The sequence below is a fragment of the Bradyrhizobium sp. AZCC 2230 genome (assembly GCF_036924495.1).
GTDB lineage: Bacteria > Pseudomonadota > Alphaproteobacteria > Rhizobiales > Xanthobacteraceae > Bradyrhizobium > Bradyrhizobium rifense.
Genome location: NZ_JAZHRS010000001.1, coordinates 1 through 918,789, shown reverse-complemented (window position 1 = coordinate 918,789; position 918,789 = coordinate 1). Strand labels below are relative to the sequence as shown.

Here is a 918,789-nt window from a genome sequence, read left to right as displayed (position 1 = left end):
TGCATTGCGACATGCATTGCTGCAACGCAATATCGCGTGCCTTGCATAGCGATATGTTTAACGCGCAGGCGACAGCGCCCTATTTCAAAGCGGTCGCCAATGCTTGCAGCTTTGCAACGAGATTGGTGCCGAGCGCATAAATGACTTCAATAATCGCGAGCGCAATGCCCGCTGCGATCAGGCCGTATTCGATCGCTGTGGCACCGGATTCATCGGCCACGAACTCAACCAGCAAGCATTTCAACTTCACAAGCATGTCCTTCCCAGATCTACCGGACGTTGCCGGCACGCGAGCAATGCACCATCACAATCCAAGATTGAGTAAATCGGGATAGCTCAATTTAATGAACATCCAAGGGCGATTTTGCCTGCTTTTCCCTGCCCATAACCGCTGGAACCGCACGGGAACCAAAGTTGCATTCGGGCAACACTCGCGTGAAAAGCCCTTTCCAGGGGATTTGCGCCATTGCGCCGCCACATCGTCCTCCGAACAATTGAGGCGCCGCGTGCTTGGCTGTGCAATCTGGTTCGCTGACGAACCTTGGAGGCAGGGATCATGAATGATCGGCGGTCTCTTCTTGTGGCGGTCTCGTGCCCCTCGGCCGTGATGGTCGGCTGGCTGGCGCTCTCCCTCTCCGCCTATGCCCCTGCCTTGATCGAGAACAGCGGCGCCAATGCAGCCGCCGTCTCCCGCGCAAAAGATCTCACCCGTCTCGAGCTTGCCGACATCCCGCGCGCGGCGACGATCGATGATGGCATCGCCCTGACCGCCGATATCGCCGCCGCCGCGGCTGCGACACCGAGCGTGGCACTCGTCGAAGCACCACCGCCCGAGACACCCGCCCCCACCGTCCAGCTCGCCTCGGCCGATCCGACTGACATAGTTGCGGCCCCCTCACCCGCGCCGCAGATCGCGCCTGAACCGGCTCCGGTCGCAAGCGAGGCCGCCGCAGTCATCAGCGAGGCAGCTCCCGTCGAGAGCGAAGCAGCGCCCACGCCCGAGCCCACCATCAAGCTTGCATCCGCCGATCCCGGCGACGTCGTGCCGCAGGAAACGCTGTCACCCGGGGCGATCGCAAGCGGGCCCGTGGCCGAGAGCAAGGCATCGCCCTCCGCCGATACCGTGGCCGTGCTCGATGAATGCTTCGCCATGGATGCCTGCATCGACCGCTATCTCTGGGCACTCTATCAGCGCACGCCGAAGGAAGACTCGATCAAGGTCGAGGACCGCCGCGCCGTCACCATCAAGCGCAGGGGCAAGATGGTCACGGTGATGCGCAGCTTCACGAAACTCGTCGACGAGGATTTTGCCTGGAAGGATCCGAAGGCGGCCGACCACGCCAAGATGGCGCTGATGGATTACGTCATCGGCGGCATGGACAAGAGTTTCAAGCAGAAGCTGTTTCGCATGCTGCTCGCGGCCGAAGCCGCCGGTCTGTCGCCGGGAATCACCAGCGCGTTCCGTGACGACTACCGCCAGGAGATTGCGAGCGGGCTGAAGGCAGCCTCGAACCGTTCCTATCACGGCGGCAGCCTCCGTGGCGGCTACGGTCACGGCATGGCGGCCGACATCGTCTCGACCGCCGGCAACAGCCGCGCGCAGCGCTGGGTCTCGACCGAGGTGTTATGGAAGTGGGTGGACGCCAACGGCAAGGCGCTCGGCATCGGTCGGCCGTATCTCGACCGCGATCCGCCGCATGTCGGCCCGGTCGACGGTCAGGAGTATATCTCGAAGCGCGGCGTTGCGACCGACCGCAAGGAAGCTGCCAACACCAGATCAAAGAAGGCGCGCGCGTTGGCCCGCGCAAGGCTGCCGAAGGCCCAGGCGGCGCGGGAGCAGAAGAGCCCGGCAAAGCCGCAGAAATCGGCACAATCCGCCGCGAAGCGAACGACCTGAGCCGTCGCTCAATTTCCTGAGGCCGGCAACGGCACGAGACGCATCTCTTCCGATCCTGCGGCTTGCGTGCGAACGAGCACGGCAAAGATGGTCTCGACCGCAAGCCGCACCGCCGCCTCGATTGCCGTGCCCTTGGCGAGGTGGGCCGCGATCAGGCCGGTGAGGAGATCGCCGGTGCCATAGGGCCGGATCGGCAGCCGTGGCGTCGCAAAGCGCGATAATTGGCCGTCGGCGCACAGGATCGTCTCCACCTGTCCCACCGGCGTGTCGGCGAGCATGCAGCCGGTGGCAACGACGTCGATCCGGCGTTGTCCCGTAATTGCAGCCGCTGCAGCACGCAGGTCGTCGGTGTCTGCGATCTTGACGCCGGAGAGCAGCTCGAGCTCGAACTGGTTCGGCGTGATCAGATGTGCGGCCGGCAACAGGCGGTGTCGCACCACGTCCAAAATGCCATCGGCGACGTAGACGCGGCCGTCGTCGCCGATGACGGGATCACAGAGATAGACGAGCTTCGAATTGCGCGACAGCGCTCGCTCGACGAAATCGGCGATGACGACGGCGTTGTCGGGCGAGCCGAGATAGCCCGTGACGAGCACGGCCGCCTCATCGACAAGGTCCCGCTCCTCGACACCTCGCAGCAGATCGGCGACTAGCTCAGCGTCGAGCACCCGTCCGCGCGAGGTTGGATAGCGCGGATGGTTCGACAGCAGCGTCGTCGGCACCGCAGCGACATTGACGCCCTCCGCCTGCATCGCGTGGACCGCAGCGCTGTTGCCGACGTGGCCGTGGACCACCTGGCTTTGAATCGAGATGACGAGCATGCAGAGGTCCGTAGGGTCAAAAGCTGGATGTGGCAAGCGTAGCCCGGATCACGAAATGTCGTACCGGAGCCCCGGCCGCAGGGCTTGCATCTTCTGCGCCAGCCTCCGGTGCCCGGTCTCCTCAGACCGCCCTAATTGATCGGCGACCGCGACATGGTCCGCATCGCTCTTGTGCTGGTTGAGCTTGGCCTGCCCCTCGATCTGATCGACCACGAGATCGACGACGCGGATCGCAGCCAGCATGCTCTCGCGCTTGCCCGGCTCCATCTGCTGGAGGTCCCAGGGCTGTTTTGGGAGCCGCGCCTCGGCGACCGCGAGCAGCGCATCGCCATGGCCACGATTCTCATCGTGCCGGCGCAGATGCGCCACACCCGACAGATGCACGGCCTCGTAGAGCCAGGTCGAGACATTGTCGGGCGAGGCGTACCAGTCATTGGAGATGTAGGCATCATCGCCGGCAACGATCAGCAGGAAGCGCTTGACGCCGTCGGCAAGCTCAACCAGCGGGTTTTTTGCCGTGAAATGGATCTGCACGATCACGCGTCCATCACGCTCGACCAGCACGAACGGCACGTGCGAGGCGCGCGGGCCGTTCGCATCCGCCGCCACGATCACGCCGAAGCCGCGCCGGCCCGCAAATTCCAGTGCGCGCTGCTCCTCGATGCGGAATTGGGGCCGAAGGACATGCATGGCGCGGCACTCGAGCTTGGACCAAGGACGATGCAAGGCTAACCCATGATCCCACGGAAACCGAAACGATATTGGGCCGCAAACGCAGATGTCAGGAATGACGTCCGCGGCGTGCAAGCTCATCGAGATAGGCGCAGAACATGTCGGCCAGCCCGTCGGCATGAAGCGATATCTCGGCCTCGCTGCGCGGCGTTTCCGAGAACCGCTTGCCGACCTCGGCCAGCGTCGTCTTGATCAGCTCCCCGGCAAGCTCGCACGTCGCCTCCGAGGCCTTTGGCAGCGTCTCCCGCATGAAGGCTGCGACGATGCCCTCGCCGGCCGCTCGTGCGTCTTGCGCCTCGGGCGCATCGCGATAGAGCGGTGCCGCATCGCTCAGCGCGCCGCGGATCGCAGCCTCCTCGCATTCGGAGCGTATGAAGGCGTGAACCAGCGCGCGCAGGCGCACCAAGGGCGGCTTCGTCTCGTCCGCCAAAATGCCGCGCAGGAGCTCGCTCGTGCTTCGCCACTCGTCGCTCTGCAGGCGGAACAGGATCGCCGCCTTGTTCGGAAAATATTGGTAGAGCGATCCGACGCTGACCCCGGCCCGCTCCGCCACCCGCGCGGTGGTGAAGCGCTGTGCCCCCTCCTTCGCCAGGACCTGAACAGCGGCATCCAGAATGGCCGCGACCAGCTCGTTGGAGCGGGCCTGTTGCGGCTGTTTTCGTGAGGAAACTGAACGACTTCGACGATCGGCCATGATGCGCTCGGGGGAATGCGAATAGGAAATGCGACGAATTAGTCGTATTTCAATCCGCACGCAAGCCCACGCCTTGCCGCGAACTCTGGAGACACGAAATGACCACCCTAACCATCACCTCGCTTGCGCCGCTGCTGGATCGCCTGTTCGACCAGGACGAAGCAGCACGCGGCGTAACGCGAGCCGCCTTCGCCGACGTGATCGACGCCGACCGCACTCGGATGATGCAGAGCAAGACCGATTACCGCGACCTCTACGCACGCCTGAAGGACGCACCGCTCGCGGTCTCACGCGAGACCGGTCACCTGTTGTACATGCTAGCGCGCAGCTCGCGCGCGAAGGTGATCGTCGAGTTCGGCACCTCGTTCGGCATCTCGACCCTGCATTTGGCCGCAGGCTTGCGCGACAATGGCGGCGGCCGCCTCATCACCAGCGAGTTCGAGCCGTCCAAGGCGGCGCGGGCGCGGGAAAACCTCAGGGACGGCGGGCTGATCGATCTCGTCGAAATTCGCGAAGGCGATGCGCTGAGGACGCTGAGCAAGGATCTGCCCGATCAGATCGATCTCGTGCTGCTCGACGGCGCCAAGGCGCTCTACCCGGAAATCCTCGATCTGGTCGAAGGCCGTCTGAAGCCCGGCGCGATCATCGTCGCCGACAACGCCGACTTCAACCCCGACTATCTCGCGCGCGTCCGTACGCCCGGTAACGGCTACATGTCCACGCCCTTCGCCGAGGACGTCGAACTCACCGTGCGAATCAACTAGGGCCGCATCGGCTCACGACAGCTTGGAGCTGCCGCGCGATCCCTCGCGCGGCAGCTTTGTGTTGTCGCCCCTGCGGTCCCCTGTCGCAGGTCCGTCACTGACACGTGATATTTGCTGCCGGCCAAAGCCGCGTTGTGCGTTGCTAACATACCTACCGCGCGGTGTCTTTCTCGCGCCATGCCCGAGATCGCCATGACGTCCGCTTTCACCTCCTATGCTGCGCTTGCCCTCGCCATCGTGTTCGAGGTGACGGCGTCCGCCTTCCTGCAGCAGTCCGCGCAGTTCACCCGGCCCTGGCCGACGCTGGCGATGGTGCTGTTCTACGTCGCCTCGTTCTACGTGCTGTCGGTCGCGATCCGGGTCATTCCCCTGAGCATCGCCTATGCAATCTGGGGCGGCGTCGGCATCATCCTGACCGCCACGGTCTCTTTCGTGCTGTTCCGCCAGATCCTCGACGCCGCAGCCTTCGTCGGCATCGGACTGATTGTCTCAGGCGTCGTGGTCATCAACCTGTTCTCGCAGACGACGGCGCATTGATGCCGGCGAGTGCCTATACCCGCGCCAAGCAGCCCGAGCAGGTGCGGCGTGCCCTGCTCGACCACGCCGCTGATATCGCCATGGACCACGGCGTCTCCGGCATCACGGTGCAGGCGGTGGCAGCGGCGGCCGGCGTCACCAAGGGCGGGCTGTTTCATCATTTCGGAAGCAAGCAGGCGTTGATCGAGGGCCTGTTCGCCGATCTGCTCGCCCGCGTCGATGCCGAGATCGACGCGGCCGTCAAAGCAGATCCGAAGCCGCGCGGCAGTTTTACGCGCGCCTATGTCAACGCGGTGTTCACCGGCAAGGCGTTCGGCTTCGCCACGCCATGGGCGGCGCTAAGCATGGTGGTCGTCACCGACCCGTCACTGCGCAGGCTCTGGAACGACTGGATGAAGGCGCGCTTGAAACGCCACCGCGCCAGCGATGCGGCGCCCAGAGCTTCAGATCGTGCGTCTGGCCGCCGACGGCGCCTGGCTGTCCTTCGTCACGACGGGACAGACCCGCATGAACGCCGATTTGCGCGCCGTGCACGACCGCCTGATCGCGCAAACCTATCGGCGCGGGTAGCGACGACTACTGGCTCTGTGCCGGCTTAGGCGGACGCGGCTTGGATCGCGCTGACTTTGCGCCAGGCTTCGCCGGAGCGCTTGGAGCCGGCGTATCGACCGACACCAGATAGGCCGCGAGCGCCTTGGCGCTATCGGAGCTGGCCGAATAATGGTCCTGCAGGAACCAGGACAGCGTCAGAGTGTAGCGCCCTTTCGCAAGCCCCTGCGGATTGCGATGGCAGGCCGTGCAACCGTCGGCGAACAGCTTTTCGGGCGATTTACCGGCGTCGAGATTTTGCGCGGAGGCAAGCGGTGCCGTCAGCACAATTGCGGCAGCAGTCATGGTCCCAAGAATCACCAGAGGCGCGACGAGTTCGCGCCCCGGTCGAATGTGCGATCTCAATGTCGTCCCCTAGCCCGTCCCGCGATCACGCCGCCAGCAACTGATCGAACTCCGGCGGAGCATAGGCCTTGCCGTCCTGATCGGTGATCACGACCCGCCACCCTTCGCTCGCCCAAACCTTCGCCTTCGCCACGATGAGCAACCGGCTCTCGCGGGCAAAACTGTACTTCTCATTGTCGCGTTCTGCGACCATTTTGTAGGCCAATGCTTGTCCCCTTGCGTTGCCCTGCACCCGTTCTCCTCGTGGCAGCGGGCTTTGGCGGCAATTCGCCGGGAGCGTGGCAATTTGGTGCCGTCCGCGGCAGCATTGTGCGCCGGCACCGGTTCCAGCCGAGCGTCGGAGGTCGATACGCCGCAACATCAATGCGATTTTGCTTGCCGGGAGCTTGCTCGCCGCCATGCCCGTGCGGCGCAGAGCCGCCAGCCGGGCGCCGGCCCATCGCCGCCGCGACGGAACCGATAATGCCGAGCCGATCCGCTCAGTGGACGCGGATGACGTGTGGACGGCCGAGATCGATCAGACCCTGCACAGCCGACAGACGATCGTCCAGGGCAGCAATGGTGAGCAACAAATTGTTGCGGCGCTCGTCGAGCATCCCCATTTCGGCGCCGGAGAGCTTTGTGCTCGTCCGCTCCTTGTGGATGCCGTCGAGGGATTTGCGCAAGCCGGCAATCAGGCCGGCCAGTTGCCTCGCCTCTTTGGTCATCGACCGCTTCGCGACATTTTGGCGGCGCGACTCCGCCTGGCTCTGTCTCATCTACATCCTCCCGTGCCCCGCTGCCCCGAGTGGATGCTTACAGCTTTGAATACACATATTACGATCGATGAAATCTGCCCGCGAAGAACTTTCTTAAATTGTACGCGCACGGAACCGCTTCAACCCAGGCAAAAGCCCGGCGCGACGGCCGGGCTTTCATTGGTCAATGCTAGTGCTTCTGCGGGCCGCCGCCGTGCGGGGCCGCGTTGACATGTGGAGCGCCACCGCCTCCACCGGGATGCGGCATCGCAGGCGCAGCCGCTCGCGGCGCCGGCATCTGCGCATGCGCATTCATCGGCGCACCATGGCTGACATCCGGCTGAGCCATATGGGGCATCGCGGGCCGGGCCACAGGCGCGGCTGACACACGCGGCGCTTCATGTGCACGCGCCACTGGCTGCGCGTGGACTGCGGCGCGGCTGGCCGCCTGTTCGTGCATCATGCGCGCCTGCGCATCACGGGGATTGCGACCCTGCACCGCGGTCCGCTCGTTGACGAAACGCTGGCTCCGTTCGCTACGATTCCGATCGACGCCAACCGCAGCGTCGCGCTTTGCGATGGTCGCATCATGCCGCGCCGTCGCGGCATCACGCCCGGAGACCGTGACATTACCCTTGGCATGCGCGTCACCCCTGGCATGCGCGTCGCGGCCCAGCGCGACCGCAGCGTCACGCGTCGCTGCACGTCCGATGCGTGCGGCGTGCGGGTCGATGGTCATCCGCGTCGCAAAGCGCTCATGCGAGGTCCAGTAGTTGTTCCAGTAGGCGTGGCGGCGATACCAAGGGCGCCCCTCATAATAGCTCGACCAGTACGAGCTCAGCACGAACGGGACGATGGGCACGTCGACCTCGTCGGCATAATCGGGCAGATAAACGTAGTGATTGCGGTAGAGATATTCGAGATATTGCGACGACACCCAGCCGCGATCGTCTGCGAGGCTCACGTCGCACCAGGCATTGCCACGCAGGCAACCATGGATGTTGACGCGGGCGCCCTCGGGGACGCGATCGACAAGTGGAAAGCCCGCCCCTGGGCCGGCGCGCAGACCGGTCGAGACGGTGACGATGCCTGGCGCGGCCAATGCGGCCGTCGGCGCGAGCAGCAATGCTGCAACTAAAGCGGTTCTCAGTCTCATGGCGTAGTCCTCCTCTGAGAGGCGGAACGCGCGAGCGGAACGAAGCGTTCCGTGCGCAAAGGTCGCATCAGCCAAAAAGACTGAGAGGCGCGCCGCGCATGCAGTTCAATATTCATCCGCCATTCATCGGCGGACCACGCTTCAGGCCGCCTGCAACATGAAGCCATCGAAATACGCGGCGAGCGCCGAAAAATCATGGAGCGGCAGCACCTGCGCGACATATTGATCCGGCCGCACCACGACCATGCAGCCGGCCTTTCGATCGATGCCGCGCATCGCGAAAACGTCGTGTCCGCTTTTGAGGTCCGGACAAAACATCTTTTCGTAGTCGAGCAAGCCGTAGCGCCCTTTGCGCGGCAGCAGCAGCGCTGGCATCGCCGCGATCGCGAGCGCGCGATGGTCCTGCTGAAACACCGCACGCAGATCAATCACGGCATCGATGTCGGCACCGGCTGGCGTGTACCGCCTGAGCGGCGATTCCCTGGCCTCGGCGAGGAAATTGCACAGCGCGCGAACGGCGGAGCCGGCGGCGGCCGGATCTTCGGCGCCGGAGAACGCGTAGATGCGGAAACGGCCATCGGCCTGCGCCGCATGACCGAGATGAACAGGCTTCGCATCGCCGAGCCGTATCACTGGCGCCGAATGGAATCGTGTGCCGATGACGAGGCCTTGCGCGAGATGCTGATGCGAGGCTGCGCCGGTGAGGATCGATGGCGTGTAATGCGTCGCCGTGCCCGCCGTGTAACGGCCGTGCCTGACGAAATAATCCTGCGTCCTGGCGGCATCGGCGCCGCCGGCTTTCGCTGCAGAAGCGAGAATCCCCGCCCACTCGCGATCGAAATCGATCAGCTCCTTCGCTACCGCCTGCCGCTCGGCCGAATAGGAATGCAGCAGACTCGGCGCGCTCTGATTCCGCAGCACAGCCGCGAGCTTCCAGCCGAGATTGAAGGCGTCCTGCATCGAGACGTTCATGCCCTGCCCCGCCTTCGGGCTATGGGTATGACAGGCATCGCCGGCGATGAAGATGCGCGGCAGGCGCGTGTCGATCTCGGCCTCTGGCACGTCGTCGAACTTGTCGGTCAGGCGCTGGCCGATCTCATAGACCGACCACCAGGCGATCTCTTTCACGTCGAGCTTATGCGGCGCAAGGATACGCTGCGCTTTCGCAATCACCTCGTCGGCCGTGATGTTGCGGTTGGCAACGCGCTCGCCGACGTCGAGCTTTGCCAGTTCGACATAGAGACGAACCATGTAGCCGCCTTCGCGCGGAATGATCAGAAGGCTGCCGTCCTTCGCCGACTGGATCAGGGCCTTGAAGCGGATATCGGGGAAATCGGTGATCGCCAGCACGTCCATCACGCCCCAGGCGTGGTTGGCTGAATCGCCATGCAGCTCGCGCCCGATCGATTTACGCACCGTGCTGCGCGCGCCGTCGCAACCGACGACGTAGCGCGCCCTGATGGTCTCGACCTTGCCCTCGTTGGCAGCATCGACGCGTTCGAGGTGCACGGTCACGGCGTGATCGGCGGGCTCTGCGGCCGGATCGACCTGGAGGTCGAGCAGGCGCCTTCCGTAATAGGGCTCGAGCTTGGCCGGCGATTTTCGCATGACGTCGAGAAATCCGTCATGAATGCGGGCCTGGTTGAGGATCACATGCGGGAATTCCGACAGCCCGTCTTCGACGTCCTGCACGCGGCCGCCGCGAACGATTTTTTCGGGTGCCCACTCGTCCGGCTTCCAGAACGTCGTCTCGTTGACCCAATAGGCCTCCTTCAGCACGCGCTCGCTGAAACCGTAGGCGTGGAACATCTCCATGGTGCGGCAGGCGATGCCGTCGGCCTGGCCGACCGTGAGCGGGCCCTGCTTCTGCTCGACGATGCAGGTCCTGATGTCAGGAAATTGCGCGAGCTGGGCCGCGAGCGTCAGGCCCGCGGGGCCACAGCCGACGATGAGGACATCGACCTCGTCAGGCACGGCGCCGATGGCGCCCGAGGCCTGAACGCGCTCGGCGGGATCGGCAATCTCGGGGTCGCCAGGCCTGAATCCATTGAGATGGAATTGCATGAGCACCTCTCCCGTTGACGTCTTTTGGATATTGCTCAGTATGCTGATCATCAGTATACTTGTCAACAATCGTGCACCGTCCCTGCCTCACGGAGAATTCGGTGAAAGACAACAACGACATGCCCGGCCATCTGGCGCGGCGGTTCCAGCAGATCGCGGTCGCCGTATTTCTGGCCGAGGTTGGCGACGCCGGCTTCGACCTCACCCCGGTGCAGTACGCAGCCCTTGCGACCATCAAGGCCAATCCCGGGCTCGACCAGGTCACGCTCGCAGGATTGATCGCCTATGACCGGACCACCATCACCGGCGTGGTCGATCGCCTCGTGCAGAAGGGCCTCACTGAGCGGCGCGCCAGTCCTCGCGACCGCCGCGCCCGCGAGCTCGAGATCACCGACCAAGGCCGCCGCGTTCTGCGCAAGATCACGCCCGCGGTCGAATCCGCGCAAGCGATCATGCTGCGCGGTCTCAGCGCCAGGGAAGGCGAGGATCTGATGCGGCTCTTGCGCAAGGCCATCGCCGCCGGCAACGAGCTCAGCCGTGCCCCTCTGCGCGAGGTGTAGATATACCCGTAGCTTTGTACGTATTTGTCGCAGACCCGCGAAACCTGGAACTAACCTTCCGCTGTTACGGTCGGCGCCAATTCTGCGCTTAACGCGCAATTAACTTTGCCGGTTTGGAGTCTCGGATGTTCAGGTTCGTCATTGCCGCCGCAGTCATCGCGCTGTCCACCGGTCATGCGCTCGCGAACGGGCATGGCGGCGGCGGCGAAGCCACTGCTCCGGCGAAGACCGAGGCGGTGCCCGCACCCGCGCGCTACGTTCTGACCAATCAGGGCCCCAAGCTCGTCGATCTCAAGGGCATGACGCTCTACTTCTATGAGCGTGACACCAGTGGCAAGACGTCAAGCTGTAACGGCAAATGTGCTGAGGCCTGGATTCCGCTGGCTGCTCCCGCGAATGCCCAGGCGACCGGCGATTTCACGCCGATTACCCGCAGCGACGGCAGCAAGATGTGGGCCTTCCGCTACCGCCCGCTCTACACGTCGGTGGCCGACAAGGCGCCGGGCGAAGCCAATGGCACAGCCACGACGTTGCAATGGCGCGTCGCGCGGCCCGAGGATTAAGGCCGGAACGGCGCGCGTCCGTCGCTGACTGGCGTGCCCGTGAGCTTCGCGTGGGCCGCGGAATCGGCCGATGCGTAATTGACCTCCGGATTCCAGTGCAGCACGGTGTACACGACCAGTCCGGCCAGGATCGATCCGTAGAAGCCAAGCGTGGCCAAACGCCACTTGCGGACAACGCGTCGGTCGTCCTCATTCAATTGATCAAGAAATTTTTGCATGATGCCTCCAATGGCAACGAGCCATTGAGACATAGCGCAATCGGCGCCTAGCGCCTGTGAAGCAGTTCACCTTTGCAGCGGCCTGGTCGTCGATCGACGCGGTCCCGCCTTTCAAGCTTCAGTGACACGGCTGACGTAACAGGTCAGATCTGCTGCCTCACCCGCGCCAACTGGACCCCGCCGCGATCTGCGCGCTTTGTCCTGGCGGCAGCACCACGACGGTCGCGTTGAGCTTCACCCGATCGAACAGATCGATCACGTCCTCGTTGCGCATCCGGATGCAGCCCGAGGAGATCGCCTGCCCGATATATTCCGGCTGGTTGGTGCCGTGAATGCGGTAAAGCGTGTCCTTGTTGCCGGCATAGAGATAGATGCCGCGCGCACCCAGTGGATTGGCGGGACCACCGGCCACGCGCGCCGGATACGGCCCGAGTCGCGCCTGGATCTCTGCGGTCGGCACCCAGTCCGGCCATTCCGCCAGACGCCCGACACGCGCGACGCCCGAGAAGGCCATCGCCTCTTCGCCGACCGCGACGCCGTAGCGGATCGCCTTGCCGTCGGGCAGCACGTAGTAGAGGTAGCGCGCATCGGTATCGACCAGGATCGTGCCCGGCTGCTCCTTGCGCGGATAATCGACGATGTGGCGGAGAAATTGCTCAGGCACGCTCGCCTGGGCGTAAGGCGTGTGCGCCAGCAACTGCCGGTCGCGCGCCGTCATGCTCGCATCCGTCGATGGCGAGAGAGTCGTCTGCATGCAGCCGCCGAGTGGCAGCAAGGCAAAGACGAACAAAGCGAATAAAAATCTTGGCACCGCCGGCCCCCCCGATAGCGGATAGCAGCGCCCCCAGCACCGCAAGAATGCTGCCCAAATCGTGCTGAAAACAAGGCAATGCGGAACACGTGCCCGTGTTCCGCGCGGCTGGTTCCATCACCACAAAGGGCGGAAGACGGTCGCGATGTCTCCATCGCCTCGCCTTGCTTTGGTCAAACCCGGCTGGACTCGTGCGACATCGGCCCAAGCTGAACAGATTGGGATGGGCCCACGCAACAGATCGGCTCGCGCCAATGCGGACGACCAGCCTTCAGAGGAGCTGCGATGCTCGCGACGTTGAACAGCCGGCAGATCGTCGATGAGATCGTGAAAGACACGGTCAGCAACAACGATCCGCACGACGCCGTCCAGATTACGCCCGACGTGGTGCGGGCTTCGCGCGTGAGCAGCGAAGCGCCCACGCTGGCACCCGAGTTCACGGCCCGTCCGGAGCCGATATTCGCGCCGGAGCCCAAGATTCATCTGGAGCCGAAGGTCATCCCCGTCCTGGGGCCGCAGCCGGCTACGGCCTCGGTCGGCACCGCCGTGCGCGTGACCGCGAGCGATGGTCTCAGCCGGCCGAAGCGATCGGCCGCCGGCAAATGGCTGCGCGGCGCATTCGTCACGTTCCTTTTTGCAGGCGGTAGCGCCGCTGCCACCATCGCCTGGGAGAAACACGGCGACACCGCGACGCAGATGCTCGCCGAATGGACACCGGCCTTGGCGTCGCTGTTGCCATCGACATCGCAGACAGCGCCGGTCGCAGCCGCGCAAGCCGCGCCGCCGGTCGCACAGGATCAGGCCACCGACCAAACTGCGGCGACGCCCGCAGCACCGATTGTCACCGCCGCTGCCGCGCCCGCCGCGACACAAGCCGACGCCACGCAAACAGTGGAGTCCATGACGCGCGACATCGCCGCGATGGCGCAGCAGATCGAGCAGCTCAAGGCCAACATCGCCGAGTTGAAAACAAGTCAGGAGCAGATGGTCCGCGACATGGCGAAGCCATCAGCGCCAAAGCCGGTCGCCGAGACAAAACCGCCGGTCGATCCGCGTGCGCGCGTGTCTGCGCTGCAGCCGCGTCCTCCGGCGCCGATGCCGCCGCCGGTTCGCAAACCGAAGCCGGTCGTGTCGCACACCTACGCGCCGGCTTATTCGCCGCCACCGATCGCACCCCCGCCGCCGCCGTCACAGGCTGCCGCGGTTCCGCCGCCGGTGGCACCACCGGTCGCGACGACGCAAACTGTGGCCGATGATGACGGACCTGTCGTGCGTCCACCGATGCCGGTGCACTAGGTCTGCATCAGACGACGGTGCAGGCTGTCCGACTCGATGTGATGATGTGAGTCCGGGCAACTACGGTAACGCGCCAATTTGCGCAAAGAGAAAAGGCCGTCGGGATCTATGCCGCCGGCCTTCTCTTGCAGCTGCCGGTTCCCGGAGCCCGGTTCTGCTGCAATTCCATGCCTTATGATCAGGCGGATATATTTAATAAAATCTTAATGCGCTCGAATGCTGCACATCATTTCTGCGCCATAAGCACAGAGATTCCGCGATCCGTTCATCGGCTAAATATCGACTCAGTGGTACGATGCCTCATGTTTTGAAGACTTCCGTTGAAGGCTTCTTTTGGAAATTTGGGTCGTCACACCGGGGAACTCGGATGCCGTACTATTCCTTCGATCTCGTGGTTGGTGAAGAGTTCAAGAACCAGGGCGGAATCATTCTCGAAGACATCGAGGTCGCCTCCGATCGCGCCGTTCAGCTCGCCACCGAGCTGTCGCAGGTGAAGCCTGAGCTGCAGCGAAAAGGTTGCGCGGTGCGCGTCACTGATCGCGATCACAACGAAGTCTATCGCACGCCGCTCGATCCCGTGCCGGCCTGGCGTCGCTGACTAATCGTCAAGCACCGGCGCTTCGAACCAGTTCGTCAGCGACAATCCGCCGTCGACGACGAAGGCCGCGCCGGTGACGTAGCCTGACAGCTTGTTCGAGAGCACGGTCAGTGCCATCGGCGCGAGGTCGTTGGCCTCGCCGAGTCGTCCGAGCGGATCCGGCCCCGCCGACCATTGCGGAGCGGCCCGCCGGACGCTAGCCTCCCAAAAAAACGAGGAGGATACTAAGGATGCGCACCCCTTTCCTGATGGCAGGCCTGTTGCTGCTCGCCGCTCCAGCCCAGGCGGCTGACGACCATCCGCGCTCAACCTACGTGACGCTGGTCCTGCAAGCCTTCGCCGCCAAGGTCCAGTGTCCGGGTACGGACGTCGTCTACCAGGATCTGGTGCAGAAGGCACAGCAGATGCAGCTGCCCGACGGCACCACCGAGCAGGTGCGCAAGGCGATCGCCTTCATGCATACCGGCGGCAAGATGGGCGAGAAGCAGTCCGACGACGTCATGGCCGAGGTCGCGGTGGCGACGCAAGCGACCGATCTCGACCAGCGCCGGCTCGGCATGAGCAATTGGTGCGAGAAGCAGAAGACCAACCTGGCCGGCCTGATCCGCAGCAAGGGCGGCTAGGCACTTCCCACCGTTAAGCACACCGCGACGGAACCGCCGTCGCGGCCCATAATCGTCACATTCCTGGCCAGCATGCGGGGCGTCTTCATACCGGAGAACCCCATGCGGATCACTCATCTCGTCTTCACCGGCGTGCTCGCGGCCAGCGCCGTGCTGGCAGCACCCGCGCTGGCGAAGAATTCCGATGCCCAGAAGGGCGAGGACAAGGCGGCCTCATCATCCTGCAGCGCCTATCAGGAGGCGGCGGACGGATCCTGGGAGCAGCTCCCCTGCAAGGAAACCGGCGAGCGGGCACAGCCGCAGACGCAGCACAAGCCGATGACGCAAGGCGCCGAGCAGGGCGAGCGCTAGGCCCGACCGAGCAGGACCCCGCCGGCTCGCGGCCGCATGCAGGCGCTTACCTAGGCGTCGAGGCGCTGGCAGACTGGCCTATCAGCTCTGATGCGGACCGCGGATGATCTTCATGGCATCCTCAATGTGGCGCCATTCCTTCGCCTCATCCGCCTCGCCGCGGCCCTCGCAGGCCTGGGCCTGTTCGGCAGCCTTCGCAATTGCAGCGAAACCATGCTTTTCCAGCATCTGCCGGGCGACGGTATGAACCTGGACCTCGGACATCATTGGCGCTCTCCGGTTCTGAGGAAACCGCGGCGCCCGGCTCGGCGCTCCGCGGGTTTTCTACAACGATCGAGTAGCGCGTCTCGTTCCGCTTGCACACCCAAACGACGAAGGCGGCCCGCTATGCCCAGCGGACCGCCTTCTCACCCACCCCAAAACGGGCCGTTGTCAGTCGCGTCCCCTACGCGACCGCCACACGCTTGCGTTCGAAATCGTTGGGAACCTCGATATCGACCTCGAGGGTCGAGACCTCGTCGCCGCGCTCGAGCCGCACGATGACTTTGGTTGGGTCCAGCGTGACGTGCCTGGACACGACGGCGAGAATTTCCTCACGCAGCACGCCGAGCAGATCGGGCTGGCCGCGCAGTCCGCGTTCATGGGCAAGCAGGATCTGCAACCGTTCGCGAGCGACGGGTGCGGACGCCTTGTTGCCGCGGAGAAGCCGGAGCAGACCCATGCTCATGCAGCCCTCCGTCGCAGCAGACGATCCATGAATCCCTTGCGCTCGGTCGGCACCTGCATCGGCACGGTGTCGCCGCAGAGCCGCCGCGCCGCGTCGATATAGGCCCGCGCAGGCGCGCCTTCCGCATTCGACAGCGTCACCGGCGTACCGACATTGGAGGCTTTCAGCACGTCCTGGCTCTCCGGGATGATGCCGAGCAGAGGCGTCGCGAGGATTTCCAGGATGTCGTCGATGGTCAGCATCTCGCCGCGCGCGGCACGCGAGGGATCGTAACGAGTGATGAGAATGTGCTTCTCGACGCGCTCGCCCTTCTCGGCCCGCACGGTCTTGGAATCGAGCATGCCGATGATGCGGTCGGAATCGCGCACCGAGGAGACTTCCGGATTGGTGACGATCACGGCTTCGTCTGCAAAGCGCATCGCCATCGAGGCGCCGCGCTCGATGCCGGCCGGGCTGTCGCAGATCACCCAGTCGAAGCGGCTGCGCAGGTCGTCGATGACCTTGCCGACGCCCTCCTCGGTCAGCGCGTCCTTGTCGCGGGTTTGGGATGCCGGCAGCAGCCAGAGGTTCTCAAGCCGCTTGTCTTTGATCAGCGCCTGCGGGAGTTTCGCCACACCCTGCACCACGTTGATGAGGTCGAACACCACACGGCGCTCGGCGCCCATCACGAGGTCGAGGTTGCGCAAGCCGACGTCGAAATCGACGACGACGACCTTGTCGCCGCGTTGCGCCAGTGCGGCGCCCAGCGCGGCGGTCGTCGTGGTCTTGCCGACCCCGCCCTTGCCTGATGTCACGACCAGTACCTTACTCATCTGAAATGTCTCCTTTGCTGGTCAGTTCAGTGCTGTAATTCGCATGGTATTCCCCTGCAGCCAGGCCTGCGCCGGCTTGCCGCGCAAGGCGGCGTCGATATCGTCCGCAGTCTGATAAAACCCATCAATAGCAAGCAGTTCGGCCTCGATCTTCTGGCAATAGATGCGCGCGCTCGTGTGACCGTTCACGCCCGCCATGGCGCGGCCACGGAGCGCGCCGTAGACATGGATGGAACCGCCGGCGACGACCTCGGCGCCGGAGCCGACCGAGCCCAGAATGGTGACGTCGCCTTCGGGGAAGATCACGGTCTGGCCGGAGCGCACGGGGCTATCGAGCAGCAGCGAGGTCGGCTTGGTCTCGACCTTTGCCTCGGGCTTGGTCTCAGTTTTTTTGGGCGCGCTCGGCTCGATCACGCAGCTGCGCCCGCCCGAAAGCAGCGGCGGCATCGACGGCGTCAGCCGCGCCTCCTCCACGCCCTCGATGCCGAGCACGCGGATGTTGCGGTCCCGCAGGCTGGTAAGCAGATGCCCGATGCCGGCCTGGCTGAGATCGACCGAGGACAGGTCGATCACCACGGGCCGGCCGGCGAAGAAGCCCGGCGAGCGCGCGATGGTGGTGTCGATCTCCGCAAGCCAGTCCTGGATCGGAACCGTCGGCACGAACACGAAGGCCACATAGGAGCGCCCGCGCAGGCGCACCATTTGGCGTTGGACTTTTGCTACAGCCTCCATAGCGGCCGACTCGTTCCCTGTTATTGAATGGTTAACGATGCCGCCGATATGGTTAATGGCTGGTTAATTTCTCCGTGGGGTTACGTGGGCGGTGGCGGGCGTGCGGCGTTAGGCGACCGAGCGCTCTTGCCCAGCATATAGCTGTCATCGCCCGCGAAGGCGGGCGATCCAGTACTCCGAGACAGCAGTGGGTTAGTCGATGGGGCGCGGCGTACTGGATGCCCCGCCTTCGCGGGGCATGACACCGGTGTGTGAGGCGAGCGCTTCCGCCCCCCGGATGAGGTAACGCCCCCTACTTCCTCACCTTGCTCGCATCCATCTTGATCGCGGGATCGAGCATCTTCGTCGAAAACGCGCTCGTCACGTCGAACGGCTTCTCCATGCCCAGATAGGTTTGGACCAGCTCGTAGTCCTTCTTCATCCGTTCGCCGTCGATCCAGCCGAGACCCTTGGTGGTCGTGAACTCGTCCGTCATCAGGTATTTGATGCGCTCCCACTGGCGCTCCTGGTTCTCCTTGTCGAGACCGGAGACCTGGTCGAGCAGCGCCTTCAGGCACGGCGTGACGTCGGCGACGCAGGCCGCAAAGGCCTTCTGCGAGATGCGCACGAACTCCTCGACCAGCTTCGGATTCTTCTGGAGATAGGCGCCGTTGACGATCAGCGAATTGCCGTAGGGGTTGAGGCCGATGTCCTTCCAGTTGACGTAGCCGAGGTCCTGGCCGAACTCGATCACCTTCAGATCGTGCTCGTTGTAGAAGTCGCTGATGATGTCCACCGTGTGGCTCTTCAGCGCGGCGATCTTCGCGGTCGGCCCGATATTGACGAAGCTGACGGAGTCGGGCGCGAGGCCGGCGGCCTTGGCAAAGGCCGGCCACATCACGCGCGAGGCGTCACCGGGCGGATTGCCGATCTTGTGGCCGGCAAAATCCTTGACGCCGTTCACGCCGTAGCTCTTCAGCCAGTAGAACGTCTGCCCGGTGTTGGCGTAGATGCTCATCAGCGCGACATCGTCGGCGCCCTTGCTCTTGGCGACCAGCATGGTGGCGAGATCGGCGATGCCGAACGGCGAGCCGCCGGAGCCGACCTTGGCGGCGGAGACGCCGGAGCCCTTGCCGACCTCGATGGTCAGGTCGATGCCGGCTTTCTCGTACCAGCCCTGTGCCTTGGCGTAATAGAACGGCGAATGGTCGGCCGTCGGCGTCCAGTTCAGGATCAGATTGACCGCCTCGCCCGCGCTCGCCGGCACTGCGGGCAGACCAAGCGCCAGAGCCACAAAAGCCGCCTGCAAACGTTTCATCGTCTGTCTCCCCATTGCCGCGACCCGGCTTGTCGCTCTCCCCGCGTGAGGCTACCAATGCAACAAGTCCGTCCTCCACTTGTCAACTGTTTGGTTGGAAATGCCCGCAAAACGTTCAGGCGACACCGTGCCGCAGCGGCGCGACCCCGTCGCCACCCGCAAGAAACTGCTCACCGCGGCGCGCCTGGAGTTCGCCCGGCACGGTTTTGCGGGCGCCCGCGTCGACGAGATCGCGGAGCGCGCGGGCGTCAACAAGCAGCTGGTCTACCACTACTTCGGCGACAAGGACGCGCTCTACCTCGCCGTGCTCGAATGGGTCTATGAGGACATCCGTGAGCAGGAGCGCAAGCTCAATCTCGAGGGCCTGCCGCCGGACAAGGCGATCCGCCGCCTGATCGAGGCCTCGTTCGATCATCTGGCGGAAAACCCCGATTTCATCGTGCTTTTGAACGACGAGAACCGCGGCGGCGCCCGCCATGTCCGTGGCTCGACGCGGCTGGAGGCGATGCATTCGCCGCTGGTGAAGAGCGTCTCCCACATCCTGCACGAAGGCGTGCGCGCCGGGATGTTCCGCAAGGGGATCGACCCCGTCCAGCTCTACATCTCCATCGCGGGCTTGAGCTATTTCTTCTTCTCCAACACGCCGACGCTGTCGGCGATCTTCGGCAAGGATCTGTCGAGCCGCACCGCCCGGCGCGCCCGCCGCCGGCATGTCGCCGATCTGGTGCTGCAGTCGCTCCGGCCGTAATCAACCAACTGGTTGAAACTAGCGCCAAGGCCGGTTAGGCTCAGCGTTGCGGCAGTGAGGCCGGGCAACAGGGAGCAGACGATGGCAGGTGACGGAGCCAGTCCGGCGCGCAGCGTTGCGATCGTCCTGATCGTGCATCTGGCCGTGCTCGTGCTCTGGCAGGTCGCGGTCGATGCCTTTCATGTGCCGAAATTCATCCTCCCCTCGCCGCTTGCGACCGTGCAGACGCTGGGAACCGCGAGCTATGCCTGGGGCGCCAACACGCTGGTGACGGCCGTCGAGATCCTCGGCGGCTTCGCGCTCGGCGCCTTCGTCGGGGTTGCACTTGCAATGATCTTCAGCTGGGCGCCGCTGCTCAGTCTCGTGCTGCTGCCGCTGTTCGTGACGCTGAACATGATTCCGAAGGTCGCGCTCGGCCCGCTCTTCATCGTCTGGTTCTCCTACGGCATCCTGCCGAACATCCTGATCGCCTTCAGCATCTGCTTCTTCCCAATCCTCCTCACGACAGCGCGGGGCCTGCGCGAGGTCGAGCCCGATCTGCTCGATCTCGTCAAATCGCTGCGCGGCTCGCGCTGGACGCTGTTCCGCAAGATCCAGCTGCCGGGATCGCTGCCTTACGTGTTCTCCGGCATGAAGGTCGGCGCCATCCTCGCGGTCGCCGGCGCCATCGTCGGTGAGTTCATCGCCTCCGAGCGCGGGCTCGGCTACCTCATGATCCAGGTGCAGTCCTCGCTCGACACGCCCGCGATGGTGATGGCCGTCGTGCTGCTGACCTTGCTCGGCGTCGCCCTCTACGGACTGGTGCTCGTCCTCGAACGCATGTTCGTCGTGGGCGATGCAAGACAAACCTGAAACGGCAGACTTAGCTGAAGGACCACCCCATGCTTCTCACCCGCCAGACGCTGCCGAGGACGATCCCCGATATCGCAGCCCTCGACGATCTCCTCTGCCGTCCGACACAGGCGCTGATCGACGATCTCGCCAGGGTCGAGGGCGACATCATGATCCTCGGCGTCGCCGGCAAGATGGGACCGACGCTGGCGGGGCTTGCCAAAGCCGCTGCCCCCGATCGCCGCGTCATCGGCGTCGCCCGCTTCAGCGACGCCAGCGTCAAGGACTGGCTGCCGGCGCGCGGCGTCGAGACCATCAATTGCGACCTGCTGGATGAAACCGCGATCAAGGCGCTGCCGAAGGCGCCGAACATCGTCTTCATGGCCGGCCGCAAATTCGGCGCAGAGGGTGATCTGTCGCTGACCTGGGCGATGAACGCGCATGTGCCGGCGCTGGTCGCGCAGGCCTTCCCGTCGTCACGCATCGTGGCGTTCTCCACCGGCTGCGTCTATCCCTTCGTGCCCATCGACGGCAAGGGCTCGACCGAGGACATGGCGCCGAACCCGCCGGGCGAATACGCCCAGTCCTGCGTCGGCCGCGAGCGCATGTTCGAGTATTTTTCGCACAGATTTTCAACGCCGGGCCGCCTGTTCCGGCTCAATTACGCGATCGACATGCGCTACGGCGTGCTGCACGACATCGCGACGAAAGTGCTGACGGGTACGCCGATCGACGTCAGCCTTGGCCACGTCAATTTCATCTGGCAGGGCGATGCGTCCGCGCAGGCGCTGCGGTGCCTGGCGCATTGCACGGCGCCGACCTCGCCGATCAACGTCAGCGGCCACGAGGTTTTGGCGGTGCGCGATCTCGCGCAGAAATTCGGCGCCCGCTTCGGCCGCGCGCCGGTGCTGACAGGCCAGGAAGAGCCGACGGCGTGGCTGACCGACACGTCGAAGGCGGTCGCGCTGTTCGGCCTGCCCGTCGTCGATACCGATCAGCTGATCGCCTGGACCGCCGATTGGGTGTCCCGCGCCATGCCGAGCCTCGGCAAGCCCACGAAATACGAGGTGCGCGATGGCCGCTATTGACGGGCCTGCCGTCATCAAGCTTGGCCTGGATGATGCTATGGCCGGGCTCGTGCTCTCGACGGAGGCGCACTGGAACCAGACCGAGGAGGACTGGCGCGTCTTCCTGCGCGACGGCGTCGTGTTCGGCATCCGCACCGGCGTGCTGCTGGTCGCCACGGCCGCGCTGCTGCCCTACTCCGGCAACAACGCCTGGATCAGCATGGTGCTGGTGACGGCCAGCCACCGCCGGCGCGGCCTCGCCACGCGCCTCGTCGATGCCTGCCTGGAAACCGCGCGCAAAAACGGCCTGACCAGCTGGCTCGACGCGACGCCGGACGGAGTCGCGGTCTACGGGCCGCTCGGCTTCACGCCGACACTGCAATTGCGGCGGTTGAAGCTGGTGAAGCCTGCGCGGGCCGAAGCGCCACCAACGTCATCCGCGAGCATCGACGCGCTGCGCGCGCGCGACCGGCGGGCCACCGGGCTCGATCGCACCGCCCTGCTGTCCGCCTTCGCACAGCGCTCCGGCTCGCGGATCGTCTCCGCGAACGGAGCCATCGCACTGGTTCGCGACGGCCGGACCGCCCGCCACATCGGCCCGTTATTCGCCGACAATGCCGCGGCGGCGCTGGCCCTGGTCCATGCGATCGTACGCTCCGAGACCGGACCGCTGCTGATCGATGCCGTCGCCCCGCAGGCCGCGTTCCTCGAGGGATTGACCGCATCTGGCTGGACCATCGAGCGGCCGTTCCAGCGCATGCGGCTCGGCCCCGCCACCGCCGTGGCTGAGGAAATGCCATTCGCCGTCGCCGGCCCCGAATTCGGATAGGACATCATGCACCACAGCCAGATCAACCGCGACATCCGCAAGCTGATTGCCGAGGGCACCGTGCTGCCGGCACACCCGCTGGCGCTCACCGCCGAGCGCCAGCTCGACAAGAAACATCAGCGCGCGCTGACACGCTATTACATCGACGCAGGCTCCGGCGGCCTTGCCGTCGGCGTGCACACCACGCAATTCGCGATCCGCGATGTCGGCCTCTATCGCCCCGTGCTCGAGCTTGCCGCCGAGACCGCGGCGAACTGGACCAAGCGTCCGCTGGCGATGGTGGCGGGGCTTGCCGGCCCGACCCAGCAGGCCATCACTGAAGCCCGCACCGCGCGCGACATCGGCTATCACGCAGGCCTCCTCAGCCTCGCCGCGATGAAGAGCGCCTCCGAGGACGAGATCATCGCGCACTGCACCGCTGTCGCCGCCGAGATTCCGCTGGTCGGGTTCTACCTTCAGCCCGCGGTCGGCGGCGTCATCCTGTCGAGCCGGTTCTGGCAGCGCTTTGCCTCGATCGACAATGTCATCGCGATCAAGATCGCGCCGTTCAACCGCTATCGCACGCTCGACGTGCTGCGCGGCGTCGCGGCCGCCGGCGCGTTCGACCGCGTCGCGCTCTATACCGGCAATGACGATCACATCCTGCTTGATCTCATGCTGCCGTTCGATTTGCGCGACAAGGGCGTCACCACGCGCACCTATTTCAAGGGCGGCCTGCTCGGCCACTGGTCGGTGTGGACCGCGAGCGCCATCAGGCAGTTCGAGCGCTGCAAGGCGGCGCGGCACAAGGATAGCGTGCCGGCCGATCTGCTCGCGCTCGATGCCCGCGTCACCGATTGCAACAGCGCCTTCTTCGACGTCGCCAACAATTTTCACGGCTGCATCGCCGGCTGCCACGAGGTGCTGCGGCGCCAGGGCCTGATGCAGGGCTTATGGTGCCTCGATCCGAACGAGGGCCTCAGCCCGGGCCAGAAGGACGAGATCGACCGCGTGGTTCGCGAGCATGCCGACCTCAGCGACGACACCTTTGTCGCGGCCAATTTGAGCAAATGGCTGGCATGAGCTCAAACCCCTTCATCAGCCTGCAAGGCGTCCGGAAAGTCTATCGGAGCGGCGGCGCCGAATTCCTGGCGGTGTCCGACGTCACCATGGACGTGCAGGAAGGTGAGCTGGTGTCGCTGGTCGGCCCGTCCGGCTGCGGCAAGACCACGGTGATGAAGATTCTCGCCGGCCTGCACGGCGCCGACGGCGGCACGGTGACGATCGGCAATGCCGACAGCCCGTTCGATCCGACCCGTGACATCGGGATGGTGTTCCAGCAGGCGCTGCTGCTGAAATGGCGCACCATCCTGGACAACGTGCTGCTGCCGGCCGAGATCGTCGGCCTGCCGATCAAGGCCGCGCGCGAGCGGGCGCGCGACCTGCTCAACCTCGTTGGCCTTACCGGCTACGAGCAGAAATATCCGCGCGAGCTGTCCGGCGGCATGCAGCAGCGCACCGCGATCGCGCGCGCCTTCATCCACGATCCAAAACTGATCCTGATGGACGAGCCGTTCGGCGCGCTGGACGCGCTGACCCGCGAGCAGATGAATCTGGAGATGCTGCGGATCTGGCGCGAGAGCGGCAAGACCATCATCTTCGTCACGCACTCGATCCAGGAAGCCGTGTTCCTGTCCTCGCACTGCGCCGTGCTGACCGCGGGCCCTGCGAAGATGGCCGACTACTTCCCGATCGACCTGCCCTTCCCGCGCGACCTGCCGCTCAAGACCACGGACGCGTTCGGCGCCTATGCGCGGCGGATTTATGAGAAACTGGGGTTGGGCGCGGCGTAATTCACCGCACGATAGGTGCCGTAGGGTGGGCAAAGCGAAGCGTGCCCACCATTGCACGTGACGCAAAGAACGTGGGCACGGCGCAAGTGCGCCTTTGCCCATCCTACGAGAGCGCGACGTAATAACAGCGCCGCGCTCTCCTCGCGATCAAGTCTTGTTGCGCTTGCTGAGCAGATAGTTGTCGTAAAAATTCTCCGCGATCTGCGTGTAGAACAACAGCTCCTTCTGATACGCGTCGTGGCTGTCCTTGGTGCGCTTGAACAGGTCGCTCTTGGCGGCGAGCTCGTTCAGATGCTCCTGGGTCGCGTTGTAGCAGGCTTCCATCACCGGCTGCGGAAACGCCTTCAGCTCCGCGCCGTTCGCGATAAGCCGCTTCAGCGCCGCCGGATTCACGCTGTCGTATTTCTCCAGCATCCAGGCGCCGGCAGCGGACGCGGCCTGGTTGACGATCGCTTGGTACTGCTTCGGCAAGCTCGCCCATTTCTCGTCATTGACGATCATGTGCAGCATGGCGCCGCCTTCCCACCAGCCGGGGAAATAGTAGTATTTTGCGACCTTCTGGAAGCCGAGCTTCTCGTCGTCATAGGGACCGACGAATTCGACCGCGTCGAGCGAGCCCTTCTCCAGCGCCGCATAGATGTCGCCGCCCGCAAGCTGCTGCGGCACCACGCCGAGCCGCGCCAGCACGTGGCCGCCCATGCCGGCGATGCGGAATTTCAGGCCCTTGAGATCGTCGACGTTCCTGATCTCCTTGCGAAACCAGCCGCCCATCTGGGTGCCGGAATTGCCGCAGAGGATGGCGTGGGTCTTGAAGGGCTTGAGCGCCTCGTTGGTGAGGTCGGCGCCGCCGCCAAAGTACCACCAGGATTCCTGGTGGCGATGGTTCATGCCGAACGGCGCGCCGGTGGCATAGGCCAGCGCTGGCTCCTTGCCGATGTAGAAATAGAGCGGTGTCTGCGCCATCTCGACGGTGTTGACGCTGACCGCATCGAGCGCCTGCAGGCCGGGGACGAGCTCGCCGGCGGCAAAGGTCTGGATCTGGAATTTGTTGTCGGTGGCCTCAGCGACGTACTTCGCAAAGGTCTGCGCCGTGCCGTAGATGGTGTCGAGCGACTTCGGGAAGCTCGAGGTCAGGCGCCATTTGATCTCCGGTGCGCTCTGCGCGATCGCAGGTGCGGCAACCAGCGTGGTCGCGCCGGCGACCGCGCCGCCCTTGAGGAATGTACGGCGTTTCATGATGGGGTCTCTCCCTCTGAGTCAGGCTTGAAATGGGTGGCGCAAGCCACTGTCTTGGCGGACCGTTTGCCCGTTCCTGCCATGCAGTTCAAGCCACGATAAAGAAGGGGCGGCCTGCCAAATCAGGCCGCAGCGGATCGCTCAGGCGTCCCCGACAAAGATCGACAGCGCCCGCTGTAACTCCTTGTAGGCGCGCGGTCCGATCTTGGCCGCGAGCGCCTTGTCGCTTTCGGCCGCCGCCGGCCTCAGCCGGCCCAGCAGCGCCGTGCCGGCCTCGGTCAAATAGAGCACGTAATAACGGCGGTTGATCGCCGACGCGGTTCGCCGCACCCAGCCACGGCCCTCCAGATGATCCACCAGCCTGCCGAGCCCGGCCCGCTCGATCGACAGCAGCTGCGCGACCGCGAGCTGGTTGACGCCGGGATTGGCATCGATCACGCAGAGCACGGAAAATTGGGCGGGACTGATCTCGAAGGCCGCCAGCTGCCGGCTGAATTCCTTGAAGATCCAGAGCTGCGCCCGGCGAATGCTGTAGCCCAGCAGTTGCGAGAGGTCCCCGAGCGCCAGCGGTTTCACCTTGGCCGTCTTCGCGCCCGGCACGATGCGCGGCGCCGGTCGCGTCGGCTTTGTCACGCGCGCCGCCCGCTGCGGTCGCGCGATCCGCTTCCTGACCCGTGCCTTGGTTGGCTGCATCGGCGCGCATCTTTCGCAAAGCCGGTGCAAGCGCATCCGGCTGCATCTTGGGGATTCGGACAGCGAGTCTAACGCAACGCGCTCGGATCGAGAAGCCGAGTGGACCATCGCGCCCGCGAGTACAGCTTCTACGACAGGTTGCACAGCAATATCGCGCAATGCGTCATGTTGACACGGCAACATGGCTCCCTTAAGGATCGTGAAAGCCTGCCGTGCCACGAGCAGGTTCAAGGGGAGCGAACGTCCGTGCCGTCATCAGGGGTGGGCACCGATCCGCATGCCACGGCGCATCGCGGCGGAATGGTTTTGCGCGCAAACGAAACTGCGTCGTGGCTCATGGCCGGCGCACGCGCCTGTCTCCCGACAGCGATTCAGAAAACGTCTCTGACCACGCGACGCCTCGCCAGTTCGCGACACGTCGGGTGCTTTCGTTCAATCATCAACGTTGAAAACGGGAGGGCATGACATGAAACGACTTTTCCTCGCCTCGACGATCGTCGCCACATGGGCGTCCTTCGGCCCGCAAGCCGTCGCACACGGGCTGCCGCCGAGCGGCGTGGCCCCGCGCTCGTCCTGCACCGCCCTCACCGGGCTCACTCTGCCGAACACGCAGATCCTCGGCGCGACGCAGAAGTCGGGCTATTGCAACGTGGTCGGCATCATCAACAAGCGCGTCTCAACGCAGGATCCCGATCACTTCACCTACGGCATCGGCTTTGCGCTCAACCTGCCCAACACCTGGCATGGCCGCTTCGAGATGATGGGCGGCGGCGGCACCGACGGCAGCCTCAATGCCGACCCGCAAGGTGCGGCCGGCGTCGAGCTCGGCCAGGGCTGGGCGGTGGCGGCCGATGACGGCGGCCACGAGGACAGTGCGACCAATGCCGTCGGCGGCTATCAGGACGACGACGCCAATGCCGGCGGCTCCGCGCATTTCGCGATCGATGCGCAGGCGCGTCGTGACTACGGCAATAACGGCATCGAGAAGACCGCGACGACTGCCAAGCAGATCATCTCCTATTTCTACGGCCTCGAGACCGTCTATTCCTACATCATGGGCTGCTCGAACGGCGGCCGCGACGCGATGGTCGCGTCGCAACGATCGCCCTGGCTGTTCGACGGCGTGATCTCGCAAAATCCCGGCTTCAACCTTCCGCAGGCGGGCCTTGCGGAAGCCTGGAACGAGCAGGTGCTCGGCACGCTTTCAACCAGCAAGGACGTCAACGGTCAGCCGTATATTCCCGACACGTTCCCGCAGCAGGACCTTCAGGTGGCATCGGCGGCGATCCTGAGCGCCTGCGACGCGCTCGATGGCCTCGTCGACGGCATCATCGACAATTATCACGCCTGCACGGCGAAGAAGGTCTATCCGGCACTCGCGAGCTATACTTGCGGCACCGGCTCGCATGGCAGCACGCCGCATGGCGGCACCTGCCTCACCCACGCGCAGGTCGATGTGCTCAAGAAGATCTACGCCGGACCGGTGAATTCAAAGGGCGAGCGGCTCTATTCGAACTGGTTCTGGGATGCCGGCATCTGGACGCCGCCGACGGCGCCGGGCGCAGGCTGGCAATTCTGGAACGTCGTCACCGCGCCGGTACCTGGTGTCAACACCGCGATCAATTTGACGCTCGGCGCCGGCGCGATCCCGATGATCTTCCAGACGCCGCCCGTCGTTACGCCCGTCAACGGACCGACCGGCCAGGAAGCCTTCGTGTTCAAATTCAACTTCGATACCGACGCGCCGAAGATCTTCACGAAAACCGCGGCCTATCCGGAAAGCGCGATGGACTTCATGGCGGCGGTCGCAACCGATTTGCGTCCGTTCAGGTCGCGCGGCGGCAAGCTGATCATCTCGTCCTCCGTCAATGACGGCATCTTCTCGGGCGCCGCGATCGCCCGCTGGTACCGCAAGATGAACCAGCGCATGGACAATCACGCGACCGATTTCGCACGGCTGTTCATGGTGCCCAACATGGCCCATTGCGGCGGCGGCGCAGCGACCACGAGCTTCGCCACGAACGAGCTCAAGGCGATCACGGACTGGGTCGAGAACGGCATCGCGCCGGAACGCATCGTGGCGGCCAACACCAACAGCACCTCGCCCTACCCGACCGCCGGCGTGTTCGATCCGCGCATTGCCCAGAACTTCCCGACCGGAGGCACGCGGCCGCTCTGCGTCTATCCCAGGATTCCCGCCTACAAGGGCAGCGGCCTGACCAGCGATGCGGCGAACTTTGCGTGCGTCGATCCCGGCTTCAGCCGAGACGGCGACCACGACTTCCACGACGATGACGACGGCGACAGGCACTGAGCCGCCGGCTGATTTCGACAGATGCACTGCGCGCGGTCTCGCCGCGCGCAGTGTGCGCAAACCTGTGCATGCTCGGGCCCCAAACTCGTCATTGCGAGCGCAGCGAAGCAATCCAGAGTCTTTCCGCGGACAGTCTGGATTGCTTCGCTTCGCTCGCAATGACGGAGTGTCGGCGCTAGCCCGGCCGTCAGAGGAGCTTCGCGCTCACGAACAACGCGCGTACCGCGTTCGTCGCCTGCACCACGAGGATGGCATTGTCGGCGGCGCCCTCCAGCGCGTGGACGGCATCGTCATGCAGCGAGCGGAATTCCATCCACTCGACCGATTTGAAGTTGGTGAGGAATTGATAGGCCTGGCCGACGGTCGCGATCGCCAGCGTGTCACCGTTCAGCTTGATCTTGAACGTCGTGCGCAGCGGGGTCTCGGAGCTTGCTGGATCACTCATGGGCTGCTTCTGGACGACGACGGCTTAACGAAGGGAAAACGGCAGCCCCGCCGCAGCAGGCAAACTTCAGGCCGAACATCAGGAATCGGTGCTGGCGCGCTGCGCGACAGTTGCCGGGCTGCTCAGGCTCGGCACGACGACCAGGCGGTTGAACTCGCCATTGTCGTAGGCCTTGAGGAAGCGATCATAGTCCTTGATCGAGACGCAGCCGTTGGAATCGCCGCGCGGCCCGAGCATGTAGGTGTGGGTCAGCAGGCCGACCCGGCCGAGCGCGCTGGTGCCATCTGTCGGCGTCATGCGCAGCGCCCGAATGCCGTGGAACAGTTTTTCGCGCGGCTTGAGGTCGTAGGTCGCAGGCGGCGTGGCACCGACCATGCGCTGGTCGACATGGTCAGGGTCGTCCATCAGCGCGCCCATGCCCGAATGGGCCTCGATCGCGACGCCGCTCGGCAGATAGAGCGCCCTCGCCTTGATGTCATAGACCGCCGTCCGCGAATCGTAGCCGAGCGCGGCCAGATCCGGCGCCTTGCCGAACAGGCCGCTGTCGGGCGTCAGCGAGGCGAGCTTGATCTTGTCGGTGAATTTTTCGAAGAAGTTGCGGTTGTCGACCCTGGGCGTGGTGTCGGCATAGGCCTGGCTGGAGGCGATCTGAGCGCTCAAATCCGCCTGCACCGGGCGTGACCGCGGCACCGGCACGGCATCGGCCCGTTGCGAGGGCCGCCTCTCGTCAACCGCTGTCCGGTCGTCGTCGGTCAAGGTCGAACGCCAGTCGTCGCCCTGGAGCTTTTGAGCGAGCATCGCCCTGGCATCGCGAAGCTTGAGCTCCACCGCGTTCAACGCCGAGCGCTCCAACGTCCGCAGGCCGGACTGATTGCCCGACAGCGAGGTGAAACGGTCGTTGAACGAAGTTGTATTGGCCGGCGGCAGCGCGGCAGTGACCAGCGGAGTGGAATCGCCGATATCCGCGACCCACGCGGCGGCGCCCAGCGCCAGCGCGATGGCAGCCATAGACAGCAAAATTGTCTCGGCTCGCCCAATTCGGCGGCGCGGCAACAGCCTCTCGGCGCTTGCGCGGTCGGAAACCATCAGATCCCCAAATCGACCCCCGGGGGACCCACCCCCACCCGGAGACTCTGTACCAGCTACCACATTGGGAGCCAAAAGTTAGGCATAATCGCGGCCGGAGAGGCACCGAAAAGGGTATTATATGACCAATCCTTTTGACCTCAACCGGTTCGTCCAGGCCCAGGACCCGATTTTTGGCGCGGTCCACGCCGAGCTGGCCCGCGGCCGGAAGCAGTCTCACTGGATGTGGTTCGTCTTCCCGCAGATCGCCGGCCTCGGCTTCAGTGCCATGTCGCAGCGTTACGCCATCGGCTCGCGCACCGAGGCCGAGGCCTACCTCGCCCACCCCGTGCTCGGCCCGCGCCTGCTCGAATGCACCCGCCTCGTGCTTGCCGTCGAGGGACGAACCATCAACGCGATCCTCGGCGCGCCCGACGATGCCAAATTCCGCTCGTCGATGACGCTGTTCGGCGCGGTGTCCGCCGAGGCTGTTTTCGACGAGGCGCTCGCCAGATATTTCGCCGGCGGGCGCGACGGTGCGACGCTGCAGATCCTCGCTTCCCTCGATCGAAAAGCCATCTGACTGCGACAACAGCGGCTGCCAGCGTAAACCCGCGATTAATACGCTCGCTCTACTTTTCGGAGAATTTCTTTCTCTCCTCGAGCCAATTGCCGGACGAACCATGAAAATCGGTACGCTGCTGACCACCGCCATCGTCTCGCTCTCGACCGTCGGCGGCGGCCTCGCCGTCTACGTCGCGGTCACGAAATACCAGACGATGGACAGGATAGCCGAGGCACAGGGCCGGCTCGCGATCGTCCGCGCCGTCAGCGACATCCCGCGCTATCTCAACCCCGAGCGCGGCTTCGCCACCAACATCATGTACGGACCGGCGACCGTCGACCCGTCGCAGCTCACCGAACATGACAAGCTGCGCAAGCAGACCGACGGCGCGCGCGACAAGATGAACGCGCTGCGCAAGGAGCTGCCCGGCTCCTTCGACGACGGCAACGCCATCGGCAGCAACATCGACGGCATCAATTCGAAATTCACCGCACTGCGCGACGCCATCGACAAGGCGATCGCGGAACCGGCGGATGCGCGCAAGGACGCCGCCAGGAAGATCGTCGCCGACAATGCCGTGCTCAACGCCGGCGTGACCGCGCTGCTCAACGAGCAGGTCCGCCGCATGGCGATCCTCAATGGCGATGCCTACCGGCAGTCGAGCTACGCCAACATCGCGATGACGCTGCGCGACATCGGCGGCCTCAATTCCAGCGTGCACAAGAACCTTGTCGGCGCGAAGAAAGTGGCCAACGATTCCGAGAAGGCCGACATGGCCCGCATGCAGGGCCGCAACGACCAGATCGTGATGTCGCTGATGGAATTGCGCGGCAACCCGGCAACGCCAGCCAACGTCGCCGCGGCGATCGAGACGATGAATGCGAGCTATGTCGAGGAATTCGGACGCGAGATGAAGCTCGTCAAGGACGGCGCCATCAGCGGCAAATACGAGCACGATGTCGAGACCTTCTACGTGTCGTCGCAGAAGGGCCTCGGCTCCATCATCGGCGTTCGCGACGCCTTCTACGACAATGCCGAGCAGATCCTCTCCGGCGCGTCCGCCGCCGCGCGCACCAGCTTCACGGTCGCGCTCGCAGGCCTCCTTGCCGTGCTGATCGCCAGCGCCGGCCTCATCGTGATGGTCCGCCGCCGCGTCTGCGCTCCGATCGTCAGCCTGACGACCCGGATGTCGCGGCTCGCCGACGGCGAGGTTGCGGAAGAGATTCCCGGCGCCGCGCGCTCCGACGAGATCGGGGCGATGGCCGCCGCCGTCCAGGTGTTCAAGGACAACATGATCCGGGCCGACCGGCTCACCGCCGAGAAGCAGGCCGAGAACGACGGCAAGATGCGCCGCGCCCAGGCGCTCGACGAGCTGACCCGCGCCTTCGAGGCCAAGATCACCGAGCTCGTCGGCGGCCTGTCGCAGGCCTCCTCCACCATGGAGACCACGGCGCAGTCGATGACCTCGACCGCCGCCCAGACCAACAGCCAGGCCGCAGTCGTGGCCGCCGCCTCCGAGCAGACCTCGACCAACGTGCAGACGGTCGCGAGCGCGACGGAAGAGCTGACGTCATCGATCGCCGAGATCGGCCGTCAGGTCGCACAATCGACCGAGATTGCAGCCCGCGCCGTCGACAACGCCCGCCGCACCGGTGACACCGCCCGCGCGCTCGCCGACGGCGCGCAGAAGATCGGCGACGTCGTCACGCTGATCCAGAGCATCGCCGAGCAGACCAATTTGCTGGCGCTCAACGCCACCATCGAGGCCGCCCGTGCCGGCGACGCCGGCCGCGGCTTTGCCGTCGTCGCCTCCGAAGTGAAGTCGCTGGCCGGTCAGACCGCCAAGGCCACCACCGAGATCTCCGAGCAGATCACGGCGATCCAGTCCGCGAGCGACCAGACCGTCACCGCGATCCGCAACGTCGCCGACGTCATCGCCGAGATCGACCAGATCGGCACCGCGATTGCGGCCGCGATCGAGCAGCAGGGTTCGGCGACCAGGGAGATCTCCCGCAGCGTCCAGGAAGCTGCTCGGGGCACCCAGGAGGTCAACGCCAACATCACCGGCGTGCAGCGCGCCGCCGACGACACCGGTGCGGCCGCACGGGAGGTGCTCGGCGCGGCCGAACAGCTCTCGACGCAGTCACGCGATCTCGCCGGTCAGTTCGACCGCTTCCTCGGCGAAGTCAGGGCGGCGTAAGCCGCACGCGTTCAGTATGGCGGCGCCTTGCGCGCCCGTTGCGCCTTGGCGGCCTCGATCCACCAATTGAGATCATCGGCGAAGCGGGGGAACGACCGTTCCAGCGCCTTGCCGCCCTCGCCGATCGGCTCGCTTTCGGCCGACAGCGTCTGTGCGATCGGCCCGACGCCGATGGTGCTCGAGATCACCACCATGCCCATCTCCGACAGCGTGCCGTGCCACGCGGTCGAGGCGCGCGCGCCGGACAGGCGGCCGGCGGAATAGCTCACGATTGCGGCCGGCCGCCAGAACCATTCCTCCAGGAAGTGGTCGGTGAGGTTCTTCAGGCCGGGCTGAATGCCCCAATTATATTCGCCGGTGACGAAGACGAAGCCGTCGGCGCCGCGGATCTGGCCGGCGAGCTTCTCCAGCGCCTCGGGCGCCGCGCCTTTGGGATATTCCTTGTACATGCGGTCGAGCATCGGCAGGCCGATCGCCTTGGCGTCGATGAACTCGACCTCCTCGCCGCGGCCGCGCAGGCGATCGATGACGAAATTCGCAAGGCGGATGCCCATGCGGTCGGACCGGTAGGAACCGTAGAGGACGAGGATGCGATTGCTCATGGCCGGCAGGTTAGCACGAAACGGCGGGACGGCCCCAACCCGATTTGCCGCGCTATCGTTTTCGCCCGAATTCCAGCGTCTGCGACGGCGTCTCGCCGAACTGATCGCGATAGCTGCGGGAGAAATCGGACAGATGCCAGAAGCCGAACGCGAGCGCGACGGCCTTGACGCTGTCGGCACCGGCGAGCAGCCGCTGGCGCACCAGCCACAGGCGACGCAGGCGCAAATAGCGGTGCAGGCTCATGCCGCGATAGCGGCGCACGACGTCGTGCAAGGTTCGGACGGACAGGCCGAGCTTGCGCGCAATCTCCTCGCTGTAGATCGGCTGCGAGAGGTCGTCGGACAACAACGCGCGGATGTCCTGGAACAGCTTGAACTGGCGCTCGTCATTCGGCCGCCGGGTCCAGCGCGCGGGCACGACATTGGCGAACGCGGCATCGACCGCACCGAGCAGGGACTCCTTCATCGCCGCCGCCATCAGCGGCACCTCGGCTGCAGAGATCGGCTCGGACGCAGCCGCCAGCACCTCCCCGACCACCTTCCGCAGCCTATGCAGCGCCGCGGGACTGGTCTCGAAGATCTTGAAGCTGGAGTTCGTCGCGGGCCAGCCGCGATCCCTCACCTCGGGCCGGAACACGACCGAGGCGATTTGCCGCTGCACTTCCTCGATCGTGTTGTAGGCCGCGCCGCTGCTGCCGATGACGATGACGGCGCGGTCGCGCTGCGCGCCGTTGAAGCGGATCGGGATTTCGAGGTCGTCCATCGCGAAGCCCACCGCCGTGCAATCGGCAACGAGCTGCGCGTCCACGACACGCGGAAATGTCCGCGTCATATTCACGTCGCAGCCCGGCAATTGCAGAATGATCTGCTCGGCCGCAATCCTTCGCACCAACGGCGTGAACTCTAAATTCAAGCCGCGGATCGAACTGCGAAACTCGTCAACGTCGGAGAAGCGAAATATCTTTGGCGCCAGTGCTGGCGCAGCATCACTGTTGTTCATGGCAAATGAAAAAGCGCGCCAGAAAACGACGCATGTCCGGCAATACGCCGATCTGAATTCCTCCTGTGAGCTCCCCCTTGGAGCGAAAGACTCAATCTGAGCCCATCTCGCTCAGTTGGCGAGTGTCCAATGCAAAGGACAAGCGGAGCGTTCGCCCCTGCCAAATTTCGATAACGTTTCCAGTGAAGCAGCCGGTGCGCTGATACCCCGGCCGGGCGAGGTCTCAATTTCAAATTAACGTCTGTGGGGCGGAATGAAGGTTGTTGGTTAGTCGAAATTTATTTGAGTACAGGCCCCTGCCATGATGGCAAATTCGCCTGCTGATATTCTGGGTGAATTGGAGGAAGCGGTCGCAAGCTGTCCGCTGGACCGTTGCGCTCGCATTCTTTCAGGCATTGTGCAGTTGCTCACTGGCAGCCGCGACCGATCGCAGGAACTGCTCTCCGGCGTGGTCGATGGCGTTCTGCTGCGACTGACGGAACGGGTCGAAACCAGTGCGCTGATCCAACTCAGCACCACCATTGCCGAGCTCAAGGTGGCTCCCCCGGAGACGTTGCGCCGCCTTGCCTCCCACGACAACGCGGACGTGGCGTGTCCCGTGCTGCTCAAATCGCAGGCACTCTCCACGGCCGATCTCGCGGCGATCGCGGCTTCGTGCGGCGAGCGGCATCAACGCGCGATCGCGGCGCGCGACTGCATCGAGCCTGATGTGACCGAGGCACTGATCAAGCGCGGCGAGCAGATCTGTCTGGCGCTGATCAAGAACCCCGGAACAAAATTCTCCGAGGCAGCTTACGCCGCCCTCGCCGGAGCCGACCAGGACGGCGAGATTGCGAAGGCGCTGGTGCTGCGGCCCGGCACACCAGACCTGATCGTGCGGAAGCTGCTCTCCGCAAAGCCCATCAAGACAGCGCCCGCCAAGCCGAATGCCTCCGCCGTTCCTCCCGCGCAAGCAGCGGCGCCGGTTCCGCCAAAGCCGCCCTCCTCGGCCGACTACGCGAACGCACGGCCCGAGATCGTTGCGCTCAACCGCGTCGGCAAGCTCAACGATTCCACCGTGAACCGCTTCGCGATCCGTGGCGAGACCGCCAATCTGTTCACGGCAATATCAGTCCTGTCAGGCGCGCCGATCGAGATCGTCGAGCATGTCATGAGCGACGATGATTGCGAGGGCCTGGTGATGGCCTGCCGGGCGTCGCGCCTGAACTGGGCGACCACGCTTGCGATCCTGAGCAATCGCAGCGGCGCCCGGCTCTCTTTCGCGCAGCGCGAGCGCGCGCAGCTGATTTTCGAAACACTTCTGTTGTCGACCAGCCAATGGACGGTGCGCTGGGGGGAAATCGCAGCAAGCGCCAATACAAGCGATCCGGGAAATCGCGGCGCGAAAATGGGGGTTAGCCGATGAAATTCGACGGTCGCAAAGCATCTCGCGTGAAAATGGACCACAAGCAGGCCGTGAACCTGATGGGCTCGGACGGCACCTGGCGGCGCAGTTGCGTGCTGCTCGACGTGTCGCAGACCGGCGCCAAGATCGAGGTCGAAGGCACCCTCGACGTGCTGCAAGCCAAGGAATTCTTCATGCTGCTGTCCTCGACCGGTCTCGCCTACCGGCGCTGCGAGCTGGTCTGGATCGACGGCACCATGGCCGGCGTGCACTTCATTAACAGGGACAGCAGGAAACCGGCGAGCGCGAAAGCGGACGCTGCGCCGGCCAAATAGGCAAACCGACACAAGACAACATCAAGTTCATCTAACTCCAGTCAACTCCAGGTCACCCGTGCAGAACGCGCGAACCATCACCAGTTCCGTCAAAGGCGATGGCGGCATCCGGGCGGCGCAATCGGCGCGCCCCTTCGTGCATGTGCTGGCGGACACCTCCGACAAATTGTCGGGCATCTGCGCGGCGCTCGAACAGCAATTCGCCGTCGCCGGCGAACGGCTCGACGCGGAAGCCAAGCTGACGCAAGTGCCGTTTGCCATCGTCGTCCGCGCGGAGCTGCGTGACGTCGACAACATCGTGGCGATCAAGAGGCGGTCCGCCAGGCTGGCCAAGGCCACCAAACGCATCTTCCTCGTCGAGCATTCCTCGCACGTCTGCATCTCGCAAGCCTATGCGCTCGGCGCGACGCTTGTGCTCCCCGGCCCGCTCAACAAGATCAAGCTGCTGGCGGCGCTGGCTGATCCGGCCGACCCGGCATCGGACTCGCGGGGCAGTTCGCCCCAGCCCGACAACGCCGTCGAGACCGCGGCCACCGCCATCGCATCGATGTTCACGGCCGTCACACTTGGCCAGCCCCTTGATGTCGACGGCACCAAGGCAGCCGGACGCCAGATTGCCGACCGCATCACCGAGCACGGCCTGTCGGAATGGCTGACCACGGTACGGCGCCACCATGAGGGAACCTACCAGCATTGCCTGCTCGTGACCGGCGTTGCCATCGGCTTCGGACTGAGCCTCGGCGTCCGACGAACCGACCTGGAGCGCCTGTATTCGGCCGCCATGTTCCATGACATCGGCAAGGCCCAGATCCCGCTTGCGATCCTGGACAAGCCCGGCCGGCTCGATGCCAAGGAGCGCGCCATGATCGAGACGCACCCGGCGGCGGGTTACGACTTTCTCAAGGACCACGAGAAGATCTCGCCGGAAATTCTCGATGCCGTCCGACATCACCACGAATATCTCGACGGCAGCGGCTATCCGGATGCGCTGGCCAGCGAGAGCATCAACGACATCGTGCGCATTCTCACGATCTCGGACATCTTCGCCGCACTGATCGAACACCGGCCCTACAAGCCGACGATGCCGCGCAACGAGGCCTATAATATTCTCTGCGGGATGACCGGAAAGCTGGAGAAGGCGCTGGTCGCATCCTTCAAGGAGGTCGCACTCTCACGCTGAGCGCGCGCCAAACCAGCGGGCGGGCAACGACGTCACGGGTGCGCCGAGTGCATGATCCGGAAAAGTGCGCAGCGCTTTTCCGGCAAGATCATGCGCAGACAACAATAACCTAAAGCGCGATGACGATTAATCCCAATCTCATCGCGCTTTAGTGCGTCGCCCGGTATTTGATGCGGTGCGGGATCGAGCGACAAGCCAGTCCTTCGGCGAGCAGCTTCATGTCCTCGCGCCGGCCACTGCGGACCAGCCTGCTGAACTCTTCAGCCGTAAAAGGAAGGCTGGGATCATCATCGATCGGACGCCGCATCCGCGGACCGAAGAACCATCGAACCAGGCTAGCCAGCCGCCGCATGTCAATTCCCTCGCGCCAGCAACAAACCTTTGAGTCCGCATATTGTTCCTCCTGCACGGTGGAGATTGCAAGAGGCCGTAACGAGTCCGCACGAAAAATTTCGTGAGGGAATAATCTCCTCCAGCCTCTCTGTGTCAGTCGGCGAAACCGACGTAGCGAACGAACTCGTCATTGCCCTCGCGCTCCGAACGAACGGCATTCGCGGCAAAGTTGTCGTCGGGATAGCCCATCGCAACGCAGGTCATGATGACCTCGTCTTCCGGGATCTTTGCGACTTCGCGCACGATGTCGGAGCGCATGATGCCCTGCCCGTTGATGACAGAGCCGAGCCCGCGGTCCCAGGCTGCCAGCACGATGCCGTAGCAGAGTGCACCGAGATCGAAATGGCAGACGGCGCCGGGATCGAGCACGCGGTCATAGGTCAGCACCAGCGAAACCGGCGCGTCGAACTGGCGGAAGCCGCGCAGCACCCAGTCCTGCCGCATCGGCTTGTCGTCGCGCGCAATCCCCATCGCGCCGAACAGCTTCTTGGCGATGTCGACCTGGCGGCTGCGATGCACGCCCTGGTACTCGCCATGGCTGATGATGTCGCGCTTGACCGTGGCGCCACCGATCATCTCGTCCATGTTGCGGCGACGCACCTCTTCGAGCGGGCTGCCTGTGAGCACGTGAACATGCCAGGGCTGTGTGTTCATCGACGACGGTGCGCGCTTGGCGCTCTCGATGATCGCCTCGACGACGGCGCGCGGCACCGGCTGCTGCTTGAAACCGCGCACGCTGCGGCGCGACTGGACCAGCGTTTCGAATTCCACCTCAGGACCTCCCTGCCCGTTCGTTCATCTGCATGACGTCTGCAACACGTCTCCGGTTGCCGATGCGGCGCGTGAAATCTATGCTAACCCGCAAGCAAGACCAAGAACCCCTGTGGCCACGCCACACCCGTGAGGATCCGATCATGGCCGCACCGCTCGATCCCGTCATCGCCCAGATCATTCCGCTGCTGCCGCTGCGCGATCCCGCGACGATGACGCCACAGAGCGCCCGCGATTCCTTGCGCGCACTGGCTGCCGCGCGCGCCGCCGTGCCGCCGCCGCCCGTCGATGCCGTGCAGGATATCCAGGTGAAGGGCGGCGCCGGCCCGCTGAATGCACGCGTTTATCGCACCGGCAGCGCGCCCGCGCCCACTGTCGTGTTCTTCCATGGCGGCGGCTGGGTCGCGGGTGACCTCGAGACCCACGACCGGCAGGCGCGCAATCTTGCGATCGAGACCGGCGCGGTCGTCGTCTCCGTCGACTATCGCCGCCCGCCGGAAACGCGCTTTCCCGGCGCCTTCGAGGACGCCCTCACGGCTGCGAGCGACGTGTTCAACCGTGTCGCGGAATTTGGCGGCGATGCAAAGCGTGTTGGCGTTGCCGGTGACAGCGCCGGCGGCAATCTCGCAGCCGCCACCGCGATCGCCTGCCGCGATGCCGGCATCAAGCTCACCGCGCAGCTGCTGGTCTATCCCGTCACCGACGTCGTGGGCTTCTATGCCGACGCACGCGAGAACGCGCGCTTTCCATCGCGCGCCGAGAATGCCGAAGGCTACTTCCTCTCGCGTGCGGTCATGAAATGGTTCGCCGGCCATTATCTCGCTGATGCCAGTCACGCCGCCGACTGGCGGGTCTCGCCGCTGCGTGCCGCCTCACTCGCAGGCCTCGCGCCCGCGATCGTGACCACCGCCTGGTTCGATCCGCTGCGCGACGAAGGCACAGCCTATGCGTGGGCGCTGGAGACCGCCGGCGTGCGGGTGAAGCATCACGAGGGCGCCGGCCTGATCCATGGCTATTTCGGCCTCGGGGACGCCTCGGAGGTCGCCCGCGCCGAGGCGCAGCGTGCACGCGCCGATTTCAAGGCGCTGCTCGCGCGGGGGATTTGATCTCGATCGTTCGAGCCGGCTGCGGCTCGTTGCTGCGCCTACCGAAGGCGAACGATCAGGGTTGTCCAGGCGGGACCTCGAAGAAGCCGGTCGCCTGAACCAGGCGGCCGTCGTCGTCAAAGCGACCAAAGCTTTCGCCCTTCACGAACACCTGGCCGAGGCCGTTGTACATCGTCCAGCGAAACAGGCCCTGCTCGTGATGCACGAGAAAGCTGTCATTCTTGAAATGCGCGCCGGGAAACTTGAGCTGGGATTGGGCGATGCGGGCCATCAAGGCGTCCCGCCCGTGGACCTGTGAAACGGGATCGGCATACACGCAATCCAGGGCCACGCTCTGCTCGAGCAGGCGACGGCGTTCGATCTCATCAATCGGGCCCCACGCGGACTGATAAATATTCCAGGTTTTCAGGCGTGCTTCATCGTTCATAGTCCAGGTCCCGTGATGTTGCCCTCCTTGTCATATTGACATTTTTCGATTTTTTGTCAATCTTGACCGTCTGTTGATCGCGGGAGGCTCATGCCCCATCCGAAGGTTTCGAAAGCGGAGCTCGCCGTTGCGGCTGCAACGGACGTGTTCTCGCGTTATGGCTACGCGCGCACGACGATGGGCGACATCGCCGCGCAGGCGGGAATGTCGCGGCCGGCACTTTATCTGCTCTTCCCCGACAAGGATGCCATCTTCGCGGCCGTGATCCAGAGAATGGATGAGCAGAAGCACCGCGAGATCCACGCCGCAATCGCACGGCTCGATGGCCTTCACGCCAAGCTGCTCTACGCCTGCAAGTCCTGGGGAGCCCACGGTTTCGACCTGGCCGAGATGCATCCCGACGCGGCGGATCTGTTCGATCTGCACTTTCGCACAGTCCGCATCGTCTACGACAATTTTCAGATTCTGGTGACCGATCTGATCCGCGACCAGGTGCGATCCGCCGGCATAGCGGATGAGCCGGAAGCGCTGGCGCGATGCCTGGTCTTTGGCATGCGTGGGCTGCGCGAGACCGCCCGGAACGGCAAGGACATGCGGCGCCTGATCGCGGTTCAGGTTGCCATGCTGGTCAGAAGCATCGGCGGCAAGCGCTGAGGTCGTTCAGTGCAGCAACTCCGGTTGAATGTCAGCCTTGCAGGGTGTCTCCTGCGCGCTAAACATGACGGCCGACGGACCAGACCTGGCAGCCCCATCGACGTCACCCTCTATCCCGGCGCCACCCATGATTTCGACGAGCCGCCGTCGCGGCGGCAGTCGGCACCGGGGAATCAGGCGGCCATGGACGATGCCCTCGTCAAGGCCGCAAGCATTCTCGACGGCTGGAAAAAATGAGGCGAGGACCGATGCCGCGCCGCGATCCTGCTTGATTGCGCCACGATTCCGGGCTCCAATTCGGAGCGCCATCTTTTGGTTTAGGGAGACACCCATGATGAAGCGAATTTTCCTGGCTGCGATCGTTGCCACCTTTGCAGCTGGCTCGGCGCTTGCAGACGACACCTGCGAGAGCAAGGCAGTCGGCAAGGACGGCAAGGCGCTCGCCGGCGCGGCCAAAACCTCGTTCATGAAGAAGTGCAAGGAAGACGCCTGCGCGCCGAAGGCCGTCGGCTCCGATGGCAAGGCCCTCGCCGGCGCCGCCAAGAACAGCTTCATGAAGAAGTGCGAGATGGGCGCGTAAGGCGTTACGATACATCTACTCCCTCGCCCCGCTCTTGTCCGCCGAAGCCTTAGCGAAGGTGGATGCGGGGCCGCGACGAGCTTCGCTCGCGCTGAGAGGGTTGGGGTGAGGGGGAGTCTCCGCAGAGAAGGCGGTAGTTGGATTCGCGGAGAGTCCCCCTCACCCGAATTTGCGCTGCGCAAATTCGACCTCTCCCGCAAGCGGGGCGAGGTGAAGACAGACCTTCGCCGCCTCCACGCGCGCGCCGAGCGCCCGAACGAAATCACCCGAAAACATCACAACCCTAGACAGAAGCCGTCGGCTGACGGATCATGCAGTGCTGAGCGAAACGGGGCGCGTCGACAAGGCTTTCCAGCAAAAGGACGTTAAGATGTGGCAACTTCGAGTGCGTAATCAGATATTGGCAACATTGAGCTTGCTGTTCGTGCTGCTCATCAGTTTTGACGTCGCGAACGCGAGGGGCGTCGGTCTGCCCAACGTCATGGTTCTGGCAACCGGCGGCACAATCGCCGGCTCCGGAGCGAGCAGCACCACCGTGGTCGGTTACACCGCAGCCACGGTGGGCATCGAGACCCTCCTGAACGCCGTCCCCGAGCTGAAGACGGTGGCCAACGTCAAGGGCGAGCAGGTTTTCCAGATCGCCAGCGAGAACATGAACAATGACTACTGGCTGAAGCTTGCCAAGCGCGTCAACACGCTGCTCGCGCAGGACGACGTCGACGGCATCGTGATCACGCACGGCACCGATACGATCGAGGAGACCAGCTATTTCCTGAACCTGACCGTCAAGAGCAAAAAGCCTGTCGTCGTCGTGGGCGCGATGCGGCCGTCGACCGCGATCAGCGCGGACGGGCCGATCAACCTGTTCAATGCGGTGATCCTCGCAGGCAGTGAGGAAGCGGTCGGCAAGGGCGTGCTCGTCTCTCTCAACGATCAGATCAACGCGGCGCGCGACGTCACCAAGAACAACACTTCGACGGCAGACACCTTCCGCACGCCGGAGCTCGGCTTTCTCGGTTACATGCAGGGCAACAAGCCGTATTTCTATCGTCAATCGACCCGCCGGCACACGGCGGACTCCGAATTTGACGTCTCTAACCTCGATGTCCTGCCGCAGGTCGATATCGTCTACGGCTACGCCAACATGAACCGGGTCGCGATCGACGCTTTTGTCGCCGCCGGCGCCAAGGGGATCGTGCATGCCGGCACGGGTGACGGCAGCCTTGCCCGGCCCGCGGTCGAGCCGGCTCTTGACGAGGCCCGCAAGAAGGGTGTCGTGATCCTCCGCAGCAGCCGCGTCGGCAACGGCATCGTCGCGCGCAATGGCGAAGCCAAGGACGACGAACACGACTTCGTCGTCTCGGATACGCTCAACCCGCAAAAGGCGCGTATTTTGCTGATGCTGGCGCTGACCAAGACCACCGACACCAAGGAAATCCAGCGGATGTTCTACGCCTATTAGAGCGTTTTCGAGCGAAGTGGATTCCGGTTCGCGTGAGGAAAACGCGTCAAAACAAGAATCTAGAGCCCCGCAACGGGGCTCTAGAGCATCCGCTCTATTCGCGCTTGAAGCGGTAATCAAAGGCGGCGCCGAACGGCTTGATCAGTCCAACCGTCGGCGCCGGAAAATGGATCGGCAGGATCAGCGTGTCGGTGTCGGCGACGGAAGCGAAGAACTTTCGCCGCGACACCGCCGACTGCTTCGCATCCCAATCGGGCTTCGCCGACCAGTCCGGCTCGCGGCACTGGATCTGGTGGTGCATGAGGTCGCCGGCGACCACCGCGCGCTGTCCCCCAGAGAAAATATTCACGCAGCAATGGCAGGGCGAATGCCCGGGCGTCGGCGTCAGCGTGACAGTATCGTCCAGCGCATAATCGTCGTCGACCAGCAGCGCCTGCCCCGCCTCGACGATCGGCAGGCAATTGTCGCGGAAGACCGTTCCCGGCGGATTGTTGCCCTTGGCATTCTCGGCCTCCCAGGCCGCGTACTCGCCCTTGTGGAAGACGTATTTCGCGTTCGGGAATGTCGGCACCCAGCGGCCGTCGCGCAATGTCGTGTTCCAGCCGGTATGGTCGATGTGCAGATGCGTGCAGAAGACATAGTCGATCTGCTCGAAGCCGATTCCGAGCGCGAACAATTCGTTGCGCCAGCGTTCCTTGCCGGGAAAGTCGAACGGCGGCGGATGGCCCTTGTCCTCGCCGGTGCAGGTATCGACCAAAATGGTGTGGCGCGGCGTGCGCACGACAAACGTCTGATAGGTGATGACCATCATGCCGCGTGCGGCGTCGAACACTTCGGGCTCCATCGTCGGCAGATGGTGCTTGAACACACCGTCGTCATAAGCCGGGAAAAAATCTTGCGGCCGTCGCCACGGCCCGTCCCGCTCGATCACCGCATCGATGGTGATGTCGCCGATCCTCAACTGTTTCACGCGCCCCTCCCGATTTTTCTCAAGCGTAACGAACGAGTTCGCAGCCTTCAAGGCGCGTGAGCGCAGGCCTGCATTGCCGGGTTCCCTTCACGCGCGCGTCAGAGATCGAGTTGGACTCTTGCGACAACATCCGCGCAGCGACGCGCACGCGTCGCTCAAGCGTCACACGCGCGTCGTCGGCCGCACTCGATACTCCACGTGTCATTCCAGGTGAAACGCGCACAGATTGTGCGGCAAAAAACACGGGGCAGCACGTGGACAAGAAAAAGGCTTCTCTCCCTGATATCGTCGCTTTCGCTCGCGGCATCGCTGGCCGGCACGGCCATGCCGGTTCACGCCGATCAGGATGGCAACGAGCGCGATCGCGGTTCCGACAATTCGCGTGACAGGGATCACGGCAGGCATCACGGACATCGCTCGCCGCCGGTGGTGCTCATCTCGCTCGACGGCGCCAAGCCTGATTTCATCCAGCAGTTCATCGCAGAAGGCGTGCTGCCGCGCGACGGCGGCCTGGCGCGGCTGAGCCGTCATGGCGCGATTGCCGTGCAGAACATCACGGCCTCGCCCTCGCTCACCGCGGTCTCGCATATTGAAATCGCGACCGGCTCGACCGCCGTCCACAACGACATCCCCTCCAACACCTTCCAGGCGATCGTCGGGCCAGCCACCTCGAGCCTCAGCGGCTTTGCTGCGCCGATCGGTGGCTATCGCGAGAGCCCGCTCGGGCCGACGCCGCGGCCCACGGCCCTGCCGCTGTGGGTGCAACTGCGCCAGCAGGGCAAGAAGGTCGTCACCGCGACCTGGCCGGGCGGCGACGGCGCCGACATCTCGATCAACGGCACCGTGGTGCAGCCAGCGCAGCCGATCCGCGTCACCGACTATACCGTGCCGTTCGGCGCATTCGGCGGCCTCGGCGCCCAGGGCTTTTCGCTGACCCAGACCGACTTCGCTCCCGATGCGGCAGTGGCCTCGGCGCTGCAAGCGGCCGGCCGCTTCTCGTTCAGCCCGGTGCTGGCGACTGCGAATCCGATCGAGAGCTTTTCCTGCGCATCGGCCTCGACCGCAACCTGCACCAGCGCGGCAACGCTCGACCTCAAATACGCGATCCGCGTTGCCGCACTCGACACCACCAACGACAACGTCGCGAACTACGACACGCTGGTGTTCTTCGACGCCACGCGCGGCATCACGGCGGGACCCTTCGCGCCGCCGGCGACCGGGCCGGCCTACGTCAAGTTCGGCGGCGAGAATGCGCCGTTCTTCTTCGACGGCAGCGGCGCGAAAGTCGGTGCGGCCTATTTCGTCTCGCAGCTCGCGCCTGATCTCTCGGTGGTGCGCTTCGCCCGCTATGGCGCCAATTTCATCCCGCGCAACGCGCCGGTGCTGGCCGATGTCGACGACTCAACAACAGCATCGGGTTCTGGCGTCCACAGGCCGATTTCCGCATTCCGGAGCGGCTGAGCCCGGGCTTCACCAATTTTCCCGACGTCGAGATCGAGGCGATGTACGAGGACATGGTCAAGACCTTCGTGCGCTACCAGGCCGAGATCGGCGAGCGCGCGATCCAGAACCATCCCGACGCCGACCTCGTGATGGTCTATATCGAGCAGCCTGACGGCTCCGAGCACCAGTTCCTGCTCACCGACCCGCGCCAGGGCACCAACCCGAAGGACCCGAACTCGACCGGCGCCAACCAGGATCCCGCGAAAGTCGCGCGCTACGGCTCCTATATCCGCTTTGCCTATCAGACCGCGGACAAGGCGGTGAAGCGGATCATGGACGCGGCAGGCCCGGACAGCAACGTCATCGTTGTTTCAGACCACGGCTTTGCGCCGTTCCACACCTCGGTCAGCATGACCAACATCCTGAAGAATGCGGGCATCGACACCACCAAGGTGGCGATCCGCACCTCGGGTCCCGCGGCCAACATCTACATCAACCTGCAGCAGCGCGAGCAAGGCGGCACCGTCGATCCCGCCACCTACCAGGCGCTGCTGGCGCAGATCACCGCAGCCGTGCAGAACGCGGTCGACCCGAACCCGAAGTTCAACTTCTCGCTCGAGCAGGGGAAGATCTTCACCGTGGTCGAGACCCGTCCGGCGCAATGCGAGGCCGGGCTCGGGCAGTGCACCAGCAAGACCATCGGCCAGGATTTTGGCGATGTGTTCGCGCTGATGGCGCCGGGCTACAATTTCGACGGCATCCAAAACCCCGGCGTCGCCCGCCTCGGCGATGCGCCGTTCAACCCGGCCACGACCGCATTGTCGATGCCCAATTTCTACGGCGCCCACGGCCACGATCCGAAGCTGCCGGTGATGAGCGCGACCTTCATCGCCTCCGGCCCCGGCATCCGCGACAACACCACGATCCGTCGCATGCACAATCTCGACGTGGCCCCGACCATCATGCAGATCCTGGGCGTCAGGCCGCACGGGGTCGATGGCGAAGTGCTGAACGAGATCTTGCGGTAGCCGCCGCAAACCCAACGGATGGGCGCCGATCGGCGCCCATCCTGCATGGCCACTTGCGACCAGCGTCGCCAAAAGAAGCGGGCATGTGCCCTTGGCAATCTTCGTACGAAAGTTACCATAGCGTACCGCTCTTTGGAGAGATGCTGTGGCGATGACGGTCGAATTGCTGACGCGAATGATCGGCTCGCTGCCGGCAAATGAAGACAAGGCGGCGGCGCTCAACTTCCTGAAACGAACGGATCTGACGCAGCCTGGCTCTGTGGCGGGAGCATCGAACTACGCGTCTGCCGAATTCTGGCTCCGACTACTCAGAATACGGCAGGAGAGTACTATCAGAGCCGGCATCGCTACACGTGGCTTTCCATCACTGCTAACTGCGCTGGAGAAGCTGAGTCCATCGGCTCCCGTAACCATCACAGTATACACGACCAACGCAGAGGCCGGAAACTTTTGGTCAGATCAGGATGATCGACTCGTGGGCTTCGTGCTCGTGGAACGTCGATCTCCCGAAGAAGAGCAAGAGCGCCGGGAGTGGTTTCGGCGAAACCTGACATAGCTCACTACGACCGCAATCCCGGCGCTTCCTGCCCGGTGCGCGCGACGTATTCCGTGTAGCCGCCGCCGAACTGGTGGATGCCCTCGGGCGTCAGCTCCAGCACGCGGTTGGACAGCGTCGCAAGAAAATGCCGGTCATGCGAGACGAACAGCATGGTGCCTTCGAAATCCGACAGCGCATTGATCAGCATTTCCTTGGTGGCGAGGTCGAGATGGTTGGTCGGCTCGTCCAGCACCAGAAAGTTCGGCGGGTCGAACAGCATTTTGGCCATCACGAGCCGCGCCTTCTCGCCGCCTGACAGCACCCGGCAGCGCTTCTCGACGTCGTCGCCGGAGAAGCCGAAGCAGCCGGCGAGCGCGCGCAAGCTTCCCTGCCCCGCGGTCGGAAACTGGTCTTCCAGCGACTGGAACACGGTGCGTTCGCCGTCGAGCAGATCCATCGCGTGCTGGGCGAAATAGCCCATCTTGACGCTGCCGCCGACCGCCACCGTCCCCTCGTCCGGCTCGCTCGCCCCGGCAATGAGCTTGAGCAGCGTCGATTTTCCGGCGCCGTTGACGCCCATCACGCACCAGCGCTCCCTGCGGCGGATCATGAAATCCAGCCCGTCATAGATGCGCTTGCTGCCATAGCCCTTGTGGACATTCTTTAACGCCACGACGTCCTCGCCGGAGCGCGGCGCCGGCAGGAAGTCGAAGGCGATGGTCTGGCGGCGGCGCGGCGGCTCGACGCGCTCGATCTTGTCGAGCTTCTTCACCCGGCTCTGCACTTGCGCGGCGTGCGAGGCGCGCGCCTTGAAGCGCTCGATGAATTTGATCTCCTTCGCGAGCATCGCCTGCTGGCGCTCGAACTGCGCCTGCTGCTGCTTCTCGTTGAGCGCACGCTGCTGCTCGTAGAACTCGTAATTGCCGGTGTAGGTCGTCAGCGAGCCGGAATCGATCTCGACCACTTTTGAGATCACGCGGTTGATGAACTCGCGGTCATGCGAGGTCATCAGCAGCGTGCCTTCGTAATCGTGCAGAAACTTCTCCAGCCAGATCAGGCTTTCCAGATCGAGATGGTTGCTCGGCTCGTCGAGCAGCATCACGTCGGGACGCATCAAAAGAATACGCGCCAGCGCCACGCGCATCTTCCAGCCGCCGGAGAGTTTTCCGACGTCGCCGTCCATCATCTCCTGGCTGAAGCCGAGGCCGGACAACGCTTCGCGCGCGCGGCCGTCGAGCGCATAGCCGTCGAGCTCTTCGAAGGCGTGCTGCACCTCGCCATAGCGCGCGATGATCTCGTCCATCTGGTCGGCCTTGTCGGGGTCGGCCATCGCGACCTCAAGCTGGTGCAACTCGGCCGCGACCTCGCTGACGGGACCCGCGCCATTCATCACCTCGGCCACGGCGCTGCGGCCCGACATCTCGCCGACGTCCTGGTTGAAATAGCCGATGGTGATGCCGCGGTCGGTCGAGACCTGCCCTTCGTCGGGCAGCTCCTCGCCGGCGATCATCCGGAACAGGGTGGTCTTGCCGGCGCCGTTCGGACCGACGAGGCCGATCTTCTCGCCCTTGTTGAGGGCGGCGGAGGCTTCGATGAACAGGATCTGGTGGCCGGCTTGCTTGCTGACGTTGTCGAGGCGGATCATGAGGTCTTTTTGGGGGAATTGTTGCGTTGCGGCGTAATAGGCCATGCGGGGCGCCAGGGGAAGCCCGGCCGGACCCGGGTTTTGTCCCTTCCTGACAAATCCTTAGCAATTTTCAGCCAGAAGCGCGGATGGCGGCGTCCAGCGATTCCGGCGGACGTCCGTAGATGTGACCCGGGGGACTACCGATGAAAACTCGCTTTGGCCTGGCCATGGCCGCCGCACTGATGCTCGGCGGCAGCGCCGCAATCGCCCAGACCCTGCCCGACTACATGGCGCCGATCTCCGGCAAGACCAATGCCGCGCCGGGTGACGTCGCCACCAGGGACGTGCTCGCGCTGAACACGGCGATGTTCGAGCTCTATGGCGACGCTGCAAAGCTGTTCCAGAAGAACATCCTGGACAAGCACCCGGTGATCCTCGGCCTGTTCTCCGGCGCGGGCGGACGCCTGATCCTCTACCGGCCGGGCCAGCCGCCGCTCGACGCGCCGCAGGTGCCGGTCGTCTATCAACTGCTGAAATCGGTCGGCCACAGCACCATGGCGCTGGCCGAGGTGGTCGGCCCCTATGTCGACAATCCCGACAACAAATCCTGGCGCGGCGCGATGCTGGCCTTCCGCAGCCGGATGCAGTCGGCACTCGACAGCCTCGACGCCACCCCGATGCAGGCCGACTGGCGCGACAACAATCGCACCATCCTGAAGAACAACATCGCCTTCATGGACGAATGCTTGGCGAGCGGCGTCGTTCCGTTCGCGAAGCTGGAGGCTTTCGGCAAGCAGCAGGCCCCGTTCCTCGCCAGGAACGTCGCGTGGGCGGCGCAGACCCAGGTCGCGCACTGGATGGGCGTGCTGGCCGACTGGAAGACGCAGCTCGGTCCCGACTGGGAGAAGACCTATGCCGCCAGCAACACCATCTACGTCGCCCGGCAGAACAACGTGATCTTCAGCGTGCTCGCGCAGTTCTTCGGCCCCGAGGCCATCAACACGCGTCTGCTGCTGATCGAGACGGTCTCGTTCACCACGACGCCATCGGACATGCTGGAATCGCTGGCGCGGATCATCGCGGACCGTTCGGTCGGCGCGCTGTTCTTCGGCAATTATCATTTGATGGACTACGAGCTGATGGGAGGCGATGCGCGCGCCGCCATCATCGCCGAGACCGCAAAGCGCGGCATGACGCCGTTCCTGCCGCCGCTGGTCCCGTTCGGCTCCAGGCAATGGCCGACCCTGGTCACGCCCGGCCCCGGCCCCGCGACCATTGCGGATCTCAAATAGCGCAGCGAAACACCGGGACACGCGGCGGCAATGCCGCCGCGTCTTCACGAGGTGGTAAGGCGCTGCGCTGTTCTATCGTCGCATGGCGAATCATGACAGCTTCAGGCCAGCGTTGGCGCGTACCCATTTCAAAGCTCATGGCCGCGATGCCGTCAGCATCGTGAGCCCAAGAGACCTTGTGCAAGGATGAGATCATGCGGCCTTCGCGACGCGAGTTCGTGAAGTGGTTATCGGCGGGCGGCATCTCGGTCAGCCTGTCGCATCTTGCCGCGGCGGCCAACGCGCCCTTCGCGGCCCATGAGACGCTGCCGGGACGCGGCAATTTCAATCCGGCGACAAAGGGCGCCGGCCGCGTCGACGGCGTCGCCAAAGTCACCGGCGCAAAGCTCTACGCCTCCGACTTCCGCGCCAATGACCTGCCCGGCTGGCCGCAGACCACCTCGCACGCGATTTTGGTGCGCGCCAATGACGCCACGCATGTCTACACCGGCATGGACCTCGCCCGCCTGTCGGGAGCGCTCAAGCCTTCCGTCATAATCACGGCGAGCGATCTCGACCGCATCGGCACCGAGGTGCCGGAGTTCTATGCCGGTGATCTGTTCTGCCCGCTCGGCAAGACGCCGCTCTATCTGGGCCAGCCGGTCGCGCTGCTGATCTTCGAAAAATTTGACGCCTTCGACCAGGCGCGGCTCGTGCTGCGTGACGGCACCTTCGTGAAATCCGGCGAAGAAACCGGCCCCGTGATTGCGCCCGATTACGGCTCCTACCGCTTCACCCGCGTTGCAGGCCCCTCGCCCGACAAGCCCGACCTCTATTCGCCGATCCAGGCCGGCTGGGTCTCGCCGAAGAAGGTGCAAAACGCAGCACTGCCCGTGTGGTCCCCGCTCGCCAGGGAGATGCCGGCCGATTACGTCAAGGCGGCCAAGCTTGGCGATCAGATCCGCAGCGAGCTTGCTGCGGACAACGCCTCTCTGCTCGTGCTCGACCGCGAGTTCGAGACGCAATCGGTCGATCCGATGTTCCTGGAGCCGGAATGCGGGCTCGCCTGGTACAGCGGCAAAGGCGGCAATCTGGAGCTGGTGCTCGGCGTGCAGTCGCCTTACGAGGCTGCGGAGTCGCTCGCGCATCTGCTCGGCAAAGCGCATCCGCCCTACAAGCCCTCGCATATCAACGCCCAGTTCGCCCATGTCGGCGGCGGCTTCGGCGGCCGCGACCACACGCCGTTCATTCTCTATGTCGCGCTGGCGGCGATCTGCTTTCCGGGCAAGCCGGTGCGGCTCGCGCATGACCGCTACCAGCAATTCCAGGGCGGCATCAAACGCCACCCGATCAAGATGCGCTCGCGCATCGGCATCGACCGTTCGACCGGCCTGATCAAGGCGTTTGCCGCCGATCATGTGCTCGACGGCGGCGGGCTGAAAAACTTCTCCGCCAACGTCGCCGTGGTCGCCGCCACAGGCGCGATCGGCATCTACGACATCCCCAAGGTCGACGTCACCACCACCGCGCTGCATTCGCGCGGCGTCACCGCCGGCTCGATGCGCGGCTACGGCACGCTGCAGACCATGACCGCGCTCGAAGCGCTGATCGATGAAGCGGCCGGCGAGCTCAAGCTCGACCCGATCGAATTCCGCCGCCGCAATGCCTTGAGGCAGCCGGACCATGACCGGCAATCCCTACATCGTCTCGGTGCGCACGCCCGAAATCCTCGACAAGCTCGAAAAGCATCCGATCTGGCAGCAGCGCGCACAGCTCAGGCAAACCACAGGCGATCGGCTGGTCGGCACCGGTGTGGCCTGCGTCACCAAGGACTATGGTTCCGGCGCGGACTGCTCGCTCGGCCGCGTCGAGCTCGGCGTCGACGGCAACATTTCGATCTTCTGCGACCATGTCGAGATGGGCAACGGCATCGGCACGGCGCTGGCGAACCGCGTTGCCTTCCATCTCGGCGCCATCGCCGACGAGGTTACGGTCGCACGTGTCGACAGCTACGACGTGCTCGGTCTCATCAGTTCGGGCGATCCCTACACGATGGACCAGAAAACCCAGGACGCCGCCGAGCGCAATCCACGCTGGGTGCCCGCGATCTCCTCGGCGACATCGGCCTCGATCGGCGCCCATGTCGGCACGCATTCCTCCACGGAGGCTGCCCGAATCATCTTCCGCTTCGGCCTGTGGCCTGCCGCACTTGAGCTGTGGCGCATTCCCAAGACTGATCCGCGCGCACGGCAATGGGCCAACGCGAGCTGGCAGAACGGCCAGCTGACGATGCCCGGCCTCCCGCCACTGGCGCTGCCGGCGCTCGCCGCAACCGCGCACGCGCGCGGCTTCGTCACCGGCGCGGTCGCGCACAGTTTTTCGCGCTGGGCCTGGTCGCGCGCGCGCTTCCCCCTGTTCGGCGAGCAATATCGCGCCGAGATCGATGCACTCGCGATCCGCCGCGGCCACAACAAGTTCGAGCGCATCAATCGCGTCAGCGTCAAGTTTCCGCCGACCGACAACAACCGCATCGGCACCGCCTACACCTCGATGTGCGGCACGCTCGTCCGCGTCGAGATCGAGCGCGCCTCCGGTGCGCTTCGCATCGCCAAGGCCTACAGCGTGTTCGAATGCGGCACCGCGCTGGTGCCGGAGGTGGTGATGGGCCAGTCCCATGGCGGCTTTGCCATGGGCGTCGGCTATGCGCTGCTGGAAACGCTGCCGCCGTTCGAGGGCGGCCCCGGCAACGGCGAATGGAATCTCGGCCGTTACCTGGTCGCGCGCGGCTCGGATCTTCCGTTGCGCGATCTCGAGATCGAGATGCTGAAGCCGCTGACCCCGGACGAAGCCCCCAAGGGCATGGCGGAGGTCGTGATGATCCCGATCGTGCCGGCGCTGATCAACGCCATCCACGACGCCACCGGCCATCGTTTCCGCGCCCTGCCGGTCACGGCGAGCCTCTTGAAGGGAGTTTTGGCGTGACGACCCTCAGCCTCACCATCAACGGCCAAAAGCATGGTCCGATGGATGTCCGCGACGATCTCTCGATGAACGATCTTTTGCGCGAGATGCTCGGCATGACCGGCACCAAATTCGGCTGCGGCGCCGCGCAATGCCTGAGCTGCGCCATCATCGTCGACGCGCCGGATGGCACGAGCTACACCAGCCCGACCTGTGTCGCGCCTGCCGTGAATTTCGACGGCAAGTCGATCCGCACCGTCGAAGGCCATGCGAAGAACGGCCAGCTCTCGGCCCTGCAACAGGCCTTCATCGATCACTTCGCCTTCCAGTGCGGCTATTGCACCGCAGGCTTCCTCAACGAGGGCCAGGTGCTGCTCGAACGTCTCGCGCGCGCCCCGGTCGCCCGCGAGGCGCTGGAGCAGACCATTGCAGACGCGCTCGACGGGCATCTCTGCCGCTGCACCGGCTACATCAGATATCACGAGGCGGTGCGCGACGTGATCCTCGCCGATGCCAGCCGCTACCTCGTCGCCACCAAATGAGTGCGGCCGGGATGATCACCACGCGCATCAAGATCATGGCCGTGATGGCGGCGCTGACGAGCAGCCTGTGCGCCGGCTACGCCGCATCTGATACGACGGGCCACGCCCTCGCCTCGCCCGATAGTTTTGCCGGCATCACTGACACCGAAAAGCGCTCGGCCGCGATCTTCACCGAGCTCGGCAAGGTGCTGACGCATCCGCGCTGCACCAACTGCCATCCGGCCGGCGACAGCCCGCGGCAAGGCGACACGCCCCGCATCCATCAGCCACCGGTGACGCGCGGCGCCGACGGGCACGGCGTGGAAGCGATGCGCTGCCACACCTGCCACCAGAAGGCCAATTTCGAGCCCGGCCGCATTCCCGGCCATCCCGAATGGCACCTCGCCCCGCGCGAGATGGCCTGGGAAGGCAAGACGGTCGCCGAGATCTGCGAGCAGATCCGCGACCCGATGCGCAACGGCGGCCGCAAGGTGGAAGCGCTGATCGACCACATCGGCAAGGACACCCTCGTCGGCTGGGCCTGGAAGCCCGGCTTCGGCCGCTCGCCTGCGCCGGGCACGCAAGAGGAGGCCGGCGCGCTGGTGGAAGCCTGGGTGAAGACGGGAGCGGCGTGTCCGGCGCCGTGAGCTGGTGCTGTTGGAGCCGGTCAAGCTTCCAACGCGGCAAGACCGGCCGCGGCGACTTGCGCGTCCTGGGTTGATTGCATGCCCGATACGCCGATCGCACCGATCACCGTGCCGCCGCGCAGGATTGGAAGGCCGCCTTCCAGAGGCATCAGGTTGGTCATGCCCAGCAGCCGCAAGTGAAGGCCGCCATCAGCCAACGCGGATTCGAACGCTCCCGTCGGCCTCCGGAAATCAACTGCCGTCTTCGCCTTCTGTTGCGCGACGAGCACGCTGCCATGCTGCGCCTGATCGAGACGGTAGAGCAGCACGAGATGACCGGTGCTGTCGGCGATCGCGATCACCATGGGCCAGCCATGACGCTGCGCTTCCACGCATGCTGCATCGGCCACGACCCTCGCCTCATCGAGCGTGATCGGGGCGCCATAGAGAGGCGTCAGGGCCGCGAGAGGTGCCCTTGCCGCGCAAGCATCTGGTTTCGTCATGGGGAGGCTCCGGGTTGTTGAGAGCCCATTCAGAACACATCGCGCACAGCGTGATAATATCCGATAAAGTGGATATATTATCTCATGTTTCAGGAGAATGACGCTGACCTCGTTCGCTGATTACGCGACGTTTCTGACCATCATAGATGAAGGTAGCCTGACGTCGGCGGCAACGCGGCTCGGCAAATCATTACAGTCCGTGAGCCGTTCGCTCGCGCGGCTCGAGAGCGACCTCGGCGTGGAGCTGGTCTCGCGAACGACGCGGCGCCTGCGACCGACAGCGGTCGGCCTCGAATTTGCCGGCCGCATCCGCCTCGCACTCACGACCATCGACGCAGCGCGCGAAGATCTGCTCGCCAGCGATCGGCGGCTTGCCGGCACCATCCGCATCGGCACGTCGAGCCTGTTCGGCCCCGAATATGTGGCTCCCATCCTCAGCCAGTTCCTGACGCGCAATCTGGAGATCGACATCGAACTCGTGCTGTCTGACGAGCGTGTCGACCTCGTCGCCGAGAAGCTGGATTTAGCCATCCGCATCGGCCACCTGCCGGACTCGAACTTGCGGGTTCGCCGACTCGGCGGATTGAGTTGGGCCGTGTTCGCCTCGCCGGCCTATCTCGCCGCCTACGGCCGTCCCGAACGACCGCGAGACCTGACCCATCATGAATGCGTGTTGCGAGCCAGCGACGATGACAGATGGGTATTTGGCGGCAACAAACGGCGCATCGCGGTTCAGGGCCGCTTTCGCTCGGAAAGTGCCGCGGCACGCAACGCGGCCGTCGCGTCCGGGCTTGGCATCGGCCTCGCTCCGCTCTGGCAGGTGCGTCAACTCGTCGAGCAAGGCATCGTCGAGCAAATCCTCGTCGGCCACGAGCCGCCGCCAATCCCGCTCCAGATCGTCTGGGTCAGGCCGAGCGCCGGCAGCTTGCCGCGGCGCATCCGCGCCGCAATGGAATTCCTCGCGGCACGGCTTTCGGCCCTGCGGATATGAGGTGCGGCTTTCAGCCCGTTGGATGGGTTGAGCCCTTGCGAAACCCATCGCTCTTGTTTTGTGATGGCATTCCGTCATGACCGCGTACCACCTCGGTCAAGCATGCTCTGGTGAAACGCGGACGCGATCCGGCGTCATCATCGTTTTCATCGTCACGCCGAACTCGGTCACACCCCGATGGACTGGGCGGGCGATCAGTCCGAAGGCTGTCTTCGCTATGGCGAGAGGCGTCAGGTTGGTGATGGGTTTCGCAAGGGCTCAAGCCATCCTGCGAACTCCGGCCGCGAATGTTGCGATCATGAAAAGCCTCATGATCGCTCGAAAAGTGCGACTCTCTGGGCGCGCTTCCTTCGTCCGGTCATGGTTCAAAGCGCACGAGAGGGTTAGGTTGCGGAATCAGCTTGGCCTTCTTGCGATGGTCCTGAGCGCCTGCTCTACAGCCCGCATTGGGCTCGCAAGCGCTCCCTATAAATGGCGAAAGTCGAAAGCTTTGTTTTTTGGTTCTGTTCTTCCAGAACGTTAGGCGCGTACGGATTCAACCTTCTCCACTCCTCTATCTTTTGATTCAGGGCATCTATGAGGCCTTTGTTGATCTGAAAATCTGCACTCGCCGCCAGATTGCTACCGTTGGTGATTGCGAGCTCTGAAATGTTCATGAGTCGAATAAAACCTGTCGCCTCATTCAAAGCCTGTTCAGCAGCCGAGTCTTTCGCCCCCGCGGTTCCAACCTGCCTTACAAGGATGTCGTACTGCCGCTGAAGCGCGGGCAGTTGAGCCTCATATCCGGCGCGAATCTTTCTCAGGCAAGGTCGAATGATCTTGAATTCAGCGCTGTCCGAAGCGGATGGATTTGCCAGCGGAGGATCATCGATCAATCTTTGAGGGTCCCAGGCAGCAAGCGTAAGCAGCGTTGTCGCCGTGTCGAGCGGAGACGCGGCCGCATGCTGAGCAGGAATCGCCTGATTGAAGCAAACGATGACAATTGCAAGACGGAAGCTACCGGCCCAACGACCCATTTGTCTAACTCCATCACTGGACCGCAGTTGCGGCCTGCTCTCATTCTGCATGCTTGCGCGCAGTCCTTCGCGATCGACGCCGCCTATCGGCACGCAAGTTTGAACGTCGAAGGCGGGTACTCCCTAACGAGCTCATCGCGCGCGCGGACAAATTCCTCATGCCTTAGCGCAACGACGATTTTGTCAATTTCGTTCGCCAATCGAAACGTTCTCTCGCGCTCCTTGTCAGCGTCTTGCTGTGGCGAGAAGAACTGCTCAGGAACCCGCCGTAGCCGGCCAGCGAGGGCGTCAAGCCTCGAATGGCTCAACGGGTGCGTCCCAAACGGCGCATGCTCCATTGACGGATCGTTGAAGCGCGTCGCACTAAACAAGGGCACCACGCCGTAGGGACGCTCGTGAGCAGCCGCTAAAATATCCATCGCAAAGGCGTCAGCACGCTCTTCCCTCGCGATTTGATCTTCAAGGGTGTCAGCAATTCCATCACCGTAGTAGATGTGGCCCAACTCATGCGCGAGGATGAATTTCATGCCAGAATTCAAGTTGCCGAGGGAAACGCTGTCCACGTATTGAACTTGAATGGCGTTTGACTCGGAGACGCCGAATGCGTCGAGCGGACTGCCGACGGATCGCGATTCCGGGCGCCGTGTCATGACGATCGCGAGATACGACGCCACCGAAGTCTGATCGCACCCGCGCTTTTCAAACCAGGCGCGCAGCACGAGATAGTCGTTGAAGAACTTCTTGCTTTGCACAGGTATGATGATCTCTTGTGCTGCTGAATTGCTGAAAAAACCCAACGGAAAGTCCGGGTCTACCGGACTGCGCGCTGGCGAGACCACCGTTACGTTTCGCAATTTGTCGCGCACTTCGGGCGACGCAGAAGACAGCAACTCCGTAACGGTAAATTGCAGATTGGCCGAATCCTTCGCCTGTTTCGCCTGAAGAAGACCATCCGAATAAAGCTGTGCACCGACCGGCCCGACGGTGAGCAGAAGATAGCTGCCTAGCAATATCCAACGCATTGCTTACCTGTTGCAGTCTCGGTCGACGTTGTGAAAGAGTTGAGTGATGTTCCCGTTGGGCACCGCACCGCTTTGCCCATTCGCAGTCGCCCCGGGATCGCCGATCGCCCATTTGCGGAACGTTTCCTTCTCGGCGGTCCACGGGGCGGGCCAGTGCGCAAGAAGAGCTTCCGCCTTTACGAGCCGGATCGCGCGCTCTTGTTCAGGCGTCGGATTCTGAACATGTGCAAATGCGCAGTTGAAACTGGGCAGCAACTCCGCGACGTTCTCTCCCGTGGAATTGCTGCCGTTGTACTTTTCCACAACGACAACCGGTTTCGAAAGTGCACCGGATTCCGGCGGCTGTTTGGGCTGGCGATCTGGCTGCTCGGGCGTTGTGGGCGCTGGATTCTGGGTCGCTATCTCGAGCGATATGCCGTTGGTCAGAACCACCCAAGCAAACCCGACGAGAATCAGAAGAACGAGTACGGGGGTCGCGATGAGCGTCGTGCCCGCAACACCAACCTTTTCCTTCTCGACATTGAAGTCGATACGATGAACCGTCCGCCAAAACGCAATGAGGACGATGACGGCAACCGCGAGTACCAGCCCCGTGATGACGAAGCGCTCAATGAGCCGCAGATAAAAGATCGCGTGAGAAAATTCCGACGTCGAAGTCATCTCTTCGCCTGCAAATGACAATTGCCATCAAGAGTACGTCATCCCTAGGTAGAATATCATTCCATGATCTACTGCACATCACCCGGGCAGGTGATGTGCCCCCCGTGATGGTGTTTGCAGGCGGTCGCCATGGCTGCCTCCGCGGCGCAAGAGCGGCGATCGAGACGCGATAGCCTACGGGCCGCCCCAATAGCGACGCCGCCAGCCGCACCGGAGCCGTCTGCCCCGTGCCATGACGAGATCCGAGGCCAGCGCGTTTGGGAACGCGGGGCGGCCCTGCGGCATCAGAGCCTAGGAGGGGCTGAGCCCTTGCGAAAGCCATCGCTCCTGTTTTGTAATGGCATTCCGTCATGACCGTTTACCACCTCGGTCAAGCATGCTCTGGTGAAACGCGGCCGCGATCCGGCGTCGTCATCGTTTCACCGTCACGCCGAACTTGGTCACACCCCGATGGACTGGGCGGGCGATCGGTCCGAAGCGGTCTTTGCCTCGGCGAGAGGCGTCGGGTTGGTGATGGGTTTCGCAAGGGCTCAACCCATCCTACGAGCCTGCTACGAGCTTGCAAATGGAGCGATGGCTAGAGCCGGTTATTCAGGTACGCCAGCAATTCGCCAAGCATCGCCCAATTTCTCGACATCTTCGGGCCGGCGAAATGGCGCGCTCCTGATGCCGGAAATGCGCAAAGCGGGGTCGGCTTGCAGGACTGCGTCGCAAGCGCGACGGGCTTCGGCGATCCGCCCGGCCATCGCCAGGCTCGACATTTGTATTCGCTGACCGCCCGGAAAATTTGGCTGGCGCTGGATGGCGCTCGCAGCCCACGACAGACTTTCTTCATACCGCCCTGCAAAGAAATGAGCGAAGGCCAGCCCGGTTTGCGGCACGAACAAGTGGGGATCGATCGGGCTCAAGCGAACGGCCATCGAGAATTGCTCGATCGCCGCCTCGTGATCGCCAAGATAAACCTGCGCCCAGCCCGCCCAAAGCCGCGCCAGCGCCAGATTGGGATCGAGTGCAACGGCCTTTGTGGCAAACGCTGATCCCGTCTCCGGCTCTTCGAGCACGTAGGAATACACCTGCGATGCGTGCGCAAGCACCACAGGATCGTCCTTGTCGAGCTGAACCGCGCGTTCGGCCAGCCGTCGGCTTTCAGCCCGTTCCTTTGCCGCGTCCTCGATCCATCCGAACCCCTTCCTCTGACCGAAAATGTTGGCTGCAGACGCGTAGGCGACGGCAAATGCCGGATCGAGGGCGATGGCAAGCTCGCTCAACCTGAGAGCCTCATGGCTGCCCTCCCGGGTCCACTGGTAGATGCTGAACTTGGAGCGCATATAATGGTCATAGGCCTGGAGGCTTTCTGTCGGTTTGCGCCGGGCGCGCTCTATCTCGGCCCGCTCGAGCTGTGGAGACATTGCGCCTATCACGCTGCTCGTCAGGCGGTCCTGCAAATCGAAGATATCTTCGAGATCGCTGTCGAACTTGTCCGCCCAGATGTGCGCCCCGGTAGGGGCATCGATCAGCTGTCCGGTCACGCGTATCCGTTTTCCAACCTTGCGTACGCTGCCTTCCAGTACATAGCGAACGCCAAGCTCGCGGCCGACCCGCTTGATGTCGACGGCCTTTCCCTTGTAGGCGAAACTCGAATTTCGCGAGATCACGAACAGCATTTTCGACCGCGACAATCCCGTGATGATGTCCTCGACCATGCCGTCGGCAAAATATTCCTGCTTCGGATCGTCGCTGAGATTCTGGAACGGCAGGACCGCGACGGAAGGTTTGTCGGGAAGAGCAAGAACGGATCCCGGCTGCTCTGGCTGACTATCGTCGGCGACTGGCGCACCAGAGGGTCCTTGCGCTAGGAGGACGGGTCCGACGAAACGGAAGCCCTTTCGCGGCAGTGTTTTGATCAGGCGCTGTTCCTGGCCGGAATCGCCGATCGCGCTCCGCACCGCATTCAGACGAGTTGTCAGCGCGGCGTCGGAGACGCTGCGCCCGTTCCATATGGCATTGATGAGATCGTCCTTGCTGACGACGCGCCCCCGGTTGCGGATCAGAAAGTCGAGTAGATCGAACGCCTTTGGCGCGACCGCGACGAGATCCGATCCGCGATGCAGTTCGCGCCGATCCGTGTCGAATGAAAAATCCTCGAAAGAATAGCGCAAGCTGCCGCTCCCTGGGGTGACCTCCGATGGTCGGGGCACCAGCACCGATTGCGACCCAAACAATAAGCCGCCGGTAAGAAAAAAGTAAGCCGGAGGTCAAGCGTGCCGAGCCAGGCCCGGGCACCGTCGTCTGACTGAAAATGACGCCCGTGGAAGAGCCGTTCGAACTTGGAGCAAGTAACTGGAGCAAGTCATGGCGGATTCGATTCAAGCAGCTGCTGCGTCTCTTCCACCGCATGTCCAACTGATACAGATGGGGACAGCCGGCGCAGTCGCGAATGTGTTGCACATCGCGGCGAGGCTTGGGTTGGCTGATAAACTTGCCCATGGACCTGGAAGTGCCGTCGAGCTCGCTGGCCCATTGGCCCTGCACGCACCGTCCTTGCATAGATTGATGAGGGCGATGGCCAGTCTCGGACTCCTCACCGAAGGAGAGCGATTGCGATTTTCGCTCACAAGGCTCGGGGAGGCATTGAAGTCGGACGCGCCGGGCTCAGCAAGATCGACCTTGCTCATGACGGGAAGCAGTTGGGTCGGGAGTGGCTTCGCCAATCTTCTACACTCCCTTCAGACAGGTCGTCCAGGCTTCGAAAAGGCACAGGGGATGCCGTTCTTCGCGTATCTGGCTCAACATCCCGACGACGCTTCAGTGTTCAGTGAGGCAATGGTCGGGATTCATGGAGCCGAACCCCCGGCGGTCGCAGCCGCCTATGACTTCTCGATGCTCCGGACCGTCGTCGATGTCGGAGGGGCGTCGGGCAATATGCTCGCCGCCATACTTGCGCGACACCCGGCGCCTCGAGGCCTGTTGTTCGATCAGCCACACGCCCTGGTCGGTGCGGCAAAATTACTCGAAGACAATGGGGTCGTGGATCGTGTGACCGTCGAGCCCGGCGATTTTTTCCAATCGGTGCCCTCAGGCGGCGACGCCTACGTCTTGTCGCATGTCTTGCACGATTGGAACGATGACCAGTGCATCACAATTCTCGGTCATTGTCGCAAAGCCATGAAGCCTGATGGGCGGCTGTTGATCGTCGAGATGGTCCTGCCACCGGGCGACGTTCCTCATCCAGGGAAGATACTGGACATGGTGATGCTGGTCTTGATCGGCGGCCAGGAGCGCACGGAAGTCGAGTATGCGCGTTTGCTCGACAAGGCTGGCTTCGGCCTCAGTCGCGTCGTGGCAACGCAATCGCCGGTGAGCGTGATAGAGGCGGTTCCAGCGTAGTCGCAACGTAAACTCGAACCATGTCTACGCCGCCGCATCAGCTTGAGCGAGGCCGCGAGCCGCAACCTGCGCTTGCCCGCGAGCGCGATGCCTTCGAGCTCGCGGCTGTCGCGCGTGCAGGTCCCCGAAAAGCCGATCCCGACCTCGGTGGCGCCGAACACGGGATGGTCGCCCTTCGCCGGCGTGTGCTCCTGATTGAGCATCTCGCCCTTCCAGCCGCCGCCCGCCGACGAATAGGCGTCGATATTATAAGAACGCAACGCCGCCACTCAGCGCGCGCAGCTGTATCGCATAGAGCCGTTGGCGATGCTTCCAGCGTCGTCAACCGCCTTTGGGCGCAAACAGGATCAGGAGCGGATACGCCATAGCGAGAGTGAAGATCACGTCGAACAAATAGAGCAAGATCATGAAGTCTCGACTGAACGGTGCACTGGCCCCGAAAAGCGTAAACTCTTGCGCATAGGAGAACAGGATCGGCAGGTTGAGGACAAGTTCGAGGGTGCGGCCAACCCAGCCATCCGCGCAGATGAAGCCTTGCGGTCCCTCGGTCCAACTACAGCCGGTCGATTTCAAGAGAATGGGATGCGCCACGAGCTCCAGGAGCGCCATGATGACGGCCAATCCCAGGATGCATAAGCAAATCAGGCACGCACCTCGAAACGTCCTGAGCATGACCGCGCCCTCTACTGAGTAGCAATGTTGTTGTCGATCCATCCAACTCAGGACGGCAGGTTGCCGTATTGCTCAGTGCGCATCTTCGCTGCCCAATCGGTGAGACACTGGTCGGCGTAATGCAGTCCTGCGGTACTTCGCTCCAACAGGTCCAGTCCAACATCGCTGTCAGGCCCATGGGCAATGGCGTCGGTAATGAAGATCCCGGCTGTTGACACGCCCGTCAATATCTCATCCAGCGCGAGGAGGTATTCGCGTTGCCGGGCTTGAGCGTCTTCGCCCGCCGGCTTTGCTTCCCTAGCAAGAGTCGATTGGCAGGTTGTTCGTAGGAACAGTGCGCCGACGATGTCGCACAATCGTCTCACGCGCTCCGGCGCAGTGTGCGGGTCGCGGCCTTCGATCTTCCCGACCATCTGGCCTATCACAGTGGCAATCGCAGCGAGCTCCGTCGTCACGGCACGAGCGCCAGCCTCGGTGAGCACGTAAGCACTTGTCACGCCCGGTATAGACAGCAGCTCGTCCGTGATCCGTTGTGTCCAGCCTACACGCTCCATCTGCGACCACAATGCATCATTGGCACTCCTCACCCCCGTCGCCACAGTGCTTCCGGGGCGGGCCGCCGCGGCTTCATTGACGGAGAGGTCGCCGGGCGAAAGGGTCGCCAGCCAGAGGCGAAGCTGACGGGCGCCGAAGGCCGCCGGGTTGGAACTGTCGTTCACGTGTACCTGCCGTCTGCGCAAGAAGGAGCGTGAATGGAGCCGTCCTTGGCTGATATGCGATGAGCGACAAGGGGCGGCATAAGGACCGCAGTTCCAAAGACGCTGAACGTCCCGAGCACGAGCGACAGTTTCATCTACCAAGGGTAGCAGCATTGATCGTGCCTCGCGACCATTGCGGGCTCGCTTACGGAACGACATCGGGACGCTGGTAAACGAATCCTTTCGCGGGGCGAGCTGACGCTTGTGGCCTAAAGCTGAAACGCAGGCGTATCGGCTGCAACGTCGACTGCTGACAGAAAAGCGGGCGCGACGAATTTTGTGAGTTCGGCCCCTACGCCCGTCGTCGTCGGCATCGCGTCCGCCTTGCCCTCCAGCACGATCGTCGATCCCGCCGTCCGGCCGCGCACCTTGATCCCTGTGACGTCGGCGCCCATCAACGGCTTGAAATTGGGATCCTCATTGTGGCGCTCGGTGATGATCTCAGCTTCGATCACGCCGTCCTTGACGTCGTAGCTGCCAAGATGCGCGAAGGCGGAATTGCCACCCAGCATCTTGCCATCGTGCAGGCACATGACGCTGTGGCCGAAGGCGCCGTTGATGCCGTGTTCAACCTTGTAGAGCCCGTCGAGCAAAGTCATGAACCCGCAACATCAAAAAGAATCGCGGGGTACCTAGCACCGTCGCCGCAGCGATGCCATCCGGCTTATCCGCGCAGGGCCGCTCGCGAAGCCGATCGTTGCCATGATGCCAGCATGCACCTGTTTTGCCCGACGGGTCAAGTTAATTTCGTAAAATCCGTAGTCAACGGTTTCGATGGGGCGCACGTCGCAATTTCAAAGCCTTGGCTACTGTGCATGGGGTTGTTTTCGACGTTTTGGTTTGGCCGGCTTCCCGCGCGGCAATCCCAGGCGTCAGTGACGCTTGAAATATTGCACGTCGCGCTCGTGCTTCTCCGCCGCGGCGCGGCTCTTGAACGTGCCGAGGTTGCGTCGCTTGCCGGTCTTCGGATTCAACTTGCGCGAATAGAGCCGGTATTCGCCGGATGCGAGCTTGCGGATCATGGTTGCGCCTCCTGCTTGCTGCGATGTCAACGGCCCCTGCCCGGGCAAGTTCCTTTCGCCTGCTGCATGAAGTGAGCTGGATCGTTTGCTAAAAGCACAGCGTGGTGACGAGCTTGCCCTGCTTGTCCTTGATCGCATAGGGACAGCGCAGCCGCTCCAGCGCCTTCTTGGCGTCCTCGTCGCCGAGCGCGGCGGCGCGCTCGTAATAGGCCTTTGCGGAGTCCTTGTCCTTCGGACCGCCGCGGCCTTCCTGTGCGAAGGCGCCCATCCGCTCCAGCGCGCCGGGATGGTTTTGCGCCGCGGCCTTCTCGAACAGCGCGCGCGCCGCGACGTCGTCCTTCTCGCCGCCATCGCCGTTGGCAAGCATCAGGCCGAGCTGGTACTGCGCCTCCGCGTTGGTCTCGGCGGCCTTGCCGAGCAGCGTGCGCGCCTGCGCGGGATCGGCGGGCGCGCCACCGCCGGCGTTGCCGAGCGCCGCGAGGTTGGAGACGCCGCGGGGATTGCCGGCTTGAGCCGCCTTCTCGAACAGCTTTCGCGCCTGCGCCTCGTCCCTGGCCACACCGGAGCCGTTGCCGTAGGCGACGCCGAGCTCGACCATCGCAGCACTGGAGCCTTTGTCCGCCGCCTTGCGCCAGGCGGCGATCGCCTCGACCGTCTGCCGGTTGGCCGCATAGGCACGGCCGAGCGCGAACATCGCACGGCGCGACGAGCTTGCTGCCTGCTTGCAGAATTTGATCGCGGTCGCGACGTCGGAGGCGGCGATCTCGGGCACGCCCTTCACGTCGGCCGGCTTGTCGGGATCGCTGGGATCGGCGGCGACACGGTCGCACAGGACGAGGTCGGCCGATTGCGCATGCGCGGCGGCCGGCGCGGCAAGCGCAACGAGGATGGCAAGGAGACAGGTCCGCATGGCCATCACGTTGCGTCCGTTGGCCTGCGATTTCAAGGCTCGAGTCCGGATTGCCGCAGCACGGGCACGACCTCCGGCGATGCCAGATAGCGCAGCAACGCCTCGGCGCCTTCGGCCTGTTTCGCGTTGACCATGCGGCCGGCCGAGAACATGGCCGGCGTCTGCAAATCATGCGGGACCGGGCCGATCACCGCGATGCCCTCGACCTGCTTCAGCTCGCTGATCTGCTGCACGGCCAAGTCCGCCTCGCCACTGACGAGCCGCTCGGCCGTAAAGCCCTGCTCGACGATGGTCGCCTTGGCGTTGATCTCGGCGGCGATGCCCATCCGCACGATCAGCTGGGCGAAGTACACGCCGCTTGCGCCGAGCCGCGAATAGGCAACGGATCGCGCCGCGAGCAGTGTCTTGCGCAGCGCGGTCTCGTTGGCGATGTCGGGATGGGCTGCGCCTTTCCGCACGGCGAGGCCGACATAGGAGCGCGCGAGGTCGGCTGCGCTGCCCGCGATGACGCGGCCCTCGCCGATCACCTCGTCGAGCCCTTCGCGCGTGAGGATCACGAGATCGGCGGCCTCGCCGGCACGCAAGCGCTTGAGCAGCGCGAGCGTCGGCGCGAAGTCGGCATCGACGCGAATGCCGCTCGCCGCCTCGAATGCGGAGGACAGGCTGCGCATCGCGCCCATCAGGCCGAGCGTCGAGAGCATGCGAACTTTTTCCATGGGCGATTTCCTGTGACGATCAGGCGCGATGCATCAACTTGAGCGCCGCGGTCAGGCGCAGGCTGCGCTTGCCGGCCAGCGCGGTTGCTTCCAGCACCGCCGCATCGCCGTCATAGCTGCCGGAGAAGCCGATGCCGACCTCGTGGCCGCCGAAGATCGGATCGTCCTTGGCGGGCGTGTGCTCCTGGTTGAGGATCTGCCCCTTCCAGCGGCCGTTGGCGGCGGTGTAGCTGCCGAGGTAATAGAACGAGGCATCGCCGCCGAGGATACGGCCCCGGTTGAGCAGCATCACGCCGGTGAGCCCGCCATCGACGCCGTCGAGCATGCGCAGATGGATCGAATAGAGGCCATCGGTGATCCCGGCCTCGCCGACGCCGCCGGCGATCGGCACCTCGTCCTCCGTGATCGGCGTCATCAACGACTGGAAGGGAACGCCGGGCAATTCCTTGAGCTCGCCCTTGAAGCGATAGAGATCGCCGTCGGCAAAACCCTTCGCGATCAGCGTCGCATCATCGGTGCCGGCCATGGCGCGGTAGTTCGGATCGGGATTGTGGCGGACCGTCTTGATGACGATGTCGATACCGTCCGCGCTCTTCTCGTAGGTGCCGATATGGGCGAACGCCGAATTGCCGCCGAGCATCTTGCCGTTGCCGGCATGCATCACGCTCCGGCCGACGCTGTCGCCGAGCTGAAATCTCACTTTGTAGAAGCCTTCAAACACCAGCCGTGTCCCCGGCCCCGCGCGCATGCTGCGCCCACTCTATCCCGCTTTGGGCTGACATGGACAGGCTCCAGGCCGGCATGGCCGCCAGACCCACAACGAGCGCTGTCATCGGCAAGCACTGTCATCGGAATGCAAAAATCCGCCGGAGCCTTTTGAGCTCCGGCGGATTTGAAAGCCAACCCGGGCCAGCCCCCCAGCCCGGGCCGGGAGGATCTTTAAGCCGCGGCCTTCTTGTCAGCCGGGACGGACGCGATCGTCTTCAGGATCTGCGAAGCGATCTGGTATGGGTCGCCCTGCGAGTTCGGACGGCGGTCTTCCAGATAGCCCTTGTAACCGTTGTTGACGAAGGAGTGCGGAACGCGGATCGACGCGCCACGATCGGCAATGCCGTAGCTGAACTTGTTCCACGGCGCGGTCTCGTGCTTGCCGGTCAGGCGCTTATCGTTGTCCGGGCCGTAGACGGCGATGTGGTCCATCAGGTTCTTGTCGAAGGCTGCCATCAGCGCCTCGAAATACTCCTTGCCGCCGATCGACCGCATGTACTCGGTCGAGAAGTTGGCGTGCATGCCCGAGCCGTTCCAGTCGGTGTCGCCGAGCGGCTTGCAGTGGAACTCGATGTCGACGCCGTACTTCTCGGTCAGGCGCAGCATCAGGTAGCGGGCCATCCACATTTCGTCAGCGGCCTTCTTGGAGCCCTTGCCGAAGATCTGGAATTCCCACTGGCCCTTCGCGACTTCCGCGTTGATGCCTTCGTGGTTGATGCCGGCCGCGAGGCAGAGATCGAGATGCTCTTCGACCATCTTGCGGGCGATGTCGCCGACGTTCGAGTAGCCGACGCCGGTGTAGTACGGGCCCTGCGGCGCCGGATAACCGGAGGCCGGGAAGCCGAGCGGACGCCCGTCCTTGTAGAAAAAGTATTCCTGCTCGAAGCCGAACCAGGCGCCGGCATCGTCGAGGATCGTGGCGCGCTTGTTGGTCGAGTGCGGCGTCTTGCCATCGGGCATCATGACTTCGCACATCACCAGCACGCCGTTGGTGCGGGCGCCGTCCGGGAACACCGCGACCGGCTTCAGCACGCAATCCGAGCTGTGGCCTTCGGCCTGCTGGGTGGAGGAGCCATCGAAGCCCCAGAGCGGAAGCTGCTCGAGCGTCGGGAACGACGCGAATTCCTTGATCTGAGTTTTGCCGCGCAAGTTCGGAGTCGGCGTATATCCGTCGAGCCAGATGTACTCGAGCTTATACTTGGTCATTGAGCCTCTCTGTAGATGATGCGAAAGGTGGGGACGGCTGGTCCCCGCACGATTGTTTACCCGGCCAAGATCGGCCGACCCTTTACAAGCATTTAACGTGCCAAAAGGCCGCAGCGCGGGAGGTTTTCCACCGCGGCCAGAACCGGCTCGCCAGCCGAAAAACGTCCACAGCAACGTGCGTCATAGAAGCGCACCTTCGCGTGAAGCTGCACTGCAAAAATTCCGCGGAAAACGCCCGATTCTGGAGCAGGCAGACCCCTGCTGCAAGTTGCCGATGAAACGCGCATCAACGCCCGGCAACTTTCGCAAAGCCCCCGACCCCTGCCTAGCAACCTTTGGAATGGCCCATGCGTTAGTCACCAACACGGTGCCTTAGGGGGTGCAGAAGGTCGACTGCTCACAAATTGGGCGGAAACTGATTTCCTTTTCAGCACTTTGCATTTGGGAGTGCGAGGCCGATATGGGGACTCCAGTAACCACAATCGAACGAGTCGAGCGCACCATGGAGGCCAAGGCGCTTCGACCCAGGAGCAAATCGAAATGATGAACAATGGTCTGAGTCACGGATCTGCGACGATCTACCAATTCCCTGTCGGGGGCCGCGCGGCTCTCGCCGGGCGCCGCTATGGCGACACCGGCTTTCCCGCCGATCACGCTTCGCTTCCCGCGAACGTCTCGATCTGCAGCGACAGCTGGTACCACCAGGACGCGGTCGACGAAGCAAAGCCCAAATGGGAACGCTGATGCCTATGCCAGGTTTGATACCGCCGCGCACTCTCAAGCGCTCGTCGGAAGTTTGAAAAAGGGTCGAAACAACGAGGTTTCGACCCTTTTTGATTCCGGACCTGATCAGCGTCGTCAGATCACCGTGCAGGCCGTCACCGGCCGCTTCAGATGCTTGACCGTGGTGGCCCCGGTCTTGCCGATTCTCAGCGTGACCCCCGCCCCCGAATAGCGCGCGCCCGAAATGGCCAACCGCTTGGCAAGTGTCGCCGGCTCGCCATCGATCTGGAGAAACGCGCGCTTGTCGCCGTCATAAAACGCAACAATGAACTGCGTACCATCGGCGCAGCGGTAGTTCCGGAACGTCTGCGCGTCGGCCTGCCGCGCCCCGGAAATTCCAGCCGCCAGCATGGTGATCCCGAAAAGAATGGCCTTGTGCCAGCCCATGATCGCCCCCTGTAATGGTCCGTCGGCAACACAACAAAAGCAGCTCCGATGTCAGACTCCCCTGCCCGTCACCTCGCTCTGCAAGGCGCCAGCAATTTTCGCGACCTCGGCGGTTACGCCGCAAGCGACGGCCGCACCACGCGCTGGCGCCACATCTTTCGCTCCAACCATCTCGGCCAGCTCACCGTTGAGGACATCGCGATCGTCCGAGCACTCGGCGTCAGAAGCGCGTTCGACTTCCGCGGCGTCGAGGAGCGCGCGGCCGGCGTCTGCGTCGTCAACGAGATCACCGTGCATTCGCTGCCGATCGAGCCGACGGTGGTGGCCTCACTGCGCGCCGAGCTCGCCAGGGGTGTGCTGACTGCGCCGGTCGCGCTCGAGCTGATGCGCGAGTCCTATCGCAACTATGTCCGCCACAACACGCACAGCTTCCGCATGCTGTTCGGCCATCTCCTGGAGGACCGCGCCCCGCTCGTGATCCACTGCACCGCCGGCAAGGACCGCACCGGCTTTGCCAGCGCGCTGATCCTGCATGCGCTCGGCGTGCCCGAGGCTGTTATTGCAGAGGATTATCTGCTGACCAATCGCCACTACAAGCGCGACGTGTCGAGCGTCTCCGATCTGCCCGCTGACGTCCTCGACGCCATCGGCTCGGTCAACGCATCCTATCTCGACGCAGCCTTCGATGCCGTCGGCCGCGACTATGGCGATGTTGAAACCTATTTGCGCGACGGCCTCAAGCTCGGCGCAGCCGAGCGGACCGCGTTGAAGGAGCGCTATCTTCAGGCGTGAGCGACGCCGGGCGTCTCACGCTCCGGGAGTTGCAGCCTTGATGATGGCGTTCTTGAGGGCAAGCGAGACCTGCATGGTGCTCCAGTCGCTCTGGTGCAGCAGGTCCCCATCGGTCGGATCCACCAATTGCTCGAACGACACCTTATTCTGCACGTGCCAATGCCGCATCAGCGCCCAGCGCTGAAACAGACTAACCTGAGCCTCCTCCGCGGCATTGCGGATCAACCGAACCATCTTGTCCGAGAGTTCGGCGCGGTCATCCCAGAGCATCTTTGTCGTGTATTGCGGATCGATCAGCAGAACCTCGAAACCGCGGGCGCGCAGTTGCGCCAGCCCCTTCCTGATATTCTCGGCGACCACATCGACGTTGTATCGATCATTGTGAAAGACCGCGTTGGTCCCAACCTGCCATATCACCAGCGTGGGATCATCCTGAAAGATGTCCGTCTCGAAACGCTTGAGTTCGTCGTCGGCTTCCTCATTGCCCTTGCCCCGATTGAGGACATCGATCCGGATGTTCGGGTGCGGATCTTCGTCCTTGTAGTGCTGCCGCAGATACATTTCGAGCCTGTAGGGATAGGGAACGACGTCGGCTCGCCCGGCCGTCGAGGACGACCCCATCGCCACGATCCGCACCACGCCCCTTCCCTCCAGCGCCTGCCGAAGGCGCATCAGGGGGTATTTCAAGTCGACGATCGCAGCTGGAAATTCGATGGTCGGCAAATTGTCGGGCATGAAACAATCTCCTCAACGATCTAAAGTTGCATCTATAGCCCAGTCTTGATGCTGCCGCCATTGCAAGTCCAATTCGCCTCACGCAATAGTCGGTGCGAATTGAGACGACGGAGAGTAACATGCAGGGAAAAATCATTGTCGTGACCGGCGCGCTCGGCGCGCTTGGCAAGGTGGTCGCCGACATCGCGCAGTCTCGCGGCGCGCGGGTTGCCGGCATCGATCACGCGCCCTCCCAACTGCCGGCGACGGCCGAGCGCATCGAGATCGGCGGCGTCGATCTGTCCGACGCGGCACAGGCTACGACGGCGATCGAGGGTGCCGCAAAGCATTTCGGCAGGCTGGACGCCCTGGTCAACATCGCCGGCGGCTTTGCCTTCGAGACCGTCGGCGACGGCAACATCAAGACGTGGCACCGCATGCATGCGCTGAACGTGCTGACGGCCCTCAACGCCTCGCACGCGGCACTGCCGCATCTTGCCGCTTCGAAGGCTGGCCGCATCGTCAATATCGGCGCCATGGGCGCGTTGCAGGCGGGCTCCGGCATGGGTCCTTACGCGGCATCGAAGGCGGGCGTGCACCGCCTCACCGAGGCGCTCGCCAACGAATGGAAGGGCAAGGTCACGGTGAACGCGGTGCTGCCGTCGACCATCGACACCAAGGCCAACCGCGCCGACATGCCGAAAGCCGACTTCGCCAAATGGGTGACACCGCAGGAGCTTGCCGAGGTGATCCTGTTCCTCGTCAGCGATGCCGCAAGCGGCGTCACCGGCGCGCTGATTCCGGTGAGCGGACGGGTGTGATCAATCCGGCACCAGCAGCCGCAGATTGCCCTTGAAACGGATGCTCTGCTTGCCGGCGAGCGCCATGCCTTCGCCATAGGCGGTCTCGCCGGTGTAAGTGCCGCTGAAGCCGATGGTGACGACCTTGCGACCCCACACCGGGCGCTCGTCGAACGAAGGCGAATGCTCCTCGTTGGTCAGCTCGCCTTTCCACTTGCCTTCTGCGGACGTGTAGCTGCCATGGGCAAAGAAAAAGGAATCGCCGCCGCGCATGGTGCCGTCACGCAGCACCATCACGCCCTGATTGCCGCCCTGAACGCCATCCAGCATCTCGATCCGGATGTGATAGAGCCCGTTCCTGATCGTCATATTCGCGCGCGCCCGCCTGTTCCCCGCGCAAGCGGTATAGCTGGCTTGACTGCCTCCGGGCAAATGGCCGGCAGCCCGATCCGGGCTAAACTGGCTGCAACTGATTCTACGATCGGAAACTCACTTTGGAAACCGCGCTCTATCTCCCCGTCAAACGCTTCCTCGAAGAGCTCGGCTTCTCCGTGAAGGGCGAGATCGGCGGCTGCGATCTCGTGGGCCTGAGCGCCGGCGATCCGCCGGTAGTGGTGATCGGCGAGCTCAAGCTCGCATTCAACCTCGAGCTGATCCTGCAGGCGGTCGATCGCGCGCCGGCGGGCGACGAGGTCTGGATCGCGGCAAAGATGTCGATCCGCGGCAAGGGCCGCGAGAGCGACGCACGCTATCGCAATCTGTGCCGTCGCCTCGGCTTCGGTATGCTCGGCGTGACCGACAAAGGCCAGGTCGAGGTGCTGGTGAAGCCACCGACGGCAGCACCCCGCCGTGAACCGAAGACGCGCTCGCGGCTGGTGGCCGAACATCAGCGCCGCCAGGGCGATCCCGTGCTCGGCGGCAGCATGCGCGCGCCGATCATGACGGCCTACCGCCAGCAGGCGCTGGCCTGTGCATCCGAGCTTGCAGGCGGTCCGCGGGCCGTGCGTGAGCTGCGCGAACGCTGTCCTGATGCGGGCAAGATTCTCCTGCACAATGTCTATGGCTGGTTCGAACGCGCCGAGCGCGGGATCTATCGGCTGACCGAGGCCGGCCACGCCGCGCTGAAGCGCTGGCCGCAGACACCGGTCAAGACCATCGCGCGCGAAGCATCCCTGCCCTAGCGGCAGTCACTTTGGGGAATGGCATGATCGTGGTGACTGGGAGTGTGACGGTCCGGCCGGAGACGTTCGAGGAGGCACGGCGCCTCAGCCTCGAACACGTCCATCGTTCGCGCCAGGAACCCGGCTGCATCTCACATGCGGTGCATGTCGACTGCGAGAACCCGCTCAGGCTGGTGTTCTTCGAGCAATGGGCCGACCGCGCCGCGCTTGCGGCCCATTTTGCGGTACCTGCATCCGGCGAGTTCGTGCGGGCCCTGCGCTCGCTCGCCACCGGGGCGACCACGCTCGAACTTTACGACGCCAGCAAGCTTGAGAAGCTTTGAGTGCATAGCTGTGATGCCACACCAAATTCATATTGCAATGCAACATGGACCGCACTAGGTATCCCGGCATCAAACCGAGGCCGTTATGAGCGCAGACTGGAATACCAAATATGGCACGCGGCGCGTGCGCCACGATCCGCCCACCCTGGACGAGGCGATCTTCGCCGCCGTCGGCATTACCGACGATCAGGAGCAGCAGGCCGAGATCGCCGCCTCGCTGATGGGGATGCCGCTGGACGTCGTTCAGGCCGAGGTGAAGAAGCAGGCCCGCACAAACAGCCGTATCACCGCAACCCGCGTGATCGCCGGCGAACAGGGTGCGCAGCGCTCGGTCGTGGTCGAACGCCGTGTCGTCCGCCGCTTCGGTAACGACAAGCGCACCGGCACCTGAGCTTTTACCTTCTCAGCCTCAATAAAAAGCGGACCGGCCTTGCCGGTCCGCTTTTTGATTCAGGCCTTTGACTTCCAGGTCTTTGGATCTCAGGCGGCGCGATTGCCGTACATGCTGGAGATCAGCTTCCAGCAGGTCGAGTTGAAGTTGAGAATCGCGCGACCGGCCTTGAACGGCGCCGCGGCGAGATCGGCGAGCTCAGCCTCGGGCGTCTTGCCAAGATCGATCGTGCCGGTGGATTCACCATGGCGGAACTGCAGATGCGCGCCGAACTTCTTGGCGAGCGCCCGCATGGCGTGATTCTCCGCGCCCGTGGTGATGCGCAGGCGCTTGTAGCCCTTCCAGCGCGCTTCCGCGATCAGGCGGCTGAACAGCACGGTGCCGACGTTCTGGCGGCGGGCGGAGGCTTCCACGCTGAAGGCGACTTCGGGCAACGAATCGCCCTCCGGCGGATGCAGCTCGGCCGCGCCGCGGACCATGCCATCGACGATATAGGCGACGATCACGGTGCCATCTTCGGCGCAGCGGGCGGCGTAACGCTCGATGAAGCTGTCGTCGAGAAAACCGTTGAAACGGTCATGCCGGCTTGCGGCATCGAGCCTCAGCAGATGATCGCGCAACAGCGGCAATTCTTCCTGCTGGATCAGGGTCCGCACATAGCCCGGGGCGGGGCGGATGGTGTCTTCAAGTACCACGTCAAAACTCCTCTTGGTATCCCTCGAGGAGGCGTTCGAATCCCTAGGCCTCCAATATTGTGCGTCGCAACAAATTTTTCAAGACGGGAACCTGCTCAAGTTTGAGGCAACGGAGGCGACTAATTCGTTAACAAAATCAAGGCCCGTAGTCTTACAGGACCAACTGCGTCTGCGTCACGATTGCGACCAGCTTGCCGTCCTCGGTCTCCAGCCGCGTGGTCCAGACTTGGGTCCGGCGCCCCCGATGGACCGGGGTGGCGGTGGCGATGACCGTGGTTCCCTCCTTGGCGCCGCCGATGAAGTTGGTCTTGCTCTCCAGCGTGGTCGTGCCCTTGGCGTCCTCCGGCAGGTTGATCACGGTTGCGGCCGCGCCAACGGAATCGGCGAGCGCCATCACCGCGCCGCCATGGATGGTGTGATGCAGCGTGCAGAGATCGGGCCGCACCGTCATTCGCGCGACCACGCGATCCTTCTCGGCCTCGACGAATTCGACGCCCTTGAGCTCGGCGAACGGCATCTTCATCGCTTTGAGTTTCTCGAGCGGCGTCATCAGATCTCCTCCCAATTCCTTGTTGTCGCAGCGTGAATGGCTTCGCGCGGCAAAGCAATGACGTCCGAGGTAATGGCTGCCGTGACATCGGCACTCTCATTTGGGCATATGCTTCTCCCATGCGTCACTTCCCGCCCCGCCGCATCGTCTGCCTGACCGAAGAGACGGTCGAAACGCTCTATCTGCTCGGCGAGCAGGACCGCATCGTCGGCGTCTCCGGCTACGCCGTCCGCCCGCCGCAGGTGCGGCGTGAGAAGCCGCGGGTCTCGGCCTTCGTCTCTGCGGACATCCCAAAAATCCTGGCGCTGGAACCGGATCTGGTGCTCGCCTTCTCCGACCTGCAGGCCGCCATCGCCGCCGATCTCGTCCGCGCCGGCATCGACGTTCACGTCTTCAACCAGCGCGACGTCGCCGGCATTTTTGCGATGATCCGCACGTTGGGCGCGCTGGTTGGTGCGGCCGGGCGTGCGGAGGAACTCGCGCATGGTCTTGAGCAGCGGCTCGCAGCGATCGCAGCGACGTCCCGCCCCTCGCCGCGGCCAAAAGTCTATTTCGAGGAGTGGGACGATCCCTTGATCTCGGGCATCGGCTGGGTGTCCGAGCTGATCGAGATCGCCGGCGGTGAGGATGTGTTTCCGGACCTGCGCCATCGGCAAGCAGCGAAGGATCGCATCATCGCCGCGGACGCGGTGCGCAACGCCGCGCCCGACGTGATCCTCGCGTCATGGTGCGGCAAGAAGGTCGTGCCCACCCGCATCAAGCAGCGCGACGGGTGGAACGCGATTCCGGCCGTGCGTGATGATCGCATTGTCGAGATCAAGTCGCCGATCATTTTGCAGCCGGGGCCGGCGGCGCTGACGGATGGGCTGGATGTGATTGTGATGGCGCTGTGGGGGCCGCTGATCTCTCCGCCGTCATTGCGAGCGAAGCGAAGCAATCCAGGCTGTCTCCGCGGAGGGATACTGGATTGAGCCTCCCCTAAATCGGTGGACACCTATAGCTTAGACAGCGAGAGGTGTCAGATGACGAAACGGCAGCGACGGACCTATTCGGACGAGTACAAGCGGCAGGCCGCTGATTTGGTTTTGTCGAGCGGCCGTTCGGCGAAGTCGGTTTCGAAGGAGCTCGGGCTTGACGGCTCCGTTTTGAGCCGATGGGTGGCGGAGCGAGGCACGGTGGCAGCCGGCGGCAGCGCCGCGGCGCCCACGTCGCAGGCGGCGCTGCCGTCGGCGGACCAGGCTGACATGATTGCGCGGTTGCAGCGGGAAAACGAACAGCTGCGCATGGAGCGCGACATTTTAAAAAAGTCGATCGCGATCTTTGCTGGACCCCGGACATGAGATTCCGCTTCATCGAAGATCGCAGTGCAGACTATCCGGTCGGGATGATGTGCCGTGTGCTCGGCGTATCGGCCGCGGGCTACTATGCCTGGCGGTCGCGGCCGGAAAGCCCCCGGGCCCTGGCCAATCGAGAACTGCTGGAGGATATCAAGCAGGTTCATCGTGACTGCCATGGCCGCTACGGCAGCCCGCGCATCCATGCTGAACTCAAGGCCCAGGGCCATAGTGCGAGCCGTGGCCGGATCGAGCGGCAGATGCGCCACCATGGCGTTCGGGCCATCTCGGCCGGGCCGCGACGATGCCGCACCACCGACAGCGGGCACGACTTCCCGATTGCGCCGAACCTGCTCGGTCGGAACTTCTCGGCCGCCATGCGCAACCAGGTCTGGCTCGCCGACATCACCTATGTCTGGACCGGCCAGGGATGGTTGTATCTGGCGGCCATCATGGATCTTTACAGCCGTCGTATCGTGGGCTGGTCGATGGACGACCATCTGCGCGCCGAACTGCCGCTTGCCGCATTACGGATGGCGATCAAGGGGCAGAGGCCCGGCGCCGGCTTGATCCATCATTCCGATCGCGGCGTCCAATATGCTTCAACCGAGTACCGCCACGCGCTGCGAGCCGCCGGCTTCCGGCCTTCGATGAGCCGCAGAGCCGATTGCTACGACAATGCCCCGATGGAAAGCTTCTTCCACACGCTCAAGACCGAGTTGGTCCATCACCGACAGTATGCAACCCGCGATGAAGCCGTGCGCGACATCTTCACCTACCTCGAAGGCTTCTACAACCAACCGAAGGCACTCCGCCATCGGCTATATCAGCCCCGTCGAGATGGAGCTAAAATCGGCTTGAAACCTGTCCACTTTTTTGAGGGAAGATCAGGATTGCTTCGTCGCAAGGGCTCCTCGCAATGACGCCGGGAGAGACTTCGTCCCTCACGTCACCGCATTGACGACTTGGTACTCCGGCCGCCGCCACACCTCACCGGCGATCACGGCCTCGATGATCTCGGCTGCCCGCATGATCTCGCTCTCGCCGACATAAAGCGGCGTGATGCCGAACCGCATGATGTCAGGCGCACGGAAATCGCCGATGAGGCCGCGGGCGATCACGGCCTGCATGGCGGCATAGCCACCGTCGAAGGCGAACGAGACTTGCGAGCCGCGGCGCTCGTGCGCGCGCGGGGTCACGAGCTTCAGAGACGGGCAACGCCGTTCGACTTCCGTGATCAGGAGATCGCCGAGCGCCAGCGAACGGGCGCGGACCTCCTTGATGTCAACCCGATCCCAGATATCGAGCGAAGCCTCCAGCGCCGCCATCGCCAGCACTGGCGGCGTGCCGACCCGCATGCGCTCGACGCCGCCGGCGGCTGCATAGCCAAGCTCGAACGCGAAGGGCTTTGCGTGGCCCATCCATCCAGACAGCGCGGCGCGCGCGTTGTCGGCATGACGCGGCGCGACATACAGAAACGCCGGCGCGCCCGGGCCGGCGTTGATGTATTTGTAGGTACATCCCGCAGCGAAATCGACGCCGCATCCGGCGAGATCAACCGGCAGCGCGCCGGCGGAATGCGCGAGATCCCAGACCGTGACGATGCCGAGCGCATGGGCCTTTGCGGTCAGCTTCGCCATGTCGTGACGGCGGCCGGTGCGGTAGTCGACCTCGGTGATGTATAGCACTGCAATCTCTTCCGACAGCGCGGCCTCGACCTCCTCCGGCGCCACCAGGCGCAATTGATGGCCGCGCCCGAGCGTCGCGATCAGGCCTTCGGCCATGTAGAGATCGGTCGGGAAATTGCCGGTGTCCGACAGGACGACCTTGCGCGATGAATTCATGTCGAGGGCAGCGGCGAGCGCCTGATAGACCTTGAGCGACAGCGTGTCGCCGACCATCACGGAGCCCGCTTCCGCGCCGATCAGCCGCGCGATGCGGTCGCCGATGTGGCGCGGCTGGGCATACCAGCCGGCCGTGTTCCAGGCGCGGATCAGCTCGTTGCCCCACTCCGCGGTGATCACGCGGCTGACGCGCTCGGCGACGCCAAGCGGCAGCGCACCGAGCGAATTGCCGTCGAGATAGATCACGCCGTCAGGGAGATGAAACAACGCCTTGGTGTCGTCGTACACGCGAAGCCTGGTCATGGTCTTCTCTACAAAATCGTGCGGACGCGCCAGAGCTCGGGAAACAGCTCGACCTCCAGCATGCGCTTGAGATAGCTCACGCCGCCGGTGCCTCCGGTGCCGCGCTTGAAGCCTATGACGCGCTCGACCGTCGTGACGTGGTTGAAACGCCAGCGCCGGAAATAATCCTCGAAATCGACCAGCTTCTCGGCGAGCTCGTACAGCATCCAGTGCGTCTCCGGCGCCTCGTAGACGATCCGCCAGGCCTGCAGCACCCCCTCGCTAAAACTGTGGGTCTCGCGAACATCGCGCGCCAGAACGGCCGCAGGCATTTTCAGCCCATGACGATCGGCAAGCCGCAGCACCTCGTCATAAAGGCTCGGCGTCGCGAGCTCGGCTTCGAGCAACGTCATCGTCTCGGCATCATGCGCGTGCGGCTTCAGCATGGCATGATTGCGGTTGCCGAGCAGGAATTCGATCAGCCTGTATTGCCGCGACTGGAAGCCCGAGGACTGGCCGAGTTGTGAGCGGAAGCGCGTATACTCACTGGGCGTCATGGTGCGCAGCACATCCCAGGCGTTGTTGAGCTGCTCGAAGATGCGCGACATCCGCGCCAGCATCTTCATGGCGGGCTGCACCTCGTCCTTGGCGATCGCACGGCGCGCGGCGCTGAGCTCGTGGATGGCAAGCCGCATCCACAGCTCGGTGGTCTGATGCTGGATGATGAACAGCATCTCGTCGTGCGCTTCGGAGAGCGGATGCTGTGCACCGAGGATCGCATCCAGCGCCAGATAGTCGCCATAGGACATGCGCCGGGCAAAATCGGTCTCGGCGCCGTCGCCTGAGGGATCGTAATCGCTGGACGTCATGACGGGCCCTCTCGATCGATCATCCTTGCTCTCGTCAGTCGAGGCCGATCAGCCGCGCGGTGATCGGCGACGACGGATCCTTGAGCGCGTCAATCACCGTGAAATGGTTCAGGCCGGGATCGACGACGAGGCGCGTCGGCACGTCGAAGCCGGTCCAGACATTGGCGAACAAGTCGGACTGGCGGATGAATTCGGGCCGCTCACTGCCGCCGACCCAGGCGGTGACAGGCGAATGTCCGCGTGGCAGATGCAGCGCCGCGCTTTCGAGCGTCGCCTCCTCCATGGTCATGCGCAGCGTCTCGTTCATCTTCGTCTTCAGCAGCGGACGCAGGTCGTGCAGGCCGCTGATCGAGAGCGTACCGGCGATGCGGTTGAAGACGGCGGGCTCGAGCCGGCTGTCGTCGCAGAGCATGCGCGTGACGAGATGGCCGCCGGCGGAATGGCCGGCGAGCCGGATCGGCCCCGCGACGAGCGACGCCGCTTTCGCGATCGCGGCGGTCATCTCCGCGGTGATGTCGGAGATGCGCGCCGCCGGTGTCAGCGTGTAGCTCGGCAGCGCCACCGTCCAGCTATGGTGCCGCGCACCTTCGGCGAGATCCGTCCAGGTCGACTTGTCGAAGCGCATCCAGTAGCCGCCGTGCACGAACACGACGAGGCCCTTGCTGTCGCCGTCGGGCAGGATCAGGTCAAAACGCTGGCGCTCACCGGAGCCGTAGGCGATGTCGGGACGAAACCCCTTCAGCCCGGCGCGGTAAGCCGCCGCCCGCTCCGCCCATTGCACCGGCATCTTGTCCGAGCCCGGGATATGGGCCGAATTGGCGTAAGCATCATCCCAATCGCGCATCGTTGCTCCCGAGGACTCGTCCAGCGAACCGGGCGCCAGTCTGCCACCGGTCAGGGCCGCATCCTAGTCTTTCTTTTAAGCTTAAAGGATTTAGGGGCGCTTGTGTTTCGGGCAGATCGCGTTCCGGGTGAGACGCCGTAGGGTGGGCAAAGCGAAGCGTGCCCACCATTTGGTTCGAAATCGAAAAAGGTCGTGGGCACGGCGCAAGTGCGCCTTTGCCCACCCTACGAGAGCTGTGACTTAGGCAGCCACTACGCCTTCTCCACCCCACCCTACGACACCTGTGACGGCCGTGGCCGCTACGCCTTCTCCACCCCGCACCATTCCGCGATGAACAGCGCCATGGCCCTGGTGGTCTTCTTCAGCGAGTCCAGATCGACATATTCATTGAAGCCGTGCATCTCCCCGCCGCTGGCGCCAAAGCACAGGCTGGGGATGCCGTAATTGAGTCCGTAGAAACGGGTATCGGTGAGCGCGGTGAAGACGAGATCCTCGACCGCGCCGCCATAGACCTTGTTGAAGGCCTTGCCGAACGCGGCTTCCGGCGCGGCGGAGTCGGTCAGCTCATAGCCTTCCGACAGGAAGCCCGACCATTCGACCTCCGGCGGATTGTTGGCGAGGAAACCGTGGTTGCGCGATGCAGCGGCAACGCAGGCCATGATCTCCTTCTGGTGATCTGCGACCGACCAGCCCGGCAGGACGGCGATGCGGCAATCGACGTCGCACCAGGCCGGCACGCTGGAGGCCCAATCGCCGCCCTTGATGATGCCGGGGTTGAAGTTGATGGGATGGTTGAGCGTCTTGAAGTGACGGTCGGCCTTGGCCCGCTCGTTCCACTCGATCTCGAGCTTCTGTAACGCATGAACGAGGTGATACGCCGCCATGATCGCATTCGATCCGGAGCCGGCAAAGGCGACATGGGTCGGATGGCCCTTCACCCGCAGCCGAAACCAGATCACGCCGACCTGCGAGCGCACCATCTTCCCGGCGGTGGGCTCGGGGATGAAGCAGGCATCGGCCCGGTAGCCGCGCTGAATCGTCGAGAGTGCGCCGACGCCCGTGCTCTCCTCTTCGATCACCGACTGAAAGTGAATCCGCGCGGTCGGCCTGAGGCCGGCCGCCTTGATCGCATCCAGCGCGTAGAGCGCGCCGATGGTACCCGACTTCATATCGCAGGCGCCCCGACCGAACATCTTGCCGTCCTTGATGACGGGCGAGAACGGCGGCGTGTCCCACAATTCCAGCGGTCCCACAGGCACCACGTCGCAGTGGCCCTGGAGGATCAGCGATTTGCCGGCCTCGGTGTTCGGACGATAGGTGCCGACCACGGTGCGCGCCTTCGAGAAATCATGCTCGATCGGGCCGAAGCCGCGCAGATCCTTGAGGTCGTCGACGTTGATGTGCCAGTCGTCGACCTCGTAGCCGCGCGCGCGCAGGAGGTCGCCAATCATGTCCTGACATGGCCCCTCCGCCCCGCGGGTCGAAGGGATCGCAACGAAATCGCGTGTGGTCGCAAGCTGGGTTTCGAAGCCGGCATCGACGGCGTCAAGAATCCTCTGCTGCGTTTCGGCATTCATCAGGCAACTCCGGGCATCCAGTTGGTCGAGGGTGCGCGCAAGCTAGCCGATTTCAGCCGTTCGGGTACTCCACAAAATAAGCATCCCGCAATGCATCTTCGAGCAGTCGGCCTTCCGAATAGCCATTCAGCGTCGTCGGCCGGCTCACGCCGTCGAGCAGCCGCGGGCATGGCTCCGGCGCGCCGAGAACGGTGCGGACCGGAATGCGCTCGGCATAGATCGGCAATTCGTAGTCTTCATCGTCGTCGGCGACACCCTTGGCGCGGACCTTTGCGGAAGCTTCCTCGATCTCCATCGCGATGAACGAGGTCGCCTTGATCTCCTGGGTGTTGCTGGCCCGCAGGCTCGCGGTGCGATCCGGGAAGAAGCGATCGACCATCGCGACCACGGCGCGCTCCTTCTCTTGCACATCGGTCACGAGATAGGCGGTGCCGAACGCCATCACCGCGCGATAGTCGGCGGAGTGATTGAAGCCGCAGCGCGCCAGCACGAGGCTGTCGAGATGGGCGACCGTGAGGCACACCCGCTCGCCTTTGGTCTGGCTGCGCAGCATGCGACTCGCGCTCGAGCCGTGCCAATAGAGCTTCGTCCCCTCGCGCCAGAAGAAGGTCGGCGTGCAATAGGGCTGGCCGTCGATGACATAGGAGACGTGACAGAGCATCGAGGAGTCCAGAATGCGATGAACCGTCTCGTGATCGTAGAAGCCACGATCGTGCCGACGCTTCACCTGGTTGCGCGCTGACGTCGGGTAGGAATTCTGGCTCTCAGTCTGGCTCACGGCCGCTCCTGTGGGGATTGGAAGAATCCGGGGCTAGTTGTAGCCGCGCATTTGGTCTGCGATAGTGCCAATTCCATGCAAAAAATTCCGACCAATTCCCTCGCCCCGGCCAAGGCCGAGCTGCCGCTCGATCTCACCGGCCCGCACATCACCGCGAGCGCCTCCTCGGCGCACCGGCTGTACCAGGCGTTGTGCGAGATGATCGTCTCTGGCTTGGTCAAACCCGGCGAGCCGCTGCCGCCATCGCGGACGCTGGCCAAGCAGACCGGCTTTCGGCGCAACGCGGTTGTGACCGCCTATGAGCGCCTGATCGCCGACGGGTTTGCAGAAGCCACGGTCGGATCCGGCACGTTCGTCGCCGCGCGCATCCCGGCACGCGCCGCCACACCGAAGAAGCCGAAGGTGATTGTCGAGGCGCCGAAGCAAGGCGCGCTCTCGCTCGGCTGCACCCATATCGACGAGCGCGCGGTGCAACGCTTTCGCGCGTTCGTCGGCCGGCGCATGCGCGCCTTCGGCACTGAGCATCTGCATTACGGTGATCCCCGTGGCAGCCGCGAGTTGCGCGTCGCGATCGCCGATCATCTGCTCTCGGCGCGGGGGCTACGCTGCGACCCCGACCAGATCATGCTCACGTCAGGCACGCTGCACACCCTGCGCATCGTGCTCGGCGCGATCCTCAAAGCGAACGATCAGGTCTGGTGCGAGGACCCCGGCTATCCCATTGCACGCGGAACCATCGCGCAATGCGGCTATCGCACCGTGCCCATTCCCGTCGACGCCAACGGCCTGCTCGTTGCCAAGGGCCGCACGGCAGCACCGTCCGCGCGCGCGGCCTATGTGACACCGTCGCATCAGTTTCCGCTGGGCGTGCAAATGTCGATGCCGCGGCGGCTCGAGCTGCTCGACTGGGCCAAGCAGGCCGGAGCGTTCGTGTTCGAGGACGATTACGACAGCGAGTTCCGCTATGACGGCGCGCCGCTGATGTCGCTCGCCGGCATCGATCACCTCCAGCGCGTGATCTACATGGGCACGTTCGCCAAGACGCTGTTTCCGGGCCTGCGCATCGGCTATTGCGCCCTGCCCGAACGCCTGATCGGCGACGTCACGGCCGCGCGCGCCGCGCTCGACCGTTTTCCCGGAACGCTGATGGAAGGCGCGGTCGCCGACATGCTCAATTCCGGCGCCTTCGCCGCAAATTTGAGGCGCGTGCGTAAGCTTTACCGCGAGGCCCGCGATGCGCTGGCCGAAACGCTCGAAGCGGCTTCGGATGGCGCGCTGTCGGTCCCGGTGCCGTCGCAGGGCCTGCACCTCGTTGCGCAGTTCGATCCGTCCGTCGCGCCAGCGGTTGCGGCCGAAGTAAAGCAGGCCGCGGGCGCGGAGGGCTGGCTGCTCGCCGACACCTATGCGCGGGCGCGTCCGCTACCCGGTTTCGTGCTGGGATTCTCGGGGCACGCGGTTCCACGTCTCGTCGCCTCCGCTGAACGGCTCGCGCGGGAAGCGCGCGCTGCTTTGCGCAACAAAGGCAAGCCGGGCCGGCGGGCGTGACAAAGGTTCACTATGAGAATCGTGTGCCGCTCCCTACATTGCTGCACCGACGCCGGAACCCCTCATCATGTCACTCTGTCGCGCAGCCCGTCTCTCAGTCCTGATCTCCGCTGCGCTCGCGACGGTAGCGCACGCGGCCACAGTCGGCCGCGACCAGGACATCGTGGATCTCAAGCTTGGTCAGCGGGTGATGGTGGATGACGGAACCTGCCCGGCCGGACAGGTCAAGGAAGTCCGCGGTTCGAAGATGAGCGACAAGGGGGTCGTACGAACCAGTTCCTGCGTGGCGCGATACGGTCCGAAATCCAAGTAACCCCTACGACTTCGCCGGGTCGAACATACACTGCAGGGTCGGCTTGGCGATCTTGGTGAAGGTCGCGCCGATCTCGCCTTGCTTTGCCGCCGGCACCCAATCGGTCTCGATCGTGGGAACACCGGTCTCGCTGATGCCGCGCAGCAACGCCTCGCGCAGGTCGCGGTCCTCGACCACGGCCGCGGCATGGTCATGCAGACAGCCGCAGACCTCCTCCGGATGCTCCCAGCGCCCGAGCATGCGCGGAGCACATTGCCGCACGAATTCGGTGCGCGGGTCGGGCAATCGGCTCGGCGCGCGCACTTGCGCCTGGACGGAACTGATCGTCAGAACGGAGAGGAAGGCTGCGGCGCTGAGACGAAGGGACATGATAGCCTTTGCCGGCTGATTTTCTTGTTGCTGATCAGAAGCGCGCGGCGAGAACGATAGGCTGAGGCGCGGTGGTCGTCACCGGCGAGCCGCTGTACTGGAAGGTGCCGATACCGGGCAGATTGCCGTCCGGGGCGCCGGCGAACGAGGAACCGGCGAGCACGAAGCCGAAAGCAAGGATGAAGCTGAGCGCGCGCATGGATCTGTCCCCGAATTGCGTGGCCGGCGATGTGCCGTCGTCGTTGTGAAGCTGATAACCATCCGCGGTTTCTTCCGTGATGCGCCCAAAGCCCAAAATGGTTTCGTTCCCGGTGAGAATTGTTTCGTCGCCTGCGAGCTGACGAAACAATTCCCGGAAAACCTCAATCATTTCAGATGGGCGCGTGACGGTTTGAACTTGCATGGGAGCAACCATCTACGCGGGTTGAGGTAACGCGGTCACATCCACGACGTCAGCGCTTCACACGCATTTTACGGTTTTCTGCTGAAGAGAGCCGCAAACGAAGGCCGGTCCCGCCGATGAACCCGGAACTCGCCCGGCACGACCGAAGCCTTCGAAAACCGAAAGGCCCGACAACCGGGCACATCTAAGGAATGGCCATCATGGTGGCGCAAGATCGCGCAACGGCGCGCGACGCGGCCGAACGGAACGACAGTTCCGATCAACGCACCGCTTCGCCGGGGGCGATGGCCCTGCAATCAGGCCGCGGCTACGAGGCCGCGCCGCAGGCGTTCGTACGGCTGAGCGGCTCGCACCTTGCGAAACCGCGCGTCGGCCGCGCCCCCGTCACTGAGTAAAGAAGTCGCCGCACTTCTGGACGCTCGCGTCGGCCGGTCCCCACGGCATGATCGGCACCGACGAGGTCGAGTTCTTCGGCGATCCCTCGATCAACTTGTCCGAATAGACCATGTAGACCAGCACATTGCGCTTGGCGTCGCAGCCACGCACGATCTGCATCTTCTTGAAGAAGAGCGAGCGGCGCTTGCGGAACATGTCGTCGCCCTGCTCCATTTTATCCTTGAACTTGATAGGGCCGATCTGGCGGCAGGCCAGCGAGACGTCAGAAACCTCCTCGGCAAGACCGAGCCAGCCCTTGAAGCCGCCCTTTTCCGGCACCGTGAAATGGCAGGCCACGCCCTCGACCTCGGGGTCGTCGAGGCCATAGGTCGCGAGCTTGTCATTCGGGCTCATCCATTTGAACACGGTGGAGCGGCGGAAGATCAGATCCGGCTCGTCGGCGGCTTGCGCGGACGCCGCTGGCATAGCCAGAGCCAGGAGCAATAAAGCGAGGCCTTTCAAGCGGATGCCGGAAAGACCGGGGAAACGAGATGACATGAAGTTCTCCGGTAACAAGTTCCAGCAATGTAGGCATGGGGTGGTCGTTCAGGAAGACGATGACAGCCGGACGCAGCCGCCGTTTACCGCTCCGTGAGGCTTTTTTGCTACGTCTTGGACAAAAGTCGCTGATGGCAGAACTGCTGTGCTGGTGAACGCGTATTCCCTCTGCGACACTAATGTCTGATTTGGATTATGGATTCGAGGAATGACTAGCGTGAACGGGTCCCGTTTTGCTGCCGCGCCGGCACGGCTGTGGCAGTTCGCCATTTTGACGGCCGCGGGTGCGATCGGTACGACCAGCCAGGCAGAAGCAGCGTTCTATTACACACCGGATTATTCGGGCACTTCCTACTACTCCCAACAAGAGCGGCATCCTGAGGAGCCGCGACAGAAGCCGCAGAAGCGCGGCCCGGCTGGCGCCAAGAACAAGAAGGAGACCGTCGCCGAGAAGGAGACCGGCGCAAAGCCGCAAGGTCCGCTCGTCATCGTCGTCTCGATCGACCGGCAGAAGGTGACGGTCTACGATTCCAACGGCGTGTTCGCGGAGTCGCCGGTGTCGAGCGGCATGAAGGGCCACTCCACGCCGATGGGCGTGTTCAGCATCATCCAGAAGCACAAATTCCACCACTCCAACATCTATAGCGGCGCGCCGATGCCGTACATGCAGCGGATCACCTGGTCCGGTGTCGCCATGCACGCCGGCGTGCTGCCGGGCTATCCGGCCTCGCACGGCTGCATCCGCATGCCGATGGCGTTCGCGGTGAAGATGTGGAACTGGACCAAGATGGGCGCGCGCGTGATCGTCACGCCCGGCCAGATCACGCCGCAAAACTTCTCGCATCCGATGCTCGCCTCGCTGCGCGTCCCGCCGCAGCCGGCGGCAAGCCTCGAACCGACGACGAGCGTCGGCGACAAGGCGGACAAGGGCGCGCCTGAAACCAAGGTTACCGAGGCAAAGCCGGTTGAGACGAAGACCGCCAGCGCCGACGGCGTGCTCGAGCTGCGCTCCACGGTCGGCCACACCGTGATGTCGGATATGACCACGGGCAATGCGCCGGTCCGCGAGGAAGCGGCCAAGACTGAAGTCGAGGCTGACACGAAGTCCGCCGAGGCCTCTGAGCCGGCCAAGCAGCCCGACGCTGCGGCGACGACGGACGAGGCTGCCAAGCCCACTGATGCGGCGAGCACCGAAGCGAAGCCTGCGGAAGCTGACAAGGCGAGCTCGGCCGACAAGGTGGCTGAGAAGGTCGAGGCCGCGAAGTCCGAGCCTGCCAAGTCCGAGCCCGTCAAGGCTGACGTAGCAACGACCGAGAAGAAGCCCGATGCGGCGGTGACGGCAATTGCGCCCGCGCAGGCCGCTTCGCCGGACGCAAAGAAGGACCAGACCCGCGTCGCCGATCCCGCGCCGTCCGTGAAGCCGGACCTGCCGAAGCGAACCGGCCAGATTGCGGTGTTCATCGGCCGCAAGGATTCCAAGCTCTATGTGCGGCAGAATTTTGCGCCGCTGTTCGATGTGCCCGTGACGATCGCTGCCAGCGACCGGCCGCTCGGCACGCACGTTTTCACCGCCGAAGTCGACAAGACCGATGCCAATGCGCTGCATTGGTCCGTGGTGTCCCTGCCCGTCGCCGTCCGCGCCGCTGCGCGCGAAGACGACGGTCACGTCACGCGCCGCCAGCGTGGCGCCGCCGTGATCCCTGTCGCCGCAAAACCGGTGATCACGCCGGACAGCCCGGCCGAGGCACTGGATCGCATTGCGATCCCTGCCGACGCCATGGCGAAGATCAACGAGATGCTCACCACCGGCGGCTCGGTCATCGTGTCCGACCAGGGCATCAACCAGGGCGAGACCGGCGAAGGCACCGACTTCATCGTCCGCCTGTACTGAGCCGAGCATCGCGTCAGATAACGCGGTGTTGAGCGGGCCGGTCGCCTCGGCGGAGTAGACTGCGTGCCGGATCACATCCGGGGGACGCCGCCATGCTGAACCGCAGAACGATACTCACCACGGCGCTCCTCGCTGCAGCCGCCTCGGCAACGCGCGCGCAGGCCGCGCAGGCGGAGGGCGGAATGAGCCGGATGTCCGCTTACGCATTCTCGTTCCCCGCTTTGTCCGGCGACGACATTCGGCTGGCCGCCTTCACCGGCAAGCCGGTGCTGGTCGTGAACACCGCTTCGCTGTGCGGCTACACCCCGCAATATGCGGGCCTGCAGGAGCTCTGGAGCGAATTTCGCGCGCGCGGACTCACCGTGATCGGCGTGCCCTCCAACGATTTCGGCGGCCAGGAGCCCGGCGGCACCAGCGAGATCTCAGAGACCGCTCAGCACCAATACGGCGTGACCTTCCCCATCACCGCCAAGGCCGTCGTGGTCGGGGCGAAGGCACATCCCTTCTACAAATGGGCGGCCGAAGCACGGCCGAGGGACGTTCCGAAGTGGAACTTCCACAAATACCTGATCGGCCGGGATGGCTATATCGCCGAGGCCTTTCCGTCGGCTGTCGAGCCTGCCGACACGCGCATCAAGACGGCAATTGCCAGGGCTCTGGCTGACAGCTGACGCGCCCGGCTCCAACAGGCTCCTCGAACAGCCTGGGCACAATTGGGGCGAAGCGCCAAACAGCCGTTGCCATGGCGATGGAGCACCATCTAGGCTAGGATGATCAGGGGCAGGATAGGTTTTGCCGGAGGCGAAAAGCCGCGGCAGAACAACGGGATCAATCTCGAGGACAACACCATGCGTGTGGCGGCAGGACTGATTTTGGCAAGCGCGATGTCTGTTGCGCTGACAGGCGCGGCATGGTCGCAGACCCCGGCCGCGAAACCCGCGGCCGCCACCCAGGCAGCCCCCGCGGCAGCGCCGGCCGCGGCTCCGGCACCCGCTGCAGCCCCTGCCGCAGCGCCCGCGCCGCAAGCCGCCGCCTTCCCGCCGCCGCCGCAACAGGCGCCGCAGCCGGCACGGGCGGCCTGTAACAATCCGAACGCGCTGGGCGTGGCCCGCACCGTGGAGATCGACACCACGGGCGGTCCCGGCTTCGGCTTCGAGCATTTCAAAGAGCTCGACTTCCTGCGCGACAAGGAGGTCGTCCTGACCTTCGACGACGGGCCGTGGCCACACAACACGCCCGCCGTGCTGAAGGCGCTCGCCGACCAATGCACCACTGGCATCTTCTTCTCGATCGGCAAGCACGCCACCTACGAGCCGGAGATCCTGAAGCAGGTCTACGCGGCCGGCCACATCATCGGCACCCACACCTGGTCGCACGCCAACCTCAACAACAAGAAGCTGACCGAAGCGCAGCGCAAGGAAGAGATCGAGAAGGGCATCAGCGCCGTGAAATGGGCGCTCGGCGGCATCTCGCCCGCAGCGTTCTTCCGCTTCCCGGCGCTGCAGCACCCGCCGGAGATGGTCACCTATCTCGGCAACCGCAACGTCGCGATCTTCTCCTGCGACATCGACTCCTTCGACTTCAAGGCCTCCAAGCCCGAGAAGGTGATCGAGACCGTGATGAAGGGGCTCGAGAAGAAGGGCAAGGGCATCATCCTGATGCACGATTTCCAGAAGCACACGGCGGAAGCCCTGCCCGAGCTTCTGAACCGTCTCAAGGCCGGCGGCTACAAGGTGGTGGCGATGCGCGCCAAGGCGCCGGTCGCCTCGCTCCCCGAATACGACCAGGAGCTGATGAAGGACGTCAAGCTGCCGACGGTGAGCACGCGCCCGGTCAATTCCGTGGTGACGACCGTTTCCGAATAGACGTCGCTTGTCCTTCCATTTCGAAGGTTACGTCATCGTCTCGGCGGACGGCATGCTTGCCGACGCCAGCCACGTCATGCCCGACAGTCTGAAGTTCGAAGGCGACAAGCTGTTCTTCGAGCAGGCGCTCGATGGCGCGGCGCTGATCGTGCACGGCCGCAACTCGCATGAGCAGCAGCAAAACTCGCCCAAGCGCAAGCGGCTGATCACCACCCGCAAGATCAAGGCCCTCACCGTCGATCCGGAGATGCCGAACGCGACGCTGTGGAATCCGGATCATGCGAGCTTCGAAGAGGCTGCCGCGTTTGCCGATGTCGCCTCGGGGCGGATCGCTGTCATCGGCGGCCCCGTCGTGTTCGACATGTTCATGGACCGCTTCGACACGTTCTGGCTGTCGGAAGCCCCGCATGTGCGGCTGCCCGGCGGCGAAGGCTGTTTTGTCGACGTGCCCAAGCGGACACCGCACGAGGTGCTGGCGTCGCACGGGATGAAGCCGGGCGCGCCGTATCTGCTCGACGCGAGCCATGATGTGACCGTCACGCCATGGCGGCCGGCGAGAGGCTCTACCTAAAACGCGCAAAACAACCCCATGCACAGTACCGGTGTTTTGATACCGGCGCGCAACGCGTGGGCTTGCCACGCATAACGCTTACTGCGTGGCGGGCCTGGCCACCCTGAATTTCTCGAGTTCAGCGCGCATGGTCCGGAGGACGCTGGTCCAGTCGCCGGGCTGTATTTGCCGGAATTGCCGCAAGCTCGGATACCAGGGGCTGTCGTCGCGGTTGAGCAACCACCGCCAGCACCGGTCGAAGCGATTGAGCAGCCAGACCGGGCGGCCAAGCGCGCCAGCAAGATGCGCCACCCCTGTATCGACACTGATCACCAGATCCAGTGCCTCGATCAGCGCAGCGGTCTCACCGAAATCGTGGAGATCGTCCGTCCAATCGCGCAAGGACAGACCCGGCGGCGGCGACTGGCTGGCCGCCGGTCCTTTCTGCAATGAGACGAAACTCACCCCCGGCAAGTCCGCCAGCTCCGAAAATCGTTCGAGCGGAATGGATCGGCGCCGGTCGCCGCTCATCGTCTGATTGCCGGCCCAGACAAGGCCGACCCGCAGGCCATCGAGCTGCCCGACCCGCTCGCGCCAGGCCGCCACGCGTTGCGGATCGGCCCGGAGATAGGATGCCTCTCGCGGGATGGTTTCGATTGTGGTGCCAAGGACCCGCGGCAGGCTCAACAGCGGACAGTGCAGATCGAATGGCGGCAGCGGATCACCACATGCGACGATGCGCTCTATTCCCGGCAGCCCCGTCAGGAGCGGCAGCAGTGGCCGCTGAACCTCGAGAACGACCCGCCGCCCCGCCGCAATTGCCGGCACGAAGCGACAGAACTGGAGCGTGTCGCCCAGGCCCTGCTCCGCATGCAGCAGCAGGACCCGATCACCGAAATCGCGTCCATCCCAGGGAGGCTGGCTGAAGCCGCGGAGATGCTTCTTCTTCGCCTCCTGCTTCCACCGCCACTCATATTCCCGCCAGCCTTCACCGAACTGGCCGGCCAGCAACAGCGTGATCCCGAGGTTGAAATGCGCGTCGGCATAATCCGGTCTTTGCGACAGTGCCGTTCGCAAACTCTGAATGGCTTCATCAGGCCGCCCAAGATCGTAAAGCAGCGTGCCGAGATTGTTGAGCGCCTCCGGCCAGGCCGGATTGCGATCGAGAGCTGCCCGATAGCAAGCCTCCGCTTCATGGAAACGACCGGCCTCGCGCAGCGCGTTGCCCAGGATCAGTTGCGCCGGAGCATAGTCCGGCTTCAGACGCAAAGCTTCCCTGCAGCAGGCTTCCGCCTCGCCCAGTCGCCCCCGCAGACGCAGCAAGTCACCGAGATTGTTCAAGGCCTCGGGGAAATTCGGCCGCAGTTTGCAGGCTTCGCGAAGATTGACCTCCGCCTCATCCAGGCGCCTCAGTTTGATGAGAAGGCCACCAAGATTGTTATAGGCCTCCGCAAATCCCGGGTTGAGGCGCAGCGCCTCGCGATAGCAACGCTCGCATTCCCCAAAGGCGGCGAGATCGAACAGCACGGCCCCAAGATTGCAATGGGCCTCCGCGAAATCCGGCCTGTGCCGCAGCACCTGCCGAAACTCGCTGATCGCATCATCGAATTGCTTCCGTCTCACCAGCAGATTGGCGAGATGGAAACGGGCATCGACCTGAGCGCGAACCGCGGCGAGGTCGAGGCCAACGGGATGTCGCAGCACGAGCCGGTACTGGGCCTCCTCGGCGGCGAAATCCCCGCACTCACCCAGCAGCAGACCAAGCTGAATGTGCGTCTCCAGATTGCCGGGCTGATGCAGCAGCGCGTCCCGGTAGCTCGCGATGGCCTCGCCCCTGCGTCCGAGCGCGCGCAGGGCGACAGCCATGTTGCTGTGATAGGCGCTGTTGCGAGGCTGGAGCTGGACGGCACGGATGAAGAAATCGAGCGCCCTGTCGGGATGACCGGTCTGGAGCGCAGCAACCCCCAGCAGGAAAACAGCGTCCGCGTGATCCGGCTGGTTTGCCAGTAGCTGCCGATAAATCGCCTCTGCTTGCGCCAAGCGCCCCGCGCGATGATGCGCGAGACCGGCCTCGAGCGATCCAGACCCTGACGACGCTTCGGCATACATGACGCGGGGGCCCTATCATCGACGCGATGACTCGCTCCCGATCATTCTGCAGCAACGACCTTGCGCGAAGCTGGGCACACGGCGAGCGTCAACGCGTCGGTTTCCGAGACCGTGGGTGGGCGACGAGACCTACACGTCTCCGTAGGCCGTCTCGGCCGAGCGCGTGGCGCGGCCATAGCCCATGATCATGAAGAGCGCACCGATGATCGAGAGATTCTTCAGCGCGTCGACCAGCATCTTGGCGTTGTCAGGCGCCGGCTGATTCCAGAAATCGTAGAACAGGACGGTCGACACCGCGATGTAGATGATCATCAGCATCGCAAAGAAGCGCGCGCCGAAATTCAAGGCGATCATCAGCCCCGCGACGATCTCGAGCCCGCCGAGCGCGATCGCCAGAAGCTGCGGCGTGGTCATCGCAGTCGCCGTCTCGACCTGCTTGGCGTACGGCGCGATCACGTCAGGCACCACGACCTTGGTGGCGATGAAGTCCGCCGTCGCCTGAATGGCAATGAGCTTGGTTGCGCCCGTGTAGATGAACAGCACGGCGAACAGGATTCGCCCGAAAGTCACGAACGCTGGCATGGTCGGCCTCTTGGCTCAGGCTTTTTGAAATCGGCGTCTTGACGAGAGTACCGAGCGATTATGAAGAGTCGTGGGCCGGTTTACAAACGGGGAAATGGCGAACTGCGAGTAATTCAAAAGTTGGCGGTGCGGGCGGTGCACCTTCTCCCCTTGCGGGAGAAGGTGGCGCGAAGCGCCGGATGAGGGGTATCCATCCGCGAACTCAACAGTAGTGGGACTCGTGGATAGAGACCCCTCACCCGTCTCGCCGCTATCGCGGCGAGCCACCCTCTCCCACAGGGGGCTAGTGTGAGCACACATCTTTCCCGCGATTTATCAATCATTTGGGACTTGAGCGGGAGGAATCGATTGTGATTCTTTAGCTGCTGTCGCGATTCTCACGAGAAGGCGGTAGCGGAGATGAATCTTGGACATTTTGGCGACGCGCGTCTTAAAAAAATGGCGCGCGGCTGTTGCAGCGCGTGTCGGATCGACAGACGATCTGCCTGCGTCGGCTTGGCGACACGCGCGCTGAGCAGGTTGCATTCCGCCGATTTGTGGTGAACGACCGGGTCACGGTCTCGAAGATGGTGCTGCATCAGAGGGCGCGGGTGGCCGAGGCCAGCGCCGATCGTCATGTCCTGGTGATCCAGGACACCAGCGAAATCAATTATGAGAGCCAGCGCGGACGCAAACGCGGCCTTGGCACGGTTGGTAACGGCCGCGATGTCGGGTTGTTCGTGCATCCGATGCTGGCGGTGGATGCCGAACTCGGACATTGCCTCGGTCTGCTCGATGTCCAGGTCTGGCGGCGCTTCAAATCCAAGAGCAAGGATTATCGCAAGCAGCCGATCGAGGAAAAGGAGTCCTACCGCTGGCTCAAGGGTCCTCAGCGGGCCAAGGCGGCGCTGGGCAAGGCCGCCGACGTCACGGTGATCGATGACCGCGAAGGCGACATCTACGAGAAATGGGCTCGTCTGCCGGACCGGCGCACCCAGCTTCTGACGCGCGCCTGCCGCGACCGCGCGATGGTCGATGGCGGGACGCTATTTGCGGCCATGGCGGAGCTGCCCGAAAAGCACAGCTACTCGCTCGATCTGCCGGCGCGGCCTGGCAAGAAGCGTCAGGCGCGGCAGGCCTGTCTGACCGTGCGCTTCGGGCGCGTCCGAATCCGCCGCCCGCAATCCTGCCCCGATCGGGATGCTCCGGAGGAGATCGAATTGTCCGCCATCGAGGTTATGGAGCGCGATCCGCCCGCCAAGGAAACGCCGGTCCACTGGCGCTTGCTGACCACCCATGCCGTCGACACGGTCGCACAGGCGCTGACTGTCATCGGCTGGTATCGGCAGCGCTGGCACATCGAGCAGCTGTTCCGGACCGTCAAGAGCCAGGGACTGAAGATCGAAGAGAGCGTCGCCGAAGAGGGCCAAGCTCTGGAAAAACTCGCCGTCATCGCATTGATCGGCGCAACGACCTGTATGCAGCTCGTGCTCGCACGCGCTGCTTCACTCCATGACCAGCCCGCCAGTCACGTCTTCGACGACAGACAGATCGAAGTGCTCGAAGTGCTCCAGGGCAAACTCCAAGGTCGCACCATCAAGCAGCAGAACCAGTATCCGCCTGGAACCCTCGCCTGGGCCGCCTGGACGATCGCTCGTCTCGGCGGATGGACGGGCTATGCGACCGAGCGATCCACAGGGCCAATTACCATGTCCCACGGCCTCACACGCTTCAATGCCATCGCAGAAGGATACTTCCTCGACGAAGATGTGTGCTCACACTAGCCCACAGGGGGAGAGGGTAAGAAAGACGCCGCCCCTACGTGAACAACGTCGGCTGCTGCCGCGCCGCGCGCTCCTGCGCTTCGACCACGGCGACCGCTGTCATGTTGAGGATGCCGCGCGCGGTGACCGAGGGGGTGAGGATGTGGGCGGGCCGCGCCGGGCCGATCAGGATCGGGCCGACGGGCAGCGCGTCCGCCAGCGACTTGATCATCTGATAGGCGACGTTGGCGGTGTCCAGCGTCGGCATGATCATGATGTTGGCCTCGCCCTCGAGCTTGGAGTGCGGCAGCACCATCTTTCGCGCTGCGGCGGAGAGTGCGGTATCACCCTGCATCTCGCCGTCGGCCTCGATCTCCGGATGCTTCTCTTTCAGCAGCTGGGTCGCCCGCCGCATCTTGCGCGAGGAGTCCGTGTCGTAGCTGCCGAAATCGGAGTGCGAGACGAACGCGATCCTGGGCTTGAGCGCAAAGCGCTGGACATGGACCGCCGCGAGCGAGGCGATCTCGGCAAGCTCTTCCGCGCTCGGATTGGGCCGCACTTGCGTGTCGGCGATGAAGAAGGCACCCTTGCTGGTGATCAGCAGCGCCAGCGCGGCATAGTCGCTGACGCCAGCCTGGAAGCCGACGATTTCGCGGACATGACGCAGATGATGCATGTAGCGGCCTTCGACGCCGCACAGCATGGCGTCCGCCTCGCCGCGCATCACCGCCAGCGCCGCGATCACCGTGTTATTGGTGCGCACCACCGTGCGCGCCGCATCCGGCGTCACGCCGCGGCGGCCGGCGACCTCGACATAGGACTGCACGTAGGAACGGTAGCGCGGATCGTCTTCGGGATTGACGAGATCGAAATCCTTGCCGGCGCGGATCTGGAGGCCGAAGCGCTTGATGCGGGCTTCCACCACCGAGGGACGGCCGACCAGGATCGGCCGCGCCAGCTTCTCTTCCAGCACCACCTGGGTGGCACGCAGCACGCGCTCGTCCTCGCCTTCGGCGTAGATCACACGCACCGGCTGGGTCTTGGCCTTGGCGAACATCGGCTTCATGACGAGGCCGGAGCGGAAGGCGAAGCGCTCGAGCAGTGCGGTGTATTCGTCGAAATTGGTGATCTGCCGCGTCGCGACGCCGGACTCCATCGCAGCCTTGGCCACAGCGGGCGCGATGCGCAAAATCAACCGCGGGTCGAACGGACTCGGGATCAGCGAGCCCGGGCCGAAGCCCTGCGTCTCGCCGGTGTCAAAGCCCTGCGCCACCGCATCCGACGGCGCTTCGCGCGCAAGCTGCGCGATGGCCTCGACAGCGGCGTGCTTCATCTCCTCGTTGATGGCGCTGGCACCGACATCGAGCGCGCCGCGGAAGATGAAGGGAAAGCACAGGACGTTGTTGACCTGGTTCGGGTAGTCGGAGCGGCCGGTGCAGATCATCGCATCGGGTCGCACCTTGCGCGCCTCTTCCGGCATGATCTCCGGGGTCGGATTGGCGAGCGCCATGATCAGCGGCTTGTCGCCCATCGCCTTGGCCATCTCGGGCTTGAGCACGCCGGGCGCGGACAGGCCGATGAAGATGTCGGCACCGCCGATGACGTCGCCAAGCGTGCGCTTGTCGGTCTTCTGCGCATAGACCGCCTTCCAGCGGTCCATCGTGGTGTTGCGGCCCTCGTGCACGAGGCCGTCGATGTCGCAGACCCAGATGTTCTTGCGCTGCGCGCCCATCGAGACCAGCAAGTTGAGTGTCGCGATGGCGGCAGCCCCTGCCCCCGACGCCACGATCTTGACGTCCGAGAGCTTCTTGCCGTTCAGGCGCAGGCCATTGGTGATGGCGGCGGCGACGATGATCGCGGTGCCGTGCTGATCGTCATGAAAGACCGGGATCTTCATGCGCTCCTTCAGCTGCGCCTCGATCTCGAAGCATTCCGGCCCGCGGATGTCTTCCAGATTGATGCCGCCGAAGGTCGGCTCGAGCGCCGCCACGGTCTCGACCACGCGCTCGATGGTGTCGGCGGCGATCTCGATGTCGAACACGTCGATGCCGGCGAATTTCTTGAACAGGACCGCCTTGCCTTCCATCACCGGCTTGGACGCCAGCGGGCCGATATTGCCGAGGCCCAGCACCGCGGTGCCGTTGGAGACCACGGCGACCAGATTGGCGCGGGCCGTCAGCGTGGCGGCCTCCGACGGGTTCTTGGCGATCTCGGTGCAGGCAGCCGCCACCCCCGGCGAGTAGGCGAGCGCAAGGTCGCGCTGGTTCGCAAGCGGCTTGGTTGCCTGGATCTCGAGCTTTCCGGGGCGCGGCAGACGGTGATAGGCCAGCGCTGCCTGGTGGAGATCATCAGAATAGGACGACATGCGGTCTCTTGCCTCGCGTTACCGGCCTCAAACTACGTTGTCCTGACCGGTCTGTCGCGGGTCGCGGTATTCCGGGTCATGGAAACGGGATGAAGCACGGCCGGCGCCCCGGTGGCAACATCCGATTGCGGCCCCATCAACAGGGCGCATGGTCAAATGTTTGACAGCGCTAGCTTTCCCTAGACCTCGCGACATTTCCCGAATATGGCAGGTTGCGCAGCGCACAACGAGCAACTGGAGCTGGGAATGAAGCGGATCCTGATCGGCCTGATCTCAGTCGCCGTGCTTGCCGCGGGCGGATGGTTCGGTTTCAACCTCTACGTCCAGCACCGCGTCACCACCGAGGTCGAGACGGCCTTCGAGCTGATCCGGGCCGGCGGCAACAAGGCGAGCCATGGCAAGGTCGCCTTCGATCTCGTGACCCGTACGCTGACTGTTGAGAACATCGCGGTCGAGCGCACCGTGCAACCGCCGGCCACCGTCAAGATCGCGGGCATCAAGGCGGTCGGCATCAGGCAGATCGACGACACCAAGGCCTCGGCCGACAGCATCGAGCTGTCGGACACTGAGATCAAATACAGCAGCGTCATGGGCGAGACGAAGCTGAACGCCATCTACAAGGTCCCGCAGCTTACGGCACGCGACTTTTCCAGTGCGATTCGCATTCAGGGATCGCCGGCGTCGGACTCGTTGATCGATCTGTACCGATTTGTTCTGGATCAGCTCGTCAACGTCACCGCATCTTCGATCGTGGCACCAACCATTGCCGCCACTGTCAACCCCGAAACGGGCAGCCCGAGCAGCGGCGGCACCGAGGTTACATATTCCGGCGTGACGATGCTGAATATCAACCGCGGGAAAGTCGATACCGCCAAGGTTGACCGCACAGTTCACGTCGTGGACCTGCAACAGCCGGGCAAACCCGATAAGCTTACCCTCGAGCTCTTGAACACGACCACCGACGATTTCGATGCAACGGCATTGGCCACCGCCCTAGACCCCAAGAGGGTCGATGATGACAGCTATTATCGGATCTACAGGCAGATCTCGGCGGGCCCCTATGCGATGACATCCGCGCAAGGGATACGCGCGCAGATCGACAGGTTCAGCATCAATGACATCGCCCTGCAACCCTCTAAAATTCAGCGGGCCGATATCCAATCATTTATGAAGGACCATTCGACGCCTCCGAGCCCGACGGAGACACGGCGGGCGCTGGAGGCGTTCGCCGTGATGTTCGAGGGCGTGCGTGTCGCCGGTATCGACGTCGGCAAAGTGTCGGTCAGCACGCCGCAAGGAACGGCGAACCTCAACGCGATCAGATACGCAAACGATGAGATTGCACTGGAAGGCCTCGATGCGCCCTCGCCGCAGGGACAGGTCAGGATGGGGCGCTTTGCGCTGAAGTCCTTCAGCATGGCCAACCTCATGCGGTGGACCGCGCAGTTGTCCAATATTGCGCAGAAGCCCACGCCCGACCAGTTTCTCGGCGTGTTCCGCGTACTCGCAGGTGCGGAGATCAAGGGCGTGGTCGCGCCGTTCAAGACCACGAAGAAACTGGTCACGATCGACACGCTGAGCCTGGACTGGGGTCAGCTGGTCGGCTCGATCCCGAGCAAGGTGCATGCGGTGGCCAAATTTGTCACGCCCACCGATCCGTCCGATCCGAAGCAGCTTCCATTAATTGCCGCCGGCCTCGACAAGCTCGCGATCGACTTCGATCTCGGCGCAGCCTGGACCGAGTCCTCCAACAGCTTCGCTCTGACGCCGGCAACCCTCGACATCGGAGGCATCGCAAAAGCGCAATTGCGTATCGCGCTCGGCAATGTGCCACGCGAGCTGTTTTCGACCGACCCCGCCCAGCTTATGGGCCAGGCGGCCCGGATCGAGGCTGACACGCTCGAGTTCTCACTGCGCGACAATGGCGGCGTTGACCTCGTCGTGACGCAGTTCGCCCGCACGCAGAACGTCAGCCGCGACGCCGCACGCGGTGCCATCGTGGAGATGATCCGGGCGCAGGGCGAGAAGGTCGCGGCCTCCAATCTCGATGCGAAGGTAGCGGTCGATGCGATCGCAAGCTTCGTCGCGACCTCGGACCAGACGCTCACCATCAAGCTGACGCCGCTCGGCAAGATGCCGGTGCTTCAGCTCATGGATGCGCTGAACAGCGACCCGATCGTCGCGCTGGCGCAGTTCAGGATCGAGGCATCGACGGGGCTGTAGGGCGCAACTGCCGGTGATCCTCGTAGCCCGGATGGAGCGAAGCGCAATCCGGGACAATTCCGTCCGCGCGCGAGACCCCGGATTACGCTTCGCTCCATCCGGGCTACGGGACTAGCGAAAATGCCTCCTCGTCATTGCGAGCGCAGCAAAGCAATCCAGAGTCCCTCCGCGGAAAGATTCTGGATTGCTTCGCTACGCTCGCAATGACGCTGTGGAGACAGCCTCACTTCTGCGGCAGGTTCACCTTCACATGCAGCTCGCGGAGCTGCTTCGTCGTCGCGTCCGACGGCGCGCCCATCAGCAGGTCCATGGCCTGCTGGTTCATCGGGAACAGCGAGATCTCGCGCAGATTGTTGGTGCCACAGAGCAGCATGACAATTCGGTCGACACCCGCGGCCATGCCGCCATGCGGCGGCGCGCCGTACTGGAAGGCGCGGTACATGCCGCCGAAGCGGTCGACCACTTCCTGCTCGCCGTAACCTGCGATCTCGAATGCCTTCACCATCGCTTCCGGCACGTGGTTGCGGATGCCGCCCGAAGCGATCTCGTAACCGTTGCAGGTGATGTCGTACTGGAACGCCTTGATGGTCAGCGGATCCTGCCCCTTCAGCGCGTCGAGGCCGCCTTGCGGCATCGAGAACGGGTTGTGCGAGAAGTCGACCTTCTTGTCGTCCTCGTTGTACTCGTACATCGGGAAGTCGACGATCCAGGCGAGCTCGAACCGCTCCTTGTCGGTGAGGTTCAATTCCTCGCCGACCTTGTTGCGGGCCAGACCAGAGAACTTCCAGAACTTGTCGGGATCGCCGGCAACGAAGAAGGCGGCATCGCCTTCCTTGGTGCCGATCTGCGCGCGGATCGCAGCGGTGCGCTCCGGCCCGATGTTGTTCGCAAGGGGACCTGCACCCTCGCCGCCCTCGCGCCACATGATGTAGCCGAGGCCGGGCTGGCCTTCGCCCTGCGCCCACGAGTTCATGCGATCGCAGAACGCGCGGCTGCCGCCGCCCGTCGCCGGGATCGCCCAGACCTGGTTCTTGGGGTCTTCGAGCATGCGCGCGAACACCTTGAAGCCGGAGCCGCGGAAGTGCTCGGAGACGTCCTGCATCTCGATGGGGTTACGCAGGTCCGGCTTGTCGCTGCCGTATTTGCGCAGCGCTTCGGCGAAGGGAATGCGGCGCCAGTTCTTGCTCACCGGCTTGCCCTTGGCGAACTCTTCAAAGACGCCCGTGATCACCGGCTCCATCGCCGCAAAGACGTCTTCCTGCGTGACAAAGCTCATCTCGACGTCGAGCTGGTAGAATTCGCCGGGCAGACGGTCGGCGCGCGGGTCTTCGTCGCGGAAGCAGGGCGCGATCTGGAAATAGCGGTCGAAGCCCGACATCATCAGCAGTTGCTTGTACTGCTGCGGCGCCTGCGGCAGCGCGTAGAATTTTCCGGGATGGATGCGCGAGGGCACCAAGAAGTCGCGCGCGCCTTCCGGCGAGGACGCGGTGAGGATCGGCGTGTTGAACTCGAAGAAGCCCTGCCCCTCCATACGCCGGCGCATCGACTTGATGATCTCGACGCGCGTCATGATGTTCTGGTGCAGCTTTTCGCGGCGCAGATCGAGGAAGCGGTACTTCAGGCGGATGTCTTCGGGATATTCCTGGTCGCCGAACACCGGCAGCGGCAGATCGCCGGCAGGTCCCAGCACCTCGATCGCGCTGACATAGATCTCGATCTTGCCGGTCGGCAGGTCGTCATTGTCGGTGCCTTCGGGGCGGCGGCGAACCTTGCCGTCCATCTTGACCACGAATTCCGAGCGCAGCTTTTCGGCCTGCGCGAACGCCGGCGAGTCCGGGTCGACCACGCACTGGGTCAGGCCGTAATGGTCGCGCAAATCGATGAACAGCACGCCGCCATGGTCGCGCACGCGATGGACCCAGCCCGAGAGGCGGATGGTCTCGCCGATGTTGCTCTCGCGGAGCGCGCCGCATGTATGTGACCGGTAGCGATGCATGGTCGTCCCAAAATGATGTCTGAGGGGTCGAATCGGACGACCTTTCATGGCCGGTCCGAAGTTGCGGCAGGGTTTACCCGACGAGGCCGGAGGCGGCAACCAAGGGAACGGGCTGTTTTGGCGTCGGAAGGCCCATTTTTGGCCAATCCAGGCCCGAGCCTTTGCCGATCAGCGTTCCAGCCCTATCTTGAGGCCATGACAGTCCATTTCCCCTTCCAGAACTCCTATTCGGCGCTGCCGGACAGCTTCTTTGCCCGCGTCGCGCCGACCCCCGTATCCGCGCCCCGGCTGATCAAGCTGAACCGGCCGCTGGCGGTCCAGCTCGGGCTCGATCCTGAGATGCTGGAGACTCCTGAGGGCGCCGAGATCCTGGCCGGAAAGACGGTTCCCGCGGGGGCCGACCCGATCGCCATGGCCTATGCCGGCCACCAGTTCGGGAATTTCGTGCCGCAGCTCGGCGACGGCAGGGCGATCCTGCTCGGCGAGGTCATCGACCGGAACGGCGTCCGCCGCGATATCCAGCTCAAGGGCTCGGGCCCGACGCCGTTCTCCCGCCGCGGCGACGGCCGCGCCGCGCTCGGGCCGGTGCTGCGCGAATACATCGTCAGCGAGGCAATGTTTGCGCTGGGCATCCCCACCACGCGCTCGCTCGCCGCGGTCGTCACTGGCGAGCCCGTGATCCGCGAGACCGTGCTGCCCGGCGCGGTGCTGACGCGCGTCGCCTCGAGCCACATCCGGGTCGGCACCTTCCAGTTCTTCGCGGTCCGCCGCGATACCGATGCGATCCGCCGGCTCGCCGATCACGTCATCGCCCGCCATTACCCTGAATTGCTCCATGCGGAACGGCCCTATCACGCGCTGCTCGCAGGCGTCGTCGCGCGCCAGGCCGAGCTCATCGCGCGCTGGCTGCTGGTCGGCTTCATCCACGGCGTGATGAACACCGACAACTCTTCCATCTCGGGCGAGACCATCGATTACGGCCCCTGCGCCTTCATGGATGCCTACAATCCTTCGCAGGTGTTTTCGTCGATCGACGAGATGGGCCGCTATGCCTATGCCAACCAACCGCGCATTGGCTTGTGGAATCTGACGCGGCTCGCCGAATGCCTGCTGCCGCTGTTCGGAGCAGAGCAGGAGAAGGCGGTCGCGGAAGCGCAGGACATTCTCGGCGCCTTCTCTGAGACATTCGGCAACGCCTATCAGGCAGGCCTGCGCAAAAAGATCGGCCTGTTCACCGAGCGCGACGGCGACGAGGCGCTGATCCAGGACCTGCTCGACGCCATGGCGAAAAACCAGGCCGACTTCACCCTCACCTTCCGCAAGCTCGGCGAGGCCGCGGGCGATCCGGCCGCGGACGACGCTCGCGCACAGTTCATGGATCCCGCAGCCTTCGACGAGTGGGCCAAGCGCTGGCACGAACGCACGGCTCTGGAGCCGCAGAGCGCGGCCGAGCGGCAAAGCGCGATGCACGCCGTCAATCCCGTCTTCATCCCGCGCAACCACCGCGTCGAGGCCGTGGTCCAGGCTGCCGTGAATGACGACAATTACGCGCCGTTCGAGGACTTGGTGAAGGTGCTGGCCAAGCCGTATCAGGGCCAGCCGGAGTACGCCGCCTACGCCGATCCGCCGCTGCCGGACCAGCGGGTGCTGCAGACGTTCTGCGGGACGTGAGGCGGGCGCAGGCGCGCCGCTACCTATAATTGGTTCAACGGTGGATTTCGCTTTCGGCTAATCCACCGTGCATATGCGCGCGCTGTGGACACGTCCGGTCCCTGGGAACCGCTGTCATCAAACTGAAACACACGCGCTCTAACGGCCTGTCAGGGCCGTCTTGCCGGAGGCGCCCATCCTCCAAAACCCTGACAAGCGCGCCATGCCTTTCAAATTCATCCACATCACCGACACGCATCTCGCGAACCCCGGGCTGAAGCTCTACGGCCTCGACCCGCGCGCGCGGCTGGATGCGGCGATCGCCGACATCAACAAGCACCAGTCGGATGCCGCCTTCGCGGTCGTGACCGGCGACCTCACCCATTGGGGCGAGCCGGAATCCTACGCGAACTTCGCAGACGCGATGGCGGCGCTGAAAATGCCGTACGTCGCCATGGTCGGCAATCACGACAAGCGCGTGGCCTGTCTCGACGGCCTGAAGGCCGCGCCGCGCGATCCCAACGGCTTTGTGCAGGGCACCCGCACCACCGAGCACGGCCTGTTCGTGTTCCTCGACACGCTGGACGAGACCAGCCATGCCGGCGAGATGTGCGCAAAACGCTTCGACTGGCTTTCGAAGACGCTCGCCGCCGCGCCCGCTGAGACGCCGTTCGTCGTGTTCATGCACCATCCGCCCTTCCCGGTCGGCGTCCACGCGATGGATGAGATTGCGCTGAAGCAGAGCGCCGAATTCGCCGAAGTGATCGCGCCCTATCGTGCGCGCATCCGCCATCTCTTCTTCGGTCATGTGCACCGTCCGATCTTCGGCAGCTACGGCAAGATCCCGTTCTCGACGCTGCGCGGCACCAACCACCAGGTCTGGTTCGAGCTCGACGCCACCGCCACCGACCATCTGGCGAGCCACGAGCCGCCGGCTTACGGCGTCGTGCTGATCGACGATCAAAACCTCGTCGTGCACAGCCACGACTTCCTCGACACCAGTCTGCGCTTTCCCTTCGAGCCCCCTGCGGGCGTGGACGGCCGCGACTATGCGCTCAACTTCCCGGCACGGTGACATGAGCCTCGCTGAACCCGCGGCTCTCCCGGTCGCGGCTGCGGTGCCGCCGCGCCTGCATATCGTGACGCGATTTTCGACCCGTTTCAAAACCTCGCTGCCGGCCTATCTGCTGTTGCTGCCCTCGCTGATCTTCCTCGCGCTGTTCACCTATGGCGCGATGGGGCGCGTGCTGATCGATGCGCTCTACCAGCGCGCCACGCCGAAGGCGCCGCTGCGCTTCGTCGGCCTCGACAATATCGCCGCGGTGCTGGCGGACCCCGCCTTCACCGGCGCGGTCATCAACAACCTCATCTACGCCGTCGGCACCGCCGTCCCGAGCATTGGCCTCGCGCTGCTGTTTGCGCTGGCGTTGGCGCGCACCAACGTCGTGACCAGCGCGCTGCGCGCGGCGCTGTTCCTGCCGGTGCTGATCCCGATGGTCGCGGCCTCGGCGCTGTTTCTCTTCATCTTCCTGCCCAATGTCGGCCTGCTCGACTATTACATCGGCCGGCTGCTGCCGGTGGTGCCGAACTGGCTCGGCGATCCCGACATCGCGCTTTATGCGATCATGATCATCACGATCTGGAAGAACGCCGGCTATTACATGCTGTTCTTCCTCGCCGGCCTCCAGGCCGTGCCCGAGGACGTGATGGAAGCAGCCCATCTCGACGGCGCCGGTCCCTTCATGCGGCTGCGCTACATCATCCTGCCGGAGCTCAAGCCCACCTTCCTGTTCGTCACCGTGATCGCAATCCTCAATGCGGTGACGCAGGTCGACCACGTCTTCGTCATGACCAAGGGCGGACCGTCGAACGCCACCAATCTGGTGCTGTTCTACATCTACCAGCAGGCGGTCGAGCATTACGACATCGGCAAAGCCTCGGCGGCAACGCTGCTGACGCTCGCCGCTCTCATGGCCCTCACCGCGCTGTCGTTCCGCACCATGGCCAACCGCGAGGGCGGCGCATGAAGCTGATCGACGCCCTCTACAAGGACGCCCCGCTCGCCACCCGCAACGAGATCACGCCCAAACTTGGCTTCGCGCTGACCGTGCTGCTCGCGCTCGCCTGGCTGATCCCGTTCCTGTGGATGGGCGTGGCAACGCTGCGCCCGGCCTCCGACGGCATCAATTTGATGGCCGAGCTGATGCCGAGCCTGAAACCCACGCTCGACAATGTCAGGGATGCCTGGGAGATCGGCGATTTCCCGCGTTACTTCCTCAACACCACGATCATCTGCACCGGCATTTTGCTCGTGCAGTTCGTGACGATCACGCTCGCGGGCTTTGCCTTCGCGCGGCTCGACTTCGTCGGCAAATCGCTGATCTTCTATCTGTTCCTGATGCAGCTCATGCTCGTGCCCGTGCTGCTGATCGTGCCGAATTTGCGGATCATCGCGCAGTTCGGCCTCTACGACACGCTCGCCGGCGTGATGATGCCGTTCTTTGCGTCAGCCTTCGGCACCTTCCTGATGCGCCAGGCGTTCGAGGCCATTCCGACCGAGCTCGAGGACGCCGCCCTGATCGATGGCGCGAGCCTGATCCAGCGCATCCGCCACATCTACGTGCCGCTGTCGATCCCGAGCTTCTCGGCCTTCGCCATCATCTCGGTGACCAGCCACTGGAACGACTTCCTGTGGCCGCTGATGGTGATCAATTCGCCGGACAAGCGGCCGCTCACGGTTGGCCTCTCGGTCTTCACCGCGACCGCGGAAGGCACGCAGGCCTGGGGCACCATCGCCGCCGGCACGCTGATGGTGATCGCGCCGCTGCTCATCACCTTCCTCGTTTTCCAGAAGCGCTTCATCAGCTCTTTCGTCACCTCAGGCATCAAATAGGAGATTTCTCGATGCTGTTCTCCCGCAGGCTCATGCTCGGCCTCGCCATGGCAGGCACTTTTGCCAGTGCCCTCGCCGTCCCGGCGATGGCCGAAGGTCCGACCGAGATCGACCTGTTCTTCCCCGTTCCCGTCGACGGCAAGCTCGCCCGCGACATGGGCACCTTGATCAAGGAGTTCAACGACGGTCATCCCGACATCAAGGCGACCGCCGTCTACACCGGCTCCTATGACGACACGCTGATCAAGACGCGCGCCTCGATCAAGGCCGGCAAGCCGCCGTCCGCCGTGATCATGTCGGCCAACTTCCTGCTCGACATGCAGATCGAGAACGAGCTCACCAACCTCGATACACTGATCGCCGCCGACGGCAGCACCAAAGACAAGTTCCTGGGCCAGTTCTTCCCGGCACTGCAGGGCAACGCGGTGATCGACCGCTCGGTCTACGGCGTGCCCTTCCACAATTCGACGCCGCTGCTCTACATCAACGCCGACAAGGCGAAGGAAGCCGGGCTTGATCCGAGCAAGCCGCCGCAGACCTGGGCCGAGCTCACCGACTGGGCCAAGAAGCTCACCAAGCGCGAGGGCGACAAGGTGACCCAATGGGGCATCGCGATCCCCTGCGCCTACGACTATTGCGGCTGGATGATGGAAACGCTCACCATGACCAATGGCGGGCGCTACTACAACGAGGAGTTCGGCGGCGAGGTCTATTACGACACGCCCTCGATGCTCGGCGCGCTGACCTGGTGGAGCGACCTCGTCAACAAGCACAAGGTCCATGCGCCCGGCGCCACACCTGGCCCGGCCGTCAGCACCTCCTTCATCTCCGGCAACGCCGCGATGATGATGCTCTCGACGGGCTCGCTGACCTATGTGCGCGACAACGCCAAGTTCAACTACAAGGTCGCCTTCATCCCGCGCAACGTCCGCAATGCCGTGCCGATCGGCGGCGCATCGCTGATCATTCCGGCCGGCGTCGAAGCCGACAAGCAGAAGGCCGCCTGGACGCTGATCAAGTGGATGACCTCGCCCGAGAAGAGCGCCTGGTGGAGCCGCGCCACCGGCTATTTCGCGCCCAACATGGCCGCCTACAAGACGCCAGACATGGTCGACTTCCTCAACAAGAACCCGGACGCCAAGACCGCCGTCGAGCAACTCGACGTCGCAAAACCCTGGTTTGCGACCTACAAGACCGTGCCGGTGCGCAAGACGCTGGAGGACGAGGTGATGCTGGTCCTCAACGGCAAGAAGCAGCCGAAGGAGGCCCTCGTCGCCGCCCAGAAGGCCGCCGACGAGACGCTCAAGCCGTACAATGCCGAGACCTCGCTGAAGCTGCCGTAAGGCCAAGAGCAACGGCGAACGACCATCGGCGCTCCGCGATGCGGGGCGCCGAATACGTTTTGGATGGCGCGAACCTCAGATCGTCACCACGATCTTGCCGAATTGCTCGTTCGACTCCAGGAAGCGATGCGCCTCCACGATCTCGTCGAACTTGAACGTTCGCGCGATGATCGGCTTCAACGCGCCGTGCGCCAGTCCGTCGAGGATGAAGGCCTTGGCCCGCGCCAAGCGCGCGGGATCGCCGGTGATCTCGTGTACGAGGTAGCCGCGCAAGACCAGGCTCTTGGTCAGCACGCAAAAGAGCGGGAACGGTGTCGGCTCGGGGCTCAAGCCGCCATATTCGATGAGGATGCCGCCCGGCGACATCGCCGCGGTCAGCGGCTCGAATGCCGGCCCGCCGACTGCGTCAAACACCGCACGGACGCCGTTTGAACCGGCGATCTCCGCCAGCCGCGTTCGGATGTCCTCTTCGGCTGACACGATGACGTGCGCGGCGCCGGCATCGCATAAGGCGCGTCGCTTGGCCGATGTCCGCGTCAAGGCGACCGGAATAGCGCCGATCCGGTTCGCGATCTGAATGGCAGCAAGGCCGACACTGCTCGATGCCGCCGTGACGGCGACGACGTCCCCTCGCCCAAGGCCGGCGATGTCGACCAGCGCGCCGTACGCCGTGAGATATTGCATCCACACCGCGGCCGCCGTCTCGAAGCCAAGCTCGGGCGGATGCTTCACGACGAGCTCGGCCGGAAACGTTGCGAGCTCGGCATAGGCCGGCCATCGCACCATCGACAGCGGCGGCACGATGCTGACGGCATCGGCCGGCGCGAAGCCGGCAACATCCTCGCCGACAGCCTCGACGATGCCCGCCGCCTCAAGCCCAAGACCGGACGGAAACGTCGCGGTCTCGATGTAGGTCCCCCTTCGCAACAGGGCTTCCGCGCGGTTGAGGCCGAGCGCCTTGACCCTGATCTGCACCTCGCCCCGTGCTGGCGGCGCGACGTCGACGGTCTCGATGCGCAGCACTTCGGGACCGCCATGCTGGTGAAAGCGAACAACGCGGGCCATTGGATCCACTCCAAAACAATTGAACTGAATGGAGCTATGCCGCGCCTGCAGAAGCGGATAAATCGAAGAAAGCAGCGAACAGTCGAAACCTGGAGTTTTCAATCATGGACCGCCTGACCAGCATGGCCGTGTTCGTCAAGGCCGCCGATCTCGGCTCGTTCGCGGCCGCGGCCGACGCCTTCGAGATGTCCGGGCCGATGGTCGGCAAGCATGTGCGCTTCCTCGAACAGCGCCTCGGCGTCCGCCTCCTCAACCGCACCACGCGCCGCCAGAGCCTGACTGACGCTGGGCAAGCCTATTACGAACGCTGCCGCGCCGTGCTCAGCGAAGCAGAGGCCGCCGACGCCGTCGTCGCAAACGAACTCTCCGAGCCGCGCGGCAGGCTGCGCGTGACCATGCCTGCCCTCCTCGGACGGCACTGCATCGCTCCCTTGCTGATGAAGCTCGCGCGAAAATATCCGCATCTCGAGCTCGACCTCTCGTTCGGCGACCCGATCGCTGACATCATCGAGGCCGGCTATGACCTCGCGATCCGGACCGGCGATCTCGACGACCAGTCCGGCCTGATCACGCGGCGCATCGCAAGCCAGCGCATGGTGGTGTGCGGCGCGCGCTCGTATCTGCGCGCCAACGGCAAGCCGAAGACACTCGACGATCTCGGCGCGTATCAGGCAATCATCTATCGCCGCTCCGGCCGCGTCAGGCCGTGGCTGTTCCCGGAAGCGGGCCAGGCTCCGCGGGAGATCATGCCGGCCGGCAGGCTGAGGCTCGATGATTTGGAAGCCATCGCCGATGCGGCAGCACACGGCATGGGGCTGGCCTGGTTGCCCTATTGGCTCGTCCGCGAACGCCTCGACACCGGCGCGCTGATCGGTCTCTTCGGCAGCCAAGGCGAATTCCTTTATGACTGTCACGCGCTGTGGCCGCGTTCGCCCCGGCTGGCGCCAAAGGTCCGCGCCGCCGTGGATGTCCTGGCCGCGACCCTGCCGCAGCTGATGACGTAATGGCGGTGTGCGATTGATCCTGCCATGCTGGTATGATGAGCACAGACATCTGGGACCGAATTCACACCATCAACAATTACTACGACGGACCCCAACTCGGCGTGGCCGACTATCTGGGAAAGCCGCACATTTACGAAAGACAGTTCGACGAGGGGAGAGACGACTACTCGTCGCGCTTCCTGTTGAGCCCGATTGATCCGGATCTGCTTTCGCTGGTGCTGGAAGGTTGGGAGATCTGGCTACGGTGGGACAGCGCGTATCGGCAGGGAAAGACTCCCCACAAAAGCCACCCCGCTTTACCCGAGGACCGTCAACGTCACGACGAACTTACGAGGCTGATCGGCGACCGCTTCAAGGCTGACCCTGAGCACGGCTTCAGCAAATGGGCCCGGTTCGAGTCGGGGAAAGTTCGATGGGTCGACGCGCCGACGGAGCCCTTCGCGGGGCCGACCGACTAATCGACCCCGACAGCACCAACCCGTTAACCCCCCGTCCACCATCCGGGCGACGCCGCTGCCGGTAACCACGACAATTAACAGACCCTCAACGCACAGCCGACAAATCTAACGGTGTTTCTGGAGATTTCCGCCGTGGATTTGCTGGTTTTCGAGTTCCTGGGGCTGACGCTGGTTGGCATGTGCCTGATCGTGGTGGCGCTGCCCTGCGCCCGCAAATCCTCGCACCGGATCCGTTACGAATAGGAATTTCGGCGGAAAAGAACGATTCCGGTCCGAATGCAAGGCTCGAATTCGCTTAGAGCCCCTTGACATCACAGCGCTTTCGGCAGAACGGCTGATACCAAGTGTCATGGGCCGTTCATGGATTTGATTACCACCACCGCTGACCTCGCGGCTGCCTGCAGCCGGCTGGCCAAGCACCCCGTCATTACCGTCGATACCGAGTTCCTGCGCGAGACCACCTATTACCCGCTGTTGTGCGTGGTGCAGATGGCCAGCCCCGAGGAAGCGATCGTCATCGACACCCTGGCCGAGGGCATCGACCTCAAGCCGTTCTTCGAGCTGATGGCCAATGAGAGCGTGCTGAAGGTGTTCCACGCCGCGCGCCAGGACATCGAGATCATCTGGCATCAGGCCAACATCATCCCGCATCCGGTGTTCGACACCCAGGTCGCGGCGATGGTGCTCGGCTATGGCGACAGCATCGCCTATGATGCCCTGGTCGAGAAGGTCACCGGCCACCGGCCGGACAAGACCCATCGCTTCACCGACTGGTCGCGCCGGCCGCTGACCAAGGAGCAGATGCATTACGCGGTCTCCGACGTCACGCACTTACGCGACGTCTTCGCCGCGCTCGACGCCGATTTGAAGAAGCGCCGCCGCAGCGAATGGGTCTCCATCGAGATGGAGGTCCTGACCTCGCCCAAGACTTACGACTTCCATCCCGAGCGTGCCTGGGAACGGCTGAAGACGCGGGTGCGCAAGCCGAAGGACCTTGCCGTGCTGATGGAGGTCGCCGCCTGGCGCGAGCAGGAGGCCCAGAGCCGCGACGTGCCGCGCGGCCGTGTGCTGCGCGACGAAGCCATCAGCGACATCGCCACCCATGCGCCGAACACGCTGGAGAAGCTTGCCCATCTGCGCTCGGTGCCGAAGGGCTTTGAGAAGTCCAAATGGGGCGCGGATATCGTCGCCGCCGTCGAGCGCGGGCTGGCGCGGGATCATTCGACGCTGCCGAAGCTGGAGAAGCCGCGCAACAACAACAATGGTGCTGCGACCGTCGAGCTGTTGAAGGTGCTGCTGCGCATGACCGCCGAGCGCCATGCGGTGGCGAGCAAGGTGATCGCGACCGTCGACGATCTCGAGGAGATCGCAGCCGATGACGAGGCCGACGTGCCGGCGCTCCGCGGCTGGCGCCGCGAGCTGTTCGGCGACAACGCGCTGAAGCTGAAGCGCGGCGAGCTGGCGCTGGCGATCGAGAAAGGCCGCGTGATCGGGGTTCAGCGGGTCGAGGCGGTCAAACCGTCATCCTGAGGCGCGACGGCGATTGCGTTGGGCACGCAATTGTCAACCTCGTCATTGCGAGCCAACGGGTGCGCGCGAAGCGCGGCCCGATGACAGGCTCCGCGAAGCAATCCAGACTGTCTCCGCGGAAAGATTCTGGATTGCTTCATCGCTTCGCTCCTCGCAATGACGGGGAGAGAGCTTACGCCGGCGTCAGCTTCGCCACTTCCGGCTTCATGTCATTCAACACCCCAGTGATCGCCGCGATCAGCTCGTCGATCTGGGGCTTGGTAACAATCAGCGGCGGGCAGATGGCGATGGCGTCCAGCATGTTGCGCGAGATCACGCCGCGCTCCTGCAGCATGCGGCTCGCCATGCCGCCGACGGCGCCAGGCGTCGCGGCTGCGGTCTTGCGACCCTTGTCGAGCACGAGCTCGAGCGCTGCGATCATGCCGACGCCGCGGACCTCGCCGACCAGCGGATGGCTGGTGAGCTCGCGTAAGCGGCCCTGCATGTAGCCGCCGAGCTCGGCGGCGTGCGCGACCAGGCCGCGCTCCTCGATGATCTTGAGGTTTTCGAGCGCAATCGCCGAGCCGACCGGATGGCCGCCCGCGGTGAAGCCGTGGCCGAGCACGCCGATCTTGTTGCTCTCGTCTGCGATCGGCTCGAACATGCGGTCGTTCATGATGAGCGCCGAGAGCGGGAAGTAGCTCGAGGTGATCTGCTTGGAAACCACGATCGCATCCGGCTTGATGCCGTAGGTTTCGCATCCGAACATCTTCCCGGTGCGGCCGAAGCCGCAGATCACCTCGTCGGCGATCAGCAGGATGTCATACTTCGTCAAAACCTTCTGGATCTTGTCCCAATAGGTTGCCGGCGGCACGATCACGCCGCCCGCCCCCATCACCGGCTCGCCGAAGAAGGCCGCGATCGTCTCGGGCCCTTCCTTCTGGATCAGCGCGTCGAGCTCCTCGGCCCGGCGCGTCGCGAAGGCTTCCTCGCTCTCGCCGGGCGCTCCGTCCTTGTAGAAATGCGGCGAGCCCGTGTGCAGGATGTTCGGCAGCGGCAGATCGAACGAACGGTGGTTGTTGGGCAGGCCCGTGAGGCTCGCCGAGGCAATGGTGACGCCGTGATAGGCGCGCATGCGGCTGATGATCTTCTTGCGCTGGGGCTGACCGAGCGAATTCGAACGATAGGCGATCAGCTTGAGGACGGTGTCGTTCGCCTCCGAGCCGGAATTGGTGAAGAACACCTTGCTCATCGGCACCGGCGCGAGCGCGACCAGCTTCTCGGCGAGGTCGATCGAGGGCCCGTGCGATTTGGCCGAGAAGGTGTGATAGAACGGCAGCGCCAGCATTTGCTTGTGCGCGGCCTCGACCAGCCGCTTCTCGTTGAAGCCGAGCCCGACGCTCCACAGGCCCGCCATCGCCTCGAAATAGCGCTTGCCCGATGCATCGAACACGTAGGGCCCCTCGCCGCGCTCGATCACCAGGGGACCTGCCTGCTGATGTGCGCGCGCATTGGTGTAGGCGTGGAGCTGGTAGGCCACATCCCGGGCTTCTTGCGAATTGGGCAGCATGGACATTTGCGGGATTCCTTACGTCATCACTTGGCCGGCGCGGCCAGCATCATCACTTGATTGTCAGGTTACTTGGCTATTGCGACGGGCCGAAACTTGCAACGTCAATTCGTCGGCAGCAAGCGCTCAGCAGCGATGCACAAAGCCGCACACAAGACAGCGCTCAGGCAGCGCCGTCGTCATTTCCCGCGTCGTCGGCCGCGGCTTCCCGCACCTCGACCAGCGCCATCGACAGCAGATAGACGGTGGTGGACAAGCCAACCCGGCGCGCCGTCTCGACGGCACGCGACAGGTCGCTCGCCAGCTCTTTGAGCTCGTCCTCCCGAGACAATGTCCCACCCATCCATCCGCCGATCGCGTCTTTCTCAGACTGCGACGGCGCCGCTGGTTCTGATCAGTTCGGCGCTGGACTGGAGTGTAGCAAAGTTGGCGATGACATTCACCACCGACTGTTTGTAGGCGGCCGCCTCGCTTGTTCCCGGCTGCCGGCAGGCCACGGCATCGACGACCACCTGATAGCGGTGGCTGCGGTGGAATCCCTCGACGACGGTGGCCAGGATGGTCTCGTCGAGGGAAAAGCCTGTGACCACGCACCGCAGATTGCGGATGCTGGACATGTAATCCACGAAACGCGACGAGCTGTAGGCCGACGGCAATGGGTGCTCGAACGTCATCTCGCCCGGACGCGGCCTCGTCTCCGCGATCCAATCGGTCAGTCTGGATGACGGATTGAACCACGCTGCCTGCGCGATGCGCTTCAAATGCATCACCGGCCAGTGGTTGCGGCGCCACAGCGTCAGCAATTCCAGGCAGTGCAAGGTAGCGGCATCGCCATCGAGAATGACGTGGCGACGCCCCGGGGTCAGATATTCGACCTGGAGGTCCGCACAGACCAGGACCAGCGGATCGTCGGGGACGGAGACCGGCATCGTCTTGCGCCGAGCTGCACGAGTTTCAGCGGTCGGCGAGCGCGAGGTCCCGCAGCGGCGAGGTCACCGCCCGCCCCGCCGAAGCATCGAGCACGCCCGGCCGGTCCCAATCACCCTCGGGGCGGATGATCACGTATGGATCGCTGTCCAGCGTGATGGCGTCCGGCCCCGGCTCGATCTCCAGCAGCATTTCCGTGTAGGAGAAATCCGAGAAGGTGATCTTGCGATTGTGGCCGAGCGGCTTGGCGCCGAAATGAGCCCAGAAATCGACCAGCCGGTCCTGCGCCTGACCATAGATCTTGCGGAACCCCTTGCGCTTCACATAGTCGACGCTGGCCTGCACCAGCTTGAACGCGATACGCGAGCGCCGGTATTGGTGACGCACCGCAAGCCGCTCGACCTTAGCGAAGTCGCCGAAGAAGCGCACCCGCAAACAGCCGGCCGGCTCATTGCCGATGTAGCCGATGAAATGTGCGGCAACCATGTCGTTGCCGTCGAACTCCTCATCGAACGGACAATCCTGCTCGGCGAGATAGACCGCGGAGCGAATGGCCGTGACCAGCATGAGGTCGCTCGGATCGCGCGCAAGGCGAACGGTGATGGCGCGGGAGTCAGGCTTGGCGAGAGGAATCCTAGTGCCGTGCATCTGAAAAACTCCTTGCTTGGATGATCGCGCCCGGCATGAGCATCGGCTGCCGGTGCCAGGGGCGCTCGTAACACCAGAGGTCAGGCTGGAAGCTCGAAATAGGCGCGAAGCCCGTCGCCTTCATGATTTCACGTCCGGCCACGGTTGACGGCTGCGCATAGCAATCCGCGCCGCGAAACCTTATCTGCCGGAGATGAGCCGCGGCCTTGCCGAGACCGGCGATGCCACGGCCGGTGGCAGCAATCGCCCAGATATAGATGGCCGAAACACCCTCATTCGCGGAAGCGAGATAGTGCGTCTCGGGCGCCGTCAGACCGATATCGTCGAGCAGCAATGCATCATGCCCGCGATCGTTGAGAAACAGGAAGGCCATGCCGCCGAGCAGATGGCCGTTCCGACTGAACGTCAGGATGCTCTCGGGATCGAAGGCGAAATACTTCGCAAGCTCCATCGCCCCGATCTGCACGCCCGGCACCAGGCGGTGCGCCATTTCCGAGAGCGCGGCGATTTCCCCGAATTGCGCGCAACGGACCTCCACCTCGTGGCTCAGCGGCAAGGCGTCGAAATCATGCCTTGCGGCAAACGAGCCCCTTTCCATAGTCATGTCGTCCCTCTATCGTTCGGGGGTTTTGTACGCCGCTATGAGGAGAAGCTTAGCGGGTGGAGATCAGGAGTATGCAGCAACTATTGCACCGGGGTGCTGCATTGATGCAGCACCATGAAGAAGCGCTGAATGCGTCTTGGGACGATTTGAAGCTATTTTTAGCCTGCGCGAAATTTAAAAGTTTCCGTAATGCGGCCGAAGAGCTCGGGCTCACCTCCACCACATTGATGCGCCGGATCGACCGGCTCGAAGAGAGCATCGGCTGCAAGCTTTTCCTGCGCGACCAGAGCGGACTCACGCTCAGCGACGAAGGCACCGCGATGATCGCCGACGTTGCGCATATGGAGCGTCATGCTTTCAACGTCTTCCGCCGCGCCTCGCGTTCCTCGAACGATACCTCGGGCACGGTGCGCGTTGCGGTGACGGAAGGCCCCGGCAATTTCTGGATCCTGCCGCGACTGATCGATTTCCAGAAGACCTATCGCAAGATCACCGTCGACCTGCGTTGTGCGATGGAACAGGCCGACGTCGCGCGGCTGGAGTCGGACATTGCGATCCAGCTCGAGCCGCCGACCAATCCCGATCTCATCGTCGCCAAGCTCGGCCGGCTGCACATCTATCCGTTCGTCTCCAGGGACTATGCGGACCTCTACGGCGTGCCGGCGACGCTCGCCGACTTGCCGAACCACCGCATCATCAAGCAGAGCGCGCCGCAGGTCGACGACGGCGCCTATGCCCGCGTGCTCGGGTTGAAATCGCTGGAAGGCATCGTCGGGATCAAGACCAATTCGTCCGTCGGCGTGCTCTACGCAGTCGAACGCGGCGCCGGCATCGGCTTCCTGCCAACGGTGTCGATCGCGCTCGGTGCACCGCTCGTCGCCGTCGACCTCGGCGTCAGCCACCACGCCGACCTCTGGCTGACCTATCACAAGGAGTTCCGCGGCTCCGAGCGGCACAAGATCGTGGTCGACTGGCTGAAGCAGATCTTCGACCCCAAGACCCATCCCTGCTTCCGCGACGAGTTCATCCATCCGAACGCGCTGGTGCCGATGATGACGGCCGCGCGCGAAGGCTTTGGATTGTCCGGATACGTTGCGGCGACGCCGAAGTGATTATTTGAGCATGATCTCCGCGCAAACGCGTTCCGCGTTTGTCGCGAGGGAAAACCGCTGCACACTTTTCCGGATCATGCTCGTCACCACCGATATTCGAAGCCGATCGTGCCCTGGTGCGACGTCAGCTCGTTGCGGAACTTGCCGTCGTAGTTGACATAGAGCCGCGCGGTGTTGGTCAGGCTGAGTGATGCCGAGGCGCCGGCGTCCATGCCGTATCGGCTCTCGCCGATGCCGGGGACGATGATGTTCTGGGTGCCGAGGCTGACCTGGACCGAGCCCAGATCCTGATAGAAATTGTCGACGAACTTGCCATAGGCCGAGAGGTCCAGGATCTTCTGGTCGAAGATGAAGTAGCGCCCGATCTCGGCGCCGATCATGACGCGCGCGCGCGCGATCGCGCTCGAGCCGACGTTGAGGGGATCGAGTCCGCCCGCCTCCTGGAACGCCGCGCCGGTGGCCCGCACATATTCGAGCGCGCCCTTGGGCACGACGCGCATCTGGTCCTTGGTCCAGTAATAGCTGATCTCGGTCAGCGCGCCGTCGACCGCGGCGCGATAGCCCGCCGTCGCCAGGCCAAAGCCGGTGTCCCGGCTGGAATGGACCTTGCCGAAACCGTGCACGACCGCAAACGCCCAGGTCCACGGTCCCTTGTCGACGGAGCCGTTGAAGCCGATCTGGGTCAGGTCGAGCGTCGCCGACTGCAGCGCGAGCGGCACATCGATGTCGGTATGGCTCTGGTCGACGGAGAAGCCGAGATTGACGCCCGGCGCCACCCGCGCACCGAACCCGGCGACGCCGCCGAACGTCTTGCGCTTGTCGCCGACGAAATCGCCCTGCGGATCGGTCCGGACCGAAACGCCGTAGCCCTCATACCAGGTGCGATAACGCGGATCCTCCGTGCTCGCCGAGGCTCCGCCACCGCCAGAATTGGTGCGTGACGTCCGGTTGAAGCCGTTCGACGCCTGGTTGCCGAGCCGCTCCAGAAATCCCGAACCAAGATTGAGCGTGGCATTGCCGGCGGACTGGTCGTAATTGATCGACGTCGGGACCGGGACCGGGGTCGGCGACGGCGTGGGCGTTGGTGTTGGCGTTGGTGTTGGTGTTGGCGTCGGAGTAGGCGTCGGGCTCTGCGCAAAAGCCGGCGTCGCCGCCGACATCATCACGACGAATGCCAAGGCCATCGCAATCGCGGCCGCGACCCGGCGGACGCGGTCCAGCCCGATCGTCTGCCGTGTTCCGGAGGGCTGCGAGGGGCAGCTCATGATGACAAATCCTGAAGCGAATGACGGCGCGCAAAAATGCAACACGAGCTGAAGCGCATGCGGCGATTTGTGCTGAAGTGCCACGGAGGGTCAACCGGTTGCTACGCCTTGGCCGGGGCGATTGCCCCTGATTGTGCTTCCGCGGCCACAGGTCGCAAATAGCGCGTGGGACATCCGCGGTGCGGTCTTGAAATTCGCGCGCGGCTTGCTAGCGCGCGGTTTTCGTGTTGGAATACCGCACACAATCGGAATTGGCCGCTCGGCTGTGCGTTTCGCGACAGACTCAAGACTCGAACAGACTTCCGGAAGCCCGTTTGTGACGTGGCACGCGAAAAGCGGCCGCGTCCTTTTTGTATCTAGCGGAGGAGACTAACGATGCCACAAAAGGGCACCGTCAAATGGTTCAACCCGACCAAGGGCTATGGGTTCATCAAGCCGAACGGCAGCGATAAGGACGTGTTTGTCCACATCTCCGCCGTCGAGCGCGCCGGACTCTCCACCCTCAATGAAAACCAGGTGGTTGAATACGACCTCGTGGAGAACCGCGGCAAAGCATCCGCGGAAAACCTCAAGGTCTCCTGATTTCTCTCAAAGCCAAAGCGCGAGAGATCATGACGTTGCCCCCGGCTCTGCCGGGGGATTTTGTTTGAGGGCCACCGAAACGCAGCGCGATTCAGTTCGCCACCGGCGCAACCAGGAAATTCTCTGACGCCGAACTGCCCGCCGTCCTGCAGACATCGCCCTCGATCTTGACCTTGCCGGTCGCAAGCAGGCTCAGCGCTGCGGGATAGATGCGGTGTTCGACTTCGAGGATGCGCTCCGACAGCGTCTGTGCCGTGTCGTGATCGCTGACGGGAACCGCGCCCTGCATCACGATCGGACCGGCGTCGGTCTCGGGGATCACGAAGTGCACCGTCGCGCCAGACAGTTTGACGCCGGCGCGCAAGGCCTGGCCATGCGGGTCGAGGCCGGGGAAGGACGGCAGCAAGGAGGGATGGATGTTGAGCATCCGTCCGTACCAGGCCCTGGCGAATTCGGCGGTGAACAGGCGCATGAAGCCGCCGAGGCAAATCAGCTCGATGCCGTGCTGGTCGAGCGCGGCTTGCAGCACCGCCTCGAAGCCGGCGCGGTCCTTGCCGAACGGCTTGCTCTCGATCACCTGCGTTTTCACGCCGGCCGTCTTGGCCCGTTCAAGGCCGAGCGCGTCGGCCTTGTTGGAGATGACGAGCGAAATCTCTGCCGGGAAATCCGCAGCAGCCGCCGCCTTGATCAGCGCGGACATGTTGGAGCCGCGACCGGAGATCAGGATGGCGACGCGGCGCTTCATCACAGCGCCAGTCATCACAGTGCCAGGTCGAGATGGCCGTTATAGACGACGCGGTGCTCGCCCTCGGCCGGGATCACGCTGCCGAGCTGCGCCACGGTCTCGCCGGCATCGGAGAAGACCCGCACGACCTCGTCGACCTTCTCAGGCTCGACGATCGCGATCATGCCGATGCCGCAGTTGAAGGTCCTGAGCATTTCGAGCTCGGCGATGCCGGCTTGCATGGCCAGCCATTTGAACACCGGCAGCACCGGCAGGCGCGCCAGATCGATGCCGACGCCGAGATGTCCTGGCAGCACGCGCGGAATGTTGTCGGTGAAACCGCCACCGGTGATGTGGGCGAGGCCCTTCACCGCAGCCGTTTCGCGGATCGCGCGCAGGCAGGATTTGACATAGAGCCGCGTCGGCGTCAGCAGCGCGCCGCCGAGCGTCATGACGGGCGCGAACGGCGCCTGCGCCTCGAAGCCGAGGCCGGACTGTTCCACGATCTTGCGCACCAGCGAGAAGCCGTTGGAGTGCACGCCCGACGAGGCAAGGCCGATCACGGCGTCGCCTACGGCGATGTCCTTGCGCGGCAATAGCGTGCCCCGCTCCGCGGCGCCGACGGCAAAGCCGCCGAGATCATAGTCGCCGTCCTTGTAGAGGCCGGGCATCTCAGCGGTCTCGCCGCCGATCAGGGCGCAGCCGGACTCGCGGCAGCCTTCGGCGACGCCGGCGACGATCGACGCCGTGGCCTCCGGGTCGAGCTTGCCGCAGGCGAAATAGTCGAGGAAGAACAGCGGCTCGGCGCCCTGCACCACGAGGTCGTTGACGCTCATGGCGACGAGGTCGATGCCGATCCCGCCATGCAGGCCGGTCTCGATCGCGATCTTGACCTTGGTGCCGACGCCGTCTGTGGCCGCGACCAGGATGGGGTCCTTGAAGCCGGCCGCCTTGAGGTCGAACAGGCCGCCGAATCCGCCGATCTCGGCATCCGCGCCGGGCCGTGCGGTGGCGCGCACCAATGGCTTGATCAGGTCGACCAAGCGGTTGCCCGCGTCGATATCGACGCCTGAATCGGCGTAAGTGAGGCCGTTTTTGCGGTCGGTCATGCCCGATTTCCAGTGGGTTTGCGGCTGGTTACGTCGAATTCCGGGGACGCGCAATGGCTCGCATGGCGCTCCCGGCCATACTATGTAGATATCAACGGGTTCAGCCTTCAATCGGGCCGGATTCGAGGTCAGGCCGGGTGCCGGGAAGCGCCGCGTGAGTATTCCGAACATCATTACGCTGGGCCGCATCATGCTGGTCCCGATCATCGTCTGGGCCATCGTGTCGAGCCAAATGGAGGTGGCGTTTGCCGTCTTCCTGGTCGCTGGCATCAGCGACGCCGTCGACGGCTTCCTGGCCAAGCGCTTCAACATGACCAGCGAGCTCGGCGCGCTGCTCGATCCCCTGGCCGACAAGGCGCTGCTGGTGTCGATCTACCTCGCGCTCGGCATCTGGGGCGACATTCCACGCTGGATCGTGATCCTGGTAGTGTCACGCGACATCATGATCGTCACGGCGGTGATCGTGTCCTGGCTGTTCGACAAGCCGGTTGAGATGAAGCCGTCGATGGTCTCCAAGCTCAACACGACGGCCCAGGTGGCCTATGCGGCGTTGGTGCTGGCCTCGCTCGCCTTCGGCTTCAAGCCGGGACCGTATGATATAATCCTGATGGGCTTCGTTACGGTGTTCACGCTGTCCTCGGTGTCGCTCTATCTCGTCGAGTGGCTGCGGCACATGAGTACGATCGACGCCAAATGAGTTCGGGTGCGGCCCTGCAAAAGGCCAACTCCCGATCGAATAAGTCTATCCTCTTCAAACAGAGCCGGCGCGCCGGCACGGAGCAAAGCAAGCGTGGCAGGCCGCGTTCATCCCCGACAATTGGCGTTTTCGCTTCCGCACGCGGAGAGCCTCAGCCGGGACAATTTCCTCGAGGGCCCTGCCAATGCCGCCGGTCTCGCTCTGATCGACGGCTGGCCGGAATGGCCGAACCGGGCCATGTGGCTCGCCGGCCCCGAAGGCTCAGGCAAGAGCCACCTCGCCGCGATCTGGGCCGAGGAGGCCGGCGCGCGCTCGACCACGGCCAATGCGCTGACCGCAGCCGGCGTCCCCGGCGCGCTCGCGACCGGCGCGCTGGTGGTCGAGGATCTCAAGCCTAAGGATTTTGACGAGCGCGCCCTCTTCCATCTGATGAACCTCGCCCGCGAGGACGGCGCCTATGTGCTGTTTACCGCACGCGAGGCGCCGGCGACGGTTGAGGTCGAGCTCCGCGACCTTCGTTCCAGGTTTCGAACGATTCCCATGATTTCGCTGGCGCCGCCGGACGACCAGCTGTTCCGCGGCCTGATCGTCAAGTTCTGCGCCGACCGCCAGCTGTCGGTGGACGAAAGCGTGGTGAGCTATCTCGCGACCCGGCTGGAGCGGTCGTCGGCCGCCGCCCGGCGCGCCGTGGAACTGCTCGACGGTGAGGCGCTGCGGCTCGGCCGGCCCGTCACCCGGGCGCTCGCCGCCGAGCTGCTCCGGGACGGCTGACCGCCAAGGTCCCTTTGCGCCCGCTTGACGCGGCGGGCGTGCGGAACATCAATGTCATCGAAACGTCATCGCACTAACACATGCTCCGGCCGGTTTTGCGCGTAAGTCGCAAATTGGGGCGAACTGGATGGACCGACTTCTCATGGATTCCGCGCAAGCTGTTGAAACGAAAGAGAAAGTCACGGAAGCCGAGAGCCTGCCGGCGATCGCCTCGAGCCCCGAGCGATTCATCAATCGCGAGCTCTCCTGGCTGCATTTCAACCGCCGCGTCCTGGAGGAATCGGTCAACACCAGCCACCCCGTCCTGGAGAGGGTCCGATTCCTGTCGATTTCCGCAAATAACCTCGACGAATTCTTCATGGTCCGCGTCGCCGGCATCAAGGCGCAGGTGCGCGAGGGCATCGCTGAGCGCGCGCCCGACGGCCTGACCCCATCCGAGCAGCTGGCGCTGATCAACCGCACCGTTTCGCAGCTCGCCTCCGACCAGCAGGCGATCTGGGCCGGTTTGCGTGGCACGCTCGCCGAGGTCGGCATCGTACTGGTCGACGGCAAGGAGGTCACCAAGGCGGAGCGGACCTGGCTTGAGGACTATTTCCTCAACAACGTCTTCCCACTGCTGACGCCGTTGGCGATCGATCCGGCCCACCCCTTCCCGTTCATCCCGAGCCTCGGCTTCACCATCGCGCTCCAGCTCACGCGCGAGGCCGACGGCAAGCCGATGAACGCGCTGATCCGCATGCCCGGCAAGATCGACCGCTTCATCCGTCTGCCGACCGAGGGCAAAGCCGTGCGCCTGATCTCGCTGGAGCAGGTGACCGGCCTTTTCATCAACCGCCTGTTCCCCGGCTACAGCCTCCACGGCCAGGGCGCCTTCCGCATCATCCGCGACTCCGAGCTCGAAATCGAGGAAGAGGCTGAAGACCTCGTCCGCCTGTTCGAGACCGCGCTGAAACGCCGCCGCCGCGGATCCGTGATCCGGCTCGAGATCGACGCCAAGATGCCGGAGCAGCTGCGCAGCTTCGTGCAGCACGCACTGTCGGCCGCCGACGACGAAGTGTTCCTGGTCAACGGCGTACTCGCCATGAACGAGCTTTCGCAGCTGACCCGGCTCGACCGGCCCGACCTCGAATTCACACCTTATGTGCCGCGCCATCCCGAGCGCGTGCGCGAGCATGGTGGCGACATCTTTGCCGCGATCCGGCAGAAGGACCTCGTCGTCCATCACCCCTACGAATCCTTCGACGTGGTGGTGCAGTTCCTGCAGCAGGCGACGCGCGACCCCGACGTCGTCGCGATCAAGCAGACACTCTACCGCACCTCCAGCAACTCGCCGATCGTGCGCGCGTTGGTGGAAGCCGCCGAAGCCGGCAAATCCGTCACCGCGCTGATCGAATTGAAGGCGCGCTTCGACGAAGAGGCCAACATCCGCTGGGCGCGCGACCTCGAACGCGCCGGCGTGCAGGTGGTCTACGGCTTCCTCGAGCTGAAGACCCACGCAAAACTCTCGATGGTGGTGCGCCGCGAAGGCGGCAGCCTCACCACTTATGTCCATACCGGCACCGGCAATTATCACCCGGTCACCGCGCGTATTTATACGGATCTCTCCTACTTCACCTCGGAACCGACCATCGGCCGCGACGCCGCGCGCGTGTTCAACTTCATCACGGGCTACGCCGCGCCGAGCGACCTGGAAAAGATGGCGGTGTCGCCGCTGACCCTGCGCAAGCGCATCATCGAGCACATCCAGGGCGAGACCGAGCACGCCCGTCACGGCAAGCCCGGCGCGGTCTGGATGAAGATGAATGCGCTGGTCGACCCCGATATCATCGACGCGCTCTACGAGGCGTCACAGGCGGGCGTGCAGGTCGAGCTCGTGGTTCGCGGTATCTGCTGCCTGCGCCCCGGCATTCCCGGCCTGTCGGAGAACATCCGCGTCAAATCGATCATCGGACGCTTCCTGGAACACGGCCGAATCTACTGCTTCGGCATGGGCCAGGGCCTGCCGAGCGCGAAAGCGGCTGTGTATATCTCGTCGGCCGACATGATGCCGCGCAACCTCGACCGCCGCGTCGAGGTGCTGTGTCCGCTGCAAAATCCCACGGTGCATCAGCAGGTTCTCGAACAGATCATGGTCGCGAATTTGAAGGACAATGAGCAGAGCTGGCAATTGTTGCCGGACGGGTCCTCAACGCGTATGAAGGCCGCGAAAGGCGAGGAGCCTTTCAACGTGCACAACTACTTCATGACAAATCCGAGTCTGTCTGGCCGTGGAAAGTCGCTCAAGGAATCCTCGCCGCGCCGTCTCACGCGCCGAAACGAACGCCATCCGTCCTGACCGGAGATCCTTGCCGTGAAACGGCCGCGCAAGCGTGGCGCTAGCGTCGCGGTCATCGACATCGGCTCCAACTCGGTTCGTCTCGTCGTCTACGAGGGGCTGACACGGAGCCTGATTCCGATCTTCAACGAGAAGGCGCTGTGCGGCCTCGGGCGCGAGGTGCAGAGCACGGGCCTGCTCGCGCCGGATGCCGTCGACAAGGCGCTGACCTCGCTGAAGCGTTTTCGCGCGCTGTGCCGCGTGATGCAGGTCGGCCGCGTGTTTGCGATTGCGACGGCTGCGTGCCGCGACGCGTCCAACGGTCCCGACTTCATCACGAAAGCCGAGCGCATCTGCGCCGTGAAGATTGAAATCCTGTCGGGCCCGCGCGAAGCAAAACTGTCGGCGCTCGGCGTGATCTCGGGCATTCACCATCCCGACGGCATCGTCGGCGATCTCGGCGGCGGCTCGCTCGAGCTGATCGACGTGCGCAGGAACACCGTGCGCAGCGGCGTGACGCTGCCGCTCGGGGGCCTCGCGCTACAGGACCTCGCGCACAAATCGCTGAAGCGCGCCGACCGCATCGTGCGTGAGGCAATCGACGAGGTGCCGCTGCTCAAGGCAGGCAGCGGCCGCAGCTTCTATGCCGTCGGCGGCACCTGGCGCGCGCTTGCGCGCATCCACATCATCCAGAGCGGCTACCCGCTCCAGGTGATGCACGGCTATTCGATTTCGGCCGCCGAAGCGCTCGACTTTTCGCGCCGTCTGCGTCGTCTTGCAGCCGCCAACATGCTCGCCGACATCGAGGTCGTTGCGGATGCCCGGCGCCCTCTCCTCACCTATGCCGCGCTGGTGCTCGAGCACATCATCCGGGTGGCGAAGCCGAAGACCATCGTGTTTTCGACCTTCGGGGTGCGCGAAGGCCTGCTGCACGAGAAGCTGTCGGAGAGCGAACGCAACAAGGACGGGCTGATCTGCGCGGCGGAAGAGCTGAACCAGCTCTTGTCACGCTCGGCCAAGCACGCCCGCGAGTTGATCGCCTGGACCGACCGCCTCGCGCGCGTTGTCAAGCTGCGCGAGACCGAGGAGGACCGCCGGCTTCGCCACGCCGCCTGCCTGCTCTCCGACATCGGCTGGCGCGTGCATCCCGATCATCGCGGCGAGCAAACGCTGAGCCTCGTCGTCAACGGCAATTTCGGCGCAATCACCCACATCGAGCGCGCCTTTGTCGGCCTGTCGGTGTTCTATCGTTATGCCGGCTTGAGCGAAGAGAACCAGCCGCCGCTGACCATGCAGGAATTGCTGACGCCGGCGCAGCTCGAACGCGCCCGCCTCCTGGGCGCCGCCTTCCGTGTTGCGCATCTGATCTCGGCGGCGCGGCCGGGCGTCCTGCCCGCCACGCATTTCCGCAGCCAGGGGCGCAGCCTGATGCTGGTGTTCGAGCACAGGCTCGGCGACCTCGTCGCCGACCGCGTCGGCAGCCGCTTCAAGCAGCTCGCCCGCCTGATCGGACGCAGCGGCTCGATCGTGCGGCGGTAATTCACCTCTCCCCGGCGGGGAGAGGTCGGATTGCGCAGCAATCCGGGTGAGGGGCCACAGCATTCGGTGAGACTGTAACCCCTCACCCGGATCGCATCTTTGATGCGATCCGACCTCTCCCTACGGGAGAGGTGAAGTACCCCGTCCTTGCAAGAGTTTATTCAGCGGCTTTTGCGTGCTCGATCGCGGCGTGGCTAAGCCTGCGCCGGCGCCAGATCGAGCCGACCAGCAGCACGACGACGACGCCGAGCGCGGCGCAGAGATATTCGGCGCCAGCGCCGCCATGGGCGAATTGCGGCGGGATGTGCAGATTGCCGAGCATCTTGTCCAGCGCGGCACCGAACGGACCTTCGGACAGCGTGTGCAGCTTCGGCGCGATGCCGGGATCGGTCGCGATCACCTCGCCCGCGATCCAGCCGAGCAGCGCCGCACCGGCCCAGACCAGGATCGGCAGCTTCGACAGCAGCGCCATGATCAGCGCCGCGCCGGCGACGATCAGGGGCACGCTGATGGCCAGGCCGAGCACCAGGAGCGGCACGCTGCCATTGGCGGCAGCCGCGACCGCAATGACGTTGTCCAGACTCATGACGATGTCGGCGACGACGACGATCTGAACCGCCTGCCACAGATGCGAGGCCGACTCGACGCCGTCCTCGTCCTCGTTTTCCGGCACCAGCAGCTTTGCCGCGATCACGATCAGCGCAAGGCCGCCGACCAGCTTGAGGTACGGCAGCTCCATCAGGCTGACGACAATGCCGGTGAAAATGATCCGCAGCAGCACCGCGGCGCCCGCGCCGAGCACCATGCCCCACAGCCGATGCCGCGGCTTCAGGCCGCGGCAGGCAAGCGCGATCACCAGCGCGTTGTCGCCGGACAAAAGGATGTTGATCCAGATGATCTTGCCGACCGCAACCCAGAAGGTCGGCTCAGCCATCTCATTGCGGAACTGGGTGAAGAATGCCCCGATCGTGGCGGGATCGAAGATCTGCCAGAGCCAGTTCACAATCAGTCCTTTCGCCCCATCGCCTTAACCTGTCGGCTTTTAGCCGACGATCTCGTTGCCCGAGAAGAACTGCGCGATCTCGATCGCGGCGGTCTCCGTGGCGTCCGAGCCGTGAGCCGAGTTCTCGCCGATCGACTTTGCGTAGAGCTTGCGGATTGTGCCGTCGGCCGCCTTCGACGGATCGGTCGCGCCCATCGCGTCGCGGTACTTGGCAACGGCACCCTCGCCTTCCAGCACCTGGACCACGACCGGGCCCGAGGTCATGAACTCGACGAGCTCGCCGAAGAACGGGCGGGCCTTGTGGACGGCGTAGAACGTCTCGGCCTGTTCCTTGGTCATGCGGATGCGCTTCTGCGCGACGATGCGCAGGCCCGCCTTCTCGATCACGGCGTTCACGGCGCCGGTCAGGTTACGCGCGGTCGCGTCGGGCTTGATGATCGAGAAAGTGCGTTCGATGGCCATGATCTTGTCCTTGAAGAGAAAAAGGGTGGTTCGGAGTTGCGGGGCTTATATCGGCGCCGTTGCGATACGGCAAGCGACCGCCGGAACAGCCCACGGGCGCTTCGCCGCAGGTGCCAGGGGGCAAGAGGCCGAGCCGATTCCAGCATGGATTACAACGATTTCACGCAGATGAACCCAATCTGAAGGCCCCATGAGGGTTTGGTTCAGCCTCGCCGGCGTAACGTGAGGTCCATCGAAACCAAAGCCTTCCCCGAGGCGGACCGTTTCGGCGGCCTTTCCATCGACGCGATAGCCCCGCGCCGGCAGTTTTGAGGAGATCATCATGTTGAGGAAACTTTCGCTCGCTGCAGTCGCCGCGGTCGCGCTGGGTGCCGCGCTGGCCCCCACCTCCGCCTCCGCTCACTGGCATGGCGGCTGGGGCTGGCACGGCGGTGGCGGCTGGCACGGCGGCGGCTACGGCTGGGGCGGACCGCGCTTCTATGCCCCCGTCTCCTACGGTTATGGCGGCTGCTACGTGCGCCGGCTGGTCCCGACCCCCTGGGGACCCCGCTGGCGGCTGATCAACCGCTGCTACTGAGCCCGCAAGCACGTTCCTGAAGTGCGTTCCTAAAATACCTTCCTGAGGTGCCGTTCCCCCCCTGCGGTACCTTCCAAGCGAGGCCCCGGCGTTCCCCCCGCCGGGGCCTTGTATTTGGGCAGATACGACGAATTCATACAATTTTTACTAGAATGCCCGACGTACCCAACAACCGGCGAAACCATTTTGGGGGCCAATGACTTGGTACCGTGTCGTTACTTTGAACACACGGAACCTTGAGATGGCTGGCCTTTCTGCCAATGAGAGCGAACAGATCGACCGGCGCACCAGCCGCTCGATTTGCGATGCCGTAGGCGAGCGGCTTCAGCAGAGCCTTCGTCCCGACCCCCGGCTCCCGACGCATCTCGAACAGCTGATGGACGAGCTGGAGAAGCGGGATCGTGAGCGCGGCTAGCGCAACCGACCGACACGGAAAAACGGGTTGCGTTTGATCCCGGCTGCGGTGACAAGGCCGCATGCTCTCCATCACCGACCTCTCCATCCGACTCGCCGGACGCCTTCTGATCGATAATAGCTCCGTGCAGATCACGCCCGGCTCGCGCGTCGGCATGGTCGGACGCAACGGCACCGGCAAATCGACGCTGTTCAAGGTGATCCGCGGCGAGCTTGCCGCCGAGCACGGCTCGGTGACGCTGCCGCCGCGCTGGCGGGTGGGCAGCCTGGCCCAGGAAGCGCCGAACGGCCCCAAAAGCCTGATTTCGGTCGTGCTCAAGGCCGACCTCGAGCGCGACGCGCTGCTTCACGAAGCCGAGAGCGCCACCGATCCGCACCGGATCGCCGAGATCCAGACCCGGCTTGTCGACATCGACGCACACTCGGCCCCAAGCCGCGCCGCCGCGATCCTGTCCGGCCTCGGCTTTTCCGCCACCGACCAGCTGCGCCCCTGCGCCGAATTCTCCGGCGGCTGGCGCATGCGCGTCGCGCTGGCCGCGACGCTGTTTGCGTCCCCTGACCTGCTGCTGCTCGACGAGCCCACCAACTATCTCGACCTCGAAGGCACGCTGTGGCTGGAGGATCATCTCGCGCATTATCCGCGCACGGTGATCGTGATCAGCCACGACCGCGACCTCCTGGAGAGCTCGGTCGACCAGATCCTGCATCTGGAGCGCGGCAAGCTCACGCTCTACAAGGGCACCTATTCCTCCTTCGAGGAGCAGCGCGCCATGCGCGAGATGCTCGACGCCAAGGCGGTCAAGCGCCAGGAGGCCGAGCGTGCCCGCCTGCAGGCCTTCGTCGACCGCTTCAAGGCCAAGGCCTCCAAGGCCCGGCAGGCGCAGTCACGCGTGAAAATGCTGGAGCGGCTGAAGCCGATCACGGCGCTGGTGACGGAAGACGTGCGCGAGATCACCTTCCCGGCGCCAGAGAAAATCCTGTCGCCGCCGATCATCGCCGTCGACAACGCATCCGTTGGATACGATCCGGCCACGCCGGTGCTGAGCCGCGTCACCTTGCGCATCGATAACGACGACCGCATTGCGCTGCTGGGTGCCAACGGCAACGGCAAGTCGACACTCGTCAAGCTGCTCGCCGCGCGTCTGGCGCCCTTCTCCGGCAAGGTGACGCGCGCCGACAAGCTGTCGATCGCCTATTTCGCGCAGCATCAGCTCGACGAGCTGAACGAGGACGCCTCGGCCTACGACCACGTCCGCAAGCTGATGGGCGATGCGCCCGAGGCAAAAGTGCGGGGACGCGCCGGCGCGATCGGCTTTTCCGGCAAGGCGGCCGATACCAAAGTTGGAAAACTGTCGGGCGGCGAGAAGGCGCGGCTGCTGTTGGGGCTTGCGACCTTCTACGGCCCCAACATGATCATCCTGGACGAGCCGACCAACCATCTCGACATCGACAGCCGCGCAGCACTGGCCGAAGCCATCAACGAGTTTCCCGGCGCGATCATCATGGTCTCGCACGACCGTTATCTGATCGAGGCCTGCGCCGACCAGCTCTGGATCGTCGCCGACCGCACCGTCACCAATTACGACGGCGACCTCGATGAGTACCGCCGCCTGGTGCTGTCCTCGCGCAACGGCGAGCCCGCCCCGCGCGAGCGCAGCGCTCCGAGCGAGAAACCGCAACGCCCGAAATCGGACAATCGCGGCTCGCTGAAGAAACGCATCGCGGAGGCCGAGAGCGAGATTGCGCGCGTCAGCGACATCATCGCCAAGATCGACACCGCACTCGCCCTGCCCGACATTTTTACGCGCGATCCCAAACAGGCCGCGCAGCTCTCCAAGGCGCGCGCCAATGCGGCCGACGCGCTGGCGCGCGCGGAGGAGCAATGGCTCGAGGCGAGCGCGCAGTTCGACGAGGCGACGGGCTAGCTTCAAAAGCCGAAAACAACCCCATGCACAGTAGCTAAATTATTGAAAGAGATGAGCTAATCGGAACGCCTAGCGTTCCCGCATGATGTCGTGCCGGTAGCGCTGCAGCGGCGACAACAGATAGCTCAGAATGGTGCGCGAGCCGGTCCTGATCTCCACGGTCACCGCCATTCCCGGCGACAGGCTGACGAGGCGATCGTCCACCTGCATCTGGGTGCGATCGAGTGCGATGCGGGCGCTGTAGCTGAGCTCCTGCCCGCTGGGCTCGCTGCTGTCGTGTTGCGCGCCCGTCGTGCGGTCGCCGCCGCGCTCCGGCGGACGGTCGCGAATGATGGCATCCTGCGAGACGCTCACGACCCGGCCTTCCAGCAGGCCGTAGCGGGTGAAGTTGAAGGTGTCGATCTTGATCGCGGCGCCCTGCCCGGCCTCGACGAAGCCGATGTCGCGGTTGGAGATCATCGCCTCGATCTCGAGCCTTGTGTCTGACGGCACGATCACCAGCAGCGACTGCGCCGGCGTGACCACGCCGCCGACAGTGTGGACCGCAAGCTGCTGCACGACGCCGTCGACCGGTGACGTCAGCTGCTGAAGCTGTGTCCGCTGCTGCGCCTTGATCAGATCGCGCGCGAGGCCGTTGGCTTTCTGCTCGCTCTTGGCGAGATCGTCGGACAGGCTTTTACGATACTCGGCCACCGCCTGGATGCGGGTCTCCCGGATTGCGGCGACGGCCGCCTCGGCTTCCTTCAGATGGCTGCGCTGGACACCGAGCTCCTCCTGCTGCTCGATCTGGAGCTGAAGCGTCTCGTAATAGGTCAGCTTCGAGCCGATCTCCTTCTCCATCAGCGTCCTGCGGATATCGACGCGCTGCTCGGTCACGGGCAGCAATGCACCGAGCTTGTGGATCGTCGCCGCGATGGTCTGATGCTCGGCGTCCTTCTGCGCCTCCTGGCGTTCAAGAGCCGCGAGCTTGGCGCGGTGCTCGCCGACCTGACTGGCGAGAAGCTGCCGCTGCGTTGCGACCAGCGATGGATCGGCATCCGCGGGCGGAACGAGATCGGCGGAGCCGTCTTCGCCGGCACTCAGTGCTGCGCGGAGGCGCGCGACGTTCAGCCGTTCGGCCATGAGATCGTCATGCAGGTGATCGCGCTCCGCGGCATTCACAGTCGGATCGAGCTCGATCAGCACGTCGCCTGATTTGACCGCCTGCCCGTCCTGCACATGGATGGCGCGCACCACGCCGGTCTCGAACGGCTGCACCACTTTGCTACGCCCGCTCGACACGACCTTGCCGGTCGCGGACGCGACGATGTCGATCGTGCCCCACGCAGACCATGCGAGTGCCGCGCAGACAAGGGCCATCAGCGCAAACGCGATGGCGCGGCCGATCGGCGACGGCGGGCTTTCCGTGATCTCCAGCGCCGCGGGCAGGAAGGCGGTTTCCTCGGCGTTCCGGTTCCTCGCGTTCCGGAAGGGAACGACGGTCTGCTCCGGCTTTCGGGCCGGCGCGGTGCTAGCCGACCTCATAGATCCCTCCCTGCAGCCGGTGCAGCGTGGCATAGCGGCCGCCGTTCCTGATCAAGGCGTCATGCGTGCCGTCCTCGACCAGCCGGCCGCGCTCGAGCGTGAAGATTCGGTCGGCGCCGCGCACGGTGGAGAGACGATGCGCGATGATCAGGACGGTGCGGCCCTTCGCGATGGCCTTCATGTTGTCGTGGATGATCCGCTCGCTTTCGTAGTCGAGCGCGCTGGTGGCTTCGTCGAAGATCAGGATGCGCGGATTGGTCACGAGTGCGCGGGCGATCGCGATGCGCTGGCGCTGCCCGCCCGAGAGCGTCGAGCCGCGCTCGCCGACCACGGTGTCGTAGCCCTCGGGCAGTTCCAGAATGAAATCATGCGCGCCGGCGAGCTTCGCCGCCTCCATGATACGGTCCATCGGCAGGGTCGGATCGGCGAGCGCGATGTTGTCGCGCACCGAGCGGTTGAACAGCATGTTCTCCTGCAGCACCACGCCGATCTGCCGCCGCAGCCAGGCCGGGTCGGTCATCACCAGATCCATGCCGTCGATCAGCACGCGGCCGCCCTGCGGCACATAGAGGCGCTGCACCAGTTTTGCGAAGGTGCTCTTGCCCGAGCCCGAGGAGCCGACGATGCCGACGGTCTGGCCGGCCGGAATATCGAACGAGACGTCGTGCAGGATCTCCGGCCCGTCGAGCCGGTAGCGAAACGCGACGTGCTCGAAGCGGATATTGCCCCGCAGCGCCGGCAGCCCGGCGCGGCCCGCGGAGTACGCCGGCTCCGCGGCACTGTTGAGGATGTCGCCGAGCCGGGCGATCGAGAGCCGCGCCTGATGGAAATCCTGCCAGACCTGCGCCAACCGCAGCACCGGGGCCGAGACGCGGCCGGCAAAGATGTTGAACGCCACGAGCTCGCCGACGGTCAAGGCGTCCCCGATCACGAGCCGCGCGCCGACATAGAGGATCCCAGCGGTGACGACCTTGCTGACGAACTGCACCAGCTGGCTTGCGGTGTTGCCGATGCTGGTGACGCCAAAACTCGCCGAGACATAGCCTGCGAGCTGCTCCTCCCAGCGGCGCTGCATCTGCGGCTCGACCGCCATCGCCTTCAGCGTCTCGATCCCGCTGACGCTCTCGACCAGAAACGCCTGGTTCTCGGCGCCGCGGCGGAATTTCTCCTCCAGCCTGCGGCGGAACAGCGGCGTCGCCACCGCCGAGATCGCGATGTAGAACGGGAACGACCCGAGCACGATACAGGTCATCATCGGTGAATAGGCAAACATCACCGCCAGAAACACCGAGGTGAAGACCATGTCGATGAGAAGCGTCAGCGACGATGAGGTGATGAAATTGCGGATGTTCTCGAGCTCGCGGACCCGCGCCACGGAATCGCCGACGCGCCGGGCCTGAAACCAGGCCATCGGCAGCGCCAGCAAATGGTTGAACAGGCGCGCGCCCAGCTCGACGTCGATGCGGTTGGTCGTATGCGAGAACAGATAGTTGCGCAGGATCCCGAGCACCGTGTCGAACAGCGAGACGACGACGAGGCCGATCACGAGTACGTCGAGCGTCGACAGCGAGCGGTGCACCAGCACCTTGTCGATCACGACCTGGAAGAACAGCGGCGAGACCAGCGCAAAAAGCTGGAGGAAGAACGAGGCCGCCAGCACCTCGCCGAACAGGCGCCGGTATTTGCCGATCGCGCCGATGAACCAGGTGATATCGAACTGGCGTCCGAGGTCGGATAGACCGGCGCGCCGGGTCATCAGGATCAATCCGCCGTCCCAGATCGCGCACAACTCGTCGCGCTCCATGAACGCCGGCCGCTGCGCCACCGGCGACTGCACCAGCACCTTGTCGGCGGAGGCTTTTGCGATGACCATGAAGCTGCCGTCACGCAGCATCGCGATCGCCGGCAGCGGGCTATCCGACAGACGGCCCCATTGCGTACGATAGGTTCGTGCTTTCAAACCAAGGGATTTGGCGCAGCGGATGATGTCCACTGCGCCAAATCTTGCTGTGCCTTGCCGATGCCTGAGCTGATCGCGGTCGGCAGCCACGCCTTGCAGGTGAAGCAAAGTCAGGAGCGCGTCGAGCCCCGTATCGGTCGCGACCGCGTGCGTCGTCATGGGCGTTCTCCGGGCCGGGCCTGTTCAACCTCTCCCGCTTGCGGGAGAGGTCGGCATAGGCGGCCTTTGGCCGCCGTCCTGTTAGACCGCCGATGCTTCGCATCGGCTATGGCGCCGGGTGAGGGCTTTCTCCTCTTGGGGGTTCTCGATTGCGGAGACACCCCCACCCATAGCCGATGCTTCGCATCGGCGTCCTTTTTAAGAACGGCGGCCATGGGCCGCCTATGCCTCCCCCGCAAGCGGGAGAGGGAGCGCACCTCTGTCATCACAACAGCAACTTTCATCAAACTCAGGCGTGCTGCGGCGGAGCGAGCGTCTGGGTCTGCGCCGTGTGCGGATCGGCCAGCGGCATCGCGCCATGGCCGTCGCCTGCGGGAACGAAGCTCGCCGCAATGGCCTGGTTGAGCAGCATCGTGGCCGCCATTGCCGCGCCGTCCTGGATGAGGACGTTGTTGCCAGTACCGCCATCGAGGATGTCCTGGCCGGGGCCGCCGATGAGCACATCGTCACCAGCGCCACCCGTCAACGTGTCGTTGCCGGAGCCGCCGATCAGCACGTCATCGCCGTTGCCGCCATTGGCAACGAGCTGGATGCCGCCATGCAGGCCGGAGGCCGTGATGACGTCGTCGCCGTCGAGGCCGTTGATGACGAGCCTGTCGCCCGCGCCGGCATCGGCGATGTTGATGTCCTGGCCGAGGCCCGACACCGTGATGGTGCCGTCGTGCTCGGTCACCGTGATGACGTCGCTGCCGACGGTGCCATTGATGGTCACGGTATCGGCGGCGCCGTCATTGGCGCCGAGGTCGAGATTGACCTGGTTCACGCCGGTGCCGGAGAGATCATTGACGGTGATATTGTCGGCGCCGCCGAGGGCGTTGAAGTCGATATGCTCGACCCCGTTCACATCCATCGCGATGGCGGCGACGTCGCGGGTGAACAGCACCCTTCCGCCATTGGCGGAGATGTTGATGTTCTCGTTGACGTTGGCACCGTTGAACAACAGCGTATCGGTGCCCTTGCCGCCTTCGACGGTGTCGCTGCCGTCGCCGGGGTTCCAGACGAAAGTATCGTCACCGGCGCCGAGATTGGCGACGTCGTTGCCGCGGCCGCCATTGACGATGTCGTTGCCGGCGCTGCCGGTGATGGTGTCGTTGCCGTCGCCGCCGTTGATGTTCAGGCTGACGAGCTGCCCGGCCTTGATCGCGGAGGCATCGATGACATCATTACCGACGCCGCCGTTGACGGCGAGCACGTCGCCCGCATCGGCGTGCGCGATCGTCACCTGCGCGGCCAGGCCGTTGACCTCAATCGATCCACCTGAGGTGACGACCTTGATGTTGTCGTCGCCGGCGCTGCCATTCACCGTCACGCGGTCCGCCGCGCCGTCGCCGCTCTGGCTGCCGGGACCGGCGCTGAGGTCGATCGCGACCTGTGTCACGCCGGTGCCGGTGAGGTCGTTGACGGTGATGTTGTCGCCGCCGCCGGCCGTGGTGATCTGCACATGCTCGATGCCATTGAGATCCATGGTGATGGCGCCGACATCGCGGGTCAGAAGCGCACGGCCTCCGTTCGCCGAGATCGACATGTTCTCGGCCGCATTGGAGCCGTTGAACACCAGCGTATCCGTTCCCGTGCCGCCTTCGACGGTGTCGCTGCCGTCACCGGGATTCCACGTGAAGAGGTCGTCGCCCGCGCCGAGAAGAGCGACGTCGTTGCCGCGGCCGCCGGTGACCTTGTCATTGCCGTCACCGCCGATCAGCGTGTCGGCGCCCTGACTGCCGGTGATGGTATCGTTCCCCGCGCCGCCGTCGATCGTCAACCCGATCACCGCAGCGAGCGTGGATGCATCGATGACGTCGTTGCCGCCGAGCGCCTGGATCACCAGCCGATCGTTGGCAGCCTCTGCATTGGCGATTGTCACGACTTCCGGCAGGCCGGTCACCGTGACCGTGGTGCCGACTGCCGTGACCTGGATATGCTGATTGCCGTTGGTCCCATTGACGGTGACCGTATCGGCCGCGCCGTCGCCTTGTGTGCCGCCCGGAACGGCTCCGAGATCGACCAGGACCTGCTTGACGCCGGTGCCGGTGAGATCGCCGACGGTGATGTTGTCGGCCCCACCGCGCGCATCGAACTCGATCTGCTCGATGCTGTTGAGGTCCATCGTGATGTTGGCGACGTCGCGGGTGAAGCGCACCCGGCCGCCATTGGCCGAGATGTTGATGTTCTCGTTGATGTTGGCGCCGTTGAACACGAGCTTGTCGTTGCCCGATCCGCCTTCCACGGTGTCGCTGCCGTCGCCGGGATTCCAGATGAATGTGTCGTCGCCGCTCCCGAGCTGGGCGACGTCGTTGCCGCGGCCGCCGTTGACGATGTCGTTGCCGGAACCGCCGATCAGGAGATCGTTGCCGTCACCACCGGTGATCGTGTCGTTGCCGGCGCCGCCGTCGAGCGTCAGCGAAATCAGGGTGCCGAGCCCGTTGCCCGCGGTGATGACATCGTCGCCGCCGCCAGCGTGCAGCACGAGATTCTCCGTCGTGCCAATGTCGAGCGAAAATGGTGCCGGGCCCGTTTCGTCGAACCGCACGCGAGTGCCGTTCGCGGTGATGGTGAAGGTCTCGGAGGCATTGCTTCCGTTGATCTGCACGGTGTCATTGCCGTCGCCGCCTTCGACAACGTTGCTGCCGCCGCCAGGATTCCAGATCATGAGATCGTTGCCGGCTTCGCCAAACAATTGGTTGTCGCCGCTGCCACCGTCCAGGATATCGTTGCCCGCGCCGCCGAACAGCAGATCATTGCCGCCGCCGCCCTTGATCACATCGTCGCCGGCCTGTCCGAACAGCAAGTCGGCGCCCGAGCCGCCGGTGATTTTGTCATTGCCGTCGCCACCAAAGATATGCACCGCGGGCATCGGACCGTGGCTTTCGTTGACGGTGATCGTGTCGTCACCGCTCTGACCGAAGATGTCGATCTCGTTGGTGTTGGCGACGGTGGGATCGCCGCCGACCGTCTTCACGTGCCCGTTATTGATCAGAATGCGGCCGGACTTGTCGCGGCCGATCACGAGGCCGTTATTGGCGCTGTCGCCGAAAATCGCCAGCTGCCCCGTAACCGGGGAAAAAACAGAGGTAATAGACATCCAAATAATCCTTCGATCGATCTAGCCCCTCCCCTCGATGGCTAGCAGCCGCCAACATGACAATCTTGAAGCGTTGCTTGAGACGCGCGTGATTATTCTGGAGATTTCCTCCAGATTTCCTGCGGGCGGGTGTTGGACAGCAACGGATGTGATGGCTCGCACATTGCGGCGCGGAATTATGACGGCACGTCCCGCATGGATGACTTGACGAAATTCGATTGGGCGACTTTCCGGCTGCATTCGATAAAGCGCTCCGCGAGCGGCGTCAGCGTCCGATCCCTGAGCCTGATGAACCCAATCGGAGACGGTGGCGACGTGACCTCGATCGGCAGGGCTTTGATATGAAGCCGCATTCGCTTGCCGCCGAACCGCACGACGGACGCGGGAACAAGACCCAGCCAGCGTCCGCTCTCGATCAGGCGCAGGTGAAGATGCAGCGACACCGTCAGGACTCTTGCCGACGGCACCGCGAGGCCGTTGCTGCGGAAGACCTCTTCGTGCAGCGTCCGGGCCAGACTGCCGGGCTGCGCCAGGATCCACGGTTCTTCGATCAAATCGGCGAGCTTCAGCTTTCGCCGCTTGGCCCAGCGGCTCTCCGTCCCGGCGACGATGATATTGGGCTCGTCGAGCAACGGCTCCGCCACCAGATCGGGTTCGCTCATGACGGCAGGAAGCCGCCCGAACACCAGCTCCGCCTCCCGGTTGCGCAGATTGTGGTACTGCTGCACGGCGATGTTCTCGTGCAGCACGTGAAGCACGGCGCGCGGAAAATCCTGCGTGAACTGCTCGATGATCGCGGGCAGCAGCCCGGCGTCCGTCACGATCGACGAACCGATCCGCAGCTCGCCGGCATCCGGCTGCTTGATGAACTCGATCTGCTGCAATCCCTTGCGGATCTCGTCGAACACGGCGACGCCGGACTTGAGCAGCGCGCGGCCGTAATGCGTCGGCTCGACCCCGGCCGCACTACGGTCGAACAGTTTGACGCCTAGCGTTTGCTCGAGCTCCGAGATGGTCTTGGACACGACGGGATAGGACACGGCGAGCTCTTCCGCCGCACGCGTCATGCTGCCGGCCTCTGCGACAGCGAGCACGATGTGATAGTCGCGCAGCTTGACGCGACGACCGATCCGATCCGTCCATTTCATCGGGCACCTAGCTGATTGGTTAGGGGTATCCGCTCAAAATGGAACTAATCAGCTATGGCGAAATCGGGCAAGAAGAACCCGCGAAATTCAAGCGCGGATCGCGCAGCAACCCGAAGGGAGACCTACCATGGCTGAGACTTCAAAACCCACAATCGTCCTCGTGCACGGCGGCTTCGTCGACGGCGCCGGCTGGGAAGGCGTCTATAACCTCCTCAAGAAGGACGGCTTCAACGTCGGCATCGTGCAGAATCCGACGACATCGCTCGCCGACGACGTCGCCGCGACCCGGCAGATCATCGCACAGGCCGAGGGACCGGTCGTGCTGGTTGGACACTCCTATGGCGGCGTGGTGATCACGGAAGCCGGCAACGACCCGAAAGTATCGAAGCTCGTCTACATCGCCGCCTTCGCGGCGGACAAGGGCGAGTCCGTTGCTTCCCTGATCAAGGACCCGCCTCCCGGCGCCGCCGTGCCGCCGATCCTGCCGCCGCAGGACGGCTACCTGTTCCTCGACAAGGCCAAGTTCGCGGCTTCGTTCGCGGCCGACGTCGAGCCGGCGAAGGCGGAGTTCATGGCGAACTCGCAGGTGCCGTGGGGCCTCAAGGCGCTCGAAGGCGCGGTCAGCGAAGCGTCGTGGCGGACAAAGCCGAGCTGGTATCTTGTGGCAACCGATGACCGCATGATCCCTCCCCCGGCCCAGCAGTTCATGGCCAAGCGTGCCGGCGCGACTGTGGTCGAGAGCAAGGGCAGCCACGCCGTCTACGTGTCGCGGCCGGAGGCCGTCGCCTCGGTCATCAAGAGCGCGGCGCTCGCCTGATCCATGCGGACATCTGCTGCCGGCAACGCCCGGCGGCAGGGACGCAAAGCCGCTTGATCGTCTGGACGATCATCTGCGGCTGATCGCGTTGATGGAAGCAACCGGCTTCAGAGCCGAAAGCCGACGACGTGTTACGTCGCCGCTTTCTTCTTCGCCTTCGGCTTCACTGGCTTCGGCACGACCGGCGCCTCTGGCGTGCCCTCGATCGCGGACAGGCGTCCGGACGTAAACGTGTAGATGCCCGCGCGCGGACCCGTGGTCCAGGTGACCACCGCGACGCGACGCCCCGCGGCATCGCTGGAAAGATTGACGTTGGAGGGCGCGCCGATGCCGCGCACCACGTCGCATTCGGTGTGGCCGAGCGCGACCGTGCCGCCCATCGGCGCAGGCGCCGTCGTCGAGGCATTGGCGTCGGCGGGTCCAGGCGGCGGCGCCATGCCGGGGCAACCGCCGTCGGCGCTGACGAGATCCTCAGCGCCCACCGGCTTGTCGGGGGTCAGCGGCGGCGATTCGATCGAGATGTTCTTGATGAACAGGCGGCTCGGCTTGTTGAACCATTCGGCGTCTTTGGCAGACGCCAGCAGATCGGTTCCGCCCGAGCAGCCCGCGATCAGCGGCGCGACAGCGGCCAACGCAACTATGAGCGACTTTGGAAGCTTTTGATGTCGCACGATAAACTAAATTCCCCACGTCAAGGAGTAGCCCTAAGCGCTTGTCCCAACATCACTTTGCGGCACGAAGGTGGCCGAAACCAGTTTGCCCGGGAAAGTCCAAATTATCATTAATTGCAAGCGACCGCTAATTCCGCCGCTGCCACCGGCCCCGTTCGTCCGCCTGCCAATAGGTGACCTCAAATCCGCGCGTCTTGCAATCCGTCCATATGCTGCGGGCCGCCGCAAGCGCGTCCGGATCGTCGCCGTTGAACAGCAGCACCATGCGCTCATAGGCCTCCGTGTCCTGCGGCAACGCGGCGTTGTCGACCAGGAAGCGGACATTGGCGCCGTTCGGGTTGGTCGCCTCGATCACCAGCACGATCGGCTGCTCGGCCACATCGTTCACGCGCCATGTCGCGTGCGGCAGGAAGGAATCGTCGCGATAGGTCCATAGATGCGCGTCGAGCGCATCGGCGCGCTCCGGCGAGGTCGACTGCACCACGACGCGCCAGCCGCGCTCGAGCGATTTCTCGAGAAGCGGCGGCAAGACGTTCTCAACCGTCATGTTTTGCAGATGGTAGAAGAGCACTTCAGTCATCTTGCGTCATTTGCGCTCGTAATGATCTGCCACCAGGCGATCGAGCAGCCGGACGCCGTAGCCCGAAGCCCAGCTCTGGTTGATGTCGGTCTTGGGCGCGCCCATCGCGGTGCCGGCGATGTCGAGATGGGCCCAGGGCGTGCCGTCGACGAAGCGCTGCAGGAACTGCGCTGCCGTGATCGAGCCGCCGTGCCGGCCACCGGTGTTCTTCATGTCGGCGAATTGGGAATCGATCAGCTTGTCGTATTCAGGACCGAGCGGCAGGCGCCAGACCTTCTCGCCGCTCTCGATGCCGGCCGCGTGCAGGCGCTCGGCGAGCTCGTCATTGTTGGAGAACATGCCGGCATGATCGGTGCCGAGCGCGACCACGATCGCGCCGGTCAGCGTCGCCAGATCCACCATGAATTTCGGCTTGGTCTTCTTGGCAACATACCAGAGCACATCGGCCAGCACGAGGCGGCCTTCCGCGTCGGTGTTGATGATCTCGATGGTCTGGCCCGACATCGAGGTGACGATGTCACCCGGCCGCTGCGCGTTGCCGTCGGGCATGTTCTCGACGAGGCCGATGGCGCCGACCGCATTGACCCTGGCTTTGCGCGCCGCGAGCGCGTGCATCAGGCCGACGACGCAGGCAGCCCCACCCATGTCGCCCTTCATGTCCTCCATGCTGCCGGCCGGCTTGATCGAAATGCCGCCGGTGTCGAAGCAGACGCCCTTGCCGACGAAGGCGACGGGCGCCTCGCCTTTTTTGCCGCCGTCCCAGCGCATGATCACAGTGCGGCTCGGCCGCGCCGAGCCCTGGCCGACGCCGAGCAGCGCGCCCATGCCGAGCTTCTGCATCGCCTTGACGTCGAGCACCTCGATCTTGACGCCGAGCTTGCGCAGCTGGCTCGCGCGACGCGCGAACTCCTCCGGAAAGAGCACGTTCGGCGGCTCGTTGACGAGATCGCGCGCGATGATGACGCCGTCGACGACCGCACCGGCCGAGGCAAAGGCCTTCTTCGCCGCGGCGGCATCACCGACCGCCAGCGAGACGTCGGCGCGCAGGACGCCCTCCTCGCCGTCCTTCTTTTTGGTCTTGTAGCGGTCGAACTTGTAGGCGCGCAGCCGCAGGCCGGAGGCGATCGCGACCGCCTGCTCGCTGGTCATGGCGCCGGTCGTCAGTTCCGCCACGATGGTCATGGCAGCGCTTCCCGCCTTGAGCTTGCTGGCGGCGATACCGCCGAATTTCAGGAAGTCGTTGCCCTTCAGGCTTGATTCCTTGCCGGTCCCGATCACGATCAGGCGCTCGGCCTTCAGACCCTCGGGTGCCAGGATGTCCAGGGCGGCGCCGGTTTTGCCCTTGAATGAGCCGGCCGCCGCCGCCCGCTTCACGAGCTCGGCTGCCCCGCCCAGCGCCTTGGCCGTCGCCGGGCCGACCTTCAGAGCGTCGTCGCAGAACACGATCAGGATGCCACGGGCGGCACTGGCCAACGGGACGAAGCCGACCTTGATGGCATCGGACATGGGTAACTCCTCGAAAAATGGGACTTTTTGCCGATCCGCGGGCATGGCCGAAGGCCGGACCTGAACGGCGATTCACTCGTCTCTCCCCACTATGGGCGAGAAGCGCGGTCGATGCCAAGCACCGCCCGTGGCAGCGAGGCCACAACGAGGGAAATATTAACCATATGTTGAGGGTGCCATGGGTCGGCCATTTTGTTGACGGATCAAAGGGATGGTAGTGAGAATGTAAGCCTCCGGAAGAGGTGGGTTGGCCGACCTTGGGGATCCCCGTCACGGGATTGGTCGGACAGCCGGAATTCCGGTGCGCGCGTTGGGGCTTTGGTGGGATTCGTGCGGTAGCGCATGGGGTCAATCGACAGGTATATTTTCCGCACGACGCTGGCGTCGTTTGCGCTCGTCCTGGTCAGCCTCACCGGCGTGATCTGGATTACGCAGGCGTTGCGCGGCATCGACCTGATGACGAGCCAGGGTCAGACCATCCTGACCTTCCTCGGCATCACCAGTCTCGTGATCCCGGCGCTGGTCCTGATCATCTCGCCGATCGCGCTGATGATCGCGATCTCGCACACGCTGAACAAGCTCGCGACCGATTCCGAAATCATCGTGATGAATGCCGCCGGCTTCTCGCCGTTCCGGCTGTTCTATCCGTTCTTCTACGCCACCTGCGTGGTGGCGCTGCTGGTCGCCTTCATCTCGGCCTATCTCGCCCCCGACGGCATGCGGCGGATCAAGCAATGGGACGCCGAGATCACCGCCGACGTGCTCACCAACGTCCTGCAGCCGGGCCGCTTCGCCCAGCTCGACAAGAATCTCACGATCCGGATTCGCGAGCGGCTGCCCGGCGGCATCCTCGCCGGCATCTTCATCGACGACCGCCGCGATCCGAACGAGCGCGTCTCGATCGTCGCCGAGCACGGCGATGTCGTGAAGAACGAGAACGGAACGTTCCTGGTGCTGAGAGACGGCAATCTGCAGCGTTTCGAGGTGGGCAAGCGCGACCCTGCACTGGTGACATTCGTCAGCAACGCCTTCGACATGTCGAAGTTCGGCAACCAGGGCCACGACGTCACACTCGGCATTCGCGAACGCTATCTCTGGGAGCTGTTCTCGCCATCCGAGGACGATCCCGTCTACAAGGCGGTGCCTGGCCAGTTCTGGTCCGAGCTGCATGACCGCCTGATGGCGCCGCTCTATCCGTTCGCGTTTGCGGCACTGACCTTCGCCTTCCTCGGAGCGCCGCGCACCACGCGCCAAAGCCGCAACTTCTCGATGGGCGGCTCGGTGGTCGCGGTGTTCGGGCTGCGCATGGCCGGATTTGCCTGCTCGGTGATGGCGGTGAAGTCGCCGGCCGCCGCCGCCGTGCAATACGCGATGCTGGTGGCCGCGATCGGCGCCGGCATGTGGCTGATCGTCGGCGGTATCGTAGTCGAGCCGCCTGCCGGCCTGATGGAGGCCATCAACAGATCGAATGCGCGGATCGCGCGGCTGTTCGGACGGCCGGCCGCCGCATGAGCATGCTCACCAACACGCTCGGGCGCTATTTCGCCGGCCGCTTCGTGGTCGCCGCACTCGGCGTGTTCGCGAGCATTTTCCTGCTGCTGGTGCTGGTCGACTACATCGAGATGGTGCGCAAGACCTCAGGGCTGGTGTCGGCGTCCGCGATCATGGTGGCCGAGACCTCGCTGTTCCGGGTGCCGCAACTGCTGGAAAAGCTGACGCCGTTCTGCATGCTGATCGGCGCCATGACCTGCTATCTCGCCCTCTCCCGCCGGCTCGAGCTCGTGGTGGCGCGCGCCGCCGGCATCTCGGCCTGGCAGTTCATCTCGCCCGCGCTCGGCAGCGCGCTCCTGATCGGCGTGATCGCCACCGTCGCCTACAATCCGATGTCGGCTAACCTGCGCGAGCTATCCAAGCGCATGGAAGCCGAGCTGTTCGGCTCGGCGCCCGGCGGCGGCATCCAGGACGCCTCGGGCTTCTGGCTCAACCAGGTGACCAGCGACGGCCAGACCATCATCAACGCGGCGCGCAGCGAGCAGCAGGGCGTCCGGCTGACGGGGCTCACGCTGTTCCGGTTTGACACAGGGCAGCATTTCAAGGAGCGGGTCGAGGCGCGCGAGGCGACGCTCGAGTCTGGCCATTGGCTGTTCAAGGGCGTGCGCCGCTTCTCGCTCGATGCTCCACCGATCGACCAGGCCAGCCTCGAGATTCCGACGACGTTGACCGAAGCGCAGGTCCGCAACAGCTTTTCCACACCCGAGACTGTGTCCTTTTGGCAACTACCGACCTACATCCGCTCATCGGAGAGCTCGGGGTTCGCGACAGCCGGATATCGACTCCAGTATCACAAGCTGCTGGCACAGCCGTTTTTGCTCGCCGCCATGGTGATGCTCGCGGCCTCCGTGTCGCTGCGCTTCTTCCGGATGGGCGGCGTACAGAAGATGGTTTTGAGTGGCGTGGGCGCAGGCTTTCTGCTCTACGTTTTGTCGAAAGTGACTGAAGACTTGAGCAAGGCTGAGTTGATGCATCCGATCGCTGCGGCGTGGTTGCCCGTGGTGGTGGGCGGCCTCACCGGCTTTTTGGCCTTGTTGTATCAGGAGGACGGATAGTGACGGCCGTCCGCCGAGGACACATATCTGGTTTAGCGTTGCGCACCCTCGTGCGCGCGAACGGGTATGGCTTGTCTGCCCGCAGACTCCTGCTCGCCCTGATCGCGACCGTATCGCTCGCCGGCATGATTGATCTTGCCGCGGTGACGCCGGCCGACGCCCAGAGCTACACCTACAATCCGCGGCCGCCGCGTCCGACGCCACCGAAGGCCGCCAATGACGGGCAGATGCTCGTGCAGGCGACCGAGGTCGATTACGACTACAACAATTCGCGCGTCTCCGCGGTCGGCAACGTCCAGCTGTTCTACAACGGCACCAGCGTCGAGGCCGACCGGGTCATCTACGATCAGAAGACCAAGCGGCTCCATGCCGAAGGCAACATCCGCATGACGGATGCCGACGGCAAGATCACCTATGCCGAGATCCTGGATCTCTCCGACGACTACCGCGACGGCTTCGTCGATTCGCTGCGCGTGGACACCGCCGACCAGACCCGCATGGCCGCGACCCGCGCCGACCGCTCAAGCGGCAACTACACGGTGTTCGAGAACGGCGTCTACACGGCCTGCGCGCCGTGTAAGGACGATCCGAAGAAGCCTCCGCTCTGGCAGGTCAAGGGTGCCCGCATCATCCACGACCAGCAGGAGAAGATGCTGTATTTCGAGACGGCGCAGCTCGAATTCTTCGGCGTGCCGCTCGCCTACATGCCCTATTTCTCGACGCCCGATCCGACCGTGAAGCGCAAGACCGGCTTCCTGATGCCGGGCTTCACCTCCTACACGGCGTTCGGCTACGGCGTCGAAGTCCCGTTCTACTGGGCGATCGCGCCCGACATGGACGCGACCTTCAGTCCGCGCATCACCTCCAAGCAGGGCGTGCTGTTCCAGGCCGAGTTCCGCCAGCGCCTGATGGACGGCGCCTACCAGGTTCGCGTCTACGGCATCGACCAGCTCAACCCCGGCAATTTCGCCGGCCAGCCGGGCGACCGCCAGTTCCGCGGCGGCATCGAGACCAAGGGCCAGTTCGCGCTGAACGACAAATGGGTCTGGGGCTGGGACGGCGTCCTGCTCTCCGACTACTATTTCATGTCGGACTACCGCCTGGCGGCCTATCGCGATCCGCTCGGCTCGTTCCTGAACCTGCCGACCGATGCGATCTCGCAGCTCTATCTGACCGGCGTCGGCAATCGCAGCTTCTTCGACGCGCGCACGATGTACTGGACGAGCTTCTCGGGCAACCAGCAGCAGGTCCCGGTCGTCTATCCCGTGATCGACTACTCGAACGTGCTCAACTATCCGATCTTCGGCGGCGAGGTCTCCTACAAGACGAACTTCGTCAATCTGACGCGCAACGACGCGGTGTTCGATCCGATCACGACGGCGGCCAACACCAACGGCCTGTGCACGACGACCTCCGCCGATCCGCTCGCGCGCACGCCGTCGCAGTGCCTGCTGCGCGGCTTCCCCGGCACCTACACCCGCCTGACGGCGGAGGCGCAGTGGCGCAAGTCCTTTACCGATCCGTTCGGCGAGATCTGGACGCCGTTCGCGATCCTGCGCGCCGATGCGATCAATTCGGACGTCTCCAACCAGCCGGGCGTGTCGAACTACCTGCCCGTCGGCGACACCCAGGCGTTCCGCCTGATGCCGACCGTCGGCCTTGAATACCGCTATCCCTTCATCAACGTTCAGCCCTGGGGCTCGACCACCATCGAGCCGATCGCGCAGATCATCATCCGCCCGAACGAGACCTATGCCGGCAAGCTCCCGAACGAGGATGCGCAGAGCATGGTGTTCGACGCCTCCAACCTGTTCAGCGTCGACAAGTTCTCCGGCTACGACCGCGTCGAAGGCGGCGGCCGCGCCAATGTCGGCGTGCAGTCGACCACGCAGTTCGACAAGGGCGGCGCCGTCAAGGTGGTGTTCGGCCAGTCCTACCAGCTGTTCGGCATGAACTCCTACGCGGTGCAGGACTCCATCAATACCGGTATCAATTCCGGCCTCGACAAGCCGCGCTCGGATTATGTGGCGAGCGCCGCCTACTCGCCGAACAGCACCTATACGTTCAGTGTCCGCTCCCGCATGGACGAGCAGACCTGGAACATCCAGCGCTTCGAAGCGGAAGGCCGCGCCAACTTCAATCGCTGGTCCGTCAGCGTGTTGTACGGCAATTACGCGCCGCAGCCGGAACTCGGCTATTTGACCCGCCGCGAGGGCATCCTGACATCAGGCTCGATCAAGGTCGCGACCAATTGGGTGGTGACGGGCTCGGCGCGCTGGGACCTCGAGGCCAACAAGATCAACCAATATGTGCTCGGCGCCGGCTACGTCGACGATTGCTTCGTGCTGGCGGCGAACTATGTAACTTCGTATAGCTATTCGGCGGGCACCACACCGCCCGTCCTGAGCCACGCGTTCATGTTCCAGATCGGCCTGCGCACGCTGGCGACCTCGACCGGGTCCAGCGGCACCGCCGGCTACCAGTGAACCCGTCCAAAATGCCGGCCGCCTGTTCCCGATCACAGGACCATCTCGGCTGACATGCGAGCGACAACCATGACGACCCGATTGCCTGTCTTCCGCCTCCCCCTCCTCGTGCTGGGCGCCGTGCTGGCCGCCGTACTGGTTCTCGCCGGCGCACCCGCGCGCGCGCAGAACATCGTCGTCATGGTCAATGGCGATCCCATCACCGATTTCGACATCGAGCAGCGCTCCAAGCTCGAGCAGCTGACGACGCAGAAGACCCCGGGCCGGCAGGACGTCATCAACGTGCTGATCGACGACAAGATCAAGTTGAAGGAAGGCAAGAAATACGGCGTCGATCCCGGCGCTTCCGACATCGGCCAGTCCTACGACGGCATGGCGCAGCGCATGCGCATCTCGCCCGATCAGCTCACCAAATCGCTCGAGAGCAAGGGCGTGCGCCCCGAAACGCTCAAGAACCGCATGAGGTCCGAGATGGTCTGGACCAGCCTCGTGCGCGGCCGCTTCAAGGAGAAGCTGATCGTCGGCGAGAAGGACGTCGCCGACAAGGTGCGCGAAGGCGGCGAGGAGAAGCTGCAGGTCGAGGGCACCGAATACAAGATGCAGCCGATCGTGCTGATCGTGCCGCGCGGTTCGTCCGCGGCTTTCCAGGAGACGCGCCTGAAGGAAGCCGAGCAATATCGCTCGCGTGTCGGAAGCTGCGAGGAAGCCAATTCGCTGTTCCGCTCGACGCCGAACGCCACCATCCGCGATAGCGTCACCAAGACCACCGCCGACCTGCCGGAGGCGCTGCGCAAGGTGCTCGACGACACCGCGATCGGCCACCTCACGGCGCCCGAAGTGACCAAGTCCGGCATCGAGATGGTCGTGCTTTGCTCGCGCAAGCCGACCACGATCGATACGCCGAAGAAGCGCGAGATCCGCGAGAAGATGTATACGGAGAAATACGAGAAGACCCAGAGGGCCTATCTCGACGAGCTCCGCAAAGCGGCGATGATCGAATATCGCAACCACTGATGGCCGCTCCCGCAAAGCCCCTTGCACTGACGCTCGGAGAGCCCGCCGGCATCGGCCCCGACATCACCATTGCGGCCTGGCTCAGGCGCCGCGAGCTCGGCCTTCCCGCCTTCTATTTGCTCGGTGACGAGGCGCTGATCGCGCAGCGCGCCAAGGAACTGGCCAAGACGCTGGGCGCCGAGATCAGGATCGCCGCGGTGAGCCCGGGCGATGCCGAGACCGCCTTTGCCGACGCCCTGCCCGTGGTTGCGACCGGCGAGCCTGCGACCGCTGCACCCGGTAAGCCCGACGCCTCGAGTGCACCGGCAGCCCTCGCCTCGATCCGCCAGGCGGTCAGCGATGTCCGCGCCGGCCGCGCCAGTGCCGTCGTCACCAACCCGATCGCCAAGAGCGTGCTTTACCGCGCAGGCTTCCGTCATCCCGGCCACACCGAATTCCTCGCCGAGCTCGCGAGCCTCGATGGCCACCTGCCGCAGCCGGTGATGATGCTGTGGTCGCCGCGGCTCGCCGTGGTGCCGGTGACGATCCACGTTTCCTTGCGGGAAGCGTTGAGCCAGCTCACGAGCGAGCTCATCGTCTCGACCGTGCGCATCGTCGCGACCGAGCTCACATCCCGCTTCGGCATTGCCCGGCCGCGGATCGCGATCTCCGGCCTCAATCCGCATGCCGGCGAGGACGGCTCGCTCGGCCATGAGGAGCAGACCGTGATCGCGCCGGCGCTCAAGGTCCTGCGCAATGACGGCATCGACGCCAGGGGACCGCTGCCCGCCGACACCATGTTCCATGAAGCCGCGCGAAACACCTATGACTGCGCGGTCTGCATGTATCACGACCAGGCGTTGATCCCGATCAAGACGGTCGCGTTCGACGACGCCGTCAATGTCACGCTCGGCCTGCCCTTCATCCGCACCTCGCCCGATCACGGCACCGCCTTCGACATCGCCGGCACCGGCAAAGCCAATCCGGCGAGCCTGATCGCGGCGCTCAACCTTGCCAGCCGCATGGCGGCTGCAAACAGCTGATGAGCGCGATCGACGACCTCCCGCCGCTCCGTGAGGTCATTCGCCAGCACGCTTTGTCGGCGCGCAAATCGCTGGGCCAGAACTTTCTGCTCGATCTCAATCTCACCGCGCGCATCGCGCGCGCGGCAGCGCCGCTCGAAGACAGCACCATCGTCGAGATCGGCCCGGGCCCGGGCGGACTGACACGGGCGCTGCTCTCACTCGGCGCCAGACGCGTCATCGCGATCGAGCATGACGAGCGCGCGATCCCGGCGCTGAATGATATCTCCGCGCGCTATCCCGGCCGGCTCGAGATCGTGCATGGCGATGCCATGACCTTCGATCCGCGTCCGCTGCTCGGGCGAGAGCGCGCGAAGATCGTCGCCAACCTGCCCTATAACATCGGAACGCAGCTCCTGATCGGCTGGCTCACCACCGAGCCCTGGCCGCCCTGGTACGACATGATGGTGCTGATGTTTCAGCGCGAGGTCGGCGAGCGCATCGTCGCGCGCGAGGACGAGGAGGCCTATGGCCGGCTCGGCGTGCTCGCCAACTGGCGCTGCGAGACGAAGATCCTGTTCGATATCTCACCATCCGCCTTCGTGCCGCCGCCGAAGGTCACCTCCTCCGTCGTGCGCCTGGTGCCGCGCGCAGCGCCGCTACCCTGCGATCGCAAGATGCTCGAACAGGTCGCGGCCGCGGCCTTCGGTCAGCGCCGGAAAATGCTGCGCCAAAGTCTGAAATCACTCGGTATCGATCCCGCGCGGCTCGCGGCAGCCGCCGGCGTCGATGCGACGCGGCGTGCCGAGACCATCCCCATCTCCGGCTTTGTTGCCATGGCGCGTGAATTGGCGGATATACGCAGCGAGGCTCAATAATCGGAATTTCGGAGGAAGGAATATGGCGTTGATGCGTCGACAGTCGCTGGTCAAGTTCGATGCGCCCTTGTGCGAGACCATCGTCGATACGCCCAAGCCGCAGGGACGCGAGGTGCTGGTGCGCATCGAGCGCTGTGGCCTCTGCCATTCCGACCTGCACATCCAGGACGGCTATGCCGATCTCGGCGGCGGCAAGAAGCTCGACACCACGCGCGGCATGACGCTGCCCTTCACGCTCGGCCACGAGATCGCCGGCGTCGTCGACGAAGTCGGCCCCGACGTGCCGGCGGGTCTCGTCGGCTCGAAGAAGGCGGTGTTTCCCTGGATCGGCTGCGGCCAGTGCCGCGACTGCAAGAACGGCGACGAGAACCTCTGCGCCAGGCAGCGCTTCCTCGGCGTCTCCATCGACGGCGGCTTCGCCACCCACGTGCTGGTGCCCGACGCAAAATATCTGCTCGACTACGATCCGCTGCCCGTCAACCAGGCCGCGACCTTGATGTGCTCCGGCGTCACCGCCTATGGCGCGCTCAAGCGCCTGGTCGATCGTCCGCGTCAGCGCAATCTGCTGCTGATCGGTCTCGGCGGCGTCGGCATGATGGGCCTGTCGTTTGCGCGCGCGATGTTCAAGCAGCCGATCACGGTCGCCGATCTCTCGCCGGCCGCGCGCGAGACCGCGCTGAAGAACGGCGCGGCCAACGCCTACGATCCGTCCGAGCCCGAAATGATCAAGCGCATCCTGAGGGAGACCGACGGCGGGTTTGACGAGGTCGTCGATTTCGCCGGCAACGAAAAGTCGATGGCGTTCGCGGTCGCGGTTGCCGCGCGCGGCGGCAAGGTCGTGGTCTCCGGCCTGATGGGTGGTCAGTTCACACTGCCGATGGTGCAATGGGTCTACAAGCGCCTCACGGTCGAAGGCTTTATGGTCGGCACGCTTGCCGAGGCGCATGAGCTGATGGCGCTCGCCCGCGCCGGCAAGATCAAGCCGACGCCGATGCGCGAAGAGCCGATGGGCGATGTCCAGAAATGGATCGACGAACTGCGCGCAGGCCACGTGGTCGGCCGTATCGTGCTGAAGAACTGAGTTTCGAGCGGCGGCGGGATATGCGTCCCGCCGCAGCTTTCGTTTGCTCATTAACTCGGAATTCACGCAAGGCGCGGAACGGCTGCGGCTGCACTGCGTTGGCAGCGCATGTCCATTCGTTGCACCGTCGAGAGCGCATTCTTCATCGCCTGGAGCTTCCTCGAGAAGAGCGGCGAGTTGGGCCCGCCTGACAATTCCGCGAACAGCCTCCTCGATGCGATCGAAGCGCAGCTCAAAACCGGCGAGCGCCGGCCGCTGATGCTCGCCAACAGGGCGATCGACGCCTACCGGCGCACGAACCGCATGTCGGCGGCGCGCGAGGCGCGCCTCGGGTAGCGGCGGCAAGCGGTGCCCTCGCACCGCCGGCTTGGCGGCAGTGTGAGGGTGAAGGCCGGCGGGTCGTCGGGCAGAGCGGACGGGGCCGTCGCTCGGCACCGAGAACGCTAATCCGATCCGCCCGCCCTATGTTCACTCGTGAACAGAGCGCGCGCTCTATTTCGAAATTCCGTAGTTCTCCGGACGAGAACAGAGTTCGAGGCGTGGCCCGGGTGCAACGCAGCACGCTTCGCCACATTCGGCGCCAATTTTTCGATCGATGGTGATCCGGCGGTTTCGTTAACGCAGCGGCCGCAGGATTGGCAGGACTCGAACGCCTGCGCCGCCCCAGTTCCGCGGATGGATCCCGGCGCTACCACCCGACCTGCCAAATTCCGATAGCCGCCGGTTCACCGAAACTTGCGTAAAACCAAAGCACAACTTGCATTGTGATGCGAACGGCCGTTCAATACCTGCATAAGGCGACAGCACATTGCATCACCTACGGTATTGAGTGGAATGCGGACCGTTCTTGTCATTCTGGGCATCTGGCTCCTGATCAACGTCCTCTTCGTCGTGGTCATGATCCCGCCGCGCAAGCCGCGGAAATCTGGCCAGCCGCGCTCGTCGAGCGGGCTCGCGCCTGTCCCGATCGGGCAAAATGCCTACGCCTACGATGAGGACGAAAAGGTCTCGGTGCGCCACACCATCATCGCCATTGCGTTGGGTGCGCTGTTCTCGCTGACGCCGCCTCTGCTGGAAGCCGTCGACGACATCAAGCGGATGATCGGGAAGTATCGCAAGTCGCGGCAACAGGCCGAGGCGGAAGGTGACGGACACTCCCTCGAAACCGTCTTGAAAGATCCCCGCGCGAATCAGACGTCAGCCGACGGATCGTCATCCGGCGAACAGGACGCTTCGAAGCACTAGAGCTGCGCGTCCCCCCATCACTTCGCCCTGAAAGTTGGAACACCGCGAACCAGCCGCGCGTTGGCCTCTCGTCAAGGCAACGACTGAGTCCGAATCGCATGACGAAGCCGCTGACAAAAACGGTGCAGCCAGTTCCCAACGAGAACCGGAGTCACAAGGGCGCCGGCAGCGCGCCGACTGTTCCCGTCGACACCACCAAGGGCCATCGCGACGACGAGAAGCAGAACATCCGTGAGCAGGCCGCCCACGGCAATCTCACGCAAAACACCAGCAACCGGCGTATGGGATAGGCAAACCAAGGGGGATCAACAGAGGAGACACGAACTTGGTCAATCTCGGCAAATGGTACGATCCGATTTCCGAACGCTGGATCGCACCGCGCGAACTCCGCTCCGCAACACAATCCCCCCACGCCAGCGAGAACCACGTCCTCGAGCTTCAGCGGACAGTCGAGATCCAGCGCATCTGGCGCGCGCTGGTCGATTGCTGCGCAGGCAAGTGATGCTCTTGCACGTGCGCGATGGCGCCGGAACGCGGTGCCAACCACGCCGTTATCATCTGGCATGACCGATTCCACATCCCCCGCCAGGCCCGTCGCAACCGCGATACGCTATCTTTCGATCATCGTCGGCTGCGGTTGCCTGCTGCTCACCGCCATCTGTGTCGCCATCGCCTGCCAGGTCTTCATCCAGACCGGCGTGTTCGCGGAGTCCTATGCGATGGTGGGATTGATCAGCGGCGTAATGGGAATTCTCGCCCTCGCGCTCGCGCGCATCTGGAGGTGAGGATGCACTATTGCCTGCCGCGCGATCAGTTCGTGCGGCCCTGGACGGAGGCATCTGAGTCGGATCGCGTCCCGCCGCCCTTGATCTAGATCAAGTGGGCGTCGTCATTGCCGGGTCGCCTTGAGGCACGGGCAAAACGTCGTCAGGCCGCCCGAGGGAGGTCGCCATGGCGATGCTGGGCGAGATCACGCACACGACCACGTACCGGTACACGAAGCCGGTTTCGTTCGGGACGCATCGGGCGATGTTCCTGCCGCGACGCGGCGCCTGTGCCCGCCTCCTCGGCTGGTCCGCGAGAACCAACCCGCCTTCGAAAGTCCACTGGACCACCGATGCGAGGTCCAACACTGTGACAGTGATGGAATTCAGCGAACTGGCCAGCGAGCTGACCATCATTTTTCAGGTGCGCGGCGTGTATTTCGGCATCAAGGGCATCGAGTCCTTTCCGCTGGCCGCCCGCGCCGAGCAAATTCCCGTGCAATACTCGCCCGACGAATGGACCGACCTCGCCGGCTATCTGCGTCCGCACGCCGACGATCCCGACGGCAGCCTTGCGTCGTGGACGAAGAGTTTCGTCGCCGGCGACAAGGACGAGACCACCGACGTGCTGCACCGGCTGTTGCGGACCTTTCGCGAATCCTTCAGCTACAGCGCCCGCGAGTCGGAAGGCACGCAAGCTCCGGGCGAAACCTTGCGCAAGCGATCCGGTACCTGCCGCGACTACGCCTGGCTGATGATCGAGACGCTGCGCCGCCTCGGCCTCGCCTCCCGCTTCGTCAGCGGCTATCTCTACGATCAGGCGCTTGACGGCGGTGCCGTCGGCGCGACCGGCTCCGGTGCCACGCATGCATGGGTGCAGGTGTTTCTCCCTGGTGCCGGATGGCTGGACTACGATCCGACCAACCAGATCAATGCCGGCTTCGACCTCATCCCGGTCGCAGTCGCGCGCCATCCCGCCCAGGCGATCCCGCTCGAAGGCTCGTGGTTCGGAGACGCCGGCGATTATGCCGGCATGTCAGTCAACGTGACAGTGCACAAGATCGGCGACATCCGCGATTCGTCCGAGGGCTGACGGCGGACCGCACGGCCTCAATGCGCTGAACCCTCAGTGATCCTCAGTTTGGACAGCTCGCGGGCTGTCTCGAGGATCATGTCGATCCGCTGCTGCAGTCGGCGTTGCAGATCGGGGATATTGACCTTGTCGGTGACGCGATAAGCGTTGCCGATGCGCTCGACATAACCCTGCTTGATCATCTCTTCCAGCCGCCGCAGCACCGTGGCTCGCGGCAGCTTCAGTGCCTGGGCGACTGTGTTTGCTCGCACCGGCGAGCACATCGCCGTTCGCAGGAATAGGTAGATGCCGATGGTGCGGAACGTCGCACTATCATTCTGCCGGACGAAGTCGGCGCCATAATCATCATTGATGCTGCGGATCAAGCCGAGATAAAGCCGGCTTAGAAGCATGCGCTCCCGTGCCAATTCAATACGGGCTGGCGGTTTCACGGCGTCAAGAAGAACGAACTCATCACCCGCCACCGTCCATGTCGACGGGCCACCCGAGTTGCTGTTGTCGGACTCAAGGGTCATGGCCAAGTTCCGTCAATTGTGATCGCGAACGCCAGCTTACAGCGTATCTGCTGCATCCGGATAGGCTGATTGGGCTGAAGGAGCCCATGCCTCGACATCGTGAAGATGGAACTGCATCCGCAGCCCCGCCGGGCGAAACACCTCGTCAATCCCTCCCAGCAAAAATATTCCACTTTCCCGAATTTCGGATTTATGGCATATATCCCTCATCCCGGCCCTGCCAAAGGGGCGCTTCGCGATCGTCACGAGATGCGGGTTGGGTTGCGGTGGACGCGGTAGCGCCGGCGCGGATTGCGGGATGACAGGGCGGGCAACCGTGAGTCCTCACGCAACGCGGCACGACACGGCGCGGTCACAGCGGGTTCGTCGGTGGCCGGGGGTGAGCACACGCGAGCCTCTGGCTCTCAGGCGAAACCGTCCGCGGACGGAGAAGTCGTGTGGTCCTGACGCCCGGGTCTGTGCGTCAAGTCTTGCGGTGATGTGGCGGCCCGACCGGGCACGCGCATCAGCCATCCGCAACGCGACGGGGGCAATAGTGCATCGCTCCCCGGGGAGAGCACGAAGGACACCGTTAAAACCATCCGCGCAGGGAAGGCCGGGCGACCGGCATCACCTGTGATCCACCCCGTGTGCACTTCTGTTGCGCACGGATCCCGGGTGCCGCCGGCGCCCGGCCTTCCCTGCGCCCTTTGGCTTCCATCGGGCGGTGCGACGACCGAACAGCTCGGGCAAAACCTGCCGCGAGAATGATGAGCCATGGCCCCTTCCCGGCCGCAATGCGCACAGGCAGGCACCGTACAGAATGTCGCACCGCTTTTCGCCAGCGCGCGCGGCTGGTAGATTGCCGGCATTGCTGTGGGGGTTTTTTGATGCACGCGAGGATTTTCAATCGCGTCCTGGTGCTGGCGGCGCTCGCCGCGGCCACGCTCACCGTCGCGCTCCAACCGGCATCGGCCGAGAAGCGCATCGCGCTGGTGGTTGGCAACTCCGCCTACAAGAACATCACGCCGCTCGACAACCCGTCCAAGGACGCGAGCCTGATGGCGGAGACGCTCGGCACACTCGGCTTTACCCTCGTCGGCGGCCGTGCCCAGCTCGATCTCGACAAGGGGGCGATGGACATCGCCGTGCAGAGCTTTGGCCGGCAGGTCCAGGGCGCCGACGTCGCGCTGTTCTATTATGCCGGTCGCGGCGTGCAGGTCGCGGGCTCGAACTATCTGGTGCCGGTCGGCGCCAATCCGACGCGCGAGGCCGACGTCGATTTCCAGATGACCGACGTGAACCTGGTACTGCGGCAGATGCAGGGCTCCGGCACGCGGCTCAACCTCGTCATCCTTGATGCCTGCCGCAACAACCCCCTTGGCTCACGTGGGCTGCGTTCCTCTGACGGTGGTCTCGCGCAGATGCGCGCGCCGGAGGGCACGCTGATCTCCTACGCGACACAGCCCGGCAATGTTGCGCAAGACGGCAGCGACGGTCACAGCCCCTATACCAAGGCGCTGGCCGCGACGGTCCGGACCGCAGGCCTCGATGTGTTCCAGACCTTCAATCAGGTCGGCCTCGCCGTGAAGCGCGCCACCTCAGGTGCGCAGCAGCCCTGGGTGTCGTCCTCGCCGATCGACGGCACCTTTTACTTCGTGCCGCCGACGCAGACCGCGCCGCCGCAGGTCGCGGCGATGCAGCCCGATCCGCTGCCGTCGGATCGCCTGCGCGCCGATCCCGACCGCGTGCCGCTGCGTGATGCCGCGCTGCTCAGCGAATTGAACGAGCGGCTCTATGAGCTCAATTTCGACCCCGATACGCCTGACGGGCTGACGCGCGCCATCACGAAGCTGCAGCAGCGCATTTCGATGGCGCCGACGGGTGAAGCGACCGAAGGCCTGCTGCTGCGGATGCGCAAGATGGAGGATCTCAAGCCGTGGGGCTCGATCGTCTATGGCCCCGACGGCAACAAATGGGGCATCTCCTGGAACCATGCCTCGCGGCGCGCGGCGGTGGCGGATGCGCGCGGCAATTGCGGAGGCGCGAAATGTCCGATCGAGCTCTCCTTCTACGGCAAAAGCTGCGGCGCCTTCGCGATCTCGGACAAGTCCTGGTCGCTGGTCCAGCGCGATAGCGTGCAGCGCGCCAAGGATGCCGCGCTTGACGATTGCGGCAAGGCTGGCAAAGCTTGCCGCATTATTGGAAGCGTTTGTGCCGACGGCTCCGGTCGTTGATTTTGCCTCTGATTTTTCATCATGATGGATTTCTGGCTCATGTCGAACATCGCAAGCCGCAAGTTTGCCCTCGCCTCGCTTCTGCTCGCCCTCGCGGCTCCTTCGGCCTTCGCGCAATCCGGCAGCGCCGGCGGCTCGATCGGCAACGACGAAAAAACGCTGTCCGGCTCGCGCCAGGATAGTTCTTCAGGCCGCTCCGCGGAACCCGCGCCATCCGAGCGCCGCAGCAAGCCGGCCGCTGACGAACAACGCTCGTCGTCGCGGCGCGGCGGAGGAGGAGGTGGTGGTGGTGGCGGCAGCTTCGACGGCGCCTGGGCCGTCACCAGTGTCGGTTGCGGCGGCACGACCAGCGGCGCGACCGTCGTGACCTCGGGCCGTGTGATCGCCGAAGGCGTCAGCGGGACCGTCAGCCCGAATGGCTCGGTGCACACGTTCGGACATGGTGAAGGCGGCATCACCTATACCGGCGCCGGCCGCCTGTTCGGGCGCAGCGGTTCCGGCACTTTCCGCCGTTCCGACGGCTGCTCGGGGACCTGGACCGCGAGCAAGCAATAGCGCCGGCAAAAAGCCTGAATTCGCGGTGGAACGAACACCGCGCGGGCCCAATTCAAGCCACATCCTCTCCGGATTTGCGGCTCATTGCCACCTAACTCTTTGTTGAGAAAGGAAAGGTATCGAGTTGCGTCATGCGTAAACGGGAGACCAGGATGGGCAACCGCACCGCGAAGTTCATATCCGCGCTGATAGGCAGCATCATTGCCGGCGCACCACTGGCCGCTGTTTCGCAGAACGCGCCAAGTGCACCTGCGACCGCAACCGCGGCGCCGGCGACCGCAAGCACGGAGAATACGGCAGCCGACTGTCTCGCCTCGCCGAAGGGTGCCGCGCCGCAGGGCCAGCACTGGTTCTATCGGGTGGAGCGCGGGACCAAGCGGCAATGCTGGTATCTGCGCGCCGAAGGCGCCAAGGAAGGCGCCAAGGCGACACAAAGCGCGCAGGCGACGACCGATGCGCCGAATGCGGCTCCAGCCTCGCCGCCATCGGTGCAGAACGCGCGTGCTGAATACATCGCGCAGACCAGCCCCGGAGCGAGCCCGCCGGCGCCGGCCGCAGCCGCAACGCAGCCGGCTCCCGGCACCCCTGATGCCAATGCAGCGCAGCCCGCCGTCGCCACGCGCTGGCCCGACGCCGCACCTGCGTCGCCCGCACCGCAGCCTTCACCCGCAACGGCTGCCGTACCTGCAACGGCCTCCGCGCAGCCGAGCACAAAGCCGGCCGCATCCCCTGCCCCGGTGACGCTCGCCGCGGCCGACGCGCCCGCCGACAAGCCGACCGGTTCGGTGCAGATGCTGCTGCTTGTCATCGGCGGCGCGCTGGCGCTCGCCGGCCTCCTCGCCAGCGTGATTTATCGCTTCGCCGGTCGACGCGCGCGCGCCCGGGCGGCCGATCGCCGCGTGAACTGGGATCATGGGCAGGATGAGAACGACAGCCGCGCGCCCTGGCATGCCGAGCCGGCGCCGCGCGTGGACCGGCCGCTTCCGGTGGACTTCGACGCCATGCGCGTGGAAGCCCCGCAGATCGCCGCATTCTCCAGCGCCATTAGCCGGATCGCCGCGCAGGGCCGCTCCGTTGAGATTGCGACAGCAGAGCCTGAAGAGACCGGGATCGACTATTTCGACGGCGAGTTCGAGATCGAGGCCCCGGCGCCTCAGCTTGCGGCCGACGACATCCACCACGAAGAGCCTGCAGAGCACGACGCGGACGCGCAACACGAACATCCGCGCGACGAAAGTGCGGCCGACATCGACATCATTACGGCGATGCTGGAGCGGCTGGCGACGGAAGGGCCGCGGCTGACGCAGCCTCGCCCTGAAGCTGACCTTGCTAGCCTTGAAGCTGACCTTGCAGCCCTCGCACGAAGCTCACGAGGCCAGTCCGCCGCTCGCGCTTGAGGCGCTCGGCCTTCAGGATCGACTGCACCTCGGCGAAGGCGTCATCAACATTGTGGTTGATGACGATATAGTCGTACTCGGCCCAGTGGCTCATCTCGTGGCTGGCGCGGCTCATCCGCTTGCGGATCACCTCGTCGGAATCCTGCGCACGCGAGTGCAGCCGCTTCTCGAGATCGCCGGCCGACGGCGGCAGGATGAAGACGCTGACGACGTCCGCGCGCGCTTTTTCGCGCAACTGTTGCGTACCCTGCCAGTCGATGTCGAACAGCACGTCCTGCCCCGCCGACAGCGCGGCCTCGACGGGCGCACGCGGCGTGCCGTAGCTGTTGTCGAACACGGTGGCCCATTCCAGCAGCTCGTCGCCCTTCACCATGGCGTCGAACCTGGGCTTGTCGACGAACAGATAGTCGCGGCCATCGACCTCGCCGGGCCGCATCGACCGCGTCGTCGCCGACACCGACATGCGCAGACCCGGCATGCGGTCCATCAGAAGACGCGACAGCGTCGTCTTGCCCGCGCCCGATGGCGAGGACAGCACGAACATCAGCCCGCGCCGCTCGACACCGTCAGTGCCCTGACCGCCCGTCGTCATCGATCACTCCAGATTCTGGACCTGCTCGCGGAATTGCTCGACCACGTTCTTCATGGCGAGCCCGGTATTGGTCAGCTCGATGTCGTTCGACTTCGAGCAGCAGGTGTTGACCTCGCGGTGAAACTCCTGCGCCAGGAAGTCGAGCTTGCGCCCGACCGGGCCGCCCTTGCCGATCAGCTCGCGCGCCTGCGCGATATGGGAGGCGATGCGGTCGAGCTCCTCGCGAATGTCGGCCCTGGTTGCGATCAGGATCGCCTCCTGCATCAAGCGGTCGGAATCGAAACGGTCGGAGGTGTCCAGCAGCGCGGCGATCTGCTCGGCGAGCCTGGCCTTGATCGCCTCCGGCTTGCGGCCCGGCGCGGCCTCCGCCTTCTTCGCAAGCTGCTCGACCTCGTCGACCCGCTGGACCAAGATCTGCCCGAGCGAGGTGCCCTCGCGCTTGCGCATCTCGACGAGTTCGGCGAGCGCCTTGTCGAAGGCGTCCGCCGCGGCGGCCCGCGCGGCCTTGTCCTCGTCCTCGTCGCCCTCGGGCTCGGCGACCTCGATGACACCCTTGATGGCCAGAAGTCCGTCGACACTCGGCGCGACCGCATCGACCTTGCCGGCGATGACGGCGGCGGCCTTCAGGACGGCGTTGAGCACGTCCTCATTGACCCGGACGGAGGCCGCGGCATTGGCGCGCTTGACGGTGAGATTGGCGTAGACGGTGCCGCGCGACAACAGCTCGCCGGAGCGCTTCTTGGCGTAGGCTTCGAGCTCGTCGAACCCCTGCGGCAGCCGCACCCGCAAGTCAAAGCCCTTGGCGTTGACCGACTTCAATTCCCATTCGAACGTATACGGCCCGCTCGCGCCGTGGCTTCGGGCAAAGCCGGTCATGGACGACAGCGCCATCAGGTCAAATTCTCCGGAAACAAAGGATTCGCAAGGCCATCAGGCCACGCGAATCTTAAGACTATTTTGCGGGAAAGTGTAATCCGCAAAGTCCCGTAGGCAGGCCTGCGCTAGCGCTGGATCACCGGCGGCACTGGCTGCACGGCGCCTTGCCGGGCGGGCGCCGCCGGATTGGCGGGCCGAGCAGCCGGCGGCTTCTTCTGCTGAGTCGGCTTGGGCGTGGTCGCGGTCGGCGCCGTGTCTGCGGCCGCAGGCGCAGCGGCCGGCGCCGGTGCGTCATCGGCAGGCTCCACCGTGTCGTTCTGGATCTGCTTCTCCATCGCGCGCAGCTTGACGACGTTCTTCTGGTGCGCGTCGTAGGTCTCGGTGAAGGCGTGCCCGCCCGAGCCGTCCGCGACGAAGAAGAGGTCGCGGGTGCGGGCCGGGTTGGCTGCCGCCTCCAGCGAGGCGCGACCGGGGTTGGCGATCGGGCCCGGCGGCAGGCCCTCGATCACATAGGTGTTGTAGGGCGAGGGCTGCGTGATCTCGCTGCGCTTGATCGGGCGTCCGAGCGTGCCCTTGCCGCCGACGAGGCCGTAGATGATGGTCGGGTCGGACTGCAGCTTGATCTTCTGCTTGAGCCGATTGACGAACACGGCTGCGACGCGACTACGCTCGTCGGGCTTGCCGGTCTCCTTCTCGACGATCGAGGCGAGCGTCTCCAGCTGCTCCGGAGTCTTGACCGGAAGGTCTTGGCTGCGGCGCTCCCAGATCTCCGCGAGCACGCGCTTGTGCGCCTGCTGCATGCGCTGGATCACCTGGTCGCGCGGGGTCCCGCGCGGGAACTTGTAGGTCTCCGGCAGCAGCGTGCCTTCACGCGGCAATTCGCGCACGCTGCCGGTGAAGATGTCGTTGTCGGACAACCGTGCCACGATCTGCTCGGAGGTGAGGCCCTCCGGAATCGTGACGGAATGCTGCACCACCTTGCCCTCGACGATGGTGGCGATGACGTCACGCAGGGATGCGTTCTTCTGGAACGAATATTCCCCCGGCTTCAGGTCCGAGCTCGCCTTCAGCGCGGCCACCGCGGCGATGAACACCCACGGATTGACATCGGTCACGCTTTCCTTGTTCAGGGTCTCGGCGATGTCGCGCTTGCCCGCGCGCTGCGGGATGTTGACGATCTTGTCTTCCTTCAGCGGCCCCGGCGCCTCGAGCACCTGCCGGCCGTAATAATAGGCGCCGCCGGTGCCGAGCATCCCGATCAGCAGCAGGGTGATGATGGCGTTGCCGACCACGACAAAGGGATTGCGGGCCCGCTCCGAACGCCTCGGGGGGGGCGGGACCTGCTCGGGCTCGAGCGCTGCCCGCGGACTCCGGGGCGAAATGGGCGGCCTTTCACTCATCGATGCAACCTGAATCCTGCCGGTTCAATCGCAGCCTGACAATCACTTGCCGAGCCAAATGCACGCGCCCACAGACATGACTATCGCCGAATACGGCAAAACGGTGGATTCGTCGCAAACACAAACTAATGGGTCAGGCGCCGGACGATGACCGAGGCATTGGTACCGCCGAAACCAAAAGAATTCGACAACGCGACGTTCACCTCGCGTTGCTTCGCCTTATGCGGCACGAGATCGATCGCGGTCTCCACCGACGGATTGTCCAGGTTGATGGTCGGCGGGACGACATTATCGCGAATCGCGAGGATGGCGAAGATCGCCTCGATGGCGCCGGCCGCGCCGAGCAGATGGCCGGTCGACGATTTGGTCGACGACATCGCAACCTTGGAGGCGGCATTGCCGAGCAGCCGCTCCACCGCGGCGAGCTCGATTTCGTCGCCAAGCGGCGTCGAAGTGCCGTGCGCGTTGATGTAATCGAGGTCGGATGCCGTAAGGCCGGCGCGCTTGAGCGCGGCCGTCATGCTGCGGAAGCCGCCATTGCCGTCGGGTGACGGCGACGTAATGTGATAGGCGTCACCCGACAGACCGTAGCCGATCACCTCGGCGTAGATCCTGGCGCCGCGGCGCCGGGCGTGCTCGAGCTCCTCCAGGACGAGGACGCCGGCGCCCTCGCCCATGACGAAGCCGTCGCGATCCTTGTCATAGGGACGCGAGGCCTTCTCGGGCGTCTCGTTGAAGCCTGTCGAGAGAGCGCGCGCGGCATTGAAGCCGGCAATGCCGATGCGGCTGATCGGCGATTCCGCACCACCGGCGACCATCACGTCGGCGTCACCCAGCGCAATCAGGCGGGCGGCGTCGCCGACCGCATGGGCGCCGGTCGAGCAGGCCGTGACCACCGAATGGTTCGGCCCCTTCAGCCCGTGCTTGATCGAGACATAGCCGGACGCGAGATTGATCAGGCGGCCCGGAATGAAGAACGGCGACACCCGGCGCGGGCCGCGCTCCTTCAGCAGGATAGCGGTGTCGGCAATACCGTTGAGGCCGCCGATGCCCGAGCCGATCATGGTGCCGGTCGCACATTGGTCCTCTTCGGACTCGGGATGCCAGTTGGCATCGTCGAGCGCCTGGCCGGCCGCGGCCATGCCGAAGATGATGAAGTCGTCGACCTTGCGCTGGTCCTTCGGCTCCATCCAGATATCGGGATTGAAGGTATCGTTCGACCCGTCGCCGCGCACGACGGTGCAGGCGTATTTGGTCTGCAGATCGGAGACATCGAAGCTCTCGATCCTGCGCGCACCGCTTTCGCCATTGAGGATGCGTTTCCAGGTCGGCTCGACGCCGCAGCCGAGTGGCGACACCATGCCGAGACCAGTGACGACAACCCGCCTCATATCCGAAAACTCCGAATCGAAAGATTCACGGCCAATAACAAGAAACCGGCTGACCGCTGGGAAGCGGCCCGTCCGGTTTCAATGTTGTCCCCGCGAAAATGAAGAGCCTTAGCTCTTCGCGTTCTTCTCGAGAAACTTCGTAGCGTCGCCGACGGTGAGAATCGTCTCCGCGGCGTCGTCCGGAATCTCGCACCCGAATTCTTCTTCGAACGCCATCACCAGTTCGACGGTGTCCAGACTGTCGGCGCCGAGGTCATCGATGAAGCTCGCTGCGTCGACAACCTTCTCGGGTTCAACACCAAGGTGTTCGACCACGATCTTCTTAACCCGTTCGCCAATGTCACTCATTGCATAACCTCGTGTTGTTCCCTGTAGACCCGACCCCCCGGGACGATACGAGCCGTCGTGGTCGTTGACTGCCTTCGCTTACGAACTTTGATTTGGTCCCACCTTAACCGATGGAGACCCGGCGAACGACGGCCAAGGCTCCGCATCGCCAATATACAGGGTTTCAAAAACCTGCAATGGCGTTCTTTGCCCATCCGTTGAAGGTCCGGTTATCATACTTCAACTGCCTTGACTACAAGCCTCAATTCGCTCCGGAAACGGCCGTTTGCCGCATCCTGCCCCGCCCATGTGGGCAGTGCGGAACGGCGTGTCAGATCATGGCCATGCCGCCGTTGACATGGATGGTTTGGCCGGTGACGTAGGCTGCTTCGTTCGAACTCAGGTAGACCGCGGCCGCCGCAATGTCCTCGGGCGTCCCCAGGCGATTGGCCGGAACCTTGGTCAGAATCGTCTCGCGCTGCTTGTCGTTGAGCGCATCCGTCATCGGCGTCTTGATGAAGCCGGGCGCGATGCAGTTCGCGGTCACGCCGCGCTTGGCGTATTCGGCACCGAGCGTCTTGATCATGCCGATCAGGCCGGCCTTCGACGCGGTGTAATTGCCCTGCCCGGGATTGCCGGTGACGCCGACCACCGAGGTGATGGCGATGATACGGCCGAAGCGCTTGCGCATCATCAATTTGGTGGCGGCACGCGCCAGGCGGAAGGTCGCGGTCAGATTGACGTTGATGACCTCGTCCCAATCCTCATCACGAAGCTGAACGAACAGATTGTCACGCGTGATGCCGGCGTTGGCGATGAGAATATCGACCTGGCCCATTGCAGCTTCTGCAGCCGGGACCAGCGCCTCGACCTCGTCGGCCTTGGAGAGATTGCAGGGCAGCACGAGGGCGCGCTCGCCAAGCTTGCCGGCAAGCTCATCCAGCACTTCCTTGCGCGTTCCGGAAATCGCGACGGTGGCGCCCTGCGCGTGCAGCGCCTGCGCGATCGCGCCGCCGATGCCGCCGGTCGCGCCGGTGACGAGCGCCTTTTTGCCAGTCAGATCGAACATGGAAAACTCCTTCAAAGCACGATCCGGAAAAGTGTGCAGCGGTTTTCCGGAAAGATCGTGCGTAAACTTATCCCTGCTTCGCAGCGGCCAGTGCATCCTTGGCGGCGGCAATATCGTTCGGCCCGCCGACCGACACGCCGACAGCGCCATCGGCAATACGCTTGACGAGTCCCGTCAGCACCTTGCCCACGCCGATCTCGAAGAAACGGGTGACGCCCTGGCCCGCCATATAGGCAACCGACTCGCGCCAGCGCACCGTGCCGGTGACCTGCTCGACCAGCCGGCGGCGGATCTCGTCGGGATCGGTGATGGCGCTTGCCAGCACGTTCGAGACCAGCGGCGCACCCGGCGCTTTGATCGTGACCTTGGACAGCGCCTCGGCCATGGCGTCGGCGGCCGGCCGCATCAGCTGGCAATGGAACGGCGCGGACACCGGCAGCAGCATGGCGCGCTTGGCGCCCTTGGTCTTGGCGATCTCAACGGCGCGATCGACCGCAGCCTTGTCGCCGGAGACGACGACCTGGCCGCCACCATTGTCATTGGCAGCTTGGCAGACCTGCCCCTGTGCCGCCTCCCTGGCGACCTCCATGGCCGCGTCGTAATCGAGGCCGAGCAGCGCGGCCATCGCGCCGGCACCGACCGGCACGGCCTTTTGCATTGCGAGACCGCGGGTGCGAAGCAGCCGCGCAGTGTCCGAGATCGTCAGGCTGCCAGCGGCAGCCAGTGCCGAATATTCGCCGAGCGAGTGGCCGGCAACGAACGCAGCATCCCGCTCCACGGAAAATCCGGCTTCAGCCTCGAGCACCCGCAGGGTCGCCACAGACACCGCCATCAGGGCCGGCTGGGCGTTCTCGGTGAGTTGAAGGGTTTCGGCCGGGCCGTCCCAGATCGTAGCCGTCAGCTTCTCTCCAAGCGCGGCATCGACCTCGTCGAACACGGCGCGCGCCACCGGAAAGGCATCGGCCAAGGCTTTGCCCATGCCAACCGCCTGGGAACCCTGCCCCGGAAATGTGAATGCTGCCGTCATCGGCGCTCCCTGGATCGCTCGAGCCGCGTGCTTCGAGAACCCGGCTGCCGATGACGTCCGGCCCGAGCCTTGGTTCCCGACCATGCTCTGAAAAGGGCCGTAGACCCGTCCAGGGCCGGAATGTCAAGCCGAGATAGGAACTTCGGCCTCCATTCAACTGGGGATGCGGCCTCTAAAATCCACCGTTGGTCTGGTTGGCATCGACCTCCGCGCCGGCCCGCGCGCGACGCGCGCTGTTGACGAGCTTGCCGGGACGATCGTCCTGATCTGGCTTCGCCGTGGCGAGCCGCAGCACTGCGGCGTAATTCGGTTGCACCTCCATCCGCTCGGCGTGCCGGCTCTCACTGAGCAGGCGATGCACCTTCGGCAGATTGTAGCAGGGCACGTAGAACAGCAGATGATGCTCGAGGTGATAGTTCACGTAGTACGGCGCGATGAACAGGCGCTCGATAAAGTTTGCATGCGTGGTCCGGGTGTTGCGCAAGGGATCGCTGCTGTCGGGCACGACAGCATGCTCGGCGATGTTGCGGATTCGGGTGATGACCATCATCCAGGTCAATAGCGGCACCAGCCACAGCAGCGGATAGGCCCACCACACGCCGGCCGCAGTGAGGCTTGCGAACATCGCGGCGTTGACGAGGCATTGCGGGCCAAGCTTGTCCCAGAAATGCGCGGCGCGCTGCCGCCACGGCCAGTCCTGCGGACCGAGCGCGTTGAGCAATTGAGCCTTGCGCTGCTGGTAGCCGGTCTGCCCGGTGATGTCGCGCATGAACTTGCGACGATAGCTCAGCTTGGTGATCGGAAACGGCGCCGACAGCACGAGATCAGGGTCGTCCTCCTGCTGGGTGCGCGCATGATGCTGCAGGTGATAGTGGCGATAGCTGCGTGTCTCGGCAAAGAGCGGATAGGCGCAGAGCCATTGGCTCAGGGCCAGATTGGTCTTCTCGTCCGCGGACAGGCAACCATGCGCGCCGTCATGCATCAGGATCGCAAGGCCAAGCTGGCGCGAGCCGATGATGGCGACGGCGAGAACATAGGTGATCGGATTGGGCCACCACGCGACCAGCGCGATTGCGCCAATGATCAGCGCCCAGGCGTGGGCGATCATGGCAACACCCTTCCAGGTCACGCGCTGGCGCACGTCGGCCAGTTGATCATCGGTCAGGAAATCGCGGGCACGCATCCGAAGTGCGGTCATGGCCTACCCCTCCTCGTTCGAATTGGTTGATGCGTCGTGCTCGTCGACGAGACGCAGGCGCGCTGTGTCGCCCGCGGATTTCGCCTGCTCGCCGAGTACGCGCAGCATCTCGGCGCAGAGCGCCTCGGGCGAGCGGCCCATGGCATAGCCCTCGAGAATGATTCCGATGGCGACCGCCCAGAATCGTCGCGAGCTTTCGTCGGGTGCGCGCAGCGAGCGCCAGCCGTGGCGCGCCACCTGGCCCGCATAAGCGCGTGCGCCTTCGCTGTGCAGGCGTTCGATGGTGCGCTCGACCAGCGGCGCCAGATCCTGTCGCCGCCGCGTCATCGTCAGCGCCTCGGCGAAGAAGGCAATCGAATCGCTCGCCGTCACGGTCTCGGCCAGCGCGTGGGTGTATTCCCGCGGCGTGCGCGCCTTCAGCGCCGCCTGCTCGGTCGCGCGCGCCAGATACAGGAGATCGCGGCAGGCGCACTCGACGAACAGCGCCTCCTTGGTGCGGAAGTAATAGGTGATCTGGCTCGGGAAGGCGTCCGCCGCGGCTGCGATATCGGTGATTGCGGTGCCCGACAGCCCCCGCTCCCGAAACAGCGGGCTGGCGGCATCCAGCAGCAGGGACCTCATCTTGCGCCCGGCTGAGCGGGTCGCCCGCGCGGCATGTTTGGGGTCGCCAGCGGCCTCAAACGGCTCCTGATCAAACGGTTCCTGGGCCGACTTTTCCACCATCGGATCCTCTCCCTGATTTATTTGTATGACATACAAACAAAGAGATCAAGCCGGATGTGGTATATTCAAGCCGGATGTGGTATATGAAGACCGGTCCCCACCACCCTCACCGGGACGATCCGGGCCGAAAACACGGCCGCAAACCTTGCCAAGCCGGCCAAAATCCGTATAACGCGCGCATCCGCAGACCCCGGCCGGGAGCTGAACGGACGGTCTCAGCAAATCATTCGTGATTTTGGTGTGGCAGGGCCAGTCGGCCCGTCGTCCCGTGTTTCCGCCTTCTGAGCTTAATCCCAGAGTCCTTTCCGAAGGTCTCTTAAGGGCTTGACGCCGGGCAATGCGCTAACACGAGGAAAGGACGACTATGGCTCTCTATGAGCATGTTTTTCTCGCGCGCCAAGACGCGAGCACGCAGCAGGTCGAAGAGCTGACTGCGCAGATGACCGGAATCGTCGAGGGTCTCGGCGGCAAGGTCACCAAGACCGAGAATTGGGGCGTTCGCTCCCTCACCTACCGCATGAACAAGAACCGCAAGGCGCACTTCGTGCTGCTCAACATCGACGCGCCCTCCGCGGCGATCGCCGAGATCGAGCGCCAGGAGCGTATCAGCGAAGACGTGATCCGCTATCTCAGCGTCCGCGTCGAAGAGCTCGAGGAAGGTCCGTCTGCGATGATGCGCAAGGCCGATCGCGATCGCGAGCGTGACGACCGTGGCGGCGGCTTCCGTGGTGAGCGCGAAGGTGGCTTCCGTGGCGACCGCGAAGGCGGTTTCCGTGGTGGCGATCGTGATGGTGGCGGCTTCCGCGGCGATCGCGGCCCGCGCCGTCCGCGCGACGAAGCTGAAACCACGACGGATGGGGAGTAAGACCAATGGCTGAAGCTGGTGCACGCCGTCCGTTTTTCCGTCGTCGCAAGAGCTGCCCGTTCACGGGCGCGAATGCTCCGAAGATCGACTACAAGGACTCCAAGCTGCTGATGCGTTACGTCTCGGAGCGCGGCAAGATCGTGCCGAGCCGCATCACCGCGGTGTCCGCGAAGAAGCAGCGTGAGCTCGCCCGCGCCATCAAGCGCGCGCGGTTCCTGGGCCTGCTGCCCTACGTCATTCGCTAAGACGAATTCGACCGGCGGCGATCACGCCGCCGGTCGCGACTTTTTGAACTCATAAGGCTTCCGGGTCGTCCGGTCGCCGATGGTTGGGGCAAAAGCGCCTCTAACCGCTCGAAGGGAGCGGGACAGCTGATGATGGTATTTGGACTGATAGCCCTGATCGCCGGCGCTGCGTCGGCCCTGATGTTCGCCTCGATCGTATCAGGCGCGCTGATCTCGCTTGTCCTGGTTTATCTCGCTCCGCTGCCTCTCATGCTCGCCGCGATCGCCTGGGGACCGCTCTGCGGCGCACTTGGTGGCCTTGTCGCGACGCTCGTCATCGCCGGCGCACTCAGCCCGCCCCTCGCTCTCGGTTATGGTCTCGCATTCGCGCTGCCGGCCTGGTGGCTTGGTCATCTCGCCATGCTGGGAAGACCCGTGGCTGGCGGAATCGCGGGCTCGGATGCGGCTCCGCCCCAGGTCGAATGGTATCCGCTTGGACGTATCCTGCTCTGGATTGCCGCGCTGGCGACGCTGCTGACCGCGGGATCGCTGTATTCGCTGGGGAGCGATGCGTCGGCCATCAGCGATGCGATGCGCCGCGGCTTCGCCAAAATTCTTTCACTGGTGAGCGAGACGACCGTTACCGAGAGCGATCCCCGCGTCGGCCTGATGGTCGCGGTCATTCCGGTTCTGGTCGCCGCATCGCAGATGGCGACGCTGACCTTGAATCTCTGGCTTGCCGCCAAGGTCGCGGCTGTGTCAGGTCGGCTGCATCGGCCCTGGCCGGACCTCAGCAGCACGAGCTTGCCGCCGATGACGCTGGTGGCACTCTGTGTCGCGCTTGCGTTCAGCTTCTTCAGCGGAATGACCGGCATTCTCGCCGTCGTCGTCACGACCGTCTTGATGATGGCCTACGCGCTGGTCGGCTTTGCCGTTCTGCACACCATCACGCGCGACCTCGCCAATCGCGGAATTTGGCTCGCCACCGCCTACGCCATCGTCTTCATGTTCAGCGTGAGCCTCATCCTGCTGACCGCCCTTGGGCTTGCGGACGCCGTGTTCGGCTTCCGCGAGCGCTACCTGCGCAACCGGCAACCGCCGCCATTGCCGACAACTTAAGTTCAACCCGAAAACTGAAAACCCAGAGCACATCAAAGGAGAACGAATATGGAAGTCATTTTGCTGGAACGCGTGAGCAAGCTCGGCCAGATGGGCGAAGTCGTGAAGGTTCGCGACGGCTATGCCCGCAATTTCCTGCTCAAGCGCGGCAAGGCGCTGCGCGCCACCGCCGACAACCGTGCCAAGTACGACGGCATGAAGGCCGATCTCGAAGCGCGCAACCTCGCGTCCAAGGGCGAAGCGTCCAAGATCGCCGAGAAGATCCAGGGCAAGAACATCATCGTGATCCGTCAGGCGTCCGAAGCCGGCCAGCTGTTCGGCTCGGTCACGGTGCGTGACGTGGTTGGCGCGTTCGAAGCCGATGGCGTTTCGCTCGACCGGCCGCAGGTGCAGCTCGATGCGCCGATCAAGACCATCGGCAAGCACTCGATCACCGTCGCGGTTCACCCCGAGGTCGAGGTCGAGGTCACCGTCACCGTCGCGCGCAGCCAGGACGAGGCCGAGCGCATCAACCGCGGCGAGGACATCTCGACCCGCAACGAGGACCGCGATGCGGCCGCCGAAGCGATCGCCGCCGCCGGCGAGTTCTTCGATCCGGAAGCCCAGCACGACGATGCCGAGCCGGCCCCGGCTGCAGAAGAGACCGAGAAGTAAGCCTCGCATTCGCGCAAGCTTACGAAGCCCGGCTGCCTCAGGCAGCCGGGCTTTTCGTTTTGGGCGCGACGTTGCTCTAATGGCGGTCAAGACGACGCGAAGACCGCGCTCGGCGCGGCCTTCGCAGATCGACGGGATTATCGGCTTAGCGCGAGATCGGCGGCGCCGGCGGACCGGATGACTCGGCAGGTGCAGGTGACGGCGCCGCGACGGGCGCAGACGATGCCGGCTCGGCCGGCTTGGCCGCCGGTTCGGAGCTGGGCGCAGGCTCGGCGGGTTTGGAGACGGCCGCTTCCGCAGGCTTGGGCGGAGCCGGTTCAACCGGCTTGGCGACTGCCGGCGGGGCCGCTGTCACCTGCGGCACCGGATCGGGGCGCAGAGCCGGCGTCTCGCTGGCGCGGGGCTCGACCTTGGCGCTCTCCGGCTTTGCCTCCGCCGGCTTCTCGGCCGGCTTGGCGCTGTCGGGCTTGGACTCGTCGCGACCGGAATCGACCTTGGCGCTCTCGTTCTTTGGTTCAGTCTTGGGTTCGCTCTTGGGTTCGGATTGGGGCTCAGTTTTGGAATCGACCTTGGGCTCAACCTTCGGCGCGGCTGCGTCGTTCGTCTCCGGCTTGCCGCGCTTGCTCATGCGCTTGCCCTTGCGGCCCTCGGGCGGTTGCTCGGTGGAAGCCTCAGGCTTTGCGCCTTCCTTGGCGCCTTCCTTGGCACCCTCCTCGCTTGGCCGAGCCGCGCGCTTCTGGCGGCCTTCAGGCGCCGGGTTAGCAGCGCCGCCCTCGCCCTCCGGCTTGGCGGCCTCTTGCGAGCGCTGGCGGCGGCCCTGGTGCTCGGGCGACTGCCCAGGATTCGTGGCGGCGTCCTTCTCCTTGGCGCCGTCCTTCTTGTCCTTGCCGTCCTTGCCACCGTCCTTGGACTGATAGCGGGCGTCGGTGGCGCCATTGGAGACGAGATAGGAGGCCAGCACGCCGGCCATGTCCGGGCTGGTGGTGTAGTGCTGACGCAGGAAGCCCGGCAGTGAACCCGGCGATACCGTTTTCAACAGCCCGCGCGGGCTCTTGTGGCAGGCATTGCAGGTCTGCGCGAAGATCTGGGATGGGGCCTTGCCGGCCTCGAGGTTCGTCGCCTGCGCCAGGACGGCATCGGAGGCGCCGAAGCCGATCAGAAACAGCACCGTGGCGAGGCTGAGCGCTCGGCTCGACATTCCCATCATCTCCATTGAAATCCGACAGATACGGCCGGCGTCGGGGCGCGGCGGCGGTCACCTTTTAGCCGATTGCGCTGCGAATGGAAGCGCACTCATCAAGCATGTGATTACGCGTTTTTCGAATATCGGGTTTGAACACAACGCATTAGCGGTCCGGGAATAGGCTGCCTAGATTTACATGCGAACGCATGGGAACCATTATAGTCCCACGTGTGACGGCCGGGTTTGTTCGCTTCTTTTCGGGTTCGCTCGAGAGGTGTGTGTCGATGGACCGCTTGTTGCGTAAGTTCTTGTCCCAATTCATCCGCCGCGGGTCGATGACCGTGACGACCGCGGGCGGACTGAAGTTCACTGTCGGCGACGGCTCCGGCGAGCCGGTCGAAGTCCGCTTCGTCACTGCCGATGCACAAAGGAGGGTCCTCATCAATCCCGAACTCGGGCTTGGCGAGGCCTATATGAACGGCGAATTCGCCGTCGAGCGCGGCAGCATAGCAGATGCCCTCGCGATCCTGCTCGATCAAGCCGACCTGTTGCCGCACTGGGCAAAGCCCTGGTGGCACCTGCGCTATCTGGTCCGGCACCTGAGGCAGTTCAATCCGCGGGCACGCGCGCGGAGCAATGTCGCTCATCACTACGATCTCGATGCGCGGCTCTATTCGCTCTTCCTCGACGCCGACAAGCAATATAGCTGCGCCTATTTCGAGACGCCGGACGCGACGCTCGACGACGCGCAGCTCGCCAAGAAGCGGCACGTCACCGCAAAGCTGCTGGTCAGTCGTGGCCAGCGTGTGCTCGACATCGGCTCAGGCTGGGGCGGGCTCGGCCTCTATCTCGCCGAGATCGCAGGCGCCGACCTGACCGGCGTGACGCTGTCGACGGAGCAGTTGCAGGTTGCGAATGCGCGCGCCGCCGAAAAAGGCCTGACGCGACAGGCGCGCTTCCTGCTGCAGGACTATCGCGACATCGATGGCCCATTCGACCGCATCGTCTCGGTCGGCATGTTCGAGCACGTCGGAGCCAGGTTCTACGACACTTACTTCAAGCGCTGCGCCGAACTGCTCAGCAATGACGGCGTCATGCTGCTGCACTCGATCGGCCGCTCGCAGGGGCCGGATTCGACCAATCCCTGGATCGCCAAATACATCTTCCCGGGCGGCTACATCCCGTCGTTGTCGGAGGTGCTGCCCGCGATCGAGAACGCCGGGCTATTGGTCTGCGACGTCGAGATCCTGCGCCTGCACTACGCCGAGACGCTGAAGGCCTGGAGGGAACGTTTCATGGCGCGTCGGGAAGAGGCTGTGCAGCTTTATGACGAGCGCTTCGCGCTGATGTGGGAGTTTTACCTCGCCGCCTGCGAGATGACGTTCCGCAAGCAGGGCATGATGAACTTCCAGCTCCAGCTCACCAAGCGCCAGGGCGTGGTCCCCGTGACCCGCGACTATATCGCGCACGAAGAGGCCCGGCTGCGCGCCCTCGAGGGTGGCGCCAGGCCGAAGCTGAAGCTTGCTGGTGAATGAGTTCTGCTGGTGAATGAGTTCTAATGACGCAGGGTCGAAATCGGCGGGATCCGGAAAGACGCCGGCAACGCTAGCTGGGCTCGCAATGCCGCGAGGGTCTCAGGTGCGACAGGCAGACGCCGCTGCTCGGGCCGCGCGGCATGCTCCATGGCCACGATCAGCCCGGACAGCCAAAGCCGACTGCCAGCCTCGCTTTGCCAAACCTGTCGCTGCCGTTCTGGCCGCATCGCTTGCCTCGTCTCCCTGGTGGCAGGTTACGGGAGACAATCCCCCACCCGCCATTCCTGTTCCGGGGTACCCCGAAAGAATCCGGGGAGATGTGATCTGCTTCACATAAGTCTGGTCGGTCCTGGCCTAGATCGTCGCCATGAGCAAAGAGACCCAAACCTCATTCGACGTGCAGGACGACCTCCGCACCGATTACGCCCTGATTGCCACCGGCGTCGGCGCGGCCCTGGTTGCGCTGGTCTACCTCCTGCTGGTCTGAAACCGGCGCCGAAAGCGGCCGACGTGCGTCATTTCGCGCGCTCTTTGATACGTCTGCGCCTCGATCCATAAGGTTCACGGCATCCGGATTTTTCCGTGGTGCGGTCGCGGCCTCTTCAAGCGCCGGGCGAGTTCCGCAAAAGTCCGTCAAGCGCGGCGCACGCTGCGCCGCTAATCATCCACCATTTTTAATGATCGGTTGATAGCGACGAGCTTTTGCTTCCGCTTCGGGCTGCGTCGGCGCTTTATCCCGGCCCCGCATCCGCCCCAGAAAATTGCTATCGCTCGATCATGGCCCTGACTGATTCGAACGTCCTCAAACTCGCGCCCGAACCCGGAACTCCCGCTTATCGGAGCGCGCCGCATAATATCGAGGCGGAACAGAGCCTTCTGGGCGCGATTCTGGTCAACAACGACGCTTTCTATCGTGTCTCCGACTTCCTGGAGCCGAAGCACTATTTCGAGCCGCTGCACCAGACCATCTACGAGACCGCCGGCAGCCTGATCCGGATGGGCAAGATCGCCACGCCCGTGACGCTGAAGACGTTCCTGCCTGCCGACACCGATGTCGGCGGCATGACCATCGGCCAATATCTGGCGCGGCTTGCGGCTGAGGCGACCACCATCATCAATGCCCAGGACTATGGGCGCACCATCTACGATCTTGCGCTGCGTCGTGACCTCATCGGCATCGGCGAAGACATGGTCAATGTCGCCTATGACGCGCCGGTCGATTTCGCGCCGCGGGCGCAGATCGAGGACGCCGAGCGCCGCCTCTATGAGCTCGCCGAGTCCGGCCGTTATGACGGCGGCTTCCAGAAATTCTCGCAGGCGTTGGCGGTCGCGGTCGATCTCGCGGCAAAGGCGTTCCAGCGCGACGGAAAGCTGTCCGGCATCTCCACGGGTATGCGCGACCTCGACACCAAGATGGGCGGCCTGCAGCACTCCGACCTCATCATCGTGGCCGGACGCCCCGGCATGGGCAAGACGTCGCTGGCGACCAACATCGCCTACAACGTCGCCAAGGCCTATGTCGCCGAGCTCCAGGCCGACGGTACCATGAAGGCTGCCAATGGCGGCGTGATCGGCTTCTTCTCCTGCGAAATGTCGGCCGACCAGCTCGCCACGCGTATCGTGGCCGAGCGCACCGGCATTCCCTCCTCCCACATCCGCCGCGGCGGCATCTCGGAAGCCGATTTCGACAAGATCCGGGAGGTCTCAATCGAACTGCAGTCGCTGCCTTTCTATGTCGACGCGACCGGCGGCCTGTCGATCGCGCAGTTGATGGCGCGCGCGCGCCGGCTGAAGCGCCAGAAGGGCCTCGATCTGCTCGTGATCGATTACATCCAGCTGCTCTCCGGCTCAGGCAAGCGCGCCAGCGACAGCCGCGTGCAGGAAATCACGGAGATCACGACGAGCCTGAAGGCGCTGGCGAAGGAGCTCAACGTCCCCGTGATCGCGCTGTCGCAGCTCTCGCGTCAGGTCGAATCCCGCGAGGACAAGCGACCGCAGCTCTCCGACTTGCGTGAATCCGGATCAATCGAGCAGGACGCCGACGTCGTGCTGTTCGTTTACCGCGAGGAATATTACCTCGCGATGAAGGAGCCGCGCCCGGGCACGCCCGAGCACGAGAAATGGCGCCTGGACATGGACCTTGCGTACGGCAAGGCCGAAGTCATCATCGGCAAGCAGCGCCACGGCCCGACAGGCACCGTCGATTTGGCGTTCGAAGCCTCGGTCACGCGGTTCGGCGACCTCGCGCCTGACAGTCAGATGCCTGCTCGCAGCGGCAACGACTACTGAGTTCCTTGAACCGGACCTGTCTCTTGCGTAAAACGGCGCCATGATAATGGCGTCCGACCCGAACATGATCCCGCAATCCGGCCTTCTCTCCGCGGAGGCCAATCAGGCTGCCGCGCTCGCAGCCCACGGCGGCGTGCTCACCGTCGATCTCGACGCCATCATCGCCAACTGGCGCAAGCTCGAGAAGACCGCCGTGCCGGCGGAGTGCTCGGCGGTGATCAAGGCCGACGCCTATGGCTGCGGCACCGCGCAGGTCGCACAAGCGCTGAACAAGGCCGGCTGCAAGACCTTCTTTGTTGCCACCATCGAGGAGGCGCGCACCGCCCGCGCGGCGGTACCGGACGCCACGATCTACGTGCTCGGCGGCTATTTCCAGAACACCGGCGAGCACTACGCCAAGATCAACTGCCGTCCCGTGATCGGCGACCTCAACGAGCTCGCCGAATGGGACGTGTTCTGCCGCCGCACAGGCTGGTCCGGCGGCGCCGCGATCCACATCGACACCGGCATGAACCGGCTCGGGCTGACGCTCGCGGAAGCGCAGGCCATCATCCCCCGCATCAATGCCGGCGATCACGGCATCACGCTGGTGATGAGCCATCTGGTCTCAGCCGAGCAGCTCAACAGCCCCGTCAACGCCAAGCAGCTCGCTTCCTTCCGCAGCATCGCCAGCGAATTCTCCGGCGTGCCGGCGGCACTCGCCAACTCCTCGGGTATCTTTCTCGGCGCGCCCTTCCAGTTCGACCTTGTTCGGCCGGGCGCCGCGCTGTACGGCGTCAATCCCACGCCGGAGGCCGACAATCCGATGCAGCCCGTGGTCGATCTCAAGGCGCGCATCGTGCAGATCCGCGCCATCGAGCGCGGCGAAAGCGTCGGCTATGGCGGCACCTGGACCGCGCGGCGACCGACCAAGCTCGCGATCATTGCGGTCGGCTATGCCGATGGCTATTTCCGCGCGGCCAGCTCCAATGACGGCACCCGCGGCGCCGAGGTGATCGTTGCCGGCAAGCGCTGCCCGGTGGCGGGCCGCATCTCGATGGACCTGATCGCAATCGACATCACCGACCTTCCGCCGAACGCGGCGCGTCGCGGCCACATGGTGACGCTGCTCGGCGATGGCATCACTGTCGACGAGTTGGCCCATCATTTCGGCACGATCGGCTATGAGGTGCTGACCAGCCTCGGCCGCCGCTACGCCCGCGTCTACAAGGGCGGCAATGTCGTGGAGCCGCTGGCAAAGCCGGAGCCAGCGCAGGCAGCCGAACAGCCGCCCTCCCTGCCGCCGGTCGAGCAGCCGACAAGCCCGCCGCCACTGCCAGGCTGAGCTGTCGGCCGCTTACTTCTTCTTTCTGCTGTCGAGCGCCGCCTTGCAGGTCGCGCTGAGCTGGTCGCGCTTGCCGTTCAAGCACGCGACGATGCCGCCGCCAGGCGCGATGCCGGCGCAGAATTTGTCGTAGTCCGCCTTGCATGCGCCGCGCGGATCGGCCGATTGTGCGGAAGTGGCCCCGGAGAGTGCGACGACGAATGCAATAGCGGCAAAGCTCAACTTGGACATTGTATCTCCGGTGTCGGGACGTGCGAGGCGATCAGCTCTACATGAAGATTGCGACATTCAACATCAACAACATCAACCGCCGCCTGCCCAATCTGCTCGCATGGATGCGCGCGGCCAAGCCGGATGTCGTCGCACTTCAGGAGTTGAAGGCAAGTGATGGCGAATTTCCGGCAGCGGCAATCGAAAAGGCCGGCTACGGCGCAGTCTGGCGCGGACAGAAGACCTGGAACGGCGTCGCCATCCTCGCCCGCAACGCCGAGCCGGTGCTGACGCGCGACCGGCTGCCGGGACGGCCCGACGACCACGAGGCGCGCTACATCGAGGCCGCCGTGCGCGGCGTCATCGTCACCAGCATCTACCTGCCGAACGGCAATCCGCAGCCTGGGCCGAAGTTCGACGACAAGCTGGACTGGCTTGCGCGGCTGAAACGCCACGCCAAGACCTTCATCAAGCAGGATCTGCCCGTGGTGCTCGCCGGCGACTACAACGTCGCGCCGACGGCGATCGACATCTATCCGACGCGCTCATGGGACAAGGATGCGCTGATCCAGCCGAAAAGCCGCGCGGCGTTCGCCTCGCTCGTCGAGCAAGGCTGGTGCGATGCGATCCGCGAGCTGCACGGAGACGAGCGCATCTACACGTTCTGGGACTACAAGCGGAATCGCTGGCCGCGCGATGCGGGCCTCAGGCTCGACCATCTGCTGCTCAGCCCTGCCCTCGTCTCACGCCTGGCAAAGGCCGGCGTCGACAAGACTGTGCGCGGAGAAGACGGCGCGAGTGATCACGCGCCGGCGTGGGTGGTGCTGAGATAGATCACCGCCCGTAATAATCCTGCACCGTGTCCCATGCCGCCTTCTGCAGCAGCTGCACCGTCTCCGGATCGATCCCCATCGTGTAGGAATTGCCAACCGGCGAGCGGCCGGTCAGCGCGGCCAGCGTCACACACGCCGCGAGATAGGTGCCGGCGGGGCTGGGGTGCCGCTTGTCCGGCGCATAGAGATTGAGCTCCGGCTGCAGCTTGCGCACGCGCGCGAAGGCGAGACCCGCGGGAATGACGAGCGCATTATTCGCGTTGCCGGCGATCGTATAGGCCTCGGCCAGCCCTTCCGTCATTTCCGGCTTGTCGAGATAGGCCCAGGACATGAACAGCACCGGCCGCATGTCATGCGCGCGTACGATCTCGCTGTCCTTCTTGGCGAAGGTGGTGAACGCGTCCTTCAGCTGCGGATGAATCGGACACTGGCTGCAATCCATCATGACGACCGTGTCGAACTGCCTGCCCGGCTTGTTGAAGACGACAACGTTCTGGTCGTCGAAGGAATAGGCGCCCAAGCCGCCCGGCCGCAGCAGATTGTCCATGTCGTGCCAGTCGAGGCCGGAGCCGCCGATCGTGGCCATGGTGTTGCGATAGGCCGCCTTGTTGGCATCATCCGCGGCCCGCTCCATGAAGGAGAGATGTCCGGGCATGCCGTTGTTGTAATAGAAGAAGCTGTTGCCGACGAACAGCGTAGCCTTGGGAAAGTCCGGTCCGAGCGTTGTGACCTTCGGCTTGGTCTGCGCTTGCACATTGAAACCGGCTGCAACGGCCAGACACATTGCGAGCACGACTCGCGCAAAAAGACGCACCATGGCTTCCTCCCCTTTTCTTGGGCCGGAAACAAATCAGCTTTCCCACGCCGGCTCAAGGGGACGGGTGTGCAAGCAGATATGCGCGAGGCTGCGTGCTCACCACAAATTCTTGCCGTCAATCGTGTTGACCGGCACGGCCTCCAGATCGAAATCGTCGAACAGGCGCGCATTCACGCCGACCTTGGGATTGTCGAAGTCGGGCTTGCCGCTCGACCAGTCCGGCGACTCCGAATAGGTGCCGCAGCCGCAGCTTGCACAGAAATGATGTTTGACCGTGCGGCTGCCCCAGAGATAGGTCGCGACGCTCTCGGGCGGCGACAGCAGGCGGAATTGCGCTGGCTTATAATAGGCCCACAACGCGCCGCGCTTGGCGCAGAGCGAACAAGTGCAGCGCGTGACGCTCGAGGGCGCTTCTGTCACCTCAAACACCGTCTCACCGCAATGACAGCTTGCCTCGATCGGCATGACCCACACCCTCCATTTGTCAGGAGCTGGTCTTAGCCCGCCCCTGCTGCCAACATGCTGTCAGCAGCGGGATCACATCATGGGATAGCGGCTTTCGGGTCGCATCAACAAAAATCTGAAAAACAACCCCATGCACAGTAGCCGCCCCTGTCTCCGCTCGGTGGACTACGCCTAATCCGAAATTCGAATTGACTCGTCGGGCAAAACACTGGCAGGGATGTCATGATCGAGCCTGACCGGTGCGCTTCGTCACCCTGCTGATGTCGGATCCGGAGTTCGACGATTGAAAGCTGGTCGAAACCGGCATGCCGGTGCGTGGCGCAATCGACTCGCGCGCCCAGGACGGATCGCCCACATCGCTGCCCGAGGCTAAACTCTTCCGATTCGCGGAGCCCCGCCCTTGGCCTTTCTCTTCGTCCTCAGCGTCGGCCTGATCGCAGGCACCATTTCCGGCATCGTCGGCACGGGCTCGTCGATCATGCTGATGCCGGTGCTGGTCTATGCCTATGGGCCGAAGGAGGCCGTGCCGATCATGGCGGTCGCCTCCGTGATGGCGAATTTCTCGCGCATTCTGGCGTGGTGGCGCGACGTCGACTGGCGGGCCTGCCTGGCCTACTCGGTCACAGGCATTCCGGCGGCGGTGCTGGGCGCACGGACGCTGCTCGCCCTGCCCGCGCACGCCGTCGATCTCGCCATCGGCATCTTCCTGATCGCGATGGTGCCGGTGCGGCACTGGCTGGCACGGCACGATCTCAAGGCCAATCTCTGGCATCTCGCGATCGGGGGCGCGATTATCGGCTATCTCACCGGCATCGTGGTCTCGACCGGACCGCTCAGCGTGCCGCTGTTCCTGTTCTACGGCCTTTCCAAAGGCGCCTTTCTCGCAACCGAAGCCGCCGCCTCGCTCGGCATCTACTTTGCGAAATCCGTGACCTTCGAGCGTTTTGGCGCGCTGACGCACGATGTCTTCATCAAGGGCCTGGTCGCAGGCTCCTCACTGATGGCCGGCGCTTTCGTCGCGAAGCGCTTCGTGCTGCTCCTGAAGCCGGAGATGTTCCGTATGGTGATGGACGCGATCATGGTCGCGGCGGGGCTCTCCATGCTATGGAACGCTCTGCAATCCCCCTGAGCACCGATTCATCCCCATGGCCAAGAACACGCTTTCCTTTGTCTGCCAGAACTGCGGCGCGGCCTATAACCGCTGGCAGGGCAAGTGCGAGTCCTGCGGCGAGTGGAATACGCTGGCCGAGGAAGACGCGACCGGCAGCGTGCCGGTCTCGATCCGCTCCAAGCGCAAGGGCCGGACATTTGCGCTGGAGAGCCTCGCGGGCAAAAGCCCTGACGCGCCGCGCCTGTCCTCTGGGCTGACCGAGCTCGACCGCGTCACCGGCGGCGGCTTCGTCCGCGGCTCGGTGCTGCTGGTCGGCGGCGATCCCGGCATCGGCAAGTCGACGCTGTTGACGCAGGCGACCAGCCTGATGGCGCGCGCCGGCCACCGCATCGTCTACATCTCCGGCGAAGAAGCCATCGCCCAGGTGCGGCTGCGCGCCGAGCGGCTCGGGCTGTCGGATGCGCCGGTGCAGCTCGCGGCCGAGACCTCGGTCGAGGACATCGTCTCGACACTGTCGGAAGGTGCCGTCCCACGACTGATCGTGATCGACTCGATCCAGACCATGTGGACCGACACGGTGGAATCCGCGCCCGGCACGGTGACGCAGGTGCGCGCCTCGGCACAGGCCCTCATTCGGTTCGCCAAGAAGACCGGCGCGGCCATCATCCTGGTCGGCCACGTCACCAAGGACGGCCAGATCGCCGGCCCTCGCGTCGTCGAGCACATGGTCGATGCCGTGATGTCGTTCGAGGGCGAAGGCTCGCAGCAATTCCGAATCCTGCGCGCCGTCAAAAACCGTTTTGGCCCGACCGACGAGATCGGTGTGTTCGAGATGACCGGGCTCGGCCTGCGCGAGGTCACAAACCCGTCGGAGCTGTTCCTGTCCGAGCGTGACCTCGGCACACCAGGCACCGCAGTCTTCGCGGGCATCGAGGGCACGCGGCCCGTTTTGGTCGAATTGCAGGCGCTGGTCGCCCCGACCTCGCTCGGCACCCCGCGCCGCGCCGTGGTCGGCTGGGATCAGAGCCGTCTCTCGATGGTGCTGGCGGTGCTGGAAGCCCATTGCGGGGTCAAGCTGTCCGGCCACGACGTCTATCTGAACGTCGCAGGCGGCCTGCGCATCCACGAGCCGGCAGCCGATATGGCCGCCGCGGCCGCGCTGGTTTCATCCCTGGTTAATGCGCAGTTACCCACCGATGCGGTCTATTTCGGCGAGATTTCGCTCTCCGGCGTCATCCGCCCGGTGGCGCAGACCCCGGCCCGGCTCAAGGAAGCGGTCAAGCTCGGCTTCAAGCGCGCCGTGCTGCCCGAATCGGCCCGGGGCGGTGATGCCAGCGGTGACGCTGGATTGACCCTGAACGCGGTCAACAGCCTCACCACCCTGGTCGCTGAAATCGCCGCCAAGGGCTCCCGCCGTGGCGACTCGAACCCGCCCGCGGAGAAAAATGCCACACCGGCAAGATTCCGCCGTGGAGAGGGGTAGCTGGAGGTGACGTCAAGCGTCCCCACCGCTATACAGCCGTCACAAAAGCAGCACGGGATTGCGTGGTTACGGCCTTGCCGGGAACGTCGTCTGGCCTTCAGTTAGGGCGGCGGCCAAACACCGATTCGCTGAGCACCCTTTGAGAGCACGAGCGGACCAGACCAGCCGATGCCAGTTACCCTCCTCGATCTGATCCTGCTCGGTGTGATGCTGATCTCGGGCCTGCTTGCAATGGTCCGCGGCTTCATGCGCGAAATCCTCTCGATCGCGGCCTGGGGCACGGCGGCGATCGTGACGCTGTACTCGTTCTCCAAGCTGCTGCCGACTGCGAAGACCTATTTCAACAACGACACCGTCGCGAGCGTGGTCGTGGTCGCCGGCGTGTTCGTCGGTACCCTGGTCGTGGTCTCCGTGATCACGGTCCGGATCTCCGACATGATCCTGGATTCGCGCATTGGCGCGCTGGACCGCACCCTTGGGTTCCTGTTCGGGCTGGCGCGCGGGCTCTTGATCGTCGTGGTGGCCTTCCTGTTCTTCACCTGGCTGGTGCCGGACAAGCAGCGCCCGGACTGGGTCTCAGGGGCAAAATCCCGCGTGGTGCTCCAGGGAACCGGGGATTGGCTGATGTCCCTCTTGCCGGATGACCCCGAGAACACCATCTTGAAGAGATTCAAGAAAAACAAACCAGATGATGATCAAGCTGATACCGAACAGCAGCCTTCGGGCACTGGCGACGGATACAGCAAACCTGCTCGTGACAGCCTCAAGAAGCTGATCGAGAAACCTGCGGCGCGTTGATTCAGCCAACAGAGAGGCGCGGACGAAATGCGACACCCTGACCAGGACGCCCAACTTGATCTCGATACCGGCCCGGCCGCGCTAGAGCTTCAGGACGACCTGGAGGGCGATACGCTGCGTGAGGAATGCGGCGTCTTCGGCATCTACGGCCACCCAGATGCAGCGGCCATCACCGCACTCGGTCTTCATGCCCTTCAGCACCGCGGCCAGGAGGCGGCCGGCATCGTCTCCTACGACGGCAGCCGCTTCCACTCAGAACGCCGCCTCGGCCTCGTCGGCGACACCTTCTCCCGCCGCGAGGTGATCGACCGCCTGCCCGGCAACATGGCGGTCGGCCATGTCCGCTATTCCACGACCGGCGCGACCATCCTGCGCAACGTGCAGCCGCTGTTCGCCGAGCTCAACGCCGGCGGCCTCGCGGTCGCCCACAACGGCAACCTCACCAACGGCCTGACGCTGCGCCGCGATCTCGTCAAGCACGGCGCGATGATGCAGTCGACCACCGACACCGAGGTGATCCTGCATTTGGTCGCACGCTCCAGGCGCGCCCGTTTCATCGAGCGCTATATCGACGCGCTGCGCGAGATCGAAGGCGCCTATGCGCTGGTCTCGCTCACCAACAAGAAGCTGGTCGGCGCGCGCGACCCGCGCGGCATCCGCCCGCTGGTGCTCGGCGACCTCGACGGCTGCCCGATCCTGACGTCGGAGACTTGCGCCCTCGACATCATCGGCGCGCGCTTCGTGCGCGACATCGAACCCGGCGAAGTCATCGTGTTCGACGAGAGCGGCCAGGACATCCACAAGCCGTTCCCGCCGATCGCGCCGCGGCCCTGCATCTTCGAATACATCTACTTCTCCCGTCCGGATTCCATCGTCCACGGACGTTCCGTCTATGAAGTGCGCAAGGCCTTCGGCGCCCAGCTCGCCAAGGAGAGCCATGTGCCGGTCGACGTCGTGGTGCCGGTGCCGGATTCCGGCGTGCCCGCCGCGGTCGGCTACAGCCAGCATTCCGGCGTGCCGTTCGAGCTCGGCATCATCCGCAACCACTATGTCGGCCGCACCTTCATCCAGCCGACGCAGGCGATCCGCGAATCCGGCGTGCGCATGAAGCATTCGGCCAACCGCGCCGCGATCGAGGGCAAGCGCATCATCCTGATCGACGACTCGCTGGTACGCGGCACCACCTCGAAGAAGATCGTGCGCATGATGCGCGATGCCGGCGCCAAGGAAGTGCATTTCCGCCTCGCCTCCCCGCCGATCCTCTATCCCGATTATTACGGCATCGACCTGCCCGATCGCGGTGGCCTCCTGGCCGCGACGCATTCGCTCGAGGAGATGCGCGAGATCATCGGCGCCGACTCGCTCGCCTTCCTCTCGATCGATGGCATGTACCGCGCCATGGGCGAGCCCGGCCGCGACCCGGCCAATCCGAAATTCTCGGATCATTGCTTCACCGGCGCGTATCCGACTCATCTCACCGACCAGACCCAGACCGAGCCGCAACCGCGGCAGCTATCGCTGCTGGCTGAGGCGAGCTGACCCTGTCGTCCTGGCGAAAGCCAGGACCCATTACCACAGGCCTCAGTGGTTCGAAGAAGGTGTAACAACCATCTTTCACATGCCATACCGTCACGGCGTATGGGTCCTGGCTTTCGCCAGGACGACGCTGGATAGAACCTCTTGATGACCAAACCCCTCGCTGACCGCATCGCTCTCGTCACCGGCGCCTCGCGCGGAATCGGCTACGCCACCGCCGTTGTGCTCGCCAGAGCCGGTGCGCATATCGTTGCCACCGCTCGCACGCAGGGCGGGCTCGAGGAGCTCGACGACGAAATCCGCAAAGCGAGCGGCAACAGCGCCACGCTAGTCCCGCTCAACCTCACCGATTCCGACGGCATCGCGCGGCTTGGCGCAGGCCTGCACGAGCGCTATGGCAAGCTCGACATTCTCGTCGGCAATGCCGGCGTGCTCGGTCCCTCCTCGCCGGTCGGCCATATCGAGCTCAAGACGTTCAACGACGTCATGGCCGTCAACGTCTCCGCGAACTTCCAGCTGATCCGCTGCATGGAGCCGTTGCTGAAGCAGTCCGACGCCGGCCGCGCCGTGTTCATCACCTCGGGCGCCGCCAACAAGGCCACCGCCTATGTCAGCCCCTACGCCGCCTCCAAGGCCGCGCTGGAGACGCTGGCGCGTGCCTGGGCGCAGGAGACCGCGAACACGCCCCTGCGCGTCAATTTGTTCAATCCGGGTCCGATCCGCACCCGCATGCGCGCAACCCTGATGCCGGGTGAAGATCCCGCCACGCTTGAGACGCCCGAGCAAGTCGCCGAGTTCATCGTTCCGCTGTGCGCGCCCGACTGGACCGAGACCGGCAAGTTCTACGACTACAAGAGCCGCAGCCTGATGAGCTTCCGCGCGCCGGCCTGATTGACTTAACCGCCTCCCCGCGATTGACTGCCCGCGCTCAAGCGGCAGCAAGCCGCAAGCCAAAAAAGGGAGGTTGCCATGGCGCCATGGCAGGATCGCGCACACTTCAACCGTGCGCTCGTACGTGTCTCTCACACCGTCTCCATCCTGATCGCAACCATCGCATTCGCGCTTCCGAACATTGCCACAGCCGGTGATGTCCCGACCTTCGCGGTCGATGCGTCCTGGCCGAAGCAGCTCCCGAACAACTGGATCATCGGCCAGATCGGCGGGATCACCGTGGACTGGCAAGGGCACATCTGGGTGATCCACCGTCCGCGCTCGCTGATCGACGGCGAGAAGGCCGCGACTCTCGACCCGCCGCGGGCAAAATGCTGCGTGCCCGCGCCGCCCGTGCTGGAATTCGACGTCGACGGCAATCTGCTGCGGTCCTGGGGCGGGCCCGGCGACGGTTACGAATGGGTCGGCCGCGAGCATGGCATCGAGGTCGATGAGCGCGGCTTTGTCTGGATCGGCGGCAATGCCGACAACGACAGCGCCATCCTGAAATTTACGCTCGACGGCAAATATCTCGGCCAGATCGGCAAGATCGCGCCGCGCACCAACAGCAACGACACCACGCAGCTCGGCCGGCCCGCCGAGATCGCGATCGACAAGGACGCCAACGAGCTCTACATCGCCGACGGCTACGGCAACCGCCGCGTCATCGTGTTCGACGCCACCACGCTGGCGTACAAGCGGCATTGGGGCGGCCACGGCAAGACCCCGAACGACGACAAGCAACCGCCCTACGATCCAGGCGCTGCATCGCAGGAGCAGTTCGGCAATCCCGTCCACTGCATCAAAATCGCCAATGACGGCCTTGTCTATGTCTGCGACCGCAGCCAGGACCGCATCGAGGTGTTCAGGAAAGACGGCACCTTCGTCAGGGAGTGGGTTTATGAGAAGGACAGCCGCGGCGACGGCGCGGTGTTCGATCTGGCGCTGTGGCCGGATCCGAAGCAGACTTACCTGTTGAATGCCGACGGCACCAACAACGAGATCCGCGTCATCAGGCGCGAGGACGGTAGCGTGGTCGGCACCTTCGGCCACACTGGCCGCAATGCCGGTCAGTTCGCCCTGCTTCACGCCATGGCCGTCGACGCCAATGGCAACGTCTATACCGGCGAGGTCGAGGGCAAGCGCATCCAGAAATTCAGGCTGACCTCGGACGCGCTCAAATAGCGCCTCAACGCATTTTGCCCAAAAGTTAACCGACGGATGACGCTACGACGCAGCGTCATCCGGCTTTAGGCGCATTGCCGCCGCCCCTGGGACCGGCTACGGAGTCCGGCGGAACAAGGCTCCGCAAGAGAGCCGTCCGCATATTTGACAATGGAGGAAACCCTTTATGACGACGACGTTCGCGCGCCGCTCTGCGGCCCTTCTTGCCTGCGCCGCTTTCGGTTTTGCCACATCCGCCTATGCCCAGGAAAAAGGACAGGACAAGACTGCCACGATCGGCGTGCTCAACGACATGTCGAGCCTTTACGCCGATATCGGCGGCCCCAACGCGGTGATGGCAGTCAAGATGGCGGTCGAGGATTCCGGCCTGCTGGCGAAGGGCTGGAAGATCGAGGTTCTCAGCGGCGATCACCAGAACAAGCCTGATGTCGGCGTCAACATCGCGCGCCAATGGATCGACACCCAGAAGGTCGACGCGATCGCCGATACGCCGAACTCCGGCGTGGCGCTGGCCGTCAGCAACCTCGTCAAGGAAAAGAACGCCGTCCTGCTCAACAATGGCGGCGCCAGCGCCGACCTCACCGGCAAGGCCTGCAACGCCAACACCATCTCCTACAGCTACGACACCTACATGCTGGCCACCGGCACCGGCAAGGCGCTGACCAAGGCGGGCGGCGACACCTGGTTCTTCCTGACCGCCGACTACGCCTTCGGTGCTGCGCTCGAACGTGACACCAGCGCGGTCGTCACCGCGAACGGCGGCAAGGTGCTGGGCGGCGTCAAGCATCCGCTCAATACGTCGGACTTCTCGTCCTTCCTGCTCCAGGCGCAGAACTCGAAGGCCAAGATCGTCGGACTCGCGAATGCCGGCGGCGACACCACCAACTCGATCAAGCAGGCGGCCGAGTTCGGCATCGTCGAGGGCGGCCAGAAGCTCGCGGCGCTGCTGCTGTTCATCAATGACGTGCATTCGCTGGGCCTTAAGACCGCCCACGGCCTGACCTTCACCGAATCCTTTTACTGGGACCTGAACGACAACACGCGTGCCTGGTCGAAGCGCTTCCAGGAGAAGGCAACCAACAAGGCGATGCCATCGATGACCCAGGCCGGCAATTATGCGGCCGTGTTGCATTATCTGAAGGCGCTCGAAGCGCTCGGCGGCAATCCGCATGATGGCGCCAAGGTCGTCGCCAAGATGAAGGAAATCCCGACCGACGATCCGCTGTTCGGCAAGGGCCCGCTGCGCGAGGACGGCCGGCGCATCATCCCGGCCTATCTGTTCGAGGTGAAGAAGCCCGAAGAGTCGAAAGGCGCGTGGGACTATTACAAGCTGGTCGCGACCATCCCGGCGGAAGACGCGGCCAAGCCGCTCAAGGACAGCGAGTGTCCGTTGGTGAAGAAGTGACCGCGTAGCGGTCATCCCGGGGCGATGCGAAGCATCGAACTATGGTGCGCAATTGCGCACCTGAGGATCTCGCACGGCATTGATGCTGCCGTAGGGTGGGCAAAGCGAAGCGTGCCCACCACTTCTTGAAGTCATGGAGAGATGGTGGGCACGGCGCAAGTGCGCCTTTGCCCACCCTACGAGACTGTCTTCGTACTCGCCAACGTCCGCACCGCGATGGCCACGCACAGCACCATCAACGCTGCGGCCAGCAAGAATGGCGCGCCGGGCAGATGCAGCGGCGCGCTGCCGCCGATGAAATATGAGAACGTCAGCGTGAACAGGAACGGGCCGACGAGCTGCGCCACGCTCTGCACGCTCGAGGTCGCCCCCTGCAGCTGGCCCTGTTGATCGGGCGCGACCAGCCGCGTCATCAGCGCCTGAAGCGCGGCACCCGCGATTCCCCACAGCGACATCACGGGAATGCCGAGCCAGAACAGCAGTCCGGTCGGCGCGCTGCCGAAGATCGCAAAGCCGACGGCCCCGCAGCACAATCCGAGCAGCAGCGTGCCGCGTTCGCCGAGCATGCGTACGATCGGAGCGATGGCGAGGCCCTGCACTACCATGGCGCAGCCGCCGACCATCGCGAGCGTCAGTCCGACGGTCTTGGAATCCCAGCCATAGCGATAGGTCGCATAGAGCACGAAGGTCGACGGCAGCACGACATGCGCGACCTGGGCGATGAAATTGACGACCGACAACGCCATCAGTCCCGCATTGGAGCGCAGCAGATGCACGGCCCCGACCGGATTGGCGCTGGCCCAGCGGAACGGCGCGCGCTTCTCCCGCGCCAGTGATTCCGGCAGGATCAACAGGCCGTAGAGCGCATTGGCAAAGCTCAAACCCGCCGACGCCCAGAACGGTAGCCGCGGATCGATATCGCCGAGCAGGCCGCCCAGCGCCGGGCCGAGGATGAAGCCGGCGCCGAACGCCGCACCAATTTTGCCGAACACCGCCGCGCGCCGCTCCGGCGGCGTGATGTCGGCGATATAGGCGAACGCGGTCGAGATGCTGGCCGAGGTGATGCCGGAAATCACGCGGCCGACGAACAGCCAATTCAGCGATGGCGCGAGCGCCATCAGCACGTAGTCGGCGGCGAGCCCGAAATTCGACAGCAGCACCACCGGCCGGCGCCCGAAGCGGTCCGACAGCGCGCCGAGCAGCGGCGAGAATACGAATTGCATCAGCGCCCAGGCCGTGCCGAACAGGCCGAAGATGCGGGCTGCATGCGCGGTGTCGTTGCCGACGAAGCTTTCGATCAGCTTGGGCAGGATCGGCATGATCACGCCGAGCGCGAGCATGTCGAGCAGGATGGTAACGAAGATGAAGGCGACCGCACCGCGCCGGACAGGCGCAGCGCCTTGCGCTATCGCCTCGCCGGCCTCTCCGGTCACGATGGCCGCTTGCGCTTGTGCGCGAAGGGATTGGCCTTCTCGCGCAGGGTGATGCGCACTGGCGTACCAGGCAGGTCGAAGGCCTCACGCATCGAGTTGATGAGGTAGCGCAGGTAAGACTGCGGCACGGCGTCCGCGCGCGAGCAGAACAGCACGAAGCTCGGCGGGCGCGCCTTGGTCTGCGTGATGTAGTTCAGCTTCAGCCGGCGGCCGGACACCGCAGGCGGCGGATTGGCCTGGACCGCCTCCTCGAACCAGCGATTCAATGCCGCAGTCGAGACGCGCTTGTTCCAGAGCGCGTAAGCGTCCTGGATCGCCTGCATCAGGCGATCGATGCCTTCGCCCATCAGGCCGGAGACGGCGACGATCGGCACGCCCTTGACCTGCGGCAGCCAATGGTCGGCGTCGCGGCGCAACGTCGAGATCGCGCCGCCGCCCTTGGTCTCCATCAGGTCCCATTTGTTGACCGCGAGCACGACGGCGCGTCCCTCGCGCTCGATCAGATCGGCGATCCGCAGATCCTGCTCCTCGAAACGGTTCTGCGCATCCATCATCATCACGACGACTTCGGCAAAGCGCACCGCGCGTAGCGCGTCCGCAACCGAGAGCTTTTCCAGCTTCTCCTCGATGCGCGAACGGCGGCGCAGGCCGGCAGTGTCGAACACGCGAAATTCGCGGCCCTTCCAGTTGATCTCGACCGCGATCGAATCGCGCGTGGTGCCGGCTTCCGGGCTCGTCAGCAGGCGCTCTTCGCCGAGCAGATGGTTGATCATGGTCGACTTGCCGGCATTGGGACGGCCGACGATGGCAACCCGGATCGGGCGCGTCGCGGCCTCCTCCTCGGAGAGCGGCTCGTCGTCCTCGGCCTCATCTTCGTCGACAGGCGCCGGCATCAGCTTGGCGAGCTCGTCGTACAGCTCGCCCATGCCCTCGCCATGCTCGGCCGAGACCTGGATGGGATCGCCGAGGCCGAGCGCGAAGGATTCCATCGCGCCGGCATCGCCATGCTTGCCTTCGCTCTTGTTGGCGACCAGCAGCACCGGCTTGTTGGCCTTGCGGGCGAAATCGGCGAAGGCGCGGTCAGTGGGCGTAAGGCCGATGCGGGCATCGATCACGAAGAACAGTGCATCGGCCTGCGCGATCGCCGCCTCGGTCTGCTCCTGCATCCGCGCCGTCAGCGAACCCTTGGCGCCTTCGTCGAGGCCGGCCGTGTCGATGATGGTGAATTCGAGATCGCCGAGCCTGGCCTCGCCTTCGCGGCGGTCGCGGGTGACGCCGGGCAGATCATCGACAAGCGCGAGCTTCTGTCCCACCAGGCGGTTGAACAGCGTCGACTTGCCGACATTGGGTCGGCCGATGATGGCGATCGTAAAGGACATTGGTCATTCGTGCGCCGTCGAGGTAGCGCCTGTCAAATCGGTGAAAAATATCAGCGCGAGAAACTGCCGCTGGGCATCGGCGCGGGGAAGGCCCCCTGCGTCTGCTGTTGCTGGGTGGTCTGCGCCGATTGCGCCGGCTGCTGTGCGGGTTGATCCGGCGGAGGCGCGGTGGTGCGCTTGCGCACGATCTTCTGCTTGGGCGGCGGAGCGGCCTGTGCCGGCGCCGCCTCGGGCTGGGCCTCGCCGTCGACCTCACCGGCCGGCGCTTCAGCCGGTGCGGCTGCGGTCGGCTGCCTGGTCTTCTTCCCCTTGGCGGATTTCGACGGTTTCGTCGGCTCAGCGGGCGGCGGCTCGGCCGGCAATGCCGCGACGGCAGGTCCGTTCGGATCCTGCTGCTGCTGTGCGCCCTTGTACATGTCCTTCGGCACGCCCTGCTCCAGGCCCGGCACGCCCTCGGGGAACACCGGCTTGCGATCGCCCGGCAGCTTCTTCTTGGTGTCGAGGAAGTCGAGGAGATCGCTCGGATCGAAGCTGGAGCAGCCGCCCAGGACGCCCGTGAAGGCGATCAGGACGGCGGCGGCAGCGATCAAGCGGGGCGTGCGGCGCATATCAGTATCTCGTGTCTCAGCTCACTTGGCTTAGCTTACTTGGCTTAGCTTACTTGGCCGTCAGCTTTTGGCGACGGGCGGCAGCAGGGCCTGAAGCGCTTCGGCGCGCGAGCGCAGGCCCGGCGGCGTTTCGCCGTCCTCGGCGATCGCATCGACCCATTTGCGGGCCGCGGTCATGTCGTTGTTGCGCCAGGCCGACAGCGCCAGCATTTCGCGGGCGCTGTGGCGGAAGGTCGATTTGGGCTCGGCAGAGGTTTCCAGCCGCTGCCGGATATCGGCGTAGCTCACGCTGTCCACCAGCAGGCCGGCGGCGCGAATCTTGGCAAGATCCCGCCATTCGCTGCCGACACCGCTGTCAGCGGCGATGTCGTCATACATCTTGGCCGCCGCCTTGGGATCGCGGGCCGATGCCTCGGCCGCGGCACGGAGCCGCGCCAGGGTGCGGTAGCCAGATGGAGCCTTGCCAGCGAGATCGGCAAAGGCCGTCTCGGCCTCCGCGTGCTTGCCCTGCTCCGACAGCTCAACGGCCTTCTCGAAGGTCGCACCGGCCTCGGCGGCCTTCTTGGCCTCCAGGTACTGGTAGCCGCGCCAGCCGCCCACGGCCGCCACGATCAGCACCATCAGGGCGATGAAGTAGAGCGAATATTTGTCCCACAGCTTCTTGAACTGTTCGCGACGTACTTCCTCGTCGACTTCGTCAAATAATTCAGACACTTATGCCAATCCCATGCCCGGCCGGGAGCGCGCGCCAGATCGTGCGCGTCTAAAGCCCGTCCCCACGTGCGGCGGCGATAACCTATCGATATGGCGGAGGCAAGGCAAAGCAAGCCCGATCAAGGCGTTAACGCGCGGCCCGGGATAGCCCGGGGGCGAGGCGCGCCCCGCTCAGGTCCCTACCAGAGCTCCCGCAACTGCCGCTTCAGCACCTTGCCATTGGCGTTGCGCGGGAGGGGCTCGGCCGTGATCGTCATCGTCTCCGGCACCTTGTAATCGGACAAACGTTCGGCGCACCAGGCCCGTAAGTCGTCACTCCCGGCCTGCATGCGCGTGACCACCACGGCGTGGACGCGCTCGCCCAGCACCGGACATGGCTTGGCGATGATCGCGCTCTCGACCACGGCGGGGTGGCCGGCCAGCACGGACTCGACCTCGGCCGAATAGATCTTCAGGCCGCCGCGATTGATCATATCCTTCTGCCGGTCGAACACGCGGACGAACCCTTGCGCATCGACCGAGCCGAGATCGCCGGAGTGCCAGAATCCGCTGGTGAAACTTTCGGCGGTGGCCTTCGGGTTGTTCCAGTAACCCTTGATGACGGAGGCGCCCTGAATCCAGAGTTCGCCGATCTCGCCATGCGGCAGCTCGCGCCCGTCCGCCCCCATCGCGATGATCCGCGCACCGGGACACGGCAGACCGACGCTGTCGATATGGCTCGCCGTCAGCTCGCCCGGCATGATGGTGGACGGCGACGTCGTCTCGGTCGAGCCGTAGCAGTTCGCAAGCTTCAGGCCCGGAATTGTCGCCTTGAGCTTCTCGATGGTCGCGACCGGCATCGGCGCGCCACCGAAGCCACCGATGCGCCAGCTCGAGAGATCATAGCTGTCGAAATCCGGCTGCAGCAGACAGAGATTGTACATCGCCGGCACCATCACCGTGTAGGTGACGCGCTCGCGCGTGGCGAGCTTGAGATATTCCGCGGCCTTGAACTCCGGCATGATGATCAGCGCACCACTGCTGCGGATCATCGTCGTGATGTTGGCGACGACGCCGGTGACGTGGCCGAGCGGCACGGCTGCGATCGAGCGGTCGGCTGCCGTCAATTGCAGGCAAGACACAAACACCATCGAGGAATGCACGATGTTGCAATGGGCGAGCATCGCGCCCTTCGGTTTGCCTGTTGTGCCCGAGGTGTAGAGGATCATAGCGGTATCCTCCTCGCTGACTTCGACGGGCGTCAGGGCTGTTGGGTTGTCGGCAAGTACGGCGAAACGTGACAGCTGCGCGTCATCATCGGTTGCGATGCGATGAACCACGTCGGGAACATCCCGCGCATCGGGTAACCGCTCGGCGAGCGCCGCTTCGTGGATCAGTATCCTGGCGCCGCAATCGGTGAGAACATAGGCGATCTCCGGCTTCTGCTGGCGCGTGCTGAGCAGCACGGTGACCAGCCCCTCATGCGCGGCGGCAAACAGCAGCAGCGGAAATTCGATGCGGTTGCCGAGCAGGATGGCAACGCGGTCACCGCGTCGCAGCCCCAGCTTGCGAAAGCCCGATGCAATCCGCGCCGCCTGATCCATCGCCTGCCGCCAGCTCAGCCGGACATTGCCGCAGATCAGCGCTTCGCCGTCGCCGTTGCGCGCGGCGGCCTCCGCGATCATCGCCCACAAGCTCGAGGGCCGATCGGTGAAGGCCGGGACCACCCGATCGCCAAAACGCGCCTCGAAACGCATCGGCGGAATCTGAGATTGCGACCAGTCCATCGGAGGGTCCTCGGCTTGTTGCTTTTGTCACCTTCCGCGCATGCGCACGCGGGTGCCGTCTTGCGCTGATCGGCTAGCCACCCATCACGGGAACACCGATCACGACAGGATGGAATGCAAACGCCAGCGCCAGATAGGCGACGATGCCGACCGCAACCGCAATCAGATCGTTGGTGACGCCACCCACGGGAATCGGCGGGCCGCCGCTATCGGTGCGATGCTTGAGCGAAATGCGGTCATAAACCGCCCAGCCCAGAAACGAGCCGAACAGGATGATGGAGCCGAGATCGCCATTGGCGAGCAGATGCGCCGCCGCCCACAGCTTGATGCCGGCGAGCATCGGATGCTTCAGCGTCGCATAGATGCGCCCGCGCAAATATGACGCGACCACCAGGATGACGGCAGGCAGCATCAGCGCCACCGTGATGTGCTTCATCGCCTTCGGCGGATACCAGACCTCGATCCAGCCGGTCGTGCGATAATGGCTAAAGCCCCAGACGATCAGCGCCAGCCCCGCGAGCGAGACAACCGAATAGAGGATCTTGTAGGTCCCCTCGCCTAGCCGCGCGATCGCCTGCGCGCGTGCGTCTCGTTTCGTTGTGAAAACATGGGCGGCGAAAAACAGCACCAGCCCCAGGATCATGACCAGCAGACCCACGACATCCTCCCCTCAACCAGCGCCCCCGCCTATGGCGTATCATCGATTGGCCGCCGGTCGCAACTGATGCGCTACCTGCCAGTCTCGCGGTTATCGACGTAGCGGATCGCGATCGGACGCCCGGCCAGGGCACCGCCAAGGCCGTTGGTGAATTTCAGCGGGAGGCAGGCATTCAGTGAGGAATTGATCGCGATCAGATAGGTCGTCCGTGTATCGGCCGGGACGCCTGCGGTCGCATATGTCAGGCGCGGCGGACCGATCAGGCCGCCGGTCTTGTTGAAGCTGAAGCGCACCGACATCTGCATCCCGGTTCGCGCATTGTCCGACGGCGGCGACCAGCAGGTGCGCAGCTCGGCGAAGAGGTCGCCGATCGTATCGAGATCGTGATCCGGCTTCTGGTATTTGGCGCGGTCGGCGTCTGACGGGACGCTCTCGATCGTGAGCTGGAGGTTCTCCCCGTAGGGATAGTCCATCTCGGGAATGCAGGGGCCGTGCTCGAGCACGCTGCAAAAGGACGGCGTGCAGGGCCGGCCGTCGAGCACGCTGCACGGCTCGTGCGAAAACGGGATCGGATTGATCTGCCGACGCTGCGCGTCAGCGGCGACCATTGATATCGCTAGCAGGATCAGAACAAGGATGCCGCGCCACATCAGCAGAACGTGGCACCGCCAGAGATTCCGTCAAGCCCGCGGGCGTTCACATGCTCGCGCTCAAGCAGCTGTGGCCCCGCCCTACCCCTTCTTCTTGACGTCCTTGACGTTGGTGAACTCGATCCCTTCGGCGCGTTCCCTGGTATAGCCGAGATAGAATTCGTTCCTCGCGAGGTAAACGGGATCGCCGTCAACGTCGTCGGCGATGCTCGAGGTGTTGGCGGCGAGGAAGGTATCGAGCTTCTTGCGGTCCTCCGAGGAGACCCAGCGCGCCAGCTGGAACTCGCTGACCTCGAACTCGACCGGCAGCGAATATTCCGCATCGAGCCGCGCCTTGAGCACATCGAGCTGCAGCGCACCGACCACGCCGACCAGCGCCGGTGCGCCGTCGCGCGGACGAAACACCTGCACGACGCCCTCTTCCGACATCTGCTGAAGCGCTTCCTTCAGCTTCTTCGCCTTCATCGCGTCGGTGAGACGGACCCGGCGGACGATTTCAGGCGCGAAGCTCGGCACGCCAACGAAGTTGAAATCCTCGCCCTCGGTCAAGGTATCGCCGATGCGCAGCGTGCCGTGATTGGGAATGCCGACGACATCGCCGGCAAAGGCCTCGTCCGCAACAGAGCGGTCCTGGGCGAAGAAGAATTGCGGGCTCGACAGCGGCATGCTCTTGCCGGTGCGCACCAGCTTCGCCTTCATGCCGCGGCTAAGCTTGCCGGAGCAGAGACGCGCAAACGCGATACGGTCGCGATGGTTCGGATCCATATTGGCCTGGATCTTGAACACGAAGGCGCTCATGCGCGGATCGGTCGCTTCGACCTTGCGCTGGTCGCTGTCCTGGGCCCGCGGTTCGGGCGCGAACTTGCCGAGGCCTTCCAAGAGATCGCCGACGCCGAAATTGCGCAGCGCGCTGCCGAAATAGACCGGCGTCAGATGGCCCTCGCGAAACGCGTCGAGCTCGAATGGCTTTGAGGCTTCAGTCACGAGCTCGAGTTCGTCCTTCACCGCGGAGACGTCGAGGTTCGCATTGAGCTTGGTGAGCTCAGCGATCTCGATCTGCTGCGCCGCGCCCGTCTTGGCACCGCCGCCTTCGAGCAGACGCACGCCGCCATTGGCGACGTCATAGGTGCCGAGGAAGTCGCGGCCGCGGCCGACCGGCCAGGTCATCGGCGTGGTGTCGAGCGCCAGCGTCTTCTCGATCTCGTCGAGCAGCTCGAACACGTCGCGACTCTCGCGATCCATTTTATTGATAAAGGTGATGATCGGGATGTCGCGCAGGCGACACACCTCGAACAGCTTTCGGGTCCGCGCCTCGATGCCCTTGGCGGCGTCTATCACCATCACGGCGGAATCGACCGCCGTGAGCGTCCGATAGGTGTCTTCCGAAAAGTCTTCGTGGCCCGGCGTGTCCAGGAGGTTGAAGACGAGGCCCTCGAACTCGAAGGTCATGACCGAGGTCACGACCGAGATGCCGCGCTCGCGCTCGATCTTCATCCAGTCCGAGCGGGTGTTGCGCCGTTCGCCCTTGGCCTTGACCTGGCCGGCCAGATTGATGGCGCCGCCGAACAGCAGCAACTTTTCGGTCAGCGTGGTCTTGCCGGCGTCCGGGTGCGAGATGATCGCAAAGGTGCGCCGCCGCGCCACTTCAGCGGCAAGCGGGGAACGGGCCGGCGATTCGGCTGTAGTGGCGATGTCGGACATGGGGGGAGCGTTTGGCAGGGAAAATGGGCCTGATCAAGCCTCATGTGGTGATTGCGGAGCCCTTCGGCCAGCCCCATATCGCTTTGGATCAGACAGATCTTTGCGGAAGGACGACCTTCCTGCTCATCAGCATATCAGCCTGCGGGGACGACCTTGCCTTGAATGGAGGGGCGTCATGGCCTGGAGCATCCTGTTCGTCGCCGGTCTGCTGGAAGTCGGCTGGGCAATCGGCCTGAAATACACCGAAGGCTTTTCGAAGCTCGTTCCGTCCGTTTTGACGCTTGCGGCCATGGCTGGCAGCGTCATCCTGCTCGGCCTTGCCCTCAAATCGCTCCCGATTGGAACCGCCTACGCGGTGTGGACCGGCATCGGTGCGGTGGGCACCGCGGCACTCGGGATCATCCTGTTCGGCGAACCCGCCACCGCACTCCGCCTCGCCAGCATCGGCCTGATCGTGGCCGGCATCGTCGGGCTGAAGCTCGTTACTTGAAGATCTGGACCGCCCACCAGCTCAGCGCCGCGACGATGGCCGAGGCCGGGATCGTGATCACCCAGGCATAGACGATCGAGCTCGCCACGTTCCAGCGCACCGCCGAAACGCGGCGGGCGGCACCGACGCCGACGATCGCGCCAGTGATGGTGTGGGTGGTCGAGACGGGAACGCCGAGGAAGGTGGCTATGAACAGGGTCGCAGCACCTCCGGTCTCGGCGCAAAAGCCCTGCATCGGCGTCAGCTTGGTGATGCGCAGGCCCATGGTGCGGACGATGCGCCAACCGCCCATCAGCGTGCCCAGCGCCATCGCAGCCTGGCAGGACAGCACCACCCAGAACGGCACGGTGAACTCGCCACCGAGATGACCCTGCGAATAGAGCAGCACGGCGATGATGCCCATCGTCTTCTGCGCGTCATTGCCGCCGTGGCCGAGCGAATAGAGCGACGCGGAGGCAAACTGCAGGATGCGGAACGCGCGGTCGACCGCGAACGGCGTCGACCGCACCGAGAGCCAGGACACGATCGCGACCAGCATCATTGCAAGCAGGAAGCCGACCAGCGGCGACAGCACAATCGCCAGTACCGCCTTGGTCAGTCCGCTCCAGACCGCCGCCGATAGTCCGGCCTTGGCCATGCCGCCGCCGACGAGGCCGCCGATCAGCGCATGCGATGACGAGGACGGAATGCCGAGCCCCCAGGTCACGAGATTCCAGACGATGGCGCCGACAAGTGCTGCGAAGATCACCTGGGCGTCGACGATCGCGGGATCGATGATGCCGGTGCCGATGGTCTGGGCAACGTGCAGACCGAACACCATGAAGGCGACGAAATTGAAGAACGCAGCCCAGATCACCGCGAATTGCGGCCGCAGCACCCGGGTCGAGACGATGGTCGCGATCGAATTGGCAGCGTCGTGCAAGCCGTTCAGGAAGTCGAACAGCAGCGCGACGGCAATCAATCCGACCAGGACGGGAAGACCCAACGCAGCATCCACGGCGCGTTCCCTGCCCTAAACCTGTTCAATAACGATGCTGTTGATCTCGTTCGCGACGTCGTCGAAGCGATCGGCCACCTTCTCGAGATGGTCGTAGATTTCGACGCCGACGATGAAGTCCATCGCACTGCCGTCGCGGTGCTTGAGGAACAACTCCTTCAGCCCGATGTCATGGAGGTCGTCGACGCGGCCTTCGAGCTTGGTGAGCTCTTCGGTGATCGCGGTCAGCATCGCGACGTTGGGTCCGATCGACTGCATCAGCGGCAGCGCACGTCCGACCAGATTGGCGCATTCGATCAGCAGCGCACCGATCTCGCGCATCGGCGGCTCGAAGGTGCGGACCTCGAACAGCATCACGGCTTTGGCCGTCTGCTGCATCTGGTCGATGGCATCGTCCATCGAGGTGATGAGGTTCTTGATGTCGCCGCGGTCGAACGGTGTGATGAAGGTGCGCCGCACCGCCGTCAGCACCTCACGGGTGATGTTGTCGGCATCGTTCTCGAACTGGTTGACGCGCTGGCAATAAACCGGCGTCTCCTCGCCGCCCTTCAGCACGCCCTGGAGCGCGATCGCGCCCTGGATCACAGTCTGGGCGTGGCGGTCGAACAGGTCGAAGAACCGTTCTTCCTTGGGCAGGAAAGCGCGAAACCAACGCATCATGGGGATAGTCTACCGGTTGGACATGGCCCGGCCCGAACCGGCCGTCACAAAACCGTCATAGACCATTTTCGCCCCGCGCGCGTGTTATCTCGCGCCCGCGGAGCCGGATCATCCACCGCTTTCGCGCACCCATAGAATTGGTGCGATATCAATGATTTAGAGCGATCTCCGGAAGTAATGAGCAACTTCACCAACGACGCCACGGCGGAAGGTGAGTACGCAGATCACGAAGATCGAGCCCTGGATCACCGTCACCCACTGGCCGAAGCCAGCGAGATATTGCTGCATGGCGATGATCGCGAAGGCGCCGACCACGGGACCAAAAATGGTGCCAAGACCGCCGACCAGCGTCATCAGCACGACTTCGCCCGACATCGACCAGTGCACGTCGGTGAGCGAGGCGTTCTGCGCCACGAACACTTTCAGCGCGCCGGCAAAGCCTGCCAGCGTCCCCGACAGGACAAACGCGAGGAACTTGTACTGGTCCGTCCGGTAGCCGAGCGAGATGGCGCGCGGCTCGTTCTCGCGGATCGACTTCAAAACCTCGCCGAACGGCGAGTTGATGATGCGATAGATCAGCAGGAAGCCCGCGAGGAAGCCGACCAGCACGACGTAATAGAGCACGGTCGGCTTGGACAGATCGAACACGCCGAACATGCGCCCTTGCGGAATGCCCTGGATGCCGTCCTCACCATGGGTGAACGGTGCCTGCAGATAGATGAAGTACAGCAGCTGCGACAGCGCCAGCGTAATCATCGAGAAATAGATGCCCTGGCGGCGGATCGAGATGTAGCCGGTGATGAGCGACAGCCCGAACGCCGCGGCGATGCCGACAAGGATGCCGAGTTCAGGCGGCAGCGCCCACACTTTCAGCGCGTGCGCGCTGCAGTAGCCGGCGGTGCCCATGAACATCGCATGGCCGAACGACAACAGGCCGCCATAGCCGATCAGAAGATTGAAGGCGCAGGCGAGCAGAGCGAAGCAGAGCGCCTGCATCACGAAGAACGGGTAGATGCCGCTGAACGGCACCGAGGCCAGCAGCAGCGCCATCACCACGAAGACGATCATCTCGTCACGCATCGCGCGCGGGGTCATCGGCAGCGTGTCGTCCGTCAAGGCTGTCATATCAGGCTGCCCTTCCCGTCAATCCCGTTGGCTTCACCAAGAGCACCAGCACCATCAGCACGAACACGACGGTGTTGGAGGCCTCGGGGTAGAAATATTTGGTCAGGCCCTCGATCACACCGAGCGCGAAGCCGGTGATGATGGAGCCCATGATCGATCCCATGCCGCCGATCACCACCACCGCGAACACCACGATGATGAGGTCGGCGCCCATCAGCGGCCGGACCTGGTTGATCGGCGCCGAGAGCACGCCAGCGAGCGCGGCCAGGCCGACGCCGAGACCATAGGTCAGCGTGATCATGCGCGGCACGTTGATGCCGAAGGCACGCACCAGCGTTGGATTTTCAGTGGCGGCGCGCAGATAAGCACCAAGCCGCGTCTTCTCGATCAGGAACCAAGTGGCGATGCACACCACCAGCGAGAAGATGACGACCCAGGCGCGATAGACGGGTAAGAACATGAAGCCGAGATTCACCCCGCCCTTGAGCTGGTCCGGGATGGAGTAAGGCAGGCCCGACGAGCCGAAATAGTTCTGGAACACGCCCTGCACGATCAGCGCGATGCCGAAGGTCAGCAGCAGGCCGTAGAGATGGTCGAGCCCGGTCAGGAATTTCAGCATGGTCCGCTCCAGGATCATGCCGAAGATGCCGACGATGATCGGCGCCAGCAGCAGCGCCCACCAGTAACTGATGCCGCCGAGGTTCAGCAGGAAATACGCGACGAAGGCGCCCATCATGTAGAGCGCGCCATGGGCGAAATTGATGATGTTGAGCATGCCGAAGATGACGGCGAGCCCGAGACTGAGCAGCGCGTAGAACGAGCCGTTGATCAGTCCCACCAGTAGCTGTGCGTAGAGAGCCTGCATCGATCCAGCACCCAGTCCCTTCGGCGTTCCCAAAGTAGCGCCCGCCGGCTCACCGCCGGCGGGCTGTTGGTCTTACTTCTTAAGCAGCGCGCACTTGCTCTCGGAGAGCGGCGTGAAGGCCTGGTCGCCCGGCACCGTGCCGACGAGCTTGTAGAAGTCCCACGGTCCCTTGGACTCGGAGGGCTTCTTCACCTCGAACAGATAGGCGTTGTGGATGGTGCGGCCGTTGGGCTGGATCTCACCCTTGCCGAACAGTTCGTCTTCCGTCGGCATCGACTTCATCTTCTCGACGACCTTGACGCCGTCATGCGGATTGCCGCCGAGCGCGTCCAGCGCCTTGAGATAGTGGCGCACGCCCGCATAGACACCCGCCTGCACCATGGTCGGCATCGCACCGTTCTTCATCTTCTCCGAGAACCGCTTGGAGAAAGCCCGGGTCTGGTCGTTCATGTCCCAGTAGAAGGTCTCGGTGAAGTTCAGGCCCTGCGCGGTTTCCAGACCGATCGCCTTGACGTCGGTGAGGAACAAGAGCAGCGCCGCGAGCTTCTGGCCGCCCTTGACGATGCCGAATTCGGCGGCCTGCTTGATCGTATTGGTGGTATCGCCGCCGGCATTGGCAAGGCCGATGATCTTGGCCTTGGAGGCCTGCGCCTGGAGCAGGAAGGACGAGAAGTCCGGCGTATTGAGCGGATGCTTGACGCCGCCGACGACCTTGCCGCCGTTGGCGGCGATGACGGCAGTGGTGTCGCGCTCCAGCGCCGCACCGAAGGCGTAGTCCGCGGTCAGGAAGAACCAGGTGTCGCCGCCGGCCTTCACCAGCGCCTGGCCCGTGGTGTGGGCCAGCATGTAGGTGTCGTAAGTCCAGTGCACGGTGTTGGGCGAGCACTGCGCGTTGGTGAGGTCAGAGGTCGCCGCACCCGAATTGATGTAGACGCCGTTCTTTTCCTTCACGACGTTGTTGACGGCGAGCGCCACGCCGGAATTCGGCACGTCGACGATGATGTCGACCTTGTCGACATCGAACCACTGCCGCGCAATCGCGGTGCCGATGTCCGGCTTGTTCTGGTGATCGCCCGAGATGATGTCGATCTTCCAGCCCTTCGCCGCGAGGCCGGAATCTTCCACCGCCATCTGGGCTGCGAGCGTCGAGCCGGGCCCGCCGAGGTCGGCATAGAGACCGGACTGATCGGACAACGCGCCGATCTTGACCGTCTTGTCCTGCGCGAAGGCCGCGCCAGCGGTGGTAACGGCCAACGCCGTGCCGAGCAACAACGATGCAATCGACTTTTTCATGCTACTTCCCTCGTGAATCTTCCCGTGACCGTCCGACCTTTGGTCGTACTAGACGCCGAGATAGGTGTGGAGCTTGTCCATGTTGGCGGCAAGCTCCGCATTGGAAAATCCGTCAATGATCTTGCCGTGCTCGACGACGTAATAGCGGTCGGCAACGGTGGAGGCGAACCGGAAGTTCTGCTCGACCAGAAGGATCGTGAAACCTTCCTTCTTCAGCCGCGCAATGGTGTGACCGATCTGCTGAATGATGACAGGCGCGAGACCTTCGGTCGGCTCGTCCAGCATCAGGAAGCTGGCGCCGGTGCGCAGGATACGCGCGATCGCGAGCATCTGCTGCTCGCCGCCGGACAGCTTGGTGCCCTGGCTGTTGAGCCGCTCCTTCAGGTTCGGAAACAGATCGAAGATCTGTTCGAGCGGCAGTCCGCCGGGGCGCACCACCGGCGGCAGCAACAAATTCTCCCGCACATCGAGGCTCGAGAAAATTCCCCGCTCCTCCGGACAGAACGCGATGCCCATGCGCGCGATCTTGTCGGAGGTCGCGCGGATGATGTCCTGATTGTTGAACTTGATCGAGCCGGCACGCTTGCCGATGATGCCCATGATCGACTTCAGCGTGGTCGTCTTTCCGGCGCCGTTGCGGCCGAGCAGCGTGACGACCTCGCCCGCGTTCACGTCGAAATTGATCCCGTGCAGGATGTGGGACTCGCCGTACCAGGCTTCGAGGTTGCGGACCTGGAGCACATTGCCGCCGGTTGCGGCCTTCGCCGGAGCGTCGGCCATTGCAGTCTCAGGCATGACCGGCTCCCAGATAGGCTTCCTTGACGCGCTCGTCCTTGGTGAGTTCGCTGTAGTGGCCCTGCGCAAGCACCTGCCCGCGCGTCAGCACGGTGATGATGTCGGAGAGATTGGCCACGACGCTCAGGTTATGCTCGACCATCAGAATGGTGTATTTCGCCGAGATGCGCTTGATCAGCGCCGCGATCTTGTCGATGTCTTCGTGGCCCATGCCGGCCATCGGCTCGTCCAGCAGCATCATCTCCGGATCGAGCGCGAGCGTGGTTGCGATCTCGAGCGCGCGCTTGCGTCCATAGGCCATCTCGACCGCAGGCGTGTTGGCGAACTCGCTGAGACCCACATCGTTCAACAATTCACGCGCGCGGTCGTTGAACTGATTCAGCACCGACTTGGAGCGCCAGAAATCAAAGGAGCTGCCGTGCTGGCGCTGAAGCGCGACACGGACATTCTCCAGCGCGGTCATGTGCGGAAATACCGCCGATATCTGGAACGAACGCACCAGCCCCAGGCGCGCGACATCGGCCGGCGCCATCGCGGTGATGTCCTGTCCCTTGTACAGGATTTTTCCGGCAGACGGTTTGAGGAACTTGGTCAGAAGATTGAAGCACGTCGTCTTGCCGGCCCCGTTCGGACCGATCAACGCGTGAATACTCCCACGGCGGACCTTGAGCGCAACGTCGCGGACGGCGAAGAAGCCCGCGAACTCCTTGGTCAAGCCTTCCGTTTCGAGAATGAACTCATCGGCCAAACAGATTTCCCCCTGCCCGCGCAATACGCGTGGCTGTCTTGTTGCTTCGGCTTTCCGGAGGCCTTGGAGCCTTCCCGGAACGCCGCCTCCGGGCGCGGAATATGCCGGAGGTGACGGGGGTTAGGCAAGGCGGAAAGCTGAGCAGATCAGGCCTCCGGCCGGGAGTCTTATGCTCCCTTAGTTGGAGGTTTTGTGATGTCGCCTGCCGGCCTCCCGGTTCGCAAGACACCGGTCATCAAGCCGTCGTTAACGGTCTTTGGTCCCGCGCGCCAGCCTTCATCAAAAATTTTACCGCTACGGCGATCATGTGCGGGTTTCATCCGCCGGGAATATTGTTTTGGATTTCGCCAGCGCCCCTCCCTCCGCCGTCAAGTCGATCAAGCAGCGTGACCTGCTCAACACGTGGCTGCGACTTTATGCGCGCCAGCAGACTACGCCGGCGATCTGGGAGTATCAGCCCGCGCGACTCGAGGAAGAGCTGTCCGATCTCATCTACTACACGGTGGACAATTCGACGCCGACGCCGCGCCTGACCATTCAGAGCGAGGGCACGCGGATCTCACGCGCCTACGGCCATACCGGCAAGGGAATTCTGCTGGAGGACTATGTCGGGCCGCGGCTCGCACCCTACGTGATGCCAGTCTATCATGAATGCGTCGCGCGCGGGCTTCCGGTCTACAGCGTGGCCGACGTCGACGACATCTACGGCCGCATCGTTGCCTGTGAACGGCTGCTGCTGCCTTTCCTGACCGACGACAAGGTCAGCCACGTCATCGCGTCGCTCAAGACTTTCTGCGAGGACGGCGGCTTCGAGATCAAGAATCTGCTGCGCGGAAATGACGCGCTGCCGCGGCCGAAACTGCGCATGGTGATCGACCGCGATCTGTTTCACCGCGCTCCGGGCCGTATCGCGGCCGCTGACGTCGTCGAATTCGCCGATCAGCCCAGCGGTCCGAGCGTCACCGCCGAGATCATCGAGCTGAATTAGCTCCTGCGCGATTTGGCGCCGACTTCCTTGTCGTAGATATCCGGCTTGAAGCCGACCAGGAGCTTGCCGCCGATTTCGAGCACCGGCCGCTTGATCATCGATGGTTGCGCTAGCATCAGCGCGAGCGCCTTCTTCTCGGTCAGGCCTTCCTTGTCGGCATCCGGCAACTTCTTGAAGGTGGTGCCGGCGCGATTGAGCAGCGTCTCCCAGCCGAGCTTGTCGCTCCATTGCTTGAGCTTGTCCTTCTCGACGCCGGCAGCCTTGTAATCGTGGAACTCGTAGGTGACGCCATGGGTGTCAAGCCAGGCGCGCGCCTTCTTCATGGTGTCGCAGTTCTTGATGCCGTAGATGATGTTGGGCAAGACGGTCCTCGCGCATGCGTCGTGACGTGCTGTGGCGTTGTACGAAACTCCGCTTCGCGCGACAATATTGCCAACGACGCTTTCGACATCTTCCGAACGGACACACCATGCACGTCACCCACGATCCCGCCGCATCCGCCTCGCCGACCATCGACTTCAACACGTTCCTCGCGGTCGATATCCGCGTCGGCACCATCGTCGATGCCAAACCGTTTCCCGAGGCGCGCAAGCCGGCCTGGCGGCTGTGGATTGACTTCGGCCCGGCCATCGGCGTGCGCAAGAGCTCGGCGCAGATCACCGAGAACCATCCGCTCGAGACGCTGGTCGGACAGCAGGTCGCCGCCGTCGTCAATTTCCCGCCGCGCCAGATCGGACCTGTCGTCTCGGAGGTGCTGACGCTCGGCTTCCCCGATGCTGACGGCAAGGTCGTACTGATGCAGCCGAGCAAGCCGGTGCCTAACGGCGGGCGGCTGTTCTAGCGACAGACATCGCCTTCGCCGGCCGACCGCCCATCGCTTCATTCTTCTGTTTCATCGGCCCAGCCGCCGGGACTTGACCTTTGCCGATAAAAATGACTGACTGGTCGTTTTTTATTATATGCGGCTCTATTCAGTCTGCTCCTCGCAATTCCCTAAAACGATCAATCTGTCAGTTATTTATGGACGAGACGGATGCCCAAGATCAGCGACAAGAAGCGTGAAGACCGGCGTCAGCAGATTCTCGAAGCGGCGCTCGCCTGCTTCTCGGAAGACGGATTTCACCAGACCGGCATGGCCGACATCGTAAAGCGGTCGGGCCTGAGCCACGGCGCGGTCTATCTCTACTTCCAGAGCAAGGACGATTTGATCGAGGCGCTGGCCGACGACCGGCATCGCCGCGAGGCCGTGCTCAACTCGGTCGCGCAAGGCTCCGGCGATCCGATCGAAGGACTGCACGCACTGGTGCGCGTCTACGCGCAATGGCTCACTGATCCCGCAGGCGAAGCCCGGCGCCGTGTCGGCATTCATGGCTGGGCCGAGGCGCTGCGCAACCGCCGCGTCCGCACCAGCGTCGTCGAAGGCATCGACATGCCGCGCGCGCTGATCGTGGCCCTGGTCGAGCGCGCCCAGCACGACGGCCTGATCAAGCGCGACCTCGGCGCAGACGCGATCGCGCGCGTGCTGGTCGCGATCTTCCAGGGCTTTGTGCTGCAAAAATGCTGGGGCGAGGATTTTGACGTCGCAGCCTGCATGGCGACCGTCACCGGTGTGATCGACGGCTTTCGCACGACCAAGCCCGAGATCAAGCGACGAACAAGGACGTGAGCGATGTCCGGAATTCACGACCTCCTCGCCGGCGCCGGTGTTGGTCTCATCGGCGGCCTGACCTCCGGCTTCATGGGCACGAGCCCGGGCGGCGGCCTCGTCATATTCGCCGTGCTGCTGCTCGGCGCGGAGCAGCACGTCGCGCAAGGAACGTCGCTGATCACGCAGGTCCCGCCGACAGGCCTCGCCGGCGTGCGCCGTTATTGGCAGAACGGCAATCACAGCCCCTTGCCATGGATCGCCTGGATCGGCGTCGGATTTCTCATCGGCGGCACGGGCGGCGGCTATGCCGCGGCCGCCGTCTCCGACGCGGTCCTGCAATGGACCTACGTCACCTATCTCGTCGCGCTGATCGCGCTGTTGATCCTGCGTCGTGACCGCAAGGACGGCAGCAGCGACGCCGGCGATCGGGACCAACTGCCGTGGCTCTCCCTGCTCCTCATTGGCGTGCTTGCCGGCTTTTCATCCGGCTTCATGGGCATCGGCGGCGGACTCGCGATCACGGTCGGCCTCGCCGCAGGGCTGCGCGTGCCTCAACACCAGGCGCAGCTCGTCAGCCTCATTTTCTCGGTCATCCCGACCAACATCCCGGCAGCCTGGATCTACTGGAGCAAGGGACTGATGGCCGGCTGGCCGGCCATCATCGGAATCATTGCCGGCCTCTGGATCGGCACCGATCTCGGCGCCCGCGCGGCGAACGGCGTCAGCAAAGCGGTGCTGCGCCGAACCATGATCGCGCTCGTCGCCCTGATGGCGCTCTACATGAGCTACAAGGCGCTGAGCTAGTTTTACGGACGCTTTGGGATGTTGAGCCCGCGCTCAACGGCCGGACGCGCCAGCCCGCGCTCGAGCCAGGAAGCGACCGACTTGAACTGGCTGAACCCGACGAGATCGCCGGCGCCGTAAAAGCCGATGAGGTTGCGCACCCAGCCGAGCATGGAGATGTCGGCAATGGTGTAGTCGTCATCCATGAACCATTGCCGGCCGGCGAGATGCGTCTCCATCACGCCGAGCAGCCGCTTGGCTTCGCTGACGTAGCGGTCGCGCGGCCGCTTGTCCTCAAAATCCTTGCCGGCGAATTTGTGGAAGAAGCCGACTTGGCCGAACATCGGCCCGATGCCGCCCATCTGGAAGTGCACCCACTGGATGGTCTGGTAGCGGCGCGCGGCGTCCTGCGGCAGCAGCTTGCCGGTCTTCTCCGCGAGATATTGCAGGATCGCACCGGACTCGAACAGCGGCAGCGGTCTGCCGCCGGGGCCGTTGGGATCGAGGATCGCCGGGATCTTGCCGTTCGGATTAAGCGAGAGGAATTCCGGCGTCTTCTGGTCGTCCTTGCCGAAGTCGACGAGATGAACCTCGTAGGGCAGCCCGATCTCCTCCAGCATGATCGAAACCTTGACGCCGTTCGGCGTCGGCAGCGAATAAAGCTGAAGTAACTCCGGATGCTTGGCAGGCCAGCGTTTGGTGATCGGAAAGACGGAGAGATCGGACATCGGAACCTACAATCTGCTGTTGAAGCGCATCCAATCTAGGCGAGGCACAGTATGACACAAGGCTCAATAATTGATCTCCATCCGCAATCCGCGCGGATCGATCTCATCCCCGCCAACGCGCTGCGTGCTGTCCCGCGCCGCGACTGCGCATGCGCAGGCATCGACGAGATCGTCGCGGCCGATACCAGTGCCGTGCCGCTGCGTCAGCCATTTTTCGATCTTGATGAAGCCCCGGTCTCTCAGCAGCTTAATACGCTGCTCGCGGCCTCGCGGTGATGACTTCGGTTCGAGCTGGATCTGACCGGCAAGATTCCAAAAGATCAATTCCGGATGCGCTTCGCTGATCGTCGCCTGGCGTTCTGGCGCCATCATCGCGTCCACCTCTCTGATTTTGTCTCTAATGTTCCAGAGCTGAGCCGAGACGCCCTTGTCGTTATGCTGCCAGTAGTGCTTATTCGCCGCCGCCATGTCGGAAAACAACCAGAGGTCGCGACGGGCCCCGAGAAATACGGCGGGCCCCACTAATTTGCGCGCCAGCTTGTCACAACATCGATAGCCTTCAGCCTTCAATCCGATCGGCATGTCGATCATCGCGCGCGCATGCGGCACAGAGAGCAAACGCGTGAGGCCCGGCGAATAGTCGAAGCCTTGTTGGCCGCGATCATCGATCCACGCGGCAACCCAGCCGAAGCGAAACCCGTCGAGACCGAGATAGGTTGGCACGTCCTGATCCCCGACGGGCAAACTTCAGCGGTCAGCCTGCGGCCGCCTGGTAGGCCAGGCGCTTGAATTCGAAGAAGAACGGATTCCAGAACCCCAGATGGCGCTGGGCCATCAGGACGCCGGCGGTATTGGCCTCAGGGCAGATCCACCAATGGGTGCCGGCGAGCCCGCCCCACTGGAATTCGCCCGTGGAATTCGGAGGATCGAACTGCGTCGGCGCGAAGGTCACGGCGCCGCCGAGGCCAAAGCCCTTGCCCGGCATCGGCCCGAGATTGGCAAAGCGGATGACTTGGCCGGCGGGCAGCTGGTTGGTCATCATCTGCCGCAGCGTCTCCGGCTTCAGCAGCGCGTCCGATCCGGGCACCAGCGCACGCACCAGCGCGAGCATGTCCGGCAGGGTTGAGACCAGGCCGCCGCCACCCGACAGCCGCGGGAACGGCCGTCGATAGGCCTGCGGATAAGGCAGATTGTCGGCGCGGGTGAGGCCCGGCTTCGTCGGATCAAGTACGTCGGCGCCGGTATAGTGCGCGACCAACCTGCCCTGCTGCGCCTCGGGCACGGAGAAGCCGGTATCGGTCATGTCGAGCGGATCGAAGATGCGTGCCTTGAAGAAAGCGTCGAGTGATTTGCCCGAGACGACTTCGACCACGCGGCCGAGCACGTCGGTCGCCACCGAATATTCCCAGCTGGTGCCGGGATGATAGGATAGCGGCAGATCGGCGAGCTTGTCGATCATGTCGGTCAGCGGTGTCAACGGATTGAGCACGCGCGCATCGTTGTAGCCTTTGAACAGCACCGTCCCGGGATCGAAGATGCCGTAGCTGAGACCCGAGGTGTGGGTCAGAAGGTGCCTGATCGTGATCGGACTTTTCGCCGGCTCGACATCGGCGAGGCTTGCCGCGCCCTGCTTCAGCACCTTGCGATTGCCAAGCTGCGGCAGGAATTTTTCGATGGGGTCATCGAGCCCGATGCGGCCCTCCTCGACCAGCAGCATGATCGCAGAGGTGACGAATATCTTGGTGTTGGAGAAGGCACGAAAGATATGGTCCGGCCGGAGCGCCGTCTTCGCCTCGCGATCGGCAAAGCCGACGCATTGCTGGTCGACCACCTCGCGCCCGCGCAGCACCGCCCAGGAGACGCCGGGGACGATCTCCTGATCGACGTAACGCTGCATCGCCGTCCGTGCAGCGGAAAAATCCGGTGCCTTATTTGTTGTCCTGGCGTCCATAAATAGTCCCCTCCCCGAATTGGTTGCGATGGATATAGCAACGAATCGGCCCTGTGGAAGCCCACTCGCGCGAGGCGTGGGCGGCGCTGGCAACACCCCACATTTTTGTTTCGCCGCGTGTTCGCCCCCCCGCGAGCAACACAACGAAAACGCCAGCAATCCTTGTGGCAAGACCTCGTTAAGCGCGCGACCTTTAGCCTCACGGTCATGTTCAGCGTATCCCAGACTTCATCAAGGATGACCGGCAATGACCTCGATCTCCGCAACGACCACCAATTCCTACTCCCCACTCGACCGCCTCAAGAGCGAGCTCACCAAGGAAGTCTCGGCGGGCACCATCTCTTCGAGCGATGAGTCCGCGCTCTCGTCCGCGCTCGACGACATCGATTCGTCGCTCAAGAGCGGCGCATCGAGCGCGAGCTCCTCGTCTCCGCCCTCGGCTGACGAGATGCAGTCCAAGATCGACGATCTCATCCAGAACGAGGTGTCGAGCGGCAAGCTGACCAGCGACCAGGCCAGCGAGCTGAAGAACGTGTTCGCCAACACCTTCTCCGGCAGTGCCAATGGCGCCGGTGGACCGCCGCCGCCGCCCGACGGCAGCAGCGACTCTTCGAGCACGAGCAGCACCAGCAGTACGGACTCGACCTCGTCGTCCGATTCCTCGTCCAGCTCGTCTTCGACGACCACCGCAGAGTTGATGAAGGAGCTGATCTCGCTGCTCCAGAACGCAACCAGCCAGTCGACCTCCTACAGCTCCAGCGGCAACTCGGCGTCCTCCAACGCATCGAGCGCGCTGCTCGTCGACTATTCAACCTAAACCCCACGGCCCGGCGCGCTATCGCCGGGCCGTCATTCCTGCTTCACCAACGCCGTCATGTGCAGACGACGGCGGATGTGCATGCCCTGGCGCTGATAGAGCGCAATGGCGGAATTATTGTTCGAAAACACGTGCAGGAACGGAATCTCGCCGCGCGCCTCGATCTGGCGCGCGACCGCTGCGAGCAGCGCCTGCGCGTAGCCGCGCCCGCGATAGTCGGGGTGAACGCAGACCGCGGTCATCTCGACGAACTTGCCCGGCTTCATGCGCTCGCCCGTCATCGCGACCAGCTCGCCACCGGCGCGAATGCCGAGGAACGTGCCTAGCTCGTGCGTCCGCAACGCAAACGGCCCGGGCTTGGTCAGCGCCGTCAGCGCCATCATCGCGGGAACGTCGGCCTGACCAAGTGTAACAATCTCGGCGTCGCGAAGCGGGCTATCGGCGGGCGATCCGATCATCTGCTCGCCGGTCTCGGCCAGCACCACCTTGAAGCCTGAGGGAACATCGACCGGCTCTGGCGTGAACAGCGCTGCGACCTGCGAGGGCGACATGAGATCACCGAGCGCGGCAAAGCTTGCCGCAGACATGTCGACCATGTCGGCGAACGGCGTCATGTCCACGGGATAGCGCCGCGCCCGTGGGCCGCCTTCGGCCAGATGCTTATGGCTCGTGGTCAGCGCGCTCCAGATCGGACGATCCAGCAGCCGCACATCGCTGTCGGGCACCGGCTTAGTCCTTGTCGAAGCTGACGATGACAGCGGCGTTGGCGATGAGGATGGGGTCGTTGGCCACTTCCGTGGCCGAGGGAATCTCCAATCCTCCCTTGACCGCGTTGACGGTCACGGTGCCGTAGGGAAGCTCCTTGGCGACCGCCTCCTTGTCGACGGCTTCGGGATTGGGCACGCCGATCGTGACATCGACGAACATGTCGTTCGCGGTCTTGTCGATCATCCGGAAGAAACCGAGGCTCGAATGCCGGATCGCATCCGACACCGCCCGCTTCGCCGCCTTGGTGGCGTCCCTGCCGTGAACGTCGACGCCCATGCCCATCTCGGTGATACAGCGAACGCGAGTCATGTCATATTCCTGTGGTTGGTTGGATGATCGGGAGTGTCTGCGATCGGGGATCGCGAGACAAGTGTGCTCGCGATGACGATTTGGGAACAGCGTCGCTCCATCAACTCACGCCTTCACCTTCTCATGCGCCCGCAGCTCGTCGACCAGCACACGCACATTCTCCGAATAGTCGATCGGAATCACGACCAGATGCACGCCGCCTTCCTTGAACGCGGCATCGAGCGTCGGGCCGAAGCTGTCGATGCTTGCGATGCGGTGGCCCTTGGCGCCATAGGCCCTGGCGTAGAGCGCAAAGTCGGGATTGCCGAAGGTCATGCCGTAATCGGCAAAGTGATCGACGGCCTGCTTCCAGCGGATCATGCCGTAGGCGTTGTCCTCCAGCACCAGCACGACGAGGTTGAGCTTGAGGCGGACGGCGGTCTCCATCTCCTGGCTGTTCATCATGAAGCCGCCGTCGCCCGCGACTGCGAGCACGCGGCGATCGGGATAGAGCATCGCGGCCATCATCGCCGACGGCAGGCCGGCGCCCATCGTGGCCAGCGCATTGTCGAGCAGCAGCGTGTTGGCGACGCGGGTGCGGTAGTTGCGCGCGAACCAGATCTTGTACATGCCGTTGTCCAGCGCGACGATGCCGTTTTCCGGGATGACCTGACGGATGTCGTGCACGATCCGCTGCGGCGTCGGCGGCCAGCGCGTCTCGGTGGCGCGGTCAGCGATGTGGTTGAGGATTTCCTCCCGCAACGGCAACAGCGCCGCCGCCTGCGGCAGCTTGCCCTCGAGCCGGTCGGCCAGAAGCTCCAGGCTCGGGCCGACGTCGCCGACGACCTCCGCGTCGGGAAAGTAGACCAGTTCGACACTGGCCGTGGTGTAGCTGACGTGAATCACCTTCGGCCCCGTTGGCCCCATGATGAAGGGCGGCTTCTCGATCGGGTCATGGCCGATCGCCACAATCAGATCGGCGGCGTCGATGGCGTCGTGAACATAGTCGCGCTCGGACAGCGCTGCGGTGCCCATGTAGAGATTGGTGCCGCCGGGAACGGTGCCCTTGCCCATCTGCGTGGTGAAGAACGGAATGCCGGTTCGCCGTACGAAGCTGGCGATGCCGTGGGTCGAGTGCGGCCGGCTGGTCGCCGCGCCCATCATCACCAGCGGGCGCTGCGCGGCCAAAATCATCTCGGCGGCACGGTCGAGCGCGGCGCGGTGGGCAACGGGGATCTCGATCGGGTGGATATGGATCACGGGGACCGCCGGCACCTCGTCGCCCGCGATGTCCTCCGGCAGTTCGAGATGCACGGGACCTGGCCGCTCCTCCATCGCCACACGGAAAGCATCGCGCACCACGGTGGGGATCGAGGAGGCGCTGATGATCTGCCGCGAGAGCTTGGTCAGCGGCTTCATGGTCGCGACTACGTCCACGATCTGGAAGCGCGCCTGCCGGCTGCTCATGATCGGCTTCTGCCCGGTGATGAGAATCATCGGCATCCCGCCGAGATGCGCATAGGCCGCGCCGGTCGACAGATTGAGCGCGCCCGGGCCAAGCGTGGAGAGGCAGACGCCGGGCTTGCCGGTCAACCTTCCATGCGTAGCGGCCATGAAGGCAGCGGCCTGCTCGTGGCGGGTCAGGACCAGCTCGATCTTGGACGTGCGAAGCGATTCGACGAGGTCGAGGTTTTCCTCGCCGGGCACGCCAAAAATCCGGTCGACGCCTTCGTTCTCGAGCGCCGCGACGAACAGATCCGATCCTTTGACTTTGCGTTCCTGTTCGCTCATGCCGCCTCTCCAGTGACGATATCCGCTCCTGCACACCGCAGGAACTCGGCGCGCATCGTAACCGCGTGGCGTTCAGGCACAACTCACAATGCAGCTGGCTTTTCAGGTTGCACGAATTTTCTCAGCATCCATCGCTCTCGCGGCGGCCATCACTTCACCTTCAGCGACAGCTCCGTTCCACCCTTGAGCGGCAGCGTCATCGATACAAAACCATTGTTGGGATCGCGGATATAGGCGAGATAGTCGGGCTCGGCATTGTCGTTCATGACATAGCCGCCGACGAGCAGCTGCGGCGCGACGATCTCGATCACCTCGCGGGCGAGCGAGGGACCGCCCTCGCCCGGCCAGCCGTCGATCAGGACGAAGTCGACGGGGCCGCCGAGATCGCGCAGCGTCTTGCGGGCGTCGCCTTCGCGGATCTCGGCATAGTCGGCCAATCCGGCCTCAGCGAGATTGCGCTTGGCGGCTTCGACCTTGGCCGGCACGATCTCCGAGCCGATCACGGTGCCGCCGCCATTGTCGCGGATGGCCGCCGCAAAATAGAGCGTCGACATACCGACCGAGGTCGCGAACTCCGCCACGCGTGTAGCGCGCAGGCCGCGGCACAGCAGGTAGATCAGCTCGCCCTGCTCGGGATGGATCGAGAAACCCTGCTCGGCATAGGCGTGAGGATCGCGGCTGTTGAAGGCGCTGCGCGGGCCGCCGCCGGAGGGCCGTTGCCGTGCGCCCTGCAGGCGCGCGATCACGGCGTTGACACGCGGGTCTTGAATCGGGCTGTGCGGCCGATCGGTCATGTCCTGCTTCCCTTGCATCACTTGCTTTCCTTGCCGAGGATTTCCGCGGCTGCACGCTCCAGAATTCCGGCGATGCGACGCGCCTCGGCGGAATCGCTGCCCTGCTTGGAACGTAGCGCGCGCTTGAGGTTGTGGCGGGCGCGGTGCATCTCGTCGGAGGCATCGGCATCGAGATCGCTGACGCCGGCAAAGGCCTCGCGCACCTCGTCCATGCGGCGCCCGATCCGCGACAGCGCCTGGAGGATCGCATCAGCGGTGCCGCGCTGCTCGGCGAGATAGGCCTCACCCTGCGGCGTGACGCTGTAGAGTTTTCGGCCGCCGTCCTGCGCGACGCTGGCGTGACCGACCTCTTCGAGATAGGTCAGCGCCGGATAGATCACGCCGGGGCTCGGCGTATAAAATCCCTCTGATCGCTCCTCGATGATCTTGATCAGCTCGTAGCCATGCGCCGGCTTCTCGGCGAGCAGCGCCAGGATCACGAGCTGGAGGTCCTGCGAGGACAGCCGCCTTGCGCCCGGAAAGTCGTCTCCCCCGCGGCCGAAAAAGCCATGCCCGCCGCGGCCGAAGCGATGCCGCCCGCCGTGCCGGCCCATGGCGAAATGGGCGAAGTGCCCGAAGTGGAAGTCTCTGTGGTCTCGGTGTTTGCCGAACATATCTTACGTCTCCTTCTCAAAACATATCTTACGATATAATTTGCGATATTCAAGGCGCAAATCACGGGTCCGTGATCGCTCGCCGGCCGGGGGCGGCACCTGCCGGCCGCTACTCTGCGGCCTCGCTGTGCGGAACGCCCTGCTCGACCTCGAGCTGGAGAATGTCGTTGAAGCGATTGAAGGCGCCGCACAGCGCGATGCGCCAGGTCAGCTCGACGATCTGCGCTTCCGAGAAGTGGACGCGCAGGCGGGCAAAGATCTCGTCGCGGGTCCTGTTCCAGTTGTTGGTGACCGCAATCGCATATTCGACGACGAGCTTGTCGAGCTCATCGAGTTCAGGATGATCCTTGTAGTCGACGAGCCGGGCGGCGCCCTCCTCCGACACCCCCTGCACCGCGAGCTTGGGCGCGTGGTGCGAGACGCAATAGTCGCATTTGTTGAGCAGCGACACCGTGACCAGCGCCAACTCGAGGTGACGCTTCGAGATCATGCCTTCGCTGGCGAGATCGACCAGCAGCGACCACATGTGCTTGAAGATCGGCGCGCGATGCGCCATCACACCGGCCTGGTTCTCGAATGCGCCATAGGTCGTCATCTTGTCCCACAGCGGTCGCAGTGCTTCCGGCAGATCGTCCCTGGTCTTGATCGACACGCGCGACATGGCATTCCATCCCCAGTTGGAACATGCATGCTGCCACAAAGGTGCGCCGATGTCCGCTATTGCAATCGCATGACTCCCAAGACCTTTGCGATCCGCTGCCTGCGCCTGCCCGCTGCCACCAAGGTGGTGCAATGGGAAGGCACCTCCGTCTTCAAGGTCGGCGGCAAGATGTTCGCGCTGAGCGGCGGCTTCACCGCAAGCTACATGTTCAAGACCGCGGACATGGCGTACGCGATGCTGATCGAGCACGGTGTCGCGCGGCCGGCGCCCTATCTGGCGCGAGCCAAATGGGTGCAGCTCGTCAGCAACAACGCGCTGCCGGATGCGGAGCTGACGGCCTATCTCGCGCAGGCCCACGCCCTGATCGTGGCAAAGCTCACGCGCAAGGCCCGCAAGGAGCTTGGGCTTGCTTCGCCCGAGGGGGCGCCGAGATAACGATCACCGCGTGCAGCCGGCCAGCCACTCGCGGTGACATTGAGCTTTCATCCTACCCCGATATACTGCGCATCCTGGATTCGGTTTAGGACATCGGCGTGGCGATTGATCTGAAAGCGGTCGAGCAACTCGCTACCGATCAATCCTCGCTCAAGGCGGCCGCCGGTCTTGCCAAGCCGGCCAAATGGTCCGGCGTCGGCGGCACCGCGGATGGCGCGCTGATCTGGGGCGAATGCGCGGGCTCCGGCGCCAATCCCTACCGCGTAATGGCTGATCTGCGCGACCTCGGCAACAAGTGTACCTGCCCGTCGCGCAAATTCCCATGCAAGCACGTGCTCGGCCTATTGTGGCTGAACGCGGAAGCCATCGTGCCGTTCGCGCCAGCCGATACGCCGGCATGGGTCAGCGACTGGCTCGGCCGCCGGCGTGGCACATCCGCAGCCAAGCCTGCGAGCACTGCATCGTCCGGTGATGCGAAGGATTTGCGTGCCGCCCGCGCCGTCGAACCGGAGGCAGCCGAAGACCCGAAGGATGTTGCACGGCGCGAGGCCCAGGCCGCCAAACGAAACGAAGAGACCGAGCGCGCCATCCTCGATGCGCTGAATGCGCTCGAGCAATGGATTGGCGACCAGCTGCGCCTGGGACTTGCGGGCTTCATCGACGATGCCACGGCGCGATGCCGGCGGATCGCGGCGCGGCTGGTCGATGGCAAGGCCGCAGTGCTCGCCGGCCGCGTCGACGAACTACCGTCCCGCCTGCTCGCGCTTGAAGCAGGCGACCGGCCGCGCGGCGCGGTCGTCGAGCTCGGCAAGCTGGTGCTGCTCGCGCGCGCCTTCCGCGCTGCGCCGCGCGATGCCGAGATCAGGCGCACCGTCGCAAACTCGGAAACCCGCGAGACGGTGCTGGCCGATCCGCAAGCCCCGCGGGTCGATGCGCAATGGGAGGTGCTCGCCGAGCAGGTGCAGACGCGCCGCGACGGGCTGGTGTCGCAGACCACATGGCTGCTCAATCTCGCCGCGGCCGGCCCGCGCTTTGCCATGCTGCTCGACTTCTTCCCGGCAAGCGCCGGCCGGCGCGGCTCGGTGTTCACGCCTGGCGAGCGCTTTCGGGGCGAGCTGGTCTTCTATCCCTCGCAACAACCGCTTCGCGCCCTGCTCGTCCGGCGCGACGCCGCGGAGGAGACGCTGACGCTCGAATGGCCAGCGCCCGACCAAGTGCTTTCCGACGCGTTGACACGGCCGCTGCTGGCTGAACCTTGGACGATCGATATTCCGCTGCTGCTGCCACAGGGGCGGATCGCGCGCGATGATGCCGGGCATGCGTGGTGGCGATCCGGCGACGGCACCGCCACATTGCCGGTCGCGAGCAACGCGGAGGGTCTGCTTTGCGGGACCGATCTCACGCGCACCGCCGCGATCTGGTCGGGCAGCCGGCTCACGATCCTCGCCGCACAGACCCCGTGGGGGCGGATCGGCAGCCATGACTGACGCACGCAAGGCCGACGCAATCTACGATGCAATGGGCACAGTGCTGACGCGCTGGACCATGGGATCGGCGGCCGCACCAGCAGCCCCGTTCTGGCGCGCCGAGCTTGGCGAGAATCCCACCGAAGCGGAGTTGCGGCTGCTCGCTTTGTCGGGCCAGTTCCTCGGCATCGCGGTGACGGCTGAGCCGGCATCGACGCTCCGCGTCCTGCCCGACATTCCCACACTCGCCTTGCCGACCTTGCCCGAGGCGTTGCGTCCGCTGGCGCGCCGAATCCTCGCGGCGAAGAAGCTGGCGCAGGGCAAGACCGAGCTCGTCGACTTTCTCGCCGCGCGCGGCTGGACCACGCATCCCGCCGACTGGATGCCCGAGGCAGGCGATGATGACGCGCCCGACGTCTACGCACCGTGGCGCGACTGGGCGGAGATTGCAGCGTCCAACAATGCCCCGCGGCAGCAGACCAACGACCACATCACCGCCGGCAATTGGGACGATTTCTGGCCTGCCGCGCGCAAAGTCGCACTGGCCGAGCTGCGGCGGCGCGATCCATCCGCGGCCCGCGCGGTGCTGGAGGCGAAGCTCGGTCACGAAGGCGCCGACACACGATTGCGCCTGCTGTCACTGTTGTCCGAACGGCTGTCCGATGAAGATATCGCTTTCCTCGAAACCACCGTGGCCGATGACCGTGCGCCCAAGGTCAAGGCGCTTGCGGCCTCGCTGCTCGCGCGTCTCGGCCGCGGTGCCGGGATCGGCGAGGATGCTGCCGAGCTTGCCGGCTTCTTCTCTGTGAAGACCAAGGGGATCTTGCGCCGCTCGCGCGTCATCGAGGTCGAGCGTCCGAAGACGCCGGCGCAATGGCAACGCCGCAAGGCGTTGCTCGATGGCGCCGATCTCGCATCGTTTGCGGGCGCACTCGGTATCACGCCGCAAGAGCTGATCGTGGCCTGGGACTGGAATGTGGATCCGGCCGCCGACACGGCGCTGATCAACCTAGTCGTGGCAACCGGGACCGATGCGCAAGTCGCGGACGCGGCAAAGGCTATCGGCGAGCACGATGCGACCGGCCTCATCGTGGCGCTCGCGCCGCGGCTCGCGCCCGCCGACCGCGCAAGACAGGCCGAAGCCGCCATGAACGCGCACGGCGTCCGGTTCGAACTGACGCAAGCGATGGCCGGACCCGCAGCACGGCTCAACGATCCGCTGGCCGCACCTGCCGGCCAGGCACTGCTGACGGCACTTCGAAGCGACGATGCAAAGCCTTCCGACCAGGTCGCGGAACTCCACGCGCTGGGTCTGATCGCCTCGCGCGAAGGCGCGCGACAGTCGCTGGAACGACTGATGGCTGCGGGCCTGCTGCAAGGTGACCCGCGCCTCGACATGCTGCGGCTCAACGCCGCGTTGGACGATAAGGGAGCGAAGCCATGAGCGAAAAACTGCGATTGCCGGCCGAGCAGAGCTATGCGGCGGAGCTGAAGGCGCTGGCCGCGGGCGGCGGGCATCGCCCACCCGGCTGGGCGCTCGCACCGCGACAGGTCGTGACCTATCTGATGGGCGGCAAGGCGTCCGACGGGACCGCGATCACGCCGAAATATGTCGGCGACAAGCGTCTGATCGAAACCGCAGTCGCAACGCTTGCGACCGATCGCGCCCTGCTGCTGCTCGGCGTGCCCGGGACCGCCAAGTCGTGGGTCTCGGAGCATCTGGCCGCCGGCATCACCGGCGATTCCACGCTGGTGATCCAGTGCACGGCGGGGACCGACGAGAACCAGATCCGCTACGGCTGGAACTATGCCCAGCTGCTCGCGCATGGGCCGAGCCGCGAGGCGCTGGTCGCGACCCCGCTGATGCGCGCGATGGAAGACGGCAAGCTCTGCCGCTTCGAGGAGCTGACGCGGATGGGCAGCGACGTGCAGGATACGCTGATCACCGTGCTGTCCGAGAAGATGATGCCGGTCCCGGAGCTCAATACCGCCGTCTACGCACAGCGCGGCTTCAACATCATCGCGACCGCCAACAACCGCGACAAGGGTGTCAACGAATTGTCCTCCGCGCTCAAGCGCCGCTTCAACGTCGTCGTGCTGCCGCTGCCCGACAGCGCCGAAGAGGAGGTCGCGATTATCGTCAAGCGCGTGGGCGAAATGGCGCAGAACCTCGATTTGCCGGCGCCCAAGAACGTCGCCGACGAGGTGGCGCGGGTGGTCTCGATCTTCCGCGAGTTGCGCTCCGGATCGACCGAGGACGGCAAGGTCGCACTGAAATCGCCCTCGGGCGGGCTCTCGACGGCCGAAGCGATCGCGGTGATGATCGGCGGCATCAGCCAGGCGACCTTCTTCAACGAGGGCAAGCTGACGCCGGAAACGCTCGCCAGCAACATGATCGGTGCGGTCGTGAAGGATCCGGTGCAGGACACGGCCGTGCTCGGTGAATATCTCGAGACGGTGCTCAAGAAGAAGCGCGGCTTCGAAGGCTATTATGCTTCGCTGACCGATCGGATCTGAGATCGGGGCGGGCATGACGGGCCAGATCTCACTGTTCGGCATCCGCCACCATGGGCCGGGATCGGCGCGTCGGCTCGTCGAGGCGCTCGACGCGCTCAAACCCGTCGCGGTGCTGATCGAGGGGCCCGCGGATACCTCCGACCTGCTGCCGATGCTCGCCGACCCCGACATGGTGACGCCGGTGGCGCTGCTGACTTACGCCGAGGACAATCCGGCGAACGCCAGCTTCTTTCCGTTTGCCGATTACTCGCCAGAATACCAGGCCGCGTGCTGGGCCGTGCGCCACGGCGCAGCTTGCGCTTCATCGACCTGCCGGCATCGGACCGGTTGGGAGCCTCCGCCGCAGACATCGCAGAGGAAAGCGCAGCGCGGTCCGAAGAGGATCCAGTCAGCCGCGATCCGATCGGCGCGCTCGCGACCGCGGCCGGCTATGACGACGGCGAATCCTGGTGGTCGGACGTCATCGAGGAAAATCCCGCAACAGGCCCCGTGTTCGCGGCGGTCGCCGACGCGATGACGGCGCTGCGCACGGACGAAAAACCGTTGTCGGCCCGCGAGGCCGCGCGCGAGGCGCATATGCGGATCGAGATCGCAAGAGCGGCCAAGGACTGCGATGGCGCCGTTGCGGTCGTCTGCGGCGCCTGGCACGTGCCCGCGCTCGCGGAACGCCGCAGCCTTGCACCGGACCGCGAATTGCTCAAGGGCCGGCCGAAGACCAAGATCAAGGCAACCTGGGCGCCGTGGACCGCGCCGCGCCTGTCGCGCGCGAGCGGTTACGGTGCAGGCGTGGTCGCGCCCGGCTGGTGCGCGCATCTCTGGGAGACGCGCGAAGGCGACCGCACGGCGATCTGGCTCGCCAAGGTGAGCCGCGTGCTGCGCGATCACGGCCATTTCGTCTCGACCGCCTCGGTGATCGAGGCGCAGCGGCTCGGCACTGCGCTTGCCGCGCTACGCGGCCGCCCTGCGCCGGGATTCGCAGAGCTCCGCGAAGCGGCCATCGCATGCCTCTGCAACGGCGAGCGCGCGCTGTGGAACGATATCGCCGCCGAACTCCTGGTCGGTGCGGGTGTCGGCGCAATTCCAGCGGCGACACCGCTTGCGCCGCTGCTCGAAGACCTTCAGCGCCAGCAGAAGGTGACGCGACTCAAGCCGGAAGCGCTGGAGCGACCGCTGACGCTCGATCTGCGCAGCGAGAGCGGGCTGGTGCGCTCGACGCTGCTGCATCGCCTGAATGCGCTCGACGTGCCCTGGGGACGCCTGACCGATGCCGGCCGCAGCCGTGGCACCTTTCGCGAAAACTGGCAGTTGCGCTGGGAGCCTGAATTCGCTGTGCGCCTCGTCGAAAACCTGCTCTACGGCTCGACGATTGCGGAGGCCGCTGCCGGCCGTCTGATCGAGGCGATGGGCAAGGAGGCCGAGCTCGGCGCGCTGGCGAGCCTCGTGCGCGACGCCATGATCGCCGATCTGGCGCGCGCCACCGAATCCGGCATCGCGGCTCTGGAGACCAAGGCAGCGCTCACCAGCGATGGCCAGGCTTTGCTCGGCGCATTGCCGCCGATGGCCGACATCCTGCGCTATGGCGAGGCGCGCGCCGGCACGGTCGAACATCTTGCCGCGCTGATGCCGCGCATCGTGGTCCAGGCGGCCCTCGCCCTGCCCTACACCGCGCGCAATCTCGATGCGCCCGCCGCAGCCAAGCTGCGCGGGGCGATCGTCGCAGCCGATGCCGCGATTCAGCTCGCTCAGCTCGATGGCGAGATCGTCACCATATGGCGCGACGCGCTGTCAACCCTGTTGCACGATGACCAGGCGACCCGGCTGATCGCGGGCACCGCCGCGCGGCTGCTCTACGAAGCCGAGCTGCTCGCCGCCGATCGCGCCGCCGAGCTCATGGCGCGGATGCTGTCGCCCGGCACGCCGGTCGCGGAGGCCGCCGGCTTCTTCGAAGGTTTCTTTGACGGCGCGGGCCAACGACTGATCCATGATGCGGCGCTGCGCGGTGCGGTGGATGCCTGGCTGATGGCCCTCGACGAGGATGGTTTCACCGCCAACCTCCCGCTGTTTCGCCGCGTGTTCTCGGCGCTCGATCGCACCGAGCGGCGGCGCCTGATGGACGCGTTGTTCGCACGCCACTCGGGCGGTGCGAAAGGATACCAGCTGGTCGCGGACGCAGCCGCGATCTGGCCGGCGCATCAGGCACGCGTCATCGAACTCCTCACATCAGGAGCGGCGCGATGAACGAGCGCAGCCGCCGCTGGACACTTGCCCTCGGCGCCGATGCCGAAGGAGCCGGGAACGGCCCAACCCTGTCCGACAGCGACCGCCGCATGTCCGAGGCGCTGACGGCTCTTTATGGCAACGGCGACGAGGCACCGAAGAAAGGCCGCGGCGGGCTTGGCGGTTCGGCGCCGCGCGTCGCGAAATGGCTTGGCGATATCAGGGAGTTCTTCCCTGCACCGGTGGTGCAGGTGATTCAGAAGGACGCATTCGAGCGCAAGGGCCTGCGCCAGATGCTGCTCGAGCCCGAATTCCTCGCGACTGTTGAAGCCGATGTGAACCTGATCGCCGATCTGGTCGCGCTGCGCTGCGTGATGCCCGAGAAGACCAAGGACACCGCACGGATCGTCATCGCCAAGGTGGTGGCCGAGCTGATGGAGCGGCTCGAACGCCGGACCGCGGACGCGGTTCGCGGCGCCCTGAACCGCTCGTTGCGCACCAACCGCCCGCGTTTTGCCGACATCGACTGGCCGCGCACCATCAGGGCCAACCTCCGCCATTACCAGCCGGAGCATCGCACCGTGGTGCCCGAACGGCTGATCGGCTTCCTGCGCCAGCAGCGTCGTATCGTCGATCTGGACGAAGTCATCCTGTGCGTCGACCAGTCGGGATCGATGGCAACCTCCGTCGTCTATGCCTCGATCTTTGCAGCGGTGATGGCCTCGCTGCCGGTGGTCGCGACCAAGCTCGTTTGCTTCGACACCGCGATCGTGGACCTGACCGAGGAACTGGCCGATCCGGTCGAGGTGTTGTTCGGCGTCCAACTCGGCGGCGGCACCGATATCAACCGCGCCGTCGCCTATTGCGAGGACCGCATCGAGCGGCCGGCAAAGGCGCACCTGATCCTGATCACCGACCTCTATGAAGGCGGCGACGCAGATGCGCTGGTCGACCGGCTAGGAAGGCTCGCTACGCGCGGAATCAACGTGATCGTCTTGCTGGCGCTGACCGATACCGGCCGGCCGGCCTACAACCCCGTGCTCTCGGCCAAGGTCGCAAGCCTCGGCATTCCTGTCTTTGCCTGCACGCCGGACCAGTTTCCGGACCTGATGGCAACCGCGTTGAAGCGTGAGGACGTTGCCGGTTGGGCTGCCGACCAGGATATCAAGCTGATCCGGCCCGAAGGCTGAACGCTTCGAGTCCGGCTAGAGCTTCGCCTCGCCGAAGATGCGACCGATCCAATCAAGGAACACCCGCAGCCGCAGCGTGAGCTGTCGGTTCTGCGGGTAGAGCGCCGACAGCGGCGTCGGCGATGGCGGATGGTTCGGCAGCACCTCGACCAGCGCGCCGCTGGCGAGGTCATCCGCAAAACGATAGCGCGGGGCCTGCACCAGGCCGAAGCCGAGCCGCGCCAGATCCGCCATCGTGTCGGAATTGTTCACCCTAATCCGGCTCGGCAGCACGATCTCGCGCAATGCACCGTTGACAGAAAATTCCAGCGGCAGCACGTCGCCGGTTCGCGACGAGATGAAGCCGACCATCTGGTGGCCGTCGAGCTCATCGGGGGACGCGGGCGTGCCGTGCGCGGCGAGATAGGCGGGGCTTGCCACCGTGACCTCCGCAACCGAGCCGAGAAGGCGCTGGATCATGCCGCTGTCTTCAGGTTGCCCGGAACGGATGACGCAGTCGACGCCCTCGCGCACGAGATCGACCAGGCGATCGCCCTGCCCGATCTGCAGCTCGATCAGCGGATGGCGTGCCAGGAATTCCGGCAGTCTTGGCAGAATGAAGGTGCGCGTCAGCAGCGGATGCGCATCGAACCGCAATAGCCCGCGCGGCTGGGCGTCGCGCATCGCGCTCTCTGCCTCCTCGACCTCCGCCAGGATCGCGACGCAGCGGCGATAATACTCCTCGCCGTCGAGCGTCGGCATCACATGCCGCGTGGTGCGTTCGAGCAGGCGCACACCGAGATGGGCCTCGAGGCTGCGCAGGACTTCGCTTGCGGTGGAGCGCGGCAGGCCGAGATCGGCCGCAGCAGCGGTAAAGCTGCGTCTTTCCACGAGGCGGACGAACAGGCGCATGGTCTCGAAGCGATCCATGGCCAGATTGTTCAACATAGCCGACAGATGATGGCAAGAGCCGGCGGATTATCCGCCGCCCGCAATCGGCTATTCCCTGCGCGGAAGACCCGGGACGGCCCGGCCGTCACATCTTAAGGAGACTCATCATGCCCTTTGCCAATCTCAAGGTCCCGCAGGCCGCACTGTCGAAAGCGCAAAAGGCGGAGATCGTGCATCGGATCACTTCGATGTTCGTCGATTATTTCGGCGAAGCGGCGCGCGCGCATACGATGGTGCTGATCGAAGAAGTGCCCGACGGCGGCTATGCCCGCGCCGATGAAGTGTTCGTGATTCCTGCGGCGTACCGGGCGAAGGAGTGAGGCGATGCTTCGCCACGACGTGATATCGCGCAGCGACAGACGGGAACTCACCGGGGCGCCTGTCGTTCCTTCGAGCTGCGGGATTTCGGAAGACCGTCCTCGACATCGGGAAGTTCGAGAGCTGAACGCAACCGCCCTTTGCCGCGTTCGTACAACATTGCATGAGTCGCCGATTCCAGAAGATCAGCACGGGGCTTGAAATCGGGGATCACTTTGTTGAACGGGATTGCGCCACAGCCTGGCGCTGCGCAATCCCGCTTGACGTTCGGACAGGCCTTGAACCCACAGAGCCGACCGAGATACCGATCGGTCTCCGGCTCGATCAGAAATATATCGAGCTGCTGGCTGACCACGCTGGTACCGGCTCCTCGTTCGAAAGCCGCTCGCAGTGCCCGGGCCGCCGCGCGACGTAACCCGTCGAGTTGTTGCTGCGAATCGATCCAAAGTGCCAGATCGAGATCACGGCATTCATGCCAAACCTCGATGCCCTGCCGTCGAAACTCGGAAAACCGCGGGACTTCCTTCCATAGCGCCTTGGCGACCGAGCCGATCACGGCCACGGCCCGCACGTCTGGAAAAGACGTCCACGCTTCCGTGACGACATCAGCAGCAATTCTGAACTCGCGCTGCCGCAGCAGCATGAAGCGGTCTTGTTCTGCGATTTCCGAGCGCCTCACCGTGTCGTCCTCCGCTAGTAACGCCCGCCATACCAATCTTCCACGAATGGCATCGTCATCTGCCGCGCAAGGTCGTCGCCAACGCAGATAGTACGTCCGCCAAACGGCCGGCGGTCTCCGCGGAAGGAAGCGGAATCCTGAGATTTTGCGAGCCGGTAACAGGGTCGCGCTCGATCCAGGGATGAACAACCGGGCCGGAGTCATTTGCCGCGGCGAGGGTGCCGATGAACTGCGCTCCCAACTGAACCAGCGCTTGCCAGGGGTCGGACGGAAGATCGGACGACGCACTGCCCAACGCCATCGGGGTCGCTTCGCCCGCTTGCGCGACCGGTGGTCCTCCCGCATCGACCAATCGCCCCTCCTCGCTGGTGTCAACCGCTTGGCTGGCTTCCTCTGCGGCCGTTATCGCCTCGCCGTTCCCCATGCTTCCGGTCACATTCTCCACATCCTTCATGAACCGGTTCAGGCGCGTGCCACCCAGCGAAACCTCGCTATTGCCCCCGTCGAGAATTCCTTCCGACAGGGAGCGCTTGAACGCCAGGACGGAGAGCATACCCTCCTCGATCGTCCCCTTCGCAATGAAATTGATGATCTGAACCGGTCGCACCTGGCCGAGACGATGGACGCGCGCGATACGCTGCTCGAGCACCGCGGGATTCCACGGCATATCCATATTTACCAGCGTCGAGGCATGCTGGAGATTGAGACCCGTGCTGCCGGCATCGGTCGATAAGAACACGCGACAGGCGGGGTCGTCCCGAAAGCGCTGAACCAGCTCCGGCCGCTTTTCAGACGATACGCCGCCATGGAAGCTGACATAGCCGATCCCGCGCGCCTGGAGCCGGCGGATCACGATGTCGTGAGTCCGCGTCCACTGTGAAAACACCACGGCCTTGGCGTCCGGCGCGGCGAACAGTTGATCCAGCAGTGCAGCAAGCTCGTCGGTCTTGACGCCGTGATCGCTCTCCTGATCCAGCAAATATGTGCTGTTGCAGGACATCCGCATGTTCTGAAGCGCGCAGGTCAGCCGCCGCTGATCCTTGTCCGAGAGAAATTTCGTCTTGCGCCAGCGCTTAACGATCGTGGCCACGTTGTCCGCGTTTTCCTTGTGAAGTTCAATCTGCGGCCCGGTCATCGGAACCAGCACGTTCTGGTCGGTGCGGCCGGGCAATTGCAGCAGCACCTCCGACTTTCGCCGGCGGATCATGACCGGGGCCAGGGTTTCGCCGATCCTGTCCAATCCGCGATAACCGGTGACGCGGCCGTTCTCGTCCTTGACCTGGTGTTCGTGCAAGAGCCTCCAGGTCGGCCCCAGGCGATGTTGATCGACGAACTGGACGATGGAGATCAGTTCCTCGAGCTTGTTCTCCAGCGGCGTTCCCGTCAGCACGATTGCGTATGGACTGTCGATGCGCTTCAGGGCTCGCGCGGCAACCGTGTTCCAGTTCTTGATGCGCTGGGCCTCATCGACGATGACCAGTTCCGGTGACCAGGCGGCGATCAGTTCGAGATCAGGCTGGAGCTTCTCGTAGTTCGTGATCTTGCAGAAATCGTCGAGCGCGTAGTCGTTCTGGCGTTGCGCACGGCCGCCCTCGATGACACGCGCTCCTCGTTTGTCTCGCCGGCCCGTAAATCGGGCCATCTCGCTCTGCCATTGATATTTGAGCGAGGTCGGACATATCACCAGGACCCTCGACACGCCGAAGTGACGGGCGAGGATCTCCGTCGCCGCGACAGCTTGAATGGTCTTCCCCAGACCCATGTCGTCACCGATCAGCGCGCGGCCCGTGCGCACGGCAAACAGTGCGCCTTCGGCCTGATAGGGATAGAGCGGCGTCTTCAGCAATCGAAGCAGCTTGGGATCAGCCGCGCCACGCGGAAATAGTCGAGCGAGTTTCTCCGCCCTGCGGTCGGCATCCCGGCGTCCCGCGACGAAATCGAGCGCGTCGTCGTAGGCGCGCAGCTCATGTCCGCTCTTCGACACCAAGCCGACGAAATCGTCGAGCTCGCCCAGACGGTTTTCCGGCAGAAGGCCGTCACGCTCCTGATCGAACAGCCGGGCAGCCACCTCCTTCAGTTTCGTGGGACAGTCGGTTCCGGCGCGGAAATGCACGCTACGCTGACCCTGGTTGCGCAAGTAGAGCTCCGAAAACGGGGGATGGTAACCGCGGGCAAAAGCCGCTCTGGCGCCGCGCTTGTTCTCCAGTTGAGCAAGCACAAACTCGAGATGCTTGCAGGTCCCAAGCTCATTGGTGGCATAGTCCGGACATGAGCAGAAATTCCCACCGGGTCCGAGGCCGCGTATCGCCACGCGATAACTGGATTTCGAGGTCGGATTGGTGACCTTGAACTCCGAGAAGAACGGATCGACACCCAGATTTTCGATGGAGAAGGATTGCTCGCGGCCGAATTGGCGGCGCAGGCCGCGCTGCCACTCAACCGGCGGCAGGTCGGTCGGCGCGTGCGTGCGGGATAACTTGACCGGCTTACGGCGCGCGCTGCGGGCTGGAGCAGATGTCATTTGCTGGCTTTCATTATTGCATGCGATTGGCACCCCACACTAACGCTTGCGCAATCGCGGCATAACCGGCATGAGATCGAAATCCACTACGGACTGGACAACCGGCAGGACCGGTTCGAAGCAATTGACAGGGAATTGTAGCTGACTAAAGTCAGACAATGCTCGATCCCGTCTCCCGCGTCCGCCGCTTCAACCGTGCCGTGACCTCCGCTGTCGGCGCGCTTGATCATTCATTCCTCGGGCGCGGCCGGCCGCTGGGCGCGGCGCGCGTGCTCAATGCGATCGGACAGGGACGCTTCGACGTCGGCGAGGTCCGCGACTATCTCGGCCTCGATTCCGGGCTAATGAGCCGGCTGTTGCGCAGCCTGGAAGACGAAGGCCTGATCGAGACGCAAGCGCATGAGGACGATGCGCGGCGCCGCGTGGCCAGCCTGACCCGCGCCGGCAAGCGCGAATTCGCGGCCTATGAGGCGCTGTCGAACACGCAGGCCGAGAGCTTTCTCGCCCGCAATGCGCAAGTCGAGACGCTGCTCGCGGCAATGGATCTGATTGCGTCCGCGCTGACGCGCGACCGTATCGCGCTCGCCGAGACGGATCCGCGCGGCGACGAGGCGCGCTTCTGTCTTGGGGAATATTACGCCGAGCTCGGCCGCCGCTTCAAACAGGGGTTTGACGTCTCGCTGTCGCGCGACCCTGATGCCAAGGATATGCGCCGGCCGCGCGGCAGCTTCATCGTCGCGGTGTCGGATACGCTGCCGATAGGCTGCGTCGGCCTGAAGGGAACTGATCACGGCTACGCCGAGATCAAGCGGCTGTGGGTCGCGCCGTCCGCGCGCGGATTGGGCCTCGGCAAGCGCCTGATGGACGCCGCCGAGGATGCCGCGCGCACACTCGGCATCGCGCTGCTGCGGCTCGACACCAACAGCGCGCTGCCGGAAGCCGGCCAGCTCTACCGCACCACCGGCTGGCGCGAAATCCCGCGCTTCAACGACGACCCCTACCCGGACCTGTTCTTCGAAAAACGGCTGTGAGCGGCGCGCCGATTCCTCTGCTCCCGCGTTAGGCTCGAAGCCGCAGGAGCATCGCATGTCGGAAGCCGACCTCACCAACCTCTATCGCGACTACATCGCCTGCCTGAATCGGCAGGATTGGCCTGCGCTCGGCCAGTTCGTGCACCACGACGTCACCCACAACGCGCGGCCGCTCGGGCTCGCGGGCTATCGCGCGATGCTTGAGCAGGATTTTCGCGAGATTCCGGATCTGCGCTTCAACATCGAGATGTTGATTTCCGAGCCGCCACGCATTGCCGCACGGCTGAGGTTTGATTGCATGCCGGCCGCCACGTTCCTCGGGCTGGCCGTGAACGGGCGGCGCGTGTCCTTTTGCGAGAACGTGTTCTACGAATTTCGCGACAGAAAGATCCGGCAGGTCTGGTCGATCGTCGACAAGGCGGCGATCGAGGCGCAGCTCTGAAGCTGCGCCCTCGATCTCGTCACGCCGCCACCGGCGCCGGCTCGGCTTGCGGCTTGGGGAACGGCCGGAACGTCATCGCCATCAGGAACGCGCCGAGACCCATCGCCCAGGAGCCGATATAGAGCCAGGCATAGCTGGAGAACGCGTCGTAGATCATGCCGCCGGCGAGCGGGCCGGTCGCCATGCCGAGGCTGCCGGCCATCGCCGTGCCGCCGATCACGGTGCCCATCATCTTGAGCGGAAAATTTTCGCGGATGATCACCGCATAGAGCGGCATGGTGCCGGCATAGATGAAGCCGAACACCGTCGCGACCGCGTAGAAGGTCGTGAGCTCACGGGCGAAGACATAGGCGAGCGCGCCGAAGGCTTGCGCGAGCAGGCCCGAGACCAGCACGCGCTTGGCGCCGAGCCGATCGCCCATCAGGCCGAAGGCGATGCGGCCGCCAAGACCTGCCAGTCCCTCGACGCTGTAGATCGTTACCGCAGCGATCAGCGGGATGCCGCAGCTCACGGCATAGCTGACGGTGTGGATGATCGGGCCGGAATGGGTGGCGCAGCAGAAGAAATTGGTGGCGAGCAGGATCAGGAATTGCGGCGAGCGCAGCGCTTCCCCCACCGTCATCTCGGATGGCGGGCCGCCCTGGCCGGCTGCCGCGACCGGCGGATGCACCAGCGCCGGCGGACGGCGGACCAGCAGCGCGACCGGGATCATGATGACAGCGACCACCAGCGCCACGATCTGCATCGCGGTGCGCCAGTCGTGGTTGGAGACGAGCCAGGCGGCGAGCGGCGCCATCGTCATCGGCGCCACGCCCATGCCGGCCGACACCAGCGAGACCGCGAGGCCGCGATGGGTGTCGAACCAGCCAGTGACGGTCGCCATCATCGGCGCGAAGATCGCGGCGCAGGAGGCGCCGACCAGCAGGCCGAACACGAACTGGAACACGATCAGCGAGGTCGCATGGCTCGCCGCGAACAGGCTCAGCGCCAGCACGATCGATCCCGTCAGCACCACCGGCAGCGGCCCGAACCGATCCGTCAGCGTGCCCCAGGCCATGCTGGTGAAGGCCATCGCGAGAAAACCGATCGTCATCGCGCTGGAGATTCCAGTCACCGACCAGCCGGTGTCCTTGGCGATCGGCTGCAAGAACACCGGCAGCGAAAACATGCCGCCGATGGCGACGCAGCCAAGCAGGCCGCCGGCGGCGACGATCACCCAGCGATAAGAGGAAGCATTCATTGTTGTCTCCCGTCAGGTCTGTCTAGGTGGAAGACGAATGGGAACCGTAGGGGCCGACAGCCTAGCGCAGATTTTTGCGGTGGTGACCTCCAACAAACGTCGAAAACAACCCCATGCACAGTAGCCGGCCGCAGCGGGATCAATGACTTAAGACGTGCGCCGTTTGCGGTCCCGAGAGTCCACGATATCAAGCTGGAATTTGACATGTCGGGCAAAACACCGGCATGATGTCATCATCCCGGAACCACGATCGCATCGTCGCCAAGCGCCTGCCACGCTGCGCCGGGCTACGCGTCGAACAGAGCGTTCACATCGCTCTCCGTCAGGGCCGACGCTATCCCGCCATCACGGTCGAACAGGCCATCGGCGAGCGCGCGCTTCCTGGCTTTGAGCTCGTCCATCTTTTCCTCGATCGTCCCGGTGGCCACCAGCCTGTAAACGAAGACGGCCTTGTCCTGCCCAATCCGGTAGGCCCGATCAATCGCCTGTTCCTCGACTGCGGGATTCCACCAGGGATCGAAAATGATGACGGTATCGGCGGCGGTCAGGTTGAGGCCGACACCGCCTGCCTTCAGGCTGACCAGGAAGATTTCGGCCGCGCCGTCCTGAAAGTCATCAATCGCCGTCTTTCGATCCCTAGTTTGGCCGGTGAGAATGCTGTAGCGCAAGCCTCCATCGTCGAAGCGCGTCCGGATCAGATCGAGCATCGAGGTGAATTGCGAGAAGATGATGATCTTGCGTCCTTCGCTCAGCAGCTCCCCCACCATGTCGATCAGGCGATCGAGCTTGGCCGAAGGCCGTTCGACGCCGTCGTTCAGTTTCAGCAACGCCGGATCGCAACAGGCCTGCCGCATCCGGAGCAGGGCTTCGAGCACCACGATGTGGCTCTTGGCAAGGCCGCGTTTTGCGATGGCCTCGCGAACCTTGCGCGACATCGTGAGCCTTATCGAATCGTAGAGATCACGCTGCGGCCCTTCCAGGGCGATAGCCTCCACCATTTCGCTCTTGGCAGGCAGCTCGGTCGCCACCTCCGTCTTGGTACGTCGCAGCAAAAAGGGCTTGACGCGCTGCGCCAATGCCGCGGTCCGAGCCTTGTCGGCGCGCTTTTCGATCGGCGTGCGCCACTGGCGCGAAAAGGTCGCCTTGTCGCCGAGATAGCCCGGGTTGACGAAGCTCATGATCGACCAGAGTTCGCCGAGATGATTTTCCATCGGCGTGCCCGTGAGACAGAAACGATGCTGCGCCTTCGTCTCGCGCAGCCATCGCGTGGTGGCGGCATCGGGATTCTTGACCGTCTGTGCCTCGTCCAAGACGGCCATATGCCACTCCCGCGCCAGCAGAATCTCGCGGTCCCTCGCGATCAGGGGATAGGTGGTCAGGACCAGATCGTGCTCCGCGATGGCAGGAAACTTGTGCTTGCGATCTGCCCCGTGCAGGACGAGGACCTTCAGATCCGGTGCAAACTTCTGCGCCTCGGCGGACCAATTCGTCATCAGGCTGGTCGGGGCGACGACCAGCACGGGATTGGCGAGGTGACCTCGCGCTTTCTCCAGCGCGATCAAGGCCAGGATCTGGACGGTCTTGCCCAGCCCCATGTCGTCGGCGAGGATCCCGCCCAATCCGCTCTCACGGAGCAGATCGAGCCATGCCACACCCTGCGCCTGATAGGGCCGCAGCGTGGCGCGAAAGGTCGGCGGCAGTTCCGGCGCGGTCAACCCTCGCGCCTGAAGCAGGCCTGCGAGGCGGCGAAGACTGTCGGCTCCCTGAAAGGCGAAGCGCTCGTTCTCGACACCAAGCAGCGGAACGACGTCCGCGCGCGACAGTCTGAGCTTTCTGGAGGCGCCCTCGAAAGCGCCGCTCATGTGCAGGCCATGCAGCGCGAGCACGAGCGGCAGGAAACGATCAGCAGCCAGCGCGACGTGCCGGCCATCGGCCAGCGGCAGAAGGAAACGTTCGCCCTTGTCCGCAAGCCGGGTCAGCAATTCGGGGCTGAAGCCGGGCGCCGAAACCAGCGCGGCCAGGAGTGGCGCGAGATCGCGTCGCTCGCCTTCGATCTCGATGCCGAGCGACAGTTCGAACCAGTCGATGCCGCTGGACTCGAACACCGCATCGAAATCACCTGACGAGTCCGCCAGCCGGAACGGAAAATCGTCGTCGACCAGGATTTCGAAACCTTCGGATCGCAGTTGCGCGGCCTGCAGGGCGATAAACTCGAACCAGCCGCGTTGATCTTTCAGCGTGAAATCCATGGCGTGCCGGAAATCGAGCGTCGGCATGACCCTCCTTGCGTCGCCAAGGCCGAAATCCTGCAGCCGCTTGCGCGCCTGCCTTTCCTTGCCTTGTCGCCGAGTGATCGCAAACACCTGCCCCGCTTGAAACAGCTCCAGGCGGCTCGCGCGCTGCGTCGGGTCGATATCGAACGGGCCGTAGCGGAAGCCGAGGCTGGCGACGGCCACGGGCCCGGGCTGCTCTTCCTTGCGATAGTAGTACGTGATCACGTGTCCCCGCATGAGCCGAAGCATCGGGCGTGGATCCTCCTCGATCCGTAGCGCGGCCTGCGGAGGCACGGGCAGAAGCCCGTGATGCAGTTCGGGCAGCTTCTGGCTCAGGCGGCGCGAGACCTCCTCCACCTGCGCGCGCGGAATGGCGGGCGCCGACAGAAACTGGCGGGCAAGTCGCGGCGGCAGACCCAATTGCACCGGCCCGATCAGTCCCGACGCCTCTTCGACATAGACCGGCGGCTCGGCATTGAGTGCGACTGCTCCGGGCACGACCAGGCTGGGCGCGACGCCGCGCTTGCCGGCCTGCTGCCATTCGATGCGGCCCTCGCGCGCGTCGGCCCAACTCAGCGGATTGCCCTTGTGATCCAGCCAGAATGCGCGGCCGGTTCCGACGATCCGCTTCAACAGCTCCTCGGGATACGGTCCTTGCGAATAATGGTTGCGAATTCGACCCGTGATCTCGGTCAGGAGATCGACGTCGACGTCATCGAAATATTTCGGCGCCCGATCGCGCTTGAACTCGAACAAGCTCGGACTGGCGTAGTTGCTGGCATACGCTCCGCCCTTGTTGATCCGAACCGACCGCAAGGACACGGCCAGATAGGGCATCGCCTCTTCCGACGGTGCCAGGCAATACAGCAATCGCTGGCTTCCTTCCGGGGCAGCGTCAATGCTCCGCACCGAGCGCCCGACGTCCTCGATCCAGCTTTGGACCTCAAAGGGGAGAACCGGGGGAGCCGAGGGCTTGGGATTCGAGGGCTTGGGATTATTGCCTGTCCCGGCCTTCGGCGTCGACGATGAAGCTTCGGGTACCTTGCCGCTCAACGTCTCGAGCAGAGTCGCGGCAACGTGCTTGCAGTTGAACGCCATGGGACAAGTGCAGTCGCCTTCGAGGTCGGTCAGCTTGTCGCCGCCGAATTCCAACAGGATGTCGACGCGGTAATGTTTGCCCTCGCTGCCACGTACACGAGCGCTGACGTGAGCCAGGTCGTCGCTGACCTCAACGCCCGAGACGCGGCCCTGCGCCTGATAGGCGTGCGCCTTCTCCATCGCCGCCCGGCTGAAGTGACTATAGATGTCCTTGCGCCTGAGAACGTCCGAAAGCACGTGCAGCGGTTCCACGATACGGTATCAACTTGCAGCATAGGCGCCTGAACCGGATCTTAGTAGACGTGAAATTCGGGTTACGAACAGGATGTACGATGAGCGAGGAGCCCGAAAGAAAACATCGAAGCCAACCATGCAAGTAGCCGGTGCCTGCGGGATCAACGACTTGCGATCCCGGGAAGCGACTGGCTCGTCGGGCAAAGCACTGGCACGATGTCATCATCCTGCCAACATCATGCCAACACGATCGCATCATGCCTGAAGCGTTCGCAGCTCTTGGCCCGGTCCCACATCTCCTCCCCAGACGGTCCGCAACGTTTTTGTCGGGAAAGGACACATGCCCAGAATCGACGTTGCTGCCGTCCCGGCCCGCAAGGGCTCCGGCTATCCCGCGCCCTTCGACATCCCTTGCGCCGAACGCATCCGCAAGCGGCTCGGCAATGCCGGAGGCCTTTCCGATTTCGGCGTCAATCTGATGCGCCTGCCGCCGGGCAACTGGTCGAGCCAGCGGCACTGGCACTCGCACGAGGACGAGTTCGTCTACGTGCTCGAAGGCGAAGTGATCCTCATCGAGGACGACGGCGAGACCGTACTGCGCGCGGGTGACTGCGCGGCCTTCCCGAAAGGCAGCGGCAACGGCCATCACATGATCAACCGGTCGGATGCCGTGGCCGTCTATCTCGAAATCGGCTCGCGCGCGCCCGAGGACCTCACAACCTGCTCCGACATCGACATGATGAGCGCCAATTCCGACGGAAGGTTCGTACACAGGGACGGCACGCCATACCCGGACTAATTGGGCCTGCTTTCGATTCTGTCTCCCAAAATGTCGAAAACAACTCCATGCACAGTAGCCAGCCGCAGCGGGATCAATGACTTACGATGCCGGTGATCCGCCCACAAAATTCCATGAGGATCTGACGACCCGCCGGCCAGTCACCAAGATGACTCCCGCCATTGATGTGGCCCGCCGCACCGACGTTGACGAGGTCACTGCCCCATTGCCCTGCTCTCGCTTCCACGTATGGCAGGGACGCGTAAGGGTCGTTGGTGCTGGCCACGATCAACGTCGGAAAGCGGAAGCGCTGTTCCGGCACGGGCGCGAACCCCGCGGCCTCGGCGGGGAACGCCGGCGACCGCGGATCGGGAACAGCAACAAGAAGCGCGCCCTTCACCCGGGCAGGCTTTTGTTGTTGCCAATGCGCGACGAGCAGGCAGGCAAGACTGTGGGCCACGAGCACCGGCGGTGTCTTTGCCGCGCTGACAGCCCGGTCCAGGGCTGCGACCCAGTCGACCAGATCGGGTTGATCCCAGCTGGCCGGAGCAAAACGGCGGATGGCGGGGTCAGCCAGCTCCCAATGGCTTTGCCAATGCGCTTCCCCGGAGTTGCCAATGCCGGGCAGGTGGATGAATTCCGTCACGCTTCACCTCATCGTATACCGCTACACCGGTGCGGAGCATGGCGATTTACAACCGCAGACGGAATTGGCATTCATCGGAAAGAGACGCGCAATTCCGATGGATTAGAGGTCATGACGAGAAATCAGGAGTTTCATCCCGTTGTCGATCCGACCGATGTTGCGATCATCGAAACGCTGCAGGACGATGGCCGCATCAGCGTCTCGGAATTGGGGAGAAAGGTCGGCCTGTCCCAGCCGGCCACCTCGGAACGACTGAAGCGGCTGGAGGAGCGCGGGATCATCAAGGCCTATCGCGCCGTCATCGATCCGGCCGCGGTCGGCCTCCACATGATGGCGATCATCCGGCTGCGGACGACGCACGAGCACATCAAGGCGTGCTTGAAGCAATTTGCGGAGATGCCTGAGGTCATGGAGGTCCTAAGGCTGACCGGAGAGGATTGCTTTCACCTCAAGGTGATCGTGCCCTCACCGGCGGAGCTCGAGAGCATCGTCGATGCGATTGCCCGATATGGTTCGGTCACGACCGCCATCGTGCTGCGGAGCGAACCGCCCAAGCGTATCGGGCGCGAGCTGATGCAAAGAAGCTAGCTCGCGATTTGACACGTCGGGCAAAACACCTGGATGATGCCATCATCCCGCAATATCGCATCAGCCCTGCTGCATCCGCCTGGCGCGCCGGCGCCAGTCGCTGACCGTGAGCCATACGGCCGAGACCAGGAAGTAGATCGCACCGACCGCAGCATAGCCTGCGACGTTCGCGATCGAGGGAGACATCGGCGTCGTGGCTTGAAAAATGAAGAAGCCGCCCGCGAGCGCCGACTGACCGCCGCTGAGCACCATGGCCCATTGCGCGCCAAAACTTTTCCAGCGCCGGATCGCCGTCCCCAGCTGGAGCAACCCGGACAGGATCGCCCAGGCGCCGAAGACGCCGAGCACCCAGTTCATGCTCGTTTGCAAGGCGACGATGACCGCGATGGTGGTCGCGAGGCTGACCACAACGTTGAGCGCCTGCGTGCGGTTTTGCGTGAGCCCGCCGCTGCGCAAGGCGTCCACAAGATTGGCCGCGGCGTCCCATGCCGGATAGAGCACGAGCAAGGCGCCGCCGATCGCCGCGGACGATGGCGCGACGGCAAACGCCGCAACGACCCAGGCGACGGAGAATGCCGCGCGGAGGAAGTAGTATTGCTTGAGCCATTGCTCGCGGTCGTCACGAACGAGATCCGTTTGATGATAGGCCATGTCTTCACTCCTTTACCTACTAGTTGGTAGTTTTCGCGCAGCGAGATGCCTTCACCCCGATGCCTGCGGGGTGCCGTTGTCGTCTCGTCGATGTCTCTCAGTGTTTCGTGGACAGCCGATCCAGCAGCGGAGCGGTGATCACACCGAACATTTTGGGATCGCCATAGGCGCGCGCCGACAGCATCGCGCCGTGAATGGTCGCCATGAATCCTTCAGCCTCGACCCGTGCCGTGCCGGAGAGTTTGAGTTGCCCCTTCCGCTTGCCGCGCTCCATCACCGACGTCAGCCAGGACGCCAGGAAGCGGAAATGCGAGCGGACTTCGAGTGCCACCTCCTCCGGCAGGATCGGAAGCTCGCTGGCCAGCAGCGCGCAGACGCAGAAGGGCGCCGTCGCATCGCCGATGCACGCCTCCCAGTATCCGACATAGCTTTTGAGCTGCTCGCGAGGGTCCGGGATGTTGCGCTCGAGCGCTGCCAGTCCCGCCTCGGCCTCGTCGCGATAGCGCGACACCAGGGTGCGGACGAGATCGACCTTGCTGGCGAAATGATGGTGGATGCTCGGCTTGCGAATGCCGACGACTTCGGCGACGTCGGCATAGCTGAAGCCGTTATAGCCGCCCGCGATGATCAGCTTGCGGGCGCAGGCCAGAATGTCGTCGGCGGTCGAGGAAACGTTGGTCATGGAGGATAACTACCTTCCAGTTGGTAGGGCGTCAAGAACCGGGTGCTTCACTCCCCCGTGAGTGGTAGGAGCCTCAAATGACCATTCGCCCGATCGTCCGCTACCCCGACCGCCGCCTCGCGATGCCCGCTCGCCCCGTCACCGCCTTCGACGACGGCTTGCGCGAGCTCGCAGCCGATCTGCTGGAGACCATGCGCGCCGCGCCCGGCATCGGCATCACCGCGCCGCATATCGGCGTGCCCCTGCGCGTCGTCGTGCTCGAGCTCGACGCCAGGATTGGCGCGCAGACCTACGTCAATTCCGAGATCGAATGGGCCTCGCCGGAGATGATCCTGCACAAGGAAGGCAGCGTCTCGATGCCCGGCGTCAACGACGAGGTGCAGCGCCACGCGCGGGTGCGGATCAGCTATCAGGATATCGACGGCAACACGCAGAGCGAGGAGTCCGACGGCTTGCGCGCCGTCTGCCATCAGCATGAGATCGATCAGCTCGACGGCGTGTTCTGGATCCAGCGGTTGTCGCGGCTCAAGCGCGAGCGGCTGGTGAAGAAGTATGAGAAGATGTTGCGGCCGTAGGGCGGATTAGCCGAAGGCGTAATCCGCCATTTTTTTATCGCGCGCCCCTCCCGATACGTCACGCTGGTCATGCCGATCAGCGGCGGATAGAGCAGCGCGATCGCCTGGGCGTGGCAGCTGTACCGCTGCGAACGGCACGTCTAGCCGGACACGATGGCGCGGCCGAGCCAGCCACCAGTCGCCGCGTCAAGCACGTCGGTCGCCGCGCCGATCGCCGCGGTGATGACGGCGTCCTGGCTGGTGCCGGAAATACCGAGCGCAGCCTTGCAGTCGACGAGCTGCAGGGCCTCGGAGTCGGCACGGTGGTGACGACAACTGTCATGAGCATACGTTTCTGAGGCCGCACGCATTTAACCCGGGCGGGCCGGCCCCAAAATGGGGCCGTGAAGGAGACGACTATGAAGAAAGAGCCGAATTATCTGCTGCGGAAACTAATCTGCAACGTCGTGATCGAGATCATCAGGTGGCTGCTCGCCCCTGACTAAGCGAAAGGAAATTGACAGTTTCGCTGAAAACCTAAGAACATGACATCCACCCAAAATTGGCAGAACGAGGCTTGGCGATGATCAATGTGGAGGACTTCAAAGACCGCATGGACGAGTACTACTACGCTTTCGGAAAGTTCATGAATTCAATCGCCGCCACGGAAGCTGGCTTGAATGCAACCGTGCTGAACTTCGTCAGCAGCCGCCTTAGGCATGATCTGAAAGACAGCTATGCGATACTTAAAGCAGTCCTGGGGGGAGGCCAACAGCTTGCTGCTGTCTCCGATACGTTAAAACGCCTTCTCGCCGCAACAACGAGCTCCGAGGCGCGTCAGAAGGAGCTTGCCTACGTCCTAAACCACCTCGCCAAAATCGGAATACTGCGCAATCGCATCGCCCACAACTCTGCGTCCGCTGACATGAGCCGAGGAGGTGCTTGGTATGATTCGTACAACAATAAGATGGCGAGCTATCAGTTTACAATACAAACACTGGACGCGGCGACTCGTGACGTGGGGGTCATTTCCGAGCGCGTGCACCGCGCGATGGAGCCCGACATTTACATTAATTCGGACAAAACACCCGATGGGGCCGAGCGACGAAAAGCTCTGTTCGATCCTTGGCACTACAACCACGCGATCGTGCTCGGCGAGACAATCGACATCGAGGCCCCTCCAGTCACTCGTCGCCAACGCAAACCCAAGAAATAGCTTAAGCCAGCTACGCAATGCGCCGCCTGACCTGGCCTGGTGGACTTCTTCACCGGAATGCGCGAGAGGATGTCGGAATGATCCATCCTCATGGTGATTGTCAGCATGCCCCCTGCTCCCATCATGACTGCAACATGCGCCTGCGGTGCCGTTGAAGTCAGAGTGTTCGGCAAACCGATCTTCAGCGCCGTCTGCTATTGCAACGACTGCCAGAAGGGTGCCGGCGAGATCGAGGCGCTGCCGAATGCACCCGCCGTGCGCGACGGCGACGGTGGAACGGCCTATATGCTTTATCGCAGGGACCGGTTCGAATGCGCCAAAGGCGCCGAACGCCTGAAGCCTCACAAGCTCAAAGAGACGTCGCCAACCAACAGGGTTGTCGCGACGTGCTGCAATTCGGCGATGTTCGTGAATTTCGATCGCGGCCCGCACTGGATCTCGGCCTACCGGGCGCGATTTCACGGCGACCTCCCGCCGCTCCAGGCGCGCATCTGCACGAAGTCGAGGCCGGATGGCGTCGTGCCGTCAGACGATGTGCCGAGTTACAAGAGCTATCCGCCCGGGCTGATCTTCAAGCTTCTCGCCTCGCGCATCGCAATGGCGCTGGGACGATGAGAGCGTCATCCGCCATCTTGGGCACGACGCGTTGAGAGATGGCGGATTACGCCTTGCGGCTAATCCGCCCTACTGCAGCGAGTTACTTCAGCGGCAGGAAAACCTCCGCGACGGCCTCATGCTCCGGCACCTCCGGGAACAGGCTCAGCCGCTGGCAATAGATCGGGAAGTCGCGCACCTCCTCGCCGCTGGCCGGAAGCCAGTCGCGATAGAGATAGAGCGCGGCGGGCTCCAGATTGTCGGTGAATCCGACGACGCGCAGCACCGCGCAGCGTCCGCCGGGGATCTCGCCGGCCTTGATCTCTTCGCCATTCGCCTCGATCGGTTGGTCGGTCCCGACGCAAAGGTCGATGCTGTATTCGTCCTGCTGCGCGGGACGCCCCTCGGAATGCCAGACGTTGAAGGTCGGGCTTGTCCTGGGGTGCAGGCCGGCGGCCCTGCGCCACGCGATAAACCGCCGGATCGTGTCACCAAGTGTCTCAGGACTTCCCCGATGCTCCAAGATCGCCACCCGCGTGGGGGGCACATCGCGAATCGTCACGTCGTCAGTGTTAAAGTTCTTCTGCATGAGCTTGCTCCTCGCGTTGTCGAGAGGCCCGAAGGCCGCAAGCCACGGCTCCCAGTCCGGCGATTTCCGGAACGACGACGGCGATTGCCCGAACCGTTGCCGAAAGGCGCGGGCGAAGGCGTCAGGTGCGTCGTAACCGGCATCCATCGCGATGTCGGTGACATCAAGGGCGTCATTGTAGGCCAGCTGATGCGACGCGCGCTTCAGACGGGCCAGCTGGACGTAGCGATGCACGGACAGCCCGAAGGTCGCCATGAACTGCCGGTGGAAATGGAATTTCGAGAACGCTGCGACAGCGCTCAAGCTGTCCAGGTCCAGCTCCGCCTCGAGATGCCGGTCGATATGATCCAGCACCCGCCGCATCCGGGCCTGATAGTTTTGCACTGCCGCCGTCATCGTTCCTCCTCCGTGGCGGCTTGAGTTAGGCCGGGATGGCCGTGATGCGCTCGACCGATCTTGCGGTTTGGGAGCGCTCGTAGGGCGGATTAGCCGAAGGCGTAATCCGCCATCTTACGTCTCGTCGCGCGGGCAGATGGCGGATTACGCTTCGCTAATCCTACTGGATCACAAATTTCGTCGTTGGCTTAGCGGTATGCGACGGGTGCAACATGAGCATCGTTGCAGGTTCGCTACAATCGCGACCGCCAACAGGCGATGGATGGTTGCGATCGAGTTCGGAACGTGGCGTTGCGGCCGGATCGGGGGCGCCGCGGGGTCGGTAACCACGGGGAAGGGCAGGTTTTTCGATTGCAGCGGCGCCATCAGGTCCTGAGGGGGGAATCCTCTCCCGCTCGGAGATCAGAAAACCGTAGGCTGCGATCGACATCGTGCCGTGGTGGTGAAAGCCTCGCCACGTGCGCCCCTCATAGTGGCCGAGGCCGATTTCCTGCTTGAGTTCCTGATAATCGCGCTCAATTCGCCAGCGCAGCTTGGCTAGATCGACGAGGTCGCGCAACGGCATGTCGTGGTCGACGGTTGCGAGCCAGAACTTCGTGGGCGCAGCTTCGTTTTTGGGCCATTCGATTAGCAGGATCTCTTCGGCAAACTGCGCTTCGCCCCGTATTGGCGCGGCACGCACGCGTACGCTAGCAAAGCGTGATCGCAGTTTCTCATTGCTGCCGTCTCGCCACGTGATGGTGCGCCAAGCGTGTTTGGGCAGGCTGCGCGCCAAAGCTTCGACGCTGACGCGCTTCGGCTTCCGATTGTCCTCGCGCACCGCGCGCACTTTGACGGTCGAGACGATGGCTGCCACGTAGTCTAGCCCCAAGCCCGTGATCGCTCGGCGCAGACCGCTGTTCGTCCCATAACTCGCGTCAATCAGCACGGCACCGCAAGCCACCTTTGCCGTCACAGCCGCGCGGATCTGCTCCAGCGCAAGCTGCGGTTTGGTTTTGAACCTGATCGAGCGTGGCACATGCGCCTCGGCGCGGCGCGATCTGTCGCCTGTCCACGCTCGCGGCAGATACAGCCGATATGCGATCGGCAGACTGCCATGATGATTGGCGATCGACAGCGTCACCGCCACCTGGCAATTGGCCTGCTTGCCGAGTTGTCCGCAATATTGATGATGGACCCCGACCGAATGCCGGCCCTTCTTGGGAAACGACGTATCGTCGATGATCCAGGCTTCGATCGGTCCATGCCGCGTCATCGACGGCATCACCAGGTCTCGCACCTTGGCCAGCATCTGATCGTCCGACCATTCCGAATTGGCAACGAAATGCAGCAGCTTCTGATGCTGTGCCGAAACCTGCGCCGGCGCTGTCACTGCCGCCATCGGCTCCACGCTGCGACGCCCTTCCGTCGCCAATAGCCCTGAGCAATAATCCCGCAGCGGTCCCGCCCGGTCCGCGTGCCCAACCACCTTCGTCAGCTCGCCGACATACGCCCCAAATCGATCCGCAATCGCCATTCCGCTGCCGCGATCCATCACAGCCTCCTCGCTAGACGGAAAGCTCAACAACCATCTGATTCCAAACTAAAATCAAACGTGGCAAACTGACTCAGCTAAATGACTCAGTCGTACTAATCCGCCCTACGCACCTGCCCTACCCGCCCGCCATCAGCGCCTTCGCCAGCGCCATATACGCCGGCAGCGTCACCGGATCGTTGGCGGCATTGCCCGCCACGGGGTGCGAGGCGTAGCGCGCGATCACCATTTCGGCTTTGGGATCGATGTAGATGCCCTGGCCATGAACGCCGCGCGCCATATAGGCGCCGTGGGCGTTGTGCGTGACCCACCATTGGTTGCGATACGACGCGCCCGGCAGCGTGGTGTAGCCGGCCGGCTTGAACTTTTCGGGATCGCCGCCGCGCACGATGTCCTCGACGACCGATGACGGCACGATCTGGCGGCCGTTGAAGCGGCCAAAATTGCGGATGGTCTCGCCGAAGCGGGCGAGATCGCGCAAGCTTGTCGAGAGGCCGCCACCGCCGCTCTCGGTGCCGATGCGATCGACGTGATAATGCGCGTCTTCCTCCGCGCCCATCGGCGCCCAGATCCGCTCGGAGAGCAGATCGGACAGCGTCATGCCGCTGGCGCGCCTGACGATCCACGCCAGCACGTCGGAATTGACGGTCTTGTAGGCAAAGGCCTGGCCGTGCTCGCCCTGCTTTGTCTGCGCGACGAGAAACTCGAAGATGTTCGTCGCGCCCTCATAGTCCGGCGGGATCGGCGCCATGCCGTTGGCGCGCCGCAAGCCCCACACGGCGGAATTTTTGTCGGTGTAGATTTCGGTGTATGCGAGCGCCGTTGTCATATCCATGGCCTCGCGCACGCGCGCATCACCAAAAGCGCTTGCCTTCAACTCCGGCACATAGTCCGTGACCGGCGCCTGCGGATCGATCTTGCCCTCCGCGATCAGGATGCCGGCGAGCGTGCCGGTGAACGACTTCGTCACCGACATCGCGATATGCGGCTTGTGCGGCTTCAGCGCGCCGAAATAGCGCTCGTAGATCAGTCTGCCCCGATGCAGCACCGCGATGCCGTCGGTATACGTCTCCTCCAGCATGTTCGCGAACGTCATGGGACGTCCGTCCATCGTGGTCGAGACAACCCCGCCGATGTCCTGCTCCGCGCGCGGCAACGGCGACGCGGGCCCCGCCCCGCGCCAGACATTCACCGTCGGCACCAGCTGGCGGATGTTGCTCCAGGCCCAGCGCAACTCAGGGAAGCTGCGGAACGAGCCGTTCTGGAAGGTGATGGTGCGGTCGGGCGCCGGCGGAAAACCGCGCATCCAGCCGAGGGTTTCGGGATCGGTTTCGGCGGAGGTGGCAGGTGGTTGCGTGGCGTTGACGGACATTGACACGAGCTCCGAAGGGTGGAGCTCGTGTCGTAGCATGGGAGCCCATGGTGCACATCCGACATGGGTGCTGGGCACCTGCGCAACAATCAGGATGGCGGCAACTCGCTGAAGGGATCGAGCACAGGCACACCGAGCGGCGCGAAGTGCCTGACGTTGCGGGACAGGATCGTCAGCGCATACTGCTGTGCCGTCGCAGCAATGATGACATCAGCAAATCCGGGCGCATGCCCCTGCCCGCGGGCCCGGTCCGATAGCGGCCCCGCGAGCCGCGCCGTCGCCGTGTCGAATGCCAGGATTCGGTCGCCATAGAGATGCAACATGGCGTCAAGCCATTGAGCCAGGTCCCTACTCCTGCGCGTGGCTTTCTCGCGCCGCAGCTTGGCTATTCCGTCCTCAACCTCCGCAATCGTGACGACGGACAAAAACAAGGAGGCGGATTGCGCGTCCATCCATTCGACCAGCGCCAAGGGCGCCGGCCGCTTCGGCGAGGCCGCAGAAATGACGTTGGTATCGACGAGGTACACGTCTCAGAAGTCGGTCTTGCGCAGCTTGGACCGATTGCGCGCCGGCAAATCACCCACCCTTGCGGGAGCGGCCATCAGCAGGCGTCCGAAGCTCGGAACCTGCGATAGCCGGCGCCATTCCTCGTAACTTAGCACCACCGCCTGCTTCTTGCCGTGACGTGTGATTACCGCCGGCTTGCCGTCGACAGCCTCATCGACGACCGCGGAAAGATTGGCCTTCGCATCACGAAGCTGGATTTCGCGCATGGATCACCTTATGACTACTGTAGTCATAAACTAAAACAATCAAAATTTCAAGACGGCTTGATCGCGTTGGCGCGCTTTTCAGCCCGGCGACCGCCGAGCACGTCCGCGACGCTCGGCGTCGTGGTCATGATCGAGTTGTCGGCCGCGGTTTCCTGCTCCTGGTGGATCTGGTTCAGGGTGTGCGTCAGCTCGTGGGTCGCGCTGCGCAGAAACGCACGCAGCACGTCGCGCTGCTTCTTGTTCGCGGCGAGGCCGAAGTTCGAGGAGTCCGAGACGGGATAGCCGTCATCGGAGAAGCTGGCGCAGCCTTCGCGGGGAACGCCGATCGTGTCGTACATGATGCCGCGCGAGCAGCCGAGTTTTGCCGGCACGACGATCATGTGCACTTAAGGCAGGGTTGACGCGAGCGTGCGTGTGAAACGGATCACAGCGCGGGTGCGGCGATTGAGCACGGGCATCGGCACCAACGCGTTCAATCGGAGACGCTCTCTTCCGAACCGTGCGGTTGACCGTGGCTTCCATCGAGGCGCTGAACGGTCCGGTAGCGGCCGGGCGACAGGCCGTGATGTCGATGGAAGAGTTTTGAGAACGCTGCCGCCGTCTCGTAACCGACCCGGCTTGCAATCCGTGCGATGGGCTCGTCGCTGGTTTCGAGCAGGAACGCCGCTTCCGCCATCCGGCGTTCGATCACATAGCGATGCATGGACTGGCCGACGAGCCTGGTGAAGCGCGCCGAAAACACCGAGCGGCCGAGCCCCACGCGCTGGCCGAGGTCGCTGAGAGTCCAGGGCCGCTCCGGATTTTCGTGGATCAACTTGAGCGCCGGCCCGATATGCGGGTCCGAGATGGCACCAAGCCAGCCGCCTTGTCCGGGACTGAGCGACGCGATCCAGCTTCGGAGCACCTCGACAAACAGCACTTCCGTCAATCGCGAGAGCGCGACGCGCTGGCCGGGACGCTCGAGCGCGGACTCGCTGACCATGCGCCGCAGGATCGCTTCGAGCCAGCCACCGTCCGCATTCGGCTTCAGCAGCAGCACGGGCGGAAGTAGCTCCAGCACGCTGCCGAATAGCGGCCGTGCGATGGTGAAGTTGCCGCAGATCATGGTCGAGAGCGGCTTTGCACGGCCGCCGTGACGAACGACGCCAAAACGTGACGACGATCGATCGAGGTCCACAATCTGCAACGGCCTGGCGCGGCGATCCGAATAAAACACATGGGGCTCGCCGCGTGTGATGACGACAAAGTCGCCCTCGGTCATTTGGAGTTCTTGTCCCTGGCCAAGCGCGAGGGTCGCCGAGCCCCGGCTGAGATAGTGAAACAGGGCGTAGGGTCGCGCCGGCAGCGCCAGATTCCAGGGATGGCCGAGCTCGAAATGGAAGAGCAGCGTCCCGCCGAGACGAACGCGATCGAGCACTTGGGCGAGGATATCCATGCCGCCGAAGTTAGCCGGGCGGACGATCGGACACAACATCCGGACGATTGATCCCTATCGTCCGGAAAGTCCGCGGACTAGGTCATGTCGCGGCGGGCCGGCATCACGTTCGGCAACCATTTCGCCAACGGCGGATGGAAAAACCGCGATCCGACTGGAAACGCCTGTCCATTCCTCCGGACCTCATTTCGTCCGACATGCCCACAGGAACAATCAATGCGAAATCTTCTCCTCTCAGCTGCCACCGCACTCCTGGCCGGAACGACATTGGTCGGCTCCGCCCAATCCGCCGAACTGCCCAAGGGAGCAGCCCACAACATCGTGCTCGTGCACGGCGCTTTCGTGGACCAGACAAGCTGGCAGCCTGTTGCCGATATTCTCACGAAGAAGGGCTACCGCGTCACGCTGGTGGAAAATCCGCTCACCTCGCTCGCCGCCGACGTCGATGCCACCAAGCAGGCGCTGGCGAAGCAGGACGGCAGAACGGTACTCGTCGGCCATTCATGGGGCGGCGTGGTGATCACGCAAGCCGGCAACGATCCCAAGGTTTCGGCGCTGGTCTACGTCTCCGCCTTCGCGCCCGAGGTCGGTGAATCCCTGGCGTCGCTGGCCAAGGCCGGCCCGCCGACCGAAGGCGGCAATGCAATCCATCCCGATGCCAAGGGCAATCTGTACATCGACCCCAAAGTGTCTCCGTCGGCCGTCGCGGCTGACCTTCCGCCGGAGATCGCCGCGCACCTCGCCAATTCGCAGCTTCCGTTGAATCACGTCGCGTTCGAGGCGCCCGTCGACATTGCCGCCTGGCACGACAAGCCGACGTTCTATGTCATCAGCACCAAGGACAAGGTGCTCGCGCCCGAGGCCCAGAAGTCGTTCGCAGCCAGGATGAAGGCTCAGACGACAGAAGTCGCCGGCAGCCATGCCTCGCTCGTCGTCCATGCGAAGGTGGTCGCCGAGGTCATCGAGAAGGCGGCGCTCGCGAAGTGAAGAATCTGCTCCCGGCGCTTTGGCGTCGGGAGCAGCTTACGTTTGCTCAGAGGACGATCGGAAGGGAATGCCTGTGCTACCGTCAAGGAGCAAAGCAAGAACCGTCACGCCGTGACGGCCTGCTGGGCCGCCGCGAAGACGTCGCGTGCACGCGTCGTCCCGGCGACGTGCTCCGCGCCCTGGACGCCGAGATCCATCCAGCCCGCGTTGACGCTGTCGAACATCGCCTCGGCCGGTCCGGTCTGGCCCCTGGGGATGCCGAACTGCTCGAACGCCGCCGCCCACCCGGCCCGCGGGACGGCGAAAGCCTTGACATCGCGTTGCATGACTTCACCCAACTGAGCCGCGACCTCATCCGCGCTGACCATCGAACCAAGCTCGACGACGCGCTGCCCTGACCAGGCTGGCCCGCTCAAGAGGGTTGCGACCTCCGCGCCGATGTCGGTCGTCGCGACCATGGTCGATTTGCGGTTGGTCGGGTTGTAATAGACGGGGAGCGTTCCGCCCTGGGCGACATGCAGGCCGTAAAGGAAATTCTCGAAGAATCCACCCGCGCGCACGAATGCGATTGGCGATATCAGGTCGCGAAATCCTTGCTCCAGAAGCGACAAGGCCGTGATCATCCCCAGTCCACTGGTCCGGTTCGCACCCATCGACGATAGCGCGACCACCCGCGGCGGCGCGGCTCTGGTCAGCGCCTCGACATAGTTCGCGATCACGCCCTTGGCTTCCGCGAAGTCCGGCGAAGGGGCCCATACGGCCGGCAACATGACAAACGCGCCTTCGACGCCTTCAAGTGCCCGCGTGATGGCTGCCGAGTCATTCCAATCGCCGTCGACCAGTTCCACGCCCTGGCTCGCCCAATGAGCCGCCTTCTCGCGATTGCGGACCAGCGCGCGTACCTTCTTGCCGTGCGCCAGCAGATGTTCTGCCGTAGCGCCGCCCACTTTTCCCGTAATTCCCATGACTAAGAACATGTGTTTTCTCCTGATCTTGAGGGACAGAGCACTGCCCGCGTTGGTTCAATGGATGAGCGGCAGAATGGTCCGGATACGGGGATCGCGCGCGTAGAGGCCGCCCCATGTCATCGCGCCCAGAAGCAGGGACATGATTTCCGGCGGCGAGCCCAACTCACCAATGCGGACATGGGCGCAGATGGTACCTCCCAAAAAGCCGGTCACCAGGATCGCGCCGAGGACGGCGGTGGCGGGGATGGCGTAAAGGATGGCGCAGGCGAGTATGATCGGACCGACGACACGGGTCAGGTCGATCGCGAACCCGGTTTCCTGCAACATGCTCGCGATCTGTGCCGGCGCGAAAAGCTGAATGGTGCCGTCTGCCACCAGAACGATAACGACAAACGCGCTCATGATCCGGCCGGCCCACAGGGCGCGCTGCAAGGTCATGGTTTCAGGCACCTGATGCAGGTTCAAAGTTTCGCACATGTCATTCTCCGATTGGGGCAATCCCATATTCGGAGCTGAACTTATTGTGTCTCCTAGATATGATAAACACCGCTAAAATGAACTCACTGTTCTCTTTGCGGTGAACAGTATCGAGGCACGAAAATGCAGAATCTCGAACCGATCCTCATTTTCATAACGGTCGCGGAAATGGGGAGCTTCACCCACGCGGCCGATAGCCTGGGCATTCAGAAGGGAAGAGCCTCAACGGCGGTCCGGAAGCTGGAAGAAGATGTCGGTGTCAGGCTTCTGCACCGGACGACGCGCAGCGTGAAGTTGACCGAGGACGGACGGGTATTTCATGCACGTGCCCGCGATCTGCTCGCCGACGTTGACGATCTCCACTCGATGTTCGCAGGCGATCGCGTGGCACTTCGCGGGCGTCTACGCGTCGATCTTCCGACCGAGGTGGCACGGACAACGATCGTGCCGGCCTTACCGGATTTCATGGCGGCTCATCCAGAGTTGGAGCTGGAGGTGTCGAGTACGGATCGGCAAGTCGATCTGGTTCAAGAGGGGTTCGACTGTGTATTGCGGCTTGGCCCCATAGGGGACGAGACGCTGATTGCCCGTCCACTCGGCCTGTTGCGCATGGCCAACGCTGCGAGTCCCGCCTACCTGGCGCGCTATGGCGTCCCTCGATCGCTGGAAGATCTCCGGCGTCAGGAACATCGGACAATTCATTTTTCGACGATGCTGGGCGCAAGACCCTATGGATGGGAATATCCGGACGGCGACGGCTACGCGACACTTCAGTTGCCAGGTGCGCTCCACGTCAACAGCGCGCAGACCTACGAAGCCGCGGCCCTCGCCGGCCTCGGCCTGATTCAGGCGCCACTGCTGGGGATTGGCCGATACCTGGAGAGTGGAGCGCTTGTGGAGATCATACCCGATCTTCGTCGCCGGGCGCTCGCCGTGTCCCTGGTCGTCGCACACCGGAGCAACCTGTCGCGCCGAGTCCGCGCATTCATGACATGGATCGACGATGTCCTCGCGCCTTATCTGGAATAGCGAAGCGAATTGCTTCGAGCGATCGCAGCTCGGCTTCCGACCGGATTGCCGCAAGCGTCGCCGGCGACCTGCCGCGCGTCAGTCGCGCGATATGGACAACCCCGCGAGAAGCGGAGCGTAGGCGGCGAGCCTGCGGGATACGAACTCCGTGAAGAGCCGCACACGCTTCGTCTTGCGTGTCTCCCCCTGTGTGAGAAGCCAGAGCGTTCCGTACATGTGCAGCTCGGTGCCCGGCACCCTCACCAGCAGGGGGTCGGCATCGCCAACGAAGCACGGCAGTGTCGTCATCCCGAGCCCTTGCCGTACAGCCACGATCTGCGCCCCGGCGTCCGTGGTCCTGAATGGAACCCCCGTGGTGCGAACCTCACCCTCGCTGGCCCAATCCGGAATTCCATGAATGCTGATGACGATCCACCGGATGGGATCGGGTGCGCCCGCACGCCACGCGGCCAGTCGATCGCGGGACATGTAGACGCCGCCGAACAGCTCCGGTCCCTTCAGGCCGTGAAGATTGAGCGGCAGGGTTTTGCGGTCGTAGACGACGCGGATCGCGACGTCGGCCTCTCGGTTGGTCAGATTTGCCAGCTCGCCGAACGACAGGATGTCCATCTCGATGTCCGGATGCAGACGCGCGAAATCCGCGAAGTCCGGCATGAGCAGGTGTGTCGCGAGGGGCGGTGCCAATGTCACCCGGAGAAGCCCGCGCACGCTCTGGTCGCGGCCTAGGACGCGCGTCTGCAGCTGGTGCGACGACGCTTCCATCTGGTCCGCGAGCTCGAGGACCTCCTCCCCCGCAGCCGTCAGGCGGTACCCCGAAGGCAGCTTCTCGAACATGAGCGCCCCGAGCCGTTCCTCCAGTTGGCCGATGCGTCGCAACACGGTCGAGTGGTTCACCCCGAGGCGCTCGGCGGCAGCCCGCACCGAGCCTCCACGCGCCACGGCGAGAAAGTAGCGGACGTCATCCCAGTCGATCATGGTGCAATCCCGCACCGCTGGGGTGCGCCTTCCAAAGCCCGTGTCCAACACATCGAGCAGCATCTCGTATGTGGGTAGTGCGCTGTCATCATAGCCCATGCCGACAAGCGCGGCCCAATCCTGAATGGCGGAACCGATCCAACCGGATCGATTTCGCACCACCGATGTGCGCGCTTCTGCACTCAACGCCTGACGCAGGCAGACCCATCTCCAGGTTCTCGGGGACCTCCCCGAACGACCAAAGACGAAGTCTCAAAGGAGAAGTCATGGGAAAGCTGGACGGTAAGGTTGCAGTCATCACGGGCGGATCGAGCGGCATGGCGCTGGCGAGCGCCAGGCGGTTCGTCGAAGAAGGCGCCTATGTCTTCATCACGGGCCGGAGGCAGGAGGCGCTCGACGCAGCCGTCAAGCTGATCGGCCGGAACGTGACCGGCGTGCGCGGCGACGCGGCCAATCTCGACGACCTCGACCGCCTGTTCGACACGGTCAAGCGGGACAAGGGCAGGATCGACGTCCTGTACGCGAGCGCCGGCATGGGCAACGCCGTGCCACTCGGCGAGATTACCGAGCAGCATTTCGATGCGACCTTCGCCCTGAATACGCGCGGCACGCTGTTTACGGTTCAAAAGGCGCTGCCGCTGTTCAACGATGGTGGATCCATCTTCATGACCGGGTCCGTTGCGTCGGTGAAAGGTTTTCCCGGTTACGGCGTGTATGCGGCGAGCAAGGCGGCGTTGCGTTCATTCGCACGCACCTGGCTCAACGAACTGAAGGGCAGGAATATCCGGGTGAACGTGCTGAGCCCGGGGCCGATCGCCACACCGATGCAGGACCAGGTTCTCACCGAGGAAGCGAAGCGGATGTTCGAATCCCTGATCCCGCGGGGAACGATGGGGCGTCCTGAGGAAATTGCGGCGGTCGCGCTGTTTCTGGCTTCAGACGATTCGAGCTTCGTGAATGGGGTGGAGTTGTCTGTCGACGGCGGCTTCTCGGCGATCTGAAATCAATATCAACACAACATCGGAGAAGCATGATGAGCTACGCAATCATAGGATTCGGTAAGATAGGCCAGGCCCTCGCCCACGCCTTCGCCCGCAAGAACATCGACGTGACCGTCGCGAGCCGACGGCCGCCCGAGGCGTTGGCGCCGCAGGCTCGGGCGATTGGACCCGGGGTCGTCGCCAAGTCGCTCCGGGATGCACTCGGGGCCGACACGATCATCCTGGCGGTCCCGTTCGGGGAGCATCGCGAGGTTGCGAAGGCCCTGCCGAGCTGGAAAGGCAAGACCATCATCGACGCGACGAACGGGTTTGGAGAAGAGCTGGACGGTCTTCTGTCCTCCGCCGTCGTCGCGAAGGCGTTCACCGACGCCAAGCTCGTGAAAGGCTTCAATCACCTGGCTGCGGCCAAACTGGCTGCCGATCCGGCGGTCGAGGGCGGCCACCGTGTCGTCTTCCTGTCTGGTGACGACGAGGACACGATCGCTCCCGTGGTGGCCCTGGCCAAGCAACTCGGGTTCGCTCCCGTCAAGCTAGGCAAGCTCAACGAGGGCGGTGCGCTGGTGCACGCACGCGGCCGCATTTGGGGCCAGCTGATCTTCCAGGACTTGTTCAAGAAGGAGCAGTAGTCGATCTACGACCGTGTGATCTGGCCCGAGAACCGGTCGCGCGCGCCAACTTCTTCGAGCAGCGCGCGACCGAGTATTTGAAGGCTACGTTTGGGAGGTCGCTTCCGAGATGAGCCTGCCGGTCCGCGCACCGGCATCAAAGGCGGGGTGCTGTGCGATGATCAAGACGGACACCCACCTCGCTGTAGCTTGCGGAACCGATGGCTTCTGGGTATATTACTGGAAATATATCGGAGACCGCATGGGAAATTCGCAGAAGCGCGCCATTCAGAATTATCGATCCCGCCTCGGCAAGCGCGGTTTGGCGCGTTTCGAGGTGCTCGGTCGGGATGCCGACCGCGATCTGATCCGTTCGTTCGCCAGACGCCTGTCGGAGAATACAGCCGAGGCCTCGGCGCTTCGTGCCGCCGTGAGCAAGTCGATTGCGGGCGAGCCGCCCAGGTCCGGCGGGATTCTTGCAGCGCTGCGTCGCTCGCCGCTAGTGGGGGCCGATCTCGATCTTTCCCGGCCTCGTGAAAAGGGGCGCAAGGTCGACCTGTGACGCGCTATCTCCTCGACACCAACATCATCAGCAACGTCGTCAAATCGCGGCCATCGGAATCGCTGCTGTCATGGATGTCGATGCAGAGCGACGAGGATTTGTTCATTGCATCGTTGACCGTTGGAGAAATCCGCCGCGGCATTCTGGAGAAGCCGCGCGGCAAGAAGCGCGACATCCTCGAAAGATGGTTCTCCGGACCTGAAGGACCGCAGGCGCTTTTTGCCGGCCGCATCCTATCCTTCGACGACACGGCGGGACTCGTCTGGGCACGGCTGATGGCCGATGGCAAGACGGCGGGCAAACCGCGAAGCGCGCTCGACATGATCATCGCCGCGGTGGCCGACGCAAACGACTGTGTCGTAGCGACGGATAACGAAAAGGACTTCGCCGGAATCAAGGTCTTCAATCCGGTGCGCGGGGCGGTCTGACCGAGCTTGCAGGATGACTGGATTGCAGCGGCACCCATCGATCTCATTTGGGATCGCCATGGGCCTCGCTGCGCTCTATCTACCCCGCGCTCCGTTCGCCGACGTCACCGCAATGGACCTACCGATCTACGTGCAGTTTGCAAACAGCCAAGACCCTACACATTGAGTACACTGTCACCGTAATCCTTGGCTCCTTCCTTCAGCGCGACCATTTCGACGACCAGCCCGTTTCGGTGGATCGCCGATTTTAGGCGGCGGCTGAAGCGTCCGCGTTCTTGGCATGTCTGGGTAGTGCACAAAGTCTGTTTGCCCGAATCGATCCAGTGCGATGACTGGATAGAAGGTCCTCTCGTAAGATAGCAATGGCCGCCCGAATAGCGTGACTTTGTCGTCAGCAGCCGTTGCACGTATGGCGTACGGTAGATAGTTGCGGTGGCGATAGACCTTAACGACCTGCGGCGATCCACCAACCGCGGAGTTGCGATCTTGGGACTTAAGCAGCAGAGAGAGCGCCTGAAGCGGCTGGAAATTGAGTTCAGTCTGCTGCTCGTGGATCAGCTTACCCAGTATCTTAAAATAGGCCGCGCGTTCGTCTCCAATGAACCCAAGGCTGAACCCTTTGCCAGCACTTTTAATTCCCCCGAACTCTTCCCGCTCATATTGTCCCGTAGTCTCATTGTAGCGGACGATGCGTTGGTAGAGGCGACCACTGTCGAAATGATAGCCGCCTACAAGGAAAGAAGTCTTTGTGAATTGAGCCAGAATTCTATCGTCAACTAGCGCGGCCATTTGGTTCACGATAGCCAAGAAATCCTTGGTCATCTCCGAAATCGGCGCGGCCCCGTTTGTGTAGCGCCGATAATTCCGCACCATGCACTGAAACTGAAAGAGCACCGGGAAGGCGAAGTCGGCATTCCCCGCGAACGAAATACAAAAGTTAGGACCTTCGATCGGAAATATCTTCTGCGCGCAATCCCAACGATACCCTGCGGAAAGCCGACTGTCAGATGCGAATAATATCTCGTCAACACCCTGAAATTTGCGACGCCAACACAGGGATATCCGATCTTCTGCCCAATTACAAAATCGAGATCGACCTCGGACTGGATATGAAAATGGTCAACCCAGGATCGATCGTCCTTGCTCACGATTGAGAAGCTCCAATAAAGCGTAGCGTTACCCCTACTCCCACTCTATCATTTCAGACAAAGTCTCGTCGTTGATTTGCCAGCACAATTCTTCAAGTCTGACGGACAAATGCCGACGGTATACCCGCCGCAATCTTTTAGTCTTGAATACACAGAAAAATTTGAGCCGTTTGCGCTCTCCGAGATTTCGCCACCTATCGGTGTCAATCGAGTGATCAGCGCAACCGGCGCGGTCAAGACTGCCGTGACCGCCCTGGTTAGGCGTATGTTCAAATACCGTCAGAGATCAGCGACGCGCGAGTCGGTCGTTCGATGCCCTTCCCTCGTTCATCAGGTCGCGCGCGATCGGCAGCGTCATGCCGACGACGCCGCCCTTGGAAGATGAATATGCCGCCTGCCCCATCTGCCCGTCCTCGGCCGCAACCGAAGCGGTATTGACGATCGCTCCGCGCTCGCCGTCCTCGAGCGGAGTCAGCGACAGCATGCCCTTCGCCGACTTCGCGATGCAGCGGAAAGCTGCCTTCCTTGCCGATAAAAACGGCCTGTTCGAGCAGCCAGGCCATGCTGCCCGCAGTCTTGCCGTTCTTGGTGCTGCCCTCGATCCACGAATAGCGTTCGACGCCCAACAGGGCCGCCTGCTGCTTGGTAGCCCAGCCTACCGTTTTTTGAGTAGAAAACGGCCATGATCGAGACGAGGCACCATGACCAACACCGACACCAGCGGGGAGCCGCTGCGGCAGAGTCGTGTCCGGCAGAAATGGGATTGTGTGACGGACCCGGGCTTCCTGACGCTGCCCTATGTGCTGTTGCTCCATCAGTCGGACCTGAAGATCTCCAGCGAGCATCTGAACGTCCTTTTGAACTTCATCGCGCACTGGCATTCGAACGGCCGGATGCCGCATCCCCGGACCAGCACCATCGCCAACCGGATGGGCATCAGCCCCAGGTCGGTTCAACGCGCGATGTCGTGGCTTATCGAGAACGGTTTCCTCGCCAAGCTGCCTCGCCTGCGCCGGGACGACCCGCAGCAGTACGATATGTTGCCGTTGGTCGAGAAACTGAAACCCTACGCCATGGAGCGCATCAGGTTCATTCAGGAGAAGGATTTCGAGCGCGTGCTGGATGACAACATCCACATCGCGACGCAGAAGACCGCCAAGGAGATGTTCGGCGACGTTGTGAAGAAGCTTACCGAGAACGAACTTTAGGAGTCAGCGTGCCCCAATGAGTGAGCTGCCCGTACCGAGGAAGCCGCTGAAGCCGCCGCCGGGCGAATCCGAGCTGAGCCAGATCCTCGCCCATGCTCGCGCGTGTCGGGACGCGTTCGGCCCTCACCTCGGCGCGCTCGTGGTCATAGTGACGGTCATCAAGGCCCGGCCGGGATACCTCGGTGTCGCCAGCGCGGTCAGCATCGCAAGCGGCGTCTTCTATCATTTCTGGAAGCAATAGGGATGTCCCCCAAAATCTACCTCCGTGTCGATGTCCGGTCCTTTGCGCCCGGTGACATCATCCCTCCCGGCCGAACCTTCATGCAGAAGCACTAGCCGAAGGGTACGGGGATGGAGGAACTGTTGGCGTCAACTGCGCCGACCGGGATGCCGGCGAGAGGCGATCAGCTTTTTGTTTTCGAGGAAGAACCCTGCGCTCATTGGTATCTGGCAAAGACGACAGGCGGACGCCTCTATAGGGTTAGTCTTGAGGATGAGATCGTCCATCGCGGCGACATGAACCTGCTCGACGAGATCGGCGAGAGCCAGGATGAGGCCGAGCGAAAGCTGCTGGCTGAGCAATATTGGCGCGGCGAACTTGGCGCTAAGCCCTGCGTCGAGGTTATGGTCCCGAAGGCGCGCGTCATCGACGAGATCGTGCTCACCGCGGAACAGATACGTGACGTATGGGCCGCCAAAGGTCTCAAGCGCGTTGAATTCGAAAAGGAGTCCATCGAGGACCTTCTGGCAAACGGGCTGGGCGAGGAATAGCTGCGGAGTTTGCAATTAATTGCACTAGTCGCGGCATCATCTCACGACCAGCTTCGCGAGAAACACCGCTACGGTGCCCATCACTCCGGCGCTGGCCACGATCGCCAGCACCATCAGGATGAACCCACGCCACGGGCCGAAGGCATCGACGACCCGGTCGGACTGAGCCAGGACGGCCGCCAATCCGAATTTTGGACGCAGACTGTCATTCACCCGTTCTGAGTGTTTTTTTGTCGCCATTATCCTGTCCTCACACGAGGCTGTTAAACCCGGAAACTCGATACGCCGTGCAGCCGTTGCAGCAACGCACCCTATGGTCCACCGGACGCCGTCAACCGCAACGCACCGCCGAGGCTAGCCTGTGAAAGGCGTGAAGTTAGGCAAGAAGGCTCGCTCCATGTGGGGGTTGAACGGGCGCGGCAATCGACAGCGATAGGGCGATCGGCTAATAGCCGCGGCATGGCGAGGAAATTCGGCAACTGGACGATCCTAGGCGTGCGCTTCGCGGAAGGCGGCCAAGGCGAGATCTACCAAGTCAGCAATGCGACCGGGACGCCGCCCGGCATCTGGCTGCTGAAGCGCCTAAAGAATCCGAAGCGGCATGGACGCTTCGCACGCGAGTTGGAGACGCTACAGCGTCTCAAAGGCGTCGGAAGCGTCGTCCAAGTGCAAGAATGGGGCGCCTCCAAGGGCGAGACCACCGACTATTATGTGATGGAAAAGGGCGACGGCTCGCTCGAGGATATGGCGCCCGCCGGCGGATATGCGCCGGAGCAAGCCTTTTCGCTCTTCCGGCAGATACTCGATGGCGTGGAAGCCGTCCACCAGGTTCCGGCCGTGCATCGCGACTTGAAGCCCGCCAATGTCATCCTGTTCGCCGACACCGCCAAGATCGCCGATACGGGGCTGGCGCTCCTGGTCGGCGAACCGCGCATCACGCCGACCGATGAGGCGGTCGGGCCTCGCTTCTACATGGCCCCGGAACTCGAGCACGGCCGCAACCTCGATGTCGACGCCAGTGCGGACATTTATTCACTTGGTAAGATTCTGTACTGGCTACTGTCCGGTGGAGTGCACTTGCCGCGCGAGCGCTACGACGAAGCGACATATCGCTTGGCGCGAACCAAAGCGCCGTCGCTCGGAGTGTTCGAGGGCGTGTTCGACGCCACGCTCACGGAGCAGAAACGGCGGCGCTGCAAGGATGTTGCGGAGCTGCGCAACCTCTTTGGCGCATCGGTGGCGGCATACCGCGATCATCAGGACACGGCACTTGCAGCGTTGCTCGACAGGTCCGGAGACTCGATAGTGGAAAAGCTCGACGGGGCGGACAGCGCGATTGGGAAGGCATTGTTTGGTCGGGTCGAGCTCGACCTGCTCGCCGCCACTCCAGACGAGCTGATGAGCCTGATGGATCGTGACGAGGCCCTGATCGACGGCAAGAACGTCGGACTGCTCGAGAAGCTCGGGCCGCTCTCGTCCAAGCAGCTCGCACGTGCGGCGCGGGTCTGTTTCTCGAGCAAAAGGGCGATCGGTTCGCTCACCCTATTGCACGGTGTCGGCCGCGAGCTACGGCAAGCCATCGCGGAGGCGGCACTAGCGTCGGACGATTGCTGCGCGTGGCAGCTAATGGCCGAACATTGGCATTGGTGGCCTGAGGATATCCCACTGGCGCACGAGCTGATCACCCGGTTCGCTCCGCCCAAGCGGCTGCCGAAGAAGCTTGTGACAGACCTTTCCTTGGGTGGAATCTCTGTTGACCTCGGTGATGTCTTGCTGCGCGGCATTCAGGAAAATCCGGGTGACAATGAAGTGGTCCAGCTCGCAATGTTCGGCTTGACCAAGTCATCCGATCCCCGAACGGAAGAGAGGCTGGTACAGGCCTTCATCGCGGTCCGGGACGAGCCGGCGATTCTACAGAACGCTATGCTCATAGCCGTCGTCCACGAGCACGGGGCGGCGGCTTGGTCACGGTTTGCGACACATCACGGATGTCCTGACGATCTCGCTAATATGGCTCAGATGGTAATCGAGATGAGTGTTCAGGCTCGCGAGCGCACGAATGACGAGGAGGGCGAAGAAGATGAGGACGATTGAATCCGTGATCTGCTCGTCCGATGCAAAGCGGTCCTTCAGTTTGCGACCTCGATGTGCGAGGCAAGCTGCGCGACATCTTTCTGGCTGAACGCATGGCTGATGAACTCGATGGGTCTTGGGATCACTGGTGACCGAGCCGAAACTCCATCACTATGTTCCGCAATTCCATCTGCGCCGGTTTGCCGACGAGCAGGGCCGGCTATGGGCATGGGACAAGCAGGCCGACCGCATCTTCCGGACCTCGCCGGGCGGGATCGCCGCCGAAAAACAGTTCTACCGGCTGACGCAATATGAAGCCGACGGACACGATCCGCTGACGATGGAGAAGCAACTGTCGGAGATGGAAGGCGAAGTCTCGCTCATCACTGACCAGTGGCTCGAATGGCTGCTCCAGATGGAACCGCTCGACAAAGTGCCGATTCCGCGGATCAATCGGTGGATCATAGCGCGGTACCTCGCGGTTCAGATGCTACGCACGCTTGACACACGCGAGTTGCTCTCGGCGATGGTCGAACTCGACCGTGGCACACCGGTCGATGAACGCGAGGCGCGCGAGCTTCATACCGAACTCATCTGGGACACAGGCCTTGTGGAGAGGTTCGCAAAAAGGTTCCGGCGCTCGGTCTGGATCTTTGCGCGCAACGACAGCGCGACGCCGTTCGTGACGTCGGACAATCCGGTGGCGTTCCGCAGCCCCGACAATCGGCAATGGCTACGATCGCTCGCATTGGTGCCAGGTTCGTATCTAGTCTTCGCAATGTCGTCGCGCGTGGTGCTCTATTGCCACCCGCGGATTGGGCCATTTCGCAAGCTCGGCAAGTTCGCCGACTGCCTTTCGCCCGTAGTGTTGGACGACGGCATGGTCGAGAGTGAGAACAGCGGCCAAGTATTTATGGCGTCACGCTTTGTGCTCTCCAATCGCGCTGATTTCGACGCCGAACGCGCCTTCGCCCCAACGATCGGCAGCGATATTTACGCGCCGCCGTCCACCTAATGCGCCGCGAACCGGACCAGACGAGTGCGATCGATTTCGGCATAGCTCATCCGGCGCTCGCCGCTACCCGCAGAATCAGTTGGAATTCGACAGCTAGGCAACCGGCATGGAATGACGGACTTTGGAGCGCAAAGCAGACCCGCCTTTGTGCACGCTATTCTACGCCAGAGCACTCCCACCTATCGAAGCAGCTTTACATCATCCTTAGAGTGACCGCAGGTCAAGTCCTTCGGGACAGATCGAGTAGGCCAGCTCAATGGAAGTGAAAGATGGACGAGAACGGCAACCAAGCAACGGCGAAAACCACCGCCGAAACTACACTATCGCAGCCGTTTGTATCCCTCACTCCCACTCAATCATTCAGAAGGACGCTATCGCGTTGATCTGCAAACGTAAACTTTCGAAGATGACGGTCAAACCCCGACGGTACATCCGCTCTATATTTTTGCTCTTGAATTCACAGGAAAATTCGTACCATTTTGCGGACCACCATTTCGGCAACTATCGGGGTCTTTCGGTCCAGGAGGCGCGTGCTTGCTCCGCAAGGGCCACCAGCACATACACAACTTCGCGTGCGATACCGTCACTGTTCGGAATAGCATTGGCCGTCAGGTCAACCTATACACCGATCAAACCGAATGACCGCTGTGCGCCAGAAGCAGCCAGTCGTAGCCCGAAAAGTGCTTGAGCTGCGTACCCGCGGCCGGCGTAACGAAGGTCTAGCCGCTACTCTTGCCCAAGCGGGAGCCGCTGCCGCCGTCCCGTCGCCCCTCCGCCCCATAACTTCAGCCGACCTAGTCGATTCGCCGACGCTGGGTTTGACTAACCGAGCTGCTTACGAAGCGATCCTGCGCCGGTTTGGCCGTCAACTCGACTAGCGCGAGGTCGCCCGGCTGAGCAACCATGTCAGTGGTGACTAGATTGGTCAGTCGCAATTCTTCTCGAGACAGTTCATGCAGATCTTGCCACGGCGGCACGTTCAGCGACAGCGACAGCAGATCACCTGTGCCGCCCATGTCGAAGGTGTATTTGGCGAGACGCCCGATATCGCGTTCCACGATCATCAGATCATCTGCGCTGTAGGTCGCGGCCCTGGCGTCATTGGCGCGGTCACCCATCCAGATCTGATGCACCCGTACATGGGCAGTCTCTGACACGTAACGTGTCGTGCCCGACAGGAGAAGGAACACGCACATCGATTCGCAATACGCCACCGGCGCCATGTCGGCAGGAGCCTCCTGCGCGGTATTGGTCTGCACGCCGGTGCCGACGGTGGTCAGCGCCCCGAGATTGCGCCAGCGGCGTCCAAGCGCGATCGCGTCGTTGACGGAACCGCCGCTGGAATCCAGCACGATGGTCGTGCCGCGGAGCTGTCGGCCGCGTGCGAATTCATCGAAATCTCCTGGAGTGTTGGTAGTTACGACGCCGACCGCGCTGACCCAGCCGCCGCAATTCGGCTGGCAAGAGACCCAGCTGAACTTCATCGGCAATTTGCGTGCTTCGAGAGCGACGCCGGCATGCGCCGAACCGGTCAGCACGGCCACCAATGCAATGCAAAGGGCGGCACCAACCAGCAGTATCCAACCCCGAATCTCCGCCCAAGGAGCGTGAGCAGAGATCAGAACGGAAGTGCGGGCGCGCTTTGAGGTTTCCGCCCTGGAGACTGTCGATCGAGACGGCAAGAGAGCAACGCCTTTTTACGAGGATGATTTCGTATTTTCGGTCCGCTTATCGGGTGGGCTCAACCGCGTGGTGACAATGCTTGGCGCACCATTTCGGGCCCGGGCCGCGCATATAGTGCAGACCCGGCTGGTAGCTGTCGCGCACGTCCATAATCAGGTTGGAGATGACCTCGGCGAAGTCGGAGGCTGCATCAGCCGTGTTGCGTGACAGTGCCGCTGCATCCACGATTCTCATCGCCTGAATCCCTCCTGTTAGCCCGCTCGACCATCGAGCCGAAACACGCCAAGCGTAGCCAGGAGAAATGGATCGAACTATTGCACAGAGGTGGACCCACAACGTTCACTAGTTGAGCGGAGCAATACCTAGGTTTAGGATCTGCCTACCTGGTTGTTACGACTGATGGGAACGTCTCACTTCGTTCAGCGAAGTCGGTCGATCAGCCGATCACCCTTCCAAGTGGGCTTGCTGGTTCGCAAAGAACCCTGCCCGGTCTTCTGAGTCGAAGACGTACGGCGTCTACCGGCCTAGAGCTCGGCAGATATGGGTTTTGACAATCAACATTTCACGACACCGAACAATTTGGTCGATATCAAAAATGTAGCGGACATCCGCCCGCCGAGCCATAAACTAAGGGATAGTCGACACCACCATACTTCCTAGTGCGAGGCTACCTCAGTACAGCATGATTGTCCGCGCGTGGAATAGCTTCACCTGACGCTGGGCGCTACCAATCGGACTCGATTATAGGAAAATGGAATGCGACGGAACCGGACCCACGAGCCGGCAGTCGCAAGACGAGGTCGGCGGCGTAGCGCCCGCCGGCCTTTCTCTTGCTCAAGCGACCAGCTGAACGTCGATAACGTTCGATTTGTGAGGTCGACCGGCCCAGCTCCGCAGAATTTGGAGGTTGGAAACACCAATAGAGTGCTTGCTGCGGCATAACAGGCAAGTCGACAAATCGTGAGCCATAGGCCGGGCAGGCGCCACGGCAGCAATCGTCGATCGGCCCCCGACGGTCGCGCCCGTTGTCGGGCGGGTGTGCCTTGACCGCTTTATCGGCGCGGTTGCGCCGCCCCCAGTACATTTCCGCCGGCTCCGCCACCACCCGTTTTCAACGACCGCGCCGGTGTCGCAGATATGTTGCTTATCGAGAGGATGAAACGTCATTTCCGCTGGGCGGTCCAGTAACCTGAGCAACGCGAGCCGCCCGAATAGCCGTTCCATGTCCCGCGACCGGAATTGCTTGAGAGTCGACCTGCGCCGGATGCATATTTGTCCGGCACCGTCACTGAGGCGCGGACAGCGCCCGAGCGCGCCACATGGCCCCTGAACCTCACGAGGTTGGGATGCGTGACGACGCCGTCAGTGATGTTGACGGAGAAATTATAGGTCGGATCGCACGCGCCTCTTTGCGTCACGAAGAGAAGGTCCCAGGGACCGTCGTACGCAGAGCGGGCTTGTGCGACCGATACGAAAGCGACCAGGCAACTTGCGGCTATCGGATATGTGAAAAGCTTTCTCATTGTGTGCTCCATGTTGCTTTGGTCATTTGCTTCGATGAAAATGTGCTCTCGATGCGGCTTGCCAACCCCAGTGTGGCGTATGCCGATGCGGCACGATCACTCTGCCGCGAGCGCGTGGTGTCGAAGCGGCAATTCGATCCGGCCCCATGCATCGACTAATGCTTCAGCGAGCGCGTCAATTAGCTTGTCATCGTGATAAGGCGTTGGCGTGATGCGCAGCCGTTCGGTGCCGCGCGGGACGGTTGGATAGTTGATCGGCTGGACGTAGATGCCGTGCTTGGCGAGCAGGAGATCGCTCGCTTCCTTGCACTTCTCAGGATCGCCCACCATCACCGGCACAATGTGCGTCTCACTGGGCATTACCGGCAGCCCCGCTGCATTGAGCACGGACTTAACCCGCGCGGCGCGTTCCTGATGGCGGTCGCGCTCCCATTGCGAAACCTTGAGATGCCGGATCGCCGCGGTGGCCGCGGCACAGATCGCCGGCGGTAATGCCGTGGTGAAAATGAATCCCGGTGCGTAGGAGCGCACCGCGTCGATAACGTCGGCACTTCCCGCGATGTAACCGCCCAGGCATCCGAACGCCTTCGCCAGCGTGCCCTCGACGACGTCGATGCGGTGCAAGGCCCCTTCCCGCGCGGCGATGCCGGCGCCGCCCGGGCCGTACATGCCGGCCGAATGGACCTCGTCGATGTAGGTCACGGCGCCGTAGCGCTCCGCGAGGTCGCAGATGCGGTTCACCGGCGCGATGTCGCCGTCCATCGAGTAGAGAGCCTCGAATACGATCAGTTTAGGTCGCTCGGGTGGTTCCGCCGCCAGTAACTGTTCGAGGTGACCGACGTCATTATGGCGCCAGATCTTCTTTTCCACGCCTGCACGACGCACGCCCTCAATCATCGAATTGTGGTTCCAGGCGTCCGACAGGATCACGCAGTTTGGAAGCAGCTTGGCGATCGTCGCGATGCCGGTCTCATTGGAGACATACCCCGAGGTGAAGACCAGCGCCGCTTCCTTGCCGTGCAGGTCGGCGAGTTCGCGCTCTAGCTCGACCAGAGGGTGGTTGGTGCCGGAAATGTTGCGGGTGCCGCCCGCACCAGCACCCATGCGGGTCGCGGTTTCCACCATGGCGCCGATCACCTTCGGGTGCTGGCCCATACCAAGGTAATCGTTCGAGCACCAGATCACGACCGGGCGCGGGCCGCCCGGCGAATGCCATGTTGCGTGCGGGAAACGACCGGCGATGCGCTCGAGATCGGCAAACACGCGATAGCGCCGTTCTGCGTGCAGGCGAACAAGCGCGGCGGAAAAATATTGTTTATGGATCACGAAATAACCCCTGACCTTGCGTTCCAGAAGAGAGCGCCGACTGTGTGTGCTTTCATCAAGCCGGTGGAGCCTGAGCGGGCGGAATTCGCTCGGGGCCATTGCCGTCAAAGCCGTGCATGCCCAGCGCCCATTGCAGCCCGACGACCGCGCCCTTCACCGGTTGTAGCAGGGCCAGCGACATCAGCACCGTCAGCGGCAAATAGATCGCAAGCTGCAGCCCTATCGGGGGCGAGTAGTCGGTCTCGATCAGAAGCGCGGCAGGAACCACGATATGTCCGACGATGGCGATCACGAGGTAGGCCGGCAGATCGTCAGCGCGATGCGGCGTAAAATCGAGCCCGCACACTGAGCAACGATTGTCGACCTTCAGGAAGGCTCCGAACAACTTGCCTTCGCCGCAACGCGGGCAACGGCCGCGAAACCCGCGCCTCATGGAAGACCATAAATCGCGTTTCCCGGCCGCGCCGACTTCGCGGCTCCAGACTTTATTGGTGGGGTTGATCGTCTCCATGACTTGGTTCTCTTCGAGTTGCTAAAAGTGATCACAGGTCTTCGAGCGCGATCCGGCACCGTCGCCTATCAGGCCCGAAGGGCGGCCGGTCCTTCGGGGGAGAGGACCGGCCGCAGGGAGCCACGACGGAGGGAGGAGCGCCGGGGCCAAACACTTGCGGAGCTGTCTGCCTCCGCAAGGCAAATCGGTATCCGATAAGGGATGTCAGTGCGAGTGAAGCAGTCCAAATCTCAGCAAATCGTGGCGAATGCTTACACAGTGCCTCGAACACACTGATGTCGATCAACACAACCATCAATGCGGCTTGCCGAGCACGAAAGTGAAGGGCACAACGAAGAGCTCATCGCCCTGATCGTCGCTGACATGCAGGACCCAGTCACGCCAATCCTCAAGGCTGCGATCGCTGGTGAAGGATTGCACGACGCGGGTCGCATGATCGCGCGCCTCAACGAGATCGTCGACCACGGCGCCGCGGTGATCGAGGAAAACCTTCTTCGTGTTGGAGCAGTGGAAGTATACCTGGGTCATGTTCAACCTCCTTCAAATGGACGTGTAGCCAAGAGACCTAATCGTCGCTGGCGTCGTCGACGGTGCGGTACGAAAGCCAGATTCGGTGATGCTTCGAGGATGCGAAACCACATCCAGAGCTTCATCAGCGGAAACAGGGTCACTTGTGCACCTCGTGGATTGCCATTCGTCGAGCCGTCAACCGCCACACTTCGTGGCCATGAGGTTGTTGAAAGCGTTGATTTCGGAGTCAAGCACAGCGAGGTTTCGCTCGCCGGCGGTGCACGTTGTCGCGACCTGGCGAAGCGTCACTGCCTCATAGAGCAGGGTAGCGTAGGCACGGCAGATCTTCTCCTTATCCGCCTCTTTGGCCGGCTGGCTGCGCACCATCTCCCAGCGCGAGCGGGAGGTGTCGATGTCCTTGATCGACGTGCATTCCGCAGCAACCGCAGGAATCGCGGAGACGTTGATCGCGGCGGAAGCGATGAGAACGGCGATTCTCCTCATGAGCGAACTCCATAGAGCGAGTTGTTGTGAGGAGCATTACAGTTCTGCTGGCCCATGTTCTATTGCACGGGGGTCGTTCCGAGTACGGCTTGCGGTTGCGGCACATAAACCTTGGCTTAGGAACGACGAAGGACGGTTCGGATACGGTAGTGACGCCACCGTTTTCCGGTCAGTGACGGCACCAAACCCAGTCGACAGCGGAGGCGGTCGCCCGTGCTTCCAGCTAATGACCGCGTTTTACCGCTACGGAGACGAAGGACTGGGAATGCAGCCCGGCCGCGCTTGAGCTCCGCCGATTAATCCGAAGAAGCTCGTCTCGAGTTCCGCACGAACTTTTTGCACGAGCGTTTCGCTCAGGCCGCCCTTGCCGTTTCGGATCGTGACGGTTGCGGTCAAGCCCGACACCAGCGGCACGCCAGCCGGTACGTTGTCGATCGCAATCCGGACTGGCACCCGTTGCGCCAGCCGTACCCAGGTGTAAACAGGATCAACGTTGGGCAACCCTTGCGTGGAAGCCGCTGCGTTCGACACGCTAATGCCCCGCGTCACTGTTGCGATGTGGCCTATGATAGGCGCGGAGTAGCCCATCAGTTTAGCCTCGGCACGGTCACCCACGCACAGCCGTGCCAGCTTCGTTTCTTCAAAATAGCCATCGACCCAATAGCTATCCGCGTCGATGATCGAGACATTGGTGGCGCCTTGATGCGCGTAGTCTCCCTCTCGCAGCAAGAGATTTGTAACGATTCCGTTGACCGGACTACGCACTGCAGTGCGCTGCACGTTGATTTCCGCCTGTGACACTTGCTCTTGAGCCGCCTCTACGGCCGCTTTCGCCTGAAGCGCACTTCCCTCATAGACTTGCTTCTGTTCAACGGAGGTAGATAGATCTGATAAACGGTTCCGTCGCTCGGACTGCAATTGCTTCACGTTCAGATCGGCCATCCTTTGCTGCAACGCCGCTTTGTGCGCACGGAGTGCGACCTCGAAATCGAATGGCTCGATGAGATACAAAATGTCTCCCTTGTGGACGAATTGGTTGTCTACAATTCGCAGATCCCTGATTTGACCGGAAATCTGCGGAGCTACACTTGCAACATGAACTCGCACGCGCCCATCCCGTGTCCAGGGCCCGGCGTTATAGTGATCCCAGCTCACGAGAGCGACCGCCACCGCAACGACTGCGATCCCAGCTGTTGCTACCTTGCGCAGCACGAACCGCACGGTTCGCAAGGCGCCGCTTCGCCGCTGTCCCTTGCGCTTTCCCGAGGACGATACGATCGGTCTGTCGCCTGGCGGGCTTTCCGATGCTCTTCTCGCAACGTCGTCAACCTCGCCGGTTTGGCGAGCCGATGCCTCATCGACAGTTGGTGGCGAGCGCGTCACCATGGTCTGCATCTTGTCTTGTTGAACAGCCTCGTCGTGAACGGCCGTATCCATGCCCATCTCCTCTAGAACAACAGCATCAAAAAGCCGAGAATAGCGACGCCGAGACTCAGCTCTGCAATCGCGGGGCGACTGAACATCTTCGCAAAGCCGACGACAAGCAGAAGCGGTCGGAGGACGATGAAGATGACGAGAGTCACCGCCAAATAGGTTATAAACGGCGCCAACAGGACACCCCCGATGACCAGCTCTGGAAAGGTGTGCGCCATCAGGCTGCCTTCCCCGGGCAAACGACGCCGCTGCCCCGCTCAAGGATGTTGCTGGCCAGCACAAGGCACGCAGCAACATCTGCCTCGATCGAGTCTTTCTGCGGACCTTGTTCACGGAACCTGAGTGCAATGGCGCGCAAGGTGGCCGTGTCTCGATTGACGATCGCGGTGCGTGCTTCGTCCGCCAGTGACGCAAGTGAGCTGTCGGTGAATTGCATCAACTTCACGTCACAAAGCCGTAATATTGTCGAATGATCGAAGCAGGAGAGCATCTCCGCGAGGGCGCGGCTGTCCTGTGCTCCTCCAGCGGCGAGAAACTGCTCGATCCGCGAGGCGTCCCGGAACATTGCTTCCTCCGGAGCTCCTCCATCCGGGTGGCCGTGTTTCAGCAGTTCGCTGCGAGCGTCTGCGAGCAGCCGCATCCTGCGTTTTCCTTCGGAGACGGGCGGAATCAGCGACTGTGCCACAAGCAGGAGCGCCGCGGCCACTAGAACGAGGAGAGTGGTGACGAGAAAGCTCTGCGGATTGTAGGTCTGCGGATTGCTTGGTGCCAGCAAGACCATGGCGAACGTGAGAATGAGGCGACCGAGTCCTGACCAAAGAAAGTTCTTGGAGGTCAAGAGAAGTGCTGCGCCGATCGTAAAGGGAGCAAGACCGACGGCCAGCACAGGAAAGGCGTCGGCACCATTGAGGACGACGAACTCGAGTATCCCCGCTAGCAAAGCCGCAGCCGGCGTACCAACAAGCGCGACAGCGGTGAAGCCACGCGGATTCGGAGTCGTGGCGCCGAGTCCGGTAACCAGCGTCACGAACGACAGCGAAAAGCTCGCTGCGGGCCATCCGGCCCAAATATAGAGCATCGATGCGATTGCAAACCATGCGGCGGCGCGGATACCGCTTTCGGCTGCCGTTCGCCAAGATCTATGCAAGGGCGCCCGCCAGACACGCAATGGCCATCTCGCCGACCTCAGGGCTGCCAGATCCTGGAGGACCTCGGCATCCCGGCGCAGCATTTCCCTGGCTGCCCAGCCCGAAGCTTCGCTCTCGAGATCACCTTTAAGCCGCGCAGCCTGCAACTTGGCGACCAACGCGACCGCAGCGCTGCGGGCAGCAGCACTCCTGACGGAGCCGTTGTTCGACTCCAAAGCTATACTCGCGATCGCTGGCCGGAGCGCCACAATCTCCCGCAGCAGCGTCAGGAATACGACCGAGTTGGCTGGTTCGCAGCGGAAAGCTGCGCTTGCATATTCGCGAACGCGGCGATGAATCGCCGTGAGCTGAGCAAGTATGCCCGGTTGACGGTCGGGGGCAAATATCAACGTATTTACCGCTGCTATCGAGAGAATGCCGACCGTGATCGCGGCGCCACGCGCCATGCCGGATTCAAACACATGCTGCGGGTGATCAATCTGCTGTACCGCGATAAGTCCGACCGTGTAGCCTGACAGCACCGCTGCGTAGGCCCGATAGCCGTCCAAAAGCTTCGCCGCAAAGACGCAAATGCCGAGCCAAACGGCGAACGCTGCGAGGATCACATCCCTCGCCTGTGAGAACATGCCGGTGATTGCAATTGACGCCGTCACGCCGATGACAGTGGCAAGCAATCGAAAAGCTGCCTTATCTAGCGCCTGACCGCGGGTTGGTTCGGCAAGAACTGCAACTGTAAGCGCCGACGTCGTCGGCGCTTCAAGCTGCAGCCAGAAGCTCACGAACAGGGCCAGGATCGTCGCCAGCCAGACGCGAATGGCGAAGCCCCAGGAACTGACGGGAATCTTCGCTACAGTGAATGGCTGCTCTGCTGTTGTCGCGATCACGGCGATACCTCTGCTGATGCTTGGCCAGTTGTGTTCAGTTCTCGTGTCCCGACACATCGACTGAAGCAACGAAACAGTAGCCACGTCCGGGGATGTTGACGATAAACCGATGCCCGTCCCGGCCGTCACGCAGCGCGCGACGCAGCGCAGACATATGGACCGTGAGGTTGGCAGGCTCGACGAAAATGTTGGGCCAAACGTGAGCCATCAAATCCTGCTTGCTGACCAACTCACCGCGTCGCTCCAGCAAAGCGATCAGGATCTGCAGAGCCCGGCTTCCCAGAGCTACGGGCTTGTCGCCCTCGCGCAAGAGAAACTGCGTCGGAAGCAGGCAGAATGGTCCGAACGAGACTCTGGCTGGAGCGGCGCCGGCCGATCCAATTCGCTTCTCGATGAAGGGCTTTTCCAAATCACGCGTTTGAAAGGTGCTTCTCGCATCAAATCCCGTTTCGGGATCAAATTGCGTCAAACGCTCAAAATCTGAAGTCGATCCTAGTGCTCGCATCATGACCTCGCGTGCTCTGGCAGGGCTATTCCCGGCAAATGCTCGTGAGGGCAATTTGATGGTTTGGAGTCCGGTGGGCTATTGTGCGAGGGTGGAGCGCAAGGACAAATTTGGCTGCGTTAGCTAAACCTAAATTTACAGATCAAGGCGCCTTGCGGGGGTAGTCCAAGCGTCGCTGCCCGTGGTCCGCCTGTTCACAGTTGCGCGTCGCGCAAAGGTGTAGCTCAGGAGCGTTGTGGCGCGTCGAGCACCAGCTTCAGCTTGTCAGCCATCCGGCCGAGTTCTGGAAGCGAACCGGCCTGCATCTTCTGCATCGCCCTGCTGCGATGCACCTTCACCGTGGCCTCGGCGATCCCGATCTCATGGGCAATCTGTTTGCTCAGACGGCCACGCGCGACCTGAATCACAATCTCGCGCTCCCTGGGGCTCAGCGAGGCAAAGCGCTCCCGCAGCCCTGCCAGGTCCCTGTCACTTTCCCGCCGTGCACGATCGCGAGACAGACCCAGCTGAATGGCGTCGAGGAGTTCCTGATCCCGGAACGGCTTGGTCAAGAACTCGATCGCGCCCCCTTTCATAGCCTGGACGGACATCGGTATATCGCCGTGTCCGGTGACGAAGATGATCGGAATCTCCCTGTTCGCCGCAGCAAGCTCGCGCTGAAGATCGAGGCCGCTTTGGCCGGGCATTCTGATGTCGAGCACCAGGCAGGTGGGACAATCCGGGAGATCGGACTTGAGAAATTCGGAAATGGACGCAAATAGCTGAAAATTGATGCCGAGCGATCGCAGCAGGCGTCCGACCGACGCGCGGAGGTCCGGATCGTCGTCGATGACCAACACGGTGGAGGTTGCGTCAGACATCGCTGCTGCTCGGAAGGGATCGCGAAAATCAGCCTCTCCTGGCATGCGGCCAGATCGCCCATTTCTAGTCCCAATCCGGGAACCTGAACAGTCCCTTTTTTTCCAGAGCATGCGCGCGGGTAAACCAAAGTTTACGCGCTGGCACAGTCGCTTCCGCCCGATGCGCTGGTCCACTTTTCGAAGTTCGAATACGCTAGGCTCGATAGCTGCGGAGCGAGGCTGCCGATCAGCTCACGCAAACCACTCGGGTTCAGCGCTTGTTGCCGATTGAGCCAATACCTTGGCTGCATCATCGAGCGAAGCCTTCTCAGCTCGGCGCTCGTAGTCGTCGGCAAGGGCCTTGAGCTGATTAGCAACCATTCGGTCGGTCATGGTTTGGGCTGTGCGGAGCAAAGTCTCTGCCGTTCTCAGATATTGCTTGCCTCGCCGTGAGATTTCAAACGTCATGATGCCCTCGCGCGGTTTTCGGTCGACTGGTCGAAAGCGGCCTGGAGCCAGCCCATCCAATTGCGGTCACTTTGGCGCCGTGCTCTGAAGCGATCGACGCAGTTCCTGGAGCAAAGCCCAGTTCGCCACGAATAATGCCGCACGAGACCGAACTTGCCATCACAGATTGCGCATCGCGCGGTCGTGTCAGACCCGTGACTTTCCAAGCGGTAAGCCATTGTCATCTCCTTTTGGCCTGTGCGCATTTCCAACACATGCAAACTAGGAGGATCGTCACCGACACCTCAATTGAGCGCAGGTCGACGGCGGGCATCCAAAGGCGCAAGACGACGATACGAAGGCTTATGACGCTCGGACGTGGAACTTAGGCCGCCGGGCGTACCGGCGCCCCGTTCGTTCAGCCAAAGTCCTGATCAGAAGGCATGGCGGCTCAGTTCGCAATCGTCGTCAAGATAAGCCAAAATTTATGGGGCTCTGGCGCAGCACTGGTGGCATTCTCGCAAAGATAGAGAATTCCAGGCGGAGCGTCGGCATAGTTTGGCTGCCCGCACGGCGGTCCAGCGAATGGCCAAGGCGGCATGATGAAAAAGGTACTGGTTTCGGTCGTCGATGATGATCGGTTTTTTCGTGATTCGATGTGCAGGCTCATGAGATCGCTGGGCTTTACGTCCGACACATTCGCTTCTGCAGCAGAATTTCTAGCATCCCCGCGCCTTGCCGAAACAGCCTGCATGATCGCCGACATCCATATGCCCGAGATGACTGGGCTCGAACTCTACCGGCGCCTCCTCGACACGGGCCACGCGATTCCGACAATCTTCGTGACTGCGTTTCCCACGGATGTTGACCGGGCTCGCGCCCAGAACGATGGGGCTTTGTGCTACCTGCGCAAGCCGGTGGATGAGGAGCATCTCACACGATGCGTTCGCGAGGCTCTCAGGTCGGCTGGCCCGCCCGGGGAGGAGCCGTGACCTCTCCTTCGGCATCGGGCAAGGTGAACTGAAATGCAGCGCCGCGCGGATCGTTTGCTTCCGCCCACAGCTTGCCGCCGTGAGCGTCGATGATGGAACGGCAGATCGACAGCCCCATGCCGGTTCCACTAGACTTCGTGGTGTAGAAGGCGTCGAATACCCGATCGAGATGCGCCGGAGTAATGCCCGGCCCGGAATCGCGCACAGCCACCAGGGCGCCTGCCAGGTGATGCTCGGTGCTGATCACCAGCTCCCTTGCTCCCTCTTCAACCGAACTCATTGCTTCAGCCGCATTCAGAATAAGATTCAGCAAGACTTGCTGCAGCTGAACGCGGTCCCCTAGAATCGAAATCAAACCCTCTGCAAGCCGGGTTTGGACCGAAATGCCATCCCTGAGGGTCACGCTTTGCGCCAATGCGATCACTTCGTTGATTGCCGCGTTGAGATCAAAACACTCCTTTCGCGGCGGCGCCTTCTTGATTTGCTCCCGGATGCGATCGATGATTTCTCCAGCCCGATCTGCGTCGCCAACAACGCAAGAGAGTGCTTCCCTCACCTCGCCCATGTCTTGCGGCTGCCTTTCCAGAAAATTCTGGGCCGCCCGGGCGTTGTTGCGCGCGCTGGCGATCGGTTGCGCGATCTCATGAGAGAGCGAGGCTGCCAATTCTCCCATCATGCTCACGCGGTTCATGTGAGCAAAATCCGATTGCATCTGCTGCAACCGCGCCAACGCCTGTGTGCGATCTTCTGTGTCGGTCAGCAGGGAATACCAGCGAACAATGCGGTCGGAGGAGGCCTCCCTGACCGGAATGCCACGGATCTCGAACCAGCGATATTGGCCGTCGAAGCGCCTGACGCGTGCCTCGGTCCTGTAGGGAATGCCGGCGGCGATCGATTTTGTGAAGATTTCAGCGAACTGGGGATGGTCATCAGGATGAATCGTTCCGTTGGTGCCCCAGTTCCTCAGCTCTTCCAGTGACTGGCCGCAATACTCAAAGATTTGGCGATTTACCGCTTCGACGTCGCCGTTCGGAGCCAGGATCGCGACGAGACCCGGTATCCCGTCAATTGCCGAGCGCAAATTTCGTTCGCTTTCACGCAGTGCCTCCTGCGCGCGAATGATCACTGTCGCGTCCGTACCGGTGCCGCGATAGCCGAGGAATTTGCCGTCGACGTTAAACACCGGCTTACCACTGGCCCTCACATACATCGGGGAACCGTCGAAGCCAGCGGCGAGATAGACGAAGTCGCGGAACGGCTCATGCGAATCCATCGTGGCCTGGATCGCCCGCCACTTCTCCGGCTCGGCTTCAAGGTCGAGGGCACGCTCCCAGGCCGCGGTGCCAAGCCGAGCCGAAGGACTGGAGCCGAATGCATTCGGGGTCAGCATCGTCAATTTGTGGTCTGGCCCCATCTCCCAAAGCCAGTCGGACGCCGTCTCGGCGAAGTCGCGGAACCTTTCCTCGCTCTCGCGTAATGCGTTCTCGGCCCGCTTGCGCTCGGTCAAATCGAGTACGAACGCGATGCCTTTGTCTCTCTTTTCCTCGAAGGCCGTGTAGCCGATTAGCACGGGCACGCGGCTACCGTCTTTTCGAAAGTATTCCTTCTCGAAGGGTTGCGCCGTGCCGGTCGTCAACAATTCTTCCAGCGCGCGCGCAGTGCGGTCGCGCCATTCCGGCGGAGTCAGTTCATTCCAGCGCACGTTGCCCGAAACAAAGTCGTTACGATCAAATCCCAGGATATGGAGAAACGCATCGTTGGCTTCGAAAATCCCACCTTCGGCATCGGCAACGATGATCCCAATGATATTGGCGTCGACAAGACGCCGGATCTTGCCTTCGCGATCCGCAAGATCGCGATAAAGCTGCGTGTTCTCGAGCGAGATCGCCGCCTGCGACGCCAGCACCTTCAGCATGGTTACCCGGTCTGGAGTGAAAGCGTGCGGCGTCAGGTTGTTTTCAAGGTAGAGAATACCGATGAGCTTTCCCTGATTGATCAATGGCAGACAGAGAACAGAGTGGACGCGATACTTCACAATGTAAGGATCGGCGGAAAACGAACTCCTCGAAACGGCGTCACCCAGAACAACCGGCTCCCGCGTACGTATCGAGTAGAGAACGAGTGACTCAGGCAGCGCTGCTACATCGCTCGCAGGATGTTGCCGCACTTGCAGGGTGATCTCATTTCCGCGCACGACTGCCTCCGCGGAAGTTCGCAGTTCCTCATCCCGTACGGCAACCAGAACGGCGCGCTCGGCGCCGGCGTGCTCGATGGCCGCTCGCATGAACCTATCGATCAGCCTGTCCACGACTATCTCGCCAGAGAGGGCTTGCGAGACCTCGACGATCGTCGCGAGATCGAGATGGTCGACCGGCGCCTCGATTGTGCCCGTGAGACCCGGTGCGTGCTGGTCCTGCCTCAGCCACGGGTGCAGCTGGTCGAGCTGCCGGACCTTGCCGTCGGCGCCCCAACGCAGGTAGCAGGACCGGGCCTCACGCAGATAAGCGTTTGCGATCGTCTCGAAGCCGCGCGCGGCGTAGAATCGGGCGGCCAACTCGTTGGCGAGTCCTTCAATGTGTACGAATCCGTTCGTGCGCGCCGAAAGGATCGCCTTTTCGTAAAGACGCTCTGCGTCGAGCTCACGATTTTCGATTCGAGCCATCTCGGCGCCGACGACAGCGGTCCGGCTTTCAAAATTTTCCGGGCAGTTCTCCGCCCATTCCGCGAATTGTCTGTAGTGGGCGCCTAACGCCTGGACACGCTGCCGGAGGTCATTGGGCGATGCGCGATCGCAGGACGCCGCTTGGCTTAGCGCGCCATAGAAGCGCGCTTCCGCTTCTTCGAAAAAGGACGGTGATGCCCAGAGCAATTCTTTCGCGTTCAGCGATGCTTGAGCGGCCGCTGCATAGTCGCCGGTAAGGATGCACGCCTGAAGCTTTCGTGCCCAATACCAACACACCACGATTGGTGGGTGCGATCGGCCTTCGAATTCAAGTTCATTAAATTGCCCGTCGTCGAAACAGCCGAAAGTCGTTGTCAAGCCGCGAAGATTGCGGATGAAAGCAAGTTGCGTCGCAATCACGTCAGCTATAGGAGTGATACCAACCTTCTGAGTATACTCCAGGCCTTTCTCGGCTTCCCCTTGCACGTCGGGGAGTGGATCGCCGATTGCCAGAAGCCTGTGGTTCAGGTTGAGGCACGCATATGTCGCATAGATGATCTCGCCTACGTTATTGGCGGCATCGAACACTCGGCGGAATAAATCTCCCCCGGTTCGCAGATGCTTGGTCCACGGGATGATGAGAACAGCGAAATCCAGGTATGTCCGGACCTGGAATCTCTTCAGAGAGCGTCGTTCGACCAAGTCGTACCCTAGCTGGCCGAAGCGAAACCCGGCCTTGTACTGACCAAAGACACGTCCGGCGATTGCGCCCACGCAGACATAAGCGACACAGGAAGCATCGTTGTTGCCGTATTCAAGGCTGAGATTGACCATGCGGCAAACAACAAGGCCATACAAATTCACATCGTTATTCATCGCAGCAATTGTTACCTTGGTCAGAACCTCCATGGTGGCCAAGGCCTCAGGTTCACTCATGATGGGTAGGTCGACGAGATCTTCTATTTCGCGCGCCCCGAGCAACGACCAGATTCGCTCGTATTCCCGTCGAGCCTCATCTGCCGTCGGATGAGGCGACCACTCGATGCCCAGACGACGGAGGTAGCCGAGACAGACTTCGACCGCACGGCCGACCTCATTCTCCGTCAAATACAGCTCGATGCGCAAGCCGGCGAGCGCCGCTTCATCGACGATCGTGGCGGCGTGAGAGGTCAGCATCGTCAAGCGCTCCTCCGCCGCCGTTAGTGCGCCAGTCAGAAACTCACATTCCGCTCGATGCAACTCCAGCGCGAACATGAGGTCCGGCCGCCGCTCCCATGCGTCGTCTGGCATGACTGCCGCGCCCGCAATGAAGTAGCGCAATGCCGAAGCATAGGCCGTGGAGGCCTTGGCGCGCTTACCTGCCATCAGATTGAAATCCGCAAGCTGCTCCTTTTCGTCTGGCGCCGCGATCAGCGCAGCACCGCGATTGAGCTGATTGACGATCTCGAAAATCGCCTCTTCCCGCTTCTCCGGAGGAGTATGGGTAGCCAACAGCCTTCCGATCCGGAGATGCGCCTCGGCGCGCCCTGCCTCAGGGATCAGGGAATAGGCCGCTTCCTGAACGCGGTCATGAAGGAAGCGATAGCTGCTTCCCGAATGGAGCACGAGTTCGGATCGAAGCGATTCCTGTAGATTGTGGCGCAACTCCTCGTCCGATTCCTCGCGGACCATTGCCAGCTGCGCGAACTCGGCGGTGCTGCCCAGACAGGCGAGCCGCTGCAGGATCTTTTGAGTGCTCGCAGGCAGACGGCTCAGCTTGCCGATCATGAGGTCGACGACATTGTCCGTGTAGCCCTTGCCGTGAATACCGGCCAGTTCCCAGGACCAGTTCGCCGAGCTGTGATCGAAAGTGAGCAAACCCTCTTCGACCAGTGCGGAAAGAAACTGGACGACGAAGAATGGATTACCGGCCGTTTTCGCATGCACCAGTGCCGCCAGCGGGGCCACGTCGTTGCGGTCACAACGGATCGAGTCCGCGATTAAATCGACGACATGTTTGTTGGCGAAGGGGGCGAGGACGATCTCCTGCACCTGCGCTCCAGCGCTTCGGATCCGATCCAACGTTCGCATGAGTGGATGGGCTGGGGTAACCTCGTTGTCTCGATATGCGCAGATCAGCAGCAAATGCCGTACACCCACTTCGGTCAGCAGATGTTCGAGCAGTTCGAGCGTGGCTGCGTCGAGCCATTGAAGGTCGTCGAGGAACAGAGCCAGGGGATGTTCGGAGCGAGCGAACACAGCCAGGAAACGCCTAAACACGAGGAAAAAACGTCGTTGCGCGTCTTGGGGTGGCAGCTCAGGGAGCGGCTCCTGTTCCCCGATGATAAGCTTCAAGTCCGGGACCAGGTCGACCATTAGTTGGCCATGTGGACCCATGGATTCACGGAAAGCATCACGCCAGTATCCGAGTTCGACGTCGCGCTTCGCCAAGAGCGGGCGGACAAGGCCCTGAAAAGCCTGCGCCAATGTGGAATAGGGAATATCGCGCTTGTACTGATCGAACTTACCTGTAGCAAACAGGCCGCGCTGCGGGACCAATACCTTGTGCAGTTCGTTTACAACGACGGACTTGCCAATCCCCGAATGGCCGGACACAAGCACCAGTTCCGGTGCGCCGCCCTGAACGACACGGTCGAACGCGGCCAGCAACGTCTCGATCTCGCTCGTCCGTCCATACAGCTTCTCCGGGATCAGCAGTCGGTCAGCTGCGTCCTGTTGGCCAAGTGGAAAGCAATCGACAAGACCCCGCGTTTCCCATTCGGTTAGGCAGTGTCGCAGATCATGGGCGATCCCCGTGGCAGTCTGGTAGCGATCTTCGGCTGATTTGGCGAGCAGCTTCATCACGATATCAGAGATGACCCTTGGCAAACTCGGGACGCTCTCGCAGGGTGGCACCGGCTGGCGCGCGATGTGGTAGTGAATCAATTCCATCGGGTCGGCAGCATTGAAGGGCAGTACACCGGTGAGCATTTGGTAGAATGTGATGCCAAGCGCGTAAAGGTCGCTGCGGGAATCGATGGACCGATTCATCCGTCCGGTCTGTTCGGGGGCCATGTAGGCCAGCGTGCCGGCGATCGTCTCGGGAGGGTGAGGCGACTGACGCTCGCGCGCGAAGCGCGAGGCGATGCCGAACCCGGTCAACCGCACCTCGCCGGTTGCGTCGTTGCGCAGGATGTTGGCCGGCTTGATGTCTTTGTGGACGAGCCCACGCTGGTGAAGTCTGCCAAGAGCTGCCGCGACAGGAATGGCGAGGCGCAAGAAACGTCCCACCTCCATCGGCGCACCGAGCAGCCGGTCGAACGGCTCACTTCCCTCATCTTCGAGCACCAGTATCGTGCGACCAGTGTCGCGTACGAGGTCCAGCGGGCGCACTGCCCACGCCCTATCGAGTTCGTCCTTTAGTTCGTATTCGTGGGTGAGCCGATCGAGGTTAGAGCGAGACGGGTGGTCGGCGGCAGGAACAACAAGCAGCACGGAGCGACGCTTGCCGTCGTCGCCCAGCCGCCAGCCGCGGCGAAACGCGCGTTCGCCGTCCTCCCACAAGACCTGAGATTCGCCGTCCGAGTACGCAACGTTCAGCGAATGCGGCACCATTTGTGAGCCTCCGGCATTCGAACTCCAAATTGAGTTCGTCCAGCCAAGCTTCATGTGCGCCATGGGCGCGGCCCTATGCGGCCCGCAGAAATCGTACCCGATCGGCCAAGAAATGCCAGCCGTCCGCCCTCCCCTTAGCAGCAATTTGGCGCGATTTGCCGAGCTTCACTGACGTCGGGAACGCATGCGGGCCAATTAGAGGCCCATCGCGGGTAACAAATCCCACGATGGCAACTCAACCCGCAGCCGTGCGTCAACCAGCCGGTTAGGCCAACAGTAATTTCCGGAACGCAAGGGGCCGGTGACCGATCACAACGGCGCGATGATCGACGGAATCCGATCGGTCGCGGGCACACGGGGCTTCGGTACTTCCGGTGACGACTTGGGCGCCGCTGGCATGGTCAGCGTTTGTGTTGGCGCTGCCTCCGTTCGAGCCTCGGTGATTGCCATGTCCATCGGAATTTCCGGTCGCTCGATTGCTGGATGGCTTCAACGCCGCAGGCAGCAATACGACCACCGGCAAGTCCACTGGTCGGCGAATCTGATCTGAACTTGTGCAGCGTCGGCGCCCACGTCTCTTTCGAACGATGGCCCTTTAGTTTCGAGATTTCGACTGAGGCGACGAAGCTGTAGCCTCGTCCGGGGATGTTGATAATGAAGCGATTGCCGTCCCGTCCGTCACGTAGCGCGCGGCGTAACGCAGAAATGTGGACCGTAAGATTGCCGGGATCGACAAACGTATTGGGCCAAACGCGCGCCATCAATTCTTGCATGCTGATCAGCTCGCCCGGGCGTTCAAGCAAAACAATCAGGATTTCCAGAGCGCGACTCCCGAGGCGCACCGGGTTGTCGCCTTCGAGCAGCAGAAACTGTGCCGGTGCCAACCGGAACGGTCCGAAGGCAATCTCGCCCGGTACCGGGATGACAGGACTGGTCGCTTTCCCGAATAACGGCCGGTCCGTATCCGAACTTTGAGGATCGGGTCTCGCATCGATCTCCGGTTCCGGGCGAGATCGCGCCGCTGCGGGCGCGCCCGCCGAGAGCGAGTGACGGGACGCCGTCATTGATGCTGGTGGGGTCATGGTGGCCTCTCATGCTCCTGGTGCGAGCGCATGATTGCTGTCACGACCGTGCCGGCGCCGCGATAGCCACGGAATTCTCCATCGCTGTCAAACACCGGCTTGCCACACGTGCATCGCGGCGCAGTTACCATCCACGGTCATCGTATAAGCTTTCCAAAAGTAACATGGTCCACGTCTCACAGATAGAAGCAGCTGTGGCACCGACAGGGTCAGTTATGCTAGTTTTTCGGTGTAGCAGATGCTGCTGTGAGAGCTGGGCGTGTCTGAGAGATTATTGCAGTACGAACGCATTGCGCGAACGCTGAGCACGCAGATTGAGCGTAACGTCCTGCGGCCCGGAGATCGCATGCCGTCGCTTCGAGAAATGCACGGGCAAAGCGGCGCCAGCCTGGGCACCATCGCACACGCCTACGAAAGCCTCGAAGACCTGGGTCTAATCGAAGCACGGCCAAGATCCGGCTACTACGTGCGTCCGCGCCCGTCACGGCCTGCAGCAGAGCCGGCGGTATCATCACCCCCCACAGGGAGCACGAAGGTCAATATTGCAAGCCTTGTGTTTGACGTGCTCGATGCTATCAAGCGGCCCGAAATCGTCGCTTTGGGATCAGCATTCCCGAGTCCGGAACACTTTCCGATCGAAAAGCTGAATAGAGCCGCAGCCGCCGCGGCGCGACGACTGTCGACGTGGAGCAGCATAAGAGATTTGCCGCCGGGGAACAGAGAATTGCGACGGCTCATCGCGCTGCGCTACGCGGAAACGGGAGTGGACGTCGTACCCGAAGATATTGTCATCACCTGCGGCGCCATGGAGGCCATCAATCTCAGCCTGAGCGCCGTGGCAAGGCCAGGAGACATCATCGCAATCGAGTCACCGACCTTCTTCAATACCTTGCTCTCTATTGAGAGCATGGGCATGAAGGTAGTAGAGATTGCCACCAGCCCGCGCGACGGCATTGATCTTGGCTCGTTGCAAAATGCGCTGAACACTCTCGATGTGACAGCCTGCATCGTCATGTCGAATTTTCAGAATCCGCTGGGTGCCTTGATGCCCGATGGAAAGAAGCGCGAGCTGGTTGCCATGCTCGCAAGGAACAACATTCCCCTCATTGAAGATGATGTTTATGCGGAACTCTACTACGGCAAAACGAGACCGCAACCCGCGAAGGCCTTTGATCGGTCAGGACTGGTTTTGCACTGCGGGTCTTTCGCCAAGAGTCTCGCGCCTGGCGCCCGCATCGGGTGGGTCATCCCCGGCAGATTCAAGTCGGAGATTGAGCGTCTGAAGTTCATCACTACTATCTCCACAGCTTCGTTACCGCAGGCTGCCTTGGCGGAATATCTCAAAAATGGTGGCTATGAGCGTCATCTGCGGGAGTTTCGGCAACGTCTGTCGGCATCGCTTGCTGCCATGACTCAAGCGGTGACCGCACATTTTCCTGCGGGCTGCCGGCTCTCGCAGCCGCAGGGAGGTTACATGCTTTGGGTGGAAATGCCGGAGTCGATTGACGCACTACTGCTGCATCAACGCGCGCTGGCGGAAGGGATCAGTATCGCGCCGGGTCCGCTTTTCTCAGTAAGGAAGAAATACAAAAATTTTATACGCCTGAACTATGGCCACTTTCACGCCAAGCCGACCGTCGATGCCATTCGAACGTTGGGTCGCCTTAGCGCCGATCTCGTACTTTGAAGCGGCATGGAGTCCAGGCGCCGCCTGGGACCATAACTACTGACACTATTGATCGAGGTCGGGAGCCAGGCGTGAAAACGTATGGTGCCACATTGCTTTCCACAGGTAGAGCACCCCCGTAACTTCAGTTTCAGAATTTGCCTGAGCCGACGCGTTCGATCCGGCATCTCTTTAGCAACAATTTGGCGCGATTTGCGGACCTTCACTGGCACCGGTAGCACGTGCGCGTCTAGAACCCATTGCAGGCAAGGACTCGAAAGGAGAATGAAGCCATGGCAACTCAACCACAGACAGCGCCGAAACAGAACCAGACCGTCGAAGACAAGGCCCAGCACCTGCGGAAGCTATTCGCCGACGCGCCGCAGTACGCGAAAGCCGCGCTAGAGAATGTGTTCGGGGAGCTGACGTCGTTTGCCTCGAAGTCACGAGCACGGGTGGAAAGCGCCGGTCGGACAGGAATCCGTCAGGGCAAAGTCTCGGAACTCACCCTGATCGCCCCGTTCGCACCAGCCGGGGCCGCGCGTCTGCGCGCGTTGCTGCAGTTGCGGGATGGTAGCTTCGATGACACAGACCTGGTGGGCACTGTCCACGACATGCGTTTCGTGTTCCTGGACAACGACACGAAGCTGCTCTTCGCGACAGCCTACGACGGTGAGTGGGACCCCTACATCGATGACTTCGCAACGAAGATCACCGATCAAATGGATGTCATCTTCTCCGCGTGCGAAGGCTGGCCGGGGATTCGCAGTCCGAAGGTGAAGGACTGGATCGTCAAGCATCAGATCACGGCAGAAGGCTGGTACGTCGCCCATCCCGATCTGACTGTACGGGACATTCATCGCGTGAAGCGCGTTGGCAAGGCCGCCGAGGAATTCCTCGACAAGATTGGTTGAGCGAACCGCAACACCAAACCAAACACAGGAAAAGGAGAACTGATATGGCAACGCAAACACTGAGCAAACCGCAACAGGACCAGACCGTCGACCAGAAGATTCAGGAGCTCCGGCAGCTTTACGCCGACTCGCCGGTGGGGAAAACCGCGCTGGAGAACTCGATCCCAGCGCTCAGGGAGAAGTTAGCAAAGGGATTGCGATCTAATGAGAGCGCCGGCCGGGTCGGCCTTCGTCAGGGTAAGGTCTCGGAGCTGACCCTGATCTTTAAGTTCGTGCCGGGCGGAGCGAAGCGACTTCGCGCCCTGCTGCAGGTGATGGGAGCCAACTTCGGCACGGAGAAGGTAGCCACCGTCCACGATCAGCGTTTTGTGTTCCTGGACAATGACACGAAACTGCTCTTCGCCACCGCCTACGATGGCGATTCGTGGGACACCTATCTCGACGAGTTTGCAACGAAGATTCCCGACGAGCTGGATATGCTGTTCTCCGAACTCGAGGAGTTTCCGGGGTTTCGCGACCCGTCGGTGAAAGACTGGATCGCTAAGTACCAGATCCCGGCAGAAAACTGGTACGTCGCCCATCCGGATCTGACGGTGCGGGACATTCGACGGCTGAAGCGCATCGGCAAGGCGGCTGAAGAATTCCTCGACAAGATTGGATAACCGACGCTCAGCGATTGTTGGGGGGCCGGTCCGGAATGGACCCGGCCCCCAAGATAAGGATGCTCGCATGTTTTCCATCGAGAAACCTGTCGGCGACACGGTTTCGGCGCACTCGCCGGCGCTCGAAACAAGCGACATACAGGCAACTGTGCTGCGCCCGCGCCCAAGCCCATACTGCGGAGAGTACGTCATTCTCCGCATCGGCGATGCCGCGCAAGGGCGGGAGATGCTGCGCCGCATGCTTCCTCACGTTGCGCCGGCCGACGAATGGTGGGTGCCATCATTACCCGGCTGGCTGGGAATTTCCTTCACTTTCGAGGGGCTGAAGGCGTTGGGCGTGCCACAGGCCTCCCTTGACAGTTTTCCGATCGAGTTCCGACAGGGCATGGCGGCGCGCGCCGAGACCCTGCATGATTTCGGAGCCAATGCGCCGGCCAACTGGGAATATCCGTTCGGCAAAGCGGACGCGCACGTCGCCTTGGCGATATACGCCAAAAGCGAGCGAGACCTGCAGAAGGTCCTGGACCTCGCGCGTAAGAGTCATGCCGACCTACAGCAGATTTCGGTCGTGTACCGCATGCAGTTCGGTGAACTGCCGGATGGACGTAATCCGTTCGGCTTCAAGGATGGGCTGCACAATCCTCACGTCGAAGGAAGCAGTCCAGCGGGAGCCGGCACAGAAGCATCGATCAAGGCCGGCGAGTTCGTCATGGGTTATCCGGATGAGCGCGGGGAAACCGCCGATGTCCCGATTCCGGTGGAGCTGCGCCGCAACGGCACTTTCGTCGCGATCCGCAAATTCCACATGGATGTTGCCGCGTTTCGTCGATACCTGCGGGACCAGGCCTCGTCGCCGGAGGAAGAGGAGCTGATTGCTGCAAAAATCGTGGGCCGATGGCGCAGCGGCGCGCCCCTGGTGCTGGCGCCGGACAGTGACGATCCGGCACTGGGCACGGACGGATCTCGCAACAATGATTTCAGCTACGCGGATGACATGAAGGGATTGAAATGCCCGTTCAGCGCGCACATTCGCCGTGTGAATCCGCGCGATGCACTGAAAGACGACGTCGTCGCCGTCAATCTCCACCACTTCCTGCGCCGCGGCACAAACTACGGATTACCCCTGCAGGAGGGCGTGCTCGAGGATGACGGCGCCGAGCGCGGCGGCGTCTTCCTGTTGATCGGTGCGCATCTGCGTCGGCAGTTCGAGTTTATTCAGTCGCAATGGGTAACCGACGGCAACTTCATCAGCCACGGGACCGAGCAGGATCCGCTCATCGGCAACAACGATGGCGATGGCGTCTTCACCATTCCCCGAACCCCAGTCCGGCGGCGTCTTCACGGGTTGCCGCGTTTCGTTTCAGTTCGCGGCGGCGAATATTGCTTCATGCCGGGACTGCGGGCGCTCCAATGGATCGCAAACTTAACCTGATGGAGATTGACAATGTCCGATCACGTTGATGGTCCGCGGTCGATTGGCGATCCTGCGGCCGACATCACTGACCTGTTCGCCTTCACCAGTCCGGAAAGCCCGGCGCGCACCGTCCTCGCCATGGATGTTTTCCCTTCCGCCGGCGAGGATGCGATTTTCTCGAATATCATCGATTATGCGATCGCCGTTCGTCACGTGACCGTTGCGGGCGTTGGCCACAACGCGAAGTTTCAGCCGGCAGACGACGGCATCCGCTTCAGCTTCCGGTTCGACGTCTTGGTGCGCGATGCCGCAGGGAATGCGGTCCAGCGCGGCATCTGCAAACTTCCGGACGGTCGCGAAATACCGCTCACGGTGAACGACGAGACGGGGGCGTCGACGCCGGAGGGCGATGTTCGCGTGTTCGCCGGGCTGCGCTCCGACCCTTTCTACCTCGCCTGGGACATCGCCATACTCAAGAAGCTTCCAAATCTGCTGCAACAAACCAATGTGCTCTGCATTGTCGTCGAATGCGATACGCGCCGCGTGCTTGATCTCGCAAAAGGCTCATTGTTCGGCGCTATCGCCGAGACGGTTCCGCCGCAGAAGCGAGGCCTCATCGCTCCTGCAATCTCCCGCATCGACTGGATCGGGCGCCCCGAGCAGACAAACATGCGTCTCAACAATCCGGCGATGTCGGAGATCACCGATTTGCGCGACCTGTGGAATCAGCAGACGCCGTTCGCCATCTCGAAGGTGCTCCAGCCCCTGTTCCTGCAACGTCTGAAGGACAGCATCGCCACCTGGGACATGCTCGACGGCAAGGCGGATTGGACGCCGGAAGCGATTGCCGCCACCGCGAATGTCTTCCTCGACGATTTTCTGCTGTTCGATGTGGCCAAGCCGATCAACGACAAAAGCCACCTCGAGATTGAGAAGAGCACGCTTTCGGGCCGCCCTTACCAGACGGGTGGAGGTCGCACGATCGACGCGAATTCGATCGACATGCTGCTTAGCTGGCTGGTCAACAACGATCGCGAGTTCCTCCAGGGCGGCGCGACCGGGGCGACGAAGCCTGGCATGAAAGTTTTTCCATTTTTCGCGACGCCGAACACGGAACTGCAGACCGTTGCCGAATCTGTTGAGCTCGCGGCGGCGCCCGACGACGTGTGGTCGTTGATCGGACAGTTCGGCGGCGCCTGGCATCCCTTGACCGCAAGAATCAACTTGACCGGCGCAGGCATCGGCCAGCTCCGTACCATGCTAACGCTCGACGGTCAGCAAACTGTCGAACGGCTCGAGGCGATCGACGACGAGAAGCGGTTCCTCCGCTACACGCACATCGCCGGGATGGCCGTCTCCCATTACACCGGCACACTCGAGGTGAAGCCGAAGGGCAGCGGCTCCGTCGTCGATTGGCGCGCGCAATTCCTGACAGCCAACGCGACCGACAGGGCCATGAAGGTTAAGGTGTCGACGCTGTTCAAGACCGGTCTCGAAAGTCTGAAGCCGCGTTTCGGAGCCGCGAAATGACTGCATTCGTGGAACTTGACCATCCCGGTCCATCCGCGACCGACGGGGAGATCGCCGCGATCAACCTGGAGAGTGCGCGCCGTGGCGCATGGGCTCGTTTCGCGCAGAACCCGCGGCTGCCTGGAGTGGCAGAGGAGATTGTTGATAGCGAGCATCTGGCATCGCAATTTTTGGGAGATCTGGACGTGCTCGACCGTCTGGATGTGCTCGCCTTGCAATTCGCACGCGCGGACGACTCGTCTCGTGCGACCCTTGTTCAGGCCGAGGTCGCTTCGGCAGCGCATCGCTTCGACGATGCCCGCGGCTACCTGGCGCGCGCCGCGCAAACAGGCGCGCCCCGCGAGGCGATCGAGCGCCAGGCGTTGGCGATCGATCAGGCCTGTGGCGTGGGGCTCGATGCGGTACTCGCAGCTCGCCGCGGGTTCGCCAGGGCCAGCGGCCGGCTCGAAGACCTCGTACCTCTCGGCGCCCTGCTTGCCGACCTCGAACGCTTCGCCGAGGCAGACGCTGTCTATAAGCAGGCGTTCTTCTCGTACGATGACGTTTCACCGTTTCCGCTGGCGTGGGTCTGCTTTCAGCTCGGCATGCTGTGGGGAGAACTCGTACCGGCGCCGGATCCGGCTCTTGCCGCGGTCTGGTATCGACGTGCGATTGCTTACTTGCCGGGCTATGTGAAGGCGCGTGTGCACCTGGCGGAGATCCACGCGAGCCACGACCGCACCGGCGACGCGGAGGCGTTGCTGTTGCCAGCGCTTTCGAGCCGCGATCCAGAGGTCAATTGGCGCCTTGCCGATGTACTGGCTGCGCAAGGCCGGGTCGATGAGGCCGAGAGACAGCTCGATGCCGCGCGGTTCGGCTTCGATCGGCTTCTTGAGAGGCATCTGCTCGCCTTCGCGGACCATGCCGCGGAGTTCTACGCCGGCAGCGGCAACGATGGCCGGCGGGCGCTCGAGCTCGCGCGCACCAATGTCGCCAATCGCCCGACGCGCCGTGCCGTCAAGCAGGCGGATGCAATTGCGTTGATTGCCGATGCGGCTGGGGCAAGCGATCTGCACGAAGCCTGCGGCGCCGGAACGTCCGTGTAACGATCAATCGCAGAACCCGACCAGTGCACTGGAGTCGTTGCCCCGGGTTCGCATCGATTTGCAGTTCTTTGGCAGTCTTCACTCACTCGCGCGGGTCCGTCTGGCGTACCAATGGATGATGCGATGCGCAGGCAAGTTGCGTGAACCGCAACACGGAACCTGCCGTATGACGAACTGCAGGAGGAACTATGATCAAGGTTAGCGTGATTTACCCCAACAAGGCGGGTACGCGGTTCGACCACAACTACTACCGCACGAAGCACCTCCCCCTCATCAAGAGCAGGATGGGTGCAGCCTTGAAGTATTACGCCATCGACAGGGGGCTCGCGGATAAGGATGGCAAGCCTCTCGGCGCATATGTCGCCATGTGTCACCTGCTGTGCGACTCGGTCGATGCGTACCAGTCGTCGTTCGGACCGCATGCCCAGGAAATCAGAGCAGACATAGCCAACTTCACCGACGTGGTGTCGATCCACCAGATCAGTGAGGTGGTGGTCGAGAACTCCGCGGAAGATGGGACCGAGTCGCTGCATCGAAATCCGACTGATCGCAGCCCGTCGTCACACCTATCCGATCCGGGGGCCAGATGAAAAGGATCATCATGCTTCTGTCCGCTTTCAGCATGCCAGCGCGGGCGCATGAATCGCTCGCGCCGCATGATCATCCGCACGGGTTGAGCATGCTGGCGGGCAGCGACACCGTCATATGCATACTGTTCGCGCTTGTCGTTGGCCTGGTCGCCTACTGGCGATTCAGGCGCGCACCCTGAACGCAAGCAAGGCTCTGGGAGTTCGCCGTGTTCAAGAAGCTGCTCATCGCGACCGTCGCACTCGGATGTCTCGGGCTTGCAGGCTTTGGGGCGTTGGCGTGGAAACCTGCCATCGCTCCAGTCGCGCGGCCGGCCGCTGGCAGCTTCGCGCCGGAGTTGGTCGCGAAGGGTGAAGCTCTTGCAGGCGGCGGCTATTGCGCGGCGTGTCACACCGCAAAGGGCGGCGAGAAGTTCGCCGGCGGTTACGAGATGGCAACTCCGTTCGGCGCGATCTATTCGACCAACATCACGCCGGATCCGGAGACCGGAATCGGCACGTGGTCGGAGGCGGCCTTCAGGCGCGCCATGCATGAAGGCGTCTCGCGCGACGGCTCGCATCTCCTTCCGGTGTTCTCCTTTGACCATTTCACCAAGCTCTCCGACGATGACGTGCGTGCGCTCTACGCCTACTTCATGACTAGAACGCCGGTTCATGCTGTTCGGCAACCGAACGGCATCCCGTTTCCATTCAACATCCGCTACCTGCAGGCAGGATGGAAGCTGCTGTTTTTCCGGCCCGGTCGCTTCGAACCGGATGTCACCAGGAGTGCGGAGTGGAATCGTGGCGCTTATCTCGCGCAGGGCTTGAGCCACTGCGGCGCCTGCCATACGCCGCGCAACCTGCTGGGAGCGGAGAAGTCCGGCAACGCATACGGCGGTGCCGTGATCGACAACTGGGTCGCGCCAGCACTGACAGCCGCAAATCCCGCGCCGGCACCCTGGACGCACGAAGAACTCTACGACTACCTGCGCACGGGCGCCAGCAAGCTGCATGGAACCGCTGCGGGGCCGATGTCCCCCGTCGTGCAGGGGCTGGGTGCGCTGCCGGACTCTGACATCCGCGCGCTCGCGACCTATTTCGCCGATCTCGACACGGCGGCGGACCGGCTGCCATACGTCTCCGGCGCCGTGAGCCTTGCGATGTCCAGCGCGTTGGCCAAGCAGGGCGCGCCGTTCGATCCCGACGCGCGGCTCTACACCGCGGCTTGCGCGTCCTGTCACTACAACGCAACCAACGCGCCGCTCGCTGCACGGCCCGACCTGGCGCTCAACAGCGCTGTGCACCTTTCCGATCCAAGCAACCTGATCCAGGTCATCCTGCGCGGCGTTAGCGCCAAGGAAGGAATGCGTGATGTCGTCATGCCGGCCTTCGGGGGCGCACTCAGCGATGCCGACGTTGCCCGCATCGCCGCGTACCTGCGGCGGACACGCACGAGCCTTCCGCCCTGGCCGGATCTCGTCGCAAAGACGGTAGAGATTCGCCGCATGAACGGCGCAGCCAATTGACCCAGCGGAGAACGAACATGACCTCATTTGACATCAATGGCCGCGCTGTGTCGGTCGACGCCGAGGAGGACACCCCCTTGTTGTGGGTGATCCGCGACGACATCGGTCTCACCGGTACAAAGTTCGGCTGCGGGATCGGGATGTGCGGCGCCTGCACGGTCCACGTCGGTGGCCGACCCACGCGCTCCTGCATCACGCCGCTTGCCAGCGTGGCCGGCGCCAAGATCACGACCATCGAAGGCCTCGATCCCGAGAGCCGGCATCCAGTGCAGGAGGCCTGGACCGACCTTCAGGTTCCTCAATGCGGTTACTGCCAGTCGGGCCAGATCATGCAGGCGGCAGCGCTCATCAAGGACTTTCCGTCTCCGACTGATCAGGACATCGACGCGGTCATGGCGGGGAATCTCTGCCGTTGCATGACATATGTCCGCATCCGCGACGCGATCAAAAAGGCCGCGGCCCAGTCACGGAAGGTCGCCAGCGATGACTGAGCCGGAGAACCAGATCGCGCTTTCGCGCCGCGTGTTTTTGATCGGCCTGGCCGGCACGGCCGCGACCTTCGCTTTCGCGCCGGAAACGGCCACGGCGCAGGAGCCGGCCCTTTTCGAGCCCACCATTTGGTACAGTGTCGACCGCGACGGCATCGTGACCGTGAACATCACCCGCGCCGAAATGGGGCAGCATATCGGCACGGCCATCGCGCGCATCGTCGCGGACGAACTCGAAATAGAATGGAGCAACGTACGCATTTCGATGGTCGACACCGACCCAAAATGGGGCGTCATGGTTACTGGCGGCAGCAAATCGGTGTGGCTCGATTTCCCGGTCTACAGCCGTGCTGGCGCCGCGGGTCGCATCGCCCTTGTCGAGGCCGGTGCAAAGCTGCTCGGGGTGAGCCCGTCGCAATGCGTGGCGCGCCAGGGCGGCGTGTTCGCCGCAAATCGATCTATCTCCTACGGCGAGATCATCGGTCGCGGTGAGCCCACGCGCAAGTTCACGCCGGAAGAGCTCGCGATGCTGCCGATTAAGTCGCCCGCGACGCGTCGGCTGATCGGGAAAGAGGCGGCTGCGCTGGACATCCCGGCGAAGGTCAATGGCACGGCGCGTTACGGCATTGATGCTGCGGTCCCGGGTATGGTCTACGCCCGACCCAAAATTCCGCCGACGCGATACGGTTCAGTGGCCCGCGCTGTCGACGACTCGGCTGCGAAGCGCGTCAAGGGATATCTTACGAGCCTGGTGCTTGAGGATACCTCCAACACGGTGCCGGGTTGGGTCGTCGTGTGCGCGACATCCTATCCCGCGGCGATCCGCGCCGCCGACCTTGTCAAGGTCGACTGGACTGCTGGCGTTGCTGCGCAGGTCTCGGAGCAAGACATCCTCGACTACGGCGCAAAGCAGATCGCTGCGCCACGCGGCGGAGCGCTTGTGGTTGACGACCCCGACGTCGATTCAGCCTTCGGCGCCGCCGCATCAACGCTCGAGCGGACATACACCACCCGCAGTGTGCTTCATGCCCAGCTCGAGCCGGTCAACGCCCTCGCCTTCGAAAAGGACGGCCGCTTCGAGATCCATACCGGCAGCCAGGCCCAGAGCACGATATTGCCCGTGCTTGCTCAGGCACTCGACCTGCCACAGGAGCGCATCATCATGCGCACCTATCCGATGGGCGGAGCATTCGGGCGCAGGCTCAATACCGATTATGCCATCCCCGCCGCGCTTGCCGCCAAGGTTCTCGGCAAGCCCGTGAAGCTGGTGCTGACACGTCCGGACGATATTCGCTTCGACTCATTTCGATCGCCATCGATCCAGACGCTGCGGCTGGCATTCGATCCGCAGGGCAAAGCGACAGCGATGGAGCATCATGCGTCAGCCGGCTGGCCGACCGGCGTCTATGTGGCTCCAGCCAGCATGCCGAAGACGGCTGACGGAACCCCTTACGATCCATTTGCCATCGACGGCGCGGATCACTGGTACAGCGTGGGCGCGCAGCGCGTCCGCGCTCTCTCCAACGACCTTGCCAACACCGCGTTTCGTCCGGGCTATCTGCGAGCGGTGAGCCCCGGCTGGACCAACTGGGCGGTCGAGAGCTTCATGGATGAGGCGGCGCGGATGGTTGGTGCAGACGCCGTGGCTTTCCGCATCGGATTGCTGGACGGAGCCGGCCGTAACGCCGGGGCGTCGCCCAACGCAACAGGCGGGGCGAGGCGTCAGGCCGCCGTGCTCAGGCGAGCGGCGGAAAAGGCCGGATGGGGTGCCGCAATGCCGGCGGGCACCGGACTTGGCGTCGCCACCACCTTCGGTCAGACACGTTCGATGCCGACATGGACCGCCTGCGTTGCGCGCGTTCGTGTCGACCGCAGCAGCGGCGCGGTTTCGGTCGAAAAGCTCACCATCGTCGTCGATGCGGGCACCCTCATCCATCCAGGGGGCGCACTCGCGCAAGTCGAAGGCGGCGCTCTGTGGGGCCTGAGCATGGCGCTTCACGAGGGAACCGAGTTCCAGAAAGGCCAGGTGAAAGACACGAATTTCCACAGCTACACGCCACTGCGCATCGGTGACGTGCCGGAGCTCGACATCGAATTCATCGAGAGCACAGAGGCTCCGGTCGGTCTCGGCGAGCCGGGCACAACGATCGTGGCGCCTGCCATTGGAAACGCCATTTTCGCCGCCACGGGAATTCGCTTGCGTCATCTTCCAATTCGGCCGGCTGCCGTGCTTGCGGCGCTCGCATCGAAAGAGTGAGTGACGTTACCGACGTTCTCTTGAATCGACTGCGAATTGCAAATCAGCGCCAGGTAGAAATGAATTGGAAACGAGATGAAGGACGTCTTGTGCCTCGTTATGTTTGCCATCACAGCCCTGTGCTTCGCGGTGTTCGTAGCCACGGTAAGGCCGCTTAGCGCTGGCATGACGCCGAGTAAGCCCGCGGATTGCATAATGGCGACTCCTGATGCGCTGGGATGCGAATCTAAATGGCGTTGGTCGTATTTCACCGGCTGGCGCGGTTCACAATCGATATCCCGGCTTCCGAGCATTGCTTCATCCGGGTTGACCGTTGAGCGGAAGATCACGACATGACTACCGTCTACCTCCCTGCAATTGCAGCGTTGGCTGGGTCAGCGATCGGTGGCCTGACGTCGTTCGCGTCAGCATGGCTCACCCAGTACCATCAGGACCGCGCCAATCGGCTGTCGGGGGAAAAGGCCAGGCGGCAAAAGTTGTACAAGCAATTCATCGACGAGGCCTCGAAGCTCTACGCCGATGCCCTGGCGCATGATCAGGCGGAAGTCTCCGCACTGGTCAGCGTCTACGCTCTCATCAGCCGGATGCGTGTCATATCGAGCCCCCCTGTGATCGAAAAGGCCGAGGTTGTGGTCCAATTGATCTTCGATACCTATTCCGCACCCAACAAGACCTTTTCGGAATTACGCGATCTGATGAGCAGTCACGCCGTCAATCCGCTGCGGGCCTTCAGCGAGGCATGCCGGGCTGAATTGCGAGCACTCAATTCTCGCTGAGGCCGGGTCAAGGCACCAGCGCACAGAATCTTTCAGATTGATCTCGACGAGCAACACGTGACGGCGAGCGGCCTTCAGCGCGGTCGGCTTGGCGATCGCCAAGGCACCTTGCCCTGTCCCAAGCCACGGCAGTGCCTGCAATCGTTAGGAACAATTTGCCGGGATTTGGCAGCCTTCACTCACGCTTTTGCAGCCCATCTGCTTAGTTATCGGGAAAGCCGCGAGGCCCAACGAATGGGGTGATAGTGGTTTCACAAAACAACTTTGTGCTTGAGGACTCCATCATGAACAGCATCGCGATTTCGGTATCGCGCCTTCGGCTGGCTTCACCGTCCGGCTGGGTGGAGCGACTGCCCCATTTCATCGGTCTGGCCAAGCCGCGCGTTATGACACTTTCGCTGTTCACCGCGTTCGTCGGATTGATCGTCGCACCGACTCGCCTCGATCCACTCCCTGGCTTCATCGCAATTCTTGCCATCGCAGCCGGCGCCGGAGCCGCTGGCGCCCTGAACATGTGGTACGACGCCGATATCGACGCCGTCATGGCTCGCACTGCGATGCGGCCAATTCCCCGTGGCAAGGTTTCGAAAGTTGAGGCTCTTGTTTTTGGAATCGCCCTGGGCGCTATGGCAGTCGCCGCTCTCGCCCTGGCGACGAACCTTGCGGCGGCCGCGCTGCTGGCCTGCGCGATCCTCTTTTATGTCGTCGTGTACACGGCGTGGCTGAAACGGACAACGCGGCACAACATCGTCATCGGCGGTGCCGCCGGCGCACTACCACCCGTGATCGGATGGGCTGCGGCGACCGGACAAACCGGACTCGAGCCACTTGCGCTTTTCCTCATTATCTTTCTTTGGACGCCACCCCATTTCTGGGCTCTCGCGCTCAATCGCACCGATGATTATTCCCGCGCCGGCGTTCCCATGCTGCCGGTTGTTGCGGGACGGGCTGCAACAACCCGACAAATCCTGATCTACAGCGGGCTCACGGGTCTTGCCTCGGAACTACCCTGGGCATTCGGGTTTGCAGGTGCGATTTATGGCGTGATCGCCAGCATCTGCGGCGCGGTTTTCTTCTTGCTCGCACTTCGGCTGAACAAGAGCGTGGGAGCCGATCGTCGCGCGGCCCACAGGCTGTTCGTCTTCTCCATCTCCTATCTGTTCCTGCTGTTTGCAACCCTTCTGGTCGATAACAACGGTGGTTCAGTCGCGCCGAAGCGTTCGCAAGATGACCGGGCGAGCACGTCCCCGTCTGCCGCGCGACAGCCGGTCGCCGCACGCAACGCGTTCAAGGTTCGGGAGGCCTAATATGCGATACGGTTCGCTTATCATCGTCCTGCTGGTGGCCGCGGTACTCGGTGGCTGCGATGGAGGCGTGCTCGATCCGAAAGGACCCGTCGCCCTCGCTGAGAGACAAATTCTATTCAACGCGACCGGCATCATGCTCGCAATCGTGATCCCGGTGGTCATTGCGACGCTCGGCTTCGCCTTCTGGTTCCGTGCATCGAATGAACGGGCCCGCTATCGGCCGGATTTCACCTATTCCGGCCGCATCGAGATGCTCGTCTGGTCGATCCCGCTGATGACCGTGCTCCTTGTCGGCACCGTGGCCTGGATCGGCGCCTACGATCTTGATCCGCCCAAGCCGATCGCCTCCTCCACCAAACCCCTCAAGGTTCAGGTCGTCTCGCTCGACTGGAAATGGTTGTTCATCTATCCGGAGCAAGGTGTCGCAAGCGTCAATCACTTGACCATCCCGGTCGGCACGCCGGTCAGCTTTGAACTGACTTCCGCGGGCGTCATGAACAGCTTTTTCGTGCCGCAGCTCGCCGGCCAGATCTACACCATGGCCGGGATGGTGACGCGCCTGAACCTGCGGGCCGACTATTCCGGCACATACCGCGGGATGTCGGCGAATTACAGCGGCGCGGGCTTCGCCGACATGTACTTCCATGTCGACGCGGTGGCGCCCGACGCCTTCGCACAATGGGTCTCTGCAACGCGCACCGCCGGGCCTGTGCTCGACGCACCGGCTTACACCGCTCTGGCCAAGCCGAGCAAGGCGGTTGCGCCCTTTACCTATCGGTCGGTCGCCAACAGCCTGTTTGCCAATATCCTGAGTGCGGTAATGCAGCCGGCGGCCGGTCTCTGTGTCGCTTATCCCAAATCCATGAGGGCAGAACGATGAACCTATTGGGCAAACTCAGCTGGGCCGCCATTCCACTTCACGAGCCGATCATCATGGGCACGGTGGGGAGCGTCGGCGCCGTCATCCTGGCTGCTCTCGCATGGATCACCGTAAAGGGGTACTGGCCGTATCTCTGGCGAGAATGGATCACGTCCGTCGATCACAAGCGTATCGGAGTCATGTATCTCGTGTTCGCGCTGATCATGCTTGTGCGTGGCTTCGCGGACGGAATCATGATGCGCACCCAGCAGGCCGTCGCCGCCGGCGGTGCGCAGGGATATTTGCCGCCCGAGCATTTCGATCAGATTTTCTCGGCGCACGGCACGATCATGATCTTCTTCGTGGCCATGCCGCTCGTGATCGGACTGATGAATTTTGCAGTGCCGCTGCAGCTCGGCGTCCGCGACGTGGCGTTTCCCACGATGAATTCCGTGAGTCTTTGGTTGACGGCGACAGGCATCCTGCTGATCAACGTTTCGCTCTTCGTCGGTGAATTCGCAAAGACCGGATGGGTCGCCTACCCCCCACTCAGCGAGCTGCAATTCTCGCCCGGTGTCGGCGTCGACTATTATCTTTGGTCGCTGCAGATCTCGGGCATCGGGACCTTGTTGAGCGGCGTCAATTTCGTCACCACGATTCTCAAGGTGCGGGCCCCCGGCATGAGTTACATGCGGATGCCGGTTTTCTGCTGGACTGCGCTTGCGTCGAATCTGCTGATCGTGGCTGCCTTCCCGGTGCTCACTGCGCTCTTTGCGATGTTGCTGCTCGATCGTTACCTCGGCTTCCACTTCTTTACCCTGGACGCCGGCGGCAACGCGATGATGTACGTGAACCTGTTCTGGGTATGGGGTCACCCCGAGGTCTACATCCTGGTCCTGCCGGCATTCGGCATCTATTCGGAGGTGAGCGCGACATTTTCCGGCAAGCCGCTGTTCGGCTATCGATCGATGGTCGGCGCGACCCTGGTGATCTGTGTGCTCTCCTATACGGTGTGGCTGCATCATTTCTTTACCATGGGCGCAAGTGCGGGCGTGAACGCGTTTTTCGGCATCACAAGCATGATCATAGGCGTGCCGACGGGCGTCAAAGTCTTCAATTGGCTGTTCACGATGTACGGCGGTCGGGTCCGATTCACGGTACCGGTGCTTTGGACGATCGGCTTTATGGTGACGTTCGTCTTCGGCGGCCTGACCGGTGTTCTGCTGGCCTTGCCGGCTGTGGATTGGCAGGTGCACAACAGCGTGTTCCTGATCGCTCATTTCCATCATGTCATCATCCCGGGCGTCCTGTTCGGAGCTATCGCCGGCTACAATTACTGGTTTCCCAAGGCGTTCGGCTTCAAGCTGGATGAGCGCTGGGGCAAAGCCTCGTTCTGGTGCTGGTTCATCGGCTTCCATCTCGCTTTCATGCCGCTCTACGTGACCGGGCTGATGGGTATGACTCGCCGCCTGCAGCACTACGATGTCCTCGCCTGGCAGCCCTGGCTGTTGGTGGCCGAAGCAGGCGCGGTCATCATTCTGGCCGGGATCATCTGCCAGGTTGTCCAGCTCGTAGTGTCCATTCGCCACCGTGAGCAACTTCGCGACACGACCGGCGATCCGTGGAATGGCCGCACCCTGGAATGGGCGACCGCATCGCCGCCGCCGGCCTGGAATTTTGCAGTCCTGCCGCGTGTCGATGAGCTCGATGCCTTCTGGGTAAAGAAGCGGCGCGCGCTCGCAAATCAGGAACTGCTTGGGCAGCAGCGAAAGTACGAGCCGATTGAAGTGCCCAGGAACAGTCCGGCCGGTTTCGTGACCGCCTTCTTCGCAGTGATCACCGGCTTCGCCCTGATCTGGCACATCTGGTGGATGGCAGGCGCTGGAGTTTTCGGTGCGGCCGTGACGTGGCTTGCCTTCATGTTCCGTGCAGAAGACGAGATTGAGATCCCGGCAGAACAGATCGTTCAATTCGATCGGGCGCACCCGGTGGAGGTATCGCTATGAACGTCGCAGTTGAAATGGATGATGTCCGCCAGAGTGAACTGGTGAACGTCAGTGAGGCGGGCCCGGCACCCAAGCGAATCATCGCCGGCTTTGGGTTCTGGATCTTCCTGCTGAGTGACATCGTGATGTTCTCGGCGCTGTTTGCGAGCTATGCCGTGCTCGCAAAAGCGACTGCGGGCGGTCCAACCGGAGCCCAGTTATTTAATTTGCGCAACGCCGCGATGGAGACCGCGTTTCTCCTGCTCTCCAGCTACAGCTGTGGCCTGATGTCCCTGGCCATCAATTCGCGTCACCAACTCGGCACCTTCTTTGGTGCCGTGGTGACGTTGCTCCTGGGTGCGGCATTTCTCAATCTCGAACTCCACGAATTCCAGGACATGATTGCGATGGGAGCATCGCCACAACGCAGTGCTTTTCTCTCCGCCTTCTTCACGCTGGTCGGTTGCCACGGGCTGCACGTGGCGGTCGGACTGGCCTGGCTGGTTCTCATGATGATTCAGGTGTCGCTGAGGGGGTTCCAACACGTTGTGGTGCGCCGCCTGCACTGCTTTTCCCTGTTCTGGCACGCGCTCGACATCATCTGGGTCCTGATATTCACAATCGTCTATCTGATGGGAGTTCTGCCATGACCGACACACGTTGGGATGTTGCTCCGGGAGACAGGCCCGCGATTCCGGCCTCGGAGCAAAGCGCGTCTTCCGGTTTGCTCGTGTACACGATCGGCTTGCTACTGGCAGCGATCTTGACAGCCACATCCTTCTGGGTGGCAAACACCTCGGCAATCTGGGCTCCGGGCGTGCCGGCCGGACTCGCGGTCCTTGCCATCGCCCAGATGGGAGTGCACCTGGTCTTCTTTCTTCACATCACGACGGGACCGGACAGCACCCACAATGTGCTGGCGCTCGCGTTTGGCGTGCTCATCGTATTCCTGGTGCTCGCAGGATCGCTCGTGATCATGGCCAACCTGAATGCAAACATGATGGAGCATGGCGAAATGATGAATTTACAAATACAGCGCTGACCAGCGGGACTGCTGATCGGGTTTAGCAGTCAAGTCAAGCAAGGAGTATGCAGTGTTATTCACCGCCGACGTGGCGCAGCCAGAGCGATCTTCGAAAGATGCCGAGGGTGTGGAGCAGCAAATGCCTACCCGCGCTACGCGATGCGTCGGCTACTGGGCCGCATACTACATCAACCGCGATGGAGGCTGGAGCGTCGCATGCGACGCGCTCGGCCGCATCATCCGGTGCGAAACCGAGAAACTAGCGCTCTCGGTCGCGCGCTATCGCCGTCGTCGCCTCGGCCAGTTTTGCGAGTGACAGCTTTGCGCCAAAACCAGCCGGTGCTCAACACTGGAGTTTTGGGCGCCCCGCCCTTCTACGATTAACTGCGCTGCAATACTCCGTTAGCGAAAACGCGGTGGATTACCGACCTCGACCGAGATAAGCCAATGTCACTACTTCGGTCGGCGTCATGAAATGCTAGAGGAAGCGGCAATAACTACGCTAAAGTGCGCGATCGCAGCCGGCCGCACTACTTCCCACTCTATCATTTCGAACGGCACTTCCCTGTTGATTTGCAAATACAAATTTCCATGTCTGACGGACAAGTGCCGACGGTATACCCGCCGCAATCTTTCAGTCTTGAATTCACAGAATAATTTTGCTCCTCACAAGCACTCGCAATTCCGCTACCTATCGAGGTCTATCGACTGGATGGTGCGTCGCGTGCGCAACAAACACAGACAGTGCTGGCACTAACACAATCTTCAAATACCGTCAGATGTCCGGAACACATCGGAGGCACTCCCCACGCTGCTGTGCTCCGGCCCAAGCGTTCGGCGTCGGCGGATGCTCTCGACGTCGACACTACGCGCTTTGGCATCAGCCTCCTCCCTGAGTCAGCGTTGAAAGACGACTTTGCCTCCGACAAGCGTGATGTCCGCCTTGATGTCTTTGATCTGCTCTTCCGGTACGGCCATGTAATCCGCGGAAAGGACCGTGAGATCGGCAAGCCTGCCGGGTTGGATCGTACCTTTCCGTGCTTCGTCGAACGTGTAACGCGAAGCCGCCGACGTGTAGAGGCGGAGCGCCTGTTCGCGACTGATGGCTTCCGCCGCGCCGTAGACACTCCCATTGGGATCTTTCCGCGTCACCATGATGTACATATTGAGGAACGGATTGATCGGGTTGACGGGGAAGTCGGTTCCGGCGCCGAGGTTGTCCAAACCCATTTTCGAGATCAAGGTCTTGGTTGGCACCGCGCGATCGGCTGTCGGCCGTCCCAGGAAGCGCTCGACGGTCGCGGCCTTGTCCCACATGAAGACGTTCTGGAAATCGACCCTGACCCCCAACTTGTGAGCGCGCTCCATCTGCTCGGGCCTGATCAGACTCGCGTGGATGAGAACAAAACGGCGGTCGCGTATGGACTTTTCTTTGTCGGCCGCCTCGAAAGCGTCGAGCACTTGGTCGATGCCGAGATCGCCCACGACGTGCACGCCGACGCGCCAGCCGTAGCGATTGCAGATTGAGACGAGTTGCGTCAGCCGCTCGGGGGTCTGCTGGGCGATACCGTGGTAGTTGTCGTGCGAGTCCGGATAGACGTCGCGCATCAGCGCCGTCTTCAGAGTCATGCCGCCATCGTAGAAGATCTTGATGCCGGCGAACCTGACCCAGTCGTCGCCGAAGCCGGACGAAGCTCCGTTACCCGAAATGATCGCCTCCCAGGCGGTCAATTCGGCGGGCGGCTCGGGTCTGAACATCAGTCCCGTCCGTAACGTCGCTTGTCCGGACGCGGCGATTTTCTGCAGTGTTCGGACGTCGCGCGCTTCCGTGGCGCCTTCGACCGCGCTCGTGATCCCAAAACTGTTCAGCGCACCCTCTGCGAGGGTGAACTGCCTGATTTCATCCTCTTCGGTCCACGGCGGAACGGCCTTCTCGACCCGGTCGATCGCCGTCTCGACGAGGACGCCGGTCAATTCGCCGGCCGCGTCGCGCTCGAAGGATCCGCCGCTCGGGTTCGCGGTGGTCTTGTCGACGGCTGCCTTCTGCAGGGCCATTGAGTTCGCCATCGAGAAATGGCCAACTGTCCGCAGGTAGACCGGGTTGTCGGGAGCGACGCTATCGATTTCTTGCCTGGTCAGATAGCGTTTCTCCGCGAGCTGCGACGGCGGGTGCCACGCGCCACCCACGATCCAGTCTCCCGGCCTCTTCTTGGCCACGAACGTCTTGATCGCTTCGAGCGCGTCGGCAACCGTCTTCGCGCGGCTCATGTTGACGACGTAGTCGGCGAGCCCGGCAGCCTTGAAGTGGGCATGGGTGTCGATCAGGCCGGGGATCACGGTCTTGCCGGACACGTCGAGCACGCGTGTGCGCGCTGTAGCGAGCGCCCTGATCGACGCATTGCTTCCGGTCGCGAGAATCTTTCCGTCCCGAACGGCGATCGCCTCGGTCACGCTGGATTGCTCGTCGAGGGTCAGGACCTTTCCGTTGACGAGGACTAGATCAGGCGAATTGACGTCCGACTGCTGGGCTACGGCGGGCGCTGCGCCCGCAAGCAGAATTCCCGCACCGAGCATGGCGAGCGCTGTCGACCTGCAGACCATTCCAACCTCCCGATTATTGTGTTCAATAGCCGAACATCTCTCTTTCTTCGATGATAGCCGCGCCTGTCGAAGCGGTCCAACGATCTGGCACTCGTTCACGCCGCGATGGTGGCGCCCCCATCGACGACGACGGTCGAACCGGTCGAGAACGGATTGCAGGCGAGAAAGAGGACCGCGCTCGCGATGTTCGATGCCTCTCCAATGCGACGCAGCGGCAAGCGCTCCGCCGCGCCGGCAAACATCTTCTCGCGCTCGGCCTCGGCCATGCCGGACCACATCGGCGTAGCGACCAGGCCGGGCGAAACCGCGTTGACCCGCACCGGCGCGAGTTCGAGCGCAAGCCCGCGCGTCAACGCCTCGAGCGCCGCGTTCACGGCTCCCTGCAGCACGGTGTTTGCGGAGGGACGCGCGCTCCGGAAGCCGGAAATGAAGCAGAGCGAGCCTCCGCTTCTGATCTTCGCCGCCCGGGCCACATGATAGGCGCCCCAGAACTTGCTCTCCATGGTGGCGCGTGCGTCCGTCAGGTCGGCCTTCCGAACTGGACCGCTGGTCGTCTGCGCCGCCGACACCACCACATGATCCCATTCCGGCTCGCCGGCGAAGAACAAATCGATCGAGGAATAGTTGGAGGTATCCATCTGCGCCGACTTGGCGGTCCGGGGAAGTCCGGCGAGCGCGGCGTCGAGTTTGGCCGTGGAGCGGGACGCGATTGTGACCGACGCACCGGCTTCGCACGCCCGCTGCGCGACCGCCAATCCGATGCCCGAACTACCGCCCACGACCAGAACGCGTTCCCCTTGCAGACTTCCGTACATGCATCCTCCTGACATCGACACGTTTGCGCCCACGTTCACGCGGCCGACGTGAGACGGTTTCGCGACTGTTCGGCGAAACGGCATTTGAGTTCCTTTGCCTTCGGTTCGACGCGCACAATCGAGGCTTCCTTGACGGTTCCGTAGCCTCGGATCTCCTGCGGGTACGACGCGAGGGCGATCGCGGCATCGAGATTCGAACCGTCGAGCGCGTCGGCGATATCCCGCACCGTTCCGAGATATTCGTCGCGCAGCCGGCGCTCCGACTTCCGCTCGCGTGTCCAACCGAACGGATCGAACGCCGTCCCACGCAACCACTTGAAGCGCGTCAACATCCGCAGCGCCGGGAGAAGCAGATTGGCTGAGAACGCCATCTTGCGCGGACGGCCGCTGGCGGGATCGCGGCCGGAGAGCATCGGCGGCGCGAGATGAAGCTTGAGCGAGCCGCCGTCGAACCGCCGCCGAATCCCGCTCCAGAAGGTAGCGTCGGTCAGCAGCCGCGCCACTTCGTACTCGTCCTTGTAAGCCATGAGGCGAAACGCGCTCGTCGCCACCGCCTCGGTCAGGCGGCGGGAACCTGGCGACGCCCTCTCCTCGGCCGCCTGCACGCGCTCCACCAGGGATCGGAAACGATCGGCGTATGCCGTGTCCTGGTAGGCGCGCAGCGCGTCGACGCGGACGCTGATGCGCTCCTGCAGCGTCCGGTCCGATGCGGGCGCCGTGGCCATCGGCGGTTCGTCCGCTTCGAAGAGCGCTTCGGCGGCCTGTGGATCAGCGAAATACAGTCGGCCCAGGCGGAACGCGCGCAGCGTGCCGTCCACGTCCGCGCCGTTGATGCGGATCGCCCGCTCCATCGAGCGCCAATCGACCGGCAACATCCCCATCTGGAACGCGTAGCCGAGCATGATCATGTTCGCGGCGATGGGATCGCCGAACGCCCGGCGTGCGAGCTCGTTCGCCGGAACGCGCACAGCCTTATGGCCCGCGCGCTGCTCGAGGCGGCAAACGAGACGTTCGGCGTCGAGATCGACGTTTCCGTTCTCATGAAAAGCCTGGGTAGCCATCACCTGTCCGTCGAGCAGAATCTCGGTCGCGGCTCGGACGGTCTTCAGCGAGTCGAGTTGCGTGGCGGCGACCGCATCCGACGCGATCAAGAGATCGGCATCGTCGAGACCGAGCCGCATCGGAGCGACGCCGGACGGCGACGGAAAGATGCGCAGATGGCTGTAGACGGCGCCTCCCTTCTGGGCGAGCCCGGTCATGTCATAGATGCCGACGCCCCGTCCCTCCAGGTGCGCTGCCATGCCGACGATGGCCGAGGCGGTGACGACGCCGGTGCCGCCGATGCCGGCGAGCAGGATGCCGAAGGCTTCGGGCCCGGGCTTGCGCGCGGCCGGCGCCGGCAGCCCTCCGACGGTCGCTTCGATGTCGATGGGAGCGGGCTTCTTCATCTCTCCATGCTCGATAGTCACGAACGACGGGCAGAAGCCTTCGAGGCAAGTCATGTCACTGTTGCAACTGGCCTGGTCGATGCGCCGCTTCCGGCCGAACTCCGTTTCGAGAGGCTGCACCGACATGCAGTTCGACGCGGAGGAGCAGTCTCCGCATCCCTCGCAAACCGCGGGGTTGATAACCACACCTTTCGCGGCGGCAGGTGCCTTGCCGCGCTTGCGCCGCTTGCGCTTCTCGGTGGCGCAGATCTGGACGTAGACGATCACGGTGGTCCCGGGAATCTCCCGAAGTTCGCGCTGCACGTTCTCCATCTGCGTGCGGTGGATGAGTTCGACCTGCGGCGGCAGCGATTGGCTGGATCGGACGGTTTCCGGGTCTTCCGCCACGACGACGACGCGCTTGGCCCCTTCGAGCAGGACCTGGCGGACCATGGCGCCGACCGACAGACCGCTCTCGACCGTCTGTCCTCCCGTCATGGCGACGACGTCGTTCGCAAGGATCTTGAACGTCACGTTCGCGTCGGAAGCGGCCGCCGCACGGATCGCCAGCGATCCAGAATGAGAGAACGTTCCGTCTCCGAGATTGACGAAGACATGCTTGGTCTCGGTGAAATGCGACAGTCCGATCCAGTTCACTCCCTCCGCTCCCATGTGCGTGCAGGGAAGCGGGTTACGGTCCATAAACTGCACCAGGCCGTGGCAGCCGATGCCGGCCACGCCGAACGAGCCGTCCGGCAGCTTGGTCGAGCGGTTGTGCGGACATCCGGAGCAGAACACGGGACGGCGCGCTAACGGTGCGGCATCGAGCCGGCCGGACGACGCGACGCGCCCGGAGAGACTGTCCAGCGCGAGGCGCAGCGCCGCGAAGTCGGGCTGCGCGGACGAGCCGACTGCGAGAATGCGCCGCCCGATGGCGACGGCTACGGTTGCTGCATCCAGCGGCTCGTCGGACGGCAGCAGGGTGCCGCTCTCCGGCGTGGCCTTTCCCGAGATATTCGGCCGTCTGTCGGAATGGTACAGGAGAGCCGCCGCCTGAAGCTCCATGTGCGCGCGCTTTTCTTCGACGAAGAGGAGTTCCGGCACCGCCCGCGCGAAGGCGATCAGAGGCTCGGGATCGAGCGGATAGATCAAGCCGACCTTCAGCACGCCGATGCCCAGCCGCTGCGCGCCGCCGTCGTCGATGCCGAGCAGTCTCAGTCCGTCGATCACGTCCTGAAATGCCTTGCCGGCCGTCACGATGCCGAGCCGGGTGGGATGGTCGGAGCCGAACGCGACGCGGTCGATCGCGTTGCGCCGCGTGAAGGCGTGCACGCGCGGAAGCTTGTTGCGGACCACGCGGCGATCCTGCGCGGTCACCGCGAGCATCTCGACGCGGATGCTGACGTCGTCGCGCGCTGGAGAGACGGCATCGAGCACCGGAGCGAGCTCGTCCAGCGAGATCTCCACGGCCTGGGTGCAGTCCGCCGTCTCGTTGACCAGCTTCAGTCCCGCCAGAAGCCCGGTCTCGCGCGACATCGCGATGCCGGCCAGGCCGAACTTGAAGATGTCGCGCGTGTCCGACGGGTAGAGGATCGGTACTTCGTGCGCGGCGAGTGCCAGGTCGCTCTGATGGGCGAGCGAGGACGACTTGCCGGCATGGTCGTCGCCGAAGACAAGCAGTACGCCCCCGTTCGGGTGGGTGCCGGACATGTTGGCATGCTTGATCGCGTCTCCGGACCGATCCACGCCCGGACCCTTGCCATACCACATGCCGAACACGCCGTCGAAGCGCCGACCGGGCACGAAGTCCAACTGCTGACTGCCCCACACCGCGGTCATCGCCAGGTCTTCGTTCAGGCCGGGCTGGAACACGATGTCCGCGGCCTTCAGTCGGTCCGCGATCTTGAGGAGCTCGCTGTCGATGGTTCCGAGCGGAGATCCGCGATAGCCGGAGATATAACCCGCCGTGCGCAGCCCGCGCCTGTCGTCCAGCTGTCGCTGCAGCAGAGGGACCCGCGACAGCGCCTGTTTGCCCGTGATGAAGATCGTCCCTTCGGTGACGTCGTATTTGTCCGAAAGAGATAGTTCGCGCATGGCAGTCGTACCCCGAAGCTCAGTCAGTTTTGCGGTATCGCGGCGGTGCATTCGATCTCCACCCGCACATCGGGACGGACGAAGCCCGAGACCTCGACGAGCGTGCTCGCCGGCGCATCGAGGCCCGCAAAGAATTCCTCGCGGATCCGGTTCGTCGCGGGATAGTCGGCGATGTCGAGCACGAACACGTTCATCTTCAGCACGTGCTGGAATCCTCCGCCCTCCTCCTCGAGAACGGTCCGGATGCGTTCGTAGATGACCCGCGTCTGCGCTTCGGCGTCCACGGCACCAGATTCGCGGGCGGTGACGCCGGAGACGAAGACGAGCTTCGTCCCGGCGATCGGAAGCACCGTCGCGTGGGCGAACTTCCCGAACGGAGCCGGCAGTGCGCCGTAGGTTCTGGATCTGCTGGTCACGCGGAAACCTCCTGCGTCGTATGCGGCGCGAACGCGCCTTCGAGAAATGCCAAAGCGCACTGCCGGAAGTCGGGATCCGCGAGAGCATCAACGTGACCGATGCCCGGCACCGTCGCGCCGGTCCCCGACGCGAACGCCGCAGCGACCGGCTGCGGATCGCCGGCCAGCTTGTCCCGCCGCCCTACAACGACCAGCGTCGGCGCGACGAACGACGAGAGCAGACCGAGATCGAAGCGAGCCGACTGTCCTCGCAGGCAAGCCGCGAGGACAGGAAGGTCGTTGTATGGGAGAGACTCTGCATGCCGCCTGAAACGGACGGCATATGACGGAAATGCTCCGAGCCGCGCTTCGTCGCGTGCGTCGAGCGCATCCGCGAACTCTGGCGCGAGGCCAACCGTCGCCGCGATCCGGTCGCCCATGCCCCCTAGCACCAGCCTCTTCACGCGGTTACCGAGCGCAAGCGCTGCGGCCATCGCCACATGAGCGCCCATCGAATAGCCGACAAGAGCCAGTTCGGCGTTCCCCCAGCAATGCCCACACAGCGCAGCAACGTCTTGAGCGAACGCGTCCAGCCGATAATCTGCAGGTTCGGACGATTTGAGGCTTCTGCCGTGACCTCGCAGATCCGGCGCGCACACGTCGTATCCGGCCGTGACGAGGGAATCGAACCAACCGGTCCCGACCCAGTCGTCCGCAGCATCGGAGGCGAAGCCGTGCAGGAGGATTACCGGATGGCCGCGGCCTGCCCTCAGGAACGACAGGCGCGCAGGTTCGCCCGACGTCAGCAGGCCGGTCTGTAGCGTCTCGCGCACGGGAGTCGATGCCGCAGGATCGTCAGGAGACATCGATCGCAGTCCGTGACCGCACCGCGGACCGTCGCGCGCCGGCCGCCTCGATCATCGCGGCAGCGGCGATCGCCGCACCGTCCCGTCCGGACGCGGCGCCGACCTGCAATCCGATGGGAAACGCTCCAGGGCTCGTGCGCCATGGCACCGAGACGGCCGGGCCGTGCGAGAGATTGAACAACGGCGTGAACGGGCACCAAGCGAACCAATCGGAGGCCGCGGCGGCTGCGGCGTCCACGCGCGGCGGCAGTCCTGGCATCGTTGGCGTGAGAAATACGTCGATCTTGTCAGTCAACAACGCGGACGTTCGGCTCGCGATCTCTCCGCGCCTCCGCTGCAGCGTGAGCAGTTCGTCCGCCCGAAGACCCATCACCGGCTCGATGAAGTCCAGAATGTCGGCATGAATATCCGCCCGTCGGTCCTTCGGGACCTGCGCCACGGCGTAGGCGCAGCCGAGCCGATACAGGGCGGCGACAATGTCACGCGACTCTTCGATCGGGACATCGACCGTAACGACCGGCGAGTTCGGAAAGAGGACCGGTAGCGCGTCTTCCCAAGCTTCCCTGACCTCCGGAGCGAGATGGCCGGCCACGCCGGCGGGAACACCGATCCGGATCCCTGACGGATCCCGGGAATCCGCCATGCGTTCGCGCAGGGGGACTTGGCCCAAGGATGACGGGTCCGATCCCGTCGCGCCGCTCATGACGGTCGCGACCAGCGCCGCATCCGCTACGGTCCGCGTGATCGGTCCCACGTGCGGAAGCTGCCAGAACGCAGACGGGTACGGGACGAGCGGGATCGTCCCGAACGTCGGCTTGTAGCCCACCACTCCGCAGAATGCCGCGGGAATGCGGACCGAACCTGCCGCATCGGATCCGATGCCCGCGAGCCCGAGTCCAAGCGCGGTCGCCGCCGCGGCGCCCCCGCTGCTGCCGCCGGCGTGCAATGCCCGGTCCAGCGGATTCGTCGTCACACCGTTCAAGGGACTTTCGGTCAGCCCCTTCCAGGCGAACTCGGGCGTCGTCGTCTTGCCGAGGAACACCGCGCCGGCCGAGCGAAGGCGAGCCATCGAGACCGCATCGTCGGACGCAGCGGCTTCGGAGGTCGTCCGCGATCCGCGGCGTGTCGGCCAACCTGCGACGTTGAGGGTATCCTTGACGGTGATCGGGATGCCGTCCAACGGACCGAGAGCCTCGCCCTTGCGATAACGTTCCTCGGATGCCCGCGCCATCTTCAGCGCGACCGCCTCGTCGACCAGAACGAAGGCGTTGATGCCTTCGTCCAAGCCAGGGAGCGCGTCGAGTTGCGACCGCGTCACCTCGACCGGCGATATTTCGCCGCGCTTGTAGCGTTCGTGGAGCCGGGCGGCTTCGCCTTCAATCGACATAGACTTGGTCCCTTGCGGCGGCGTAATCCGAGCCACCGCCCAGATAGGCCTGGCCGAGACGCGGATCCGCCGCCAGTTCGGCGCTCGACCCCTGCAGCACGATGCGTCCGACCTCGAGCACGTAGCCCCGATCGGCGACCGACAGCGCGAGCCGTGCGTTCTGTTCGACGAGAATAATCGTCAGGCCTTCCGACTTCAGTTGATGGACGACCCGAAAGATCTCCTGAACGATCAACGGCGCCAGGCCGATCGAGGGCTCGTCGAGCATCAGGAGCCGGGGCTCCGCCATCAGCGCACGGCCGACGGCCAACATCTGCTGCTCGCCGCCCGACAAGGTCGCCGCCTTTTGTCTGCGACGTTCGGCAAGCTTCGGAAACAGTCCGTAGATCCTCTCCAGCGACGTCGCCGGCGCTCCGGTCCGGTACCCGCCGAGCCTGAGGTTCACCTCCACCGGCAGATTGCCGAAGAGCTCGCGCCTCTCGGGAACGAGGACCACGCCGCGTCCCACCAACTGCTCTGGACGAAGACCGGTGAGTTCGACGCCGTCGAGAGAGACAGATCCCGCGCGCGGCGGGCAAAGACCCATGAGGCCGTTGAGTAACGTCGACTTGCCTGCGCCGTTGGCGCCGAGGACCGTAATCAGCTCTCCGGGCTTCACTTCGAGGTCGAGGGAGTCGAGCACGGTCGCCCGGCCGTAGCCCACGTTCAATCCGCTGACGTGCAGATGAGGCATGATCAGGTTCCCAGATAGGCCGCGATGACGCGCTCATCCCGTCGGACTTCGTCGGGATGGCCGGTCATCAATCCCTCCCCCTGATCGAGGACGACGACCCGGTCCACGCAGTTCATGACGAGGTCCATGTCGTGCTCGACGAGGAGAACGGACATTCCAGCGCGCTTGAGACGGTGCAGTAGAGTGACGAGCCGGAGCTTCTCGCCGGTCCGGAGGCCGGCGGCAGGCTCGTCCAGCAACAGCAGTCGAGGACGGCTGACCAGCGCACGCGCGACTTCCAACAGCCTGGCCTGCCCCATCGCCAGGCGGGAGGCAGGTTCATGAGCGAGTTCATCGAGCTCGACGATTTCGAGAGCCCGCCAGGCCTTCGCGAAGGTCGCGGCCTCCTCGGCACGGTCCAGGCCGAACATGCCGGCGATCATCCCCGATCGTCCCTGCGCATAGGCGCCGAACGCGACGTTCTCTAGGACCGTCCGTTCCGGAACGACCCGCACGTGCTGGAAGGTGCGGGATACGCCGCGATGGACGAGATCGCATACCCGGGACGGCGGCGGCGCCCCCATGAGCGACACGCTTCCTTCCGACGGATCGAGAAGACCGGTCGCAATGTTGAACGTCGTCGATTTGCCCGCGCCGTTCGGTCCGATCAAACCGACGATCTGGTCCGCAGGGACCGAGAACGTCACGCCGCGAAGCGCCTTCACTCCGCCGAAGTTCTTCGCGATCCCCTTGACCGACAGCAGATCGTCGCCGTCCGCGCCTCGCTTCGACGGCGTCAGTTCGATGTTGCGCGTCGGCCGCGCCACCGAGAAAGCCGGCCACAGCCGCTGCAGCGCCGACCAGATGCCGCCCGGCCAGCGCAGCAGGACCCCGATCAGCACGACGCCGAACACGATCATCTCGACGTTTCCGGAAAGGCCGAGCATGCGCGCCACAATGTTCTGGAGAAACATCTCCAGCGCGGTGACGGCCGACGCGCCCAGCACGGCCCCAAACGGGTGCGACATGCCGCCGAAGATACATGCGATCAGAAGATTGACGCTCGAAGTGAGCCCGAACGGCGCCGGGCTGATGAACTTGAAATAGAAGGCATACAGTCCGCCGGACAGCCCCGCCAGCGTGGCTGCCACCACGAAGACTAGAAGCCGGAGGCGCGTCGCGTTTACGCCGAACACCTCCGCCATTTCGATGTCGGACTTCAGCGCCGCGATCGCGCGTCCAGTTCGGGTGTTGAGCATCCGCGAGAACCCTCCGCCTGCGATTGCGACGATAGACCAGACGAAGATCGCGAATGCGCGGTCGTCCACCAGTTGGAACGAACCGATCGACAAGGGCGGGATCTGTCCGAACCCGGAAGCGCCGCCCGTCAAGTTGCCGGCGGCCACGATACCGGCGCTGCAAGCCATGCCGATGGCCAACGTCGCCAGCGGCAGGAAGTGCCCCTTCAATCTCAGCGTGATCGCGCCGATGATCGTCCCCATGATCGCGGACGTCGCGACGCCGGCGAGCAGCGCGAGCACGGCCGGCACGCCGTGGTCGCGCGCGAGGATCGCCGGGACGTACGCACCGACGGCCATGAACGCCGCCTGTCCGAGCGAGACCTGTCCCGCGATTAGCAGCAACGTGAGCCCCATCGCGGCGATAGCCGACAGTCCAACGGTCACCAGAAGCGTGACGTCGTATTGCGGACCGAGAGCGGCAATCACAGCGGCCACGACGAAGAGCGCGACGGCGACGACGAACGAGGCCACGCCGGGGGTGCGCCACGACCGCGCGCCCGACGCTCGCTCGAGCTGGGAGGAGGAAGCCATGTCAGTGTCCATGGGTTTCGGGAGGACGCGCTGCGTTCCGCCACAGCAGAATGGGGATCACCATGAGATAGACGACGACGTCGCGATAGGCGCTCGCCTGATAGGCCGAAAAGGACTCGGTAAGCCCAACCAAAAGGACGCCGACGAGCGCAGTCGGATATTCCACGATCCCGCCCAGAGCCGCCGCGACGAAGCCCTTCAACCCGATCGGCAGACCCATGTCGTAGTTCGCCGTGATCAGCGGGGCGAGCAAGAGGCCCGACAGCGCACTGAAGCCGGCGCCGATCGCAAAGCTTAGTTGGCCGGCGACGCCCACGGGGATGCCGCAAAGCTGCGCGCCCGTCCTGTTCACCGCAGTCGCCTGCAGCGCCTGGCCGATCAAGGTCCGCTCGGAGAAGAGATACAGGCCGACCATCGCCGCGACCGACGACAGGCAGATCCAGAGGCTCTGATAGGTGACGAACACCGGCCCCAGCGCGAAGCCGCCGTCGACGACGGGCGGAACGGACCGCGGCTCGGCGCCCCAGATCACCACCGCGACCCCGTGCAGCACCATGTAGACGCCGACGCTGACTATCAGTAACACGATCGACGATGCGCCCGAGACGGGCTCGACAGTCAGACGATAGGTCAGAGTGCCGAGCGAAGAGGTGGCGACGAGAGCCGCCAGCACTGCGAACCAATACGACCCCGGCAGAAAATTCGCGATAGCCGCGCTCGCAAGGACGGCGGATATCCAGAGAGCCCGCGACGCGAGAATCCGTAAGCGTATCCCGTTGTTCAGCCGCCCATCGGCGACATCCTTGAGTGCGAAAGCAGCGAGGCCTCCGGCGACGATCGTGCTCAGGCCATTGAACGATCCCGAAAGCGCGCTCGCGAACGAGAGCGCGCCCAGCGTCACGTACTCGCCTTGGGCGATGTTGACCACGCGGGTGACCGTGTAGACGACGATCAGACTCAGGGCGAGCAGCCCGTAGACGGCGCCATTTGTGACGCCGTCCGAGATCAGGAAGAGGACCGTGTCCAGCAACGGATCATTCCTCGATCAGGACGAACTTGCCGCCCTTGATCACCGACAGGAAGGTGGAGCGCTTGTCGAGGCCGAGATGATCGGTCGGCGTGACGTTGAATATCCCGTTCACGCCCGGCCATTCCTTGGTCCGCTCCATAGCGTCCTTGATCGCGACACGCATCGCTGCGAGATCGTCCGTCGTCGCGCCTGCGGCCATGGCGTTCTGACCGGCGTTCACCGCAAGCATCATCGCGTCCCACGACTGGCCAGCGAAGAGATCCACCTTACCTTTCCCATACGCATCGTCGTAAGTCTCGGCGAACTTCGCGAGCACGGGGCGGAGCGGATTGTCCTTTTTGATCTGATCGTAGACATTCAGCGCACCGACTCCGACAATTGAGCCCTCGACGCTGGTCTTCCCGATATCCACGAACGCGTTGATGGACGACCCGGCACCGTGATAGATCGCGCCGCTATAGCCAACGCGCTTCAATGCTTCATGGGCGAGGTCCGCCGACGGCGGGATCGCGTGAATGTAGACCGCATCCAGACCCGCCTGCTTGAGCCGTAATGCCTGGGGCGTGAAGTTGGTGTCCTGCCGGGCGAAGCGCTCGGTCGCGGAAAGCTCGATTCCGAAATCCTTCGCGATGTTCTGGAGCTCCTTGAGCCCGCCCTCGCCGTACGCATCCTCCAGGCCGAAGAAGCCGATCTTCTTGATGCCCTGCCGCTTCATGTAGTCCAGCGTGCGCTGGAGCATCAGCTTGTCGGACGTCGGCGTCTTGAAGGTGAACGGCCGCGCGCTCGCGGGTTCGATGATCGTCGCGGACGATGCCATCGAGATCATCGTGATCTTGGCCGCACTGACCGTGTCGATGATGGCCATGGAACCCGGGGTCGTCGTGCAGCAGACCACGACGTGCGCCTTGTCCTCCTCGATCGCCTTTCGGGTCAGGCTGACCGACTTGGTCGGATCGGAGCCGTCGTCGTACGAGATGACCTTGATCTTGAAGGGCAGATCGGTCCGAGCCGACCAGATCTTGTCGAAGAGTTCGATAGCGTTGCGCTCCGGAGCGCCGAGCGCCGATGCCGGGCCCGTGACGGCGACGATCGCGGCGATGCGCAGTTCAGGCTTCTCCTGAGCAACCGCGGGACCCGATGCCGGCAACCCGATGGATGCTGCTGTCAGTAGCGTCACGCCCAGCGCAGTGAGCCGTCGCATAGTCATCGTTCTCATGTTTCCCTCGCGGTTGCCGTTTCCGCGCAATGGTGGCAGCGCCGGAGGGGATGCGCTGTATCTGAGGATACATCGGCCGATTTGTGCCGCCCGATACAGACCGGACGTCTACAGACCGGTAGCTCTCTGCTCCGAAAATGGGCGGCTTGGGAGGCAACTAGACGATGGACGGAAAAATCATGCGGGAATTCCGCACGCTGTTCCGCAGGCTGACGACCGGCGTGACGTTGATAGCAGTGGCAGGAGAGACGTCGCCGGTAGGCATGACGGTGAACTCGCTGACGCCGGTCAGCCTCGATCCGCCGCTGCTGTTGTTCTGTGCATCGCTGACCAGCAAAACGGCGGAGAGGATCGCCAAGGTCGGCTCGTTTTCGGTGAACATCCTCTCGGCCGATCAGCAGGACGTTTCGACGCACCACGCCGGAAGACCTCTCGCGGAGCAGACGTGGCGCTGGCAGGAGAGCGAATCCGTGCCGTGGATCGAAGGCGCGAACGCGACCTTCCGTTGCCGATTGGACGCCGAACATCCGGGCGGCGATCACCGCATCCTCGTCGGCCGCGTCGAGGAGATGTTCGGTCCGGCGACCCCGGCGACCCCGCTACTCTATCACGGGGGAAAATATGCGCGGCTGTCCTACGAAGACACTGAAACTAGTGGCCGCATCGACGAACTCTGGTGGACGGGCTAAGACCCTACTTGCGCAGATTCTTCATAAGAATCGTGAAGCCGTCCTCGACCGAAAGCAGCCCCCTCTCGCGCAATCGCCCGAGGGTACGGGTCACGGTGACGCGAGACGTGCCCGTCATCGAGGCGATCTGTTCGTGGGTGAGGTGCGTCAGAATCTTGCGGCCCCGTTCGTGATCGACCGCGAACATTTCGCTCAGGCGGCCGAGCAGTTCGAGGATCCGCTCCTCCGGATCGTTGGAGACCAGATGCTCGAGCCGGAGCGCGAGGATTCGTTGCTTCAGGCTGGTCAAGCGTAGCAACGCCAGTGCGAACTCCGGGTCTTCCCGCATGAGGCCTTCGATGCGGGCCGTGTCGAACACTAGCGCCTCCGTCGTCTCGACGGCCACCGCGCTCGAGAACCGCGGCAGCCCGTCAAAGGCCGCGCCTTCCCCGCACAGCGCGTTAGGTCCCATGTTCTCGAGTACGACCTCCGTACCGTCTCGCCGGAAGATGGAGACCTGAACCAGACCGGACTTCACGAAGTAGAAGCAGGAATTGATCTCGCCCTGCCGGTAGAGCTGCTCGCCCTCGGCATATCGGCGCGACCGCACCTTTCCCTCGAACGACTGCAGTTTGGCAGCCAGCGCGTCCGTCATTCGCCAGGTAGCGGCGGGCTTCCTCGTCATTTGGGACATCCGTCGATTCTTCGAAATGAACGACCTACGGGTATCCGGCGATACAGCGGGCCAGGCACGGTCGAGATACGTCGGAGGAATGTAGCGCGAGAGGAGACAATCGCAATGGCCTTGGCCCAACGGACCGCCGGCTCCGCTTCGATCGAAGCAGGACCCGAAAAAGTGATCGAGAAGACTGCAGCCCTCGTTCCGTGGCTCAGCGAGCAGGCTGGCCGGATCGAGGAGGCGCGCCGGATTCCAGCCGACGTCGCGGAACGGTTGTTCGAGACCGGTGTGTTCGATCTGATGCGGCCCTCCCGTTTCGGAGGGTACGGAGCTTCCCCACAATATGCCTGGCAGGCCACCTTCCACGTCGGGCGCGGATGCTCCTCGAGCGCTTGGCTCGCCGGATTGACCAGCGCCAACATCATCATGCTGGGCAAGTTCTCCGCGGAAGCTCAGGCCGATGTCTTCGCCGACGGCGTTTCTCCGATCGTGCCGATGCTGACCGGTGGCGTCGGCCAGGACATCGTTGTCGAGGCGACACAGGATGGAATCGTGCTGAGCGGTCGATGGCGATACGCATCCGGCGTCGACGTCTCCCACTGGCTGGGCATTCTCATCAACATCCCCGACAAGGGTGGCGCGCCCGCCCCGCACGTGGTGCTGGTGCCCCAATCCGAATTCACAATCGATCATCAGAGTTGGCGCGTGATGGGCATGCGCGGTACGGGCAGCAAGAACGTCGCGCTCACCAAGGCCTTCGTACCCTCGCATCGCTTCATGAGCTGGGCCGAGCTTCAGGCTGGGAAGAAGCACCCCACCTGTCCCAACACCGAGCCCGTCTACGATTTCCCGCTGAACACGGCCAACGCCATGTCGGTCCTTGCCCCTACTCTCGGCGTCGCAAGCGCCTGCAGCGAGGAAGCTATCAAGATCATGCGCAGCCGCATCAGCTCTGGCAACCAACAGGCTCAGATCAACGACAAGATCGCCCAGGTCGACGCCGGAACCAGCGCGGCAAGCATGAGCTTTCTGCGCGATTTTCTGTTGTCCGAGACGGCGTCGATCGAAAGGCAGATCCGTGTAAGCGGAACCTTGTCTCTCGAGGAAAGAGGCCTCAGCCGAACGAAGGTCGCCATTGCGTCGCGGCAAGCGCTCACCTCTGCGCAGCGACTTTTCGCGTCGCTCGGCGGATCACTGCTTCCGGAGGGCACGCGGATCGAGCGTCTGTTCCGCGACATCCACGCAATGAGTTCGCATTTTCTGCTTCAGCCCGAACCGATCTCAGAGGCCTACGGTCGCCTCCTGCTCGGTCTCGAACTGGCGCCCGCCACCCGCCTTTGAGCCACCAATCGAAAGTAAGGATGTTCCATGACCAAGAAGACCTACGCCTCCAAGAATCCTATCTTCGCCGCTGCCGGCGGCGATACGATCTTCGACAAGTTCCAGTATTCGTCCGCGGTGAAAGCCGGTGGTCTCGTCTTCGTAGCCGGGCAGATCGGCCTTAACGCTGATGGTTCGATCCCTGAGAAGCCGAAGCAGCAGTTCATCAACGCATTCGAGCGATTGAAGCTGGTGCTCGAGGAAACCGGCTGCGAGATGTCGGATCTCGTCGAACTCGTCTCCTATCACGTGGGGCTCAGCACGCACCTCGCGGAATTCGCGAAGATCAAAAGCCAGTACGTTCCGGAGCCCTTTCCTACGTGGACCATCCTCGACATCGCTGGACTCGCGCGGCCGGGTCTGATCATCGAGATCAAGGCTGTTGCTGCTGCCCGCAACTAAAGACCAACAAACGCTCTTCTCCCAGACTGACCGCCCCGGCTTCGCAAGAAGCCGGGGCGCCTTTGCTGGCGGGTTGGTGTCCGCCGTCTTCGGGCTATCGCCTCTAGCCGTCGGCGGCCCTCGCCGGCGTTCACGCTGCCCTTCTGAGACAAGCGGGACTGGCCGAGCGTCCGCTCTACGCCAAGAGCTGCCTTCCTCAACTGAGGCTTGGACCCACCAAGCTCCGACCTTTCTGTACGCCGCAACGCGCTGCAATACCCAAGCCGGTCGCGCGGAGTAGCAGCCCTAAAGCTCGCCCGGATAGCGTCAGCGCCTTCCTTCGTCGGGGCCTGCGCGTCGATGATGGGCGTGTCGATCGCGCCCGGGCTGATCGCGTTGACACGAATGCCGCGGTCCTTGAGTTCGGCAGTCCACGTTCGCACGAACGAGCGAACGCTTGCCTTGGTCGCGCTGTAGTGTAGCGCGGAATGCCCTTGAACGCGGCAATGGAGGAAATCAGGACGATGGCGCCTCCATCACGGAAGAGAGGCAGCGCCTTCTGAACTGTGAAGAGAAGCCCGCGTACGATGATGCCGAAGGTCTGATCGAAATTCTTCTCCGTGACCTCGACGAGCGCTTCCGGATCGATGAAGCCCGCGTTCGCGACCAGGATATCGATCTTCCCCTTCTCGCTCTTGATCCTGTCGAAAAGCCCATCGAGATCCTGCAAGCTCTGCACGTCCCCTCGAACGGCGGCCGCACGGTCTCCAATGAGGGCAATCGCCATGTTAAGTTCGTCCTGGCGGCGACCGGTGATGTAGACGAATGCCCCCTCCCTCGCAAACCGCTGGGCCGTCGCGAGCCCCAGGCCACTGCTGCGGCCTGTAACCACCGCCACTTTACCCTGTAGCCTGAGCATCATTCTTCTCCTTTCAGATCAGCGATTTTAGCAACCAGGGCGCCGCGCACAAACCGCGGATCATTTGGACGCTGGAGCCAGGAGTTTGCGGTCGATCAGAGACTGCAGCGCGCTGCGGAACGATATCTCGGTATCAACCGTCTTTGCGAACCCGGCCTGGCGCAGCTTGATGGTACTCACGAAGGCTCGCGGTCCCGCCGGTGCGCCATAGGCGAACGCGAAGTCAGCATGCTGGTCCCCTTGGCCGACCAGCTCCCGCAGGTCGCGCGAGCGAAGACCATACTTCGCGACGATCTTGTCCCAGATCGCGGCGTTTTCGGCGAGGTAGGCCGTCACGCTCGTCGGCATGTCCGGTCCGGCCTTGACGCCAAGGGTCTCGGCGATGCCCGGCCACACATTGCGCCACTCGAACACGTCGCCGTTGGTGATGTTGAGAGCCTCGTTCGCTGCCTGAGGCGATTGCCCGGCCCAGACCGCCACGTCCGCGACGAGATCTGCATCGGCCGCTTCCCAAACGAACGACGGACCTCCCGGGAAGCCGAACGGCTCCCCCTTCTCGCGGCGGATCGCCGCGTAGACTCCGATAGCGGGGAGAACGTTCAGAGCCCCTGGGGTTGGACCGGTGACGAGCTGCGGCCGTAGAGCTGTGTAGTTGAAACCGTGCTTGGCACCCATCTCGCCGACATAGGCTTCCTGGTCGAAGAAAAAGTTCGGGTGATCCTTGCGGGCATCACGTTCGCGAGCCGGGATGGGAATGGGATGCAGGTGGACACCGTAGACCTTCGTTCCCTGCAGGATGCTGATGTGCTGGAAATTCCTGGCGCCGCGGACGATCGGCTCGACCACGTTGCGCAGCATGGCATTGTTGGTCTCGATCTGATCCTTGCTCGACCAGCCGGCGACCAGCTCGGGCTTTTCGTAGAGAGCCGTATAGGCGATGTGCGTGACGTCGGTCAGCGGTTCGAATGCGGCGCGGGTCTTTTCCTGGTCACGCAAATCGACCGAAAGAAAGTCTACGTTGCGGCCGCTCGGCAGCTCTGGCTTGCGGCGCGAGACGCCGACCACCTCCCAACCCACGTCAAGAAATCTCTCGATGGCCGCGACGCCCAGCAGGCCGCTTGCACCTGTGATCAAGACCTTCTTCGGAATGTCTTTATTCTGATTGGTCGTGCTCATGATTTCTATCCTCGTTGTCTAGTACGTGTTTGTCGCGCGTGAGGACGGTCACGCAGTCGCGGCGTTGGCCTCGAGCCACTTCGTGATGCTGGCTGCGGCATCGCCGTAGAAGGTCCGATAGAGATCTTCGGTCACGTAGCCGATGTGAGGCGTCGCCAGGACGTTTTCCAGTTTCCGGAAGGGATGATCGATCGGCAACGGCTCCATATCGAACACATCGACGGCGGCGCCGGCGATCCGGCGCGCCTGCAACGCTTCGATCAGAGACGCTTCGTCCACGATCGGGCCGCGCGACGTGTTGACGAGCCTCGCCGTCGGCTTCATCAACGCAAGCTCGGACGGCCCAATCAGGGCCCTTGTGCGACCGCTCAGGACGAGATGCACCGTGACGACATCCGCCTCGCGGAAAAGCGTCTGCTTGTCGACGAGATCGGCGCCTGCGGCGCTGGCCTTCTCCTCGGTCAGGTTCTGGCTCCAGGCGATCACCTTCATGCCAAAGGCAAGGCCGATCCGGGCGACCTCTTTCCCGATGTTGCCCAATCCGACGACCGCGAGCGTTTTGCCTCGCAGGTTCGAACCGAGACCGGTCTGCCATCCACCCGCCTTGAGCGACGCTGCCTCTCGGTCGATGACCCGCATGTTCGCCAGGATCAGCGACCAGGTGAACTCGATGGTCGGGGTTGAATCGTAGCCCGTCGCGGTGACCGCGATGCCGAGATCGGTCGCGGCCTGGCCGTCGATGGACGCGTTTCGCGGTCCCGTCGAAGCTATCAGCTTGAGGTTTGGTAGCTGCTGCAGGATCTCCCTTGGAAGCGGTGTGCGCTCGCGCATCACGCACACCACATCGAACGGTCGCAACCGTTCGATGACTGCCGAGGGCTCGCCCACGTGGTCATTGAACACGACGATCTCGGCGTGCCGACGGACGTCAGACCAGTCAGCGAGCCGTAGCGCCACATCCTGGTAATCGTCGAGGATGGCAACCTTCATTGCAGCCCTCCGTCAGCGTTCGGCGGCGAAGAACTCGGCCAAAGCTCCAGCTACCGCCTTGGGATCGTTCTCCATCGGAATGTGTCCGGCCGACTTGATCCGGACGAGCCGCGTTTCCGGGATCTCCCGAGCGTAGCGTTCGGCGTAGTCGATGGTCTGAAACGGGTCGTCCTCGCCCCACACCAAGAGCTTTGGTTTCCTGGACAGCAGTAATGCCGGCGACATCTCCATGGTGTAGCGATGGTCGGCAGCGCCCGCGAGCGCCAGCCAGGATCGGGCGACCCGTGGATCCGTCCAAGGATCGAGATACTCCGCGATCTCGGCCTCGCCGGCCGGACGTCCGAGCGCCTTAACGACCGATACGCGACGCGCAGCCAAAATATCGTCGCGCGTCGTTGCCGCAGCGACCGCCGGATCCCGGAAGCGGGCAACGCCAGGTACTGGCCATGAATCGTACATGATACCATTCACGACGGCAACGCGCGGCACCTCCACCTCGTTGGCAAGCATCAGATGCTGCGCGACGCCTCCACCGATGTCGTGGCCGCCAACCATGACTGGGCCTTGGTGCCCGAGCGCTCGGAGGAAACGCACGAGCCAGGCCGAAAGACGCGGTACCGAAGCGTCGCTGAGGGCGAGTTCACCTCCGGAGCGGCCGAAGCCCGGGAAATCGACCGCCACCGGGCGGAGACCAGCGGCAGCGATGCCCTCGAGCACAGGCTGCCAGACGCGGCTCCAATAGGTGCCGTGAAGGAGGAGCACCAAGGGGCCGCCTTTGCCGGCCGTCAGATAGCTGATCGGCCAGCCACCCAGATCGACAGTCTCTCTTCTCGTCATCGCACGATCCTCTTCACATGGTCCTTGCCGAGGCCGACGGCTTCGTAGTGCTGCATGGCGTGTTCGAGCTTGGTGAAGACATCTTCGTACCCGAGCGCCTCCCCGTAAGGATCGACGTACGTGTACCCGCCGGTCACGTGGAAGAGCGTGGCCATCTCCTTGACGTCATCCGGAACGACAAGCGTGTGCGTCTCGCCAGGCGGCTCGAACGCGTAATCGCCAGGGGACGCGACCCAGTCGTGCTCGAGGTACCGCCAGATTCCGCGCAACGTGAAGGCATGCACCGGTCCGGAATGTCGGTGGCGCGACAACACACCCGAGGATCGGACCCGAAGGATGTTGACGTAGTAGCCTTGACTCACATTGAGCACGAGCGGCCTGAAGGCGACGGTAGGCGATTGCGGAACCCATTCCCGTTCGTCCCCGTCAAGCTCCAGCGCAGAGCCAATGAATACATCCTGCACCATGCCGACGGGCTGCGGTTTCTGGTAAGCGATCTTCCTTTGATCGATGGGCCTGCTTTCAGACGCCTGCATCTTCTCCGACGAGGACTTCATGGCTGTTCTCCTTCCATCGCGTGAAATGAAGTTTGATCCCTCCGTCAGGCCACCGACGCCCTGCTCGCTGTTTGCCCGAAAAGGATCTTCTTTCCGTCTTCCGTAACCGCAGGGCGGCCCGAGTATGGTTCGCCTTTCGCGTAGGCCCGTTGCGTGCCGGGGCGCTGGCGCACCGCATCGAACCAGCGCCGCAGGTTCGGGAAGTCGCCCAGATTCTGCTGCTGCCGCTTCCACGGAACGACCCATGGATAGGATGCCATGTCGGCGATGCTGTAGGTGTCGCCGACGATGAATGCGCGGTTTTCGAGGTGGCGATCGAGGACCCCGTAGAGACGGTTCGTCTCCTTGACGTAGCGGTCGATTGCGTACGGGATCGTGGTCGGCGCGTAGACCCCGAAATGGTGGTTCTGTCCGGCCATCGGCCCTAGGCCACCGACCTGCCAGAACAGCCACTCCGTCGCGGTCTTACGGCCGCGGGTATCCTTCGGAAGGAAGCGGCCGGTCTTCTCGGCCAGATACAGCAGGATGGCGCCCGACTCGAATACGCTGATCGCCTTGCCTCCGTCGACCGGCGCAGTGTCGATGATCGTCGGCATGCGATTATTCGGCGAGATCGCGAGAAAGTCGGGCTTGAATTGATCACCAGCGCTGATGTCGACAGGATGGATCGCGTATTCCAGCCCGGCCTCCTCCAGGAACATCGTGATCTTGTGGCCGTTCGGCGTGGGCCAGTAGTAGAGCTCGATCATCATCGGTCTCCTTATGCGCCAGGCGCGAAGGCCTCCCGCGCAGAAGCGAGGGCGGCCTTCGATGCTGTCAGGCGGCCGGCTTCAGTTTGCCGGGCGCATTCCACTCGGCACCCTTCATGAACGAATCGTTCGGGGTCTCGGCGAGATGATTGGTGTAGTTGGAGATGAGCTTGGTAGCGGCGAGGACGAGCACGTCCAGCACCGACTGATTGTCGTAGCCCGCGGCCTTGAAGGCGGCGACGTCGGCCTGGCTCACGACGCCGCGCTGCCGGGTGACCTTGGCCGCGAACTGGCGCAAGGCCTCGAGCTTCGCGTCGGCGATGGGGCGGCCCTCGCGGACGGCGGAAATCGCCTCCGGCGCCACTTTGGCCATACGCGACAGATTGGTGTGGCCGGCCATGCAATAAGTGCACTCGTTCTCGTAGATGATGGCGAGGTAGACAATGTTGCGCTCTTGCGGGGTGAAGCTTGTCTTTTCGGCGATCCCCCAAAGGGTGCTGTAAGCCTCAAGTGCTGCCGGGCTCTGTGCGAGGACGCGGTGCAGGTTGGGCACGAAACCCCAAGACTTCTGAACAACGTTGAGGATTTCGGCGGAAGCCGCCGGCGCAGTTTTCGTGTCGTAAAGCGTAAATCCGTTGATCATTTCTCTCTCCCTTCTCATGGTCAAAACGTAGGACCGCACCCTCACCCATTCCCCGGCGCTGCGGCAGGCGCGATCCGGCGATATCATTCATTCCGGCGGGGAATGGGTCCTTGCGCAAACGAGCCGGCGGCCACGGTCCCGGGAGTGCTCACGAGACTCCCTCCCTTGTGCTCGCCGTTTCTCTCCTGTGTCGGCTTCGTTCTCTCCCTCTTCGGATCGCGCGACGAAATGGAAAAGCGAGACCCGCGGCGGGGACTGAAGAGCGACGTCGAAGCGAAGCCCCAAGATTCCGAGCGCCTGCCACACGATGAGGAGACCAATGCCGAGGCCCTCGCATTGTGCGGTATCAAGCCGGGTGAATGCTTCGAAGTTCTTCTATTTGCTCGTCGGGGATTCCAATGCACGTATCGTACACGTCGATCCGAATTTCGGAGCCGAGGAGCACCTGCAACCGAGCTATCCGCGGCCTCCCGATCTGGTGTACTTGACCTGACTGCTCGCCGAAGCGTGGCGCGATCCTTCCACGAAAGCGAGTTAAATTTTCTAATAGATTGTTAAACGTGAACCCGCCGCAACGACACAGGCGACCTGATCGTCAGATATCGCGGCGATTGCGCAAAATGATCAGTTGAACAATAAATTCATTATGCGACGTGAAATAAAAGGCCAAGACCAGAGGGTCCGGCAAACCGCGCTTGTCAAAATTCCCGTCAACGTTGGCGGTGACAACGAAATTGCTGTGATGGCTCACAATTTTCGTGACAGTGATGGTCAGTCTTTCGCCGATGATATCCCGCTCTGCCCAGCTCCTAATTGCCGCTTTGCCCCAGTAGTCACGTAGCTGATCGTTGACGAGCGCGTCGTCTGAAAACGTACTCATCAGCCGATCCAAGTCGAGGTCGTTCGTGGCCTCTACGAAGGCTGCTATCAGGGGTGGAAGGTCAACTGGACCGTTGGTCGACGAACCTGGACTTGGCATGTGGGTTGAAGGCCATTGCGAATTGACGACGCTCGACAAACTGCCTCATCTTCTCACCCCTGGCTGAGGTTGTTAAATCGGCAGAAGCGACGCTGGACTTACCAATCGCTCGGAACGGGCCCGTGGGCGCGCCACAACTTTGACCGGAAGCTAGAGCGCATACGGCTCAATCTGGTCGTATGACGGATAGTCCATGTTGACCGGCGAGAACAGTTTGCTCATATTTGCCTCCTGTTGATCTGTGGCACCCATCATTTCGAAGATGCGGGCCGCGCCGCGCCAACGTTTGTCCGCCAAATTCGTTGCACTCTTCCGCTCGGTACAACGCTCATGGCGCTAATGCGCGTTCTTCTCGCAGCCGGAGTCAGAAAAGAGCCCATTGCTCACAAAGCGTGGCGCGCTCCTCCTGCGAGGGCGAGTTAAACGTTCTAAGAGATTGTTAAAAGTGGACATGCCCGCCCCTCTCGGACGGGGAGCCGGCCGTCAGAAATCGCGGCGATTGCGCGGCGTGATCACTAGCACGATGAGTTTATTTTGCGGCTTGGAAGACCCAGACAAGCTGACCCGCCGTATGCTCCACCCGTCTGAAATTATGGGCGAAGCTCTTCAAGGACCCCACGCGCCACCCTGAGATCCGCAGTCTCGAAACCTTCCGTGAATCGTTCGAATACACTTGCCAGGCATTGGCGAGCTTCGGCAGTCTTGCCTTCGCGCCGTAGCAGGCCGGCAAGTGTTATCGCCGACCTGAGTTCAAGGCTGAGCGCATGTTGTGCCTGCGCTTTAGCAATCGACCTCTTCAAACAACTCCTGGCGGATTTATGGTCCCCTCGCGCTGCGAGGATCTGCGCTTTAATTCGCAGCAGTTCTGGCACGTCAAATTCCGCGCCCGTATCGGTCGACCCGGCAATCGCGTCGTTGACCGTTGCGAGCGCCTCTTCTAACCGTTCGGTCTTTCGAAGTCCCTCTGCGAGTGCACCCATGAGGGTGGCACGAACCACATTATACTGTTCAACCTGCATGATTTCTAAAGCTTCCCTCAGCGACTCAATTCCTGCCGGCGCCTCGTCTCTCGCGACCTGCAGTTCTCCCTTCAAGCCGATACCCGCGGCCCGATACGGTCTCAACGAGTGTTGTCCAGCATGAGCTATTAATTGTTCAACTAACCCCCAGGCCATGGTGAGATTCCCGGTCCAGAAAATAACCGAACCGCCATAGAGAAGAGAAGTGCAAACGGATACGGGATGATTTCGGCCGCGGCTCATCTCATCAATGGCATCTTTCGCAATTCTTAGTGCGCGATCGGGAAACCCGCGTAGCCACAAGACTCGAGCGAGAGCCACCATGGCTCCTATGCGATTGACGCTCCCAAAGTAGTTGGCATGGTGTGAGCCGCTTTCGGCAGCAAGCGACATTCCATTTTCGAGGTGACACTGAGCCGCAGCCTGATCTCCACCCACGTGATACGAAACACCCATCATCCACTTGGACCAGATAAGACCAGCAGGGTCTGAGATCGCTTGTGCTATATCCCTTCCACGTTCGACAGTCGCCCTAGCGCCGAGAAGGTCACCTTGCCGGACCAGGAGCAGATTCAAGCTCGCCAAGAGCTGTAATTGGCGCGATCTGTCCTCAAGCGCTTCGGCAAGCGCGAGACCGCGTTCGATTGCAGCGCGAACCTTGCCGTCATTTCCGCGGGTGTACATCGATGCAAGCGCTAAGGACTCCTGGAGAACCATCTCCGTTCTGGTGCAATCGCCAGTGTCATCGAGAGCCGCCAGCGCGCTTTCGCAATATCGTCTACACTCTTCCAACAGAGAGAGGCCCAGCAACAGCGGCGCAGATTGCGCGACAAGTGTTACTCCGAAGCCTTGATCCTTACGATCCGACAATGCCCACTCGAGCGCCGCCCGCACGTTCCCTATCTGTGGAGTATATCCTGAAAGATCCTGCTTGCCGATCCTTGAATGGATGACATCGTCGCTTCGGAGAAACGCGGAATAGTATTCTGCATGACGGCGAGCGACACGAGTTATCTCCCCTTGATCGGCGAGCTTTGCTCGCGCATATGCGCGAGTCGCATCGAGCAGTCGATAATATGTCGAGCCGAACATCCAGCTTGTGGATATCAGCGACTTTGCGAGTAAGCTATCGAGTGCATCTTTAGTGCTCGCCTCGTCGCTTTGCGTCTCGGACGCAACAGAGCAAGCAGCCTCAACCGTGAAATCCCCCACGAATACCGAGAGCCGGCGAAGAACAGCTCTCTCATGCTCGGGGAGAAGATTGTAGCTCCAATCGAGCATAGCGTTCAAGGTCTGGTGTCGAGGTAGCGCGGTTCTGCGTCCATGCCAGAGCAAGCTGAAGCGATTATCGAGCAGCTCGGCGATTCCACGAATACCAAGAGTGCCCGCACGGCTTGCGGCGAGTTCGATAGCGAGCGCGACACCATCAAGTCGACGACAGATCGCTGCGACGATCGGCGCTTCATCGTCGCTCAGAGCGGTTTTATAGCCACTGGCCGCAGCCCGCTCCATGAAGAGCTGAGCAGCCGGATATCCAAGCACTTCGGCGGCGATGAGGTCGGCGTGCTCGGGTGGACAATCGAGTGAATACAAAAAGTGCACGCGTTCGCCTTCGACACGGAGCGCTTCGCGGCTGGTGGCCAGGATATGTGCTTGTGGCGCTTCGCTGACGACCCGTTCAGCCAATTCAGCTGCCGAGTCGATCATGTGCTCACAATTGTCGAGGATCAAGAGGAGCTTTTTATCGCCTATAAATGCCACGAGACTCGCGAAGGGATCTTGAGCCTGGATCATGAAGCCGAGCGCCGAGGCAACTGCGGTTGGAATGAGCTGAGGATTTGTCAATACGCTTAAATCGACGAAGGAAACGGCGCCGCAGAAGCCATTCAGCAATGCATGTGCAACCGAAATGGCGACGGTGGTCTTGCCGATACCGCCTGGGCCGACAATGCTGACGAACCGACCCGTGGCGAGCTGTTCCGATACAGCTCGAACAGCTTCATCTCGACCGACCATGCGCGCCAATCGCGGTGGCAGTTTCCCGGGCCGCTCGCCGTCCGCAACTCCTTCAGCGACAGTCAGGCTGCCTGTCGAATGCGACAAAGGCGCAACAAAGCAGTAACCGCGACCGGCAACGTTCGATATGTAGCGAGCCCCCCTCCCTTCACCGAGGGCTTTCCGTAACGCTGCAATCTGGACACGGAGATTGGCCTCATCCACCGTTACGTTAGGCCATGCGAGCGAAAGCAGCTCGCTGTAGCTGACCACCTCGCCAGCCCGCACCGTCAGCGCGATCAGGACATCGAGAGCGCGTCCGCCAAGCGGTATCGTCTCATCGGCCTTCTTGAGGAATCTGCTGCCCACGAACAGACTGAAGGGGCCAAAGGAAAGCACGTCCCCGGGGCGAACATCACGGTGGCCGTTCATACATACATCCCGCGTAGTTTGCTCGGCATCGCGCATCTCCTTGCGAAGGGAGCCCCCGAAGGATCCGCCTTATCTCTACCGCCCTATACCGTGCCGCGGCGAGTCCGCTGCCGGCGCCTCCGCTCGTCCGAGCAATGTCGCGGCCTCGCTCCGAAACTACCGTGAAGACAGAGGATACGACAGCCCTGCGGGGCCGACAAGCTTGAAGCCCGGCTTCGGGCCGTTTCGATCAAGAGCAACGGGCGTCTTTCGGGCAAGCGCTCCCGCGTATATTCCGTTCAAGAATAGGTACGATTGCAAAACCCCTGCCCAAATCATCCAACTGCACCACGCTGGCTGGCCGGCAACGAACGTCTGTCCGCGCGTCTCGCCCTCAGGTGTTGATCTCCAACCGCCCACTGACGCTGTCGAGATGCTCGACCTGATGAGCCCCAAATCGGCATCACCGATGTTTTCGCGACCGCCGATCTTCGTGTTCACCCTCTGCCGAAGCGAAATGATGTGCGTGTCGCTTGCCGCCTAGACCGGCTCGACAACCGATTCTTCCTTCATGCGACCCGGCCTGACGGGTGGGCAAACTCACCCATTCCGTGTCGCGGCGGCCGATGCGCCGCGGCGGTGTCATTCATTCCTCCGTGGAATGAGCATAAAACCGCCTGTAAGCATTCAGCGCCCGGCGGCGTCTCACGCTGCATGTCCTGCTCATTATTGCGTGGTGTCGCCACGTCTTGTCTCAAGAGAACCAGCGACACCGCCAGCAGGACGACGTCCATCATCTGCAAGGGCACGTTGCTGCTCATCGCCGGAACTCTGGCCGTGGGATCCCACCCATCGAGGCATGAAAGGGTAAGCGTGACGGTCGCGATGAAGCATCGCGGTCGAGCCGGCCGCGCCCAAAAATGCCGAGCCGATTGTCCCACCAGCCCACGAGCAAGAGCGAGCCGAATGTCCAAAAGAACCAGTTCGCGCCGTGGTACCCGTACACCAGATAAAGCCAACAGATCAGCAACCCGTCGCTGATAAAGGGAACGAGCCACTCAGCCTCGTCATCCCCTCGTTACCTTGTTGGCGAACTCCGGGGGGCGCCTGGGTCTGCGCACCATTCGCGAGTCCGGTTTGGTGATCAACAAGAGCTGGATCGCGTGCGTGAAGTGAGTCGGTCGCATCTCATCTAGTTCCGCCTCCTCTTGGGCACTGTGAAATAGAATCTTAGTCAAGAAACCTCAGCCAGCGAGGCGGCTCAACCATGTAAATCTTTGCCTCCACCGACATGCCCGGCGAAATCCAACGAAGCGCCTCGCCTGGATCGTCGAATGTGATCTTAACCGGGACACGCTGCACCACCTTGACGAAATTCCCGGTCGCGTTCTCGGGTGGTAGCAGGGCAAACTGCGATCCCGTGCCGCGCTGGAGGCTGTCGACATGTGCGTCGAGTCGAAGGCCAGGAAAAGCGTCGACGCGGATCGTCGCCCGCTGGTTGGGTCGGACGTCGGTCAGCTGCGTCTCCTTGAAGTTTGCCGTGATATAGAGCATATCTGGAACGATCGAGAACAACGTCTGCCCCGGCTGGACGTAATTGCCTGCTTCCACCGTTTTGTTCGCGACACTGCCGGCCTGCGTTGCCCGGATTTGGGTGTAGGAGAGGTTGAGCTGTGTCTGCGCCAATGCGGCCTGCTGGCGTTCGATCGTGGCCTTCGCCTGAACCAGCTGGGTCTGCAGAACGGCCTGATGGGCGCGTGCGGCGTCGAGCGCTGCGAGGTCGTGTTGCCACGTGGCCCGGCGTTGGCCGACGTCGGATTCCGCCTGCTGCAGCCGTTCGACTGTTCCGGAACCGCTTGTCGCGAGAGACTTGTAGCGATCAAGCTGCTGCTGCGCGAAATCGAGCACGGCCTGATCGCCGTCGAGGGCGGATTGGCTTTCCGTGACGATCGCCTGTTGCTCCTTGATCTGCGCTTCGATGTTCGAAGCATTTGCCTCCGCACTCTTCAAGTCGGCATTGGCCATGTCAACGGCCACCGCGAAGTCCCTCGGATCGAGCTCGACAAGCAAATCATCGCGGGCGACTTTCGAATTGTCGTTGACATGCAATTTGGAAACATAGGCGGCGACTTTGGGCACGATCGAAACCACATGCGCGTTCACATACGCGTCGTCCGTGCTGACCTGCCAGAATCCCGGCACATAGAAATAAAGCCCGACAACCGCGACCAGGAAAAGAATGGCGCCCGTGACAAGGGATCTCCGGCTCGAACGGACGTCGTCTGATGGCGGCGCCTTGCCGCCGGCGACTGGCGGCATGGGCGGCGCGGGAGGCTCGGATGTTCCCCTGAGGACGGTTTGATCGGTCATCGCGGTCTATCTCCGCTCCAGGCTGAGCAGCTCACTTATTTGCTACAGGCGTCGGTGGAATGATGGGCACCAGGCAGAGTGTAATGACCCCGATCAGCGCCATGAAGAGAAACGCGTCCGCATAGGCCAATGTCGCGGCCTCGCGGCCGCCGACCTCGGCAAGCAACTTGGTCGCGACGTCATGGCTTTTCAGGGCCGAGTAGCCGCCGCGTGCGGCGATCATGTTCGACGCCGTTGTCATCCAATCCTGCACGACCTGGCTCGATGCCCGCAGATGATCGAACAGCCGCGCGGAATGCAGCGTCTCGCGCCGCTCGACCAGGATCGTGACCGCGGCAACGCCAAGCGCCGCGCCGAACTGACGAAATGTCATGTAGAGCGAAACCCCGTCGAGAAGCTTTTGCTGCTCGATCCGGGCAACGGTCCCGCTGCCGACGGACGGCAACAGAGCCGAAAGGCAGAAGGCATAGAGGACAAGCGGCAGATAGAAATAGGTGGCCGGCGTGCCCGTGGTCAGGAATCGATTGATCAGCAGCATCGAAGCGATCAGGCAGACGAGCGCGCCGCAGATTGTCTTGCGCTGGCCGAAGCGCGCGACGATGCCCACGATCAGAGGACGCACTGCAGCGGCGGTCAAGGCATAGACTGCCATGACCCGGCCGGTCTGTGTGGCGCTCAGCGGCTGCGAGGCGACATTGCGAAGAAATTCGGGAAGCAAATAGAGACTACCGGAAAGGATCATCCCAGTAAATATTCCGATCAAGGCTGAGGACAGCACATAGCGATCGAACAGGAGGTCTAGGCGAAGTAGTGGCGCGGGGTTGCGCGGGCTGGTCTGCCAGATCGCAAACAGGATAAGCGCGGTCGCACCTAACCAGACGAGCATGCGAATGCGCGGTGATCCGAACCAGTCGTCAATCTGGCCGCGGCTGAGAATGATCTGCAACGACACCAGCGTCACGACGATCAAAATGATGCCCAGCCAGTCGGTAGGTCGCTCCGACCGTTCCAGGGGCAGATCGGGAAAATAGCGCAGCAAAAACCAGATGGCGACGGCCGCATAAGCTAGGTTCGGAACGCAGATCAGGCGCCAGCTGACATGGTCGGTGATATAGCCGCTGAACAGCATCCCGAACGCGCTGGAGAGATAGAGCATAGTGGAGACGCGCATCAGCGATTCGCTGCGCATCGGCTTCGGCAACAGCATGTAGACGGTGCCGCGCCACCAGACGACCAGGCCCGCCCCAGCCAACCCCTGGAAGGCACGGGCTACCAGCATGGTATCAAAACTGTACGCCGTCGCGCTGACGACTGATGAGGCGGCAAACAGCACGACCGAGGCGATCAGATAACTCTTGTGCCCGATATACCCGGCGAGCCAGACGCAGACCGGCACGCCCAAAAACAGCGCCGAGCTATAGACCGTGAGACTCCAGCTCGCTTCGTCGCCGGAGACCCCGAAGCTGCCGCTGATATCGGTCAGGCAGAGGTTGATGCTGTCGGCGGTGTAGAATTCCATCCCCGTCGCAAAGCCCAGCCCCAGCAACAACATGTTGAGGTGCCGTGGCGAGAAGGCAGGCATCGCCATGGTATGGGACGAGGCGTCAATTGCCGTCGATTGGATCAGCTCGGCCATCGGAACGACGTTCTCTCGGTTCCAGTCCGGGACTATAACAGCGCGCTTCATCATCCCCGCAAATCATACCACGCGACCAGAATGAACCCACCGACCAGACCGAGATGCTCGAAGAAGGCGTTTTCGGTTAGGTATCGCTTCGGCAGTGGCGCATTCCAGAAGCGGTTTGCGACAAACGTTGCGCACAGGGTGAACCCTCCGAGCATCAGCGCTCCCACCCAACGGAAGAATCCGCTCAGAACAAGCCCCGACGCCCCGATCTCCATCACGATTACGACGATAGCAAGGGGCGCAGCCGGCTTGAGGCCAAACTGGTTCATCTCGTCGAGAGCGGCGCGAAAATCGAAAGCCTTGGTGAGCCCACCTTGCAGATAGGCGCTGCAAAGGCACAGCAAGCCTATCCAGTGCAGCGCCGGCGTGCAGAACAACGGCGCTAGCTTGCCGGCGATCATTGCGTTGAGCGTATGGAGCCAGCTCATCGCGCCCTCGTTAAATCATTATGCGTGAGCAAACACGATCTCGGCGGCTGATTGACGTTCGAGCCATGCCACTCGTCAATCAGCCGTATAAATGAGCGTCATTTCGTACCCTCCGTTTGACGCCGTACCCAATTGGTCAGGCACCCGCGGCGTTACCGCGCGCTTCACTGGGCAGCGAATTGAAGAACGGATCGAATGGATATGGACACAACCGAGAGGGCGGCGATCGACCCCAGATAAAGGCCTGCGAACCACAGCAAATCTTTTCGCCACCCGCTCATGATTCCCACCCCTCCTCGGGCGTCTTCCCGCGGAACACGTGATATGCGAATGCCGAATACGCCAGTACGATTGGTGTGACCACGACCGCGCCCGCCAGCATGAACACATGACTAAGCGTCGCCGAAGCAGCATCCCAAAGCGATAGCTGGAATGGCACGATGTATGGGAAAATTACAACTGCGAGTCCACCGACACCGCAAGCGAACAGTATCAGGCCGAGCAGGAAGGGGCGCATCGCGGGTTCTCGTCCGACCGAGCGAAACAGAATGACCGCCGTGACGAAAAACACGCTGGCCATCATCCCAAGAACAACTGGATACGCGACCCAAGCTGCTTGAACCCGGGGCTGCACAAAAATCGCGGCGACGCAGGTGACAAGGGCAAGCCCGGCAAATATTGGCGCACCAACCGACAAGCTGGTTTCAGCAAAGCTACGCAATTTGGCGCTTGTCTTGAAATGGAGCCAACCAGCTCCCAACACCACGTAACCTGAAAGGACCGCGACGGCGGTCAGCAGGCAAAACGGGCGGAACACATCAATGACGCTTCCCGAGAAATGGTCACCAGTGACGGCGACACCTTGGATAAGCGCGCCGACGATCAAGCCCTGCATGAGCGCGGCTACAATGGAGCCGACTCCAAACGCCGCGTCCCAGATCCGGCGCGCGCGGTCCACCTGATAGCGGAATTCGAATGACACCCCGCGAAGTCCCAGACTCAGCAGCATCATGATGAGGGGAAGGTAGAGGGCCGGCAGCAAGATGCCGTAGGCAATCGGGAAACCCGCCAGAAGGCCGACACCCGCCATGATCAACCAGGTTTCGTTGCCGTCCCAGGTCGGCGTGATCGAATAGACCATGCGATCGCGCTGCTTCTCATCCGATTGAAACAACAGCAACGCACCGACGCCGAGATCGAACCCGTCCAGCAAAACGTAAAGCGTCATGGCGAAAGCAACGAAGAGCGCGGAAAGGAGCGGTAGGTCCATGACGATCACTCCGCCGGTACGGTATTCATGACGGCTGGGCTTAGCGCCCGCTTGAGCGAGCCGGTGGGCTCGGCATATTCTGGCGCATGCTTCGGACCGCGCCGGATGAACCGTGCCGTGAAAACGAGAAATGCAGCCATGAACAGCGCATAGATGCAGACAAATGCAATCATTGTCGAAAGCAGAACGTTCGCAGGCACTGGCGAGACCGCGTCTGCCGTTCGCAGAATACCCCAGATGACCCAGGGTTGCCGACCGGTTTCGGCAACGTACCAGCCGGCCAGGGTTGCGAAGATACCTGATGGCGTCATCGCTACGAGCGCCCACAGGAACCAACGGGTCGTATAGAGTCCTCCTAGGTAGCGAAGCCAAAGAGAGGCAACAGCGATTCCGAACATAAGAATGGCCGTCCCATACATGACTCGGAAGCCATAGAAGACGATACCCATATAGGGTTGCCGCTCTACCGGCGTGTTGGAAAGACCCTCGACTTGTCCGTTGAGGCTATGAGTAAGCCAGATACTTCCCAGGTATGGAATGCCTAGCGCGAATCGGTTGCGTTGCTTTGCCTGGTCTGGAACGATGATCCAATAATACGGGGCGGGAGACTCCGATTTCTTTTCCCAAAATCCTTCGGCTGCTTGCATCTTCGATGGCTGGAGCTCCAGCATCTTCCCGTAGAGAATGTCGCCGAGAAACACCTGGCAAGCGATCAAAACCGCCGCGAAGGCCGTCCCCAAGGATACGGTGCGTCGCCCAAACTCAAGATGCTCGCCGCGGAGCAGATACCAGGCGCCCACCCCCCCAATCAGGAAGGATCCAGTGATATAGGCCGCAGCCAGCATATGTGGCAGACGATATAGCCAGGAAGGATTGACGATCACGCGAATCCAATCGGTAACCACCACCCTTCCGTTCTCGATACTCACTCCGTCAGGTGACTGCATCCAACTGTTGGCCGACAAGATCCACGATGCCGACAGTACGGTGCCCAGGGCCACCATGCATGTCGCAAAGAAGTGCAGCCTCGGGCCCACACGGTTGAGGCCGAACAGCATGATGCCCAAAAAGCCGGCCTCGAGAAAAAACGAAGTCAGAACTTCCAAGGCTATCATGGGGCCGATGGCCGGGCCCGCCATCTGGCCGAATCTGGCAAAGCCCAGGCCGAATTCGAACGACAGCACAATCCCCGTCACGACGCCCACGCCGAAGCCCATGGCAAAAATACCGAGCCAGAACCGGTAGATCTGGAGATAGAGCGGATCTTTGGTCTTGAGCCAAAGCCCCTCGACAATAGCCAGGAACGCCGCAAGTCCGATCGACATCGTCGGAAAGATAATGTGGAAGCTGACGGTGAACGCGAATTGAACGCGCGCCAAAAGCTCGGAATCGATCGTCATCGTCCTGCTTCCGGAAGTTGCTTCGAGTTGACGAATAGCCAAATGGCGACGGCAATGAACGCCGCCAGCGAGGCAAGGGACACCGACAGCCCGAAGACGCCGATGATCGCGAAGAAGAACCCGACGCCCGCGAGAGCGACCACACAATGCTTGATCAAACCCCTGTAATCCATCGCTCGCTCCTCAGCAAAGTACTCCTCGGCAAGCTCCATGGTCCGCCAGCGTCGGTCATACGGCCGAGCAGGCGCAGCCCAGCGCGCCCCAGAAGCTCTTCAGATCGGAGATCGGCAGCCGGTTAGACCATGCTCGCGCGTGATCGTGACCGTGAATATCGCAGACGCTTCCGCACTCGCATGCCTGCATGATACGTGCGCTTATGGCTTGCGCCTTACCATCGACTCCGACCCAGTTTCCGTAGCCGCCAAAGTTGCGCACAGGCGACCAGTCTGGCATCGCCGGCGGCGGCGCCGATGTATCGAGCGACTTGAAGATTCCAGCTCCATAGACTATCCGGCCGCCGACGATCGTCAGTTCGCTCGTCGTGTTGGCGATCTCGCTCTCCGCGCACGAAAAGAAATCCCGATCCGGAACGATCAGATCGGCGAACTGTCCGACTTCGATACGCCCCTTCTTTCCTTCTTCGTTCGAAAACCAAGTGACGTTCTCCGTCCACATCCGCAAAGCCGTCTCGCGGTCCAGACAATTGCGCCGCGGATAGATCCCGAGGCCGCCCACGGTTCTACCGGTGACCAGCCAAGACAGACAGATCCACGGATTATAGGAAGCCACGCGCGTGGCGTCGGTGCCGGCCGAGATCTTCACGCCCCTGTCGATGATCTTCTTGATCGGTGGAGTCGCCTCCGCGGCTCCGAAGCCGTAGCGCTCGACGAAATATTCGCCCTGATACGCCATGCGGTGTTGAATGGCGATACCTCCGCCAAGCGCTGCAATCCGGTCTATGGATTGGTCCGAGATCGTCTCCGCATGATCGAAGAACCAGTGTAGACCGCTCAGCGGCGTATCCTGATTGACCTTCTCGAAGACGTCCAGCGCTCGCGAGATCGTCTCGTCGTATGTCGCGTGCATTCGCCAGGGCCACTGATTCTGGACGAGGATGCGGACTACCTCCTCGAGCTCTCGCTCCATCTCCGCCGGCATGTCGGGGCGCTGCACGCGAAAATCCTCGAAATCGGCTGCCGAAAATACCAGCATCTCGCCGGCCCCGTTATGACGAAAGTAGTCGGTGCCTTGCTTGTAGCGCGACGTCGTGCTCCAGTTCAGGAAGTCGGCCTTTTCGCCCTTCGGCTTTTGGGTGAAGAGATTGTAGGCCAGGCGGATCGTCAACTGGCCCTCGTCGCTGAGCTTCTGGATGACCGCATAGTCTTCCGGATAATTCTGGGAGCCGCCGCCAGCGTCGATTGCCCCCGTCACGCCGAGCCGGTTCAATTCGCGCATGAAATGCCGGGTCGAATTGATCTGGTACTCGGACGGGAGCTTCGGTCCCTTGGCGAGCGCGGCATAGAGGATACTTGCGTTGGGCTTGGCCAGCAAAAGGCCGGTCGGATTACCCTTCGCGTCGCGCACCATCTCCCCGCCTGGCGGCTGCGGCGTATCCTTTGTGTACCCTACCGCGCGAAGGGCAGCGCCGTTCAACATGGCGCGATCGTAAAGATGCAGGATGAAGACCGGAGTGTCGGGCGCCACTGCATTCAATTCTTCGATCGTGGGCAGGCGCCGCTCGACGAACTGATGTTCGGTAAACCCGCCGACCACTCGAACCCACTGCGGAGGTGGGGTGATCGCCACCTGCTTCTTCAGCATGGCCATCGCGTCGGCCAGCGACCACACTCCGTCCCACCGCAGCTCCATATTGAAGTTCAGGCCGCCGCGGATGATGTGCAGATGATTGTCGATCAGGCCCGGCAGCACACGACGGCCTTTGAGGTCGACCACCTTTGTGCCTGCCCCGGCAAGGGCGAGGACTTCACGGTCGGATCCGACGGCGACGAACTTTCCGTCCCTGATCGCCGCCGCGCTGGCGGACGGATTGGAACGGTTCAGCGTTGCGATAAGTCCGTTGTGCAATACGAGGTTTGAGGGGTCGGCAGTCATGAGGGCTTCCTTTCGTACGCATCGACGGTAGCGAGCCTTGCACCGTACCGCCCGGAAAGTGGCCGAAGAGACGATCAATGATCTGGGATACCGCGCAAGTTCCGCGATACGACGTCCTCGTAAGAAGCTGCCCGCCGATCGGAATCACAGGCTCGCCCGCCAAGATGTCCAATCCGATCCGTGCAATCAGCGGCGGAGCCAGTGAGCGGACCTGTCCCGACAAGTACACGTTTCATGACATGTCCCTCGGCGTCTGCCATGGAGCGAGAGCGGAGCTACGGATCACCAGAAGAAGCGAAACCTTCACTTCGCCGGGTTTGGTCCGATACGTGGGCCATGCTTGACGCGCTCCTGGGCCTTGTGCACGTGCGTATAGGCATAGTCCACGCCCATGCCGTATGCTCCTGAATGCTCCCTGACGATGCTCATTACTGCATCGTAGGTCTCTCGGCGCGCCCAATCGCGCTGCCACTCGAGAAGCACCTGCTGCCACGTCATTGGCACCATGCCAGCCTGAATCATTCGATCCATCGCGAACTTTTGCGCGTCCACCGATGTGGCGCCTGACGCATCCGCGACTATGTACATTTCGTAGTCTGTGTCGTGCAGACAACTGAGGGCAAAGGTGTTAACGCAAACCTCCGTCCAGAGGCCTGCGGCGACGACCTTCTTGCGGCCCTCCCTTGCATGCTTGGCCAACGCATCGCGGACGTTCTGATCGTCCCAGGAATTCATAGAACTTCGTTCAAGGATTTGATTCTCGGGAAACACCGCAAGCAATTCGGGATAGGTATTGCCCGAGAAGGCGTCGGATTCGACCGTCGTGATGGTCGTGGGGATTCCAAACACTTTCGCAGCTTTAGCGAGGCCGACGACATTGTTCTTCAACGTCTGTCGATCGATGGATTCCACGCCAAATGCCATCTGAGGCTGTTGGTCGATGAATATGACCTGACAGTTTTTCGGAGTCAGAACTTCCAGATATTTCGACATCATTTTCTCCCTCGAGATCTTGACGCTAATGAAACGACATTCCGGCGCGCGTTTTCATCCACTTGCACCGGAGCGCCTTGCAGCCGGACTAGGCGCGACGGCGGCGGCGGTTATCCCTTCCAGCGCCAGCCCGTAACCGGTTCCTTCGTCGATAAGCCGTCGTAGCCTCTGTGTAAGAGCGATGCGAGTATAGCTGCTGGTGAGCGGCGGCATCTTCGCGATGCCTTCGGCTATCTCGTGCGCGCGAGCAAGCAAGCCTGCCGCCGGCACGATCTCGTTGACTACGCCCCACTCTTTCGCGGTCTTGGCGTCGAGCTTCTGCCGAGTCAGAAGGAAATACCGACCTCGGACCGAGCCAATCACTTCCGGCCAGAGAAGGTGCATGCCGTCTCCCGGAGTGATGCCAAACTCCGGATGCGGAAAGTCCTGAAATACGGTTTCAGGGGTCGCAATTACGATGTCGGTGAGCAGGGCGTATTCACTGTGAAGCAGGACCGGCCCGTTGAGGGCTGTGATCATTGGGACTTCGATATCCAGCATGTTCATGAGGACCTTTTTGCCCTCGCGATAGATCTTGTCGTAGCCCATGGGAGTGAAGAAATCGAAGCCCTCTTGGGTAATCGAATCCATGAACGCGTTGCCGGCGCCCGTCAGGATCACGACCCTGTTTTCCCTGTCCTCTCCGATCGCGTGGAACAGGTCGACGAATTGTTCGTGCGTCAAACCGTTGAAGACGAGCTTGTCGCCGTTCGTATGCAGTACGACCTCCAGTACGCCGCTGCCCGAACGCGTGAGGCGTGCGTTCGGGAAAGATTTGTGGTACTGTTCGAAGCGTGACATTTGGGTCTCTCCCGTATGGTTCGAACCGACTGGTTATTCGGCGCTCGCGGCAAGCCTATCGTCCGGTTGCTGGCGACGGTCATGGCGGGCAAAGCCGCCGTGACATTCGCGTGCTCTGCTGCCTGGCAGTGGCCGTCAAATCTACATACGGCCGAACCGGCGGACGCCCGAACAGTTCGCGTCGCGTTCTTCCCTCCCGATATGATCGCTCACGTCAAGCATGCGCGTTTTCCCCGAGATTAGTTGCTTTCGAAAGATGGGAGGGCGAGGATGGAGCGGTCAGCCCGCGAAAGCGAATTAAACCTTTTAAAACGTTGTAAATCGAAATCGTCGCGCAGTGCGCGCGGCCATGCCTGGGCTAACAAGAGTGAACTTTGCGAACCAAGCCACCTGAAAGGATCGCCACACATCGCGACAATTGCGCGAGACGATCATCGACATGCTCCAGTTAGGGAACCTGCGCCATCGTATGATGTAAAAAATTGTAAATTGAGTCGGTTACCGGCGTGCTATCAACATCAAGCAGCCGCTCGCCGAGGCGCCTACGCGTGTATTCCGTATCGGCGCCCACCTTGGTCCCAGGCAAAGCTATCGCTCTCAAGGTCGAGCTTTGGGCGCGAGAAACTCTTTTCAACCGGGTCGAAGCCGCTATTCATCGGCGCCCAAGCCGCGCTCGAGAGATTGCTAAATGTGGGGGAAGTCGAGTTTGGAAGGGGGAACGCTGGCCCCCGGCTATCGCGGCTATTGCGCAGGATGATCGATTGGACGTCAAGTTCACGGTCCCGTTTGAACGTTCGAGACTCTCCGCCCGTCTAAAATCATGTGCGCAGCTCGCTAAGAAACTCACGCGCCTCTCTGAGATCCGAGGTCTCGAAACCTTCCGTGAAGCGGTTGAAGACGAGAGCAAGATCATGGCGGGCACGATCCCGCTCATTGCTTTCGGAGAGGAGGCGGGCCAAGGTCATTGCCGCCCTTAGCTCCAATGCGAGCGCAGATTGCTCTCGCGCAACAGCAAGCGCTTCCCTCAGGGAGTTGATCGCCAGCTTCCGATCATGCCGGGCCGCGAGAATTTGCGCTTTGATCCGCAGCAACTCCGGCAACTCAAATCGTGCTCCAGTATTTGTCGCCTGCGCGATAGCATCACCGATCGTCGAGAGGGCCTCCGCGAGTTGCCCTGACTTCCGAAGCCCCTCAGCCAGTGCGCCGAGAACGGTCGTGACCACCACTCGATACTGCTCAGCGTGCATGGTTTCGAGAGCGCATTTTAGCAACTGGACGCCGGTCGCCGCATCGCCGCGTGCAATGGCCAGCTCGCCTTGTAGCGCAATGCCGGCGGCTCGGTATGGCTCCAGTGAGTATCGCCCGGAATATGCGATCAGTTTCTCGATGAAGGCAGCAGCGCTTGTGAAGTCGCCGGTCCAAAGAAACACCGACGAGCAGTACATCAACGAGACGCAGATCGAAATCGGTTGCTCTTGGCTCGACGCCTCGTCGATCACCTGTTTCGCGGTTGTGAGCGCCCGATCGGAAAATCCGCGCAACCATAAGACCCGGGCAAGGGCGACAAGAGCTCGGATGCGATGGTCACAGCCGAAGTAATTTCCGTTAAATCCCCTGAGTTCTGCTGCCAGCGTCAAGCCGCGTTCACAATGAAGTTGCGCCGAGGCCTGATTACCCTCCAAATAGTGAGAGATGCCCAGCATCCACTCCGCCCAGATGAGACCGCCAACGTCTGCTGTCGCGCGCGCTATGGTGCTCCCCCGTTCTGCCGCCGCAAGGGAGCCACGAAGATCACCAAGCCGGTTAAGAAACAGATTCAGACCAGCTAGGAGCTGAAGCTGACGCGGGCGGTCGTCGAGCGTCTCCGCGAGCACAAGTGCGCGTTCGATTGCGACACGAATCTGGGCACTGTGTCCCTGCGTATACATTGACGAGAGCGCCAACGCCTCCTGAAGAATCATTTCCAGTCTTGTGTTCCCGCCGGCAGCGTCGATTACCGCCAACGCCCGTTCACACCAGCCTCTGCATTCGTTCAGCAGCGACAATCCGATAAAAAGGGGGGCCGCCCAGGCGGCAAGGTCAACGCCGATGCCGACATCGCCATGGTCAGACAGCGCCCATTCGAGTGCCGCCCGGACATTGCCGATGTGCGGAGCGTATTCTGAAAGATCATGTTCGCCAAATTTCGATTGGACAATCTCGTTCTGTTGAAGGAATTCGGCAAAAAAGACGGCATGCCGCCAGGAAACGCGTTCGTTTTCGCCACAGTCCGCGAGCTTGGCGGCGGCATAGGCGCGCGTTATGTCGAGTAGCCGATAATAGGTCGATCCGCTGATAACGTTCGTTGATACCAAGGACTTCGCAGCCAGGCTAACTACGCTGGTGGCAACATGGGATTCATTCGACTCCGCGTCGGAGGCAATCGAGCAGACAGCCCGAAGCGTGAAGTCACCGACGAAGACGGATAGCCTGCAAAGGACCTCCTTTTCGTGCTGTGAGAGCAGGCTGTAACTCCAATCGAGCATCGCGTTCAGGGTCCGATGCCGCGGCAATGCTGTGCGACGGCCGTGCCAGAGCAACCCAAAGCGACGGTCGAGCAACTCTGCCGTGCCGCCAATTCCAAGCGCGCCGGCCCTGCTGGCTGCGAGTTCAATGGCAAGGGCGATGCCATCAAGTCGGCGACAAATCGCAGAGACGATCGGAGCCTCGACATCGTTTAATGGCGCGCTGTAGCCGCCGGCGACGGCCCGCTCCATGAAGAGCTGAGCAGCCGGATATGTCAGCACTTCCTCGGCGGTGCGATCGCCATGCTCGGGCGGACAATCGAGTGAATACAAAAAGTGCACGTGTTCGCCTTCGACACGGAGCGCTTCTCGACTGGTCGCCAGGATATGCGCTTGTGGTGCCTCGCTGACCACCCGTTCGGCCAGAACCGCTGCCGAGTCGATCACGTGCTCGCAACTGTCGAGAACCAGAAGGACTTTCTTGTCGCCGAGAAACGCGACAAGGGTGCCGAACGGGTCGTGGGTCTGGACCATGAGCCCGAGGGCCGAAGCGACCGCCGTTGGGACAAGCTGCGGATTGGTCAGTGCGCCCAAATCAGCAAACGAGACTGCGCCGCGGAAGCCTGTTAGCAGCGCATGCGCGACTGAAACGGCAACGGTCGTCTTACCTATGCCGCCAGGGCCGACGACGCTCACGAAGCGGCCCCTCATCAGCTGTTCCGATATGGCTCGAATAGCCTCAGTTCGCCCGACCATGCGCACCAGTTGCGGCGGCAGCTTCCTGGGTCGCTCTTCGTCACCCTTTCCTTCCGCTACCGTCAGCGGACCTGTCGCATGTGAAACCGGCGCGACAAAACAATAACCGCGACCCGCAACGTTCGATATGTAGCGAGCCCCTTTATCTTCCCCGAGGGCTTTGCGTAGGGCTGCGATCTGAACGCGGAGATTGGCCTCATCTACCGTCGCACTTGGCCACGCGACCGAGATCAGGTCGCTGTAGCTGACGACCTCGCCGGCACGCTCCGTCAGTGCGATCAGGACGTCGAGGGCACGTCCGCCAAGCGGTATCGTCTTATCGGCCCTCTTGAGCAGCCTGCTTCCAACGAGCAGACTGAAGGGGCCAAAGGACAGTACGTCCCCAGGCTGAACATTACGATAACCACTCATACAAGCATTTTGTGCTGTTGGCTCGGCATCGCGGATCTCTACTGGAAAGCTGCTGGCCCCGGACCGCTAGATTGTACTGCGCTATGCCTGGTGCGTGCCAGTCGATTGCCGGCGCATCGACGACATTCGAGCACACTCGGCGACAGCCCGAAAGTGCAATAGGAACAAAGGTGTAGCATAGGACGATGATGGGAGGTCGATCTAATGCACTCGCTGGATGGTTCCTTCCTGTCGACGCGAAACGACCTTAGCGCGACCAAATACCCGACTACATATTCCGGACTGGAATAAGCATTATTGCCGATACGGCTCTGCCGAAACCCTCCCTTCCGCGACAACTAGGCGTGCACACGCTCCCTATGCGTCTTCTCGGCGGAGGTCTTTCCATCACAAGGGATTGCTCTCGCCCTCGAGATGATCGCTTGTCGACAACCGCAGGAGCCTTCCATGGTTCTTCTCGTGACGAGCGCCTCGGGCGCGAATGGCTCAGGTTACGGCAAGCTTCTGGCGTTCGATGCGGACGGCAAAGTGCTCGGTCCGTTCAGTGAAGACGCCCGGATCATCGACCCGCGCGGACTCGCCGTCGACGGTTCATTGCTCTTCCTCAACAGTGGCTCGGACCGCATTCTGGCGCTCGATGGCAAGGCGCGTGTGGTGCGCGAGACCAGCGTGATGCCCGGGCTGAACCCAGGCGGCGGTAATTTCGGACCGGACGGCCGGTACTATGTCGGATTGCGCGCTGCGCGGACGATCATGGCGTTTGCGCCGACGCTCGATGGATCCGGCGAAGCTGTGCTTCCGACCGCAGTGGTCCCGTTCCCCCGCGGTTTCGCCTTCGGACAGGACGGCACTCTCTTTCTCGCGTCCGGCATCGGCCCGGGCGGCGAAGGCGACAACACCATTCTGGCGTTCGGTCCAGAGTGGAGGATCAATCCTTCCTGGAAGGTGCAAGATCCGGATCTCAGTCCGCTCGATCTCACGATCGCGCCAAACGGAAACGTGGTCGTCAGCGGTGAACACCCCTTTGGAGACCCGAACGCAGTGACGACCGTCCGCGAATATGATCGGTCCAACGGCCGTCTTGTTCGCGTCCTTGCTCCGGATCGTGGGCTTGGGTTCAGGAAGCCGCGCGGCCTGCGCTTCGGGTCGGACGGAAAACTGTATTGCGTGGCCCAGGACGAAGTCGTCGTGTTCGATTTCGCGACGGGTGAATCTCTGGGCCCCGTGGTCAGGCTGCCGGGCCTCAACGGCCAGGCCGTCATCTTCTTTGGATAGGGAGGAAAAGGATGGAGGCGTCGGAAACAGCGCAGCGGTTCGCGCATGAGCAATGGCCGTACGAGCCGAAGTTCAAGCGCGTCAATGGCTGGCGCATGCACTACGTCGACGAGGGCGTCGGCGACCCGGTGGTTCTCCTGCACGGCAACCCGGCCTGGGGATTTCTGTACCGGAAATTCATCAAGCCGCTGACTGCAGCAGGCAGGCGCGTGATCATTCCGGACATGATTGGCTTCGGGCTGTCCGAGAAGCCTGTCCGCGAGCAGGCCCACACGCTCGACGGACACATCGCCAATCTGACCAGTCTCTTGCGACAGCTCGACGTGCGCAACGCGACCGTGGTCTGTCATGATTGGGGCGGACCGACTGGCCTCGGGTTTGCCCTGTCCAATCCCGACCGCGCCCGTGCTCTCGTCATCATGAGCACGTGGGCATGGCCGCTACCTCCGGCCGAATTTCACAAGCGCATATTTCCCTGGCGCATGATGCATGCGCCCCTTGTCGGGCCCTATCTGCTCGGACGCCACAACGCGCTTGCAGGTCGGGGGATGTACCTTTCCGTCGTCGACCGCAAGAAGTTCCGGGCGGAAGCCCAGAGCGTCTATGAGAACATCCTGCCCGATCCGGGATCGCGTCTGCTCACGTGGACCTGGCCGCGCTGGATCCCGCTCGACGAAAGCGCTCGCGGCCTGACGCGCTTCGAATGGCTCGAACGCGAGCTGAGGAAGTCGAAACTCCCGACGCTGCTGGTCTGGGGGCGCGAAGACGAGGTCTTCGACTACAAGACGTTCGCGGCGCGCTTCAAAGAGCTCTTGCCGCATGCCGAAGGGCCCGAGTTGGTGACGGGCCGGCACTTTCTGCAGGAGGACTCCGGCGAGGAGATCGCCGACAGGATCAACCGTTTCCTGGACCGCATCGAGGGAAGGCAGCCATGACAGCGATTCAAGTCATCGAAAATCCGGTGCTCGAAGGCAAGAGAAGAGCGTTCGTGCTCGCGGAAGACCGCGTCGGGCACTACCCGGAATTCCGGGAGTTCTTCGTCAGGCAGTTCTCTCTTGGTACGAACGGGCTCTCGCGCCCCGGCTATGTCCGGGCGCCCTCGGGAATGGTCTACGCGCTCGTCTTCATTGGCCGCAGCGGAGAACCGTTTCCCGATGGGATCGAGATCTACGCCCTGCCCGACGCGTTGGAGCCGCTGAACGATCCGGAGGTCGACGCCGATATTTGGGCGTTGCTCGGGTGGATGATCGCCGGCGTCGGCGGCGAATGGCGGATAGAGGACCTGGATGCGACCGGCCGGCTGTACCAGTTGAGCGTGGCCGTGGGGCCCTGCTGGCTCGCGCGCTGATGCCCTCATTAAAAGCTGGGAATGCCTTGGGTCAGCGTGGTCCAATACGTAAACCAGCGCTCGCCGAATCCGGGAAATGCGCCCCGAAAGCTCCAGTGCGGGACCCTCTGGACGCGGTGCCAGAACTCGTGCAGCCGCTCGAGCCGGCGCTGCGGCTCGTTTCCCGCGATGAGACTTGCGTTGATGGCGCCAATCGAGGTGCCGATGATCCAGTCGGGCGCGATCCTAGCCTCATGCAGCGCCTGATAGACACCGGCCTGGTAGGATCCCAGCGCCCCGCCGCCCTGCAGCACCAGCACGATCTGACCCGGCAGCTCGCTTTGGACGCTGCGCGGGCGATCCAGGGAGCGAGAAGAATGGGTGGGTCGGTGCATTCGAAGCCTCCTTCCGCTTGCCGGAATGCGCTTGTCGCCCTTGTTTCAATGCCTGGCGAGGCCCTGTCAATCACGGCAGACGCCGCCGTCGGGCTGCGCCGATTTAACTATCCACGTCCATGGAAAACGCAGCGCAGCAGCACCTCAAAATGCGGCGTGGCGATGATGGCGAGGCTTGCCACCGCGCTGCCCGTCATCGCGTATGCGAACAGCGCGTCCCTCACCGTTCCGGACAGGGTCTGCGCCGTTTCCAGGGCGATGGCTTTCGCGCGGACTGTGCCGCGGGAAGCTGCCCCGGCGCTGCGGACCGTCATCGCGGTCAGGTCTTGATAGGTGCTCATCGCTTGTCTCCCTGGGCGGTTCGGATGCGTGGAGAGATGGCCAATTCTCGCGCAGCATGGCAGATAGGCCGGAGCGATATCGCTCATTCCGGCGGAGAATAGGATGGATCGTCTGGCTTCGATGGAGACATTCGTGCGGGTTGTTGAAACGGGCTCCTTCTCAGGAGCGGCCCGACAGCTTCGAGTAGGACAACCGGCTGTCTCGAAATCGGTCGCGCAACTGGAGGAATATCTTGGAGTCAAGCTGCTGACGCGCTCGACCCGTGGCCTCACCCCGACGGAAGCAGGACTTGGCTATCTCGAGCGTGCCAGGCGTGCACTGGAGGAGGCAGCCGAGGCCGAGCTCGCCGCGCGGGGAGCCGGAGCCGGACTCAAGGGGCGATTGCGGATCTGCGGTGCCGTTACTTTCGCCCGGATCCATCTCATTCCGCTGTTGCCGCAATTCATGGCGCAGAATCCGGACCTGGACCTCGAGGTTGTTCTGGACGACCGTCAGATCGACCTCGTCCAGGAGGGCATCGACGTGGCACTCCGGATGGGGAAGATGATGGACTCGACACTGACTGCTCGCCGAATCGCAAGGTGCAAGCGGCTCGTGCTGGGCACACCAGCCTACTTCGATCGGGCGGGCACGCCGTCGACGCCGAGTGAACTGAGCAAGCACCAGGCCGTCGTCTATCTGCAGGGAGAAGGCAGCGTCTGGTCGTTCAGACGCGAAAGTACGGAACTGGCCGTTAGCGTTCAAAGCAGATTGCGAGTGACCGCTGCGGAAGGTGTGAGGGCGGCGGTGCTCGCACATGCAGGACTGACCATCGCGTCGGAGTGGATGTTCACACCCGAACTGCGATCGGGCGCCGTCCGTGCGGTCCTGTCGGAATGGACTCTCCCGCCACTCGACCTATGGGCGGTGCTTCCGACTGGCCGTTCGGCGACGGCCAAAGCGAGAGCGTTCGTCACCTTCTTCGAGCGTGCGTTCAATGCGTAAGCGATGCAGTCTCGGAGCGTAGTTGGCGCGAGTCGTGAGACGAACGAGCATGCCTTCGATCCCGACCAGCATTCAACGCTTCGGGTGAGCGAGTACGGTGACAAGCAAGGGAGCTGCTCATCCCGAGCCTCCTGCGAAGGAGCGTCACCATGTCCCTCATCTCGATCCTGCAGCGCTCAGCCTGCGCTGCCGCCGCTGCTGTTGCCCTCGCCGGCCTGCTTTCGCCGGCAAATGCAACCGGCCGGCACGATACCGTCGCCGTTTTCCCTGATGTGACGATCAGCGCCGCCACAGACCGTGCGCCGATCATGTTGACCTCGCGCTTGCCCTGGCTTGCTCCGGTCGGCCATCGGCAACCGCACCAGGCAGATGTCCCCCATCACGAAGCCTTCTCGGCATGGGAACACCAGCAACAGCAGGTAGACCGGGAATTGGACCGTAAGCTGATCATCTGCCGCGGATGCTGACCACGCTGCGCCGCCATCATTCCCGAACGGAATAAGCTCTAGTCCGACGTGCCCGCTACCTCCTGTGGCGGTCTCCTTTAGGTTTTGCCCGTGAGTTCAACGAAACGGACGGCGCCGCCGTCCTTCACGCAGACGCCAAAGGAGACCCGTCATGTCGCTTCAAGCCAGTCTCGACGCCTTCAAAGCCGATTTTGAAGCCGGAAAGCCGCCCTACAATGTTCCCCCCGCCGTCATCGAGACGATGCACCGCGCCACGGCCGAGCTGATCCAGTCGGGAGCCGCCCGGCGCGCCAGGAAGGCAGGCGATGTCGCCCCGTCCTTCTCGCTAGAAGATCCGGAGGGCAACCTCGTCAACTCGACCGACCTCCTGAAGCGCGGTCCGCTGGTGCTCAGCTTCTACCGTGGCGTCTGGTGCCCGTACTGCAACATGGAGCTGCAGGCGCTCGAAGCGGCCAAGCCGGAGTTCGACAGATACGGCGCTTCGCTGGTGGCGATCTCGCCGCAGACCGCCCCCAACAGCCGCAAGTCGGTCCGCCAGAACAAGCTGTCGTTCCCGATCCTGTCGGACGTCAAGGGCAAGGTCGGCGCCGCGTTCGGCCTGCGCTTTGATCTGCCCGACTATCTGGTCGAACTCTACAAGCAGCTCAAGAACGATCTGCCGACGTTCAACGATGACCCGAGTTGGACGCTGCCGATGCCTGCCCGCTACGTCATCGGACAGGACGGCGTGATCCTCTATTCCGAAGTGAACCCCGACTACACCCGCCGGCCCGAGCCTGAAGACATGATTCCGGTCCTGCAACGGGCGGTCGCCGTCAAGGCATGACGGCGCATGAGGCGGCCGGTGGGGCGCAATGACCATCGGCCGCTGTCCTTCGACTCAAGCAACCGAAAGGAATATTCCAATGTCCAAGCTGTTCACGTCGACCCAGGTCGGTCCCTACAAATTGTCCCATCGCATCGTGATGGCACCGCTGACGCGGATGCGCTCTGATCCGGGCGACATTCCGAGCGACCTGATGGTCGAATACTACACCCAGCGCGCGTCCAAAGGCGGCCTGATCATCTCCGAGGCGACGCCAGTCTCGATCCGCGGCTATGGATATGCCGGTGCGCCTGGTATCTACTCGGACACCCAGATCGCAGGATGGCAACGCGTCACCAGCGCAGTCCATGCCAAAGGCGGCCGCATCTTCCAGCAATTATGGCACGTCGGCCGGCAGTCGCATGTCGACTTGCAGCCGAACGGAGATGCGCCGGTCGCGCCGTCCGCGATTGCGGCCGAGGGCTACGCGTACACCAAACGCGGCGAAGGGCCCTTCTCGATGCCGCGCGCCCTGGAGCTGGATGAGATCCCCGGCATCATCGAAGAGTTTCGGTCGGGCGCCGAACGGGCGCTGCGGGCCGGTTTCGATGGTGTCGAGATTCACGGCGCGAACGGTTACCTGCCGGATCAGTTTCTCCAGGACGGCACCAACAAGCGCACGGATGAATATGGCGGCCCCATCGAAAACCGCGCGCGCTTCCTGCTGGAGATCACTCAAGCCGCGATCTCCGTCTGGGGAGCCGATCGCGTCGGCGTGCGCATCTCGCCGAGCAGTACCTACGGATCAATGTCGGACAGCGATCCGCAGGCGACCTTCGGGTACGTGACCACCGAGCTCGATCGCCTGGGGATCGCCTATCTCCACATCGTCGAGCCGCGCATCAAGGGTACCGAGGACGTCGCGCAAGGCGATGCTGCCATCGGCGCCCAGCACCTGCGGAAGAAGTTCTCACGGACCTTGATCGCCGCTGGCGGCTTCACTCCGACTTCGGCAGAGGCCATCGTCACGTTCGGAGATGCCGATCTCGTCGCCTTCGGCCGCCACTTCATCGCCAATCCGGATCTGCCGGAGCGCATTCGGCAGCGCCTGCCGCTCAATCGCTACGATCGCTCGACCTTCTATGGCGGCGACGCGCGGGGCTATACGGACTACCCGGTCGCAGAGGCGCCGGCAGCAGCCTAAACCCTGCTCGCGTCTGTCATCTCTCAGCCAGCGAAGATGCATCGCTGCCCTTCGCTGGCCTACGCTCGCCGACCGTATCCGCTTCAGTGACCTTCGCCGGGTCCGCATCGGCGAGAGCCGCCGGCCTTGCGAAGATATCCCGACCCGACGGCTCCTGCATCTTGCGCCACTGCGCCGGAGTGACGCCCATGTGGCTCTTGAAGGCGCGCTGAAAGGCGGCTTCGGATTGATACCCCACCGCCTCCGCCACGGCACCCGTCGAAAGAGACGACTTCCTTAACTCGTTCGCCGCGAGCGTCATCCGGATGCCGGCCAGAAGATCGGAAGCCGATCGCCCGAGCTTCTCCTGGAATTGCCGGGCGAGCGTGGCGCGCGACATGTTGCACAGGCGCGCGAGGTCGGGCAGCGACCATGCGCGCGCAGGATCGTTGAAGAGAGCGGCCACCGCCGGCGCCAGGCGCGGATGGCCGGCAAGCGCGAGGAGACCACGCGGTGCATCTTCGGCCTCGCTTGCGAGCCGCAGCACCAGCGCGAACATTGCGGTTGACAGCGCATTCAGCATCGCGCGGCCGCCGAGATGATCGTTCGCCGACTCGCCGCGCATCAGGGCGACCAGGCCGGCGAGCTGAGCGGCGTTCTCTCCTCCGTCCTGACCGCGGGCATGCACGACCAGGCGAGCCGGCAGATAGGCGCGCAGCAGGCGATCGTGCGGAGGCGCAATCGCGAAATGCCCGCAGAGCAGGTCAAGGCGCTCTCCCCTGCCGGCGTTCTCGCTGATGATAAGATTGAGCTCCTGGCGATTTCGCGCCGGCTTCGGCCGAGCGCCGCCGCCGTCATGCATGACGTGGCGCGGATTGCCCGGCAGCAACAGGATGTCCCCGGTTTGGAGCCGTAGCAGCTTGCCGCCGGCCGGGTCCTCCAACACCGCCGAGCCACCGACGACCGCGTGATAGGGGATCTCATTCGCCTCGCCCGGCCCTTGATCGATCCGCCATGGCGCGCCGTAAGAGCAGCGCAGATCGAGCCGCCCGCGTACCGGCATCATCTCGAACAGCCTGCTGAGCCAATCCATGGCGACCTCCTTAACAGACCGCTTTTGAGACGATAGAGCATATAGTCGAGCTACCTCGACATTCAACGTCTCGCCTAACGCTCATACTGTCACTCCGCAATCGTCCACCACCTCAACAAAGGAGTGCCATCATGTCCCGTCTTTCCGTCCCCAATCTCGAATCCGATGCCGGTCCATCCGGCCAAGTCTACGCGCAGATCAAGAAGGCGATCGGCAGCGTGCCGAACACTTTTGCGGCCATCGCCGCCCACGGTCCGGCTGCGCTCAAGTCGGTCCTCGCCGCTGATGCGGTGCTCGCGTCTGGCTCGCTCAACAAGCGCGACCAGGAAACCATCAAGCTGATCATTAGCGGTGTCGCCGGCTGCGATTACTGCGAGGCTGCGCACAGCCTGCTCGGCAAGCTCGCAGGATTGAAGCCCGACGAGCTGAAGAACATCCGCGATGGCAAGCCCATAGGCGATGCCAAGCGCGATGCACTGGCCCGCTTCGTCCGCAACCTCGCGGAAACCAGTGGCACCGTCAGCGACGAGGAGTTCGCAGCGATCAAGTCCGCCGGTTACAGCGACGGCCAGCTCGTTGAAATCAGCCTGGCCTTCGCGACCACCGTCTTCACCAACGTCTTCAACCGCATCAACGACACCGAGATCGACTTCCCCGCCGTCGCATGAAGCGACCCTGCGATCAGTCAGATCTTCAGCATGAAAGGATCACGACCATGACTACGCTTTCCACCACCGCTCACAATCCGCTCGTCCGTGCGCTGCACAACTCCGGCCTGCTGGCTGAGGACCTCGATTACCACGTCGTCCGGGCCTCGATGGTGATCATGTTCGCCTTCTTCGGTTACCAGAAGTGGTTTCCGTACGAATTCGAACGACTGGTCCCGTTCATCAGCAACGGGCCGCTGATCTGGTGGCTCTATCCGGTCTTCGGCCACGCCGGCGCCAGCTACTTCCTGGGCGCCTCGGAGTGGACGTTCGGGACCCTGCTGCTCGCAGGCTTCTGGGACAACCGGCTCGGCGTTCTTGGCGCACTGGGCTCGACAGGCACCTTCATCGCAACCGTTACCATCATTCCTTTCATGCCGGAGGGCTGGGACGTCGCTGCGGGAGGCTTCCCTGCGATGACCGGTAACGTGCCCTTCCTGATGAAGGACGTCGTCCTGCTCGCCGTCTCGCTCTACCTGCTGAGGCAGGACGTGGTTCGCCTGACGCGGCAATAGGGTGGCACCCTGCTGATGGCGAGGCGTCGCCGGCGAGAGTCCCACCTCGCCGGCGATTGCGCGTTCCAAAATGCCAAAGGAGTGCTGCGGAAAATTACGCGGCCATCAAACTGTTTGTGCCCGACGATCTGTGATGCACCTGGTTCGGCCGAATGTCCGCTTTGCCACCAAAACCTGGCGGTGCTCGAAGCTGGGGCTTTAGACGCCCCGCCCATCTGTACGATCAGGTGCGCTGCAATACTCCGTTAGCCGAAAACGCGTTGGATTACCGACCTCGACCGGGATAAGCCAAGCTCACTACTTCGGTCAGCGTCCTCAATGCGAAAGGAAGCGAAGGATGCTTTAGCTGCTCAGGGGGCGGCCTTCGGGCCGCCCTACTCTGCTCGGTTTATCGATTCGCGCGATGGCTACCGCTGATGTCCGAGTCCAATTCCAAGGACTAGTGCCTTTTGGCGGAGTGCACCAATACTGCGCTTCGTCAATTTGGATATCTTGGTAACCGGCGTGCGTGTTTTTGAGTGGACTTTGAGTTCCTTGATGTCTGTCTTCGTCCACTCGCGCCGCTTCACGGCTTTCTTGGTTGCCTTCTTCACAATCATTGCTCCTTTCGAGAGGAGCGGCTTTTAACATAGGTTTTCCGCAATGACGACCGTAGAGAAACCGAAACAATCACAGGAACTCGCGCAACCGCGCCAACTCAACGACATGCTCGTGAGATAACACTTCAGTTACTAGAGGCGGCTGTGGCGTGCAGTGGATTTCGTATAGATGGCGCGCTGATAAGGGTTTCGCCATGAATTCTCGCATGCAGTCATCTAGCGTGCCATCAACGACCGTATACGGGCCTGAATCCGCGGCGCAGCGCTCATTGTTGAGCGAGGGCCACTTACGAAGAGTCGCTGGCGCCTGGAAATTGATCTGAAATTCGTCACTGTTCATTTTAGCCTGCCCCGTCAACACCAACTATTCACCTTCGTAATACCGGCTAACGCTCCGACGGCTCTGAGCTATGTCCAGATCGCCGATCTCACGAAGACACTGTTTGAGCCGTAGCCGGCTTCTTCAAACGATTCCTTTGGCGGCTTCCTCTTTCAGGGAAAGGGCAACTATCAGGCCCACCGAGAAGAAGAGGAGCCATGCCGCCAACCGCCAACGCAATACCCACGTTGCCCATTGGAAAATTCCCAAGAGTGCAGGGTAGCGGACCCTCCGAAATTTCAGCAATGCGCGGCATGGGTCGCCGTAGCGAGGTGTTGGCGTAGACCGCTTCGTCGAGTTCGCCCGCCTCAGTTGGCGGTCTCTTTCACCCGGCCCTTGCCTTCGCAGACCTTGCACTTAGGCGGGTAAATTCTGCGACCGCCTTGCAGTTGCCCAACTGGCTCATGCCCCGTGCCGCCGCATGCCGAACACTTCGTTTCGGAGATTTTCAACCTTGGCCGCTTCATTCGTTTCATTGCTTTCGAGACCATGGCGCGACAGTCAAACAATGCGATGCTCAACAAGAGTGTCCGGTTTCGTCTCGATCAACAACAACGGGTACGAATTAACGTTGAGCAGAACGGTTAAGCTTGGTGGGAGTCCCGTAATTTTGCGGACAACGCGTGCCTTCCCTTAGTTCTCTATCGAAAGTGCGCCGCACGATTCCGGGGGCGCGATTCTACGCGTCGCGAGTCTTGCCGGCCTCGTGCATGACGCTCGCGTTCGCCTTGAGTGCCGCCCGCCTTGGGGGACTTAGAAAACTACGCTCGCCGTTCTTTCCTAATCTCTTCCCTGTCCTGCGCCAGCGTCGACCCTATCTGCGACGTTCGGCATTCGAAGGAAGATCACCTCTATTCGATCGGCAGAATGGTGCGCAACCAGGCAACGAGGGCATTGAGATCCTGCTCAGTCATCTTGCTAACTGGAACCTGGGAAGTCTCATCCGTGACAGGCAAAGCCTTTGGGGTTGGCGCGACCCGGCTCTTTCCGGAAGCACGAGGCAGCTCCGGGCTTCTTCTCATCGTCCAGAGCAAGCCTCGATTGCTGCGAACGTGAATGACAATTGCATGTTTCCGCTTTTCGATGCGCGTTTTGAGTGTCACCATGCTTGTGAAAGGACGGGAGGGCCGCCATGCGCTGGTGTGTCTCGGTCGGGGCGGTGCTTGTTGCGGGAGCGATAGTCGGAGGTGACGTTGCGGGCATTGCCGCGCCGAGCCCGAAATCTCGATTCGCCGACACCAAACACAATGTATCATCCGTCAACGTCGAGCTCGTGATCGCCGTCGACGTCTCCTATTCTATGGATATGGACGAACTTGCCATTCAGCGCGAGGGCTATGCACAGGCCATCGTGTCGAAAGACTTCCTTCAGGCGCTGAGGGCCGTTCGGGGCAGCAAGGTGGCCGTGACCTATTTCGAGTGGTCAATGTCAGGCGACGAGAAGATCATCATTCCCTGGCGCGTGATCGACGGCCCGGAATCGGCGGATGCCGTGGCCGCCGAAATCATGAAAACGCCGGTTCGCCGAGGTTCGAGTACCTCGATTTCCGGCGCGATTAATTTCGCACTGCAGCTGTTCGAAGAGAATCCCTATCGCGGGTTGCGGCGCGTCATCGATATTTCCGGCGATGGGCCGAACAACGATGGAGCCCCCGTAACCGGGGCGCGTGACGCTGCCCTGGAGAAAGGCATCATTATCAACGGCCTCCCGATCATGGTGAAGGAGCCATCCCTCTCGACGACCGATATCGAGAATCTCGATCTCTATTACGAGGACTGCGTGATCGGAGGGCCAGGCGCCTTCATCATGACGATCAAAGATCGCGAAAAATTCCAGGAAGCGATCCGGACCAAGCTTGTTCGCGAAGTTGCGGGCCTCAAGCCAGAGAGCGGGATCGTCCCAGCCGCCGAGAAAGAGCCCCGGGTGCCCTGTCTGATCGGCGAAAAAAATCGCAGGAGCGCGGCCGGCGGTGAGTGTCGAGACAATCATTCAGAGCCGCCGGACGAACAAGCTTTAGACAGTAGTTTATCATGGTCGCCGCCACGCGCCGGGGCATTGGAGGAGCTAACGTCCGTTCGTGGCCCACACCGACGAATTCCCGCGCTCGTCCAAATGGCAGCTGTTAAGGGTCGACCGGAAATGGCTGACGTATGGCCAAAACGACGCGACTGGCGAGCAGGTTTTGGAAACTGTGCCCCAGCAGGCCGTCGTCAGCATATATTGGGGCACAAGGAGGTGCGATATGGCAACAGCAGCTACCCAAGTCGTTTTTGATACGCCGGCGGCGGTGTTCCAGCTTCCGGCCACCGACGGCAAGACTTACGCACTAGACGACGTTGCGGGCAAAGAAGGCACGGTCGTCGTCTTCATCTGCAACCATTGTCCCTATGTTAAAGCGGTGATCGACCGCATGGTTTCGGACGCCCGCGTGCTGATGTCGGAGAGCATAGGCTTTGCGGCAATTTGCTCGAACGATGCGGCCGGCTATCCCGAAGACTCATTTGAGAATATGAAGCGCTTCGCGAAGGCTCATGATTTCCCCTTTCCATATCTCCACGACGAGACCCAGACAGTCGCTCGGGCGTATGGGGCGGTCTGTACGCCGGACTTCTTCGGTTACAATGCCGACCGCAAGCTCAAGTATCGCGGCCGGCTCGACGAAGGGCGCACAACTCCGCCTCGCGCTGGGGCGCCCCGAGAGCTTGTCGAGGCCATGCGCGCGATTGCGACCACCGGTCTGGCGCCGGCTGACCAAAAGGCGTCTATTGGCTGCTCGATCAAATGGAAGGACGAATGAAGCCGATCCCTGTCAACAGGTTTCGTATCTGAGACCGCCGCGTGCGGCTGCATTTGCTGCACATGTGCGATTTGACTAGCGGCATCACGAGGACCCGCCGGAGTCGCGTTCGCCCCTTCTCCTTCAAGTCTGCTTCCGGGGCAACACGATGCTTCGGCTCCCGCGATCCGACCCGTCAGTGCTGCGTTGCTTTTGCGACACCGATCGACTCCTCGGCCGCCTCGATGTCTGCTCCCGAGCGCTAGGACGAGATTTGCTCACCTGAGTTCTTCCGGGTTGGCCCGTTTGGGACATGCCAACCGGCCCGGAAACTGTCCGCTTGTCGAGGGGAGACCGGAAGTGGCTCGCCCGCGCGGTCAAAATGGCATATTGACTCCAACCGGACGTTGCGCGCCCCAAGACAGAAACTGTGGTATCTTCCGTCAAACGCGATGGGACGGTTCAATGAAAGCGGCTGCCCCCTCGAATGGCACTTGCTGCGCGTCCTCATGTCCTCGCCGGGCTCCGGGACAGCGCAAAATGGCATGGCATCCCCACCTCTTAGGCGCCTGCTCGGCCTGCGCCGACGAGGTGATCGAATGAGCGCGCCAGGCAAGCTGGTGCGATCCAGCTGGCGGAAGACCGGTCCGAGTAAGGGGTAAGGGGCAGCGCTCTCCCGGGTCTTGAGGAGGACCAGCGTTGTGAAGCGGGACTTCGACCTCATCGTCTATGGCGCGACGGGTTACACCGGCCGTCTCATCACCGAATATCTGGCGACGTCCTATCGCGGCGACGATGCTCCGTCCTGGGCGATCGCGGGACGCTCGACCGACAAGCTCCAGAAGGTGCGTGCCGACATCGGCGCACCAGACGATTTGCCTTTGGTGAAGGCGGATGCCGCCGAGCCGGCCAGCCTCCGTTTGATGTGTGAGCGTGCGGCCGTGATTATCACGACGGTCGGGCCCTATCAGCTCTACGGTCCTGAGCTTGTGGCGGCCTGCGCGGCCGCGGGCACTGGCTATGTCGATCTGTGCGGCGAACCGGCGTGGATGCGGCGCATGATCGACGCCCATCACGAAGAGGCGAAACGAGCTGGCGCGCGCATCGTCTTCTCCTGCGGCTTCGACTCCATCCCGTTCGATCTCGGCGTGCTCACGTTGCAGGAGAAGGCGCGCGAGAAATTCGGACGCCCTGCACGGCGGGTCAAAGCCCGCCTTCGCAACGTGAGGGGTGGCATGTCGGGCGGTACCGCGGCGAGCGCTCGGGCGACGCTGGCGGCCGCGACGCGCGACCCGGCCCTTATCCGGCTGCTGAGCGATCCCTTCGCGTTGACGCCGGGGTTCACCGGACCGTCTCAGCCGTCCGGCCTCATCCCCGAATACGACCCGAGCATGAACGCGTGGCTCGTGCCGTTCCCGATGGCGCCGATCAACACCAAGAACGTGCACCGCACGAATTTCCTGTTGGGTCATCCCTACGGCACGGACTTTGTTTACGACGAGATGATGGTCGCGCCGGGATTTGGGGAAATCGGTCGCGTGACGACGGAGACGTTCGCCACGATGGTTTCCTTGTTCCGGACCGGCGGTCTCAAACCCGGCGCAGGCCCGACTCGGGAAGAGCGCGAGAAGGGCTTCTACGACATTCTCTTCCTGGGCGAGCTGCCGGATGGCGGGCGAGTCGAAGCGGTCGTCACGGGCGACCGCGATCCGGGCTACGGCTCGACCAGCAAGATGATCGCTGAGAGCGCTCTTTGTCTTGTGCGCGACGTGCAGGGCGAGGGCGGCATCTGGACGCCGGGCGCGCTGATGGGTCCGGCGTTGCGCGAGCGTCTGAAGGAGCGCGCCGGCCTCACCTTCACCGCGCGTTGAGGTAACGCTCAGAACTGCGGCGGCGCGCCGGATTATTTGGATCGTAACCAACGAAAGCGTGGATTGGCGAGCGCGGCCTCAAATCCGGTTCAACGGCCGCTTTCGGCCCGTCTGAGACATCCCTCTGGCTCTGGGAATGTTCGATTATCGGGACAGCGACGAGCTCCATCGCAAGGTTGCACGATGAAGAAGGTAATCAACTCAGCACTGTCGCGCCGCCACTTTTTGCGGCTCACGTCAATGGCCACGGCATCAGCTCTGACTCCAACGGTGTTGTGGGCCGAGCAGCAAGAAGCAGCGGATTCGGCCACATCCCAGGCCATGCCCGCACGCATCGCCACGTTCGAGAATGTATGGCGGACCGTGCGAGACCGGTTCTACGATCCGCACCTACACGGGCTCGATTGGTCGGCGGTCCGGGAACGTTACTTGCCGGACGCCACGCGGGCGAGCTCCGAAGAGGCGCTGGCCGGCGTCATTAATAGCATGCTCTCCGAGCTGCATGCTTCGCACACCCGCTACTACACACCGTACGAACCAGAGTACTACCAGCTTTCCGATATCTTTGCTGGTGCGTTAAGGCGGCGTGGACTGGAACGTGTTTTTCCGAGTGGCCGTATCTCCTATCCCGGCATTGGCGTCCTCTCGCGTCTCGACATGCAGGGTAGCAACATGATCACCGGTGTAATAGAAGGCACGCCGGCCCAACAAGCCGGCCTGCTTGCTGGCGATGTGATCGTCTTCGCCGATGGCGCACCGTTTCAGCCGGTTCAGTCATTCCGTGGCAAGGTCGGCAAGGAAGTTGCGCTGGGGCTGCGTCGTGCCGGCGCGTTTATGCAAATATCTGTTACCCCGGTCGAAATTGAGCCTAACAAGATGTTCTTGGACGGCCTGAAGGCGAGTGCCCGCATAATACCGGCCAACGACCGAAGAATCGGCTATGTTCATGTCTGGTGCTACGCTGGCTCCATGTATCAGCGGACGCTCGAGCGTCTTCTATCGCAGAGTCCGCTGAACGACGCCGACGCGCTGATCTGGGACCTGCGCGATGGCTGGGGCGGCGCGATCCCCGAGTATCTTGATTTGTTCAACACGCGAGCGCCGACGATGCAGGTCACTGATCGCAATGGCGCCAGCGAACTCGGGAATGTGAAGTGGCGCAAGCCTGTCGCCATGCTTGTCAACGGTGGCACCCGCAGCGGCAAGGAGATCCTTGCCTATGGCTTCAAGAAATATCGGCTTGGCGAGGTCATTGGTAGCCGGACGGAGGGAGCTGTCCTCGCTGCGACGGCATTTCTCATTGACGGCGGCTTGCTGTTGCTCGCGGTCGGGGACGTGCAGGTCGACGGCGAGCGGCTGGAAGGCGTTGGCGTCGCTCCCACGATCGAGGTCCAAGCGGACTTGGCCTCCATGGGTCTAGGTGATCCTCAACTCGATCGTGCAATCGCGCTCCTATCCGGTGCCTGATCCTCGTGAGGCAGTCCGGCTGGCTCTGACGCTGATCCGCGAGGACCGGACGCCACGAGTGAAATGCTGCGTTTCTTGCTGGAGCATTCGCTCCCACGGCAGCCAGGCTAGAGTTAGTCCGCTCATGGCCCTGTGAGACGTTCGGGACCAGCCGAATGCCGGTTTGCGCCCGCCAAGAGCTTCCACATGAGAACGGCCTGCCCGGTTCGCAATACAGATCATTGCCAGGATAAGCACGGGTCGGACGAACGATCGTGATCTACGATGCCTGATGTCGAACAGCACGCCGGGCAGTGCTAACATGGAGGGCTAATTGCTCGGTATTTTGATACAGATCTGCACAGCGATTGGAGGGATCTATCGGCCTCGGTCGCAAGCCGTTAGCCTTCAAAGGCGACTAGACGTTGTAAGTCAATGTTCACCTGAAACACGGGGGTTAAGAATGAAGACGATCTTGGTCCCGATCCAAAACATTGCGCTCATGACATCCGCACTCGAGCCCGCCGCACGTCTCGCGCAACGTACCGGCGCCTACATCGAAGGCTTTCCGCTCCGGTTCGGTATCCCTCAATATTTAGCCGCAGAATTAGCCACCGGCATCCCTTTGGATTCTTACCATGCGAAGAGCCAAGAAGAGTTAGCCGAGATGCACCGTTTGTTCGAAGCGTTCATGCTAAAGCACGATATTCCTCCAGCCACTGCAGGCTCGAGCCGACCATGCTTCGGCTGGTTGGAAACCGCGTCTGAGGGTGAAGACTTTGTTGGAAGTTATGGGCGTGCTTTCGACGTCATTGTAATGCCGCGGTCCGACGTTGATGCTGCCGGCCCTCACCGGCGCGCCATTGAATCCGCACTGTTTGAGAGCGGCAGGCCCGTCCTACTGGTACCATTAGATCCGCCGAGCACCATCGCGACAAACATCGTGATCCACTGGAACGGCAGTACCGAGCAGGCTCGGGCAAATGCATTTGCTATGCCGTTGCTTCGTCTGGCGGACAGGGTAACGGTGCTGACCGTGATCGGCGGGCAAGAAGTACCAGGCCCATCCGCCGCTCAGATAGTCCAACAATTGCTGTACAACGACATTGCCGCCAAGCAATTGAGCATTGAACTGGAAGGCCGCGACACTGGTGAGGCGGTCCTTGACGCCGCGAGAGCACAAGGCTGCGATCTGTTGATAAAGGGAGCCTTCACCCGCAACAGGCTGAGGCAAATGATATTCGGCGGCGCGACCAGCTATATCATGGATCATGCGGATCTGCCCGTCCTCATGGCGCATTAGAACTGCGCCTACAATTCTGCCGTGCGCTCCGATGCGATGGGCGCTTCTCCCGCCGTCAGCTTGCAAACACCGAGAATCCCTTAAGGCACTACCTTCAGCTCTAGCCGACAATAGATCCAGTTCGGCTGTGAAAGTTGATCACGACCGCTTTGCGCCCAATGGCCGCCGTTCCCAAATTAGAGGGCCTCGTCCGGGCAGCTCTGGCCCTCCTGCACGCTCTAGTTCGCCGCAGTACTCCGTCAGCTAAAACGCGGTGGAGTGCCGACCTCCAGCGGGTTAGGTCTAAACCCCCAACTTTCGTTATCGCCGAGTGAAAGTAACTAGGGGTCACCCACCCAAAACTACACCAAACCGCGCAATAGCACTCGATCGCCCTACTCCCACTCTATCATTTCGAACGATGGTTCGTCGTTGATATGCAAGCACAATTATTTGGATCTGACGGACAAATGCCGACGGTATACCCGCCGCAAGTTCTCGGTCTTGAATTCACAAGAAAATTTTAGCCGCCTGCAGGAATGGCCAGTTCAGGGACTATTGGAGTCAATTGACTAAGTGGCCGCGTAAACGAAGCCAAAATGGCCTATCGCACTCGAATTCCTGCGATACCGTCAATGACAAGAAACAGCTGGCCGGTTGTACAGCGATCAAGCCCAACCGGCTCGGCGCGTCAGCGCGACGGCACGAATGCCACCGCGTCGATCTCCACGCGGGTGCCGATGCCAAGGAGTGACCCGGCTCCGATGGCGGTGCTGGCCGGCGGTTCCTTGGCGTCTAAGAATATTTCGACGCGAGCGCGGTTGAAGCCGTCATAGTCGGCGAGGTCGGTCAGAAATGCCGTGGTCTTCACGATATCCGACAGCGAGGCGCCGTGTTTGGCCAGTACACGAGCGAGGCGCTCGAAAATGCGGCGGGTCTGGAGCTCGACGTTGTCGCGAGCGTCCTCGTCGACGCAAAGGCTTCCGGAGAGGAACAGCAGATCTCCGCTCGGCCCGAGCGGGATGCGGCGGGCCGGCGAAAATTGCGGTCTGTTTTCGTGTGTCGTCGACATGAGACTAAACCTTTCCTCTGGTGGTCGCTTACTTCCCCGCCGGTGTGGCGGCTGACGGTCGCAAATACCGGGGGCCGTCGTTCGGCGAAGGCGCGAAGCCCCTCTTCCGCATCGGCCGTTTGAAGCAATTGCCGTTGCAGCGCGCCTTCGAGGACCAGCCCCTCCTCCAGCGAGCCATCCAATCCGTACTGGACCGCTCGTTTCGCGGCCTGGACCGCGAGCGGCCCATTCGCCGCGATGCGCATGGCCATCGCTAAGGCGGTATCGAGCAGCGCGTCGCCCGCGACCACGCCGTTCACGAGGCCAATCCGCTCGGCGCGCTCTGCATCAATTGGCTCGCCGGTCAGGATCATCTCCAGGGCGCAGCCCATGGGAACAAGCCGCGGAAGCCGCTGGGTGCCGCCGCCGCCCGGCAGCACGCCCCATCGCACCTCCGCCAGGCCAAACCGCGAGTCCGGCGTGCAGACGCGAATATCGCACGCCATCGCCAATTCAAGACCGCCGGCGATGCAATGGCCTTGGATCGCGGCGATGACCGGCTTCGTGAGCTCGCCGACGAGCGTCATTCCGCCGAAGCTGATAGTGCTTTCCGAGCCATTCAGAGCGCGCTCGCGGCGCCAAGGCATGTACGTCTTCAGATCGCCCCCAGAACAGAACGCACGGCCGCCCGCACCGGTCAGGACAGCTACCAGCAAATTTGGGTCCGCCTCGAACTCTTTCCAGACCGCGGCGAGCGCGCGATCGTGCTCGACGTCGAGGGCGTTCATAGCGTCGGGCCGGTTGATCGTGACGAGCGCGACGGCGCCCCTGCATTCGAAATCGATGGACATTATCTGTTTCCTTTAAGACCGGCCCTGAGGCATCAAGGCCCAGGATTCGAAGGCGGCAAGCACCGCGTTGATGATGAAGCCGAACGAGCCGACGACCGCCAGCAGGCCGAAGACCTCGGCCGCGTTAAAATTGCGCTGCGCCATCAGCAGCAGCGCGCCAAGACCCGGCATCAGCGTCAGCATCTCCGCTAGCAGCGACACGATGATCGCCAACGGCGCGGCAACGCGAGCGCCCGTCAGGATCGACGGCAGCAGCGCCGGCAGGAAGATCTTGGTCACCCGCGCGATTACCCCTAACTGCAGGGATCGCGCGGCCTCGAGCAGTGTCGGATGCAGCGACCGCACGCCCGACGTGGTGTTGAGCAGAACCGGCCAGAGCGCTGCGAACACGATCACGAAAAGCTTCATCTTTTCATCGACGCCGATGATCAAGGCGGCCACCGGCACGATGGTGGGCGGCGGCAAGGTGCGCAGGAATTCCAGCGCCGGCCCCAGACAGCGCGCCAGACCCGGCGAGGCGCCAATCAATCCGCCGATGCCGACGCCCAGTACCGTGGAAAGGACAAGGGCGGCGGCAACCGACCGAAACGTCACCATCACCGCGGGAAGAAGATCTCCCGCGCTGATCCGGGAGATCAGCGCGGCCGCCCATGTCGAAGGAGGCGGAAAATAAGGCGAGCGCGGATCGCCAAGCACCTGCCAGAGCAACAGCAAGGCGACCAGCGGCAGCAGTCCTTGCAGCGCCGACCATGCGTTGTCCGTCGCATGAAGCACCCAGCGGCGTCCTCTGCCGCCGACGATGGTTTGTGCGGGCGAGTGGGTTGCGGTCATGATTGCTGAAGCTCCCGAATGCCGGGAAACAAGCGCGCGAACGTCAGTCGCAGGCATGCATTGAGCAGAACGCCGAGCGCGCCGGTAGCGACGAGATAGCCGAACATCAGGCCCGGCTGGAGGGCTTCCTGCGCCGTCACCAGCCCCCAGCCCAGCCCGGCCGGATTGCCGACCATCTCGGCGATAACCGCCACGACGAGTGCGAGCCCGAGTGCGACACGGGCGCCGACCATGGTCGATGGCAAGACCGCGGGAAAGATGACCTTGCCGAGCCGCTCCGTTCGCGACAGGTGTAGCGTCGCGGCTGTATCAAGGAGTCTCGGATGAATGGCCTTCGCACCGGCTTCTGCGTTTACGATGACTGGCCACACGCTCGCGAACACGATCACGGCGATTTCCGTAGTGACAGTGAACCCGAACAGCAGAACCGCGACCGGAACGAACGCAACGGCCGGCAATGGCCGGAGCAGCTCGAGCGACGCCCTGAAGAAACGATTGAAAATGAGAGAAAACGCCAGCGCGAGCCCGATGGCCGCGCCGAGCACGCTCGCAATCACCCATCCGGCCAATGCGCAGGCAATCGTGTGTACGGAATCGGCGATGATCTGACCGGATCGGATCGCACCATAGAGTGCATGGCCGATCTCCGACGGCGCCGGCAGGAATTCGAACCGGGTCGTAGCAGCCCTGACGCCCACCTCCCACGCAACGACAAGAATGAGAGCCGTCGCGAGCGCCGGCGCGTTGAACGCCTCGCTCAACCGTCTAAGCATGGATCTCATGGCGAAACGCCTCGTAGAGCTGATGACGCAGCCTCAGATATTCGGGAAGTTCCTTGGTCACGATCTGGTCGCGCGGCCGCGGCAGGTCGACGCTGATGCGCCGAGCGATGTGGGCCGGACTGCCTTTCAGGAGAATGATCGTATCGCTAAGATAGATCGCCTCCTCGATATCGTGGGTCACAAACAGCACGGTCGCGCCGGTTTCGGCCTGAACCGCCAGAAGCTGGTCCTGGAGCGAGGCCTTCGTCATCGCGTCGAGCGCGCCGAACGGCTCGTCCATTAACAGAGCGCTCGGCTCCATGGCGAGCGCCCGGGCGATCTGCACGCGCTGCTGCATGCCGCCCGACAGTCGCCACGGATATTCGTCCCTGAAGCGCTCGAGGCCGACCATGCGGATGGCATTCTGAACCTTGTCATCGAGCTCGGCGTCGCGCAGGCGCCCTTCCACGCCGAGCGCGACGTTTCTCCGCACGGTTCGCCACATCAACAGGGCGTGCCCGTAGTCCTGGAACACCATGGCCATGCCGGGCACCGGAGATCGGACCTCGCGTCCCTCGTAAACGGCGCGGCCGGAGCTGTAGGGCGTCAGCCCGGCCAGCGTCCGCAAAAGGGTAGTCTTTCCGGTGCCGGAGCCGCCGAGGATCGAGACGAACTCGCCTCGTCTGACCTCTAGATCGAGATCCTCAATGATGCGGCGAACGCCCGGCGCGCCGGGCAGATCGATGCAAAGGCTCTCGCACTGAAAACTGGATTGGGTTGTCATGATCGCCGCCAGCCGTCCGGGGTCACTTCAGCACGAGGCTGGATGGGTTCAATTCTGCGGAGAGTTGCCCGGTCTCCCGCATCGCCTCGATCCACGCCGAGATATGCCTCGCGGTCAGAGCTGTGCTGTACGTCGGCAGCACGATGCTTTCGATCACGTCATTCGGCAGACGGGTCCATTTGGCCAGGATCCCGCGTGCATCGACCTCGTAACCCGCGATATGGGCTCTCGCCTCTTCGAGGGCGGATACGAAGCGCGCGATTGCCTCGGGATTGGCGCGCGCCCAGGTGCCATTCGCCATCCAGCAGGTCAGCGTAACGGGATCGCCAACCTGGAGCATCGGATCGCCGAGGTCGACCTGGCCCGCCTTGTTGAGTGCGCTGACAAAGGGCTCGACCTCCTCGACCGCGTCGACGCGCTGCGCCTTGAGCTGGTCCACCATGTTGGGGAACATCATCTCGATGAAGCGCACGCTTTTCGGGTCCACCCCGCCCCGCTTGAGCGCAAGCAGGGTTGCGATGTGGACGACGCCGTTGATCGACGGCGTGCCGACAGTCTTGCCGGCCAACTGGTCGATCGAGGTAATGCCGGATTGGTTGCCGGCGATCAGGCGCATCTGCCGGTTCGCGGCCGTCTCGAGCGTATTGCCACACACGCCCACGACATCGAGGCCGCCGGCGGCCGCCTTGACGATATCGATCGCCGTCGCACCCGAAATGTCCAATTGACGCCCAAGCGCGCCGATCGTGGTTGAGAGATTCTGGACGGTCATGATCTCGACGTCGAGGCCCTTATCCAGAAAGAGGCTCTTGTCCTTCGCGACCCAGAGTGGAAGCCAGGCCGACGAGATCACAGAAGCGACCCGGATCTTGATGGGCGCCATGCCGCCTTGCGCGATGGCCGGCGATGCGGGGAGTGTCGTGGCCATGCCAAGCAGGCCGAGAATGGTCGAGCGCCTCGTGGGCATCACGCTTCCTCCATGTTGTGGGATGTTTCTGGTGAGCGCCGGCCCGTTCAAGCCGGAGCAAGCGCGATGGCTTCGATTTCCAGCAGCAATCCGAAGTGCAGGGACGCCACGCCAGCGACCACGCGCGCTGGCCGGACGTCGCCGATCCAATCGGCATAAATCTCGTTGAAGGCAGGCCAGAAGTTCATGTCAGTCACAAAGATGCGTACCTGGAGCAGTCGGCTTCGGTCGGTACCCGCGACTTCCAGGCAGGCATCGACATTGGCGAGCACTTGTTCGGCTTGCCGCGCGAACGGTTGATCGCTCAAGGCCTTGCCGTTCACGTCGACCGGAAGCTGGCCGGACACGAACACGAGGCCCGCGGCGGTACAGGTGTGTGAATAATGGCCGGCGGGCGGACGCAATCGGTTAGTGTTTGCGAATACGATACTCTGCTGCATGGTACTGCCTTCGATGTCTGCGCTTAGCTTAGTAGAACTGCATGAGAACCTTGTTGTCCGCCAATGCGTCAGGACAGGTCTCATGAATAATCGCGCCCGATCGCATCACCAGGACACGATCGGATATCTTGAAAGCTTCCTTCACGTTCTGCTCCACAAGCAGGATCGAGAGCCCAAGCTGCTGCTGAAGCTGCCGGATCGGCTGGAGCAGGTCCTGAAACAACTTCGGCGCCAAACCCATCGACGGCTCATCCATCAGGAGGCAGCGAGGACGGCTCAGCAGCGCGCGTGCGATGCTGACCATCTGCTGCTGTCCGCCCGACAACGTACCCGCGCGGCGCGCGTAGAACGTCTTGATGCGAGGCAGGATCGACATCACCCACTCGATGCGCTCGGGCTGCTCCCTCTGCGGCACGTCGGTTGCCCACATCGCGAGGCGGAAGATCTCGTCGACCGTCAGGCCCGGAAAGATGCCGCGGCCCTCGGGGACGAGGCCAATCCCCAGCGCGGCCATCTTCTTCGGCTCCGGCTGGTGCAGGCGTTGGCCATCAACCGAGATCTCGCCGCCCTGGCGGGAGACCACGCCGAACAGCGCATTCAGCAGGGTCGATTTTCCGGCGCCGTTGTGGCCGACGAGGCAAAGCACCTCGTTTTTGCGGATCTGAAGGCTGACATTGTCGAGCACGACGCGGCCGCCGTAGCCGACGCGGAGATTGTCAACGCTGATGAGAGCATCGGTCATGAGTTGCGCTCGCCGAAATAGATGGATGACAGCTCCGGGTTTCCGAGGATTTCCTCGGGCTCGCCGTCGGCGAGGAGTCTCCCCTGATCGAGGAAGCTGATCCGGTCAGAGATGCTCACGACGATCTCGAGGTTGTGCTCGATGATACAGATCGTGATGCCGCGGCGGACTTCGCCGCGCAGCAGTGCCACAAAGCGCTCGTAAGACCTGGGATCGAGCCCCGACGCCGGCTCGTCGAGAAGCCACATCTTGGCCTTGGTGGCCATGATCCGCGCCATGCTGAGGAACTTGCGCTCCGCATAGGCCAGATCGTTCGCGCGCACGCCGGCCTTGTGCAGCAGCCCGGTGGCATCGAGGATCTCATGCACGCGCAGGTGCCGATCCGCGCCGCTTCCCGTGTCGGACTGCCAGAACCAGGCGCTCTTCTCCATCACCGTAAGGACGTTCTCGAACACGGTCATGTGCGCGAACAGACGCAGATCCTGGAAGGTCCGGGCGACCCCGAGGCGGGCGATCTTCCAGGGCGCGGTGCCGACGATCGATTCGCCCTGCCAGCGGATGTCGCCCGAGGTCGGCCGCAGATGTCCGGTGATCAAGTTGAAGAGCGTGGTCTTGCCGGCCCCGTTCGGGCCGACCAGCGTGGTGATGATCCCTTCGCGCAGATTGAGCGTGACATCCTCGACCGCTTTCACGCCGTCGAAGCTCTTGGTGAGATTGGCGATCTCGAGAAGCGTCGGCGGGGGCACTGGCGATTTCGACACTTGCAGCACCTCACGCCTCCCCTTGCTTTGCGCCCATCAGGCCGTCCGGCTTGAAGATCATCAGGAGAACCATCGCCAACCCATAGATCATCTGCTGCACGGACCCGATCTCGGTGCGCGGCAGGAACGGCAGATAGGTCAAGGCGGCCGGCAGCAGCGTGAGAAGAACCGCGCCGACGATCGGCCCCCATACCGTTCCGATGCCGCCGACGATTACCATCGCCATGAAGAGCGTCGAGGCATCGATGGTGAAACTCTCGACGTTGATGAAGCTGAGATAGTCAGCATAGAGAACGCCTGCCACGGCGCAGATTGCGGTCGAGTAGAACACCGAGAGCGTCTTGATCAGCGCGACGTTCTTGCCGAACGCCAGCGCGGCCGACTCGCTGTCGCGGATGGTCTTGAGGCTGCGACCGAAGCTCGAGCGAACGATCGCCGTGGTCAGCACGACCACCAGGGCCAGTGTCACGCCGGCGAGGCCGAGGAACTGGACGGGATCGCTGAAGGAATATCCTGCGATGCTTGCCGGCGGGATGCCGACGAGGCCGCCGATGCCGCCCGTGACCGACTTCCATTCCGAGAACACCGTTGCGGCGAGGACCTGGAAGCCGAGCGAGGCCGCCACGAAGTAGTCACCGCGCACCCTCAGGGCCGGCAGGGCCAGTGCCGCGGAGATCACGCCGGCGATGAGCATCGCGGCCGGGAGCTGAAGCAGCAGCGAATCCGTCCACTGCAAGGCAATGAATGCCGCGACGTAGGCGCCGACACCGAAGAATACAGCATGGGCCAGCGAGAAGATCCCCGCGTATCCCATGATGAAATTCAGGGTGATCGCCAGAATGGCGTTGATGCAGACCAGCGTGGCCAGGTTCACGAGATAAGCAATCACGATGCAAATCCTTCAGCTAGTCACGGCACGGCCGAAGAAGCCCGACGGACGCAGCACGATGAACGCGAACAGAATGAGGAACGTAGCGGCCTCGCTCCACTGCGGATCGAACCGCCACAGCGCGAGGTTCTCAGCGATGCCCAGCAACAGTCCGGCGCATGCCGCGCCGCGCAGGCTGCCGACGCCGCCGACGATGGTGGCGGCGACGCTGAGCAGCATGACGCGGCCGCCGATCGCCGCATTCAACCCCGACGTCATGCTAGTGAGCACCGCGGCGGGGACCACGAGCAGCGAGCCGAGCGCGAAAGCGCATGTCGACACGGCCTTCGGGTTCAGGCCAAAGGTCCGCACCAGCGCGGGACTTTCGGAGAGCGCGCGGAGCGCGATCCCGATGTTGGTCCTGCCGAGAAACAGCTGGAGCGCGACGAAGCACGCTACCGCGGTAACGACGGCAATCCCCGCCGTGGGCGCCACGTAGAGGCCGGGCACGAGCTCGACGCTCCTGCTCAAGACCGAAGGCACCGAAATGAAGCCGCGTCCAAAGACGGTGCCGATCAGGTTCTGGATGACCACCGCAACGCCAAAGGAGCCGACGAAGATCGTGAAGAACGATCCGTCGGTGCTCTGGATCGGGCCATAGACGTAACGATCCAGAGCAACTCCGAACACCACGACCACGATGCAGGCGGCGAGGATCGCGATCGGCCACCAGACCAGGAGCACCGCATAGAGATAGTAGAAGATGTACGCGCTGATCGCGAAGCTCGCGCCGTGAGCGAAGTGGAAGATCTTCGTGGCTCCGAAGATCAGCGAGAAGCCGACCGCGGTCAGGCCGTAAAGCGCCCCGACCTGGATTCCGTTGATGATGAGCTGGAGAAGCAGCATGGGTCCTCACACGTGCGTCAGAGCTAGTGGGCCGCAACGGTCTCGACGATGGCGGGCTCGCCATCCACTTCGTTGATCTGCATCGCGGAGCGGATCGTGCCGTCCTTCTCGAAGGTGACGCGCCCGCCGACCAGATCGAACACTCCGATCTCACGACGTTTGGCCAGGAGGTTCTCGCCCGTGATCGGCAGGCCGGCCTTCTGCAGGGCGGACGCCAGGGTCCCGTACAGGAACACGGCGTTGTAGTAGTTCGCGGCGTAAGCCGTCGGCGCCCTGTTGGTCTTGGCCTGGTATTCCCGCGTGAAGCGCTTGGACACCGGATCGTCCGAATTCCAGTCGATGCGCTGCGTCGTGAACAGCGCCCCCTTGGCCTCGGGAAGGCTGGCGATGGCGGGAATCGCGAACCCCGAATAGCTGGCGAGCTGCTGCGTGACGCCGTTGTCGCGCAGCTGCTTGATGATCTGCGATTGCTGCGCGCCGAACGAGGCGATGTAGACGACATCCGGCTTGGCATCGCGCACTCGCGCCGCGACCCCGCTGAACTGCTGCGCATTTGGCGGCACAGAAAGCGCCTCGGCGAGCGTCGCGCCGAGCGAAGGCAGGCTGGATTCGAGCTCGCGCTTGATCGATTGGCCGAGCGGATCGTCGACATAGACGAGGACAAACCGCTTCAATCCCCGCTTCTGGACGAGGTAGGGCGCCATCGCCCGCACCTCGAAATTGGCCAACGGGATGACGTTCCAGAAATACTCACCAAGCTCGGCAAGGTCGGGCCCGACCCCGCCACCATTGACGGCAACCGTTCGGCTGCGCGCCGCGGCCGTCGAGATGGCCTTGGACACGCCGGTGAACGCCGAGAGCACGTAGCTGACCTTCTCGACGTTCACGAGTTTGTTCATGGCGATCACGCCCTGCTGCGGGAGCGCCTGACTGTCCTCGTAGGCGATCGACAGCTTTCCGCCGAGGACTTTCGCGTCGTTGAGGTGGGAAACCGCGAGCTCGGTCGCCCCCATGTAGAGATCGCCGTAATCCGCGTTTGCGCCGCTCAGGGGGAAGATGGCTCCGATGCGAAGATCCTCGGCGGACGCCGGCCCGGCGAGCATAAGAAGCATCGAAAACGCAAGAACCGCGACTTTCCGCCGAGACAACATCGTAAACTCCCGATTTACGAAAACGATTTCGTAACCTAGGTCGCGGCAGCCCGGCTTGTCAAGCGAGAGATGTCGGCTTTCAGATTTCGCCGGCTGCGATCAACTGGCTGCCGTGGGATGAGCGAAGAATCAGCTCGGGCGACCAGATTTCCTGCAATTCGCTGGGCGAACGGCCGTCCATGAGGGCCAGAAGCAGATCTACCATGCGACGCCCGGCCTCGAACGTCGGCGCGGAAAACGTGGTCAAGGGCGGGTTCAGATAGGGTCCAAGCGGATGGTTGTCGCACCCGATCACAGGAACATCGACGCCCGGGCGCCTGCCCGTCTCTGTGATCGCCTGCATCGCGCCGGTGGCAATCAGGTCGTGACCGCACATGATCGCCGTCGGCGGATCGCTCATCGCCAGTAGTTGGCGGGCGCCGTTCAGCCCACCCTCCTCGCTGGTGCTGGTCTCGACCACGAGATCGGCATCGAACGGCAGCTTCGCGGCCTTCAGGGCCGCGCGATAACCTTCCTGCAAGAGATGGCTGATCATGAGGTACCCCGGCGTGCTCAATAGCCCGATGCGGCGATGCCCGAAACCTACGAAACGCGCCGTTCCATTGCGCCCGGCGACCGTTCGGTCGATATCCACGAAGGGAAATGGCTTACCGGTCTCACTCCGGCCCAGTGCCACAAATGGCACGTTACGCTCCTGGAGATAGCGGATCCGGGGATCGTCGCGGCGCGTACGGCCGAATAGCACACCGTCGACCCGTTGCCGCTCGACCAGGCGGCGGAAACAGTCGATCTCCGTCTCCAGCGTTCGTCCGGTGACGATGATGAGCTGGAACGGCGTCTCGCTCAAATTCTGATCAATCCCCATAAGCAGATCGAGGAAAAATGGATGGGCGAAATGGGTCTGCGGTGGCGACAGCACGAAGCCGATCGTCTCGGACGTTTGCGTGCGCAGCCGCCGGCCCGCCGGATCCGGCGAAAAGCCAAACTTTTCTGCCGCTTCCAGCACGCGCCGCTTGGTTTCATCACTCACATCGCCGCGGTCATTGATGGCCTTCGAGACCGTCGACACGGCAAGCCCCAGATGACGGGCGAGCTCAACGATATTGATCCGCTGCTTCATTCAAGCCTCTTGCCACCAACACTTGACACAGCAGCTCGTCGACGTCTAGGTTATTTACGAAATCGTTTTCGGAGATTTCCATGATCGACCTTGCTTCACATGAGATGACGATGCTCCGCCAGACGGTGCGGGGGTTCGTCCGAAACCGCTTGGAGCCGCTCGAACAGCAGATCGAGACCGACGACAACGTGTCCCCCGACCTCCTGGCTAAGCTGCGCAGCGAGGCCGCGGAGGTCGGGATCTACGGCTTCAACCTTCCGCCCGAGCTCGGCGGTTACGGGCTTCCGGTCGCGGCGCAGGTCGGAATCCTGGAAGAAGTCACCCATACGTCCGTTCCGCTGTCCGAGGTTGTCGGGTTTCTGCCGCTGTCGCTGATCCATCTCAACGAGGAGCAGCGCGGCCGCATTCTTCCCGATCTCGTGTCCGGCCGAGTGACCATGACCTACGCCCTCACCGAACCTGATGCCGGCTCGGATCTGGGCGCGATCCGGACCAAGGCGATGAAGGTCGAGGGCGGCTGGCGCCTCGAAGGAGCGAAGCAGTTCATCTCGAACGTCGAGACCTGCGACTACGTGATCGTGCTGGCCGTTACCGATGCCTCCGCCTCCCTTAAGGGGCGGCTGACCACGTTCATCGTCAAGCGCACCAATTCGGGCCTCGTCGGCCTGACGCGCTACAAGAAAATGGGGTGGCACGGCTATCATCTGAATGGTTTCTCGCTCGAGAACTGCTTCGTTCCGGATGCCGACGTTCTCGGCCGTCCCGGCGACGGTTTCCTGGTCATGATGGCCTCGATCAACCACGACAGAATCCTGTCTGCATGCCGGTCGCTGGGACTGGCGCAACGCGCCCACGACATGTCCATCGCTTACGCGAAGGAGCGTCGCGCCTTCGGCTCGCAGCTTGCGAGTCACCAGGCCATTCAGTTCATGATCGCCGACAACGATGTCGAGATCGAAGCGACGCGGGCGCTGATCTATCGCGCTGCCGCGTTGTGCGACCAGGAAGATCCGACCTCGCGGATCGCGGTGTCCAGAGCCAAGCTGTACGCCAGCGAGATGGGATGCCGCGTGGTCGATCGCTGCCTCCAGATCTTCGGCGGGATGGGCTACATGTGCGAGCTCCCCATCGAGCGTTTCTATCGCGATGCCCGCGCGTTCCGACTGGGCGAAGGCACATCCGAGATGCAGCGGATTCAAATCGCTCGCCAGGCTCTTTCCAACTGACTCAGGGGATCACAATGAGTGGAGCGCCAAGCCCCTTTTTCGGGCTGCTCGATAACCATGCCGACGCGCCGGCGATCTATATGGGCGATTATGTCGCTACGCGCAGGCATCTGGCCCAGGCCTCGAACCGCGCCGCAGCTTTTCTGAAGAGCCTCGGGTTGACGCGCGGGGACGTGATCGCGCTCTGGCTCCCGGATGGCCCGACCTGGCTGCAATTCCTGTTTGCCGCCGCGCATCGGGGGATTTTGGTCGTTCCGATCAGCACGCGATACCGGCGCGCCGAAGCGCTTCATGTCATCACGCTGTCCCGCGCCAAGGCCGTCGTGGCAGCAACCAACTTCCTCGATGTGGCCTTCGCGCAGATCGTGCGCGACATCCAGAGCGAGGTGTCCACGCTTGCGCACGTCATCGAGATCGCCGACCCGACCTGTTTCCACGCTGGTGCCGATGGTCACGTTGAAGCCGTTGGCCGGCCACAGGATCTGTTGTGCACGTTCAGCACATCCGGAACGACCGGCGCGCCGAAGCTCGCCGTTCACGACCAGCACAGCTGCCGTACGCACGGCAACATCGTCGCTTCGGCGTTCGACATCCATCCCGGTGACAAGACGCTGTGTGCATTGCCCCTCTACGGCGTCCTGGGATTTGTCCAGGCCATCGCGACGCTGGCGGGCGGCGGGGCCTGCATTCTCTTGCCAGTCTTCAAGGCCGGCGAAGCCGCAGCGGCGGTCGAGCGGCACGCGGCGACTCATGTGTTTGGCTCCGACGGGCTGCTCGATGCCGTATTCAACGTGCCTGCGGCGAAACTCTCGACGCTGCGCGCCGGAGGTTTTGCCGATTTCGCGGGCCTGACCGATCGGGTGATGAGGACGGCCGAAGATCGATGGGGACTGCGCCTAGTGAGCGTGTACGGCTCGTCCGAAGGTTTTGCCCTGATGGCGGCGCGCTCGCCCTCCGAACCGATCGAGGCCAGATCATTGCCCGGCGGTCGGCTGCTGTCCGGCGAGATGGCGTTTCGCATCGTCGAGCTCGACAGCGCAACGCCAGTGGCGCCCGGCGCGACCGGTGAATTGCAGATCCGGGGCTACAATGTGATGCTTGGATATCTGGACAACGAGGCCGCGACGGCGCGGTCGTTTACCTCCGACGGCTGGTATCGAACCGGCGATTTCGCCTATGCGGACCAGGACGCTTTCGTTTTCCTGTCACGCATCGGCGACGGCCTGCGCCTGCGCGGCTATCTGGTCGACCCCAGCGAGATCGAGACATTTCTCTGCCGGCATCCGGACATCTCGGCTGCTCAGGTTGTTGGCGTCCGCCTCGAGGGCGAAGGCGACGTTGCTGTGGCCTTTGTTCGCGCCGATCGCCAGCTCGCCGAGATCGAGCTGCTCGCCTACTGCCGCGAAGGCATCGCCAACTACAAGGTCCCGCGCCGCATCGTCCAGATCGAGGCGTTTCCGGTCATCGACGGTCCGAACGGGATCAAGATTCGCAAGGCGGCCCTGAGGGAGCACGCCTCCCAGTTCCTCAGCTCCGCTCCCATCACTTGACGAGGTTGACATGAAACGGCAAGAGATCAAATCCGACATCGCTTGGGCGACCCCGACGCAAATCAAGGTCCACGGGCTCGACCTCTGCACCGAGATCGTCGGCGTCGTCGATTTCGGACAGATGGCATTCCTCGAGATTTTCGCGCGCCTTCCAAGCGCGAACGAGGCGCGCATGTTCAACGCCATGATGGTGATCCTGGTGGAGCATGGCATCACGCCCTCGTCGCTCGCCACGCGCATGACCTATTGCGGCGCGCCGGAGGCCGTGCAGGCTTCGGTCGCCGCGGGACTGCTGGGACTCGGCTCGGTGTTCGTTGGTTCGCTGGACAATGCCGCGAAGATGCTCCAGGAGGCCTTGCCCGACCCGCAGGCGTCCGTCGACCTGAAGCAGCTGGCGACCGACATCGTCACCGCTCACAAGAACCGGCGTGAGATCATTCCGGGCGTCGGCCATCCCTTCCACAAGCCGATCGATCCGCGCACACCGGCCCTGTTCAAGGTCGCGCACGAAACCGGCTTTGCCGGTCGCTACGTCGAGCTGATGGAGAACATCGGCGCGGAAGCGAGCAAGCAATACGGCCGGCCGCTCCCCCTCAACGTCACCGGTGCGATGGCAGCGATTGCCTCGGAGTTCAAGCTGTCCTGGAAGATGTGCCGCGGCCTCGCCGTGGCGGCTCGCGCGGTCGGGCTCGTCGGGCACATCATCGAGGAAATGCGTCAGCCGATGGCCGAGGAGATCTATTACCGGATCGAGCACGAGGCCACCGAGCACTCCCGCCCACGCGAGTGAAGGAGCGTCGAATGAACGAGGCTCCGGTTTCGCGCACCCCTTCGACACCACGGCTGACGCCGGAGCACTTCCGGTTCTGGAGTCTGGAGAAGCTGCGCAACGCAGATACGGATCAGTTCCGACACGTCAACAATGCTGCGATCGCCAGCTTCCTCGAAGGCGGCCGCATGGATCTGTTTGCGGATCCCACGATCAGCCGCCTGATGGATGGGCTCAACGTCGTGGTCGGGCGGCTGACCATCGAATTCCATGCCGAGATCTTCTATCCGGGCGAGATCAATATCGGCTCGACGGTCACTTATATCGGCCGCTCGTCCTTCGAGGTCCTGCAAGGCGTCTTCCGCGCCGGGACGTGCGTCGCGTCCGCCACCGCGTCCTGCGTGCTGCTCCAGGCGGGCAAGCCATATGCCGTTCCGGACGACATCCGGCGGCACCTGCTCGGCAAGCCTTCCAGTTCGGCGGGAGGCTGACCATGCCGGTGCTTTACAGCCGTAGCGGCGACATCGCCGTTCTCACCGTAATGCCCTCTCCAGGGCCTCGGTATCGATGCTGTTCGAGCTGATCGAGCGGTCGCACGCCGAGAAGGCACGGGCCATCGTGATCGCGGCGAATGGTCCGGTGTTCTGCGCGGGCGCCAACATCGACGATTTGAAGACCGGTTGGATGAGCGGCACGTCCGATCCGACGGATCCCGCTCTGTTGTTTCGGGCCCTGGCCGAGGATACGCGCCCGACCATCGCGGCGGTCCGAGGCGGGGCTCTCGGCGGCGGATTTGAGCTGACGCTCTCCTGCGATCTGGTCGTGATGGGAACGGAGAGCTATGTCGCTCTCCCGGAATTGGGGCATGGCGTCATCCCCAACACCGCGCTGGCGCGCCTGCACCATGTGGTGGGCACGCGACGTGCGGCCGAGCTGATATTGACCCGCCGCCGGCTGAGCGCAGCCGAGGCCGTCGACTGGGGATTGGCCAATCGCGTGGTCCCCACGGCTGACGTCCTGTCCAGCGCGATCGATCTCGCGCTCGGCATCGTGCAGTCGGCGCCACCGGGCGCCATCGCTGCCGCAAAGCGCAACCTCGCCCGTCACGGCGCGACGGATTGGGCACGCGTGCTGTCGTCGCCCGAGGATGTTCCGGCGGCCGAATGGCGCGAGGGACTGCGATCCTTCGATGAGCGGCGCAAGCCCAGTTACGATCAATTCTGGCAGAACATGTGAACCATGGAGCCGACGCCAACCCGCGCTACGTCGCAGGATATCCACTTCTACGAGCCGGCGAAGGGGCACGGGCTGAAGCACGATCCCTTCAATGCCATCGTGGCGCCGCGGCCGATCGGCTGGATTTCCTCGCGCGATGCGAAGGGGAACGTCAACCTCGCGCCGTACAGCTTCTTCAACGCCTTTTGCTACACGCCGGCGCTGGTCGGCTTCTCCTCGACCGGCTGGAAGGACACGGTTGCGAACGTCCAGGACACCCGCGAGTTCTGCTGGAATCTCGCGACCATCGGTAAGCGCTTAGCCGGAACCCTTGCTTCGGGATCGGGATAGCTGTGCGAAGAAGCCTCCGGCTTGGACGGAGGTTTGGGATGGGATTGGACAGCAAAAAGGACGTCCATTTGGACGGCTCATCGGCGGGGGCGGTGAGCCGGCTGGAGGTTCTTGAAGGGCCATCGGGGCGCCGCGTGCGTTCGGAAGCTGAGAGAGCCCGGATCGTCGCCGAGAGTCTGCTACCCGGCGCCCAGGTGTCCGAGGTGGCGCGCAAGCACGGAGCGACGCGCTGGCAGATTTACGATTGGCGACGACGCTTTCGACAGCGAGGCATGTTGGCGCCGTGCGAGGTATCGCAGTCGACATTCGCACCGCTGGTCGTGGAAAGCGCGTTGAAGGAGCGTCACGTTCCGGCGATCAAGCTTGAGATCTCGATCGGTGATGTCGTGCTGCGGACGGACACAGCCATAGATGGCGAGCAGCTGTCCCGGGTGATCCGCGCAGTGCGAGCGTCACGATGATCGCGGCCGGTGCCGATCTGAAGATTTACATCGCGACGCGGCCGATCGACTTCCGCTGTGGCCACGATGGGCTTGCGGCGAAGGTGCAGGAGATGCTTCGTCTCGACCCGTTCAGCGGCGCAGCCTTCGTGTTCCGATCGAAACGAGCGGACCGGATCAAGATTTTGGTCTGGGATCGAACGGGCCTGGTGTTAGTGCACAAGCGTCTCGAAGGTTGCAGGTTCGTTTGGCCAACGATTGCAGACGGCGTGATGCGCATATCGCCGGCGATGTTCGCAGCCCTGTTCGAGGGGCTGGATTGGAGGTTGGTCCGCCCGGAAGAAGCGCGACGTCCCCAGGCGGCTGGATAGCTGCGGCAGAATGACTCGGCAGCTATTTTGAATGTGGCACGTGCGGCGGCGATGTGCTCGAAATAGCGCATGAGCATCGCGGCGCTGCGCGACGAAAATGAACAACTCAAAGCGCTTTTGGCGCAAACGCAGGCGGCGTTGAGCGAGCATCAGGGGGCGCTGGCGGCGTCGGAGGAAGCGCGGCGTCGGCTGGAGGTCATCCTCGGCGAATTGCGACGCGAGAAGTTCGGCGCGAAGTCCGAGAAGCTGCGGCCAGATCAGTATCACTTACCGCTGGAAGACGTAGAGATCGCGCAAGGCATCCTGGACGCCGCGCAGGAGAGAGCCGAGGCTGTGATCAAGGGCCGATCGCGGAGCGTGCCGGATCAAGGTTCTCATCGCAATCGCGGCTGCTTGCCTGCCCATTTGCCGCGGGTGGAACGGATCATCGAGCCTGCGAGCACGCTCTGTCCGTGCGGTTGCGGCGCCATGACGAAGATCGGCGAGGACGTCAGCAAACGCCTCGACGTGATCCCGGCGCAATGGCGGGTGTTGGTCACGCGCCGCCCGAAATACATCTGTCGCCGCTGCTCGGGCCCTGTCGTGCAGGCGCACGCACCGGAGCACGTCGTGCCCAGCGGGCTGCCGACCGAAGCGGCCATTGCGCACGTGATCGTCTCCAAGTTTGGCGACCATACGCCGTTTTACCGTCAGGCCGAGATCTATGCGCGCCAGGGGATCCGGCTTGATCGGGCAACACTGGGCAACTGGTCCGGCCGCGCCTGCTTCCATCTTCAGCCCATCGCGGACCACATGCGCCGCCGCCTGGCCATGGCGGATCGTCTGTTCATGGACGAAACCACGGCGCCGGTGCTCGATCCCGGGCGAGGCCAAACGAAGAAGGGCTACTTCTGGGCGATCGTCTCCGACGACCGCGGCCACAGCGGCCCAAGTCCGCCGATCGTGCTGTTCCGATATGCCCCCGGTCGCAGCGGTGCCTTCGCGGAGCAGTTCCTGGACGGCTTTGGCGGACGCTTCCTGCAATGCGATGCCTATGACGGTTATGACCGGCTGACCGAAGTCGCTCGACCGCAAGGGCCATGGACGCTCGTGCATTGCTGGAGCCATTTGCGCCGGCGCTTCGTTAAATTGGCCCGTAACAGCAAATCGCCGATCGCCGAGGCCGCCGTTCGGCACATCGCGCAGCTTTACGCCATTGAAGCCATGGTACGCGGTGCATCGCCGGACACGCGGCTGGCCGCCCGCAAGGAGCATTCGTCGCCCCTCATCGCTGCTTTAAAGCCGTGGTTTGAGAAACAGCTTTCTATGATCTCCAGCGGTTCGACGCTCGCCGAGGACATCCGCTACGCGCTCAATCACTGGCAAGGGCTGACCCGCTTCCTCGAAGACGGGCGCCTCGAGCTCGACACGAACCCTGTCGAGAACGCCATCCGGCCAGTCTGCCTGACCAGAAAAAATGCGCTCTTCGCGGGCCATGAAATTGGGGCTGAAAATTGGGCCTTGCTGGCGTCGATCGTTGCCACCTGCAAGCTCAACGACGTCAACCCGGCTGCCTACATCGCCGAAACACTCGAGGCGATCATCGACGGCCATCCCCATAGCAGAATCGAAGACCTCATGCCGTGGCGATTCCGCAAAACGTCAAGCCTGCCTCAATAGGGTCCCGGCTGAGCGCTTACGACCATCGATCTGGCGCGGCAGATGAACACGACCGCCCTCCATGTCGGTCGCGAAGTCGATGAGTTCGCGATTGCCGGACTGACGCGAGCGCCGAGCCGGTTCGTCGGCGTGCCGCGCGTGGCGGAAAGCCCGGTGTCGTTCGAGTGCAAGGTGACGGACATCATCCAGCTCAAGGGCACGACGGGTGAACCCGCGGCGGCCTGGCTGACGCTCGGCGAAGTCGTCGCCGTCCATATCGACAAGGCTTTCATCAGGGACGGCGTCTACCTCACGGAGCTCGCACGCCCGATCGCGCGCGCCGGCCGACGCGGCGACTATTTCGAGATGACAGCAGAGACCATGTTCGAAATGGTCCGGCCGGACTAGCGCGCGGGCGCTCGGACCCGGACCTGGCAAATAGCCCCTCTCGCCTTTTCGCACGCTCTGGTACGCTGCACTACTCCGACGGACAAGCGTGGGTTGGACATACGCTTCGACGGAGTTAGTTGATCATGCAACACGGATCCAAGCGAATTAGTCTACGCCAATCTAGCCGATAACCGCCGAACGCCCTACTCCCACTCGATTATTCAAATCGCACTAGCGTATTGAAATTCTTCCGATTTTCTTCGTGTGGCCGATGATCCTCCGTCGACAGGGCCGTCAAAAAGCTACGCTCTTGATTTCAATATGGAAATTGCCACGGAAATTTTTCTGTGAATTCACCAACTATCGGAATCATCCAGTCGATATCGCCGTGACGAGTATCGCCCCTCCCGCTTAAGAAACGAGTGAGTTAGGGTTGAAAGGCGACTGGGTCCTCACGAGCGAAGTCGAAGAGGGCTGGGGTCTGAGCGTGATCCGCGACCTTCTGCCGGAAGCCCGGCTCTACGACTGAGTCACGTCCGACATAGGAAGCGTCTTTGCGACCGGCCCTGATATCCTCGAACAGGCTCGGAGTGTGCTGCTCGCCATATCTGAGCCATTCAGCGATCGTGAGTTTTCCCGTCGTGGTTGGCGTCAGCTGCGCGCTTGCCGTAGGGGCCTAAAGCCAGCCCGTCGTGTACTAAGGCGTAGGTCAGCAGGCCCTGCTTTAATTTATTGCTCTCCAGCGCCACGTCGTCGGCCTGGCTTGCGGCCAGGATGCGCATCGCCTTGTCGTAGGCGAGTTGGCCGAGACCCCGGTCTCCCATTGGTCCGGGCTTGAAGCCGGGTTGATCGACGCTCGCTGCCGAATGGCAGGCGTCAATGATCATTGCCATCTGGCCAGCATCTATCGGACGAAGCCATTCGCTGAGCTCTTCGCCCGAGATGAATTGGGTGAGCACCTCAGGTTTGGTGGCCGGATCCAGATCTTTCCCCGAATCGGAGGGCAGCAGGTAGAACGCCCCGTCCTTCGCCGTGTAGCCATGACCAGAAAAGGTAACGATCACTACGTCGTCGGGTGTGGCCCGTGCAAGCTGATCGACACCCTTCACCCCTGCCAGCGATCCCGAAGGCGTCGACTGCCCGGCCAACCTCGAAAGGACCGCTCGGATGTTGGCCTTTGTCGCGTCCCACTTGGTTCGATCCTCTCCGTCCGAGGTGAGGCTTATCGGCACGACCTTGTAGCCGCCCAGCCTGGACAGGCTCTCCCTCATGGCCTCGGCGTCGCGCACGGCGAAGCGCAGCTGGCGTTCCTTGGCGTCATAGCTGTTGGCCCCAACCGTCACCACGTAGGCCCTTGCCTCCCGCGGCGCGAGGTCGCGCGGAAGCACGTACTGAAGCGATGCCGTTGCACTCTTCACCCGGTCCTCATTGAACGCATAGGCCGTGAAGAGGATGCTTTCCTTATGTGCTCTGGTCGGCAGCTTGACTGCGAAGCCGTGAGATACAACCTTCGCCCCAGCTCCTGGCTCCAGAAGCGTCCTCTGACGCCAAGTCTGGATCTCATCGCTGCCATCCTGAGCTTCCGGCCACTGTCCCACAAGTTCACCGTCCCGAAAGAGCCGAAAGTCATACACTCCGGTACGCGTCTTGCCGTTCCTCTGCGTCAGGTCTTCGTTGCCTTCCACCTCCACATGGACCAGGACCTCGTCCGTCGACGCACCACGCTGGACACTGGAAATCCTCACATTTGGCTGGATACGATTCAGCTCCGCAAGCGATCGCACTGGCTTAAACGCCTTCGTGCACGCGTCAGCAGAACCCGTTCTCTCCGCCTCGTTACACGCCAGCAGTCGCGGCAAAAGCCGCGGTTCGTAATAGTCCCTCATGAATATCTCAGGACGAAGCGATGACCACGGACTGTCAGAGACAACCCACCCCAAGCTATTGATGTTTGCAATTTCATTGGTATCGAAGCGACCATCTGCCGTTACAGCAGCCCAACGCGCTTCGTGAAAGAGAGCAAGAGACCCAATGTCTACATGCCCCTCTTTACCGCCCGCCCAAAGATGCAGCGATCCATCTGCTCCTGCACTCACGATCAACCTGCCATCGCTGGACACTGCCAACGCGCTTACCGCGCTGTTATGAGAGTATTGTGCAATTCTGTTGCCGGTGATGCTATCCCACGCATTGATTTTTCCGTCAGCGCCGCCGGTATAAATCACATTACCATCACTGCTATCGGCGAAGCTCAGGATCCTGCCAGTATAGAGAGTGAGTACACCACTCACTGGCTCGCCATTTTGAGTACCGGAATTGTCGGCCATGGTCGCTTCGCTGACCTCGTGGGTTGGCGAGAATGCGCGCCTGCCATCAAGCTCGCACACGGCGGCTTGTTCGTTTTCGCTTAGCGCAAAAACCCGGTCCTTACCGACAAATCTCCCAAATCTTACGCCGTCCCCGTCCCAGGAAAAAATGTTGCTTGCAAACCGGAGATCACAGGACCCTAACAATGTACCTGAGGCAATCTCATAGGCACTCGCGCTGCCACCCTGACCTCCTAGCAAGATCTTCGACCTATCAGGAGAGATTGCCAAGGGCACGACGGCATGTGAGCGATCAAGCGACTGAATAGTTCGGATCAAGCTCCCGTCCTGATTCCAGACATCTACCCTGCCTCCGATGCCAACGGCTACAACCTCACCTCCATCTGAAATTGCGATTTCGCCACGTTCCCAAAAATCGTCCGATGACCTAAAGTTGTGCGATTTTACCTGATCAGATATCGCGCCATTGGTCAGCGAGCGCGACACACTATGTGGACCGATCGTCCACAAGAGTACGGAACCGTCCGCGTAGAAACAAGCTAACGACCTTGATCTTCGCGCCAAAGAACATCGCCTCGGTTGAGACGGATGTGAAACGGGAATCATCCGCGGAAGACCCGTAAAATCCCAAGGTTGCCCGCTCGCATCGACCGCGACTTGTGCAGAAGAACCAGTTGTTTGAAGCGAGCCATCGAATCCGACAACTAACGACTGCAGCGACTGACTCAAATTATACTCCGCCAACTTTCCGTCTGCGCCGACCAAGATACGTCCACTATTCGCGATCGATATGCCATCTAGATGCGCCAGACTTGTATCGCGGGAAATTGAGATTGTTGCGGCGCTGCTCGATGATCTCCATACTTCACCAACGATTTCGTCGCCCCCCTTTTTTGCCAGAGCAAAAAGGTCTCGATCGGCGTTGAACAGAATGAGCTTCTGTATTGTCTGTATTCCGGATACACTTCGCATTACCCGCAGCAAGCTTCCGCTAGAAGTATCCCACTCGCAGACGACCCCTTCTTCCTCGGCCGTATACAAGCGTCCACCGTCCTCTGATAGCGTCCACGCTTGGGGGACTTTTGCCGAAGGTATCGTGCCGGAGACAGAATTTCCCTCAAACCGCCCAACTACTTTCGATAGACCGACGTCCCAGACCTCTGGCCGAGGGGAAAAAATGAGAACTCGTTTGCCATCTGCTAAAAAGGCGGCGCCATCTATTCTCGTGGGAAGAGCGAGCCCGAAGCTTTCGTCACCAGTGCTATCAATGATCTTTAAGAAGCCGTCCGAATAACCCGGATCTCCCGGATTCGGCGCAGGTTTGCCATCTAGTGTAAATGAATAGCCGGCTTGATTTCCGTAGACGAGCACCCTTTCATCGTAAGGTGAAGCGACGATATTTGCTGCGCGAGGATATGAGTGCTTCCAGAGGATAGTCTGGGTTGTTGTGTCAAACGCTGTGATTTGTTCCAGGTCTTCAACGGTGATTAAGTTATGAGGTCCGCTAAACATCGCGCTCGTAACTCGTCCGAGAATATCGAGATTCCAAATCGCCTCTTTGCGCGAGGGGTGGTATAGCCTGGATTCACCCACACCTTTGCCGCCGACAAAAACGAGCCTTCCGTCGCGAGAGTAGCCGATGGCGTCGCCCCCCTTTGGAAACGACCTCACAATTGATCCAGTCGCCAGATCGACAAGGGAGGCTTCGCCAGCGCGGTTTACGGTCACAATTTGATCGGCTGCTGTTGACAGGCCTATCTTCTCGACAGGACTCGGAGTCGGAATTCTCTTCAGCTCCCTTGCAGCCGAAAGATCCCACGTGATGATGCTGTCTTCACTTCGTGTAATGACCACTGGATGCTCGGAGGACGCATGAAGAAGATAGGCGTCGCGGATTTCCTTCGCGTGAGAACTTTGCAATACCAGGTTCGCTCGAACTTCGGCGGACGATACTGGATCTTGATTTGATATGTCTGCATTATCGCCGACCAGAGGCTCCTTCCCCAGAGAAATGCTCAGCGGGTTCAGACCTTCGGCAATAACCGTGCAATCGCATAGCCTCGGATCGATTGGCGCGCGCTTGGAAATTTTTTCTTTCTGAGAGGTCTTCCATGACTCGCAACTACGAAGAACCTCCGCGCGTTCCTCCGATATGGGGTTGTCATACTCCGATCTCAACCACCATTGGAGAACAGGGATACTAGCCTTCCCGCGTTCGACGTCGATGCGATCCCAGTCAATGCACGCTGCCACAACATTGTTTCTCGGGTGGGAAAGCAGTTCTTGCTTTCCCTCGTCGCGAACGATTTTTGTCCACGCCTCGTAAGTTGCTCTCCCCAAATCATTCGAATTCAGGCCTTTCGTCGATGCCGGCGTCGAGAAGCCGAACACACCAATTAGGTGTGCGAGAAGCACAATTTTGAAAGGCGGCGGCATGAGTTGTCGATAACTCATTTTGCCGTCGGCGCGACAATCTCTTGACAGGGAGATCAATCCGCTACCCATCCTGCGTAAAACCGACGAAAACCCACCGCGCGCTTCCTTCATAATGAATGTCCCTACCTGAAATGGGCGTCTGTCGCGATTTGATCAACTCATCAATTGCAACGTAAATTCCGTCTCTACAGTACTCTGATTGTTTTGCTTCAAGCACTTTGCCAAATCTGTTACACCGAAAAATGCCTAGGCCGGACGGAGTGTACTTCTCGTTTTGCGCTTGGATCACACCCCTGAGCCATCAGAGAGCTCTTGCTTGTTCTGCTTAATTTGCCGCCTTATCGGAGGGTCACCAGGTCCTGCCGGGCGAAGTCAAAGAGACTTGGCGTTTGTGCATGAACTGCGACTTTGACTCCGAAGCCTGGCACCACGACGGAGTCGCGACCCACATAGACGGCATCCTTCCGCCCTGTCCTGATGTCCTCGAACAAGGCCGGAGTGTGCTGTTCACCGTAACGAAGCCACTCGGCAAGTGTGAGTTTGCCGTCATGGTTGGCGTCGGCGACGTATCTTCCGTCCGGCCCGAGTGCCAGGCCGTCATGCACCAGTGCGTAGGTAAGCAGCCCTTGATTCAGTTTCTCACTCTCCAGGGCAACGTCATCAGCCTGGCTGGCGGCGAGGATGCGCATGGCCTTGTCGTAAGCGAGTTGACCGAGCCCCCGATCCCCCATTGGCCCGGGTTTGAAACCCGGCTGATCAACGCTCGCTGCCGAATGGCAGGCGTCGATGATCATTGCCATCTGCCCGGCGTCGATCGGCCGAAGCCAGCTGCTTAGCTCTTCGCTCGAGATGAACCTGGATAGCACGTTTGGTCTGACGGCTGGGTCAATCGCCTCCCCGGAATCGGCGGGTAACAAGTAAAACCCCCCATCCTTCGACGTATAGCCATGACCTGAGAAGGTGATGATCACCAGATCATCTGGAGTGACTCGCGCAAGCCTGTCGGCTCCCTCTACGCCCACCAGAGCGCCTTTGGGTATTGGCTTCCCGGCCAACCCGGAAAGAACAGCCCGGATGTTGGCCTTTGTCGCAAACCAGCGGGTTGGATCCCGTCCCTCCGAAGTGAGCGTCACCGGAACGACTTTGTAGCCGTCCAGCTTGGACAGACTCTCGCGCATCGCCTTCGCGTCCCGCACCGCGAATCGCAACTGGCGTGCCTCAGCGTCGTAACTGTTGGCCCCAATCGCTATCACGTAGGCCCTTCGCTCCCGCGGAGCCACATCATGCGGAAGTGCAAACACGAGCGATGCCGTCGCGCTCTTCACCCGATCCTCATTAAACGCGTAAGCGGTGAAGGTGACGCTCTCTTTTCCTCCGGTCGGCAGCTTGACAAGGAAATCGTGCATCTTGGTCTGTGATCCCGCGTCGGGCTCTACGTGCGTTCTCAGCCGCCAGGCTCCTTTCTCGTCGCTCCCTTCCCTGGCTTCCGGCCACTGCCCTACCAGCTCGCCGTCACGAAACAGGCGCAAATCGTATACATCCGTATGTGTCCTGTTGTTGTTTTGCGTTGGATCGCCGCCCTTCGCCATCTTGACGCGAACAGTGGCCATATCGCCCCCGACCAGAACTGAGGACGAAATCTCAACGTTGGGCAGAACCCTGTTCAGCGACGTCAGCGACGGCAGATCGGACAACGATGCTCCGGTCAGGAGTCGAGGAAGGAGCCGCGGCTGGTAGTAGTCGCGCATGAGGATTTCAAGGGGCAGAGGCTCCATAAGGTTGCCACCGGCAACCCAATGGACGCCCTTTACATCGCTAAGATCCATATTTGTGTCGAACCGGCCCTTCGGATCCACGGCCACCCACGATCCGATCTTGTCCAATACGACCAGCGTACCTATCGGCTGCCCGTTGCTGCCCTGTAACGTGATCCGGTCCTCACTCTTTGAGATCCTGAAAGGCCGCCCTTGCAGCGCGCCCGTGTCGCTGAAATCGGCGTTGTTGTTGTACCCAATGCGTGGGGCATCCTCACCGAGGATCCCGCCGCGCTTCAGGTCGAAAGCCATATGGCCATCGTACCAGACGTGCACGGCCAGGATGCTTGAGTCAGCCACAACTCCAGCACCTTCAACGCGGTTGGCATAGCTGCCTAGTCTTCGCACGGGGTGTTTAAAGGGCTGCTCGCGGTGAGGATCGACAATGACGATGTCCCCTCCTTCTTCCGCAACGCCAATTAGCTGTTCGTCTGCACTGAACGCGACTCCATGCAACGACGGGGCTTCGAACGTGCGGTCATATGGTGCTTCACCAGCGCCGCGCCAGGACCAAAGAGCCAACGGACCCCCAGGCTCGCGGACGCCAGCGATCAATCCACTTCGAGGAGCGAAATCAATAGATTCCAGTGGATGCGGTCCAGCATCCGAAAGCGTTCCAACCATGCTCCCGCTACGGACCTCGATGATCTGGATTCTCCCCTGAGGTCCATCGATTGTCAGCTTCGAGCCGTCGACACTAAGACGGGAGGTTTGCGACATCGCGTCGATGTGGAATGATGGTGTCAGTTCCTGGAAAGTCCTCAGGTCCCAACGGCGGACTGAAGCAGTTGCCCAGTCAGCGCAAAGAAACTCCGAGCTCCCAGCATCGACTCCGACCGTGGGAGAGGGCCGGCTCGAGCACGCAATCGGCGGGAAGGCCTGTTTCCCGCTCCGCACATCCCAGAACTGGACGGAGCCATCTTCGCCCGACGCCGCGATGATTGGTTCTGATGGAAAGAATGCCAAAGAGGTTGACATACTGCCGTTTGCAAGAGTCGCGATCTCGCGGCCCGAATTAAGGTCCCAGACCTTGACCGTGCGATCCAGGCTTCCGGCCGCGACCAGGCGCCCATCTCTGGAAAACGCGATGGACCGGGCGCTGTGACGAATTCCACTTTCGACATAGAGCGCTGCCTCTGTAGGAGTCGCACCGGAGCCTTCGCCTGATCGCTGAGCTGGCTGCAAAGGCTGGGCTGTAGCAGTTGAGCCTCCGGCGAACATCGCGAACGCAAGGAACAAGCGACAGATCGCCTTTCGGCACGCAGACATTTCCTCAGGGAGGCACATCCGCTTCAGCTCCCGCTTACAGCCATTGCGCGACGGCAATTTAGATGTATTATTTCTCTGTTTCATTCATTGGTTGTAGAGGAGTAGCATAAATGGCTTTCAATCCCAAGCACTTATCGTTCGCGGAAGGTAAGAAGCGGACGCTCGAGCTTATGAAGAAGCACAAGGTCGACCTCGCGGCAATCATCACTTCGCAGGACTCCAACATGAAGGCTCTTCAAAAGGAGCTGGTTGTCGGCGACAAGGGCATACCAAAGGGGTTTGTGAAGTGGCAGCTGCCTCTTTTCTTTCCTGACGGGTGTCTGAACTATTTCTCGTATGGTGCGCCCAACGCCGAGGTCGGAGAGCATTCGCACGACGAAGGGCAGCAACTGAGAGTCATCATGAACGGCTCGATAAGCTACAAAGGGAAAGTACTGGCCCAGGGTGACTGGATGTATGTACCGGCGGGCATGAAATACTCATTCACTGTGGGCCCTCAGGGCGTCGGGATGTTCTACTGCTATGCATGCTGTTGCTGGGTTTGACGCCCGGGAAACCCCGATTTGGAAACACCGGCTTCTGTAACAATCGCCGGATGGTTTTGAAAACTGACATCAGCGATCGCAGTTCAAACTACGCCCGCTGATGCTGCCGCTCTATTGAACCGCAACTTCCGCGCTGCGCCGATGAAAATCAAACAGCGCGGGAGTCTGTGCACGGCGAACTACCCTCTGCTTGAATAGCGGATCGGGGTATGAGTCTCGCAGCTGCAATTTTCCTGTTCTGATTTCATCATAAAGCGAAGGCACGCGCTGTTCTCCATACTTCAGCCATTCTCCAAGGGTGACCGTTCCATCTCCGTCAAGGTCAGCTTTCCATTTTCCGCGTAGGTCTTTCGATCGCAGTCCATCCTGAATGAGGGCAAATGTCAGAAGCCCCTGCCCGACTTTTTCACTCTCAATGGCCACATCATCGGCCTGAGTGGCCGCCAGAATGCGAAGCCCCTTGTCGTAAGCGAGTTGGCCGAGACCGGGATCTCCCATGGGACCCGGCTTGAAACCAGGCGTATCCACACTCGCTGCGGAATGGCACGCGTCGACCAACAGCACAATGTCGCCAGCATCCACTTTTCGAAGCCAACCGCTCAGCTCCTCGCTCGAGATCATTTTGGCGAGACTGTTGGCATTAATCTCCCGACTGTCAGTCCCTGACGGAAGCAGATAGAAGCGGCCACTCGGGGCAGCGTAACCATGGCCGGAAAAAGAAATAATCACCAGATCATCGGGCGTTGCCTGGCGCAATTTTTCGATTGGTCCAATCTCCTTTGGGAATCGTCCTTGCTTGCGTTCTCCCTCGGCCAGGACCTCCAGCACCGCCCGGATATTCTCTTTGGTTGCGAAATTTGTCGCCGGGACTGCATCTCTGCCGACACCATGCGCAACGTCGGAAACAAGTGTAATCGGAACGACCTCATACCCTCTCAGTTGGCCCAGCGCAGTCGACAAGTCGACCGCATCTTTTGCCGCAAAGCTGAGGTTCTTTGTCCGATAAGTGTTCACTCCTATTGAAATGACGAAAGCGCGCGGATGACGAACAGAGCTGTCTGCCGGCACTACAAATTTGTCGTAACGCGCCGTCTCGCTCTTCACCCGGTCCTCGTTGAACGCGTAAGCCGCGAACGAGACTGGTTTGCCTGCGTCACCTATCGCCAGTCTGACCTCGAAAGTGTGGACCGCACTATGTTGTCCGTCCGGAATTGGTACCTTTCTATTACTCCGCCAGGTCAACTTGTCGTCCGTTTCAGCACCTGATTGTGCTGACGCGGGCCACTGCCCGGCCAACTGCCCCTGCCGGAATAACCTAACGTCATACACGTCTGTGCGGGTTTTCCCGTTACGCTGGCTCGGATCCTCCGCCCCGGAAACCTCTACATCCACGAGGGCCAGTTCCGGAGACGCTCCTTGCCTGACATTCGTGATTTGAACATTTGGTTGGACCCGATTCAACACTGCGACAGACGGCAACTGCTTGAACGTCTCGGCACATGAACCGGATTTGGCCATCTCCGCTTCACGGCAAGCCAGCAGTTGGGACAACAGACGCGGCTGGTAGTAGTCTCTCATGAATATCTCGGGAGCCAGCGGCCGAAGGGGCGCGTCCGAGACAATCCAGCCAACTGATCCCAGAGTGTCGAATGAACTGATGTCAAACCTGTTCTCTGAGTAAACGAACCACTGGCTTGGAGTGACAAGTATCTCAGCCAAAGGACCCGCCCCACCTCCGTCCGCAGGCCAAACGAACATATTGCCAGAGAGTGTCGCGGTCAGGATCAGCGCGCCAGGGTCGACAAAAGAAGCCAATGTGATGCTTTGACCCGGAGGAATGCCGCGGTATTGTACGTGCGTTGATCCATCAGCACTCGACAGCAACAGCAACTCTTTACCACCGACAAGGATCTGCGAACCATTCTGCGAGTATTCCGCTGTATAAAACCCTTCAAACTTTCCAGCCGTCCATAGTGGGCGCTCCGAACCAACATTCCATTTGCCAACAGTGCCGCTGCCGTCTGGCGTATAGATCCACGTTGCAACAAATTCCTCCTTGGTTGGAGAACGCGCTACGCTCGTGATCTGTCGTCCTTTTTGGGACCGGTACGTCGTCACGACGGTCAGCGTGTTTATATCGATACCTTTGACGGACCCATCCCATGATCCGGTAATTAACAAGTTGCGCTCGGGCAGAGCTGCCAGAGCAACAATGTCGTCGTCGTGGATCACCGGACTGACGACTGTTTCGGCCCTCCTTGACATGTCGAAAACGATCAGTTGCCCGGTGCCCGAGCCTGAGTGTCCCGGCAAACGTACGCTGCTGTCCTCCAGCGAAATCGCGACCCTCGTCTTGTCTATAGGGAATATTCGTCCGTATTGCCTGTGCGACGGATTAAGTCCAAATCTCTCCTCTTGGGCACCAGACACCGAATTATGGATTGCGAGAGTAGACCCGGCCAAGACCAACAACTGGCCCTCCTGCGGACCTCGCTGAACATCGCGAAGGTCGTGATTTGGAAACGGAACCGAAAATCTGATCTTGCTGGCTTTCAGATCGAGGCCGAGAAGCCGATCATTGTAGCTCAAGACAAGAAGCTTCTCCGAATCGACGTAGGTCCGCCTCGGCTGCTGCGTCATCTCCGGCAGTCCGACGGATTTTGCCTTGCGACAATCCGGAAAGGCGTCCCAGGTAACTAAGCTGGCTCCCCATCGAGCGATACCCAGAGCAATCCCTCCATCAGAGGAGACCGCAAGCCTGTCTATCGCGACCGACTTTTCGGGGCAAACAGTGTCGACACTTTCGCGATCCAGAGGAATTGATACGATGCGCGTCGTTTGAGCGTCGGCACGCGTAACACCATATATCCTCCTGGTATCGCTTGCGACGACCGTGAGGTCGGTCACCTCCTGACGGAAGTTCGCGAAATCAGAGATCAGCTTGCCCGTGCCAGCATCCCATTGCCGCAACGTTGAGCCAAGAGAGACACCGACAGAGCTTGAGGACGCCCCCGACAGAAGTTTCCGATCAGAATCTACAAACTCGAGCGCGGCTATGTCGTTTCGATGTGCGGCCACACTCCAGAGGAGAGTACCGTCCCTGACATTCCAGGCAACGATCTCGTTTTCCGTCGTTCCCTCCGGCTCTGCTCTCGGTCGCTGGTCCTTGTACCCCTGACCGGTCACCACAACGGAACCGTTTGCGGAGATGGCCAAAGCACCAATCGGGCCTTTGGTTTTAATGCTTCGGTGCAACGACCAATCGGCTGTGGACCAGACATACAGATTGCCTGCAAAGTCTCCGGCAGCAACATATGCTCCATCCGAAGACACCTTGACGTCCTGGAAGTCACTGCCGACAAGGTTCTTCTGAAAAGCCAGGTCTGGAAAACTCCACAGCTTTGCACCGGTTGAGCCGACCGAAACGATAAATCGTTCATGCGGGTCTATCGCCGTAGCGACAACCCAGCTCCCGTCCGCCGGAATCTCGGCAACGGTCAGCCCGGTCTTCATTTGAATGACGGTGAAGTGCTCCAAAGTCGCCAGAACCCCAAAGTTGCCGCTTCGCGAAAGGCTGATCCCGCGAACCGTTTGATTCCCCTTGACGCCGGTGGTTATGCGCACCTCGGGAGTTTCAGCGGCCCCTTGCACGTACCCCGTCGTCAGGCTCGCAGCTATGATTATGCCTGCTATACATATCCGCTTGATCAGCTGCATCGTTTGCTCCGAAAGAAGACGTCCAGTCCTCATCTCCACTGCTCAGCGCAGGTTTCGCAGGCGTTTTGACCGGCGTTAGCGTTTCCTGATTATCGCTTGCTCGACACCCCTGTGGTAGTCGAAGAGCACGGGCGTCTGAAGGCTGGCAACCATTGCGGTTATAAAGAAAGGATCCACAGTCGAGTCACGAACGACGATGGGGATCTTTCCGGCGCGCGCATCATCGTAAAGGCGAGGCGTCCGGGTCTCTCCGTATCGTAGCCATTCATCCAGTGTCACTTCGGAGTTGTGATCGGCGTCGGCCCGGAGCGGACCACCGTTTGCGCCGAGCCCCTCTTGAACAAGCGCGTATGTAAGAAGACCCTGCTGCAGCTTCCCCAGTTCAATCGCTGCCTGCGCCTCCTGGCTTGCCGCGAGAATCCGCATGCCCTTGTCGTACGCAAGCTGACCAAGGTCTCGGTCGCCCAAAGGGCCCGGCTTGAAGCCCGCTGCCTTGACACTGGCGGCCGAGTGACACGCATCGATCACCAAAGCGAGCTGTCCTGCGTCGACATCCTCCAGCCATTCACTCAACTCTTCGCTGGAAACAAAGCTCGAGAGAACACCCGGGGTTACGTCCGTAGATGCCCGCGCATCGCTGGGAACCAGATAAAAGGTGCCATCGCGCTGAGTGTAACCGTGCCCGGAAAAGGTGATTATGACCAGATCCTCAGGAGCAGCCTTCGTGAGACGGCCAGAGCCTGGTACGCCTGCCAATATTGAGTGTGCAGATTCATCTCCGGCAAGTGCCCGAAATACGGCTTTCAGCTTTATCTTGGAAGCATTCAAGACAGGCCGCTTGGAGATAAGAGACGCGCTGACAACATCGAAACCGCGAATGGCTTGCAAGGCTTTCGCGGTATCAATCGCATCTTTTGCTGCAAATTTCAGATCTCTACTCGTCTCCTCGTAGTCGCTGATTCCGATCGTAACCACATAGGCCTTCGGTTTTTTCAGAGAAGGATCAGCAGGTGCACTATAGCTAGCGCGTGCAGTGCCGCTCTTCGCGCGATCTTCGTTGAAGGCATACGCCGCGAAACGGATTTCCTTCTGCACCTTCCGCCTTGGAAGGCGAACCGTGAATTCGAATTTCGAGCCGACGACCCTCATCGCGTCTCGCCAGGATGGCGGATTACGTCGATAGTCAGCCGCCACATCAGGTGCGAGCCGCTTGACCAGTTGGTTATCCCGAAATAGTCGCAGATCGTAGGCGTCAGTAAAGATCTTCCCATTCTTTTGAGTCGGATCGCTGCCCTGCTCGACCGCAACGGTAACGACGACGTCATCAATGGTCTCGCCCGCCCTGAAACCGGTGATGCTCACTTTTGGCAAAACACGGTTCAGTTTCGAGATTTGCGCAACTGCCGGAAATTCGCTGTCGCACGCCTTGGGATCTTGCTCTATCGCCAGCCGGCAAGAGACAGATCGCGCGAGCAATCCCGGCTCGAGATAATCCCGCATAAAGACCTCCAGCGCGAGAGGTCGCAAAGGATCATCCGGCATGAACCAGTTCAGGTCACGCACATTATCAAGATCATTTGTATCGAAGCGTCCGTCCTGAGCTGCAACGGCCCAGCGATCACCGCCCAGTTCAACGAGTTGCAGAAAATCGGCCGGCGACGACAACGGATGCAGGGTCACCGTCCTGTCCGAATAAGCCAGAAGATCGGTCCCGTTTATTGCAAAGCCGACACCAAGAACCACTCCAGGACGCGTAAGCGTTGCGATACGGTCACCTGTGTTCACGTTCCATAGCGCTGCTGTTTCATCGCCACTTCCCGTGATTGCGCGAGATCCATCGGCTGACAACGCCACCGACCAGATCCACGCCTTGTGAGGAGCCAGCGAAAACGCTTTTCCTTTGTCGAGGTCATGAACCACAGCACGGTTGTACCCGTTTCCGTATCCAATAATCATTCGATGACCGCCGGCATCAAATGCAACATCCTGTACCGTGGCATTGATACCCGGGGGCGGTATCGCGCGCTTTTTTTGCCATTTCGGACCAGAGAAGACTGACACTTCGCCAGCCTCATCTCCGATGATCAGCTCGGTATCTCCAGGACGGAACGCTGCTGCGCGTACGATAGGAAAGCGATTCCCGAGGTCCGCCAGAATTTTACCGCTCACGGTCAAAAGGCGAGCTGTTGAGTAGGTCCCCACAATCAACTTTTTTCCATCGTGACTAAGTCCCACAGCTGTTATGCCTGAAAGACCTGTCAGGAAATCAGTAAGCTGCTTTCCCGTAGCGGCGTCCCAGACAATGATTCCTCCCTGCTTGCTGCCCGCGGCGATGATGCTTCCGTCGCGCGATATCGCGACAACATCCACATCATGTTTTGCGCTAACCGACAGTGCCTTTCGAACGCCCGTGTCGAAATTCCAGATCGCCAGGCCACGATCGCCGGCCACCACGAGGTTCTTCCCGGCACCGTCAATTGCAACCGGCTTGGCAGCACCCCATTCGCGTGAGGCACGGACGAGGCTGAAGCCCTTTTTGGTGAAATCCCAGACGGCTATCTTGCCATTGCTCAAACCGATCGCGAGCGATGAGCCGTCCGGCCGGAAGGCAAGGCTCAGTATCCGGCTTCGAGCCGTTTCATCGTCGGAAGGCGGCCACGGGACAGAAAGAATCAGGTTACCCGATCGGGAATCGCGAATGTCCACCACGCTCGCGTTTGCGCTATCGCTCCCATCACCCGCATTCAGGGCAAGCCAGCGCCCATCAGGAGACAATGCCGCGTGGTAGGCCGCAAGACTAAGCACCTCCTTCGCATCCGGCAGGCTACGAACGAACAGCGTACCCAGCGAAAGCGCGTACAGTAAGTCGCCCGCCGGCGAAAATTGAACCCACTTGATGCCATCCTTCGGGCCGGACCACGATGCCACTCCAGCTGCGGACTGGACGTCCCAGACATGTACCGCGCTCTCGACCTGCACGCCGCCTTGCGTCTCGCTCAACTTGTCTGCACCGCCTGTCGCAAGCCATTTGCCATCGTGACTGAAAGCCAGAGCATCTACCGAGTATTCTCTTGTTAGCTTGACGCTTCGTCTGGCATCCGAATGCAAGCGAACGAATGGCTTCGCGCCTTCGGTGGCAGGACCATTGCCCGCGACGGCGACGGTTGATGCACCGTTTGTAACCGCTATAGCGGTAACCAGATTTACCGATGTCTCGAGGTAACCCCGGGCAGCTCCCGTCCCGAGATCCCATCGAGTTGCGCCATTTGACGCACCGATGATGACTTCAGTTTCGTCCTTGCCAAACGCCACAGCGCTGACGCTGTTCCGCATTCCGCGAACATCATCATTCGATCCGGGAAAGCTCCGGATCAACGAACCAGAAGCGACATCCCATAACTTCGCCGAATTGTCGGCACTACCACTGAGCAATTGCTTGCCGTCGCTGCTCCAGACGAGGCTCGTTATGCCCTGTAAGTGGCCAACCGTCGCTACAAGTCGCGCTCCCTCTCGCGACACGAGCGGATAGGCCTGCTCGGTCGCGACCTGCCGGGCGTCATCGGCGGCACTGGCTTGTTGAAGACCAGAGCATGAAGCAAACCAAGCGGAGACCAAAACAAGGACACCGGTGCAGATCGCTGCATACCGCGCGCATAAGGCTCGAGCCCTGCACCTTGTACCCGTCTTGCCCACCGACAGCCGCCCTCTAAAGCGTAGCCTTTTTGTTCACAAGCGCGAGAAAGCGGGGCCTCGTTTCCCAACCTGCAGCTCGCCGGTCATGAGAGCCAAACTCGCAAAAGAGCAGTTGCACCTTCTTCGGCCGCCGCTCGTTTGTCAGCACCGGCACATGATGCCTAAGGTACGACCACAACATCGACAATTGCGGTCGCCCAACTATCAAGATCGACGGGACTCGAGTCTTTGGCAGCGCCACCAATTGCCCTTCTCTGGTAGAACTCAAAGAGCGAGCCGCCCTCTCCTTTGGCGCCGGGTATCGGCTCGAGAAGACGAAAGTCCACGCTGGAAACTGTCGTGGCAATTACCTTGTAACTTTCTCGACCAAGCGGAGGCCCGATCTTTCTGGGCGAGTGCATCACCATTTTGCTATGCGCATGCACCAGATCTCCATTCGGATTGCTTGTTATAAGCTCGGTATTTCCACTACTGCCAAGCATAAATACCGCAGCATAGAGTTCGCGATCACTGTTATTCCTGACCTCAACCTGGAAGCGCTGGTCGATCCGCATGGGCTCTGCCGTGTCAGCGCCGTCGGCTGGCTTCTGGATGATAACGGGCTCTGGACCACTTCCTGCCTCTAGATCCACCTTTGTGACGCCCACCTGGACTTGTTCGCGAAACGGTGAGGACTTGTTGTCCATGGCACGAAGATTCTCCTGCCTTGCAAACCGCTTAATGCGGTCAACAAGATCCGCAACCCTGGACTGGCTGGCAGCAGCAACAAAAAACTGAAAGAGCGGGGAATCGCCCTTCTCGGTGAGATAGTAGACAGCAGTACAATCCTTGGTCACTTTTTTGCGTTCCGACGACAGAACCAGCTTCCCATCATCAGCGCAGCCCCGACGAATAGCGACATTCCAGGTTTCGTTGCGACCGGCTGGTCTTACCCACTGGTCGTTGGACAGCGCCTCGGATAACTGGTGAAGAAGCCCTGCGTCATCTCCGGTCATCTGTTGCCCGGGCAGCTCACTCACATTTATGCGAAGTTTCTCGGAACCGAGATAGGGAGCGACAATGGTCACCTTCGCATCTTGACCAAAGGGCTTTGTCACCGGGCCTGATACCGTAGCAGTGGATCTCACATCCCCCAGTTTTGATATTTGTGCATTCGCGATCTTGTCTTTTTCTCCCGTCAACCTTTTCGCAGTGGGAGCGTAGATAGCCAGAAATGCTCCGTCACTCAGGCCGAGCGTCCGGCCCGTCGCGATCTCAAAAGATCCGTTAGCCGGTTGAGAAACGATTTTGACGTAGGGGTCTTCGCGATCGGATGCATCACCGAAGATCCGCCCTTCAATTCTTCCGACCGCCTGAGGGTGTTGATAAGGCAAGGTCCTTGCAAGCGAAAGACCTACATCCCTCATCGTCAGTTCAACAGTTGCAGCTGGCTGACTGTTTAAAACCTGCACGAGATAGAAGGTGAAGAAACCGTGGAACCTTTTCCCCGAAGTGGTGTCGATCCTGTCCTCGTAAGACAGCTCTTCGGCATGTGAAGCAGAGAGCAATGCGAACTGTTGTCTGCGCGTCAGGAATGAACCGGTTGCCTCGCCAGACTTCCGGGCGGGACCATCTACGCGGTCACCGGGCCTGAATTGGTGCGGGTTCGGGGGCGCGCTCCTGGATGTCAGCGTCGGGGAGTCGATGCCCTTGATGGCGCTACCGGAATGGCAACTGTCCAGAATGAAAGTAATGTTGCTTGTGTACTTGCGCAGCTCATCGAAAAGATCGATCAGCTCATTGTCGACAATATCCTTACCCCCGCTCGCGCGACTATCGTAAGCGACAAGCGTGCTGTGCGTACTGCCATCCCCGGGACTAAACTTGGCCCCGTGGCCGCTGAAATAAAATACGATCGTGGATTGCGGGTGCGTTGCCGCTCTCTCGATCAGGTGCGATTTGAACGTCTTGAGTATCGCCTCCCGCGTCGCTTGCTTGCCAATCAGCGTCACGACGTGGGCGGCATCGTCGGCAAACTTGTATTGGGATACAAGCAACTGCTTCACAAGGGCGACATCGTTAGCCGGTCCCTTTAGCGGCGTGACGCGTCCGCTTTTCTCGGGCGACGGAGCATAGTCGTCGACGCCGATAAGCAAGGCAAAACGTTCACCGCTCGCAGTTTGCGGCGCTTCAGCAGCGACGCCCTGTCGCAAAATTAGTAGAACGAAAATTGACGCAACAATGCACAGAATACGATGTCCAGCCATCACCAACATTCTATTGCCTGAGGCCAATATGGGCACAAAGCTATCGAGTTGCAGATCGAGATGTCTACACCCTTCCATTTGATTGCCAAAGGACTGAAGAGCTGGATGCGCGCCGCAACATTGGCAATTTCAGGGGCGGAAGACGCCTTGACGCTTCTTCCAATCCTCCCAACTGACTGCCGCGGTGGGCGGGAATTCCTGGAGATACCGACGTTCCCCCTGCTCTTTCAGTTTCTTGTTTTGATCCCAATATTTTTGTCCTCCCCACGAAACCGCAGAATAAATAGCCTCCACCTTGAAGGGATCGACCTTTAGATCCTGCATTGCCGCTTTCAGGGTACTGTTCGCTGCGTCTATCGAGCCGCTCTGCTCCCAGTAGAGGTAGTCGTGTATGATCGCGGCATAGGCGTATTCGCCGTCCGGCCTCAAAAACGAGTAGAAAAATGGCGGTATGCTCGCCAGATCGGTCACAAATCCCTTTGGAACAGTCACGTTGCTCAGCTTCCGTGCTTCTGTAAAACTCGGCGTCCACGATATCGGCTCGAGCAAAAAGTACATGGGCTCCCTGAAACGTCCCATGTACAAGGGCGAATCGATGGACTTTGCGCTCTCCGCAAGCTCGATCCATTTCTCCATCGTTACCGGACCGGCCTTGATCGGATCGGATTGCGATGCAGCCCTCGTCGAGGCCAAGGCAATCCCGCCAAGCGCCACACATGCACCCAAAGCAGTTCGACGATCGAAGTTGGTCATCGCTGGTCCCTCGCTTTTCTAAATTGCTATAGTGAAACGATACCGGTTTGCCTCTTCCGCCCAGATTGCGAAGAAGCCACCGGTCGCGTCAAGACCACAGGTTTGTTCGACGACTATCCGAGTGGCTTGACCACCTCAAGGCTCCCCTCAATCCAAGGCATTGATCTTTCTTGAGAAATACTCGAGGAGCACGTCTCCTAGCTGGGATCAACATCCCGCAAGACGACAATCGGCCTCCTTCCATAAAGCAACCTCGAGGCGCCTCCTGGTTGCCAGGCAAAAATATTTCAACTGAACTAGTACGGTTTTAAAAATCGACGTATCGTCCAGTTTTCGAGCCGGGGGGGCATTTGTGCGACCATTATATATTCTTGCTATCGGTTTGCTTGGAATTGAGCTCGCAGGATGCGGCGCCGTACTTCCACTAATGAAGGTCGAAAGGCCAACGGAGAATGACTTCAGGGATTTCGTCCTGGGTATTTCTGCCCATGTGAAATGTGAGCTCGGCAACGCTGTTGCGCTTGAGTATTCCGACGTAGACAAAAGGCATAACGCAATCGGAAAGTGGGCGGCCAAGGTCGCATTGACTGTTCGGGCTCTTGACAAGGGTGATGTTAATCCAGGCGTTTCGGTTTTCAACGCTGCCGCAACACGTACCCTTGCAGTTGGCGGTCAGTTTGAGACCAACGCAACCCGTGAGCTGACGATAACGTATTTCTGGCCCTTTGATGAGTTGCTGAATGCCAGATCAATTCGCCCCCCCGGGCAAGTTGATTGCGATGAAGTCAGCCGCGAAACAAACGTCCATGCTCCGATTGCCGGCAATCTGGGCATCCACGAGACCTTGAAGTCGGCCCTTGAGACATGGGACCACGGCCTCGCATCCGAACACATAAAGGACAGCCCGTTTGATACTATTTCGCATCATGTAACGTTTCAGGTTATCGCAGGCGGAAGTGCAACTCCCACCTGGAAGCTCGTGAACGTGACAGCCAACAACACATCTCCGTTTCTGAGCGCAACGCGAACACAGACGGATGACCTTCTCATAACAATGGGCCCGAATACACTCAACGGGCGAAAAGAGCTCGACTCGGCATTTCAGACCGAGCGACTGCGAAGCGTTATCAATCGACCGGGCAGCGGGGGATAGAATGCGAAATCTTGTCAGCTATTTCATAGCCGGCGCAGTCATAGCTTCGAATTTGACGTCGCAGGCCTTCGCAGCCGATATCTGCGTCAAGAGCCAGAACACGGGAGAGAAGCGGCTCGTGCCGGCAACCTACGGAGACTGTACCAAGGAGGGACCAACGGCAAAGGAAGTACCTGATGTTCCTGACACAGGAAAGAAGTCGAAAGGGGCATTCAGGCTTGCAATATTCGAGCCTGCCCAGACAACCGCCTGGTACACGAGCTGCTCGGGAAGTGGTGATCCCACAATCAGATGGCAGGGACCAAAGAGATCCTGTTAGGACTTCCTGTCACCTGAACACCAATGAAATCAGTTCAGTGGCTCGTCGACCGACCTGCTACGTCTGTGTGCAATCGAACCATAGATTGAACCACTCACTTCGATTGCTACAACCTTGGACTCTACCTCCCACGGCTACCGATTGCATAACTGGGCACTAGCATCGGGGATAGCTGCTATCTTCGTCGGATCTCACGGATCGTATCATCTGGATACAAGCTTTGGTACTGATCGCCAGTCAGCACGCGAACCAGCCACCCTAAGGAGCTAAGCGATGGGAGCTATCGCCAAATTTTGGTGACGGCCGAGCCGGTTAGGCGGCGGCGGTTGCGGGCTGACGATCAGCCGGCTTGGCGATGACCTCGATCCCGTTGTTGAATGTCACACCGAGAACGAGTTTTGGCAACTGGTTGTGGCCATCGAGACGACGCCAGCTTTTCTGCGCGGCCTCAAGCAGCTTGAAGACCATCGCGAGCGCCGTCCTGTTGGACAGGCATCCCTTCGATCGGATCGTGCGGTGGCGCACGGTAGCGAAGGTGCTTTCAATGGGATTGGTCGTCCGCAGGTGTTTCCAGTGCTCGGCCGGGAAGTCGTAGAACGCCAGTAGCGTTTCCCGATCCTTGCTCAGGCAGTCGGCCGCCTTCTCGTATTTCGGCGTGTAGCTCTCGATGAAGGCGTCGAACGCCAGTTCGGCGGCGGCCTTGGTTTCGGCCATCCAGATTTCCTGCAACGCGCGTTTGGCCTTCGGCTGCTGGCTCTTCGGCAACTTGGCGAGCACGTTGGCAGTCTTGTGCACCCAGCAGCGCTGCTCGCGCGTTTTCGGCCAGACCTCACCGGCGGCCTTCCAGAACCCGAGCGCGCCATCGGCGATGGTAAGCCGCGGCGGCACGTCGAGCCCGCGCCGCTTCAGGTCGAGCAGCAGATCGCGCCAGTCCTGCGTGCTCTCGCGGGCGCCATCGGTGAAGCCGACCAGTTCCTTGCGGCCTTCCGGCGTCGCGCCGATCAGCACCAGGATGCACTGCTTTTCGTCTTCGAGGCGTGCCTGGAGATGGATGCCATCGGCCCAGATGTAGACGTAACGCTTCGCCGACAGATCGCGCCTCTGCCATGCGGTGTGTTCGTCAAGCCAACCGTCCTTCAGGCGACCGATGGCGGATGCTGACAACCCGGCAGCGTCCTTGCCGAGCAGCGCCGCCAGCGCCTCGGAGAAGTCGCCGGTCGAGATACCCTTCAGGTAAAGGATTGGCAGCAGCGTCTCGATCGATTTCGAGCGGCGCATGTAGGGCGGCAGGATCGACGGCGAGAACCGGATGCGGTCGGCAGCGGTAGCGTCCGCCTCGCGATCGCGCACACGCGGCTGGCGGATCGCGACAGGACCGATACCGGTCATCACCTCGCGCTCCGGCAGGTGACCGTGGCGCACGACCCGCTGGTGGCCGTCCGCGGTCTTCAAATCGGCATGCTTGCCGAGAAAGTCCGCGACCTCGGCCTCGACCGCCTGGGCCAACAGAACACGTGCCCCAGTACGCAAGATTTCCGTGAGTTGATCGTCGACGTTTGCTGGCTGAATCAGCTTGATGATGTTATCTTTGGACACGGCATATCGCTCCTTTGGTGGAGAAGTGGAGGCGTCAAGCACCCCCACGATATGCCGCCTTTCCGATTCCCGCCGTCACCAACTTTGGGCGATAGCTCAGCGATGGGGAGGAGACTGACTACGGCATTGGCCTGCATCTTTAGCGCCAGCTCTCTTATATTGTGTTGGCGAGATGCCAGCTACGCGCAGGACCGTCGTGCAGATAATAAACCTGATTTGGTCGTTGAAATTGGTCACAACGGTCCGATAGAGACTGCAGTATTCTCCCCAGATGGTCGGTTCGCGTTGACTGGCAGCCTTGATCGCACAGCAGTGCTCTGGAACGTCTCGACGGGCCGCGAGGTGCGTCGGTTCTTAGGTTGTCCCTTCGGAATAACCAATGTTGCCATCTCGCGCGATGGCAGGCTTCTGGCAGCTGCGTGCTCAGATGCGCGGGGGCCTGTAATCATCTGGGAGTTCTCGAGCGGACGCGAGATTATGAGGCTGCCGCTGCCATACGCAGCAATTGCGTTTTCGCCAGATTCCTCTCACTTGTTGACAGGCAGCGGTACCCTAAACGATCACATGGTCCAACTTTGGGATTTACAGACTTGGCAGTCGATGCCCTATCCTGTTCAACTTCCCTATGCCCAGTCGGTGAGCTCGGTCGGATTCTCTACCGACGGAAAAAGAATTCTCGTCTCGAGTGGCGGTCACACTTTCATACTGGACAGATTTACCAAGAGTGAGGAGTTGGTTATTCCTGGTCCGCAGTCAACTTCACGCGCCCTTTTTTCCCCTTCCGGCGAATACATTCTTACTACGAGTAACAAGACCGCCCAGTTGCGGGACGCGAACACGGGGGCGGAGATCCGTCGCTTCATCGGTCATTCCAGTACAATTTGGTCAGCGGCATTTTCTCCGGATGGTAGTCAGATCGCGACTGCAAGCTGGGACGGAACAGCAATCCTTTGGGATACGCTCAGCAGCCGGCCACTCCATCAGCTAAGAGGGCAGCTATTAATAAGGCACGGCTCTGAAGTGTCAGCCGTGGCATTTTCCCCCACGGGAGAATATCTGCTGACCGGCGGGGGGGACGGAGCTGCGATCCTTTGGGATGCGCGATCCGGGGACATGATCAGACGTTTCGAAGGCAAGTCATCGAGGGTACGACAGATCGACTTATCAAAAGACGACCGACTGCTGGCGACGGCGAATACAGACACTGGTGCTACAGTGTGGGACCTTGCAGCTGGCACAAAGCGTCGGGTGTTCAAGGCACCGAACGATCGGATCTTATCTGTGACTCTCGATCCGAAGACCAAATTTGTCGCAACCGCGAGCGAAAATTCGGCTGTGCAGTTATGGGATTTAGATAGCGACGAAATGATCAAACGGTTTTCTGGTCACTCTGGGCCGGTGAATTCGGTCGTATTTTCACCGAAGGGAGATTACATCGCGACCGCGAGTGAGGATCGTACGGTGCGTTTGTGGGATTTGAAAAGCGGACAGCAAAAGGCGGCTCTAGAACACAAGCCTTGGCCTGCCGTGTTCGGCGTTCAGTCAGTGAAGTTCTCGCAAAGCGGTCAGGACCTGCTGACAGTGATCAGTCATGGAAAGGCGACCATCTGGAATATTGCATCGCGCGCAATCAAAAGAACTTTCGAGGAAGATTCGGTTAGTTCCGCTCTTGAGCTGATGTCCGCGGCCTATTCTCCCGACGAAAGATTCGTGGTGGGGGGAGCGTGGGACGGGACTATTCGTGTATGGAATGCAGAAACGGGCAAGAGAATTGGACCTATTATCGAAGGACACTCTCCGTGGTCCGTTAACGCGGCGTCGTTTGCACCCAAGAGACCGCTGCTGATGACCGCTAGTTTTGACGGAACAGCGGGGCTGTGGGACTTGAGCACTGGTCAGGAGATCAGAAGCTTCAGGGGACATAGCTCGGGTGTGAACTCCGTGAGAGCTACAAGTGATGAAACATTCCTATTTACCGGTGGGGATGATGGCACAGTGCGGATTTGGAATTTCGCAAACGGAAGTGAACTTGCTAGGCTAGTGGATTTCAGGGATGGAACTTGGGCAGTCGTTGCTCCAGATGGCCGTTTTGATACCAACAATCTGGAATCTATACGCGGTCTCCATTGGGCAATGCATGATGATCCACTGTCGATAGTTCCGGTTGAAATCTTCATGCGAGACTATTACGAGCCCCGGCTGCTGTCTCGTCTGTTGAGTTGCAATCGGGCGGAGCAATTGCGTCCAGGTGCATGTAATCAACAGTTCTCGCGTGTTCGCGAATTGTCAGAACTGAACCGCATTCAACCTGGAGTCAGGATAGTTGGCGTGCAGCGCGGCGCATCGGCCGATGAGGTGATGGTTGACGTTGAGGTGTCCAGCAAAGAAGATCCGGCGCAAACGAACCATAAGACTCAGACCGACGTGTATGATCTTCGACTGTTCCGCAATGGCCAGATTGTAGGGGAATGGCCTGAACCACGTGGAGGTATCGGAGGTGCGGAGAGCATTGAGAAGTGGCGCGCCGCGTCGAAAGTGCCCATGAAGGATGGGCAAACCAAGATCCTTCATAGGTTCATGGTGCAGGTACCAAGACGAGATAAGGGCAAGCCGATTAAGTTCACTTCTTACGCCTTTAACGAAGACCGGATTAAGAGTGAGACAGCTTCATATGAAAACTACAGTGTCTCCGACGACGTAGAGCCGGCGAAGCCACGTGCCTTCGTGATCACGATTGGGATCAATAGTTACCAGAAGCCCTATCGCAATCTCGATTTTGCCGTGAAGGACGCCAAGGATGTGTCTTCAGCGCTCCGCCAGATCAAGGATTATGAGGTCGTGCCTCTGTCTTTGCTCTCAGAGGCTCCAAAAGCAGGAGTAGCGAAACCTGTAGACCAGGCGACAAAGGCGAATATTCATGCAGTGCTTGGCGTGCTGGCAGGCAATTCTGACCGAACCGCGCTAAACGATCTAGCCAATGCTGACAAGCTGAGGAAGGCAACACCCGACGATTTAATCGTCTTGTTTTTCTCTGGCCACGGGCACACCGAGGACACCGGCGCCTTTTACCTGATCCCCTCGGCCTCGAAAACGGACGATTCAGTTGCCACTGGGATCCTGACAAATTTTATTTCTAGCGAAGAGCTGGGCGAATGGCTGCGTGAAGTGGATTCGGGACAGATGGTTATGATCCTCGATACCTGCCACTCAGCGGCAAGTGTTGATACGCCGGGTTTTAAGCCGGGTCCAATGGGTGACCGGGGCCTTGGGCAACTCGCCTATGACAAGGGCATGCAAATCCTGGCAGCGAGCCAGGCAGACGACATCGCACTCGAACTTAGGGGATTGCACAACGGACTTATGACCTACGCTCTGCGAGAAGGCTTGAATCTTGACGCCAGGGGCAAAGCCCGAGCCCGCCGAGACCTCGCGGGTGTCGGCACGGTGACGCTGAGTCAGTGGCTATCTTATGCCGAGAAGCGCACACCGACCCTCTACGAGGACGCGTTGGCCGGGAGGGTAAACATGCTGTCCCGCGACTCGGTGGTCGATACCAGGTTCATCAAATCGGTTCAAAGGAGAGCACAAACCCCTGCTCTTTTTGATTTCGTAAGGTCATCTACAAGTCCAGAAATCGTTCAACAGTGACCAGGTAACCTTGGAGTACTCGCGGTGATCGCGAAGGCAACAATTGCGCGTAGCTTAATCCTATCTGCGCATCGCGGTCTGTTTCGAGCTCATTTCCCGCAGATCCGAACAGCGCATTCAAGGAGCACTGAATTGGGCTGACCTGGAGCTGCGTACATGACTTCACCTCCTCGGCCAGCCTACCGTGGTCGGGAAGGAGCTGCCCCTGAAGCCAGTTCGGTCGCTTTGCCTAGATCAAGCCATCAGGTCCCGATCGAGCGTTTGCCGGTGCGCGAATGAGGCGGCTTGTTCCTGATAGGATATCTTGGCGCCCTTTGGCAGCAGGACGCGCAGCAATCCGCAAGCCCGGGACAGGCCAGCATAATGCAACATCGAGATTTCCTTCTGACCGATCTCCTCCATGTCGATCGCAATAACTACCGCGCGCTCAAGACCCTTAAACGCATGCATCGTAGAAAACAGTACTGCTCCCTTCCCAACGCCGATATCCGAAGCATCCAGGAGAGGATGCCCCCCGACCGAGGTTCGTTCGGCTAAAACCGAATTCTCGCGGCGACGCGTCGAGAGTATCGCAATGCTTTCCGGAGCTACGTCCCTCGAAGTGAGCGATTTTACAATCTCGTCCAGCTTTGCCAACGCATCGGCCGGCGAACCGTAATACACATTGTCACAGGGCGATCCATCCGGCGCTCCCTGCAACGCCAAATCTATGCCTGAAATGATGGACGCCTGGGTCGCAACCTGTCTGGTATTGCGGCAATTCTCAAACAGGTCATCGTATGCTGGAAAGATCGGAGAGAGACGCGCCGCAGCCTCGTTCTGAACGTCGCTGTCGTAGATATTCTGCAACGGGTCCAGGAAGAAATGCCAATGTCCCCGCGCAAGGCCATCCGTCAGAATAAGATCGAATGCATCCAGATTGTCACTGGTCAGGAGATCCTGAGCTTCATCCACCACCAGCGCATCCCAGGTCTCAAGCTCAAGCGCCAGCACGGCTTCCACAAACAGTTGAGGAAACTGGTGGGCATAGAAACCCGGATCCGGCGAGACCTGGGCAAGCCTGCCCGACAGCCCGGCCTTGCCTATGACTTCGGCGTAGAGCGCATGAACGTGCCGAACGTCAATCAGCGACGCGTTTGGTTCCTTCGCCAACCCGGACCTTATGTGCGAAGCCAAAAGTTGATTGAAACAGAGAAAGAGAACGCGCTTCCCCTGCCCGGCCAAAAGCCTCGCGCGCTCAACTGCAATGACGGTCTTTCCGGTACCGGCCTTGCCACGAACAATAGTCCTCGGGTTCGAAGCCATTCTTCTCGAAGCACGAATTTGCTCATTCGTGAGCTGCAGAAGCTTTGACTCCACGGCCGTCAAAAAGCCGCCAACGCTAAATGCCGACTCGACGTCGGGACGGAGGATCTGACGCGCCCTTCGGATCAGCGCCGGCGAAGGCGGGTCACCCGACCATCCCCGCGTCGCCTTCCACGAAACACTCCAGTGCCGCTCGAGCAGCGCGATGTACCTTGCAAGACTTTGACGAAAATCGCGCTTGTCCAGCAGCACGGCCGGCTCAATCTCGGGTCCGGTTGCAGTGAAGGTCTCCATTGGCATTACGACGCCATAACCGAACAACAGCTTGCCAAACGCCGGATCAGCCTCGTACAGCCGATCCTTGATCGCAAACATTGTGTCCTTGGCCTGTGTCCAGGGATCTTCCTTTTTCGTGTAGCCGCCGCGCCCCGGTTGACCAAAATGCCAGATTCCATCAGAGCAACTGACCGAGCCTCCTTTTACCTCCAGCGCAAAGAATCCTCTGGACGACAGCACTACAATGTCCGCTTCGCCCCAGATCTTCTTGCTGTGGCCGTGCACGCCAAGTGAGTGCAATATGACCCATTCTTCCGGAAGCTCGGAGCCCAGACGGGTGTAAACCAGTCGTTCGCTGAGAGTGCAGTCCTTTGGGACATCTGGAATCAGGACAGCCAGTTTAGTTCTCCTTCCATGCCGAAATAGCCAGGAAACCGGCGGTCTGCGTCACCAACCAGCATTGCGCGATCAAGCTCGCGATTGAACTTCTCGCATGCAGTTTCGGGGACGAGGAGACAACAGTGACATGCAGCTCCACTGACGCGATCACCCGCCTGAGCCGGATCGGTTTCCAGACAGACAGGATCGCTCCCGCACCACCCGGCGTTCCGGATTGTTCGGATGACGATACCCTCCAGCAACTCTGGATCCGCAAGTCTTACGAGGCCGCCGAGACTGCCGTCGGAGTCTGGGGATCCCGTGTAGATCAGAACCCCGTTCATCGCTCGATCGGAACCGGAAGGTTCGGCGACATAGAGGCGTTCACGAAGTGCCGACGACGAATATCCGCAATCGATCGTGATTTGTCGAATCAGCGCGTGCGCAAAGGAGTGCACCAGAAGCAACCGGGCGGTAATGGAATAGCTGCGCTCGTAACCCCGCTCTGCAGCCAGTCTTGCCGACTGGGCGTCAATGATTGCTACCCGTTCGGCGAGCCCGCCGGATTTCGCGATCCACTCATTCACTCGCTCGTGGTCAAAGCGAAGAAAAACGCCCTCACCCCGGATCTCAGCAGCCGGGAGCCAGGCACGCTTGCTTCTCGCGATCGGCGCAATCCGTTTCGCAGCAATCGCATCCTCGATCTTGTCGGTACTCACCGGGTACGGTTCGATCCTCGAAAAGCCGGCAAGAGCCCGGACCTCGCGAAGGCGGGATACCGCTCCGACAAGGTCGAACCAGGGACGCAAGGATTGCGGCGGCTGAAGGATCTCGTTGCGGAAATGCGGAACGATACCCGCCACCACAGGGTCATTGCGCGCAGCCGAAAGGGCCGCATACTCATCGGCGCGAGTGGCAAGATCGCTCAGATCTTCCTGGCCGGAAGCAAACCCGCGTTTGGTGCGGATCGCAGCTGCAAGCGGTCCAGGGTCTGTATCGTAGCGCTGCGCCAGGCTTGCGAGAACGGGCTTGAGTGCCTCTACCGGCAGCGCCTCGAGCATGTCCCAGTGGTGGTCGATGATCTGAAACACGGCGTCCGATACCGGCGGAATTGACAGGGCGGACGCCACTATAGAGAAATGGACATTAGAGGCACCGCGCTGGATCACGCGGGGAGCAGCGCTGCAGTCACCCTCCCGGTCGCGCAACCATGGTCTGTGACCACCACACTTGCGGTTACCCAGGCTGCCGGCGCTGAAGGCCTGCCCAAGCGACTCTCTGCTGTTACAAGCCTTGCATTCGACGAAGAGATCACCGAGCGACGCAGACTTGCCGTGCGACTTAAGGTAAAGCGCCGGCGTGGCACAGATTCCCTGCTGGCGCTGGCGATGAGACCACCAGCTCCAGGGAAAATCTTCGATGTGACCCGCGGAACATGCGAGGACGAAGCGAACCGGAGTGGTGTACGCTTTTACTCCAGTGCCATGAGCGAGACATCGCAGCCTGCTGCCGTCCTCATCCAGCTCGAACGGTTCACCTTCCTGGCCAATACGATGACAACGCGGGCACTCATGCCACTCGGGAAACCTTATGGCGGGAGCCGTCGACGCGGGATTGACCCGACGCGACAGAGGGATCTGCTCCGCAACAGGGGGAAGTCTGAAATGATTCACGCCCAGCTGCGCTTCGAGGCGTGCCTCCGAAATGGCGAGAGCCGGGCTGCGTGTTGCAGCTTCCCAATCCTCCTGGCCGAGAGGCATGAACGATCCCTTTTCGAGATCGACGATTGCCCCGATGCCGAATGTAGAAACAAGCTGCGACCGCCGTACACTACCCAGCGGCTCCACGCCCGCGGGAGCTGGCTTGTTTTGCCCCGGACCTGCAGCAGGACGACGCGGACGGGAGACCATCGTCAGGTCCTCCCGTTCCGCTGGAGGACAAACGCAGTTGAGGGCTCGACCTCTCGCATCGAGTTTGGCGTCGCCCAGGAAAGCGCGGTATTACGGTTGCCTTCCTCCGCAGCGAACATCAGATGCGGGGCGCTACGGCCGAATGGCGCCTTGCGCTCCCAGTAAAGCAACCTGGTGCCAGCGGACCGCCCATCCTGCGCTCGCAGCGCCCATTGGCGAAGAATTGCGTCCAGTTGCTCCTCCGTCTCTTGTCTTTCGATGTCATTGGATGAGGAGCGCGAACGCTCGAGAATAGCATCAACCAGATCCTTGATGCCTGGCATGTCCGCGCGGAAATCAACCGGGGCCTCGTCTGGCTCCATGCCCGCCAGGAGATGACGCACCAGCGTTGCGAATACTGCATGCAGTGCCTTGTCGCGCGCGCGCGGTGCCCACGGAGTGACGCTGGTGGCTTCTACGTTCCGGTAGAGTGCGGAGTGATACCCACAGAAGTGCTCGAAATGCGAAAGGTCCCGTGGCCGGCCGTACTGGAACAGTGTCACGACCAGGCCCTCGATGTTTCTGCCGATGCGGCTGCTCGACTGGATGTATTCAGCCGTGGATTTCGGCTGACCGTTGACGACCATCAATCCAAGCCTGGGAATATCGACGCCGACCGAGATCATGTTCGACGCAAGAACCGTGTCCTTGGGCTCGGGCGCGTACGGATCGTTCGGATCACCACCAAGTCGCTGTTCGAGCTCCACCAGAATGGCCGGCAGATCGCGGGACTGTACCCTACTGCTCAACTCGACTGGTTCGTAGGCCAGGTCTCGCGGTTGTTTCGCAAGACGCCCGGCAAGAAACTGCATCTGTCTGGGAACGTCGTCCTGCATCAGTACGTGCGCCCCGCCGAGCTCGCGCAGACTGTTGAAGTAGAGAACACAGGTCCAGAACGGGTCTATTGAATCGGGAGATACGTCCGGCCGCGCCCGCAGCAAGGAAGCCGCCTCCAGGAGCGCCGAGGCAACCGCCTGAAGCGCGAACTTGGGGCTTCGACCAGCAGACGAGATTCCGACATACAGCCGATCGGGACCGTCATCGTCGCGCACAGCGAAAAAGGAATCATCTGCGCTGAAACCCGGCGGTGGAAACTGGAGCACGGAGCGATCAAAGAGTGCCCTGACCTGCCGCTCCGCCTGACCGATTGTCGCAGTCGATCCGATCACCTTCGGACGGAGCTTTCCTCGCGTACAGATCATGTCGATAGCAGTTTCATACAGACCCGCGATCGTTCCGAGCGGACCCGAGATGAGATGCAGTTCGTCCTGAATAATCAGATCGGGTGGCAATCCACCACCCAGGCCGAACAGGCTTCTGATATCGGTTCGTCTTGGCAGCTGCGCAAACTTGTCAATTGTACCTATGAGTAGTGAGGGCGGCTCGGCATAAATTTGCTCGTCCACTGTCAGGACAGGAAGAACCATGCCGTGAGTCGAGCAGTCAGCTGCTGCACAGCGAAGCTGGACCTGGGTATCGCCGGGCGACATCGTCCACGATGTGGCAGGAAGAGCGGTGCCGCAGACGGGACAGCGCGGGAGCTGACGCGGTGTTGAACGCACATCCGCCCCGCTGTGCTCGCCGGCGAGCGCTTCAGCAGCAGCGGCCAGCTTGTTCGGCGTCGTGTCGACGCCTACGTAAAGCCCGATACTGATTGGCTTTGCTCCGAGATCGCCCCGCTCTATCCGGAGCATCTCGCAGGCACATATCAATGACGCAGCTCGCTGAAATTGTTGAACTGTGAGGAGGCGGAGCGTGTAGCGCATGAGCACGTCCACGCCGTGTGATGCGCTGCGCTGCGGTTCGCGCAGTCTTCTGAGCAGGATCGCGAAGGCAGTCAGTCCAAGATAGGCTTCCGTCTTGCCACCACCGGTCGGAAACCAGAGGAGATCCATCGTATCACGGTTCTTGTCATCAGGTTTGACGAGACCAGGCAATACCATAAGGATATAAGCCAGCTGGAAGGGGCGCCATCTCAGAGGCCGGGCGCGGTCAGCACGGACTGCAAACCTTGATTGCCGATCCATTGCCGAATTCGCGAGTGTAAAGGCGCGCCAGGCCGTATCATCCGATGGATCAGCCAGTGCAGAAACACCGGCGCGCATACGGGCTGCGGCAATCCTGCAGTTCTCCAGATTGCGTTCCGCCGCTGGACGGAGTGACCCCTCAAGCGGGCCAAGCGCCGAGACCAGTGTCTGAGTGATCCACTGCTCGTAGGTGGAGACGAATGCCCCCAGAGCAGTAATAACGTTCTGTCGATCGTCTGTCCGCTCGAGCCAGGCCGCATCCAGAAGACGCGGATAAGCTCCGTCCTTGTTCTTGTGATCAAATTCCGCAAGCATCGTATGACCGTCGGCACTCGTGCCCTTCACGACTGCTATCGGCAACCACGAAGTTGCAACGCTACTCACGCGTTCATTCTCGGGCTTACTCCAGCTCGCAGCTATCCCGTGGCCAACGGCATACTCACGTGCATGCCGGTAGAGAAGCGCTGCTGACAATGCATCGTCATCTCCTTCTGCCGGAGGCAGTTCCGCTCTCGGACAAATAGCCAGATTCTTGCCCTTCGACGCAACGAACAGGCCAGCCTGAAAAAGGCAACACGTATCGCGCGGCGTTCCCTCTGGTGCTTCTTCTGCAGTATTGATCAGTGTCAAAGTGAAGACCGTGTGATCCTTCCGCACGCGCCTGCGCACATGCACGGTTACGTCGGGATCATCCACAGAGCCTGCTGGCGTTTCAAACCGATTGATCCGCCAGGCAAGCGACTCTCCATCCGTCGACAAAGTGAAACTGTAATTCAGAGGTTGCCGTAACCAGTCCCGAACCTTGCCTCGCTGCTCGGGTTTATATCGGGCTGTCTCCGCCAGCGTAACATGAAGCTGCCGTTTCGCATCGGCAGCAAACGTGATCCCGATTGAGCACGGACGCATCGCGCGATAGCCCGGTACGCCCTGATCGCGCGCACCCTCCTCGGCAGCATCGGCTCCGTCGCTCAGACTCTCGTCTTCTGCGGCCTCAAGCAGCTCCCCCTTTGGCCACAAAATTCCCGTAAGGTAAGTGTCGGAGGGGGCGGCTTGCAAAAGCTCATCTGAAGCCAGCGGCCCGGCGAGAAGCGCTGATGAGAGAGCAATCAGTTCCGACCGGACCTCAAACGTTTTCACTTGCTAGCTGCTCCTCTTGAATGATTTGAAATCAGCTGTACCCGCGAGCTCGACGCCCAGCCAAAGCCTGCTCGCCTGAAAGGGCGCCGCAATATGCGTACAGTCGTCGCCCGGCGAGGTCAGTGTGCGAACTGCAGATATACGAAGATTGAAGAGTTTCCCCGGAAGCGAGTAGCCCTTGCTCCACAACAGATGAAGCAGATCCTTCACGAGCTGGCCACCGCATCTTCCAAGTCGTCTTGCGGGCTCCCCATCTTCCTGAAGATGGATGTCATAGCTCGCCTGTTTCGGGCCAGACATGACCTTGATCAGAACGACCCTGTGTCCGGTCAGTCGCGCACTGTTCTCGATCAGGAATGTCTGAAGCGCCTGGACGCCATCGATGGAATCGTGCACGGCGGGATCGACAAAGCTTTCCGCCAGCACATCACCCGGAATTCCGGCCTCGAGATTTACCCAGCCCTGCCACCAGCGGCAGCGTCTCTCCCGCGACTGGGGAAACGAACGCTTGGTTGGAGGTGAATGAATAGAATCGGCAGAGAGACGCTGAAGCTTGGTTCGTGCACGAGTCACCGCTACGAAATCAACAAATGCTTCCTCATCAGGGTGCTTGTTTTCCTGCTCCGTTGACGATTCACCGGGATCGAGAAGCACGACCGAACCGAACTCGCGTCCCTTGGACTGATGAATGGTTGTGATCAGCAGATTCTCGTTCGATACCCCTTCGTCATCCGGAAACGCGTCAGGCCAGTCGAGCCGCTTACGCAAATCGGAGATGTCGAGTGAAGGAGCCTGCTTGTCAGCTCCAGATGCAATGAGGAGTCTCTCCCATGCCGTCCGGGCGTCCGGCAATGCCAGAGCCTCTACGACGGCATGGTCCAGTTTTGCAGACCAGTGCCCGTGTATTCGATCGAACATCTGCCTGGAGATTGCGCCTGACTTTGAAGGACCAAGTATCGCGCCGATCCAGCCGGGAGGAGCCTCGTTCCGTCCAGCCGTGACCAGCCGAAAGCTGATGTCGGGGGGCTTGTCGCTGTTGCCGCAGAGCTTTTGGGCGACACGGATGGCCTCGCCGTTACTTCTTGTGAGAATAGCGTTGCCTTTGGCTGCGAATTCCAAGCTGGCGGGCCCAAAGTTGGGGTCGACCTCGGGCAATCTGGAGAGCCGTTCGCGGACGAGAGCCAGTTTCTTCGCATCCGGCAGCTTTTTCTTCTCCAGAATCCCTCGCAGCTCCGCAGCAAAAGCCGCGATGTCAGGAGACGCCCGGTGGTTTTGGGTGAGGATGGCCCGCTTCAGCTGTTCGGCATAGCGCGCTTTGAGAACTTCCCAGTAATCTATTCCAACGGCCCCGTCCCCGGGATTTTTTCGGGCTCCAAACTGGTAGATTGCCTGCGCTGGGTCCCCGAGCACGGTAAACCCCGCTCCGGCAAGTCCAGCAGGAGCCAACAGATCGAGCAGCGCCAGCACCATCCTGCCGCGGACGCCGGGCAGATCCTGAAACTCGTCGACAATGACGTGAGCCTTGTCGCCAATAAGTGGTCGGAGCTCTTCTTTCGAAGGACCTTCCAGCAGCTCCGTCAGCAAAGCGATGTTTTCGTCATGACGTCTGACCAGAAGGTCGGCCGGCGAATATCCTCTGAGCCGAAGCACACGGAAGGCCCACGAGTCAAAAGTTCGAATCGACAGATGGCGCAGCTCCTCCAGGGTCACGTCTGCCCCTTCGGGAATGGACTGAATGCGCTGCGTAAGTGTCCGGACCGCACTGCGCGAAAAACTGAGCACCAGAATCTTGCCGCAAGCCGTTCCGCTGCCCACGAGGTGCATCAGTTTGCGCGCAGCGACGTCCGTCTTTCCGCTTCCCGGACCAGCAACGACCAGTGTTCGATCAGAAACCGGAGCGATGACGACCGCGTCCTGCGAGGGATCGGGCTTGCGGCCTCCAATTCCGGCGGCCGCATCTGCCTGGAATGACGCACCTGCGAGATCAATCGAATGCCCGACAAGCGGCCAAAGACGACCTCGGTAAGCAACGCTGGGGCCGCCTGCTGTCAAACGTATCGATCGACGGATACTCTCAACCTTGCGCCCCGCCTTGGTTACAATAATTTCTCGTTCCATTCCCCCGACTGCTCCCTTATGCAACTTTATGATGTATTCAAAAACCGGTCAAATGTGAAAGGAATACAGGGGGATGGACCAGCATTTGTCGCACACCGAATCGGCCCTCGTCGAATACAGTCGCCGACTCTGTGAGGACAGGCTGGCGGCTTACCGCAGTGCACCACACGACGCCGAAGAACACGCCAATATCGAAACGTCCGTAATCGCCGGCGGCTACGCCTATCGACAGGTTGCCGAGCTGGTCCAAAACGCAGCTGACGCAGTTTCCGAGATGAATCCGGAACAAGGCTTCGGGCGCATCGAGATTCGCGCGGATGCGCTCGGACTCTGGGCAGCAAACACTGGCCTGCCGGTCGACAAGGCGGGCGTGCGGGCTCTTCTGAACGCCCACTCTTCGGGCAAGCGTGCGGGTCAGATCGGCCGCTTCGGCCTCGGCTTCAAATCCCTTCTGCGTTTGGGCGGTCGAATTGAAGTACTCAGCCGCTCGGTCTGCCTTTGCTTCGATCCGCGAAAATGTAGAGACCGGATCCGCCGACATGTCGGTCTTGCGGCCGACGCCCCTGCCCCGGGTCTGCGGCTCGCCGACGCCTCAGCCTGGGACCAAACGATAGGCACCATCGAGGGAGCAGATGCCTTCAACTGGGCAACGACCATCGTATTTGCAGAGTTGGTTGCACACGGCGCACGCGAAGCCATAGCCGACGAGATATCCCGGTTTCCCGCTGAATTCCTTCTGTTCCTCCCGTGCGATGTTGAACTGGTTCTTGAAGCCCGTCCGATAAAGCGCTGCCTGAGACGCCGGACGACCGGCGATGGCAGCATAGTCATAGAAGATGAGGCATCCGAGCGAAGCACTCCGCAACGATGGAAGCTGTTCCACACGGACGTGCATATTACGAATGAGGCTGCGCTACACGACGCGACTTCTGTGCATTCCAGAGATCACGTGCCGTTGGTGTGGGCCGCACCTGTCGGCACACAGCGCGATGTCGGGCGTTTCTTTGCATTCTTTCCAACATCAACAGAGACGCGCACGTCAGGAATCCTTAACGCGCCGTGGAAACTGAACAGCGATCGCACCGCCCTGATCCCTGGACCATGGAATTCGGCGCTAATGGAAGCTGCTGCCGAGCTCATCGTGACACACCTCAGCGAGCTCGCTACAGACGAGGATCCCGGGGCAGCCCTCGATGCATTTCCCCGCGAGCTGCCCACGACTACCGACACCGCGGCCCCCCTTGTCAACTCGCTCTGGAACAGGCTGATTGACGAGCCGGTGCTTCCAAACTGCGACAATGAGTTGAAAAAAGCTGCGGAGCTCAGGCGGGCGCCACTCGACTCAACAAATGTCATACAGCACTGGGCAGCACTCGCCTCTCCGAAAGCATGTGAAATTCATGTGCACCCAAGCTGCACTTCCTCGCCTGCCCGTTCCGGACGACTGAACCAGCTTGCCGAGAGGCTTGCACGAACACTGCCCGCCACCGGACATCGCCTTCAGAGAACCGAACAGGTGGAATGGCTGACGATGACGGCCAGCAACGATCCCGAGACGGCCATTGAGGTGCTCGCCCTTTCAGACTTGTTCGCCAAAGCTGTGAGTGGCTGGATCTGGGACAGCATCCGCGAAAAGCTGCCATTGATATTGACGGAGACCGGCGGCCTGACGACGGCACCAAACGTTGCCCTCAATCCTGACACGGAACCTCCGCTACATCCTGTCCATCCGCTGGTTGCTTCTCACACGGCGTCGCGACGGATCCTCCAGGACCGGTTTCACGTCAGCGAAGACGCCGAGGCGGACTGGCAACGTCTGATGGACGGATATCTTTCGCGCGCGGAGCGTGAGAAAGACTGGTCCGCCGTATGGAAGTTGCTGCGCAGGATGCCGCGCTCCGACGCCGCTGACGTGCTGAAAACGCGCTCTGTTTGTGTTCGGACTCTGAGGGGCTGGAACGCTCCGGAACACGTGGTCCGGTACGATCCACTTTTCCTCGACGAGCTTTCGAGCGACTTGCAGGAGCCTGCCCGGACCGAACTCGGAGCCATTATTCTCGATACGGAATTTCACCGAAACGACGAAGTCTTCCTGAAATTTCTTGATCTGGAACTGCCGCAGAAGCTGCGATGGTCGTCCTTTGATGCAGATGATTACGACAACACCGCTGCAGGCAAATGGTACGACGGCTGGCTTCGCAAATGGAGGGAGCGTTATCATAAGAAACTGGGCAACCGGCCTGACGTCTACCTTCTTCGGCCTGATGCGTTCGATATGCCCGTTGGTTGGCAGCTGCTTCTTCTTCTCGAAGGTGAAGCCCGTGAGAAGTTGACGATGTGGCTCCTGCTCCAGCTTCAGGAGAAAGACTTCGTCAACTTTGATACAGTGACGTTCAGACATTCCAGCAGACCTCACGCATGGGCCGAGCAAGAGTATCCACATCCCCTCTGGTCCCTGCTGCTCGAGAGAGGCATCGTCACAAACGACGGGGGCACCCTTCAGTTTCAGGCGCTGCTTTGCGCGAAGGGCGACGCGCGAGCTCAATGTCTGCCTTCTCTCGTCCGGTTCGGTCGCGCCCTCGAACAAATCAAAAGAGCGGGTACCGGATGGCACTCAGGTTTAGGCAACGAGCAAAGCTGGCCCAAATGGCTGAACTACGGTGCCTATGAGAAGGAGGATCCTCAGGTTCTCCTCCCATTCTATGTCCTCGCAGCCAAGGAGGGATTTGCTCCGCAACTGGTCGCATTTCCGAAGGGGCCCGTACCCATAGATAACGTACGGCTTGCTCGCTCTCCGCGAGACGCAAAACTTGCTATGGATGCAGGCTTAAACTCCATCAGCGCAGATCTCGTTATGGCAGCGCTCTGGATTGAGGCGGGCGCCCTTGATCTGGAGGCAGATGGAGGACTTTCTTATGAACCGTGCGAAGGCAGGGTTCCTGAACGCCTCATCGATGTTGAGCCGGCTTTCGCGGACGTGCTCGATGAATCGGCAGCGCAAGACGCATACGCTCTTTTTGTTGACGATCTCTGCCAGACCATTGGCGGAGCCGGGCATAGGATCCCGTGGGCGATTCAAGACAACAGGATACTCATTTGCACCCAGGATTTCGCGCGAACTCCCTGGGCGGATCGACTGCGAATGCTGGCAGATGGCGCGACCGCACTTGGCTGGATCCGCGACACCAGTGCCATGGACCGCATGCGCCTCTCCGGGCCGGCAGCGCGTCGACGTCTCGTTGCAGCAAAGCCCGACCTTCCAGCTCGCTTGCTTGCCGCGACTGGTGGGACTGGCCCCATACTGGGATTGTTCGAGGCAGATGTTATTGCCGAACTGAAGGGTTCATCCACAGAACTCGCTCGCATGGCGGTCACCCTCTTCGGCCCAGCCCTCCTTACGCGCCCGGCAATTCGGGACGCAATGACCGCGGAGGGGCTTGATCCACCATCGCGCTGGGGTTCCGAGGCGGCGGCAGAATTTGTTGCTGCTCTGGGTTTTCCGCCCGAGTTTGCTACCCCCCCGAATCGTCGCAGCGAACCGGAGCTCTCGGTCCCGGGACCGTTTCCTCTCAAGCCGTTGCATGATTTTCAGGAAGACGTCGCAGCCAGCCTCGATGGAATATTTGCTGACACAGGTGCGAAGCGGCGCCGGTGTGTTGTCAGCCTGCCAACCGGAGCCGGCAAGACCAGAGTCGTTGCCGAGGTTGCCGTAACTCGCATTCTGGCTCCCACCAGTCCAAATCGCCTTGTCCTCTGGATCGCGCAGTCCGAAGAGCTTTGTGAACAGGCCGTCCAGTGCTTCCGCCAGCTCTGGCCTAACCGCGGATCCCAAGGTGACACGCTAAGACTGATACGATTCTGGGGCGGGCAAGCAAATCCGAGCCCATCCCGGCCAGGCGAGCCGACGGTCATCGTAGCCTCGATCCAGACGTTGAGTTCTCGCACTGTCGGCAGCAGCCTGGCCTGGGCGGGCGACCCGGGACTCCTCGTTATCGACGAATGTCACCACGCTCTCACTCCATCATATACCGGTGCTCTTCGCTGGCTGAACACGGATCGAACAGACGGAGTGCAGGAGCCTCCGATCGTGGGACTGAGCGCAACACCATTCCGCGGTCTCAATGAGGAAGAAAGCAAACAGCTCGCGCGGCGCTTCGATGAGCGCTTGATTCCGAAGACGCAGTCAACATTGTTCGAACACCTTCAGGAGCAAGGTGTACTTGCGAGGTTCAAATACACTCGTCTGGACATGAACGACCGGTTCGAGCTGACACCGGAGGAAATCCGCAGCCTCGAGACATTTCATCGACTGCCCGAGTCCGCAATGGAAAGGCTCGGAAATGATCCCGAGCGGAATGACCGAATTCTGTCGGCCATCGCAGCGGCGTCTGAGCAGTCGATCCTGATTTTTGCAACCTCGGTTGCGCATGCAAACCGTCTTGCTGCGCGACTGACCTTGCTCGGAATTCAAGCAGCAGCAGTGTCGGGAGAGACCGACAGAAGCTCGCGACGCTGGTTTATCGACAGGTTCCGACGAGGAGACGTCAGGGTGCTCTGCAATCACTCGGCCCTGACGACCGGCTTCGATGCACCCGCGACTGATTTGATTGTCATTGCACGGCCGGTCTTCAGTCCGTCCCTGTACATGCAGATGGTGGGACGTGGCTTGCGTGGCCCGGCCAACGGCGGCAAGCAGCAGTGTCGTATCCTGACAATTCAGGACAACCTCGATCAGTTTACCGGGAAGCTTGCTCACCGGTATTTCGAACAGCATTACATGTCCTGAGCACAACTGGTCGGGACGGACAGTCGCACAATTTTTTCAACAAGCCGACAATGCGCCGGCGCCATCGGATGCCTGAATAACCGACAATGTTGGTCGAAACGCGATTTCAAAGGGGGATTAAGTGGATTCAAGGGTATGGATTAAGGATGTGCCCATCACAGGGCAAAAGGTTATCGAGCCAGACGCAAGAGTCGTCGATGCATTCCAGAATATTGGCTATAGCCTGGAAGCCGCGCTCGCAGACCTCATCGACAATTCAATAGATGCCGGCGCGAAGCGCGTCCTCGTCCGCTTTGTCCGTACAGATAACGAACTGCACAGTCTGGATGTAGTGGATGATGGACGCGGCATGAGCGATGCCGAGATCGATCGTGCCATGAAGTTCGGGGGCCAAAGGACCTACCAGAGCGGCGATCTCGGTATGTACGGGATGGGATTGAAGGCCGCTTCTCTCAGCCAGGCAGACAATCTCACTGTGATATCGCGAGCCAACCGTCGCCCGGCGGTTGGTCGCCGGTGGCAGGCAAAAGAGGCTCGACGCGGATGGCAATGCGACGTCGTGTCCGGCCAGTTTGCCGACGAAGCGCTGGACGTTGCATTGAACGGTCTCGATTTATCGCACGGTACGATCGTCCGGTGGGATCAAGTCCGCGATTTCAGAAAAGCCAGCGGTCGCGTGGACGCATACGTTCAGCGCACCCGTAATACACTTACGGTGCATCTTGGACTGCAATTACACCGCTTTTTAGCCGGTGACAGGCCTAAGCTGGAAATACTCGTTAATACACTCAACGTTCAGACGGGCCAGCTAAGCCCTGACTTCAAGGTAACACCTCTGGATCCCTTCAGTTACACCCATCCCGGATCAAGAAAATATCCCAAGGACTTTCAAGTCACCATTCCGCAAGTCGGAGACCTGACGTGCCATGCACACATATGGCCAGCCAGAACAAAGGAGGCTGGTTACAAGCTTGGCGGCGGCTCGGTCGCTCGCCGGCAGGGATTCTACTTCTACAGGAACGATCGCCTTCTTCAGGCGGGCGGCTGGAATAACTATCGCGAAGATGGCGAACCACACCTTTCGCTTGCGAGAGTCGCCATTGATCTACCGCAACGCTTTCAGAACTTTTTCAGCGTCCGTTTCAACAAGGCCGCAGTGGACGCGCCGCGCTCGTTCGTGGACGCTCTTGAGCATGCCAGATCATCAGACGGCACCACGTTTCCGGAGTTCGTCGAACGCGCGCAGGTCGTATACCGCTCAAAGCCGGAGCGAAAGCTGGATCCGGTGTTTGCCCCGGGAAGAGGCATTCGCGCTGCCGTAGCCGAGTCAGTACGCTCGACACGCTCTGTAATACCTCGTCACACCATCGACGTCGTGTGGGCAACTCTTCCCCGGAATACGTTTTTCGAGATTGATCGCGACAGCGATCAGCTTCTTCTCAACAAGAGGTTTCGTAGCGTTCTCCTCGCTGGACGCCCTGCCTCATCTGCCGATCTGCCGGTTATGAAGACCCTTCTCTATCTGCTCACTGAAGAGTTGTTCCATGGCGAGCGACAGAGTGGCATGGAGAGACAACGACTCGAAGCCTATCAGGCGGCACTGGTCGCGGCAGCGCGCGAGGAAGAGTGATGAAACCTTCACGACATCAGGACTGGAGTGATTTCAGGGATCTCGTCGACAGCGGCAACCCCGCACTCGTCGTCATTCCAGGCTCTCCACGTGCTGTTTTCTTCACCGAGTCCGGAGGATTCCGCGTCGGCTTACGCCTGGCATGGTCTGGCGTTGTACCACCGTTGCACCTCCATGAACTCTCCGCGGCGAGCGTCGCCTTCGATGGCGAGCGGTATCTGGAAGTTTCGACGCAGCAAGACAGCACGTACCAGGAATTCTACGCGTTCGCCTGCAGCCTGGCTGATCGCGTTCAGCTGCGCGGTCAATCCCCGAATGTTGCGCTTCTGGACTCGTTAAAGAACTGGGAGAGCCTCTTTGCAGAGAGCCCTGTGCTGACTATTCCGGCACAGGCTGGTCTGTTTGGAGAGATCTGGGCATTGGCTCGCATCGCGGACGACCTGGGCTGGCCAGCTGCACTTGCCTCCTGGAGGGGACCGGACTCAGGTGAGCATGATTTTTCGCTCAAGCACTACGATATTGAAGTCAAAACAACAACGCGGGAACGACGTATTCACACAGTTCAGTCCGAGACCCAGCTCCAGCCATCGCCAGGGAGGCCTTTGTATCTACTGTCCCTCCAGCTAACGGTTGGAGGACTGTCAGGACGCTCGCTTTCTGCTGCGGTCGAAGAGGCCAGAAGGCAGGTCCCGCCTGCGCTGGAGCCGCAGCTCCTCGAGAAGCTCAGGGACGGCGGCTGGCGGCTTGAACATGACAGCTACTACACCACGCCATTTCTGTTTCGAACGCTCCCGGTTCTCGTGCCGGTTGATGAGACGTTTCCGAAGCTGTCACTCGAGAACCTCACGCTCGATCCGGGCATAAAGGCACGGGTGACAAATGTCTCGTATGACATCGACGTGGAGGGGCTGGGTGTCGAAGACGGTTCCAAACCATTTTTGGACATCCTTCCCGGCAAGAAGGAAACATGACGCATGCTGACGTCAGGCCAGATCGACACCGTGATCGCGTGCTTCAATGCGCTAGTGTCCCGTCCGCGGCCACTTATGCCCCTGCTTCAGGCATTGACTGCAGATGGTCAGGCTCCAGATGAAGCTGCTCTCACAGAGCATCTGCGAGCCGCCGACCAAACAGACCCGGTCGTGAACCGGCTACGCTATCTGCTGGTCGCGTGGGACGCGTCAGATGGAGACTGGACCGCCGGATCGACACCTAACACCAAACAGCGGCGAGAACGGATCTATGACGTCCTTAATGTGGGCCAATCGGTTCGGACCACTCTCGACGACCGCCTGCCCTTTGCACCGTCGCAACCGGCTACGCTGATCTCTGATGAATTTCAACGCTGGTACAGTCACGAAGTACGACAAAAGCAGGATTTTTACTGGAGACATTACAAGGAACATCTCCTGGCTGTTCGAGGCCTCGGGCCTGATGCCGTACAGAAGCTTGATGAGAATACCAATCACGTACTCGAGCGGATGGCCAGTCCTGAACGAACTGACGCCTATCAGGCGAAAGGGCTAGTCGTCGGATACGTGCAAAGCGGCAAGACAGCAAACTTCACCGGTGTCATCGCGAAGGCGATAGATGCAGGATATCGACTTATCATCGTTCTTTCGGGACTGACGGATCTGCTTCGCAACCAGACACAGCGACGCATCGATATGGATCTGGTCGGCAAGGAGCAGATCAGGCCAACGGATGACATTGACCCCGACTTTGACTACGCAACGGATCCTCATTGGGACCGGTTTATCTCCTACGGCGGGCGGCCCGTCGATCTGGGTGGCACCCGAATCGTCCGCCTGACGGGAGCCGGCTCCGCTGGGGAATTCCGGAGCCTGCAACATGGCATCGTAAGCCTCGAAATTGAAAAGCGCGTTCCAAAACTGCCCCTGTTTGACCCTGCCAACCTGCCCTTCGCAGGAGCACGCGTGCTTGTCATAAAGAAGCATCCGCAGATAATCCGGAAGCTGATACGCGATATGGCGCGCATCGGACGCCAGTTGTTCGCCGAAGTCCCGGCACTCGTGATTGACGATGAGTCAGACCAGGCTTCTCCGAATACAATCTCTCCCAGGACTACCGGTGCAAAGCGCGTGACCGCGACCAATGATCGAATCCGAGACCTTCTGAAAATTCTTCCTCGCGGTCAGTACGTCGGTTACACGGCAACGCCGTTCGCGAACGTATTTATCTCGACGCTGGACGCTGAGGATCTGTTTCCGAAAGACTTTATTCTGTCGCTGCCACGTCCCAACGACTACATCGGCGTCTCGTTTTTTCACGACCTCGATAAAACGTTCGACGACGAAGAGCAGAATGTTTCCAACTCGAATGAACGGGCCTTTGTGCGTGATGTGCCCCGCCCCAAGAAGGAGACTGACGACAGGTTAACCGAAGCGGTCGATGCCTTCGTCTTGAGCGGCGCTTTGAAGCTATACCGGATTCGCAACGGCACCCCCATCGATGCGACCCACCACACGATGCTCGTTCATTCGAGCAGCCTGCAGGCCGATCAGAGTACGGCGGCAAAGTTGCTGCGGTCGATCTGGCGCCAGACCGGCTACGACGGAGGTGCGGGCATTGCTCGATTGCGCGCCCTGTTCGAGAATGATTTCTTGCCCGTGTCACAGGCTCGTGGCCAGGCCCTCCCGTTTCCGCCCTCTCTCGACGAATTGTATGGAGATATTGCCGAAGCGATCCGCAGGATCGAGAATGACGATGGTCCCGTTTACATTGTGAACGGCAGCGACGAGGCGGACGACCCGGATTTTGATTTGCGGCCGGTGTGGAAAGTCCTTGTTGGCGGAGCGAAGCTGTCCCGCGGATACACGGTCGAAGGCCTCACAATCTCGTACTTCCGTCGTCGGTCCACCGCGCAAGATACCTTGCTGCAGATGGGCCGATGGTACGGTTTCCGGCGTGGGTACCATGACCTTCTGAGACTCTACCTTGGTCGCAGCGAGCCGCTCGACAAGAAGGGCAAGAAGACGCTCGACCTCTACCGCGCCTTCGAAGCTATCTGCCGGGACGAGGAGGCATTCCGGAACCAGCTCGCTCGCTACGCACTACCAACCGACGGATCAAAGCCGGTCAAGCCGAAGAATATACCACCTATCGTGTTCAATTCGCACCCGCAGTTGCGACCGGCGCCTGCCAACAAGATGTTCAACGCGCAGCTCATTGCAGAGAATTTTGGCGGTCAGTGGATCGAGCGAACAGGGCTGACCAAGCGTGACGTTGAGCACAACGCCTCCCTGTTCGAGAAGTTACTCGCTACCAGACCGCCTTCGCCCACAAAATTCTCGGCAAAGGTTGACGGTGTCGGCGAGACCCCTCTCTTCGACGCGTTTGCGCTTGTAGCCACCCACAAGGAGATCCTGGAGGTGCTGCGGGGAATGCGCTGGACAACAAGCGATTTGTTGAGTCTCGAGCTCGGCTATTTGAGTGGCGAAATGGGTGATCCAGCCGTTGACGATTGGGCGGTGATCATGCCGCAACTAAAAAAGCCGAAGCGCCAGTGGGAAGCCGCCAAAGCGAAATTTGCATGTGTTGAACGCACATGGATTGAAACTCCGAGCGGCGGCAGATTCCTTGCTTTCTCTGACCCGAAGCATCGGCTGGTTGCTGAATGCATCGCGGGCATCCACAAAAATCCCACGTTGAAGCAATCAGGAGCTGATCTTTGCAAGGAGCGTCGCGGTGTTGTGTTGCTATATCCCACAAAGATAAAGGGCCTTGTCATTGGCCCGGACTCGACCTTCATGGGCATTGCCGTGCTTCCGCCCGCCGGCACCATAACAACTATTGCAAAATTCGTCGTTCGACAGACCTCACACCCGGACGCGGTCGTCGTGAATGTTCCCTCGCGCGCGACCCAGACACCACGCAAGAAAAAGTCGTCGAAATCACGATGATCCAGATCTGGAGACCGAAACGGCGCGCCGGCCCCGGTCACCCGACTTGCGCGACTCCTCGCCAATCGGGCCGACGAAAGCTGAAGTAGGTACCTTCACGGACACAGTTTCAGATACGTGACACAGGTGCGGCGAGGCACGGTCACGTCCGCAAAGATTGCGCTAATCCCTCCACGAGACTCCCAGCGCCTTGTGAGGTGTGCGTGCATATCATTTCTCGCGAAGAACTTTACGAACAGGTCTGGGCAAGACCGATGACCAAGGTTGCAGCCGATTATGGCGTAACCAGCACAGCCCTCAAGAAGACCTGCGACCGCCACAAGATCCCTACCCCCGATCGGGGATACTGGGCAAAGCTCGAGCACGGCAAGCCGGTTCGCAAGAAACCGCCGCTGCCCACGCTGACCGGCACAAAACTCGACCAGGTGCACATCAACGGTGGGACATCGGAGCGCCAGTCGGAAGAGGTCAGAAACGCGGCGACGGAAGTCCGGGAGCGGCTTCAGTCAATGAACCTGGATGCCGCCGCGGCAGCGGCCCTAACCGACCCCGATGTGAAAGAGCCATCGATCCTGAGCGCGACGCGTCGGGCAATTTCCAAGGGCCGTCCCGACACTCAGGGCTTCAAGAGCAGTCAGGGACGGGGAATCGTCCCTCTCAAAATCGCACCTAACTCAATAGACCGGGCTCTTCAGCTCCTGACCCGACTTTTCGCTCTTGCAGAAACCGAGGGATACCGCCCGAAGATCAGCGACGCTGGTCTCGATCTTGCGACCGAAGACGTGGCAATTGCATTTGGTGTTGAAGAGCGGCCCCGGAAGACACCACATGAGCCCACCGCAGCTGAATTGAAGCGCAAGGACGACAATCTGCTGATTCCGCTCGATGTCGCCCACCTTTCCGGAATGATCTCGCCCACCGTTCCGATTTGATGTCGCCCACCATTCCGAGATGATCTCGCCCACCATTCCGGGATGATGTCGCCCGGGGTGACGAGGCCTCTTCTGGCTCCGATACGGTCCCGCCTTTCGGCTTTGCGAAGGGGGACCTGGATGCCGACGGAGAGGCTTGCGATGCGCCACGTGCGCGAAGTGATCAGATTGAAGTCGGCTGGGATGCCGACCCGCGAGATTGCGCGGCGGTTGGGGACGGCGCCTTCGACGGTGCGGTTGACGATCCGCCGGTTCGAGGCGGCGGGGCTGACCTGGCCGTTGCCAGACGACGTCACCGACACGGTGCTGGAGGCCCGGCTGTTCGCCAGCGCCGGAGCCGGTCCGGGCACCCGGCGGGGCCATCGGCGGCAGGCCGAGCCGGACTGGGCGGCGGTGCATCGCGAGCTCAAGCGCAAGCACGTGACGCTGTCGATTGTGTGGGAGGAGTACATCGCGGGCGAACCCGGCGGGTATCGCTATTCGCGGTTCTGCGAGCTCTACCGGGCCTGGGAAGGCCGGCTGTCGGTGACGATGCGCCAGTCGCATGCGGCCGGCGACAAGCTGTTCGTCGACTATGCCGGCGACGGCGTGCCGGTGGTGATCGACCGGTTCACCGGCGAACGGCGCACCGCGCAGATCTTCGTCGCAGTGCTCGGCGCATCGAGCTTCACCTACGCGCAGGCGACCTGGACGCAGGGCCTCGCCGACTGGATCAGCGGGCACGTCGGCGCCTTCGAGGCGATCGGCGGCGTGCCGGCACTGCTGGTGCCGGACAACACCAAGGTCGCGGTGATCAAGGCCTGCCTCTACGATCCGCAGATCAACCGCAGCTACGCCGATATGGCGGCGCATTACGGCACCGCCATTCTGCCGGCGAGGCCGCGACGGCCACGGGACAAGGCCAAGGTCGAGCAGGCGGTCCTCATGGTCGAGCGCTGGCTGCTCGGACGGCTGCGCCACCGGATCTTCCACAGCCTCGCCGAGGTCAACGCGGCGATCGCCGAGTTAATGACCCGGCTCAACGAGGAGCGGCCGATCCGGCGGCTCGGCGTCACTCGCCGCAAGCTGCTGGAGGAGATCGACCGGCCGGCACTCCAGGCCTTGCCGGAGAGCCCTTACGTGTTCGCTGAGTGGCGGATCTGCCGGGTCAGCATCGATTATCACGTCGAGATCGAGGCGCATTATTACAGCGTTCCGCATCGCTTCGTCCGCGCCGAGGTCGAGGTGCGCTTCACGGCCCGCACCGTCGAGATATTCCACAAGGGTGAGCGGATCGCCGCGCATCAGCGCATGAGCGGCAACCACAAGCACACGACCGTGCCGGAGCACATGGCATCCAGTCATCGGCGCTACGCCGGCTGGACCATCGAGCGCATCCGCAAGGACGCAGCCTCGATCGGGCCGGCGACCGCGGCGCTGTGCGACCTGATCCTCGACGAGCGCGCGCATCCGGAACAGGGCTTCCGCGCCTGTCTCGGCATCATCCGGCTCGCCCGATCCTACGGGCACGAGCGGCTCGATGCCGCCGCCATGCGGGCGATCGATATCGGCGCGCGCACCTACGGCTCGGTCAAATCGATCCTCGCCAACAATCTCGATCGGCGTCCTTCACCCAAGCGCTCCGCGGACGACGCGCCGATCCTTCATCCCAACATCCGCGGGCCGCGCTACTACAATTAGGAGATCTCATCTTGCTTACCCATCCGACCCTCGATCAGCTCCACGCGCTCGGCCTTCACGGCATGGCCAAGGCCTTCGCCGACATCGAAGCCGGCGGCGACGCCGCAAGCCTCGGCCACGCCGAATGGCTCGCGCTCCTGCTCGAACGCGAAGCGTCATTGCGACGCGACAAGCGGCTGTCGAAGCGGCTGCAATACGCCAAGCTGCGCCAGGAGGCCTGCGTCGAAGACATCGACTACCGCACTCCACGCGGCCTCGACCGCAGCCTGCTGACGATGCTGGTCGAAGGCCGCTGGATCGATGACCACGCCAACCTGCTGATCTGCGGGCCCTCCGGCGTCGGCAAAAGCTGGCTCGCCTCAGCGCTCGGCAACAAGGCCTGCCGCGACAATCGCTCCGTGCTCTATCAGCGCGTCCCGCGACTGTTCAGCGATCTGGCCTTGGCGCGCGGTGACGGCCGCCACCCCCGCCTGCTGCGCGCGCTCGGCCGCGTCGATCTCCTCATCCTCGACGACTGGGGCCTCGAGCCGCTCGACGCCGCGGCCCGCCACGACCTCCTGGAGATCCTCGAGGACCGCTACGGCCACCGCTCCACCATCGTCACCAGCCAGCTTCCCGTCGATCAATGGCACGCGCTGATCGGCGACCCCACCTACGCCGACGCCGTTCTCGACCGCCTGGTCCATAACGCCCACCGGATCGATCTCAATGGCGAGAGCCTGCGGCGAACCCGTAAGCCCGGCCGAAAGGCCTGAGCCCGTGGCCCTGTGGACATGCCGCTGCGCTTGGACAACGCGAAGGGCGTTGCCCACATGCCCACAGCAGGAGCAGCAAAAAACAAGTCCTTCGAGCCGCGATTCAAGATTGACCACGCGGCTTCGCCGATGCCAGAAACCAGACAGCCAGAACGCCTCGCGCCCCGGGCGACATCAAATCGGAATGGTGGGCGAGATCATCTCGGAATCCTGGGCGAGATCAAATCGGTACACCCGGGCGAGATCATCGGAATCCGCAGACAATCTTCGCTGGGGCTTCTCGAGGGCCGCCTGGCCCCAATACGACTATTCCCCGTCCGGACGGCTGGCCATCGTCATCCACACCAATTCCTGGTCAGGGCTTCGACGCTCGTATTCAGATGGCAAGACGCAATCCATCGAAACAATGCTGCCGGAGATTATCGCAGGTCTGGCTGAACATGCTGCGCATCTCAGGGAACGCCGGCGAGCCGACGAAGAGCGCGAGCGTCAATACCGGGAAGCAGAACTCCGCCGCAAGCGCGAGGAAGCCTTCGGTGCTCGCGAAAAACGCCGTCTGGAATTTGTCGATGCGATCCACCAACAGCTCCTTGAGCGATCAAAGCTGTCCGCGGTGCTCGCGCATCTGGAGACCGCCACGACCGAAGATCCAAACCGGGCGCAGAGCATCCAGGCATGGATACGTCGGCGAATTCAACAAATCGATGCTCTTACCAGCCCCGAGTTTCTTGACCTCTCAGCGAGATCGGCGAAGCTTGGATTTGTCGAACCGCCAAATGCCTCCAATGGCGGAGACGCAGGTAACTACCATAGCTATTCCTCCTCTGCCCAACTTCGTTTCTGGTCAATCGACGAAGAGAAGGAGCTCGCGACCTCAATAGGCGCGCTGGAATGGGCCACCCGGCTCGGTCTTGTGCCGGAAAGCGAAACCGAAGTTCCGCGCAGCTAGCGGCTTCCGGTCGAGTCCCCTTTTTGTTTCAATGCGCCTCCAAGTCGCGCAAATGCGGTCCTAAGGCGCTTCATTCCCTAGTCATCCGAGCTGCGGAGCGACGCGTCCAGCCACTCACCTACCGTATTGGCTTCCGTGAGTACCATTCCGTCTGTCGTGACGGCCCTCACTTCAACACGCTTTTGACCTTCAAAATGAGGAAGCCTCGCCGAACCCATGCGGAACACCGCCGCAAACATGCCGAATGGATCCTGAACATCGTCCGGCCCCAGAAGCTTGATTCTGAACAGCTCTCGAATCGTACCAAGCATATAGCTTGTCGAGACGATCCCGTCCGGCGCGGGGATATCGAATGCCTTCGTTGCCATCGGCCACGTGATGTTGCGCATGAGGCCATGACTTCCCAAAGATATTGGTTCTGGCGGCCCGGTTGGTCGCTGAGCGGTGCCGCGATCTGTTTCGTCCAGTGATCCGAAAGTGCCGGCATTCAATTCGGATGCTGCCACATGATTGCGTTCGTCGTTGAGCTCACAATTTCGACCAAACGTTGAATTGACGTCGCCGCGGGCTAGAGCCACCCGGACGTAGCCCATTCCATGGGCGCGCCTAGCCCTCTTTCGACTGAAGATGTGGTCAACATGGATCGAACCGGTCAGGACCGACTTGCGCGGCAGATCGTAATATCTGTGCAGAAATCTGTGATATAGCCCTCGGTAATCGACACCATCGCGAAGTGACACCCAGCATTCCGGTTGTCCGCCCGGGTGCACCTTCTCGAACACAAAGCCGGCGTCAAGATTATCTTCGTCGGGCAGCTTTTCGATCTGCAGTCCCTTTGTCTTTGCGACTATCGCGGCCGCTTCGAGATGGGCCACGGCGACATATGGCTGCCGGTCTGTGTCGACACACCAGCATTCACGAAGATCTTCCAGGGTCTTTTCTTTGAGAGCGATGACGTAGAGGTCATCGGCAAAGAGGACGGTCGCCATACAAGAACCGGATGGTTGGGGACTTCGATATCAATCGAAATCAATCTATGAGCTGTGCTTTGCTCCCGCAACCAAGCTTTATCCTAATTGAAAACGTAATCAGGTGCCGTCGACCACAGTTTGGCATCCCTACGTACCAGCAGTGACGCCTAAGTCGCCGTGATGGCCCAAATTGCGCCGATGGTAGCCAATGGTCTCCACGTCGCCGCAAATTGCTTTGCTCACGATACGCACCGACCGCCTCCTCCTGCCCCAGCCGGCTTGCAGGCTCGCCGGTATCGGCACTCCCCGTGGCATAACCAGCAGTTCGTTCCTCCGGTTCAGGTACACGTCATACATACAAGGTCCTTGCTGCAGTCCCTCTTGAGCACTCGATAGTGTCCCCGAGGATAGTTGCCACCAGGCATTATGAATTTCCACCGGTGCTGGATGACGCTGGCGTTCCTTATACGATCCGCCTTGAGGCGCTTCGGTCGAGACGAACAAGCTCGACATAATAGTGATGCCATCAATCCGACCGTGCACATCACGATGGAAAAGACACGCCAACGCCGATCTCTCAGCGTTGGCGCGCAAGTGCCCGGAGGGAGCACCCTTCCGGGTGGGAGGTTTCACACAATTTACCGGCTAGAACTTCCAGCGTACCCCGGTAACGCCCTCGATCATGCTGTTGTGCCCGTGAGCTTCAACGGCGTGATATCCACCGGTCGTCTGCAGGAAGTCACCCGCGACATACAGATCGATAGTGGGGACAGGGTGATACACAATCGAGGCAAACTCGGCGGTCCGCGTTCCTGATCCCGCCACAGTCGCCTGGCTCGCATCCTGATAGGCTCTGAACGTTGCGCCATTGGGCGCATACGCAGCGTTGTTGACGTACATGCGGTATGCTCCCAATTCGTAATCAAACAGACCGGGAGGAGTGATTTTCACCGACGCCGTTACAGCATTGTCGGTACGAGTCCCGACAAGCCCCTGATCGGCAGTGTAGTACACGTAGCCGAGGTTAAAACGTGCGATACCGAACTGATAGTTGCCCCCGACGCCTGCGGACTGGTGGCTCAATCCTTTCGTCGTCGTATCTATGAAGGGCGTTTCGAGTACGTCGGTATGATTATAGAAGGCGGAAAGAGCAAATCCGTCGCCATTATATCCAATCGCCGCGGACTGCACGCTTCCTTTGCCAAATCCCGCGCCCGGGATGGGTCCACTTCCATTCGGACCGCCCGGTCCATTCCCATCGCTGAAGGCATAGGCGGCGCCGAGAACGACACCGTTGCTGAACGCCTTCTTCCAGACGAGACCGTTATCGAGACGCGTGTCACCGGCACCCGACGCGCCATAGCCACCTCCAGAGTAGAAGATCATCTGGGAAACGTTGTTGTTGTTGGTATAGTTGCCTTCGTCCGTAGTCACCCTGCCCTTCGAATAAACGTCGCCCCATATAGCCGAAAAGTCCCGGCCCAGGGTGTCCTGGCGGCCAACAGTGAATTTCCCGAGGTCATCGCTCTGGAAACCGACCCAAGCGTCGCGGTTGAATAGCACGCCTGGTGTATCCATATCCCCCGTCGGCAGTTCAAACTCGCTCTCCACTCGAGCGATCAATTTCAGATTGCTCTCCGGGCTAATCATGGTCGAGCCGTAGAGCCCCCAACGATTGCCGCTGAACCAGGGAATCGTCATTCCAATTCTTGATTTTCCATCCGACGTGGCGTTGGTTCCCGCATTGAAGGTCGCTTCGAGCAACCCGTATAAGGTCAACTCGGTACCGGACGTCTCGATGATACGAACAGGACGTCCCTCGAGAAACGGGATTCCCGGGGCCTTCGTCATCATCTGCTTATCCGGTGGGTTCACGCCTTGCGCGTATTGCTCGCCGGCGCCCTTCGCTTTCGCTTTGTCATGCTCGAGCTTTGAGAGACGCTTGTTCAGCGCATTGATTTCGCGTTGCAGGTCGGTGACCTCGTCGGCCCTTGAATGCGATACAGACATCATTACGACAAGCGATACTCCGACGAAGACACTCATCGTCCTCGCCACGACGCGACGGTTAAACGCTGTGGCCTTGAACGCTCCGCGATTCTCGCTTGAGCCTGAATACAATTGATTCTGAATTGCCATCATACGGCGTCCCCCTTTGAAACCGGACCTCATTGGATCCACGGGGTAGCTTCGATTGGCCGAGCTTTCAGGACGCTGTCATCAAGCTGTCACCCGCACTCTGACACGGCGTTTGTGTCGATTGACTTCATTTGTTGTAGATTCAGCACATATGAGCGTTGCGAGGATGAACTGCGCTTTCGCTCGACCATGTCCGACAAAACGCTTTCAGGCCCCAGGAACCTGAAACTTGTACGCTTAACTCAACGCGAGGGCCTCATTCAGACTGTTCAGCACTTTTGCGATCAGTCAGATGCTCCGTCTCATGTTCGATCAGGTACCCCAGCCCTCTCAGCGTCCTGATTGTCGGCCCCTTGCACCCGATTTTCTTTCGCAGTCGAGCGACGTGGACTTCAATTGCGTTTGGCGCAACGGGCTCACCAAAGCCAAAGATCTCCCACATCAGACGATCCTTGCGCACAAGCCTCCCAGGGTGAGACATCAGCACAGCCAGAACGGCAGCCTCGCGTCTTCTCAGATCCAGCGAGACGCCATGCAGCGTTGCTGAAACTGCCGAGGGGTCAAACACAAGCGGACCACACTCGAGTGTCCGATTGAACCCGCCATTATTCCGCCGAAGCAGCGCTTTCACACGAGCTTCGAACTCATACGGGTCCAGTGGCTTCACAAGGCATTCATCGGCCCCGTGATTCAGGTATTCGATCCGGGACAGGCTGTCGTCGCTTGCAGCGATGATCATGATCGGCGCCCTGTAACCGCCGCGACGCAGTCTGACCAATACGTCGATACAAGACATGCCTTCCAGCGAATGACAGACAACCGTCAAGGAGTAGGCCTCCGACCGGGCGATCTCTATGCCGGTTTGGCCGCTCTTTTCATAGTCGACGCCAGCTCCCAAGGAGCCGAGCGCCTGGCAAACGAGAGCGGCACTCGCTCTGTCGCTATCTACTACCAGTACACGCATGATCCACCGCATAACCGCACGATCGTGCGTCCCTGATCTTTAATGAGGGCGAACCACTCCGACGGGCCTGCTCTTTTGCAAGGCAACCGCGTGAGCGACGCGACGGAAAGCGCCGCTTGCGTTACCCGGTCGGGTCGAGCCTGAACATCGAGCGACGCGGCGAACGCTGCCCTGTCCATGTGAGGCTCTCACCCTAGAAATTGCCGATATGAAGGAGTATCAGCCTGTCCAGCTCTGCGGGATCCCGGCGCTCAATCGCAGAAACCATCTCAAAGTGCTCAGCCGAGCTCGCTCGCCTTCCCTCCGTTGATCGCCAACGACCGGTTGTACCAACGTAACTCCGCGTTCGCAGGTCATCAATGAGATTGGTCAGGATCACGTTTTGCGATGCGCGATAAACACTCTGATGAAACTTGACGTTGGCACGCGCAAGGTCCTGCCGCGCCCCCTCAATGTGGGACTCGAACTCCTCCGCAGAGACCTTCATCTCGGACAAGTCCGCGGCGTTTGCGCGCGCTACAACGAGTGGCACAGCGCTGCGCTCCAGCGCCAGTCTGACAAAACGCAGATCGCCTGGTTCACTGGGCTCCTGTTCGCGAACACGAAATCCGAAGTTCTGGCGATGCTCTACAACGTTGAGCGCCTTGAGCTGGAGCAGCGCCTGACGCACGTCAAACTGACTGGCTGAGTATGCCTCCTGCAGATCAATCAGCCGGAGTGGCTGTCCGAATTCGAAGATTCCGAGCCGGATATCGGATCGAACACGCTCCACCAGAGCCTCGATCCTTTGCGTTGACTGATTCGATTTGGCCATGTTGCGTCTGAGATTAACTGGTTCAGAATAGGGTGAACATAACGGGCTCTAGACCTGCGGAAAGATAGACCAACCGTCGTTGGGAATAGCAATCTTTATGTTTTCCGCAGTCGGTGGCATAGGGCCTTCCAGCCGGATATCCAAACCACCGACGCTCACAGTCGTCTCATACCTGTTACCGAGATACGCGGCCGATCTGACCACGGCGTCCCAGACTGCGTATCCGTCCCCGGGGCTCTCGCGCCGTTCAACAATACGAATGCGCTCCGGCCGAATTGCTGCGGTCACGGGCGCGTTTGCTGAAATTCGACCCGGCGGTGGCACACTTATCAGGCCGAGGGACTCGAGCCGAATTCCTGCTGAGTTGGGCTCGACACGCCCGGTCAACAGATTGCTGGACCCGACAAACCCCGCCACGAACGGATCCGATGGTTTCTGATAAATCTCCTCAGGACTGCCGTTCTGGACGATGCGCCCGTTATTCATCACAAGTATTCGATCGCTCATCGAGAGAGCTTCGCCTTGATCGTGCGTGACGTATAGGGTCGTCACGCCGAGACGACGTTGAAGGTCACGGAGCCAGATACGCGCACGCTCCCTTAGCTTCGCGTCGAGATTGGACAGCGGTTCGTCGAGCAGGAGCAGCCGCGGCCGGTATACGATTGTCCTGGCAAGTGCTACGCGCTGCTGTTGTCCACCGGACAGCTGGAAGGGATATTTGTCCGCCTGCCCTTCCAGTTCAACCAGACCCAGCGCTTCGTCAATCCGCTTGTTGCGCTCTCCCCTTGGAAGCCGACGCAATTTGAGCGGAAACTCGAGATTGCCACGAACGGTCATGTGCGGCCACAACGCGTAGCTCTGGAACACGAGCCCGAAGTCCCGGATTTCAGTCGGAAGATATTTGTTTTGACTGCAATCAACGATAGCTTCTTCTCCTAAATGGATAGAGCCGGCAGTCGGCTGGTCCAGACCCGCGATCATCCAGAGCGTGGTTGATTTGCCACAGCCGCTGGGACCGAGCAGTGTGATCAGTTCACCGTGCTTGCCGACAAAATTAACGTCGTTTACGGCCGTATAAGTACCGAAGTCTCGCCGAAGATTGGTTACGATGAGGTCAGCCATAGATTTTTACACCAAAGAGCTTACGGGCGACGATAACGGTCCCACCTGTTACAAGTACCTGAAGGGTTGCGAGTGCTGCGACGGTCCCCGTCTCTCCCTTGTCCCAGAGCTGAAGCAGAGTTGTACCGATGATCTCCGAGCCCGGAGCGACAAGAAACACCGCGGTTGTGTACTCACGCATAAAAAGAATGAGCAGCAGCGCGAAGCACGAAAACATTGCGGGGCGCAACAGCGGAAGAACAATTGAATAACAGGTACGGAACCATCCCGCGCCCGCATTACGCGCTGATGATTCCACATCCGGGCCGATTTGCTGCAAACCGGGAAGTATCGCGCCAAGTCCAGCGGGGACATATCGGACAACGAAAGCGATCGCCAGCAGCCAGATTGTGTTTCGCAAGCCTCCAACGAGCGGCAGCGAGAGTGTGAGATAAAGAAACGCCAATCCACAGAAGATACCTGGCATTGCGCGAGGCGCCTGGAGAACAAACCTGAGTACCGGTCGCCATTGAAAACCGGATCTTTCGCTTACGAGCGCCATCACAACTATGCAGACCGTCCCGATTCCAGCTCCCGCAATCGATATAACGAACGTATTTATGATCGCGTGCAGATAGACCGGATACCTCACCAGCGCCTGGTAGTTTTCCAGAGTGAGAACCTCCCAGAACGGGATCAAGGGTGAGAGCACCTCTGTCAATGACTGCACAATCAAGCTCGCGAGAGGCAGCACCACAGCGAAGACTGTGTAGAACAGCGCAACAACGAACGCACCCCACCGCAGCCAGCCCAGCGCGAAGCTCCGCGGGCGGGTCGCCTTGCCGCCGATCGAAATGTACCGCTGCACTTGCCCCAGCAGTCGCTTTTGCAGCGCGAGCAGGCCTATTATGCCGAGAAGCGTTACAAGGGCGGACGCTGCAATCATGCCATAATCCGGATTGGCCTTCACAAGCGCTTCGTCATAGAGATAGGTCGAGATTGTCTGTATGCCGCTGGATCTGCCAAATACGAGTGGTATGGAGAGCATCTCCATACAAATCACAAAGTTGGCGAGCAGTGCCTGCAATATCGCGGGACGTAGCATCGGGAGGGATATGCGCAGGACAATTGTCCCTACACGTGCACCTGCTCCGCGGGCCGCATCCTCCAGTGTGGGATCCGAGTTCGCTATCGAGGATAGGCAAAAGAGGTAAGCAAGTGGTGCTTGCGAGACGCCCGCAACCAGCGACATGCCTGCGAGCGAGTACAGATTCCACGGTGTCACGCCGAACAGTTCTTTCGCCCACAGCGTGATGTATCCTGACGGCCCATAGATCGAGTACCAGGACAAAGACAGGATGAGATGTGAGAGGATCATGGGCCACAACAGCACCGGGCCGAGGATTTTGCTCCCGGGCATATCTGTACGGCCAATCAGAATGGCGAATATCGTCCCCAGCGCCTGCGCGATCAGGGTCCCCGCCGCGGCAAACAACAAAGTGTTGAGCGCCGCTGTCCAGAAGCCGATCGATCCAAATACCTTCTGCAGATTGATCAAGCTGAAGCTTGCGCTTTTGTCGTACAGGGGACCGGTAAGGAACGCCTGCCAGATCAGCGGAATGAACGGCGCGATGATGAGGGCTGTGGCAACGCCAAAGACCGAATATTGAAAGGGACGCTCAGCCCAAACCGCTGGCCCCGGATCGCGGGGTCTCCAGGTTTCAGACGTGACGGATTGCATAGAAGCCATCGATACCTACTCGTAAGATCTAGAGCTGCCGAACCATCGGCGCATTACTGCGCCGTTTCTCGTTTCCATTTGGCCTCAAATTCGGCCTTGCCGGCGAGGTACTGTTGATCATAGTGGACCAGGATCATGTTATTGCTTCCCACGGCACGCTCTATGCTGTCGTAGGTCACTTGCGTTTTGCCAGCCGGTTTCACGTCTGACCGATAGGGGGTTACTCCGCCCTCCCCCAAAGCACGTTGGCCGGCCTGGGACAGAATGAAATCCAGCATCAGTTTTGCCGAATTGACGTTCGTCGCCTTTTTTGGAATTCCCGCGCCCCGGAGAACGACGGGTGTGCCGTCCTCAGGGAAACACCAGCCGAGCAAGCGACCAAGAGCACCCTCGAGCTTCGGAAACACGCCTATACCGGATACGAAATAACCTATCCGATACTCTCCGGCAGTCAGCTTCGAAACCATGGTACCGACACTCTCTTCCTGGACTATTGCCGGTCCGAGAATGTTCAGCTGCCCATCCGCAGCGTCGCCGCCGTGTTTGAGCCACGACCAGTGAATTGGTGATCCGAATGCGGAGAGCCCGTCATACGTGACGATGGTCTTTTTGTATTCGGGATGCGCCACTAGCAATTTTGCGATGTCGGCGAGCGACTTGGGCCACTCGGACTCAGCAACTGCGTGCTTGTTGTAAACGATAACCATCGGATCGGTTGAAACGGTGTACAAACCTGGTGACGGCTTGCTCCAGTCTGGCAGCTTGCCGGCCTCCGGTGACACGTAGGCCTCGACATTTCCGGCGGAACGAAAATTCATCCAGCCCTCGATCGAGGCTGTGGCAAGCAGATCCGCTGTCCTGGCTCCTGACCCAGCCTCGACGTTGTACCGCGAGAAGACTTCGGCACTCTGCATATTTACGGCCTGAACCTTGATCCACGGATAGAGTTTGTTGAAATCGGCAATCACGGGCGCCCAATTGAAGGCAGCCATATTGGAATAGATTAGCAGTGCGCCTTCCTTCTTCGACGCCTCGACAATTTCCGAATAACTGCCCGGATAGTAAGATGGCCACGCGGCATCTTGCCCCGCTGCAATTCCGGTAGCGACGAAGGAATGTATGAACGCGAACATTCCGGCAAAGCTGGCAAGCGCTATTCGTTTCATGGAAACTCCCCTGACACACTCATGCTTCCGATTTGATCTAGACCGACTGAATCGCGTCCAAGAACCTGCCGATTTCACGCTGCAGGTGCCCCGATTGCTCGGTCACGTTACGCGCCGCTGTCGTCACTTCGGTTGCGGCACTACCGGTTTTGGCCGCGACTTCCTGCAGACTCTCGATACTTTCTGAAAGACCCTGCATGCCATGTGCGGCCTGCTGGATATTCGTTACGATCTCGCTGGTCGCCTGGCTTTGCTCCTGCACCGATTTGGCAGTCTGCCCTGCGATGTCATTCAGCTGATTAATCGTGGCCGCGATCTTGCGCATCGCTTGAGCCGCGGTCGACGTCGCCTGGGTGATGTATGACATTTTCACCCGGATATCATCGGTTGCGTTACCCGTTTGGCTGGCGAGGGCTTTCACTTCCGTCGCGACTACGCCAAATCCCTTGCCTGCATCGCCTGCTCTGGCAGCCTCAATTGTCGCGTTTAGCGCCAATAGGTTTGTTTGCTCGGCTATGTTGCTGATCAAGCCAACAACGTCCTCAATCTGCCGGGATGCAGCGGCAAGGCTGCTGACCATCGTGTCGACCTGGCGAGCGTCCTCGACGGCCTGGGTCGAAATATTTGTCGATGTCAAAACCTGACTATCGACGTGGCTGATGAAGGTTGAGAGGACGCTGGTAGCTGCAGCAACGGACGACACGTTCGCTGTCGTCTGTTCCGATGTTGCAGCTGCTTTCGTCGCCTGCGCGGTTGTTGCTTCCGCCGTCGCAGACATACGTTCCGACGTCAGGCCCAGATTGTCGCTGGCTTGCGCGAGGGCAGAAAGCACTACACCGACTTCGCCCTGAAAACTGGATACTGCACGTTCGAGCGTCTGCCGGCGTACATCCCTTTGTTCGACGGCGCGCGCCTGTTTGATCTCCAGCTCCGACGCCTGAACCGCTTGCAAACGCAACGTCTCGAGGGCGGCGCCCATTCTACCGAGTTCATCTTCGTGCGTCAGCTTCGGAACCGGGCAGCTATAGTCGCTTTGGGCGAAGCGCTCGACGGCTTTAGCAAGTGCTTTGACCGGTCCACGAAAACGCCTGAGGAGGACAATCAATGCTGCCAATGCGATGACGCACCCGATTGCCAGCAACGCTACAGCCGCGATCAGGCGGCTTTTTGCCTTCGAGAGATCCTCGCTGGCCACAGCGGCGGCCTGGTCGAGCGCCAGGAGCCCTATCGCCATAATCGGCTTCAGGGTAGAACTGCACAACGTGTTCCAGGCGTCCGGCTCCATCGGAGTTCGGCCGGATTTATCGAGATTCGCGAACTCAACGTCTTGCTTCGCGCGAGCCGCCGTCAAGTTTTCCAGGGCCGCGCCTTCAGCACGATGAATGAACTCCGGGAACAACGGACGAGAACTCTGCCTTGTCATCAACTCCCATGAGACGTCTGCTCTGGCGCGATTGACAGCAATTGCCCGAGCCAGCGCAGGATCAAACGGCTTCCCGCTCGAAACGTTGGTCCGGGCGAGCGAGCACTCTCGGCCAGCATAGTCACGAGCATCCCAGGCGGACTGGCGCAGCTGGATCATTTCACCGATTTGCGCGTTCTGCATCCGCGTCTGGTGGTCCACGGCAAGCGAAGCTGCAGCGACTGATTCTATGAAGCCGCCGAAAGCCTTGTACCAGGCATCCGTCAACTTTGGATCACGCTGCCCCCTCGGGCGTTCTGCCTGTTGAAGGAGAGACCGTAGCGTGTCCTCCAGGAGCTTCCAGCGCTCCGAGATGGGCCCGACCAGTTCTCTTTCGTTAAGGGCCGCCGAAACGTCGATCGCACGTTTTACGCCTTGCAGCAGGACCTGGAAGTCGCGCTCATTGAGCCGCTGCGTGTCTTCCATTTCGCTACGAGCGCTGTCTGATACCTGCAGCAAGCTTAACGTGTCGCCCCTGCGCTGACGCATAGTTGCCATTTGTTCAAAAATGACCCGATCGGCAGTCACCAGCTCTTGTGTCCGCAGATTGCGTGAGACGTCCAGCAGTGAAGAGATAATTCCGTACGAAAGGACTAATCCGAGGATTGCGGTAAGCGCGAGAATGGTGAGACCGATCAAAAACGAGACCGATCTCGCAAAGCGCTTCGCAAGATGCAGGCGGTAACGCTCAAGCAACGCACGAGGGAAGAACGTATTGGCGGGAAGAGAACGTTCGGTCACCATCACCCTCCGGATTTGGCCGTCAGGCGCTCAAGAGTCGCCTCTGAGGGCTGTTGAAAGAAAGCGGGCTGCGCAAGCCAGGATTTCACCGGTGCCCTGGTGGCTGACACCCGGCACGAGCTCGAGTTGCACCGATACGCCGTTGACCAGAAGATTTGAGTGGAGGGTCTTTATGCGATCAATTCGGTTACGACCCATCTCGTCGGCGCCAGGCATCCAGAGTGGTGAGCTCCTGGGTACGTCAATTTCGTCCTCGTCGAGATCCTCTTCACCCACAACGAGATGGAACGACACCTTGCGGACGGCATCTATGTTGACTGGCCTTCCAAATCTATCTGCGGCATCACGGATCCCCACCCACCAGTCGCGGGAAGTGTCCAGCAGTGTGACTTTTCCCGGTGCGCCCACTGACGCGGCGATCAGCTTTTCCGGGTGCAGATAAGCGAAGCGATGCACGAACTGCCCGCCGCCAGAGAACCCATGGATCACGCGACGCCTGAACTGGACGCCGTACCTCTTTTCGACCTCGGCAATCATACCCAGCAGCAGCAGGTCGTACCGGAGGCCGCGATAGTCCAGGTACTTGTAGTTATCGGACTCGCCCTGCTCGAGGATCCCCAGAGGAAAGAGCGGAGCAAACACAAAACAATCGAGTTCGTTCGCGATGGAAGAGAATCCATCCCGGTACTGGAGAACGAGACGTTCCGACGGGTGGACAGCAATGATGAGGTCGTAGCTGCCCTGTTTTTCTAGATCGAACCGGAACGTGGGCGGGACGTACAGGGCGTACGAGAACCTTTGATCGAGCTGACTCGCTACCAGCGCCGTATGACCGAGTTCGTATCGAGAGAGCGCCAACATACTTTTCCATTTTTTGCGCAAAAACTAGAGATTACTTGCCATTATTCCGTCAAAAACCTGTCGTCAAGCCTTTTTTGCGCAAAAACTGCAGATTGCAGTTCCCTTGCTGTATGAAGAAATCCCGTCTCCGCCAACGTCAACCGTTCTCCATGCACCGGATATTTCAGAATTTCATCGATCAACTCGCGAGCGCCGATACCGCAGCCGATTTCGCGCATGCCATGACGGTGGCTGCCAGTGACCTTGAATTGTCGTGCTTCGCGTATCTGGCGCTTCCAGGCAAAATGCAGGGCAAGCCCTATCTGATTTCAACATATCCGGAGCAGTGGACGTCTCATTACCTGCGGAGCCGATATGAGCTCGTGGATCCTGTCATCACTCAAGCGCTTCAGACAGCCGAGCCCTTCCAGTGGGGCATTGGCATGCAACCGAATCTGAGATCCCCCGTCCAACAACAGCTTCTTGATGAAGCGGCGGAGTTCGGAATTCGGGTTGGCTTCACCGTCCCTATTCATGACGGTCATGGCCCTGTTGCAGCGTTGACGTTCGCAGCGTCAAGACCCAGTCACGCCTTCGAGACTTTCACCATTTCACAGGCGCGCGTACTTCAGCTTATGGCCATGTATTTTCATGCTCACGTGCGCCGCAAGCTCAAAAGTGGGCACAGGATCGCGGGGGTACTTTTGTCACCGCGTGAACTCGAATGCCTGGAATGGGCCTCACAAGGGAAAAGCGCCTGGGAGATTGGATGCATCCTCGGCATCTCCCGCAATACCGTGGCGTACTACCTGGACAACGCAAAGCAAAAACTGGGCGTTCGGACGGTCGTGCAAGCGGTGGCGCACATGGCGGCTGCGAACAAAGAGAAGCGAAATTAGGGCGCGCTCCCCCTGCAACTACAGGTAATGAAATCGATCAATAATCCCGCTTCAAAGGTGTGCAGAAACACCTTCGGGAGGGACCATGATCCAGCTGATAATACCAGCTTCGTACGGGGAGTTTTCCAGCACGCTCGTTGAAATGTACCGGATGCGGCACCGGGTTTTTAAGCTCCGCATGGCGTGGGATGTTCAAACCAGCGGCGACATGGAGATGGATGATTTTGACGCGCTGCATCCCGTCTACTTGACGCAGGTTTCTGAAAGCGGCCTTGTGCAAGGTTCCGTTCGCCTCCTGCCCTCTCTCGGGCCGACCATGCTTCGCGATACTTTCTCGGTGCTTCTTGAAGGCCATCCTGCGCCATCGACGTCTCTTGTCTGGGAAAGCAGCAGATTCGCGATCGACGTCGCAGCTGATGCCCCAAAAGGAGATTACGGCATAACTCGTGCTGCCTATGAGCTATTTGCCGGGATGGTCGAGTTCGGGCTTTCACGACAGCTCACTGATATCGTCACCGTCACCGATGTCCGAATGGAAAGAATCCTTCGACGGGCCGGTTGGCCGCTGCGACGCATCGGTAATCCTGCCACGATCGGCAACACCGTGGCCGTGGCGGGTTACCTGGAGATCTCGACCGGGATTCTCGCCAACCTTCGCAAGGCCGGTGGTCTTTCGACGCCGGTTCTCTGGACGCCAGTAATCTTTGCTGCCGCCTAGAAAGATCCACACGACCGAACGAGGTGAAGGTCCCCGCCTCGAGCGGGGACTTCCTGTCTTGCGGTTTGGTACCGAGCTTTGAAAATGACAGAAACCGTCAGGGGCGATCGGCGGAGCGCAGCAAGAGCAATTGACCTGCAGCAGCTTCGATTGGCTGTCGTCGCTTGTGACTACGGCAGCTTTCGGCGAGCCGCTGAAGCGCTTTCGATGAAGCATAACGTCCTCAGCCGTTCTATCGGCCAACTCGAGTATCTGGTTGGCGCTTCGCTGTTTGAGCGCTCAAGCGGTGGGATCAAGCCCACTCTCGCCGGCCGGGCAGTTCTGCGAATTGCGCGGCTGATCCTGGAACAGGTCGATATGCTCGTCGACACCGGGCGATCCGGTGGTCGCGGAGATACTGGCCATCTGGTCATTGGCTTCTACACGTCGATGTCCGCCGGACATTTGCGAGCGACGATAGCTGAGCTCAAGAGGCTGATGCCGCAGCTCGAATTGGCAACGATGGAACGCTCCCGCTCCCGTCTGATGACTGCTCTCCGTAACGGTACCGTCGATGTTGTCGTCAGCCCTGGACGCTTTCCTTCAAAGGACACCAAATCACTACTGCTGTGGAGCGAACGCGTCCTGATCTCGCTGCCCCAGGATCACTGCCTGGCAGCACGCGAGATCATCTATTGGACCGATCTGCGAAATGAGAAGATCCTCTTGAGCGAGTATGATCCTGGACGAGAACTCGAGGATCTCCTGATCTCGAAGCTATTACTTCCCGACGACCGACCCAGGGTGGAGCGCCACGATGTAAGCCGCGGCATCATCAAGAGCCTGACGAGTATGGGCATGGGTCTTAGTCTGGTGATGGAATCGGATATTGGTGCAAGCTTCGCGGGACTGGTGTACCGGGAGTTACAGGATGGGTCGGGATCAAGCCGCGTGGACTTCCATGCTCACTGGCGCGATGACAATGAAAACCCGGCTCTGAAGCGGTTCCTCGATCTGCTGGCAGAACGCTATCCTTCGCCTCCGCCGGCTCTCGGGGAATGACCGGTTCGCCTCGCCTTGGCAAATCCGCGGTCCGTGGCCATGAAGCGGGCCAGCATGGGCGCGATCAGCTTTGCCGGATCGATCCGCTGCCCGCCTTCACGTGCCATGGCCTCTGCGTAGGCGACGAGATCCCGATGCACTGATGCCGGGAGCTCAGTGGTCACCTTGACCGGCTTGTCGTCGGGCAGCGCCCCTATTCTAAGCTTGGACATCTGCTATCCCCCGTAAGGCGCAAGTATGAGGTCGCGATTGACAACTACGCGAAACGGGAAGCCAGGTCGCACGGTCAGAGTGGGCTGGATGTTGAGACTGCGCCGAACCACCTGCTGCCCGGTCTGGTTCAGTGAATCCGACGCGCCGTGCCGCAATGCCTGGATTATTGCGCTGTCGTTGCTGTTGGTGTCCGAGCCGGCTCCCAGTTCGGTCCCGACCGCCAGAAATGTCGATAGTGCCGCAGCCTTGAACAGCTCGCCCCAGTGATTGTCGACCTGGTCTTCGAGGCCTGCATACCCGCTAGCATCAGCGCCAGGCTGCCGCTCCAGAACGATAGAACGCCCATTCGGCATAATCAGCCGCGTCCAGACGAGCAACACCCGCGACTGGCCGAAAGTGACCTGGCTATCGTAGATCCCGATCAGACGCGCTCCCTGGGCGGTCGCGGCATCCGTCCATTTGCCGGCAGGCCTCTTCGGCGATTCCTGGAGCCGCACGAACATCGAGCGGCCGGGCGTGTTGTGGACGTCGCCGACCACCCAATACCGCCCCGCCCGTCTGCCATTGGAGAGATAGTGTCGGCACACCGCTTCGGCATCGCGCGCGAGGCGATGTGCCAGGTCGGAGGCGTCGCGGCGCATCAGGCGGCCTCCCGCTTACTGACGCGCGCGACCGGATACTGCTCGAGCACCTTCGCCAGGATCTCGACACCGCTCGCGTCGGTGGGCACGAACATGCGCAGCTTCCAGGAGATGATCTCTCCGAAGAGGCCGTAGGCGCGCAGCCGATCACGCATCGTGTCGTTGAGCCCAAACAGTTCGATGCGGTATACGCCCATCACCCGGGCACGTCGAAGCTGGAGCCCTTCTGCAAGCTCGAAGACGGTCCTCCCCTCCATCAGCGCTGCGAAGGCGGCGTCAGGCGTCGGCGCCGGCGCGTCTGCCGCAAGGACGTTCGCGACCCAGGTCGCGGAGACCTTGCGGCCGATGACGCGCTCGCCCGCATCGGTCTGGAGTCGATACACCCGCGTCGACTCGTTCGGCAGCTGCTTCCAGATCGGCAGTAGCAAGCCGGCCACGACGTGAATCGTGGTTTCCGTGAACTCGGGGACCTCGGCGAGCTCCGCCAGCCAGGCTGCGGCGAAGCCATCACGATCCGCCTCGACCCAATGGCTTTCAGCCATCATGGTCAAGGGAGCGCTGTGCTGCTCCATGGGACGGATCAGGCGGACGCGCCGCTCGATCTCGCCGTCATCAAGCATGAAGCTCGGAGCTGGGAGCTGTACGGCGGCACGGCCCGATCGCTCATTGATCAAGAGGACGGCACGATGGTCGGAACGACGAGCGAGAGCATCATCCAGGCTCACCGGACGATTGCGACGGCGCTCGGTGATCGTGAGAAGCCGCGTTTCGGCGCCAGTGCCGGGATGGGTATAGATCGTGCTCCGGTCGGTAACGACGAAGCTTTCGGCGCGAAGCGTTTCCAGTCCCAAGTCATAGGTGCCAGATGCGACCGCGCCCTCGATCCGAGCGGTCAAGAGCTGCTCGAACACGGTGAACAGGATGTTCTGAAGATCGATCGTGAGCGCCAGCAACCTGTTCAGGAACGTCGTGATCGGTGGCAGGTCATCCCTGAGCCCATTGGTGTCCGTGAGCTTCAGGCCGGTTGCATCCTCGAACGTCTCGAGCGAGCAGCCGTCGACCTTGCCACGCGCCAGCAGCGTGTAGAGTTGACGCAACGTGTCGCGGCCATACTGGCTCTCGAGATTGTCCTCGGGCCGAAACAGGCCCTGCCCTCCGGTCTGGCGCTGGCCACGCGTGATGGCGCCCAACGTGTCGAGCCGGCGCGCGATGGTGCTCAAGAAGCGCTTTTCGGCCTTCACGTCGGTCGCGATGGGGCGAAACAGAGGAGGCTGCGCCTGATTGGTCCGGTTCGTGCGGCCGAGGCCCTGGATCGCGGCGTCCGCCTTCCAGCCGGGCTCAAGCAGGTAATGGACCCGCAGGCGGCGATTCCGTGCGGAGAGTTCTGCATGGTAGCTCCTCCCCGTGCCGCCCGCTTCGGAGAACACGAGGACCTGCTTGACGTCGTCCATGAAAGCCGACGTCTCGGCGAGGTTGGCCGAACCGGCCCGGTTTTCGACAACCAGCCGGTCGCTCTTGCGAACGATGCGGCGCGAGCGGCCGGTCACTTCGGCGACCATGTCGGTGCCGAAGCGCTGTATCACCTGGTCCAGCGCGCCCGGGACCGGCGGCAGCGAGGCGAGTTTCTCGATCAGTCGGTCGCGGCGCGCGACGGCGTCCCGGCTCTCGACCGGCTGGCCGTCACGATAGACGGGCCGGGAGCAGAGGTTGCCCTCCTGGTCGGTGAAGGGCTCATAGAGCTGGACCGGGAAGGAATGGGCGAGATAGTCGAGCACATACTCGCGTGGGGTGATGTCGACCTGGACGTCGCCCCACTCCTCGGTCGGAATTTCGGCGAGCCGGCGCTCCATCAGCGCTTCACCGGTCGAGACGATCTGGATGACGGCGGCATGGCCGGCGTCAAGATCGCGTTCGATCGAGCGGATTAGCGACGGCGTCTTCATCGAGGTCAGGAGATGACCAAAGAAACGCTGCTTGGCGCTCTCAAAAGCGGATCGCGCGGCCGATTTGGCCTGGCCGTTCAGCGTGCCGGTCTCGCCGGTGATGTTCGAGGCCCGCATGGCCGCATCGAGATTGTTATGGATGACGCTGAACGCGCCGGCATAGGCGTCGTAGATGCGTACCTGCTCTGGCGTGAGCTGGTGCTCGATGAGTTCGTACGCGACGCCCTCGTAAGAGAGTGAGCGGGCCGCGTAGAGACCGAGCGCCTTGAGGTCGCGCGCCAGCACTTCCATGGCCGCAACGCCGCCCTCCTCGATCGCTTCGACGAACTCGGCGCGCGTCGCGAACGGGAAGTCGGTACCTCCCCACAGACCCAACCGCTGAGCGTAGGCCAGATTGTGCACAGTGGTGGCACCGGTTGCCGACACATAGACGACGCGGGCATTCGGCAGGGCGTGCTGGAGCCTCAGGCCGGCACGCCCCTGCTGAGAGGCCGCCTGGTCGCCGCGCTCGCCCTTCTGGCCTGCCGCGTTCTGCATCGCGTGGCTCTCGTCGAAGACGATCACTCCGTCGAATTCGGAGCCCAACCATTCGACGATCTGCCGAACGCGCGAAAGCTTTTCGCCGCGCTCTTCGGTGCGCAGCGTAGCGTAGGTGGTAAATAGGATGCCTTCCGCGAGCCGGATCGGCGTGCCCTGGCGAAACCGAGACAACGGCGTCACGAGCAGCCGCTCCATGCCGAGCGCGGACCAATCGCGCTGCGCGTCCTCGATCAGCTTGTCGGATTTACTGATCCAGACCGCCCGGCAGCGACCCTTGAGCCAGTTGTCGAGCAGGATTCCGCCGACCTGTCGCCCCTTGCCCGCGCCGGTGCCGTCGCCCAAGAACCAGCCGCGGCGAAAGCGGACGGCGTTTTCTGCATCTTCGCGCGCGGCCGCCACAACCTCGAAGGTTGCATCCACCGTCCAGCCCCCCGCAAGAAACTCAGAATGCGCCTCGCCGGCATAGATGACGCTCTCAAGCTGGGCGTCGGACAGGATGCCATCCGCCACGACATTGGCCGTCAGATGTGGCCGGTAAGACGGCTTTGGCGGCGCGACCGAGGCCATCGCAGCGGATTGCACGAGTTTTGTGGGATGCGCATGCGCGTCCGGAATACGGATCGCCTGCAATGCGTATTCCTCGTAAAGCGCGTCGGTGAGCCCGGCGCCTTCCGGAGGCGTCCACTCGACCGTCCCGTAAGTAAGTTCGACGCCTTCTGGCGCGCCATCTCCCGAAGTGGACGATCGGCGTGGCGCACAGGCGCCGGCCGGTCGCGACGTCGCAGGGCGCCTGATGACGTCGACCACGATCGGGACCGCAAAGGGCAGCCTCGGGGGCACATGCTGGCTCACCCAGTCGAGCAAGGTGGCGACATCGCCTGCCATGCCCAGCGAGGCCTCAAAGACCTTCGGATCTGCGGCGGGCTGCTTGTCGATCACGAGCAGCCTTGTGTCGGTCTGCGTTCCGTGTTTCGCATAGACCGCGCCGTCGATAGCGGCAGAAAATACCACCCGCCCGCGTTCCTGGAGACGAGTGAAGGCGTCGGTCCAAGCCGGATTGTCGGGCGCGAGACTAGCGCCGGTAATGGCGACCAGACGCCCACCGTCGCATAGACGCGCCAAGGCCGAAGCGATGTGCCGGAGCGCCGCATCCGCCATCCGTCGATCGACGTTCGCCAATGCCGAGAACGGCGGGTTCATCAGGACGACGCTCGGGACGACACTCGCATCGAGGTGATCATCGATCTGTGCGGCGTCGAACCGCGTGACGCTAATGTTGGCAAACAGTTGATCGAGCAATGCGGCGCGGGCCTCGGCCAGCTCGTTCAAAACCAAGGCGCCGCGGGCGAGTTCGGCAAAGATGGCGAGCAAGCCGGTCCCCGCGGAGGGCTCCAAAACCCGGTCGGACGGCGTGATCCCGGCCGCGGTGCATGCGGCGAGCCCAAGCGTGACCGGCGTCGAGAATTGCTGAAGGGCCTGGCTATCCTCGGAGCGCCGCGTGTGGGTCGGCATACAGCTCGCAATTCTCACGAGCATCGGCAGCATCGCGGCTGTCGAACCAGCCTTGGTCCGCATGGCCGGACCGAATTTGCGAAGGAACAGAACGGTCGCCGCCTCGCAGGCGTCATAGGCGGTCTTCCAGTTCCAGGCACCGGTCGCGTCGGAAGCGCCGAAGGCAGCCTCCATGGCGCTGCGCAGCACAGCGGCATCGATGCGTTGGCCGCGTTCGAGATTGGTCAAGAGCTGTTGCGCAGCCCTGACCGCAGCGGAGGTGATAGTGGCAGCGGCACGCATCGAGAGCGGCGCAGCGGCAGCGCCGCCGGCGAGAGATTCGGTCATTGGGATTTCTTTCGGAGAGCAGGAACGGGTCGAACCGCCCGGCGCTCTCACGACCACGGCGATTCAAACCCTTCCCGGCCCCACTCTTCCTCTCAGCCCTTCCCAATAAAAATGGGACCGGTGCTGGGCACCGGTCCCCCAAGCAAGCACAGGACAGCCGGAGCCAGCCCTTATGCTTTCACTCAGCCGCGTCGAGCTGTTGCGGATCCTCGTCGCTGCCGTTCTCCGGATCCTCCTCGCCAGCGAGGAATTCTGGCAGCGGGCCCGCTTCACCTTCCGGCTCGACCGACGACGGGCTGGAATCGACGAGACGCAGCGGCTCCGGCAACCAGCCCGAGCCATCCAGGAGACGCTCGGCCTCCTTAGCCATGTCGGCCTTCTTCAGATGGTCGATCAGTTGCGCCGACGACTCGCCCTTGGCTTCCCGCACCGCCTCCAGAATGCGAGGCTTAGTGACTCGGCCGAGATAGTTGTCGACGGTCGGTCTCCAGCCAGCCTGCACCATGTCAAGTCCGGCAGCGCGCGCCAGCACATCAGCCTGGTCGAGACGCGTGCGGACGCCATGGGCTGAGACGCGACCCTGATTGTAACGATTGGCCGGCTCATAGAGGGCGTTGACCGCAAAGGACGCGCAGTGGGCAAATAGCGATGCCTGTGCACCATCATCGAGAGCGGTCAGCGCATCCCAGAGATCGTTCTCGCTCTTCGGCAACCGTGCCTTCCAGGCCTCATGCCGCACCTCGACAGCCTTAGCCGAGGCGCTTTCCCTTAGCCCCGGAGCTTGAGCCGGAAATGTCGGCGTGCGCAGCCCGATCTCAAGGCAGCTCCCGGACGAAGCAAACCGATAAAAGGCCATCAGCACGAAGTTGTGCAGCACCGCCTGGAACGCGATCGCAGGATTTTCGGCTAGCGCATCGCGCAACGCCAGCGTACGATGCGCCGTCAGTTCGATGATGAGCCGGTCCGGCAACGGCCTTGCCGGGTCTTCATCATCCTCCTCCGGCTCGGTCGATGCGCCGACGACCGAGATCGTCGTGCGCGGTACGGAAGCATCAGCCTCCTGCCCTTCAGTCGACGACGCATCGGCGCCCCGATTTAGCTCTAAATCGGCCGCAGGCGCCTCGTCCTCAGGACGCACATAGCCTCGATCGATGCAAAGCCGCCCTTCGGAATCAATGCTGGCGAAGACGCCGGCTCGGGCAATCTCGGCCGGATCGTAAGTTTTCGGCCGGTCTTCGAGCGCCAGCAGCGCCGCCTCGATCGCGCCGAGACGCTGGTCGACCTCCTCGGGCAGCTCATCCGCATCCTGATATTCGGTTTCGAGCTTCGCCTGCTCGGCGTTGAGAGCGTCGATGGTGGCCTGCTCCTCGGAGGTGAGATCGACAGGTTGGCCTTCGAGCTCGCGCAGGCGTGTCGTGTGGGCGTAGGGGAAGTCAACGGCGACTGAGATCCATTTCCATCCCTCCGCACCAATTGCTTCCGCCTCGGCTTTGAGCTTCTCCGTAACAAGGCGATCGAGCAGAGAGACGTCTTGAAGCCAGCCGCCATCATCGTGCTCGAACAGGTCGCGCAAAACGCCGCCGCCTGCCTGCTGGTAAACATCGAGCCCAATGAACTGCACGCGGCGATCTGACGCCCGCACGGTATTTTCCGTCAGCATCCGCCGGATCTGATAGGGCTCGTCATAGCCCGAGCAGCTCACGTTCTCCCAGACCTGGTCCTGCCGCGGATGATCCGCCGTGACCGAGAAGGCCATGAGCTGCTCGAGGGTCATGCCGTCTTCGGCATAGACATCGTGCAGCTTTGGCGACACGGAGGCCAGCCGAAGCCGTTGCTTCACGATAGCCGGTGTCACGAAGTGCCGAGCCGCGATATCCTCCTCGGACATGCCGGCGCCACTCAAGGTTTGGAAGGCTCGGAACTGATCGAGCGGATGAAGGCCTATCCGCTCGTCGTTCTCTGCAAGGGAGTCGTCTTCAGCGATGCCGCCCTCGCGCACGACACAAGGAACGGCCTGCGTCTTTGCCATGCGCTTCTGCTTCACGAGAAGTTCCAGCGCGCGATAACGCCGACCGCCGGCCGGCACCTCGAACATGCCGGTCTCATTGCCTTCTGCGTCTACAACCGCCCTTACATTGAGACTTTGCAGGAGCGTCCGCTGGGCGATGCTTTCCGCGAGTTGCTCGATCGAAATACCGGCCTTCACGCGTCGAACGTTCGACTGGCTGAGCACCAGCTTGTTGAACGGAATGTCCCGCGAGGGCGATAGGGTGATCTTTTGGACAGCCTTCGTCATGTCGATTCTCCACGACGGGCGGCCGGGAGCCTCTCTCTCGGCCTCCAACCCGTCGCGAAAAACGGCCCCGCCCTCTAGCTCTCGTGCGCGCGGCCATCGAGAACCTCAGGCCGCTTCCTGATCCGCTCTCTCCACCGCCGTATCGACAACCACTTCTGGCACAAATCCAAGAAGATAGTCGGCGACCTTGCTGGCTTGGGACGCAGCACGCACAATCGCGCGATTGTCCTCGCGCAGCACGTCAAGCCAGGAGCCGACATAATCGGCATGCCGCACTGTCGGCACGATACCTAGCGAAGCGCAAGTGAACGCAGACGAGATCTCCGCAACCAGCTCCTCAAACGCGTACTTCCTGGTCCCGTAGCTGCCCGACAAGTCGCGCTTCAGACGTGACGGATGGCCGCTGGCATGCGCCAGTTCATGCAGGGCCGTCCGATGCCAGTTGATCGGCTCAAAATAGGCTTGCGGTGGCGGCACCTGCACATAGTCTTCTGTCGGCGCATAGAATGCGCGGTCGCCGCCGATGCGGAAGTTGACGCCGGTCGCATTGATGAGCTTTTCGACCCGGGGCTCGATCAGGCCTGGCGGCGGAGGCGGCGCCGTCGTCGTGATCTCCGAAGGCAGTTCGTCGCATTGATCAGTATTAAAGACCGTGAACCGCTTCAGGAACGGGATGGCCTGTGCTTCGTCGCCCGTTTCGCTCGCGCGCCGCTTTTGGTCGACCGGCACGAAGCGGTCGGCATAGACGACAGTCGTGCCGCGCTCGCCCTTGCGGACGTGACCACCGAGCGACAGCGCCTGGCGAAATGTAAGCCAGCTCTGACCTGTGAATGCGCGTTCGGTGGCGGCTCCCCAGAGAATTAGGATGTTGATCCCGCTATATTGGCGTCCGGTCGCGGCACTTTTCGGCAAGGCCAATTGCGCCTTCGCCGCTGCGGTGCCCCATGGCTGCACCCACGGCACGCGGCCGGCCTCGAGCTCGGCGATAATCTTGTTGGTGATTTCGTCATAAAGGCTCGTCCGGTCCTCACCGGCGCGCGCCCGAGGATAGTGTCTGGACATCGCGGATCTCCGCGACGGGCGCTCCGAGCCTCTCTCGCAGCCTGTAACCCGTCACGGCAAAACCGCGCGACACTCTTACTCTTAGCCTCTCCGCGAGAGAGTGCGAAATCTACGATGCAGCCCGCCTCCGTCCGCTTCTTCATCGCTCTTGGAGTTGAGATGGCCAGGGCCGCAGGCCCTGACCTGGCGTGCGCCAATGGCGCATCGCCTCAGCGGAAAATGGCACCCGGAGAGCGTGAGCATAGCGACCCGAAGGGGCACGCGGGTCCGAGTGCAGCGACGAGACCGGTTAACAGCGGCACCCGGGAACGGGGCAGTGATAGCGATCGCCGAAGGCGAGCCCCTTTCCCGAGTGCCCCCGGCGAGGAGCTCCGAAGCTCTTGCGCGAGGGATCGAAGCCGCACGGACGAGACGCAAAGCGGCTCGGTTCACGAGAGCCCGATGCGGCGGAGCCGCACGCGCGCAAGCGAAAACTCGGTTAAGCCTTGAGCCGGCGATCTAGATTTCCTCACGCGCATGCGTTTGCGCGTCGTAGATCCTGATCTGAAGCATGGGAAAACGCTTCTTTAGTTCTTCGCCACCCGCCCTGGCGCCGTCTCTGGTTGTAAATTCGGCTTTGAACCGGCCGTCGACTTCAAGGGCGTAACCAGAGGCCGGCAATTCACGGGTGGCTGCAACCATTTCATTCCCATCGTGCAGTGAGGTGATTAGGAATGATGGGTAGCGTGAGTCGCCCAAACAGCGCCAGAGCCACCTGCCCAACTGCTGTGATAGGCCAACGTACGTTGTGGATCGGCCTCTCTTTAGGAATCGCATCAAGGATGGGCATTTGCATCGTCCGAACAGGTGGCCGGCTTTCCGCTTGCCCGGATGCATGCACGATAGAGCCACGGCTCGACGTAGCTTCCTTTCCAGAGTCCCTGGCCGGTACGCTCAGCCTCGCGCTGAGCTCCGCGATATCGGCCTTTCGAGTATTGAGGCCAATCCACCGCAAGGCCGCTCCGTACAAGCCATTCAGCGAGATCCCTGCCTGCGACCGAGCAAGTCGCGACGGTCCGGCCATACGGATCGAGGCTGACTGGAACACAATTGACGGGACGGCGGGCAATGAAGGCGTCGAGATCGTTCGCGGCCTGCGCACCGCAACGATATTGTAAGCTGTCTTCGCCGCGGCACAGCTGACTGGTCTCCGGTGCATCGATACCCCAAAGCCGGATACGCACTCCATGTATTTCCAACGTGTCGCCGTCGATTACGCTGGCCTGTCCAACAAAATCGTCGGCCAGCGCGACGCTCGACAGAATGGCGAGAATCAAAGCGACAGAGGTTCGACGCATTCCAATGACCTTGTAATGATGTCGTCTCGCGGATTGGATTGGCCAGTTCTCGAGTATTTAAGCGCCGGCAGCGTTAGATTAGTAGGCTGGTCAGCCGGCGAAGAGGATAAGTTGCCTCCCAATGCGCCGCTTGGGATGAGGCAAAGGCGCTGCAGCGCCCTTTGCCATACGAGACCCTGAAAGTCGTCATGCGCGACGCGGACAAGGAAGACAAGAATACAGCCTAGCTGTTTTGCACAGGGCGGCGGAACACGTGGAAAATCACCTGCCCCGACGATTTGGAATCCCTGCTCTGTGTTAGCAGCCGGAACGAATCGAGGGCCGCAAGGATTCGCCCCTCACGCAGGAGCGATTGTGATGCTGATGACCAGGGAGAGGCGAACGACGATCCGCACGGTACGGGGGTGGGCGATAGCCGTACTGCAGGAGGCAGGCGCGATCCGCGAATGTGAGTACCACGGCTGGATGCGGGACCGCGCAGATCCGCACGCCCGTGAGCGGGCGCTCGAAATCGCCTGCCAGGATCCGCCACCGGGTCTTTCGCCCGAGGCGGCCGCCGGCGCGGTGACCGAGGTCCTGGACTCGATTGGCGATACCTGCCCCGAATGCCCGACCGAGGTCTAGGCACGCGCTGAACGAGCGGCGCCAAAGGTGATTAGCGCGCGAGACGCTTCTCGACCCGCTTCCGGCTGGTGCCGACCTTTTTGACAGCTTTCTTGACCGCTGACGCCGACCGTCCTGTCTTCTTGGACTCGTACCCCACTTCATACTTTTGGCCGCCGGCCACACGGGCCCGGTCCTGCTTGCGCCCGCGCGCTGTCTTCTTCTTCGCTGCCGCCATCGGCTCCTCCTGTCGGATTTGATAGCAGATCAACGCAACAAAGGATTCCCGGGTTCCGGAACGATTCGAACTGTGTCAGTTTGAATCAGCTGTTGCGTGGAGTGGTTGAGTGGCGTTTCAGCGTCGAAAACCGGCGACCATGGGTGTGAAAGCGCCAATGCCCGGCTTTATCGAACCGGCCTTGGCCACCTTGATCGAGAGGGTGCCGTCCGGAGGCCGCTGGATTCACGAGATCAAGTTTGACGGCTACCGGGTCCAGGTGCATCTGGCCAACGAGGCCGCCAGGATCTTCACCCGGCGTGGCCACGACTGGACGCACCGCTTCAAGAAGGTCGCCCACGATGCCTGGCGCATCAAGGCGAGCTCGGCCGTCGTCGACGGCGAGATCGTCGTCCCCGCCGCCGACGGCACGACCGACTTCTCGGTGCTGCAGAACGAGCTCATGGGCAAGTCGACGAGCATCGTGCTGGTGGCGTTTGATCTGCTCTATCTGAATGGCCGCGATCTTCGGAAGCTGCCACTGATCCAAAGGAAAGCCGAGCTCAGGAAAATCGTCGATGGCACTGACGTCCAGTTCAGCGAAAGCTTCGAGATCGAGGGATGGGAGATGTTCGCGCACGCCTGCAAACTCGGTCTGGAAGGTGTCGTCTCGAAGGTGCGAGATGCTCCCTATCCGAAGGGGCGTACAAGCGATTGGGTGAAGAAAACCTGCATTCAGCGCGAGACACTGACGATCGCCGGCTTCGCGCTCGACGAAGGAAAATGGGACGGCATCTACGTTGGCCGCCGCAAGGGCGACGATCTGGTCTATGCGGGCAAGGTCGACCACGGCTTTGACAAGACTTCCGCCGCTGACCTCCAGAAGAGACTGAAGCCCCTGATCCGGAAGACGCAGCCGTACACGAAGCGGATCGCACATAAGGGCATATGGGTCGAACCAAAGCTGCTCGCCGAGATCGAGTATCGTGCGAAGTCGGCCGAGGGAAAGGTCCGGCACCCGTTCTTCCGGGGCCTGCGGAAGGACCTGTGATGGATGCATTCGATCGCTTCTGGCAGTGGGCCAACAAACCCTTGGAGAGCCAACTGACGATTCCAGCCGAGCTACATCGGGCCGTCATGGAGCTCGCTCCTGAGGATCGACGGGACCGCGCGGCGGTGAACCAAGCCGCAACGCGCATACTCGATCCCGGACGATGAACGCTTGCAAGGGATCGCCGGCCTTTCACGCGTGGGCGCCGCCACAGAAACTAACCCCGCGCGCGCCACAAGGCGGCTTCCAACCGCTCCCTCTCCTTATCCCAGCGGGCTTGTTCGGTTTGTGATCTCTTCTCGAGAGCCTCGACCTCGGCCTGGATGGTCGCGGCCCGCTTTGCGTGCTCCTGCTCGGCCTTGTCCAACGCAGCCTGCGCCTTGTCGACCGCCTGCTGCCGGAGTTCACGCTCCTTCTGCATGGCGGCTTCTTCCCGCGCCCTATCAATTTCGCGGCGTCTCTGCTCCCGTTCGTAGGCGAGAGCGGCCTTCCGCTCCGCAGCCTTGTCGACAGGGCGAGAAGGCTTCTTCGCCTTCGGGCCTTTCGACTTGCGAGCGGCTTTCATTGGTCCGCCACCGCCCAGATCGGTGGGCAGCTCGGCGTGTTCGCTGAAAGGCCGGTCGGATCCGACCGGACGCCTGAGAACGACGCCAGGCTTTGCCATGGTAGCGGCGATGACGTCCGGATCTTGGCTCTCCTTCGCCGCGCCCTGATGGAAGAGATTGCTGTCTGCGCCCCACGCCTCCAGAGCCGCCTTCATAGATGGGGCGGCGATCGCCTGATCGAAGAAGCCCAGCGAGGTCTGATAGGTCTTCAGTTTTCTGGCCATTCGTCTGCTCCGCCGCCATCGATCGTGCTCGCGCCACGGCGCCTACGGAACACGACGCGGCCTCGAAGCGTTCCCGAATCCTTGAAGGACGTCCATGCATTTCGCAACGCGCTTCTTAAGGATTGGCCTCGAATGAGCCGGACGTCGACCCTGCCCAAGCGCCTTCAGCCGATGCTCGCTACGCTCACCGACGCGCCGTTCAACGACCCCGGCTGGGTTTTCGAGGACAAGTATGACGGCTTCCGGATGATCGCGGAAATCCGGCGGGGCAAGGTTGCACTCTACAGCCGCAACGGCAAGATCATCAGTCGCAGCTATATCGAGGTCGCCAAAGCGCTGGAGGGCGTGAAGGCCGACGCCGTGATCGACGGCGAGCTCGTCGCCATCGGAAAGGACGGCGTCTCGCATTTCCAGCTGCTTCAAAACGCGCTACGCCATGAAGCGAAGCTCCTGTATTACGCCTTCGATCTCATGTTCGAGAACGCCGTGGACCTGCGCAAGCAGCCTCTCCTCGAGCGCAAGAAGCGGCTGAAGGCAATTCTGCCGCGCGACAGGCTGATCGCCTTCAGCCGTCACCGCAAAGGGGACGGTACGAAATTCTTCGCCGAGGCCGAGCGGAAGGGCCTGGAAGGCCTCATGGGGAAGCGCGCCGACAGCGCGTATGCGTCTGGAAGCCGGACCCCGGATTGGCTGAAGATCAAGACGGCAAAGCGACAGGAAGTGGTGATCGCGGGCTTTACGGCGCCCAGGCGCACCAGGCCGTACTTCGGCGCCCTGGTCCTCGCCGTACGGGAAGACGACGCGTGGCGCTACATCGGACATGTCGGCACTGGCTTCAGCCACAAGGTCCTGGAAGACCTGCATGGCAAGCTCGTGAAGCTGACGGCCCCTAAATCACCTTTCTCTGCCAAAGTGAAGGACGAGGCCGCCACGACCTGGGTCAGGCCCTCCCTCGTTGCCGAGGTCAAGTTCGCGGAGTGGACGCGTAAGGGCGAACTGCGCCAGCCCGTCTACCTCGGGCTCAGGTCCGACAAGCGGGCGAAGGATGTCGTTCGCGAGCGAGAACGTCCGCGCAATAGCGCTTCCTTTCGGACTTAACCGGCAAACAAAACGAATTAACGCATTTGTCTCCTCCGCTGTGAATTCCTTGCGCGGTGGCGCTCTTAGTCGCCTCCAAGATCGTGGATTTCTGGTCGCATGCCCTCCGGCGAGACTTCGAGCGTCGCAAGCGTGATCGGCAGCTTGAAGCGCCGCGGTCCCGCGCTGCCGGGATTCAGGTAGAGAACGCCACCGACCGTCTCGATCTTCGGCACGTGGGAATGCCCGGAGACGATGACGTCGATGCCGGCGCCAAGATCGGCCTGCAGCGTCTTCAGGTCGTGCAGAACGTAGATCGACTTTCCCGCCAGGCGCACGAGTTTCGTATCGGGGTATTCGCGGGCCCACTCGCCGCTGTCCACGTTTCCACGGATGGCGGTGACAGGCGCGATCCGGCGAAGCGCGTCGACGATCTGGGGGCGCCCGATGTCGCCGGCATGAATGATGTGATCGACGCCCGCCAGCCCTCGTTCCGCCTCGGGCCTCAACAAGCCGTGCGTGTCCGAAATGATTCCAATCCTGTACGTCATATCCCGTCGCTCTCAACCGCGATCGCCAAAACGCGATCGAGAAGCTCTACCTGTCCAGACAGCATCTTGGTACGCGCGAACTCGATATCGAACCATTCCGCACGGTCGACTTCGGGAAAGCTCTGCCGCCGGCCGCTTCGGGGCGGCCATTCGATATCGAAGGTATTGCTAGTCAGCGCCGCCGGGTCAAAATGGCCCTCGCCGGCGAATGCGATGACGCGCTTCCCTCCTCGCTGTCGGACCTCCCCCAGTGGCTGGAGCGGGCCAATCGAAGCACTCGGGCCGAGTTCTTCGGCAAACTCGCGCCGCGCGACCTGCTCCGGAGCATGCGCGGCGTCGATTTCGCCCTTGGGAATGGACCAGGCGCCATTATCCTTCCTGCGCCAGAACGGACCGCCGGGATGAACGAGCAGAACCTCGAGCCCGCGAACGCCCTTGCGGTAGGCGAGAATGCCCGCACTGAACATCGATCTACTGGAAGTCTTTTTCAGCGCAGCCATATCGCTCCCTGCCGCGGACGACGACGTAACGGCCGTGTGGCATCACCGGTTGCTTCAGGACGCGCTAGGCTGACTTCCGCTGCGGTTTGGCCGCCGGCTTCTTCGCGGCCTCTTTCGCCGGCTTCTTGCCTGCGATCGGCATCAGCATTTCCTTCTGCCCGGCCGCCGCCTTGCGCGGCTTTTTGCCTGGTTTCTTCGGCGGCTCTGTCGCGGCTGCCCCCTCCCTTCCGATGCTCTTGCGCAGCGCGTCCATCAGGTCGACGACGTTCTCGCCTCGAGGGCGCGCTTTCGCGGTGATGGGTTTGCCGGCGCGCTTCTGGTTGATGAGATCGATGAGGGCGGTTTCGTACTGGTCTTCGAACTTGTCCGGCTCGAAATGGCCTGCCTTCTGATTGACGATGTGCTTGGCCAGATCAAGCATGTCCTTGGTGACTTTAACGTCCTGGATATCGTCGAAATACTCATCCGCAGAACGGACTTCGTAGGGATAGCGCAGCAGCGTCCCCATGAGCCCCTTGTCCAGCGGCTCCAGCGCGATGATGTGCTCGCGATTGGTCAGCACCACGCGACCGATCGCGACCTTGTTCATCTCTCGGATGGTTTCGCGGATGACCGCGAAAGCGTCGTGCCCGACTTTACCGTCGGGTCGCAGATAGTAAGGACGGATCAGATATCTTGGATCGATCTCGCTGCGGTCAACGAATTCGTCGATCTCGATGGTTCGCGTCGATTCCAGCGCGACGTTCTCAAGCTCCTCCTTCGTCACCTCGATGAAAGTGTCGGTGTCGACCTTGTAGCCCTTGACGATGTCCTCGTTGTCGACCTCCTCGCCGGTGTCGGCGTCGACCTTGGCGTATTTGATGCGGTGGCCTGTCTTCCGGTTGAGCTGGTTGAACGAGACCTTTTCGGATTCCGACGTGGCCGGATAGAGCGCTACCGGACAAGTGACGAGGGAAAGGCGCAGGAAGCCTTTCCAGTTAGCGCGAGGGGCCATCGGGAACTCCATTACTGACGCCGGATTCAAGACGAACGGCCCGGCTTGGTTCCGACACGGCGCCCCTCCCAACAGGACGATTTTTTCACGATGAGGGTCCGAGCGGACTCGACATTTGTTCTTGTTATGTTCTAATTCGGAATGACTGATCGACCCGCGAGCTGGCGCATGCCGACCCCAAAGCAGATGGAAAAACTAACCGCAGAAGCCGCCCGGAGGCCGGGCCCCTCCGCGGGGGCTCCGGATGCGCCGCTCCCGGCAGAGTATTGGGAGTCGGTCCTGAAAGACCCTCGCGCCGACGAGAGCGGAGCCCGGAAACGGCAGCGACGTCTTTCCGAGATTCAACGCCATGTCCTGCGCATCTCCTGCCGCCGCTGCGAGCGGACCCTGGAGATCCAGAAGGCTGATGCGGTCCGATTGTATGGCGGCAACGCACTCTGGAAGCACGTGGCGCAGCGGCTGCTCGACAACACCTGCCAGCAGCGCACCGGCCGGCATGAAGAAGACGGGTGCTGGCCGGCGTTCGAGACGCCGTAACCGCTCCGGATTGCCAATCCGATCTCTTAGCGCCTGGATGTCCGGATGGCCCCGAAGTATCACCCTACGCCCCTGTCGGGCGGCGATCGCAAGGCTCTGGCAAAGGAGCTCGGCAAGGCACGCGCGATGGCCAACATGCTTGCTGCCCAATCGTCGGAGATGCGGGCCAAGGGCGAGGCCATGATCCAGCAAGCTGACAGGCTGCTTTGCGAAAGCTGGAATGAGCGCATGTGGAGCGACGGCGAACCGATCGATCCGTCGCCCACGATCGACCAGGCCGTGAACGGAGGCTTCCCTTGGCTGGAAATCAGGTGCGCGCGCTGCAAGACGCCGAGCGACGTCGACCTCGCGGCGATGAAGCACCCGCCAACCACCTTCGTGCACGATCTCGCCAGCCGGCTGCGCTGCCGCAAATGCGTCAAGGCGGGCCGGCGTCCCTCTGCGACTCTGCTACAGTTGGCTTGGCAGCCTCGCCACCCTCGGACCGAAGTCTGACCGATGTGCAATCTCTACTCGATCACGACCAACCAAGCCGCCATCAGCGCGCTGTTCCGCGTCGTGAACCGATACGTAGGTAATCTGGCGCCGATGCCGGGGGTCTTTCCCGATTACAAGGCGCCGATCGTGCGCAATGGGGCCGAGGGCCGCGAACTCACCACTGCGCGGTGGGGTATGCCATCGTCATCGAAGGCGTTGATGGACGCCACCAAGAAAAGAGCCGAAAAGCTGCAGGCCAAGGGCAAGCCGGTCGACTTCAAGGATCTGCTGCGGATGGAGCCGGACGGCGGTACGACTAACATCCGCAACGTGAAGAGCAAGCACTGGACTAGATGGCTGGGAGTCGAAAACCGCTGCTTGGTGCCGTTCAACTCGTTTAGCGAGTTCAACAAGGTCGAAGGCGGCGACATCTGGTTCGCGCTCGACGAAAGCCGCCCCCTCGCCTGCTTCGCCGGCATATGGACCAACTGGACGTCCGTCCGAAAGGTCAAGGAAGGCGAGACGACCAACGACCTCTACGCGTTCCTCACGACAGAGCCGAACGCCGAGGTCGGCGCCATCCACCCCAAGGCGATGCCGGTGGTCCTGACAACGCCGGACGAAGTGGAGGTCTGGATGACAGCCCCTCTGGACGAGGCCCTGAAGCTGCAGCGGCCGCTTGCCCACGGCACGCTCCGGATCGTCGCCCGCGGCGTCAAGGAAGATACGGCCCGGCTAACGACGTGACCATCGAGGACGATGACGACCAGGCAGCTTCTCCTGGCCGCCAACGCAAGATCATCCGCCTTACGAGATCCTGGAGCAGCTTGGCGGTCGGCAGTTCGTGCTGGGAAGCCGCCCCATCATCGCCGACATGACGACTACCAGTTCGCCATGCGCTTGCTGACAACCGTGTCAAAGAAGGTCCTGAAACTGAGGACGTTCTTGTGACGGTCGTATTCGGTCTCTTTCGACTTCTTCAGCTGCTCGGGCACGACGAGGTTGATACCCATTGTGCCCATTTCCTCGATGGCATTCGCGGCGATGTTTTCATCGACGGTACCGAGAAAAAGCTCGGAGCCGTGCATCTCCCGTTCAACCTGCTTCCAGCGTTCGCGAAGCGTTGTCTTCACGCTCAGGATAAGTCCCCTATCCTTGCCCGACGGAGGATCTTTCAGATGTGCAAATGACGGCAGCACAAAATCCGGGCGCTTGCGGGCCTGGATCACGACCTGCTTGGCAAACGGCACGCTACCATCCACCAGCATTTTCTCGATGTGATGTTCGAACGAAACGCCGGCGCGCGCCTTGCGCTGCTGACCGGCTGACAGCATGTAGCGGTCGATCTCGGGCAACCGGTCGACAAGCGCATGGATGACTGTGGTGATCTTCGGCTCACCCGGGACATCACCCAGCACGATACGGACGAGGCCGACAGCCCGTTCACGCAGCTGGTATTCGCGGAACAGGTCCCATTCGATCGAGCGGCTGATTTCGCGAAGGGCATCGCCCGGTGTGTCGAATTCGAACGGATTGAGATCCTTGCGACCGGTCTTCTTCAGCCACTTGCCGCGCGCCTCGTCAGCGAGCGTGAGGGTCTCCGGCATGACCTTTTCTGCCGCAAAGGATGCGACGGTGCCGGCAAGCCATGCGGCCGCGACCTGTTCCGCGAAGGTGAGGATGCGCTCGCGCTCACGCTTGCGGTATTCGGCGGGCACTCTTTCATCGATAAGGAAGTCCGGGCCGAGTTCGAGCGCATCGACCAGCATAACGGCGGCGTCAGTTGCTGAATCGACCGTAAGGCAGCGATAGACGGTCTCCTCGCCCTCCCCGAACCGGGCCATGACGAGAAACGATGCCGGCGAGAGATCGGCGAATGCCGTTTTCGGCAGCCCGGTCATGTGGGTCTCGGCACCCTTGCTTGTGTAGTGCACGAGCCGCGTCTTGCGTGTTTCGCTGACCTGCGGCCATTCGGTCGTGAAGAAGGTTTCGCGGATTTCGGCACCACCCTCGGGCCGGGGCTTCGCTTCGATCGGCGGGAAGAAACCGCCATCCCTCTGCTTCGGCGGCATGTAGACGCCGGCCTGATGCTTGTTGGAGAACTGCGCCCAGTCGCGGTCGTTGTTGGAGAGTTTCTTGACGAGAAGGTTGGGCGCTTCTTCAAGCAGCCGGATCAGCAGTTCGGAAACGTCGCTCCCGCTCTGATCGACGGATGCGTCATCGTCCTGGCCGGCAAAGAGATCAACCGTCCCGGCCATGTCACTTCACCCTGCCGCGCGGTGGCAGCTCGATCCTGTCGCGATCGGATTCAAGCCATTCCGCGAGGCGGCCAAAAACATCCTCAACCGACATACGCCATTTGCCGCGCAGCGCGCATTCCCAGACAATCGCCTGTCGCCAGCCGGCGGCCTTGAGAGCTTTCTCGGCCCGGGCATCGACTTCGCGGTTACGTCCGATCTTTGTCTTCCAGAATTCCTCACGCGTCGCCGGCCATTTGAAGAGGTGGCAGTTGTGACCGTGCCAGAAGCAGCCATGAGCGAACAGAACTGCACGACGGCGCGGAAAGACCATGTCAGGCCGGCCCGGCAGTGAGCGGTCATGAAGTTTGTACCTGAAGCCTGCACGATGCAGTCCCCGACGCAGCAGCATTTCCGGTTTGGTGTTCTTGCCCCGGATGCCGGACATCATCCGGCTGCGCACGTCAGGAGGTACTACGTCAACCATGCGCTTCCACGACCTCCACCGGTCGGTCCGGTCGGGTTACGATGACGGGCTCTTTCCGCCCTTTTACGGATGATTTGCCGCGGGCAACGGCCTTTTCAATGTGTTCACGCAGGGAATCGGCGAGGAAACGCACGACCGGCACGACGACGGCATTGCCGAACTGTTTGTAGGCCTGGGTATCCGAAACATGAATGCGGAATTCCTGCTCCTTCGTATCGAAGCCCATCAGGCGCGCGCATTCGCGTGGTGTCAGCCGGCGCGGCCGCTTGCCCTTCTGCGCAATGAGGATTTCGGAGCCGTCCTTGTAGTAACGGGCAGACAGAGTGCGTGTGACATCATCGGGACCAAACAGGCTGTAGCCAAATCCGTTGCCGGCAGCGTTATGCTTTTCCTTGTAGTCCTTCAGATACTGCCAGAGCTTCGGTGTGAGCGTGTACTTGTCATCAACCTGCGGCTCCAGGATCGTACCGAGCTTCGGGCCCTTTGCAGGATCGGGGATTTCCAGCGCCGAAAAATCAAAATCCGTTGGTTCACGGAAACCGACGATAAAGATTCGCTCGCGCTTCTGAGGCACCCAGGACTGGGAGCTGATCACGCGATGCTGAACGTGATAGCCGAGCTCCTTTTCGAGCGCATGCATGATGGTGGCGAAAGTCTGTCCGCGATCATGCCGTTCGAGGTTCTTGACGTTCTCAAGGACGAAAGCAGCCGGACGGTGATGGGCGATGATCTGCGCCGTATCGAAGAACAGGGTGCCCTGTGTATCGCATAGAAAGCCGTGGGGACGTCCCAACGCATTCTTCTTTGAAACACCGGCAATCGAGAAGGGCTGGCACGGAAATCCAGCAAGCAGCAGGTCGTGCTCGGGAATCAGATCGGGATTATCAGCATAAGGACGGATGTCGCCGGCTATCTCGTGATTGTCCGGATAGTTGAGCCTGTAGGTTTCCTGCGCCTTTGGCTCCCATTCGGAGGTGAAAACGCATCTGCCGCCAGCGGGCTCGAAGCCCTTCCGAAGCCCACCAATACCGGCAAAAAGATCGATGAAGCGGAATGCCGGAGGGACATTGTTCTGTGAGTCCGCCCGTTCGGCCGCAGCCTTGCGCAGAATATCCCGGGCCAGCTTTGAGGGTTTGGTCTCGCCGCGCTCATACCGGTAGACCGTACGACGGTCGACCTTGAGAAGCTCTTCGGCCTCGGGAAGTGAAAGGCCTGCCTGCTCGCGGAGCTTTGAGAACTCCGTCTTCGTCTTGCTGCGCCGAAGGGCCATGTGATGCGAATCGTCCGGTGGGTCAATTTTTGACAGCCTGACACCATGCATTCCAAATCGCAAGAAAAATGTTCTTTATTTGTTCTATCCACCCAAGCTTTCCAAAGGATTGTTTGAGACCACATCCATCGCAGACCAAAGTCGGTATGCCAATCCCGGCCATCCTCTCATCGCGACGTGACAAAACTGCTTCTTACTTGTCGCCTTCGTATCTTTCAATCTAAGGTAAATTAGTGATTTGTCTGCGGAAAAGGCTTCCACAGAAGAAGCCAGATCGATGTTGGTATTCATGGCACAGATTATTGAAGTCAGCGCCGACGACGTTGCGGCGACCAAGTTTCTCGAATCCTATATTCAGTCAGGAAACCTGAACTTCCTTATCGGGTCGGGTGCGTCATCTCCGGCAATAAAAGTTGCTGGCACAATCGAGGCCGAGATCAATGACCTGATAGTGGCAGGAAACGAAGCGCAGGCCGATGCTAGGTGCATCGAATTCATCGAGCAGATCAATAAAGCCCAATCTGCTCTGGCCTCAGCGACCGATCCAGTCACGAAGAAAGTCGCCGAAAACTACGGCGACTTTATCAGCTGCATAGACCAGATCCTGTTTGCCAGAAAAAACATATTAATTCCGCGGCAGGCGAACCTTTTCACGACAAACTATGACATGTTCATCGAATATGCTGCGAGCCTGCTGCCGAGCGTGATCCTGAATGACGGCTTCGACAGATCACCTGGGCTTGGCACCGACTTTGTCTTCGCACCCGAGCGGTACTTTGATCGGACGTATCGATCAGGTAGCCTGCACACCCATCAGATCGAAATTCCGACCATAAATCTGATCAAGCTTCACGGGTCGCTGTCCTGGCGCCGTACAAAAGACGCTCTGCTGTTCAATCCTGTTCCGGTCAAGGCCCTCACAGCGGCCGAAAGGGCGAACCCCGCAAAAGTAAAAGAATTTCTCGCAAAGCACTTCCTGATTCTGCCAAACCTCCGCAAATTCCACGAAACGCTAATTGAACGTATCTACTACGACCTCCTGCGCCTATTTTCCAAGGCCATGGACCAGCAGAATGTCGTCATCCTTGCGTTCGGTTTCTCGTTTGCGGACGAGCACATTCTGGATCTTACGAAACGATCACTGCGGAACCCAACGGCGCAGCTCATTATATTTTCCTACGACAAGGTCTCTGCTGCCGGATACTCAGGCAAATTCGCCAAGCAGAGAAACGTATCGATACTTGCTCCTGAGTCAGGGGCCAATATTGATCTGAGTCGACTGAACAAAATTCTGTTTTCAACAATATCCGGTCAAACAAATGCGACCTGATCGCCTGGAAACAGAGGCTGTACTTCGTGTTGGTGACGTATGCGCGGTAACCGGCCGACGCATATTCGTCTCTGTAGACACGGAGAAAAATCTTTCTGAGCTGTTTTTCGACGGCGATGTCCTTAGAAATATTGCCGTCGGCAGCTACATCGATATCAGAAAAGGATTTTTGAGTCTTATCGGCAAGGTCGAGGGCGAAAATGCTCAAGGCGACTTTACCCGGCCAGCAGACCTGCTGCGCATGAGGGAAAGGCGGGTTCTCACGGTCGCGCTGGTTGGATTTCTCGACAACAAAGGCGAATTCTTTGGAGGAACAAAAGAGCTCCCCTTGGTCGGAAACGAGGCGTTCCTTCTGACTAAAGAGAAGGTTCATCAGGTTCATCGCCTGGTTAGTCCATCCGGTCTCGGCTTGGACGTGGCAGTTTCCGAATATGAGGGATACGATATCGCGCTTCCAGTCGACGGCCTCATGAACAGCCACATCGCAATTTTTGGCAACACTGGAAGCGGAAAATCCAACACTCTGGCGATCGTATACCAGGATTTCATTCGCAAGATGCGCGAAAGAAATGCCGCTGCGTTCGAGCAGAACTGTCGCGTTATGCTGTTCGACTTCAACAATGAGTACACGGGTCCGACATGTCTCACTTCCCACAAAAAAGTCATTCAGCTCTCAACGCGAAACGACACTGGAGACAAGATTCCGCTGGGGACCGGCGGATTGAGCGACATTGAGATTGTCAGCATTCTAGCGGACGCAACGGAGAAGACCCAAAAGCCATTCCTGAAGAGAGCACTCGCCCTGCAGCACCGCGCCATGGCCGCGGATGACGCGACGGCATACACGAAAGGGATACTGAGACGTCAGGTTACTCAGCTCCTGCAAATGTCTGACAAGGTCCGGTTCGACCTTCTCCTGGACTACTTTAGGGAAATTCTTCCCGATGAGGATTTTGCTGGCGACCCTGTTGAACTCGCAGCCGATCTGGACTGGCATAACAATTCAGCGGAGTGCAGGTGGAATGGGCATTGGCTCGCCCAATCCCCTGAATACATTACAAACACAACTCTCCATCAACACATCGAGAACTTTGAGCTGGAAAACGATGCTGTTTCGGATCTGATAAAGTTTTCATACATCCAGTTGGTCAGCGACGTCCTCTCAAATCGAGCGCAAAACGAACACATCGCACCTGCCATCAATAAACTGAAGAGCAAACAGGCGGACATAAGAAAGGTCTTCGACAGCGGTGCGGCGGGCGAGTTATTCAGCTCGAACGTCGTTGTTATCGCGTTGGGAGATGTCAATCTCGAAATGAGAAAGACCATCCCGCTGTTGTTGGCCAAGATGGTCTACGAAAATCACAAACGCGTCGGGGGCGCGCGCACACTAAACATCATAATCGACGAAGCTCACAACATCCTGTCTCGAGAGTCCTTCAGGGAGTCTGAGAGCTGGAAGGACTACCGGCTCGAGACGTTCGAAGAGATAATCAAGGAAGGTCGTAAGTTTGGCGTGTTTGTCACGATCGCCAGTCAGCGCCCTAACGACATTTCTCACACGATAACGTCCCAGGCGCATAATTACTTCATTCACAGACTGATCAATGAGAAAGACCTGCAGTCAATCGCTAGTGCAGTGTCGTACATCGACAAGATCACAGAGGAATCGATCCCGACCTTGCCAACTGGCACCTGCATCTTCAGCGGCATTGCCGGTCAAATGCCGTTGAAGCTCGCCATACGTCCTCTGGCGGAAGCACTTCGGCCGCGCAGCGCCACCGTGCAGTTCAGGGAAGTAGTCGCAGTGGCGACAGCTTAGGCCGCCGCTAGAGTCCTCGCATGCGCTGCGGCTAGCCAGGAAGATTCTTTCGACGTTTTTCGAGTTGGCTATTGAGACAAAACAGGTAATTCGGGGGCCGCATTGTTGGACAAAAAGAGCCGCGGGCGCATCATGGATGTGTTTGGCGAGTCAATAGATAGCCTGGTTCGAGACCTTTACTCCGATATTCGAGCGAAAACGGTCTCGATTTGCGAATTGAAAAAGATTGAGTTGAGCGTCCCGCGTGCAAAGCGGCGAGGATGAATGCTCGCTTAAAACCGCATTTGAAAAGCTAATACGCATGCTGCGTCCACGCTGCGCGGAGCCGCCGTGAGTGCTTAGTAATCGTTGAAATTAAACAGGAATTTTTGCGAACCATGTCGCGCCGGAATCCCTAAGACGAAACCGCAAATTTTGCGGTGAAATCAGAGGTCTTAGGATGTTTTGGTGGTTGGGGCGGCAGGATTCGAACCTACGTCTGGTGGAATCAAAATCCGCCGCGGCGCCTGAGCATTGCGGCTCTTCACTGGCGCCATTCGCTGCTCGAAACGGTTCGCCAGCGTTTCACATTGTTGAGAGCTGGCTGAGCGAATGCTCGAAAATACACCGTTTGAAAAACCGTTTTAGTTCGGCCTTCTCAAACGGTTTCTCTCGCTAAGGTCTTGAATTGTATGGTGGGCGCACCAGGGCTCGAACCTGGGACCCGCTGATTAAGAGTTATGAGGCGCATGCCAAATTGGTTTTCAGTGCCTCCGCGTCTTATCGATCAATCCAGTCCAGTTCCCCAAGCGTAAGATAGACGACAGCTCCGCGGGGAGCGCCAACCGCCTCCAGATATTGCAGCAGTTGCCCAGCATAAGCCTGCCGGTCAGCGGCAGTCGGAGCTACGTCGCTCTTCCAGTCAAAGGCGACAACGGCCCGGCAGGCTGCGACCGCGACAGCGTCTGCGCGCCCAGCCATCAGGACGCGGCCGGCGTCACGGGCGGCGTAGAGCGCCAACTCCGGCACAAGCGCGGCGCGGTGTTCCGCGACACCCGGCAGGCGCAGGGTTCGCAACGCGGTTGCAGCCATCTCCGCCGGATCGGGCAGCGGCTGCGCTTCGGGTGGCGCCAGCTGTGCTAGGAGGTCAGTGGCACGCCCCTGCAGATCAGATGCAGCCTCCCCGATCTCGCCCGTCAATATCTCTTCGATCAGCTTGTGCAACACTGAGCCCCGAATGGCGCTACCCGCCACCGTCACGAGACCGGCAGGGTCAGTGTCGGCGCTCTCGTCGACGCGAGCGACCTCGACCCAGCGATCGGTGTCGCCGTCGCTCGGCCGAACCCAGCGGATGGGCCGGGACGCATCCGCGACCGCGGCTTGCTCGGCGGCAAACACCTCCTCGCTCTGATGGTTTTCTTCTGCCGCGACGCGCGCCAGAGGACGCCGAAAGAAACGCGCTGGATCCCATTCCGGGATATCGTCCTGCCCGAGATCCAAAAGGTGCGCCCAGCTGTTGGCGCGCGGCACCGACAATGTCGGCAGGATCAGCATTTCGATTGCCCGCGTGCAGGCGACATAGAGGAGCCGCTCGTGCTCCTCTGCACTATCCTGGTCGTCAAGGTGGATGGCATCCGCGATCGCTGGCGGAACGACATCGCCCAGCACCCAGTGAAGCGTGTCGTCCTGACGGCGGTGGATAAACGGCTCGCGCCGTCTGAGTTCGGATCCCATATTGATCGGAATGACGATCGGCCATTCAAGGCCCTTGGCACTGTGAACCGTGATGATTTCAACAGCTTCGCGGTCTGCATCCAGCCGCGCTTCGTCGTAGGGCTCGGGTCCGAGAGTGCCGCCCTCCCAGTCGGCGCCAATGTCCTGTGCTAATTGCTTGAGACCGCGCACGCCGTAGCGGCGTGCGCGCTCCATCAGAAGGTCGAGATTGGCCAGAGCCCGAGCTGCCTGGTCACTGCCCCGCGCGGCAAGTGTGGCCCGCACGCGCAGCCGATCGATCGCCTCGCTCAACAAGAGAAACGGCGTCGTTCGCCGCACACGCCGTCGCAGATCTGTAAGTACGATCAGCGTCTCCCGCGCCAGCGGATTGCCGATCTGCTCTGGCTGCGTCTGCAGCGTTAGGCTCGGTGCCGGCGCACTATCTTCGGTCTCATTCGGCGCGAGAGCTCGCGTAATATCGAGCAATTCGTAATCGGTGAGACCGACGAGCGGCCCGCGCAACAGGGCGCCGAGTGCCAGCGTATCACTTGGGTCTGCGAGCGTGCGGATCAGGGCGACGAAATCCTGCGCTTCCTGGCGCCGGAAGAGGTTGCGACCGGCCTGCGAGACGAGCGGCAGGCCACGCTCCTCGAGCGCCCGTTCGTAACGCCAGAGCTCGGTACCGACCGGCGCGAGCAAGGCGATGTCGCCGGGCACGATCAAAGAGGTTTCTCCGCCGGATCGCCGCACGCGGACATTTCCAATAAGCTGAGCGCAGATATCGGCAACGGCGCGTGCTTCCTCGTCGCGTATGAATGCCGCCCGGCTCTTCTCGCCGATACGGATCGTCGCCCTCATGACGCAAGGCAGACCGTGCTCTGCTGGACCAAGCGAGGACACGAGCGGGACGTAACCTGGGGCCTGTCGGCCCAACGGATCGCGGAAACAGCGATTGACGTGGTCTAAGATCTCGCCGCGTGAGCGGAAGCTCGTCGTGATCCGCAGGATATTGCCTGGGAACTGACGCTCGACGGCATTGCGCGCCTCCATATACGTCGCGACATCCGCGCCTCGAAATCTATAGATCGCCTGCTTGGGATCGCCGACCATAAACAGGTTGCCCGGAATCAGATCCCGCTCCTGCCAAGCCGGAGCCGCACCGGAAGCGCTGGCGATGAGAAACAGGATCTCGGCCTGCACCGGGTCGGTGTCCTGGAATTCATCGACGAGGATCCGCGTGTAGCGGTTCGACGCCGCCTGCCGGACGGTTTCGTGACCACGCAAAAGCGCGCGCGTAGCGAGCAGCAAATCGTCAAAGTCAAGAACGGCAGCGTTGCGCTTGAACGCCTCGAAATCGTCTAGCAGCTCATCGAGCGCGCCGGAGAAGGTCGCGACCAGCGCTGTTGCGATACTGCCGAGAAGAACACGAAACTCCGCCGCGCACCGGCCATAGTGGGATGCGGCCTCCTCTGCGAGGCGCGTCCCTTCGTCCTTGCCCGCAACGTACTTCCAAGCCCCCAAGCGCCGATAAGGGCGCAGATCGTTGGATCGCCAGGCCATCGCATTGACGCGAGTCGGATGGGCAAGCTCCCAAAGCCGCTCGAATAACGGAAGAGAATCGAAGGCGCCTTCGAAGAAGGCGGCGAGCCTCTCAAGATCGGCAATGTCTTCGAGCGCCCGGTCAGGAGCCCGTGTGCCGTCGATCCAGCGACGAAATTCCCGCACACTCTCGACAAACCCCAGATCGGCGCGTTCGGCGAGATCGCGGGGAAGAGGCTTTGCGGTACGAAAGTCGCGCCGGAACTTGCCGAGCTTTTTCAGGGTGTCGACCGCTTCCCTTGGGTCTCGGCGCGCCATGACCACAACCGGATCGGTCGGATCAGCGTTCTCGCCGAGGCGCCGCCGCAGCCAACGCTCGAACACGGTCGTGAAGGCAAACTCGGTCTGGACCGCATCGAGGACCTCGGCGCCGGGGTCAACGCCAGCCTCGATCGCATAGCTGCGAAGTAGCTTGTGGCAGAAGCCGTGGATCGTGGTTGCCGTGAGTTCGTCCAGCCGCGCGCGGGCCGCTATGAGCGCGGCTCTCTGCGGCGCGGTCAGGGTTTTCTCTACGGCAAGCGCCAGGTCATCGGGGATGTTTCCATTTAGCAGTTCGTTAGCGAACCGCTCCACGCGCACGCGCAATTCGCCGGCCGCAAGCTCGGTGAACGTGATGGCGGCGATGTTGCGTGGCGCGACGCCGCTGGCCAGAAGCATGGTCACGCGGCCGGCAAGGAGCGAGGTCTTGCCGGTGCCTGCCGCGGCCTCGACAAGCAAGGTTTGATCAAGAACAGTGAGGGCGCGCCGCCGGTCGGCGCTATCGGCGAGCGCGTTCATGGCAACTCCCAAAATCGGGCCAGATCGCCGGCGGCGGCGATGAACGCAGCCTGCTTTCTGCGGAAGTAGGCCGGAGATGCAGGAAGCGCGAGTCTAAGATCGTTGAGACGGTCGTCGGCGGCCGGCCCCGGCACAGCATGGCCGCGCGTCAGGGCAGCGCAGGCCGCGTTGACGAAAGCCGCAGTTTGCGCAATTGCGGCATCGAGATCCGGCAGCAAGAAGATTGTCGGTTCGTCCTTCAGATAGATAAGCCGGGTTCGGATGGCGGGCACCTCCGGCAGAAGTTGGCGGCATGCTAGGGCGTAAAGGACGCGCTGCAGTTCAGCGCCGCCAGCAATGACTCTGTCAGCAGCATTCTCCGGCCGCTCACCTGTCTTGTAATCGGTCACCCGGACAGCGACGCCGCCGGCGCGCAGGTCAACGCGGTCGATTTTACCGCGAATGGCGACCGCCGTACCGGGCACATCGACGCGCAACGCAGGGTCCCACGGCCAATCCGGATTTTTTGGCTCTGGCGGATTGGCGTGCTCGCCGAACGGCACCTCGGTCCAGCTGCGCGTGCCGCTCTCGGTGAATGTCTCGTTTGTCAAGCCGGCCAGCGCCATGACGGATGCCTGGCGCACGGTGTTGACCCAGAGCACGTCGGGCGGCACGGGCATTTCCAGCGGCCACGCTGCAATCACGTGTCGCACCGCCGCCTCTAGCGCGCCCTCGATCTCCTCCTTAGCGGCCACGATGAAACCGGGCACCGGCTCGAGCGCGTCGACGGTGCGGCGCAAAAGCTCATGGACCAGCCGACCAAACTCATCGGGTGGAAGGATCAGTGGACGCTCCCGGTCGTCCGGCGCACGCCATCCGAGAGCGTATTTCCAGACAAAGCCTAGCGGATCGTGCAGGAGCCGCGCGAGCGAGGTCGGCGACTGGATCTTTGCGAGGCTTTCAGCGATGCCGGCGTGATCCGTGACCAGGAGCCCGTCATGGGCCGTCAAATCCGGTCTGTGCCAGCTCTGCCAGCCCCGCAGGGCGGCGCCCGTCGCGAGGTGTTCGGCTATCTCTTGCGGGCGCGCGGTAAGCCGGTCCGATTCGCTTGCCGCGTGCTCAGCGAGCCGCGTGCGCGCAAGTGCGAGCGCATTGCCGCTCGGAGCCAGAAGCGGGCTCGGTCCCGCACGACCGCCCTGCGCGTTGCGACGGCTGCGCGAAAGAACAATGCCTTGTGTCGCGCATGCGGCAATGATGCCAAATGCCCGCCGGTCCGCTTCAGCGGGCGGATCGGCGTCGAGGGGACCCGGTGGTCCAATGTGGTCCGGCAGCAGGGGGTCTTCGCCGGAGGAACGCGGCCATCCGCGCTCCGTCAGGCCGAGCAGACGAACCCAAGGGCGTGGCGATGCCGCCAGCTGCCATGCTGGCGCCCAGGCCACGGCGTCGCTGGCATCGCGCTCATCCTCGACGCGGATTTTACGCAGCGAAAGCTCCAGAGCGGCCGCTGGCGCGCTTCGAGTCGCCCGCTCCCAGAGGCGGCGCGCACGGCCGCGCAGGAACGCGTCCGCCGCTTCTTCGGCCGCAACCGTTCCTCGCTCCAGCAAGGTCAATAGAGGCATCACAATCGGACGCGGATCGGTATCTGGAAAGGTCAGCTGGTCGAGGGCTCGAGCCCATTCCGCGGCCAAGGTCAGGGAGGCGCTGCGCCGCACGCGTATCCAGTCGCGCGGCAAGGCGTCGAGCGCCGTTCGCTGGCCTGCTGCCAGAGCAAACAGACGCCGCACCCGGGCCTGACTTAAACCATGAAGCAGCACATCCGCGAGCGCCGCGCAACGCTGTCCATCCGCGGTGCCAAGACACGGCCGGCCGTGCGGGAAACTGACCGGCAGTTCGGTTTCTTGCGCCAGGGCGACGATGTACTCGTCCCATTCGTCGGTGCTGACGCCACAAATCGCGATTTCCCGTGGTTCGGCTTGTCCCGAGGCAATCAAGTCGCGCGCCCAGCGAAAAGCCTCGAGCACCTCGTGGCGAGGATCGGCGCATGTGACCTGGACGGGCGTCGCCGCCACGGCGGTCGCCGTTCTGACCTCACCTCGAAACCAGGCCACGTCGGCACCCGGCGGCGCGGTCCAGACGACTGGCGCCATGGCGCAGAGATCGTGGATGATCGGTCTCCAGACCGGCTCGATGAAGTGTACCCCCATGATGGAGACCGGGCCCAACACCTCAGGCGCCCATTGCACGCGCGCGCGCGCCTTGTCACGGAGATCCATCGGCAGGTGCGCGCCGCCGGTAAGAAAGTCGCGCACGCGGTTCTCAAGCAGAGCAAGATCGCGGACTCGCGCGTTACTGCCCGGAGCGTGAGCGAGACGGGTGTCCGCATTCCATGCTGCTCTCAACGTTCGCGCGACGGCGCGCGTCATCCCGGGAAGATGCCGAACGGTCTCGATGTCCTCGAAGCCGCCCGCATCAAGGGCGCGGGCAACAACAAATTCAAGCTCCTCGCCTGTCACCTGATGCAGGAAGCCGCTTGCCAGCCGCGCCGCCAATTGCGTCGCGGTCATGATCTGCAGACCGTTCTCGCCGTCGCGTGCGGCGGCCGCGCGGCGGGTGGCGAAAGCCAGCCCGCCCTGGACGATAACGGTCCTCCTCATTACCACTGTTGCGTCACCATTTCCGGCGGCACCCCTAACGTCTGAAGGATCATGCCGAGCACGGCCAAGGCATCCGTCATCAAACGCTCGTCACGCTCGCGATTGGCTGGAAACAGCTTGTTGCCGTGAAAGAGATTGTTGCGGACACGCCAAGTCGCACCGATTAAGTCGGATGTCGTCGCGATGGGAGCGGGCTGCGCACCGAACTTCACGCCGCCGTCACCGTTAACGAGGAAGTGCTTTGGCGGAATTGCAATCAACGTGTCGGCCACGTGGGCTGCCTGAACAGCCTGAAAGAATCCGGCCCCGAGCCGGGCAACGAGAGGTGGTTGCCCCATCTGCGCCACCTCTCCTTCCGTGGTAAAGCGGAGCAAGCGAAGCTGCTTCAGCGCAAATTCCATGCGGGCGAACGTGGCGAAGAATCGGAGCGTCAGGTCTGGCGGTAATCCGTTGAGGAGCTGTTCGGCCGTGAGCACGTGAATTCGTTTCCTTGTTAAGTGAGACGAAACGAGGGTCGGCGGGGTAGCACTGTCGTCACTTGGTCAACCATTGCGCATAGGCCTGAATGTCAATCATCGGGACCGTGCCACTGAACTGCAAGGTCGAGATGAGAGTGAACAAAAATGCCGTTGCCGGTCGCCCCTCCGGCGTGAACGTGTAGTTCCCAGATTTGCAGTCAAACGTGAAATGGCCATGCGCAGCGACGCAGCCCATGTCGAGGCGCTCCATCTCGTCGGTAACCTTAAGTGCGCGGATTAATGGATCGCCGACTGCAGGAGTCCAGTCACTCTCAAACGTAAGGAGACCGCCGAGGATCGGAATGAGTTGCTTGGCGGGATAGGTTCCGCCCGCATGCGGGATCGGAAGGCTCGTGCGGTGCAAGCGCCGCACCGTTGCGACCTTCTTCTGCGCGTATTCGACTTGCGTGGCGTTGATCGCCTGCTTCGCTTCGAAAGCGGCATAAACGCTCTCGGCCGGCACGATGGTCTGTCCCTGAAACTTAAAAATAAACGGCGAATACTGCCGGTCGAACACGACGACGTCGATCTGGTCGCTGAAGTTTCCGTGGCTGTCGACGACGTGCGCCGAGTCCGCCTGGTAGCGCTGCGGCAGGTAGGCTTGCAGCATATCGAGCCAGACCTGCTCGCTGGCATCGCCCTTGGTCCCGGGATGTGCGAACGATTTTCGCGCGATGGCGAGCTTCTGCTGAATTTCGTCGTGAAGCCCGGAGAGCAGTTGAGAGAGCGACCAATCACTCATGCGGATTTCTCCTGAAACGGAGGTGTTGCGATTACGGCTTTCGCGATCTCAACAGCCCGCACGGCCGTAACCGCCTTTGTCGGGTAGGCATCGAGGATGATCGCGGGCAGAAGCCGCTGGGTCAGGTCGGAGAAGGTATGACCATAGAGCGTACCCGCCCTCGGTCCGGTCGCGGCAACAATTTGCTCGATCTGGGATGCTGAGAACCCAAGCTCGCTAAGCGGACGCCCAAGCAGGGCCCGGCGCTGCGCATCGTCCGGCCTTTGGAATTGCAGGATCTCGGCCGCGCGGCGACGCAAGGCTGGATCGAGCGCGCCCAGCCGGTTCGTACACATGATCACGGCTGCGGGAAGCGAGCCATTGCCGATGCGGTCAACGCCGCGGATGAATGCATTCACACCCGCGCGATCCTCGTGATGCATTTGGGCAGCTTCCCGGGACTGTGCGAGCGCATCGGCCTCATCGACGAGAAGAATAATGCCACCCCGCGACTTGCCCGAGGCGGCCTTCAACTTGGAAGCTTCCGCCACGGTATGATCGAAGGCGGCCGAGATCAGCTGGGTCATTTCACCAACCCGGCCTTGGCCTCGCGTGGCAAGGCTCAACGGAAACAGGGTCACGTCGATGTTTTCCTGTCGTGCAACCTCATCGCCGATGGTCTCGGCGAGTTCCGTCTTGCCGGAGCCGACATCCCCGGCCAGCATCACGAGCGGGGGCCGACGCAAAATGCTGTTCAACGAACCATTGAGTTGGGGATGATGGGACTGAGCCCATTTCCGCAACCCTTCGGGATTGATGAGCAGTCCCAAAATCTTCATCAAGCGCTGCTTGTGATCATCGAGACCCACCAAAGCTGCGAGCCGCTGGCGGGCGAGCGGGTCGGGATAGTTCTGACGGCGCTCGAAGAGATCATCAAGGGTAGGCTTCGTGTTCATTACCAGCTCCGAACGCTCTGACGGTTGAGGGCCTGCCCACCGGCCGAATAGGTGCGGTCAGGGGAAAAGTAACCGCTAACTCCCGGCTCGCCGGAATCGCCGCGCGAGAAAGGCAACGCGCGGTGCAGGGCCGCACGGGTTGCTTCACTCGCGGTATAGTAAGCCGAAGAATAGGTCAGGAACGAACAGAAGCTTGCGCTGCTGACGTCGGCGCCCGCACGCACCTTGCCCGGGTCGTCATCGTTTGCTGCCATTCCCTGCAAGTCCTTCGAGGAATAGCGCAACGTCGGCTCGATCCAGGAGCCATTACGCTGGTAGCCATACGTGACTTCGGACAAGAAACCGGCCTTCAGCAACTCGATGAGCTCGGTCTCATAGTTGGCGATCCGCGTGTCGCTGGGGTCGCCGTAAAAGCGCTGCACGCGCTTGAGGTCGGTCGCGACCTTCGACGCCATGTGGCGCGCATGCGTCACCGTGAAGGCCGTGGACTCCGTTAGGGCGTAACTCGTGCTCATGTCTGTCTCACACCTGAAAGGAAGGGCCGAAAACGCGTTGCCAGTACCGGACCGTCTCGCCCTTGGTTGGTGCGGCGAGCGCCGCGTCGATCGCGTCGCCCGCGTCGAGCGCGGCATCAACGATCGCGTCAACCTGCTGCGCGGTGTAAAGGCGGCTGACGTTGTTCGCGGCATTGACCGGATCAATGATCTTCACCGGTTCCGTGATCGTGCCGACGCTCGAGGTGGGGTAGTAGTCGCCAAAGACGATGAGCTGGTGGAAATTGCTCTTGGCGATGTAGGTGAAGAAATGCTGCATTGCCTCCGGATAGTCGGCGAGACTCACGCCGCTATCGGCGAGATGCGCGAGCAACAACTCGACCATGAAGGATTTGAAGCGGAAGCCCTCCTGCTCGTTCTTCAACTTGGCGCGTCCAGAACTTCAAGAGGCGGGCAACCTGCGCAAAGTGCGTCTCCTGCGCCGCCTTGCGCTTGCGAATGAATTCGAGGTGATACGGAATGTTGGTCTTGAGAAAGGAGCCATCTTCTTGGCTCACCAGATTGCCGTACCATTCCTTGTCGCCATCATAAAGGATCGGGACGACGTCCACGTCGAGGCCGGTGCCCTTGAACGACACCGTCACGCTGTAGGTCTGCGGCTTGACCTGTTCGGGTGAGAAATTCGGGAACGCCTTACGCAGGCGCTCGGCGAGGTATTCGATCAGCGCAGCCACCTCTTTGGGTGCGTTTGCGCCGCTGATGTAACAGGCGACGTCGATGTCGTTGAGCGTGCGCAGGGCTGTGCCCTTGGCGAGGCTACCGGACAATAGCATCTTGCGCAGCGAGAAGTCGGGATGCTCGCCAAGGTAGGTTTCCAGCCGCTCGCGCAGGCGGCGCACCTGCGCTCGGTATTCATCGGCCTGCTCTTTGGGCAGGTTTACCCGGTCGGCAGCAAAGCGGACGATGTCGGCATGATCAACGTGGGTACGGCTCATCGGTCAATCCAAAGTCAGGCCCTGGGGCCAACGGAATCGTTGACTGCGCCCGCGGGATGGGTCTAGTCTTCCTATGGATAAACTAACTTAACCTGTCAAGAAACTTTACTGATCTGTGGAGCCTTTAGTGGATAAACCTGCCGCGAAACCTCGCTGGGGTGCTGAGCAACGTCTTGAATTCATTGAATTTCGGCTGTTCTGGGATGGAAGCGTGAACCGCTCGGACATCACCGAAAGGTTCGGCGTTTCGACGCCTCAAGCCTCGGCAGACCTAGCGCAGTATCGTGAACGCGCTCCGGAAAACATGCGCTACGACAGCAGCGGCAAGCGCTATCTCCCATCGGAAAGCTTCCAGCCCCGCCTGCTTCGCCCAAACGCCGAGCGGTACCTCGCTCAGCTGCGCGCGATCGCCGAAGACGTCATCTCGCCGCTCGACACCTGGATGGGGCCCATCTCGGACGTTGGCGTAACGCCTGTACCGTCGCGCAGGGTTGATCCAGAAACGTTGCGGTTTTTCCTGACGGCCATCCGCGCGGAGCGCTCGGTCCGAATTGAGTATCAGTCGCTGAACGACAATCGGCCTGATCCGTTGTGGCGCTGGATCACACCGCATGCGCTTGGCACGGACGGGTTACGCTGGCATGTCCGGGCGTTCTGTCACATCGAGCGCGCTTTTAAAGATTTCATTATATCCAGATGCCTTGCTATCGGGGAGATAGGACCTCCTGAAGCAAAGCCTTCCGACGATCAGGAATGGCAGACGTTTTTCACGGTCGTTTTAATTCCCAATCCCAAGCTTTCCGCAGCGCAGCAGAAAACGATTGAGCGCGACTATGGAATGGTGAACGGCCGGTGCGAACTGCCCGTGAGACTTGCCCTCCTCTATTACCTCGACAAACGCTTGCGGCTCGACGTGGCGGAAAAGCAGGACCGGCCAAAGGAAACGCCTATCGTTGTCGCCAACAAAAAAGAATACGATAAAACTTTAAAGCGAATCGCTTACTAACTGCCATTTAAGGGAATGCGGTGCAACCCACCTATTTTGCATCATTCTTATTGTGCGAGCGACCTGAGATCGCGCCACCAACGGTGGCCGAGGTGTTGGAGCACGTCGCGAATTGGCTCTTCAACAATCCTCACCGCAAGATGGCGCGGCCAGCCGATTGGCCGAATCTCGCTGAACCTTTGATCTTTCCAAACGGCGAGAAAATCCAGCTTCTGCGTTGGCAGGACGAGAACGAACCAAGAGATGTGGCCGCGGTTCGGTTCGAGCACCTCGATGAGCAATCGCGCCTGCTATGGCGTACGGACTGCGTTGTTGTTCGCTCCGAGAAGCCTGTTCCTGTTGTGCGTTTTTCAATAACTGTTGCAGCTGGCGGCGCGAACGACAGAACCTTTCTCCTGCGACCGCCTTCTTCACGTCCCCGCATCGTCTATACGATCATGGATCGGTACGGCGGGAGAGAAGAGTTTCCTCTCAAATCCAAGTACTTCAATATCGCAGCGTCGGAAGCGGAGCCGTTTACGGGTTTCCTTCTGAACCCGCAGCGTTCGATGCCAGTCGTCTTCATCAGCCGCACCAACGAAGATGAAGCGCTCTTGTGTGATCCTGCGGAACTGGCGAGCAAGCTTGTCGGAATCGCCTACGTGTGTGTGGCGGACTCCGTGCGCTTAAGCTGGAATTTGACCGAGCACATCGACAACAGATTGAATGCATACGATGGAACCGTGCGCCTCTACTGGCCGCGCATGGGCGCCGATGACCCGCCGTATCGGCACCGGTGGTGGAACGCGCGGCAACTGAGCGAGCGGAACATCGGCGGAGAGTTGTTGCGACTCATCGGTACCGCCTCGATTACGCGCTATGTCCGCGGGCTGGTTCGTTGGGAAGATATCGAGCGTGAAAACACGCGCCGGACGATTCACGTCCTGCAAAATTCGGCGAAAAACGAGTCTGGTAAAATCTCTGACGAATGGTTGCGGCAATACGAGGCGGACCTCGGCGCGCTCGACACTGTTCGCAAAGAGCTGGCGGCTGCCTCGGAAGCGCTGCTGGAGCGCGAGGGTGAGATCCGGCTCTGGAAAAACATGTATCTTCAGGCGCAGCGTTCGAAGGCCGTCGATCCCGATAGCCAACCCGCGGATGTGCAAGGTATTGAAACCACGGACGAGGCGATTGACGCCGCGCGAAAGGATTTTGCGGACCGTCTGGAAGTACTCGATGGCCGGGTGTCCAAAGAAGCTTCTCAATTTGAGCAGCCCGAATTGTTGTACGCAGCATTCAATTGGTTGGCGACGACTTATTGGAACGCGCGCACAGGCGTTGAGAGATGCGCTGATTTGGACCACTCCTGCCGGGAGAGCTGCCAATTCAGGTACAACGCCCACCAGTCTGAGATCACAATGAGCACGTATGCGGCGGATTACGAGGTCACTTATGGTGGCGCCCGAGTCAAGCTCAAGGAGCACATTGGGTACGGCGTTAGCACGGAGCCGCGCCACACGATCCGTGTCGCATTCTTCTTCGACGAGAAAGCACGGAAAGTCGTCATAGGCTACGTTGGGCAGCACCAAGCCACTCGCAAGTCGAACTGAAGTTCTAGCGGATGCCCAGGCTCGTCGAGGCTAGCAAAATGATATTCCCGATCGCTCTCGCGGGTGCGGTCTTCTTCTGGACCGAGATGCGGAAACCTTCATTTGCGGCACGGTAAACATCGCGCATTCAACGCACGGAGCGCGGCCAACCAGATACGAGCACTTCGCGTGCTTGGAAGGCGGATGGCATATTGTTGTGGCTGTCACTGCCGCTCGAATTGCCAACGTAGCTGTCGGATCTATGCGCGTGAACCTGCGTGGTCGGATCACTGAAGCAGTATCGGGGGTTCGCCAACGTCCGCTGACGCTTGCCCGCCTTATGAGTCGGCATGATGCTGTCCCTGGTCGGCACGCGAGCGAACCGATGCGCATCGCCTTCGTGTCCGACACTGCCAAATGCTTCTTTTTATACGACCCGTTGGCCAGCCGGTTGCCCGGCGGAGCTCGGAGCTCTAGTTGCACAACACCTATTGGTCTCAATCGCCTGCAGGACAGCAATATGGCACGTCGAGAGATAGCACCCATCAAGCGCACTATCCGGCGAGATCAGCTTCGCGAGATGGTCCCGCTTGCCGACAGCACGATCTATGAAATGGAGCAACGCGGTGAGTTTCCGAGGCGGTTTGCCCTATCGCCCCGATGTATCGTGTGGGACCTCACCGAGATCGAAGACTGGCTGGCTGCGCGCAGATCGGCGCCCCTTGCTCGGGCGCCGCATCCCGACGTGAGACAGCGTCGAAGCCGGCCGGTTAAAGGGCCGGGTCGGGCTGCAGGAGCGGCATTGAAGGCGGAATGAGGATCGGAATGTATTTCTGGCCACCAACCCATGCATCAACGATGTTGGACCATTCTTGCATCATATGACGACGCTGCACCTCGTATTCGGCCTTGTTGTAGACTCCCCTCGATGATCGTCCGTCCTCGTGCGCGAGGCACTTCTCGATCCAGTCGCTGTTGAATCCAAGTTCGTTGAGAAGAGTTGACGCGGTCCTTCGCAAGTCGTGAACCGTGAACGGCTCCAGCGGAAGTCCTTCCTTACGTGCCTGCTCAACGACCGAATATGTGACCCTGTTGAAGGTTGCCCGCGACATCGGGGCGTCGGCGTCATAGCGCGACGGCAGGACATACTTGGAATTTCCCGCGCAGGTCTTGAGCGCAATGAAGATGTCGAGCACCTGGCTCGAGAGATAGACGTTGTGCGCCTTCGAACGTTTCATGCGTTCCTTGGGAATCGTCCAAACCGCATTCTCGAAATCGACCTCATCCCATGTGGCATCGAGCAGTTCGCTTTTGCGCACCATCGTGAGCAGATAGAGACGCAGTCCCAGCCTGATGGTGGGCAATGTCGCGACGCGATCCAGTTGTTTGAGCATGATGCGGATTTCAGTCGGAGAAAGCGAACGGTCTCGCGGGACAAAGTTTGCGATCGACGCGGGTCCCACCTCGTCTGCAGGATTGGCGATCTTCTCGCCGTGCAAGATTGCATAACCGTAGATCTGCTTCACGATATCGCGCACGTGAATCGCCGTTGCAGGAGCCCCGCGCTCCACGATGGCGGCGCAATGGGCGCGAAGATCGTCCGGTGCGATCTCGTTCAGGAGGCGCTTGCGCCAGACGGGAAGCAACTCGCGTTCGAAGATCGATCGCCGCATCGCCCGCGTACTGTCGGCCATCGGAGCCGCAACGAGCCACTTCTCTCCGAGCTCACCGAAACTCCTGGCTTCAAGGAGGCGCCGTTTCTCGCGCTGCTTCTCGATAGCGGGGGACCGACCCTCGCCTACTGCGCGCTTTGCATCGATGCATTTCTCACGAGCGCGAGCGAGCGACAGACCCGTCGGGCCGTACTTCCCAAGAACTACCGTCTCGCGTCGACCATGCAGACGGTAGTCGAGCCTGAACGACAGCGTCCCGGCGGGCGAGACGACAACGTACATGCCGTCACGGTCGGTGACCTTGTACGATTTTTCCTTTGGTCTCAGTGCCTTAAGCGCAGCGTCTGTCAGCAAGGACTTCCCCTCCGGGCAAAATACCGTCAGCGATTTTTGAGCCGCGTTTGACCGGAGATTTCCTTGTTTTGCAGATACTTAGACAAAGAAAAATACCGTCAGATGCAGCATCGCGTGTGACGGTATTGATCAGGGTCGATAGTTTCAATGGACGGCGGCACCGTCAGGCGCCCCGTCTGTCCGGATTTATGCGTGCCGATAGTTCTCGAATGTCGATGACGAATTCGGTCGTAAAATCAGTCTGTTAATTCGCGCAATTGGATAGAATGGGATAGGCCCGGATGGGCCTGAATTATTCCCACTCAATCGTCCCAGGCGGCTTGCTCGTCACGTCGTACACCACCCGGTTCACGCCCTTCACCTCGTTGATGATGCGCGTGGCGGTCTCGCCCAGGAACTTCATGTCGAACTGGTAGAAGTCCGCGGTCATGCCGTCGGTCGAGGTGACGGCGCGCAGGCCCACGACGTAGTCGTAGGTGCGGCCGTCGCCCATGACGCCGACGGTCTTCACCGGGAGCAGCACGGCGAAGGCCTGCCAGATGTCGTCGTAGAGGCCGTGCTTGCGGATCTGGTCGATGTAGACGGCATCGGCCTTGCGCAAAATGTCGAGCTTGTCGCGCGTGATGTCGCCGGGGCAGCGGATGGCGAGGCCGGGGCCCGGGAACGGGTGGCGGCCGACGAAGATTTCGGGAAGGCCGAGCTCGCGGCCGAGCTTGCGCACCTCGTCCTTGAACAGCTCGCGCAGGGGCTCGACGAGCTTCATGTTCATGCGCTCGGGGAGACCGCCGACATTGTGGTGCGACTTGATGGTGACTGAAGGTCCGCCGGTGAAGGAGACGCTCTCGATCACGTCGGGGTAGAGCGTGCCCTGCGCCAGGAAGTCGGCGCCGCCGAGCTTCTTGGCTTCCTGCTCGAACACCTCGATGAAGAGGCGGCCGATGGTCTTACGCTTCTTTTCGGGATCGGTGACGCCTTCGAGCTCGCCCAAAAACTGTTTTGACGCGTCCACGTGCACGAGCGGGATGTTGTAGTGGTGGCGGAACAGGTCGACCACGGTCTTGGCTTCGTCGAGGCGCAGCATGCCGTGGTCGACGAACACGCAGGTCAGCTGGTCGCCGATGGCCTCGTGGATCAGCACGGCGGCGACGGCGGAATCGACGCCGCCGGAGAGGCCGCAGATCACCTTGCCCTTGCCGACCTGGGCGCGGATTTTTGCAATCTCCTCCTCGCGGAAGGCGCGCATGGTCCAGTCGCCGGTGAGGCCGGCGATCTTGCGCACGAAATTGCGGATGAGTTTTGCGCCGTCGGGCGTGTGCACCACTTCGGGGTGGAACATCAGGCCGTAATATTTGCGCGTCTCGTCCTGGATGATCGCGAACGGCGCATTCGGCGAGGTGCCGGCAACGGAAAAGCCCGGCGGCATCTTGGTGATGCGGTCGCCATGGCTCATCCAGACCTGGTTCTTGCCGCCCGGCGACCAGACGTCCTCGAACAGCTTGCTCGGCGCCTTCACCTCGACATCGGCGCGGCCGAACTCGCGGTGATGGCCGCCCTCGACGGTTCCGCCGAGCTGCTCTGCCATGGTCATCTGGCCGTAGCAGATGCCCATCACCGGCACGCCGGAGGCGAAAATCAGCTGCGGCGCGCGGGGGGAGCCGGCCTCATGCACCGACTCCGGGCCCCCGGAGAGAATCACCGCTTTCGGCTTCATCTCCAGAAAGGCCTGTTCGGCCTTGTTGAACGGGACGATCTCGCAATAGACGCCGTCCTCGCGCACGCGACGCGCAATCAGCTGCGTCACCTGGCTGCCGAAGTCGACGATGAGAATCTTGTCGTGCGCCGAGGCCACGGAGGGCGTCGACTGCGGGGCGTTCTGTGCTGCTGTCATGGCAAGCAAATACGCGATGAGCCCCCTGCCCGCAACCGCGCGAACTGCGCGCCCACATTCTTCTTTGGGCATGGACAAACGGATATATGTCAGTATTATTGACCTAATTTGCCCCACCCACCAAACAGGGGCCAATCAGGGAGAACGCCATGTCGAGATTTCACCAGCCATCACAGCTTGCCGCACTTGGCCGGACCTGGGTCGAGGCCTGGAATGCCCGCGATCTCGAGCGCGTGCTCACGCTTTACGACGAGGCGGCCGTGATGACGTCCGACCGCATCCCGGCGATGGGATTCGACGCCAGCGGCACTGTGCGCGGCAAGGACGCGTTGCGCGCGTATTGGGGCAAGGCGCTCGGGTTGATACCGGAGCTGCACTTTTCGCTGATCGACGTGTTCGTCAGCCCGGATAGCGTGGTGGTGTTTTACGAGAACGAGCGGGGCAAGCGGATTTGCGAGTATTTGCGGGTGAATGATGCGGGGCTGATCATGCAGGGATCGGCCAATCATCTGGTGCAGTGAGGGCGCCGCCCACCGCTGTCATTCCCCGCGAAAGCGGGGAATCCAGTACGCCGCGGCTTCTCCGCATTACGGCACGGCCTCTGGAATACTGGATCGCCCGCCTTCGCGGGCGATGACACCGAGACTGAGGCGAGCGCGTGCGATAACAACGGCACCGCCGGTGTTGAAACAGGACCCGCCCCATGAAGCTCCCCACCTCGCCCTTCACCGTCACCGACTGGAGCAAGGTCGAGGCCACCACACATCCCGGTGAGACCGGGCACGCGCTGTGGCGTACGCTGAACATCGGCGATCTCCGGGTGCGGATGGTGGAGTATTCTCCGGGTTATCTCGCCGATCATTGGTGCGACCGCGGCCACGTGCTCTACGTGCTCGCGGGCGAGCTCGACAGCGAGCTGCGCGACGGGCGCAAATTCAAGCTGACGGTGGGGATGAGCTACCAGGTTTCGGATTTTGGCGATTCCGCGCATCGCTCCTCGACGGCGACGGGCGCGACATTGTTCATTGTGGACTGACGGAACCCCGCTGTGTGCAGCGCAAAATAGCAAAGATCACCCGGCTCGCCACGAGCGCGTGGTGCCTTGAAGTTGCCCCAAAAAATCGCTAGATTGTGAAGATCGATCCTTGGCCGAACGACTGGGCCGCTCCGTCTCACTTCAATGGGCGAGCACGTTTCAGGTATTTCTCCAAAATCGACCAACCGGGATGATGGGCGCAGCAATGTGCATTTGTCCCCCTGAGTGCATCGTCAATTGAAAGGAAATGACTATGGCAATGGGCACCGTGAAGTGGTTCAACAACCAAAAGGGCTTTGGCTTCATCCAGCCGGATGACGGCCAGAAGGACGTCTTCGTTCACATCAGCGCCGTCGAGCGTGCTGGTCTGAGCACCCTCAATGAGGGCCAGAAGGTTTCCTTCGACATCGTTGCGGACCGCCGCAGCGGCAAGTCCTCGGCCGACAATCTCCGCGCCGGCTAGTTGACCGCGCAATTCGCGATCTGACCACGGACGTACCGGCAGATCGTAGGATTACAGAAGCCCCGCCACCGGGATCCGGTGGCGGGGTTTTTGTTTGGGAAGATGGTGCCACAGGCGCGGTGCGGTAGGGTGGGTTAGCCGAAGGCGTAACCCACCACTGGCTCAATCCGCGGAAACAGAAGTGGTGGGTTACGCCTCGCGGACTGCGCTGCGCGCCGCCCGCGAAGCTAACCCACCCTACGAAGAAGCGACACGAAGAATCCATCCGTGCCGGTGCGGCGCGGGGTCATCAGCCAGCCCTCGGGCGACTGCATCGCGGCTTGCGCGAATTCTTCGGCCTTGTCCCAGAGCACGCTCGCGGTCTGCTCCGGCGGCACCACCGCGAATTCCGGATGCTTCGCGACGAACGCCCTCACCTGCTCGCCGTTCTCTTCCGGCAAGACCGAGCAGGTGATGTACGCGATCCGGCCGCCCGCCTTCACCAGCGGCACGGCGCGCTCCAGCACCTCGGCCTGATCCTTGAGGCGGATCTCCAGCGCACCCGGCCGCATGCGCCATTTGGCGTCGGGGTTGCGGCGCCAGGTGCCGGTTCCCGTGCAGGGCGCGTCGAGGACGACGAGGTCGGCGGTCGCGCTGATATCGGCCAGCGGATCGGCCTCGCCCTTGGGCGTACGGACGTCGGCATTGTGAACGCCGGCGCGCGACAGCCGTTCGTGGATCGGCACGAGCTGGCGCTTGTCGCTGTCGGTTGCGATCAGCCGGCCCTTGCCCTGCATCATCGCGGCGAGCGCCAGCGTCTTGCCGCCGGCACCGGCACAGAGATCGATCACCTGCTCGCCCGGTTTTGCCGCGGTGAGAAGGGCCGCAAGCTGCGATCCTTCATCCTGCACTTCAACGGCTCCCTTGATGAAATCCTCTTCGGCCTGGATGCCGGGGTTGCGCGCATCGGCCGAAAGCGCGATGCGCAGGCCATTTGGCGACCATGGCGTCGGTTTCGCATGAAGATGAGCAAGCGCCTTCAGCACCTTGTCGCGATTGGATTTTAGCGTGTTGACGCGCAAATCGAGCGGCGCCCGGCTCGCCATCGCGATCGCCTCTGCCGCGCGGTCCTCGCCGAACACTTTGGCCAGATGGGAATCGAGCCACTCAGGGTAGTCGCCGGCGATCGCGGCGGGCGCATCCTTGAGCGAGCGCGAGGCGAGTGCGGCTTCCTCCGTCTCCGTCAGCGGCTCAGGTGCAAACCGGCTGCCGTCGAACATCGCGGCCATGGTCGCGGTGTCCATGCTCCGCTCGAGCCGGAGCATGCCGATCAGCCGGGCGCGCGCGGTGTCGGAATCCATGAGAAAGGCGCTCGAGGCGTAGCGGCGCAGCACATCCCAGACCAGGCCGGCGATGGCGGCGCGGTCACCGGAACCGGCATAGCGGTGCGCGGTGCCCCACTCCTTCAGCGCCTTGGCCGCAGGCACGCGGTCTTTCTCGATGGTGTCGATCAGTTCGATGGCTGCGGACAGCCGGGCAGCGGGAGTCATTTGAATCTTTCAGATCAGGATTCTTTGTTTTTGCGCATGATCTTGCCGGAAAACCGGTATCCACTTTTCCGGATCATGCGCGTGCATAAGCGCTCAGATCAGCAACAGGATTTTCAATGCGAAGTAGATCCACATCGCCAGCAGCACCAGCACGCCGGCGAGCCAGACCGACGAGCGGCGGCCGAGATCGTTCGAGGTCACGAACACGCCGGCATGGGCAAAGCGCGTCACCACGAACACCCAGGACATCAGCACGATGAAGACATCGGCATGGCGGAGCGGCAGCGCCAGCGCGATCAGGGCGTAGAACAGCACCGGCAACTCGAACTGGTTGCGGTAGCAATTGGCGATCTGGGTGGCGCCCTTCGGCCAGTTCGGCTCGCCGAGCGCAATGTCGCGGATCCTGGTCTCGCCCGAGACCAGCGCATTCCGGCGCCCGAACACCATGCCGAGCAGGAGCGCGAAGGTGAGACCCACCTGTACGAAGACAGGCAACAAGACCATTTGGACGGACATCGGAACTTTCCCGTAAGGCGGCGTGCCGCAGACCGTCATTAGCCGCGACTTCTGGCGCTGACAATCGACGAGTTGAACCGGCGTTCCCAATCAAGCGACCAACTGCCGATCATCAAAGCGATTTCGGCCCCTGGAGCCCGGCGAGACACGCCAAGAGAGCACCATGAACACCCTGTCCAGCCTTTGGACCGACTCCGCCGACGGCCAGCTTGGCATCTGGATGTCGGCGCTGGCCGGCGTTGCGGCGGCATTGGCGGTGGCGCTGGCAATGACCGTGTATTTCCGCCTGGGATACCGGACGTGGCGCGACGTTATCAGGCACGGCCTGGCCGTGCTCGCCGCGGCCGCCCTGCTCGCCTTCGTGGCCTACGACATGCGCCACGCCGCGCTCGCCTATCTCGGCCTCAACCCGTCCAGGCCCGCGGTCGAGTTCGAGATCCGCATGCCGCGCGAAACCCTCGCGGCTGTAACTGCCGACACCCAGATCGAATTGCACACCGACCGCAACCAAACCCTCGCTCTGGTCGACGGCGTCAGCGACCTCGCCAACGGACGCGCGCTGCTGCGCGGCGCAGTCGCGCTCAACCATCGCACCGCCGACCGGATTCTGGTCGTGAACCTGCCCGGCAAGGGCACCTTCGAATTCCGCCTCCGCCTGCCCGCCGAGCCGCATCGCACCGAGCAGTTCGGCCCCTGGCATCTTGCCGACCGCATCGCCTCGCCGCTGACAGGCAGCGTCGCGCCGCAGGACGCCTACACCATCCGCTATCGCGTGCTTTAAACTTTGTTTCATCGCAGCTTTTGCGCGCGCGTCATCGTTCCGACGTTTGGCGGGACGATACTTTGCGCATGTCCGAATTTCGCCTCACCCAGATTTCAGACACGCATCTCGGCCGGCGCTTTCCCGGCCTGATCGCGAACTTCCAGGCGGTCAGCGAGCATATCGACGCTGACAGGCCCGATCTCGTCATCAACACCGGCGATGTGTCCTTCGACGGGCCCACGAGCCGCGACGATGTGCAGTTCGCCAAGAGCCTGCACGACGCGCTGCCGGTCGACTGTCGCTATCTTCCGGGCAATCACGACATCGGCGACAACCCGACCGCGATCGGGCCTGCGCCAAAGCCGCCGATCGCGGAAGCACACCGCCAGCAATTCCGCGACATCATCGGCGAGGATCATTGGTCGTTCGAGGCCGCAGGCTGGCGCTTCATCGGCCTCAACTCGCTGGTGATGAATTCAGGGCTCGCCTTCGAGGCCGAGCAGTTCGACTGGCTCGCTTCTGAAATCGCGAAGGTCAATGGCAAGCCGGTCGCGCTGTTCCTGCACAAGCCGGTGTTTCTCCATTTGCCCGACGATCCCGAAACCCCGGAGACCTCGATCCGCTACGTGCCGCAGCCGGCGCGCGCGCGGTTGATCGAGATGTTTGCGCATGTCGATCTCCGCCTCATCGCGAGCGGTCACGTGCATCAGCGTCGCGACTTCACGTTCCGCCACACGCGGCACGTCTGGGCGCCCTCGGCCGGCTTCAAGATCAACGATTCACGCCAGGACCGGATCGCGATCAAGGAGACCGGCCTCGTCGAGTACCGCTTCGCCCCCGACAGCTTTGAAGTCCGCCACGTCCGCGCCGCCGGCCAGGTCGATATCGATATCGAAGAGCTGTTCGCCCAGATGGGCGGCGAGCACTAAGCGCGCGCTTCGTTTGTCAGGCGACGCTCTTGAGATCCTGCTGGATCGCGGTCAGCAACGATTGCAGCGCTTCGCTACTCACCGGCTGAGCGGCCGGATCATTCGCAGGCGCAACGCTTGTGGGCTGCGCCGCCTTGACCGGACGCTTCGGGAATGGCGGCGGCGCCGGCATCGCGGCTTGCGTGAACGCACCCGCGTCTTCGCTGTGCACGAACTTGCCATGGATGACGTCGTCGCGCCGGCCCATGACGAACATGGTCGCCCAATAGCCGGCGGCCAGAAGGATTACGCAGAAAATACCGATCTCTAACATCGCAACACCCTAAATATGCGCGATGATTCAATGCCTTCGCCCGAACGTCAATGAACCCTCGGTCACACATACGGGGTTTTGCGGGCAGGTGTTGCAAATCGGTGACTCTTTGTTAGCCAACGGTGCCAGGAGTGTGACACCGGCGCAACTGCCAGTCGCTCCAGCCCTTCAGGAGACGCTCCAGGCCCTGAAATTAAGCCTTATCCGGTCCGACCCGGACCAGCTGCTTGCCGAAATTGGCGCCCTTCAGCAGCCCCATGAAGGCGTCCGGGGCGCTCTCCAGCCCCTCGGTGACGAACTCCTTGTACTTCACCTTGCCGTCGCGGACCCAGCTGGACATATCGCGCAGGAAGTCGCCATGGCGCGAGGCGAAGTCGGCGACGATGAAGCCGCGGAAGGTCAGCCGCTTGGTCAACGTCGCGCGCATCAGGGATGACGCCCATTTCGGCGGCTTGGCCTCGGTGTCATTGTAATGCGCGATCAGGCCGCAGACCGGCACGCGCGCGAATGGATTGAGCTGCGGGAAGACCGCCTCGAACACGGCGCCGCCGACGTTCTCGAAGTAGACGTCGATGCCTTTCGGGCAGGCGTCCTTGAGCTTCGCGGCGAGATCAGGATCGCGGTGATCGATGCAGGCATCGAAACCGAGCACCTTCACCACGTAGTCGCACTTGTCCTTGCCGCCGGCGATGCCGACCGCGCGTGCGCCCTTGATCTTCGCGATCTGGCCGACCGCCGAGCCGACCGCGCCGGAGGCGCCGGCGACAACAACGGTCTCGCCGCCTTGCGGCTTGCCGATGTCGAGCAGGCCCGCATAGGCGGTCATTCCGGGCATGCCGAGCACGCCGACCGAGGTCGAGATCGGACCGAGCTTGGGATCGACCTTTGCGAGCCCCTTGCCGTCCGAGATCGCATGGGTCTGCCAGCCCGCGCGGGACAGCACGATGTCGCCCTTGGCGAAGTTCGGATTGTTGGAAGCCGCGACCTCGCACACCGTGCCGGCTTCCATCACGCCCCCGACCGGCACAGGTGCTGCGTAGGACGGACCATCGCTCATGCGCCCGCGCATATAGGGATCAAGCGACAGCCAGATCGTGCGCAACAGCACCTCACCGGCGCCAGGCGTCGGGACTGCAAATTCCTCCAGGCGAAAATCGGATGATTGGGGTTCGCCGACGGGACGTGCAGCGAGAACGATGCGCTTGCCTTGGGACATGGCTTCCTCCGTTTTGTCTTTCGACGCGGACGGAAGCGGAGGGAATGAAGCTCGTCAATATAAAAGCGCGTGCACCTCAACCACACGCGCCGTCATCGCCCGGCTTGACCGGGCGATCCAGTACTCCGAGACGGTTGTGATGAAATCGATAGGCCGCGGCGTACTGGATGCCCCGCCTTCGCGGGGCATGACGCCGTTGTTCGGGCACGAGCGAAGCGACTAGCCTCCGCCCGGATAATTCGGCGCCTCGCGCGTGATCGTCACGTCGTGGACGTGGCTTTCGCGCAAGCCCGCGCCGGTGATGCGGACGAAGTTCGCTTTCTCGTGCAGCTCCTTCATGTCCTTTGCGCCGACATAACCCATTGCGGCACGGAGGCCACCGGCGAGCTGGTGCATGACATTGCCGACCGGGCCTTTATAGGGCACCTGGCCCTCGATGCCCTCAGGCACGAGCTTGAGCGCGTCCTTGATGTCCTGCTGGAAGTAGCGATCCGCCGAGCCGCGCGCCATCGCGCCGACCGAGCCCATGCCGCGATAGGCCTTGTAGGAACGGCCCTGCCACAAGAACACTTCGCCGGGGGTCTCGTCGGTGCCGGCGAGCAGCGAGCCGACCATCGCGATGTCGGCGCCGGCGGCGAGCGCCTTGGCGAGATCGCCGGAGAATTTGATGCCGCCGTCGGCGATGACGGGGATGTCCGACTTCTTCGCCGCCTCGACCGCGTCCATGATCGCGGTGAGCTGGGGCACGCCGACACCGGCGACGATGCGCGTGGTGCAGATCGAGCCGGGGCCGATGCCGACCTTGATGCAGTCCGCGCCCGCATCGATCAGTGCCTGCGCGCCCTCTGATGTCGCGACGTTGCCGGCGACGACCTGCACGGAGTTGGAGAGACGCTTGATGCGGTTGACGGCGTGAAGCACGTGGCGGGAATGGCCGTGCGCGGTGTCGACGACGACGAGGTCGACGCCGGCATCGATCAGCCGCTCGGTGCGCTCGAAGCCGGTGTCACCGACGGTGGTGGCCGCGGCAACGCGCAGGCGCCCCTGCGCGTCCTTGCAGGCGAGCGGATGGGCGACCGCCTTCTCGATGTCCTTGACGGTAATCAGGCCGACGCAGCGATACTGCTCGTCGACGACGAGCAGCTTCTCGATGCGATGATGATGCAGCATCCGCTTGGCTTCGTCCTGGCTGACATTCTCGCGCACCGTGACGAGGTTCTCATGCGTCATCAGCTCGGAGACTTTTTGCCGGCGGTCGGTGGCAAAGCGCACGTCGCGGTTGGTGAGGATGCCGACCAATTTGCCCGGCGTGGACTTGCCGGCACCGGTCACGACGGGAATGCCGGAGATGCCGTGATCGCTCATCAGCTTGAGCGCGTCGTCGAGCGTGGCCTCGGGGCTGATGGTGAGCGGGTTCACCACCATGCCCGACTCGTAGCGCTTGACCTGCCGCACCTGGGCGGCCTGGCCTTCGGGATCGAAATTGCGGTGGATGACGCCGAGGCCGCCGGCCTGCGCCATGGCGATCGCCATGCGGGCCTCGGTGACGGTGTCCATGGCGGAGGCCATGATCGGGATGTTGAGCGGAATGGCGCGGGTGACGCGGGAGCGGATGTCGACTTCGCCCGGCATGACGTCAGACAGGCCCGGCTTCAACAGCACGTCGTCGAACGTAAAGGCTTCTCGGATGCCTTGAAGTTGCACCGTGGCCATCTGCCAACTCCTTCCTGCGGCAGTGCCGCAAATAAGTATGGATGAGCGCCGCCCTCGGCGTGCCTTGCGGCATCGCCGGAGAATCGGAGCCCATCGGTGGGGTTGACGCGGGTCGATAGCACGGCCGCGCGACGAATCAAAGTAAATCGGACCGCTGGCCAGCCATGCACAGGCTTTTTAGGTAAATTCAGTGGGGATCGCCCGGCCGCGGCCCACCACCGCCATTCCGGGCTCGCGCCAAGCGGCGCACCCCGGAATGACGAAGGATTTAGGTGCTATGCGTTGATCCGCAATGGTCCCGGCCGCGTGGCGGTGATAAGCCGCGGGTTCACCCATTCTTCTGATTTTCATTACGAATCCGTCATGGTCGACAAGCAACGCATCATTCCGCTGATCGTGGCCACTGCTCTCTTCATGGAGAACATGGACTCCACGGTGATCGCCACCTCGCTGCCGGCGATCGCGGCCGACATCGGCACGAGCCCGCTGACGCTGAAGCTCGCGATCACGTCCTACCTCCTGTCGCTCGCGGTGTTCATCCCGGCGAGCGGCTGGACCGCTGACAGGTTCGGCGCGCGCATGGTGTTCGCGATCGCCGTCGGCGTGTTCATGGTCGGCTCGGTCGGCTGCGCGCTCTCGACCTCGGTCACCGACTTCGTGTTCGCGCGCATCCTCCAGGGCATGGGTGGCGCGATGATGACGCCGGTCGGGCGCCTCGTGCTGCTGCGCTCGGTCGACAAGAGCGCGCTGGTCAACGCGATGGCCTGGGTGACGGTCCCTGCCCTGATCGGTCCGGTGATCGGCCCGCCGCTCGGCGGCTTCATCACCACCTACGCGACGTGGCACTGGATCTTCCTGATCAACATTCCGATCGGGTTGCTCGGCATCTTCATGGCGCTGAAGTTCATCGATCCGATCAAGAGCGACGAACGCGAGCCATTCGATCTCTACGGCATGGTGCTCGCTGGGCTCGGGCTTGCCGGCATCGCGTTCGGTCTCTCCGTAGCCGGCCTCAACCTGCTGCCCTGGAGCATCGTGGCAGCCCTGGTCGCGGGCGGCGCGATCTCGATGACACTCTACGTCATCCATGCCCGGCGGACGGGATCGCCGGTGCTGGACTTTTCGCTTCTGAACCTGCCGACGTTGCGCGCGGCCGTGCTCGGCGGTTTCCTGTTCCGGCTCGGCATCGGTGCCCTGCCCTTCCTGCTGCCGCTGTTGATGCAGATCGGCTTCGGGCTGTCGCCATTCCATTCCGGCCTCGTCACCTTCGGCTCCTCGCTCGGTGCGATGGGCATGAAGACGCTGGCCGCGCGGATCATCCGCACCTTCGGCTTCCGCAATCTGATGACGGTGAACGCCATCATCAGCGCATTTTTCCTCGGCGTCTGTGCGCTGTTCACGGTGACGACGCCGCTGCTGATCATCCTGGTGATCCTGGTGGTCGGCGGCTTCTTCCGCTCGCTCGAGTTCACCGCGATCAACACGGTGGCCTATGCCGAGGTCGAGAGCGCGCAGATGAGCCGCGCCACCACGCTCGTCAGCGTCAACCAGCAGCTTGCGGTCTCCGCCGGCGTTGCCGTCGGCGCAGCCTCGGTGGAAACCACGATGTGGCTGAGCCATGTCAGCGAGCTCAACGCCACCGTGTTCGCGCCCGCCTTCGTCGTGGTGGCGCTGACCTCGGCTTTGTCGAGCTGGTTCTTCTGGCAGATGCCGGATGATGCCGGTCACGAGATCTCCGGCCGCAAGGCGGTGGAGATCGCCAGCCGCAAGGGCGCAGCCAAAAGCGCGGCAACCGCCGCCGTCAAGGTGGCGACGGAAGACACGCAGGACATGCGGGATCAGCGGCTGGGGTGATCCTGCGCGATCCGGTGGAACGTCCCCCCAGACGACATCGTGCCCCTCGATCGCCGCAGGGTTATGATAATCCTGCAAGAGCTATGATGTGGACAGGGGTCGCGCCCGGCGCGGCTAAATTGCGACAAATTGCGTTGCCGTCGTCGCACGATATCATATCGAACATAGACCGCATCAAACTGTCGTATTTTGCGTGATAGAGAGGGCCCTCTCGAACGGTGGGGATATTGCGCGTGATACGACGCGCAGGACGTGATGAAGCAGGTCTTCCCGGAATATTCTCCGGCCCCAGACGTCAATGGCCTGAACGTGCCCAATACGTCGGGTCATTTCCCGTCATCGATCTACCTGCGCGTGCGCGGATAGGTGTAGCGGCGATAGCACCGGCCAGAGCCGGTGCGATCGGATGCTTGGTGCGCTACAGTTAGGTGGACGCGCCCGGCCGAAGGGGCGCGTCCCAGGATCGCCCCGTCAGGCGTGCGCGGCGAGCTGGGGCTGATGGGCCGCGTCGGCCGCAGCGGTGATGAGCGTACCACCGTGTCCGTCGGCTGAGAGGACGAAGCTCGCAGCAGAGTACTGCCCCAGCAGCGTCAACGCAGCCGCGTGATTGCCGTCGGAAACCGCGAGGTGCCCGCCGCTGTTGCTGTCGGTGCCGAAGTAGCCGAGCGTCGTGGCAGCACCATTGAAGGCGATGTCGGAGAGATCGATGCTGTCGCCGCCGCCGAAGCCCGTGATCGAACCGGCGAACGCTGCGGAATGATCGAGCTGAAGCGCCGCGCCGCCCGGCGCAAAGGCGAGCTTGGCGGTGGACGCGTTCAGGATTTCGAGCGTTGTTCCCGCAGCGATCGTGGTCACGGCCGGGCTCGCGGCATAGACCTGCCCCTTTTCACCGGAGCCATCACCCCACGCGATCGCGAAGCCGCCGCCCTGCAGCGCGACGACCTGGCTGCGCGAGCCCGCCGTATTGACGGTATCGAGCCCGAACTCGGTGCCGATTTTTTGCTGGTTATAGGCGTCGAATACCTGCGCCTTGATGCTCGACGTGGAGCCCACGGGGCTGAGGGTCACGTCCTGCCAGGTCACCACGAAATTGCCGTCCGCGAGGGCCGCAACCTCCGGCGTATAATAGTTCGTGCCATAAATCGATCTGGGGCTGGTGAACGTATTGACCGCAAGCTGGCTGGCGATCTTGCCGCCAGCGGCATCGAACTGCTGGGCTTCGATGGCGCTGAAACCGCTGGCCCTGTAATCGTAGTCCCTTTCCCAGCTCACGACAAATCCACCAGTCGGCAATGCGGCGACGCTCAGATTGTTCAGAGTTTCGCCGATTTGTTGCGTCCCCGAATGGACCGCGAATGCAGCGCCGACCGCGTTGCCCTGCGCGTCGAAGATCTGGCCCGTGACCACAAACGATCCGGCGTCGTGCGAGATAACGATGAAATTGCCATCGGCCAATCCGGTAATGACCGGGCGATCAGCATTGGTCTGCGCACTCGGCGAAAACTCGTTTCCGACCCTCGCTCCATTCCCGTCGTAGATTTGCGCCTTCGTGGTTGTGGTCTGGCCGTCGTAGACATTCCAGGCCGCGACGAAGCCGCCGTTCGCGAGCGCAGTGATGGTGCCATTGTCGATCTCGACAGCGCCGGTGGAGTTGACCTGGAACGTCGCATTGATCGGCGCGCCGCTCGCATTGTAGAGCTGGGTCAGGACTTCACTGTTGTTGAGCGTGGTCCAGGCGACGGCGAAACCACCATTCGTCAATGCCGTGATCGACCCCGGAAATATCGACCCGTTCGGGAGCGACACGGTCGACTCCGCCCCCAATTTTCCACCGTTCTGATCGAATATCTGCGTGTGCACCGCGCCGTTTTGCAGCCACGCGGCCGCGATGGTGCCGTTGCCCAGCTCGGCGATGATGGTCACCGCGTTCCCGTTCTGGTTCGCATTGTCGATCTGGAATTTGGTTCCGACCGCCTGCACGCCCGGTGCCGTTGCGATCTGGATTCCGGAGAAGCCGTTCGAGAACAGCCCGGAAAGATCAGGAGACTTGCCAGCCGCGTCGATAATTGACGCACCGTTCAGGTCACCCTTCGCGAACGAAAGGCCGTTCACGGATTTGTCCGTGGCCCCGACCGTGTAGCTGAACACCAGCTTGGTCGGATCGCCGAGCGCTGCGGTTGCGGCTGCGTCATAGATCGCGACACCGCCGTCGTTGAGCGTCAGGACTGGAGCGCCGCCCGACACCGAAACGCCGCGGTTCAGGGTCACCGTGAATGTCACGGTGTCGCCGGCGTGCTCGGTTGCGCTCGACGGCGAGGCGACGACGGACGTCACTTTCGTCGGCGCGATCTGGAGCCCGGAGAAGGACGCCGCGAATATGCCGGAGAAGTCGGGGCCTTTGCCCTGCCCGTCGACGATGACGGAGCCATTCTGGTCGCCGCGCACGAACGAGAGGCCGTTCACCTCCGCGTCGGACGCGCCAACCGTATGGCTGAACACCATCTTGGCGGGATCGCCGAGCGCAGCAGTCGCAGCCGCATCATAGCTGGCAATGCCGCCGTCGTTGAGCGTCAGCGTCGGTGTGCCGCCGGAGATCGTCACGGCGCGGTTCATGGTGATCGTGAAGGTCACGGTGTCGCCCGGCTTCTCCACGCCGTTTGACGGCGAAGCGACGATGGAGGTCACCGCTGTCGGCGCCGTCGCGACTTGAATGCCGGAGAAGGACGTCGCGAACGCGCCGGAGAAGTCGGGAACGTTGCCGGAGGAGTCGACGATGACGGCACCGTTCTGGTCGCCACGCACGAAGGACAAACCGCTCTCCGACAGGTCAGAGGCGCCAACCGTGCAGCTGAACACCATCTTGGTGGGGTCGCCGAGCGCCGCGGTTGCGGCCGCGTCGTAGACAGCCGTGCCACCATCATTGAGCGTCAGCGTTGGCGTGCCTCCGCTGACCGTCACGCCGCGGCTCATCGTCATGGTGAAGGTCACGGTGTCGCCGGCATGCACGACCCCGCTCGCCGGCGATCCGGTGAACGAGACGACCGAGGCAGGCGACGGCGGGTTCACGACGCCGAACGGCCCCGGCACCAGAGAGCCCGGTTGCGACGGCAGCTCGACCGTTCCGGCCGAGGTGCCGTCCGAAACCCAGAGACTGGTCCTGCCGCTCGCATCCACGCCGTCGAACATGATTTTTCCATTCACGACGGACAGATTGGTGGGATTGAGCCCGGTCGCAGCCGCACCATTGACGACAATCTCGTGCGATCCGGCGGACGTGCCATCCGTCACGAACAGATTGATGTTGGTGCTCGCGTCTCTGCCTGTGAAATAGGTCTTGCCGCCGAGTGTCACGGCGGTCGGGGTCATCTGCGTGAAGATCCCGCCGCCGCTTCCGCCGAGAAAGGCGCCCGGGATCAACAGTTCGGAGGTGCCGGCCTGCGTTCCGTCGCTGGACCAGAGGCTGACCCGACCGCTCGTGTCGGTGCCGACGAGCAGCACCCGGTCGCTCATCACGGCCAGCGGACTGGGATACATGCTGGCACCGGCCGGAATGTAGAATTCCGTGGTCCCGGCCGCGGTCCCGTCGGTGACCCACAGTGCGGGCTGGGCGTCACCGCTCCTGAACATCGCCTTCCCGCCGAACTGGGCGTAGAAGGCTGGCGCCGAGCCGAATCCGGCGAACAGCTCCGACGTTCCGGCCGAAGTCCCGTCGGTCGCCCAGAGGGCGTTTTTGCCCGCAGCGTCGACGCCGGTGAACACCACCTTGTTGCCGGCAACCGCCATCGCCCCGGGATTGAAAGCCGTTGCCGAGGCCCCCGCCACCGGGAGCTCCGATGTCCCGGCCGCGGTGCCATCGGTGACACCGAGAATGTATTTCCCGTTCGCGTCAAAGGTGTCGAACACCGCCTTGTTGCCCAACACCGTCACGTTCCAGGCAGCGCCGTGGCCGAACGCGGACACGCCACCGACGAGCTCGGTGGTGCCGGCCGACGTTCCGTCCGTGATCCAGAGACCGTAGCCGTTCGCGGTATCGTCACCGCCGAACAAGACCTTGTCACCGAAGACCTGAATCGCCGACGGCCGCAAACCATAGTCACTGAGGGGAATGGAGGCCGTCGCGGCACCGGCAATCGACAGCTCGAACGTACCCGCATTCGTGCCGTCGGTGACGAACAATCCAATCGCCCCGCTCGCATCGAGGCCGGAGAACACGGCGTGATTTCCGAACACCGTGAATTGCGTATCACGGTTGGAATTGTAGCTACGGTTGTTGTAAAATACACCGTTCCCGTAACCGCCGGTCACGGACAATTGGTATGTCCCCGCGGCGGTGCCGTCGCTCACCCAAAGGCCGGTCGTGGCGAACAGCACGTTGCTGCCGAGCGCGGCGAAGTGAGGATGGTAGACAGCATAGGCATCGGCGTATTGCGAGAATGCCGCTGATGCACCCACTTCGTAGGTGCCCGCGCTGGTCCCGTCAGTGACCCAGAGAGCATCCGCGAATGCACCGGGTCCAACGAAGAATTCCTTGTTTCCGATTGCTGCGAAGTCGCGGCCTGTCACCAACGACTGAGGTATGCCTGATACCGGAACCTCGAACGTTCCCGCCGCCGTGCCGTCGGTTCGCCAGAGGGTCACCTGATCGTTGGCATCGCGCCCCTGGAACAGGACCTCGTTCCCGACCACGGTGAAATTTGCCCCCGTGAGAGCGGCACGCGTGCTTTCGAAGCTCTTGTACGAGAAAATCCCGAACCCGGAAGCGTTGCTGACCGCGAGTTTCGTCGTGCCGGCGGTTGTGCCGTCGGAGATCCAGAGATCGGTGCCGTATTGAAATATGACCTTGCCGCCAAACGCGGTCAGTCCGCTGAGGGTATACGTTGCGGGAATCTGAAGCTGCGACGTCCCAGCCGATGTCCCGTCCGTTATCCAGAGCGTGCTGGCGGAGCTCCCTGACGCCTGGGCGACGAACATGACCTTGTCCCCGATCGATGCAAACGAATGGGGGTAACTCATTCCCGCAACCGAAAGCTCCGTTGTGCCTGCCGCTGTGCCGTCGGTCACCCACAAGCCGTATTGGTTGGCCGCATCCACACCTTCGAACAGCACCTTGTCTCCAACGGCAAGCAGATTGGACGGTTGAAGACCATTCGGTGAACTGGCGCCTGCCACCGACAGTTTCGACGTGCCGGCCGTCGTCCCATCCGTGATCCAGAGGTCGTTGCCGCTGCTGAACAGGACCTTGCCGCCCAACGCCGTGAATCCGCTGGCCGCAACGCTGGTCATGCCGGGAACGAACAGCTCCGAGGTGCCGCCCGCCGTTCCGTCGGTGATCCAGATATTGGTATGACCAAGCGCATCTGTTCCGGAGAAGTATACCTTGTTGCCGACTTGCGTGAGGTTGGTCGGGTTGAAGGCGGTCGCTGAAGCTCCGGTGATCGAAAGCTTCGTCGTCCCGCTCGCGGTGCCATCCGAGACCCACAGGGTCTGATGATTGGCCGCATCCATCCCCGAGAACAGAACCTTGTTTCCGAGCGAGACGAATCCGGTCGGCTGCAGCCCGTTCGACGATGCACCCGCGACAGGGAGTTCAGTGGTGCCGGCCGACGTTCCGTCCGTCACCCAGAGATTGACGTGACCGCTGGCATCCGTTCCGGCGAAGAGAGTCGTGTTGACCGGCGTGCCCGGACCCGTCGTCTCGACCTGGAGCGACGTGAACGAGCTCGAGTACACGCCGGAAAAATCCGGCACCTGCCCCGTCGCGTCGACGACGGCCGCGCCGTTGTAATTGCCGCGGACGAACGACAGGCCATCCACGGGCTGATCTGCCGCAGCAACCTTGTAGGTGAACACCATCTTGGTGGGATCGCCGAGCGCCGCGGTTGCGGCCGCGTCATAGACGGCGACGCCGCCATCGTTGAGCGTCAATGTCGGCGTGCCGCCGGACACGGTCACGGCGCTGCTCATGGCCAGCGTGAAGGTGACGGTATCACCGGCTTGCAGCGCATCGTTCGCAGGTGAGGCGGTGACGGACGTTACGATGGTCGTCATCTCATTGTTTCCTTCTTGATCCGGCTCGAAAGCAACTTGCGGCTGCCAGAATTGCGTCTGACCACCTGATTACGTTGGCCGGATCATCGCGTCCGACCGCTACAGATTTATGATAACTTAACGTAATTCATAACATAACGCGCATGGCAGGTGCGACATGAAGGGTTGACGCGATTGAGCCTGCCGCGCCGTCGGCGATTGCGGCGACTGCGGCTTCTTGCAGTGGGCGCGTGATCACGAACAGCGAGGCGTTCTGGAACGCTAGACCGGCGCTGCCGGATGCGGCTGACCAGCTGCGTCGGACAACCGCAGCGCTGATGAGCGTGCCGCCGTCGTCGCGTTACATCACTACAGAATTATGATGGTATAACATAAACTCTCATGCCAAACGCCGCAGGCGCGACGCGGTGGCAAGGTTCTCGAAAAGCCAGACCGCTACTCTCCGCCGGCCCCACCACGAAATCCCGTCGCGAGCACGTAGCGCTCCGAGGAATCCTGCCGGCTCGCCGCCGGCTTGACGTGACGCACGGACGCAAAGTCGCGCTTGAGCTGGGCGAGCAGCTCGGCGTCGGCGCCGCTTTGAAACGCTTTTGCGAGAAACGTTCCGCCGGGCTTGAGCACGTCGCAGGCAAACGCGGCCGCGGTCTCGATCAGGCCGACGATGCGGAGCTGGTCGGTCTTGCGGTGGCCGGTGGTATTGGCCGCCATGTCGGACATCACCACGTCGGCCCCGCCGCCGAGCATGGCGTTGAGCTTCGCCGGGGCGTCGTTGTCCATGAAGTCGAGCTGCGCAAAGTCGACGCCGGCAATCTCGGGCATGTCCAGCAGATCGATCGCGATGACCTTGCCCTTGCCGTCGATCGAGCCGACGCGCTTGGCCGCGATCTGGCTCCAGCCGCCGGGCGCAGCACCAAGATCGACCACGGCCATGCCTGCTTTCAGCAGGCGGTATTTGTCGTCGATCTCGAGCAGCTTGAAAGCGGCGCGCGAGCGATAGCCCATCGCCTTGGCCTTGACGACATAGGGATCGTTGAGCTGCCGCTCCAGCCACAGCTTCGACGACAATTTGCGCTTGCCGCCGGTCTTGACCTGGACGTGCAAGCGGCCGGTGGTGTCCTTGGCCATCTCACCAGCTCCTGAGCGCGCCGTCCTCGCGCATCATCTCGACCAGCATGCCCTCGCGCAGGCCGCGGTCGGCGACGCGCAGGCGCGGCAGCGGGAAAGCGCGGCGGATCGCATCGAGGATGGCGCAGCCGGCCAGCACGAGATCGGCGCGCTCGACGCTGATGCAGCTGTTGTTGGCGCGGTCCTCGTAGCTCATGCCGAGCAGCTTGTTGATGGTCGAGGTGAGGTCGGAATCGTTCATCCAGATGCTGTCGATGCGGCGGCGGTCGTAGCGCGCGAGATTGAGATGGATGCCGGCGAGCGTGGTCACCGTGCCCGAGGTGCCGAGCAGATGCATGTCGGCGAGATCGCGGCCATGTTGTTCCGCGAACGGCGCCACATGGTTGGCGACCTCCTGCTCCATCGCAGCATAAATCTCCGGCGTCACGTCGCGGCCGCCGAACTGCTCGGCCAGCGTCACGACGCCGAGCGGGATCGACATCCAGGCCTTGATGCGCGGCTCCGGATTGGCGGGATCGCGCTCGATCCGCACCAGCTCGGTCGAGCCGCCGCCGATATCGAACAGGATGGCACCGCGGCCCTTCGGGTCGACCAGCGGCGAGCAGCCGAGCATCGCAAGAGATGCCTCCGTCTCGCGGTCGATCACCTCGAGCTCGATGCCGGTCTCGGCGGCGACGCGGCTGCGAAAGCCCTCCGCATTCGAGGCCGCACGGCAGGCTTCGGTCGCGATCAGCCGCAGCCGCTTGGCTTTGCGCAGGTTGATCTTGTCCCGGCAGATGCTGAGCGCGGCGATGGCGCGATCGATCGCGGCCTCGCTGATCGAGCCGGTCGCCGAGACGCCCTCGCCGAGCCGGATGATGCGCGAGAAGGAATCGACCACGCGAAAGCCGTCGTGGGTCGGACAGGCGATCAGGAGCCTGCAATTGTTGGTGCCGAGGTCGAGCGCCGCATAGACGCCGGTTCCCGGCGCTTGTGCGGCGACGGCCGGTTCGGGGGCCAATGCCACCGCCGCCATCGACCCCTCGAGCTCACCGTGCGGCCCATGGCCGTCGCGGAGCCGCGTGTGGTCATTCATACAAACTGTCTTTCCGCGGCCTAAGGGCCGATCTGGAATTGCTTTTTCGCCTGAAACATTAGCAGCGCAGCCGGTCTGCGCAACAACGCATCACATGGGACCATGCCCATTCGTGCGTTGTCGTGAACGGGCCCGTGGGCTATTTTTGAAGGGTCCGGTCCCCCAAGCGCCCCCCAAAACGCGCAATTGCCGGCTTTTCAGGTCATTCCCATGCAAGTACACACCAAATCGTCCACGCTCGAAAACGCTATTGCACTGCAAAAATACGGTGTCGGACAGCCGGTCCGCCGCAAGGAAGACGACACGCTGGTGCGCGGCAAGGGCCGCTACACCGACGATTTCAACCTGCCCGGCCAGGCCCATTGCGTGGTCGTCCGCTCGACCCATGCCCATGGCCTCCTCCGCAGTATTGGAACCGAAGCCGCCAGGGCGATGCCGGGCGTGCTGGGCGTGTGGACCGGCAAGGACCTCGACGCGGCCGGCTATGGCCCCTTCACCTGCGGCCTGCCGCTGAAGAGCCGCGACGGCTCGCCCCTGCTCCAGACCAACCGCCAGCCGCTGGCGACCGACAAGGTCCGCTTCGTCGGCGATCCCGTCGCCTTCGTGGTCGCCGACACGCTGGCCCAGGCGCGCGACGCGGCCGAGGCGGTCGAGCTCGATATCGAGCCGCTGCCGGCGGTGACCGATCCCGAGGAAGCCACCAAGCCCGGCGCGCCGCTTCTCTACGACCACATCCCGAACAACGTCGCGCTCGACTACCATTACGGCGACATGGAGAAGGTGAACGCCGCTTTCGCCAGCGCCGCCCATGTCACCAAGGTCGACATCGAGAACACCCGCGTCGCCGTGGTCTCGATGGAGCCGCGCGTGGGACTTGCCTCCTACGACAAGACCACCGAGCGCTACACCATCCAGATGCCGACGCAGGGCGTCGCGGGCAACCGCGCCAACCTCGCCAAGAACCTGAAGGTGCCGAACGAGAAGGTGCGCATTCTCACCGCCAATGTCGGCGGCTCCTTCGGCATGAAGAACGTCAACTATCCCGAATACATGTGCATCCTGTATGCGGCGAAGGCGCTGGGACGCCCGGTGAAGTGGCTCGACGAGCGCTCCACCAGCTTCCTCTCCGACAGCCACGGCCGCGCGCAGCGGATCCATGCCGAGCTGGCGCTCGATGCCGAAGGGCATTTCCTCGCCGCAAAGCTGTCCGGCTACGGCAATCTCGGCGCCTATATCACCGGCGTTTCGCCGAGCCCGCTCTCGCTCAACACCGGCAAGAATTTTTCGAGCGTCTATCGCACGCCGCTGATGAGCGTCGACATCAAGACGGTGCTGACCAACACCACACTGATGGGCGCCTATCGCGGGGCCGGCCGGCCCGAGGCCAACTATTACATGGAGCGGCTGATCGACCGCGCCGCCGACGAGATGGGCATCAACCGGCTGACGATCCGCAAGCGCAACTTCATCAAGCCGAACCAGATGCCCTTCCCGGCCTCCTCGGGCGTCACCTATGACAGCGGCGACTTCCAGGCGGTGTTCACCAAGGCGCTCGAAATCTCCGACCACGAGAATTTCGTCAAGCGCAAGAAAGAGAGCAAGAAGGCCGGCAAGCTGCGCGGCATCGCCGTCGGCTCCTATCTCGAGGTCACCGCGCCACCGAGCCCCGAGCTCGGCAAGATCGTGTTCGATCCCGATGGCAGCGTGCAGCTGATCACCGGCACGCTCGACTACGGCCAGGGCCACGCCACGCCGTTCGCGCAGGTGCTGAGCGCGCAGCTTGGCGTCCCCTTCGAGAGCGTGAAGCTGGTGCAGGGCGACAGCGACATCGTCCACGCCGGCAACGGCACCGGCGGCTCGCGCTCGATCACCGCGACCGGGCAAGCCATCGTGGAGTCGTCGAAGCTTGTGATCGAAAAGGGCAAGCGCGCCGCGGCACACATGCTGGAAGCGTCGGAGGCCGACATCGAGTTCGCCGACGGTGCCTTCACCATCGCCGGCACCGACCGCAGCATCGACATCATGGAGCTCGCCAAGAAGCTGCATGACGGCAAGGTGCCGGACGGCGTGCCTGACTCACTCGACGTCGACCACACCAGCGAGCCGGTGCCGTCGGCCTTCCCGAACGGCTGCCATGTCGCCGAGGTCGAGGTCGATCCGGATACGGGCGTGGTGCAGATCGTGCGCTACAGCGCCGTGAACGATTTCGGCACCGTGATCAACCCGATGCTGGTCGCGGGCCAGCTCCATGGCGGCGTGGTCCAGGGCATCGGCCAGGCGCTGATGGAGCACGTCCGCTACGACGAGAGCGGCCAGCCGATCACGGGCTCGCTGATGGACTACGCACTGCCCCGCGCCGAGGACGTGCCGTTCATGGAGGTCGGCGATCACCCGGTGCCGGCCAAGAGCAATCCCTTGGGCACCAAGGGCTGCGGCGAAGCCGGCTGCGCCGGCAGCCTGTCGACGGTGGTGAATGCGGTGGTCGATGCGCTGTCGGACTACGGCATCAAGCACATCGACATGCCGCTGACGCCGGAGCGGGTGTGGCGCGCGATCCAGGACGCGAAGGGCGCGGCGTAAGGGACGCTTCTGCCTCAACAACAATGCTGTCATCGCCCGCGAAAGCGGGCGATCCAGTACTCCGAGACAGTGGTGATTGACCGAGAAGCCGCGGCGTACTGGATTCCCCGCTTTCGCGGGGAATGACACCGAATATGTGGAAGCAACGTGCCCCTTCCCTACGCCGCCGCCTGCTCCCGCGGCTGGTAGATCGCGATGTGCTGGCAATGCGCCAGCGGCGTTGTGCCGTTGGCCACGACCAGCGCGTCGAGTTCGACAAAGCGGTGGCCCTTCTTCTCGTAATTCGCTGTCACCTTCGCCCGCGCGGTGATCTCGTCGCCGGTGCGCGCGGGCGACAGCAGCTGCATGCGGCTGCCGACGTGGATCCACGGGCCGAGGATCGTATTGTCGACCAGCACGCGGTTCATGACGCGCTGGATCAGGCCGGGATGGCCGAGCCCCTCGCGCGCGAAAATCGGATCGGTCTCTCTGACATCGGCGAGATAGCCGGTCGCATCCTGCCCAGCCCAGCGGCGCGGCGTCGTGCCGAGCCATTTGCCGACCTCAAAAATGGCCGGGCTGACCGGCCTTCGCTCGGCGACCGCAGGGACTTCGACATAGTCGCCCAATGACACCACTGGCGCTGCCGTCGGCAACGATGCAGTTCCCGTGGCGCAAAGCTCGGTGCGGCTGAAGACCTCGATCGTGAGCAGGCCGTTGTGCTCGGTCGCATCGACATCGGCGGTCTCGCCGTCATAGACCGGCTTGATGAAGCGCGCCTCGACCAGCCCGCGTGCGAGGAAATCGCGGCCCCAGAGCGCCACCGGCACGTGCATCATGTAGGCGAAGACATCGACGCCCGGGACGAGGCCACCGGAAAAGCCGAAGCGGCGCGCCACCGTGTCGTCGTGCATCTTGTTTTCGGACTGTTTGGCCGTGTTATAGGCCTCGACGCGATAGGTTTCGAGCCGGTTCGGCATGGCGGGCTTTCCCCTGAATTCTTGTTGTTTCAGGGGTGATCGTAGGCCCCCGGGAACACCGGTCAATCCCCTCGCCTTTGCGGCCCGAATGGGGTACCACGCGGCGAATGACTGACACCCCCACCCGCATCTATGTCGACGCCGACGCCTGTCCTGTGAAGGACGAGATCTACCGCGTTGCGAGCCGCCACGGCGTCCCCGTGAGCGTGGTCGCCGGCAATTTTATCCGTGTGCCGCAGGATCCCCTGATCGAGCGCATCGCCGCAGGTAGCGGCATGGACGCGGCCGACGACTGGATTGCGGAGCGGGCCAGGCCGGGCGACGTCGTCATCACCTCCGACATTCCGCTGGCGAGCCGCTGCGTGAAAGCCGGCGCCGACGTGATCGCGCCGAACGGCAAGCCGTTCACGGAAGAGTCGATCGGGATGACGCTGGCCGTGCGCAATCTGATGACCGATTTGCGCTCGGCGGGCGAAGTGACCGGCGGCCCGCGTTCGTTCGCGCCACGCGACCGTTCCGCCTTCCTCTCGGCGCTCGACCAGACGCTACGCCGGATCCAGCGCCGCCGCGCCGATCAAGTCGCCACGAGCCAGAGCTGACCATGGCGCCGCCGTTGATCCAACTCAAAGACATCAAGCTGACCTTCGGCGGCACACCGCTGCTGTCGGGCGTCGAGCTCAATGTCGCGCCATCCGAGCGCGTCTGCCTGATCGGCCGCAACGGCTCAGGCAAGTCGACGCTGCTGAAGATCGCGGCCGGCCTCGTCGAGGCCGACGGCGGCACACGCTTCGTGCAGCCGGGCGCGACGGTTCGCTATCTGCCGCAGGAGCCTGATTTCGGCGAGCACAAGACCACGCTCGCTTATGTCGAGTCCGGACTTGCGCCCGGTGACGATCCGTATCAGGCGCGCTACCTCGTCGAGCAGCTCGGACTGACCGGCAACGAGAACCCGGCCAACGTCTCCGGCGGCGAGGCCCGCCGCGCGGCGCTCGCACGCGTGCTGGCGCCCTCGCCTGACATCTTGCTGCTGGACGAGCCGACCAACCATCTCGATCTCTCCACCATCGAATGGCTGGAAAAGGAGCTCGACAGCCGCCGCAGCGCGCTGGTGATCATCAGCCACGACCGCCGCTTCCTGACCAATCTCTCGCGCTCCACCGCCTGGCTCGATCGCGGCAAGATCAAGCAGATCGACCGCGGCTTCGCCTCGTTCGAGAGCTGGCGCGACGAGGTGCTCGCCGAGGAAGAGCGCGACCAGCACAAGCTCGACCGCAAGATCGTCGACGAGGAGCATTGGCTGCGCCACGGCGTCTCCGGCCGGCGCAAGCGCAACGTCAAGCGGCTCGGCAATCTGCATGCGCTGCGCGACCAGCGGCGCAATTATCGCGGCACGGCCGGCACCGCCAGCCTCGCCGCGGCCGAAGCGGAGCAGTCCGGCAAGCTGGTGATCGAGGCCAAGGGCATCACCAAGGCCTATGGCGATCGCATCATCATCGACAATTTCTCCACCCGCATCCAGCGCGGCGACCGGCTCGGCATCATCGGGCCCAACGGCGCCGGCAAGACCACGCTGGTCAATCTTCTCACCGGCGGCGCGCAGCCTGATTCCGGCATCGTGCGGCTTGGGGCCAATCTGGAGACGGCCACGCTCGACCAGCACCGCGAGAGCCTCGATCCCAAATCGACGCTGGCCGAGGCGCTGACTGGCGGCCGTGGCGACCAGATCATGGTCGGCGGCAAGCCGAAGCATGTGGTCGGCTACATGAAGGATTTTCTGTTCGCCCAGGAGCAGCGCGGCACGCCCGTGGAGGTGCTGTCGGGCGGCGAGCGCGGCCGGCTGATGCTGGCCCGCGCGCTGGCAAAGCCGTCGAACCTGCTGGTGCTGGACGAGCCGACCAACGACCTCGATCTCGAAACCCTCGACGTGCTCGAAGACATGCTCGGCGACTACGAGGGCACGGTGATCCTGATCAGCCATGACCGCGACTTCCTCGACCGCATCGTCACCTCCGTGATCGCGCCCGAGGGTAACGGCAAATGGACCGAATATGCCGGCGGCTATAGCGACATGCTCACGCAGCGCGGCGCCGACCTGAAGCGCGACACCGCGAAGGCGCAAGCGCCCGCCGAGAAGAAAGAGGAGCGCTCCGCTGCTCCCGCGTCCGCGTCCAGGCGCAAGCTGAGCTTCAACGAGAAGCACGCGCTCGAAACGCTGCCGAAGAAGATGGAGACGTTGCAGGCCGATATTGCCAAACTGCAGCGGGTGCTTGACGATCCCAACCTCTACGTCAAAGATCGCAAGACATTCGACGATACGTCGGCTGCCATCGCCAAGGCGCACCACGAATTGTCAGCCGCTGAAGAGCGCTGGCTGGAACTCGAAATGCTCCGCGAAGAAATTGAACAGGCCTAGCGCGCATTCCGCAAAAGTGGGTACCGGTTTTGCGATCAGAATGCGCGCCAACTAAGAGACTCCCATGACCATTCCCCTCGCCGCCAAGATCGCCCGCGAATACGGCACGCCCTGCGCCGTCATCGACATGGACAAGGTCGAGCGCAACATCGCGCGGATCCAGAAGGCTTGCGATGACGCAGGCGTTGCCAACCGGCCGCATATCAAGACGCACAAGAATCCGACCATTGCGAAGATGCAGGTCGCGGCCGGCGCCAAAGGCATCACCTGCCAGAAGATCGGCGAGGCCGAGATCATGGCCAATGCCGGCATCGACAACATCCTGATCAGCTACAATCTGCTGGGCGAAGAGAAGATGGCGCGTCTGGGCGCGCTGAATGCCAAGACCAACATGACGGTCGCCGCGGACAATTCGACCGTCGTTGCCGGACTGCCGAAGGCGGCCGCGGCATCGGGCCGTCCGCTCTCGGTCGTGGTCGAGTGCGACACGGGCCGCAAGCGTGCGGGCGTCGAGACGCCTGCGGAAGCCATTGCACTGGCGCGCGAGATTGCTGCCTCCAAAGGGCTCGAGTTTGCCGGCTTCATGCTCTACCCGACCGAGACCGGCTGGGGCGATGCGCAGAAATTCTTTGACGAGGCACTGGCCGGCGTGCGCGCGCACGGGCTCGATGCCAGGATCGTCTCGACCGGCGGCACGCCGAACCTCGTCAACATCGGCAAGCTCAAAGGCGGCACCGAGCACCGCTTCGGCACCTACATCTACAATGACCGCATGCAGGTCGCGGCCGGCTCCGCCACCTGGGACGATTGCGCCTTGCACATCTATTCGACGGTGGTGAGCCGCGCCGCACCCGAGCGCGGCATTCTGGACGCCGGCTCGAAGACGCTGACGACCGACACCGGCGGACTGGACGGCCACGGCTTGATCCTCGAGCACCCCGAAGCCAAGATCGCGCGCTTCGCCGAGGAGCACGGCTTCCTCGACCTGTCCCGCAGCAACACGCGACCGAACGTCGGCGACGTCGTCCGCATCGTGCCGAACCACGTCTGCGTCGTCGTCAACATGATGGACGAGGTGGTGATGGTCCGCGGCGATGAGATCATCGGCACGCTGCCGGTGGCGGCGCGGGGGAAGCTGCGCTAGGGGCACACTGCCGTAGGGTGGGCAAAGCGGAGCGTGCCCACCGTCAGCGTGGCATGCGCAAAGAGATGGTGGGCACGGCGCTTCGCGCCTTTGCCCACCCTACGATAGCTACGTTTTAGCGAGCCACCGCAGCGCGCCATTCCCCGCAGCAGCTCCCGTCGCAAACGACGCCTGCAGCAAATAGCCGCCGGTCGGCGCCTCCCAGTCCAGCATCTCGCCGGCTACGAACACGCCGGGCAGTTTGCGCAACATGAAGTGATCGTCGAGCTCATCGAACGCAATCCCGCCCGCGGTCGAGATGGCACGATCGATCGGCGCTACTCCAGTGAGCTGAACCGGAATCGCATTCACCAGATGCGCGAGCTCCGCCGGCGAGAACGAGGCCAGCGGCCGGCCGGAGGCAATGGCCGCTTCCTGCATCAGGCCAATGCCGACCGGCGACACTTGCGCTGCCTTGCGCAGAAAGTTCGCGAGCGACTGCTTGCCGCGCGTGCCCGACAGGCGCGTGGTCAGCGCGTGGGTGTCGAGGTCGGGCCGCAATGCGATCGTCAGCGTCGCCTGCCCGATCCCCAGCACCGCTTCGCGCAGCTCTGCCGACAGCCCATAGATCGCGCCGCCCTCGATGCCGCTGCGGGTGATCATGGCTTCGCCGCGCACCGTGTGCGCGCCGACCGTCAGCGCCACGCCCTTGAGCGGCTGGCCTTCGAAGCGATCACGAAACAATTCGGACCATGCGACCGTGAAGCCAGAGTTCGCAGGCCGGAGCTTCGAGACGGCAACGCCCTTGGCGGCGAGACACGCGACCCACGCGCCATCTGAGCCCAGCCGCGGCCAGCTCGCGCCGCCGAGCGCGAGCACCGTTGCGCTCGGGGCAATGGCAAGCGCTCCATCGGGCATTTGAAATTGGAGCCGTCCCTGCTCGTCCCAGCCGGTCCAGTGATGTCGAAACGCAAACCGCACCCCGGCTGCATCGAGCCGCCGGAGCCAGGCGCGCAGCAAGGGCGAGGCCTTGAACGTCTTTGGAAACACCCGCCCGCTGCTGCCGACAAAGGTCAGCTGTCCGAGTGCGGCGCTCCACTCGCGCAGCGCATCGGGCGGAAACGCTTCGACCGCGGCGCGCAGATGCGGCATCGCCTCGCGATAGCGGACGAGGAAATCCGGTAGCGGCTCGCTGTGGGTGAGATTGAGCCCGCCACGGCCGGCCATCAGGAACTTGCGACCCGCGGACGGCATGGCGTCGTAGACGGTGACGCGGGCGCCGCCAGACGCCAGCACCTCCGCCGCCATCAGCCCGGCGGGACCGGCACCGATGACGGCGACATCAGTCAGAGCTTGATCCCCGCCCGTGCCGCAGCCTGCGCGACGTATTTCTGCGTCTGCTCGAACGCGCCCGTGAGCGCCCTGGCCTTCGACATGTCGCTGATCTCAGCGAAATGTGCGGCAACTGCATCGGGGGTCCAGTCGGCCTCCGGCAGGTTGATGCCCTCGCTCTCTAAAATCTTGATCACGGCGAAGGAGCCGGCACCAGCGCCCATGATGGTGCGGGTGGGCGCGTCCTCGCTCAACATGTACTCGACGGCGGGCGTGATCGCGTTCGGCTTCATCAGCTGCAGCGCCTGCGGCGGCAGCAGCTCTTCCGTCATGCGGGTCGCCGCGGTCGGCGAGATGATGTTGACGCGGATGTCGGTCTTGCGGCCTTCCTCGGCGAGCACGTTCATCAGGCCGACCATGCCGGACTTCGCCGCGCCGTAATTGGCCTGGCCGAAATTGCCGTAGAGGCCGGAGGACGAGGTCGTCAGCACGATGCGGCCGTAATTGCGGTCGCGCATGCCGGCCCAGACCGCCTTGCAGCAATAGAAGGTGCCGACGAGATGCACGTCGAGCACCTTCTGGAAATCGGCCGCTTCCATCTTGCCGAACGACTTGTCACGCAGGATGCCGGCGTTGGCGCACATCAGATCGACGCTGCCCCATTCCTTGGTGGCGCGCTCGACCATGGCGGTGACCTGCTCGAAATTCGACACGTCCGCGCCATCCGCCATCGCGGTGCCGCCGGCCTTGCGGATCTCCTCGACCACGGCCTCGGCCGGCGAGAGCGAACCGCCGCTGCCGTCACGCGCGCCGCCGAAATCGTTGACGACGACTTTCGCGCCGCGGCTCGCGAGGCCCAGCGCGTGCGCCTTTCCGAGACCATTGCCCGCGCCGGTGACGATGGCCACGCGTCCGTCGAACCTGATTGCCATTGTGCTTCCTTTCTTCCTTCTCCCCTTGCGGGAGAAGGTGGCGCGCGTAGCGCGCCGGATGAGGGGTATCTCTCGGCAGATGAACGTGTGGAGAGAGACCCCTCACCCGGCTTCATCTCGCTCCGCTCGATTTCGCCACCCTCTCCCGCAAGGGGAGAGGGTGCACCGAGCGCGATTTTGACAGCTTTTGAGCAGCGATGGATGGCCGGGTCAAGTCCGGCCGGACTTACGCGAAATAGATCAGGCCGAGCCAGTCAGCGACCAGCGCGGGCTTGTCCTCGCCCTCGATCTCCACCGTCGCGTTGGTGCGGGACTGCAATTCATTGGGCTTGCGCAGCTTGGCTTCCACCAGCACGAAACGGCCGCGGATGCGCTTGCCCGAGCGCACCGGCGAGATGAAGCGCAGCTTGTCGAAGCCGTAATTGACGCCCATCGTGGTGCCTGCAATCGCCGGCATCACTTCGTAGGACATCACCGACATCATCGACATCGTCAGGAAGCCGTGCGCAATGGTGGTGCCGAACGCCGTTTCCCCCTTCGCCCTCTCGGGATCGACATGGATGAACTGGTGATCCTCGGTCACGCCGGCATAGGTGTCGATTCGGGGCTGATCGATCAGGTGCCAGGACGATACGCCGATCTCCTTGCCGACCATGGCCTGATAGGCCTCCAGCGTGATCGGCGGCTTCTTCCAGATTTCGTTCATGTCGCGTCAGGTCTCACTTCTTGTTTTCGGCAGCTCCGGAAAATCCTCCTCACGGAATTCCCGGCCGCGCAGCGGATCGTCGCGATCGTCGTCGCGTTCGAGCCGTCGTAGCTGCACGCGGCGGATTTTGCCAGAGATCGTCTTCGGCAGTTCGGTGACGATTTCGAGGCGGCGGATGCGCTTGAACGGCGCAAGCCGCGTGTGCAGATGCCTGAAGATGGAAAGCGCCGTCTCCGGCGTTCGCTCCGCGCCCGAGGTCAGCAGCACGAAGGCCTTGGGGATCGCGAGCCGGATCGGATCGGGGCTCGGCACCACCGCGGCTTCGGCGACGAGCTCGTGCTCGAGCAACACGCTCTCCAGCTCGAACGGGCTGATGCGATAGTCCGAGGATTTGAACACGTCGTCGGAGCGGCCGACGAAGGTGAGATAGCCGTCATCATCGGAAAACACGACGTCACCGCTGCGATAGAGCTCGCCTTCGGCGCCAGAGAGCTTGCCGTCGTCGCCTTGATAGCCCTGCATCAATCCGGCCGGACGATCAGCGCCCAGCAGCAGCGCCACCTCACCCTCCTTGGCCGGATGGCCGTCGGCATCGCTGACCTGCACGCGATAGCCCGGCAGCGGCCGGCCCATCGAGCCGACCTTGATCTTTTGCCCCGGCGAGTTACCGGCGAGCGCCGTGGTCTCGGTCTGGCCGTAGCCATCGCGGATGGTGAGCCCCCAGGCGGCCTGGACCTGGTCGATCACTTCGGGGTTGAGCGGCTCGCCGGCGCCGCAGACTTCGCGCAAGCTCACCTTGAACGACGCCAGATTCTCCTGAATGAACAGCCGCCACACCGTCGGCGGCGCGCACAGCGTGGTGACGCCGCAGCGGCCGATGGTGGCGAGCAGCGCCTTCGCATCGAAGCGCGGCTGATTGACCACGAACACGGTCGCGCCAGCATTCAATGGCGCGAAGAAACAGCTCCAGGCGTGCTTGGCCCAGCCGGGCGACGAGATGTTGAGATGGACGTCGCCGGGCTTCAGCCCGATCCAGTACATGGTCGAGAGATGGCCGACCGGGTAACTCCGCTGGCTGTGCAGCACGAGCTTTGGTTTTGCCGTCGTGCCCGAGGTGAAATACAGCAGCATCGGGTCGTCGGCGTTGGTCGGGCCGTCGGCGGCAAAGTTTTCAGAGGCGTTCGCCGCGTCATCATAGGCAAGCCAACCGTCGGAGGCCGCACCGACCACGATGCGGACGATGTTCTCCGCACCAAGGCTCGCGAACTTCGCGACTTGGTCTTGCGCGGCAACGACGGCCTTCGCCTTGCCGCGATCGAGCCGATCGCGCAACTCATCCGCGGTCAACAGCGTGGTCGCGGGGATCACGACGACGCCGAGCTTCATCGCCGCCAGCATCGTCTCCCACAGCGGCACGACATTGCCGAGCAGCAGCAGCAGATGATCGCCGCGCTTCAAGCCCTGCGCGCGGAGAAAGTTGGCGACCTGGTTGGAGCGCCTCGAGAGCGCGGCATAGGACAGTTTTGTCTGCTTGTCCTGCGCAGCATCGACAATCCAGAGCGCGGGCCGATCCTTGGATTCTGCATCCTTCGCCAGCTCGTCGAACCAGTCGAGCGCCCAGTTGAAGGGAACCGGATCGGGCCAGCGGAAATCCCTGACCGCTGTCTCGTAATCCGTGCGGTTGTGCAGCAGAAACGCGCGCGCTTCCTGAAATGTCGTCATCAAGCTTTCCCGGCTAGCCCCCTAACGTGCTTGATAATTCCGGAAAAATCCACCCCACCCTGGCCTGCCTTGTCGAAGGCCTGATAGATCTCCTGCGCATGCTGGCCGAGCGGCGTCGCGGCGCCGGCGGCCTTCGCGGCGTCCTGCGCCAGGGTCAGGTCCTTCACCATCAGCGCCGAGGCAAAACCCGGCTTGTAATCATTATTCGCCGGCGAGGTCGGCACCGGGCCCGGAACCGGGCAATAGGTCGTGAGCGACCAGCACTGGCCCGACGAGGTCGAGGCGACGTCGAACAGCGCCTGATGCGAGAGGCCGAGCTTCTCACCGAGCGCGAAGGCCTCGCTGACCGCGATCATGGAAATGCCGAGGATCATGTTGTTGCAGATCTTTGCCGCCTGCCCCGCGCCGGCACCGCCACAATGCACGATCTTCTTGCCCATCTTCTCCAGCACGGGTTTTGCCGCCGCAAACGCACTCTCCTCGCCGCCGCACATGAAGGTGAGCGTCGCACCCTTGGCGCCACCGGTGCCGCCGGAGACGGGCGCATCGACCGAGAGCACGCCGTGCTTGGCGGCGAGCGCATGCGCCTGACGCGCGCTTTCGACATCGATGGTGGAGCTATCGATGATCAGCGCGCCCTTGGCCATGGCGGGGACGACCTCGGTCCAGACGCCGAGCACGTGCTTGCCTGCGGGGAGCATCGTGACGACGACATCGGCACCCTTCACCGAACTCGCGGCACTTTCACCGATGCTGGCACCATCCGCCTTGGCCTGATTGCGCGAGGCCTCGGCGAGATCAAAGGCCACCACCTTGTGGCCGGCCTTGACCAGATTGGCCGCCATCGGGCCGCCCATATTGCCGAGACCGATGAATGCGATCGTGGCCATCTTCGTTTCCTCCGCTAGACGTCTCGTTGATTAGTCGAACTTCAGCTCGTCGGCGCCGATCTCGGCGAGATACGGCGCAAGCATCTGCGGCGTCACATCCTCGATCCGCGGCGGCGACCAGGTCGGATTGCGGTCCTTGTCGATCACGGCCGCGCGCACGCCCTCGCGAAAATCGTCGCTGCGGAAGACCTCCAGCGCGGCGCGATATTCGCGCACCAGGCACTCTTCCAGGCTCGCCGCGCTACGCGCGAGCCGCAGCAGTTTCAGCGTCACCACCATGCCGCGCGGCGATTTTTCGTTGAGCGTCTTCAGCGTTGCCAGCGCGAAGTCCGAGCCGTCGCGCTTGAGCGCCGCAAAAATGTCTTCCATGCGATCGAAGCCGAATAGCGCATCGATGATCGGCTCTCTGGCGGCGACCGGCCCTGCGGCCTCGCCGGTCGCGAAACCGTTGATGAGCTTGCTGACATCGGCTGCGGTCACGCCTTGACGAACCTTGGTCAGAGCCTCGCGCAGCTCCGGCCACTTGGCCGCCTGCACCACAGCGTCCGCAAATTCTGCATGGATGGCATCAGGACCATTCATAGTCTGGCCGGTCAAACCAAAATATGTGCCGATCTCGCCGGGCGAATGTGACAGCAGCCAGGTGCCGCCAACATCAGGGAAAAAGCCGAGCCCGACCTCAGGCATCGCGAGCTTGGTGCGATCGGTGACGACACGATGGCTGGCATGGCCGGACAGGCCGACGCCGCCGCCCATCACCAGTCCATCCATGAACGCCACATACGGCTTCGGATACTTCGCGATCCGCGCATTCATGACGTATTCCTGGCGCCAGAACCGCGCGCCGAGATCGCCGCCTTCGCGCGAGCTCTCCCAGAGGCCGCGAATGTCGCCGCCGGCGCAGAGCCCGCGTTCGCCCGCGCCTTCCAGCACGATCACGGCGACTTCCGGATCGGTCTCGAACCGGTCCAGCGCGGCATCGATACCGATCGACATCTCGAGCGTCATCGCGTTGATCGCTTTCGGCCGGTTGAGCCGGATCACGCCCGCCGCGCCCTCGCGGCGAACGATCAGGTCGCCCTCCTCCGTCATCGCGCGCCCTCGATCAGTTTGCGCGCCACGATGAGCCGCATGATTTCGTTGGTACCTTCGAGGATCTGGTGCACGCGCAGGTCGCGCACGATCTTCTCGATGCCGTATTCGCTTAAGTAGCCGTAGCCGCCGTGCAACTGCAGCGCCTGGTTGGCGACCTCGAAGCCGACATCGGTGCCGAAGCGCTTTGCCATCGCGCACAGCATGGTGGCGTCCGGGTCTTTCCGGTCGAGCGCAGCAGCGGCCCGCCACAAGAAGGTGCGCGCGGCTTCCAGCTCGATCGCCATGTCGGCGAGCTTGAATTGCAGCGCCTGGAATTCGTCGAGGCGCTTTCCAAAAGCCTTGCGCTCCCTCATGTAGGCGCGCGCCTTGTCGAGCGCGGTCTGCGCGCCGCCGAGCGAGCAAGCCGTGATATTGAGGCGGCCGCCGTCGAGACCCGCCATCGCGATCTTGAAGCCGACGCCCTCTTCGCTCAGCCGGTTGGCCACCGGCACGCGCGCGTTCTCGAAGATCACGGCGCGGGTGGGCTGCGCGTTCCAGCCCATCTTGCGCTCGTTGGCGCCGAAGGAGACGCCCGGCGTCTTGCCGTCGATGACAAGGGTCGAGATGCCGCCCGGGCCGTCACCGCCGGTCCGCACCATCGCGACCAGCAGATCAGTGCCGCCCGCGCCCGAGATGAACTGCTTCTGGCCGTTGAGGACGTAGTGGTCGCCGGCGCGCACGGCACGGGTGCGCAGCGCCGCCGCATCGGAGCCGGCGCCCGGCTCGGTCAGGCAGTAGCTCGCGATCAGCTCCATGGTGCAGAGCTTTGGCAACCACGTGTGGCGCTGGGTGTCGCTGCCATAGGCATCGATCATCCAGGACGCCATGTTGTGAATGGAGATGAAGGCCGAGGTGGTCGGACAGCCCGTCGCCAGCGCCTCAAAAATCAGCGCCGCATCGAACCGCGTCATGGCTGAGCCGCCGACATCCTCGCGGATGTAGATGCCGCCCATGCCGAGGGTTGCGGCCTCGCGCATCACGTCGACGGGGAAATGCTTTTGCTCGTCCCAGCGCAGCGCGTGCGGCGCGATCTTCTCCGCCGCAAACGCCAACGCCATGTCGCGAACCGCGACCTGATCCTCGTTCAGAGCGAACTGCATGCCGGGCTGCTCACTGTTCTCGTCATTGCGAGGAGCGAAGCGACGAAGCAATCCAGTGTGTCCGAGGAAAAAGTCTGGATTGCTTCGCTGCGCTCGCAATGACGGGCTGGGCTACAGCCTTACTTCATCAGTGGGATCGAGAATTCCGCACCTTCCTTGACGCCGGACGGCCAGCGCGAAGTCACCGTCTTGGTCTTGGTGTAGAAGCGGATCGAGTCCGGGCCGTGCTGGTTGAGATCGCCGAAGCCGGACTTCTTCCAGCCGCCGAAGGTGTAGTAGGCGATCGGCACCGGGATCGGCACGTTGATGCCGACCATGCCGACATTGACCTTGGCCGCGAAGTCGCGCGCGGCGTCACCGTCGCGGGTGAAGATCGCAACGCCGTTGCCGTAATCATGCTCGGACGGCAGCGCCAGCGCTTCCTTGTAGTCGTGCGCGCGCACCACCGAAAGCACCGGGCCAAAGATCTCTTCCTTGTAGATCCGCATGTCCTTGGTGACGTTGTCGAACAGCGAACCACCGAGATAAAAGCCGTTCTCGTAGCCCTGCATCTTGAAGCCGCGACCGTCGACGGCAAGCGTCGCGCCTTCCTTGATGCCGAGATCGATGTAGCCCTTGACCTTCTCGACCGCCTCGCGCGTGACCAGCGGACCGTAATCGGCGGACGGATCGATCGAGGTGCCGATCTTGAGGCTCTCGACGCGCGGGATCAGCTTGTCCATCAGCCGGTCGGCCGTCGTTTTGCCGACGGGCACGGCCACGGAGACGGCCATGCAGCGTTCGCCGGCCGAGCCGTAGCCCGCTCCAATCAGCGCGTCGACCGCCTGGTCCATGTCGGCGTCCGGCATGATGATGGCGTGGTTCTTGGCGCCGCCAAAGCACTGGCAACGCTTGCCGGTCTGCGCGGCGCGCTCATAGATGTACTGCGCGATCGGCGTGGAGCCGACGAAGCCGACGGCCTTGATATCGGGATCGTCGAGGATGGCGTCGACTGCTTCCTTGTCGCCGTTGACGACATTGAGAATGCCGGCCGGCAGGCCTGCCTCGATCATCAGCTCGGCGAGCATCATCGGCACGCCGGGATCGCGCTCCGATGGCTTCAGGATGAACGCGTTGCCGCAGGCGATCGCGGGCGCGAATTTCCACATCGGGATCATCGCCGGGAAGTTGAACGGCGTGATGCCGGCGACGACGCCGAGCGGCTGGCGCATGGAGTAGATGTCGATGCCGGGGCCGGCGCCTTCGGTGTACTCGCCCTTCATCAGATGCGGGATGCCGCAGGCGAACTCGGCGACCTCGAGGCCGCGCTGGATGTCGCCCTTGGCGTCGGGCACGGTCTTGCCGTGCTCGCGCGCGAGCAACTCGGCAAGCTTGTCGTAGTCGCGCTGCACCAGCTCGACGAATTTCGTCATGACGCGGGCGCGCCGCTGCGGGTTGGTCGCGGCCCATTCCGGCTGCGCGGCACGGGCGTTCTCCACGGCGGCGCGGACCTCGGCCTTGGACGCCAGCGCCACCTTGGCCTGGACGTCACCGGTCATCGGCTCGAAAACGTCGGCGGTGCGGCCCGAGGTGCCCTTGACCTCCTTGCCACCGATGAAATGTCCGATTGAACGCATGGAATGCTCTCCTTGAGGCCTGATCGCTTTGACAAATCCTATCGACCTGCATTTTATAGGATTCAAGTCTGAGATAATGCACCATAGATGTGCGAAAATGCTGGATCAATGTCACATCGACTGGGATGACTTCCGCTTCGTGCTGGCCATCGTGCGGGGCGGCTCGGTTTCGGCTGCGGCCAAACAGCTTGGCGTTGACCACGCCACGGTGATCCGCCGCGTCGACCGGCTGGAGAAGCACCTCTCGGCCAAGCTGTTTGACCGGCGCAAGACCGGTTACCTCCTCACCGAGGCCGGCCAGCGCGTCGCCGACAGCGCCGAGGCGATGGAATCCACCATCGTCGCCAACCAGGAGCAGGTCGGTGGCTCCGTGGCACGGTTGACCGGCACGGTGCGGATCGGCGCGCCGGACGGGTTCGGCACCGCTTTCCTGGCGCCGCGGCTGGCCCCCTTCGCCGACCGCTATCCGGACCTCGATTTGCAACTTGTAGCCACCGCCCGGCTGTTCAGTCTCTCCAAGCGCGAGGCCGATATCGCGATCAGCCTGACCATGCCGAAAGAGGGCCGGATCGTCGGCCGCAAGCTGCTCGACTACCGCCTCGGGCTTTATGCCGCGCCCAGCTATCTCGACCGCTTCCCGAAAATCACCTCGCGCGAAGTGCTGCCGCAGCACCGCTTTGTTGGCTATATCGAGGAACTCTTGTTCACGCCCGAGCTCGACTATTTGCCCCAGGTTTCGCCGCGGATTTCCGCCCGTTTGCGTAGCGCCAATCTGATCGCGCAGCTCAATGCCACGCTCGCGGGATTCGGCATCGCGGTGCTGCCGCACTTCATGGCGGCCGACTATCCGCAGCTCGTTGCGGTGCTGCCAGAGGAGATCTCGATCACGCGGACGTTCTGGATGCTGATGCACGCCGACAGCAAGGATCTCGCGCGGATCCGGGCGGTGGCGGATTACATCGGCGAGATCGTGGAACGCGAGCGGGCGCTGTTTGCGGGGCGGTGAAGTCCCGCTCTCGTAGGGTGGGCAAAGGCGCCCTAGCGCCGTGCCCACCATCTTTCCACACTCACGGCTGCACGGTGGGCACGCTTCGCTTTGCCCACCCTACGGCATCTCGCCTAGTTCTGCTTCGCCTTCTTCGCCGCCGTCACCTTCGGCTCACGCTTCGCACCCTCAAGCGCGCTGTCCTTGCCCGCCTTCAGCACCTCGTCCGACAGCTCGCTGGAGCCGGCGACGCGCGCCAGCAGCATGGTTCCGGCCATCGTCGCCAGCGTCGCAATTGCCTGCTTGCGCGCGGCCTTGCGCGGCAAATTCGGGATGAAATCGGTCATCATCTCGACCATCTCGTCGAGCTTGCCGGCAAAGGCTTTTCGCGTCTTCGGGCTCTCGCGGGCGATCTCGGCGCCAAGCGCGGGGATCGAGCAGCCATGGCCGGGATTGTCCCGATGCAAAGTCGAAAGATAGGTCTCGACGATCTGGGCGAGTTGCTTCTCGGGCGCGACCTGGTCGGACTGCTTGCGCCAGTGTTCCATCGAGCGGTCCATGGCGTAGTCAAACGCCTCGATCACCAGCGCCTCGCGGGAATCGAAATGCGCGTAGAAGCCGCCATGGGTCAGTCCCGCCTCCTTCATGAGGTCGGCGACGCCAATGCCGTGGGCGCCCTTTTCGCGCAGCCGCACGGAGGCCTTCTTCACGATGCGGTCGTGGGTTTCCTGCTTGTGTTCCCGAGAATAGCGCATGCGGCTCTCATTGGATGTCGGAGGTCATCTCATAACACGTATATCGGTCCGGCGGCGCATTAATTCCCGGTAAAATTGCTGCCAATCATGGAAAAGGTTGCAGTTGCATGGACTGCGAGGGCGCCCTTGCCGTCGCGCACAAAGCCTTCGGTGTAGCTGGTCTGGCGCCCCAGCTTGATGATCCTGCCTTCGGCCGAGATCAGCCCCGAACGGACCGAGAGCGGACGCAGGAAGGTCATCTTCAGGTCGAGGGTGACCGATCCCTGCCCGGGCTCCAGCCGCGTCGAAATCGCGCAGCCCATGGCGGTGTCGAGGAGTGCGGCGGCAGTCGCCCCATGCAGGAGCCCGATGGTATTTTCGAGGTCCTCGCGCGGCTCCAGTTCCATCACGATCCGGCCCGGCTCGACCACCGCCATGATGAAACCGATCAATTTTGCGAAGGGCGGCGGCGGCAGCCGGCCATCACGGATGCCGAGCATGGCGTCGATGCCGGACAATCCCATAGCCACTTTCGCGACCGGCGCAGGAACTTGCCAGTCCACCACGCGCTCGCGGCGCCGCGCCGGCGAAAACAGGTCGAGTTGAGTGGGGTCGGTCATGGGTTGCCTCTTTGTATTATTATCATCATACTATGCTGCGGACTTCGTGCTGGCAACTCCGCCCCCACCGCTTGACAAGGCGGCCATTTCGGCCCGGAAGTGGTCCTGACGCGCGCCTTGCGCATGTCCACGAAACCTCGAGATCCCACGATGGAAATGCTCAACAACCATTGCGGCGTGACGCGCGATGCGCGCGGCGTCGTTCATGTCGCGATCTGTAATGCCGGCTCGCTGAATATTCTGGGCTCGCCCGTGACCGATGCGGTGCGCGAAGGCCTGCAAAAGCTCGCCACCGACCGCAGCATCCGAATCGTGGTGCTGCGCGGCCAGAGCGAGAAGAGCATGATCGGCGGCGCCGACATCAAGGAGATGGCGAAGCTCGACCAGAAATCGGCGGAAGCGTTCATCAGCCGCCTGCGCGATCTCTGCGAGGCCGTGCGCCAGTTCCCTGCCCCCGTGATCGCCCGCATGCCCGGCTGGTGCCTCGGCGGCGGTCTCGAAGTCGCCGCCGCCTGCGACTTCCGTATCGCCACGCATGATGCGCATTTCGGCATGCCGGAGGTGCGCGTCGGCATTCCCTCGGTGATACATGCCGCGCTGCTGCCGCGCCTGATCGGCTGGGCCCGCGCGCGTTGGCTGGTGATGACCGCGGAGAATATCGACGCGCCGACGGCGCTGGCCTGGGGCCTGATCGACAAGATCGCCGCGGCCGGCGGCCTGGATGCCGAAATCGGGCATCTCGTGACCGCGCTGCTCGAATGCGGCCCCGAAGCGCTACGGTCGCAGAAGGCACTGCTGCGGCAATGGGAGGAACTGCCGCTGACGGAGTCGGTGAATCTCAGCGTGAAGGTGTTCGGCGAGTCGTTTCTGACCGACGAGCCGACGCGCCTGATGCAGGCGTTTGTGAACAGGAAGCGGTAGCCCCCTCCTCCATTCGAACGACCAATTCTCATCCGAACCACGACAATTTCTCATGCCCCGCGCGGTTGCATTTTTTGCGCCGCATCATATTATGATCATAATCTAAATCGTCATTGCCAGGGAGTCTCGTCATGGCCGAAGCCGCCGATCCCGTCGTCATCGTCTCCACCGCCCGCACCCCGCTTGGCCGCTTCATGGGCGAGTTGTCACCGCTCGCCGCGCACAAGCTCGGATCGCACGTGATCAATGCAGCACTGGAACGCGCCAAGCTCGCCCCCGAGAAGATCGACGAAGTCTTCATGGGCTGCGTGCTGCCCGCTGGCCAGGGCCAGGCACCGGCGCGTCAGGCGGCACGTAGCGCCGGTCTCCCCGACGCGACCGGCGCGACGACCGTCAACAAGGTTTGCGGCTCCGGCATGAAGGCGACCATGCTGGCACATGATATCATCCGCGCTGGCTCGGCCGAGATCGTCGTCTCCGGCGGCATGGAGAGCATGAGCAACGCGCCATATCTGCTGGCGAGAGCACGCGGCGGCTATCGCGCCGGGCACGACCGCATCATCGACCACATGATGATGGACGGCCTCGAGGACGCCTACGAGACCGGCCGCTCCATGGGCGATTTCGGCGAGGCGACCGCGGAGGCCTATCAGTTCACCCGAAAGGACCAGGACGCCTATGCGATGGAAACGCTCAGCCGCGCGCGCAAGGCGGTCGAGGGCGGCGCGTTCAAGGCCGAGATCGCGCCGGTCACACTGACCGAGAAGGCCGGCCCGCGCGTGATCGCCAACGACGAGCATCCGCTGAAGGTGGATCCCGCCAAAATTCCCGGACTGAAGCCAGCATTCCGCGCCAATGGCACGATTACGCCCGCCGCTTCCTCTGCGAACGCCGACGGCGCCGCCGCGCTGGTGCTAACGAAGCGATCGCTCGCCGATCGCAACGGTCTGCCCGCACTCGCCGTGATCAAAGGGCACGCCACCCACAGCCAGGAGCCGCAATGGTTCACCACGGCGCCGATCCTGGCGATCCGCAAGCTGCTCGACAAGGTCGGCTGGAGCGCAGGCGATGTCGATCTCTTTGAGATCAACGAAGCGTTCGCGGTCGTCGCGATGGCTGCGCAGCGCGATCTCGGCATCCCCCGCGACAAACTCAACATCAACGGCGGCGCCTGCGCGCTCGGCCATCCCATCGGCACCACCGGCGCGCGGCTGATCGTGACGCTGCTGCATGCGCTCGAGGCCAACAACCTCAAGCGCGGCGTCGCCGCGCTCTGCATCGGCGGCGGCGAGGCCACTGCGATCGCGGTGGAGCGTCTCGCGCACTGACTCCGGCGACGTCCTAAATTGAGGGAAGTCTGGCATTTCAGACTTCCCGTTTCCATGCCAGACTACAACAATGACGCGGGTCTCCCAAAGCCCGCCAGCCTGGATTGAGGGGCAATGATTTCGAACTGGCTTTCGGCCGCGCTCGGCCGTCGCAACATCCACTACGGCTGGGTGATGGTCGGTGTGACCTTCTTCGCCGCGCTGATCAGCGCGGGCACGGTCGGCGCGCCCGGCGTGTTCATCGTTCCGCTCCAGAAGGAGTTCGGCTGGAGCACGGCGCAGATCTCCTCCGCGCTCTCGATTCGCTTCATCCTGTTCGGGCTGATGGCGCCGTTCGCAGCCGCGCTGCTCAATCGCTACGGCCTGCGCAATGTGACGCTGACCGCGCAGCTCATCGTCGTCTCGGCGCTGGTGCTCTCGCTCGGCATGACCGAGATCTGGCAGCTCGTGGCTCTCTGGGGCGTGGTGATCGGCATCGGCACCGGCATGACCGCGCTGGTGCTGGGCGCCACCATCTCCACGCGCTGGTTTGCCGCGCGGCGCGGCCTGGTCGTCGGCATCCTGACCGCGAGTGTCGCCACCGGCCAGCTCGTCTTCCTGCCGCTGCTGGCAAGCCTGACCGAACGCTACGGCTGGCGCCTGGCGCTCGGCTTCGTCTGCATCATGCTCGGCGTTTCTGCACTGGCAGTGCTGCTCGTGATGCGCGATCGCCCGAGCGATGTGGGCTTGCGCCCGTTCGGCGACGAAGGCAGCGAGCCCCTGCCCGCGCCGCCCGTGAACCACGGCTCGATCACCGGTGTTGCGCTCGGCACGCTGCGCGACGCCTCGAAGTCGAGCGCGTTCTGGATCCTGTTTGCAACGTTCTTCGTCTGCGGCGCCTCGACCAACGGCCTCGTGCAGGTGCATCTGATTCCGATGTGCCTCGACTTCGGCATCCCGCAGGTGCAGGCGGCGAGCCTGCTCGCAGCGATGGGCATCTTCGACTTCTTTGGCACCATCATGTCGGGCTGGCTCTCGGACCGTTATGACAATCGCTTCCTGCTGTTCTGGTACTACGGCCTGCGCGGGCTCTCGCTGATCTTCCTGCCGTTCAGCGATTTCTCGTTCTATGGCCTGTCGATCTTCGCGATGTTCTACGGCCTCGACTGGATCGCGACCGTGCCGCCGACCGTACGCCTCACCGCGCAGAAATTCGGACCCGAACGCGCCAATCTGGTGTTCGGCTGGATCTTCGCCGGACACCAGCTCGGCGCTGGTGCGGCCGCCTTCGGCGCGGGCCTGTCGCGGACGCTGCTCCAGAGCTATCTGCCCGCCTTCTTTGTGGCTGGAGCGCTCTGCGTGTTTGCCTCGCTGATCGTGCTGGGGCTCTCGCGGCAACCAAAGCCGCAAGCAAAGCCCGCGATGGCCTAGTACCGGAGCGTGGTGGTGACGCCGAACACGGCGGCGTCACCGATCCGAGACACACCGGTTGGATCGTTCGGGTTCGGGATGCCGCCGGAGGGACGCACCACGTACTGGAAGTAAGGCGCAATCAACCAGCCCGGCTTGATGTGCGCCTCGTAGATGATTTCGAGCAAGGCCTCGCTGCTGCGCACCGGGCTTTGGATACCGCTGAAGATCTGCGTATCGACGTCGAGGCTTCGTGCGGCACCCGAGATCCGCATATAGGCGACCCCGATCCCGAACCGATCGAGCGGACGGCCCGGCGTAAAGCCGACGAAGCCGACGCCGCCGTCGAGATAGAGGTCGATCAGGTTGCGATCCGGCGGGCTGTAGGCGATGCGGCCGAACGCAGTGACGCCGGGTATCGAGGCCGACACGGTCTTTTCGGTTTCTGTCCCCGGCGGCCGCCAGAGGGCCTGCTCGACGACGGCGTAGATTCCGTAATTGCCGCGAAGCTTCGCCGGAATGCCGGATCCGGTCGGGTCTGCAAGCGGGAAGCCGTCCGCAGTGAAGCGCTGGCTGTCGAAGTCGCCGAAATGATACCAGCCGCCAGGCGTGACATTGCCGGCAAGCGAGCTTCCGCCGATGTCGACATGGTAGTCGAAGTGGACCTGCCCGATGACCCAGGGCGGATCATTGACACGAAACGCGAGACCATGATTGTCGCGCGTCTGCGGATCGCCATCGCCGGGCGCGGCCGGATTGCCGTTGAACACCGCGCCGAAGACGGTGACGTTGTCCGCAACCTGGGCCTTGATGCGAATGCCGGGCACTGCGATCGGCGGCGCCGGGCCTCCGGCCGGCAAATTGGTGGCCTTGATCGCGGGCCAGCCGAAGGTGCCGTTGATGAAGAGGTCGTCGGTCTGGCTGTCGAAGAACTCGACATCGGCCGCCTGCTGGCCGGCCCTGATGTTCAGGCGGTCGTTGAAGAAGCTCTGCTCGAAATAGGCGTTGTAGAGCCGCTGGTCGGGCAGCGCTTCGATCTCGCTGATGGTGGCGAGATTTTGGATGTAGTTCCTGCTGAGCCCGCGGCCGTAGATGATGTAACCATTGGCGTAGAAGCGGCCGCCGGTCCAGCCGACGAGCTTGTCGAGATCGGCGTCGACTGACAGATCGAGCCGGCCGAAATGGATGGCGCCGCGCGAGACGCCGCCGGACACGTTGCCGATGTTGTCGGCAACGTAGGTCGCGCCGAAATTCAGGCCCTTGTTGGCGAGCCCATCATGCCACTCGTTGAACCATTTTGGAAACAGCCAGTCGGCGGCGCTCTCGTCCTTGGCGCCGGCGAACGCGCTGGTGCTCGCGAACAACACCGCCGCGATCACGAGTGAACATCGCAATCCTGATGTCCGGGCAATCGCATTCACGGCTGACACCGGCTGCCAGCTATTTTTTGAAGATGCCGGTTCGCCGCATGAACAGATAGGCAAGGCCGATCGAGGTCACCATCAGTGCCGCCGCCCAGAGGAAGCCCTCGTCCACGTCGGTGAGCGGCAGGCCCTTGGTGTTCATGCCGAAGATGCCGGTGATCAGCGTCGGCGGCAGCAGCAGCGTCGTCACGATCGAAAGCGTGTGGAGGTGGCGATTGCTCTCCTCCTCGTTCTTGAAACGCAGCTCCTCCTCGAGTAGGCGGCTGCGCTCGCGGAGCTCGACGATGTCGTGGTCGAGACCGTCGAGCCGCTGCGCGAGCTTGCCGGCCTGAATGCGCAATCCCGGCGACAAATGATCGGTGTTCTTCTGGTCGAGCCGATGGAACAGCACGCGCAGTCCGGTGAGCTGGCGGTGCAGTCGCACACATGTCCGGCGCAATCTTCCGAGCGTGCGGCGCATCTCTGGCTTCACATCATCAGCCAGAATTCGTTCCTCAATGCCGTCGACTTCCTGGCCGAGCTTGTCGGCCATCCTGTCGAGCGTGTCGGCGACCTCGTCGACGATCTTCTCCAGGAGATGGGCAACATTGTCGACGCGATAACCACCTTCGAGCACGCGCCGGGTCGCGTCCGCCGAGCACAGCGCCTGGTGGCGGCCGGAGACCAGCAGATGCTCGGTCATGGCGAAGCGCAGGAACGCGGTCTCTTCGGTAGCAGCGTCGATGTCGCGGACGAGATCGGAGAACACGCCGTAGACGCAGTGGTCGATGACGTGCAGCTGCTGGAACGTGTCGTTCGACAGCAGCAGATCGCGCGCCAGCGGCGGCAGCTGTGATGCCGCGATCCACGGCCGCGCGCGACCATCTGTCAAATTGAAATGCAGCCAGAGCCGGCCATCATGGCTGAACTCGATCGGCTGGTCGATCGGCAGCGCCTCGGCGCCGCCGTCGCCATGCAAACGAAACGCCCACACCAGTCCGGGAATGACAGCCGCGACATCCGATGTCGCGCTGACAAGCTTAGCCGGCTCAGCCATGCTGACCCCACGTCGTTGCAGCCCAATCCCGGGGGGCCGTTATTGGCCTCCTCCGGGTCCTCCGTGCAGTCAATTACGCCAGTGTTACAGTTTGATGATGGCGCGCCGCCCTACTCCGCGGCCAGCCCCGTCGCGACCGCTGCCTGGGCTTCCTTGACGTAGTCGTGCACCACGCGGCCGAACGGCAATGTCAAATCGGCGATGTAGTGGTGCGCGCCGATGCAGCGTCGGACCGGGAAATCCGCAACCGGGGCGTTGACGTGCGGCACCAGATGCAGCCGGCCAGGTCCCATCCAGGAGCCCTTCGGCACGATCTCGATCAGGTTGATGGCGACGAGCTGGCAGACCTCGAGGTGGCCGTCGACGCCCGGGATCATCTTCAGATTAACTTGCGTCTTCGACAGCGTGGCGCGGGTGAGATCGCCGTTGCCGGCCATGCTCTCGTGCTTGTAACCCATCGTGCCCATGGCGACGAGCTGGCCGGCATATTCCAGCGTGCCCGTCAGCGTGTCCTTGACGATCTCGAGTTTTGGATGGGCGTACTTCTTGGGAAAGCCCCAGATCTCGCGGCCGGCCGCGATCGGCGGATCATCGTCGAGATACATCTGCGAGACGAAGTTGACCTCCTCGCCGTGCAGGCGCGCCGGGATCACGAGGCCGGACTCGGTGTAGCTGCCGAAGCCGGAGGAGTCCGGCATCTTGATCCATTCGTAATGCACGATCGGCTGGTCGATCGGCTCCAGCGGCTCAGGCAGGCCCGCGCGGACCAGGTCCTGATCGGTCTCGTAGGTGATGACGAGGAATTCGCGGTTGACGAACCGATAAGGTCCGGCCGGATAGCTCGGTCCTGCCGCCGGCATGGACGGAAGCCTCAGCACGTCTTCCCTGCGCATCCTGGTCTCCTCAGCATCTGCTCGACCAGGAGGACGCGATCAATTCGCTGGTGTTCCAGGTCGACCTGTTCAGCGCGCGCGGCGTGCTGCCGCGCTCGATCCAGGACGTGATGGCCCGCCACAAGGACATCATGTATTCCTCGCGCACCCGCCACAACACCGACGTCTACCGCCGCACGCATAATCTCAAGGTGCTGCTCTACAAGGCGCTGGCGAAGATTCCGGACGAGCAATTGTCCGACGAGGATCGTAGCCTCAAGGCGAGCCTGCGCCGCATGCCGGAGATCGCGATCCTGCATCTGATCTATCAGCAGAAGGCCTATGAGGGCGACGCCAAGGACCACGAATTCTCGGGCACGTCGATGCGCGAGCACTGGACGAGCGGCTACGAGGACACCAAGCGCACCCTGAAGCGCCGCGACTGGATCAAGATGCCGGACGAAGGCATGGGCCTCGTCGTGCACGACGTCCACCGGGAGACGGAGAGCGCCTGAGGGGCGCTCTCAACAATAACGTCGAAAACAACCCCATGCACAGTAGAAATCGTTCAAGAATTTAGTCTCGCGGAGACTCGACCCCAGGCACGGCGTTTGACTCGGCGATTTGACACGTCGGGCAAAACACCTGCACAGTGTTACGATTGCGAAATCGCACGACTGATCCGCTCTGCGCCAATGCCCGACATGGCGAGCAACAGCCCCCATGCCGTACATTGCCCATCGAGAGCGTGACGGGCCCAAGTTGTGTCCGGTCGGCGGAGGCGCGCATTTCCTTGACGACGATCGCTTTCTCCGGAAGCGACGGTGCAGTGAGCGCCACGCAAGGAACAGAACACCGCGTGGAGAGAATGATGATCAAGGTTGTACAGGCCTTCGACCGAAAAGAGATCACCGAACTCGCCAGTGACGACGCCGCCGCGCTGGAAGCGAAGTTCGAGACCGCACGAAAGCTGCTCGCGGACCGAAAGGCCTGGCTGAAGCCGCATCAGCGGATCGCCATTCTCCACAAGCTCGCCGATCTGGTTGCCGAGAAGCGGCAGGATTTCGGCATTCTCATCGCACGGGAAGGCGGTAAGCCGCTGACCGATGCATTGATCGAGACCGATCGGGCGATCGACGGCATCCGCTCGGCGGCGGACTTTCTGCGAACCCGCGCCGGCGTCGAGATCCCCATGGGCCTCACGCCCGCAAGCGACGGCCGCCGGGCATGGACCATCAAGGAACCGATCGGCATCGTCGCCGCAATCTCGGCCTTCAATCATCCCCTCAACCTGATCGTTCACCAGCTCGCGCCGGCGATCGCGACCGGTTGCCCGGTGATCGTGAAGCCGGCAGGCACAACGCCTTTGTGCTGCGTGGAGTTCGTGAAGCTTGTTCACGACGCCGGCATGCCCGAAGGCTGGGTCCAGACGTTCTTGCCCGAGGACTCGAGCCTTCCGGAAAAATTCGCGACCGACCCGCGCGTCGCCTTCCTGAGCTTCATCGGCTCGGCGCGTGTCGGCTGGCATCTGCGATCAGTCATCACCCCCGGTGCGCGCTGCGCTCTCGAGCACGGCGGCGTCGCGCCCCTCATCATCGACCGCAGCGCCGACCTCGAGAAAATCATCGAGCCGGTCGTCAAGGGTGGATACTACCACGCAGGGCAAGTCTGCGTATCGGTGCAGCGCATCTACGTGCATTCGGCGCTTGAGAAGGAATTCATCGACAGGATGGCGGCGAGGGTCGAGGCCCTGAAGGTGGGAGATCCGACGCTTCCCCAGACGGAGGTCGGACCGCTGATCACGCCGCGGGAGGTCGAGCGTGTCGAAGGCTGGATCGCCGAGGCCACGTCTGGCGGAACCCGCCAGATCGGCGGCGGACGGCTGAGCGAGACGACACTCAAGCCATCGATCCTGGTCTCGCCACCGCGCGACGCAAAAGTCTCCACCCTGGAAGTCTTCGGGCCGGTGACCTGCATCTATCCGTTCGATCGCATCGACGATGCGATCGCAGAAGCCAACTCGCTTCCCGTCTCGTTCCAGTCCGCCATCTTCACGCGCGATCTCGCGGTTGCCCTCGACGCTGCGGAACGCCTCGACGCAGCGGCGGTGATGATCAACGACCACACCGCCTTCCGTACCGACTGGATGCCCTTCGCAGGCCGCCGCGTATCCGGCCACGGCATCGGCGGCATCCCCTACACGATGCACGAGATGACCGCGGAGAAGATGATCGTGTTCAGGTAGACGCCGACCGCTCGTCAGCAGTACTCGTTTGTCACCCCTGGACATCCGCGCGATCGTCGTCCTCCACGTGCAGAATGGTCTCCGACAACAAGGCCGCAGCCTTTTGCAGCGGCGCGATGAATCGGTCCAGTTCGGCGAAGCTCACCCGCGCCACCGGCACCGAGACACCGAGACAAGCAATCAATTCCCGATCAGGTGACAGAATGGGGACGGCGCACCCCACAACGCCCTTCACATACTCTTCGTTGGTCTTGGCCCAGCCGCGTTGCCGCGTCTCCTCGAGAACCTTCATCAGCGCATGAACATCGACGATCGTCGTGTCCGTGAACCTGGTCAGCGGTAGCGCGCGGCACAGCTTCGCCCGGAGTCTCTCGGGCAACCTGCTCATGTAAATCTTGCCGGTCGACGTGCAGTGGAGCGGCGCCGCCTCGCCGGGATTGAACTGAAGACCTTGCGGCTCCGAAACGCGAACACTGTCGACATAGGCGACGGAATTATCGCGCACGACGCCGATCTCGCACTGCTCGCCGATCTCGCCGGCGACAGCACGGAGCACGGCGTGTCGCCGCGCCGTGCGGAAGGCCGCTCCGATGACAGAGGCGGACAGCGTGACGAGCTGGTTGCCGACAACGTAGCGTTTGGTGCCCAACGCCTTTTGCAGCAGTCCGCGGTCCTCGAGATTTCCGATCAACCTGTGCGCCGTCGGCAGCGGCAGCGCGAGAGCCTTGGCGATCTCGGCCGCCGACACGGCTTTGCGCTGGTCGGCAACGTGCCGAACGATCGCAAAGGCGCGATCCAGCGGCCCATCCTTCTCGCTACGCTTCGTCATTTTCCTACCGGCCAAAATTGGCAGCAAAATCAAGATCAACGTCAAATGATATCATTTTTCGGAATAAAACATATTGAAATTCGACAAATTTGTTTGTCGAAATCCTGAAAGCCCATATTCTTGGCGTTGCCGGTGACTGACTAGAAGTTGTGCAACGCGGTCGCGCCGTTCCGAAAATCTCGCTCCGCCTGATGGCCGCGAGCCAAGTCAGGACGGCGCGCTCAGCAGGAGATGTGCATGTCTCGTCACTACGACGTGGACGCCGTGAGGAAGGAATTCCCCGCCGTCGAACGGATGGTCTATCTGGACTCGGGGTTTCAAACGCCGCTCGCCCGTCCCGTGAAGGCCGCGATCGAGCTATTCCTGCGCGAGGGTTTCGAGACGGCCGGTCCCAAGAGCGTCTGGCTCGATCGGGTGGAGCAGACCCGCGCCAAGCTCGCCCGCTTGCTCGGTGCGAGCACCGATGAGATCGCCTTCACGAAGAACACGTCCGAAAGCATGAACATCGCGGCCAACGCGCTGCCGCTACAGGCCGGCGACAATGTCCTGATGATCCATGGCGATCACCCGAACAACGCCTACGCCTTCCTCAATCTGCAACGGAAGGGCATCGCGGTCCGCTTCATCCCGATGACTGATGTTGTCGATGCCGACAGTTTTGCGCCCTTCATCGACGACAGGACGCGCGCGATCTCGATGTCGCACGTGACGTTCCACGCCGGTCACCGCTTCGACATCGAGAGCGTCGGCGCGCTGTGCGCCAGCAGGAAACTCTATTTCATTGTGGATGTGATGCAGGCGATCGGTGTCGTGCCTGTTGATGCGAAGGCGATTGGCGCCAGCTTCATCGGGTCCGGCAGCCACAAGGGATTACTCGTGCCGCAAGGGCTCGGCCTGCTTTACTGGGACAAGTCCCTCAATGAGCTCGAGCCGGCCTATCTCGCCGCCGCCAGCCTCGCCGAGATCCCCGATGATCTCATCGCGCGTTCCGACCGGATGGCGCCCTCTCCGGCCGCCAGGCGCTTCGAGCTTGGCAATTTCAATCTGCCTGCGGTCCATGCCCTGGGGGCCTCGCTCGACATGATCGAGGAGATCGGCGTGCACAACATCCAGAACCACTGCTTCGATCTCGGCGATCACCTGATCGCGCGGCTCGACGCGCTGGACATCCGCCTGGTCGGCCCGCGCGAACGGCAGCACCGCGCGCCGCACATCTACGTCATCGCCCTGCCCGCGTCGGACTGGCTTGGCCATTTCGAAGACAACGGCGTGCGCGTCTCGCCCGAGCGCGACGGCATTAGGGTCTCGCTCGGCATGTTCAACACCGCCGATGATATCGACCGCCTGATCGATGTCATCCGCCGGCGAGGCCTCGGACGCCGGTCCGCGGCCGCTTGAATTCGACACATGATGGAAAGGCATGAACCATGAAGAAGCTCGCTCAGCTGCTGGGACTACTCCCAGCACTTCTCGCTGTCAGCGCGAACCGGTCGACAGCAGCCGACAGCCCGACGCTGGACAAGATCAAATCCAGTGGCGCGATCACGATCGGTTATCGCGAGGCCTCGATACCGTTTTCCTATCTCGGGCCCGATCAGAAGCCTGTCGGCTTCTCGCTCGATCTTTGCGCTGCCATCGTCGATCGCATCAAGACTGATCTGAAGCTGCCCGATCTCAGGGTCAACTACACGCCGGTAAACTCGTCAAACCGGATCCCGCTGATCCAGAGCGGAACCGTCGACATTGAATGCGGCGGCACCGCGAACGACAAGAAGCGGCAGGAACAAGTCTCGTTCTCGGTCGCGACGTTCGTCAGCCAGCCGCGCTGGCTCTGGTCAAGGCCGCCAGTGGCGTGAAGACCGCCGGCGACTTGAAAGGCAAGACCGTCGTTGTCACGCAAGGCTCCAACGCAGTGGGTTTCGCGCAGGGAGTCAACGCCAAGGAGCAGCTCGGCCTCAACATCGTCCAGGCGAAGGACCATGCGGAATCCTTCCTCATGCTGAACATCGGCCGTGCTGCGGCTTTCATGGAGGACGATATCCTCCTCGCCGGGCTCAAGGCTGCGGCGCCCAATCCGGACGCACTGCTGTTCCTGCCCGAGGGTTACGCAAAGATCTATTACGGGTTGATGTTCACGAAGGGTGACGCCGGCTTCAAGGGGCTCGTCGACGACGTACTCTCCAAGCAGATGACATCGGGCCAGTTCGAGAAGACCTACGCGAAATGGTTCACCCGCCCGATTCCGCCCAAGGGTGAGAACTTGGCCTTCCCGCTCACCGACGAGTTGATGGAGCGGATCGCGCATCCCAGCGATGCCGTCGACTGATTGACGGAGCTGATCGTCTCGCAAGGTCATCCTCATCCGCACCTGCAACCCAGGGGAATCGCGATGTTCGGAGTACTTTTTGAGCAGGCGGCAGACGGCCAGCGCTATATCGACTGGCTTCTGTCAGGTCTCGGCTGGACCCTGGCGCTGGCCTTCTTCGGCTGGTGGATCGCCTTTGGCATTGGCGTGTTCGTCGGTGTGGGTCGCACTGTCAAGAACCGCTTCGTCTCGATCCCAGCCCGGCTCTATGTCGAGATCTTCCGGAACATCCCCGTCCTGGTGCAGATGTTCCTCTGGTATTTTGTTTTTCCGGAGGTGGTGCCGGCTGCGCTCGGAGACGCCATCAAGCAGATCCCGCCGCCCTGGGCCTCATTCTTCCCGGCGCTGCTTTGCCTCGGGCTCTACACGGCATCCCGAATTGCCGAGCAGGTCCGGGCCGGCATCGAAGCGCTCCCAAAGGGACAGATGGAAGCGGCCAGTGCCCTCGGCCTCAGCGGCTATCTCACCTATCGCTATGTCATCGTGCCCCAGGCCCTGCGCCTGATCGTGCCGAGCCTCACCAGCGAGGTCATGGGCATCTACAAGAACACCTCCGTGGCCCTCACGATCGGCCTGATGGAGCTGACCGCCCAGGCTCGGCAAATCAGCGAGGCCACGTTCCAGACATTCACCGCCTTTGGCGCAGCGACCATCATCTATCTCTGTCTGGCATTGATCGCCTATCAGGCCATGACGCTGATCGACAAAGCCGTCCGCATTCCCGGAAGCTCTCCCGTCACGCTCACGGCTGAACAGGATCTGGCTGCCGATGTGCAGCAAGGCGGCACCCTGCCCCCCGCCATGGAGGCTGCGAAATGAACACGCTCGATTTCTCGATTGTTGCGCAGTCGTGGCCGTATCTCTGGTCGGGCCTGCTGTTCTCGCTCTCACTCACGGCGGCCGCCTTCGCCATCGGCATGATCCTCGGAACCTGTCTTGCGCTGGTCCAGCATTTCGAGGTGCCGGTGCTTGCCAAGATCGTCCGCGGCTACGTTGCGATCATCCGGTCGATCCCGCTGATCCTGGTCCTGTTCTGGTTCTTCTTCCTGATGCCCATCGTGCTCGGGCACCTCAGCGGCAACGGCCGCCCGATCCCGATCGGGGCATCAGCCACGGCGTTCATCACCTTTGGCTTGTTTGAAGCCGCTTACTACTCCGAGATCATCCGCGTCGGCCTGCGTGCCGTCAACAAAGGCCAGTTCGAGGCCTGCCAGGCCCTCGCCTTGTCCACCTACGACACCTACCGCCATATCGTTCTGCCTCAAGTGCTGCGCGTCGCGAGCCCCATCATCCTGAGCCAGACCATCATCCTCTTCCAGGACACATCTCTCGTCTATGTGCTGTCCCTGACCGATCTTCTGGGAGCGGCCTCCAAGCTGGCGCAACTCAACGGTCGTCTGGTCGAAATGTATCTCGTCGTCGCGGTCGCCTATCTCATCGTCAGTTCTGCGGCATCCCAATGCGTCGCCACCTTGCGCAAGCGATATGCGATCGCCGCAACGCGCTGATCATCATCGGAACGTCCACACCTGGGAGACCAGCATGCCCCTGGAAATTGCCCGCAACGCCATGCCATCAGGCTCAATCGTCGTGGTCGAGAATCTCGTGAAGCGGTTCGGCGCGTTCACGGCGCTGAACGACATCAACCTCAGCGTCAGCAAGGGCGAGACGATCGTCCTGTGCGGGCCGTCGGGCTCCGGCAAATCGACCTTGATCCGGTGCATCAACCATATCGAGCGGCACGACGGCGGCCGGATCGTCGTCGACGGTATCGAGTTGAGCAACCGCATGGCCGATATCAACAGCGTACGCTGTGAAGTCGGCATGGTGTTTCAGAGCTTCAACCTGTTTCCGCACCTCACGGTCGCCGAGAACTGCATGCTGGCTCCGATGAAGGTTCGCGGCATCTCGCAAGTCGAGGCCGGCGATCGCGCCCTCCGCCTGCTCCGGAAGGTCCGCATTGCGGACCAGGCGGACAAATATCCCGCGCAATTGTCGGGCGGTCAGCAGCAACGTGTCGCCATCGCACGGGCGCTGTGCATGCAGCCCAAGATCATGCTGTTCGACGAACCGACCTCCGCGCTCGACCCCGAGATGGTCAAGGAAGTGCTGGAGACCATGGTCGAACTGGCGCAAGACGGCATGACGATGGTTTGCGTCACCCATGAGATGGGCTTCGCCCGCGAGGTCGCCGATCGGGTCGTCTTCATGGATCGGGGGAGCATCGTGGAAGAAGCCGAGCCGGAAACATTTTTCAAGGCCCCTCGCACCGATCGGGCGAAGGCTTTCCTGAACCAGATCATCCATTAGCCGCTCAGTCGGACGCGCAAGCCAGCAGCTGCTCGCGCAACCAGCCATGGGCGGGATCGGACTCGAACCGCGCGTGCCAGGTCGCGAACAGCGTGAAGCGGCCGGCGTCAACGGCAGCGGGAACGAGACCAGCCGGTCCGCATAGCGGCTGAGAAATCGGGCCGGCAGCGTGCAGACGAGGTCCGTCGTCTCCAGGATCAGCGGCACCAGGCTGTAATATTGCACGGAGGCGACGACGCGCCGCTGATATCCCTGGCCCTGCAGAATGTCGTCCACGAAACTGCGAAACCCGCCGCCGTCGCCGGACACGACGACATGATCCAGATGCGCATAGTCGCGCAACGTCGGCTTCTTGTCGCCGCGCGGATGGCGCTTGCGCTGCGCCATCATGAATTTTTCCTGGAGCAGCGGCTGATGCGGAAGGCCCTTGGGGAGCACGGCTTGCGAGACCAGCGCGACATCGATGTCGCCTGCCTCCAGCTGGCCCACGAGCGCGACGGGATCAATCGCGCGCAACGCCAGCCGCATCCCGGGAGAGTCTCCCCTGCGCAGCCGCTGAATCAGCCGCGTGCCGATGATGGCGCCGGCATTGTCGTTGGCGCCGAGCGAGAACGTGCGCTCTGACGTCGCGGCGTCGAAGAGCCGTGGCGCGCTGACCACGGCTCCGAGCTGCTGCAACGCGTGACGGAGCGGCTCGCGCAGCGCGGCCCCGCGCGGGGTCAGCACCATGCCCTTCCCTGACGACGCAGGCGTCAGCAAGGGATCGCCGAACACGTCCCGCAACCGCGCCAGCTGAGCCGAGAGCGCCGGCTGGCTGATGCCGAGCCGCGCCGCTGCCCTTGTGATGTTGCGTTCGTCCAGCATGATTCGGAGAGAGGCGAGCAACGGAAGATCATGGCCATTGATATCCATCCAGCCTATACCTCATATCGCTAGTATCGATTTCAATGATCGCACAGGCTGCGGCACATCAGCAATCGTATTTCATCCCAGGAGGCCTGTTCATGGATACGATCCACCGCATCGGCGCGACCTCGATCACGCGCGTGACCGAGCAGCGGGGCCCGGGATTCGCTCCCGACATGCTGTTTCCGGACTGGAATCCCCACGTGCTCGATCAGCATCGTGCGCTGATGATCCCCGCATGCTTCGACGAGACGCAAAAACGCTTCCTCGCCAGCGTTCACACCTGGGTGGTGAAGACACAACGCCATGTCATGCTGATCGACAGTTGCGGCGGCAACCACAAGAACCGGCCTGCGCTGCCGCGCTTTCACCAGCAGAACCTGCCATTCCTGGCGCGGCTCGCCGAGGCCGGAGTCGCGCCCGAGCAGGTCGACTTTGTCTGCTGCACGCATCTCCACGCCGACCATTGCGGCTGGAACACCGAGCTGCGCGACGGCCGCTGGGTGCCGACCTTTCCCAATGCAAGATACATCTTCTCCATGGCCGAGCACGATCACTGGACCGGCCCGGCCGGACAGAGCGGATTCAATGCCGGCGTCTACGCCGACAGCGTCCTGCCGGTGATCGAGGCCGGGCAAGCCGAGATCATCGACGGCGATGGCCTGCTCGCCAACGGTCTCGCCGTGCACGCGACCCCGGGGCATAGTCCGGGCCATGTCGTGTTCGAGTTTGCCGATCGCGGCGAGACGGGATTGTTCAGCGGAGACATCATGCATCAGCCGCTTCAGGTGTTTCGCCCGGACTGGAACAGCGCTTTCTGCGATGATCCGGCGAAGGCGCGCGCGTCGCGCCGTTGGCTGCTGGAGCGTGCCGCCGACGAGGCGGCGAAAGTGTTCACCGCGCATTTCGCCGCTAGCTCGGCCGGCTTCGTGACACGCCATGGCGACGGCTTCGATTGGCGTTTCGCCTGAGAGGAGACCAAGGATGCTGCAACCGCAGGCGGACATTATCCGCGAGGAATTCATGATCCCGAGCGACACCGATGGCATCGAGCTGTTCGTCCGCAACAAGCGGCATTCGAGCCTCGCGACATTCACCCCGGAACGAACGCTCCTGTTCGTGGCCGGGTCGACCTATCCGGCCTCGACGTCGTTCGATCTTCCACTCGATGGCGTGTCGTGGATGGATCATCTGGCGAGACGCGGCTTCGACGTCTATCTCGTCGACATCAGGGGCTATGGCCGTTCGACCAAGCCCGCGGAGATGGCGGCCCCGCCGCTCGACCATGCGCCAATCGTGCGCACGCCCGTCGCGGTGGCCGATGTCGGTGCCGCCGTCGCTTTCATCCGGACGCGGCGCGGGCTCGACCGGATCAATTTGATGGGCTGGTCCTGGGGCACCACGATCATGGCGCGCTACACATCGGACCATCCCGACCATGTCGCCAAACTGATCCTGATCGCGCCGCAATGGTTGCGAACGACGCCGAGCGCCGCTGATGCCAGCGGCGCGCTCGGTGCTTACCGCATCGTCGATCGGGCGGCTGCCAAGGCACGCTGGCTCAACGGCGTGCCCGAGGACAGGAGGACGGCGATTCTGCCGGATGCATGGTTCGAGACCTGGGCCGAGGCCACGTTCGCCCAATCGGAGCTCGGCCCGGACCGGCTGCGCGCGCCAAACGGCACCGTGCAGGACAGCCGCGACTATTGGGCGTCAGGCAAACCGATTTACGACCCGGCGCAGATCAAGGTGCCTGTGCTGATCGTGCACGGCGACCTCGACCGCGATTGCCCCATCGACATGGCGCAGGCTGTGTTCGAAAGGCTGTCGTCCACCCCTACGCGGAGCTGGGTCGAGATCCGCGACGCAACCCATTCGCTGTTCCTGGAAACCCGGCGATGGCAGGCGTTCGATGCGGTCGACGGGTTTCTGGCGACGGCCAGGTCGGAGGCCGGGCGGTCTCATGGCGGCGTGGTGGCCTCATGATCGGCGCCCGTCAGAAAATGACTAAAAAGCGGACGCGTTTGGGCGTGCAGAAGTTGCCAATTCCGGGAGAACTCGCGTATGCACTAAGTGCAGGATCGTAGAGTGAGCAATTCAAATGGCGATAGAGCTGAGGGGCGCGAGCGGCGAGGGATTTGCGACGATCACCGCTGACGGTCGCGTATTGGATTCCTGGTTTCTTCAGCTGCGCCTGGTTGAGGAGGCCGGCAAGGCCGCAACGGTACGGCTGACGAAGGACGAGATCATCAGATCGATGGGTGAATCGGCAGACGGATATGCGCGACACGACGACGTCCGCAATGTCGATATCGTTGCAATCCGTACGGACATCGACTCCCTTGCATCCGCGCCGGCTGACGTCCACGACGCATATCTTCGACTCCATCTCCTGAGCCACCGGATCGTCCAGCCCAATTGCCTGAACCTCGACGGCATTTTCGGTCTGTTACCGAACAATGCCTGGACGACCCTCGGCCCCTGCGAGCCCTCCCGTGTACCGGAAGCACGGCTCGCAGCGCGAAAGCGAGGTCTCGGGTTCGAGGTGGCAGGCGTGGACAAGTTTCCGCGCATGACCGACTATGTGACGCCTGCGGACGTGAGAATTGCAGATGCCGATCGCGTCAGGCTCGGAGCCCATCTGGCGCCGGGCACGACCGTCATGCATGAAGGCTTCTGCAATTTCAATGCGGGTACGCTCGGTCCCTGCATGGTCGAAGGCCGGATCACCGCCGGCGTGGTCGTGGGACGTGGCAGCGACGTTGGTGGCGGCGCGTCGATCATGGGCACCCTGTCCGGAGGCGGGAAGGAGCGGATTACAGTTGGTGAGCGCTGCCTGATCGGAGCCAACGCCGGTATCGGCATTTCACTGGGTGACGATTGTATCGTCGAAGCGGGCTGTTATGTCACGGCAGGCGCGCGCATCCTTTTGGAAGATGGCCGAGTCCTGAAAGCCAAGGAACTCTCAGGCGAGAGGGGCCTCCTCTTTCGTCGCAATTCCCAGAGCGGCGCCCTTGAGGCAACCAGACGCACACCAAATTGGGATGGCCTCAACGCGCAACTTCACGGCTAGGCAGCTGACGCGAGGAAGTCGTCGGCGACATGCGGCGCGTCAGCGATGCGCCGTCTGTCCCATTCCGATCTACTGCGGTGCCGCACGAACCTGGTCGCTCCAGGCGCAAAGCGGACGTCGTCACCAGGCACATGACGCCACCGGGTTTATGGGCACACGGGCTAGAACTTTGGCCCGAAGCCACCTGCCCCGCCCGAACCTCCCGGCCCGCCGCCCCGCCCTGGCCTGCCGCCACCGCCGGGCGCCGGCGATGTGCCGCCCCGCAACTCCGCAGCGGTGACCTTGCAGTCCGCGTTCGTATCGTACTGACCGATGAAGCGGCTCGGCTTGTCCACGAGCTCGGAGCGGCTGATTTTGCCGTCGCCATTGTCGTCGAAATATCCGAGCTCCGCCTGGGCGAAGCTGCGCTCGGCGCGCCGGATGACGGGGAATTCCGACGCACTCAGAAAGCCGTCGCGGTTCTTGTCGGCCAGCCGGAACAGCTGGTCCATGTATCGCTTCCATTCATCGCAGGTGTAGGTGCCGTCGTGGTCGTAATCCCAGATCGGCGGCCCATCAGGAAGAGGATCTGCGCGGGGCGGCGTGCCGCCTCCCGGTGGCATTTGCGCGCGAGGCTGCGAGATGCAAACGAGAGAGAGGACGGCGGCGAGCAAGCACCCGACGGCTCGTGACGCGCGCACCGTCACTTCGCCTCCTTGTTCAATTCGATCGCGACCTCCGACATCCAGGAGCCCGGCGCCTCCATCAGGAACGACTGATGATTGGCCTTGGTCTGGATCGTCACCAGCGCAGCCACGGTGTTTCCTTCGATGCGCGCCTCGATCAAGCCGTCCTTGTTGGTGCCGACGACCTTGCCGCCCTGCCGGTACTCGTGCTCGAACCAGTTGCCCGAAAGCTCGGTCCCGTTCTGATCGATGTTCGCCGACAGGACCATCTTGTACGCATCGCTGGCGCAGCGCAGGTCGAGGCTCACGGAACGCCCGGGCTTGGTGATGTTGTACGCCACCTTGCAGCGGACCTTCTCACGCGGACCGTCCGACGGCTTCATCGTCCCGATGCCCGACCATGTGCCGCCCAGACTGTCGAACACCGGCTCCGCGCGCACCGGGCCGATGCCGCCAAGCACGAGACAGGCCGCACCGATGCCTATGTGCGCCGCCAGAGAATTCAATCGCATTCTGCCTGTCCTGATCGATGAAGCCCCGTCACCTCCTAGGCAGGAACAGCCGCAAGATGTTGGCGAACATGTTTGGCGATGTTGCTGAGTTTGTCCCGATGTGACCGATATTGCCGTTAGACTTCACGGCCCAAACGTGGACAATACCCCCAAGCGCTTCGCGCGCGCAGTGCACACCAAGATGCGCCAGGGGAAACAAAATGCCGACTGCCTTCCCGTCGCCCGTACCAGCCATTCCGACCGCGCCTCTGACCGCAGAGCTACGCGACGCCTTGCGCGCGATCGTGGGCGACAAAGGTTTCATCGAAGACGAGCACGGCAAGCAGCCGTTCGTCACGGACTGGCGGGGGCTGCTGGTTGGCGGCGCCGGGGCTGTCATACGTCCCGGCAGCACCGAGGAAGTCTCGAAAGTGGTCCGGCTTTGCCATGACCACGGCGTCGCGATCGTGCCGCAGGGTGGCAACACCGGGCTGATGGGCGCCGCCACGCCCTGGCCTGCGCACACCGGCATCGTGCTGTCGCTCGGCCGCATGAACCGCGTGCTGGACGTCGATCCCGTCGGCTATGCGATGACGGTCGAGGCCGGCTGCGTCTTGCAGACGCTGCAGGAGACCGCGGCTGCACACGACAGGTTCCTGCCGTTGAGCCTTGGCGCCGAGGGCTCCTGCATGATCGGCGGAAACCTCTCGACCAACGCCGGCGGCGTGCAGGTGCTGCGCTATGGCAACGCGCGCAACCTCGTGTTCGGGCTCGAGGTCGTCCTGCCGAACGGCGACGTCTGGAACGGATTGCGAGCGCTCAAGAAGGACAACACCGGCTACGACCTCAAGCATCTCTTCATGGGCGCCGAGGGGACGCTCGGCATCATCACCAAGGCCGTTCTCAAGCTGTGGCCGGCGCCGAAGGACGTCGCCACGGCGTGGCTGGCTGTCCGCGATCCGCGCGCGGCGCTGGAGATCCTTTCTGAGGCGCATGCGGCATCCGAGGACAATGTCGGGTCCTGCGAGCTGCTGAGCCGCGCGGCCGTCGATCTCGTGATGCGCCATATTCCCGGCGTCCAGGATCCGCTGAGGGCGGATACACCGTGGTACCTGCTGCTTGAATGGTCGTCCTCGCGCCCACGGCAGGACGGGGCCGATGGCATGTCGGAGAAGCTGGAGCAGTTTCTCGCCGACCAGCTCGAGGCCGGCCGTGTGGTCGACGCGGTGATCGCGCAGACCGTCAGTCAGTCGCGCAACATGTGGCGCATCCGGGAAGCCATGGCCGAGGCCTCCCGCGCCGAGGGTCCGGGGATCAGCTACGACATGTCGGTGGCGATCTCCAAAATTCCGGAGTTCATCGACAAGGGGCTCAAGGCCGTGCTCGATATTCTCCCGAGCATTCGCCCCTATCCGCTGGGCCACATCGGTGACGGCAATCTGCATTTCTCGTTCATGGGGCCGAAGGGCATGGATCAGCAGACGCTGAACCAATACACGGCCGCGATCACGCGGGCGGTGAACGATCTCATCACCTCGATGGGCGGCTCGATTTCGGCCGAGCATGGCATCGGCATCGAAAAGCTCGACGAGCTCAGCCATTACCGCTCCAAGACCGAGCTCGACATCATGCGCACCATCAAGCGCGCGCTCGACCCGCAGAACATCATGAATCCGGGGAAGGTGCTGCGGGTGTGATGAGTCCGAGCACCCTCCCCGTCGTCTCAGCCGCGCGGGTTGACGACGGTGTAGCCTCGCAGCGAACGCGCGTGCATGCGGGTGGCGTGACCGCCCGAATTGGCGTCATAGGCCATCCACATGTCGCCGCCGAGGGGCTGCTCCAGAACGAAGACATGCCCGCGGCGCGCCGCCACCATTCCCGGCGCCGGCGACGTCCGCGGGAAACGCAGCCAGTTGGCCGCGAGGTTCAATTCCGGCACGTGGTGGCCGAACACGCGTAGCGCCGCGCCACAGCCGCAGAAGGACGACGGACAACCGGCCGGACGGCCGCCGATGACGCGCTCGCCACCGGACACGCTGATTGTCGTGGCGGTGTTGCCTGCGTCGGTCACCGTCATTTGCGTTGCGCGATAGGCTTGCAATGCCTGGCGGGGAGCCCGCTCGCGTCGCGGCTGCGCATACGAGAAGTCGCAGGGCATGGTGACGTTGCATCCGGGCGCTTGCAGAGTGCGCGAGGGCCGCGCTTCCGAGGCAACTGAACTAACGGCAATGAAGAAACACGCAGAAATTACTCTCTTGGTCATTGCAGGACTCCGTCTGGAGGGGCCTGCCCCGGCTATGAGCTACCAATATCGGTTTGACCGAAATGGGCCTGAAGCGCGGCGAAAAGTGGCTGGATTTGGGCAGCGCTAACCTGGATTAGCCTCCCGGCGAATGGAATCCGGGCGCCCATCAACCGTCATTGCGAGCGAAGCGACTTGTCCGCCGAAGCCTCGGCGAAGGCGGAAGCAATCCAGAATCTTTCCGCGGAGGGACTCTGGATTGCTTCGCTTCGCTCGCAATGACGAGGAGAGTTCACGGCCTGATCGAAAAATTCTCCGGCGGACCTGCTTTTCGCAGCGGCTCGGCGAGACGCGCGAACTCGCACAGCAGCGAGCGCGTCTTGCGCGGGTCGATGATCTCCTCGACCCAGAATTTTTCGGCCGAGCGGAACGGCGAGCGCAGCTTGTTGAGCCGCTCCTGGATCTCGTTGAGCTTGGCGGCCTTGTCCTCGGCCGCATCAATGTCGGCGCGGTAGGCGGCTTCGATGCCGCCTTCGAGCGGCAGCGAGCCCCAATAGGCGGACGGCCAGGCGTAGCGGATCGAGAAGCGGTCGGCCGGCTGATGCACCACGCCGGCGACGCCGAAGGCGTTGCGCAGGATCACGGTGCACCAGGGCACGGTGGTCTGGTTGACCGCGGCCATGGCGCGCACGCCATGGCGGATGGTCGCTGCCTTCTCGGCGTCGAGGCCGATCATGAAGCCGGGGCAATCCATGAGATAAACGATCGGCAGATGGAAGGTCTCGGCGAAGTCGACCCAGCGCACCACCTTCTGGCAGGCATCCGCCGTCCAGGAGCCGCCATAGTGAAAGCTGTCGCTGGCGAGCAGCATCACCGCCCGGCCCTCGAGCCGCGCCAGACCCACGATGATCGGCTTGCCGAAATTGCTGGCGACCTCGAAGAACGAGCCCTTGTCGACGACCTGCTCGATGATCGGCCGCATCTTGTAGACCTGCTTGCGGTTGCGCGGCACCGCATTCATCAGCGCCTCTTCGCTGCGCTCCGGATTGTCGATGCAGGGCAAGGTCGGCGGCAGCTCGTGGACCGATGACGGCAAATACGAGAGGAAGCGCCGTGCGCAGGCAAAAGCCTCTTCCTCGGTGTCGACGGCATGATCGACCGCGCCGGCCTTGGTCTGAATGTCGGCGCCGCCGAGTTCTTCCTTCGAGAGGTTTTGGCCGAGCGCCTTCACCACCGGCGGGCCTGCGACGAACATCGCGGACTTGCGGGTCATGATGGAATAATGGCTGGCGGCCAGACGCGCCGCGCCCAGGCCTGCGACCGAGCCGAGGCCGAGTGCGACCACCGGCACGCGCGACAGATTCTCCGTCGTGAAGCGATACCAACGGGTGCCGCCGATGCCGCCGGGCAAATTCGCCGCGCCCTTGGTCTCGATGGTCTTGACCGAGCCGCCGCCGCCGGAGCCTTCGATGATGCGGACGATGGGCAGACGGAAGTCGTGCGCCATCTCCTCCGCCATCAGCGGTTTTGCGGAGATCGACGCATCGGCAGAACCACCGCGGACGGTGAAATCATCACCGACCACGACGACCGTGCGGCCATCGACGCGAGCGCGGCCGAACACGCAGTTCGCCGGCGTCACGGTCTTCAGCTCGCCGCTGGAATCATACTCGCCGATGCCGGAGACGGCACCGATCTCGTGGAAGCTACCCTTGTCGATCAGTTTGTCGATGCGTTCCCGAACAGTCAGCCGGCCCTGGTCATGCTGTCGCTTGACCTTGTCAACGCCGCCCATCTCCCGCGCGAAGGCTTCGCGCCGGGCGAGCTCGTCGAGTTCCGGCTTCCAGTTCATCCACTCCCTCCGAATTGATCGGCTTGTTATTGTTATGCACGGCCATTGCGACCGGTTTGCGCGAGATGCGGTTGTTGAAGGCGTCGCCTTCCGCGCCCTCCATCAGGCTGCCGAGCGAACGGCCGAGCGCGACCATCACCGGCGCGACTTCGGCATGCAGACGCTGCTCGTCATACATCGCGGACAGAAGGCCGATCGTGACGACCACGAAGGTCTGATATTGCGGCGACCAGATCGGCACCGCCAGGCCATTGATGTGCGGGCTCCACAGGCCGCAGGCCGTGACGTAGCCGCGCTCCTGCAGCGACTGCCGGTTGGCCTCGATGCGGGGCCGCAGGATTTTTGCAGCCTCGGGCGCTTCGCGCTCCATTTCCGCGATGTAGGCATCGCCGACTTCCGGCGACAAGGCCGCGGTGTAGGCCGCGCCCGCAGCAGTCGAGGCCATCGAGATGCGGCTGCCGGTGCCCTCGTGCAGACCGAGCGCAGAGGCCGAGCGCGCGAACTGGAGATAGACGAGATGGAAGCGATCGGGCACGACGAAGCCGACGGTGCCCGGCAATTGCTCCGCGACTTCCTGCAGCCGCTGGCGGATCATGCTGCGCAGCTGCGCGCCCTTCATCATCGAGGCGCTCATCGCCACCGCGCTCGGACCGATGCGATATTTCTGGTCACGCGGCAGATAGACCAACTGCCCCATGCGCGTCAGCGTGTGCGTGAGCCGCGATACCGTCGAGCGCGGCAAGCCGCAGCGATTTGAAATCTCGAGATTGCCGAGCCTGGCCTCGTGGCCCTCGAAGCATCGCAACACGTCGAACGCGCGCGACACCACCTGGATGACATCACCCTCACCGGCATCGCCAGCGAGTGCACCTTGCCTACTCAACCGCTCCGAACGTCGTCCCATGATCCCTACCGATTGTTCCGCTGTGCGGAATTAAATTCCGCTTGCAGACGACGCTACCTCAGGCATTTTGCCACCACAACAAAAAGGCGATGGCATGCCAGAAATTAAGATCGTGACGGAAGTCGCTGGTCGCATCTGCGCAACTCCCGTGCAAGTTGGAGGAACCGTCGCCGATGGCGATGAAATTGTGCTCGTCGAAGCCATGAAGATGGAGATACCGGTGGCCGCGCCTGCTGCAGGCACGCTCACGTCATTGCTCGTGAAGATCGATGACCTCGTCGCAGAAGGTCAGACGATCGCGATCGTCGCGAGCTGAGCACGGCGCCGCCAGCGGCTTCTCATCCGCGACAATCTGAAACAGATCATGATGCAATCGCGCGCGGCGTCTTGCGTTCGGGCGTTACAACAAGGCCGAACGGGTTGCGCATACCCGGATTGCAATGCACAAGGGAGGCGATGATAGCGCAACCGCCGCCCGCCTCTGCCTGGACCCGCTCGAAGCCGCCGCTGCTGCGGTTTCTCGACACGTGCCTGAATGAATTCTCCGTGGAAACCTCAGGCACGGTGGCCGACTACATCCCGGAGCTCGGCAAGGCCGATCCTGCCTATTTTGGCATCAGCCTCGCGACGCTTGACGGCCATGTCTATGAAGTGGGCGACAGCCGGGTGCCCTTCACCATCCAGTCGATGTCAAAGCCGTTCGTGTTCGCGCTGGCGCTGGATCTTCTGGGTGCAGGCAAGGTCGAGAGCGCGATCGGCGTCGAGCCGTCGGGCGATCCCTTCAACTCGATCCGACTCAATGCGGAGAATCATCCGTTCAACCCGATGGTCAATGCCGGCGCGATCGCCTGCACCGGGCTGATCTACGACAGCAAGGGCGCTGACGCGTTCGAGCACATCCGGCTCGCGCTCAGCCGCTTTGCCGGGCGCGACCTTGCCGTCGACGAGGCGGTCTATACGTCGGAAAGCCAGACCGGCGACCGCAACCGCGCCATCGGCTATCTCCTCAAGACCAATGCTGTGATCTCGGACAATGTCGCAGGCGTGCTCGACGTCTATTTCCGGCAATGCGCCGTGCTGGTCACCGCGCGCGACATCGCGGTGATGGCGGCGACGCTCGCCAATCGCGGCGTCAATCCGGTCACGGGCGAGCAGGTGCTGACGCCGTATGCGATCTCGCGCACGCTGTCGGTGATGACATCGTCGGGCATGTACGACTACGCCGGCGAGTGGATCTACCGGATCGGCATCCCCGCCAAGAGCGGCGTCGGCGGCGGCATTCTGGCGGCGCTCCCTGCTCGCCTCGGCCTCGGCAGCTATTCGCCAAAGCTCGACAAGCACGGCAACAGCGTGCGCGGCATCAAGGTCTGCGAAGCGCTGTCCTCGCATTACGATCTGCACATGCTCAACCGCAGCGACGATGCCCGCAACGCCGTGATTGCCGACTACGACATCGGCAAGAGCCCGTCACGCCGCGTTCGCCGCCAGCAGGAGCGCGACATCCTCGCCGCACACGAGCAGGAGGTACGGGTGATCGAGCTGGTCGGCACGCTGTCGCTGTCGGCGGTCGACTATGTCTCGCGCCGGCTGGCCGATCGACCGCGGCCACAATTCGTGATCTTCGATCTTCACCGTGTGACCTCCACCACGCGCGCCGGCGCGCGGCTGATCGCGGAGGCCTTCGAGGACCTCGCCGCGCTCAACGTCACGGTGGTGATCTCAGGCGTCAGGCGCGCGTCGAAGGAGTGGAATACGCTGCGGGAGTGGACTGCGGAGCTGAAGAACGTCCGCGACTTCTACCTGCTCGATACCGCGATCGAATGGGCCGAAGACCAGATCGTCTACCGCTATGGCGGCTCGATCGATTTTCACGAAACCACCGAGCTGTCCGAACAGCCGCTGCTCGACGGCCTCAGCGCCGAGGAGCTGACCGATCTCGCCTCGATCTGCACGATCAAAACCTATCAGTCCGGCGCAAAGATCCTCACGACGGGCGATCCTGCGGACGCCCTATTCTTCCTGCGCAGCGGCGCCGTGCATGTCACCCTGCCCGATGGCGTCCGGCTGGCGACGCTGACCGCCGGCATGGCCTTTGGCGAGATGGCGCTGATCGAGACCGCCCGCTCGGCCGACGTGTTCGCGGACATGGCGGCGACCGCCTTCGAAGTGCCGCTCAGGGATTTCGAACGTTTTCGCAGGCAGCACCCGCGCGCCTCCGAGCGCATCATGCGCAACCTCGCGCAGCTCCTGGCCGATCGCCTGATCGTGGCCAATACCAAGGTCGACCTCCTGACGTCGACGTGAGCGGCGGCTATCGGCTGGCCGCTTCGCTGATCCGCCGCTTGATCTTGGCGGCGCTGGCCGCGAGCAATTCGGATGGCTGCTGGCCAGTCGCGGCGCACAGGCAAGCCCAGTAATAAATGACATCGCCGAGCTCTTCGACGAGACCCGCCTTGTCGAGCCAGTCGTCCCGCAGCAGCTTCTTGATGTGCTCGGCGACCTCGCCGGATTCGCCGGCGAGGCCGAGCCCGAGATAGGACAGGCGCTCGTTCGAGGGATGCTCATCGACTTTCGCAATGGTCGCGGCCCAGGCCGCATATTCATCGATCGTCATGACCATCCCTCGCAACAAGCTTTCGATCAGCCCACCACTTCCGTGACGGGCTGCAGATCGATCTCGAACGTCTCCAGGAACTTTGACGTCATGATGTAGAAGCCGACCGAGAGCTGCAGCTCGACGAGTGCGGCCGGAGTCAGCTTTACGGCAATCGCCTTGAAGGTCGCATCCGTCGGCTTCTTCAGCTTCACGATCTCGTCGGTGAAGGCGAGTGCCGCGCGCTGGGTCTCGTCGAAGCAGGTCGCGGCCTGCCAGTTTTCCAGCGCCTCGTTCTGCGCGTCGGTGACGCCGACATTCTTGCCGATGCGCTTGTGCGCGACGATCTCGTACGGCGCCTCGCACAGAATGCCGGTGCGCGTGATCGCGAGCTCGCGCACGATCGGATCCAGTTCGCCCTTGTGGCGAATGGCGCCGCCGAGGCGGCAGTACTGCTCAAAGTAACTCGGCGAATGCGACATCATGCGGAAGATGTTGGCATTGCGGTTCTTGTCGAGAATTTCGCGGGTGCGGTCGGATGCCTTGGAGGGGTCGCTGTAGCCGATGCGGGCCATCAATCACCTTGGGTCTTGGTCTTGTTATGGTTTTCTAAGAACCTCCAAGATTAATCGGGGCTCGACCCAAGAGCAACATCATGGCGCCATTGTTGGCACCGGAAATGGCGTGGAATCGGCGAAGCGCCTGACAATGTTGGTGACCAGCAGGGCCGCCACGTTGGCGTAGCCGTCGACCGGCAGCGCGCCGATGAAATTCATCGAGCCGACGGAAAACACCGCGCCACCGCCTCCCGTCTCAAAGAAGGTGAGGTCGGAGCGGATGATCTCCTCACGCGTGGCCGGCCAGGTGTGGTCGTAACGCTCTTCGTTGACGGGCTGATAGGTCGGATCATCAAGCACAGCGCGGCCGATGATGATCGCATGATGCGGCGTGCCAAGGCGCGTGTCGGCGCGGTCGAGCTCATGACCGGCCGCGCCGCCGCCCATGAAGCCGCGCTCACCAAGCTTGTGACCAGGCCTCGCCAGATCCTCGATCCCCTCGCGCATGAATGCGACGCGCGGGTCGAGAATGCCGTCGAGGAAGGTGTAGGGAAACCCCTTGTACTCCCCTTGCGTGCTGAAGCCGACGCCGACCAGCGCCTGCGGCGGGCGGCCGAGCCGTCGCCACAGGCCGCCATAGGATCCGTCGAACGCGTGATAGCTTTCGCCGGGCAGCGTTTCCCAGAGGCGGATGCCGCCCTCGGCGCGTCGCAATTCGAAAGCCCAGGTGCCTGTCGCGTGCGGCACTACCTTCCAGTAGAAGCCGTTGCCGCCGAGATACATGAAGCGGCCGCCATTGCCGAGATAGGCACTGAGCGCATCGAGCGTCTCGTGCGTATGATACTCCGGATGCTGGCCGGTCAGGACGACCGAATATTTCGACAGCAGATCGACGCCTTCGGCGTGGACGTCGTGATCGGTGATGACCTCGAAGTCGATGCCCTTGCGGGTCAGGAGGTCGGTGATCGCACTGTCGGCTGAGATCCAGTACAGGCCGGACCCGTCGTCGCTGGGATCGACCAGATGGATCTGGTTGACGCGCTTGTCGATCAGCGGGCGACGCATGGTCGACATCACCACGCCGCTGCCGTCCGAATGGAAGTTGTAGGGCGAGACGCCGTATTCCGGATGACCATCCGGCGCCTGTGCCAGCGCCCCCCAGGCCAGCGACCGCTCCGTGATCAGGGCCTGCCGACCCTTCTTCTGATACTGGCTGTAGACCGTGTAGCTGAAGGTCGGTGCGAGGAAGGCCACCCTGGCCTGCGATCCCGGCACCCTGGCGCGGACATAGAAGACGATATTGTCGCGCGCGCCGTCCTTTTCGAGATGCAGCGCATAGACGCCGCTCTGCCAGTCCTTCGGCACCGTGAATGCCAGCGAGGGCTGCCAGCCGGAATCGCCGATGTCGTCGTCGTGGAAGTGGATCGCGCCCCAGAGTTTTGGCTCTTCCGCCCAGCGATGCGTCACGCCGCCGGTCCAGCGCGAGCCGGTCATCGCACGCGTCGGCAGATTGATGCAGATGCCGTGCGCCTTGGCAGGCCCGATATCGGTCACAATGTCGGTCGGGATACCGATGGAGAAATCCCATTCGGCGATCGAAGGCACTGCTGCGCCGGAACCTTGCGCGGCAAGGATGCCGGCGAGGCCGGCGCCGCCATCGGTGATGCGCGGTCGTTCGATCTTGCCGTTGAAATGGTGGACCACACGCTGGCCCTCGCGTTCCGCCGCAATCGCGGCCGCACCGGTGCCGGCCAACGCGGTGCGTGGCGCGCCCGACGATTTCGTCGCACGCTCGTCGTGGTCGAGCCTGATCTTGCGCGGCGCCTGCGCGATCGACAAAACCCCGGTCGCCGGGTCAAACAGGCAGGCGATATCGTGCCAGGCCCGCTCGGTGAGTGCGATGCCGGTTTCGACCTCGATCATTCCCGCGCTGGTCGCAAGGCGAGCGAAAGCGCCCCGCTCACCGATGCCAAGCGTGAGCGAGCCGCCGACGCCAGCCCAGTTCAGCACCGCCTGTTGGCCCGCGGCGAGCAAGGTCGGCCAGATCGTCGCGGCAAAGCCGACCGGGCCGCCCGGCAGCGCCAGCGCGGGAATGTCGACCCACGATCCCTTCGCGATGGTCTGCTCGATGCCGTCGTGCTGGCCCTCGAGATCCCATTTGACCGGAATCTCGCGATAGCCGGGTCCTTTCGGGTTCGGATCACCGCAGATCACGCGGGCGATCCGCGCCGAATAACGGCCGCCGCCTTTGACGGCGATCATGAACTTGATGTCGCCGCCCTGGCGCACGCTCCAGCGGTCCGCGTAGCCGGTGATCGCAAGCATCGAAAATCCCCTTCAGGCGCGGCGCACGTTCCAGAACAATGGCAGGCCCTTGAGCATGCCCGTCAGGTTCTTCCTGTAGGCCGTCGGCTGATAAAACACACCCAGCGGCACGTAGGGAACGTCGATGAAGCACTGCTTCTGCATCTCGACGCCAATGCTGGCCTGCGCCGCGGCATCGGGCGCGGCAAACCAGGCATCGCGCAACTGCTCCAGCCTCTCGCTCTTCGCCCAGCCGAAGGTCGCCTTGTCGCCGCTGCCACGAATGAAGTTGTGCGCGGATGGATTGAGTTGCGTCACGCCGGCGGAATAGGTGCAGAAGGCGCTGTAGCCGCCCTTGTCCGGCGTCTCGCGATTGGCCATCCGCCGCAGCATCGAGCCCCAATCCATGACGGCATAGTCGAGATTGAAGCCGAGCTTGCGGAACAGATCGGCGGTCACCTCGCTCATCTGGCCAATGACGGGGAAATCGCCCGGCGCGATCAGGACCACTTTCTCGCCCTTGTAGCCGGCATCCTTGATCGCCTTGGCCGCAGCCGTGATATCCCGCGGGCCGGTGAGCGCGTCCATGCCGGCATCGTTGGCCATGTTGCCGCCGGGTGCGAAGTAGCCGACCTTGTCGCGCCAGAGATTGGTGTCCTCGCCCGCGATCGCGGACATGAAGTCCTTCTGGTTGATGGCGGAGAGCACGGCCCGGCGGATCGCCGGATTGTCGAACGGCGGCTGGGTATGGTTGAAGCGCAGCACGCCGACATTGCCGATCGGGTCGAGCAGTTCGACATTGAGCATCTTGTTGGCCTTCAGCGTCGGCAGCAAATCGACGATGGGCTGATCCCACCAGTCGATCTCACCTTGCTGAAGCGCGGCCGCCGCGGTCGCCGGATCCGGGATGACCTGCCACTCCACCCTGTCGAAATTGGCGATCTTCGGACCGGCAAGCTGGCTCGGCGTTCCCTGTGGGCGCGGCACGTAACCATCGAAGCGCGTGTAGACCAGCCGTGCGCCGGGCACGTGCTGGTCAACCTGGAATTTGAACGGACCGGACCCGATCAATTCCTTGACCGGCGTGACGCTGTCCGTCTGAGCCAGACGTTCCGGCATGATGAAGGCGACGATGGCGCCGACCTTGCCGAGCGATTCAGGCAGCATCGGGAACGGCGATTTGAGACGCCAGCGCACGGTCTTGTCGTCCGGCGCCGAGAGTTCGTCCACCAGGGTGAAGAGTGAATTGCCGAAGGCATCGCGCGAGGCCCAGCGCTTCAGGCTTGCCACCACGTCACGTCCGCGCACGGGCTCGCCGTCGTGGAATTTCAGCCCGTCCCGCAAGGTCATCGTCCACAGCTTGCCGTCGTTCTCGACGGTATGGCCGGCGACCATCTGCGGCTGGACCTGGAATTTCTCGTCCACGCCGTAGAGCGTGTCCCAGATCAGAAAGCCGTGGTTCCGATTGACGAGGCCGGTGGTGATCATCGGATCGAGGATCGCCGCATCGGCCTGCGGCACGAAGCGCAGCACGCGCGCGCCCTGTGCGCGGGCCAGCCGCGGCATCGGAAAAGTCGATCCCAAGGCGGCGCCGAGACCGGCGCCCAGTGTGGAACGAAGCAGGTCTCGACGGCGCATGTTATGGTCTCCTCAAGGAGTTACGCGGATGGACGGTTCCCGGCGAGCCGGGCTTCGACGCCGGACAAGGTTCGCGCGAAGAGATCGAGGGCCTCGTCGACCCCGGCTTCGTCGATGATCAGCGGTGGACAGAACCCGATCGTGTCGCCCATGGCGCGGATGATCAGGCCGTTGTCGATCGCGCATGCGTCGAACATTGCGCCGACCTTCAGCGCCGGATCGAAGGCCTGTCGCGTCGCGGGATCGGCGACCAGTTCGACGCCGATCATCAGCCCCTCGCCCCGCACCTGGCCCACGATGCGCGAGTCCCGCGCAATCTGGTCCAGTCCGGCGCGGAGCCTGCCGCCCATGCGGCGGACATGGGGCACCACATCCATCTCGTGATAGATCTTCAGCGTTTCGAGCGCGATGGCCGCGCCGACCGGGTGGCCGGAATTGGTGAAGCCATGGCCGAACAACTCACCGCCCTTGTTCATCTCGGCGAGCGCGTCCTGAATCGGACGTCCCAGCAATACGGCCGACATCGGGAAATAGGACGAGGTGATGCCCTTGGCGAGCGCCACCATGTCCGGCTTCATGCCGACCGTCTGGCAGCCGAACCAATTGCCGGTGCGGCCGAATCCGCACACGACCTCGTCGCCGAGCACCAGGATGTCGTGACGGCGCAGCACCGCTTCAACCTTGGCAAAATAACCGTTCGGCGGCACGACGATGCCGCCGCCGGCGTTGATCGGCTCGGCGATGAAGCCGGCGATCGTGTCCGGCCCCTCGGCCATGATCAGCGCTTCGAGATCGGCTGCAAGCCGGTCGACGAAGGCCGCTTCGTTCTCGCCCGGCCTGGTGCCGCGATAGGCATCCGGGCAATGCGTGTGCAGGAAACCGTCGAGCGGAAGGCCGAATTCACGGTGCATGCGCGGCAAGCCGCACATCGACGCAGCGACGATGGTCGAGCCGTGGAAACCGCGGTCGCGGGCGATGATCTTGCGCTTGCCAGGCTTGCCGCGGACTGCGTGATAGACCCAGGCGAGCTTCACCATGGTCTCTGTGGCTTCCGAACCCGACGTGGCGAAATAGGCCTGCGCATCCGGGATCGGCGAGATTTCGACCAGCTTCTCGGCAAGGTCGATCGTGTTGTCCGGCGTCTTGTGATTGAAGCTGTGATAGAAGCCGAACTTGTCGTAGGCCGCCGCCGCTGCCGCCTTGAGCCGCGTCTCGGAAAAGCCGAGCGAGGTGCACCACAGGCCGGCCATCGCTTCCAGATAACGCTTGCCGTTTGCGTCATAGACATGGACGCCCTCGCCGCGCGCCATGATCAACGGTCCGATTTCTGCATGGCGCTGCGGGTTGGTCTGCGAGTGCAGATGGAACGCGATATCGCGCGCCTCGGCTGAATTCAGTCTTCTGTCGGACACGCGCAGACGCTCCGTCTTCCCGCCCAAGACACCTATCCGGTCCCGGTCGACCAAATTGGTCAGTCCAAATTGGTCAGACCACCTTGGCTTTGGCGCGTCGGCTTGTCAAACTCAAAAAAACAGCTGATGAGCATCGTGATGTTACCAGATCCTCCCTCCAGGCCGGAACGCAGCTTCGAGATCGTCGCCCGGCGCATCACTGCGATGGTCCAGGCAAGCTACCGGATCGGCCAGCGCCTGCCAGCTGAACGCGACCTCGCGAAAACCTTCGGCGTGTCGCGGCCGACCGTGCGCGAGGCCATCCTGTCGCTGGCGATGGCCGGGATGCTCAAGGTCCGCAGCAACAGCGGCGTTTACGTGATCAGCCGGCAGGAAACGCCGGATGTGCATGCGCTCGAAGGCTTCGGGCCGTTCGAGAATCTGGAGGCGCGCCAGCTGATCGAGCCGCAGATTGCGGCGATCGCCGCTCAGCGCGCGTCGGAGACGAGCTTCGCGCAGCTTGCCGAAGCGCTTGCCATGATGCGCTGGGAACACGCGCAGGGCCGTGAGGCCGACACGTCGGACCACCGTTTCCACGTGGTGCTGGCCGAAGCGACGGGAAACGGCACGCTGGTGTCGATTTGCGACTCGCTGTGGCGCGCGCAGACCGAGTCCGGCATCTGGCAGGAGATTCACAACCACATGCAGATGGAGGACTATCGTCCCATGTGGGTCAGGGATCACGAAGCCATATTCGAAGCCGTTCAGGCGAGGAACCCACGCAAGGCGAGCCACGCGATGACGCGTCACCTCAACAATATCAGGGATGCGCTGATGGTGGCTTCAAATGCCAAATCAATGGCCGCACCCAAATCGTCCACGAGTTCCGCCAAGAAGACTCGATGAAACTTGTCGCGGTCAAATAAGGTTTCCGCAAACTCTGCGCTGTGCGACCGCAGGAGCAACAACATCGAGTCAAAATGCCGCCGCATTGCTGATCGACCTTGGTACAGTCGATATTCGCTGCGTGGGGACTCAATCGCGGTGAATATTCGAAGTGGGGTGTTCCGAGTAAAATAATTGGCCGTCTTGCGCTCACCGCGCAACGATGAGTCACGCCCAAGTCTAGGGAGAAAACGGCATGAAGGAAGCCACCAAGGGGGCGGCCTCGGAAGCGCTCGCGCACATGCTGGCGGTGATGGCGATGCTCGTCATCGCCAGCATCTTGTTCTACGGGCGTTGAGTTAGAGTTTCAGAGTTTTCAGAGTTTTCGTCATTCCGGGGTGGCTCTCGCACAGGCCAGGCCCAGAATACCCGTTCCAGGCTCGGTCCCTTGGACCGCCCCCGAATGACGGAATCCCACTACGTCTTCTTCGCAAAAAATGGGACCAGCTTACCGGCAAACGGCTTGAAGCCCGCGGTCACCTCGTCGCCAATGGCAAGATCATTCTCGCCATGGGCCATCATGCGAAATCCCTCGGCGCAATCGACCAGCAGGATGTTGTAGGGCACGTGGGCGCGCGTCTCGGGCGTCGCGGCGCGGCAAACCAGCGAGGTCGCATAGACCCTGCCCTTGCCGCTGGCGCGCGCCTCGCGCGGATCGGCGGTTCCGCACGCGGCGCAGAAGGCGCGATGAAAATACTGCACATGGCCGCATGAGGCGCAGGTCTGGTACGTGATCGCCTCTTCGCCCTTGGTCCAGTCCGCTAGACGCTCGCTCATCGCACCTGCTCCAGAAACATGCTGACATGGGACGACAGCACGCCGCCGTCGCCGTGCAGCAGCGCAATCGAGGCGTCGCGCACCTGGCGGTGAGCCGCGCGCCCCGTCATCTGCATATGCGCCTCGACCAGATGCGCCATGGCGCCGCCAACGCCGCAATGGCCGTAACTCAGGAGGCCGCCATGAGTGTTGAGCGGCATCGCGCCGTCACGGCTGAAATAGCCGGAGCGCGCGCGCGCAGCCGCCTCGCCGCGACCGGCAAGGCCAAGGTCTTCCAGCAGCATCGCGAGCGTGATGGTGAAGCTGTCGTAGATCGCGGCGTAGCGCACATCGGAGATCGCAAGGCCGGTGGCCTCCTTGGCGCACGCAATCGAGATCTCGGCGCCGAGTTCACTCAAGCCGGGCGCAGCTGTGACGTGTTGATGGGTATGCGCCTGGGCACAGCCGCGGATGCGCACGCCCGCCTCTCCGGTCCGCTCGCGGCTGATGACGAAGGCCGCACCGCCGTCAGACACCGGGCAGCAGTCCAGCAGTTTCAACGGCATCGCGACCGGCTTCGAGGCGATGACGTCGGCGACCGTGATGGGATCGTGGAATTGCGCGCCGGGGTGCGTGCAGGCGTGGGCGCGCATCAGCACGGCGAATTCGGCGAGATCCTCTTCGGTCACACCGTATTCGTGCATGTAGCGGCTGGCGACGAGACCGTAATAGGCGGGAATGGTCGGGCCGAGCGGCACCTCGTAGTCGGGATGGCCGACCTGCGCCAGCGCCTGGATCGAGGCATCGCGGCTCTGCCCGGTCAGGCGGTTCTCGCCGGCGACGACAAGCACGTTGCGCGCAACGCCGGCTTCCACGATGTGATGCGCGAGCATGGTCATCGCGAGGCCCGTGGCGCCTCCGACCTGAACGGCGTGGGCGTAGCTCGGGCGGATGCCAAAATGCTCGGCGAACACGGTCGCCAGCATGATGTGCGGCGAGATGGTGGAATAGCCGCAGAGGATGCCGTCGATGTCGGCGCGCTTGAGCCCGGCATCGTCGAGCGCGGCTTGCGCCGCCTTGCTCATCAGGTCGAGCGAGGACGAGCCTTCGTGCTTGCCGTAAGGCGTGAGGCCGACGCCGGTGATGAAGCTCATGATGCAATCTCTCCGCTGTCATTCCGGGGCGGCCCGAAGGGCCGAGCCCGGAATCCATCGTGCGGCACGTGCGGAGGATGAATGGATTCCGGGCTCGCGACTTCGTCGCGCCCCGGAATGACGGATGAGAGAGCTGTGCGCATCATCGTTCCTCCCTACTCCGGCGCTGAGCGCGTGATGCCATCGCGGACCATGGCGGCGATCTCATCAGTGGAGTAGCCGATCTCGCGCAAGATCTCCGCGCCGTGCTCGTTCAGGCGTGGCGCCAGTCGCACCGGCTCGGCCTCGGTCTCCGACCAGGTCGCCGTCACCTTCATGCTGCGGATCGGGCCTTCGGTCGGATGGTTCACAACCGGGAAGAAGCCAGTCGCCTCCAGATGCTCGTCATGCAGGATCGATGCGAGGTCATGCATCGGCATCACGGGCACGTCGGCCTTGGTCAGCAGCTCGATCCACGCGGCCGTGGTGCGCGTCTCGAAGATGCGGGCGAGCTCGGCGTAGACGACGTCGATATTGGCGGCGCGGCCGGCGAAGGTCGCGAACTTCGGATCGGCGCGCAGGTCGTCGCGTCCCGTCGCCTTGAAGAAATTCTCCCACTGCTTGTCGTTGTAGACGATGACGCTGAGATAGCCGTCGGAAGTCTTGTAAGGCCTGCGGTCGCGCGAGAGGTGGCGGGCATAGCCGCCCTTGTCGAGCGGCGGCTCGTAGGTGAGCCCGCCCATATGATCGCCCATGACGAAGCCGGCCATGGTCTCGAACATCGGGATGTCGACGCGCTGGCCGCGGCCGGTGCGGTCGCGGTGCACGAGGCTGGCGCAGATCGCGCCGACGGCGGTGAGGCCGACGATGCGGTCGACCAGCGCGTTCGGCACATAGCGCGGCACGCCGTCGCCGGTCTGCGCCATCAGCGCCGGCAGCGCGGTGGCGCCCTGGATCAGATCGTCATAGGCGGGTTTTGCGGCATAGGGCCCATCCTGACCAAAGCCGAACACGCCGGCATAGACCAGACGCGGATTGATTGCGGAGACGACGTCATAACCAAGCTGAAGCCGCGCCATCGCCTGCGGGCGGACGTTGTAGACGAGAACGTCGGCATCCCTGAGCAGCCGCAGCACGGCCTCGCGTCCCTTAGGCTTCTTCAGGTCGAGACAGATCGAGCGCTTGCTGCGGTTGGTGTTGAGGAACACCGGGCCCATGCCGGTGTGCCGCATCGGGCCGATCAGGCGGGTGACGTCACCGTCGAGCGATTCCACCTTGATCACGTCGGCACCGTAATCGCCGAGCATCTGGGTCGCATAAGGACCCATCAGCACGGTGGTCATGTCGACGACCTTGATGCCCTTCAGCGGCCCCATTCGTTCGCTCCCGATTGCGCGGGCGCTCGAAGCGGCCCCGCGAATTCGGTCCAGCTAAGGGCAGTGGCACCGCGCGCGCAAGGGCGGTCGGGGTATGGCCGCATGCGCGATGCGGCGCCGGCTATTTCTTCTGGCGGGATTCGCGGATCTTGATGAGACGGTCGAGCTCGTCGTTTTGCTGGTTGATGCGGTCGGCGATGCGCGACTCGTTCTGCTCGCCCGAGGCGGCCGCGGCCTGCTCGATCAGCTGGCGAATATTGTCCTCGAGGATCGCGATGCGATCGTTGAGGGCGTCGATAGAAAGTGAATCTTCGTAGCTATTGCTCATGATGCAATCCCTGCAAATCAATCAGGAGCGGTAGGGTGGGCAAAGCGAAGCGTGCCCACCATGATCTAGCGCAAGAAAAAGGTGGGCACGGCGCATGGCGCCTTTGCCCACCCTACGAGACCTACTTCAACGGCTCTAGCACGGAAACGTAGTTGGCCACCGCGGCGCCGCCCATGTTGAAGATGCCGCCGAGCTTTGCGTTCTTGAGCTGCATGCCCTCGGGCGCCTGGCCTGCGAGCTGCATCGCGGTCATCACGTGCATGGAGACGCCGGTGGCGCCGATCGGATGGCCCTTGGACTTCAACCCGCCGGACGGATTGACCGGCAGCTTGCCGTCCTTGAGCGTCCAGCCCTCCTTGATGGCGCGGGCGCCCTGCCCCCTCGGCGTCAGGCCCATCGCTTCGTACTCGATCAGCTCGGCGACGGTGAAGCAGTCATGGGTCTCGACGAAGGAGAGATCGGACAGCGTCACGCCGGCCTGCTCCAGCGCGCGCTGCCAGGCGATGGTGCAGCCCTCGAACTGAAGGATGTCGCGCTTGGACATCGGCAGAAAATCCTGCGCATGCGCGGTGGCGCGGAAGCCGATCGACTTGCCCATGCCCTTGGCGGTCTCGGCATCGGCCAGCACCAGCGCAGCCGCGCCGTCGGAGACCAGCGAGCAGTCGGTGCGCTTCAGGGGACCCGCCACATACGGGTTCTTCTCACTCTCGGCGCGGCAGAAGTCGAAGCCAAAATCCTTGCGCATCTGGGCGAAGGGATTGGCGACGCCGTTCTTGTGGTTCTTGGCCGCGATCAGCGCCAGCGCATCGGACTGGTCGCCGTACTTCTGGAAATAGGAGCTGGCGATCTTGCCGAATACGCCGGCGAAGCCACCGACGGTGTCGCCGTCCTCAGGCAGATAGGACGCCTTGAGCAGGTTCTTGCCGATCTCCGGACCCGGCGTGCGCGTCATCTGCTCGACGCCGACGACGAGCACGATTCTAGCCGCCCCTGCGGCGATCGCGCGCAGGCCTTGGTGCACCGCGGCAGAGCCCGTGGCGCAGGCGTTCTCGACGCGGGTCGCCGGCTTGAAGCGCAGTTTTGGATCGGCCTGGAGCACCAGCGAGGCGGTAAAATCCTGCGCCGAGAAGCCGGCGTTGAAATGGCCGAGCACGATTTCGTCGACGTCGGAGGCCGAGATGCCGGCATCGGCCATCGCCTCATTGGCGACGCGGGTGACGAGGCTCTCGACGGTTTCGGTGTCGAACTTGCCGAACGGCGTATGCGCCCATCCGACGATGCTGGCGGTCATGGTCTTTTCTCCCTGGCGGTCTCTTGCTGACCTAAGTCTTAGCCCAGGGATGGCAAGACTTCACGCGGGTTTAAGGGCCTGGAGGGTGCGCTGGCAGATGGCAGTTATGCCGGCCCAGTTCCCGGCCCTGATCTCCGCCATCGGGCACAGCCAGGAACCGCCGACCGCGACCACATTGGGCTCGGCGAGCCAGGTCGCCGCATTGGCCTCGCCCACCCCGCCGGTCGGGCAGAACCGCACGTTCGGGAACGGCCCGCCCAGCGCGCGCAGCCCCTTGATGCCGCCGGCCTGCTCGGCCGGGAAGAATTTTGCGACGTCGAAGCCGTAGGACAGCGCCATCATCAGTTCGGACGCCGTGGCAATGCCCGGCGCAAAGGGCAATGAGCTGTGCGCGGCTGCCTTGAGGAGATCCGGAGTCAGGCCCGGGCTGATGCCGAACGCGACGCCGAGCTTCTCGACACGGGTGAAGTCGGCCGGATTGAGAATCGTGCCGATGCCGACGACCGCCTCGGGGACCTCGGCCATCATCGCCCTCGCCGCCTCGATCGCAACGGGGGTGCGCATGGTCACCTCCAGCGTGCGGACGCCGCCGGCAACCAGCGCTTTCGCCAGTGGCACGGCATCCTGGATACGCTCGATGGTGAGGACGGGAATGACGGTCGCGGCCTTGAACAGCGCGACGAGGTGGTTCTGTTGGGCAGTCGTGGTCATCTTGGCTTTCGTTTCACTTGGTCGCTTTTCACTTGGTCGCTTGACGCGTGGTCGCCGGCCGGTGCCGTTTCTTCGGCGGCATGGCATAGCCCGGAATGATGGCACCGGGATAGCAGATCACGAGGCTGGCGAGGCGATGCCCGGCATGGGCAGCCTCAACGGAATCGGAACCGCCGAGCCGGGCCGCGATATAGGCCGCGGCAAAGCTGTCGCCGGCCGCCGTGGTGTCAACGACCGGCTTGGTCATTGGTTCGGCGCGGACTTCACTCGTGCCGCCAGGGAAGCGCAAGAGGCTGACGGGCTCGGCGAGGCGGAACACCAACTCGGGCGTGGGGATGCGCGCCATCAGCTGCTCGGAGCTCTCGCCGGGATAGAGCGCGAGCAGATCCTCGGTCGAGGTCAGCACGATGTCGGCGACTGCAAAGGCTGCGGCAAAGACCTCGCGCGCGACGTCGCGATCCGGCCAGCCGCGTGCGCGAAAGTTGGTGTCGAACACGAAGCGGGTGCCGAGCAGCCGGGCGCGCTTGATCGCCGCGAACAGGCGATCACGACCGGCCGCGTCGTAGATCGAGAGCGTGATCGCGGAGAGATAGATGATGTCGTAGCTCATCAGCGAGTTGAGCAGCTCGTCGGTCTCCGGCAGGCTCATCAGCTGGCGCGCGGCCGCACTGTCGCGCCAGTGGAAGAACTGGCGCTCGCCGTTGGCATCGAGCTGGATCATGTAGAGGCCGGGGAGCTTGCCCGGCAGCCGCACCACGCGCCGCGTGCCGACGCCCTCGGCATTCCAGGCCGCGACCATCTCCTCGCTCATGCCGTCGTCGCCGAGCGCTGTGAGATAGTCGACCTTGACCTCGAGCCGCGCCAGATACACCGCCGTGTTGAGGGTGTCGCCACCGAAGCCGCGCGAGAACAGGCCACCGCCCTGCCCGGCAGACTGGCCGGTGGATTGTCCACCCTGGGCCTGCCGGAGCTCGACCATGCATTCACCGATGCAAGCAACGCTCGCCATCGTCATATCCACGCTGTTCATCTCTAACGATCAGGCGACGAAATTGCCGCCGAGCTCGTCTTCGATGTGAATGCGGATGATATCGTCAAACGTCTTCTCGGCGGTCGTGAAGCCGAGCTCGAGCGACCGCTTCGCATTGAAATTGCGAGGCCAGCCGCCGACGATGCCGATGATGAAGGGATCCGGCTCCCGCTTGATGCGGGCCGCGACCTTGTCGCCGGCGACCCGCTTCAGCGCCGCGATCTGCTCTCCGACCGTGGCCGACAGGCCCGGCATGGTCAGGTTGCGGCGCGGGCCGACGGTTGCGAGGTCCATGGTGCCGGCATGGAGCAGGAAGCCGACCGCGGAGCGCGGCGTGGCGTGCCAGTGGCGAACCTCCTCGGACACCGGCAGGACCACGTCCTTGCCGGCCAGCGGCTCGCGCAGGATGTTGGAGAAGAAGCCCGATGCCGCTTTGTTGGGCAGGCCGGGACGGATGCAGATGGTCGGCAGGCGGATGCCGATGCCGTCGAGGAAGCCGCGGCGCGAATAATCCGCCAGCAGCAGCTCGCCGATCGCCTTCTGGGTGCCGTAGCTGAGCAGCGGCGTGTGGAAGAACTCGTCACCGATCGCATCCGGGAACGGCGCGCCGAACACCGCAATCGATGATGTGAACACCACGCGCGGCTTGTAGCCGCCGCCGACGAGCCTGACGGCGTCAAGCAGCATCCGCGTGCCGTCGAGATTGATGCGGTAGCCCTTGTCGAAATCGAGCTCGGCCTCGCCCGAGACGATCGCAGCAAGATGGAAGATCACGTCGGGGCGGCCGGCGATCAGCTTTTCGGCAGCCCCCGGAACGGCGAAATCGCCCGAGACGGTCTCGACGGGGAAACCGGCCTTCTCCGGCTTCCTGGGCTCGACCACGTCATGCATGGTCAGCTTGGTGATGTCGCTCTTGCCGAGCCGGCCGTCGCGCAAGAGACGTTCACACAATTTGCGGCCGACCATGCCGGCAGCGCCCAGAACCAGAATGTGCAAGAGCCTACTCCTTCTTATTGGCCGGAACGCGCCGCTCTTGAAAGGTCTGGCGCGTTCTCAGGCAGGCCCGCGATCATTCCTTCACGGCGCCGGTCATCGCCGACACATAGTACTCTACGAAGAAGGAATAAAGGATAACTACGGGGACCGAGCCGGTCAGGGCCGCCGCCATCAGGGCGCCCCAATGGTAGACGTCGCCATTGACGAGCTCGGTGATGGCGCCGACCGGAATCGTCTTGTTTTCCGACGAGGAGATGAAGGTCAGCGCGTAGATGAACTCGTTCCAGGACAACGTGAAGGCGAAGATGCCCGCCGAGATCACCCCCGGCAGCGACAGCGGCAGCGTGATCTTGGTCAGGATCTGGAGTCGCGTCGCCCCGTCGATCAGCGCGCATTCCTCAAGCTCGTAAGGAATCGTGCGGAAATAGCCCATCAGGAGCCAGGTGCAGAACGGGATCAGGAAGGTCGGATAGGTCAGGATCAGCGCCAGATTGCCGTCGAACAGGCCGAGCTGGAACACGATCGCCGCCAGCGGAATGAACAGGATCGAGGGCGGGACGAGATAACCGAGGAAGATCGCAAGGCCGACATAGCGCGAGCCCTTGTAGCGCAGACGTTCGATCGCATAGGCCGCGCAGACGCTGGCGAACAGCGAAATGAAGGTCGAGGACACCGAGACGATGACGGTGTTCCACATCCACAGCGGATAATCGGTCTCGAAGAACAGTTTTGTGATGTGCTCGAACGTCGGATGCACGATCCAGAACGGATTGTACTTCTCGTAGTCGTACATTTCCGCGTCCGGCTTGAAGGTCGCGACCGTCATCCAATAGAACGGGAACAACAGGAAGACCATGATCAGGCCGAGCGGAAGGTAGACGCGGAGAAACTTCCGCGGAAAACTTTCCAGGTAGTCCATTCCGACGGTTTGGTCGTCCGCGGTGCTCATGATCAGTCCCTTCCGCCCTGCTGCCAGCGGGAGCGCTGAAGCCCAAAGAAGCTCAACAGGATCGCCGCGACCAGGAACGGGATCATCGCGTTCGAGATCGCCGCGCCCTCGCCGAGATTGCCGCCGGTGATCGCGCGCTGGAACGACAGTGTCGCCATCAGATGCGTCGCGTTGATCGGGCCGCCGCGCGTGATCGTGTAGATCAGCTGGAAGTCGGTGAAGGTCATCAGCACCGAGAACGTCATCACGACAGCGATGATCGGCGACAGCATCGGCAGCGTGATGTGGCGGAAGCGCTGCAGATTGGTGGCGCCGTCGAGATTGGCGGCCTCGTAGAGCGAGGGCGAGATGGTCTGCAATCCCGCGAGCAGCGTGATCGCGACGAAGGGCACGCCGCGCCAGATGTTGGCGACGACCACCGACCAGCGCGCGTTCCAGGGATCGCCGAGGAAGTCGATGTAGCGCGTGATCAGGCCGGCCTTGATCAGCACCCACGAGATGATCGAGAACTGGCTGTCATAGATCCACCAGAATGCGATCGCCGACAGCACGGTCGGCACCACGAAGGGCAACAGCACGATCGCCCGGATCATCGACTTGAACGGCAGCCGCTCATTGAGCAGCAGCGCCAGGTAAAGACCGATCGCAAATTTCACGACGCTGGCGGCCACCGTGTAGAAAATGGTGTTGAACACCGACAGCCAGAACACGGAGTCCTTCGCCAGCGAGACGAAGTTTGCGAAGCCGATGTAACGGCCGACGCCCCCGATCTTGGTATCGGTCATGCCGAGCCACAAGCCCAGCAACAGTGGATAAGCCAGAAACAGGATCAGGATGGCGATCGCCGGCACCATGAACATGGCGCCGAGAAAATTTCGGCTTTCGAACGCCCTGCTCCACAAGCTGCTGCGCTTGACCTCCGCAGCGACGGGCTCGGCGATAACGGCCATGTCGGATTCCCCTCAAAGAACGACAACGGCGGCGCCCAGCAAACCGGACGCCGCCGCTTGTGGCTGATCAGACCTGGTAGTAGCGCTTGGCGCGCTCTGCGGCGCGGGCCGCGGCTTCCTTCGGCGTGGCCTGCCCGGAGGCGGCTTCCGCGAACATGTCGACCACGACGAAGTCGCCCATGACGGCGGCCGAGGCGTAGCCGAGATCGCCAGCATAGCCGTTGTCGCGGCAGCGCTTGAGGCAGTCGCGATACGGCGTGATCTTGGGATCGGAGGTCCAGACCGGGTTGTCGTTGTAGGCCGGGAGCGGCGGCGAGACGTAGCCGTTGGAGGCGACCTCCCACGCGTCGTAGTTCTCCTTGTCCATCATGAACTTGATGTATTCCTTGACCGCCTTCGGATACTTCGAGTGCTTGTAGCCGTAATAGACCAGGACGTTCTGCTGTTCGGTCGACACGCCCACGGGACCGATGGGCATCGGCGCGTGGTTCATGTCCTTGGCGATCTCCTGTTGCTTGGGATCGGTGGAGTTCTTGCCGACAGTCCAGATCGAGATGCCGTTCAGGGTCAGGCTGAGTTCGCCGTTCAGGAACGCCTTGTTGTTGTTCGAGTCGTTCCACGACAGCACGCCCGGAATGAACGTCGCATAGAGTTGCTTGACGTATTCGAGCGCGGCGATCGTCTCCGGCGAGTCGATCACGACCTCGTTCTTGTCATTGACGACCTTGCCGCCGAACGCCCACAGCGCCCACTGGCACCAGCCGTTGGCATCGCCCGTGGCATGGCCGAGCGCAAAGCCGGCCGGCGTGTTGTTCTTCTTCAGGGCCTGGCACAGCTTGAGGAAGCCGTCGGTGTCCTTGGGGAATTCGTCGAAGCCCGCGGCCTTCACGTGGCTGATGCGGTAGTTGAGGCAGCCGCCGGTCGCGCCCTGCGGAATGGCGATCCAGTTGTTGCCCTTCTTGCCGTAGCGCTCGGCGACCGGATACCAGCCGCCATACTGCTTGCCGAGATAGTCGGCGACGTCGGTCACGTCGATCAGCTTTTCCGGGAATTTGAAGGGATCGTCGAGCGTGCCGACGATGAGGTCCGGACCCGCACCGACATTGGCGGCGACCGCGGCCTTCGGCCGGATGTCTTCCCAGCTCTCGGCCTCGAGCTTCACCTTGACGCCGGTCTTCTCGGAGAACTTCTTGGTCTGCTCGGCGAACTTGTCGAACTCGGCCTGGATGAACTGCTTCCAGCGCAGCACGCGAATGGAGGCATTCGGCTCCGGTGTGTTGGTCCACTCCGCAGCACGCACCGGGACGATCCCCGGGCCGGCGAGCAAAGCTGCGCCGCCCAGGCTGGCTTTAAGCACACTACGCCTGTCGAAATGGCTCATCGTACTCTCCCTGATTTTTTATCTTTGTAATTGGTCGTCTTACGTCACGAAACGCCACTACATGCGTTTACCCGTCGCCTCGTCAAATAAATGAACCAGTGACGGGTCAGGCTTCAGCTTGACCTTGTCGCCCGGCTTGAACGTGTGACGCTCGCGGAAGACCGCGACGACCTGCTCGCCACCGACCTTCGCAAACACCTGCGTCTCCGAGCCGGTCGGCTCGACCACGACGATCTCGGCGTCGGCACCGTCGTCGGCAATGGTGAAATGCTCGGGACGGACGCCATAGACCACGGGCTTGCCATCCGAGTTTGCCGGCGCGTTCTTGAGCGGCAGCTTGACGCCGTTCGGTCCCTCGAAGGTCGCAACGCCGTTGACGCGGACATGCCCCTTCAGGAAGTTCATGGCAGGCGAGCCGATGAAGCCGGCGACGAACTGGTTTTCCGGCTTGTCATAGAGCTCGAGCGGCGTGCCCATCTGCTCGACGATGCCGTCATGCATCACGACGATCTTGTCGGCCATGGTCATGGCCTCGATCTGGTCGTGGGTAACGTAGACGGTTGTGGTCTTGAGCCGCTGGTGCAGCTCCTTGATCTCGGTGCGCATGGCGACGCGCAGCTTGGCGTCGAGGTTCGACAAGGGCTCGTCGAACAGGAACACCTGGGGATCGCGCACGATGGCGCGGCCCATGGCGACGCGCTGGCGCTGGCCACCGGAGAGTTGGCGCGGGTAGCGCTCGAGCAACGGCGTCAGCGCCAGAATTTCGGCGGCGCGCTTGACGCGCTTGTTGATCTCGTCGGAGCCGGCGTTGCGCAGCTTCAGCGAGAAGCCCATGTTTTCGCCGACCGTCATGTGCGGGTAGAGCGCGTAGTTCTGGAACACCATCGCAATATCCCGCTCCTTCGGCTGGATATTGTTGACGACGCGGTCGCCGATCGAAATCGTGCCGGAGGTGATGTTCTCGAGGCCTGCGAGCATGCGCAGAAGCGTCGACTTGCCGCAGCCGGAGGGGCCAACCAGGACGACGAACTGGCCATCCTCGATCGGAATCGAGACGCCGTGCAGGACTTCAAAATTGCCGAACGATTTCCGCACGTCGCGGATTTGCACAGACGACATCTAGCTCCCTCCTCCGACTGAGACGACGCAATCGTGGCGCCGCCACCGTCTTGTTTTTTCTGAACTTCGCCGACCCGAAGCCCCTCTTAACAGGCGACATTGTCGGCAGTTTGTGCGGCTTTGGCAATTTGTCTTTGGTTAGTCGTTGCTGGTAGCGCTGTCAACGATCCTTTGTTTGCGGGAGTGGCTGTGTTAAGAGCAACAAATGGGTCGAAAGCGCACCAAGTCCGGCAAGATTCGGTTGGCGGAAGTCGCCGAGCTCGCCGGCGTCAGCCCGATTACGGCGTCCCGCTTCTTCCGCAATCCCGAGGCGCTGTCGGTCGCCAAGCGGACGCGGGTCGAAAGCGCGGCCCAGGAGCTCGGCTATGTGCCTAACCTTGCGGCACGCGCGCTGGCCTCGCAGCGCACCGAGGTGATCGGTGTCTTGATTCCGTCATTGACCAACAATGTGTTCTCCGACGTGCTGCGCGGCATCTATGACGCCTTCGAGAGCAGCCCTTACTCGATCCAGTTGTCCAACACACGCTACTCCATTCTCCAGGAGGAGAAGCTGCTGCGCATCTTTCTGGCGCAGAAGCCGGCGGGACTGATCGTCACAGGCATCGACCAGACCACGGAATCGCGCGCGATGCTGGAGGCGGCCGACTGCCCGATCGTGCAGATCATGGAGATCGGGCCCAACCCGGTCGACATGATGATCGGCTTTTCCCATTATGATGCAGCGCGTGCGGCGATTGCTCATTTGTTCGCGCAGGGCCACCGCAAGATCGGCTTCGTCGGCGCACGCATGGACCCGCGGGTGCAGCGCCGGCTCGACGGCTATGTCGCGGCCATGAAGGACGCTGGGCTGTTCGACCAAAGACTGATCGTGACGACGGCGACGCCAACCTCGGTGACGCTCGGCGGCGCACTGTTCGCCGATCTGCTTGGGCGCGAGTCCGGCATCGACTCGGTGTTCTGCGCCAATGACGACCTCGCGCTCGGCGTTCTGTTCGAATGCCGGCGCCGGGAGATCGCGGTCCCCGAGCAAATCGCGATCGTCGGCTTCAACGACCTCGAATTCATGGCCTCCTCGGTGCCGACGCTGACGAGCGTGCGGACCAACCGTTACGAAATGGGCAGCGCTGCTGCCGCGATGCTGATCGAGGCAATCGAGGGCAAGCGTCCCGAAGAGCCCGTGCTCGATCTCGGCTTTACCGTGATCGAGCGGCAGAGTTCGCAGACGCAGCGGCCGGCAGCCAGCCCGCGCGCGCCGGAATGGGCGCCAGCCGTACAAAATGATAGCGTTACCAACGACCCATGATTAGTATCGCTGCCATGAGGAAACGTTCGCCAGCAGGCGGGCCGTTGTTACATGCTCGCGCTGCCGGGCATCGCACCGATCGGCATCCCGGATGTCGGCCCGTGCGTTTGCATTGAAGGAGAATCCAATGACAAAAAAGCCAACCAATGGGCATGCGCCCGCCGGTAACGGCACCCGCCGCCACCTTCGCTCGCAGGAATGGTTCAACAACCCGCACAATCCGGGGATGACCGCGCTCTATCTGGAGCGCTATTTGAATTTCGGCCTTACCCGTGCCGAGCTGCAGTCCGGCAAGCCGATCATCGGCATTGCGCAAACCGGCAACGACCTCTCGCCCTGCAACCGCCACCACATCGAGCTCGCCCACCGCGTTCGCGAAGGCATCCGCGAGGCCGGCGGCATTGCGATGGAATTCCCGACCCACCCGATCCAGGAGACCGGCAAGCGCCCGACCGCGGCGCTCGACCGCAACCTCGCTTATCTCGGCTTGGTCGAGATTCTCTACGGCTATCCGCTCGACGGCGTGGTGCTGACCACCGGCTGCGACAAGACCACCCCGGCCTGCATGATGGCGGCGGCGACAGTGAACCTGCCCGCGATCGTGCTGTCGGGCGGACCGATGCTCAATGGCTGGCACAATGGCGAGCGTACCGGCTCCGGCACCATCGTCTGGAAGTCGCGCGAGCGGCTCGCCGCGGGCGAGATCGACTATGACGAGTTCATGGAGATCGTAGCGTCCTCGGCGCCCTCGGTCGGCCATTGCAACACCATGGGCACGGCGTCGACCATGAACGGGCTTGCCGAAGCGCTCGGCTTCTCGCTGCCGGGCTGCGCGGCCATCCCCGCCCCCTACCGCGAGCGCGGCCAGATCGCCTACGAGACCGGAAAACGCGCCGTCGAGATGGTCTGGGAAGACCTCAAGCCGTCGGACATCCTGACCCGCAAGGCGTTCGAGAACTGCATCGTCATCAATTCGGCGATCGGCGGCTCGACCAACGCGCCGATCCACATCAACGCGCTGGCCCGCCATATCGGCGTGGAGCTGTCGATCGACGACTGGCAGAAATTCGGCCACGATGTGCCGCTGCTGGTGAACATGCAGCCGGCCGGCTTCTATCTCGGCGAGGAATTCCACCGCGCCGGCGGCGTGCCGGCCGTGGTGCGCGAATTGATGAAGCACAAGCGCATCCATGAGGACGCTGTCACGGTGAACGGCCGCGGCATCGGCGAGAACTGCAAGGATGCGCCCGCGCCCGACAACGACGTGATCCGGGCTTACGACAAGCCGCTGGTGAAGGACGCCGGCTTCCTGGTGCTGAAGGGCAATCTGTTCGACTCGGCGATCATGAAGACCTCCGTGATCTCCAAGGAATTCCGCGACCGCTACCTGAGCAACCCGAAGGACCTCAACGCCTTCGAGGGCCGCGCCATCGTGTTCGAGGGCCCGGAGGATTACCATGCGCGGATCGACGATGCTTCGCTCGACATCGACGAGCACTGCGTGCTGTTCATCCGCGGCACCGGCCCGATCGGCTATCCCGGCGGCGCCGAGGTCGTGAACATGCAGCCGCCGACGGCCCTGATCAAACGCGGCATCCTGTCCCTGCCCTGCATCGGCGACGGCCGCCAGTCCGGCACGTCGGGCTCGCCGTCGATCCTGAACGCCTCGCCGGAAGCCGCCGCCAATGGCGGGCTCGCGATCCTCAGGAACGGCGACAAGGTGCGCGTGGACCTCAACAAGGGCAGCGCCAACATCCTGATCTCGGACGACGAGGTGAAGAAGCGTCATGCCGAGCTGAAGGCCAATGGCGGCTTCAAGCATCCGCCGAACCAGACGCCCTGGCAGGAGATCTATCGCAACACCGTCGGTCAGCAGTCGACCGGCGCCTGCATGGAGCTCGCCACGCGCTACCAGAACGTCGCCGGCACCTTTGGTGTGGCGCGGGATAATCACTAGCACCTGTCATTCTGGGGCGCGACGTCGTCGCGAGCCCGGAATCCATCAGGCCACAGACATTGCAGCACAATGGATTCCGGGCTCGCGCCAAGAGGCGCGCCCCGGAATGACCAATTCAAAGGGAGAACAAGAACATGGCAGACCGCCTCAAGGGTAAGCGCGCCGTCATCACGGCTGCAGCCGCAGGCATCGGGCGCGCATGCGCTCTCGCATTCGCGCGTGAAGGTGCAACCGTCATCGCCACCGACATCAACGAAGCCGGCATCGCGGGCCTGACCAAGGAAGGCATCGCCGAGGTCGCAAAGCTCGACGTGCGCAACACCGCCGACGTCAACGCCTTCGCCAAGCGCATCGGCAAGATCGACATCCTGCTCAACGCGGCCGGCTTCGTGCATCACGGCACCATCCTGGAGTGCTCGGAAGAGGATTTCGATTTCTCGTTCGACCTCAACGTCAAGTCGATGCACCGGACCATCAGGGCATTCCTGCCCGACATGCTCGCGGGCGGTGGCGGCAGCATCGTCAATATCTCGTCCTGCGCGGCGCTGCGGCCGCCGGCCAACCGCTACGTCTACAGCTCCTCGAAGGCCGCGGTGTCGCTGCTGACCCGCGCCGTCGCGCTCGACTTCATCACCAAGGGCATCCGCTGCAACTCGATCTGCCCCGGCACGGTCGAGACCCCCTCGATGCTCGATCGCGCCGCAGCCCAGGGGCCGCAGGGCAAGGAGATGTTCGTCTCCCGCCAGAAGATGGGCCGGCTCGGCACCGCCGACGAAATCGCCAACATGGCGGTCTATCTCGGCAGCGATGAGAGCGCGTTCACCACCGGCGTCGACCTCGTCGTCGACGGCGGCTACATGCTCTGACGCCAAAGGCCCCGGCATGAACAAGATCGATCTCAACGGCCGCGTCGCTGTCGTCACCGGCGGCGCGCAGGGTTTTGGCCGCGCCATCACCGAGCGCTTCGTCGCCTCCGGCGCCAAGGTCGCGATCTGGGATTTCGATGCCGCGCTGGCCGAGAAGACGGCGAAGGAAATCGGCGACAACGCCCGCGTCTTCAAGGTCGACGTCACCGACACCGCGGGCGTCGAGCAGGCGCGCGATGCCACGCTCGCCGCCTTCGGCAAGATCGACATCCTCGTCAACAATGCCGGCATCGCCGGCGTCAACAAGCCGGTCTGGGAGACCGATCTCGAGGAATGGCGCAAAGTGCTGCGCATCAACCTCGACGGCCCCTTCATCGTCTGCAAGGCCATCGTGCCCACGATGCTCAAGCAGAAATACGGGCGGATCGTGAACATCGCCTCGATCGCCGGCAAGGAAGGCAACCCGAACGCGTCGCACTATTCGGCGTCCAAGGCCGGCCTGATCGCGCTGACGAAATCGCTCGGCAAGGAACTCGCCGCCCATGACATTCTCGTGAACGCGGTGACGCCGGCGGCGGCGAAGACGGCGATCTTCGACCAGATGACGCAGCAGCATATCGATTTCATGCTGTCGAAAATCCCCAAAGCGCGTTTCGTGCTGGTGGAAGAGCTCGCCGCGATGGCCGCGTGGCTTGCATCCGAAGATTGTGCCTTCTCCACCGGCGCGGTCTTTGATATCTCCGGGGGACGGGCGACCTATTGAGCATTGGCCGCCCCGAGAGGGCGGACCATGCAGCTTGGACGTCGGAATTTCGTGAAGCTCGCAGCGGGCGCAGGCGCGCTGCCTTTGTTTCCGTACAGTGCGCTGGCGCAGCTCGCGCCCAACCCGCCGAGCATCCGCCCGCCCTCGCCGGCCGAGCGCACGGCGATGGGCCGGCTGGCGCAGACCTTCATGGACAAATTCGAGGTGCCGGCGCTCTCCTTTGCGATCGGCTATGCGGGTTCGATCGTCCATCAGGCCGCCTTTGGCGTTGCCGATCGCGAGCAGAACGAAGCGGCGACGCCGCAGCACCTGTTTCGCATCGCCAGCGTCAGCAAGATGATCACCTCGGTGACGCTGTTCCGGCTGATCGAGGAGAACCGCGTCAAGCTCATCGACCGCGTGTTCGGCCCCGGTGCGCTGCTCGGCACCGATTACGGCGCGCCGCCCTATTCGCCCGGCATCGACCAGATCACGCTGGAAAATCTCCTGACGCATACCGGCGGCGGCTGGACCAACGACAACCGCGATCCCATGTTCACGCATCCGCACATGGACCACGCGCAGCTCATCAGCTGGACGCTGGCCAACCGGCCACTGGACCGTCCGCCGGGCCAGCACTACGCCTACTCCAATTTCGGCTATTGCGTGCTGGGCCGCGTCATCGAGAAGCTCACCGGCCAGCGCTATGCCGAGCACGTCCGCACCGAGGTGCTCGGCCGTTGCGGCGTCACCGACATGACGATCGCCGGCAACACAAGCGATCAGCGCCAGGCCGGCGAAGTCGCCTACTACTGCAAGGTCGAAAGTCCCTACGAGATGAACGTCCGGCGGATGGATTCCCATGGCGGCTGGATCGCGACGCCGACGGACCTCGTGCAATTCCTGATGCATGTCGACGGCTATGCCCGGCCAGCGAACATCCTGCGGCCGCGCAGTATCGAGGTCATGACGACAGCGCCTAGCTACAGCCCGGACTACGCCAAGGGTTTTTGCATCAACAAGTCGGGCAATTGGTGGCATAATGGCAGCCTGCCCGGCACCAGCACCATTGCGGTCAGAACCCGTGGCGGCTTCTGCTGGGCCGCCTTCACCAATGTGAGCCGGCCGAACACCAAGATGGATGACGAACTCGATGAGCTCAATTGGAACATGGCACGTCAGGTCAGCCAATGGCGGGTGGCCTGAGCCATGATCCGGGAAGGCGGATGCCTGTGCGGCGCGGTGCGGTTCAAGGCGGAAGGGGAGCCGCTGAACGTGCGCATCTGCCATTGCCGCATGTGCCAGAAGGCGATGGGCCTACTTCGCCCGCGCCCAGTTCGACCAGAAAGCGCTGACCGTCGAGGGCGACACCGGCCGCTACACCTCGTCCGAGAACATCGATCGCGTGTTCTGCAGGAATTGCGGCACGCGTCTGTTCTCCTGGCGCCGCAACGGCACGCTGGCGGGCGTGGCGCTCACGACCTTCGACGACCGCAATGCCTTCGCGCCGACCGAGCACATCTGGGTGTCGGAAAAGCTCGCCTGGCTGAAGCTCGACGACGGCCTGGTGCAATATCCGGGGACGATCCCGGCGTGACACTTTCTGCCTGAGGTTCACACGTCGGAAGGGATCGCGTGCGTCAGCGCTTCGGATCGAGCAGCACGAACCGCAGCAACGGATAATCGTTGGCACCAATGTTCAGTATCTCGTGACTGAGGTCGTCGATGACGTTGCTATCGCGCAGACCGTAGACTGCCAGACGGCTGACACGACGGTACTCATCGAGGTAGAGACCGACAACGCGCCGCGAGGACGGGTCTGCCGTACCCGCTCGGGGGTAGACGTAAAACATCGTGTCGCGGTCACCGCTGATGTCTGGCGGTCCAAGCACGGCAGTTGCCTTCTCGCGGCTCGACCCGATTGGAATCTGATCAAGCTCCGCCCGCAGGCGATCCATCATCGCGGAGCCGGGTAAGGCCGTCTTTGATTTCGCCGCCTGCCAGCGGCTGTAGATGACGTCATAGACCTGCGCATAGTCCGAATTCAGTCCGTCGATTTCGCAACTCGCTGCCGGTTGGCCGTTCACGAACTCGACTTGTACATATTCCTCACCCCTTCTCCCGGATCGCTGACTGATGTGAGCTATTTCGGTCCAGCCTGCACGCCACTGGCAGTAGAGAGTATCGCGCGACAGAATGACGGCGGGTTGCGGGTCGTGGAAATTCGAAACGGCCTGGCCCACCAGGATGGCCGTCAGCGTCCCAAACAGGAAAATGCCGAGCATGGCCTTGTTCGGACTCAGCCTGGAGGAGAGCCTGCTCCAGCCGACTATGGAGCCCGCCAGCAAGGCGCCGAAGAAACTTGCAAGAACCAGGTTCTTCGAAATGGTTCGATAAAACTCGATCGTCCCGCTATCGACCGCAATCGCTGCAACGCGTTGCTCGTAGAGATAGGCGACCAGCGACGTGATGCCGATCAGTGCGAAAAGTGAGCAACCGATCCGATAGAACGCCCGTTGAGTGGCCACATCGGCTGCCGGGACCCGGGTCAGGCCTTTCAGCAGCGGCGCCAATGCCGGGCGGCGCAGTTGCCAGTCGACGATGGCAATCACGACGATTGCCATGGGAATCAGCGCAAGTGCCAGGATCGGATATCTGCCGAAGACATAATAGAACCCATAGACGACGGGCAGCGCGAGTAGTGAAACGAAGGGAATGAGTACACTGGAACGTTCGGCGTAGCGCCGATCGGCGTCGCGGATTGCTTGCTCGCGCTCCCGGTCGGGGACAATGTAGCCGCCCCAGGCCTGCCCCCTGGGAAAGTAAGCCAGACTCCCGGCCGCATCGCTCAACCACCGTTTTGACGCGACCGATGCCTGGTCGCGACCTTCAGGGGCGTTGGATTCGTCGGAGTTCATGGCTCACCTGGGGGCCGTGCGGGCCAGCACGTCCACATCTCAGCCTGAGCACAGATCGTATAAGACAACCTTAAAGAGAATGACGAATGATGGTTTCATCTCATTTGCGGTCGGCGGCCAATCTGCTCTAAAAGCCGTTCGACCTCGCCGACGTCCAGATATGGAATAACCGAATTGAATATTACGGCTTACGACCTCTCGGTATGGGTGCTGCCGCTGGTGCTCGCCATCACCTTCCATGAGGCCGCGCATGGCTTCGTCGCGCACCGTCTCGGCGACAACACCGCCTGGCAGCTCGGCCGTGTCAGTTTCAATCCGCTCCGCCACATCGACCCGTTCGGCACGCTGATTCTGCCGGCGATGCTGCTGTTTGCGCATTCGCCGTTCCTGTTCGGCTACGCCAAACCGGTGCCGGTGAACTTTCGCAATCTCAACAATCCGAAGCTGGACATGGTCTGGGTCGCCCTGGCCGGCCCCGTCACCAACATCCTGCTGGCGCTCGTCGCGGGCCTCGCCCTCCATGCCCTGCCCTGGGCACCCGCCAGTTCGGCGCAATGGATCTTCGACAACCTGAAGAATGCGCTGCTGATCAACGCCGTGCTGGCGGTCTTCAACATGATGCCGATCCCGCCGCTCGACGGCGGACGGGTCGCGGTCGGGCTGTTGCCCCGGCCGCTCGCCCTGCCCCTGTCGCGGCTCGAGCCGTACGGCATGATGATCCTGATCGCGCTCCTGATCCTGCTGCCGCTGGTGGGTTCCCAGTTCGGTCTAAATCTTGATGTTATTTCAGCAATACTGCGAACGTTGACCGGTTATGTGATTCAAGCTGTTCTCTTAGCTACCGGCAATGCGTAGTTGAAGCCGTACGATTTAAGATCCTGCACTTGAAGACAAAGCCGAAGGGCTAGAGGCCAACTTGGTCAAAGCTGCCGATATGCTGATCGCGCGACGCGCCGACACCCGTGCCCGCGCCGATTTCGCCACCTGGAAGATGATGGCCAAGCTGAATGGGTTGTCGGCGCTGCCTCCGGACGCACAGGGCTTCCTCGACGGCTACAAGAAGCTCCTGGAGCGGATAAGCGAGGGCGAGGCAGCCGAGGCCACGATCGCCGAGGTCTACAAATCCTATTATCTGGAGATGGGCGGCGCCGGGAACCCGCCCGACGTCCGCACGCGGCCAGCCGAGCCGGTAGCGGACAATGTTACCGCCTTCCGGCGTCCCGCCCCCAAGCCGAAGAAGGCCGCCATGTTCGGGGCGACGATGTTTGGTGGAACCGAGAAGCGTCCCCTCCCGGTGGCGCTGATCTTCGCCTGCCTGGTCGTGGTCTACGTCTCGATCAAATTCTACTGGCGCTGACGGCTAAAGCGCGATGACGTCATCGCGCTTTAGGTTATTGTTTGAGCATGATCTTTTCGGAAAACCGCTGCGCACTTTTCCGGATCATGCTCTGGCCGCCTATTTCGACGGCTTCTTGAAATTCACGGGCAGGCTGAAGGAGAACTGATCGTCCGTCAGTTCGGCCGGCGGAACCGGCACGGGATCCGAGCGGCGCACCATGGATATCGCCGCGCTGTCGAAGGCGGGATCGCCTGAGGACTCGGCTACGTCGACGGACACGACATTACCGCGGCGATTCAGGACCAGGCTGAGCTTGACCGTCGTCGTCGAGTTCTTGTCCTTGGGATAGCGCTTGTGCAGCTCGAAATAGGCGCTGATCCGTTTGCCCCATTCGGCCGTCAACTTGCGGATGTCCTTGCCGATGCCCTGGTTGGGTGCAGCCGCTTTCTCGTCCTCGCGCGCGTCTTCGTTCAGCGCCTGCCTCGCTGATTCCTGGGCGTTCGGCATCTCCTCGACCGCCTGGGTTTCGACCTTGGCCACCTTCGTGGTGTCCTCGACCGGCTTCTTGGAGTCGTTCTCGGTGACGAGGCGGTCCGGCTCTTCGGCTTCCTGAGGTATTTCCTTCGGAAGATCGGTCTCCTTGACCTCAGCCTGCTGCTGCATCTGCTGCGGCTGGAACTGCGAGGCTTCGCTGTCCGGACCGGGCGGCAGATCCGTCTCGGGGAGCTTCGGCGAGGTCATCTCGACGGCGTATTCGGCACCGTTGGCGCCGAGGCCGTCGTCTCCGTCGTCAGTCTGCAGATGCGACAACGCCCATGCGGCACCGCCAAGATGCAGCCCAAGTGCGGCCGTTCCGGCCAGGATCCACAGCACGGCCAGGAGCCACAGCTTGGATCGTTTCACCTCGAGAACAGGATCGGACATCGCGCCGCCGTCAGGGTTTTGCTGCATCCGGCGACGGCGCAGCCGCCGCGGAAGGCGCTTCCAGCGCCACCAGCTTGATCCGAGAGTAGCCGCCGGAACGCAGGATTTCCATGACGCCCATCAGCTCGCCATAGGGCACGGCGCGGTCGGCGCGCAGGAACACGTATTTGTCCTTGGCCATGTCGGCCATCGCATCGAGCGAGCTGATCAGCTCGGTGCGCTTGACTGCATTTTCCCCGATCGCGAGCGTCAGATCGGGCTTGATGCTGACATAGGTCGGCTTGTCCGGCTTCTTCTGCGGCATCGCGCTCGAGGTCGGCAGGTCGATCGGCAGATCGACCGTCGACAGCGGTGCCGCCACCATGAAGATGATCAGAAGCACCAGGATGACGTCGATGAACGGCGTGACGTTGATGTCATGCGTCTCGGAGAAATCGTCATCGTCATCGTTGTCTGTGAGCGAGACAGCCATGGCCTACTCCGCCGCGCGCGAATGCGCGCTGCCGTGGCTGCGATCGAGATCGCGCGACAACAGCCGGGCGGCCGCCCCCGAGGCGCGGCTGACGAGCTCGAGATAGCTCTTCGTCACACGCGAGAAGTGATTGTAGATGATGACGGCGGGGATCGCCGCGACGAGACCGATTGCGGTGGCGAGCAACGCCTCGGCGATGCCGGGGGCGACCACCGCGAGGTTGGTGGTCTGCGACTTCGAGATGCCGATGAAGCTGTTCATGATGCCCCACACCGTGCCGAACAGGCCCACGAAGGGTGACGTCGAGCCGATGGTTGCGAGCACGCCCATGCCGATGCGGATGCGCCGCGCCTCCGCCCGCGTGATCTCCGCAAAGCTCGAGGCTGCGCGCTCCTTGATGCCGGTGTCGCTGGACAGGCCAGCCGACATTCGCGCTTCGCGCAACGCCGCCGCCAGGAATGACGGAAGGATGCCAGACTTGGCGCCCAGCGCCATTTGCGCCTCCGCGAGCGAGCGCGCCTCGGCGATCTTCTTCAGCGCCGAACGCAGGCTGCCGGATGCGACCGACAGCTCGATCGACTTGGCGATGAGGACCGTCCAGGTCATGAGCGATGCAAACGCAAGCCCGATCATCACCGCCTTTACGATGATGTCCGCCGACATGAACATCACCCAGGGCGACAATTCCTTCATGGCCGGCGCGATGCCGGCCTTCGGGGCAGCGTCGGATACCGAAGCCACAGCAGCCTCGGTCGCCGGCGCGCTGGGCGCGGCAGCCGCAGGCCGCGCCGCGACTGCGGGAGCAGCCGGAGCCGGCTGAGCCGCCATAGGTGCCGGTGCCGCAACGGGTCGGGCCGGCGCGGCCGGCTGGGTTTGTGTCTGGGCGGAAACAGGAGCTACGAGCCAGGTGGCCGCCAGGAGCACGGCTGCGGCGAGGCTTGCTTGGAAAGATGTGATCTTCATACTTCGGCCCAGTAGCGAATGAGGTTGTGATAGATACCCGTCAATTTGACCGTTTCGGGATCGTCACGCCCGAGCCGTGCCACCAGCGCCTGAATGGCGGTGTCGAGGTCAAAGATCATGCTGCGAGCTTGATCGTCCCGTATCATGCTCTGAAGCCAGAAGAAAGACGCAACCCGCGCCCCCCTGGTCACCGGGGTGACCAGATGCAGGCTGGTCGAGGGATAGAGCACGCAGTCCCCGGCTGGCAACTTGACTTCGTGGGATCCGTAGGTGTCCTCGATCACAAGTTCGCCACCGTCGTAATCCTCGGGCTCGCTGAGGAACAGCGTGACCGACAGATCCGTGCGGATGCGAAGGCCGGTCAGCCGGTCGCCGCGGATCGCATTGTCGACATGCAGGCCGAAATGGTGGCCGCTGTCCGCCGCATAGCGGTTGAACAGCGGCGGAAAGATCTGGAGCGGGATCGCGGCTGCCAGAAATCGCGGGTTCGCCGTCAACGCCGAGATGATGCGGTGGCCGAGCTTGCGCGCGACCTCGCTATCCGGCGGCAACTGCTCGTTGCGCTTGACCATTGCTGACTGCGCGCCCGCGGTGGAACGGCCGTCTTCCCATTCGCTGGCGTCCATGATGCGGCGGAAGTCCGCCACATCATCCTTGCTCAGGACACCGTCTATGCATGTCAGCATGGCACCTCGTCATATCTCCATCAGTAGCGCGCCGAGATCGTCAGATAGGCGGCACGTCCCGGTGCTTCCAGCACGAAGGGCGCAGCGCTCTGATACAGCGCGTCATAGTAGCGCTTGTCGAAGATGTTGTTCACATACACCTTCAAGCGCCAGTTCTTGTTGATCTTCGCTTCTGCGAACGCGTCAAAGCGCCAATAGCTCGGGATCGACGTACCCTGGTTGGCCGCGAGCAAGGTACCGCCATAGATTTGCGAACGGTACACGGCCTGCCCGCCCAGCTCCCAGATATCGTTGAACTGGTATTTCGAGAGCAGGCTGAACGACTGATGCGCGATGTTGGCGAGCGGCCGCCCGACATTCGTCGGATAAAGCGCAGTATTGGGCGACGGCGCCAGCGACTTGGTCACTTCCGACTGCATCAACACGAGGCCGCCGGACAGGCTCCACTTGTCGGTGATGTTGCCGCCCACGCCGAGATCGATACCGCGGATGCGGTAGGCTGCGCCAGCCGTGATGCAGGACACGTTGCCCGACCCCGGCGCCAGATTATAGGTACAGCCCGGAACCGTAACCGCAGTAGCTACGCTGTTGACATTCTGCGCTTCGCGCGCGTTTTCCTTCTCGGTCTGGAACAACGCCGCCGTCACCAACAGATGGCGGTCGAACAGCTCCCACTTCGTTCCGAGCTCGATCGCCTTGTTCTTCTCCGGCCCGAAGATCTGATTGTTGCCACCATTCAAATTGGGGTTGATGCCGCCATACGCCGTGCTGGTGCCGTCGAACTCGGCGCCGACGGGATTCGAAGACGTGGCATAGGCCACATAGACGCTGCCGTTCGGCAAAGGCTTCAGCGTGAGCCCGAGATTGAAGCTCGGGATCAGGAACTCAGCCGATTGTTGACCGGGGTTGCCGGTCGTCGAGAATCCAGATGTCTTGATGTTGTAGTCGTCGTAGCGAAAACCGCCGTTGAGGATCAGCAAATCGCGGTAGTTGGCGGAATCAACGACGTACCCGCTGGTGGTGTCGATGCCGATCTTGGTTGGCTTACCGGTGAGGCCTCCCGGGATCGGGAACGGATTGTCGGTGGCTTGCGGATAAAAGACGTTGACGCCGGACGTCGATCCACCGCCGGTGAAGGGCGTCGTCCCCGTCGTGATCTCGGAGCTAAGACCCGTATAGCTATCGATCGACGACCGCTCTCTGTCATATTCGATACCGGCAAGCAGAGTGTGCTTGAAGCCGGCAACATCGTTGAACTTGTACGTCGCCTCGGTCTGGTTGGCGAACACGTCGGTGGCCTGGTAGCGGCTCTGCGGATTGACCGTGAGCGTATAGGCCGTGAACGGAGCTCCGGGAGCCAGCGTCGGCGACTCCGGAAGCGTGCCGATATAGTTCTGCGTGGAGTGCGACTCCCGGATCTTGTTGCTGAGCATCAAATCGGGCGTGATCTGGACCTCGGCATTGACCGTGCCGATGTCCTGGCCGGTTCTATAAAAGTCGCGATTGACGAAGCCGTAGAAATTGTTGCGGTTGACGCCAAAGTCCGGGAATGGACCACCGGAGGTCGACGTCGGGCTCGGCCGATAGTACGGCACGCCAAAATCCGGCATGCCGGTCAATTCGGTGTGGATGTAGTTGCTCGTGATCTTGATTGCGTCGGTCGGCTTCCAGGTGGTGGCCACGAAGGCACCATCGCGGTTGTCGGTAACCCTGTCGCGGCCGGCGACCTTGGCATCCTGGAACAGGCCGACGGCGCGAATTGCGAATGTCGGATCGACCACCTGGTTGACGTCCAACGTGACACGCTTGGTCTGGTCGGTGCCAAACGTGGTGTCCATGTTGTAGAAGCTGTTCTCCGTCGTCGCCTGCTTGGTGACGATGTTGATCGCGCCACCTGCCGTGCCGCGGCCGGCGAAGGACGACGCCGGGCCGCGCAGGATCTCGACCTGCTCGGTGAAGAAGTTCTCGCGCACGCTGACACCGGCATCGCGCATGCCGTCGACGAAGATGTCGTTGCGCGCGTCGAAGCCGCGAATGAAGAAGCGGTCGCCGAAGGCATTGCCGCCCTCGCCGGTGCCGAGCGTGACGCCGGCGGTGCTCAGGATCGCCTGCTTCAACGACGTGGCGCCCTTGTCTTCCAGCACTTCCTTCGACAGCACCGTCACCGATCGCGGCGTATCGACCAGCTTCTCCGGGAATTTTCCGGAGGCCTGCATGTGATCGACCTTGTATGGCGCGGCGGGATCCGCATAGGGATTGCGGTCGGGAGCACCGGGGGCCGGGTTGGCGACCGGCGCCTGCGCGGCCTGCTGACGCTGTGCGGCACGGCGCAGCGCGTTACGGGCGCGGATCTGCTCGGGCGTCGGCTTCGCGGCAGCGGAGCGCGGCCGCTCCTTCGGCGCGTCGACGTTCACGGGCGGCAAAGTCGATTGTTGTGCCTGCGCGCCGGTCGAAACGGACGCGACCGCAATCAGGCTCGCAACGGCCGACACGGTCTTGCCGGTCGCGCCATCGAGATTGCTGCCAAATGATTTCCGAACCGCGACCGAACGCAACGATCGCGGTGTTCTTGTAACGCCCATCACACGCCCCACTGTGCTTCTGCTTCCAATAGTCGCGTTGCGACAACGCGACGCATTGGTGCTATCGGGCGTGCTTATGGGGGTCAACGCGATCACTGCAACACTGCGAAACAAACCATCAACTTCATAGCGATTCTAAACCTGCTTGCGCATTCCAGTTTTAAACCGTTCTAAACTGAAGTTTGTAAGCGTTCTAAACTAGACCAAGATGCGGATGGCGCGCATCGCGGTCGATTGCAGAAGCGCAGGGATGCCTGCCGTGGCAGGCATCCCTGGTTTGGATCGGCGCAGAGCTTCATCAGAACTTGGCCGTCGTGATCAGATAGAACGCCCGCCCCGGCGCGACCGCGACGAACGGAACGGCGCTGCGATAGAGCGTGTCGTAGTAGAGTTTGTTGGTGAGGTTCTGCGCGTAGAACTTCATGGTCCAGTTCTTGTCGATCTTCTTCTCGACGAACGCATCGAAGCGCCAGTAGCTCGGCAGCTCGTTGCCGGTGTTGGCCGCGAACGTGCCGCCATAGACCTTGGAGCGATACACCGCCTGCCCGCCGACTTCCCAATCGCCGTCGAACTTGTACTTGGTCAGCATGCTGAACGACTGGTGCGCGACGTTGGCGAGCTGCAGGCCGAGATTGGAGGCGATGTTGCTCTGCGTGACCTTGGACTGCATCAGCACCAGGCCGCCGAAGATGCTCCAGCGATCGGTGATCTTGCCCTCGGCCTCGATGTCGATGCCCTGGATCTTGTAGGCCGCGCCCGAGGTGAGGATGCCCGCAGCGTTGGTCTCGCGCGCGTTGTCCTTCGTGGTCTGGAACAGCGCCGCGCTGACCAGCAGATGACAATCGGCGAGCTCCCACTTGGTGCCGACTTCAGCCGCCTTGTTGCGCTCGGGCCCAAGCAGAACGGTCGTGTTGGCGGGAACGCCGCCGTAATCGGTGCCGGTTGCGTCAAGCTCCGAGCCGAACGGATTGGCCGAGGTCGCATAGGCCGCATAGATGCTGCCGATTGACGTCGGCTTGTAGACCAGGCCGACGTTGTAATTGACCAGATCGGAGTTCATTTTCAGATAGGCCGTGTTGGTCGACGAGCTCATGTTGTAGCCGTCGTAGCGGATGCCACCATTGACGATGATGGTGTCCTGCCAGTTCGCGGTGTCCATGACATAGACGCTGCTGGTGTTGACGCCATAGCGCGTCGGATTGCCCGTCAGCGACGGCGTGCCGAAGCCGCCGACATAAGTGGACTGAGGGGAGTAGAGATTGATCCCCGAGAGAGCGCCGTTGCTCGTGAAGCCGGAGCCGGCCAGCTCCGATGCAAGACCCGAGTAACGGTCGATCGAGATGTTCTCGTTGGTGTATTCGACGCCGAACACCGCGGTGTGCTTGACCCCGCCGGTGTCGAGCTTGAACGTGGCCTCGTTCTGGTTGGCCCACACGTCCACGGTCTGGTAGCGGCTCTGCGCACTCGCCGTCGTGGTCCAGAGCAGCGGATTCGGACTGGTCGTCACCGGGTTCTGCGGCAGCGTGCCGATATAGTTGAGCAGCGAGTGCTCGCCGCGCACCTTGCTGCTGAGCGTAACGGCCTCGTTGACCTTGTACTCGGTCGTGGCGGTGCCGAAATCCTGCCGCGCGGTCTGGAAGTCGCGATTGAGGAAGCCGTACCAGGTCCCGCGCGGAATGCCGGCGGACGTCACCGGCACGTTGCCCTGCTTGTAATAGGGCACGCCGAAATCGGGCAGACCGCTGAGATCGGTGTGGACGTAGTTCGTCGTGATCTTGATATCGTTGGTCGGAGTGTACTTGGTCGACAGGAACGTGCCCCAGCGATCGTCGGTCACGTAGTTGCGGCCGGCGACATTGGCGTCCTGGAACAGGCCGCCGGTGCGCACCGAGAACGAGGGATCGACGACCTGGTTGACGTCAAGCGTGACGCGCTTGGTCCTGTCGGTTCCGAACTCGGTATCCATCCGCTTGAAATTGACGTCGCCGGCCTGTTTGGTGACGATGTTGATGGCGCCGCCGGCGGTGCCGCGGCCGGCATAGGACGATGCCGGTCCGCGCAAAATCTCGATCTGCTCGGTGAAGAAGTTCTCGCGGATCGACACGGCGGGATCGCGGATGCCGTCGATGAAGACGTCGTTGCGGGCATCGAAGCCGCGGATGAAGAAGCGGTCGCCGAAGGCGTTGCCGCCCTCGCCCGACCCCAGCGTCACGCCGGCGGTGGAGCGTCCGATTTCCTTCAGCGTCGTCGCGTTCTTGTCCTCGAGCACTTCCTTGCTGAGCACCGTGATCGTCTTCGGCGTGTTCAGCATCGGCTCGGGAAACTTGCCCGAGGCCTGGACATGGTCGACCTTGTAGGGCGCGGCCGGATCGGCATAGGGATTGCGATCGACTGCGCCCGCTGGCGCCGGTGCGGCGGCGGCAGCCTGCTGCTGCGCCTGCTGGCCCTGCGCGGCGCGACGAAGCGCGTTGCGCGCACGGACCTGCTCCGGCGTCGGCTTCGAGGCTGCCGGACGCTGCCGCTCGACCGGCGCGTCGACATTCACCGGCGGCAGGCTCGACTGCTGCGCCTGCGCGCCGCTCGACATCGATGCCACCGCAATCAGGCCGGCGATAGCCGACACCGCCTTGCCGGAATTACCATCGAGTTCAAACGAATTCCTTGCCGCGATCGCACGCAACGATCGCGGAGCCACCGCCAGCCCCATTTCAACGCACCCCAATTCAGATTCGTCGATCTGCAACATGCGCGACGAACGATGAGGCGGTGCTATCGATCACGAAAAATCTGGTCAATGCAGGGAGGCGCGCGCGACCACTTGAATCGCTCTAGTTCAAATCGATTCTAGAATTTCGAATCTGAAATGATGAAATGTCGCGCGACATATTGAAGCAATTAGATACAGCGGCGCTTGTCTTCGTGCATCGTTTTGCGCAGCCGTCAGTCGCTGCTCGGCGGCTTCATCAGCGAGAACAGTTCGTCGACGGTGCGCTGCACTGTCGCGCGCACGCGATCGGAATTATCCATGCCGGCGATGTTGACGCCGTTGACGACGGCTTTGATCTCGTCGCGGAAGTCGGTGAGGAAGCGCAAGGGATCGCGCTGCTCGTTGGCGACGCGCGCGATCAACCCCGTGATCAGAATCTGACACGCGATCAGCTTGCCGTTCAGCTCGTCCATTATATGCTCCCGTTGTGGCCGGCCGATATGAACGACGCCGATTTTCCTGACAACCGAAACGGCACACAGCGGGTTTAGAACCGTCCTAACCGCGATCACTACGAGACATCGAAGATGTGTCCAGCCGCGTGCAAACGCCGCGCGCATGGCTGACCGCTCACGCGGTCCGCGAGCGCTGCCCAACTTTTGCACTTTGTTGTTTTGCATCGGGAAAATGCAGCACTGCACACAGTTAGGTCACCCGGTTGCCTACCGGGTGCAAAGCTTTCCAATTGTTTAGGATTCTCAGCCGATAGTGCTGTTTACACTGGAACTTGGCGTGTATTATACAACAGGCGCCGGGAACCCGTTTGCTGGCGTCGCATTTCGTTCCTTTGGGCATACAAGCCGATACGAATAGATATGAAAAAGTCACGGCCGATCCTGTGGATTGTCATCATCGCAGCTGTGGCCGGAGGCGGCTATTACGGCTGGCAGCGGTTCTCGGCGCCTGAGGCCGGGAAAGTCCAGACCGCGCAGAAGGGTCCGCCGCGGGCCCCCGCCGTGCCCGTTAGCGTTGCGCCGGTCCAGAAGGCCGACTTCCCGGTCTACCTGACCGGTCTCGGCACGGTGCAGGGCTTCAACACCGTACAAGTCCGGACCCGGGTCGACGGCCAGATCGACAAGATCGCGTTCACCGAAGGCCAAATGGTCAACCAAGGCGATCTCCTGGTCGAGATCGATCCGCGCCCGTTCCAGGCCGCCCTCGATCAGGCCAAGGCCAAGAAGGCGCAGGACGAGGCCAATCTCGCCAACGCCAATCTCGATCTGCAGCGCTACACCAAGCTCGGCGAATTCGCGACGCGGCAGCAGACCGACACGCAGCGCTCCACCGTTGCCCAGCTCACCGCCCAGATCGCCGCCGACGAAGCCGCGATCGCCAACGCCCAGACCCAGCTCGACTACACCCAGGTCAAGTCACCGATCACCGGCCTCGCCGGCCTGCGCCAGGTCGACATCGGCAACATCGTCAACGCCTCGAGCCAGACCGGCGTCGTTACCATCGCCCAGGTCGAGCCGATCACGGTGATCTTCACCGCGCCGGAAGACCAGCTGCCTTATATCAGCGAGGGCCAGAAGTCCGGCGAGCTCAAGGTGATCGCGTTCACCACCGACGGCAAGAAGACGCTGGCCGAGGGCAAGCTCGCCGTCATCAACAACCAGGTTGATACGACCAGCGGGACTATTCGGCTCAAGGCGGTGTTTGCCAACAAGGAACACACGCTGTGGCCGGGACAATCGGTGTCGACACGTCTGTTGGTGCGGACCCTGAAGGATGCGACCATCGTCCCCGATGACGCCGTCCTGCATTCGACCAACGGCCTCTACGCTTATACCGTCAACCAGGACAACAAGGCCGAGGTTCGCAAGATCAAGGTCAGCTACGCCATCGACGGACGTTCGGTTGTCGATGAAGGATTGAGCCCCGGTCAGCAAGTCATCACCGGCGGTCAATATAAGGTGCAGCCCGGCAGTCTCGTTTCGACGGCCGTGGCGAGTTCGGATCCGGTTCAGAAAAGCAAGGTTCAGCAGGAATGACCGAAGGCGGGATTTCGGCACCTTTCATCCGTTATCCCATCGGCACATCGTTGCTGATGGCCGGCATTCTTTTTGTCGGTCTCGTCGCCTATCCCCTGCTGCCGGTCGCGCCGCTGCCGCAGGTGGACTTCCCGACCATCCAGATCACGGCCAATTTGCCGGGCGGCAGCCCGGAGACGATGGCCTCGTCGGTCGCGCAGCCGCTGGAGCGCCAGTTCGCCCAGATTCCCGGCATCGCGCAGATGACCTCGACGAGCTATCTGGGCACCGCTTCGATCACCATCCAGTTCGACCTCAACCGCAGCATTGATGGCGCCGCCAACGACGTTCAGGGCGCCATCAACGCCGCCAGCGGCCAGCTGCCGAAGAACCTGCCCTCGCCGCCGACCTACCGCAAGGTGAACCCGGCGGACTCGCCGATCCTGCTGCTGTCGGCGACGTCTGACACGCTGCCGCTGACCACTGTCAGCGATTCGATCGACGCCCAGCTCGCCCAGCAGATCAGCCAGATCTCCGGCGTCGCGCAGGTGTTCATTGGCGGCCAGCAAAAACCCTCGGTCCGCGTGCAGATCGATCCGGCGAAACTCGTGGCCAAGGGCCTGTCGCTGGAAGACGTGCGCACCGCGATCGGCATCACCACGGTCGACAGCCCCAAGGGCAATATCGACGGCGACAAGCGCGCCTACACGATCTACGCCAACGACCAATTGTTGCAGTCCAGGGACTGGAACGACGTCATTATCGCCTACCGCAACGGCGGCCCCCTGCGGATCAAGGACATCGGCCAGGCCGTCACCGGTCCGGAGGACGCCAAACAGGCGGCCTGGGCCAATGGCAAGCGCGGCGTGTTCCTCGTGGTGTTCAAGCAGCCAGGCGCCAACGTCATCGAGACCGTCGACCGGATCAAGGCGACCCTGCCCCGCCTCGTCGCGGCGATCCCGCCCGCGGTCAAGATCGAGGTCATCAGCGACCGCACCACCACCATCCGCGCCGCGGTCGAGGACGTGCAGTTCACGCTGCTCCTGACCATTGCGCTGGTGGTCATGGTCATCTTCGTCTTCCTGCGCAGCTTCTGGGCGACGGTGATTCCCACCATCACGGTTCCGCTGGCGCTATTGGGCGCCTGCGCGCTGATGTGGGTGTTCGGCTATTCGCTCGACAATCTGTCGCTGATGGCCCTCACCATCGCGGTCGGATTCGTCGTCGACGACGCCATCGTGATGCTCGAGAACATCACGCGCTACATCGAGGAAGGCGAGAAGCCGCTCGCCGCCGCCTTCAGGGGTTCCAAGGAAATCGGCTTCACCATCGTCTCGATCTCCATCTCGCTGGTCGCGGTGCTGATCCCGCTGCTGCTGATGGGCGGCATCATCGGGCGCCTGTTCCGCGAGTTCGCGGTCGTGCTGGCGATGACCATCTTCGTCTCGATGTTCGTGTCGCTGACCCTGACCCCGATGATGGCCTCGCGCTTCCTGCGTTCCCACAGCGAAGTCACTCACGGCAAGTTCTACCAGTGGAGCGAGAAGGCGTTCGACGCGATGCTGCGCGGGTATGAATACGTGCTCGACCACGCCATGGCCTGGCGGCGCACCACGCTCGTGATCTTCTTCGCCACCCTCGCTTTGTCGGTCTATCTCTTCATCCTGATCCCGAAGGGCTTCTTCCCGCAGCAGGACGTCGGCCTGATCACCGCGACCTCGGAAGCCTCCCAGGACATCTCCTTCGCCGAAATGCAGCGCCGTCAGGTCGAACTCGGCAAGATCGTGATGGAGGATCCCGATATCGCCTCCTCGGCGATGAACATCGGCGGCAGCGGCCGCGCCGGCAATAACGGCAACATGTTCATCACCCTGAAGCCCCGCAATGAACGCGAGGCGTCCGCGCAGCAGATCATCGCGCGGCTGCGTCCCAAGCTCGAGAAGGTCGCCGGCGCCCGCCTCTATATGCAGGCGGCCCAGGACGTCCGCCTTGGTGGCCGTCCGACCCGCACCCAGTTCGAGTTCACGCTGCAGGACGCCGATCTCGGCGAGCTCAATTCGTGGGCGCCGAAGATTCTTGCCAAGATGCAGACGCTGCCGGAGCTGCGCGACGTCGCGACCGACCAGCAGACCCAGGGCACCACGGTCCAGCTCAAGATCAACCGCGACACCGCCTCGCGCTACGGCATCCAGCCGCAGCTGATCGACGACACGCTCTACGACGCCTTCGGCCAGCGCCAGGTCGCGCAGTATTTCACGCAGCTCAACAGCTATCACGTGATCCTGGAAATCCTGCCGGAGATGCAGGGCAACCTGGATTCACTGAACAAGCTCTATCTGAAATCGCCGCTGACTGGCGATCAGGTGCCGCTCTCGACGTTCGCGACCTGGTCCACCGATCCGGTCCGGTCGCTCTCGATCAGCCATCAGGGCCAGTTCCCGGCGATCACGATCAGCTTCAACCTTGCGCAGGGCGTTGCGCTCGGCCAGGCCACGGAGTCCGTGCAGAAGGCGATGACCGAACTCGGCGCGCCGCCGACGCTCAATTCGAGCTTCCAGGGCACAGCGCAGGCGTTCCAGCAGTCGCTGGGCACCGTGCCGCTTCTGATCCTCGCAGCACTGGTCGTGGTCTATCTGATCCTCGGCATCCTCTACGAGAGCTACATCCACCCCATCACGATTCTGTCGACCCTGCCCTCGGCCGGCGTCGGCGCGCTCGCGATCCTGATGGCGGCCGGCTTCGAGTTCAGCCTGATTGCTTTGATCGGCGTCATCCTGCTGATCGGCATCGTGAAGAAGAACGGCATCATGATGGTCGACTTCGCCATCGCCGCCGAACGCGACGGCAAGACGCCGGAGGAATCGATCCGCCAGGCCGCGCTGCTCCGCTTCCGCCCGATCATGATGACCACGATGGCAGCACTTCTCGGCGGCGTGCCGCTGATGCTTGGCCACGGTACCGGCGCCGAGATTCGCCAGCCGCTCGGCTACGCCATGGTCGGCGGCCTGATCGTCAGCCAGGCGCTGACGCTCTTCACCACACCGGTCGTCTATCTCTATCTCGACAAGTTCTCGAACCTGTTCAAGAGCCATTCGGCCGAGGACGAAGGGCACGAGACGTCAGAGCACGGCACCGTCAAGGAAGCCGCCGAGTAGTCTTGCGCCACGGCTTCCGCGACGCTACAGCGAGGCCCTCGGTTCACGCCAACGCGGTCTCGCCATGCCCATGCAATCCAGACTTGTCGCTCTCGCCGCCGCCGCTGCCCTGTTATCCACGGGCGCCGCGTATGCCCAGCAGGGCGCCAAGAAGAACGCAGCTCCCCCGGCCCCTGCCCCGGCGGCACAGCCCACGCCTGCACCGACCCAGCCGCAGGCCGAGGGCGCTCCGGCGCAGCCCGGCTGGATCGCCCGCTGCACCAGCGCGAGCCGCGACGCGCCGCTCGAATGCGCGATCGAGCAGAACGCGGTGCTGACCAAGACCGGCCAGACCATCGTGCTGATCAACATCCGCATGGCCCCCGACACCCGCACGCCGGTTGCCCTGCTCCAGCTTCCGCTCGGCCTCAATTTGCCGGTCGGTGCAAAACTCCAGGTCGACGAGGGCAAGACGGTCGATCTCCAGATCCAGACCTGCGAGAACCGCGGCTGCTACGCCTCGACGCCGATCGCGCCGGATCTGCTTGCGAGCCTGAAGTCGGGCAAGCAGTTGAAGGTCTCATTCCAGAACATGGCCAAGGAAACCATCGCGATCCCGATGCCGCTCAGCGATTTTGCGGCGGCCTACGACAAGATCAAGTAAGGGGCGCCTGCCCCCCACTGTCGCGCTCGATCACCCCACGCCCAAATAGGCCTTCTGCACCTGCGGATCCTCGGCCAATGCCGCGGCGGTGCCGGACAGCACGCTCTTGCCGACCTGGAGCACGGTGGCGAAGTCCGAGACTTCCAGTGCGAGCTCGATCGATTGCTCAGCGAGCAGGATGGTCAGCCCTTCACGATGCAGGCGGCCAAACGTCTCGTACATGGACTCGACCACCGCCGGCGCGAGGCCGAGCGATGGCTCGTCCAGCATCAGGAGTTTCGGGTCGCTCATCAGCGCGCGGCCGACCGCGAGCATCTGCCGCTCGCCGCCGGACATGGTGCCGGCGCGCTGGTTGCGGCGCTCCTTCAGCCGCGGAAAGATCTCGTAGACGCGCTCGAGCAGCGCGACCTGGCGCGATTTGTCGTGCAGCGGCGTCGCGCCGAGCATGAGGTTGTTCTCGACACTCTGCTGCACGAACAGCCGCCAGCCCTCCGGCGAGAGCGCTAGTCCCTTGCGCACGATCGCAAAGGCCTTTTGGCCGGCAATGTCCTCGCCGCGAAAGCTGATCGTTCCTGAATGTACGGGGATAAGGCCGGCGATCGCATTCAGCGTCGTGGTCTTGCCGCCGCCATTGGAGCCGAGCAGCGCGACGACGCTGCCCTCGGGCACTTCCAGCGAGACATCGGAGACGCCGATGAGGTCGCCATAGCGCACCTCGAGATGCTCGATCCTGAGCAATGCTCCGCTCATAGGTCCGGCCCGCCCATGAGCTCGACCGGCGTGTGGCCAGCGGCCGCCTTCGCCGCGCGTTTGCCGAGATAGGCTTCGATCACCGCGGGGTTCGAGGTGACCTCGCGCGGTGACCCGCGGGCAATCTCCTTGCCCTGGTGAAACACCATCACCCGGCTTGCCAGCGACATGATCACTTCCATGATGTGCTCGACGATGACGAGCGTGATGCCGGAACGATGGATGTCGCGGACGAGATCGATCGCGAGCTTCACTTCGTGCGCGTTGAGCCCCGCCATGGCCTCATCGAGCAGCAGCACTTTTGGCTCGGTCGCGAGCGCCCGGGCGATCTCAAGCCGCTTGCGGCCGGGCGTGCCGAGCGAGCGCGCCGGCGCATCCGCAAGCCGGCTCATGCCCACGCGCTCCAGCACGGCGCGCGCCTTGGTCTCGGCTTCCTTGCGATGCGCGGTGCGCAGAAACGCACCGATCATGACGTTCTCGAGCACCGTCATGCCCTCGAACGTCTGCGGCACCTGGAAGGTGCGGGCAAGCCCGAGCCCGGCGCGCAGCTCCGGCGCGAAATCGGTGATGTCGCGTCCTTCGAACAGGACGCGGCCGGAGGTGGTCTTGAGATCGCCGGTCAGGCAATTGAAGAAGGTCGACTTGCCCGCGCCGTTCGGGCCGATGAGGCCGAGAATGTCGCCCTGCTCCAGCGTCACGGAGGCATCGTCCACCGCCTTGAAGCTGCCGAACGCTTTTGTGATTCCGCGCGCCTCAAGGAGCATGGCTTGCTCCTGCGTCAGCGCCAGTCTTTTTCCGGCGCATGAACAGGCTGAGCAGGCCACCCGGCTGGAAGCGCGCGATCAGCACGATGATCGCACCATAAAGAACGAAGGTGAGGCCTGCGCCCTTGCCGCCGAGCCAGCTGTTGGAGATCTCCTCCAGCGGCACAAGGATCGCCGCGCCCACCAATGGCCCGAACAGCAGCCCTGCCCCGCCCAGCGCCGCCATGATCAGGATTTTCACCGAGATCAGAATGCCGAGACCTGACTCAGGGTCGACAAAGCCGAACATCATCGCATAGAGCGCGCCGGCGACGCTGGTGAATGCCGCGCTCAGCATGTAGGCGTAAAGCTTGGTGCGGCTCGCGGGTGCGCCGAGCGAGCGCGCGGCGCGCTCGGAATCCTTGATCGCGCGCAGGTAGAATCCCATCCGGCTGTTGGTCATCCACCAGGTGACGAACAGCGTGATCGCGAGGATGACGAGGAAGAGATAGTAATACGGCAGTGACGACAGGAACGAGAGATCGAAGATGTTGCGCGGCACGGTCGGGCCCGAGAGGCCGACCGCCGCGCCCAGCCAGTCGGTGTTGGTGACGATCAGCCGCACCGTCTCGGCCACCGCGATCGTCGCCATGCTGAAATAATGCCCCGACAGCCGCAGCGTCGGCACGCCGATGATTGCGGCTAAGCCCACCGCAATCACGATGCCGCCGGGGATGCCGAACAACGGCGACAGGCCGAACTTGGCGTAGGACCCCATCGCGGCATAGGCACCGCAGCCGAAGAACACGACATGGCCGACCGAGACCTGACCGGCATAGCCGCCGACAATGTTCCAGGCCGACGCCGCGATCGCGTAGAGCAGCACCAGCGCGCCGAGGCGCTGCTGGAACGGCGAGGACAACAGCAAGGGATAGGCGATCGCAGCGGCCACGACGACCGACAGCCAGATCAGGCGCCGCATCACATCTTCCCCATCAGGCCCTGTGGCCGGAACCAGAGGAAGAGCAAGAACAGCACATAGACGACGATATCCTTGTAGATCGCGCCGATCAGATAGCCGGAGAGTGACTCGATCACGCCGATCAGGAGACCCGCGACAAGCGCGCCCGGCACGCTGCCAAAACCGCCGAGCGACACCGTGACGAAGGCGACGATGCCGAGCGTCTCGCCGACTGTCGGTACGATGTAAAAGAAATTCGCGATCAGCGCGCCGGCGAGCCCGGTGGCGCCGGCCGCGATCGCCCAGGCAATCGCCTGCATGGTGTCGGGCCTGATCCCCATCAGCTGCGCCGCGGTCTGGTCTTCCGCCACGGCCAGCATTTTCGAGCCGAGCGAAGTGCGCGTCAGCAACAGATGCAGGCCGAGCGTCACCAGCAGCGCGACCACGCCGGCCAGCAGCCGCGAGGCCTCGATGCGCAGGCCCGCAAACGCATAGGTGCCGCCGACGATGTTTTGCGGCATCGACAGGAAATTGGCGCCGAACCACCAGAACACGGAATAGCGCAGCAAGAGCGCAAGCCCGAAGGTGCCGAGGATCTGCGCCAGCATCGGCCCCTTCATGATGTCGCGGATCAGGGCAAAGTAGACGACGACGCCGACGGTTGCGAGCACCAGGGTTGCGAGCGGCGCACCCAGGATCGGCCCGCCTCCCATCAGGGTGTAGACGACGTAGGCGACATACATGCCGAGCATGACGAAATCGCCATGCGCGAAATTGACGATGTTCATCATGCCCCACACCAGCGTGAGGCCGGAGGAAAACAGGGCGTAGACGGCGCCAAGCAGAAGCCCGCCGACGATCACCTGCACGAGGACAAAGGACATGAGCCGCGTTGCTCTGATCAAATCATTTTGGGACAGGCGGGGCGCGCGGCCCCGCCTTCAAAAAGTCTCACCAGCCCTTGTAGGGCAGTACCGGCGGCTTCTCGGCGCTCGCCTTCGGCCACACCGAGACGTAGTTCTCGCCGTCCTGAAGCTGGATGATGGCGCCGGACGCAAGGATGTTCTGGCCCTTGTCGTCGAACTTCACGCCCCTGTAGCCGATCATGAGCTGGTCGGCCTTCAGCTCCGTCGCCTTCAGCGCGGCCTGGACCTTTGCCGGATCGGTCGCGCCGGCGCGGTCGATGGCGTCGGCTAGCACGAAGAAGCCCTGCATCTGGCGGGCGACCGTGTCGTCCATCTCCTCGCCGCTCTTCTTCTTGTACAAGTCGGCGATGACGGCGGATGCCGAGCCCGGCGGTCCGACGACCCAGGACGAACGGTTGAAGACGCCCTGCGAGATCTTGCCGACCGCCTTGATGAAGGACGGGTCGGAATAGCCGGCATCGTCGGCAAGCAGGATCGCCGGCTTGTAGTCGAGCGACTGCATGGTCTTGGCGAACAGGATCGCGTCCGACGTGTAGCTGATCATGATGATCACGTCGGGCTTCTTGTCCTTGAGCTGGAGCACCTGGCCCTGCACGTCGGTCGCGTTGACGGGATAGGCGACGTCGAGCGCGACCGGCTGCCCCTTCTCCTTGAAGGCGACGCTGATCGTGTTGGCGACCGAGGTGCCGTATTCGGTGTTGTCATGGACCAGCGCGATGGCGTCGGTCTTGGCGCCGCTCGCCTTCATGTCGGCGAGGAAATCAACGTAGATCTTGGCGAAATCCGTCGCGATCGGCGTGGTGCGGAAGAACCATTTGAAGCCGCGCTCGGTGAGATTGGCGGCAACCGATTCCGAATTCAGGAAGGGAATGCCGTATTTCTCGGCGATCGCGCTCGATGTCAGCGTCACGCCGGATTGATACGAGCCGAACACGGCCGCGACCTTGTCTTCCGTGATCAGGCGCAGCGCCTGGTTCTGCCCTGTCGCCGGATTGCCCTGGTTGTCGGCGAAGACGGCCTCGATCTTGGCGCCGCCGAGACCGGCAAGACCTGCGGTCTTGGCCAGCGGCAGATTGCCGAGCTCGGGATGGGCATTGTTGATGATGTCCATGGCGACTTCGAGCGCCGCCTTGGCGTGCGCGCCGATCGAGGCAGTGCCGCCGGACATCGGCAGGATGACGCCGATCTTGACCACCTTGTCCTCGGCGCGCGCGCCGGCCGCGAACGCAAGGGACATCGCGGCCGCGCAAAGCAGCCCCGCAACGTGCTTCAATGTCATGAAATCAGACCTCCCAAAGGGTTTCCCCAACCAGGATTTTTTGGAAAGCTTGGGCGAAACGCCCGCTTCCGTTTGAATTATGCCTGGCGACGCGAGGATGGCATGCCAGCGGGACACCGGCAAGGTGAAACGGGTTGCGACGATGCTGCACAGGCAAGCAACGATTACGCGCGAGGGCACGCGGCGTCGTTCAATCTGGCGTCGTTTGTTGCAGACGCGACAACTGCCGCGGCGCGCCTCCTAGCTTGGGCAAGCCCGGCCCGATGCGGGGCGGCCGAACTCCGCCCAGTCGCCCGCCTTCATGACCGGGCGCTGCGATAGCGGCTTGCTGCGATAACGATGGATCGCATTCGAAGTCTCTGCAAAGACCAACACGGTCGATCCCATCGCCTTCGGCGGATCGAGATGTGAACACATCCTCATCGGCATCGCGCCTCAGAAGCTCCGCCGTGGAGATGCTTCTGTAATGACCGTGCGTGCTCGCGCAGTCGTATCGCGAATGCGTCGTGGTCCGACTGAATTGGTTCTGCGATGCGGCGGGGGCATCGAGACGGGCCGGCTCCGGCCTTGACTTGCCAGCGCGGAGAATGAAATGCTTACCTCTCCCCGATCGGTCCCGACGTGCTGCGCGCTCAGATGCTCGCCGATGCAGCCACCGAATCCACCCGTACCGGTCGCCCTGTCGCCATCGAGGCCGCCTGATCATGACCCCAACCGAACTCATGCTGCGGCGCTACGCGGCCCAGGGCCTCGTCGCCGAGGCGGGGCGCATGGCGCTCGACTATTTCGGACGCAAGGAAACCCTCGGCGTCACGATGAAGGGAGCGCAGGATTGGCTCACCGTCGCCGACGGCGCCGTCGAGGACTTTATGCGTGCGCGGCTCAAAGAGCTTTTCCCTGGCGACACGGTGATCGGCGAGGAAGGCGGCGGCGAGGCCAGCGATGCGGTCTGGATCCTCGATCCAATCGATGGCACGTCGAACTTTGCGCGTGGCGATCGCAACTGGTGCATCTCAATCGGCTTCCTGCTGAACCGCGAACCGACGATCGGGATCGTCGCCGCACCAGCGTTGGACGAGCTCTATGTTGCTCAACGTGGCCAGGGCGCGACGCTGAACGGGCAGCCGATCGCCGTTTCGGGCGCCGATGATATCCGCCGCGCCTATATCGAACTGGGTTGGTCGGCCCGTATACCCTCGCAGCGCTATCTCGACATGATCGGCCGCGGTTATTCCGCCGGCTGCTCGATCAAGCGCGGGAGCTCGGGCACGCTGGGCCTCTGTCACGTCGCGAACGGGCGCACCGACGCCTATGCCGAGCTGCACATCAACGCCTGGGACGTCGCCGCCGGCATTGTGATCGTCGGCGAGGCTGGTGGCTGGGTCAACGACTTCTTCGCCGGTGACGGCATCAGCAAGGGCAATCCGATTCTGTGCTGCACGCCGGCGCTGGGGTCGAAGCTCAGCGAAATCACGGGGATTTCCTAGCCGGCGTGACACTTATTGCTGTGGCGCGGTGGAGAATGGCTAACTCACCTACGAAGCCCGCTCATCGCGTGCCTGCAGCAACGTGGTGAAGCCGCCATAGATCATGCGCTTGCCGTCGAACGGCATGTCGGAGCCCTTGAGACGCGGCCGACGGCAGGACAAGGGATTGTGCCTCCCACGGTTGCCGGTACGATCATTCGACCGACTCCCGCCGGCTACGAACATTACCCGTTTTGGTTTTATTTTGTTCTCATGTAGAATATTTGCGTGGTCTGTCTGGGGGCAGCTGCGCTCCCCGCGAACAGCGCGGGTGTGGCCACCGTTATAGCGCTGGGAGCAACTCTGGATCGGTCCCGCCATGTACGAAGCTCGCAAGGTTTGTAATTCTCTCCTAGCGAATTTCGATGCTGTCGAGTTGAACATCACCACCCGCTCTTATGCCGGCAGGGGCGTGGTGCGATATCAATGGTGAACACGTGAAGATCACGCGCGACAGGTTTCGAGGACGGAACCGAGATGGCCCGCACCAAAGCCGCGTCAGGACTCAGTTACTGGAGACGACCGCGCTCGTCGCGGCGGCGCTCGGACTCGCCGGGGCCTCGGACGTGGCGCGAGCTCAGTCGGTCTGGAACGGCGCGAGCACCAACTACAATCTCAACACCAACTGGAGTCCGACCACGGCGCCGGTGGCAACAGGCCAGTCCGCTGTCTTCGGGGCGACCGGAAGCTCAACCGTCACTGTGACGGCCGGCCCGATCACGCCCGACGCATGGACCTTCAATTCCAGTTCGCAAAATTACACGATCAGCGGGGCTGCGGTGAATTTCGGCGTGGCCGGCGTCACCGGCGGCATCATCAACAATGCGGGTGCCGGCAAGACGATCACGATCGCAGACAATATCGGAGAGTCGGTCGCCGGCGTGCAGCTGCAGCAGCTTGGCGCCGGTTCGCTGTTCCTGTCCGGCACGAATACCTATGCCGGTCCGACGACGGTGAGCGGCGGGATTCTGGGCATAAGCATCGGCGGTAGCATCACGTCGAATGTCACCAACAGCGCCATCTTTGACAACAGCGGCACAGTCACGGGGTCATTGACCAATACCGGAACGGTGAACGCCGGGGGATTGCCCGCGACAACTGCAATGTTCAACGGCGCGATCGTCAATACGGACACAGCTGCATTCACCGTCAATCGCAACGTGGTTGCCAACGGCAGTTTCGCGAATAGCGGAACGGCTCTCCTCGATATTCAGATCGCGAGCCAACTAAGCGGCATCACGACGCTGACCAATTCATCGACTCGCGGGATCGGGATATTCATCGACGTACTCGCCTCCTTGAGCGCGGATCATGTCGTCAATGCAGCGGGCTCGACGATAGATAACAACGGTACGTTGACCTCCTTGCATGGCCCGGTCATCAATGCCGGCACGCTGAATACCGATGGAAGAGATTCCCCAGGTGGGTCCGGCCAGTTGTACGGCGGTATCAACAACACCGGAACGGTGAGCGCGAAGGGGTCCGTTTCGGGCGCCATCGTGAACGCCGGCTCTGGACAATTTTTTGCCACGAGCCTGAACGGCGATAGCTCATTCCTCAACCAGGATTCGGCTCAGCTCATCGTGTCAGTCTACCATAGCCAGGGCAAGGGCTTTCAAAACCTGACGTCGCTGACCAACACATCAACGGCTGCGGTAGGCGTCAACGTAACGGCCGGCAGCGCATTGAGCATCAATGGCGCACTGACCAATTCCGGCAACATTCGGATCAACGGCAGCGTCGTGGCCGGCGGCGTCGACAATCAGGCTGGCGGCTCGATCTTTGCGAATGGCCCGGTGAGCGGAAACCTCAGCAATGCGGGTGCCGTCGAAAACATCGCCCTCTGGAGCGGCACGGTCGCCAACACCGGCACTTTCCAGAACGATGCCGTCGGGCAGGTCTCCGGCCTCCTGACCAACACGGCCGGCACGACAATCAACAACGGCGCGCTTAACGACGGCGCTAGCATCAGCGGCGGTGTTTTCACCGGTGCCGGCTCGGTCACCAACCTCACGGTATCCGGCGGCACGTTTGCGCCGGGCAACGGCACGCCCGGCAGCTCGATGACGGTGACCGGCAGCCTCGCCTTCCAATCGGGCGCGCTCTATCTCGTGCAAGTCAATCCGCTGACGGCATCCTATGCCTATGTGGCGGGGACCGCGACGCTGAACGGCGCGACCGTGAATGCGGTGTTCGCGCCGGGAAGCTACGTCGAGAAGCAGTACCGGATCCTGACCGCGACCAGCGGCGTGTCCGGCACCTTTGGCACGCTGGTCAACACCAACCTGCCGGCGAACTTCAAGACCGACCTCAGCTACGATTCGACAAATGCCTATCTCAACCTTTCGCTGATCTCCGGCACCGGCCTGAGCGGCAATCAGCAGGCGGTCAGCAACGCTTTCACCACCTATTTCAACACCAACGGCGGTATCCCGCTGATTTACGCAACGCTCACGCCGGCCGGCCTGACCCAGGCCTCGGGCGAGCTCGGCACCGGCTCGCAGCAAACCACGTTCAACGCCATGGGCCAGTTCACGGGCCTGCTTACCGATCCCTTCATGGACCGTGGCGGCGGGGCCAATCCGAACTTGAACGCGCCGGGCTTTGCCGACGAAGACGCGCTCGGCTATGCCACCAAAGACAGACGTCTCGCCTCAGAGCGCGACGCCTATGCGATTTTCACCAAAGCGCCGCTGCGCGGCGGCTACCAGCCACGCTGGAGCGTGTGGGCCGCAGGCTTCGGCGGCTCACAGAGCACCAGCGGCAATGCGGTAGCAGGCTCGAACAACACCGCGAGCAGCATCTATGGCACGGCGGTCGGCGCGGACTACCTGTTCTCGCCCCAGACCATTGCCGGCTTCGCGCTTGCCGGCGGCGGCACCAATTTCGGCGTCACGGGCTTCGGGGCCGGCCACACCGACCTGTTCCAGGCGGGCGCCTATCTGCGCCAGGTCAACGGACCGAGCTACATCTCGGCCGCGCTGGCCTATGGCTGGCAGGATGTCACCACCAACCGCACGGTGACGATCGCCGGCTTCGACCAGTTGCGTGCCGAGTTCAACGCCAATGCCTGGTCCGGCCGCCTCGAGGGCGGCTACCGCTTCGTCGCGCCATGGATCGGCGGCATCGGCATTACGCCCTATGCGGCCGGACAGGTCACCACCTTCGACCTGCCCGCCTATGCCGAGAGCGTGGTCTCCGGCGGCGGCGCGTTTGCTCTGGCGTACGGCGCCAAGAGTGTCACCGACAGCCGCACCGAACTGGGCTTCCGCAGCGACAAATCCTTTGCCGCCAGCGACGGCATTATCACACTGCGCGGCCGGCTGGCCTGGGCGCATGACTTCAATCCGGACCGTGCGGTGGGTGCGACCTTCCAGGCCCTGCCCGGCACCAGCTTCATCATCAACGGCGCGGCGCAGGCCGCCGACTCCGCGCTCGTCACCGCATCAGCCGAGAAGCGATGGCTCAACGGCTGGTCCGCCGCCGCGACCTTCGAGGGCGAATTCTCCGACGTCACCCGCTCCTACGCCGGCAAAGGCGTGGTGCGGTATGCCTGGTGATGTTGGCCTTTGGCCCTTCGCGTCGATATCGCCAAACGGCCGTTGTGGCGCACTTGGGAGGTAAGCCGACATCGTTGAGCATGTACGCAGGCTGCGGCCGGCGCTCAATCTGGCATCGTTCGACGGTACGGAGACAACCCGAACCGCATTCTCGGCGACAGGTGCGTAGGGTGGGCTAGCGTAGCGTAACCCACCCACCTCTATCCCCGCGGACGCAAAAATAAAAATGGTGGATTACGCTATCGCTAATCCACCCTACCAAGCGTGCGCTCAACCAGCGACGTCGCTCGCCCGCAGCAGCGTGGTGAAGCCGCCATAGATCATGCGCTTGCCATCGAACGGCATGTCGGAGCCCTTGAGACGCGGATCGGCCATCACCTTGGCGTTGACGGCATCGCGGCTTGCTCGATCGCGGTAGACGATCCACGAGAACACCACGACTTCATCCTCCGTCGCCATCACCGCACGCGGAAAGGATGTGAGCTCGCCATAGGGCACGTCATCGCCGATGCATTCGACATAGTCGAGCGCGCCGTGCTCCATCCACACCGCGCAAGCCGTTCGGGCCAGCGCCTTGTAGGCCTCGATCTTGTCCTTCGCCACAGCCAGTACGAAACCATCGACATAGGGCATCACGGATCTCCTTGGGTTGTGTGTCCCGAGGACGATCGGATGTGCCCCGATCCGACCGGCGATGGCAATGTCGGGATGAGGCAAACCGTCGCGAGCCGGGGCGCGGCGGACGGCCCGATCAGAGGCAATTCAGACCTGTTGGAAGCGCCCGGAATTGGCTGGGGAACTAGGATTCGAACCTAGACAAACAGAGTCAGAGTCTCGAATGGAGTATTGAAATCGCTATGTAATTGGTCCGCATGTTGCGCTTGTGTTGCGCCTGCCGTATACTCCTGGCTATTCCCATCATGGAGCGCGGCAGATGTCGGTCAGAACACGAAAATGGACTACGGAATCCGGCGAGCAGCGCGAAGCCTATGTTGTCCAGTACTCCATTTCGGAGTTGGACAGCCGCGGGAAGCGCAAGCGCGTCATTAAGACGTTCGACCGCAAAAAGGATGCGATTGCGTTTGAAGCGCAAGTTCGTGTTGACGTTGGCAAGGGCGTGCATGTGCCGGCCTCGAAGTCGATCACCGTTGAGGCTGCGGGCCGCAACTGGATTGATAGCTGCGGCGATTTGGAGCGCACGACGGTCGACGGCTATCAGCAGCACCTCAACCTGCACATCAATCCGTACCTTGGCGGCGTCAAGCTGTCGTCCCTCTCCGTCGCCATCGTCCGCGACTGGCAAGACAAGCTCCGGAAGGGTGTCCCCGCTCCCGGCCAAGAGGCAGCCGAACCGCGCACCGCCGACATGGTGAAGCGTGTCACGACGTCGTTGGGCTCCCTCATTGGCGATGCGGTCGAGCGTGGCCACGTCGGAACGAACGTCGTCCGCAACCTTCGCGCAAACCGCAAGCGCGGCAAGGAACGGAAGGCTGAGCGGCGCGCCAAGGGGCGGCTCAAGATCGGGGTGGACATTCCGACGCCGGTTGAGATTGACGCGATCCTAGGGGCTGCCACGGGCCGTTGGCGACCGTTCTTGCTTGTCGCTATCCGCTGCGGCCTGCGCGCGTCCGAATTGCGCGGTTTGCCCTGGTCGGATGTTGATCTAAAGAAGGGCGAAATCCACGTTCGCCAGCGTGCCGACGCTTACAACAAAATCGGGCCGCCGAAGTCCGAATCAGGCGAGCGCGCTGTGCCGATTCCGCCTGCTACGCTCCAAGCCTTGAAGGAATGGAAACTGAAATGTCCGCGGAACGCGCGCCGCGAACTGCAATTCGTCTTCCCAAACGGCACCGGGAGTATCGAGAATCACGCGAACATGGTGACGCGCGGCCTGGCTCCGACGATGATCGCGGCCAAGGTCACAGCGCCCGACAACAAAGAGGCGCCGAAATATTCGGGGCTTCACGCCCTGCGCCATTTCTTCGCGTCCTGGTGCATCAATCGAAAGGTTGACGGCGGGTTGGAATTGCCGCTCAAGGTCGTGTCGGAACGGCTCGGCCATTCGAACATCGCGATTACCGCCGATCTTTACGGTCATTTGTTCCCGCGTTCCGACGACTCTGCGGAGTTGGCTGCCGCACAGGGAAAAAACGGGTAAAGAACTGTTAAGGAATTCCCTACTATATTTAGAACTGTATCTAGGGGAAGCGGGTGCATAGCCCGAATTGGCTGTTGGCGACGACAGCCCGTGTAGTGGATGGGGTGGCAGGGCCACCCGCGGCGAACCCCCGAACGACGCGCTATTCAGCACGCCGGGAGCGAACAGCACAAATCACCCTTGTGCTCGCCCCCGGCTTTTTCATGCCCGCGAGCACTCAATTTCGGAGTTCTCGCCGTGACCATTCAAACCGAAAACACAACCTCGACACTGGACACCATCGTTTGGGGCGCAGATGCGATCGCGCCTCATCTCGGACGAACCGTGAAGGGTACATACTGCGCGCTTGAAGGCGGCAAGGTTCCCGGCGCAAAGAAGATCGCGGGCCGTTGGGCGCTTAGCTTGCGCATTTTCCATGGTAGCTTTGAGGTCAGAGCGTGAGCTGGACAACGCTTCTCGATCCCGCCTTGACCAGATCGTACGGGTTCGGCCCGGAGGCGCACGCGGCGTGGTTCACCCCGGGAAAGTGCCCGGCGCCTCCGCGAGACGTCATCACGTTATTGATCCCGGAATGTGAAATTCAGTTCGTCATTCTTGGCGCGCCGAATGTCCTGATCAACCGTCCGCGGCATAACCGCAGTGTTTCACACTGGCTGAAGTATGCTTGCCGGGAGGCGCGCGACCAGGGCGCGATTCTGATCCTCGCCTGCGACACCGCCGGGCAGGTTGAGCACGCGGTCAAACTGGCCGGCAAGCTCTTGCCCCGCCACCACCGAACGGCGCTGGAACGCATTTATAGCGAGCAGTCCCGCACGGGCCTCCACTGAAAAGGAAAGCCCGCCACGGTGCACTACGCCGGGCGGGCTTGATTTCAATCGAACTACAACGAAAGCTTTATAGCATGACGTCCGTCATATCGTCAACTCCAACCGTTGCGGCCGCAACCAATTTCCTTAACTTCGCCGAGCAGCAAGGCTTCGCACTGGTCAAGGTCCACCCCGGCGAAAAACGACCTGTCGGCAATGATTGGCAAAACTCGGCAAGCCGCAACCGCGCCGACTGGGAGCGCTGGCAAGCGGAAGGCTTCAATCTCGGCGTTCATGCCGGCGCCTCCGGTCTCGTCATCGTCGACCTGGACGTGAAGCACGGAGGCATCGAAGCCGTCCGTCTACGCCTTGATACCTGGTGCCTTAACAACGGGATTGCCGCCCTAGCGCATCACGTCACAACGCCGTCCGGTGGACAGCATATCTATCTGCGCGTCGCGAACGGTGTCGATGCGCTGGCCCTCTCAGGTGACACGGCTGGCGCTCTAGGCAAGGGCGTGGACGTGCTCGCAGGCAATAAGCAAGCACTGGCGCCGGGCAGCGCCATCGGCACCGGTCGCTACACCTTCCACGGCGCGCCGCTCTATGGGGCGCCGCAATTCGTCGTCGACTTCTGCACGCGCGCTCCGGCGCCCGTGGCAAGCGTCACCGCACCATCCGGCCTTGACCAGGGCGACATGGCCAAGATGCTCGAATATCTGACCGAGCGGGGCGAATTCGAGTCGTACGAAGCTTGGCTTGCCGCCGGGATGGCGTTGAAGGTGGAGTTCGGAGGCGCCGGGCTCGCACTATGGGCGCTGACGCACAACGACACCGTGACGCCGGACGTCATCGAATCGAAATGGAAATCGTTTGCGAGCGAGCCGAAGCCCGGTGGCGTATCAATCCTGAGCCTGATGTGGCGTGCGCACGCGCTCGGCTGGAAGGGCCAAATCCAACCCCCTGGTATGTTCAAGGGCGCGGCGCAGCATGCCGCGGCGGCCGGCGCACCGGGTATGCCGACAATCGCATCGCCGCCGCTCGTGCCTGGTACACCGGGACCGCTCAAAAAGCTCGGCGATTGGCTCGGGACTTTCGTGGTGCCGCAGTATCTTTGGGACGGAATTCTGATCCGACGCTTTTGTTACTCGCTGACCGCACAGACCGGAACCGGAAAAACGGCAATCGCGCTGTTGCTGGCAATTCATGTCGGGCGGGGCAAGGTATTGGCGAATCGCAAGGTCAAACGCGGGACCGTGATCTATCTGGCCGGTGAGAATCCGGCCGATGTGCAAATGAGATTTTTGGGTATTTGTCACGAAATGGGCGTGGACCCGAACACGCTCGACATTTACGTGCTGGACGGCTCCGGCGATTTCATGAACCACGCCGCGCTGATCCGGACACAATGCGAGGCGGACCGTCTTGAACCGGCCCTGGTCATCGTGGACACCGCTGCGGCCTATTTCCCGGGCGAAGACGGCAACAGCAACGAACAGCAAGGCGCCTACGCTCGGCAGCTTCGCGCATTATGCACGCTGCCCGGCGGCCCTACCGTCGTCGTGCTGGCGCATCCGACAAAGAACGCGAAAGAGATCGGTGAGATGGTCCCGCGCGGCGGCAGCGCGTTCATCGCGGAAGTGGACGGAAATATAGGGTTGGCTCGCAGCGGCAGCACGATCGGGCTTCAGGCCATTGGCAAGTTCCGCGGCCCGGAGTTCACACCAATGCATTTTGGGCTGCACGCGGTGCAGGATTGCCCGGTTTTGTTCGATGCCGAGAACAACCGGACCATGCCGACAGTGGTCGCACATGAGGTCAGCGAAGCAGGCGCGGAGGCCCGAGCGGCCGAAAGCGAGACGGCAGAAATCCAACTGCTCCGGGATATCTACGACCATCCGGGCGAACCGACGCGCAAGCGAGCCGCGCGGCTTGGATGCCACCACGACACCGTTGCGAGCCGCATCAAGCGATTGGTCGGGCGCAAAATGGTCGACGACAGCGGGTTCAAATTAAAGTTGACCGGTAAAGGCGAGAAAGAATTGAACGCCTTGGAGCGCGACAAATCGCTGTCGGAGGGGTCCGACAACGCGTTTCCTTTTCCAGTGCCGGGCGGCAAGTGAAATGCATCCGACAAACCTCCGACAAGAATCCGACAGGACGCGCGAAAACCCCTGCAAAAATAGGCTGTCGGAGTCCGACAAACGATTCCGACAGCACCACACTTGCTGCGCTGCGTTTACGCAGCAGCAGTGGTTGTCGGAGGGGTCTTTTTACTAGGGGGTCCGACAGTCCGACAAACCACCATGGAAACCGAACGAAGCGCAATCGGGCCGCGTGTTGTGCAAATAACCGTTGAGTGCAAATAGGAGTTGAGACGTGAATAAACAGACGAACAGGCAGCTGCCGAGCACAGCATGGAAACCAGGCCAGAGCGGCAACGCGGCGGGTCGACCGGCCGGCGCGCGCCAGAAAATCGCGGAAAAGCTGATCGCCGACATCGCCGACGTTTGGGAGGCGTGCGGCATTGAAGTCTTGAAGCGCCTCGCCGTTGAAGAGCCGGCTAAGCTGGCTCAAATCGCATATGGCTTGGTGCCGAAGGATATCTTCCTCAACGTCGCGCAGGCCGCGCCTGGCGGCCTAGAACCCGACGAATGGGCAACGTTGCGCCGCGTGCTCGATATCATCCAGGCGACCGCGCCCGATGGCGTAGCGCCGTCGCTGGTGTTCGAAACGATTGAGCACGCGTTGCGCGCTGAGTTCGCCAAGCCGATCGCGCTCACTCCGCCGCACTACTAACGGATATTGCATCTGTGAGTCTGGTCTATTCCTCAACATTCCTAGCTACTTTCGATGGCGTATCGCGCTCATGTTGCGCCGCGGCCCGACGAACCGACAGAAGATCGCCCGAGCGCCTAATTGCCGATTTGGCCGACACCCCGCAGTACGCGCGCGTGCGAGCCAGCATCAACAAATAATTGCACTTGTGAGGCGCCAAGCGGCTCCGACAATCCAAGCGTGGCCGTTCTTGAACTACTTGCCAAAGCGCTTTCCGCCAACATTGCGGAAAGGTGCCTCGCATCGGCAAAACAGCTCCTCGACCATTGAAGGGCGGTCGACGCCCAAAAGTTAGGTGCTAGCTTACCCGATGGCAGCCGCCCAATACCAACATGCACGCACACCGCCGCCGCAAGGCATGAATGCGCGGCCGCTGTGGATGCCGTTAAGGTCCGCTTTTGGGGGAAGACCGGGAAATGGCGCCTCGGGGCCGTCGGGGCAGCTTGTGACCCAAAGCCGCCATTCACTTGTGCCCGTGAGCGATGCGCGAGCCCCGGTGCGCGCCCCTGAATGTGCTCGTTGAAACTGCCGCCTCAAGGGACATCGCGCGATAGCATAGGGCATTGGGCTCCGTTCCTTTTGGCACTCTCAAGGGATTGACTGCCAAGCCAGTGAGGAACAGCCTGTTTTACGTCGCCACGCTGCCACCTGTCTTCAATGTTAACGCGAGATGAACATGTTAAACGGAGCAAGGAAGCCGCGCTCGCGCTTCTGAGCGCCGGCCGTATGCGCGAGGCGGTTTCTTCGATAATGACGGATATCGTCAAGAGCCCAAGCAGCGCATTGCCTCATGAAATCCATGCATTCGGCATCTGTGCTGCCGCGGCTGGCGACACAAGGGCGGTGCGAGAGTACATAGAAGGCTTTATCTGATATCTCTCGGCTCTATGTCCGCCTTCGGCGAAGTAGCGGCGCACCTCGTTGAGGTCCGCTGAGTGAGGCATAGTGGACTACATTTGCGCAGGTTGAGTATTTCGCATTTTGACCCGAAGCGGACCTCCGCCACACGTCACACTCGCGTTGAACTTTACTGCGACTGCCATCAAGACGTGTTACTCTCTGCCGATCGTCCTCAAGCCTTGATGAGGAGCGAATGGACCGGCGGAGTTTCATCGCGGGCGCTGCGGCACTGCTCGCGACGCCACGGCGTTCGTTGGCGCAGGGGACGGCTCGCCGGGTCGGCTATCTTGATCTCGGGCCGAAATACGTGTCGGTCTTCAAGGTTTGGCTAGACAGCTTGCGCGATCATGGCTGGATCGAAGGGAAGAACCTGATCATTGATTACCGGTCGGCCGAGGAGCATGCCGAGCGGTTACCGCCTCTAGCGGCCGAGCTTATCGCCCTCAAGCCTGATCTGGTAGTTGCGGCGGGGCCGCAGGTGGCGGTAGCCCTGAAATCGGCAACAGCCACTATTCCGATAGTGTTCGTGGCCGTGTTCGATCCTATAGGGATCGGCCTTGTCCAAAGCCTGTCGCGCCCGGGCGGCAACGTGACCGGCCTTGCGACCTTCGCTCCCGGAGATTGGATCGGAAAACGAATAGAAATTTTGCGGGAACTGGTTCCCAGCGCCTCAAAAATTGCGCTGTTGGTCAATCCCGGCAACCCGACCCACAGGCTGGTGCTGGCCAATGAAGTGTTCAGCACAGCGCGAAGCTTGGGTGTGGCTCTGCCACTAGTCGAGGCAACCACGGCTGAAGAACTCGACATTGCCTTTGCTGCGGCTGCCGCCCAGCAAGCCGATGCAATGATTGTTTTTGCCGATGGTCTAACCAATCGAGAGGCCGCGCGCGTTACCGCGCTCGCGGCAAACCATCATCTGCCTGCGATCTATCTTTTCCGACAATTCGCCCCTGGCGGATTGATCGTTTACGGCCCTGAACTAGCCGATCTCCTCCGCCGTGCAGGAGGCTACGTCGATAAAATTCTCAAAGGCACCAAGCCTGCCGATCTGCCGGTTGAGCAGCCAACTAAGTTCGAACTTCTCATCAACATGAAGACAGCAAAGGCGCTTGGCCTCTCTGTACCACCTTCGTTGCTTGTCCGCGCCGACGAAGTCATCGAATGAGGTCGGCTTTTGGCCCATTTGAGAAGTAGCGGCGCACTCCGCTAAAGTCCGCTCAGTGAGGCACAGCGGACTAGATTTTCTCAGGTTGAGTTCTTCGTATTTTGACGCCTGGGAAAGGCGGGCGCCTGGGCGGGATGTAGGAACAGACCTTTCCGAACCGCATTCACCTCAAGCGAAACCCTTTCGGTGCGGAACTCTGCACTGTTCGATATGAAGAGAGCTGTACATGCGAGCGAGTAGAGTTTTCTTCGGCATTGCAATCGTAGTCGGCTGCAGCATCGTCCTCCTTCCGCGTACCGCGTTTTCCCAAAATCGGGGAACGTGGGAACAACAGAGAGCTTGCACGCCCGATGTCTGGCGGCTATGCGGCTCGCAAATTCCCGATGTGAACAGGATCGTAGCTTGCTTGCGGCAAAATAGTTCGCAACTCAGCGAGCAGTGCCGCGCAGTTTTTGCACAAGCCGATAGGCCCGCACGCCGTGAGTATCGCGACTACGGGCAGAGGCGTTACGACAGAGACTACGGTCCGCGTTACGACCGGGATTATGCGCCTAGACCTTACGACTATGACGATGAATAAGACGATTGAAAAGGTAGTCTCCGCTCCGTCACTTAAGTTGGCTCGGAGAATTGGAGTTCGGGCTGTGTGCGAGAAGTCCGTAGCACTCGACGAGAAGATCGAGCCGACAAGCGGCATGCGCCGACGCTAAGCCAAGCCATCCACAATGCGAAGTCTGCTTGTGACCTTTGCAGGCGTGGCAATAGCTTTGGCTCACATCAGCCTATGGCCCTTTTCACACAGCCTGGACCCCTAGCGGACTATCATTGAAACTGGATCAAATCATGCTGCCAGGCATGAAGCATCGAACGCGTGGATGGCCGTCGATGTAATGCCTCCAAACCATTGTACGGCCGAAACGGTTTGGTTGTGTGACAACGGCGCCTTCGGGCACGTCGACCCATTCATTGTCCATATAGACGCGGTAACGCCCACGATTGGACTCCCAATCCGCATCGGAAACTATGTACCCGTCCCTATCGGTACAGCACTTTCCAAATTCGCTTTCCAAACTTTCAAACCACGACTTCAGCGGAGAGTTGTCGTAACGGCCATCATCGGATCCGAGTGCTGGCGTCACTAGGACCGCTAAGCCCAGCAGTTGCGCCGCAGGTTTTGCAGGAAACATCTCTTTGCCTCCGCGATCGTCACCAGCCCGTCCACGCCGACGCGACAAAGCTGGCACCCGGAAAACAAGATAGCGATTCCGGCTGCGTTTCGGCGACGAGCGCGACAGCCACAATCGTTCGATGCTTCGTCATGGGAAACCTTCGTCCCCCACGCCTATAAAAGTGGGTCCCGTTATTCGGGCAAAGGTTCAACAACGACGAAAACTCAACTAAAGGTCAGCGGAGCTTCTCCTTTAGGCCAAACGATCGGTCGTCTGCTGCTGGCTCTTCGGCGAAGTGGCGGCTCCCCTCCAGAAGTCTACTCACCGGGGCATGGCAGACCACATTTGCTCACGTTGAGTTCTTCGCATTTTGACCCTTAGCAGAAATGGCCAGGCTGCGGCCGGAAGTTTGCAGTCGAACACCAAATCGATGCTTGTGACCCAACCCGGACATCGCAGAGCCACCTTTGATTTTCCGTATGGCCTTTTAGACGCTAAGATGCGTTGACCTAGACTCTAGCTAGGGGGCGAACATGAGGCGGCGTGCTTTTCTCGGTGCCGTTTGTGGTGCGGTAGCATCGCCGCGGCTGGCTGCGGCGGCGGAGAGCACCAAGAAGAAACATCTTGCTATTTTCGTCCCATCAGAACTGAGCGCGGACTGGCACGAGCATAGCGGGAAAAGATATCCTCGAGCCCTCTTCGCCGAGCTGCGACGGTTGGGACAGATCGAGGGACAAAACCTCAAAGTCGAAAGTTATGGCCGAGAGCGAAACACGTCCGGCCTCGAAGCCTTGGCGACGGAAATCGTTAGCAGCAACCCGGACGTCATTCTCCTCGGCGGTCCTGGCGCACTCATCTTCAAAAAACTGACATCGCGTATTCCAATCGTAACGATAACTGCCGACCCCGTTCGACTCGGGATTGCCGAAAGCCTGGCTCACCCGGGCGGCAATTTTACGGGATCCAGCATCGACGCCGGTCCATCAATTCATGGAAAGCGGATTGCACTGCTGCGCGAAATCTTTCCTTCAATATCAAAACTTGGCTTGCTCGCTCTTCACATCCAATACAACGGGCTCGTCAAGGATTCGCCTATCCCTGCAGCGGCCCAGGAGGCTGGCCTAACTATCGCGGTGTCGCTACTGGATGTTGGTGCTCAAGAAAATGACTGGCGGGCAGCGGTAGAGAGCCTTTCCGGCGAAGGCGCAGATGCAGTCATGGTGGTCGATTCCCCTGAAACTTTTCAGAACAGCGCTTTGATCGCCAAGTTGCTGACCGACGCGAGACTTCCGGCGATTTTCGCGTTCACCGAATCCGTCGAAGCCGGAGGCCTAATGGCCTACTCGTTTGATCTAGTCGAATTGTATAGGCGCGCTGCCAACAATATCGACGCAATTCTCCGCGGAGCGAAGGCTGGCGATATTCCGTTCTACCAGCCGACCAAATTCGATCTGTCCATCAACTTGAAGACCGCCAGGCAGCTGGGCCTTTCAGTCCCTCCTGCACTCTCGGCCAGTGCCGACAAGGTAATTGAGTGAACAGGTCCGGTTAGGCCCTTTTGCGAAGTGGATGCCGAAACCGAGCACGTCCGATTAGCGGTGCAGACCGGAAGTGCGCGGGCTGTGGCCAAAACGGCGCCTTTGACCCATAGCTGACCTGCGCTTGAATTGCTCAGACGATAATCGAGGGGGCCGAAAGGTCGTTGTAATCGACTATAATGGTGGCCTTCGCTTCTGGCTGGCAGCTCCGGAGATAAAGCTGCTGTCCCTCAACGTAGCGTCGGTTTGAGGGAGCCGAAGGGTCGGGTGACGAGCTATCGCGGGCAGCGCATCGCGCAACGGACACAGCAAAGTCCGTTCGGAGGAAGATAGAAGCGTCCCAGTAGTTGAGGAGTTCGGGTCGATGCAGGAAAATGCCGTCTAAGAGCAAAATCGAAGTCGGCAGCGCCTCCAGCTCATTGGCAGCTACAATGTCATCAGTCAAATGATCGAAGAATGCCCGACGGTAGCGGCGGGAACCACCGGGGCTCAATGGGTCCAAGAGGTATCGCTTTAATGCCATGTAGTTGAACGAGTCCTGGAAGAAGCCCTCCGGCGAATGCCGCCCGCGCCTATATCTGACCGCCTTGGGATTATGAAATCCGTCAACCGACGCACGAATAACTGGCCGCCCCTTGGCCACCACGAGACTTCCGATTTCATCCGCGAATGTGGTCTTTCCAGCCCCGTCGACGCCATCGATAGCCACGCGAAGCGTTCGACCCGGCAACGTCGCGACAAGGCGGTCAGCCAACTCAAATAACAATTTCTCTCTCTTTTCCATCTAGATTGATGCGCGCCGAGGCCAACGTCACTGGAGCCTACACGGAAGCGGTTCACTTCGGCAATTGGCCCATCGGCGAAGTGGTGGCACCCCTCCACGAGGTCCGCTCACCGAGGCATGGCGGACGAGAGTTGCTCAGGTCGAGTTCTTCGCATTGTGACCCGGACCGGACGTGCACAGGAGAAAGCTGAGGTTCACACCGGATGCGGTCCGAGCAATGCGTGGTAGTACGATTTGACGGTCCCGTAACATTCACAAACGGTTTCTTGGAGGGCTTCGACATCGGTGATCTGTATTAGGCCCCTCGAATACCTTATCATCCCAGCCTGTTGAAGCGTTCGCGCGTGCAGCGTTACGCTGGTTCGCTTGACGCCCAACATCTCGGCGAGAAATTCTTGGGTGAAATGCAGATTGTCGGTGCCCGCTAAATCTCTTGCTCGAAGAAGCCACCGGCAAAGTCGCGCCTCCACCATATGAGCCGCCATGCAAGCAGCCGATTGGCTTGCTTGCGAATAGACCGTTTGCTCATGACGAAACAGCGTTGATAGCAAAGATTGACTTTGAAGCACCGCGCTTCTGAGTTCACTCACTTTGCACATCAGCGCGGGTCCTGCGAGTTGGACGATGGCTCGATTGACGGGAATGTTCCCGCCAAGAGCGGCGAATGCGCCAACGACCCCATCTTTACCGACCATCGCGGCTTCAATTATCTCGCCAGAGGAAAGACCCACCACATGCGAGACAATCGCTCCTGTCGGAAAGTAGATGTGTGTGACCTCATCTCCGGCCTCGAACAGAACCCTCTCATGGTCCAGATGGACGGATATCAAGTGGGGCCGAAGAGCTTCGGCGTCGCTCTCTGAGAGAGAGGCTAATAGCAAATTGCCGGAATTTCGCATGTCGTGCTCCCGAGTGCAGGCGGGAGCGCAGCGAACTCTCAGTCAGCGGCGGGCCTAGAAAGACTGCCGATAATCCACAGACTCTAGGCCTTTGCTGTCGGATAGCGAGCCTTTTGTTCGACTATGTCGGGTAGTTAACCGACAGCCATCGGAACCGGGATTTGAATGGGCCTTCTGGAGGTGCTGCCATGGCCCATTATGACCCCGAAACCTTGATTATCCTCCGAAAGGTGCTTGATGAAGCTTGGGCCGTTCTGCCGGATGGTTTCAAATCTGACACCGTCAAATCCGAAATGGCTCAGCGCATCCTAAAGCATGCGGCGGGCGGCGTCCGAGACCCAGTCAGACTTCGAGCGTGTGCCCTCGTTAGTGCCGTAGGTGAGCGCAAATCCAAAGCGGCCTGATTTGAAATGTCGGGAACGGGACAGATAGACGGAAGACGAAACGGCTGTTGTAGGAGTGCGCCATGGCCCAGACGCGCAAGCGTGTAAAACATCTGACCACCTTCGAAGAGCGGTTAGCGGAAGAAGCCCGACGGTTCAAAGAAGCTGCCGAAGAACAGCCGCCGGGTAGCAAAGCCCGCGAGTTGCTTTTGCGCCGGGCCCGACAAGCCGAAACGCATCACATATGAGCGACTGGCTGTCATTACGGGGTCTTGCGCCGCCCAAGTGAACGGGTGCGCCTGGAACGGAACCGACGAAAGCATCGGGAGGCGGCAGTGGACGGCTTTTACGCCTATATCATTGGGCCTGACGGGCACGTCATCAGCCGCGTCGATCTAGCATTCGAAAAGCAAGAGGATGCCGAGGAGCGCGCAAAGTCGCTCGTGGATGGGCACGACGTCGAGTTATGGCAACGGGACCGTAAGATCGCGACGTTCAATCGAAACCAGTAAGGTCGCCTCCTGGGCGTACTTTTTTGTCGCACTTGCGGCAGACCTGGGGCCGCGCCTGGGCCGCAGTTGCGAGCGCGTGATCTATTTCGGAAACAACTTGTCCCGAATGTAGCGCGAAGTCGGCGTCAGCCTGATTCCTCGTGGCTTGCACCAAACCGCCCTGTCGATCTCTTTCTTGTCGCCGATTTTCAGGGGGCCGGACGCTTTCTTGGCCAAGAAGATCGCGTCACTCATCTTGCGACCGGACCGACGATTCTTTGCCTTCACTTCTCTCCAGAGCTTCACCGGCCCCAGCTTGAGCTTCGGCAGTTCTTCCCTGATCTCTCGGCGAAGGCACTTCCTTTCGGTCTCACCTGCACGCTTGCGACCGCCCGGAAACATCCAGAGCCTATCGCGCCGTCGTCTGACCAGGAGCACGCGCCCCCTTTTCGCGACGACAAGTTTTGAAGACTTCGCCATATCCCTCGACTCGATCCCAATCTGCATCAGTCTAGGCTGGATGCTCCGACCCGCAACGACGACGTTGTTCCGACCCGTATTATCACGGAGCAACTCGGGCATGGCCAAATGTGCATCCGTCGCTACGATTGCACGACATGCTCGACTTCTAGCCCAAGTTCTGGATCGCGCTGGCTTTTGGACTGGCACCGATCGTCATTGGCATCGTCATCTTGTGGTCACGCCGATGAAGTCGCCCAGGGACATTTCCATGGCTGGCGGGATCGGGTCGATGGCTTTTCCAGTGGGCCATGCGGATGTCGGTTGTTGGCCCAGCGCTACCGTTGAAGCCTTGCCATTACATGTCGCTTCAGAGGGGTAAACCGGAAGTTTGCCGCTGAGAGACAAATCGACGCTTGTGACCCCCAGCCGACGTTGGATGTTCGGCCGCCTCTTCGGTTTTGACGGCCAAGAGAGCTATCGTGAACTGCGGCTGGAGCTATTATACTGCCCTCACCGTCTAAGCCGGGGAACTGCTCCCCATGAACGAGAACGAGAGTATTCCCGGAGAAAGGACCGCTTCTGAGCCGCAAGATGGCAGCTCGAGCGTGGCACATTCGATCGAAGTGCCCCCTGAAATCATCCGAAAATGGCAAGAGTTTGTGAATCTTCTTGCCGAGATCATGCACGTGCCCTCTGCCTCCATAATGCGGGTCGATCCTCCCCACATTAAAGTTTTCGTCTCCAGCACATCCGCAGGAAATCCTTGTGAACCCGGCGCTCTCGATACGGGACCATATTGTGAGACCGTCCTGAGGACCGGTCAGCCGCTGCTCGTCCCTGACGCTCTCGAGAACGAAGCATGGAGAGCGAACCCGCATGTCAGGCTGGGGATGATCTCTTACCTGGGCGTCCCGATCGCTTGGCCCGATGGCCGCTTATTCGGGACGATTTGCGTTCGCGACAACAAAAGGAACGAATATAGTGCGGCTTATCTCAAGCTCCTGCTGCACTTCCGTGACATGTTGCAGGCTGACTTGGTGTCATTCGTAACATTGCACAGCCAGCTCGAAAAGCACGAAGCCAAGATCCGGCGCCTAGTCGACGCGAACATCATCGGAATCATCATCTGGGATCTTGAAGGTCGCATTCTTGAGGCAAATGACGCGTTTCTCAGCATGGGGGGATACAATCGAGAGGATCTTGTCGCGGGCCGCCTGAACCGAATGGATCTGACGCCGCCGGAATGGCGCGAGCGCGACGCGCGGACTGATGCAGAGCTGAAGATGACCGGGGCGGTCCAACCATTCGAAAAGGAGTACTTTCGGAAAGATGGCGGCCGCGTGCCCGTGTTGATCGGTTTAGCTGCGTTCAGCGAAGAACGGAACCAGGGCGTTGCATTCGTGCTCGATCTGACGGAGCGCAAGCGCGCCGAGCAAGCTCTGCGGGAAAGCGAACACAAGCTCCGTCAAATCATCGATACGATACCGGCCCATGTCGTGCGTTATCAGCCGGACGGCGCAGCCGATTTCATAAATCAGACCTTTAGAGATTTCGTCGGTCCAGGGGTCGGGTTCGACAACCTGAGAAGCGTGGTGCATCCGGAAGATTACCCGCAACGCTCGCGCGACTGGGACACACATGTTGCGGCGGCGGAGCCGTACAACATCGAAATGCGGCTGCGCCGCGCCGACGGCGTGTATCGCTGGCACCGCAGTAGGCGTGTGCCGCTGCGCGACGCGAACGGCGTGATCGTGAACTGGTATGGCGCCGGTCACGACATCGATGACCAGAAGCGGGCCGAGCAAGCGTTACGCCGGAGCGAAGCCTATCTGGCGGAAGCACAGAGGCTGAGCCATACCGGTTCCGCGGCCTATAACGAGACGGAAATTCTCTACTGGTCCGAGGAGGCTTTCCGAATCTTCGGGTTTGATCCGGTGCAGGGCATTCCAAACCGCGAAGCGGTGTGGCAACGGATCCATCCCGACGACGTGGACAGAATAAACGAAAACACCGAGCGCGGAGTGCGCGAAAAGGTAAGCTTTACGAACGCGTTCAGATTCGTTCTGCCCGATGGAACGGTCAAACACATCGAATCAATTAACCACCCTGTGTTCTCGGCAAGCGGAGAACTTCTAGAAATTGTCGGTACGCCTGTCGACGTGACGGAACGCAAGCGGACCGAAGAAGCATATCGCGAGGCCCAGAAGGCGCTGGCTCATGCCAATCGCGTCACCACGATGGGCCAGTTGACGGCCTCGATCACTCATGAAGTGAACCAGCCGATTACAGCGGCAATCACATACGCGTTAGCCGCTCGGCGTTTTCTAAACGCGGAGCCGCCAAACTTTCATGAGGTGGATGACGCGCTCTCTCTGATAATCAAGGAGGGGAATCGCGCGGGCGAGGTCGTCGAGCGAGTTCGCGCGCTCATTAAAAAGGTGCCCATCCGAAAGGACGCCGTAGCGATTGACGATGCCATCCTTGAGGTTATTGCTCTCACCCGTGCGGAGGCCGCAAACAATAGCGTGTCGGTGCGGACGCAATTTGCGGAGGGCTTGCCGTGTGTCCAAGGTGATCGGGTCCAACTGCAACAAGTGATGCTGAACTTAATCGTCAACGCCATTCAGGCCATGAGTGGTACTGGGGAAGGCTCATGCGAATTACAGATCAGCATCGATGCCGTCCCGTCCGAAGGTAGCGTGCGCGTCGGCGTGCGGGACACCGGCCCGGGGCTGAGCCCGGAGAGCCTCTCGCGTCTGTTCGAGCCGTTCTACACAACCAAGCCCGAGGGCATGGGCATGGGCCTATCTATCTGCCGCTCGATCATCGAAGCTCACGGCGGGCTGCTGTGGGCGACCAGGTGCGAGCCGCGGGGGACCCTCTTTCAGTTTACGATCCCTTTCTAACTGAGCTGCCATCCGTCATCGATGTCGCTTGTTGGCCCATCTGGGACATGGCGCGTCCGATTCGAGTCTGTTATGCGCACCAGAGAGGACGTTGGCCGCCCACTCCAAATCTAAGGGTGCACGCCCCCGTCCTTGCCGTGAAAGTTAGGTCAACCCGAGCCGCTTCTGCACACGAATGACCGTTGCGGCATGCCAATCACCACCGGCAGGCGTGGTCACTTTCCGCTCGTTGAGAACCGCAGCAATCTTGCGGGCGGACAGGCCGGCAAGTTCATCAAATACAGGACGCAATTGCTCGGCCCGCTCGATCGCGTCCTCACGGGCTTGGGCACCATGTGCTCTGAGGCCGCCGAGTGCCACGCCTTGGGCCTTTTTTGCCGCTAGCGCATCCTTGGTGCGCCTGGAAATCATGGCGCGCTCTTTCTCTGCCAGCGCGGCGTAGAGATGCAGCATGAACGGATCCGCATCAGCGCCTAGCTCCGCCACGATGAACGGCGTTTTATGAGCCATCAGACCGCTGATGAAATGCACATCGCGGCTTAGGCGATCGAGCTTTGCCACGATGATTGGGGATTTGATCTTCTTTGCCGCCTTCAACGCCGCAGCTAGCTGCGGACGCCGGTTAAGCGCATCGGCCCCTTTTCCAGTCTCAACTTCCTGGTACGTCTGAACTAGGTCGAACCCTTCCGTCTCAGCAAACCGGGCCAGAGCGGTCTGCTGTGCTTCGAGGCCGAGACCGGATTTCCCCTGTCGGGCAGTCGACACTCGGGTGTAGGCGATTGCCGTTTTCATGGATTTTGGCCCAACAATGAAACACCTCAACGACCGTTGATGTGTTCCACAAATCGATGTAACAGGTCAAGGGACAATTGTTACGGCTTGGCGCCGTACGCCCTGCGGCGCCGAAGCGTGCTCGCCTGGCTCTTATCGTGCGAAGAAAACTGCTCTGGCTCACCTACGGATTAAGGACGTTGGTGTCAGAACAGATAACGAGTGTTCGGCTCCCGCGGGTCATCGCGACGTATAGGTGATTATGGTCCATGACTTCGGGATTCAGGATCACCGCAACATCCGCTTCTAGACCCTTAAGCAGGAGCGTGCTGCCAACTGTGCGTTTTGCCAAGGGCCTGCCAATGAGGCGGGATTGTTCTCGGACCTGAACCGCGGCGTCATAAATGGATGGTCCATCCGCCGAACCGCATAGCTGAAACATCTTGTGACATCCCCGCAGAACCGGCGGCCGATGGGCACGCACGCCTCCGTCCTTATTGATGGCAGCCAGCAACGCAGACGCTCCGGCATAACTGGGTTTGTCCGCAAATGCCAAGGCCGCCAGTTCGGTCTCGGTCGGGCCCTTCCTAGCTTTGCCGGATTTAAGGCTGTCGACGCGGGCGATCAAGTCGCCGGGTCCCACGTTCACCATTACCTGAGACGCGAATTGGACAAGGCGATAGAGGGCGTTGCTGGCGCCCAGATCGAACGAGCGCGCAAAATCCACAAGGTCGCGCAGGTCCACGCTTTCTGCGGCGACAGCACCGGGAGTTTGCCCAGCGAAACGCCGTTGCTCCGCCGGCTTGGTGGAATCGGCGATAATGAGAACCGATCCATCGGCAGTCGGCGCCTTTGTCAAACACGCGTTGAGGCGCAGCGCGTGATCGTCCGATCCGTCGAGCGCGATGTGAATTACATTCTTTGGCGCTGAGGCCAAATCAATGCTGCCGCCGGCCAAAAGCGTTTTGCGGACGACAAGCAGCCACTGTCCAAACGCCTTTTCCCCGGCATTGATCCAACGCCAAGGCGTCTTCAACTCGCCAGCATCATCGAAGCTGGCGAGAACGTCAGTATGCCAGTTGACCAGCGCGTTGCCTTTGAAGCCGAAGATCGCTTGCATGGGGTCGCCCAGCACGCAGCAGCGCAGCGGATCGGAAAGGAAAACCACCATATTATGTTGGACCTGCGAACAGTCCTGATATTCATCGACAAACAGCCGGTCATACGTTGCCGCTAGGATTTCATCGAGGTGCTCTTCATTGAGCAATCTCACCGCGGCATCGCGGATAGCCGGATAGTCGGTCGCGGGATAGGCTAGCTCAAGTATTGCGCGATCGTGGCCACTGCGCTTCGGAAACATGGATATCAACCGCATGGCGAATCCATCGAGCGTCGCCAAACGATACTTGGATGGCGCAACGCCCGCACGATCAAGCCGGCCTCGAAGCGCGGCGACGCCAGCATTCGTATGTGTCAGGACGAGGACAGGCTTGGGTCCTTCATGCCGCGACAAGGCGCTTGCGATCAGTTGTGTCTTGCCGCATCCCGCAGGAGCGGTGATCGCGCCTTTCTCGATGCTGAGCAGATCGATTTCAGGATCGGCCATCTTCGATCCACGCGAATACGCCCTCAACAATCGCGCGGAACTCGGCATCGCATTTCGCCAAAGCTGGCCCGACGATTTCCCGGCCGCAATGCTCCATCGCCGTCACGTTTTTGAACCACGCAGCGCTTTTTGTCGTGCATGCCTTCGTCAGGCAGGCGCGGATATCCTTGGTGATGCTTGCCCGGCAATCCTTGAGGGTCAATTTCCCGGCAGAGATCGATTTGATGTGTTCGCCAACCAGATCCTCGCCGTGCAGTGTGACGGCATATTCCAGCAGCTTCGTTACCGCATCGGATGGCAGGGCGTCGAATAATTCATCTTCGAGCGCGCGTCCCGCGCGCCATTTGAATATCGCTCCGACGACCTTAACGAAGATACCTTCTGCTGTTTTATCGGGCTGCACGTCATCGTCACGCAAGACGTTTGTGCGGTAGCCCAGGCTGCGGAACGCTTTGGCGCGCGGATAAATGTTGTCGCAGCCCTTGGCGTCAACAAGCGCAAGGCCAAGCGCCTCCATGGTGACTTTGCCTTGCGACGCTCGGAACTGATCGATGCCGCGCACAAGGCCAACCTCGCTTGCCCCTTCGCACACCAAGACCGATGAGCTCAAGAATGCCTCCGGGCACATCCGAACCGTGCCTTGGATGGTGGGTTTTGATCCGACGAGTACGGCTTTGTGCCCATCTTTGCCGTGGCGAAGTACCGTCAGCTGGTTCGCCGACAATTCGCGGACGGTTACGGGCGAATGCGTCGTCAAGAACCCTTGCAGCGGCGGTGACTCTTCCTTTGAGCCAATGGAATGAAGGAGCCGGATAAGCCGGTGTGGCTCCAACCCATGTTCCACCTCGTCAATAAGGATGATGGTCGCATCCTTGGCGGCTTTGCGTTGCAGGCCGGCGACCAGCAATCGTGCCGAGCCCGTGCCGAGCCCGCGAAGCGGAATGCCGTCTTCGTTGTGAAGGGCAATAGTGCCGCCACTAAACGACACGGAATGCGCATCAAGCAATGCCTTGGGATGCGCGCCAATCTCGATCCCGAGGTCGCGGGCCGTGTCGCCAACGATCCCGAGCGTTACCGATAGCTTCTTTTCGGCCATGTCGCCGAAGGTGGCTCGGGCTTGCCGGGCAGCCTCGGCCATCGCGCCAGACGTCTCCGCCTTCTCATCGGAAAGCTTGGTCAGAACTGAACCACGCCGCCACGCCAAATCGTTCTCGGCGTAAGCGCCGATCCGGGTCGCGCAAAGCCTGATGCGATCACTCCATGTGAGGTAGCGGGTTTGGCCCTGTGCCTCGGCGCGCTCGGACACCAGTGTCCATACCGGCTCAAGATCGCTTTTGACGGTCAGGTTCAGGGTGAGAACCGTCTCCGCGCCGTGCTCCGGTTCGTCATCGATCACGCTCGTCTCGGCATTAAATGATCGCAGGTAGTTGCCATAGGTCTCCATGCTCTTGAGACCGTCATCCAGCTCACCGATGGTGATGGAGATCGAGACCGGCTCGGTCACGTCAAGGCCGTGGAAATCCGCGTCTGAAAACGAAATGTTGCGGCGCGCGCCAAGGCATAGGTCGATCGCATTGAGGACGGAGGATTTTCCTGCATCGCCCGGTCCGATGAGGCAGTTCAAACCCTCGGCCGGTCGCCACGTGAATGTCTTTAGGCAGCGAAAATTTCGGATGTCGATGAAGCGAATGCGGGCCAAGGGTGAACAACTCGGTCATGGGAAATGTGTGCCATAGTACAGTTAACCATGGCTTGCCAGAAAAAAGAGGTGCAACCTAAGGGAAACAGGGCACGCAGATGACAATAGGTCGCCCCTCGTCAGCAAAGCAATTCGCAGCGCGGTCACAAGCGGACCACTTGCTCACTGGCGCACAGCTTGGAATCAGCTCCTGATTTAAGGGCCTCGGCGTTATTTCGTCACCGACGGCGTGTTGTGGCTGTGCGATGAGCCTGGCAAGTGTGAAGGTAAGCGGCACGCCTGGCGCCAGGCGAAGAGCCAGGGCGCATCGCCGGCCGACTCCGGAGAGATGAGCGGCAACGCAGCCGTTCAGAATTTAACCGGCCGCTGTACCAATCGGCACCGCATGGCTGGCTCTAGGGCTGTCGCGCTTGATCGTCGATGGGTCATCGTTCATGAGGCCGGCCACGGAGAGAAGTACCAATCGTGCAGTCGCGTAAAAAACGGAAAAGGGCCAAGCGATGGTTTCGCCTGACCCTTCGGAAGCTTCGCCGCTAACGCGACGATCGGGACGGTTGTTGACGCAGCCGCCCACTCCGGAAAGTGGCCGATCGGGCCGTTCTGTCAACGCGGCGGGTAGTTCGCCGGGATGCCGTGCGCCTTGGCGAGCGCATCAATGATGATCCGGACGTTCTTGCGGTTGTCATCTGCCTGCGCCGTCTTAAGCGCCATGAGCCAGCGGGCGGTGAATTCGTGCAATTGCTTTGCGGTCATAAGGTGCCTGTGATGCTCGGGATGATTTCCATAGACCAACAAAACATGCACTTATTTATCAATAATATTATATACTTAGGTGTAATACAACGTTTCGCTGTATGACAACGAATGGCGGGTCGACGTACCCGTGTTGGTTCATTACTGTAGGTTGCAGTTGGGGGACGAAATGGCCGAACGAGAAGAGGTCCGGGAGTTTATTGCCAAGCTGGTCCAAGAGCACTGGACAGGCACGGGCAAGGCCAAATTGTTGAGCCAGGTCGGCCCGAAAATCTGGGCGGCTTTCCCCGACAGCCGTTTTCTAATGCCTAAGGGATTGCTCAGGTTCTTGCAGGGATGGGCGACCGTGCAAATTATTCGTCATCCGCAAATTCCCGAGAAAATTGGTTTGGTACCTCTCGGGGTAACTCTGCCGAGCGAGACGTCGACCCTCTTTTCGGAATCTCAGATGCCAGTTGGTCCTCTCCAACCTGACCAATTGACGCTTGCAAATCATGCGGGCGCTCAGCAAGAGAACGAAAGGAGAGCTCTACCGCGTCGCAGTTATCTGCCGGAATTTTGGCGGGCGTTTCATGTGCCAATCGAAGGACAAAGGTTTGTTACTTTCCCTGCCTCTAACGGTGGGCGTCCTCAGATCGTTGATCTACCGGCTGGCACTGCTCCGGAGGACAAACATTACGAGATCACGCAAGCTGACGTGAGTAGTTCTGTGGGGATGCTGTCCGATCGCGTTAAGGCGACGGCTCAGAGAATCCAAAATTGGTTGGATCGAAACGAATTACAAGCCGATCCATTTCTCTCCATTGCGACCACCAAGCCAAGCAGCCTGCGTTCACTGACAAAACACAGCTCCGAACCTTTCACGCAGGATCATCGGATCGCCCACGCATTTTCAAAGCTCGATCCATCGGACCTCGCGCGGATCAACGTACCACTTGATATTGTGCTCAAGCTATTGGCCAGCCATAGAGAATGAAGCCGCCTCACTTTCTTGTCTTTATTGGAGCAGGCGCGGCGTTGGCGAACGAACTCAGCGTGCTACGCAGCCAATTCCAAGATACGATACTCGTAGCACCCGCAGTCGGGACCTCCGAAAAGGGCTTGACCAAAGCAGCGCTGGCCCGTGCACTTGCCGCGCTTGTTCGCGAGATGAAAGCATATTCTCGGCTCGTGGAGCCGGCACGGTTGACGGTGTGGTCATACGAGCCGAACCAAGAGGTCGATTTCAAATCTCTCTGGGACGTTTTTGGTAAAGCCGCTTGGATAGAATTGATTCCGAGAAGGCTTGTCCACAAGGACCGTCCGACAAGATTGCACATTCAGGAGCGGGTACCGCGCTTATTACCGCTTATCCATCTTATTGGTCATAGCATCTACAACGAACGAAAAACGTCATCCCTTGTGCTGCCGTTGAGAAATTTCAAAAGCAAGTTCTTACAACCGCTAGACGAGTTTTGGTATCGAGACCACGACGTCGATGCACTTAGGCGATCTATCGACGCAAGCAATTCCCGGTTTCGCCAGCATCATCGGGGCGTGGGAGCCGGCCATCAGGACAGTCGCCGGTTGCTGTTCAAGGGAGCAAGGGACGAGGAGTGCCACGGTCAGGCTCATCCCATTGGTGATGCAGAAAGATGCTTTGTCGAAGGTCGTTTCCGCTTCGGGGCGGCGCTGTTTCCCGGCTTCCATTTCGACGTCACATCGAACTTAGGAACGCTGAATTGTACGCTATACGATTGCCAGGATGCGCCACGCGATATGTGGCCTGAGAGGCGGCAATACGTAAACATATTCCCTAACGATCATATTCTGCCGGCGCGCGCGCAATAAAAAAGGGCGCATTCGATGCGCCCTTTCAATGTGTCCGTATTCACGGACAAAATCATAATTTCTCTCAGCCATTCTGCCACAAGGGCGAACTAGTGTTTCTAGCTCACTCCTGCCGTGTGCCGCGCCCCAGTCTTGAACGATCGTGACTGGCGCCACACATATGCGGTTACTCCATCGAATTCACTGGCTGAAAAGAATTCGACAGACTCTCGCCGGACAAGGCAGCTCATTTAGAGCTGTTGGAGCTCTCGCTGTCAACGGGGCAATTTACGTCTCGTTCCCGCCTCATAGGAGATAGTTACCCATTTGGTCGTTTCAATGGCGTTAACGGTTCATGTCGCGCCTTGTGTTGCGCCGAATTGCCGGGAGCGCACGAGAACCATTGGAAACATTGAAGAAAAGAGAGCAACAGGCGCAACATGCAAACGGGCAATTGCAGCAAAGCCAAAGCGCAATTATCTTAGCGATTTCAGACATTTAAGGATGGCTGGGGAACTAGGATTCGAACCTAGACAAACAGAGTCAGAGTCTGTTGTGCTACCGTTACACCATTCCCCAATGGAATAGCCGAACAAATTCAATATCTTATTGATCTGTCCGACTTCGGCCGGAAGCGCGTTTGGCGCAAATCACGGCTCAGGCGTGGCAGGGTTCTACCTGCTCGGCCCCAGGCTGGCAAGCACGGCTGTGCACGGATCAAAGCGCAGCCGCCCTCACTTCGAACACACGCTCCAGCCCTACTCCATCTTGATATTCGCGGCCTCGATCACCTTCTTCCACCGCTCCGTCTCGGAGGCGATGGTGGTCGCGAACGGCTCGGAATCCACAGCGACTGCGGTGGCGCCGAGCTCGGCCATCTTCTGCACCGTCTCGGGCTGCTGCATGTAGGCGCGGATCTCGGCGGAGAGCTTTTCGATGATCGGCTTCGGCGTGCCGGCCGGAACGAAGAAGCCGTGCCAAGCGACCGCCTCGAAACCGGGGAGGAATTCGGCAACGGCCGGTACTTCCGGATCGAAGGCGGCGCGCTTCGGCGTTGCGGTGGCAAGCATCGCGAGCTGGCCGGTCTTCACCTGCGGCAGCAGCAGCGGCACGTTGTCGAAGGCCAGATCGATCTGGCCGCTCAACAAATCCGTCAGCATCTGGCTCGAGCCCTTGTAGGGCACGTGCACCATCTTGGTGCCGGTCATCTGCTGAAACAGTTCGCCGGCGAGATGCTGCGAGGTGCCGACGCCGGCCGAACCGAACGAGACCTTGTCCGGGTTCGCCTTCAGGTACGCGATCAGCTCCGGCACGGTGCGCGCCTTGATCTTGTCGGGGTTGACGACGAGCACGTTGGGCACGACGCTGATCTGGGCGACAGGCGCCAGGTCCCTGTCCGGCTGGTAGCTGAGCTTCGGCCCGTACAGCGACGGATTGATCGCGAGCGCCGAGGTGCTGGCAAGGCCAAGCGTGATACCGTCGGGTGCAGACTTTGCCAGCCGCGTCACGCCGAGGATCGAGCCGGCGCCGCCGACATTCTCGACCACGAACGGCTTGCCGAGCTTCATCTGCAGATGGTTCGACACCATGCGCGCAAAGATGTCCGCGGTGCCGCCGGCGGCAAAGGGCACGATCACCGTCACCTGCTTGGACGGATAACCATCCTGCGCACTCGCCGGCGACATCGCCAGCAAAATTGCCGAGGCAAGGCCAAGCCACATCGATCTCATCGAAGCTTCCTCTACTTTGACAGCGTTGTTGTTGAGTTGCCGCGAGCACGCGGCGGAGATGGCTAGAACGCGACCTCGTACATGTTCAGGATCGCATCCCGGCTCAGATCGCGTGGATTGTTGTCGAGCAGGCGGCGAATGGCATGCGCCTCGTCGGCCATCACATTGAGATCATTCTTGGGCACGCCGAGCGCCGACAGCCGCATCTCGACGCCGAGGTTTTTGCAGAACGCGTAGGTCGCATCGAATGCAAGCTTCGGATCGCTCCGCTCCGGTAGCCCAAGCGCTCCGAGCACCGCGACCGTCTTCGCCTCGACCGCCGGCATATTGAACGCCAGCGTGTGCGGGAAGATCACCGCGCAAGCGAGACCGTGGGCGACGTGATGACGCGTGCCGAGCGGATAGGCCACGGCGTGTCCGGCGGTGGTGTTCACCGGCCCCAGGCAATAGCCGCCATAGAGCGACGCCAGCGACAGACCGGCGCGCGCCTCGCGATCGCCGCCATCAGCCACCGCGCGCTTGAGATAACGTCCGACCAGCCGCGCGCCTTCGAGTGCATAGAGGTCGATCGTCGGGTGCGCCTTGCGGCTGGTATAGGCCTCGACGCAATGCGCCAGCGCATCGACGCCGGTGGCGGCCGTGATCTCCTTCGGCACGGTCATCGTCAGATCAGGGTCGACGATGGCGATATCGGCCAGCATGAAGCGGCTCTGCACCGCCTGCTTGTTCTGGCTGACGGAATCGGTAACGAGCGCGCGGGTGCCGGCTTCACTGCCGGTGCCCGAGGTGGTCGGGATCTGCATCAGCGCGACGCTGCGGCCGGCCACCTTCTCCGGCCCGACGATGTCGGCAAAGGCGACGTCGCTGGTGCACATCACTGCGACCAGTTTGGCGAGATCCATCGCGCTGCCGCCGCCGAAGCCGACGACGAGATCGGGCTTGACCTCTTTCGCCATCGCGACCGCCTTCTCGAGATTGGGCAGATCCGGCTCCGGCTTCACCTCGCCAAACACTTTGACTGCGCCCGGCAGCGCCAGCGTATCGACGCGGCGCGCATTGAAGGGATCGGAAATCACCAGCGGTCGCCTGGCACCGATACGCTCGGCGAAGCGTGCTGCTGCGGTGATGGTACCGTTGCCAAACTCGAGGATCGTTGGACGCTGGATTTCGATGGGCGTGAAGGCATTGGTCATCGTGGGCTCGATCTCAGGACTTGGATGCGGTGCTGCCTGCGGCGAGACGCTCGGCATAGTCGATGGCCTCGATCAGACTGTGCTCGTTGGCGATGCCCTTACCGGCAATGTCGAAGGCGGTGCCGTGATCGACGGAGGTGCGGATGATCGGCAGGCCCAGCGTGATGTTGACGCCGGAGAGCTCCTGCCAGCGGCCCGTGGCGGCATCGACCTGGAAACCGAGCAGTTTGACCGGGATGTGTCCCTGATCGTGATACATCGCGACCGCGGCATCATACTGGCCGGCGCGCAGCTTGACGAAGATGGTGTCGCCGGGCACGGGACCGACGACGTCGAGACCGTCGGCGACTGCTTTCGCGATCGTCGGCGCGGACACATCGATGTCCTGCCGGCCGAACAGGCCCCCCTCGCCCGCGTGCGGGTTGAGCGCGGCGATCGCGATCTTCGGTTTCGCGATGCCGAGCCGCAGCAGCGCATCATTGGTGAGATCGATCACCATGCGCAGCCGCTCCGGCGTCAGACGCTTCGGCACGTCCTCCAGTGCCACATGGGTCGAGACATGGCTGACGCGCATGTTGCCGTGGGCCAGCAGCATCACCGAGCCGCGCACCCCGGTGAGATGCGCCAGCATTTCGGTGTGGCCGGGAAAGTGATAGCCCGCCTTGTTGAGCGCTTCCTTGTTCAGCGGCGCCGTGACGATGGCGCCGGTTCGGCCGGCCTGGGTGAGCCGCACGCCCTGCTCGATCGCCTTGTAGGCAAAGCGGCCGCCATCGGCGCTGAGCACACCGGGCTTGATCGGGTCGCCCTCGACGTCGGCCTGGAGGTAGCAGAGGTTCGGCCATTCGCGATCGTCGGCCGTGACTTGCGGGATCGCAACGTCGCTGCCGAGCGCGGCCTTCGCGCCGTCCAGCGCAGCGCCGCTGCCGATGATCAGCAGGCGCAGATCGCCACGCGCGATTCGCTCCCTCAATCCCACACAGGCCTTGACGATGATCTCCGGCCCGATCCCGGCGGGATCGCCCATGGTGATGGCAAGATGACGAGAGGTCATGACGGACTCCCCAGATTGAGCAAATGATTGTCCCGGAGCAGATCGCGCCAGAGATCGCGCGTGCCGAACGCTCCGGATTTCGAGATGACATCGACGCCGGCCCAGCGGCCGCCTTGCAGCGTCGAGCGCGGCAGGCCCGGCTCGATCCGCCCTGTCACCTGCAGCGCGTGCGCGCCGAGTGCAAGGCATACGGCCTTCAACGTCTCTCCGCCAGCGACGATCAGGGTTCCCGGCGGATCGAGCGACGCGATCAGCGCCGTCAGCTCGCGCGCGATCCGTTGCGCGGCGTCAGCGCGCGACAGTCCTTCGGCAAGCGAGAATTTTACCAGCGCCACCCCGTCGTCAACCAACTTGCGCTGAACGACCGCGCGACCGTCCCCCTCGGCGAGCGCAATCGTAGCGTCGCCACATGCATCCAGTTGGGATGCGGTGGCGGCCTGGTCTGAGCCGAACAGCCCGAGCACCGGGCGCTTCAATTTCGAAAGCGCATCTGCGCGGTGGCCACGCGCGAGTGCGCCGGCCAGCCCGCCACTGCCGCACCACAGCACTGGCCCGGGCATCTGCCGCGCCATCTCGACGACGCGATCGAGATCGAGGTCGCTCTCGGCATCGAAGACCTGAACGCCGCCTTGTGCCAGCGTGTCGGCGCCGCCGCGCTGCGCCTCGATGCCATCCTGTCTCAACTGGTCCAGCAGATTGTCGCCGACGCGGTGCCAGTCACCGTCCACCGTGCGCGCGTATTGCTGGGCATCGACGGTGCGGCGTCCCTGATAGTCGAAGGCAGGCGCGACCACGCAGGACGCCCAGTGGCCGGTGCTCAGGCAGGCGCCGAGCTCGGCCGCCCAGGCGCCACGGAGCAGGCTGTCGACTTTCTTGTAGGCGATCGTGCCGTCGCGAAGCAGCGGCGCCAGCCGGGCGACGATCGCGACGCTCTCCGCCTTCGAACGTTCCCTTGTGCCGCTGTCGATGGCGAGGCTCGGGGAGCCTGATGCCGTATCCTCCCAAATGACGTCGAACGGTCCGCACAGGCCGACGAACTCCGCCGCGGTGTCGAGCGCGCCGGTCAAATCGTCGGCAAGCAGGCGGATGCTGGTCATCGTCATGCCGCTCCCGCGCCAAAGATCTTGCCGGGATTCATCAGGCCTTGCGGATCGAGCATTTGCTTGATGCCGCGCATCAGTTCGATGTCGAGGGGATCGGCGACGCGGGCGAGCCGGCCGCGATTGGTGATGCCGATGCCGTGCTCCGCGCTGATCGCCCCGCCCTGCGCCGCAGTCTCGTCATCGACGATCTCGTTGATCTCAGCCACCAGCGCGGCGGTCGCAGCCGGATCCTGGCAACGCGCGCGATCGATCAAGGCGATGACGTGGATGTTGCCGTCGCCGATATGGCCATGCATCACGACGTTCGCATGCGGCACGGCCGCCTTGATCCGGGCCTCGACATTGGCGACGAAGGCCGCCTGGCGCTCCAGCGGGACCACACTGTCATGCGACACCACGTAGCCACTGCGCTTGTTGCCCTCCGACACGCTGTGTCTGACCGCCCAGATCGCCTTGGCCTGCGCGAGATTGGAGGCCAGGATCACGTCTTCGGCGAGCCCCGCTTCCATGGCATCCGCGAGCACCGCCGCCAGCGGCTCATTGAGGTCGACGCCCACGAGCGTATCCGTCAGCTCGACGATCAGATACCATGGTGTCGTCAGCGCGAAGGGAATGGTGACATCAGGCACGGTCGCGGCGATCGCCTCGATCTGGGAGCGCGACATGATCTCGAGGCTGCCGAGCCGGTCGCCGACTGCGCCGCGCAGGCGAGCCATGATCTCGAGCGCCTGCTCGACGCCCCCCAGTTTCAACAGCGCCAGCGCCGAGCTGCGCGGCGGCGCGAACAGTTTCAGCACCGCCGCGGTGACGATGCCGAGCGTACCTTCCGCACCGATGAAGAGCTGCTTCAGCGCATAGCCCGTATTGTCCTTGCGCAGCGCGCGCAGGCCGTTGAAGACGCGGCCATCCGGCAGCACGACCTCCAGGCCGAGCACGAGATCGCGCGTCGGCCCGTAGCGCAGCACGGCGATGCCGCCGGCATTGGTCGAAATGTTGCCGCCGATCTGACAGGAGCCCTCGGCGCCGAGGCTCAAGGGAAAATAGCGGTCGACATCGTGGGCCGCGCTCTGCACCTCGGCGAGGATGCAGCCAGCTTCCACCGTGATGGTGTTGGCGAGCGGACTGACGTCGCGCACAGTGCGCATGCGATCCAGCCGGATCACGACATTGCCGGCACGGTCATCCGGCGTCGCAGCTCCGCACATGCCGGTGTTACCGCCCTGCGGCACGATCGCGAGCCGCTTCTCGGCGCAATATCTCACAACGGACGCGACCTCAGCGGTCGAGCCGGGCTTCACCACCGCAACCGCGCGGCCGTGATAGCGCCCGCGCCAGTCCACCACATAGGGCTCCTGGTCAGACCCGGACACAATGACATGTTTGTCGCCGACGATGGCGGCGAGCCCGGCCAGCGCATCCTGGAAAACGTCGGACATCGGTTCGCCTCGCCGTCCGAGCTTGCCTTAAGCGGCCGTCGCGAATGCCGCGGCATTCGCGAGCAGCTCTTTCAATTGAGTTGCTGGCAGGGTCTCCAGCGGCGGCCGCAGACGCTGCCAGCCGGCGTGACCGGTGCGCTCGGCCATCAGCGCCTTCAGGGAAGGCATCTGCGCGAAGCGCGAGACCAGCTCGCGCGCCTTCACGATGCGCGCCTGCGCAGCTGCGAGGTTTGCATCGTCGTCGCTGTCGCGGAAGTGCTTGAAGACATAGGCGAGATCCCGTGCGACGAGGTTCGAGGTCGCGGTGATGCAGCCCGCGCCGCCCTTGCGCAGCAACGGCAGCAGCAGCGGGTCGGCGCCGGTCAGCACCGAGAAGCCCGGGAATCGCTCGACCATCGCCGTCATGTTGACGAAATCGCCCGAGGAATCCTTGATGCCGACGATGGTCGACGGATAGGCCGTGCGCAGCCGCTCGATCAGCGCGTGCGAGATCGGCTGCATCGACATTTGCGGGATGTGATAGAGCACGATCTTGAGGCGCTGATCGCCGATGCGCTGAATGATCTCGTTGTAGGCGGCATAGACGCCGTCATCGCTGACGTTCTTGTAGTAGAACGGCGGCAGCATCACCACGGTATCGACGCCGACCGACAGCGCATGGCGCGTCAATGCAATGGTGTCAGTGAACGCAGCGACGCCGGTGCCCGGCAGCAGCTGGCTCGGCTTGATGCCGCCGGCGATCACGGCCTCGAGCAGCGCGGTGCGCTCGGAGACCGAGAAGGAGTTCGCTTCCCCCGTCGTGCCGAGCATCGCAATGGCATCACAGCCTTCGTCCAGCAGGTAGCGGCAATGCGCGACAAAGCGCGCATGATCGGGCGCGAGCTCGGCGTCGAGCGGCGTCAACGCGGCGGAGAACACGCCATGTGGGTGCAAGGACTGGGGGTGCAGCGATGATGTCGACAAAGCTTCCTCCGATCGTCAGATCGATATTGTTCGGATTGCGAACATTTGTTATAATCTGACCCGTTGGTAAGATCAGGCTGCCGCCGCGTCAAGGGCTGTGGCGGTCATGGCAGGGCATACGGGCATATGGCCAAGGGCGAAAAGAAGGCGACGAAACGCGCACCGGAAGCTACACTCAAGAATCCCAAGAATTATGTCGCGTCCGTCGGCAAGGCCTTTGCCGTGCTCAAGAGTTTCACCAACGAGGCCTTCGAGCTGACGCTGAGTGAAGTTGCCGCACGCGCCGATCTCGATCGCGGCACGGCGTTCCGGCTGATCCAGACCCTGATCGAGCTCGGCTATCTCCAGGCGGTGCCGCAGAGCCGCCGGTTCCGTCTCGGCCTCGCCTGCCTCGACCTCGGCTACACCGTGCTGTCGCACGGATCGTTGCGTACGATCGTCGAGCCCTTGTTGCGCGACCTCGTGCCTGAGGTTGGCGATGCGGCCTCGCTCGGCATCCTCGATGGCGGCGACGTGATCTATCTCGCGCGCGTCGGCGCAGGCCTCGACCGTCACAAGATGGATCGTCGGCCGGGCACGCGCATCCCCGCCTACAGCGCCGCGCTTGGCCATGCCATGTTGGCGCATCTTCAGCGCAACGAGCAGATCGAACGGCTGGAGTCACGGCCCCGCGTCAAGCTGTCGGAGCGAACGCTGACCGATCTCGACGCCCTGCTCGCTCGGCTCGATCAGGTCAAGAAGAAGGGCCATGCCGTCTCCGACGGCGAGAACGCCTATGGCTTGCGCACGCTGGCGATGCCGATCCTGGACGCGCAGGGTTTTGTGATCGCTGGACTGAGCGTCACCGTGGATGCGATGCGCATGGACATGCCGACCTTTCGCGATCAGGCGCTGCCGAAGCTGATGCGACTGACGAGCACGGTGCAGGAGATCACGATCAAGTCGGGCCTGTTGAGCTGAGCGCGCCGTCGGCCGAAGCGGGATCTCCGAAGACGGCTATTCCGGGACGAGCGTCGCAAGTCCGGCTTCGATAATGGTGATTTCCTCGCTCACCTGCGCGATGGAGTGCTGCGGGTCGACGCCGGTCACGGCCACCAGCTGCCGCAGCAGGTCCTGGCGGTGCGCCAAAATGTCTTCCAGCGCATCGCGATCGTTTAGCCGCACATAGCCCTCGACGATCAGTTCAACGGAACGCGACATGGTACTCTCGATACAAATTCGATTTCTGATCTCGCGAAAATATCGTGCCGGCGCGCGGCTGCGGAAATGAAGTCGCGTCAACCTTGACAAGTAAGATTAATGGCGGTGCAACACACTGCCTAAACAGTGATACGATCGAAGTCTGCAGCGATCCGGACGTTTGGAAAGATCTTCGCCGCTTCGGCCAGGATCTCGTCGTCCTCATAGCGGCCCGACAGATGGGTCAGCATGAGCTGCCGGACGTTATTCGTGGCCGCGAACTGAGCCGCCTCCGCGGCGGTGAGATGGCCGTAATCCCGCGCGGTCGGAGCATCCCGATCGAGGAACGTCGCCTCGATCACCAGCAGGTCGGCTCCCGCGACATGTTTCGATAGCCCCTCGGTGGCCTCGGTGTCGCCGATCACGACCAGCTTCTTAGCCCCACCCGGCGGACCCAGGACATCCTCCGGATCAATCGTCCGGCCACCTTCGATCGTGACCGGCCGACCTGCGGCAAGCTCGCCGCGCATGGGACCATCAGGCACACCGAGCGCAGCGAGGCGATCAGACAAGAGATGGCGGCGCGCCGGACTTTGGAAGACGAAGCCAAAACTGTCGGTGTCACGATGGCGGACCGGAAAACAGTCGATCGTAAAGTCGCCGCCATCGACGACACGCCCTTCAGAGAGCGGTGCGAACGCCACGGCAATTGGCGCCCGGCCCTCGCCCCACAAGCCTGCGAGCATGCGGATGACGATGTCGAGTGTAGCAGGTCCGCCATGGATGGTCATCACATCGGAGGTCTGCCGCAGCCCCAATGTCGAGAACAGACCGGGGATGCCGAGCACGTGATCGAGATGCCCGTGCGTCAGCAGAATGCGATCGAGCCGCCGAAAGCCGGCGCCGCTTCGCAGCAACTGTCGCTGCGTGCCTTCGCCGCAATCGATCAGCATCCGCTGGCCCGCGGCCTCCAGCAGAAGCGCCGGATGGTTGCGCTCTGCGGATGGAACGCTGGCAGAGGTCCCGAGAAATGTCAGGGCGAACATGATCTACTCTTATGCGGCGAGCCGGTGATGTTATCCGCCTTGATCCGCTTTAGGCGACTTAACCGCTCGCCGACTGCGCCGCCACCGCCTGCACGGCGACATCAGCCACCTGCCGTAGCGCTTCGCGGTCGGAGCCTGAGGATGCCATCACGCCCATGCCGACCGAGACCGCCGAGACATATCGCGCGAGTGCGGCGGGATCCGATGTCGGCTTGAGATCGCCTTCGGCCTTCGCGCGCACAAAACGGTCGCGGAGCTGGTCTTCGTTCTGGGCGCGGCGCGCTGCGAGCTCGAAGGGGACGTTCTCGGAGCCGGTGCCGGTGGCGATGCCGCCTTGCACGAGCAGGCAGCCGGGCGGATTGGCGGGATCGGTCTGCCTTTCGGCGATGCCCGTCAGCATCCGCTCGGCGACATCGCGGGCGGTCGGTGCCGCGACCACCTCGTCCATCCAGGCGCCGCGCAATTTGGTGTAGCGGTCGAGCGCGGCCTTGAGCAGGCCTTCCTTGTTGCCGAAGCAGGCATAAAGGCTCGGCGGGTTGATGCCCATCGCTTCCGTCAGCTGGGCAATCGTGGCGCCCTCATAGCCGTGGCGCCAAAACACTTCCATCGCCTGATCCAACGCCACTTCAGCGTCGAATTCGCGGGGGCGTCCCATGCCCATATGCCTGGTCTCCTTGGAATCGGCGTCGTCCCTCAACCTAACGCCTGATCCTATCTATTTGTTCTCGCTTTATTTTCTCTTCCGCCTTCCCATTCTTGCGGTCAGCGGCTACAATTTTCTTAGTGAACGGTACATAAGTATCTTGCGCTGCGATATCCAGCTCCACATCTGTAGTGAACACTACATTTCTGGAGCGCGCAAATGCCCCCGTCCCAAAACACCTCTCGCCCTGGCCGCTTCCGCCGTCTTCTCGGCGGCGTTGCGGTCGTGGGCGCCCTCGCCGTGGCCGGCTCCATCGCGACCGGCCACTATTTCCGTGCCGCGCAAGCGACCGCTACGGCGGCCGCGGCTGAGCAGGCCGTCTCCGTGACGGTCGCGATGATCGAGCCAAAGCAGACCGTGCTATGGGACGATTTCTCCGGCCGGCTCGAGGCCATCAACCGCGTCGAGCTACGACCGCGGGTTTCCGGCGCGATCCTGTCGACCAATTTTACCGAGGGCGCGCTGGTCAAGGCCGGCGATGTCCTGTTCAAGATCGATCCCGCGCCTTACGAGGCCGAGGTCGACAAGGCCAATGCGCAGCTAGAGGCCGCGAAGGCGCGTGTTGTGTTTACCCAGAGCGAGCTCGAGCGCGGCGCACAGCTGGTCGGCAATGCCGTGGTCACGCGGCGTGACTACGACCAGCGCGACAACGCCAATCGCGAAGCCATCGCCAATGTGAAGGCGGCAGAGGCGACGCTGCAGACCGCAAAGCTCAATCTCGACTACACCGAAGTGCGCGCGCCGGTGAACGGCCGCGTCGGCAAATTCGAGATCACCGTCGGCAATCTCGTTGCCGCCGGCACCGCCTCCCCGATCCTGACCTCGCTGGTCTCGGTCAATCCGATCTATGCGTCCTTCGATGCGGACGAAGAGGTCGTGCTGCGCGCGTTGAACTCGATCGCAGATAGCACCGGCAAGCGCGGCAATCTCGACCAGATCCCGGTGGAGATGGCGACCTCCGGCGGTCTGTCGGCCAAGGGCCACATCCAGCTAATCGACAACCAGGTCAACGGCCAGAGCGGCACCATTCGTGTCCGCGCGGTTTTCCGGAACGAGGACGGGCGTCTCATCCCCGGCCAGTTCGCCCGCGTGCGCATGGGCCAGCCGAAGCAGCAGTCGCTTGTGATGATCGACGAGCGCGCGATCGGCACCGACCAGGACAAGAAGTTCGTGATGGCGGTCGGCGATGACAGTCGTGCGGTCTACCGGCCGATCACGCTTGGCGGCTCGGTCGACGGACTGCGGATCGTGACTGCGGGCCTGAAAACCGGCGATCGCATCGTCGTCAACGGCCTGCAGCGCGTACGTCCCGGCGCTCTCCTCAAGACCGAGGTGGCAGCGATGGGTGCGCGCGGGCAGCAGGCCTCCAACCACAGCAACCAGGACGTGGTGCAACGCTAGTTACCTCGTTCCGGGCCGAGCGCCCGGAATGACGACGACATAACGACCAAGACATCGCATCTCGATTCCGGGACGTCGGCGTAGCCCGCGTCCCGGGGTCCGGGAGAGCTGTCTCTCGCGCAGGGGCAAAGCCATGAATCTTTCAAAGTTCTTCATTGATCGTCCTATTTTTGCCGGCGTGCTGTCGGTCCTGATCTTCCTCGCCGGCCTGATCTCGCTGTTCGCGATGCCGATCTCGGAATATCCGGACGTCGTGCCGCCCTCGGTGCTGGTGCGCGCGACCTATCCCGGCGCCAATCCCAAGGTGATCGCGGAAACGGTGGCGACCCCAATCGAGGAGCAGATCAACGGCGTCGAAGGCATGCTGTACATGTCGAGCCAGGCGACAACCGACGGCGCGATGACGCTGACGGTGACGTTCCGGCTCGGCACCGATCCCGACAAGGCGACACAGCTCGTGCAGAACCGCGTGCAGCAGGCCGAGCCGCGCCTGCCGGCGGTGGTGCGCCAGCTCGGCATCATCACCAAGAAGTCGTCGCCCGACCTCACCATGGTCGTGCATCTGTTGTCGCCCAACAACCGCTACGACATGACGTATTTGCGCAACTACGCGGTGCTCAACGTCAAGGACCGCCTGGCGCGGATCGACGGTGTCGGTGACGTCCAGCTCTATGGCGCCGGCGACTATTCGATGCGGGTCTGGGTCGATCCACAGAAGGCGGCCGAGCACGGGTTGACCGCGAACGACATCGTCAAGTCAATCCAGGCGCAGAACGTCGAGGCCGCCGCGGGCGTGGTCGGTTCCTCCCCCAACGTTAGGGGTATCGACCTGCAAATGTCCGTCAATGCGGAAGGCCGCCTTGCGAACGAGGAGCAGTTCGGCGACATCGTGGTCAAGACCGGCTCGCGCGGCGAAGTCGTACGCTTGCGCGACGTCGCGCGAATCGAGCTTGGCGCGTCCGAATACGGCCTGCGTTCGCTGCTCGACAACAAGCAGGCGGTCGCAATCCCGATCTTCCAGGCGCCGGGCTCCAACGCGCTGGAAATCTCCGACCACGTTCGCGCCACCATGGCCGAGATCAAGAAGAACATGCCGGAGGGCGTGTCCTACCAGATCGTCTACGATCCCACCCAATTCGTGCGCTCTTCGATCGAGGCCGTGATCCACACCCTGCTGGAGGCGATCGCGCTGGTGGTGCTGGTCGTGATCCTGTTCCTGCAGACCTGGCGCGCATCGATCATTCCGCTGCTGGCAGTGCCGGTCTCGATCGTCGGCACGTTTGCGGTGATGCACCTGTTCGGCTTCTCCATCAACGCGCTCAGCCTGTTTGGCCTGGTGCTCGCGATCGGCATCGTCGTCGACGACGCCATCGTCGTGGTGGAGAACGTCGAGCGCAACATCGAGGGCGGGCTCTCGCCGCGCGACGCCACCTATCAGGCCATGCGCGAGGTCTCCGGCCCGATCATCGCCATCGCGATGGTGCTGATCGCCGTGTTCGTGCCGCTGGCCTTCATCTCCGGCCTCACCGGACAGTTCTACAAGCAGTTCGCGCTGACGATCGCGATCTCGACGGTGATCTCGGCCGTCAACTCGCTGACCTTGTCGCCGGCGCTGTCGGCGCTGCTGCTCAAGGGCCACAACGAGCCGAAGGACCGGCTGACGCTCATCATGGAAAAGGGGCTCGGCTGGTTCTTCCGCGGCTTCAACAAGGCCTTTACGCGCTCCTCGGAGAATTACAGCGGCACCGTCACCAAGGTCATCTCAGGCAAGGCCGCGGTGATGGGACTTTACGTGGTCCTGGTCGGCGTCACCGCCTTTCTGTTCCAGCAAGTGCCGAGCGGCTTCGTGCCGGGCCAGGACAAGCAATATCTGGTCGGTTTCTCGCGGCTGCCTGACGGTGCAGCGCTCGACCGTACCGAAGAAGTGATCCGCAAGATGAGCGACATTGCGCTGACCCAGCCGGGTGTCGAGAGTTCGGTCGCCTTCCCAGGCCTGTCGATCGCCGGCTTCACCAATTCATCCAACGCCGGCATCGTGTTCTCGACGCTGAAACCGTTCGACGAGCGCAAGAGCCCGGCCTTGAGCGGAAATGCCATCGCGGCCGATCTCAACAAGAAATACTCAGGCATCCAGGAAGCCTTCATCGCCATGTTCCCGCCACCGCCGGTCAACGGCCTCGGCACCATTGGCGGCTTCAAGCTCCAGATCGAGGATCGCGCCGGGCTCGGCTATGAGGCGCTGAACGATGCGACCAAAGCCTTCATGGCGGCGATGCAGAAAGCGCCGGAGATCGCGGGCGTGTTCTCGAGCTTCCAGGTCAACGTGCCGCAGCTGTTCGCCGATATCGACCGCACCAAGGCGCTGCAGCTTGGCGTGCCCGTGACGGAGGTGTTCAACACGCTCCAGATTTATCTCGGCTCCTACTACGTCAACGACTTCAACAAGTTTGGCCGCACCTACTCGGTCTATGTGCAGGCCGATGCGCCGTTCCGCGCGCGGGCCGACGACATCAGGCAGTTGAAGGTGCGTTCGTCCTCGGGCGACATGGTGCCGCTGTCGGCGCTGCTCACGATCCGCCAGAGCGCGGGGCCTGAGCGCGCGATCCGCTACAACGGCTTTCTGTCGTCAGACATCAATGCGGCCGCAGCGCCCGGCTTCTCGTCGGGCCAGGCGCAGGAGGTGGCAACGCGGATCGCGGCGGAGACGCTGCCGCCCGGCTTTGCCTTCGAATGGACCGACCTGACCTATCAGGAGTTCATCGCCGGCAATTCCGGCCTCTGGGTGTTCCCGCTGGCGATCCTGCTGGTGTTCCTGGTGCTGGCCGCGCTCTACGAGAGCCTCACCCTGCCGCTCTCGATCATCATGATCGTGCCGATGGGTCTGCTGGCCGCGATGTTCGGCGTCTGGCTCTCCAAGGGTGACAACAACGTCTTCACCCAGATCGGCTTGATCGTCCTCGTCGGCCTCTCCGCCAAGAACGCGATCCTGATCGTCGAATTCGCGCGCGAGCTCGAATTCGCAGGGCGCACGCCGATCCGGGCCGCGATCGAGGCGAGCCGCTTACGGCTTCGTCCGATCCTGATGACGTCGATGGCCTTCATCATGGGCGTGCTGCCGCTGGTGCTCTCGACCGGCGCCGGCTCGGAGATGCGGCGCGCCATGGGCGTTGCCGTGTTCTCCGGCATGATCGGCGTCACCGTGTTCGGCCTGTTCCTGACGCCGGTGTTCTATGTGCTGCTGCGGACCGTCACCGGCAACAAGCCGCTGGTGCATCACGGCGACGACATCAGCGCAGCCCCGGTTCAGGGCCTTAAACACGAAGTCCCTGGCCACTAGATCAGGGAAATCCCTGAGATCAGCAACAGAACGAGCACGGTCTTGCGAAAGACCGTCTCGTTGACCCGGTGAAAGGCGATCACACCGAGCGCGGATCCCGCGAACAGCGCCGGCAGGCTGACTGCGAGGTCGACGAAGACCTTTGACGACAGGTCCTGGTGTCCGACCAGCAGAATGATCGCAAAGACCTGCATTGCGGCGATGAACGGCTGCACCAGGCCGCGCTGCTCGCTCTTGGGCATGCCCCGCATGTCGCACCAGATCGTCGGAATCGCGCCGGGCATGGCGGTGAGCCCACCGACCAGCCCTCCTCCGAATCCGATCAGCGCAACCCAGTGGCGGCCGACGGCCTCACTCGCCGTTACCAGCGTCGGCCGCAGCAGCATATAGGCGGCATAGAGGGCCACGACGACACCAAAGCCGCGCCGAAGCAGATGCGTGTCGGTCGACTGCAACAGCGAGACCGCAATGGGAACGCCGATCAACCCGCCGATGATCAGGAACAGGCTTCCCTCCCAGCGGATGCTGCGTCGAAGCGCCCACAGATTGGTCGCCTGCACGCCGATGCTGCATGCCATCATCAGCGGTACGGCCTCCAGCGGCTGAAACACCCGCAGCAGGATCGCGCCCGCGACGGCGGAGAATGCGAAGCCCGAGAGCCCCGAGACGAAGGCTCCGGCGAATACGGCGGCGCTGAGGAGCAGCAGTGTCGTGATGTCAGGCACAGTCTGCCCTCCAATCAATCATAGGGAATCTGGGTGACCGGTGCGGCGGCGCCTTCTGCACAACTTGCAGGCTCGCGCGGAAACGACACCTGCATCGCATGCGCGTGCGATCGTTCCAGCATGATGAGGCCGGCCAGTTGAAGGGTGACGAGCGCGGCGGTGAGCGCTATCGCGACAACGTTGCCGTTACGCGCGCGCGAGACTGGGGTGGCTGGCTCCGCGCTCGCGCGCATCAGATTGATGGGCATTTTCTGAAAATTCCTCTTCACTGCAGACAAAATTGGCTTCATTCAAAGGCGATGTTTCGGGCTGCGTTTCCAGTAGGTGGCGGTAGCGCTGCAATACGCGCCGCGCCTCGATCGCACGCTGCTGATGCAGCGTTGCGATCATGCGATCGACAACGTCGTGGAACTTCCAAACCAGGCTCCGTGCCGTTGTCCGCATGACGATCTCCTCTCAACCTGAAAGCGAGATTGATGGAATTCACTTCCAGCCGCCGTGAGTTGCTTCACACAAGAATCGAACGCGACGAACAACAAGTCGTGCGATCTCTCGTAGGAGAGAACACAGCAAATCGCGTCACCCAAACGAATGACGCGCGATAACATTCTGATGATGAAATTGTAGGCGCGGCGCTGATGCTTTGTTCAGCGCTGACGAGCGTCAGTGGACCAGCGGGTTGGAGAAACCTGCCGCGAGCTTGACGAGGTCGGCCTGGCGGCTCGTACCGGTCTTGGCGAACACGCGATGCAGATGCGTCTTCACCGTCGTCTCTGCGATTCCGAGCGCGTCGGCCGTCTCCGGCACGCCGCCAACGTCGACGATCGACTGCAGAACCCTGAGTTCCGCAGGCGTGAGCTCGAACGTGCGGTCGATCAGCCCGGCGCAAGAGCGCGCATCGAGCTTCGCCTTCCAGACGAACAGGGCGCCGATGGCGCCACAGGCGCGCCCTGCGCTCCCCTCCCGCAGCAGCGAGGGCAGCGCGATCACTCGGGCGATGTGATGCGATCCGTCGCTAGATGTCAGCAAGATGTTACGGTCCGCGGCCGCCGCTGCAACCACCTCCGCTTCGTCACGAAAGGCGTTGCGTAGCGCTGCATTCGCGTCAGGCGATCTCGCGAGCAGGCGGCCGTTGACGGACCGCAAGACGTCGTCCTCGTCCAGGATGACGTCGGCCGCCGGATTGCTGTGGACGATGTTGCAGGCGGCATCGAGCAGGATCACGCCGGCACTCAATCGATCCACGACATCGGCAAGCGCGATTGCCTTCTGCTGCTTCCGCTCGATTGTCCGGTTGATCATCAAGGCGCGGCTTGCATGGGGAACGACGAGTTGCATGCGCGCACGCATCTGCGCGTCCAGCATCTCCCTGCCCGGGATCACCGTCATCAGCATCGGACACGGCGAGTTCGCCTGTTCCAGCACCACATTCGCGACGTCGGCACAGCCCTGGGGACGCAGCCATTCCTGATAGAAGCGCCCGCGGCGATATTCGTCGAAATTCACGAGGTCCGGGATGTTGCGGACCTCGCCGTAGCGCGGCAGCCTGGCGAGCGGATCATGCTGCGAATATTCGTCGGCATAGAGCTGGATGAAGTGCGGATCGACCCCGCAATAATAACGCGTCGATCCGGACTTGCTGACCTTGTCCTTTGAAATCAGGCCGCAAGCCCGGCTCCCGAAAAATCCGTTGAGCATGACGACAACATCGGACCACAATTCAGGATTGAGCCCGGCGTCGTAGATGCTCTCGATCAACTCGGAGTCTTCTGCGGTCAGATGCATTGAAGGAGCCAATAGTCCGGCGCGAGGATTTGAGACGTTGATGCCCTCTGGCTTTTCTATGGAGTCGGCCGACACACCGATAGGTTCAACGGTTTCGCGCCAATCGACCAGCTAGTTGACAAGTGGATTGGCGAATCCGGCCGCGAGCTTGACGAGGTCCGCCTGACGCGCGACGCCCGTCTTGGCGAACACGCGATGCAGATGAGTCTTCACCGTCGTCTCCGCGATGCCGAGCGCGATGGAGGTCTCCGGAACGCCGCCGACCTCGACGATCGACAGGAACACGCGCAGTTCCGCCGGCGTCAGATCGAAGATCCGCGCAATCAGCTCGCCGTAGGACTGCCCGCCGAGCGTGACCTTGCGCAGCAGCAGCGCGCCGACGGCATCGGACGACCGCTCGCTGCCGTTCCGCAGCACCGACGACAGCGGCAGGATATGCGCAACGTAGCGTTCGCCCTTGTGCGAAAGCAGCGGAATCGCGCGCCCGCCTGCGAGAAGCGAGGTGGCATCGCCGCGGGCCGCGAAGGCCTCGCGCAGCGTCTGATTGGCTTCGGTGCCGCTGGTCACGAGCTGGCCGGCAACGATCCGGACCACGTCGTCAGCCTCGAGCAGCGCGTAGCCGCTCGCATTGGCGTGGACTACGTGGCAGCTGGAATCGAGCAGGAAGATACCGGATGACAGATTGTCCAGGACATGCGCGAGCGCCGTGGCCAGCGTCAGCTTCGCGCTGATGGCGCGGTTGACGAGCAGCGCGCGGCTGGCGTGCGGCACGATCAGCGACATCCGGTGCTTCATCCCGGCGTCGACCATGCGCCGGCCCGACAGCACCGTCATCATCACCGGGCAGTTCGCGTTCGACTTCTCGAGCACGACATTGGCGGCATCGTGCGAGCCCTGCGGCCGCATCCATTCCTGATAGAAGCGCCCGCGGCGATATTCGTCGAAATTGACGAGATCCGGAATGCTTACGATCTGGCCGTGTGGCGGCAGCACCGTCAGCGGATCGAACTTGGAATGGGTCTCGGAGTAGAGCTGGATGTAGTGCGGATCCGCCCCGCAATAATAATGCGTGACGCCGAACTTGCTGATCGAATCCTTGGAAAACAGCCCGCAGGCCTGCCCACCGACGAAATCGCGGATGCCCACGACGACGTCGTTCCACAGCGAGGGATCAAGACCGGCATCGTAAATGGACTCGACCAGATCGGGCAGCTTTCGCGCTCTGTGCATGGCGTTGAATGGCTTTGGATGAACAATGTCGGGCACGATACCACAACCCGAGCAAGCCCTCATCCTCCGATCGGAGGATGCCTACCGGCCGGGCGGCGGAGCCCGGCCGGCAGGCATCGCGTTCAGGCGGCCAGGGCTGATGCCGGCTCAGAACGCGACGCGGAGGCCCCCTTTGGCGGTTCCGCTCAGGTCTCCCAACCCACCCTCTCGACACTCTCGGCCCAGACCGCCACGCGATAGATTTCGCGTCCGCCATCGTCCCTGACGCGGATCCAGGCCTCGCGATCACGCAGATCATCGCGCCAGACGAACAGGTGTTCGGCCATCTCGTCGGCGACGACGAACGTCGCTCTGGCATGCTCGAACACCATGCCGCCTGGGTCGATCTTCACGACATTGCCGACCAGGAGGTCGAAGAAGAAACGGCGCATTCGACACTCCAGTCATGACTTCACGATCAAGGATCACGTGAAAAATTCCCTGCTCGGGATCGAAATCGAACGCACGCTCAAATTCGTCGGGATGCGATCACTCCGCCGCGCCGCTCCTGACGTCGCTCGGTGTGGCGCCGTAGGCCCGCCGGAAAGAGCGGTTGAAATAGGAGAGATCGCCGAAGCCGACGTCGTATGCGATCGAGGAGACCGGACGCTCGGCGAATTCCGGTTCCTTGCCGCAACATGCGGTGGGCGCGCTTCAGGCGCTGCTCGATCAGGAACGAGGAAAACGTCTTGCTGTCGGTCTCGAACAGGCGCTGGAGGTAGCGCGGCGTGACGCCGAGCTCCTGCGCAACGGTCGCAACCGACAGGTCCTGTCGCCAGCAATTGTTGGCGATGAGGAATTTTGCTTTTCGTAGCCGGGCTGCCTTGACACCTCGCCGTCCTGCGATCTCCAGAGCTTCATCGGCCGGATCGAGAACGAGCGCCAGCAGGTCATGCAGATGTCGTACGGCAAGCCGACGGAGCGCGGGTATCGCCAAAGACTAGGATAAATGCGAACAGCGAGCGGGCTGTGTGCCGTGCATCACGCGCCCGCTCGCTGCTTGCCTAATCAACCGCGCCCGTGACGCGCGGCATCTTATTTCCGGTTCTCCTCGCAGAACTTCAGCGCAGCGAGCGCCTCGCCGGCGCGCGGAATCTGCATCTCGATGCTGTCGTCATCATCGTCCTCGAAATCGAGGGTGAGACGCTTGGCCTTCGACAGGCGGTCCATGATTGATTGATCGAACTCGAAGATGCCGCGCACGGTGGTCTTGTCCATGACCTCCCACTTCGCCTTCGACATGATGTCGGCGTCGTCGGTGCCGACGTCGGCTTTCAGGATCTCGCCGACCTTGTCCCACTCCCAGCCGTCATAGATCATCACGATCACGATGGCCTTGTCGGAATAGGTGATGACGATGACGTAGTCGCGGTTCTCATCGTCCTTGTCCTTGTAGCCGCGGCTGGCGTTGCAGTGGGTGTCTTGGGTGCGCTTCTCGATGGTCCAGTCACCGACCTTGGACTGTTGCGCGACCGCAGGGCCGGCACTCAAGGTGCCGGTCAGCAGCGCACCCGCAAGAAGGAACCGTTTCATGTCAGCCTCAAGCGTTTTCCCCTGCTCAAGCTGACCACCTCTTTCCGCAAGCCGCAAGGGCTTCAGCCGGCTCGACCCGGCCGCCCTACGCGCGCCGCGGCACGATCGCGATCGGGGTGAAGGTGTAAACCTCCTCGCCGTTCTGGTTGAGCATCGTCCATTTCACCAGCGCGATGCCTTGCGGCTTCGACTTCGACGGCGTCAGGCTCATGACCTCGCCGACCAGATGCAGGCGGTCATTCGGCCGCACCGGAATGGTCCAGCGCAGCCCGTCGACGCCGGCGCCGATCAGCGGATGCGGGCCGAACGGGCGGGTCTGGATCGCGAGGTTCATGGCGATCGCCGCGGTGTGCCATCCCGACGCAGCCAGGCCGTTGAACAGGGTCGCCTTGGCGGCCTCGTGGTCGAGATGCATCGGCTGCGGGTCGAACTCGGCGGCGAACCGCTTGATGTCGGCCTCGGTGACCTCGACCTCGGGGGATTTGAAACGCATGCCGACGGTGAGATCGTCGAACCAGGCGACCTGTGCCATGATTTTGCCTCGAAATGTGATGCGCCGCGCGCGATACGCACGGCCAAAGCGGTGGATCGGTAGCCGGATGTAGCGGTTTGCCCGCTCGCAGGCCAGCCCCGGGTTCCCCGCGAAACCCCTTTCCCAAATCGACGAAACACGCCTGAAACAGATGGCCGGTTATGTGGTTGTCAAAATCATACAGGGACGTGCGTCATGCAATTCTTCCTCGACCTGATCAGCGAATATGCCTGTTGCCAGCATCTCGTCGCCCAACCGCTTGGGGAGGACGAGCGATGATCGAGCTGATCTCAGCCCTGCTTGCCCTTTCCGCCATCGGCGTCTTCGCGGCGCATGCGGTGGATGCCTATCGCACCACGCACTTCTGAGCAGCGGTCCCAGCGTACGCGCCGGCTAGAACGGCCGCCGGTAAAAATGCTCGGAATGCGTTGCCGGTGGAAACCGGTTGGCGAGAGTGAGCGCACCCTTCTCGTCCGTCTCGAGCGCGATCTTCTGCGCCAGCATCACGTCGCCCGGCACGAGGAAGCCCGAGGGGACGAAGCACCACCCCATCGTTGCATTGCCGGAATCGTCGACCTCATGGACGTTGGCGGCGGTGCCGTAGTGAATGCGATAGCGCTTGCCGCTGTCGCAGCCGATGACGTCAAAATGCCGGTGCTGCTCGAATTGTGCGCGCTGCTCTTCAGACAGCCATTCGGACAACAGCCGCCGACCGCGCGCCTCGGGCGTGTTCTCGCCGAAGAAGCGCCGGTAGAGCTCGCGGAGCGCGTGCAGGCGCGCTCGCGCGGGCGCGCGAAGCCTGAAGACCGCGATCATGGGCCGTTCAGATCAACCGCCGACCAGGCGGGGATAGAACAGCGTTTCCCGCACGGTCGGGTCGAACGATTTGATACGCGTGACTTCGCCGGGCCCGGTCCGGTACGCGGCGGTAAAGCCCACGCCGGTCAATTCCCGAAAGCGTTGTTCGGCCCGCGCCAACGCTTCGGCATTTTCGGGATCAAACTCGTGGCGTGTATCGCCCGTCTGATCCATCACGATCTGGGTAGCCATGTTGAGTTCTCCTCATGCCCAGCCCCAAACTTGATCTAAGCAAACCTCGTGCCGTCGGTTCCTGAAAGCAACAACTTTCTCTGACAAACAGGTCACGCCTTGCGGAGCACCTCAGCGCGCCGCCGCCGCCCCGCCACCCCCGTCGATCTGCCGGCCCATCAGCGCGATGGCCTTCTGGTAGACGCCTGCCGCATTCCAGGCCTGGATGGCGGCGAAATTCGGCTCGCCCGGCTGGTAGCCGGCTCCCGCACGCCAGCCATTGGCCTTCAGGAAGTTCGCCGTCGAGCTCAGCGCGTTGGCGGCAACGTCGAGATTGCCGGTGCCATAGGCCAGAATGTTCTTGGGCATGAACTGGGTCTGGCCGACCTCGCCATGCATGGAGCCGCGGGTGGACCCCGACAGCGTACCGCGATCGACCAGCTTCAGCGCCGCATAGAGCTGCTCGGTGAAGAATTCGGGGCGGCGGCAGTCATAGGCCAGCGTCGCGATCGACGAGAGCATGTTCTGGTTGCCGCGCTGGCTGCCGAAACCGGTCTCCATGCCCCAGATCGCGATCAACGGCCCCGGCGGCACGCCGTACCGTTGCTCGATCGAGGCGAACATCGCCGCCTGCGACTGCTTCAGCGACCGGCCGCGCGCGACGATGGTGGTGGCGCCGCGCTTGGCCAGGAACTGGTCAAGCGACAGCGAAAAACTGTGCTGACTGCGATCGGCGCCGATGGTCGCGCTGGCATAATTGGTCTGCATCAGCGCCGAGATCGCGGTCTGACCAATGCCCTTGCCCTGCGCCTCCGCGCTGAACTCACGCTTCCAGGCCTCGTAACCGCCGGGTCCGTTGCCGCATTGCGCGGCATGGGCGGCGGGCATAAGGGACAACAGCAGCGCGGTCGCGCCGATCATCGCCGTCGCAACGGTCCTGCCCTTGGTCATTCCGTGGTCCCTTCCCTCGATTTTGCGCGACCGGCTCGCGCGCGGGCATGATCCTACGTCAGCCACGCCCGCTCAAGCCCCCGACCGATGCAATCAATGCAAGCATTGCGCTTGACATGACTCAAAGGCTTAGCGTCCGCCGTCGGTCCCGAGCAGGAAATCCACCATGATACTCTGGTGCTGCTGGTACATGTCGGTGCCGGTCGCGGTGACGCAGCCGAGCTTGCGCGCTTCTGCAATGAACGGCGAGATTTCAGGCTTGGTGATGACGCAGCCGCAATAGGCCGATGGCGCCAGCCGCGTGACATCGACCGGCAGCGGATCGCCGTCCTTCATCCCGGCGGGCGTGGCATTGGCGACGAAGTCAAAGCCTGCGGGATCGATCGTGCCTGCCCGCACGGACGCTTTGCCGAGCCCGCTGAGCCGGCCGATCAGCGCGTCGCGGCGCTCCGTCTCGCTGTCGTGAACGGCGAGCTCCCTGACGCCGGCCTCGACCAATGCGAGCGCGATGGCCGAGCCGGCACCACCCGCACCGACCAGCAGCGCCCGCATGCCGCGGGGATCGATCCCCTTCGCCCGCGCGGCGCCGACGAAGCCGAGACCATCCACCATGTCGCCATGCCACGAACCATCGGCCCGCCGGCGCATCAGGTTCACGGTGCCCAGGAAGTGCGCACGTTCCGTCGCGCTGGCGCAGGCCTGATAGCAGGCGAATTTGTGCGGGATGGTCGCGACGATGCCGTCCAGGTTCTTCAACCGGCTCGCCACCGCGAGGAAATCCGGCAGATCGGCGGTCGCAACCTGAACCGGAACGAGCATGCCGTCATGGCCACGGGCTGCGAACGCGGCCGATATCCCCGCAGGCGAACGCACCTGGGCGATGGGATCGCCGACGATGACGTAGAGCCGCGTCGCACCTGATGGCGCCGGGATCATGTCGCTCAAGCCGGAACCTCGGATGTCAATTCCAATCCGTCCAGATTGCCCTCCTTCCGCCATTTGGCGAGCAGCCGGAGGAACGCCATCGGCCCGCGCCAGTATTGGCTGTTGCGCGCCGCGATCGGATCGAACACGCCTTCATTGTTGTAGTAGCCGGGCGTGCATTCGGCGAGATAGGTCTGGCGGCCGACCGCGGCCTTGACGACCTCGTCGACCCAGGCATTCTCGGCCGCAAGCGTCGGCTCCAATGTCCTGACACCGCGCTTGCGCGCCTGATCGATGACATAGGCAATGTGCTGCGATTGCTCGTCGATGATGTGCGGAAAATTGGCGCTCTGGCCGGCCTGCACCGTTACGATCATGAAGCAGTTCGGAAAGCCGCGGCTGTAGAAGCCGTGCATCGTCTTGACGCCATCGCGCCAGCGCTCGGACAGGCTCACGCCGTCGCGGCCGTAGACCTCAAACCCCATGCGGCGCGCATAGTCGGTGCCGACCTCGAACCCGCTGGCGTAGATCAGGCAGTCGAGCTCGTAGGCCTTGCCATCGACGACGACCGCATGCTCCGTGATGCGCTCGACGCCCCTGCCTCCGGTGTCGACGAGATGCACATTGGGGCGATTGAACGTGTCGAGATATTCGTCGTGAAAGCACGGCCGCTTGCAGAACGCCTTGTACCAGGGTTTGAGCGCCGCTGCCGCCGCTTCGTCCTTCACCACGGCGTCGACGCGGGCCCGGATCTCCTCCATCTTGCGATAGTCGGCCTGCTCGATCACTTTCAGCGCCTCTTCCATCGAGGTCACGGGTTGCGGCTGACGACGCGGCGCCAGCAAAATCTCTCCGAGCAAGCCAGTCCAGCCGTCCTGCACCAGATCCTGCTCGAACGGCTCGCCCGAAATCACCGCAGTGAAATTATCCATCCGCTCGCGCTGCCAGCCGGGCTTCAGGCTTTCCGCCCAAGCACTATCCGTCGGCCGGTCGTCGCGCACGCCGATCGCTGAAGGCGTGCGCTGGAATACGTAAAGCTCCTTCGCCGAACGGCCGAGATGCGGCACGCATTGCACGGCGGTGGCGCCGGTGCCGATGATGCCGACGCGCTTGTCGGCAAGACCGTCGAGACCTCCCTCGGCGCTGCCGCCGGTGTAGGCATAGTCCCAGCGGCTGGTGTGGAAGCTGTGTCCCTCAAAACTCTTGATGCCGGGAATGCCCGGCAGCTTCGGCCGGCTCAACGGACCGCCAGCCAGGATCACAAAGCGCGCGCGGATGCGATCGCCGCGGTCGGTCTCGACCAGCCAGCGGCCCTCGCTCTCCTGCCACGCCATGCGCGAGATGACGGTCTGAAACAGCGCGCGCTCGTAAAGACCGAAGTGACGACCGATGCGGCGCGAATGTTCGTAGATCTCCGGCGCGCGCGCATATTTGCGCACCGGCATGTAGCCGGTCTCCTCCAGCAGCGGCAGATAGATGTAGCTCTCGGTGTCGCAGGCCGCACCGGGATAGCGATTCCAGTACCAGGTGCCGCCGAAATCGGCCGCCTTTTCCACGATGCGGAAATCGGTGATGCCGGCCGCGCGCAGACGCGCACCACACAGCAGGCCGCCGAAGCCGCCGCCAACGATGACGACCTCTATCTCTTCGCTGACGGGCTCACGCGCAAATCCGGCATCGGCCCAGGGATCGTCGAGATAGCGGGCAAAGCCTGCGGCCATCTCGACATACTGCGCCTTGCCTTCGGAGCGCAGACGCAGGTCGCGCTCGTCACGATAGCGCGCACGCAAGGCCTGAATATCGATGGTAGGTACGCCGGCTGCACCGGTCTTGTGTCTTTCCGCTGACATCGATTTCCTCCACGGCGGCCCGCTGCTTCGGCCTGCATCTCGCGCCAGTTAGCCCTGAAAAAGTGACGCACGCAATCACGTCCGCCGCTTTTTGCGTGTACGCGGCGCGGCGTTCCGCTACCTTGAATGCAAGCGCGAATGCGTCATGCAACGACAAGACTTTAAGAACGACATGGCTTTCGGAGGGGACAATGCAGGGATTGATGATGGACATGCCGCTGCTGATCAGTGGCCTGATCCAGTATGCGGCTGACTATCACGGCGAGGCGGAGATCGTCGCGCGCGAGATCGAAGGCGACATCCATCGCACCACCTATGCCGAGGCTCATCCGCGCATCAAGCGCATGGCGCTGGCGCTCAAGCGGCTCGGCATGAAGCAAGGCGATCGCGTCGGCACGCTGGCGTGGAATACGCATCGCCATTTCGAGATGTTCTACGCGGCGCCCGGCATGGGCTATGTGCTGCATACCGTCAATCCGCGACTGTTCCGCGAACAACTCGTCTACATCATCAACCACGCCGAAGACCGACTGCTGTTCGTCGACCGCGCGACGCTGCCAATCGTCGAGGCGATCGCGCCGCAGCTGAAGACGGTCGAAGCCTACGTGATCATGTCGTCGCGCGAACGCATGCCGGAGACGAAGCTTGCGAACGTGCATTGCTACGAGGAGCTTCTGGAGAAGGAGAGCGACGCCGGTTTCGCCTGGCCAGAGTTCGACGAAAAATCCGCCTCCACCATTTGCTACACCTCGGGCACGACGGGGAATCCTAAGGGCGTGATCTATTCGCACCGCGCCGCCCTGCTTCAGACCATGGTCTGCTCCGGCCTCGACTTCCTGCCGGGGCATATGGAAGGCGTGCGCGAGGTGATGATGCCGATGGCGCCGCTGTTCCACGGCAATGGCTGGAACATGCCGTTCACCGCGCCTTACACCGGCTCGAAGCTGGTGCTGCCCGGCCGCAATTACGAGCCCGACAAGCTCTACGAGCTGCTCGAAGGCGAGAAGGTGACGGTGTCGGCAGGCGTGCCGAGCTTCTGGCTGATCCTGCTCGACTGGCTGGGCCGCACCGGCAACAAATTCTCGACCCTGCGCGCAACACTGTCGTCGGGCTCGGCGCCCCCGCGCGCGATGATCGAAGAGCTCAAGCGCGACTACAACATCGATTATGTTCAGGCCTGGGGCATGACGGAAGCTCTCGGCTGCTCGATGCCGGGGTTGCGGCCCGGCTCGGAGCATCTCAGCGAAACCGAAAAATTCGACCGGCGCCAGGTGTCGGGCCGCGCCTGCTTCGGCACGACTTTGCGCATCGTCGACGACGGCGGCAGCGAGCTGCCACGCGACGGCAAGACCGTCGGCCATCTGCGCGCCCGCGGCCCCTGGGTCGCCTCCGGCTACATGAAGTTAGAGGAAGGCCTCGATCGCGACGGCTGGCTGATCACCGGCGACATGGCCGTGATCGACCAGCACGGCCATGTGACGCTCACCGACCGCTCCAAGGACGTGATCAAGTCGGGCGGCGAATGGATCTCCTCGATCCAGCTCGAGGACATCGCCCTGTCCTATCCCGACGTGCTGCAGGCCGCCGTGGTCGCCATTGCGCACGATAAATGGCAGGAGCGCCCCCTGCTCCTGGTCGTCCGCAAAAAAGGCGCGACCATCGACGGCAAGACCCTGCTCGACCATATGCGTCCCAGGATCGCGAGTTGGTGGCTGCCGGATGCCGTCGAATTCCTCGACGAATTCCCGATGACCGGCACCGGCAAGGTGCTCAAATCGGCCCTGCGCGAGAAGTTCAGAGGGTATCGCGTCGGGTAGTCTCGCCCCTCTCATTGCGCGGTCATCTTCATCTTTTGGTAGATTCGCCAGCGATATATCCGAGGCATCGCTAACCCCTCATCGAGGACATCATGGCGTTTTCCGGATTGGGCCTGCATCTCGGCAATCTGTCCCGCCTGTCGAACGCGCAGACGCGTTCGATCAGCCCCGAGAATTTCACCGGCGAAAAGGGCAAGGGCGGCATGTCCGTCGACGGGCCCGCGGCGCCTCAGGCCCGCGATCTCGGGCAAGGCTGGAAGGTATCTCCCTTTGTCGTCATCGAGCCCGGCGCGACGTTCACACTCGCCGACATCGAAGGCCACGGCGCCATCCAGCAGATCTGGATGACGCTGGCGCGCGGACGGCTGCGCCATTCGATCCTGCGGGTCTATTGGGACGGCCAGGAGCAGCCGAGCGTCGAATGCCCGGCCGGCGATTTCTTCGCCTGCGGATGGGAGGAGTTTGCGCAGGTGTCGTCGCTCGCCGTCTGCGTCAATCCGGGCCGCGCGTTCAACTGCTACTGGGAAATGCCATTCCGCAAGCGCGCGCGCTTCACAATGGAGAACCGCAGCGAGGAAGCGCTGACGGTCTACTACCAGATCAACTACACCTTGACCGAGGTGCCCGAGGACTGCGCCTATTTCCACGCGCAATTCCGTCGCACCAATCCGCTGCCCTACAAGGACGTCTACACCATCCTCGACGGCGTCAGCGGACGCGGCCAATATATCGGCACCTACATGGCCTGGGGCGTCAACAACAATGGCTGGTGGGGCGAAGGCGAGATCAAGTTCTTCATCGACGGCGACGGTGAATTCCCGACCATCTGCGGCACCGGAACCGAGGATTATTTCTGCGGCGCGTATAATTTCGATCCCTATGTGGCGCATTCCGGCCGCGGCGCCGTGCAGCAATCGCGCTACCAGGAATTCACGACGCCCTATGCCGGCCTGCCGCAGGTGATCCGTCCCGACGGCGTCTACAAATCGCAGCAGCGTTTTGGCATGTACCGCTGGCACATTCCCGACCCCATCCGCTTCCAGAGCGACCTTCGCGTCACCATCCAGGCGCTGGGCTGGCGAACGGGCCTCAAGGAGGCAAAATATCTCCCGCTGCAGGACGACATCGCTTCCGTGGCGTTCTGGTACCAGACGCTGCCGGCCGCACCGTTTCCCAAACTGGCCGACCCGGAATATCTCGAGATCGACTAGCCCGACGCCTGAGGAGGTCCAGCATGCTCTACCCGACGTCGCCAAAAGTCGTCGAGCTCAAGCGCAAGCTCGAGAGTTTCATGGACCGGCACATCTACCCGAACGAGGAGCGATTTTATCGCGAGGCGGAAGAGCTTGGGCCGTGGAAAATCTATCCAATCGTCGAGGAGCTGAAGCCGCTGGCGCGCGCCGAGGGTCTGTGGAACCTGTTCCTGCCGGAGTCGAGCCACGGCGCGGGCCTCACCAATCTCGAATACGCTCCGCTCTGCGAGGTCATGGGCCGCTCGCACTTGGCGCCGGAAGTATTCAACTGCTCGGCGCCCGATACCGGCAACATGGAGGTGCTGGAGCGCTACGGCTCTAAGGAGGACAAGGAGCGCTGGCTCGAGCCGCTGCTCGCAGGCGAAATCCGCTCCTGCTTCGCCATGACCGAGCCTGCGGTCGCCTCATCCGACGCGACCAACATCGAGAGCTCGATCGTGCGCGACGGCGACCATTACATCATCAACGGCCGCAAATGGTACACGACCAATGCGACCGACCCGCGCTGCAAGATCTGCATCTTCATGGGCAAGACCGATCCTGACAATGCCGACCGCCACAAGCAGCAGTCCATGATCCTGGTGCCGATGGACACGTCGGGCGTCGAGGTCAAGCGGCCCCTGCCCGTGTTCGGCTTCTACGGCGTGCCCGACCGCGCCTCCGAGGTAATCTTCACCAATGTGCGTGTGCCGAAGGAGAACATGCTGCTCGGCGAAGGCCGGGGTTTCGAGATCGCGCAGGGCCGCCTCGGCCCCGGCCGCATCCATCATTGCATGCGGCTGATCGGGCTTGCCGAACGCACGCTGGAAAAGATGTGCCGGCGCGTCCGCAGCCGTGTTGCCTTCGGCAAGCCTGTCTCGGAACAGACGGTGACGCAGGAGCGCATTGCCGAAGCCCGCATCATGATCGAGCAGGCCCGCCTGCTGACGCTGAACGCCGCCTACGCGATGGACACCGTCGGCAACAAGGTCGCGAAAGCCGAGATCGCGATGATCAAGGTCGCCGTGCCAAACATGGCCTGCCAGATCATCGACTGGGCGATCCAGGCCCATGGCGGCGGCGGCACATCGAACGACTTTGGACTGACTCAGGCCTACGCCACCGCACGCCTGCTGCGCCTCGCCGATGGGCCGGACGAGGTGCACAGAAACCAGATCGCGCGGTTCGAGCTGAAGAAATATTCGAATATCTAGGCAGACGTTGGCGCGCCAGTACTGGAGCCAGTGCAACAGGATCGGCGTCTAGTCGTCGCTTGGCGGCGATACATTCTGGCTCGAAATCGCCTCGAGCATCGCTCCGAAAATGATGATCGGCAGATAGAACGCAAGCATGATCGTATTCCTCCTGCTGTGACAAGCTTGGCCCGCAGGGCCAAGTTCCTCAAATTGACACTCGCCCCTTCGGAACATTTTCGGCGCTTACCGAGCTACCGACGAAAACGAGTCACAGGCAAATTCAAGAACGCATCGCGTCAATCGCATGGGCGATCAGAACGAGTGCGCTCGCGGCAATGAGAAACACGAACAACCAGCTCACGTCCGCCTCCGATCCCGGAAGTGAACGCGTTCATCCGTGCACAGTCAAAAACCATCGATCTGGAACCGCTATTCCGCGGCTCGCTGATGCTTCGCAGCAACAAGTGCATCTGCTGTCGGCACTATCGGCAGAACGCCAGAAGGAGCAACGCGCCGACGACGCAGGCTGCTAGGACTAAAAACCAAACGCCCATACAGTCCCCCGACTCATACACGCGAGTCAGGATTAGCCTTACGATCTGGCATTGAAACGTCTGTTGCCGGTTTTCCCCAGGCCAAGCGTGATCATCTGCTCGCTGGGTCAGTTCAACACCGCGACCGTCGCCGAACGCCCCGCAACCAGCGACATGCCATCCGGCACAGGATCCAGCGCGATGCGCACGGGCACGCGCTGGGCGAGCCGCACCCAGCTGAAGGTCGGGTTGACGTTGGCGAGCAGGCTCGCACCCTCGGCGCGGTCGCGGTCCTCGATGCCGGCGGCGATGCTCTCGACACGGCCGGTCAGCGTGACCTTCTCGCCCATCAGGCGGACCTTCACCTTGTCGCCGGTGCGGATGCGCGCGAGTTTCGTCTCTTCGAAATAGCCTTCCACATGCAGCGTGTCGCTGTCGACCAGCGCCATCACGCCTTTCCCGGCAGTGACGTAAGCGCCGGGCCGCAGATCCATGTTGGTGATCACGCCGTTCACGGAAGCCCGGACCTCGCTGCGATCGAGATTGAGCTGGGCGACCGCGCGGTCGGCAACCGCCGCATCGAACGCCGCCTTGGCCTGGAGCTGGGTCGCGAGCACCTGCTCCTGCTTCTGTTGCGAGACGGCATCGGTCGTCAGCGTGCTGTAGCGCTTCAGATCGGCATTGGCTTGATCCAGCGTGGCCTGATGACCCGCCACCGACGCGTCGGCCTGCCGCAGCGCCAGCCCGAACCGCTCGCGGTCGATCTTGAACAGCACATCGCCGCGATGGACTTTCTGGTTGTCCTTGACCAGCACGTCGGTGACGAAACCGGAGACGTCAGGCGCGACCTGCACCACATCGGCGCGCACACGGCCGTCACGCGTCCAGGGTGACTCCATGTAATAGACCCACAGCTCGCGGCCCACGCCGAGCGCCGCGAGGACCACGATGACGGTCACCACGAGCCGGCCAATCCAGGCCAGATTTCCTTTCATGAGAGATACTCCGAGAGATAGACGACGCCGCCGAGAAGGCAGACGAAAATCGCGAAATCGAACAGTGCGCGGTGCCAGACCAGCCGGTAGAGGTCGAAGCGCTGCATCAGCCGGCGCAGGAGCGCGCTCAGCACATAGGCGACGATGATCCAGAGCAGGAGCGCCGGCACGAGCACGCCATAGATGTCGATCACATACCTCATGCCGCCACACTCGCATCTGCGCGCGGCCGATAGGCCGGCGCGTCCGGGAACAGGCCGCGGCGGATGCCGACGAGGCCGATCAGGGCATCCTCGCGCGCGCTGTCATTGGGATCTTTCACCGCCTGGCCCAATGCCCGATCGACACTGGTCAAGAGTTCGCGCGGCATGCCCCCGCCCACATAGCTGCGGCAAGCAATGGCGAGCTGGTCGAGCATGTCGTCGATCACGGCGATGGTCGACGCCGCAAGTCCGTAACGGGCGCGGCGCAAATCGATGATGTTGATGCCAATGCGGAGCTGCACGAGGCTGTCGGCGTCGCGCCGGTCGCTCTCCGACAGGAAGGCGATGCGCTGCACCAGAAGCCCGAGACGATGCAGCATGAGGCCGGCGAACTCCGCACGGTCGCGTTTTCCCCGCCGTTCGGCGGCGACCGCGATCGTGATCCAGCTCGACAGCACCAGGCGATTGGCGATCCATTCGGCGCCAACACCGCGCGCAATCCGCGTCACGATCTCGGCGATCAGGACGCCGACGAAGAAGGCGACGGCGGAATTGGCGTAAGACGCGAAATCCGCGATGTAGGTCGATTGCAGGGCGAGCAGCGTCGCGGTGTTGGCCGCGAGCGCCATGCCGGTGCCCGCCGTTGCCGGCCGCGCGATCAGGAAGCCATAGAGCAGGAAGGTCGGCGCCAGCGCGACGACAAGGACCTCGATATGGGAGATCGCAGGCACCAGCGCGAACAGATAGATCGCGACCACCACGATGGCGACCAGCGACCACAGGCCGAAGCTGCGGATGAAGCGCGCGGGCTCGTCCTGGGCTGCAAAGAACGAGCAGGCCACCGCCGCCATCATCGGCGCCGAGGCGCCGTCGGGCCAGCCGGTGCCGATCCAGAACGCGCAGCATATCAGGATCGCCACGGCCGCACCGGCCGCCGACCACAGCGCGAGCCAGCGGTCCCGGTGTCGTACGGGCGCAGCACCAGCCTCGGAATGGAAAGCCAGATCGACGGTCGAAACGTTGCGGTTTTCGGCAATGGCCTCGGTCAGCACGCGGCAATCGCGCGAGAGATCGACGAGCTCACGCAGCCGCGACAGCAGGCTCGTGATGATGATCCGCTCCCAGGACGCGCTGTCATCGAGCACCGCCTGCCGCTCCGCGATCATGGCGCGAATCCGCTCGGCCGGTTGCCGTGCGCCGACGTCGCTGACGATCCATTGCGCAAGATCCTCCAGAATCTGCTTCAGCTCGGGTTGCCGCCGCAGAGCCTCCTCCCCTAACGCTGCCAGCCGATCCTCGAGCGAGGCGATCACCGGCAGTAGCATCAGCATGCGCATCCGGATTTCGCCGAGGCCGGTCACCGCATTGCGATCGGTCAGTTGGTCATAGGCAAGATGGGTGGACAGCGTGTCGATTTCGACGATATCGGTCGCGAGCTTGAGGCGCTTGCCGCGGCGGGTGTCGTTGGTGCCGTCGCGCAGCAGCACGACGTTGCTGAGACCGCGCGCATCCGACAGCCAGCTGTCGACGCGGTGGGCCACGGCCGGCGCGACACTGCGCGGAAACACGATGGTGGAGACCAGGCTGGCGCAGATGATGCCGAGCGAGATCTCCTCGAGCCTGGCCACCGCGGTATCGAAGATCGCACCGGGCTCGGACACCGAGGGAAAGCCGATCAGCGCGACTGTATACCCCGCCAGCATGAAGACGTAGCTGCGCGGGGTGCCGTCGAGCAGCGAGAGATACAGGCAGAACCCGACCCAAAGCGCGATGGCGAGGCACAACAGTTCGGGCGCATTGATCAGGTTCGGCACCAGCGCCACCGTCATGGTCGCGCCGACGAGCGTGCCCATGACGCGGAAGAAGGCCTTCGAGCTGGTCGCGCCGGCGAGCGGCTGCGAGGTGATGTAGACGGTCGCCATCGCCCAATAGGGCCGCGGCAGGTCCATCGCGAGCGCAATGACCAGCGCCAGCATCGACGCGGCAAACGTCTTCAAAGCGAAAATGAGATCCGCATGGCGGACCAGGAACGGCTCTTCCGCGCGCATGATTATTTCGCCTCTGGAAACGCCTTTGCCTCAAGCAGGCTGGCCCGCCGCTCGATGCGCTGGAGCGTCTCGAAAGTTATCGCAAGTTCCTCTGGCGCGATATCCTTCAGCAGGCTCGCCCGTACACGCCGCAAGATCCGGTTCGTCTCCTCGGCCTTAGCCTCGCCCGCCTTCGTCAGGTGGAGCGTTTTGGCACGCCGGTCGGTCGGATCCTCGCGGCGCTCCACCAGGCCCTCGGCCTGGAGCAGGTCGATCAGCCGCACCAGCGACGGCCCCTCGATGCCGAGCTCGTCGGCAAGCACGCCCTGGCGGACGTTCTCGCCCTGCCGCGACAGCACCAGCAGCGGGATCGCGGTGGCAAAGGACAGGCCATGATCGGACAGCGCCTGATCCGACTCGCGCCGCCAGATGCGGGCCAGGCGCGTGATGAGCCGGCCGATTTCGCCGTGGATATGAGCTTGCGAGGGTGCCATGCAAATTAGATAGGACACAAACTATTAGGCTACAACTATATATCCTGCATAGCTCGATTGATCACGAAAAAGCGAGCGAGGCAACGCAATATGGGCCCCGGTTCCACGACAGAGGCGCAGGAGGCGATGGCGGGCGACAGCACGTTGACGCTGGTCCCGACCTTCGTCGTCGTGGCCGTGGATGCCACGGGGATGGGAATCATCCTGCCCCTGCTGCCGTTCTATTCGCAGCGGCTCGGCGCCACACCGTTCCTGATCGGTGCCTTGATCTCGGTCTATGCCGTCTGCCAGCTCATCGCCGGTCCCGTGGTCGGCATCCTCTCCGACCGCTACGGACGGCGCAAAGTGCTGGTCGTCAGCCAGGTCGGAACCCTGATCGGATTTGTCCTGCTCGCGCTGGCCGGCAATCTGACGCTGGTGTTTCTGGCGCGCATCATCGACGGCCTGACTTCCGGCAACATCTCAGTCGCACACGCCTATGCCGCCGAGCACAGCGCCCCCGCAACGCGCAAGCAGGCGCTCGGCATGACCAGCGGCGCGATTGGAACCGGACTGTTGCTGGGACCGGCGCTGTCGAGCTTCCTCGTCCATTACGGCCAGACCGCACCGGTGTGGGCCGCGGCCGCGCTCTCGCTGATCAGCATTCTCGCGACGATCGCCCTGCTTCCGCCTGATCATCCGGCGTCCGAGCCGCTCTACCAGCATCGCGTGCCCGAGCCGACGCTGGTGCGCAGCCTGTTCGGCATGCGCTACGCTTGGCGGCTGTTCGGCCTGCTGATCGTGTTCTTCTTCGTCAACTCGATGTTCCTGTCGCAGATCGGCCTGTTCCTGTCGGCGCGGTTCTCCTGGGACGGCCATCCCTTCGGCGCACGCGAGCTCGGCTGGATGTTCGCCTATGCCGGCTTCATCAACATGGTGGTCCAGGGACTTCTGATCACCCGCGCAAACCTCGTCGCCTCCGACCGCAGCATTGTCATGGCGGCGTTTGCCTGCATGGGCCTCGGATTTGTCGGGCTCTCAGCCGGTAGCAACATCAGCCTGCTTGCGCTCTATCTGACGCTGATCATCGTCGGCACCATGTTTGCCCGCAGCACGCTGACGGCGGAATTGTCGCGGTCGACCGCGATCAACCGGCAAGGCATGATCATGGGGCTCAATCAGTCGCTGATGTCGGGTGCGAATATCAGCGCCCCGCTCTTGAGCGGTGCGCTGATCGGCCATCGCCTGTTCGTGGTCTGGGCGCTCATCATGGCCGCGATTGCCGCCATTGGCGCAGCGCTGGCGGGCCAATTGCTCGACACGCCGCGAGCGCGCTAGCGCCCTCGCCTCACTTCACCAGATACACGTCCGGATCGGCGCTCGAGCTCGGCGACTTGAAGGCGGCCCGCAAGGCCTGCGACATTGGAACGTTGTAGTTGATCCCGTTCGGCGGGGTCGGCGATTCCAGCCACTTCCTGTAGAGCACCTCGATCTCCGGGCTTGCATAGAGCTCGGCGGTGGCGCGATCGGCCAGCGCCTTGAACGGCGCGTCGTCCCGCCGCAGCATGATCCCGAAGGGCTCGGCCTTCGCAAACGTCTCTTCGCTGATCATGAATAGGGCCGGCTCCTTCGAGCGCGCGATGGCGACCGCGAGTTGAACGTCGTCGAGCGCGTAGGCCTGCGCGCGGTCGGTCTCAAGCAGCAGGAACGCCTCGGCCTGATCCACGGCCGGCATGATTCTGATGCCGAGATTGCGCTCGGTATTGACCTTGGCAAGCTGGTTCAAATTGACCGAGCCTGCCACGGCCGTCACGGCCTTGCCCTTGAGATCGTCGATGGTGTTGATCTTGGCGGCCTTCTTGGCCGCGAATCGCGTCGCGCTGAGGAAATGCGTGTTGGTGAACGCAACCTGCTTCTGGCGGTCGGCATTGTTGGTGGTCGCCGAGCAATGCAGGTCGAGCGTGCCGTTCACCATCAACGGAATGCGGTTCGACGAGGTCACGGCGACAGTGTCGACGGCAATGTCGGGCATGCCGAGCTGCTTCTTCACGGCGTCGACGATCTTGAGGCAGATATCCATGGCGAAGCCGACCGGCTTCTGGTTGCCGTCGAGATAGCTGAACGGCACGGAGGCTTCCTGATAGCCCAGCGTGATCTTCCTGGTCTCCTTGACCTTCTGAAGCGTGCCCGACAGATCCTCAGCGGACGCTGCGCCGGCTAGACAAGTGACGGCCAAGAGAACAGCCGAGAGAACGGCGGGTAGACGCATCGGGGGCTCCTGAAAGCGGGTTGCGCCTCCATGCCGGGCGCAATCGAGGGGTTGATAGCCCAGCCGCCCGCCTGCCGCCAGACCAGCCCGCATCTATCAGCTATCACGGCTTTCGATATGGCGGCTCGGCCTTCGCCTCCGCTACATTGCTACACACAAGCAACCTCGCCGACTGCTATAAGTTCTCCAGCCAGATTCCCTGCCATGACCGTCCGGACCGCCTTCGACCTGATCTTCCGCAACGCCCTGTTGCGATCATCCGCCATACCCGTCGATATCGGCGTGACGGGCGGACGTATTGCGGCAATCGAACCCGGGCTGGCCTGCGAGGCCGTCGAGGTCGATGTCGGGGGACGGCTGGCTCTGCCCGGCTTCGTCGACACCCACATCCATCTCGACAAGGCCTGCCTGCTCGAGCGTTGCGGGCACATTCATGGCACGCTCAGTGATGCGATCCGCGCCGTCTCGGCCATGAAGCGGGATTTTGACGTCGACGACGTCTATGCGCGCGGCGCAAAAGTGCTCGAGCGCGCCATCGTGCACGGCACGACGCGGATGCGCACCCATGTCGAAATCGACCCGCGCATCGGCTTGCGCAGCTTCGAGGCGGTCAAGGCGCTCAAGCGCGATTACGCCTGGGCGATCGATCTGTCGCTTTGCGTCTTCCCGCAGGAGGGCCTGACCAACGATCCCGGAGCTGAGGAGCTGCTGGTCCAGGCCTTGCGCGACGGCGCCGAGGCGATCGGAGGCTGCCCATATACGGACACTGACCCGAATGCGCATCTCACGCGCATCTTCGACCTCGCCCAAGAATTCGACCTCGACGTCGATCTCCATCTCGACTTCGATCTCGATCCGTCCTGGTCGCATCTCGACGAGGTCTGCCGGCAGACCGCACTCCGCAACTACGGTGGTCGCGTCGCGATCGGGCATGCCACGAAACTCTCGGCCTTGCCGCCGGAGCGGCTGAAGGCGGCCACCGCGCAATTGGCGAAGACCGGAATCGCCGTCACCGTGCTGCCCGCGACCGATCTCTATCTGATGGGACGCGACGCCACCCACAACGCGCCGCGCGGGCTGACGCTCGCGCACAAGCTCGCCGCCGACGGCATCGTCTGCTCGGTCGCGACCAACAACGTGCTCAATCCCTTCACGCCGTTCGGCGATGCCTCCCTGCTGCGGATGGCGAATTTCTACGCCAATGTCGCCCACGCCGCCGTCGGCGACTTCGACACCTGCCTTGATCTCGTCACCGAACTGCCGGCGCGACTGATGAACCTCGGGGATTACGGGATCGCGGTCGGAAAGCCCGCCGATCTCGTCGTGCTCGACACACAGGACAGCCGCTTCGCCATCGCCGAGTTGCCGGATGTTCTGATGGGCTTCAAGAACGGGCGGCAGACCTTTGAGCGGAAGCGGGCAACGCTGCTGAAGCCGTGAAAACCAACGGAGCAACCGGATGGCCTTCAACACAATCTTCCTGAACGCCCGCTTCGACGGCGGGGCTCGCCATCATATCGCCGTCAAGGACGGGCGCATCGCCGCGCTTCTGCCGGCTGACACGCCCACCGACGGTGCCGAAACGGTCAATCTCGGCAACGCCCTCGTCGTTCCCGGCTTCGTCGAAGGCCACATCCATCTCGATACCAGCTTCTATGGCGACGCCTGGCGTCCGCACAAGCCATGCACCAATGGATTCAATGTGCACGAACGCGTGGCCTTCCAGGCCCAGAACATGGCGGAGGCTGCGCCGATGGACGTGCGGGCGCGCAGCCAGCTCGATCTCTGCATCGGCCACGGCAGCACGCAGATGCGCAGCCACGTCATGGTCGATGGCTCGGTCGGCCTGAAATCGCTGGAGACGATTTTGCGCGTGCGCGAGGAATATCGCGACCTGATCGACATCCAGCTCGTGGCTTTCCCCCAGAGCGGCATTTTGGCCAGCCCGGGCACGCCACAATTGCTCGACGAAGCCATCGGGCTCGGCGCGAACCTCGTCGGCGGCCTCGATCCCGCGAGTTTCGATCGCGATGTCGAGAAGCATCTCGACGTGGTGTTCGGCGTCGCCAGCAAACACGGCGTCGACGTCGACATCCACCTGCACGACATGGGCACGCTTGGCGCCTTCGAGATCGAGCAGATCGCAGCGCGCACGCGGGCGCTCGGCATGGAGGGCCATGTCGCCATCAGCCACGCCTACGGGCTTGGCGATATTTCCGCAGATCAGCTCAAGACAGTCGCCGACACCCTCGCCCGCTCCGGCGTCGCGATCATGACGAATGCGCCGGGCGCCCGCGCCTTCCCGCCGATCCTTATCCTGCGCAATGCCGGCGTCACCGTGTTCAGCGGCAACGACAACATCCGTGATTCCTGGTGGCCCTATGGCGACGGCGACATGCTGCGCCGGGCGACGACGCTCGGCTATCGCTCGGGCTTCAACGTCGATGAGGAATTGCGTGTCGCATTCGATGTCGTCACCGAGGCCGGCGCCAAAGCGCTGCGGCTCGAAGGCTACGGCCTTCGCGTCGGCGCCAAGGCGGATTTCGTGACGCTGAATGCGGAACACGTTCCCGAGGCCGTCGTCGCGGTGCCGCAGGGCCGCGCCGTTTACAAGGCAGGTATGCTCGTCGCGTCTAACGGTGCGATTGTCGGGAAAAATCGCTGATCATCGTACCTTTCCGACCCGATTTTACCGCCAATTCTCCGCCGAATCCGAGCCCGGTAGAATCCCGGACCGTAGCCCAACGCATTGCGAGAAAGACAGCACTAACCATACTGGGGCATGCGCACTGACCGTCTGCGTTCGTTGGGGAAGTTATGGATATGTTCAGCGCATTCAGCAGCATTGATTATCAATCCATCCGGGCGGGCACGCCCGCCGAGACGGCCGTCAAGCGATTGAATGGCATCGGCGAAGTGCTGTCCGGCCTCGATATCTCGGCAATCCACTCGCAGGACGACATGGCCCGCGCGCTGTGGACGCTCGATACCGCCGACAAGTGCATCCGCATGATCCTGACCGAGTTCAGGACCGAGCGCACCAAGGACGTCGCCCACAACGCCAAGAGCCTGATCGATTTGATCGAGGCCGCGCGCGACGAAATCGCCGGCTATCGCGACGGCGGCAGGATCCTCAGTTGAGCGCTCGCGCTCAGCGCTTGATCTTCGCCAGAATACGATCCGCCTCGGTGCGCCAGTCCGCGCTACGGGCGAACTCTTTCGTTCCCTTGGTACCGAACAGGCCCTCGTCGGCGAGATCGGCGACCCAGGCCTGACGCTCGGCCGTACCCTGCGCCGACCACGGCGTCAGCCCCGCCTCACGCACGGTCTCGGCGACCTCGCGCACCTCTTCGGCACGACGGCGGCCGTGCTCGATCACGCGCTGGAAGAAATAGGCGCCCTGCTTTTCCCAATTGATCGCGGGAAAGGTTTCCGTGAGCGACGCCAGCACCGCATCCTCGACGCCATAGGCGCGCGCGGTCGTAAAACTCTCGATGACCATGGCCTCGAGGCCCTTGATCATGATGCTGCGGCACATCTTCACGGCCGAGGAGACGCCGAGCTTGTCGCTGGCAACCTTGGCCGCGAAGCCGATTGCATTCAGCAGCGGCTCCAGCTCCTTCGCGCCGGGACCGCCGAGCAGCAGCGGCACCTTGATTCGATAAGGCGGCACCGAGGTCATGACGGCGCCTTCGACATAGCGCCCCGCGGCCCCGTCGATCAACGCCGCCGCGCGCTGCTTGGCGCCCGGCGAGGCCGAGTTGAAGTCGAGAAACCAGGTGCCCTGGTTGATCGCCGCCGCGCAGGCCCTTGCGACCGGGACGGCCTGGCTCGCCGTGACGGCAGAAATGATGAAATCGGACTTTGCAGTCAGCTCGGCATGAGAGGCCGCGAGCATCACGCCAAACTTCGCCGCATGCTCCTTCAGCGCCGCAGCCTGATCGCCCTCGAGCTTGATGTCATAGGCGGCGACCTTGATGTCCTGCTGGCGCAAATCCTCGGCCAGGATCCGGCCTACCTCGCCATAGCCCACCAGCCCGATCTGCCAGCGCTTCGGATCAGCCATCAGTTCAATCCTCGTGTCGTCGCGTCGAAGAGATCCTCGATCGCATAGCGGCGCGGGATCAGCCCCTGCTGGAATGCGTAGTCGACGATCAGCTCCAGCGGTTTTCGGTTCGCCTCGATCCCGAACGGGACGAAATCGGGCGTTGCCGCGGGCCCCACCTGCGCCTTGTTCCGCATGAGCAGATCATAGACGCCCACGACCATTTCGGGGCGCGATTTTGCAAGTTGCTCTGTCACGACCACGAGATGATTGACCGGCACCACGCCACGACGCGCATACCATTTGGCCGCTTCCGCCGCCGGATCGGGGAACAGCGACTTCAGCTTGGGATTATCGGAGGTCTCGCCGAGAACGGCGTCGACTTCGCCGTCGAGCAGCATCTGCAGCACCTTCTTGTCCTTCGGCGCGCGCTCGGTGGTGTCGGCATATTCCGCGACATGCGGATCCTCGAATGTGACCCAGCGGATCTTGTCGAGATTGACGCCATAGTCGTTGGCGAGGATGCCTCTGATCCAGGCGCCGGTCGTCGTCGTGAACGAGCGGATGCCGACGCGCTTGCCTTCGAGATCAGACGGTCCGAGCGTCCCCTGCGCGGGATTATAGAGCGCATGAGTATGCTGGAAGCGGCCCATCATGGTCGCCGGCAACAGCACCAGCGGCTTGCCGTGCGCCTTCGCCATCAAATAGGTGACGATCGCCATCTCGCAGACGTCAAACGCCTGCTCGCGCACCATCGGCTTGAACGCCGCGTTGGTCGGCGTGTACTCGATGAAGTCGAGGTCGAACAGGTCGGAGCGGAGCTCGCCGCTCTTCACCGCCTTGACGTGAGGGTGACTGCCGAGCACGGCCTTGAGTTTGAGACGATCCATCGTGCGCTCCGCTTTTCTTCGCCTTAGACGTCCTCGGGATTGTCGACGTAGACGAGCCCCGCCTTCGCCAGCGCCTCGCGCATGCTGTACATGTCGAGACCGAGCTCGCCCGAGGCGAGACGCTTGCGCTTGCCGCCTTCGTCCGCATTGCGCTTCTTCGCCTTCTCGGCGACCTCGGCCGCATAGCGCTTCGGCACCACGACGACGCCGTCGTCATCGGCGACGACGATGTCACCGGGATCGACGTTGACGCCGGCGCAGACGACGGGGACGTTGACCGAGCCGAGCGTGGCCTTGACGGTGCCCTTGGCCGAGACCGCGCGCGACCATACGGGAAAATTCATCTCGTGCAGTGCTTTGACGTCGCGGCAGCCGGCATCGATGATCAGCCCCTGCACGCCACGTGCCTGCAGCGAGGTCGCCAGCAGCTCGCCGAACATGCCATCGGTATTGTCGGTGGTGCAGCCGACGACGAGGATATCGCCCTTCCTACACTGCTCGACCGCGACATGGATCATCCAGTTGTCGCCGGGCTGCGCCAGCACGGTGACGGCGGGACCCGCGATCGACGCGCCCGCCCAGACAGGTCGCAAGTAGGACTTCATCAGGCCGAGGCGGCCATAAGCTTCGTGGACGGTCGAGACGCCATACTCCGCCATGCCGGCGGGATCGGCACGCTTGATGTTGCGAACGACGACGGGCTTCATGCCAGCACCTCCGCGACGGTCGGGAACAGCCGCTGATAGGCCTCGCCATAGGTCATGGGAATGCCGGTGTTGCGGCTGCCCTGGATGCCGCGGTTGAGCGCGACGCGCTCGTAATAGCCCCAGAGATGCTTTTGTGCGGCGAGGATCTGGAACGCCTCGTACTTCTCCTTCCAGACCTCGTCGATCTTGAGCAGCAAATCCGGCTTGTAATTGCACTGCTCGGGCTGGTGCGGCTCGAACAGGAACACCGGCGGCGCGGAGTATTTGTACTGCGCGCCGGGCTTGTGACCCATGGCCTGCGCGACCACGCGGGTCTCCTGGGCGAAATGCGCGGCGTTTGGGTGGTCGAAATTGTAGGGGTCTTCCAGCGCGTGGGTCAGCACGAAGCTCGGATTGAGCTCGCGATAGATGTCGACCATGCGATCGAAATGCGCCTCGGTCAGCTTCAGCGGATAGTCGCCGCAATCGAAGAACTCGATCTCCGCGCCGAGCAGCTTTGCCGCCCGCTCCGCCTCGTCCTTGCGGCCGGCCTTGACCGATTCCAGCGTCGCCCCCTTTTCCTTCCAGGCGAACTGGCTCTCGCCGCGCTCGCCAAAGGACATGCAGACGATCTTCATGCGATAGCCCTTCTTCGCATGCAGCGCGATGGCGCCGCCGGCGCGCCAGACGAAATCGCCGGGATGGGCGGTGACCACGAGACCTGTTTTCATGGGAGAACTCCCCTCTTTCGTTCGTCAACATCATAGGCTGCCTGCGTCATGCCGGCAGCAGTTTCATCAGGCAGCGGCCGCCGCGGGTTCCTCGCCGTCGAGCACGCGCTTCAGGCGCTCGTGATCGAGCGCCCCTTCCCATTTGGCAATCGCGATGGTCGCGACCGCGTTCCCGATCAGATTGGTCGGCGTCAGCCCCTGCGACATCAGCCGATGGATGCCGAGCACCAGCGCGACGCTCGTCACGGGAATGGAGCCGGTGGCCGACAGCGTTGCCGCCAGCACGACAAAGGCGGCGCCCGCGATGCCCGCCGCACCCTTGGAGGTCACGAGCAGGATCAGCAGCAGCTCGATCTGCTCGGCGAGCCCGAGCGGCGTGTTGGTCGCCTGCGCCAGAAACACCGAGGCGGCAGCGAGGTAAAGGCAGGTGCCGTCGAGATTGAAGGAATAGCCGGTCGGGATCACGAGCCCAACGACACTCTTCTCGCAACCGGCCTTCTCCAGCTTGGTCAGCATCCGCGGCAGCACCGTCTCGGACGATGTGGTGGCGATGCAGATCAGCAGCTCTTCCCAGATGTAGCGGATCAGCTTGAGCAGCGAGAAGCCGCAGAGACGCGCGACGGGGCCGAGCGCCACGATGATGAAGATGACGCAGGTGAGATAGAACCCGCCGAGCAGCTTGCCGAGCGAGGCCAGCGAGCCAACACCGAACTTGCCGACCGTGAACGCGATCGCCCCGAACGCACCGATCGGCGCGGCCCACATCACGAAGCCGACCACGGCGAACACCATCTTGGCGGCAATGTCGATCAAATTGACCAGCGGTGCGGCACGCTCGTCGAGCTGCACCAGCGCAAAACCGCACAGTACCGAGATAAACAGCACCTGGAGGATGTTGCCCTCGGCAAAGGCGCCGATGAACGTCGCCGGCACGATGTTCATCAGGAACGGCACGAAGCCGATCACGGCGGTCTGTTTGACGTAAGGCTCGACCGCGCTGGCATTGATGCTGGCGGGATCGATGTTCATGCCGGCGCCAGGCTTGAGCACGTTCACCGCGATGAGACCGATGATCAGCGCGATCGTGGTCATGATCTCGAAATAGATGATCGCCTTGACCGCAACGCGCCCAACCCGCGCCATGTCGGCCATATGGGCGATGCCGTGGACGACGGTGCAGAAGATGATCGGCGCGATCAGCATCCGGATCGCCTTGATGAAGGCGTCCCCCAGCGGCTGCATCTTGGCGGCCGCCTCGGGACTGGCGATCCCAAGCGCGATGCCGGCCGCCATGGCGATGAGCACCTGGATCCAGAGCTCCTTCCACCAGGCCCGTCCGCGCGGCTTGTCGATCGCCATCGCGGTCATTCGTCGAATCCAAACAGGCGCGCGGGATTGTCGACCAGGATCTTCTGCTGGAACTCCGGCTCCGGCGCGAACAGCGGGATCAGGTCGACGAGGTCGCCATCATTCGGCATCACCTTGACGTTGGGATGCGGCCAGTCCGTGCCCCAGATGATGCGGTCGGGCGCAGTCTCGACGATTTTTCGCGCGAACGGCACCGCGTCGGTGAATGGCGGGCCGCTGGAGGACACCCGTTCCGAGCCGCAGATCTTGACCCAGCATTTTTCGTCGCGCTGCATCAAATCGATCAGGATTTTGAACGGCAGCTGGTCGAGCCCGTCGGACGCCTTGACCCGTCCCATATGGTCAATCGTGTAGCTCAGCGGCAGTTTTGTCAGCATGTCGGCATATTCAGGCAGATCGATCGCATCGAAATGCAGGTCGATATGCCAGCCGAGCGGCGCGACCGTGGCGATAATGCGGTTGAACACGCGCTTGTCGGGGACGCCGCCGAGATGGCGGACGAAATTGAAGCGGCAGCCGCGGAAGCCGCCGTCATGCAGCACGCGAAGCCCGCGCTCGGTGATGGTGTCGTCGATATTGGCAACCGCGCGATAAGCATCGTTGCTTTGCGCGATGGCATCGAGCGCCACCGTGTTGTCGACGCCGTGCACGCTGGCATTGACGATCACCGCGCGCTCCACGCCGAGCTTGGCATGCATGACCTTGAAATCCCCAAGCGGCGCATCCGGCGGCGTGTAGGATCGATCCGGCGCGTAAGGGTATTTCGCGCCGGGACCGAAGATGTGGCAATGCGCATCGCAGGACAGCTTCGGCAGCTTGAACTTCGGCGTGCGCGTGTTCGGATCGGGCGGCGGGATGGTCGGCGTGTACATGATATTCATCAACTGAACTTGAACAGGCGGGCGGGATTGTCGACCAGCAGCTTCTGCTGGGTCGCCTTGTCGGGTGCGTAGAGCGGGATCAGATCGACGAGATCGCCGTCATTCGGCATCACCTTGATGTTGGGATGCGGCCAGTCGGTGCCCCAGATGACGCGATCGGGCGCATTGTCGATCAGCGCCTCTGCGAACGGCACCGCGTCGTGGAACGGCTTGCCGGCGGCGGAGGCCCGCTCGAGGCCGGTGATCTTGACCCAGCATTTCTCGTCCTTCTTCTGGAGATCGAGCAGCGCCGTGAAGCCGGGATCGCTGAGCCCCTTTCCGGCCTCCACCGTTCCCATATGATCGATCACGTAAGGCGTCGGCAGCGCGGTGAGAATGGGCGCGAATTCGGCGATCGTCCCGGGCTCGAAATAGACATCGATGTGCCAGCCAAGCTCGGCGACGCGGTGCACGATGCGCTGGAACTTGGTCATGTCGCCGACGCCGCCGAGGCGCTTGAGGAAAGCGAAGCGGCAGCCGCAGATGCCGCCCTTGTCGAGCGCGGCCAGCTCCTTCTCGCTCATCTCGTCGCTGACATTGGCGATGCCCTTGTAGGCACCCTCGCTCTGGGCGATCGCATCGGTGACGACGCGATTATCGGTGCCGTGCACGGTGGCATTGACGATCACACAGCGCTCGACGCCGATCTTCTCGTGCAGGCTGCGGAACGTCTCCAGCGGTGCGTCAGCGGTATTGTAAGGGCGCTTCTCCGAGAAGGGATAACGGGACGCCGGCCCAAAGATGTGGGTGTGGCTGTCGCAGGATTTCGGTGGCAGCTTGAACGACGGTGTTTTGGGATTCGGGTCCGGCGGCGTGATCGTCGGCATCGCTTTGGGCTCCGCGCCTTGCGCATGCGCGTCGCTTGCGAGCGCGACGCCCGCCAGTCCGGTCAAGAGATGCAAGCACTCCCGCCTGTTCATTTCCTCGAACACCCCATTCACATGTCCGCTTGCGAGCGAAAGCGCTGTTACGCGCCTCCCCTCGGGCGATTTCTTTCAAGTCTTGCTGCTTGCAACAGTCCTTCGCCGCGCCGGCGCGGCCTGATCCAGGGGCGGCGCCTGGAACGCGGCAACAGTGGCCTGTACCAATTGCTCGATCGCATTGGCGGGATCATTGCCGTCCGCCTCGCCGCGCGACAGACGCGAGACGCGATCAGGCGTCACCAGCGAATAATAGAGTGCGCCGAGCAGAAAGTGGCTGCGCCAGACGATGTCGGTGCGCGGGATGTGCGGCAGGCTGTCGTGGATCGCGTCGATGAAGGCGTGGCTGGTGTCGTCAAACGTCTGTGCGATGATTTTTCGCGCGACCTCGTTGCCCTCGGCCGACATCACGGCGCGCAGCCGCGTGAAGCGCGCCCCGCCGCCGGCGAGATCGCTGCCCGAGGTGAAGGCCGGAACCACATAGGCCCGCACCACCGCTTCCAGCCGGTCCTGGAGATCGCGCACGCGCTTGGCGGCGGCGAGCAGCTCCGAGCGGCGCAAATTCATCGGCCCGCAATGACGCCGGTAGATCTCCAGCAGCAGGCCATCCTTGGTCTTGAAATGATAGGTCACGCTGCCGGGATTGGCCCCTGCGGCCTGCGCGATATCGCGCACCGAGACGGCGTTGAAGCCGTTGGTGGCGAACAGCTCCTCGGCCGCGGCGAGGATTGCCTCGCGCATGTTCGGCTTGCGGGCCGTTTCCTTGCTGGTGGGCTTGCGTACCATATGATTTGTACTATCGTACAAAAGATCAGGTCTCGTCAACAAAAACCACGGGCAACGTCCGGAAGCGGCTCGGAACTCCACCGCACGGACGCGAATGCCCCAAGGAGTGCTGAATATGCTGGGTTTGAACAAGAAGGTCGGCGCCGTGATGCTCGGCGCCGGTCTGTTGCTCGCGGGCGGCTTCGCGCAGGCCGCCGACAATTATCCGAGCAAGCCGGTCCACATCCTCGTGCCCTATGCCGCCGGCGGCGCGGTCGACGTGCTCGCCCGCACGCTCGGACAGGCACTTGCAAAAACCTGGGGCCAGCAGCCCGTGGTCGACAACCGCCCCGGCGCAGGCGGCATCGTCGCCTCGCAGGCGCTGACGCAGGCGGCGCCGGACGGCTACACGCTGATCCTCGTTGCCAGCGGCCATCCGCTGAACCAGTTCATCTATCCGAGCGTGCCCTACGACACGTTTAGGGATTTTACCGCGATCAGCGAAGTCGCCTCCTCACCGCTCGCGATCGTCGTGGCCAAGGACAGTCCCTACAAGACGCTTGGCGATCTCCTGGCTGCGGCGAAGAAAGACCCGGACAAGCTCTCCTACGGCATGTCCGGCAACGGCACCTCGGCGCATCTCGCCGGCGAGCTTCTGAAATACATGTCCGGCACCAAGATCGTTGCGATCCCCTACAAGGGCGGCGCGCCGGCGCTGACCGCCGTGATTGCCGGCGAGATTCCACTCAGCATCAATCCGCTCGCGGAAGCCATCGGCCAGCTCGAAGGCGGCCCGGTGCGCGCACTCGCGGTGACCTCGGCCGAGCGCTCCAAGGCGCTGCCTGATGTTCCGACCGTCGCCGAGTCCGGCGTCCCCGGCTACGACGTCTCGGTTTGGTGGGGCGTACTTGGACCCGCAAAAATGCCGCCGGAGATCGTCGCAAAACTCGAGACCGATCTGAAGGCGGCGCTGCAGGATCCGAATGTGCTGTCGACGCTCGGCAAGATCGGCGCAGCCCCGGTCGGCTCCTCCGCCAAGGACTTTGACGCCTACATGCACGCCGAGGCAACCAAATGGGAGCCGGTGCTGAAGGCTGCCGACATCCGCGCGCAGTGAAGGGCTCTCACATGAGTGTTGCGCACACCGCGCTGCTCGCCTGCGCAGTCGTCAGCCTGTTCGGCGCGCCCGCGCGCGCCGACGGGGAAGCAAAACTGCTGGCGCCGAGCGGCATCTTGCGCGTCGGCATCTATCCGGGCAGCCCGACCTCGATGGTGACGGATACAGCCGGCAAGCCGCACGGCCTCGCCTACGATCTCGGCGGCGAGCTGGCGAAAAGGCTCGGCGTCGGCATCGATTACGTCCGGTTTCAACGCGTCGCCGATATCGTCACCGCGATCCACGACGGCCAGGTTGACTTCACCATCACCAACGCCACCCCGGCTCGTGCCAATGAGGTCAGCTTCAGCCAACCGGTGCTGGCGATCGAGCTCGGCTATCTCGTTCCCGCGAATTCACCGATTGCCAAGGTAGAGGATATCGACAAACCCGGCGTGAAGATCGGCGTCACCAAAGGCTCGACCTCCGAGCGTACCCTGCCGACGAAATTGAAGAATGCGACCATCGTTCCCGCCGAGAGCGTCAAGATCGCCATCGCCATGTTCGGCCGCGGTGAGATCGATCTCTACGCTACCAACAAGCCGACGCTGTTCGAAATGTCCGATCAGATGCCGGGCGCGAAAATCCTCGATGGCAATTGGGGTGCCGAGCATCTGGCGATCGCGATCCCCAAAGGCCGCGAGGCCGCGCTTCCCCTGCTCAACAGCTTCGTCGCAGAGGAGCAGTCGTCCGGTGCACTGGACACGATCCAGCAGCAGGCAGGCTTACGCGGCGCGACCAAGGCTAAATAAGGAGGAGCCGCACCGCTCAATTGCGCGCGTTCGCCCGCATCTTCTCCGGTGCGGCGGAGCGCTGGAAGAGCTCGGCGTCGTCGCCTCCCCCTGACGGGATCAGGATCGCGCGTTCGCGCGGCAGGGCTTCCGGCATCTCGTCGCGGATGAAGGCGATCAGCCTCTCCCGCATCTCGCAGCGCAGATCCCAGGATTGCGGCGCATTCCGCGCACTGACCAGCGCGCGCAGCTCGATGGTGCGGGAATCCGCGTCGATCACCTGGAGATTGACCACCGCGCCGTCCCACAGCTTCGACTCCTTGATCGCGCCTTCCAGCCAGCGGCGGATGCGCGGCACGTCGGCACGGTAGTCGACGTGGAGCGCGATCACGCCGATCAGGGACGCCGTGTCGCGGGTCCAGTTCTGGAACGGCTTTTCGATGAAGTAAGACAGCGGCACCACCATGCGGCGCCAGTCCCATAGCCGGATCACGACATAGGTCGCGGCAATGTCCTCGACCCAGCCCCACTCGCTCTCGATGATGACGGCATCCTCGATGCGGATCGGCTGGGTGATGGCGATCTGCACGCCGGCGATCAGATTGCTCAGCAGCGGTCGCGCGGCAAGACCGACGATGAGACCGGCAGCACCAGCTGAGGCGAACAGGCTGACGCCATACTGCCTGACCGAATCGAAGGTCATCAACGCGGTCGACACCGTGATGATGACGATGATGATGTCGGTCACGCGCTTGAACACGCGCACCTGCGTGACGTGCTTGCGCGCGACGAAGTTTTCGGTGACATCGCGGAAGTTCTGCAGGTAGCGCGCCGCGCTCATGTCGACGATCCGGATCGAGATCCAGCCGATCAGCGCGATGAAGGCGACGACGAACAGGCTCGTCAGCGGCGTGCGAAAGACGTCATCCAGCGGCGCGAGCGGCAACACCAGCGCAACGGCTGCGAGGCACAGCGCCAGCTGGGCCGGGCCGGACGTGCGCTCGATGAACACGCTCAGCAGCGGCAGCCGGGTTCCAAAAGTACGATTGAGCAGCCAGACTGCGAGCCGATAGAACGACAGCGCAAGCAGCATCGCCCCGGCAACGAGGCCGAGACCGATGATCCATGACGGTATCCACCCGAACATCCTGTCGATGTCGGTCATGAGGGCCTGGCGATTCATTCACGTCCCCGGTATTGCATTGCTTATCGCCAACGCGTTCCCACGCGCTTCGCTCCCCCGCCCTGTGCAATGCAGCATCCCTCTGGTGCAACTGTCCCCGAACTGCGCTAATTTGGGACAATCATGACTCGCCGAACCGGCAGCGCCGATCTTCCCCTCCACACTGGACGAGTTCCGCCGTGGCTTGCGAGCCGCATGGCTTCGCTCGGCGCCATCGTCACGCAGGCGGTCGTGCATCATTACGGCCGCGATGCCTTCATGCAGCGCCTCTCGCATCCCTTCTGGTTCCAATCATTCGGCGCCGTGATGGGGATGGACTGGCACTCCTCAGGAATCACCACCTCCGTGATCGGCGCGCTGAAGCGAGGGCTCGGCCCGCTTCAGGACGAGCTCGGCATCTATGTCTGCGGCGGCCGTGGCCAGCATTCGCGCAAGACGCCTGACGAGCTGCTGCAGCTCGGCGACCGCGTCGGCTTCGACGGCGCAAAGCTCACGCGCGCCAGCCGGCTGGTGGCGAAAGTCGACAGCGCCGCCGTGCAGGACGGCTTTGATCTCTATCTCCACGGCTTCTTCGTCACGGCCGACGGCAAGTGGACGGTGGTGCAGCAGGGCATGAATGGCGACAAGCGGCAGGCTCGCCGCTACCACTGGCACTCAGAGTCGCTGAAGAGCTTTGTCGATGCGCCGCACAGCGCGATCGACGGGCCGCAGCAGGGCGAGATCGTCAATCTCACCGACCATCGCGCCGACGTCTCGCGCAATGCGCAGCTCGAGCTGCTGACCGATCTCGGCCCCGATCGCATTCTCACCGAATTCGAACGACTCACCGGCACTGCGCCCGAGCCCGCGCAGGCGATGCTGCCGCATCTGATCATGCCCGCGCATCACGATGTCCGGCCAAAGGACGTGTTCGCGCGCCGCCTGCATGGCACCCTGGCAGCCGCCGCGGAGCGCGGCCCGGTCGACTTCCCCGAGCTGTTGCTGACGCCGGGTGTCGGCGCACGCACCGTGCGGTCGCTGGCGATGGTCGCCGAGGTCGTGCACGGTGCGCCCTATCGCTTCAACGATCCCGCGCGCTTCTCGCTCGCCCATGGCGGCAAGGACCGGCATCCCTACCCCGTTCCGATCAAGGTCTATGACGAGACCATCCGCGTGCTGAAGGACGCGATCCAGAACGCAAAGCTCGGGCGCGAGGAAGAGATGCAGGCGATCAAGCGCCTCGACGACCAGGCACGGCGGCTTGAGCGTACAGCAAGCGGGCCATCGGTCGAGACCTACATCGCGGGAGAGCGCGAAGCCTCGCCCGATCTCGACGGCCGGTCCGTGTTCGGCTGGGAACGCGACGTCGTGGCGTCACGGAAATCGACGGGCTGACTGTCCACCGCAACGACCGGCAGCTTCGCGATCGCACGGAGACCCGGCCGCTTGCGCCAGTGAATTTGCGCGGAATCGACGGCGAGACCGAGCTTCGGCCATCGGGTAAACAGTGCCTCCAGCGCACAGGTCGCCTCGATCCGAGCAAGCTGGTGGCCGAGGCAGAAATGGATGCCCGTGCCGAACGAGATAAGGCGGTTCGGCTTGCGTGTGAGATCGAGGTGCTCAGGCTGCTCGTGCACCGCCGGATCCACATTCGCCGCCGCGAGCATGACCATGACGCGATCGCCCTTCTTCAGCGGCACACCTTCCAGCTCAACGTCCCGCCGCACATAGCGCGGCTTTGAAAATTGCACCGGCGAGACGAAACGCAAGAATTCCTCGACCGCGAGCCCGGCGCGGCTCCAGTCCTCTTCCAGCCAATCACGCAAGCCCGGATTTCTGAGCAGTTCGTAAACCGAGCCGCTGATGAGATGCGTGGTGGTCTCCGAGCCCGCCGCAAGCAGCAGGAACACCATCGACACCATTTCGTCCGGCGTGATCTGCCCGCCCTCCCGCTCGACCTGGACCAGTTCGGCAATCAGGCCCTCGCCGCCCCGCTCGCGCGCGATCTGCAATTGCTGTTCGAGATAGAAAAGCATCTTGCGGAACGCGAGCAGCAGGCGAAAGAAGCTGACCACATTCGTTAGCGACGACATGGAATTCGCCCAGGCGATGAAGCGCGGGCGATCGGCCATGGGCAGACCGAGAAGCTCGGAGATCACCAAGAGCGGCAGGATGCGCGCATAGCTCTGGACGAGATCGGCCGGGCTGCCCTTCGCAAACAGCTCATCGGCCAGACCGTCCGCGATGGCACGGATACGCGGCTCCATCGCAACGATGGCGCGACGGCGAAAGGCCTCGTCCACGATGCTGCGCAGCCGGGTGTGATCCGGCTCGTCCATCGTCAGCATGTTGTTGGCGATGGTCCTGACCAGCCCTGGCATCCACCAGCGCAGGCCCGCAACGTCGCCATCTTCCTTGCGCAGCGTAAAGATCGTGCTGTCCTTCAGCACCTGCGCGGTCGCGTCGTGGGTTGTGGTGACCCAGACGTCGCCGACAAGCGGAAAGCGCGTCGCGACCACGGGGGCGGACGCGCGCAGCGCCGCGATCGCCTTGGGCGGATCGCGAAAGAAAGCCTCGCTGGTGAAATCGAGGCGCGGTGCCATGGGATCACCGAACTGGTTGGTGGCGCCTCAACGAGATGGTGAGCGACGCCGCAGGCGCAAGGGCCGGAACCAGCCCTTCTTGGGCAGCGGGACTAGCCGCGCCCCGGCGAGCGCGGGCCGGCCTTGCGCTGCTGCTGGTTGGTATAGGCGTCCCAGTGGCTCCAGCTGCCATTGCTCAGGCTTTGCATATCCGTGCCGAGCGGACGGCGCGTTCGCTTGTCGTGGTCGGCAATCGCACGCTCGGACTGCGCGATCTTGCGCTTGAGGTCGGCGGCCGCCTTCTGGGTCTGGCCGTCGCGCTTCGAGGACGCGATCTCACCGATCGTGAAGCGCGCGGTCTCCAGCGCCTTCAACTCGGCGCGATTCTTCTTCAACTGGACCCGGTGCCAGGCGATGTTGCTGTCGCTGTCCGCAACCATGTGGGAACTCCGCTGATTCGCTCCCACAGTGTATCGCGCGCCGAATCGGCGCCGCAACGCCCGTGCGGCGGCGAAAATACGGTCTTACTGCGCTGGAAATCCGCGCTTAGCGCTCGGCAAAGGCCTTTTCGACCACGAACTGGGCGGGCTCACCGTGATTGCCTTCGACAAAACCGCGCTCTCCGAGGAGCACGCGGGTATCAGCCACCAGCGCCGGGCTGCCGCAGATCATGACGCGGTCGTGGGCCGCCTCGATCGCCGGCAGGCCGATATCGGCGAACAGCTTGCCCGAGGTGATGAGGTCGGTGATGCGACCGCGGTTGCGGAAGGGATCGCGGGTCACCGTCGGATAGTAGATGAGCTGAGCGCGGATATAATCGCCGAGCATCTCGTCCTTCGGCAGGTGCTCGTTGATCATCTCGCCATAGGCGAGTTCCTTCACGTGCCGGCAGCCGTGCAGCAGCACGACCTTCTCGAACCGCTCGTAGGTCTCGGGATCCTTGATCACGCTCAGGAACGGCGCCAGCCCCGTGCCGGTGCCGATGAGGTAGAGGTTGCGGCCCTCTTCCAGGTTGTCGATGACCAGCGTGCCGGTCGCTTTGCGGCTGACGATGATCTCGTCGCCTTCCTTCAGATGCTGGAGCCGCGAGGTCAGCGGACCATCAGGCACCTTGATCGAGAAGAATTCGAGGGTGTCCTCGTAATTGGCGCTGGCGACGCTGTAAGCCCGCAGCAGCGGCTTCTCGCCGACCTTGAGCCCGATCATGGTGAACTCGCCGTTACGGAAACGGAAGGTCGGGCTGCGGGTGGTCTTGAAGGAGAACAGCGTGTCGGTCCAGTGGTGGACGCTCAAAACGCTTTCCTGATTGAAATTGCTCATCTCAGCTTCCCTGTCGCGTCAATTGCGGTTTTCGAGGCCGGCCAGCTATGCGTCGTTTGTACACGATCATTCGTACACAAATGAATAATCCGACTTGATCCCGCGGTCAAGGCTGCCCAAGATCGAAAGCGTTGCAGTTAGGAATAAGGAGCCCCCTCCATGGCGCATGACGCACCCCAGGCCGCCGGACCCTCGAAGCTCGTGATCCGCAATATCGGCCTGATCCTGTCCGGCGCGATGGAAAAGCCGATCCTGGACGGCGACACCATCGTCGCCGAGAACGGCAAGATCACCGCGATCGGCCGCTTCAAGGACCTCAACACGGACGATGCCACCACGATCGTCGAGGCCAGCGGCACCACGGTGGCGCCGGGCCTGATCGACAGCCACGTTCACCCTGTGGCCGGCGACTGGACGCCGCGGCAGAACCAGATCGGCTGGATCGACAGCAACCTCCATGGCGGCGTCACCACGATGATTTCCGCCGGCGAAGTGCACATGCCCGGCCGCCCGCGTGACGTCGTTGGGCTGAAAGCCATGGCGATCTTCGCCCAGCGCGCCTTCTGGAATTTGCGGCCCGGCGGCGTGAAGGTTCACGCCGGTGCGCCCGTGATCGAATGCGAGATGGTCGAGGAGGATTTCAAGGAGCTGGCCGCGGCCGGCGTCAAGCTGCTCGGCGAAGTCGGCCTCGGCGGCGTCAAGGACGGCCCGACCGCCCGCAAGATGGTCGGCTGGGCCCGCAAATACGGCATCCAGAGCACGATCCACACCGGCGGTCCCTCGATCCCCGGCTCCGGCCTGATCGACAAGGACGTGGTGCTGGAGGCCGACACCGACGTGGTCGGCCACATCAACGGCGGCCACACGGCCCTGCCCGACGATCAGATCCGTTGCATCTGCGAGGGCTGCAAGCGCGGGCTCGAGCTCGTGCACAACGGCAATGAGCGCTCGGCGCTGTTCACGCTGCGCATCGCGCGCGAGATGGGCGATCTGCATCGCGTCATCCTCGGCACCGACGCGCCCGCCGGCTCCGGCGTGCAGCCGCTCGGCATTCTGCGCATGGTCTCGATGCTGTCCTCGCTCGGCGATCTGCCGGCCGAGATCGCGTTTTGCCTCGCCACCGGCAACACCGCGCGGATGCGGCAGCTCGATTGCGGCCTGATCGAGGTCGGCCGTTCCGCCGACTTCGTCATCATGGACAAGGCGCAGCACTCGCCCGGCAAGACCATTCTGGAGAGCGTCCAACTCGGCGATCTCCCCGGCATCGGCATGACCATCATCGACGGCATCGTGCGCACGCAACGCAGCCGCAACACCCCGCCGGCGGGAAGAGTGCCGGAAGTGGTGGCAAAGTAGTCGGGAAAATGGTGCCGTAGGGTGGGCAAAGCGAAGCGTGCCCACCATTCGTCCTTAGGCGCAAAGTACGTGGGCACGGCGCTTCGCGCCTTTGCCCACCCTACGAGACCGCCTTCACCGCAGCTTGTTCAACAGCGCCATCAGCAGCTCGCGCTCCTTGGCATCAAGCGGGGCCAGCGTTTCGCGGGTGATCGCAATCGCATTCGGCGCGAGCTTTTCCGCAAGCTGCTGACCGGCGCGCGTCAGGCTCACCAGCAGGCGCCGTCCATCCTCAGGATCCTGGCTGGTCTCGGTCAGGCCGCGCGCCGTCAGACGGTCGATCACGCCCTTGATGGTCGCGACGTCCATCGCGGTCAGCCGTCCGAGCTGGTTCTGCGAGCACGGCCCGGTCTCGGCGAGCTTTGACAGCGCGGCCCATTGCGTCGGCGTCAGATTGGTGCCGATGTCGCGGGAGAAAATCGAGCTGTGGCGCTGCCAGACCTGGCGCAGGATGAAGCCGACCTGCTCGTCGAGCACGTAAGGCGGTTTGCCCTGCTTCACGCTCTTTTTTGCCGCGACGCTTCTCGCCATCCGCTTCCCACCTCTCACAACGACAGATGCGCGTCGCGGATATCCGGACGCGCGTCGAGCTCGGCCATGGTCCCGCCGAAGCAGATGCGGCCGCGCTCGATGATATAGGCGCGATCGGAGATCAGCCGCGCAAAGTGCAAATTCTGTTCGGAGACGACGATGCTGACGCCCTCCTTCTTCATGGTCAGGATGGCATCGACCATCTGCTCCACGATCTTTGGCGACAGGCCTTCCGACGGCTCGTCGAGCAGCACCAGCGACGGGTTGCCCATCAGCGTGCGCGCGATCGTCAGCATCTGCTGCTCGCCGCCGCTCATGCGGCCGCCGGGACGCCCCTTCATCTCGCCGAGATTCGGAAACAACGTGAACAGCTTTTCGCGGGTCCAGTACGGCGCATTCGGGCGCTTGGGCTGGCGGCCGACTTCGAGATTCTCCTCCACCGTCAGATCGGTGAAGATGCGCCGCTCTTCCGGCACGTAGCCGAGGCCCTCGCGCACGATCTCGTGCGTCGGACGCGCCGAGACGTCCTTGCCCTCGAACGTGATGCGGCCGGTTCGTTGCGCGACAAGGCCGACGACGGAGCGGAACGTGGTCGACTTGCCTGCGCCGTTGCGCCCGAGCAGCGCCACCACCTCGCCCTCGCCGACCTCGAAACCGATGTCGAACAGGATATGCGCGGGGCCGTAATGGCTGTTGAGGTCTTGCACCGTGAGCTTCATGCCGAGGCTCCCTCGCGATGCCCGGCCTCGTAAAGCAGGCCCTCGCCGAGATAGATCGCCTGGACCTGCGGATTGCCGCGCACCTCGGCCGGTGAGCCTTCGGCGATCAGCGTCCCCCGATTCAGCACGATGATGCGGTCGGCATGTTCGAACACCACGTCCATATCGTGCTCGGTGAAGAGCACGCCGATCGATTTTTCGCGCGCGATCTGCGCGGTGAGCCGCATCAGCTCGACGCGCTCGCGCGGCGCCATGCCGGCGGTCGGCTCATCCATCAGCAGAAGTTTCGGGTCATTGGCGAGCGCGACAGCGAGCTCGAGCCGCTTGAGGTCGCCATAGGCAAGCTCGCCGCAGGGACGATCGGCATAGCCGCCCATGCCGACCAGTTCGAGCAGCCGGCCGGCCTCGCCGCGGTCGACATTCGGCGCCGAGCCCCAGAGATTGAACAGCTGCTTGCCATGCGAGATCAGCGCGACCTGGACGTTCTCGCGCACCGTCATGGTGGCGAAAGTTGCCGTGATCTGGAAGGTACGTCCCACGCCCATGCGCCAGATCTCGCGCGGCTTCTTGCCGGTGGTCTCCTCGCCGAGCAGGCGGACATGGCCGGTATCAGGCTTGTTCTGGCCGTTGAGCATGTCGAAGCACGTGCTCTTGCCGGCGCCGTTCGGGCCGATCAGCGCCAAAATCTCGCCGGCGCGCAGCGAGAACGAGACGCCGCGCACGGCGTGGATGCCGCCGTAGGATTTGGTCAGGCCTTCGACCGCGAGAAGTGGGGGTGCGACACTCATTCGGCGGACTCAATCGGCTTGGCGAGCAAAGATGATCCCGGCGGCGACGACTTCCTGCGACGCTGCGCCAGCATCTCCAGCATGCCGACGATGCCCTTGGGGAAGACGACGACGATCAGCACGATGAAGCCGCCGAGCACGAGTTTTGACAGATCGGTCTGGCTCACCAGCCAGATGTTCAGCGCCTTGTAGACGATGGCGCCGATCACCCCGCCCGACACCGTCTCGACGCCGCCGAGCAGCACCATGACCAGCGCATCGACCGAGAGCGAGATGCCGAGATTATCCGGGAAGACGCTGCCCTTGAGGTAGGCGAACAGCGCGCCGCCGATGCCGGCAGTCGTGCCCGCGATCACGAACGCCGTCCACTGGATGCGCTTGGCGTTGATGCCGACCGCCTCGCTGCGCAGCAGCGAGTCGCGCGTGGCGCGCAGCGCGTAGCCGAATGGCGAAAATACCATGATCCGCAGCGCAATGGTCACGAGCGCAGCGACACCGAGCGCCAGCCAGTAGAAATGCGACGGGCTCGCCGCCCAGCTTGCAGGCCAGACGCCCAGAATGCCGTTGTCGCCGCCGGTGACGCTCACCCATTGGAATGCGATCGACCAGACGATCTGCGCGAAGGCGAGCGTCAGCATCGCAAAGTAGACACCGGAGAGCTGCACGGCGAAGAAGCCGAACACGGCAGCGCCCATGCAGCCGAGCAGCGGTCCGAGCAAGAGGCAGACGATCATCGGCAGCCCCGCCATCTTGGCGAGGAAGGCGACGCCATAGGCGCCGAGCCCGAAATAGGCGGCATGGCCGAACGATGCCAGCCCGCCGACCGACATCAGGAAGTGCAGGCTGACGGCGAAGATCACGAAGATCGCGATCTCGGAACCGACGGTCAGCGCGTAATTGCCGGCGAACAAAGGCAGCGTTGCCGCGATGACGAGGGCTGCGAGCGCCGCCAGCCGCTCGTTCGACGTCAACGGCCGCCAGGGATTGACGGTGAGGCCCGGCGTCTTGCGCGCGGCCGCCTCCGGCTTGCCGAACAGGCCCCAGGGACGGACGATCAGCACCACCGCCATCACCAGGAAGACCAGGATGATGGAGATCTTCGGGAAGATGAGGATGCCGAAGGCGTTCAGCTCGGACACCAGCACGGCCGCGACGAAGGCGCCGACGATGCTGCCGAGGCCGCCGATCACGACGACGACGAAGACCTCGACGATGATGCGCAAATCCATGGCGTGGTGCACGGCATCGCGCGGGATCTGGAGCGCGCCGCCGAGCGCGGCCAGGAAGACGCCGACTGCGAACACGGAGGTGAACAGCCATTTCTGGTTCACGCCGAGCGCCGCGACCATATCGCGGTCCTGCGTCGCTGCGCGCACCAGCACGCCCCAGCGCGTGCGCTGGAACAGCAGCCAGAGAACGCCGAGCACGACCGGGCCCAGCGCAATCAGGAACAGATCGTAGCTCGGGATGTTCTGGCCGAAGAAATCGACTGCGCCCTTGAAGCCCGGCGCGCGGCGGCCGACGAGATCGTCGGGCCCCCAGATCAGTACCACGAGATCCTCGACCATCAGCGTGAGACCGAAGGTGCCGAGCAGCTGGAACAGCTCGGGCGCATGATAGATCCGCCGCAGCAGCACCATCTCGACGAGGACGCCGATCAGCGCCACGGCCAGCGCCGCCACCACCACCCCGCCCCAGAAGCCGAACGCACCGGAGAAGCGCTCGGTCAGCGTGAATGCGATATAGGCGCCGATCATGTAGAAGGCGCCATGCGCGAAATTCACGATCCGCGTCACGCCAAAGATGATCGACAGGCCCGAGGCCACCAGAAACAGCGACGCTGCGCTGGCGAGACCGGTCAGAAACTGTACGACATAAAAGGCCATCGGCGGTCCGGGTTGGGTAAGTCTCTGTGAAGTCGTAGGGCGGGTTAGCGAAGCGTAACCCGCCGCCTTTTCGAGTGCGGCCCCGAAGATGGCGGGTTACGCCGGCGGACTGCGCTTCGCGCAGCCGCGGGCTAACCCGCCCTACGGCAGCGGAGATTAGTCCTTCGGACGCAGCTTCTCGACTTCGGCGTCGCTCGGCAGATAGTCCGCGCCCTTCTTGTAGGAGAAGTCGACCATCACGCCCTTGCCGTCCTTCTGCGCGGTCTTGCCGACGAAGGCGCCGAGGGTCGACTGGTGGTCGATCTTGCGGAAGGTGATCTCACCGAACGGCGACGGCATCGACAGACCTTCAGCGGCTGCGATCATCTTGTCGGTATCGGTCGAGCCGGCCTTGGCCAGGATGGCGGCAGCCGCCTTGATGGTCTGGTAGCCGACGATCGAGCCGAGGCGCGGATAGTCGTTGTACTTGGTCTGGTAGGCCTTCAGGAACGCGTCGTGCTCGGGCGTCTTGATCGAGTACCAGGGATAGCCGGTGACGATCCAGCCTTCCGGCGTCTCCTCCTTGAGCGGGTCGAGATATTCGGGCTCGCCAGTCAGGAACGACACGACCTCGCGTCCCTTGAACAGGCCGCGGGTATTGCCTTCACGCACGAGCTTGACGAGGTCGGGGCCGAAGGTGACATTGAGGATGGCTTCCGGATTGGCCTGCGCCACCGCCTGCACCACCGGGCCAGCATCGATCTTGCCCTGCGGCGGCCACTGCTCGTCAACCCACTGGATGTCAGGGCGCTTCTCCGACATCAGCTTCTTGAACACCGCCACCGCCGACTGGCCGTATTCATAGTTCGGCGCAATGGTCGCCCAGCGTTTTGCAGGCAGCTTGCTGGCGGCTTCCACCAGCATCGCGGCCTGCATGTAATTGGAGGGACGCAGGCGGAAGGTGTACTTGTTGCCCTTCGCCCAGGTCACGGCGTCCGTCAGCGGTTCGGCCGCGAGAAAAAACACCTTCTTCTGGTTGGCGAAGTCGCTGACCGCGAGGCCGATATTGGACAGGAACGTGCCCGTCAGCATCGCGACGCCTTCGCTGGAGACGAGTTCATTGGCCGCGGTCTGCGCGTCGGCCGGCTTGCCGCCGTCGTCCTTGGAGATGACGACGAGCTTCTTGCCGTTGATGCCGCCGGCCGCGTTGATCTCTTCGACGGCGAGCTGCCAGCCCTTGCGATAGGGCTCGGTGAAGGACGGCAGCAGCGAGTAGCTGTTGATCTCGCCGATCTTGATGTCCTGCGCCAGGGCCGAATGGCCGATGCCGCCCGTCAGAAGCGCAAAGGCCGCGCCGACAAAATAGTTTCTTGCTCGCATCCCAACCTCCAGTTTTGAACTTTATCTCTCGACCACGATCATGCCGGAGAAGCTGTGCCCGCCTCTCCGAGCCGTCCCTTATTTCAAACCGTCTTCGCCTTTGATCTCCGCAACCGTCAGCCCGCCGACGCGCGGCAGCGGACGGCCGCTATCGGTGACGGCGATCGCGACCATGATCTCATTGGCGCGCGGCGCGTCGTTGATCTGCACTTCCATGCCGTCGAAATGACTGCGCACGAAGGCCGCATCCTTGTGGCCGAGCGGAATATCCAGCGTCGTACCGGGGCCGCTGCGCTTCTTCGACGACGGGATCAGCGCCGCGCCCTTGCCCAGCACTTTGCGCACCGGCGCACCCATCTTGGGATGGAGAATCGCGGCGGCGTGCTCCAGCTCACCGTTCTCGCCGACAGCCGCGGCCTTGCCGTAGCTCTGCGCCTTCGCGCCATCGATACCGAGCGCGGCGACCGCGCGCTTCGACAGCAGATCGCCGAGCTCCTCGCCGATCGCGATCAGCGGCGAGAGGTCCTCGACATATTTTCCGGCAAAGGGATTTTCGATCACGGCGATCGCAGCGGCGCGCCGGGTCGGTGGCGAGACCTGGCGGCCCATCTCCATCTGCGTCTCTTCGACGACGGTGACGATCTTGCGGATGATCGCGCTCATGTTTCGCTTCCCTGCTCAGGCACAGACCGCATTCTCCAGCACGAGCGGGCGCGGTCGTTGCTCTTCTATATCCCTGGTTCCGATGACAAGCATATCACCACAAAGCCGCAGCACGGCACCCTCGATCAATCCGCGATCGAATAATTGCCGTGCACATTCCGCGCCAGATTCCAGCGCAGCGGCGATCTCGCTCTGCGACAATTCACCGACATTGCGGGTGACGAGACGCGCACCGAGATCGCTGTCGGGCTGAAGCTCGTTTGCTGGCTGCCGGATGATGGCGGGATGCCCGGGAAGATCGACGGCGTTGGCGATGACTGTCGCGGCTGCGTCGGCCTGCGACGCTGTCGCCGCGAGCACCGTCACTGCATCGGCAATGCCCAGTGAAAAGCTGCGGCCATGACGTCCGCTGGTCGCGATGCCGCGCACGGGATCGTCAGCATCGACCCTCATGGCGCGCATCACACCGTCGTGGTCCGGGCGGTCCATCAGCCCGACCGTAAAATGCTCGCCACGCCCGAGATGCAGCGCGATGTCGCCGCCATTGTTGACGTAGACCCGGTCGAGCGACGCAGCGTCCAGCATCGCGCCGAGAATCTCCTCGGCCACGCTGCCTGCCACCGCAGCCATGGGCGTGATGAAACAATCGGCGGCATAAGGCGCGACAGCTGCGTGCATCCGACGCGCGACCACGCCCTTCAGCGAAGTCCGCTTCCCGGCGGCAGCCCGCAATTCCCTAAGTTCCGCACAGAGCTCGTCGAGCAGTCCAGTAAAGCGGCGCGCCGCAGCCTCATAGGCCGCGCGCACCTCGTGCTCGCGCCCCCTCGCCTCGACGATCAGATCAATCGGTCCATCCTGCAAATGCAGCCGCCGGCCATCAGACAGCAATGCGATTTGCGGGAGCCTCGTCATGGCCGAGGTCCTGGAATCGGGTTCTGCCAGGGCAGCTGACGGACGTCTTCGCCGCCCCTCACCTCGGAGAGCGGTTTCACGTAATCCATGTGCCCGCCGAGCGCGGCATAGTCGGTCAGCTTCATCGTGAATTCGATCGGCGCAACCAACGCCGGCGTCGGCACATAGCCGAACGCACCGGAAGGCATTTGCGTGACGTCCACCATGTAGGTGATGCCGCCGCCCGGCCAGACATAGACGGCCGCGCCGCCGCTGGTGACTCGCGTCAGCGCGTCCTTCACCGAGCGTGTCAGCCGCACCGGATTGTCGGTAACTCCCGCACGCAACGAACCGCCGGCGCCGGCCATGAACAGCACCGTGCACAGCGCTGGTTCGCAATTCTCCTGGATGCGCTCGACCGAGAACTTCAGATCGGCCGGCATCTCCGTTTCGACCGGCTTCAAGGCGTCGTCGAGCACGTAGTAAGAGGAATGCTCACCGGTGGTTGAGACCATCAGCATGGAGAGGCCGGGCTTGGCCTCCTTGGCGTCGAACGGGCCAAGGATTGCCAGCGGATCGGAGATGTTGGTACCACCCCAACCGGTGCCGGGATCCGCAACCTGGAAATAGCGACCGGGCGTCGAACGCCGGCCCTTCATCTTGATGCCGGTGTCGGCGATGTCGAGCAGCTTGCCGGCCTGATGTTCGCTGAGCACGCCGGTGATGTGGTCGTCGACCACGACGACCTCGTCGACCTTGCCGTGCCATTGCTTGGCGAACATGCCGATCGTCGCAGAGCCGCAGCCGACGCGCATGCGCTCTTCCTTGACGCCGTTGACGATCGGCGGCCGGCCGGCCTGCACCACCACGCTCGCGCCGCCATCGATGGTGAGCTCCACCGCCTTGCAATTGGCAAGGTCCATCAGCGTGTCGCAGGTGACGCGGCCCTCCTTCTTGGAGCCGCCGGTGAGATGATGCACGCCGCCGAGCGACAGCATCTGCGAGCCGTATTCGCTGGTGGTGACATGGCCGACCGCCTCGCCCTGCGCGCGCACGGTCGCGGTTTCCGGGCCGAGATAGCGGTCGGTGTCGATCTTCACCTTGACGCCGCAATAGGAGAAGATGCCCTCGGTGACGACTGTCACCATGTCGACGCCGTCGACCTCGGAGGAGACGATGAAAGGCGCCGGCTTGTAATCGGGATAAGTCGTACCCGCGCCGATCGCGGTGACGAAGGTCGAGGGCTCGTGGACGAGCTTGCCGTCCCAGTCTTCGCTGCGGCTGAACGGCACCAGCTTGCCGCCCTGCGACACAGTGCGCTCCAGAATGATGTGCGGATCGACGCGGACAAGCTTGCCGTCGTGGTTGGCATAGCGATCGCAGGCGCCCGCCGCGCCCGGCTTGATGTAGCACATCACCGGACAGGCATCGCAGCGGATCTTGTCGGTGGCAGCGCTTGTTGTTTCCATCACCATGCCAAAGCCAGCAGACATTGCGGTTATCGTTCGTATACGAACGATGTTGCGCGCGGTCCCGAACACTGTCAAGCGGCGCCGCGCGCGAAAAAGCGCGCCTGCCGAATAAAACCTCATTTGCCTCCCTGCTTTGTCCACAAAGCGGGCAGTTGCGCTGCACTGCGGCATGGCCGCTTGCACGTTTGTGTACAAACGGTATCGTCGCGACGTAGATTTCAAGCGATCTGGAATTTGGGAACGAGGATGACGCAGGCACCGATCCGCCTCACCGTGAACGGCAGGATCCATGACGTCACGGCAGAGCGCCAGACGCCGCTGCTCTACGTGCTGCGCAATGATCTCGGACTCAACGGCCCGAAATACGGTTGCGGCCTGGGTGAATGTGGCACCTGCACTGTCCTGATCGACGGCGCCGCGGCGCGCTCGTGCGTCGTTCCCGTGAGTGGTTGCGTCGGGCGTGACATCATGACGCTCGAAGGCCTCGGCACCCGCGACAAGCCCGATGTGGTGCAGCAGGCCTTCATCGCCGAGCAGGCTGCGCAATGCGGCTACTGCCTCAACGGCATGATCATGACCACCAAGGCCCTGCTCGCGATCAACCCGCAGCCGACAGAGCAGGAAGCGCTCGCCGCGTTGCGCTACAATCTCTGCCGCTGCGGCACACATGTAGAAATCCTGCGCGCCGTGATGCGCGCGTCGGGCCAGCTCGCCGAGGCCGGTAATTGATGGCCTCCCCTCTTTCGAACGGAGCTGAGCGGGGCTCGCTCGTCGTCGTCCGCACGGTGGACGAGGTCACATCCGAAACTTTCGTGCGGATCACCGCCGATGGGTCGGTGAGCGCCTATAACGGCCATGTCGATCTCGGCACCGGCATCCGCACCGCGCTCGGTCAGATCGTCGCCGAAGAGCTCGACGTCTCCTTCGCCCGCGTCGTCGTGGTGCTCGGCGACACCGCGATTGTGCCGAACCAGGGCGCGACGATTGCGAGCGAGACCATCCAGATCACCGCCGTCCCCCTGCGCAAGGCCGCAGCCCAAGCGCGCCACTTTTTGATCGCGCGCGCGGCCGAACGGTTGGAGTTGCCGGCCGAAGAGCTGACGATCGAAGACGGGCTTGTCCGAGGGCACAATCGCAGCGTCAGCTATGGCCAATTGATCGGCGGCGAGACTATTCGCCTCGAGCTCGACGATGACGTCGCCGTCAAGGCCGTCGGCGAATACGCCATCGTCGGCCAGTCGATGCCACGCGTCGATCTTCCCGCAAAGGCGACGGGCGAGCTGACCTTCGTGCACGACATCCGCCTGCCCGGCATGCTGCACGGCCGCGTGGTGCGTCCGCCCTATTCCGGCGTCGATGCCGGCCCCCTCGTCGGCACCAGCCTGATCGCGGTCGATGAATCCTCGGTGCGCGATATTCCCGGTCTCGTGGCCGTCGTCCGGATCGGCGATTTCGTCGGCGTGGTTGCCGAGCGCGAGGAGAATGCGATTCGCGCGGCCGAGCAGCTCGTCGTGAGCTGGAAGCCGACGCCAAAGCTGACCGATCTCACCGATGTCGAGACCGCGCTGCGCGCCCATCCCTCGACTCCGCGCACGCTGATCGACAAGGGCAACGTCGATGCGGCCATTTCAGGCGCGGCCAAGCCGATGCAGCGCACCTACGTCTGGCCATACCAGATGCACGCCTCGATCGGCCCATCCTGCGCGGTCGCCGATTTTAGGGACGGCAATGTCCGCGTCTGGTCCGGTACGCAGAATCCGCACCTGCTGCGCAGCGATCTGGCACTCCTGATCGAGCGTCCCGAGAGCGAGGTCGAGGTGATCCGGCTCGAGGCCGCCGGCTGCTACGGCCGCAACTGCGCCGATGACGTCACTGCGGACGCGCTGCTGCTGTCGCGCGCGGTCGGCCGGCCCGTACGGGTACAGCTCACGCGTGAGCAGGAGCACGCCTGGGAGCCCAAGGGCACCGCGCAGCTCATCGACGTCAATGGCGGCCTCGATGCCAACGGCGGCATCGCCGGTTACGATCTCGCCACGCGCTATCCTTCGAACGCGGCACCGACGCTGGCGCTGCTGCTGACCGGTCGCATCTCGCCTGAACCTGCCGTGCTGCAGATGGGCGACCGCACCGCGATCCCGCCCTATGATTACGACAACATGCGCGTCGTCGCGCATGACATGGCGCCGATCGTACGCGCGTCCTGGTTTCGCGGCGTCTCGGCGCTGCCGAACACCTTTGCGCATGAATCCTATATCGACGAGGCCGCGACCGAGGCCGGTGTCGATCCCATTGAATATCGCCTGCGCTACCTGAAGGACCAGCGCGCGGTCGATCTCGTCAATGCGGTCGCCGAGCGCGCCGGCTGGACGCCGCGGCCGGTCCGCGAGGAGAAGGACGGCGAAATCGTGCACGGGCGCGGCTTTGCCTATGCGCTCTATGTTCACAGCACATTTCCAGGCTATGGCGCGGCGTGGTCGGCCTGGGTGGCCGACGTCGCGGTGAACAAGTCGACCGGCGACGTCAGCGTCACGCGCGTCGTCGCCGGGCAGGATTCCGGCCTGATGATCAACCCGGACGGCGTGCGCCACCAAATCCACGGCAACGTCATCCAGTCCACCAGCCGCGCGCTGATGGAGGAGGTCTCGTTCGAGCGCGGCGCAGTGGCGGCGCGGGAATGGGGCGCTTATCCCATCATCCCGTTCCCCGACGTACCCAAGATCGACGTGCTGTTGCTGCCGCGGCCGGACCAGCCGCCGCTCGGCGTTGGCGAGTCCGCCTCCGTCCCGAGTGCAGCGGCGATTGCGAATGCGATCTTCGATGCCACCGGCGTGCGCTTTCGCGAGCCGCCGTTCACGCCGGAGCGCATCCTGAAAGGATTGCACGGCGAAATGCCGGCGGCGCCGCAAGCCCTGCCCGCGCCAGCCGCGCCGCCGCTGTCGCGCGTCTGGGACAATCCCTTCGCCAAACGCGCCGGCATTTTCGCGACGATCGCGGCCGTCTGCACCGCTGCGATCGGCATCGGCTCGGCGCTGCTGCCAGGGCGCGCCATTGCGCCTATCGCGCGGCCCGATGCCTCGGTCTATTCCGCCGCGATGATCGCGCGTGGTGAGCAGCTTGCGGCGCTGGGCAATTGCGCGGAGTGTCACACCAGCCTCACGGGCGCGCGCAACGCCGGCGGCCGCGCACTGGAGACGCCGTTCGGCACGATCTACTCCACCAACATCACGCCCGATGTCGCGACCGGCATCGGCGCCTGGTCCTATCCCGCCTTCGAGCGCGCAATGCGCGAGGGACTGCACCGCGACGGACGGCAGCTCTATCCTGCTTTCCCATACACGCACTTTTCGAAGACTGATGATGCCGACATGCAGGCGCTCTACGCCTATCTGATGGCGCAGCCCGCGGTGCACGCGACGGCCCCCGTGAACACGCTCGCCTTCCCCTTCAATGTCCGCCCGCTGCTGGCGGGCTGGAACGCCCTGTTCCACCAGACCAATGCGTTCAAACCCGATCCCGCAAAATCCGAGCAGTGGAATCGCGGCGCCTATCTCGTCGAGAGTCTCGGCCATTGCAGCGCCTGCCATTCGCCGCGCAACGCGCTCGGCGCCGAGCAGCGCCAGGCCTATCTTGCCGGCGGCTTTGCTGAAGGCTGGGAGGCGCCGCCGCTGACGTCACTCTCGCACGCACCGATCCCGTGGAACGAGGACGAGCTGTACACCTATTTGCGCACCGGCCAGTCACGCTATCACGGCGTCGCGGCCGGCCCGATGGCGCCGATCGTCAGGGATCTCAAGGCCCTGCCCGACCCCGACATCCGCGCGATGGCGGTCTATCTCGGCTCGTTCAACGACAATGCTGCCGACGCGCCCGCGCTCGCTGCGAGGCTGGAGAGCGCGACGCAGGTCACCGTCGCGTCCTCGACCGGCGCACGGCTCTATCAGGGCGCCTGCGCGGTCTGTCACGAGGTCGGCGGCCTGCCGCTGTTCGGCTCCAGGCCTTCGCTCGCGCTCAACAGCAATCTGCACAGCGCGACGTCGGACAATCTCGTGCAGGTGATCCTGCACGGCATCACCGAGCCCGCTTCCAGCGATCTCGGCTACATGCCCGCGTTCAAGAACAGCATGAGCGACGCGCAGGTCGAGGAGCTCGTCAGCTTCCTGCGCCAGCAGTTCGCACCGGACAAGCCGGCCTGGACCGGCGTGCGCGAGACGATCGCGCGCGTGCGCTTCAAAGCTAACCACTGAAGCAAGCCTCGACCTCAATCCGGAGCCGATTGGCTTGCGATGCTGTGCGGCAAGCTAACCAGCACAAGAGCGAATAAACTTCGCGCGCATGATATCTAATCATGCAGACGCGACTATTTCACCTTTTCCTTCATTTTATTGATCGCAATCTGCGCCGTGGATCTCCCTTCTTTCTTGCAAGCTCCTTTGGCTAGAGGCCTTAACACAGCGGTCGTTTCCTTCTCCGACGACAGCTGACGCTCGATTTCGGCAACCGCCGCTTGTGCCTCCGCACGAACTTGATTGTCGTCGTCTCTCTTCGCAACCTCTTTCAACGGATCGAGCGCATCCCGGGCAACCGAACCCAAGCGTCGAAGTAATTTCGCACCATTTGAGCGTCGAGCAGGAATTGCGCTCTTCAAGTATTCAACGTACTCAGGCACCGCTTTGCTCGAAAAGTCATAGACAAACCGCTGCGCCTCCTCATTCATAATTCCAGAAAAATCGCCAAGCTCCTTGACGACTTGCAAATTGTTGAGGAATGCGGCTTCGAAATCCCCGCCGGTATTGCGCGCCATGTTCTCCTTCGCGCTATTCCTCACGCCACCGGCGGCGTGCCGTGGGTGTGGAAGGACTCGATCGTCTTCAACCCCCAAGCCTGCCCCTTCTTCCGCTCTTCTTCCGTCCACACGATCGGCTTCCAGTCCGGCGCGAGGATGAGACGGGCGCCGGCGTTGGCGACTTCGACGCGGTTGCCGCCGGGCTCGTAGACATAGAGGAAGAAGGTCTGCTGGATCGCGTGCTTGTGCGGGCCGGTCTCGATATGGATGCCGTTCTCCAGGAAGATATCCGCCGCGCGAAGAATCTCCTCACGGCTGTCGAGCGCGTAGGTGACGTGGTGGAAGCGGCCAGGCGTGCCGGAATGGTCGAGCGAATAGGCGAAGTCGTAGCTCTTGTTCGACATGGTCAGCCACATCGCGGCTTCTCGGCCGTCGTTCAGCACGATCTGCTCGGTGAGGCGGCAGCCGAGGTAATTCTCGAAGAACTCGCGGTTGGCCTTGATGTCGACGGCTAGACAATTGAGATGGTCGAGCCGGCGGACATTGACGCCGCGCGCAGGAAAGCGCTGCGCCTGGTTCTTCAGCGCGGGCTTCAGCTCGGGAGGGGCCTGATACCATTCGGTCTCGTAATAGAGCTCGACGATGTGGCCGTCAGGATCCCTGCAACGGAAGGTCGGCCCCTGCCCCATGTCGCCGTCGATCCAGCCGATGTCGAAGCCCGAACCCTTCAGCGCAGCGACGCGGCGCTCCAGCGCCTGCTGGCTGCGCGCGCGCAACGCCATGTGCTCCATGCCTGAGGTCTTGGACGCCGTCAGCTTCAGCGAGTAGCGCTCGTAATCATCCCAGCCGCGCAAGTAAACCGACTCACCCTTCTGCCCGCTGATGGTCATGCCCATGACGTCGACGAAGAATTTCAGGCTCTCGTCGGGCTTCGGCGTCAGCAGTTCCATGTGGCCGAGATGGGCGAGATCGAGGATCGGTTCGGGCTGCATGGGGTTCCTCCAAAGGCGTGTCGATCCGGGTTTATTTGTACCAATGTACAAATGATTAGGTCTCGTCAACAAATCAACGCGTGCCAGCCCGCGATCTGCGCCGTCGCTCGAACCGCGGACGGAGTGCCCGAATGGTAAAATCTTCCTTAATTCGTTTTGAGCTCGAAAGCCCAACAAAGGAGCATTTTTCAGCCGATTCCGCCGACAAGTATGCATTTGGAACAAACCTACCAACCGAATTGTCGCAGATTTAACAAAGCCCCCGCGCCTGCCGTTTAACCGTTTGTGCAGCCCCGCCTCTCATAGTCAGGGTTAGACTCCTCGGACTTTCCAGGTTCTCCATCGTGACATCCTTTGGACGCGTGATTTCGGTACGCGGATCGCTCGCCCGGGTCGGGCTTCTGGCGGCAAGCCAGATGCCGGTCTCGGAGGTTCGGGCCACCGTCGGCCGTTTCGTCAGCATCCGCTGCGCCAGTTCGGTCATCGTCGCCATGATCACCGAGGTGTCCTGCGAGAACCTCTCGCGCACCGATGATCTGATCGCGATCGCCTCGGTCGATCTGCTCGGCGAGATCCTCAATGCCGCCGACAAGGCCAAGTTTCAGCGCGGCGTCACCAACTATCCGACGATTGGAGATTCCGTCGACCTGATCACCAGCCAGGAGCTGCGCACCATCTACGCGCCGACCGGCTCGGACCAGATCAATGTCGGCTTCCTCCAGCAGGACCGTTCCGTCATCGCCTATGTCGACATCGAGGAAATGCTCTCCAAGCACTTTGCGGTGCTGGGATCGACCGGCGTCGGTAAATCGACCGGAGTGTCGCTGCTGCTCAACGAGATCCTGAAGGCGCGGCCGAACCTTCGCATCTTCCTGCTCGACGTGCACAACGAATATGGCCGCTGCTTTGGCGACCGCGCGCTGGTGCTCAACCCGCGAAACCTGAAGCTGCCGTTCTGGCTGTTCAATTTCGAGGAAATCGTCGACGTGCTGTTCGGCGGCCGCGCCGGCGTGCCCGAGGAGCTCGACGTCCTCGCCGAAGTCATCCCGATCGCCAAGGGCATCTACACCCAATACCAGAACACCGATCGCCTCGGCCTGAAGCGCATCGACCCCAAGCAGATCGGCTTCACCGTCGATACGCCGGTGCCGTACCGTCTGGTCGATCTGATCTCGCTGATCGACGAGCGCATGGGCAAGCTGGAAAACCGCTCCTCGCGCATCGTCTATCACAAGCTGATCTCGCGCATCGAGGCGGTCCGCAACGATCCGCGCTACGCCTTCATGTTCGACAACGCCAATGTCGGCGGCGATACCATGGCCGAGGTGATCAGCCATCTGTTCCGCCTGCCCGCCAACGGCAAGCCGATGACGGTGATGCAGCTCGCCGGCTTCCCGGCGGAAGTCATCGATTCCGTTGTTTCGGTGCTGTGCCGCATGGCCTTCGATTTCGGCCTGTGGAGCGACGGCGTCTCGCCGATGCTGTTCGTCTGCGAAGAGGCCCACCGTTACGCCTCCGCCGACCGCAATGTCGGCTTCGGTCCGACCCGCAAGGCGGTGTCGCGCATCGCCAAGGAAGGCCGCAAATACGGCGTCTATCTCGGCCTGATCACGCAGCGTCCCGCCGAGCTCGACGCCACCATCATCTCCCAGTGCAACACGCTGTTCACGATGCGTCTCGCCAATGACCGCGACCAGGCGCTGCTGCGCGCCGCGGTGTCGGATGCGGCTGCGAACCTGCTCTCCTTCGTGCCATCGCTCGGCACCCGCGAGGTGCTGGCGTTCGGCGAAGGTGTCGCGCTGCCGACGCGCCTGCGCTTCAAGGAGGTGCCGCCGCACCAATTGCCGCGCGGCGAAGCCACCATCGCGAGCGTGCCGTCGATCACGTCGGGTCACGACATGCATTTCGTCGGCGCCGTGCTCGAGCGCTGGCGCGGTGCGACCTCGCAGCGCGACGTCCCGAACGATCCGGTGTTCCAGGCGCCGCCGGCCAAGACGCTGGCGCCGGCCGAGACACCGATGCTGCAGCCCTCGATGGGCCTCGATCCGGACCGCTTCTCGCTGCTGAAGAAGCCGCTCAGGTAAATCGCGACGCCTCTGGAGCGTCTCGCCCGCATCGACTATGGTTGCCGGCCCCAAGCCGGAATCCATGCCCATGACCAAGCCCGCGCAACGTTTCCCCGCACCCGCTCTCGACACGCTCCCTGACGACATCCGCACGCGTCTCCTCGCCGTGCAGGAAAAGAGCGGCTTCGTGCCGAACGTGTTTTTGACGCTGGCCTATCGGCCCGATGAATTCCGCGCCTTCTTCGCCTACCACGACGCGCTGATGGAGAAGGACGGCGGCCTCACCAAGGCCGAGCGCGAGATGATTGTGGTGGCGACCTCGGCAGCCAACCAGTGCCAATATTGCGTGATCGCCCATGGCGCGATCCTGCGCATCCGGGCCAAGAATCCGCTGATTGCCGACCAGGTCGCGGTCAACTACCGCAAGGCCGACATCACGCCGCGCGAGCGGGCCATGCTCGATTTCGCGATGAAGATTTCGGCGGACGCGCAACGGATCTCCGAGGAGGATTTCGCAAGCCTCGCCCCGCACGGCTTCAGCGACGACGACATCTGGGACATCGCCGCGATCTCGGCCTTCTTCGCGCTGTCGAATCGCCTCGCGAATTTCACCGGCATGCGGCCGAATGACGAATTCTATCTGATGGGACGACTGCCGAAAAAATGACCACTGCTCACGACCCCGGCGACGTAACCTTCGACTTCCGCGAACTGTCGGCGCGCGACAAATACAAGCTGCTGATCGGCACCGTCGTGCCGCGGCCGATCGCGCTGGTGACGACGGTCGATCCGGAGGGGCGGATCAACGCAGCGCCATTCAGCTTCTTCAATTGCCTGTCGGCCGATCCGCCGATCCTTGCGCTCGGCGTCGAGAACCATCCGGACATGCGGTTCAAGGACACCGGTCTCAACATCCGCCTGACCGAGGTCTTCACCGTCAACATCGTCTCGCACGCGATTGCCGAGGCGATGCATGTCTGCGCCGTGCCGTTTTCGCCGGAGCATGACGAACTAAAGGCCGCGGGCCTGACCGCGATGCCGGGCAAGACCGTGGCGTCGCCCTGGATCAAGGAGGCGCCCGCCGCGTTCGAATGCCGCCGCCACATCACGCTGGAGCTCGGCAAGTCGCGGCAGATCATCATGGGTGAGATTCTGTTCGCGCATTACCACGCCGATGTCGTCGATGCCGAGCGCCTGCACATCGATCCTGTCAGGCTCGATGCCATTGCAAGGCTGGGCGGCAGCACCTGCTCGACCATTCGCGATCGTTTCGACATGGCGACGCCGACGCTCGATGATTGGAGACAGCGGGAGTCGTAAAGAACGTCCAATCAAAGCGTTGGCGACTGGTGCAGATAGCGCCCGTCGAAATCCGCCAGTTCCAGAAATTTCCGCTCGTCGAGCACGGTGACGCGGCCGCGATGCAGCTCGACGATGCCCTCCTCGCGCAACTGCCTGATCACGCGATTGGCGTGCACGGCGGTAATGCCCAGCGCTTCGCCGATCTGCTCCTGGGTGAGCGGCATCTCGAAGCTCGTCCCGTCGACGCGCCCGATGATCCGCAGGCGTTCGCGCAGTTCGATCATGACATGCGCAAGCCGCGCCGGCGCCGGCCGCTGGCCGACATTGACGATCCATTCGCGAAACATCGCGGCGTCGATCAGCGTGTCGCGCCAGAACATCTCGGCGACGACAGGCCTGCGGCGGTGCAGCTTTTGCAGCGTCTCGTGGCTGATGAGGCCGAGCGTCGCCGGCGTCAGCGTCGACAGATCGTGGTCCATCACGTGCAGGAACAGGCCCATCAGGTCGGGGATCTCGCCGGGAATATGCAGCGAGAGGATTTGCCGCTTGCCGCTCGCGATCGTCTTGGAGCGCGCGCAGAAGCCATCCGAGATCAGGCAGCAGTCGGTCGCGCGCTGGCCGTCGCGCACCACCGCCGTCTCGGCGGCATACTGCCGCACCGAGATCGGAAGTGCTTCGATCTCCTTGATGTCCTCCTCCGCGATCGCGGACGAGATGCGCAGGCGCTTGATGAGCGCCGCGCGGATCGCATCGGTGGGCACTGGAATGGCTCCGGTCCTGGGATTGGAACCCGTATCGAGCTCTTGATCGGGCTCTTGGCGCGCCGTCGCACCGTCCCAAGGAAAAACCGGGTTTGAGGGACCGGGTTCCAACAAAAGTTAAGGACACCCCTTGCGCACGCATGGTTGGCTTGTCGCCCGAAAGGGCAAACCATGACCAAGAAGCGCAACCGGACGCGGCCCGCCCTGTCCCTTCAGGAACGCCTGAACAAGTTCACCGAGGACGCTCGCGCCGCAGCCAAGAAACTGCCGGCCGGCGCCGAACGCCACGCGCTGCTGCAAAAGGTCCGCGACGGCGAAGCCGCCGTCGACATGGAGCGATTGCTGTCCTCGCCCGATCAGCAACATCCGAAGTGATTCCACCGCGGTGTTGCTTCCGGCGCCGAAGCGCGATGCCGCTAGTGCTTGACCATCAGCGGAAGAGCCGGCGCAAAGCGCTCTTCGAATGTCAGCGTCCTGGCCTGGTGAACTGCGGCAAAGGACGCCGAAATTCCGACTGAAGCGACGGCGAGCAAAGCAACTCCGAAAACCAGACGGCGCATTTTCGCCTCCTGTTTGAGCTCGATACTCCCATAAGTGGGATCGCTCTGTTTCAGGACGGTTTCATCGGCGCGGAAAATGATTGCGTTCAAGCGGCTGTGATCGAATTGAGCTTATCGGGCCGCATCTCGTAACCATCTCATAATAGTCGCCGTCGTCTTGCAGCGAGCGCGAGCGGTCTCTGGGAATTTCTCACCCGCGATCACGATCGAGAATCAAGACTGTTGCGAGAGTCAGCATTTGTTCGAACACGGAGTTTTCGAGGAACAGTCAGATGAAAATCGTCATCCAAAGGCTCAATGGTCTGTGGCACCTCATCGTCGGGTCGTCTCGGATCCGCACGCCCTTCCTGGCAACCCAGGACCGCGCGCTGGTCGTCACTTATGCCCGGCGTGTCTACCCCGGCGCCAAGATCTTCCAGCGCGACTGATGCGAGCGTCAGCGCCTCAATCGTCCGACGCCGGGCCGCACCAGCCGGGCAGATAGACCGCGTCCTTGCTCTTGGCAGCAGCCAGCGCCTTCTCTAGTGCCTTGTCGAAATTGGCGTCCACCGCCTTGCGCGTCAACTTGCGGCGCAGGAAGTCGGCCCAGAGAAATTCGGAGAACGGCGTGGTGTCCTTGGCGAAGCCGCCCATGCGGCGGAGCTCACCGGCGAGGCTGCGATAGGGATCGTCCTTGAGGTCGACGACAGATTTCGGCAGATCGCGGAACGGGCGGCGCTCGCCCTTGCTGTCGTAAGGATAGACCCAGCGCTTGTTGTCCATCACGCCCCAGAACGCCTCGCGCTCGACCATGCGGAGATCGCCGACCACGGTGACCAGCACCTGCTTGATGCCCTCGTCGTGCAGCGCGCGGCCGAGATGATGGTGATCGATGACGTAGTAGCGCTCGTCAGGTCCGTACACGACGGGGATCATATGGGTGCCGAGCAGGTCGGCCTGCTTCTTCTTGTCGTGCTCGCGCCAGCGCTTGCGCTTCTCCTTGACCTCACGCATGCCGACCGTCATCTGCGTCGGACGAAGCGACAGGATCGGCACCGGGTGCACTCTCGGCTCGCGCGCGTTGGGGGTCATGATCGAGGGCCTCTTAGTTGGTTGCCAAAGTTGGTGGTTGCCAAGGCTGGTCGGGGTTCCCGATTATGCCATGAGCCCCTTGGCGGCAATATGCGTTCAGCGCGGGCAGCACCATTGTTCTGCCTGTTGTTGCAGCGCAACCCGCGCGTTCCTGACACCGGGATGACAACCCGCTCCGACGATCGTTCACGGCGCGCAAGAGAGCTCAAGAAATGATCAGGAAAGATCATGCGAATGCGCAATGCACGTGCGCGTTGAGAAGATTTTCTGCAACCTCTGTGTCCCCTATGCTATCTAAAAATTGCTGCTTCGGAGTAATCCCCGCCCCATGAAATCCCAGCGGCCCATAACCTCGGACGGTGAGCACCGGGTGCTCCAGTTCAGGCCGCGCACGACGCCCTCCCCGGTGGTCCACCGGGGCAGTGGTGTCGTCCAGCCGCTGCACGTGCACGCGGCCCCCGAACCGCTCGACCTGTCCCGCTACGAGCAGCCGCGCGAGGAGCCGGACAATTTCCGCCATCGCATGCTCGCCAACATCGCGGCGCTCGCCTTCACCATCGCGCTGACCGCGATCGGGATCTGGCTCGCCGTCAGCATCGCCGACCTTCGCCGGACCCAGGATTGCGTGATGATGGGCCGGCGGGACTGCGTCAAGATCACCACGCCGCACATCTAGCCAGGCCCTGTCGACCAAGCCCTGTCGATCATGCCCTGGCGCCGGAAGCTCCCTGCCGGCAGGTCACCCGGCCGAAACCGCTCCGGACCGGCGTCCCCAGGCCTGTCCACGGCCCTGTCCGGCTCCATTGAACTCAGGGCGGCGCTCCGTTATACGGGCTTTCGACCCGTCCAGAGGGGGGTTAGAGGGCGTCATTCGGGGCGCGATGCCCACCCACCGTACCACTCTGGGATATCTGACAAATACCAGCAATATATCAAAGGCTTAGTGATGTCCTCCACATTCGATCAGGTCGCTACGATCATCGCTGAAACCTGCGACATCCCGCGCGACACGATCACGCCGGATAGCCATGCCATCGATGACCTCGGCATCGACAGCCTCGATTTCCTGGACATCGCGTTCGCAATCGACAAGCAGTTCGGCATCAAGCTGCCGCTGGAAAAGTGGACCCAGGAAGTCAACGACGGCAAGGCGACCACCGAGCAGTATTTCGTGCTGAAGAATTTGTGCGCGCGCATCGACGAACTGGTTGCCGCCAAGGGCGCGAGCGCCTAATCGGGCGATCATGCAACTCGAATATTTCCACATGATCGATCGCATCGTCGACCTCAAGGTCGACGAGAAGACGATCGTCGTCGAGGCCCAGGTCCCCAAGGAGAGCACCATCTTCGAGGGGCACTTCCCGGGCTATCCCTTGATGCCCGGCGTGCTGCTGATCGAATCGATGGCGCAGGCCTCGGGCTTTCTCCTGCTTGGCGTCTTGAAGTTCGAGCGTATGCCGATTCTCGCCGCTGTGAAGGAAGCCAAGGTCCGCGGCTCGGTGTTTCCGGGCGACCTCATGACCCTCGAGGCGAGCGTGGCCCATGAGGGCTCGGGCTATGCGATGACCGAGGCGAAGATCCGGGTCGGCGGCAAGCTGCGCGCGAATTCGACCCTCACCTTCACGCTGATCCCCTTCCCCAATTCGGATATTCGCGGATACATGGACGCGGTCGCCCAGCGCGTCGGCTTTCCGCAACAGGCCGTATCGCCATGACCGACACCGCTTCGAAGCCGGGCCAGACGGAAGTCTGGATCACCGGCATTGGTCTTGCCACCTCGCTCGGCGAGGGTCTCGACGCCAACTGGGCCGCGCTTTCTGAGAAGCGCATCAATGTCGACGAGAAGGGCTTTGCGCCCTTCATCGTGCACCCGCTGCTGCCGGTGTCGTTCGACAGCCAGATCCCCAAGAAGGGCGACCAGCGCCAGATGGAAGCCTGGCAGCGCATCGGCGTCTATGCCGCGGGCCTCGCGCTCGACTCGGCCGGCATCAAGGGCAACAAGGACATCCTGTCGAAGATCGACATGGTGGTCGCCGCCGGCGGCGGCGAGCGTGATCTCAATGTCGACACCGGCGTGCTCACCGCCGAGGCCAAGGGCGCCAATGCGCCCGGCTTCCTCAACGAGCGGCTCATGAGCGATCTCCGGCCGACGCTGTTCCTCGCGCAGCTCTCCAATCTGCTCGCCGGCAACATCGCCATCGTCAACGGTCTCGGCGGCACCTCGCGCACCTTCATGGGCGAAGAGGTTGCGGGCGCCGATGCCGCGCGCATCGCGCTGTCGCGCATCGCCTCGGGCGAGAGCGACATCGCGCTGGTCGGCGGCTCGCACAACGGCGAGCGCAAGGACCTGATGGTCCTCTACGAATTCGGCGACTTCAATCTGAGGGACAAGTTCGCCCCCGTGTGGGCGCGCAAGGACCACGCCGGCTTCGCGCTTGGCTCGGCCGGCGCCTTCCTTGTGCTGGAGTCGAAGGCGCACGCGGAAGCGCGCGGCGCCAAGCCGTACGCGAAGCTGTCGAGCGTGGTGACTGATCTCGCCCGACGCAAGCAGTCCGGCGACATGGAAGCGACGCTGGAGAAGCTTTGGGACAAGCTGCCGAAGCGCGATGGCAAGGGCGCGATCATCTCGGGCGCAACCGGTGCTGAACCGGCGACGTCGGAGGAGCGCGGCTTCCTGAACAAGCACGCCGATTTCCCGGTGCGCGCGACCGGCACGATGTTCGGCCACACCATGGAAACGCAATTCCCGCTCGGCATTGCGCTCGCGGCGCTCTCGATCTCGCGCGGCGCGCTGTTCCCGCCGAACGATTCGACCGGGACCGAGGTTGAAATGCAGGGTGCACCCACCCAGATCGTGGTGGTGGGAGCCGGACACTGGCGCGGCGAAGGCATGGCGCTGGTCGAGGCAGTTTAGCTAGCTCTATCGGGGGATCGACATGACTGCACCACGCGACAAACTCGGGCGTCCCGTTGTCGTCGTCACCGGCATGGGCATCACGACCTCGCTCGGCGCCGGCAAGGCCGACAATTGGTCGAAGCTCGTGGCGGGCGAATCCGGCATCCGCACCATCACGCGCTTTCCGATCGACGGCCTGAAGACCACGATGGCCGGCACGGTGGATTTCGTCAGCGTCGATCCGTTCTCGTCCACCGGCCTGTCCGAGCGGATGGCCGAGCTCGTCACGCAGGAAGCGCTGGAGCAGGCGGGCATCGGCGCCAAGGGCGATTTCCCGGGCCCCCTCTTCCTCGCGGTCGCGCCGGTCGAAGTCGAATGGCCGCAACGCCGCGAGCTCGGCCGCGCCGTCGGCGCGCCCGATTTCAACTATGACGATCTGCTGCGCATCTCCGGCGGCGGCAAGTACAACGCCTATCATCACCGCTTCATGTTCGGCTCGGTGGCCGCCTACCTCGCCGAAACCTTCGGCACCAAGGGTTCGCCGATCTCGCTGTCGACGGCGTGCGCGTCCGGAGCCACCTCGATCCAGCTCGGCGTCGAGGCGATCCGCCGCGGCGAGACCGATGCGGCGCTGTGCGTCGCGACCGACGGCACCGTGAACCCGGAAGCGCTGGTGCGCTTCTCGCTGCTCTCGGCGCTGTCGACCCAGAACGACCCGCCGCAGGCGGCCTCCCGCCCCTTCTCCAAGAATCGCGACGGCTTTGTCATGGCCGAAGGCGCCGGCGCCCTGGTGCTGGAAAGCTATGAAGCGGCGACTGCGCGTGGCGCAAAAATCCTCGGCGTCATCGCCGGCTGCGGCGAGCTCACCGACTCCTTCCATCGCACCCGCTCGTCGCCTGACGGCAAGCCGATCATCGGCTGCATGAACAAGACACTGGCCGACGCCGGCATGACGCCGGACCAGATCGACCACATCAACGCGCACGGCACCGCGACGCCCGAGAACGACAAGATGGAGTACAACACGACATCGGCCGTGTTCGGCGATCTCCTCTCGAAGATCCCGGTCACCTCCAACAAGTCGATGGTCGGCCACACCATCTCGGCCGCGGGCGCGGTCGAGGCGATCTTCTCGCTGCTCACGCTCGAGCATCAGCGGATTCCGCCGACCATCAACTACGACAATCCGGATCCCACGATCCTGTTCGACGTGGTCGGCAACAAGGCGCGCGATGCCCGCGTCACCGCGGTGATGTCGAACTCGTTCGGCTTCGGCGGCCAGAACGCCTCGCTGATCCTGACCCGCGAACCGGCCTGACCGGACGCATGGCGCTGCTTCCTGCGAGCACGAAGGCCCGCGCGCGGGAAGTCGCCAAGGCGATCGGCGGTGGCCTGATCGGCGCGGCCACCGTCGGCATGCTGCGCACCACACGCTATTTCGATCCGGTCAAGACCTCGGACTTTTTCGCGCGCGTCACCAAGACGATCGGCCCGCGCCTGCGCGAGCACCGCATCGGCCGCGCCAATCTCACCGCGGCATTTCCGGAGAAATCACCCGAGGAGATCGAACAGATCCTGATGGGCGTGTGGGACAATCTCGGCCGCATCGGCGCCGAGTTCGCCCATATCGACCATGTCTGGGATTACGATCGCGCCCATCCGGAAAACAGCCGGATCGAACTGTCGCCGCGCACCGTCGAGCTGTACGACCAGATCAGGGACGACGGCAAGCCGGCGCTAATCTTCGCCTCGCATCTGGCCAATTGGGAATTGCCCGCGCTCGCCGCCCCCGCGCATGGGCTCGATGCTGCAATCCTCTACCGCCGGCCAAACATCGCGTCGGCCGACCGCATCATCCAGGAGATGCGCCAGGTCAACATGGGCACGCTGATCCCCGCGGGCCGCGACGCGCCGCTGCGGCTCGCGCAGGCGCTCCAGGACGGCAAGCACGTCGCCATGCTGATCGACCAGTATCTGACCGGCGGCGTCGAGGTCGCCTTCTTCGGCCGCAAGACCCGCGCCAATCCGATGCTGGCGCGCCTGTTGCGCCAGGTCGAATGCCCGATCCACGGCGTCCGCGTCATTCGCCTGCCCGGCTTTCGCTTCCGCGCCGAACTGACGGAAGAAATTCCGCCGGTGCGCGACGCCGACGGCAAGATCGACATCCAGGGCACGACGCAGGCGATCACCAATGTGGTGGAAGGCTGGGTGCGCGAACATCCCGAGCAGTGGTTGTGGCTGCACCGAAGGTGGCGGTAAGGCAGACGCTACTTGCCAAGCGGTCGCATTCGGATTCGGCCGTGCTCAATCACTGAGAAATGTCCTGCCCAATCACCACGAGCCAAGATCAAATCCGCGATCACGCTTGCGCCAACACTTCGCGGTCGTTGCTGCCGGGTGCAGAAGCTCTGATCCAGATGACGTCATGACCTGACGCACGAAGTGCATCTACTGCGGAACCAGGAAAATTCTCGTCCGCGAGAAAGCGCATCTCAAGCTGCGGTCGGGTGAACCCGTTCGACGCTCAGCGAGTCGCGTGCGTAAGCCAGGCACGCGAGAATGTCTTCGCGCGAAATCCCCGGATAGTTCGCCAGGATATCGGCCTCGCTCCAGCCGTCCGCCATCAACCCGATGACGAACTCGACCGCGATGCGGGTTCCGCTGATCACGGGCTTGCCAGCAAGGACGTCCGGCGCAAGCGAAATGCGTGAATGCTCTATCATCGACATGGCTCAATCTCTGTTCGAGCCCCAGACTAGCTCAATTCAACACCGTGTGCGATTGGGAATTTAAGGCGCCTGCCCGCCCTTGTTGCTCCGGCAAGCCTGCATCGACCTCGGCCTGAACGACGCGTTCCCACGAAATTGCGGTGACACTTAATCGTCTGGTCCGAGATAAACTCATCCAATTGCCCGATCGAGCGTCCGCTGCAGATCGCTCGACGAGTTAAGTGCACCGGCTTTCGCTTCCGCGCCGAACTGACAGAAGAGATCTCGCCGGTACGTGACGCCGACGGCAAGATCGACATCCAGGGCACGACGCAGGCGATCACCAATGTGGTGGAAGGCTGGGTGCGCGAGCATCCGGAGCAGTGGTTGTGGCTGCACCGAAGGTGGCGGTAGGGCCTTCACCGACCGAAATCATCGGAGCGCGATCCTGATCTCGCGCGCAGCTCGGGACCGCTAACGATCCCGAGCCACGCTGAGGACGTCACCGTGTCGTTGCAGCCCTGACGGCGCGGAAGAACGAGTCCTGGCCTTGGACCGCGGCGTAGAGGTTGAGCCGTCCCCACCCATCCCAGGTATTGCCGTCCAACAGCGCGAAGCCGGCTGGCAGCGCCGTGCTGCGCAGGATCTCGGTCCGCTGCTCGTCGGTGGCATAGGGGAAGCGGGTCAGCAGCAGCACCTGCGCCTGCACCGGAACGGTTTCAGGCAGTTTCATCGATGCCGCCAACGCAAGCCCGTAGGTCATGCGATAGGTGTAACCCCTGATGTCGTCCGGATCGAGGTTGTAATCGAACCTGTCGCGATCATGATCCCGCCCGTCCTGATGATTGCGCCCGTCGCGATGATCGCGATCGTCATCGTGATCGCCACTGGCCCGCTTGAGGCAGTCCTCCACCGTGCTCGTACCGCACGACTGCGCCAGATATTTCTGGGTCTTCATATGGGCCTGATAGATCGCATAGGCGGCGGTGTTGGCGGCATTGGTCCAATCCAACCGGTTGCCATAAGGGCCGTAGAGCGCGCCGTAGATGTTGGTCGCGACGATCGCGGTCGCCTCGATACGGCCTCCGATCACATCCAGCGGCGAATGCATGCCGGCGAGAATGCGATTGTTGCCGAGGTCCGCGGCGCGGATCAGAAGGCTTTCATATTGTTGCGGGACCAGGAAGGCCAGCCCGAGCGCCTGATTGTAGGCAAGATTGGTGTGGCCGCTGACGAAGGCACCGTCGCCGTAGGGGTTGGTGCCGTTCGCGATCTGCCAGAGCAGCGTCGGAACCCTGACCTTGGTCGACAGCCTGAACGGACGGGGCGCTGTGCCGATGCCCGGGACATAGTCACCCGCACCGAACTGAACGGGGGTCAAATTGCCTGATGCGTCGAAGCTTCCGACGTCAGGAACCGTGATCGGCTGACCGCCATTTGCGGCCACGAGTGCCGGGGTCACGGTGAAGCCCCGCACCCAGTTGAGGGTGTTGTAATAGGCGACCGGGACCGCGAAGCTGCTGAAATAGGTGGGGACGACGAATTGCGCGGTGTCCGCATTCGTCAGGCCGGCCTTGTTGGTCACGGCATTGTAGTTGCCGTAGCGCGAGTCGAGCGGGCTGATCACACCGGCGATGATGGAAGCAGGATTCACGACCGGCGCCGTAGAGCCCATGTAGCGCTCGAACGTGCGCTTCGGCGGTTCGGTCGAAGCGTTGGCACGGATGGTGTTGTTGAGGAAGTTTGCGGCATCGGCCAATGGTGTCGCCGTGCCGTCGCCAAAGGTCGAAAAGCCGATGGTCGCGCTGTTGAGATAGTTGATGCCGTGTACGCTCGCGTCGTAGTCCTGCAGCGTGGTGACCTGATACGAGGTCGGCGTCAGGCTCGCAGGCGGCGTCGCCGTCGTGGACGACCCGATCCCAGTCATGAAGGACGACGTCAGGGGACCGAGCCCGTTGAGAACGCTGTAGGGCTGCGAGGTACGATCGTCATGGATCGCGGCGAGCGTCTGCGCCGGCGTGCGCTCCTGCGTCATCCTGATGACGGTCAGATAATTCTGTTCCATGACACCCGCGCCATTGCGCAACTTGGGATCGACCAGCATGAGATGGGTGTAGGAATCCAGCAAATTGACGATCGTGGATCCGACCGAGGCGCTGGAGCTGTTGGTGAAATTCACCGACGGCGTGGACGGAATGGAGTCAGCGCGCGCGGCAGCCGGCAGCAGAGCCGCGCTGAGCGCCGCATATTTCCAGAACTTCGAGGACGGCACGGATGTCATCTAAATGGGCTCCAGAACCTGGCGTACGGAATCCACCCGGCGCTGCTGCTGCACACAGGTGAGGACGCGCTCGGACTGTCTGATGCCATCCCCGCACCTGACGTATTTATCGATCGTTACAGTATGATAACGACAACGTTACCGCTCACATGCTTTCGAGACATGTGCATCGCGCATCGAAGGCGGCGATAGCGCAAACACTCTGCCGCCTTCATTGCTCCGGCAAGCCTGCGTCGACCTCGGCCTGAACAATGCATTCCCAGGCTGCGATAAAAACCGGACTTGCGTTCTTCATCGGCGGCCAGAAGCGCTCGGGTATCGTGCCTGCTGAGACGCTCTTCATTCTTTCAACATATCCGGAGCGCGTAGTAATTTGAGTGAGCCTCGCCGCCTGGGTCCCATGAGGCCGCGCGCTGGAAGCCCATCCTTTCGTAAAGTCGATGCGAGGCCGTCAGTGCGTTGTTGCTGGACAAGCGGATGCGATCGTATCCCGCACTCCTTGCAAAGGTGATGAGTCCATCGGCAATCGTCCGTGCGATCCCGCGGCCCCGGTAGATTGAGGCGACAAACATGCGAACCATCTCGCACTCTCGATCGTCGAACCGCTTGATTGCGCCGGTGCCGATGATTGCGTCTTCGGCAATCGCGCACAAAAAGAGAGCCCGATCGGCGTAGACGGTGTCCGCGTTGTCGACGTCCGACAGACGCGAGTAGATGAAGTCCCGGACGAAGGAGTCCGGGTGATTGTGAAAATGCTCACGCCAGACGGACTCGATGAGCCGACGGACCACTGGCCCGTCGCCAGGCCGGAACGGCCGAATTGTCCAGTTTGGTTCGAGGGGTGTTGGCACCGCCATGCGCATTATCGTCGTGCTTGGTTCGGGAAGGCGGCAGGATACACTTCTGCTCCTGTTTTGCCCGACGTGTCAAATGCCCGGAGCCCGATTCAGCGACGTGCCCGACGGCTCACTTCGTGCAGCGGACGAAGTGCCGCGAGTCCGTTTCGCCTGCGGGGCGATTCAGCCAAGCCGCAGTTCGACTTAAGCACCGTCACCGCCGACAGCGCGAAGATCGCGGTTCTACTGTGCATGGGGTTGTTTTGCGGAAATGAGTTTCCGGGGCGATCCCGGAAACGACTACCGCCCCGTCTTCACCTTGGTCCAGAGGCGGTTGATGATGCGCTGGGTCGCCGGGTCGCGGGCGGTGATGACGAACAGCTTTGCGAGCGTGGCGTCGTCCGGATAGATGTTCTTGTCGTTCAAAATTTTCGGATCGACCAGCTTCTGGCTGGCGAGGTTGCCGTTGGCGTAGGACAGGAAGTCCGAGTTCTTGGCGGCGACATCCGGGCGATAGAGATAGTTGATCAGCTCGTAGGCTTCCTTGACGTTCCTGGCATCCGCGGGGATCGCGAGATTGTCGAAGAACATCTGCGCGCCCTCCTTCGGAATGGCATAGCCGATCTCGATGCCGCTCTTGGCCTCGGCGGCACGGGCGCGGGCCTGCATGATGTCGCCGGACCAGCCGACCACGAAGCAGATCTCGCCGGTGGCGAGCGCGCTCAGATATTCGGACGAGTGGAATTTTCGCACCGACGGACGAACCTTGGCGACGATGTCGGCGGCCTTCTCCAGATCGGCCTGCTTGGTCGAGTTCGGATCGAGCCCGAGATAGCTCAGCGCCGCCGGAAAGATGTCGTCGGCGGAGTCGAGCATGTGGACGCCGCAGTCTTTGAATTTTGCCAGGTTCTCCGGCTTGAAGACGATGTCCCAGCTGTCGATCTTGGCGTCCGCCCCGAGGATCTGCTTCACCTTGGCGACGTTGTAGCCGATGCCCGTCGTGCCCCACATGTAGTTCGCGGCAAAGTCGTTGCCGGGATCGTAGGTCGCAAGATTCCTGGTCACCATCGGCCAGGCGTTGGCGAGGTTCGGCAGCTTCGACTTGTCGAGCTTCTGGAAGATGTTCGCCTTGATCTGGCGCTGCAGGAAATAGGCGGTGGGCACCACGACGTCATAGCCGGACTTGCCGGCCATCAGGCGGGTCTCCAGCGTCTCGTTGGCATCGAAAGTGTCGTAGACCACCTTGATGCCGGTCTCCCTGGTGAAGGCCTCGAGGACGTCGGGCGCCATGTAGTTCGACCAGTTGTAGAAGTTGACGACCCGCTCCTCAGCGCCTGCGGGAGGCGAGAGGAACGTCAGCGCTGCGGCGATTGCAAAACCAAGGCAAAGCCTGAAGCGGCTGACATTCGTCATCTCGGTCTACCTCTTGCGTCCGCGCACCGCGTCCGACAGCCGCTCCAGTGCGGTGTCCAGCGTCTGGTCCTTCTTGGCAAAGCAGAAGCGGACCACCGAGGTCACGGGGTCCTGCTCGTAGAACGCCGAGACCGGGATCGCGGCGACCTTGTAGTCTTTCACGATCCGCCAGCAGAACTCGGCGTCGCTCTCGTTGAGCCCGAGCGGCGACAAATCGACGGTGAGGAAATAGGTGCCCTGCGACTTCAGCACGGGGAAGCCGAGGCTCTCCAGCCCCCTGGTCAGGCGGTCCCTGCTCCGCGTCAGATCCTTCCGCATCGACCGGAAATACTCGTCGGGCTTGCCGAGGCCGTAGGCGACGGCGGCCTGGAGGTTCGGCGCGGTCGTGAACGTCAGGAACTGGTGCACCTTGGCGGCGACGCGCAACAGCGGCGGCGCGGCGCAGACGAAGCCGATCTTCCAGCCGGTCAGCGAGAAGATCTTGCCGGCCGAGCCGACCTTGATGGTGCGCTCGCGCATGCCGGGGATGGTGATCAGCGGGATGTGCTTGTGCTCGTCGAAAGTGACGTGCTCCCAGACCTCGTCGCAGATCGCGATGACGTCGAACTCCTGGCAGTAGCGCGCCAAGAGCTCGAGGTCCTCGCGCGGATAGACCACCGCGGAGGGATTCAAGGGATTGTTGAACAGCACCGCCTTGGTCTTTGAATTGAAGACGCTTTTCAGCATGTCCTCATTCAGCCGCCAGTGCGGTGGCTCGAGGCGGACGAGGCGCGGAATGCCGCCGGCCTGGCGGATGATCGGCAGATAGGAATCATAGACCGGCTGGAAGCAGACCACCTCGTCGCCGGGCTGCACCACCGACAGGATGGCCGAAGTCAGCGCCTCGGTGCCGCCGGAGGTCACCATCACCTCGCTCATCGGATCGAGCTTGAGGCCGTGCCAATGGCCGTAATGGGTCGCGATCGCCTGGCGCAGCTCCGGGATGCCCATCATCGACGGATACTGGTTGTAGCCGTTGAGCGAGGCGTCGGCGGCTGCGCGGCGGATGTCCTCGGGGCCGGGATCATCAGGGAAGCCCTGACCGAGATTGATGGCGTTGTTGTCGCGCGCGGCCTGCGACATCGCCTCGAAGATAGTGACGGGAAGGTCGGCGAAGACCTTGTTCAGCGAAGAGCTCTTGGTCATCGCGACGTTAGCCACCGACCTTGCTGGGGAGCCCTGCCGCCTTCCAGCCGAGCATGCCGCCGGCCAGATGCTTGTCGTAAGGCAGGCCCGCCTCCTGCGCCGCGAGCGAGGCGGTCACCGAGCGCTTGCCCGAGCGGCAGGCGAACACGACCTCTTTGCCTTGCGGATCGGGAATCGCCTTGGGATCGAAGGTCGAGAGCGGCACGACCACGCCGTAGGGGTAAGCCTCGGCCTCGACCTCGTTCGGCTCACGGACGTCGACGAGCAGATAGCGGCCCTCCGCGACACCCTTGGAAACCTCCTCGGGGGTCAGATCCTGTACTTGATTTGCCACATCATCCTCCAACGTCGCAGGGCGCTTGCCGGGGCGATCCCGGCCGGCGGGCAACCTCGCCTCTCAGGCATCGAAAATCAAGCGCTACAAAGGCTTGAGCTGCCTTGCGCAAGTTAAAGCTAAATCGCAGCGACTTGAAGTGCGCTTTGAATCCCGGCCCTAGATCGTGACCTTAAATCGTGACCTGCGTACCGACCTCGACGACGCGGCCAGAGGGGATCTGGAAATAGTCGGTGGCATCGTTGGCGGAGCGGCTGAGCGAGATGAACAGCCGGTCCTGCCAGCGCGGCATGCCGGAATGGGCGGCTGGCTTGAGCGCCCTCCGCGACAGGAAGAACGAGGTCGACATGATGTCGAACTGCCAGCCCAGCTTGCGGGCGATGGCGAGGGCCTTCGGCACGTTGGGCGATTCCATGAAGCCGAACTTCAGCGTCACCTTGGAGAAGGTCGGGCTGATCTGCTCCAGCTTCACCCGCTCGGCCGGATCGATGCGCGGGGTCTGCGCGGTCTCGATGGTGAGAATGACATTCTTTTCGTGAAGCACTTTGTAGTGTTTCAGACTATGCATCAGCGCGGTCGGCGCGCTCAGGGGATCGCTGGTCAGGAACACGGCGGTGCCGGGCACCCGCTGCGGCGGCCGCTTCTCCAGCATCGCCACGAGGTCGGCGAGCGGGAATTCGAGCTTGCGCGACTTCTCGAACAAGAGCCGGCTGCCGCGCCGCCACGTGTACATCATGAGGATCATGAGCGCACCGAGCGCCAGCGGCACCCAGCCGCCCTCGAATACCTTGAGCAAATTGGCGGCCAGGAAGGTCAGGTCGAGGAACAGGAACGGCGCGATCAGGGCTGCAGCCCACAGCGGCGACCACTTCCAGGCCTTCCAGATCACGACAAAGCCCATCATCCCGGTGACGACCATCGTGCCGGTCACGGAGATGCCGTAGGCGGAAGCGAGCGCGCTGGAGGAGCGGAACAGCAGCACCATCATGATCACCGCAACCAGCAGCAGCTGGTTGATGCGCGGGATGAAGATCTGGCCGGAATGGGCTTCAGACGTATGACGAATTTCGAATCGGGGCAGCAGCCCGAGCTGGATCGCCTGCCGCGTCAGCGAATAGGCGCCGGTGATGACGGCCTGGCTCGCGATGACGGTGGCGGCCGTGGCCAGCACGACCATGCAGCCGCGAATAATGCCTTGCGGGAAGAGCTGGAAGAACGGGCTCTCGATCGCGCCGGGATCGCCGAGGACGAGAGCGCCCTGCCCCAGATAATTCAGCGCCAGCGACGGCAGCACGATGAACAGCCAGGCGGTCTGGATCGGCCGCTTGCCGAAATGGCCGAGGTCGGCATAGAGCGCCTCGGCGCCGGTGACCGCCAGGAACACGGCACCCAGCGTCACAAAGCCGATGATGCCGTGGTGAAACATGAAGGACACGGCATAGAACGGGTTCAGCGCGAGCAGCACCTGCGGCTGCGCGATGATCGGATGGATCGCGGCGACCGCGATCACCGCGAACCAGACGCACATCACGGGTCCGAAGAACGCCGCCACGCGGGCAGTGCCGCGCGACTGCACGGCAAACAGGAACACCAGGATCACCACCGTCAGCGGCACGATATAGGGCTCGAAGCGCAGCGTGACGTCTTTCATGCCTTCGAGGGCCGACAGCACCGAGACCGCAGGCGTGATCACGGCATCGCCGTAGAACAGGGCGCCGGAGATGATGCCGAGCAGGACGATGGTCGCCCCGCCGGTGCCGACCGCGCGCTGGGCCAGCGCCATCAAGGCCAGCGTGCCGCCCTCGCCGTTGTTGTCGGCGCGGAGCAGGATCACGACGTATTTGAGCGTCACCACGATGATCAGCGCCCACAGGATCAGGGACACCACGCCGAGAACAGCCGCCGACGTCGGCGCGCCTTCAGCGCCTGAGGCCGCCATCACCGCCTCGCGGAACGCGTAGAGCGGGCTGGTGCCGATGTCGCCATAGACCACGCCGATGCTGCCGAGCGTGAGCGCACCGAAACCGGCGGTGGTGTGGGCATCGCCATGCCCATTGGCCGCCGCCGTTTCCGGGGCGGGAACTGCTACGTCACTTGTCATGGGAGAGCCTGGTGGCCTCAAAAAATGCTTCACTGCACAACGGCGGAGGAGCGCGCGCGGCTTATAGTCCTGCGCTGCCGGCATAGCCTAGCCCGATTCTGGGCCCATGGCATGCAAAATCCGCATGGGTCCGCCAATTGCGTCCCAACGGAAGGTTCAGATGGTGACTTGGGTTCCAACTTCAACCACCCGCCCGGTCGGAATCTGGAAATAGTCGGTGGCGTCATTGGCCGAGCGGCTGAGCGCGATGAACAGGTGGTCCTGCCAGAGCGGCATGCCCGACTGCGCCGACGCCTTCAGCGAGCGCCGCGACACGAAGAACGACGTCGACATGATGTCGAACTGCCAGCCCTGCTTGCGCGCGATCGCGAGCGCCTTGGGCACGTTCGGCTGCTCCATGAAGCCGAAGCGCAAGCGCACCTTGGAGAACTTCTCGCTGATCTTCTCCATCTTGAAGCGCTCGGAGAGATCGACCCGCGGCGTGTGCGCGGTCTCGATGGTCAGGATCACGTTGTGCTCGTGCAGCACCTTGTTGTGCTTGAGATTGTGCAACAGCGCGGTCGGCACGAAGGCGGGATCGCTGGTCAAAAACACCGCCGTGCCCTTGACGATGTGCGGCGGCCGCTTCTCCAGGCTGCGGATCAGATCGTCCAGCGGCACCTCGATCCGGCGCGTCTTCTGGATCAGGATTCCCGAGCCGCGCCGCCAGGTCCAGATCGTCCCAGCCATCGCGGCACCGAACAGCAGCGGCACCCAGGCGCCTTCGAGCAGCTTCAGCAAATTGGCGCTGAAGAAGGTCATGTCCACCATGACGAAGGGCAGGATCACGACAGCCGCGGTCGCGGCCTTCCAGTTCCACAATTTCCAGATCACCACAAAGCCCATGATGCCGTCGGCGACCATGGTGGTGGAGACCGCGATACCATAGGCCGAAGCCAGATTGCTGGGCGTGTGGAACAGCAGCACCAGCAGCATCACGCCGATCAGCAGCAGCCGGTTGACGCGCGGCAGATAGATCTGGCCGGCATGGGTTTCGGACGTGTAGCGCACCTCGAAGCGCGGCAGGAGGCCGAGCTGCACTGCCTGATAGACCAGCGAATAGGCGCCGGTGATCACCGCCTGACTGGCGATGACAGTGGCTGCGGTTGCAAGCCCGACCAGCGGCAGCAACAGATGCTCGGGCACCATGCGATAGAAGGAATGCTCGATCGCGCTTGGATCGGACAACACCAGCGCGCCCTGCCCGAAATAATTGATCAGGAGCGACGGCAGCACGAAAAACATCCAGGCCGACTGGATCGGCTTGCGGCCGAAATGGCCGAGGTCGGCATAGAGCGCCTCGCCACCGGTCACGGCGAGGAAGACCGCGCCGAGCGTCACCAGGCCGATCGTGCCGTGCGATAGCAGGAATTGGAACGCATAATAGGGATTGATCGCAGCCAACACCGACGGATCGTCGGCGATGTGAATGACGCCCAGCACCGCCAGGATGGTGAACCAGATGACCATCACCGGCCCGAAGGCCGAGGCCACCAGCGCGGTCCCCTTGCTCTGGACAGCGAACAGCAGCACCAGGATCAGCACCGTCAGCGGCACGACATAGTGCTCGAACGCGGGCGTCGCGAGCTTGAGGCCGTCGACCGCCGACAGCACCGAGATCGCCGGCGTGATCATGGAATCGCCGATGAACATGGAGGCGCCGACCACACCGAGCGCGAGCAGGAACCAGCTCCGCCGTCCCAGCGCGCGCTGGCCGAGCGCCATCAGCGAGAGCGTCCCGCCCTCCCCGTTATTGTCGGCGCGCAGCAGCAGCAGCACGTATTTGGCGGTGACGACGATCAGCAGCGCCCACAGGATCAGCGACAGCACGCCGAGCACCATGATCCGCGTGACCGGCTCGCCATGAGCCGCGCCCCTGACCGCCTCGTGGAACGCGTAAAGTGGCGAGGTGCCGATGTCGCCGAAAACGACGCCGATGCTCCCGAGCGTGAGGGACCAAAAGCCCGAGGTGACCGGCCCTTCCTGGGTCTCGGTCGATGTGATGCTCGCCGTCATGAGGGTGGAAAACGCTTCATCCCTGGAATTGATCCGGCGCCTTTTGACGCTTCCGGCGCGCCTGTCAATCGGCCCACCACCATAGCAGGCGCCGCGCGAGATGCTGTGACGGCGTGGCCACGTTCATCGCCTTCGCGACGAATAGCCTCAGGTAAAATGGTAGCGCAAGAGGTTCAGGGCTTCAAGTTTGGCGGCAGTGGCGGATCTTCACGCATCAGCGTGATGGTCACACGGCGGTTAGCGGCCAGCGACGGATCGTCCGGGAACAGCGGCTGGGTGTCCGCCTTGCCGGAGACGGCGAAGACGTGCGACGGCGGCAGGCCCTCGCGTTCGAGGATCTGGCGCACCGCGTTGGCGCGGTCCGCCGACAGGTCGAAGGCGCCGTAATCGCTGCGGGTCGGCACGAAGCCGGCTGCAGTGTGGCCGGCGATGGAGACGCGCAGAGGGGTCGCTTTCAGCGGGATCGCGAGCTTCTCGATCAGGCGGCGGGTGCGGTCGTAGGGCACCTTGGAGCCGTCCGCGAACATCGAGCGGCCGTCCTGATCGACGATCTCGAGATTGAGGCCCTGCTTGGTCTCCTCGAACATGATGTGCTTGGACATCTCGGTCAGTTCCGGCATGTCCTGCAACGCCTGGCGCAGCGAGGCCGCGGCGAGCGCGAAGTTGCGGTCGACCTTGATCTTGGCACCTGACGTCTTGTCGCGATCCTCCTGGTCCGGCGTCGGCGTGTTGGAGGATTCCTCAGGCTGGATGTGGTCGACGTTCTTCAGGCGCGCGCGGGTCGGCAGGCCGTCGGATTCGATGATGCCGGCGTAGCGCGCTTCGCTCTGGACGCCGAAGGCCTCGCGCATGGAGCCTGCGACGATCTTCAGCTTGTTGGCGTCCTGGGTGGAGAATGCGACCAGCATCACGAAAAACGCCAGCAGCAACGCCATCAGATCGGCGAACGTCACGAACCAGCCGTGCCCGCCGTGTGCTTCCTCGCGTTTTTTCTTTGCCATCGGTCAGATCCCGACGTCCGCCGTTACGCCGGAACCGGCTCGCCTTCGGCGTGGCGGTGCTTCTCGGGCAGATAGGCCAGCAGCATTTCGCGCACCAAAGTCGGGCTCTTGGAGTCGCGGATCATGAGGATGCCGTCGATGATCAGCGTGCGATTGGTTTCCTCGTCGATCAGCTTGCCATGCAGCTTGTCGGCGATCGGCAGGCAGAGCAGGTTCGCGACCAACGCACCATAGAGAGTTGCCAGCAGGGCGGTCGCCATGAACGGGCCGAGCTTCGAGGGATCCGACATGTTCGAAAACATCTGCACCATGCCGATCAGCGTTCCGATCATGCCGAACGCAGGCGCGCAGTCGCCGACGGCGCGATAGATCTTGCTGCCTTCGTTGAGATGCAGCAGGAAATTGTCGCGGTCGCGTTCCAGATTGTCCCTGATAAAATCGAGGTCGTAGCCGTCGGCGACGTAACGGATGCCCTTGGCGAGGAAGGGCTCGTCGGTCTCGACCTTTTCCAGGCCGACCGGGCCCTGCTTGCGGGCGATCTCGGCGATGCGGGCGAGCTCGTCGACCAGGTCGTGCGCCGACAGCCGGCTCATCGTGAAGGCGAACTTCATGCCGAGCGGCAGGCCGTGCGCCAGCGCCGACAGCGGAAAGCGGATCATGGTCGCCGCGGACGATCCACCGAAGATGATGATCGCAGCATGATCGCTCATGAACATGCCGATATCGCCGCCCAGAAACACCATCGTCGCGATGACGATCAAGCCCGCCACGAGGCCGGCGCCCGTCATGATATCCATGGAAGTCTCCAAAGCGAACGCAACAACGGCCGTCCTGGCCGATGGCGCGGTCCAACCCCGAACCGCATCGGAAACCCTAGAGCGCCGCCCTTAAAGCCGCGTAAAGGTTAAGTTCAGCCGATGCGACGGAGCGGCGCGGGGCGCTGAACGGACGGCGGCTTTGCCGTTCTGCGACATCAATCTCAACGCTTTGCTAACCATGATCGCGCGGCGCCGGCGCGCGTCAGCTCCGATGGCAGATCGCTCTGCCACCGGAGCCTGTCACCGCGAAAGCTGTCGTCAGGAGATCAGTTCGCAGCGAAGCGCGGGGTCGAGCAGCCGCCGCAGACCCAGGGCCAGGACCAGTCGGCGACCTTGCCCTTGTTGGCCTCGACATAGGGGCTCCAGGCGTTTGGCGGCAGCGCCTTGCTCTTGTGGACGATGCTGAACTGGCCGTCAGCCTGGATCTCGCCGATCATCACGGGCTTGGCCATGTGATGGTTCGGGCCCATCACGACCTCGAAGCCCGACGGCGACTTCACCTTTTGGCCGATCATGGCCTGGCGCACCGCATCGACATTGGTGCTGCCAGCCTGTTGCACCGCTTGCACCCACATGTGGAACAGGATGTAAGCCGATTCCATCGGATCGTTGGTGACGCGCTTCGGGTTCTTGGTGTAGGCGCGCCATTTGGCGATGAAGGCCTTGTTCTCTGGCGTGTTGACGGACTGGAAGTAGCTCCAGGCCGCAAGATGCCCGACCAGCGGCTTGGTGTCGACGCCGGCGAGCTCTTCCTCGCCGACCGAGAAGGCGATGATGGGAATGTCGGTCGCCTTGACGCCCTGGTTGCCGAGCTCCTTGTAGAACGGCACGTTGGCATCGCCGTTGACGGTGGAGACCACCGCCGTCTTTTTGCCTGTGGTGCCGAACTTCTTGATCGCGGCGACCTCGGTCTGCCAGTCACTGAAGCCAAACGGCGTGTAGTTCTCCAGGATGTCCTCATCCTTGACGCCCTTGCTCTTGAGGAAGGCGCGGATGATCTTGTTCGAGGTCCGCGGATAGACGTAGTCAGTGCCTTCGAGCACGAAGCGCTTTACCTCGCCGCCTTCCTTCGACATCAGGTACTGCACGGCCGGGATCGCCTTGTTGTCCGGCACCGAGCTGCCATAGAAGATGTTATAGGAGGCTTCCTCGCCCTCATATTCGAGCGGATAGAACAGCAGCCCGTTCAGCTCCTCGAACACGGGCAGCACGGATTTGCGCGACACCGAGGTCCAGCAGCCGAACACGGCCGCGACCTTGTCCTTGGTCAGGAGCTCGCGCGCCTTCTCGGCGAATAGCGGCCAGTTCGAGGCGGGGTCGACCACCACCGGCTCGATCTTCTTGCCGAGCAGACCGCCATGGGCGTTGACGTCGGCGACCTCCATCAACATCAAATCCTTCAAGATCGTCTCGCTGATCGCCATGGTGCCGGACAGAGAGTGCAGAATGCCGATCTTGATCGTGTCTTCTTCCGCCTGTGCCGGCGCACCGAGGGCCATCAGAAGCGGGACCGCACAGATCCTGAGGTAGCGTGCAATGGACATTGCAGGAAATCTCCTGTTCGAGAACGCGCTCGATTGCGGCGGGCTGCCACACGCAGCCGCTCGTCGATCGCCTGACGAAACGCTCGCACGCGCATGGTCCGTCACCGAGAGCCGCGTCCTGAAATTGCGATAGCTCCATTTCGGCGGACGAATCTCCGGAGCGACTGAACAGAATCTGGACACGAGACCACGGAACGGACGTTTCCGCGCCAGCGAATTGCGCGTGCTCCAGGCAAGCAGTGGGGAAAACCATGCATCAGAGGTCCAGTGTCTCTTCCGACGATGGGTCCAGTTGCAGACTGGACTGGTCCAACCGCATCCATTGTACCGAAATTGGCGCGAGAGCGGCCGATTACCCAGAAAACTGGACCCTTTCGGCCTGATTTCACCCTGGCCCTCGCCTTGCATTGATCGCGTCATCGCACGTTCAACCACTCATTACGATCACCTCGATGCAGCTCCTCATCTTGCTCGACAGGACAAGGCATGAATCCCTCACCGAGCAGCTCGTGGAGCAGATCCGGCAGGCGATCGCCAAAGGTCGCATCGCGCGCGGCGCCCGGCTGCCGTCATCGCGCAATCTCGCCGACCAGCTCGGCATCTCCCGCAATACTGTGGTCCGCGCCTATGAGAACCTGATCCTCGAAGGTCATGCCGAGGCCCGTCCCGCCTCCGGAATCTTCGTGGCAGAACTGACCTCGACGCCCGCGAGCCAGTGGCAGACGGCTGGTCCGGCTCTCGAACGACCTTCCATTGCGCCACCGCCGCCCTCGGTCGATCTCGATTTGAAACGCCTCGCGGCCCGGAAGGATCGCCGCCTGACGGTCGACTTCGCGCTTGACCAGACCAATCCCGTAATCTTTCCGCTCAAGACTTGGCGGCGTCTCGTTCAAACTCACCTTGCCCACGGTGCAACGTCGCACTTTGCGGCCACGAACGATCCTGCCGGCTTGCCGGAACTGCGCGCTGCGATCGCCCATCACCAGAGCACGGCGCGCGGACTGGCCGTGGATGCCGCACAGATCATCATCACCAGTGGCCGCACCGAGAGTCTGAACCTGATCGCGCGTATGGTGCTGTCCTATGATGCGCGCGTGGTGATGGAAGACCCCGGTCACCTCGGCGCCTATCTGTCGTTCCGGTCGGCGGGCGCACGGATCATCTCCTGCCCGGCCGACGAGAACGGATTGGTCACCGATCTCCTGCCCGAGCGCGGTTGCACAGCGGTCTATGTCACGCCGTCGCACCAATTTCCGACTGGCGTTCTTCTGTCCACTCAACGCCGCAAGTCACTGGTGGCCTGGGCGCGCCGCAACGGCAGCCTGATTGTCGAGGACGGGTTTGGCGACGAATTTCAAGACGAAGGCACGCAGCTCGAGCCACTGTCGCTATTGGCGCCCGATTGCACGCTCTATGTCGGTGATTTCGCCGCATCGCTCGGAAGCGGATTAAGCCTCGGCTATCTGATCGTTCCGCAGCGCTACGCCGAAGCCGCGCGGCTGACCAAGACGGCTCTCAATGCCGGCGTGTCATGGCTCGATCAGGCGGTGCTGGCTGAGCTGCTGTCGAGCGGCAGGTACGCCTCCCACTTGCAACGGGTGCGCGCGCATTGCCGCTCCAGCCGCAACACCCTGGTCGCAGCATTGCGGCGGTGGTTCGGCGACGTGACGCTTGGCGGCGGCAATGCCGGCCTGCAATTGTTCTGGCAATTGCCGCCTGGCGTACCGCAAGCGCGGATCTTCGAGAATCAGGCGCGCCGCGGTCGCATCGGGGTCTATAGCCTGGACTTCGCACCCGTGCACGATGGCGAGACCGGCTCCATGGCGAAGCGCGGCATCCTGCTGGGCTTCGGCGGGCTCAGCGAACGCCAGATCGAGAGAGGCATTGCAAAACTATCCGACATAGTCGACGACGCACTCGACGACCATGTCACTGAAGTCGGCCAGCTCCTCATAGACCTGCCGCCGGATCGCCCGCCAATTCCCACCGCACGAATCCGCGGCATGGCGGCCTCAGCAAAAAAACACGCGCCGGCTCTAACCGTACGGCGTGCGACCAGACCAGACTTCCAGACCTTCGCGCCATTCGAACACGGGTCTGCCATGCCGCTCCTGAAGAGCATCTACCACTATCCGGTCAAGGGATTGAGCGGTCAGCCGCGCACCAGTGTCGCGCTCGTCAAAGGCAAGCCATTCCCGCATGACCGTCAGTTTGCGCTTGCGCGCCCCGGCGTTCCCCTCCAGGCCGACAATCCGCGCTGGGCGAAGAAAGGCCTTTTCGTCATGCTCATGCTCGAAGAGGCCTTGGCGAAGGTCAATACCCATCTCGACCCGGAAACGCTGCAATTCGATATCCGCGCGGGCAACCAGACGATTCTCACGGTCAACCTCAACGAGACCGGCGCGAAGACGGCGATCGAAGACTATTTTCATCAACTCGTCCCGGCGCTGCCGGCACCGCCGACCCTGATCCGGTCGAAGGACGGTCACTTTATGGACAAGCCTGACAGCGTGATCTCGCTGATCAACCTGGCGACGCTGCGCAGCCTGGAGGAACGCTGGGGCACCGAGATCGATCCCTTGCGTTTTCGCGCCAATCTCTACGTCGACACGGGCCGTCCCTGGGAGGAGTTCGACTGGATCGACCAGGAGATCAGGCTCGGTGACGTCACCTTCCGGGTCGACCGCCGCAACGGCCGCTGCGGCGCCACGAACGTCAACCCCGCCTCCGGCGTGCGCGACATGGACATTCCGAGCTCGCTGCGGGCGACCTTTGGTCACAAGGACGTCGGCGTCTATCTCACGGTCGAAACGAGTGGCACGATCTCGGTCGAGGACCAGCTGACGCGGCCGTTTAGCGCGGCGAGGATGCCGGCGCCCGCGGCGAAGCTGAATGGAAGCGCTGGCCGCCGCTTCATCTGCCGCGGTTGCTACTACATCTATTCCGAGGATGCCGGCGTGCCGACGGATGGGATCTCGCCCGGCACGACGTATCAGCAATTGCAAGAGAGCTACCGCTGCCCCGACTGCGGCACCGACAAGGGCAAGCTCAGGCCTCATGTGGCCTGACGACAGCCGCCGTCAGGACGACAGGCCCGCGAGCTCCAGACTCAGCGCGCGCAGGCGCCTGCGCGCATCGGCGTCATAGGCCTGCGGATTGGCGCGCGCCTCGTTCATGCCGTTGAAGAACAGGCCGCTCTTGGCCGCGACGTCGTCGCCCTGGACCAGATGCAGGATCGCAGCACCTCCCTGCTCCACCGTCGACATCGGCGTGATGCCGCCGGCGCGCACCATCGTCGTATTCATGTAGGTCGCCGGATGCAACGAATTCACGGTGATGCCGGCGTCCTTGAGCTCGGCAGCGAGATCGATCGTGAACATGATCTGCGACAGCTTGCTCTGCGCATAGGCGCGCGAGCCGCTGTAGCCCTTCGTGATCATGACGTCGTCGAAATCAACCGGATGCTGGCCGAGCGAGGCGACATTGACGATGCGCGACGGCGCGGCGGCCTTCAGCAACGGCAGCAGCAGATGGGCCAGCAGGAAGCCCGAGAGATAGTTCACGGCAAAGCGCAGCTCGTGACCGTCGCGGCTCTCTTGCCGTTGCGAACCGCCATTCTGCGAGCCGATGCCGGCGTTGCTGACGAAAACATCGAGGCGTTGATGATCCCGTGTCACGACCGCGGCGAGCGCGCGCGTGCCAGCCATCGACGACAGATCAGCCTGATAGAAGGTCGGCGCGATGTGGCCGGCCTTCACGATCTCATCGATCAGCGCTTCCGCCCGCGCCGCGTCGCGGCCGTGGATCAGGACGTGCGCGCCTTCGGCGGCAAGACGGGTTGCAACATAGCGTCCGACACCGTCGGTCGAGCCCGTGATCAGAACCGTCCTGCCGCGCATGTCCATGGAGCTACTCCGAGATCAGTGGATCTCCGCCGAGCGCTTCAGCGCGGCCTTGAGCTTCTCCAGCGAGAAGTCCGGGCTGCGTGCGATCTCGAGGATCGGCGTCTCGCGGCGGCCGCAGAGCTCGGCGGCCTCGGGGAGTTTTGCTGCGACGTCGAGCGGGATCACGATGGCGCCATGCTGGTCGGCGTGGATCAAATCATCCGACTTCACGGTCATGCCGGCGACGCGCACCTCGCCGCCGAAGCTCTCGGCATGCACCCAGGCATGCGACGGGCCGATCGAGCCGGCCAGCGCCTGGAAGCCCGGGGCCCATTGCGGGATGTCGCGGATCGAGCCGTCGGTGATGACGCCGAGACAACCGAGCGCCTTGTGCACGTTGCTCTGCACCTCGCCCCAGAACGCGCCGTAGCCGACGTCGGGACCGTCGATGTCCTGGATCACCGTGATGCGCGGCCCGTGGCCGGTGCCGACATATTCGTAATATTCGATGCGGCGCTTCGACTGTTCTTCGGCCGGCAGCGACGATTTCAACACCGAGCGGATCGCGACGGTGCGGGCATAGCCGACGATCGGCGGCAGATCCGGGAACGGGCAGACCAGCTGCTTGGTGGTGTAGCCGATCAGGCGGCGCTCGGGCGCCACGATCTCCATGGCGTTGCAGATCGTCGGGGTGTCGTAGCGGCCCAGCGCTTCGAGGACGGAAGCGGGCAGCGGCCCGGTCGCGGTATTGGTCACGGCGTTATCTCCCAGATTGGCGGCCGCTGTCGGCGCGGTGCCGCCGGCACAGGGCGATATAGCCGATATCGGGCCTCAACCCAACTCAGGCGCTCTCATGGCAGATATCCGTATGCGATCGCTCAGTGCAGCCGTCCCGGCCGGTCGTCCTCGTCGTGCGGCGGCTCAGACAGGCTGGCCATTGTCGGCGCCGACGGCGGCGACGAGACCTCGCCACCCGCAGGCGCCACGGCTTCCGTCGCGCGGGCCTGATCGCGGTAGGATTTGTAGCCGAGCGGCAGGCCGAGCAGATAGAGCACCGTGCCGACCGACAGCACGTGCCAGGGATAGGCGATCAAAATCGCGATGAAGACGATCACCGCAACGAACGCGGGCAGCACCAGTTCGGGCGACACCCGCATGCGCTTGGTCTTGCCTGAGAACACCGGCAGCCGCGACACCATCAGGAAGGCAATCACCAGTGTATAGGCCGCCGTGACCGCAACGGGCCAGCGGCCGAGATCGAGAAACGCCGCGTAGATCGGCAACATCACGGTGATGGCGCCGGCCGGCGCCGGCATTCCGGTGAAGAAATTGGCGGCGAACGCCGGCTTGTTCGGATCATCAAGCGTGGCATTGAAGCGCGCCAGACGCAGGCCACCGGAGATCGCGAACACCATCGCGGCGATCCAGCCGGCATTGCCGAGCTCGTGCAACTGCCAGAAGTACAGCATCAGGCCGGGAGCGACGCCGAAATTGACGAAGTCGGCGAGGCTGTCGAGCTCGGCGCCGAATTTCGACTGCCCCTTGATCAGGCGCGCGACGCGGCCATCGATGCCGTCGAGCGCGGCCGCGAACACGATGGCGTAGACGGCGAGCGACATCCGCCCCTCGATCGACAGCCGGATCGAGGTCAGGCCGGCGCAGATCGCCAGCAGCGTGATGACGTTGGGCACCAGCATCCGCACCGGGATCGGGCGGAACCGCCGGCGGCGAATATCGGGATCTCGGTAGTCGTAGGGCGTCATTGGCTCGTCCTCACCTGAAGGCGAGATATAGCAAGCCGTTTTCCCCTCCGCCATTGCGGCGGAAGGCGCCCGACAGCGGCTTCTTGGTTAATTGGCGCGATAGGCGCGGTTCGGGTCGTCTCCGGTGAGATCGGCCAGAATGGTCTCGCCGGCGATCGCGGTCTGCCCTTCCGAGACCAGCGCCTTGGTGCCAACAGGCAGGTAGACGTCGAGCCGCGAGCCAAAGCGGATCAGGCCGAACCGCTCACCGGCGCCGACCGCCTGCCCTTCCTTGACGAAGCAGACGATGCGCTTGGCGACGAGGCCCGCGATCTGGATCACGCCGATGCGGCCCTGCGGCGACGAGATAACAAGCGAATTGCGCTCATTGTCCTCGCTCGCCTTGTCGAGCTCGGCATTGATGAACAGGCCGGGCCGATAGGCAATACGATCCACCCTGCCCGCGATCGGACTGCGGTTCACATGGCAATTGAACACGCTCATGAATACCGAAATGCGCGGCAACGGCCGGTCGCCGAGCCCGAGTTCGGCCGGCGGCAGTGCCATGGTGAGCATCGAGACGCGGCCGTCGGCGGGCGACACCACGAGCCCGTCGCGCACCGGCGTCACACGCACGGGATCGCGGAAGAACAGCGCGCACCACACGGTGATGATCGTGCCGATCCACCCCAGCGGCGACCAGAGCCAGAACAGGACGAGGCTTGCCAGCGCAAAGCCGCCGATGAAGGGATAGCCCTCCCTGTGGATCGGCGGGATCTGACGCTGGATCGAATCGAGAATGGACATCGCTATCTGCCGCTCAGGAGTTGCTGGCGCGGGTCGTCTCGCGCGGTGGGGTTGTTTAGGCCAGAGTTGGCACTGGAGACAAGGTCACTCCGCGGCCGCCTGCGCCGTGAGGGCGTCCTCGACAGGGGGCGGCTCCCGGTTGGGCGCCTCGCTGCTGTCGGCCATCCGGGCCAGTTTCTCGCGTGCGGCCTCGGCCTCGCGCTGCCTGTTCCACATGCTGGCGTAGAGCCCGCCCTGTGCGAGCAGGCTGGCATGGGTGCCGCGCTCGGCGATGCGGCCCTGGTCCAGCACGATGATCTCGTCGGCACCGACGATGGTCGAGAGCCGGTGGGCGATCACGAGCGAGGTGCGGTTCTTCGCCACGCGGTCGAGCGCGCCCTGGATCTCGTGCTCGGTATGGGTGTCGAGCGCCGAGGTCGCCTCGTCCAGCACCAGGATCGGCGGTGCCTTCAGCACGGTGCGCGCGATCGCGACGCGCTGCTTCTCGCCGCCGGACAGTTTCAGGCCGCGCTCGCCGACCTGGGTCTCGTAGCCCATCGGCGCCATGCGGATGAAATGGTCGATCTGCGCCAGCCGCGCCGCCTCCTCGACCTCGGCATCGTCAGCGTCCCAGCGGCCGTAGCGGATGTTGTAGCGAATGGTGTCGTTGAACAGCACCGTGTCCTGCGGCACCATTCCGATCGAGGCGCGCAAGCTCGCCTGTGTGACCTCGCGGATGTCCTGGCCGTCGATCAAAATCTTTCCGCCGGAGATGTCGTAGAGCCGGAACAGCAGCCGCGAAATGGTCGACTTGCCGGCACCGGACGGACCGACGATCGCCACCGTCTTGCCGGCCGGCACCTCGAAGCTGATGCCTTTGAGGATCGGCCGCGTCGGCTCATAGGCAAAGCGCACGTCCTCGAAACGCACCGTGCCGGCGGAGACGACCAGCGGCTGCGCGCCGGGCTCATCCTTGATCTCGGCCTCGCGGCCGATCACGCCGAACATCTTCTCGATGTCGATGATCGCCTGCTTGATCTCGCGATAGACCATGCCCATGAAATTCAGCGGCTGGTAAAGCTGGATCATCATCGCATTGACCAGCACGAAATCGCCGACCGTGTTGGTGCCGTTGCGCACGCCGATCGCGCACATCAACATGGTCGCGGTCAGGCCCAGCGTGAAGATCACGGCCTGCCCGGTGTTGAGCACCGCGAGCGAGGTGTAGGTGTGGATGCTCGCGTCCTCGTAGCGCGCGACCGACTTGTCATAGCGCTGCGCTTCGCGGACCTCGGCGCTGAAATATTTGACCGTCTCGTAGTTGAGCAGCGAGTCGATCGCCTTGGTGTTCGCCTCGGTGTCGGAATCGTTCATCTTGCGGCGGATGCCGATCCGCCACTCGGTCGCGATGTAGGTGTAGTACATGTAGACCGTGACCGTGATCAGCGTTGCGGCCACGTAGCGCCAGTCGAACTGCCAGAGCAGCACGGCCATCAACAGCGTGACCTCGACGATGGTCGGGATCAGCTGCAGGATCACCATGCGCACGATGACCTCGATGCCCTCGCGGCCGCGCTCGAGCACGCGCGTCAGGCCGCCGGTCTTGCGCTCGAGATGAAAGCGCAGCGACAGCTCGTGCATGTGAACGAAGGTGATGGTGGCGAGCTTGCGCACCGCGTGCATGGCGACTCTGGCAAAGATGCCGTCGCGCCATTGCGTCAGCACCGCCATCACGATGCGCATGACGCCGTAGCTCGCGGTCAGGAGCAGCGGCGACGCGATCACCCAGAGATGCCAGTTGCTGGCTTGCACCGGCGCGGTGTTGGCACCCGTGAGCGCGTCGGTTGCCCATTTGAAGCTGAATGGCACCGTCAGCGTGATCAGCTTGGCTGCGAGCAGCAGCACCATCGACCAGACCACGCGCATCTTCAGGTCGTAACGGTCGCCCGGCCAGATATAGGGCCACAGATGCGCCAGCGTGCCCATCAGGGTGGCCCGCTCCAGCGGTCCGCCGGCAGGCTCGGGCACGTCGGGGACATCTGGCAAATGAGGTGGGCTCATCAAGAAACCTGAAGGCCCGCCGGATGCGGGCGCGTTGCGATTAACTGTTTTCGCTCGTCATATAGAAGCTTCCGGGGGCCAGCGCACCCCGCCAGATGGCGAATCCTCGATTGTTTGTCGCCATTTACCGGTAGATTTCCGGGTGACCCGAATCACCGATTGGGCTTGACGCCCCTTCGCTGCAATGCATCATGGCACCAATGAGCACGATCAAAACCGTCTGTGTCTATTGCGGCTCCGGTCCCGGAACCAATCCCCACTTCACCGAAGGCGCCAAGGCGTTCGGCAAGGCGCTCGCCGAGAACAACATCCGCCTGGTCTATGGCGGCGGCTCGCTTGGCCTGATGGGCTCGGTCGCGACCTCCGTGCTCGATCACGGCGGCACCGTCACCGGCATCATTCCTGAGTTCCTGCGGAAGCGCGAGAATGCGCTCACCCGCGTGCAGGAAATGATCATCACTCCCGACATGCACGAGCGCAAGCGGCTGATGTTCGAGCGCTCCGACGCCTTCGTGGCGCTGCCGGGCGGCGTCGGCACGCTGGAGGAGCTGGTCGAGCAATTGACCTGGAAGCAGCTCGGCCGTCACGCCAAGCCGGTGCTGCTCGCCAACATCGACAATTTCTGGGAGCCGCTGTTCTCGTTGCTGTCGCACATGCGCCAGACCGAGTTCATCCGCGCCGGCCTGTCGGTCGATATCCTCAAGGCTGATCGCGTCGAGGATATCCTGCCGAAGCTGAAGTCCGCCGTGGCCCAGATCGCCGAAGCGGAAAAGCAGCTCGCCCCGGAAGTCGCGCGCAAGCTCTGACGCCCTACTCGCTCGGAAACGTCACCGCCTCGATCCGGTTACCATCAGGGTCGACGACGAAGGCTGCGTAGTAACGCACGCGGTCGTGTGGGCGAATGCCCGGCGCGCCATCGGATGCGCCGCCGCTCGCAAGCGCGGCCGCATGAAACGCGTCGACTTCGCCTGTTGTCTTCGCCCGCAGGCAGATGTGCACGCCGCTCTCCGGGGCTACGCGCGGCATCGCCTCGCGCAGATTGATCCAGAATTCGGGATAGGTCTTGCCGAAGCCGACCGTGCGCTGCCGTGTGACCAGGCGCGTGAGGCCGAGGGCGGCGAGCGTGGCTTCATAGAACCTTGCCGAGCGTTCGAGCTCGCTGACGCCGACGGAGATGTGGTCGATCATGTGCCGTGCTCCCTCCCCTCGTCATTGCGAGCGTAGCGAAGCAATCCAGAGTCTTTCCGCGGAGGCAGTCTGGATTGCTTCGCTACGCTCGCAATGACGGTGTCTAATGGCAACATCTACGCCGGCGCGCCCGATTTCACGAGCTTGTAGATCACCGAATCCATCAGCGCCTGGAACGAGGCGTCGATGATGTTCGGGGACACGCCGACCGTGGTCCAGCGATCGCCGTTCTCATCCTCGCTCTCGATCAACACCCGCGTGACCGCGCCGGTGCCACCGTTGAGGATACGGACGCGGTAGTCGATCAGCGTCAGGCCCTCGATGTACTTCTGATACTTGCCGAGATCCTTGCGCAGGGCGACGTCGAGCGCGTTGACAGGGCCGTTGCCCTCGGCTGCTGAAATCAGATGCTCACCGGCGACGTCGACCTTGACCACGGCCAACGCGACAGTGACGCGCTCGCCAAGGGCGTTGTAACGCTGCTCGACATTGACGTCGAACTGCTCGACCTCGAAATATTGCGGGACCTTGCCGAGCGTACGGCGCGCGAGAAGATCAAACGACGCATTCGCCGATTCATACGCGTAGCCCGCTGCTTCCCGCTCCTTCAACTCCTCGACCAGCCGCGTCAGCTTCGGATCGCTCTTCTCGTAAGCGATGCCGGCGCGGTCGAGCTCGGCCATGACGTTGGAGCGGCCGGCCTGGTCGGACACCAGCACCTTGCGGTGATTGCCGACTGTCTCCGGCAATACGTGCTCATAGGTCTGCGGATCCTTCATCACGGCGGAGGCGTGAATGCCGGTCTTGGTGACGAAGGCGCTCTCGCCGACATAGGCCGCATGCCGGTTCGGCACGCGGTTGAGCATGTCGTCGAGGGTGCGCGAGACCTTGACGAGTGTCGCCAGCTTCTCCGGCGTGACGCTGATATCGAAGGCGTCCGAAAACTCCTTCTTCAATTTCAGTGTCGGAATCAGCGAGCAGAGGTTGGCGTTGCCGCAGCGCTCGCCGAGTCCGTTCAGCGTGCCCTGGATCTGCCGTGCACCGGCGCGCACCGCGGCGAGCGAATTCGCCACCGCCTGCTCGGTGTCGTTATGGGCGTGGATGCCGACGTGGTCGCCGGGGATGTGTTTTGTGACCTCGGTGACGATGGCCTCGACCTCGTTCGGCATGGTGCCGCCATTGGTGTCGCACAGCACGACCCAGCGTGCGCCGGCCTCGTAGGCAGCCTTGGCGCAGGCGAGCGCAAAGCTCGCATCTTCCTTGTAGCCATCGAAAAAATGCTCGCAATCGAGCATCACCTCTCGGCCGGCGGCCTTTGCGGCTGCGACGCTGTCGCGGATCGAGGCGAGGTTTTCCTCTTTCGTCGTCTCCAGCGCGACGCGCACCTGATAGGCCGAGGACTTTGCCACGAAGCAGATCGCGTCCGCCTTCGCTTCCAGAAGCCCGGCGACGCCGGGATCGTTGGAGACCGAGCGCCCTGCCCGCCGCGTCATGCCGAAGGCGGTGAAGCGTGCGTGGTTCAGCTTCGGCTTGCTGCCGAAAAATTCGGTGTCGAGCGGATTGGCGCCGGGATAGCCGCCCTCGACATAGTCGATGCCGAGCTCGTCGAGCATTGCGGCGATGACCTGCTTGTCGGTCAGGGTGAAATCAACGCCGTTGGTCTGCGCACCGTCGCGCAGCGTGGTGTCGAACAGATAAAGGCGCTCCTTGCTCATTGCAGCGCTCCCGACGCGGCGCCGGTGCCGAGCGTCTTCTGCATGGTGGTGTTGGCGAGCCACTCGTCGTTGACGGTGATGCTATTGCGCTGCATGGCGACATAATCGCGCTTGGCGAAGAAGCCTTCCGCCGTATCGCTGGCGTCGACCGTCAGCTTCTCAGCGCCACGACCGCCGGCGAGCTTTTCCAGCGCGTCGACCAGCATGGTCGCGATGCCCTGCCGACCCACGGCCGGATGCACATAGAGCATGCGGATGTGATCCTTGCCGCGCAGCGACGCGAAGCCGACGGGCGAGCCGTCCAGCGTGGCGATCAGCGTCAGGTCGGCCGCAAGCCGCTTGCCGAACTCTTCGTCGTCGGCCGCCGCCATCCAGGCCTCCTGCTGCGCCTCGCTGTAGTCGTCGCCGGTCAGCTCCTGGATGCTTGCGGCGAAGATCGCGGCCAGCATCGGGACGTCGGCCGGCAAAAACGGCCGCAAGCCGGGCTTGGGATGCGCTTGTGCCATCACGCGAGCTCCCAGGTCGTCACCGGCTTGCCCTCTGCGTCCTTGCCGTCCTTGATCACCACGCCCTTGGCCGCGAGTTCGTCACGAATGCGATCGGACTCCTTGAAGTCCTTTCGCGCGCGCGCAGCCGTGCGCTCTGCGATCAGGCGATCGATCTCGCCGGCGTCGACGCCGCTCGCCTTCCTTTTCCGGCCCTCCCATTGCGCGACGGTCTCGGACAGAAAGCCGAGCAGCCGCAGCGACGCCGAAAGGCCGGCCGCATCGGACGAATTGCGCAGTCCATGCAGCGCCGCGATCGCCTGCGGCGTGTTGAGGTCGTCAAGCAGGGCGTCGACCACGGACGTCGCCGGCTTTGACGGCGCCACATCGGCCGCAAAGCGATACCAGTCGTTGAGCGTCTTGGCGCTCTCCTCCAGCGACTTCATGGTCCAGTCGATCGGCGAGGTGTAGTGCGTCTTCAGCATGTTGAGGCGCAGTACCTCACCCGGCCAGTCCGCGAGCAGCTCGTGGATGGTGATGAAGTTGCCGAGGCTCTTCGACATCTTCTCGCTCTCGACCTGCAGGAAGCCATTGTGCATCCAGTAGTTCGCCATGCGCTGCTGGTGGAAGGCGCAGCAGGTCTGCGCCACCTCGTTCTCGTGATGCGGAAACACGAGATCGATGCCGCCGCCATGGATGTCGAACTGCTCGCCGAGATGCTTCCAGGCCATGGCCGAGCATTCGATGTGCCAGCCCGGGCGCCCCTCAGCCTTGATGCCGGCCGGAGACGGCCAGGACGGCTCGCCGGGCTTGGACGGCTTCCACAGCACGAAGTCGGTCGAATCCTTTTTGTAGGGCGCGACGTCGACGCGCGCGCCGGCGATCATTTCGTCGAGCGACCGCTTCGACAGCGCGCCATAGCGCGGCAGCGTCGAGTTGGCCGCGTTCATCGCCTGCGGCGAGAACAGCACGTGGTCCTCGGCGGCATAGGCAAAGCCGCCGGCAATGAGCTTTTCGATGATCTCGCGCATCTCGCCGATATGCTCGGTCGCGCGCGGCTCGACGCTCGGCCGGAGCGCGCCAAGTGCATCGACATCGGCGTGAAACTGTTGGCTGGTCTGCTCGGTGACTTTGCGGATCGCCTCGTTCAGCGGCAGGCCCGGAAAGTCCCGCGCGGCGCGATCGTTGATCTTGTCGTCGACGTCGGTAATGTTGCGAACATACTTCACGTGCGCCTCGCCATAGAGATGGCGGAGCAGCCGAAACAGCACGTCGAACACGATCACCGGCCGCGCATTGCCGATATGGGCGAAGTCATAGACGGTCGGTCCGCAGACATACATGCGGACGTTCTTCGCATCGAGCGGCACAAAGGCGCGCTTTTCCCGGCTCAGCGTATCGTAAAGACGCAATTCCATATGGACACCCGTCGGCTGTTGGCCGGGCGTCCAGTGCTCTCAATGTGGTTGAGAAAAGACGGCTCCAGCCAGCGAATCGCTAGCTCGTAATCTCGCGGCAAATAATGCAGATGGCGAGGAGACCGTTCATGCGGCGACATATGGGCCACGAAGGCGGCTTTCGTCAAGAGAGCCGCGAAAATGCCGTCTTATCTCCGCAATGCGCGGCCGCCCCGCCTTGATGATTCATCATCCTTAACCTTTTGAGTTTAATCTGGAACCCGGCGGTCCCCCCAGCCCCGGTGCACCCATGCGATCCCTGCTCGCGCTCGTCTCCTGTGCCTCTATTCTCGCGGCATCCAGCGCATTCGCCGAGACCCGCGTGTTCATCATCGCCAACCAGGCCGACGGCTATGGCGTCGACCAGTGCCTGGCCAAGGGCGAGAAATGCGGCGCACAGATTGCTCGCACCTACTGCCAGTCACGGGACTTTGCGCAGGCATCGGCTTACCGCCGGGTCGATCCCGACGAAATTACCGGCTCTGTCCCCAAATCCGGCGCAAACTGCTCCCATGGCCATTGCGACGAATATGTCGCAATCACCTGCCAGCGCTGAATTTGCTCGGAACTGGCGGACCTTAGGACCCGTTTACGGCCCCTGAAACGACGTGACGCTGCCGCAGGAAGCGGCTATTGGAGGGCGCGCTTCGGCCTCCCAAATCACGCTAGGCCGTGACCTCGCTAGAATGGCGGATATGCCTGAATTTTTGTCTCTGCCCCGTCCCCGCTCCCTCCTTGCCTGCACCGTGCTTCTGAGCGCGCTCGTGCTCGCCACTGACGCCTTTGCACAGGCCGGCCCCCCCGGCGCGCCGCCGCCTCCGCCCGCCCAGGGCGGCCTCGGGCCGAACCCGATGTGCGCACGGCTGGAAGGACAGCTCGCCGCACTCAACGGTGGCGCCAGCGGCGACCCCGCACGCGACGACCAGATCCGCCGCTACCAGGATTCCCAGGCCAAGCAGCAGGCCGAGCTCGATCGCGTCACCATGCAGGCCAAGCGCATGGGCTGCGATTCCTCCGGCTTCTTCTCGCTGTTCAACGGCCAGTCGGCGCAATGCGGCCCGGTCAACACCCAGATCCAGCAGATGCGCGCCAATCTGGACCAGATCACCGGCAATCTCGAACGCCTCCGCGGTGGCGGTCCCGGCGGCAGCCCCGAGCGCGACAGCCAGCGCCGCTCGGTGCTGATTGCGCTGGCGCAGAACAATTGCGGCCCGCAATACGCCAATGCCGCGCAATCGCAGGGCGGCAACTTCCTGAGCAATCTGTTCGGCGGCAACAACGCCAACAACCCGCCGGGCGCGCCGCCCTCCGATCTCGGCGGCCCGCAATCCGGCACCTTCCGCACGGTGTGTGTGCGCACCTGCGACGGCGCCTATTTCCCGATCTCGTTTGCGACCGTGCCGGCGCGCTTCCCCGACGACGAGAGGACCTGCAAGGCGCTGTGCCCGGCAGCCGAAGCCGTGCTCTACGCCCACCGCAATCCCGGCGAGGACATGAGCTCGGCGGTCTCGATCAGCGGCCAGCCCTACACGGCGCTGCCGGCCGCCTTCAAATTCCGCAGCGAGTTCAATCCGTCCTGCTCGTGCAAGGCGGCGGGCCAGACCTGGGCCGACGCGCTGAAATCGGCCGACGACAAGGCGGCCGCCGAGCAGCAGGGCGACATCATCGTCACCGAGGAGAGCGCCAAGAAGATGCAGCAGCGGCAGCTCACCAAGGGCGCGCCCGCCACCACTGCCAAGAAGGGCGCGGCGGCGCCGCCGGCCACGGCGACCGCGCCGGCTGCAACACCGCCTGCGGATACTGGCGCAGCGACGACTTCCTCCGAGAACAAGCCGATCCGCTCGGTCGGGCCGAGCTTCCTCCCGCAGCAGCAGAAGTAGCTCAGCCCTGCTCCACCGTCACGCTCCGCCCACCGGGTCTCGCCGTTGCTACTCGCGCTCGCGGCTCCACGGGAAGAGATTGGCCGGGAAGTCCGTGGCATAGCGCTTTCCCCGCGGCCGCGGCGGCGGTTCGTCCGGCGGATTCGGATTCGGCTCGACCACCCTCCGGTAAAGATGCCAGGTGGCATGACCGAGCACCGGCAGGACGACAGCGAGACCGACGAAGAGCGGCAGCGAGCCGATCACGAGCAGTGCCGCGACGATCAGCCCCCACTCCGCCATCGCAACCGGATTGGCCGCCACTGCCCGCAGCGATGTGCGGATCGCATCGATCGCCGTCGCATGCCGATCGAGCATCAACGGAAACGATACGACGCTGACGCATAGGGCCGCGACCGCAAACAGGAAGCCGACACCGCAACCGACGATGATGAGCGACCATCCTTCCGGCGTCGTCACCACGCGGGTTGCGAAGTCAGGAATGCTTGCAGCCGCCGCGTGACCGAAGATGGCGACATAGATCGCGTTCGCGACGCCGATCCAGACCCCGAACAGGACGAGCAAGAGCACGCCGAGCTCGAGCATGGCGCCGAAGGACGGTGCGCGCAGCACCTTGATCGCGTCCCACGCCTCGACCTCCTCGCCGCGCTCACGGCGACGGCTGAGTTCGTAGAGACCGATCGCGGCAAAGGGACCGATCAAGGCAAACCCGGCGGCGAGCGGAAACAGCAGCGGCAGGACCGAATGGCCGAGGACCATCCTGAACAGGACGAGACCGAGAACGGGATAAATCAGGCATACGACGACCGCGTGACTCGGCATCGCCTGGAAATCTTCCCAGCCCAGGCGCAGCGCCTTTGTCAGGTCGGACCAGCCGATCTTGCGAATGGGATAAGAGGCCGCCTCGCCGAACAGGTGCCGCTTTACGATGTTGTCGGAATAAAGAGTGGCCATGGACACACCCTCCTCTGCTGAAAGTCGCGGCGGCAAACGGCGCGCTTTCCGGCCGCGCGTATCCGCCCTTATGTGCGGGAGACGCGATCGAGCCGAGTACGGCAGTTCCAGGCTCAACGAGGAAGGAGCTTAGCCGGACGAAACCCGTCGCGACCTGCGCCCCGAGCTTAGCGCGCGCGACCTGGAATGACCAGCACTCCCGGCTGGGTGAATTGTCCGTCGCATATCTTGTGCAATGCATCACATGGAATGCGACGGACGCTTGCCAGCTTGCACGGCAACATGAACCACCCACGCTGCCTAAGCGCGTTGACATGCTATTGACGCCGGGTTCGCGGAGGATCATTTTAAGACCTTAGACGCCCGCAGTTGTGAGATTGGCGGTCGCGATCTCTCTCTCTTGAATATCGCGACCGGTTGAATGGGCGAGACAAGAGGCGCGGCGATGGCTCATATGTCAGCATCGATGCCAGCATAGAAAAGTCCGCCATCGCGACAAACGTGAGCTCCGCCCTGGATTCGTATCCGCAGCCTTCGATGGCAAGGATGGATCAGGATGGCTGTCGCACTGTTACTGCTGCTCGTCGCGATCGGCTCGGTGCTGTTTCACCTTTACAGCCCGTGGTGGTGGACGCCCATCGCCACTGACTGGAGCTACATCGACCAGACGATCAACATCACATTCTGGATCACCGGATTCGTCTTTACCGCGGTGGTTGCGTTCATGGCCTATTGCGTCTTTCGCTTCCGCCATAGGGAGGGAAGACAGGCAGACTACAATCCCGAAAACAAAAAGCTTGAATGGTGGCTCAGTATCGGGACCGGCGTCGGCGTCGCCGCCATGCTCGCACCCGGCCTGATCGTCTGGCACCAGTTCGTGACGGTGCCCACAGACGCCACCGAGATCGAGGTCATGGGCCAGCAATGGCAATGGAGCTTCCGCTTGCCGGGGAAGGACGGTCGGCTGGGCACGTCCGACGTCCGTAACATCAGTCCAGACAATCCGATGGGCCTCAATCGCAGCGATCCGCATGGCCAGGATGACGTGGTGATCGAGAACGGCGACCTGCATCTTCCAATAGGCAAGCCCGTCAAGGTCCTGCTTCGCTCCGTCGATGTCCTGCACGATTTCTATGTGCCGGAGTTCCGGGCCAAGATGGACATGGTCCCGGGCATGGTCACCTATTTCTGGATAAGGCCGATCCGAACCGGGACCTTTGATGTTCTCTGCGCGGAACTGTGTGGCGCCGCTCATTATCAAATGCGGGCCAAGGTGATCGTCGACGAAGAGAGCGACTATCACGCCTGGCTCGAACAGCAGAAGACGTTTGCCGAATTATCTGGCCCAAAGGCCGTCGTGAGGGCGACGTATCAATCCAGCGGCAAATAGCGAAATGCCGCTGCGAACATGGATCGGGCGCCTGAGCCTACTCATCGCCCCCGAAGGAAACGACCGAGGAGGTACTCTATGGTCGATGTTCCATATGATGGGATCACTGGCATTCCACCTGCCGAAGTGCCTGAAGTCGAGCTCTACCATCCGAGAAGCTGGTGGACGCGGTATGTCTTTTCGCAGGACGCCAAGGTCATCGCCATCCAGTACTCGCTGACAGCCTCGGCCATCGGCCTCGTGGCCCTGGTTCTATCTTGGCTGATGCGACTGCAACTGGGATTTCCCGGCACCTTCTCCTTCATCGATGCCAACCAGTACCTCCAGTTCATCACCATGCACGGCATGATCATGGTGATCTATCTGCTCACCGCATTGTTCCTGGGAGGTTTCGGCAACTACCTGATCCCGCTGATGGTCGGCGCACGGGACATGGTCTTCCCCTATGTGAACATGCTGAGTTATTGGGTCTACCTGCTCGCGGTCCTGGTGCTGGCTTCGACCTTCTTCGTGCCCGGCGGCCCCACTGGCGCTGGCTGGACGCTGTACCCGCCGCAGGCGATTCTCTCCGGCACGCCCGGACAGGAATGGGGTATCGTCCTCATGCTGTCCTCCCTGATCCTGTTCATCATCGGCTTCACCATGGGCGGGCTGAATTACGTGGTGACCGTGCTGCAGGGGCGCACCCGCGGCATGACCTTGATGCGCCTGCCCTTGACGGTGTGGGGCATCTTTACAGCCACCGTGATGGCGTTGCTGGCATTCCCTGCGCTGTTCGTTGGCTCGGTGATGATGCTGCTCGACCGTCTGCTGGGAACCAGCTTCTTCATGCCGTCGCTGGTCGAGATGGGCCAACTCAGCAAATATGGCGGTGGCAGCCCGCTGCTTTTTCAGCACCTGTTCTGGTTCTTCGGTCACCCCGAAGTCTACATCGTCGCTTTGCCCGCCTTCGGCATCGTCTCCGACCTGATCAGCACGCATGCGCGAAAAAACATTTTCGGTTATCGCATGATGGTCTGGGCCATCGTGGGGATTGGTGCGCTCAGCTTCGTCGTGTGGGCGCACCACATGTATGTGAGCGGCATGTACCCATATTTCGGGTTCTTCTTCGCCACGACGACGCTGGTCATCGCCATTCCCACCGCCATCAAGGTCTACAACTGGGTCCTGACCCTGTGGCGTGGCAACATACATCTCACGATACCGATGCTGTTCGCGCTTGGATTCATCGTCACCTTCGTGAACGGCGGGCTGACCGGTCTATTCCTCGGCAACGTCGTGGTCGATGTGCCGCTTTCGGATACCATGTTCGTCGTCGCGCATTTCCACATGGTGATGGGCGTCGCGCCGATCATGGTCGTGTTGGGGGCGATCTATCACTGGTACCCGAAGGTCACGGGGCGAATGTTGAACAACGTTCTGGGCCAGTTTCATTTCTGGGTCACGTTCCTCGGCGCCTACCTGATCTTCTTTCCCATGCACTATCTCGGACTACTCGGCGTTCCGCGCCGATACTTCGAACTCGGCGACGCGGCGTTCATTCCGCCGTCCGCCCACTCGCTCAACCAGTTCATCACCGTGGTCGCCTTGACGGTTGGCTTCGCCCAGATGGTGTTCCTGTTCAATCTGGTCTGGAGCCTGCTCGAGGGCAAGCCCTCGGGTGGTAACCCCTGGCGAGCAACGACGCTGGAATGGCAGACGCCGGAGACGCCGCCAGGGCACGGCAACTGGGGCAAGGAGCTCCCGATCGTCTATCGCTGGGCCTATGACTATAGCGTGCCGGGTGCTGCGGAGGACTTCATTCCACAGAACCAGCCGCCCACGACGGGGGCCATTCAGGGAGCTGCTCCGTGAGCGCCGTTATCCTGTTCCTGGCCGTGATCGCGGTCATCGCCGGATGGTGGCTCTCGCAGCAACGGCTGACTGCGAAGCCGTGGCTGGAGGCAGGTCCGATCGATGACTTCCCCGGCACGGGCACAATGACCTGGCCGGCGGCGAAGGTCGGACTTGGCGTGTTCCTCGCCGTCGCCGGCTCGCTGTTCACACTTTTCATCAGCGCCTACTCCATGCGCATGAACATGGCGGACTGGCGGACAATGCCCGTGCCGGCGGTGCTGTGGTTCAACACCGGCGCGCTGGTCTTGAGTAGCGTCGCATTGCAATGGGCGTACGTTGCCACGCGGCGAAACGACATTGACGGTGCCATCGTCGGTCTGCTCGGCGCTGGAGGTGCAGCGATCACGTTTCTCGCAGGGCAGCTTCTGGCGTGGCAGCAGCTGAACGCCGCCGGCTATTTCGTGGCGTCCAATCCGGCCAACGCCTTCTTCTACATGATCACCGCGGTGCACGGACTGCATCTGACCGGCGGCTTGGTAGCGCTCGGCAGGACCACAGCCAAGGTATGGCACCGTAGCGCCGCGACGGCCGAGATGCGCCTGAGCGTGGAGCTATGCACCATCTACTGGCATTTCCTCCTGCTGGTCTGGGTTGTCCTGCTCGGTCTCCTGACAGGTTGGACAAACGATTTCGTCGACATCTGTCGCCAGTTGCTGAGCTAGGGAGAGCGAAAACAGATGGCTGAGACCGTGCTGACGAATACAGGGCAAGGTGCTGGGCGACTTCCGGGCTGGCGAGGCATCGCCGCGGACTGGGCTTCGGATCAGCGAGCCTTCAAGAACGTGTCCTGGGGCAAGGCCATGATGTGGATCTTCCTCCTCAGCGACACCTTCATTTTCAGCTGTTTCCTCCTGTCCTACATGACGGCGCGGATGTCGACGACCGTGCCATGGCCCAACCCAAGTGAGGTCTTTGCGCTCAATCTCGGCGGCAAGCACATCCCCCTGATCCTGATCGCCATCATGACCTTCGTCCTGATCAGCAGCAGTGGGACGATGGCGATGGCCGTCAATTTCGGCTACCGCAGGGATCGCGTCAGGACTGCAATCCTGATGCTGGTCACGGCGGCATTCGGCGCGACGTTTGTCAGCATGCAGGCCTTCGAATGGACAAAGCTGATCATGGAGGGCGTTCGCCCCTGGAGCAACCCGTGGGGCGCGGCGCAGTTCGGCTCTTGCTTTTTCATGATCACCGGCTTCCACGGCACTCACGTCACGATCGGCGTGATCTTCCTGATTGCGATTGCGCGCAAGGTCTTGCGGGGCGACTTCGATGTCGAAAGGCGCGGCTTCTTCACGAGCCGGAGGGGCTATTACGAGATTGTCGAAATCACCGGCCTGTACTGGCACTTCGTCGATCTCGTGTGGGTGTTCATCTTTGCGTTTTTCTATCTTTGGTGAGGTCGGCGCATGACAAATGCCACGGTACACATGGAAGGACAGCTCCAGGCTCATGTGCATGACGCAGTCGCACCAGCGGCGGCGCACGCCAAGGGCCAGCAGCACCCGATCAAGCTCTATCTCGTGGTCTGGGCGTGGTTGTTCGTGCTGAGCACCTGCTCCTATCTCGTCGACTACTTTGGCCTGCACGGCGGTCTGAGATGGTCGCTGATCCTGCTGTTCATGGTGTTGAAGGCCGGCCTCATCGTTGCCGTCTTCATGCACATGGCCTGGGAGCGGCTGGCCCTGGCCTATGCCATCCTGCTACCGCCGGTAGCGGTGTTGGTTTTTGTGTCGATCATGGTGCTCGAGTCCGAGTATACGCACTTGCTTCGAGTGCTGTTCTTCGCGACGCCGTCGTAGGACCTGCGATCTCGCGAGGGCCGGAGTTCACCCCTCGAACGCGTCGATCGAGGCGTGGTTGCCGCGCGACACCAGCGTCTCGTCCGGGGCGGGCAGCGGCTCGCCCCGGTCGCGAAAGCGATTGGTGATGGGATAGCGGCGGTCGCGGCCAAAGTTCTTCCGCGTCACCTTCACGCCCGGCGCGGCCTGGCGGCGCTTGTATTCGGCGACGTTGAGGAGATGGTCGATGCGGGTCACCGTCTCGCGGTCGAAGCCCGCGGCGATGATCTGGTCGAGCGGCTCCTCGCGTTCGACCAGACGCTCCAGGATCGCATCGAGCACCTCGTAGGCCGGCAGTGAGTCCTGATCGGTCTGGTTCTCGCGCAGCTCTGCCGTCGGCGGACGCGTGATGATATCGGGCGGGATCACCTCGCCCGCCGGTCCGAGCGCACCGTCGGGCTTCCATGAATTGCGCAAAGCCGCCAGCCGGAACACCTGTGTCTTGTAGATGTCCTTGATCGGATTGAAGCCGCCGTTCATGTCGCCATAGAGCGTGGCATAGCCGACCGACATTTCCGACTTGTTGCCTGTTGTCACCACCATCAGCCCGGTCTTGTTGGAGATCGCCATCAGCAAGGTGCCGCGGGTGCGGGCCTGGAGATTTTCCTCGGTGATATCCGGCGGCAGGTTCTTGAAGATGCCGGACAGGATGGTCTCGAACCCGCCCACCGCTTCCGCGATCGGCAACACCTCGTAGCGGATGCCGAGATGGCCGGCGAGCTCGCCCGCGTCGGCAATCGAGTGTGCTGCGGTGTAGCGATAAGGCAGCATCACGCCGTGCACCTGGTCGGCGCCCAGCGCATCGACCGCGATCGCCGCACAGAGTGCGGAATCGATGCCGCCGGAGATGCCGAGCAGCACGCCGGGAAAGCCGTTCTTGGTGACGTAGTCGCGCAAACCAAGGACGCAGGCCGCATAATCGGCCTCGTCGCCCTCTGGCTGCTCCACGATCGGACCCGTGCAACGCCAATCGCCGCCGTTTCTGATGAAGCGCAACGTCGTGACGTTCTCCTCGAACGCCGGCAGTTGCGCAGCGAGCGAGAGATCTCCATTGAGCGCGAACGACGCGCCGTCAAACACCAGCTCGTCCTGGCCGCAGACCTGATTGAGATAGACCAGCGGCAAACCGCTCTCGGTGACCCGCGCGACCGCCACCGACAGACGCACATCGTTCTTGTCGCGGGCATAGGGCGAGCCGTTCGGCACCAGAATGATCTCGGCGCCGGTCTCGGCCAGCGTCTCGACCACGTTCTCGTAATCCTCGGACTCTTCCAGCCAGATGTCCTCGCAGATCGGCACGCCGATCCGCACGCCGCGCACGGTGACGGGGCCTGCCGCCGGCCCGCGCGCAAACAGCCGCTTCTCGTCGAACACGCCGTAATTCGGCAAATTGCATTTGAAGCGAAGCGCCGCGATGCGCCCGCCGTCGAGCAGCGCGCAGGCATTATAGAGCTTGCCGTCCTCGACCCAGGGCGTGCCGACCAGCAGCGCCGGGCCACCGTCGGCGGTCTCGCGCGCGAGCGCTTCGATTGCGGAACGGCAAGCGGCCTGGAAGGCAGGCTTCTGCACCAGATCTTCCGGCGGATAGCCAGCGATGAACAACTCCGGAAACAGCACGAGATCGGCGCCATCGGCAATGGCTCGCGCGCGTGCCGAGCGAACCTGCGCGGCATTGCCCTCGATGTCGCCCATGGTCGGATTGAGCTGGGCGAGCGTGACCGCGAATGCGTTGAGACGTTCGGTCATCGCGTGCTCTCCGTCACCTCTCCCGAAGGGAGAGGTCGGATTGCATCGGAGATGCAATCCGGGTGAGGGGTTACGGTATCTCGTGGGACCTGAGCCTCCTCACCCGATTTGCGCTCGACGATGCTGTGCATCGCGAGACGCAAACCGACCTCTCCCCGTTGGGGAGAGGTGAAGGGGCCTCGGGCACCGACGCTCAATCGATAATCTCCGCGAGCTAGAGAAACCCCAGACGCTCGATGATCGCGATGATCCAGAACGCGCCGGCCATCAGCAGGGCAACGCCGACCGCGGCCGACCCCATGTCCTTGACCCGGCCGATCTGCTTGTCGTGATCCATGGTCAGGCGGTCGGCGAGCTTCTCGATCGCGGTGTTGAGCAGCTCGACCACCAGCACGAAGGCGACAGAACACACCAGCTCGACCGCGCGCGTCGCGCTGGCGGCGACGAACCACGCCACCGGCAGCGACAGGATCAGCGCAAAGATCTCCTCGCGGATGGCCTGTTCCGAGCGGAACGCAAAGGCCATACCGTTGCGGGAGTTGATCGTGGCCTTCCAGATCCGCAGCAAGGTTTTAGAGCCCCGCTGCGGCCGGCATCGGCCTGACCTTGCCGGCGCGTTCCTGCTTCAGCAGCTCGGCGACCAGGAAAGCCATGTCGATGGATTGCTCGGCATTGAGGCGGGGATCGCAGACCGTGTGGTAGCGGTCGTTGAGATCCTCGTCCGTGATGGCGCGCGCGCCGCCGATGCATTCGGTGACGTCCTGGCCGGTCATCTCCAGATGGACGCCACCGGCGTGAGTGCCTTCGGCGGCGTGGATGGTGAAGAACGACTTCACCTCCGACAGCACGCGGTCGAACGGCCGCGTCTTGTAGCCTGACGTGGAGGTGATGGTGTTGCCGTGCATGGGATCGCACGACCAGACCACCACTTTGCCCTCGCGCTTCACGGCGCGGATCAGGCCCGGCAGATGGTCGGCGACCTTGTCGGAGCCGAAGCGGTTGATCAGCGTCAGCCGACCCGGCTCGTTGTCGGGGTTGAGCACGTCGATCAGCTTCAACAGCTCGTCCGGCTTCAGCGACGGGCCGCACTTCAGGCCGATCGGGTTCTTGATGCCACGGAAATATTCGATGTGACCGTGATCGAGCTGACGGGTGCGGTCGCCGATCCAGATCATGTGGCCCGAGGTCGCGTACCAGTCGCCGGTCGTGGAATCGACGCGGGTCATGGCCTGCTCGTAGCCGAGCAGCAGTGCTTCATGGCTGGTGTAGAAATCGGTGGCGCGCAGTTCCGGATGACTTTCGAGATCGAGGCCGCAGGCGCGCATGAAGTTGAGCGCGTCCGAGATGCGGTCGGCCAATTCCTTGTAGCGGCGGGACTGCGGGCTATCCTTGAGGAAGCCGAGCATCCACTGATGCACGCTGCCGAGATTGGCGAAGCCGCCGGTGGCGAAAGCGCGGAGCAGGTTCAGCGTCGCGGCCGACTGGCGATAAGCCATCAGCTGGCGCTGCGGGTCCGGCACGCGCGCTTCCTTGGTGAAGGCGATGTCGTTGACGATGTCGCCGCGATAGCTCGGCAGCTCGACGCCGTTGACCTTCTCGGTCGGCGACGACCGTGGTTTTGCAAACTGGCCGGCGATGCGGCCGACCTTCACCACCGGCACCGCGCCGGCATAGGTCAGCACGACCGCCATCTGGAGCAGCACGCGGAAGAAGTCGCGGATGTTGTTGGCGCCGTGCTCGGCAAAGCTCTCGGCGCAATCGCCGCCCTGCAGCAGGAAGGCATCGCCAGCCGCAACCCGGGCCAGCGCCTTCTTCAGATTGCGCGCCTCGCCGGCAAACACCAGCGGCGGAAAGGTTGCAAGCTGCGCCTCGACGTCGGCCAACGCCTTGGCGTCGGGATAATCGGGCACCTGTAGCACCGGCTTGCTGCGCCAGGACTCGGGCGTCCACCGCTCGGACATCGCAATCTCTCCGTGAAGCAAAAAGTGCAACCTGATCTGTGGGTTGCGAGGGCCGCCTTATACACAGGCTGGCACGACATCGCCAGTTGTAAATCCATTTCGCAATGCAAACCCTTGCGGGCAAAGCCGAATTCGCATTTGCTGGGGGTGGCAGAGGAAACCGGCAAGACAGCTTCCACCCATGGACGCGGCACGGGACGACGTTTTCATCGACGAGATCAGCTTCCCGGCGACCGACGGGTATGCGCTGACCGGCACCCTGTTCCTGCCGCGCGGCGCCAAGCGCCATGCCGTCCTGATCAACTCGGCGACCGCCGTCCCGCGAAAAATCTATCGCGGCTTTGCCTCCTATCTCGCCCATCGCGGCTGCACGGTGATGACCTATGACTATCGCGGCATCGGCGACTCCCGGCAGCCAGCCATGGTCGGCTACAACCAGCCGAAATCGCTGGTCGGCTTCAAGGCCTCGATGTCGGACTGGGCCGCGCAGGACGTCACCGCCGCGGTGCGCTGGATGCGCGAGCGCTATAATACGTTGCCCCTCGCCTATATCGGCCATTCCTTCGGCGGCCAGGCGCTCGGGCTGATCGAAAACAACAGCGAGATTTCGCGCGCCGCGTTCGTGGCCTCGCAGGCCGCGACCTGGCGGCTGATGATTTCGCCGGAGAAGTACCGCGTCTTCGCGTTCATGAACTTCGTCGGCGTGCCGCTGGTCCACGCGCTCGGCTACGCGCCGGGCTGGGTCGGCATCGGCGAGGATCTGCCCAAGGGCGTCTTCCTGCAATGGGCCGATTGGGTCTCGAGCCCGCGCTATCTCTTCGATTCCAAACTGCCGGCGCTGGAGAATTTTGCAAAGTTCAAGGGTGAGCTGCGCGCGCTCTGCTTCTCTGACGATCCCTGGGCCACGCGACCGGCGGTCGAACTGCTCACGTCCGGCTTCACGGCGATCAAGCCGGAGGTGCTGACGGTGAAGCCGTCCGACGTCGGCGCCAAGGCGATCGGCCATTTCGGCTTCTTCCGCCCCGAGCACCGCGACACCCTGTGGCGCGGCGTGGCGGAATGGATCCAGGGAGAGTGAGGGTCAGACGGTCGCCGCGGGCAATTTGACGACGACGCGCAGGCCGGTTCGCCCGGCCTCCGTCATGTTTACGGCTTCAATCGACCCGCCGAGCCGATCGACGATCCGCTTCACGATCGCGAGGCCCAGTCCCACACCCTCACCTTCCGGTCGCTGCCCTCGGAAGAACGGCTCAAAGATCCGGTCGATCTCGTCGGCGGAAACACCGGGCCCGGTGTCCTCGATTTGCAGCATACAGGTCGCACCGTCCTGGTAGATCGCCACATCGATCCTGCCACCTTCCGGCACGAACCGGAGCGCGTTGTCGATGAGATTGCGGATCATGGCGCTGAGCATGACGGGTTCACCGCGCACCGGTACGGACTCGGCTCGTGCGAAGCCGAGATCGACGCGACGGCTGATCGCCTCCTGCATGAGATCGGCGATCACCCCTCTTGCCGTGCGATCGAGCTCCACGACCTCACATTGGGCGCGATCGGAGGGCGTTGCGTCTTGCCGCGCCAGCGCCAGCAACTGTTCCAGAAGATGCTTGCTGCGACGCATACCCTGCCGAAGTACCGCAAGGCGTTCGCGTGCCGCGGTCGGCATGTCGACCTGATCGAGATTCTCGGCCTGCAAGCTGAGTGCGGTCAACGGCGTCCGCAGTTCGTGCGCAGCATCGGCAATGAACCTGCGCTGCTGCTCCACCATGTTGTGCACGCGGCGCAACAAGCCGTTGATCGAGGATACGAACGGGTTGAGTTCGCTCGGGAGGTCGTGAAGCGGGAGCGCCGTCATGTCATCCGCGGGCCTGGCATCGAGTTCGTTTGCCAGACGCACCATCGGGCGCAGCGATCTCGCGATGACGAAGGCGATCACCAGCATCAGGCAGGGGATGAGCGCTGCGATCGGAAGCACGGTGCGGAACGCCATGTCGCCCGCGATCTCATCACGAACACCCGTGCTCTGCGCCACCGCAAAGCGGCTGCCGTCGGACCGCGTCCGCAGCACCACGCGAACCGGCCTTCCCTTGCGCGTTGCGTCCCGCATCCCGTCCTGAAGCCGCCACAACTGGCGCTCCTCGGGCGTGCCTTGTGGCGTCTTGCCCAATTCCATTAGCCAGACTTCGGCGTCCTCATCGACCCCATGGAGGTCCTGAGTTCCCGTGAGACCACCGCTCTGAACGAGACCCGCGATCTGGATCAGGACGGAGTCTTGCGTCTCGATGGCTTCGTCGAATGCCCACCGGTGCGCAAACACGCCTCCCACAAGGCCAGTCAACACGACAACCGTCGTCAAGCTGATGAACAGCCGGCCGCGCAGCGACTTGATCATGGCGCGCGATCCACCATCCATCCCATGCCGCGCACGTTACGGATCGCCTCCGTGCCGAGCTTCTTTCTGATGGTGTGGATCAGGAATTCGACCGCATTGCTTTCGACCTCCTCGTTCCAGCCGTAAAGCTGCCGCTCGAGTTCGCTCCGCGACAGGATGGTCCCGGGCCGCGTCAGCAAGGCCTGGAGCAGCGCGAACTCGCGCGCAGTCAGAATGGACGTCTGGCCATACAGCGAGGCCTCGCGGGTCGCAGGATCGAGACTGAGCCTGCCGTTGCCAAGCACGGCAGGCGCACCGCTGCCTTCGCGGCGCGTCACGGCGCGCATCCGCGCCAGCAGCTCGCGGATCTCGAACGGCTTGACCAGGTAGTCGTCCGCGCCGAGATCAAGCCCCTCGATCCTGTCGTCGAGCGCATCGCGGGCGGTCACGATGATGATAGGAAACTTGCGGCCGTCAGCACGCAAGCGCCGCAAGATATCGCGGCCATCGGTGTTCGGCAGACCGAGATCGAGCAGCAGCACCTCGTAGGATTCACTTGCCACGGCAAGCAGCGCGGTCTCGCCGTCTCTGACCCAGTCGACGGCATAGGCGGCATCCTTCAGCGCCTGCTCGACGGCCGCTCCGACCATCCTGTCGTCCTCAATCAGCAACACTCGCAAAGCGCGATCCCTACAACTGCCGGCCATTCGACCGTCAAAATCATGGTGGTCCCGACTTAGCGCAGAGTTAGGGAGCCCCAGCTGGCCCAAATTGCGGCGAAGACCGCCCTGCCTGGAAATTTCCAATCGCTAAGCCGGGCCTAAGTCGCCTGCGCGACGGTCCGACATCGTTTCGGCGTTGGGAGATTTGGGCATGTCGCAATATTCAGGCTTTGGCGCAAGGCAGATGCTGAACAAGGTTCCGGAGGTCACCGCGATCTTCTGGGTCATCAAGATCCTTTCGACCACGGTCGGCGAGACCGGCGCCGACTATCTTGCGGTGCATGTCGGCCTCGGCGCGAGCGTGACCGCGATCTGCATGACCGGTCTGCTGATTGCCGCACTCCTCACGCAACTGAGCCGCCAGGTCTATGTGCCCTGGGTCTATTGGCTCACTGTCGTTCTCGTCAGCATCGTCGGCACACAGCTCACGGATCTCCTGACCGACAAGCTCGAGATCAGCCTCTATGTCAGCACGGCCGCGTTCGCTTGCGCGCTCGCGGTGACCTTCGCGGTCTGGTACGGCGTCGAGCGCACGCTGTCGATCCGCAGCATCGTCACAACACGGCGCGAGCTGTTCTACTGGACGGCGATCCTGTTCACCTTCGCGCTCGGCACGGCCGCAGGCGATCTCGCCACCGAAGCACTCGGTCTCGGCTTCCAGCTCGGCGTCGCGGCCTTTGGTATGCTGATCGCTGCGGTGATGACGGCCTATAATTTCGGCGCAAATCCCGTCCTGACCTTCTGGCTCGCCTACATCCTCACCCGCCCGCTCGGCGCCTCACTCGGCGATCTGCTGTCGCAGTCGCGCGAGTATGGCGGAATGGGCCTCGGCACGATCCAGACCAGCATCGTCTTCCTGACCGTGATCGTCGGCCTCGTCGCCTGGGTGACTTTTGAGGGCGACGGCAGGCGCCGCGCAGATCCGGCGCAATAACTTCAACCACAGCTTCAACGCATCCTGCAGGGACGCAGGAGCCACACCAGGAGAGACCGATGAAACTCATCCCCGCCCTTGCCGTTTGCCTCGTGACGACCTTCTCCGGCGAACCCAACATGCATGCAAGCCAGCACATCACCTTCGTGCCGCTTGCGGAGGCCGCGACCGCAAAGCTCGGCGACCTCACACCATTCCGCAGCATTGTCGTCGATGTCGCCGCGCTGGTCGACAAGGGCGACCTGCCCGGCGCCAGGACGAGGATCAAGGACCTCGAGACCAAATGGGATGAGGCCGAAGCCGGATTGAAGCCGCGCGCGGCGGCCGACTGGCACACGGTCGACAAGGCAATCGACCGCGCGCTGGAGGCGTTGCGCGCGGGCACGCCGGATGCCGCAAAATGCAAGCAGGCGATCACCGATTTGCTCGCGATCATGGATAGCGTCGCGAAGGCCTGAGGCAGCAACGAGGACATCATGCAAGATTACGCAAAGAGCGACCTCGTCAGCGAAAGCAAGGTCCCGGAAGTCACGCTCGGCTTCTGGATCATCAAGATCGCCGCCACGACGCTGGGCGAGACTGGTGGCGACACCGTCACGATGACGCTGAACTGGGGCTATCTCGCCGGCACGTTCCTGTTCCTGGCGGCAATGATCGTCCTGGTCGCCGCACAAATCCGCGCGCGCAAGTTCAATCCAACGCTGTACTGGGCGACCATCGTGGCCTCGACCACCTTCGGCACCACGATGGCCGACTTCGCCGACCGTTCCCTTGGCATTGGATACACCGGCGGCTCGACGCTCCTCCTCACCTGCCTCGTGCTGGTGCTCGGCCTCTGGTATCGCACTGAAGGAACGATCTCGGTCAACAGCGTCAGCACGCCGCGGGTCGAGGCCTTCTATTGGGGTGCGATCACCTTCTCGCAAACACTCGGTACCGCGCTTGGCGACTGGATCGCAGATACCGGCGACATGGGCTATCGCGGCGGCGCGCTGATCTTCGCAGCGGGATTGGCCGTGATCGCCGCACTCTACTTCTGGACCCGGGTCTCACGCGTCACGCTGTTCTGGGCCGCCTTCATCCTGACGCGACCGCTGGGCGCGACCGTCGGCGACTTCCTCGACAAGCCACTCGACCACGGCGGACTTGCCCTGAGCCGGCCACTGGCCTCGGCCGTGATCGCAGCGTTCATGGTGGTCTGCCTGCTGCTGATCCCGCAACGCGCAGGACAGCATCCCGGCGACCACGCAACCCAGCGCGTTTAGCGAATGATCGTCGTCAGCGACGAGTAGCGCTTGTTCGGCTTGGCCTCAGTCGCCGAGAACTGCGCGAAGGCCTCGCTGACGCGGGTCGCCGGCGGCGTGTCGCTGGCAAAGCGGAATTCCTTCGGCTTGGGCGCGTAGAAGCTGGCGCTGTAATAGGAATCATCGAAGCGCGCCTCGCCGACGCCGAACAATGCGTCGCAGATGAACAGGAGCGCGTAGACTCCCGCGACCGCAGCGACGATCTCCTTGAGAATTGACATGCTGATGCCCACCCTTTTGCGAGCAGGATGCATGTCGGTTCCAAAGCGGAGGTTTAAGCGGCTTCGGTTCTTGTCCGAAGGGTTTGCTGCCGGTGAGTGGCTTGCAGACAATTTTATAGATCTTGCAAAAGAGAGCCCGCCTGACCGGGCGGATCAGGCGGGCTCCAGGATTGGCCGCTCGGGAGGTATCAGACGGCCAAATTCATCCAGACAGCCTTGGGCTCGGTGAAATTGTCGAGCGCTGCGGTGCCGTGCTCGCGGCCGAGGCCGGAGTCGCGCTCGCCGCCCCAGGGCAGGCGCACGTCGGTGTAGCCATAGGTGTTCATCCAGACCGTGCCGGCGCGCGCCCGCTTGGCGAAGCGTTGCAGCTTGCCGATGTCGCGGCTCCAGACGCCCGCGGCGAGGCTGTAGGCCGTGCCGTTAGCGATCCGTAAAGCATCGGCTTCGTCCCTGAACTTGATGACGCTGACGACAGGGCCGAAGATTTCCTCCTGCGAGATCCGCATCTCGTGAGCGACATCTGCGAACACCGCGGGGCTGATGAAATAGCCGCGATCGCCGACCTTCTCGCCACCGGTGACGAGGGTCGCACCCTCCTTCTGTCCGATATCGACATAGTCGAGGATCGACTTCATCTGCTTCTCGGAGATGACAGGACCAAGCGCCGTCTTGCGATCGAGCGGATCGCCGATTCTGATCGACTTCGCGCGCGCGGCGAGACGCTCGACGACTTCGTCATACGCCTTCTCCTGTACCAGCACGCGGGAGCCGGCCGAGCACACCTGGCCGGCATTGAAGAAGATGCCGGAGGCGGCAGCCTTGGAGGCCGCTTCAAGATCGGCATCGTCGAAAATGACGTTGGCCGATTTGCCGCCGAGCTCGAGCGAGACGCGCTTGAAGTTGCTCGCAGCGCCCTTCATGATTCCGCGGCCAACGCCGGGGGAGCCGGTAAAGGTGACCTTGTCGACATCGGGGTGATTGACCAGCGCATCGCCGACGACACGTCCGGGACCGGTGACAACGTTGAAGACGCCCGCCGGCAAGCCCGCTTCGAGCGCGAGCTCGGCGATGCGCAGCGCCGACAGCGAGGTCAGCTCGGCCGGCTTCATCACGATGGTGCAGCCGCAGGCTAGCGCCGGCGCCAGCTTCCACATGCCGATCATCAACGGGAAATTCCACGGCACGATCGCCGCGACCACGCCGACCGGCTCACGTACGGTGTAGGTTAGCGCATCGTCGCGCACCGGCACGACGTCACCGCTGATCTTGTCGGCCCAGCCGGCGTAATAGATCAGCGTGTCGACAGCGGCCGGAAAATCCTGGCGCGCCGTCGCGGAAATCGGCTTGCCGGCGTCGATCGACTCGAGCTCGATGATTTCTTCCGAGTGCTGCTTGAGCAGGTCCGCCCAGCGCAGCAGGATCTGGCCGCGCTCGGAAGCCCGCATCGTGCGCCAGGGACCTTCGAACGCGCGGCGGGCGGCGGCCACGGCATGCTCGACATCGGCCTCGTTGCCCTCGGCGACGGTGGCGATGACCTGCCCGGTGGCGGGATTGAGCGATTTGAAGGTGCGGCCGGAGCTCGCGGGCACGCGGCGGCCGTCGATGAGCAGATGCTGCGGCCGGGACATGAACTCGGTGGCCGGCGAGTGCGCAAAGTCATATGCAACGGACATCATATTTCCTCCTGTTCTGGTATACCAGATTAGGCGCATATTGGCCGGAGTAAATATGATATGGTGTGCCGATGGACGCCCCGTATATGAAGTTCATTTCATAAGGATACCTATGCTTCAGATCGAGATCGAAGCTGTCTGGCGGTTTCGCCATGAAGGCAGTCCGCGCACCGCCGTCATCATGATCGGCGTGCTCAACGAGATCCGGAAGACCGGGAAGATCACGAGCGCAGCCATCGACGCGCAGCTGTCCTACCGGCATGTCTGGAATCTGATCGAGCAATGGTCGGAGTTCTTCGGAACGCCGCTGGTCGAAACCCAGCGCGGCAAGGGCTCGAAACTCACGCCATTCGGCGAGCGGCTGGTGTGGGCCGGCGAGCGCATGCAGGCCCGGCTCGGACCGCAGCTCGAAAACTTGGCACAGGAGCTCGCGAGCGAGATCAAGCCGTTCCTCGAACAACGGCCTTCCGTGATCCGCGTCCATGCCAGCCACGGCTTTGCGGTGGCGAAGCTGCGCGAATTCCTCGATCGCGAGCCGGGCATCGGCGTCGATCTGCGCTATGTCAGCAACCAGCATTCGCTGGTCTCGCTGGCGCAAGGCGCCTGCGACCTCTCCGGCCTGCATCTGCCGCGCGGTGAGCTGCGCGCCCAGGGTATCAACGCGGCCCGCGAATGGCTCGACCCGCGCGAGGACCGCGTCATCAATTTCGTCACACGCGAAATGGGGCTGATGGTCGCGCGCGGCAATCCGTTGCGGATCGCTTCGCTTCGCGATTTGACCGAACCGAAGGTGCGCTTCGTCAACCGCGATCACGATTCCGGCACACGCCTCCTGTTCGACCGCCTGCTGGCCGCACAAGGTGTCGACCAGAGCAGGATCAACGGCGCGCAGCAGATCGAGTTCACCCATGCCGCGGTCGCAGCCTACGTCGCGAGCGGCATGGCCGATGTCACCTTCGGCGTCGAGGCTGCCGCCCGCCAGTTTGGCCTCGATTTCATCCGGGTTCTCACCGAGGATTATTTCTTCGTCTGCAAACGCGCGTTCCTGGAGACGGAGCCGATGCGACGCATCCTCGACATTCTCCGCAGTCACGATTTTCAGGCGGCGGTCGCTGCCCTGCCCGGCTACACCCTGTCCGATACGGGTGAAGTCTCCGGCGTAAAGGCCTTCCTGGAGATGCACTCCGCACGATGATGCCGCGCGACAGGTTATTGCCGGGCGCCCGGGCTCAGCAGGCAGGCCGCGAGCTCGGTGCGGTTGTGGACGCCGAAGCGTCGGCACAAATTGGCGACGTGCTCCTTCACCGTCTGATCGGAAATCCCCATCTCGCGGGCGATCTCCTTGTTGGTCTGGCCGCGGCAGACCCGGATGGCGACGTCCGCCGACCTTGGCGGAAGCGAGAGCGTCGCGGCCGGCTCACGGACCCCGGTCGCGGCACGATGGGCGTCGACCGCGCCTGCGTTTGTCATGTTGGTCAAAGCCAGCGAGCCGGCCCGACACAGCATCTCCATGCGCTGCCGTGACCGCATCGTGTAAGGCGCGTTCGTGTCGGTCGTCGCGGTAAACAGCACGCCGACGATCTTCTGCCCGCACCACAATGGCCCGCCCATGTTGTATGCGAAACCCCACTCGTGCAGCATCTCGAAGGACGGACTGTGCCGCCATTGCTGTGGACCGATCACGGTTTCGCCGTCGACCGCGCGGCCTCGGGTCATGATGCAGTCGAGCACGGGGTCATGCTTCCAGAAGCCGGCTCTGTAATTGTCGAGCAGGCCTTCCGCGACGTGGCGGCTGTAGACCAGTTCCGGTTCGAGCCCGTCGAGCAGATAGAGGCCGACAGTCGGCGATCCCGTCAATTCCGTGATCGCCGAGCAGCAGGCGACGCCAAGCGCACGCACCGAGCTGCTCTCGGCGATGGACATCAGCCGATCCGCGAGCTGGCGCTCAGGCAGACCATCCAAATGCTCGTGCTCGGCCCTCACCGCCACTCCTCGCGAGAACGCGCGGTGCTCTCGGGCACACGCACGCCATTGCCGATTGTTATAGGCTTAAAATTTCTGCCTTGCCTGATCTTTGGTCAAGCGAAAAGAAGCGGCAACGCGCTGCTCTCCCGGCCCAGCTTTGCGGCAGAGCACAATGGCCGATCCCCCCATGATGGGGGATTGCTGGTTTGGCCGCCTCATCTCTAGCATCCCAGTTATCGGGATCGCGTCACGACGCGCGGTTCCGGCAGGGACATCTCGACACCAACGCGAGCCGATCGTCGCGCGCACCAACTGACATTGGCGCGCGTGGGCGAAGTCTTGCCCGCGACCGTCCTGTCCGCCCCAGATCTTCGCGTCCGCGCGAAGAAACAACAGACCGACCTGGAGACGCCAACCATGAGTCCTTCCGTGCAACTCGCAGTCAAACCTTCCGCGACCCCGACGGTGGCCGAGTTCCATGCGCGCCTCGACGCGCTGCTGCCGCTGGTCGAATCCAGGGCTGCGGAGGCCGAGGCACAGGGCTATCTGACTGACGATGTCGTGGCAGCGCTGCGCAAGGCCGGCATCTACACCATGCTATTCCCCCGGGAGGTCGGCGGCGCCGAGCTTCTGCCTTACGACGCCATGACGGTGATCGAGCGGCTTGCTTACACGCACGCCTCGGCCGGCTGGTGCGTCATCGGCAACAACATGGAAGGCACGACGCTCGCCATCTACATCGAGGACGAGGGCATCAAGAAGGTCTTCGCGGGCGGGCCCGACATCACGATTGCCGGCAACGGCGTGCCGCGCGGCTTCGCCCGACCGGTCGATGGCGGCTACATGATCCGCGGCAACTGGGCGTATGGCAGCGGTATTCAGCACGCCGAATGGGTCCATTCCGGCTGCTTCGTCACCGACGCATCCGGCAAGGACATGGTCTTCGGTCCCAACGGCCAGCCCAAGATCGTGGTCACGCACCATCCGCGCGCGACCATCAAGTTGATGGGCAATTGGGACGTGCTTGGCCTGCGCGCGACCGGAAGCTTCGACTACACTTTGAGCGAGGGCGACGAGCTGTTCGTACCCACGCACATGACCTACGATTTTGACATTGGCGCGCCGCGCCGAGGTGGCGTGCAGGGTGCGCTGGGGCTGGCAGGCTACAGCGCCTGGGCGCATTCCGCCTGGGCCGTCGGTGTCGGCCGCCGCATGCTCGACGAACTCGTCAAGGTGATCGTCCAGCGCCAGGATCCATTCGGCAAGTCGCGCGACAGCGCGAGCTTCAAGTTCCAGTTCGCGCAGGCTGAAGCGCGTTTCCGCGCAGCGCGTGCGTTGGTCCACGAAACCTGGAAGGACGTCTCGGAGACCTGCGCCAGCGGTGAATCTCCGTCGCTGGAGCAGATGACGATGATCAAGCTGTCGCTGCGCCACGTCCACGACGTTCTGTCTGATGTCGCCACCTTCGCACATCGCGCCGCCCGCGGCGCCTCGCTGCACAACACGCCGATGCAGCGGTTCTATCGCGACATCCATTCGGGCACGCAGCACATCCTGATGGCCGACCAGATCGTCGAAGAGTGCGGCCGCGCGCTGCTCGGCCTCCCCGGCCCTGGCGCGCAATGGACGGTCTTCGGGGTCACGGGCTGAGCAAGCGATCGGACAATGAGGGCGTCGAGGTGAGGACATCCCGCATCGTTGGCTTCTGCGGCAATAGCTGGCGGCCTGCGAAGTCGCGCATTCTGGTGGAAGCCGTCGCCGCCGACCTTCAGGCACAGCATGGACTGAAGACCACGGTCCTCGATCTTGTCGATGCCGGTTGCGGCATCGCCGGCTTCACCCGGAACGCACTCGATGACAACGCGCGCGCCGTCGTCGAGGCCATCGAACAGGCCGACGGCCTCGTGATCGGGTGCCCGGTGTTCCAGGGGTCGTATCCCGGATTGTTCAAGCACGTCTTCGACCTGATCGAACCCAGCGTGCTGCGCAACCGCCCGGTGCTGCTGACCGCCGTCGGCGGCGGCCTGCGCCACTCGCTGGTGGTCGAGCACCAGCTCCGCCCGCTGTTCGGCTTCTTCGAAGCCTGCACCGTTTCGACGGCGATCTACGCCAGCAGCGCCGAGATCGCACCCGGCGAACCGCTCGCACCAATGACGGCCGCGCGGATCGCCAACGCCGTCGAACAATTCGCCTCGCTTCTCGGTGGTCGCCAGGCAGCCGCCGCATGACCCACGAACGCCCGGCCCCGCCGAATTCAACCGGAGACAAATATGCTTGATACCCCCAAACCTTCGCCCGATCTCACCGGCTTCTCGCGCGCGGAATATGCGATCAACGGCGTGCGCACCGTCGTCCACAGCATCGGAAGCGGCCCGGCACTCGTGTTCCTGCACGGCACCGGCACCTTCACCGGCTTCGAGATGGCGCGCGATTGGGCGAAGCGGCACACAGTCATCATCCCCTATCATGCGGGCTTCGGCGATTCCGGCGACGCCGCAACGATCGACACCGTCGAGGATCACGTCCTTCACTACATGGATCTGTTCGACAAGCTTGGCCTTGAGCAATTCGACCTTGTCGGGTTCTCGCTCGGCGGATGGCTTGCCGCGGAGTTCACGATCCGTCAGCCGCATCGGGTGCGCAAGCTGGTGCTGGTTGCGCCTGCCGGTCTTGCGGTCGGAAGCGCGCCAGCGCCCGGATTGTTCGAGATCGCACCGCAGGAATTGCCCGCCTATCTCGCGCACGATCCGGCCGCGGCACTCCGCTACTTTCCCAAGGCGCCCGACCCGGCTTTCGACGCCCGCCTCGGGCGCGAGGTCACTGGCTTTGCCAAGCTGATCCGCAGCGAACCGCAGGGCAATCCCAAACTCGCGCACTGGCTGCATCGGATCGCGATGCCGACGCTGGTGCTGTGGGGTGCCGCCGATCGCCTGCGCCCGACCGCCCAGGCCGAGGCCTGGAAAGCGGGACTTCCCGACGCACGCGTGATGCTGGTGCCGGCGACCGGTCATCTCGTGTTCGAGGAAACGCCGTCTTCCGCACACCACGTCACCGACTTTCTCGCCGATTGATCCCGCACACAACAGAGGACACCACCATGATCGAGATGCCTCCGGGCGTGACCCCTGCCAAAGAAGGCTTCGGCAACGTCGTCTGGAACATTCTGGGCCAGACCTACACATTGAAACAGCATTCCGAGGCGTCGATGGCCTGGCATGCCGTATTTCCGGACGGCACCTTCGTGCCGCCGCACATCCATCCGACCCAGGATGAATTCATCTATGTGCTGAGCGGCCGCTACGACCTCTGGCTCGACGGCAAGGACCTGGTCGCCAAGGCCGGCGACCTCGTGCGCATGCCCAAGGGGATCCCCCACGGCATCTTCAACAAGTCGGGCGAAACCGCCGCCAGCCTGTTCTGGGTCGCACCGACGCGGTCGCTGAAAGAGCTGTTTGAACGCATCCACAATCTCCCCGATCCGCAAGAGGTGGTGCGACGTGCCGCCGAGCACGAGGTGAACTTCCTGCCGCCGCCGGCCTGACGCCGCGCCGATTCCACCAACACGCAAACCGCGAGAACCGATGATGACCATGCTGACAACAACTTGGACGACCATCTCCGAGAGCGACCGCCGTCGGATAGCCCGGTGGCAAAAAGGCATGCTGGCGCTCGCCATCCTCTGCGAGATATTTCTCGCCGCGGACTGGTATGCCTTCGCGGCCGTACTGCCTTTCGTCTCCGAGAGCCTCAAGCTCAATCCCGCCGAGGCCGGGCTTGCACAAGGCATCTTTGCGCTGACCTACGGCATCGGCATGGTGGTGTGGTCGCCGGTCAGCCGGTCGATGACGGCGCGCAACATGCTGCTGATCGGGCTTGCGGGCACCGGAATCGGCATGGTGCTTCAGGTGTTCGTGCAGAGTTACACGCAGCTCGTGATACTTCGACTCGTGATCGGCTTCTTTGACGCTGGCATCTTCATCGGCAACATGAAGTTGATCTTCGGTTGGTTTCCACAAAGTCGGCGTGGCTCGGTGGTCGGCATCATCCTCGCCGCCTACAGCCTCGCCATCACCATGGATTTCGCGCTCGGCATCCCCCTGACGATCGCGACGGGTTGGCGAACCTTCTTCGCCGTGCTGGCAATCGGCACGCTGCTCGTCGCGGCTGTCGATGTGCTCGTCGTCCGCAACAGTCCGCGCGAGCTCGGCCTCGACGGCTTCACCTGGGGCAACGAAACACCACAGGAGTATCTGCCGCTCGGTGAAATATTCCGCTCGAAATGGATCGCGGTCGGCGGCTTCGGCATCGTAGCCTGCACCTTCGCAATCGCCGGTACCGCCACCTGGGTGGTGCCGGCCTTCATCACCGTACAGCACATGCCTCCGGAAGCCGGCGCAGTCATCGGCACCGTGATGGGGCTGTCGCAGGTGCTGTTCCTGGTGATTGGCGGCTACATGTCCGATCGGCTCGGCAAGCCCTTCATGATCAAGCTCACCGCATGTCTCGCTTTCCTGACCGCGCTGATGTTCCTGTGGAGCGTGGTCACTCCGATGTCGTTTCCGATGCTGGTGCTGTTTGCAGCGCTCAGCGGCATCGCACTGCTCGGCGGCGGCGCGATCTTCTCCCTGCTCAGCGAAAAATACTCCGACGCGCTCGCACCGGCCGCGATCGGATACGCCGAGGTGTTTGGCATCTTCTCGGCTTTCGTGGCTCCCTGGATGATGGGGGCAATTATCAACGTCTCTGGAGGCTCGTTCACCGGCGCCTTCATCGCTTTCGCGGTTGTCGAACTCGTCATCGTCGGTCTCCTGATGATCCTCGCCCGCGAGGATGTCAGCCAGGGCGCGGTGGTCGGAAGCCCCGCGGAGTAAGCTGCAGCCATCAAGAGCACGGGCTGAAGCCCGTGCTCTGCAGACCTCGACGAAGATCCATCTTCTGGGAAATCCGGCGCCCTCACCTTGTCCGCCGCGGGCAAGAGTGGCACTCTCTGTTTAGAGTCATTCAAGAGAGCTGGTCATGTCGCGCGCGAGCGCCAAATCCCTGCCCCAGCTGAGCCTTCGCATCGACCTCGACCGCGAGGATCGCATCGGGCCCGGCAAGATCGAGCTTCTGGAGCAGATCCGCGAGCAAGGGTCGATCTCCGGGGCCGGCCGCGCCATGGACATGTCGTACAAGCGCGCCTGGGATCTCGTGGACGAGATCAACCGGATCTGCGGACATCCCGCGGTCGAACCGCAGGCCGGCGGCAAGAACGGCGGCGGCGCCATGCTGACGCCGTTCGGCGAAAAGCTGGTTGCGCGCTACCGGAAGATCGAGCGCGACGCCGCACGCGCGGTGCACAAGGATCTGGAAGCGCTCAAGAGCGACATCGCCCGTTCCCGCAAATCGTGACCGGATGGTCGGGAACGCGCAATGCTGCTGATCGGAGTCAATCGCTCACCGTTTACGCGACGCGTCGCGATCACGCTCAATATCTACGGCGTGCCGTTTGAGCAGCGCGCGTTGTCCGGCTTCGGCGACCGCGCAGAGGTCAGGGCCAGCAATCCGCTTGGCCGCATTCCCGCGCTTGTGCTCGATAGCGGCGAGACGTTGATCGACAGCGACGCAATCATTGATCACCTCGATGAAGCCTACGGTGGCGACCAGCCGCTCACGCCGCGCGAGGGCGCCAACCGCCGCGCCGTGCTGAAGGTCACTGCCATGATGATGGGCGCGTGCGAGAAGTGCCTTCACGCAGCCTACGAGGGGAACCACCGCCCGCCGGAGAAGGTGCATCGGCCGTGGATCGACGACTGCATGGCTCAGGCCGCCAATGCGCTCAACGCGATCGAAGCCATGATAAAGCCGAAGCAGCCATATCTGCTGCTCGAGCGTCTCACCCAGCCCGATGTGACCGCCGTCGTCACGGAACGGCTCGCGCGTGCACGCGGCATCGATACCGATGTTCATATGCCCGGGCTGCGCGCACTGACGAGCAGGCTCGCAGAACAACCACTCTTCCAGGTGAGCGAACCCTAGTTCGGCCGCACCGATATTTCCGGCATCGGCTGGGTCAGCGCTTCACCCAGCAGGCTCTGTTCGTCCTTCGGGATCGAGAAACGGACCTTGAAGCCGTCCTCGGTTTCCAGCGTGATGATGCGCTGGGTCGTGTCGGTCGATTGTTCCAGCACCCAGGACGCCAGGGGATAGGCATAGCGCAGGCTCTGGTCGCCGTAGCGCGCCTTCAGCGCCGCCTCGAGCAGTCCGGGCAGCGTCATGATGAGGGCGCCGACCTGGTTGAGCGAGACGCTGACCGCAGCGGGATTGCCCGCCACATCCTCGAAGCCCAGCGAGATCGCACCGCCGTCGGACGCCACCTCGCAGGTCGTGAGCTGCCTCACCTTGATTTCCATCGCCGGTCCCGGAACGCACCTCGCTATATCCGTCACGATATATCGATAAAGTCCAGCTGCGTCCAGCCGCTTTTTCTGGAATTGATCGAATCCGCAGCCATGGCCGGCCCGACCGTTTTTTTTGAAATTTTGAAGCGACATAATCTGCAACTCGGTGTGGGTTTACATCAACGCCTGGCTGATGCAGAGACGTCCGGTCCTTCATAAGCTTGGCGTGCTGCATCGTGAACAATGTCACTCTGAACCGACCGATCGCGGTCTTCGATGCCGGGATCGGCAGCTACGCCATCGCCCGCAAGATTGCTGACCGTTTCCCCGGCCAGGATGTGCTCTACTTCGCCGACCGCGCCAGTTTTCCCTATGGCGGCAAAGGCAGGATCGAGCTGCTCGCTGTGATGCGAAGCACGATCGAGCGCCTGGAGAGTTTCAACCCGCCAGCCATCGTCATCGCCTCCAACGCGCCTTCGGTCATGGTCCTCGACGATCTCAAAGGCTGGACCGGGACGCCGATCATCGGCGTATTTCCCCCCGTTCGGCGCGCGCTGGAGACATCCGTCAGCAAGCGGATCGCCGTCATGGGCGTGGCGTCATTGATCTCGAGCTCTGAAATCCGCAGCTATGTCGAGCGCGAATCCGAGGGCCAAAGCAACGTCGATCTCGTCAGCGCGTCGGATCTCGTCGAACTGGTCGAGAACGGCGCGTTCCTGACCGACCCGGATCGAACCTTGACTGCCGTGCGGGCCAAGCTCGAGACACTGCATCCGGACACGGATGTCGCGACGTTGTCGTCCACGCATCTGCCATGGCTGTTACGCTACTTCGAACAGGCCGGGCCGGGCCTGCGTTTTCTCGATCCGGCCGACGACGTCGTCGAAGCGGTCGCGCCCTACGCGACGAGCGGCTCCGGCGCTTTTCGGACTCTGGTGTCCGAACGCGAAGGCTACGATCTCGCTGATTTCCAGCGCATGCTCGCTCGCCTCGGGCTTGACCTGATGATCGAGCGCGCCGGCTAGTCGTCCTTCAGCGCCGCGATCACCTGCTCGCCCGGCACGGTCAGGCGATAGGTCACCAGCGGACGGCTCGATGGCGGCTTGCGGTCGGTCTCGACGATGTAGCCGCGCACCATCAGCGCTTCGAAGCTGCCATAGTAACCGTACATGCTGATCTGGTTCTGCCTGAGCAGCTTGAACTCGCGCAGCAGGCGGATCTCGTTGCCCGAGAGCAGCGAGCGGCGGACGCGCTGCACGAAGCTTGCGCGCTGCTCGAACCAGGCCTGATCGGGCAGCTCGCGCGAGGACGGCGCGCTATCGCGATCGCAGGGACGCGTCTCGACTTCCGCCGTCGCCGCCGGCAGCGACGGCAGGCTGCTGCCGACCGCTTCCCTGGCGTCGTCGAGCAACGCGATCGGCCAGCGCCGCTTGTTGTCGACCATGACCGGCGGCGGCACGACATTGTCGCGCACCAGTTGCTCGAAGCGGCCGGCGGTCACGCCGACATAGGCAGCGGCGCGGCGGCGGTCGACGAGACGCGCGTCCCGCCCGTGCTCCAGCTCGCCAGCGATCATCTCGTTCACCCCAAAATCCCCTGCCGCATCGTTGCGGGCGCGTCGCCGCGCGGGCCCGGCAGGCCCGTCGGCATATGACACTAGGGTGAAACCAGCGCTCTCAAAAGGCAGAGAATTTCGCACATGTTGCTGCCGTTTCGGCAACGGCTATAGTGGCGCCGGGGGTCCCATGCGCTTTCACTCACCGTCCATCCAGTACTTCCATGCCGTCCGCCGCACCGGCTCGATCCGCGCCGCAGCGCGCGTCCTCAACGTAGCGTCATCCGCGGTCAGTCGCCAAATTCTCAAGCTTGAACAGGAGGTTGGATCACCTTTGTTCGAGCGGAATGCGCGCGGCCTGACCCTGACGACGGTCGGCGAGATGCTCGCCCGCCACGTCATGAACGTGCTCCAGGACCTCGACCGCTTCCGCTCGGACGTGGCGTCCCTGTCCGGCGTCTGGCACGGCACTGTCAGCATCGCCTGCATCGAATCCCTCACCGAGTCGGTGTTGCCGGACCTGATCGCCTCGCACCGGACCCGTGCCCGGCGCGTCAGCTTCACCACAGAAGTGATGGGATCGTCCGACGTGCTCGAAGCCCTGCGCCGGGGCGAGGCCGATATCGGCATCGCCATCGCGCTCAGGCATCCGCCCGACCTGCGACAGGTCGCGTTGAAGCGGTTTCGCCTTGGGGCGCTGGTTGCGCGCGAGCATCCGCTGGCCCGCCGCAAGACGGTCACGCTGGAGCAATGCCTCGCCTTCCCCGTCATCCAGGCGCTGCCGGAGCTGTCGATCTACCATCTGCTCCAGCCCTTGATCGCGCAGCTCTCCGAGACGCCTGAGCCTGCGATTCAAGCCAACTCGATCGACCTGATGCGCGAGCTTGCCGCACGCGGCGTCGGCGTCGCCTTCCAGACCCAGCTCGGCGTTGGCCGGCTGTCGCGCGACGCACAGCTGGTGTTCCTTCCGCTCGACAATGCCGGCAGCCCGGTTTGGTCGGATCTCGGCATCTATGTCCGCGCCGAGCGCACCCTGCCCGCCTTCACCGAGTCCTTTCTTCAAGAGCTGGTGCGTGAGCTCGGCGAGCGCGAACGGCGGGAGAACGCGGCCTATCCGCACGTCGCGTGATGAAGCGCCGCAGTAGTTTCCCGGAATAGGGCCGATGGTCGGCCATCTGATACCTCTGACGGATGCAGCCCGCCCCACCCTGCTCCTGCTAGGATCCCAAGATGCCGGTACGTCGGCTGAAACCTTCGCGAGTCCTCGGCATCGAGCGCTTTTCGGACTTCAGCGAGTTTCGCGCCAACGAGGTGCTCGGCCTCGGCACCAGCACGCCGCTTCGCCCGCGCGAATTCTCGCTGTCACGCGCCATTCTGCCGCTCCAGAACGGGCTGTTCGTGCTCCAGCGCGCCTTTGCACGGCGCTACGAAGCCGAGATCGGAACGGACAATGGCATCGGCCTCGTTGTCCCGCTCTCCTTTGACTCCATCACCAACGGCTGCGAGGTCAACAATTCGACGATCGCCGTGATGCGCGGCAAGGCCCCCGTCGAGTCGATCGAGCAACGTCCCAACACCTACGTGATGCTACGCTTCAACTCGGACATGCGGCATCGCGGCTGGGCGGACTTCAATACCGGCCTCGCCTACGTCCGCACACAGGACGATCCGATGGCGCGCCTGCGCGCCATTTTTCTGGAGATGTTCGCGCTGGCCTCAGCGTGCGACGATCCCCGGCAATTCGAGGCCCTCAACCGCCCGATCCAGGAAACGCTGCTCGCCGGCCTCGACGCAGCCCTGGTGCCGGCAGAGGCTCGCGCGCCCCGCCGCGGTTCGTTCGACAAGCACCGCAAGCTGATCGCGCGGCTCGACGAGGTCGTCGTGCTGTTCGGCAGCAAGCCGCTCTACAGCGAAGACCTCGCCACCGCGCTCGGCGTATCCGCGCGTACGCTCCAGATCGCGACGCAGGCGGTGCACGGCGTCAGCCTGCATCATCATGTGCGTCTCAAGCGGCTGTGGGCCACCCGCATCCAGCTCATGACCGGAGGCGCCGGTGCCAGCGTCAAGGCCGCAGCCCTTGGCAACGGCTTCTGGCACCTCGGCGACTTTTCGCGCGGTTACAGACTGGCGTTCGGCGAGACGCCCTCCGAGACACTGGCGCGGAGCCGGCGTCTCTGATCAGGCCGGGCCACGCATTCAGGCGTGGCCGTTCTCCTTGCGATGCCCGCTCTCGCTGAGGCGGTCGACCCAGGCGATGCCGATCGCCGAGATGATGAAGGTCAGGTGTATCAGCACCTGCCACATCACGCCGGTCTCGGTGAAATTGCTCCGCGTGGTGCCGAGATTGCCAGCCTCGATGAAGGTTCTGAGCAGCGAGATCGAGGAGATGCCGATGATCGCCATCGCGAGCTTGATCTTGAGCACGCTGGCATTCACGTGACTGAGCCATTCCGGCTCGTCGGGATGGCCACTGAGGTTCAACCGGGACACGAACGTCTCGTAACCGCCGACGATCACCATCACCAGCAGGTTCGAGATCATGACGACGTCGATCAATCCGAGCACAACCAGCATGATCTGCTGCTCGCTGGCGTCGAACGAGTGCGCAACGAGGTGCCAGAGCTCTTTCAGGAACAGCAGCACATAGACAGCCTGCGCGACGATGAGTCCGACATAAAGCGGCACCTGCAGCCAGCGCGAGCCGAAGATCAGCTGGGCGAACGGGCCGATTTGCGGCCGCGGCGCGGGCTCAGCCGAAGGTGCTTTGGGTTCAGACGACATCGATCACTCCGGGAAAACGAAGGCGGGAAAGCGAGGGCAGGACTTAGAGGCTTGCGATGACAGGCGCGAGCTCGAGCGAGCCGCGATAGATCATCTCGAAGGCGACGTAGACGATGATGGCGAGCCCGACATAGGCGATCCAGCGCTGCTTCTGGAGCACGCGGCCGAGCAGATCGGCGGCGACGCCCATCAGCGCGACTGACAGAACCAGGCCGAAGACGAGGATGTAGGGGTGCTCGCGCGCCGCGCCCGCGACCGCGAGCACGTTGTCGAGCGACATCGACACGTCGGCAGCGACGATCTGCAACGCGGCCTGCTTGAACGTTTTCCGCGGCGCAGCCGCGCTGGTCGCGCCACCGGCATGGCTGAACGCGAGCTCATTCGCATGCGTGGCCTGCTCGCGTAGCTCGCGCCACATCTTCCAGCACACCCACAGCAGCAGCACGCCGCCGGCGAGCAGCAGGCCGATCACTTGCAAGAGCTGGGTCGCAACGCCGGCAAAGACGATACGCAGTGCGGTCGCGGCCACGATGCCGACGACGATGGCGCGGCGGCGCTGATCGGCCGGAAGGCCTGCCGCGGCGAGGCCGATGACGACGGCATTGTCGCCGGCGAGCACGAGGTCGATCAGGACGACCTGGAGCAGCGCGGTCAGCGCATCAGCGGTGATGAATTCAATCATGACTGATCATTTTTCGGAACTGACGGATCCAGCCAGTGCGGCTTGCGGCGCTCGATCCAGTCGAAGACTTTTGAGCGGGAGGCACGCAGCGCCGGCACGTCCTCGGCAAGCAGCGCGAGGCCGAGCGGCAGCATCCAGATGCCGAGCACCGGCAGGAAGGACAGCACGCCACCGACCACGAGCAGCGCGCCCGAGGGGATCCGGACCCAGCGGCTGGAGGGTTGCAGGAGATAGTCGACGGTGCCGGCAAGACGCGGCGGCAGCCGATGAACGAGCGCGTCGAGCCGCGGGTCGCCGCCGGCTGGTTGGCCGGTGGCGCCCTTGGAGTTCGTCCTTTGCTCGTCCGATGCTGCGCTCATGCTCACGCCTTCAAGGAGGCGCTGACCGCAGCCGGCCCGACCGGCTTTGCGCGCGGCAGCACCAGCGTCAGCAGGCGTAACAGCTTGATCGCCTGCACTTCGTGCGGATGCACGTCCTCATCCGCAGCCGCAACGCGCTCCGACAGCTCGATGAGATGGGACGACAACGGCAGGTCCGCGACCGGCCGCAGCGTGTCGATCACCACATTGGCGAAATCAGGCTCCTCGAGCCGTTCGGCGAGCTCGTCGAACATCGAAAATAAGCGCTCTTCGCTGATATGCGGCGCCAATCCGCGGTCCCTGATGAAGCGGATCACCTCGTCGCGCTCGACCGGCGACACGCGCCGGTCGGCCACGGCGACCAGCGCACCCGCAATCACCAGCGCCACCGCGGCCTGCTCGTTGAAGCTGCGCGGTTCGGTGATCTCGAGTTCGATCGGATTGGAAGTATTGGCGTCAGACATCGTTGCTCCCTTATCTTGCGAAATGGCCGCGCGGAGCTGCGATGGGGACGATTTGGTCGGAGAGAACTTCAGAAGGCCCGACGATCGGCCGATCCATCGCATTCGCGCGGGACAGGTCATCCGACATCGCGAGGTTTTGCCGACACAGTCGACGTCCTCGCCAGAGGGGCCCGGATTCTTGTTCTCGCCAGACATAAAGCCGGGTGAGCCGGAATCAAGGCGACAACAGTGCGACCCGCCGCCGCAGCGCGGTTCCGTCCGTGCCGTCATTGCGAGTTGGGACCGGCGTTCAAGGCGCCGACCCGCCTTGGAATGAAAATGGGTGAGAATCCTTGACGGGTTCAGAGCTTTGGCTCACCCACTTTCTTCCTAGCGTGAGTCGCTCCTAACCCACGACCTCCACGAGATGCGCACGCGTCGGTGACGGATCGAACCGATCCCCGAAATATTGCGTTTCGTGCGCCACCAATCCGTCGCGGAATTCCATGATGCTGACGACGTAGGACGGCGCCCCGTCATATGTCAGGACGAACTCGCTCACCCAGAGATCACGGCCGCCGACGATCCGCCGGACCGTGAAGCGCTTCTTGTTCGGCTGCACGAAGCGGCTCTCCTGAATATTCCGGCGGCCCCGAATGCGCTCGCCGGACTGCGGATAGTCGAGCACGGCGTCCTCGCGGTAGATGTCATGCTCGGCCTCGAACTCGTTCGCATCCGAAGCGTCCCAATGGCGCTGCAGTACCGCCAGCCTGGCCCGGTCATCCATTGCAATCTCCCGTCTTGCGGTTTCTGCTCTCTAGATCGGAGCGCCGACAGACGGCGGCAAGGCCGCCTCGCAACGTCTAACAACGACTAACGCGCCAAAAAGCCGACCAGGATGCAGATTGACGCTGCAGCAATCCGGAATTCGCCGGAGTTGCGGAGCAGCGTCGGGCGCACAGAGGAACAGGCATGGCGCGTTTGCTGTCCGTCAATGTCGGTCTGCCGCGCGACGTCGCCTGGCAAGGCAGGACGGTCCATACTGGCATCTGGAAGGCGCCGGTCGAGGGTCCGCGCAAGGTGCGGCGGCTCAACATCGATGGCGACGGCCAGGGGGATACCGCGGGGCATGGCGGCGAGCAACGTGCCGTGTTCGTCTATCAGGACGAGTCCTATCGTTGCTGGCAAAAGCATCTCGGTCGATCGAACCTCGTTCCCGGTCAATTCGGCGAGAATTTTACTGTCGATGGCCTCGCCGACACCGAGGTCTGCATCGGAGATCGTTACAGGATCGGCTCTGCCCTGTTCGAGGTGACGCAGCCGCGCGTCACCTGCTATCGGCTCGGCATTCGCATGGAGGAGCCGGACATGGCCGCGCTGCTGGTCAAGCACGGCCGGCCCGGCTTCTATTTCCGTGTGATCGAGGAAGGCGACGTCGAGGCCGGCGATGAGATCATTCAGGTCGCGAGCGGGCCTGAAAGCATGAGCGTGTTCGAGATCAACGCGCTGCTTTATCTGCCTCCTCACCCGCGCGAGCGCCTCGAACGCGCGCTGCGGATTCCGGCGCTGAGCGGCGGCTGGCGTCATTCCTTCGCAGCACTACTCGAGCAGCGCAGCACGGAAAGTGCGGCCGCGGGAAATGCCGGGCTCGGCCCGGCCGCCAGCCCGCCTCCGGCCTGGCGCGGATTCCGGCCGTTTCGCGTCTCGCGGAAGATCGCCGAAACCAACGACGTGACATCGCTGATCCTCGAACCCGCAGACGGACATCCCGGCGCCGTCGCCCTGCCCGGCCAGTTCGTCATCGTGCGGCTCGGGCCTTCCGCCACGCCTGCAATGACGCGCAGCTATTCGCTGTCGCGTCCCTCGGATACGGCGTGCTATCGCCTCAGCATCAAACGTGAAGCCCACGGCATCGCCAGTGCATACGTCGCCGACGAGCTCAAATCCGGCGACATCGTGCAACTCGGTGCGCCGCGCGGCAGTTTTACGCTGCAGCAAGGCACGCGGCCTGTTGTCCTGCTGAGCGCCGGCATCGGCGTGACGCCGGTTCTCGCGATGCTCCATGCTCTTGCTGCTGAAGCATCGCTGCGAGATGTCTGGTGGCTGCACGGCACCCGCAACGGCCGCGAGCATGCCTTCGCCGCTGAGGTGCGCGAACTCCTGGGCAGGCTTCCTCACCATCACAGCCATGTTTGCTACAGCACGCCCGATCCCGGCGATCGCCCCGATATCGATTTCGACAGCGCCGGACATCTGGATCCGCCCCTGCTCCGGCAACTCAATTTGCCGCAAGACGGCGACTTCTATCTCTGCGGACCAGCCACGTTCATGAGCGACCTCACGACCGGCCTCCGCGCGTTGGCCGTCACACCCGACCGCATCCACACCGAATTGTTCGGCGCCGGGCCATCCCTGACGCCCGGCATCGCGGCTTCACAGAAAGTGCCCGCGCATGTGCCGGCCGGCGCACCGGGTCCAGGACCCATGGTGACCTTTGCTCGCAGCGGCCTCAATGTCTGCTGGGGACCATCCTACGCCAGCCTGCTCGAACTGGCCGAAGCCTGCGACGTTCCCGTGCGCTGGTCGTGCCGGACGGGGGTCTGCCACAACTGCGAGAGTGGGCTCGTTGCGGGCGACGTCAACTATCAGCCCGATCCGCTCGACGCACCGGCGGACGGAAACGTCCTGATCTGCTGCTCACGGCCGCAAAGCGACATCGTGATCGATCTCTAGACATCGGAGAGTCCTATGCGAACAGATATGGTCCCGGGAGCAAGCTTCCCGGATTACGAGCTCAGCGATCACACCGGCAAGCACCGCAAGCTCTCTGAGCTGCAGGGCATTGATCCGATGATCGTCGTGCTCGGCCGCGGCGGTTTCTGTCCGAAGGACCGCCGCCAGACCGAGGGGCTGGTGCAGCTCCATCGCGAGATGGAGGTCGGCTATTGCCGGCTGGTCACGATCACTACCGACAATATCACCCAGACTAACGAGTATCGCAGCGGCGCGGGCGCGCACTGGCCTTTCCTCTCCGATCCCAGGCGGATCATCCAGAAGGATCTCGACATCGCCGAGTACACCGATCCCCTCCACAATCCGATGATTCCCCATGTCATCGTGCTGGAGCCCGGCTTGCGCATTCACAAGATCTACAACGGCTACTGGTTCTTCGGCCGCCCGACCGTCGAGGAGCTTCGTCTGGATCTCAGAGCGGTCAGCATGGCCTGCCGTCCGGATTGGGACATCACGGCACCCGGCTTCAAGGCGCAATGGGATCAGGGCCAGAAGGAGCATTTCTATCCGTACGGCAAGGCTTACGTCGAAACGCTCGGCGAACAGGGTTAGAACCGCATTCCGATCTCGTCGGCCGGACCAATGCCGGCCTGGAATGTGGATGATGCAGAAGAGAACCAATCCCGGTCCCCGCGCCGGCCGCATGGGCGCACGCCAGATCTACGAGGCGCTGCGCGATCAGATCATGTCGCTGGTCTACGGCACCGACGGCCTGTTGCCGTCATCCCGCGCGCTTGCCGACGAGATGGGCGTGGCGCGCTCGACCGTCACGATCGCCTATGAACAGCTCGCCGCCGAGGGTTTTATCGAGACGCGCCATGGCGCCCGGCTGCGAGTCGCGCGCGCCGTGGTGGAGCGCGGACGCACCCGCGCGACGTCCCGGCCATCGACGCGCAAGGTGCGATTGTCGGCATTCGGCGAGCGGCTGCGCCAGGATCCGCCGCACTGGACCGCGCCGCCGCGCGGGCTCGTCGCGAATTTTCGCTATGGCGAGCTGTCGCCTGCCGACTTCCCGGTGCTCGCATGGAAGAAGGCCATCACGGCTGCAATGGCGCGCAAGCCCGAGCGGCTCGCCTATGACGATCCCTGCGGCGCGCTGCGGCTGCGGACCGCGCTTCAGGGCTATCTGTGGCGGTCGCGCAGCGTCCGCTGCGAGGTCGACCAGATCGTCGTCGTCAACGGCTCGCAGCAGGGCCTCGACATCTGCGCGCGCCTGCTGCTCGATGCCGGCGACCGCTTCGTGATGGAGGATCCCGGCTACCAGATGGCGCGGCATACCTTCGCGGCGACGGGCGCCGTCGCGGTGCCGATCCAGGTCGATGCCGAGGGCCTTCGGACCGAGCGGCTCGACGGCATCGCGGCCCGCCTCGCCTATGTCACGCCGTCACATCAATATCCGCTCGGCGGCGTGATGCCAATCGGACGCCGACACCAATTGCTGGCATGGGCGCGCAAGAACGACGCTTACGTGATCGAGGACGATTACGACAGCGAGTATCGCTACGACACCAAGCCGATCCCGCCGCTGCATGCGCTGGAGGGGAGCGATAGCGTGATCTATCTCGGCACCGTCTCCAAAACGCTCTCGCCGACCTTGCGGATCGGCTATCTCGTGGTGCCGCCGGCGCTGCGATCCCTGTTCGCCGCCGCCAAGCAGATCATGGACCGGCACACGCCGCTGATCGAACAGGAGACGCTCGCCACGATGCTGGAGAGCGGCGCCTATGACAGCCATGTCAGGCGCGTGCGCCGGCGCAATGCCGAGCGGCAGCAGGCGCTGCTCGACGCGCTTCGTCGGAGATTCGGCGATCGGATCAGGATCGAGGGCGCGGCCGCGGGCCTGCATGTGGTGGCGTGGTTCGACGATTTGTCGCAGAAGCATGAGGGCGCGTTGATCAAGGCGGCCCGGGCCAAGGGCGTCGGTATCTATCCCGTCTCCGCCCTGTTCGTCGGCTCCCGAACAGGGAAGTCGGTCGGCCTCGTCATGGGCTATTCGGCGCTTGAGACCGGCCAGATCGAACGGGGCTGCAAACTACTGGCGCAGGCGGTCGCCGAACTGGACTGATCAAATCGTATAGAACTGGCAGTTTCCGGCAGTCCAGATTCCGGCTATCTCCGTATCAAAGAACGGAGACACGCCATGTACATCCCCCCGGCTTTTAGGGACGACGACATCGAGAGCATCCGCGCGACCATCCGCGCCGCCCGCCTCGCAAGCCTCGTCACGGCCACCGCAGAGGGCCCGGTCGCCACGCCCCTGCCGCTGTTCCTCGACGAGATCGAAGGCGAGCATGGCGTGCTGTACGGGCATGTCGCGAAGGCCAACCCGCAATGGAAGCTGCCGCCGATCGGCGATGCGCTCGCCATCTTTGCCGGACCCGACGCCTATGTGACGCCGTCCTGGTACGCGACCAAGCAGGAGACCGAAAAGGTGGTGCCGACCTGGAATTACATCGCCGTGCATGCCTATGGCCCGGTGGAGTTCTTTTGGGAGACGGAGCGCCTGCTCGATGCGGTGACGCGGCTGACCAAGAAGCACGAAGGCGCGCGTGCAAAGCCGTGGGCGGTCAGTAACGCGCCTGCAGATTTCATCGCCGCGCAGCTGCGCGGGATCGTCGGTGTGCGCATTCCCGTGGTGCGGTTCGAAGGCAAGCGCAAGATGAGCCAGAACCGGCCCGAGGCCGACCGCGTCGGCGTCGCAGCCGGACTCGCGGAAAGCAACAACGCGCAGGACCGGGAGGTTGCGCCGTTCATCCCGGTCCCGATATGAGCGACGCTCGGCGCGCTACGGCGCGCTGCAGAAATTGCGGGGGGAAGAGATGTTGAAACTGGCGTTCCCGATGATTCTCGCCGTAGCGGCCGGGATCAGTCTCGTCGTGCAACAAGCGCTCAACACCAATCTGCGGACGGCGTTGAGCTCGGCTGCGTGGTCGGGCTTCATGAGCTACTTGCTCGGCGTGCTCTGAATGGCGGTGCTGGCGTTCCTGCTGCGCGATCCCGTCCCTTCGGCAGCGGTTGCGGCCCGCATACCCTGGTTCGCATGGACCGGCGGACTGTTCGGCGCCATCTTCATCGGCCTCGGAATTTTCCTCGTCCCGCAACTCGGCGCCGCGACATTCTTCGCGCTGCTCATCGCCGGCCAGATGTTCGGATCGATCGCGTTCGACCATTTCGGCGTGCTGGGTGTCCCCGTTCATCCCGTGAGCGCCGTGCGAATCGCCGGTGCTGCACTGCTTGTCGGCGGCGTCGTTTTGATCCGCATGTAGAACGACGGGAACCATCCTGCTGTCAGGGGTGTTGGTGCATCTCAGCACGCCATCCCTGACAGGAACCTGCATGTGCCGCTGGATCGCATACCGGGGCGAGACGACCTCGTTCGAACCCTACGTCACCGAGCCCGAGCATTCGCTGATCGCGCAGAGCATGCGCTCGCTGCAGTCGACGGCGGGATCGAATGGCGACGGCTTTGGTCTCGGCTGGTACGGCGAGCATCCGGAGCCCGGCCTTTATCGCGAGACGCGGCCGGCCTGGTCGGATGAGAATTTGCGCTACCTCTGCCGCCATCTGCGCTCGCATCTGTTCTTTGCCCATGTGCGCGCCGCCACCGGCACTGCGGTGACGCGGCAGAACTGCCATCCGTTTGCCTGCGGCCAGTGGATGTTCATGCACAACGGTTTTGTGGGCAGCTGGAATCGGCTGCGGCGCAAGGTCGAGGCGCTGATCCCCGACGCCTATTACCCATCGCGACTGGGTACGACCGATTCGGAGGCCGTGTTCCTCGCCATGATGGGCGCCGGCCTCGACGCCGATCCGCTTGGCGCGACGCGAGCCGTGCTGCAATCGCTCGTCGGCCTCGTCAACGAAGGCCAGCTGCGCGAGCGGCTGCGCTTCACCAGCGCGATCGCGAACGGCAGGGATCTCTACGCGTTTCGCGTCGCCGTCAACGACGCCGCCAACACGCTCTATTATCGCGAAGCCGGCAACGGCGAGGTCGTCGTCGTGTCCGAGCCGTTCGACAAGGAAACCGACTGGACGGAAGTGCCGCCGAACCACGCACTGATCGCGCGCGCGTCGGACCGCGTGAAAATTGTTCCGTTCGACCTTGCAATTTCCAGTAGGTCCGAGGCGGAACCGGCCCCGGCCAGAAGGATTATTGCCCGCAGGTAATACCACTGCCGGGTGGCGCATGACATTTGCTTCGGACGTTTTGAAACTGCTGCGACTGGACGCTTCCGACGACAGGCAGCATCTCGTGATTCGCTCCGCCGGCGGACGCGGCAGGGCGGCCGAATATTCCTTCGGCATCGAGGAGGAATATTTCCTCGCCGATCGCCGCACCCTCGAGGTCGCGATCCAGACGCCCAACGAGCTGTTCGAATCGGTGAACTGGTCGACCGGCGGCCAGGCCATGCGCGAAATGCTGCAATCCCAACTCGAGGTCGCGACCAACGTCCACGTCGATGTCAATGACGCGCGGGAGGAGTTGAGGTTCCTGCGTCGCGAGGTCGCCAACGTCGCCGCGCAATATGGCTTTGTCATCATGGCCTGCGGCACGCATCCGACGGCGGTCTGGCGCATGTCGCAGCCGAGCCCAAAACCGCGCTACGAGGAGATGATCGAGGATCTGCGCAGCATCGGCCACCGCAACCTGATGTGCGGCATGCATGTGCATGTTCAACTGCCCGATCCGGAGAAGCGGATGGCGGTGATGCGGGCGATGCTGCCGCATCTGCCGCTGTTCATCGCGCTGTCGGCCTCCTCGCCGTTCTGGAATTCCCACAAGACCGGGCTCAAGGGCTACCGGCTCGCCGCCTATTCCGAGCTGCCCCGCACCGGCCTGCCCGAGCTGTTCGAGAGCAAACGCGATTACGACGATTATGTCGGCGCGCTGCAGCGTTCCGGCGTGATCCCCGATGAGAGTCACATCTGGTGGGCGATGCGGCCATCGATGAAGCACCCGACGCTGGAGCTTCGCGCGCCCGACACCTGCACCTTCGTCGACGACGCCATTGCCATCGCCTCGCTGTATCGCTGCCTGACGCGGTACCTCTATCTGAGGCCGCATCGGTCGAAAGAGGTCACTGCGGTCGAGCGCGCGATTGCGGTCGAGAACAAATGGCGCGCCCAGCGCTACGGCACCGACTGCATCTTTGCCTCACAAGACGGACCGGTGACGATCTTGGAGTGGCTGTCGCGAATCATCGACGATATCGCCGGGGATGCCGCAGCGTTGGAATGCAGCGCCGAAGTCGAACACTGCCGCACCATCGTGGCGCGCGGAAGCTCGGCCGAATTCCAGCTACGCGCCTATCGCGAGAGTGGCGACGACGTCGCAGCCGCGTCGCGATGGATCGCGGCATCGACGATATCGGAGACGCGCACCGGCACCGGACAGCGCGCTCCAGCGCCGTCATAGCGCCCGCGCAAGCTTCGCCAACGAAAACGTCTGTTCTCGATTTGCTACGCCGTAGGGGAATGAATGACTGACATCACCTGGTGCGCCGGTTGCGGCCACAGCCTGGTCCCGATGCTGTCCGAGAAGGGCCTGACAACGCCGAGCTGCTTCTGGTGCGAGGGCGTCGATGCCCGAGCCATGGAGATGGCGAAGTGGGCGGACAGCCCGACCGGCAAGCCGGGTCGGGCCGCGCCTCATTCCTTCGATTGAGCCGCCCTCGGCGTCAAACCCTCGCCACCAGGCGTGGACGGAACACCGACTCGACTGTCGGGGCAGCAGCGACCGGCTTTCGCGTCGGCCGGCGTCGCGGGATGAAGAAGCTGTTGACGAGGATCGGCTCGTTGTCGCCGAGCGCGGTTCGCTCCTTCACCAGTCCGCTCATGACCGAGCGCATCTTGATGACTTCCTGCGCCACGAAGCTGCAGTCCTCGTCGCGGTTGATCTGCTCATGCATGATCGCTTCAGCCTCGCGCATGCTGACGCGGAGCGCTCTGATCGTTCTGCGGATGTCGTTGATGCGGTTGTCCATGGCTGCCTCCATCTCGGTTGCAGCATAAGAACAAAACATGAACACATTGTCAATCGCCGCGCTGACGAATTGCGACGTCGCCGCCGATCCGCGGGGAGGCGCAACTGCACGCGCACAGGCGAGGTTTGCTGACAAATTAGCCAAGTCGAGCCGCTTTCCCGGAAGCGCGAGGCGCCGGCGCTGCATCGGACGGTCAAAGCAAGCGGGCGATCTAACCTCCCGTGCAACCACCGGATTTTTTCCTGAACGGCCTCGCCGCGCCACGCCGCCGGGCCCGTTTGCCGATCCGCAAATGAACTGGCCCAAAATTCGCAAAGAAGTTTGCAAGCGAAGCAACGGCGCAGAGCGGAGAACGTCATGAACGTGCATGCGGGCGATCTCAAGACGACGGGCCTCACCCATCCGAACGGCGCGCCGCTCCGCCTCAACACCCAGGATTTCGTGGCGATCGATCGCGACCGGAATGCGAAGTTCGAGGCGACCTATCGGCCGCAAGCCCTCTACAACCGCGCCAACGAAGGCTTCCACGCCAACAACGAAACCTTCCTGCTCCACGAAGTCGCGACAAATCTGCCGATCTACCTCCCCGACACCGGCCCCACTGACTTCCATCTGCATCTGCCGCCGGGCGGCTTTCAGCTCGTGCTGGTCACCTCGGGCGCCTTCACCTTCGACTATGACGGGCGCTTCTACAATGTCGGCCCGGGCGCGGTGATGCTGCAAAGCGCGATCGTGCATCGCCAGCTGTTCTACACCTGGTCGGGTCTGTCGACCGAAGAGAATCTGAAGACGCCGCAGACGGTGGTGCCGGATCCGATCTCGATGGGCTATTCCGGCAAATTCCTCGAAGCCTTCATCACCGATCCCACCACCTTTCCGAATCCGACCATCGTCGGCCCGGACCAGATCAACGAAGCCGAGACGCCGCGTGTGGCCTGGAGCCATCCGCTGCACGATCGTCCGGCCGGTGGCGGCTTCTGGCTGCAGGATCCGCTGGCGCTGGATGCGCTGTTCAAGCCGCTCGTCGACAGCCCCGTGAAATCGGCGCTGCCGGTTTACGTGCGCGACATCGGGATCGAGATTCCGAGCGGCCATCTCGTCACCGGCCACATCATCGCGACCGACCCGCGCGGCCACTCGCTTCTGCCGAAGAGCGCGTCGATCGCCGCGGACGCCGACTGCTTTGCCAAGGGCGAGGTCGTGATCTACCGCGTCATTCGCGGCACGGCCGAGTTCAAGAAGAAGTCCGGCGAGAGCTTTGAACTCTCCGCCGGCGATGTGGTGACGGCGGGCAAGAATTCGATCAGCCTCGTCGGCGTCGGTGAAAACACCCAGGTCCTGCGGCTCGGCTTGCTCAAAGGCATGAACGATCTTCGCAGCTGGACGCCGACGCAGCGCGACGAGATCGACGGTCTCGCCGGCCAGATCATCACGCAGAAGGACATCCGTCCGCTGCGGACCGAAGGCAAGCCGGTGGGATATCTGTACGCCTAGCTGCATAAAAAGACGGCCCGCCGAGGCGAGCCGTCGGAATCTCATTTGGCACTGCGGCCCGCAAGGCCGGGCCACAACTGTGCCCGGACTATGCGGGAGGCCGTCGGCCCGGAGAGGTCAGACAGGAGTTGATTTCGGCGGCGATCTTGTTGCGGTGTGCTTTATTCAAGAGCGCCTCGCGCTCTGCACCGGGTTCTAGACAAGCGGCCTGTTCAAGCAAGCTCACGGCATCGGCCGCCAGACGCTCGGCCAGCGAACTCGACTGACGCACGCGGTTGCGCTTTTCAGTCATCCCGAATGTCCTGGCGGCGCGTCGCCCATGCGCCCGAATTGCATGCGCGCCGCATCATCGGGAGCACCTTTTGCGGCGTTGTCACGAAAATGCTCGGACCGACCTGATTCTCGATCAGTGCTGATCGCGGGATAGACGGAGGTTTGCCAGGCATTGCGGCACTTTGAACACCGCCACTGATAGACGACATCGCCGCTGGGCAGGTAAGTCCCGTGCACGGGGGCCCTGACGAGTCGCCCGCACGCGTTGCAGCCCTCCGTCCCTTGCGACGGGAGCTGCTGGTTTTCGTCATGGCCAACTCTCGCGGTCCAGCGACGTTCGAACTTGCGCCAAAGATGCAGGGGATAAAGGACAACGTTCAACGCGCGCCTCCTGTTTGTGGCGGGAGCGCGGGAACGTCTCTCGGTCACCGGTGCCTGTCAGGTCCGTGCCAGTGATACCTTGCATATGGTGCCGCGAATGGCATTCACCAGAGCGCGATCACGAGAAACCGCTCAATGAGCCACCTGCTTTGCCGCGTCTATTCGGCTTAGGAACATATGTCCGGCCCTCCTGTTGCGTTTGCACGACATGACCCGTGAATGCGCATGCCGTCCCCGAAAATGGCGATTTGGCCAAGCGTGCACTGTGTTGGCACGGCGAAGGTGACGTGCGGGTGGACGGGAAGCGTCCCTTTCCTGCTCTCCAATAGCTGGCTCCAGTCAGCGAAAGTGTCACATGCGCATCCTGAAAAAACGTTCGCCCTCGCTGACGACCACGACCCTTCGTGCTTTCACAGAATATCCGCTCGCCTCCACACTCGTCGCAACCGCCGGCTTGTTGGCCGCGGCCGCGGTGGTCAATCGGCGCCTTGCCGACAAGGCACAGCGCGATAACCCGCCACAGGGTCGGTTCATCGATATCGACGGTGTCCGCCTGCACTATGTCGAGCGAGGATCCGGCCGTCCTTTGGTCCTGTTCCATGGCAATGGCAGCATGATCCAGGATTTCGAATCCAGTGGTCTGATCGATCTCGCTGCCAAGGACTATCGTGTGATCGTGTTCGATCGTCCGGGCTTCGGCCACAGCCTGCGGCCCCGCAACGTCGTTTGGACGCCTGCGGCCCAGGCCGACCTCTTCAAGGAAGCTCTTGCGCATTTCGGCGTCGAAAGGGCGATCGTGCTCGGCCATTCCTGGGGAGCGTCGGTTGCGGTTGCCTTGGCAAGCAGACATCCCGCAATGGTCGAGGCCCTGATACTGGCTTCGGGCTATTATTTCCCGACCGCGCGCACCGACGCGATGATGGCGATGGCCGGCCCGGCGATCCCCGGGTTTGGCGATCTCCTCAGCTACACGATTTCCCCGCTCCTCAGCCGCCTGATGTGGCCGGCGATGTTGCGACAGCTGTTCGGACCGAAATCCGTCCCTCGAAAATTCGACGGCTTCCCCAAATCCCTGGCCGTGCGTCCATCGCAGCTTCGTGCCAGCGCCGCCGAGGCAGCGCTGATGGTCCCTGCCGCCATGCTGTCTGCGAAAACCTACGGCGAACTGTCCATGCCGGTCACCATCCTGGCCGGTGAGGACGATCGCCTCATCGACATCGACGAGCAGTCCGGCCGGCTGCACGACGAGATCAAGCACAGCAAGATGCGTCGCGTCCCAAATGCAGGACATATGATCCAGCAGTCCGATACAGCCGACCTGATGGCCGCGGTCGACGAGGCCGCAGCGCAAACGCTGCATTGAATCCGAACGCCGTACGATCCGGAATTAGGAACGTCGATCACAGGGCCCAGTTGGCCCCGGTATCTCCTGCCAATCAGAGGTTATCATGTATCATCACGTCAAGAAGCTCATGTTCACAGTCAGGGTCGACGAGCCCGATCCGCGGTTCGGCAACATGTTGCTCGAGCAGTTCGGCGGCGCCAACGGCGAGCTGGCGGCCGCCATGCAATATTCGATTCAGGGCCTCAATTGCGAAGATCCGGACCGCAAGGATCTCCTGATGGATATCGGCACCGAGGAACTGAGCCATCTCGAAGTTGTTGGCTCACTCGCACGCCTGCATTTGAAGCCGATGAAGTTCGATCGCGAAGCGGCGGAAGCCGATCCGTTGATCGCGATCGCCGGCGGCGGCGGTGTCAGCCTGTGCAATTCGCAGGGCAACGCCTGGACGGCCGACTATCTCAAGATCACCGGCGAGCTCGACGTCGACCTGCGAAGCAACATCGCCGCGGAGGCACGTGCCAAGATCGTCTATGAACGCTTGATCAATTTCTGCGATGACGCCGGCACCAAGGACGCCCTGCAGTTCCTGATGACCCGGGAAATCACCCACATGAAGGCGTTCTCGCGTGCGCTTGAAAGCATGGGCAAGCCCGCCTTCAGCATCGGCCGCATCGCTCCGACGCCCGGCCTTGTGGACCAGTTCTTCAACGATTCGACCGGCTCCGGCGACAACGGTGAGATCGACACACGAGGTCCCTGGAACGAAGGCGACGACTGGGTCTTCATGGAATCGCCGGCGCTCCAGAGCGGCGATACCGGCGCGGCGCCGTCGATCGTTGCCGAGAGTTCGCCATCGGAATCTCCCGTTGGTCTTGACGACCTGCTACTCGATCAGCTGCGCGACCTTTTGCACGCCGAGAAGCAGTTGACAAAGGCGTTGCCTCAAATGATCCAGGCTGCACGCTACGACCAGCTTGGCGAGCTGTTTACCGTTCACCTGGCCGAAACCGAAGCGCAGATCGAACGTCTCGACGAGTGCTTCGAGCTGCTCGGCAAGAAGCCGCGCGCCAAGCCTTGCAAGGGAATGCAGGGACTTGTCGAAGAGGGCGACGAAGTGATCAAGGAAGGCGCCAGGAAGGACGATGCGGCCGCGGATCTTGGATTGATCGGCGCAGCTCAGCGCGTCGAGCATTACGAGATTGCGGGTTACACGACGGCTCGCAACCTTGCGCAGCAATTGCGTCACAGCGGTGTGGTCGCGCTGCTGTCCAAGAATCTGGCTGAGGAAGAGAACGCGGATCAGTTGCTCAATCAGGTCGCACGTTCGTTGATGTCGGTGGCGAAAATGCCCGCCGCCATCGAGCAAAGCTTTGTCGAAGATGAGTCCCCTGGGGGCTAGGCATCGTCAGCATTGACGACTAACGATCAAGGCGGCCCCGGTGGGGCCGCCGATACATACGAAAGGACCTGGCATGCCCCCGAAGATCAAGGAACAGACCTGCCCGCTGTGCAAAGGAACTGGTTTTCCCAAGTCCATGGAGCCGGCGCACCCGGGCCACAGGATCTATCCAGTGAAATGCGAGTCCTGCCAGGGCAAGGGCAGGATTGCAGAGATCGAGTGAAGTGATCTCACTGCTTTGATCTCTCGATCTCGAAGGTGAACCTGGCCTGTATCACGGCGCCGTCGGCATCTCGAGCCTCCTGCAGGTCTTGCCCGTGCGCAGATGGTGCTGGTAGTTCATAGGCGATCGAGATGCGCCTGGAGCACCAGCTTCGCCCGTGAGCCGCGACGTCACCAGAACCTGCGGAAGCTGCACGGCCTGCTGCGATGGCTGGCTGCAGATCGAGGTGCGCGGTCACAAGGTGCGCAAGGGGCAACCGTGCCCGTTCAGCATCGCCCACCGCTGTTCGATCTATCCGGAACGCCCGCAGCATCCCTGCCGCGAATTCATCTGCGGCTGGCTGGTCGCATCGAGCCCGCTGCCGGATTGGATGCGACCGGATCAATCCAGCATGATCATGCTGGCCGCCAATTTCTTCTGGCGCGGCCTGCCGGTCGACGTCGTGGTGCCCATCGGCGAGCAGCCGAAGAAGAAGGCGCTGGACTGGCTGACGCGATTTTGCGCCGAGAACCGACGGCTGCTCGTCTACCAGATCGGCGATGAGTGGTTCGCGTTCGGACCGCCGATGTTCCAGACCGACATCGCCAGCCGTCTCGCGCGCGGCGAAACGCCGTGGGGCAATTGACGCAAGTCGCAGAAGCCATTCACGTTTTGACGCGGAACCGGTTCGATTCACCGCAATGCGGCGGATCGCCGCGCGACACACTTTGTCGGGAATTGTTGCCAGTCCGACACACTCGGCTGGAAAGTGAGCGGCGTCACATTATCCCGGTTGTATACGGTATCTGGCATACAATACGTTCCACTTTATCCCGGACCCATTGAGAGTCCGCGGCGATAGAGGGAAACACGATGAGGAAGGCCTTTCTGCTCGGCACAGGCTTTGCGGCCCTTTGTGCAACCACAATTAGTCATCCACTAAACGCTGCAACCATAGATGGCGTCGTTGCCCGCCTCGATGCGCTCGAGCGCAGCAACGCCAAGCTCGCGAAAGAGAACGCGCAGCTTCGCGAACGCGTCAATCACATCGGCGAGCCGAAGGCTGCTGTGACGGCCGTCGCGCCAGGCTCGCCCAAGGGCAATCCCGTTCTGCATGCGGCGGTCGCGCCATCGCCGGCGCCGGCACCGGAGCACACCGTCGTCAGCCTCGGCGGCGCTCCGCTCTACAGCAAAGCGCCCGGAAGCAATCCGTTCATCGACAACACCACGGTGACGCTCTACGGCCATGTCGATCTCTCCGGCGACATCTTCAATCCCGGCGTCTACGACCAGGGCACGAAGCTCGGCGTCTCCAGCAACCTCACCTATTTCGGCGTTCGCGCGCGGCACAATCTCGATCCCTACGGCTATCCCGGATGGGCTGCCATCGCGCAGTTCGAATCCCTTGTGGAAGTCGCGGCCGTTCCGACCGAACGCGCGGCGTTCGGCACCCGCGACAGCTTCCTCGGCATGGAAACCCCCTGGGGTACGATCAAGGCGGGCAAGGCGGATACGCCTTACAAGAAGGCGACCGCAAAATTCGATCCGTTCTCGGCGACGCTCGGCGACTACAACTCGATCATGGGCAACACCGGCGGCGATCTCCGTGCCGAGTTCGATTGGCGCGCGGCGCATGCGATCTGGTATGAATCGCCGGTGTGGAACGGCTTCCAGGCCACCATCATGCTCTCGCCGGGACAGAACACGGCGAAGGACAACAGCGATTTTGCGCTCGGCGATTTCAACTGCCCTGCCACATCGTCGCGCGGAAGCGGCTCGGGCTTCCCACTGACATCGGCGCCGGAAGGCTGCACCGACGGCTCATACGGCAATCTCTACAGCGCATCGCTGACCTACAATCAGGCTGGGTTCACAGGAGTCGCCGCCTACGAATTCCACGAAGGGACCAACCGAACGGGCGACGAGGCGGTGACACCGCTAAGCAACGGCGGCGTTCTAACCGTGCCGACGGGCGCTGTCGGCATCGCGAACGAATGGGCGGCGAAAGTCGGCGCGGGGTACAAGTTCAACGACATGATCGGAAGCCTCCAGCTCTACGGCATCTACGAGATCATGCGCCGCGAGAATACGGTGGCCGCCTTCAACGAGCGTTCCCGCGACGGCTACTTCCTGAGCGCGACCCAGACGGTCGACAAGTGGGACCTCAGCGCATCCTGGGCTCACGCCAACGCCTCGCCGGGCTCGCCGGGCACGGGCGTGCTTAACGCTTATCCCACCGCCGGGGTGGTGGTCTCCGCTCCGGCTGGTTCCGCTGACTTCGCGCTGAACAGCGTCGACTCCAGTGCAGACCAGTATGCGATCGGCCTGAAGTATCACTTCAGTCCGTTCGTGAGCTGGTACGTGGTGGGCAGCTATCTGCGCAACGGACCGGGCGCACATTACTGCCTCGGTGTCAGCGGACATGGCTACGGCGTTTGCGGACGCGACGCCAACAACAACGTCGTTGCCGGCAACAAGGCCGAAGCCGTCACGACCGGCATGACGTTCGACTTCTGAGAACGAGAGAGCACAGCGGGGAGCCGGTCGCGGCTCCCCGTCGTTTGGCGCCCTACTCCGCCGCCTGGCGCACGTGGCGCGCGGTCGGGGTGCGCATCGTCACCAGCTCTTCGGCTGCGGTCGGATGCAGCGCGATGGTCGCGTCGAAATCGGCCTTGGTCGCCTTCATCTTCACGGCAATCGCGACGGCTTGCGTGACCTCGGCGGCGCAATCGCCGACGATGTGACAGCCAAGCACGCGGTCGGTCGAGCCGTCGACGACGAGCTTCATCAGCACGCGGGTATCACGGCCCGACATTGTCGCCTTGATCGGGCGGAACGTCGTCTTGTAGATGTCGACGTGGCTGAACTGCGCGCGCGCTTCGGTTTCCGTCAGACCGACGGTGCCGATCTCCGGCTGCGAGAACACCGCGGTCGGGATGGTGGAATGATCGACCTGCACGGTACGCTTGCCGAACACGGTATCGGCGAAAGCATGGCCCTCGCGGATCGCGACCGGCGTCAAATTGTGGCGATGGGTGACGTCGCCGATCGCGTAGATGCTGTCGACCGAGCTCTTCGAGAAATGATCGACCGCGATGCCACCGTTCTTCGAATTGATGGCGACGCCGGCCTTCTCCAGGCCGAGATTGGCCACCGCCGGATGGCGGCCGATCGCGAACATCACCTGGTCGGACGCGAGGCTCGATCCGTTCGACAGATGCGTGGTGAATTCCTCGCCATTGCGATCGACATGGCGATCGACCTTGTTCACCGTGCAGCCGGTGAGAATGGTGATGCCCTGCTTCTCCATCTCGCTGCGGACATGCGCGCGGACATCTTCGTCGAAGCCGCGCAAGATGTTGTCGCCGCGATAGATCACGGTGACGTCGGAGCCGAAGCCGGCGAAGATGCCGGCGAACTCAAGCGCGATGTAGCCGCCGCCCTGGATCACGATCCGCTTCGGCAGCTTCTTCAGGTGAAATGCCTCGTTGGACGAGATCACATGCTCGATGCCGGGGATTGAGGTGCCATGATTGGGCGCGCCACCAGTGGCGATGAGGATGTATTTAGCGGTGATCTTCCTGTCGTCCGCGAGCAGGCGGACGGTGTGCTTGTCCTCGATCACCGCGCGGCGGCTCTTGACGATCTGCGCGCCCGACTTCTCGACATTGGCCGTGTAGGCCGCCTCCAGCCGTGCGATTTCCTTGTCCTTGTTGGCGATCAGCGTCGGCCAGTCGAAGGTCGCGGGCGGAACGGTCCAGCCGAAGCCGGCGGCATCCTCGAGCTCGTGACGGACATGCGAGCCGATCACGAACAGCTTCTTCGGCACGCAGCCGCGGATCACGCAGGTGCCGCCCATGCGGTACTCTTCCGCGATCATCACGCGGGCGCCGTATACGGCCGCGATGCGGGCGGCACGCACGCCGCCCGAACCGCCACCGATGACAAAGAGGTCGACGTCGAATTCAGCCATTGTCCACTCCGACCCCTTCAACCCAAACCGCGACGCGCTTTGGGGCTTCCTGATCAGCTATCCCTAGAGATAGGTACTGTCACATTTCCTTGCCACGTTTCTTCATCTCGGCACGGAAGGCGCTCGCGACGACCTCGGAGAAGTTCTGCGCCCACGCGTTCATGACCTGCATGCTGAGGTTGATGGCCTTGGGCTCGTTGGTGATCAGCTTCTGGCCGAGCGGCGACTTGTAGAACGCAACGAGATCCTTCAGCTCCTGCTCGGTAAACTCGCCGGCATAGACCCCCACCATGCCGTCGCCGATCTCCTGCTCGCGGCCGGCAAGCTGCTTGGCGACGATCGGGGCGAGCTCGTTGAGATCCTTCTGGTAGTTGAGGTTCTGGCCGATCAGCGTGGCCTTGACCTTCTCCACCATGCCGGGCACGGCGTTGGCGTACATCGCGCTGGCATTCTTCAGCGTCAAAATCTCTCTCGCCGCCGCAATCGACGCCGCAGAGGGTGCTGCCGGCTGCTGCGCGGTCGCAGGCACTGCCCCCAGCACCAGTGCGAAGGCGAGGCACGCACCGGGCACGATCTTCAAAACGCTCTTCATTCTAGTCTCCTTTCGGCTTTCGCCGTTCAATCACACGGATTCCCTCGCCACCCGCCAAAACAGCCGAGCTGGCCAAGCCGATGAACAACCCATGCTCGACCACGCCGGGGATGGCGCTCAACGCCCTGGCCAGGCTGGCCGGATCCACAATCCGCTCGAGCCGGGCATCGACGATCCAGTGGCCGCCATCGGTGACAAAAACGTGGCCATCCTTGACCCCGCCTTTGGCCTTGCGGACCGCCATTTGCCCGGAAACGCCGCATTCCGCAAATGCCTTCTCGATAGCGCGGGAGGTCGCGCCGAGCCCGAACGGAATGACTTCGATGGGCAGCGGAAAGCGGCCGAGCGTCGGCACCCATTTGGTGTCGTCCGCAATCACGATCATGCGATCCGAGGCGGCCGCCACGATCTTCTCGCGCAGCAGTGCTCCGCCGCCGCCCTTGATCAAATTGAGGTCGGGATCGATCTCGTCGGCGCCGTCGACGGTAATGTCGAGATGGTCGATTGCATCGAGCGTGGTCAGCGGCACGCCGCAGCGCTCCGCATCGGCGCGCGTCGCCTCGGAGGTCGGGACGCCGATCACCTTGAGGCCGTCGGCGACGCGTTCGCCCAGCAGCTCGACGAAATGCTTGGCGGTCGAACCGGTGCCGAGGCCGAGCTGCATGCCGTCACGCACCTCTTCCAGCGCGCGCGCCGCAGCCTGCCGCTTCAACTGATCCATGTCCACGTTTGCGCTCGCCTCTCAGTTCAGGAGTGCCGCAGGTCCCGTCGGTTGCGGCGGGCCTATGTAGCCTCGTTTTCCCCCGGAGAACAGGGTCTGGGAACAGGCCTATAAGCTGATCTTATAGCCTCGCCCCTTGCGCCGGTACGGCCGGGCCGGTAGCGCTTGGACCATGACCTCCTCCCAAAAGACCTGCCCCTACACCCTCGTCTTCGATCTTGACGGCACGCTTGTGGATACGGCGCCCGACCTGATCACCGCGCTCAATTACGTGCTCGACCGCGAAGGCCTGCCGCCCGTGCCGATGGCCTCGGCCCGCAACATGATCGGCGCCGGCGCCCGCAAGCTGATCGAGCGGGGCCTGGAGGCCGAGGGCCGCACGGTCACGCCTGCCGACATGGACCGGATGACGGCGGATTTCATCGCCTATTACGCCGACCATATCGCCGACGAATCGCGCCCCTTCGAGGGGCTCCTGGACGCGCTCGACCTGTTTGCGGCCCAGGGCCATCGTCTCGCGGTCTGCACCAACAAGCTGGAATGGCTGTCGAAGCGGCTCCTGGACCAGCTCGACCTGAGCCAAAGGTTCGCGGCGATCTGCGGCGCGGACACTTTTGGGGTCCAGAAGCCCGATCCGACCATTTTCCGCGAGACCGTGGCGCGGGCCGGCGGCGAGGTCAAAGCCAGCATCATGGTCGGCGACGCCGGAACCGATGTCGGCGTGGCCCGGCGCGCCGGGGTGCCCGTGATCGGGGTCAGTTTCGGCTACACGGATGTGCCGATCGCCGATCTGAAGCCGGACCGGCTGATCCATCACATGCGCGACCTGCCCGCCGCCGCGCACAGCCTGATGACGGCTTAGGCCCAGGCAAGGCTCTGACATAGCTTGGTTATTTCGGGGAACTCTGCGTTAACCATCTATTAACTATGCGCAGTCCGCCGGTTGCTTGCCCCAGGCGACGCTCCTAAGGTCCGCACGGGGTTATGTGGCGGTTCGTCGCAGTAGAAGTGGATGGTCATGCGTCGTGTCATCGCGATTGCGTTAGCGGGAGCGAGCCTTGGTGGCTGCTCGTCGTTGTCTTGGGACATGTTCAAATCGGCACCGCCGACCGTCCAGGTCAGGCTCGAATCCAATCCCTCAGGGGCTGACGCCAGGACCTCGCTCGGCCCGGGCTGCAAGACCCCCTGCTCGGTCTCGGTTCCCGCGCCGGAGGCTCCGTTCACGGTCAACTACGGCCTGAACAAGTATCAGCCGATGAGCGTGCCGGTGAACGTGATCAAGAATCCCGGCGATTTGACCACAGCTGCGACCGTCACCACCGATCCGAACCCGGTCTTCGCCGAGCTCCAGCCGGAGGTGCCGCCGAAGCCGATGAGGAAGAAGCCGCACCGGCCGAAAGGGCCGAGGCCGGCCGCAGCCTCGCCCACCGCGGCGCCGGCCGATGCTGCAGCGCCCGCTGCCGGCTCTGCGTTCCCCGATCCGAACGCGGGCAAGCGCTAATCTATGTATACCACCCGATTGTCCTCTGCCTGCACGGTGCTTAGATTGTGTCCAGAGCACCGCTGAAGCAAAGGTGCGCCCGTCGCCGTAAGTGACAAGGCAGTTGGTATGAACGGATCTCCCGCGACCTCTCTCGCTACAGCGAGCCCTCTCGCCACAGCGAGCCCCCGCGACGCGCTGTCGAGCGCGATGACCGATCCGTTCGGGCGGACCATCTCCTATCTGCGCGTCTCCGTCACCGATCGCTGCGATCTGCGCTGCTTCTATTGCATGTCGGAAGACATGACGTTCCTGCCCAAGGCCGACCTGCTGACGCTCGAGGAACTCGACCGACTCTGCTCGGCCTTCATCGCCAAGGGCGTCAAGAAGCTGCGGCTCACGGGCGGCGAGCCCCTGGTCCGGCGCAACGTGATGTCGCTGGTGCGCTCGCTGTCGCGACATCTCACGAGCGGCGCGCTGGGCGAGCTGACGCTGACCACAAACGGCACGCAACTCGCAAAACATGCGCAAGAGCTGGCCGATTGTGGCGTCCGCCGCATCAACGTCTCGCTCGACACGCTCGAGCCCAGGAAGTTTCGCGAGATCACGCGCTGGGGTGAGATCGACAAGGTGCTGGAAGGCATCGAGGCGGCGCGCGCTGCGGGGCTCGCGGTGAAGATCAACGCGGTGGCGCTGAAGAACCTCAACGAGGACGAGCTCCCCGACCTGATGCGCTGGGCCCATGGCAAGGGCATGGGGCTGACCTTGATCGAGGTGATGCCGATGGGCGAGATCGGTTCGGGCCGCATCGACCAGTATCTGCCGCTGTCGCTGGTGCGCGCGCGGCTCGCCCAGCAATTCACGCTGACGGACCTGGCCGAAAGCACCGGCGGGCCGGCGCGCTACGTCAGCGTCGCCGAGACCGGCGGCAAGCTTGGCTTCATCACGCCGATGACCCATAATTTCTGCGAATCCTGCAACCGCGTGCGCATCACCTGCACGGGCACACTGCACACCTGCCTCGGCCACGAGGATGCCTCTGATCTGCGCAAGCCGCTGCGTGCATCTGATGACGACATGCTGCTTGCGGACGCGATCGACCGTGCCATCGGGCTGAAGCCCAAGGGCCACGATTTCATCATCGACCGCCGCCACGACCGTCCCAGCGTCTCCAGGCACATGAGCGTCACCGGCGGCTGAGGATTCGCCGCCCGCCGCAGCCTTAAGCTTTTGACCCGGCGTCAATTTGCCCATTTTCCGATTGACGGCGCACAAGCCCGCTGGTTTGGTGCGACCGCCTTTGCTTGCCCGGCAGCAATAAGCCGGCCCGCCCCGCAGGCGGTCGCGGTCAAGACGGCAAGGCACGAGGGGAGGACTGACGCCGCAATCGCTTTCGGACTGTGATCCGTGCGGTCGCGTGCTTTTTGCACGCGGGCCCTGCGATGCGTGCTGAAGCCTCCCGTAAAGTGTTGGGCCGCGACGGCGACGGAGAGAAAGTAAGATGCGTCCATTGCTGGCGTTGAGCAACGCCATCGACGCCCTCAATGAAAAGATTGGGTACGTCTGTAACCTGCTCGTGCTTCTCGCCTGCCTGGTCAGCGCGGCCAACGCCATGATCCGCTACGCCTTCAGCTCCTCGTCGAACGGGTGGCTGGAGCTGCAATGGTACATGTTCGCGATCCTGGTGATGTTCGGCGCGTCCTATACCTTCAAGCGCAACGAGCATGTCCGCGTCGAGATCATGTATTTGATGCTGTCCGAGCGCGGCCAGCTCTGGCTCGACATGATCGGCACGTTGTTCTTCCTGATCCCCTCCTGTCTCCTGCTCGCCTACCTGTCCTGGCCGTTCTTCATGCAGGCCTACAACGTCGGCGAGATGTCGGGCAATGCCGGCGGCCTGATCCGCTGGCCCATCAAGTTCGTGATCCCCGCCGGCTTCGTGTTGCTGGCATTGCAGGGAGTTTCCGAAGTCATCAAGCGTATCGCGGCTCTCCAGGGCTATGTGACGATCGACGCCAAGTATGAGAGGCCGACTCAATGATCACGCTGGAAATGATGCCGCCGTTGATGTTCGGCGGCCTGGTTCTGGTGATGCTGCTCGGCTTCCCCGTCGCGTTCACGCTTGCCGCTGTGGGCCTCTCCTTCGGCTTCCTCGCCATCCATCTCGGTTTCTTCGACCTCAACTTCCTCCAGGCGATCCCAGGCCGCGTGTTCGGCAGCGTGCTCTCCAACGAGCTGCTGCTCGCGATCCCGTTCTTCACCTTCATGGGCGCCATATTGGAGAGATGTGGACTGGCCGAGGACATGCTGGATTCGATGGGCCAGTTGTTCGGCCCGATCCGCGGCGGTCTCGGCTATTCCGTCATCATCGTCGGCTTCATCCTCGGCGCCATCACCGGCACGGTCGCCGCACAGGTCATCGCCATGGCGCTGATCTCGATGCCGGTGATGATCCGCTACGGCTACAACATGCGCTACATCACCGGCGTGCTGGCGGCCTCCGGCACCATCACGCAGCTGGTGCCGCCCTCGCTGGTGCTGATCGTGCTCGCCGACCAGCTCGGCAAGTCGGTCGGCGACATGTATCTCGGCGCCTGGGGTCCCTCGGTGTTCCAGATCATGCTGTTCGCCGGCTACACCTTCATCCTCGGCCTGGTCAAACCGGAGCACGTGCCGCCCGTCCCGCTCGAAGCGCGCACGCTGACCGGCTGGGCGCTGTGGAAGAAGTGCCTGATGGGCATCATCCCCTCGGCCGTGCTGATCTTCGTCGTGCTCGGCACCATGATGATGGGCCTTGCGACGCCGACGGAAGCCGGCGCCATGGGCGCAGTCGGCGCCATCGTGCTCGCCGCGATCCACCACAAGGACTTCTCCTCGACCGACCGCAAGATCCTGATCGTCGGCGTGATCGCCGCCGGCGTCGGCACCATCGTCGCGATGCTGTTCACCGAGAACGTCATCTTCAAGATCGCGTTCGCTGTGACCTACCTGGCGGTGGCCTGGATCTGCATCCAGGCAGCGCGCATCCCCGACCTGCGCGACCTGATCAAGCAGGGTTACGAATCCACCATGCGCCTCACCTGCATGGTCACCTTCATCCTGATCGGCTCAACCTGCTTCTCCGTGGTGTTCCTCGGCGTCTCCGGCGGCGTCTGGCTCGAGCATCTCCTGACCTCGCTGCCCGGCGGCGTCTGGGGCTTCCTGATCTTCATCAACCTCTTCATCTTCTTCCTGGCGTTCTTCCTCGACTTCTTCGAGATCGCCTTCATCATCCTGCCGATGATCGCGCCGATCGCGCAGAAGATCCTCGGCCCCGTCGTCGGCGACGGGCCCGCTCTGATCTGGTTCGGCGTCATGCTCTGCGTCAACATGCAGACCTCGTTCCTGCATCCGCCGTTCGGCTTCGCGCTGTTCTACTTACGCGGCGTCGCGCCGAAGGAAGTGAAGAGCTCGGACATCTATTGGGGCGCGATGCCCTGGATCGGCCTCCAGATGATCATGGTGCTGATCGTGATCGCCTTCCCGATCACGGTGACGGGCCTCTTGGACAAGCCGGTCAATGTCGACCTCGACAAGGTCAGGATCGAGGTGCCGCAGATCGACCTGCCGCCGCTGGATCTCGGCCCGCCGCAGAAGTAGCGGCGCGCGTTTCTTCCCTTCTCCCCTTGTGGGAGAAGGTGGCGCGAAGTGCCGGATGAGGGGTTCTTTCCGCGCGCTCATCTGAGAGTTCGACTCGCGGAGAGAACCCCTCACCCGTCTCGCCGCTATCGCGGCGAGCCACCCTCTCCCACAAGGGGAGAGGGTGCAGCATCCTCCAACTCACGGACCGCCGCTATGCTCCGATCTCACTCCACTTCCTCGCTCGCTGGTTCCCTGATCGCTTCGCTTTGGCTGGCCTGTGCCGCAGCGATGGCGCATGCCGAACCGATGGCCGAGGTTCACGCGCTGGCGCAGAAAGAACAGCAGCCGCTGCTCGACACGCTGCGCGATCTCGTCAGCATCGAATCCGGCAGCAAGGATTTCGAGGGCCTGAACCTGATCGCAGGCCGCGTGGCCGACCAGCTCAGGCAGATCGGCGGCACGGTGGAGATCCTGCAGCCGACCGACATCTATCGCCTCGACGACACGCCGGAGAAGATCGGCCCGGCCGTGCACGCCGTGTTCAAGGGTACCGGCGCTAAGAAGATCATGCTGATCGCCCATATGGACACGGTGTACCTGAAGGGCATGCTGAAGGACCAGCCGTTCCGCATCGACGGCGACAAGGCCTACGGCCTCGGCATTGCCGACGACAAGCAGGGCGTCGCCCTCATTCTCCACACCGTGGCGATGCTGCAGAAGCTCAATTTCAAGGACTACGGCACGCTCACCGTGCTGACCAACGGCGACGAGGAGATCTCCTCGCCCGGCTGGCGCAGCACCATCACCAAATTCGCCGCCGATCAGGACGTCGTGTTCTCGTTCGAGGGCGGTGGCTCCGACGGCACGCTGCGGCTCGCCACCAGCGGCATCGGCTCGGCCTATCTCACGGTGACCGGCAAGTCCTCGCATGCGGGCGCGCGGCCCGAGGGCGGCATCAATGCGCTCTACGAGCTCTCGCACCAGGTGCTGCAGATGAAGGACCTGTCAAAGCCCGAGCAGGGCCTGAAGCTGAACTGGACGGTCTCCAAGGCCGGCACCAACCGCAACGTGATCCCCGCCGAAGCCACGGCCCAGGCCGATGCGCGCGCGCTCAAGGTGTCGGATTTCGACGAGCTGGAGAAGGCGCTGCAGGACAAGATCAAGAATCGCCTGCTGCCCGATTCCAAGGTCGAGCTGAAGTTCGAGGTGCGCCGTCCGCCGTTGGAAGCCAACGACGCCTCGCGCCGCGTCGCGACCTACGGCAAGACGATCTACGGGGAGATCGGACTACCCCTCAAGGTCGACGAGAAGGCGACCGGCGGCGGCACTGACGCCGCGTTTGCCGCGCTCAAGACCAAGGGCGCCGTGGTCGAAGGCATGGGCCTGTCGGGTTTTGGCGCGCATTCCAACGATGCTGAATATGTCAAGCTCGACACCATCGTGCCGCGTCTCTACCTGACCACGCGCATGATCATGGATCTGTCGACCGGCAAGTTGAAATAGCGGTTTTGCGGCGTGTCGAGATTCCACCGTGACCATTGTGGCGTGATTGTCGGCGACGTTACGAGTAGCTCAAGCCGAGACGGCCATGAACTCTCGAATTCGAGCTCTATCCGAGTATGACGAACGTCTAGTGCTCGCCACCGCGGATTTTTCGCAGTGGCTGTTGATCTCGCTCGTTGGTTGCGCTTGTATCCGTCAAGGGCTGGGGAGTGAGTCATGCGTAAGTGGGGCATCGTAGCGCTTAACGCCGCGCTCGGCGGATGCGCGTTTCAACGAGCTGAAATAGCTCAGGACGCGCGTGCTCAAATGGTAGGATTGTCAAAAGAGCAGGTTCTCGCATGCATGGGAGCGCCCGCAAACAAAGCCGCCGAAGGCGCGACAGAGGTATGGGGCTACAACTCCGGCAACGGCATGACGGTAGTTGATGCAAGCTATAGCCGATACGGTGGCTCTGCAGTTGCGAGCAGCCGATTTTGCAACATCAACATCGTGTTTGCGGCTGGCCACGTCTCCATCGTGAATTACACTGGCCCAACCGGCGGCCTTCTTACCGCAGGTGAGCAGTGCGCGTATGCGGTGAACTCCTGTGTCAAACGGCAACAATTTGGGCCGCGCGGTTGCGCGCTCGACACCTATGCTTAAGAGGCGCGCGTGCCACAGGGATTTGTCTACATCCTGGTCTCACCAAACAGCGATCACATAAAGATCGGCCGAACCGAGCGGCCCATTAGCGAACGGCTACTTGGAATAAACGGAGGTGAGGCATACGCAGCTCATGGTCCCTGGGAATTGTCCGATTTTGTACATGTGACAGACTGCGTTGCAGTTGAGAACGCCCTCCACCGTCACTTCCGTGACCGCAACGTGGAGGTCGAAGGAACACGAGAATTATTTGGCGTCCCTCCGCACGAAGCAAGAGAGCGACTGCGTTCAATCAGTGAGCCACTTCGCGTCGATCCCGAGAGAGCTGACCGGCTCTTCAATAACCCAGACGTCAGCTTGTTCCTATTCCGTCTATTTCAACTCTCGGGACTGTACGGTAACCTCGACATTCAAGGCGCCTGGGCGTTAAGCGTTCTCCCGCAAACAAACGGAGGGCGCTGGTTCACGCTGAACATTGGATCTCACGAAGTTGCGTTTAGCACTCGAACGCCCAGCGAAGGGAAGTTCTCGCACTATCTCGTGCTAGACAGTCTGATTCTAGAATATCCAAAAACCATAATGTGGCTTGGAAAACACGGCGGAGATGTCAAAAGCGCCGTTTACAAAGCCGCCGAGCGAGCCGTGACTGTAACGTTTGATGAAGATTTTGCGAAAGCTGAACGCTTCTTTGCGCGCGACGGAGTCCGCCGCGCTATGGTCGCCTATTGGGCCGACGCGTTAGCGGATCTGCGCGAGCGGAAAGCGAAAAGTGTCTACGCAAGGTATCACTCCTACGACGCCATATCGCAATTACTGAAATACAAGCGAGCGAGAGACAAAGTAATGTACCCCTAGAGGTGTTGCGCTACGCCTCCAACACCACGCGACTTAAGGCAACTTCTCACGCCTTCATGGAGGCGCCCTCCTCCGCCAGCCTGAACCGAAGCGTGAACTCGGCGCCGCCGCCGGGGAGATTATCCACCGCAACCGTTGCGGCATGATCGTCGGCGACGCCGCGCACGATCGAAAGCCCTAGACCCGCGCCGTCGCTGCGCTGGCGATCCCGGCGCCAGAAGCGCTGGAAGATCAGCTCGCGTTCGGCTTCCGTGACGCCCGGGCCGCAATCGCGCACGCGCACCGAACCATCGTCGCCGACCTCGACATCAACCGACGTTTCCTTCGCAGTGAACTTGATGGCGTTTTCGGCGAGGTTGAAGACCGCGCGCTGGAGCATCTCGGAATTGCCGTGGATCATCACCGGCGCGTCGGCGCCCCGGAGCGCGATGTCCTTGTGCTGCGCGATCGCGAACGGCGCGATTGCACCGACCACCTCGGCACACACGGCGCGCAAGTCCGCGGTCTCGCCGGGATCGAGCACCAGCGTGTCGAGCTCGGCGATCTCCAGGAGCTGGGCGACGATCCGGCTCATGCCTTCGATGTCGTCATGCAGCGCCTGCCTTGCGGCGCCATCGCCAAGCGTCTCGATCCGCGTCCGCAGGATCGCAAGCGGCGTGCGCAGTTGATGCGCGGCGTCGGCCGTGAACTGGCGCTGCACGCGAAAGCCGTCCTCGAGACGATCGAGCGCCTGGTTGACGGCGGTGACGAGCGGCATGATCTCGCGCGGAATCTGCTCCGTCGGCAATCGAATGTCGGTGCGTGACGGGCCGATATTGCTCGCCTCCTCCGAGGCCATCCACAACGGCGCGATGGCGCGGCGGAAGATGATGATATCGATGGCAAGCAGGATCAGAAGAATGGGGATGGTGATCCATCCGACCCGGCGGAAGAAGTTGGACACGATCATCGGTGATGACGTCGCGATGCGACAGATCTTCCGCCACCTGAATGCGAACAATGGTGTCGCCGATCGTCTGGGTCACGTCGGCGCCGGAAATCGAGTCTGATTCCACGTCACCGGTTTTCTTGTGCGACGAGAACAGCAGGCGGCCGTCGGCATCGCGGATGTCGTACTGGTAGCGGCCATAGGCTTCCGAATAGAGGCCGCGAAGGCTCTCGGGCAGATTGAACGTCACCCTACCGTCGGGCCGGACTGCGATACGCTCGGCCAGCGTCTCGGCCTGGGCGCGCATCGCAGCGCGATGCAGCTGATCGATCTCGGAGTTCAGCAGCCAGAACAACACCAGCGGCAGGAAGATCGCCACCACCGCGATCGCGATGATGTGCAGGAACACGATGCGCGAGATCAGCGATTTGAACGATGGCCTGGTGAACAACCCGGCGGCGGCCAATTTATTTCTCCTCGGCCATCATGTAGCCGACGCCGCGGATGGTGTGGATCAGGACCTTGGCGCCATGCTCGGCAAGCTGCTTGCGCAACCGGGAGACGTACACCTCGACCGCGTTGGAGGCGACCTCGCCCTCGAGCCCGAAGATGTGATCTTCGACGTTCTTCTTCGGCACCACCCGCCCCTGCCGGCGCAGCAGGATCTCCAGCACCGAGGTCTCGCGCGACGAGATGATCCGCGGCTTGTCGTCGATGAAGATCTGGCGGCTTTCGGTGTCGTAGACGAGATTGGCGAGCCGCAGCGAGCGGCCGAGCAACTGGCCCGGACGACGCAGGATCGCCTCAAGCCGTGCCACCAACTCCTCCATCGCGAATGGCTTTGCCAGGTAATCGTCGGCACCGCTGCGCAGGCCGTTGACGCGGTCCTGCACGCCGCCGCGCGCGGTCAGCACCAGCACCGGCAGCGGTTCCATCTGCCGCCGCAGTTCGCGCAACACCGACAGGCCGTCGCCGTCAGGCAGGCCGAGATCGAGGATCATCGCGGCGTAGGTGACGTTGTGCACCGCCTCGCGCGCTTCCTCGGTGCTGCCGACGATGTCGCTCTCATAGCCGGCCGCCGCCAGCCCGCTGGCCACGAGCCGCGACAGCTCGACATTGTCCTCGACGATCAGAAGGCGCATTGCTTGACGCTCGATATCCCGCCGGTGGCCGCCCCACAGCGATTGAGATTGTATCGCTGCTTTTTCCACCATTCGGCCGGGTTCGCCAGCAAAAAGCGGATGCCCGCCGGCCCGAGGCCTCCGGCCTCCGCTGTCATATCCACGTAAGCTTGGTAAACGCGCGCCTGACGCACTTCACCTCCGTTTTCCCCACGAGATTGCTGCCAGCTACGTCTACACCTCGGCGAATGACTACGCTCGCGAACATCCCGATCATCATTCTGTCAGTCGCCGCAGATGAAGACGACAAGGCGCGGCTGCTCCAGGCCGGCGCCGACGATTATGTCGTCAAGCCGTTCGGCATGGCGGAGCTGCTCGCACGCAGTGAAGCCGCGCTGCGGCGCTATTTCAAATCGGCGACGGAAAATCCGGTCGTCGCTTCGCTCTTCCCTCGTCTGTTTCCGAGCGCTGATTTGCCCGACGGGTCAACCGGCTCAACGCTAAAGCGTCAGCTTGTAGCCCAAGTGACTGCCAACGAATCCCAGCCTCTCGTAGAAGCGGTGCGCATCGGCGCGCGTCTTGTCGGTCGTGAGCTGGACGAGATCGCAACCCCTGGCTCGGCATTGGCCTATCGCCCATTCGAGCATCTGCTGCCCGACACCGGATCCCCGGTTTGTCGCGGCGATTCTCACCGCCTCGATCTGTCCGCGCCAGGCGCCCTTCCGTGCCAGTCCGGGAATGAAGGAAAGTTGAAGGGTGCCAATCACCTCGTCGTTCGCGGTCGCTACTATTTGCAGCTGGTTGGTATCAGCAAGGATGGCCTGAAACGCATCGACATATTTCGGGTTTGTCGGTGAGCTCGCATCCTCCCGTTGCTGTCCCAAGGCATCGTCTGCCAGGAGAGCAACGATGGCCGGAAGATCGGCCAATTGAGCCCGGCGGAATACAATCTGCATGATTTGGCAAGTCTCCACGGAGTCGCCTCTTGCCCCCGTTCTGCCCGACGTGTCAAGGCACGCAAAAAGCCCAGCCTCGCGCTTTGCGAGACCGGGCTTTCGCTGCTCGGAAGATCACGCCGCGACGACCGCCGCGCTCAGCCCTGCGACCGCCGCGACATGAAGATATCGTAGCCGACTTCTCCGACCTGGAACCAGGCATAGCTGTCGTTGGAGAATTTTGTCAGGGACTCGTAGACCTTCTTGAAGTTGGGATTGGTCGCCGAGACCTCGTCGTGCAGCTCCTTGGCCGCCTTGTAGCAGGCGTCCATGATCGGCGGCGAGAAGGCGTGCAGCTTGGTGCCGTTGGCGAGCAGCTTCTTCAGCGCCAGCGGATTGGCTTGGTCGTAACGGGCCATCATGTAATTGTTGGAGTAATGTCCGGCCTGCGTGAGCACGCTCTGATAATATTTCGGCAGCGCGTTCCATTTGTCGAGGTTGACGAAGGCGAGCAGCATCGGCCCACCTTCCCACCAGCCGGGATAGTAATAGTGCGGCGCGATCTTGTAGAAGCCGAGCTTCTCGTCGTCATAGGGACCGACCCATTCGGCGGCGTCGATGGTGCCCTTCTCCAGCGCCGGATAGATGTCGCCGCCGGCGAGCTGCTGAGGCACCGTGCCGAGCTTCTGGAGCACGCGCCCGGCAAAGCCGCCGATGCGGAATTTCATGCCCTTGAGATCATCCGGCGTGTTGACCTCTTTCCGAAACCAGCCGCCCATCTGGCAGCCGGTATTGCCCGCCAGCAGCGAGATGACGTTGTAGCTCTTGTAGAACTCGTTGAGCACGTCGCGCCCGCCGCCCAGCATGTACCAGGCCTGGTTGATGCGCATGTTCGGACCGAACGGCACCGACGAGCCAAAGGTGAAGGTCGGGTCCTTGCCGAAATAGTAATACGACGCGGTGTGGCCGATCTCGCAGGTGGCGTTCTGCACGGCATCGAGCACCTGCAGGCCCGGCACGATCTCGCCGGCCGCGAAGACCTGGATCTGGAACTTGTTGTCGGTCGCCTCCGCCACCATCTTGCTCATCATCTCGGCGCCGCCATAGAGCGTGTCGAGCGATTTCGGCCAGCTCGTCGGCATGCGCCATTTGATCTCCGGCATCGACTGCGCGATCGCGGGAGAAGCGAGCGTGGCGGCGCCGGCCGCAGCAAGCCCTGTGACCTTGATGAAGTCTCGTCTCTTCATGGTTTCCTGCCCTGATGGATTTAAGATTGTGGGCCTTCTTGGCGAGGCTTGGGGCCAGCATGGCGCAAGGGCCGGACGAATGCCACCGTGATCGCACTGCGGTAAAAGAAAAATGGCCGGCCTCCTGACGGGGCCGGGCTCCGTGGATTTGCGGCTTTTTCGAATGATCAGCGCTGGTGCGCGCGGATCATGAAGCAGTCGAGGCTGGCACTAAACGGTTGCCATCTATTCGGCAGACGATGGGGACGCCGCATGCCCGCTTTGGTGTGTACAGCGGACCCAAGTCGGACACGGTTCGATGTCCGAAAAGGGCCAAAACGCGACATTGCGTTGCTTGCCGCGTCTACGCAAGTCCCCGTTCGCGATCTATAACTGTTTCAGGAATTCCAGGAGCGTATTGCTTACGTCTTTGGCGCGCTCTTGCTGAGTCCAATGACCGCAACCTTTCAAGACTATTGTCTCGCGAAGCAAGGGCACGAACTGTTTCAGGCTAGGGACGAGATGGCTCCAACTCGGCGATCTGTAAACCCCGTCTCGATCGCCAACGACATAGAGTGCCGGGACCTGAACCTTTGCGCCGGACCATGGTGCGAGCAACTCCCAATTGCGATCAATGTTGCGATACCAATTCAAACCTCCTCCAAAGCCGGTGCGCTTGAACTCCTCAACGTAAAATTCGATGTCACCGTCCGTGAGCCACGTCGGCAATGATTGGGTTGTAGGCTTCCCATCAAGCCACCCCCCCTCACTAGGAAGCATCGTGAGCGACGCTGGATCTTCAACCGGCGCATCGCCAGATAGGGCGAACAATGTCGTCTTGATTGCGTTGTGGACGTCTTTTTCGAGTTCTGCCTCGGCAACGCCCGGCGTCTGGAAATACAGTTGATAGAAGCGCTGCTTTTCGGTCCTCGGCATGACGGTGCTTGGTCGGTCGGGACCACGCACCTGAAACGGCACGCTCAAGCCAACGACGGCCCTAAATCGATCCGGTCTGAACAGAGCGCAGCGCCAAGCGACCGGCGCTCCCCAATCATGTCCGACAACGACTGCTTGATCCGTGCCGATCGCGTCGAGCAATCCGACCATGTCTCCGGTCAAATGCAATAGAGTGTATTGATCGATCGCATCCGGTTTGTCCGTCTGCCCGTAACCACGCATGTCGGGCGCGATGGCGCGATATCCGGCGGCAGCGAGCGCTTCCAATTGGTGCCGCCACGAATACCAGCACTCCGGAAAGCCATGGCAGAGAAGCACGGTGGGGCCGCTCCCTGCTTCGGCCAGGTGCATTCGAATGCCATTTGTCTCGATAAATCGATGCGAGATCGTCATTGCCAACCTCCGTAAGATCCAGTCACATTGTGAGCTCCAGCCACAACCGAAGTGGCTCCGCCGACACCCAGTCGAACGGCGGACCGCCAAAACGACATGCTCTGCGAATTTATTTTCGAGCCCGCACCGCGCCTCCAGCAGCATCGGCGCAAGGTCGGCTTCGGGTCAAACTGAGAAGTCCGGGCGCTCAGTCGGCAGGTCGGCTTTACCCCCGACTCCGGACAAACGCTGCATCGGACTAACTGACGCGATGGGCCACAGGCGGAAGTCGAACCTTTCGCCAAGCATGTATCGCGGCGCGTCGGTATCACTTGAGAACGTGCGGAAAATACCTTTCATCCCACTCGTCGGTCCTTAGGTAGACCTTGCCCCACTCAAGCACCCGATCGCCTTCGCGATAGGCCGTAGTGGCAACTTCAAGCTCTCCAGCAGGTGCAGGGCTTAGATGAAAGTGCTCGTTCTCAACTGTTAGCGCTGTGAGCTTCTGCACGAGGAGGTCACGCCCCTCAGGATTGAGCCACATCTCAAACAGACCATCGGCGGCCAGACTCAGGGTGATGCGGGGCGGTGCCATTCGGTTTCCTTCCAAGAGGAATCGTCGGAGGTGGCTATCATTCTGGGCGATGTTTTCTGACCCAATCCGGATTACCACGTGGGGCCGTTTGTGATCGGATTGGCGGATCGGACTGATCGTACGACATTAAACGTACCCTGAGTTCGTCGCCGATCCTCAACTGATCCGTTTCGTACCAGTCGACCGAAGTAACGCCTTCAATTCCACCCACCGCACACTTAATCCCCGGTATAGCTTCAGCTGACGAAGCTGCGATTGATGAAGCGTCTGGCCCTTTGCCGACCCAGTGCAAAATGACGGACACCACGCCTTCTGACACACCTGCCGTCGTTAGCTTTTCACCATTCCTCCAAACCTCGAAGCAAAGCATTCGCCTCTCCTTTGTGCAGCATTAGGTTGCATAGTCGGCTAGTTACTCGAAAATAAATTCACAGGCAAATGTCAGCTTCGGGTCAAAAACGTCGTCTTGAGCGCTCTCAGCCTCTTCCGGTGTTCACTGATAAGCAGACGCCTTCAGAGCGACGCCGGACTTCGCATTTGGGCCAATAACCGGCATAAAGGCGCTACATTGGCCGCGTTTAGAACTCCAGCGACAGCGTAATCCGCCGCTGTCCTTCAGAACCGGAAGCGTAACCCGACCGTCGGAGCGATCGAGGCACGGTTGAGGAAGCCGTTCGCGAGGCCCCCACTGACCTGCGACCACATCACGCCGGCATAGGCGTCGTACTTCTTCGCAAACTGCCAATCGACTGCGACAGAGGCAGCATTCAGCGTACCGTGGCAGTTCGCAAACGCCGCGGGGTTGATGCAGTTGACGGGCGCACCAAAGGCAGGCTGGTCGTTGTAATAATAGGCGCCGATCACGTGGAGATCGTCGGTGACGGCGTATTTCACACCGGTCCAGACCACATGGAACAGTTTGTCACCGGCGCTGAACGCGGTGTTGTTGATGTTGGTGTTGTTGATGGCCGTGCAGCCGGCGCAGACGAAGTCGCCGCCGATATTGATGAAGCCGGTGCCGGGAGCGAAGGGATCGCTGGGCGGCGCATAGCGGATGAACTCGTATCCGCCAAACAGCTGCCAGGGCCCTCGCGTGTATTTGCCGACCAGCATCACGGCCGAGTTGTCGGAGAGCGTGGCGGTGAGAACCTGCGGCAGCACCGCCGGCAGCGTGTTGCCGGCAAGCCCGATCGCCACGGCGTTCTGCGCGTAGCTGCCGATCGCGTCGAGCGAAAGCTTGCCTCCGGCGAGGTTGATGTCGCCGCCGACCTGGAGCTGGTAGGTGCCGGTCGCGGCATTGTTGAGTTCGTAGCCACCGAATTGCCAGAGTGCCGCCACCCTGAACTGGTCGATGTCGACACGGTACTTCAGCGCCGTGCTGTGCCGGCAGGTCTCGGTGTTGCCCGCGCCGCAGGTTAGTCCCTGCCAGCCGAGCGGCGAAAAGGCGTATGAGGCGCCCATTGGGTCATAGGCAAAAACCGCATCCAGCGTGAGCGCGTTTTGCCGGAAGAGAGTCAACGTGCCAAAGGGAGAACTGACGCCCGCATAGCCCACGGAATTATAGAATTGTCCGGCCCGGCTGGAGTCGGCGTAGGCGTCCTGGCTGGTAACCGGTACGCCGGCGTTCTGCGCCGCCGAGTGCGGCCCGTTCGGAAAACGGAGGGAATAGGGATCGAACCCGGCCTGCAGGTCGAAAATGAAATCCCATCCGGGCGCGATCGGCTCCTTGCCCTTGATGCCGATGTTGGACTGGCTCAAGCCGTTCGGCCCGAGATCCCAGCGCGGGCGGTTGCTGTACCTCTGAACGAGATAGTCCACGCCCGGGGCGGATGTCCCGCTGAACGGCGCGCCATGGCTGCGCCAGCTCACGCCGGTGTCGACGATGCCGTACACGGTGATACCGCTCGAAGTCAGCGCGCAGCCCGTCAGGAAAAACTCCTCGATGCTCCCGCACGCCGCCAGCTGCGCGGACACCGTCGCGGGCGTGGCGGATCCGGTCTTTGTCACCATGGCGTCGTCGGCCGACGCTTCCACCGCGTACCCTGCGGCAGCGAGAATCATCGCTGCGGCCATCGTAAGTTTTTTCATGGCTCCTCCGACCACGTTGACATGCACGTTCGCGTGCTGTGCCCGGCTTGCCCACCCGGTTCTGGAACTTGGATCACGACAGGATCGCAGCAACGCTACCGCACGGATTGTTCGGCGTAAATTGCAGGCGGGGTAACACCGATTGGCGACCTCCAGACGACCGGTTGGTTCCGTGGTTCCTTCAGATATCCGCGCGATCCCTCTGCTCACGATCCAGCCGCCAGCCGCGTCGCCAGCGACGTCCGCATAGGGTCAAACGCTGCCATCGCGCAACAGTCCGCTGTGGGTCAGCTAACGACCCAGAAGCGGACGTCTGGGACCAGCCCCCTTTCGACGGTTACTTGGCTCGAACATCGTCGGATTGAGCGGCAACGCCGGCTTCGGGCTATAACGGCGAAACCCATCCTGCGGCCTCGCTAAATTTCTTCCACGCGAGGCTTGGGGGACAGCATGGCGCAAGGGGCTGGCGATTTCCGTCGTGATCGCACTGCGGCAAAGAAAAAGCCTGGCCTCAAGAGGGAGGCCGGGCTCTGCGGTCTTGCAACCTTGCAGCCTAAATCTTCATCGGCCGCGGCTGCGCATAGCCGACTTAAGTCGGAGGTGGCCCCCTGTCCGAAAAGTGGCCAACAGCGCAAGTCGCCGGCTCACCATGCATACCGCACGGCGCCCTTGCCGGCATAGCTGGCGGTGACGTGAGAGAATTCTCCCTCGAAAGTGGCCGTCGCCGACCAGCCGTTGCGCCATTTCTTTTCCAGCGAGGCGGTGACGAGTGCTGAGTCGCTTGCCTGCCCCGCGCCGTTGACGACGAAGCTCGCGCCCGGCAGCGCCTGGAAAGTGGCTCCAATGCTGTGGCTGGGGTCGAAATCATGCGCCCATGCCACGCGACCGCGCAGCATGAGAACGCCGTCCAGCATCGCATATGATTTGTCGGTGCGAAGGCCGAGCTCGCTGCGCGTATCAGTCACGCTCTTCGATGCGTAGGCGAGCGCAAACTGGTTCGAGCCGACGACCGCCTGCTCCGTGTAGCTCGGCAGGTCGAAGGTCGTGAATTGTCCGGCGGCATAGGGCGTGATGCCGACGCCACCCATGACCGGCGCAACGAAACGATAGCCACCTTCGACGCGGCCCGACCACGCATTGGCATTGAACTCCGCGCGAAGTTGATCGATACCGGCAACCGTCACGGTGCGGTTGGTGGTGATGTCCTGCCAGCCATAGGCCAGCGCGCCGGAGACATAAGCCGCACCCACATTGTGGCGGATGAAGGCGCCGGCCTGGAACAGGTCGGAGCGGCCCGAGCCGCCATTGACGACGCTGAAGCTGGTTCCACCGCCGGCGAGCGCAAAGCCTGCGACCGTGTACGGCGAGATACGATAATCGGTACCAACCGCGGTGCCGAAGATGCGGCTGGTCGTGCTGTTGGACCCGAGCGTCGCATTGCCGTCCGTGGTCTGCGAACCGCCATAGGCTGCCGCCCACACGCTCCAGCGGCCGGCGAAGGTGTCGGCAGCCGGCGCATTGCGCGCCATCGTCGCATAGGCATCGCGCTCGCTCTTGTTGCCGCGTTTCGCAGCATAGGCGAGCGCGTCGCCCTCCCCGGCGTAGCCTGTCACGGCTCCCGATGGCGCCACGGCATCGCCACGTCCCTCGACGAACGGATCGGTCAGCACGCCCATGAACTGGTTCACGGCGTTGAACGTGCCCTGCTGCGAGGAGGTCGCGCCCTCGCCCGAGACCTGGGTCAGGCCTGCCGGCGTCAGCGTGCCGAACGCGCCGGGAATGCCGCCGGCGGCGTTGAAAAAATTGATCAACGCATTGGCGACGTTGCGCTGATTGTTGCCGAGACCATCGCCGCCGCCGTTCGTTGGGGACGACGGTGGGACGAGATTGAGTGTGAGATTGAGAAAAGCGTGGGTCCCGTCATAGCTGAGACTGGTGTTGAAGCCGCTGGGGAGATTGGTATTCACCAGCGTGGCGAATGTGTCGCGGATGCTCGTCGCATTCAGGATCGTGTATTGCTTCGACACGAAGTTGCCGGGAGTATAGACCGCGTTCACCGTGGCGCCGCCGAGCGTCGCCTGCCCAGTGACGTTGGCGAACGTCGATGTTACCGGCGAAAGCTGCACAAGATATTGCGCGCCGGATTGCAGGGCGAGATTGCCCCCACCGTCAGCGATGTTCCCACCGTGGTGTTGCCGGGCGCCAAGATGCCGCCGCTGTTGACCGCGACGTCGTTGAAGATACTTCCGACGCCGCCCAGGATGCCGCCGCTGTTGACGGTGGCGGCCGAAGCGATCGAACCGTTCACGATCAGCGCACCGCCATTGACGCTGGTCGGGCCTGTGTAGGTGTTGCCGCCATCCAGCGTCGTCGTACCAGCTGTCGTCGTCAGGCGGGCTGAGCCGCCAAGACCGCTGATCGTCCCGCCGGTCGAATTGACCGCCCCCGTCAATGTTCCATTCGCGAGCGTGCCGCCCGCGAGGTTGATCGTGTTGATGGTTTGCGCGAAGCCACCGAGATCGAGCGTGCCGCCGCTGTTGATCGCGATCACGCTCACCGCGCTGAATGCATTCGCCGCACCTCCCGCCAGTGTGCCGCCGTTGATCGCGGTAGCACCGCTATAGGTATTGCTGACATCCAGCGTCGTCGTACCAGCGGTCGTCGTCAGGCTGGCTGAGCCACCAAGACCGGTGATCGTCCCGCCGATTGACTGAATCGCTCCCGTCAACGTTCCATTCGCGAGCGTGCCGCCGGCGAGGTTGATCGTGTTAACGGTCTGCGCGAAGCCACCGAGATCGAGGGTGCCGCCACTGTTGATCGCGATCGCGCTCACCGCGCTGAACGCATTTGCCGCACCCGCCGCCAGCGTGCCGCCGCTGATCGCGGTCGCACCGCTATAGGTATTGCTGCCATCCAGCGTCGTCGTACCAGCGGTCGTCGTCAGGCTTGCCGAGCCGCCAAGACCGGTGATCGTCCCGCCGGTTGAATTGACTGCCCCCGTCAGGCTTCCGTTCGCGAGCGTGCCGCCCGCGAGGTTGATCGTGTTGACGGTTTGCGCGAAGCCACCGAGATCGAGGGTGCCGCCGCTGTTGATCGCGATCGCGCTCACCGCGCTGAATGCATTTGCAACGTCCCCCGCCAGCGTGCCGCCGTTGACGGTGGTCGCGCCCGTGTAGGTATTGTTGGCCTCAAGCGTCAGCCTGCCGATTCCGGTTTTGGTCAGGCCGCCCGCGCCTGATACCGTGGAGGCAAAAGTGGCGTTGTTACCGTTGGTATCGACAATGCCACCGCCTGCGTTCAGGGTTACGGCCCGGTTGGTCGTGACGCCGAGGAGCAACCGCAGCGTTCCGCCATCGAAGGCGAGATTGCCGCTGGCATCGCCGAAATTGTTGTCTGCCGAGATCGCCAGCGTGCCGCCGTTGATGGCCGTACCACCGCCATAGATATTAGTGCCGCCAAGCGTCAGCGTGCCGGTGCCGGTTTTGGTCAGGCCGCCGGCGCCTGATACCGTGGAGGCGAGTGTGGCGTTGTTACCGTTGGTATCGAAAGTGCCGCCGCCTGCGTTCAGCGTCACCGCCCGGTTCGTGGTGACGTCAGCAAGGAAGCGCAGCGTTCCGCCATCGAAGGCGAGATTGCCGCCGGCCGCGCCGAGATTGTTGTCCGCCGAGATCGCCAGCGTGCCGCCGTTGATTGTCGTACCGCCGCCATAGGTATTGGTGCCGCCAAGCGTCAGCGTGCCGGTGCCGGTCTTGGTCAGGCCGCCAGCGCCAGACACCGTGGAGGCGAGCGTGGCGTTGTTGCCATTGGTGTCGACAATGCCGCCGCTTGCGTTCAGCGTCACCGCCCGGTTCGTGGTGACGTCGGCGAGGAATCGCAGCGTTCCGCCGGCGAAGGCGAGATTGCCGCTGGCCGCGCCGAGATTGCTGTCTGCCGAGATCTCCACGGTGCCACCGTTGATCGAGGTACCACCGCTATAGGTATTGTTGCCACTGAGCGTCAGCGTGCCGGTACCCCTCTTCACCAGTGATGCTCCCGTGCCGCCACCGGCGCCGCCGTCCGCGATCACGCCGCTCACGGCGGTGGAGAGGTTGTTGCCGCCCACGGTGAGTTCGTTCTGCCCGAGCGCGAAGAGGCCGCCGCCGGCGATCGAACCAGCGCTGAGCTTGTGATCGCCGTTCGGCCCGGATGAAGCGCTGAAATCCGTAACCGCCGCGGCGCCGTTGGTGATCGTGGCGTTGCCGCCGGTGCTTTTGGCGAGGAATGACATCGTGCCGCCGTTTGCAATGGTCGCGCTGCCGGCGGTGCTGTTTTCGAAGAATTGCGTCGTGCCGCTGGTTGCAATAGTCGCGCTGCCGGCGGTGCTGGTTTCGAAGAAACGGATAGTGCTGGTAGCGTCGCTGATGATGGTGGCATTGCCCGCAGTGGGGCTATCCCCCGCAAAAAAACCAAAAAAGATATCGCCCCCATTGACGTTCAAGAAGATGGCCTGACCAGCCGTGGCGGTGTCTAAAAATGCGATTATCGAGGTCGCGCCATCGTTGGTTATGGTGGCCTGACCAGCCGTGGCGGTGTTTCCAAATGCGATACCCCCGCCACTGTTGGTTATGGTGGCGTGGCCAGCCGTGCTGGCGTCGCGGAAAAAGGCACCCCCAACACCATCATCTTTAATGATGATGGTGGCGTTGCCGGCGGTGCTTTGATCACGAAAGATGGTGCTTCCGACGTCCCCGGGCCGAACCGTGTTCTTAAAGGTAGCGTTGCCGGCGGTGCTGGAGTCGAAAAAATCGATTTCGTGAGTATTGTTGAAGGTGGCGTTGGCGGCGGTGCTGTTGTCCCTGAACCAAATACTTGAAGGATTGTTGAACGTGGCCTGACCGGCGGTGCTCGAATTTGCGAATAGGACTAAGCCGGTGAGGTTGTTGAACGTGACGTGGCTGCTATTGCCAGTGATGCCATCGCCGTTGAAGCCGAGAAGAAATGGAACAAATCCAAGAGGGGGCAGATTCACGATAGGATGAACGATGTTGAAGGTGTAATCCGTTGTCGAAGTGAAATTCCAGCTTTGGACTTCGTTGTCAAAGAGGGTGAGTGTCAGGTCTGTATTGTTCGACGGACCGAAAACAGCGACGTCGTTTAGCCCTGGGAAGTGGCCCGGGCTCCAGTTGGCGGCGTTGTTATAGTCGTTCGAAGTTGCGGACGGTATCGGAGCCGTAATGCCGCCCACCCAGGACTGGGCATGCGCCGCGGCCGGCAGCGCCAGAGAGCCGATCAGCGCGGACGTGACAAAAAGCGTCTTCCGCCAGATCTTCACCGAACGCGGCTGATGTCCGTTCGCGCCAATCAACCGCCGTTCGCGTCTTCCGTCGAATTTCACAGCCGTCCCCCCCGCCTTCTACGCTGACCGGCAGAATTGAGCCGACGCGGTCGTCTAGCAGCCAACTGTTTGATCAATATTTGAATGCGCAAAAAATGCGGGTGACGGCACGAGTAATCAGCCGAACGCCGACAGCGGAAGTCGCAGGCCTCACCACGCATACCGCACGACGCCCTTGCCGGCGTAGCTGGCGGTGACTTGAGAGAACTCTCCCTCGAAGGTCGCCGCCGCCGACCAGCCGCTCAGCCATTTCTTCTCGGCGGAAGCGGTGACGAGTGCGGAGTCGCTTGCCTGCGCCGCGCCGTTGACGACGAAGCTCGCGCCCGGCAGCGACTGGAAGGTGGCGCCGATCGAACGGTTGGGATCGTAGTCATGCGCCCAGGCGAGACGGCCGCGCAGCATGAGAGCGCCATCCGGCATCGCAAAGGACTTGTCGGTGCGGAAGCCGAGTTCGCTGCGCGGATCGGTAACGCTTTTCGCGCCATAGGCCAGCGCGAAATTATTGGTGCCGACGATGGCCTGCTCCGCATAGGCCGGCAGATCGAAGGTGGTGAACTGTCCCGCCGCATAGGGCGTGATGCCGACGCCCATCCAGGGGCTGACAAAACGATAGCCGCCTTCGACGCGGCCCGAGAACGCGTTGGCATTGAAGCGCGCCTGCAACTGGTCGAGGCCCGCCAAGGTGACGGTGCGGTTGGTGGTGATATCCTGCCAGCCATAGGCCAGCGCGCCGCTGATATAAGCTTGACCAAAATTGTGGCGCGCATAGACGCCGGCCTGGAACAAATCGGAGCGGCCGCTGCCGGCATTGTTGGCGAGGCTGAAGCTGGTGCCGCCGCCGGCGAGCGCAAAGCCGGCAACGGTGTTTGGCGACAACAGATAATCCGCGCCGACCGCGCCACCGTAGAGGCGGCTGGTCACGCTGTTGCTACCGACGGCGGCATTGCCGTCGGTGGTTTGCGAGCCGCCGAAGCCGGCCGCCCACACGCTCCATCGCGGATCCCAGGTTTTCGCCAGCGGCGCCTTGGTGAACATCGCATAGGCGTCACGTTCGGCGCCGGTTCGCTTGCGACTATCGGAAGCATAGGCACTGGCATCGCCTTCGGAGGCGTAGCCGCTCACGCTGCTGCCCGGCGTCGACGTCGTGCCGCGATTGAAGGGATCGAGCATCGTGCCCATGAACATGTTCATCGCGTCGAAGGTGGTTTGCTGCGTCCCGGTGGCAGCCTCGCCGGAGAGCTGGAAGAGAACCGAGCTATACCCTGCCACCGATGTGGGGCCGTTGAGCAGCGCGTCGAATATCGGACCCCCACCGGCGCCTCCGGACAGAAACGCGCCGTTGAACGCATTGCCGAGCGCGGTTTGGTTGACGCCAAGGCCGGGCACCACGAAATTGATTCCGGCGCTCTTGACGACGACGTCGGTGGCATTGGGAAACACCAACTGCGCCTGCAGCGCCGGGCTTGCCAGCAGCGACAGCCCGCTATTGGTGGTGCCGCCCGTTGCCGACAGCACCGTCTGTTGCCATGGCCCGGCTGTCACGTTCTGCACCTGCAACTGCACTGCGCCCGCCAGACCGGCCGTGCCGGAGACATTGATCCGGTCAGACGTTCCGCCTGAAATGTTGATGTCGGTGAGCAACCGACCGGTCGCGCTCTGCACCAGATTGCCTGTCACTGCCGTGGTGTGGATCGTCCCCGCGCCGCCCGGCGACAGCGTGCCGGAATTGGTCAGCAGATTGCCGGCGCCGAGATCGACGGTGGCGCCTGCGTTGAAGAGCCCGCCCACCATGTTGTTGAAGGCATTGGTGGCGCTGCCCAGAATCACATTGCCGATCACCGTGCCGGAGTTGTTGACGGTGTTGCTGACGGTGTTGTTGCCGCTGACTGTCTCGATCGCGAGGCCGGACAGGGCCATCAATGTGCCCATGTTGGTCAGCGTATTGTCGGTGCCGCCATTGAGAATGACCGCCGCCGTGAGCCCCAGGAACCCGACCCCCGCGCCGCCGGACACCGTGCCGGACTTGATGGTGATCGCGATCGGGCCGCTGTGGCTTAGAGCAAAAATCCCGCTCCCTGCGGACCCCGCGGCGACGGTGATGTTGCCGGTCGAGGTCACTGTGACTGCGCCGGAACCAAAGGCTTCGGCAAGAATGCCAATCGGCTGATTGCCCGCAACGACGATATTGCCGGTCGAAATCACGTTCACGCCGCCATTGCCGCCGTTGGCAGCGGCTATCCCCTCCGCCAATAAGCTCCCCGTGACGGCGATGTTGCCGGTCGAGATCGCTGTCACAGTGCCGTCGCTAACGCCAGTGGCAGAAATCCCGAACGCTCCGAGACTGCCGGAAGCGGTGATGTTGCCGGTCGAGGTCACTGTGACCGGGGCAAGGCCACCCCCCAGCCGAGAGGCCTGAATCCCGTCCACGATAGCGCCCGTGACGCTGATATTGCCGGTCGAGTTCACCAGCACCGCGTCGTTGGTCCCGCCGGAAGCAGAAATTCCGGCCGAGGTGGCGCCCGCCGTAGTGATGTTGCCGGTCGAGGTGACGGAGACTGAACCATTGGAAATGGAACCGACTGAGGCACCAATGCCAAATGCCTGGTCGCCCGTGGTGGCGATGTTGCCGGTCGAGGTCACTGTCACAGTGCCAATACCGACGGCAAGGATCCCGGCCTCGTGGTCGCCCGTGGTGCTGACGTTGCCGGTCGAGGTCACCGTCAAGTGGCCGTCGGCAAAGGGGCCAATCCCGGTCAGGTTGCTGGCCGTAATCCCGGCCGCGTTGCTAGTGGTGATGCCGAAAGCGCCGGTGTTGCTGGTGATGGTGACGTCGCCAACTGAAAGGAGCCCGATGCCGGGCGTCCCGCTCGCGGGCGTGATGGCCGTGGTCAGATTGTTGACGTTGAGGGTGGCGACCGTCGTCGGGACGGGGACGTTAGTAATGCCAATCCCGGCCGATTGATTGCCGCTACAGGTCTCGATTGTGCCGGTACCGTCGATCGTACAGGCGTCAGGCCCCGCCAGCGCCGGGCCCCCGAAGGCCAGCGACAGCGCGCCGGCGGCAACCGTGCCCAGAAACGCATTCCGAAATCGCGCGCCGGCTGGCCTGCTCGTGGCCGCGATACCCGTTGGGCAAGCCCAGATGTTCGTCATGAAAATTCCCAACCCCAGAGAAACCACGGTTGGGTCGTCTAGCAGCCAATTGTTTGATCAATATTTGAATGCGCAAAAAGCCGGTCGCTGAGGCATTTGTGCACCAGTGCCGATGCTCTCGAGAGCTGATGCTCTCGTCGCGCTAGGTTGACTTGGGCGCCGGCCCGGCACGTCGCCGGGCCCGCGTGCCATCACGTTCGGAGTGCCTGGCAAGGCCGGTGCTCTCGATCACAAAAGCCGGAACAAGCTCCGCGCCGTACAGGCCCGTCACATGCGCGATCAGGCCACGCATGAGATTGGCGCGGGCTTGTTCCGAGGTGAGCTGACGCGCCCCGGTAAAATAGACGTATTCGATCACACCGACGGCTCCCGAAGGGCCAACTGCGGCCAGGGCCTGCGCCAACGCCGCCGGCAGTTCGCGATCCGCCGGCGCGATCATCAGGCGGATCATCCGGGCGATATCGGGCGGGCAATCCGAACTCAGATCGATGACGGCCGCAACCGCGTCCAACGCTGCGCGATCACCCGCGGCAAGCAGCGCAATGCACTTCAGGACCTGCATATGCAAAAGAAACCCGGCGGGAGGATCGGGCATCGTGATCCCGCGATCGAAGAAAACAATCGCATCGTCGAAGTTTCCGCGCGTGCCGCGCAATTGCCCCAGGATCGGCAGGGCCGCCGCGAAGTCCGAAGTCCGTGCGAAAGCGCGCTCGGCCAGGTCTTCCGCGAGCTCGAGATGACCCCGGTTGATGAAGTACAACAGCTTGGCGGCCGCCAAATTCAGCACCGGATTCGCCTCGATGGCAGGCAGACACTCCAGCACCGTGGCTTCGATTTCGCTCTCGATGCGGTCGCGTTCTTCCAGGCTCAGTCGGTTGAAGGGATTGGTCATCACAAGGCGCGCAAACAGATGCAGGCACCATTGCAGGGCGGTATCGGCGTTGAAGGGATTTTGCTCGCGCTCGCCGCGCAATTGCTCGCCGCTTGCCAGCCACTTCCCATTTGATACCGAGAGAAGGCTCGTGGCATTTTGCAGGCGCGTCTCGGGCGGTGCATCGATCGGTGTGCCGAGGCCTGTCGAGGCGTCGGCGAGTGCCTGCCGCACGACACCGATGACGCCGGTTGAAACCAGAGCCGCCACGCTGGTGAAGGATGCGGCATTCGCGATGTCCAGAGGCAGGCCAAATGCCTTCACGATGCGTTTCGACGGCATTTCTCGCAAGTTGGCGGCACAATTCAGCCGTCCGCTCTCGGCGTGAAAGCTCACTTGCAGCAAATAGTGCAGTCTGTCAGTGGCCGCCGGGACGTCATTCCCGGCAATAACGACCTCTCGACCGGCACTGAGGCCGGCGGCGATCATGTCGCGAAGCTGGTCGATCAGGGAGGACGCTTGCAGGCTGAAACGATGTTCCGGCGGTCCGGGAGCCGGCACGATCGCCAGGAACGCATTCACCGGCGCGGGCGACGATGGCCCAGCGATCGGGTCCGCAGGCGACGCCGAAGCGATCCAGATATACCCCTCGCCATACTACGTGGCGATATACAGCGGTGATTTGGCGTTATCGCCAAGCTTTATCCGTAACCGGTTGACCAGAAAGTCGATGTTGCGATCGGACGAGCCGGATTCCGACGAAGCGATCTCGTCGAGCAGATGGCTGCGGCGCATCAGGCGACGCGGATTGCGGGTGAAGGCGAGCAACAGCGCCCGCTCGTTTCTGGTGAACTGTATCGTCTCGCCGTCGCGGCGCGCGAACAGGCACGTCTCGTCGAGGACCAGAGCTCCAAAGCAAAGATCCTTTGCTTTGCCCATGGCTAGATCCGCCGAGACAAATCGCCCCGAGGGGCAATCAAACAAGGGGTGATCAACAGAGAGCTGGGGTCGGAACGAACAAGAGCCCGCTTTTCCGTCGCAAACATTGCATCCATCGTCATTGCACCACAGGCTCAATGGCGATTTTAGCGCATTGTTTCCGTAAAGACAAAGTTTAGCGCAATGTTTCTGTGAGGACGCACGTGCATCAGCGAAAAATGCCGAGGCGTTTGCCGCAAAAAGAGGCGCTCGTCACAAAAGCATAGTGGGCTGTCGGTCCATCTCGCCCTCACTCCCGGTGAAGCGCACGACAATCGTCCGTGTTCGATTCTGCTCAGCGCGTTGCTGCCACAAACGATGTATCGTGCGCGCAACTTGAGCGAATGGTTCTTCAACAAGATCAAGCAATGTGGGCGTGTCGCGACCAGATATGACAGGCTCGCAGCGAACTATCTGGCGTTCGTCAACCTCGCGTCAATCCGAATTTGGCTGCGTGCAAATGAGTCCACGCCCTAGCTCGACCTGGTGCGGTGATCGGCGCCGAGGCGCTAATTTCGGATTAAGCGATGATCGCTTTTTGCCACTGTTTTGCCCGACGTGTCAAACGACTTTTGCTGATCAACGAGCAGAGCGACTTGACCAGCAGAGCGGGCCCAACTCCATCCGTTCGTCATTGCGAGGAGCTCTTGCGACGAAGCAATCCAGACTGCCTCCGCGGAAAGATTCTGGATTGCTTCGCTGCGCTCGCAATGACGACGTGGGAGCAGACGTGCGCCAAATGACCGCGCCGACCAAGCCTGCGCGCTGATTGCCCCTTGCCTCCGATTTATCCCAACGCGTCAAACCGTTGGCCGCCTCCACCGAGCGACCTGCCATCACCCCGCCTCTACTGTGCATGGGGTTGTTTTGCCGATCTTTGTTCGGCGCCCGATACGCTGCCAAAGAAAAAGCCCGGCCTCGTGAACGAGGCCGGGCCATTTGGTCTTACGACTTGAGCGTGAGATCAGCCGCGGGTGCGCGAGCGGATCATGAAGCTGTCGTAGGTGTACTCGGCGACCTGCCACCACAGATATTCGTCGGAGCGGTAGGCCTGCATGGCGTCGATCGACTTCTTGAAGTCGGCGTTCTTGGCCGAGATCTCGCCCCACAGCTCGTTGGTGGCCTTGAGGCAGGCTTCGAGCACTTCGTTGGTGAAGGGACGAAGCTGGGTGCCGCCGGCGACCAGACGCTTCAGCGCGCCCGGGTTCTGCATGTCGTAACGCGCGGCCATCCAGGTGTTGGCGTTGGCCATCGCGTTGGTGACGATCGCCTGGTAGTTCTTCGGCAGCGAATTCCACTTGTCCAGGTTGGTGAAGGCGTGGACCATCGGACCGCCCTCCCAGAAGCCCGGATAGTAGTAGTACTTCGCGACCTTGGCGAAGCCGAGCTTCTCGTCATCGTACGGGCCGACCCACTCGGCGGCGTCGATGGTGCCCTTCTCCAGCGCCGGATAGATGTCGCCGCCGGCGAGCTGCTGCGGCACCACGCCGACCTTCTGGAGCACCTGGCCGGCGATGCCGCCGATGCGCATCTTCAGGCCCGAGAGATCCGCAACGGTCTTGATCTCCTTGCGGAACCAGCCGCCCATCTGGGTGCCGGTGTTGCCGCAGGGGAAGCCGATCACGTTCGACTTCTTGAAGAACTCGTTGCCGAGCTGCTCGCCGCCGCCCTGGTACCACCAGGAGTTCTGCTGGCGCGCGTTGAGGCCGAACGGCACCGAGGCGTAGATCGCCCAGGTCGGATCCTTGCCGACGTAGTAGTAGGAGACGGTGTGGCACATCTCGACCGTGCCGTTCGAGGTCGCGTCGAGCGCCTGCAGGCCGGGGACGATTTCGCCGGCGGCGAACACCTGGATCTGGAACTTGTTGTCGGTCATCTCGGCGACGTACTTCGCCACCTGCTCGCCGCCGCCATAGATGGTATCGAGCGACTTCGGGAAGCTCGACGTCATGCGCCACTTGATCTCGGGCGAGGACTGCGCAATCGCCGGCGAGGCTACTGCGGCGGTTGCCGCCGCGCCCGCTGCCGACACTTTCAGAAAATCACGACGCTTCATCTTCAGGTCTCTCCTTGTTGGGGCGTTTCCCCGAACTTCCTCATTTGCTGCCGCTCATTCCGACGACGCGATGTGGACCGCGCCGAACCGAAGGGGCTTCGCTGCCGTGGCGTTTAACACGGAAGCCCTTGCCGCGGAACGCGACATTGGCATGACGGGGGGCGACCAAAGTCGCATGTCCCCAGACAACCGGCTCAAGCGGCTGCGATGACGCCCTTGAGCTGGTCCCGGACCTGTCCCGCAATGGCGCGATAGATCGCCGCATGGGGGCCGTCCGGCTCGCTGTCGACGACGGGATTGCCGGCGTCCGAGGTGGCGCGAATCGCCATGTGCAGCGGGATTTCGCCCAGGAATGGTACCTGGAGCTTCTCGGCCTCGTGGCGCGCCCCGCCATGACCGAAGATGTCGGATTTCGTGCCGCAATGCGGACACTGGAAGTAGCTCATGTTCTCGACGATGCCGAGCACGGGCACGTTGACCTTCTTGAACATGGCAAGCCCGCGCCGCGCGTCGATCAGGGACAGGTCCTGCGGGGTCGACACGATCACGGCGCCCTTCAGCGGCACGTTCTGCGCCAGCGTCAGCTGGGCATCGCCAGTGCCGGGCGGCATGTCGACGACAAGCACGTCGAGCGTGCCCCACGCGACGTCGCGCAGCATCTGCGTCACCGCCGACATCACCATCGGGCCGCGCCAGATCATCGCGGTCTCCTCCTCGACCAGGAAGCCGATCGACATGATGGCGAGGCCGAAGCGCTTCAGCGGAATCATCTTGCGCTTGCTGTCCAGCTCCGGCTTCTCGTGCAGGCCGGTCAGCCGCGGCACCGAGGGGCCGTAGATGTCGGCATCGAGCAGCCCGACCTTGAGGCCGAGGTCGCGCAGGCCCAATGCCAGATTGAGCGCCGTGGTCGATTTGCCGACGCCGCCCTTGCCCGAGGCGACTGCGATGACGGCGGCGACGCCCGGAATCTCGGACTGCCGCGCCATCGGCGATTGGGCGCCGCCCTGCGGCGGCGGCTTGTGGGCGTGGACCGGCTGCACGCCGGGCGTGCCGCGGCTCGGGGTTGGCGGCGGCGGAGGTGCGGCGCCCGCCTTACGCTCGGCGGTCAGCGCCACCATCACGGTGGTGACGCCGGGAATGCCGCGCACGGCAGCCTCGGCTTCGGCACGGACGGATTCCCAGGCCCGCGCCTCGGCGGCATCGACATTGATCGAGAAGAACACCTTGCCGTCGGAGGCGCTGATCGCGCTCAGCACATTGGCATTGGTGAGCGCGACCCCGCGCGGCGATTTGATCCGACCGAGGGTGTCGAGAACCTGTTGCTGCGTCACGCTCAAAGCGCATCTCCTAAAGAGAGCATGATCCGGAAAAGTGTGAGGCGGTTTTCCGACCAGATCATGCTCAAGAGTTCAGGATGCCCCATTAGAGCGGAAACGGCCAAAAGGCTACTGCTTGCCGATATCGTCAGCCATCTCGGCGGGCGCGGCCCCCTGCTCCAGGGCTGCCTCGTAGTTCAGCTCGATCATGACCCCGTTCGGGTCGTGGACGAAGATCTGCCAGAGGTCGCCGCCGGGCACCTGGCGAGAGTCGAATTTCATGCCTTTGGACGCCAGCCGCTGCTTCATGCCGTCGAACCCGCGACTGACAAAGGCGACGTGGTGGACCACGCCGGAATCCGGCTTTTGCGGCTCCGAGGTCGGGGAAATATCGACGAGGTGCACCACCGGCTTGCCCTCGCTGTACATCCAGGCCCCAGGGAACGCGAAATTCGGCCGGGCGCCTTTTTCCAGGCCCAGCACGTCCTCGTAGAAGCGGACCGTCTCGGCCAGAGACCGGGTCCGGATGTTGAAATGATCGAGGACGCCAACGCTTATGCCGCCCATGCTTTTCGCTCCCTTGTTTTGAAGTCCTTGTTGAAGTCCTTAGTCCCTGCATCCTAGCACAGGAGGCCGCCAAACGAAGCCGTTGCCCTCCGGCGGCAAGGGTTTATGGTGCGCCCGGTCCGCCCAAGCGCGGAACCTCAGGCCCCCCCCGGCTGGCGCCCCTCGCCCGGCTGCAACCGTAAAACTCAAGCTACGGACACACACATGGCTAAAGTCGCTTTCCTCGGTCTCGGCGTGATGGGTTTCCCCATGGCCGGACACCTCGTGAAAAAAGGGGGCCATGAGGTCACCGTCTACAATCGCACCGCCGCCAAGGCGAAGGAGTGGGCGGACAAGTTCGGCGGCAAGACCGCAGCGAGCCCGAAGGCCGCGGCCGAAGGCCAGGATTTCGTGATGTGCTGCGTCGGCAACGACAACGATCTGCGCGCGGTCACGATCGGCGCCGACGGCGCCTTTGCCGGCATGAAGAAGGGCGCGACCTTCGTCGACCACACCACCGCGTCCGCCGAAGTCGCCCGCGAGCTCGACGCGGCCGCGACCAAGGCCGGCTTCAAGTTCATCGACGCCCCCGTCTCCGGCGGCCAGGCCGGCGCCGAGAACGGCGTGCTGACGGTGATGTGCGGCGGCGCCGAGGGCGCTTATTCCGGCGCCGAGCCGATCATCACAGGCGCCTATGCGCGGATGTGCAAGCTGCTCGGGCCCGCCGGAAGCGGCCAGCTGACCAAGATGGTCAACCAGATCTGCATCGCCGGCCTCGTGCAGGGCCTCTCCGAGGGTATCCACTTCGCCAAGAAATCCGGCCTCGATGTGGCGGCCGTGATCGAGACCATCTCCAAGGGCGCGGCGCAGTCCTGGCAGATGGAGAACCGCTACAAGACCATGAACGAGGACAAGTACGATTTCGGCTTCGCGGTCGAATGGATGCGCAAGGACCTCTCGATCTCGCTGACTGAGGCCCGCCGCAACGGCGCCAATCTGCCTGTCACCGCGCTGGTCGACCAGTTCTACGCCGAGGTCGAGAAGATGGGCGGCAAGCGCTGGGATACGTCGAGCCTGCTCGCGCGCCTTAATCGCTGACCTGACACTGCCTTGCTGACCGCGATCGCCGCAATCTTCGTCCTGGCCTATGCGGCGATCGCGTTCGAGCATCCCCTCGGGATCAGCAAGACCGCGACCGCGCTGCTCGGCGCAGGGCTGCTGTGGACGATCTATGCAGTCACGATCGGCGATCACGCGCTGGTCAGCCATCAGCTCGACGAATCCATCGCCTCCACCGCGCAGATCGTGTTCTTCCTGATCGGCGCGATGACCATCGTCGAGGTGATCGACGCCCATGACGGCTTCGAGGTTATCACCTCGCGCATCAACACCACGAGCCAGGTCACGCTCATGTGGCTGGTCGGCTTCGTGGCGTTCTTCCTCAGCGCGATCCTGGACAATCTGACCACCACCATCGTCATGGTCTCGCTGATCCAGCGGCTGATCGCCCGGCGCGACGACCGCCTGCTGTTCGCCTCCCTCATCGTCATCGCCGCCAATGCCGGCGGCGCATGGACCGTGATCGGCGACGTCACCACGACCATGCTCTGGATCGGCGGACAGATCACGCCATTGAACATCATGCGCGCGGTGTTCCTGCCCTCGCTGGTCAATTTGCTGGTGCCGCTGGCTTTCATCAGCCTGTCGCTCAGGGGCAAGACCATCGCGGCGCCACCGAGAGACAACGGATTGCTCGCCGTCGACCGGTTCGAGCGCAATCTGATGTTCTATCTCGGGCTCGGCGTGCTGATCGCGGTGCCGGCCTTCAAGACGGTTACGCACCTGCCGCCCTTCATGGGCGTGCTGCTTGGCCTCGGCATCGTCTGGCTGGTCGGCGAGATCGTTCACCGCGACAAGGACGAGCATTTGCGCCGTCCCCTCTCGCTCGCGCATGCGCTGACCCGGATCGACATGGGCTCGATCGTGTTCTTCATCGGCATTCTGCTGGCGGTCGCCTGCCTCGAACATGCCGGCCTCCTGACGATGCTGGCCCGATGGCTGGAGGCGACCATCGGCCGCCAGGACGTCATCGTCGTCGTGCTCGGCCTGCTCAGCGCCATCGTCGACAATGTGCCGCTGGTGGCCGCGACCATGGGCATGTACGACCTCGGCCACTATCCGCCCGACAGCTTCCTCTGGGAGTTCATCGCCTATTGCGCCGGCACCGGCGGCTCGATCCTGATCATCGGCTCTGCCGCGGGCGTTGCCGCCATGGGGCTCGAGCGGATCGAGTTCCTCTGGTACGCCCGCCGCATCGCCGTGCCCGCGCTTGCGGGCTATCTGGCCGGCGCCGTGGTCTATGTCGCGCAGCATGCCTGGTTGCACTGAGCGGGGCGGTCACCGGGTCCAAAATTAACGCCCGGTTAACGTAATTCTTTAGCTCCTTAAGTCACCTCTTAAGGATTTCTTGCCAGAGATAGACAATGCAGAAGGCCCGCGTCCGACGTGGGCAGGAATCGTTGTTGCTTGATGAGTAACCCCGCTGAAAAGCCTGAAGTTGTGCAGCTTCCGGCCGAGCCAATCAGCGCTCCCTCGGCGAGCAGCCGAAGGGCTGCGTCGCAGCGGGTGCGCGAGGCGCGCGATAAGTTAACGTCGACCAGCGGAACCCGGCCGGCCTTCGACGCCGAGATGCTGCGCCAATATGCGCAGACCCGCCTGTCCGCCTCCTATGTCGTGATGCTGCTGGTGGTCGCCACCGGCGTGCTGTTCGGACTGTGGATGCAACCGATCCCGGCCGCGGCCTGGACCGCCGGCATGATCTGCCTTCACGTGGCGATGATCCGCAACTGCCGCCGCTTCCTGGCCGAGCCCGCCTCGCCTACAGCGACGCGCACATGGCGGACACGCTTCGTCGTGCTCGACCTGCTCTATGGCCTGTGCTGGATGGCGATCCTGATTCATCCCGTGCTCGATATGGTTACGGAATCGTTGATGATGTTCCTGATGCTGCTGGTGATCGCGGTGTCGAGCATGCTTGCAGCCAATCTTCCGATCGCAGCCCTTGCCGCCACCGCGCCGGTTGCGGTCGCAATGGCGTTGAGCTTTGCGATGAGCGGTTCGCTCGACAATTACATTCTGGCCGCACTCGCGCTCGCGGCGGAAGGCTATTTCGTGCTGCTGGCGCATCGCCTGCACTCCTCGACCTTTGCCACGCTCGAGGCGCGCGCCGAGAAGGACGCGCTGATCGGCGAGCTCGAACAGGCCAAGGCGATCTCGGACGAAGCGCGGCACCGCGCCGAATCCGCCAACGTCGCCAAATCGCGCTTCCTCGCTCAGATGAGCCACGAGCTGCGCACGCCGCTCAATGCTATCCTCGGCTTCTCCGAGGTGATGAAGAGCGAGATCTTTGGCGCGCATGCGGTGGCGGTCTACAAGGAATATTCCGGAGACATCCATAATTCCGGCGTGCACCTGCTCAACCTCATCAACGAGATCCTCGATCTGTCGCGGATCGAGGCCGGCCGCTACGAATTGAACGAGGAAGCGGTGTCGCTGGTCGGCATCGTCGCCGACTGCCACCATTTGATGAAGCTGCGCGCCTCCAGCCGCGGCATCACCATCCACGAGGTGTTCGAGCAGGCGATGCCGCGGCTCTGGGCCGACGAGCGTGCGATCCGCCAGGTCGTGCTCAACCTGCTCTCCAATTCGATCAAGTTCACCCCGCAAGGCGGCGAGATCTGGCTCAAGGCCGGCTGGACTGCTTCGGGCGGGCAGTATCTGTCGGTGAAGGACTCCGGCCCCGGCATCCCCGAGGAGGAGATCCCGGTCGTGCTCGCCTCGTTCGGCCAGGGCTCCAACTCGATCAAATCGGCCGAACAGGGCGCGGGCCTCGGCCTGCCCATCGCCAAGAACCTGATCGATCTGCATGGCGGCACCTTCACGCTGAAGTCGAAGCTGCGCATCGGCACCGAGGTGATCGTCACCTTCCCGCCGGAGCGGGTGATGAGCGCACTCGCGCCGCTGTCGGAGGAGGCGCCGCCGCTGCAGCCGGAGAGCGCCATGGTGCCCGACGAGAAGCGCAGGCCGCGCCACAAGCCGATCATGAGCGCGGGCACGGGCTCTTAACGACATGCTTGCAGACATGCCCGCCAATCCTTCACTATGTCCGGATGAGCAAAGATACGCCGTGCGTCGCCGTCTGCATGATCGATCCCAAGACCAAGCTGTGCTTCGGCTGCGGCCGGACCTTGCCGGAGATCGCGCGCTGGCACGCCATGGAGAGCGCGGAACGGCTGGCGGTGATGGCGCTGTTGCCCACGCGCATGGCGGACGCCGGTTTGCAGCCGATCGCGGGATCGTCGAAACGGGCCTGACCGGTGAGCGTGCCATCGGAGGCGCGCAATGATCCGCTTCCTGCTCGTTGTCATTACGCTCGCCGCCACCGCCGGCGCCGTGGTCGCCTATGGCGATCCCGACCAGATCGCGCGCGCGAGCCACAAGGTCTCGCACATCTTTCGCGCGCAAACGACAACGCCTGCCCCCGCCGTGCAGATCCAGCGCGGCCAGGGCGGCGAGTTCGCGCTGCGCGCCAAGATCAACGGCGTCGCCGCGCCCATGGTGATCGATACCGGCGCGACCTCCGTGGTGCTGACCTGGGAAACCGCCAAGGCGATCGGGCTGCCGCTCGAGATGCTCGAATACGACGTCGATCTCGAAACTGCCGGCGGCCACACCAAGGCGGCGCGGCTCACGATCGACCGGCTCGCCGTCGGCCATCTCGTCGAGAAATCCGTGCCGGCCCTCGTCGTGCCGCGCGGCCTGATGAAGACCAACCTGCTCGGCATGAGCTTCCTCGACCGCCTGGAGAGCTGGGGCGTGCGGTCCGACACGCTGATGCTCACCGGCTACCCGGAGCTCCAGAGCAGCCACCGCCGCCCGCGCACGGCGGTCGATTAAGCAGTTACGCAGCAGCCTCCGCCGGCGCGCGTGCACCAACACGCGCGATCGCATCACGCAAGACGTCGACGCCGGCGCCCGGCTTCACACCGTGCTCGGCGAGATGGCGGCGGAAGGCGCGCGCGCCGGGCACGGCGTGGAACGCACCGACGAAGTGGCGCGTGATGGCGTGCAGCCGCGTGCCGCGCGCGAGCTGCGCTTCGATATAGGGCATCATCGCCTCGAACGCGTCCTGCATGGTCGCATGCGGCGCCGCCTCGCCGAACAGGTCGGCATCGACCGAGAGCAGCCGCCACGGCTCCTGATAGGCGGCGCGGCCGAGCATCACGCCGTCGACATGCGCCAGATGCGCTTTCGCTGCCTCGATACTCGGAACGCCACCGTTGATGATGACAGGCACATCCGGCATCGCGCGCTTGAGCCGATAGACGCGGTCATAGTCGAGCGGCGGGATGTCGCGGTTCTCCTTCGGCGAAAGGCCGTTCAGCCAGGCCTTCCGGGCGTGCACGATCAGCGCGTCGCAGCCTGCAGCGACCACCGCGCGCGCCAGCGTATCGAGCGCGATTTCGGGATCTTGGTCGTCGATGCCAATGCGGCATTTCACCGTGATAGGAATTGAGACTGCGCGCTTCATCGCCGCGACACATCGCGCGACGAGCTCGGGCTCCGCCATCAGACAGGCGCCGAAGCGTCCGTCCTTCACGCGATCGGACGGGCAGCCGACATTGAGATTGATCTCGTCATAGCCAAAACCCTCGCCGATCCGCGCGGCTTCAGCGAGGTCGCGCGGATCCGAGCCGCCAAGCTGTAGCGCCACCGGATGCTCGGTCGCGTCGAAGCCGAGCAGCCGTTCCCGGTCACCATGAATGATGGCGCCGGTGGTCAGCATCTCCGTATAGAGCAACCCCCGCCGCGTCAGATGTCGGTGGAACACCCGGCAGTGCCGGTCCGTCCAGTCCATCATGGGCGCAACAGAAAAGCGATAGTCTTGATATTTCAACAGTTTATCTTACTCTTCAATGGGATGAACAGCGAACGTGTGCACTCCAAACTAGACGAAATTGCACACGTTTGTACCCGTTTTGACCTCTCAGTGCACACATAGTGCACACGAAAGTCGGAGTGCACACGCGTGGCGACCTTCACACAAATGGCATCCGGAAATTGGCGCGTCCAGGTCCGCCGCAAGACCCGCTATGTGGCCGAGACATTCCGACGGCGCAAGGACGGCGAAGAATGGGCGCTCGAGGTGGAGCGCAATATCGACCGCAACGGATCGTCCAAGCCACGCGTGGCGCGGAACGTTCGCACGTTTGGCGACCTGATCGACCTTCACGATACAGACATGCACGAAGTTGGAAAGCCCCCTCGCCGGTCAAAAGCTGCTGTGATGGCGTCGCTCAAGACTGAGCTCGGAAGTGTGAAGCTAGCCGCGCTCAATCGAGAACAGCTGATCGAGTTCGGAAGAAAGCGCGCCAAGCAAGGCGCTGGTCCCGCAACGTTGGCCATCGACTTGTCGTTTATCCGCACAATCATAACGCACGCCGCCGCTGTGCACGGCATCGAGGTTTCGGCCGAGGAAGCCCGCCTCGCGCGCGTCGCTTTAAGTCACCTCAATTTGGTTGGAAAAAGCAACGAGCGTGACCGGCGACCCACACAAGACGAACTCGACGAACTGATCGAATATTTTGAGACGAACCCCCGGCAATTCATACCGATGGGAAGGATCGTCAGATTCGCAGTCGCGACCACATTGCGCCAGGAGGAGATCTGTAAACCAGAGTGGCCACTGGTCGACATGAAAAAGCGCTTGGTCGTCATTCAAGACAGAAAGGATCCAAGGCATAAGGACGGAAATGACCAGAAAGTCCCCTTGCTCAACCTTACAGGCTATGATGCGTGGGAGGTGATGCTTCAGCAACGGATCGTTACTCGAGGCTATGGACGGATCTTTCCGCATAACCACAGATCCGTAAGTGCGGCGTTCACCCGGGCGTGCGATGAACTTGAGATCGAAGACCTTCACTTCCACGATCTGCGCCACGAGGGAACAAGCCGTCTGTTTGAGGCAGGACTACCAATCGAAAAGGTAGCACTGGTCACCGGCCACAAAGACTGGCGACAGCTTCAGCGCTACACCAACCTTAAGGTTGAAGATCTTCTTAAGCTGCAATACGCGAAGCAGCCGTCCATGGAAGAATTCATGCAAACATTGGCTGCAGGCTAGACCGACGTATTAAGTCTTCGTCGTGTGGCACACCGTTGGCACTCTGGAGCGTGTTTCCTATCTCGGCGTCTCGGCGCATCGTCGCCGAACGTGTAGTGTCCTGCTCCGATTTTGCTCCTGGCCCGCTCGAAGCACTATTCTGGGGGCGTATAACCTGCCGAAACGGCCTCATTTTGCGCAAGATGTTAAACGTGGTGGGGTTCACGAGCTTATTTTTCAACAGTGGATGGCGGTCAAGGAATAGCCGGCGTCCTATTGCGATGCAGCAAGGCTATTGGGGGCGCGGCCCGCTTTGATTGTATTGAAAATCGGAGGCCATTGGGTTTCACTTGGCGGCACGTGAAGCCTCGAGCCCTTTGGTCTGTCGGATGCAGGCGACGTCGAATTTTGGGGTGCAGGAGACGCACGGGATCCTGAACCGCTTCCAGGCGGATTTCCGCGGCTCGAGCGAAGGGCTCGGCTGGTCGTCGGCGTTTGCCTCGGTCCAGCGCGAACGGCCGTTTGACGGACACTTCCACGCGCTATCCGAAAATCTGATGGTGCTGCATCGGGGCGGCCCGGTCGACATCACCTATGTGATGGACGGCAAGTCGGTGGCCCGGCACATCCCGCGCGGCGGCGTGTTCTTCCTGCCGGCGGGCCACGCCTGCAACGTGGTCCTGCATGAGGCGCTGGAATCCACCCACATCTATCTGCGGTCTGACCTGTTCGCGAGCCAGGACGGGGCGGCCAGCCTGATCGGCGGGCTCGCGCCGATGCTCGGCGATCAGGATGCCGTGCTGGAGCATCTCGCCGCGGCGATCGGCGACACCATCACCGGCGGCCTGCCAGCCTCGTCGTTGTTCGTCGATCCAATTGCGCTGGCGATCGCCAACCGCTTTGTCGCGATCAATTTCCACAAGCCGAGTCCGGAAGCCGGCAAGCATCCGAACCTGCTCAGCAACAGGCAGATGGCGCGCATCCGCGAATTCGTCGATGCCAACCTCGATACCGACATCCGGCTCGACCAGCTGGCAGAACTGTGCGGTCGCAGCACCGAATATTTCGTACGCCTGTTCAAGGCGACCAGCGGCATCTCACCTTACCAATACGTGCTCAATTTGCGCATTGAGCGCGCTAGGGCGCTGCTCGCCGACGAGACGCAGGCCCTGGCCGACGTAGCGCTGGCCTGCGGTTTCTCCCACCAGGAGCATTTCACCCGCATGTTCCGCCGTTTCACCGGCGTGACGCCGGGGCGATACCGCCGCAGCCACTAAGCGCACAGCGGTCGGCAGGGCAGGCAAGGGTCGGCCCCGCTCCTACCAGTGGATGATTTTTCCGGTTTTGTGCAGATTTTCTCCGGTTTCGTGCAGGCCCGCCGTGGCCGCCCGCCGCTAGCTTCCTCCCAACAAAGCGAAAAATTGCCGGTCCGCCGGCCTGGGAGAAATGCCATGAGCACCGCAGCGTCCGATGCGATACGCCCGCCTATCGTGGCGGCGGGAGATGCCGGCCGCGATACATTTGCGTACTGTTCGCAGCAATATCGTGTGGTGTTCGGCGCCGGCACCTCGGCGCGGCTTGGCGAGGAGAGCGAGCGCCTCGGCGTCAAGCGGGCGCTGGTGCTGACCACCCCCGAACAGCAGGACCTCGGACATCAGCTCGGCGCCGGCCTCGGTGACAGGCTCGCGGGGCTGTTTGCTGGCGCGCGCATGCATACGCCGGTCGAGATTCCCAACCAGGCGCTTAACATCGTCGAATCTCACGACATCGACGGGCTGGTCCCGATCGGTGGCGGCTCGACGGTCCGGCTCGGCAAGGCGCTGTCGCTGCGCACCGGGTTGCCACCTATCGCTGTCCCGACCACCTATGCCGGCTCGGAGATGACGCCGATCATTGGCGAAACCACCAACGGCATCAAGACCACACAGCATTCGCAGGATCTGGTTCCGGACACCGTCATCCACGATGTCGATCTCACTGTCAGCCTGCCGCCGCAGATCTCCGCTGCCAGCGGCCTGAATGCAATCGCCCCCGCGGTCGAGGCGCTTTATGCGCCCGACGCCAATCCACTGACCTCGCTAATGGCGGAAAATGGTATCGCCGCGCTCGCCCGCGCGCTGCCGCGCATCATCGGGGCGCCGGCCAATGCCACGGCGCGGCGCGATGCGCTCTACGGCGCCTGGCTGTGCGGCGTTTGCCTCGGCGCGGTCGGGATGTCGCTGCACCACAAGCTCTGCCACGTGTTGGGCGGGATGTTCGACCTGCCGCATGCCGAAACCCACGTGATCGTGCTGCCCCACGCGGTCACCTACAACGCCGCCGCCGCTCCTGACGCGATGACCCCAATTGCGCGGGCATTGCCCGCGACCAATGCGCCGCAAGGATTGTTTGAGCTCGCACGCCGGCTCGCGCTGCCGCGCGGGCTAGCCGACATCGGAATGCCCGAGGACGGCATCGCGCGCGCCGCCGAGATGGCCGTACGCTGCCCCTACGCCAATCCAAGACCTGTGGAGCGCGGCACGATCCAGGACCTGATCGCGGCAGCCTGGCGCGGCGACGCGCCGACGCAGCACTGACATTTCAAGGTCAAAGGACAACCACGATGGTCAATTTCAACGAGCATGATCTCACCGAAGAGGTGCTTCGCAGCTTCGCCAACACGCCGAACAAGCGGCTGAAATTGGTCATCGAGGAGGCGGTCAAGTCGCTGCACGACCTGGTGCGCCGCACCGAACTCACTTTCGAGGAATGGAATCAGGCGATCGAATTCCTGACCCGCACCGGCCAGACCTGCACGCCGCTGCGCCAGGAGTTCATCTTGCTCTCCGACGCGCTGGGTGTCTCAATGCTGGTCGATGCGGTCAATCACCGCGAGCGCGAGGGCGCGACCGAGACCACAGTGCTCGGCCCATTCTATGTCGGCGAGCATCGCGTCACCCCGCACGGCGCCAACATCTCCGAGGGCATCGACGGCGAGCCGATGTTCGTGCGGAGCCGCGTCACCGACCTTGCCGGTAAACCGCTCGTCGGTGCCGCAATCGACGTCTGGCATGCCGACGACGACGGCTTCTACGATTCGCAAAAGGTGGATTACGCGGCTCACGGCCCGTCGCTGCGCGCGCGTTTCGTCACCGATGCGGACGGCCGCTTTTTCTTCCGTACCATCCTGCCGTGCAGCTATCCGATTCCAACTGATGGCCCGGTCGGGGATCTCATCACTGCCAGCCAGCGTCATCCGATGCGGCCGGCGCATGTGCATTTCCTGGTCAAGGCCGAAGGCTACGAGCCACTGATCACCCACGTCTTCCTTGATGGCGACGAATATTTGCGCAGCGACGTGGTGTTCGGCGTCAAAGACGAGCTCATTGCGCGGGTCGAGCCGCGCAGCGAGCAGGTGCTGCCGAACGGCGACCGCGTTTCCGGCACGTGGCACCTGATGTCCTACGACTTCCAGATGAGGCGCGGCGCGGGCCTGGTACCGCAGCCTATGATGTCGGCCGCGGAATGACGATCACAACCAATAGGGCGACCAGGGAGGGAAACATGACCAGCAAACCGATTGAGACCGACGTGCTTGTCGTCGGCAGTGGCCCGGCGGGCGCGACGGCGGCGGCGCTGCTCGGCATGTACGGCGTCAAGCACATCATGGTGACGAAATACGGCTGGCTCGCCGACACACCACGCGCCCACATCACAAACCAGCGCGCAATGGAGGTGCTGCGCGATCTCGGTCTCGAGGAGAAGGCGGTGGCGCAGGCCGTGCCGCAGCATCTGATGGCCAACAACGTGTTCTGCGAGAGCCTCGCCGGCGAGGAATTCGGCCGGCTGTATTCCTGGGGCAACCATCCCTCGCGCAAGGCGGATTACGATCTCGCCAGTCCCGCTCGCATCTGCGACCTGCCGCAGAATTTCCTCGAGCCGATCCTGATCGAGGCCGCGGGCCAGCGCGGCACCTCGCTGTGCTTCAACACCGAGTTCATCGACCTGGTGCAGGATGCCGACGGCGTGATCGCGACCGTGAAGGATCGCCTGTCCGGCGAGACCTACCAGATCCGCGCCAGATATTTGATCGGCGCCGATGGCGGCCGCAGCCGGGTCGCCGAAGTGATCGGGCTGCCGATGGAAGGCCAGATGGGCCGGGCTGGCAGCATGAATATCATCGTGCAGGCGGACCTGAGCAAGTACGTCGCGCACAGGCCGAGCGTGCTGTACTGGGTGCTGCAGCCGGGTGCAGAGATCGGCGGTATAGGTGCCGGCCTGATCCGCATGGTGCGGCCGTGGAACGAGTGGCTGATCATCTGGGGCTATGACATCGAGCACGGCGAGCGCAAGCTCTCCAACGACGAGGCGATCTCGATCGTGCGTAATCTCGTCGGCGACGAGACGCTCGAGGTCAAGGTTCGCTCGACCTCGACCTGGACCGTGAACGAGATGTATGCCGGCCACTATTCATCAGGCCACGTGTTCTGTGTCGGCGATGCCGTGCACCGCCATCCGCCGACCAATGGCCTCGGCTCCAATACCTCGATCCAGGACGCCTACAATCTCTGCTGGAAGCTGAAGCTGGTGCTCGAGGGCCACGCGGCGCCGTCGCTGCTCGATAGCTATTCGGCCGAGCGCCAGCCGGTCGGCAAGCAGATCGTGACGCGCGCCAACAAGAGCATCGGCGACTTCCCGCCGATCTTCGAGGCGGTGGGACTTGTCGCCTCGACCGATCCCGCCGAAGCGCGCAAGGCGATTGCCGCGCGCAAGGCGCCGACCTCCGAAGGCAAGGCGCGCCGCAAGAAGCTCTATGAGGCCATTGCCAACAAGAGCTACGAGTTCAACTGCCACGGCGTCGAGCTGAACCAGCGCTACGGGTCGACCGCCGTCGTCTCCGATGGCACGCCGATGCCGGCCTTCACCCGCGATCACGAGCTTTATTATCAGGCCACCACTTGGCCCGGCGCGCACCTGCCGCATGTCTGGGTCGAGCATCACGGCCAGCGCAAGTCGACGCTCGATCTCACCGGCAAAGGCCGTTTCACGTTACTTACCGGGATCGGCGGCGATGGCTGGAAGGCGGCCGCCGCCGCGATCGAGAAGGCCTACGGTCTGCCGGTCGATGTGGTAACGATCGGCCCGCAGGGCTGCGATGCGCTCGACATCTATGCCGACTGGTATCGCCAGAGCGAGGTGGACGAGGACGGCTGCGTGCTGGTGCGTCCCGACATGTACGTCGCTTGGCGCGCCAAAGCGGCGGCCGTGAATGCCACCAATGCGCTGCTCGAGGTGTTTGGCCAGATCCTCGGCCGCGGCGCGCAGACGAAGTCCGTCGCCGCCGCGTGATGCGGCGCAACGCCGGCAATTCGTTTTCAAAATGAAATGAACGGCAGCCGGCGTGTAACCGGCTTGCCCCAAGGAGGGGAAAATGAGCAGGGACCGTTTGAACGCAATGTCTTTCGATCGCCGCCGCGCGCTGCAGGGCATCGCCGGTGGATTCGCCGCGGCGGGCAGCATGACGTTGTTTGCGCCGGCCGTGCGGGCCGCCAGCAAGCCGATCAAGATCGGCTATGTCTCGCCGAAGAGTGGTCCGCTGGCCGCCTTTGCCGAGGCGGATGATTTCGTGCTCGGTGAATTCCGCAAGTTCATCAAGGATGGCGTCAAGGTCGGATCGCAGACCTATCCGGTCGAAGTCGTCACCAAGGACAGCCAGTCGAACCCGAACCGCGCCGCTGACGTTGCCAAGGAGCTGATCACCCGCGACAACGTCGGGCTGATCGTAGTCGGTGCCACGCCCGAGACCAATAACCCGGTGGCGACGCAGTGCGAACTGGAGCAGGTGCCGTGCATCTCCACCGTCGCTCCATGGCAGACCAACTTCATCGGCCGCCAGGCCAACCCCGCGGATCCCAAGAGCTGGAAGCCGTTCGAATACACCTTCCACTATTTCTGGGGGCTTGAGGACGTGATCGGCGTTTTCACCAGCATGTGGAGCCAGGTCGCAACCAACAAATCGGTCGGCGCGCTGTTTCCGAACGATGCCGATGGCAATGCCTGGGGCGACGCCACGATCGGCTTCCCGCCTGTCATGGCCAAGCAGGGCTTCAAGCTCACCGATCCTGGCCGCTTCCAGAACCTGACCGATGACTTCAGCTCGCAGATCGCAGCATTTCGCGGTGCCGATGCCGAGATCATCACCGGCGTGATCATCCCGCCTGACTTCACCACGTTCTGGAACCAGTCGCGACAGAAGGGGCTGAAGCCGAAAGTCGTGTCGGTCGCCAAGGCGCTGCTGTTTCCCGCCTCGGTGCAGGCGCTGGGCAAGGGCGGCAACAACATATCGACCGAAGTGTGGTGGACGCCGACGCATCCCTACAAGTCGAGCCTCAGCGGCATCAGCGCAGCCGATCTCGCCAAGGGATTTGAGCAGGCATCCGGCAAGCAATGGACCCAGCCGATCGGCTTCGTGCATTCGCTGTTCGAGGTCGCGATCGACGCGATCAAGCGTTCCAGCGACCCGACCGACGGCGCGGCGCTGGCGAAAGCCATCGGAGCCACCAAGCTCGACACCATTGTGGGCCAGATCGCGTTCGGCTCCAGTGCGGTGCCGCCGTTCGCGGCGAAGAACATCGCGAAGACGCCGCTGGTCGGCGGCCAATGGCGGCTGAACGGCGACAGATACGACATGCTGATCACGGACAACAAGCTGGCGCCGCAGATCCCGCTCGGAGGCGACATGCAGGCGTTGAGCTAGCCCACGCGTTGCAAACAAATTTGTTCATCGGAGATGCGCGGTACCCCGCGCATGTCCACGAGGCAAATTCATCCGGTGAGCGGCCATGCTGGAACTCCATTCCGTCTCGAAGACGTTCGGCGCCATCATCGTCGCCGACGCCATCGATCTGACGCTTGCGCCTGGTGAAGCGCTCGGGGTGATCGGGCCGAACGGCGCCGGGAAGTCGACGTTGTTCAACCTGATCACCGGGCTGTTGCGGCCGAACTCCGGCCGCATCGTCCTCGACGGCGTCGACATCACGGGTCTCTCGCCCGAGGCACGCTGCCGCGCCGGCATCGGCCGCTCGTTCCAGATCCCGCAACCGTTCGATCATCTCTCGGTGTTCGAGAACCTTGCGGTCGCCGCTTTGTTCGGCGGCGGGCTATCGGAGGCGGATGCCGTCCAGCATTGCGGCCGCATGCTTGATCTGACCGGCCTAGAAGCCAAGGCCAATCGGCTGGCAGGGAGCCTACCGCTGCTTGATCGAAAGCGGCTCGAACTGGCCCGGGCGCTCGCCACCGGGCCACGTACACTACTGCTCGACGAGATCGCAGGTGGTCTCACCGATGCCGAATGTGATGAACTGGTGGAAACCATTCGCACCATCCACGCCGAAGGCGTCGCCATCATCTGGATCGAGCATGTGGTGCACGCGCTGCTCGCGGTCGTGCAGAGGTTAGTGGTGCTGAACTTCGGCAAGGTCGTCGCCCAGGGCCTGCCGGCCGAGGTGATGCGCTCACGCGAGGTCGAGACCATCTACATGGGAGTGCCGGCATGACCGCACTGCTCAATGTCACCGCCCTCGACGCGTTCTATGGCGACTTCCAGGCGCTGTTCGGCATCGATTTCGAGCTCAATCAGGGCGAGGCGGTCGCGGTGATCGGCGCTAATGGCGCCGGCAAATCGACCATGTTGAAGTCGCTGGCCGGACTCGTGAAGAGCCGTCCCGATTCCATTCGTCTCAGCGGGCGGGCGATCGGCGATGTGTCCGCCGCCAGAATCGTGCGACTCGGTCTCGCGCTGGTCCCCGAGGGCCGCCAGCTGTTTCCCTCGCTCAGCGTCGAGGAGAACCTCCTAATCGGCGCTTATGGCGGCGAACGCAGCTCGCCCTGGGATCTCGCCGCGGTCTACCGGATGTTCCCGGTGCTGAAGGAGCGGCGGCGCGGTGCCGTCACGGCACTGTCGGGCGGCCAGCAGCAGATGGTGGCGATCAGCCGCGCGCTGATGTCCAACCCGTTGGTCCTGCTATGCGATGAGATCAGCCTCGGACTCGCGCCGATCGTGGTGGAGGACATTTACCGGATGCTGCCGCAGATTCGCTCCGGCGGCACCGCGGTCGTGCTAGTCGAGCAGGACATCGCCCGCGCGCTGCGGGCCGCCGATCGCTTCTATTGCCTGCAGGAGGGACGGGTGACGCTGAGTGGACGGCCGAAGGATGTGGATCAGGACACGATCCGCGCGGCCTATTTCGGAGCATGAGGGAGCGATGAGCGGGTTCGACACCATCATCGAAGGCGTGCTGCTCGGCGGTGTCTATGCGCTGTTCGCTCTTGGCCTGTCGCTGATCTTCGGCATCATGCGCCTTGTCAATCTGGCGCATGGCGACCTGATTTTGCTCGCCGCGTATCTGGTTCTCAGTGCCACCACGGCGCTTGGCCTGCCGCTTGCGGCCGCATCCCTGCTCGTCGTCGTGACGATGTTCGCGCTCGGCTTCGTGCTGCAGCGGCTGGTGCTGGAGCGGGTTCTCGGCGACGACATCCTGCCGCCGCTGCTCGTCACCTTCGGCCTCTCGATCGTGATCCAGAACGGACTGCTGCTCGGCTATGGCGCCGACAGCCGCCGGCTGCAGGCAGGGGCCTTCGAATCCTCGTCGGTGACACTCGCCCCCGGCCTGAGCGTCGGACTGGCGCCGCTGACGGCGCTGGTGACGGCTATCGCCGCCGTCGCACTGCTTCAGCTCATCTTCTATCGCACCTCGCTCGGCCGCGCCTTCCGCGCCACCGCCGACAATCCCGCGATCGCGCAATTGATGGGCGTCAACGAGCGTAGTGTCTACGCGATCGCGGTCGGGCTCTCGCTCGCGGTGTCGGTGATCGCCGCTGTTGTGTTCGGCATTCGCGCCAGCTTCGATCCGTCGATCGGGCCGGCGCGGCTGCTCTACGCGTTCGAGGCCGTGATCATCGGCGGCCTCGGCAGCCTGTGGGGCACGTTGGCGGGCGGCATCGTGCTCGGGCTCGCCCAGGCGATCGGCGGACGGATCAATCCGGAGTGGCAGATCCTGGCCGGCCATCTCGCCTTCCTTGCCGTGCTGATCGTGCGGCCGCGCGGTCTCTTCCCGGCGAGGCGGACATGAGTGTCGAAAGCATCCGTATGCCGGCAAGTCGGGAGGCGCGTCCGGCAGGTCCGCCGGTGTGGCAAATTCGGATCGGCACACGGCTGTCGCGCGTTGCGGCCGTGGCCGGGATCATGCTGGTCGTGGCGCTTGCTGCGCTGCCCGCCCTCGCGTCTCGTAACCTCATCCAGGATCTGATCTTCGTTCTCACCATGCTGACGCTGGCGCAGCTCTGGAACGTGTTGGCCGGATGGGGCGGGCTGGTGTCGGTCGGGCAGCAGGCGTTTGTCGGGTTCGGCGCCTATGCGCTGTTTGCCGGCATCGTGATGGTCGGGCTCGATCCCGTCGCGGCGATCCCGCTGGCTGGTCTGTTTGCGGCGCTGATTGCAGCGATGCTCGGGCCGCTGCTGTTCCGTCTGGAGGGGCCATATTTTGCGATAGGCAGCTGGGTCGCAGCCGAAGCGCTACGGCTGATCTGCGCGCAGTTCAAATCGCTCGGCGGCGGCACCGGGATGTCAATCACGCCCGCCGAGCTCTCGCAGATGTTCGGGCTGAAGGCGGTGCAGGCGCTGCTGGGCCTACGTCCTGCGGCCGCGCGCGACGTGCTGGTCTACTGGCTTGCACTGCTGCTCGCAGTGCTGGTCACGCTTGGGATCTATGCCTTCATGCGCTCGCGCCACGGGCTTGCGCTGGCAGCAAGTCGCGACAACTCAGCGGCGGCGCGCAGTGTCGGCGTCCACACCGCGCGGATTCGCCATGTGCTGTGGGTCGCAGTTGCCTTCGCCACCGGCATGGTCGGTGCCCTTGTCTATCTGCAGAAGGCGCGTATTTCGCCCGATGCCGCCTTTAGCGTCACTGACTGGACCGCCTATGTGATCTTCATCGTTGTGATCGGCGGGGTGCGCACCATCGAAGGACCGATGGTCGGTGTGCTCCTGCTCTGGGGACTCGTCACCTATCTCGCCCAGTATGGCAGCCTGTATCTGGTCGTTCTCGGGACGCTCGCCATCCTGACCATGTTGTTCATGCCGAAGGGTGTGTGGGGCGCGGCGGCACGCCGCTGGCAATTGCAGCTGTTCCCGACACAGCGCTGGCTCGGCCGCAGCTAGCTGCACATAGCGTTGTCGTCGAGGCCGGAACGGCCCGCTTCCGTTTCTCCAAATTGGCGAGCTTTTCCGCGCGGCGGGCGCAAGCGGCTTCGGCTTGGCCAATCGCATCATCAAGTTCCGCGCTGGTTGCGCAATTTGAATAACCGCTTCGCAACGCGAATAGGATTCTCCATTTAGGCCGTCGCGTTGATCGTTAAGCTCCCTTCCGCGCAGGATATAAGTGCGCTGCCTCTCCAGAGGCCAAAGACGATCGTACGATTCCACTGGTCAAAAAATAGGTGTCCAAAATCCAGCCCCGGGTGCAGCGACTTGAATGTTCCATCAGCTCGTGAGGGATGCCATCAGCCAGATATCACGTGAACCGATTACTCCGGTTTAGATGACGGAAATCTCTGGCTGGCGTCCTCCCTGTTAGTGGGCCGGAGGGATAGTTCTCTGCTCTTACCGGGGCTTTCCCCCGGCTCTTCCTCGATAGACTGGTCATTGTGACGTCGAGGCGTACCAATCGATGGGTCCCTCGTGCTGCCTGCCCGGCAGGCTCGCTTGAAAGCCGTGTCGCCATCTAGAAATGCCTCCAGCATAAACGGTACGAGATCGGCCACCTCCTCCCGAGTACCGTAGGTCTCTGCATAAAAATCGGCGTAGTCGCGAAGCCGCCCCGCAAGGTTCGGCGTCAACGTCGTGTTGAGTTTGACCAGGGTGCGGTCGGGCAGTTTCGAAAGCTTCATGGGCACTACCTCGCCTTGGACACCGTCTGAATGTCCTGATAGGGCTTGAGCGTCAGATCCTTCGAAACAATCACCCTCAACGGCCATCCCGGCCGCACCGTAATCGTCGGCTGAACATCAAGCTCTCTCTCCGCCAGCCGCTGCCCTGCACGATTAGTCGTCTGCTGCGTGCTTTCCCGTAAGGCCTTGACGAGATCGCTCTCATCGTTGCCGATCGACAGTTGGGTCCCCACCCCAATCAGTGTTGCCAAAGCCACGCCCTTGAGCAACTGCCAGGTGTGGAAATCCACCTCATCTTCGAGACCGGCATAACCAGCGACATCGGTGGCCGAAAGGTTCTCGATCACGATCGAGTTGCCGTTCGGCAGAATGAGCCGTGTCCAGACCACCAGCGCCCGCTTCTGGCCAAAGGCGACGACGCTATCGTATTTTCCCACGAGCCGCGTCCCTTGCGGGATCAAGAGGTGCTCACCCGTTACAGTGTCGTAGACGTTCTCGGTGACCTGACCAATGGTAGCCCCGGGCAAGTCTGAATTCAGCCCCGTGATGAGAGTCGCCGGGATGATCGACCCCGCCATCACGGCATAGGTCGACGGCGCCGGCTTGAGCGCATGGGGATTGGTGGTCTCCGTGTCCGATTTCGCTCCCACGAAGGCAAGCTTTCGCGCCTGGGATGAGGGGATGATTTCGCTGGAGCGGTCGATCATCGCCTGCGCCGTCTTTGCAAGTTCCGCGGCGGACGGCCCGGTATCGGGCGTTGAAGGCCGAAACGCGGATGGAGCAGCAGCCGGCGCTTCGGTCGTGCTTGTCTGTTTGCGCTTCTCCTGTTTCTCCGACAGGCGGACGAACAAGCCCGACTCCTTTGCCTGCTGATTGATCCGCGTCTGGCGGATTCGCTCGGCCCGTTCGGCGTCTTCCTCCGGGTTGGTCTGGAAGCTCGGGTCCGATGCCAGGCCGGCATTCTTCTCGTTTTCGGCAAAAGCCCGGCCAATGTCCCCAGGCGACGGCGGTCCAAGCCGCGGCGTCGATGGCAGCAACTGCTCATAGGACTTTGGCAGCTTGCTCAATCCCTCTGCGGTCTGCTTGCGGTCCGTGTTGTAGAGCTCTGTCCGCTCCGACTGCTTGAGGGAGTGTGGCCGGAGCGCAATGAGTATCGCCCCGCCAACAAACAGCGCCGCGGCGGCGCAGCCGACCATGAGGGCGCGCCTGTTGAGGCGCCGAACGGGCCGCGGCCGCGCTCGTAGTTCCAACGGCTCCGGATCCTGATCCAAGCTCGTCATGAGGCGCTCCCGGTGCTGAACGCCTGCGACACCGGTCGCGCATCGATACGGATGATCCGGACGATGCGCTGCGGACTTTCACCCAGACGAAGCTCGGCGGCGCCGAACATCCGATCGACGATGTAGTAGCAGCCGCGAACGCGGTAGTTGACGAGGTTCGGCCGGCCATCGGCTCCGGCGACGAACAAGGGTGGCGCCTCACCTTGCGACAGGCCGGACGGCATCTGGATATATACCTTGCGGCCGTCGTCGAAGGCACGCACTGGACGCCACGGGGGATCGTCTCCTTCAATCCGATAGCGGAAATTCAGGCTGTCGAGCCGCACACCGCGATCGGCGATCCGCTCCTCGCTTTCGTGGGCGGCGACATTCTGCTTGTGGAGCGCAACGAGGGTATCGGTCGGATACGTCCAGGAGATAGAAGCCATGTAGGTCTGCTTGGTCGAGACGAGCTCAAGGTGATAGGCCCGCCGGTCAGTCAGGACCACGAGGTTCGTCTGAATATCCGGCAGCGTCGGCTTGACCAGGATGTGCACCCGCCGGGCGCTCCCCTGCCCGCTCATGGTATCACCGACCACCCAGCGAACCGTATCGCCGGTGGAAACATCGATCAGTTCCTCACCCGGTTGAAGCGCGATGGTCGAGACCTTCTCCGGGCTGGCATAGAGCCGGTAGAGTGCGCCCTCCGTCCAGGGATAGACCTGGATGGCGTTGATATAGCCGGCGCGCGTCGGCTCCATTCGCGCAGCCTTGTTCGCCTTCGCGATCGCCTGCTCCGGCGGCAGTTTTTCTTCCTTCGCGGCCTTTGTCGGATAGGGCTTTAGCTGGCCCGGCAACGGCAGGACCTTGGGCGTTTCGACGACTTGTACCGGTGCCGGCGGATCGGCCTCTGGAAATCCCTTCTCAAAGACCATTTCATCATAGGGCGCTTCGAGATTGAGTTTGGTGGCGCATCCGGCAAGCGCAAGCGACAAGGCGATGACGCTGGCCGACGCGAGTTTGGTGAGGGCTTTCGAATTCATTTGGCGTCTCCAATGAGGTCGCGCGACCAGTTGAGGGAATGGACGTAGAGGCCGAGCGGATTCTTCCGCAGCGTTTCGGCATCCGCGGCTGGCTTAAGAACCGTCGTGACGAGACCGGTGAAGCGCTCTGTCTTTGCGATCGCGCCGTTCTCGTAGGTGTTCTCTTTCCAGCGGATCTCGAAGCTATCGCTGGACGCACGGACGACGGACGTGACCTCAGCGGTCACCGTCTTGGAGCCGATCTTCGTGAATGGATCCGCCTCGCGTGCGTAATCGTTCAAGGCTTGCGCGCCGCGGTCGGTAACGAAGTCGTAGGCACGCAACCAGTTCGCCCGGACAATGACCGGGTCGATCGATAGCGAGCGCACGTTCTCGATAAATCGTGCGAGAAAGTGAGCAATCTGCGCGTCTGACGGCTGATATGCTTCGAGCGCCGGCCCGACTGCCCGAACTTCGCCGAGCCGATCGACCTCGACCACGTAGGGAGTAACGCCCGACCGGGCGATCTGGGTAAAGATCGTTAATCCGAGGACGCTGGACAGGCCGATAGCTACCAGCGCGGCCAGCCGCCAGTTGCTGGCCTGCACACGGGCAGACCCTAACCGCTCGTCCCAGACCTGGGCTGCCTTCTGATAGGGGGTGACCGGCTCGGGCGTTTCGCCATAGCGAACGGACACGCGCTGAAATGGATGACCTGCCATGTGTTACTCCTCCCCCAACTTCGGACCCGAAGAATGCCCGCCCTTGTCACCTTCTTTCAGTGTGTGAGCGACGACCTGAGCCGCTTCCCTTGCGTGTCCCCGTGCTGACGAGGCGGTTGCTCGACCCGCCCCTGCGGTGGCTCCGCCACTGACTGAGCCGCCCGCGCTCGCACTCGAGACTTGATCCACCGCCAAGGCGCGTGCCGCTGTGCCCGCAGAAGCTGACGCCCCGGAGAGCGATGCTGCGGAGCGGACGGCGGCCATTGAACCGCCTGCCGCAGCGCGTAAGCCACCCATGGCCACCGCTCCGCCACCGATCACAACAGCCGCCGCACCGGCAACCGTTCCAGCGGCCGCGCCGGCGCCAAGCTGGGGCGCCCCCGAGACCAAACCTGCCGCAATCCCAGGACCGAATATCCCAAGCCCGAACAGCGAAAGAGCGGCGAGCAACAGGCTCATCGCTGAGGCGATGTCGATCGGGTGCGTCAACGTGCCTGCAAGCTGTCCAAAGATAGTGGACCCGATGCCGACAATGATCGCGAGCACCATAACCTTCACGCCGGAGGCGACCACATTCCCGAGCGTCTTTTCTGCGAGGAAGGCTGTCTTGCCCCAGAGCGCGAACGGCACCAGGATGAAACTTGCCAGCGTCGTCAGCTTGAACTCGATCAGCGTGACAAAGAGCTGCACCGAGAGCACGAAGAAGGCGAGCACAATCAGAATCCAGCAGAACAGCAAGATCAGGATCGTCGGCAAGTTCGTCAGGACGTCGAAGCCGGAGAACTGGCCGGTCTCCTCCAGAAGAGGATGGGCAGCCGTAAATCCGGCAGAGGCGACGAAGCCCGGCCGCGCCAGATCGGCCGCGCTCAACGCTGCCCCGGAGGCTTTCAGACCGATGCCGGAGAAGGAGTTGAAGACGATGTCAGCAAGGCTCTTGAAGTTGCCGATGATGAATACGAAGGCGCCCACATAGAGCACCTTCTTGGCGAACGAGACCAGGATCTGGTCGTCAGCGCGGGCGCTCCAGGCAAGCCCGGCCAGCGTCAAGTCGATTCCGACCAGCGTCGAGCTCAGGAATGTCACTTCACCCGAAAGAAGGCCGAACCCTGAATCGATGTAGCGCGAGAAGGTCTCGGTGAAGCGGTCGATGACCGTGAGATCAGCCATGGGACGCCCTCGCCTACTTGCCACCGCTATACGCGTGACCACTGCCAATGAAGCGAATGAATCGCTCCCTGGCAGCAGCAGCGGATGCCTCCTGGTCGGCGGCTCGCAACGTGTCCGCGCGTGCCTGGGCGGCCATGAGAGATTGCGTCTGGAGCGACTGTTTGACCTGCAAGGCCAGGAGCTCATTGCCGGACTGCTGCGCCTGGAGTGAGCCGATGGCACCGGACGAGTTCGCCATCAGGGAGCGAAGCGTATGGCCATCCTGGTCCAGCGAGCTGGCGATCGCCGACTGCATGGTGAGCGCCTGCTTCAGGCCCTCGTGGCTGTTGTTCCAGCGCGCGGTCGCATCCTGCACCATCTTGTCGGACGAAACCGCCGCTCCGTACTGACGCGGGTAAAGTCGTTCGAAATCCTGCTGAGATTTCTGGACATCGAACGAGATGCCTTTTGCCTGAGCGATCAGGCCGTTCATCTGATTGATCGTTGAGGCGAGCTGTCCCACGACGCTTGTCGGCAGGCCCGCAAGGTTTTTCTTCTGGTTGAGCAGCGACTGCGCCTGGTTTTGCAGGCTTCGGACCTGATTGTTGATCTGTTCAAGCGATCGCGCGGACGTCAGCAAATTCTGGCTGTAGTTCGAAGGATCGAACACGACGAGCGCCTTAAGGCGCCGGGAACCGTACACGGCAACGACGAGCGACAGAGTGATCGCAGCGCTCACCTTGAGCGATCTACGAACGAAACAATCGCTCAGATTGAACTTCAGCATGGACGTCTCCAGGGGTTGGTATTGAGGTTAAGCCTTTTGGGCCTGTTCGAAGGTGCTGATCAGGTTGGCTGCCCAGTGCAGCCCTCTTTCAGCGAGATAGCGCTTGGCGAAATGATGCGGGCCGGATCTCGCCAAAACCGCATCAATGGTGCGCTGATCCTCGGGCGACGATGCCGCGGCAAGGGCGAGCGCTACGGGTCCGAGCCCAAGCTCGAAGAGCCGGTTGCCAGCACGCGACTGCAGGTAATAGTCGCGTTTGGGAAAGGCTTCCGCGATCAGGCGGACCTGAGTGTCGTTCAACCCAAACCGGCAATAGGTCTCGGTCTGGGTCGGCTCTAGCGCACGTGGATTCGGCAGAAAGATCCTGCTTGGACAGGATTCGATGATCGCAGGCGCAATCTGGCTGTCGGCGATGTCAGCGAGCGACTGGGTGGCAAAAATCACGGCCACGTTCTTCTTGCGCAGCGTCTTCAGCCATTCACGTATGCGGCTTGCGAACAACGGGTCGTCCAGAAACACCCAGGCTTCGTCGAGCACCAGCAAGGTGGGCCGGCCGTCAAATCGCTCTTCGAGGGTGTGGAAGAGATAGGTGAGAACTGGTGCCACCAGGCCCGGCAACGCCATCAGTTCCTCCATCTCGAAGGTGAGCACGTCGGCATCGGAGAGACGGTCGGCGTCCGCATCGAGAAAACGTCCGTAGGGTCCTTCGAGCGTGTAAGGCTGTAGCGCCTGCCGCAGCGCGTCGCGGGCAAGCAGCGCCACGAGCCCGGTCATCGTCCGCTGCGGGACGGGCGCCGAACCGAGACTTCTCAGCGCCGACCAGAGCGTCTCCTTGACTTCCGGCGTCACGGTCACGCGCTCATGGGCAAGCACGCCGCAGAGCCAGTCGAGCGCCCAGAGCCTGGCTCCCTCCTCCGCGACATCCCTTAACGGTTGAAAGGCGATGCCGCCTTTAGCGCCCAGTTCGTACCAGGCGCCCGTCAGGGCGAGCGTGGTCGCGCGCGCGGACCGGCCCTTGTCAAAGGTGATCAGTTGAGCGTTTGGGTATCGACGGAATTGAAGGGTAAGCATCGAAAGCAGGACCGACTTGCCCGCGCCGGTCGGACCGACAATGATGGTATGCCCGACATCACCGGCGTGGAGCGACAACCGAAACGGGGTCGCCCCCTTGGTCTTGCCAATCAGAAGCGGCGGTCCATCAAGGTGTTCGCAGCGCTCCGGCCCGGCCCATACTGTTGACAATGGGCACATGTGGGCGAGGTTTAACGTGTGAACGATCGGCCGGCGGACGTTGGCGTAAGCCTGCCCTGGCAGGCCACCGAGCCAGGCCTCCACCGCATTGACGCTCTCGCGGATGGTCGTGAACCCTCGGCTGTTGATCACCCGCTCGATCGCACGGATCTTTTCGTCCGCTTGGCGCGAATCCTCGTCACTCACAGTGACCGTCGTTGTGATGTAGCCGAAGGCAACCAGGTCGTCGCCAAGCTCGGAGAGCGCGGCGTCGGCGTCGAGAGCCTTGTTGCTGGCGTCGGTGTCGAGCAGAGCGGCCTGCTCGTTGAACATGACCTCTTTGAGGATCGCGGCAAGCGACTTCCGCTTGGCAAACCACTGCCGGCGGTAACGCGACAGCGTCGCATTTGCCTGCGTGCGATCGAGCGGAATGAACCGGGTTGACCAGCGGTAGGCAACGCCAAGCCGGTTCAATTCGTCGAGCAGGCCAGGAAAGGTAACGTGCGGAAACCCAAGAACGGTCAGCGCGCGAAGATGGCTCCGCCCGATGGCGGGCGACAATCCACCGGTCAAGGGCTCATCGCTCAGGAAACAATCGAGATAGGCCGGAATCTCGGGAACGCTGACCGGATGGCGCTTGGTCGAGATGCAGCTATGAAGATAAGTGAGCGTCTCCGCGTCGTTGAGAGGCCAGATCTCGGGCAAGACCGACGAGAGTAGATCGATCGCCTGGTCGGTTTGCTGGATGAACCGTTGGAGATGATCCCGGTAGCCCTGCTCGTTTCTCCCGGGCTTTTGCTGACCATCGATACCGGCGTCGTGAATGTCGCCCTGTGCCGAATTCTCGCGTCGATCGGCATCAGCAGTCGATCGATCGCGGCGAAGTCGCCGACCTCTTCTGGTCGCGCGTTCCTTCTCCGTCTGACGCTCGAGGAACAGGCCTTCGAGGCGCGAGATCCGCTCGGCCGGGGGCAAGTACATCAAGGTCAGATGCAGCACACTCTCAAAGTGCTGCCCGCGTGACGGATCTTCCCATGCTACGCCAGCGGGTCCTTCAAAGGCGGCACGCCGCTCTTCATCCACCAGCCAGGACACCGGATCGGGAAACTCCGACCGTGGATATTCGCAAGCAGGGATGCGCGTGGCATCAAAGAAGAGAGCCCAGCCTGAGCCAAAACGCTTCAGAACGTTGTTGACGCGGGACGCGACGCTCATCAGTTCGGCCTCCGTCGCGCTGTCGAGGTCCGGTCCGCGGTAGCGTATCGTCCGTTGAAAGCTGCCATCCTTGTTGAGCACAACGCCTGGAGCGACCAGGCATGCCCATGGTAGCCAATCAGCCAGCCGATAGGCATGGCTGCGGAATTCTCTCAAGTTCAACATGCGAGCCGGCCCTTGTGCTTGGTGTGACGGATCGCGACTTCGACGAACGCCGGGTCGCGCTTGGCAAGCCAAACGGCCATGCTGTGTCCGACGATCCAGAGCGCGAGGCCTACCAGCCAAAGCCGCAAGCCGAGCGCCATCGCAGCCGACAGGGTCCCGATCAGAATAGCGGCCGCACGCGGCGCGCCGCCGATCAGGATGGGTTCAGTCAACGAACGGTGGAGCACGAGTTCGAATCCTTCCGCGCGCATCACATCAGCGCTCCACCGCCGAACGAGAAGAACGAGAGGAAGAAGGAGCTCGCAGCAAAGGCGATCGAGAGGCCGAACACGACCTGGACCATCTTGCGGAACCCACCGGAAGTATCGCCGAAGGCCAGCGATATGCCGGTCACGGTGATGATGATGACGGCGACGATCTTGGCGACCGGCCCCTGAACCGATTCGAGGACGCGCTGCAGCGGGGCTTCCCATGGCATGCCGGAACCGGCGGCATGCGCGGCGGAGACGCTGAGAAGCATGCAGGCAGAGGCCACGCCAAACTCCACCAAGGGAGAAAGCCGGCTGACCGAACAGAAGCTACGCAGGCGCGAACGCACGTATAGACGCAGTCCAATGGGCATTTTGCAGTCTCCTCGGGGTCAGGGGCGGTGGGCGGTGTTTAGAAGTCCGGGCGGGGTCTCGAGCAGGTAGTCGCCTGACGGATCGAGGCCTTTGAGTTCGGCGACGGCCTCGATGCGCCGTGCCGGGCCGCGCCCCTTGATGAAGACAATCAGGTCGATCGCCTCGGCGATGAGCCGACGCGGCACGGTTGCGACCGCTTCCTGGATGAGCTGTTCGATCCGGTAGAGCGCAGCGCGAGTCGAGTTGGCATGGACCGTGGCAATTCCGCCGGGGTGGCCCGTATTCCAGGCCTTCAGCATGTCGAGCGCTTCGGCGCCTCTGACCTCGCCGATGATGATGCGGTCGGGTCGCAAGCGCAGCGTGGAGCGGACAAGATCGGCGAGGCTCGCCACGCCGGGCTTGGTCCGGAGTGTCACGGCATCTTTTGCATCACAGCGCAGCTCGCGGGTGTCTTCGATGATGACCACCCGCTCCTCGAGGCCAGCGATCTCGGCAAGAAGCGCATTGGCAAGCGTCGTCTTGCCCGAACCGGTGCCGCCGGCGATCAGGATGCTGCGCGCTTCGGTGACTGCGGCCGTCAGCACCTTCGCCATCAACGGCGAGGCAATCTGCGCCTTGACGTAATCGGACAGGCGGAACGTGGTCGTTGCGGGCTTGCGGATGGCAAAGCAAGGCGCAAGCGAAACCGGCGGCAAGACGCCTTCAAATCGCTCACCAGTTTCGGGGAGTTCCGCCGAGACGATTGGAGACGAACCGCTCGCTTCCGCCCGCACGTGGCTGGCAACAAGCCGGATGATCCGCTCCGACTCCTGCGGCGTCAGAACAACGCCGGCGTCTAACCGACCCGTCCCGTGCCGATCAAGCCAAAGCCTCCCATCGGGATTGACCATGACCTCGACGACATCAGGCTCTTCCAGAGCCAGCGCGATTGCCGGTCCCATCGCCGTCCGCAGCATGCCCCGGCGTCGTTCGCGGGTTTCTGGCGAGAGGAGATCAGACATTGCCGACCTCCTCTCGCCCTGCCGGAGAATGCTCCGGCGGCTCACCCGTCGCGCTCGGCGCGCGGGATTCAGTGTCGCTGGGTTGGACAGCACCCAGAGGGGCGCCTTCCTCCAGGTTCCGCATGAAGAGATCCGGCTTCGAGGCACTGACGCGATCCATGACGTCGGCCACAAGCCGGCCACCTGAGGCGACGCGTTTGCCGACCTGGGCGACAAACATCTCGAACCGCTCGCGTCCGAGCGCACGCGCTGCGTCCTGATCTTGCGAAGGCAGTGGCGGCGTGATGGTCAGGTAGTAGCGGATGAAGAGCGCCATGGTTTCCGCCAGAACGCCAACATCGCGGTCTGCTCGTTCCAGTTGCCGGCTCATCCGGTCCAGCCTTCGGATCAGCGCCGCATCGCCGCTCGTGTCCCGCTCGGGGTTGAGAAAGCGATCCAGCGCAGCATCGACAATGGCTGATTTATTTTCCGGGACGCCTGGATGCGAGCTCGAGCCGCTGCGCAACGCTCTCGGAGACATAGGCCGACAGTTTCGGTTTCATCAGGAACACTCTTCAGAATGAGGGGAGAAGATCGTCGTCGTCGCGTGTGACGGCATGGGCGCGTACGGCGCTTGACGCACTTGCTGCCTGCTGCATCTGGCTGCGGTCGGCGGCGACGTCTGACTCGTCGTCGAGCAATCGCTCTTCGAAGGCGCGAGGCTCGTTCGCAGCCGGTGCGGCCTCGTCGAACAACGCCAATTGCTGCTTGAGGCCGCCTTCCTCACCTCCCGTCTGCAGCAGCTCGCGATACGGCAGGGTCGCAAGGCGAAGGTCGGTGGTGCGCACCTCGCCACGCCAATCGTCAGGGCGTGCTGCCGGTCGATCTGGATACGCGTTGCCGATCAAAGTCGGTGGTTTGCGCAGCCGACTAACGAAGTTTGCGTCCTCATAGTGCCGCAGCTTGACCGCGCGGACCGGTGCGAGCCCCGAAACCAGCACGATGGCCTGGCTGGGCGGCAGCTGCATCACTTCGCCCGGCGTCAGCAGAGGCCGCGCGGTCTCCTGACGGCTGACCATGACATGGCCGAGCCAGGGAGCCAGCCGATGACCGGCATAGTTGCGCTGCGCACGCAGTTCGGTCGCGGTGCCGAGGGCGTCCGAGATCCGCTTGGCGGTACGCTCGTCATTGGCGGCGAATGCGATGCGGACATGACAATTGTCGAGGATTGCGTTGTTGTCGCCATACGCCTTTGCGATCTGGTTGAGCGACTGCGCGATCAGATAAGCGCGGATGCCATAGCCGGCCATGAACGCAAGCGCGCTTTCGAAGAAGTCGAGCCGGCCAAGTGCCGGAAACTCATCCAGCATCATCAGGAGCTGGCGGTGCTTGGGGCCACCTGCCTTGGTGTTCATTGTCTCGGTCAGCCGGCGGCCGATCTGGTTGAGGATCAGCCTGATCAGCGGCTTGGTCCGACTGATGTCCGACGGCGGAACGACGAGATAGAGCGTGACCGGCTTGTCGGCACTCACGAGGTCGGCGATGCGCCAGTCACAGCACTCTGTGTTTCGGCTGACAACGGGATCGCGGTAGAGGCCAAGAAAGCTCACGGCTGTTGACAGAACACCGGAACGCTCGTTTTCGGACTTGTTGAGCAGCTCTCGTGCGGTCGCAGCGACGACAGGGTGGACTTTCGGCTCCGCTTCGGTGCCGAGGTGATTGGTTGCCAGCATGATCCTGAGCATCTTCTCAAAGGACTGCGCGGGATCGGCCAGGATCTCGGTTACGCGTGTCAGCGTCTTCTGCTCTTCCGCGTAGAGAACGTGCAGGATGACGCCGACAAGCAGCGAGTGGCTCGTCTTCTCCCAGTGGGTTCGGCGCTCCAATGCTCCTTCAGGGTCCACCAGGATGTCGGCGATGTTCTGGACATCGCGCACTTCGGCTGCGCCCTTGCGGACTTCGAGCAGCGGATTGTAGCGCGCGCTTTTCGCATCGGTCGGATTGAACAGCAGGCAATGCGAGAAGCTGGAACGCCAGCCGGAAGTTAGCTCCCAGTTTTCGCCCTTGATGTCGTGCACCACCGCCGATGACGTCCACGACAAGAGTGTCGGCAGAACGAGCCCGACGCCCTTGCCTGAGCGCGTCGGCGCAAAGCACATCACATGCTCCGGCCCGTCATGCCGGAGATAGCTGTCTTCGAATCGGCCGAGAAACACGCCCTTCGCGGCGAAGAGACCAGCTTCCTTGATCTCTTTGGGCATCGCCCAACGAGCTGAGCCGTAAGTCGTCACGAGCTGATTTTGCCGCGCCCGCCACACCGAGTTGAAAATGGCAAACAGCGCGCTGGCGATACCACCAGCGGCAGCGATGGCCCCGCCCTCTTCAAAGATTTCCGGAGCATACGCCTCGTACGCAAACCACCATTCGAACAATCGCCAAGGTAGATAGACGGGATGTCCCGCAGCTAAGAACCAGGGCGCGCCTAGCCGCTCCTGAAAACCGAGGGCCGCCGCGGTCCATTGCGTCGCTCCCCACGTTGACGCGATGACGATGCCGAAGACGACGGTGATCTGACCGATGTAGATTTTTGCTGGAAACATCTTCCGCCCCATTCACTCGCGTTAGCGAGCGCGGCGAGATGAAAAGCGCGAGTGACCGGAGCATTCAACATGAATAAAAATCGTCGGCGGCAACGAGATCCGTGTCGATCAAACTCATCAATGTGAGATCGACGATGCGCCAGTTTCGTCATGCTTGAGGAAACACCTCAATAGAAGGTGAACGGCATGATCAAACTGGATCAGTCGTCTAGCGCCGTCGATTGCTCACCTCACAAGCACTGTGAGCGAACAAGCGAACGAATCGAACGAGCCTCGTTCGAAAGTTCTCGGCACGATGACCAAGGTCTCTGCTACGCAATCTTCGATCGTGCGCGCGGTGCAGCCCGCGAGATCGACCGAACAACAAACCTAGCTGGACTAGCGTTGGTTCTGGCGACTCGCGCGCCGCTACAGGGTGGGATTGGCCCCCTAGCTGACGGTCGTCGCTAGGCTGGCCTGGAACAGTCTACAGACCCAGGCCACGCTTTTGCCCGATTGACCACGAGATCCCTTCTCCGCCGACGGTGCCGGTGACCATCTGCCCACGCACGCGCTCAAGGACCGGCCGCCAGGGCACCAACGCAAAATCGTGCGATCGTTCGATGAGAGCGAACCGACCGCTATTGAGCGTCAACATGCGTCGATAGACGCCACTGATCGTGTCGCCGTCCCTGACGTCTCGGTGCTCGAGACCGGTTCGTGACACGATCTCCGCTACAGCTTGGGTCAGCTCGCGCCTCTCAAGCGCCTGCAGCAGATCGCGGGCGTACAAGACGCGTCCGCCATCCTCGCGCGCCAGCCCCTGCTCCATCAGCCATTGGCGCCTCGCGCGCATTGCGACCTCGACCTCTGCCCCCATGCCGCTCGGTCCGAGCGCCTCGGGCAGCTTGGCGATCAGCTGACGGTCAAGCCAGGTCGCCCCCACCGCGTGTGGCAGATCCTCAAGCCTTTGCCACGACACGACGGCAAGATTCACGGGATTGCGTGCGCGCCGGCGGCTCTCAAACTCAAGCGCCCGATCGAGGTAGTCGTCTCCCACTTTCCATGCGCCGTCAGCCGGGCGCGTGACCAGTCCCTCCTGCCGAAGTGCCTCTAGTCGGCGCTCATGGGAAACGACAAACTCCCGCGAGGCCTGCCGGTCGAACTCATGATGCAACTGCGCGCTATAACGCCCACGATGCCCCGCAGCGACCGCTGCGATGGTCCGGTCGACCTGCCGCGGCTCTGCGGCACGCGACTTGATCTCCACGATGGTGTTCCGGACGGGTGCCTCATCACGAGCCGCGAGTGTGCCAATCTCGGCATAATGCGTCCGCCCATCAAGACAATCGAGCACGATATAACGGCGCTCGCTCAGCTCATCCGCAAACCCCTCACCGACCACACGCCCGACCAGCCGCTGGCTGTTCTGTCCCGGATCAAAAATCGTGTAGCCGCCAGCAGCGCGCGCAAGTCCGGCCGCGGCAAGTTCGCGGTGCATGGTCTTGATGATGTCGCCGCGCTCGCCCATGCGCCTGAGCTTGGCCTCAAGCCCGGCGTCGATCCGCCACTGGCCGGGGGCGGTCTCTTCCGCAAGTCCCATCCGCTCGAGCGCTCGTAGCCGCCCCATCCGGGCGGCTTGCCAGACTGGATCTCTCGCCGGCATCGCGCTGAGTTCAAGGGCGCCGTCCGGCGCATCGCGCTTGATGGCCCGGTCAAGGCGCGTGAACCGCTCGGCTGTGACCTCCTGCTGGAGCTTGCGCGCGATCTCGATCTCCGTCTCGGGACCGAGCTCCCGGGTGATCAGATCCGTCGCCCTCGCCCGCAAGCCATGAGCGATATAGTCGCGGGCAATCACGAGGTCCTGTCCCTTGTCATCCTTTCCGCGCAAGATCACGTGGCTGTGGGGATGACCGGTATTGAAATGATCGGCCGCGACCCAATCGAGCTTCGTCCCCAGGTCGCTTTCCATCTGCCGCATCAGATCGCGGATGAAGGGCTTCAGGTCCGAGAGTTCCGCGCTATCCTCGGGCGCCACGATGAACCGGAACTGGTGGCGGTCGCCGTCGCTCCGTTCTGTGAAGGCCTTGCCATCGGCGCGCTCGCTTGCAGCATCGTAGAGCTGGCCCGGCTCGCCGTCCCGCGTGACGCCGTCGCGCTGCACGTAGCGCAGATGCGCGCGGATAGCACCGCCATCGCCCGCCTTGATGCGCACAATGCGGGCCTTGACCACGACGCGGCGCTGGCCCTTGCTCCGCCCCCTCCCGGCCAGCACCGCACCTTGCGCGTATCCGCGACCGATCCGGCCACCCGAGAAGTTGGACTTGCGATGCGAACCGGCTCCGGCTTTCTCCGCCGCCTGGCGCACACGCCGCAGATAGCTCGTCGGCTTTCGGGCTCTGCGGTTGCCGATCCGCCCGAGTTTCACTTCGAATTCGTCGTCGACACTGCGCATGACGCGAGCTCCCTTCAGGAAGACCGCGGATATGTGAGGCCGGCGCGCGATCGCCAAGACACAGACGAAAAGATTAAGCGACGCAATCGAATTGGCGACATCGCGCAGCCAGGTGTCGATAAAACCGGGATGTGCAGACAACGACTTAAGCACGGTGAGGCGCCAGTGCTTTTATCTTGCCCTCCCGCCTGATCTACCGGCTGATTGCTCCATGCTGGATTGCAGTTCGTTGGGCATGGATATCGTCACGCTCCGGTGCAAAGCTGCACAGACCTGATCGGAGCCTGGCCGACAGGGAAAGCAAACAATGCTGCGCCCAGATTCGTTCGCAGAAACCGTCGTGCGACACGTTGGAAAGCGCGCTTTCGTGCCCCTCAGATCTCCGGAAACAGTCGCGGAAACAGCACGTCGAGCGTATCCATGGGAAAGCGCAACGACACCGGGCCCTTGGGTGTTTCGGAGGCGAGAAGACCGGTTGCGACGACATCGTTGAAGACGCGCCGTGCCGTGCGTTCGGGAAGGCCGGTGATGCGCGGGACATCGCCACGGTCGAATTGTCCGCGAATGAGCGCCTCCTCCAGAAGCCGCGCGGCTTGCGGCTTTAGCTGCTCGCTCCTCTCGACGAAACCGCGCAACCGCTGGGCCAGCGTTTCGATCTCGAACAGGCTTTCCATGAACGTCACCTGATCCAGGCAAACGCGCAGAAACCAGAGAATGAATTCGCTTAAAGCCCGTTGCGAGAGGTTGCCCCGGCCGTCGAGATCGCCCTGCCGGGGCATGTCGGCATGGTCCATCATCCGCTTGTAATCGCCTGGGCCGGTGAGGCCGCGCGCCAATCCGCGCGAGACAGACCACAGCCCGTGCGCACCGATTCCGGCAAGATGCGCCATGGCGTGGCTCATCAGGCGACTGACGCGGCCGTTGCCGTCCGGGAAAGGATGGATGTAGTTGAAGCGATGATGTGCGGCCGGAATCGCGATGATCCGCGCCGCCTTGCCGAAGCGTTCGAAGCGATAGCGGTCGGCAAAATACGTCATGAAGGCTGTGATGCGATCGCTGGAAGGCGGTTGATGGCGGCCGACTGAGACATCCTGTTCGGTGCTCGACCGCCATGTGCCGGGCTGCATCGTGAACTCGCTACCGTTGCCGCGGATGCAAAGCATCTCAGGCGCGGCGTCGCGGTAGAATTCGCGGTGGAGCCAGAGAATAAAATCGACGGAAGCTGGTTCGGCTAAGCGATTTTCACGCGCCATGGAATCGATTTCGGACTGCACGCGCACGTGGGCTGCCGCCTCGATCTGCAGGTTGCGGCGTTGCTTGTCGTTGTCGAAGTTGCCGTCGAGGGCGCGCGCGATGTCGCGCGGCCTGGTGTTATGTCCTTCGATCAGGTTGCTGTAATAGGTGTTCATGATCCGCACGAGGCCCGCGAGATTGGCGGCGGTTTGCGGATTAAGCGCGTGACCGAGCTTCGCGGTCGCGGCCGAAAGCTCGGCCACCACGTCAGAGATGGCCTCGGGCACTTCTTCCAGCCTGGCCGGCTCGATGCGTTCGACGGTTTCCAGCATTGGGGGCATTTTGGCCGATCCGGTGGTCTGTTAAGGTATTAAATATAAATGATTTTCATGTTAAGATCGCCTGCTTTGGCCGATCTTTTGGCCGATTTTGGACAACGGCCTTTTCAGGCAATTTTGGCCGATCCATACGCCAATCAAGACATTGATAAGTAACGATAAAATACAATAAAATACCCGTTCTGGCCGATTTCTTGGCCGATCTTGGTGGATCGGCCTGTCTCTTGTCAATCCGCGCTTCGCTCTCGCGCCGGACCGCGGCCAAATGGAGCGAACTATCCCGGTGGATTCCAGGTCCAGACCGGACGCGCGACGCCGATGACATCGCATCGCATGACCGGCCCGAAATACCGTGAATCAAACGAGTGAGGATGGGGCTGCAGCAGGAAATACTCGCCCTCGATGAGGGTGAGGCAGCCATCCCACGACGGCAGCGGACGGCCCTCGCGGTCCTTGTCGAAGGTCTCGGCGATGGTCTTGCCGTTCACACTGACGACCCCGGTCCCATTCACTTTGGAGCGGCAAACCTCATCGCCACCGATGGCCGCGACCTGCTTCACCAGGGGGACTCCGGGCTCAAGAATTCCGCGCGCGACGATCATCATTTCGACAAGTAGCGGCGGCTGAACGATGACGGTCTCGCCTCGTTGCGGAAGCCGGTTCTCGACGCTGTAGAAGCCTAGCGGCGCGCTGCCGGAGGCATTGTAAAGGACGAGCGGCGCATGGGTTTGGAGCGAGGCTAACATGGCGACGAAGCCCGCCGAGACCGTGGCCAGAATGGCGATGCGCTTGCGCTGGCGGAAGAACTCACCTCTCATCGGATGTCGACCTCCGCTGGCCCGCCTTGGAATAGTCGACGAGATCGTCGATGTGGTAGCGCACGTAGCGACCGTGCTTGCGGTACAGCGGCCCGGTGCCGTTGACCCGCATCTTCTCCAGCGTGTTCTTGGTCAAACGCAGCCAGGCGGCTGCCTCCTTGGTATTGAGAAAGGGATTATCGGGTTGCTTGCTCTCGTTGCCTGTCATTGCGCCTCGCACATGCGCCGCCGGCGAATTCCGGACGTGAGAGGCAAATTCGTCGGATCGGAGCCATGACGGGAGTGGCGCAATCAAGCTGGCGGGATTCGCCACCCAACAGGCGGCAGCGTCATCAAGCCTCAGCCGAGAAGGTCGCGATAGCCGCCCTGCATCAGCTCCCTGCCCTTGGCAACGAGCCGCCGCGTTCGATCTTTCAGGAATTGGCTCATACCGTTCCATTCCTCCGCCACATGCTTTTCGCCGAAGATCGCAATCGCAATCTGGCGATAGGTCTTCCCGGCCAATGCCCCGTCGAGCGCGATCAAGGCGTGCCTGAGGCGCTCATCATTGGCAAAGGGCGAGCGGTGGACAGCGGCGGGATCTTCTCTGAAGCGCTGTAGGGTCTTCAAGCACTCGGTCTGGCCTTCGATATCTTCGAGGTCATCGAGCTCGAACACCAATGATGCCGGACTCGCCAGTGCCGGAAGGCCGTAGATCTTCAGGAGCACATAGCTCGACGGTCCTTTCAACGTCACCACCGGAACTCCGTCGACCCCAATGACGGCCGTCCGGCTGACCTTGAAGTCGGCAAGGCTCATTTTTGGTGCGCCGTCTCGATGTTGAAGCTGAGTGCCACGGGCACGAATGACCCGCCGGCTCATCGTCGGCAGCCAGAACACGGGCGAGCTGCGTGCAGTGTTGAAGGGGTCTGCGAACGCGTAGAGGCCCCAATTTTCTGCCTTCGGATATCGTCTGCGCAGGCGTAGCAACGGCGTGCCGTCCTGCAGTGTGATGAGCGTCAGGCGCCACGGCACGGCGGCGCGCCAGTCGGCCAGATAGTCCGGATTGCGGCGCAGGAACTCCCACGCCCAGTCGCTTCCATCGCAAGGCTCTGCCTCCGTGAAGCTGCGCGCGGCGTCCGTCCCCGGGCGCTCTTGGCCATGATTGCTGCTCAGGACAGCCCCCCAGTGACTGTGACGATGCTCGAAGGCGATTGCGGCGTGAGAGAGGCCCCCGCGCCTGGCGCGGGGGCCGGCGTCCCTCAATCGGCGGGATTCCAGATGATGGCGAAGACGCTGTCGTCATCCTGGCCGGCGGCGCGGCCGAGATTGGCGTAGAGCTTGCGCGGTCCGAACTCGGGTGCGGCCAGCGACAGGCTCACATAATCCTTGCCGCTGGTTTCCCCGCGCCGGGTCCAGCCCGCGCCGATCTCGACGCCCTGAGTGACGACGCGGAAGTCCGGATGGGTGTCCGCGCTCTTGTCGCGGTTGGGGACGATGTCGATGTCGGCCCTGATCGAGACGGTCTTGAGCTGGCCCTTGAAGGCGCCATTGTCGAGCTTGGTGACGTATCCGATCGCGGTCATGGTCTTTCTCCTTTGATGCCGCAGGAGCCGATCCCCTGCGATGGCAAGACCGTGATGGGGAGCGAAGCGCCACCGAACCCGTCAGGGGCGGAGCGCCAGCGGCGCAGGCGAGCGAACAGCTTTTTTGAAGGCGAAGCCGCCGCGAGGAGCCGGCCGCAGCCGGCGGGGAAAAAAGCTGGGCGTCGAGGGTTTCGGGCGGCGGGGCGCTTCCCATAGGTCTTGAAGCCATGAGCAGGGGATCGTCGACTGCGGCAGTTAAGGAGACAGGCCGCTGGCACGTCGGTGGAGCACGATGCTCATGCGGAGGCTTGCTGGCCGGGCCGGCGTGCGCGAAGCGGCGACATCGTCAGCATTTGCATGCCGCGATGGCGAAGCCATCGTCCGGCCTCGCCCTCGCATGGCGAGAGACGGCGCAAAGTGGATCTGCGGAATCAACGCTCGGCAGAATGAGCCAGTTGCAATTGGCACAGCCGACGACGGGTTTGCACGCGCTCGAAGCGCAACGGACCGCCTCCGTCGCCGGTCAACCGACCAATGAACGCCTCATCAAGCTCTCGCGAGACAGAACGAGCCGTGCTTCATGCGATGCGTCGGGGCGTCGCAACGCTACGTCGTCTCGCCGCATTGAGCCATCGCAGCTCGCCAGTATCAATTTTGCAAAGTTTGTGTCATGTTGATGAAGCGCGTGTCGGTTCGCGGTGCGCGCAACACGCCAAAGACCACAAGAGGACGACATGGCAAAGAAAGCGAAGAAGGCCAAGAAGACGAAGAAGGCTGCAGCGACGAAGAAGGTCGCCAAGAAGACCAGCAAGAAAAAGAAGTAACGGCGCGCGAGCTCCTTGCGCGACGCTTCATGCCGGCGGCGTCTGACCGTACTATCGCGGGCGATGCCGAGCGTTCGATCAAGCTTCGTTCCGGCTGATCAACACGGCTTTCGATGACGAGACCGGACCCATGTGCAACTGGCTAGGGCGGCCGACGACTGATGCACATGGGCCCGGTTTTCACGAGGCGGGCAACAAGGCCGCCCTGTCCCACCTGCGGCCTTGCCCATCATTCCCAAGAGCCCGTTGCGCCAGTGATCGAGCAGGGGCACGTTTTCAATCGTGCGGGGGCGCACCTCACGAGCATCAGTGAACACCGAGGCCGCGGACCGAGACCAATGCCAGCAGCACCATCGTGCCCATCAGCGTTGAGCTGCCGACCGCGAGCTGCACGATAAAGCGTCGAACCGAGGCATTGACGTCCACGCAGATGCGGAATGCGGATGGCATTGGCAGGCTCCTTGGCTTTCGTCCGAACCTCATGGAGCCCCTATAATCCGAGTCGCAGCACGCCCGCTTCAGGCTTATTTCGTCGCTCTTTAGGGTCTCGTTAACGACTCGGGACCACTCGGCTTCCCCCCGCATTCTGCTGCGGCGGGCCGCCGCAGCAGAATCACGGCGGATCAGCTGGTCGCAAACAGCTGGCTGATTGCGCCCCATGCTTCCACCGCCTGAATGCTCTTGGTGCCGTCGTAAGGCGCCGGCGGAAACGCCATGTAGCGCGGCACCCAGCCCTCGGCCTTTCCCGCCCCTCGCCGCTCAGTCGCGGATGATCTGGCGCTGGGTTCTGGCGGTCTCCGACACATTGGCGTCGGCGGCCTCCTTGCGCGCGGCGAAATAGCGGCGCCTGCCGGCGATGATTTCAAAGCCGTTTGCATTTGGCCGGACCAATAGCGCTTGCAGGACGCCGCGGGCGCGGATCGAGGGCAGAATATCGCTGACGTCGGGCGCCTTGCGGGCGTGGCGCACATTGACGGCTGCGACCTTGAGGTCGCTCAAGGGAATGTGTTGCAGATCCATGGGGTTGCTCCTTATCCGTTGAGGTTGAGGTTGAACATGAAGGAAGGGCTCAAGGGCATTGCGCGGCCCACGGCGAGCCCGGACTTCGTGTAGGCGTTTCGAATGCGATGGATGGGGGCGCGCTTCGCGCGGCCGGATATCCGCCGCGCCCCGCGCTATGGCGTGCTGGGTTCGCCCTCGCGCTCCGGCGTCATTGCGGGCGGTGAACGGAACGAAAGCAGGAGGTCAGCCGCCTTCGAAGCCTTGCTCGCTGCACGAAACACGGCGCGGTTGTCCGCGCGCAGCACATCGATCCAGTTGCCGATATAGTCGACATGGCGAACGGTCGGCTGAATGGAAAGCGTGGCGCAGACGAAAGCTGCCGTTAGCTCGGCGACCAGTTCCTCGATGGCGTAGAGTTTCGAGCCGAAAGCACCGGTCTGGTCGCGGTCGAGCCGGCTGTGATGCCCGGTCCAATGTCCGAGTTCGTGGAATTTGGTGCGGTAGTAGTTGATCTGATCGAAGAAGGCCGGCTGCGGCGGAAGCTGGACGATGTCGGCGACGGGATCGTAGAACGCCTGATCGCCGCCGTGACGAATGTCGGCGAGCGTCGCCCGGGTCAGCGCCTCGGCTTCCGGCACGATCTGCCACTCGGGCAGTTCCGGCGCGTTCGCAAGAGAATGATCGGGCAGCCCCTCGCATTGCGCCACATTGAAGACCGTGTAGCGCCGCAGGAACGGGATCGTGCAAGCCTCCTCTCCCGCACCTTGCTCTTGTCCCCTGCCCTGCCCCTCGCCGCTGCCCCGTCCGCTTGATGCAGAGCGGGCCCGGCGCTCCTTGGGCGCGAACCTGTTGGCGTAGCAGACACCAACGCCACGCTCCCCCTTGCGCACCGATCCGCCGAGAGCCGTCGCCTGCCGAAACGTCAGCCAGTTCTGGGACGCGAAGCCTCCGTCAAAAAGGCGTCCCCACAGGATCAGAATATTGATCCCCGAATAGGCCCTGCCGCTCGCGGCATTGCGCGGCAGCCCCAACGCGCTGGGCGCGCCGCTCCCCCAGGGCTGCACCCACGGGACGATACCCTCCTCAAGCTCAGCGACGATCTTTGCGGTGACTTCGTCGTAAAGGCTCTTCCGCGGCGCCTCGGCGCAGTGGTTCTGTGCGATCCGTGACATGACGAATTCCCTCTCTCTTCCCCGCGCAGGTCCCCCGGAAGGCGGGGTGGGCGGCGAAGAGCGACCGGAAAGCCCCGAACGCGAGAGGCAGGCTGCACCGGAACGGCCGGAGCGACAGCGGAGGACCGCGTCATCGCAAGCAATCGTCATGGAATGCATCGAAGGGCGCGGTTGCGGCCTGCCGGTTCGGGGCTATACGGGAGCGCCGCCCACCCCGCCGCCCGGGGGACTCAAAAAAGCGCCGGCCGCTTGCGGCCGGCTCAACGCATCGCTCGATGCTGGTGTCCTCAAAGCGTGGCCGGACTTGCCGGCCCCAACGCCCGCCCGCGAAGACGGCTCTAGACCGCGCGTTCGTCGGAAGGCGAGCGCAGATCGCGCCACGACGCGACGCCAGAGGCCGGGACCTGCCAAAGCGCTTCATGAGACTCGTGCGTCGCGAGCGTGATCGCTTGCGGGGAGTATCGTCACGCCAACAATTGCTGGATTCTTGCGCTTACGGCTGGGTCGTCCAGGGACACCGACCATTCCAGCAGCGCCTGCCCGATCGTGGTGGCAAGGACGCCATGATGCGCGAGGCGATCCAGAACCAGAGAGCGATCAGCTTCCCGCCGCGCGACCGTCACATCCGAGAAGACCCGGACGTCGTATCCACGCTTTGCGCCGCCCAGCGCCGCGATCAAGACCTCCTCTTCCAGGAACGCGCCGCCCCAGAAAGACGACCCTGACATTCGCGTCGGCCAGCAGGTCCGTAAACCGCGTATCTCTCCACAGGGCGAGCGTATCGACGTCGAGCCGAGTGATAGAACCTGCGATCGGGTCCGAGAGCTCCTCGCAATCGCCGAGCACGAAAAGGGGCACGGCGAACAGCTTCTTGCAGACGGGAAGCAAGGACAGGCTCTTGGCGCGTCGCAAAGCGAGGGCCTCCGTGACGCCCGTCGGATCTGTCTGCGTCGCATTCAGGAGTATGATGCAGCTGTAGCGAGAATCGGCCAGCATGACGCAGGCTCCGCAGTTCGGATGTCCGGCTTGTCTCAAGCTGCCTTTCGCTTAGCGTCCTGGACGACCAGCACGGGTCCTTCCACGCCGGCGTGGCGATACATGGCTTCGAGCGCGTCTTGCGAATTGTGAAGGTATCCGGCAAGCGCCGTCGTCGAGCCGAGCACCTGCGGTTCAGCGAGGCGCTCCAGCGACCACCCTGCCCGCCGCAGGATACGTTCCATCCTGGTGTCGGTCACGGTGACGATTGACCGTGCGCCTTTTGCCTGCATGAACTCGATCATTGCAGCGAACAGCATGAAAGTTGCCCGATTGAGGCCATTTCGGCCAAGCTCAACTGCACGGCTCGTATCGACGCAAAATCTCGAGCTCTCGAGGATATCCTCGCTGCTCGGCGCCTCGCCTTCCCCCAGCAGCGTAGGAAACGTATCGGCAAGCATATTCGGACCGACGGTCGGCAGAAGCCGCACACAACCAACGACCTCATCTGTCGCCGACAGGATGAGGAGATAGTCTGGGTTGACGGCGTCGTAAATGTCGAGCTCGAGTTCCCCCGAGACAGACACTGTCCAGCCGAGCCGGTCTTTGAAAACACGCCTGCGCAGACGATACATCCCCAGCAGCAAAGCGAAATTCTGGCCGGCCTGACGATTGTCGAGAGCAATGGCGTGCATGGTGAGGCTCCTTCCAAGGGGGAGCACACCAGACCAGAAAGCCAGACGTTGCGCGCCTGTACATTTTCACAGGTCGAATGCATACGTCGGGAAGCTAGAGCCATTCTTAGCAAAGAGCGTGCGGCTCTTCCAAGTCGAATCGCGGGACGTGCGACAGCTTGCGCGTTCGACGTTGGAGATGAGATCGGTCGTGCGGCCGCCTTACGACAGGATGCCGCCGCGCATCGCTTTTGCGACACAATGTGCGGTTGAGACCGCATCAAGCTTGCGGCGAGCGTTCTCCAGATGAAACGCGACGGTACGTTTGCTCACGCCGGCAAGTATTGCCGTCTCTGACAACGTCTTGCCGCACGCCGCCCAGGCGAGGCACTCCTGCTCGCGCCGGGTGAGCGCTGCGGCGCATGCCGCCGGATCAGAACCGCGAGTTGGCGGCCAAGCGAGCCCCGCATGGAAATAGAATCCCGCCAGACGCACAATATCACGCGTGTCGACGAGCAACCGGTCGAGCCGCCTGAGAGGATCGTCGGTTGCCAGTGTGAACGCAGCCATTTGTCCGAAGCCGCCTCTGATGGGAACGGTAATGCCGGACCTGATGCCGAAGCTCGTCGCTTCCTCGAAGACTCTACCTTGCGCTGCGCCTCTTGGACGAATCGCCCCACCTGCGCCCCAACTGAACGGGTCACGCTCTACGCGCGCCCGCAGGACGACCGGATCGAGCCGATGATAGTTGAGACGAACGTAGCGGCTCGTCCACGCTTTCGGATAAGAAGAGCTCAGCTTCGGCGAGCCCTCAGCCAACTGCAAATATGCGAACCAACGAAACCCGAGGCCATGCGCCAGGCGCGTTGCGACCCGTTCGAATTCATCGTCGCACCTCGCCGTCAGAATGGCATCGGCGAACTCCAGAAATAGACGCTCCGCTTGCAGCATGCCCTCCCAAAGTCCATGACAGTTTAACACAGGGCAGAGTAAGGCGCCTCCAGCCGACAATTCGGTCGAACTGCTATCACGCACTGGAATCATCTTCGACCAGAACGATCCTTTTGCAGCCGGCATCTTGCAGTACCCCCACGATCACCTTCGGTCGACCTGTGCTTGCGAGTACCGTTCATCGGGCGCCGTCGCTGTTCGTATCCCGGCTCCTTTTTCTCATGACCGTTGCTGTCCGGATCTGGTCCGTCCCGCTTCGGACCGGGCGCGCGGGCTCCTCCCGGCCGAGCCTGGATTTCAATTCGATGAGGTCGATGAAGACATCGGCCTGCCGGCGCAATGAATCAGCGATCATCGGAGGCTCGCTCGAAATTGTCGAGATCACCGTAACCCGGACACCGCGGCGCTGCACTGCTCCGACCATCGCGCGCAAATTGCCGTCACCTGAGAAAAGCACCATCTGGTCGATCTGCTTTGCAAATTCCATTGCATGGACGGCAAGGTCGACGTCAATATTGCCCTTCACCCTTCGCGAGCCGCCCGGATCAAGGAACTCCTTGGTGGCTTTGGTGATCACGGTGTACCCGTTGTAGTCAAGCCAGTCGAGCAGCGGCCGGACAGTGGAGTACGCCTGATCTTCGCTGATTGCGGTGTAATAGACGGCTTGCAGCAACCTTCCACAGCCCCGGTATTCGTGAAGCAAACGCCTGAAGTCGACATCGAACCCGAGCGCCCTGGCCGTGGCAATGAGATTTGCGCCATCGATATAGAGCGCGATCCGGTCAGTGGAAGGAAATGACATTTATTCGCCCGTGCATGTGTTTCTTGCTGGTTCGCTCGATCCTGGGCTCGTCATCATCGGAAAAAGAGCGTCGAGAACGGCGTTTCCGCGTGCTCTCCCGCTAGAATGTGACCAGGTCCTTGATGACCTCTCTCACAAAAAACGGCACGACCCGTCTGGTGGCGAAGTCATTCCAGTCCACAAACTTCGATTTGCTCCTCGCCTCGATGATCGCTGTTGCACCACGAGCATTGAGGCGTGGGAGGTTCCGCAATTCGGTGGCTGTCGCGGTGTTTATGTTGATCTTTTCGACGGAGCGCAGCACCTCCTGCTTCGGCGAAACTTGATGGGTTGGGCTCGTCATTGAGGGGGTTATCTGCGCAATAGCGGCAGCACCGATGGCACCGCAGACAGCTACGCCAACGCAAATCGTTCTGACCAGCATGGATTGATTTCCTTTCATATCGCGAGATGACGCAACCCCACCCGCTGGCTGATGAAAGGTTCGCTTCATTACCGCTTGCTTACGCTGGACTCAATCACATTGAGTTCGGCCGGCGCGCGGCTCGCGCGTAATTGTATTGTAAGCTGCATGGCGAACGGTTCGAGGCACGGGGGTGTTTCGGATGCTGGACTTTGCGATCTTCAGTTTCTTGGTCGGAACGGTGTTCGGTCGACGCTTCACGGTGATCGTGCTCCTGCCTCTCATACTTGGTCTCGCTCTCGTGACCGTCGTTCTCAACACCCACCTCGCGCCGTCCGAAGGCGGGAAACGCTTTGCCGCTGGCGCGATCGCGCTTCAGCTCGGGTATCTCGCAGGATCGATCGCAAACGGTTGGCACTCGCGCAGACGCACGAAGGACGAGGGTCGCTGGGACGATCGTTCGGCCGATTGAACGGCAACGCACACGACCTCTTCTCGGCAAACCAATGTCTCGACATCCCGGCGCGGGTACGAACACATGCGTTGCTCGCGGCGGCGACGATGAGGCCTTCTGGTCCCGTCGATTCTGAATTGCGTCGGGCCGCTTGGCAGCTCCTGGGTACGGCCGCAGGCCGTTCGGTGGCGCGGGGCTGGCGTCGCGCTCCGAACGGCCTGCCAATCGAGCGGCGCGCACGATGAGCTTGCGCTGCCGCTCGCGACACGATTGGCTGTTATTCGACCGTCTTGCCTGGCGAATCCGGAGATCAGATACGCGGAGCACGCTTGATACGGAGATTAAGCGACGCCGCGGTCCACTGTTGAAGCAATCGCCGGATGATCAGAGAATGCTCGGCTCATCTCGGTTTGTGGCGAGACGCTCGCGGTCTTCGTCACTGTGATTTCAGCCCGGGCAAGGAACGGCGGCCCGCTTCTGATCCGGGCGGCCGACTGCGCCTCGGCTCGCCGCAGGCTTCGCCGGTCCGGCGCCTGCCACAGTCTTGCTAGTCGTACCAGGATCCATATTCGTACACGTCGTAGCCACGTCCATAGCCGCGGTAGCCGACGGGCGGCACGGTTTCGTAATGGTACACGCGAATCCGGGGACGAGCTCGATAGACCGTCACGTAATCGTCGCCCTCATAGATGGCGGAGGGCGGCGGGTTGGGATCGGCGATCGCTGATCCCGCTATGGCGCCAAGTGCCAGGCCACCGATCACGCCGGCAGCGATCGCACCACCATCGCCGGCACGCGCCATGGATGGCGACGATCCAAGCCCCACCGTTATCACAAGCGCAAATATGGTCGACCTCTTCATGCTGCCTCCTGTTCGATGTACCGGCAGCAGTCTATCGATCCACATTACCGGAGAATTACCGCAACGCCCGTCGAACAAAAGTTACGCCTCCAGATAACCCGTACTGGACGCAGCGTTTCGCAAGCCCCGCGGAGCTGGCGATGGTCGTGGCACATCGCAAGGCTATCGGGCTATGCGCGAGACCCTGGACGAATGGACGATTAATCTCTCTCACGGCGACCGGACGTTTCGCGATGGACTGCGGAAGGAACGGCATCCGTTCACTTGACCGAGAGACTTTCACTCGTTGGCATTTTCCAGTGAAATTCGTCCTGCTCGGCCGTGGTCGATTTCGCATGACCTTGCTCAATGGGGAACGTCAGTTCGACCGTCGTACCACCGCCTGGGGTCTCGCGGATCGCGACACTGCCTTGATGCATGGTCATGACCTGGAAGACGATCGAGAGCCCGAGGCCGACGCCTTCGGCCCTGGTATTACCTCGCCGAAACGCATCAAACAGACGCTCAGGTTCTCTGACCTGGAGGCCACGGCCGGCATCGATCACCCTCAGTCGGGCCGGTGCCGCCACTTCAATCAGGATCGGTCGACCGGTCTCCGCGTGGTACACTGCATTTCGGATCAAGTTCGAAAGCGCAACACCAATAGCTGTCTCTGAACCTTGCACCCACTGGGGCCCGCCAGGCTCTTCGAAAGCAATATCGCAACCATGTTTCAACGCCGTTGGGACCTGCTCTGCGGCGGTTCGGCGAGCAACCGCCACGAGATCAACCTTGGTAAACTCGGCCGGTTCAGCGGCGATCCGCGCCAGCTGGAACAGCATTGTAACAATCGATGACAGCTTCTGATTCTCTGTAACGAGCCGCGTGCGGAGCACCGGATCCTGGACCTGATCGAGCGCCGTTCGTGCGTTGGTGAGCGGCGTTCTCAGCTCATGCGCTGCATTGGCCAGAAAATTGCGTTGTGCCTTCGATGCCACGTCGATGCGCGAGAGAGCACGATTGAACGCCTTTACGAGCGGCAAGAGTTCCGCTGGCGTACCCTCCTCCGGCAACCGACGTCCGTGTGGAACGCCGTCGATTGTTTCGGCTGCGGCGGCAACGACTCGAACCGGGTGCGCGATCAAGGCCGGTACGAACACCAGGGCAGCAAAAGCCGTGGCACCCAAGATTAGAAGTATGGGAAGCGCAACGATGGTGGCGTCGGTAAGCGTGCCTAGCATGAGCTGCGTCGCAGTGTAGGCGACACCTCCCGTTTCGATCCTCACCTCACCCACTGCGGTGTTTCTGATGGTGGCCATCTTTCTTAGATTTAGACTTCTTGTGTTACCATCGATCGCATAGGCTAACAGGCTTGTTCCCTCTTGCAGGCCGAAACCCTTCGGGGGACGCCACTGGGGTATCGGCCCGAAGGATACTTCGCTCGTCTTGTCGGACACCACGTACCAGAATGATGGGAAGTTGCGGACAAAACCTTCCAATCGCGGCGTCTGCTTAACTATCAATTGGCCTTGATCGTTGCGTCCAACGGCGACAGTCAGCGCGTTGGCCACATCTGCTGCGCCCCAAGTCCCGTCGTCGTCCCCGCCAAAACGGATCAATAGGGCCGCGGCGCAGACCAGCATGACTGCGGTCACCACGCCGATGAGGGTCGCCGCCAATACCGCAATCGATCTGTGCATGCTTGATATGGTTTTCCACCTCAACAGCATCATTCACCGCTCAGGAGGTATCCCAAGCCACGAACTGGCTTGATGGCCACGTTGCACCTTGCTTCGCGAAGGCGACGCCTTAGTCGCGAGACATGGGACTCGATGACGTTGGATGAGACGTCGTCATCAAAACCATAGGCCGCGACTTCAAGGGTTTCACGCAGAACGACTCTGCCCGCGCGCCTGACCATCGCCTCGAGAATTGCCAGTTCGCGTCGCGGGACCACAACCGGTCTCTGGTCGATGTAGACGGCGCGATTGACGATGTCGTAGCTCAAATTGGCGATGGAAACGACGGCGCCGATGTCGAGGAACAGACGACGCAAGACTGCTTTCGCTCTCGCAATCAACTCGATCGGCTCAAATGGCTTTGCCAGATAGTCATCGGCTCCGTCGTCCAGAGCGCGAGCGATATCGGTGGGATCGTCAAGTGCGGTCAACACGAGTGTCGCCGGTCTCGGCCGTTGGAGCCTTAGGTCCGCAAGCAGATTCAATCCATCGCCATCGGGCAACCCGCGGTCGATGACCACCAAATCGAAATTTCGTACGACCACCGCTGCGCGACCTTCGCTCAGCGAAGTCACCATGTCTGACGATCCGAACGCGACGGTAAGTGCGTCCCGAAGCCACGGTCCCAACTTGGGATCGTCCTCGACAACCAAAACTCGCACCGAAATCTCCCGATCCTTCTGCACCGCCTGGCGCCCTCTAAGGTTGTAGTACCAATACGGCCAATCACTGAAAGCTTGCGACAACATTACGGCAGCCAATTTTGAACGATTCAAACACTCCCCTCATCCGAACCACCCCGACCATCGACGGCCTTGTCCCTGCGGCGCTTCAATCGAAGCCATCCATGGTCGATCGATAACGACCTCAACGGAATAACCTTTTGCGTCAAGCAGTTGCAGGGACTTGCTGCCGGTATCGCGAGGCCCAGGATGGCCCGCAGACGATCACGCGATCGCCGCGTTTGAAATCATGGTTTCGCCGATCGCCGATCCAGCCACCGGAGCAACGTGAGAATGGCCCAGATCGAGCGAGGGTCGCGTACAGAAACCTTGCGTCTTCTCTCTGCCACGATCGCAAACTTTCATCGTGTGTTCTTGCCGTAAGGCAACCGTAAGCATCCCCTCCCAGTTTCCGCGCCCAATAGAGCTTCGCAGGTGAGATCTGGATGGGTGCGTGGCTAGTGAAGACGTTTTCTTTTTACAACTTGACTCTGCAGAACTGGATGGTGATTGCGATCTTCATTGCTCTGGTTGCGGTCATGTTCGCTTGGCGGATGAAACAATAGGCATTGGTCGGGCGATGACGTCGCCCAGTGAAGGGACGCACCGCGACTACCCCGCACACCACATGCGCGTCGGGGCTTCGTCTCGTCGCCGAGACCGCAGAAGGAGCCAGGGACGTCGTGGGCAGTTGTTGCGCTTAGAACGCTCAGTTGGCTGTCGCGGTCGATGTCCGGTAATGACGGCGACGTTCGCATGTGCAGGCGGGATGGATTTAGGTGTCATTTTTTTACGAGGGGAATTGCCCGCCCCCTTCTCGATCTGCCGGGGCCGCGTTCGCCTGTCACTTTGCGCTGCACGGCCTTTCGACCAAGACTTTCGCCGCCCCCGCTCGCCCTGTCAGCGGGTAGAGCGAGAATGCGTCGAAAGAACGCGACGCTTCATCTCGCGCAACACTGATCCCGCAATCGTCTCGACTACCCGCTTTCGCCAGTTCGTCCTACAACAACGCCCTAGGTAGCCCCGCCGGCGTCTCCTGAAGAGTTGCCTGCGTCCAAGCCATCGCGCCCTCCCTTCGGATGCCCAGCGCAACAATCGATAGCCGGAGCATGAACAGTCTGGCCTGGATGAACCAGTAATACGACAAACGAGAACGCCTTACCGCGATTTCCGAGAAAGGTCTTGGACACGTTGCTCAGTGTAAGGCGCGTCGTCTTCAGCGACTGAAACCGGTCCGTCTCATCGAGGCACGTTTTGTCGTCAGAAACACAGATGATTGCCAACCCGTCTTGGCTCAGTCGAGCATCGTCGATCCATGGCGCGCTCGTCGTCGAGAAGTCGATGAAGTGGCTCGGATGGTCAGCGCTGTAGAAGGTCGTCGCCAGTGCGTAGCTTTCGGTGCCTGCCACGATCCGGAGCGGAGCCGCCATTTGCGCATGCCATAGCTCTGTCAGCTGACGCGCGACGATGGCACGCGGCTCGGCAAAGTGTCGATGATTGTGCTTGAACTTCAAGTCAGCGGCCGGAAGAGCAACCAGCAGGGCGCCGCCCATCACCAGACCAATGGAAAGGCCAACGGCGCACATCGACCGAAGCCCGCATTTCGCCCGATCGAAAATGATCCAGACCAGCGGCATCAGGGAGAACAACGGCAGAGCAAACTTTGTGGAAAGGCGAATATTGCCCAGCAGCGACACAAGTACCGTAACCAGGACCGGCGCAACAGCCAGAGCTGCGAGGAGTCGAATTCTCGGCCGACCGATGAGCGCCCGAGGGCTCGTCGATGCCAACCCCCATGCAGGCTCGCCCAATTTGCGCCGAAGCGCGACTAGCAGGATGACAAGAAAGCCGTGCTGCAAAATGATGCCAGCCACAACTGTTGCGGCCTTTCCGGCCACGAACAGGAACGAGTACTCTGTTTTCGTCGACAGATAATCGATTGGCCCGCTCGATACCTCCAACAGCCACGTCACATGCGGAGCGAGGCATGCGCCAAACACGAGAACGGTCACGTAGGGCGCAGCACTCCGAAAGTAGGCACCTGCGAGGGGGCTTGCGATTGCGGCGACCAGACAACTGACCAACAACACGCCTCCGAAGTATTTGGAAAGCATCGTTGCGGCGGCAAGAGCCCCGAAGCTCACGGCCGGGACGAGACGGCGCGTTTCAAACGACACGATGAACGCATAGATCGTCCACGGCCATACCGACAATTCGATCGAGTTGGCATTATAGGTGAAGGCAAGGAGATGATAGAACGGGACCAACTCAAGCAGCACGACCGCCGCAAGACGACGCGCACCTGTGACATATCGGCCGGCGATTGCCCAGACACCAACAAGCCCGACGGCGGAATTGACCACCGATAGCAGGTAAAACGCCCAGTCGGTCGCTGGAAATATCGAGAACCAGGCCCTGGCGATCCAAGCCCAGAACGGCGGGTGTTTGTAGTAGCCCCACCGAAGCTCGCGTCCCCACGAGAAGGCTTCTGCCATGTCGTTATGGATATCCGATGGAGCATGGAACAACAGTGCGACGGCCCACCAGACGCAAACATGCAGCGCCACCACGAATACCAACGGAAGTATTTCAGTGTGGTCAGCGAACCAGGGGACTTGCAGCCTTTGCAGACCCCGCTGAATTTGAGAGCGTAGCCGTTCTATCAGATCGACAATCGAGCTGACTCCAGCCTGTGGAGTCCGCATCAGCATTGTCATCAATCCTCCTACCAAGCGTGATGGATGCGACGGCTTCTCGGACTGCTAGATTGCCGTCGTATTACGCCGCGATCAGTCGCCTGCCTTTTTCTGGGAAGATCGAACGGAGCGCTCGGGCTGTTGTCGTCCTGATGCGAGACGCCCTCGGAACTTGGCTTTCGAATAGGTTTTGACTGCCCCTTACAACGAGCTCCTACGAGTACTTTCGAGCCGGAAACCATTCAGCCGGCGTCGCGGCAGGATCGATTGAGAGAGAGAGCTGACACTTCCGATGGGAGCAGCCGCATACGTAACGTTCGCGTAATGTTGACGGCGTTCAACTTGGTCGCGCGTCGCCACGCCCAGCAGCAAATAGCTTCCATGTCTTCAGTGTGGATCAAATTCAGAATTGGTGGGGCAATCGCAAGTAACAACACTGTCCAAGGCCAACCTCCAAAAGCTTGCCTTGAACCCGATTTGTAACTCTGACGGAAGCTGTCACTCATCGAACAGTCACGGCGAATGAGCACATGCTCTCGGTCCAATCCGAGCACAATCCTGTTGAAGCCGTTTGTCAGATCTTCACCCGGCATGTGCAGCAGCCTTCGCCAATCCCTTCCCCGCCACCGTGCGCGGCTTGACGCACAGAACGATCGCATCAAACGGGAGATGCCATTGCGCACCTACGCCAAGCTGTCCAAAGTTCTCGCTCTTGGCCTTTTCGCCGCCTCCACCTCGCCGGTCTTGGCGCCGATCGGCGTCTCGACGTCGGCCCTGGCGGCATCGCCCCGGGCCGGCGATGCCCAGACATTGCTAACCGACATGCACCGCGCTCTGGCCACGGTGGTTGTCGCCTACGAGCAGACCCCCGCGGCCAGGAAAACGCGCGCAGACGCTTTAATGCTCGAGAGCGCGAAGGAGACGGCGACGGAGCTCGGCCGGCTGAAGACCGCGATGGCCGACCGCCAGCCGCAGCAGCTTTCGCTGGCGGTTCGCCGGATGTCCGAAGCCGTCGGGCGGCTCCAGGGAACCTATCGCATGGCAGCGGTCGGCGACCGTACCGTCGCCGAGGGCGTGCGCGCACTCATCTCCGGTTGGGCTGCGTTTTCCGCCCATTACGCACTGGCGAAGCCAGCGAAGACGCGGACCAGCGCCGTCACGCCAGCGCAGCTGACGGAGTTGCGCGAGCGTGTCGCAAGTTTGGAGTCGGACATGCAGCGGCTGCGTTCCAACGCGGAGCACAACAAGACCTTCGTCCGCGACGTTGACTACGTCTACGTGCAGGTCGAGCGTCTACGTCGCCAGCCGATCACCATCGACACCTACCGGAGCACGATGCTGACGCTGGCCATTATCAACGGCACGATCACCGGCTACACCATCGTTTCCCATGTCTATTACCCGGAATATTACGAGGCGCTGCGAGTCGAAACCGAGGCGGCCGCCTTCTACCGGGGCGACTGGAGCGGATATTACGACGGCTACTACGGTGCCCTCACGGACGATTTTTACGACCAACGGTTCGATCTGCCGCCGACGACGGTCGTGAATATCGACAATAGCCTGACGCAGAAGGTCGATGTCTATGTGGAGCAGAACATCATCGTGCTCGCCGACGATGCCGGGCGCTCCGCCGAGGCAACTGAATCCCTACCCGCGAATGCAGTGGACATTGCCAATCAGCCGCCCGAGGCCATAGAAGATCCGGCGGAGGCCGCCGGGCGCATCGCGGAAACCCTACCAGCCCCAGCCACGTCCAAGGTTGAGCAATCGACGACGGACCAGCCCGCGGCACCGCCCGAGCAGATCAAGGAAACCGATACCGGGGGGGCGGATGCTGGGCCGCATCCCGACGCCAGGATCGAAGAGCCCACCAAAGCCCCACAGGGCGACGATCGCGACCACAATCCGGACCAGGTGGACGAAGCCAGCGATAAGCCGGGCCCGGGCCTTGTCGAACCGTCGCCGGCGCGGCATGACGCCCAGGACGAGGCGGCCGTGCCGGACCGGCCCGGTGCGCCGACTGCGCCCGCAAAAGAGACCGACACCGATGGTCCCGATGCCGATCCGCGCCCCAATGGCAGGATCGAAGAGCCGACTTCGGACAAAGCGCCGCAGAACGATGATCGTGATCGCAATGCAAGCCAGACGGAAGACGCCGGCGCCAAGCCAAGATTAGGCCTCACCGAGCCGCCGCCGGCACCGACCGCTCAGGACGAATCGGCGCGGACTGAGCAGCAGGCGGGATGAGTAGGCGCCCCTTTCACCTGTCGGTGACACATTTATTGTCTGCGACGAGCCAGCGGAGGCGCCCGCCCGCACGCTCAGCTGGACAGTGGTAGGAGTTGCGACGCCCAGCAGCTCATCGCAGTGTCGTTTCCCGACCTGCAGCCAGCGTCGCATGCGCGTCTCGTCGCTGCCGTGCATCAGTACGTCCCGAACGCGCCCGATACGGCCCATCGGCATACCAAGACATGACGCCCATGCGAAAACTGACGCGAGTTTGGCTGGCGTCCCATCCTACGCAGCGACATTCTACCCCTGGATGAACAGGACACGCCGTGCCCATTGGCGTGCGCCAGAGGCGCATCGCCCCCGTGAAATGGCACCCGGGCCGCGTGAGCATAGCGACGCCGAAGGCGGCACGCGGGACGAGTGTAGCGAGGAGACCGGTTAAAAGGGCACCCGACTGGATGGGCAGTGATAGCGGTCGCCGAAGGCGAGCCCCTCCAGCGAGTGCCCCCGGCGAAGAGCACATCAGCTCTTGCGCGATGGGATCGTGACCCGGATGGGACGAGGCGCAGACTCGGCAAGCGCAGCTTGTAGAGCCCGGTCCGCATTCGCGGACGCGCACGCTCGAACGCCCTCATTTTTCATCATCCCGCCCCCGCTAACGTGCTCTACATTGCCCCATCGCTGCTGCACGAATTACGGCTGAGCATGCGTTGAGTTGGGAACAGTCGAATACCCCACCGCCAAGCGATTTCACCCCAGACGCCCTTCGGCATGAACAACATGACCAGGATCCGCGATGGTGCCGAGCACGATATAGGCCGCCATATTGCGCTAGATAATTGATCAGGCCCCACAACATCAGTACGCCGATCATCGGTCCTTCAATGGTTCTGACGCCGCCGATCACCACGATGAAGATGACGTAGGCGGTCCAGTCGGTGACGCTAAAGGCGGCATCCGGCGAAATCCGCGCCTTCTGCAGGTAGACCACAGCGCCGACCATGCCTGTAGCGAACGCGACGACGATCGAGAGCAGATACCGGATACGGTCGGTGCGGACGCCGACGCTCCGCGCGGCCGCGGCGTTGTCGCGGCTGGCCGCAAATGCGAGCCCCATTCGCGAGCGGACAAAGGCGGTAATGCCGAGCGTCACCATCACGGCGAGCAGCAGCGCAATCCAATAGATCAGCACATCTCGCGCAGCCGCAGGCCGCAGGCCGAACAGCACCTGCGCCCATTTCAGGCCCATCATCTGAGACAGATCCGATGGAGAGATCGACATTCCGGTGCCACCACCGAGTGTCTTGAATTGCGCGCAGGGCGGAAGGGGTGTCCGGTCAACCTCTTTGATCTAAATCGCTTTTTCTCGCACTTGAAGTGACGCGAAGAAACCCTGGCGCTGCCCGAAGGCAACATGGTGACATCGCCCCCTGCCGGCCACTCGATGGGCGCCGCGCGTCATCGTCGGCATCTTCCTCGAACGCTGCATGGTCGGCGATTTGACGACGGGCGCCGGGAAAGGGCCACGAGCCATCGGATCGATTCAACTAATATTTGTCCGTTCTACCCCGGAACAGGTGCTTCCGCGTCCAGCAGGCGCGCGGCCTTGAGATCGCTCCAGAGCGCGGCTGGCACTCTGGTGGTCAGTGCTGCCACGTTGCGTTCGATCTCCTGCGCGTTGTGCGCCCCGAGCACTACGCTCGCGACTGCGGGATGGCCGAGCGCGAAATGTAGCGCGGCCGTCGGCAGCGCTACGCCGTGAGCTGCGCAGATACGCTGGATTTCAGCAACCTTCGATAGGATCTGCGCCGGCGCATCCTGATAATTGTACTTGGCGCCCCTGATGGCGCCCGTCGCCAGGATCCCCGAATTGAAGACGCCCCCGAGCAACACCGCGATGCCCTGCTTCAGCGCAAGCGGCATGAACTCCTTGAGCGCCGGCTGCTCCAGCAGCGAATAGCGCCCGGCGAGCAACATCACCTCGAAGGATCCGGCTTGCGCAAAGCGCACGCACATCTCGGCTTCATTGACGCCGATCCCGATGCCAGCGACCACTCCCTCCCCGCGAAGCTTGTCGAGCGCTACATAGGCCCCGGACATCGCTTCGCGAAACCGGTCCTCAATCGCGTCCTTGCCATGGGTCCACACATCGACGTCATGGATCAGCAGCAGGTCGATGCGGTCGGTGCCCAGCCGCAACAGCGACTGTTCGACCGAGCGCATGGTGCCGTCATAGGAATAGTCGACCACGGCCCGGTGCGGCTGCCCGCCGGCAAATCCGGACCGAGTCTGCGGCTGATGAAATGGATCCATCCAGCGACCGGTCTTGGTGCAAAGCACCACGTCCTTGCGTGGCACACGCCGGAGCGCCGTCCCACAGCGATGTTCCGACAGGCCATTGCCATAGTGCGGCGATGTATCGAGCAGATTGACGCCGAGCTCGAAGGCGCGGCTTGCGGCGGCGATCGCAGTCTGGTCGTCGAGCTCGAGAAAGAGATCGCCGAGCGGCGCGGTTCCAAACCCGAGGATAGAGGCCTCTAGCCCGGTCCGGCCAAGCGTGCGGCGTGGCAATGCTGATTGTGAAACCATGGTGGATTGCTGCCTTCTCAGCCTCTCAATGGCGCGCCGGTCTCATTGCTGGTGGCGCGTAGCGTAGGACTTTGCCGTTACGTGTCAACGCGATGAGTGCGTGCGTTGCGCAAGGCTGTTCCGCTGACACGATTGCGTTGCGAAGAGTAGCCGAAACCAGCATGCGCGGGCGCCCCGCGACCTCCAGCAACACGATGCTCAAGGTTAAGGAAGGCTAGACCACCAACGAGCTCTTTGCGTTCCTGACCACCGAGCCGAATGCCAAGGTAGGTGGCGTCATCCGAAAGCATGCCCGTGATCCTGACGGCGCGCTCCGGATCGTCGCCCGCGGCGTGAAAGAGGATCCCGACCCGGCGGGCTAGCGTTCTGCACAGGGATCCGGAACACGGGGACAAGCGGGAGCTCTGCCGATCGCGAATCCCTGCCCCGTGTTAACCGCTCGGAACGAACAGGTGGTCGGAAGGATTCGTCCTGGCAGGAGTGATCTCGATGCCGATGACGAAGGAAAGACGGCCAGCAATACTTACGCTGCGCGGGTGGGCGATTTCGGTGCTGCAGGAGGCCGGGGCCATCCTCGAATGCGAGGAGCACGGCTGGGCAAAAGATCGGGCAGACCCTCACGCGCGCGAACGCGCCATGGATATCGCGCACCAGCATCCGCCGGCAGGCATCTCCGGCGATCAGGCCGTAGCAGAGGTCCGCGACGTGCTCGATTCAATCGGCGACACCTGCCCCGAGTGTCCCGCAGAGTAGCTCAGTCCTATTTCCGGGCGCGGCGGAGAGCTTCCGTCAGCCGCTCCCTTTCGCCTTCCCAGCGTGCGTCCTCCACGTCAATCCGCTTCTCGATTGCTGCCCGTTCGGCATCGAGGCTCCTGGATCGTTTTTCATGCTCGCGCTGTGCGTCCTCCAGATTTTCCCGGGCCTTCGCGACCAGCTTCTCTCGCCTCGCCCGCTCCTTCTCCTGCGCCGCCTCTTCCTTGCGGCGGTCGGCGTCCCGCCGCTTGTGCTCGCGCTCGAACTCCGCGGCGGCCTTCCGGGAATCTTCGGCGCCGATCTTGGGAGCCGCGCGCCGATTGCGCTCCGGACGGCGGTCCCTCTTCGTACTTTTCGTTTCATCGGCCAGATCGGGCAGCTCGGCATGCTCGGCGAACCGTCCGCTCGAGCCGGCCGGGCGCTTCAGCACAACGCCGGGCTTCGCCATGGCCGCAGCAACGACGTCGGGATCATCGGTCTCCTTGGCGAAGCCCTGATGGAAGAGATTGCTACCCGCGCCCCACGCTTCCAGCGCTGCCTTCATTGACGGCGCGGGATCGCGAGATCATAGAAGCCCAGCGACGTCTGGTAGGTCTTTAGCTTTCTTGCCATGGAGCCTGAGTAGCGACCATGACGCTGGATTTCAACGCCGGCGGGCGAACCACACGCCCAGCGCGAAGGCGGCCATAAGCGAGCGCAGCGGTGCCTCCACAGTCACCTTCCGCAGCCGCTCGGCCCAGTCCTTTTCGGAAAGACGAAGGTCTGCTTGCTTCCTCGCCCCTAGCGTTGCTCGGGAAGGATTCTCGATGCCGTCCTGAAAGTTCGTCAGCCCCGAGGCTTCGGTCATCGCCGCGGTCTCTCGCGCATCCATGCGATCCTCCTACTTTGCACCAAAGCAAGCGTCCTCAGGGCCCATGGGTTCCTAAGCGGACCGACGCCGCGATCCGGTCGTGGGCTTCTTTGCGTCCGCCGCCTTGGCCGGCTTCTTTCCTTCGATCGGCATCAGCATCTCCTTCTGGCCCGCCGCTGCCTTCTTCGCCTTCTTGGCCGGCTTCTTCGGAGCCTTGGCCTCGGCCGCGGCGCCGCCGACGCTCTTCCGCAGTGCGTCCATCAGATCGACGACGTTCTCGCCGCGCGGCCGTTCTTTCGGGGTGATCGGCTTGCCCGCGCGCTTCAGGTTGATGAGGTCGACCAGCGCTGTCTCATAGTGGTCCTCGAACTTCTCGGGGTCGAACCGGCCCGCCTTCTGGTTGACGATGTGCCTCGCGAGGTCGAGCATGTCCTTCGTCACTTTGACATCCTGGATCTCGTCGAAATATTCAGCCGGTTCCCGGACTTCGTATGGATAGCGCAGCAGAGTGCCGATCAGCCCTTTGTCTCTGGGTTCGAGCGCGATGATGTGCTCGCGGTTGGTCAGGACCAAGCGTCCGATCGCGACCTTGTCCATCTCCCTGATGGTCTCGCGGATGACTGCGAAGGCGTCGTGGCCGACTTTGCCGTCCGGACGCAGATAATAGGGCCGGATCAGGTACCGTGGGTCAATTTCGCTACGGTCGACGAACTCGTCGATCTCGATCGTCCGGGTTGACTCCAGCGCTATCTCCTCGAGCTCCTCCTTGGTTACCTCGATAAACTGGTCCTTCTCCAGCTGGTAGCCCTTGACGATGTCCTCGTTAGGCACCTCATCGCCCGTGTCCGCGTCGACTTTTAAATACTTGATCCGATGACCAGTCTGCCGGTTCAGCTGATTGAAGCTGATCTTCTCGGACTCCGACGTCGCTGGGTAAAGCGCCACCGGGCAGGTGACTAGTGATAGGCGAAGGAAGCCTTTCCAATTGGCTCGGGGGGCCATGAACGCGGTACTCCGGAACGTTGTTGCGTGTATCAAGACGAACGAGCCGGCCCAGTTCCGACATTGGAGCGCTGGCAAAAGATCATTTTTCCGGACTACCGCAGCACCGTCATGAGCACATAGACGGCAACGGCAGTTCCGAGACAGCGCCGCCAGGGATGCACGCCGCGGACGACCTCGTCGGAGGCCCAGACGAGGAGCCCTCCTTTGAAGGCAACCGTCAAGGCGACGCTCGCCGTTCCCGCCGCGGGCCAGATCCAGAGCAGTACGCCCGCTACGATCACGATCCACAGGACGAGATTGGGCGCCTGAGCTATGGTGATGGCACCTGTTTCGCGATTGCGAAAAAACCACTGCAAGATTTGGCGCACGCTATTCCCCATCGAAATGACCGCGGCCTAACGTCTAAACCGGTCCCGCGCGCCCTGCGACGAACCCCAGGGCCACCAGCCAGTTAACCCTCCACCGCGACTGATCTCGAAAATTGGCAACCGCCCTTGATCTCCCGCTCCAGTTGCGTTTGGATATTCGACTTTGGGGGGAAAAAATGCGCTGGCTGGGGATTGCAGTGCTCTGTGTGGCACTGGGGGGATGTTACGCGACGGGCGCAGATGTTCGCGCCAAGTTGGGCCAAGACTACATCGGAAAAAATGTTGATGCTCTTGTTGTTCGGTGGGGGCCGCCCGCAAGTAGTTTCAAGATGAACAGCGGCGAGACCGCCTTTAGTTGGCAACTGGCCAGCGGGAGTTCGTTTTCGGTCTCTCGTGACAGTCAAACGAGCGCATCGGGAAGTTCGCGCGGGTACGCTTGCAAGGTCAACGTCGTTGCATCGCCGAACGGAACGATCAAAAGTCTCGATACTGAAGACAAGGATGGCAGCCTCTATTACGGGCCCATTCCTGTCCAGGTTGGCAGCGTTTGCGCAGAGCAACTTGGAATGCAGCAGCAATAGAGGCTGGCGTTTCAGCTGCACTACCTGATCATAGGCTGATGGGCACTGCTATGCGTGGAACATCTCAGCTCGTTTTCTTGTTTCTGTTTGCGCTCCTCGCGCCGGCCACCGCGGCAATCGACCCTATGGCCAGCTCCATACATGAGAGCCACTCCTCGGGGGATCTCGATCAGTGGCAGAGGATCGACTTGCGCTCGTCGGGCCTCACCCGACAAAAGGCGGCGCAGATCAAGGTCGCTATCCGAACGAAGGGGCCGAGCATGCAAGGCCTTATCCGGATCCCCGGCGCACCAGCATCCAACTTCGACACCGGAAAGGGCTTGACCGTTGTTGACTTAATCAACGTCGGCAACGACAGCAGCGGCTATGCTGACATTGTCGCGCTGGAAATACTGTTTACCCTGACGATACAGGGACAATCCTACGAGGTATTTGCCGTCGATTACGGCGAGAAAGCTGAGTAGTGATGTCGCGTTCACCTTTTTCAGCGCGAACGATCTGTCGTCATAGAGGATGTCCGAGAAGATGGCTTGCCAAAAGCACCACTCCTTGGCTGACACCTTTAGGAAACATCTGTCCACAAGCTCAACTTTTCTCTTGGGACGCCGGCGTAGCCGCCACTTGTAACGTGGCTGAGATTATAGCGCCAAATTCGTTCGCCACTTCTGGGTGATTGTCATCGAGATAGCGGCGAATCTTCAGATTGGTTAGCAATTGCGAGATGTACCGAGCGGTAATCGCGAGATCGAGCATTTCCCGGCCGTAGGATGCCTCCACACCGGCGGCCTTGAGTTGCACCTCTTTTAATTCACGCTCCATAAGAGCTAGGTCCGCGGCCGTTACCACCGCCGGAATACTGCACTTTGCGGGCCGTAGGCGCGCTGCATCCGAACTGGCCGCGAGCAAGGCTCTGGCATAAGATGAGCAATAGTTCGACGCTGCGACCATCAATTCGCAGGCTTCGATTTGCCGCGGCTCCCTCATCTTACGTAAAACATCGAACGTTACCGGATTCACTGGCTTGTCGCGAAGTAGATGGACAGCTTGTGTACAGATCCCGCGCAACATTTTCCGACGTTGCTTGATATATGCAATCCTGACGTTCAATGCCCGCGCGATCCTTTCCTCGGGAACGCCGCGTTCGATGGCACGCAGGATCATGAAATGCTCCTGCACAGTCGCCAGTCGGATCGTATTTTTATTGTAAGAGTAGGCTTCGTCATCGAGCGACAGCAGACACTCGGTTTCGGTCTCGCCCCTAGCCAGCAGAATGTCCCGCTTCAAAACTCCATCCAGAAGCAGGTATCTACCCCGCTGGTCCGGCTTGTGAAAGACCACAGGCGGCTCGATTACTCCAACCTCGCCTATCGACGCGGCAATCACCGTGTATTTGTGAGAACGCCGGATACGATCGGTCACTTGCCTGAGCGGTAGCATAGATTTAAGTGGCAGAACCACCAACTCGGGCTCAAACGCCAAGCGAATGGGCTTTTCCGTCGTCATGCGGTACCCGCTGACATTCGGCGCAGAACTGGCAGAGGGATCTTGCCCAACCCTTCTTCGCGCAGAAGCGACGTAAACATGCGTTCGCTCATCAATGCCTTGAGTGCGTTTATTAGAAAGACAAGACGCGCGTGGGTTAGATCGGCCTTCTTTACCATAATCTCTTGGCGCTTGGTTTCCTGCCGGTAGACGCGGACAAGGGACACAGCATTGATCTTCTCTTCCGCGAACTGAGCTTTCATCGATTTTCGATGGCGCTGCTCAACGAGCTTCCGCATCTTCGCAATCTGCTTGCTAGTATGCTTCTCGCCGACAAATGCTTCGAGCAACGCCCCTTGTAACTGTGGCGTTTTGGCCCTGGCAATGTCCACTGCGAGTGTCGGCGGGACGATCCCGCGCTCGACCGCACTTATCAATCGATCTTCACCATGCTTGAGCAAATAGGCGATAGCCCGCGCAAAGTCCTGCGTGACGTCGAGCTTGGCAGCGATATCTGGCGCTCCGTATGTCTTGGCCAGACGGCCGATGTCACTGACAAGTTCAATCGGCGAGCGCCGACGGCGCGCAATATTCTCGACGAGGCTCATCAGAATGCAATCCTCGGCCGAGGCATCAACCAGGATCGCTGGAATTTCGGACTGACTGAGCGATGAAAACGCTTCAATCCGCGTTTCACCGCACGCCAAATCGTATCCGTTGGCCGTTTCCCGCCTACTAGCGGTAATTGGCCGTTTCAGGCCGACCATCCTAATACTTTTTACAATTGCGTTTAAGCGGGATCGGCTCCGCTCGCGCGGATTGAGCACACTGATAGCCGCAATGGGAATGGATTCGATCCTTCGCCCATGCTTCACGCTACTCTCCGCTCGTCAAAACCTGCAAATAAGCGACAAACAGCATCCAATCCTTCGTATCGGCATGCCTGCGCGAAGGTGGGATTCGAGATGCGCAGAATCCTACCTTGCGCCTGCGCAAGATCGCAAGTGGGCAGCAGAAAGCAGCCGGCAATTGCATCATTGGAGGCGTTCATTTGAGCAATCAGAGTGAGTTCGGCGTTTGCTCGACGATTGGCATAAATCGTCCAGCGGACGCGCTTGGCGCCGTCGGTCACTGCGCGTGCCGAGCCGATCGCAAGCCGGCAGCCGTCACCGAGTGCCAGAATACCCGACTTTGCTTCATGAGTGGCCGCGCCTCCAAGACGATTGATATTGGCTGCAATCTCATCGGCAATTTCAATTATGCGCGACCGAAATCTCGCAGTGGTCTCGGCGCGACGCTGATAGGGTTCGGGTTGATAGCCGGCCAGCGCGTAAGCGGCGACCAATGATCCGAACCGGCGACTGTAGCCTCCGGCCGACATCATGCCTTCGGCGGTGGCAATGATGGCCCTGGACAGCCGGCCCTTTTCACGGCCGAGCGCAGCAAGGCGGCCGATCACTTCTTCGTCGCTGCGATGCGCCCGCCGGGCACGCATGGCCTCATTTGCCTTGTTGAACAGTTCAACTGAAACCACTGCTGGAAATGCATTGTCGTTGCGAATCCACATATCGCGGGGATTCTCTATGCGCAGCTGATTCAGCTTAAACGAAGTGCGATTGTAGATGAGGCTACCAATGTAAGCCTCGTTGGCAACAATCTTTCTAACGGTTTCACCACTCCACCGAAGGCCACGTGCGGTGTGGATATACTCGGCGTTCAGCTCTGCCGCGACATCACCCAACGACTTCCCTTCGTTAGCGATTGCGTTGAACATGCGCCTGACAATAGCGATCTCGGCGGCCGGGCCGTGAATGATTCTAACCCGATCGGTCTGGAGATATTTTTGCTGCCTGTATTCCAGCGTTTGCCGTATCGATCCGTCTTCCTCGACAAGCTGTCGCCGGAGCCCATAGCCAGGCATTCCGCCTCGCGAAAAGCCTAGCTGCACGATGCGGGATTGTCCAAGAAACACCCTCTTAGAGAGCCCGCGACTGAAATTCGCAGCAGCCGCACGCACATTCACCTTCAGAAGGCTAGACGCAAAGCTTCCGTCATTCTCAAACTCTTCCGCGCAATAGTGAACACCGATCCCGGCTTTCTTGCAGATAAACTCGTAATAGGCGCTCTCATCCACGTCCTGAAAGCGACCCCAGCGGCTGATATCGTAAACCAGGATGCAGTTGAATTTTGCGCGCTTCGCTTCGACATCAGCGATGAGTGTTTTCAATCCATCGCGCCAACCGATAGCTAGTCCGCTGAGACCCTCGTCCGAATAGGTTTGAACAACCGTCAGATTTCGACTTTCAGCATATGACGCGATAACCTGAATCTGATTATCGATCGAGTACCGCTGATTGTCGGTCGACATGCGCAAATACTGCGCTGCTCGAGTCGGCAAACCGTATGTCGGGACGGCAAGCTCGCGATCCATGGCCAGCGTCCGATAAACACCACGCCTAGTATCAAATTCTGCAGGCTCATTGATCAACAACGACCTAACAGCAAGCAACCGAATTGAAGAGCTGACTATTCAAACCTTAGGCTCTGCTGAAAGGCAGCTACCAATCCCGAAGCAGGCTCGGGAAATGCTTACCCAGCCAGGCCAACACAACGGTGCAGGCCAAGGAAAATAGGCCGCCCCACAACCAAGAGCGCCCCCGCGCGGCGCTGATTGATCTCAAATACAGAAACGCTCCAAGCAGGGTTCCGTAGTTTTTCCTGAAGTCGCCGTTGAGCTTGGCAATTTTCGACAGTTCGGAAGAGACCTCGACATCATCCGCCATTTGGCACGCTCCTCGTTCACTCAGGAGCACCCCATGAACCACTGTTTTGCCCGACGGAGCAAGCAAAATTTCGGATTTTCGGTCCCGCCTCGCGACGTTGGTTGCGTGCCACTGCCGAACAAGAACTATTGCCTGAATGCCTTTATCCTACTATCCTACCTAAGGTAGTTTGACGAATTTTCGCATGCAGCGGTTTTGCCAAGGCATTCGCGCCGGCCTGGTCTTTCTTGCAATCGTAGTCGCTCTGTGCGCGGCCATGATGGTATTCGCACCTCGGCCCAAGCTGATGAAATGCGCAGGGCCAGTTGAGACGCTCTTCGGTAACTGCATCAGATAGTCGGGTTGTCCATATCCCCTACCCGCTGGGCCTCGACGCGCGCCCTACGTTATCCTTGTGATTGGTGCTGTCACGGCTGCTGCCGCGCTGCGCTACCACTTCCACCTCGTCGGCCTGGCAGACATCTACTCACTTTCGGGACAGCATCGATTTTCCAACACCGCTCCGGTACGCAAACGGGGTTGTGCAGTCGGCGCTGCTGCCCTTCGCATTTGCTTGCTTCGTCGACCGCGGCCGGGTCGTTCCCGCCATCGCGGCACTCGTGCTATTGGGAGCGTTCTATCCGGCGACCCTCAGCAAATTTGCAGCCTTCGCGCCCCTCTGGCTACTGTTCCTGCTGATCCTTCAGCGGTTTTCCAAGCCGGAGAACGCGGTCATCCTTTCGGTCTTGCTGCCGCTCCTCGTCGGTCTCGCGAGCCTTCCGGTCGAATCAGGCTTGCACCACGAGGTCTACCGCGTCTTCGGCTTGATCAATTTCCGGATGTTCGGCATCACATCGATCTCAATGGAGGTCTACAACGCCTTCTTCTTCAACCACGAGCCGACGCATTTCTGCCAGATCGGCTTCGTCCGGTCTCTTATCGGCTGCCTTATCATCCGCAGCTCGGCGTGGAGCTCGCCCAAGCGTACAAAATTGGCAACTTCAATGCTTCTCTGCTGTCGACCGAAGGGATTGCATCAGTCGGCACGAAATGGGCGCCGCTCACGGTCCTAGCGTCTGGCGTGATCCTCGCGTTCGGGAGCGCGATGGCATCGCATCTGCCGCCTCGGTTTGTTCTTCTGTCCTCCGGTATCGTGGTGCAGCAAATTATCAACGTGCCGTTATCGACAGCGCTGCTATCGCACGGCGCGGCGCTGCTGTTTTTCTCTGGGGGGTGATGCCCAAAGCGGCATTCACGCGAATACCACCCAAATGATCGGTAGGATCATCGACGCAATGCAAAAGGAAAGGCCCGCCAGGTGACCAGCGGGCCTTTTTGCTGTTACCGCCTCAACCGCCGGGCGGTGCGTCATCAGTCTTTGCCGGTCGCGGTTCTGTGAGATCACACTTTCCCACACCCACGATGCGCAGTAGCTCACGCGCTTCCTGAGCCACCAGTAATCGACAATTTGCGAAGTGTCCGCGGATGCCGCTTTGATTGCGGCATGCCTCGTCCTGTCCGCCGCCACACGCCTACGCACGCCCACGGGCGTCCCATGAAGATCACGTTCGGCGAAATGCGCGAGATGGGCCTATGCGGCGTCCTGGTCTATTGCCATTGCGGCCATCACGTTGCTCTGGACGCCGGCCGGTGGCCCGACAATGTGAGGCTATCCGATCTCGAGCCGCGGTTTGTCTGCCAAGGATGCGGATCTCGCGGCGCCGACGTTCGGCCAGACTTCGACCGAGGCAATCAGCAGCTCGCAATCATGGGGTATCGAAACACGAGATGACCAAGGACGCATAGTGAGGACCTTTGGAGCTTCCTCCGCGTTAAGGCAACGAACCCCGGGGGCGAGGAGATTTTCCGATGTCTGCCGTCCCTCTGGACGTCCAACGAAGATTCGAGCGGCGATGGTCCGCGAGGTTTCTCTGCCCGAAGCAACCAACCAGGGCACAAGAACAGCGGCCTGAAAGGCCCCAGGTTGCCGCGCCCGCAAAAGCCAAAAGAAAAGCCCGCCGGGCTAAGCTAAAGCGATAGGCCCGATGTCTGCACCGGCCGCGTGAGCGCAGGACCGAAGCCCCGGGTACCCACCTTGAAGCTCGGACTAACGTAAAGCTCTCTCGCGCGCGGCATTCAGGGCCGCCTTTGTCTGCGGGACAGCCTCATTGATGGGCTCCCGACTAGGGGGCGGTTCGCTGAGATCTCGGGCCCATGGCGCGCCAGAACGAATTGCTGACCGCGATACGGGGTCACCTGAATTTGCGCAAGCAGAGATGAGGAGACCGACAAGGGTCAGCGAGCCTGCCGATATCAAGATGCGGATGCGCATGCCCATCCAACCGACTGCCCGAAGAATCGATCCTCCGAATTATAGCACTCGGGCGAACTCAGCAGAGTGGCCCGCCAGCGTGAACCGGCGGGGCCTCTTGATCTACCGCCTCAGCCGGCGACCGCCGTCAGCTGCTGCCGATCGCACTCCATGCGCGCGAGCTCGTCGACGCGGGGCTGCGCACAGATCCATGCGGAAGTGAGTTCAGCTTCTTCGCGGAAGCGCCTCGCTTCTTCTCTTCGTTCAGGCGCTCTTCAAGGGATTGGATTTGCTTGAAACTGCGTCGCGGCATGGTGCTGCTCCGTTCCTGGGGAGGCGGGAGCGCAGTTGGCGTTCTTGTCACCGATAAAAGCCGATGGCCGCGCGGAGGTGACCTAGTGTGCGCTAGTCGACACAGGAACGCTAGCTAACTTTCGGCGGGCTAACTGGAGGCCTCTTCGTCTCTCTTCACCTCAGCTCTCGTCACCGAGTCCAATCTTTCCAGTTGACCGGATAAACCAGTAAGGCTCCTGGCGATGTTTCTCAGTAGGAAGGCTCGGCTTTCGGAAATGCGGGGCATTGAAGAAAGGGCTTTGTAGTGATTTGCAAGTTCCTTGCATCTGGCGGCCGTAATCATGCGGGCTCCATCAATCAAGAACGATAGAGAATTATAACCGCACCACCTCCGGGGAGTTGCAACGTTTTCCCGCCTTTAAGACGGCCCTGCCGCCGGGGACTTTTGGGAGCCGCTGGACGCGCTCGGACCTCGCATAGGTCCGGCACCTGGTCTTAGGAAAATTCGGCAATCAGATCTGTCCACTTTCGCACCTTAGCCATAAGGTTTCCGTCCAGGACGGAGTAGCCGCAATGAAAGACATGCAGGCTCAGTTGGAAAAGCTCCGCACGGAAGCGGCCGAGTGCGCCCTCATCCGCGACCTGGCGACCGATCCGAAGAAACGAGAGCTTTTCACAAGGCTGGCCGATCACCTGACGGTTCTCGCCTCAGAAGTTGAACGCGCGATAGCAGATAGTACGAAGCGCGCCGGATGAACGACCGGGGCTGCCGGCGGTCGTTCGACGAGCCGATCGAGGTGAGCGGGCGCATGCTGGTGACGCTGCTAGAAGCAGGCAAGTACATCGCGCCGCACTGCCGAAGAAGGAGCACTCGGCCCCGGAGTGGCAGGCCGCTATGCAGGCGCTGATCTTGGTGGCGGAGAGCGGAGGACCAACGATGCTCGCACGCATTGGCGTCGTGCGGGCGCTGAACCGGCACTATGTCCCGGAGTTCAATCCAAAGGGCAAGGAACCGCACTGGGGCCGGCGCAAGCTGAAGAGGGACCAATGACCGTCTTCGTGTACGTGAATACCGCTAAACAGGTCGGCGACGTCGATCACATCAAGGTCTTTGCCACGGTCGAAGCCGCGGAAATCTGGTTCGAGGAGAACGACCCAGAGGGAGTGGCTTTCGAGTACGACGTGATAGGCCTGCCGGCTTGACCCTTGCGGCAAGCGGGCGGCCACGCTGAGGCGGCTCAATGCTTGCGCCTATCTACCTCGAACGTGAATTTGACCTGCAGCACCGGGCCGCTGTCGTCACGGACCTCGATGGCTATCTCGTGGGGCACTCCATCCCCCCGCGCGCGGATGGCATCCCGGGCCATATCCGCCAGCGAGCGAGCCGCCTCTTCGTGCACCTTTTCTATGGTGGAGAGTTCCAGACCTTCCTCATCGGGAATGATCTCATCACCCTCTCGTATGTCAAAATAGAACCGTTTCATACGGCCAGAACGAAGCCGACCCGGAATTGTTCTTTTAGCGAATTAAGACGCTCTCCAAAAACGGCGCCCTCGCTCACTCGTTGACTCTTCACAAATGTTGAGGCGGGAACGTTGCCACGGCATATGATGCTCTCACCGGGGCTGGCTGCATATTTCACTTGGATCTTTCCGGCGCGATTGCGACCATCCTGAAGACGATGGATCACCTTCTCTAGACGATGCCTGCCGAAGTCCCGCCGACGATGGGACGTTCCCTCGCCTTTCGCGCCCGATAGCCGGACGAGCGATAGGCCGCGATTGGTGCGATGGCCCCGCCGGCTCGCATGCGGGCGACGGCGAGGAGCGGCGAGACGTCGGTGGTGAAGGCGCGTTTCAATTCGAGATGCGCACCGAGCGCGTCATTGGCCTCTTGCGCCGAATCCAGCGCTGCGCGATCGACGATCAGCGCCTGCGCATAGGCGCGCTGCAGCTCGATCGCCGATTGCATCAAACTCTCGATCGGATCAGTCACATTGTGCGACTGATCAATCATATATGCGGGCGCGAAGCCTTCCGCCTTGCGTCGCTCGGCGTCGATCAACTCGTTGAAGACCAGAAACAGCCGGAACGGTTCGACCGAACCGCTGTCGAGATCGTCGTCGCCATATTTGGAATCGTTGAAATGAAAGCCGGCGAGCTTGTTGAAGCGAACGAGCCGAGCCACGACCTGCTCGATATTCACGTTCGGCGCATGATGGCCGAGGTCGACAAGGCAATGCGCCTTGGGCCCGAGTTCCTGCGCGACCGCAAAACTCGTGCCCCAATCCGAGATCACGGTCGAGTAGAACGCCGGCTCGTAAAGCTTATGCTCAAGAAACACCCGCCAGTCGGCGGGCAGTGCCGCGACGATCTCACGCATCGCGTCGATATAGCGGTCGAGCGCCTTGGTCAAATTCGACTGGCCGGCAAAGTTCGAGCCGTCGGCGATCCAGACGGTCAGCGCCTTCGAGCCGAGCTTGCGGCCGATCTCGATACATTCGACGTTGTGGGCGATGGCCTGCGCGCGCACGCGCGCATCGGTATGCGACAGCGAGCCGAACTTGTAGGAAAGCTCTTGCCCCGGCTGATCCTGGAAGGTGTTCGAGTTGACCGCGTCGAAGGCAAGGCCGCGACCCGCGGCTTGTTCACGCAAGGCGGCATAGTCGTCGACCTTGTCCCACGGGAAGTGCGGCGAGATCGTCGGGGTTGCCCGCCCCAATTGCTGGATCACCGCGCAATCGTCGATTTTCTCGACAACATTGCGCGGCTCACCCGGCCCCGGAAATCGGGCAAATCGCGTCCCACCTGTGCCGACGCCCCACGTCGGAATGGCGACGCCGAAGGCCATCACCTTCTGCACCAGGGCCTCCGCGTCGATCCCGTGCCGCGCCAGCGCACGCTTCAGGGCGTCGTAGTCTTCGTTAGTCGCGTGTTCGAGCCGCGCGTTCTGGTCGGCGATGAAATCCGCGCTGATCGAGAACGATACGCTCATCGTGTGAAGGCCTGGGCGTTGCCGGCATCGACGTTGAGGATGTTGCCGGTCGATTTGGCCGAAAGATCGGACGCGAAGAAGTAGACACCCTCGGCGATATCCTCGGGGAACACCGATAGTTTGAGCAGCGAGCGCTGGCGATAGACCTCCTCGAGCTGGTCTTCCGCAACCTTGTTCGACGCCGCGCGCTGCTGGCGCCACTCGCCTTCCCAGATCTTCGAGCCGCGCAGCACCGCGTCCGGATTGACCGTGTTGACGCGGATGCCATGCGCCGCGCCTTCCAATGCCAGGCAGCGGGCCAGATGGATCTCCGAAGCCTTGGCGGCGCAATAGGCGGAGGCGCCGGCCGAAGCGGCAAGGCCGTTCTTCGAGGCAACGAAGATGATGGCGCCGCCGATGTTCTGGCGCTGCATCAGCCTAAAAGCCTCGCGCGAGACAAGGAAGTACCCCGTTGCGAGAATGTCCATGTTCTTTTGCCACAGCCTAAGACTCGTGTCTTCGACAGGCGACGCCGAGGCGATCCCGGCATTCGAGACGACGATGTCGACACCGCCAAAGGCGCGTGCAGCCTCTTCGAACGAAGCGACCACCGCCGCCTCGTCGGTCACATCGAGCTTCACACCGATCGCAGCGTCTCGCCCATGGCGCTTCGTGATCGCCGCAACGCGCTCGCTCAACGAGCTCTCGTCGATATCCGCAATGACGAGGCAAGCGCCTTCGCCGAGCAACCGCTGCGTGGTTGCCCCGCCAATGCCGCCGGCGCCGCCGGTCACGTAGGCAATCCGCCCGGCGAGCGATTTCGGCTTGGGCATGCGCTGGAGCTTTGCCTCTTCCAGCAGCCAGTATTCGATATTGAAGGCCTCCTGCTCGGCAAGGCCGACATACGCACTGACGCCCGAGGCGCCGCGCATGACGTTGATCGCGTTGACGTAAAATTCGCCCGCAACGCGCGCCGTCGCCTTGTCCTTGGCAAAGGTGAACATGCCGATTCCCGGAACGAGATACACGACCGCGTTGGGATCGCGCATGGCCGGCGAGTCCGGATGTTTGCAGCGCTCGTAATACGCGGTGTAGTCGCGCTGGTAAGCGGCAAGAACGTCGTCCAGGCCAGCGATCACCTCGTCGAGATTGTCGCGCACGGGATCGTAGGGCAGCAACAGCGGCCGAATTTTGGTGCGAAGAAAGTGATCGGGGCAGGAGGTGCCGAGCGGCGCCAGCTTCGTCAGCGCGCTGGAGTTGACGAACTCCAGCACCTCCGGCGCATCGGTGAAATGGCCAATCTTGCGCTCGTCCGCGGAGATCTTGCCGCGGATCAGCGGCATCAGCCTAGCCGCGATCGCGCGGCGCTTTTCCGGTGTGGCGGTTTGGACCTTGCCACCGCCGAAAGCCGGCTTCTGCTCATGCGCGGGAAGCCAATCGGCGGCCTGCTGAATCACGCGCAAGGTCATCTCGTAACAGGCTTTCGATGTCTCCGCCCATGTGAAGAGCCCGTGGCCGCCGAGGACCACGCCGACATAGTCGGGATGACGCGCGGCCATCTCGCCGAGCTTCAGGCCGAGATCAAAGCCGGGCCGCTGCCACGGCAGGAACCCGAGCTTGCCGTCGAAAACCTCACGCGTCAGACGCTCGGCATCGATTGAGGCGGCAATGGCGATGACCGCATCAGCATGGACGTGATCGACATGCCGGTGCGGCACGAAGGCGTGCAAGGACGTATCGATCGAAGTCGCGCGCGGATTGAGATCGAAGGTGCAGTGATTGAACAAGGCGACCATCTCGTCCTCATGGGCGAGGCCGCGATAGAGGCCTTTCAGGCTCTCGAGTTTGTCGAGGTAGAGCGTCGAAAAGCCGTCGCGCTTCATCGAGCCGATGTCGCCGCCTGAGCCTTTGACCCAGAGCACACGTACGTTCTCGCGCGTCAGCGGATCCTTCATCTCAATCTTGGCTGAGGTATTGCCACCACCGAAATTGGTGATGCGCAGATCGGCTCCGAGAAGGTTCGAGCGGTACAGCAACTGACCTGCTTCATCGAGCCCGGCGGCGAGCGCGTCGTCCCAAAGATTTGGCAGGGGCGTGGCCGCGACCTCGCTCATTAGGCATTCTCCCTGTGCTTGATCTCTGGGCAGCTTAGGCCACGCATTCAATCACGGTCAATCACCGGTACCCAAAACTGCGACGCAATATGATTGATGCAGCGCGGTATTGAGCGAATTTGACGGTTTGCAGTTGACCGCTCATCGAGAGCGTGACCTATTTATGGGCAAAAGGGAGGGCAACGTGCACGAGCGGGAACGCTGGCAGATCATCAAGGCACTCTTGCGTGAGCGGTCATTGGTGCGCATCGCCGATGCTTGTCGCGCGACCGGCGTCTCCGAAGCCTCGATACGGCGCGATTTCGCCAGGCTCGCCGAGCAAGGTGTCGCGATCAGGGTGCATGGCGGTCTCGAGGCCTTGCCGGAAGCCTCTAACGCACCGAGCGACGTCCTGTCGCTTGCCACCCGCTCCTTCGACGTCAGCCAGACGCTCAATATAGATGCCAAGCGCGCCATTGCGAAAGCGGCGGTCGCCCTCTGCGCCGATGGCGAGACGATCATCATCAACGGCGGCACGACCACCTTTCAAATGGGCGAATATCTGCGCGAGCGCCGTCTGAAGGTATTGACCAATTCCTATCTGCTCGCCGACGCACTGATCCACACGTCGAAATGCCGCGTCGCCTTGCCGGGTGGCGAGGTCTATCGCGAGCAGGGCATGATCGTCTCGCCTTTTGAAGAGGATGCGATCCAGCACTATTCGGCGACGCGGATGTTCATGAGTGCGATCTCGATCGGACCGCTCGGCGTGATCGAAGGCGACCCCCTGCTCGCCCGCGCCGAATCCAAACTGCTGAAGCGTGCCGACAAGCTGATCGTGCTCGCCGATTCCTCGAAATTCGTCTCGCGCGGCAGCCTTGTCGTCTGCCCGCTCTCGCGCATCGATACGCTGATCACCGATTCAGATGCGCCGAGCGACGCACTCGACATGCTGCGCGGGCACGGTGTCCGCGTCGTTGTCGTGGATGCAGGCGCTCAAGCCACTGCGGCGGCGTGATCATGACAGCTGACCCGCACAGTGAAACTCCCGCGGCGCCGCTTCTATCGGTGCGCGCGATCGAGAAGTCCTTTCCAGGCGTGCGGGCGCTGTCCGGCGTCTCGTTCGACGCCGACAGGGGCGAAGTCCATGCCTTGCTCGGCGAGAACGGCGCCGGCAAGTCGACACTGATCAAGATCGTTTCCGGCGTATTCCCGCCCGATCGCGGCGAGGTGCTTGTGGACGGCAGACAGGTCGACCTCGCGCGGCCGGACGATGCAAGGCGCGCCGGCATCGCCACGATCTATCAAGAGTTGCTGTTGTTTCCGGAGCTCACGGTCGCCGAGAACATCTTCATGGGGCATGCGCCGCGCACTGGCCTCGGCCGGATCGACTGGCGGGCGATGCGCGAGAAGACCAATGCCCTGCTCGCCTCGCTCGAGATTCATGACTTGCAGGCCGAGCGTATCGTCGGTTCGCTCAGCGTCGGCAATCGCCAGCGCGTCGAAATCTTGCGCGCGCTGTCGCAGGATGCGCGCATTCTCATCATGGACGAACCGACCGCGGCCCTGACCGAGTACGACGTGACGCGGCTGTTCGACATCGTACGCAAGCTGAAAGCCCGCGGCGTGGCCGTGATTTATATCAGCCACCGGCTCGATGAGATTTTCGCGATCGCCGATCGTGTCACCGTGCTGCGCGACGGCGCACATGTCGCGACCAGGCACGTCGCCGACACGGACGCGGCGGGGCTCGTGCAATTGATGGTCGGCCGCAGGATCGAAAGCCTGTTTCCGAAGATAACGGTTCCGATAGGCCAGCCAGTGCTGGAGGTGATGGACCTTGAACGTCGGCCGCTGACGAGGAGCATCTCGCTTACGGTGCGCGCCGGCGAGATCGTTGGTCTTTCCGGCCTCGTCGGCTCCGGTCGCAGCGAGCTGGCGCAAACCATTTTCGGCGTCACGCCGGCCGATAGTGGCAAAATCCGGATCGCCGGGCAGCAGGTCAACATTCGCTCGCCAGCCCAGGCGCGGTCTTTGGGCGTCGCTTACGTTCCTGAGGACCGCGGCACGCAAGGCCTGGTGCGGCCAATGACGGTGCGCGAGAACTTCAGTCTCGCCGCGCTTGGCAAAGTCGCGTTCGGCGGTTTCATCGATCGGGGCGCCGAACGCAAGCTCGCCAGCGACGGCGTCAAGCGCTTTGCGGTCAAGGCCAGCTCGCTCGAGCAAGTCGTAGGCAAGCTCTCAGGCGGCAATCAGCAGAAGATCGTGCTCGGTAAATGGCTCGCCAACGGGCCGAAGTTATTGATCCTCGACGAGCCGACGCGCGGCATCGATGTAGGCGCCAAGGCGGAGATCCATCGGTTGATGGGTGAGCTTGCGGCCGAGGGGCTCGCCATCCTGATGATCTCGAGCGAGCTGCCGGAGGTGCTGGGCATGAGCGACCGCGTGCTCGTGATGCGCGAAGGCCGGATCGTTGCCGACTTCTCGCGCGAAGAAGCAACCCAGGAGTCGATCGGCGCAGCGATGATGGGCAGCCGTGAAAGCGCGGAGAAAGCCGCATGACGGTAGTGACCTTAGCTGGCGCCGAGGCTGATTCGCGACGGCGGCTGAGGGTGTTTGCCTCGCAGGAAGCCTTGCTCGCGATCGCGGTGATCGGCCTTGCCATCGCTGTCGGACTTTACAATCCCCGCTTTCTGGCGGCACGCAATCTTTCCGACGTGCTGCTCGGCAACGCCTATATCGCCGTCGCCGCGGTCGGCATGTCGATGGTGATCATTTCCGGGAATATCGACATTTCCGTCGGCGCGCTGATCGGTGTCCTGGCGACGATCAGCGGCACTCTGGCGGTGAACGGCGCGCCGATTGTGGTCGCCTGGCTGGCGGCGCTCGTTGCCGGTATCCTCGTGATGGTGTTGCAGGGCCTCATCATCGCCTATCTGCGCATTCCAGCGATCGTGGTTACGCTTGGCATGCTGTCGATTCTCAAGGGCGGCCTGATCAGCGTCACCGGCGGCAAATGGATCACCGACCTGCCCGACAGTTTCCATCTCGCCGATATCGAACTCTTCGGTGTGCTGCCGTTTCCAGTTTTTCTCATGATCCTGGTGACGATCCTGGCAGCGTTATGGATGCGCTATTCAGCCTCGGGACGCGCGATTTACGCCGTGGGCGGTAACGCCGAAGCGGCACGGCTCTGCGGCATTTCGCAGCCGCGCACGATCGTGATGGTCTTCGCGCTGCACGGCTTGTTCGCAGGGGCTGCCGCCCTGCTCTACGCGACGCAACTGCGCGTCATCCAGTCGACCGTCCCGCCGAATCTCGAGCTGACGATCATCACTGCGTCGGTCGTCGGAGGCGTCAGCATTCTCGGCGGCGTCGGAACGGTGGTCGGCTCGACACTTGCTGCCGTCCTGATCGCCGAAATCGCCAGCGCGCTCGTTTTCGTCGACGTGTCGCCCTACTGGATCCGCGCGGTCCAGGGCGTGCTCATCCTCGCGACCGTGATCGCCGACATTCTGCGGCGCCGGCGTATGGCCGGAGCATGAGCACCATGAGCGAGATCCCTCTACCCGAGGCAGCCAAGCGCGTCGTGCCCTGGTGGCTGCTGCGCCACGAGACAATGCTCGCGATGATCCTGCTCATTGCTCTGATCGGGCTCGGGGGCTTGAACAATCGCTTCCTCACGGTCGACAATCTGCTCAATCAAGGCAGGCTGACGACCGAGGTTGGGCTCATCGCGCTGCCGATGACCTTCATCATTATTACCGGCGGTATCGATCTCTCGGTGGGCTCGATCGTCGGGCTCTGCGCAATCCTGCTCGGCTATTCCTGGAAGGCTTTCGGCTTTCCCCTGCCGCTGGCGATCTGCTTCTCGCTGCTCGTCGGCGCCGCGGCGGGCTTTCTCAACGGAATCGTCATCACCAAGGTGAAAGTGCCACCGCTGATCATGACCATCGCGACGCTCGCCCTCTACCGTGGGCTAGCCGAGGGCATCAGCCAGGCGCGTTCGGTGCGGGGCTACCCGGAATGGTTCTACTTTGTCGGGCAGGAAAACCTCTTCGGGGTGCCGGCGCAGCTCTGGCTCTTGCTGATCGCGATCGTGGTCACGGCAATCGTTCTTGACCGCACCACCTTCGGCCGAACGCTCTTTGCGATCGGGAACAATGAGACCGCCGCGCGCTTCTCCGGTTTGCCAGTCGATCGCGTCAAACTGATTGTCTACACGCTATCGGGTTTCATGGCCGGTCTCTCGGCTTGTGTTCTCGTTTCGCGCGTGACGACGACCCGGTCGGACATGGGGATCGGCTACGAGCTCGACGTCATCGCGGCGGTGGTACTCGGCGGCACCAGCATATTCGGAGGCGTCGGCACGATCTGGGGCACTGTGATCGGCCTGGCGATGATCCAGTTATTGAAAAACGGTTTGGCCCTGACCGGCGTCAAGGGCGACGCGACGATCGTGGTCATCGGCGCGGTGCTCATCCTTTCAACTCTTGTGGCGAGTTCGCTACAGCGGCGACGCGAGGGCGTTTGATGGCGTAACTGGCCGCGAAAAAAGCGGCTTCAACAAGGGAGGAAACAAAATGAAACTCGGATTAGCTGCTGCATTCCTCGGCGCGACGCTGCTGGCGGGAACCGTCTCGGCGGCAGACAAGAGATGGGACGGCGCGGACGACCTGCCAGTCAATCCGCTTGCCTGTTCGGCTGGCGAGGCTAACGCCGCACCCGGTGCCAAGCCATATGACGGCGGCCGGGCAACCAATGCTGCCGACAAGGCCGGCAAACCGATCACGCTGGTCGACGTGCCGAAGTTGATCGGTATCGGCTATTTCAACGCGACCTCGAAAGGCATGCAGGACGCCGCCAAGGCGCTCGGCAACGTCACGGTGAAGACCGACGGCCCGACTGAAGCCAAGATCGACGAGCAGATCAAGTTCATCGACAACTACATCACCAGCGGCGTCGACGGCATTCTCTTCGCGGCAAACGATCCGGTGGCGATCGCGCCGGTCCTGAAGAAGGCACTGTCGAAGGGCATCCATGTCGTCGGCTATGACGCCAACGCGACGCCGGATGCGCGTGAATGGTTTGTCAACCAGGCCGAGTTCAACGGCATCGCCAAGGCTATGATCGACTCGATGGCCAAGGAGGCCGGCGAGGACAAGAGCTTCGCGATCGTCACCTCGACCTTCACGACGCCGAACCAGGCGCGCTGGATCGCCGAGATGTGGGCCTATGCGCAGAAGTGCCACCCCAAGCTGAAATGGCTCGAAACGGTCGAGGCGCAGGAGGATAATAACCTGTCCTTCAACCAGGCAACGACGCTGATCAACAAGCATGGCGACAAGCTCGCCGGCCTGTTCGGCATGACTTCGGTTGCGACGCCTGCTTCGGCGGAAGCAGTGACCAAGGCCAAGCTCTGCGGCAAGGTGGCGGTGGTCGGCCTCGCCACGCCCAATGCGATGAAGCCGTATGTCAATGCCGATTGCGTCAAGTCGGTCGTGCTGTGGAACCCGGTCGATCTCGGCTATGCCGCGACCCACGTGATGCGCGCCGTCGTCGACGGTAGCCTGAAGCCCGGCGCGACCTCGGTGGACGCGGGCAAGCTCGGCAAACTGAACGTGGTCAATGGCAGTGAGATCCTGCTTGGGTCGCCCTTTATCTTCACGAAGCAGAACATCAAGGACTTTGATTTCTGATCTGGGCTCGTCGACCGACCCTTGAACGTGGTCGGGCGACGCACTTTGTAATCCGCTGTCATGGCCGCAACGAGCCGGTCATGACAGGGTGATGATGTTGCTTGTCGATGTCCATCTGCCGTGAGCTTTGACGATGAGCCAAACGGTCGCAGTCCTTGACGTCGGCAAGACCAACGTAAAGCTTGCCTTGTTCGACGATGGCCGATTTCTCTGGGAAAAGTCGGCGCCCAACCGCATTCGGCCGGGCCCGCCCTACCCGCACGAAGACGTTGAGAACACGTGGAGCTTCTTCCTCGATGCCCTTCGTGAGGCCGCACGAACGTATCAGATCGGTGCAATCGTTCCGACCGCGCATGGCGCCGCCGGCGCCTTGATCGGCCAGAGCGATCTCGCCGCTCCGGTCATGGACTACGAATTCACGGGCGTCGAAGCGATCGAGTCCGACTATGCCCGGCTGCGGCCACCCTTTGCGGAGAGCCTGTCGCCGAACCTGCCCGCCGGCCTCAATCTCGGTCGGCAACTCGCGTATCAGAAGTGGCGCTGTCCGGACCTGTTCGCCAGAGCGAGGCATTTCGTCGGCTATCCGCAATATTGGACTTGGCGCTTGAGCGGCGTTGCGGTCTCTGAAGTCACTACCCTCGGCGCTCATACTGATCTCTGGGCGCCGCGGCGGGGACAGGCCTCTAGCCTCGTCAAAGGTCTCGGCGTCGACCACTTGCTACCGCCGCTAAGCCGCGCCTTCGATCCTATCGGTCCGATTAAGCCTGAAATCGCGGCGCTCACCGCGCTCGCGCCTGAAACGCAAGTCTTTTGCGGTATCCACGATTCCAACGCTTCACTTCTGCCCTACCTTGTCTCGCGCCAGGCGCCGTTCACCGTGTTGTCGACCGGCACCTGGGTGATCCTGATGTGCGTGGGTCTTTCGCTCGATCAACTCGATCCTCGCGACGACACGCTTGCCAACGTCGACGCGCTGTCTCGACCGATCGCCTGCGGACGCTTCATGGGTGGACGCGAATACGCCGTCATTGCGGGCGGCGGCGGCAACCCAGATCCTGGCGGCATCGAGCGCGTCATCGCCTCCGGCGCAATGCCCCTACCCTGCTTCTCCGGCCATGGTGGACCTTACGCGACGACTAAAGGCGCTATCCAAGGCGAAGTCGCAAGGCGCGATCGAACCGCGCTTGCGACGCTCTATTGCGCTTTGGTCAGCGATCTGATGCTGACACGGATGGGAGCAACCGATGGAGATCTCATCGTCGAAGGGACGTTCGCCGGCAATCTTCCCTTCTGTCAGACTCTCGGCGCATTGCGACTGACGCAGCGCGTCTTTGGGGCGGAAGACGCCGCCGGCACAGCACGCGGCGCCGCAATGCTAGCGCAATGGCCCCCCTCTTACCGGATCACGGAACCGGGTCTCGTCGCTCCGATTTCGATTCCCGGCCTTGATTCTTATCGCAAGGCCTGGACGGCAGCAGTCGATATGATCGCTCGATGAGCCCGACGCCGAACTCGCGATTGGCGCTCGCATCGTATGCATAACTCTGCTCGCGACCCTGCTCTCTGGCCACATAAACTTCTTCGGGTCGCGACGAGCCGACCGCCTGCACCTACCTTTAACTTTATTTTTCTTGATCCCCCGGTGCACGCCCCGTGCACACGACGCCTCCCTAACGCATTGAAAAACTTAAACTCTCGTTCCAATCCATCATGGGCAAGTTTGAGCTAGTTGGAGCCCAATTAAGGCAACCAATCGGAGCGGATGGCCCAGGTATTCACAAATCAGAGGTGCCCCTCGACCCGCCACGATCGGAGCCGCGTGCCGCAGGATAAGCGATGGTTCCACGGGGGGTATGTCGACAGTAGGTATCCGCGCGTCAGTCGCGCGGCAATCCCATCGAGGCATCCTTCAATCCAACTCCACTGATGCCTGTTTTCAGCATATCCACGACCAACGACGCCACCCCAATCGCCGCGCTACCGACGGTGAGCCCTCCGTTGCGGATGTTGGATATGCAATTCCTTCTTGAATCGGGCGTGCCCGGCCGCGGCGAGCAGGTCACATAGACACCGACGCTGTCGGCGGCCGAAAGGCCGGGCCGCTCCCCAATGATCACGATCGAGATCCGCGCACCGGCGATCTCCGCGATGGGATCGCCCAGCGCGACGCGCGCATGCGATGCCAGAACCAAGGGAGCGATGGTAAGTTGCCGTACAGAAAGGTGCGCAACGATGGCCCGCGCCAGCGACACGGCGTTTGTATCGATCGCGCTGGCAGACAATCCGTCAGTAACGACGATCAGGACGTCATAGTCCGAGCGGATGTCGGCGAGGCGCTCTGTCGCCTGCCACGAGAGCTTTCGACCCAGATCCGGACGTCGGATGTAGGTGGCACGGTCGCTCGCCTGACTTTCGACCTCGACGATTCTCAGCTTGAGATCGACCAATCCCGCTCGAACCGACGCCCAGTCGACCTCGGACCAGACCGCCTGCCGGGCGCGCGCATGATCGAGCAGGAACGACTGCGCCGCCCGCGTCGGTAGCCCTGCGCCGAACCGGCCAAGGAGCACCCGTGCCTGGGTCATCTCCCGGAGATCGAATGATGCCGCTGACTTTCGATCGAGTTCATCCGCCATCTCAGGCTCCGAGCAGTCGGGCATCGGCGAGATAGCCCGCAAGCTTCGGCGGCGCCTCCAGCAGACGACCGGCCCCGTCGATCAACCCGATATCCAGGAGCCATCGTTCAAACTCTGGTGCCGGCGGCCGTTTCAAAGTCTCGCGGCAATACACCGCGTCATGATGTGCGAGCGACTGATAGTTCAGCATCACGTCGTCGGCACCGGGCACGGTGATGACGAAATTGACGTTGGCCGCGCAAAGCAGCGTCAGCAGCGCGTCCATGTCCTCCTGGTCGGCATCCGCATGGTTGGTGTAGCAGACGTCCACGCCCATCGGCAGGCCGAGCAGCTTGCCGCAGAAATGATCCTCGAGGCCGGCCCGAATGATCTGCTTACCGTTGAAGAGATATTCCGGACCAATGAAGCCCACGACGGTGTTGACCAGCAGGGGGCTGAACTCGCGCGCCACCGCGTAGGCGCGGGCCTCCATGGTCTGCTGATCAACGCCGAAATTCGCCTCGGCCGAGAGTGCTGCACCTTGCCCGGTCTCGAAATACATCAGATTGGCGTCTATCGCACCGCGACGGAGGCCACGCGCGGCTTCATGAGCCTCCCTCAACAGCGATAGACTGACCCCGAAGCCTTCATTAGCCTTCTGCGATCCCGCGACTGACTGGAACACGAGATCTACCGGCGCCTTCGCCGCAATCGCCTTCATCGCCGTCGTCACATGACCGAGGCAACAGGTTTGCGTTGGAATGGAGAGGCGCGCGCGCAACTCGTCCAGCAGCGAAACCATCCGGATATAATCATCCACGGTATCTGTCGCGGGATTGACGCCGATCACGGCGTCACCCGATCCCATGAGAAGGCCGTCGATCGCCGACGCCGCGATGCCGTGGGAGTCATCAGTCGGATGGTTTGGCTGGTTGCGTGTCGAAAGCCGTCCCTTGAGGCCGATCGTCGATCGGAATCGCGTGATCACCTCCCGCTTGGACGCCACCGAAATAAGGTCTTGCAACCGCATGATCTTTGAGACCGCGGCCACCATCTCGGGCGTCAAGCCGAACGTGACCGCCTCAAGCTGGCGCTGCGCCGTCTCCGGCCTAAGCAGCCATTCGCGGAATTCCCCGACAGTCAGCGATGAGATGGTGGCGAAGGCAGCCTTATCATGACGTTCCATGATGAGGCGCGAGACCTCATCAGTCTCGGCCGGGATCAACGCCTCGGCGAGGAAGGCCTTGAGCGGCAGATCCGCGAGCGCCATCTGCGCAGCAAGCCGCTCGACCGGTCCTTCCGCGGCAACGCCGGCAAGCTGATCGCCCGACCGCTCCGGTGTCGCCTTGGCTAGGAGATCCTTGAGGTCGGCAAAGCGATAGACCGTCCCGTCGATGGTTGTCTTGTACTGCATAATCCCTACCCGTGGATCAGAGCGAGCGCGTCCGCATGAAGCCTTGGCGTGGCAGACGCCAACACACGCCCTACCGACCGAATTGTTAGCGGACGTCCCGCCCAGTCCGTGATGCAGCCGCCGGCGCCCTGCACGATCGGAATCAGTGCCATGTAGTCGTGCGGCTGAAGGCCGGTTTCGAGAACGATGTCGCAGTGCCCTGACGCGAGCAAGCCATAGATGTAACAATCCCCGCCGAAGCGGCGCAATCTCGCGGCGCGCGAAATCCGCTCGAACGCCTCGGCATCGCTCCGATTGGCGAACATGTCGGGCGATGTCGTGTAGAAGCGCGCATCCGCGATTCGCTCGCACGCGCTGGTCCGCGCCGATCCGGTGCCGAACAGAGCCTGCCCCGGCTTTCCTGTCCACCGCTCCCCCGTGAAGGGGACGTCGATCAAGCCGCAGAACGGCTGCTCCTGATAAGTCAACGCAATCAGCGTACCGAACAGGGGAAAGCCGGTGATGAAGCTCTTGGTGCCGTCAATGGGATCGACGATCCAGGTGAAGGCGCCGCCTGGCTTGCCGCCGATCTCCTCCCCGATGATTCCATGTTCCGGAAAGCGCTGCTCGATCCTCTCCCTGAGACGAAGCTCAACAGTGCGGTCGGCAATCGTCACTGGGCTGTCATCGGATTTGGAAACAACCTCCAGCGGAGTCCGGAAGTAGGACAGCACGATGGGCCTGACCAGATCAGCAAGTTCGGCAGCAAAGGACAGGTAGACGTCGGCATCGTCTGCCGCGACGGCTGGGTGTGCCATCACAGCGCCTTCAGGAACAGCGGCCATCGCGGATCTTGGATGATCGAGCGGGCCCGCATGCGTTTCCATATGCCGTACTTGTAGAAGTCGAAGTCCAGCGTCGAGATGCGGTTCTGCACCATCGCCCAGGTGCTCCACTTGATATCGGCGAGCGCCTTGTGAACGATGAAGCGCGCGTGCCACTCCTTGTTGCAGGAGCCGAAATACTCCTCGATGATCTCCTGTTCGATATCCTCGGAGAAGAAGTGCTCCCCGCTCCAGATCGCGAGATCGTAGAGCCGCTCGTTGTTGGACGCATATTCGAAGTCGATCAGCTTGATCGACCTGTCCTCCCCGACGAGGAAATTCCCCGGCATCGGATCGTTGAAGCAGGGCACAAGATCGAGGCCGGCCGCTTCGAGGGCCGCGCGCGCCTGCCTGTACTGACGATGGAGCCACGCATGATCTTCCGGCCAGTAGCCGCCAAGCTGTCGCACCTGCTCGTCATGCTCGTCGATCATGTCGAACACGGTCTTGGTCAGCGGGAGCGGTTGGCCTTCGTGAAAACGGCGATACATCCTGACGACGTTGGCGCGAAACCGCGGGTCGACGGAATCGCGATGAGTCGACGCTCGTCGGTCGTCCAGGAACTCGGACACCTCGATGTCCAGGTGATCCAGATAATCGAAGGTCCGGGGCCCGACCGCCATGATCTCCGCTTGCTTGCTTGCGGCCCGCGCCGCGCGGCGATCGATGAACATCTCAGTGCCACGGCCGGGTATCTTGACGAAATATCCGACCGGGTCGCCTTCGACCGCGACACGAAAATTGGTGTTGCTGATGCCCCCAGACACCGGCCTGTACGTCAGGCGAGACCCCTTCCAGGCATCCACCTGCACGATGGCCGCCTCCAGCGCCCGTTCGGCGTCGGACCGGCCCGCCCCTACCTCCATCATCATCTTGTCCCACTTTCGCTAGAGAGATCGTACCCGCTCTTCAAAGCCGGGATGTCCGAGCAGCATCCGGCAGCGCAGGAAGCGCCATGCCGCGTACTTCAGGAACTCCACGCCCTGCACGGGCGAACGGACATCCTGCAACAGGCTCCGAAGCGCCCAGTAGAGATCGTCGGCGGCTGCATAGAGCCGGCATCGGCTAAAGGCCTTCTCGCTGAACTGGCCATCGTGCATTTCCAGAAGCGGCTTCATCTGGCTCTCGAATTGATAGAGCTCGTTCATCTGAACTCCCAGTTGATAGTAAGGGTCGATGTCGCCAGCCATGTCGAAGTCGACCAGCATCATGGAGTCGTCCGGACCCAGCATCACGTTGGAGGAGTGCGGGTCGCCGTGCGCGGGTCTCGGGTCGACACCGGCCGCAGAGATCGCCGCCCGGATGGGCGTCATCCAGGCCAGCATCCAGTTCACGTCGCCGGGAAGCACGGCGCTTGACGTCGAGACCAGCGGCCAAAGCCGATCGATTCCGTCGAAAACGGACCAGGGACGCCCCAACGGTTCGCCAGCGGCAATCAACTTCTGCATGTCGACGAGCCGCGCCACGGCGCCTTCCTGCATCAGATCATCGGTCTTCGCCGTACGCCAGCCGTCGCGGAGGCGCGCGAACAGCACGGCCCTCTCCGCCGGCGCGCGCGCGATCGGCGTGGGCGACAGCCCCAGGCCAAAAAGACGTCGCGCCGCCACAAAGGCTATTTCGTCGTCGACGAGTTCGGCGACTTCGTCGTTCGCCAGCCGCAGAAACAGACTTGCGTTAATACCGTCGGGCGCCACATTGAATGTCGTCGCCTCGACTGCGTGGTAGGATGGTGAAGCCACCGGGAAAGCAGATGCCGCGTAGGCAGCCGTGGCCGCGTCGGTGACCAGCAGGTTCCTGATTGCGCGTTCAGCGCGCATCTCCATGACCGTATCCGGATGACCAAGCGTCTTCATGCCGCGGCCTCGTTCGCTGGCAGTCCCTCGCTGGCAAGCGTGTAAAGCATGTCGGCAAGGACCTGCGTCCCGAAGGCCTGGTCTGCCGCGCTCGTGAGCTCGGTCGGATGATGAATGACGCCGTCGCGTGAGCGGACCGCGAGAACGACCGAGGGACAAACGCTGGACATCGCCACGGCATCGTGCCCGCCGATCGTATCGAGATGGCGCGCCGTTTCGCCGAAACTTGCGGCAATTCGCTCCGCAAGCGAGATCAGCCCTTTCGCAAACCGGCCGGCCTTGCGACGATCAATCGCCCTCACCTCGAATGTCACCCCGGCTTTCTCCGCCGCCGCCTCCATCCGAAGCTTCATCTTCCGTTCGGCCGCGGCGAGAACCTCCGGCGACCCCGAACGCAACTCGATGAAGAGCACGGCTTCGGACGAGACCGTGTTGGGCGAGTTCGGAAACACCTCCAGCCGGCCAACGGATGTGTGCAGGTCAAGGCCGTGCTCGCCTGCGATCTGCTTCAGATCAGCAATGAGGTAGGCCGCACCGAGCAGTGCGTCCTTGCGCTGCGCCATCGGCGTTGCCCCCGTATGGGCCTGCCGGCCGAGGAAGGCGAGCCGATACTTGGTCGCGCCCCAGAACCGGGTGAAGATTCCGAATTTTTCATTGGCCTCGAACAGCGCCTTGTCACCCTCGATGTGAAGTTCGATCAACGCACTCGGGATCGCCACGGTATCCTTGCCGGCATAGCCGATCTGCGCGAGCGACTGGCGCACCGTCACCCCATCGCCATCCTTGCGGTCGAGCGCCCATTCGCGCTCGAGAGCACCGGCAAACACGCTGCTTCCCAGCAGGCTCGGCTGAAAGCGCGCGCCCTCCTCGTTGGTCCAGTTCACCACCTGGAAATTCCAGACCGGCAGCTTCTTTTCCGCCTTCAGCCTTTCCGACACGGCAAGCACCGCTTCGCAGGCCGAGACGACGCCGAGCGCGCCGTCGAAGCGCCCGCCATTGGGCTGGCTGTCGATATGCGATCCGACCATGACTACCGGCGCGTTGGCACCGGCCAGCGACAGGCTCCCGAACTGATTGCCAATGGCGTCGACGGCCTCGGTGAAACCGTTCCGGGCGAACCAGCGGCCAAGCCAATCGCGCGCCGCTCCGTCCTCCTGCGAGAGAGAGAGACGCGTCATGGATCCGTCGGGCCCACCGCCGAACACCGACAATTCGTCCATCATCGCCTGGAGACGCGATGGATTGATGGTAGCGCGCTCGGGAACGATGTCAGGCATAAATGATCTCCACGTTGGACTTGAGAAACTGGTCGGAGAAGTCTTTGGTCAGGGTGCTCCCCGTAATCACAGCGTGGACGTCTTGCAGACCGAACGTATGGATCGAGCCGAGTCGGCCGAACTTGGAGCTGTCCGCGACGATGACTGAGCGCTTCGCTTGCGCGCGCGCCACGCGGCGGATGATCGCCTCGTCCTCGCCGTAATCCATGAAGCCGCGCTCGGCATGGACGGCGCTGATCGCAATGATGGCGAGATCGAAGAAATGCTCCTTCATTGCCGCCGCCGTCTCGGGGCCGAACGTCGCCTGATAGTCGGGACGCAACCGCCCACCGAGCACGCGGACGCTGGGCGTCGCCGAATAGTAGAACTGGGCCGCCACCGCGAGCGAATTGCTCACGATCGTGAGATCCTTGCGGGTCTCGAGATGCTTCAGGCACGCAAGCGCCGTGGTCCCCTCGTCGACGAAGATCTTCATGCCATCCTTGACCAGAGCCGCTGCCGCCTCTCCGATCCGGGCCTTCTCCCTTGCGCCGACGCGCAGGCGTTCGGCAAAAGGCTGGTCGCTCTCCTGGCGGTCGAGCACGGCACCGCCATAGACCCGGCGGGCAAAGCCCTGCGTCTCGAGCTCGCGGAGGTCGCGGCGGATCGATTCCTGGCTGACCTTGAACTGATCGACGAGATCCCTGACGTGGACACGCTGCATCTGCCGCAAAAGGTCGCGGATCAACTCTAGGCGATGCTCCGTAAAGCTCATGGGCGTTCCCCGATTGCCTCGGCACTTCCGGCCGCCTCGCGGCACTTCTTCTTGTTCATGACCTCCTCATGGTACGGTACGCCGCGCCGGTGTCGCCGGAAGCCGCGGGCGGCACGATCAGGTGGCAGGCGGCAAAATCCTGTCGTTCGCGCACCGTCAGGCTGGGTTGAACGCGGCTGCATTTGTTCATGGCCTGCGGGCAGCGGGACCTGAAGCTACAGCCATCGGGGATGTCGAGCGGGCTCGGCGGCTCCCCTTCCAGCAAGCACTCCTCCGGCCGATAGCGACGCTGCTCGAGCGTCGGCATCGCGCTCAGGAGCGCCTTCGTATAGGGATGTCCGGGGTCGAAGAAGAGGCGCTCATTGTCGGCGAGCTCGAAGACCTCGCCCAGATACATCACCGCCACGCGATTGCAGGCCTTCCTCACCATCGCAAGATCATGCGAGATGAAGATGTAGGTGAGGTCGTATTCCTTCTGAAGCTTCTGGAAGAGATCGAGCAGCTTGAATTGCTCGGCCTGGTCGAGCGCCGACAGCGTCTCGTCCATGATGAGGATTTCCGGCTCGAGCACGAGCGCTCGGGCGACGTTGACACGCTGCCGCTGTCCGGCGCTCAAACCGAGCGGAAGCTCCTCGTAGAGTTCGGCCGGCAGCCCGACCTCTCCCATCACTTTCAGGACGCGCTCGCGAATTCTCGCCTTGTCGCGCCAGCCGTGCGTTCGCAGCGGATCTTCGAGAATCTTTCCGATCGAGGTCCGCGGCGGCAGCGAGCCGAACGGGTCCTGTAGCACCATCTGGAGCCTACCGCGAAATGCGAGCAGACCTTTGCCCTTGAGCGCTGCGATATCCTGGTCCGAACAGAGTATCTGTCCCGAACTCGGCAGTTCGAGCCTGCACAGAAGTCGCATCAGGGTGGACTTCCCGCAACCGGACTCCCCGACGATGGCAAAGCTGTCGCCGCGGCGAACGTCGAAGGTGACGTTGCGAACGGCGCGAACCAGATTGACGCCGCCGAAACCGGCCTTCTTCCTGACCTTGTAGATCTGCGACGCATCGCGCAGGCTGAGAACCACCTCCCGCCGGTCGTTCAGTGGGGGCGTCGCGGCCGGCTCGCCCCATATCCTAGGGGTCTGCCGCACGAGCTCTCTCGTATAGGGATAGACGGGTTTGTCGATCAAATCCTCGGTCGACTGCTCCTCGACGATGCGGCCTCCATCCATCACCAGAATCCGCGAGCAGGCTTCGCGCGCCACCGGCAGTGACGACGAGACGAACAGGACGGCGGTGTTGAAGCTCGTCGTCAGCTCCTTCATCAGCCGGATCACCTGGGCGGCGACCGTGACGTCGAGCGGTTGCGTGACGTTGTCGGCGACCAGCAGCGCCGGATTGGTCACCAGCGCGTCAACGATCAGCGCGCGCTGCATCATGCCGCCGGAGAATTGGGAGGGATAGTCGTGAAAGCGGTTGCACGCGGACGGGATGCGAACGGCATCGAGCAGCTCGACCACGCGGCGCTCGGCATCGCGCCGCGACACGCCGGGCACCACCGCCCGCATCTTCTCGACGATCTGGGCACCGACCGGCAGCGTGGGATCGAGCGCGCCCATCGGATTGGCGCCGACATAGGAAATCCGCTGGCGCAAGCTGCGCATGTCCGCGCCGCCCATCGCATAGATATCGCGCCCTTCGAACAGGACCTCGCCGGACCGCTTCGCCAGCGGCGGCTCCAGCCAGTTGACCACGGCCTTGGACAGCACGGTCTTTCCGGAGCCGCTCGCGCCGACCACCCCGACGATATCGCGCGGCGCGAGGCTTAGCGACACGCTGTCGAGAATGATCTTCGCCGAACCGGCGCGGCCGGCGGCAACCGTCAGATTCCTGAGTGCGAGAAGCGGCTGCGTCATCCTTCTCCACCTCCATGGACCGTGTTGCGCGCGCGCTCGAGCGAAGCGCCGATCAGGTTGATGCTGGTGAGGGTCAATCCGAGGAACAGGCCCGGCATGGTGGCGATCCACCACGCGTTCAGCAGATATTTCCGCCCATCCGCGATGATGTTGCCGAAGGTCGGTGTCGGCGGCTGAACCCCGAGCCCGAGAAAGCCGAGCGTCGATTCGAAAATCATCATGCGGGCCACGTCGAGCACGGAGGTGAACAGCACCGGCGGCAGCAGCAACGGAAGCAGCAAGGTGAGGATGATTCGCGCGTCTGTCGATCCGCCGATCTTCGCGGCACGAACATATTCGCGCTGCCGCTCGGTCATCACGATGCTGCGCATGATGCGCGCATAGACCGGCCAGTTGGAGACGCCGAGCACCACGATAATCGCGGGGATGGTCGGCCGGGACACGCCCAGCACGGAAATGGCAAGGATGATCATCGGGATCGACAACTGCGCGTCGGTCAGTCGCATGATGACGGCATCGGTCCGTCCACCGAAATAGCCGGCGATCGTGCCGAGCGCGCAGCCGATCGCCAGCATGACGACAACGGATGCAACCCCGATCAGAAAGGAGTAGCGCAGGCCGACCAGCGAGCGCACCAGCATGTCGCGGCCGATCTGGTCGGTCCCGAGCGGATGAGCCCAGCTCCAATTGTTGCCGAGAAACAGCGGCGGCAGCAGGCGCGCTTTCACATCCATCTTAGTCGGATCGATGCTGCTCAGTTCTGGATAAAGTGCAGTGGCCAGAGCGAGGACGACGAAGATACCAAGGCCGACGCGGAACCCCGGCGTGGATGCCGCCTTGTCGAAGATACGCCGGGCGATGGAGCGCTGGGCCGGCTTGTGCGCGATCGGCCCGCCGGCGGCTGTGGTCACGGACATCAATATTCGAGCCTTAGTATTCGAGCCTTGGATCCATGGTGGTGGCAACGAGGTCGACGATGATGTTGATCAGCACGAAGATAGCGCTGGTCACGATGGCGATCCCCTGGATCAGCGGAAAGTCACGCTGGAGCACCGCGTTGATGGTCAGGAGGCCGAGGCCGGGATAGTCGAAGATGTATTCGACGATGATGACCCCGCCGAGCAGGCTCGAGAACTGAATCCCGAGCAGATTGAGCAGCGGCACCGAAGCGTTGCGCAGCGCATGGTTCGCAATGATGCGCCCCCGGCCGAGGCCGCGCACATGTCCCACCGCCACATAGGGCTCCGTCATCTGCGCCGAGACGGAGCTCACGAGCGTCCGGATCAGGACGGGCGACAGCTCGACCGCGAGCACGATCGCCGGAAGGATCGTATAGGCAAATCCCCTGTAGCCGATCGCGGGCAGCCATCCGAGCTTGACGGAAAATAGCAGCGCCAGAACGATTCCCAGCCAGAAGTTCGGCAGCGATATGAAGATCGAGGAGATGTAGAACGCCAGCTTGTCCGGCCATCGCCCGATCGCGAGACCTCCGGCAATTCCGACGATGCCGGAGAACACCAGGGCGATCACCAATGTCACCGCGGCAAGCTGCAGCGTCATCGGCAGTGCTTCCAGGATCAGGCTCAGAACCTGCGCCCGTTCGCCGCGCGTCGTGTCGTTGAAGGTCGCCCCGCCCGTGGCGGCCCCATTCGCGGGCCGAACGAAGGACTGCCCGAGATCGCCGCGCACGACGCCGCCGATGTAGCGCCCGAACTGGACCACGATCGGGTCCCGCAAGCCCATGTCGGTCGCGATCTTCTCGATCAGGGCTTCGGGCGCCATTCCGCCCGCCATCAGCCGCACCGGATCTCCCGGTACGACCCTCAACAGCGTGAAGATCAGCAGCGAGACGAGGAAGATGATCAGGACGCCCTGAGCCAGACGCCGCATGAGGAAATTTAGGACGAACATGCCTAGGCTCCGTGAAGAACATGGCGGGCCGCGCGCCGCACGATGGCGGCACGCAGCAGCCAGTCATGGTCAGGCAACGGGCTTGGACGCATCCATCGATCCATCCGGATAGATATAGAGGCCTTCGAAATCCTTCTGCATCGCGTGAATCATCACGGAGGTGAACAAGGAGAGCGCCGGCATCTTCGAGGCGAGCAACGGCATCGTCTCGGTCTGGAGGATCTTCTTCCGCTCCTCGAGCGTCGAGGCGCTGCGCTCCTTGTCGAGGCTTGCATCGATCGCAGCATCCTCGATGCCGCAGATGCGATGCGAGGAGGAGTGGAAATGCGTGCGCAGAATGAGGTCCGGCTCGGGCGAACCGGTCGACCAGCCGCAATCAACCATGTGACCGGGTCCGCCGCCCGGGCGATGGTATAGCCGCTCGTTCCAGGCGGCGGGCTCGAGCACAGTCAGGCTGACATTGAATCCCTGCTCGTTCAGCATCGCAGTGATGATCTCGCCGTACTCCTTGGTCTTGGGATAGAAACCCACCGACGTGATGTATTCGAGCGCCGGCAATCCCTTGCCGTTGGGGAAACCGGCTTCGGCGAGCAGGGCCTGGGACTTCTTCGGATCGAACTTCGGATAGTTTTCGAGGTCGACGTAGCCGAACTTCACCGGCGAGACGAAGTTCGACGATGCGTGGCCCGCCGAGCCCAGCACCTCCAGGATGAGGTCGCGGTTGATCGCATGGCAGGCGGCAAGGCGGATGCGGGGATCGTTGAAGGGCGGCTTGGAGCAACGGAACCAGAGATATTTGTTCTCGACGGACACCACCCGGTTGATGCGGATATTGGGATTACCCTTGACGGTGTCGACCTGTTCCGGCTCCAGCCGCTCGACGATCGAGGCCTGGCCGTTCATCAGCGAGAGCATGCGTGTCGTGGAGTCGCCGGTGAAGGTGAAGCTGATCCCTGCGACGGCGGGCTTACCCTTGAAGTAGCCATCGAAGGCCTTCATCACGGTATCATTGCCGCGCTGCTCGACGAACTTGAACGGACCCGTGCCGTTCAGCCGCTGTGACAGCACACCACCGGGCCCGCCGGCGATATCCTTCGCCGACATGATTGGCAGGAAGGCGGCGAGAAACGTGAAGAGGTGCGCCGGATAGCCGCCCTTCGAGGTGTCAACGATCACGGTGTAGTCGTCGGGCGTCTCGATCTTCAGTGTTTCGCTGGGGCCGGGATACCATTGCGCCGGACGATCAGGCTTGGATCCGTATTCGAATGTGGCCTTGACGTCTTCCGCCTTGAACGGCTTGCCATCGTGGAACACCACGCCCTCGCGCAGCTTGATTTGCAGGCGGTTGGGATCAAGCAGCTTGATGTCGGTTGCAAGCTCGTAGATGACCTCGCCCGGATTATCGAGTTTCATCGGCGTGCGGGTGAGAAAACCCATCACGAAGCCTTCGATGTTCTTCTGCGAAAGTGTGGTGTGCGCGGTCGGATCCCAGTTGCCGGTGATGTTCTCGGCCGACAGGAAGGTCATGGTCTTGCCGGCCTGCGCGTGTGCCTCGGAGATGAAGAAGTCTGGATTGATCTGCGTGTAGCCTGCGGCAACCGCGGCTCCCGCCGCACCCATTAGAAAGTGGCGACGGTCAAATTTCGGAAGCATCGACATTCCCCTTTTTCTGACGTAATAGCCCAATCGGTCAAAACGGTCATGCAGAAGCCGTGCCAGATTTAAAATTGGCTTAGTTTTGGTGGAATTCTTGTGGTTTCTGACCGATTATATGGCAAACTGATCTGCCTAGAGGTCTACGCCTGGGCAAACATCTGCCGTCTGGCGAGCGAACCGCCTACGACATGCGCAATTCGTGATCGGCGGGATCGCATCAGCCCCCGTCAGGCTTCTGTTCGAATGACATGCTGCGACGGATGCGTTGACAATCGGCCCTCTGGATCATCCGCGCTGCTCGAAGACCGGACTCGCTGCACACTAGGCATTCATGGATCGCCGTCCTTGCGGCAATCAACATGATGGTTCAGCAGCGAAGACGCGAGAATGTGCTCATGTTGATCACACGTGCTTTCAGCGCCACGCTGCTCGCTGCCGCGCTTTTGGGCCGGCTTGCCTAGCAGCCACCGCGCAATTCAGCGAATGCGTGGAGAGTGGCGCCTTCCTCGACCGTCCCTACCCACTTCAAAAGGCTTGCTTACGCTGGCTGTCACAAGATTATTCCTGATCTCCCGGTGCACACGTCGTGCACACGCAACCCTCTAACCGATTGAAACGCCAGAACTCTCGCTCCAATCCATCATGAGCCAGTTTGAACTAGCTTGAGCCAACTAGAGGCGGTCCGAGCAAACTTCGAACCAAGTGTCAGCCGACCTCCAAGCACCTTTCGTTACCTTTGCATCAAGTTGTCCTTTACGACGGACTTCTGGCCAGCCCTGAAGCGTGCGGTCTCAGATCGCGTCGTCGACGATCAAATGCGGCTTGCCCTGCGAACAGAATTCGACACGGGCCCCAATGCGAAAGGTTGCGGCAAGGTTTTCCGGCGTCAAGACGCCGGCCGCCGTGCCGAAATCGTGCAACGTTCCATCAAAGAGGATAGCGACCTTGTCGGCGAATTTCAGTGCCACGTTGAGATCGTGCAGCGCGATCAGCACGAGCATACCGTCGTCATGCGCAAGGCTGCGCACCTGCCGCATCGCTTCCAACTGACGGTGCATGTCCAGCGCGCTGGTCGGCTCGTCCAAGAGCAGCACCTGCGGTCCGCGCACGAGACATTGGGCCAGCCCGACGAGCTGGCGCTGTCCGCCGCTCAGCTCGGAGAGGATTTCATTGGCAAGCTCGCCGATATCGAGTGCTGCCAGCGCTTGACCCACCGCCACCAGATCAGACCTCTCCAGACGCCAGCAGCTGACCTGCTTGCGCGCAAGAAGGACGGATTCGAAGACGGTCAGCACTGCGCTCGCCGATTGATCCTGAGGCATGTAGGCGACGGCGCGATCTGCATCGCGCACACCTTCCAACCGGCACTCGCCGGGCCCGGGAAGAATGGCTGCCAGGCGCCGGAACAGCGTCGACTTGCCTGCAGCATTCGGCCCAATGACGGCCACCACCTCGCCGCCATAACAGGGCGGAAGCGTCACATCACGCAGGACCTGGCGTGATCCGAAGCAGGCGCCGAGACGATGCGTGCTCAGCACTACCATATGTCTCTTCCGCCTTTCAGGATCAGATAGAGGAAGACCGGCAGTCCGATCGCCGAAGTGACGATGCCGATCGGCAGGACAGCGCCGGGAACGACGATTTTGGTCAGGATGGAGCTGACCGACATAATCAGCGCGCCAGTCAGCGCGCTGGCGGGCAGCAAGAAGCGTTGGTCTTCACCGACCATCATGCGGGCGATGTGTGGACCTACGAGGCCGATAAAACCGATTGTGCCGACGAACGCGACCGGGATTGCCGACAAGAGGGCGACAAGGATCAGGGTTTCGAGCCGCAGGCGCTGCACGGGAATGCCGAAGCTCGTTGCACGCGCCTCACCAAGACGCAAGGCCGTCAATTGCCACCGGCGGCGCAAAAAGACCGGCAACGTCAGACCCACGACGAGCGCAGTGATGGCAAGCTTTGGCCATGTTGCCTTGGTGAGGCTGCCCATGGTCCAGAAGACGATGGCCCCGACCGCCTGTTCGGCCGCGAAATATTGGATGATCGCGAGCGCCGTATTGAAACTGAAGACCAGCGCTATGCCCAAAAGCACGATCATCTGGATCGAGGCTCCACGCCGAAGGCTTGCCAAATGGATCAGGAAGGCGGTTGCCATGGCCACGACGAATGCATTGGCCGCGACGATGTAATCGTTTGCCATCGGAATCAGCGCGACGCCGAAGGCTAGCGCCAGGGCCGCGCCGAAGCTTGCACCAGCGGAAATGCCCAGTGTGAACGGGCTCGCCAGCGGATTGTTCAGGATGGTCTGCATCTGGGCACCGCCGATGGCAAGTGCCATACCGACCACGACGCCCATAAGAGCCGACGGCATGCGGATCGACCAAACAATGACGCGCGTCTGCGCATCCGCCTCCGCTGGCAGAACGAGCGCGCGCACAACGTCCCCAAGCCCATAGCTTGCCGGTCCGGTCGAAAGGTCGCCGACCAATGCGATGCAACCCCCAACCACCAGCATCAGCAGAACGATCCGCCGTCTGGCGCTGAGCGCTTGATAGGCATCGCGTCCGACTAAGGGCAGTGTTTCAGTGTCGTCATTCGTCATCACGGGCTGTCCGAAAGGCTGACGCTGTAGCCGGGGCGGTAGCCTATGGGCAGGAAGCGGCGATGGTACTCGGCAAAGGTTGCATTGGGGTCCAGATCGACGAATAGGTCGGGGTGGAACCACTTCGCGAATTGTTGAATGGCGACGAATTCGTATGGGCTGTTGTAGAACTGGTGCCAAATGCCGTGAAAGTTCAGCGTCTTCTTTGCCGCGATACCGGTATAGGCCTCGCGAGTAGCGAACCATTCGAGCTTTTTGCGCGTCACCTGGGGGTCTGCCCCTGGTCCAAGCGGAATCCAGTGGCCACCGGGCACGTAGGCTTTCCAATCGGCGCTGGTCACCACCACATGTTCGGGATTTGCGACGATGACCTGTTCGGGACTGATCTGCCCGAAGGTCGACGGAATGATATCGCTGCCGATGTTATGGCCACCGGCCAGTTCGACATATTTGCCGAAATTCTCCGCGCCGAAAGACAGGCAGCAATCCTGCGAGTAGCCACCGATCCGTTCGACGAACACATTGGGGCGTTTCGGTTGTTTGGCGGCGAGGATATCGGCAACCGCGGCCATGGCCTGGCGGCGGAACGCGATGATCTCCTCCGCACGCGCCTCGCGCCCCATGATCCTGCCCAAGAGCCGAATGGTCGGCTCGGTGTTTTCCAGGGGACGGTGGCGAAAATCGATATAGAGCACCGGTATGTTCAGCGCCGCGAGCTTCTCGATGTAGTTGGCGTCCTTGTTGGCCTCCATGGCTTCAAGGTTGAGCAGCACCACATCCGGCTTCTGGATGATCGCCGATTCGATGTCGATCAGGCTGTCCTCCTGACCCTTAAAGGAAGGGAGCTTCGATAGCTCGGGAAACACTTCGAGATACTGCGCGTAAGTGGCCGGATCGGCCGCGATCAGATCGGTGCGCCAGGCAACCACGTGGGCCAAGGGATTTTTGGGCTCGAGCGAGGCGATGAGATAGAGCTGCCGGCCTTCGCCCAGAAGCATGCGCTTGACGGGCGCGTTAAGCGTCACCTGACGGCCCGCGATATCACTCAAGGTAAGCGGCGCTTGTGTCTGTGTCAGACCAGGGTCGCCGGCAAATGCTGCTATTGGATGCAAACCGATCAGGACAAGAGCCCTCACCGCAGCATGCAGAAGCGATCGGTGATCCGTCATACCCAGCTTCCCTTGCGGTGCGCAATCTTGAGCCAGATGCCGAGCGCCGACAAGAATGACAGGGCGTAGAGCGTGGCAACGAGCGGGAACGCCGCTTCAAGACCAAAGAGCTGCGTGACGCCGACGCCGGCAATGATGCCGCTCGCGGAAGCGATCTGTTGGGAAGTTTGCGCGAGGCCCAGAACCGAACCTTGCCGATCATTGGCCACGGCTACCGAAATGAGCGCAAGAAGGACCGGAGTCGTCCCCCCAAGAAGCGCGCCCCAGATAAAATACAGGAGCGCGAATACGGCAACGGAGCCGCTGCTGCCCGCCAGTTGCGTAACCAAAACGCATGCGGCCGAAATGAGCACGTTGCCACCCAGCACATAGGATGGCGCTCGACTCTCGAAGAGGCGCGCCCATAGCGGCGCGGCCACGACAAAGCCGCACGCCTGCAGCCCGTAAGTGAGGCCGGCGGCCCAGTACCGGGCGCCAAATACCTCGGTCATGTACAGTGCGAAAGGAACCTGCAGAACCATGCGGCTCGCGAGCTGAATCCCCATCAAGGCTAAGAGAGCTGCGATCGGAACGCCGGTCGACGCAGTAGGTTTTGCGATCGGTGCGCTTCCGCGATTGGCGGCAACAGCTCCCAGCGCCGGTACGGGCAGGCTCGACCAGCCAACGGCGGCGCACAGCGCACAGATTACCCCGGCCGTCAGATTGACTGCGGCAAAGGGGAAGCGATCGAGAATGAGCCCGCCCAGGAAAGCGCCGGCCAGCGAGCCCAAATTGGTCGCAACCTGAAGCCAAGCGAAGAGGCTTGCGCGATCCTTACCACCGGTGATCTGCACGCCATAGGCCTGCGCTGGGGCGATAAAGCCGGCGCAGGAGCCCTGCAAGAGACGCAGCGCCATGATTGTCCAGACATCCTGCGCAATAGCCACAAGGAGTTGCGTGACCGCCAGTCCGCCGAGCGCCCGGACCATCATCAGTCGATTGCCGTAGCGATCGCCAACCCGCCCCCAGAAGGTGCTGGTCAGTGCCATGCCAATCATCGGGCCAACGTAGACACCAACACTTACGAGTCCGAAGACGCTGTCGGAAGGGCTCAGTACTTTGATTTGGATCGGCCAGAATGGGCCACTCATTTCCATCGCCCCCATGGAAATGAATTGCAGGCCGAACAGCAAAACAAAAACAGGTCCGAAGCCGCGAACCGCGGCGGAATCGTTTGTCATTCCGCTCCCGCCAGTGGATTTGGCAGCTCGTGCTCAAGGCGATAGTCGCGGTAACGCTCCAGATGCATCCGCAGCACCGAGCGGCTCGGCCAGGGTTTCTCAAGAAAGGCCTTGCGTTCCTCCAGCCAGAACGCGTCCGACAACATGCGCGGCCTGAGCGCGTCGAAAGCTGCCTCGGTCTCTTCCCGCAGGATGCGCCAAAGGCTTGTGTCCGACGGTGTATAATGTTCGTCGAGGCACAGGGCGACCTCATGAAGGTGGCAGACGAGGCAGGCGTCGATGACGAATGAGCGCACGAGACCGATATCGTCATCAAATGTGGTGGGTAGGATTCCTGTGCGCGCGAAGGGCTTGAGTTGATGCCCTCGCTCCCGCAACAGGGGCGCAAAACTGCGGCCGTCGCCGAAATCGCGGATCAGCAGTTTTCGCGGGCGGCCGATTTCGTCGAACAGGATCGTACTGTTTTGCTGATGCGCCTCGAAGGCAATTCCGTAAAGCAGGTACATCGCGAGCGTTGGCCGGAGGACAGTCGCTACATAAGCGCGGAAGAACGCAGATACCGCTGCTTCGCCTTCATCGCCGTTTCTCGCGATCAATTCGCAAATGAGCGGGCGATTATCGACCGGGCTTCCCGTCAAGAGTGACGCTACGGTGACCGGCAACAGTCCATCATTTCGCGCCAGAGCGTCTGGGTTGCGGTAGACGACCGAAAGAAAGCGGCCGGGATGCTCGTCGCCCGTTGCGGGGTGGCGCAGGATAGCACCCAGTTCCTCGGTAAAGATCTCCAATCTGTCGGAGATATCCCTCTCTTTCGACAGAATATCGGAAATCAGGGTGCTGAGACGCGGCCCCATGTGGATCGACTTGGCCTGCAGAGTGCGCTGTTCGCTGGTCATCCAGATCGCCACCGGCAGCTTGATAAAGGGCCTCGATTCCTGTGTGTCCGGCAGCATTGTGCGGAATGACATTGACGGCAGCGTCACGACCTCCGGGCCGTCCGGATCGAAAACCCCGGAAGTTATCTCGGAAGCGAATTCACGGCGCAAGAAATTTTCTAGGTGCCAGATGTGGACCGGCAGAGGCAGCCAGTCCTCAGGAGACTTTCCGCGTTTACTCAAACCTGCAGCCCAGTCTCGCCAGAGCTCCGGGAAGTTTTGTGAGAACCATTCCGAATAGCTGCCGACATGCGGCATCTTCTCCACATAGGACCATTCCCTGCGCAGCGCTGCGATTCGAACGCGCACGCGAGCACCAAACTCGGGTGATAAAGCCGCGACATCCTCGGGCGACAGGTCGGGTTTGGCCTTCCATGTCGGATAGAAGGGGTGACCTTCCAGCGCACCCCACTGATCGAGAGTCATGGCCGCCAGATGCGGCGGCAGGTTTTTTGCCAGATATGCGAGGAATCCCTGACCGCCTGCCTCGACCACTTTCCCTCGCAGCTCAGCGCTCCAGTGCTCCCGGTGACGGCGCGCCAGGATGTCGTTGCGAATACTGTCCTCGACGTCGCGTATCAGATGCTGGACGCCGTCCGACGCGGGCGAGATCATCAAGGCAGGCACGACCTCCCGGACGAGGTCGGCGGGATCATCGATCCGGTATCGAGCGCCGGTCTCGTCCAGTACTTCGACAGGACCACGATTTTGCAATGTTCCGCCAGGCGCACGACGCAGGTCGGCGAAATGCAGGACCCGGCGTGATTGCCAAAGGGGGAGCCATGCCTGGTTGCCGTCGCGCGACCACAATAATGCGTCCGGTACAAGAAGACGCTCGGCGAACAGGCAGCGGACCAACCGCGCGAGCGCATTGCATGATGCGGCCAACCAAAGCTGCGCGGCATGCTCCGGAGCTTCGGCGTCTGCTGAAGAAGACATCCTCATCCTCTTGTCCATTACGCTGCCTCCGGCCAATTGGCGGGCAAACAGGCCGGCGCACCCTCGGTGAACCCGCCGTGGTAGTTGAGCGCCCAGTCGTAGGTTTTCGTGATAGCGGGAGTTGCCACTTCAAGCCGCGCGGCCAATTCCACGAGCAGTGCTTGTCCGAAGGCTATGTCTTCGTGGAAAGCGCGACTTGCGCGATCGATGACAAGGCCCGGCCCGTCCGGATTGGGAACAAGTGGGGCATGAATGCCGGCGTAAGCACGGTTGGTTCGCAATAGCGCATACATGGTCCGGTTGTCCTCGATCTGGCTGCCATAAGCCTCGATCAATTCCTGTCGGAGCGGCTTCACCGAACTCAGATCAATGCCCAGGCGCAACTCGACCGCATGGCGAATTGCCTGGTTTTCCGCATCGCACGCCTCTAGCAATTCGGCGCCAGCGCGCGGGCAATCACTCCACCAGCAAAGGGGACGGTCAAAGGGCTTGCTTTCCCAGGGGGCGCCGGGGCCGACCAACGCATAGAGCACGGCGGGATGCATGAGCGCGTTGCCCGGCGTCAGCGTGATTTCCAGATAGTCCTGCAACAAGGTGACGGAGGCTTCATAAAGGCGGCGCAACATCGCCTGGAGCCTGGTGCCGCTCGCAGCGCTCTCGCGGCGATGAAGCGCTACAAAGAGCTGAGATTTGGCCCCTCCCATGCGCACCTGCTCACCCGGCACCAGGTCGAACGCCGTATGGGGCACGTCCTTCATGCCCCAGATCACCACATTATCTGCGCTCGAAAGGGATTTGGCTGCCAGCCAGTTGAAGCCACAAAAGCCAGGAATAGCACCGACGTAGACGCGCTTGTCCCGGGGGAGATGCCGCGCGAAAGCGTGGAGAAGCGCAGGCCGCGCGTGGGCCGGCTGCGTTACGATCACCATGTCCGTGTTGATGAGCGCCTCGCGCGGATCGGTGCCGACATAGTCTGGCCGCCCGCTCAAGACGTTGCCGTCCGGTGTGTGGGCCCGCCAAACACCGTCTCCGTTCGTCCACCGGCCGGCAACGGCTGCCGCTCCCGTCAGCACCGAAACGGTGATGCCTGGATGCTGCTTGAAGAGCACGGCATTCAGATGCCCGGTGCGCCCTGCGCCGCAGATCGTCACCTTCATGCTGCGCGCGCCCTACCCGGTAACCAGGCGTCGAGCTGTGCGGCGATTGTCGAATCCAGCAAATCGCGATTGGCCATCCATTCATCGTCGAAGACCGAACCGAGATATTTCTCGCCACCGTCGGCAACGGGCGTGACCACCGTGCCGGACAGCTTGCCGGCCGCAATGAATTCCAGCGCCTTGTAGATCGTGCCGCCGGTCGAGCCTCCGATCAAAAGCCCGTAGCGCCGCGCGATGAAACGTGCTGTTTCGAAGGCTTGGGTGTCGGTAACCTGTACCCCTTCATCGATGCATCCGTAGTCGAGCACCTTGCCGACGTCGTCGCCCGCGGGCGTTCCCGTGCCCGACTGGTAGTAGGGATGGCCGGGCTTGCCGAACACGATCGAGCCGGCCGGTTCCACAGCGATCGTCCGGACAGCAGGATTAACCCGCTTCAGACGCTGGGCGATACCCGTCATTGACCCGCCAGTGCCGACACAGCCGACAAAGGCGTCGACGCCTTCTGGAAGCTGTGCAAGGAGCTCGTCAACGAAACCGGCGTAGCCATCCGGGTTTGCCGGATTGTCGGACTGGTTCATGAACAACGCATCAGGAAGCTGAGCACCGAGTTGGGCGGCCAGCCGTTGGCGCTCCACCACCGCGACCTCGTCCTCCCGATAGTCGCCTTCGACATAACGAATTTCCGCGCCCAAGGCACGCATCGTACGGATCTTGTCAGGCGCGGCGTGATGATCGACAACGGCGATGAAGCGCAGGCCCATTTCCAGGGCGGCTATCGCCAGTCCAATCCCGGTGTTCCCGGACGACGATTCGACGATCGTGCCGCCCGGTGCGAGCCGCCCATCGTGAAGCGCGGCAAGCACCATGCTTCGCGCCATGCGGTCCTTCATGGAGCCGCCCGGATTGTTCTTTTCAAGCTTCAGCACGAGCGTCGCATCGCTGTTGGGTACGGCAATTGGCATCACCGGCGTCTGGCCGATCAACTGGCTTACGGTCGTGCAGAGCATTGTGCCTCTCCTATCGTGTCGGGAACGAGCGTTGGTTGGCCTTTTGTATCCTGAACCACGCAAAGGCGGCTCGGCATCGGATGGCGATGGAATTCGTTTTCAAGGAGGTCCATCTGGTAACCGCCGGTGTTGGCGTAAACCAGAAGATCTCCCGATCGCGGAGCGATGGGAAAGGTGAGCCATCGATTGCTTAGGACGTCCTCGTCCAGGCAGCTATGGCCCGCCAGATAACCTCGGATAGATTTTGTCGCGACCGACGACGATGTGGCCGGCACCAGGATGGGATCGACGAGGTATTCGGAGCCAAACCAGGTTTCGCAAGCGCTGAAGCTGCTGCCTTCGACGAAGATGACATGGGCATCCGGGCCAACCGCTTTCACACGCAACACCCGGAAGACGGAAATCGCGGCCTGATCGGCCAGTGCTCGCCCGGGCTCCATCCCCAGCACCAGCCCCTCATGGACAAGATAGTTCGCGAGGCTGCGGCCATCGGCCATCGGTGCGCGCAGCAGGCAGCGTAGCCACTCGGCCGCGGAAAGCCCTCCCCCGTAAGGATAGAACGAAGCCGGCACCTTCCCGGTGCGGTAGTCCTCGGGCATCTGTGCATCAAGGTGCGCCTGATACGCGCGCTGATCAACATATTGGATCGGCAGCCCGCCCCCAATATCGATCATGCGCGGCGTAAAACCTCGCGCGCGGGCTTCATTGATCAGGCCGGCGGCTTCTCTAATCGCTTGCGCCCGAGATTCCCAACTATAGCCACTCAGATGGAAGTGCAGCCCGTCAAAGCGCAACCTGTTTTCGCCAGCAATGCGCGACAGGCAATGCTGGGTGGAAGCCGCGGTCATGCCGAAGCGACTTCGCTCCTGATTGACGGGACGCAAACGCAGCAGCACCGGCTGAACCGGGCCGTCTGCGGGAAGCTGGCGGATCAGATCCTCGAGTTCTTCTGGCGAATCCACCGATATCAGAGCGTTGCAGTCGACGAGCTCTTTGTGGAACGCCGCCGTCTTCGCCGGGCCGGTCGCCACAAGTTGTGAGCCGTCGGCACCGAGCTGTCTGGCATCTCGCAACTCATATTGGCTTGAGACGTCAACGCCCGCCCCTGCACGCAGAGCTGCGGCCAACAGGGCGGGAGATTTGTTGACTTTCGCTCCGTAATAGATCGCGCTTGCGACACTGCTTTCTCGCAAAACGCCTCTGAGTGTGGCGAGATTCGTCTGCAACTCATCGGGCCAGATCAGATTGACAGGGGACCCATGTCGGGCGACCCAATTGATCAGCACCGGGCCGTTGCCCGCCAACAGCTCCACCGTGTTTGGCCGCAGAATCGGTGAGAGCTCCACGCCGGGTTTGTGGCAATGCGCGGTCACAACCGCGCCCCTTTGACATAGCCCGCAGCACGTTCTGTCGGAGCAAGAAGGTGCAAGCTCTCTAGTGGCAGGTTGCAGTTGGGCAGGCCTTGATCGAAAATATGCCGCGTCGTCTTGCAGGGAAATTTTCGGCCACTGCGCGCCATCGCGAGGATGCCCGCAGGCGTGATCGTCTCATCCGGGCGCCAACTCTCCACCCGCACTGCGGTGTAGTCCGGGAGAATCACCGACATCAGCGGCAATTGCAGGCGGTGTGCGATTGCCAGCCGGTGATGACCGTCCATCACGCAGAGGACATCCTTCTCCGCCGTGATCGGAACAATCCAGCAGCCCGCGCAGAGGATTTGCGCCTGCACCTCTGCCATCCTGTCGGGATCGATCTCTTCTGTCGGGATCAAGCATTTTGGCGAAAGGAGGCATACTTGCATATCGACCAGCCTGATTCTTGTCAGCAGCATCCGTTCATGAACCGCCTTACCAAGCGGTAAGAGCAGCGATTACATGTCGACGGTCATCGACAGGAGATACGTGCGCGGTGCTCCCAGGAAGAACGTTCCGAATGAAGCCACGCTGGACCAGTACTGCGTACCGGTCACATTCTGGATGTTCGCGCGGAAAACCGTCTTCCTGCCGTTAATCGCCGTCGTGTAGCGGGCACCGAGATCGAGCCGCGTCCAATCCGGGATCGTCTGCTTGTTCGCGCTATCGACGAACTGCTTGCCCGTGTAGATGACTGCCCCATTCAAAGTGAGCCCTCTCATCCACGGAAGATCCCACTCGGCTCCAATATTGGCCTGTACGTTCGGAACGCCGATTGGCGTGTTGCCGATATTTACCGCAACCGCGGTCTTCGTCAGGGTGCCATCCAGCAGCGAAAGGCCTCCCAGGAGACGAACATCGGGCATGAGCTCGCCGTAGACGTTGAACTCGAGCCCACGAACTTGCTGTTCCGCGGTCGCCGCGAAGCGCCCGGCCGATAACTCGCCGCTCGCCTTCGATATCTGGAATGCGCTGAAGGTGGTTGCGATCCTACCGAAATCTACCTTGATGCCGGCCTCATATTGCCTGGCGATGTAGGGCGCGAGCACTTCGCCGAAATTGGAAGCGGTCTGCGGTGCAACATCACCCCGGCTGAGACCTTCGATGTAGTTCGCGTACAGAGAGACTTTGTTCAGGGGCCGGACGACGAGGCCGACCACAGGGGTGGTCGCGCTCATGTCGTAGGACGACGTCAGCGTTCCGACATTGGAGAGATAGTTGTTCGCCTCGATGCCCTGGCGCCGGACACCCAAAGTCAACAGGGCACGCTCATCGAGCACGGATAAGGTATCGGCAATCGAGAGCCCCGTGAGTTCACTGTCCGAAAGCCGCGGGCGCCCGTCGATCTCGTTCGCGAACTGAGTTGGCGCCACGGTCGGATTATAGATGTTCGACGCGACCAGACTGCCATTGGTCAGGCGCCGGTATAGTGCATCATGATAAACTGAGGCCTGGAAGGCGACGGAATGGTGGACGACGCCGGTATCGAAACGGGCGCGAACGCCGCCATCATATGTGGTTCGATCGATGCTAAGTCCGAAGAACTGGGGCGTCGAGGTCGTGTCGCCGCTCGTGTTGCCGATAGTCGGTAGACCGAAGAATCGTTCGACGTTGGTTCGCGATCCCCCGACGTCGGCGAACAGCATAACCTGATCGCTTACATCATATTCGGTGCGCAGCAAGGCAGATTGATCGTTGATGCGCGACCATTCCCAGGGTTGCGTCACGTTCAATCGACCGTCCGGCGCATTCGGCACCTGTACATCGGAGGCCATGAGGAAGGAACGCGAGGGAGCATCGAACCGATCGGTCTGGGCGACGAGATAAAGCCAAGACCTGAACCGCTCGCCCTGATAGTCGAGCGCCAGCGATCCGACACCCGTCGTTTCGGACTGGCGGTCAATGGGCGTATCGCCGCCGCGCAGGCTGCCACTGGCGCGCACGCCCCATTCCTTGCTGTCACCGTAGCGCCGTGCAACATCCCAGTGGCCGCCGAACAGTGCTGCCGAGCCGTAACCAGCGGTGAAACGGATCAAGTCCTCTGTAGCGCGCTTTGGCACAACGTTGATAACGCCGCCGACGCCACCATTGGGTGCGATGCCTGACAACGCAGCCGAGGGGCCCTTGAGCACTTCGATGCGCTCGACGTAATCCGTGAAGATGCGGTAAGTCGGCGCGATCCCGTAAAGACCCTCAAAGGCGATCTCACCACTGTTGCCCTCGTTGATTGGGAAGCCGCGAATGTTGAAGGAGTCCAGCACGCCGCCCGTTGGATGAGAACTTCGCACGGAAGGATCGAGGATCAAGGCGTCCGCAGCCGTCGCCGCCTGCTGATCCCTGATGAACTTGTCCGTGTAGCTCGTCAGGTTGAACGGTGACTTCATTGTGTCGGTGTTTCCGAGCAACCCGAGCCGCCCGCCTCGCGCGACCTGATCGCCTGCGAAGGTGGCCACGACCTGCGGCGGCTTCGATTGCACCGCGACCGTTTCGGGTTGCGGAGCATGAGGCGTAGAGGTGCGGCGTGACGCAGACCGGACCCGGACGGCACTTCGTGTCGCCGGTGCGCGGCGGACCGACCGTTGCGTCGGGGCATCGACGGTAATGGGCGGGAGCGAGTTGACGTCTTGCGTTGTTTGGGACCGAGCGGGCGATTCCAACCACCCAAGCAACGCCACTCCACTTAGCAATTTCGCACCAAAGCGAGCTGCCGCCCCAGCCTCACCTACACGCCGCATTTCCAGAAAGTTCCCCATCAACAACACGTCGTCCACGTGCAATAGCTCCACGTTTGGGCCGCAACGACCATGGATCGAAGATCCTCTCTCCGCGTCCGAGTTCGGTCGAAGTTTAACTTTCGTGAATCAATTCCTCCGCGAGACTCGCGCTCGCGACTGGTTGCTTTCGTCACTATCGGCAACTTCGGATTGATCTCGATCTGCATCGCTTCTTTAGAGAGACGCTATCGCGACCGCAACGCAAATGCGTGCGCCGCGAATTAGAATGCCTCGATCATCGACGACTTGAGTCAGCCGGCACCGCGTTTGGAAACCCTCCAAAGGTGCTTGGAAATTTCAAAATCAGCGCTGTGGAAATTTGAAAGTCAACGAGAGCACTCTGATCAGCGGCTATGCTTTTCCTAGACGCGGCAACGCTCCGGACCTCGTCATGGACTGATAGTTGCGCGTCACCATTTCGTTCCTGTCGCTCTCATTGCGACGACGTGCCGCAGCACAAGACGTGCAAATCAACGGGAGCCTGATGAGCTCTCGCGGTGGTTCAACGGGCCGACTTCGTGGTGAAGGCCATCATCGTCGCCTTATGCATCGCTGCTGACTTGGATAACTTTATCGCCCAGGCTTTGGAAAATGATGGTTCTCAAACAAACGGCGAACTAGGCGCTACGCACGCCGCAGCGAGGCGTTCGAAAGGCACTGGATGACTGGAGGATGATGCGCGCCCCTGTGACCACCGCCATCAACCTCGCTGAATCGCTTCATCGGCATCTCAAGATCGCGGACGACGAACCCCGCCGTGGTAGCAACCGGTGCTGAAGCGCGGCTTCCACACTCAGGGCAGAGATCACTTCTTTCATTAACAACACAACGTCGATCCGCTTCGATGGCCGTGACATTCTTGCCGCCATCGAACGCCTTTGCCGATACAACGGAGGTCGAGACATCCAATACGTTCAGCTGACACTGGGGCTGCATGTCGATGTGCATAAGTCGCGCAAGTACCCGACCCAAACGTCCGCATCACTCTGAAACGCAACCGCCCACGCTTGCTGACAACAGATTTTTCTTGATCTCCTGGTGCACGAGTCGTGCACACGCGGTCTTCTAACCTACTGACAATATTGAACTCTCGCTCCAATCCATCATGGGCAAGTTTGAGCTAGCTCTAGCAAATCATGTCCAATCTGCTACGGGTGAGCGCCTACACGCTGCGGCTCTGCAACCGTACTTGGTGAGCGCTCGACTGACCGGGAAGCATTCGGAAGCTTACTCCAGCCAACAGGGTCTAACGAGATCCTGTCGATGGCGTTTCTGCCGCTATCAGGAGCACACGACTACCAATCGAAGAAAGCGTTGAAGACAGTAATGAGGATTTGCAGTTCCGGCCGCTTCGCGCCGATATACGTCGCGTGCGTTGGGATGCAACGACTCTAACCATAGCCCAGGTGGTTCCAGCACGATGACCGCGAATGAAGCTTACACCGAGCCTACAACCGGCTATTGGCAGGAACTGACGCCGGAGATCCCCACCCGGCTCTCGGCGACGCCGCCCTACCGCTTCGGCTATCCGATCCGTCTACCCTGCGGCCGCACTCTCGCCCTGCCGCTGCGCCGATTACCCGATGGCAATCACGCCGTCGCGTCCCTCATTGCCAACCAAGCCTCGAGCAGCGTTGTTGCGGCGCTAGCAGACCATATGGCCACGCAGGCGCGCTCACTCGATGCCGAGATCATTGTCGGACTGCCAACCCTCGGCCTTGCCTTTGCGTCGCTGGTGGCCGAACGGCTCGGACAGTCGCGCTATGTCCCCCTCGGGTATTCGCGCAAATTCTGGTATGACGATGCGCTGTCCGAGCCGGTCACCTCGATTACGAGTCCGGCGGCGGGCAAGCAATTGTGTCTGGATCCGAACTTGGTGCCCCTGATCGAAGGCCGACGGGTGGTGCTGGTTGACGATGCGATATCAACCGGTGCGACCGCGGTTGCTTCTGTGCGTCTTTTGCAAAAGATCGACGTCGAAGTTGCCGGCATGATCGTCGCCATGAAGCAAACCAATCGGTGGGAGGCGCCGATCGCGGCGCTGTGCCCGCCACTTGCAGTCCGTGCGGTTTATGGGTGCCCACTGTTCATTCGCGGCGACGCCGGCTGGATGCCCGTTACGGAGACGCAGCCCACCATTCCCTGAACGATCCAGTCAAGTGATCGTCGACACGGGCTTAGGTGTCTCATGTCCATCAAACCGAGAGGTCTTGAAACGGAGGCTCCGCGGCGCGGCGATATCTCGTCAGAACCTATCCTCGTCCCAGATGATCACCCTGATCGGAGTCGGACTGAATCCGTTGCATGGATTGTTGACCTGGGGGCAGTTGGAGATGACGAAGATCACGTCGAGCTCCATCGTGACCTCGACATGGTTTCCGGGTGCCGAGATGCCATCGACGACGGTGAATTTGCCATCGGGATTGATCGGCACGTTCATGAAGAAGTTCAGGTTGGCGACGATGTCGCGTTTGGTCATGCCGTATTTTGACAGTTCCAGGATGAAATTCTCGCGGCAGGCGTGCTGGTATTTGGTCTCCTCGCCGAAACGTACCGCGTTACTTTCGCAGGAGCAGCATCCGGCCGAACTGTCGTGACGTCCGCAGGTATCTGCCGTGATCCGCGCCATCACGCGGCCATGGTTGGAGATCAGTCGCGTGCCAAGCTCGACATAGGCAGAGCCCTGGGTACGCAGCGTGTCCTGCGTGCTGTAGCGTTCCGCGGTATCCTCGGCGCAGTACAGCAGGGCGTCCACCGCCTGCTGGCCCTCGCTGTCGACGATACGCAAGGTCTGCCCGCGCTTGACCACGCGCGACCAGGGCCGTTCCGCGGCGATATCGCTGACATAGATCGCCGTGGAGACATCCCGCGGTAAGCTGGAAACGTCGGCAGTCATCGGAGTCTCCTCAGGTGTATAGCCGGTCGGTGAATTCGAAAGCCCGCATGGCTTCGGGCGAACCGGTACGGCAGGGATCATCCGCTCCGGCAGGCCGCAGGCGATGGCGAACCAGCGTCACCGGCCGCGATACCGACGGCCGCGCAAGATCGAGCGGATGCGCGCAATTCGACAGCACCAGAACTGCATTCATCTCCGCGCGCAAATCGACGAAATCTCCCGGCCGCTTCCGCTGCTGGTTCCAGACGAAGCGGCCGCTATCGTCGAGTGAAACCGGCGCGAAGAACGTCACGCAGGGCGGAATGTCCCGTACGCTCAGCCCGATCTTGGCGGCACCGGCGATGAAATTCTCCTGGGTGTTGCGGGAGGCCTCGCCGTAAGCGGCAAGCGTTGTTGCCGGCGTCGAACCGCCAACCATGATGTCGTGCGCGCCGCTAGTATCCTCGATCAGCGAGACCAGAACCCGCCCCATATCGGTGAGGATCACTCTCCCCTTCGACACGGCGGTGCTCCATTGCACCTTGACGGTATCAGCACAATTGATCCGCTCGGACGAGTCTTCCTGACGCCAGCCGATCATGGAAACGCTGGAGAGGCCGGACAAATCGACGATCCGCAGCGCTTCGCCGCGCCGCAGTCGGACGATCGCGTACCAATCGGCAGCGACCTCTTCACGGCTGATGATGGCGTCGGGATCGATGGGCGCGCCATCCAGCGCGGTCGCCACGGGAAGCGCTTTGGGTGTCGTTTCCTGTCCGGCGGCACGAAGCTCTTCGTAGCGACGCCGATTGACTTCCGCGGCCTCTCGCTTTTTCTCTGCGGCGATCATTCGCTTGCTCCCAACTCAAAATGGTTGGCCGGCTGATGCGTCAGCCGATCCAGAAATGCGCCTCGACGGGATTTCCCGCCTTGCCATTGATCGGAAGAATATCCTGCGGGCAGGCCGAAAATGCGATCACCAGATCCATCTCGGCACGCAGCCGGACATATCCGCCGGGCACCGGCCGCGGCGGCGCCGCGAAATCCAGCGTACCATCGGTGGACCATGGAATGTTCATGAACAGATTGAGCGGGCTCGGCACCTCCGGCGGCACGAGCCCTAGTTCCTTCATTCCGGAAAATAAATTGTCGGTGCAGTTGTCGTGGTAGCCCTCGACGCCGAGAAATGCGTAGCGATGTTTGTCGCATGCCGCGATCAGCGTGTCGTGAATGCCGCCCGATGTGTCCTCGACCAGCGTCATGATTGGACGGCGGTGGTTGGTTCGCAGCACATCTCCGGGCCTTGGAATCAGATGAAGGCTGTGGGCACGGGTGTGTTCATTCGACATAAACTCGCTGAGATCTGCGCGGTTGAACGCCCAGGTGTCGACGACCTGTTCGCCATGCGTATTGATGACGGTGACTGTCTGGCCGGCCGCAACCAGCGCCGCCTTGCCGCGGCGGGCCGGGATTTCTACCCGTGATTCATTCATCGCTGCCGAACTCCCTGTCCGATCGTCACTGCCGCCGGGCGGCGTCGCCGGCGTAACGTTGCACGAACTGCCGTGCCCGTTCGGTTTCCGGGTTTGAAAAGAAGCGATCCGGCGGGCCGGTCTCGATGACATGGCCCCGGTCGAGAAACAGAATGCGCGTTGCGGCTTCGCGCGCGAACGCCATTTCGTGCGTTACGATCACCATGGTCCGGCCCTCGCGTGCCAGGTCGCGCATCACCAGGAGCACTTCGCCGACCAGTTCGGGATCCAGCGCACTGGTCGGCTCGTCGAACAGCAGCAAGTCCGGCCGCATCGCCAGCGCCCGGGCGATGCCGACGCGCTGCTTTTGTCCGCCGGACAATTTTGCCGGAAAGGCGCTCTGCTTCTCAAGAAGTCCGACCTTTGCGAGCAGCGCGAGTGCCTCGTCGCGCACTTCCGCCTTCGGCCGGTGCTGCACCTGGACCGGCGCTTCCATCAGGTTTTGCAGGACGGTCAGGTGCGGCCACAATGCGAAATGCTGGAACACCATGCCGATACGGGTTCTGATCTGCGACAGCTCACGATCGCCCATCACGACGCCGGCCCCGCTGACGCCGACCTGCGCGCCATTCAGGTAAATCTGCCCGGCATTGGGTCGCTCGAGCCAGTTGATGCAGCGGAGCAGCGTCGACTTGCCGGAACCCGAGGGACCGAGCACGCACACCGTTTCGCCCTTGTCGACCTTGAAACTGACATCGGACAACACCTCGGTGTCGCCGAAGGACTTCGACACACCGGCGACGTCCAAAACCTTGCTCGCGTCCGACATGGCCTCCCCTAGCGCCGCACATCTGCGGCACGACCAATTCCACCGACTCCGGCCTCGATCAGCAGGCAGAGACCCCAATAGAGAAACACGGCGGTGATAAAGGCCGCAAACGGAACATAGTGACGTGACTGGATCGAACTCGCGGCATGGGTGAGTTCCGGCAGCGCGATGATGGTCAGGAAGGCGCTGTCCTTGATGATCTGGATGACCTGGTTGCCGATCACAGGCCCGGCGGCGAGAAGCAAGGGCGGCAGAATGATGCGGCGGAACAGCTTGATATCGGAGAAGCCAAAGGCAATGCCGGCCTCGACCGGCTCCCGCGGTTGTGCCATCCAGGCGCCGCGCAGAATTTCGGCCATATAGGCTGCGTTGTAGATCGTAAGAGCCACCAGGCCCGAAGTCCAGTTGTCCAGCCGGACGCCGAAGGACGGAAAGCCGTAATAAACGATATAGGCGAACAGCAGGAACGGCACGCACCGCATACTGTCGACGAAGCACCTCGCGGCCCAAGCCACCGGCCGATATTTTGACATCAGCGCTGGCGTCAGCGCGAACCCGAGCAGGAGCGCGGCAACGCCCGCCAGCACTGACAGGATTGTGGTGTTGGCGAGCCCGCTGAGCAACAGGCCACGTTCGGTCCAAACGATGCCGAAATCGTGGATCATGCCGCCGCCTCGGCGGCCACCTGGCGGCGCTCGATCCAGCGCTGCAGATAGACCAGCACAAATACGATCGGCGCGTAGAGCGCGACCGCCACCAAAAACGGAGGCAGAGGTTCGTAAGTCTCCGCCCCGATCCGCACCGCAGCCCGTGTGATATCGACGACACCGACCACCGCAAGGACCGGCGTCACCTTGATCAGGAGTGACATTTCATTGACAAGCCCCGGCAGACTGACCCTGACGATCTGCGGCAGCACAATGCGGCGAAACCTCAAAGCCGCCCCCATCCCGACTGATTGTGCCGCCTCGTATTGATCTCTGGGAAAGTTCGCCAATGATGCGCGCCACACCTCGCAATTGAAGGCGGAGGTATTCATGACGAGCGCGAGAATCGCCGCCGAGATCGGATCGATGGGAATTCCGATATTCGGCAACGCGAAAAACAACAGGAGCAATAACGTGACCAGCGGCGTCGCGCGCAGGCAACTGACATAGACGGTAACCACCCTGGCCACGACCGGGACATTGGCCCAGCGTATCAATGCCAGGCCGAGCCCGATCGGCAGGCCGATCAGGATGCCGATCACGGACAGTGTCACTGTCGTGACAGCACCCTGAAGAATGGCCAAGACGTCGCCCGCGGTCATGGCGGATCGCTTTCGTGCGCTCCAACCCTTAGAACTCAGGCTCGAACTTCACGGGAAGGTTGGGAAAGGATTCGCCAAACCACTTCCTCTGCAGTTCGGCGAACCTGCCGTTTTCCTTTTCCTTGGCGATGAAGCCGTTCAGGAATTCCACAAGCTCGGCATTGTCCTTGGCGACGGCCCAGGCCGGGAACGACGGTCCGGATACGGCCTGCCCGACCTCGAATACGGCCGGCTTTTCGGCCACCAGCGTCTTGATATTGATGATGGTGTTGACGACGTAGTCGACCCGGCCGAGTGCAAGATCCTGATAGGCTTCCGGATAAGAGGTGTATTCGACGATCTTGCCGAGCTTGCCGCCCTCCTTCTCCAGCATGCCATTGAGTTCGGTAAGCCGTGCGAGCAGTGCGCTGCCGGCCTGGACGCCAACTATCTTGCCGTTGAGGTCCTTGATCGCTGAGATGCTCTTGTCGTCCTTGCGCTTGACATAATAATGCGTGGCATCGGCGATCGGGCTGGTGAAATCGAGCGACTTCTTGCGCTCCTTGGTGATGATCGCCGCGGTAATGGCGACGTCGTACTTGCCGGTGCTGACGCCGGCCAGAATTCCAGTCCAGGGCAGGATTTGCTGCTTGATCTCGAACGGCGCGTATTTCTTCAGATCCTCGATTAGTTCATTGTCGAAGCCGGTCGGCTTTCCGTCCTTGATGAACTCGAATGGACGAAAGTCGTCTTCGGTGGCAACAATCAGGCCGCGCTTCTTGATCTCGTCCATGCTCCCGGCCTGGACTTTTCCCGCCAGCAT

General features: G+C 62.6%; 837 protein-coding genes, 1 tRNA gene and 31 pseudogenes. 368 read left to right on the top strand and 501 right to left on the bottom strand.

Annotation, left to right across the window (positions count from 1 at the left end; all coding sequences use genetic code 11):
- Positions 1-79 precede the first annotated feature (79 nt).
- Positions 80-244 (bottom strand): Flp family type IVb pilin, encoded by a 165-nt coding sequence (locus V1280_RS04345; RefSeq protein ID WP_187437599.1) that lies wholly within the window; start codon positions 242-244, stop codon positions 80-82.
- Between the two features lie 312 nt (positions 245-556).
- Between V1280_RS04345 and V1280_RS04340 the strand changes: the two genes are divergently transcribed.
- Positions 557-1,897 (top strand): hypothetical protein, encoded by a 1,341-nt coding sequence (locus V1280_RS04340; RefSeq protein ID WP_334519459.1) that lies wholly within the window; start codon positions 557-559, stop codon positions 1,895-1,897.
- Positions 1,898-1,905: 8 nt separating this feature from the next.
- Here the strand turns inward: V1280_RS04340 and pdxY are convergent, their stop codons facing one another.
- From pdxY to V1280_RS04325, 3 genes are all read right to left on the bottom strand, one after another.
- Entirely contained in the window at positions 1,906-2,718 is an 813-nt protein-coding gene (gene pdxY / locus V1280_RS04335) for a pyridoxal kinase (RefSeq protein ID WP_334519456.1), read from the bottom strand.
- Between the two features lie 48 nt (positions 2,719-2,766).
- The gene (locus V1280_RS04330; protein WP_334519453.1) at positions 2,767-3,408 is read right to left on the bottom strand and encodes an FMN-binding negative transcriptional regulator; all 642 of its coding nucleotides are present in this window, start codon (positions 3,406-3,408) and stop codon (positions 2,767-2,769) included.
- Between the two features lie 91 nt (positions 3,409-3,499).
- On the bottom strand, positions 3,500-4,144 hold the full coding sequence (locus V1280_RS04325) for a TetR family transcriptional regulator (RefSeq protein WP_334519449.1): 645 nt from the start codon (positions 4,142-4,144) through the stop codon (positions 3,500-3,502).
- A 98-nt stretch (positions 4,145-4,242) separates the two neighbouring features.
- Between V1280_RS04325 and V1280_RS04320 the strand changes: the two genes are divergently transcribed.
- The 3 genes and pseudogenes from V1280_RS04320 to V1280_RS04310 all read left to right on the top strand — a co-directional run bounded on the left by V1280_RS04320 (position 4,243) and on the right by V1280_RS04310 (position 6,015).
- Positions 4,243-4,908 carry an O-methyltransferase gene (locus V1280_RS04320; protein ID WP_334519446.1) on the top strand — a complete coding sequence of 222 codons (666 nt, stop codon included), beginning with the start codon at positions 4,243-4,245 and terminating at the stop codon, positions 4,906-4,908.
- A 192-nt stretch (positions 4,909-5,100) separates the two neighbouring features.
- On the top strand, positions 5,101-5,445 hold the full coding sequence (locus V1280_RS04315; protein ID WP_334519443.1) for a DMT family transporter: 345 nt from the start codon (positions 5,101-5,103) through the stop codon (positions 5,443-5,445).
- Positions 5,445-6,015: pseudogene (locus tag V1280_RS04310) on the top strand (TetR/AcrR family transcriptional regulator). The gene V1280_RS04315 and the pseudogene V1280_RS04310 overlap by 1 nt, the downstream one beginning before the upstream one ends.
- 6 nt (positions 6,016-6,021) lie before the next feature.
- On the opposite strand, the gene V1280_RS04305 reads toward V1280_RS04310, so the two are convergent.
- From V1280_RS04305 to V1280_RS04285, 5 genes are all read right to left on the bottom strand, one after another.
- Entirely contained in the window at positions 6,022-6,339 is a 318-nt protein-coding gene (locus tag V1280_RS04305; protein WP_334519440.1) for a hypothetical protein, read from the bottom strand.
- Positions 6,340-6,424: 85 nt separating this feature from the next.
- On the bottom strand, positions 6,425-6,631 hold the full coding sequence (locus V1280_RS04300) for a hypothetical protein (RefSeq protein WP_187437597.1): 207 nt from the start codon (positions 6,629-6,631) through the stop codon (positions 6,425-6,427).
- A 247-nt stretch (positions 6,632-6,878) separates the two neighbouring features.
- On the bottom strand, positions 6,879-7,157 hold the full coding sequence (locus V1280_RS04295) for a hypothetical protein (RefSeq protein WP_334519435.1): 279 nt from the start codon (positions 7,155-7,157) through the stop codon (positions 6,879-6,881).
- Positions 7,158-7,326: 169 nt separating this feature from the next.
- Complete coding sequence (locus tag V1280_RS04290; protein ID WP_334519432.1) at positions 7,327-8,292, bottom strand: SH3 domain-containing protein; 966 nt, start codon at positions 8,290-8,292, stop codon at positions 7,327-7,329.
- Positions 8,293-8,433: 141 nt separating this feature from the next.
- A complete protein-coding gene (locus V1280_RS04285; RefSeq protein ID WP_334519429.1) occupies positions 8,434-10,356 on the bottom strand; it encodes an FAD-binding monooxygenase in 1,923 nt (640 codons plus the stop codon).
- Between the two features lie 101 nt (positions 10,357-10,457).
- On the opposite strand from V1280_RS04285, the gene V1280_RS04280 reads away from it, so the two are divergent.
- Positions 10,458-10,916: a MarR family winged helix-turn-helix transcriptional regulator gene (locus V1280_RS04280; RefSeq protein ID WP_334519426.1), complete on the top strand. Its 459-nt coding sequence runs from the start codon at positions 10,458-10,460 to the stop codon at positions 10,914-10,916.
- 125 nt (positions 10,917-11,041) lie between these two features.
- The gene (locus tag V1280_RS04275) at positions 11,042-11,479 is read left to right on the top strand and encodes a COG4315 family predicted lipoprotein (protein ID WP_334519424.1); all 438 of its coding nucleotides are present in this window, start codon (positions 11,042-11,044) and stop codon (positions 11,477-11,479) included.
- On the opposite strand, the gene V1280_RS04270 is transcribed toward V1280_RS04275, so the two are convergent.
- Together V1280_RS04270 and V1280_RS04265 are read right to left on the bottom strand one after the other, a co-directional pair.
- On the bottom strand, positions 11,476-11,697 hold the full coding sequence (locus tag V1280_RS04270; RefSeq protein ID WP_334519421.1) for a hypothetical protein: 222 nt from the start codon (positions 11,695-11,697) through the stop codon (positions 11,476-11,478). The two genes, V1280_RS04275 and V1280_RS04270, sit on opposite strands and share 4 nt — an antisense overlap.
- Positions 11,698-11,854: 157 nt before the next feature.
- Positions 11,855-12,451, bottom strand: a complete 597-nt coding sequence (locus V1280_RS04265; RefSeq protein WP_334519418.1) for a L,D-transpeptidase — start codon at positions 12,449-12,451, stop codon at positions 11,855-11,857.
- 342 nt (positions 12,452-12,793) lie between these two features.
- On the opposite strand from V1280_RS04265, the gene V1280_RS04260 reads away from it, so the two are divergent.
- Positions 12,794-13,804, top strand: a complete 1,011-nt coding sequence (locus tag V1280_RS04260; RefSeq protein ID WP_334519415.1) for a hypothetical protein — start codon at positions 12,794-12,796, stop codon at positions 13,802-13,804.
- A gap of 367 nt (positions 13,805-14,171) precedes the next feature.
- Positions 14,172-14,402 carry a DUF6894 family protein gene (locus tag V1280_RS04255; RefSeq protein ID WP_027530842.1) on the top strand — a complete coding sequence of 77 codons (231 nt, stop codon included), beginning with the start codon at positions 14,172-14,174 and terminating at the stop codon, positions 14,400-14,402.
- Here the strand turns inward: V1280_RS04255 and V1280_RS04250 are convergent.
- Positions 14,403-14,558 (bottom strand): annotated as a pseudogene (locus V1280_RS04250) (SDR family NAD(P)-dependent oxidoreductase); the annotation flags it as partial.
- A 74-nt stretch (positions 14,559-14,632) separates the two neighbouring features.
- Here V1280_RS04250 and V1280_RS04245 point away from each other — a divergent pair.
- A complete protein-coding gene (locus V1280_RS04245; RefSeq protein WP_334519404.1) occupies positions 14,633-15,025 on the top strand; it encodes a hypothetical protein in 393 nt (130 codons plus the stop codon).
- A 102-nt stretch (positions 15,026-15,127) separates the two neighbouring features.
- A complete protein-coding gene (locus V1280_RS04240) occupies positions 15,128-15,376 on the top strand; it encodes a hypothetical protein (protein ID WP_334519401.1) in 249 nt (82 codons plus the stop codon).
- An 81-nt stretch (positions 15,377-15,457) separates the two neighbouring features.
- Here the strand turns inward: V1280_RS04240 and V1280_RS04235 are convergent, their stop codons facing one another.
- The 5 genes from V1280_RS04235 to V1280_RS04215 form a co-directional block, all read right to left on the bottom strand.
- The gene (locus tag V1280_RS04235; RefSeq protein ID WP_212299569.1) at positions 15,458-15,643 is read right to left on the bottom strand and encodes a hypothetical protein; all 186 of its coding nucleotides are present in this window, start codon (positions 15,641-15,643) and stop codon (positions 15,458-15,460) included.
- A 178-nt stretch (positions 15,644-15,821) separates the two neighbouring features.
- Positions 15,822-16,103 (bottom strand): cell division topological specificity factor MinE, encoded by a 282-nt coding sequence (minE, locus tag V1280_RS04230; protein ID WP_334519394.1) that lies wholly within the window; start codon positions 16,101-16,103, stop codon positions 15,822-15,824.
- Positions 16,100-16,915: a septum site-determining protein MinD gene (gene minD, locus V1280_RS04225; protein WP_148755936.1), complete on the bottom strand. Its 816-nt coding sequence runs from the start codon at positions 16,913-16,915 to the stop codon at positions 16,100-16,102. The genes minE and minD overlap by 4 nt, the downstream gene beginning before the upstream one ends.
- A 21-nt stretch (positions 16,916-16,936) precedes the next feature.
- On the bottom strand, positions 16,937-17,647 hold the full coding sequence (gene minC / locus V1280_RS04220) for a septum site-determining protein MinC (protein WP_334519388.1): 711 nt from the start codon (positions 17,645-17,647) through the stop codon (positions 16,937-16,939).
- A 292-nt stretch (positions 17,648-17,939) separates the two neighbouring features.
- Positions 17,940-18,944 carry an ABC transporter substrate-binding protein gene (locus V1280_RS04215; protein WP_334519385.1) on the bottom strand — a complete coding sequence of 335 codons (1,005 nt, stop codon included), beginning with the start codon at positions 18,942-18,944 and terminating at the stop codon, positions 17,940-17,942.
- Positions 18,945-19,044: 100 nt separating this feature from the next.
- Here V1280_RS04215 and V1280_RS04210 point away from each other — a divergent pair, with 100 nt between their 5' ends.
- From V1280_RS04210 to V1280_RS04185, 6 genes are all read left to right on the top strand, one after another.
- The gene (locus V1280_RS04210; RefSeq protein ID WP_334519383.1) at positions 19,045-19,692 is read left to right on the top strand and encodes a TetR/AcrR family transcriptional regulator; all 648 of its coding nucleotides are present in this window, start codon (positions 19,045-19,047) and stop codon (positions 19,690-19,692) included.
- 81 nt (positions 19,693-19,773) lie between these two features.
- Positions 19,774-20,544 carry an ABC transporter permease gene (locus V1280_RS04205; RefSeq protein WP_334519381.1) on the top strand — a complete coding sequence of 257 codons (771 nt, stop codon included), beginning with the start codon at positions 19,774-19,776 and terminating at the stop codon, positions 20,542-20,544.
- Positions 20,545-20,573: 29 nt separating this feature from the next.
- Entirely contained in the window at positions 20,574-21,611 is a 1,038-nt protein-coding gene (locus V1280_RS04200) for an NAD-dependent epimerase/dehydratase family protein (RefSeq protein ID WP_334519378.1), read from the top strand.
- Entirely contained in the window at positions 21,598-22,419 is an 822-nt protein-coding gene (locus V1280_RS04195; protein ID WP_334519376.1) for a GNAT family N-acetyltransferase, read from the top strand. The genes V1280_RS04200 and V1280_RS04195 overlap by 14 nt, the downstream gene beginning before the upstream one ends.
- Positions 22,420-22,425: 6 nt before the next feature.
- Positions 22,426-23,481, top strand: a complete 1,056-nt coding sequence (locus tag V1280_RS04190; protein WP_334519374.1) for a dihydrodipicolinate synthase family protein — start codon at positions 22,426-22,428, stop codon at positions 23,479-23,481.
- Entirely contained in the window at positions 23,469-24,251 is a 783-nt protein-coding gene (locus V1280_RS04185) for an ABC transporter ATP-binding protein (RefSeq protein WP_334519372.1), read from the top strand. The genes V1280_RS04190 and V1280_RS04185 overlap by 13 nt, the downstream gene beginning before the upstream one ends.
- Before the next feature lie 147 nt (positions 24,252-24,398).
- On the opposite strand, the gene V1280_RS04180 is transcribed toward V1280_RS04185, so the two are convergent.
- Entirely contained in the window at positions 24,399-25,487 is a 1,089-nt protein-coding gene (locus V1280_RS04180) for a TRAP transporter substrate-binding protein (RefSeq protein WP_334519369.1), read from the bottom strand.
- Positions 25,488-25,628: 141 nt separating this feature from the next.
- The gene (locus tag V1280_RS04175) at positions 25,629-26,180 is read right to left on the bottom strand and encodes a MarR family winged helix-turn-helix transcriptional regulator (RefSeq protein ID WP_334519366.1); all 552 of its coding nucleotides are present in this window, start codon (positions 26,178-26,180) and stop codon (positions 25,629-25,631) included.
- A 466-nt stretch (positions 26,181-26,646) separates the two neighbouring features.
- Here V1280_RS04175 and V1280_RS04170 point away from each other — a divergent pair, with 466 nt between their 5' ends.
- On the top strand, positions 26,647-28,494 hold the full coding sequence (locus V1280_RS04170) for a tannase/feruloyl esterase family alpha/beta hydrolase (protein WP_334519363.1): 1,848 nt from the start codon (positions 26,647-26,649) through the stop codon (positions 28,492-28,494).
- Between the two features lie 187 nt (positions 28,495-28,681).
- Here V1280_RS04170 and V1280_RS04165 read toward each other — a convergent pair whose 3' ends face one another.
- Both V1280_RS04165 and V1280_RS04160 read right to left on the bottom strand, forming a co-directional pair.
- Entirely contained in the window at positions 28,682-28,939 is a 258-nt protein-coding gene (locus V1280_RS04165) for a hypothetical protein (protein WP_148777784.1), read from the bottom strand.
- A 78-nt stretch (positions 28,940-29,017) separates the two neighbouring features.
- Entirely contained in the window at positions 29,018-29,947 is a 930-nt protein-coding gene (locus V1280_RS04160; protein ID WP_442895105.1) for a DUF2778 domain-containing protein, read from the bottom strand.
- Positions 29,948-30,146: 199 nt separating this feature from the next.
- Between V1280_RS04160 and V1280_RS04155 the strand changes: the two genes are divergently transcribed.
- Together V1280_RS04155 and V1280_RS04150 are read left to right on the top strand one after the other, a co-directional pair.
- Positions 30,147-30,587 carry a DUF1810 domain-containing protein gene (locus tag V1280_RS04155; RefSeq protein WP_334519357.1) on the top strand — a complete coding sequence of 147 codons (441 nt, stop codon included), beginning with the start codon at positions 30,147-30,149 and terminating at the stop codon, positions 30,585-30,587.
- 100 nt (positions 30,588-30,687) lie between these two features.
- Entirely contained in the window at positions 30,688-32,769 is a 2,082-nt protein-coding gene (locus tag V1280_RS04150; protein ID WP_334519354.1) for a methyl-accepting chemotaxis protein, read from the top strand.
- An 11-nt stretch (positions 32,770-32,780) separates the two neighbouring features.
- On the opposite strand, the gene V1280_RS04145 is transcribed toward V1280_RS04150, so the two are convergent.
- Both V1280_RS04145 and V1280_RS04140 read right to left on the bottom strand, forming a co-directional pair.
- On the bottom strand, positions 32,781-33,371 hold the full coding sequence (locus V1280_RS04145; RefSeq protein ID WP_334519351.1) for an NADPH-dependent FMN reductase: 591 nt from the start codon (positions 33,369-33,371) through the stop codon (positions 32,781-32,783).
- A gap of 52 nt (positions 33,372-33,423) precedes the next feature.
- Positions 33,424-34,371 carry an AraC family transcriptional regulator gene (locus tag V1280_RS04140; RefSeq protein ID WP_334519348.1) on the bottom strand — a complete coding sequence of 316 codons (948 nt, stop codon included), beginning with the start codon at positions 34,369-34,371 and terminating at the stop codon, positions 33,424-33,426.
- A gap of 301 nt (positions 34,372-34,672) precedes the next feature.
- Here V1280_RS04140 and V1280_RS04135 point away from each other — a divergent pair, with 301 nt between their 5' ends.
- From V1280_RS04135 to V1280_RS04125, 3 genes are read left to right on the top strand one after another with little or no spacing between them, the layout of a single operon-like run.
- The gene (locus tag V1280_RS04135; protein ID WP_334519345.1) at positions 34,673-35,776 is read left to right on the top strand and encodes a DUF2336 domain-containing protein; all 1,104 of its coding nucleotides are present in this window, start codon (positions 34,673-34,675) and stop codon (positions 35,774-35,776) included.
- On the top strand, positions 35,773-36,090 hold the full coding sequence (locus V1280_RS04130; protein WP_334519343.1) for a PilZ domain-containing protein: 318 nt from the start codon (positions 35,773-35,775) through the stop codon (positions 36,088-36,090). The genes V1280_RS04135 and V1280_RS04130 overlap by 4 nt, the downstream gene beginning before the upstream one ends.
- Positions 36,091-36,148: 58 nt before the next feature.
- Positions 36,149-37,270, top strand: coding sequence for an HD-GYP domain-containing protein (locus V1280_RS04125; protein WP_334519340.1), 1,122 nt, complete (start codon positions 36,149-36,151; stop codon positions 37,268-37,270).
- A gap of 148 nt (positions 37,271-37,418) precedes the next feature.
- Here the strand turns inward: V1280_RS04125 and V1280_RS04120 are convergent, their stop codons facing one another.
- Positions 37,419-37,622 (bottom strand): hypothetical protein, encoded by a 204-nt coding sequence (locus tag V1280_RS04120; RefSeq protein WP_334519337.1) that lies wholly within the window; start codon positions 37,620-37,622, stop codon positions 37,419-37,421.
- Positions 37,623-37,756: 134 nt separating this feature from the next.
- Positions 37,757-38,434, bottom strand: a complete 678-nt coding sequence (locus V1280_RS04115; RefSeq protein ID WP_334519334.1) for a nitroreductase — start codon at positions 38,432-38,434, stop codon at positions 37,757-37,759.
- 143 nt (positions 38,435-38,577) lie between these two features.
- Here V1280_RS04115 and V1280_RS04110 point away from each other — a divergent pair, with 143 nt between their 5' ends.
- Positions 38,578-39,540, top strand: a complete 963-nt coding sequence (locus V1280_RS04110; protein ID WP_334519331.1) for an alpha/beta hydrolase — start codon at positions 38,578-38,580, stop codon at positions 39,538-39,540.
- Positions 39,541-39,595: 55 nt separating this feature from the next.
- Here the strand turns inward: V1280_RS04110 and V1280_RS04105 are convergent, their stop codons facing one another.
- The gene (locus V1280_RS04105) at positions 39,596-39,967 is read right to left on the bottom strand and encodes a nuclear transport factor 2 family protein (protein ID WP_334519328.1); all 372 of its coding nucleotides are present in this window, start codon (positions 39,965-39,967) and stop codon (positions 39,596-39,598) included.
- A 90-nt stretch (positions 39,968-40,057) separates the two neighbouring features.
- Between V1280_RS04105 and V1280_RS04100 the strand changes: the two genes are divergently transcribed.
- The 4 genes from V1280_RS04100 to V1280_RS04085 all read left to right on the top strand — a co-directional run bounded on the left by V1280_RS04100 (position 40,058) and on the right by V1280_RS04085 (position 42,663).
- Complete coding sequence (locus V1280_RS04100) at positions 40,058-40,621, top strand: TetR/AcrR family transcriptional regulator (protein WP_334519325.1); 564 nt, start codon at positions 40,058-40,060, stop codon at positions 40,619-40,621.
- Between the two features lie 9 nt (positions 40,622-40,630).
- Positions 40,631-40,858, top strand: a complete 228-nt coding sequence (locus tag V1280_RS04095; protein WP_334519322.1) for a hypothetical protein — start codon at positions 40,631-40,633, stop codon at positions 40,856-40,858.
- A gap of 94 nt (positions 40,859-40,952) precedes the next feature.
- Entirely contained in the window at positions 40,953-41,201 is a 249-nt protein-coding gene (locus tag V1280_RS04090) for a hypothetical protein (RefSeq protein WP_334519319.1), read from the top strand.
- 370 nt (positions 41,202-41,571) lie between these two features.
- Entirely contained in the window at positions 41,572-42,663 is a 1,092-nt protein-coding gene (locus V1280_RS04085) for a type II asparaginase (protein WP_334519316.1), read from the top strand.
- A gap of 94 nt (positions 42,664-42,757) precedes the next feature.
- Here V1280_RS04085 and V1280_RS04080 read toward each other — a convergent pair whose 3' ends face one another.
- Positions 42,758-43,633: an MBL fold metallo-hydrolase gene (locus V1280_RS04080; protein WP_334519313.1), complete on the bottom strand. Its 876-nt coding sequence runs from the start codon at positions 43,631-43,633 to the stop codon at positions 42,758-42,760.
- A 324-nt stretch (positions 43,634-43,957) separates the two neighbouring features.
- On the opposite strand from V1280_RS04080, the gene V1280_RS04075 reads away from it, so the two are divergent.
- From V1280_RS04075 to V1280_RS04065, 3 genes are all read left to right on the top strand, one after another.
- Complete coding sequence (locus V1280_RS04075; RefSeq protein ID WP_334519311.1) at positions 43,958-45,094, top strand: alkaline phosphatase family protein; 1,137 nt, start codon at positions 43,958-43,960, stop codon at positions 45,092-45,094.
- On the top strand, positions 45,046-46,104 hold the full coding sequence (locus V1280_RS04070; RefSeq protein ID WP_334538172.1) for an alkaline phosphatase family protein: 1,059 nt from the start codon (positions 45,046-45,048) through the stop codon (positions 46,102-46,104). The genes V1280_RS04075 and V1280_RS04070 overlap by 49 nt, the downstream gene beginning before the upstream one ends.
- Before the next feature lie 145 nt (positions 46,105-46,249).
- Complete coding sequence (locus tag V1280_RS04065) at positions 46,250-46,660, top strand: hypothetical protein (RefSeq protein ID WP_334519310.1); 411 nt, start codon at positions 46,250-46,252, stop codon at positions 46,658-46,660.
- A 4-nt stretch (positions 46,661-46,664) separates the two neighbouring features.
- Here V1280_RS04065 and V1280_RS04060 read toward each other — a convergent pair whose 3' ends face one another.
- On the bottom strand, positions 46,665-48,287 hold the full coding sequence (locus V1280_RS04060) for an ABC-F family ATP-binding cassette domain-containing protein (RefSeq protein ID WP_334538170.1): 1,623 nt from the start codon (positions 48,285-48,287) through the stop codon (positions 46,665-46,667).
- Between the two features lie 185 nt (positions 48,288-48,472).
- Between V1280_RS04060 and V1280_RS04055 the strand changes: the two genes are divergently transcribed.
- Positions 48,473-49,561 carry a hypothetical protein gene (locus V1280_RS04055; protein WP_334519308.1) on the top strand — a complete coding sequence of 363 codons (1,089 nt, stop codon included), beginning with the start codon at positions 48,473-48,475 and terminating at the stop codon, positions 49,559-49,561.
- Here the strand turns inward: V1280_RS04055 and V1280_RS04050 are convergent.
- On the bottom strand, positions 49,554-49,757 hold the full coding sequence (locus V1280_RS04050) for a hypothetical protein (RefSeq protein ID WP_334519306.1): 204 nt from the start codon (positions 49,755-49,757) through the stop codon (positions 49,554-49,556). The two genes, V1280_RS04055 and V1280_RS04050, sit on opposite strands and share 8 nt — an antisense overlap.
- Here V1280_RS04050 and V1280_RS04045 point away from each other — a divergent pair.
- From V1280_RS04045 to V1280_RS04035, 3 genes and pseudogenes are all read left to right on the top strand, one after another.
- Positions 49,756-52,522: pseudogene (locus V1280_RS04045) on the top strand (xanthine dehydrogenase family protein molybdopterin-binding subunit). The gene V1280_RS04050 and the pseudogene V1280_RS04045 overlap by 2 nt on opposite strands.
- Positions 52,519-53,043 (top strand): (2Fe-2S)-binding protein, encoded by a 525-nt coding sequence (locus V1280_RS04040; protein ID WP_334519303.1) that lies wholly within the window; start codon positions 52,519-52,521, stop codon positions 53,041-53,043. Before V1280_RS04045 ends, V1280_RS04040 begins: the two are co-directional and overlap by 4 nt.
- 11 nt (positions 53,044-53,054) lie before the next feature.
- Positions 53,055-53,669, top strand: coding sequence for an Isoquinoline 1-oxidoreductase subunit (locus tag V1280_RS04035; protein ID WP_334519300.1), 615 nt, complete (start codon positions 53,055-53,057; stop codon positions 53,667-53,669).
- 20 nt (positions 53,670-53,689) lie between these two features.
- Here the strand turns inward: V1280_RS04035 and V1280_RS04030 are convergent, their stop codons facing one another.
- Positions 53,690-54,082 (bottom strand): GlcG/HbpS family heme-binding protein, encoded by a 393-nt coding sequence (locus V1280_RS04030; RefSeq protein WP_442895218.1) that lies wholly within the window; start codon positions 54,080-54,082, stop codon positions 53,690-53,692.
- Positions 54,083-54,248: 166 nt separating this feature from the next.
- Between V1280_RS04030 and V1280_RS04025 the strand changes: the two genes are divergently transcribed.
- The gene (locus V1280_RS04025; RefSeq protein WP_334519296.1) at positions 54,249-55,142 is read left to right on the top strand and encodes a LysR family transcriptional regulator; all 894 of its coding nucleotides are present in this window, start codon (positions 54,249-54,251) and stop codon (positions 55,140-55,142) included.
- Between the two features lie 434 nt (positions 55,143-55,576).
- Here V1280_RS04025 and V1280_RS04020 read toward each other — a convergent pair whose 3' ends face one another.
- The 4 genes from V1280_RS04020 to V1280_RS04005 form a co-directional block, all read right to left on the bottom strand.
- Entirely contained in the window at positions 55,577-56,158 is a 582-nt protein-coding gene (locus V1280_RS04020; protein WP_334519293.1) for a hypothetical protein, read from the bottom strand.
- An 83-nt stretch (positions 56,159-56,241) separates the two neighbouring features.
- A complete protein-coding gene (locus V1280_RS04015; protein WP_334519290.1) occupies positions 56,242-57,180 on the bottom strand; it encodes a hypothetical protein in 939 nt (312 codons plus the stop codon).
- A 3-nt stretch (positions 57,181-57,183) separates the two neighbouring features.
- Positions 57,184-57,840, bottom strand: a complete 657-nt coding sequence (locus tag V1280_RS04010) for a hypothetical protein (RefSeq protein ID WP_334519287.1) — start codon at positions 57,838-57,840, stop codon at positions 57,184-57,186.
- Positions 57,841-58,427: 587 nt separating this feature from the next.
- Positions 58,428-59,999 (bottom strand): winged helix-turn-helix domain-containing tetratricopeptide repeat protein, encoded by a 1,572-nt coding sequence (locus V1280_RS04005; protein WP_334519285.1) that lies wholly within the window; start codon positions 59,997-59,999, stop codon positions 58,428-58,430.
- A 193-nt stretch (positions 60,000-60,192) separates the two neighbouring features.
- Here V1280_RS04005 and V1280_RS04000 point away from each other — a divergent pair, with 193 nt between their 5' ends.
- A complete protein-coding gene (locus V1280_RS04000) occupies positions 60,193-61,227 on the top strand; it encodes a methyltransferase (RefSeq protein WP_334519283.1) in 1,035 nt (344 codons plus the stop codon).
- 321 nt (positions 61,228-61,548) lie between these two features.
- Here the strand turns inward: V1280_RS04000 and V1280_RS03990 are convergent, their stop codons facing one another.
- The 8 genes from V1280_RS03990 to V1280_RS03955 all read right to left on the bottom strand — a co-directional run bounded on the left by V1280_RS03990 (position 61,549) and on the right by V1280_RS03955 (position 67,279).
- Positions 61,549-61,836, bottom strand: a complete 288-nt coding sequence (locus V1280_RS03990) for a hypothetical protein (RefSeq protein ID WP_334519280.1) — start codon at positions 61,834-61,836, stop codon at positions 61,549-61,551.
- A 110-nt stretch (positions 61,837-61,946) separates the two neighbouring features.
- Positions 61,947-62,618 carry a hypothetical protein gene (locus V1280_RS03985; RefSeq protein ID WP_334519277.1) on the bottom strand — a complete coding sequence of 224 codons (672 nt, stop codon included), beginning with the start codon at positions 62,616-62,618 and terminating at the stop codon, positions 61,947-61,949.
- A gap of 248 nt (positions 62,619-62,866) precedes the next feature.
- Positions 62,867-63,256 (bottom strand): hypothetical protein, encoded by a 390-nt coding sequence (locus V1280_RS03980; protein WP_334519274.1) that lies wholly within the window; start codon positions 63,254-63,256, stop codon positions 62,867-62,869.
- A 273-nt stretch (positions 63,257-63,529) separates the two neighbouring features.
- Positions 63,530-63,679, bottom strand: coding sequence for a hypothetical protein (locus V1280_RS03975; protein ID WP_334519271.1), 150 nt, complete (start codon positions 63,677-63,679; stop codon positions 63,530-63,532).
- Positions 63,680-63,767: 88 nt separating this feature from the next.
- Positions 63,768-64,589: a tetratricopeptide repeat protein gene (locus V1280_RS03970; protein WP_334538168.1), complete on the bottom strand. Its 822-nt coding sequence runs from the start codon at positions 64,587-64,589 to the stop codon at positions 63,768-63,770.
- A 32-nt stretch (positions 64,590-64,621) separates the two neighbouring features.
- Positions 64,622-65,305 carry a substrate-binding domain-containing protein gene (locus tag V1280_RS03965; protein ID WP_334519268.1) on the bottom strand — a complete coding sequence of 228 codons (684 nt, stop codon included), beginning with the start codon at positions 65,303-65,305 and terminating at the stop codon, positions 64,622-64,624.
- 19 nt (positions 65,306-65,324) lie between these two features.
- Entirely contained in the window at positions 65,325-66,026 is a 702-nt protein-coding gene (locus V1280_RS03960) for a GrlR family regulatory protein (protein ID WP_334538166.1), read from the bottom strand.
- A gap of 218 nt (positions 66,027-66,244) precedes the next feature.
- A complete protein-coding gene (locus V1280_RS03955) occupies positions 66,245-67,279 on the bottom strand; it encodes a glutamine synthetase beta-grasp domain-containing protein (RefSeq protein ID WP_148779040.1) in 1,035 nt (344 codons plus the stop codon).
- Between the two features lie 540 nt (positions 67,280-67,819).
- Between V1280_RS03955 and V1280_RS03950 the strand changes: the two genes are divergently transcribed.
- Positions 67,820-68,023 (top strand): DUF2735 domain-containing protein, encoded by a 204-nt coding sequence (locus V1280_RS03950; protein ID WP_334519263.1) that lies wholly within the window; start codon positions 67,820-67,822, stop codon positions 68,021-68,023.
- Between the two features lie 114 nt (positions 68,024-68,137).
- Here V1280_RS03950 and V1280_RS03945 read toward each other — a convergent pair whose 3' ends face one another.
- Positions 68,138-68,449, bottom strand: coding sequence for an MliC family protein (locus V1280_RS03945; RefSeq protein ID WP_334519260.1), 312 nt, complete (start codon positions 68,447-68,449; stop codon positions 68,138-68,140).
- A gap of 48 nt (positions 68,450-68,497) precedes the next feature.
- Here V1280_RS03945 and V1280_RS03940 point away from each other — a divergent pair, with 48 nt between their 5' ends.
- Entirely contained in the window at positions 68,498-69,241 is a 744-nt protein-coding gene (locus V1280_RS03940; RefSeq protein ID WP_334519257.1) for a tyrosine-protein phosphatase, read from the top strand.
- Between the two features lie 15 nt (positions 69,242-69,256).
- On the opposite strand, the gene V1280_RS03935 is transcribed toward V1280_RS03940, so the two are convergent.
- On the bottom strand, positions 69,257-69,976 hold the full coding sequence (locus V1280_RS03935; protein ID WP_334519254.1) for an SGNH/GDSL hydrolase family protein: 720 nt from the start codon (positions 69,974-69,976) through the stop codon (positions 69,257-69,259).
- Between the two features lie 119 nt (positions 69,977-70,095).
- Here V1280_RS03935 and V1280_RS03930 point away from each other — a divergent pair, with 119 nt between their 5' ends.
- The gene (locus V1280_RS03930; RefSeq protein ID WP_334519251.1) at positions 70,096-70,776 is read left to right on the top strand and encodes an SDR family oxidoreductase; all 681 of its coding nucleotides are present in this window, start codon (positions 70,096-70,098) and stop codon (positions 70,774-70,776) included.
- On the opposite strand, the gene V1280_RS03925 is transcribed toward V1280_RS03930, so the two are convergent.
- The gene (locus V1280_RS03925) at positions 70,777-71,124 is read right to left on the bottom strand and encodes a GrlR family regulatory protein (RefSeq protein ID WP_334519248.1); all 348 of its coding nucleotides are present in this window, start codon (positions 71,122-71,124) and stop codon (positions 70,777-70,779) included.
- Between the two features lie 125 nt (positions 71,125-71,249).
- On the opposite strand from V1280_RS03925, the gene V1280_RS03920 reads away from it, so the two are divergent.
- The 3 genes from V1280_RS03920 to V1280_RS03910 all read left to right on the top strand — a co-directional run bounded on the left by V1280_RS03920 (position 71,250) and on the right by V1280_RS03910 (position 72,650).
- Positions 71,250-71,936 carry a DUF2161 domain-containing phosphodiesterase gene (locus V1280_RS03920; RefSeq protein ID WP_334519245.1) on the top strand — a complete coding sequence of 229 codons (687 nt, stop codon included), beginning with the start codon at positions 71,250-71,252 and terminating at the stop codon, positions 71,934-71,936.
- Positions 71,937-71,959: 23 nt separating this feature from the next.
- On the top strand, positions 71,960-72,259 hold the full coding sequence (locus tag V1280_RS03915; protein ID WP_334519242.1) for a putative quinol monooxygenase: 300 nt from the start codon (positions 71,960-71,962) through the stop codon (positions 72,257-72,259).
- An 85-nt stretch (positions 72,260-72,344) separates the two neighbouring features.
- Entirely contained in the window at positions 72,345-72,650 is a 306-nt protein-coding gene (locus V1280_RS03910) for a hypothetical protein (RefSeq protein ID WP_148779049.1), read from the top strand.
- 89 nt (positions 72,651-72,739) lie between these two features.
- On the opposite strand, the gene V1280_RS03905 is transcribed toward V1280_RS03910, so the two are convergent.
- On the bottom strand, positions 72,740-73,345 hold the full coding sequence (locus V1280_RS03905; RefSeq protein ID WP_334519234.1) for a GNAT family N-acetyltransferase: 606 nt from the start codon (positions 73,343-73,345) through the stop codon (positions 72,740-72,742).
- Between the two features lie 151 nt (positions 73,346-73,496).
- Positions 73,497-73,895 carry a PaaI family thioesterase gene (locus tag V1280_RS03900; protein WP_283079582.1) on the bottom strand — a complete coding sequence of 133 codons (399 nt, stop codon included), beginning with the start codon at positions 73,893-73,895 and terminating at the stop codon, positions 73,497-73,499.
- 119 nt (positions 73,896-74,014) lie between these two features.
- On the opposite strand from V1280_RS03900, the gene V1280_RS03895 reads away from it, so the two are divergent.
- Positions 74,015-74,866, top strand: coding sequence for a cobalamin-binding protein (locus V1280_RS03895; protein WP_334519228.1), 852 nt, complete (start codon positions 74,015-74,017; stop codon positions 74,864-74,866).
- 51 nt (positions 74,867-74,917) lie between these two features.
- A pseudogene (locus V1280_RS03890) lies at positions 74,918-76,090 on the top strand (IS3 family transposase).
- An 83-nt stretch (positions 76,091-76,173) separates the two neighbouring features.
- Here V1280_RS03890 and kynU read toward each other — a convergent pair.
- The 5 genes from kynU to V1280_RS03865 form a co-directional block, all read right to left on the bottom strand.
- On the bottom strand, positions 76,174-77,376 hold the full coding sequence (gene kynU / locus V1280_RS03885; RefSeq protein WP_334519225.1) for a kynureninase: 1,203 nt from the start codon (positions 77,374-77,376) through the stop codon (positions 76,174-76,176).
- Between the two features lie 8 nt (positions 77,377-77,384).
- The gene (gene kynA / locus V1280_RS03880; RefSeq protein ID WP_334519222.1) at positions 77,385-78,224 is read right to left on the bottom strand and encodes a tryptophan 2,3-dioxygenase; all 840 of its coding nucleotides are present in this window, start codon (positions 78,222-78,224) and stop codon (positions 77,385-77,387) included.
- Positions 78,225-78,258: 34 nt separating this feature from the next.
- The gene (locus tag V1280_RS03875; protein WP_334519219.1) at positions 78,259-79,068 is read right to left on the bottom strand and encodes an alpha/beta hydrolase; all 810 of its coding nucleotides are present in this window, start codon (positions 79,066-79,068) and stop codon (positions 78,259-78,261) included.
- Between the two features lie 299 nt (positions 79,069-79,367).
- Positions 79,368-80,645, bottom strand: coding sequence for an ArgE/DapE family deacylase (locus V1280_RS03870; RefSeq protein WP_334519216.1), 1,278 nt, complete (start codon positions 80,643-80,645; stop codon positions 79,368-79,370).
- A 52-nt stretch (positions 80,646-80,697) separates the two neighbouring features.
- Positions 80,698-81,423, bottom strand: coding sequence for a pyridoxamine 5'-phosphate oxidase family protein (locus V1280_RS03865; RefSeq protein WP_334519213.1), 726 nt, complete (start codon positions 81,421-81,423; stop codon positions 80,698-80,700).
- 75 nt (positions 81,424-81,498) lie between these two features.
- Between V1280_RS03865 and pdxR (V1280_RS03860) the strand changes: the two genes are divergently transcribed.
- Both pdxR (V1280_RS03860) and V1280_RS03855 read left to right on the top strand, forming a co-directional pair.
- On the top strand, positions 81,499-82,968 hold the full coding sequence (gene pdxR, locus V1280_RS03860) for a MocR-like pyridoxine biosynthesis transcription factor PdxR (protein ID WP_334519210.1): 1,470 nt from the start codon (positions 81,499-81,501) through the stop codon (positions 82,966-82,968).
- A 67-nt stretch (positions 82,969-83,035) separates the two neighbouring features.
- Positions 83,036-83,281, top strand: a complete 246-nt coding sequence (locus V1280_RS03855) for a DUF6719 family protein (RefSeq protein WP_334519208.1) — start codon at positions 83,036-83,038, stop codon at positions 83,279-83,281.
- 3 nt (positions 83,282-83,284) lie between these two features.
- Here the strand turns inward: V1280_RS03855 and V1280_RS03850 are convergent, their stop codons facing one another.
- Together V1280_RS03850 and V1280_RS03845 are read right to left on the bottom strand one after the other, a co-directional pair.
- Entirely contained in the window at positions 83,285-83,650 is a 366-nt protein-coding gene (locus tag V1280_RS03850) for a hypothetical protein (protein ID WP_334519205.1), read from the bottom strand.
- Positions 83,651-83,684: 34 nt separating this feature from the next.
- The gene (locus V1280_RS03845; protein ID WP_334538630.1) at positions 83,685-84,053 is read right to left on the bottom strand and encodes a hypothetical protein; all 369 of its coding nucleotides are present in this window, start codon (positions 84,051-84,053) and stop codon (positions 83,685-83,687) included.
- Between the two features lie 200 nt (positions 84,054-84,253).
- On the opposite strand from V1280_RS03845, the gene V1280_RS03840 reads away from it, so the two are divergent.
- The gene (locus V1280_RS03840; RefSeq protein ID WP_334519202.1) at positions 84,254-84,448 is read left to right on the top strand and encodes a hypothetical protein; all 195 of its coding nucleotides are present in this window, start codon (positions 84,254-84,256) and stop codon (positions 84,446-84,448) included.
- On the opposite strand, the gene V1280_RS03835 is transcribed toward V1280_RS03840, so the two are convergent.
- On the bottom strand, positions 84,438-84,986 hold the full coding sequence (locus V1280_RS03835) for a CreA family protein (protein WP_334519197.1): 549 nt from the start codon (positions 84,984-84,986) through the stop codon (positions 84,438-84,440). The genes V1280_RS03840 and V1280_RS03835 overlap by 11 nt on opposite strands.
- Before the next feature lie 208 nt (positions 84,987-85,194).
- Here V1280_RS03835 and V1280_RS03830 point away from each other — a divergent pair, with 208 nt between their 5' ends.
- From V1280_RS03830 to V1280_RS03815, 4 genes are all read left to right on the top strand, one after another.
- Positions 85,195-86,877, top strand: coding sequence for a L,D-transpeptidase (locus tag V1280_RS03830; protein ID WP_334519194.1), 1,683 nt, complete (start codon positions 85,195-85,197; stop codon positions 86,875-86,877).
- A gap of 92 nt (positions 86,878-86,969) precedes the next feature.
- A complete protein-coding gene (locus V1280_RS03825) occupies positions 86,970-87,548 on the top strand; it encodes a glutathione peroxidase (protein WP_334519192.1) in 579 nt (192 codons plus the stop codon).
- Positions 87,549-87,725: 177 nt separating this feature from the next.
- Entirely contained in the window at positions 87,726-88,742 is a 1,017-nt protein-coding gene (locus V1280_RS03820) for a polysaccharide deacetylase family protein (RefSeq protein ID WP_334519189.1), read from the top strand.
- A gap of 7 nt (positions 88,743-88,749) precedes the next feature.
- On the top strand, positions 88,750-89,313 hold the full coding sequence (locus V1280_RS03815) for a dihydrofolate reductase (RefSeq protein WP_334519186.1): 564 nt from the start codon (positions 88,750-88,752) through the stop codon (positions 89,311-89,313).
- Between the two features lie 78 nt (positions 89,314-89,391).
- Here the strand turns inward: V1280_RS03815 and V1280_RS03810 are convergent, their stop codons facing one another.
- A complete protein-coding gene (locus V1280_RS03810; RefSeq protein ID WP_334519183.1) occupies positions 89,392-91,401 on the bottom strand; it encodes a tetratricopeptide repeat protein in 2,010 nt (669 codons plus the stop codon).
- A 129-nt stretch (positions 91,402-91,530) separates the two neighbouring features.
- The gene (locus V1280_RS03805; protein WP_334519180.1) at positions 91,531-91,983 is read right to left on the bottom strand and encodes a DoxX family membrane protein; all 453 of its coding nucleotides are present in this window, start codon (positions 91,981-91,983) and stop codon (positions 91,531-91,533) included.
- Positions 91,984-92,522: 539 nt separating this feature from the next.
- On the opposite strand from V1280_RS03805, the gene V1280_RS03800 reads away from it, so the two are divergent.
- The gene (locus tag V1280_RS03800) at positions 92,523-93,746 is read left to right on the top strand and encodes an IS4 family transposase (protein WP_334519177.1); all 1,224 of its coding nucleotides are present in this window, start codon (positions 92,523-92,525) and stop codon (positions 93,744-93,746) included.
- 34 nt (positions 93,747-93,780) lie between these two features.
- Here the strand turns inward: V1280_RS03800 and V1280_RS03795 are convergent, their stop codons facing one another.
- Positions 93,781-96,090, bottom strand: coding sequence for an NADP-dependent malic enzyme (locus V1280_RS03795; RefSeq protein WP_334519173.1), 2,310 nt, complete (start codon positions 96,088-96,090; stop codon positions 93,781-93,783).
- Positions 96,091-96,336: 246 nt separating this feature from the next.
- On the opposite strand from V1280_RS03795, the gene V1280_RS03790 reads away from it, so the two are divergent.
- Complete coding sequence (locus tag V1280_RS03790; RefSeq protein ID WP_334519170.1) at positions 96,337-98,313, top strand: hypothetical protein; 1,977 nt, start codon at positions 96,337-96,339, stop codon at positions 98,311-98,313.
- 223 nt (positions 98,314-98,536) lie between these two features.
- Here V1280_RS03790 and aspS read toward each other — a convergent pair whose 3' ends face one another.
- Positions 98,537-100,309, bottom strand: coding sequence for an aspartate--tRNA ligase (gene aspS, locus V1280_RS03785; protein ID WP_334519167.1), 1,773 nt, complete (start codon positions 100,307-100,309; stop codon positions 98,537-98,539).
- Positions 100,310-100,504: 195 nt separating this feature from the next.
- Between aspS and V1280_RS03780 the strand changes: the two genes are divergently transcribed.
- The 5 genes from V1280_RS03780 to V1280_RS03760 all read left to right on the top strand — a co-directional run bounded on the left by V1280_RS03780 (position 100,505) and on the right by V1280_RS03760 (position 106,195).
- Positions 100,505-101,980 carry a protein adenylyltransferase SelO gene (locus V1280_RS03780; protein ID WP_334519164.1) on the top strand — a complete coding sequence of 492 codons (1,476 nt, stop codon included), beginning with the start codon at positions 100,505-100,507 and terminating at the stop codon, positions 101,978-101,980.
- Positions 101,981-102,182: 202 nt separating this feature from the next.
- On the top strand, positions 102,183-103,034 hold the full coding sequence (locus tag V1280_RS03775; protein ID WP_334519161.1) for a phosphodiesterase: 852 nt from the start codon (positions 102,183-102,185) through the stop codon (positions 103,032-103,034).
- Between the two features lies 1 nt (position 103,035).
- The gene (locus tag V1280_RS03770) at positions 103,036-103,986 is read left to right on the top strand and encodes a carbohydrate ABC transporter permease (protein WP_334519158.1); all 951 of its coding nucleotides are present in this window, start codon (positions 103,036-103,038) and stop codon (positions 103,984-103,986) included.
- Positions 103,983-104,852: a carbohydrate ABC transporter permease gene (locus tag V1280_RS03765; RefSeq protein WP_334519155.1), complete on the top strand. Its 870-nt coding sequence runs from the start codon at positions 103,983-103,985 to the stop codon at positions 104,850-104,852. Before V1280_RS03770 ends, V1280_RS03765 begins: the two co-directional genes overlap by 4 nt.
- 11 nt (positions 104,853-104,863) lie before the next feature.
- Positions 104,864-106,195, top strand: coding sequence for an ABC transporter substrate-binding protein (locus tag V1280_RS03760; RefSeq protein WP_334519152.1), 1,332 nt, complete (start codon positions 104,864-104,866; stop codon positions 106,193-106,195).
- 75 nt (positions 106,196-106,270) lie between these two features.
- Here V1280_RS03760 and V1280_RS03755 read toward each other — a convergent pair whose 3' ends face one another.
- On the bottom strand, positions 106,271-107,260 hold the full coding sequence (locus tag V1280_RS03755; RefSeq protein WP_334519149.1) for a zinc-dependent alcohol dehydrogenase family protein: 990 nt from the start codon (positions 107,258-107,260) through the stop codon (positions 106,271-106,273).
- A 104-nt stretch (positions 107,261-107,364) separates the two neighbouring features.
- On the opposite strand from V1280_RS03755, the gene V1280_RS03750 reads away from it, so the two are divergent.
- From V1280_RS03750 to rnd, 3 genes are all read left to right on the top strand, one after another.
- Positions 107,365-108,264, top strand: a complete 900-nt coding sequence (locus V1280_RS03750; RefSeq protein WP_334519146.1) for a LysR family transcriptional regulator — start codon at positions 107,365-107,367, stop codon at positions 108,262-108,264.
- Positions 108,265-108,296: 32 nt separating this feature from the next.
- Positions 108,297-108,722 carry a hypothetical protein gene (locus V1280_RS03745; protein ID WP_334519143.1) on the top strand — a complete coding sequence of 142 codons (426 nt, stop codon included), beginning with the start codon at positions 108,297-108,299 and terminating at the stop codon, positions 108,720-108,722.
- A 360-nt stretch (positions 108,723-109,082) separates the two neighbouring features.
- Complete coding sequence (gene rnd / locus V1280_RS03740) at positions 109,083-110,252, top strand: ribonuclease D (RefSeq protein ID WP_334519140.1); 1,170 nt, start codon at positions 109,083-109,085, stop codon at positions 110,250-110,252.
- A gap of 172 nt (positions 110,253-110,424) precedes the next feature.
- Here rnd and V1280_RS03735 read toward each other — a convergent pair whose 3' ends face one another.
- The 5 genes from V1280_RS03735 to V1280_RS03715 all read right to left on the bottom strand — a co-directional run bounded on the left by V1280_RS03735 (position 110,425) and on the right by V1280_RS03715 (position 113,980).
- The gene (locus V1280_RS03735; protein WP_334519137.1) at positions 110,425-111,807 is read right to left on the bottom strand and encodes an aspartate aminotransferase family protein; all 1,383 of its coding nucleotides are present in this window, start codon (positions 111,805-111,807) and stop codon (positions 110,425-110,427) included.
- A gap of 157 nt (positions 111,808-111,964) precedes the next feature.
- The gene (locus tag V1280_RS03730) at positions 111,965-112,132 is read right to left on the bottom strand and encodes a hypothetical protein (RefSeq protein ID WP_334519135.1); all 168 of its coding nucleotides are present in this window, start codon (positions 112,130-112,132) and stop codon (positions 111,965-111,967) included.
- Positions 112,133-112,166: 34 nt separating this feature from the next.
- A complete protein-coding gene (locus tag V1280_RS03725) occupies positions 112,167-112,730 on the bottom strand; it encodes an isochorismatase family protein (RefSeq protein ID WP_334519132.1) in 564 nt (187 codons plus the stop codon).
- 25 nt (positions 112,731-112,755) lie between these two features.
- A complete protein-coding gene (locus V1280_RS03720) occupies positions 112,756-113,376 on the bottom strand; it encodes a GNAT family N-acetyltransferase (RefSeq protein WP_334519129.1) in 621 nt (206 codons plus the stop codon).
- The gene (locus V1280_RS03715; protein WP_334519126.1) at positions 113,363-113,980 is read right to left on the bottom strand and encodes a hypothetical protein; all 618 of its coding nucleotides are present in this window, start codon (positions 113,978-113,980) and stop codon (positions 113,363-113,365) included. Before V1280_RS03715 ends, V1280_RS03720 begins: the two co-directional genes overlap by 14 nt.
- Before the next feature lie 71 nt (positions 113,981-114,051).
- On the opposite strand from V1280_RS03715, the gene V1280_RS03710 reads away from it, so the two are divergent.
- Positions 114,052-115,092, top strand: a complete 1,041-nt coding sequence (locus V1280_RS03710; RefSeq protein WP_334519123.1) for a LysR family transcriptional regulator — start codon at positions 114,052-114,054, stop codon at positions 115,090-115,092.
- A gap of 83 nt (positions 115,093-115,175) precedes the next feature.
- Here the strand turns inward: V1280_RS03710 and V1280_RS03705 are convergent, their stop codons facing one another.
- Positions 115,176-116,357: an autotransporter outer membrane beta-barrel domain-containing protein gene (locus tag V1280_RS03705; protein WP_334519121.1), complete on the bottom strand. Its 1,182-nt coding sequence runs from the start codon at positions 116,355-116,357 to the stop codon at positions 115,176-115,178.
- Positions 116,358-116,732: 375 nt separating this feature from the next.
- Between V1280_RS03705 and V1280_RS03700 the strand changes: the two genes are divergently transcribed.
- A complete protein-coding gene (locus V1280_RS03700) occupies positions 116,733-116,939 on the top strand; it encodes a cold-shock protein (protein ID WP_007591938.1) in 207 nt (68 codons plus the stop codon).
- A 91-nt stretch (positions 116,940-117,030) separates the two neighbouring features.
- On the opposite strand, the gene purN is transcribed toward V1280_RS03700, so the two are convergent.
- Together purN and purM are read right to left on the bottom strand one after the other, a co-directional pair.
- Positions 117,031-117,684 (bottom strand): phosphoribosylglycinamide formyltransferase, encoded by a 654-nt coding sequence (purN, locus tag V1280_RS03695; RefSeq protein WP_334538164.1) that lies wholly within the window; start codon positions 117,682-117,684, stop codon positions 117,031-117,033.
- 14 nt (positions 117,685-117,698) lie between these two features.
- Positions 117,699-118,772 carry a phosphoribosylformylglycinamidine cyclo-ligase gene (gene purM / locus V1280_RS03690; RefSeq protein ID WP_334519118.1) on the bottom strand — a complete coding sequence of 358 codons (1,074 nt, stop codon included), beginning with the start codon at positions 118,770-118,772 and terminating at the stop codon, positions 117,699-117,701.
- A gap of 154 nt (positions 118,773-118,926) precedes the next feature.
- Between purM and V1280_RS03685 the strand changes: the two genes are divergently transcribed.
- The 4 genes from V1280_RS03685 to ppx all read left to right on the top strand — a co-directional run bounded on the left by V1280_RS03685 (position 118,927) and on the right by ppx (position 124,093).
- Complete coding sequence (locus tag V1280_RS03685) at positions 118,927-119,469, top strand: CDP-alcohol phosphatidyltransferase family protein (RefSeq protein ID WP_148772560.1); 543 nt, start codon at positions 118,927-118,929, stop codon at positions 119,467-119,469.
- A 93-nt stretch (positions 119,470-119,562) separates the two neighbouring features.
- Positions 119,563-120,240: a DnaA ATPase domain-containing protein gene (locus V1280_RS03680; protein ID WP_334519111.1), complete on the top strand. Its 678-nt coding sequence runs from the start codon at positions 119,563-119,565 to the stop codon at positions 120,238-120,240.
- 142 nt (positions 120,241-120,382) lie between these two features.
- Complete coding sequence (locus tag V1280_RS03675; protein WP_334538162.1) at positions 120,383-122,575, top strand: RNA degradosome polyphosphate kinase; 2,193 nt, start codon at positions 120,383-120,385, stop codon at positions 122,573-122,575.
- A 15-nt stretch (positions 122,576-122,590) separates the two neighbouring features.
- A complete protein-coding gene (gene ppx, locus V1280_RS03670; protein WP_334519108.1) occupies positions 122,591-124,093 on the top strand; it encodes an exopolyphosphatase in 1,503 nt (500 codons plus the stop codon).
- 157 nt (positions 124,094-124,250) lie between these two features.
- Here ppx and V1280_RS03665 read toward each other — a convergent pair whose 3' ends face one another.
- The gene (locus tag V1280_RS03665) at positions 124,251-125,096 is read right to left on the bottom strand and encodes a TerC family protein (RefSeq protein WP_334519105.1); all 846 of its coding nucleotides are present in this window, start codon (positions 125,094-125,096) and stop codon (positions 124,251-124,253) included.
- A 39-nt stretch (positions 125,097-125,135) separates the two neighbouring features.
- The gene (gene ndk / locus V1280_RS03660; protein ID WP_045000301.1) at positions 125,136-125,558 is read right to left on the bottom strand and encodes a nucleoside-diphosphate kinase; all 423 of its coding nucleotides are present in this window, start codon (positions 125,556-125,558) and stop codon (positions 125,136-125,138) included.
- Between the two features lie 322 nt (positions 125,559-125,880).
- Here ndk and V1280_RS03655 point away from each other — a divergent pair, with 322 nt between their 5' ends.
- The 3 genes from V1280_RS03655 to V1280_RS03645 all read left to right on the top strand — a co-directional run bounded on the left by V1280_RS03655 (position 125,881) and on the right by V1280_RS03645 (position 128,474).
- The gene (locus tag V1280_RS03655; RefSeq protein ID WP_334519100.1) at positions 125,881-126,135 is read left to right on the top strand and encodes a sulfur globule protein precursor; all 255 of its coding nucleotides are present in this window, start codon (positions 125,881-125,883) and stop codon (positions 126,133-126,135) included.
- Between the two features lie 241 nt (positions 126,136-126,376).
- The gene (locus tag V1280_RS03650; RefSeq protein ID WP_334519097.1) at positions 126,377-126,550 is read left to right on the top strand and encodes a hypothetical protein; all 174 of its coding nucleotides are present in this window, start codon (positions 126,377-126,379) and stop codon (positions 126,548-126,550) included.
- A gap of 61 nt (positions 126,551-126,611) precedes the next feature.
- Complete coding sequence (locus V1280_RS03645) at positions 126,612-128,474, top strand: ABC-F family ATP-binding cassette domain-containing protein (RefSeq protein ID WP_334519094.1); 1,863 nt, start codon at positions 126,612-126,614, stop codon at positions 128,472-128,474.
- A gap of 69 nt (positions 128,475-128,543) precedes the next feature.
- Here the strand turns inward: V1280_RS03645 and V1280_RS03640 are convergent, their stop codons facing one another.
- The 4 genes from V1280_RS03640 to V1280_RS03625 form a co-directional block, all read right to left on the bottom strand.
- Complete coding sequence (locus V1280_RS03640; protein WP_334519090.1) at positions 128,544-129,998, bottom strand: HlyD family type I secretion periplasmic adaptor subunit; 1,455 nt, start codon at positions 129,996-129,998, stop codon at positions 128,544-128,546.
- Positions 129,985-132,117 (bottom strand): type I secretion system permease/ATPase, encoded by a 2,133-nt coding sequence (locus V1280_RS03635; protein ID WP_334519088.1) that lies wholly within the window; start codon positions 132,115-132,117, stop codon positions 129,985-129,987. Before V1280_RS03635 ends, V1280_RS03640 begins: the two co-directional genes overlap by 14 nt.
- Before the next feature lie 289 nt (positions 132,118-132,406).
- On the bottom strand, positions 132,407-135,256 hold the full coding sequence (locus tag V1280_RS03630; protein WP_334519086.1) for a beta strand repeat-containing protein: 2,850 nt from the start codon (positions 135,254-135,256) through the stop codon (positions 132,407-132,409).
- 176 nt (positions 135,257-135,432) lie between these two features.
- A complete protein-coding gene (locus V1280_RS03625; protein WP_334519084.1) occupies positions 135,433-136,404 on the bottom strand; it encodes a LysR family transcriptional regulator in 972 nt (323 codons plus the stop codon).
- Positions 136,405-136,531: 127 nt separating this feature from the next.
- Between V1280_RS03625 and V1280_RS03620 the strand changes: the two genes are divergently transcribed.
- Positions 136,532-137,221: an alpha/beta hydrolase gene (locus V1280_RS03620; RefSeq protein ID WP_334519081.1), complete on the top strand. Its 690-nt coding sequence runs from the start codon at positions 136,532-136,534 to the stop codon at positions 137,219-137,221.
- Between the two features lie 131 nt (positions 137,222-137,352).
- Here the strand turns inward: V1280_RS03620 and V1280_RS03615 are convergent, their stop codons facing one another.
- The 3 genes from V1280_RS03615 to V1280_RS03605 form a co-directional block, all read right to left on the bottom strand.
- On the bottom strand, positions 137,353-137,853 hold the full coding sequence (locus V1280_RS03615) for a hypothetical protein (RefSeq protein ID WP_334538160.1): 501 nt from the start codon (positions 137,851-137,853) through the stop codon (positions 137,353-137,355).
- Between the two features lie 166 nt (positions 137,854-138,019).
- Entirely contained in the window at positions 138,020-138,472 is a 453-nt protein-coding gene (locus V1280_RS03610) for a DNA polymerase III subunit chi (protein WP_334519078.1), read from the bottom strand.
- Positions 138,473-138,478: 6 nt separating this feature from the next.
- The gene (locus V1280_RS03605) at positions 138,479-139,978 is read right to left on the bottom strand and encodes a leucyl aminopeptidase (protein ID WP_334519075.1); all 1,500 of its coding nucleotides are present in this window, start codon (positions 139,976-139,978) and stop codon (positions 138,479-138,481) included.
- A gap of 342 nt (positions 139,979-140,320) precedes the next feature.
- Here V1280_RS03605 and lptF point away from each other — a divergent pair, with 342 nt between their 5' ends.
- The 13 genes from lptF to V1280_RS03540 all read left to right on the top strand — a co-directional run bounded on the left by lptF (position 140,321) and on the right by V1280_RS03540 (position 152,146).
- Positions 140,321-141,490, top strand: coding sequence for an LPS export ABC transporter permease LptF (gene lptF, locus V1280_RS03600; protein ID WP_334519071.1), 1,170 nt, complete (start codon positions 140,321-140,323; stop codon positions 141,488-141,490).
- Positions 141,487-142,584 (top strand): LPS export ABC transporter permease LptG, encoded by a 1,098-nt coding sequence (gene lptG / locus V1280_RS03595; protein WP_334519068.1) that lies wholly within the window; start codon positions 141,487-141,489, stop codon positions 142,582-142,584. The genes lptF and lptG overlap by 4 nt, the downstream gene beginning before the upstream one ends.
- The gene (locus tag V1280_RS03590; RefSeq protein WP_442895104.1) at positions 142,584-145,070 is read left to right on the top strand and encodes an LPS-assembly protein LptD; all 2,487 of its coding nucleotides are present in this window, start codon (positions 142,584-142,586) and stop codon (positions 145,068-145,070) included. Before lptG ends, V1280_RS03590 begins: the two co-directional genes overlap by 1 nt.
- A gap of 69 nt (positions 145,071-145,139) precedes the next feature.
- Positions 145,140-146,084 carry a peptidylprolyl isomerase gene (locus V1280_RS03585; protein WP_334519065.1) on the top strand — a complete coding sequence of 315 codons (945 nt, stop codon included), beginning with the start codon at positions 145,140-145,142 and terminating at the stop codon, positions 146,082-146,084.
- A complete protein-coding gene (pdxA, locus tag V1280_RS03580; protein WP_334519062.1) occupies positions 146,084-147,106 on the top strand; it encodes a 4-hydroxythreonine-4-phosphate dehydrogenase PdxA in 1,023 nt (340 codons plus the stop codon). Before V1280_RS03585 ends, pdxA (V1280_RS03580) begins: the two co-directional genes overlap by 1 nt.
- Complete coding sequence (gene rsmA, locus V1280_RS03575; protein WP_334519059.1) at positions 147,106-147,963, top strand: 16S rRNA (adenine(1518)-N(6)/adenine(1519)-N(6))-dimethyltransferase RsmA; 858 nt, start codon at positions 147,106-147,108, stop codon at positions 147,961-147,963. Before pdxA (V1280_RS03580) ends, rsmA begins: the two co-directional genes overlap by 1 nt.
- A gap of 22 nt (positions 147,964-147,985) precedes the next feature.
- On the top strand, positions 147,986-149,044 hold the full coding sequence (locus tag V1280_RS03570) for an alcohol dehydrogenase (RefSeq protein WP_334519057.1): 1,059 nt from the start codon (positions 147,986-147,988) through the stop codon (positions 149,042-149,044).
- Between the two features lie 108 nt (positions 149,045-149,152).
- On the top strand, positions 149,153-149,380 hold the full coding sequence (locus tag V1280_RS03565; RefSeq protein ID WP_334519054.1) for a hypothetical protein: 228 nt from the start codon (positions 149,153-149,155) through the stop codon (positions 149,378-149,380).
- Positions 149,381-149,878: 498 nt separating this feature from the next.
- Positions 149,879-150,289 (top strand): phosphonate metabolism protein PhnM, encoded by a 411-nt coding sequence (locus V1280_RS03560; RefSeq protein WP_334519051.1) that lies wholly within the window; start codon positions 149,879-149,881, stop codon positions 150,287-150,289.
- Between the two features lie 98 nt (positions 150,290-150,387).
- The gene (locus V1280_RS03555) at positions 150,388-150,579 is read left to right on the top strand and encodes a hypothetical protein (RefSeq protein WP_334519048.1); all 192 of its coding nucleotides are present in this window, start codon (positions 150,388-150,390) and stop codon (positions 150,577-150,579) included.
- Positions 150,580-150,614: 35 nt separating this feature from the next.
- A complete protein-coding gene (locus V1280_RS03550) occupies positions 150,615-150,791 on the top strand; it encodes a hypothetical protein (RefSeq protein WP_334519045.1) in 177 nt (58 codons plus the stop codon).
- Positions 150,792-150,852: 61 nt separating this feature from the next.
- Positions 150,853-151,074: a hypothetical protein gene (locus tag V1280_RS03545; protein WP_334519042.1), complete on the top strand. Its 222-nt coding sequence runs from the start codon at positions 150,853-150,855 to the stop codon at positions 151,072-151,074.
- Positions 151,075-151,240: 166 nt separating this feature from the next.
- Positions 151,241-152,146 (top strand): transglutaminase family protein, encoded by a 906-nt coding sequence (locus V1280_RS03540; RefSeq protein ID WP_334519039.1) that lies wholly within the window; start codon positions 151,241-151,243, stop codon positions 152,144-152,146.
- Between the two features lie 17 nt (positions 152,147-152,163).
- Here V1280_RS03540 and V1280_RS03535 read toward each other — a convergent pair whose 3' ends face one another.
- The gene (locus V1280_RS03535; protein ID WP_334519036.1) at positions 152,164-152,661 is read right to left on the bottom strand and encodes a helix-turn-helix domain-containing protein; all 498 of its coding nucleotides are present in this window, start codon (positions 152,659-152,661) and stop codon (positions 152,164-152,166) included.
- A gap of 869 nt (positions 152,662-153,530) precedes the next feature.
- Here V1280_RS03535 and V1280_RS03530 point away from each other — a divergent pair.
- The 3 genes from V1280_RS03530 (at position 153,531) to V1280_RS03520 (ending at position 156,829) form a co-directional block, all read left to right on the top strand.
- Entirely contained in the window at positions 153,531-154,877 is a 1,347-nt protein-coding gene (locus tag V1280_RS03530) for a caspase family protein (protein ID WP_334519033.1), read from the top strand.
- Positions 154,878-154,916: 39 nt separating this feature from the next.
- Positions 154,917-155,432, top strand: a complete 516-nt coding sequence (locus V1280_RS03525; RefSeq protein ID WP_334519031.1) for a hypothetical protein — start codon at positions 154,917-154,919, stop codon at positions 155,430-155,432.
- Positions 155,433-155,584: 152 nt separating this feature from the next.
- Positions 155,585-156,829 carry a hypothetical protein gene (locus tag V1280_RS03520; protein ID WP_334519029.1) on the top strand — a complete coding sequence of 415 codons (1,245 nt, stop codon included), beginning with the start codon at positions 155,585-155,587 and terminating at the stop codon, positions 156,827-156,829.
- Here V1280_RS03520 and gmk read toward each other — a convergent pair.
- From gmk to V1280_RS03475, 9 genes are all read right to left on the bottom strand, one after another.
- Positions 156,762-157,421, bottom strand: a complete 660-nt coding sequence (gene gmk / locus V1280_RS03515) for a guanylate kinase (RefSeq protein WP_334519027.1) — start codon at positions 157,419-157,421, stop codon at positions 156,762-156,764. The two genes, V1280_RS03520 and gmk, sit on opposite strands and share 68 nt — an antisense overlap.
- Before the next feature lie 3 nt (positions 157,422-157,424).
- Positions 157,425-158,312 (bottom strand): YicC/YloC family endoribonuclease, encoded by an 888-nt coding sequence (locus V1280_RS03510; protein WP_334519025.1) that lies wholly within the window; start codon positions 158,310-158,312, stop codon positions 157,425-157,427.
- A 110-nt stretch (positions 158,313-158,422) separates the two neighbouring features.
- Entirely contained in the window at positions 158,423-159,697 is a 1,275-nt protein-coding gene (gene mltG, locus V1280_RS03505) for an endolytic transglycosylase MltG (RefSeq protein ID WP_334519023.1), read from the bottom strand.
- 125 nt (positions 159,698-159,822) lie between these two features.
- A complete protein-coding gene (fabF, locus tag V1280_RS03500; protein ID WP_148770976.1) occupies positions 159,823-161,088 on the bottom strand; it encodes a beta-ketoacyl-ACP synthase II in 1,266 nt (421 codons plus the stop codon).
- 108 nt (positions 161,089-161,196) lie between these two features.
- Positions 161,197-161,436, bottom strand: coding sequence for an acyl carrier protein (locus tag V1280_RS03495; protein WP_008130699.1), 240 nt, complete (start codon positions 161,434-161,436; stop codon positions 161,197-161,199).
- Between the two features lie 310 nt (positions 161,437-161,746).
- On the bottom strand, positions 161,747-162,484 hold the full coding sequence (gene fabG, locus V1280_RS03490; RefSeq protein ID WP_027535227.1) for a 3-oxoacyl-[acyl-carrier-protein] reductase: 738 nt from the start codon (positions 162,482-162,484) through the stop codon (positions 161,747-161,749).
- A 67-nt stretch (positions 162,485-162,551) separates the two neighbouring features.
- Complete coding sequence (gene fabD, locus V1280_RS03485; RefSeq protein WP_334519015.1) at positions 162,552-163,511, bottom strand: ACP S-malonyltransferase; 960 nt, start codon at positions 163,509-163,511, stop codon at positions 162,552-162,554.
- A gap of 172 nt (positions 163,512-163,683) precedes the next feature.
- Complete coding sequence (locus V1280_RS03480; RefSeq protein WP_334519011.1) at positions 163,684-164,709, bottom strand: fatty acid desaturase family protein; 1,026 nt, start codon at positions 164,707-164,709, stop codon at positions 163,684-163,686.
- Between the two features lie 3 nt (positions 164,710-164,712).
- Positions 164,713-165,432 (bottom strand): TetR/AcrR family transcriptional regulator C-terminal domain-containing protein, encoded by a 720-nt coding sequence (locus V1280_RS03475; RefSeq protein WP_334519008.1) that lies wholly within the window; start codon positions 165,430-165,432, stop codon positions 164,713-164,715.
- Between the two features lie 364 nt (positions 165,433-165,796).
- Here V1280_RS03475 and rpsF point away from each other — a divergent pair, with 364 nt between their 5' ends.
- The 4 genes from rpsF (at position 165,797) to rplI (ending at position 168,294) form a co-directional block, all read left to right on the top strand.
- Positions 165,797-166,297 (top strand): 30S ribosomal protein S6, encoded by a 501-nt coding sequence (rpsF, locus tag V1280_RS03470; protein ID WP_148770971.1) that lies wholly within the window; start codon positions 165,797-165,799, stop codon positions 166,295-166,297.
- A gap of 5 nt (positions 166,298-166,302) precedes the next feature.
- A complete protein-coding gene (gene rpsR, locus V1280_RS03465; RefSeq protein WP_007592020.1) occupies positions 166,303-166,542 on the top strand; it encodes a 30S ribosomal protein S18 in 240 nt (79 codons plus the stop codon).
- Between the two features lie 129 nt (positions 166,543-166,671).
- Complete coding sequence (locus tag V1280_RS03460) at positions 166,672-167,640, top strand: DUF2232 domain-containing protein (protein ID WP_334519004.1); 969 nt, start codon at positions 166,672-166,674, stop codon at positions 167,638-167,640.
- A 48-nt stretch (positions 167,641-167,688) separates the two neighbouring features.
- Positions 167,689-168,294: a 50S ribosomal protein L9 gene (gene rplI, locus V1280_RS03455; protein WP_334519002.1), complete on the top strand. Its 606-nt coding sequence runs from the start codon at positions 167,689-167,691 to the stop codon at positions 168,292-168,294.
- A gap of 145 nt (positions 168,295-168,439) precedes the next feature.
- Here rplI and V1280_RS03450 read toward each other — a convergent pair whose 3' ends face one another.
- Complete coding sequence (locus tag V1280_RS03450; protein WP_334519000.1) at positions 168,440-169,492, bottom strand: hypothetical protein; 1,053 nt, start codon at positions 169,490-169,492, stop codon at positions 168,440-168,442.
- Between the two features lie 269 nt (positions 169,493-169,761).
- Here V1280_RS03450 and V1280_RS03445 point away from each other — a divergent pair, with 269 nt between their 5' ends.
- The 3 genes from V1280_RS03445 to alr all read left to right on the top strand — a co-directional run bounded on the left by V1280_RS03445 (position 169,762) and on the right by alr (position 174,625).
- On the top strand, positions 169,762-171,012 hold the full coding sequence (locus V1280_RS03445; protein ID WP_334518997.1) for a cyclopropane-fatty-acyl-phospholipid synthase family protein: 1,251 nt from the start codon (positions 169,762-169,764) through the stop codon (positions 171,010-171,012).
- A 777-nt stretch (positions 171,013-171,789) separates the two neighbouring features.
- On the top strand, positions 171,790-173,301 hold the full coding sequence (locus V1280_RS03440) for a replicative DNA helicase (protein WP_334518994.1): 1,512 nt from the start codon (positions 171,790-171,792) through the stop codon (positions 173,299-173,301).
- Positions 173,302-173,347: 46 nt separating this feature from the next.
- Positions 173,348-174,625 (top strand): alanine racemase, encoded by a 1,278-nt coding sequence (alr, locus tag V1280_RS03435; protein ID WP_334518991.1) that lies wholly within the window; start codon positions 173,348-173,350, stop codon positions 174,623-174,625.
- A 12-nt stretch (positions 174,626-174,637) separates the two neighbouring features.
- Here the strand turns inward: alr and V1280_RS03430 are convergent, their stop codons facing one another.
- Complete coding sequence (locus tag V1280_RS03430; protein WP_148770963.1) at positions 174,638-174,856, bottom strand: cysteine rich repeat-containing protein; 219 nt, start codon at positions 174,854-174,856, stop codon at positions 174,638-174,640.
- 41 nt (positions 174,857-174,897) lie between these two features.
- Between V1280_RS03430 and V1280_RS03425 the strand changes: the two genes are divergently transcribed.
- The gene (locus V1280_RS03425; RefSeq protein WP_334518985.1) at positions 174,898-175,668 is read left to right on the top strand and encodes an exodeoxyribonuclease III; all 771 of its coding nucleotides are present in this window, start codon (positions 174,898-174,900) and stop codon (positions 175,666-175,668) included.
- Between the two features lies 1 nt (position 175,669).
- On the opposite strand, the gene V1280_RS03420 is transcribed toward V1280_RS03425, so the two are convergent.
- Both V1280_RS03420 and V1280_RS03415 read right to left on the bottom strand, forming a co-directional pair.
- Positions 175,670-176,485: a DUF4886 domain-containing protein gene (locus V1280_RS03420; protein WP_148770961.1), complete on the bottom strand. Its 816-nt coding sequence runs from the start codon at positions 176,483-176,485 to the stop codon at positions 175,670-175,672.
- Positions 176,486-176,581: 96 nt separating this feature from the next.
- Positions 176,582-176,950: a GFA family protein gene (locus tag V1280_RS03415; protein WP_334518977.1), complete on the bottom strand. Its 369-nt coding sequence runs from the start codon at positions 176,948-176,950 to the stop codon at positions 176,582-176,584.
- 400 nt (positions 176,951-177,350) lie between these two features.
- Here V1280_RS03415 and V1280_RS03410 point away from each other — a divergent pair, with 400 nt between their 5' ends.
- The 7 genes from V1280_RS03410 to V1280_RS03380 all read left to right on the top strand — a co-directional run bounded on the left by V1280_RS03410 (position 177,351) and on the right by V1280_RS03380 (position 185,398).
- Positions 177,351-178,079, top strand: coding sequence for a sulfite exporter TauE/SafE family protein (locus V1280_RS03410; protein WP_334518974.1), 729 nt, complete (start codon positions 177,351-177,353; stop codon positions 178,077-178,079).
- A gap of 16 nt (positions 178,080-178,095) precedes the next feature.
- A complete protein-coding gene (radA, locus tag V1280_RS03405) occupies positions 178,096-179,544 on the top strand; it encodes a DNA repair protein RadA (protein ID WP_334518971.1) in 1,449 nt (482 codons plus the stop codon).
- Positions 179,545-179,712: 168 nt separating this feature from the next.
- Positions 179,713-180,342, top strand: a complete 630-nt coding sequence (locus V1280_RS03400; RefSeq protein ID WP_234680617.1) for a CvpA family protein — start codon at positions 179,713-179,715, stop codon at positions 180,340-180,342.
- A gap of 27 nt (positions 180,343-180,369) precedes the next feature.
- Entirely contained in the window at positions 180,370-181,881 is a 1,512-nt protein-coding gene (purF, locus tag V1280_RS03395) for an amidophosphoribosyltransferase (protein ID WP_334518963.1), read from the top strand.
- 144 nt (positions 181,882-182,025) lie between these two features.
- Positions 182,026-182,769: an SDR family NAD(P)-dependent oxidoreductase gene (locus V1280_RS03390; RefSeq protein WP_334518960.1), complete on the top strand. Its 744-nt coding sequence runs from the start codon at positions 182,026-182,028 to the stop codon at positions 182,767-182,769.
- A 78-nt stretch (positions 182,770-182,847) separates the two neighbouring features.
- Positions 182,848-183,993, top strand: coding sequence for a hypothetical protein (locus tag V1280_RS03385; RefSeq protein ID WP_334518958.1), 1,146 nt, complete (start codon positions 182,848-182,850; stop codon positions 183,991-183,993).
- 166 nt (positions 183,994-184,159) lie between these two features.
- Positions 184,160-185,398, top strand: coding sequence for an ABC transporter substrate-binding protein (locus tag V1280_RS03380; protein ID WP_334518956.1), 1,239 nt, complete (start codon positions 184,160-184,162; stop codon positions 185,396-185,398).
- 176 nt (positions 185,399-185,574) lie between these two features.
- Here V1280_RS03380 and V1280_RS03375 read toward each other — a convergent pair whose 3' ends face one another.
- The 8 genes from V1280_RS03375 to V1280_RS03340 form a co-directional block, all read right to left on the bottom strand.
- A complete protein-coding gene (locus V1280_RS03375) occupies positions 185,575-186,831 on the bottom strand; it encodes a TCR/Tet family MFS transporter (protein WP_334518954.1) in 1,257 nt (418 codons plus the stop codon).
- A complete protein-coding gene (der, locus tag V1280_RS03370; protein WP_334518952.1) occupies positions 186,828-188,210 on the bottom strand; it encodes a ribosome biogenesis GTPase Der in 1,383 nt (460 codons plus the stop codon). The genes V1280_RS03375 and der overlap by 4 nt, the downstream gene beginning before the upstream one ends.
- A gap of 50 nt (positions 188,211-188,260) precedes the next feature.
- The gene (locus V1280_RS03365) at positions 188,261-188,818 is read right to left on the bottom strand and encodes a hypothetical protein (RefSeq protein WP_334518950.1); all 558 of its coding nucleotides are present in this window, start codon (positions 188,816-188,818) and stop codon (positions 188,261-188,263) included.
- Positions 188,819-188,878: 60 nt separating this feature from the next.
- The gene (locus V1280_RS03360; RefSeq protein ID WP_334518948.1) at positions 188,879-189,532 is read right to left on the bottom strand and encodes a tetratricopeptide repeat protein; all 654 of its coding nucleotides are present in this window, start codon (positions 189,530-189,532) and stop codon (positions 188,879-188,881) included.
- A 179-nt stretch (positions 189,533-189,711) separates the two neighbouring features.
- Positions 189,712-191,298 (bottom strand): class I adenylate-forming enzyme family protein, encoded by a 1,587-nt coding sequence (locus tag V1280_RS03355; RefSeq protein WP_334518946.1) that lies wholly within the window; start codon positions 191,296-191,298, stop codon positions 189,712-189,714.
- Between the two features lie 73 nt (positions 191,299-191,371).
- Complete coding sequence (locus V1280_RS03350; protein ID WP_334518945.1) at positions 191,372-191,956, bottom strand: NnrU family protein; 585 nt, start codon at positions 191,954-191,956, stop codon at positions 191,372-191,374.
- A gap of 71 nt (positions 191,957-192,027) precedes the next feature.
- On the bottom strand, positions 192,028-192,606 hold the full coding sequence (locus tag V1280_RS03345; RefSeq protein ID WP_334518944.1) for a hypothetical protein: 579 nt from the start codon (positions 192,604-192,606) through the stop codon (positions 192,028-192,030).
- 81 nt (positions 192,607-192,687) lie between these two features.
- On the bottom strand, positions 192,688-194,307 hold the full coding sequence (locus V1280_RS03340; RefSeq protein WP_334518942.1) for a peptide chain release factor 3: 1,620 nt from the start codon (positions 194,305-194,307) through the stop codon (positions 192,688-192,690).
- Between the two features lie 175 nt (positions 194,308-194,482).
- On the opposite strand from V1280_RS03340, the gene sugE reads away from it, so the two are divergent.
- Positions 194,483-194,797 carry a quaternary ammonium compound efflux SMR transporter SugE gene (gene sugE / locus V1280_RS03335; RefSeq protein WP_334518941.1) on the top strand — a complete coding sequence of 105 codons (315 nt, stop codon included), beginning with the start codon at positions 194,483-194,485 and terminating at the stop codon, positions 194,795-194,797.
- Here sugE and V1280_RS03330 read toward each other — a convergent pair.
- The 7 genes from V1280_RS03330 to V1280_RS03300 all read right to left on the bottom strand — a co-directional run bounded on the left by V1280_RS03330 (position 194,790) and on the right by V1280_RS03300 (position 201,280).
- A complete protein-coding gene (locus V1280_RS03330) occupies positions 194,790-195,794 on the bottom strand; it encodes an inorganic phosphate transporter (protein WP_334518940.1) in 1,005 nt (334 codons plus the stop codon). The genes sugE and V1280_RS03330 overlap by 8 nt on opposite strands.
- 15 nt (positions 195,795-195,809) lie before the next feature.
- Positions 195,810-196,454, bottom strand: coding sequence for a DUF47 domain-containing protein (locus tag V1280_RS03325; protein WP_334518938.1), 645 nt, complete (start codon positions 196,452-196,454; stop codon positions 195,810-195,812).
- Positions 196,455-196,610: 156 nt separating this feature from the next.
- Positions 196,611-197,579: a branched-chain amino acid ABC transporter permease gene (locus tag V1280_RS03320; RefSeq protein ID WP_334518937.1), complete on the bottom strand. Its 969-nt coding sequence runs from the start codon at positions 197,577-197,579 to the stop codon at positions 196,611-196,613.
- Between the two features lies 1 nt (position 197,580).
- Complete coding sequence (locus V1280_RS03315) at positions 197,581-198,444, bottom strand: branched-chain amino acid ABC transporter permease (RefSeq protein WP_334518935.1); 864 nt, start codon at positions 198,442-198,444, stop codon at positions 197,581-197,583.
- Positions 198,445-198,516: 72 nt separating this feature from the next.
- A complete protein-coding gene (locus V1280_RS03310) occupies positions 198,517-199,737 on the bottom strand; it encodes an ABC transporter substrate-binding protein (RefSeq protein ID WP_334518933.1) in 1,221 nt (406 codons plus the stop codon).
- 48 nt (positions 199,738-199,785) lie between these two features.
- Complete coding sequence (locus V1280_RS03305) at positions 199,786-200,532, bottom strand: ABC transporter ATP-binding protein (RefSeq protein WP_334518931.1); 747 nt, start codon at positions 200,530-200,532, stop codon at positions 199,786-199,788.
- Positions 200,525-201,280 (bottom strand): ABC transporter ATP-binding protein, encoded by a 756-nt coding sequence (locus V1280_RS03300; RefSeq protein WP_027535192.1) that lies wholly within the window; start codon positions 201,278-201,280, stop codon positions 200,525-200,527. Before V1280_RS03300 ends, V1280_RS03305 begins: the two co-directional genes overlap by 8 nt.
- A gap of 337 nt (positions 201,281-201,617) precedes the next feature.
- On the opposite strand from V1280_RS03300, the gene V1280_RS03295 reads away from it, so the two are divergent.
- Entirely contained in the window at positions 201,618-202,268 is a 651-nt protein-coding gene (locus tag V1280_RS03295) for a hypothetical protein (RefSeq protein WP_334518927.1), read from the top strand.
- Here the strand turns inward: V1280_RS03295 and V1280_RS03290 are convergent.
- A complete protein-coding gene (locus tag V1280_RS03290) occupies positions 202,265-202,630 on the bottom strand; it encodes an ArsC family reductase (RefSeq protein WP_334518925.1) in 366 nt (121 codons plus the stop codon). The two genes, V1280_RS03295 and V1280_RS03290, sit on opposite strands and share 4 nt — an antisense overlap.
- A gap of 107 nt (positions 202,631-202,737) precedes the next feature.
- Here V1280_RS03290 and V1280_RS03285 point away from each other — a divergent pair, with 107 nt between their 5' ends.
- The 3 genes from V1280_RS03285 to V1280_RS03275 all read left to right on the top strand — a co-directional run bounded on the left by V1280_RS03285 (position 202,738) and on the right by V1280_RS03275 (position 204,720).
- Positions 202,738-203,109 (top strand): tRNA-binding protein, encoded by a 372-nt coding sequence (locus V1280_RS03285; RefSeq protein WP_128961888.1) that lies wholly within the window; start codon positions 202,738-202,740, stop codon positions 203,107-203,109.
- Positions 203,110-203,301: 192 nt separating this feature from the next.
- Positions 203,302-203,934 carry a TetR/AcrR family transcriptional regulator gene (locus V1280_RS03280; RefSeq protein ID WP_334518922.1) on the top strand — a complete coding sequence of 211 codons (633 nt, stop codon included), beginning with the start codon at positions 203,302-203,304 and terminating at the stop codon, positions 203,932-203,934.
- Between the two features lie 3 nt (positions 203,935-203,937).
- Positions 203,938-204,720, top strand: a complete 783-nt coding sequence (locus V1280_RS03275; RefSeq protein WP_334518920.1) for a sulfite exporter TauE/SafE family protein — start codon at positions 203,938-203,940, stop codon at positions 204,718-204,720.
- A gap of 2 nt (positions 204,721-204,722) precedes the next feature.
- Here V1280_RS03275 and V1280_RS03270 read toward each other — a convergent pair whose 3' ends face one another.
- The 3 genes from V1280_RS03270 to V1280_RS03260 form a co-directional block, all read right to left on the bottom strand.
- Entirely contained in the window at positions 204,723-205,427 is a 705-nt protein-coding gene (locus V1280_RS03270) for a glutathione S-transferase family protein (protein WP_334518918.1), read from the bottom strand.
- Positions 205,428-205,490: 63 nt separating this feature from the next.
- Positions 205,491-206,150 (bottom strand): DUF429 domain-containing protein, encoded by a 660-nt coding sequence (locus V1280_RS03265; RefSeq protein ID WP_334518916.1) that lies wholly within the window; start codon positions 206,148-206,150, stop codon positions 205,491-205,493.
- Between the two features lie 31 nt (positions 206,151-206,181).
- Positions 206,182-207,378 carry a serine hydrolase domain-containing protein gene (locus V1280_RS03260; RefSeq protein ID WP_334518914.1) on the bottom strand — a complete coding sequence of 399 codons (1,197 nt, stop codon included), beginning with the start codon at positions 207,376-207,378 and terminating at the stop codon, positions 206,182-206,184.
- Between the two features lie 247 nt (positions 207,379-207,625).
- Between V1280_RS03260 and V1280_RS03255 the strand changes: the two genes are divergently transcribed.
- Positions 207,626-208,195, top strand: a complete 570-nt coding sequence (locus V1280_RS03255) for a hypothetical protein (protein WP_334518911.1) — start codon at positions 207,626-207,628, stop codon at positions 208,193-208,195.
- Between the two features lie 32 nt (positions 208,196-208,227).
- Here V1280_RS03255 and V1280_RS03250 read toward each other — a convergent pair whose 3' ends face one another.
- The 6 genes from V1280_RS03250 to V1280_RS03225 form a co-directional block, all read right to left on the bottom strand.
- Positions 208,228-208,920, bottom strand: coding sequence for a GNAT family N-acetyltransferase (locus V1280_RS03250; RefSeq protein ID WP_334518909.1), 693 nt, complete (start codon positions 208,918-208,920; stop codon positions 208,228-208,230).
- A gap of 4 nt (positions 208,921-208,924) precedes the next feature.
- Positions 208,925-209,272, bottom strand: coding sequence for a Lin0512 family protein (locus tag V1280_RS03245; RefSeq protein WP_334518908.1), 348 nt, complete (start codon positions 209,270-209,272; stop codon positions 208,925-208,927).
- A gap of 105 nt (positions 209,273-209,377) precedes the next feature.
- The gene (locus V1280_RS03240; protein ID WP_334518906.1) at positions 209,378-211,042 is read right to left on the bottom strand and encodes an acetolactate synthase large subunit; all 1,665 of its coding nucleotides are present in this window, start codon (positions 211,040-211,042) and stop codon (positions 209,378-209,380) included.
- Between the two features lie 149 nt (positions 211,043-211,191).
- Positions 211,192-211,836: an O-methyltransferase gene (locus V1280_RS03235; RefSeq protein ID WP_334518904.1), complete on the bottom strand. Its 645-nt coding sequence runs from the start codon at positions 211,834-211,836 to the stop codon at positions 211,192-211,194.
- Positions 211,837-211,853: 17 nt separating this feature from the next.
- Positions 211,854-212,489, bottom strand: coding sequence for a PadR family transcriptional regulator (locus V1280_RS03230; protein WP_334518902.1), 636 nt, complete (start codon positions 212,487-212,489; stop codon positions 211,854-211,856).
- 109 nt (positions 212,490-212,598) lie between these two features.
- Positions 212,599-213,150 carry a carboxymuconolactone decarboxylase family protein gene (locus V1280_RS03225; protein WP_334518900.1) on the bottom strand — a complete coding sequence of 184 codons (552 nt, stop codon included), beginning with the start codon at positions 213,148-213,150 and terminating at the stop codon, positions 212,599-212,601.
- A gap of 69 nt (positions 213,151-213,219) precedes the next feature.
- Between V1280_RS03225 and V1280_RS03220 the strand changes: the two genes are divergently transcribed.
- The 6 genes and pseudogenes from V1280_RS03220 (at position 213,220) to V1280_RS03190 (ending at position 220,975) form a co-directional block, all read left to right on the top strand.
- A complete protein-coding gene (locus tag V1280_RS03220) occupies positions 213,220-213,585 on the top strand; it encodes an MmcQ/YjbR family DNA-binding protein (RefSeq protein WP_334538156.1) in 366 nt (121 codons plus the stop codon).
- A 98-nt stretch (positions 213,586-213,683) separates the two neighbouring features.
- Positions 213,684-215,072, top strand: a complete 1,389-nt coding sequence (locus tag V1280_RS03215; protein WP_334518898.1) for an SWIM zinc finger family protein — start codon at positions 213,684-213,686, stop codon at positions 215,070-215,072.
- Positions 215,065-216,495: a DUF5691 domain-containing protein gene (locus V1280_RS03210; protein WP_334518896.1), complete on the top strand. Its 1,431-nt coding sequence runs from the start codon at positions 215,065-215,067 to the stop codon at positions 216,493-216,495. The genes V1280_RS03215 and V1280_RS03210 overlap by 8 nt, the downstream gene beginning before the upstream one ends.
- Complete coding sequence (locus V1280_RS03205; RefSeq protein WP_334518895.1) at positions 216,492-217,568, top strand: ATP-binding protein; 1,077 nt, start codon at positions 216,492-216,494, stop codon at positions 217,566-217,568. The genes V1280_RS03210 and V1280_RS03205 overlap by 4 nt, the downstream gene beginning before the upstream one ends.
- 13 nt (positions 217,569-217,581) lie before the next feature.
- Positions 217,582-219,806 (top strand): annotated as a pseudogene (locus V1280_RS03195) (DUF5682 family protein).
- Positions 219,803-220,975, top strand: a complete 1,173-nt coding sequence (locus V1280_RS03190) for a VWA domain-containing protein (protein ID WP_334518891.1) — start codon at positions 219,803-219,805, stop codon at positions 220,973-220,975. Before V1280_RS03195 ends, V1280_RS03190 begins: the two are co-directional and overlap by 4 nt.
- Before the next feature lie 15 nt (positions 220,976-220,990).
- Here V1280_RS03190 and V1280_RS03185 read toward each other — a convergent pair whose 3' ends face one another.
- On the bottom strand, positions 220,991-221,884 hold the full coding sequence (locus tag V1280_RS03185) for a LysR family transcriptional regulator (protein WP_334518889.1): 894 nt from the start codon (positions 221,882-221,884) through the stop codon (positions 220,991-220,993).
- Positions 221,885-222,012: 128 nt separating this feature from the next.
- On the opposite strand from V1280_RS03185, the gene V1280_RS03180 reads away from it, so the two are divergent.
- Positions 222,013-222,225 (top strand): tautomerase family protein, encoded by a 213-nt coding sequence (locus V1280_RS03180; RefSeq protein ID WP_334518887.1) that lies wholly within the window; start codon positions 222,013-222,015, stop codon positions 222,223-222,225.
- 47 nt (positions 222,226-222,272) lie between these two features.
- Here the strand turns inward: V1280_RS03180 and V1280_RS03175 are convergent, their stop codons facing one another.
- Positions 222,273-222,902, bottom strand: coding sequence for a hypothetical protein (locus V1280_RS03175; protein ID WP_334518885.1), 630 nt, complete (start codon positions 222,900-222,902; stop codon positions 222,273-222,275).
- A gap of 55 nt (positions 222,903-222,957) precedes the next feature.
- Entirely contained in the window at positions 222,958-225,423 is a 2,466-nt protein-coding gene (locus V1280_RS03170) for a DEAD/DEAH box helicase (RefSeq protein WP_334518883.1), read from the bottom strand.
- Between the two features lie 158 nt (positions 225,424-225,581).
- On the opposite strand from V1280_RS03170, the gene V1280_RS03165 reads away from it, so the two are divergent.
- Both V1280_RS03165 and V1280_RS03160 read left to right on the top strand, forming a co-directional pair.
- Complete coding sequence (locus V1280_RS03165; protein ID WP_334518881.1) at positions 225,582-226,454, top strand: GNAT family N-acetyltransferase; 873 nt, start codon at positions 225,582-225,584, stop codon at positions 226,452-226,454.
- 55 nt (positions 226,455-226,509) lie between these two features.
- Complete coding sequence (locus V1280_RS03160; protein WP_334518880.1) at positions 226,510-226,896, top strand: ester cyclase; 387 nt, start codon at positions 226,510-226,512, stop codon at positions 226,894-226,896.
- Positions 226,897-226,915: 19 nt separating this feature from the next.
- On the opposite strand, the gene V1280_RS03155 is transcribed toward V1280_RS03160, so the two are convergent.
- Together V1280_RS03155 and V1280_RS03150 are read right to left on the bottom strand one after the other, a co-directional pair.
- Complete coding sequence (locus tag V1280_RS03155) at positions 226,916-228,136, bottom strand: MFS transporter (RefSeq protein WP_334518878.1); 1,221 nt, start codon at positions 228,134-228,136, stop codon at positions 226,916-226,918.
- A gap of 287 nt (positions 228,137-228,423) precedes the next feature.
- Complete coding sequence (locus tag V1280_RS03150; RefSeq protein WP_334518876.1) at positions 228,424-231,744, bottom strand: DEAD/DEAH box helicase; 3,321 nt, start codon at positions 231,742-231,744, stop codon at positions 228,424-228,426.
- A 337-nt stretch (positions 231,745-232,081) separates the two neighbouring features.
- Here V1280_RS03150 and V1280_RS03145 point away from each other — a divergent pair, with 337 nt between their 5' ends.
- Positions 232,082-232,540: a cupin domain-containing protein gene (locus tag V1280_RS03145; protein WP_334518874.1), complete on the top strand. Its 459-nt coding sequence runs from the start codon at positions 232,082-232,084 to the stop codon at positions 232,538-232,540.
- Between the two features lie 73 nt (positions 232,541-232,613).
- On the opposite strand, the gene V1280_RS03140 is transcribed toward V1280_RS03145, so the two are convergent.
- Positions 232,614-233,165: an RBBP9/YdeN family alpha/beta hydrolase gene (locus tag V1280_RS03140; protein WP_334518872.1), complete on the bottom strand. Its 552-nt coding sequence runs from the start codon at positions 233,163-233,165 to the stop codon at positions 232,614-232,616.
- A 111-nt stretch (positions 233,166-233,276) separates the two neighbouring features.
- Between V1280_RS03140 and V1280_RS03135 the strand changes: the two genes are divergently transcribed.
- The gene (locus tag V1280_RS03135; RefSeq protein WP_334518870.1) at positions 233,277-233,753 is read left to right on the top strand and encodes an Lrp/AsnC family transcriptional regulator; all 477 of its coding nucleotides are present in this window, start codon (positions 233,277-233,279) and stop codon (positions 233,751-233,753) included.
- 60 nt (positions 233,754-233,813) lie between these two features.
- Here V1280_RS03135 and V1280_RS03130 read toward each other — a convergent pair whose 3' ends face one another.
- Together V1280_RS03130 and V1280_RS03125 are read right to left on the bottom strand one after the other, a co-directional pair.
- Entirely contained in the window at positions 233,814-234,404 is a 591-nt protein-coding gene (locus tag V1280_RS03130) for a DUF308 domain-containing protein (RefSeq protein WP_334518868.1), read from the bottom strand.
- Between the two features lie 97 nt (positions 234,405-234,501).
- Positions 234,502-235,086, bottom strand: coding sequence for a TetR/AcrR family transcriptional regulator (locus tag V1280_RS03125; RefSeq protein WP_334518867.1), 585 nt, complete (start codon positions 235,084-235,086; stop codon positions 234,502-234,504).
- A 77-nt stretch (positions 235,087-235,163) separates the two neighbouring features.
- On the opposite strand from V1280_RS03125, the gene V1280_RS03120 reads away from it, so the two are divergent.
- On the top strand, positions 235,164-235,661 hold the full coding sequence (locus V1280_RS03120) for a peptide deformylase (RefSeq protein WP_334518865.1): 498 nt from the start codon (positions 235,164-235,166) through the stop codon (positions 235,659-235,661).
- Between the two features lie 140 nt (positions 235,662-235,801).
- On the opposite strand, the gene V1280_RS03115 is transcribed toward V1280_RS03120, so the two are convergent.
- Positions 235,802-236,011 carry a phage head-tail connector protein gene (locus tag V1280_RS03115; RefSeq protein WP_334518863.1) on the bottom strand — a complete coding sequence of 70 codons (210 nt, stop codon included), beginning with the start codon at positions 236,009-236,011 and terminating at the stop codon, positions 235,802-235,804.
- 206 nt (positions 236,012-236,217) lie between these two features.
- Here V1280_RS03115 and V1280_RS03110 point away from each other — a divergent pair, with 206 nt between their 5' ends.
- Both V1280_RS03110 and V1280_RS03105 read left to right on the top strand, forming a co-directional pair.
- Positions 236,218-236,856 (top strand): hypothetical protein, encoded by a 639-nt coding sequence (locus tag V1280_RS03110; RefSeq protein WP_334518861.1) that lies wholly within the window; start codon positions 236,218-236,220, stop codon positions 236,854-236,856.
- 90 nt (positions 236,857-236,946) lie between these two features.
- A complete protein-coding gene (locus tag V1280_RS03105) occupies positions 236,947-237,471 on the top strand; it encodes a GFA family protein (RefSeq protein WP_334518859.1) in 525 nt (174 codons plus the stop codon).
- A gap of 82 nt (positions 237,472-237,553) precedes the next feature.
- Here V1280_RS03105 and V1280_RS03100 read toward each other — a convergent pair whose 3' ends face one another.
- The 7 genes from V1280_RS03100 to V1280_RS03070 form a co-directional block, all read right to left on the bottom strand.
- Positions 237,554-238,435, bottom strand: coding sequence for an AraC family transcriptional regulator (locus V1280_RS03100; protein ID WP_334518857.1), 882 nt, complete (start codon positions 238,433-238,435; stop codon positions 237,554-237,556).
- Positions 238,436-238,595: 160 nt separating this feature from the next.
- Entirely contained in the window at positions 238,596-239,951 is a 1,356-nt protein-coding gene (locus V1280_RS03095; protein WP_334538154.1) for an IS701 family transposase, read from the bottom strand.
- A gap of 136 nt (positions 239,952-240,087) precedes the next feature.
- Complete coding sequence (locus tag V1280_RS03090) at positions 240,088-241,341, bottom strand: serine hydrolase domain-containing protein (RefSeq protein WP_334518855.1); 1,254 nt, start codon at positions 241,339-241,341, stop codon at positions 240,088-240,090.
- A gap of 89 nt (positions 241,342-241,430) precedes the next feature.
- Positions 241,431-241,868: a type II toxin-antitoxin system VapC family toxin gene (locus V1280_RS03085; protein WP_334518853.1), complete on the bottom strand. Its 438-nt coding sequence runs from the start codon at positions 241,866-241,868 to the stop codon at positions 241,431-241,433.
- Between the two features lie 3 nt (positions 241,869-241,871).
- On the bottom strand, positions 241,872-242,114 hold the full coding sequence (locus V1280_RS03080) for a type II toxin-antitoxin system Phd/YefM family antitoxin (protein ID WP_334518852.1): 243 nt from the start codon (positions 242,112-242,114) through the stop codon (positions 241,872-241,874).
- Between the two features lie 47 nt (positions 242,115-242,161).
- On the bottom strand, positions 242,162-242,494 hold the full coding sequence (locus tag V1280_RS03075) for a hypothetical protein (protein WP_334518851.1): 333 nt from the start codon (positions 242,492-242,494) through the stop codon (positions 242,162-242,164).
- A gap of 92 nt (positions 242,495-242,586) precedes the next feature.
- Positions 242,587-243,549, bottom strand: coding sequence for an AraC family transcriptional regulator (locus tag V1280_RS03070; RefSeq protein ID WP_334538152.1), 963 nt, complete (start codon positions 243,547-243,549; stop codon positions 242,587-242,589).
- A gap of 216 nt (positions 243,550-243,765) precedes the next feature.
- Here V1280_RS03070 and V1280_RS03065 point away from each other — a divergent pair, with 216 nt between their 5' ends.
- On the top strand, positions 243,766-244,536 hold the full coding sequence (locus tag V1280_RS03065) for an alpha/beta fold hydrolase (RefSeq protein ID WP_334518850.1): 771 nt from the start codon (positions 243,766-243,768) through the stop codon (positions 244,534-244,536).
- 104 nt (positions 244,537-244,640) lie between these two features.
- Here the strand turns inward: V1280_RS03065 and V1280_RS03060 are convergent, their stop codons facing one another.
- The gene (locus tag V1280_RS03060) at positions 244,641-245,513 is read right to left on the bottom strand and encodes an NmrA family NAD(P)-binding protein (RefSeq protein WP_334518849.1); all 873 of its coding nucleotides are present in this window, start codon (positions 245,511-245,513) and stop codon (positions 244,641-244,643) included.
- A gap of 45 nt (positions 245,514-245,558) precedes the next feature.
- Positions 245,559-245,981, bottom strand: coding sequence for a DoxX family protein (locus V1280_RS03055; RefSeq protein ID WP_334538150.1), 423 nt, complete (start codon positions 245,979-245,981; stop codon positions 245,559-245,561).
- 123 nt (positions 245,982-246,104) lie between these two features.
- Between V1280_RS03055 and V1280_RS03050 the strand changes: the two genes are divergently transcribed.
- On the top strand, positions 246,105-247,010 hold the full coding sequence (locus V1280_RS03050; RefSeq protein ID WP_334518847.1) for a LysR substrate-binding domain-containing protein: 906 nt from the start codon (positions 246,105-246,107) through the stop codon (positions 247,008-247,010).
- Positions 247,011-247,088: 78 nt separating this feature from the next.
- Here the strand turns inward: V1280_RS03050 and V1280_RS03045 are convergent, their stop codons facing one another.
- Entirely contained in the window at positions 247,089-247,985 is an 897-nt protein-coding gene (locus V1280_RS03045) for a LysR family transcriptional regulator (RefSeq protein WP_334538148.1), read from the bottom strand.
- Between the two features lie 266 nt (positions 247,986-248,251).
- On the opposite strand from V1280_RS03045, the gene V1280_RS03040 reads away from it, so the two are divergent.
- From V1280_RS03040 to V1280_RS03025, 4 genes are all read left to right on the top strand, one after another.
- Positions 248,252-248,986 carry an SDR family NAD(P)-dependent oxidoreductase gene (locus V1280_RS03040; RefSeq protein WP_334518845.1) on the top strand — a complete coding sequence of 245 codons (735 nt, stop codon included), beginning with the start codon at positions 248,252-248,254 and terminating at the stop codon, positions 248,984-248,986.
- Positions 248,987-249,018: 32 nt separating this feature from the next.
- Positions 249,019-249,612 (top strand): NADPH-dependent F420 reductase, encoded by a 594-nt coding sequence (locus tag V1280_RS03035; RefSeq protein ID WP_334538146.1) that lies wholly within the window; start codon positions 249,019-249,021, stop codon positions 249,610-249,612.
- A 241-nt stretch (positions 249,613-249,853) separates the two neighbouring features.
- A complete protein-coding gene (locus tag V1280_RS03030) occupies positions 249,854-250,153 on the top strand; it encodes a hypothetical protein (RefSeq protein WP_334538144.1) in 300 nt (99 codons plus the stop codon).
- The gene (locus V1280_RS03025) at positions 250,150-250,581 is read left to right on the top strand and encodes a type II toxin-antitoxin system VapC family toxin (RefSeq protein ID WP_334518843.1); all 432 of its coding nucleotides are present in this window, start codon (positions 250,150-250,152) and stop codon (positions 250,579-250,581) included. Before V1280_RS03030 ends, V1280_RS03025 begins: the two co-directional genes overlap by 4 nt.
- A gap of 174 nt (positions 250,582-250,755) precedes the next feature.
- Here the strand turns inward: V1280_RS03025 and V1280_RS03020 are convergent, their stop codons facing one another.
- Positions 250,756-251,403: a hypothetical protein gene (locus V1280_RS03020; RefSeq protein WP_334518841.1), complete on the bottom strand. Its 648-nt coding sequence runs from the start codon at positions 251,401-251,403 to the stop codon at positions 250,756-250,758.
- Between the two features lie 645 nt (positions 251,404-252,048).
- A pseudogene (locus V1280_RS03015) lies at positions 252,049-252,207 on the bottom strand (SDR family NAD(P)-dependent oxidoreductase); the annotation flags it as partial.
- Between the two features lie 4 nt (positions 252,208-252,211).
- Here V1280_RS03015 and V1280_RS03010 point away from each other — a divergent pair.
- The 4 genes from V1280_RS03010 to V1280_RS02995 all read left to right on the top strand — a co-directional run bounded on the left by V1280_RS03010 (position 252,212) and on the right by V1280_RS02995 (position 253,708).
- Positions 252,212-252,415 carry a hypothetical protein gene (locus tag V1280_RS03010; RefSeq protein WP_334518839.1) on the top strand — a complete coding sequence of 68 codons (204 nt, stop codon included), beginning with the start codon at positions 252,212-252,214 and terminating at the stop codon, positions 252,413-252,415.
- A 15-nt stretch (positions 252,416-252,430) separates the two neighbouring features.
- The gene (locus V1280_RS03005) at positions 252,431-252,937 is read left to right on the top strand and encodes a helix-turn-helix domain-containing protein (RefSeq protein ID WP_259257878.1); all 507 of its coding nucleotides are present in this window, start codon (positions 252,431-252,433) and stop codon (positions 252,935-252,937) included.
- A 16-nt stretch (positions 252,938-252,953) separates the two neighbouring features.
- Positions 252,954-253,178 carry a hypothetical protein gene (locus V1280_RS03000; protein WP_259257879.1) on the top strand — a complete coding sequence of 75 codons (225 nt, stop codon included), beginning with the start codon at positions 252,954-252,956 and terminating at the stop codon, positions 253,176-253,178.
- A 110-nt stretch (positions 253,179-253,288) separates the two neighbouring features.
- Positions 253,289-253,708, top strand: coding sequence for a hypothetical protein (locus V1280_RS02995; protein WP_334518835.1), 420 nt, complete (start codon positions 253,289-253,291; stop codon positions 253,706-253,708).
- 36 nt (positions 253,709-253,744) lie between these two features.
- Here the strand turns inward: V1280_RS02995 and V1280_RS02990 are convergent, their stop codons facing one another.
- Positions 253,745-253,948: a hypothetical protein gene (locus tag V1280_RS02990; RefSeq protein WP_334518834.1), complete on the bottom strand. Its 204-nt coding sequence runs from the start codon at positions 253,946-253,948 to the stop codon at positions 253,745-253,747.
- A gap of 219 nt (positions 253,949-254,167) precedes the next feature.
- Between V1280_RS02990 and V1280_RS02985 the strand changes: the two genes are divergently transcribed.
- Both V1280_RS02985 and V1280_RS02980 read left to right on the top strand, forming a co-directional pair.
- Positions 254,168-255,802 (top strand): protein kinase domain-containing protein, encoded by a 1,635-nt coding sequence (locus V1280_RS02985; RefSeq protein WP_334518832.1) that lies wholly within the window; start codon positions 254,168-254,170, stop codon positions 255,800-255,802.
- Between the two features lie 127 nt (positions 255,803-255,929).
- The gene (locus tag V1280_RS02980; RefSeq protein WP_334518830.1) at positions 255,930-256,796 is read left to right on the top strand and encodes a DUF4238 domain-containing protein; all 867 of its coding nucleotides are present in this window, start codon (positions 255,930-255,932) and stop codon (positions 256,794-256,796) included.
- A 794-nt stretch (positions 256,797-257,590) separates the two neighbouring features.
- Here the strand turns inward: V1280_RS02980 and V1280_RS02975 are convergent.
- From V1280_RS02975 to V1280_RS02915, 13 genes are all read right to left on the bottom strand, one after another.
- Entirely contained in the window at positions 257,591-258,340 is a 750-nt protein-coding gene (locus tag V1280_RS02975) for a hypothetical protein (RefSeq protein WP_334518828.1), read from the bottom strand.
- Between the two features lie 184 nt (positions 258,341-258,524).
- Entirely contained in the window at positions 258,525-258,713 is a 189-nt protein-coding gene (locus V1280_RS02970) for a hypothetical protein (protein WP_334518826.1), read from the bottom strand.
- Positions 258,714-259,642: 929 nt separating this feature from the next.
- Complete coding sequence (locus tag V1280_RS02965; RefSeq protein WP_334518824.1) at positions 259,643-260,002, bottom strand: hypothetical protein; 360 nt, start codon at positions 260,000-260,002, stop codon at positions 259,643-259,645.
- A gap of 96 nt (positions 260,003-260,098) precedes the next feature.
- Entirely contained in the window at positions 260,099-261,328 is a 1,230-nt protein-coding gene (gene hemA / locus V1280_RS02960; protein WP_334518822.1) for a 5-aminolevulinate synthase, read from the bottom strand.
- Positions 261,329-261,383: 55 nt separating this feature from the next.
- Entirely contained in the window at positions 261,384-261,839 is a 456-nt protein-coding gene (locus V1280_RS02955) for a DUF983 domain-containing protein (protein ID WP_334518820.1), read from the bottom strand.
- A gap of 294 nt (positions 261,840-262,133) precedes the next feature.
- On the bottom strand, positions 262,134-262,367 hold the full coding sequence (locus tag V1280_RS02950; RefSeq protein ID WP_334518817.1) for a DUF6894 family protein: 234 nt from the start codon (positions 262,365-262,367) through the stop codon (positions 262,134-262,136).
- 177 nt (positions 262,368-262,544) lie between these two features.
- Positions 262,545-262,853, bottom strand: coding sequence for a hypothetical protein (locus tag V1280_RS02945; RefSeq protein WP_334518815.1), 309 nt, complete (start codon positions 262,851-262,853; stop codon positions 262,545-262,547).
- Between the two features lie 243 nt (positions 262,854-263,096).
- Positions 263,097-264,290, bottom strand: coding sequence for an HlyD family secretion protein (locus V1280_RS02940; protein ID WP_334518814.1), 1,194 nt, complete (start codon positions 264,288-264,290; stop codon positions 263,097-263,099).
- Positions 264,291-264,301: 11 nt separating this feature from the next.
- Positions 264,302-264,505, bottom strand: a complete 204-nt coding sequence (locus tag V1280_RS02935; protein WP_334518813.1) for a DUF1656 domain-containing protein — start codon at positions 264,503-264,505, stop codon at positions 264,302-264,304.
- Positions 264,505-266,319 (bottom strand): FUSC family protein, encoded by a 1,815-nt coding sequence (locus V1280_RS02930; RefSeq protein ID WP_334518811.1) that lies wholly within the window; start codon positions 266,317-266,319, stop codon positions 264,505-264,507. Before V1280_RS02930 ends, V1280_RS02935 begins: the two co-directional genes overlap by 1 nt.
- A 34-nt stretch (positions 266,320-266,353) precedes the next feature.
- Positions 266,354-266,827, bottom strand: a complete 474-nt coding sequence (locus tag V1280_RS02925) for a winged helix-turn-helix domain-containing protein (protein ID WP_334518809.1) — start codon at positions 266,825-266,827, stop codon at positions 266,354-266,356.
- Between the two features lie 221 nt (positions 266,828-267,048).
- Positions 267,049-267,684: a response regulator transcription factor gene (locus tag V1280_RS02920; RefSeq protein WP_334392927.1), complete on the bottom strand. Its 636-nt coding sequence runs from the start codon at positions 267,682-267,684 to the stop codon at positions 267,049-267,051.
- Between the two features lie 231 nt (positions 267,685-267,915).
- A complete protein-coding gene (locus V1280_RS02915) occupies positions 267,916-268,131 on the bottom strand; it encodes a hypothetical protein (RefSeq protein WP_334518807.1) in 216 nt (71 codons plus the stop codon).
- 578 nt (positions 268,132-268,709) lie between these two features.
- Between V1280_RS02915 and V1280_RS02910 the strand changes: the two genes are divergently transcribed.
- Positions 268,710-269,102 (top strand): response regulator transcription factor, encoded by a 393-nt coding sequence (locus tag V1280_RS02910; RefSeq protein ID WP_334518805.1) that lies wholly within the window; start codon positions 268,710-268,712, stop codon positions 269,100-269,102.
- On the opposite strand, the gene V1280_RS02905 is transcribed toward V1280_RS02910, so the two are convergent.
- Complete coding sequence (locus V1280_RS02905) at positions 269,068-275,358, bottom strand: ATP-binding sensor histidine kinase (RefSeq protein ID WP_334518804.1); 6,291 nt, start codon at positions 275,356-275,358, stop codon at positions 269,068-269,070. The two genes, V1280_RS02910 and V1280_RS02905, sit on opposite strands and share 35 nt — an antisense overlap.
- A gap of 401 nt (positions 275,359-275,759) precedes the next feature.
- Positions 275,760-276,440 (bottom strand): winged helix-turn-helix domain-containing protein, encoded by a 681-nt coding sequence (locus V1280_RS02900; RefSeq protein WP_334518803.1) that lies wholly within the window; start codon positions 276,438-276,440, stop codon positions 275,760-275,762.
- Positions 276,441-276,699: 259 nt separating this feature from the next.
- Here V1280_RS02900 and V1280_RS02895 point away from each other — a divergent pair, with 259 nt between their 5' ends.
- The 18 genes from V1280_RS02895 to V1280_RS02810 all read left to right on the top strand — a co-directional run bounded on the left by V1280_RS02895 (position 276,700) and on the right by V1280_RS02810 (position 294,818).
- On the top strand, positions 276,700-278,127 hold the full coding sequence (locus V1280_RS02895) for an aminotransferase-like domain-containing protein (protein ID WP_334518801.1): 1,428 nt from the start codon (positions 276,700-276,702) through the stop codon (positions 278,125-278,127).
- Between the two features lie 272 nt (positions 278,128-278,399).
- Positions 278,400-279,020: a hypothetical protein gene (locus V1280_RS02890; RefSeq protein ID WP_334518799.1), complete on the top strand. Its 621-nt coding sequence runs from the start codon at positions 278,400-278,402 to the stop codon at positions 279,018-279,020.
- A gap of 44 nt (positions 279,021-279,064) precedes the next feature.
- Entirely contained in the window at positions 279,065-279,682 is a 618-nt protein-coding gene (locus V1280_RS02885) for a hypothetical protein (protein WP_334518795.1), read from the top strand.
- A gap of 67 nt (positions 279,683-279,749) precedes the next feature.
- Positions 279,750-281,114: a Dyp-type peroxidase gene (locus V1280_RS02880; RefSeq protein ID WP_334518793.1), complete on the top strand. Its 1,365-nt coding sequence runs from the start codon at positions 279,750-279,752 to the stop codon at positions 281,112-281,114.
- A 12-nt stretch (positions 281,115-281,126) separates the two neighbouring features.
- Complete coding sequence (locus V1280_RS02875; protein ID WP_334518791.1) at positions 281,127-282,626, top strand: DUF4331 family protein; 1,500 nt, start codon at positions 281,127-281,129, stop codon at positions 282,624-282,626.
- Positions 282,623-283,711, top strand: a complete 1,089-nt coding sequence (locus V1280_RS02870) for a hypothetical protein (RefSeq protein ID WP_334518789.1) — start codon at positions 282,623-282,625, stop codon at positions 283,709-283,711. The genes V1280_RS02875 and V1280_RS02870 overlap by 4 nt, the downstream gene beginning before the upstream one ends.
- A 188-nt stretch (positions 283,712-283,899) precedes the next feature.
- Positions 283,900-284,301 (top strand): EthD family reductase, encoded by a 402-nt coding sequence (locus V1280_RS02865; RefSeq protein ID WP_334518787.1) that lies wholly within the window; start codon positions 283,900-283,902, stop codon positions 284,299-284,301.
- Positions 284,298-284,480 (top strand): hypothetical protein, encoded by a 183-nt coding sequence (locus V1280_RS02860; protein WP_334518785.1) that lies wholly within the window; start codon positions 284,298-284,300, stop codon positions 284,478-284,480. Before V1280_RS02865 ends, V1280_RS02860 begins: the two co-directional genes overlap by 4 nt.
- A 27-nt stretch (positions 284,481-284,507) precedes the next feature.
- Positions 284,508-285,806 carry a cytochrome c gene (locus V1280_RS02855; RefSeq protein WP_334518783.1) on the top strand — a complete coding sequence of 433 codons (1,299 nt, stop codon included), beginning with the start codon at positions 284,508-284,510 and terminating at the stop codon, positions 285,804-285,806.
- Positions 285,807-285,823: 17 nt separating this feature from the next.
- Positions 285,824-286,297, top strand: a complete 474-nt coding sequence (locus V1280_RS02850) for a (2Fe-2S)-binding protein (protein ID WP_334518781.1) — start codon at positions 285,824-285,826, stop codon at positions 286,295-286,297.
- Positions 286,290-288,551 carry a xanthine dehydrogenase family protein molybdopterin-binding subunit gene (locus V1280_RS02845; RefSeq protein WP_334518779.1) on the top strand — a complete coding sequence of 754 codons (2,262 nt, stop codon included), beginning with the start codon at positions 286,290-286,292 and terminating at the stop codon, positions 288,549-288,551. The genes V1280_RS02850 and V1280_RS02845 overlap by 8 nt, the downstream gene beginning before the upstream one ends.
- A 332-nt stretch (positions 288,552-288,883) precedes the next feature.
- Positions 288,884-289,327 carry a hypothetical protein gene (locus tag V1280_RS02840; RefSeq protein ID WP_334518777.1) on the top strand — a complete coding sequence of 148 codons (444 nt, stop codon included), beginning with the start codon at positions 288,884-288,886 and terminating at the stop codon, positions 289,325-289,327.
- Between the two features lie 284 nt (positions 289,328-289,611).
- Complete coding sequence (locus V1280_RS02835; protein WP_334518775.1) at positions 289,612-290,634, top strand: heme o synthase; 1,023 nt, start codon at positions 289,612-289,614, stop codon at positions 290,632-290,634.
- A gap of 1 nt (position 290,635) precedes the next feature.
- Complete coding sequence (cyoA, locus tag V1280_RS02830) at positions 290,636-291,514, top strand: ubiquinol oxidase subunit II (RefSeq protein WP_334518773.1); 879 nt, start codon at positions 290,636-290,638, stop codon at positions 291,512-291,514.
- Positions 291,511-293,499 carry a cytochrome o ubiquinol oxidase subunit I gene (gene cyoB, locus V1280_RS02825; RefSeq protein ID WP_334538142.1) on the top strand — a complete coding sequence of 663 codons (1,989 nt, stop codon included), beginning with the start codon at positions 291,511-291,513 and terminating at the stop codon, positions 293,497-293,499. The genes cyoA and cyoB overlap by 4 nt, the downstream gene beginning before the upstream one ends.
- A gap of 14 nt (positions 293,500-293,513) precedes the next feature.
- Positions 293,514-294,128 carry a cytochrome (ubi)quinol oxidase subunit III gene (locus V1280_RS02820; RefSeq protein WP_442895217.1) on the top strand — a complete coding sequence of 205 codons (615 nt, stop codon included), beginning with the start codon at positions 293,514-293,516 and terminating at the stop codon, positions 294,126-294,128.
- Positions 294,125-294,520 (top strand): cytochrome o ubiquinol oxidase subunit IV, encoded by a 396-nt coding sequence (cyoD, locus tag V1280_RS02815; RefSeq protein ID WP_334518769.1) that lies wholly within the window; start codon positions 294,125-294,127, stop codon positions 294,518-294,520. The genes V1280_RS02820 and cyoD overlap by 4 nt, the downstream gene beginning before the upstream one ends.
- 121 nt (positions 294,521-294,641) lie before the next feature.
- A complete protein-coding gene (locus tag V1280_RS02810; RefSeq protein ID WP_334518767.1) occupies positions 294,642-294,818 on the top strand; it encodes a hypothetical protein in 177 nt (58 codons plus the stop codon).
- Positions 294,819-295,399: 581 nt separating this feature from the next.
- Here the strand turns inward: V1280_RS02810 and V1280_RS02805 are convergent.
- The 10 genes from V1280_RS02805 to V1280_RS02760 form a co-directional block, all read right to left on the bottom strand.
- A complete protein-coding gene (locus V1280_RS02805) occupies positions 295,400-297,103 on the bottom strand; it encodes an amidohydrolase (protein WP_334518765.1) in 1,704 nt (567 codons plus the stop codon).
- A 95-nt stretch (positions 297,104-297,198) separates the two neighbouring features.
- Complete coding sequence (locus tag V1280_RS02800) at positions 297,199-297,918, bottom strand: SDR family oxidoreductase (protein ID WP_334518763.1); 720 nt, start codon at positions 297,916-297,918, stop codon at positions 297,199-297,201.
- Between the two features lie 35 nt (positions 297,919-297,953).
- Positions 297,954-301,490: an indolepyruvate ferredoxin oxidoreductase family protein gene (locus V1280_RS02795; RefSeq protein WP_334518761.1), complete on the bottom strand. Its 3,537-nt coding sequence runs from the start codon at positions 301,488-301,490 to the stop codon at positions 297,954-297,956.
- Positions 301,463-301,855 (bottom strand): RidA family protein, encoded by a 393-nt coding sequence (locus tag V1280_RS02790; RefSeq protein WP_334518759.1) that lies wholly within the window; start codon positions 301,853-301,855, stop codon positions 301,463-301,465. Before V1280_RS02790 ends, V1280_RS02795 begins: the two co-directional genes overlap by 28 nt.
- Positions 301,852-302,700 (bottom strand): alpha/beta fold hydrolase, encoded by an 849-nt coding sequence (locus tag V1280_RS02785; protein ID WP_334518757.1) that lies wholly within the window; start codon positions 302,698-302,700, stop codon positions 301,852-301,854. The genes V1280_RS02790 and V1280_RS02785 overlap by 4 nt, the downstream gene beginning before the upstream one ends.
- Positions 302,690-304,087 carry an amidase gene (locus V1280_RS02780; protein WP_334518755.1) on the bottom strand — a complete coding sequence of 466 codons (1,398 nt, stop codon included), beginning with the start codon at positions 304,085-304,087 and terminating at the stop codon, positions 302,690-302,692. Before V1280_RS02780 ends, V1280_RS02785 begins: the two co-directional genes overlap by 11 nt.
- The gene (locus tag V1280_RS02775) at positions 304,077-304,820 is read right to left on the bottom strand and encodes an ABC transporter ATP-binding protein (RefSeq protein ID WP_334518753.1); all 744 of its coding nucleotides are present in this window, start codon (positions 304,818-304,820) and stop codon (positions 304,077-304,079) included. The genes V1280_RS02780 and V1280_RS02775 overlap by 11 nt, the downstream gene beginning before the upstream one ends.
- 2 nt (positions 304,821-304,822) lie before the next feature.
- Positions 304,823-306,631: a branched-chain amino acid ABC transporter ATP-binding protein/permease gene (locus V1280_RS02770; RefSeq protein WP_334518751.1), complete on the bottom strand. Its 1,809-nt coding sequence runs from the start codon at positions 306,629-306,631 to the stop codon at positions 304,823-304,825.
- 1 nt (position 306,632) lies between these two features.
- A complete protein-coding gene (locus V1280_RS02765; protein ID WP_334518748.1) occupies positions 306,633-307,661 on the bottom strand; it encodes a branched-chain amino acid ABC transporter permease in 1,029 nt (342 codons plus the stop codon).
- 4 nt (positions 307,662-307,665) lie between these two features.
- On the bottom strand, positions 307,666-308,877 hold the full coding sequence (locus tag V1280_RS02760; protein ID WP_334518746.1) for an ABC transporter substrate-binding protein: 1,212 nt from the start codon (positions 308,875-308,877) through the stop codon (positions 307,666-307,668).
- A gap of 164 nt (positions 308,878-309,041) precedes the next feature.
- Between V1280_RS02760 and V1280_RS02755 the strand changes: the two genes are divergently transcribed.
- Positions 309,042-309,566, top strand: a complete 525-nt coding sequence (locus V1280_RS02755) for a flavin reductase family protein (RefSeq protein ID WP_334518744.1) — start codon at positions 309,042-309,044, stop codon at positions 309,564-309,566.
- 4 nt (positions 309,567-309,570) lie between these two features.
- Here V1280_RS02755 and V1280_RS02750 read toward each other — a convergent pair whose 3' ends face one another.
- The gene (locus tag V1280_RS02750) at positions 309,571-310,230 is read right to left on the bottom strand and encodes a Crp/Fnr family transcriptional regulator (RefSeq protein ID WP_334518742.1); all 660 of its coding nucleotides are present in this window, start codon (positions 310,228-310,230) and stop codon (positions 309,571-309,573) included.
- Positions 310,231-310,344: 114 nt separating this feature from the next.
- Here V1280_RS02750 and V1280_RS02745 point away from each other — a divergent pair, with 114 nt between their 5' ends.
- Together V1280_RS02745 and V1280_RS02740 are read left to right on the top strand one after the other, a co-directional pair.
- Positions 310,345-311,565: an acyl-CoA dehydrogenase family protein gene (locus V1280_RS02745; protein ID WP_334518740.1), complete on the top strand. Its 1,221-nt coding sequence runs from the start codon at positions 310,345-310,347 to the stop codon at positions 311,563-311,565.
- A 27-nt stretch (positions 311,566-311,592) separates the two neighbouring features.
- Entirely contained in the window at positions 311,593-312,006 is a 414-nt protein-coding gene (locus tag V1280_RS02740) for a RidA family protein (protein WP_334518738.1), read from the top strand.
- Here the strand turns inward: V1280_RS02740 and V1280_RS46705 are convergent.
- The 22 genes and pseudogenes from V1280_RS46705 to V1280_RS02625 all read right to left on the bottom strand — a co-directional run bounded on the left by V1280_RS46705 (position 312,003) and on the right by V1280_RS02625 (position 337,031).
- Positions 312,003-312,904, bottom strand: a pseudogene (locus V1280_RS46705) (SDR family NAD(P)-dependent oxidoreductase). The gene V1280_RS02740 and the pseudogene V1280_RS46705 overlap by 4 nt on opposite strands.
- A 60-nt stretch (positions 312,905-312,964) precedes the next feature.
- Complete coding sequence (locus tag V1280_RS02725) at positions 312,965-314,080, bottom strand: SDR family oxidoreductase (protein ID WP_334518737.1); 1,116 nt, start codon at positions 314,078-314,080, stop codon at positions 312,965-312,967.
- A 48-nt stretch (positions 314,081-314,128) separates the two neighbouring features.
- Positions 314,129-315,070, bottom strand: coding sequence for a D-2-hydroxyacid dehydrogenase family protein (locus V1280_RS02720; RefSeq protein ID WP_334518736.1), 942 nt, complete (start codon positions 315,068-315,070; stop codon positions 314,129-314,131).
- A 12-nt stretch (positions 315,071-315,082) separates the two neighbouring features.
- A complete protein-coding gene (locus V1280_RS02715) occupies positions 315,083-315,907 on the bottom strand; it encodes an alpha/beta fold hydrolase (RefSeq protein ID WP_334518734.1) in 825 nt (274 codons plus the stop codon).
- A complete protein-coding gene (locus tag V1280_RS02710; RefSeq protein ID WP_442895103.1) occupies positions 315,904-316,464 on the bottom strand; it encodes a 2,4'-dihydroxyacetophenone dioxygenase family protein in 561 nt (186 codons plus the stop codon). Before V1280_RS02710 ends, V1280_RS02715 begins: the two co-directional genes overlap by 4 nt.
- A gap of 44 nt (positions 316,465-316,508) precedes the next feature.
- The gene (locus tag V1280_RS02705) at positions 316,509-317,213 is read right to left on the bottom strand and encodes a glutathione binding-like protein (RefSeq protein ID WP_334538136.1); all 705 of its coding nucleotides are present in this window, start codon (positions 317,211-317,213) and stop codon (positions 316,509-316,511) included.
- Positions 317,214-317,280: 67 nt separating this feature from the next.
- Complete coding sequence (locus V1280_RS02700) at positions 317,281-317,943, bottom strand: carboxymuconolactone decarboxylase family protein (RefSeq protein ID WP_334518732.1); 663 nt, start codon at positions 317,941-317,943, stop codon at positions 317,281-317,283.
- A 508-nt stretch (positions 317,944-318,451) separates the two neighbouring features.
- Positions 318,452-318,736: a hypothetical protein gene (locus tag V1280_RS02695; protein ID WP_442895102.1), complete on the bottom strand. Its 285-nt coding sequence runs from the start codon at positions 318,734-318,736 to the stop codon at positions 318,452-318,454.
- A 249-nt stretch (positions 318,737-318,985) separates the two neighbouring features.
- A complete protein-coding gene (locus tag V1280_RS02690; RefSeq protein WP_334518730.1) occupies positions 318,986-319,132 on the bottom strand; it encodes a hypothetical protein in 147 nt (48 codons plus the stop codon).
- A gap of 293 nt (positions 319,133-319,425) precedes the next feature.
- Entirely contained in the window at positions 319,426-322,281 is a 2,856-nt protein-coding gene (locus V1280_RS02685) for an ATP-binding protein (RefSeq protein ID WP_334518728.1), read from the bottom strand.
- Between the two features lie 548 nt (positions 322,282-322,829).
- Positions 322,830-323,081, bottom strand: coding sequence for a hypothetical protein (locus tag V1280_RS02680; protein WP_334518726.1), 252 nt, complete (start codon positions 323,079-323,081; stop codon positions 322,830-322,832).
- A 409-nt stretch (positions 323,082-323,490) separates the two neighbouring features.
- On the bottom strand, positions 323,491-324,630 hold the full coding sequence (locus V1280_RS02675; protein ID WP_334518724.1) for an HlyD family secretion protein: 1,140 nt from the start codon (positions 324,628-324,630) through the stop codon (positions 323,491-323,493).
- Positions 324,631-324,661: 31 nt separating this feature from the next.
- Positions 324,662-326,182: an MFS transporter gene (locus V1280_RS02670; protein ID WP_334538132.1), complete on the bottom strand. Its 1,521-nt coding sequence runs from the start codon at positions 326,180-326,182 to the stop codon at positions 324,662-324,664.
- Between the two features lie 134 nt (positions 326,183-326,316).
- A complete protein-coding gene (locus V1280_RS02665) occupies positions 326,317-326,718 on the bottom strand; it encodes a DoxX family protein (protein ID WP_334518722.1) in 402 nt (133 codons plus the stop codon).
- Positions 326,719-327,022: 304 nt separating this feature from the next.
- Positions 327,023-328,015, bottom strand: a complete 993-nt coding sequence (cydB, locus tag V1280_RS02660) for a cytochrome d ubiquinol oxidase subunit II (RefSeq protein ID WP_334518720.1) — start codon at positions 328,013-328,015, stop codon at positions 327,023-327,025.
- Between the two features lie 5 nt (positions 328,016-328,020).
- Positions 328,021-329,415: a cytochrome ubiquinol oxidase subunit I gene (locus V1280_RS02655; protein ID WP_334518719.1), complete on the bottom strand. Its 1,395-nt coding sequence runs from the start codon at positions 329,413-329,415 to the stop codon at positions 328,021-328,023.
- Positions 329,412-329,627: a hypothetical protein gene (locus tag V1280_RS02650; protein ID WP_334518717.1), complete on the bottom strand. Its 216-nt coding sequence runs from the start codon at positions 329,625-329,627 to the stop codon at positions 329,412-329,414. Before V1280_RS02650 ends, V1280_RS02655 begins: the two co-directional genes overlap by 4 nt.
- A gap of 16 nt (positions 329,628-329,643) precedes the next feature.
- Entirely contained in the window at positions 329,644-331,500 is a 1,857-nt protein-coding gene (locus V1280_RS02645) for an amidohydrolase (RefSeq protein WP_334538130.1), read from the bottom strand.
- Positions 331,400-331,756 (bottom strand): DUF1427 family protein, encoded by a 357-nt coding sequence (locus tag V1280_RS02640; RefSeq protein WP_334518715.1) that lies wholly within the window; start codon positions 331,754-331,756, stop codon positions 331,400-331,402. The genes V1280_RS02645 and V1280_RS02640 overlap by 101 nt, the downstream gene beginning before the upstream one ends.
- 74 nt (positions 331,757-331,830) lie before the next feature.
- The gene (locus V1280_RS02635; RefSeq protein WP_334538128.1) at positions 331,831-332,520 is read right to left on the bottom strand and encodes a hydrolase; all 690 of its coding nucleotides are present in this window, start codon (positions 332,518-332,520) and stop codon (positions 331,831-331,833) included.
- Between the two features lie 54 nt (positions 332,521-332,574).
- Entirely contained in the window at positions 332,575-333,360 is a 786-nt protein-coding gene (locus tag V1280_RS02630) for an enoyl-CoA hydratase/isomerase family protein (protein WP_334518713.1), read from the bottom strand.
- A gap of 818 nt (positions 333,361-334,178) precedes the next feature.
- On the bottom strand, positions 334,179-337,031 hold the full coding sequence (locus V1280_RS02625) for an ATP-binding protein (RefSeq protein WP_334518711.1): 2,853 nt from the start codon (positions 337,029-337,031) through the stop codon (positions 334,179-334,181).
- Positions 337,032-337,478: 447 nt separating this feature from the next.
- Here V1280_RS02625 and V1280_RS02620 point away from each other — a divergent pair, with 447 nt between their 5' ends.
- From V1280_RS02620 to V1280_RS02610, 3 genes are read left to right on the top strand one after another with little or no spacing between them, the layout of a single operon-like run.
- Entirely contained in the window at positions 337,479-338,306 is an 828-nt protein-coding gene (locus V1280_RS02620; RefSeq protein WP_334518709.1) for a hypothetical protein, read from the top strand.
- 11 nt (positions 338,307-338,317) lie between these two features.
- The gene (locus V1280_RS02615) at positions 338,318-339,241 is read left to right on the top strand and encodes an alpha/beta fold hydrolase (RefSeq protein ID WP_334518706.1); all 924 of its coding nucleotides are present in this window, start codon (positions 338,318-338,320) and stop codon (positions 339,239-339,241) included.
- Positions 339,238-339,654 carry a hypothetical protein gene (locus V1280_RS02610; RefSeq protein WP_334518704.1) on the top strand — a complete coding sequence of 139 codons (417 nt, stop codon included), beginning with the start codon at positions 339,238-339,240 and terminating at the stop codon, positions 339,652-339,654. The genes V1280_RS02615 and V1280_RS02610 overlap by 4 nt, the downstream gene beginning before the upstream one ends.
- Before the next feature lie 11 nt (positions 339,655-339,665).
- Here the strand turns inward: V1280_RS02610 and V1280_RS02605 are convergent.
- Positions 339,666-340,028: pseudogene (locus tag V1280_RS02605) on the bottom strand (patatin-like phospholipase family protein); the annotation flags it as partial.
- A gap of 107 nt (positions 340,029-340,135) precedes the next feature.
- The gene (locus V1280_RS02600; protein WP_334518702.1) at positions 340,136-340,369 is read right to left on the bottom strand and encodes a hypothetical protein; all 234 of its coding nucleotides are present in this window, start codon (positions 340,367-340,369) and stop codon (positions 340,136-340,138) included.
- Between the two features lie 103 nt (positions 340,370-340,472).
- Between V1280_RS02600 and V1280_RS02595 the strand changes: the two genes are divergently transcribed.
- The 4 genes from V1280_RS02595 to V1280_RS02580 all read left to right on the top strand — a co-directional run bounded on the left by V1280_RS02595 (position 340,473) and on the right by V1280_RS02580 (position 343,830).
- On the top strand, positions 340,473-341,354 hold the full coding sequence (locus V1280_RS02595; RefSeq protein ID WP_334518700.1) for a LysR family transcriptional regulator: 882 nt from the start codon (positions 340,473-340,475) through the stop codon (positions 341,352-341,354).
- A gap of 149 nt (positions 341,355-341,503) precedes the next feature.
- Positions 341,504-341,821, top strand: coding sequence for a hypothetical protein (locus V1280_RS02590; protein WP_334518698.1), 318 nt, complete (start codon positions 341,504-341,506; stop codon positions 341,819-341,821).
- A 151-nt stretch (positions 341,822-341,972) separates the two neighbouring features.
- A complete protein-coding gene (locus V1280_RS02585; RefSeq protein WP_334518696.1) occupies positions 341,973-342,647 on the top strand; it encodes a peroxiredoxin-like family protein in 675 nt (224 codons plus the stop codon).
- 73 nt (positions 342,648-342,720) lie between these two features.
- Complete coding sequence (locus V1280_RS02580) at positions 342,721-343,830, top strand: alkene reductase (RefSeq protein WP_442895216.1); 1,110 nt, start codon at positions 342,721-342,723, stop codon at positions 343,828-343,830.
- Positions 343,831-343,846: 16 nt separating this feature from the next.
- Here V1280_RS02580 and V1280_RS02575 read toward each other — a convergent pair whose 3' ends face one another.
- Positions 343,847-344,902, bottom strand: coding sequence for an AraC family transcriptional regulator (locus V1280_RS02575; RefSeq protein ID WP_334518692.1), 1,056 nt, complete (start codon positions 344,900-344,902; stop codon positions 343,847-343,849).
- Between the two features lie 131 nt (positions 344,903-345,033).
- Between V1280_RS02575 and V1280_RS02570 the strand changes: the two genes are divergently transcribed.
- The 7 genes and pseudogenes from V1280_RS02570 to V1280_RS02540 all read left to right on the top strand — a co-directional run bounded on the left by V1280_RS02570 (position 345,034) and on the right by V1280_RS02540 (position 354,499).
- Positions 345,034-345,570: a carboxymuconolactone decarboxylase family protein gene (locus V1280_RS02570; protein ID WP_334518690.1), complete on the top strand. Its 537-nt coding sequence runs from the start codon at positions 345,034-345,036 to the stop codon at positions 345,568-345,570.
- 47 nt (positions 345,571-345,617) lie between these two features.
- Entirely contained in the window at positions 345,618-346,124 is a 507-nt protein-coding gene (locus tag V1280_RS02565; protein ID WP_334518688.1) for a YkgB family protein, read from the top strand.
- A 2,110-nt stretch (positions 346,125-348,234) separates the two neighbouring features.
- Positions 348,235-349,050: pseudogene (locus tag V1280_RS02560) on the top strand (DUF1194 domain-containing protein); the annotation flags it as partial.
- Positions 349,051-349,345: 295 nt separating this feature from the next.
- A complete protein-coding gene (locus V1280_RS02555) occupies positions 349,346-349,900 on the top strand; it encodes a thioredoxin family protein (protein WP_334518686.1) in 555 nt (184 codons plus the stop codon).
- Between the two features lie 680 nt (positions 349,901-350,580).
- Positions 350,581-351,750, top strand: coding sequence for a saccharopine dehydrogenase family protein (locus V1280_RS02550; protein WP_334518684.1), 1,170 nt, complete (start codon positions 350,581-350,583; stop codon positions 351,748-351,750).
- A 183-nt stretch (positions 351,751-351,933) separates the two neighbouring features.
- On the top strand, positions 351,934-353,217 hold the full coding sequence (locus V1280_RS02545; protein WP_334518682.1) for a S41 family peptidase: 1,284 nt from the start codon (positions 351,934-351,936) through the stop codon (positions 353,215-353,217).
- Positions 353,218-353,659: 442 nt separating this feature from the next.
- The gene (locus V1280_RS02540) at positions 353,660-354,499 is read left to right on the top strand and encodes a universal stress protein (protein WP_334518680.1); all 840 of its coding nucleotides are present in this window, start codon (positions 353,660-353,662) and stop codon (positions 354,497-354,499) included.
- A 670-nt stretch (positions 354,500-355,169) separates the two neighbouring features.
- Here the strand turns inward: V1280_RS02540 and V1280_RS02535 are convergent.
- The 13 genes and pseudogenes from V1280_RS02535 to V1280_RS02475 all read right to left on the bottom strand — a co-directional run bounded on the left by V1280_RS02535 (position 355,170) and on the right by V1280_RS02475 (position 365,711).
- Positions 355,170-355,550: a RidA family protein gene (locus tag V1280_RS02535; protein ID WP_334518678.1), complete on the bottom strand. Its 381-nt coding sequence runs from the start codon at positions 355,548-355,550 to the stop codon at positions 355,170-355,172.
- A gap of 71 nt (positions 355,551-355,621) precedes the next feature.
- A pseudogene (locus V1280_RS02530) lies at positions 355,622-356,380 on the bottom strand (enoyl-CoA hydratase/isomerase family protein); the annotation flags it as partial.
- A 12-nt stretch (positions 356,381-356,392) separates the two neighbouring features.
- Positions 356,393-357,211 carry an ABC transporter permease gene (locus V1280_RS02525; protein ID WP_334518676.1) on the bottom strand — a complete coding sequence of 273 codons (819 nt, stop codon included), beginning with the start codon at positions 357,209-357,211 and terminating at the stop codon, positions 356,393-356,395.
- On the bottom strand, positions 357,208-357,993 hold the full coding sequence (locus V1280_RS02520) for an ABC transporter permease (protein WP_334518675.1): 786 nt from the start codon (positions 357,991-357,993) through the stop codon (positions 357,208-357,210). The genes V1280_RS02525 and V1280_RS02520 overlap by 4 nt, the downstream gene beginning before the upstream one ends.
- A complete protein-coding gene (locus V1280_RS02515) occupies positions 357,977-358,756 on the bottom strand; it encodes an ABC transporter ATP-binding protein (RefSeq protein ID WP_334518674.1) in 780 nt (259 codons plus the stop codon). The genes V1280_RS02520 and V1280_RS02515 overlap by 17 nt, the downstream gene beginning before the upstream one ends.
- A 22-nt stretch (positions 358,757-358,778) precedes the next feature.
- The gene (locus V1280_RS02510) at positions 358,779-359,723 is read right to left on the bottom strand and encodes an ABC transporter substrate-binding protein (protein WP_334518672.1); all 945 of its coding nucleotides are present in this window, start codon (positions 359,721-359,723) and stop codon (positions 358,779-358,781) included.
- Between the two features lie 47 nt (positions 359,724-359,770).
- The gene (locus tag V1280_RS02505; protein WP_334518671.1) at positions 359,771-360,163 is read right to left on the bottom strand and encodes a RidA family protein; all 393 of its coding nucleotides are present in this window, start codon (positions 360,161-360,163) and stop codon (positions 359,771-359,773) included.
- 28 nt (positions 360,164-360,191) lie between these two features.
- Positions 360,192-360,905 (bottom strand): ABC transporter ATP-binding protein, encoded by a 714-nt coding sequence (locus V1280_RS02500; protein ID WP_334518670.1) that lies wholly within the window; start codon positions 360,903-360,905, stop codon positions 360,192-360,194.
- Positions 360,902-361,675 carry an ABC transporter ATP-binding protein gene (locus tag V1280_RS02495; RefSeq protein WP_334518668.1) on the bottom strand — a complete coding sequence of 258 codons (774 nt, stop codon included), beginning with the start codon at positions 361,673-361,675 and terminating at the stop codon, positions 360,902-360,904. The genes V1280_RS02500 and V1280_RS02495 overlap by 4 nt, the downstream gene beginning before the upstream one ends.
- 1 nt (position 361,676) lies before the next feature.
- Positions 361,677-362,555 carry a branched-chain amino acid ABC transporter permease gene (locus tag V1280_RS02490; protein ID WP_334518666.1) on the bottom strand — a complete coding sequence of 293 codons (879 nt, stop codon included), beginning with the start codon at positions 362,553-362,555 and terminating at the stop codon, positions 361,677-361,679.
- Positions 362,556-362,567: 12 nt separating this feature from the next.
- Positions 362,568-363,440: a branched-chain amino acid ABC transporter permease gene (locus V1280_RS02485; protein WP_334518664.1), complete on the bottom strand. Its 873-nt coding sequence runs from the start codon at positions 363,438-363,440 to the stop codon at positions 362,568-362,570.
- Positions 363,441-363,463: 23 nt separating this feature from the next.
- Positions 363,464-364,591: an ABC transporter substrate-binding protein gene (locus V1280_RS02480; RefSeq protein ID WP_334518663.1), complete on the bottom strand. Its 1,128-nt coding sequence runs from the start codon at positions 364,589-364,591 to the stop codon at positions 363,464-363,466.
- Positions 364,592-364,670: 79 nt separating this feature from the next.
- On the bottom strand, positions 364,671-365,711 hold the full coding sequence (locus tag V1280_RS02475) for a LacI family DNA-binding transcriptional regulator (RefSeq protein WP_334518662.1): 1,041 nt from the start codon (positions 365,709-365,711) through the stop codon (positions 364,671-364,673).
- Between the two features lie 80 nt (positions 365,712-365,791).
- Here V1280_RS02475 and V1280_RS02470 point away from each other — a divergent pair, with 80 nt between their 5' ends.
- From V1280_RS02470 to V1280_RS02425, 10 genes and pseudogenes are all read left to right on the top strand, one after another.
- The gene (locus V1280_RS02470) at positions 365,792-366,937 is read left to right on the top strand and encodes an acyl-CoA dehydrogenase family protein (protein WP_334518660.1); all 1,146 of its coding nucleotides are present in this window, start codon (positions 365,792-365,794) and stop codon (positions 366,935-366,937) included.
- A 14-nt stretch (positions 366,938-366,951) separates the two neighbouring features.
- Positions 366,952-368,487, top strand: a complete 1,536-nt coding sequence (locus V1280_RS02465; RefSeq protein ID WP_334518658.1) for an AMP-binding protein — start codon at positions 366,952-366,954, stop codon at positions 368,485-368,487.
- Positions 368,488-368,497: 10 nt separating this feature from the next.
- Positions 368,498-369,277, top strand: a complete 780-nt coding sequence (locus V1280_RS02460; protein ID WP_334518656.1) for a citryl-CoA lyase — start codon at positions 368,498-368,500, stop codon at positions 369,275-369,277.
- Between the two features lie 11 nt (positions 369,278-369,288).
- Positions 369,289-369,747, top strand: coding sequence for an acyl-CoA thioesterase (locus tag V1280_RS02455; RefSeq protein WP_334518654.1), 459 nt, complete (start codon positions 369,289-369,291; stop codon positions 369,745-369,747).
- A 43-nt stretch (positions 369,748-369,790) separates the two neighbouring features.
- A pseudogene (locus tag V1280_RS02450) lies at positions 369,791-370,492 on the top strand (enoyl-CoA hydratase/isomerase family protein); the annotation flags it as partial.
- Positions 370,493-370,495: 3 nt separating this feature from the next.
- Positions 370,496-370,780 (top strand): annotated as a pseudogene (locus V1280_RS02445) (flavin reductase family protein); the annotation flags it as partial.
- A gap of 80 nt (positions 370,781-370,860) precedes the next feature.
- Positions 370,861-371,283, top strand: a complete 423-nt coding sequence (gene tnpA, locus V1280_RS02440; RefSeq protein ID WP_334518652.1) for an IS66-like element accessory protein TnpA — start codon at positions 370,861-370,863, stop codon at positions 371,281-371,283.
- Complete coding sequence (gene tnpB, locus V1280_RS02435; RefSeq protein ID WP_027545641.1) at positions 371,280-371,633, top strand: IS66 family insertion sequence element accessory protein TnpB; 354 nt, start codon at positions 371,280-371,282, stop codon at positions 371,631-371,633. Before tnpA ends, tnpB begins: the two co-directional genes overlap by 4 nt.
- 69 nt (positions 371,634-371,702) lie before the next feature.
- Positions 371,703-373,292 (top strand): IS66 family transposase, encoded by a 1,590-nt coding sequence (tnpC, locus tag V1280_RS02430; RefSeq protein ID WP_334518647.1) that lies wholly within the window; start codon positions 371,703-371,705, stop codon positions 373,290-373,292.
- A gap of 15 nt (positions 373,293-373,307) precedes the next feature.
- Positions 373,308-373,679: pseudogene (locus V1280_RS02425) on the top strand (flavin reductase family protein); the annotation flags it as partial.
- Positions 373,680-374,278: 599 nt separating this feature from the next.
- Here V1280_RS02425 and V1280_RS02420 read toward each other — a convergent pair.
- The gene (locus tag V1280_RS02420; protein ID WP_334518645.1) at positions 374,279-378,535 is read right to left on the bottom strand and encodes a caspase family protein; all 4,257 of its coding nucleotides are present in this window, start codon (positions 378,533-378,535) and stop codon (positions 374,279-374,281) included.
- Between the two features lie 227 nt (positions 378,536-378,762).
- On the bottom strand, positions 378,763-381,591 hold the full coding sequence (locus V1280_RS02415) for a caspase family protein (RefSeq protein ID WP_334518643.1): 2,829 nt from the start codon (positions 381,589-381,591) through the stop codon (positions 378,763-378,765).
- A gap of 26 nt (positions 381,592-381,617) precedes the next feature.
- On the opposite strand from V1280_RS02415, the gene V1280_RS02410 reads away from it, so the two are divergent.
- A complete protein-coding gene (locus V1280_RS02410) occupies positions 381,618-382,052 on the top strand; it encodes a cupin domain-containing protein (RefSeq protein WP_334518641.1) in 435 nt (144 codons plus the stop codon).
- A 111-nt stretch (positions 382,053-382,163) separates the two neighbouring features.
- Here the strand turns inward: V1280_RS02410 and V1280_RS02405 are convergent, their stop codons facing one another.
- The 4 genes from V1280_RS02405 to V1280_RS02390 all read right to left on the bottom strand — a co-directional run bounded on the left by V1280_RS02405 (position 382,164) and on the right by V1280_RS02390 (position 392,461).
- Positions 382,164-385,769: a caspase family protein gene (locus tag V1280_RS02405; RefSeq protein ID WP_334518639.1), complete on the bottom strand. Its 3,606-nt coding sequence runs from the start codon at positions 385,767-385,769 to the stop codon at positions 382,164-382,166.
- 75 nt (positions 385,770-385,844) lie between these two features.
- Positions 385,845-389,384, bottom strand: coding sequence for a caspase family protein (locus V1280_RS02400; RefSeq protein WP_334518637.1), 3,540 nt, complete (start codon positions 389,382-389,384; stop codon positions 385,845-385,847).
- Between the two features lie 239 nt (positions 389,385-389,623).
- The gene (locus tag V1280_RS02395) at positions 389,624-391,708 is read right to left on the bottom strand and encodes a caspase family protein (protein WP_334518635.1); all 2,085 of its coding nucleotides are present in this window, start codon (positions 391,706-391,708) and stop codon (positions 389,624-389,626) included.
- 129 nt (positions 391,709-391,837) lie between these two features.
- Positions 391,838-392,461 (bottom strand): DUF1353 domain-containing protein, encoded by a 624-nt coding sequence (locus V1280_RS02390; RefSeq protein WP_334518632.1) that lies wholly within the window; start codon positions 392,459-392,461, stop codon positions 391,838-391,840.
- 352 nt (positions 392,462-392,813) lie between these two features.
- On the opposite strand from V1280_RS02390, the gene V1280_RS02385 reads away from it, so the two are divergent.
- The gene (locus tag V1280_RS02385; RefSeq protein ID WP_334518630.1) at positions 392,814-393,614 is read left to right on the top strand and encodes a hypothetical protein; all 801 of its coding nucleotides are present in this window, start codon (positions 392,814-392,816) and stop codon (positions 393,612-393,614) included.
- A 631-nt stretch (positions 393,615-394,245) separates the two neighbouring features.
- On the opposite strand, the gene V1280_RS02380 is transcribed toward V1280_RS02385, so the two are convergent.
- Positions 394,246-395,529: an IS256 family transposase gene (locus tag V1280_RS02380; protein WP_334518628.1), complete on the bottom strand. Its 1,284-nt coding sequence runs from the start codon at positions 395,527-395,529 to the stop codon at positions 394,246-394,248.
- A gap of 126 nt (positions 395,530-395,655) precedes the next feature.
- On the opposite strand from V1280_RS02380, the gene V1280_RS02375 reads away from it, so the two are divergent.
- Complete coding sequence (locus tag V1280_RS02375) at positions 395,656-399,177, top strand: caspase family protein (RefSeq protein WP_334518627.1); 3,522 nt, start codon at positions 395,656-395,658, stop codon at positions 399,175-399,177.
- 234 nt (positions 399,178-399,411) lie between these two features.
- On the opposite strand, the gene V1280_RS02370 is transcribed toward V1280_RS02375, so the two are convergent.
- From V1280_RS02370 to V1280_RS02355, 4 genes are read right to left on the bottom strand one after another with little or no spacing between them, the layout of a single operon-like run.
- Positions 399,412-401,106 (bottom strand): nuclease-related domain-containing DEAD/DEAH box helicase, encoded by a 1,695-nt coding sequence (locus V1280_RS02370; protein ID WP_334538126.1) that lies wholly within the window; start codon positions 401,104-401,106, stop codon positions 399,412-399,414.
- Positions 401,107-401,144: 38 nt separating this feature from the next.
- Positions 401,145-403,046 (bottom strand): DUF1998 domain-containing protein, encoded by a 1,902-nt coding sequence (locus V1280_RS02365; RefSeq protein WP_334518626.1) that lies wholly within the window; start codon positions 403,044-403,046, stop codon positions 401,145-401,147.
- A gap of 2 nt (positions 403,047-403,048) precedes the next feature.
- On the bottom strand, positions 403,049-406,249 hold the full coding sequence (locus V1280_RS02360) for a helicase (RefSeq protein WP_334518624.1): 3,201 nt from the start codon (positions 406,247-406,249) through the stop codon (positions 403,049-403,051).
- A 3-nt stretch (positions 406,250-406,252) separates the two neighbouring features.
- Positions 406,253-408,367 carry a UvrD-helicase domain-containing protein gene (locus V1280_RS02355; RefSeq protein WP_334518622.1) on the bottom strand — a complete coding sequence of 705 codons (2,115 nt, stop codon included), beginning with the start codon at positions 408,365-408,367 and terminating at the stop codon, positions 406,253-406,255.
- A 73-nt stretch (positions 408,368-408,440) separates the two neighbouring features.
- Between V1280_RS02355 and V1280_RS02350 the strand changes: the two genes are divergently transcribed.
- The 8 genes from V1280_RS02350 to V1280_RS02315 all read left to right on the top strand — a co-directional run bounded on the left by V1280_RS02350 (position 408,441) and on the right by V1280_RS02315 (position 423,022).
- On the top strand, positions 408,441-413,153 hold the full coding sequence (locus V1280_RS02350) for a DEAD/DEAH box helicase (RefSeq protein WP_334518620.1): 4,713 nt from the start codon (positions 408,441-408,443) through the stop codon (positions 413,151-413,153).
- A gap of 121 nt (positions 413,154-413,274) precedes the next feature.
- Positions 413,275-414,783, top strand: coding sequence for an ATP-binding protein (locus V1280_RS02345; protein ID WP_334518618.1), 1,509 nt, complete (start codon positions 413,275-413,277; stop codon positions 414,781-414,783).
- Positions 414,783-415,754, top strand: coding sequence for a PD-(D/E)XK motif protein (locus V1280_RS02340; RefSeq protein WP_334518616.1), 972 nt, complete (start codon positions 414,783-414,785; stop codon positions 415,752-415,754). The genes V1280_RS02345 and V1280_RS02340 overlap by 1 nt, the downstream gene beginning before the upstream one ends.
- A gap of 3 nt (positions 415,755-415,757) precedes the next feature.
- Positions 415,758-418,706 carry a Z1 domain-containing protein gene (locus V1280_RS02335; protein WP_334518614.1) on the top strand — a complete coding sequence of 983 codons (2,949 nt, stop codon included), beginning with the start codon at positions 415,758-415,760 and terminating at the stop codon, positions 418,704-418,706.
- 203 nt (positions 418,707-418,909) lie between these two features.
- The gene (locus V1280_RS02330; protein ID WP_334518612.1) at positions 418,910-419,638 is read left to right on the top strand and encodes a hypothetical protein; all 729 of its coding nucleotides are present in this window, start codon (positions 418,910-418,912) and stop codon (positions 419,636-419,638) included.
- Between the two features lie 141 nt (positions 419,639-419,779).
- Complete coding sequence (istA, locus tag V1280_RS02325; RefSeq protein ID WP_334538124.1) at positions 419,780-421,318, top strand: IS21 family transposase; 1,539 nt, start codon at positions 419,780-419,782, stop codon at positions 421,316-421,318.
- A gap of 11 nt (positions 421,319-421,329) precedes the next feature.
- The gene (gene istB, locus V1280_RS02320) at positions 421,330-422,073 is read left to right on the top strand and encodes an IS21-like element helper ATPase IstB (RefSeq protein WP_334518610.1); all 744 of its coding nucleotides are present in this window, start codon (positions 421,330-421,332) and stop codon (positions 422,071-422,073) included.
- Between the two features lie 184 nt (positions 422,074-422,257).
- Positions 422,258-423,022 carry a hypothetical protein gene (locus V1280_RS02315; protein WP_334518608.1) on the top strand — a complete coding sequence of 255 codons (765 nt, stop codon included), beginning with the start codon at positions 422,258-422,260 and terminating at the stop codon, positions 423,020-423,022.
- A 77-nt stretch (positions 423,023-423,099) separates the two neighbouring features.
- Here the strand turns inward: V1280_RS02315 and V1280_RS02310 are convergent, their stop codons facing one another.
- The 9 genes from V1280_RS02310 to V1280_RS02270 form a co-directional block, all read right to left on the bottom strand.
- Complete coding sequence (locus V1280_RS02310) at positions 423,100-424,011, bottom strand: hypothetical protein (protein WP_334518606.1); 912 nt, start codon at positions 424,009-424,011, stop codon at positions 423,100-423,102.
- A 627-nt stretch (positions 424,012-424,638) separates the two neighbouring features.
- Positions 424,639-426,039, bottom strand: coding sequence for a porin (locus tag V1280_RS02305; protein WP_334518604.1), 1,401 nt, complete (start codon positions 426,037-426,039; stop codon positions 424,639-424,641).
- A 349-nt stretch (positions 426,040-426,388) separates the two neighbouring features.
- Complete coding sequence (locus V1280_RS02300; RefSeq protein WP_334518602.1) at positions 426,389-427,096, bottom strand: response regulator transcription factor; 708 nt, start codon at positions 427,094-427,096, stop codon at positions 426,389-426,391.
- Positions 427,097-427,289: 193 nt separating this feature from the next.
- Positions 427,290-427,910 (bottom strand): GntR family transcriptional regulator, encoded by a 621-nt coding sequence (locus V1280_RS02295; protein WP_334518600.1) that lies wholly within the window; start codon positions 427,908-427,910, stop codon positions 427,290-427,292.
- Between the two features lie 48 nt (positions 427,911-427,958).
- Positions 427,959-429,032, bottom strand: coding sequence for an ABC transporter ATP-binding protein (locus V1280_RS02290; protein WP_334518598.1), 1,074 nt, complete (start codon positions 429,030-429,032; stop codon positions 427,959-427,961).
- On the bottom strand, positions 429,025-430,752 hold the full coding sequence (locus V1280_RS02285) for an ABC transporter permease (protein WP_334518596.1): 1,728 nt from the start codon (positions 430,750-430,752) through the stop codon (positions 429,025-429,027). Before V1280_RS02285 ends, V1280_RS02290 begins: the two co-directional genes overlap by 8 nt.
- Positions 430,753-430,805: 53 nt before the next feature.
- A complete protein-coding gene (locus V1280_RS02280; RefSeq protein ID WP_334518593.1) occupies positions 430,806-431,918 on the bottom strand; it encodes an ABC transporter substrate-binding protein in 1,113 nt (370 codons plus the stop codon).
- Between the two features lie 37 nt (positions 431,919-431,955).
- A complete protein-coding gene (locus tag V1280_RS02275) occupies positions 431,956-434,124 on the bottom strand; it encodes a methyl-accepting chemotaxis protein (protein ID WP_334518591.1) in 2,169 nt (722 codons plus the stop codon).
- 27 nt (positions 434,125-434,151) lie between these two features.
- A complete protein-coding gene (locus V1280_RS02270) occupies positions 434,152-434,982 on the bottom strand; it encodes an alpha/beta hydrolase (protein ID WP_334518589.1) in 831 nt (276 codons plus the stop codon).
- 149 nt (positions 434,983-435,131) lie between these two features.
- Between V1280_RS02270 and V1280_RS02265 the strand changes: the two genes are divergently transcribed.
- The 3 genes from V1280_RS02265 (at position 435,132) to V1280_RS02255 (ending at position 437,619) form a co-directional block, all read left to right on the top strand.
- Positions 435,132-435,860, top strand: a complete 729-nt coding sequence (locus tag V1280_RS02265) for a helix-turn-helix transcriptional regulator (RefSeq protein ID WP_442895215.1) — start codon at positions 435,132-435,134, stop codon at positions 435,858-435,860.
- Positions 435,861-435,945: 85 nt separating this feature from the next.
- Positions 435,946-436,578: an acyl-homoserine-lactone synthase gene (locus V1280_RS02260; RefSeq protein ID WP_334518585.1), complete on the top strand. Its 633-nt coding sequence runs from the start codon at positions 435,946-435,948 to the stop codon at positions 436,576-436,578.
- 84 nt (positions 436,579-436,662) lie between these two features.
- Positions 436,663-437,619 (top strand): LysR family transcriptional regulator, encoded by a 957-nt coding sequence (locus V1280_RS02255; protein WP_334518584.1) that lies wholly within the window; start codon positions 436,663-436,665, stop codon positions 437,617-437,619.
- On the opposite strand, the gene V1280_RS02250 is transcribed toward V1280_RS02255, so the two are convergent.
- From V1280_RS02250 to V1280_RS02220, 7 genes and pseudogenes are all read right to left on the bottom strand, one after another.
- Positions 437,586-437,831, bottom strand: a complete 246-nt coding sequence (locus V1280_RS02250; protein ID WP_334518582.1) for a DUF2274 domain-containing protein — start codon at positions 437,829-437,831, stop codon at positions 437,586-437,588. The two genes, V1280_RS02255 and V1280_RS02250, sit on opposite strands and share 34 nt — an antisense overlap.
- Before the next feature lie 3 nt (positions 437,832-437,834).
- Positions 437,835-438,269 (bottom strand): annotated as a pseudogene (locus V1280_RS02245) (TrbI/VirB10 family protein); the annotation flags it as partial.
- 203 nt (positions 438,270-438,472) lie between these two features.
- Positions 438,473-442,795, bottom strand: a complete 4,323-nt coding sequence (locus V1280_RS02240) for a bifunctional class I SAM-dependent methyltransferase/DEAD/DEAH box helicase (RefSeq protein WP_334518580.1) — start codon at positions 442,793-442,795, stop codon at positions 438,473-438,475.
- A gap of 178 nt (positions 442,796-442,973) precedes the next feature.
- Complete coding sequence (locus tag V1280_RS02235) at positions 442,974-445,091, bottom strand: ParB/RepB/Spo0J family partition protein (protein WP_334518578.1); 2,118 nt, start codon at positions 445,089-445,091, stop codon at positions 442,974-442,976.
- A gap of 105 nt (positions 445,092-445,196) precedes the next feature.
- On the bottom strand, positions 445,197-446,153 hold the full coding sequence (locus tag V1280_RS02230; protein ID WP_334518576.1) for an ArdC family protein: 957 nt from the start codon (positions 446,151-446,153) through the stop codon (positions 445,197-445,199).
- Between the two features lie 498 nt (positions 446,154-446,651).
- On the bottom strand, positions 446,652-446,834 hold the full coding sequence (locus tag V1280_RS02225; protein WP_334518574.1) for a hypothetical protein: 183 nt from the start codon (positions 446,832-446,834) through the stop codon (positions 446,652-446,654).
- A gap of 134 nt (positions 446,835-446,968) precedes the next feature.
- Entirely contained in the window at positions 446,969-447,490 is a 522-nt protein-coding gene (locus V1280_RS02220; RefSeq protein ID WP_334518572.1) for a thermonuclease family protein, read from the bottom strand.
- 357 nt (positions 447,491-447,847) lie between these two features.
- Here V1280_RS02220 and V1280_RS02215 point away from each other — a divergent pair, with 357 nt between their 5' ends.
- A complete protein-coding gene (locus tag V1280_RS02215; protein WP_334518570.1) occupies positions 447,848-448,114 on the top strand; it encodes a hypothetical protein in 267 nt (88 codons plus the stop codon).
- Between the two features lie 31 nt (positions 448,115-448,145).
- On the opposite strand, the gene V1280_RS02210 is transcribed toward V1280_RS02215, so the two are convergent.
- Positions 448,146-448,331 carry a DUF3606 domain-containing protein gene (locus tag V1280_RS02210; RefSeq protein WP_334518568.1) on the bottom strand — a complete coding sequence of 62 codons (186 nt, stop codon included), beginning with the start codon at positions 448,329-448,331 and terminating at the stop codon, positions 448,146-448,148.
- Positions 448,332-448,440: 109 nt separating this feature from the next.
- On the opposite strand from V1280_RS02210, the gene ligD (V1280_RS02205) reads away from it, so the two are divergent.
- Complete coding sequence (ligD, locus tag V1280_RS02205) at positions 448,441-449,361, top strand: non-homologous end-joining DNA ligase (protein ID WP_334518566.1); 921 nt, start codon at positions 448,441-448,443, stop codon at positions 449,359-449,361.
- Between the two features lie 217 nt (positions 449,362-449,578).
- On the opposite strand, the gene V1280_RS02200 is transcribed toward ligD (V1280_RS02205), so the two are convergent.
- Positions 449,579-450,190: a cell envelope biogenesis protein TolA gene (locus tag V1280_RS02200; protein ID WP_334518564.1), complete on the bottom strand. Its 612-nt coding sequence runs from the start codon at positions 450,188-450,190 to the stop codon at positions 449,579-449,581.
- Positions 450,191-450,322: 132 nt separating this feature from the next.
- Between V1280_RS02200 and ligD (V1280_RS02195) the strand changes: the two genes are divergently transcribed.
- Positions 450,323-451,288 carry a non-homologous end-joining DNA ligase gene (ligD, locus tag V1280_RS02195; protein ID WP_334518562.1) on the top strand — a complete coding sequence of 322 codons (966 nt, stop codon included), beginning with the start codon at positions 450,323-450,325 and terminating at the stop codon, positions 451,286-451,288.
- Positions 451,289-451,353: 65 nt separating this feature from the next.
- Here the strand turns inward: ligD (V1280_RS02195) and V1280_RS02190 are convergent, their stop codons facing one another.
- The 3 genes from V1280_RS02190 to ku (V1280_RS02180) form a co-directional block, all read right to left on the bottom strand.
- Positions 451,354-451,818 carry a metallophosphoesterase family protein gene (locus V1280_RS02190; RefSeq protein WP_334518560.1) on the bottom strand — a complete coding sequence of 155 codons (465 nt, stop codon included), beginning with the start codon at positions 451,816-451,818 and terminating at the stop codon, positions 451,354-451,356.
- A complete protein-coding gene (locus V1280_RS02185) occupies positions 451,815-452,318 on the bottom strand; it encodes an NUDIX domain-containing protein (protein ID WP_334518558.1) in 504 nt (167 codons plus the stop codon). Before V1280_RS02185 ends, V1280_RS02190 begins: the two co-directional genes overlap by 4 nt.
- Before the next feature lie 64 nt (positions 452,319-452,382).
- Positions 452,383-453,312 (bottom strand): non-homologous end joining protein Ku, encoded by a 930-nt coding sequence (gene ku, locus V1280_RS02180; protein ID WP_334518556.1) that lies wholly within the window; start codon positions 453,310-453,312, stop codon positions 452,383-452,385.
- 141 nt (positions 453,313-453,453) lie between these two features.
- On the opposite strand from ku (V1280_RS02180), the gene V1280_RS02175 reads away from it, so the two are divergent.
- From V1280_RS02175 to V1280_RS02165, 3 genes are read left to right on the top strand one after another with little or no spacing between them, the layout of a single operon-like run.
- Positions 453,454-453,849: a hypothetical protein gene (locus V1280_RS02175; protein ID WP_334518554.1), complete on the top strand. Its 396-nt coding sequence runs from the start codon at positions 453,454-453,456 to the stop codon at positions 453,847-453,849.
- Positions 453,850-453,894: 45 nt separating this feature from the next.
- A complete protein-coding gene (locus V1280_RS02170) occupies positions 453,895-454,344 on the top strand; it encodes a hypothetical protein (protein WP_334518552.1) in 450 nt (149 codons plus the stop codon).
- A 3-nt stretch (positions 454,345-454,347) separates the two neighbouring features.
- Positions 454,348-455,073, top strand: coding sequence for an SOS response-associated peptidase (locus tag V1280_RS02165; RefSeq protein WP_334518550.1), 726 nt, complete (start codon positions 454,348-454,350; stop codon positions 455,071-455,073).
- A gap of 134 nt (positions 455,074-455,207) precedes the next feature.
- Here the strand turns inward: V1280_RS02165 and V1280_RS02160 are convergent, their stop codons facing one another.
- The 3 genes from V1280_RS02160 to dcm are packed head-to-tail and all read right to left on the bottom strand — an operon-like array spanning position 455,208 to position 458,320.
- On the bottom strand, positions 455,208-456,584 hold the full coding sequence (locus V1280_RS02160) for a type II restriction endonuclease (RefSeq protein ID WP_334518549.1): 1,377 nt from the start codon (positions 456,582-456,584) through the stop codon (positions 455,208-455,210).
- 1 nt (position 456,585) lies between these two features.
- Entirely contained in the window at positions 456,586-457,050 is a 465-nt protein-coding gene (locus V1280_RS02155; protein ID WP_334518548.1) for a very short patch repair endonuclease, read from the bottom strand.
- Positions 457,043-458,320 carry a DNA (cytosine-5-)-methyltransferase gene (gene dcm / locus V1280_RS02150; RefSeq protein WP_334518546.1) on the bottom strand — a complete coding sequence of 426 codons (1,278 nt, stop codon included), beginning with the start codon at positions 458,318-458,320 and terminating at the stop codon, positions 457,043-457,045. The genes V1280_RS02155 and dcm overlap by 8 nt, the downstream gene beginning before the upstream one ends.
- A gap of 277 nt (positions 458,321-458,597) precedes the next feature.
- On the opposite strand from dcm, the gene V1280_RS02145 reads away from it, so the two are divergent.
- Positions 458,598-459,650: an SIR2 family protein gene (locus V1280_RS02145; RefSeq protein WP_334518544.1), complete on the top strand. Its 1,053-nt coding sequence runs from the start codon at positions 458,598-458,600 to the stop codon at positions 459,648-459,650.
- Positions 459,640-461,472, top strand: coding sequence for an ATP-binding protein (locus V1280_RS02140; RefSeq protein ID WP_334518541.1), 1,833 nt, complete (start codon positions 459,640-459,642; stop codon positions 461,470-461,472). Before V1280_RS02145 ends, V1280_RS02140 begins: the two co-directional genes overlap by 11 nt.
- A gap of 759 nt (positions 461,473-462,231) precedes the next feature.
- Here V1280_RS02140 and V1280_RS02135 read toward each other — a convergent pair.
- From V1280_RS02135 to V1280_RS02100, 8 genes are read right to left on the bottom strand one after another with little or no spacing between them, the layout of a single operon-like run.
- Positions 462,232-465,540 carry a UvrD-helicase domain-containing protein gene (locus V1280_RS02135; RefSeq protein ID WP_334518539.1) on the bottom strand — a complete coding sequence of 1,103 codons (3,309 nt, stop codon included), beginning with the start codon at positions 465,538-465,540 and terminating at the stop codon, positions 462,232-462,234.
- Positions 465,537-468,173 (bottom strand): PD-(D/E)XK nuclease family protein, encoded by a 2,637-nt coding sequence (locus tag V1280_RS02130; RefSeq protein WP_334518537.1) that lies wholly within the window; start codon positions 468,171-468,173, stop codon positions 465,537-465,539. Before V1280_RS02130 ends, V1280_RS02135 begins: the two co-directional genes overlap by 4 nt.
- Complete coding sequence (locus V1280_RS02125) at positions 468,173-468,649, bottom strand: hypothetical protein (RefSeq protein ID WP_334518535.1); 477 nt, start codon at positions 468,647-468,649, stop codon at positions 468,173-468,175. Before V1280_RS02125 ends, V1280_RS02130 begins: the two co-directional genes overlap by 1 nt.
- Before the next feature lie 58 nt (positions 468,650-468,707).
- Positions 468,708-469,433, bottom strand: coding sequence for a DUF6602 domain-containing protein (locus tag V1280_RS02120; RefSeq protein WP_334518533.1), 726 nt, complete (start codon positions 469,431-469,433; stop codon positions 468,708-468,710).
- Positions 469,430-470,368 (bottom strand): AAA family ATPase, encoded by a 939-nt coding sequence (locus tag V1280_RS02115; protein ID WP_334518530.1) that lies wholly within the window; start codon positions 470,366-470,368, stop codon positions 469,430-469,432. The genes V1280_RS02120 and V1280_RS02115 overlap by 4 nt, the downstream gene beginning before the upstream one ends.
- The gene (locus V1280_RS02110) at positions 470,368-470,883 is read right to left on the bottom strand and encodes an HORMA-1 domain-containing protein (protein ID WP_334518528.1); all 516 of its coding nucleotides are present in this window, start codon (positions 470,881-470,883) and stop codon (positions 470,368-470,370) included. The genes V1280_RS02115 and V1280_RS02110 overlap by 1 nt, the downstream gene beginning before the upstream one ends.
- Before the next feature lie 7 nt (positions 470,884-470,890).
- Positions 470,891-471,247 carry a hypothetical protein gene (locus V1280_RS02105; RefSeq protein ID WP_334518526.1) on the bottom strand — a complete coding sequence of 119 codons (357 nt, stop codon included), beginning with the start codon at positions 471,245-471,247 and terminating at the stop codon, positions 470,891-470,893.
- A complete protein-coding gene (locus V1280_RS02100; RefSeq protein WP_334518524.1) occupies positions 471,213-471,857 on the bottom strand; it encodes a CBASS oligonucleotide cyclase in 645 nt (214 codons plus the stop codon). Before V1280_RS02100 ends, V1280_RS02105 begins: the two co-directional genes overlap by 35 nt.
- Positions 471,858-471,984: 127 nt before the next feature.
- Between V1280_RS02100 and V1280_RS02095 the strand changes: the two genes are divergently transcribed.
- The 3 genes from V1280_RS02095 to V1280_RS02085 all read left to right on the top strand — a co-directional run bounded on the left by V1280_RS02095 (position 471,985) and on the right by V1280_RS02085 (position 475,248).
- Positions 471,985-472,863 carry a WYL domain-containing protein gene (locus V1280_RS02095; RefSeq protein ID WP_334518522.1) on the top strand — a complete coding sequence of 293 codons (879 nt, stop codon included), beginning with the start codon at positions 471,985-471,987 and terminating at the stop codon, positions 472,861-472,863.
- A gap of 20 nt (positions 472,864-472,883) precedes the next feature.
- The gene (locus V1280_RS02090) at positions 472,884-474,452 is read left to right on the top strand and encodes a hypothetical protein (protein ID WP_334518520.1); all 1,569 of its coding nucleotides are present in this window, start codon (positions 472,884-472,886) and stop codon (positions 474,450-474,452) included.
- A 499-nt stretch (positions 474,453-474,951) separates the two neighbouring features.
- Complete coding sequence (locus V1280_RS02085) at positions 474,952-475,248, top strand: helix-turn-helix transcriptional regulator (RefSeq protein ID WP_334538122.1); 297 nt, start codon at positions 474,952-474,954, stop codon at positions 475,246-475,248.
- On the opposite strand, the gene V1280_RS02080 is transcribed toward V1280_RS02085, so the two are convergent.
- Together V1280_RS02080 and guaA are read right to left on the bottom strand one after the other, a co-directional pair.
- On the bottom strand, positions 475,202-476,458 hold the full coding sequence (locus V1280_RS02080; RefSeq protein ID WP_334518518.1) for a tyrosine-type recombinase/integrase: 1,257 nt from the start codon (positions 476,456-476,458) through the stop codon (positions 475,202-475,204). The genes V1280_RS02085 and V1280_RS02080 overlap by 47 nt on opposite strands.
- A 292-nt stretch (positions 476,459-476,750) precedes the next feature.
- Positions 476,751-478,346 (bottom strand): glutamine-hydrolyzing GMP synthase, encoded by a 1,596-nt coding sequence (gene guaA / locus V1280_RS02075; RefSeq protein ID WP_334518516.1) that lies wholly within the window; start codon positions 478,344-478,346, stop codon positions 476,751-476,753.
- 149 nt (positions 478,347-478,495) lie between these two features.
- Between guaA and V1280_RS02070 the strand changes: the two genes are divergently transcribed.
- From V1280_RS02070 to V1280_RS02060, 3 genes are all read left to right on the top strand, one after another.
- Positions 478,496-478,867: a nuclear transport factor 2 family protein gene (locus tag V1280_RS02070; RefSeq protein ID WP_334518514.1), complete on the top strand. Its 372-nt coding sequence runs from the start codon at positions 478,496-478,498 to the stop codon at positions 478,865-478,867.
- A 182-nt stretch (positions 478,868-479,049) separates the two neighbouring features.
- Entirely contained in the window at positions 479,050-479,382 is a 333-nt protein-coding gene (locus tag V1280_RS02065) for a DHCW motif cupin fold protein (RefSeq protein WP_334518512.1), read from the top strand.
- A gap of 253 nt (positions 479,383-479,635) precedes the next feature.
- Complete coding sequence (locus V1280_RS02060) at positions 479,636-479,845, top strand: cold-shock protein (RefSeq protein WP_148749473.1); 210 nt, start codon at positions 479,636-479,638, stop codon at positions 479,843-479,845.
- A 227-nt stretch (positions 479,846-480,072) separates the two neighbouring features.
- Here V1280_RS02060 and V1280_RS02055 read toward each other — a convergent pair whose 3' ends face one another.
- Positions 480,073-481,374: an RsmB/NOP family class I SAM-dependent RNA methyltransferase gene (locus V1280_RS02055; protein WP_334518506.1), complete on the bottom strand. Its 1,302-nt coding sequence runs from the start codon at positions 481,372-481,374 to the stop codon at positions 480,073-480,075.
- Positions 481,375-481,467: 93 nt separating this feature from the next.
- Entirely contained in the window at positions 481,468-481,890 is a 423-nt protein-coding gene (locus V1280_RS02050) for an MAPEG family protein (protein WP_334518504.1), read from the bottom strand.
- Positions 481,891-482,053: 163 nt separating this feature from the next.
- On the opposite strand from V1280_RS02050, the gene V1280_RS02045 reads away from it, so the two are divergent.
- A complete protein-coding gene (locus V1280_RS02045; protein WP_334518502.1) occupies positions 482,054-482,671 on the top strand; it encodes an acriflavin resistance protein in 618 nt (205 codons plus the stop codon).
- Between the two features lie 68 nt (positions 482,672-482,739).
- Entirely contained in the window at positions 482,740-483,582 is an 843-nt protein-coding gene (locus V1280_RS02040) for a metallophosphoesterase family protein (RefSeq protein WP_334518500.1), read from the top strand.
- Positions 483,583-483,598: 16 nt separating this feature from the next.
- Here the strand turns inward: V1280_RS02040 and V1280_RS02035 are convergent, their stop codons facing one another.
- From V1280_RS02035 to guaB, 3 genes are all read right to left on the bottom strand, one after another.
- Positions 483,599-483,895 (bottom strand): hypothetical protein, encoded by a 297-nt coding sequence (locus V1280_RS02035; RefSeq protein WP_334518498.1) that lies wholly within the window; start codon positions 483,893-483,895, stop codon positions 483,599-483,601.
- Positions 483,896-484,088: 193 nt separating this feature from the next.
- Complete coding sequence (locus tag V1280_RS02030) at positions 484,089-485,111, bottom strand: NADP-dependent oxidoreductase (protein WP_334518496.1); 1,023 nt, start codon at positions 485,109-485,111, stop codon at positions 484,089-484,091.
- Between the two features lie 219 nt (positions 485,112-485,330).
- Complete coding sequence (gene guaB, locus V1280_RS02025; RefSeq protein ID WP_148777772.1) at positions 485,331-486,824, bottom strand: IMP dehydrogenase; 1,494 nt, start codon at positions 486,822-486,824, stop codon at positions 485,331-485,333.
- Positions 486,825-487,187: 363 nt separating this feature from the next.
- On the opposite strand from guaB, the gene V1280_RS02020 reads away from it, so the two are divergent.
- Complete coding sequence (locus V1280_RS02020) at positions 487,188-488,678, top strand: MFS transporter (protein ID WP_334518492.1); 1,491 nt, start codon at positions 487,188-487,190, stop codon at positions 488,676-488,678.
- A 471-nt stretch (positions 488,679-489,149) separates the two neighbouring features.
- Here V1280_RS02020 and V1280_RS02015 read toward each other — a convergent pair whose 3' ends face one another.
- From V1280_RS02015 to V1280_RS02005, 3 genes are all read right to left on the bottom strand, one after another.
- The gene (locus V1280_RS02015) at positions 489,150-494,726 is read right to left on the bottom strand and encodes a beta strand repeat-containing protein (RefSeq protein ID WP_334518490.1); all 5,577 of its coding nucleotides are present in this window, start codon (positions 494,724-494,726) and stop codon (positions 489,150-489,152) included.
- A gap of 435 nt (positions 494,727-495,161) precedes the next feature.
- Positions 495,162-495,851: an RlmE family RNA methyltransferase gene (locus V1280_RS02010; RefSeq protein ID WP_334518488.1), complete on the bottom strand. Its 690-nt coding sequence runs from the start codon at positions 495,849-495,851 to the stop codon at positions 495,162-495,164.
- Position 495,852: 1 nt separating this feature from the next.
- The gene (locus tag V1280_RS02005) at positions 495,853-496,926 is read right to left on the bottom strand and encodes a Ppx/GppA phosphatase family protein (RefSeq protein ID WP_334518486.1); all 1,074 of its coding nucleotides are present in this window, start codon (positions 496,924-496,926) and stop codon (positions 495,853-495,855) included.
- A 210-nt stretch (positions 496,927-497,136) separates the two neighbouring features.
- Here V1280_RS02005 and V1280_RS02000 point away from each other — a divergent pair, with 210 nt between their 5' ends.
- The gene (locus V1280_RS02000; RefSeq protein ID WP_334518484.1) at positions 497,137-499,506 is read left to right on the top strand and encodes a xanthine dehydrogenase family protein molybdopterin-binding subunit; all 2,370 of its coding nucleotides are present in this window, start codon (positions 497,137-497,139) and stop codon (positions 499,504-499,506) included.
- 158 nt (positions 499,507-499,664) lie between these two features.
- Here V1280_RS02000 and V1280_RS01995 read toward each other — a convergent pair whose 3' ends face one another.
- Positions 499,665-500,465 carry a hypothetical protein gene (locus V1280_RS01995; RefSeq protein WP_334518482.1) on the bottom strand — a complete coding sequence of 267 codons (801 nt, stop codon included), beginning with the start codon at positions 500,463-500,465 and terminating at the stop codon, positions 499,665-499,667.
- A 107-nt stretch (positions 500,466-500,572) separates the two neighbouring features.
- Here V1280_RS01995 and V1280_RS01990 point away from each other — a divergent pair, with 107 nt between their 5' ends.
- From V1280_RS01990 to V1280_RS01980, 3 genes are all read left to right on the top strand, one after another.
- Positions 500,573-501,064: a YaiI/YqxD family protein gene (locus V1280_RS01990; protein ID WP_334518479.1), complete on the top strand. Its 492-nt coding sequence runs from the start codon at positions 500,573-500,575 to the stop codon at positions 501,062-501,064.
- Between the two features lie 2 nt (positions 501,065-501,066).
- Positions 501,067-502,878, top strand: a complete 1,812-nt coding sequence (locus V1280_RS01985) for an ABC-F family ATP-binding cassette domain-containing protein (RefSeq protein ID WP_334518477.1) — start codon at positions 501,067-501,069, stop codon at positions 502,876-502,878.
- A 64-nt stretch (positions 502,879-502,942) separates the two neighbouring features.
- Positions 502,943-504,022, top strand: coding sequence for a D-TA family PLP-dependent enzyme (locus V1280_RS01980; protein ID WP_334518475.1), 1,080 nt, complete (start codon positions 502,943-502,945; stop codon positions 504,020-504,022).
- A gap of 108 nt (positions 504,023-504,130) precedes the next feature.
- Here V1280_RS01980 and V1280_RS01975 read toward each other — a convergent pair whose 3' ends face one another.
- The 8 genes and pseudogenes from V1280_RS01975 to V1280_RS01940 all read right to left on the bottom strand — a co-directional run bounded on the left by V1280_RS01975 (position 504,131) and on the right by V1280_RS01940 (position 513,433).
- Positions 504,131-505,351, bottom strand: a complete 1,221-nt coding sequence (locus tag V1280_RS01975; protein ID WP_334538120.1) for an NAD(P)/FAD-dependent oxidoreductase — start codon at positions 505,349-505,351, stop codon at positions 504,131-504,133.
- Positions 505,348-506,265, bottom strand: coding sequence for an SDR family NAD(P)-dependent oxidoreductase (locus V1280_RS01970; RefSeq protein ID WP_148777760.1), 918 nt, complete (start codon positions 506,263-506,265; stop codon positions 505,348-505,350). Before V1280_RS01970 ends, V1280_RS01975 begins: the two co-directional genes overlap by 4 nt.
- Positions 506,266-506,491: 226 nt before the next feature.
- The gene (locus V1280_RS01965; protein WP_334518471.1) at positions 506,492-506,971 is read right to left on the bottom strand and encodes a MaoC family dehydratase; all 480 of its coding nucleotides are present in this window, start codon (positions 506,969-506,971) and stop codon (positions 506,492-506,494) included.
- A gap of 6 nt (positions 506,972-506,977) precedes the next feature.
- Positions 506,978-508,693, bottom strand: a complete 1,716-nt coding sequence (locus V1280_RS01960) for an AMP-binding protein (protein ID WP_334518469.1) — start codon at positions 508,691-508,693, stop codon at positions 506,978-506,980.
- Positions 508,693-509,589 (bottom strand): annotated as a pseudogene (gene mmsB, locus V1280_RS01955) (3-hydroxyisobutyrate dehydrogenase); the annotation flags it as partial. The pseudogene mmsB and the gene V1280_RS01960, both read right to left, overlap by 1 nt.
- Before the next feature lie 24 nt (positions 509,590-509,613).
- Positions 509,614-510,675 (bottom strand): enoyl-CoA hydratase/isomerase family protein, encoded by a 1,062-nt coding sequence (locus V1280_RS01950; RefSeq protein WP_334518465.1) that lies wholly within the window; start codon positions 510,673-510,675, stop codon positions 509,614-509,616.
- Complete coding sequence (locus V1280_RS01945; protein WP_334518464.1) at positions 510,672-511,817, bottom strand: isobutyryl-CoA dehydrogenase; 1,146 nt, start codon at positions 511,815-511,817, stop codon at positions 510,672-510,674. Before V1280_RS01945 ends, V1280_RS01950 begins: the two co-directional genes overlap by 4 nt.
- A gap of 119 nt (positions 511,818-511,936) precedes the next feature.
- Positions 511,937-513,433: a CoA-acylating methylmalonate-semialdehyde dehydrogenase gene (locus V1280_RS01940; RefSeq protein WP_334518461.1), complete on the bottom strand. Its 1,497-nt coding sequence runs from the start codon at positions 513,431-513,433 to the stop codon at positions 511,937-511,939.
- A 97-nt stretch (positions 513,434-513,530) separates the two neighbouring features.
- Between V1280_RS01940 and V1280_RS01935 the strand changes: the two genes are divergently transcribed.
- Positions 513,531-514,439, top strand: coding sequence for a LysR family transcriptional regulator (locus V1280_RS01935; RefSeq protein ID WP_334518459.1), 909 nt, complete (start codon positions 513,531-513,533; stop codon positions 514,437-514,439).
- Positions 514,440-514,552: 113 nt separating this feature from the next.
- Here V1280_RS01935 and V1280_RS01930 read toward each other — a convergent pair whose 3' ends face one another.
- Both V1280_RS01930 and V1280_RS01925 read right to left on the bottom strand, forming a co-directional pair.
- Positions 514,553-515,173, bottom strand: coding sequence for a TetR/AcrR family transcriptional regulator (locus V1280_RS01930; RefSeq protein WP_334518457.1), 621 nt, complete (start codon positions 515,171-515,173; stop codon positions 514,553-514,555).
- 59 nt (positions 515,174-515,232) lie between these two features.
- Positions 515,233-515,772, bottom strand: a complete 540-nt coding sequence (locus V1280_RS01925; RefSeq protein ID WP_148771503.1) for a PaaI family thioesterase — start codon at positions 515,770-515,772, stop codon at positions 515,233-515,235.
- A gap of 150 nt (positions 515,773-515,922) precedes the next feature.
- On the opposite strand from V1280_RS01925, the gene V1280_RS01920 reads away from it, so the two are divergent.
- The 3 genes from V1280_RS01920 to V1280_RS01910 all read left to right on the top strand — a co-directional run bounded on the left by V1280_RS01920 (position 515,923) and on the right by V1280_RS01910 (position 519,431).
- On the top strand, positions 515,923-516,693 hold the full coding sequence (locus V1280_RS01920) for an enoyl-CoA hydratase (RefSeq protein ID WP_334518455.1): 771 nt from the start codon (positions 515,923-515,925) through the stop codon (positions 516,691-516,693).
- Positions 516,694-516,824: 131 nt separating this feature from the next.
- Entirely contained in the window at positions 516,825-518,021 is a 1,197-nt protein-coding gene (locus V1280_RS01915) for an acetyl-CoA C-acyltransferase (protein WP_334518454.1), read from the top strand.
- 114 nt (positions 518,022-518,135) lie between these two features.
- A complete protein-coding gene (locus tag V1280_RS01910) occupies positions 518,136-519,431 on the top strand; it encodes an MFS transporter (RefSeq protein ID WP_334518453.1) in 1,296 nt (431 codons plus the stop codon).
- On the opposite strand, the gene V1280_RS01905 is transcribed toward V1280_RS01910, so the two are convergent.
- From V1280_RS01905 to V1280_RS01895, 3 genes are all read right to left on the bottom strand, one after another.
- Positions 519,428-520,831 carry a carbohydrate porin gene (locus V1280_RS01905; protein WP_442895101.1) on the bottom strand — a complete coding sequence of 468 codons (1,404 nt, stop codon included), beginning with the start codon at positions 520,829-520,831 and terminating at the stop codon, positions 519,428-519,430. The two genes, V1280_RS01910 and V1280_RS01905, sit on opposite strands and share 4 nt — an antisense overlap.
- Before the next feature lie 19 nt (positions 520,832-520,850).
- Entirely contained in the window at positions 520,851-521,870 is a 1,020-nt protein-coding gene (locus tag V1280_RS01900) for a transporter (protein ID WP_334518451.1), read from the bottom strand.
- A gap of 110 nt (positions 521,871-521,980) precedes the next feature.
- Positions 521,981-522,763 carry an acetoacetate decarboxylase gene (locus V1280_RS01895; RefSeq protein ID WP_334518449.1) on the bottom strand — a complete coding sequence of 261 codons (783 nt, stop codon included), beginning with the start codon at positions 522,761-522,763 and terminating at the stop codon, positions 521,981-521,983.
- Between the two features lie 11 nt (positions 522,764-522,774).
- On the opposite strand from V1280_RS01895, the pseudogene V1280_RS01890 reads away from it, so the two are divergent.
- Positions 522,775-523,257, top strand: a pseudogene (locus V1280_RS01890) (DUF3734 domain-containing protein); the annotation flags it as partial.
- A 356-nt stretch (positions 523,258-523,613) separates the two neighbouring features.
- On the top strand, positions 523,614-524,987 hold the full coding sequence (locus V1280_RS01885) for an aldehyde dehydrogenase family protein (protein WP_334518447.1): 1,374 nt from the start codon (positions 523,614-523,616) through the stop codon (positions 524,985-524,987).
- 31 nt (positions 524,988-525,018) lie between these two features.
- Here the strand turns inward: V1280_RS01885 and V1280_RS01880 are convergent, their stop codons facing one another.
- On the bottom strand, positions 525,019-525,816 hold the full coding sequence (locus V1280_RS01880; protein WP_334518445.1) for an IclR family transcriptional regulator: 798 nt from the start codon (positions 525,814-525,816) through the stop codon (positions 525,019-525,021).
- A 237-nt stretch (positions 525,817-526,053) separates the two neighbouring features.
- On the opposite strand from V1280_RS01880, the gene V1280_RS01875 reads away from it, so the two are divergent.
- From V1280_RS01875 to V1280_RS01855, 5 genes and pseudogenes are all read left to right on the top strand, one after another.
- Positions 526,054-527,214: an aminotransferase class V-fold PLP-dependent enzyme gene (locus V1280_RS01875; protein ID WP_334518444.1), complete on the top strand. Its 1,161-nt coding sequence runs from the start codon at positions 526,054-526,056 to the stop codon at positions 527,212-527,214.
- 29 nt (positions 527,215-527,243) lie between these two features.
- Positions 527,244-528,142, top strand: a pseudogene (locus V1280_RS01870) (amino acid ABC transporter substrate-binding protein).
- Positions 528,143-528,205: 63 nt separating this feature from the next.
- Entirely contained in the window at positions 528,206-529,000 is a 795-nt protein-coding gene (locus tag V1280_RS01865) for an amino acid ABC transporter permease (RefSeq protein WP_334518442.1), read from the top strand.
- Positions 528,997-529,689 (top strand): amino acid ABC transporter permease, encoded by a 693-nt coding sequence (locus V1280_RS01860; RefSeq protein WP_334518440.1) that lies wholly within the window; start codon positions 528,997-528,999, stop codon positions 529,687-529,689. Before V1280_RS01865 ends, V1280_RS01860 begins: the two co-directional genes overlap by 4 nt.
- A 34-nt stretch (positions 529,690-529,723) precedes the next feature.
- On the top strand, positions 529,724-530,491 hold the full coding sequence (locus V1280_RS01855; RefSeq protein WP_334518439.1) for an amino acid ABC transporter ATP-binding protein: 768 nt from the start codon (positions 529,724-529,726) through the stop codon (positions 530,489-530,491).
- 159 nt (positions 530,492-530,650) lie between these two features.
- Here V1280_RS01855 and V1280_RS46700 read toward each other — a convergent pair.
- Positions 530,651-531,355, bottom strand: a pseudogene (locus V1280_RS46700) (LysR family transcriptional regulator); the annotation flags it as partial.
- A gap of 140 nt (positions 531,356-531,495) precedes the next feature.
- Between V1280_RS46700 and V1280_RS01845 the strand changes: the two are divergent.
- The 3 genes from V1280_RS01845 to dapD all read left to right on the top strand — a co-directional run bounded on the left by V1280_RS01845 (position 531,496) and on the right by dapD (position 534,470).
- Positions 531,496-532,368 (top strand): MBL fold metallo-hydrolase, encoded by an 873-nt coding sequence (locus V1280_RS01845; protein ID WP_334518437.1) that lies wholly within the window; start codon positions 531,496-531,498, stop codon positions 532,366-532,368.
- A 13-nt stretch (positions 532,369-532,381) separates the two neighbouring features.
- Positions 532,382-533,383 carry an alpha/beta hydrolase gene (locus V1280_RS01840; protein ID WP_334518435.1) on the top strand — a complete coding sequence of 334 codons (1,002 nt, stop codon included), beginning with the start codon at positions 532,382-532,384 and terminating at the stop codon, positions 533,381-533,383.
- 115 nt (positions 533,384-533,498) lie between these two features.
- On the top strand, positions 533,499-534,470 hold the full coding sequence (dapD, locus tag V1280_RS01835; protein ID WP_334518433.1) for a 2,3,4,5-tetrahydropyridine-2,6-dicarboxylate N-succinyltransferase: 972 nt from the start codon (positions 533,499-533,501) through the stop codon (positions 534,468-534,470).
- Between the two features lie 161 nt (positions 534,471-534,631).
- Here dapD and V1280_RS01830 read toward each other — a convergent pair whose 3' ends face one another.
- A complete protein-coding gene (locus V1280_RS01830) occupies positions 534,632-534,961 on the bottom strand; it encodes an EF-hand domain-containing protein (RefSeq protein WP_334518431.1) in 330 nt (109 codons plus the stop codon).
- Positions 534,962-535,152: 191 nt separating this feature from the next.
- Complete coding sequence (locus V1280_RS01825; protein WP_334518429.1) at positions 535,153-535,647, bottom strand: hypothetical protein; 495 nt, start codon at positions 535,645-535,647, stop codon at positions 535,153-535,155.
- 200 nt (positions 535,648-535,847) lie between these two features.
- Here V1280_RS01825 and V1280_RS01820 point away from each other — a divergent pair, with 200 nt between their 5' ends.
- Positions 535,848-537,323: an FAD-binding oxidoreductase gene (locus tag V1280_RS01820; protein ID WP_334518427.1), complete on the top strand. Its 1,476-nt coding sequence runs from the start codon at positions 535,848-535,850 to the stop codon at positions 537,321-537,323.
- A 26-nt stretch (positions 537,324-537,349) separates the two neighbouring features.
- Here the strand turns inward: V1280_RS01820 and V1280_RS01815 are convergent, their stop codons facing one another.
- The 3 genes from V1280_RS01815 to V1280_RS01805 form a co-directional block, all read right to left on the bottom strand.
- Positions 537,350-537,703, bottom strand: coding sequence for a hypothetical protein (locus V1280_RS01815; RefSeq protein WP_334518425.1), 354 nt, complete (start codon positions 537,701-537,703; stop codon positions 537,350-537,352).
- Between the two features lie 457 nt (positions 537,704-538,160).
- Entirely contained in the window at positions 538,161-539,720 is a 1,560-nt protein-coding gene (locus V1280_RS01810) for an acyl-CoA carboxylase subunit beta (protein ID WP_334518423.1), read from the bottom strand.
- Complete coding sequence (locus V1280_RS01805; protein ID WP_334518421.1) at positions 539,650-540,624, bottom strand: IclR family transcriptional regulator; 975 nt, start codon at positions 540,622-540,624, stop codon at positions 539,650-539,652. The genes V1280_RS01810 and V1280_RS01805 overlap by 71 nt, the downstream gene beginning before the upstream one ends.
- A gap of 94 nt (positions 540,625-540,718) precedes the next feature.
- On the opposite strand from V1280_RS01805, the gene V1280_RS01800 reads away from it, so the two are divergent.
- Together V1280_RS01800 and glsA are read left to right on the top strand one after the other, a co-directional pair.
- The gene (locus tag V1280_RS01800; RefSeq protein ID WP_334518419.1) at positions 540,719-540,940 is read left to right on the top strand and encodes an acetyl-CoA carboxylase biotin carboxyl carrier protein subunit; all 222 of its coding nucleotides are present in this window, start codon (positions 540,719-540,721) and stop codon (positions 540,938-540,940) included.
- A gap of 140 nt (positions 540,941-541,080) precedes the next feature.
- Entirely contained in the window at positions 541,081-542,928 is a 1,848-nt protein-coding gene (gene glsA / locus V1280_RS01795) for a glutaminase A (RefSeq protein ID WP_334518417.1), read from the top strand.
- Between the two features lie 7 nt (positions 542,929-542,935).
- On the opposite strand, the gene V1280_RS01790 is transcribed toward glsA, so the two are convergent.
- The 5 genes from V1280_RS01790 to V1280_RS01770 all read right to left on the bottom strand — a co-directional run bounded on the left by V1280_RS01790 (position 542,936) and on the right by V1280_RS01770 (position 549,128).
- A complete protein-coding gene (locus V1280_RS01790) occupies positions 542,936-543,238 on the bottom strand; it encodes a nucleoside triphosphate pyrophosphohydrolase family protein (protein ID WP_148771482.1) in 303 nt (100 codons plus the stop codon).
- Positions 543,239-543,264: 26 nt separating this feature from the next.
- Positions 543,265-543,792, bottom strand: a complete 528-nt coding sequence (locus tag V1280_RS01785; protein WP_334518414.1) for a carboxymuconolactone decarboxylase family protein — start codon at positions 543,790-543,792, stop codon at positions 543,265-543,267.
- A gap of 78 nt (positions 543,793-543,870) precedes the next feature.
- Positions 543,871-546,099, bottom strand: coding sequence for a N,N-dimethylformamidase beta subunit family domain-containing protein (locus V1280_RS01780; RefSeq protein WP_334518412.1), 2,229 nt, complete (start codon positions 546,097-546,099; stop codon positions 543,871-543,873).
- Between the two features lie 12 nt (positions 546,100-546,111).
- Positions 546,112-547,716: an ABC transporter substrate-binding protein gene (locus V1280_RS01775; protein WP_334518410.1), complete on the bottom strand. Its 1,605-nt coding sequence runs from the start codon at positions 547,714-547,716 to the stop codon at positions 546,112-546,114.
- 20 nt (positions 547,717-547,736) lie between these two features.
- Positions 547,737-549,128, bottom strand: coding sequence for an aspartate aminotransferase family protein (locus V1280_RS01770; protein ID WP_334518408.1), 1,392 nt, complete (start codon positions 549,126-549,128; stop codon positions 547,737-547,739).
- Between the two features lie 126 nt (positions 549,129-549,254).
- Between V1280_RS01770 and V1280_RS01765 the strand changes: the two genes are divergently transcribed.
- A complete protein-coding gene (locus V1280_RS01765; RefSeq protein ID WP_334518406.1) occupies positions 549,255-550,013 on the top strand; it encodes a FadR/GntR family transcriptional regulator in 759 nt (252 codons plus the stop codon).
- Between the two features lie 456 nt (positions 550,014-550,469).
- Here the strand turns inward: V1280_RS01765 and V1280_RS01760 are convergent, their stop codons facing one another.
- From V1280_RS01760 to V1280_RS01705, 12 genes are all read right to left on the bottom strand, one after another.
- Positions 550,470-550,829, bottom strand: a complete 360-nt coding sequence (locus V1280_RS01760; protein ID WP_334518404.1) for a Zn-ribbon domain-containing OB-fold protein — start codon at positions 550,827-550,829, stop codon at positions 550,470-550,472.
- Positions 550,826-551,962: a thiolase family protein gene (locus V1280_RS01755; protein WP_334518402.1), complete on the bottom strand. Its 1,137-nt coding sequence runs from the start codon at positions 551,960-551,962 to the stop codon at positions 550,826-550,828. The genes V1280_RS01760 and V1280_RS01755 overlap by 4 nt, the downstream gene beginning before the upstream one ends.
- Positions 551,963-552,117: 155 nt before the next feature.
- Positions 552,118-553,317 (bottom strand): CaiB/BaiF CoA transferase family protein, encoded by a 1,200-nt coding sequence (locus V1280_RS01750; RefSeq protein WP_334518400.1) that lies wholly within the window; start codon positions 553,315-553,317, stop codon positions 552,118-552,120.
- 121 nt (positions 553,318-553,438) lie between these two features.
- The gene (locus V1280_RS01745) at positions 553,439-553,645 is read right to left on the bottom strand and encodes a hypothetical protein (protein ID WP_334518398.1); all 207 of its coding nucleotides are present in this window, start codon (positions 553,643-553,645) and stop codon (positions 553,439-553,441) included.
- Positions 553,646-553,766: 121 nt separating this feature from the next.
- Positions 553,767-554,936, bottom strand: a complete 1,170-nt coding sequence (locus V1280_RS01740; RefSeq protein WP_334518396.1) for an acetyl-CoA acetyltransferase — start codon at positions 554,934-554,936, stop codon at positions 553,767-553,769.
- A gap of 60 nt (positions 554,937-554,996) precedes the next feature.
- Positions 554,997-555,647 (bottom strand): bifunctional 4-hydroxy-2-oxoglutarate aldolase/2-dehydro-3-deoxy-phosphogluconate aldolase, encoded by a 651-nt coding sequence (eda, locus tag V1280_RS01735; RefSeq protein WP_334518394.1) that lies wholly within the window; start codon positions 555,645-555,647, stop codon positions 554,997-554,999.
- Between the two features lie 28 nt (positions 555,648-555,675).
- On the bottom strand, positions 555,676-556,656 hold the full coding sequence (locus V1280_RS01730) for a sugar kinase (RefSeq protein WP_334518392.1): 981 nt from the start codon (positions 556,654-556,656) through the stop codon (positions 555,676-555,678).
- A 30-nt stretch (positions 556,657-556,686) separates the two neighbouring features.
- Positions 556,687-557,673 (bottom strand): D-erythronate dehydrogenase, encoded by a 987-nt coding sequence (gene denD, locus V1280_RS01725; RefSeq protein ID WP_334518390.1) that lies wholly within the window; start codon positions 557,671-557,673, stop codon positions 556,687-556,689.
- A 73-nt stretch (positions 557,674-557,746) separates the two neighbouring features.
- Positions 557,747-558,622 (bottom strand): carbohydrate ABC transporter permease, encoded by an 876-nt coding sequence (locus tag V1280_RS01720; RefSeq protein ID WP_148771469.1) that lies wholly within the window; start codon positions 558,620-558,622, stop codon positions 557,747-557,749.
- Between the two features lie 2 nt (positions 558,623-558,624).
- Complete coding sequence (locus V1280_RS01715; protein ID WP_334518387.1) at positions 558,625-559,572, bottom strand: carbohydrate ABC transporter permease; 948 nt, start codon at positions 559,570-559,572, stop codon at positions 558,625-558,627.
- Positions 559,573-559,639: 67 nt separating this feature from the next.
- Complete coding sequence (locus tag V1280_RS01710) at positions 559,640-560,953, bottom strand: ABC transporter substrate-binding protein (RefSeq protein WP_334518386.1); 1,314 nt, start codon at positions 560,951-560,953, stop codon at positions 559,640-559,642.
- Positions 560,954-561,010: 57 nt separating this feature from the next.
- Positions 561,011-562,072, bottom strand: coding sequence for an ABC transporter ATP-binding protein (locus tag V1280_RS01705; protein WP_148771466.1), 1,062 nt, complete (start codon positions 562,070-562,072; stop codon positions 561,011-561,013).
- Between the two features lie 205 nt (positions 562,073-562,277).
- On the opposite strand from V1280_RS01705, the gene V1280_RS01700 reads away from it, so the two are divergent.
- The 6 genes and pseudogenes from V1280_RS01700 to V1280_RS01675 all read left to right on the top strand — a co-directional run bounded on the left by V1280_RS01700 (position 562,278) and on the right by V1280_RS01675 (position 568,537).
- The gene (locus V1280_RS01700) at positions 562,278-563,375 is read left to right on the top strand and encodes a LacI family DNA-binding transcriptional regulator (protein ID WP_334518380.1); all 1,098 of its coding nucleotides are present in this window, start codon (positions 562,278-562,280) and stop codon (positions 563,373-563,375) included.
- A gap of 127 nt (positions 563,376-563,502) precedes the next feature.
- Entirely contained in the window at positions 563,503-565,332 is a 1,830-nt protein-coding gene (locus tag V1280_RS01695; protein ID WP_334518378.1) for an IlvD/Edd family dehydratase, read from the top strand.
- 134 nt (positions 565,333-565,466) lie between these two features.
- Positions 565,467-566,198: an SDR family oxidoreductase gene (locus V1280_RS01690; RefSeq protein WP_334518376.1), complete on the top strand. Its 732-nt coding sequence runs from the start codon at positions 565,467-565,469 to the stop codon at positions 566,196-566,198.
- Between the two features lie 16 nt (positions 566,199-566,214).
- The gene (locus V1280_RS01685) at positions 566,215-566,961 is read left to right on the top strand and encodes an SDR family NAD(P)-dependent oxidoreductase (protein WP_334518374.1); all 747 of its coding nucleotides are present in this window, start codon (positions 566,215-566,217) and stop codon (positions 566,959-566,961) included.
- A gap of 27 nt (positions 566,962-566,988) precedes the next feature.
- A complete protein-coding gene (locus V1280_RS01680) occupies positions 566,989-568,146 on the top strand; it encodes a serine hydrolase domain-containing protein (protein WP_334518372.1) in 1,158 nt (385 codons plus the stop codon).
- A 3-nt stretch (positions 568,147-568,149) separates the two neighbouring features.
- Positions 568,150-568,537 (top strand): annotated as a pseudogene (locus V1280_RS01675) (GFA family protein).
- A 43-nt stretch (positions 568,538-568,580) separates the two neighbouring features.
- Here the strand turns inward: V1280_RS01675 and V1280_RS01670 are convergent.
- Positions 568,581-569,858, bottom strand: coding sequence for a hypothetical protein (locus V1280_RS01670; protein WP_334518370.1), 1,278 nt, complete (start codon positions 569,856-569,858; stop codon positions 568,581-568,583).
- Between the two features lie 174 nt (positions 569,859-570,032).
- On the opposite strand from V1280_RS01670, the gene V1280_RS01665 reads away from it, so the two are divergent.
- On the top strand, positions 570,033-570,713 hold the full coding sequence (locus tag V1280_RS01665) for a site-2 protease family protein (RefSeq protein WP_334518368.1): 681 nt from the start codon (positions 570,033-570,035) through the stop codon (positions 570,711-570,713).
- Between the two features lie 79 nt (positions 570,714-570,792).
- Positions 570,793-571,215, top strand: a complete 423-nt coding sequence (locus V1280_RS01660) for a hypothetical protein (protein ID WP_334538116.1) — start codon at positions 570,793-570,795, stop codon at positions 571,213-571,215.
- A gap of 99 nt (positions 571,216-571,314) precedes the next feature.
- Here V1280_RS01660 and V1280_RS01655 read toward each other — a convergent pair whose 3' ends face one another.
- From V1280_RS01655 to V1280_RS01625, 7 genes are all read right to left on the bottom strand, one after another.
- Complete coding sequence (locus V1280_RS01655) at positions 571,315-572,121, bottom strand: cell envelope integrity protein TolA (RefSeq protein WP_334518366.1); 807 nt, start codon at positions 572,119-572,121, stop codon at positions 571,315-571,317.
- A gap of 10 nt (positions 572,122-572,131) precedes the next feature.
- Positions 572,132-572,593, bottom strand: coding sequence for a TonB system transport protein ExbD (exbD, locus tag V1280_RS01650; protein ID WP_334518364.1), 462 nt, complete (start codon positions 572,591-572,593; stop codon positions 572,132-572,134).
- A 3-nt stretch (positions 572,594-572,596) separates the two neighbouring features.
- Positions 572,597-573,556: a tonB-system energizer ExbB gene (gene exbB / locus V1280_RS01645; protein WP_334518363.1), complete on the bottom strand. Its 960-nt coding sequence runs from the start codon at positions 573,554-573,556 to the stop codon at positions 572,597-572,599.
- Positions 573,553-574,242, bottom strand: a complete 690-nt coding sequence (locus tag V1280_RS01640; protein ID WP_334518362.1) for a Fe2+-dependent dioxygenase — start codon at positions 574,240-574,242, stop codon at positions 573,553-573,555. Before V1280_RS01640 ends, exbB begins: the two co-directional genes overlap by 4 nt.
- A 20-nt stretch (positions 574,243-574,262) precedes the next feature.
- A complete protein-coding gene (locus tag V1280_RS01635) occupies positions 574,263-576,824 on the bottom strand; it encodes a TonB-dependent receptor (RefSeq protein WP_334518361.1) in 2,562 nt (853 codons plus the stop codon).
- Positions 576,825-577,122: 298 nt separating this feature from the next.
- A complete protein-coding gene (locus V1280_RS01630; protein WP_334518360.1) occupies positions 577,123-579,531 on the bottom strand; it encodes a TonB-dependent receptor in 2,409 nt (802 codons plus the stop codon).
- 233 nt (positions 579,532-579,764) lie between these two features.
- The gene (locus V1280_RS01625; protein ID WP_334518359.1) at positions 579,765-580,004 is read right to left on the bottom strand and encodes a hypothetical protein; all 240 of its coding nucleotides are present in this window, start codon (positions 580,002-580,004) and stop codon (positions 579,765-579,767) included.
- A gap of 402 nt (positions 580,005-580,406) precedes the next feature.
- On the opposite strand from V1280_RS01625, the gene V1280_RS01620 reads away from it, so the two are divergent.
- The 3 genes from V1280_RS01620 to V1280_RS01610 all read left to right on the top strand — a co-directional run bounded on the left by V1280_RS01620 (position 580,407) and on the right by V1280_RS01610 (position 585,359).
- Entirely contained in the window at positions 580,407-581,582 is a 1,176-nt protein-coding gene (locus tag V1280_RS01620; protein WP_334518357.1) for an efflux RND transporter periplasmic adaptor subunit, read from the top strand.
- On the top strand, positions 581,579-584,716 hold the full coding sequence (locus tag V1280_RS01615; RefSeq protein ID WP_334518356.1) for an efflux RND transporter permease subunit: 3,138 nt from the start codon (positions 581,579-581,581) through the stop codon (positions 584,714-584,716). The genes V1280_RS01620 and V1280_RS01615 overlap by 4 nt, the downstream gene beginning before the upstream one ends.
- 64 nt (positions 584,717-584,780) lie before the next feature.
- On the top strand, positions 584,781-585,359 hold the full coding sequence (locus tag V1280_RS01610; protein WP_334518355.1) for an invasion associated locus B family protein: 579 nt from the start codon (positions 584,781-584,783) through the stop codon (positions 585,357-585,359).
- A gap of 30 nt (positions 585,360-585,389) precedes the next feature.
- Here the strand turns inward: V1280_RS01610 and V1280_RS01605 are convergent, their stop codons facing one another.
- The 5 genes from V1280_RS01605 to V1280_RS01585 all read right to left on the bottom strand — a co-directional run bounded on the left by V1280_RS01605 (position 585,390) and on the right by V1280_RS01585 (position 590,018).
- Positions 585,390-586,109, bottom strand: coding sequence for an ABC transporter ATP-binding protein (locus V1280_RS01605; protein WP_334518354.1), 720 nt, complete (start codon positions 586,107-586,109; stop codon positions 585,390-585,392).
- Positions 586,106-586,873, bottom strand: a complete 768-nt coding sequence (locus tag V1280_RS01600) for an ABC transporter ATP-binding protein (RefSeq protein ID WP_334518352.1) — start codon at positions 586,871-586,873, stop codon at positions 586,106-586,108. The genes V1280_RS01605 and V1280_RS01600 overlap by 4 nt, the downstream gene beginning before the upstream one ends.
- Entirely contained in the window at positions 586,863-587,834 is a 972-nt protein-coding gene (locus tag V1280_RS01595; protein WP_334518351.1) for a branched-chain amino acid ABC transporter permease, read from the bottom strand. Before V1280_RS01595 ends, V1280_RS01600 begins: the two co-directional genes overlap by 11 nt.
- Positions 587,834-588,697 carry a branched-chain amino acid ABC transporter permease gene (locus V1280_RS01590; protein ID WP_148771445.1) on the bottom strand — a complete coding sequence of 288 codons (864 nt, stop codon included), beginning with the start codon at positions 588,695-588,697 and terminating at the stop codon, positions 587,834-587,836. The genes V1280_RS01595 and V1280_RS01590 overlap by 1 nt, the downstream gene beginning before the upstream one ends.
- Positions 588,698-588,764: 67 nt before the next feature.
- Positions 588,765-590,018 carry an ABC transporter substrate-binding protein gene (locus tag V1280_RS01585; protein WP_334518350.1) on the bottom strand — a complete coding sequence of 418 codons (1,254 nt, stop codon included), beginning with the start codon at positions 590,016-590,018 and terminating at the stop codon, positions 588,765-588,767.
- Positions 590,019-590,722: 704 nt separating this feature from the next.
- On the opposite strand from V1280_RS01585, the gene V1280_RS01580 reads away from it, so the two are divergent.
- Complete coding sequence (locus tag V1280_RS01580; RefSeq protein ID WP_334518348.1) at positions 590,723-591,505, top strand: inositol monophosphatase family protein; 783 nt, start codon at positions 590,723-590,725, stop codon at positions 591,503-591,505.
- Positions 591,506-591,553: 48 nt separating this feature from the next.
- Here the strand turns inward: V1280_RS01580 and V1280_RS01575 are convergent.
- A pseudogene (locus V1280_RS01575) lies at positions 591,554-591,652 on the bottom strand (DUF1428 domain-containing protein); the annotation flags it as partial.
- 458 nt (positions 591,653-592,110) lie between these two features.
- On the opposite strand from V1280_RS01575, the gene V1280_RS01570 reads away from it, so the two are divergent.
- The gene (locus V1280_RS01570) at positions 592,111-595,104 is read left to right on the top strand and encodes an autotransporter outer membrane beta-barrel domain-containing protein (RefSeq protein WP_334518346.1); all 2,994 of its coding nucleotides are present in this window, start codon (positions 592,111-592,113) and stop codon (positions 595,102-595,104) included.
- A 270-nt stretch (positions 595,105-595,374) separates the two neighbouring features.
- Here V1280_RS01570 and V1280_RS01565 read toward each other — a convergent pair whose 3' ends face one another.
- Positions 595,375-595,737 carry a DUF1428 domain-containing protein gene (locus V1280_RS01565; protein WP_334518344.1) on the bottom strand — a complete coding sequence of 121 codons (363 nt, stop codon included), beginning with the start codon at positions 595,735-595,737 and terminating at the stop codon, positions 595,375-595,377.
- A gap of 301 nt (positions 595,738-596,038) precedes the next feature.
- On the opposite strand from V1280_RS01565, the gene V1280_RS01560 reads away from it, so the two are divergent.
- The 7 genes from V1280_RS01560 to V1280_RS46695 all read left to right on the top strand — a co-directional run bounded on the left by V1280_RS01560 (position 596,039) and on the right by V1280_RS46695 (position 603,551).
- Positions 596,039-597,262 (top strand): site-specific integrase, encoded by a 1,224-nt coding sequence (locus V1280_RS01560; protein ID WP_334518343.1) that lies wholly within the window; start codon positions 596,039-596,041, stop codon positions 597,260-597,262.
- 237 nt (positions 597,263-597,499) lie between these two features.
- Positions 597,500-597,703: a DNA-binding protein gene (locus tag V1280_RS01555; RefSeq protein ID WP_334518341.1), complete on the top strand. Its 204-nt coding sequence runs from the start codon at positions 597,500-597,502 to the stop codon at positions 597,701-597,703.
- Positions 597,700-598,089: a hypothetical protein gene (locus V1280_RS01550; RefSeq protein WP_334518340.1), complete on the top strand. Its 390-nt coding sequence runs from the start codon at positions 597,700-597,702 to the stop codon at positions 598,087-598,089. Before V1280_RS01555 ends, V1280_RS01550 begins: the two co-directional genes overlap by 4 nt.
- Positions 598,090-598,163: 74 nt before the next feature.
- Positions 598,164-600,191: an AAA family ATPase gene (locus tag V1280_RS01545; protein WP_334518339.1), complete on the top strand. Its 2,028-nt coding sequence runs from the start codon at positions 598,164-598,166 to the stop codon at positions 600,189-600,191.
- 256 nt (positions 600,192-600,447) lie between these two features.
- Positions 600,448-600,867 (top strand): DUF5681 domain-containing protein, encoded by a 420-nt coding sequence (locus tag V1280_RS01540; protein WP_334518338.1) that lies wholly within the window; start codon positions 600,448-600,450, stop codon positions 600,865-600,867.
- Between the two features lie 1,132 nt (positions 600,868-601,999).
- On the top strand, positions 602,000-602,971 hold the full coding sequence (locus V1280_RS01535; protein WP_334518336.1) for an ABC transporter substrate-binding protein: 972 nt from the start codon (positions 602,000-602,002) through the stop codon (positions 602,969-602,971).
- A 226-nt stretch (positions 602,972-603,197) separates the two neighbouring features.
- The gene (locus tag V1280_RS46695; RefSeq protein WP_442895100.1) at positions 603,198-603,551 is read left to right on the top strand and encodes a hypothetical protein; all 354 of its coding nucleotides are present in this window, start codon (positions 603,198-603,200) and stop codon (positions 603,549-603,551) included.
- A gap of 256 nt (positions 603,552-603,807) precedes the next feature.
- Here the strand turns inward: V1280_RS46695 and V1280_RS01530 are convergent, their stop codons facing one another.
- Positions 603,808-604,158, bottom strand: coding sequence for a hypothetical protein (locus V1280_RS01530; RefSeq protein WP_334518334.1), 351 nt, complete (start codon positions 604,156-604,158; stop codon positions 603,808-603,810).
- 515 nt (positions 604,159-604,673) lie between these two features.
- On the opposite strand from V1280_RS01530, the gene V1280_RS01525 reads away from it, so the two are divergent.
- Positions 604,674-605,678 carry an ABC transporter substrate-binding protein gene (locus V1280_RS01525; protein WP_334518332.1) on the top strand — a complete coding sequence of 335 codons (1,005 nt, stop codon included), beginning with the start codon at positions 604,674-604,676 and terminating at the stop codon, positions 605,676-605,678.
- Positions 605,679-605,811: 133 nt separating this feature from the next.
- Here V1280_RS01525 and V1280_RS01520 read toward each other — a convergent pair whose 3' ends face one another.
- Positions 605,812-606,462, bottom strand: coding sequence for a uridine kinase (locus V1280_RS01520; protein ID WP_334518330.1), 651 nt, complete (start codon positions 606,460-606,462; stop codon positions 605,812-605,814).
- Positions 606,463-606,656: 194 nt separating this feature from the next.
- Positions 606,657-607,361, bottom strand: a complete 705-nt coding sequence (locus V1280_RS01515; RefSeq protein WP_334518329.1) for a Crp/Fnr family transcriptional regulator — start codon at positions 607,359-607,361, stop codon at positions 606,657-606,659.
- Between the two features lie 466 nt (positions 607,362-607,827).
- Here V1280_RS01515 and V1280_RS01510 point away from each other — a divergent pair, with 466 nt between their 5' ends.
- On the top strand, positions 607,828-607,992 hold the full coding sequence (locus V1280_RS01510) for a hypothetical protein (protein WP_334518328.1): 165 nt from the start codon (positions 607,828-607,830) through the stop codon (positions 607,990-607,992).
- Positions 607,993-608,079: 87 nt separating this feature from the next.
- Entirely contained in the window at positions 608,080-608,256 is a 177-nt protein-coding gene (locus V1280_RS01505) for a hypothetical protein (RefSeq protein WP_334518327.1), read from the top strand.
- A gap of 81 nt (positions 608,257-608,337) precedes the next feature.
- Here V1280_RS01505 and V1280_RS01500 read toward each other — a convergent pair whose 3' ends face one another.
- Positions 608,338-608,715, bottom strand: coding sequence for an NUDIX hydrolase (locus V1280_RS01500; RefSeq protein ID WP_334538115.1), 378 nt, complete (start codon positions 608,713-608,715; stop codon positions 608,338-608,340).
- Positions 608,716-609,236: 521 nt separating this feature from the next.
- Between V1280_RS01500 and V1280_RS01495 the strand changes: the two genes are divergently transcribed.
- Entirely contained in the window at positions 609,237-611,603 is a 2,367-nt protein-coding gene (locus tag V1280_RS01495) for a PAS domain S-box protein (RefSeq protein ID WP_334518326.1), read from the top strand.
- A gap of 144 nt (positions 611,604-611,747) precedes the next feature.
- Here the strand turns inward: V1280_RS01495 and V1280_RS01490 are convergent, their stop codons facing one another.
- The 4 genes from V1280_RS01490 to V1280_RS01475 all read right to left on the bottom strand — a co-directional run bounded on the left by V1280_RS01490 (position 611,748) and on the right by V1280_RS01475 (position 616,432).
- Positions 611,748-612,395 carry a recombinase family protein gene (locus tag V1280_RS01490; RefSeq protein ID WP_334518325.1) on the bottom strand — a complete coding sequence of 216 codons (648 nt, stop codon included), beginning with the start codon at positions 612,393-612,395 and terminating at the stop codon, positions 611,748-611,750.
- Between the two features lie 163 nt (positions 612,396-612,558).
- Positions 612,559-613,980, bottom strand: a complete 1,422-nt coding sequence (locus tag V1280_RS01485; RefSeq protein WP_334518324.1) for a UvrD-helicase domain-containing protein — start codon at positions 613,978-613,980, stop codon at positions 612,559-612,561.
- Entirely contained in the window at positions 613,967-615,679 is a 1,713-nt protein-coding gene (locus V1280_RS01480) for an ATP-dependent nuclease (protein WP_334518322.1), read from the bottom strand. The genes V1280_RS01485 and V1280_RS01480 overlap by 14 nt, the downstream gene beginning before the upstream one ends.
- Positions 615,680-616,282: 603 nt before the next feature.
- The gene (locus V1280_RS01475; RefSeq protein WP_334518320.1) at positions 616,283-616,432 is read right to left on the bottom strand and encodes a hypothetical protein; all 150 of its coding nucleotides are present in this window, start codon (positions 616,430-616,432) and stop codon (positions 616,283-616,285) included.
- Between the two features lie 169 nt (positions 616,433-616,601).
- On the opposite strand from V1280_RS01475, the gene V1280_RS01470 reads away from it, so the two are divergent.
- Both V1280_RS01470 and V1280_RS01465 read left to right on the top strand, forming a co-directional pair.
- On the top strand, positions 616,602-617,408 hold the full coding sequence (locus V1280_RS01470; RefSeq protein WP_334518318.1) for a hypothetical protein: 807 nt from the start codon (positions 616,602-616,604) through the stop codon (positions 617,406-617,408).
- A 125-nt stretch (positions 617,409-617,533) separates the two neighbouring features.
- Entirely contained in the window at positions 617,534-618,262 is a 729-nt protein-coding gene (locus V1280_RS01465; protein WP_334518316.1) for a hypothetical protein, read from the top strand.
- A 484-nt stretch (positions 618,263-618,746) separates the two neighbouring features.
- Here V1280_RS01465 and V1280_RS01460 read toward each other — a convergent pair.
- The 7 genes from V1280_RS01460 to V1280_RS01430 form a co-directional block, all read right to left on the bottom strand.
- A tRNA-Gln gene (locus V1280_RS01460) sits at positions 618,747-618,820 on the bottom strand.
- 179 nt (positions 618,821-618,999) lie between these two features.
- The gene (locus tag V1280_RS01455; protein WP_334518315.1) at positions 619,000-619,971 is read right to left on the bottom strand and encodes a Bug family tripartite tricarboxylate transporter substrate binding protein; all 972 of its coding nucleotides are present in this window, start codon (positions 619,969-619,971) and stop codon (positions 619,000-619,002) included.
- A gap of 62 nt (positions 619,972-620,033) precedes the next feature.
- Entirely contained in the window at positions 620,034-621,164 is a 1,131-nt protein-coding gene (locus V1280_RS01450) for an iron-containing alcohol dehydrogenase (RefSeq protein WP_334518313.1), read from the bottom strand.
- A gap of 13 nt (positions 621,165-621,177) precedes the next feature.
- Complete coding sequence (gene pdxA / locus V1280_RS01445; protein WP_334518311.1) at positions 621,178-622,215, bottom strand: 4-hydroxythreonine-4-phosphate dehydrogenase PdxA; 1,038 nt, start codon at positions 622,213-622,215, stop codon at positions 621,178-621,180.
- On the bottom strand, positions 622,212-623,312 hold the full coding sequence (locus tag V1280_RS01440; RefSeq protein WP_334538114.1) for a four-carbon acid sugar kinase family protein: 1,101 nt from the start codon (positions 623,310-623,312) through the stop codon (positions 622,212-622,214). The genes pdxA (V1280_RS01445) and V1280_RS01440 overlap by 4 nt, the downstream gene beginning before the upstream one ends.
- A 2-nt stretch (positions 623,313-623,314) precedes the next feature.
- The gene (locus tag V1280_RS01435) at positions 623,315-624,754 is read right to left on the bottom strand and encodes an FAD-binding oxidoreductase (protein WP_334518309.1); all 1,440 of its coding nucleotides are present in this window, start codon (positions 624,752-624,754) and stop codon (positions 623,315-623,317) included.
- A 27-nt stretch (positions 624,755-624,781) separates the two neighbouring features.
- The gene (locus V1280_RS01430; protein WP_334538112.1) at positions 624,782-625,702 is read right to left on the bottom strand and encodes a dihydrodipicolinate synthase family protein; all 921 of its coding nucleotides are present in this window, start codon (positions 625,700-625,702) and stop codon (positions 624,782-624,784) included.
- Between the two features lie 141 nt (positions 625,703-625,843).
- On the opposite strand from V1280_RS01430, the gene V1280_RS01425 reads away from it, so the two are divergent.
- A complete protein-coding gene (locus V1280_RS01425) occupies positions 625,844-626,677 on the top strand; it encodes an IclR family transcriptional regulator (RefSeq protein ID WP_334518307.1) in 834 nt (277 codons plus the stop codon).
- Positions 626,678-626,713: 36 nt separating this feature from the next.
- On the opposite strand, the gene V1280_RS01420 is transcribed toward V1280_RS01425, so the two are convergent.
- The 3 genes from V1280_RS01420 to V1280_RS01410 form a co-directional block, all read right to left on the bottom strand.
- Positions 626,714-626,917 carry a hypothetical protein gene (locus tag V1280_RS01420; RefSeq protein ID WP_148771434.1) on the bottom strand — a complete coding sequence of 68 codons (204 nt, stop codon included), beginning with the start codon at positions 626,915-626,917 and terminating at the stop codon, positions 626,714-626,716.
- A gap of 119 nt (positions 626,918-627,036) precedes the next feature.
- Entirely contained in the window at positions 627,037-627,942 is a 906-nt protein-coding gene (gene rnz, locus V1280_RS01415) for a ribonuclease Z (protein WP_334518306.1), read from the bottom strand.
- Positions 627,943-628,000: 58 nt separating this feature from the next.
- Positions 628,001-628,603 (bottom strand): TetR/AcrR family transcriptional regulator, encoded by a 603-nt coding sequence (locus V1280_RS01410; RefSeq protein ID WP_334518305.1) that lies wholly within the window; start codon positions 628,601-628,603, stop codon positions 628,001-628,003.
- Positions 628,604-628,804: 201 nt separating this feature from the next.
- Between V1280_RS01410 and V1280_RS01405 the strand changes: the two genes are divergently transcribed.
- Entirely contained in the window at positions 628,805-630,046 is a 1,242-nt protein-coding gene (locus tag V1280_RS01405; RefSeq protein WP_334518303.1) for an efflux RND transporter periplasmic adaptor subunit, read from the top strand.
- Positions 630,047-630,179: 133 nt separating this feature from the next.
- Positions 630,180-633,383 (top strand): efflux RND transporter permease subunit, encoded by a 3,204-nt coding sequence (locus tag V1280_RS01400; RefSeq protein WP_334518301.1) that lies wholly within the window; start codon positions 630,180-630,182, stop codon positions 633,381-633,383.
- On the opposite strand, the gene V1280_RS01395 is transcribed toward V1280_RS01400, so the two are convergent.
- The 13 genes and pseudogenes from V1280_RS01395 to V1280_RS01335 form a co-directional block, all read right to left on the bottom strand.
- Positions 633,380-634,108, bottom strand: a complete 729-nt coding sequence (locus V1280_RS01395) for a sulfite exporter TauE/SafE family protein (RefSeq protein ID WP_334518300.1) — start codon at positions 634,106-634,108, stop codon at positions 633,380-633,382. The genes V1280_RS01400 and V1280_RS01395 overlap by 4 nt on opposite strands.
- Before the next feature lie 14 nt (positions 634,109-634,122).
- Complete coding sequence (locus tag V1280_RS01390) at positions 634,123-634,356, bottom strand: hypothetical protein (RefSeq protein ID WP_148771428.1); 234 nt, start codon at positions 634,354-634,356, stop codon at positions 634,123-634,125.
- Between the two features lie 415 nt (positions 634,357-634,771).
- A complete protein-coding gene (locus tag V1280_RS01385; protein ID WP_334518299.1) occupies positions 634,772-635,893 on the bottom strand; it encodes a helix-turn-helix transcriptional regulator in 1,122 nt (373 codons plus the stop codon).
- A 111-nt stretch (positions 635,894-636,004) separates the two neighbouring features.
- Positions 636,005-637,123, bottom strand: a complete 1,119-nt coding sequence (locus V1280_RS01380) for a helix-turn-helix transcriptional regulator (RefSeq protein ID WP_334538110.1) — start codon at positions 637,121-637,123, stop codon at positions 636,005-636,007.
- Between the two features lie 185 nt (positions 637,124-637,308).
- Positions 637,309-637,554: a DUF6894 family protein gene (locus V1280_RS01375; protein WP_334518298.1), complete on the bottom strand. Its 246-nt coding sequence runs from the start codon at positions 637,552-637,554 to the stop codon at positions 637,309-637,311.
- A 97-nt stretch (positions 637,555-637,651) separates the two neighbouring features.
- Positions 637,652-638,102 (bottom strand): annotated as a pseudogene (locus V1280_RS01370) (helix-turn-helix transcriptional regulator); the annotation flags it as partial.
- A 95-nt stretch (positions 638,103-638,197) separates the two neighbouring features.
- Positions 638,198-638,695, bottom strand: coding sequence for a hypothetical protein (locus V1280_RS01365; RefSeq protein ID WP_334518297.1), 498 nt, complete (start codon positions 638,693-638,695; stop codon positions 638,198-638,200).
- Between the two features lie 85 nt (positions 638,696-638,780).
- A complete protein-coding gene (locus V1280_RS01360; RefSeq protein ID WP_334518295.1) occupies positions 638,781-639,227 on the bottom strand; it encodes a MaoC family dehydratase in 447 nt (148 codons plus the stop codon).
- A 393-nt stretch (positions 639,228-639,620) separates the two neighbouring features.
- Positions 639,621-640,043 (bottom strand): hypothetical protein, encoded by a 423-nt coding sequence (locus V1280_RS01355; protein ID WP_334518294.1) that lies wholly within the window; start codon positions 640,041-640,043, stop codon positions 639,621-639,623.
- 12 nt (positions 640,044-640,055) lie between these two features.
- Entirely contained in the window at positions 640,056-640,277 is a 222-nt protein-coding gene (locus V1280_RS01350) for a hypothetical protein (protein WP_334518292.1), read from the bottom strand.
- A gap of 111 nt (positions 640,278-640,388) precedes the next feature.
- Positions 640,389-641,207 (bottom strand): lytic murein transglycosylase, encoded by an 819-nt coding sequence (locus V1280_RS01345; RefSeq protein WP_334518290.1) that lies wholly within the window; start codon positions 641,205-641,207, stop codon positions 640,389-640,391.
- Between the two features lie 129 nt (positions 641,208-641,336).
- Complete coding sequence (locus V1280_RS01340) at positions 641,337-642,143, bottom strand: shikimate dehydrogenase family protein (protein ID WP_334538109.1); 807 nt, start codon at positions 642,141-642,143, stop codon at positions 641,337-641,339.
- Between the two features lie 5 nt (positions 642,144-642,148).
- Positions 642,149-643,981 (bottom strand): flavin-containing monooxygenase, encoded by a 1,833-nt coding sequence (locus V1280_RS01335; RefSeq protein ID WP_334518289.1) that lies wholly within the window; start codon positions 643,979-643,981, stop codon positions 642,149-642,151.
- Positions 643,982-644,172: 191 nt separating this feature from the next.
- Here V1280_RS01335 and V1280_RS01330 point away from each other — a divergent pair, with 191 nt between their 5' ends.
- From V1280_RS01330 to V1280_RS01320, 3 genes are all read left to right on the top strand, one after another.
- Positions 644,173-645,798, top strand: coding sequence for a long-chain fatty acid--CoA ligase (locus tag V1280_RS01330; protein ID WP_334518288.1), 1,626 nt, complete (start codon positions 644,173-644,175; stop codon positions 645,796-645,798).
- 92 nt (positions 645,799-645,890) lie between these two features.
- Positions 645,891-647,009: a glycoside hydrolase family 172 protein gene (locus V1280_RS01325; protein WP_334518286.1), complete on the top strand. Its 1,119-nt coding sequence runs from the start codon at positions 645,891-645,893 to the stop codon at positions 647,007-647,009.
- 23 nt (positions 647,010-647,032) lie between these two features.
- On the top strand, positions 647,033-648,244 hold the full coding sequence (locus V1280_RS01320) for an acyl-CoA dehydrogenase family protein (protein WP_334518284.1): 1,212 nt from the start codon (positions 647,033-647,035) through the stop codon (positions 648,242-648,244).
- A 643-nt stretch (positions 648,245-648,887) separates the two neighbouring features.
- Here V1280_RS01320 and V1280_RS01315 read toward each other — a convergent pair.
- Genes V1280_RS01315 through V1280_RS01300 form a run of 4 tightly spaced genes read right to left on the bottom strand, consistent with a single transcriptional unit; the run spans position 648,888 to position 652,478 of the window.
- Complete coding sequence (locus V1280_RS01315; RefSeq protein WP_334518282.1) at positions 648,888-649,754, bottom strand: HlyD family secretion protein; 867 nt, start codon at positions 649,752-649,754, stop codon at positions 648,888-648,890.
- On the bottom strand, positions 649,751-649,957 hold the full coding sequence (locus V1280_RS01310; protein ID WP_148749382.1) for a DUF1656 domain-containing protein: 207 nt from the start codon (positions 649,955-649,957) through the stop codon (positions 649,751-649,753). Before V1280_RS01310 ends, V1280_RS01315 begins: the two co-directional genes overlap by 4 nt.
- A complete protein-coding gene (locus tag V1280_RS01305; RefSeq protein ID WP_334518281.1) occupies positions 649,954-652,005 on the bottom strand; it encodes an FUSC family protein in 2,052 nt (683 codons plus the stop codon). Before V1280_RS01305 ends, V1280_RS01310 begins: the two co-directional genes overlap by 4 nt.
- A 2-nt stretch (positions 652,006-652,007) precedes the next feature.
- A complete protein-coding gene (locus V1280_RS01300; protein ID WP_334518280.1) occupies positions 652,008-652,478 on the bottom strand; it encodes a MarR family winged helix-turn-helix transcriptional regulator in 471 nt (156 codons plus the stop codon).
- 90 nt (positions 652,479-652,568) lie between these two features.
- Here V1280_RS01300 and V1280_RS01295 point away from each other — a divergent pair, with 90 nt between their 5' ends.
- Positions 652,569-653,795, top strand: coding sequence for an MFS transporter (locus V1280_RS01295; RefSeq protein ID WP_334518279.1), 1,227 nt, complete (start codon positions 652,569-652,571; stop codon positions 653,793-653,795).
- Positions 653,796-653,805: 10 nt separating this feature from the next.
- Here the strand turns inward: V1280_RS01295 and V1280_RS01290 are convergent, their stop codons facing one another.
- The gene (locus V1280_RS01290) at positions 653,806-654,726 is read right to left on the bottom strand and encodes an amino acid ABC transporter substrate-binding protein (RefSeq protein ID WP_334518278.1); all 921 of its coding nucleotides are present in this window, start codon (positions 654,724-654,726) and stop codon (positions 653,806-653,808) included.
- A gap of 204 nt (positions 654,727-654,930) precedes the next feature.
- On the opposite strand from V1280_RS01290, the gene V1280_RS01285 reads away from it, so the two are divergent.
- From V1280_RS01285 to V1280_RS01275, 3 genes are all read left to right on the top strand, one after another.
- Positions 654,931-656,166, top strand: coding sequence for an amidohydrolase family protein (locus tag V1280_RS01285; protein WP_334518277.1), 1,236 nt, complete (start codon positions 654,931-654,933; stop codon positions 656,164-656,166).
- Positions 656,167-656,185: 19 nt separating this feature from the next.
- The gene (locus V1280_RS01280; protein WP_334518275.1) at positions 656,186-657,391 is read left to right on the top strand and encodes an amidohydrolase family protein; all 1,206 of its coding nucleotides are present in this window, start codon (positions 656,186-656,188) and stop codon (positions 657,389-657,391) included.
- A gap of 158 nt (positions 657,392-657,549) precedes the next feature.
- Positions 657,550-657,867 (top strand): hypothetical protein, encoded by a 318-nt coding sequence (locus tag V1280_RS01275; protein ID WP_334518274.1) that lies wholly within the window; start codon positions 657,550-657,552, stop codon positions 657,865-657,867.
- 10 nt (positions 657,868-657,877) lie between these two features.
- Here the strand turns inward: V1280_RS01275 and V1280_RS01270 are convergent, their stop codons facing one another.
- The 8 genes from V1280_RS01270 to V1280_RS01235 form a co-directional block, all read right to left on the bottom strand.
- The gene (locus V1280_RS01270; protein WP_442895099.1) at positions 657,878-658,792 is read right to left on the bottom strand and encodes a DUF1932 domain-containing protein; all 915 of its coding nucleotides are present in this window, start codon (positions 658,790-658,792) and stop codon (positions 657,878-657,880) included.
- Positions 658,792-659,661: an ABC transporter substrate-binding protein gene (locus V1280_RS01265; protein WP_334518273.1), complete on the bottom strand. Its 870-nt coding sequence runs from the start codon at positions 659,659-659,661 to the stop codon at positions 658,792-658,794. Before V1280_RS01265 ends, V1280_RS01270 begins: the two co-directional genes overlap by 1 nt.
- A gap of 23 nt (positions 659,662-659,684) precedes the next feature.
- Positions 659,685-660,368 carry a 4-carboxy-4-hydroxy-2-oxoadipate aldolase/oxaloacetate decarboxylase gene (locus tag V1280_RS01260; RefSeq protein WP_334518271.1) on the bottom strand — a complete coding sequence of 228 codons (684 nt, stop codon included), beginning with the start codon at positions 660,366-660,368 and terminating at the stop codon, positions 659,685-659,687.
- The gene (locus V1280_RS01255; RefSeq protein WP_334518269.1) at positions 660,365-661,078 is read right to left on the bottom strand and encodes a PIG-L deacetylase family protein; all 714 of its coding nucleotides are present in this window, start codon (positions 661,076-661,078) and stop codon (positions 660,365-660,367) included. The genes V1280_RS01260 and V1280_RS01255 overlap by 4 nt, the downstream gene beginning before the upstream one ends.
- A gap of 66 nt (positions 661,079-661,144) precedes the next feature.
- Positions 661,145-662,446 carry a C4-dicarboxylate transporter DctA gene (gene dctA, locus V1280_RS01250; protein ID WP_334518268.1) on the bottom strand — a complete coding sequence of 434 codons (1,302 nt, stop codon included), beginning with the start codon at positions 662,444-662,446 and terminating at the stop codon, positions 661,145-661,147.
- Positions 662,443-663,327 carry an amidohydrolase family protein gene (locus V1280_RS01245; RefSeq protein ID WP_334518267.1) on the bottom strand — a complete coding sequence of 295 codons (885 nt, stop codon included), beginning with the start codon at positions 663,325-663,327 and terminating at the stop codon, positions 662,443-662,445. The genes dctA and V1280_RS01245 overlap by 4 nt, the downstream gene beginning before the upstream one ends.
- Positions 663,327-664,286, bottom strand: coding sequence for an amidohydrolase family protein (locus tag V1280_RS01240; protein WP_334518265.1), 960 nt, complete (start codon positions 664,284-664,286; stop codon positions 663,327-663,329). Before V1280_RS01240 ends, V1280_RS01245 begins: the two co-directional genes overlap by 1 nt.
- Positions 664,287-664,361: 75 nt before the next feature.
- A complete protein-coding gene (locus tag V1280_RS01235) occupies positions 664,362-665,072 on the bottom strand; it encodes a TetR/AcrR family transcriptional regulator (RefSeq protein ID WP_334518263.1) in 711 nt (236 codons plus the stop codon).
- Positions 665,073-665,187: 115 nt separating this feature from the next.
- Here V1280_RS01235 and V1280_RS01230 point away from each other — a divergent pair, with 115 nt between their 5' ends.
- Positions 665,188-666,168, top strand: coding sequence for a tripartite tricarboxylate transporter substrate binding protein (locus tag V1280_RS01230; protein ID WP_334518261.1), 981 nt, complete (start codon positions 665,188-665,190; stop codon positions 666,166-666,168).
- Between the two features lie 11 nt (positions 666,169-666,179).
- The gene (locus V1280_RS01225; RefSeq protein WP_334518260.1) at positions 666,180-666,959 is read left to right on the top strand and encodes an ABC transporter substrate-binding protein; all 780 of its coding nucleotides are present in this window, start codon (positions 666,180-666,182) and stop codon (positions 666,957-666,959) included.
- Positions 666,960-666,975: 16 nt separating this feature from the next.
- On the opposite strand, the gene V1280_RS01220 is transcribed toward V1280_RS01225, so the two are convergent.
- The gene (locus V1280_RS01220) at positions 666,976-668,121 is read right to left on the bottom strand and encodes a mechanosensitive ion channel family protein (RefSeq protein ID WP_334518259.1); all 1,146 of its coding nucleotides are present in this window, start codon (positions 668,119-668,121) and stop codon (positions 666,976-666,978) included.
- 123 nt (positions 668,122-668,244) lie between these two features.
- Between V1280_RS01220 and V1280_RS01215 the strand changes: the two genes are divergently transcribed.
- Positions 668,245-669,495: a DUF763 domain-containing protein gene (locus V1280_RS01215; RefSeq protein ID WP_334518258.1), complete on the top strand. Its 1,251-nt coding sequence runs from the start codon at positions 668,245-668,247 to the stop codon at positions 669,493-669,495.
- On the opposite strand, the gene V1280_RS01210 is transcribed toward V1280_RS01215, so the two are convergent.
- From V1280_RS01210 to V1280_RS01200, 3 genes are all read right to left on the bottom strand, one after another.
- Positions 669,396-670,703 (bottom strand): cytochrome P450, encoded by a 1,308-nt coding sequence (locus V1280_RS01210; protein ID WP_334518257.1) that lies wholly within the window; start codon positions 670,701-670,703, stop codon positions 669,396-669,398. The two genes, V1280_RS01215 and V1280_RS01210, sit on opposite strands and share 100 nt — an antisense overlap.
- A gap of 92 nt (positions 670,704-670,795) precedes the next feature.
- On the bottom strand, positions 670,796-671,122 hold the full coding sequence (locus V1280_RS01205) for a hypothetical protein (protein ID WP_334518255.1): 327 nt from the start codon (positions 671,120-671,122) through the stop codon (positions 670,796-670,798).
- 106 nt (positions 671,123-671,228) lie between these two features.
- A complete protein-coding gene (locus V1280_RS01200; protein WP_334518253.1) occupies positions 671,229-672,002 on the bottom strand; it encodes a ferredoxin--NADP reductase in 774 nt (257 codons plus the stop codon).
- Between the two features lie 159 nt (positions 672,003-672,161).
- Here V1280_RS01200 and V1280_RS01195 point away from each other — a divergent pair, with 159 nt between their 5' ends.
- Positions 672,162-673,358, top strand: a complete 1,197-nt coding sequence (locus tag V1280_RS01195; protein WP_334518251.1) for an amidohydrolase family protein — start codon at positions 672,162-672,164, stop codon at positions 673,356-673,358.
- 114 nt (positions 673,359-673,472) lie between these two features.
- On the opposite strand, the gene V1280_RS01190 is transcribed toward V1280_RS01195, so the two are convergent.
- From V1280_RS01190 to V1280_RS01155, 8 genes are all read right to left on the bottom strand, one after another.
- The gene (locus V1280_RS01190) at positions 673,473-673,928 is read right to left on the bottom strand and encodes a MarR family winged helix-turn-helix transcriptional regulator (protein ID WP_334518249.1); all 456 of its coding nucleotides are present in this window, start codon (positions 673,926-673,928) and stop codon (positions 673,473-673,475) included.
- Positions 673,929-673,942: 14 nt separating this feature from the next.
- Positions 673,943-674,647: an ABC transporter ATP-binding protein gene (locus tag V1280_RS01185; protein ID WP_334518248.1), complete on the bottom strand. Its 705-nt coding sequence runs from the start codon at positions 674,645-674,647 to the stop codon at positions 673,943-673,945.
- On the bottom strand, positions 674,644-675,435 hold the full coding sequence (locus V1280_RS01180) for an ABC transporter ATP-binding protein (RefSeq protein ID WP_334518246.1): 792 nt from the start codon (positions 675,433-675,435) through the stop codon (positions 674,644-674,646). The genes V1280_RS01185 and V1280_RS01180 overlap by 4 nt, the downstream gene beginning before the upstream one ends.
- Positions 675,432-677,321 carry an ABC transporter permease gene (locus V1280_RS01175; protein ID WP_334518244.1) on the bottom strand — a complete coding sequence of 630 codons (1,890 nt, stop codon included), beginning with the start codon at positions 677,319-677,321 and terminating at the stop codon, positions 675,432-675,434. Before V1280_RS01175 ends, V1280_RS01180 begins: the two co-directional genes overlap by 4 nt.
- Before the next feature lie 156 nt (positions 677,322-677,477).
- Entirely contained in the window at positions 677,478-678,680 is a 1,203-nt protein-coding gene (locus V1280_RS01170; RefSeq protein WP_334518242.1) for an ABC transporter substrate-binding protein, read from the bottom strand.
- A gap of 78 nt (positions 678,681-678,758) precedes the next feature.
- Complete coding sequence (locus V1280_RS01165) at positions 678,759-679,343, bottom strand: amino acid synthesis family protein (RefSeq protein ID WP_334518240.1); 585 nt, start codon at positions 679,341-679,343, stop codon at positions 678,759-678,761.
- Positions 679,344-679,358: 15 nt separating this feature from the next.
- Positions 679,359-680,255 (bottom strand): UPF0280 family protein, encoded by an 897-nt coding sequence (locus tag V1280_RS01160; protein ID WP_334518239.1) that lies wholly within the window; start codon positions 680,253-680,255, stop codon positions 679,359-679,361.
- Entirely contained in the window at positions 680,252-681,709 is a 1,458-nt protein-coding gene (locus V1280_RS01155) for a 6-hydroxynicotinate reductase (protein ID WP_334538105.1), read from the bottom strand. Before V1280_RS01155 ends, V1280_RS01160 begins: the two co-directional genes overlap by 4 nt.
- A gap of 243 nt (positions 681,710-681,952) precedes the next feature.
- Between V1280_RS01155 and V1280_RS01150 the strand changes: the two genes are divergently transcribed.
- Together V1280_RS01150 and V1280_RS01145 are read left to right on the top strand one after the other, a co-directional pair.
- Positions 681,953-682,435 (top strand): (2Fe-2S)-binding protein, encoded by a 483-nt coding sequence (locus V1280_RS01150; RefSeq protein WP_334518237.1) that lies wholly within the window; start codon positions 681,953-681,955, stop codon positions 682,433-682,435.
- Positions 682,435-685,950, top strand: a complete 3,516-nt coding sequence (locus V1280_RS01145; protein ID WP_334518235.1) for a molybdopterin cofactor-binding domain-containing protein — start codon at positions 682,435-682,437, stop codon at positions 685,948-685,950. Before V1280_RS01150 ends, V1280_RS01145 begins: the two co-directional genes overlap by 1 nt.
- Positions 685,951-686,063: 113 nt before the next feature.
- Here the strand turns inward: V1280_RS01145 and V1280_RS01140 are convergent, their stop codons facing one another.
- Positions 686,064-686,507 (bottom strand): HEAT repeat domain-containing protein, encoded by a 444-nt coding sequence (locus tag V1280_RS01140; RefSeq protein WP_334518233.1) that lies wholly within the window; start codon positions 686,505-686,507, stop codon positions 686,064-686,066.
- A 20-nt stretch (positions 686,508-686,527) separates the two neighbouring features.
- Positions 686,528-687,481, bottom strand: a complete 954-nt coding sequence (locus V1280_RS01135; RefSeq protein WP_334518231.1) for a catechol 2,3-dioxygenase — start codon at positions 687,479-687,481, stop codon at positions 686,528-686,530.
- A 344-nt stretch (positions 687,482-687,825) separates the two neighbouring features.
- Between V1280_RS01135 and V1280_RS01130 the strand changes: the two genes are divergently transcribed.
- The 3 genes from V1280_RS01130 to V1280_RS01120 all read left to right on the top strand — a co-directional run bounded on the left by V1280_RS01130 (position 687,826) and on the right by V1280_RS01120 (position 690,867).
- Positions 687,826-689,565 (top strand): ATP-binding protein, encoded by a 1,740-nt coding sequence (locus tag V1280_RS01130; RefSeq protein ID WP_334518229.1) that lies wholly within the window; start codon positions 687,826-687,828, stop codon positions 689,563-689,565.
- Between the two features lie 70 nt (positions 689,566-689,635).
- Positions 689,636-690,214, top strand: coding sequence for a peroxidase-related enzyme (locus V1280_RS01125; protein WP_334518227.1), 579 nt, complete (start codon positions 689,636-689,638; stop codon positions 690,212-690,214).
- Positions 690,211-690,867, top strand: coding sequence for a flavin reductase family protein (locus V1280_RS01120; RefSeq protein WP_334518226.1), 657 nt, complete (start codon positions 690,211-690,213; stop codon positions 690,865-690,867). The genes V1280_RS01125 and V1280_RS01120 overlap by 4 nt, the downstream gene beginning before the upstream one ends.
- A gap of 11 nt (positions 690,868-690,878) precedes the next feature.
- On the opposite strand, the gene V1280_RS01115 is transcribed toward V1280_RS01120, so the two are convergent.
- On the bottom strand, positions 690,879-691,610 hold the full coding sequence (locus tag V1280_RS01115) for a Crp/Fnr family transcriptional regulator (protein ID WP_334518225.1): 732 nt from the start codon (positions 691,608-691,610) through the stop codon (positions 690,879-690,881).
- Positions 691,611-691,781: 171 nt separating this feature from the next.
- Here V1280_RS01115 and V1280_RS01110 point away from each other — a divergent pair, with 171 nt between their 5' ends.
- Positions 691,782-691,985: a hypothetical protein gene (locus V1280_RS01110; RefSeq protein WP_334518224.1), complete on the top strand. Its 204-nt coding sequence runs from the start codon at positions 691,782-691,784 to the stop codon at positions 691,983-691,985.
- Between the two features lie 41 nt (positions 691,986-692,026).
- Here V1280_RS01110 and V1280_RS01105 read toward each other — a convergent pair whose 3' ends face one another.
- The gene (locus V1280_RS01105) at positions 692,027-692,260 is read right to left on the bottom strand and encodes a hypothetical protein (protein ID WP_334518222.1); all 234 of its coding nucleotides are present in this window, start codon (positions 692,258-692,260) and stop codon (positions 692,027-692,029) included.
- 182 nt (positions 692,261-692,442) lie between these two features.
- On the opposite strand from V1280_RS01105, the gene V1280_RS01100 reads away from it, so the two are divergent.
- Positions 692,443-692,598, top strand: coding sequence for a hypothetical protein (locus V1280_RS01100; RefSeq protein WP_187436697.1), 156 nt, complete (start codon positions 692,443-692,445; stop codon positions 692,596-692,598).
- 16 nt (positions 692,599-692,614) lie between these two features.
- On the opposite strand, the gene V1280_RS01095 is transcribed toward V1280_RS01100, so the two are convergent.
- A complete protein-coding gene (locus V1280_RS01095; RefSeq protein ID WP_334518220.1) occupies positions 692,615-693,241 on the bottom strand; it encodes a ParB-like protein in 627 nt (208 codons plus the stop codon).
- A 328-nt stretch (positions 693,242-693,569) separates the two neighbouring features.
- On the opposite strand from V1280_RS01095, the gene V1280_RS01090 reads away from it, so the two are divergent.
- From V1280_RS01090 to V1280_RS01065, 6 genes are all read left to right on the top strand, one after another.
- Entirely contained in the window at positions 693,570-693,917 is a 348-nt protein-coding gene (locus V1280_RS01090) for a hypothetical protein (RefSeq protein ID WP_334518219.1), read from the top strand.
- A 270-nt stretch (positions 693,918-694,187) separates the two neighbouring features.
- Positions 694,188-694,475, top strand: coding sequence for an acyl carrier protein (locus V1280_RS01085; RefSeq protein ID WP_007592476.1), 288 nt, complete (start codon positions 694,188-694,190; stop codon positions 694,473-694,475).
- Positions 694,476-694,485: 10 nt separating this feature from the next.
- Positions 694,486-694,956, top strand: coding sequence for a 3-hydroxyacyl-ACP dehydratase FabZ family protein (locus V1280_RS01080; RefSeq protein WP_334518218.1), 471 nt, complete (start codon positions 694,486-694,488; stop codon positions 694,954-694,956).
- On the top strand, positions 694,953-696,155 hold the full coding sequence (locus tag V1280_RS01075) for a beta-ketoacyl-ACP synthase (protein ID WP_334518216.1): 1,203 nt from the start codon (positions 694,953-694,955) through the stop codon (positions 696,153-696,155). The genes V1280_RS01080 and V1280_RS01075 overlap by 4 nt, the downstream gene beginning before the upstream one ends.
- 22 nt (positions 696,156-696,177) lie before the next feature.
- Entirely contained in the window at positions 696,178-697,455 is a 1,278-nt protein-coding gene (locus tag V1280_RS01070) for a beta-ketoacyl-ACP synthase (RefSeq protein WP_334518215.1), read from the top strand.
- 8 nt (positions 697,456-697,463) lie between these two features.
- Entirely contained in the window at positions 697,464-698,396 is a 933-nt protein-coding gene (locus V1280_RS01065) for a lipid A biosynthesis lauroyl acyltransferase (RefSeq protein ID WP_334518214.1), read from the top strand.
- 100 nt (positions 698,397-698,496) lie between these two features.
- Here V1280_RS01065 and V1280_RS46690 read toward each other — a convergent pair whose 3' ends face one another.
- Both V1280_RS46690 and V1280_RS01060 read right to left on the bottom strand, forming a co-directional pair.
- Positions 698,497-698,628, bottom strand: a complete 132-nt coding sequence (locus V1280_RS46690) for a DUF5615 family PIN-like protein (RefSeq protein WP_442895098.1) — start codon at positions 698,626-698,628, stop codon at positions 698,497-698,499.
- A gap of 1 nt (position 698,629) precedes the next feature.
- Positions 698,630-698,866, bottom strand: a complete 237-nt coding sequence (locus V1280_RS01060) for a DUF433 domain-containing protein (protein ID WP_334518212.1) — start codon at positions 698,864-698,866, stop codon at positions 698,630-698,632.
- A gap of 228 nt (positions 698,867-699,094) precedes the next feature.
- Between V1280_RS01060 and V1280_RS46685 the strand changes: the two are divergent.
- Positions 699,095-699,259: pseudogene (locus tag V1280_RS46685) on the top strand (LpxL/LpxP family acyltransferase); the annotation flags it as partial.
- An 88-nt stretch (positions 699,260-699,347) separates the two neighbouring features.
- On the opposite strand, the gene V1280_RS01050 reads toward V1280_RS46685, so the two are convergent.
- The 10 genes from V1280_RS01050 to urtA form a co-directional block, all read right to left on the bottom strand.
- Positions 699,348-701,126: a phosphatase PAP2 family protein gene (locus V1280_RS01050; protein ID WP_334518211.1), complete on the bottom strand. Its 1,779-nt coding sequence runs from the start codon at positions 701,124-701,126 to the stop codon at positions 699,348-699,350.
- Between the two features lie 347 nt (positions 701,127-701,473).
- Positions 701,474-701,983, bottom strand: coding sequence for a GNAT family N-acetyltransferase (locus tag V1280_RS01045; protein WP_334518209.1), 510 nt, complete (start codon positions 701,981-701,983; stop codon positions 701,474-701,476).
- Between the two features lie 279 nt (positions 701,984-702,262).
- Positions 702,263-703,375, bottom strand: coding sequence for a polyamine ABC transporter substrate-binding protein (locus V1280_RS01040; protein WP_334518208.1), 1,113 nt, complete (start codon positions 703,373-703,375; stop codon positions 702,263-702,265).
- 6 nt (positions 703,376-703,381) lie between these two features.
- On the bottom strand, positions 703,382-704,560 hold the full coding sequence (locus V1280_RS01035; RefSeq protein WP_334518206.1) for an aminotransferase: 1,179 nt from the start codon (positions 704,558-704,560) through the stop codon (positions 703,382-703,384).
- A 7-nt stretch (positions 704,561-704,567) separates the two neighbouring features.
- Positions 704,568-704,894 (bottom strand): rhodanese-like domain-containing protein, encoded by a 327-nt coding sequence (locus V1280_RS01030; RefSeq protein ID WP_254130714.1) that lies wholly within the window; start codon positions 704,892-704,894, stop codon positions 704,568-704,570.
- Between the two features lie 172 nt (positions 704,895-705,066).
- The gene (locus V1280_RS01025) at positions 705,067-706,995 is read right to left on the bottom strand and encodes a potassium transporter Kup (RefSeq protein WP_334518202.1); all 1,929 of its coding nucleotides are present in this window, start codon (positions 706,993-706,995) and stop codon (positions 705,067-705,069) included.
- A 156-nt stretch (positions 706,996-707,151) separates the two neighbouring features.
- Complete coding sequence (locus V1280_RS01020) at positions 707,152-709,050, bottom strand: potassium transporter Kup (protein ID WP_334518201.1); 1,899 nt, start codon at positions 709,048-709,050, stop codon at positions 707,152-707,154.
- Positions 709,051-709,223: 173 nt separating this feature from the next.
- Complete coding sequence (locus V1280_RS01015) at positions 709,224-710,051, bottom strand: flagellar motor protein MotB (protein WP_334518200.1); 828 nt, start codon at positions 710,049-710,051, stop codon at positions 709,224-709,226.
- A 23-nt stretch (positions 710,052-710,074) separates the two neighbouring features.
- Complete coding sequence (locus V1280_RS01010) at positions 710,075-710,848, bottom strand: motility protein A (RefSeq protein WP_334518198.1); 774 nt, start codon at positions 710,846-710,848, stop codon at positions 710,075-710,077.
- Positions 710,849-711,135: 287 nt separating this feature from the next.
- Positions 711,136-712,413: an urea ABC transporter substrate-binding protein gene (gene urtA, locus V1280_RS01005; RefSeq protein WP_442895097.1), complete on the bottom strand. Its 1,278-nt coding sequence runs from the start codon at positions 712,411-712,413 to the stop codon at positions 711,136-711,138.
- Positions 712,414-712,865: 452 nt separating this feature from the next.
- Here urtA and pdxR (V1280_RS01000) point away from each other — a divergent pair, with 452 nt between their 5' ends.
- Positions 712,866-715,481, top strand: a complete 2,616-nt coding sequence (gene pdxR, locus V1280_RS01000) for a MocR-like pyridoxine biosynthesis transcription factor PdxR (protein WP_334518196.1) — start codon at positions 712,866-712,868, stop codon at positions 715,479-715,481.
- 12 nt (positions 715,482-715,493) lie between these two features.
- On the opposite strand, the gene V1280_RS00995 is transcribed toward pdxR (V1280_RS01000), so the two are convergent.
- The 5 genes and pseudogenes from V1280_RS00995 to V1280_RS00975 all read right to left on the bottom strand — a co-directional run bounded on the left by V1280_RS00995 (position 715,494) and on the right by V1280_RS00975 (position 720,886).
- The gene (locus tag V1280_RS00995; protein ID WP_334518194.1) at positions 715,494-716,318 is read right to left on the bottom strand and encodes an SDR family NAD(P)-dependent oxidoreductase; all 825 of its coding nucleotides are present in this window, start codon (positions 716,316-716,318) and stop codon (positions 715,494-715,496) included.
- A 15-nt stretch (positions 716,319-716,333) separates the two neighbouring features.
- Positions 716,334-717,053, bottom strand: a complete 720-nt coding sequence (locus V1280_RS00990) for an RraA family protein (RefSeq protein WP_334518192.1) — start codon at positions 717,051-717,053, stop codon at positions 716,334-716,336.
- Positions 717,054-717,175: 122 nt separating this feature from the next.
- Positions 717,176-718,060: a CDP-alcohol phosphatidyltransferase family protein gene (locus V1280_RS00985; protein ID WP_334518190.1), complete on the bottom strand. Its 885-nt coding sequence runs from the start codon at positions 718,058-718,060 to the stop codon at positions 717,176-717,178.
- An 87-nt stretch (positions 718,061-718,147) separates the two neighbouring features.
- Positions 718,148-718,873 (bottom strand): annotated as a pseudogene (locus V1280_RS00980) (phosphatidylserine decarboxylase); the annotation flags it as partial.
- Positions 718,874-718,930: 57 nt separating this feature from the next.
- Positions 718,931-720,886 carry an ABCB family ABC transporter ATP-binding protein/permease gene (locus V1280_RS00975; protein ID WP_334518188.1) on the bottom strand — a complete coding sequence of 652 codons (1,956 nt, stop codon included), beginning with the start codon at positions 720,884-720,886 and terminating at the stop codon, positions 718,931-718,933.
- Between the two features lie 200 nt (positions 720,887-721,086).
- Here V1280_RS00975 and V1280_RS00970 point away from each other — a divergent pair, with 200 nt between their 5' ends.
- Complete coding sequence (locus V1280_RS00970) at positions 721,087-721,692, top strand: TIGR00730 family Rossman fold protein (RefSeq protein WP_334518186.1); 606 nt, start codon at positions 721,087-721,089, stop codon at positions 721,690-721,692.
- A 4-nt stretch (positions 721,693-721,696) separates the two neighbouring features.
- Here V1280_RS00970 and V1280_RS00965 read toward each other — a convergent pair whose 3' ends face one another.
- From V1280_RS00965 to cysS, 4 genes are all read right to left on the bottom strand, one after another.
- Complete coding sequence (locus V1280_RS00965; RefSeq protein WP_334518184.1) at positions 721,697-722,074, bottom strand: VOC family protein; 378 nt, start codon at positions 722,072-722,074, stop codon at positions 721,697-721,699.
- A gap of 116 nt (positions 722,075-722,190) precedes the next feature.
- Positions 722,191-723,789 (bottom strand): citramalate synthase, encoded by a 1,599-nt coding sequence (cimA, locus tag V1280_RS00960; RefSeq protein WP_334518182.1) that lies wholly within the window; start codon positions 723,787-723,789, stop codon positions 722,191-722,193.
- Positions 723,786-724,295: a GNAT family N-acetyltransferase gene (locus tag V1280_RS00955; protein ID WP_334518180.1), complete on the bottom strand. Its 510-nt coding sequence runs from the start codon at positions 724,293-724,295 to the stop codon at positions 723,786-723,788. The genes cimA and V1280_RS00955 overlap by 4 nt, the downstream gene beginning before the upstream one ends.
- A complete protein-coding gene (cysS, locus tag V1280_RS00950; RefSeq protein WP_334518178.1) occupies positions 724,295-725,692 on the bottom strand; it encodes a cysteine--tRNA ligase in 1,398 nt (465 codons plus the stop codon). Before cysS ends, V1280_RS00955 begins: the two co-directional genes overlap by 1 nt.
- Positions 725,693-725,981: 289 nt before the next feature.
- On the opposite strand from cysS, the gene V1280_RS00945 reads away from it, so the two are divergent.
- Together V1280_RS00945 and V1280_RS00940 are read left to right on the top strand one after the other, a co-directional pair.
- Positions 725,982-726,287 (top strand): hypothetical protein, encoded by a 306-nt coding sequence (locus tag V1280_RS00945; protein ID WP_334518176.1) that lies wholly within the window; start codon positions 725,982-725,984, stop codon positions 726,285-726,287.
- 130 nt (positions 726,288-726,417) lie between these two features.
- Positions 726,418-727,611: a DUF2865 domain-containing protein gene (locus V1280_RS00940; protein WP_334518174.1), complete on the top strand. Its 1,194-nt coding sequence runs from the start codon at positions 726,418-726,420 to the stop codon at positions 727,609-727,611.
- Between the two features lie 48 nt (positions 727,612-727,659).
- Here the strand turns inward: V1280_RS00940 and V1280_RS00935 are convergent, their stop codons facing one another.
- Positions 727,660-728,565 carry a DUF2189 domain-containing protein gene (locus V1280_RS00935; protein ID WP_334518172.1) on the bottom strand — a complete coding sequence of 302 codons (906 nt, stop codon included), beginning with the start codon at positions 728,563-728,565 and terminating at the stop codon, positions 727,660-727,662.
- A 556-nt stretch (positions 728,566-729,121) separates the two neighbouring features.
- Between V1280_RS00935 and V1280_RS00930 the strand changes: the two genes are divergently transcribed.
- From V1280_RS00930 to V1280_RS00910, 5 genes are all read left to right on the top strand, one after another.
- Positions 729,122-729,955: a cytochrome c oxidase subunit II gene (locus V1280_RS00930; RefSeq protein WP_334518170.1), complete on the top strand. Its 834-nt coding sequence runs from the start codon at positions 729,122-729,124 to the stop codon at positions 729,953-729,955.
- A 78-nt stretch (positions 729,956-730,033) separates the two neighbouring features.
- Positions 730,034-731,809 carry a cbb3-type cytochrome c oxidase subunit I gene (locus tag V1280_RS00925; protein WP_334518168.1) on the top strand — a complete coding sequence of 592 codons (1,776 nt, stop codon included), beginning with the start codon at positions 730,034-730,036 and terminating at the stop codon, positions 731,807-731,809.
- Positions 731,806-732,513 carry a cytochrome c oxidase subunit 3 gene (locus tag V1280_RS00920; protein ID WP_334518166.1) on the top strand — a complete coding sequence of 236 codons (708 nt, stop codon included), beginning with the start codon at positions 731,806-731,808 and terminating at the stop codon, positions 732,511-732,513. The genes V1280_RS00925 and V1280_RS00920 overlap by 4 nt, the downstream gene beginning before the upstream one ends.
- 15 nt (positions 732,514-732,528) lie before the next feature.
- A complete protein-coding gene (locus V1280_RS00915; RefSeq protein WP_334518164.1) occupies positions 732,529-733,251 on the top strand; it encodes a heme-copper oxidase subunit III family protein in 723 nt (240 codons plus the stop codon).
- Between the two features lie 9 nt (positions 733,252-733,260).
- Positions 733,261-733,653 (top strand): cytochrome C oxidase subunit IV family protein, encoded by a 393-nt coding sequence (locus tag V1280_RS00910; protein ID WP_334518162.1) that lies wholly within the window; start codon positions 733,261-733,263, stop codon positions 733,651-733,653.
- A 27-nt stretch (positions 733,654-733,680) separates the two neighbouring features.
- On the opposite strand, the gene V1280_RS00905 is transcribed toward V1280_RS00910, so the two are convergent.
- From V1280_RS00905 to V1280_RS00895, 3 genes are all read right to left on the bottom strand, one after another.
- Positions 733,681-735,438, bottom strand: a complete 1,758-nt coding sequence (locus V1280_RS00905; protein ID WP_334518160.1) for an NAD+ synthase — start codon at positions 735,436-735,438, stop codon at positions 733,681-733,683.
- A 214-nt stretch (positions 735,439-735,652) separates the two neighbouring features.
- Positions 735,653-736,006 (bottom strand): diacylglycerol kinase, encoded by a 354-nt coding sequence (locus V1280_RS00900; protein ID WP_280706534.1) that lies wholly within the window; start codon positions 736,004-736,006, stop codon positions 735,653-735,655.
- 4 nt (positions 736,007-736,010) lie between these two features.
- A complete protein-coding gene (locus V1280_RS00895) occupies positions 736,011-737,399 on the bottom strand; it encodes a class II 3-deoxy-7-phosphoheptulonate synthase (RefSeq protein ID WP_148771342.1) in 1,389 nt (462 codons plus the stop codon).
- A 181-nt stretch (positions 737,400-737,580) separates the two neighbouring features.
- Here V1280_RS00895 and V1280_RS00890 point away from each other — a divergent pair, with 181 nt between their 5' ends.
- Positions 737,581-738,477: an alpha/beta hydrolase family protein gene (locus V1280_RS00890; protein ID WP_334518152.1), complete on the top strand. Its 897-nt coding sequence runs from the start codon at positions 737,581-737,583 to the stop codon at positions 738,475-738,477.
- A 3-nt stretch (positions 738,478-738,480) separates the two neighbouring features.
- On the opposite strand, the gene V1280_RS00885 is transcribed toward V1280_RS00890, so the two are convergent.
- A complete protein-coding gene (locus tag V1280_RS00885) occupies positions 738,481-739,791 on the bottom strand; it encodes an ATP-binding protein (RefSeq protein WP_334518151.1) in 1,311 nt (436 codons plus the stop codon).
- A complete protein-coding gene (locus tag V1280_RS00880) occupies positions 739,788-740,450 on the bottom strand; it encodes a response regulator transcription factor (RefSeq protein WP_334518149.1) in 663 nt (220 codons plus the stop codon). The genes V1280_RS00885 and V1280_RS00880 overlap by 4 nt, the downstream gene beginning before the upstream one ends.
- 193 nt (positions 740,451-740,643) lie before the next feature.
- On the opposite strand from V1280_RS00880, the gene V1280_RS00875 reads away from it, so the two are divergent.
- Genes V1280_RS00875 through V1280_RS00865 form a run of 3 tightly spaced genes read left to right on the top strand, consistent with a single transcriptional unit; the run spans position 740,644 to position 742,691 of the window.
- Positions 740,644-741,426 (top strand): COG4705 family protein, encoded by a 783-nt coding sequence (locus V1280_RS00875; protein ID WP_334518148.1) that lies wholly within the window; start codon positions 740,644-740,646, stop codon positions 741,424-741,426.
- A gap of 59 nt (positions 741,427-741,485) precedes the next feature.
- Positions 741,486-741,884 (top strand): hypothetical protein, encoded by a 399-nt coding sequence (locus tag V1280_RS00870; protein ID WP_430646712.1) that lies wholly within the window; start codon positions 741,486-741,488, stop codon positions 741,882-741,884.
- Positions 741,885-741,902: 18 nt separating this feature from the next.
- Complete coding sequence (locus V1280_RS00865; RefSeq protein ID WP_334518146.1) at positions 741,903-742,691, top strand: COG4705 family protein; 789 nt, start codon at positions 741,903-741,905, stop codon at positions 742,689-742,691.
- On the opposite strand, the gene V1280_RS00860 is transcribed toward V1280_RS00865, so the two are convergent.
- Entirely contained in the window at positions 742,688-742,951 is a 264-nt protein-coding gene (locus V1280_RS00860; protein WP_334518145.1) for a hypothetical protein, read from the bottom strand. The two genes, V1280_RS00865 and V1280_RS00860, sit on opposite strands and share 4 nt — an antisense overlap.
- 188 nt (positions 742,952-743,139) lie before the next feature.
- A complete protein-coding gene (locus V1280_RS00855; RefSeq protein WP_334538100.1) occupies positions 743,140-744,624 on the bottom strand; it encodes an aldehyde dehydrogenase family protein in 1,485 nt (494 codons plus the stop codon).
- A 112-nt stretch (positions 744,625-744,736) separates the two neighbouring features.
- On the opposite strand from V1280_RS00855, the gene V1280_RS00850 reads away from it, so the two are divergent.
- Positions 744,737-745,819, top strand: a complete 1,083-nt coding sequence (locus tag V1280_RS00850; RefSeq protein WP_334518144.1) for a substrate-binding domain-containing protein — start codon at positions 744,737-744,739, stop codon at positions 745,817-745,819.
- Between the two features lie 14 nt (positions 745,820-745,833).
- On the opposite strand, the gene V1280_RS00845 is transcribed toward V1280_RS00850, so the two are convergent.
- Complete coding sequence (locus tag V1280_RS00845) at positions 745,834-746,547, bottom strand: response regulator transcription factor (RefSeq protein WP_334518143.1); 714 nt, start codon at positions 746,545-746,547, stop codon at positions 745,834-745,836.
- Between the two features lie 459 nt (positions 746,548-747,006).
- On the opposite strand from V1280_RS00845, the gene V1280_RS00840 reads away from it, so the two are divergent.
- The 7 genes from V1280_RS00840 (at position 747,007) to V1280_RS00810 (ending at position 752,607) form a co-directional block, all read left to right on the top strand.
- Positions 747,007-748,239, top strand: coding sequence for an acyl-CoA dehydrogenase family protein (locus V1280_RS00840; RefSeq protein WP_334518142.1), 1,233 nt, complete (start codon positions 747,007-747,009; stop codon positions 748,237-748,239).
- Between the two features lie 29 nt (positions 748,240-748,268).
- Positions 748,269-748,817, top strand: coding sequence for an NAD(P)H-dependent oxidoreductase (locus V1280_RS00835; protein WP_334518140.1), 549 nt, complete (start codon positions 748,269-748,271; stop codon positions 748,815-748,817).
- A gap of 42 nt (positions 748,818-748,859) precedes the next feature.
- Positions 748,860-749,660: an alpha/beta fold hydrolase gene (locus V1280_RS00830; RefSeq protein WP_334518138.1), complete on the top strand. Its 801-nt coding sequence runs from the start codon at positions 748,860-748,862 to the stop codon at positions 749,658-749,660.
- Between the two features lie 26 nt (positions 749,661-749,686).
- Positions 749,687-750,130 (top strand): cupin domain-containing protein, encoded by a 444-nt coding sequence (locus V1280_RS00825; RefSeq protein ID WP_334518136.1) that lies wholly within the window; start codon positions 749,687-749,689, stop codon positions 750,128-750,130.
- Positions 750,131-750,179: 49 nt separating this feature from the next.
- Complete coding sequence (locus V1280_RS00820) at positions 750,180-751,460, top strand: MFS transporter (RefSeq protein WP_334518134.1); 1,281 nt, start codon at positions 750,180-750,182, stop codon at positions 751,458-751,460.
- A gap of 145 nt (positions 751,461-751,605) precedes the next feature.
- Positions 751,606-751,980: a winged helix-turn-helix domain-containing protein gene (locus V1280_RS00815; protein WP_334518132.1), complete on the top strand. Its 375-nt coding sequence runs from the start codon at positions 751,606-751,608 to the stop codon at positions 751,978-751,980.
- Between the two features lie 21 nt (positions 751,981-752,001).
- Entirely contained in the window at positions 752,002-752,607 is a 606-nt protein-coding gene (locus V1280_RS00810) for a glutathione S-transferase family protein (protein WP_334518130.1), read from the top strand.
- Here the strand turns inward: V1280_RS00810 and V1280_RS00805 are convergent.
- Positions 752,604-752,981 (bottom strand): hypothetical protein, encoded by a 378-nt coding sequence (locus tag V1280_RS00805; RefSeq protein ID WP_334518128.1) that lies wholly within the window; start codon positions 752,979-752,981, stop codon positions 752,604-752,606. The genes V1280_RS00810 and V1280_RS00805 overlap by 4 nt on opposite strands.
- A gap of 224 nt (positions 752,982-753,205) precedes the next feature.
- On the opposite strand from V1280_RS00805, the gene V1280_RS00800 reads away from it, so the two are divergent.
- Positions 753,206-753,994: a glutamate racemase gene (locus V1280_RS00800; protein WP_334518126.1), complete on the top strand. Its 789-nt coding sequence runs from the start codon at positions 753,206-753,208 to the stop codon at positions 753,992-753,994.
- Here the strand turns inward: V1280_RS00800 and V1280_RS00795 are convergent.
- Positions 753,991-754,545, bottom strand: coding sequence for a hypothetical protein (locus V1280_RS00795; protein ID WP_334538098.1), 555 nt, complete (start codon positions 754,543-754,545; stop codon positions 753,991-753,993). The two genes, V1280_RS00800 and V1280_RS00795, sit on opposite strands and share 4 nt — an antisense overlap.
- Before the next feature lie 169 nt (positions 754,546-754,714).
- Here V1280_RS00795 and V1280_RS00790 point away from each other — a divergent pair, with 169 nt between their 5' ends.
- The gene (locus tag V1280_RS00790) at positions 754,715-755,653 is read left to right on the top strand and encodes a LysR family transcriptional regulator (RefSeq protein WP_334518124.1); all 939 of its coding nucleotides are present in this window, start codon (positions 754,715-754,717) and stop codon (positions 755,651-755,653) included.
- 101 nt (positions 755,654-755,754) lie between these two features.
- Positions 755,755-756,702, top strand: coding sequence for a helix-turn-helix domain-containing protein (locus V1280_RS00785; RefSeq protein ID WP_334518122.1), 948 nt, complete (start codon positions 755,755-755,757; stop codon positions 756,700-756,702).
- 18 nt (positions 756,703-756,720) lie between these two features.
- Here the strand turns inward: V1280_RS00785 and V1280_RS00780 are convergent, their stop codons facing one another.
- The 5 genes from V1280_RS00780 to V1280_RS00760 form a co-directional block, all read right to left on the bottom strand.
- Positions 756,721-757,305: a TIGR00645 family protein gene (locus tag V1280_RS00780; RefSeq protein WP_334518120.1), complete on the bottom strand. Its 585-nt coding sequence runs from the start codon at positions 757,303-757,305 to the stop codon at positions 756,721-756,723.
- A gap of 43 nt (positions 757,306-757,348) precedes the next feature.
- A complete protein-coding gene (locus V1280_RS00775) occupies positions 757,349-757,987 on the bottom strand; it encodes a TerC family protein (RefSeq protein ID WP_334518119.1) in 639 nt (212 codons plus the stop codon).
- Positions 757,984-758,346, bottom strand: a complete 363-nt coding sequence (locus V1280_RS00770) for a hypothetical protein (RefSeq protein WP_334518118.1) — start codon at positions 758,344-758,346, stop codon at positions 757,984-757,986. The genes V1280_RS00775 and V1280_RS00770 overlap by 4 nt, the downstream gene beginning before the upstream one ends.
- A gap of 2 nt (positions 758,347-758,348) precedes the next feature.
- Positions 758,349-758,810, bottom strand: a complete 462-nt coding sequence (locus tag V1280_RS00765; protein WP_334518116.1) for a TerB family tellurite resistance protein — start codon at positions 758,808-758,810, stop codon at positions 758,349-758,351.
- Positions 758,811-759,195: 385 nt separating this feature from the next.
- Complete coding sequence (locus V1280_RS00760) at positions 759,196-759,576, bottom strand: nuclear transport factor 2 family protein (protein ID WP_334518114.1); 381 nt, start codon at positions 759,574-759,576, stop codon at positions 759,196-759,198.
- 185 nt (positions 759,577-759,761) lie between these two features.
- Here V1280_RS00760 and V1280_RS00755 point away from each other — a divergent pair, with 185 nt between their 5' ends.
- From V1280_RS00755 to V1280_RS00720, 8 genes and pseudogenes are all read left to right on the top strand, one after another.
- Positions 759,762-761,522, top strand: coding sequence for an MOSC and FAD-binding oxidoreductase domain-containing protein (locus V1280_RS00755; RefSeq protein ID WP_334518112.1), 1,761 nt, complete (start codon positions 759,762-759,764; stop codon positions 761,520-761,522).
- A gap of 15 nt (positions 761,523-761,537) precedes the next feature.
- A complete protein-coding gene (locus V1280_RS00750) occupies positions 761,538-762,134 on the top strand; it encodes a redoxin domain-containing protein (RefSeq protein ID WP_334518110.1) in 597 nt (198 codons plus the stop codon).
- A 49-nt stretch (positions 762,135-762,183) separates the two neighbouring features.
- Positions 762,184-763,647 (top strand): MocR-like pyridoxine biosynthesis transcription factor PdxR, encoded by a 1,464-nt coding sequence (pdxR, locus tag V1280_RS00745; RefSeq protein ID WP_334518108.1) that lies wholly within the window; start codon positions 762,184-762,186, stop codon positions 763,645-763,647.
- Positions 763,648-763,722: 75 nt separating this feature from the next.
- The gene (locus V1280_RS00740) at positions 763,723-764,352 is read left to right on the top strand and encodes an FMN-binding negative transcriptional regulator (protein WP_334518106.1); all 630 of its coding nucleotides are present in this window, start codon (positions 763,723-763,725) and stop codon (positions 764,350-764,352) included.
- A gap of 49 nt (positions 764,353-764,401) precedes the next feature.
- Positions 764,402-764,848 (top strand): annotated as a pseudogene (locus V1280_RS00735) (DMT family transporter).
- A 70-nt stretch (positions 764,849-764,918) separates the two neighbouring features.
- A complete protein-coding gene (locus tag V1280_RS00730; protein WP_334518104.1) occupies positions 764,919-765,749 on the top strand; it encodes a class II glutamine amidotransferase in 831 nt (276 codons plus the stop codon).
- Positions 765,750-765,768: 19 nt separating this feature from the next.
- Positions 765,769-766,998 carry a carboxylate-amine ligase gene (locus tag V1280_RS00725; RefSeq protein ID WP_334518102.1) on the top strand — a complete coding sequence of 410 codons (1,230 nt, stop codon included), beginning with the start codon at positions 765,769-765,771 and terminating at the stop codon, positions 766,996-766,998.
- Between the two features lie 63 nt (positions 766,999-767,061).
- Complete coding sequence (locus tag V1280_RS00720) at positions 767,062-767,247, top strand: hypothetical protein (protein WP_334518100.1); 186 nt, start codon at positions 767,062-767,064, stop codon at positions 767,245-767,247.
- 13 nt (positions 767,248-767,260) lie between these two features.
- Here V1280_RS00720 and V1280_RS00715 read toward each other — a convergent pair whose 3' ends face one another.
- Complete coding sequence (locus V1280_RS00715) at positions 767,261-767,566, bottom strand: hypothetical protein (protein ID WP_334518098.1); 306 nt, start codon at positions 767,564-767,566, stop codon at positions 767,261-767,263.
- 357 nt (positions 767,567-767,923) lie between these two features.
- Between V1280_RS00715 and V1280_RS00710 the strand changes: the two genes are divergently transcribed.
- Positions 767,924-769,060 (top strand): hypothetical protein, encoded by a 1,137-nt coding sequence (locus V1280_RS00710; RefSeq protein ID WP_334518096.1) that lies wholly within the window; start codon positions 767,924-767,926, stop codon positions 769,058-769,060.
- An 88-nt stretch (positions 769,061-769,148) separates the two neighbouring features.
- Here the strand turns inward: V1280_RS00710 and V1280_RS00705 are convergent, their stop codons facing one another.
- Complete coding sequence (locus V1280_RS00705) at positions 769,149-769,352, bottom strand: hypothetical protein (RefSeq protein WP_334518094.1); 204 nt, start codon at positions 769,350-769,352, stop codon at positions 769,149-769,151.
- Between the two features lie 717 nt (positions 769,353-770,069).
- Between V1280_RS00705 and V1280_RS00700 the strand changes: the two genes are divergently transcribed.
- The 4 genes from V1280_RS00700 (at position 770,070) to V1280_RS00685 (ending at position 775,177) form a co-directional block, all read left to right on the top strand.
- On the top strand, positions 770,070-771,077 hold the full coding sequence (locus V1280_RS00700; protein ID WP_334518092.1) for an alpha/beta fold hydrolase: 1,008 nt from the start codon (positions 770,070-770,072) through the stop codon (positions 771,075-771,077).
- Positions 771,078-771,162: 85 nt separating this feature from the next.
- Entirely contained in the window at positions 771,163-772,458 is a 1,296-nt protein-coding gene (locus tag V1280_RS00695) for a DUF892 family protein (protein WP_334518090.1), read from the top strand.
- Positions 772,459-772,838: 380 nt separating this feature from the next.
- Complete coding sequence (locus V1280_RS00690) at positions 772,839-773,306, top strand: hypothetical protein (protein WP_334518088.1); 468 nt, start codon at positions 772,839-772,841, stop codon at positions 773,304-773,306.
- Between the two features lie 227 nt (positions 773,307-773,533).
- Positions 773,534-775,177, top strand: a complete 1,644-nt coding sequence (locus V1280_RS00685; protein WP_334518086.1) for a porin — start codon at positions 773,534-773,536, stop codon at positions 775,175-775,177.
- A 52-nt stretch (positions 775,178-775,229) separates the two neighbouring features.
- Here V1280_RS00685 and gor read toward each other — a convergent pair whose 3' ends face one another.
- The 3 genes from gor to rpiA all read right to left on the bottom strand — a co-directional run bounded on the left by gor (position 775,230) and on the right by rpiA (position 777,952).
- Positions 775,230-776,633, bottom strand: coding sequence for a glutathione-disulfide reductase (gene gor / locus V1280_RS00680; RefSeq protein ID WP_334518084.1), 1,404 nt, complete (start codon positions 776,631-776,633; stop codon positions 775,230-775,232).
- 79 nt (positions 776,634-776,712) lie between these two features.
- Complete coding sequence (locus V1280_RS00675) at positions 776,713-777,225, bottom strand: DUF2059 domain-containing protein (protein ID WP_334518082.1); 513 nt, start codon at positions 777,223-777,225, stop codon at positions 776,713-776,715.
- Position 777,226: 1 nt separating this feature from the next.
- On the bottom strand, positions 777,227-777,952 hold the full coding sequence (rpiA, locus tag V1280_RS00670) for a ribose-5-phosphate isomerase RpiA (protein ID WP_334518080.1): 726 nt from the start codon (positions 777,950-777,952) through the stop codon (positions 777,227-777,229).
- Between the two features lie 166 nt (positions 777,953-778,118).
- Between rpiA and V1280_RS00665 the strand changes: the two genes are divergently transcribed.
- The 8 genes from V1280_RS00665 (at position 778,119) to V1280_RS00630 (ending at position 786,047) form a co-directional block, all read left to right on the top strand.
- Entirely contained in the window at positions 778,119-778,808 is a 690-nt protein-coding gene (locus V1280_RS00665; protein ID WP_334518078.1) for an HAD-IA family hydrolase, read from the top strand.
- Between the two features lie 156 nt (positions 778,809-778,964).
- Entirely contained in the window at positions 778,965-779,447 is a 483-nt protein-coding gene (locus tag V1280_RS00660; RefSeq protein WP_334518076.1) for a hypothetical protein, read from the top strand.
- A 108-nt stretch (positions 779,448-779,555) separates the two neighbouring features.
- Entirely contained in the window at positions 779,556-780,626 is a 1,071-nt protein-coding gene (gene moaA, locus V1280_RS00655; protein ID WP_334518074.1) for a GTP 3',8-cyclase MoaA, read from the top strand.
- Positions 780,627-780,927: 301 nt separating this feature from the next.
- Positions 780,928-781,467: a TRAP transporter small permease subunit gene (locus tag V1280_RS00650; RefSeq protein ID WP_148771288.1), complete on the top strand. Its 540-nt coding sequence runs from the start codon at positions 780,928-780,930 to the stop codon at positions 781,465-781,467.
- Entirely contained in the window at positions 781,464-783,065 is a 1,602-nt protein-coding gene (locus V1280_RS00645; RefSeq protein ID WP_334518069.1) for a TRAP transporter large permease, read from the top strand. Before V1280_RS00650 ends, V1280_RS00645 begins: the two co-directional genes overlap by 4 nt.
- A gap of 195 nt (positions 783,066-783,260) precedes the next feature.
- Positions 783,261-784,550 (top strand): M20/M25/M40 family metallo-hydrolase, encoded by a 1,290-nt coding sequence (locus V1280_RS00640; RefSeq protein ID WP_334518068.1) that lies wholly within the window; start codon positions 783,261-783,263, stop codon positions 784,548-784,550.
- Positions 784,551-784,766: 216 nt separating this feature from the next.
- Positions 784,767-785,192, top strand: coding sequence for a hypothetical protein (locus V1280_RS00635; RefSeq protein ID WP_334518067.1), 426 nt, complete (start codon positions 784,767-784,769; stop codon positions 785,190-785,192).
- A 9-nt stretch (positions 785,193-785,201) separates the two neighbouring features.
- Positions 785,202-786,047, top strand: a complete 846-nt coding sequence (locus tag V1280_RS00630) for a GIY-YIG nuclease family protein (protein ID WP_334518066.1) — start codon at positions 785,202-785,204, stop codon at positions 786,045-786,047.
- A 46-nt stretch (positions 786,048-786,093) separates the two neighbouring features.
- On the opposite strand, the pseudogene V1280_RS00625 reads toward V1280_RS00630, so the two are convergent.
- Positions 786,094-787,441: pseudogene (locus V1280_RS00625) on the bottom strand (ATP-binding protein).
- A 1-nt stretch (position 787,442) separates the two neighbouring features.
- On the bottom strand, positions 787,443-788,117 hold the full coding sequence (locus tag V1280_RS00620; protein ID WP_334518064.1) for a response regulator transcription factor: 675 nt from the start codon (positions 788,115-788,117) through the stop codon (positions 787,443-787,445).
- A 227-nt stretch (positions 788,118-788,344) separates the two neighbouring features.
- Between V1280_RS00620 and V1280_RS00615 the strand changes: the two are divergent.
- Positions 788,345-788,467 (top strand): annotated as a pseudogene (locus tag V1280_RS00615) (response regulator); the annotation flags it as partial.
- Positions 788,468-788,596: 129 nt separating this feature from the next.
- Here the strand turns inward: V1280_RS00615 and V1280_RS00610 are convergent.
- From V1280_RS00610 to V1280_RS00560, 11 genes are all read right to left on the bottom strand, one after another.
- Positions 788,597-789,052, bottom strand: coding sequence for a GNAT family N-acetyltransferase (locus V1280_RS00610; protein WP_334538096.1), 456 nt, complete (start codon positions 789,050-789,052; stop codon positions 788,597-788,599).
- A 137-nt stretch (positions 789,053-789,189) separates the two neighbouring features.
- Positions 789,190-790,278, bottom strand: a complete 1,089-nt coding sequence (locus V1280_RS00605) for a TRAP transporter substrate-binding protein (RefSeq protein WP_334518062.1) — start codon at positions 790,276-790,278, stop codon at positions 789,190-789,192.
- A 366-nt stretch (positions 790,279-790,644) separates the two neighbouring features.
- Positions 790,645-791,607, bottom strand: coding sequence for an alpha/beta fold hydrolase (locus V1280_RS00600; protein ID WP_334518060.1), 963 nt, complete (start codon positions 791,605-791,607; stop codon positions 790,645-790,647).
- Positions 791,608-791,914: 307 nt separating this feature from the next.
- Positions 791,915-792,181, bottom strand: coding sequence for a hypothetical protein (locus V1280_RS00595; protein WP_334518058.1), 267 nt, complete (start codon positions 792,179-792,181; stop codon positions 791,915-791,917).
- A 37-nt stretch (positions 792,182-792,218) separates the two neighbouring features.
- Positions 792,219-792,551 (bottom strand): hypothetical protein, encoded by a 333-nt coding sequence (locus tag V1280_RS00590; protein WP_334518056.1) that lies wholly within the window; start codon positions 792,549-792,551, stop codon positions 792,219-792,221.
- A gap of 245 nt (positions 792,552-792,796) precedes the next feature.
- Positions 792,797-794,269, bottom strand: coding sequence for a porin (locus V1280_RS00585; RefSeq protein ID WP_334518054.1), 1,473 nt, complete (start codon positions 794,267-794,269; stop codon positions 792,797-792,799).
- 644 nt (positions 794,270-794,913) lie between these two features.
- Positions 794,914-796,395, bottom strand: coding sequence for an autotransporter outer membrane beta-barrel domain-containing protein (locus V1280_RS00580; RefSeq protein ID WP_334518052.1), 1,482 nt, complete (start codon positions 796,393-796,395; stop codon positions 794,914-794,916).
- On the bottom strand, positions 796,377-799,643 hold the full coding sequence (locus V1280_RS00575; RefSeq protein ID WP_334518050.1) for a beta strand repeat-containing protein: 3,267 nt from the start codon (positions 799,641-799,643) through the stop codon (positions 796,377-796,379). The genes V1280_RS00580 and V1280_RS00575 overlap by 19 nt, the downstream gene beginning before the upstream one ends.
- Before the next feature lie 150 nt (positions 799,644-799,793).
- Complete coding sequence (locus V1280_RS00570; RefSeq protein WP_334518048.1) at positions 799,794-802,796, bottom strand: autotransporter outer membrane beta-barrel domain-containing protein; 3,003 nt, start codon at positions 802,794-802,796, stop codon at positions 799,794-799,796.
- 142 nt (positions 802,797-802,938) lie between these two features.
- Positions 802,939-804,156 carry a hypothetical protein gene (locus V1280_RS00565; RefSeq protein WP_334518046.1) on the bottom strand — a complete coding sequence of 406 codons (1,218 nt, stop codon included), beginning with the start codon at positions 804,154-804,156 and terminating at the stop codon, positions 802,939-802,941.
- A gap of 168 nt (positions 804,157-804,324) precedes the next feature.
- A complete protein-coding gene (locus V1280_RS00560) occupies positions 804,325-804,606 on the bottom strand; it encodes a winged helix-turn-helix domain-containing protein (protein ID WP_334518044.1) in 282 nt (93 codons plus the stop codon).
- Positions 804,607-804,873: 267 nt separating this feature from the next.
- Here V1280_RS00560 and V1280_RS46680 point away from each other — a divergent pair.
- Positions 804,874-805,122 (top strand): annotated as a pseudogene (locus V1280_RS46680) (IS5/IS1182 family transposase); the annotation flags it as partial.
- 487 nt (positions 805,123-805,609) lie between these two features.
- On the opposite strand, the gene V1280_RS00550 reads toward V1280_RS46680, so the two are convergent.
- The 3 genes from V1280_RS00550 to V1280_RS00540 form a co-directional block, all read right to left on the bottom strand.
- The gene (locus V1280_RS00550) at positions 805,610-806,701 is read right to left on the bottom strand and encodes a TRAP transporter substrate-binding protein (RefSeq protein WP_334518042.1); all 1,092 of its coding nucleotides are present in this window, start codon (positions 806,699-806,701) and stop codon (positions 805,610-805,612) included.
- Between the two features lie 194 nt (positions 806,702-806,895).
- On the bottom strand, positions 806,896-808,038 hold the full coding sequence (locus V1280_RS00545) for an Mrp/NBP35 family ATP-binding protein (protein ID WP_334518040.1): 1,143 nt from the start codon (positions 808,036-808,038) through the stop codon (positions 806,896-806,898).
- A 108-nt stretch (positions 808,039-808,146) separates the two neighbouring features.
- Positions 808,147-808,584: a VOC family protein gene (locus tag V1280_RS00540; protein WP_334518038.1), complete on the bottom strand. Its 438-nt coding sequence runs from the start codon at positions 808,582-808,584 to the stop codon at positions 808,147-808,149.
- A 180-nt stretch (positions 808,585-808,764) separates the two neighbouring features.
- Here V1280_RS00540 and V1280_RS00535 point away from each other — a divergent pair.
- The 5 genes and pseudogenes from V1280_RS00535 to V1280_RS00515 all read left to right on the top strand — a co-directional run.
- A pseudogene (locus tag V1280_RS00535) lies at positions 808,765-809,661 on the top strand (NAD(P)-dependent oxidoreductase); the annotation flags it as partial.
- A 12-nt stretch (positions 809,662-809,673) separates the two neighbouring features.
- Positions 809,674-810,951 carry a sodium:proton antiporter NhaD gene (nhaD, locus tag V1280_RS00530; protein WP_334518036.1) on the top strand — a complete coding sequence of 426 codons (1,278 nt, stop codon included), beginning with the start codon at positions 809,674-809,676 and terminating at the stop codon, positions 810,949-810,951.
- A gap of 141 nt (positions 810,952-811,092) precedes the next feature.
- The gene (locus tag V1280_RS00525; protein ID WP_334518035.1) at positions 811,093-812,688 is read left to right on the top strand and encodes a sensor histidine kinase; all 1,596 of its coding nucleotides are present in this window, start codon (positions 811,093-811,095) and stop codon (positions 812,686-812,688) included.
- Between the two features lie 44 nt (positions 812,689-812,732).
- Positions 812,733-812,936 (top strand): DUF1289 domain-containing protein, encoded by a 204-nt coding sequence (locus V1280_RS00520; protein WP_334518033.1) that lies wholly within the window; start codon positions 812,733-812,735, stop codon positions 812,934-812,936.
- Between the two features lie 28 nt (positions 812,937-812,964).
- The gene (locus V1280_RS00515) at positions 812,965-813,519 is read left to right on the top strand and encodes a TIGR02281 family clan AA aspartic protease (protein WP_334518031.1); all 555 of its coding nucleotides are present in this window, start codon (positions 812,965-812,967) and stop codon (positions 813,517-813,519) included.
- Positions 813,520-813,523: 4 nt separating this feature from the next.
- On the opposite strand, the gene dusA is transcribed toward V1280_RS00515, so the two are convergent.
- A complete protein-coding gene (dusA, locus tag V1280_RS00510) occupies positions 813,524-814,519 on the bottom strand; it encodes a tRNA dihydrouridine(20/20a) synthase DusA (protein ID WP_334518029.1) in 996 nt (331 codons plus the stop codon).
- A 132-nt stretch (positions 814,520-814,651) separates the two neighbouring features.
- On the opposite strand from dusA, the gene V1280_RS00505 reads away from it, so the two are divergent.
- The 10 genes from V1280_RS00505 to V1280_RS00460 all read left to right on the top strand — a co-directional run bounded on the left by V1280_RS00505 (position 814,652) and on the right by V1280_RS00460 (position 825,923).
- Complete coding sequence (locus V1280_RS00505; protein ID WP_334518027.1) at positions 814,652-815,746, top strand: site-specific integrase; 1,095 nt, start codon at positions 814,652-814,654, stop codon at positions 815,744-815,746.
- Between the two features lie 368 nt (positions 815,747-816,114).
- Positions 816,115-817,002, top strand: a complete 888-nt coding sequence (locus V1280_RS00500) for an AraC family transcriptional regulator (RefSeq protein ID WP_334518025.1) — start codon at positions 816,115-816,117, stop codon at positions 817,000-817,002.
- 174 nt (positions 817,003-817,176) lie between these two features.
- Positions 817,177-818,301, top strand: coding sequence for a maleylacetate reductase (locus V1280_RS00495; RefSeq protein ID WP_334518023.1), 1,125 nt, complete (start codon positions 817,177-817,179; stop codon positions 818,299-818,301).
- 26 nt (positions 818,302-818,327) lie between these two features.
- Positions 818,328-819,233 (top strand): dioxygenase family protein, encoded by a 906-nt coding sequence (locus tag V1280_RS00490; RefSeq protein WP_334518021.1) that lies wholly within the window; start codon positions 818,328-818,330, stop codon positions 819,231-819,233.
- Between the two features lie 35 nt (positions 819,234-819,268).
- The gene (locus V1280_RS00485) at positions 819,269-821,053 is read left to right on the top strand and encodes an FAD-dependent oxidoreductase (protein ID WP_334518019.1); all 1,785 of its coding nucleotides are present in this window, start codon (positions 819,269-819,271) and stop codon (positions 821,051-821,053) included.
- 82 nt (positions 821,054-821,135) lie between these two features.
- Positions 821,136-822,461 (top strand): ABC transporter substrate-binding protein, encoded by a 1,326-nt coding sequence (locus V1280_RS00480; protein WP_442895096.1) that lies wholly within the window; start codon positions 821,136-821,138, stop codon positions 822,459-822,461.
- Positions 822,462-822,546: 85 nt separating this feature from the next.
- A complete protein-coding gene (locus V1280_RS00475) occupies positions 822,547-823,260 on the top strand; it encodes an ABC transporter ATP-binding protein (protein WP_334518017.1) in 714 nt (237 codons plus the stop codon).
- A complete protein-coding gene (locus V1280_RS00470; protein ID WP_334518015.1) occupies positions 823,257-823,961 on the top strand; it encodes an ABC transporter ATP-binding protein in 705 nt (234 codons plus the stop codon). Before V1280_RS00475 ends, V1280_RS00470 begins: the two co-directional genes overlap by 4 nt.
- Before the next feature lie 7 nt (positions 823,962-823,968).
- Positions 823,969-824,835: a branched-chain amino acid ABC transporter permease gene (locus V1280_RS00465; RefSeq protein WP_334518013.1), complete on the top strand. Its 867-nt coding sequence runs from the start codon at positions 823,969-823,971 to the stop codon at positions 824,833-824,835.
- Positions 824,832-825,923: a branched-chain amino acid ABC transporter permease gene (locus tag V1280_RS00460; RefSeq protein WP_334518011.1), complete on the top strand. Its 1,092-nt coding sequence runs from the start codon at positions 824,832-824,834 to the stop codon at positions 825,921-825,923. The genes V1280_RS00465 and V1280_RS00460 overlap by 4 nt, the downstream gene beginning before the upstream one ends.
- Before the next feature lie 365 nt (positions 825,924-826,288).
- Here V1280_RS00460 and V1280_RS00455 read toward each other — a convergent pair whose 3' ends face one another.
- From V1280_RS00455 to V1280_RS00365, 19 genes and pseudogenes are all read right to left on the bottom strand, one after another.
- Complete coding sequence (locus V1280_RS00455; RefSeq protein WP_334518009.1) at positions 826,289-826,651, bottom strand: DUF2274 domain-containing protein; 363 nt, start codon at positions 826,649-826,651, stop codon at positions 826,289-826,291.
- A gap of 5 nt (positions 826,652-826,656) precedes the next feature.
- Positions 826,657-827,931, bottom strand: a complete 1,275-nt coding sequence (locus V1280_RS00450; RefSeq protein ID WP_334518007.1) for a TrbI/VirB10 family protein — start codon at positions 827,929-827,931, stop codon at positions 826,657-826,659.
- Entirely contained in the window at positions 827,928-828,953 is a 1,026-nt protein-coding gene (gene trbG / locus V1280_RS00445) for a P-type conjugative transfer protein TrbG (protein WP_334518005.1), read from the bottom strand. Before trbG ends, V1280_RS00450 begins: the two co-directional genes overlap by 4 nt.
- Positions 828,950-829,654: a conjugal transfer protein TrbF gene (gene trbF / locus V1280_RS00440; protein ID WP_334518003.1), complete on the bottom strand. Its 705-nt coding sequence runs from the start codon at positions 829,652-829,654 to the stop codon at positions 828,950-828,952. The genes trbG and trbF overlap by 4 nt, the downstream gene beginning before the upstream one ends.
- Before the next feature lie 3 nt (positions 829,655-829,657).
- Positions 829,658-830,821: a P-type conjugative transfer protein TrbL gene (gene trbL / locus V1280_RS00435; protein ID WP_334518001.1), complete on the bottom strand. Its 1,164-nt coding sequence runs from the start codon at positions 830,819-830,821 to the stop codon at positions 829,658-829,660.
- 13 nt (positions 830,822-830,834) lie between these two features.
- A complete protein-coding gene (trbJ, locus tag V1280_RS00430) occupies positions 830,835-831,587 on the bottom strand; it encodes a P-type conjugative transfer protein TrbJ (RefSeq protein WP_334517999.1) in 753 nt (250 codons plus the stop codon).
- A gap of 27 nt (positions 831,588-831,614) precedes the next feature.
- Positions 831,615-834,197, bottom strand: a complete 2,583-nt coding sequence (gene trbE / locus V1280_RS00425; protein WP_334538092.1) for a conjugal transfer protein TrbE — start codon at positions 834,195-834,197, stop codon at positions 831,615-831,617.
- Positions 834,191-834,448, bottom strand: a complete 258-nt coding sequence (locus tag V1280_RS00420; protein WP_334517997.1) for a VirB3 family type IV secretion system protein — start codon at positions 834,446-834,448, stop codon at positions 834,191-834,193. Before V1280_RS00420 ends, trbE begins: the two co-directional genes overlap by 7 nt.
- Positions 834,448-834,717, bottom strand: coding sequence for a TrbC/VirB2 family protein (locus tag V1280_RS00415; protein WP_334538090.1), 270 nt, complete (start codon positions 834,715-834,717; stop codon positions 834,448-834,450). Before V1280_RS00415 ends, V1280_RS00420 begins: the two co-directional genes overlap by 1 nt.
- Positions 834,718-834,837: 120 nt before the next feature.
- Entirely contained in the window at positions 834,838-835,821 is a 984-nt protein-coding gene (gene trbB, locus V1280_RS00410; RefSeq protein ID WP_334517995.1) for a P-type conjugative transfer ATPase TrbB, read from the bottom strand.
- Positions 835,814-836,326, bottom strand: coding sequence for a CopG family transcriptional regulator (locus V1280_RS00405; RefSeq protein ID WP_334517993.1), 513 nt, complete (start codon positions 836,324-836,326; stop codon positions 835,814-835,816). Before V1280_RS00405 ends, trbB begins: the two co-directional genes overlap by 8 nt.
- Positions 836,327-836,375: 49 nt before the next feature.
- Positions 836,376-838,400 (bottom strand): conjugal transfer protein TraG, encoded by a 2,025-nt coding sequence (locus V1280_RS00400; RefSeq protein WP_334517991.1) that lies wholly within the window; start codon positions 838,398-838,400, stop codon positions 836,376-836,378.
- 466 nt (positions 838,401-838,866) lie between these two features.
- Positions 838,867-840,891 carry a relaxase/mobilization nuclease RlxS gene (gene rlxS / locus V1280_RS00395; protein WP_334517989.1) on the bottom strand — a complete coding sequence of 675 codons (2,025 nt, stop codon included), beginning with the start codon at positions 840,889-840,891 and terminating at the stop codon, positions 838,867-838,869.
- A 317-nt stretch (positions 840,892-841,208) separates the two neighbouring features.
- On the bottom strand, positions 841,209-842,399 hold the full coding sequence (locus tag V1280_RS00390) for a Fic family protein (RefSeq protein ID WP_334517987.1): 1,191 nt from the start codon (positions 842,397-842,399) through the stop codon (positions 841,209-841,211).
- Positions 842,400-842,680: 281 nt separating this feature from the next.
- Positions 842,681-843,223, bottom strand: coding sequence for a S26 family signal peptidase (locus V1280_RS00385; protein ID WP_334517985.1), 543 nt, complete (start codon positions 843,221-843,223; stop codon positions 842,681-842,683).
- Entirely contained in the window at positions 843,213-843,431 is a 219-nt protein-coding gene (locus tag V1280_RS00380) for a helix-turn-helix domain-containing protein (protein WP_334517983.1), read from the bottom strand. Before V1280_RS00380 ends, V1280_RS00385 begins: the two co-directional genes overlap by 11 nt.
- Positions 843,432-843,562: 131 nt before the next feature.
- Positions 843,563-844,102, bottom strand: coding sequence for a DUF2285 domain-containing protein (locus V1280_RS00375; protein WP_334538087.1), 540 nt, complete (start codon positions 844,100-844,102; stop codon positions 843,563-843,565).
- A 123-nt stretch (positions 844,103-844,225) separates the two neighbouring features.
- Positions 844,226-844,468: pseudogene (locus V1280_RS00370) on the bottom strand (transcriptional regulator domain-containing protein); the annotation flags it as partial.
- The gene (locus V1280_RS00365; RefSeq protein ID WP_334517981.1) at positions 844,465-844,788 is read right to left on the bottom strand and encodes a DUF736 domain-containing protein; all 324 of its coding nucleotides are present in this window, start codon (positions 844,786-844,788) and stop codon (positions 844,465-844,467) included. The pseudogene V1280_RS00370 and the gene V1280_RS00365, both read right to left, overlap by 4 nt.
- Before the next feature lie 670 nt (positions 844,789-845,458).
- Between V1280_RS00365 and V1280_RS00360 the strand changes: the two genes are divergently transcribed.
- Positions 845,459-845,710 (top strand): hypothetical protein, encoded by a 252-nt coding sequence (locus V1280_RS00360; protein ID WP_334517979.1) that lies wholly within the window; start codon positions 845,459-845,461, stop codon positions 845,708-845,710.
- A 208-nt stretch (positions 845,711-845,918) separates the two neighbouring features.
- Here V1280_RS00360 and V1280_RS00355 read toward each other — a convergent pair whose 3' ends face one another.
- From V1280_RS00355 to V1280_RS00320, 8 genes are all read right to left on the bottom strand, one after another.
- Positions 845,919-846,062, bottom strand: a complete 144-nt coding sequence (locus V1280_RS00355) for a hypothetical protein (RefSeq protein WP_334517977.1) — start codon at positions 846,060-846,062, stop codon at positions 845,919-845,921.
- Positions 846,063-846,371: 309 nt separating this feature from the next.
- On the bottom strand, positions 846,372-846,632 hold the full coding sequence (locus tag V1280_RS00350; RefSeq protein WP_334517975.1) for a ParB/RepB/Spo0J family partition protein: 261 nt from the start codon (positions 846,630-846,632) through the stop codon (positions 846,372-846,374).
- Positions 846,633-846,787: 155 nt separating this feature from the next.
- A complete protein-coding gene (locus V1280_RS00345; protein ID WP_334517973.1) occupies positions 846,788-847,786 on the bottom strand; it encodes an ArdC family protein in 999 nt (332 codons plus the stop codon).
- Between the two features lie 464 nt (positions 847,787-848,250).
- Positions 848,251-848,466: a hypothetical protein gene (locus V1280_RS00340; protein ID WP_334517971.1), complete on the bottom strand. Its 216-nt coding sequence runs from the start codon at positions 848,464-848,466 to the stop codon at positions 848,251-848,253.
- A 351-nt stretch (positions 848,467-848,817) separates the two neighbouring features.
- A complete protein-coding gene (locus tag V1280_RS00335; RefSeq protein WP_334517969.1) occupies positions 848,818-849,456 on the bottom strand; it encodes an acyl-homoserine-lactone synthase in 639 nt (212 codons plus the stop codon).
- A 201-nt stretch (positions 849,457-849,657) separates the two neighbouring features.
- Positions 849,658-850,386, bottom strand: a complete 729-nt coding sequence (locus tag V1280_RS00330; protein ID WP_334517967.1) for an autoinducer binding domain-containing protein — start codon at positions 850,384-850,386, stop codon at positions 849,658-849,660.
- A gap of 178 nt (positions 850,387-850,564) precedes the next feature.
- Positions 850,565-851,188, bottom strand: coding sequence for a LabA-like NYN domain-containing protein (locus V1280_RS00325; protein ID WP_334517965.1), 624 nt, complete (start codon positions 851,186-851,188; stop codon positions 850,565-850,567).
- Positions 851,189-851,288: 100 nt separating this feature from the next.
- A complete protein-coding gene (locus tag V1280_RS00320) occupies positions 851,289-851,612 on the bottom strand; it encodes a ComEA family DNA-binding protein (protein WP_334517963.1) in 324 nt (107 codons plus the stop codon).
- A gap of 181 nt (positions 851,613-851,793) precedes the next feature.
- Between V1280_RS00320 and V1280_RS00315 the strand changes: the two genes are divergently transcribed.
- The gene (locus V1280_RS00315; protein WP_334517962.1) at positions 851,794-852,063 is read left to right on the top strand and encodes a hypothetical protein; all 270 of its coding nucleotides are present in this window, start codon (positions 851,794-851,796) and stop codon (positions 852,061-852,063) included.
- A 529-nt stretch (positions 852,064-852,592) separates the two neighbouring features.
- On the opposite strand, the gene V1280_RS00310 is transcribed toward V1280_RS00315, so the two are convergent.
- The 4 genes from V1280_RS00310 to V1280_RS00295 form a co-directional block, all read right to left on the bottom strand.
- On the bottom strand, positions 852,593-852,907 hold the full coding sequence (locus V1280_RS00310; protein ID WP_334517960.1) for a hypothetical protein: 315 nt from the start codon (positions 852,905-852,907) through the stop codon (positions 852,593-852,595).
- Between the two features lie 260 nt (positions 852,908-853,167).
- Complete coding sequence (locus tag V1280_RS00305) at positions 853,168-854,616, bottom strand: sensor histidine kinase (RefSeq protein ID WP_334538085.1); 1,449 nt, start codon at positions 854,614-854,616, stop codon at positions 853,168-853,170.
- Positions 854,616-855,287 carry a response regulator transcription factor gene (locus V1280_RS00300; RefSeq protein WP_334538084.1) on the bottom strand — a complete coding sequence of 224 codons (672 nt, stop codon included), beginning with the start codon at positions 855,285-855,287 and terminating at the stop codon, positions 854,616-854,618. Before V1280_RS00300 ends, V1280_RS00305 begins: the two co-directional genes overlap by 1 nt.
- A gap of 1,073 nt (positions 855,288-856,360) precedes the next feature.
- A complete protein-coding gene (locus V1280_RS00295; protein ID WP_334517958.1) occupies positions 856,361-858,064 on the bottom strand; it encodes a glycosyltransferase family 39 protein in 1,704 nt (567 codons plus the stop codon).
- A 654-nt stretch (positions 858,065-858,718) separates the two neighbouring features.
- On the opposite strand from V1280_RS00295, the gene V1280_RS00290 reads away from it, so the two are divergent.
- Complete coding sequence (locus V1280_RS00290) at positions 858,719-860,293, top strand: hypothetical protein (protein WP_334517956.1); 1,575 nt, start codon at positions 858,719-858,721, stop codon at positions 860,291-860,293.
- 640 nt (positions 860,294-860,933) lie between these two features.
- Here V1280_RS00290 and V1280_RS00285 read toward each other — a convergent pair.
- Together V1280_RS00285 and V1280_RS00280 are read right to left on the bottom strand one after the other, a co-directional pair.
- Positions 860,934-861,530 carry an ABC transporter permease subunit gene (locus V1280_RS00285; protein WP_334517954.1) on the bottom strand — a complete coding sequence of 199 codons (597 nt, stop codon included), beginning with the start codon at positions 861,528-861,530 and terminating at the stop codon, positions 860,934-860,936.
- A 311-nt stretch (positions 861,531-861,841) separates the two neighbouring features.
- Entirely contained in the window at positions 861,842-862,867 is a 1,026-nt protein-coding gene (locus V1280_RS00280) for an aldo/keto reductase (RefSeq protein WP_334517952.1), read from the bottom strand.
- 197 nt (positions 862,868-863,064) lie between these two features.
- Between V1280_RS00280 and V1280_RS46675 the strand changes: the two are divergent.
- Together V1280_RS46675 and V1280_RS00275 are read left to right on the top strand one after the other, a co-directional pair.
- Positions 863,065-863,140 (top strand): annotated as a pseudogene (locus V1280_RS46675) (SOS response-associated peptidase); the annotation flags it as partial.
- Positions 863,141-863,356: 216 nt separating this feature from the next.
- Positions 863,357-863,620 carry a hypothetical protein gene (locus V1280_RS00275; RefSeq protein WP_334517950.1) on the top strand — a complete coding sequence of 88 codons (264 nt, stop codon included), beginning with the start codon at positions 863,357-863,359 and terminating at the stop codon, positions 863,618-863,620.
- Between the two features lie 7 nt (positions 863,621-863,627).
- Here the strand turns inward: V1280_RS00275 and V1280_RS00270 are convergent.
- The 4 genes and pseudogenes from V1280_RS00270 to V1280_RS00255 all read right to left on the bottom strand — a co-directional run bounded on the left by V1280_RS00270 (position 863,628) and on the right by V1280_RS00255 (position 865,843).
- A pseudogene (locus tag V1280_RS00270) lies at positions 863,628-864,232 on the bottom strand (cell envelope biogenesis protein TolA).
- 31 nt (positions 864,233-864,263) lie between these two features.
- Positions 864,264-864,491, bottom strand: a complete 228-nt coding sequence (locus V1280_RS00265) for a hypothetical protein (protein WP_334517948.1) — start codon at positions 864,489-864,491, stop codon at positions 864,264-864,266.
- A 51-nt stretch (positions 864,492-864,542) separates the two neighbouring features.
- Positions 864,543-865,472 carry a non-homologous end joining protein Ku gene (gene ku / locus V1280_RS00260; protein WP_334517946.1) on the bottom strand — a complete coding sequence of 310 codons (930 nt, stop codon included), beginning with the start codon at positions 865,470-865,472 and terminating at the stop codon, positions 864,543-864,545.
- Between the two features lie 95 nt (positions 865,473-865,567).
- Entirely contained in the window at positions 865,568-865,843 is a 276-nt protein-coding gene (locus V1280_RS00255; RefSeq protein ID WP_334517944.1) for a hypothetical protein, read from the bottom strand.
- 113 nt (positions 865,844-865,956) lie between these two features.
- Here V1280_RS00255 and V1280_RS00250 point away from each other — a divergent pair, with 113 nt between their 5' ends.
- Positions 865,957-866,424, top strand: a complete 468-nt coding sequence (locus tag V1280_RS00250) for a hypothetical protein (protein ID WP_334517943.1) — start codon at positions 865,957-865,959, stop codon at positions 866,422-866,424.
- A gap of 38 nt (positions 866,425-866,462) precedes the next feature.
- Positions 866,463-866,888: a hypothetical protein gene (locus V1280_RS00245; RefSeq protein WP_334517941.1), complete on the top strand. Its 426-nt coding sequence runs from the start codon at positions 866,463-866,465 to the stop codon at positions 866,886-866,888.
- Between the two features lie 121 nt (positions 866,889-867,009).
- On the opposite strand, the gene V1280_RS00240 is transcribed toward V1280_RS00245, so the two are convergent.
- The 4 genes from V1280_RS00240 to V1280_RS00225 all read right to left on the bottom strand — a co-directional run bounded on the left by V1280_RS00240 (position 867,010) and on the right by V1280_RS00225 (position 870,689).
- Positions 867,010-867,927 (bottom strand): plasmid partitioning protein RepB C-terminal domain-containing protein, encoded by a 918-nt coding sequence (locus V1280_RS00240; protein ID WP_334517939.1) that lies wholly within the window; start codon positions 867,925-867,927, stop codon positions 867,010-867,012.
- Positions 867,924-868,781, bottom strand: a complete 858-nt coding sequence (locus V1280_RS00235; protein ID WP_334517937.1) for a ParB/RepB/Spo0J family partition protein — start codon at positions 868,779-868,781, stop codon at positions 867,924-867,926. The genes V1280_RS00240 and V1280_RS00235 overlap by 4 nt, the downstream gene beginning before the upstream one ends.
- Positions 868,778-870,337, bottom strand: a complete 1,560-nt coding sequence (locus tag V1280_RS00230) for a recombinase family protein (RefSeq protein ID WP_334517935.1) — start codon at positions 870,335-870,337, stop codon at positions 868,778-868,780. The genes V1280_RS00235 and V1280_RS00230 overlap by 4 nt, the downstream gene beginning before the upstream one ends.
- Positions 870,338-870,464: 127 nt before the next feature.
- Positions 870,465-870,689: a hypothetical protein gene (locus tag V1280_RS00225; protein ID WP_334517933.1), complete on the bottom strand. Its 225-nt coding sequence runs from the start codon at positions 870,687-870,689 to the stop codon at positions 870,465-870,467.
- 521 nt (positions 870,690-871,210) lie between these two features.
- Here V1280_RS00225 and V1280_RS00220 point away from each other — a divergent pair.
- The 5 genes from V1280_RS00220 to V1280_RS00200 all read left to right on the top strand — a co-directional run bounded on the left by V1280_RS00220 (position 871,211) and on the right by V1280_RS00200 (position 874,476).
- Positions 871,211-871,741, top strand: coding sequence for a hypothetical protein (locus V1280_RS00220; RefSeq protein ID WP_334517931.1), 531 nt, complete (start codon positions 871,211-871,213; stop codon positions 871,739-871,741).
- A gap of 32 nt (positions 871,742-871,773) precedes the next feature.
- Positions 871,774-871,905 carry a hypothetical protein gene (locus V1280_RS00215; protein WP_334517929.1) on the top strand — a complete coding sequence of 44 codons (132 nt, stop codon included), beginning with the start codon at positions 871,774-871,776 and terminating at the stop codon, positions 871,903-871,905.
- A 267-nt stretch (positions 871,906-872,172) separates the two neighbouring features.
- The gene (locus tag V1280_RS00210; protein ID WP_334517927.1) at positions 872,173-872,460 is read left to right on the top strand and encodes a hypothetical protein; all 288 of its coding nucleotides are present in this window, start codon (positions 872,173-872,175) and stop codon (positions 872,458-872,460) included.
- Positions 872,461-873,846: 1,386 nt separating this feature from the next.
- Positions 873,847-874,029, top strand: a complete 183-nt coding sequence (locus tag V1280_RS00205; RefSeq protein WP_334517925.1) for a hypothetical protein — start codon at positions 873,847-873,849, stop codon at positions 874,027-874,029.
- 291 nt (positions 874,030-874,320) lie between these two features.
- Positions 874,321-874,476: a hypothetical protein gene (locus V1280_RS00200; RefSeq protein ID WP_334517923.1), complete on the top strand. Its 156-nt coding sequence runs from the start codon at positions 874,321-874,323 to the stop codon at positions 874,474-874,476.
- A 35-nt stretch (positions 874,477-874,511) separates the two neighbouring features.
- Here the strand turns inward: V1280_RS00200 and V1280_RS00195 are convergent, their stop codons facing one another.
- From V1280_RS00195 to V1280_RS00185, 3 genes are all read right to left on the bottom strand, one after another.
- Positions 874,512-874,757, bottom strand: a complete 246-nt coding sequence (locus tag V1280_RS00195) for a DUF6894 family protein (RefSeq protein ID WP_334517921.1) — start codon at positions 874,755-874,757, stop codon at positions 874,512-874,514.
- A gap of 211 nt (positions 874,758-874,968) precedes the next feature.
- A complete protein-coding gene (gene rhaI / locus V1280_RS00190; protein WP_334517920.1) occupies positions 874,969-876,267 on the bottom strand; it encodes an L-rhamnose catabolism isomerase in 1,299 nt (432 codons plus the stop codon).
- Positions 876,264-878,360 (bottom strand): bifunctional rhamnulose-1-phosphate aldolase/short-chain dehydrogenase, encoded by a 2,097-nt coding sequence (locus V1280_RS00185; protein WP_334517919.1) that lies wholly within the window; start codon positions 878,358-878,360, stop codon positions 876,264-876,266. Before V1280_RS00185 ends, rhaI begins: the two co-directional genes overlap by 4 nt.
- A 184-nt stretch (positions 878,361-878,544) precedes the next feature.
- Between V1280_RS00185 and V1280_RS00180 the strand changes: the two genes are divergently transcribed.
- From V1280_RS00180 to V1280_RS00155, 6 genes are all read left to right on the top strand, one after another.
- On the top strand, positions 878,545-879,357 hold the full coding sequence (locus V1280_RS00180) for a DeoR/GlpR family DNA-binding transcription regulator (protein WP_334517917.1): 813 nt from the start codon (positions 878,545-878,547) through the stop codon (positions 879,355-879,357).
- 2 nt (positions 879,358-879,359) lie between these two features.
- A complete protein-coding gene (locus V1280_RS00175; protein WP_334517915.1) occupies positions 879,360-880,901 on the top strand; it encodes a sugar ABC transporter ATP-binding protein in 1,542 nt (513 codons plus the stop codon).
- On the top strand, positions 880,898-881,884 hold the full coding sequence (locus tag V1280_RS00170) for an ABC transporter permease (protein ID WP_334517914.1): 987 nt from the start codon (positions 880,898-880,900) through the stop codon (positions 881,882-881,884). Before V1280_RS00175 ends, V1280_RS00170 begins: the two co-directional genes overlap by 4 nt.
- Positions 881,881-882,873, top strand: a complete 993-nt coding sequence (locus V1280_RS00165; protein ID WP_334517913.1) for an ABC transporter permease — start codon at positions 881,881-881,883, stop codon at positions 882,871-882,873. Before V1280_RS00170 ends, V1280_RS00165 begins: the two co-directional genes overlap by 4 nt.
- Positions 882,874-882,922: 49 nt before the next feature.
- Positions 882,923-884,038, top strand: coding sequence for an autoinducer 2 ABC transporter substrate-binding protein (locus V1280_RS00160; RefSeq protein WP_334517911.1), 1,116 nt, complete (start codon positions 882,923-882,925; stop codon positions 884,036-884,038).
- A gap of 133 nt (positions 884,039-884,171) precedes the next feature.
- Positions 884,172-885,536: an FGGY-family carbohydrate kinase gene (locus tag V1280_RS00155; protein WP_334517910.1), complete on the top strand. Its 1,365-nt coding sequence runs from the start codon at positions 884,172-884,174 to the stop codon at positions 885,534-885,536.
- Between the two features lie 379 nt (positions 885,537-885,915).
- Here the strand turns inward: V1280_RS00155 and eutC are convergent, their stop codons facing one another.
- The 22 genes from eutC to V1280_RS00045 all read right to left on the bottom strand — a co-directional run bounded on the left by eutC (position 885,916) and on the right by V1280_RS00045 (position 912,450).
- Positions 885,916-886,674 carry an ethanolamine ammonia-lyase subunit EutC gene (gene eutC, locus V1280_RS00150; protein WP_334517909.1) on the bottom strand — a complete coding sequence of 253 codons (759 nt, stop codon included), beginning with the start codon at positions 886,672-886,674 and terminating at the stop codon, positions 885,916-885,918.
- Between the two features lies 1 nt (position 886,675).
- Positions 886,676-888,067, bottom strand: a complete 1,392-nt coding sequence (locus tag V1280_RS00145; protein WP_334517908.1) for an ethanolamine ammonia-lyase subunit EutB — start codon at positions 888,065-888,067, stop codon at positions 886,676-886,678.
- Between the two features lie 5 nt (positions 888,068-888,072).
- On the bottom strand, positions 888,073-888,864 hold the full coding sequence (gene hisN / locus V1280_RS00140) for a histidinol-phosphatase (protein WP_334517906.1): 792 nt from the start codon (positions 888,862-888,864) through the stop codon (positions 888,073-888,075).
- A complete protein-coding gene (locus V1280_RS00135) occupies positions 888,864-889,799 on the bottom strand; it encodes a choline/ethanolamine kinase family protein (protein WP_334538083.1) in 936 nt (311 codons plus the stop codon). The genes hisN and V1280_RS00135 overlap by 1 nt, the downstream gene beginning before the upstream one ends.
- Before the next feature lie 18 nt (positions 889,800-889,817).
- Positions 889,818-890,783: a phosphotransferase gene (locus V1280_RS00130; RefSeq protein ID WP_334517905.1), complete on the bottom strand. Its 966-nt coding sequence runs from the start codon at positions 890,781-890,783 to the stop codon at positions 889,818-889,820.
- On the bottom strand, positions 890,780-892,060 hold the full coding sequence (locus tag V1280_RS00125; protein ID WP_334517903.1) for a Zn-dependent hydrolase: 1,281 nt from the start codon (positions 892,058-892,060) through the stop codon (positions 890,780-890,782). The genes V1280_RS00130 and V1280_RS00125 overlap by 4 nt, the downstream gene beginning before the upstream one ends.
- Positions 892,053-892,814, bottom strand: coding sequence for a DeoR/GlpR family DNA-binding transcription regulator (locus V1280_RS00120; protein WP_334517902.1), 762 nt, complete (start codon positions 892,812-892,814; stop codon positions 892,053-892,055). The genes V1280_RS00125 and V1280_RS00120 overlap by 8 nt, the downstream gene beginning before the upstream one ends.
- A 55-nt stretch (positions 892,815-892,869) precedes the next feature.
- The gene (locus tag V1280_RS00115; protein ID WP_334517901.1) at positions 892,870-894,717 is read right to left on the bottom strand and encodes an ABC transporter ATP-binding protein; all 1,848 of its coding nucleotides are present in this window, start codon (positions 894,715-894,717) and stop codon (positions 892,870-892,872) included.
- On the bottom strand, positions 894,714-895,634 hold the full coding sequence (locus V1280_RS00110) for an ABC transporter permease (protein WP_334517900.1): 921 nt from the start codon (positions 895,632-895,634) through the stop codon (positions 894,714-894,716). The genes V1280_RS00115 and V1280_RS00110 overlap by 4 nt, the downstream gene beginning before the upstream one ends.
- Positions 895,635-895,647: 13 nt before the next feature.
- Positions 895,648-896,628 (bottom strand): ABC transporter permease, encoded by a 981-nt coding sequence (locus tag V1280_RS00105; RefSeq protein ID WP_334517899.1) that lies wholly within the window; start codon positions 896,626-896,628, stop codon positions 895,648-895,650.
- A gap of 69 nt (positions 896,629-896,697) precedes the next feature.
- Positions 896,698-898,281 carry an ABC transporter substrate-binding protein gene (locus tag V1280_RS00100; RefSeq protein WP_334517897.1) on the bottom strand — a complete coding sequence of 528 codons (1,584 nt, stop codon included), beginning with the start codon at positions 898,279-898,281 and terminating at the stop codon, positions 896,698-896,700.
- Between the two features lie 794 nt (positions 898,282-899,075).
- The gene (locus V1280_RS00095) at positions 899,076-899,828 is read right to left on the bottom strand and encodes an ABC transporter ATP-binding protein (RefSeq protein WP_334517894.1); all 753 of its coding nucleotides are present in this window, start codon (positions 899,826-899,828) and stop codon (positions 899,076-899,078) included.
- Positions 899,822-900,889, bottom strand: a complete 1,068-nt coding sequence (locus V1280_RS00090; RefSeq protein WP_334517892.1) for a FecCD family ABC transporter permease — start codon at positions 900,887-900,889, stop codon at positions 899,822-899,824. The genes V1280_RS00095 and V1280_RS00090 overlap by 7 nt, the downstream gene beginning before the upstream one ends.
- Positions 900,889-902,058, bottom strand: coding sequence for an ABC transporter substrate-binding protein (locus V1280_RS00085; protein WP_334517890.1), 1,170 nt, complete (start codon positions 902,056-902,058; stop codon positions 900,889-900,891). Before V1280_RS00085 ends, V1280_RS00090 begins: the two co-directional genes overlap by 1 nt.
- Positions 902,055-903,278 carry an MFS transporter gene (locus tag V1280_RS00080; RefSeq protein ID WP_334517888.1) on the bottom strand — a complete coding sequence of 408 codons (1,224 nt, stop codon included), beginning with the start codon at positions 903,276-903,278 and terminating at the stop codon, positions 902,055-902,057. The genes V1280_RS00085 and V1280_RS00080 overlap by 4 nt, the downstream gene beginning before the upstream one ends.
- The gene (locus tag V1280_RS00075; protein WP_334517887.1) at positions 903,275-905,152 is read right to left on the bottom strand and encodes an IucA/IucC family protein; all 1,878 of its coding nucleotides are present in this window, start codon (positions 905,150-905,152) and stop codon (positions 903,275-903,277) included. Before V1280_RS00075 ends, V1280_RS00080 begins: the two co-directional genes overlap by 4 nt.
- Positions 905,153-905,169: 17 nt before the next feature.
- A complete protein-coding gene (locus tag V1280_RS00070) occupies positions 905,170-906,309 on the bottom strand; it encodes an NAD/NADP octopine/nopaline dehydrogenase family protein (protein WP_334517885.1) in 1,140 nt (379 codons plus the stop codon).
- The gene (locus tag V1280_RS00065) at positions 906,306-907,316 is read right to left on the bottom strand and encodes a PLP-dependent cysteine synthase family protein (RefSeq protein ID WP_334517883.1); all 1,011 of its coding nucleotides are present in this window, start codon (positions 907,314-907,316) and stop codon (positions 906,306-906,308) included. The genes V1280_RS00070 and V1280_RS00065 overlap by 4 nt, the downstream gene beginning before the upstream one ends.
- Positions 907,298-908,689, bottom strand: a complete 1,392-nt coding sequence (locus tag V1280_RS00060; protein WP_334517881.1) for a Y4yA family PLP-dependent enzyme — start codon at positions 908,687-908,689, stop codon at positions 907,298-907,300. Before V1280_RS00060 ends, V1280_RS00065 begins: the two co-directional genes overlap by 19 nt.
- Positions 908,686-909,117 (bottom strand): hypothetical protein, encoded by a 432-nt coding sequence (locus V1280_RS00055; RefSeq protein WP_334538081.1) that lies wholly within the window; start codon positions 909,115-909,117, stop codon positions 908,686-908,688. The genes V1280_RS00060 and V1280_RS00055 overlap by 4 nt, the downstream gene beginning before the upstream one ends.
- Before the next feature lie 69 nt (positions 909,118-909,186).
- Entirely contained in the window at positions 909,187-911,463 is a 2,277-nt protein-coding gene (locus tag V1280_RS00050; RefSeq protein WP_442895214.1) for a TonB-dependent receptor, read from the bottom strand.
- Between the two features lie 663 nt (positions 911,464-912,126).
- Positions 912,127-912,450 (bottom strand): hypothetical protein, encoded by a 324-nt coding sequence (locus tag V1280_RS00045; RefSeq protein ID WP_334517878.1) that lies wholly within the window; start codon positions 912,448-912,450, stop codon positions 912,127-912,129.
- Between the two features lie 472 nt (positions 912,451-912,922).
- On the opposite strand from V1280_RS00045, the gene V1280_RS00040 reads away from it, so the two are divergent.
- Positions 912,923-913,648 (top strand): phosphoribosyltransferase, encoded by a 726-nt coding sequence (locus V1280_RS00040; RefSeq protein WP_334517876.1) that lies wholly within the window; start codon positions 912,923-912,925, stop codon positions 913,646-913,648.
- Positions 913,649-913,747: 99 nt separating this feature from the next.
- Here V1280_RS00040 and V1280_RS00035 read toward each other — a convergent pair whose 3' ends face one another.
- The 7 genes from V1280_RS00035 to V1280_RS00005 all read right to left on the bottom strand — a co-directional run.
- The gene (locus V1280_RS00035) at positions 913,748-914,398 is read right to left on the bottom strand and encodes an urea amidolyase associated protein UAAP2 (protein WP_334517874.1); all 651 of its coding nucleotides are present in this window, start codon (positions 914,396-914,398) and stop codon (positions 913,748-913,750) included.
- A gap of 10 nt (positions 914,399-914,408) precedes the next feature.
- Positions 914,409-915,227 carry an urea amidolyase associated protein UAAP1 gene (locus tag V1280_RS00030; RefSeq protein WP_334517872.1) on the bottom strand — a complete coding sequence of 273 codons (819 nt, stop codon included), beginning with the start codon at positions 915,225-915,227 and terminating at the stop codon, positions 914,409-914,411.
- A 40-nt stretch (positions 915,228-915,267) separates the two neighbouring features.
- Positions 915,268-915,870 (bottom strand): urea carboxylase-associated family protein, encoded by a 603-nt coding sequence (locus V1280_RS00025; protein WP_334517871.1) that lies wholly within the window; start codon positions 915,868-915,870, stop codon positions 915,268-915,270.
- A gap of 25 nt (positions 915,871-915,895) precedes the next feature.
- On the bottom strand, positions 915,896-916,678 hold the full coding sequence (locus tag V1280_RS00020; RefSeq protein ID WP_334517869.1) for an amino acid ABC transporter ATP-binding protein: 783 nt from the start codon (positions 916,676-916,678) through the stop codon (positions 915,896-915,898).
- 8 nt (positions 916,679-916,686) lie between these two features.
- The gene (locus V1280_RS00015; protein WP_334517867.1) at positions 916,687-917,343 is read right to left on the bottom strand and encodes an amino acid ABC transporter permease; all 657 of its coding nucleotides are present in this window, start codon (positions 917,341-917,343) and stop codon (positions 916,687-916,689) included.
- Positions 917,340-917,987 (bottom strand): amino acid ABC transporter permease, encoded by a 648-nt coding sequence (locus V1280_RS00010; protein ID WP_334517865.1) that lies wholly within the window; start codon positions 917,985-917,987, stop codon positions 917,340-917,342. The genes V1280_RS00015 and V1280_RS00010 overlap by 4 nt, the downstream gene beginning before the upstream one ends.
- Positions 917,988-918,015: 28 nt before the next feature.
- Positions 918,016-918,789 (bottom strand): transporter substrate-binding domain-containing protein (locus tag V1280_RS00005; RefSeq protein ID WP_334517863.1); only part of this gene is annotated, 774 nt, incomplete at its 5' end.

Coding starts and splice junctions, on each gene's coding strand:
- V1280_RS04340 (WP_334519459.1), top strand. CDS start 557: ATGAATGATCGGCGGTCTCTTCTTGTGGCGGTCTCGTGCCCCTCGGCC.
- pdxY (WP_334519456.1), bottom strand. CDS start 2,718: ATGCTCGTCATCTCGATTCAAAGCCAGGTGGTCCACGGCCACGTCGGC.
- V1280_RS04330 (WP_334519453.1), bottom strand. CDS start 3,408: ATGCATGTCCTTCGGCCCCAATTCCGCATCGAGGAGCAGCGCGCACTG.
- V1280_RS04325 (WP_334519449.1), bottom strand. CDS start 4,144: ATGGCCGATCGTCGAAGTCGTTCAGTTTCCTCACGAAAACAGCCGCAA.
- V1280_RS04320 (WP_334519446.1), top strand. CDS start 4,243: ATGACCACCCTAACCATCACCTCGCTTGCGCCGCTGCTGGATCGCCTG.
- V1280_RS04315 (WP_334519443.1), top strand. CDS start 5,101: ATGACGTCCGCTTTCACCTCCTATGCTGCGCTTGCCCTCGCCATCGTG.
- V1280_RS04305 (WP_334519440.1), bottom strand. CDS start 6,339: ATGACTGCTGCCGCAATTGTGCTGACGGCACCGCTTGCCTCCGCGCAA.
- V1280_RS04295 (WP_334519435.1), bottom strand. CDS start 7,157: ATGAGACAGAGCCAGGCGGAGTCGCGCCGCCAAAATGTCGCGAAGCGG.
- V1280_RS04290 (WP_334519432.1), bottom strand. CDS start 8,292: ATGAGACTGAGAACCGCTTTAGTTGCAGCATTGCTGCTCGCGCCGACG.
- V1280_RS04285 (WP_334519429.1), bottom strand. CDS start 10,356: ATGCAATTCCATCTCAATGGATTCAGGCCTGGCGACCCCGAGATTGCC.
- V1280_RS04275 (WP_334519424.1), top strand. CDS start 11,042: ATGTTCAGGTTCGTCATTGCCGCCGCAGTCATCGCGCTGTCCACCGGT.
- V1280_RS04270 (WP_334519421.1), bottom strand. CDS start 11,697: ATGCAAAAATTTCTTGATCAATTGAATGAGGACGACCGACGCGTTGTC.
- V1280_RS04265 (WP_334519418.1), bottom strand. CDS start 12,451: ATGCAGACGACTCTCTCGCCATCGACGGATGCGAGCATGACGGCGCGC.
- V1280_RS04260 (WP_334519415.1), top strand. CDS start 12,794: ATGCTCGCGACGTTGAACAGCCGGCAGATCGTCGATGAGATCGTGAAA.
- V1280_RS04255 (WP_027530842.1), top strand. CDS start 14,172: ATGCCGTACTATTCCTTCGATCTCGTGGTTGGTGAAGAGTTCAAGAAC.
- V1280_RS04245 (WP_334519404.1), top strand. CDS start 14,633: ATGCGCACCCCTTTCCTGATGGCAGGCCTGTTGCTGCTCGCCGCTCCA.
- V1280_RS04240 (WP_334519401.1), top strand. CDS start 15,128: ATGCGGATCACTCATCTCGTCTTCACCGGCGTGCTCGCGGCCAGCGCC.
- V1280_RS04235 (WP_212299569.1), bottom strand. CDS start 15,643: ATGATGTCCGAGGTCCAGGTTCATACCGTCGCCCGGCAGATGCTGGAA.
- minE (WP_334519394.1), bottom strand. CDS start 16,103: ATGAGCATGGGTCTGCTCCGGCTTCTCCGCGGCAACAAGGCGTCCGCA.
- minD (WP_148755936.1), bottom strand. CDS start 16,915: ATGAGTAAGGTACTGGTCGTGACATCAGGCAAGGGCGGGGTCGGCAAG.
- minC (WP_334519388.1), bottom strand. CDS start 17,647: ATGGAGGCTGTAGCAAAAGTCCAACGCCAAATGGTGCGCCTGCGCGGG.
- V1280_RS04215 (WP_334519385.1), bottom strand. CDS start 18,944: ATGAAACGTTTGCAGGCGGCTTTTGTGGCTCTGGCGCTTGGTCTGCCC.
- V1280_RS04210 (WP_334519383.1), top strand. CDS start 19,045: ATGCCCGCAAAACGTTCAGGCGACACCGTGCCGCAGCGGCGCGACCCC.
- V1280_RS04205 (WP_334519381.1), top strand. CDS start 19,774: ATGGCAGGTGACGGAGCCAGTCCGGCGCGCAGCGTTGCGATCGTCCTG.
- V1280_RS04200 (WP_334519378.1), top strand. CDS start 20,574: ATGCTTCTCACCCGCCAGACGCTGCCGAGGACGATCCCCGATATCGCA.
- V1280_RS04195 (WP_334519376.1), top strand. CDS start 21,598: ATGGCCGCTATTGACGGGCCTGCCGTCATCAAGCTTGGCCTGGATGAT.
- V1280_RS04190 (WP_334519374.1), top strand. CDS start 22,426: ATGCACCACAGCCAGATCAACCGCGACATCCGCAAGCTGATTGCCGAG.
- V1280_RS04185 (WP_334519372.1), top strand. CDS start 23,469: ATGGCTGGCATGAGCTCAAACCCCTTCATCAGCCTGCAAGGCGTCCGG.
- V1280_RS04180 (WP_334519369.1), bottom strand. CDS start 25,487: ATGAAACGCCGTACATTCCTCAAGGGCGGCGCGGTCGCCGGCGCGACC.
- V1280_RS04175 (WP_334519366.1), bottom strand. CDS start 26,180: ATGCAGCCAACCAAGGCACGGGTCAGGAAGCGGATCGCGCGACCGCAG.
- V1280_RS04170 (WP_334519363.1), top strand. CDS start 26,647: ATGAAACGACTTTTCCTCGCCTCGACGATCGTCGCCACATGGGCGTCC.
- V1280_RS04165 (WP_148777784.1), bottom strand. CDS start 28,939: ATGAGTGATCCAGCAAGCTCCGAGACCCCGCTGCGCACGACGTTCAAG.
- V1280_RS04160 (WP_442895105.1), bottom strand. CDS start 29,947: ATGGCTGCCATCGCGCTGGCGCTGGGCGCCGCCGCGTGGGTCGCGGAT.
- V1280_RS04155 (WP_334519357.1), top strand. CDS start 30,147: ATGACCAATCCTTTTGACCTCAACCGGTTCGTCCAGGCCCAGGACCCG.
- V1280_RS04150 (WP_334519354.1), top strand. CDS start 30,688: ATGAAAATCGGTACGCTGCTGACCACCGCCATCGTCTCGCTCTCGACC.
- V1280_RS04145 (WP_334519351.1), bottom strand. CDS start 33,371: ATGAGCAATCGCATCCTCGTCCTCTACGGTTCCTACCGGTCCGACCGC.
- V1280_RS04140 (WP_334519348.1), bottom strand. CDS start 34,371: ATGAACAACAGTGATGCTGCGCCAGCACTGGCGCCAAAGATATTTCGC.
- V1280_RS04135 (WP_334519345.1), top strand. CDS start 34,673: ATGATGGCAAATTCGCCTGCTGATATTCTGGGTGAATTGGAGGAAGCG.
- V1280_RS04130 (WP_334519343.1), top strand. CDS start 35,773: ATGAAATTCGACGGTCGCAAAGCATCTCGCGTGAAAATGGACCACAAG.
- V1280_RS04120 (WP_334519337.1), bottom strand. CDS start 37,622: ATGCGGCGGCTGGCTAGCCTGGTTCGATGGTTCTTCGGTCCGCGGATG.
- V1280_RS04110 (WP_334519331.1), top strand. CDS start 38,578: ATGGCCGCACCGCTCGATCCCGTCATCGCCCAGATCATTCCGCTGCTG.
- V1280_RS04105 (WP_334519328.1), bottom strand. CDS start 39,967: ATGAACGATGAAGCACGCCTGAAAACCTGGAATATTTATCAGTCCGCG.
- V1280_RS04100 (WP_334519325.1), top strand. CDS start 40,058: ATGCCCCATCCGAAGGTTTCGAAAGCGGAGCTCGCCGTTGCGGCTGCA.
- V1280_RS04090 (WP_334519319.1), top strand. CDS start 40,953: ATGATGAAGCGAATTTTCCTGGCTGCGATCGTTGCCACCTTTGCAGCT.
- V1280_RS04085 (WP_334519316.1), top strand. CDS start 41,572: ATGTGGCAACTTCGAGTGCGTAATCAGATATTGGCAACATTGAGCTTG.
- V1280_RS04075 (WP_334519311.1), top strand. CDS start 43,958: ATGCCGGTTCACGCCGATCAGGATGGCAACGAGCGCGATCGCGGTTCC.
- V1280_RS04060 (WP_334538170.1), bottom strand. CDS start 48,287: ATGATCCGCCTCGACAACGTCAGCAAGCAAGCCGGCCACCAGATCCTG.
- V1280_RS04055 (WP_334519308.1), top strand. CDS start 48,473: ATGAAAACTCGCTTTGGCCTGGCCATGGCCGCCGCACTGATGCTCGGC.
- V1280_RS04050 (WP_334519306.1), bottom strand. CDS start 49,757: ATGATCTCATCCTTGCACAAGGTCTCTTGGGCTCACGATGCTGACGGC.
- V1280_RS04035 (WP_334519300.1), top strand. CDS start 53,055: ATGATCACCACGCGCATCAAGATCATGGCCGTGATGGCGGCGCTGACG.
- V1280_RS04025 (WP_334519296.1), top strand. CDS start 54,249: ATGACGCTGACCTCGTTCGCTGATTACGCGACGTTTCTGACCATCATA.
- V1280_RS04020 (WP_334519293.1), bottom strand. CDS start 56,158: ATGGGTCGTTGGGCCGGTAGCTTCCGTCTTGCAATTGTCATCGTTTGC.
- V1280_RS04015 (WP_334519290.1), bottom strand. CDS start 57,180: ATGCGTTGGATATTGCTAGGCAGCTATCTTCTGCTCACCGTCGGGCCG.
- V1280_RS04010 (WP_334519287.1), bottom strand. CDS start 57,840: ATGACTTCGACGTCGGAATTTTCTCACGCGATCTTTTATCTGCGGCTC.
- V1280_RS04000 (WP_334519283.1), top strand. CDS start 60,193: ATGGCGGATTCGATTCAAGCAGCTGCTGCGTCTCTTCCACCGCATGTC.
- V1280_RS03990 (WP_334519280.1), bottom strand. CDS start 61,836: ATGGCGCTCCTGGAGCTCGTGGCGCATCCCATTCTCTTGAAATCGACC.
- V1280_RS03980 (WP_334519274.1), bottom strand. CDS start 63,256: ATGACTTTGCTCGACGGGCTCTACAAGGTTGAACACGGCATCAACGGC.
- V1280_RS03975 (WP_334519271.1), bottom strand. CDS start 63,679: ATGATCCGCAAGCTCGCATCCGGCGAATACCGGCTCTATTCGCGCAAG.
- V1280_RS03970 (WP_334538168.1), bottom strand. CDS start 64,589: ATGCGGACCTGTCTCCTTGCCATCCTCGTTGCGCTTGCCGCGCCGGCC.
- V1280_RS03965 (WP_334519268.1), bottom strand. CDS start 65,305: ATGGAAAAAGTTCGCATGCTCTCGACGCTCGGCCTGATGGGCGCGATG.
- V1280_RS03955 (WP_148779040.1), bottom strand. CDS start 67,279: ATGACCAAGTATAAGCTCGAGTACATCTGGCTCGACGGATATACGCCG.
- V1280_RS03950 (WP_334519263.1), top strand. CDS start 67,820: ATGATGAACAATGGTCTGAGTCACGGATCTGCGACGATCTACCAATTC.
- V1280_RS03945 (WP_334519260.1), bottom strand. CDS start 68,449: ATGGGCTGGCACAAGGCCATTCTTTTCGGGATCACCATGCTGGCGGCT.
- V1280_RS03940 (WP_334519257.1), top strand. CDS start 68,498: ATGTCAGACTCCCCTGCCCGTCACCTCGCTCTGCAAGGCGCCAGCAAT.
- V1280_RS03935 (WP_334519254.1), bottom strand. CDS start 69,976: ATGCCCGACAATTTGCCGACCATCGAATTTCCAGCTGCGATCGTCGAC.
- V1280_RS03930 (WP_334519251.1), top strand. CDS start 70,096: ATGCAGGGAAAAATCATTGTCGTGACCGGCGCGCTCGGCGCGCTTGGC.
- V1280_RS03925 (WP_334519248.1), bottom strand. CDS start 71,124: ATGACGATCAGGAACGGGCTCTATCACATCCGGATCGAGATGCTGGAT.
- V1280_RS03915 (WP_334519242.1), top strand. CDS start 71,960: ATGATCGTGGTGACTGGGAGTGTGACGGTCCGGCCGGAGACGTTCGAG.
- V1280_RS03910 (WP_148779049.1), top strand. CDS start 72,345: ATGAGCGCAGACTGGAATACCAAATATGGCACGCGGCGCGTGCGCCAC.
- V1280_RS03900 (WP_283079582.1), bottom strand. CDS start 73,895: ATGACGCCGCTCGAGAAACTCAAAGCGATGAAGATGCCGTTCGCCGAG.
- V1280_RS03895 (WP_334519228.1), top strand. CDS start 74,015: ATGCGTCACTTCCCGCCCCGCCGCATCGTCTGCCTGACCGAAGAGACG.
- kynU (WP_334519225.1), bottom strand. CDS start 77,376: ATGACCAGGCTTCGCGTGTACGACGACACCAAGGCGTTGTTTCATCTC.
- kynA (WP_334519222.1), bottom strand. CDS start 78,224: ATGACGTCCAGCGATTACGATCCCTCAGGCGACGGCGCCGAGACCGAT.
- V1280_RS03875 (WP_334519219.1), bottom strand. CDS start 79,068: ATGCGCGATTGGGATGATGCTTACGCCAATTCGGCCCATATCCCGGGC.
- V1280_RS03870 (WP_334519216.1), bottom strand. CDS start 80,645: ATGAATGCCGAAACGCAGCAGAGGATTCTTGACGCCGTCGATGCCGGC.
- pdxR (WP_334519210.1), top strand. CDS start 81,499: ATGCAAAAAATTCCGACCAATTCCCTCGCCCCGGCCAAGGCCGAGCTG.
- V1280_RS03855 (WP_334519208.1), top strand. CDS start 83,036: ATGTCACTCTGTCGCGCAGCCCGTCTCTCAGTCCTGATCTCCGCTGCG.
- V1280_RS03850 (WP_334519205.1), bottom strand. CDS start 83,650: ATGTCCCTTCGTCTCAGCGCCGCAGCCTTCCTCTCCGTTCTGACGATC.
- V1280_RS03845 (WP_334538630.1), bottom strand. CDS start 84,053: ATGCAAGTTCAAACCGTCACGCGCCCATCTGAAATGATTGAGGTTTTC.
- V1280_RS03840 (WP_334519202.1), top strand. CDS start 84,254: ATGGTGGCGCAAGATCGCGCAACGGCGCGCGACGCGGCCGAACGGAAC.
- V1280_RS03835 (WP_334519197.1), bottom strand. CDS start 84,986: ATGTCATCTCGTTTCCCCGGTCTTTCCGGCATCCGCTTGAAAGGCCTC.
- V1280_RS03830 (WP_334519194.1), top strand. CDS start 85,195: ATGACTAGCGTGAACGGGTCCCGTTTTGCTGCCGCGCCGGCACGGCTG.
- V1280_RS03825 (WP_334519192.1), top strand. CDS start 86,970: ATGCTGAACCGCAGAACGATACTCACCACGGCGCTCCTCGCTGCAGCC.
- V1280_RS03820 (WP_334519189.1), top strand. CDS start 87,726: ATGCGTGTGGCGGCAGGACTGATTTTGGCAAGCGCGATGTCTGTTGCG.
- V1280_RS03810 (WP_334519183.1), bottom strand. CDS start 91,401: ATGTATGCCGAAGCGTCGTCAGGGTCTGGATCGCTCGAGGCCGGTCTC.
- V1280_RS03805 (WP_334519180.1), bottom strand. CDS start 91,983: ATGCCAGCGTTCGTGACTTTCGGGCGAATCCTGTTCGCCGTGCTGTTC.
- V1280_RS03795 (WP_334519173.1), bottom strand. CDS start 96,090: ATGTCGTCCTATTCTGATGATCTCCACCAGGCAGCGCTGGCCTATCAC.
- V1280_RS03790 (WP_334519170.1), top strand. CDS start 96,337: ATGAAGCGGATCCTGATCGGCCTGATCTCAGTCGCCGTGCTTGCCGCG.
- aspS (WP_334519167.1), bottom strand. CDS start 100,309: ATGCATCGCTACCGGTCACATACATGCGGCGCGCTCCGCGAGAGCAAC.
- V1280_RS03780 (WP_334519164.1), top strand. CDS start 100,505: ATGACAGTCCATTTCCCCTTCCAGAACTCCTATTCGGCGCTGCCGGAC.
- V1280_RS03775 (WP_334519161.1), top strand. CDS start 102,183: ATGCCTTTCAAATTCATCCACATCACCGACACGCATCTCGCGAACCCC.
- V1280_RS03770 (WP_334519158.1), top strand. CDS start 103,036: ATGAGCCTCGCTGAACCCGCGGCTCTCCCGGTCGCGGCTGCGGTGCCG.
- V1280_RS03765 (WP_334519155.1), top strand. CDS start 103,983: ATGAAGCTGATCGACGCCCTCTACAAGGACGCCCCGCTCGCCACCCGC.
- V1280_RS03760 (WP_334519152.1), top strand. CDS start 104,864: ATGCTGTTCTCCCGCAGGCTCATGCTCGGCCTCGCCATGGCAGGCACT.
- V1280_RS03755 (WP_334519149.1), bottom strand. CDS start 107,260: ATGGCCCGCGTTGTTCGCTTTCACCAGCATGGCGGTCCCGAAGTGCTG.
- V1280_RS03750 (WP_334519146.1), top strand. CDS start 107,365: ATGGACCGCCTGACCAGCATGGCCGTGTTCGTCAAGGCCGCCGATCTC.
- V1280_RS03745 (WP_334519143.1), top strand. CDS start 108,297: ATGATGAGCACAGACATCTGGGACCGAATTCACACCATCAACAATTAC.
- rnd (WP_334519140.1), top strand. CDS start 109,083: ATGGATTTGATTACCACCACCGCTGACCTCGCGGCTGCCTGCAGCCGG.
- V1280_RS03735 (WP_334519137.1), bottom strand. CDS start 111,807: ATGTCCATGCTGCCCAATTCGCAAGAAGCCCGGGATGTGGCCTACCAG.
- V1280_RS03725 (WP_334519132.1), bottom strand. CDS start 112,730: ATGCCGGTCTCCGTCCCCGACGATCCGCTGGTCCTGGTCTGTGCGGAC.
- V1280_RS03720 (WP_334519129.1), bottom strand. CDS start 113,376: ATGCACGGCACTAGGATTCCTCTCGCCAAGCCTGACTCCCGCGCCATC.
- V1280_RS03715 (WP_334519126.1), bottom strand. CDS start 113,980: ATGACTATGGAAAGGGGCTCGTTTGCCGCAAGGCATGATTTCGACGCC.
- V1280_RS03710 (WP_334519123.1), top strand. CDS start 114,052: ATGCAGCAACTATTGCACCGGGGTGCTGCATTGATGCAGCACCATGAA.
- V1280_RS03705 (WP_334519121.1), bottom strand. CDS start 116,357: ATGAGCTGCCCCTCGCAGCCCTCCGGAACACGGCAGACGATCGGGCTG.
- V1280_RS03700 (WP_007591938.1), top strand. CDS start 116,733: ATGCCACAAAAGGGCACCGTCAAATGGTTCAACCCGACCAAGGGCTAT.
- purN (WP_334538164.1), bottom strand. CDS start 117,684: ATGAAGCGCCGCGTCGCCATCCTGATCTCCGGTCGCGGCTCCAACATG.
- purM (WP_334519118.1), bottom strand. CDS start 118,772: ATGACCGACCGCAAAAACGGCCTCACTTACGCCGATTCAGGCGTCGAT.
- V1280_RS03675 (WP_334538162.1), top strand. CDS start 120,383: ATGGATTCCGCGCAAGCTGTTGAAACGAAAGAGAAAGTCACGGAAGCC.
- ndk (WP_045000301.1), bottom strand. CDS start 125,558: ATGGCCATCGAACGCACTTTCTCGATCATCAAGCCCGACGCGACCGCG.
- V1280_RS03655 (WP_334519100.1), top strand. CDS start 125,881: ATGTTGAGGAAACTTTCGCTCGCTGCAGTCGCCGCGGTCGCGCTGGGT.
- V1280_RS03650 (WP_334519097.1), top strand. CDS start 126,377: ATGGCTGGCCTTTCTGCCAATGAGAGCGAACAGATCGACCGGCGCACC.
- V1280_RS03645 (WP_334519094.1), top strand. CDS start 126,612: ATGCTCTCCATCACCGACCTCTCCATCCGACTCGCCGGACGCCTTCTG.
- V1280_RS03640 (WP_334519090.1), bottom strand. CDS start 129,998: ATGAGGTCGGCTAGCACCGCGCCGGCCCGAAAGCCGGAGCAGACCGTC.
- V1280_RS03635 (WP_334519088.1), bottom strand. CDS start 132,117: ATGACGACGCACGCGGTCGCGACCGATACGGGGCTCGACGCGCTCCTG.
- V1280_RS03630 (WP_334519086.1), bottom strand. CDS start 135,256: ATGTCTATTACCTCTGTTTTTTCCCCGGTTACGGGGCAGCTGGCGATT.
- V1280_RS03625 (WP_334519084.1), bottom strand. CDS start 136,404: ATGAAATGGACGGATCGGATCGGTCGTCGCGTCAAGCTGCGCGACTAT.
- V1280_RS03620 (WP_334519081.1), top strand. CDS start 136,532: ATGGCTGAGACTTCAAAACCCACAATCGTCCTCGTGCACGGCGGCTTC.
- V1280_RS03610 (WP_334519078.1), bottom strand. CDS start 138,472: ATGACTGAAGTGCTCTTCTACCATCTGCAAAACATGACGGTTGAGAAC.
- V1280_RS03605 (WP_334519075.1), bottom strand. CDS start 139,978: ATGTCCGATGCCATCAAGGTCGGCTTCGTCCCGTTGGCCAGTGCCGCC.
- lptF (WP_334519071.1), top strand. CDS start 140,321: ATGGGGTCAATCGACAGGTATATTTTCCGCACGACGCTGGCGTCGTTT.
- lptG (WP_334519068.1), top strand. CDS start 141,487: ATGAGCATGCTCACCAACACGCTCGGGCGCTATTTCGCCGGCCGCTTC.
- V1280_RS03585 (WP_334519065.1), top strand. CDS start 145,140: ATGACGACCCGATTGCCTGTCTTCCGCCTCCCCCTCCTCGTGCTGGGC.
- pdxA (WP_334519062.1), top strand. CDS start 146,084: ATGGCCGCTCCCGCAAAGCCCCTTGCACTGACGCTCGGAGAGCCCGCC.
- rsmA (WP_334519059.1), top strand. CDS start 147,106: ATGAGCGCGATCGACGACCTCCCGCCGCTCCGTGAGGTCATTCGCCAG.
- V1280_RS03570 (WP_334519057.1), top strand. CDS start 147,986: ATGGCGTTGATGCGTCGACAGTCGCTGGTCAAGTTCGATGCGCCCTTG.
- V1280_RS03565 (WP_334519054.1), top strand. CDS start 149,153: ATGTCCATTCGTTGCACCGTCGAGAGCGCATTCTTCATCGCCTGGAGC.
- V1280_RS03560 (WP_334519051.1), top strand. CDS start 149,879: ATGCGGACCGTTCTTGTCATTCTGGGCATCTGGCTCCTGATCAACGTC.
- V1280_RS03555 (WP_334519048.1), top strand. CDS start 150,388: ATGACGAAGCCGCTGACAAAAACGGTGCAGCCAGTTCCCAACGAGAAC.
- V1280_RS03545 (WP_334519042.1), top strand. CDS start 150,853: ATGACCGATTCCACATCCCCCGCCAGGCCCGTCGCAACCGCGATACGC.
- V1280_RS03540 (WP_334519039.1), top strand. CDS start 151,241: ATGGCGATGCTGGGCGAGATCACGCACACGACCACGTACCGGTACACG.
- V1280_RS03535 (WP_334519036.1), bottom strand. CDS start 152,661: ATGACCCTTGAGTCCGACAACAGCAACTCGGGTGGCCCGTCGACATGG.
- V1280_RS03530 (WP_334519033.1), top strand. CDS start 153,531: ATGCACGCGAGGATTTTCAATCGCGTCCTGGTGCTGGCGGCGCTCGCC.
- V1280_RS03525 (WP_334519031.1), top strand. CDS start 154,917: ATGTCGAACATCGCAAGCCGCAAGTTTGCCCTCGCCTCGCTTCTGCTC.
- V1280_RS03520 (WP_334519029.1), top strand. CDS start 155,585: ATGGGCAACCGCACCGCGAAGTTCATATCCGCGCTGATAGGCAGCATC.
- gmk (WP_334519027.1), bottom strand. CDS start 157,421: ATGACGACGGGCGGTCAGGGCACTGACGGTGTCGAGCGGCGCGGGCTG.
- V1280_RS03510 (WP_334519025.1), bottom strand. CDS start 158,312: ATGGCGCTGTCGTCCATGACCGGCTTTGCCCGAAGCCACGGCGCGAGC.
- mltG (WP_334519023.1), bottom strand. CDS start 159,697: ATGAGTGAAAGGCCGCCCATTTCGCCCCGGAGTCCGCGGGCAGCGCTC.
- fabF (WP_148770976.1), bottom strand. CDS start 161,088: ATGAGGCGGGTTGTCGTCACTGGTCTCGGCATGGTGTCGCCACTCGGC.
- V1280_RS03495 (WP_008130699.1), bottom strand. CDS start 161,436: ATGAGTGACATTGGCGAACGGGTTAAGAAGATCGTGGTCGAACACCTT.
- fabG (WP_027535227.1), bottom strand. CDS start 162,484: ATGTTCGATCTGACTGGCAAAAAGGCGCTCGTCACCGGCGCGACCGGC.
- fabD (WP_334519015.1), bottom strand. CDS start 163,511: ATGACGGCAGCATTCACATTTCCGGGGCAGGGTTCCCAGGCGGTTGGC.
- V1280_RS03480 (WP_334519011.1), bottom strand. CDS start 164,709: ATGACCGCACTTCGGATGCGTGCCCGCGATTTCCTGACCGATGATCAA.
- V1280_RS03475 (WP_334519008.1), bottom strand. CDS start 165,432: ATGGTGGAAAAGTCGGCCCAGGAACCGTTTGATCAGGAGCCGTTTGAG.
- rpsF (WP_148770971.1), top strand. CDS start 165,797: ATGGCTCTCTATGAGCATGTTTTTCTCGCGCGCCAAGACGCGAGCACG.
- rpsR (WP_007592020.1), top strand. CDS start 166,303: ATGGCTGAAGCTGGTGCACGCCGTCCGTTTTTCCGTCGTCGCAAGAGC.
- V1280_RS03460 (WP_334519004.1), top strand. CDS start 166,672: ATGATGGTATTTGGACTGATAGCCCTGATCGCCGGCGCTGCGTCGGCC.
- rplI (WP_334519002.1), top strand. CDS start 167,689: ATGGAAGTCATTTTGCTGGAACGCGTGAGCAAGCTCGGCCAGATGGGC.
- V1280_RS03450 (WP_334519000.1), bottom strand. CDS start 169,492: ATGTCGAGCCGAGCGCTCAGCCTCGCCACGGTGCTGTTTCTGATCGGC.
- V1280_RS03445 (WP_334518997.1), top strand. CDS start 169,762: ATGGACCGCTTGTTGCGTAAGTTCTTGTCCCAATTCATCCGCCGCGGG.
- V1280_RS03440 (WP_334518994.1), top strand. CDS start 171,790: ATGGCCCTGACTGATTCGAACGTCCTCAAACTCGCGCCCGAACCCGGA.
- alr (WP_334518991.1), top strand. CDS start 173,348: ATGGCGTCCGACCCGAACATGATCCCGCAATCCGGCCTTCTCTCCGCG.
- V1280_RS03430 (WP_148770963.1), bottom strand. CDS start 174,856: ATGTCCAAGTTGAGCTTTGCCGCTATTGCATTCGTCGTCGCACTCTCC.
- V1280_RS03425 (WP_334518985.1), top strand. CDS start 174,898: ATGAAGATTGCGACATTCAACATCAACAACATCAACCGCCGCCTGCCC.
- V1280_RS03420 (WP_148770961.1), bottom strand. CDS start 176,485: ATGGTGCGTCTTTTTGCGCGAGTCGTGCTCGCAATGTGTCTGGCCGTT.
- V1280_RS03415 (WP_334518977.1), bottom strand. CDS start 176,950: ATGCCGATCGAGGCAAGCTGTCATTGCGGTGAGACGGTGTTTGAGGTG.
- radA (WP_334518971.1), top strand. CDS start 178,096: ATGGCCAAGAACACGCTTTCCTTTGTCTGCCAGAACTGCGGCGCGGCC.
- V1280_RS03400 (WP_234680617.1), top strand. CDS start 179,713: ATGCCAGTTACCCTCCTCGATCTGATCCTGCTCGGTGTGATGCTGATC.
- purF (WP_334518963.1), top strand. CDS start 180,370: ATGCGACACCCTGACCAGGACGCCCAACTTGATCTCGATACCGGCCCG.
- V1280_RS03390 (WP_334518960.1), top strand. CDS start 182,026: ATGACCAAACCCCTCGCTGACCGCATCGCTCTCGTCACCGGCGCCTCG.
- V1280_RS03385 (WP_334518958.1), top strand. CDS start 182,848: ATGGCGCCATGGCAGGATCGCGCACACTTCAACCGTGCGCTCGTACGT.
- V1280_RS03380 (WP_334518956.1), top strand. CDS start 184,160: ATGACGACGACGTTCGCGCGCCGCTCTGCGGCCCTTCTTGCCTGCGCC.
- der (WP_334518952.1), bottom strand. CDS start 188,210: ATGTCCTTTACGATCGCCATCATCGGCCGACCCAATGTCGGCAAGTCG.
- V1280_RS03365 (WP_334518950.1), bottom strand. CDS start 188,818: ATGCGCCGCACGCCCCGCTTGATCGCTGCCGCCGCCGTCCTGATCGCC.
- V1280_RS03355 (WP_334518946.1), bottom strand. CDS start 191,298: ATGGACTGGTCGCAATCTCAGATTCCGCCGATGCGTTTCGAGGCGCGT.
- V1280_RS03345 (WP_334518944.1), bottom strand. CDS start 192,606: ATGTGGCGCGGCATCCTTGTTCTGATCCTGCTAGCGATATCAATGGTC.
- V1280_RS03340 (WP_334518942.1), bottom strand. CDS start 194,307: ATGTCCGACATCGCCACTACAGCCGAATCGCCGGCCCGTTCCCCGCTT.
- sugE (WP_334518941.1), top strand. CDS start 194,483: ATGGCCTGGAGCATCCTGTTCGTCGCCGGTCTGCTGGAAGTCGGCTGG.
- V1280_RS03325 (WP_334518938.1), bottom strand. CDS start 196,454: ATGATGCGTTGGTTTCGCGCTTTCCTGCCCAAGGAAGAACGGTTCTTC.
- V1280_RS03320 (WP_334518937.1), bottom strand. CDS start 197,579: ATGACAGCCTTGACGGACGACACGCTGCCGATGACCCCGCGCGCGATG.
- V1280_RS03315 (WP_334518935.1), bottom strand. CDS start 198,444: ATGCAGGCTCTCTACGCACAGCTACTGGTGGGACTGATCAACGGCTCG.
- V1280_RS03310 (WP_334518933.1), bottom strand. CDS start 199,737: ATGAAAAAGTCGATTGCATCGTTGTTGCTCGGCACGGCGTTGGCCGTT.
- V1280_RS03305 (WP_334518931.1), bottom strand. CDS start 200,532: ATGCCTGAGACTGCAATGGCCGACGCTCCGGCGAAGGCCGCAACCGGC.
- V1280_RS03285 (WP_128961888.1), top strand. CDS start 202,738: ATGCACGTCACCCACGATCCCGCCGCATCCGCCTCGCCGACCATCGAC.
- V1280_RS03280 (WP_334518922.1), top strand. CDS start 203,302: ATGCCCAAGATCAGCGACAAGAAGCGTGAAGACCGGCGTCAGCAGATT.
- V1280_RS03275 (WP_334518920.1), top strand. CDS start 203,938: ATGTCCGGAATTCACGACCTCCTCGCCGGCGCCGGTGTTGGTCTCATC.
- V1280_RS03270 (WP_334518918.1), bottom strand. CDS start 205,427: ATGTCCGATCTCTCCGTCTTTCCGATCACCAAACGCTGGCCTGCCAAG.
- V1280_RS03260 (WP_334518914.1), bottom strand. CDS start 207,378: ATGGACGCCAGGACAACAAATAAGGCACCGGATTTTTCCGCTGCACGG.
- V1280_RS03255 (WP_334518911.1), top strand. CDS start 207,626: ATGACCTCGATCTCCGCAACGACCACCAATTCCTACTCCCCACTCGAC.
- V1280_RS03245 (WP_334518908.1), bottom strand. CDS start 209,272: ATGACTCGCGTTCGCTGTATCACCGAGATGGGCATGGGCGTCGACGTT.
- V1280_RS03240 (WP_334518906.1), bottom strand. CDS start 211,042: ATGAGCGAACAGGAACGCAAAGTCAAAGGATCGGATCTGTTCGTCGCG.
- V1280_RS03235 (WP_334518904.1), bottom strand. CDS start 211,836: ATGACCGATCGGCCGCACAGCCCGATTCAAGACCCGCGTGTCAACGCC.
- V1280_RS03230 (WP_334518902.1), bottom strand. CDS start 212,489: ATGTTCGGCAAACACCGAGACCACAGAGACTTCCACTTCGGGCACTTC.
- V1280_RS03225 (WP_334518900.1), bottom strand. CDS start 213,150: ATGTCGCGCGTGTCGATCAAGACCAGGGACGATCTGCCGGAAGCACTG.
- V1280_RS03220 (WP_334538156.1), top strand. CDS start 213,220: ATGACTCCCAAGACCTTTGCGATCCGCTGCCTGCGCCTGCCCGCTGCC.
- V1280_RS03210 (WP_334518896.1), top strand. CDS start 215,065: ATGACTGACGCACGCAAGGCCGACGCAATCTACGATGCAATGGGCACA.
- V1280_RS03205 (WP_334518895.1), top strand. CDS start 216,492: ATGAGCGAAAAACTGCGATTGCCGGCCGAGCAGAGCTATGCGGCGGAG.
- V1280_RS03190 (WP_334518891.1), top strand. CDS start 219,803: ATGAACGAGCGCAGCCGCCGCTGGACACTTGCCCTCGGCGCCGATGCC.
- V1280_RS03185 (WP_334518889.1), bottom strand. CDS start 221,884: ATGGATCGCTTCGAGACCATGCGCCTGTTCGTCCGCCTCGTGGAAAGA.
- V1280_RS03180 (WP_334518887.1), top strand. CDS start 222,013: ATGCCCTTTGCCAATCTCAAGGTCCCGCAGGCCGCACTGTCGAAAGCG.
- V1280_RS03170 (WP_334518883.1), bottom strand. CDS start 225,423: ATGACATCTGCTCCAGCCCGCAGCGCGCGCCGTAAGCCGGTCAAGTTA.
- V1280_RS03165 (WP_334518881.1), top strand. CDS start 225,582: ATGCTCGATCCCGTCTCCCGCGTCCGCCGCTTCAACCGTGCCGTGACC.
- V1280_RS03160 (WP_334518880.1), top strand. CDS start 226,510: ATGTCGGAAGCCGACCTCACCAACCTCTATCGCGACTACATCGCCTGC.
- V1280_RS03155 (WP_334518878.1), bottom strand. CDS start 228,136: ATGAATGCTTCCTCTTATCGCTGGGTGATCGTCGCCGCCGGCGGCCTG.
- V1280_RS03145 (WP_334518874.1), top strand. CDS start 232,082: ATGCCCAGAATCGACGTTGCTGCCGTCCCGGCCCGCAAGGGCTCCGGC.
- V1280_RS03135 (WP_334518870.1), top strand. CDS start 233,277: ATGACGAGAAATCAGGAGTTTCATCCCGTTGTCGATCCGACCGATGTT.
- V1280_RS03130 (WP_334518868.1), bottom strand. CDS start 234,404: ATGGCCTATCATCAAACGGATCTCGTTCGTGACGACCGCGAGCAATGG.
- V1280_RS03125 (WP_334518867.1), bottom strand. CDS start 235,086: ATGACCAACGTTTCCTCGACCGCCGACGACATTCTGGCCTGCGCCCGC.
- V1280_RS03120 (WP_334518865.1), top strand. CDS start 235,164: ATGACCATTCGCCCGATCGTCCGCTACCCCGACCGCCGCCTCGCGATG.
- V1280_RS03115 (WP_334518863.1), bottom strand. CDS start 236,011: ATGCGTGCGGCCTCAGAAACGTATGCTCATGACAGTTGTCGTCACCAC.
- V1280_RS03105 (WP_334518859.1), top strand. CDS start 236,947: ATGGTGATTGTCAGCATGCCCCCTGCTCCCATCATGACTGCAACATGC.
- V1280_RS03100 (WP_334518857.1), bottom strand. CDS start 238,435: ATGACGGCGGCAGTGCAAAACTATCAGGCCCGGATGCGGCGGGTGCTG.
- V1280_RS03095 (WP_334538154.1), bottom strand. CDS start 239,951: ATGGCGATTGCGGATCGATTTGGGGCGTATGTCGGCGAGCTGACGAAG.
- V1280_RS03090 (WP_334518855.1), bottom strand. CDS start 241,341: ATGTCCGTCAACGCCACGCAACCACCTGCCACCTCCGCCGAAACCGAT.
- V1280_RS03080 (WP_334518852.1), bottom strand. CDS start 242,114: ATGCGCGAAATCCAGCTTCGTGATGCGAAGGCCAATCTTTCCGCGGTC.
- V1280_RS03075 (WP_334518851.1), bottom strand. CDS start 242,494: ATGATCGTCGTGCCGGCAAAACTCGGCTGCTCGCGCGGCATCATGTAC.
- V1280_RS03070 (WP_334538152.1), bottom strand. CDS start 243,549: ATGGATATCCTCGCCCAAGTGCTCGATCGCGTTCGTCTCGGCGGGACG.
- V1280_RS03065 (WP_334518850.1), top strand. CDS start 243,766: ATGCGAAATCTTCTCCTCTCAGCTGCCACCGCACTCCTGGCCGGAACG.
- V1280_RS03060 (WP_334518849.1), bottom strand. CDS start 245,513: ATGTTCTTAGTCATGGGAATTACGGGAAAAGTGGGCGGCGCTACGGCA.
- V1280_RS03055 (WP_334538150.1), bottom strand. CDS start 245,981: ATGTGCGAAACTTTGAACCTGCATCAGGTGCCTGAAACCATGACCTTG.
- V1280_RS03050 (WP_334518847.1), top strand. CDS start 246,105: ATGCAGAATCTCGAACCGATCCTCATTTTCATAACGGTCGCGGAAATG.
- V1280_RS03045 (WP_334538148.1), bottom strand. CDS start 247,985: ATGATCGACTGGGATGACGTCCGCTACTTTCTCGCCGTGGCGCGTGGA.
- V1280_RS03040 (WP_334518845.1), top strand. CDS start 248,252: ATGGGAAAGCTGGACGGTAAGGTTGCAGTCATCACGGGCGGATCGAGC.
- V1280_RS03035 (WP_334538146.1), top strand. CDS start 249,019: ATGAGCTACGCAATCATAGGATTCGGTAAGATAGGCCAGGCCCTCGCC.
- V1280_RS03030 (WP_334538144.1), top strand. CDS start 249,854: ATGGGAAATTCGCAGAAGCGCGCCATTCAGAATTATCGATCCCGCCTC.
- V1280_RS03020 (WP_334518841.1), bottom strand. CDS start 251,403: ATGACCAAGGATTTCTTGGCTATCGTGAACCAAATGGCCGCGCTAGTT.
- V1280_RS03010 (WP_334518839.1), top strand. CDS start 252,212: ATGCCCTTCGCCGACTTCGCGATGCAGCGGAAAGCTGCCTTCCTTGCC.
- V1280_RS03005 (WP_259257878.1), top strand. CDS start 252,431: ATGACCAACACCGACACCAGCGGGGAGCCGCTGCGGCAGAGTCGTGTC.
- V1280_RS03000 (WP_259257879.1), top strand. CDS start 252,954: ATGAGTGAGCTGCCCGTACCGAGGAAGCCGCTGAAGCCGCCGCCGGGC.
- V1280_RS02995 (WP_334518835.1), top strand. CDS start 253,289: ATGGAGGAACTGTTGGCGTCAACTGCGCCGACCGGGATGCCGGCGAGA.
- V1280_RS02990 (WP_334518834.1), bottom strand. CDS start 253,948: ATGGCGACAAAAAAACACTCAGAACGGGTGAATGACAGTCTGCGTCCA.
- V1280_RS02985 (WP_334518832.1), top strand. CDS start 254,168: ATGGCGAGGAAATTCGGCAACTGGACGATCCTAGGCGTGCGCTTCGCG.
- V1280_RS02970 (WP_334518826.1), bottom strand. CDS start 258,713: ATGAGAATCGTGGATGCAGCGGCACTGTCACGCAACACGGCTGATGCA.
- V1280_RS02965 (WP_334518824.1), bottom strand. CDS start 260,002: ATGAGAAAGCTTTTCACATATCCGATAGCCGCAAGTTGCCTGGTCGCT.
- V1280_RS02955 (WP_334518820.1), bottom strand. CDS start 261,839: ATGGAGACGATCAACCCCACCAATAAAGTCTGGAGCCGCGAAGTCGGC.
- V1280_RS02950 (WP_334518817.1), bottom strand. CDS start 262,367: ATGACCCAGGTATACTTCCACTGCTCCAACACGAAGAAGGTTTTCCTC.
- V1280_RS02945 (WP_334518815.1), bottom strand. CDS start 262,853: ATGAGGAGAATCGCCGTTCTCATCGCTTCCGCCGCGATCAACGTCTCC.
- V1280_RS02940 (WP_334518814.1), bottom strand. CDS start 264,290: ATGGATACGGCCGTTCACGACGAGGCTGTTCAACAAGACAAGATGCAG.
- V1280_RS02935 (WP_334518813.1), bottom strand. CDS start 264,505: ATGGCGCACACCTTTCCAGAGCTGGTCATCGGGGGTGTCCTGTTGGCG.
- V1280_RS02925 (WP_334518809.1), bottom strand. CDS start 266,827: ATGATGCGAGCACTAGGATCGACTTCAGATTTTGAGCGTTTGACGCAA.
- V1280_RS02920 (WP_334392927.1), bottom strand. CDS start 267,684: ATGTCTGACGCAACCTCCACCGTGTTGGTCATCGACGACGATCCGGAC.
- V1280_RS02915 (WP_334518807.1), bottom strand. CDS start 268,131: ATGACGTTTGAAATCTCACGGCGAGGCAAGCAATATCTGAGAACGGCA.
- V1280_RS02910 (WP_334518805.1), top strand. CDS start 268,710: ATGATGAAAAAGGTACTGGTTTCGGTCGTCGATGATGATCGGTTTTTT.
- V1280_RS02905 (WP_334518804.1), bottom strand. CDS start 275,358: ATGGTGCCGCATTCGCTGAACGTTGCGTACTCGGACGGCGAATCTCAG.
- V1280_RS02900 (WP_334518803.1), bottom strand. CDS start 276,440: ATGACCCCACCAGCATCAATGACGGCGTCCCGTCACTCGCTCTCGGCG.
- V1280_RS02890 (WP_334518799.1), top strand. CDS start 278,400: ATGGCAACTCAACCACAGACAGCGCCGAAACAGAACCAGACCGTCGAA.
- V1280_RS02885 (WP_334518795.1), top strand. CDS start 279,065: ATGGCAACGCAAACACTGAGCAAACCGCAACAGGACCAGACCGTCGAC.
- V1280_RS02880 (WP_334518793.1), top strand. CDS start 279,750: ATGTTTTCCATCGAGAAACCTGTCGGCGACACGGTTTCGGCGCACTCG.
- V1280_RS02875 (WP_334518791.1), top strand. CDS start 281,127: ATGTCCGATCACGTTGATGGTCCGCGGTCGATTGGCGATCCTGCGGCC.
- V1280_RS02870 (WP_334518789.1), top strand. CDS start 282,623: ATGACTGCATTCGTGGAACTTGACCATCCCGGTCCATCCGCGACCGAC.
- V1280_RS02865 (WP_334518787.1), top strand. CDS start 283,900: ATGATCAAGGTTAGCGTGATTTACCCCAACAAGGCGGGTACGCGGTTC.
- V1280_RS02860 (WP_334518785.1), top strand. CDS start 284,298: ATGAAAAGGATCATCATGCTTCTGTCCGCTTTCAGCATGCCAGCGCGG.
- V1280_RS02850 (WP_334518781.1), top strand. CDS start 285,824: ATGACCTCATTTGACATCAATGGCCGCGCTGTGTCGGTCGACGCCGAG.
- V1280_RS02845 (WP_334518779.1), top strand. CDS start 286,290: ATGACTGAGCCGGAGAACCAGATCGCGCTTTCGCGCCGCGTGTTTTTG.
- V1280_RS02840 (WP_334518777.1), top strand. CDS start 288,884: ATGACTACCGTCTACCTCCCTGCAATTGCAGCGTTGGCTGGGTCAGCG.
- V1280_RS02835 (WP_334518775.1), top strand. CDS start 289,612: ATGAACAGCATCGCGATTTCGGTATCGCGCCTTCGGCTGGCTTCACCG.
- cyoA (WP_334518773.1), top strand. CDS start 290,636: ATGCGATACGGTTCGCTTATCATCGTCCTGCTGGTGGCCGCGGTACTC.
- cyoB (WP_334538142.1), top strand. CDS start 291,511: ATGAACCTATTGGGCAAACTCAGCTGGGCCGCCATTCCACTTCACGAG.
- V1280_RS02820 (WP_442895217.1), top strand. CDS start 293,514: ATGGATGATGTCCGCCAGAGTGAACTGGTGAACGTCAGTGAGGCGGGC.
- cyoD (WP_334518769.1), top strand. CDS start 294,125: ATGACCGACACACGTTGGGATGTTGCTCCGGGAGACAGGCCCGCGATT.
- V1280_RS02810 (WP_334518767.1), top strand. CDS start 294,642: ATGCCTACCCGCGCTACGCGATGCGTCGGCTACTGGGCCGCATACTAC.
- V1280_RS02805 (WP_334518765.1), bottom strand. CDS start 297,103: ATGGTCTGCAGGTCGACAGCGCTCGCCATGCTCGGTGCGGGAATTCTG.
- V1280_RS02800 (WP_334518763.1), bottom strand. CDS start 297,918: ATGTACGGAAGTCTGCAAGGGGAACGCGTTCTGGTCGTGGGCGGTAGT.
- V1280_RS02795 (WP_334518761.1), bottom strand. CDS start 301,490: ATGCACCGCCGCGATACCGCAAAACTGACTGAGCTTCGGGGTACGACT.
- V1280_RS02785 (WP_334518757.1), bottom strand. CDS start 302,700: ATGTCTCCTGACGATCCTGCGGCATCGACTCCCGTGCGCGAGACGCTA.
- V1280_RS02780 (WP_334518755.1), bottom strand. CDS start 304,087: ATGTCGATTGAAGGCGAAGCCGCCCGGCTCCACGAACGCTACAAGCGC.
- V1280_RS02775 (WP_334518753.1), bottom strand. CDS start 304,820: ATGCCTCATCTGCACGTCAGCGGATTGAACGTGGGCTACGGCCGGGCG.
- V1280_RS02770 (WP_334518751.1), bottom strand. CDS start 306,631: ATGGCTTCCTCCTCCCAGCTCGAGCGAGCGTCGGGCGCGCGGTCGTGG.
- V1280_RS02760 (WP_334518746.1), bottom strand. CDS start 308,877: ATGAGAACGATGACTATGCGACGGCTCACTGCGCTGGGCGTGACGCTA.
- V1280_RS02755 (WP_334518744.1), top strand. CDS start 309,042: ATGGACGGAAAAATCATGCGGGAATTCCGCACGCTGTTCCGCAGGCTG.
- V1280_RS02750 (WP_334518742.1), bottom strand. CDS start 310,230: ATGACGAGGAAGCCCGCCGCTACCTGGCGAATGACGGACGCGCTGGCT.
- V1280_RS02745 (WP_334518740.1), top strand. CDS start 310,345: ATGGCCTTGGCCCAACGGACCGCCGGCTCCGCTTCGATCGAAGCAGGA.
- V1280_RS02740 (WP_334518738.1), top strand. CDS start 311,593: ATGACCAAGAAGACCTACGCCTCCAAGAATCCTATCTTCGCCGCTGCC.
- V1280_RS02725 (WP_334518737.1), bottom strand. CDS start 314,080: ATGAGCACGACCAATCAGAATAAAGACATTCCGAAGAAGGTCTTGATC.
- V1280_RS02720 (WP_334518736.1), bottom strand. CDS start 315,070: ATGAAGGTTGCCATCCTCGACGATTACCAGGATGTGGCGCTACGGCTC.
- V1280_RS02715 (WP_334518734.1), bottom strand. CDS start 315,907: ATGACGAGAAGAGAGACTGTCGATCTGGGTGGCTGGCCGATCAGCTAT.
- V1280_RS02710 (WP_442895103.1), bottom strand. CDS start 316,464: ATGAAGTCCTCGTCGGAGAAGATGCAGGCGTCTGAAAGCAGGCCCATC.
- V1280_RS02705 (WP_334538136.1), bottom strand. CDS start 317,213: ATGATCGAGCTCTACTACTGGCCCACGCCGAACGGCCACAAGATCACG.
- V1280_RS02700 (WP_334518732.1), bottom strand. CDS start 317,943: ATGATATCGCCGGATCGCGCCTGCCGCAGCGCCGGGGAATGGGTGAGG.
- V1280_RS02695 (WP_442895102.1), bottom strand. CDS start 318,736: ATGAGTACGTTTTCAGACGACGCGCTCGTCAACGATCAGCTACGTGAC.
- V1280_RS02685 (WP_334518728.1), bottom strand. CDS start 322,281: ATGAACGGCCACCGTGATGTTCGCCCCGGGGACGTGCTTTCCTTTGGC.
- V1280_RS02680 (WP_334518726.1), bottom strand. CDS start 323,081: ATGAGCAGCAACGTGCCCTTGCAGATGATGGACGTCGTCCTGCTGGCG.
- V1280_RS02675 (WP_334518724.1), bottom strand. CDS start 324,630: ATGACCGATCAAACCGTCCTCAGGGGAACATCCGAGCCTCCCGCGCCG.
- V1280_RS02670 (WP_334538132.1), bottom strand. CDS start 326,182: ATGTTGTTGCTGGGGCTGGGCTTTGCGACGGGGATGGAATTCTACACC.
- V1280_RS02665 (WP_334518722.1), bottom strand. CDS start 326,718: ATGATCGCCGGCAAGCTAGCGCCGTTGTTCTGCACGCCGGCGCTGCAC.
- cydB (WP_334518720.1), bottom strand. CDS start 328,015: ATGGACCTACCGCTCCTTTCCGCGCTCTTCGTTGCTTTCGCCATGACG.
- V1280_RS02655 (WP_334518719.1), bottom strand. CDS start 329,415: ATGACGATCGATTCCGAGCTTTTGGCGCGCGTTCAATTCGCGTTCACC.
- V1280_RS02650 (WP_334518717.1), bottom strand. CDS start 329,627: ATGGAGCTTGCCGAGGAGTACTTTGCTGAGGAGCGAGCGATGGATTAC.
- V1280_RS02635 (WP_334538128.1), bottom strand. CDS start 332,520: ATGTCGAAATATCTGGAAGTTCTGACTCCGAAAAACTGTCAGGTCATA.
- V1280_RS02630 (WP_334518713.1), bottom strand. CDS start 333,360: ATGTCACGCTTCGAACAGTACCACAAATCTTTCCCGAACGCACGCCTC.
- V1280_RS02625 (WP_334518711.1), bottom strand. CDS start 337,031: ATGAGTGGTTATCGTAATGTTCAGCCTGGGGACGTACTGTCCTTTGGC.
- V1280_RS02620 (WP_334518709.1), top strand. CDS start 337,479: ATGGTTCTTCTCGTGACGAGCGCCTCGGGCGCGAATGGCTCAGGTTAC.
- V1280_RS02615 (WP_334518706.1), top strand. CDS start 338,318: ATGGAGGCGTCGGAAACAGCGCAGCGGTTCGCGCATGAGCAATGGCCG.
- V1280_RS02610 (WP_334518704.1), top strand. CDS start 339,238: ATGACAGCGATTCAAGTCATCGAAAATCCGGTGCTCGAAGGCAAGAGA.
- V1280_RS02600 (WP_334518702.1), bottom strand. CDS start 340,369: ATGAGCACCTATCAAGACCTGACCGCGATGACGGTCCGCAGCGCCGGG.
- V1280_RS02595 (WP_334518700.1), top strand. CDS start 340,473: ATGGATCGTCTGGCTTCGATGGAGACATTCGTGCGGGTTGTTGAAACG.
- V1280_RS02590 (WP_334518698.1), top strand. CDS start 341,504: ATGTCCCTCATCTCGATCCTGCAGCGCTCAGCCTGCGCTGCCGCCGCT.
- V1280_RS02585 (WP_334518696.1), top strand. CDS start 341,973: ATGTCGCTTCAAGCCAGTCTCGACGCCTTCAAAGCCGATTTTGAAGCC.
- V1280_RS02575 (WP_334518692.1), bottom strand. CDS start 344,902: ATGGATTGGCTCAGCAGGCTGTTCGAGATGATGCCGGTACGCGGGCGG.
- V1280_RS02570 (WP_334518690.1), top strand. CDS start 345,034: ATGTCCCGTCTTTCCGTCCCCAATCTCGAATCCGATGCCGGTCCATCC.
- V1280_RS02565 (WP_334518688.1), top strand. CDS start 345,618: ATGACTACGCTTTCCACCACCGCTCACAATCCGCTCGTCCGTGCGCTG.
- V1280_RS02555 (WP_334518686.1), top strand. CDS start 349,346: ATGGCAACAGCAGCTACCCAAGTCGTTTTTGATACGCCGGCGGCGGTG.
- V1280_RS02545 (WP_334518682.1), top strand. CDS start 351,934: ATGAAGAAGGTAATCAACTCAGCACTGTCGCGCCGCCACTTTTTGCGG.
- V1280_RS02540 (WP_334518680.1), top strand. CDS start 353,660: ATGAAGACGATCTTGGTCCCGATCCAAAACATTGCGCTCATGACATCC.
- V1280_RS02535 (WP_334518678.1), bottom strand. CDS start 355,550: ATGTCGACGACACACGAAAACAGACCGCAATTTTCGCCGGCCCGCCGC.
- V1280_RS02525 (WP_334518676.1), bottom strand. CDS start 357,211: ATGACCGCAACCCACTCGCCCGCACAAACCATCGTCGGCGGCAGAGGA.
- V1280_RS02520 (WP_334518675.1), bottom strand. CDS start 357,993: ATGAGATCCATGCTTAGACGGTTGAGCGAGGCGTTCAACGCGCCGGCG.
- V1280_RS02515 (WP_334518674.1), bottom strand. CDS start 358,756: ATGACAACCCAATCCAGTTTTCAGTGCGAGAGCCTTTGCATCGATCTG.
- V1280_RS02510 (WP_334518672.1), bottom strand. CDS start 359,723: ATGCCCACGAGGCGCTCGACCATTCTCGGCCTGCTTGGCATGGCCACG.
- V1280_RS02505 (WP_334518671.1), bottom strand. CDS start 360,163: ATGCAGCAGAGTATCGTATTCGCAAACACTAACCGATTGCGTCCGCCC.
- V1280_RS02500 (WP_334518670.1), bottom strand. CDS start 360,905: ATGACCGATGCTCTCATCAGCGTTGACAATCTCCGCGTCGGCTACGGC.
- V1280_RS02485 (WP_334518664.1), bottom strand. CDS start 363,440: ATGCTGCTTCTCCAGCTCATCATCAACGGAATCCAGGTCGGGGCGCTT.
- V1280_RS02480 (WP_334518663.1), bottom strand. CDS start 364,591: ATGTTGTCTCGGCGGAAAGTCGCGGTTCTTGCGTTTTCGATGCTTCTT.
- V1280_RS02475 (WP_334518662.1), bottom strand. CDS start 365,711: ATGAAGCAGCGGATCAATATCGTTGAGCTCGCCCGTCATCTGGGGCTT.
- V1280_RS02470 (WP_334518660.1), top strand. CDS start 365,792: ATGATCGACCTTGCTTCACATGAGATGACGATGCTCCGCCAGACGGTG.
- V1280_RS02465 (WP_334518658.1), top strand. CDS start 366,952: ATGAGTGGAGCGCCAAGCCCCTTTTTCGGGCTGCTCGATAACCATGCC.
- V1280_RS02460 (WP_334518656.1), top strand. CDS start 368,498: ATGAAACGGCAAGAGATCAAATCCGACATCGCTTGGGCGACCCCGACG.
- V1280_RS02455 (WP_334518654.1), top strand. CDS start 369,289: ATGAACGAGGCTCCGGTTTCGCGCACCCCTTCGACACCACGGCTGACG.
- tnpA (WP_334518652.1), top strand. CDS start 370,861: ATGGGATTGGACAGCAAAAAGGACGTCCATTTGGACGGCTCATCGGCG.
- tnpB (WP_027545641.1), top strand. CDS start 371,280: ATGATCGCGGCCGGTGCCGATCTGAAGATTTACATCGCGACGCGGCCG.
- tnpC (WP_334518647.1), top strand. CDS start 371,703: ATGAGCATCGCGGCGCTGCGCGACGAAAATGAACAACTCAAAGCGCTT.
- V1280_RS02420 (WP_334518645.1), bottom strand. CDS start 378,535: ATGAAGGAAGCGCGCGGTGGGTTTTCGTCGGTTTTACGCAGGATGGGT.
- V1280_RS02415 (WP_334518643.1), bottom strand. CDS start 381,591: ATGAAACAGAGAAATAATACATCTAAATTGCCGTCGCGCAATGGCTGT.
- V1280_RS02410 (WP_334518641.1), top strand. CDS start 381,618: ATGGCTTTCAATCCCAAGCACTTATCGTTCGCGGAAGGTAAGAAGCGG.
- V1280_RS02405 (WP_334518639.1), bottom strand. CDS start 385,769: ATGCAGCTGATCAAGCGGATATGTATAGCAGGCATAATCATAGCTGCG.
- V1280_RS02395 (WP_334518635.1), bottom strand. CDS start 391,708: ATGGCTGGACATCGTATTCTGTGCATTGTTGCGTCAATTTTCGTTCTA.
- V1280_RS02390 (WP_334518632.1), bottom strand. CDS start 392,461: ATGACCAACTTCGATCGTCGAACTGCTTTGGGTGCATGTGTGGCGCTT.
- V1280_RS02365 (WP_334518626.1), bottom strand. CDS start 403,046: ATGGTCTCCCGTCCGCGTCGTCCTGCTGCAGGTCCGGGGCAAAACAAG.
- V1280_RS02355 (WP_334518622.1), bottom strand. CDS start 408,367: ATGGAACGAGAAATTATTGTAACCAAGGCGGGGCGCAAGGTTGAGAGT.
- V1280_RS02350 (WP_334518620.1), top strand. CDS start 408,441: ATGGACCAGCATTTGTCGCACACCGAATCGGCCCTCGTCGAATACAGT.
- V1280_RS02340 (WP_334518616.1), top strand. CDS start 414,783: ATGAAACCTTCACGACATCAGGACTGGAGTGATTTCAGGGATCTCGTC.
- V1280_RS02335 (WP_334518614.1), top strand. CDS start 415,758: ATGCTGACGTCAGGCCAGATCGACACCGTGATCGCGTGCTTCAATGCG.
- istA (WP_334538124.1), top strand. CDS start 419,780: ATGCGCCACGTGCGCGAAGTGATCAGATTGAAGTCGGCTGGGATGCCG.
- V1280_RS02315 (WP_334518608.1), top strand. CDS start 422,258: ATGGTGGGCGAGATCATCTCGGAATCCTGGGCGAGATCAAATCGGTAC.
- V1280_RS02310 (WP_334518606.1), bottom strand. CDS start 424,011: ATGGCGACCGTCCTCTTTGCCGATGACCTCTACGTCATCGCTCTCAAA.
- V1280_RS02305 (WP_334518604.1), bottom strand. CDS start 426,039: ATGAGTGTCTTCGTCGGAGTATCGCTTGTCGTAATGATGTCTGTATCG.
- V1280_RS02300 (WP_334518602.1), bottom strand. CDS start 427,096: ATGCGTGTACTGGTAGTAGATAGCGACAGAGCGAGTGCCGCTCTCGTT.
- V1280_RS02295 (WP_334518600.1), bottom strand. CDS start 427,910: ATGGCCAAATCGAATCAGTCAACGCAAAGGATCGAGGCTCTGGTGGAG.
- V1280_RS02290 (WP_334518598.1), bottom strand. CDS start 429,032: ATGGCTGACCTCATCGTAACCAATCTTCGGCGAGACTTCGGTACTTAT.
- V1280_RS02285 (WP_334518596.1), bottom strand. CDS start 430,752: ATGCAATCCGTCACGTCTGAAACCTGGAGACCCCGCGATCCGGGGCCA.
- V1280_RS02280 (WP_334518593.1), bottom strand. CDS start 431,918: ATGAAACGAATAGCGCTTGCCAGCTTTGCCGGAATGTTCGCGTTCATA.
- V1280_RS02275 (WP_334518591.1), bottom strand. CDS start 434,124: ATGGTGACCGAACGTTCTCTTCCCGCCAATACGTTCTTCCCTCGTGCG.
- V1280_RS02270 (WP_334518589.1), bottom strand. CDS start 434,982: ATGTTGGCGCTCTCTCGATACGAACTCGGTCATACGGCGCTGGTAGCG.
- V1280_RS02265 (WP_442895215.1), top strand. CDS start 435,132: ATGCACCGGATATTTCAGAATTTCATCGATCAACTCGCGAGCGCCGAT.
- V1280_RS02260 (WP_334518585.1), top strand. CDS start 435,946: ATGATCCAGCTGATAATACCAGCTTCGTACGGGGAGTTTTCCAGCACG.
- V1280_RS02255 (WP_334518584.1), top strand. CDS start 436,663: ATGACAGAAACCGTCAGGGGCGATCGGCGGAGCGCAGCAAGAGCAATT.
- V1280_RS02250 (WP_334518582.1), bottom strand. CDS start 437,831: ATGTCCAAGCTTAGAATAGGGGCGCTGCCCGACGACAAGCCGGTCAAG.
- V1280_RS02240 (WP_334518580.1), bottom strand. CDS start 442,795: ATGACCGAATCTCTCGCCGGCGGCGCTGCCGCTGCGCCGCTCTCGATG.
- V1280_RS02235 (WP_334518578.1), bottom strand. CDS start 445,091: ATGACGAAGGCTGTCCAAAAGATCACCCTATCGCCCTCGCGGGACATT.
- V1280_RS02230 (WP_334518576.1), bottom strand. CDS start 446,153: ATGTCCAGACACTATCCTCGGGCGCGCGCCGGTGAGGACCGGACGAGC.
- V1280_RS02225 (WP_334518574.1), bottom strand. CDS start 446,834: ATGGTTGCAGCCACCCGTGAATTGCCGGCCTCTGGTTACGCCCTTGAA.
- V1280_RS02220 (WP_334518572.1), bottom strand. CDS start 447,490: ATGCGTCGAACCTCTGTCGCTTTGATTCTCGCCATTCTGTCGAGCGTC.
- V1280_RS02215 (WP_334518570.1), top strand. CDS start 447,848: ATGCTGATGACCAGGGAGAGGCGAACGACGATCCGCACGGTACGGGGG.
- V1280_RS02210 (WP_334518568.1), bottom strand. CDS start 448,331: ATGGCGGCAGCGAAGAAGAAGACAGCGCGCGGGCGCAAGCAGGACCGG.
- V1280_RS02200 (WP_334518564.1), bottom strand. CDS start 450,190: ATGGCCAGAAAACTGAAGACCTATCAGACCTCGCTGGGCTTCTTCGAT.
- ligD (WP_334518562.1), top strand. CDS start 450,323: ATGAGCCGGACGTCGACCCTGCCCAAGCGCCTTCAGCCGATGCTCGCT.
- V1280_RS02190 (WP_334518560.1), bottom strand. CDS start 451,818: ATGACGTACAGGATTGGAATCATTTCGGACACGCACGGCTTGTTGAGG.
- V1280_RS02185 (WP_334518558.1), bottom strand. CDS start 452,318: ATGGCTGCGCTGAAAAAGACTTCCAGTAGATCGATGTTCAGTGCGGGC.
- ku (WP_334518556.1), bottom strand. CDS start 453,312: ATGGCCCCTCGCGCTAACTGGAAAGGCTTCCTGCGCCTTTCCCTCGTC.
- V1280_RS02175 (WP_334518554.1), top strand. CDS start 453,454: ATGACTGATCGACCCGCGAGCTGGCGCATGCCGACCCCAAAGCAGATG.
- V1280_RS02170 (WP_334518552.1), top strand. CDS start 453,895: ATGGCCCCGAAGTATCACCCTACGCCCCTGTCGGGCGGCGATCGCAAG.
- V1280_RS02165 (WP_334518550.1), top strand. CDS start 454,348: ATGTGCAATCTCTACTCGATCACGACCAACCAAGCCGCCATCAGCGCG.
- V1280_RS02160 (WP_334518549.1), bottom strand. CDS start 456,584: ATGGCCGGGACGGTTGATCTCTTTGCCGGCCAGGACGATGACGCATCC.
- V1280_RS02155 (WP_334518548.1), bottom strand. CDS start 457,050: ATGGTTGACGTAGTACCTCCTGACGTGCGCAGCCGGATGATGTCCGGC.
- dcm (WP_334518546.1), bottom strand. CDS start 458,320: ATGGCCCTTCGGCGCAGCAAGACGAAGACGGAGTTCTCAAAGCTCCGC.
- V1280_RS02145 (WP_334518544.1), top strand. CDS start 458,598: ATGTTGGTATTCATGGCACAGATTATTGAAGTCAGCGCCGACGACGTT.
- V1280_RS02140 (WP_334518541.1), top strand. CDS start 459,640: ATGCGACCTGATCGCCTGGAAACAGAGGCTGTACTTCGTGTTGGTGAC.
- V1280_RS02135 (WP_334518539.1), bottom strand. CDS start 465,540: ATGAACGCGCTCGCCGATAGCGCCGACCGGCGGCGCGCCCTCACTGTT.
- V1280_RS02130 (WP_334518537.1), bottom strand. CDS start 468,173: ATGAGGAGGACCGTTATCGTCCAGGGCGGGCTGGCTTTCGCCACCCGC.
- V1280_RS02120 (WP_334518533.1), bottom strand. CDS start 469,433: ATGAGTGATTGGTCGCTCTCTCAACTGCTCTCCGGGCTTCACGACGAA.
- V1280_RS02115 (WP_334518530.1), bottom strand. CDS start 470,368: ATGAACACGAAGCCTACCCTTGATGATCTCTTCGAGCGCCGTCAGAAC.
- V1280_RS02110 (WP_334518528.1), bottom strand. CDS start 470,883: ATGAGCACGAGTTACGCCCTAACGGAGTCCACGGCCTTCACGGTGACG.
- V1280_RS02105 (WP_334518526.1), bottom strand. CDS start 471,247: ATGGTCGAGTTGTTGCTCGCGCATCTCGCCGATAGCGGCGTGAGTCTC.
- V1280_RS02100 (WP_334518524.1), bottom strand. CDS start 471,857: ATGAGCCGTACCCACGTTGATCATGCCGACATCGTCCGCTTTGCTGCC.
- V1280_RS02085 (WP_334538122.1), top strand. CDS start 474,952: ATGGCACGTCGAGAGATAGCACCCATCAAGCGCACTATCCGGCGAGAT.
- guaA (WP_334518516.1), bottom strand. CDS start 478,346: ATGACAGCAGCACAGAACGCCCCGCAGTCGACGCCCTCCGTGGCCTCG.
- V1280_RS02070 (WP_334518514.1), top strand. CDS start 478,496: ATGTCGAGATTTCACCAGCCATCACAGCTTGCCGCACTTGGCCGGACC.
- V1280_RS02065 (WP_334518512.1), top strand. CDS start 479,050: ATGAAGCTCCCCACCTCGCCCTTCACCGTCACCGACTGGAGCAAGGTC.
- V1280_RS02060 (WP_148749473.1), top strand. CDS start 479,636: ATGGCAATGGGCACCGTGAAGTGGTTCAACAACCAAAAGGGCTTTGGC.
- V1280_RS02055 (WP_334518506.1), bottom strand. CDS start 481,374: ATGACTCCCGCTGCCCGGCTGTCCGCAGCCATCGAACTGATCGACACC.
- V1280_RS02050 (WP_334518504.1), bottom strand. CDS start 481,890: ATGTCCGTCCAAATGGTCTTGTTGCCTGTCTTCGTACAGGTGGGTCTC.
- V1280_RS02045 (WP_334518502.1), top strand. CDS start 482,054: ATGAACACCCTGTCCAGCCTTTGGACCGACTCCGCCGACGGCCAGCTT.
- V1280_RS02040 (WP_334518500.1), top strand. CDS start 482,740: ATGTCCGAATTTCGCCTCACCCAGATTTCAGACACGCATCTCGGCCGG.
- V1280_RS02035 (WP_334518498.1), bottom strand. CDS start 483,895: ATGTTAGAGATCGGTATTTTCTGCGTAATCCTTCTGGCCGCCGGCTAT.
- V1280_RS02030 (WP_334518496.1), bottom strand. CDS start 485,111: ATGTCCCAAGGCAAGCGCATCGTTCTCGCTGCACGTCCCGTCGGCGAA.
- guaB (WP_148777772.1), bottom strand. CDS start 486,824: ATGGCCACGGTGCAACTTCAAGGCATCCGAGAAGCCTTTACGTTCGAC.
- V1280_RS02020 (WP_334518492.1), top strand. CDS start 487,188: ATGGTCGACAAGCAACGCATCATTCCGCTGATCGTGGCCACTGCTCTC.
- V1280_RS02015 (WP_334518490.1), bottom strand. CDS start 494,726: ATGACGACCATCGTAACGTCCGTCACCGCCTCACCTGCGAACGATGCG.
- V1280_RS02010 (WP_334518488.1), bottom strand. CDS start 495,851: ATGGCCAAGGACACCACCGGCCGCTTGCACGTCCAGGTCAAGACCGGC.
- V1280_RS02005 (WP_334518486.1), bottom strand. CDS start 496,926: ATGAATGACCACACGCGGCTCCGCGACGGCCATGGGCCGCACGGTGAG.
- V1280_RS02000 (WP_334518484.1), top strand. CDS start 497,137: ATGCAAGTACACACCAAATCGTCCACGCTCGAAAACGCTATTGCACTG.
- V1280_RS01995 (WP_334518482.1), bottom strand. CDS start 500,465: ATGCCGAACCGGCTCGAAACCTATCGCGTCGAGGCCTATAACACGGCC.
- V1280_RS01990 (WP_334518479.1), top strand. CDS start 500,573: ATGACTGACACCCCCACCCGCATCTATGTCGACGCCGACGCCTGTCCT.
- V1280_RS01985 (WP_334518477.1), top strand. CDS start 501,067: ATGGCGCCGCCGTTGATCCAACTCAAAGACATCAAGCTGACCTTCGGC.
- V1280_RS01980 (WP_334518475.1), top strand. CDS start 502,943: ATGACCATTCCCCTCGCCGCCAAGATCGCCCGCGAATACGGCACGCCC.
- V1280_RS01970 (WP_148777760.1), bottom strand. CDS start 506,265: ATGGCAATCAGGTTCGACGGACGCGTGGCCATCGTCACCGGCGCGGGC.
- V1280_RS01965 (WP_334518471.1), bottom strand. CDS start 506,971: ATGAACGAAATCTGGAAGAAGCCGCCGATCACGCTGGAGGCCTATCAG.
- V1280_RS01960 (WP_334518469.1), bottom strand. CDS start 508,693: ATGACGACATTTCAGGAAGCGCGCGCGTTTCTGCTGCACAACCGCACG.
- V1280_RS01950 (WP_334518465.1), bottom strand. CDS start 510,675: ATGACGGAGGAGGGCGACCTGATCGTTCGCCGCGAGGGCGCGGCGGGC.
- V1280_RS01945 (WP_334518464.1), bottom strand. CDS start 511,817: ATGCAGTTCGCTCTGAACGAGGATCAGGTCGCGGTTCGCGACATGGCG.
- V1280_RS01940 (WP_334518461.1), bottom strand. CDS start 513,433: ATGCGTTCAATCGGACATTTCATCGGTGGCAAGGAGGTCAAGGGCACC.
- V1280_RS01935 (WP_334518459.1), top strand. CDS start 513,531: ATGCTGGATCAATGTCACATCGACTGGGATGACTTCCGCTTCGTGCTG.
- V1280_RS01930 (WP_334518457.1), bottom strand. CDS start 515,173: ATGCGCTATTCTCGGGAACACAAGCAGGAAACCCACGACCGCATCGTG.
- V1280_RS01925 (WP_148771503.1), bottom strand. CDS start 515,772: ATGACCGACCCCACTCAACTCGACCTGTTTTCGCCGGCGCGGCGCCGC.
- V1280_RS01920 (WP_334518455.1), top strand. CDS start 515,923: ATGGAAATGCTCAACAACCATTGCGGCGTGACGCGCGATGCGCGCGGC.
- V1280_RS01915 (WP_334518454.1), top strand. CDS start 516,825: ATGGCCGAAGCCGCCGATCCCGTCGTCATCGTCTCCACCGCCCGCACC.
- V1280_RS01910 (WP_334518453.1), top strand. CDS start 518,136: ATGATTTCGAACTGGCTTTCGGCCGCGCTCGGCCGTCGCAACATCCAC.
- V1280_RS01900 (WP_334518451.1), bottom strand. CDS start 521,870: ATGGCTGAGCCGGCTAAGCTTGTCAGCGCGACATCGGATGTCGCGGCT.
- V1280_RS01895 (WP_334518449.1), bottom strand. CDS start 522,763: ATGCGCAGGGAAGACGTGCTGAGGCTTCCGTCCATGCCGGCGGCAGGA.
- V1280_RS01885 (WP_334518447.1), top strand. CDS start 523,614: ATGATCAAGGTTGTACAGGCCTTCGACCGAAAAGAGATCACCGAACTC.
- V1280_RS01880 (WP_334518445.1), bottom strand. CDS start 525,816: ATGACGAAGCGTAGCGAGAAGGATGGGCCGCTGGATCGCGCCTTTGCG.
- V1280_RS01875 (WP_334518444.1), top strand. CDS start 526,054: ATGTCTCGTCACTACGACGTGGACGCCGTGAGGAAGGAATTCCCCGCC.
- V1280_RS01865 (WP_334518442.1), top strand. CDS start 528,206: ATGTTCGGAGTACTTTTTGAGCAGGCGGCAGACGGCCAGCGCTATATC.
- V1280_RS01860 (WP_334518440.1), top strand. CDS start 528,997: ATGAACACGCTCGATTTCTCGATTGTTGCGCAGTCGTGGCCGTATCTC.
- V1280_RS01855 (WP_334518439.1), top strand. CDS start 529,724: ATGCCCCTGGAAATTGCCCGCAACGCCATGCCATCAGGCTCAATCGTC.
- V1280_RS01845 (WP_334518437.1), top strand. CDS start 531,496: ATGGATACGATCCACCGCATCGGCGCGACCTCGATCACGCGCGTGACC.
- V1280_RS01840 (WP_334518435.1), top strand. CDS start 532,382: ATGCTGCAACCGCAGGCGGACATTATCCGCGAGGAATTCATGATCCCG.
- dapD (WP_334518433.1), top strand. CDS start 533,499: ATGGCGATAGAGCTGAGGGGCGCGAGCGGCGAGGGATTTGCGACGATC.
- V1280_RS01830 (WP_334518431.1), bottom strand. CDS start 534,961: ATGGACCAGCTGTTCCGGCTGGCCGACAAGAACCGCGACGGCTTTCTG.
- V1280_RS01825 (WP_334518429.1), bottom strand. CDS start 535,647: ATGCGATTGAATTCTCTGGCGGCGCACATAGGCATCGGTGCGGCCTGT.
- V1280_RS01820 (WP_334518427.1), top strand. CDS start 535,848: ATGCCGACTGCCTTCCCGTCGCCCGTACCAGCCATTCCGACCGCGCCT.
- V1280_RS01815 (WP_334518425.1), bottom strand. CDS start 537,703: ATGACGGTGACCGACGCAGGCAACACCGCCACGACAATCAGCGTGTCC.
- V1280_RS01810 (WP_334518423.1), bottom strand. CDS start 539,720: ATGAACTGGAAGCCGGAACTCGACGAGCTCGCCCGGCGCGAAGCCTTC.
- V1280_RS01805 (WP_334518421.1), bottom strand. CDS start 540,624: ATGGGACGACGTTCGGAGCGGTTGAGTAGGCAAGGTGCACTCGCTGGC.
- V1280_RS01800 (WP_334518419.1), top strand. CDS start 540,719: ATGCCAGAAATTAAGATCGTGACGGAAGTCGCTGGTCGCATCTGCGCA.
- glsA (WP_334518417.1), top strand. CDS start 541,081: ATGATAGCGCAACCGCCGCCCGCCTCTGCCTGGACCCGCTCGAAGCCG.
- V1280_RS01790 (WP_148771482.1), bottom strand. CDS start 543,238: ATGACGATCGATGAATATGCGGCCTGGGCCGCGACCATTGCGAAAGTC.
- V1280_RS01785 (WP_334518414.1), bottom strand. CDS start 543,792: ATGGCCCGCATCGGCTACAGCGACCCCTCCAAGGCATCCGACCGCACC.
- V1280_RS01780 (WP_334518412.1), bottom strand. CDS start 546,099: ATGCTTGCGATCACCGGCTACGCGGACCGCTGGAGCGTGCGCCAGGGC.
- V1280_RS01775 (WP_334518410.1), bottom strand. CDS start 547,716: ATGCGCCGTCGAGACCTGCTTCGTTCCACACTGGGCGCCGGTCTCGGC.
- V1280_RS01765 (WP_334518406.1), top strand. CDS start 549,255: ATGAGCATCGTGATGTTACCAGATCCTCCCTCCAGGCCGGAACGCAGC.
- V1280_RS01760 (WP_334518404.1), bottom strand. CDS start 550,829: ATGAGCGAGCGTCTAGCGGACTGGACCAAGGGCGAAGAGGCGATCACG.
- V1280_RS01755 (WP_334518402.1), bottom strand. CDS start 551,962: ATGAGCTTCATCACCGGCGTCGGCCTCACGCCTTACGGCAAGCACGAA.
- V1280_RS01750 (WP_334518400.1), bottom strand. CDS start 553,317: ATGGGGCCGCTGAAGGGCATCAAGGTCGTCGACATGACCACCGTGCTG.
- V1280_RS01745 (WP_334518398.1), bottom strand. CDS start 553,645: ATGAGCAATAGCTACGAAGATTCACTTTCTATCGACGCCCTCAACGAT.
- V1280_RS01740 (WP_334518396.1), bottom strand. CDS start 554,936: ATGACCGCCAGCATCGTCGGATGGGCGCATACGCCGTTCGGCAAGTTC.
- eda (WP_334518394.1), bottom strand. CDS start 555,647: ATGACCACGACTGCCCAACAGAACCACCTCGTCGCGCTGTTCAAGGCC.
- V1280_RS01730 (WP_334518392.1), bottom strand. CDS start 556,656: ATGGCGAGCGTTGCTTGCATCGGTGAATGCATGGTCGAGCTCCGGCAG.
- V1280_RS01720 (WP_148771469.1), bottom strand. CDS start 558,622: ATGAGCACCGCGGACGACCAAACCGTCGGAATGGACTACCTGGAAAGT.
- V1280_RS01715 (WP_334518387.1), bottom strand. CDS start 559,572: ATGGCCGTTATCGCCGAGCCCGTCGCTGCGGAGGTCAAGCGCAGCAGC.
- V1280_RS01710 (WP_334518386.1), bottom strand. CDS start 560,953: ATGAGCCATTTCGACAGGCGTAGTGTGCTTAAAGCCAGCCTGGGCGGC.
- V1280_RS01705 (WP_148771466.1), bottom strand. CDS start 562,072: ATGTCGTCTGTGCAAATCCGCGACGTGCGGAAATCGTTCGGCAATTTT.
- V1280_RS01700 (WP_334518380.1), top strand. CDS start 562,278: ATGGGTCGAAAGCGCACCAAGTCCGGCAAGATTCGGTTGGCGGAAGTC.
- V1280_RS01695 (WP_334518378.1), top strand. CDS start 563,503: ATGACAAAAAAGCCAACCAATGGGCATGCGCCCGCCGGTAACGGCACC.
- V1280_RS01690 (WP_334518376.1), top strand. CDS start 565,467: ATGGCAGACCGCCTCAAGGGTAAGCGCGCCGTCATCACGGCTGCAGCC.
- V1280_RS01685 (WP_334518374.1), top strand. CDS start 566,215: ATGAACAAGATCGATCTCAACGGCCGCGTCGCTGTCGTCACCGGCGGC.
- V1280_RS01680 (WP_334518372.1), top strand. CDS start 566,989: ATGCAGCTTGGACGTCGGAATTTCGTGAAGCTCGCAGCGGGCGCAGGC.
- V1280_RS01670 (WP_334518370.1), bottom strand. CDS start 569,858: ATGAACTCCGACGAATCCAACGCCCCTGAAGGTCGCGACCAGGCATCG.
- V1280_RS01660 (WP_334538116.1), top strand. CDS start 570,793: ATGCTGATCGCGCGACGCGCCGACACCCGTGCCCGCGCCGATTTCGCC.
- V1280_RS01655 (WP_334518366.1), bottom strand. CDS start 572,121: ATGTCCGATCCTGTTCTCGAGGTGAAACGATCCAAGCTGTGGCTCCTG.
- exbD (WP_334518364.1), bottom strand. CDS start 572,593: ATGGCTGTCTCGCTCACAGACAACGATGACGATGACGATTTCTCCGAG.
- exbB (WP_334518363.1), bottom strand. CDS start 573,556: ATGAAGATCACATCTTTCCAAGCAAGCCTCGCCGCAGCCGTGCTCCTG.
- V1280_RS01640 (WP_334518362.1), bottom strand. CDS start 574,242: ATGCTGACATGCATAGACGGTGTCCTGAGCAAGGATGATGTGGCGGAC.
- V1280_RS01635 (WP_334518361.1), bottom strand. CDS start 576,824: ATGGGCGTTACAAGAACACCGCGATCGTTGCGTTCGGTCGCGGTTCGG.
- V1280_RS01630 (WP_334518360.1), bottom strand. CDS start 579,531: ATGGGGCTGGCGGTGGCTCCGCGATCGTTGCGTGCGATCGCGGCAAGG.
- V1280_RS01625 (WP_334518359.1), bottom strand. CDS start 580,004: ATGGACGAGCTGAACGGCAAGCTGATCGCGTGTCAGATTCTGATCACG.
- V1280_RS01620 (WP_334518357.1), top strand. CDS start 580,407: ATGAAAAAGTCACGGCCGATCCTGTGGATTGTCATCATCGCAGCTGTG.
- V1280_RS01615 (WP_334518356.1), top strand. CDS start 581,579: ATGACCGAAGGCGGGATTTCGGCACCTTTCATCCGTTATCCCATCGGC.
- V1280_RS01610 (WP_334518355.1), top strand. CDS start 584,781: ATGCCCATGCAATCCAGACTTGTCGCTCTCGCCGCCGCCGCTGCCCTG.
- V1280_RS01605 (WP_334518354.1), bottom strand. CDS start 586,109: ATGAGCGGAGCATTGCTCAGGATCGAGCATCTCGAGGTGCGCTATGGC.
- V1280_RS01600 (WP_334518352.1), bottom strand. CDS start 586,873: ATGCTCCTTGAGGCGCGCGGAATCACAAAAGCGTTCGGCAGCTTCAAG.
- V1280_RS01595 (WP_334518351.1), bottom strand. CDS start 587,834: ATGCGGCGCCTGATCTGGCTGTCGGTCGTCGTGGCCGCTGCGATCGCC.
- V1280_RS01590 (WP_148771445.1), bottom strand. CDS start 588,697: ATGTCCTTTGTCCTCGTGCAGGTGATCGTCGGCGGGCTTCTGCTTGGC.
- V1280_RS01585 (WP_334518350.1), bottom strand. CDS start 590,018: ATGACATTGAAGCACGTTGCGGGGCTGCTTTGCGCGGCCGCGATGTCC.
- V1280_RS01580 (WP_334518348.1), top strand. CDS start 590,723: ATGACCCCAACCGAACTCATGCTGCGGCGCTACGCGGCCCAGGGCCTC.
- V1280_RS01565 (WP_334518344.1), bottom strand. CDS start 595,737: ATGCCCTATGTCGATGGTTTCGTACTGGCTGTGGCGAAGGACAAGATC.
- V1280_RS01560 (WP_334518343.1), top strand. CDS start 596,039: ATGTCGGTCAGAACACGAAAATGGACTACGGAATCCGGCGAGCAGCGC.
- V1280_RS01545 (WP_334518339.1), top strand. CDS start 598,164: ATGACGTCCGTCATATCGTCAACTCCAACCGTTGCGGCCGCAACCAAT.
- V1280_RS01535 (WP_334518336.1), top strand. CDS start 602,000: ATGGACCGGCGGAGTTTCATCGCGGGCGCTGCGGCACTGCTCGCGACG.
- V1280_RS46695 (WP_442895100.1), top strand. CDS start 603,198: ATGCGAGCGAGTAGAGTTTTCTTCGGCATTGCAATCGTAGTCGGCTGC.
- V1280_RS01530 (WP_334518334.1), bottom strand. CDS start 604,158: ATGTTTCCTGCAAAACCTGCGGCGCAACTGCTGGGCTTAGCGGTCCTA.
- V1280_RS01525 (WP_334518332.1), top strand. CDS start 604,674: ATGAGGCGGCGTGCTTTTCTCGGTGCCGTTTGTGGTGCGGTAGCATCG.
- V1280_RS01520 (WP_334518330.1), bottom strand. CDS start 606,462: ATGGAAAAGAGAGAGAAATTGTTATTTGAGTTGGCTGACCGCCTTGTC.
- V1280_RS01515 (WP_334518329.1), bottom strand. CDS start 607,361: ATGCGAAATTCCGGCAATTTGCTATTAGCCTCTCTCTCAGAGAGCGAC.
- V1280_RS01510 (WP_334518328.1), top strand. CDS start 607,828: ATGGCCCAGACGCGCAAGCGTGTAAAACATCTGACCACCTTCGAAGAG.
- V1280_RS01500 (WP_334538115.1), bottom strand. CDS start 608,715: ATGGCGAAGTCTTCAAAACTTGTCGTCGCGAAAAGGGGGCGCGTGCTC.
- V1280_RS01495 (WP_334518326.1), top strand. CDS start 609,237: ATGAACGAGAACGAGAGTATTCCCGGAGAAAGGACCGCTTCTGAGCCG.
- V1280_RS01490 (WP_334518325.1), bottom strand. CDS start 612,395: ATGAAAACGGCAATCGCCTACACCCGAGTGTCGACTGCCCGACAGGGG.
- V1280_RS01485 (WP_334518324.1), bottom strand. CDS start 613,980: ATGGCCGATCCTGAAATCGATCTGCTCAGCATCGAGAAAGGCGCGATC.
- V1280_RS01475 (WP_334518320.1), bottom strand. CDS start 616,432: ATGACCGCAAAGCAATTGCACGAATTCACCGCCCGCTGGCTCATGGCG.
- V1280_RS01470 (WP_334518318.1), top strand. CDS start 616,602: ATGGCCGAACGAGAAGAGGTCCGGGAGTTTATTGCCAAGCTGGTCCAA.
- V1280_RS01455 (WP_334518315.1), bottom strand. CDS start 619,971: ATGAGATCGATGTGGCTTGGCCTTGCCTCGGCAATTTTGCTGGCGATG.
- V1280_RS01450 (WP_334518313.1), bottom strand. CDS start 621,164: ATGACCAATGCCTTCACGCCCATCGAAATCCAGCGTCCAACGATCCTC.
- pdxA (WP_334518311.1), bottom strand. CDS start 622,215: ATGACCTCTCGTCATCTTGCCATCACCATGGGCGATCCCGCCGGGATC.
- V1280_RS01440 (WP_334538114.1), bottom strand. CDS start 623,312: ATGACCAGCATCCGCCTGCTTGCCGACGATTTGACCGGCGCGCTCGAC.
- V1280_RS01435 (WP_334518309.1), bottom strand. CDS start 624,754: ATGTCCGACGTTTTCCAGGATGCGCTGGCCGGGCTCGCCGCCATCGTC.
- V1280_RS01425 (WP_334518307.1), top strand. CDS start 625,844: ATGGCCAAGGGCGAAAAGAAGGCGACGAAACGCGCACCGGAAGCTACA.
- V1280_RS01420 (WP_148771434.1), bottom strand. CDS start 626,917: ATGTCGCGTTCCGTTGAACTGATCGTCGAGGGCTATGTGCGGCTAAAC.
- rnz (WP_334518306.1), bottom strand. CDS start 627,942: ATGTTCGCCCTGACATTTCTCGGGACCTCTGCCAGCGTTCCATCCGCA.
- V1280_RS01410 (WP_334518305.1), bottom strand. CDS start 628,603: ATGGGCATGGGACGCCCCCGCGAATTCGACGCTGAAGTGGCGTTGGAT.
- V1280_RS01405 (WP_334518303.1), top strand. CDS start 628,805: ATGCCCCCGTCCCAAAACACCTCTCGCCCTGGCCGCTTCCGCCGTCTT.
- V1280_RS01400 (WP_334518301.1), top strand. CDS start 630,180: ATGAATCTTTCAAAGTTCTTCATTGATCGTCCTATTTTTGCCGGCGTG.
- V1280_RS01390 (WP_148771428.1), bottom strand. CDS start 634,356: ATGCCCATCAATCTGATGCGCGCGAGCGCGGAGCCAGCCACCCCAGTC.
- V1280_RS01385 (WP_334518299.1), bottom strand. CDS start 635,893: ATGCATCTGACCGCAGAAGACTCCGAGTTGATCGAGAGCATCTACGAC.
- V1280_RS01380 (WP_334538110.1), bottom strand. CDS start 637,123: ATGCACAGAGCGCGAAAGCTGCCCGATCTGGTCGAGTCCATTTACGAT.
- V1280_RS01375 (WP_334518298.1), bottom strand. CDS start 637,554: ATGCGCCGTTTCTTCTTCGACCTCCTGGTCGGCAATGTCGTGAAGATC.
- V1280_RS01365 (WP_334518297.1), bottom strand. CDS start 638,695: ATGAAACGGTTCCTTCTTGCGGGTGCGCTGCTGACCGGCACCTTGAGT.
- V1280_RS01360 (WP_334518295.1), bottom strand. CDS start 639,227: ATGGCACAGGTCGCCTGGTTCGACGATCTCACCGTCGGCATGCGTTTC.
- V1280_RS01355 (WP_334518294.1), bottom strand. CDS start 640,043: ATGATCGCGGTCTTCAGGCTTCGCGCGCCCGCGCGAGCGCGCCTGCAC.
- V1280_RS01350 (WP_334518292.1), bottom strand. CDS start 640,277: ATGGCTACCCAGATCGTGATGGATCAGACGGGCGATACACGCCACGAG.
- V1280_RS01345 (WP_334518290.1), bottom strand. CDS start 641,207: ATGACCAAGGGCAGGACCGTTGCGACGGCGATGATCGGCGCGACCGCG.
- V1280_RS01340 (WP_334538109.1), bottom strand. CDS start 642,143: ATGATCCCGGCGCCATCAGGTGCGACGCGGCTCTACGTCATCGTCGGC.
- V1280_RS01335 (WP_334518289.1), bottom strand. CDS start 643,981: ATGTCAGCGGAAAGACACAAGACCGGTGCAGCCGGCGTACCTACCATC.
- V1280_RS01330 (WP_334518288.1), top strand. CDS start 644,173: ATGCAGGGATTGATGATGGACATGCCGCTGCTGATCAGTGGCCTGATC.
- V1280_RS01325 (WP_334518286.1), top strand. CDS start 645,891: ATGGCGTTTTCCGGATTGGGCCTGCATCTCGGCAATCTGTCCCGCCTG.
- V1280_RS01320 (WP_334518284.1), top strand. CDS start 647,033: ATGCTCTACCCGACGTCGCCAAAAGTCGTCGAGCTCAAGCGCAAGCTC.
- V1280_RS01315 (WP_334518282.1), bottom strand. CDS start 649,754: ATGAAAGGAAATCTGGCCTGGATTGGCCGGCTCGTGGTGACCGTCATC.
- V1280_RS01310 (WP_148749382.1), bottom strand. CDS start 649,957: ATGAGGTATGTGATCGACATCTATGGCGTGCTCGTGCCGGCGCTCCTG.
- V1280_RS01305 (WP_334518281.1), bottom strand. CDS start 652,005: ATGCGCGCGGAAGAGCCGTTCCTGGTCCGCCATGCGGATCTCATTTTC.
- V1280_RS01300 (WP_334518280.1), bottom strand. CDS start 652,478: ATGGCACCCTCGCAAGCTCATATCCACGGCGAAATCGGCCGGCTCATC.
- V1280_RS01295 (WP_334518279.1), top strand. CDS start 652,569: ATGGGCCCCGGTTCCACGACAGAGGCGCAGGAGGCGATGGCGGGCGAC.
- V1280_RS01290 (WP_334518278.1), bottom strand. CDS start 654,726: ATGCGTCTACCCGCCGTTCTCTCGGCTGTTCTCTTGGCCGTCACTTGT.
- V1280_RS01285 (WP_334518277.1), top strand. CDS start 654,931: ATGACCGTCCGGACCGCCTTCGACCTGATCTTCCGCAACGCCCTGTTG.
- V1280_RS01280 (WP_334518275.1), top strand. CDS start 656,186: ATGGCCTTCAACACAATCTTCCTGAACGCCCGCTTCGACGGCGGGGCT.
- V1280_RS01275 (WP_334518274.1), top strand. CDS start 657,550: ATGTTCAGCGCATTCAGCAGCATTGATTATCAATCCATCCGGGCGGGC.
- V1280_RS01270 (WP_442895099.1), bottom strand. CDS start 658,792: ATGGCTGATCCGAAGCGCTGGCAGATCGGGCTGGTGGGCTATGGCGAG.
- V1280_RS01265 (WP_334518273.1), bottom strand. CDS start 659,661: ATGGATCGTCTCAAACTCAAGGCCGTGCTCGGCAGTCACCCTCACGTC.
- V1280_RS01260 (WP_334518271.1), bottom strand. CDS start 660,368: ATGAAGCCCGTCGTCGTTCGCAACATCAAGCGTGCCGATCCCGCCGGC.
- V1280_RS01255 (WP_334518269.1), bottom strand. CDS start 661,078: ATGAAAACAGGTCTCGTGGTCACCGCCCATCCCGGCGATTTCGTCTGG.
- dctA (WP_334518268.1), bottom strand. CDS start 662,446: ATGACCGCGATGGCGATCGACAAGCCGCGCGGACGGGCCTGGTGGAAG.
- V1280_RS01245 (WP_334518267.1), bottom strand. CDS start 663,327: ATGAATATCATGTACACGCCGACCATCCCGCCGCCCGATCCGAACACG.
- V1280_RS01240 (WP_334518265.1), bottom strand. CDS start 664,286: ATGAACAGGCGGGAGTGCTTGCATCTCTTGACCGGACTGGCGGGCGTC.
- V1280_RS01235 (WP_334518263.1), bottom strand. CDS start 665,072: ATGGTACGCAAGCCCACCAGCAAGGAAACGGCCCGCAAGCCGAACATG.
- V1280_RS01230 (WP_334518261.1), top strand. CDS start 665,188: ATGCTGGGTTTGAACAAGAAGGTCGGCGCCGTGATGCTCGGCGCCGGT.
- V1280_RS01225 (WP_334518260.1), top strand. CDS start 666,180: ATGAGTGTTGCGCACACCGCGCTGCTCGCCTGCGCAGTCGTCAGCCTG.
- V1280_RS01220 (WP_334518259.1), bottom strand. CDS start 668,121: ATGAATCGCCAGGCCCTCATGACCGACATCGACAGGATGTTCGGGTGG.
- V1280_RS01215 (WP_334518258.1), top strand. CDS start 668,245: ATGACTCGCCGAACCGGCAGCGCCGATCTTCCCCTCCACACTGGACGA.
- V1280_RS01210 (WP_334518257.1), bottom strand. CDS start 670,703: ATGGCACCGCGCCTCGATTTCACCAGCGAGGCTTTCTTTCGCGATCCG.
- V1280_RS01205 (WP_334518255.1), bottom strand. CDS start 671,122: ATGGTTGCGGACAGCGACAGCAACATCGCCTGGCACCGGGTCCAGTTG.
- V1280_RS01200 (WP_334518253.1), bottom strand. CDS start 672,002: ATGAGCAATTTCAATCAGGAAAGCGTTTTGAGCGTCCACCACTGGACC.
- V1280_RS01195 (WP_334518251.1), top strand. CDS start 672,162: ATGGCGCATGACGCACCCCAGGCCGCCGGACCCTCGAAGCTCGTGATC.
- V1280_RS01190 (WP_334518249.1), bottom strand. CDS start 673,928: ATGGCGAGAAGCGTCGCGGCAAAAAAGAGCGTGAAGCAGGGCAAACCG.
- V1280_RS01185 (WP_334518248.1), bottom strand. CDS start 674,647: ATGAAGCTCACGGTGCAAGACCTCAACAGCCATTACGGCCCCGCGCAT.
- V1280_RS01180 (WP_334518246.1), bottom strand. CDS start 675,435: ATGAGTGTCGCACCCCCACTTCTCGCGGTCGAAGGCCTGACCAAATCC.
- V1280_RS01175 (WP_334518244.1), bottom strand. CDS start 677,321: ATGGCCTTTTATGTCGTACAGTTTCTGACCGGTCTCGCCAGCGCAGCG.
- V1280_RS01170 (WP_334518242.1), bottom strand. CDS start 678,680: ATGCGAGCAAGAAACTATTTTGTCGGCGCGGCCTTTGCGCTTCTGACG.
- V1280_RS01165 (WP_334518240.1), bottom strand. CDS start 679,343: ATGAGCGCGATCATCCGCAAGATCGTCACCGTCGTCGAAGAGACGCAG.
- V1280_RS01160 (WP_334518239.1), bottom strand. CDS start 680,255: ATGACGAGGCTCCCGCAAATCGCATTGCTGTCTGATGGCCGGCGGCTG.
- V1280_RS01155 (WP_334538105.1), bottom strand. CDS start 681,709: ATGGTGATGGAAACAACAAGCGCTGCCACCGACAAGATCCGCTGCGAT.
- V1280_RS01150 (WP_334518237.1), top strand. CDS start 681,953: ATGACGCAGGCACCGATCCGCCTCACCGTGAACGGCAGGATCCATGAC.
- V1280_RS01145 (WP_334518235.1), top strand. CDS start 682,435: ATGGCCTCCCCTCTTTCGAACGGAGCTGAGCGGGGCTCGCTCGTCGTC.
- V1280_RS01140 (WP_334518233.1), bottom strand. CDS start 686,507: ATGGCGCGCAATACCGGCGGGGATTTCGAAGCCGCATTCCTCAACAAT.
- V1280_RS01135 (WP_334518231.1), bottom strand. CDS start 687,481: ATGCAGCCCGAACCGATCCTCGATCTCGCCCATCTCGGCCACATGGAA.
- V1280_RS01125 (WP_334518227.1), top strand. CDS start 689,636: ATGACCAAGCCCGCGCAACGTTTCCCCGCACCCGCTCTCGACACGCTC.
- V1280_RS01120 (WP_334518226.1), top strand. CDS start 690,211: ATGACCACTGCTCACGACCCCGGCGACGTAACCTTCGACTTCCGCGAA.
- V1280_RS01110 (WP_334518224.1), top strand. CDS start 691,782: ATGACCAAGAAGCGCAACCGGACGCGGCCCGCCCTGTCCCTTCAGGAA.
- V1280_RS01100 (WP_187436697.1), top strand. CDS start 692,443: ATGAAAATCGTCATCCAAAGGCTCAATGGTCTGTGGCACCTCATCGTC.
- V1280_RS01095 (WP_334518220.1), bottom strand. CDS start 693,241: ATGACCCCCAACGCGCGCGAGCCGAGAGTGCACCCGGTGCCGATCCTG.
- V1280_RS01090 (WP_334518219.1), top strand. CDS start 693,570: ATGAAATCCCAGCGGCCCATAACCTCGGACGGTGAGCACCGGGTGCTC.
- V1280_RS01085 (WP_007592476.1), top strand. CDS start 694,188: ATGTCCTCCACATTCGATCAGGTCGCTACGATCATCGCTGAAACCTGC.
- V1280_RS01080 (WP_334518218.1), top strand. CDS start 694,486: ATGCAACTCGAATATTTCCACATGATCGATCGCATCGTCGACCTCAAG.
- V1280_RS01075 (WP_334518216.1), top strand. CDS start 694,953: ATGACCGACACCGCTTCGAAGCCGGGCCAGACGGAAGTCTGGATCACC.
- V1280_RS01070 (WP_334518215.1), top strand. CDS start 696,178: ATGACTGCACCACGCGACAAACTCGGGCGTCCCGTTGTCGTCGTCACC.
- V1280_RS01065 (WP_334518214.1), top strand. CDS start 697,464: ATGGCGCTGCTTCCTGCGAGCACGAAGGCCCGCGCGCGGGAAGTCGCC.
- V1280_RS46690 (WP_442895098.1), bottom strand. CDS start 698,628: ATGCGCTTTCTCGCGGACGAGAATTTTCCTGGTTCCGCAGTAGATGCA.
- V1280_RS01060 (WP_334518212.1), bottom strand. CDS start 698,866: ATGTCGATGATAGAGCATTCACGCATTTCGCTTGCGCCGGACGTCCTT.
- V1280_RS01050 (WP_334518211.1), bottom strand. CDS start 701,126: ATGACATCCGTGCCGTCCTCGAAGTTCTGGAAATATGCGGCGCTCAGC.
- V1280_RS01045 (WP_334518209.1), bottom strand. CDS start 701,983: ATGGCGGTGCCAACACCCCTCGAACCAAACTGGACAATTCGGCCGTTC.
- V1280_RS01040 (WP_334518208.1), bottom strand. CDS start 703,375: ATGACGAATGTCAGCCGCTTCAGGCTTTGCCTTGGTTTTGCAATCGCC.
- V1280_RS01035 (WP_334518206.1), bottom strand. CDS start 704,560: ATGACCAAGAGCTCTTCGCTGAACAAGGTCTTCGCCGACCTTCCCGTC.
- V1280_RS01025 (WP_334518202.1), bottom strand. CDS start 706,995: ATGACAAGTGACGTAGCAGTTCCCGCCCCGGAAACGGCGGCGGCCAAT.
- V1280_RS01020 (WP_334518201.1), bottom strand. CDS start 709,050: ATGACGGCGAGCATCACATCGACCGAGACCCAGGAAGGGCCGGTCACC.
- V1280_RS01015 (WP_334518200.1), bottom strand. CDS start 710,051: ATGGCAAAGAAAAAACGCGAGGAAGCACACGGCGGGCACGGCTGGTTC.
- V1280_RS01010 (WP_334518198.1), bottom strand. CDS start 710,848: ATGGATATCATGACGGGCGCCGGCCTCGTGGCGGGCTTGATCGTCATC.
- urtA (WP_442895097.1), bottom strand. CDS start 712,413: ATGTCCATTGCACGCTACCTCAGGATCTGTGCGGTCCCGCTTCTGATG.
- pdxR (WP_334518196.1), top strand. CDS start 712,866: ATGCAGCTCCTCATCTTGCTCGACAGGACAAGGCATGAATCCCTCACC.
- V1280_RS00995 (WP_334518194.1), bottom strand. CDS start 716,318: ATGGACATGCGCGGCAGGACGGTTCTGATCACGGGCTCGACCGACGGT.
- V1280_RS00985 (WP_334518190.1), bottom strand. CDS start 718,060: ATGACGCCCTACGACTACCGAGATCCCGATATTCGCCGCCGGCGGTTC.
- V1280_RS00975 (WP_334518188.1), bottom strand. CDS start 720,886: ATGAGCCCACCTCATTTGCCAGATGTCCCCGACGTGCCCGAGCCTGCC.
- V1280_RS00970 (WP_334518186.1), top strand. CDS start 721,087: ATGAGCACGATCAAAACCGTCTGTGTCTATTGCGGCTCCGGTCCCGGA.
- V1280_RS00965 (WP_334518184.1), bottom strand. CDS start 722,074: ATGATCGACCACATCTCCGTCGGCGTCAGCGAGCTCGAACGCTCGGCA.
- cimA (WP_334518182.1), bottom strand. CDS start 723,789: ATGAGCAAGGAGCGCCTTTATCTGTTCGACACCACGCTGCGCGACGGT.
- V1280_RS00955 (WP_334518180.1), bottom strand. CDS start 724,295: ATGGCACAAGCGCATCCCAAGCCCGGCTTGCGGCCGTTTTTGCCGGCC.
- cysS (WP_334518178.1), bottom strand. CDS start 725,692: ATGGAATTGCGTCTTTACGATACGCTGAGCCGGGAAAAGCGCGCCTTT.
- V1280_RS00945 (WP_334518176.1), top strand. CDS start 725,982: ATGCGATCCCTGCTCGCGCTCGTCTCCTGTGCCTCTATTCTCGCGGCA.
- V1280_RS00940 (WP_334518174.1), top strand. CDS start 726,418: ATGGCGGATATGCCTGAATTTTTGTCTCTGCCCCGTCCCCGCTCCCTC.
- V1280_RS00935 (WP_334518172.1), bottom strand. CDS start 728,565: ATGGCCACTCTTTATTCCGACAACATCGTAAAGCGGCACCTGTTCGGC.
- V1280_RS00930 (WP_334518170.1), top strand. CDS start 729,122: ATGGCTGTCGCACTGTTACTGCTGCTCGTCGCGATCGGCTCGGTGCTG.
- V1280_RS00925 (WP_334518168.1), top strand. CDS start 730,034: ATGGTCGATGTTCCATATGATGGGATCACTGGCATTCCACCTGCCGAA.
- V1280_RS00915 (WP_334518164.1), top strand. CDS start 732,529: ATGGCTGAGACCGTGCTGACGAATACAGGGCAAGGTGCTGGGCGACTT.
- V1280_RS00910 (WP_334518162.1), top strand. CDS start 733,261: ATGACAAATGCCACGGTACACATGGAAGGACAGCTCCAGGCTCATGTG.
- V1280_RS00905 (WP_334518160.1), bottom strand. CDS start 735,438: ATGACCGAACGTCTCAACGCATTCGCGGTCACGCTCGCCCAGCTCAAT.
- V1280_RS00895 (WP_148771342.1), bottom strand. CDS start 737,399: ATGTCCGAGCGGTGGACGCCCGAGTCCTGGCGCAGCAAGCCGGTGCTA.
- V1280_RS00890 (WP_334518152.1), top strand. CDS start 737,581: ATGGACGCGGCACGGGACGACGTTTTCATCGACGAGATCAGCTTCCCG.
- V1280_RS00885 (WP_334518151.1), bottom strand. CDS start 739,791: ATGATCAAGTCGCTGCGCGGCCGGCTGTTCATCAGCTTGACGACGGTT.
- V1280_RS00875 (WP_334518148.1), top strand. CDS start 740,644: ATGTCGCAATATTCAGGCTTTGGCGCAAGGCAGATGCTGAACAAGGTT.
- V1280_RS00870 (WP_430646712.1), top strand. CDS start 741,486: ATGAAACTCATCCCCGCCCTTGCCGTTTGCCTCGTGACGACCTTCTCC.
- V1280_RS00865 (WP_334518146.1), top strand. CDS start 741,903: ATGCAAGATTACGCAAAGAGCGACCTCGTCAGCGAAAGCAAGGTCCCG.
- V1280_RS00860 (WP_334518145.1), bottom strand. CDS start 742,951: ATGTCAATTCTCAAGGAGATCGTCGCTGCGGTCGCGGGAGTCTACGCG.
- V1280_RS00855 (WP_334538100.1), bottom strand. CDS start 744,624: ATGTCCGTTGCATATGACTTTGCGCACTCGCCGGCCACCGAGTTCATG.
- V1280_RS00850 (WP_334518144.1), top strand. CDS start 744,737: ATGCTTCAGATCGAGATCGAAGCTGTCTGGCGGTTTCGCCATGAAGGC.
- V1280_RS00845 (WP_334518143.1), bottom strand. CDS start 746,547: ATGTCCATCGCCGAGAGCAGCTCGGTGCGTGCGCTTGGCGTCGCCTGC.
- V1280_RS00840 (WP_334518142.1), top strand. CDS start 747,007: ATGAGTCCTTCCGTGCAACTCGCAGTCAAACCTTCCGCGACCCCGACG.
- V1280_RS00830 (WP_334518138.1), top strand. CDS start 748,860: ATGCTTGATACCCCCAAACCTTCGCCCGATCTCACCGGCTTCTCGCGC.
- V1280_RS00825 (WP_334518136.1), top strand. CDS start 749,687: ATGATCGAGATGCCTCCGGGCGTGACCCCTGCCAAAGAAGGCTTCGGC.
- V1280_RS00820 (WP_334518134.1), top strand. CDS start 750,180: ATGCTGACAACAACTTGGACGACCATCTCCGAGAGCGACCGCCGTCGG.
- V1280_RS00815 (WP_334518132.1), top strand. CDS start 751,606: ATGTCGCGCGCGAGCGCCAAATCCCTGCCCCAGCTGAGCCTTCGCATC.
- V1280_RS00810 (WP_334518130.1), top strand. CDS start 752,002: ATGCTGCTGATCGGAGTCAATCGCTCACCGTTTACGCGACGCGTCGCG.
- V1280_RS00805 (WP_334518128.1), bottom strand. CDS start 752,981: ATGGAAATCAAGGTGAGGCAGCTCACGACCTGCGAGGTGGCGTCCGAC.
- V1280_RS00795 (WP_334538098.1), bottom strand. CDS start 754,545: ATGATCGCTGGCGAGCTGGAGCACGGGCGGGACGCGCGTCTCGTCGAC.
- V1280_RS00790 (WP_334518124.1), top strand. CDS start 754,715: ATGCGCTTTCACTCACCGTCCATCCAGTACTTCCATGCCGTCCGCCGC.
- V1280_RS00785 (WP_334518122.1), top strand. CDS start 755,755: ATGCCGGTACGTCGGCTGAAACCTTCGCGAGTCCTCGGCATCGAGCGC.
- V1280_RS00780 (WP_334518120.1), bottom strand. CDS start 757,305: ATGTCGTCTGAACCCAAAGCACCTTCGGCTGAGCCCGCGCCGCGGCCG.
- V1280_RS00775 (WP_334518119.1), bottom strand. CDS start 757,987: ATGATTGAATTCATCACCGCTGATGCGCTGACCGCGCTGCTCCAGGTC.
- V1280_RS00770 (WP_334518118.1), bottom strand. CDS start 758,346: ATGAGCGCAGCATCGGACGAGCAAAGGACGAACTCCAAGGGCGCCACC.
- V1280_RS00765 (WP_334518116.1), bottom strand. CDS start 758,810: ATGTCTGACGCCAATACTTCCAATCCGATCGAACTCGAGATCACCGAA.
- V1280_RS00760 (WP_334518114.1), bottom strand. CDS start 759,576: ATGGATGACCGGGCCAGGCTGGCGGTACTGCAGCGCCATTGGGACGCT.
- V1280_RS00755 (WP_334518112.1), top strand. CDS start 759,762: ATGGCGCGTTTGCTGTCCGTCAATGTCGGTCTGCCGCGCGACGTCGCC.
- V1280_RS00750 (WP_334518110.1), top strand. CDS start 761,538: ATGCGAACAGATATGGTCCCGGGAGCAAGCTTCCCGGATTACGAGCTC.
- pdxR (WP_334518108.1), top strand. CDS start 762,184: ATGATGCAGAAGAGAACCAATCCCGGTCCCCGCGCCGGCCGCATGGGC.
- V1280_RS00740 (WP_334518106.1), top strand. CDS start 763,723: ATGTACATCCCCCCGGCTTTTAGGGACGACGACATCGAGAGCATCCGC.
- V1280_RS00730 (WP_334518104.1), top strand. CDS start 764,919: ATGTGCCGCTGGATCGCATACCGGGGCGAGACGACCTCGTTCGAACCC.
- V1280_RS00725 (WP_334518102.1), top strand. CDS start 765,769: ATGACATTTGCTTCGGACGTTTTGAAACTGCTGCGACTGGACGCTTCC.
- V1280_RS00720 (WP_334518100.1), top strand. CDS start 767,062: ATGACTGACATCACCTGGTGCGCCGGTTGCGGCCACAGCCTGGTCCCG.
- V1280_RS00715 (WP_334518098.1), bottom strand. CDS start 767,566: ATGGACAACCGCATCAACGACATCCGCAGAACGATCAGAGCGCTCCGC.
- V1280_RS00710 (WP_334518096.1), top strand. CDS start 767,924: ATGAACGTGCATGCGGGCGATCTCAAGACGACGGGCCTCACCCATCCG.
- V1280_RS00705 (WP_334518094.1), bottom strand. CDS start 769,352: ATGACTGAAAAGCGCAACCGCGTGCGTCAGTCGAGTTCGCTGGCCGAG.
- V1280_RS00700 (WP_334518092.1), top strand. CDS start 770,070: ATGCGCATCCTGAAAAAACGTTCGCCCTCGCTGACGACCACGACCCTT.
- V1280_RS00695 (WP_334518090.1), top strand. CDS start 771,163: ATGTATCATCACGTCAAGAAGCTCATGTTCACAGTCAGGGTCGACGAG.
- V1280_RS00685 (WP_334518086.1), top strand. CDS start 773,534: ATGAGGAAGGCCTTTCTGCTCGGCACAGGCTTTGCGGCCCTTTGTGCA.
- gor (WP_334518084.1), bottom strand. CDS start 776,633: ATGGCTGAATTCGACGTCGACCTCTTTGTCATCGGTGGCGGTTCGGGC.
- V1280_RS00675 (WP_334518082.1), bottom strand. CDS start 777,225: ATGAAGAGCGTTTTGAAGATCGTGCCCGGTGCGTGCCTCGCCTTCGCA.
- V1280_RS00665 (WP_334518078.1), top strand. CDS start 778,119: ATGACCTCCTCCCAAAAGACCTGCCCCTACACCCTCGTCTTCGATCTT.
- V1280_RS00660 (WP_334518076.1), top strand. CDS start 778,965: ATGCGTCGTGTCATCGCGATTGCGTTAGCGGGAGCGAGCCTTGGTGGC.
- moaA (WP_334518074.1), top strand. CDS start 779,556: ATGAACGGATCTCCCGCGACCTCTCTCGCTACAGCGAGCCCTCTCGCC.
- V1280_RS00650 (WP_148771288.1), top strand. CDS start 780,928: ATGCGTCCATTGCTGGCGTTGAGCAACGCCATCGACGCCCTCAATGAA.
- V1280_RS00645 (WP_334518069.1), top strand. CDS start 781,464: ATGATCACGCTGGAAATGATGCCGCCGTTGATGTTCGGCGGCCTGGTT.
- V1280_RS00640 (WP_334518068.1), top strand. CDS start 783,261: ATGCTCCGATCTCACTCCACTTCCTCGCTCGCTGGTTCCCTGATCGCT.
- V1280_RS00635 (WP_334518067.1), top strand. CDS start 784,767: ATGCGTAAGTGGGGCATCGTAGCGCTTAACGCCGCGCTCGGCGGATGC.
- V1280_RS00620 (WP_334518064.1), bottom strand. CDS start 788,117: ATGCGCCTTCTGATCGTCGAGGACAATGTCGAGCTGTCGCGGCTCGTG.
- V1280_RS00610 (WP_334538096.1), bottom strand. CDS start 789,052: ATGCAGATTGTATTCCGCCGGGCTCAATTGGCCGATCTTCCGGCCATC.
- V1280_RS00605 (WP_334518062.1), bottom strand. CDS start 790,278: ATGAAGAGACGAGACTTCATCAAGGTCACAGGGCTTGCTGCGGCCGGC.
- V1280_RS00600 (WP_334518060.1), bottom strand. CDS start 791,607: ATGACGATCTCGCATCGATTTATCGAGACAAATGGCATTCGAATGCAC.
- V1280_RS00595 (WP_334518058.1), bottom strand. CDS start 792,181: ATGGCACCGCCCCGCATCACCCTGAGTCTGGCCGCCGATGGTCTGTTT.
- V1280_RS00590 (WP_334518056.1), bottom strand. CDS start 792,551: ATGCTTTGCTTCGAGGTTTGGAGGAATGGTGAAAAGCTAACGACGGCA.
- V1280_RS00585 (WP_334518054.1), bottom strand. CDS start 794,269: ATGAAAAAACTTACGATGGCCGCAGCGATGATTCTCGCTGCCGCAGGG.
- V1280_RS00570 (WP_334518048.1), bottom strand. CDS start 802,796: ATGACGAACATCTGGGCTTGCCCAACGGGTATCGCGGCCACGAGCAGG.
- V1280_RS00565 (WP_334518046.1), bottom strand. CDS start 804,156: ATGATCGCCGCCGGCCTCAGTGCCGGTCGAGAGGTCGTTATTGCCGGG.
- V1280_RS00560 (WP_334518044.1), bottom strand. CDS start 804,606: ATGGGCAAAGCAAAGGATCTTTGCTTTGGAGCTCTGGTCCTCGACGAG.
- V1280_RS00550 (WP_334518042.1), bottom strand. CDS start 806,701: ATGAAGCGTCGTGATTTTCTGAAAGTGTCGGCAGCGGGCGCGGCGGCA.
- V1280_RS00540 (WP_334518038.1), bottom strand. CDS start 808,584: ATGGGCGGCATAAGCGTTGGCGTCCTCGATCATTTCAACATCCGGACC.
- V1280_RS00525 (WP_334518035.1), top strand. CDS start 811,093: ATGAGTAACCCCGCTGAAAAGCCTGAAGTTGTGCAGCTTCCGGCCGAG.
- V1280_RS00520 (WP_334518033.1), top strand. CDS start 812,733: ATGAGCAAAGATACGCCGTGCGTCGCCGTCTGCATGATCGATCCCAAG.
- V1280_RS00515 (WP_334518031.1), top strand. CDS start 812,965: ATGATCCGCTTCCTGCTCGTTGTCATTACGCTCGCCGCCACCGCCGGC.
- V1280_RS00500 (WP_334518025.1), top strand. CDS start 816,115: ATGCAGGCGACGTCGAATTTTGGGGTGCAGGAGACGCACGGGATCCTG.
- V1280_RS00495 (WP_334518023.1), top strand. CDS start 817,177: ATGAGCACCGCAGCGTCCGATGCGATACGCCCGCCTATCGTGGCGGCG.
- V1280_RS00490 (WP_334518021.1), top strand. CDS start 818,328: ATGGTCAATTTCAACGAGCATGATCTCACCGAAGAGGTGCTTCGCAGC.
- V1280_RS00485 (WP_334518019.1), top strand. CDS start 819,269: ATGACCAGCAAACCGATTGAGACCGACGTGCTTGTCGTCGGCAGTGGC.
- V1280_RS00480 (WP_442895096.1), top strand. CDS start 821,136: ATGAGCAGGGACCGTTTGAACGCAATGTCTTTCGATCGCCGCCGCGCG.
- V1280_RS00475 (WP_334518017.1), top strand. CDS start 822,547: ATGCTGGAACTCCATTCCGTCTCGAAGACGTTCGGCGCCATCATCGTC.
- V1280_RS00470 (WP_334518015.1), top strand. CDS start 823,257: ATGACCGCACTGCTCAATGTCACCGCCCTCGACGCGTTCTATGGCGAC.
- V1280_RS00465 (WP_334518013.1), top strand. CDS start 823,969: ATGAGCGGGTTCGACACCATCATCGAAGGCGTGCTGCTCGGCGGTGTC.
- V1280_RS00460 (WP_334518011.1), top strand. CDS start 824,832: ATGAGTGTCGAAAGCATCCGTATGCCGGCAAGTCGGGAGGCGCGTCCG.
- V1280_RS00455 (WP_334518009.1), bottom strand. CDS start 826,651: ATGAAGCTTTCGAAACTGCCCGACCGCACCCTGGTCAAACTCAACACG.
- V1280_RS00450 (WP_334518007.1), bottom strand. CDS start 827,931: ATGACGAGCTTGGATCAGGATCCGGAGCCGTTGGAACTACGAGCGCGG.
- trbG (WP_334518005.1), bottom strand. CDS start 828,953: ATGAATTCGAAAGCCCTCACCAAACTCGCGTCGGCCAGCGTCATCGCC.
- trbF (WP_334518003.1), bottom strand. CDS start 829,654: ATGGCAGGTCATCCATTTCAGCGCGTGTCCGTTCGCTATGGCGAAACG.
- trbL (WP_334518001.1), bottom strand. CDS start 830,821: ATGGCTGATCTCACGGTCATCGACCGCTTCACCGAGACCTTCTCGCGC.
- trbJ (WP_334517999.1), bottom strand. CDS start 831,587: ATGCTGAAGTTCAATCTGAGCGATTGTTTCGTTCGTAGATCGCTCAAG.
- trbE (WP_334538092.1), bottom strand. CDS start 834,197: ATGTTGAACTTGAGAGAATTCCGCAGCCATGCCTATCGGCTGGCTGAT.
- V1280_RS00420 (WP_334517997.1), bottom strand. CDS start 834,448: ATGCGCGCGGAAGGATTCGAACTCGTGCTCCACCGTTCGTTGACTGAA.
- V1280_RS00415 (WP_334538090.1), bottom strand. CDS start 834,717: ATGCTTCTCAGCGTCTCCGCCGCGCATGCCGCCGGTTCCGGCATGCCA.
- trbB (WP_334517995.1), bottom strand. CDS start 835,821: ATGTCTGATCTCCTCTCGCCAGAAACCCGCGAACGACGCCGGGGCATG.
- V1280_RS00400 (WP_334517991.1), bottom strand. CDS start 838,400: ATGTTTCCAGCAAAAATCTACATCGGTCAGATCACCGTCGTCTTCGGC.
- V1280_RS00390 (WP_334517987.1), bottom strand. CDS start 842,399: ATGCTGGAAACCGTCGAACGCATCGAGCCGGCCAGGCTGGAAGAAGTG.
- V1280_RS00385 (WP_334517985.1), bottom strand. CDS start 843,223: ATGAGAGGTGAGTTCTTCCGCCAGCGCAAGCGCATCGCCATTCTGGCC.
- V1280_RS00380 (WP_334517983.1), bottom strand. CDS start 843,431: ATGACAGGCAACGAGAGCAAGCAACCCGATAATCCCTTTCTCAATACC.
- V1280_RS00365 (WP_334517981.1), bottom strand. CDS start 844,788: ATGACCGCGATCGGATACGTCACCAAGCTCGACAATGGCGCCTTCAAG.
- V1280_RS00360 (WP_334517979.1), top strand. CDS start 845,459: ATGTTGATGAAGCGCGTGTCGGTTCGCGGTGCGCGCAACACGCCAAAG.
- V1280_RS00355 (WP_334517977.1), bottom strand. CDS start 846,062: ATGCCATCCGCATTCCGCATCTGCGTGGACGTCAATGCCTCGGTTCGA.
- V1280_RS00350 (WP_334517975.1), bottom strand. CDS start 846,632: ATGGATCTGCAACACATTCCCTTGAGCGACCTCAAGGTCGCAGCCGTC.
- V1280_RS00345 (WP_334517973.1), bottom strand. CDS start 847,786: ATGTCACGGATCGCACAGAACCACTGCGCCGAGGCGCCGCGGAAGAGC.
- V1280_RS00335 (WP_334517969.1), bottom strand. CDS start 849,456: ATGCACGCCATTGCTCTCGACAATCGTCAGGCCGGCCAGAATTTCGCT.
- V1280_RS00330 (WP_334517967.1), bottom strand. CDS start 850,386: ATGCTGCAAGCGGAGCGTCTATTTCTGGAGTTCGCCGATGCCATTCTG.
- V1280_RS00325 (WP_334517965.1), bottom strand. CDS start 851,188: ATGTCATTTCCTTCCACTGACCGGATCGCGCTCTATATCGATGGCGCA.
- V1280_RS00320 (WP_334517963.1), bottom strand. CDS start 851,612: ATGCTGGTCAGAACGATTTGCGTTGGCGTAGCTGTCTGCGGTGCCATC.
- V1280_RS00315 (WP_334517962.1), top strand. CDS start 851,794: ATGCTGGACTTTGCGATCTTCAGTTTCTTGGTCGGAACGGTGTTCGGT.
- V1280_RS00310 (WP_334517960.1), bottom strand. CDS start 852,907: ATGAAGAGGTCGACCATATTTGCGCTTGTGATAACGGTGGGGCTTGGA.
- V1280_RS00305 (WP_334538085.1), bottom strand. CDS start 854,616: ATGCTGTTGAGGTGGAAAACCATATCAAGCATGCACAGATCGATTGCG.
- V1280_RS00295 (WP_334517958.1), bottom strand. CDS start 858,064: ATGACAATGCTGATGCGGACTCCACAGGCTGGAGTCAGCTCGATTGTC.
- V1280_RS00285 (WP_334517954.1), bottom strand. CDS start 861,530: ATGATGGGCCTGAAATGGGCGCAGGTGCTGTTCGGCCTGCGGCCTGCG.
- V1280_RS00280 (WP_334517952.1), bottom strand. CDS start 862,867: ATGGTTTCACAATCAGCATTGCCACGCCGCACGCTTGGCCGGACCGGG.
- V1280_RS00275 (WP_334517950.1), top strand. CDS start 863,357: ATGCCGATGACGAAGGAAAGACGGCCAGCAATACTTACGCTGCGCGGG.
- V1280_RS00265 (WP_334517948.1), bottom strand. CDS start 864,491: ATGGATGCGCGAGAGACCGCGGCGATGACCGAAGCCTCGGGGCTGACG.
- ku (WP_334517946.1), bottom strand. CDS start 865,472: ATGGCCCCCCGAGCCAATTGGAAAGGCTTCCTTCGCCTATCACTAGTC.
- V1280_RS00245 (WP_334517941.1), top strand. CDS start 866,463: ATGGGCACTGCTATGCGTGGAACATCTCAGCTCGTTTTCTTGTTTCTG.
- V1280_RS00240 (WP_334517939.1), bottom strand. CDS start 867,927: ATGACGACGGAAAAGCCCATTCGCTTGGCGTTTGAGCCCGAGTTGGTG.
- V1280_RS00230 (WP_334517935.1), bottom strand. CDS start 870,337: ATGGATCGCGAGCTTGCCGTCCCGACATACGGTTTGCCGACTCGAGCA.
- V1280_RS00225 (WP_334517933.1), bottom strand. CDS start 870,689: ATGGCGGATGATGTCGAGGTCTCTTCCGAACTGTCGAAAATTGCCAAG.
- V1280_RS00215 (WP_334517929.1), top strand. CDS start 871,774: ATGGCATCGCATCTGCCGCCTCGGTTTGTTCTTCTGTCCTCCGGTATC.
- V1280_RS00210 (WP_334517927.1), top strand. CDS start 872,173: ATGCCTCGTCCTGTCCGCCGCCACACGCCTACGCACGCCCACGGGCGT.
- V1280_RS00205 (WP_334517925.1), top strand. CDS start 873,847: ATGAAAGACATGCAGGCTCAGTTGGAAAAGCTCCGCACGGAAGCGGCC.
- V1280_RS00200 (WP_334517923.1), top strand. CDS start 874,321: ATGACCGTCTTCGTGTACGTGAATACCGCTAAACAGGTCGGCGACGTC.
- V1280_RS00195 (WP_334517921.1), bottom strand. CDS start 874,757: ATGAAACGGTTCTATTTTGACATACGAGAGGGTGATGAGATCATTCCC.
- rhaI (WP_334517920.1), bottom strand. CDS start 876,267: ATGAGCGTATCGTTCTCGATCAGCGCGGATTTCATCGCCGACCAGAAC.
- V1280_RS00185 (WP_334517919.1), bottom strand. CDS start 878,360: ATGAGCGAGGTCGCGGCCACGCCCCTGCCAAATCTTTGGGACGACGCG.
- V1280_RS00175 (WP_334517915.1), top strand. CDS start 879,360: ATGACAGCTGACCCGCACAGTGAAACTCCCGCGGCGCCGCTTCTATCG.
- V1280_RS00170 (WP_334517914.1), top strand. CDS start 880,898: ATGACGGTAGTGACCTTAGCTGGCGCCGAGGCTGATTCGCGACGGCGG.
- V1280_RS00165 (WP_334517913.1), top strand. CDS start 881,881: ATGAGCACCATGAGCGAGATCCCTCTACCCGAGGCAGCCAAGCGCGTC.
- V1280_RS00160 (WP_334517911.1), top strand. CDS start 882,923: ATGAAACTCGGATTAGCTGCTGCATTCCTCGGCGCGACGCTGCTGGCG.
- V1280_RS00155 (WP_334517910.1), top strand. CDS start 884,172: ATGAGCCAAACGGTCGCAGTCCTTGACGTCGGCAAGACCAACGTAAAG.
- eutC (WP_334517909.1), bottom strand. CDS start 886,674: ATGGCGGATGAACTCGATCGAAAGTCAGCGGCATCATTCGATCTCCGG.
- V1280_RS00145 (WP_334517908.1), bottom strand. CDS start 888,067: ATGCAGTACAAGACAACCATCGACGGGACGGTCTATCGCTTTGCCGAC.
- hisN (WP_334517906.1), bottom strand. CDS start 888,864: ATGGCACACCCAGCCGTCGCGGCAGACGATGCCGACGTCTACCTGTCC.
- V1280_RS00135 (WP_334538083.1), bottom strand. CDS start 889,799: ATGATGGAGGTAGGGGCGGGCCGGTCCGACGCCGAACGGGCGCTGGAG.
- V1280_RS00130 (WP_334517905.1), bottom strand. CDS start 890,783: ATGAAGACGCTTGGTCATCCGGATACGGTCATGGAGATGCGCGCTGAA.
- V1280_RS00125 (WP_334517903.1), bottom strand. CDS start 892,060: ATGCCTGACATCGTTCCCGAGCGCGCTACCATCAATCCATCGCGTCTC.
- V1280_RS00120 (WP_334517902.1), bottom strand. CDS start 892,814: ATGAGCTTTACGGAGCATCGCCTAGAGTTGATCCGCGACCTTTTGCGG.
- V1280_RS00115 (WP_334517901.1), bottom strand. CDS start 894,717: ATGACGCAGCCGCTTCTCGCACTCAGGAATCTGACGGTTGCCGCCGGC.
- V1280_RS00110 (WP_334517900.1), bottom strand. CDS start 895,634: ATGTCCGTGACCACAGCCGCCGGCGGGCCGATCGCGCACAAGCCGGCC.
- V1280_RS00105 (WP_334517899.1), bottom strand. CDS start 896,628: ATGTTCGTCCTAAATTTCCTCATGCGGCGTCTGGCTCAGGGCGTCCTG.
- V1280_RS00100 (WP_334517897.1), bottom strand. CDS start 898,281: ATGCTTCCGAAATTTGACCGTCGCCACTTTCTAATGGGTGCGGCGGGA.
- V1280_RS00095 (WP_334517894.1), bottom strand. CDS start 899,828: ATGGTAGTGCTGAGCACGCATCGTCTCGGCGCCTGCTTCGGATCACGC.
- V1280_RS00090 (WP_334517892.1), bottom strand. CDS start 900,889: ATGACGAATGACGACACTGAAACACTGCCCTTAGTCGGACGCGATGCC.
- V1280_RS00085 (WP_334517890.1), bottom strand. CDS start 902,058: ATGACGGATCACCGATCGCTTCTGCATGCTGCGGTGAGGGCTCTTGTC.
- V1280_RS00080 (WP_334517888.1), bottom strand. CDS start 903,278: ATGACAAACGATTCCGCCGCGGTTCGCGGCTTCGGACCTGTTTTTGTT.
- V1280_RS00075 (WP_334517887.1), bottom strand. CDS start 905,152: ATGTCTTCTTCAGCAGACGCCGAAGCTCCGGAGCATGCCGCGCAGCTT.
- V1280_RS00070 (WP_334517885.1), bottom strand. CDS start 906,309: ATGAAGGTGACGATCTGCGGCGCAGGGCGCACCGGGCATCTGAATGCC.
- V1280_RS00065 (WP_334517883.1), bottom strand. CDS start 907,316: ATGCTCTGCACGACCGTAAGCCAGTTGATCGGCCAGACGCCGGTGATG.
- V1280_RS00055 (WP_334538081.1), bottom strand. CDS start 909,117: ATGCAAGTATGCCTCCTTTCGCCAAAATGCTTGATCCCGACAGAAGAG.
- V1280_RS00050 (WP_442895214.1), bottom strand. CDS start 911,463: ATGCGGCGTGTAGGTGAGGCTGGGGCGGCAGCTCGCTTTGGTGCGAAA.
- V1280_RS00045 (WP_334517878.1), bottom strand. CDS start 912,450: ATGCACATCGACATGCAGCCCCAGTGTCAGCTGAACGTATTGGATGTC.
- V1280_RS00040 (WP_334517876.1), top strand. CDS start 912,923: ATGACCGCGAATGAAGCTTACACCGAGCCTACAACCGGCTATTGGCAG.
- V1280_RS00035 (WP_334517874.1), bottom strand. CDS start 914,398: ATGACTGCCGACGTTTCCAGCTTACCGCGGGATGTCTCCACGGCGATC.
- V1280_RS00030 (WP_334517872.1), bottom strand. CDS start 915,227: ATGATCGCCGCAGAGAAAAAGCGAGAGGCCGCGGAAGTCAATCGGCGT.
- V1280_RS00025 (WP_334517871.1), bottom strand. CDS start 915,870: ATGAATGAATCACGGGTAGAAATCCCGGCCCGCCGCGGCAAGGCGGCG.
- V1280_RS00020 (WP_334517869.1), bottom strand. CDS start 916,678: ATGTCGGACGCGAGCAAGGTTTTGGACGTCGCCGGTGTGTCGAAGTCC.
- V1280_RS00015 (WP_334517867.1), bottom strand. CDS start 917,343: ATGATCCACGATTTCGGCATCGTTTGGACCGAACGTGGCCTGTTGCTC.
- V1280_RS00010 (WP_334517865.1), bottom strand. CDS start 917,987: ATGACCGCGGGCGACGTCTTGGCCATTCTTCAGGGTGCTGTCACGACA.